The organism is Streptomyces sp. NBC_00704 (assembly GCF_036226605.1).
Taxonomy (GTDB): Bacteria; Actinomycetota; Actinomycetes; order Streptomycetales; family Streptomycetaceae; genus Streptomyces.
In genome coordinates this window covers 2,877,536-3,800,281 of sequence record NZ_CP109000.1, presented here as the reverse complement: position 1 = coordinate 3,800,281, position 922,746 = coordinate 2,877,536, and the positions used below count along the sequence as shown (strand labels likewise).

Sequence of the window (922,746 nt, the reverse complement as noted above, 5' to 3'; positions counted from 1 at the left end):
CGCCGACAGCCCCAGCACTCCCACCAGCAGCAGGCCCAGCAGGCGTGGCCCGGGCAGCAGCAGGGGTACGACGACCCGCAGGCCCACCTCCAGCACACCCAGCAGTGGCAGGGCCAGACCTGGGAGACCAGCGTGCAGCAGCCGGTCACCGCGGCCGACCCGTCCCGCACGCCTCCCCCGGCCCGCGGCGACGACGGCCCGGCGTACGGGAACCCGCACGCCTCCTACGGGAACCCGCAGCCCCCCTACGGGGACCGGTCCCCCTCATACGGGGACCCGCAGTCCCCCTACGGGAACGACCCGCAGCCCGGGTACGGGAACGACCCGCAGTCCGGGTACGGGAACGACCCGCAGTCCGGGTACGGGGACGACCCGGCGTACGGCGTCGCCGCGGCCCGCACGGACTCCTCCGGGTACGGCGTCGCCCCGGCCCACGACGGCGCGTTCGCGTACGGCGGCGACACCGGTCACGGCCGCGGTCCCGCCCACGCCCACGGTCAGGATCACGGCCACGGTCAGGATCACGGGCACGGGCAGGGGCAGGGGCAGGGGCACGCCCCGGCGTACGGCGTCCCGTCGGCCGCCGCGCCGCTGCCGCCGGAGTACGGCTCCGCGGGCGCCGGCCGGCAGGCCCCGGCCCCGCGCCAGGAGGCCGCCGCGCCGGCCGCGGACTCCCCGACCTCCGGCCCCACCTACGGGCCCGCCACCCTCGCGGGCAACGCCCGCGTCACCGACGCCCAGCGGGCCCGCCTGGAAGGACGCTCGCCGATCATCGAGCCGGGCATGCAGCCCGCCGCGCTCACCGCGCTCCTCGGCCTGCTCCTGTCCGGCACGGCCGCGATCGGCTCCTACGCCCTCGTCGTGCCGCTCGTGGCGCTCCAGGCCGTCACGGCGGCGGGCTGGTTCCGGCTGAACGGCATGTGGCCGGCCCGGCAGGGCATCGCGCTCGCCTTCCTCGGCGCGCTGGTCTCGGACGTCGTCCTCCTCGCGGCCGGTCGCGAGCACGCGCCCGCCGCGATCCTGGGCACCCTCGGGGTCTGGGTGCTGCTCTGCCTGGTCCTGCAACTGCGTTCGCACGCCGACCCCGACGAGCGCATGTACGGGCTGATGGCGACCGTCGCGTCCTCCGCCCTGGCCGTCCTCGCCACCGGCCACCTCGGCGCCGAGCCGGACGCGGTGACGGTCGGCGCGGCCGCGGTGGCCGTCGCCGTACTGGCCCGTGCGCTGCCGCTGCCCACCCCGGCCTCCGTCGTGGTGGCGCTGCTGGCCGCGGCCGGCGCGGGCATCGCCGTCGGCCGGATGACCGGACTGGGCGCCGGCGGCGCGCTGCTCGGCGCGGGCGCGGCGGTCTGCGCGCTCATCGGCCACCGGGTCGCGAGCTACGACTACCCCTCCCGTTTCGTGCACTTCACGGCGGGCGTCGCCCTGCCGCTGGCCGCCGCGGCCCCGGCGGTGTACGTGCTGGGACGGGCGCTGGCGTAGGGCGGCCGCGCGCGGGGCGGGGCCGTGCGGGGTCTGTCACAGCTGATCGACAATTCGGCGGCCTCCAGCACGTGCCGGGTTACCTTGAACCGTTGTCAGCGAGAACCGGCCGGTCCTGGTGGACCGGCCGTGGACCGGTGACCGTGAACCGTTCAGGCCATCCGGGTGGGGGAACTGCCGCATGCGTGCGCTTCGAATACTGCTGGTCGTCGTCGTGGTCCTGGGCGGCCTGTTCGTGCTCGCGGACCGCCTCGCCGTGAACTTCGCGGAGGGCGAGGTCGCCGACAAGGTCAAGGCCCGCGAGGGCCTGGCCGCCACGCCGGACGTGTCCATCAAAGGCTTCCCGTTCCTCACCCAGGTGGTGGGCGGCTCGCTGGACGACGTCGAGATCGGCATCAGCGACTACGAGGCGGCCACCGGCACCGGCGGCCGGACCATCCGCATCGACGACCTCCAGGCGGACATGAAGGGCGTCGAGTTCTCCGGCGACTACAGCTCCGCCACCGCCGCCAGCGCCACCGGCACCGCGTCCATCACGTACGCCGAGCTGCTGAAGACGGCCAAGTCCGAGCCGACGCAGGTGGTCCGGGGCGTCACCGCCAACGTGATCGGCCTCTCCGACGGCGGCAACGGCAAGATCAAGGTCGCCGTCCAGGCCACCGTGCTCGGCACCAGGCTGCCGCAGCCCGTCTACGTGCTCAGCACGGTCACCGTCGAGGGCGACACCGTCCGCGTGCACGCCGACTCGCTGCCCAGCTTCGGCGGGGTCCGGGCCGCCGAGAACGAGGTGCGCTCGATCACCGACTTCCAGCAGAAGATCGACGACCTCCCCGGCGGCATCAAGCTCGACAAGGTGGTCGCCGCGCAGAACGGCGTGGACATCACGGTGAAGGGTTCGAACGTCAGGCTGGCCGGGTAGAACCGACCGACCCGGCCCCTCGCGGTCGGCCCCGGACGGGGGCCGCTCACCGTCCTGGACGGCGAACGTCCGACAGGCGAGACGGGGCCGTCCGCCCCTCAACTGTGACGACCGATACAAGCGCCCGGAACCCGTGTCCCCACGGCCCGGGCGCTTTCTGCGTCCCGGCATGCGGACGATCGCGTCTCACTATGCGGAGCGTTGGTGACATGGCCGCCTGTCCGTCCCTACGATCGACGTCATGATGCAGCGACAGGCGGATCTCACGAAGCGGCGGGCAGTAGACCTGTGCCGCGTCGCCGCCATGCTCTGTCGCCCCTTCTGAGCGGAAGCGCCGCCGGCCTTCCGCGCCTCCCGGCGCCCTCGAACCGAGGGCATCCGTGCGCGCCGCCCGCCGGCGAGCCCCGGCCGCGCACCCTCTCTTTTTCTTGCACGCCCCCGCCGTAACTGCCCCGGAGGAGAACAAGCATGAGCCGCAGCGACGTCCTGGTCGACGCCGACTGGGTCGAGGCCAACCTCGACAACGCCGACATCGCCATCGTCGAGGTCGACGAGGACACGTCCGCGTACGAGAAGAACCACATCAGGAACGCGATCCGGATCGACTGGACCAAGGACCTCCAGGACCCGGTCCGCCGTGACTTCGTCGACCAGCAGGGCTTCGAGAAGCTCCTGTCCGCGAAGGGCATCGCCAACGACACGCTGGTGATCCTCTACGGCGGCAACAACAACTGGTTCGCCTCCTACGCCTACTGGTACTTCAAGCTCTACGGCCACGAGAACGTCAAGCTTCTCGACGGCGGCCGCAAGAAGTGGGAGCTGGACGCCCGCGAGCTGGTCGAAGAGGTGCCCGAGCGCCCCGAGACCTCCTACCAGGCCAAGCCGCAGAACAAGGACATCCGCGCCTTCCGCGACGACGTCGTGGCGGCCATCGGTTCGCAGAACCTGGTCGACGTCCGCTCGCCCGACGAGTTCAGCGGCAAGCTGCTCGCCCCCGCGCACCTGCCGCAGGAGCAGTCGCAGCGTCCGGGCCACGTCCCGTCCGCCCGCAACATCCCGTGGTCGAAGAACGCCAACGACGACGGCACCTTCAAGTCGGACGACGAGCTCAAGGCGCTCTACGCCGACGAGCAGGTCGACCTGGCCAAGGACACCATCGCGTACTGCCGCATCGGCGAGCGCTCGGCCCTGACCTGGTTCGTGCTGCACGAGCTGCTGGGCGTGGAGAACGTCAAGAACTACGACGGCTCCTGGACCGAGTACGGCTCCCTCGTCGGCGTCCCGATCGAGCTCGGCGCCAACAAGTAACCAGGCCGCGCCCCAGCGGGCGAACGGACAAGAAGCGAACCCGACCGGCCTTCCGGTCAGACATCTCTGGAGAAGCACATGTGTGGAGCGAAGGCCGGCGGCCCGGACGCCTCGACGATCAAGCCCGGTGAGACCACCATCCAGGGTCAGGTGACCCGGGACGGCGAGCCGGTGGTCGGTTACGTCCGCCTGCTGGACTCGACCGGCGAGTTCACCGCGGAGGTCCCGACCTCCGCCACCGGGCAGTTCCGCTTCTACGCGGCCGAGGGCACCTGGACCCTGCGCGCCCTCGTCCCCGGCGGCACCGCCGACCGCACCGTCGTCGCCCAGCAGGGCGGCCTCGCGGAGGTCGCGATCGCGGTCTGACCGACCGGCGAGGGCCGTGTCCCACGGGTTGGACGCCCGGGACGCGGCCCTTCGCCGTGTCCCGGCCTACCCTGGAGGCATGCTGGCCCGCCGACGGCACGTGTACTTCGCGATGATGGGCACCTGCATCGCGCTGTTCGTGCTGGCCTGGGCCGTCGTACGCCTCTGGTCGGTGCCGGCGGCCGTCGGCATGTGCGTCGTGGCCATGCTCATCCCGCCGGTCGCCGCGATGGTCGCCAACCGGCGCGGCCCCGACGACCGCTGGTGGGACGACCCCTCGGGCGACCCCAAGTCCGACGAGTGGTGGGACGAGCTGGACGGCAAGCACCGCCGCCCCCGCGACCACCCCTGACCACCCGGCCGCGCCCCCCTGACACCGGGCGTCGGGCGCCGCTAGTACACCAGCGCCTGCGTCTCGTCGGCCAGCGCCTCCTGCACGAACACCTGGGCGCCGGCGATCCGCACCCCCTCGATGACGTCCTTCTCCGTGATGTCCCGGCGGGCCGCGCACTGGGTGCACAGCGTGAGACGGCCGCCGGCCAGCACCGAGTCGATCAGGTCGGGCAGCGGGGCCGCGTGCGGCAGCTCGAACTCGGCGGCCCGCCCCGGCAGCGCGAACCACGCGGACTCCCCGGTCAGCCACAGCGACACCTCGACGCCACTGGCCACCGCCACCGCCGCCACCGTGAACGCCTGCGAGCACCGTTCGGGAGCGTCCGCCCCCGCCGTCACCTTGATCACGAGCTTCTTCGCCATGACTGAATCGTAATCAACTCCCTTACAACTGGCGGTGATCACCACGGGTCTCCTGTGCGACGCGCGACGCATGCGCGCTACACACTTCTGAGGGGGATGTCGTGGAAGGTCCGGAAAGGGTCGACGAGGCCGAGCCGGTGAGCGCTCGCCCCGGCCCCCGGCCCCGTGGCCGTACGACGCTGATGATCGCCGGGGCGGCCGTGCTCGGGATCGTCGCCGGCGTCTGCACCGGATACGTGATCCAGGCCGGCCGCGCGCCCACCGCGCTGCCGTCGCTGTCCCAGCCGGTCGTCGGACCGGCCGAGGGCGAGGTCGAACCGCTGTCGGCGGCGCGGGACCACCAGGTCAAGATGGACGGCGACCTGCGCAAGCTGCTCGTCAAGCGCCCCAGGGGAGCGAAGGCCCACCAGTCCGCGCTGGGCGCCGACGGCTGGGTCGACCTGGCCACCTACGCCGAGTACTACGAGAAGCCGATCGGGGCCTTCAACGATCTGACCGACGACGAGTTCCGCCGGGCCGCCACGACCTCGTGGACGGTGGGCGAGACCTACCACGTGATGATCAAGCTCGTGCAGTTCCGCCAGGAGAACGGTCCGGCGGCGGCGCAGTGGGCGGACAACGGCCGGCACTGGGCGGAGGACGAGGACGACACCCGCAGCTGGCCCGTCCCCGGCACCGGGGAGGGCAACGGGATGGCGTACGTACACGACACCCCCGAACGGAAGCCCGGTTACCTCCCGATGTACTCGGCCGAGGCACACGCCTGGCGCGGGGACGTCTACGTGGAGATCCGCGTCTACGACAGCAAGCCGATACCGAAGGCGAAGATCATGGACCTGGCCGCGCGACAGGTGGGAATGCTGTGAGCGAGACCAGCGAGACCAGCGAGACCAGCGAGACCAGCGAGACCAGCGAGACCAGCGAGATCTCCGAGATCTCCGAGATCTCCGAGACCTCCGGGACTCCCGAGGTTCCCGCGGCTGTGGCCGGCCGTGCCGGCACCGTTCCCGTGGTCCCCGAGCCTGCCGACGCCGGTCCCGATGTCCCCGAACCCGCCGCCGCAGAGCCCGTCGGAGCGCGTCGACCCGGCCGTCTCGTGGCCGTGGCCGGATCCGTGCTGCTGGCCTGCGCGGTGCTGGGCGGCGCCGGCTACACCGCCGTGACCGTCCAGGACGCCGACCGCGCGCCCGGCAGGCCCACCTGGAAGCTTCCCGACACCCCCGCCGAGGGCGGTCCCAAGGCGGGCGCGGGCGCAGCCCCGCGGGGACTGAGCGCGCTGATGCTGCCGTTCGGCGCCGACGGCTACCAGCGCGGTCCGGACCGGGCGGAGTTCGGCTCCGACGCTGAGCTGAGCGGTGCGCAGGCCACGGCCCTGCGCAAGGAGGCGGTCAAGGACATGCCGAGCGCCTCTCGGCGGAAACTGGAGAATCTGATCGACAAGGAGCGCGTCAAGGGCATGGCGATGCGCAGCTACACCGCGGTCCGGCCGGACGAGGGCGAGTCGAGCCGCTTCGTCTTCGACGTCACGCTCTCGCGGCTGGAGAGCCGGGCCGCCGTGCGCCGCTCGGCGACGAGCTTCAACGGCTTCGTCGCCGCCATGGACGTCTTCCGCAAGGGGCCGAAGATCGAGGGTCACCCGGACGCACGGTGCTTCCTCAGCCCCAAGGGCAAGAAGAAGCACGTGGCGGCGGCGCTCTGCACGGCCGCCATGGGAGACGTCCTGGTCAGCGTCTCAGCGGCGGCCCCCGACCCGATCGACGGCGCGTTCGTCGCCAAGTTCTTCGCCGCACAACTCGACCGCATCGACGACCCGGGACAGGCCGTATGACCACCGAGCGCACCGCACCGCAGCCCCAGCAGGCGCCGGAACCGTCCGAGGACCCGCGACCGCGGCCCGAACCGACGGACGGCGCCGACGGGAACGAGACCCCGCAGCCCGCGGCGGCCGCCGCACCCGGCGAGACCCCCGCCCCCGACGCCCCGGCCCCTGCCCCCAAGGACCGCCGTGCGCTGCGGGCCGTCCTGCGCTGGACCGCCGTCGTCACCGTCTTCGCCGCGCTGGGGGTCGGGACGGCCTACGGGATCACCCGCATGGAACGCACGGACCTGCCCGGTCTCGCCACCGCCTCGGACGGTCGCTGGGACTACCCCGAGCTCACGGGAGCGCCGCTGCCCTCCGGCAGCCCGTCCCCGTTCGCCACGGAGAACCCGGGCCTCGTGCACCACGCGGACCTGCGTGCGCTGCGAGTGCCCGCGCCCGAGGGCGCGACCCAGGACCCGTCACTGCTCGGCGACGACGGCTGGCTCGCGGCGAAGGACTTCCTTCCGGTGCTGGAGAAGAAGGACGACCGCGCCGACGTCGGACAGGAACTCGTCGACACCGGACTGCGGCACATCGCGGCCCGGGGCTGGACCACCGCGGACGGCACCCGGACCGGCGTCTACCTGCTCCAGTTCCCCACGGACGCGATGGCCGCGCGCGTGTACGCCGAGCTCACCTCGTTCAACGGTCCCGTGTACGCGGTCCGCGGCGCCGCCGAGACGAGGTTCGACGACGACTTCCCGGTCGCCGCCGATGCCAGGAACGTCACGCGCCAGGCCTACGACGAGGTGAAGCCGTACGGCGCGCAGCACGTGCGGCAGGCCTATCTGCACGCCGGCGACGTCGTCGCCCTCGTCCTTCAGTCCCGCAAGGGCGTCGCGGCGGCCGTGCCGTTCCAGCAGACCGTGGCCCTGCAGAGCCGGCTGCTGAACTGAGGGCCGCCAGGGCGTACCTCGCAGGGAGGGCCGGGGCCCGGCCGCGTAAGCTGGGGCCCGGCCCTGTCGTACGTGTCCCGAGTCGTACGCACCCCGAAGCACGCTCATCCGAGGAGCCCCCGTGGAGATCTTCTTCGAATCCCTGCTGGTCCTGGTCTGCGTCGGCGTCCTCGCCTTCGCCGGTCTGACCGTGAAGAAGCTGTACCAGGGCCAGCGCTGACCTACCAGTCCAGGAACTGCCACTCATGATCGAGATTCCGTCCGACCTCCACAAGGACCTCGTCCCCCTCGCCTTCCTGCTCGGCAGCTGGGCGGGCGCCGGCGTGCACGACTTCCCGGGTTCGGAGAAGTGCAACTTCGGGCAGGAGGTCACCTTCGGCCACGACGGCCGGGACTTCCTGGAGTACCACTCCCGCACCTGGGTCCTGGACAAGGACGGCGAGAAGGTCCGCCCCCTGGAGTCGGAGTCCGGCTTCTGGCGCATCGACGCCGACCGCAAGGTCGAGGTGACGATGGTCCGCGACGACGGCGTCGTCGAGATCTGGTACGGCGAGCTGGCCGACAAGAAGCCGCAGATCGACCTGGTCACGGACGCGGTGGCCCGCACGGCCGCCTCCGGCCCGTACACCGGCGGCAAGCGTCTGTACGGCTACGTCAAGAGCGACCTCATGTGGGTCGGCGAGAAGCAGACCCCCGAGGTCGAGCTGCGCCCCTACATGTCGGCCCAGCTGAAGAAGGTCGTCACCCCCGAGGACGTCGAACGCTGGGCGAAGGCCCTCCCCGACGACATGCCGGACGACGGGATCGCCTTCTTCAAGTAGTCCTAGACTCTTGGGTGTGGTGAGCACTGAAAGCACTGACTGGAAGAGCGACCTGCGGCAGCGCGGCTACCGGCTGACGCCGCAGCGCCAGCTTGTCCTGGAAGCCGTGGACACCCTGGAGCACGCGACCCCCGACGCCATCCTCGTGGAAGTGAGGAAGACGGCGTCGGGGGTCAACATTTCGACCGTGTACCGCACGCTGGAGCTGCTCGAGGAGCTCGGGCTGGTCAGCCACGCGCATCTGGGGCACGGCGCGCCGACCTACCATCTGGCCGACCGCCATCACCACATCCACCTGGTCTGCCGCGACTGCGACGACGTCATCGAGGCGGACGTGCAGGTGGCCGCCGAGTTCACGGCCAAGCTGCGCGAGACGTTCGGCTTCGAGACGGACATGAAGCACTTCGCGATCTTCGGCCGCTGCCGGGACTGCGCCCAGGGCTCCGCCGGGAAGGGCGCCGGCGCCGGATCGAGCACCGGATCGCGGGCTGCGGCGGGCGCCGGATCGCGGGCCGGGGCGGGCGCCGGGGCGGGGGGCGGTTCGGTCGGGGGTTCGGCTGCCAGGGGTTCGATCACCGAGTCGTAGGCTTGGCCCCATGAAGAGCCCTCTGCTGTCCCTGCCCGGCGCCGTCCCCGCCGAGGGCGTGGACGAAGACGTCGCCGGTCACTACGGCGACCTGTTCCGTGAGCAGCGCGCGCTGGCCGACGGCGCCGGTTTCGTCGACCTCTCGCACCGCGGGGTCGTCACCGTCTCCGGCGAGGACCGGCTGAGCTGGCTGCACCTTCTGCTCACCCAGCACGTCACCGACCTCGCGGCCGGCCAGGCCACCGAGGCGCTGATCCTGTCCGCGCACGGTCACATCGAGCACGCGCTGTACCTGGTGGACGACGGCGCGACGGTCTGGGCCCACGTCGAGCCCGGAACCCAGGAGGCGCTGCTCGCCTACCTGGAGTCGATGAAGTTCTTCTACCGGGTCGAGGTCGCCGACCGTACGGCGGACACCGCGGTGGTGTATCTCCCGGCCGGGTCGATCACGCCCGTGCCGGACGGCGTCGTCGTCCGTGAGACGGCGTACGGCCGTGATCTGTTCCTGCCGCGCGCCGACCTGGAGCCGTTCGCGGCGCAGGCCGGCCCCCCGGCCGGGATCCTCGCCCACGAGGCCCTGCGCGTCGAGCAGCACCGCCCGCGCCTCGGCTTCGAGACGGACCACCGCACGATCCCGCACGAACTGGGCTGGATCGGCACGGCCGTGCACCTGCAGAAGGGCTGCTACCGCGGGCAGGAGACGGTCGCGCGGGTGCAGAACCTGGGCAAGCCGCCCCGCCGTCTGGTCTTCCTGCACCTGGACGGCAGCGAGGTGCATCTGCCGCCCGCCGGCACCCAGCTCCGCGTCCGCGACGAGGATCCCGACGGCCGCAAGATCGGCTTCATCACCACGTCCGCCCGCCACCACGAGCTGGGCCCGGTGGCGCTGGCCCTGGTGAAGCGCAACGTGCCGCTCGACGCCCCCCTGATGGCGGACACGACGGCGGCCGCCCAGGAGGTCGTGGTCGAGCCGTAGGACCGGAGGGCGACCGAGCCGACCGGAGCGACCGGGCTTTTCTTCGATCCGGCGGACGGTCCCCGGCCGCCCTCGGCCTCCGGCGCTACATCTCGAGCAGGACGGTGAAGGGGCCGTCGTTGGTCAGGGAGACGCGCATCTGCGCGCCGAACCTGCCGGTGGCGACCGTCGCGCCCAGGGCGCGCAGCCGGGCGACGACCTCGTCGACGAGGGGCTCGGCGACCGGGCCGGGGGCGGCCGCGTTCCAGGTGGGGCGGCGGCCCTTGCGGGCGTCCCCGTACAGCGTGAACTGGCTGACGACCAGCAGCGGGGCGTCGATGTCGCTGCACGACCTCTCGTCGTGCAGCACGCGCAGCGACCACAGCTTGCGGGCGAGCCGGTCCGCCGTCTCCTTCGTGTCCTCGTGGGTCACGCCGACCAGGACGCACAGGCCCTCGCCGCTGATCCCGCCGACCGTCTCGCCGTCCACGACGACGCTCGCGCCGTCCACCCTCTGCACCACCGCTCGCATGCGGACCATGATGCCGGGTGGGCGGCCGGTCCTCGCGCGGGGCCCATTTTTGATCCTTAAGCCCCTGTCTGGGGCCGTTCGGGGGGACTCGGTCACAAAGCGGCCACTTGGGGTGGCACGATGCTTTCCACACGCCGGTCGAGGGGACGGTTGAGGCATATGAGCACACCGAGTACCGGGCGGCCCGTCACACACCGGCCGCCCGCACAGCGCAGCGACGGCAGCGTGCTGCCCGTCGAGCCTTTGGAGCACGAACTGGGCCGGCTGAGCCTGCCCGAACTGCGCACCCTGCGCCGGGACGCCCAGCGCGACGAGGCCGATCTCAGCTATGTGCGGCGGCTGTTGCAGGGCCGGATCGACATTCTGCGCGCGGAACTGGCGCGGCGTTCGCCGTCGGGTGCGGCGTCCGTGGTGGAGCGGCTGTCGGAGATCCTGACCGACGCCCCGGCCCGGCACCGCTCCTCGGCGCGGCACGTCACGCTGGGCACGCCGCACAGCGAGGAGTACCGGCGGCTGGCGGCGGACATGCTGGCAGACGTCGAGCTGTCGGATCTGGACGCGCGCACCGATCCCGAGCTGCACGAGGCGATGGGGCGGCTGGTCCGCTACGAGCAGCAGGTCTCCAGTCGGCGTCAGCGGTTGCAGCGTACGGCCGACGAGTCGGGCGCGGAGATCACGCGGCGTTACCGGGAGGGAGAGGCGCAGGTCGAGGACCTGCTGGTGTGAGGGCGGGGGCGGACGTACGAGAGGGCGCCGCCCGGGGGTCGACGCCCTGCCGCGAACGCCGGGGCCGGGGTGTCCCGGGCGCCCGGACCTGTGCTGACGACGGCTCCTCTCGGCGGGGTGGACAGGTGGTCCGTCCGTAGCTGAAGCTGTTCGGTTGTGGTGGTGCGTTCGCTGTGAAGTTGTGACTGTGCGGGTGCTGTTCAGTTGTGGCTGTGCGGGCGGTGTTCAGTTGTGGCTGTACGTCGGCGCCGTGTGCTCGGGCTCCCGGCTCCCCTCCGGAAGGAAGCCCGACCGGCCAACCGTCTGGAAGTTCGACCACGTTGTTGAAGTTGGCAGCCAACTTCTCTGTAGTTATGTCCGCTTGGAAGCGTCCTATAACCATCTGCCTTTGAACTGCCCAAAGATGGCGGGAAGTTGTACTGTGCGGACGTGGAGACGGAAAATGCCTCCGTCAAGGGGCGGAGGGCGGCGGAGCCGTCGCGGCGCTCCCACCGCGAGGTGGCCGACGAGCTGCGCGCCCGCATCGCCTCCGGTGTGCTGCGGCCGGGGCAGCGCATGCCCACGCAGGCCCGGCTCGCGGACGAGTTCGGCGTCGACCGCGGCGCCGTGCGCAAGGCCCTGCGCATCCTGCAGTCGGAGCGGCTGCTGACCAACGTCTCCAAGGGGAGCCCGGCGACGGTCGCGGGGCAGCCGGGCCCGCCCGGAGTCCCGGCGGGCCCGGGGGCGCCGCAGCCCTCCATGGCGGGCCTGCCGCCCCGCGTGACCGCGGCCTTCGCGGCCGAGCACGTGCAGGTCGACGCCCTCTGTCTGACCGCGGTCTCGCTGACCGCCGCGATCGGCGAGCCGGTGCGGCAGATCCACGCCGGGCAGCTGAAACCGGCCAAGATCGACGTCCGTGTCCTGTTGCCCTCCCGGGACATCGACCTCGCCTTCCCGTCGCCGGTCGACGCCTCGGCCACCGGCCGGCTGCAACGCCGCTGGCTGGCCCACCGCAACGCCCAGGGCCAGGTGCTGCGGCACAACCTGCTCACGCTGCGTTCCACGCACGGCATCGACGTGCACGTCACCTTCCGGGCGCTGCCCTTCACCCCGCCCGTCAAGCTGTACCTGCTCAACGGGACGGAGGCGCTGTTCGCCTACTACACGGTCCAGCGGGGGGAGCAGACGGTGGGCCAGGAGAACATGGACATGTACGACGCCGAGGGCACGCGGTCGGTGCTGTTCGCCTTCGAGCGGGGCGCAGGGCCGCGTGACACGACGTTCGTCGACCAGTCGCGCCGGTGGTTCGACGCGCTGTGGGACACGATCAGCTCGGAGCTGGTCCTCACGAGCTGACGGCGGGCCCGGTGGCGAGGAGGGCGAGGATCACCGCGCCGACCGTGCTGAGGGCGGGGCTCTTGGCCTTGACGCCCACGCTGAGCAGGAGCAGGCCGACGGCGCCGGTGGTGCCGTACTTCCACTGGATGGTCTGCTCGACGCCGACGACGAAGACGGCGCCGAGGAGGACGAGGACGGGCATGGTGGTTCCCCCCTTCCAGAGTGGGAGCGGGAGGCAAACCTTCCGCCAACTCGCTCAAGTTGGTAACCAACTATGACTATGTTGTCCCCACTTGGCAGCAACTGCTAAACAACTTTCAAACAACTCCCGTCAGATGGATCGGAGTTGTAGCGTTTGGTCGTGACCCAGGAGAACGTGGCAGTGAACGGCGGCAGAAGGCTCTCTCCGCAGGAGATCGCCGACGTCCTGCGCGAGCGGATCCGCGTCGGGGATCTCAGGGCCGGCGACCGGCTGCCCACCCAGGCGGAGCTGGCCGACGAGTTCGGCGTGGAGCGCGGCGCGGTGCGCCAGGCGCTGCGGGCACTCCAGGACGACGGGCTGCTCGCCGGCGTCAGCAAGGGCAGCCCGCCCCGCATCGCGGAGCCGCCGGTCACGGGCCCCGAGGAGCCCCAGCCCACCATGGTCGGTCTGGCGCCCCGCCTGACCGCGGCCTTCTCCGTCCCGCACGTGCGCATCGACGCCGCCTGCCTCACCGCCGAGAGTCTCATCCCGGCCCTGGGCGAGCCCCTCCGGCTGATCCACGGCGGCCAGTTGAAGCCCGCCGGCATCGACGTCCGCATCCTTCTGCCGTCCCGGGACATCAGCCTCGCCTTCCCGGTCCCGGTCGACGGCCGCGGCGACGACGACCCCGTCCACCAGCGCTGGCTGGCCATGCGCAACGCCCAGGGGCACGTCCTGCGCCACAACCTCCAGACGCTGCGCTCGCACGGCATCGACGTCAGCATCACGTTCCGCGCGCTGCCGTTCACGCCGCCGGTGAAGCTGTACCTCCTCAACGGCCAGGAGGCGCTGATGGCGTACTACATGGTCACCCGGCGCGAGGAGTCCACCGACACCGGCACCCTCGACATGTACGACGTCCTCGGCACCGAGTCGCTGCTCTTCTCCTTCGAGAAGGCGGCCGGTCAGCGCGACGCCGCGTTCGTGGAGGAATCCCAGAAGTGGTTCGACGCCCTCTGGGAAACCATCACCACGGACCTGACACTCTCCTAGTGACTTCTGAAACGCAGCAGACCCAGCACTCGACCCCCGACACCGAGACCGAGGCGGCGGACTTGCGGGAAGCGATCAGGGGCGCGCGCGTCGTCCTGTGGGACTTCGACGGACCGATCTGCCGTCTGTTCGCCGGGCACTCGGCGGAGAGCGTTGCCGACGGACTGGTGGAGTGGCTCGAAGGCCGGGGCCTGCACCACCTGCTGACGGAGAGCGAGCGGGAGTCGCTGGACCCGCAGGTCGTCCTGCGCGCCGTGGACCGTCTCCGTCCCGGCAGCGACCTGGTCGCCGAGCTGGAGGAACGTCTCACCCAGGAGGAGCTGAGAGCCACGGCCACGGCGATGCCCACCCCGTACGCCGACCCGCTGATACGCACCCTCACCGCCCTGGACCTGCGGCTGGCGATCACCACGAACAACTCCCCGCAGGTCGTCACCACCTACCTGGCGACCCGCGGTCTCACCTCCTGCTTCGCCCCCCACGTCTACGGCCGCACCCAGGAACTGCACCACCTCAAACCGCATCCGCACTGCCTCAACCTCGCCCTGCGCGCCACGGGTTCGGCCCCCGGCACCGCCCTGATGATCGGCGACACCCCCTCGGACTTCCTGGCCGCACAGGAGGCGGGCGTCCCCTTCCTCGGCTACGCGCGCAACGAGCGCAAGGAGAAACTGCTCCGGGGAGCGGGCGCGACCCGGGTGGTGTCGACCCTGGAGCCCGTCCTGGAGGCGTTCAGACGACTGAACACGGGGGCGTGAGCGCCGGGACGGGGACACCGGGGGTGTGAGGGCCGGGGGCGGGGGCTCCGGGGGTGTGGGTGCCGGGGCGGGGGCGCCGGGGGCGGGTTCGCGCGGACCCGGCAGGCGCGGCTCGACCCCGTCTCCACCCATCTCGCCCTGTCAGCCGTTCCGGCTGCGCTAGCATGCGTCGAATCGCGCGAGCAATCGCTCCCGTCCCTACGTATGAGACGGCGAACCAGCCGGTCTCGGACGGCCTGACGCGGATGAGTGGCACACCACCCATTGGCTCACTTGCATCGCTCCGGTCGCGCGGTCCCTTTACCGTTTGCCCCAACATGCCCAGTGCGAGTATCCGGAGCGGCCAGTGGTCGACCACCTTGTTCCCCCACGTCACCTCGGGGAACGAGCCGCCCAGGACACGTCGGACGTCCTGCGGGCCTTCGTACGGGCCGCGGAGTCCACGCAGGCGTACAGCGGCCACCACAACCGCAACTTCGTCCTGCCGCTGACGGGCGAGGTGGCGCGGCGGCTGCGCCGCGAGCCCGGCACGCCCGTCACGGTGCGGGTGCGCCGCCGGGACGCGCTGCCCGTGGTGATCAGGACCTGGCAGAACGAGGCGGCGATCCTCGACGCCCTCCAGGGCGTGCTGCCGCACGCGCCCGCGTGCCTGGTCAGGACGCCGGACTACTCCGTCCACAGCTATGTGGAAGGCGTGCCGCTCTCCACCATCTGCGGAAACGGTAAGCCTGTCGACACGCTGGTCGTGAAGGCGCTCGCGGGACTGCTGGCGCAGATGACGCGGGTGCGCCGGGCGGCGCTGCCGCCCCTGCCGGCTTCCTGGCCCGCCAACCACAGCGACAGCCAGGGCTTCCTGAAGGCCCTGGCCCACTGCGCCGACGAACAGATCCGCAAACCCAACTGGCCCGAATACGGCGGCCTGTTCAAGGCCCTCGGCGTCTCCGGCGACGCCCTGCTCGAACTGGCCGAGCGGGTGCCGGCGATGACCCGGCGGCCCTTCAGCCTGCTCCACGCGGATTTGCACCGGGACAACCTGATCGTCTCCTACGACGGCGACCCGCCGCTCGTCTGCGTCGACTGGGAACTGGCGACCTACGGCGACCCCCTCCACGACCTCGCCACCCACCTGGTGCGCATGCGCTACCCGGACAGCCAGTGGGACGAGGTGATCGACGCGTGGGCGCAGGCCATGCGCGACTGCCGGCCCGGCGCGACGAAGGGCCTCGTCAAAGACCTCCCGCACTACCTCGGCTTCGAGCGGGCGCAGTCCCTCTACGCCGACGTGATGCGGGCCGCGCGGTCCCTTCAGGAGTCGTTCACCCAGAAGTGCCTCGACGAGGCGACGGCGGAGGTGGGCCGGGCGCTGCGCCAGGCGGCGGAGCCCCTGCGGCTGAGGAACGTCCCCGCGGACGACGAGATCGGGCGCGCCCTGTTCCGGTGGCTGGCGTCGCGCGGCGACCGCGTGGTGAAGGGCCGCGGCTGGATCACGAAGGCCTTCCGCTGGGAGCCGGATCCGCGGCTGCCCGAGAACCCCCGCTTCCCGTCCTCCGCCGTGCGGGAGGCCCTCCTCGCGGAGGGCGCCGCTCCCGCGCACCGGGTCTTCAAGGGCACCGCCCACCTGAACTCCGTGGTCTGGGTGCAAGGCACGCGCACCGCCGTGGTCGTGCGGCGCCGACTGCCCGACGTGTCCCGCCGGGAGCCGAGGTACCTGAGCGAGCACGCCGTCCTCCAGGCGATCCAGGAGTCACGCGTCCGGGTGGCGGCCCCCGAGGTCCTCGCGCTCGGCGTGAGCTACCCGGACGACCAGCTCAGCGTCCACACCTACGAGGGCGCCGACATCGACCGGCCGCCCGTCCATCCGGTGAACGGCCTGCTGCCGCACGAGGCGGACGCGCTCGTCGACCAGCTGTGCGAACTGACCCGGGTGGACCACGCGTCGATCGATCCCCAGGCCGGACACGTCGACTTCTCCGAGTGGCTGAAGGAACAGCTGGTCGGGCTGGTCCGGGACCTGCCCAAGAGGTCGCTCCAACTGGCGCGCACCCTGGGCCTTCCCGACGAACGGCGCCTGCGCGAGATCCTCTCGGGGCACCGGGTGAGCCGCCGGGCGCCGGCTCTCCTGCACGGCGACCTCAACCCGTGGAACCTGGTGCGCCGCGACGACGCCCTGGCCCTGACGATCATCGACTGGGAGATGGCCCTGGTCGGCGACCCGCTGTACGACCTGGTCCGGCACATGCATCTGACGCCGACGAGGCCGGAGATCAGGGAACGGATGTTCCTGCGGTGGCAGCGCGGGCTCGACCCCCGGTACACCCGGGACTGGGGGAAGGACTGGGTCGTCTACCGGCGGCTCGAGATCGTCCGCTCCGCGTACATCGACCTCGACCGCCTGGCGACCAGGTCCAGCCTGGACGCCCCCAACGTCCGCCGGGCCGTCAACTCCTACGCCGACACCCTCGCGGCGGCCACCGCCTCCCTCGGCCTCACCGTCCCCGCGACGGCGAACCCGTACCTCGCCCGAGCGCTGGCGTAGATCCGGACGGCCGGCCCGGGCCGGACTGGCCTGGCGTGTGCTCCGTCCGGGCCGGGCGTGGTCCGGTCCGGGCCGGGCGTGGCCCGGGGCGCTCGGACTCCGGTGGGCCCGCCCGTCAAGGCCGTCGCCGCCGGCCGTCAACAGCGTCGCCTGTGCTGGCCCCAGCCCGCGCGCACGGCTCCAGCCCGCGCCCATGACCCCCGTCGCGCCGCTCCTGCGCAGGCAGGTGCGCCGGTCGCGCCGACTTCGCGGGTGGGCGCCGCCGTAGGCTCGGCCCATGAGTGAGAGCGGGCTGCGTGAGCGCAAGAGGCAGCGGATGTACCAGGACGTGTCGGCGGTCGCCGTCCGGCTGTTCCTGGAGCGCGGCTTCGACGCGGTGTCCGTCGCCGAGATCGCCGCGGCGGCGGACATCTCCAAGCCGACCCTCTTCCGCTACTTCCCGGCGAAGGAGGACCTGGTGCTGCACCAGATCGCCGACCACGAGCAGGAGTCGGCCCGCGTCGTCGTCGCCGGGCGGGCCGAGGGCGTCGCGCCGCTGGCCGCCCTGCGCCGGCACTTCCTGGCCGGACTGGCGGCGGAGGACCCCGTCACGGGCCTCAACGACCACCCCCAGGTGCGGGCCTTCTACGACCTCCTCTACGGCACCCCTTCGCTGGTCGCCCGGCTGTACGGCTACCTGGAACGCTCGGAGGCCGCCCTCGCCGAGGCCCTCGCCGCCGACCTGCCCACCGCCCTCGAAGCCCGGCTGGCGTCCGGCCAGATCGTCGCCGTACGGCGGATCCTCGCCGAGGAGAACTGGCGGCGGGTGGCGGCCGGGGAGCGCCCTGCGGACGTGCGGGCGGACGCGGTGGCCGCGGCGGAGCGGGCCTTCGACGTGCTGGGCGCGGGACTGCCGGGGCTGGTCTGAGTCCGGCAGGTCCCGCGCCCTCCGACGTGATCGGCCCGGCGGAGCCCGGCGGAGTCCGGCGGAGCCTGCGGAGTCCCGGCGGAGCCCGGCGGAACTCGGCGGAGCCTGCGGTGACGGAATCCGGCCGTGCTCTGCGGCGCCCCGGCCGGGTCCTGCGCGGGGGGACCGCCCATCCTCGGTAAAAAATGTAACTCGGTAACGCTATTCAGTACCCTGGTCGGTATGACGGCACCCGAGCCAGCCCCTCAGCACGCCACCGGCCCCGACCCGCGTCAGGCGGCCCCTGCCCCGCACGGCCTCGACGCGGCCCTGCTGCTCGAACGCGCCCACCACGACGCCTGCCGGGCCGCGTTCACCGCCATGGTGGAGGGCGCCGACCTCCAGGTCGTCACCGGCGAGGACGTGTCGGCCTCCGGGGCGGACGCCGAAGTCCTCGGCTACCAACTGCGCAGCAACGCCAAGGCCCTGCACGAACTGCCCGAGGGCCCCCTGTTCTTCGGCCGGCTCGACTTCGCGCACGGCACCGGCGGCGAGCACGAGGGACTGGCCCAGCACATCGGCCGGCTGCGCATCAGCGAGCACCCGGCCGCCCCGCCCCTCGTCGTCGACTGGCGCGCGCCCGTCTCCCGCGCCTTCTACCAGGCGAGCGCCCGCGACCCGCAGGGCGTCGCCGTCCGCCGCCGGTTCGGCTGGGCCCCCGGCAGCCGGGGCGACTCCGCCGACCTGACCGGCCTGGAGGACGAGCACCTCGACGCCGGCGCGTCCACACACCCGGACGGAGGCGAGGGAGAGCGCGGGGCCGGGGCCGTCGGGCCCGGGGGCGGGCTCCCGGCGGGGGACGGCGGCATCGTCGCCCGCGAGATCGAACGGCCGCGCGTCGGCCCCATGCGGGACATCGCCGCGACCATCCAGCCCGAGCAGGACGACCTCGTACGCGGCGGCCTCGCCGAGTCGGTGTGCGTACAGGGCGCTCCCGGCACCGGCAAGACCGCGGTCGGCCTGCACCGGGCCGCCTACCTGCTCTACACCCACCCGCGGCGCGTCCAGCGCGGCGGACTGCTGATCCTCGGCCCCAACCGCGCCTTCCTCTCCTACATCGCGGAGGTGCTGCCCGCCCTCGGCGAGACCGGCGTACGGCAGTCCACCCTCCACGACGAGATCGGCCGCCACCGGGCGACCGGAACCGACCCCGACCGCACCGCCGCCGTCAAGCACGACGCGCGCATGGCCGAGGTGCTGCGCCGCGCGGTGTACGGGCGGGTGACGGCCGGGCGGGCCGAGGACCTCTTCGTCCCGGAGGGCTCCTACCGCTGGCGCGTCGGGAGCCGCGCGCTGGCGGCGATCGTCACGGACGTGCTCGCCGAGGCGCCCCCGTACGAGACCGGGCGCGAACGGGTGCGCAGCCGGATCGTCCGCCGGATCCAGGAGCTGGCCGAACGCCGGAGCGGGCCGCGCCCGGCCGCCTGGACCCGCCGGGTCGAGCGGGCGCGGCCCGTGAGCGCGTGCGTGGAAGCGGTGTGGCCGAAGCTGCGCCCCGAGGAGGTCGTCGCCGGACTCCTCACGGACGCCGAGGCGCTGGCCCGGGCCGCGGAAGGCCTCCTGGACCCGGACGAGCAGCGCGCCCTGCTCTGGCCGCGCCCGCCGCGCTCGCCGAAGTCGGCGCGTTGGTCGGCGGCCGACCTCGTCCTGCTCGACGAGGTGGCCGGCCTCCTGGCGCACCCCCGCGGATACGGGCATGTCGTCGTCGACGAGGCCCAGGACCTCTCGCCGATGGAGTGCCGCGCCGTCGCCCGCCGGGTGCGCTTCGGCTCGCTCACCGTCCTCGGCGACCTGGCGCAGGGCACCACCTCGTGGGCGGCGTCCTCATGGCGGGTGCAGCTGACCCACCTGGGCAAGCCGGACGCCACGATCGTCCCGCTGACCATGGGCTTTCGCGTTCCGGCCGCCGTGCTCGCCCTCGCGGGACGGGTCCTGGACCGCCTCGACGTCGACGTGCCGCGGGCCGGCTCGCTGCGCCGGGACGGGGAGCTGCGCGTCCGGCGGGCGCACGGCGACCTGTCCGGCGCGGTCGTCGCCGCCGTGCGCGACGCGCTCGCCCACGAGGGCTCGGTCGGCGTCATCGCGGCGGACCCGCAGGCGGGCGCGGTCCGCGAGGCGCTCACGGCGGCCGGCCTGCCGTCCTGCGGCCCGGACGACCCCGCCGCCCGCGTGACGGTCGTCCCGGCGACCCTCGCCAAGGGCCTGGAGTACGACCATGTCGTCGCCGTGGAACCTGCGGCGGTCGCGGAGGCCGAGCAGCGCGGCCTGAACCGCCTCTACGTGGTGCTCACCCGCGCGGTGACCCGCCTGGAGATCGTCCACGAACGGCCCCTGCCCTGGGAGCAGTGAGCCCTTGTGGTTCGCTCCGCGTGGCTCTTCGGGGTTACGCCGGACGGGTGGCGGGGCGCGGGGCATGCTGGGCGGTGATGCTTCTCTTCCTCGACGTCGACGGGACGCTGATCCCGTTCGGGGGCACGGCCCCGCACCCCGAGTACGGACCGCCCTCGCCCGCACACCCCCTCCTGTCCCGCCTCGACCCGTCCCTCGGCCCCCGGCTGCTCGCGCTGGGCTGCGAGCTGACCTGGGCCACGACCTGGGGGGACGACGCGAACACGCTCCTGGCGCCCCGGCTCGGGCTCCCGGTACTGCCGGTGGTCGCCTGGCCGGACGAGGCCACGCCACCGACTGAACCACCGGCCGGATCGTCGGTCGAACCACCGGCCGAACCACCGGCCGAACCACCGGTCGAACCACGGGTCGAACCACCGGCCGAACCGTCGGCCGGATCGTCGGCCGGCGACGAACGCGGACGACAGGCGGCCGACGGCGTCCACTGGAAGACGCGGCCTCTGGTGTCCCTGGCGGCGGGCAGGCCCTTCGTCTGGCTCGACGACGAGATCACCGACGCCGACCGCGCGTGGGTGGCCGCCCGTCACCCCGCTCCGGCGCTCCTGTACCGGGTCCACCCCGCCCACGCCCTGCGCGCCGCCGACCTCGCGGCGGTGGCGGAGTGGATCGCGGGCCCGGCCGGGCGGCCGCCCCTGTCGGACCCGGCGTCTATGTTCTCGCCATGACATCGATAGACCTCGCCCTGTTCGATCAGGCATGGGACCGGTTCGAGTCGTGGCTGGCCGCCCGGTCGCCGGCGGATCACGCCGCACTCCGTCCGCCGGCGACGTCCGCCGAACTCGCCGAGCTGGAGCGGCGGCTGGGCTTCGCCCTGCATCCCGAGCTGAGACGGCTGCTGGAGCGGCGCAGCGGTGTGGTCGAGCCCGAATGGAACAGGGGGTCCGAGCAGGGCGTCTTCCCGGCCGGGAACATCCTGCCGCTGGGCCACCGGCTCGCCTCGACGGCGGAGATCGCGTCGATGCACGAGATCCTCGTGGACGTCGGCGAGGACAACGACGAGGCCGATCTGTGGGACGAGGAGGACCTCGCCGGTCATCTGGGGCTCTGCGTGCCGTTCGCGCTCCCCAACGACGGAGGGGTCGCGTTCGTCGACCACCGGCCGGGGCCCACGTACGGGCACGTGTACGAGATGGGCATCGGCTCCGGCGATCTGGAGGGCACCCTCTGGGGCGTGAGCCTGACGGAGTTCGTCGGCGCCGTGACGGACGCTCTGGAGACGGGCGGCCCGTTCCTGTACTACTGGCCGGTCACCTTCGAGCACGCCTCCGGCAGGACCTGCGTCGAGTGGAACGTCCGCTCGTAGACCGCTCAGCCGGGCGTCACGCCGGCGGCCGGGCGGGCCCGGGGGCGGCGGGCCCGGCGGGTCCGGGGGCGGCCGGCTGGGCAGCTCCAGGGCCGGCCGCCCGGGCGAGTCTGGCGCCAACGGCGTCGAGGACCCAGTCCAGGCCGGTCGCGAAGGACGTCTCCGCGTCCACGTCCGTGCCCTCGTGCACGGCCTTGGCCAGCGCCGGGAAACGGCCCGTGGCGAGCATCCTCGTCACATGGGGGCCGCGGGCGCGCTGCCAGTCGCGCTTGGACAGGCCCGTGGCGCGCTCGGCCCGCAGGTTCGCGATCTCGCGCCTGATCGCGCCGGTGAAGTAGGCGCCGACGGTCTCCACGGCGCGCATGACGGTGTCGACGTCGGCGAGACCGTCGAGGGCGGCCAGCGTGGCCTCGGTGACGGCGAGGCCGTTAGGGCCGAGGCTCGGGCGGCCGCCGAGCAGGTCGGCCAGCCATTCGTGGCGGAGGGCGGCCTGCCGGGTGCGGTGGGCGAGGCCGCTCAGGGCCTCACGCCAGTCGCCGGGCTGCTCGTCGGGGAGGATCTCGGCCTGCACCTCGTCCACCATGAGGTCGAACAGCTCCTCCTTGGTGGAGATGTATCCGTACAGCCTCATCGGCCCCGCGTTCAGCCGGGCGGCGACCTTGCGCAGCGACACCGCCTCCAGCCCGCCCGCGTCGGCCAGCGCGACGGCGGCCGCGACGATCCGCTCCCGGTCGAGCGGCACGGGGCGGGTCGGCGGCTCCGGCCGGTCCCAGACAGTCATGGCCACACCGTACTCTTGTGATACACCGTCTTACGTCAATACAGTGTATCGGCATGAGACATCGCATCGCCGTGGTCGGCGGCGGACCGGGCGGCCTCACCCTCGCCCGTGTCCTGCACCGCCTCGACCACCCGGCCACCGTCCTCGAACGCGACCCCGCCCCCGACGCCCGCCCCCCGGGCGGCTCGCTCGACCTGCACGAAGGGATGGGCCGGCTCGCGCTGGAGAAGGCGGGACTGCTGGCGCGGTTCGAGGAACTGTCCCGCCCCGAGGGACAGGCCATGCGCATCCTGGACGCCGCCGGGCACGTGCTGCGCGACTGGCGGCCCGGCCCGGACGAGCGGGCCAACCCCGAGATCGACCGCGGACAACTGCGCGACCTGCTGCTCGGCCCTCTCGACGTCCGGTGGGGGCGGGGCGTGACGCACGTGGCGCCGGAGCCGGGGGCCGGGAGCGGCGCGCGGGTCCACTTCGCGGACGGACGCCAGGAGACGTTCGACCTCGTCGTCGGCGCGGACGGCGCCTGGTCCCGGACCCGCCCGGCGGTCTCCGCGGTGACGCCCCACTACACCGGCATCACCGTCGTCGAGACCTCCCTCGACGACGTCGACACCCGCCACCCCGGCCTCGCCCGGCTGATCGGCGACGGCTCCGTGGCCGCGTACGGCGCGAACCGGAGCCTGGTCGCCCAGCGCAACAGCGGCGGCCACGTCAAGGTGTACGCGCGGTTCCGCGCGCCGCTCGACTGGCACGCGCACCTGGACCTGGCCGACGCCGACGCCGTGCGGTCGAGCCTGCTGGCCCTGTTCGACGGCTGGGCCCCTCCCGTCCTCGACCTCCTGCGCCACGGCACCGCCTTCGCCCACCGTCCCCTCCACGTCCTGCCCGTGGGCCACTCCTGGACCCACGTCCCCGGAGTGACGCTCCTGGGGGACGCCGCCCATCTGATGCCCCCGCTGGGCGTGGGCGCGAACCTCGCGATGCTGGACGGCGCCGAACTCGCCGAGGCGCTCGCCGCCGCCACGGGCCCCGCGGACCTCGACAGCGCCGTCCGCGCCTTCGAGGAGCGGATGTGCGCACGAGCCGCCCAGTGGGCCCGGATCACGACGGCCGGCCTGGAACGCCTGGTGAGCCCCGACCCCGCCGAAGCCCTGGCCCAGTTCGAAGAGGTCCAACCGTCCTGACAACGGGTCGGGTCGGGTCAGGACGGAGGGGTGGGGCGGGGCGGGGCAGCGGAGTGAGCGGGAGGACAGGCGCCGACAGCCCCGACGCCGATCAAACTGTTGGCATGGGGAGGCCCTGACCTGCTGTGCTTACGGTTGAGTGGAACGAACGCGCCCTCCTCGTCCCGCTCAACGGTAGGCAGCCGCCTCTATGGCGTGCATGGAAGAAGTCCGCTGATCGGCTCGGAGGTCTCATGCCCCTGCAGATGGAACTGGTCGCGATAACGCTGGATTGCCCTGATCCGCTGGCTCTTGCGGCGTTCTATCAGCAGGCCACCGGCTTTGAACCACACCCGAAGTCGGACGCCGAGTTCGCCGGTCTCAACCGTGAGGACGGGCTCTTCATAGGCTTCCAGCGGGTCGAGGACCACCGGGCTCCGAGTTGGCCTGGCCAGACCGTCCCTCAGCAGCTCCACATCTGCTTCAAGGTCGCGGAGGGCCTGGACGAGGCCGAAGCCCGGCTGCTGGAACTGGGTGCGGGAAAGCCGGATCACCAGCCGCATGGGGACAAGGCGCGGGTCCTCACCGACCCTGCCGGGCATCCCTTCTGCATCGTCACGCGCTGACCGGTGCCTTGCCCGGGACGCGTCGGCCGAGGTCGTCCGCCGGGGCGGCGTACGGCGTCACCTGGAGCACGGTCGACAGGCCCTGACCTCGGCTCGGCCGCGGCCACGCACGACAACCGCTTCGGCGCGGCCGTCGAAGCCGGATCCGTTCACGCTGCTGATCGACGAGACCCTGCCCATTGATCTGGACGCGACCAGGACACAGCGCCACACCGTCACCGTCACCGTCACCCCGGATCCACCGCCGTCTGATCGACGAGCACTCCTCATACCTTGCTCGCGACCACCATGTAGTTCTCGGCCTCAAGATCGAACGTGCTCAGTTCCGTTTGGAGTCCGACCCGGTGCAGCTCGACTTCGAGTTCCTCGTACCGGTAGGGCCAGCAGGACAGCAGTTCCGAGCGGACAACAACCAACCCGGTCGCATCCACTTGCGCGATCGCGATCTCGATGTGGTGCTCCTCCTCCCAATGCGGCGCGATCTCCCAGCGGTAGACCACGACCGCATCACGACCGTTCCGGCGGACGAGTCGGTCACTGATCTCCAGCCGGGAACCTCTGGCCCTCACGAGTTCCCAAGTGCGGGATGTGAGTACCAAGCGCCCGCCAGGACGCAGAAGCCGTGACATCGACTCCAGAGCAGCACCCCTGCCTGTCGCGCCCGCGGCATGGTGAAGCGAGTTGCCGACGCAGAACACCATGTCGAACGTGTTGTCCGGGAAATGGTCGGGCAACTCTTCCCAGTTCGCCCGTACGGTCCGGACGGATGCCCCGAACTCCTCGGACAGCTCTGCCGTCCGACGAACCATCGCCTCGCTGGCGTCAGTTGCGACAACCCGCATGCCACGACCGGCGAGGCCAACCGCCAACTGTCCCGTTCCGCAGGAACAGTCGAGAACGTGAGCGTTCGACGGCAGGAGATCGAGGACGTCGTCGAACGACGCAGCGAACTCGGCTGGAGGCAACTTCGCATCCGAGATGAGCCATTCGTACACCTCGGCAAGCACGTCATAGCCTGTCACAACCACGACCTCCGTCACGCGGGAGCCTCACGGCAGGACGTCAGTCCATCAGCGGAGCAAGCCGGGCACCAATGGTTTTCACCAGGATGGCTCTGACGGTGTCTGTGGGTTGTCAGGTGTCCGTCTGAGTGGATGTCGTCGCCGGGTATGCAGGTCAGCACTGCCGGCACGGCGAACTTCGTCGCGTCCTCCGGCCCGATCCGCTCGTCCGGACGCACGTCCACCACCAAACCCGTCCCGTCATCGCGACGGACGAAGAAGTCCGGCGTGTGCCGCACCCGCTTCCCGCCCGCCGCCGCCCGCGACAGCCGGAACGGCTGCGAGGCCATTCCGGTCACCAGCGGATCGAAGTCGAGCAGCATCAAGCGGTCGCGCTCCAGCCACGACCCATCTCCCACCTGCCCGCCGCAGGTCGCCGACCAGTACCGACCGCACCAGTTGCTCTGGCCCCGGAAAGCCGGGAACCGGCGCTCAGGCCGTACCGCCTCAAACCGCACGGTCACACATCGCAGAGACAGGACAACGGCGTCCCCCGGTCCCGTTCGCCGTGCTCCTCCCGAGTGGTGTGGCGCACTTTTGCAAGCGGGTGCTTGCAATAGTTAGCGGAGGTGTTGCAAGGTGGAGGCATGGCATCGCTCAACGTCGGCAACCTCGGCGAGTACCTGCGCGAACAGCGGCGCACCGCGCAACTGTCGCTGCGGCAGCTCGCCGACGCCGCCGGGGTGTCCAATCCGTATCTGAGCCAGATCGAGCGCGGGCTGCGCAAGCCGAGCGCGGAGGTGCTCCAGCAGGTCGCCAAGGCGCTGCGGATCTCCGCCGAGACGCTGTACGTGCGCGCCGGCATCCTCGACGCGGAGCGGGACGGGGAGGAGCGCCGGCGGGAGGAGTCGACCCGGGCGGTCATCCTCGCCGACCCCGCACTCACCGAGGCGCAGAAGCTGGCGCTGCTCCAGATCTACGAGTCCTTCCGCAAGGAGAACGGGTTCGGGAGCGACGACCGCGGCCACGGCGGCGCGGACAGCGCGGACGCCCGGGCACGGGAGAGCGACGCCGGCCCGCAGCAGACGGCCGGTTGACCGGACCAGGGGACCGGCCGCACCGCTGCGGAACCGCACCACCCTCGGCCGAGGGCGACGTGGACGCACTCGACGCGATCGAGGCGTTCGCCGTACTCGGCCCGCACGACGCACACGACGCACACGACCTGTACGACGAACGTCATTCCGGGAGGACCCTCACCATGGCCATCACCGACGACCTGCGCAAGACCCTCAGCGACCCGACTCCGCTCTACTTCGCCGCGGGCACCGCCGACCTGGCCCTCCAGCAGGCGAAGAAGGTGCCCGGCCTGGTCGAGCAGCTGCGCTCCGAGGCCCCGGCCCGTTTCGAGGCCGTCCGCAACACCGACCCGAAGTCGGTGCAGGAGAAGGCCAACGCCCGCGCCAAGGAGGCGACCGCCCGCGCCAAGGAGGCGCAGGAGTCCCTCCAGTCCAAGGTCACCGACTTCATCAGCAGCCTCGACGGGGACATCAAGAAGCTCGGCAGCACCCTCGACGCCGACCTGAAGAAGCTCGGCGAGTCCGCCCAGGACCTCGCGCTGCGCGGTGTCGGCGTCGCCGCCGAGTACGCCGTCAAGGCCCGTGAGACCTACGAGAAGGTCGCCGAGCACGGCGAGCAGACCGTGCGGACCTGGCGCGGCGAGGCGGCCGAGGAGATCGAGGAGCTGGCGATCGCGGTCGAGCCCGACGCCGCGCCGAAGACCCAGCCGAAGACCGAGCCCGCCCAGGTCAAGGAGACCGCCGCGCCGAAGCCCGCTCCGGTCGCCGCCGTCACCGTGCCCGCCGCCGAGGCGAAGAAGCCGGCCGCCAAGAAGGCTCCGGTGCGCAAGCCCGCCGCGAAGAAGACCACGCCGCCCGCCAAGTGAGACCGGCGGCCGCGACGGACACGGCGAACAGCGACATACGGTCACGGGCCGGGCACTCACACGGTGCCCGGCCCGTTGTACGGGTAGCGGCAGGGCGGTTGCGGGTACCGTGACCGCGTAGGACGAGCAGATCGAGTCGAGTCGAGTCGACACGTCGAATCAGGTGGTGGGCGTTGTGCTGATGGCAGGCTTCGCGGGGCTGATGTGGCTGCTGTACCTCGCCATGCTGATCCTCGCCGTGGTGGCCCTGGTGATGGCGGCCGTCTTCCGCGACGACGCCTACCGCGCCGCCGACAAGCAGAACAAGGGCTTCTGGCTGATCATCCTGGGCATCGCGGTCGCGGTGAACCTGCTGGTGCCGATGCTCTTCCTACAGCTCGCGGGCCTCGTCGCCACGATCGTCTTCTTCGTGGACGTCCGCCCCGCCCTCAGGCAGGTCTCGGGCGGCGGCGGCTGGGGCCGCAGACGCGGCGGAAGCAGCAGCGACGGCCCCTACGGCCCGTACAACGGCGGACGCTGACCCGGCCGGAGCCCTCCGCCGGGAGACCGGCCCCTCCGCCGGAGATCGGACCTTTCCGCCGGGGGACGGACCTTTCCGCCGGGAGACCGGCCCCTCCGCCGGGAGACCGGGCGCGCCGGGGCGGATCTGCCGAGAGCGCCATGGCCGGATGTGCCGAGAGCGCCGTGGACGGGACTGCCTGCCGTCGGGTCAGCCGAGAGCGGCGTGGACGGGACTGCTGCCTCAGCGGGGTCAGCCGGGAGCGCCGTGGACGGGAGTGTCGGCCGTCGGGTCCGCTGAGGGAGGGCCCGCGATCGGGTCCGTTGAGGGAGGGCCCGCGATCGGCCCGCTCGTCGGTGCCGCTCAGGGGGCCCGGTCGAGCAGCACGACCGCCACGTCGTCCGTCAGCTCGCCCCCGTTGAGTTCACGCACCTCGTTCACCGCGGCCCGCAGCAGCGCCTCGCCGGTGAGTCCCTCGGACAGCTGCCGGCGGATCATCTCCACCATGCCGTCCTGGCCCAGCCGCTCCCGGCCCTCGCCGATCCGGCCCTCGATCAGGCCGTCGGTGTACATCATCAGGCTCCACTCGGCCCCCAGCTCGACCTGCGTCCGCGGCCAGCGCGCACCCGGCAGCAGCCCGAGGGCCGGACCGTTGTTGTCATGGGGCAGCAGCCGCGCGGGCCGGTCCGGCCGGGCGATCAGCGGCGCGGGGTGGCCGGCCAGGCACAGGCCCGCCCGGCGGCCGTCGGGCGCGATGTCCACCGTGCACAGCGTCGCGAAGATCTCGTCGTCGTCGCGTTCGTGCTCCAGCACCTGCTGCAAGGTGTTCAGCAGCTGGTCGCCGCACAGCCCGGCCAGGGTCAGCGCCCGCCAGGCGATGCGCAGCTCCACGCCGAGCGCCGCCTCGTCCGGGCCGTGCCCGCACACATCGCCGATCATGGCGTGCACGGTGCCGTCCGGTGTGCGGACGGTGTCATAGAAGTCGCCGCCGAGCAGCGCGCGTGAGCGGCCGGGGCGGTAGCGGGCGGCGAAGCGCAGCAGGGAGCCCTCGAGGAGGGGCGTGGGCAGCAGGCCGCGTTCCAGCCGGGCGTTCTCCTGCGCGCGTAGTTTGCCCTCGGCGAGCCGCCGTTCGGCGGTGTCGGAGCGCTTGCGCTCCACGGCGTAGCGGATCGCGCGGCTCAGCAGCCGGCCGTCCAGCTCGTCCTTGAAGAGGTAGTCCTGGGCCCCCACGCGCACCGCCTCCGCGCCGCGCTCGGCGTCGCCGGACGCGGTGAGCGCGAGCACGGCGTGCCGGGGCGCGAGCCGCAGCACATGCCGCAGCACGGCGAGTTCGTCGTCGTCCCCGGCCGCCGCGGAGGCGCGTCCGGGGGCGGGCAGCGCGAGGTCCAGCAGGATGCAGTGGACGTCGTCGGTGAGCAGCCGCTCGGCCTCGGTGAGGTTGCGGGCGGCGCGCACGCGGATCGGCCGGTCGTCCGAGTCGCGCAGGTCGCGGACGAACGGGGCGGCCGTCGGGTCGTCCTCGATGAGGAGAAGGGTGAGGGTCGTGTGGGCGGTTGCACCCACGGCGGCGGCGCCCGCGTCGGCGCCGGCCGCGTTCACGCCCGTCGGGCTCGGGACGGGGGCGCTCGCGCCTGTGGTGCTCACGCCTGTGGTGCTCACACCATGGTGGACGCCGTCGGAGGGCGTGGCGTTGCGCGTCGGGTCGTTCCCGGCCGGCGTCGCCTCGTTGCGGCCGGTGTCTTCGGTGCGGACGGTGTCTTCCTTGGAGGGACCGCCGGCTGCGGGCGCGGCGTGCGCCTGACCACTCTCCACGGCCGGGATCGCTCTTTGCCGCGGTACGGGTACGGGCATCGTCTTGGTTCCTTCCCTCCCCCCGAGGGCTGGCGGGGGCGAGGGACCTCGACCCACCGACCGGGACCATAGCGGCAGAAGGCGTCGCAACGGAATGGTGTGAGACACCCAGCTTGAGCTCTGGCCACTGTCATATGCCGCGTTCCGTACCGCAGTTGGGCAGGGCGGGAATCGGACAGGGATGACGAACGTCACGTCTGCCCTGCGTTTGGGTCACGGAGAGGGGTGTCGTGGGTCACGTGGTCCAGGTCGCGCGAGGGAGAGGGGGCGGGGGTGACGGGGCAGCGGGAGGGCGAAAAGGGGGCGTTCCGGGCGGGCGCCGGTCACGCGTCCGGACGGACGACCCCGAGTATCGGCATCGAACCCGCCCCGGCGAGCGTGACGGTACGGCCCGGGCGCGGGGCGTGGACGATCGAGCCGTCGCCCACGTACATCGCCACATGGCTGGCGTCGCTGAAGTAGATGATCAGGTCGCCGGGGCGCATGTCCGCGACGGGGACGTGCGGCAGCTGCTTCCACTGCTCCTGCGAGGTGCGCGGCATCGGCCGGCCCGCGCTCTTCCACGCCTCGGAGGTCAGGCCGGAGCAGTCGAAGCTGTCCGGGCCCTCGGCGCCCCACACATACGGCTTGCTGATCTGCGCGGTGGCGAACTGCACGGCCTTCCTGCCCTGCGGGGAGGCCGCGCTGTCGATGTCACGGAGGATCCCGGTGTCCAGCCAGGCGGTCTGCGCCTTCTGCGCGGCCTGCCGCTCCAGCTCTTCGAGGCGGGCCTTCTCCTTCTTCTCCAGCCGCGATTGGAGCTTCTCCGCCTGCGCGATCTGCTTCTCGATCTTCTTCTGGGCCGCCGCCTTCACCTTGCGGCCCGACTCCAGCTTCGCCCACTGCGCGGAGGCGTCCTTGGAATACTGCTCCAAGTCCTGCTGCGTGCGGGTGAGTTGGCCGATCAGACCCTTGGTCGCGCGCTGGCCCTGGCGAACCCGGCCCGCGCCGTCGAGGAACTCCGAGGGGTTGTCGCTCAGCATCAACTGGGCCTCGTCCGGCAGGCCGCCGGTGCGGTACTGGGCCCTTGCCGCGGCGCCCGCGCGGTCCTTCAGCTTCGCCAGCTTCTCCTGGCCCGCGACGATCTTCTTGGCCAGCTCGACGATCTCCGCCGACTGCTTCCGGGCCGCTTCCTCCGCCGCGTTGTAGGCGTCGGTGGCGACGGCGGCGTCGTGGTAGAGCGTTTCGAGCTGGGCGCGGACGGCTTCCAGGTTCTTGTCGGCGGTCGCGGTCGACGGGAGCGCCGGGGCCCCGGCGCCTGCCGCCGGCGTCGACGGCGAGGCCGCGTTCGGCGTGGGCTCCGGGCTCGCGAACGCCGTGCCGGGCGCTCCGAGCACGGTGACCGCGCAGACCACGGCCACGGCCACCGCGAGCAGGCCGCGCTTCCCCGTTCCCATACCCCGTCCCCCAACCACTGATTAACCGTCAGTAACTTACGGTGCTCGGGGGATCGTGCCACGTCAGCGCCGAAAACGACAGAGGCGGCGACGACGGAGACGACGGAGACGACGGACCCGCCAGGACGACCGAAGCAGTCCATCCCCACTTCGCCGCCCAGGTATGGCGATCCCCCGCCTGTGTGACGTACGGCTCGCGGAGATCGTTCCCGACGGACCCACCCGGCTCACGCACACGGCGAGGCTGAGCGCGCCGGGTTCTTGAGGCGGCCCGTTGCCTGGCTACGGGTGGTCCTGGCTGCCCTGGCCGCCCCGGCGGTCCTGGTGCACCGGGCGCCCCGCCGCCTCCTGCGGCCTCTGTGCACCCTGTGGCTCCGGTGCATCCGGCGGCTCCGGTGCACGCTGCGGCGCCGACCGAGGCCGCGGGACGTGCCGCAGGTCGCCGCAGGCCGCCGGGCCCCCGCTCAGCTCCTGGGCGCCAGCGCGCCCCACCGCACCGTCACTTCGCCCTGCCGCCATCGCACCGGGCCGTCCGTCACCGGCCAGTCGGCCGTCAGGTCCCGTACCGCGCGGATCCACCGCTGACGGGCGCCGTACGACGCGTACGGCGCGGCCGCGGCCCAGGCGCGGTCGAAGTCGCGCAGGAACGCGTGCACCGGCTCGCCGGGGACGTTGCGGTGAATGAGCGCCTTGGGCAGCCGTTCGGCCAGGTCCGAGGGACGGTCCAGGGAGCCGAGCCGCGTCGCGAAGGTGACCGTGCGCGGGCCCTCGGGCCCCAGCGCCACCCACACGTGCCGGCGTCCGATCTCGTCGCAGGTGCCCTCGACCAGCAGCCCTCCCACCGACCCGGCGGCCGGATCGGCCGGCGCGAGGCGGGCGCACAGCCGCTCCCAGACGGCGGCGACCTCGCCCTCGTCGTACTGGCGCAGCACGTTGGCGGCGCGCACGAGGAGCGGCCGCCGGCCGACCGGGATCTCGAACCCGCCGTGCCGGAAGACCAGCCCTTCGCGCTCGTAGGGCGCGGCGGCCGCGACCCGGGCGGGCTCGATCTCCACGCCGACGACCCGCGCGCGGGGCGCGACCGAACGCAGCCGGTGCAGCAGTTCGACGGCCGTCCAGGGCGCGGCTCCGTAACCGAGGTCCACGGCGACGGGCTCGACGGCGCGCCGCAGCTCGGCGCCGTGCGTCGCGGCGATCCAGCGGTCCATGCGGCGCAGCCGATTCGGGTTCGTCGTCCCGCGCGTGACCGTGCCCACGGGGCGGACGGAGGCGCGGGATGTCATACCCAAGAGGGTAGTGCGGCCATGGGAGGGCGCCGCGTCGCCGCCGTCCCGCCGACTGGTTCCTGGCCGCGTCGCTCCGGCGCACGCGGACAGGCCCACGCACACCGGCCTCGAACGGTTGAGCGACAGAGGGTAACGGCTGGGCAAAAACCGCCCGTTTCCCCGTCCGGCCGGAATGGGAACCGCTTGCTGCGGCGTTGCACCCCCCTGGAGGGCCGGCCACACCCTCCTTCCGGCATGCCCGCAGCAAGGAGGAACGCCCCGTGAGCCAGTACGCCAACAGGCTCGGGCGTCGCTCCACGGCGGTTCCCTCGCGGCTCAGGCTCCACCGCCGCCCCCGCCGCGTCGCGATGCTCTCCGTGCACACCTCTCCGCTCCACCAGCCCGGCACCGGTGACGCCGGCGGCATGAACGTCTACATCGTCGAACTCGCGCAGCGCCTCGCCGCGATCAACATCGAGGTAGAGATCTTCACGCGCGCGACGACCGGCGGTCTCCCCCCGACGGTCGAGCTGGCCCCCGGGGTCCTCGTCCGGCACATCGACGCCGGCCCGTACGAGGGGCTCGCCAAGGAGGACCTCCCGGCGCAGCTGTGCGCCTTCACGCACGGCGTGATGCAGGCCTGGGCCGGTCACCGCCCCGGCTACTACGACCTCGTGCACTCGCACTACTGGCTGTCCGGCCATGTCGGCTGGCTGGCCGCCCAGCGCTGGGGCGCCCCCCTCGTGCACGCCATGCACACCATGGCCAAGGTCAAGAACGCCAACCTGGCCGACGGCGACACCCCCGAACCCGCCGCCCGCGTCATCGGCGAGACCCAGATCGTCGCGGCCGCGGACCGCCTCATCGCGAACACGGCCGAGGAGGCCGACGAACTCGTACGGCACTACCACGCGGACCCCGGCAAGGTCGCCGTCGTGCACCCCGGCGTCAACCTCGACCGCTTCCGGCCCGCGGACGGCCGCGCCGCCGCCCGCGCCCGCCTCGACCTGCCCCAGGACGCCCTGGTCCCCCTCTTCGCCGGCCGGATCCAGCCCCTGAAGGCGCCCGACATCCTGCTGCGCGCGGTGGCCGTCCTGCTCGACGAGCGCCCCGAGCTGCGCTCCCGCATCGTCGTCCCGATCGTCGGCGGCCCCAGTGGCAGCGGCCTCAGCAAGCCGGAGGGGCTCCAGAAGCTCGCCGCCCGGCTCGGCATCGCGGACGTCGTACGGTTCCGGCCGCCCGTCGGCCAGGACCAGCTCGCCGACTGGTTCCGGGCCGCGTCGCTCCTGGTCGTCCCCTCCTATAGCGAGTCCTTCGGCCTGGTCGCCATAGAGGCGCAGGCGGCTGGCACCCCCGTGCTCGCCGCCTCGGTCGGCGGTCTCCCGGTGGCCGTGCGGCACGGCGAGACGGGCTTCCTGGTGCAGGGCCACGACCCGGCCGGCTACGCGCGCGTGCTCGAGCGTTTCGCCGACGGCCCCGAGCTGCCCGCCCGCATGGGCGCGGCGGCCGCCGCCCACGCCCAGTCCTTCGGCTGGGACACCGCGGCCGCCGCGACGGCCGACGTCTACGCGGCCGCGACCCAGTCCCACCGCCGTCGCGTACGCTCCGAACATGGGTGACGTGGACATGGATGACGTGGACATGGGTGGAGTAGGCAAGGACGGCGAGGGCATGGGTGGCCCGGACGCGGGCGGTGCGGACGCGGGCGGCGCGGACGGTGGCGGCCCGGACGCGGGCGGTGCGGACGGTGGCGGCGCGGAGAAGAGCGCCGCACAGGCCATCGAGGCCTTCCTGCGGGACGCCGAGCTGGAGTGGGAGAGCACCGGCCCCGGCGCCTACGTGGCCCAGCTGCCCGGCACCCGCAAACTCAAGACGACCGTCTCCCTGATCGTCGGCCGCCACTCCCTCTCCCTCAACGCCTTCGTCATCCGCCACCCCGACGAGAACGAGTCCGGCGTCCACCGCTGGCTCCTGGAGCGCAACCTCAAGCTGTACGGCGTCGGTTACGCCGTCGACCAGCTCGGCGACGTCTACGTCACCGCCCGCCTCCCGCTCCCCGCGGTCACGGCCGACGAGGTGGACCGTCTCATGGGCCAGGTCCTGGAGGCCGCCGACGGCGCCTTCAACACACTGCTGGAGCTGGGCTTCGCGAGTGCCATCCGCCGCGAGTACGAGTGGCGCGTCTCCCGCGGTGAACCCACCCGCAACCTGGACGCCTTCGCCCACCTGACGCAACGCCCGTCGTCGCCCCCGTCGTCCGGTCCGACGGACCCGACGGCCTCGGCAGGCTGACGGACCCCAGCGGCTCGGCGGACCCGGCGGGCCGGCCACCGGCGTCGGCGTTCACCCGCCCGCCGGACCGCCCCGCCGCCCGTACCGTCCCGGCGTCACCCCCACCAGCCTGCGGAAGTGCCGGGTCAGATGAGCCTGGTCGTAGAAGCCGGACGCGGCCGCGACCTCGCCCGGCGGCAGCCCGTCGAGCAGGAGCCGGCGGGCGAGGTCGACCCGGCGGGCGGTCAGGTACTGGTGCGGTGCGATGCCGTACGCGGAACCGAACGCCCGGACCAGATGGGCCGGATGGGCCTGCACCAACCCGGCCGCCTCGTCCAGCGCGAGGCCCGCGACGACACGTTCGTCGAGGAGTTCGCGCAGTCGCCGGGCGAGGACGGGGTCGGGACGCGGGACGGCGGAGGACGCCCGGCGTGGCCGGAGGTGGTCGCGCAGCCGCTCGCCGATCAGCGTCAGCCTGCTGTCGGCCTCCAGTTCGTCGCCGGAGCGGGCGAGCGCGGAGTGCAGCTGGCCCACCCGCCGCCGCAGCACGGGATCACGCAGGTCGGGTGCGTCGACGGCGGCCCCGACCAGGTCCTCGCCGAGCACGCCGGCGTCGAGGTAGAGGACCCGCTTGCGAAACCCCTCCGGGGTCGCGGGCGAGCCGTTGTGCGGCACGTGCGGCGGCAGCAGCGAGACGGTGTCGTGCGGCGTCCCGTGCTCGTGCCGGTCCAGGTCGTAGCGGACCGCGCCGTCGTCGACGATGAGCAGCGTCCACGCCTCATGGACGTGCATCGGGTAGGCGTAGCCGGTGAAACGGGCGTGGAAGACCTCCACGACGCCCGGCACGCGGGGACGCCAGGCGCGGACGTCGGCCGTGGGCTGTGCGGCCGCGGCGGACGCGGCCGGGTCCTGGGCGGCCATGCAAAGAACGTACAAGACCACGGCGGGCGACGACCGGCAGTCTCGTCGTATGGACACCGCGAACACCACGAGGCCCGTGCAGACCACGGCCACCACAACCACGACCGCCACCGCGGCGACCAGGGCGACCACGGCGACCACGGCGACCACGAAGTCGGCGGCGGAAGCGGCGGCGAAGTCGGCGGCGGGGACGGCGATGGAAGGCGCGACCCCCGAACCGGTCCGCTTCGACACGAAGATCGCGGTGCTGCTGCGCGAGGACCTGGAGACCTGGCAGCGCCTGAACGTCACCGCGTTCCTGGTCAGCGGGCTCGGCACGGAGCTGCCCGAGGTGATCGGGCAGCCGTACGAGGACGCGGACGGCGTCCCCTGTCTGCCGATGTTCCGCCAGCCGGTGCTGGTCTTCGAGGGCACGAAGGAGACGTTGAAGGCCGCCCACGCGCGCGTGCTGTCCCGCTCGCTCCCGCGCGCGGTGTTCACGAGCGACCTCTTCGCCACCGGCAACGACCGGGACAACCGCGCCGCGGTGCGCGCCGTGCCGACGGCCGATCTGGACCTGGTCGGACTGGCGGTGTACGGCCCGAGGAACGCGGTGGACAAGGTGCTCAAGGGGGCGAGGATGCACCCGTGACACCGGCGTCGACGGCGAGCACTCAGCAGGCGCCGACCTCGGGAGCCGCCGGAGCCGGAACGGGAGCCGCCGGAGCCGGAACGGGAGCCGCCGGGGCCGGAACGGGAGCCGCCGGGGCCGGAACGGGAGCCGGACCCGAGGCCGGAGCCGGGGTCATACCTGAGGCCAGGGCCGGACCCGAAGCCGGAGTCGGAGCCGAGGTCGGGATCGAGGTCGGGGTCGGGATCGAGGTCGGGACATCGACGGCAGGCGTGCGGGGAGTCCCGTCCGCAAGCCGGCGCATCAGCACCCCGTAGCCGACCCCCGCCGCCGTCCCGACGACGGCGCACATCCCCCAGAGCCACTCCGCGCCGAACCGGTCGATGACCAGGCCGGACATCAGCGGGGCGATCAGTGAGGCGAGGGCCCAGGAGAGCGTGTACATGCCCTGGTAGCGGCCGCGGCCGTGGGTGGGGGAGAGGCGGACGACGAGTCCGGTCTGGGTGGGCGCGTTGATGATCTCCGCGAGGGTCCACACGCAGACGGTGAGCGCGAACACGCCGACCGAACCGGCGAACGCGGTCAGCCCGAACCCGTACCCCGCGAGCACCGAGGAGACCACCAGCAGCCGCCGGGCGTCCCGGTGCTCGATGAACCGTGTGACGGGGATCTGCAGCGCGACGATGAGGACGCCGTTGACGGCGATGGCCATGCCGTAGTCGGCCGACGTGAACCCGGCCGCGCCCATGGCGACCGGCAGGCCGACGGCCCCCTGCTGGAAGACGAGCGCGACGAGGAAGGACAGTCCGACGACGCTCATGAAGCGCCCGTCGCGCAGCACCGTCCCGAGCCCGACCCGTTCGTCGTCGCGGGCGCCCGCGCCCTTGTCCGCCCGCTCGGGCCGCGACTCGGGCAGCTTGAGGAAGACGACGATGGCGCAGACGAGCGTCATCGAGGCCTCCAGGAGGAAGCCGGCGCGGTAGCTGACCTCGGCGATGAACCCGGCGGCCGTGGACGAGACGGCGAACCCGAGGTTGACGGCCCAGTAGTTGAGCGAGAAGGCGCGGACCCGGTCCTCGGGCCGCACGATGTCGGCCATCATCGCCTGCACGGCCGGCCGGGACGCGTTGGACGCCATCCCGACGAGGAAGGCGACCCCGGCGATGGCGACGGGGTGCTCCATGAAGCCGAGCAGCGTGACGGAGGCGGCGGTGCAGGTCTGCGCGACGAGCAGGGTGGGCCGCCGCCCGAGCCGGTCCGCCATGACGCCGCCGCCCAGCGACGACACGACCCCGCCGAGCCCGTGCAGCGAGGCGACGAGTCCCGCGTAGGAGGCGGAGTAGCCGCGGTCCAGGGTCAGGTACAGCGCCATGAAGGTGGCGACGAACGCGCCGAGCCGGTTGACGAGTGTGCTGGTCCACAGCCACCAGAACTCTCTGGGCAGCCCGGACAGCGTCTCGCGGGCGGCACGTCTCAACACGGCGACAGGCATGACGGATCCCCCGGGATGTAAGCGGCGCAGGCGGCTCACAGAACTTACGAGGGAAGCGGAATCGAGGGCTACTCATTTAACAGATGACGTCAATCGACGCGGCCCGGCCCCGCCCCCGGCCGCCGCTCCACCCCCGCCCTGTCCGCTCTGCGAGCGGCCGCGCGACGCGTCAGGGCGGTCGATTACGCTCATACGCATGGCCGACGCACCGTACAAGCTGATCCTCCTCCGCCACGGCGAGAGCGAGTGGAACGCGAAGAACCTGTTCACCGGCTGGGTGGACGTCAACCTCAACGAGAAGGGCGAGAAGGAGGCGGTCCGCGGTGGCGAACTCCTGAAGGACGCCGACCTCCTGCCCGACGTGGTCCACACGTCCCTCCAGAAGCGGGCGATCCGCACGGCCCAGCTGGCCCTCGAATCCGCCGACCGCCACTGGATCCCGGTCCACCGCTCCTGGCGCCTCAACGAGCGCCACTACGGTGCGCTCCAGGGCAAGGACAAGGCACAGACCCTCGCGGAGTTCGGCGAGGAGCAGTTCATGCTCTGGCGCCGCTCCTACGACACCCCGCCCCCGCCCCTCGAGGACGGCACGGAGTTCTCCCAGTCCGCGGACCCGCGCTACGCGACCATCCCGCCGGAGCTGCGCCCCCGCACGGAGTGCCTCAAGGACGTCGTCATCCGGATGCTCCCCTACTGGTACGACGGCATCGTCCCCGACCTCCTCGCGGGCCGCACGGTCCTCGTCGCCGCCCACGGCAACAGCCTGCGCGCCCTCGTCAAGCACCTCGACGGCATCTCCGACGCCGACATCGCGGGCCTGAACATCCCGACGGGCATCCCCCTCGCCTACGAACTCGACGCGGACTTCAAGCCCCTCACCCCGGGCGGCACCTACCTCGACCCGCAAGCGGCGGCAGCAGCCATCGAGGCAGTCAAGAACCAGGGCAAGAAGAAGTAAGCGACACCCCTTGAGCCCCCGGCCTGCGCATACGGCGCAGGCGGGGGCTTTGCGGTGTCGCCCGGGGGGCTCACCGGGACCGCGGCGGGGTCATCGGGTTGGTCGGGCCAGTCGGGCCAGTCGGGGCCGTCGGGCCGGTCAGGCTCAGGGCTTCAGGAAGTCCGGTGTCGGTTGTTGTCTCGCCTCCGCTCGGGCCCCCGCATCACGCAGGGCGGAGACGGCGGCCGTCGCATCCTCGGGGGGCAGGTGGGAGAGGAGGACGACCGGCGGCCGTGTCGCGAGGAGTTTGCTGTGCCACAGGCTCAGCCCCGTGAGGCGACGGATGACCTGGACGACGTCCATCACGCGGGCGCCGGAGTCGGTGAGCACGACCTCGTGAGGTACGTCGTCGCACACCAGCAGGATGTACTCGCCCGCCATGTCTCTCCCCTCCCCGCCCCTCGGCGCCGGTCATGGTCGGAATCGAAGCCGACGGGCGGTTCCCCGGGCAACGGGTTTGCGGGTCAGGGTGTCGTGGCCGGGGCGGTCGCCGGGGCCGGGTCCGGGGCCTGGGTGGGGGCGGGGTGGCCGGGGGTGGTGTGGTGGCGGCGGGACGGTCCGAGGACGGGGTGGCTGACGCCCCAGGCCGCTCCCTTGCAGACCAGTTCCTTGTAGAGCGCGGCGAGGCGTCCCGTGAGGGCGGCGTCGACGGCGCGGTCGTCGGCGGTGACGTACTGGATGAGGCCTTGCCTGCGGCCCAGCGAGATGCACTGGTTGAAGTAGCGCACCGGCACGGTCGGGATCTTTCCGCCGGTCAGGCGGGCCGCGATGGCGTCGGCCGCCTGCCATGCCATGGGGACGCCCGAGGCGCACGACATCCGCAGCGGCTTGTCGCCGGGGCCGGTCATCAGGGCCGCGTCGCCGACGGCGTACACGTCGGGGTGCGAGACCGAGCGCAGGGTCCGGTCGACCACGATCCGGCCGTCGGCGGCGACCTCCAGCGCGGTGGCCTGGGCGACGGGGTGGACGGCGAAGCCGGTCGTCCAGAGCGTGACCGCCGACGGGACGGACCTGCCGTCGGCCGTGACGACGTGGTCGGCCTCGACGGCGGTGACGGTCGTGTGCTCGTGCACGGTGATGCCGAGACCGTCGACGACCTTGCGCAGGTGGCGCCGGCCCTTGGACGAGAGCCAGTCGCCCAGGCCGGCGCCGGCGGCGAGGGCGACCTCGAGGTCCGGGCGGGCCTCGGCGATCTCGGTCGCGGCCTCCACGCCGGTGAGGCCGGCGCCCACCACGACCACGGGCTGTCCGGCGGCCAGCGAGGACAGGCGCTCCCGCAGCCGCAGCGCGCCGGGCCGGCTCGCGATCTGGTGCGCGTGCTCGGCGGTGCCGGGGACGCCCTGGTCGTTCCAGCCGCTGCCGAGGGCGTACACGAGGGTGTCGTACCCCAACTCCTCGGTCTTTTCCCGGTGTCCGGCCGCTTCGGCTCCTTCGGTTCCGTCTGCGGCCCGTACGGTGACGGTCCTGCGGTCGACGTCGACGCGCGTCACCCTCGCGATCCTCAGCCGGACGCCGGTGCCCGCGAACATCTCGGCGAGCGGCCGGGGCGTGAGCTCCTGGCCGACCGCCAGCTGGTGCAGCCGGACGCGCTCGACGAAGTCGGGCTCGGCGTTGACGAGGGTGATGGCGACGTCGTCGCGGTGCAGTCGCCTGGCGAGGCGCCCGGCGGCGACGGCTCCGGCGTATCCGGCCCCGAGGACGATGATGCGGTGCTGCATGTCGCTGCTCCTGTCTTGAGCGGATTCGCCTCCTGAACCGGGCGGCCCGCCGATTCCTGACAGGAATGCGGTGTGAAGCAGCTCACATCGCCGTCAGAGAGTGATCAGAGAGCCGTCAGAGTGGTCAGAAGGCGCGGAGCAGGGGTTCCCCGTGGTCGGCGGCCGCCCAGTGCCGCGTCGCGCGCTCGAGCTTGTCGGGGTTGACCTGGTTGCGGAACGCGGTGATGCCGTCCGCGCCGATCTCCAGGCACATGACGCCGATGACCCGGCCGTCGAGCACCACCACGAGCGCCGGGGCGCCGTTGGCGGTCGCGGCGTAGACGTCGGGCGAGCCGCCGACGATGGCGCGCTTGGCCTTGCTGGGCTTGAACAGGCCCCGCATGAACGTGGCCACCGCGAGAGCGCCCTCGAACGCCTTGGCGCGGGCCGGGATCTTCCCGCCGCCGTCGCCGATCGCGACCGCGTCCTGGGTGAGCAGCCGCACGAGCGGCTCGGTCCGGCCGCTGGTGGCGGCCGCGAGGAACTCCTCGACGATGCGCCGGGCCGCGGCCTCGTCGATCTCCGTGCGGGTCCTGCCCTGCGCGACGTGCTGCTTGGCGCGGTGGAAGATCTGCTGGCTGGCGGCCTCGGTGAGGTCGAGGATCTCGGCGATCTCCCGGTGCGGGTAGTCGAAGGCCTCCCGCAGCACGTACACCGCGCGCTCGTTGGGGGAGAGGCGCTCCAGCAGGGTGAGCACCGCGTACGAGACGGACTCGCGCTGCTCGACGGTGTCGGCGGGGCCGAGCATCGCGTCCCCGGCGAGCAGCGGTTCGGGCAGCCACGCGCCCACATAGGTCTCGCGGCGGGCGCGGGCCGACGTGAGCTGGTTGAGACACAGGTTGGTGAGCACCTTCGTCAGCCAGGCCTCGGGGACCGCGACGCGCTCGACGTCGGCCGCCTGCCAGCGCAGGAACGTCTCCTGCACGGCGTCCTCCGCCTCGCTCGCGGAGCCCAGCAGGCGGTAGGCGATCGCCTCCAGACGGGGCCTCGCCGCCTCGAACCGGTCCACATCGCTCACGGTCAGGGCCATGCCATGGATCCTAGCCCGCACGGTCGCGTGCCGCGTTTCGTCACCGGTGGGTCACAGGCAGGCCGTCGGCAGAACCTCCGCGCCCGTCCGCTCCGTCTGCCCGGATGAGCAACGGCGCGACGGCGGACGCCCGCGCCGATCCGGGAATCGGGGGACGGCATGCGTGACATGGACGCAACTGTGGACGGCGGAGGCGCCGGAGGGCGTGCGGACGGCGGGCTGGGCGGGTCCGAGGGCGCGGCCGGAAAAGGCGGCGCCCTTCGGGGCGTGCTCGGACCTGCGCGCCGGGGCGCGTTGGCGGCGGCCGCGGTCGCCTCGGCGGCCCTGGCGATGACGGCGTGTCAGCCGATGGACTCCTCGCCCTCTCCCGACGGAACCGCGACCCCCGCCACGAGTCCCGCGACGAGTCCCGCCACGAGTCCCGTCACGAGTCCGGCCGGGGGTTCCGCCACGGGCGGTTCCTCCGCCGGGAGTTCCACCACGGCCGGTTCCGCCTCGGCCGGCTCCGCGTCCTCGGCCCCCGCCCCCGCCACCGCCCCGGCGCACGGCACCCCCGCGACTTCCGCGCCCGCCTCGGCGTCGGCCCCGGCTCCCGGCGGCTCGACGGGCGGCATCCTGGCGACCTGCGCGGCGAAGAGCCTCGAGGTCACCGCCCGGCAGGCCGCCCAGCGGCCGGTCGGCACCGGGACCGGCGCGGCGATCGTGACGTTCACCAACGTCTCCGGCCGGACGTGCGTCCTCAAGGGGCACCCGACCGTCGCCGGGGCGGGCAACGGCTCCCCGGGGCACAACTCCCCGCTCAAGGTCACGCCCGTCGGAGCGGCCGCGCCGGTCACGGTGGCCCCCGGCGGCAAGGCGTGGGTGAAGCTGACCTTCGTGCAGGTGCAGGGCGAGGCCGACGGCTACTGCGCGTCTGGTGCGGACCCCTCCGTGTACCCCACGGTCGTCGTCGGCCTGACGGGCTCCGGGGCGCACCAGGTCGCCCTGGACGACGGTCAGTTCGCCGAGTGCGACGACACGGTGACCGTCACCGCCGTGACGGCGGCCGCGTCCTGACGCGTCCCGGACGCGGCGCAGGGCCCCGGCGCAGGGCCCCGGCGCCGTGTCGACGCCGGGGCCCCTCATGCGCGTACGTTCCTCGGGTGCGGGTGCGTCCTCAGCCGCACTGGCAGGCGCTGCCGGACTGGCATCCGCAGCCGCACCCGGAGCCGCAGCCGCACGCGCCGATCAGCATCAGGTTCCTGATCTCGGCGGGCTGCTCGGTCGGGAGCGGTTGCGTCGGGTCGGGCGTGGGGGTGCTGGGGGACTCGGCCATGGGTTCCTCCCGGAGGCGTAGGACCTGTGCGGACCTGTGCCCATTGCATGCCCGTTCCCCTGGGCGCATCAACGGCGCACAGTGTCTTGCGCCCGGTCTCGCGCACGCCAGGGACGGGCCCGGCACGCCCCCGGCGGCCGGCAGCGCGCGGGCGGCAGGCCCTGGCGGGGCCTCTTCTCCGCGACGTCCCCGCCCGACCGCCGCCCTGGCCTCGGCGCCCCGCCCCGCCCGCGCCGACCTCAGCCGATCTCGTCCGCGCCGCTGCCGCCGTCGGCCCCGCCCGCGCCGGAACCCGTGCCCGCGCCGGAACCCGCACCCGTACCCGAACCCGCGCCCGTTCCGGTGGCCGGCTGGATCTCCGGCGGCAGGTCCTGCTGGAGCTCGTCCGCGTGCTCGCCGGTCACCAGGAACACCACGCGCTTGGCGACGGCCACCGCGTGGTCGGCGAACCGCTCGTAGTAGCGGCCGAGCAGGGTCACGTCGACCGCCGTCTCGATGCCGTGCTTCCACTTGTCGTCCAGCAGGTGCTGGAAGAGCGTGCGGTGCAGCAGGTCCATCTCGTCGTCGTCCTGCTCCAGCTGGAGCGCCAGGTCGACGTCCTTGGTGATGATGACCTCGGCCGACTTCGCCATCAGGCGCTGCGCGAGCTGGCCCATCTCCAGGATCGTGGCGTGCAGGTCGTGCGGCACCGCACGGTTGGGGAAGCGCAGCCGCGCCAGCTTCGCCACGTGCTGGGCGAGGTCGCCGGAGCGCTCCAGGTCGGCCGACATCCGCAGCGACGTGACGACGATCCGCAGGTCCGTCGCCACCGGCTGCTGCCGCGCCAGCAGCGCTATCGCCCGCGCCTCCAGGTCGTGCTGCAACTCGTCGACCCTCTTGTCGGCCTCGATGACGCTCTCGGCGAGCTTCAGGTCGGCGTCGAGCATGGCCGTCGTGGCGCGTCCGATCGCCGACCCGACCAGCCGGGCCATCTCCACCAGGCTGTCGCCGATCGAGTCCAGTTCCTCGTGGTACGCGTCCCGCATCAGGGTTCCCTCTCGTACGTCGTTCCAGGGGTTCGGCTTCGGTTCCGGGGGCCAGAACCGGCCGTGACACCAGGCCGGAGCCGGTCCTCGGACCGGCGCCGGCCGGCCCTGTGACCGGAGCTGCGAACCCCACGGTGCCACGCTCCGCCCCGTACGCGTCGGTTTCCGTCACCTCACATGAACCGCCACCGGCTCCGAGGTGAACTCTGGGCGACGAGTGTTCGAGCTCGCACCTCGATGGCTGTGGCCAGGACCGAACCCGTGCCTAACCTGGGGGCATGGACGTGAACGCGGCAGTCGCCGCAGCGGCGGCGATCGCCGGGGTGCTCACCGGTGTCATCGCCGTGCTGGCGTTCCGCTGGAGCGAGCGGGAGCAGAAGCGACCGATGCGCACCTCGCTGCACACGGACCCGATGCTTCCACCGGGCGTGGACACGGTCCTGTCGGTGCTGCGCTCCTCCGCCGTCGTGCTCGACGAGGCCGACGCCGTCGTCAAGGCCAGCTCCGCCGCCTACGCCCTCGGGCTGGTCCGCGGGGGCAGGCTCAGCGTGGAGCCGATGCTGAAGATGGCCCGGGACACCCGGCGCGACGGGGAGATACGCCAGGTGGAGCTGGACCTTCCGCGGCGTGGCACGGGGCGCGGCGAGGCCCTCGCCGTGTCCGCCCGAGTGGCCCCGCTGGGCTCCCGGCTGGTGCTGCTGCTGGTGGAGGACCTCACCGAGGCCCGCAGGATCGAGGCGGTCCGGCGGGACTTCGTGGCGAACGTCAGCCATGAGCTGAAGACGCCGGTGGGCGCGCTCTCCCTGCTCTCCGAGGCCGTCATGGACGCCTCGGACGACCCCGAGGCGGTGGAACGGTTCGCCGGCCGTATGCAGATCGAGGCCACCCGGCTCACCAGCCTGGTCCAGGAGCTGATCGACCTGTCGCGGGTCCAGAACGACGATCCGCTGGAGGACGCCGAACCGGTCGGCGTCGACGAACTGGTCGCCGAGGCCGTCGACCGCTGCCGGCACCAGGCCGGCGCCAAGCAGATCACCATGGCCGCGGGAGGCCCCGCCGGCCTGCGCGTCTGGGGCAACCGGGGCCAGCTGGCCGCGGCCCTGGGCAACCTGGTCGAGAACGCCGTCAACTACTCGCCCGCACGCACACGCGTGGGCATAGCCGCCCGCCGGGTGAACGTGCCGGGCGGGGACCTGATCGAGATCGCCGTGACCGACCAGGGCATCGGCATCTCCGACAAGGACAAGGAGCGCATCTTCGAGCGCTTCTACCGGGTCGATCCCGCCCGCTCCCGTGCCACCGGCGGCACGGGCCTCGGGCTGGCGATCGTCAAGCACGTGGCCGCCTCGCACGGCGGGGAGGTCACGGTGTGGAGCGCCGAGAACCAGGGCTCCACGTTCACCCTGCGACTGCCGGAGGCGGGCGTGGCCCGCGACCGCGCGCACCTGCGCCCGGACCCGGACGAGACCGACGACGCCGACGGCCTCGACGACGTCGTCCCCTCCACCTCCCACCCCTCCACCTCCCGCCCCTCCTCTCCGGCGCAGCCCCGCGCCGCGTCCCCGAATTCGACCGCGTACCAGACGCTTTCCGCCCCGGAGGTCCATCCGTGACCCGAGTGCTCGTCGTCGAGGACGAGGAGTCCTTCTCCGACGCCCTGTCGTACATGCTCCGCAAGGAGGGCTTCGAGGTCGCGGTCGCGACCACGGGCCCCGACGGACTCGACGAGTTCGAGCGCAACGGCGCCGACCTCGTGCTCCTCGACCTGATGCTGCCGGGACTGCCCGGCACGGAGGTGTGCCGTCAGCTGCGCGGCCGCTCCAACGTCCCCGTGATCATGGTGACCGCCAAGGACAGCGAGATCGACAAGGTCGTCGGCCTGGAGATAGGGGCCGACGACTACGTCACCAAGCCCTTCTCCTCGCGCGAGCTGGTCGCCCGCATCCGGGCCGTGCTGCGCCGCCGCGGCGAGCCGGAGGAGGTCACGCCGGCGGCCCTGGAGGCGGGCCCGGTCCGCATGGACGTCGACCGCCACGTGGTGACGGTCTCCGGCTCCAAGGTCGACCTGCCGCTGAAGGAGTTCGACCTGCTGGAGATGCTGCTGCGCAACGCCGGCCGCGTCCTGACCCGCATGCAGCTCATCGACCGGGTGTGGGGCGCCGACTACGTGGGCGACACCAAGACGCTGGACGTCCACGTCAAGCGCCTGCGCGCCAAGATCGAGCCGGACCCGGGCGCGCCGCGCTACCTGGTGACGGTCCGTGGCCTCGGCTACAAGTTCGAGCCGTAGGCCACAGGGTCGGAGGCCCACAGGGCCGGAGACCCACAGGGCCGGAGGCGTGGGCCGTCGGCTCAAGCCGCCGAGGGCCGGCCGGCATGGCATGACTGAAGGGCGGCACCCCGCACGGGGTGCCGCCCTTCGGTCACGTCGTGGCCGTCGCCGGTTGTCGTTACGCGTTCGGGGAGGCGCTGCCGGACGGCGAGCCCGACCCGGCGGGCGAACCCGACGGCGAGGCGTTCCCGGAGGGCGAGGCGCCGCCGGACGGGGACGCGCTGGGGGACGGCGACTGCGACGGCTTGGCCGGGACGCTCGGGACGGCGCTCGGACCCCACGAGGAGAAGTAGCCCTCGGCGGGGACGACGAAGGCGCGCAGGCTGACCGCGCCGGTCTCGCTGAAGGTGAAGGTCACCTTCTGCGCGTCGCCGTCCTGAACCGCCTCACGGCTGCTCGGCAGGACGGCGGAGGCGTTGTTCGGTCCGCCGATGACGACGGAGCCGTGGGCCGGGACGGTGAGCTTGCCGTTGCCCTTGGCGGGCTTCAGCTCGGCCGACTTGCCGGTGCCGTCGACGGTGACGGACTCCAGGGTCTGGGGATCGTCGCTGCCGTTGAAGACCGTCGCCGAGATCACCGCGGGACCGGTCGCCTGCGGGTCCGGCTGGGTGATGACGACGACGTTCTGCAGCTTGATCTGCCCGACGTGGGCGGCGGCGTTGTCCGGCTTGACCTCCAGGGTCTGCGAGTCGTTGCCGGCGCCGCAGGCGGCGAGCGAGGCGATCGAGAACGCGATGGCGGAGGCGGCGAGGGCGCCGCGTCGAAGGCTGCTGCTCACGGCGGCGGCAACTCCTTTAATACGCGCGGGCGGCTTTCCTTTGAACAAAGCCGTCCTAAGGGTCTGTCAGCAGCCTCAGGTTACCGAGCCCGTCCCGCGCCGCCGCACCCGACCCGCCTCTGGAGCGATCTCGGCTCCGACGGCCGCCCCGGCCCCTCCGTCCGCCCGCCCCTGCCCCTCCGTCCGCTCCGGCCCCTCCGGCCGTCTCGGGCCGCCCCGCGCGCCGACGGCCGTGTGGACCTCCGCCCGCCACCGACCCGTACCTGTCCCGCGTCCGTCGCGTGTCCGTCCTGCATCCGTCCCGCGTCGGCCCGACGGCCTCTCGCGCCCCGCGAGTCGCATTGGCTTCATCCGTCGTCCACCTGCTCAGAGGGCATTCCCAAAAGCGCGGTCCGCGTCCGCTCGCGGATTTTCCGTGAAGGAATGCGGGCCCGTTCCGGAATTGATCACCACTCCGGCCGAACGGCCGATGATCAATTCCGGAAACGGCTCGTATCCGGCCGGGCGCACCGAACGGAGTAACGTAAGTCGCACACGCGGAAGCGGACATATGGGGACGTTCGGCCGTTCGGGCGGTGCTCCGGATGCGTGTAACGTACGCGTTTCTCCTCCCTCGGAGAGCGGCTCCGACCTGCGAATACCTGCCTCCGTGGGCCCCGCGCAGCACGTCCGTGTCGGACTTGTCAAGCCCCGAGATATGCCCTGACCTGCGAAAACGCCATTCAGAACCCGGAGTTTCCGTGTTACCCTGGATAGCCACGGAAGGGGTACCTGTCACATGACGTTCAAGGTTGGCGACACCGTGGTCTATCCCCATCACGGGGCCGCGCTGATCGAGGCTATCGAAACTCGCCAGATCAAAGGCGTGGACAAGACCTACTTGGTGCTGAAGGTCGCCCAGGGCGACCTGACGGTACGTGTGCCAGCGGACAATGCGGAGTTCGTCGGCGTGCGTGATGTGGTCGGTCAGGACGGGCTGGACCGGGTCTTCGAGGTGCTGCGCGCGCCGTACGCCGAGGAGCCCACGAACTGGTCGCGTCGTTACAAGGCAAATCTGGAGAAGCTCGCCTCCGGCGATGTCATCAAGGTCGCGGAAGTCGTGCGTGACCTGTGGCGTCGTGAGCGCGAGCGCGGACTCTCCGCCGGTGAGAAGCGCATGCTCGCCAAGGCCCGCCAGATCCTGGTGAGCGAGCTCGCTCTCGCGGAGAACACCAACGAGGACAAGGCCGAAGCGCTGCTCGACGAGGTTCTCGCGTCCTGACGCCGGCCCTGCACCGGCCTCAGCACGCCGAGGAACACTGAACTGCCGCGGTGCCCGATGACGTACTCCCGTCGCCGGGCGCTGCGGCATGTTCATGCCCGGACAACTCCGGACTGTCCCGCCCCACGGGGGTGTCCCCCCGATACTGGTGTGCCGGGCCCGGGCTGAAGCCTCGACCGGCGCGTCACGGAAGGGTCGGTCAAGGCGTCGCGCCCGGCACTTCCCAGGCCATACCCACCGTAGGCCGGAACACAAACCTGACAGGAACCGATGTCTGACGATTCGCGTCCCACCCCCGCGCCCGCCCGCACGGCCGCGGTGATTCCGGCCGCCGGCCGGGGCGTCCGCCTCGGTCCGGGCGCGCCCAAGGCGCTGCGCGCGCTCAGCGGCACGCCCATGCTCGTCCACGCCGTCCGCGCCCTGGCCGCCTCCCGCGCCGTCTCCCTGGTCGTCGTCGTGGCCCCGCCCGACGGCACGGCCGAGGTCAGGTCGCTCCTCGACGCGCACGCGCTGCCCGACCGCACCGACTTCCTGGTCGTCCCCGGCGGCGACACCCGCCAGGAATCGGTGAGACTGGGCCTGGACGCCCTGCCGCCCGAGTACGGCATCGTGCTGGTCCACGACGCCGCCCGCCCCCTCGTCCCCGTCGACACGGTCGACGCCGTCATCGAGGCGGTCCGCGAGGGCGCCCCGGCCGTCGTGCCCGCCCTGCCGCTCGCCGACACGGTGAAGGAGGTCGAACCGGCCACCGCCCCCGGCGACCCCGAACCCGTCGTCGCCACCCCCGAGCGCGCCCGGCTGCGCGCCGTGCAGACCCCGCAGGGCTTCGACCGCGCCACCCTGGTCCGCGCCCACGGGACCGTCACCGACGACGTCACCGACGACGCCGGCATGGTCGAACGGCTCGGCCTGACCGTCGTGGCCGTCCCCGGACACGAGGAGGCCTTCAAGGTCACCCGCCCCCTCGACCTCGTCCTCGCCGAGGCGGTCCTGGCCCGCAGGAGGCTCAACGATGGCTTCTGAGACGCCCTCCGCCGCCGTCCCGCTGCCCCGGGTCGGCATCGGCACCGACATCCACGCCTTCGAGGACGGCCGCGAACTGTGGTGCGCCGGCCTGAAATGGGAAGGGGAGGGCCCCGGCCTCGCCGGGCACTCCGACGCCGACGTCGTCGCGCACGCCGCCTGCAACGCCCTGTTCTCCGCCGCCGGCCTCGGCGACCTCGGACAGCACTTCGGCACCGGCCGCCCCGAGTGGTCCGGCGCCTCGGGCGTCACCCTGCTCACCGAGGCCGCCCGGATCGTCCGCGCGGCCGGCTTCGTCATCGGCAACGTCGCCGTCCAGGTCGTCGGCCCCCGCCCCAAGATCGGCAAGCGGCGCGAGGAAGCCCAGGAGATCCTCTCGGAAGCGGCCGGCGCCCCCGTCTCGGTGTCCGGCGCGACCACCGACGGACTCGGCTTCCCCGGGCGCGGCGAAGGCCTGATGGCGATCGCCACGGCACTGGTCGCACGCGCCGGCTGACCCCGCCCCCGTGCCCCCGGCCGGCCCGCGCCCCGACATGTCACGAATATGCGGCCCTTGACCGCAAGGGGCTCGGGGCACTGCCCCGCGCCCACTACCCTGGTGGGGTGACCATTCGCCTGTACGACACCAGCGCCCGGCAGATCCGTGACTTCGTCCCGCTCACACCGGGTTGCGTCTCGATCTACCTCTGCGGCGCGACCGTGCAGGCCGCCCCGCACATCGGGCACGTCCGCTCCTACCTGAACTTCGACATCATGCGCCGCTGGCTCACCCACCGCGGCCTCGACGTCACCTTCGTCCGCAACGTCACCGACATCGACGACAAGATCATCGCCAAGTCGCGCGACCAGGGCCGCCCCTGGTGGGCCATCGGCTACGAGAACGAGCGGGCCTTCAACGACGGCTACCAGGCCCTCGGCTGCCTCCCGCCGACCTACGAGCCGCGCGCCACCGGGCACGTCCCCGAGATGATCGAGATGATGCGCGCCCTCATCGAGCGCGGCCACGCCTACGAGGCCGACGGCAGCGTCTACTTCGACGTGCGCTCCTTCCCCGGTTACCTGGAGCTGTCCAACCAGGACCTCGACGACCTGCGCCAGCCCGCCGAGGAAGGCATCACCGGCAAGCGCGACCCGCGCGACTTCGCGATGTGGAAGGCGAGCAAGCCGGGCGAGCCCGACTGGGAGACCCCCTGGGGCCGCGGCCGCCCCGGCTGGCACCTGGAGTGCTCGGCCATGGCGCACAAGTACCTCGGCTCCGCCTTCGACATCCACGGCGGCGGCCTCGACCTGATCTTCCCGCACCACGAGAACGAGATCGCCCAGGCCAAGGCCTACGGCGACGAGTTCGCCCGGTACTGGGTGCACAACGCCTGGGTCACCATGAGCGGCGAGAAGATGTCGAAGTCGCTGGGCAACAGCGTCCTCGTCTCCGAGATGGTCAAGCAGTGGCGTCCGATCGTCCTGCGCTACTACCTCGGCACCCCGCACTACCGCTCGATGATCGAGTACAGCGAGGAGTCGCTGCGCGAGGCCGAATCGGCGTTCGCGCGGATCGAGGGCTTCGTGCAGCGCGTCGTCGAGAAGGCCGGGGGAGTCGTCGAACCCGCGGCCGAGGTGCCGCCCGCGTTCGCCGAGGCGATGGACGACGACCTGGGCGTCCCCCAGGCGCTGGCCATCGTGCACACGACGGTCCGGCAGGGCAACTCGGCCCTGGCGGCCGACGACAAGGAAGCCGCCGTGGCCCGCCTCGCCGAGGTCCGCGCCATGCTCGGCGTCCTCGGCCTGGACCCCCTCGACGCCCACTGGGCCGGCGAGGAGACCCGGGGCGAGGACCTGCACGGCGTGGTCGACAGCCTCGTACGCCTCGTCCTCGACCAGCGCGAATCCGCCCGCGGCCGCAAGGACTGGGCGACCGCGGACGCCATCCGCGACCAGCTCACCCAGTCCGGCCTCACCATCGAGGACGGCCCGCAGGGCCCGCGCTGGACCCTGGGTCCGCGCTAGGGCGGCCACCGGCCTGTCCTTGATCGACTGTGCCGCCCGGCCCCCCGGGCGGCACACTGCATAAGACGTTCGTACGAAGCTCACGGAGACGAGAGACCCATGGCAGCCAACAACCGCCGCATGTCCGGCAAGAAGGGCGCGCAGGTCGGCAGTGGCGGCCAGCGACGCAAGGGCCTCGAAGGCAGGGGCCCCACCCCGCCCGCCGAGATGCGCAAGAAGCACAAGGCGAACCGCATCGCCAACGCCAAGGCCAAGCAGGCCGCACGCCGCCCCGCGCCCCGCGGCCGCGGCGGCAAGGGCACGTCCGAGATGGTCGTCGGCCGCAACCCCGTCGTCGAGGCGCTGCGCGAGGGCGTCCCCGCGACGACCCTGTACGTCCAGCAGTTCATCGACAACGACGAGCGCGTGCGCGAGGCCCTCCAGCTCGTCGGCGAGCGCGGCGGCATCCACCTCATGGAAGCCCCCCGCCCCGAACTCGACCGCATGACCAACGGCCTCAACCACCAGGGCCTCGTCCTCCAGGTCCCCCCGTACGAGTACGCCCACCCCGAGGACCTGGCCGCGGCCGCCTACGACGGCGGCGAGGACCCCCTCATCGTCGCCCTCGACGGCGTCACCGACCCGCGCAACCTCGGCGCCGTCGTCCGCTCCGTCTCCGCCTTCGGCGGCCACGGCGTCGTCGTCCCCGAGCGCCGCGCCGCCGGCATGACGGCCGGCGCCTGGAAGACGTCCGCCGGCACCGCCGCCCGCACCCCCGTCGCCCGCGCCACCAACCTCACCCGCGCCCTGGAGGCCTACAAGAAGGCCGGCATCGCGATCGTCGGCCTGGCCGCCGACGGAGAACACCAGGTCGGCGACCTGCCCGCACTCGACGGCCCGGTCGTCATCGTCGTCGGCAGCGAGGGCAAGGGCCTGTCCCGGCTCGTCGGCGAGACCTGCGACTTCCGGGTCCGCATCCCGATGCCGGGCGGCGCCGAGTCCCTCAACGCCGGTGTGGCGGCGGGCATCGTGCTCTACGAGGCGTCCCGCCGCAGGAGCTGACGGACGTTCGGGGGGCTTGCGGAAACAGGTCGCACACACATCCGCAAGCTCACCCGAACAGGTCCACCGCGGCGCGTAGTGCAACCTTGACGGAGTCCGGACAGATCCGCCGGGTCAAAGCAGTGTCCTAACGACACGTCACTCGGTTAGATGAGTGTGGACACCAGAACACCCCGCACACCCACGGGGGACCGCTCGTCGGGATTCGACGACGCTCCCGCGCTGAGCATGGTGAAGGTGCCGAGCGACCCGGCGCAGATCATCGTCAGCCACGCGAGCTTCCGCGTGCAGCTCGGCGCGTCGGCGCGGCGAAACCAATCCCCGCGGATCGCCCGGCACGTGAGCGCCATCGATGACACCGCGCGCATCGCCGCCGTCGGCGCGACGGGCAGAGCGGGCGCCGCTGCCGGGGGCCGCCGGCGGGCCGTCGTCTGGAGCGGCAGGTCCGCCCCCGACGACACCGGCGCCCACCGACTGCTGCAAGCCGTGCGGGCAGGCAGTGTCGGCCACCGCGAAGCGCCGACGGCCGACGCCGGAGCCACCCAGGTCATCCCCCGCGTCGACGACCGCGGCTACGACGGCGCACTCGCCGCCCAGACCCTGGAGACCCCGCTCGTCGGCGCCCAGCGCACGCCCGCCGCCGGCGAACACCGCCTCCTGCCGCACATGCGCACCGTCGGCAGCGCCTACGACGAACCCGCCTACGACGACGCCCAGTTCGAGGACTTCGGCGACTCCGGTCACGACGCCGAACCGGCCCGCCGCGGCCGCCGCCAGAGCGACGACCCCGCCCGCCACGCCTACTACCCGGGCCGCCGGATGAACCTCGGCGTGGTCCTGCTCCCCCTGCGCGTCCTGCTCGGCTTCATCGCCATCTACGGCGGCATGGGCAAACTGTGCGACCCCGTCTACTTCGACGGCGGCAAACGCGGCTCCATGGTGAAGTGGCTCAACACCCTGCACCCGTGGGAAGTCGCCGAGCCCCTGCGCCAGTTCGCCCTCCACCACCCCGTCGGCTCCGGCCTCGTCATCGCCTTCCTCCAGGTCGTCGTGGGCGTCCTCACCGTCCTGGGCTGCTGGCAGCGCGTCGCCGCCGCGGTCGGGGCCGGGCTCTCGGCCGCGCTCATCGTCACCGTCAGCTGGAAGACCACCCCGGTCTACGACACCCCCGACATCATCCTTCTGGCCGCCTGGTCGCCGCTGATCATCGCCGGCGCCCCGGTCTACTCCGTCGACGGCCGCCTGGCCGCCGGCGCCTGGCGCCGGCTCGGCCCCCGCGCCGACCTGTGGGACCTGCGCCGCTACGTCCTGCGCCGCGGCGCCCTCGTCACCGCCATCGCCGTCGGACTCACCCTGCTCGTCGGCTCGCTCCTCGGCGGCGCCGTCCGCGACGCCGACCGCGTGGTCGTACCCGGTCCGGGCGAACCCCCGCGCAACGAGCTGCCCGGCTCGCCGCTCCCCGAGCGGTCCGGCTCCCACAAGGCCACCCGGAAGCCCTCCGCGCCCGCCTCGCCCCCCCACGGCTCCGCCTCGGCGTCTCCCACCGCCGGCACCGACAGCGAGCCCTCCAAGGCCCACGACCCCGGCGCCACCGGCGGCTCCGGCGCGGGCGCCCCCAGCCAGACCCAGGGCACCGCGGGACAGGCCCCGCCCCAGCGCTCCACCCCCCAGGAGCACGCCCCCGCCACCAGCTCGGGCCCGTCCTCCGGCGGTTCGGCCTCCTCCGGCGGCTCCACGAGCGGCGGCGGCAACGGCAGCGGCTCCGACGGCGGCTCGTCGTCCTCGGGCCAGCCCGGACTCGTGGGCGGCCTGCTCGGATAGAACGGCCGACCGGGCCGGAACGGCCCCCGCAGAACGACCCGGGTGCCGTGCGCTTAGCAGCGCACGGCACCCGGGTCGTTTCCGTGGCAGCCCTCTCCAGAGACGCTCAGCCGGCGCTCCGCGGGAGATGTCCGGCCGTGCTCAGCGGCGGGCCGCGGCCAGTTCCTTGGCCGCCTCGGTCAGGTCCTTGGCCGTGTCGATGGCCCGCCAGTACGCCCCCTGCGGGATCGGGAACCCGGCCAGCCGCCGCTCCCGGGCCAGATGCGGGAACGTCGTCCGCTCGTGATCGCCGCGCTCCGGCAGCAGCCCGGCGAACTCCGGCGAGAAGACGTACACGCCCGCGTTGATCTCGTTCGTCGTGGGCGGCGCCTCGATGAAGTCGGTGATGTGACCGAACCCGTCGGTCTGCACCGCGCCCCACGGAATCCGCGGACGGGCCAGCGCGAGCGTCGCCATGGCGTCACGCTCGGTGTGGAAGTCGGCCATCTCGCGCAGCGAGAAGCGCGTCCAGATGTCGCCGTTGGTGGCGTACCAGGACCGGTCCGGGTGCGGGAGGCGCGCGGCCGCGTACTTCAGACCGCCGCCGCGGCCCAGCGGCTCCGTCTCCACGACGGTCGTCACCGCCACCGGCAGGTCGGCGGACTTCAGCCAGTCCTGGAGGACCTCGGCGAGATGGCCGCAGGACACGACGACGTCGGTCACGCCCTCCTCGGCGAGCCAGCTCAGCTGATGACCGATGATCGGCGTCCCCGTCCCGGGGATCTCGACCATCGGCTTCGGCCGGTCGTCGGTGTACGGACGCAGCCGGGACCCCTGGCCACCGGCCAGGATGACGGCTTGCGTGGGGCGGGACGCGGCATGCGGATCGGTCATGCCCGCACTGTACGTGCCGCATGAAGCGGGGCGTGCGGCTCCCCCGGTGCCGGAGGAGCCGCACGCCCCGATACGGATGCCGGGCCCGACGACCGGACCCGCTGCCTGGGATCACTGCCTGGGATCACTGTCCGGGATCACTGTCCGGACCGGTGCTGCCGCCCCGCGCCGGGACCGCCGTCCGGGCTCCGGCCCTGTGCCTCGCGCCGTGTCACAGCGCCGTGCCTCAGCCCCGCGCCGCCAGCACGCCCGAGGCGAAGGCCGTGTCGCACACCGGGCGGGCGTACGACTGGGCGCGCGAGGGACCGTACATGCGGACCGCGGCGCGACCGAGGGCGCGGGCGATGGAGGAGCAGTGCCTGGCCAGCGACGGCCGGCCGTTCACGGCGGCCTGGAGATGGGTCAGGGCGGCGCCCGGATCCTTCTCCAGGAGCTCGGCCAGCAACCGGTCGCGCAGGACGTCCTGCGGGGCCTTGGCGGCCTGACGCGAGGACTGGTGCGCGGCGGAGACGTCGGAGGCGGTGAGCACCGAATCCGAGGGGTTCCCCGACCAGTTGACCCGGGTGACCGCGAGGGTCCCGGAGAGCACCATGACGACGGGCAGGACGAGGGCGAGCGAGCGGCCGATCCGGCGGGCTGGGCCGCCCCGGCCGCGGCGCGTGCGCTGGGTGGTGGAGTGGTTCGCGGAGTGCTTCACGCGTGAGAGGGTAGCGTGCAGTAATGATGTGGCGACATTTAGTCACCCGGACGGGGGATGATGTCGTGCTCCGCATTGGGTATTGGGTTGACGAGTGCCCGTCGAAATGTCCGCTGTGCCGGGGATTCAGCGGACGCGGAAGAGGGCCCCGCAGCAGGCTGCGGGGCCCTCTTCATCAATCCGGGTGAACCCCCCGGTTCAATCCTGTGCGTCAGTCCGACAGACGCGCGCCCGTCGACGTCGAGAACACGTGGGTCTCGCCCGCGCGCGGGACGACGTGCAGCGTGCTGCCCTTCTCCGGGACGTCACGCCCGCCGACGCGGACCACGAGGTCCTTCGACTCGGCGCCGACCTTGGCGGTGCCGTACACGAACGCGTCCGAGCCGAGCTCCTCGACCACGTTCACCACGACCGCGAGACCCTGGTCGCCGTCGGGGCCGGCCACGTCGAAGTGCTCCGGGCGGACGCCGACGGTGACCGTCTTGTCGGTGGCCGCGGACAGCGCGTCACGCTGCACCGGCACCACCGAGTTGCCGAACTTCACGCCGCCGTCGGCGATCGGCACCTCGACGAGGTTCATCGCCGGGGAGCCGATGAACCCGGCCACGAACAGGTTCGCCGGACGGTCGTACATGTTGCGCGGGGTGTCGACCTGCTGGAGCAGACCGTCCTTGAGGACTGCCACCCGGTCGCCCATGGTCAGCGCCTCGACCTGGTCGTGGGTGACGTAGACGGTGGTGATGCCGAGGCGGCGCTGGAGCGAGGCGATCTGCGTACGCGTGGAGACGCGGAGCTTGGCGTCCAGGTTCGACAGCGGCTCGTCCATGAGGAAGACCTGCGGCTCACGCACGATCGCGCGGCCCATCGCCACACGCTGGCGCTGACCGCCGGAGAGGGCCTTCGGCTTGCGGTCCAGGTACTCGGTGAGGTCGAGGATCTTCGCCGCCTCCTCGACCTTCTGCCGGATCTCCGCCTTGTTGACGCCGGCGATCTTGAGCGCGAAGCCCATGTTGTCGGCGACCGTCATGTGCGGGTACAGCGCGTAGTTCTGGAACACCATGGCGATGTCCCGGTCCTTCGGCGGCAGGTGCGTCACGTCGCGGTCACCGATGCGGATGGCGCCGCCGTTGACGTCCTCGAGCCCCGCGAGCATCCGGAGCGAGGTGGACTTGCCGCAACCGGACGGACCGACCAGGACGAGGAACTCGCCGTCCGCGATCTCGATGTCCAGTCCGTCGACGGCGGGCTTGGTGGAACCCGGGTAGACCCGGGTCGCCTTGTCGAAAGTGACAGTGGCCATGGCTCGAAGGCCCCCTTCTACCGGCAGGAACGTGCCGGACGATCCGTTGTAGGAAGGTGGTTGGTGTAGTCCACATGAGCGAACTGGGTCAGGACGGTACCTGGCGTTTCCCGGTCTGTCAGCACTTGAGGCCCTGTGAACTTCACCGGAACGTCCGGGACGGCCCCCCGGCCGCCGGCGCGGACGCCCGCCGGGCGCACACCGTCCGGGCCGCACGGCGGGGAGAAGTCCGTGGCCCGCGGAAACAGCGGCTGTGTACAGTGGTGCCGCCTCCGCGCGCGGGTCGTCGCGCGCGATGCCTCCTTAGCTCAGCTGGCCAGAGCAGCGCACTTGTAATGCGCAGGTCGTCGGTTCGAATCCGACAGGGGGCTCCATGAGAAGCCCAGGTCAGGCCGTCTGACCTGGGCTGCACGATACTGGGCCTCGTGAAGCGGCTCACGGGGGTCTCACGGGTTCGGCGGGCGGTGTGGGCGTATGTGCGCCGGGCGCCCGGCACCTATGTGTGGCTGGCCGTCCTGTTCGTCACCACGGTGGCGCTGCACCACATGTCCCCGGAGTTCGAGCGGGAGTTTCTGCGGCAGCGGTCGACGAACATCCATGAGCTGTCGCGGCACCCGGTGCGCGTGCTGGTGGCGAGCGCGATGTGGATCGACGGCGGGCACTGGGTGCCGTACGTGGCGCTGTACTCCGTCTTCCACGCGCAGGCCGAGCGATGGCTCGGGACGGCCCGGTGGCTCGCGGTGTGCGCGGCCGCGCACGTGCTGGCCACGCTGATCAGCGAGGGCGCGCTGGCGCTGGCGATCCAGGACGGGCTGGCGCCGCGGTCGTCGGCCGACACCCTGGACGTGGGGGTGAGCTACGCGCTGGCCGGGGTGGCGGGGGTGCTGGTCCACCGGATCGGCTCGCCGTGGCGGTACGGGTACCTGGCGGGCCTGCTCGTCTTCTTCGGCGCTCCGCTCACCGCCGCGCCGACCTTCACCGACTTCGGGCACTTCCTGTCCGTGCTCGTCGGGCTGGCGTGTTATCCCCTGGTCAGGGGCCGGGAGCGGGAACGGGTGCGGGATCCGCAGGGGACGGGGACGGGTCCCGGTACGGGTACGGGGGCGGCTCCGCCGGGTGGCGTCCGGCCGTGAGCCGGTGCGGGGGAGGGCAGGGGAGGCGGCGCGGGCGCGGGATTGTCAGTGGCGGGGTGCAGCATGGGGGCATGGCGAGGACTGGGGCCGGCAGGACCGGCGGGACGGGCGGGGCCGGCGGCAGGGCGGGCGCCGCGGTGAAGAGGGCGCGGCGGCCCGAGGTGCGGCTGCCGGAGCTGGAGCCGTACGGGGGCGGAGGGCTGGAGCCCGACGGGGACTACGACGGCGTGGAGTGGCGTGAGCTGGACCTCGCCGGGCAGGACGGCGGAGGCGCGCGCTTCATGGACTGCGCGCTGACCGGCTGTGCGCTGGACGGGACGAGGCTGCGCCACGCGCGTTTCCTGGACTCGGTGCTGACCGGTCTGCGGGGGGTCGGCACGGACCTGGCGGAGGCGACCCTGCGGGACGTGGAGCTGCGGGACGCGCGGCTGGGCGGGACCCAGCTGTACGGCGCCGTGCTGGAGCGGGTGGTGGTGCGCGGCGGCAAGATCGACTACCTGAATCTGCGCCAGGCGCGGTTGCGGGACGTCGTCTTCGAGGGGTCTGTGCTGGTCGAGCCCGATTTCGGCGGGGCCCGGCTGGAGCGGGTCGAGTTCGTGGACTGTGCCCTGCGGTCGGCGGATTTCACGGCGGCGACGCTGACGGACGTGGATCTGCGGGGTGCGGTGGAACTGGGCCTCGCGGGGGGTGTGGACCGGTTGTCGGGGGCGGTGATCAGTGCGGGGCAACTGCTGGATCTGGCGCCGGTGCTGGCGGCGGAGCTGGGGATCAGGGTGGAGGGCTGAGCCGGGCGGTGGCTCCGGTCGCGGGTCCGGCTCCAGCCGCGGTCACTTCACGCGGGGGAAGCGGGCCTGGAGCGTCCAGACGGCGGGGTTCTCGCCGAGGTCCTCGTGCAGGTCGGTCAGGTCGGCGAGGAGGTCGTGGAGGAAGTCGCGGGCCTCGCGGCGCAGTTCGGCGTGGGAGAAGGTGAGGGGGGGTTCCTCGGGGGGCATCCAGTCGGCCTCGATGTCGACCCAGCCGAAGCGGCGGCGGAAGAGCATGCGGTCGGTGGACTCGGTGAAGTCGAGTTCCGCGTACTGGGGGCGGGAGGCGCGGGAGCCGGCCGGGTCCTGGTCGATGTGCTCGGCGATGTCGCACAGCGCCCAGGCGAAGTCGAGCACGGGCACCCATCCCCAGGCTGTGGACAGCTCGCGGTCCGCCTTGGTGTCGGCGAGGTAGACGTCGCCGCAGAACAGGTCGTGGCGCAGGGTGCGGACGTCCGCGCGCCGGTAGTCCGTCTGGGGCGGGTCCGGGAAGCGGTTGGAGAGGGCGTAGCCGATGTCGAGCACGTAGGCGATGGTGTCACGCCTCCGTGTGGTCGTCGGACGTCGCCGTAGGATCGCTGTCGTGCCCCGATCCGTACGTCTTGTCACGGTTGCCGCGCTGGTGGCGGGAGGTCTCGTCCTGGTCGCGTGCGACGGCGGTCCGCCGCAGGGCGCGAGGGGCGGTTCCGGTGGTTCCCGGGGCGCGGCGGGCGTCGGCGATCCGTATTTCCCGAAGGCGGGCAACGGCGGGTACGACGTCACGCACTACGGCCTCACGCTGTCTTACGTCCCCGACGGCAGCCGTCTCAGGGGGACGGCGGTGGTCACGGCCCGGGCGACGCAGGACCTGTCCGCGTTCGATCTCGATCTGCTGGGCATGGAGGTCGAGGAGGTGCGGGTCGAGGGGGCGGTCGCGCGGTTCCGCCGGGAGGGCCAGGAACTCGTCGTCCGCCCGTCCGAGGCGCTCGCCGACGGCGAGGTGTTCGAGGTGCGGGTCCGCTATTCGGGCAGCCCGGTCACGATCACCGATGCGGACCGTTCCCGGGAGGGCTGGCTGCGCACGGCGGACGGTGTGCTGGCGCTGGGGGAGCCGACCGGTTCGATGGCCTGGTTCCCGGGCGCGCATCACCCGTCCGACAAGGCGTCGTACGACGTCGCCGTCACCGTCCCGAAGGGGCTGACGGCGGTGTCCAACGGTGAGCTGCGCGGCCGGCGCACGGGGGCGGACGGGCGGACGACGTTCCTGTGGCACACGGCGGAGCCGATGGCGAGTTACGCGGCGACGCTGGCGATCGGCCGTTTCACCGTGACCACGTCCGTGCTGGGGGGCGGCCTGCCGGCGTATGTGGCGGTCGATCCCTCGCAGGCGGCGGCGAGTCGTGCGGTGCTGGCCCGGCTTCCCGAGGTCATGGGCTGGGCGCGGGACAGCTTCGGGCCGTACCCCTTCTCCTCGGTGGGGGCGATCGTGGACCGGCCGGGTGACGCGGGGTACGCGCTGGAGACGCAGAACCGGCCGGTCTTCCCCGGCGCGCCCGGCATGGAGACGTTCGTCCACGAGATCGCGCATCAGTGGTTCGGGGTGTCCGTCACGCCGGGGAGCTGGCGGGACATGTGGCTCAGCGAGGGGCTGGCGACGTACGCCGAGTGGCTGTGGACGGAGGACGAGGGCGGGGCGACGGCGGAGGAGACGTTCCGGGAGCTGTACGACCACGGTGCGGACGTGTACGAGGACCTGTGGGACTTCCCGCCGGCGAAGCCGCCGGGGGCCGCGCACATCTCCGACGCGCCGGTCTACCAGCGGGGCGCGATGGTCGTCCACCGTGTCCGGCAGGCCCTCCACGACGACGACGCCTTCTACGACCTGCTGCGGGGGTGGGCGGCGGCCCGTCGCCATGGCAACGCCCGCACGGAGGACTTCACGGCGTTCGTCGAGAAGCGGGCGCCGGACGTGGACTTCGACGGGATCTGGTCGCAGTGGCTGTACGGGGAGGGCCGGCCGCCGCGCCCGTGAGGCCCGGCGGGTGTGCACCGAGGGGGCGGCCGGGACCGGTCCTGGGCGGTGGGCCGTCTCCCGGACGTCTAGGAGCGGCCGCCGGCAGGGGCCGCCGTCTGCGGTGGCGGCGGGGTCAGCGGTTTGCGCAGGACGGTGCAGGGGCGGCCGAGTTGGCGGTCGGGCCGGTGGCCGATGACCTCGTATCCGAGGGCGGTCCAGAAGGCGAGGCCCTTGGGGTTGGCGTCGAGGACGGCGAGCCGGACGGCGGTGTGGCCGGCCGTGCGCAGTCGTTCCTCGACGCGTTCGGCGATGCGGCGTCCGTATCCCTGGCCCTGCGCGGCGGCGTCGACCATGAGCAGCCCGATCCAGGGGTCGGGGTCCGCGGGGTCGGGGTGCCGTGCGAGCGTGACGGCGATGCCGACGAGGCGGCCCCGGCTGCGGGCGAGCAGTGCCTCGACGTGCGGCTCGGCCAGCTCGTCGGCGAGGGCCGCGGCCACCTGCTCGGGCCGGATGTCGTCCGGGTCGGGGAAGTCGCCGCTGAGGGCGTGGTATTCGCGGTGGGAGGCGTAGAGGGCGGTGAGTTCGGTGAGGAGGGGGCCGGGGATGTCGCGGTCCGGGGTGAGGCGCAGCGCGTCCAGGTGCATGGCCGCAGGCTAGGCGGGGGCGGCCGTCCGCGGAGAGCCGCCCGGGCCTTCCGGGGCGTGGGGCGCGGCCGGACGCGGGCCGCCCCGCCCGGCGGAGGTGCTGGGCGGGGCGGGGCGGTCCGGGATCGCTGTGCTGCTGTGGTGCCGTGGTGCCGGGGGTCTCGGGGTCAGACGCTGACGCCGAAGTCCTGGGCGATGCCGACGAGGCCGGAGGCGTAGCCCTGGCCGACCGCGCGGAACTTCCACTCGGCGCCGTTGCGGTACAGCTCGCCGAAGACCATGGCGGTCTCGGTGGCCGCGTCCTCGGAGAGGTCGTAGCGGGCGATCTCGGCGCCGCCGGCCTGGTTGACGATGCGGATGTAGGCGTTGCGGACCTGGCCGAAGTTCTGCGAGCGGTTCTCCGCGTCGTAGATGGAGACCGGGAAGACGATCTTCTCGACGTCGGCGGGGAGGCCGGCCAGGTTGACGTTGATCGCCTCGTCGTCGCCCGCGCCCTCGCCGGTGCGGTTGTCGCCGGTGTGGACGATGGTCTGGTCCGGCGTCTGCTTGTTGTTGAAGAAGACGAAGTGACCGTCGGAGTAGACCTTGCCCTGGGGGTTGACCGCGATCGCGGAGGCGTCGAGGTCGAAGTCCGTGCCGGTGGTGGTGCGGACGTCCCAGCCGAGGCCCACGGTGACGGCGGTCAGGCCCGGAGCCTCCTTGGTGAGCGAGACGTTGCCACCCTTGGACAGGCTTACAGCCATGGTTGGGAGTCCTTCCCTCGTTTTTTGTACGGCTTCGCGGGCACGAAGCTACAGCTATCCCTATGAACGCAGCGAAGGCCGGTCAAGGTTCCCGGCGTGCCCGCGTTTCTTTACTTTCTTTACCAAGAGATATTCGCGTGACTCGGACCGGGCCGGAGCGGGAACATGGTCGGCATGTCTGGTCCCTATGTCGTCCGCGGCTCCGTCTCGCTTCCCGAGGCCGAGCTGATGTGGCGTTTCTCGCGGTCTTCGGGGCCGGGCGGGCAGCACGTCAACACGAGTGACTCGCAGGTGGAGCTGCGCTTCGACGTGGAGCGCACCGAGGCGCTGCCCGAGGTGTGGAAGGCGCGGGCGCTGGAGCGGCTGGCGGGCCGGCTCGTCGACGGCGTCGTCACCGTCCGGTCCTCCGAGCACCGTTCCCAGTGGCGCAACCGGGAGACCGCGGCGGTGCGTCTGGCCGCGCAGCTCGCGGAGGCGACCGCGCCGCCGCCCAAGCCGCGCCGGCCGACCCGTATCCCGCGCGGGATCAACGAGCGGCGGCTGCGGCAGAAGAAGCAGCGTTCGGAGACGAAGCGGGGCCGGACGGGCCGGGACTGGGGCTGAGCGGCGCGGCGTCGTCCCGCCCGGTCCCGACGTGCCGTGGCGTCCGGCGTCCGGCTGTCACGTTCCAGGCGTGTCGTGCGTCATTCCCGTGACTGTGGCGATCACGTCGGCCGGATGCGGATGCGGATGCGGATGCGGGTTCCGGTTCGCGGCCGGCTTCCGGAGGGTGACGAGGGATGCGACCGATGACGACGACGGATGACGACGGCTTCCTGGCCGAGTCCTTCGAGGCGCACCGCGGGCGGCTGCGCGCCGTGGCGCACCGGATGCTGGGTTCGGCCGCGGAGGCGGACGACGCGGTGCAGGAGGCGTGGGTGCGGCTCAGCCGGAACGCCGGGCGGGGCGAGGCCGGGGGCATCGGCAATCTCGGGGGATGGCTGACGACGGTCGTCGGCCGGGTGTGCCTGGACATGCTGCGTTCGCGCCGCTCGCGTGCCGAGGAGCCGTTGGAGAGCTGGACGCCGGGGGTGGCGGCGGAGCCCGATCCGGCGCAGGACGCGCTGCTCGCGGAGTCCGTGGGCACGGCCCTGCTGGTGGTCCTGGACACGTTGTCCCCGGCGGAGCGGCTGGCGTTCGTGCTGCACGATCTGTTCGGGGTGCCGTTCGAGGAGGTGGCGGGGATCGTCGACCGGAGTCCGGAGGCGGCCCGGCAGCTGGCCAGCAGGGCTCGTCGGCGGGTGCGGGGGGCGGCGGAGCCGGAGGTCGACCCGGTCCGCCGGCGCCGGGTGGTGGACGCCTTCCTGACGGCGGCCCGGGAGGGGGACTTCGACGGGTTGCTGGCGGTGCTGGATCCGGATGTCGTGGCCCGCTCGGAGACGCTGGTGACGGCGGGCGCGAGCGCGGTGGCCCGGGGGGCGTCGGGTTTCGCCCGGCTCTCGTTCGTGGCCGGGCCCGCTCTGGTGGACGGTGCGACGGGACTGGCGGTGCTGGTGGACGGCCGGGTGGAGCGCACGCTCGCCTTCACCTTCGTCCGGGACCGGATCGCCCTGATCGACGTCACGACCGACCCGGCGCGGCTGGCCCGGCTGGAGGTGACGCTGCTGCCGCCCGACGGGGACGGCGACCGGGACGGGGACCAGCCCGCTGAAGCCCCGCTCTAGTCCAGAGTGAGGACGCCGACGGTCTCGCCGTCGCTCTTCTCGCCCGTCCTGCGGAAGCCGAGGCGCAGGTAGAAGTCCTCGGGGCCGTGTTCTCCCTCGTGCCAGGTCACGTACATCTCCCCGGCGCCGCGGCGGCGCAGTTCCGCGGCGACGGCCTCGACGGCGAAGCGGCCGTAGCCGCAGCCCTGTTCGCCGGCGGCGATGTTCAGCCGCCACAGGCCGGAGCGGATCAGGCTGCCGTCGCCGCGGCCGTTCCAGTCGATGTCGAGGAACGCCATGAGGAAGCCGACGGTCCGGTCGCCGTCCATGATCAGCCGCGGCCAGGCGACGCCCGGGTGGACGTAGGCCTCGGCGAGGGACTTCATGACGGGCGAGACCGCGAACTCCTGGTCGGGGTGGACGCGGACGGCCGTCGCCGCCTCGAAGTTCGCGGCGGTGATCTCCACGAGGCGCAGGGGGGAACTCGTGGCGGTCGCCCCGGCGGCGGAGTCTGTCGTCCCTGTCATGTCCGGCACCCTAAGCGCGTGGTTCCCGGTCCGGCCACGGCATTTCCGCCGGGGTCAGCCCAACTGGCGGTAGCGGCCCCGGAAGTAGACCAGGGGGCCGCCGTGCGCGTCGGGGACGGCCGCGGTCAGCACGCGGCCGATCACCAGGGTGTGGTCGCCCGCGGTCACGTGCTGTTCGGTGCGGCATTCCAGGGTGGCCAGCGCGCCGCCGAGGAGGAGGGCGCCGCCGGCCTCGCCGCGCACGCAGGGGAGGTCCTCGAAGAGGAGACGGTCGCTGATGCGGCCCTTCATGGCGAAGCGGCCGGCGATGTGGCGCTGGTGCTCGGAGAGCACCGACACGGCCCACAGCGGCTGTTCGTCGAGCAGGTCGTCCATGCGGGAGCCGGTGCGCAGGCCGACCAGGACGAGCGGCGGGTCGAGGGAGACGGACACGAAGGACGTCGCCGTCATGCCGACGTCCTCGGCGTCCGGGGCGCCGGGGTCGTCGGGGTCGAGGGAGGGTTCGCGCGCGGTCACCAGGACCACGCCGTCGGCGAGCCGGGACATGGCGGCGCGGAACTCGTCGTTGCTCACCCCCTCAGGATGCACGGCAGGGGTCTTCGGCACGGTGTTGAGCAGATCGGGGGACACATCCGAAACGCTAGTGTCCGATCATTGCGCCCCGCATCGGACCTCCGCCCGAGTAGGGTCGTAGGACCGCGGACCGAATCCGGTCTCTGTCCGTGTTCAGAAAACGCACAGGAAAAACGCGGAAACTCCACTCAAATGTTCATGTTTGGCTGTGACTTGAGTCACAAGACGTACTAATTGTTGACCCTGTGTACCGAGTGAGCAGCGCGCTGTGATTCAGTGGCGGAGGCGTCACAAGGAGACACACACCGACAACAGAGCACCAGAAACGACGTTGCGCCGAAGACAACCCTTGATTCGCTGCGAAGTCTCGGGGGGAGGGCGAAACACATGGAGACCGAGTCGGAGCCGTACGTCCGTCTTGCGTCCCTGCGACAGCTGCACCAGGTCATGGCCGACATGAACACGGCCCGCAGCCTGGCCGACACACTGCAGACCGTCGCCGACGGCGTGGTCACGGCACTCGGGTACGAGCTGGCGTGCGTCAATCTCGTGCGTCCCGACGGCGATCTCGTCGTCGCCGCCTTCGCCGGGAATCCCGCCGCCGAGGCCCTCATCACCGGCCGGGTCGGCTCGCGCGACTCCTGGGAGCGCCGCCTCTCCATGGGCGAGACCTGGGGCGACCTGATCTTCATCCCCCACACCGAGGGCTGGATCCTCGACGACGACGACGTCCCGCAGTGGTACACCGACGGCCCCGCGCCCCGCTTCGAGGACGAGTGGCACCCCTCGGACCGGCTCTTCGCCCCCATGTACACGCCCGCGGCCCCCGGCAGCGGCGGCGCCTGCGGCGAGCTGATCGGCGTCCTGTCCGTGGACCGGCCGCGCAACGGGCGCCGTCCGGGCGCATGGGGACGCGAAGCGCTCCAGATGTACGCCTTCCAGGCCGCCATCGCGATCAGCAACGCGCGGCTGCGTGCCAACATGCAACGCGCACTGGTCAGGCTCGAACGCGAGCAGCAGGCCCTGCGCGCCAGTGAGGAATCCTTCCGCCAGGCTTTCGAGTACGCCCCCTCAGGCATGGCGATAGCCGAGATGGGCGGCGACCAGCACGGTCGAATACTGCGCACCAACGACGCCCTGTGCCGCCTGCTGGGCCGCCCCGCCTCCGCGATGCGCCGCTACTCCTTCTCCGACCTCGTCCACCCCGAGGACATAGGCACCCTGCTCCGCACCTCGGCGGAGGGCGGCCGCGCGGAACTGCGCCTCGCCCGCCGCGACGGCACCTACCTCTGGGTCAGCCTGCGCAACTCCGTGGTCGCGGACGCCGCCGACGGGCCGCGTTTCCTGCTCACCCACGTCGAGGACATAGAGGACCGCAAGCGCCGCGAGCTCCAGCTCGCCCACCGCGCCTCGCACGACTCCCTCACCGGCCTGCCGAACTCCGCGGAACTGCGCTCGCGGCTGTCCGCCCGCCTCTGCCGGCGCCCCCAGTCGACCCACCCCGCCGCCGTCGACGCCATGGACTCCGGCTACGCGCACACCGCCTTCGACGCCGACGCCGACGACCACGGCTTCGACTACCGGCCCGGCGGCGCCGAGTCCGCCGAGTCCTTCGACGGCTACGACCACCACGTGCACACCGCCGCCCCCGAGGACGACCGCGACGACGGTGCCAAGGGACTCGCGGTCCTCTTCTGCGACCTCGACGGCTTCAAGTCGATCAACGACCGCTTCGGGCACAACGCGGGCGACGCGGTCCTCATCGAGGTCGCCCGCCGCCTCTCCCGCCAGGTCCGCGACGGCGACACCGTCGCCCGGCTCGGCGGCGACGAGTTCGTGATCCTCGCCGACGGCCTCGGCCGCGCCGACGCCGCCGACCTCGCCGTCCGGCTGCGCAACGAGATCATCCAGCCCATCCGGGCCGAGGGCCGGGCCGTCCGGGTCGGCGCCAGCTTCGGCATCGGCTGGGCGCATTGCGGGATGACCGCGGACGAAGTGCTGAAGTCCGCCGACGAGCGCATGTACGTCGAGAAACGATCTCGTCCCAAACAGCACAGACGCGCGGGATGATCACCAGGTCAGCGGCCCCGCCCTCCTGCCGTTGCGATCCGAGTCACCCGTTTGGGGGGTGCGGACCGGGTAGGCTCGCAGTTCCCACACGTATGGATCCGCGTACGCGTGTCGCATCCGCCCCGCACTGTTGAGGAGTACGAAGGGATGACGCCCGGCAACAACGGCGCGAGCCCGCCCGAGGACGACGACCCGTTCGGCTACCTCTACGCCGACGGCCAGGCCAACGGCGCGCAACCGCCCTCCGGCGGCGGCTACGGCTACCCGAACTCGGTCAGCCGGGTGCGCGCGGTCGGCGAGCGCCGCAACGGACAGCAGTCGCAGCAGCAGACCGCGCAGTACGGGCAGCCGCCCGTGGTCCCGCAGCAGCAGGGCGCGTACGGCCAGCCGAACGCGCACTACGCCGCGCCCGAGAACTTCGGCGGCGGCGGCCCCTCCACCGGCCGGCAGCCCGTGCACAACGGCGGCGGCCGCGGCCGCGGCCCCAACACCAAGGGCCTGCTGATCGGCGCGGTCGCGGTGGTCGCCGCGGTCGTGATCGGCATCGCGGTGGCCATGGCGGGCGGCGACGACGACCCGGACGACAACAAGGCGAGCGACCAGCCGTCGTCCTCGACCGCCGCTACCGGAAGCCCGTCGCCGAGCGCGTCGGCCTCCGAGGACGACAGCAAGGCGGACCTTCCGGCCATCGACGCGAAGGCGCTGAGTCTCGAGGGCGGTACCTCGCTGGCTTCGGACGTCAAGGGCGCGAAGGCGGCCGGAGGCACCTATGTCGCCAACTTCAACCATGTCGGTGCGGCCGTCACCTGGAGCGTCAGCGGGATCCCCGAGGACGGCAAGTACACCCTGAACCTCACCTACGGCGTGCCCGGCAAGGACGGGGACGCCACGCTCACGGTCAACGGCACGCCCCAGGACCGCCCTCTCAACATGAAGAACTTCGCCCATGCCCCCGAGGGCGACTACGCGAAGGGCTGGACGAACACCTGGGGGAACATCATCCTCAACAAGGGCACCAACACCATCAAGATCTCATGCGAGCAGGGCAACGTCTGCGACGCCAACCTCGACCAGCTGTCGCTCGAGGCGGGCTGGAAGTAGCGGGCGCCGCCTCTCAGGCCGCGCTTTCCTCGCGCGTGGCCGAGATCCGCGGCAGCAGTTCCCCGTAGGCCGCCCGGTCGAACTCGCCCGCTGCCGGGGAGAGCACGGTCGCCGCGGACAGGGCTGCCGCCCGGGTCAGGCGGTCCGGCCAGGGGAGATGTTCGACCAGGCCCGACAGCAGGCCCGCGCAGACGGAGTCGCCCGCGCCCGTGGGGTTGCCGTGGACGCGGGCCGGCGGGATGGCGCGCCAGCGGCCCTCCGGGGTCGCCGCGACCAGGCCCCCGGCGCCGAGCGAGGCCACCACCGACTGCGCCCCGCGCCTGCGCGCGTCCTGGGTCGCGCGCAACGGCTCGTGGGAGCCGGTGAGTTCGGCCAGTTCCTCGGCGTTCGGCTTGACGATGTCGGGGCGGGCGGCGACCCCGCGGCGCAGCGGCTCGCCGCTGGTGTCCAGCAGCACGGGGACGCCCGCGGCCCGCGCCTCGCGCACCAGGAGCGCGTACGCGCCCACCGGCACCCCCGGCGGCAGGCTGCCGCACAGGGCCACCGCGTCGGCGTCGGCGAGCAGGTGCCCGTAGGCGTCCTGGAAGGCGGTCCACTCGGCCGGCGCGATGACCGGGCCGGGTTCATTGAGCTGCGTGGTGTCGCCGGCGCCGGAGTCGACGACGGCGATCGTGCGGCGGGTGGCGCCGGCGACCGGCACGAGCGCGTCCGTCACCCCCGCTGTGCCGCCGAGCAGTTCCCGCACGCGCCGGCCGGTGGCGCCGCCCGTGAAGCCGGTCGCCGTCACCTCGTGGCCGAGGGCGGCCAGTACGCGGGCGACGTTGAGCCCCTTGCCGCCGGGCCGCTCCCGCACGTCGCTCACCCGGTGGGAGGCGTGCGGCCGCAGGGCGGGCACGTGATACGTGAGGTCGAGAGCGGTGTTCAGGGTGACGGTGAGGATCACCGGGGCCGACCTCCCTCGGCGGGCACGTGTGCGGGGGCTTCGGTACCGCGGTGCGCGATTCCGGAGGCCTGATCATGCCAAAGAGACGGCGGCCGGCCCAGTGCTCGGGTCGGCCACCGTCGCGGTGGAGGCGGACGTTTCAGGCCAGTCGGGGATCCACCACCCAAACCCCCTTGCGCATCACGCCCTTGACCTCGAAGTCCTCGTCGAGCAGGACCAGGTCGGCGTCCTTGCCGGGTTCCAGGGAGCCGATCCGGTCGTCCAGGCCCAGCAGGCGGGCCGGGTTGGCGGACAGGGCCGCGACGACGTCCTCGACCGGGATGCGGTCGACCGTCACCGCCCGCTGGAAGGCGCGGTCCAGGGTGAGGGTGGAGCCGGCGATCGAGCCGCCCTCCACGAGACGCGCCACGCCCTCGCTGACCTCGACCTCGAGCGGGCCGAGCAGGTAGCGGCCGTCGCCGATGCCGGCGGCGTCCATCGCGTCGGTGATGAACGCGACGCGGCCCGGGCCCGCGTGACGGAACGCCAGTTCCAGGGCGGCCGGGTGCAGGTGCGTGCCGTCGTTGATCAGTTCGACGGTCACCCGCTCGTCCTCCAGCAGGGCGGCGATCGGGCCGGGGGCGCGGTGCCCGAGGGGCGGCATCGCGTTGAAGAGGTGGGTGGCGACGGTGGCTCCGGCCTCGATGGCCTGAACCGTCTGCTCGTAGGTGGCGTCGGTGTGGCCGACGGCGGCGATCACGCCGTGCTCGGCGAGCAGGCGTACGGAGTCCAGGCCGCCGGGGAGTTCCGTCGCCAGGGTGAGCATCCTGGCCTGGCCGCGCGCCGCGTCGATCAGCTTGCGGACCTCGGCCGGGTCGGGGTCGCGCAGCAGGGCCTCGGAGTGCGCGCCCTTGCGGCACGGGGAGATGAAGGGGCCCTCGAAGTGGATGCCGGCCAGGTCGCCCTGTTCGGCCAGCTCGCTCAGCAGGCCGGCCTGGCGGACGAGGACGTCCATGTCGTCGGTGACGGTCGAGGCGACGAGGGTGGTGGTGCCGTGCAGGCGGTGGGTGTGGATGGCCCTCTCGACGTCCTGTGCGGTGCCGGAGAAGGAGGCTCCGCCGCCGCCGTGGTTGTGCAGGTCGACGAAGCCGGGCACCAGCCAGTGGCCGGAGACGTCGACGACGGTTCCCCGCGGGGCGCCGGGCGGGTCGTCGGCGGTGATCTTCGTGCCGTCGATCGTGACGCGGCCGGCCGGCACCGTGCCGGTGGGGAGCACCACCCGGGCGCCGGTCAGCACCTGCCTGCGTGCGCCGGTCGCGGGCCGCGGGTGCGTGGTGGCCGGTCGCGCGCTCGCGGCGGGGCCGCTCGCTGTCGCGTTCCGCGCCCCTAGGGGGGTGGCCATCAGGGGGTTACCTCCGTACGGTCGGTCGGGTCGAGGAGATCGCGGGCGAGCAGGGCGGCCCCCAGGCAGCCGGCGCTGTCGCCCAGGGCCGCGGGGACGATCCGCGGAAGCGTCTGGAAGGTCACCCGTCGGCGGACCGCTTCGCGCAGCGGTGTGAACAAGGTTTCCCCGGCTTCCGCGAGCCCGCCACCGATGACGAGCGTGCGCGGGTCCAGCAGGGTGACGGCGGTGATCAGGCCGTCGGCGAGGGCGTCCACGGCGTGTTGCCAGACCCGGACGGCGTCGGGGTCGGCGGAGACGACGGCCTTCGCGCAGTGCGCGGCGTCCGCGTCGGGGTCGCCGCTCGCCGCCGCCCAGGCCTGGCCGACGGCGGCGGCGGACGCGTACCGCTCCAGGCAGCCGCGCTGCCCGCAGGGGCAGGGGATTCCGCCGGGGCGTACGACGATGTGGCCGATCTCGCCGGCGAAGCCGTGGGCGCCCGCCTCGACCCGGCCGTCGACGCCGATCGCGCCGGCGATGCCGGTGCCCAGGGCCACGAACAGGAACCGGTCCGCGCCGCGGCCCGCGCCGACGCGGCCCTCGGCGAGGCCGCCGGTGCGCACGTCGTGGCCGAGGGCGACGGGGATCCCGAGGCGTTCGGCGAGCCGTGCGCGCAGGGGGACGTCCCGCCAGCCCAGGTTGGCGGCGTAGACGGCGACGCCGTTCGCCTCGTCGACGATGCCGGGGACGGCGACAGCGGCCGCCGAGGCGGGTTCGCCGAACTGCCGGACGCCGTGTTCGCGCAGGTCGGCGGCGAAGCCGAGGATGGCGTCGACCACGGCGTCGGGGCCGCGCTCGCGGCCGGTGGCGCGGCGGGCGCGGTGCAGCACGGCGCCGTCGGCGCCCACGAGGGCGGCCTTCATCCCGGTGCCGCCCACGTCCAGGGCGATGACATGTCTCACGGGGACAGTGTGGCCCGAGGACCCGCAAGAGGTCTAGTCCACTTACGTGGTGTAGACCTTACTCCGGATAACGGATCCATTGGTATGGGCAATCAGTTGCTCACGGTCAGTCAGTTCGGCGATGAGGAGCGGTTCGGTGCAGCGGGCACGAAAGTCAGGGACGATCGCGGCGGCGTCCGCCCTCGGCATGGCGGCGGTCCTCGCCGGCTGCGGACTGACCGGAGGTTCCGACGACGTCACCCTGAGACTCGTCGCCGCCGACTACGGCGACAGCGCCGCCAACAGCTCCAAGAAGTACTGGGACCAGCTCGTCAAGGCGTACGAGAAGGGCCATCCGGGCGTCACCGTCGACGTCACCGTGTACTCCTGGAACGACGTCGACGCCAAGGTCAAGGCCATGGTCGACGCGGGCGACGCCCCCGACATGGCGCAGATCGGCGCCTACGCGGACTACGCGGCCGCCGACCGGCTCTACAAGGTCGGCGACGTGCTCTCCATCCCCGTCGAGGCCGACTTCGTGCCCCGGCTCGCCGACGCGGGCAAGGTGCGCGACGTGCAGTACGGCATGCCGTTCGCCTCCTCCACGCGACTGCTGTTCTACAACAAGACCCTCTTCGAGCGGGCCGGCGTCACCGCGCCGACCACCTGGGCCGAGCTGGCGCAGGACGCCCGGGCGCTGAAGGCCAAGGGCGTCGAATACCCCTACGCGCTGCCGCTGGGGCCGGAGGAGGCGCAGGCCGAGACCCTGCAGTGGCTGCTCAGCGGCGGAGGCGGCTACAACCAGACCGTCAGCAGCTACAGCCTCGACTCCGCCGAGAACGTCGCCACCTTCGCGTGGCTGAAGGACGAACTGGTCGGCAAGGGCCTCACCGGCCCGGTCGCCCCCGGCAAGCTGAACCGGGCCGCCGCGTTCGCCGCGTTCACCGCGGGCGACGTGGGCATGCTCAACGGGCACCCCTCGCTGATGAAGGCGGCCCGGAGCAAGGGCGTGAAGTTCGGCATGGTGCCGATGCCCGGCCTGGACGGCCCCACCAAGAACTCCATGGCCGTCGCCGACTGGATGACCGCCTTCAAGCAGAACGGGCACGGCGACCAGATCGGCGAGTTCCTCGACTTCGTCTACAGCGAGAAGAACGTCCTCGCCTTCTCCCGCGAGTACGACCTGCTGCCCGTCACCGCCTCCGCCTCCCAGGTCATGGAAGGGGCCCCGCAGGACGCCGACCTCCGGCCGTTCCTGAAGGAGCTTCCGCTGGCCGAGAGCTACCCCGTCGGACGGACCTCCTGGGCGACGGTCAGCGCGGACGTCAAGAAGCGCATCGGCGCGGCCGTGACCGCGCACGGCAGCCCGGCCGACGTCCTCGGAGGACTCCAGACCGCGGCGGTGACCGCGGAGACCGCCGCCGGGGACTGAGCGCTGGGGACTGAGCGACGGGGACTGAGCGACGGGGACTGAGCGACGGGCCGGATGTCGGCGCCGGGCGTTACCGTGCGGGCATGGAACGGCGAGCGGACACGGACGGGCTGGGGGCGCTGGAGCGGGGCGTCCTCGCCCTGGAACGGCGCGGCTTCGCCGGGCCGGGCGCGAAGGAACGGGCGATACGCGAGGAACTGGACCTGTCGCCGGTGCGCTACTACCAGCTCCTCAACGCCCTGCTCGACGACCCGCGGGCGCTGGCCCACGACCCGGTCACCGTGAACCGGCTGCGCAGGGTGCGCGAAGCGCGGCGGGCGGAGCGGTAGCCCGGCCGGGCGTTGGCTATGGTCGCCGTATGGGCACCCACGAGACGCACCACGGGACACACTCCACGGCACCCGGAACCCCACCCCCCGGCTCCCGGCCCCCGTCCCCGCCCCCGCCCCTGCCCGTCCCGGTCACCGCGGCGGGCCGCGCCGCGCTCGACGCGATCGTGGCCCGTCCCTCGGCCGCCCTCGTCGCCCTCGACTTCGACGGCACCCTCGCCCCGATCGTCGAGGACCCCGAGGACGCCCGCGCCCACCCCGACGCCGTCCCCGCGCTCACGGCCCTCGCGCCGCGGATCGCCGCGGTGGCCGTCGTCACCGGCCGGCCCGCCGAGGTCGCCGTCCGCCACGGCGGCTTCGCCGGCGTCGAGGGCCTGGACCGGCTCGCCGTCCTCGGCCACTACGGCGCCGAACGCTGGGACGCGAGCACCGGCGCCCTGAGCGCGCCCGCCCCGCACCCGGGAGTCGCCGCCGTCCGCGCCGCGCTGCCCGCCGTCCTGGCGGCCGCCGGCGACCGGCCCGGCGTCTGGATCGAGGAGAAGGGCGGCCGGGCCGTCGCCGTCCACACCCGCCGCGCCGACGACCCCCAGGCCGCCTTCGACGCCCTGCGCGGCCCCCTGACCGACCTCGCGACCCGGCACGGCCTGATCGTCGAACCCGGCCGCATGGTGCTGGAACTGCGCCCGCCGGGCATGGACAAGGGCGTCGCCCTGCTGGAGCACGTCCGCGAGACCGGCGCCGGCGCGGTCCTCTACGCGGGCGACGACCTCGGCGACCTGCCCGCCTTCGCCGCCGTGGAGAAACTCCGCGCCGACGGCGTCCCGGGCCTGCTGGTGTGCAGCGGCAGCGCCGAGGTCGGCGCCCTCGCGGAGCGCGCCGACCTCGTCGTGGACGGCCCCGCCGGGGTCGTCGAACTGCTGCGGGCGCTCGCCGCTCAGCTGGGCTGAGGCTCGCGCAGCGCGTTCAGCTGGTCCAGGAACCAGCGGGCCGGGGGGAGCGCGGTGGCCGCCGCCGCCAGGCGACCGGAGCGCTCCGCCCGCTCCCGCGGGTCCATCGTCAGGCCCTCGTGCAGGGCCCGCGCGGTCTCCAGGACGTCGTAGGGATTGACGACGATCGCGTCGTCGCGCAGTTCCCAGTAGGCCCCCGCCTCCCGGGACAGGACCAGCGCGCAGCCCTCGTCGGAGACGACCGGCACCTCCTTGGCCACCAGGTTCATGCCGTCGCGGATCGGGTTGACCAGCGCCACGTCGGCCAGCCGGTAGGCGGCGAGGGAGCGTGCGAAGTCGTCCTTGAGGTTCAGCAGCACCGGCGTCCAGCCGGGCGTGCCGAAAGCGGAGTTGATCTCCTGCGTGACCCGCTGCACCTCGCTCATGTAGTCGCGGTAGACGGCCAGGTCCTGGCGCGAGGGATAGGCGAAGGCCACGTGCACCACCCGCTCGTGCCACTCCGGGTGGTCCTCCAGCAGCTGCCGGTAGGCCAGCAGACCGCGCACGATGTTCTTGGACAGCTCGGTGCGGTCCACGCGCACGATCGCCTTGCGCGCCCCGCCGTCGGGCGCGGCGCCGATCTCCGCGCGCAGCGCCGCCATGCGCTCGTCGACGTCCGCGCGCCGCGAGCGCTCACGCAGGAACTCCCCGTCCGCGCCCAGTCCGTGCACGCCGATCCGCGTCTTGCCGGGCCCGCCGGCGAACTCGGTGCAGCACGCGCTGAACGCGTCCGCCCAGCGCCGGGTGAGGAAGCCCAGCCGGTCGGCGCCGAGCATGCCCGCCAGCAGCTGCCCGCGGATGTCGTCGGGGAGCAGGCCGAAGTAGTCCACCGGCGCCCAGGGCGTGTGCGAGAAGTGGCCGATGCGCAGGTCCGGGCGCAGCTCGCGGAGCATCCCCGGCACCAGGCACAGGTGGTAGTCCTGCACCAGGACCGACGCCCCCTGCGCCGCCTCCTGCGCCAGCGCCTGCGCGAAGGTCCGGTTGTAGGTCTCGTAGGCCGCCCACCGGCGGCGGAACTCCGCGTCGAAGACGGGCTCCAGCGGCGTCTGGTAGAGCATGTGGTGGACGAACCACAGCACCGAGTTGGCGATGCCGTTGTAGGCGTCGGCGTGCACGTCGGCCGGGACGGGCAGCATCCGCACGCCCTCCTCGCCGATGCCGCGCGCGACCGCCTCCCGGTCGCCGTCGGTGAGCGCCGAGCACACCCACAGCGCGCCCGCGTCGGGGCCGATGGCCGACAGACCGGAGACCAGCCCGCCGCCCCCGCGTTTCGCGTGCAGCGAGCCGTCCTCGCGCACCTCGTAGGAGACCGGGCCGCGGTTGGACGCGACCAGTACCTGAGCGGAACCGCGGGAGGCGGACGTGTCGTGCGTGGAAGCCATAAGCCTCAACCTAGCCCGCTCCGTAAACGCTCAAACGTTCGCCGGCCCCGGCGCCCGCCGCCGGCGTCCGGTGCCGGCCGCCAGGCCGCCCGGGCTGACCCGCGGGCGGCCTCGGGTCTGCTCCTAGGCCACCCTGCGGGACGCGTACTCGGCTATCTGGGCCATCGGCGGGCGCTCCTCCGTGTCCACGGCGTGGGTGCGGGGCTCGAAGCCGGACGGGCCGCGCTCGAACTGGGTGAGGGCCGGGCGGACCAGGTGGCCGCGGGCCAGCCGGAGCTGCGCCGTGCGGTAGATGGCCGCCGCCATGCGGCCGAGGGCCTGGCCGTCCTGGTGGCGGTGCTTGCGCACGCCGACGTCGACCTGGGCCAGGGCGTCCAGGCCCACCAGGTGCAGGGCGTCGACCAGCATGCCGAGCTCCACGCCGTAGCCGACGGGGAAGGGCAGCCGTTCCAGCAGGGTGCGGCGCGCCGCGTACTCGCCGCCGAGGGGCTGCACGAACCCGGCCAGCTGCGGCCAGTGCATGTTGAGCAGGGGCCGGGCCATCAGCTCGGTGACCCGCCCGCCCTGCCCCGATGCGCCGGCCAGCGGGCGGTCGTACATGGCCTTGACCAGGTCCACGTCCGGATCGGTCAGCAGCGGGCCGACGATCCCCGTGACGAAGTCGGAGGAGAACTCCCGCAGGTCGGCGTCGACGAAGCAGACGATGTCGCCGGTGGTGACCAGCAGCGAGCGCCACAGGACCTCGCCCTTGCCGGGCGCGGCCGGTATGCGCGGCAGGATCTCGTCCCGGTGGACGACCCGCGCCCCGGCCGCAGCGGCGACCTGCGAGGTGCGGTCGGTGGATCCCGAGTCGACGACGACGATCTCGTCGACGAGCGGCGCCTGGTGCATGAGGTCGTGACGGATGACGGCGACGATGTCGCCGACGGTCTCCTCCTCGTTCAGCGCGGGCAGGACGACGGACACCGACTGGTTCGTGGCGCGTTTCGCGGCCAGGACGCTGTGCAGCGGGCGATCGGCCACCGACCAGGAGCGGGTGGCCAGCCAGCGCTCGACTTCTTCCAGCACGGTCCACGGCTCCTCACTGTCATGATCACTCCCTGTGCGCGGGGGGTGACCGTGTGATCCATCTCGCGGTTCGGACGACTATCTCAACTGTCCTGGCCTTCGGTTACAGTCTTGAACAACGCGGATGACCATCGCATGTCCGGTCGCCCCCGTTCACAACTTCACACCGCTCATCCAGAGGGGCAGAGGGACACGGCCCGATGAAGCCCCGGCAACCCTCCAGCCGGTCTCGTACCGCACACCGATCACCAGGTGCGCGCTCCGCGAGGCTCCCGGCTCGGGAAGGTGCCAAATCCGTCTCACGGCGAGATGCGTCGTGAGGAAGATGAGGAGAAAGGGCCTCGCCTCACATGGCTGCGCAGACTGTTGCAAGCACCACCGACTCTACGCCGACCTCTTCCGTGGACCTCGGTCCCGCCGCGGCGCTGAGCTGCCGCGAATGCGGTCACCGCGTCCCCCTCGGCCCGCTCTTCGCGTGCGAGGAGTGTTTCGGCCCCCTCGAGATCGCGTACGACTTCTCCTCCTACGACACGGAGGAGCTGCGCAAGCGCATCGAGGCGGGCCCGGCGAACATCTGGCGCTACGCGCCGCTGCTGCCCGTCCCGGCCGACGTGGCGGACAAGCCGAACATCAACCCCGGCTGGACCAAGCTCGTGCAGGCCGACAACCTCGCCCGCGAGCTGGGCGTCGAGCCCGGCAAGCTCTTCGTCAAGGACGACTCCGGCAATCCGACGCACTCCTTCAAGGACCGCGTCGTCGCCCAGGCCATCGAGGCCGCCCGCGCCTTCGGCTTCACCACCCTGTCCTGCTCGTCCACCGGAAACCTCGCCGGCGCCGTGGGCGCCGCGGCCGCCCGGGCGGGCTTCCGCTCCTGCGTGTTCATCCCGCACGACCTGGAGCAGGGCAAGGTCGTCATGGCCGCCATCTACGGCGGCGAGCTGGTCGGCATCGAGGGCAACTACGACGACGTCAACCGCTTCTGCTCCGAGCTGATCGGCGACCCGGCGGGCGAGGGCTGGGGCTTCGTCAACGTCAACCTGCGCCCGTACTACGCCGAGGGCTCGAAGACGCTGGCCTACGAGATCTGCGAGCAGCTCGGCTGGCGCCTGCCCGACCAGCTGGTCGTGCCGATCGCCTCCGGCTCCCAGCTCACGAAGATCGACAAGGGTCTCCAGGAGCTCATCAAGCTCGGGCTCGTGGAGGACAGGCCGTACAAGATCTTCGGCGCGCAGGCCGAGGGCTGCTCCCCGGTGTCCGTCGCCTACAAGGCCGGGCACGACGTGGTGCGCCCCCAGAAGCCGGACACCATCGCCAAGTCGCTGGCCATCGGCAACCCGGCGGACGGCCCCTACGTCCTCGACATCGCCCGCCGCACCGGCGGCGCCGTGGAGGACGTGGACGACGAGCAGATCGTCGACGCGATCAGGCTGCTGGCGCGGACCGAGGGCATCTTCGCGGAGACCGCCGGCGGGGTCACGGTCGGGGTGACGCGCAAGCTGATCGAGAACGGTCTCCTGGACCCGGCGAAGACCACCGTCGTCCTCAACACGGGTGACGGTCTGAAGACCCTGGACGCGGTGGCCGGCACGGGCCTGACCGCGACCATCCGTCCGAACCTGGACTCCTTCCGAGAGGCTGGCCTCGTATGAGCGTCAACGTCCGCATCCCCACCATCCTGCGCACCTACACCGGCGGCGCCGCCGAGGTGAAGGCCGAGGGCGCGACCCTCGGCGAGGTCATCTCCGACCTGGAGAAGAACCACACCGGCATCGCCGCGCGCGTCCTGGACGACCAGGGCAAGCTGCGCCGCTTCGTCAACGTGTACGTGAACGACGACGACGTCCGCTTCGAGCAGGGCCTGGAGACGGCGACCCCGGACGGCGCCGGCGTCTCGATCATCCCCGCCGTGGCCGGCGGCTGACGCCGTTCAGTACCCGCCGGTAGTAACCGTCGGTAACAGCGATTACCGAGAGTTCACCGAATTGCCCTCTCCGCGATAGAAGCGGAGGGGGCAATTCAGTGTGGTTGAGCGCGGTACAGTTGGGGAACCCGGTCCGGATCACCGGATCCGGAGCCTTTCTTTTCTTTCTTCAGCCGACAAGAAGCAGCCAAAGTGCAGACCCCTTTCGCGGCTTTTGTGGCTTTCCTGGGGCCCGACTTGCCCTGCATTCGGGCGAATTCTCGCCACATTCCGGATCCCGTGCGTCCGGAATTCTCGTCCGAGTGACCTGTTGCAGAGGGCAGTTGGACAGATACATTCGGCCGCGGTCGACGCGTTCCGGCGCACGCCCCCAACCAATGGGGGGTGAGGTCTGACCCGGATCCGCGAAGTGTGGATCTGTGCAAGGGCCAGTAATAGGGGAGTTAGGCATGGCTCAGGGCACCGTCAAGTGGTTCAACGCGGAGAAGGGGTACGGCTTCATCGCGGTCGACGGTGGTGCGGATGTTTTCGTCCACTACAGCGCGATTCAGATGGACGGCTACCGCACCCTGGAAGAGGGTCAGCGGGTCGATTTCGAGATCTCGCAGGGCCAGAAGGGGCCGCAGGCGGACATGGTCCGGCTCGCGACCGGCTGAAGCGCGCGCCGACTGACAGCGTCGTTCTTCTGTACGTCCGGCACATCTGTCGAAGGGCTCGCACCTCCCGGGGTGCGAGCCCTTCGGCCTGCCCGGGGCCGGGCGCCCGCCCCGGTCCGCGGGGGCCGGGCGGGGTGTCCGCGACGACGCGGGTCTCACCGGGGCGCTTGCACTCTCAGGGGTCGAGTGCTAATCATTGGCGTTAGCACTCTGAAGGTGAGAGTGACAACGAAGGACCGGGTCGGTGAGGCCCGCAGGCCAGGTGGGGCAAGGAACCACGAGGCCGGCGAGCCGTCCGTCGCGGGCGCCAGCGCGGTCCGGAGCAATCCACCCCAGTCCGGGAGGACCACTTCACATGGCCAAGATCATCGCGTTCGACGAGGAGGCACGGCGCGGCCTCGAGCGCGGCATGAACCAGCTCGCGGACGCCGTGAAGGTGACGCTCGGCCCCAAGGGCCGCAACGTCGTCCTCGAGAAGAAGTGGGGCGCCCCCACGATCACCAACGATGGCGTGTCCATCGCCAAGGAGATCGAGCTCGAGGACCCGTACGAGAAGATCGGCGCCGAGCTGGTCAAGGAAGTCGCGAAGAAGACGGACGACGTGGCCGGCGACGGCACGACGACCGCGACCGTCCTGGCCCAGGCCCTGGTCAGGGAAGGCCTGCGCAACGTCGCGGCCGGCGCCAACCCGATGGCCCTCAAGCGCGGCATCGAGAAGGCCGTCGAGGCCGTCTCCGGCGCCCTGCTGGAGCAGGCGAAGGATGTCGAGACCAAGGAGCAGATCGCTTCCACGGCCTCCATCTCCGCCGCCGACACCCAGATCGGCGAGCTCATCGCCGAGGCGATGGACAAGGTCGGCAAGGAAGGCGTCATCACGGTCGAGGAGTCGCAGACCTTCGGTCTGGAGCTCGAGCTCACCGAGGGCATGCGCTTCGACAAGGGCTACATCTCGGCGTACTTCGCCACCGACATGGAGCGTATGGAGGCCGTCCTCGACGACCCGTACATCCTCATCGCGAACTCCAAGATCGCGAACGTCAAGGACCTGCTCCCGCTCCTGGAGAAGGTCATGCAGTCGGGCAAGCCGCTGCTGATCATCGCCGAGGACGTCGAGGGCGAGGCCCTGTCGACCCTGGTCGTCAACAAGATCCGCGGCACCTTCAAGTCCGTCGCGGTCAAGGCCCCGGGCTTCGGCGACCGCCGCAAGGCGATGCTGAACGACATCGCCATCCTCACCGGTGGCGAGGTCATCTCCGAGGAGGTCGGTCTCAAGCTCGAGAACACCTCCCTGGACCTGCTGGGCAAGGCCCGCAAGGTCGTCATCACCAAGGACGAGACGACCATCGTCGACGGCTCCGGCTCGTCGGACCAGGTCGCGGGCCGGGTCAACCAGATCCGCGCCGAGATCGAGAACAGTGACTCGGACTACGACCGCGAGAAGCTGCAGGAGCGCCTGGCGAAGCTCGCCGGCGGTGTCGCGGTCATCAAGGCCGGCGCCGCCACCGAGGTGGAGCTCAAGGAGCGCAAGCACCGCATCGAGGACGCCGTCCGCAACGCGAAGGCCGCCGTCGAGGAGGGCATCGTCGCCGGTGGTGGCGTGGCGCTCATCCAGGCGTCCGCCGTCTTCGAGAAGCTGGAGCTCGAGGGTGACGAGGCGACCGGCGCCAACGCCGTGCGCATCGCGCTGGAGGCCCCGCTCAAGCAGATCGCCGTCAACGGCGGTCTCGAGGGTGGCGTCGTCGTGGAGAAGGTCCGCAACCTCCAGGTCGGCCACGGCCTGAACGCCGCGACCGGCGAGTACGTCGACATGATCGCCGAAGGCATCATCGACCCGGCGAAGGTCACGCGCTCTGCCCTGCAGAACGCCGCCTCCATCGCCGCGCTGTTCCTCACCACCGAGGCCGTCATCGCCGACAAGCCGGAGAAGGCCGCCGCGCCCGCCGGCGGCGGCATGCCGGGCGGTGACATGGACTTCTGATCGACCGGTTCCGGTTGATCGACTGTCCTTCGGACCGAGGGCGGTGCTCCCAGCCATGGCTGGGGGTACCGCCTTCGGGCGTCTCAGTCGGCGTAGTCCTTCAGCTCTTCGGTGTCGAGGGTGACGCTCACCGGAGCGGGGAGCGGCACGACGGCACCCCAGGGATAGGAGTCGCACTGCTGGTAGCGGCCGTCCTTGGGCTCGCTGAACACGACGATCGTGTTGTGGTCGCGGTCCACGAGAAGGTAGACGGGGATGTCGGCCCCGGCGTAGCCGACAGGCTTGTCGACGCGGTCGCGCTGGTCGGTGTCCCTGTCATGGGAGGTGATCTCGACGGCCATGAGGGCGCCGTCTGCCCCGGACCAGTTGCCGTGTCCTTTGAAATGGCCCTTGGGTGCGAGGAACCCGTCCGTGATCGCGCGACCCTTACGGTATGCCTCGGCCTTGACGCCCCGCTCGGGCACGAGGTTCAGCTCGGGGCGTTGTTGCATGCACTGACGTAGCAGCCACATGAAGATTTCTACGTGGTTGCCGTCCGGCATGGCCTTGACCTCGAGTTTTCCATTGATGTACTCCAGCCGGACCGTCTCCGGTGCCCGGCTTGCCAGTTCCTCGAAGTCCTCGACGCTGAGCGGGTCCTTGGTGCGGACTCGTCCGTCGACGTATTCGAGCCGCACATGCTCGGGAGCCACTACGACGAGTTCCTCGAAGTCCTCGAAGGGCATCTGCGGGCGTTCGGCGGTGCTGGGGGTCATGGCTTCGCCTCCTTCCCTCCATCGTGCCCCGAGGTGACGTCGTCGGACCGTGGGAGCCGTCATACGGGTGTCCTCTCCTGGCGTTTCCTGGACATGGCAGCCCGGATCTCCCCCTCGCGGGCGTGGATCGCGGGGGCGGGCGGGAGTGCGGCGGGGCGCGTGGGCGTGCGCTCGCCGAGACAGCCGCGGCATACGCCTCCCGGCAGGGCCTCGGGTCGTCCCGGCACTCGGCACTCCGCGCACTCCAGCATCCGGCGGGGTGGGCGCGGGGCGGGTCGCTCCGGTGGGAGTTTGTCCGTCAGGCGGCGGCGGAGCAGGGCCGCCGGGCTGTGGACGGGGGTGGGCAGGCCCGCGGTGAGCGCGGCCAGCAGCGTCTCCTCCGTCGCTCCTCGCGCGAACCACTCCTGCGCCAGCGGGGCGAGCTGCGCGCAGTCGGCGGCGGAGAGGGAGAGGGCGGGGGCCGTGTGGCCGAGGGCCGCCAGGAGGATGTGGGCGCGGGAGCGGGTGGTGGGCGGGGCCCGTTCGGGCTCCGGGGCGTCGTCCGGTACGTCCCCTCGCGTGAACGTCACCCACCAGCCGTCGTCGCGTGCGGTGCGGGTGAACCACGTTCGGGTGATCCAGCGGGACTCGCCCGAAGCGGTTTCCATTCGTTCCCGGCCTCGCCTCAAGTGCCCGGCCTGCTGGATGCGGTTGAGGGCCGTGCGGAGCGCGCACTGTCCGTACGGGAGCTGTCCGGCCAGCGTCTTCACGGAGACGTCGGCGCCGTCGGGCAGCCGGTCGAGGTACGCGGCGATGGCCGCCTCGCTGGGCGGGAGGTGCGTGAAGTCGTAGTTGGTGCGGGGGCGTTGCCCCGAGGCGGCGCGCTTTCCGTAACCCGGATTGGCCATCGGGTGCGGGGTCGCCTGCGCGGGCAGAGGGACGGCGTTAAGCTTGGCGTCAGCCACGGATCGACGTTTCCTCGATCTAGTAGGTCAGGCCCCCGTCGGTGTTGGTAGCACCGGGCGGGGGCTGTTTCGTCATCCGCACGCTAGAGCGTGGTGACCTTCCGTGGCAAGTCGGTCGCTCCAGGTGAACTCGCCGGGTGGGAGGTTGGGTTGAGGCCCCCACCCAATCCAAGAAAAGAGGGCTCGGAGCTGGACGCTTGAGCTTCGGGGCGGGTGCCGATCAGCCGGCCTCGAGGTTCTCCACGAACGCGGACCAGGCCTGCGCCCGGAACGCGAGTCTCGGGCCGAGGGGGCCTTGGAGTCCCGGACGCGGACCGGGGCCGAGTCACCGGTGGCGACTTCGAGGCAGTTGCCGCCTTCGCCGCCGCTGTAGCTGGACTTGTGCCAGGTCACGGTGAATCGCCGAGATCACCGGGCAGGCCACGCAATGGGTGGTGGAGCGCGGCTCTGTTCCGTAGCGGGCGCGTGGCCGGGATCACAGGTGTCGGGTTCGCGGGGGCGGAATGGGGTCGGGGGCCGGGGGTGTTCCGTGAGGAGCGCTGTTCATGCGCGTGCACATACCGCCCGGTTCCCGTCACGAGGAGTCCCCCACGTGAGCGTCACCCAGCCCGCCTCCGCCCGCGCCGCCGAGATCCTGTCCCGGCCGGTCTCGATCAACGGACTGACCGTCCCGAACCGCATCGCCATGGCGCCCATGACGCGCATGTTCTCCCCGGACGGCATCCCCGGCGAGGACGTGGTGTCGTACTACGGGCGCCGGGCTGCCGCCGGCGTCGGCCTCATCGTCACCGAGGGGACCTACGTCGGGCACGAGTCCGCCGGCCAGAGCGACCGCGTTCCCCGGTTCCACGGCACGGAGCAGCTCGCGGGCTGGGCCAAGGTAGCCGACGCGGTGCACGCGGGCGGCGGGACGATCGTGCCGCAGCTCTGGCACATCGGGATGGTGCGCAAGCAGGGCGAGCCGCCCTACGCGGACGCGCCCGCCGTCGGCCCCTCCGGCATCCGCGTCGACGGCACCGAGGGCGCCGGCAAGGCCATGACCCAGCGCGACCTGGACGACGTCATCGGCGCTTTCGCCGAGGCGGCCGCCGCCGCCGAGCGCATCGGCTTCGACGGCGTCGAGATCCACGGCGCCCACGGCTACCTCGTCGACCAGTTCCTGTGGGCCGGCACCAACCGCCGCACCGACGCCTACGGCGGCGACCCGGTGGCCCGCGCCAGGTTCGCCGCCGAGATCGTGGCGGCCGTCCGGGAGACCGTCTCGGCGGAGTTCCCGGTCATCTTCCGCTACTCGCAGTGGAAGCAGGAGGCGTACGACGCGCGCCTCGCCGAGACGCCGCAGGAGCTGGAGGCCATCCTCGCCCCGCTCGCCGCCGCCGGCGCCGACGCCTTCCACGCCTCCACCCGCCGCTACTGGCTCCCCGAGTTCGACGGCTCCGACCTCAACCTCGCGGGCTGGACGAAGAAGCTCACCGGCAAGCCCGCCATCACGGTCGGCTCGGTCGGCCTCGACGGCGAGTTCCTGCGGGGCTTCGCGGGCGAGGGCGCCCCGGTCAAGGGCATCGACGACCTGCTCGACCGGCTGGAGCGCGACGAGTTCGACATGGTGGCCGTCGGCCGTGCGCTGCTCCAGGACCCGGAGTGGGCGGCCAAGGTCCTCGCCGGCCGCTTCGACGAGCTGAAGCCCTTCGACGCCGCCGCCCTGCGCACCCTCAGCTGAGCGACGCGACGAACGCGACGCGACGAACGCGACGCGACGAACGCGACGCCCCGAGCCGGCCGGCCCTGCTGCCGGCCGGCCGTTCTCTCCGCCGGCAGGCCGGCCCGCAGCGAGGGAACGACAGGTCCTAAAGATTGCCGAGGGGCTCGATGTCGACCTTCACCGGGGTGCCCCACACGCGCAGCACCTCGTAGTCGGTGAACTCGTGGACCAGCCGGTAGGCCATCGCCGGGCGGGAGCCGCGGCGCAGGGCGGCGATGTACAGCTCGGCCTCGCGGCGGTCCCGCCGGGGCGTTCCGCACAGCTGCCACTCCTGGCCGTTCCACAGTTCCGCCAGCCAGCGCTGCTGGGGCTGCGGCCGGTCGCCGCGGGACCCGTAGCGGGAAGGTGCGGGGGCGGCGGGCGGCGCCTGCGGGGCGGGCCCGTTGAACTCGGCGCGGCGGGCGGCCCGGCGGCGGGTCTCGCACAGCAGGCACAGGTCGTGGGCCGCCTTGTCGACGGGACCGTTGGGATGCTCGGCGCAGCGGGTGGTGGGCACGGCGCCGACGACGCTGTCGTCCAGCAGTTCCAGGGCCCGCCGCAGATCCGCCTTGACCTCGTGCAACTTGGCGTCGGGCGTGTCGGCGGTCAGGGCCTCGCCGTGCTCCCCGAGCAGCCGGAGGGCACGACCGAGAGCGGTGAGCTGGGCGTGGTTCATGGCACCAAGGGTAGGGCGGGCGCCGCGGACCGGAAGCCGGGGCGGGGTGGGGGCGGGGCCCCCGCCCTCGTCGTCGGTGCGTCCTCGTCAGGAACCGTGCGGATCGTTCAGGAACCGTGCGGATCGTTCAGGAACCGTGCGGATCGTTCAGGAACCGTGCGGATCGAGGGCGGCGGCGGCCGCGGTCGCCGCGCTCACCCCGCCGAAGGCGTAGGTCGCGGCGAACCCCACCGCGTACCCCGTCAGCAGCCCGCCCGCGTAGATCCCCGCCGTCTCGCCCAGGCCCCGGTTGCCCGCCAGCAGCGGGAACAGGGCCCAGCCGGACGGGCCGATCGCCGTCGCCCCGACCCGGTCGCCGAGCATCGCGAAGAACCCGACGAAGGCCCCGCCGGCCGCCCCGCCCGCGCAGGCGGTCAGGAAAGGGCGGCCCAGCGGCAGCGACACCCCGTAGACCAGGGGCTCGCCGACGCCGAGCAGCCCGGCCGGGAGCGCCGACCTGATCGTCGTGCGCAGGGGTGCGCCGGGGCGCAGCCGGACGTACACGGCGACCGCCGCGCCGACCTGGCCCGCGCCCGCCATCGCCAGGACGGGCAGCAGGACCGTGTAGCCCTGCTGCTCGATGAGGGTGGCGTGGACCGGGATGAGGGCCTGGTGCAGGCCCAGCGTCACCAGGGGCAGGAAGAGGCCGCCCAGGACGAGGCCGGCGAACGCGCCCGTCGTCGCCAGCAGCCAGTTCGCCGCCGCGCCGACGGCCGCGGACACCGCGCCGGCCGCGTACATCAGCCCGTACAGCGTGCCCAGGCCCGCGACGAGGACCGTCAGGGTGGGGGTGAGGAGCACGTCCAGCGTCCGGGGGACCCGGCCGCGGCACCACTTCTCCACGCGGGTCGCCAGCAGGGCCGCCGCCAGCGCGCCCAGGACGCCGCCCTGGCCGGGGGAGAGCGCCACCCCGAACGCCGTCACCTGCGCGACGCCCGGGTGGACGACGATCGCCGCGACCGCGCCGCCCAGGACCGGGGTGCCGCCGAACTCCTTCGCCGTGTTGTAGCCGACGAACACGGGGAGCAGGGCCATGAAGCCGGAGGCGACGGCGGTCAGCGCGGGGGTGAGGCCGGGCAGCAGGCCCGCGTTCAGCAGGAGGCCGTTGACGCCCGCGAGGATCCCGCAGCCGACGAGGGCGGGGATCAGCGGGAGGAAGACGGCCGCGATCCGGCGCAGCAGGACCTTCGGCCCGCTCCCGCCCGCCCCGCGACCCGCCGCTGCCGGGCCCGCCGCCGCTGCCGGGACCGCCGTCGGGGACGCGGTGGAGGGGGCGCCGGCGGGCGGGGCGGCGGCGGGCGCTTCGGCGAGCAGCCGCTCGAACGCGGCCGTCACCGCCGTCACCGCGCCGGGGCCGAGGACCACTTGGCAGGAGCCGTCGTCCATGACGAGTCCGAGGACTCCGGGCACGGCCCGCAGCGCCGCCCGGTCGGCGCGGGACGGATCGGCGAGGCCGAGGCGCAGCCGGGTCATGCAGTGGGCGACGGAGGTGACGTTCGCGGGGCCGCCGACCAGGGGCAGGATCGCGGCGGCTGTGGTGGAGGAGTCGATGCGCACCCGTCGAGCGTGCGGCTCAGCCGCCCGCGGCGGCGAGCGCGGCGCGCAGATGGCCCCCGGACTCCTCCAGAAGGCGGGCGGCCGCGGGCCCGTCCACGCCGGTCAGCACGATCAGGATCGCGTTCTTGACCTCCCCGCCGGCGGCCGTGAGAGCCGTCTCGACCGTGTCGTCCGCCGCGCCCGTCGCCAGGGCGACGATCCGCCGGGAGCGGGCGCGCAGCTTGTCGTTGGTGGCGCGGACGTCGACCATCAGGTTCCCGAAGGTCTTGCCCAGCCGCATCATCGTGATGGTCGAGATCATGTTCAGCACCAGCTTCTGCGCGGTGCCGGCCTTCAGCCGGGTGGAGCCGGCGAGCAGTTCGGGCCCCACGACCACCTCGATGCCGTGGTCGGCGGCCGCGGCCAGCGCGCTGCCCGCGTTGCAGGCCAGGCCCACGGTCAGCGCGCCCCGCGAACGCGCGTACCGCACGGCGCCCAGGGCGTACGGGGTGCGGCCCGAGGCGGAGACGCCGACCACGGTGTCGTCGGGCGTGAGCGACAGGGCGGCGAGGTCCGCCTCGGCCAGCTCCGGGGAGTCCTCGGCGCCCTCGACGGCGCTCACCAGGGCCGACGGCCCCCCGGCGAGCACCCCGAGGACCTGGCCGGGGTCGGTGCCGAAGGTCGGCGGGCATTCGGAGGCGTCGAGCACGCCGAGCCGTCCGGCGGTGCCCGCGCCGGCGTAGACCAGGCGTCCGCCGCGCGCCATCCGTTCGGCGACGGCGTCGACGACGGCGGCGATCTCCGGCAGCCGGGCGGCCACGGCGGCGGGCACGCCCGCGTCCTCGCCGTTCATGAGGCGGGCGATGTCCAGGGTGGGCAGGCGGTCGATCTCCGACAGGTCGGGGCGGAACGCCTCGGTGGTCAGCGTCTCGAGCGCGGCGCGCAGTTCCTGGGGGTCCGGGCTGGAGGTCATCGGGACGGTCTCTCTTCCGGTGAGGGGGGTGGGCGTGGTGCGGGACGGGCGAGGTCGGGCGGGTGAGGTCGGACCGGGCGGGCGGGGCGCTCGTCCGCCGGTTCCGCCGCCCGGTTCCGCGGCGCGGACGGGACCGGCGGCCGGGGCCGCGCGAGCACCCCTACGGTCTACCGGTGCGGACGGTCCGGCGCGCCGTACGACGCGGCCGGGGAGGGAGCGGGTCGGGTGCGGTGCGGTGCGGTGCGGGTGTGGGGGCGGTGGTCTGAGGCGGAACGGGGGCGAACGATTCCTCCGGCCGCGCAACGGTCGCCGTGCGAGTTGCGCACAATGGGGGCATGGACGATCCCCTCACCCCCGTCGATCCGCTGGAACGGACCCTGCACACGGCGCGCGCCCTGGTGCTGGCGGATCTCGCCTCGGGCGAGGTCGCCGCGCCGGACGTGGTGTCGATGGTCGAGGACTCCGTGGTGCAGCGGCGCTGGTGGGTCGAGCAGTGGCCCGAGGGCGCGGCGTACGTCGCGGGGCTGGTGGCCCAGGACGTGCAGGACGCCCTGCTGGAGAGCCATGGCCGCTGGCCGCTGTGCCCGGTCTGCGGCTCCGGCGACCCGCACGCCCTCGACGTCGAGCCCGAACTCGGCCCGGATCCGCACTGGGTGTGCCACAAGGCGGGCGTGAAGGTGGCGTCGGTGGGCTCGCTCGGGGCGGCCACGGGCGGCGCGTCGACCTCGTGAGCTGCTCATGACCGTCTACATCGACCCGCCGGACTGGCCGGGGCACGGCCGGATGTGGTCCCACCTCGTCAGCGACGTCTCGTACGCCGAACTGCACGCCTTCGCCGACCGGTCGGGCGTGCCGCGCCGCGCCTTCGAGCGCGACCTCCCCCACTCTCGGCTTCGCTCGAGCGGGGGGACCCCCATCGACATCCCCTCCCACCGCTACGCCGAGCTGGTGGCGGCCGGCGCGGTCGAGGTGAGCAGCCGGGAGGTGGTGCGGCTGCTGACGGCGGCCGGCCTGCGCCGGCGCAAGCACGGCGGCGTCAGCGGGTGAACACCGGCTCCATGGTGTGCCACCAGGCGACGAGCCGGGCCCGGTCGGCGCCGCTGATCTGGACCAGCGCCGGACGGTCGTAGTAGCTGCACAGGAAGACGTACTGGCCGGTGTCCGACAGGAAGCAGACCACGTCGCCCGCCGAGTCGCCGGTGTTGTTCTCGCGCCAGGTGCCGTAGACACCGCTCTGCGCGTCGCAGTTGCCCGGCTGGAGCCGTCCCGCGTACGACTGGAAGACGACGTCGCGGTCGTACTTGGTGCCGTACATCACGACACTGGCCTTGCCTGCGCCGGGCACGCCGTAGGCGTCGACCGTGGTGACCGTGCAGAACAGGGCGGCCTTCGCGCCCTGCCACCGGGCGTGCGAGCAGCTCTCGCGCGACCACTGGCCGGAGTTGAGCGAGTCCCGCAGCTCGTGCTCGGCGGCGGTCAGCCCGTCGGCCCCGCCGCTCCCGCCGTCCCCGTCCGTGCCGTCGTCGTCGGGTGAGGCGTCCCCGCCGGGCGTCCCGCCGGGGTCCAGGACATCGGTGGCGCCGGAGGAGGCGTCCGCCGGGGAGGGCGAGGGGGAGGGGGTGCCGGGGGCGGTGTCCGGGCCCGGCGCGGGTCCGGTGCTCCAGCCGGTGCCGCCGTCGGCGGTGTCCCGCCCGCCGCCCCCGTGGGACGCCTGGTACAACCCCGCCAGGGCGAGCACCGAGCTGACGACGACCCCGATGACGGCCCATCGCACGCTCTGCCGGGCCAGCCGGTGGGCGTCGGGGTCGGGCCGCGGGGGACGGGGCGGCTCCGGAGGCGTGGACGGGCCGCTGCTGCTCATGACGTTCCCCCGTTTTCCCCCGGCCTGCTCCGGCCTGCTCCGGCCTGCCCCGGCGCACGCGACCGCGCGAGACCCGGCCGTGCCGGAATTATCCGGAACGCGAGCCGGGCGGCGGGAGGCGAAGCGACGAAGATCGGCCCCGGCTACGTCAGGTGACGTCGGCCGCGCAGCTCATACGCGTACTCGCCCTCGCCTTCGCCGACCCTGACGAACCCGGCCCGTTCGAGCACGGCACGGGACGGGGCGTTCGCGTGTTCGACGACCGCGAACAGGCGCCGGACGTCGTCACGGGCCAGCGCCCAGCCGGCCAGCGCGCGCAGCGCCTCGGTGGCGTACCCGTGGCCGCGGGCGGTCTCGACGAGGTCGTAGCCGACCTCCGTGCGGCCGTCGTCGTCGGGGGCGGCGTGGAAGCCCATGCTGCCGACGGCCAGGCCGTCCGCCCGGCGGACGAGGACGTAGAGGCCGAACTCCGGCCGGTGCACCCCGCGCGCGTACGCTTGCGCCGTCATCCCCGCGGCCTCCCGGGTCCCCGCGTACGGTTCGCCCCCGAGCCAGGCGAAGCCCCCGCCGCCGCCCGCCCGCAGTCCGGCGGCCGCGCCGGGGGAGACGCCTTCGAGGGTGAGGCGCGCGGCGGGGATGCGGGGCGCGCGGGGGCCGGGCGGTGACGCGGGCGGGGGCGGGGCGGCGCTCATGAGGTCAGCAGCTCCAGTTCGCCCCGCAGGTTGTACCGGGCCGTCTCCTCCCACGTCCTGCTCCCGTACGGCGTCCTGAACAGGCGCGGCAGTGAGAGCAGTTGGCGCAGGACGTCCGCGCGGCCGGTGCGGAAGGCGTCGCCGGGGACGAAGTGGTACTCCGCGCGGACGGCGGCCGTGTAGGCGGCGTAGGCGGCCGGCGGGGCGGCGAGGATCGCGAGGTCGGCGTCGCACAGGACCTGGCCGTCGGGGTCGTCGTCGGCCGGGTCGTGGGTGACGGTGAGCCGGACGAGCCGCGCGACCTCGGCCGTCCGCTCGGGCGGCGCGCCCGCCTCGGCGAGGGCCCGCTCGGCGAGCCGGGCGGAGCGCTCCTCGTTCTCGGAGCGGTCCGGCAGGTAGACGGCGTCGTGGAACCAGGCCGCCAGCCGGACGACGTCGGGGTCGGCGGCGTGTGCGGCCAGCTCGTCGACGTGGTCGAGGACCGCGGTGAGGTGCGCGAGCGTGTGGTAGCGGCGGTGCGGCTCCTGCCAGCGGGCGAGGAGGGCGTCGGCGTAGGGACGCGGGTCGGGGCCGCCCGCGGCGGTCCGCACGCCCTCCAGGGCGTGGCTGAAACGGGTGCGCAGGACGTCGAGATCGGCCATGCCTCATTGTCGCGCGGACCGGCGTATTCTTAAATTGGACTAGACCTGTAGCCCGAAGCGCGTCGATGGACGCCGACGAATGGGGTCCCATGAGCAAGCGTGCAGTTCTGGAGGTGATCGCCCTCGACGTCGAGGACGCGGTCGCCGCCCAGGCCGGAGGCGCGGACCGCCTCGAACTGGTCACCGACATGGCCGCCGACGGACTCACCCCGCCGGTCGCCGTGCTCACCGGGATCCGGGCCGCCGTGGACCTCTCCCTGCGCGTCATGGTGCGCCTCGCCGACGGCTTCGCCGCGGGCGCCGCGAACGACGTCGACCGCCTCGTGCGGACCGCCGGCGAGCTGCGCGCCGCAGGCGCCGACGAGTTCGTGCTCGGCTTCCTCGACGCGCACGGCTGCGTCGACCTCACCGCGGTCGAGCGCGTCGTCGCCGAACTCGACGGCTGCCCCTGGACGTTCCACCGCGCCCTCGACCACGCCGCCGACCGCGACGCCGTGCGCAAACAGCTGGACGGCCTGCCCGGACTGGACACCTACCTCACCGCCGGCTCCGCCGACGGCGTCGACGCCGGACTGCCCACCCTGCTCGCCGAGGCGGCCCGGCACACCGAGCCGGGCTACGAACAGCAACTCCTCGTCGGCGGCGGCCTGCGCCTCGGCCATGTGCCCCGGCTGCGCGCCGCCGGCCTGAACGCCTTCCACATCGGCGGCGCGGCCCGCCCCCACGGCTGGACCGGCCCGGTGTCGGAACGCTCCGTCCGCCAATGGCGCCGAACCCTGGACGCCGCACAGCCGGAGTGACGCACAGCCGGACTGACCCGCCCCCGACGCGGACCGGCCCCGCCGCAGCCGGATCTCGATCCATATCCGGATCCGGACAATCGTGCGGGTCGGACAATCGTGCGGGCCGGGCCGGGCCATGCGGGCGGGGCGGGCCGGGCCATGCGGGCGGGGCGGGCCGGGGTGGGGCGAAGTGCGGCGGCGGGCGGCGGCGGGCGGCGGGTCCTGACCGTCAGCCCAGCTCGGGCGGGAGCGCGTCCTCGTGGGTCACGGTCAGGCCCGACACCGCACGGGTGAGGGCCACGTACAGCCGGCGCAGCCCCGTCCGCCCGTCGGGCTCCCCGTCGACCACGGCCCGCGGCTCGTCGAGGACGACGTAGTCGTACTCCAGGCCCTTCGCGAGCGAGGCCGGGACCAGGGTGAGACGGTTCTCCGCCGTCGTCTCCTCGCCCGGGGACAGATGCGCGACACCGGCCGCCGTCAGCGCCCGGGCCAGGGCCGGGATCCGCGCGTCGGCCGCGATCAGCCCCGTCGAGCCCTCGTGGCGCAGCGACTCCTCGCACGCCGCGACGACCTCCGCGACCCCGGAGACCTGCCGCACCTCGAAGAAACCGGGGTTCTCCCGGACGGAGGCGACCGGGGCCAGGCCCGGCGCGATGTGCGGCAGCAGCCGCGAGGCGTACGCGATGACGTCCGTCGGCACCCGGAAACCGGCCGTCAGCTCCTCGACCACCGCGTCCGCCTTGCCCAGGTGGGCGAGGGCCTCCTCCCAGCTGCGGGTCGCCCAGGGCGTCGTGCCCTGCGCCAGGTCGCCCAGCACGGTCGCCGAACCCGTCGTGCAGCGCCGGCCCACCGCCCGGTACTGCATCGGCGACAGGTCCTGCGCCTCGTCCAGCACCACATGACCGAGCGAGTGGGTGCGCTCGACGAGATCCGTCGCCTCGTCGATCAGCACCGCGTCCGCCGCCGACCACCTGGCCGACCTCACCGACCGCACCGGCTTCGCCCACAGGATCGTCTTCTGCTCCTCCTCGCTCAGCACGCCCCGCGCGTGGGCGGCGAGGAAGTCCGCGTCCGTGAGGAGCCGCAGCACCAGCTTCGCCGGATCCACGGCCGGCCACACCTGCTTCACGGCCGCCTTCACCGCGCCGTCGCGGGCCACGGCGTCCTGCACCCGGTCGTCCGGGGCCTCGCCCGAGCGCTCCATCTGCACCAGCACGGCGTGCGCGATGCGCCGCGGCAGCGCCTCGCGCGCGGCGCCGTACCGCATGTCCCGGTCGAGCAGCTCGCCCACCATCTCCTGCACCTCGTACGCCGGAACCCGCCAGCGCCGCGAGCCGCGCACCACGACGACCGGCTCGTCCGGCGTGCCCACGTGCGCGTACAGCGCCCGGCGCAGCACCTGCGCCATCCTCGCGTCGCCCTTGACGACCGCCGCCGCCGCGTCGTCCGCGCCCCGCACCTCCACGTGCGCCACCAGGTCGTCCACCGTGCCCTGGCGGACCGTCAGCTCGCCCAGCGCGGGCAGCACCTGCTCGATGTACCGCAGGAAGGACTTGTTCGGCCCGATCACCAGCGTGCCCGTGCGCGCCAGCCGCTCCCGGTGGGCGTACAGCAGATAGGCCACCCGGTGCAGGCCCACGGCCGTCTTCCCGGTGCCCGGACCGCCCTGCACACAGACCGTCCCGCCCAGCCCGCTGCGCACGATCTCGTCCTGCTCGGGCTGGATCGTGGCGACGATGTCGCGCATCGGGCCGACGCGCGGCCGCTCGATCTCCTGCTGGAGCAGCCTGCTCGTGGCCGCGGCCACCGACGGGTCGCCGGGGTCGGAGAGGTGCTCGTCCTCGTAGGCGGTGATGTCCCCGCGCGTGTAGCCGAAGCGGCGGCGCAGCCCCACGTCCATCGGGTCCTTCTTGGACGCCCGGTAGAACGGCTGCGAGACCGGCGCACGCCAGTCGACGACCATCGGGTCGCCGTCCGCGTCGTGCACATGGCGCCGCCCGATGTAGAAGCGCTCGCCCTCGGCCCCCTCCGCCCGGTCCGCGCCGGGAGCGTGCAGGTAGTCCAGCCGCCCGAAGAACAGCGGGGTGTCGCTGAGGTCGGCGAGCGCCTTGATGCGCTCCCCGATCTGGCGCTCCAGGATCTGCGCGTTGACCCAGTTCGCGGTCACGTCACGGATGTCGAGGGACTCCGCGTCCTCGCGCATCGCGCGCAGGGCGGTGCGCGAGGCGGACAGATGGGAGCGTTCGCGGGCGAGCGGATCGTCGTCGACGCACGTGGACGACACGGGCGCCGTGGACGCAGGGGACGCCGTGGACGGCGTGGACGGAGTGGACGGCGTGGACAAGGGGGGTTGCCTCCGGACCGGCTGAGAGGGCTGCGGTGAGGGCCGTCCGGTTTCCGTCCGGACGGCGGCGCTCCGGCGAGGGAGGCGGGCAAGAGCGGAGATTCTAGGCGACCGCCGACGACGCGCGCCAACGAGTTACCGGCCGCCGATCCGCCCCCGCGCACGGCGCCTCTACGGGCCGCCCGCCCCGACGGCCGCACCCCTACGGGCCGCCCTCCACCCCACGGGGGACACTCCGCTCCTCCGGACGTACCCGGGAGCCCCCCACACCGGCACCTGGGACCGATGCCCCCCTTATGTCCCGGATCCCATCATGGAGACATGAGTGCAGCGACCTTCACCCCAGCCCCCGGTCGCCCGTCCGGCGCGACCCCCCTGTCCGACGGGCACCGCCACCGCCTCGGCGACGCCCTGCGCGCGATCAAGGTCTTCGCCGTCGCCGCCTTCGACGTCGTCATCCTCGGCGAGTACGGCGAGGAGGCCGGCGTCCGCCGCAGGTGACCGCCGGCTCAGCCCTCCGCCAGCAGCTCGTCCGCGTCCATGATCCGGTAGGCGTAGCCCTGTTCCGCCAGGAACCGCTGACGGTGCGCCGCGAAGTCCTGGTCGAGGGTGTCGCGGGCCACCACCGAATAGAAGTGCGCCTGATGGCCGTCCGCCTTGGGACGCAGCACCCGGCCGAGCCGCTGCGCCTCCTCCTGGCGCGAGCCGAAGGTGCCCGACACCTGGATGGCGACCGTCGCCTCCGGCAGGTCGATCGAGAAGTTCGCGACCTTCGACACCACCAGCACGCTGATCTCGCCCTGCCGGAACGCGTCGAAGAGCTTCTCGCGCTGCGCGTTGGTGGTCTCGCCCTTGATCACGGGGGCGCCCAGGTGCTCGCCCAGCTCGTCCAGCTGGTCGATGTACTGGCCGATGACCAGGATCTGCTGCCCGGCGAAGCGCCGCACGAGCGCCTCCGTCACCTTGCGCTTCGTCGCGGTCGTCGCGCAGAAGCGGTACTTCTCCTCCGCCTCCGCCGTCGCGTACGCCAGCCGCTCGGCGTCGGTCAGGTTCACCCGGACCTCCACGCAGTCCGCGGGCGCGATGTACCCCTGCGCCTCGATCTCCTTCCACGGAGCGTCGAACCGCTTCGGGCCGATCAGGGAGAACACGTCCGACTCACGGCCGTCCTCACGGACCAGGGTCGCCGTCAGACCCAGCCGCCGGCGCGCCTGGAGATCCGCCGTGAACTTGAAGACCGGCGCCGGCAGCAGATGCACCTCGTCGTAGAGGATCAGCCCCCAGTCGCGCGAGTCGAACAGCTCCAGGTGCGGGTAGACGCCTTTGCGGCGCGTCGTCAGCACCTGGTAGGTGGCGATGGTGACGGGACGGATCTCCTTGCGCGTCCCGCTGTACTCGCCGATCTCCTCCTCGGTCAGCGACGTCCGCTTCACCAGCTCGTGCTTCCACTGCCGGGCCGAGACCGTGTTCGTCACCAGGATCAGCGTCGTCGCCTTCGCCTGCGCCATGGCGCCCGCGCCGACCAGCGTCTTGCCCGCCCCGCAGGGCAGGACCACGACCCCGCTCCCGCCGTGCCAGAAGTTCTCCACCGCCTGCTTCTGGTACGGCCGCAGCGCCCAGCCGTCCTCGTCCAGCTCGATCGCGTGCGCCTCGCCGTCGACGTACCCGGCGAGATCCTCGGCGGGCCAGCCCAGCTTCAGCAGCGTCTGCTTGATCTGACCGCGCTCGGAGGGGTGCACGGCGACCGTGTCCGGGTCGATCCGCACCCCGACCAGCGGGGCCACCCGCTTGGAACGCAGGATCTCCTCCAGCACCGGCCGGTCGGTGGTGGTCAGCACCAGCCCGTGCGCCGGGTCCTTGCTCAGCGTCAGCCGGCCGTAGCGGTCCATCGTCTCGGCGATGTCCACCAGCAGCGCGTGCGGCACCGGATAGCGGCTGTACTGCACGAGCGCGTCCACCACCTGCTCCGCGTCGTGCCCGGCCGCCCGGGCGTTCCACAGCCCCAGCGGCGTCAGCCGGTAGGTGTGGATGTGCTCCGGCGCCCGCTCCAGCTCCGCGAACGGAGCGATGGCCCGACGGCACGCGTCGGCCTGCTCGTGGTCGACCTCCAGGAGCAGAGTTTTGTCGGACTGGACGATTAGGCAGGACACACATACCTCCGGAGATAAGGTCGTCTCATGACAGAACCAACGCCTGTCACAGCACGGGCTATGCCCCGTGCCCGACGCCGGAAGGGCGTCCCGGCCAGCGCGCCGGGGATGCGCGCCGCTATCTATGTTCGCCTATCGCGCGAAACCGACGAGACGACTTCGCCTGAACGCCAGCGCGCGGCCTGTGAAGCGTTGTGCGAGGCACGCGGCTGGGAGGTCGTGGCCGCCGAGGAGGACATCGACGTCTCGGGCTTCTCGCGTGGGCTCGACCGGCCGGGACTGCAACGCATCCTGACCAGGCTCGCCGAGCTGGACGTGATCGTGTTCTTCAAGATCGACCGGCTTGCGCGCTCGACGGTCGACTTCGCGGAGATCATGCGACTCGCTGAGCACCAGAGCGTTGCGCTCGCGTCGGCGACGGAGCCGCTCGACCTCACGTCGTCCATGGGCCGGGCCATGGCGAAGGTGATCGCGGTCTTCGCCGAGCTGGAGTCCGACACCATCGGCATGCGGGTGTCCAGCGCGCACGAGCACCTGCGCCGCGAGGGCCGCTACACCGGCGGTCGGGTCCCGTACGGGTACATGGTCGTCCCCAACCCCAACGGGGCGGGCAAGGTCCTTGCCGTCAACGAGGACGAAGCCAAGACGATCAAGCGGATCGTGGAGCGGGTCCTGACCAAGGACTCGCTCATGCAGATCATCAACGACCTCAACAAGGAGGGTGTCCCGTCGCCCGGCCACTCCTCACGCCAGACCACGGGCAAGCGCAGCGACTCCAAGCAGTGGTACACGACGACGCTGCGGAGCTTGCTGGGCAACCCCCAGTTGCTCGGCCAGGTAATCGAGGACGGAAGGCCGATCCTGCGGACGGACGGCCTGCCGCTGGTCAACCGGCCGCCGATCCTCGACACGGACACCTGGCAGATGCTCCAGGACGAGTTGGAGCGCCGGGCCAACCCAGGTGAGAAGCGCCGGGAGGGGACGTCGCTGCTGCGCGGCATCATGCACTGCGGAGTCTGCGGCGAGCGCATGTACACCTTCAGCGGGCGCAACGGCCAGCTCCGGTACCGGTGCATCGGCCCCCTGAAGTACCGCCAGCGGGCGGCCAGGGGGGAGGAGAAGCAGGGCGTGAAGTGCTACGGGCCGACCGTGGCGGGGGTGACCACCGAGGAGTACGTCACCGAGCAGTTCCTCACGAAGTACGGGCACCTCTCCGTGATGCGGATGGTCCAGGAGGTGGGCGAGGACTTCCGGCCCCAGATCAGACAGGCTGAGGAAGCGTTGGCCGACCTGCAAAAGGATCGCTACGACCGGGGCCTGTTCAAGGGCGACGACGGAGCGATCCGGTACGCGGAGCAGTACGCCAAGCTGGAAGAGCGACTGGTGACTCTGAAGGAGAGGCAGCGAACGGCGAAGCCTGGCGGAGTGAAGGCGGAGCCGACCGGAGAGACCCACGCCGAGCAGTGGAAGCGCTCGGACGTGGCTGGTAAGCGAGATCTGCTGTTGAACGCGGGCGGCTACGTGGAGGTGGCACCCGCGCGGCGTGGCGGCAAGAAGCTGGACACGTCGCGTCTATCGGTCTACTTCGGCGAGGAGGGGCACATGCGGCGGGCGGCAGCGGCGAAGGAGAGCGAACGGGAAACCGAGGTGGCTGACAGCCAGGTCTGACGCGAAGCACTCGGCACACGCAGGGCGCCCCCACCTCGTCGGCGGATTCTCGGGGTCCTCGCAACACCTGATGGCTTATGCGGCCGTCAGTAGATCACGCAGGCGCTCGGCTGGGGTTCTCCAGCCGAGCGTTTTGCGTGGCCGGCCGTTGAGTTGCTGGGCAACGTGTTCGAGGTCTGCGGGACTGTGCGCGGAGAGGTCGGTGCCTTTGGGGAAGTACTGCCGCAGCAGGCCGTTGGTGTTCTCGTTCGATCCGCGCTGCCAGGGCGAGTGGGGGTCGCAGAAGTAGACTGGCACGCCGGTGGCCACGGTGAACTGCTTGTGCGCGGCCATCTCGCAGCCCTGGTCCCAGGTCAGCGAGCCACGCAGGTGCTCGGGCAGGGTCTGGATCAGCGGCACCAGCACATCGCGGACTTCCTCGGCCGTGTGCCCGCCGGGCAGATGTCCGAGCAGGACGTAGCGGGTGGAGCGCTCGACCAGGGTCACTATCGCGCTCTCGCTGCGGGGGCCGACGATCAGATCGCCTTCCCAGTGGCCAGGAACAGCCCGGTCCTCGACCTCCGGCGGCCGCTCGGAGATCATCACCATCTCGTCGACGAAGCGGCGAGTGCGCTGCTCCGGGCTGCGGTGGGGCTTGCGGCGGGTGCGTCCGGTGCGCAGCGCCAGGGCGACCTCGCGGCGCAGTCCGCCGCGGGCCTGGACGTAGATGGCCTGGTAGATCGTCTCCGGACTCACGCGCATGCTCTCGTCGTCGGGGAACTCGATGAGCAGAGCGTGGCAGATCTGCTCGGGCGACCAGCGTTCCTGGAGCTTGGCCGTAGCGAAGTCGCGCAACGCTCCTTCCCGGGCCAGCTTGGAGTCCTTTGGACGCGACCGGCTCTTCGCCCATGCCCGCTGGGCTTGGTGCGGCCGGTAGACGCCGTTGACCGCACGGGCGTCGATCTCACGCTTGACGGTGGAGGCCGGCCGGCCGAGTGCCCGTCCGATCGCGCGCAGCGAGCGGCCCTCACGGCGCATGTCGGCGATCAGCTCCCGCTCGGCCACGGTGAGGAAACGGGGGTGCAGCCCGGCCTCGACCGCGGCAACGGACGGCTTCGACGCGGCAGTAACGATGGTGATCACACCGGTCGTATAGTCGATCAGGCGGCCGTCTGCATGCAGGCGCGAGTGGCCGATCTGCCGGATCCCTTGGTCCCAGTCCCGAGCGGTGCGCTCGTGGACGCCGACCTGCGCGGCGGCATCGCGGCGATGGACTCCGGCCGCACGCAGCCGCTCGTACTCCGCCCGACCGGGATGCCCGGATGTGCCGGGCTTGCCGCGACCTCGGACACCGGCCTGACGGGCCCATCCGAACGCCGTATTGCGGTTCACTCCGACTGCGCGAGCGGCAGCGGTGATGCCGCCGTCCTCCCGATCCAGCGCCTCGAAGAACTTCGCCTTCAACACCTCAAAATCCACGATCCCCGCAACTCCCTGAACTCCAGGGTGTTGCGGGGATCAATAGAACCCGCCGTCCGTCAGGTGGGGGCGTCGCTGTCTGCGTTCAGGTCAGGCGGCGTGCTGGTCGGTGTTGCGCCAAGGGCCGATGACCTTGATAGAAGGGCGGCAATACGACAGCGCCGCACCGTCGCGGGTTGTGAACTCGACTGTCTCTGCGATCAGTTCGCAGAGGGAGTCCCCGCCCGTCTCGGACAGTGCCGTCCTGAGCGTGGGGACGGACTCTGCCAGGTCCCAAGAGGGAGAACTGAGGCGGAAGCCGCCAAGGGCATGTGCGTCGGCGAGACGGAACGAGAGTCGAGTACTGGGTTGGGGTTCATAGCGGGGTGCGGCTGTCAGCAGGCCGGCCTTGATGGATTCGGGGCCAGCGATGACGACCCGCATGGAGGTTGATCGGGGCAGCACTTCGAAGTGGTCGGCTTCGTGGCTGTCGGGGGACGGCGATTGCCTGCCGAAGAGCTGCCCGATGACCGTGGCGACTTCCGCAGTTCCGGTGGAGACACGCCAGGAGCCTTGGGCGCAGTGGAAGCGGCCGACGAACGTCGTCTTGCGGTTGATCATGAGAAATCTCCCTCCTGCTTGAGGCGTTGGGTGTGGGCGATGTCGTGGCGGACCTGGGCGGCGAGGAGCTCTTCACCGGGGCGGTAGCCGCTGCTGAGGTAGGTCCAGGAGGAGGCGGTGACGAGGGTGGTGTTCTCGTCGTCCACGGGGAGGCCGGCGCGGCTGCGGGTGGCTTCGGCTTGGGCGGTGCGCCAGGCCCGGCGTATGTCGCGGAGCGCGCCGAGGGTGGTCGAGTAGGCGCGCGACTTGCTGGAGAAGTGGCCGCGAAAGCCGAGCATGTGCGCCCACTTCCAGAGCTTGAGGTCGGCGAACTCCGGGAGATGGCCGAGCGCCCAGGCGGTACGGATCATCTGCCGGGCGTGCTGCTGGACGGGGAGGCTGGCGAGGGATTCGGCTTGGCCGGTGCCGTCGCAGTCGGCGCAGAGGTCGCGGAAGCCGTCAGGTCCGCGTACGTGGCCGCGTCCGGCGCAGGGGCGGCATACGAGGGTCCGGTCCACGGTTCCCGCGCCTTCAGCGTTCTTGGTGGCGTACTTGGCCACGTATCCGGCGACTTTGGCGTCCGTGAGTTCGCCGTCGCCCAGGGCGGAGATCTCGTCCACCTTGAAGCGGTCGCCCCAGCGGATGACGCGTTCGCCGACCGCGTCCGACTCGACCGTGAGCCGGGCCCGCTCGACCGCCAGGCCGACGGCGACCCGGAGGGCGTCGAACGTGGCCCAGGCAGGGGGCGAGGTGGTGTGGCCGTCGGGACCGTCGAAGCGGACGACCGCGTGGAAGTGGACCAGGCCGCGTTGTTGGTACTCGGCGACTTTGGCGAAGGAGACGCGGAGGGCCGCGTTGAGTGCCTTCTGTGTCATGCCGAGGTGCTCGGCGAGGGCGCGGCGCAGGTAGGTCGTGAAGCGTGCCCACAGGGCCCCGGCGTGGGCGTTCCACAGAACGGCGCCGGTGTAGTCGTAGCTTGCCGGGCGGAGTGGGGTGCCGAGTTCGGGAGCGTCCTGGGGGTGGCTCTCGCCGCACGCGCAGGGGCGGGGCTTGCCCACGTTGGCCGTAGGACGGTTGTGGACGGGGCCAAAGGAGGGGGCGGTGAGGGTGACGAAGGCGCGTGGGTGGTCGCGGACGGTTTCGGCGACGTTCTTGCCGCCGGACAGTCCGGCCTTGATCAGGTGGTAGGTGTCGGCCGCGTAGAGGCGGGAGCAGGCGGGGCAGCGGGAGGCGCGGCGGTTGCCGCAGGTGGTGAGGAGGCGTCCGGAGGGTTCGTCCTCGGAGCGGTAGGAGCGGACCACTTGCTTGGTGGTCTGGTCGGTGGTGACCGTCCAGCCGTGGAGGTTGACGGGACTGGTGCAGCCGCGAAGGTTGCGGACCTGTTCCGTCACGCGGTCGAAGTCGTCGGTGTTGGCCAGTTCGACCAGGTCCCGCAGGCCGGGGCTGATGACGTGGCGCAGGTCGAGAGGGCGGCGCATGGGTGGCGGGGTGTCCCTTCTGGCGCGAGGGTGAGACCTGCGGGCAGCAGCGATTCAGTGCGCTCGGGCTGCTGCCCGCAGGCATGGCGGATCGGGCCCAGGGTCGGGCAGTGGTGGAAAGTGCCGGAGGGCCGGCGGAAAGGGCGGAGCTCTACAGAGCGGCGTGCAGCGCGGTGGCCATGGGCAGGCCGATCCCGAGTCGCGTTTTGAGCTGGGCCGCCGTGATCGGTTCGCCGTGCTCGGTGTGGTGGGACGTCGCGATGGAGCGTGCTTCGGTCAGCAGCGGCTCAGGAACCTTGACCGCAGGCGCAGCGGGAGCCGGGGCGATCTGAGGAGTGATCGGGGCCGGGGCCGGAAGGGTGAGGGGCACCGAAGGGTGGGAGGCCTCAGTTGCCGTCTCGGGCTGCGAGTCGATCTCGTCCAGCACGGGAGCCGATACGGCGGGGCGCGCAACGGTGTGGAAGGCGCGCAGGAGCTGCGGGCCGACGGAGCCCCAGCCGAGGAGGAGCAGCGGGGCCACCGCGTCGACGGCGGCACGGCCGTAGTGTCCGGCGACGATCGGTTCAGCGACGTTGAGGGCGAGGGTCAGCAGTCCGGAGAAGTGCATGAGACGGGTGCCGGCCGTCATCTGGTCTGCGGGCAGGCCACGCAGGGAGAGGTAGCGGAGCGCGACCAAGAGGCCGACCACGGACAGGTCCACCATCGGGGCGATGAGCGGTGCGATCGGGCCGGGGACACCGAGGCGCAGGGCGAGGGACCAGACGTTGCCGAAGGAGAAGACGAACGCCAGCGCGGCAATGACGATCATGACGGCCGTGATGGTGCGCTGAGTGATCCGGTCTTCTGTCATGAGTGTTCACCTCCTCTCCGGGGTGAGGGGAGCGTGCGAGGGCGGTAGGGCGGTCTGCTCAGACGTCGAGCTTGGTCAGGTCCACGTCCGCCAGGCGAAGGCCGAGGAAGGCTTCCAGGAGGACGGAGGGGTCGGCAGTGAGGTGCGCCGTCCGTTCGGCGACGCGAGCCGCTTCCGCGTCGGGCACGTAGGGCGTGCGGATGCGGGTGAAGCCGGGTTGCGACTGATGGTTCATCGAGGCGACGCCGACGTAGGTGGGGTCCTGGAGGTTGATCGGGTTGGCATCCGGCCATTCCCGAATCTCCTCACCGAGCGCGGCCACGGAGGCTTCGGCGGTCTTCTGGGCGAAGCTCAAGCCGACGGGGCACACGTCGCGGATGAAGGTGGGGATCGCGTCGCCGGTGGACTTCTGAGTGGTGAGGATGACGAGCAAGCCCACGGACCGGCCCTTCTTCACCAGGTCTTCCACGAGCCGCGCGTTCTCGGCGGCGAGCGCGGCCAGCTTCTTCGTCTGCTGGTCGCTGCCCTTGTGGTCGCGGAAGTAGGTGTGGGCTTCGTCGACGATCAGCACGACCAGGGGCCAGTGCTCGGACGGCCCGACGTCCCACATGGACTTCACGCCGAGCATCTGGCGCACTGAAGCCGACCGGGCACGTCGGAGTTCCACCAGGTGCCGGAACAGCTTGTTGGCCTCTTCCAGGTCATCGCCCACGAAGGCGAACATGCGTTGGACCCAGTCCGCGTAGTCACCTTCGTAGGCAGCCGACACCTTGCCGTCCGCGCAGGCGAACTGCACTGCGGGCGAGGGCGCCCAGTCGGAGAGAAGCCGGTTGATCAGACTGGTCTTGCCGAAGCCGGGAAGGCCGGCCACGGTCACGCCCGGCACCTGCGTGAGATTCACGGACACGGGTTGCGCGTACTCGTCCAGGCCCAGATCCCACCGGGCTGTCTCCTCCGGTGGTTCACCTGTGGGGTGGTGTTCGGTGGGGAACTTCAGCGGGTCCAGTCGTACGCCCCGGATGAGGACCTGCCCAGGCTTGTCCTGGGTGACCGCCACCCGTGTGCACCGCCAGGCGTCCGCGAGATGCGGGCCCGCTTTCTGGAACTGCTGGAGCCCGACGCCAGGCAGACACTGAGCCCGCGCGATCACTCCGTACGCGTCGTGCTTCACCTTCAGGGTGGGGATGAGGACGCGCGGCTTGATGGGCTTGCCGCTTGTGTTCGCCAGGGACGCCAGCGCGGTCGGTGTCTTGTCCGTTGCCGAAAGCTTGAGCATCGGCGCGAGCCGCTTCCAGCCCCACCGCACGCGTACGGCCTGCCGTATGGACTGGCGGGTCATGGCATCGGTGCGAACGTAACGGACTACCCACCAGGCAGCCCACCCAACGAGCACGGCGAGCACCAGGACGACGACGAGCGGGACGTGACCGAGGATGCCTTCCGTGGGGGCGTTCGGATCCTTCATGTGCAGTTCTCCAACGGGTTGTAGAGGAAGGCCCCGAGGGCCGATGCGAGGGCCGCCCGATCGGCGGAGGAGCCCAAGCGGGGGTAGCCGTAGCCCACGAGCACGCCCGCCACCGAGGTCACGAGCGATTCGGTGAACCGGGCATCCGGCCCGGCGTGAAGCAGCGGGTAGCTGCGCTCAGCGCCGGACCGGGAGGTGGTGACGCTCACGCCGCTTCAGCGTCCGGGGCCACCAGGTCCAGCCGACCCGCGCGGTAGGCGATGCCGTCCGAGAGCGAGCCGTTGAAGATCCGCGCCCAGGGGGTGGCGAACAGTTCCACCGGCATGACCGGGACACCCGGTCGGAGGCCGTTGGGCAGTCCGGTCTCCGGAACGGTGATCTTCAGAGCTTCGGCACGGTCCTCCTCCATGAAGAAGAGGGTGATCGTGTAGAGCTTCGCGCCGGTCTCACGGTCGGTGGCGAACTGCGTCTTCTCCTGGTCCGCGTACTTCGGCACCGGCAGGGTGCCGACCATGAACGACGAGGTGGGGAGCAGACCAACACGGATGCGTGCCATGGGAGTTGATTCCTTTCGGTTGCGCTCCACCAGAGCGGTAGGGCGTGATCACCATTGAACGTAGCTGACCTAGCAGTGTCAAGTGAATCGGGTGAGCTAGGTATCAGCTGACATAGGCCACCTATGTCAGTGGGGTGTGCTAGGGGTGCTAGGAATCGCTACTCTTGGGCCATGAGCCCCGCGCCAGAGAGCAAGCAGGACCGTCGGCCGCCGTATCAGCACGCTGCCGACGAGCTTCGGCGCGACATCTTGCAGGGGCGGATCAAGCCGGGCGAGCAGATGCCGTCCATTCGCGAGCTGCAAGAACGCTTCGGCGTGGCCAACATGACCGCGAGGTCCGCACTCAATGTGCTGCGCGATGAGGGCTTGATCTACACGATCCATGGGCGGGGCAGCTTCGTCGCGGACCACTCCGCCGGCGGGGAGCTCTCAGGGAACTACACCGCTCCAGCCTGGTACTTGGCGAACAAGGGTGAGAGCCCCGGCCGGGCGGGGCAGGGAGAGGAACCCGACGACTCCGAAGCTGCCGAAGGCGTCGGGACCACCCTCGCCGAAGTACTCACCGCACTACGTGACGAGATCCGTGTGCTCAGCGCCGATCATCAGGAGCTGCGTCGCGAGGTCGAGGAGCTGAAGGCAGCAGGGCACTCGAAGTCGTAGCCCTGAGTTGGGCGACTTCCTCTCGCAACTCTCTCGTCTCTCCACTGAGGCGAACGACCATGGCACGCATCTCACTGATCAGCACGAGTACCTGATCCCTGTCCCCGACGTGAATGCTGGTCGACCCCATCTCGTTGTCCGGTATGCGCTCGGTCATTGCTCCCCACTTGCAGCCGCGCCGTCGTCTCGTGCCGCAGTTGCCCGAACCGTCAGGACTTGCCCTGCCACCCGTTGTTCTCCCAGGTTGATCGACTGCCGGGCTGCGGCGCTGTTCAGAGTTTCTTTACTGGATCAAGGCGGCCCGCCTACGGCGGTCCGCGCGCGCTGGCGGCCGGGGGCCGCCGCCGCTCCCTGTCTCCGCCACCGCTGCGCCGGCCCCCGGCCACTCAGCGCGCAACATCGCCGAGACGGACAGCCAGAGCAGGAAGCAACCCGACGAGCCCGAGCGCCAGGACCAAGCTGAAGACAGAGCGGCGGCAGAGCGCACGGCCACCGTCCCTTCCGGGGAAGCCCGGAGGCGAGCCAGGCCCTGTCCGTTCGTCCACAACGCTTCAGCAGGTGGGACTGCGGATCGTGACGCATCGAGGCAGCGTGGCTGAGATCCGGCCGGGGTTCCTGGAGGCACACGTGACAGGTGCTCGTTCGGCGAACCCGCCGCCGTGGCTGACTTTCCGTGGCGGCGGTCAGAACTGGGTCTCATCTGACGAACTTCATTCGCGTCTCACTCCAACTCAGTAGGCGAGCAGGCTGGGTTGTAGCCGCACCCGTGTTCGAGCACGCCGACCACCCCGGTACCATCGGCACCGGGGTCCTGATCAGGGCTTCCACGACCGGACCACCCGGAATGCTGTCCAGGCTGAGGGGTGGTCCGGTCTTTTGCTTTTCGGCCGCCGCCGCATGCGCAACCGCGGGGCGAGCCGGCTCCGAGATCAGCTCAAGGCTTTGCCCACCTCGTAGATCGTCGGCCGGTCCTCGGGGGCATGACTGAGCATCGCGTCGATCAGGTCGCCCAGGTCACCCAGCGCCTTCACGGGACGACGCCGGCCGTTCGCCACCGCTTCTCTCTGGACGGCGCGGGGGGCGTCGTCCGGGTATTCGACAGCGCGCCAACCAGTGGCGGAGATGAGCAGGGAAGCGCCGAGGGCGTAGACGTCGGCAGCCTGCGTCGGCTCAGCCTCTCCGGTGGCGAGCACGCTGCGGGCGATCTCCGGTGCTTCGTAGTGGACGAGGCAACCGCGGAACGGGAAGTCGTACCCCTGGGGCACGTGTCCGCCATGGGCGAGGGCAAGGTCGATGAGGTGCGTTCGTTCCACTCCGATGATGAAGTGGGCGGGCTGCACGTCTCCGTGAGCCCAGCCCCTGCCGTGAAGTTCGGCGAGGGCTTCGACGCATCCCAGGGCGACACCGGTGTGGGGTGCGATCACGGGGTCCGGTTCTCGGCAGGGCTCCCACAGCCGGTAGAGGTCCGGTCCTTCATGCCAGGGCTGGAAGTTCCAGGTGCCGTGTTCCCACTCGCCGTAGGCGATCTCGTCGAAGCCGAGGCGATGGAGCACGGCGCCCTCGCGTGCCGGCGCGAGGGCGGTCCAGGGCTGCGCGGGCCAGTCGGCCGTGGCCTCGATCGGATAGCCGACCTTCACGGCGTAGTGACCCCGAGGGCCGAACACCTCCCACACGGTGGAGCCGCGCCGGTTGACGACCAGGCGTCGCGCGTTCGGCATGAGCGCGTCGAGCACAGCCGTCGGTACTTCATGGATCGAGCAGGCCAACGTCGTTGTTCTCCTTCCGGACGAACGCGGCCGACCCCGAGTCCGGGCCGGCCGCGTCCCTGATGTCAGGTCCTAGTTCTGACCGTAGGGACGGCCGCAGTCCGAGTCGCACTGTGCGAGGTTCGTGCCGTCGACGGTCCACAGGTCGTCGAAGACCGCGAACCCGGCGGCCTTCATGGCACGGGCCGAGGCTGCGACCTTCTCCGGGTCGCGGGCCCCGCCACCCGGCTTCGGGTTGTGGTGGAGGAAGCGGCCCGCGTGCCGCTCGCACAGCTGGGCGTACTCCTTGGTGTGCAGGATGAGCGCGTGGAGGCCGAGGTCCACGTCGTCCGACGGGACCATGGGAACGGTCGCGGTGGCCGCCGTGACCACGAAGGCCACTGCCTGGTCGGCGATGCGCTCGGCGCGCTCGGCCGACTCGCCGTCGTGGGTGATCACGAAGTGGGCGAGGCTCTCGAACAGCTCCTCACCCGCGACCGCGCGGCCGGTCTTCTGCACGTTCGCCGTTGCTGTCATGTGCCGTCTCCTCATGTGAAGTGGTGCAGGGCACTTGCCTGGGCCGCCTCGATCGCCGAGCTCGACTCGAAGGTGATCGACAGCGGAATGGAGGCCGCCCCGAACGGGGACGGGGAGCCGTATGTGGCACCCGCTCGGGGCGGCCGGTCTAGTACTGGCCGGTGCCGAGGGCCATGCCGATCACCAAGCCGCACGAACCGCTGATGCAGATGATGAACAGGACCCCGGCGTAGCGACCGACGGCGCGCATCACAGCCCGACCCGACTGTTGCCGTTCCTCGCGGCCAGACGTGCGCTCAGCTCTTCCCGAGCGCTGAGGGCGACGACGCTGCCCGGCATGGCATCCCACTCCCTGCCGCCCCGGACGGGCCGCATCTGCACGCGGCCACCGACGTCTCCCATGACGACGCCGATGCGTCCGCTGGCACTGTCCTTCGCCAGTTCGCCGATGCCTGGCCTGGTCTGCTGTTTGCTCGCCATGCCGACGAGCTTCCTGCCGACCGGCAGGACGTCGGAACCACCGACAAACACCACTTCGGGACGTCCCGCGTCGGGTAGAACGTCCCTAGTGCCGTCCCCGGTTGGTAGGAGAGATTGAAATGGCAAACGAGAGATTACGTGCGGCCATGGCGGCCGGCGGCTGGACGTACAACGCCCTCGCGGACAAGGTCGAAGTCGATCCCAAGTCCGTCGAACGATGGGTCAACCTGGGGCGTACGCCACGTCGTGCCACGGCCATGTTGGCAGCAGAGACGCTAGGAGAAGACGTGCACGCTCTATGGCCATCGCTCAGGCAGGCACGCCCCGCCCGTGCCGTCAGTCCGGAACTCGTGGCCCTCTACGACCAGCGGGCGGACATCCCCGTCTCCGCCTTCGTGGACATGCTGACCCAGGCACGCGAGCAGATCGACGTGTTGGTGTACGCGGCCGTCTTCCTGCACGAGGCGTACCCGAGGCTCAACGAGCTTCTGAAGGAGCGAGCGGCCGAGGGCTGCGTGGTCCGTATCGCCGTTGGCGACGCGGACAGCCCCAACGTGCAACAGCGTGGAGACGAGGAAAAGTTCGGCCACGGCATCCAGTCCCGTTGCCGTCTCGCGCTCATGCACTACCGCCCCCTCATCGGGGTACCGGGCATCAAGGTACGGACTCACGCCACGACGCTCTACAACTCGATCTACCGCGCCGATGATCAGGCACTGGTCAACGCCCACGTCTGGGGCGTGAACGCCTACAAGGCCCCCGTGTGGCACCTGCGCCGAAACGGGGAAGGCGGCACGTTCGACACCTACGCAGACAGCTTCGACGCGGTGTGGGCAACCGCGACACCCGCACGAGAGAAGTGATCATGGCACGCACCGAGTACTACGACGACCCAGACGCCCCCAAGCCCAACAGCCTGGTCGTCGCCGCGTCCGCAGTGGTCACCGACGACGAGGGACGCATCCTCCTACAGCGCCGGCGGGACAACGATCTCTGGGCGCTGCCCGGCGGCGGCATGGAGATGACCGACTCCCTGCCAGGAACCGCCGTCCGCGAGGTGAAGGAGGAAACGGGCCTGGACGTGGAGATCACCGGGCTCGTGGGGACGTACACCGACCCGCGCCACATCATCGCCTACTCGGACGGTGAGGTGCGCAGGCAGTTCAACGTCTGCTTCACCGCCCGTGTGGTCAGCGGCCAACTCGAGATCTCGGACGAGTCCACCGAGCTGCGGTTCGTGCAGCCGGCGGAAGTTGCACAACTGCCGATGCACCACACGCAGCGGCTCCGGATCCGTCACTTCCTGGAGCACCGTGAGCAGCCCTACCTCGGCTGATCGAGACCTGCAACGCCCGCTTTAGGAGTTCGATCGCTCCTCGGCACCACTAGGGAACGACACGGCCACGCTGGCCATGCCAGGCTGTCTGGGAGTGCTGGCGTCCGACGCCGTTGATGTCACTTGTGGATGTCAGAGCGTCCCAACTACCTGCGGTCGTTGGCACGATGGTTCCGTGGACGACCTGGAGCGCATCGCGGCAGAGATCACGGCGTACTACCGAGCACTCGACGAGTGCGCCACTCAGCGGCACCACTTCCGCCACGCTGACGAAGAAGGCGACCTCTGGTACATCGAGGCCGTACCCGCTCGCGGCAAGTTGATCGTCATTAAGCAGGCCGAGCTGACCGCGGCCGGCCAACTCCACCGATACAGCTGGGAGCACCTGGAGGACGAGCACGGCGGCCTGACAGACCAAGCAACCGATCCTGGACAGGATCCGCTGGAGGCCATCCCGGCCGAAGAGTTCTAGCGCGTGTGGACTCGGTGAGCGGACTGGACAACCACTTTAGGAGAGACGCTGGGACGTCGGGCTGGTGACCTGGGGCTTCGATGCCGGGTGAGCTACCAAGCAACTCCACTGCTAGACAACCTCGTTGACCGTGGCTGACCGCTGCATCTGGCACGTCAGTGGCACGAACCTCAGCCGACGACAGCCAGCCACGACGGCGGGTGCGCCGGCCGACGAGGTGCGCGTGTGTCTCGCTGTGGCCCCACGGGCCTTGGCCACGCTGCCATGCCGTCATCCAGTCCGAGCCGCGCCGGTAGAAGCGCGGCAGTGAGACCTTGGGTGATGACCTCTGCTTTGCAAGGGACGGAAATCGAATACAGCTCGTGGTGACCCACTGGGGACTAGGGAAAAGAATGTGAATGAGTGACCCTGCGGGTCACAGACGGGGCCATTCATGTGTGTTACTAGGCGGCCGGTTGCAAGTCCGGCTACGCTGCGGACTCATCTGTTTGTTCTGAACTGCGCGGAATGGGACGGAAGCTGCGACAGGCTGCGGGGCTGGGCACGCTAGCATTGTCACTGTGGGGGGAGGCATCGTGGCACTGGACGCGGGGTCCCGACGGATCGCTATCGACTGCGCGACAGAGCGACGGAGTCGCCTAAATTCTCCTATCGTTATTGGAATGCAAGGCGATGGAAGATCCCTTATTCGTGGATCGCGTAAGCTCTTCTACACTTTCCGAGATGTAGCCAGTCCATGATTGGGTCTCATCTTCAACGACTTTGCTAGCCAGTCTTCGAAGCGTAGAAATCACCAGGAGCAGAGATTCTATGTCTTGATCTGTAGGGGATTCCGGATCCATGGAAACATAGATCTTTGTAAATTGTATTTGCGCATCGGCCAAAGCGTTCTGCAAGAAAATTCCAGCCTTCACGTACCGGGTCCAAGAGGCCGAGTAACCGAAAAGTCGGTCGAATAGAACTGCTCCTCCACCGAGCGCCAAGAAAACAAACCCCCATTGCGCTTCGACAGAATCCGGAGCTACCGAGTGCAACAAAGGCAATACTGCTCCAACGATTATAGAAATCGCCCCTAGGGCCCGCAAGAATTTGGATTTGCGAGAGGGTGAAATGCGCCTTTCCAGATACCATCTAGAGGTATCAATCAAGTAACTTTCAACAACCGTAAAAGTTTCTTGCACTATTGCCATTCGCGAGTTCAAGGGCGGCGGAAGGCTGATAATTTTCGAGCAGCTAATGTCAGGGATTCGCCGCGACCACACTGTCAACCTCCTGAGATTTAGCTTGTAATAGCTTCCCCTGCAGAAGTCCATCGTAGCTCGACCGCGGCTTTGTGGCAGGGAGGGTAAGGCAACATCAAAAGGCGATAAGTCCAATTATGTGATAGAATAATCGGCTATGCCGAGCATGCGGCCTTGTGCTCTATGGCAGCTAGAGCGTTACGGCCGGCGAGAGAGTAGTTCAAGAATTTTCCGGTACCCACCTCGCACCAACCGGATCGAGCGTAGAATTGCCGCGAGGGCTACTCACCTGAATTACTATGCCATTTAAAAGAATTGGGATGAGGGTATGCGCATACTCCACATCAGCGATCTCCACATTCGTTCTGCCTGGCAGATGGACCAGCAGAAGATCGTGAGCGCATTTTTGCGTGACCTTCAGGAGCAGCATGCGTCCGCGAACATTGACGCCGTTATCCTCAGCGGAGACATTGCTTTCAGCGCGCAGCCAGACCAATTCAATTTTGCGCAGAGTCACTTGCTTGACCCCATACAGGAAATGCTCAAACTCGACCGAACTCGTATGATCCTCGCTCCCGGTAACCATGATGTCGATATCTCTCGTATCGACGAGTATGCAGAAGAAGGAATGCGAACACGTCTTATTGATCGGAGTTCAGTCAACAAGATACTAGACAATGATATTCAGCTTGAGCGGGCGATCGATAGAATGTCTCCGTGGAGTAGATTCCATCAGGAATACTACGCAGGCACCTCCGTAGAGAGCATTTCTAAGCTGGCAGCAATTCATCGTTTTACGGTTCAAGGCAAGTCTGTTTCAGTAGTAACGCTGAATTCGGCATGGCGAGCGACGGGTGCTGGCGATGACGCAGATCGAGCGCACTTGATTGTGGGCGATCGACAACTTTCTATGGCAGCAGACGCAGCAGCCTCTGCAGATATCCGTATCGCCGTCATGCACCATCCTATTAATTGGCTAGCAGAGTTCGATCAGGGTGATGCTAAAAGGGAACTCAATCGGGGATTTGGGATCCTATGCACCGGCCATACCCATGTTAATGAACCTCGCGCAATACAAGGTTCATTTGGCGGAATAGTTCACAGCGCGGCAGGATCGCTTTATAACTCGCGCGAATACATGAATTCGTATTCGATAATCGATGTTGCGCCAGATCTGTCTGGCGGACGCGTGAGCATGCGCACCTACTTTGACATGCGCGACGACTTCGACATGGCAGTGAATATTGCCCCGGGCGGTGTAATTGATTTCAGTTTTGAGGCGCCGCGAGAATCGAATGGTGCGGAGGCAATCACCACCAAAGCCCCGGATTTGGCCGCATCGGTGCTGCTGGATGCTGTCAAAGAACGCAGCATCCTCACCGTTGACCTTCCAGTAGATGCTGACATCAACGATGTTCTAGTGCCTCCGGCTCTCCTTCCTTTGCCACTGGAGCAGTACCTCTCAGCTAATGACCCGGAAGATGGTGGAACCGCGATTGAGCGGGACGACATCCGGGAGCATCTCGGAACCGAAAGACTCTTCATCCTGGTGGGCGAAGCCTCAAGCGGACTCACGAGTGCGCTCCAATGGCTTACGTACCAGGCGTATGTGCTTGATCCTACATTGGCACCAGTTTGCATCGATCGGGATGATTTGGGTCCCGGCAAGGATCCTGTAACCAACGCGCTACGCAAAGAGCTGGCTCTTGCCGGAATACCCGCTGGACCTAAAGATGCCCTTCCGAAGCTGGCTATTGCTGTTGACGTCACCGATATCGCGCGTACGCGGAAGATGCAACGCGTTGCAGAATTTATCCGAACGCAGCCAGACCACACTTTCGTTATTGGGTGCGGCCGGGATGACGAGACCCACATCACGGAAATGCTGCATAACGAGGGTATTGCCCCGTTTACGCGCTACTTGGGTTCTTTTGGGCGGAGAGAGATCAGGAGCCTTGTAGCGTTGACGGGTGCAGACCGCGAAGACGAAGTTGTGACGGCAGTTTTGGCGCTACTGAAGCGCGAACGCCTGCCTCGCACTCCCGCGATTATTTCTGCTCTTGTATCTATCGTCGCAGCAGGCAGTTCCCTCTCGCATGGGGAAAATGATACAGCCGTTCTGGAATCTTATCTTGGAATGCTTTTGGGACGCGGAGAGGAGGCCGAAGAACGCGATCACTCGCTTGATTACCGGCAACGGCAACACATCCTTTCCTCGTTGGCTGAGAAATTTATCAGAGATAATATTCGGCGTTTGCCTCGAGTAGAAGTAGAGCGCTTCCTCCTTGACTACTTTCAGGCGGTCGGATGGTCCGAACCTCCAGGTGAGGTGATTAAATCTCTCGTAGCGCGACGCGTCCTCGTGGAGCGCAACCAGGTGGTATCTTTTCGACACCATATGTTTATGTATCTCTTGGCCGCGCAAGGGGTCCAAGATTCGGCAGAACTTCGAGAGTTTGTGCTTTCCGACGCACTCTCGTTTGCCCCCATAATTCGTCACGTCGCGGCTCTTAGAAGAAGCGACAGAGAACTACTGCGTCATGTGTGGCTCCTTTACAAAAAATGTCGGGAAGACTTGGGTCTTGAAGGCGCCGACCTATTCGCAAGAACAGCGCTGAAGGAGGGCTGGGGTGGTGACGACGACACCGCCGCACTCTTGAGAAAGGTTCTCCCCTCAGAAACGACTACCCCAGAGGCGGAACCCGAGGAATCTCGGCGTGAATTCGAGGATATGCTCGACCAAATGGATGCGCTCTTTGCTGTCGAGGATGAAGATGAGGACATAATTCGACAAAGGGATAAATTCCTTGACTTTGTGGAATCTCTAGAACTTATGTCTTCTGTTCTGCGGAACAGTGAACTCGTGCAGGATATCCCGCTCAAGAACAATGTTCTCCAGGATGCTCTAGAGGGTAGGGCGAATTTTGCCGCTATAATTTCCGGAAGCATAGAGGAGTTTTTTGCTTCCTCGGAAGTAGTCGAGAGTGTCGTGCGTGCTTCGACTGCTTCTGACGCAGACGTTGGCGAAGTCGTTGAGCGCATTATGGTGTTGACGCCGATTCTGGCGATGTGGGCTGGCATTGCTGATTCAATGGCAAACTCTAGGCTCTCGCAGAGCGTCTCAGAAGCCATGAAGTCCGAGTCCTTTATCGCTGACCCCGGGCGGGCGCTCATGGGAGTTATGCTGGCTCAGCAGATTGGCCATTCCGAGTGGGTTGAGTATGCAAAGATGGTTCTGCGAATGCACGGCGAGAGGAAATCGGTGCAAGAGTCAATCCGATTTTTTGCCACGTCTGCTTACATGGATCCCTCAACCCAGCCTGGTCGTCAACGAGACCTGGAGGGCTTGATTTCCTCCTGCCTAGTCACCATGCGATCCTTTCCGAACAACGCTGTGCGCGAAGAGGTCAGGGCGCGAATCGGCCGGGAGCTTCGTGATCAACGGCAACGGCGGATGCTGAACCCTCGACCCACCGGGCAAGATTCCGGTGAACTGCTGGGCTGACGTGGGGAAATTAGAAGTAGAGCACTTCGATCACGTGAGTTCTAGAGGTCTGATGCCATGTATGAGCGCTCCTGCAGGTGGCGGCCCGGGCGCCGGCCGGGCTGGAGCGGGGCGGAGACAGGAGCGCAGGCCCGGCCGGGGGCCGGGCCGCGCGCGGTGAGCGGAGCGGGCCGCACTGATCAGGCAAGCCACTCCACAGCTCGGATCTATCCGTTAGTGTGTGCATCGCCCTTGATCGTATGGACGATCAGCGGTCCGTTCACGTACGCCATCCCTTCGCGCGGCCCTTCCGCACGGGCCAAACCTCCAGTGTGCCGTACGACGTGCCCGGACGGCGGCCCGCGGCCCGCCGCGCAGTCCCGCGGAGCCCGTCGGCGGCGGGCAACCCCGCGCCCCCTCCGGGTGTCTGACCGGGAGAGCAGCGCGACGGGCGCGACGCGGTGAGGAGTTCACGGTATGTCGGTCCTGTCGTTCCGCAGGGGCGCGGTCGGCGTCGGAGCAGCGGCCGTCCTGGCGGCCACGGGCACGTGGGTGATGTGGCCGGCCCACGTCGACGAGGCCCTGTGGGCCGAGGTGCGGCCGGTGATCGAGGCCCGCCTCGCCGCGGAGCCGGGGAGCGGCGGCCCGGCCGGCGGCGCGTCCGTCCGCGACGCCCGCTGGTTCTGCCGTGCGCGGGCGCTCGCACTGGAGGAGCACGGCGGCGAGATACGGGCCGGCGTCGACGCGCTGTGCGTGCGGTACGGCCTGCGCGACGACGCCCTCGTGGAGTGCTCCGCCGGCCGGCGCCCGCAGGTCGTGCGGCTGCGACGGGACGACTCGGCCGACGGCGGCTTCCGCGTCGTCGGCCGGGAGGAGCCGCCGCAGGGCGCGGACGGCGGGCGCTGGAGCGCGTCCCGCTTCGGCCTCTTCACCCGGTCCGCCCCGCGGGACCCGATGTCCCCCGCCGAACTGGAGACCGAGGCCCGCACCCACTTCGGCCTCCCCGCGGACGCCTCGGTGGGGGAGTGCTGAGGGCGGGCGGGGCGGCCGCGGCGGCGGTCGCCGTCGGCCGTCGGCCGTCACCCGTGGCCCGTGGCCCGTGGCCCGTCAGTCGTCGGCCAGTTCCGCCACGCCCGTGATCCGGTGCAGCGGATACGTGCGCACCTCGTCCGCGGTGTGGTCGTACGCCGTCACGAAGCCGCCCTCCACCCGGACCGGCGCGATGACCCGCTGGCTCGCCGCCCCCTCCGCGTTGACGTAGCCGATCCACAGCGCCTCCCCGGTCAGGACGGCCGCCTGCATGGTGGCGAGGGTCTCGGCGGAGCTGGTCCGGGGGAGCTGACCGGGGCCGAGCGGAGCGGCGTCCTCGGCCGGCTTGCGCGGTGCCGTCGCCGCCAGATCACCGGCCCGGATCGCGCGGATCGCCGCCGTCAACAGGGTGCCGTCGGGCACCGGCGGGCCGTCCGGCACCGGCTCGGGGGCCGTGCGGGGCGGGGTGCGACGGGCGTGCGCACGGGTGATCAGGACGTCGCCCTCGGCGGACTCCGCCGCCGGCGCGAACCCCATCGCGCGCAGCCCGTCCAGGAGGGCCGCCGGGTCCACCTGGGCGGCGAGCACCGTCGGGGCCAGGCGGCGCAGCCGCAGGGCGACGGCCCGCTTGTCGGCGAGGATCTCGTTCAGCATCGACTCGTCGTCGCAGCGCACATACGCCGAGGCCGCCCCCACGCGCAGATGACCGTGCCGGCGCGCCACGTCGTCGATCAGGTACGCCAAGGGCTGCGGCACCGGCGTACGGGAGTGCTCGGCGAGGAAGGCGTGCAGGTCGGAGGCGCTGCGTCCGGCGTCCAGCGCCCGGCGCACCGAGCCGGGCGTGAAGCGGTAGACGGTCGCGCCGCCCTTGGACTCGACGTCCGCCAGGACGTTCAGCACGTCGGCCAGCGGACGCCGCAGCGGACCGGGCGCGACCGCCGTCAGGTCCGCCTGGAGCAGCACGTGGTCGAGCGGCTCGGGCAGCAGCGGGGCCAGCAGCCGGGCGGCCGCCGCGGTGGCCACGGCCTGCTCCGGTCCCGGCACGGAGGCCGCGCCCGGCACGGAGGCCGCGCCGGAGGGGGCGGCGGCACGGTGGTGGGCCGGCAGCTTGTCACCCGGCCCGGCCGGAACCGCCCCGGCCGCGACCGGTCGCGCGACCGGCGCCGCGCCCGCCCCCAGCAGGGCCCGGCCGTGCGCCGACAGCGCGCCCCGGCCCGTCACGCCCAGCAGTTCGGCCTCGGTCAGCGTCCAGCGGGCGATCCGGGAGCGCAGATCCTCGTCCTCCTGAAAGCCGTGCGAGCCGTACGAGCCGTACGAGCCCTGCCCACCGTGCACGCCGTGCGAGCCAAGGGCGGACTGGGCGGACTGGGTGGCCTGGGAACCCTGCGAGGCCGCGGCGCCCTGCTGGTTCTGCTGGTTCTGCGCGCTCTGCCGGCCCTGCGGCCCCGCACCGCCCTGCGGACCCGCCCCGCCCTGGGGCCGTGGCCCGCGCAGCGGGCGCTCCCAGCGCAGGCGGGCCAGCACCGCCTCCGCGTCCGGCACCGCGCCCTCCGGCAGCCCGGCCAGCAACGTCAGCACCCGCCGCCGCACCTCCGGCGCGGCCGACCGGTCCAGGCCGGGGCCCAGCGCCGCCAGCGCCCGCTCCTTCAGGTCCCGGCCGCCGACCACCCCGGACGTCCGGGTCGCCGTCAGCCAGGCCTCCGCCAGCCGCGCCCACCGCTCGGCGGGCGGCCGCTCCAGCCAGTCGTCGTACTCCGGCGTCGCCGCGTACCGCTCGTCCGCCTCACCGTCGGAGGCGAGGAGACCGGCCGCGTACGCCAGCTCCACCCAGAACGCGGCCACCGGCTCGGACACGTCCAGCGCGACGGCCGTCCGCTTCAGGTCGCGCACGCTCAGCCCGCCGGCCCGCAGCACCGCCGGACCGCCCTCGTCCCACTCCTTCAGCAACTCCTCGACCGTCGTCAACGCCGTGTACGCCTGACCGGCCGCCGTCGCGTCCACCACCTCGGGGCGGTGCGTCACGAGCGGCGGCACGGCCGGCGGCGTCGGCAGCGGCGACCGGTGGGCGCGCCCCGCCCGCAGATGCAGGGCCACCTCACGCGGCAGGACGACGGTCCCCGGCGCCGTCGGCAGCAGCATCCCCCGGTCCAGCAGCCACCGCAGATGCGCCGCCGGCTCCGCCGTGACCTGCCCGTACGGCGGCCCCCACACCAGCCGCTCCAGCACGTCCAGGGAACCCGCGGGCGCCTTGGCCAGCAGCGCGGCCATCTTCCGCCGACGCGAGAACAGCGACGTGAGCGCCGACACCGCGGACACCGAATCGTGCGTGGACGGCAGCCCGGCGTTCACCACGAACTCCTGGACGCGGCCCGGCGACATCCCCGCCGTCGCCTCGCGCACGCTCGGCCCGAGCCCCGTCGGCGAGGGGTGCTGCGCCGACGGCGCGAGCAGCTCACGGGCCGTCCGCACCAGCCTCAGCCGGTCGTCCGCGCCCCACACCAGCGCCTGTTCGCGCAGCGCGGCCAGGGCGCCCGGGAGCGCGGCGGCGACGGCCGGGTCGTGCGCGTCGCCCGCCATCAGACCGAGCAGTTCGTCCCAGGTCGCCGGATCGCCCGCCACCGCCAGCGCCTCCGCCGTCTGCAGCGCGAACGCGTCGAGCCGCTCCAGTGCGCGCACCACCGAGGCACGGGTGCCGGCCCGGGTGGCGAGCTGCGTGAGGTCCGTGGGGACGGGCGTGACGAGGTCGGGTCGGGCGCGCAGCAGCGCGGCCAGGGAAGCGTCGTCCCGGGCGCGGAGCGCTTCCGCGAGGGACCGGGGGGCCTGTTGGTCCGCGGTGCTCATCTTGCCCACGGTAGCGGTACCCGCCCCCGCGGGCCGCGCCCCCGGGCCCCGCGCCCGTCCTCGGCGCGGCCCGCCGCTGTCCCCCGCGGACCGCGCACCGACGGCTTCCGTCCGTGCCGGGTGCCCGGCGCGCCCGGACGGAAGCGGTAGCTTCTTACCCGTGGGGATCGAGAGCGACCAAGTCGTCTACGAGTATCTGAGCCGCGTCGGCGACATCGCGCAGCAGCGGCAGTTGTCGTCGGCCACCCGGATGCGGCTCGTCTCCGAGCTGCGCGACGAGATCGACCGGCGTCGCGCCAAGGCCGCCGTCGACTCCCCCGCCGCCGTCCGCCGCATCATCGACCGCCTCGGCAGCCCCGACGACATCGTCGCCGCCGCGGCCGGCTCCGGCGCGGGCCTGCCCCAGCCGCCGGCCCCGGCCGTGCCCGTGCAGCGCGACCGCGAGGAGACGCCCCGCCCGCCGAAGGGCATCCGGCGCGCCGTGCCCCGGCCCCGCACCGGCGCCCCGCCCCCCGCCGCCCCCTCCGACGCGCCGTCGCCGCCGCACCGCGCGCCCGCCCACGAACTGGGCGACAGCCGGGAGTCGCCCGACTGGTGGCTGCACGAGCCGACCCCCTTCGGCCCCGGTGAGGACGTGCACGGCTTCGTCGGCGGCGTCGAGATCCCGGACCTGCTCAAACCCCCGCCGCGCCGCGACCCGGAGAAGGAGGAGGAGGAGGCCGCCGAGCGGAAGGCAGCCGGGAAACCGGCCCCGTCGGCCGCCGCCGACGCGACGGCCGACGGCGAGAGCGCGGCCCGCCCGCGCCGCCGCCGGCTCCCCTTCCTCGGGACGCCCGGCGCGCGGGCCCGGCGCTGGAGCAACCCGCTGCTGCTCGTCGCGGCCGGCTGCCTGGTCGCCGGCGCCGTCCTCGGGAACTGGTTCGCGCTGCTCCTGGGCTGGCTGATCGCCTACGCCTCGCGCCGGCTGACCGACCGTGAGACGAAACTGGCGGTCGTGTGGCTGCCGGGGCTCGCGCTCACGTCGGGCCTGGTCTGGCTGTGGGGGCGCTCCGAGGGCCGCTGGGGCGAGCCCATCGCGGAGGGGCACATGCACGACGCGGTCGCCGCGACCTGGCCGTGGGTCATCCGGGGCGCGGCCGTGGCGTCGGCCCTGTTCCTGGTCTGGCGCTCGCAACGGCAGAGGTGACGCCGCCCACGCCGCCCCGCATGCCTGCCGGGACGCGGGCCGCGGCGAGGGCGCGGCCGCGTCACCGCCCGCGCCGGGCGCGGCCCGCCGACCGGTGACAATGGCGGACATGACCGTCACTCCAGTGCGCACCGTCGGCTTCGACCTCGACATGACCCTCATCGACTCCCGCCCCGGCATCCGCGCCTGCTGGCAGGAGCTGTCCGCGCGGACCGGGACGTACGTCGACGCCGACCTGGTGGTGACGCGGCTGGGGCCGCCGCTCGCGCAGGAGATGGCGCACTGGTTCCCGGCGCGGGACATACCGGCGATGACCGACCTCTACCGCGAGATCTACCCGGAGTTCGCCGTGGCGGGCACGCTCGCGATGCCGGGCGCACGCGAGGCCGTCGCGGCGGTCCGGGAGGCGGGCGGGCGGGCGATCGTCGTCACCGCGAAGTGGGAGCCGAACGCCAAGCTGCACATGGAGCACCTGGGCATGCGGCCCGACGCGGTGATCGGCGACCTGTGGGCGACGCAGAAGGCGACGGCTCTGCGCGAGCACGGCGCGTCCGTCTACGTCGGTGATCACGTCGGGGACGTGCGCGGCGCCCGTGCCGCCGGGGCGTTCTCCGTCGCCGTCGCCACGGGCCCGTGCAGCGCGGCGGAGCTGGCCGAGGCCGGCGCGGACGTCGTCCTCGACGACCTGACCCGGTTCGCGCGGTGGTTCGCGGCCTACGACGGCTGACCCTGGCCCCGTGCCTGCCGACGGCCCGCGGCCGCCGACCGCAGCACTCCCGCGGCCGCGAGCAGGAAGCCGACGCCCATCAGCATGCACAGCCCGAACATGAACGTCGGGAAAGGCGTCGTGCCGAGCAGCAGTGGGGCGACCGTGACCAGTGTGGCCACGGCGCCGACGAAGAACACGACGGCGCCGGCACGGATCAGTCGGTCACCGGGAGCGGCGGAATTCGTTTGGGTTTTGTCACGCACCGGACCAGGGTAGTTCCCAGCCCTGAGGAACAGCCGGGGGACGTCTTGTCACCGGCTGGCAGAGCACTAGCCTGGTACCGGCGGGTCATGGTCGACCCGCCCGAGTGCTGTCCGGAGCCGTTCCGCAGCGGTTCCGGAGCCGTTTTCCATGCAGGTTTCTACGAGTACGAGGACGAGGACAGACGTGCCTACCGGCAAAGTCAAGTGGTTCAACGTCGAGAAGGGCTTCGGCTTTCTCTCCCGCGACGACGGCGGTGACGTCTTCGTGCATTCCTCGGTCCTCCCCGCCGGAGTCGAGGCACTGAAGCCGGGCCAGCGAGTGGAGTTCGGCGTCGTCGCCGGGCAGCGCGGCGACCAGGCGCTCTCCGTCGTCATCCTCGACCCGACCCCGTCGGTCGCCGCCGCACAGCGCAGAAAGCCCGACGAACTGGCCTCCATCGTCCAGGACCTGACGACCCTCCTCGAGAACATCACGCCGATGCTGGAGAAGGGCCGCTACCCGGAGAAGACCTCCGGCAAGAAGATCGCCGGCCTGCTGCGCGCGGTCGCCGACCAGCTGGACGTCTGAGCGCCGCCGACGGCGGTCACGGGAAGTCGAGTGCGCCGGGGCCGAGGGGCGGCAGCAGACCCTCGGCCGCCGCGCGGGTGAGCAGGCCGCGGACCGCCGCGCGGCCTTCCTCGCCCAGCTCCGCCGTGAACTCGTTGACGTACAGGCCGATGTGCTGGTCGGCGACGGCCGGGTCCATCTCCTGGGCGTGTTCCATCACGTACGGGCGGGAGACCTCGGGGGCGTCCCAGGCGGCCCGTACGGAGGCGCGGACCGCGTCGGCCAGCCGGGTCAGCGCGGCCGCCCCCAGCGAACGCTTGGCGATGATCGCGCCGAGCGGGATGGGCAGGCCGGTCGTGGACTCCCAGTGCTCGCCCATGTCCGCGAGCCTGTGCAGTCCGTAGCCGCCGTAGGTGAAGCGGGCCTCGTGGATGACGAGCCCCGCGTCGACCTTGCCGTCCCGCACGGCCGGCATGATCTCGTGGAACGGCATGACGACGATCTCGCCGACCCCGCCGGGCACCGTCTCCGCCGCCCACAGCCGGAACAGCAGGTAGGCGGTGGAGCGCTCGCTCGGCACGGCGACGGTGCGGCCGGTGAGGTCGGCCCCCGGCTCGCGGGTGAGGACCAGCGGCCCGCAGCCGCGGCCCAGCGCGCCCCCGCAGGGCAGCAGCGCGTACTCGTCGAGGACGTACGGCAGCACGGCGTACGACACCTTCAGCACGTCCAATTCGCCGCGCTCGGCCATGCCGTTGGTGACGTCGATGTCCGCGAACGTCACGTCGAGCGCGGGCGCGCCCGGCACGCGGCCGTGCGCGAGGGCGTCGAAGACGAAGGTGTCGTTGGGGCAGGGCGAGTACGCGATGTGCAGCGCCGGCTCAGTCGTGGTCATGTGCCTTCCAACTCTCCAGGACGGGTGCGAGCTTCCCGAAGGCCCCGGTGAGCGCGCCGAGCGCCTCGCCGATGCGCCAGGCGGCGCGGTCGCGCGGGCCGACGGGGTTGGAGACCGCGCGGATCTCCAGCACGGGCGTGCCGTGCGCGGCGGCCGCCTCGGCGACGCCGAAGCCCTCCATCGCCTCGGCCAGCGCCCGCGGGTGGCGGGCGCGCAGGGCGGCGGCCCGGGCGGCGGTGCCGGTGACCGTCGACACGGTCAGGACGACCCCGGTCCGGGCGCCGGTGACGGCCGCGGTCTCATGGACGAGCAGGGCGGGGGGACGGTGGGTGACGGCGCCGAAGCCCAGCTCGGTGACCGGCAGGAAGCCGTCGGCGGTCTCGGCGCCCAGGTCGGCCGCGGTGATCTCGTCGGCGACGACGAGGGAGCCCACGGGCGCGTCGGGCGCGAAACCGCCGGCGATGCCCGCCGACACGACGAGGCCGTAGGGCGCGCCGCGCAGGGCGGCGGCGGTGAGGGCGGCGGAGACGGACGCGGCGGCCAGGGCGGGGCCGACGCCGGCGGCGAGGAGGTCGCAGCCCTCGCCGGCGCGGTGCAGCGTCAGGCCGGGCAGCAGGGCGCGCGGGGCGGGCCCGGACGGCCACGCCCGTGCCACCGCGTCCCGTTCGGCGGGGACCGCGGTGGCCACGAGGACGCGGGGGCGGGACGTGGTCAGTCGTCCTTCTTGAGCTTGAAGGACCACAGGCCGGTCGCCGCCTGGCTCTGCTTCTTGCCGTCGCCGGCCTTGATGGTGACGAGCGTGGAGTTGCCCTGGGCGCCGTACTGCGCGTTGAAGAACACGCTGCCCGGGATGGTGCGGTAGGTCTTGTCGCTGTCCTCGGTGAGCGGCTGACCGTTCATCAGGATCGTCCAGCGCTTGTCGGCGACGTCGGGGTCGACGCCGAAGCGGACGGTCTCGTCGGGGTCGACGCTGATGGACTTGATGTCCTTGTCGCCGAGGCACTTGGTCAGCTCGGCGGCCTTCAGGGTCTCGCCCTCGCCACCGCAGGTGGCCTCGGAGCTGACCGAGTCGCGGCCGACGGTGATCGTGGACAGGGGGGTCGGCTTGTCGCAGGCCGACAGGACGAGCAGTCCGGCACATACGGCGCCGGCGGCGGCGACGGCACGGCGGCGTCGCACCACGCCGAGGACATCAGCGGCTCCGCCGCGGGGCATCGTGGTCATGGCCGAAGGCTATCGGGCACGCCGGGTGGTCTCTTTACGCGGGGGGCGGCGCGGCTGTGTGTTACGCCACGCGGGGCTTGGCGCCGCTCCCGTGGCGCACCGAGGAGAGCAGTCCGCGGACGGTGGCGAGCCAGCCCAGCGCGACGACGGCGGCGGCCACGGACAGGCCCAGCGATCCGTTGAGCGGCATGACGATGCCGACCGCGCCGCCGAACACCCAGCACACCTGGAGGAGGGTCTCGGAGCGGGCGAACGCCGAGGTGCGCACGAGTTCCGGCACGTCGCGCTGGATCAGCGCGTCCAGGGACAGCTTGGCGAGGGCCTGGGAGAACCCGGCGACGGCGGCGAGGCAGGCCACGAGGAACGCGCCGAAGAACACGGCGGCCACGAGCACGGCGCCCAGCACGACGGCGACGACCGTCACGATGATCAGTTCCGGGGCCTTGGAGCGCAGCCAGGCCCCGACGGCCGTCCCCAGCGCGTTGCCGAGGCCCGCGGAGACGGCGACCATGCCCAGCGACACGGCCGCGCTCTGTCCGGTGAGGGGGTGCTCGCGCAGCAGGAACGCGAGGAAGAACGTGAGGAACCCGGACAGCCAGCGCAGGGCGGCGTTGGCGCCGAGGGCGTGGGTGACGGCGATGCCGACCGTGCGCAGGCCGGGGCGTTTGACGGGATGGCGGTGGGGGCCGTGCAGGTGCTGCTCGTCGGCGGCGAGGAGGGCCACGTCCTCGCCCTTGGCGGAGTCGACCTTGCGGGGCAGGGAGAACGACAGGAACGTCCCGGCCACGAAGATCAGGAAGGCGCCGTAGAGCGGGTAGCGGGGGCCGAGGGCCTGGAGTCCGGCGCCGACGGGCGCGGCGACGCCGGTGGCGAGGAGGCCGCCGAGGGTGACCCGTGAGTTGGCCTTGACCAGGGAGAACCCGGGCGGCAGCAGACGGGGCACGACGGCGCTTCTGACGACGCCGTAGGCCTTGGAGGAGACGAGCACGCCCAGCGCCGCCGGGTACAGCTCGATGCTGCCGGTGGCGACGGCCCCGGACAGCACCAGCGCGAGCAGGGCCCGCGCCAGCATGGCCCCGGCCATGGCGGCGCGCCGGCCGTGCGGGAGCCGGTCGAGCAGCGGGCCGATGACGGGGGCGAGGACGGTGAAGGGGGCCATGGTGATGGCGAGGTAGAGCGCGACGCGGCCGCGGGCCTCGTCGGTGGGCACGGAGAAGAAGACGGTCGAGGCGAGCGCGACGGTGATCATGACGTCGCCGGCGCCGTTCACGCCGTGCAGCTCGATCAGCTTGCCGAGGCCGGACTCGCCGGCGCCGTGCGCGTGGGTGATCTTCCTGATGCCGCGGGCGGCGCCGGTGAACGGGAGGTTCAGGGCGCGTCCGACCGCGCGGACGGACCCGCTCATCCGGCCCGAACCGCTCACCTGGCTCCTCCCCTTGTTCCCCTTCGCCGCACCGATGCCGGTGGCGCCCTGGGGTGTCCTTGCGGCTGCCACCCCGTCATAGTGCCCCGGAAACGCCGTGCATAGTGCGGTTACCGCGCGTATGGCCGTGTGATCGTCGGCGTGCCCGGCGGGCCCGGCCATGCCCGCCCCACGATTCCACGGCGCCGCCGGACGGGCGCAGGCGGGCTGCGGGCGGCCGGGGTGAGCGCGGCCGGCCGGCGGCGAGTACGGGAGCGTGGGGGAGGAGCGCGGGAGGCCCGCGGTGATGGGCCGGTGCGGCCTCGGCTGCGCGGTGACGGGGGTGGAGGGCGTGTTCGGGGTGTTCGGGGTGTTCCCGGGCGCCGGGAAGGCCGTTCCGGTGCCGGAGAAAAGGGGCGCCGTGGGGCGGTCGGGGGGTTTCGAAGTGAGGGAAACGTCCCGTCGGTGTAGGCCGAGCGTCCGGGAGCAGGTAGCGTGCGTAGCGCGCCGTGGCGATCGTTCTCGGCCGCGCGCCTCCCGGACATCCCGCAGAATGGATGACAGCAGGTGCGCCCGAGCGCGATCGGGCGCGGACGTCGACGCGGTCCAGTGGTCCGCTCCGTCCGCACCCGCCGCCTTCAGGCAGGCGCACCGAGAGACGGCGTAGGAGAGAAGCGATACCTGTGAGCGCAGCGACCACGCGAAGCCGCACCCCCGACCGCCTGTGCGCCGAGGCCGTCGACCTCGCCCGCGCCGCAGCCGAGGAGGCTGCCGCGCCCGGCGTGGTCGGCGAGCACGCGGGCGTCGTCTCCGAGGGCGACCGTGTGGTCACCCACTACTTCGAGTGCAAGGAACCGGGCTACCGGGGCTGGCGCTGGGCGGCGACCGTGGCACGGGCCTCCCGCGCCAAGACCGTCACCCTGGACGAGGTGGTCCTGCTGCCCGGCCCGGACGCGGTGCTCGCGCCGGAGTGGGTCCCGTGGAGCGAGCGGCTGCGCCCCGGCGACATGGGCCCGGGCGACCTGCTCCCCACGGACGCGGAGGATCTCCGTCTGGAGCCGGGGTACACCGGCGAGGACGACCCGCGCCTCCAGCCGGGCTACTTCGACGCGGACGACCCGACGCCGAACTCGCCTCTCTCCGAGGAGATGGCCGAGCTGGTGGAGGCGGAGGACGCGGAGGTGACGGCGGCCCCGCCGGCGGCCCTGCCCGCGGCCCCGCGCCGCGGCACGATCGCCGCCGTCGCGGAGGAACTGGGCCTGCGCAGGGCCCGGGTGCTGTCCCGTTACGGCCTGCACACCGCCGCCGACCGCTGGGAAGAGGGCTTCGGCGCCAAGACGCCCATGGCGCAGGCCGCGCCCGCCTCCTGCGTGAGCTGCGGTTTCCTCACCCCGATCGGCGGCTCGCTGGGCCAGGCCTTCGGCGTGTGCGCCAACGAGTTCTCCCCGGCGGACGGCCGGGTGGTCTCCCTGGCCTACGGCTGCGGCGGCCACTCGGAGGCCGCGGTCATGCCCAAGACACCGCGGCCGGCCCCGCCGGTGATCGACGAGACCCGCGTCGACCCGTTCCCGCTGCGCCCGGCACCGGACTCGGGCTCGGTCCCGGCCGTCCCGGACGAGGACACGGCAGAACTCGGCCACTCCTAGCGGCGGGGCGGCCGCGGGAGCACTCGGGCCGGCACCGGGCCACTGGGTCGCCGGGCTACCGGTCCACCGCCGGGCCGCTGGGCTACCGGGCCGCCGGTCCACTGGGTCGCCGGGCCGCCGTTCCACCGCCGGGCCGCAGGGTTACTGGGCCAGCACCGGGCTACTGAGAGTCGCCGGGCTTCTTCTGGGCCGGCACCGGGCCACTGGGTCGCCGGGCTACCGGTCCACCGCCGGGCCGCAGGGTTACTGGGCCAGCACGGGGCTACTGAGTCGCCGGGCTTCTGGGCCCAGCACCGGGCTACTGAGTCGCCGGGCTTCTGGGCCGGCACCGGGCCACTGGGCCGCCGGTCCAACGCCGGGCCACTGGGTCGCCGGTCCACTGCCGGGCCACTGGGTCGCCGGTCCACTGCCGGGCTGCCCGGTCGCCGAGTTACTGGGCCAGCACCGGGCCACCGGGGCCACCCGGCCACCGGGCTACTGGGCCAGCACCGGGCCACCGGCCCGCCGGTCCGGGGCTGCTCTCGCGGTCGTCCGGCCCCCGGCCCCCGCCCGGCCCGCCGGTCCCGGCCTCTCCCGGTCGTCCGGCTCCCGAGCCTTTCCCGGCCGGTGCGGCCCCGCGTCTCTCCCGTCGTCCCGCCCCTGGGCCTTCCCGGCCGGTTCGCGCCCCTGGGTCTTCCCGGCCGGTTCGCGCCCCTGGGTCTTCCCGGCCGGTTCGCGCCCCTGGGTCTTCCCGGCCGGTTCGCGGCCCGGGGTCTCTCCCAGCCGGTTCCCCGGCCCCTGGACCTTCCCGGCCGGTTCTGCGGCCACCGCTCCCTCCGGAGCGGTTCCGCGGGGGCGGCGGCGGGGAGACGGCAGGGGCCCCCGCAGGGGGTGAGGGCGTGACGGTGGCAGGGGGCGGCGGGAGCGGGGAAGATCTCGCGGTACCGTCGACTCCCGTCGACGAGGAGAGCCAACGTGAGCAAGTTCGTGCGGCCGGCGCCCGAGGGCGCGGATCCCTTCGGCACGGCGCGTCTGCGCCGCGGGGTCCTGGACGCCTGGGCCACCAGCGCGGCCCGTTTCCGGGAGGACGCCAACGCCGAGGAGGACCTGGTCCTCGGCGGGTACCGGGACCGGCTCGTCGTCGAGCTCGCGCAGAACGCGGCCGACGCGGCCGCCAGGGGCGGGGTGCCGGGGCGGCTGCGGCTCACCCTGCGGGACGGCGTCCTGGTCGCGGCGAACACCGGCGCGCCGCTGGACGCGGCCGGCGTGGAGTCGCTGGCCACGCTGCGGGCCTCCGCCAAGCGTGAGGCACAGCAGCCGGGCGTCGCCGTCGGACGGTTCGGCGTCGGGTTCGCGGCCGTGCTCGCCGTCACCGACGAACCGGCCGTCGTCGGCCGTCACGGCGGCGTCCGCTGGGACCTGGCCGAGGCCCGCGCGCTCGCCTCCGAGACCGCCCGGCACAGCCCCGGCCTCGGGGACGAGATCCGGCGGCGCGACGGCCATGTGCCCCTGCTGCGGCTCCCGTTCGCCGCCCAGGGCACCGCCCCCGACCCGTACGACACGGCCGTCATCCTCCCGCTGCGCGACACCGCCGCCGCCGACCTCGCCGAGCGTCTCCTCGCCGCCGTCGACGACGCCCTCCTCCTCGCCCTGCCGGGCCTGGAGGAGGTCGTGATCGAGATCGGCGACGGCGCCGCCCGCACCCTGCGGCGCTCCGTCGACGGCGCCCACACCGTCGTCTCGGACAGCGAACAGGGCACGACCCGCTGGCGGACCGCCTCCGCCCACGGCGACCTCACCCCGGACCTGCTGGCCGACCGGCCCGTGGAGGAACGGCTGCGGCCCCACTGGTCGGTGACCTGGGCCGTGCCCGTCGACGACGACGGCGCGCCGGTCCCGCCGCGCACCACGCCCGTCGTCCACGCGCCCACCCCGAGCGACGAGCCCCTGGGCGTCCCCGCCCTGCTCATCGCCTCCTTCCCGCTCGACACCACCCGCCGGCACGCGGCCCCCGGCCCGCTGACCGACCATCTGGTGCGCCGCGCCGCGGACGTGTACGCCGGACTCCTCGCCGGCTGGCGGCCGGTGGGCGCCGGGATCATCGACCTGGTGCCCGGTCCGCTGGGCAAGGGGGAGCTGGACGGGGCGCTGCGCCGGGCCGTCCTGGAGCTGCTGCCGCGCACCGCCTTCCTGCCGCCCGCCGTCCCGCCCGTGCCCGAGGAGGCGCCCGACGGCGGTGACGACGGTGAGGGCCGCGGTGAGGCCGCCGTCGGGCTCGCCGAGGCCCTGCGCCCCCGGGACGCCGAGGTCGTCGAGGGCGCGGGCGCCGACACGGTGCGGGTGCTGGCGGAGGTGCTGCCCACGCTGCTGCCCGCCGGGCTGGAGCGGCGCGCCGAGCTGCGCACGCTGGGCGTCGCCCGGATCCCGCTCGCGGACGTCGTCGACCGGCTGGCCGGTCTGGAGAAGGACCCGCAGTGGTGGTACCGGCTCTACGACAGCCTGGCCGGGGTCGACCCGGACCGGCTGACCGGGCTGCCGGTGCCGCTGGCCGGCGACGCCTCCGCCTCCTTCGGCGGGGGGCGGCGGACCGCCGTCGGCCCGCGCCAGGTGCTGCTGCCGACGCCGGACGCGGCCGCGCTCGACGCGGAGGTCCTCGCCCGGCTCGGCCTCAAGGTGGCCCACCCGGACGCCGCGCATCCCCTGCTGGAGAAGCTCGGCGCGCTGCCCGCCACCCCGCGCGCGATCCTGACCACCCCGCAGGTGCGGGCCGCGGTGGCGGCCTCCCTGGACGACGACGGCGGGGCCTGGGACGACGAGGGCGCGCCGGACGCCGAGGAGCTGGCCGACACGGTGCTCGCGCTGGTCCGCGACGCGGGTCTGGAGCCCGGGGACGAGCCGTGGCTGGGCGCTCTGGCGCTGCCGGACGAGGACGGCGAACTCGTCCCCGCAGGTGAACTGGTCCTGTCCGGCAGTCCGTTCGCCTCCGTCATCCGTGAGGACGAACTCGCTTTCGTCGACGCGGAGTTGGCGGACAAGTGGGGGGAGCAGCCGCTCGCCGCCTGCGGGGTGCTCGCCGGGTTCGCGCTGGTGCGGGCCACGGACGTCGTCCTCGACCCGGACGAACTGGAGCCGCGCGACGGCGACTTCGCCGAGCCCGACGACGCCGGGCTGCTGGACGCGGTGGACGTGTGGTGCGAGGACATCCTCGACCGCTTCCCCGACAGCCCCGTGCCCCCCGTCGCCACCGAGCTGGTCGCCGTGCGCGACCTCGACCTCGTCGACGAGGACCGCTGGCCGCAGGCCCTCGCGATGCTGGCCCGGCCGCCGCTGCGCGACGCGATCACCCAGCCCGTCCGCGTCCTCCTGCCCGACGGCACCCACGAGCTGGTACGGCCCTACACCGCCTGGTGGCTGCGCGGGAACCCGGTCCTCGACGGCCGCCGCCCGGCCGGTCTGCTCGCGGCCGGCGGCGACCCGCTGCTGCACGGCCTCTACGACGAGGCCGACGCCACCGGCTTCGACGACGAACAGGTGCTGCGCGCCCTCGGCGTGCGCACCTCGGTCGCGGCCCTCCTCGACGAGCCCGGCGGCGCGGCCGAACTGCTGGACCGCCTCGCCGACCCCGAACGCACCGTCGGCGCGGCTCAACTGCACGGCCTGTACGGCGCGCTGGCCGAGCTGGACCCCGAGCAGGTGACCCTGCCGGACGAGCTGCGGGCCGTCGTCGACGGGCACGTCGAGGTCGTGGACGCCGCCGACGCGGTGGTCGTCGACTCCCCCGACCTGCTCCCCTTCACCCGGGGCGTCCCGCTGCTCCCGGTGCGCCCCTCCCGGGCGGCCGAACTCGCCGAGCTGTTCCAGGTGCGGCGGCTGAGCGAGTCCGTGACCGGCGAGGTCGACTCCGAGGGCGCCGAACACGACGTCCCGGAGCCGGTGCGCGTCCTTCTCGGCCCGCGGACGCCCGCCACCTACGTCGAGCACGACGAACTCGTCGTCGACGGCGTGGAGATCGACTGGCGCCTGACCGCCGACGGCGTCCTGCACGCGTCCACCCTGGAGGGCGTGGCGGCCGGCCTCGCCTGGGCTGCCCGCCAGTGGCCCCGCCGCTTCGAGGTAGCAGCCCTCCTCGAGGACCCGTCCCGCACAGCCGAACTGGCCAGGGACCGCTGGTTCGACTGAGCGGGAGGGCGCCGCCCGTCCTGCCGCCCGGTCCTGCCGCCCGGTCCTGCCGGGCGGCGCTCGTCCGGGCGGCGCGGTCGGTCGCCGTCGGTGGACGGCTCCTTCAGTTGATCTTCCCCTTCGCACAACCATCCGTCCGCGACGGCCATCTGAGCAACCGGGTCAGAAGACTCCACGATTCACTTGGGCGCCGGACGTCTCGCGAGCCGTGCGAAGGAAACGTTCGGGTCCCTGCCTCCAGGGGGAACGCATGCGTACACGCGCCACCGTGGTCACCGTCGCCGTCGCCGGCGCCGTGGCTCTGTCCGCCGTCGTCGTTCCGGCCGCGCAGGCCGCCGGGGGCGGGTCGCGGCATCCCGTCGGCGCGTTGGAGGCCCTGCACACGGCCCTCGCCGGCAAGAGCGCCTTCACCGGTGCGAGCCCCGCCGGCGGCGTTCCGTATCCGCTGGACGTCACGTTCGGCAGCGTCAAGGTCAACAAGGGGCGGCCGATCGCGGCCGGAACCGGTGGCCGGGTCAGCGTGCCGGTCACGTTCACGATCACGCACGGCGCGGGCGTCGACCTCGGCGCGGAGGACGTCCAGCTGGACCTGGTCCTGTACCGCGGCGCGTCGTTCGCCCACCCGGTCAAGACGCTGATCGGCGACTACGCGCCGGGCTGCACCGCCGCCGGCGCCACGGTCGCCTCCTGCGCCGGAACCATCGACATCGCCCCGTCCGAGCAGTTGGACAACGTCGACGCCTCGGTCTGGAAGGCGGCCGGGTACGTCATCGACTGGAACGACGTCGACCCCAGAGCCGACGACGTCGACTGGAGCAGGGTCGGGTACACCGAGGGCGACGCGCTGGCCTCCGTCCAGCTCCAGCGCTCGCCCCGGATGACGGTCGACGCCGCCCCCGAGCCGGTGAAGAAGGGGAAGAAGATCACCGTCACCGGCAAGCTGGCGCGCGCCAACTGGGACACCGGTCTGTACGGCGGGGTCGCCGCCCAGCCGGTGAAGCTGGAGTTCCGCAAGAAGGGCAGCAGCGCGTACAGCACCGTCAAGACCGTCAAGTCCAGCGCCGGCGGCGGTCTGAAGACCACGGTCACGGCCTCGGTGGACGGCTACTACCGCTTCACGTTCGCGGGCAACGCGACGGTCCCCGCGGTCGGCTCCGCGGGTGACTTCGTCGACGTCCGGTGAGGTGACGGGTCGTCACCGGATGTGGTGGGCCTTCCAGAAGGGGCCGAGGTCGACGTCCGTCAGGGACTGGGCGGCCCGGACGAAGTCCTCGGTGGTGGAGACGCCGTAGCGGTGGTCGCGGGCGTACTGCCTGAGCAGGCGGGCCATCGTGCCGGCGCCGAGGGTGTTCTCGAGGTCGGCGAGGGCGCAGGGCCCGGCCGTGTACACGAGGTGGTACTCGTTGCGGTGCTGCGACCAGTACGCCATCGAGGCGGTCAGCTCGGCGCCGTCGTCGGGCCAGTAGACGTCCGACCAGCAGTCGCGCATGTCCCAGCCCTGGAAGCGGGCGTTGGCGTACTGGGCGAAGCTCTCGTCCAGCCACGGTGCGTCGTACTCGTCGTTGCCGACGATCCCGTACCACCACTGGTGCGCCACCTCGTGGACGACGGCGCCGCCCTCCTCGGTGGTGCCGATGAGGACGAGACCGGGGTATTCCATGCCGCCGCCGAACTCCGGCGTCATCACGACGTCGAGTTCGCCGTACGGGTAGCGGCCGAACTCCTCGCCGAACCGGTCGACCGAGGCGACGGCGTCCGCGCGGGTCAGCCGCACGCCCTCGTCGGGGGTGCCGGACGCCCAGTACGACCGGACGAGCACGCCTCCGGGCGTGGTCTCGGCCGCCGTGCGGAACGGGCCCGCGGCCCACGCGAAGTCCCGCACCCGGTCGGCGACGCTGAGGGTGACGGTGCGGCCGGGGCCGCCGGGCAGGGTGCGGGTGCGGCCGGTCGCGGGCACCTTCAGGGCCGTCGGATGGTCCAGCCGGACCCGGAAGTCGCCGGCCAGGGCGTAGAAGCTCTCGCCGAGCGCCACATAGGGGTCGAGGTGCCACCCCTTCGCGTCGTGCACGGCGAGGACCGGCAGCGCGTTGCCGAGGAAGCGGGTCGCGCCCTCACGGCCGAAGCGGGCGTTGCGGTCGGGCACGGCGACGGACACGTCGAAGGCGACGGACGTCCGCTCGCCGTGCGCGAGCGGCTCGGGCAGTACGACGCGCAGGGCCGTGCAGTCCACGGTCGGGGGTTCCGGCGTGCCGCCGGCGACGTGCGACACGACGACGGGGGAGGCGGGCCCGCCGGGCGTGCCGCACCCGTCCTCGCCGTTGCCCCACAGCCGCAGGTACACCTCGCGCAGCGGGGCGGAGGAGGCGTTGCGGAACGACACCCGCTCCCGTCCGGACCAGTGCCCGCCGTCGGCGTCCGAGCGCAGGGACACGTCGTAGCGGGCACGCTCGGGCGTCGCCGCCCCCGCCTCGGCCCCGGCTCCCGCCTCGGCCCCGGGTCCCGCCCCGGCCCCGGTGCCCGCGGCTCCCGCCCCGGTCCCGGTTCCCGCCCCGGTCCCGGTTCCCGCCCCGGTCCCGGTTCCCGCCTCGGCCCCGGTTCCCGCCTCGGCCCCGGCTCCCGCCTCGGCCCCGGCTCCCGCCTCGGCCCCGGCTCCCGCCTCGGCCCCGGCTCCCGCCCCGGCCCCGGGTCCCGCCCCCGCCCCGGCTCCCGCGCCCCCCGCCCCGGCTCCCGCGACCCCCGCCGCCGGGCCGGACGCCGCACCGGCCTCGCCCGCCCCGCCGCCGAGCGCCGCCAGCACGGCGAGCAGCGCGACGCACACGAGCAGACGTCGGCGGGGCCCGGACGACGACGGCCATACGACTGACGGTGACATGCCAGTCGATACTGCCACAACAGCGCCTCTGCGCAAGGGACTTGAGCCGTCGCCGACGCTGCTGGCGTACCGCGGTCGAGGAGAGCCGCCGGGCGGAGGCGTTCCTTCTTTACCTTCTGCCGTACAACCAACCGTGGCCGTCGCCGATCCGACCTGATGGGCCAACAGGTCCCGAGACGCCTTTCTCGACCTGGGGAACGCACATGCGCACACGGGCACTTGTGGCAGCGTCCACCGGCACTCTCGTCCTTTCCACGGTCTCCCCCGCTCTCCGTCCTCGGCGGCCCTGCCGCTCAGGCCGCGCCAGCCGTCCCCGCGGCCGCGCCCGGTGTCGCCATGTCGCGTCTGATGATCAACGGTAATTTCACGGTCGGTGTGACGGTCGGTGACAAGGCGATGGTCACCGCCCGGACGACCTACCTCGTGACCAAGCCCGCCGGGCTTTCGGCGAGTTCCATCGAGACCCGGCCGCTGTTCTACCGGGGTGAGACCCTCGGCGCGCGGTCCGAGATCATCCGCGGCGACCACCCGGGCGTGTGCACCGCGGCCTCCGCGACGCTCCTGCGCTGCGTCGCCATGATGCAGTTCCGGCCCACCCCTTCCGCCGGCCACACGGACCTGAAGAACAGCCAGACCGGCACGTGGAAGGAGGGCGGCCTCATCGTCGTCAGGAACGCCGCTGGAGTCGGACGAACGACGTGGCAGGGAGATCTGGGCTTCGCGTACCTGCTGCGGCGATCCAAGATCACGATCTTGGTCCGCCCGAGGTCGGTGCGGAAGGGGCAGACCGTGCTCATCGCGGGGAAGTTCAGCCGCGCCGACTGGGACAGGGGCGGGTACACCGGGTACCCGGCTCAACCGGTCCCTCTGGAGTTCCGGAAGAAGGGCACCCGCAACTTCGGCGTGGTCGCACGGATCACGACCAGCGCCTCCGGCACCGTGGCCGTCGCCCACAAGCCCCCCGCCGACGGCTTCTACCGTTTCTACCGCTGGGGAAGCACCACGACCTCGGGCTACGTCACCGCACCCGTGCTCGTCGACGTGAAGTGAGCCGCGGCGACAGGGCGGGAAGCGGCGGCCGGGAGGGGGCGGGCGTCAGGCCGGGAAGCGGTGGTCGACCCAGCGCCAGGTGAACTCCAGGGCGACCGACGCCACCGCCGCCACGCCCACCGCGATCCACGGCATCGTCAGCCCGATCAGCTTCAGCGCGAAGAAGTGCTGGAGCCACGGGACCGCGAGGACCAGCAGGAACGCTCCGCCCATCGAGGCCACCAGCAGCACCCGCCACCAGGTGTAGGGGCGGGCGATGATCGCCAGCACCCACATCGACGCCAGGAACAGCGTGAGGGTGGCCGCGCTCGTCTCCGCCTCCAGTGAGCCCTCGCCGGTGTAGTGGTGGCGGGCCAGCAGATAGGTGACGAAGGTGGCGACGCCCGCGATCACCCCGCCGGGGACGGAGTACCGCATTACGCGTCGCACGAAGTGCGGGCGGGCCCGCTCGGTGTTGGGGGCGAGGGCGAGGAAGAAGGCCGGGATGCCGATGGTGAGCGTGGACAGCATCGTCAGGTGCCTCGGCAGGAAGGGGTACTCGACCTGCCAGCACACCACCAGCAGGGCCAGCAGCACCGAGTAGACCGTCTTCACCAGGAAGAGGGTCGCCACCCGCGTGATGTTGCCGATGACCCGCCGGCCCTCCGCCACCACCGACGGCAGGGTCGCGAAGCTGTTGTCCAGCAGCACGATCTGCGCGACCGCCCGGGTGGCCTCGGAGCCCGACCCCATCGCCACGCCGATGTCGGCGTCCTTCAGCGCGAGGACGTCGTTGACGCCGTCCCCGGTCATCGCGACGGTGTGCCCGCGGGACTGGAGAGCCCCCACCATGTCCCGCTTCTGCTGCGGGGTGACCCGGCCGAACACCGTGCCCTCGTCCAGCGCCCGCGCCATGCCCTCCGGGTCCGCGGGCAGCCGGCGGGCGTCCACGGCGGCGCCGTCCAGGCCCAGCTTGGCGGCCACCGCTCCCACCGACACCGCGTTGTCGCCGGAGACGACCTTCGCCCGGACCCGCTGCTCGGCGAAGTAGCGCAGCGTGTCCCCGGCGTCGGGCCGCAGCCGCTGTTCGAGCACCACCAGCGCGACCGGCCGGGCTCCGCGGGCGGGCTCGGGGTCGTCGAGTTCGTGTGCGGCGCGGGCCAGCAGCAGCACGCGCAGCCCCTGCTCGTTGAGCCGTTCCGTCTCGGCGAGGGCGGGATCGTCGTCGTCCAGGAGCACGTCGGGCGCCCCCAGCAGCCAGGTGCTGCTCCCGCCCTCGCTCCCGCCGGCGCCGCCGTCGGCGCGCTCGTTGAAGGCGGCGCCGCTGTACTTGCGGGCCGAGGAGAACGGCAGGGACTCGGTGCAGCGCCAGCCGTCGGCGGGCGGGAAGGCGTCGATGACGGCCTGGAGGGAGGCGTTGGGCCGCGGGTCGGACTCCCCGAGCGCCCCGAGCACCTGCCGTACGTAGCCCTCGTCGGCGTCGCCGAGGGTGTGCAGCGCGGTGACGTCCATGCCGCCCTCGGTGAGGGTGCCGGTCTTGTCCAGGCAGACGGTGTCGACGCGGGCGAGGCCCTCGATGGCCGGGAGTTCCTGCACCAGGCACTGCTTGCGGCCGAGCCGGACGACGCCGATCGCGAAGGCGACCGAGGTGAGCAGGACGAGCCCCTCGGGGACCATCGGGATGATGCCGCCGATGGTGCGGGCGACCGAGTCCCGGAAGCCGTTGTTCTTGACGAACAGCTGCGTGACGACGAGGCCGATCGCGGCCGGGACCATCATCCACGTGACGTACTTGAGGATCGTCGAGATGCCGGAGCGCAGCTCGGAGTGGACGAGGGTGAAGCGGGAGGCCTCCTCGGCGAGCTGGGCGGCGTAGGCCTCGCGGCCGACCTTGGTGGCCCGGAAGGCGCCCCCGCCGGCCACCACGAAGCTGCCCGACATGACCTGGTCGCCCGCCGGTTTGACGACGGGATCCGCCTCGCCGGTGAGCAGCGACTCGTCGATCTCCAGGCCGTCGGCCTCCACGCACACCCCGTCCACGGCGATCTTGTCGCCGGGCCCGATCTCGATCAGGTCGTCCAGGACGAGTTCGGAGGTGGTCACCTGGACGGGTGCGCCGTCGCGCCGGACGGTGGGACGGGCCTCGCCGACGACCGCGAGGGAGTCGAGGGTCTGCTTCGCCCGCCACTCCTGGACGATGCCGATGCCGGTGTTGGCGAGGATCACGAAGCCGAACAGGCTGTCCTGGATGGGCGCCACGGCGAGCATGACCAGCCACAGGACGCCGATGATCGCGTTGAACCGGGTGAAGACGTTCGCCCGGACGATCTCGCCCAGGGAACGGCTGCTGCGCGCGGGCACGTCGTTGACCTGACCGCGCGCGACGCGGTCCGCGACCTCCGCGGCGGTCAGACCTCTCGCCGTCGGCGCGAGGGCGGGGGCGTCGGTGTGGGCCATGGAATCGACGGTACGTGCGGTTTTGGGGCTTCACCCCCTGAAGGCCCCGAAGATCCGACCTGGGGAGGACCGGAATGCTACGACGGTTGCAGACGATTGCAGACGCTTGCGGCGCTGCTGTCCGTGCAGGGCTGCCCGGTCGCGAAGGCCCTGGGACTGCCCGGTCGCGAACGCCCCTGGGGGCTGCCCGGTCGCGAACGCCCCTGGGGGCTGCCCGGTCGCGAACGCCCCTGGGGGCCGCGCCGCGCGGGCGCTCCGACGCCGCCTGGCGGGTTACTCCGCCGCCGTCGTCTCCCCGTTCGGGTCCGCGGTCGCGCCGTCGGGGTCCGTGCCCGCGGTCGCCCGCTTGATCGCCGCGTCCCGCTTGCGGACGTACCAGATGCCGATCAGGCCGAGGCCGGCGCCGGCGAGGCAGGTCCACACCCACCAGGCGCGTCCGCGGTCGTCGAACCAGCCGTAGAAGGGGAGCTGGACGAGGAAGAGGACGAACCAGAGGATCGTGCCGCCGGTGATGGTGGCGACGACGGGCCCCTCCAGGGGCTCCGGCGCCTCGTGCTGGGGTGTCCACTTCGCCATGGGGGACAGCTTACGAGGTGGTCACGTCTACGCGCGGAGATGGCCGATCCCGGCGTCATATGTTCATACTGAAACAGTTTGCCGCTGACCACTTCTCTTCGTAGGAACCGACAAAAACATGCCCACCTCGGCCCCCGCCAAGATTCCCCCCTCTGACGAGCCGGGAGCCAGGTCCGCCCACGGCCCCCTCGATCGCTACTTCAAGATCTCCGAGCGGGGCAGCACGCTGTCCAGGGAGGTTCGCGGCGGTTTCGCCACGTTCTTCGCGATGGCGTACATCATCGTGCTGAACCCGATCATCCTCAGCAGCGCCGAGGACATGTACGGCCATCACCTGGACTCCGGCCAGCTGGTCACCGCGACGTGTGTGACGGCGGCCTTCACCACCCTCCTCATGGGCGTCATCGGCAACGTGCCCATCGCGCTGGCCGCCGGCCTGGGCGTGAACTCCGTGGTCGCGCTCCAGCTCGCGCCCCGGATGTCCTGGCCGGACGCCATGGGCATGGTGGTGCTCGCCGGTCTGGTGGTCATGCTCCTGGTCGCGACCGGTCTGCGTGAGCGCGTGATGAACGCGGTGCCCTTCGGGCTGCGCAAGGCGATCAGCATCGGCATCGGCCTGTTCATCATGCTGATCGGGCTCGTCGACTCCGGCTTCGTCAGCCGCATCCCCGACGCCGCCCACACCACCGTCCCGCTCCAGCTCGGCGCCGACGGTCACCTGAACGGCTGGCCGGTCCTCGTCTTCGTCCTGGGCGCGCTGCTCACGCTGGCCCTCATCACCCGCAAGGTGCCCGGCGCGATCCTGATCTCGATCGTCGCGATGACCGTCCTCGCGCTGGTCATCAACGCGGTCGCGACCGTGCCCTCCTGGGGTCTGACCACTCCCGAGTGGCCCGGCAACCCCGTCGCCACCCCCGACTTCGGGCTGATCGGCGAGGTCAGCCTGTTCGGCGGCTTCGGCAAGGTGGGCGTGCTGACCGGCGTCCTGTTCGTCTTCACCGTCCTGCTGTCGTGCTTCTTCGACGCGATGGGCACGATCATGGGCGTCAGCGACGAGGCCAAGCTGACCAACGCCCAGGGCGAGATGCCCGGCATCAACAAGGTCCTCTTCGTCGACGGCCTCGCGGTCGCCGCCGGCGGCGCCAGCTCGTCCTCCGCCACCACCGCGTTCGTGGAGTCCACGGCCGGCGTCGGCGAGGGCGCCCGCACCGGGTTCGCGAACCTCGTCACCGGCGCGCTGTTCGCCGTCGCGCTGTTCCTGACCCCCGTGGCCACGATGGTCCCGTCCCAGGCCGCCACCCCCGCACTGCTCGCGGTGGGCTTCCTGATCCTGTCCGGCTCGGTCAAGGAGATCGACTGGGCCGACCACACCATCGCCATCCCGGCCTTCATCACCATGGTGATGATGCCGTTCACCTACTCGATCACCAACGGCATCGGGATGGGCTTCATCGCCTTCGTCCTGCTGCGTCTGGTGGCCGGCCGCGGCCGGGAGGTGCCGGCGCCGATGTACGTCGTCGCCGCCGTCTTCGTCTTCTACTACCTGATGCCGGCCCTCGGCCTGACCTGAGCCCCGCCCCCTGAGTCCCGGTCTCCGGTCCCCGGTCCCCGGTCCCCGACTCCCGGTGGCCGGCCTCTGGTCCCCGGTCTCCGTCCCTGGTCCGTTGCCGTCGCGCGAGCGGCGGACGGGCCGGGGGCGGCCTCAGGTGGCCCCGTAGAACTTCCCCGTCTCGTCGACCGCGGTCTTGAAGCGCTCGTCGAAGTCGTCACGGATGAGCGTCTGGACGACATAGTCCTGGACGCTCATCCCCCGTTTGGCGGCATGCTGCCGGAGCCGTTCGAGCAGCTCCCCGTCTATCCGCAGGCTGAGCACACTGGTCCCCATGAGACGAGGGTCGCGGGCATGTAGCGCACCGCGGTCACTTTCCGCTGCCGACTCACCCGTTCGAGTGATGGCGGGGTTTCCGTGTCCAGCGTCACGGGAATCCCGCCGTGCCCCGGCTTGTTTAGCCAGAGTAATGAGTTACCCTAAAGAGATGCCTGACCTCTCCCATGGCGACGACGTAGCCGCCGTGAACTCCCTCCGCTCCGCCGTGATGCGGCTGTCCCGCCGGCTCAAGCACCAGCGGGTCGACGAGTCGCTGAGCCCGACCGAGATGTCGGTGCTCGGCACCCTCTCCCTCTGCGGCAGCGCCACGCCCGGCGAACTGGCCCGCAAGGAGCACGTGCAGCCCCCGTCGATGACGCGCATCGTGGCGCTGCTGGAGGCCAAGGGTCTGGTCCGGCTGGAGCCGCACCCCGAGGACCGCCGCCAGAAGGTCGTCACCAAGACCGAGCAGGCCGAGACCATGCTCGCGGAGAGCCGCGCCAAGCGGAACGCCTTCCTGGCGACCCTGGTCGACGGCCTCGACGAGGACGAGTGGGCGAAACTGCGCGCCGCCGCCCCCGTGCTGGAGAAGCTCGCACACCTGTAGACCGTCCCCGAGGAGGCGAACCTGTTGAGTACGGGACCCGGAGCAGACTCCGCACCCGCACCGGCCACCCACGACACCCCGTCCGTCCCCCCACCCGCCCGCAGGCCGACGATGTTCGCCTCCCTGCGGGTCAGGAACTACCGCCTGTTCTTCCTGGGCCAGGTCGTCTCGAACATCGGCACCTGGATGCAGCGCATCGCGCAGGACTGGCTGGTGCTCAGCCTCACCGGCTCCGCCACCGCCGTCGGCGTCACGACCGCCCTGCAGTTCCTGCCGATGCTGCTCTTCGGCCTCTACGGCGGCGTCCTCGTCGACCGCCTGCCCAAGCGCCGCACGCTGCTGTTCACCCAGTCCGCGATGGCCCTCACCGGCATCGCCCTCGCCGTCCTCAGCCTCTCCGGCCACGTCCAGGTCTGGCACGTCTACGTCGCCGCCTTCGCCGTCGGCCTCGCGACCGTGCTGGACAACCCGGCCCGGCAGGCGTTCGTCTCCGAGATGGTCGGCCCCGACCAGCTGCAGAACGCGGTCAGCCTCAACTCGGCGAACTTCCAGTCGGCCCGGCTGATCGGCCCCGCCGTGGCCGGCGTGATGATCACCGGCGTCGGAACCGGCTGGGCGTTCCTCTTCAACGGACTGTCCTTCGTGGCGCCCCTCGCCGGGCTGCTGCTGATGCGCTCGCGCGAGCTGCACGCCGTCGAGCGGGCCCCGCGCGGCAGGGGGCAGCTGCGGGAGGGCCTCCAGTACGTCGCCGGCCGCCCCGACCTGATCTGGACCATCGTCCTCGTCGGGTTCGTCAGCACCTTCGGGTTCAACTTCCCCGTCTACCTCTCGGCCTTCGCCGACGACGTCTTCCACGCGGGAGCCGGCTCCTACAGCCTCTTCAACACGCTGATGGCCGTGGGCTCGCTGGCGGGCGCCCTGCTCGCCGCCCGGCGCGGCACGGCCCGGATGCGGGTGCTGGTCGCGGGTGCGGTGGCCTTCGGCACGATGGAGATCGTCGCCTCCGCGGCCCCCTCGCTGTGGCTGTTCGCCCTGCTCATGGCCCCGATCGGGATGTTCGGCATGACGGTCAACGTCACCGCCAACAGCAGTGTCCAGTTGGGCACCGACCCGGCCATGCGGGGCCGGGTGATGGCCCTCTACATGATGGTGTTCATGGGCGGGGCCCCGATCGGCGCGCCGATCGCCGGCTGGGTCACCGACGCGTACGGCGTGCGGGCGGGCATGGCGGCGGGCGGCGCGGTCTCGGCCGCGGCAGCCGTCACCGTCGGCCTGGTCCTGGCCCGGATGGGCAACCTGCGGCTGGCGGTGGGCTGGCACCACGGCCACCCGCGCGTGCGGTTCGTGCCGCGCGAGGAACGGGAGCTGGCCACCGTGGCCTGACCGGCCACACCACCGGCCCGGAGGACGCCCCCACGGCACCCTCCGGGCCGGTGGCGTGTCCGGCGGCCCCCTTCGGCACAGGGCCCGTGCGGTCGCGCCCGGCTTCTCCGGCACAGGGCCCGTGCGGTCGCGCCCGGCTTCTCCGGCACAGGGCCCGTGCGGTCGCGCCCGGCTTCTCCGGCACAGGGCCCGTGCGGTCGCGCCCGGCTTCTCCGGCACAGGGCCCGTGCGGCCCTCCGGGCCCCACCCGTCCGCAGACCCGCGCACCGCATGACATCCGTCACCGGCATGGCATCCGTCACCGGTATGGCGTCGTCACCGGTATGGCGTCCGTCACCGCATGACCTCTGTCACCGCATGCCTCCTGCCACCGCATGACCTCCGCCACGGCGGGCGCGCGGTCGTCCCCGGCCGGGACAATCGGGGACATGAGACTCTTCGCGGCCGTGCTCCCCCCGGACGACATCGTCGACGAACTCGACGCGGCGGCAGCCGGGTTGCGCGCACTGCCGGGCGCGGACGCGCTGCGCTGGACGGATCGGTCCGGCTGGCACTTCACACTCGCCTTCTACGGCGAGGTCGACGACGCCCTCCTCCCGGAGCTGTCGGCGCGCCTGGAGCGGGCCGCGCACCGAGGCGCCCCCTTCCCGCTGGCGGTGCGCGGCGGCGGGCAGTTCGGACACGGGCGGGCGCTGTGGGCGGGGGCGGCCGGCGACGTCCCGGCGCTGCGGCTGCTGGCCGACCGGGCGGAGGCGGCGGGCCGCAGGGCGGGCGTGGAGATGGGCGGGCACCGCCGCTACAGGGCGCACCTGACGCTGGCCCGCAGCCGGGACGCCGTGGACGTGGGGCGTTGCGTCGAGGCGCTGGAGGCCTACGAGGGCCGCACCTGGACGGTGGGGGAGCTGGTGCTGGTGCGCAGCCGCCTGCCGGCGTCCGGGGTGCCGGGCGAGCAGCCCCGTTACGAGCCGGTCGGGCGCTGGGCGCTCGGCGGGGCCGGTTAGTCTCGATGCGTGGACCCGAAGACCCGCAACCGGATCATGGCCGGTGCCCTTGTGCTGATGTTCGTGGTGGTGGCGGTGACGGCGGCGGTCGGCAGATAGCACCGACCGCCCGACCGCCCCGTCACACCGCCCCCCGGCCACCCCCTGCTCTCAGGGCGCCCAGGGCCCGGCGTCACCAGGCGAAGGCCTCCGGGGACGGGCCCGGGCCGGGGAAGATCTCGTCCAGGCCGGAGAGCAGTTCCTCGCCCGGCTCCAGCTCGACCGCGCGCAGCGCCGAGTCGAGTTGCCCTGCCGTGCGCGGGCCGACGATGGGGCCGGTCACGCCGGGCCGGGCGAGCAGCCAGGCCAGGGCCGCTTCGCCGGGCTCGACCCCGTGCTTGTCGAGGAGGTCCTCGTAGGCCTGGATCCGCCCGCGGGTCGCGGGGTCGGCGAGGGCGGCGGCGGCCCGCCCGTCGGCGCGGCGGCCGCTCTCGGCCTGCTTCTTGAGCACGCCGCCCAGCAGCCCGCCGTGCAGCGGCGACCAGGGGATGACCCCGAGGCCGTACTCCTGCGCGGCCGGGACGACCTCCATCTCGGCGCGCCGCTCGGCCAGGTTGTACAGGCACTGCTCGCTGACGAGGCCGATGGTGCCGCCGCGGCGGGCGGCGGTCTCGTTGGCCTGGGCGATCTTGTAGCCGGGGAAGTTGGACGACCCGGCGTAGAGGATCTTGCCCTGCTGGACCAGCACGTCGACGGCCTGCCAGATCTCCTCGAAGGGAGTGGCGCGGTCGATGTGGTGGAACTGGTACACGTCGATGTGGTCGGTGCCGAGCCGCTTCAGGCTGGCGTCGACGGCCCGCCGGATGTTCAGCGCGGAGAGCCTGTCGTGGTTGGGCCAGGCGTCGCCGTCGGCGGCCATGTTGCCGTACACCTTGGTGGCGAGGACCACCTTGTCGCGCCGCCCGCCGCCCTTGGCGAACCAGCTGCCGATGATCTTCTCGGTACGGCCCTTGTTCTCGCCCTGGCCGTACACGTTCGCGGTGTCGAAGAAGTTGATGCCCGCACCGAGCGCCGCGTCCATGATCGCGTGGCTGTCGTTCTCGTCGGTCTGCGGGCCGAAGTTCATGGTGCCGAGGACGAGGCGGCTGACCTTGAGTCCGGTACGTCCGAGCTGCGTGTACTTCATGGAGCACAAGCCAACGACTTGGAGTGCGCTCGACGCAAGGGGGCGGGCGGGCGAGGCCGTGGCCCGGTCACGCGAAGGGATCCGCAGGCGGGCGGACGGGTCAGTCGCGGGGGAACTCGTCGGTCTTGAGGATGAGGCCGACGACGGTGCCGGTGAGGTCGACGTCGTCGCCGAAGTCGATCTTCGTCTCGGTGACGTACTCGCCGTTCTTGGGCTGGGTGTAGATGTGGCACCGGCGCTGGTGGGGATCGGCGATCAGGTAGACCGGTACCTCGGCGGTGGCGTAGGCGGTCATCTTGGGGCCGTAGTCGTTGGCGGCGGTGCCCTTGGAGATCACCTCGGCGACGAACTCGACGTCCTCGTGGCTCCAGCGGCCGTCGTCCGACTTGGCGGCGCTCTCGGTCATCACCGTCACGTCGGTGGCGAAGCCGTTCAGATGCCCCGGGTAGTCGATGCGCACGTCGGACTTCACGCGCTTGCGCGGATACCTGGTTCGCAGCTGCTCGTAAATGTCCGCGATGATCTGCCAGTGGGTGTCCCGCTGCGGCGACATGAAAACGGTCCCCTCGACGATCTCGACCTTGTATCCCTCGGGGACGGGCATCGTCTCGAGCCGCTCGAACATCTCGTCGAGCGTGATCGTGTTGTCGCTCTCGGCCATCGTGATCCTGTCTTCGAGGACGGTCATCTTGGCGCTCCTCCCCGGCCGCGCCCGCTCGAGCGCCGCCGCGCGGTACAACGATACGGACGGCGACGGGACGCGGGGCGTTGCGCATATGTTGGGGACACGTGCGGCGAGCGCCCCTCAGACCGCGTACTCCCCGCCCAGTTCCCACCCCTGGTACATCGCCTCCGCGAAGGCCGACGCCAGCTGGTGTTCGCCGCTCGCGTTGGGGTGGGTGCCGTCGTAGGTGTCGGTGTCGATGTCCCAGGTGGGCGGGACCGAGGCCAGCAGGATCGGGGAGGCCGCGTCGTCCAGGTCGGCGGCCGTCTTCGCGAGGAGTTCGTTGAAGCGGGCGACCTGGGCGGCGAAGGGCGCGTCGTTCGCGGCCCGGATGTTGTGGATGACCGGCAGCCACACCATGGCGATCCGGGGATTGGCCGCGCGGGCCTCGGCGACGAAGGCCCGCGCGTTCTCCGCCGTCTGCTCGGCGTTGGTGTAGAAGCCCAGGTCGATCAGGCCGAGCGAGACCAGCAGGACGTCCGCCCGCGTCTCGCGGACCGCCTCGCCGATCAGCGGGGTCATGTGCGCCCAGCCCTCGCCCCAGCCGGCCAGGTGGCCGCGCGGGAAGCCGGGTTCCGCGTAGGCGTACGACGTGGGGCTGTCCGTCGCCTTGTCGTGGAGCGCCTCGCGGGGACCGACGAACGTGAACGGTCCGCCGTACGCGGTGCACAGGTGCTGCCACAGCCGGTAGCGCCAGGTGTGCTCGCCCGAGCTGCCGATCGTCATCGAGTCGCCTACGGGCATGAACCTGAGCATCCGCTCATGATGAGGGATCCGGAGTCGATCACCGCGGCCGGGGGCGTGTGAGACCGGCCACGGCCCGGTGAACCGCCGGGCGGGATGGCAGGCTTGGGGGCATGCGCCGACCTTTCGCCGTCCGAGCCGGAGCCCTCGTGTCCGCGGGCCTGCTGCCCGGGGCCCTCCTTGCCGGAGCCCTCGCCGTGCTCGCGGGGCCCGCCGCGTCCCCCGCGTCCGCGGCCGACGGCGACAAGGGGTTCACCATCGACGACCCCCGCATCACCGAGTCCAGCGGTCTGGCCGCCTCGCGGCAGCACCCGGGCGTCTACTGGACCCACAACGACAGCGACGACGGCCCCTACCTCTACGCCGTCGACAGCGCCACGGGGAAGACCGTCGCCCGGCTCACCCTCACCGGGATCGGCACGCCCCGCGACGTCGAGGCGATCTCCATCGGCCCGGACAACCAGATCTGGGTCGGCGACATCGGCGACAACCTCGGCGGCGGCTGGAAGTACGTGTGGGTCTACCGGCTGCCCGAGCCGAAGAAGCTCGTCGACCGGACGGTGAAGGCGACGCAGTACGTCGTGAAGTACTCCGACGGCCCGCGCGACGCCGAGTCGCTGCTCGTGCACCCCAGGACCGGGCGCGTCTACATCATCGACAAGAAGGAGGACGGCGGGCACCTCTACGAGGGCCCGGCGAAGCTCTCCGCCTCCGGGGCCAACGTCTTCCGCCCGACCGCCGCCGTCGACCTGTGGGCCACCGACGCCGCCTTCTCCCCGGACGGCTCCCAGCTCGCCGTCCGCGGCTACTTCGGCGGCATCGCCTACGCCTGGAACGGCGGGAAGATCGAACGCCAGGGGCGGCTGGACGTGCCGCTGCAACGGCAGGGCGAGTCCGTCACCTACTCGTCCGACGGCCGCACGCTCCTGTACGGCAGCGAGGGCTCCCACAGCCCCGTGGTGGCCGAGGACGCGCCCGAGGGCGCCTCGTCCGGCGCCAAGTCCTCCTCCGGCGGCGGGAGTTCCAGCGCCTCCGGCAAGGACGGCGGATCCTCCGCGACGGGCGGGGTCAAGGCCGGGGCGCTCGCCCTCCTGGCGGTGTGCGCCGCCTTCTTCGGCGTCCGCCGGCTCCGGCGGCGCGGCTGAGTCACGCCGCCCGCGCGCGGCCCCCGTTCCGGGGCCGCCGCTGTCGTACTCCTTGACGTGGTCATGGTGTGTCAGTTACCTGGGTGGTGCGCGGTATATGGGAGCGCTCCCATATGTTCCGGGACCGCGCCTCCCGAGAGGAAGCAGCGAGATGTTCCGCAGCTTGCGAAGAGTGCTGTGCGGGGTCGCCGCCGCGCTCCTGATACCCCTGAGCGCCGGCGCGACGGCGGCCCACGCGGCCGGCTTCCACACGGCCGGAGCCACCGCGGCCGGGCCCGACGCGGCCGGCGCCGGTTACTGGCACACCAGCGGCCGGCAGATCCTCGACGCGGCCGGCCAGCCGGTCCGGATCGCCGGGATCAACTGGTTCGGCTTCGAGACCGGCAACCACGTCGTGCACGGCCTCTGGTCGCGCGACTACAAGAGCATGATCGACCAGATGAAGTCGCTGGGGTACAACACGCTCCGCATCCCGTACAGCGACGACGTCTTCAAGGCCGGGACCGTCCCCAACAGCATCGACTTCTCCGGCGGCAAGAACGCCGACCTCCAGGGGCTCGACTCGCTCGGGGTGCTGGACAAGCTCGTCGCGTACGCCGGCCAGGACGGACTGAAGGTCATCCTCGACCGGCACCGGCCGGACTCCGGCGGGCAGTCGGCGCTCTGGTACACGGCCGCCGTCCCCGAGTCGACCTGGATCGCCAACCTCAAGGCGCTCGCCGCCCGTTACGCCGGCCAGGACGCCGTCGTCGGCATCGACCTGCACAACGAGCCGCACGACCCGGCCTGCTGGGGCTGCGGGGACCAGGCGACGGACTGGCGGCTCGCCGCGCAGCGCGCGGGCAACGCGGTCCTGTCCGTCAACCCGAGCCTGCTGATCTTCGTCGAGGGCGTGCAGACCTTCAACGGCGTCTCCGGCTGGTGGGGCGGCAACCTGATGGGCGTCGGCCAGTACCCGGTGCAGCTGAACGTGGCGAACCGGGTCGTGTACTCGGCCCACGACTACGCGACCAGCGTCGCCCAGCAGAGCTGGTTCAGCGACCCGGCGTTCCCCGCCAACATGCCCGGCGTCTGGGACAAGTACTGGGGCTACATCTTCAAGCAGAACATCGCCCCGGTGTGGGTGGGCGAGTTCGGCACCACGCTCCAGTCCACCGTGGACCAGAAGTGGCTGGCGGCCCTGGTGAGCTACCTGCGGCCGACGTCGACGTACGGCGCGGACTCCTTCCACTGGACGTTCTGGTCCTGGAACCCCAACTCCGGTGACACCGGCGGGATCCTGAAGGACGACTGGCAGAGCGTCGACACCGTGAAGGACGGGTACCTGGCGAGCGTCAAGGCGCCGGGCTTCCCGGGCGGCGGCGGCGGTGGCGGTGGCGGCGGTGGTGGCGGCGGCGCGGCCGCCTGCACGGCGTCCTACACCGTCAGCAGCGACTGGGGCGGCGGCTTCAACGCCGAGGTGAAGGTGACCAACACCGGGACGGCCGCGATCGGTTCGTGGAAGGTGAGCTGGACCTGGAGCGGTTCCCAGCAGATCACCTCCATGTGGAACGCCTCGTACACCCGCAGCGGATCCACCGTGACCGCGGTGAACGCCGCCCACAACGGCACGGTCCCGGCGGGCGGTTCGACGACCTTCGGCTTCGGCGGCACGCCCGGCGGCGGGACGGCGCCCACGGTGAGCTGCACGGCGGCGTGAGAGGGCCGGGCGCCCGGCGGACCGCTCGCCGGGCGCCCGGTCGCAAGCCGGTCCCCACAAGTGGACCGTGACGCAAACGAGTTCAAAATTTTCGGGCGAACGGTTTCTCGATGCCGTACTTCTCCGGCAGGATCCCGCGAGGATCGCGAACCTTGCGGTCAGGCCGAATGCCCCCATGATCTGAGGGAACTTCATGAGAAGAAGCACAGCCGTGCTGTGCGGCGCGACCGTCGTACTGGCCGGAACGCTCACGGCCGTCCCGGCCGAGGCCACCACCGCGTCGCAGTCCGCGCCGGCCGCCCAGGCCTCGAAGGTCGCCTGGAAGACGTGCGCCACGGAGGACTCCCCGACGTTGCAGTGCGCGACGGTCAAGGTGCCGCTCGACTACGCCAGGCCGCAGGGCCGCAAGATAACCCTCGCCCTGTCCCGCGTCCCGCACACCGCGAGCAGGTACCAGGGCCCGCTGCTGGTCAACCCCGGCGGTCCCGGCGGCAGCGGTCTCTCCCTCGCGCCGTTCGTCGCGTCCTCCCTGCCGAAGGCGGTCGCGTCCCAGTACGACGTCATCGGCTTCGACCCGCGGGGCGTGGGCGAGAGCAAGCCCGCCCTGGACTGCAAGCCGGGCCACTTCGACCCGGTCCGCCCGGACTCGGTGCCGCGCACCGCCGCGATCGAGAAGGCCAACCTCGCCCGCGCGAAGGCCTTCGCGAAGGCCTGCGGGACCAAGTACGCGGACGTCCTGCCGTACATCAACACGGTCAACGCCGTGAAGGACATGGACGCGATCCGCACGGCGCTCGGCGCCCAGAAGATCAACTACTTCGGCTACTCGTACGGCACCTACCTGGGCCAGGTGTACGCCAAGCTCTTCCCGAACCGGGTGCGCCGACTGGTGCTCGACTCGATCGTCGACCCCGGCGGGGTCTGGTACGACGCCAACATCTCGCAGGACTACGCCTTCGACGCCCGGCAGAAGGCGCTGATGGCGTGGATCGCCAAGTACGACGCCACGTACAAGCTCGGCAAGGACCCCGCCCGCATCGAGGCCAAGTGGTACGCGATGCGCGCCGCGCTCGCCAAGCACCCGGCCGGCGGCAAGGTGGGCGCCTCCGAGCTGGAGGACACCTTCATCCCCGGCGGCTACTACAACGGCTACTGGCCCTCCCTCGCGGAGGCGTTCGCCGCGTACGTGAACCACAAGGACACCGCTCCGCTCGTCAAGGCGTACGAGGGCATGGCGGCCGTCGACGCCTCCGGCGACAACGGCTACAGCGTCTACACCGCCGTGCAGTGCCGTGACGTGTCCTGGCCGCGCGACTGGAACCAGTGGCGCAAGGACAACTGGGCCGTCTACAAGAAGGCCCCGCTCATGGCGTGGAACAACGCCTGGTACAACGCGCCCTGCGCGTTCTGGCCCACCAAGGCGATGAAGCCGGTGAACGTCGCCAACAGCAAGCTCCCGCCGGTGCTGCTGTTCCAGGCGACCGACGACGCGGCCACGCCCTACCAGGGCGGCGTCGCCGTCCACCGCCTGCTCAAGCACTCCAGCCTCGTGGTCGAGAACGGCGGCGGCAACCACGGCATCACGCTCGGCGGCAACGCCTGCCTGGACGCGTACCTGGTGAAGTACCTGACCGACGGCACCGTGCCGCGCGGCCGCGGCGTGGCCGACGCGGTCTGCAAGAAGACCGCCGACCCCGTCCCGGACGCGGCCGCCGCGCCGTCCGCCCTGGCCGCCGGCCGGACGGCCGCCACGGCGCCGGGCGACGCCCTGCACCGCCTGCTCGGCGCCCGCGGCTGACGTCGCGGCTCCGGACGGACATACGAAGGGCGCCCGGTGGGAACCGGGCGCCCTTCGCCGTCGTGCCGGGGACCGCGGGGGCCGCTACAGGTTCTCGATCACGTAGTCGACGCACTTCGTGAGCGCCTCGACGTCCGCCGGGTCGATCGCCGGGAACATGGCGACGCGCAGCTGGTTGCGGCCGAGCTTGCGGTAGGGCTCGGTGTCGACGATGCCGTTGGCGCGCAGCACCTTGGCGACGGCGGCCGCGTCCACGTCGTCGGTGAAGTCGATCGTGCCGATGACCTGGGAGCGCTTGGCCGGGTCGGCGACGAACGGGTTGGCGTACTTGACGTCCTCGGCCCAGCCGTACAGCGTGCGCGCGGAGGTGGCGGTGCGGCGCACCGACCAGTCGAGGCCGCCCTGGCCGTTGATCCACTCCAGCTGCTGGTTCAGCAGGAACAGGGTGGCGAGGGCCGGGGTGTTGTACGTCTGGTTCTTGCGGGAGTTGTCGATCGCCGTCGGCAGGCTGAAGAACTCCGGGACGTGTCGGCCGGACGCGTGGATCCGCTCGGCGCGCTCGATCGCGGCCGGGGAGAACACGCCGATCCACAGTCCGCCGTCGGAGGCGAAGGACTTCTGCGGGGCGAAGTAGTAGACGTCCGTCTCGGCGATGTCGACCGGGAGGCCGCCGGCGCCGGAGGTCGCGTCGACCAGGACCAGCGCGCCGTCGTCGGCGCCCTGGACCCGCTTGAGCGGGGCGGCGACGCCGGTGGAGGTCTCGTTGTGGGTGAACGCGTAGACGTCGACGCCCGCCTCGGCCGCCGGCTCGGGGTGCGTGCCGGGGTCGGAGGAGATCACCGTCGGCTCGCCCAGCCAGGGGGCGAGCTTGGCCGCCTTGGCGAACTTGGAGCTGAACTCGCCGAATGTGAGGTGCTGCGACCTGTTGTCGATGAGGCCGTGCGTCGCGACGTCCCAGAACGCGGTGGAGCCGCCGTTGCCGAGGACGACCTCGTAGCCCTCGGGGAGGGAGAACAGCTCGGAGACGCCCTCGCGCACCTTGCCGACCAGGTTCTTGACCGGGGCCTGGCGGTGGGAGGTGCCGAGCAGGGACGTGCCGGTGGCGGCCAGGGCGTCCAGCGCCTCCACCCGCACCTTGGAGGGGCCCGCGCCGAATCGACCGTCGGCGGGCTTGATGTCAGCAGGAATCCGGATCTCAGCCACGGAAGCGAGGTTAGCCGGTGCGGGAAACACGGGTGAAACCTCGTCCGTCGGGTGAGACGGCCCGTGTCGCCCACGGCCGGCGCCGCGAACGGCCGGGAGACGGGCGGCGGGGCGGCTGCGGGGCGGTGGCGGGACGGTGGCGGGGAAGGTCCGCCGGGGCGGTGGCGGGGCGGTGGCGGGACGGTGGCGGGGAAGGTCCGCCGGGGCGGTGGCGGGGAAGGTCCGCCGGGGCGGCTGCGGGGCGGTGGCGGGGCGGTGGGGCGGGGAAGGTTCGCCGGGGCGGCTGCGGGGCGGTGGCGGGGCGGTGGCGGGGAACGTCCGCCGGGACGGCTGCGGGGCGGTGGTGGGACGGTGGCGGGGAAGGTCCGCCGGGCGGCTGCGGGACGGCTGCGGGGCGGTGGCGGGGCGCTGGCGGGGAACGTCCGCCGGGACGGCGGCGGACGGCGGCGGACGGCTGCGGGGCGGCGCGGGAACGCCCGCCGGGGGCGGCCGGGGCGGGTCCCGGCGGGCTGTGGGTGTGCGCGCATCCTGGTTTGCTGGAGCCATGACCGATCTCGAGGCCGCTCTGCGCAAGGCCGTCCGGGGCGAGGTCGCCTTCGACGTGACCTCCCGCGCGCTCACCACCATGGACGCGTCCAACTACCGGCGGGTCCCGCTCGGGGTCGTCGCGCCCCGGGACGAGGACGACGTGGCGGCCGTCCTGGAGGTGTGCCGCGAGCGCGGGACGCCGGTCGTCGCGCGCGGCGGCGGGACGTCGCTCGCGGGCCAGGCCACGGGGACCGGCGTGGTGCTGGACTTCACCCGGCACATGAACCGGCTGGTCTCGCTCGACCCGCGGGAGCGCACGGCGGTCGTGCAGCCGGGGCTGGTGCTGGACCGGCTCCAGGAGGCGGCCGCGCCGCACGGGCTGCGCTTCGGGCCCGACCCGTCCACGCACGGCCGGTGCACGCTCGGCGGGATGATCGGCAACAACTCCTGCGGCTCCCACTCGGTGGCCTGGGGCACGACCGCCGACAGCGTGCGCGAGCTGAGCGTCGTCACCGCGCGCGGGCGGCGGCTGCGGGCCGGACGGGGCTGGGCGGGCGCGCCGGACGGGCTGCGCGCCCTCGTGGAGGGCGAACTCGCCCTGCTGCGGACCGGTTTCCCGGAGCTGCCCCGCCGGATCTCGGGCTACGCGCTGGACGCGCTGCTGCCGGAGAACGGCGTGGACGTGGCCCGCTCCCTGTGCGGCAGCGAAGGCACCCTGGGCGTGCTGACGGAGGCCGTCGTGCGGCTCGTCGAGGCGCCACGCGCGCGTGCGCTCGCGGTGCTCGGCTACGCGGACGAGAGCGCCGCCGCCGACGCGGCGGCCGCACTGCTGCCGCTCGGGCCGCTCACCGTGGAGGGCATGGCCGCCGACCTGGTGCCGCCGGGCACGGGCGGGCTGCCGCGCGGCGGGGCCTGGCTGTTCGTCGAGGCGGGCGGCGCGTCGCCGCGGGAGGCACACGCGCGTGCGCGGACGATCGTGCGCGCGGCGGACGTCGTCGACGCCCGGGTGGTGACGGACGCGGCGCAGCAACGGGAGCTGTGGCGGATCCGGGAGGACGCGAGCGGCACGGCGACCCGGATCCCCGGGGACCCGTCCCTGCCGCCGGGCGCCGGAGGGCCCGCGGAGGCCTGGCCCGGCTGGGAGGACTGCGCGGTGCCCCCGGCCCGGCTGGGCGCGTACCTGCGCGAGTTCCGCGCGCTGCTGGCACGGCACGGGCTGCGCGGCGCGCCCTACGGGCACTTCGGGGACGGCTGCATCCACGTCCGCGTCGACTTCGACCTGCTGACGCCGGAGGGCGTCGGCCGCTTCCGCCGCTTCTCGCGGGAGGTGGCGGAGCTGGTCGTCGCGCACGGCGGTTCGCTGTCCGGCGAGCACGGCGACGGCCGGGCCAGGGCCGAGCTGCTGCCCCTGATGTACGGGCCGGACCTGGTCGCGCTGTTCGAACGCGTGAAGGACGTCTGGGACCCGGACGGCCTGCTCAACCCGGGGATGCTGGTGCGCCCCGAGCCCCTCGACTCCGGCCTGCGCTTCTCGGTCCTGCCGCGCGAACCGGTGGACGTGGCCTTCGGCTACCCGTCCGACGGCGGTGACTTCTCGGCGGCGGTGCGGCGGTGCGTGGGGGTCGCCAAGTGCCGTACGACGGCGCCGGCGTCCGGGGCGGGGGTGATGTGCCCGTCGTTCCGCGTGACGGGCCGGGAGGAGCACTCCACGCGCGGGCGGGCCCGGCTGCTGCACGAGATGCTGGCCGGGGAGCTGGTGACCGACGGCTGGCGCTCCACGGAGGTCCGTGACGCGCTGGACCTGTGCCTGTCCTGCAAGGGCTGCCGCTCCGACTGCCCGGTCGAGGTCGACATGGCCACCTACAAGGCGGAGTTCCTGCACCACCACTACCGGGGGCGCCGCCGTCCCGCCGCGCACTACAGCATGGGCCGGCTGCCGGTGTGGCTGCGCTGGGCGAGCCGGCTGCGGGCGGCCGCCCTCGTCAACGCGCTCGCCTCGGTCCGTCCCCTGGCGGCCGTCGCCAAGCGGCTGGGCGGGATCGCGGGCGAGCGGGACCTCCCACGGCTGGCCCGGCGGACGTTCACCGCCTGGTGGCGCACCCGGCCCCCCACGGCCCGCCCCGCCCACGGCGCCACGCCCTCGGGGGAGGGGCGGGACGGCGCGGGCGGTGAGCTGGTGGTGCTGTGGCCGGACACGTTCACCGAGCACCTCTCGCCGTCCGTGGGCCGGGCGGCCGTCCGGGTGCTGGAGGCGGCGGGACTGCGGGTGACGCTGCCGCCGGCCCTGCGGATGCGGGGCCGGCCGGTGGGCGACGGGCGCTCGCGGAGCGCGGCGGCGCTGCTCACGGCCCGCCGCGGCCGGGTCTGCTGCGGGCTGACGTACGTCTCCACCGGCCAGCTCGACCACGCGCGCGCGGTGCTGCGCCGCACGCTCGACCTGATCGAGCCGGTGCTGGAGACGGCGGCCCCGGTCGTCGTCCTGGAGCCGAGCTGCGCGGCGGCCCTGCGCACCGACCTGCCGGAGCTGCTGCACGACGACCCGCGCGCGGCCCGGCTCGCCGCCCGTGTCCTCACGTTCGCGGAGGTCCTGGAGCGGCACGCGCCCGACTGGATCCCGCCCCGGCTGGACCGGCCCGTGGTCGGCCAGACCCACTGCCACCAGCACGCGGTCCTGGGCGACGCCGCCGAGCGGCGGCTGCGCGAGGCCGCCGGGCTCACCGGCGACCTCAGCGGCGGGTGCTGCGGTCTGGCCGGCGACTTCGGCTTCGCGAGAGGGCACTACGAGGTGTCGGCGGCGTGCGCGGAGGAACAGCTCCTCCCGGCCGTGCGGGACGCCCCGGAGGGGGCGGCGGTCCTGGCCGACGGATTCTCCTGCCGGACCCAGCTGGAGCAGCTCGCCGGAGTGCGGGGACGCCATCTCGCGGAGATCCTGGCGGCGGCGCTGGACGACGGGCGCGCCTCCACGCACACGTAGCCGCCCCCGCCCTCCCCGCGCGGAAACGTCACGGCACGTAGCGGGGCGTCACGGGGCGTCGCGGGACGTCACACGACGTCTCGGGATCTCTCGTGGACAGGGGACGTCTCGTAGCCTGAGACAGAGGCAAAAGGGGTTCACACCCCTGACCGAGTCCATTACCGTGGACTCGGCAGTACATCATGCTGAACGAACCGAGTCGAACACCTGGACCGCCCGTGACCACCCCCGACGCAGCAGCGGCCACCGCCCCCGTCGTCCCCCCGCAGCCCCGGCCCGACGCGGGGACGGGCGGCGGCCCGGCCCACGGCGGCCGGTTCGGCTCTCTCGGCCCTGTCGGGCTGGTGCTCGCCGGTGGGGTCTCGGTGCAGTTCGGCGGCGCGCTGGCGGTGACCCTGATGCCGAGGGCGGGCGCACTGGGAGTCGTCGCGCTGCGGCTGCTGGTGGCCGCGGTCGTGCTCCTGGTCGTCTGCCGGCCCCGGCTGCGCGGCCACTCCCGCGCCGACTGGGGCACGGTCGTCGCCTTCGGCGTCGCCATGTCCGCGATGAACGGCCTGTTCTACCAGGCGCTCGACCGCATCCCGCTGGGCGTGGCGGTCACCCTGGAGGTGCTCGGCCCGCTCACCCTGTCGGTCGTGGCCTCGCGCCGTGCGCTGAACCTGGTCTGGGCCGCGCTGGCGCTCGCGGGCGTCGTCCTCCTCAGCGGCGCGGGCGGCGCCGGCGGGGGCCTGGGCGCCCTCGACCCGGCGGGCGTCGCGTTCGCGCTGGGCGCCGGCGTGATGTGGGCCGCGTACATCGTGTTCAGCGCCCGCACCGGCCGCCGCTTCCCGCAGGCCGACGGGCTGGCCCTGGCGATGGCGGTCGGCGCGCTGCTCTTCCTGCCCCTGGGCCTCGCGGAGTCGGGCGCGAAACTGGCCGACCCCGTGACGCTCGGCCTGGGCGCGGGGGTGGCCGTGCTCTCCTCGGTGCTGCCCTACACCCTCGAACTCCTCGCCCTGCGCCGCCTGCCGGCCTCCACGTTCGCGGTCATGATGAGCCTGGAACCGGCCCTCGCCGCCACCGCGGGCTTCCTGGTCCTCGACCAGGCCCTGAGCGCCGTCCAGGCCGCCGCCGTCGCCCTGGTCGTCGCGGCCAGCATGGGCGCGGTCCGCACCCGGACCGGCAGACCGAAGACGGCCACGCCGGAGGCGTGAGGGGCTTCCGGGGGCGCGACGGAGGCCCGCGTGTGCGGGCGGGTGCAAGGAGGCACGCGGGCGCCGGGAGTCGCATGACCCCGCCTCCCCGTCCCACAAATCAATGCAAGCATGCTTGCTTGTTTCTCGGGGCGCTGCCATGCTCCACCCCATGGCCGACCCGACCCCCGTGCTCGACGACCTCCGTGCGGAAAGCGACGAACTCGACCGGCTCGTGGCCGAGTTGGAAGCCGAGCAGTGGAGACTCCCCACGCCCGCCCCCGGCTGGACCGTCGCCCACCAGATCGCGCACCTCGCCTGGACGGACCACTCCTCCGTGCTGGCCGTGACCGACCAGGACGCCTTCGCCCGCGAGGTCGAGAAGGCGCTGTCCGCGCCCGGGGACTTCGTCGACAACGGCGCCGAGGAGGGCGCGGCGAAGCCGCCCGCGCGGCTGCTCGCCGACTGGCGGGCCGGACGGCGGGCCCTGGACGAGGCCCTGCGGGCGGCCCCCGCCGGAGCGCGTTTCCCCTGGTACGGCCCGCCGATGGCCGCCGCCTCGATGGCCACCGCCCGCCTCATGGAGACCTGGGCGCACGGCCTGGACGTCGCGGACGCGCTGGGCGTGGTCGTCGCGCCCACGGACCGGCTCCGGCACATCGTCCGCCTCGGCGTGCGCACCCGCGACTTCGCCTTCGGCGTGCACGGCCTGCCCAAGCCGTTCGAGGAGTTCCGCGTCGAACTGCGCGCCCCCTCAGGCGAGTCGTGGACCTACGGCCCCGAGGACGCCACCGACCGCGTCACCGGCCCCGCCCTCGACTTCTGCCTCCTGGTGACCCAGCGCGCCCACCGCGCCGACCTCGCCCTGCGGGCCGAGGGCCCCGACGCCGACCGCTGGCTGGACGTCGCCCAGGCCTTCGCCGGTCCGCCCGGCGGTGGCCGCCCCCCGAAGGGCACGGAAGGGCCCGCGAAGCACACGGAAGGGTCCGCGAAGGGCGCGGAAGGGTCCGCGGAGCCGCGGGGGCCGAGGGGGGCGCGGTCGTGAGCGTGCTGCGCGTCGGCAACGCCTCCGGCTTCTACGGCGACCGCTTCGACGCCCTGCGCGAGATGCTCACCGGCGGCGAACTCGACGTCCTCACCGGCGACTACCTCGCCGAGCTGACGATGCTCATCCTCGGGCGCGACCGGCTGAAGGACCCCGCCGCCGGGTACGCCCGCACGTTTCTGCGCCAGCTGGAGGAGTGCCTCGGCCTCGCCCACGAGCGGGGCGTGCGCATCGTCGCCAACGCGGGCGGGCTCAACCCCGCCGGGCTCGCCGACGCCGTGCGGCGGCTGGCGGACCGGCTCGGCGTCCCCGTGCGCGTCGCGCACGTCGAGGGCGACGACCTGGGCGCCCGCTACCCCGGCAGCCTCACCGCCCACGCCTACCTGGGCGGGTTCGGCATCGCCGCCTGTCTGCGGGAGGGCGCGGACGTGGTGGTCGCCGGGCGGGTCACCGACGCGGCCCTCGTGACCGGACCCGCCGCCGCCCACTTCGGCTGGGACGCCACGCAGTACGACCGGCTCGCGGGCGCCGTCGTCGCCGGACACGTCCTGGAGTGCGGGACGCAGGCCACCGGCGGCAACTACGCCTTCTTCGCCGCCGACGCCGCCGCCGACGGCCACGCCCACACAGGGGCCCGAGGAGGTGGCGGCGGCGGAGGCGGCCGCGACCTGCGGCGGCCGGGGTTCCCGCTCGCCGAGATCCACGAGGACGGCAGCTGCGTCATCACCAAGCACCCCGGCACGGGCGGCTTCGTGGACGTCGGCACCGTGACCGCGCAGCTGCTGTACGAGACCGCGGGCGCCCGCTACGCCGGGCCCGACGTCACCGCCCGCCTGGACACCGTGCGGCTCGCGCAGGACGGCCCCGACCGGGTGCGCGTCGACGGCGTGCGCGGCGAGGCCCCGCCCCCCACCCTCAAGGTCGGCCGCACCCGCCTCGGCGGCTTCCGCAACGAGGTCGTCTTCGTCCTCACCGGGCTCGACATCGAGGCCAAGGCGGCTTTGGTGCGCGAGCAGATGGCGGACGCGTTCGCCACGTCCCGCCCGTCGCAGATCCGTTGGGAGCTGGTGCGCACCGACCGGCCGGACGCCGACACACAGGAGACGGCGAGCGCGCTGCTGCGGCTCGTCGTCCGGGACCCCGACCAGGCGCTCGTGGGACGGGCGCTGAGCGGGGCGGCGATCGAGCTGGCCCTCGCCAGCTATCCCGGCTTCCATGTGCTCGCCCCGCCCGGGAAGGGCTCCCCTTACGGGGTGTTCGAGGCCGCGTACGTCCCGCAGGAGGACGTCGGGCACGTCGCCGTCCTCGACGACGGCCGGCGCGTCCCGGTCCCGCCCCCGCCGTCCGCCGCCGCGCGCGTCCTCGAACCGGTCGCGGAGGCGGACCCGCCGGAGCCGCTGCCGCCGGGGCCGGTGCGGCGCGCGCCCCTCGGTCTGGTCGCCGGCGCCCGCAGCGGCGACAAGGGCCCGGACGCCAACGTGGGCGTGTGGGTCCGCACCGACGAGGCCTGGCGCTGGCTGGTCCACGAACTGACGGCCGAGCGGTTCCGGGAGCTGGTGCCCGAGAGCCGCGACCTGGCCGTCACCCGGCACTCCCTGCCCCGCCTGCGCGCCCTGAACTTCGTCGTCGAGGGACTCCTCGGCGCGGGCGTGGCCTCGCAGCACCGCTTCGACCCGCAGGCCAAGGCGCTCGGCGAATGGCTGCGCTCCCGCCGCCTGGACATCCCGGAGGCTCTGCTTTGACGGTCATCACGTCGGCCCTGGACATCCACGGCCCCGACTACCGCGCGAACCGCGAGGCCATGCTGGCCAGGCTGGCCGACCTCGACGCCGAGCACGCGAAGGCGCTCGCGGGGGGCGGGGAGAAGTACGTCGCCCGGCACCGCGCCCGCGGCAAGCTCCTCGCCCGTGAGCGCGTCGAACTGCTCCTCGACCCCGACACGCCGTTCCTGGAGCTGTCGCCGCTGGCCGCCTGGGGCAGCGAGTACACCGTGGGCGCGTCCCTCGTCACCGGCATCGGCGTCGTCGAGGGCGTCGAGTGCCTGATCACCGCCAACGACCCGACCGTGCGGGGCGGCGCCAGCAACCCCTGGTCGCTGAAGAAGGCCCTGCGGGCCGACGACATCGCGCTCGCCAACCGGCTGCCCTGCGTCAGCCTGGTGGAGTCCGGCGGGGCCGACCTGCCCTCGCAGAAGGAGATCTTCATCCCGGGCGGGGCCGTCTTCCGCGACCTGACCCGGCTCTCCGCCGCGGGGATCCCGACCGTCGCCGTCGTCTTCGGCAACTCCACCGCCGGGGGCGCCTACATCCCCGGCATGTCCGACCACGTGATCATGGTCAAGGAGCGGGCGAAGGTGTTCCTCGGCGGCCCGCCGCTCGTGAAGATGGCCACCGGCGAGGAGAGCGACGACGAGTCGCTGGGCGGCGCGGAGATGCACGCGCGCGTGTCCGGCCTCGCCGACCACTTCGCCGTCGACGAGCACGACGCGCTGCGCCAGGCCCGGCGCGTGGTGGCCCGCCTCAACCACCGCAAGGCGTACCGGGACCCCGGCCCGGCCGTCCCTCCCGAGTACGACGAGGAAGAGCTCCTGGGCATCGTCCCCGGAGACCTGCGCACCCCCTTCGACCCGCGCGAGGTGATCGCCCGGATCGTCGACGGCTCCGACTTCGACGAGTTCAAGCCCCTGTACGGGACGAGCCTGGTCACCGGCTGGGCCGCGCTGCACGGCTATCCGGTCGGCATCCTGGCCAACGCGCGGGGCGTGCTGTTCAGCCAGGAGTCGCAGAAGGCCGCCCAGTTCGTCCAGCTCGCCAACCAGCGCGACATCCCGCTGCTCTTCCTGCACAACACCACCGGCTACATGGTCGGCAAGGAGTACGAGCAGGGCGGCATCATCAAGCACGGCGCGATGATGATCAACGCGGTCGCCAACTCGAAGGTCCCGCACCTGTCCCTGCTCATGGGCGCGTCGTACGGGGCCGGCCACTACGGCATGTGCGGGCGCGCCTACGACCCCCGGTTCCTGTTCGCGTGGCCGAGCGCCAAGTCGGCCGTGATGGGCCCGCAGCAGCTCGCCGGGGTCCTGTCCATCGTCGCCCGGCAGTCGGCGACCGCGAAGGGCCGCCCCTACGACGAGGACGCCGACGCGGCCCTGCGCGCCATGGTGGAGCAGCAGATCGAGTCCGAGTCGCTGTCCATGTTCCTCTCGGGCCGGCTCTACGACGACGGCGTCATCGACCCCCGCGACACCCGCACCGTGCTCGGCCTGTGCCTGTCGGCCGTCCACACGGCTCCGTACGAGGGCGCCCGCGGCGGCTTCGGCGTCTTCCGGATGTGAGGCCCGTGATTACTTCCGTTCTGGTGGCCAACCGCGGCGAGATCGCCTGCCGCGTCTTCCGCACCTGCCGCGAGGCGGGCATCCGCACCGTCGCCGTCCACTCGGACGCCGACGCCGGCGCCCTCCACACGCGGGTGGCCGACACCGCCGTGCGGCTGCCCGGCGCCTCGCCCGCCGACACCTACCTGCGCGCCGACCTCGTGGTGAAGGCGGCCGTCGCGGCGGGCGCGGACGCCGTGCACCCCGGCTACGGCTTCCTCTCCGAGAACGCCGGCTTCGCGCGGGCCGTCCTGGCTGCGGGCCTGGTCTGGATCGGGCCGCCGCCCGAGGCGATCGAGGCGATGGCGTCCAAGACCCGCGCCAAGCGGCTCATGGGCCTCGCGCCCCTGTCCCCGGACGAGGTGACCGGGGCCGACCTGCCGGTGCTGGTGAAGGCGGCCGCGGGCGGCGGCGGGCGCGGGATGCGCGTCGTGCGTCGGCTGGAGGAGCTGGGGGCCGCGCTGGAGGCCGCCCGCGCCGAGGCCGAGAGCGCCTTCGGCGACGGCGAGGTGTTCGTCGAGCCGTACGTCGAGAACGGCCGCCACGTCGAGGTGCAGATCCTCGCCGACACGCACGGCACGGTGTGGGCGCTGGGCACCCGCGACTGCTCCCTCCAGCGGCGCCACCAGAAGGTCGTCGAGGAGGCGCCCGCCCCCGGACTGCCCGACGGGGTCGCCGAGCGGCTGCGCACGCTGGCCGTGCGCGCCGCCCGCGCCGTGGACTACGTGGGCGCGGGCACCGTCGAGTTCCTCGTCGCCGACGGCCGGGCGCACTTCCTGGAGATGAACACCCGCCTCCAGGTCGAACACCCCGTCACCGAGGCGGTCTTCGGCCTCGACCTGGTGGCCGAGCAGCTCAGGATCGCCGAGGGCGCGGCCCTGCCCGCCGAGCCGCCGCCCGCGCGCGGGCACGCGGTCGAGGCCCGCCTCTACGCCGAGGACCCGGCGGCCGACTGGACGCCGCAGACCGGCGTCCTGCACCGCCTGGCGGTCTCCGACGGCGTGCGCCTGGACACCGGGTACGCGGACGGCGACGAGATCGGCGTCCACTACGACCCGATGCTCGCCAAGGCGGTGGCCCACGCCCCCACGCGCGCGGAGGCGGTCCGCCGGCTGGCGGGCGCACTGGAACGGGCGGCGATCCACGGTCCGGTCACCAACCGCGACCTCCTGGTCCGCTCCCTGCGCCACGAGGAGTTCGCCTCGGCCCGCATGGACACCGGCTTCTACGACCGCCACCTCGCCGAACTGACCGAGCCCGCCCCCGACCCGTACGCCCCGCTCGCGGCCGCCCTGGCCGAGGCGGCGGAGACCGCCGCGCGCCGGGGCGTCGGCGGCTGGCGCAACCTGCCGTCCGGGCCGCAGACCAAGCGGTACGCGGTCGCGGGCGAGGAGCGCGAGGTCCGCTACCGCCACACCCGCACGGGCCTCGCCGCCGAGGGCGTCCAGGTGGTGTCGGCCGACGCCGCACTGGTCGTCCTGGAGATCGACGGGGTACGGCGCCGCTTCGAGGTCGCCCGCTACGGCGACCGCGTCCACGTCGGCGCCGACGCCCTGACCGTGCTGCCCCGCTTCCCCGACCCGCAGGCCCAGCACGCGCCGGGCTCCCTGCTGGCCCCGATGCCGGGCACGGTCGTCAAGCTCGCGGACGGTCTCGTCACCGGATCGGGTGTGCGGGCCGGTGAACCGCTGCTGTGGCTCGAAGCGATGAAGATGCAGCACGTCATCGCGGCTCCGGCGCAGGGCACGGTGACGGCGCTGCACGTGAGGCAAGGGCAGCAGGTGGAGGTCGGCACGCTCCTGGCAGTGGTGGAGAGCGGCTGACGACGACAGCGGGACCGCACGACGCGCGGATCCGCCGCGTGAGCGCGACCAGCCACGACGAGTCGGCAGACGAAGGAGCCACCGTGACCACTCTCATCGATTCCGACGAGCACAAGGCACTGCGAGCGGCGGTGTCGGCGTTCGCGAGGAGCCGCGCCCAGGACGGCGATCACGGCGCCCTGTGGCGGGAGGCCGCCAAGCTCGGCTACATCGGCGTCAACCTCCCGCAGGAGTACGGCGGCGGGGGCGGCGGCATCGCCGAACTCTCCCTGATCTGCGAGGAACTGGGCGCGGCGGGGAACCCGCTGCTGATGATGATCGTGTCCCCGGCGATCTGCGGCACGGTCATCGCCCGCTTCGGCACCGAGGCCCAGAAGCGGGAGTGGCTGCCCGCGATGGCCGACGGCAGCCGTCTCATGGCGTTCGGCATCACCGAGCCCGACGCGGGCTCCAACAGCCACCGCATCACCACCACCGCCCGCCGTGACGGCGCGAGCGGCGACTGGCTGCTCACCGGCCGCAAGGTGTTCGTGTCCGGCGTCGACATCGCCGACGCCACCCTGATCGTCGGCCGCACCGAGGACGCCCGCACGGGCCGCCTCAAGCCCTGCCTGTTCATCGTCGGGCGCGACACCCCCGGCTTCACCCGTCGCGCCATCGACATGGAACTCGACAGCGTGGAGCGGCAGTTCGAGCTGGTCCTGGACGACGTCCGGCTCCCCGCCGACGCGCTCGTGGGCGGGGGCGGCGGAGAGGACGCGGGCCTGCTGCAACTGTTCGTCGGCCTCAACCCCGAGCGCGTCATGACGGCCGCCTTCGCGATCGGCATGGGGCGCCACGCCCTCGCCCGAGCCGTCGCCTACGCGCGCGAACGCACCGTCTGGGACGCCCCGATCGGCGCCCACCAGGCGATCGCCCACCCCCTCGCGCAGGCCCACATCGAACTCGAACTGGCCCGGCTGATGATGCAGAAGGCGGCGCACCTCTACGACGCGGGCGACGACGTCGGCGCGGGCGAGGCCGCCAACATGGCCAAGTACGCGGCCGGGGAGGCCTGTGTGCGGGCGGTCGACCAGGCCGTGCACACCCTCGGCGGCAACGGCCTCACCCGCGAGTTCGGGCTCGCCCGGCTGATAACGGCCTCCCGCGTGGCCCGTATCGCCCCGGTGAGCCGCGAGATGATCCTCAACTACGTCTCCCACCAGACCCTGGGCCTGCCCAAGTCGTACTAGGACCGTACGAGGACCGGTCGTCGCGGCACGGCGCGGACGCGGGGCCCGGCACGCGCCGGCCCCGCTTTCACCGGCATCGACAAGTGCCGCCCGTGCCCTGCACGCTGATCCGAACGACAGGCCCTCGGCCGCACACCGCCGTGCCAGGAGGAACCGTGTTCCGCAGTCCGTACGCAGACGTTCCGCCCGTCGACCTGCCCATCCACGACGCCGTGCTGGGCCGTGCCGCCGAGTTCGGCGAACTCCCCGCGCTCGTCGACGGCACGGACGGCACCGTCCTCACCTACGACCAGGTCGACCGCTTCCACCGCAGGGTCGCCGCCGCCCTCGCCGAGGCCGGGGTCCGCAAGGGCGACGTGCTGGCCCTGCACAGCCCCAACACCGTCGCCTTCCCCCTCGCCTTCTACGCGGCCACGCGCGCGGGCGCCACGGTCACCACCGTGCACCCGCTCGCCACCGCCGAGGAGTTCGCCAGGCAGCTCGGCGACAGCGCCGCCCGCTGGATCGTCACCGTCTCCCCGCTCCTGGACGCCGCCCGCCGGGCCGCCGCCCTCGCGGGCGGCGTCGAGGAGATCCTCGTCTGCGACACCGCTCCCGGACACCGCTCGCTGATCGACATGCTCGCCTCGGACGCCCCCGAGCCCCAGGTGGACATCGACCCCGTGCGGGACGTGGCGGTCCTGCCCTACTCCTCCGGCACCACCGGCGCCCCCAAGGGCGTCATGCTCACCCACCGCCAGATCGCCACCAACCTCGACCAGCTCAGGTCGGCGATCTCCGCGGGGCCCGGCGACCGCATCCTCGCCGTGCTGCCCTTCTTCCACATCTACGGCCTGACCGCCCTGATGAACGCGCCGCTGCGGCACGGAGCCACCGTCGTCGTGCTGCCCCGCTTCGACCTGGAGACGTTCCTCGCGGCCGTCCAGACCCACCGCATCACCGCCCTGTACGTGGCCCCGCCGATCGTCCTCGCCCTCGCCAGGCACCCGGCCGTCGACGGCTACGACCTGTCGTCCCTGCGCTACGTCGTCAGCGCGGCCGCGCCCCTGGACGCCGCCCTCGCCGAGGCCTGCGGGAAACGCCTGGGCCTGCCGCCCGTCGGCCAGGCCTACGGCATGACGGAACTGTCCCCCGGCACCCACGTCGTCCCCCTGGACGCCCTGCGCGAGGCCCCCGCCGGCACCGTCGGCAGACTCATCGCCGGCACCGAGATGAGGATCGTCGCCCTCGACGACCCCGCCCGCGACCTCGACGCCGGCGAGGCGGGCGAGATCCTGATCCGCGGCCCCCAGGTCATGAAGGGCTACCTCGGCCGCCCCGACGCCACCGCCGACATGATCGACGCCGACGGCTGGCTGCACACCGGCGACGTCGGACGCGTCGACGCCGACGGCTGGCTGTTCGTCGTCGACCGCGTCAAGGAGCTGATCAAGTACAAGGGCTTCCAGGTCGCCCCGGCCGAACTGGAGGCCTTGCTGCTCACCCACCCCGGCATAGCGGACGCGGCCGTCGTCGGCGTCTACGACGACGACGGCAACGAGGTCCCGCACGCCCACGTGGTCCGCCGCCCCACCGCACCGGCCCTGACCGAAGGAGAGGTCGCCATGTTCGTCGCCGAACGGGTCGCCCCCTACAAACGCGTCCGCGACGTCACCTTCGTCGACGAGGTGCCGCGCGCCGCGTCCGGCAAGATCCTGCGCCGCCTCCTGCGGGAGCGCCCATGACACCCGCGCCGACCGCCCCGGTCGGACAGTCCCGCGACCGGGGCGTCCACACCCTCAGCCTCGACTCGCCCGCCACCCGCAACGCCCTGTCCTCGGCGCTCGTCGGGCGGCTCGCCGCGTCGCTCGCCGCGTGCGCCGAGGACTCCGGGGTGCGCGCCGTCGTCCTCACCCACACCGGCGGCGCCTTCTGCGCGGGCGCCGACCTGCGCGACCCGCCCGACCCGGACGCCTTCGTGGCCCTGCTGCGGCAGATCGTGGAACTGCCCGTGCCGGTCGTCGCCCGCGTCACCGGACACGTCCGCGCGGGCGGCCTCGGGCTGCTGGCCGCCTGCGACGTCACGGCCGCCGCCACCGGGTCCACGTTCGCCTTCACCGAGGTCCGCATCGGGGTCGCGCCGGCCGTGATCTCGCTGCCGCTGCTCCCGCGCACCGACCCGCGCGCCCTCGCCCGCTACTGCCTCACCGGCGAGCGCTTCGACGCCGCCGAGGCCGCCCGCATCGGCCTGCTCACCGGCCACGGCGACGACGTCGACGCCGTCCTCGCCCCCGTCCTGGACGGTCTGCGCAGATCCGCCCCCCAGGGGCTGGCCGAGACGAAGCGGCTGCTCACGGCTAGGGTGCTGGAGACATTCGACCGGGACGCCGCCGACCTCACCGCGCTCTCGGCCCGGCTGTTCTCCACCGCGCAGGCCCGCGAGGGGATGACGGCCTTCCTCGAACGACGGGATCCCGCATGGGTGCTGTGAGCGCTGCCGACCGCGACCGCTTTCCCAAGCAGGACCGCAGCCGCGCCACCCGCCAGCGCCTCCTGGAAGCCGCCGTGGCCGCTCTCGCCGAACACGGCTGGGCGGGCTCCACGGTCACCGTCGTCGCCGAACGCGCCGGCGTCTCCCGCGGCGCGGCCCAGCACCACTTCCCCACCCGCGAGGACCTGTTCACGGCGGCCGTCGAGTACGTCGCCGAGGAACGCTCCCGCGCCCTGCGCGCCCTGTTCCCGCAGGGCGCGCGCGGCGGCGCGGCGGACGACCGGAGGGCGGTCGTCGCCGCCCTGGTGGACCTGTACACCGGCCCCCTGTTCCGCGCCGCCCTGCACCTGTGGGTCGCCGCCTCCGACGAGGAGCAGCTGCGCCCCCGGGTGACGGAGCTGGAGGCCCGCGTCGGCCGTGAGACCCACCGCATCGCCGTGGAGCTGCTGGGGGCCGACGAGTCCGTGCCCGGCGTCCGCGAGAGCGTGCAGGGCCTGCTCGACATGGCCCGCGGCCTCGGCCTCGCCAACCTCCTCACCGATGACCGCGCCCGCCGCGCACGCGTGGTGGCCCAGTGGGCCGACCTGCTGAGCGAGAAGCTGCGCTGACGCTGCCGTCGAGCCGTCGAGCCGTCGAGCCGTCGAGCCGTCGAGCCGTCGCGCCGTCGAGCCGTCGAGCCGTCGCGCGGGAGGAGCGGCTCGGCCGGGCGGGCGGCCGCTCAGGGGCTGAGCCGCTCCACCCGCCAGCTCCCGTCGGGCCGGGCGACGTACTGGAGCCGGTCGTGCAGCCGGTTCAGCCGGCCCTGCCAGAACTCCACCGACTGCGGCGCCACCCGGAACCCGCCCCAGTGCGGCGGCACCGGCACCTGCTCGCCCTCGGGATAGCGGGCCTCCAGCTCGGCGTACGAGGCGTCGAGGTCGGCCCGCGTGGCGATCACCGACGACTGGGCGCTGGCCCACGCGCCGAGCTGCGAGCCGTGCGGCCGGGTGCGGAAGTAGGCGGCCGTCTCGTCGCGTCCGGTGCGCCGGGCCACGCCCCGCACGATGACCTGCCGGGCCATCGGATGCCACGGGAAGAGCAACGAGACGTACGGGTTCTCGGCGAGGTCGCGAGCCTTGCGGGAGTCGTAGTTCGTGTAGAAGACGAAGCCCTGCTCGTCGAAGTGCTTCAGCAGCACGGTGCGCGAGCCCGGCCGTCCCTCGGCGTCCGCGGTGGCGACCACCATGGCGTTCGGCTCGAAGAGGTGCGCCTCGACGGCCGCGTCCTTGAACCAGCGGCTGAACTGCTCCACGGGCGTGGCGGCCAGGTGCGCCTCGGAGAGCCCCTCGGCCCGGTACTGCTTGCGCATGGCGGCGGGGTCGGGGAAGGATCCGGAGGAGACGGCGTCTGCGTCGGTCACCCGGCCATCTTGCCGCATGCCCCGCCGGCACGGATCGGCCTCCTGCGACGCAGCCATGGGTGGCACTGAGTGCCGCGACTCTCCCCAAAGGTGGCACTCGGGGATATGGTGCTGATGCCGGACCGGTCGGGTGGTGGGTGACCGCCCGCCCCACGGGGCATCAGTGGGACGACCGGGACGACCGCCCAGGACCGCGAGCCCTTCCGAGGACCGCGGAACCGCCGGCGCCGCCCGTTCCGCACCCGCCGCCGACCGCCCGCCCGTCCCGTCGCACACATCACGAGGAGCCGCCCGATGTCCGACTTCGTACCCGGACTCGAAGGAGTCGTCGCGTTCGAGACGGAGATCGCCGAACCCGACAAGGAGGGCGGCGCCCTGCGGTACCGGGGCGTCGACATCGAGGACCTGGTCGGCCACGTCTCCTTCGGCAACGTCTGGGGCCTGCTCGTCGACGGCGCCTTCAACCCCGGCCTGCCGCCCGCCGAGCCCTTCCCGATCCCCGTCCACTCCGGCGACATCCGCGTCGACGTCCAGTCCGCGCTCGCCATGCTCGCGCCTGTCTGGGGCCTCAAACCCCTCCTCGACATCGATGCCGAGCAGGCCCGCGCCGACCTCGCCCGCGCCGCCGTCATGGCCCTCTCCTACGTCGCCCAGTCCGCGCGCGGCCAGGGCACCCCGATGGTCCCGCAGCGGGAGATCGACAAGGCGCGCTCCGTCGTCGAACGTTTCATGATCCGCTGGCGCGGCGAGCCCGACCCCAAGCACGTCAAGGCCGTCGACGCCTACTGGACGTCCGCCGCCGAGCACGGCATGAACGCCTCCACGTTCACCGCCCGCGTCATCGCCTCCACCGGCGCGGACGTCGCCGCCGCCCTCTCCGGCGCCGTGGGCGCCATGTCGGGCCCCCTGCACGGCGGCGCCCCCTCCCGCGTCCTCGGCATGATCGAGGAGATCGAGCGCACCGGCGACGCGGACGCCTACGTCCGCCAGGCCCTCGACAAGGGCGAACGCCTCATGGGCTTCGGCCACCGCGTCTACCGCGCCGAGGACCCCCGCGCGCGCGTGCTGCGCCGCACCGCCCGCGAACTCGGCGCGCCCCGCTTCGAGGTCGCCGAGGCCCTGGAGAAGGCCGCCCTCGCCGAACTCCACGCCCGCCGCCCCGACCGGGTCCTCGCGACGAACGTCGAGTTCTGGGCGGCCATCGTGCTGGACTTCGCCGAGGTCCCCGCCCACATGTTCACCTCGATGTTCACCTGCGCCCGCACGGCCGGCTGGTCGGCGCACATCCTGGAGCAGAAGCGCACCGGCCGCCTGGTCCGCCCGTCCGCCCGCTACACCGGCCCCGGCTCCCGCGACCCGCGCGACATCGAGGGCTACGACGACATCGCCGACTGAACCGGGCGGCCCGTCACGCGGGGCTGAGCAGCCCCGCGTGATGGCGCTCGGCCACCAGCGGATGGGCGCGCAGCTTGCCCTTCAGCTCGTTGAAGCCGTACTCGGCGAAGAGCGGGTTGGCCGGGTCATCGGTCACCCCGGGCGCGGCCGAGGCGTGCGGGAACGGCAGCCGCTCCACGCGCGCGTCCAGCCGCGGGTTGTAGAAGAACGGCACGGAGAACCGCTCGACGGCGCTCGGCGGTGACACCACCCGGTGGTTGGTGGCGACCAGGTACCCGTCGGTCGCCACCTCCAGCAGTTCGCCGAGGTTGACCACGAACGCGCCCGGCAGCGGCGGGACGTCGTGGAACGCGCCGTCCTCGCGCTGCACCTGGAGGCCGCCCACCTCGTCCTGGAGCAGCAGCGTCAGGAACCCGTAGTCCTTGTGGGCCCCGACCCCCTGGCCGGAGCCGTCCCCCGCGCTGCCCGGATACCGCACGAGCTTCAGATGCGGATGCGCCCGCTCCCCGAACACCGGGTCGTAGAAGCCGGCCGGCGCGCCGATCGAGGCGAGCAGTTCGTGCAGCAGCTTCTCGGCGACGCCGCCGAGCCGGTCGATCCAGGCGAGCGCCGCCGTGCGCAGCTCGGGCAGCTCGGCGGGCCACTGGTTGGGCCCCTGGAGCCACCAGTAGGCGGGTTCGTCCGGGCCCGGCCGCCTCGCCGGCCGCTCGGCCCCTATGTCGAGCTGGTCGCGCCAGTCCTGCCGCCCGCCGGTGCGCTCGTCGCCGGTGCGGGTGTAGCCGCGGAAGTGGGGCGAGTTCACGTTGTCGAGGGCGAGCCTGCGGTCCTCGGGCAGCGCGAAGAAGGCCCGCATGGCGGACGTCAGCGCTTGCGTCTCCCGCTCGCCGACCCCGTGCCCGACGAGCTGGAAGAAGCCCACGTCGTGCGCGGCGGCGTGCAGCTGGGCGTGCAGCAGCGCACGGGCCTGGGGACCGCGGTCGGCTGCCGAGAGGTCGATGATCGGCAACTGCCGGTAGGCCGGGGCCGGGGTCGTCGCGAGGGGTGTCACGTTCGTCATGGTGCGTCCGTGGGTGTACGGGGCCCGCGGCCGGCGTCGGGTGGGACGGCGCACGGGTGCCAGGTGGGCGGAGGGAGGGAGCGCGGGAACGCGGGCGGGGTGAACCGCGAGGGGGGCCGGAGGCTCAGACGGAGCGTCGACAGCCCATGCTCGTGACGCGGACGTAGTCCACGTGGCGTCGTCGGACGAGCGAAAGCATGCGCCCAGGGTACTGCCTGACGAAAGATCCGTACGTGGCGCGCGTCACGCACCGCAAAACCTGCGGAAGCGGCGCGAAGGAACGCAGCGGCGAGGGCCGGGCGCCGGGGGCGGAGCCGTGCCGGGACGGGCCGGAGATGCAGACGACCCGCGAGTCTGGTCCTCGGTGAGGAGGGCCGGCCGGACTTACCGGCGACTCGCGGGTCGGGTGACTGCTGGGTTTGGGCCGGCTGCACGCGTGTCTCACGCGCTGGTCCGGCACCGCACAGAGTGTGGTGGCGAGCCGCTAGCCCGCAGCCACCTCACGAGTCCGGGAATCACACATCTACCGGATCACCTCCTTTCGCGTGTACTGGAACCCTAAGAAGCGTCCCCCCGGCAATCAACTGTTTTTTCCCACAGAACCGTGCCGGGGTCTGGTCCGCGGTCCGCGGCGGCGGTCTCAGCGGGCGGGGCCGGTCCGGCGCGGACCACGGAAGACCTCGGCGGTCGTCCATCCGCGCAGCGTGGCGTCGAGGGACGTGCCGAACGCGGCCTCGGCCGTGGCGGTGTCGAGCGCCCCGGACAGTTCGAGGGTCACGAGCCCGTGCAGGGTCGCCCAGACCGACAGGGCGATCGCGGTGGCGTCGCCGGTGAGGACGTCCGCCGCCAGGGCGCGGTCGATCGCGGCGAGGAGCGGGCGGACCGGGTCGCCGGAGCCGACCTCGCCCGACGGGTCGAAGGACTGCACGCCGCCGAACAGCACCGTGTAGAGGTGGCTGTGTCCGCGGCCCCAACGGCGGTAGGCGACCCCCAGCGCGCGGAGGTCGGCGAGCGGGTCCGCGGAGGTCCGCACCGCCGACAGGTCCTGGAACAGCCCGGCCACGGCCCTGTCGCGCACCGCGCCGATCAGCCCCTCCTTGCCTCCGAACAGGGAGTACACCGCCGTCGTCGACGCCTCGGCGGCCGCGGCCACGGCGCGCACCGTCACCGACTGGCGCGGACGGGTGGCGAGCATCTCGGTCGCGCACTCCACGAGCCGTTCTCGGACCGCATCGTCGTTCGTTCTGGGCCTGCCCACGAACGGCAGCCTACCTTCTTTGGTAACGTCGTTTTGAAACACTGTTCTGAAACTTGCCGGAGGTTCGCCGTGCCCACGTCCGCCCCACGCCTCGCCCGCCTCGCCCGCCTCGTCCGCCTCGTCCGCATCGCCGGACACTTACTGCGCGCCCTCGCCGTCGTCCTGGCGCTGGTCGTCGTCTTCCTCGCGCTGATCGCCCTCACGGACGGGGCGGGTGCGGGGCTCGCGGCGTGGGCGGCGGCCCTCGGCGCCGGGACCGTCCTCGCGCTGTGGCGAGGCCGGCGCCGCTCCCGGTGGTCGCGGCTCACGCCGTTCCTGCCGGTGATCGTCGCGGCGGCGCTGACGGCGACGGTCTGCGTCCCGACCGCGCCGACGACCCGGCGTCCCCCGCCCGCCCTGCCCTTCGTGTCCACCCAGCACTGGAGCCTGGCCACGGGCAGCCGGGTCGCGGTGTACCACTACCCGCCGGCGGACAGCGGCTCCCGGCGTCCCGTCCCGCTCGTGTACCTCAACGGCGGACCCGTTCGCGGCATCTCGGTGCAGGACCACCGGTTCCTGCGGCTCCTGGCACGCCAGGGCCATGACGTCTACGCCTACGAACAGGCCGGCGGCGGACGCAGCGACCTCCTCCCCATGGACCAGTACACGATCTCCCGGTCGGTCCGTGACCTCGCCGCCTTCCTCGACCGCCTGGGCAGGGGCAGGGCCGACGTCCTCGGGTTCTCCTCGGGCGCAGTCGTGCTGACCCGGGCCCTGGCCGACCCCGGCGTCGCCGCCCGCCTGCACCGGGCGATCGTCGCCGAGCCCGGCCCCATGGACGGCCCCACCGCCCGGATCGACGGGCACAGAGGCCGGGCGTCCGCGCGCGGCCTCGCACCCGCCCCGGCCGGACCGCGCTCGACCCGCGTCCCCCGGTACGCCGTGGCGTTCGGCCTCATGCGGCTCGGCCTGCTCACCCCCGGCACCGCGCTGATCGGACAGGCCGAGGGAGACAACGCCTTCACCGCGGCGGACCTCGGCGGCGACACCGCGTCGGCCTACTGCGCGCGCGACGCGCACCGCATCCCCGCCGAGGACACCGCGCGCACCTTCTCCTTCAGCCCGGCCGCCAGCCTCCGCGTCCAGCAGACGGTCAAGGACTCGCCCTCCATAGCCGCGCGGCTGAGGCTGTCCCGGACCCCCGCGATGCTGATGATCGCCGAGTGCTCCTCCCAGGTCCGCCAGTGGGCGACCGCGGTCCTCGCGAACGACCCCGCCGTCCGGCGCACGCAGTACATGCCCGGCGTCGGGCACCACATGTGGAACGGCCTGGACGACAACGACGCCCGGGCCGCAGCGGTCGTCACCGCGTTCCTCCGGGACGAGCCGGCCCCCCTGCCGAACCACCCGACCCGCGACGGGATCCCCGCCTTCCTGCGCGCCCACGAGTGACTCGAGCGGCGCCACCCGGCACGTCCCGCATCGCGCCCACGCGCGCGGGCCGTCGTCCCGCGCGCGGGACGGACGTCGTCCGGCCGGAGGGAGGAGATCCCTGAACCCCCCGAACGCGGGGGTTGTCTCCGGGGCCGGTGGCGGGCGGGTTGACGCGCGCGTACCGGCGAGGTTCGCTGGAGGGGTGAATGATCTTCGTTCCCGTCCGCGGCCCCGGTCGTGGACGGGCCCGGGAACCCGGCGGCGCGCGGCGGCGGGACGGTGGCACGGACCGGCCCGCGGCTCCCGTCCCGCCGGGGCGCGGGCGCGGTACGGCGATTCCCTGCAATCTTGCGGGAACCGTATGTGGGCTGCGTCACGTTCGAGTTGAATGAGGGCACGTGAGCGAACCTGCAGGGGGTCCAGGTGAGTGCTTCCCGGCGTAGTGGGACCACGGACGCACTCGGGCCGGACGAGCCCGAGCGGCCCGGGCGGGGCGACGACGGCCAGAAGCCCCCGGGCGACGCGCAGCCCGCCGTCGGCCCGGACGGCGCGGATCTGCTCGCCGCGCTGCTCGACGGCATGGACGCGGCGCTGTGCGCGTTCGACGGCGACGGAGTCGTCACCCACTGGAACCGCGAGGCCGAGCGCATCCTCGGCTGGAGCGCCGAGGAGGCCGTCGGCCGGCGTGGCTTCGCCGGCTGGGCCGTGCGCGAGGCCGACGCGGAGGACATCGAGGGGCGGCTGATGGCCGCCATGCACGCGCCCGGCCGCCAGGTGCACGAGTTCGCGCTGCTGACCAAGGACGGCGGCCGGGTCCTCGTGCGCACCCAGTCGGCCGCCGTGCCCGGCCCGGACGGCAAGCCCGCCGGACTGTACTGCGCCTTCAGCGAGGTGCACGCCCAGATCGACCTGGAGCGGTCCATCGCGCTCAGCGAGGCGCTCTTCGACGACGCCTCCTGGGGCGTCGTCCTGGTCGACGCCGATCTGCGCCCCGCCGTCGTCAACGCGCACGCCGCCCGCGCGCTGGGCGCCGGCCGCACGGCGGTGCTGGGCCGCCCCCTGGGCGAGCTGCTCACCCAGGGCGTGGAGGAGCTGGAGAACGCGCTGACGCACGTCCTCGCCGAGGGCGCCCCGCCGGCCCCGGCGGAGCTGTGGGTGGGGGTGCGCACGCCGGACGGCGAGCGGCGGCGCTGCTGGCGCAGCGGCTTCCTGCGGCTGGCGTCGCCGCTCGCGGAGGAGCCGGTGCCGCTGGGCGTCGGCTGGATCTTCCAGGACGTCACGGAGGGCAAGCAGGGCGAGCAGGAGGCGTCGCTGCTGCGGTTCCGGGCCAACCAGCTGCACCGGGCGGCACGCGCGGCCGCCGAGTGCGAGGACCCCGCGGAGGCGGCCACCGTCCACCTCGACTTCGCGCTCGCCGGTTTCGCCGACCACGCCCTGGTCGACCGCGTGATGGGCGACGCGGAGGGGCCGGGCCCGCTGCGGTTGGCGCGGGTCGCGGCCACCCCCTCGGGCGGTCCCGGCCCGAGCGCCCTGACGGGGCACGCGGGTCTGCCCGTGCGCTACGCGGAGGGGCACCCGGCGTTGCAGTGCGTGGCCCGCGCCGGTTCGGTGCGGGCGGGCGCCGGACCGGCGTCGGCCGACGAGGCGCGGGAGTGGGCGCGGGCGCGGCAGTGGCCGCAGGACACGGTGCACGCGCTGTGCGCGGTGCTGCGCAGCCGGGGCCGGACCCTGGGCGTACTGACGTTCCTGCGCGGCGCCGGCCGTGCCGCCTTCGAGCGCTCCGACGCGAACTACGCCGAGGACGTCGCCGTGCGGATCGCCACGGCGCTGGACCTGGCGGACCTGACGGCGCGGGAGGCCGGGCGCGACGACGGCTGACCCGCGCGCGGGGGCGTGTCAGTGCCGGTAGAAGATGCGGTCCCGGTACTCGTCCATGATCCGGCCGTTCCACTCGTGGCCGCCGTCGACGTTGCCGGAGCGCAGCAGCGGGGGCTCGATGCCGCGCTCGGCGAGGGCGCCGGCCGCGGTGGCCATGACGGCCTGCAGAAGCGCCGAGGTCACCACCGTGGAGGCGGGGGCGAAGGGCGCGGGAACGGTGTCGAGGGCGAGTTCGGCGTCCCCGACCGCGATCTTCGAGTCGAGGACGACGTCGCAGTGGTCCTTGAGGAACGTTCCGGTGACGTGCCGGGACGCGGTCTGCGTCGCGTAGGCGACCGAGGTCACGCCGATGACCTTCACGCCCAGCGCGCGGGCGTTCAGGGCCATCTCCACGGGCAGCGCGTTGCGGCCGGAGAGGGAGACGACGACGAGGGCGTCGCCCGCGCGCAGCGGCGACGTCTCGAGGACGGCGGAGGCCAGGCCGTCGACGCGTTCGAGGGCCGAGCCGAGGGTGGCGGGGACGACGTCGACGCCGACGACGCCCGGCACGACGAGCAGGTTCATCAGGGCGAGACCGCCCGCCCGGTAGACGACGTCCTGGGCGGCGAGCGAGGAGTGGCCGGCGCCGAAGGCGAAGAGGCGGCCGCCGTCCGCCACGGTGTCGGCGAGGAGGGCGCCGGCGGCGTCGACGGCCTCGGCCTCCTCGTCGCGGACCCGTTGCAGCAGGGCGACGGCGGCGTCGAAGAACTGGGCGGCGAGCTTGCGGTCGCTCATCCGAGGGGGCCCCTTTGCCGAGTCGGTGGAGGTGTCGCTGTCCGTGTCGCGGATCACCGTGCGGTCTGGACCAGTGCCCTGTCAATACGGCCGGCGCCCGTGGGGCGGCCGGGGCGGGGGACGCGCCGGGCGCGCCCGCCGGGGCCGGGACGCGGTCCGCGCGTGGGGACGGCGAGGCACGCTTGTCAGTGGTATCCGGCAGAATTGGGTGCAGGGCCAGCGCACGCGCCGTAGAGCGGTCGAGCTTTTCGGCAGAGCTAATCGAGGGGCACGAATGTCCGGACTGATCGACACCACGGAGATGTATCTCCGCACCATCCTCGAACTGGAAGAGGAAGGTGTGGTCCCCATGCGTGCCCGGATCGCCGAGCGGCTCGACCAGAGCGGCCCGACGGTCAGCCAGACCGTGGCGCGCATGGAGCGCGACGGACTGGTGGCGGTGGCCAGCGACCGCCATCTGGAGCTCACCGACGAGGGCCGCCGGCTGGCCACGCGCGTGATGCGCAAGCACCGTCTCGCCGAGTGTCTCCTCGTCGACGTGATCGGCCTGGAGTGGGAGCAGGTCCACGCGGAGGCGTGCCGCTGGGAGCACGTGATGAGCGAGGCGGTGGAGCGGCGGGTGCTGGAGCTGCTGCGGCACCCGACCGAGTCGCCGTACGGCAACCCGATCCCGGGCCTGGAGGAGCTGGGCGAGAAGGACGGCGCGGACCCGTTCCTGGACGAGGGCATGGTCTCGCTGGCCGATCTCGACCCCGGCCCGGAGGGCAAGACGGTCGTCGTGCGCCGGATCGGCGAGCCGATCCAGACGGACGCGCAGCTGATGTACACGCTGCGCCGCGCGGGAGTGCAGCCGGGCTCGGTGGTGAGCGTGACGGAGTCGCCGGGCGGTGTGCTGGTGGGCAGCGGCGGCGAGGCCGCGGAGCTGGTGTCGGACGTCGCGTCGCACGTGTTCGTCGCCAAGAAGTAGCGCGCGAGACCGTTCGGCGCGGTCTCGGGAACGGTTCGAGCCACGGTTCAAGGCACGGTCAACTCCCCGGTCCGGCGGGGAAGTTGCGGGGCGTCGTCGAAGCCGTCGAAGTCGTCGGATCGGGCGGTTCCCTGTGTCGAATCGCAGCGCGGCGGCGTTCGGCGTGCCAGGCTGTCGCGTGAGGCATAGGACCTGAGGGGGCCGGGATGGCGTGCCGCGGAGCAAGGGAGGGCCCCGGCGCCGTGCGGCGCCGGGGCCTGTCCTCCCCTGTGCTGACCCGGAGCCCCGAGCTCCCAGGGTCATTCCCCTCGGACCGTTTTTCCCCGAGCGGTCCGCCTCCCGCTGGAAATCTCCCCTCGGCAGCGGGGATCATTCCTTGAGGGTGGTCACTCGAACGAGGGGTGTTGTGCGCGGAGAGTGCAATTCTCGAAAGGGCATTCGATAGCCTGCACGTGATCGAAGCGGTACGGAGCATCGACAAGCATCGACAGCGCAGCGGTACGACGGCTAGGGGGTGCCAGGATCCATGGCGCGACGCATCGACGTGACCGGGGCGGGCGGTGTGCGTCTGGCGGCCTGGGAGTTCGGGGACCCGCCCAAGGGGATCCCGGCGCAGTCCTCCGGCGGGCGGCAGCGGCCCGCGGAACCCGAGCGGACCTCCGGGGTCCTGTTACTGCACGGCCTGATGGGCCGTGCCTCGCACTGGGCGTCCACCGCCCGCTGGCTCTCCGAGCGGCATCGCGCGGTCGCCCTCGACCAGCGCGGCCACGGGCAGAGCGAGAAGCCGCCGCGGGCCGCGTTCACCCGCGAGGCCTACGTCGAGGACGCGGAGGCCGCCCTCGAACAGCTCGGGCTGGCCCCCGCCGTCCTCATCGGCCACGCCATGGGCGCGCTCACCGCGTGGCAGCTCGCGGCCCGGCGCCCCGACCTGGTGCGCGGCCTCGTCGTCTGCGACATGCGGGCCTCGGCGCTCGGCGCGGCCTCGCAACGCGAGTGGGCCGACTGGTTCGCGTCCTGGCCGCTGCCCTTCGCCACCCTCGCCGACGTCCGCAAGTGGTTCGGCGAGGACGACCCCTGGGTGGAGCGCCCGAACCCCTCGCGGGGCGAGTTCTACGCGGAGGCGATGCACGAGTCGCCGGACGGCTGGCGTCCCGTCTTCGAACTCGAGCAGATGCTCAAGTCCCGTGAGACCTGGGTCTACGACGCGCACTGGGAGGAGCTGACCCAGGTCCGGTGCCCCGCCCTCGTCGTGCGCGGCCTCGACGGCGAGCTGGGCCGCGCGGAGGCCCAGGAGATGGTCCGCGTCCTGCCGCGCGGCGAGTACGCCGAGGTGGCCGACGCCGGCCACCTCGTCCACTACGACCAGCCCGAGGGCTGGCGCACAGCGATCGAACCCTTCCTGGACACCGTCCTCACCCCCGACACCCCCTGAGCGAAACCGGCGGCCTCCGGGCGGTGGCCGCCGGCCTCCGGGCCGACGCGTGGCCTCCGGGCGGGCGGCTGCGACTTCGCGCGGAACCCCGCAGCCCCCCAGCGGGAGCCGTCGGCCCGTTCGCGGAAACCGGCGGCCTCCGGGCGGGAGTCGAAGCCCGCCGCTCGCCGCCGGGCGGGCATCCGGCGGGGCGCGCGGGGGACTGTCGCCCCCTGAGCGGAACCCCGGCCGGGCGGTAGCCGTCGGCCCGGGGACGCCTCAAACCGCCCTTGCTCACGGCCGCCGGGATCGCCCCGGCCGGGGCGCCGGGACCTGGGCGTCAGCCCTTGCTCACGGCTGCCAGGATCTCCGGGAGCCGTGCCGCCGTGCGCGGCGCGGCCAGCCGCAGTCCCAGGAAGGTGATGCCCGCGCCGTGCCCGGGGACGCCTCAAACCGCCCTTGCTCACGGCCGCCGGGATCGCCCCGGCCGGGGTGCCGGACCTGGGGCGTCAGCCCTTGCTCACGGCTGCCAGGATCTCCGGGAGCCGTGCCGCCGTGCGCGGCGCGGCCAGCCGCAGTCCCAGGAAGGTGATGCCCGCGCCGTACACCGCTCCGCCCGGCAGCAGCAGCCACGTCCAGGTGTCGCCGCCCTCGCTGACGTTCAGCCAGATCGTCACCGCGATGACGGGCGCGCACAGCAGCGCCGCCGAGACCATGCCGCCGAACACCGCGATCCAGGCCAGTCCGGCCTGCCCCGGGGCGACGTTCTTGTAGCCCTCCTGAGGGATCGAGTAGGGGAAGCGCGCCGACGTCCACGCGCCCGTCGCGAGCATCGCGCCGAGCAGTGCGAGGGACAGCCCCAGCACCTCGGGCAGCTTCCGCCAGTCGCCGAGCAGAGCGGTCGTCAGCACGGTCACCGACGTCGCGTACGGCAGGGTGATCAGCAGCAGGGCCAGCGCCCGGGCGCGCAGTTCGTCGTAGGCGTCCCGCGTCGACGAGATCGTCATGGCGACCATCCAGAACGCGGAGGTGTCCTGGCCGAACTGGTTGTACATCTGGATGCCGAGCATCCCGGCCGCGAAGCAGGCGAAGTAGATCGAACCGGTGCCCTGCAACGCGTTGAACAGGGGCACGATCAGGCCGATGGCCAGCGACGTCACCCAGGCCGCCTTGGTCTTCGGATCACGCCAGACGTAGCGCAGGCTGCGTTCCATGACGGTGCCGGTGCGCCCGCCCGGCAGCAGCCGCGCCGGGCCTGCCCGGCCCCGCCGCTTCCGCGCGGCGGGTTCGGCGGCCTGAAGGGTCGAGCCGTCGGGCGACGTCATCAGCTGGGTCATGCTCCGCGCCCAGGCCGTCACCAGCAGGACCAGGGCCGCCGCGCTGACGGCGAGCTGCGCGGCCGCGACGCCGTGGTGCCCCTTGCTCACCGAGTCCACCGCGCCGACCGCCGAGGCGGGCGGCAGCCACCGCAGCACGGCCGCCGCCGGATCCAGCTCCGCCAGGCCGGACGTGCCGAGCCGCTGCGCCCCGAAGTTGACGACCTGCGCCCCGACCGCGATGACCAGCCCGCTCAGCACGGCCAGATCGCGGCCCTTGCGGCTGGTCAGCAGCCGGACGTTGGCGGTGGCCACGGTGCGCGCCAGCGCCACGCACACCAGCAGGCCGAGCGCCACGGCGAACACGCCCACCGTCCACGCCGCCGCGCCGTGCGCCAGGGCCACCACGGCCCCGGTGAGCGTCAGCAGGGTGAGCAGCGGCCCGATGCCCACCAGCGAGGCCACCAGCAGCGCCCGCACCAGGGGCAGGGGGCGCAGCGGCAGCATCACCAGCCGGGTCGGGTCGAGGGTCTCGTCGCCGCTGGGGAAGAACAGCGGCATCACCGCCCAGCCCAGGCCGAACACCGCGACCAGCAGCACCACCAGCGACACGGCGTGCGCGTGCCCCCGCAGGGCGACCAGGCCGAGCAGCAGCAGCGCGGCGAACAGCAGTGTGACGACGGCGGAGGCGACGTAGGCGGCCCGGCGTCCGCTCGACTGCCGCAGCCCGTTGCGCAGCAGGGACAGCTTCAGCCGGACGACGGTGGCGACGAGGCCCGGTGCGGAGGCGGCGGCGGAGGCCGAAGCGGTGGCGGAGTCCGGCGCGGCGGGGGCGTTCAACGGCCCGCCCCGCCCAGCCAGTCGAGGTCGGAGCCGGTGTCCCGGCCCTGGGCCCCGACGAGTTCGAGGAACGCCTGCTGCAACGAGGGCGCGGATCCCCGCACCTCCTCCAGCGTGCCGTGCGCCCGGATGCGTCCCGCCGCCATCACCGCCACCCAGTCGCACAGCGACTCGACGAGTTCCATCACGTGGGAGGAGAAGACGACCGTCGCGCCGGACGCCGTGTACCGCTCCAGGACGCCCCGGATGATCTGCGCGGACACCGGGTCCACGCCCTCGAACGGCTCGTCCAGGAAGAGCACTTCGGGGTTGTGCAGCAGCGCGGCCGCGAGCCCGATCTTCTTGCGCATGCCGGTCGAGTAGTCGACGACGAGTTTGTGCTGGGCGCCGGCCAGATCGAGGACGTCGAGCAGCTGGGTGGCCCGCTTGTCGACCTCGGGGCCGGGCAGCCCCCGCAACAGCCCGCTGTAGGCCAGCAGTTCGCGCCCGGACAGCCGTTCGAACAGGCGCAGTCCCTCGGGGAGGACCCCGATCCGGGCCTTCACCTCGACGGGATCCCGCCACACGTCGTGTCCGGCGATCTCGACGGACCCCTGGTCGGGCCGCAGCAGCCCGGTCACCATGGACAGGGTGGTGGTCTTCCCGGCCCCGTTCGGCCCGACGAGCCCGATGAACTTGCCCGAGGGCAGATCGAGATCGATCCCGGCGACGGCGACCTGCTGACCGAACCGCTTCCAGAGGTTGCGCACGCGTACGGACGTCATGCACGAACCCTACGCATGAGCTGCGGGAGACCCCCTACCGGTCCCGCCCGCACGCGTAGGCGAGCGGCGAGATCAACTCCTCGGCGTCCGGCAGCCAGCGGTTCGCGGCGGTCGGCCGGCAGGCCCACTGCACGGCCCCGCGGGACCCGAACCGGGTGGGCGGCGCGGCGACGTACGTGCCCTCGCCGAGCGTCACGAGATCCAGGGCGCTCAGCGACCAGCCCAGCTTGCGCACCAGGTCCGGCACCTTCGCCGACGCGCCCGGCAGCACGAAGAACTGCATCCGCCGGTCCGGCGTCAGGGTCACCGGGCCGAGCGTCAGGTCCATGCGCTCCATACGGGCCAGCGCGAGGAACCCGGCCGTCTCCGGCACGGAGATCGCGTCGAAGGTGCGACCGGTCGGCAGCAGGATCGAGGCCGTGGGCTGCTTCTGCCACATCCGGCGCGCGACCGTCGCACTGCCGGTCGCCTGCGTCGCCCAGTCCGGCCGGGCGGCGTGCGCCCCGGGGGCGGCGCACGCGCCGTCGCCGCAGGAGCAGACCTGCACCCCGTCGACGGCTTCCAGCCAGGTGCCGGGGAAGACGTCCCAATGACGTTCCTCGGCGTAGCGAACAGCGGTCTCGAGCAGCGATTCCCCGCGCTGCTTCGGGATTTGAGTGGCTTCGGCGCCCGCGATGGTCTCTTCCACGATGAACACAACTCTAGCGGTCACCAGGGGTTACGCCCGCCGCCGATGCGCGGGGGAGGAGCATCGGTTCGGCGTCCGGGGCGCATGGGTGCATGTGCGGGGGCGCGCGGGAGGAACGGGCGCGGGAACGGGTATCCAGGTAGCGGGGGCGGCTTTCCGTCGGCGACCGGCGATTCTCCGCAAGGACACGGCAGCACACGACATCACCCGGCACGGCCGGACATCACCCGGCACGAAACGGCACGGCACCACACGGCGTGGCTCGGCCACGACCGGCGTCGCCCGTCATTGCGGGGCAATCATCGGCAATCCTCGCATGCCTCGCATTTTCGGCCGATCGGTGGGGCATTGATCTGCTCGGCCGGAATTTTTCGGTGCAAGACACGTCAACTCGGTGTGTGGGCGGGCACCCGCCGCCCCGGTCACCGCAGCCACAGGGGGTAGTGCCCATGGCCGCAAGGCCGCTAGTCGCGCGGCAGCCGAACGAACGGCTGCAGGCGCTCATCCAGGAGGCGGGGTGCTCGAACGCCGGGCTCGCCCGCCGCGTCAACATGTGCGGCGCGGAGCACGGTCTCGACCTGCGCTACGACAAGACGTCCGTGGCCCGTTGGCTGCGCGGGCAGCAGCCCCGGGGGCGCGCTCCGGCGATCATCGCGGAGGCGCTGGGCCGCAAGCTCGGCCGCACGGTCACGATCGACGAGATCGGCATGGCCAACGGCAAGAACCTCGCCTCGGGCGTGGGGCTCCAGTTCTCGCCGACGGTGCTGGGGGCCATCGAGCAGGTCTGCGAACTGTGGCGCAGCGACGTGGGCCGGCGCGACTTCCTGTCCGGCTCGTCCGTGGCCGCCTCGGCGCTGGTCGAGCCGAGCCGCGACTGGCTGATCTCCGCGCCCGACGCGCAGGTGGCGCGGTCCGCGGGCCCGCGCGTGGGCCAGTCCGACGTGGCCGCCGTCAAGGCGATGACGCAGGCCCTGGTCGACCTGGACCACCAGTACGGCAGCGGGCATGTGCGCCCGGTCGTCGTGCACTACCTCAACAGCGTCGTCTCCGGGCTGCTCGCCGGCTCCTACCGGGAGGCGGTGGGCCGTGACCTCTTCGCGGCCGTGGCCCGTCTGACCGAACTCGCCGGGTACATGGCCGTCGACACCGGTCAACCGGGCCTCGCCCAGCGGTACTACATCCAGGCGCTGCGGCTGGCCCAGGCGGCCGGCGACCGCGGTTACGGCGGATACGTCCTCGCCGCCTCCATGAGCCATCTCGCCGCGCAGCTCGGGAACCCGCGTGAGATCGCCCAGTTGGCGCGGGCGGCGCAGGAGGGGACGCGCGGGCGGGTCACCCCGCGCGCGGAGGCCATGTTCCTCGCCGCCGAGGCGCGCGGACACGCCCTGCTGGGGGACGTCCGGGGCGCGCAGGCGGCCTCCGGGCGGGCGGTGTCGGCGCTGGAGGCGACGGACGGGGCCGCGGGCGACGACCCGGCGTGGATCGCGCACTTCGACGAGGCCTACCTGGCCGACGAGTTGGCGCACTGCCACCGAGACCTCGGCCAGGCGGAGGCGGCGGCGCGCTGCGCCGAGCAGGCGCTGGCGGGGCATCCGCCCGGCCGTGCCCGGCGGCGTGCGATCGGGTACGTCCTGCTGGCCACGGCGCAGGTGCAGCAGCGCGAGATCGAGCAGGCCTGCAACACCGGCCTGAAGGCGGTCGAGTTGCTGGGGACGCTCCGCTCCAACCGGGGCGCGGAGTACCTGGAGGACCTCCAGCAGCGGCTCGCGCCGTTCCGCGAGGAGTCGGTGGTACGGGAGTTCGGGGCGCGGCTGGAGTTGCAGACCGCGGCGTGAACGGGCGGGGCGCCGCTGCGCGCGGGTGCGGGAACGGCGTCCGTCCACGGGACGGCGGCGGACGCGGCGCACGGCGCTCCGGATCTGTCGGGAACGTCACTGTCCGGCCCAGAAGCGGCAGGTCAGGTTCTGAGCTGCGTGGCACGGGGTTCCGGGGACCCGGTAGCGTGAGCCGACGATTCCGAAGGTCCCCCATTCGTAGGAGTCCCGGTGACGCAGAGTGGACAGGGCGAGGAGCCCTCGGCGCAGCCCGCGCGCGAAGGCATCGTGCTGCCCTCCGACGGCGGGGAACCCCTGCTGCCGGGAATGACGCCGAGCGTGCCGAGGCCGGGAGACCGGTCCGGCCCGCAGCAGGGCGGGCAGTCCGGCGGGTACGACGCCCGGCAGTACGGGCAGCCCGACCCGGCACGCCAGGAGTACGGGCAGCCCGGCGGACAGGGCCGAGACGACCACGGGCAGCAGCAGTACACGCAGCAGCCGGCCTACGGGCAACAGCAGTACGGGCAGCAGCACTACGGGCAGCCCGGAGCGCAGCCGCAGCCGCAGCCGCAACCCGGTCCGCAGGACTATGGACGCCAGGACTTCGGGCAGCAGGGCTTCGGGCAGCAGGACGGCGGCGGGCCGGCGCCGGCCGGCGGGCAGACCTGGGGACAGCCCTGGGGCCCCGACCGGCAGACGTCCGCCCCGCAGCAGTCCGCCCACGGTCGGCAGGCCCCGGCGGACCGGCCGGACCCGGACGCGGGGCGGCAGGACCGGTGGAACGGCCCCCAGGCGTCCTGGAACGGCGGCGCACAGGCGGGGCCGGGCCCGCTCCCGCCGGAGGCCGCCCCGGCCCCGGGCGGCGCCGTGTACGGCGCGGGCGCGCCGCTGCCGCCCGCGGTGAGCCCGGCCGACGAGGGCGCGACCCAGTACATACCGCCCGTACCGGCCGATGAAGGGGCGACGCAGTACATACCGCCCGTCCCCGCCGACGAGGGCGCGACGCAGTACATACCGCCCGTCCCCGCCGACGAGGGCGCGACGCAGTACATACCGCCCGTGCCGGCCGGCGAGGCCGCGACGCAGTACCTTCCGCCGGTCGCACCGGGCGCGCTGCCGCCCGAGAGCCCGGCCGAGTCGACCCACTTCCTGGGCCGCGCCCCGCGCGACGCCGCCGGGCCGGTGCCCGGCACGGGAGCGTTCCCGGGCGGACAGCCCGGCGCGCACCCCGACTCCGAGGCCACCCAGTACATTCCGCCCGTTCCGGGCCAGGGCGGCGGGGACGCGAAGCCGCCCGCCGGGTTCGAGAACCTCTTCCGCGACGGACCGGGCGGCGACGGCCAGGCCGGGTCCACGCAGCAGCTCCCGCGCTTCAGCGAGCCGGACGGCCCCGGACACGGCGCCCCCCAGGGGTACGGGGCCGGACCGGCCGCCCGTTCCCCCCAGTCCCCCTACGCCCAGTCCTCGTACGCCCAGCCCTCCTACGGGCAGTCCGGCCCCGTCCCGCCCGGCGGTCCGGCGGCCGGCGGGAGACGCGGGGCGCGGGGCGATGACGGCGAAGGGGGCGGCGAGGGCCGTACGCGCTCGCGCGTGCCGCTGTTCGCGGCGGTCGGCGTGGCGCTGGCGGTCGTCGGAGTCGGCGCGGGAGCGTTGCTCGCGGGCGGCGGCGGCGACAAGGGCGGCGCCGGCCAGACCGTCGCCGCGTCGGCCCCCGTCACCGGGGGGTCCGCGTCGGCGTCCGCCGACGGGGCCCGGCAGCAGGCCGTCGAACTCGACAAGCTGCTGGCCGACAGCGGGAGCAGCCGGGCCGGTGTGATCAGCGCGGTGGCCTCGGTGAAGTCGTGCGACAACCTCTCGCAGGCCGCCACGGACCTGCGGGACGCGGCCGGGCAGCGCACCGGCCTGGTCACGAGGCTGTCCGCGCTGAAGGTGGACCGGCTGCCGGACCACGCCGCGCTGACCGTCGCGCTCACCAAGGCCTGGCAGGCGTCCGCCTCGGCCGACGAGCACTACGCCGCCTGGGCCGACCAGGTCAACGGCGACAAGAAGAAGAACTGCCGGAAGGGCTCGGCCCGCGCGACCGGGGAGGCGCAGGCCGGCAACCGGGCGAGCGGCACCGCCAGCGCCCAGAAGGGCCGGGCCGCGAAGCTCTGGAACGAGATCGCGAAGAAGTACGGCCTGACCCAGCGCGGCCCCACCCAGCTCTGACCGGTGACCCTCGGTCGACGGCCGGTGACGGCGCGGTGAACCCCAGGGGCCCGTGAAGCCCCTGGGGTGACGAAACGTACGATCGATGACCGTGCAAGGTTCGGAGAACTCTTCCCGTCGCGGCCGTCGCTCGTTCACCATGGGCGGCATGCCACTCAACGACATGCCGTGGTGGCGCTGGCGCAGCAATGTGCGCTCCGCGCTGCACATGCTCTCCGATCCGGTGTTCCAGCAGAACGTCTGGCTGGCCGGCGCCGAGGGGTACGGGGACGTCACCGACGCCGTGTACCGCCTGGTCGAGGACACCTGGCTCGACAACTGGTCCGCCGAGAAGTACGTCGGGACGATCTTCCGCGACTCGCAGGAGGCGGCCCTCGTCGACACCGCCGTGCTGCGCGTGCTGCGGATCATGCACCAGGTCGGGCCGGACGCCCCGGTCTCCGCGTACGTCGACCACGAGGCCTGGCCCGACGCGGTGCGGGCGGCGCGGGACGCACACGTGCGCATGGCGGCGAGCGACGGCGACGACCCGGACGCACCGCCCCGGACGCTGGAAGTCCTGCGGATCATGACGCGGGCGGCGTAGGAGCGCGCGGGAGGCCGAGGGGCACGGGGACGCAGGGCGGCCGCCCGCGTTCCGCCCTGCGGGACGGCTGTCCACGCCGACGGGCGGTATGGGACCCTGTCGGGCATGAACGCGCAGTCCGGCCGAGCCCCGGCGAACCCCGCCGACCAGTACGTCCTCACGCTCTCCTGCCCCGACAAGCAGGGCATCGTGCACGCCGTGTCGAGCTACCTCTTCATGACCGGCTGCAACATCGAGGACAGTCAGCAGTTCGGCGACCACGACACGGGCCTGTTCTTCCTGCGCGTCCACTTCTCCGCCGAGTCCCCGGTGACCGTGGACAAGCTGCGGGCGAGCTTCGCCGCGATCGGTGACTCCTTCCACATGGACTGGCAGATCAACCGGGCCGACGACCGGATGCGCATCGTCCTCATGGTCAGCAAGTTCGGGCACTGCCTGAACGACCTGCTGTTCCGCGCCAGCATCGGCGCGCTGCCGGTGGAGATCGCGGCCGTGGTGTCCAACCACACCGACTTCGCCGAGCTGGTGGGCTCGTACGACATCCCCTTCCACCACATCCCGGTGACGAGGGAGAACAAGGCGCAGGCCGAGGCGCGGCTGCTGGAGCTGGTCCGGGAGCAGGACGTCGAACTGGTCGTCCTCGCCCGCTACATGCAGGTCCTCTCCGACGACCTGTGCAAGCAGCTCAGCGGCCGGATCATCAACATCCACCACTCGTTCCTGCCGAGCTTCAAGGGCGCGAAGCCGTACCACCAGGCGCACGCGCGGGGCGTGAAGCTGATCGGCGCGACGGCCCACTACGTGACGGCCGACCTCGACGAGGGGCCGATCATCGAGCAGGAGGTCGAGCGGGTGGGCCACGGCGTCACGCCCGACCAGCTCGTCGCCATCGGGCGGGACGTGGAGTGCCAGGCGCTGGCCAGGGCCGTCAAGTGGCATGCGGAGCGTCGCATCCTGCTCAACGGCCGGCGCACGGTCGTCTTCCCGTAGGCGTCGTTCCGGTTCGGGCTCCTCCGGTTCGGGCTCCTCCGGTTCGGGCTCCTCCGGTTCGGGCTCCTCCGGTTCCGGCTCCTCCGGTTCCGGCTCCTCCGGTTCCGGCTCCTCCGGTTCGGGCTCCTCCGGATTCCGGCACCTCCGGGTTCCGGGACCCGGCCCCCCTTCTCCCGCCGCTTCTCCCGCCCCTCCGCCTACATCCGGCTCAGGCTCGCCGCCGCGAACAGCACGTCCCGGATCGCCTCGCGGTCGCCGAGCTGTCCGGCCGCCGCTTCCTCGGGCGACACATGGCCCGCGGCGAGGCGGCAGAACTCCACGTCGTCCAGGGCCACATGGGCCACCTCGTGGTCGGCGGAGCCCACCGCGGCCGGTGAGTCGAGGGGGATCAGCCACTGGCCGCCGCCCGAGCCCTCGATCTCCAGCCGCAGGCTGCGGCCGGGGCGGCCGGCGCTCACCAGGTGGCGGGTGTGGTGCGAGGGAGCGGCGAGCCCGGCGCGGCGGCGGGCCGCGAGCGTCTCCGGCAGCATCCGGGCGGCCAGGTCGATCATGCCGTGCAGATGGCGGGGAGCGGGCGGCGCGTACGGGTAGTCGACCGCCTCGGCGATGTCCTCGGCGTGCACCCAGCACTCGAAGGCGCGGTCCAGCATGGCGTCCCGCAGCGGCAGTTCGAAGCCGCCGTAGGACACCGGCATGGCGCCCTCGGCCTCTCCGCCGGTGAAGGCCGCCGTGCGGACCAGGGCGTGGGTCTGTTCGCGCCAGGGGCCGCGCACGGAGCGGGTCGGCGGGAAGCGCGAGCCGGCCCAGAAGGCCTCGGTGCGGCGCGCGGGGGTGCCCGGGGGCGCGTCCGGCCGGTCCGCGCCCGTCCCGCGTGCCCCGTCAGCGTCCCGTGCCCCGCCCGTCTCCAGCGGGTCGTCGAGCCCCAGGGCCAGGGCGACCAGTCCGTCCACCGCGAGCAGATGGGCGATGACCCCGGCGACCGTGGTCCGCCGGCTGGCGGCCTCCTGGCCGCGGAACCAGCGCAGCCGCACGGGAGCGTGCCACTCGGCGTCCCCGAAGTCCTGGAGCAGGGCGTCCAGCCGCGCGGTCTCGGCGTCGTACGACTGTGCCCAGCGCGGCACCGGGATGCGGGGCGGACGGCGGGTCAGGCAGCCGTCGATGACACGGGTGCGCAGACCCGGGTCCAGGTCGAGGCTCTCCGGGCGTTGCAGCAGGCCGACCGCCTCGCGCAGCCGCCGTGCCTCGTCGGCGCACCCGCCGCAGTCCCCGAGGTGCTCCTCGACGGCGGCGGTCTCCTCGGCGGAGCAGGCCGCCAACGCCCATGCGCCCAGCAGCGACTTGAGGACCGGGTGCTCCAGCCGGAGCGGCTGCGGGAGGTCCGGCGCGGGCGCGGCGGGCAGCGGCAGCCCGCCGTCCTCGACGGACGCGCGGGGCAGCGGTATGCGCGGCGGCCGACCGGACCCGGAGCCGGAGACGCCGTCCCGGCCACCGCCGTCACCGCCGCCATCGCCGCCGCCGGGGCCGCCCTGCCCTCTCTGCCCTCCCGGCCCACCCGGTCCGCTGTCGTCCGGCCCGTTCATCCCGGTGGACACCCTGTCTTCCCCGGCTTCCCCGGCGTTCCTGTCTTTCCCGTCCTCCCGGGCCTTCCCGTCCTGGCCGCCCTCGCTCCCCCGGCCCCCTTCGCCTCCTCCGGTCCGGTCGTCGTCGCCGTAACCGTCGCCGCCGTCGTACGACGGCCAGGCGCTCGCGTCGCTCACGCGGCACCCCCGTATCCGGGCGGGGCTCCGGGGGCCGCGGTGTCGTGGGCCGTGGACAGCAGTTGGAGGCCCAGGCGGAGCCGGCGGCGCGCCTCGTCATCGGTGACGCCGAGGTCGGCCGCGGTCTGGCGGTAGTCGCGGCGCTGGAAGTAGGCCAGTTCCAGGGCGGCGCGCAGGGGCGCGGGCATGGCCTGGACGATGTAGTCGGCGCGGGCGGCGACGGACGCGTGCCGCACCCGGTGCTCCAGTTCCTCGCGCGCCTGGGCCGAGCCGCGGCCGGTCTCGGCGAGCGCGGCGGTCTCCGTGGCGCGCAGCTGCTGCACGGCGAGACGGTGGGTCAGCGCGGCGACCCAGGTGCGCAGCGGGCCCTGCCGGGGGTCGTAGGCGTCGGGATGCTCCCAGACGTGGGCGAAGACCTCGCGGGTGATGCCGTCGGCCGCTCGTTCGTCTCCGAGCACGCAGTGGGCGAGACCGTGCACGAGCGAAGCGAACCGGTCGTAGAGCTCGCCGAGGGCGGCCGCCTCACCGCGCGCGAGCCGCTGCTGCATCTTGCGGTCCCAGCGGGGCGGTGCGTCCTTTTTCGCCATGCGGCCCCCTCACCCGTGTCCGTCCCTGCGGCCGTGCGTCCTTCGGTCTCGCGTCTGTCCAGCGTGCGTCCGCCGTCTCCTCGAATGTAGTCGGCACGTACGACAATGCACGCCCCTTTGTTGCAATGTGCGCCCCCTGCCCGTCAGGGAGTGGTATGGGCGGCACCTACCCGACAGGCATGGATCGAACCGGACTGGATATGACAGAAACAAGCCTCTTTCCGTTTGTTTCTGTTTTCACGCCGGTGTTTCGGGGCACGGCCGCTGGGCAGCCGCGCTGCAAGGAAGCGAAGGGACAGCTTCCGTTCCCAGCCAGCTACAGCGAACAAAGGGCGTGGTGGTGGCCTTCACGGTGACCGGCGGCGAGCAGGGCGGATGGGCCGTGCTCCACGTGTCCGGCGAGCTGGACCTGGTGACGTCGCCCGTGCTGCGGCAACGGGTGCACGACGAGGTGGCCGAGGGCCGCCACAGTCTCGTCCTGGACCTCTCCGACGTGTACTTCTGCGACTCCAGCGGCGTCGGCGTGCTGATCGCGGCCCGCAGGCTGATCCGCTCCTGCCGGGGACGGCTGCGGCTGATCCTCCCCGCGCACGGCGCGGCCGACGGCTCCCACGTCAACCGGGTACTCGGCGCGCTGGGCGTGCGCCGTCTGTTCGACGTCTACGGCGATCTCGCCGACGCCGTGGACGACGGGACCGAGCCCCTCTCGGCGTGAGCCGTGGCCCGCCGGGCCACACGTGTGTCCCGGAATTCCTCCGGTCTCGCCACAGGTGTCGCCTTCCGGCCGCCCGGACGTCCCCGGCGTCGTACGCTCCCTGCCGGAAGCACTCCCGTCCGCGCGCCGGAAAACCCTCCGGACACGGCCGGGAAACCCTTTGGGCAGGCACCGGCCGGGAACCCTCCCGGACGCGAGGCCCGGAGGCATCACCACCCACCCCACGACGTGACGACGTAAGGCGGCCCGAGCAGACATGGTCAGCAGTGAGTACGAGCGCAGGATCGCCGCCCGGTTCGCCACCTTCGACCAGGACGGCAACGGCTACATCGACCGCGTGGACTTCGCCGCCGCGGCCAAGGCGGTGCTCGCGGAGTTCTCGACCGCGGCCCGCTCCGACAAGGGGCAGGCGCTGTACGCGGGGGCCGAGGCGTTCTGGCAGGGCATGGCCGGGATCGCGGACCGGGACGGCGACCAGCGCATCAGCCGGGACGAGTTCGTGAACAGCGCGGTCAAGCGCCTGCGGGACAACCCGGAGCGGTTCGCGGAGATCGCCCGCCCCTTCCTGCACGCCGCCCTGGACGTCGCGGACGCCGACGGCGACGGCCGGGCCACGGTCGAGGACACCGTCCGGGTGCTGCACGCCCTCGGAGCGCCCGACGAGGTCGCCCGCGGGGCCGCCGCCGTCCTCGACGCCGACGCGGACGGCAAGGTCGGCGAGGCGGAGATCGTCCCCGCCTTCGCGCGCTACTTCACCGTCCCCGAATAGCCGTCCCCGGATCGCCGGCGGCCGCCGGCCGGGCGGGCCGCGCGTAGCGTTCGCGCAGCTTGTACTTGAGGACCTTGCGGAGCGTGTCGTTGCGCGGCAGGGCGTCCACCAGCTCCAGCTGCTCGGGCAGCTTGTGCACGGAGAGTCCCGCCGCGCGCAGGTACGACGCGACCGCCTCCAGGGTCAGCGTCCGCGCGCCGGGCGGCTGTTCGACGACCGCGCACACCCGCTCCCCGCGCTCGGCGTCGGGCAGGCCGATCACGGCGACGTCCCCGACGCCGGGGTGGGCGGCCAGCAGGTCCTCGATCTCCTTGGCGGACACGTTCTCCCCCTTGCGGATGATGACGTCCTTCAGCCGCCCGGTGAGCACCAGATGCCCGCCGCCGGTCAGCCGCCCGAGGTCGCCGGTGCGCAGGAAGCCGTCCGCGTCGAACGCCTCCGCGCTCTGCGCGGGGTCCAGGTATCCCTGGCACACGGCCTCCCCGCGCAGCCGCACCTCCCCGTCCACGACGCGTATCTCCATGCCCGCGGGGGGCCGCCCCTCGGTCGTCGCGAGGTGGTCCGCGGTGTCGTCGGGCGACCCCATGGTGATCATCGGCACCTCCGTCATCCCGTACCCGTGGGTGAGCTGCACGCCCATCTCGCGCACGACGGCGTGGTACACCTCGGGCGGCTTGGGCGCGCCGCCGCCCGCGAGCAGCCGTAGCGTGGGGATCACGGGGACGCCCGGCCGCTTGCGCTGCTCGGCGAGGAACATCGAGTAGAACGCCGTCGAACCGCCCGCGACCGTGACCCCGTGCCGCCGGTACTCCTCCAGCGCGTCCGGCAGCGCGAAATGCTCGAACATCACCGCCGGGAAGCCGTACAGCAGCAGCATGACGGTGTAGTCGGGCCCGGCGATGTGGGCGTAGGGGAACGCCATCGAGCCGACGTCGTCCGGGGTCAGCCGCAGCGCGTGGGCGAGGCAGGAGCCGCCCGCGATCAGCGAACGGTCGGTGTGCAGGACGCCCTTGGGGTCGGAGGTGGTGCCCGAGGTCCAGTAGATCCAGCGCACCGCGCCGCCGTCGGCGGGCGGCGGCGGGAGGACGGCCGGATCCCCGTCGGGCAGGTCGTCGTAGGCCTCGAAGACGCCCTTCGCGCCCAGCCGCCGGGCCATCTCGGTGTGGTCGTGGCCGCGCCAGACGCCCGGCACGGCGAAGAACTCCGCCTTCGACTCGCGCAGCGCGAAGCCGACCTCGCGGTCGCGGTAGAACGGGATGACGGGCGACTGCACGGCCCCGAGCCGGGCCAGGGCGAAGGACAGGACGGCGGTCTCCAGGCGGGTGGGCAGCTGCCAGGCGACGACCGTGCCGGGGCGCACGCCCATGCCGTACAGCCCGGCGGCCGTGCGTTCGGCCCGCTCGCGCAGCTCGCCGAAGGTCAGGGCGCGCTCCTCCTGGAGGAGGACCCGGCGGCCGGGGGTGAGGACGGCGCGGCGGACGAGCAGTTCCCACAGCGTGCGCGAGCCGCTCAGCTCGTGGGCGGTGGCGGTGGCGGTGGCGGTGGCGGTGTCGGTCACGGCGGCCCCCTGGCCTGGCGGTCAACTGACGGATCGTCAGATTTTCGGCAGAGCGTAGGGCCGGTCGCCTTGTCGGTCCAGGGGTCGCGGACTAGCCTGCGGGGAGCAACCGCATCTGACGGTCCATCAGATCGCGTTGCGGACAGCGCGCCGGACGGCCGGCGCGCCGCCGGGCGGAGGGGAAGCCATGAGCACCGAACTGCCGCGCATCGTCAGCGTCGACGACCATGTGATCGAGCCCGCGCACCTCTTCGCGACCTGGCTGCCGCGCAAGTACCGGGACCGGGGGCCGCAGCCCCTCACCGCCGGGATCGGCGAACTCGCCTACGTCGCCGGGAAGTACCGCATCACCATGGACCCGGACGGCCCGCCCACCGACTGGTGGGTCTACGAGGACCTGAAGTTCCCGTACAAGCGCAACATCGCCGCCGTCGGCTTCGACCGCGACGAGATGACCCTGGAGGGCATCACCCGCGAGGAGATGCGCCGCGGCTGCTGGGACCCGAAGGCCCGGCTGGCCGACATGGACCTCAACCACGTCGAGGCCTCGCTGTGCTTCCCGTCCTTCCCCCGCTTCTGCGGGCAGACCTTCGCCGAGGCGCACGACAAGGAGGTCGCCCTCGCCTGTGTGCGCGCCTACAACGACTGGATGGTCGAGGAGTGGTGCGGCGGCAGCGGCGGCCGGCTGATCCCACTGTGCCTGATCCCGCTGTGGGACGTCGGCCTGGCGGTCGCCGAGATCCGGCGCAACGCGGCCCGCGGGGTGCGCGCCGTGACCTTCTCCGAGATCCCCAGCCACCTCGGGCTGCCGTCGATCCACTCGGGCTACTGGGACCCGTTCTTCGCGGTGTGCGAGGAGACCGGCACGGTCGTCAACATGCACATCGGCTCGTCGTCGCAGATGCCCGCCGCCTCACCGGACGCGCCCCCGGCCGTCCAGGCGTCCCTGTCGTTCAACAACGCCATGGCGTCGATGATGGACTACCTCTTCAGCGGCGTCCTGGTCCGCTTCCCGCGCCTCAAGCTCGCCTACTCCGAGGGCCAGATGGGCTGGATCCCGTACGCCCTGGAGCGCGCCGACGACGTCTGGGAGGAGCACCGCGCGTGGGGCGGCGTCCGCGACCTCGTGCCCGAGCCGCCGTCGACGTACTACTACCGGCAGATCTTCTGCTGCTTCTTCCGCGACAAGCACGGCGTCGCCTCGCTGGACGCGGTCGGACGCGACAACGCGACCTTCGAGACCGACTACCCGCACGTGGACTCGACGTTCCCGCACACCAAGGAAGTCGCCCTCGACCACGTCAAGGGCCTCGACGACGAGACGGTCTACAAGCTGATGCGGGGCAACGCGATCCGCATGCTCGACCTGGACCTTGACAAGTAGCCGGCCCGGCGCCCGAAGGAGGGACGAGGACCATGGACCTCTCGGACAGCCCCGAGGACGCCGAGTTCCGGGCCCGGCTGCGCGAATGGCTCGCCAAGACCCTGCCCGCGCTCCCGCCGAAGCCCTCCCCGGACGACTGGCCCGGCCGCCGCGCCTACGACCTCGGCTGGCAGCGGACCCTGTACGACGCCGGATACGCCGACGTGCACTGGCAGGCCTCGCCCGGCGTCCGGCTGATCTTCCTGGAGGAGACGGAGCGGGCGGGCGCGCCCTACGTGGGGGCCGGATTCGTCGGCCTGCTGCACGCCGGGCCGACGATCGCCGCCGAGGGGACGGCCGAACAGCGGGCCCGCTGGCTGCCGCCCGTCCTGCGCGGCGAGGAGGTCTGGTGCCAGGGCTTCAGCGAGCCCGGCGCCGGCTCCGACCTCGCGGCCCTGCGCACGCGCGCGTGGCGCGACGGCGACCACTACGTCGTGAGCGGGTCCAAGATCTGGACCTCGCACGCGGAGGTCGCCGACTGGTGCGAACTCCTCGTCCGCACGGACCCGCGGGCGCCGAAGCACGAAGGCATCACCTGGCTGGCCATGCGCATGGACGCCCCGGGCGTCACCGTACGGCCGCTGCGCACCCTCGCCGGCTCCACCGAGTTCGCCGAGGTCTTCCTCGACGAGGTGCGGGTGCCGGTCGGCAACCGGGTGGGCGCGGAGAACGACGGCTGGCGGGTCACGATGGTGACGCTGTCCTTCGAGCGCGGCACCGCCTTCGTGGGCGAGGTCGTCGCCTGCCGGCGCGTGCTGGGCGAACTGGCCGCGCGGGCCCGCCGCGACGGACGCTGGGGCGACCCGGCCCTGCGCCGCCGGCTGGGCCGCCTCAACGCCGAGTTCCGGGCGCTGTGGCGGCTGACGCAGTGGAACGTGAGCGAGGCGCAGGCCGCCCGCGGTGGAGTGCCCGGCGTGGGCGGCTCGGTGTTCAAGCTGCGGTACTCGCAGGCCCGCCAGGACCTGTACGACGCCGCCGCCGAGGTCCTGGGCGACACGGCGCTGGACCTCGGCCACCCCTGGGTCCGCGACCGGCTGTCCTCGCTGTCGTACACCATCGCGGCCGGCACCTCGCAGATCCAGCGCGACATCGTGGCCGAACGGATCCTGGGACTGCCGAAGGGGAGGTGAGCGTCCGCCATGCGCTTTCGACCGACGGACGACCAGCGGGCGCTGCGTGAGGGCGTACGCGCCCTGCTGGGGCGCCGCTTCGACCGGGAGGCCCTGCGGGCCGCCGTGGACCGGCCGGGGCGCCTGGACCGGGCGCTGTGGCGCGAGCTGGGCGCCGCCGGGTTCTTCGCGCTGCGGCTGCCCGAGGCCGACGGCGGAGTGGGACTCGGGCTGCCGGAGGCGGCGTTGGTCTTCGAGGAGGCCGGCCGGGCCCTGCTGCCGGGCCCGCTGCTGGCCACGCACCTCGCGGCGGGAGAGGTGCCCGGCGCGGCCGAGGGGGAGACGGTCGTCGCCGCCGTCGACGGCGGCGGCCTGGTGGAATGGCTCGCCGGGGCGGACGTCGTGCGCGGCGACGCCGCCGGCGCCGTGCCGCTGGACAGCGTGGACCCGCTGACCCCGCTGCACACCGTCCCCGCGCGCGGGGCGGCCGATCCCGTCGCGATCCTCCTCACCGCCGCGGAGCAGCTCGGCACCGCCACACGCGCGTGCGAACTGGCCGTGCAACACGCCCGGGCGCGTGAGCAGTTCGGCCGGCCGGTCGGGGCCTTCCAGGCGATCAAGCATCTGTGCGCGGAGGCGCTGGTGCGGGTCGAGACGGCCCGCGCCGCCGTCTACGCGGCCGCCGTCACCGGCGACCCGGCCGACATCGCGGCGGCCCGGCTGCTCGCCGACGAGGCCGCCGTGCGCGGCGCGCGCGACTGCCTCCAGGTGCACGGCGGAATGGGCTTCACCTGGGAGGCGGACGTCCATCTGCTGCTGAAACGGGCCTGGGTGCGCACCCGCCGTGCGGGCGGCGGCACCGAGAGTGAGGAGCTGCTCGCCCGGGATCTGCTGGCCGCGACGGACCGTCAGGGGGCCTGCCTGCGGTGACGGTCGGCCCGGCGGGCGGACGTCCGCGCGGATGTCGCGGATCGTGGCAGAACGCCGTCACGGAGCGTCGAGACCGGGTTGTGTCCGATGCGTGACCCGTCACGGCCCGGAGTCGGCGGGCGGCTCCGGTACCTTCTGTGGGATGCGAGTGGTTCCGAGCATGAGCCATGCCGGCGGTGCCCCCGGGGCGGTGCCGGATCCGGCGGTGCGCGCTGCCGCTCGCAGGGCGGACGGGCCGTGGGCCCCCGCCTGTTCGACTCCCCGCAACGAGCGTCGCACAGTATGCCGCACGGGTACTCCTTCGCGATGGAATATGCCCGAAGCGCTTGTTGGGGTGACTGTATGTCAACCAAGCTGTCTCCTCAGGGATTCACGTTCCGTCACCCTGCCTCTGGCTGTTGTTCTGGCCATGCAGAAAATGGCTACGATCGTGGCCCCCGTCGTCATGGTGCCCACGCGACTCGCGTGGTTCGCCTGGCGCACGGCCATGTGTCCGCCGGTTCGGATGGTGTGAGCGGTGCAGGTGCTTCAAGTGCAGCTGGAGATCCGGCCCGACCCCGCTGAGGTGGGGCGCGCCCGCAGGTGGGCCCGTTCGCGCCTCGCCGGGTCCGGGATAGAGGACGAGGAGCCGCTCGCCGAGACGCTGATCCTGCTCGTCTCCGAGCTGGTCACCAACGCCGTGGTGCACACCGGCTGTCCGGCGGTGCTGCGGCTCTCCCTGCCCGCCGTCGCGGGCGAGCCCTCCGTCGTCCGCCTGGAGGTCGCGGACGCCAGCGACCGAGCCCCGGTGCCCCGGTGCGCCGGCGACGAGTCGACCGGCGGCCGCGGCCTGGCCCTCGTCGACGGGCTCGCGGACCGCTGGGGCTGGAGCGTCGAGGGCGCGGGCAAGCGCATCTGGTGCGAGCTGGACCGCTGCGGCGCGCCGGGCCGGAAGTCGGCGGACCGCAGCGGCGTCACCGAGTGCCCGGTCGTGGCCGAACGCGCCCTCGCGGTGCGCCCGAAGCCCGCGCCGGCCTACGGAGGCCTCGCCTACGAGGTGGTGTGACGGGCCGTCGGCGCACGCGCGCGGGCCGTGTGCCCGGTGCGGCGCACGGCCGGGAAACGCCCGGCGGGGCGCGGTGCGCGGATGCGGAAGGCGCTGCCGGTCCTCCCTCCGTCCGGGAACGGTGCGCCCGGCCGTGCTTCCGTGCGCGCCCACTGTGAATCGGACGTAAGTAACAAATCGCCGTCCGGGTGTTGACGTCCGGTGTCCGTTTGATCACGCTTGTGGGCAGCGATTCGCCGTGAGGGGACGGCGAGGGCTTCGGTGACGGAAGCCCTTGCCGAGCGTGGGTCGCGATTCGGCGTCGACGGCTTCCTCAGGGCCAAGGGGAGCCGGGGGGGAACGCCGGAGTCGGATGGCGGTGTGCGGTGCCGTGCTCGGGGCGGGCGGCCGCGCACCGCCGGCCGACGTCCTCGCGCGGTCCGCCCACCGCGCCCGCCCCTCTGGATCCCACCCCTGGATCCCACTCCTGGATCCCACCCCTGGAACCCGCCCCTGGAGCCCTCAGAGCACGGCCACCGGCGCCACCGGGGTTCCCGTCGCGCCGACGAACGGCTCGGGCATCGCCGACAGCAGGAAGGCGTAACGGCCGGTTTCTCCACAGGCTGTGGACAACTTTTCGAGATTCCAGTTCTGGCCCTGCATCATCCCCATCTCCACCAGGTGCAGCGCGTGCACGGGCAGCCACAGGTCCTCGATCTCCGGCGGGAAGATCTCGAACGTCAGCGTGTCGTTCGCGACGGCGGCCACGTCACGGGCGTGGAACCACTCCGGCGTGCGGACGGACAGCCCCGGCGACGGAAAGCCGTACCCGTGCCGGTCGCCGCTCAGACAGACCTGGATCTGCCCGGTGCGCACGAGCACCACGTCCCCGGCACGCACGCGCGTGCCCGCCAGGTCCTCCGCCGCGTCCAGGTCCTCCGGGGTGACCGCGTGACCGCCCGCCAGCCGGTCGACGCCCCGCGCGCGTGCCACGTCGAGCAGCACCCCGCGCGAGACGACGTGCGGCGCCTTGTCGATGCCGCCGAACGCGGCTCCCCCGTGCGCCGTGATCGTGGCGGCCGGGCGGCCGTTGTAGAGCCTGCCCGAGTGCGACACGTGGGACAGCGCGTCCCAGTGCGTGCCGGCCTGAAGGCCCATCGTCACGGCGTCGTCGCTGCACGCCACCGTGCCCGGCCCGAAGATCTCCTGGTTGATCTGCACCATGGCGTGCAGCGGGTTGACCCGGCCGGGGATCAGCCCGGTCTGCACGCCGTCCTCCCGCAGCGGCAGCGCCAGCGGAACGCGCCGGCCGGTGCGCACCTCGGCGGCCGCGGCGCGCACGACGTCGTCGGTGATCAGGTTCAGCGTGCCGATCTCGTCGTCGGCCCCCCAGCGCCCCCAGTTGTTGACGCGTTCGGCGATGTCGTGGAACTCGGCCGGCAGTGTCATTTCCGTGCCTCCCCGGGGCTTGTCCCCGACCCTCCGACAGGTCAGTCTGGTCCTCGCAGCCAGAATCTAACGGTCCGTCAGAAACTTTGGGAGGGGGTCGGGCATGGCGAACTTCCTGGCCGGCAGGACCGTCGCCGTCACGGGCGCGGGACGGGGCATCGGACGGGCGGTGGCGCTCGCGGCGGCGGCGCACGGCGCACGGGTCGTCGTCAACGACTACGGCGTCGGCGTGGACGGGGCCGCGCCCACCAGCGAGATCGCCGAGGCCGTCGTCAAGGAGATCGAGGCGGCGGGCGGGGAGGCGGTCGCCGTCGCCGACGACGTCTCCACGATGGCGGGCGGCCGGCGCGTCGTGGACACGGCACTGCGGACGTACGGACGGCTCGACGGAGTCGTGTGCGTGGCCGGGATCCTGCGCGAGCGCATGCTGTTCAACATGTCCGAGCAGGAGTGGGACCCGGTCGTCGCCACCCACCTCAAGGGCACGTTCACGGTGTTCCGGGCCGCGTCCGCGGTGATGCGCGAGCAGCGCTCCGGCACCCTCATCGGCTTCACCAGCGGCAACCACCAGGGCTCCGTGTCCCAGGCCAACTACAGCGCCGCCAAGGGCGGGATCATCTCGCTCGTGCGCAGCGCCGCGCTGGGCCTGCACAAGTACGGCGTGACGGCCAACGCGGTGGCCCCCGTGGCCCGGACGCGCATGTCGGCCGGCGTCCCCATGGAACTCGCCGAGATGGGCGAGCCCGAGGACGTGGCCGCCTTCGTGGTCTACCTGCTGTCGGACCGCGCGCGCGAGGCCGGGGTCACCGGGCAGGTCTACACCGTCGCGGGGCCCAGGATCGCCGTGTGGGCGCAGCCCAGGGAACTGCGCTCGGCCTACGCCGAAGGGGGCCCCTGGACGCCGGAGCGGATCGCCGACGTGCTGCCCCGCACCGTCGGAGTGGACCCCATGCCGATGCTCGCACGGCTGGAGGAGATGGCCCGGGCCGCCCGCGAGGGGAACCGCCCCAACGCCTGAGCCTGCTCGCCGTGGTCCTTCGGGCGCGGGTCCTCTGCGGCCGGTCGCGCGGTTCCCCGCGCCCCCCTTGAGCCGGGCAGCTTGCCCATGACGTGAGGCGGTGCCGTGGATTTCGGATCGAGTCCCCAGGACGAGGAGTTCCGGGCCGAGGCCAGGGCCTGGCTCGCCGAGCACGTCCCGCGGGCCGGCGACCGCCGCGCCTGGGAGGGCGTCCTCGGCGCGGCGGGCCGGATCGGGATGGGGTGGGGGGAGGACGGATACGGCAACCGGACCGCGACCCTCACCCAGCAGGTCGCCTGGGCCGAGGAGTACGCCCGCTCGGGCGCCCCGCCCCGCTCCGGGCACATCGGGGAGAACCTCCTGGCGCCCACCCTCCTCGCCCACGGCACGGCGGAGCAGAGGACGCGCTTCCTGCCGCCGATCGCCGCCGGCGCCGAACTGTGGTGCCAGGGATACAGCGAACCCGCCGCGGGATCCGACCTCGCCGGCGTGCGCACGCGCGCGGAACGCGCCCCCGACGGACGGTCCTACCGGATCACCGGGCAGAAGATCTGGACGTCCCTCGCCCACGAGGCCGACTGGTGCTTCGTGCTCGCGCGCACCGACCCCCGGTCCGCACGCCACCACGGGCTCACCTTCCTGCTGCTGCCCATGGACCAGCCCGGCCGGATCGAGGTGCGGCCCATCCGGCAGCTCACCGGCACCAGCGACTTCAACGAGGTGTTCTTCGACGGCGCCCACGCGCGGGCCGAGCACGTCGTCGGCGCGGAGGGCGACGGCTGGCGGGTCGCGATGAGCCTCCTCGGCTTCGAACGCGGGGTGTCCACGCTCGCCCAGCAGATCGGCTTCGCCGAGGAACTGGCGCGGGTGGTGCGCACGGCCGTGGCGTGCGGCGCGGCCGACGACCCCGTCGTCCGCGAACGGCTGGTGCGGCTGTGGGCGGAGTTGCGCACCATGCGGTGGAACGCGCTGCGCACGCTGGGCGGTTCGGGCGGGCCCGGCGCGCCGAGCGTGGCCAAACTGCTGTGGGCGGGCTGGCACCAGCGGCTGGGGGAGACGGCGGTGCTGGTGCGCGGGGCGGCGGCGAGCGCCGGCCCGGCGGACTGGTCGCCCGCCGCGCCCTACGAACTCGACGACGCCCAGCACCTGTTCCTGTTCTCGCGGGCCGACACGATCTACGGCGGCTCGGACCAGGTCCAGCGCACGATCATCGCCGAGCGCGTGCTCGGTCTGCCCAGGCAACCCAAGGGATGAGGCGGAGGGGAGCAGCGTGATGCGTGGCGTGGTGTTCGACGGGGAGCGGGCCGAGGTCGTCGACGATCTGGAGGTGCGCGCGCCGGGGCCGGGCGAGGTGCTCGTCGCGGTCGCGGCGGCCGGGCTGTGCCACAGCGACCTGTCGGTCGTCGACGGGACGATCCCCTTCCCGACGCCCGTCGTCCTCGGGCACGAGGGCGCGGGGGTGGTGGAGGCGGTCGGCGCGGGGGTCTCCCACGTCGTGCCGGGCGACCATGTCGCCCTGTCCACGCTCGCCAACTGCGGCGCCTGCGCGGAGTGCGACCGGGGCCGCCCGACGATGTGCCGGCAGGCCATCGGGCGGCCGGGGAAGCCGTTCACGCGCGCGGGACGGCCGCTGTTCCAGTTCGCGGCCAACTCCGCCTTCGCCGAGCGGACCGTCGTCAGGGCGGTGCAGGCGGTCCGCATCCCCGACGACGTCCCGCTCGCGTCCGCCGCGCTGATCGGCTGCGGGGTGCTGACCGGGGTCGGGGCGGTGCTCAACCGCGCGCGGGTGGGCCACGGGGAGAGCGTCGTCGTCATCGGCACGGGCGGCATCGGGCTCAACGTGCTCCAGGGCGCGCGGATCGCGGGCGCGTCCCGGATCGTCGCCGTCGACGCCAACCCGGCGAAGGAGGCGGCGGCGCGGCAGTTCGGGGCCACCCACTTCCTGACGTCGGCGGACGGCGTGCGGGACGTGCTGCCGACGGGCGCGGACCACGTCTTCGAGTGCGTGGGCCGCGTCGAGCTGATCCGCACGGCCGTCGACCTGCTCGACCGGCACGGCCAGGCGGTGCTGCTGGGGGTGCCGCCGGCGACCGCCGAGGCGTCCTTCCTCGTCTCCTCCCTGTTCCTGGACAAGTCGATCCTGGGCTGCCGCTACGGAGCCTCACGCCCCCAGCGGGACGTCGCCCTGTACACCCAGCTGTACCGCGAGGGCCGGCTGCTGCTCGACGAACTCGTCACGCGGACCTACCCGGTGGAGGACTTCGAGAAGGCCGCGACGGACGCGAAGGCGGGCCGGGTGGCCCGCGCGGTACTGACGTTCTGACACCACCGGATCCGTGGCTCCCGGAGAGACGGCGATTTCCAGGGCCCGTTGAAGAGGTCCACCGAGTTGTCCACAGGCTGCGGAAAACCTCTGGGACGATGTCGGCGCCGCCCCCTACGGTCGGGTCATGAGCTACCGCGACGTCGCCTCACGGCAGGTCCTGACCTGGGCCTGTACCGCCGTCGGCGCCCGCATGCCGGTCGCCATGGCCCCGCTGGCGCTGGTGTTCCTGGTGCGCGAGCGGCCGGGCGGGTACACCCTCGGAGCCGTCCTCGCGGCGGCCTACGTCGCCGGTGAGATCGTGGGCGCCCCCGTGCTCGGCCTGCGGCTGCGCCACGAGCGCGCCCGTGCGCACCTGGCCGGGGGCCTGGCCTGCGGCGCCGTCGGCTTCGCGGGGCTCGGCGCGCTCCCGGACGCGCATCCGGCGGTCCTGTGCGGGTTCGCCGTCGTGGCCGGCGCCGCCCCGGCCGCCGCCACCGGGGGTCTGCGCACCCTGCTCACCTCGCTGGTCCCCGAAGGGGCGACGGCACAGGCGCTGTCGGTGGAGTCGATGCTGACGGCCGGGGTGTGGGCCCTCTCCCCGGCCGCGGTCGCCGGGCTGGCCCTCGGCGTCGCGCCACGCGTCCCCCTGCTGACGGCGGCCGCGCTGATGGGGTCGTCGGTCGCGGGCCTGTGGCTGCTTCCGGCCGCCTGGGGCGGGGACGGCGTGGGCGGGGCGGGGCCCGCCGGCGGCCGGCTGCTGCGGCTGTTGGCCGGAGCCTGGCCGGTCTACGTCACGGGCGCGGCCAGTCTCGCCCTGCTCGGGCTCGCCGAACTCGTGCTGCCCGCGCTGCTCGAACAGCGCGGCGTCGGCGTCGGCTGGTCCGGGCCGCTGCTGACCGGGATGGCCGTGGGCGGCGGGGTCGGCGGGTTCGTCCACGGACTGCGCGCCTGGCCGGGCCGGCTGCGCACCCGCAGTGCGGTGCTGATGGCCGGGGTGGCCGGGTGCGTGACGGCGGCCGCGCTGTCCCCGGGCAGGGCCGGGATCTGCGTGGCGCTGGTCGTGGGCGGCACGCTCCAGTCGGCGGCCATGCTCACCCGCAACCTGGCCCTGCGCGAGGTCCTCCCGCCGCAGGCCCTGGCGGCGGGCTACTCGGTCATGTACGCGGCGGCGGGCGCGGGTTACGCGGCCACGGGCTCCCTAGCGGGCCTCCTGCTGGACGTGGTGGCGCCGTCCACGGCCGTGCTCGCTGGCGTGGGGCTGACCCTGGCGCTGACCGTCGTCGGCTGGGCGGGCGAGGTGCGCAGGGAGGCCCGGTCACCGCGGGACGGCCGCCCTGCCGTGGCCCTGGAGGGCGGTGTCCCCGGTCCGCGGGGAGGCGCCGCCGGTGCGGAAGGTGCGGCGGTACGCGGTGGGGGTGACCCCGAGGGCCGCCTGTAGGTGCTGGCGCATCGACTGGGCGGTGCCGAACCCGGCGTCGCGGGCGATCCGGTCCACGGACAGGTCGCTGGACTCCAGCAGCTGCCGGGCCCGTTCGACGCGCTGCCGGGTGAGCCACTGACCCGGACTGATCCCGGCCTCCTCGCGGAAGCGGCGGGTGAACGTCCGCACCGACATCGCCTCCTGCTCGGCCATGTCGCGCAGTTGGATCGGCTCGTGCAGGCGGTCCAGCGCCCAGGCGCGCGCGGCGGTCGTGGTCGCCTGCCGCGGGTCGGGCACCGGGCGCTCGATGTACTGCGCCTGGCCGCCGTCGCGGTGCGGGGGCACGACGGTGCGGCGGGCGACGTCGTTGGCGACGGCCGTGCCGTGGTCGCGGCGCACCATGTGCAGGCACAGGTCGATCCCCGCGGCCACGCCCGCCGAGGTGAGCACGTCGCCGTCGTCGATGAACAGCACGTCCGGGTCGACGTCGATGCGCGGGAAGAGCCGCTGGAGCCGGTCGGCGTCGGCCCAGTGCGTGGTGGCGGGCCGGCCGTCGAGGAGACCGGCCGCGGCGAGGACGTACACGCCGGTGCAGATGGAGGCGAGGCGCGTGCCGGGCCGGATCCGGGCGAGCGCCGCGGCGAGCTCGTCGGTCAGGACGCCCTGCTCGAAGACCGGGCCCAGCTCGTAGGAGGCCGGCACGATCACGGTGTCGGCGGTGGCCAGGGCCTCGGGGCCGTGCGCGACGTCGACGGCGAAGTCCGCGTCCGTCTCGACGGGACCCGGCGGCCGCACGGAGCACGTGACGACCTCGTACAGCGGCCGGCCCCGGGCGTCCCTCGGGCGGCCGAAGATGCGGTGCGGGATGCCCAGCTCGAAGGGCAGCAGACCGTCGAGCGCGAGGACGACGACCCGGTGCGGACGGAAGGAGACCTCATCGACAGCCATGGCCCGATCCTAGCGAATGCTGTCTTTCGGGCCACTCGTCGCGTGCGCGCGGGTGGCCGAAGCTCATTGTCGTGACTCAGACAACCGAAACGCCCGCGGCGGCAGGCCCGGTTTCGGCGGGGCTCCCGTACAAGGCGGTCCCACAAGGGAGCGCCCGGGTCCCTCACTCCGGTGTGGTCGAGTACCGTTCGATGCTCGCGCGGCCTGCCGATCGGTCGAGCAGGCGCAGCTCCCACGGGCCCGTGTTCACATCGAAATCCTTGCCGAACCCGACCCACTTGCCCGCCATGCGTCGGCCCGTCGGCTCGATGAGCAGCTGAATCGCACCGTGGTACCGGGCGCCCTGGTAGTACCCGTCAGCCGCCGTCTGCTCGGTCCACGTACCGGTGACGACGTTCCGGTCCACGGTGAGGTCCAGGGACAACGGGCTGTCAGGGTTGGTCGACGCCCCGGGCAGGCTCTGGGCTGTCAGCCGGTTGCCGTGCTGAACGATCACGATGTGGTGCTTGCAGTCGAACGTCTCGTCACGGCTGGACGAGTAGAACTCGTACCGGGACAGCCAGATGCCCGCGTACTCGCTCTGCGGCTCCGGCTCAGGGCTTGTGACAGCGTCGGCCGTGCCGACTTCCCCAGCCTCCATGTCGTGGCCTCCTGCCCCGTCCGAGTGGACGCGTGCCATCGGGATCGCGAACCCCAATGACTCGGGGGTGCGGCCGGTGAGCTGCTTCAGTGCCCGCGCGTACAGCGGGCGGCATGTCCTGGTCTCCCCGGACTCCCAGCGTTGCACGAGTCGCTTGGAGGCGTCGTTCGGCTCACCCAACTCCTCGCCTGCGTCACGTAAGCCCCGGGCGAACTCGTCTTGGCTGAGGTTCATCGACTTGCGTACGGAGGTCAGCACGTCGTTGGGGTTTCGCCCACGCTCTGCCGTAGTCGTCACGATCCGAGAGTAGCCACGCCACGCCTTCAATGACACCGGTTTGACGCCTTCGGGGGGACGCCGACAAGACGCCCGAGGGACGCCTTGAACGTCGCCGCAATGGGCATGGCCTGTCCGGAACATGGACGTCATGTCCATCCGCATCAGCGCTTACACGGTGAGAGCCGACGGCACTCAGACCAAGCCGCGAACCCTGTACGAGGGTGAGGGCGGGGAACCCCTCGCTACCGGCCTGATGCCGCCGTGCCTGTGCCCCAAGTGCAGGGGTGGGCGACATGACCGGAGCAACACGGACCCCCAATTGCGTGGAGGCAAGCCAGCATGAGCACGGCAGTAGTGATCCGCGACCCGAAGGCATACGTCACGCCGGACGTCTGGGAGCGGCAGGTGGCCCTCCTCCTCCGCAACCCGGAGAACACGCGCGAACTGGCCGAGACCAAGTTCGGACAGGCCATCGCCTACCTGGTCACGTGCGGTGAGAACCCGGACCTTCTCATGGGTCCGCCCAAGCAGGTGGACGAGGCGTGGCACTCGTTCATGCTCGACTCGATCCCGTACCACCACTTCACCAACCGGCACTTCGGCCGGTACATCCACCACGTACCGGAGCTTCCGGGGGCGGGGGTCGGGGGTCTGTGCGTGACCGACGGCAAGGTAACGCGGGACGGGCGTGATCCCAAGAGCGGCGGCCCGCTCGTCCTGGAGGAGACGATCAAGGCCATCAAGGCGGCCGGGTTCGAGATCGACCCCGGCCTGTGGGGCATGGAGAGCGCGGCCGACTGCAACCAGTGCCACGCCGGGTGTCACGACTCGCCCAGGTAGTGCTGAGCAGCAAGTGAGTTGGGGCCCCGCCCCCGTACGTTGAGGGCGGGCCCCTCTGCCGGAAAGGATCACCGCATGTCATTGGCCGAGTCCTGGGACAGGTACGCCGTGGGAAGCGAGCCGCGCAGGTCCGTGAACGCCAGGGGGCGGACGACCTGGCTGAACTGGACCCAGTACGCCGATCACGGGCCGGACGAAGGCGTGCTGGGTCCGCTGGCCGGACGCAGGGTTCTGGAACTCGGCTCGGGGAGCGGTGGCAACCTTGCACACCTCGTGACGCTCGGGGCGACAGGCCGGGGGGTCGACGTCGCTCCCGCCCGCGAGGCGGTCGCGACGGAGCGCTGGGGCCGTCTGCCGGGCCTGGCGTTCCGTACGGCCGAGGCGACGGCGTACCTGACCGAGACGGACGAGACGTTCGACGTGATCCTCTCGATCTTCGGTGCCGTGTGGTTCGTCGAGCCGGACACCCTGCTCCCGCTGATCCGCTCCCGCATGGCGCCGGGCGGCATCCTGGCCTTCTCGCACCTGCCCCCGGGCGGTCAGCGGCCCGGCTTCGGCACAGCCGGACTGCGACACGACCACACCCCGGACGAGTGGACTCGCATGCTGACGGGCCACGGCTTCCGTGATGTGAGGGTGTCCCTCATCGATCCGCCGGCGGGCCGAGCCGTGGGCACGATGCTCCTCCGTGCCTCGGCGGCCTGACCGCGCCCTGAACGTCTGCCTCGCGTGCCGCCCCGAGGTGGGGCGCTCGTCGGCACCCATGGCCCGATCCTAGTGAATGCTGTCTTTCGGGCCACTCGTCGCGTGCGCGCGGGTGGCCGAAGCTCGTTGTCGTGACTCAGACAACCGAAACGCCCGCGGCGGCAGGGCGACCCCAGCAGGACGGACCGTCCCGCCCCCGTGTCCACCGGGCCTGGTTCGTCGCCGCCGTCACCTTCGTCACGATCATCGGAGCGGCCGCCTTCCGCTCGCTCCCCGGCCTGCTCATCGACCCCCTGCACGCGGAGTTCGGCTGGTCGCGCGGCACGATCGGGGCGGCCGTCTCGGTCAACCTGGCGCTGTACGGGCTGACCGCGCCCTTCGCGGCGGCGCTGATGGACCGCTTCGGCATCCGCCGCGTCGTCGCCGCGGCGCTGACCGTGATCTCCGTCGGCTCGCTGCTGACGGTGTGGATGACGGCCGCCTGGCAGCTGATGCTGTACTGGGGCCTGCTCGTGGGGCTCGGCTCGGGCTCGATGGCGCTCGCGTTCGCCGCGACGGTCACCAACCGGTGGTTCACCGAGCGGCGGGGCCTGGTCAGCGGGATCCTCACCGCGGCCTCCGCCTCCGGCCAGCTGATCTTCCTGCCGCTGCTGTCGTGGACGGTCACGCGCTACGACTGGCGACCGGCCGCGGTGACCGTCGCGCTGGCCGCGCTCGCCGTCGTCCCCTTCGTCTGGCTGCTGCTGCGGGACCATCCGGCCGACGTCGGCCAGAAGCCCTACGGCGCGCGGGAGTTCGTCCCCAAGCCCGCGCCGGTGCCGGGCGCCGCCCGCCGCACGCTGCGGGTGCTGGCCTCCGCGGTGCGCACGGGCCCCTTCTGGCTGCTGGCCGGCACCTTCGCCATCTGCGGCGCCTCGACGAACGGCCTCGTGCAGACCCACTTCGTACCGGCCGCCCACGACCACGGGATGCCGGTCACGGCGGCGGCCTCGCTGCTCGCCGTCGTCGGGGTGTTCGACGTGGTCGGCACCATCGCCTCCGGCTGGTTCACCGACCGTTTCGAGGCGCGCCGGCTCCTCGCGGTGTACTACGCGCTGCGCGGCGTCTCGCTGCTGTTCCTGCCCATGCTGCTGGCCCCTTCGGTCCACCCTCCGATGATCTTCTTCATCGTCTTCTACGGCCTGGACTGGGTGGCGACCGTGCCGCCCACCCTCGCGCTGTGCCGCGAGCACTACGGCGAGGACAGCGCGATCGTCTTCGGCTGGGTCCTGGCCTCGCACCAGGTGGGCGCGGCCCTGGTGGCCTTCCTGGGCGGCGTGGCCCGTGACGCGTTCGGCTCGTACGACGTGGTCTGGTACGGCTCCGGGGCGCTGTGCGCCGCCGCCGCGCTGATGGCGCTGGTCATCCGGCGCAGGCCCGCCACCACCCACGGCCTCCCGGCACCGGCCACTGCCTGACGACGCCGGGGGAGGGGGGAAGGGGAAAGGGGAGGCGGCGGGTGCGCAACCCGCCGGTGGTTACTCCACGTGCTGGGCGGCCACGTTCCGTAATGTGAGGGTGCTCCGACCCGCTCTGCCGTTCACTGCCCGTGGAGGCCCCTCATGCCAGCTCTGTCCCGTCGTGGCGTACTGAAAAGCCTGCCGCTCGCCGCCGGGGCGGTCGTGTCCGCGGGGGCGGCGGGTCCGCCCGCGGCCGCGCGGGAGGCGGCCGACCCGCCCTTCCCCGAGCCGGAGACGCGCAGCTCGTCGCCCGACACGGGACGGCTGCGGACCGAGCTGAACGTCCGGTTCACCGACCTGGACATCCCCGGCGTCGGGCGGGTGTCCACGCGCACCTACGAGGGCGCCGTGCCGGGGCCGACGCTGCGCGTGCACCCCGGGGACTCCCTGGAGATCACCCAGGTCAACGCGCTGCCGGCGAACGCCGGCGGGGCGCACGAGGAGATGAACGTCCCCCATCACTTCAACAGCTTCAACCTGCACACGCACGGCCTGCACGTGGACCCGACGGGCGAGGCGGACAACGTCTTCCGCGTCTTCGAGCCCGCCGCCGTCCGGGGCGCCGCCACCGCGCACGTCAGCCGCGTCGACGTGCCCGCCGACCATCCGGCGGGCACCTACTGGTACCACCCCCACCACCACGGATCCACCGCCACCCAGGTGCTGAGCGGCATGGCCGGCGTGCTCGTCGTCGAGGGGGACGTCGACGAGGTCCCCGAGATCGCCGCCGCCCGTGAGGTCGTCGTCTGCATCAGCGAACTCAAGGTGTCCGGCGGGCGGGTGCCGGAGCTGACCTCGAACGGCGTCTACGACGGCATCGCCTCGACGTTCCTGGTCAACGGCGTGAAAAACCCCGTGCTGACCATCGCGCCGGGAGAGATCCAGCGCTGGCGGGTCGTCAACGCCGGCGCGCTGACGGCGCACTTCCTCAGCCTCGCCGGACAGGAGATGCACCAGATCGCCTGCGACGGCGTCACCTTCATGGAACCCGTCGCGACCACCGGACTGACGCTGCCGATGGGCGGCCGGGCCGACATCCTCGTCCGGGGCGGCAAGCCCGGCACCTACCAGCTGACCGGCGGCGGCCCCTCCCAGCACCTGCTCACCCTCGTCGTCACCGGCGCCGCCCGCTCGATGCCGCTCCCGGCCCGTCTGCCCGGCCGGCCCCCCGAGCTGCCGGAGCCCACCCGCACCCGGACGCTGACCTTCCGCAGCTACGAGAACGTCTTCTCCGGCGCCTTCCCGAACGCCTACCGCATCCTGGGCGACGGCGAGACCCCGCCCGCCGTCTCACCGGGCGGCCGCACGGACACCGCCTGGGGCCGCTACTCGTCCGACCACGTCAACCAGCGGGTGCGGCTCGGCGAGGTGGAGGAGTGGACGGTCGTCAACGACTCGCACGCCCACAGCCACCACCCCTTCCACCTGCACACCAACCACTTCCTGCTGACCGCCGTGGACAACCGCCGGCTCGCCACGCCGGTCTGGCACGACACCGTCACCGTCCCGCCGAAGGGCTCGGTCACCTTCCGGCTGCGCGCCGAGGACTTCACCGGCCGCTCGATGCTGCACTGTCATCAGCTCCAGCACGGCGACGAAGGCATGATGCAGATCGTCGAGTACGTGAAGTGAGCGGCGGCCGACGGCGCGGACACCGGCCTCACCCGTAGGTCACGTCACCCGTACGTCACTTCACGCGCAGGTCACGTCGCCCGCAGGTCACTTCACGCGCAGGCCGCGTTGCCCGCAGGCCGCGTTGCCCGCAGGCCGCGTCACCCGCAGGTCGCTCACCCGTGGGTCACAGGAACCGGCCCCTGTGGAACAGCAGGGGCGGTTCGTCCGCGTCCTCGCCCGTGCCGAGGGCGTTCACGCGGCCCACGACGACCAGATGGTCGCCGCCGGTGTGGACGGCGTGGATCGCGCAGTCGATCCAGGCGAGCGCGCCGGCGAGCCGCGGGGCGCCCGAGACCGGGGCCGGGTCGTGGTCGACGCCGGCGAACTTGTCCGCGCCGCTCACCGCGAAGGCCCGGCACAGCGCCGCCTGGCGCGCGCTGAGGACGTTGACGCAGAAGACGCCCGCCCGGGCGATGCGCGGCCAGGTCGTGGACGTGCGGCCGACCATGAAGGCGACCAGGGGCGGATCGAGGGAGAGCGAGGAGAACGACTGGCAGGCGAAGCCGGCGGGGCCCTCGGGCGTCGGCGCCGTCACGACGGTCACCCCGGAGGCGAAGCTCCCGAGCACCCTGCGGAACTCGCCGGGATCGACGGGCGCCCGCTCGTCGTCGCGCACGCAGCGCAGCGCGGGGCGCGGCAGCGGTTCGACCGGCCCCGCCCGGAGGTATCGGACGGCGGCGGCCGCCATTCCCGCATGTCCCATCATGTCCTCATTGAAACTGACGGCATGTCAGATGGGAAGGGGTGCGGACCCGTGGACCGGGCGGTCCGCGGGTCACCGGCCGTGGAAGTCCGTCGCCCGGCGCTCCACGAAGCTCGCCACGCCCTCCTGGGCGTCCCTCGTCGTCATGTTGATCTCCTGGGCGGCGGCCTCGGCGGCGAAGGCCGTGGCGCGGTCCGACTCCAGGGAGGCGTTGACGAGCTGCTTGGTGAGCGCCAGGGCACGGGTGGGACCGGCGGCCAGGCGGGCCGCCCAGTCGTGGGCCGTCCTGTCCAGGTCGGCGTCCGGGACGACCCGGTTGACCAGCCCCAGGCGTTCGGCGTCCGGCGCGGTGAGCGCGTCGCCGAAGAACATCAGCTCCTTGGCGCGCTGCGGGCCGACCAGGCGGGGCAGCAGATAGGCGCCGCCGCCGTCGGGGACCAGGCCGCGGCGGACGAACACCTCGATGAAGCGGGCCGATTCGGCCGCCAGCACCAGGTCGCAGGCGAGCGCGAGGTGGGCGCCCAGGCCGGCGGCCGTGCCGTTCACCGCGGCGATCACCGGTTTCTCGCAGTCGAGGACGGCGGCGACGAGGCGCTGCGCGCCGAGGCGCAGGGTGCGGGCGACGTCCCCGGCGATCCGCTCGCCGCGCGCGCCGCCGCCGCGCAGATCGGCCCCCGCGCAGAAGCCGCGGCCGGCGCCGGTCAGGATCACCGCCCGCACATCCGGATCCGCCGATGCCTCGCCGAGAAGCACGATCAGCCGGTCGCGCCCGTCGGGGGTGAGGGCGTTGAGGGCCTCGGGCCGGTCGAGCGTCAGACGGGTGACATGGCGGTCGGTCCGCCGCCGCACCGACGCCTCGGACCCGGTCATGCTCCCTCCCCCCGCTCATGCCGGGTGGCCCACGCGGGCCGAGCCGCACGCGACGGTCGTGTGGCCCCTAGGGGTTGAGCGGTGCTTGCCGGTCGCGCGGCCCGCGCGGACCGCACCGCACTCGCCGGCTGTGCGGTCCGCACGGTGTGCGCGGTGCTCGTCGGCTGTGCGGCCCGTACGCGGTGAGTCGCATCCGCCGGCTGTGCGGTCCGCTCGGTGTGCGCGGTGCTCGCCGGTCGCGCGGCCGGCACGGGATGCGCGCTGCTCGTCGGCCGTGCGGCCCGTACGCGGTGAGTCGCATCCGCCGGCTGTGCGGTCCGCTCGGTGTGCGCGGTGCTCGCCGGTCGCGCGGCCGGCACGGGATGCGCGCTGCTCGTCGGCCGCGCGGCCCGTACGCGGTGGGTCGCACCCGCCGGACGTGCGGCCCGCACGGTGTGCGCCGTGCTCGCCGGCCGGGCTGCCCGTACCCGTCGAGCGGCCCTCATCTGCACACCGCCAGCGCGTCCAGGGCCACCGCGCCCTGGCCGCGGGGCAGGACCACCAGGGGGTTGACGTCGAGTTCGGCCAGGTCGGCGTCGAGTTCCAGGGCCATGCGCTGCACCCGCAGGACGACCTCGACGAGGGCGTCGACGTCGGCCGGCGGGCGGCCGCGGACGCCGTCCAGCAGTGCCCTGCCGCGCAGTTCGGCCAGCATGGCGCGGGCCTGGTCCTCGCCGAAGGGCGGGACGCGCACGGCCGCGTCCCGCAGGACCTCCACCAGGACCCCGCCGAGCCCGACCGTGACCGTCGGCCCGAACAGGTCGTCGTGGGTCACGCCCACGACCATCTCCACTCCCCGTTCGACCATCTGGCACACCAGGACGCCGTCCAGCTCGACGCCCTCGTAGCGGGCGATGTCGGTCAGCTCGCGGTAGGCGTCGCGGACCTGGCTGGCCGAGGTCAGGCCGATCTTGACCAGGCCCAGTTCGGTCTTGTGGGCGATCTGCGCGCCGGACGCCTTCATCACCACCGGGTAGCCGACCAGCCCCGCCGCCCGCACGGCCGCCGCCGCGCTGGTCACCAGCTGCTCGCGCGGGACGCGGATGCCGTACGCCCGCAGCAGTTGCTTGGCCGCGTGCTCGCTGAGCTGCTGGCCCGGCCGCATCAGCAGCTGCGCCTTGCGGTAGGACGGGGAGGGCGTGCGCGGGGCCTGGTCGAAGGGGGAGCGGTAGCCGGTGACGAAGCGGTGGTGGTCGAGGTGGGCGCGGACGGCCGCGATGCAGTTGGACAGGGTGCGGAAGGTGGCCACCCGGGAGGAGCCCAGCAGGACCTCGCGGTAGGCGGGTTCCGTGCCCACCGGGGAGCCCCAGACCACGCACACCAGTTTGTCGGTCCGCTCCGCCGCGTCCACCAGGTCCTGGACCAGCCGGTCGCTGAGGGGAGGGAAGGGCCCGGTGACGGGACAGATCAGGACGCCCACCGCCGGGTCGTCGAGAATCGCGTCGATGATCTTCCGGCCGCGCTCGTCGCCCACCGGATGCCCGCCGTTGTCGACCGGGTTGGCCACGTTCAGGTACGCGGGGATCCACTGGTGCAGTTCGGCCTGTTTCGCGCTCGACAGGGCGGGCAGCTCCAGGCCCGCCGCGGTGGCCAGGTCGGCCGCGTGGGCGCCGGTGCCGCCCGAGATGGAGTAGATCGCGACGCCGGTGGCCCGCGGCGGCCGGGCCCGCGCCAGCAGGGTCGCCGTGTCCTGGAGTTCGTCGAGGCCGTCGACGCGGATCACGCCGTACTGCCGCATCGCCGCGTCGACCACCTCGTCCGCGCCGGTCAGCTTGCCGGTGTGGGAGGCGGCGGTGCGGGCGCCGGCCTCGGTGCGGCCCACCTTGACGGCGACGACCGGCACCCCGCGCCGGGCGGCCCGGTCGGCGGCCAGCAGGAAGGACCGGCCGTCCTTGAGGCCCTCGACGTAGCAGGCGATCGCGCCGACCTCCGGGCGCTCGGCGAAGTAGGAGAGGAAGTCGGCGGTCTCCAGGTCGGCCTCGTTGCCGGTCGGCGCCCAGTGCGAGACGCGCACGCCGAGTTCCTGGAGCGCGAACACCGGGCGGCCCTGGTGGCCGGACTGGGTGATCAGCGCGATCGCCGGTCCGCTCAGGTCGTCGCGGAACCGCTCGAAGGCGTTGAGGTTGGTGTTGGGGCCGAGCAGACGCATGCCGGAACGTTCCACCGCCGCCGCCAGCCGCTCCTGGGCGGCCGCGCCCTGCGCGCCGGTCTCCGCGAAGCCGGAGGCGAAGACGACCGCGAACCTCACCTTCGTCTCCGCCAGCCGCTCGATCACCGGCAGCGGGTCGGAGACCAGCAGCACGGCCAGGTCGACCTGCTCGGGCAGGTCGGCGACGGACGCGACGCAGGGCAGGCCGAACACGCTCGTGCGGGTGGGGTGCACGGGATGCAGCCGCGCCCCCACCCGGTCGGCCCAGCCCACCAGTTGCCGGGTGACACCGGTGTTCGGGCGTCCTTCGGCGTCCGAGGCGCCGACGACCGCGACGGACCCGGGGCGGAAGAGCCGGTCCAGATCGGGGACGTCCGCGTACAACGGGCGGCCGCTGACGTCGAGGTCGTCCGCCTGGGCGGGCCGGCCGTGGACGGCGGGCCCGGGTTCCTCGCCGCACGCGATGACCCGGGCCCGGCGGGAGTCGGTGGTGAGGGTGCCGTGGGTTGATCCAAGCATGGGTCCGCCCGCTCCTGTGTGACTGCCGTGAGTGACTGTCAAGTAACTGACGCTCTGTCAGGTTACATAGCTGACGGTCCGTCAGGAATGGTCGTGCACGCAGAAAGGAGCGGACCCGTGCCCCTCGCCTACAGCGCGGCCAGCACCTCCGCCGCCACCCGCTCGCCCGAGCGCACCGCCCCGTCCATGAAGCCCATCCAGTGGACGGAGGTCTCGGTCCCGGCCCAGTGGATCCCGCCGACGGGCTCGCGCAGGGCCCGGCCGTACCGGGTCAGGACGCCGGGCGCGGCGATGGAGACGGGGCCGCCGCGGGTGTAGGCCTCGTTGTTCCAGCGTTGCAGGACGAACGACGTGGGGGAGGCCGCTTTCGGGCCGAAGTACGTCACGTAGTCCTTCAGCACGGCCGCCCGGACCTCCGCCTCGCTCGCCGCGTCGTACGCCCGCGCCTCGTCGGCCTCGATGAAGCCCATGAGCGCGCCGTAGGAGGCGTCCGGCGGGGAGTTGTCGAAGGTGGAGCTGACCACGCCGGTGTCGCTGACCACCTGGCCGTTGAGGCCGTCGGCCCGCCAGAACGGGGTGTCGTAGATCGCGATCGCCTTGCCGACGGAGGCCATCGGCAGGCGCTGGGTGAGCTGGTCGCGGGCGGCGGGCAGCAGCGGGTCGTACGTGATGCGCGCGGCGAGCGGCGGGGGCACGGCGACGACGACCTTCCGGGCGGTGACGGTCACGCCGTCGGCCGTCACGGCGTACTTCTCCCCGGAGCGGGCGATCGTGCGCACCGGGGCGTTCAGCACCACCCGGTCGCCGAGCGTGGCGGCGAGCCTGACCGGCACCTGCTGGGATCCGCCGACGAAGCGCCGCTCCTGGGCGCCGCCCGCGGTCTCGGTGAGGCGTTCCAGCGTGCCGGGGGTCGAGTCGTTCCCGGCCGCGGCGATGTAGAACAGCACGAAGAGCAGGGAGAGTTCGCGCGGCTCGGCCGAGAAGATCGAGGTGCAGGCCACGTCCAGGAGGAACTTGGCGGACGGGACGACGGCGTTGGCGCGCAGCCAGGTCTCGAAGGTCTGCCGGTCCCATTCCTCGGCCTTGGGGGCGGTCCACGGCGCGTCGACGGGGACCGTCTTGGCCATGTCGTCCAGCGCGGCCTGCACGATCGCCGCGTTGGCGAGGCCGGCGGCGTCGACCGGCGGGACCGAGCCGAGGAGGCCGTCGGTGGCGTACGGGGTCTTTCTGCCGTCCTTGTAGAGCAGGTTCCTGCCGGTGTTGTAGGTGGGGAAGGTGTCGACGCCCAGGGAGTCGGCGAGCGCCTTGACGCGGTCCTGGGTGGGGCCGATGAACTCGCCGCCGCCCTCGGTGACCCCGCCGTTCGCCAGGGGGAGGTTGACGACCCGGCCGCCCACCCGGCCGCGGGCCTCCAGGACGGCGACCGTGCGGCCGGCGGCCACCAGGTCGCGGGCCGCGGTGAGACCGGCCAGGCCGGCGCCGACGATCGCGACGTCCACCTCCCGGGCGGCCGCGGCGGCCGGACCCGCGGCGGTCGCGCCGAGGGCGGTGGCCCCGGCGGCCACCGCGGCCGTGCGGCCGAGCAGGGAGCGGCGGGACATCCTGGGGGCGGTCTGTCGTTCACTTGCCACGTGCGTCCTCCGACGGGCTTGGGGAGCGAGAGGTGGGTGGAGCCGAAAAGGTGAACAGCGCTCACATTCTGGCTCCGCGCACGGGCGCACGACAACGTTCCCGCCACATCTGACGCAGATGTAACAGGCAGCGGAATCAAAGAAGTTACCGACAGTTACAGCGGGGGCCGCCGGTGCTCACCGCAGGGCGCGGCGGACCGCCTTCGCGATCTTCCCGGCGTCGATCGACAGCTCGCGCAGGGTGCCGCTGATGGGGGTGGTGAAGCCGGTGAAGTACAGGCCGGGGGCGTCCTTCGCGGTGCGGGCGCCGTGCGCGACCGGTCTGCCCCGGTCGTCGAGCACGCCGAGGTGGCCGACCAGCTCCTCCAGGGCGCGGACGTAGCCGGTGGCCGCGATCACCGCGTCCGGGGAGATCCGCGTCCCGTCGGCGAGCACGACCTTGCCGCCGTCCTCGAACCCCTCCACGGCGGCCGTGATCTCCACCCGGCCCGTGCGCACGGCGTCGATCAGGCCGACGTCCTGCACCGGGATCGCACCCTGCCTGGCCCGGGTGTAGAGACCGGTGTCGGGGCGCGGCAGCCCGTGCGCGGACAGGTCGGGAACGCTCGCCCTGGCCATCACCCGGCAGATCAGGTCGACGAGGGCGACGGGCAGGCGGCGCACCAGGATGCCGCTGTACTGGGCGGCCCAGCCGGCGGTGGAACGGCGCACGAGGTGCGGGACGGTGCGCACCGCGAGCCGCACCCGCTCCGCCCCGTGCTCCACCAGGTCGACGGCGATCTCCGCGCCGGTGTTGCCGACGCCCACGACGAGGACGTCCCGGCCCGCGTAGGGCTTGCCGTCGCGGTAGGCGCCGGCGTGGGTCAGCTCGCCGGTGAACCCCTCGCGGCCGGGCCAGTCCGGCAGGTACGGGGTGTGGTTGTAGCCGGTGGCGACGACGACCGCCGAGCCGGTCAGCTCACGGCCGCCCGTGGCGCGCAGCAGCCACCCGGCGCCGTCGGCGGTGCGCTCGACGCGGGAGACCTCGACGCCGGTGACGATCTCCAGCTCGTGCACCTCGGCGTACTTCTCCAGGTAGCGCACCACGTCGTCGCGGGCCGCCCACCGTCCGAACCGGCGCGGCATCTTCAGCCCCGGCAGGGCGGACAGCCCCCGCGTCGTGTGCAGATGCAGCCGGTCGTAGTGCCGCCGCCAGGACGCCCCGACCGCGTCGGCCTTCTCCACGACGACCGCGCGTACGCCCTGGGCGCGCAGCGCGTACGCGGTGGCGAGGCCGCCGGGACCGCCGCCGATCACGTAGACGGGACGGTCGGCCGGGTTCGCGGCGGTGATCGCCTGGTGGGCCGGGCGCGGTGCGGAGTCTTCCATGAGCGCGAGCGTAATCACGCGTGTCGTTGATGGGTCTCGGTCAAGACGGGAATTGGTTGCGGATCGATCACGTGTGGGGGACGGGCGGACGGACCGGTGACGTAGACCACTTCGTCGCGGGGGAGGGCCGGGCGAGGGCCCGACGCAGACCACTTGGTCGGGGCGAGGACCGGGGGAGGACCGGGCGAGGGCAGGGCGAGGGCTGGGGGAGGCGCGAGGCCCGCCCCGTGGCCGGCGGGGTTCCCGGAACCGGGCATCTGACGTACCGTCAGATTCATGGATGCGATCTGGCTCGACGGGGCCGAGTGGCTGGCGGTGCTGCGGATCGGACTCGGACTGTGGTGGCTGGAGAGCTGGCGCCACAAGGACAAGAAGGCCTGGTTCGCCGAGGGGTCGGGCATCGCCTGGGCCGCGGACGTGGCGGCGAAACACCGCTGGGCCGCCGTCCGCTCCGGCTTCGCCGTGGTGGTGCGGCCGCGCCCGCGCGTCATGTCCTACGTGGTGGTGTACGCGGAACTGGCCCTCGGGCTCGGGCTGGTCGCCGGCTTCCTCACCCCGGTCGCGCTGGTCTGCGGCCTGCTCCTCAACCTCCTCTACCTCGTCCTCATGATCCACGACTGGGCCGAGCAGGGGCAGAACTCGATGATGGCGCTGATCTCGGCCGTGGCGCTGGGCGCGATGGCCTGGCAGACGTGGTCCGTGGACGACGCGCTCGGGTGGTTCCGATGACCCCCGGCCCCCGGCACGACGTCCCCGAGGCCGACGCCTTCACCCGCACCTACTGGGAAGCCGCCGCCGCGGGCCGCCTGCTGATCCGGCGCTGCGGGGCCTGCGCGCGCGCCCACCACTACCCCCGCGAGTTCTGCCCGCACTGCTGGAGCGAGGACGTGGCCTGGGAGGACGCGAGCGGCCTGGCCACCCTCTACACCTGGTCCGTCGTCCACCGCAACGACCTGCCGCCCTTCGGGGAGCGCACGCCCTATGTCGCGGCCATGGTCGACCTGGCCGAGGGGCCGCGGATGTCGACCGAGCTGGTCGGGGACGCGGAGCCGCGCATGGACATGGCGCTGACGGTCGCCTTCCGGGACGGCGTCCCCGTCTTCCGGGCGGCGGCCCCCGACCCGCCGCCCGCCGACCGGACAGGTGTTCAATGACCGGATGACCGACGCTCGTGAGTCCCTCTCCGCCCCCCACACGATCCCCGTGCTCGACGGCCACGGCCTGCGGCTGCGCGCCTGGGACCCGGAGTCCGCCGCCGACGTGGAGGCGTGGCTGCGCGGGCACCTCGACCCGGAGTTCCGGCGCTGGAACACACCGGTGCGGACGGTCGCCGACACCGCCGGCGCGCGGGCCTCCCTGAAGGGCAAGAACGCGGACGCCGCCGCCGGGCACGCCCTGCCGTTCTGCGTCACGGACGCGGCCGACGGGACGATCCTCGGACAGGTCGCCGTCAACATGATCGACCGGGTGCTGAGCTCCGCCCGGGTCGGCTACTGGGTCCTGCCCGAGGCGCGCGGCCGGCACGTCGCCGGCAGCGCCCTGCTGCTCGCGACGCGCTGGGCGTTCACCGAGACCGGCCTGCACCGGCTGGAGCTGGGCCACGCCCTCGGCCACGAGGCCTCCTGCCGGATAGCCGAGCGCTGCGGCTTCCGGTACGAGGGGACCCTGCGCGGCGCGATGTGGGAGGCGGGCAGCCGGGACTCCTTCCGCGACGTCCACCTGCACGCCCGCCTGGCGACCGACCCGGAGCCGGAGTTCCCCTGACGCCCCGGAAAATGGCAGGCGGCGCGGGCCCCTTCCCCACGACGATGAAGCATGAGCCCTGACAGCCCTGACAGCCCTGACAGCCCTGACAGCGTGGATGGTCCCGGCGGTCCCGGTGGGTCCGCCCGCCCCGCCGGCCGCGGACGGCCCGACATCCCCGCCCCCGCCCCCGCCGCCTGGCGTCTCACCCGTGATCTCGACGGCTTCCTCGAGTGTGCCGGCGACTTCCTCGCCTCCCGTCCGGCGCTGCACACGGTCGCGCTGACCGTCGTCGACAGCCTGCGGCGCAGGGGCACGCACGTGTACGGCGACGAGGATCCCGTCTTCGGCGTGCTGGGCGGGGACGTCCGGGACGGAGGGGACGGCGCGGTCCGCGCGGTGTTCTTCCGCACCCCGCCCCACGGGATCTGCCTCACGTCCGTGACGGAGGAGGAGGCCGACGCCCTCGCCGCGACGCTGGCCGACGCGGGCCACCGATTCCCCACGGTCTCCGGCGAGCGCGACACCGCGGCGGCGTTCGCCGGGGCGTGGCAACGGCGCACCGCCACCGTGTCGCGGGTGGAGCTGCGCCAACGCCTGTACCGGCTGGCGGAGTTGACGCTGCCGGAGCCCGCCCCCGCGGGCCGGGCGCGGGTGGCCGACGCGGCCGACCGGGACCTGCTGGTGCGCTGGTACGAGGAGTTCGCGGCGGAGGTCGGCGGGCACCCGGCCCAGGACGCCGGCGCGTGGGCCGACTCCCGTGTCTCCTACGGCGGGATCACCCTGTGGGAGACGCCCGACGGGGTCCCCGTGGCCATGGCCGGGGTCACCCCCGAGGTGGCCGGCCAGATCAGGGTGGCCCCCGTCTACACGCCGCCCGGACTGCGCGGACGCGGCTACGCGGGCGCGGCCACGGCCGAGGTGAGCCGCGCGGCACGCGCCTCGGGCGCGGCGGAGGTGCTCCTCTTCACCGACCTGTCCAACCCGACGAGCAACGGCCTCTACCAGCGGATCGGCTACCGCCCGGTGGCGGACTTCGCGGTGTACGCGTTCGGGTAGGGGGCGTGGGTGTCCGAAGCGAGCGGGGGATGTGGTGGGTGGCTGCCGTGGGGGAGCCGCGTCCCGCGCGACGGGCACTCGTCTATGCCACGAGGATCACGTCCTGGCTGGCTTCCGACCGGCGGATCGTGTTGCTCACCGTCTTCCGGAAGACCAGGTGCGCGAGGAGGCCGAGGTCGAGCGCGCCGTCGTGGCGAAGGCGCTGCGCGAGGCCGAGCATGGCCCTCAGGGCCACAGCAGGTCTGTGGACCAGGTCCCGGCCGTGCGGCGGTAGCGCAGGCGGGTGTGGCGGCGGGCCGCGTCGCCCTGGAAGAACTCCACCTCGTCCGGGCGCAGCCGGTACAGGGTCCAGGTCGGGGACTTCGCCGCCGGGTCGAGGCGGGCCTGTTCCCAGGCGGCTCGCGAGGCCCGCGCCAGTTCCTCCGGCGAGGCCAGGACCTCGCTCTGCCGGCCGGTCAGCGCGGCGGCCAGGGCCCCGGTCGAGCGGGCGTGCAGGTCGGCCTGCGCCTCCTCGGAGGGGGCGGACGAGACGGGGCCGCGCAGCCGCACCTGGCGGCCGAGCACGGGCCAGTAGAAGGTCAGGGCCGCGTACGGGCGGGCGGCGAGCTGGCGGCCCTTGCGGCTGGTGGCGTGGGACGCGAAGGACCAGCCGTCCGCGTCCGCGCCGTGCAGCATCACGACGCGGGCGTCGGGCAGACCGTCCTCGCCGACGGTGGCGAGGGTGAGGGTGTGCGGCTCCCGCTCGCCCGCCGCGACCGCCTGCGCGAACCACTCAGTGAAGAGGGTCAGCGGGTCGGCGGGGGCCGACGCCGGGTCGAACGGCGGCAGTTCCGTCACCTCCGGGTCCCACACCCGCAGCGTCCTCAGCAGTTCATGCAGATCCGTGGCCATGCACCGAGTATCCGGTCAGTGCCGGGCGAACTGGACCCGGGTCGGCTGCACCACGTTCGCCCGGACGGCGATCCCCTCGACGGTGAGCCGCTCGCCGAAGACGTCGGTGAGCCGGATCGCGCTGCCGCAGCCGGCGCCGTGCTCGGAGAGGAAGTAGTTGTAGCCGGTGCGCGCCAGCCGGGTCCAGCTCCCGCCCGTGCGGACCTCCAGCCGGGCCAGCGGGTTGCGGTGGCCGATGGCCTGGATGCCGCACCAGTACGCGGAGGAGCCGGTCTTGTAGCGGATCGAGATCGTGTCGGACGTGGCCGGGCTCAGCACGCTCCAGGTGATCGCGATCCGGCCCGTGACGAGCGGCGCCAGCTCGGCGAAGGCCTGCCGGCTGAGGTCGATCTGGCCGGCCGCGCAGGGCGCCGGGCACTCGTTGGTGATCCGCACCGTCACGGACGCCCCGTTCGCCGCGTGGACGGACACGTACGCGCCGCACGCCCCGGACGTGTCGTAGTCGGCGGTGTTCATCGCCGCGGTCATGACGTCGGAGGTCGGGCCGTAGGAGCAGGCGCCGTCGCCGTCGCCGATGTCGTAGGCGGTCGCGACCCCCGTGTGGACGGTGCCGGGCCGGAGGCCTCCGGCCGACGCGGCCGCGCCGGAACCCGCGCGGGCGGCGGGCCGGGCCGCGGGCCGCGCCGACGGCGAGCCCGACGCGCCGGCCGGACCCGTGCCGGTCGGGTTCGGAGCGCCGGACGCCGTCGAGGCCTTCGGCGACGGTGACGGCGAGGGCGATCCCGTCGGCGACCCGGACCCGGTGGCCGAGGGGATCGCCGCGGGCGTCCCGTTCGCCGCGGCCCCGGCCGCCGGCTCGACGGCGCGTGCCGCGTCGCCGCTTCCGCCGCCGGGGCGGAAGGCCACGACCAGGGACACCACGAGCGCGACGGCGGCCACGGCCACCACGGCGACGACGGGGACGCGGCGGCCCGAACGCCGGTCGGGGCGGCGGGAACGGCGGTGCGCGGAGCTTGCCACGGGGGGATCCTTACGCGAGTCGGCGGAGCACGTCGGGCGGCGGGCCCCGGAATGCCATCGCGCGCCGAGCCTGCCGTCTCCCAGTGGCCGCCGCCCGCCGAAAGGTTGCCGCCCAACCCCATCCGTTTACTTCCATCCCCCTCGCCCCCTGCCTCCCTTGTCCCCCCCGTCCCCCTCGTCCCCTCGCCCTCTGCTCTCCTCCCGTGCGCCGGGGGATTGTCGGCGTCCGTCGCCACGCCACCTGCGCGCTCCCGCCCCCCCTCCGCGCTCCCGCCCCCGCCGCCGGGCGGCTCACCCGCGGGCCAGGACCACCGTCCCCGAGGAGCAGAACCAGCCGCCGGTGCCGGAGGCCACCGCGTGGCGGGGGAGGTTCCCGGCGCGATCCCGCACCTGCCGGGCCCCTGCCTCGCCCCTCAGCTGGCGCACCGCCTCGACCAGGAGGAACAGGCCGCGCATACCGGGGTGCTGGGCCGACAGGCCGCCGCCGTCCGTGTTGACGGGGAACTCCCCTCCCACCCGCAGCCGGCCCTTCTCCACGAACGGTCCGCCCTCGCCCTTGGCGCAGAAGCCCAGGTCCTCCAGGGTCACCAGCGTCATGTACGTGAACGCGTCGTAGATCTCGGCGAAGTCCATCTCGTCCGGGCGCAGTCCGGCCCGCGCGAAGGCCAGGCGGCCGCTCGTCGCCGCGGGGGACACCGTGAAGTCGTCCCACTCGGACATCGTGGCGTGCGAGACGTGCTCGCCGGTCCCCAGGATCCACACCGGTACGGTGCGGCAGTCGCGGACGTACTCCTCGGCGGCCAGCAGCACGGCCGCCCCGCCGTCCGAGCGCAGACAGCAGTGCAGTCTGGTGAACGGGTCGGCGATCATCGGCCCCGACAGGACGTCGTCGACGGTGACGGGGTCGCGGAACACCGCCTCCGGGTTCAGCGCCGCGTTCGCCCTCGCCTGCACCGCGACCTGCGCCAGCTGCTCGATCGTCGTGCCGTGGCGGTGCATGTGACGGCGGGCGGCCATCGCGTACTTGGCGATCAGGGTGTGGCCGTAGGGGGCCTCGAACTGGAGGGGGCCGCGCGCGCCGAAGGCGAAGGCGCCGCCGCGGCGGCCCGCCCTGATGTCCGCCCGGGGCGTCGCGCCGTACGCCAGCAGGACGGCGTCGGCGTGCCCGGCGGCGATCGCGTCGGCCGCGTGCGCCGCCATCACCTCCCAGGTCGCGCCGCCCACTGAGGTCGAGTCGACCCAGGTGGGGCGCAGGCCCAGGTAGCCGGCCAGTTCGACCGGGGCGAGCGTGCCGAGGCCGGCCGAGGCGAAGCCGTCCACCGCCTCGCGCCCCAGCCCCGCGTCCGCCAGCGCCCGGCGCGCGGCCTGGGCGTGCAGGGCGTAGGGGGTGACGTCGTCCACCCGACCGCAGTCGGAGAGCGCGACGCCGACGACGGCCACGTTCCGGGTCCCCGCTGTCATGAGAGGCCACCTTCCTCTGTGCATCTCGTTGCCGGGTCCCTAATATGACGGACCGTCAGATCAGGAGGAAGGGGCGGCCATGGACCCCGGCTTCACAGCCGAACAGGACGAGATCCGCCGCACACTGCGGGCACTGCTCCACGAACGGTGCGGCCCCGGCGAGCTGCGCGCCGCCCTCGACACCCCCACCGGGCACGATCCCGCCCTGTGGGCCGCCCTCGCCGAACAGCTCGGGCTGCCCGGCCTCGCGCTCCCGGAACGCCACGGCGGAGTCGGCTGCCCCCGCACCGACCTCGCGCTCGCCGCCGAGGAGACCGGCCGGGTCCTCGCCCCCACCCCGCTGCTCGCGACCTCCGTCCTGGCCGCGCCCCTGATCCTCGCGCTCGGCTCCGACGCCCAGCGCGCCCGGCTGCTGCCGCCGATCACCGACGGCACGCTCACCGCCGCCCTCGCCGTGCCCGCACCGGCCCTCGCCACCGCCCTCGCCCTGACCGGTCCGGGCGGCGGCGACTGGGCCGGCGGGGGCCGCGCGGGCGGCGTGCAGGCCCGCCCGGCCGACGGCGGCCGCTGGCGGCTGTACGGGGAGGCCGCGCAGGTGCTCGACGGCCACAGCGCAGGACTGCTGCTGGTCGCCGCGCACACCGGCGGGTTCGTCCGGTCGCGGACCCTGCTGTTCCTGGTGGCGGGGGACGCCCCCGGCGTCGTCCGGACCCGGCAGACCGCACTCGACGCCACCAGGGCGCAGGCCCGCGTCCAGCTGCGGCACGTGGAGGCCGAGCTGCTGGGCGACGACAGCGCGGACGGCGGCGCGGACGGCGGTGCGGACGGCGGTGCGGGCGGCTGTGCGGTGGACGAGGGGGCGGCCGTCCGGCGGGCCCTGGCCGACGTCGGCGACTTCGCCGCCGCCTTCCTCGCCTGCGAGGCCGTCGGGGCCGCCGGCCGGGCGCTGGAACGCACCGTCGAGTACCTCGGGCAGCGCGTGCAGTTCGGGCGGACGATCGGGTCGTTCCAGGCGGTGCAGCACCGGCTCGCGGACGTGTACGTGCGGATCCAGGCGGCCCGGTCCGCCGCCTACTACGCCGCCTGGGCCACCGGCCGGAGGGGCAGCGCCCCGGACGGCGCGATGTATGACGCCCCGGACGGCGCGATGTATGACGCCCCGGACGATGCTCCGGACGGCGTCGCGCGGGACGCGGGCGGGCTCGCGCTCGCCCAGGCCCTGGAGGCGCTGCGCCTCGCCGCCTCCGAAGCCGTCCAGCTGCACGGCGGGATCGGCTTCACCTGGGAGCACGAGGCCCACCTGTACTTCAAGCGGGCGGCAGGCGACGAGCTGCTGTTCGGGCCGGTGCACCGGCTGCGCGCCCACGCGGCCGAGCGGGCCGCCCTGTTCACCCGGACGGAGGTGACGGTGTGATCGGCGTCCGGCTGGTGCAGAAGGCGTCCTCGACGCGCGCCTTCGCCAAGGTCGCCCCTCGTGTGATCCCCGCGCTCGACCGGGCCGTCCACCGGCTCACCCGGGGGAAGGTCCTGCTCAGCGCCCAGATGCTGCCGGGGGTGATCCTCACCGCGACCGGCGCGAGGAGCGGGGTGCCGCGCCGGACGCCGCTGGCCTGCATGCCCGAGCCCGACGGCCGGGGCTGGACCCTCGTCGGCTCCAACTTCGGCCGCACCGGGCACCCCGCCTGGACGGCCAACCTCCTCGCCCGCCCCGACGCGGAGATCAGCTGGAAGGGCGCCGACATCCCGGTGACCGCCCGGCTGCTGACGGGGGAGGAACGGGCGGCGGCGTGGCAGCGGCTGCTGGACTTCTGGCCGCCCTACGCGACCTACCAGGAGCGCGTGGAACGTGAGATCCGGGTCTTCCGCCTCACACCGAGGCCCTCTGAACCACCCCGCAGCCCCGACCGCCGCGCCCCCGTCGACCGCCCCGACCGTCCCGCTGACCCGGCGCCCTAGAAGGCCCGCTGCACGAGCAGGAAGGCTCCGATGCCCAGCATCGCCGCGCCGGAGGTGCGGGTGACCGCGCGGGCCGCGGCCGGGCGGGCGCCCAGCAGTCTGCGGGCCAGGACGCCCACCGTCAGGTAGACGGCCGCGCAGCACGCCATGTGCAGCAGGCCGAGGACGGCCGTCTGGGCGGCGACCGGAAGGTGACCGCCCCCGGAGCCGGACCCCGAGCCGGAGCCCGCTCCCGCTCCCGTCCCGTTCCCCGTGGCGAGGAACTGCGGCAGGACGGAGAGGTAGAGGAGCAGGCCCTTGGGGTTCAGGCCGCTGATCGTGGCCCCGCGCAGGAACACCCGCGCCCCGCTCGTCCCGTCCGGGTGGACCGGCTCGCCGGCCTGCGGAGTGCCGGGCCGCCGCAGCACTCCCCAGCCCAGCCACACCAGATAGGCCGCGCCCGCCGCCGTCAGCGCGGTGAGCAGGGTGGGCGAGCCCGCGACCAGGACCGCCAGGCCCGCCGTCGCCAGCGCCGTGTGCAGGGCGTATCCGCTCACCAGACCGCTCACGGCGGCGCCGACCGAGCGGCCGCGCAGCCCGGCGGAGATCACGTACGCCCAGTCGGCGCCCGGCACGCAGACCAGCAGCAGGTCGACGGCGAGGAAGGAGATCAGCGTGCCCACGTTCATGGGAGGGACATTAGGCGCGATGCGGCCGAAAGTGTTCCCGATGTTTTCATGGAACGCCGGGATATGAGGGAAGATCTGCCTCATGGACGACGTCGACCGGAAAATCCTTGCCGAGCTCCAGCAGGACGGGCGGCTGACCGTGACCGAGCTGGCCGCTCGGGTGCGGCTCAGCGTCTCGCCGTGTCACCGCCGGCTGCGGGAGCTGGAGCGGTCCGGCGCGATCAGCGGCTACCGCGCGGTGGTGGAGCCGGCCGCCGTCGGGCTGACCTTCGAGGCGCTGGTCTTCGTCTCCATGCGGCAGGAGGACCGGGACACCGTCGTCGAGTTCGAGCGGGCGGTGGGCGAGGTGGAGCATGTGCTGGAGGCGCAGCGGCTGTTCGGGGAGCCCGACTACCTGCTGCGGGTGGCCACCGCCGACCTCGCGGCCTTCCAGCGGCTCTACGACGAGCGGCTCGCCACCCTGCCGGGCGTGCAGCGGCTGACGTCGACGCTGGTCATGAAGCACGTCGTGAAGGACCGGGGGCTGCCCGCATAGCGCGGCAGGCGGCGGTCCGACCGGATGAAGCACCGGTGAACCGCCGCCTGGCAGACAGGACTTGATGGTAAGAGTGGTGCGCCCTCGCGGGCTTCGCCGCTGCTTCGCCGCTACTTCGTCGGCTTCTTCCCGGTGATGCCCAGGTGCACCAGCAGCGCCAGGTTCGGCTTCAGCTCAGCCTGCTTGACGCCCCACGTCTGGAAGCCCTTCTGGTGCGAGGCGACGGCCGCGAGCATCGCGACGAGCGCGCCCGCGACCGCCGCCGGGTTCACGTCCTTGTCGACCCTGCCCTTGGACTGAAGCTCCGCGACCGCGTCCGAGAGGGAGTTGTTCACCGAGTTGAGGATCTTCATGCGGAGTTTGTAGAAGCGTTTGTCGCCCTCGGCCGCGCCGAGGTCGACCACGCGCAGGATCGCGTCGTTCTTCCGCCAGAACTCCAGGAAGCCGTCCACGAGTTCCTGCGCCGTCTGCCAGCCCGCCTTGCCGACCCAGGAGCGTCCGGCGACCAGTTCGGTCAACTCGGCCCCCTCCGCGGCCATTTGCTCGGCGATCTCCAGGACGGCGCCCTCGACGTCCGGGAAGTACTGGTAGAAGGTCGCGGGCGAAGTGCCCGCCTTCCGGGCGACATCGATGACCTTGACGTCCCGGTAGGGAGAGGAGCTGAGCATCTCGCTGAGGCAGTCGAGCAGCTTCTGCCGCGTCGCCTGCCCGCGCCGACCGGCCACGCGGCCGTCGACGGTACGCACTTGTCCTGTCATGCCGTCAGCTTACCGAGGGGTGATGGGAGCGCGATTCGGCCGACTGCAAATGGGGTGCGCGGGGGTCCGGAGGCGGCTGTGCCTGGTCTGCGGCTTGCGTGAACCGCCGTTAGTTTGGCTCCATGGCCGAAAACAGGGCATCGGTGTACGCAGAGGGCGTCCCCTGCTGGGTGGACGCGCAGCTCCCCGACGTGGACGCGGGCAAGCGGTTCTACGGTGAGCTCTTCGGGTGGACCTTCGAGGAGCGGCCGGAGGGCTACGGCGACTCCGTGTGGGCCCGGCTCGACGGCGAGCCGGTGGCCGCGCTGGGCCACAAGACCGACGGCCGGATGCCCACGGTCTGGACGGTGTACTTCGCCACTCCGGACGCGGAGGCCACCGCCCGGCGGATCGGGGCGGCGGGCGGCCGCCTGGTGACGGCCCCGATGCCGGTGGGCGGGCTCGGCACCGCCGCCCTGGCCGCCGACCCCGAGGCCGCCGTCTTCGGGCTGTGGCAGCCCGACGGCCTCCCGGGGTTCGGCGTGCGCCACCGGCCGGGCGCGTTCGCCTGGGCCCAGCTGTACGCGCGGGACACCGAGGCCGCCAACACGTTCTACGGGCATCTCTTCCACGAGGCGCTCTTCGGGCCCGGCGCCGCCCCCGACTTCGGCCGCGCCCCGGTGAGCGACGTCTTCCCGGAGATGATGCCGCCGCACTTCCTGGTGCACTTCGGGGCCGAGGACTGCGAGGCGGCCCTGGGCGCGGTGAGCCGGCTGGGCGGACGGGTGCAGGCGGGTCCGTTCACCGCCTCGTACGGCACGGTGGCCGTCGTCACCGACAATCAGGGGGCGTCGTTCGCGCTGCTTCAGCGGTGAGCGAGGGGTCGCACACCCCTCTCACCGGCGGGTTCGCCCCGCCGTGAGGATTTTTTGCCCGCATATGAAATGAGACACCCCGATTGCCCCCGGGTTCGCAACCGGCCGCCCGGCCAGGAAGAATCGGGGTGCGTGCCGCCATGGCGGTGCGGTGGTGAGACGCTGCACGGGGCCGTGCACACAAGTGGGTGGCGCGGCTCGTACGGGGAGGTGGCAGGCAAGTGGTGGATCAGCTGACGCAGCACGATCCTCGGCGGATCGGGCCGTTCGAGGTGCTGGGACGGCTGGGTGCCGGCGGCATGGGGCTGGTCTATCTGGCACGGTCGGCCTCGGGCCGGCGCGTGGCGATCAAGACGGTCCGCACGGAGCTCGCCGAGGACCAGCTCTTCCGCGTGCGCTTCACGCGCGAGGTGGAGGCGGCCAGGGCGGTCTCCGGCTTCTACACGGCCGCGGTCGTCGACGCCGATCCGCGCGCCGCCGTGCCCTGGCTGGCCACCGCGTACGTCCCGGCGCCCTCCCTCGAGGAGATAGTGAACGAGTGCGGGCCGATGCCGGCCCAGGCGGTGCGCTGGCTGGCGGCGGGCGTCGCCGAGGCCCTCCAGTCGATCCACGGCGCGGGGCTGGTCCACCGCGACCTGAAGCCGTCCAACGTGCTCGTGGTCGAGGACGGCCCCCGGGTGATCGACTTCGGCATCGCGTCCGGTGTTTCGAACACCCGTCTGACCATGACGAACGTGGCCGTCGGCACCCCCGCCTACATGTCGCCCGAGCAGGCGAAGGACTCGCGCAGCGTGACCGGCGCGAGCGACGTCTTCTCGCTCGGCTCGATGCTCGTCTTCGCCGCCACCGGCCACCCGCCCTTCCACGGCGCGAACCCGGTCGAGACGGTCTTCATGCTGCTGCGCGAGGGCCCGGACCTGGAGGGCCTGCCCGACGAGCTGCGCCCGCTCATCGAGTCCTGCATGCAGATGGACGCCACGGCCCGCCCCAACCCCGCCGATCTCCAGGCCCAGCTCGCCCCCCACCTCTTCGGCTCCGGCTCCGACGACAGCGGTACGGCGTCGGCGTGGCTGCCCGAGAAGGCGGTCACCCTCATCGAGACGCGCCGCGGCGGCCGTGCGGCCAAGCCCGCCCCCGTCAGCCCGCGCAGCGGCGGCGGTGGCGGCGGCGTGGGGCTGGGCCGGGGCCATGTGCCGCCCCCACCGTCGCACGATCCGGTGGTGCTGGCCCGGCCGGCCCAGCCGCCCGTGGCCGTCGGCGCCCCCGACACCGGTCCGGTCCGGCTGGCCGGCGCGGCCGTGCCGATCGGGCCCGGCCCGCGCGTCGCCGACGTGCGCGCGACGGCCGCCGTCAAGGCGCCGCTCGCCGAGCCGGGACTGGTCGCCAACTGGTCGCGGCTGCACCCCGGCGTCAACGGCGCCGACACGGCCCTCCCGGCCACGCAGGGCGCGCCCGCGGAGACCCCGGCGGGCTGGCGGCCCTGGCGTTTCCGCATGTCGAACGACGTGTGGGGGACCCCGTCGGTGGCGGGCGACCTCGTGTACGTCACCTCCTTCGAGGTGCACGCCCTGGACGTGGCGACCGGCCGGCGCCGGTTCAAGACTCGCGACGTGGCCTGGTCGATGGCGGTCGCCGACGGCCGCGTGCACGCCTCCGACGGGCCCACGCTGTTCGCCCTGGACGCCCGCGAGGGCGCCGATCTGTGGCGGCTGTCGACCGAGGCCTGGGTGTACTCGCTCAAGGCCGAGCGGGGCACGGTCGTCACCGGCACGCGCGGCGGCGGGGTGCAGGGCTGGGAGGCCTCCAGCGGGCACAAGCTCTGGGAGATCTCCGGCTGCCAGACCGACTTCGAGTCCCCGGAGGCCGGACCGGTCCTGCACGAGGGCACCGTCTTCGTCTGGCAGGACGCCCGGCTGAGAGCCCTGGACGCCCGCACCGGCGAGGAGCGCTGGGCGTACCCCATCGGCGACACGGCCTCCTGCGGCGGCGTCCCGGTGCGCGTCACCCCCGCCCCCGACGGCTACGTCTACGTCTCGGCCGGCACCCGCGTCCTCGCCGTCGACATCGCGAGCGGCCGGGTGCGCTGGCACTTCGAGGCGCCCGCGGTCTTCCTGTCCCCGCCCGCCTTCGTCCCCGGCCCCGCGGTCACCGGCGGCGGTGTCTACCTCGCCGACTACCTCGGCACGGTGTACGCCATCGACGCCACCGACGGCCGCGACCGCTGGCGCATCGCCACCGAGGCCCGCTCCTGCGTCGACCCCGTGCTGGTCGCCGCCGGCCATGTCCACGTGGGCAGCGGCAAGGGGCTCTACACCCTGGACGCGGTCACCGGCACGCCCAAGTGGCGCTTCCAGGCGGGCGGCGACATCGTGGGGGCCCCGGCGGTCGCGGAGGGCCGTATCCACTTCGGCTCCACCGACCACCTGCTCTACACCCTGAAGGCCGACGACGGCCGGCTGCGCTGGAAGCTGGCGACCGGCGGGGAGATCACCGGCTCGCCGGTGGTGCGCGACGGCGTCGTGTACGCGTGCAGCAAGGACCGCTGCGTGTACGCGCTGGACGCGGAGAAGGGCACGGGCACCGCGCGCACGGCGTGAGCCGGACCCGCGGCGCCCGCGCCCGGCGTCCCCGAGCCCGTCGCCCGGGCATGCGCACCCGGCGGGGACGGACCGGTCGCAGCGTCGTGACATGGCCGTGACAGGCAGTGTCTAGGCTGTCCGGATGGATCGACGGCGGCAGAGAATCAGGTTCGCAGCGGTGGCGACGGGGGTCGTCCTGGCACTGACCGGCTTCACGACGAGCAGAGGCCACGGACACGGCCACAGCAGCCACGGCCACGGCGGCGGGTGCAGCAGTTCGAGTCAGGACCACGACAGCTCGTCCTCGACCGGCGGCACCACCGGATCGCGCTACCGCGACTACGACGACGATGACTACGACGACGACACCGCCACCAGCACCTCCGGCGGCAGTGGCTCGTCCAGCTCCGCGGCGCTCACGGACGCCTCGGTCCAGCTGGCCGACTGCGCGAAGCCGGGCAAGCCCTACGCGACCGTGGTCGTCGACAACCCGAACGCGACCGGCGGCCGTTTCACCGTCACGGTCGACTTCCTCGACGCGGGCTCCGACAAGGTGGAGGAGCGGACCGAGAAGGTGTACGTCGCCGCCCACGGCAGGACGAGCGTCGACGTCGACCTGTCCATCCCCGGCCTCGCGGCGAAGGTGGACCACTGCGACCCGGAGCCCTACGCACCGGCGGCCTGACCGCCGGGCCGCCCCCTGTCTGCGTCAGAGCAGGAAGCCCGCCCGCCCTCGCCGAACCGCCGCCCGCCCGCGTCGAACCGCCGTCCGCCCGTGTCGAACCGCCGCGGGCGTGACGGTTCAGCGGATGCGGGGGCGCGCGGCCGGCCGGCTCGTGAACAGCCTCGCCTGGTCCTCGCCGGGCAGGTTGCCCAGGGCGATGAGGTGCGGCGCCTGCGCGTAGGCCGGGGCGCGGGCCGCCTCCTTCGCGGCCCACAGCGCCCGCACGGTGCCCTGGACGCCGCCGGGCGGATACCCGGCGAGGACGGCGGCGCAGGCCGCGGCCGCCGACGCCGCGCCGCCCGGGTCGGTCACCTCGGAGACCAGGCCGATCTCGTGGGCGCGCCGCGCGGAGATCCGTTCCGCCGTGCCCATGAGCATCATCCGCGCGGCCTCCCCGTACGGCATGCGCTGTGCCATGAGCGCCGACTCGTAGGCGCTGACCATCCCGTAGGCGGTGTGGGGGTCGAAGAAGACGGCGTCGGCGCCCGCGACGAGGAACTCGCACTCGCCGAGCAGGTAGAAGGCGCCGCCGCAGGCCATGCCCTCCACGGCGGCGATCACCGGTTTCCACAGGTCGTTCGCCTTGGGGCCGACGGTGAGCAGCGGGTCGTCCTGCATGAAGGGCGAGGCGGGCTGCGGCACGACGGCGTCCCGGTCGATGCCGGTGGAGAACGCCCGCCCCCCGGCGCCGGTCAGGACGACGGCGCGCACCCGGTCGTCGAAGCGCAGCCCGAGCCACACATCGCGCAGTTCGGCGGCCGTGCCGAGGTCGACGGCGTTGAGCCGGTGCGGCCGGTCGAGGGTGACGACCGCGACGCCGGTGTCCTCGTCGACGTCGAGGCGCACGCTCACGGCCGCTCCAGGACCCAGCTGGGCAGCCCGTCGCCGTCGAAGACGGCCCGGACCCGGGCGCCGATCCGGACGCGGTCGGGGGGAACGGAGTCCAGGGCCGCTCCCGGGCCGCTCACCAGGTTGCCGACCAGCCGTATCCGGGGCGTCTCGGCCAGCTCGACGACGATCACGTTGTAGGGGGCGTGCGCCGCGTACTCCGGCAGCAGGGGCGGGTGCGGGACGACATAGGACCAGATCCGCCCGCGTCCCGACATCCGCCGCCACCGGCTCGCGAAGGACTGGCAGTGCGGGCAGCAGGGGCGGGGCGGGAACCGGGGTTCGCCGCAGTCGGCGCAGGCCTGGACGCGCAGCTCGCCGCGGGCGGCGTACCGCCAGAAGGGCGCGCCGTCGGGGTCGGTGACGGGGGTGAGCATCGGGGTCGGCTCCTCGCTCTCAGTTCCTGAGCAGCAGGGCGGAGGTCGGGACGCCCTCGCCGGCGGTGACGAGACAGGTCGCGGCGCCCGGCACCTGGGCGGTGCTGGTCCCGCGCAGCTGCTTGACGCCTTCGTTGATCAGGTTGAAGCCGTGCACGTAGGCCTCGCTCAGTCCGCCGCCGCCGGTGTTGACGGGCAGCCGTCCGCCGGTCTCCAGCGCGCCGCCCTCGGTGAAGGCGCCGCCCTCGCCGCGCCCGCAGAAGCCGTACCCCTCCAGGGAGAGCGGCACGAGGGGGGTGAACGCGTCGTAGATCTGGGCGACGTCGACGTCGGCGGGGGTGAGGTCGGCGTGCTTCCACAGGTGCGCGGCCGCGGCCCAGGCGGGGCCGGTGAGCGGGTCGTCGTTCCAGTAGTTGACCATGCCGTGGTGCTGGGCGGGCAGGCCCTGCGCCGCGGCGTGCACGTACACGGGCCGCTGCCGGCAGTCCCCGGCCCGTTCGCGGCCGACGACGACGCAGGCCAACGCCCCGTCCGTCTCCAGGCAGTTGTCGTAGAGGCACAGCGGTTCGCTGATCCAGCGGGCGTTCATGTACATCTCGCGGGTGAGCGGCCGTTCGTACATGATCGCCGCCGGGTTCTGGTTGGCCCGGTTGCGGCAGGCGAGGGCGACGTTGAAGAGGTGGTCGCGGGTCACGCCGTACTCGTGCATGTAGCGGCGGGCCAGCATGGCTATCTCGTCGGCGGGCCGCAGCAGCCCGAAGGGCCGGGTCCACTGGGCCGGGGTGGGCAGCTGGACGGCCGTGTTCGTCCACGGGCGCGGCCCGCTGCCCCGCTTGCGCGAGCGCCAGGCCACCCCCACCGTCGCCTGCCCGGCGGCGATCGCGGCGGCGAGGTGCGCGACGGTGGCGCACGAACCGCCGCCGCCGAAACCGACCTTGCTGAAGAAGGTGAGGTCGCCGAAGCCGACGGCCTTGGCCAGCTCGACCTCGTCCGTCTCCTCCATCGTGTACGAGGCGAGCGCGTCGACCTCGCCCGGCGCGATGCCCGCGTCGTCGAGGGCGGCGAGGACGGCCCGGCAGGCGAGCGTCTTCTCCGGCTCGGGGAGGTGCTTGGCGAACGGGGTCTGACCGATGCCGACGACGGCGGTCGCGTCCTTGAGGGTCACGCTGCGCGCACCTCCGCAATGCGTTGTGGCGGCTGACAGTCCGTCAGGCTACAGCTAATCTGACGGGTAGTCAGCTACCGGCGGGGAGGCGCGTGATGCGCGGTGACGTGGAGTGGGGCAGCATCCCGGGTCTGGTGCGCGCGGCGGCCGAGCGGTACGGCGACGCCGAGGCCGTGGCCGAGGGCCGCACCCGGATCTCGTACGCCGGACTCGGCGCGCGCGTGGAGCGCGCGGCGGCGGCCTGCCTGGCGGAGGGCGTCGAGCCGGGCGACCGGGTCGGCGTCTGGGCCCCGAACTCGCTCGACTGGATCGTCGCGGCGCTCGGCGCGGTGTCGGCCGGGGCGGTCCTGGTGCCGGTCAACACCCGCTTCAAGGGCGCCGAGGCGGCCGACGTGCTGCGCCGGAGCGGGGCCAGGCTGCTGTTCGTGACCGGCACGTTCCTCGGCGCCTCGTACGTGACGTCGCTGCGGCGAGCCGCCGGGGAGGGGCCCGGCGCGGGGCCCCTCGCGGGCCTGCCCGCGCTGGAACAGGTGGTCGTGCTGTCCGACGACGCCCCGGCCGGCTTCCGCACCTGGAAGGACTTCCTCGCGAGCGGGGACGGCGTGGGGCGGGCCGCGGTCCGCCGGCGCGCGGACGCGGTGCGCGGGGACCAGCCCTCGGACATCGTCTTCACCTCGGGCACGACGGGCCGCCCCAAGGGCGCGGTGATCACGCACGCGCAGACCCTGCGGGCGTACGGCGTCTGGACCGACCTGGCGGGGCTGCGGCGCGGCGACCGCTACCTGATCGTCAACCCCTTCTTCCACACCTTCGGCTACAAGGCGGGGGTGATCGCCTGTCTCATGCGGGGCGCGACGATGATCCCGCAGCCCGTGTTCGACGTGGACGCCGTGCTGGCCCACGTGGCCTCGGAACGGGTCTCGGTGCTGCCCGGCCCCCCGACGCTCCACCAGTCCCTCCTGGACCACCCCGCCCGCCGCCAGTACGACCTCTCGGCGCTGCGGCTGGTGGTGACCGGCGCGGCGGTGGTCCCGCTGCGCCTGGTGGAACGGCTGCGGGACGAACTCGGCGTGGCGACGGTGCTGACGGCGTACGGGCTGTCGGAGGCGAGCGGCATCGTCACGATGTGCCGGCGGAGCGACGCGCCGGGCGTCGTCGCCGCCACCTCGGGCCGGGCGATCCCGGGCACCCGGGTGAAGGTGGTCGACGACCGCGGCGCCGAACCCGCCCCGGGCCTGCCCGGCGAGGTCCTCGTGCGGGGCTTCAACGTGATGCGCGGCTACTACGAGGACCCGGCGGCCACCGCGCAGGCCCTGACCCCGGACGGCTGGCTGCGCACCGGGGACGTCGGCGTCCTGGACGCGGCGGGCAACCTGCGCATCACCGACCGGATCAAGGACATGTTCATCGTCGGCGGCTTCAACGCCTACCCGGCGGAGATAGAGCAGCTCCTCGGGCTGCACCCGGACGTGGCCGACGTGGCCGTCGTCGGCGTCCCCGACCCCCGCCTGGGCGAGGTGGGCCGGGCGTACGTCGTCCGGCGGCCGGGCGCGGTGACGACGGCCGACGACCTGATCGCCTGGGCCCGCCGCGAGATGGCGAACTACAAGGTGCCGAGATCGGTGAGCTTCGTCCCCGGCCTGCCCCGCAACGCGAGCGGCAAGGTCATGAAGGGGGAGCTGCGGGAACCTTGAAGGACATCACCGCAAGGGGTGACAAGGGCAGAATTCCGCCCGACGGATTAATGCTTGCGTTAATTTCCGTGGCAGGGCTCCATGGGAAGTGGTTCTGGTCGCCGAAGTGGCGACGTGGTTCGAGGCCTTGGCGCAGTCCGATCCAGCCGGTGCGAGGCAGGTTGAAGTCGCTGTGGACACCTTGGCGGACGACGGTCCGACCCTCGGCCGTCCCCTGGTCGACCGGATCAAGGGATCGGAGTGGCACCACATGAAGGAGCTGAGGCCCGGCTCGTCGGGCCGGACCGAGATTCGCATCCTCTTCGCCTTCGACACCGTGCGTCGCGCCGTTCTCCTGGTCGCGGGAGACAAGGCCGGAGACTGGAGCGGTTGGTACGACGTCAACGTTCCGATCGCCGAGAAGCGCTACCAGGACCACATCACCGAGCTGGACACGAGGGAGTACGAATGAGCAGCGTCGGCTGGGAGGAAGTCAAGAGGAGGATTCACGAGCAGCAGCGGGCCGCCGGGATCCCGGTGATGACACCGGAGGAGAAGCAGGAAGCGAAGGACCGCCTCCTCGCCGAGGTCAGGGCCTGCAAACTCGCTGAACTGCGCCGCGAGCAGGACCTCACGCAGCGGGACATCGCCGACTCGATGGGGGTGTCCACGCCTCGGATCTCGGCGATCGAGCACGGTGAGATCGACCGCACGGAGGTCGCCACCCTGCGCTCCTACGTGCGGGCACTGGGGGCGAGTTGCGGGTCGTCGCGGACTTCGGGGACACGCAGTACACCGTGGCCTGAGCCGGGCCCCGTCCCGGTCGCCCGCACGCCTCGGCCGCGGCGGCGCCCCCTCCGCGCCGCCGCGGCCGATCCCCCTCGGGTGTGGCTCGTGTCAGGCCTTCGGTCAGGCCTTCTCGTCGGTCGCGTGGAAGTCGGCCGGCTTGTTCAGCGGCTCGGTGGTGGCGTGGAAGTCCTGGGTGGTGAGGTCCTCGCCCGCCGCCTGCGCGGCCGGCCGGGACTCGGCGACGACCGCCGGGGCCTCCGCCTTCTCGCTGGTGGCGTGGAAGTCGGCGGGCTTGACGGTGCCGGTGTTGTCGGCCATGAAGTGACTCCTGGGAGATCGAGCGTGACGGAATGACGGAACGGATGGGGGCGGGCCCCGCCCGGCAGTACCCCCGTGGATCGCCGGGCGGGTCCCGCACGGCCGTTCACCTTAGGCGGCGTCCCGTGGCCTGATCCACAAGACCCCTCCCGGCTGCGCGGCCGTCGCACCGAGCCGTCTGCCCCCCGACGCGACGGTCCGGCCCGACTGACAGTGCCGCACGGCGATAAACGAACGATGAACGCCCTCGCACGGCTCCTCAGCCGACCGGCGCCGACGCCAGCAGCGAGCGCACGTCCGCCGCCTCGGGCGACTTCAGCGCCTCGAACGCCGCCAGCGCCTCCTGCCAGCACACCCGGGCCCGGTCGAGCTGGCCGACGCCGTGCAGGCCCCGGCCGAGGGCGGTCAGGACGTTGGCGCGCCGCCACTCCCCGCCGATGCCGTGCAGGACGGCCAGGGCCTGCTCCGCGCAGGCGGCGGCGCGGGCCGGGGCGTCGTCGGCGAGATGCAGCTCGGCGAGCCGGAAGAGCGTCATGCCGTGCCACAGCCGCTGCCGGGCGTCCTGGAACATGCCGAGCGCGTCGGTCAGCGCCTCCAGCGCCAGCGCGCTCTCCCCGGCGCTGGTCAGCGCCAGCCCCAGCGCGTACTTGCCGTTGGCCAGGCGCAGCGCCATGCCGGTGTCGTCGCGCTCGTACAGGGTGACGCCCTGCCGGGCCAGCGAGACGGCGCTGTCGATGCGGCCGGTCGCCAGGTGCACCCGGGACAGGTTGCACAGCGCGCTGGCCTCGCCCGGCGCGTTGCGGTCGGCGCGGAACGCGGCCAGCGCCTCGGTGAGATGCCGCTCCGCCTCGGCGTGCCGGCCGGTGTAGAGGGCGAGGATGCCCTGCTGGTTGGGCGCCTGCGCGCAGACCACCGGGTCCCCGGCGGCCAGGCCCAGCTTCAGCGCGGCGGCCGCCTCCCGGTCCGACTCGGCGAACTGTCCGGAGACGCCCAGGATGTGACTGTGCATCAGCCGGGCGCGGCCTTCCGCGTGGGGGTCCCCGGTCCGCTGGGCGGCCGTGACCACCGCGGTGGCCGCCCGCACGTACTGGCGCGAGCTGCTCCCCGACTCCCCGAGGTCGACGGCGGCGAGGAGCAGGTCGGCCGCGCGCCGCAGCATGCCCGCCGTGCCGGCCTGCTGCACCGCCGCGAGCAGTCCGCTGGCCTCGGCGAACAGCCAGTCCAGCGCCCGGCCGCGGTCGGGGAACTCCAGGCCGGGGTAGCTGCCGCGGCTGAGATGGTCCAGCACCCGCTCCCCGGGCCGCTCGATCGCGTAGACGCCCGTCGCGGTCGCCAGGTAGAAGTCCAGCAGCCGCGACATCGCGGCCTCCGTCCCCCGCTGTCCGGCGGGCGCACCCGCGGCGGCCGGCTCCTCGTCGCGCTCCGCGCAGGCCCGCGCGTACAGCCGCACCAGGTCGTGGTACCGGTAGCGGCCGGGGGCCGCGGACTCCAGCAGGGAGGTGTCCACCAGGGACTCCAGCAGGTCCTCGGCCTCCTCCGGCGGCAGGTCCAGGACGGCGGCGGCCGCGGCGAGGGAGACGTCCGGGCCGTCGGCCAGGCCCAGCAGCCGGAACGCGCGCGCCTGGGCCGGCTCCAGCGCGCCGTAGCCCAGTTCGAAGGTCGCCTTCACGGCGAGGTCGCCGGCCTGGAGCTCGTCCAGTCTGCGCCGCTCGTCGGCGAGCTTGGCCGCCAGCACCGACACCGTCCAGGTGCGGCGGGCCGCGAGCCGGGACGCCGCGATGCGGATGGCCAGGGGCAGGAAGCCGCAGGCCGCGACCACGTCCAGGGCGGCCTCGCGCTCCGACGCCACCCGCTCCTCGCCGACGATGCGGGTGAACAGGGCCAGCGCCTCGTCCGGGGACATCACGTCCAGGTCGACGAGATGGGCGCCCGCGAGATCCACCATCCGCACCCGGCTGGTGACCAGTGCCGCGCAGCCCTCGGTGCCGGGCAGCAGCGGCCGCACCTGCGCCGCGTCCCTGGCGTTGTCGAGCAGCACCAGCACCCGGCGTCCGTCCAGCACCGAGCGGTACAGCGCCGCGCGTTCCGCCAGTGAGTCCGGCACCGCCGAGTCGGGCGTGCCGAGCGCCCGCAGGAACGAGCCCAGCACCGTCTCCGGGTCGGCCGCCCGCGCGCCGGCCCCCTGGAGGTCGACGTACAGCTGCCCGTCGGGGAAGGCCGAGCGCGCCCGGTGCGCGATGTGCACGGCGAGGGTCGTCTTGCCGACGCCGCCGATCCCGGCCAGCGCCGACACGGCCATGACCCGGCCCGTCCCGTCGCCCCCGCCGGGCCCGGAGGCCGCCGCCAGCACCTCGCTCAGCTCCCGCACGAACGACGAGCGCCCGGTGAAGTCGGGGACGGTCGCGGGCAGTTGGGCGGGCCGCACCTGCGCCACCGTGGACTGCTCGGCGGGCGCGGACGGCTCGGCCAGCTCCGGGTCGGCCTGGAGGATGCGGCGCTGGAGCTCGCGCAGACCCGCGCGCGGGTCCACCCCCAGCTCCTCCGCCAGCAGCCGCCGGGTGTCCGCGTACACCGCGAGCGCCTCCGCCTGCCGCCCGCTGCGGTACAGCGCCAGCATCAGCAGCTCGCGCAGCCGCTCGCGCAGCGGGTGCGCGGCCGTCAGGGCCGTCAGCTCCGAGACGGCCTCCGCGTGGCAGCCCTGCTCCAGGTCCATGTCCAGGCGGGCCTCCAGCAGCCCGAGCCGCCATTCCTCCAGCCGGACGCGCTGGGCCTCCGCGTACGGCCCGGGGACGCCGGCCAGCGCCTCGCCGTCCCACAGGCCCAGCGCCCGGTTCAGCACCTCGCGGGCCCGGCCGAGGTCGCCGGCGGCCCTGGCCTTCTCCGCGTCGGCCGCGAGTTCCTGCGCCACCGCCAGGTCCAGGGCGCCGTCGCCGAGCCCGCGCACCGCGTACCCGCCCGACTCGCTCACCAGGACGCGCGGGTCCAGCGCCTTGCGCAGCCGGGAGGCGTACGTCCGCACCGCGGCCAGCGCCTGGGAGGGAGGGTCCTCGCCCCACAGGGCGTCGATCAGCTCGGCGGCCGTGGCGGTGCGGCCCTCGCGCAGCAACAGGGCCGCCAGCAGGGCGCGTTGCTGGGGGGATCCGGTGGCGAGCTGTTCCTCGCCGCGCCGGGCGCGCACCGGGCCGAGCACGTCGAAGCGCAGCGCGGCCGGCTCCCCGGGGGGACCGGGGCGCCTCTGCTGCGGCACACGTGGGCCGCCGTGCTCTGCGCGGTCGTCCATCAGGGCTCCCCTTAGGCATCCGAAGTACCAGCCCAGTTTGCCCTGTCCGCGCCAAGTGCGTCAGCTGCGCGAGACGCCGATCACAGCGCGGCTCACGGGAGTTCACCGGCCCCTCACAGGATCGGCGCGCACATCCGGTCGCAGTCGATCACCGCCTGCCGCCGCACGTTTGCTGACGGACCGTCAGATCAGCGCTACCGTGCCCCCATGGACACCTCAGCGACCGCCTCGCCCGCCGCCCCGCCGGCCCCCGCGCCGCTCCCGCCGATCATCTCCGTCGACGACCACACCGTGGAGCCGGCCACCGTCTGGCAGGACCGTCTGCCCAAGAAGTACCTCGACGCCGGACCCCGCGTCGTCCGGGCCCCGCTGAAGGAGATGACCTTCCTCGGCGGCCGCTTCAAACCCGTCATGGGCGAACCCGGCGACGACGGCCCGATCGGCGACTGGTGGGTCTACGAGGACCTGCGACGCCCCCTCACCCGCCTGGACACCGCCGTCGGCTTCAGCAGGGACGAGATCAAGCTGGAGGTCATCACCTACGAGCAGATGCGCCCGGGCTCCTACGACGTCCCCGCCCGCCTCGCCGACATGGACGTCAACCACGTCCAGTCCGCCGTCTGTTTCCCCACCTTCCCGCGCTTCTGCGGCCAGACCTTCACCGAGGCCGCCGACCGCGAGCTGGGCCTGCTGTGCGTGCGCGCGTACAACGACTGGACGGTGGAGGAGTGGTGCGGCCCCGAAGCCCGCGGCCGGCTGATCCCGCTCACCCTCGTCCCGCTGTGGGACGCCGAACTGGCGGCCGCCGAGGTCCGGCGCAACGCCGCCCGCGGGGTGCGCGCGGTCGCCTTCTCCGAGATACCCCCGCACCTGGGCCTGCCGTCCGTGCACACCGACTACTGGGACCCCTTCCTCGCCGCCTGCGACGAGACCGGCACCGTCGTCGCCATGCACATCGGCTCCAGCAGCCGGATGCCCTCCACCTCCGCCGACGCCCCGCCCGCCGTCGGCTCCACCATCACCTTCGCCAACTGCTGCTTCTCCATGGTCGACTGGCTGATGAGCGGCAAGTTCGAGCGCTTCCCCCACCTGAAGGTGATGTACGCGGAGGGCCAGATCGGCTGGATCCCCTACATCCTGGAGCGGGCCGACGTGGTGTGGGAGGAGAACCGGGGCTGGGGCGGCGTCGCGGACAAGGTGCACCGGCCGCCCTCCGAACTGTTCGCCGACCACGTCTACGGCTGCTTCTTCGACGACGCCTTCGGGCTGCGCAACCTCGACTCCGTGGGCGTCGGCAACGTCCTGTACGAGACCGACTACCCGCACTCCGACTCCACCTGGCCGAAGTCGCGGGAGGTCGGCGAGGCGCAGATGGGCCACCTGGCCCCGGACGTGGTGGAGCGCATCGTCCGGGGCAACGCGATCGACCTGCTCGGGCTGACCGAGGACGGCCTCTGGAGCCCCCGATGAGCCTCGCCTACGGCATCCAGCTGCCGGTTCAGTCCCGGTCGACGATGTTCGCCGAACCCTGGGAGGCCGACGCGGGCCCCGCCGACCTCGTCGAGATCGCCCGCGCCGCCGACCGGTCCGGCTTCGCCTACGTCGCCGCCTGCGACCACGTGGCGATCCCGCGCCGGCTGGCCGACGCCATGAGCACCGTCTGGTACGACCCGGTGGCCACCCTCTCCCACGTCGCGGCCGTGACGACCCGCGTCCGCCTGCTCAGCCACGTCGCCGTCGTCGGCCTGCGCCACCCCCTGCTCACGGCCAAGCAGTACGCCACCCTCGACCATCTCAGCGGGGGCCGCCTCGTCCTCGGCGTCGGCGCGGGGCACGTGCGCGAGGAGTTCGAGGCGCTGGGCGCGGACTTCGAGCGGCGCGGCGCGGTCCTGGACGAGACGATCGACGCCCTGCGCGCCGCCCTCGGGCCCGACGAGTTCCCCGCCCACCACGGGAAGACGTACGACTTCGAAGGGCTCGGCCAGCGGCCCCGCCCCGCCCAGGCCCGCGTCCCCCTCTGGGTCGGCGGCTCCTCCCCGGCCGCCGTGCGCCGCGCCGCGCTCAAGGGCGACGGCTGGCTCCCCCAGGGCGACCCGAGGGACCGGCTGCCCGCACAGATCGAGCGCATCCGCCGGCTGCGCGCCGAGGCCGGGATCGAGGAGCCGTGCACGATGGGCGCCATCACCGAGCCCCTCTACGTCGGCGCGCCCGCCTGGGACGTGGGCCGCCGCACCCTCACCGGCCCGCCGCAGGCCCTCGCCGAGTCCCTGCGCGCCTACCCGGCGATGGGCGTGGACCAGATCCAGATCCGTTTCCGCTGCCGGACCCGCACCGAACTCACCGACCAGATGGCCGCGTTCGGGGCCGAGGTGGCGCCGTTGCTGTAGGGACCGCCCACTCCCGTGGACCGGACCGGACCGGACCGGGGCGGGGCGGGGCGGGGCGGTCCCGCACTCTCCCGCCGGACGGCTCTCCTCACGTCCGGGACGGTTTCCTCCCGCCGAAGAGCCATGCGTCGAAGAGGCCGGTCAGGTCCTTCCCGGACGTCGCCTCGCACAGGGCGACGAACTGCCGGGTGTCGGCGTTGCCGTGCCGGTGCCGGCGGGTCCAGGTGCGCAGGATGCCGAAGAACGTCTCGTCGCCGACGGCCTCGCGCACCTTGTGCACGACCATGGCGCCGCGGCCGTAGACGGGCGGATCGGAGACGAGGGCCGCGCTGGGCGGGTCGGCCGGGGGGAAGGCCCAGATGCCCTTGCTCTCGGGGTCCGTGCCGTCGTAGAAGTCGTCGAAGATCTCGCCGGCGCTTCTGCCCCCCTGGTCCTCCTCCCACAACCACTCCGCGTAGGTGGCCAGGCCCTCGCTGAGCCACATGTCCTTCCACCTGCGCGGGGTGACGGAGTTGCCGAACCACTGGTGCGCCAGCTCGTGCACGAGCAGAGCCTCGTCCGGGGCCTCGCCGAAGTAGGGCCTGGTCTGCGTCTCCAGGGCGTAGTCCAGCTCGGGCAGGTGGTCGACGACGGCGCCGGTGGAGGAGAAGGGGTAGGGGCCGAACCGTTCGCCGCCCCAGCCGACGATCTCGGCCACGAGAGCCGCGACGTCACCGGCCTCCGCCGGCTCGGCGGGGTCGACGGCGACGTAGACGGGCAGTCCGTCGTCGGTCGAGGACTCGGCGGCGTCGAAGTGGCCGACGGAGACGTGGGCGACATAGCCGGCCATGGGCTCCGCGGTGCGCCAGTGCCGGGTCACCGTCTTCCCGTCGTCCCGCTCCGCGACCAGAGTGCCGTTGGAGACCACGTCGTAGGGATCGCCGTCCGCGTCCTTGGGCACGGTGACCGTGATGTCGTACGTCGCCTTGTCCGAGGGGTGGTGGTTGCCCGGGAACCAGGTCATGGAGCCGGTCGGCTCTCCCAGCGCCGTCGCGCCGTCATCGGTCTCGATCCAGCCCTCCAGACCGCCTTCGTCTCCTTCGTCTCCTTCGTCGCCTCCGAGCGTGCGCGGGGTGCCGTCGTAGGTGACGACGGTCTCGAAGGTCTCGCCCTTCCTGAGCGCCTTCGCGGGTGTGACCAGCAGCTCGTCGGCGCTGCGCCGGATCCGGGCTTCGGCGCCCCGCACCCTGGCGGTGCGCACCCGCAGCCCCGACAGGTCGAGGTCGAACCGGCTCAGGTCCTGGGTGGCCCGCGCGGTGATGACGGCCGTGCCCTTCAGACGGTTGGTCTCGGGCACGTAGTCCAGGGTCAGCCCGTAATGGGCCACGTCGTATCCGCCGTTGCCGAGCCCCGGGAACAGCCGGTCGCCCACGCCCGCCGCACCGGGCCGCGGCCCCCCGCCCGCGCCGCCGTTCCCCGGTGCGGAGCCGGTGCAGGACGTGGTCACGGCCAGGAGGAGGGCGGTGGCCGGAACCCAGCCGCGCCGCCGCCCGGAGGCAGCCGGCCGGGACCGGCGGCCCTTCACCGCGGGAGGTTTCATGTCGTGTCCCTCGTCGGAGGCGGGGTTGCGGTACGTCAGAAAGACGGAACGGCCCTTTGGTTGCCTCGCGAGCGGCACAAAGTCCGGATCGGGTCGTTCGTGAGGCCCGCGGTATCTGACGTATCGTCAGATGGAGCGCTACGATGCTCAGCTCCAGTGATGCGATGCGAAGGGGTTCGGCATGGGCAAGCTCGACGGACGCGTCGTTCTCGTGACCGGCGCCGCGCGCGGCCAGGGGGAGCAGGAGGCCCGGCTGTTCCGGGCGGAGGGCGCCGAGGTGGTGGTCGCCGACGTCCTGGACGAGCAGGGCGTGGCCCTGGCCGAGGAGATCGGCGCCCTGTACGTGTCGCTCGACGTCGGCAGCGAGGAGTCGTGGCAGGCGGCGGTGGGCGCCGTGCGGGAGGCGCACGGCCGGATCGACGGCCTCGTCAGCAACGCCGGCATCCTGCGCTTCAACGCCCTGACCGACACGCCGCTCGACGAGTTCATGCAGGTCGTGCGGGTCAACCAGGTGGGCTGCTTCCTCGGTGTGAAGACGGTCGCGCCGGTGATGGCCGACGGCGGCACCATCGTCAACACGGCGTCGTACACCGCGGTGACCGGGATGGCGGCCGTGGGCGCGTACGCGGCGAGCAAGCACGCCATCCTCGGCCTCACCCGGGTCGCGGCCCTGGAACTCGCGCCCCGCGGCATCCGGGTCAACGCGGTGTGCCCCGGCGCGGTCGACACCGCCATGTCCAATCCCTCCCTGCTCGACCCGGACGCGGACCGGGAGGAGAGCGCGAAGGCCGTCGACGGGCTGTACCGCAAGCTCGTGCCGCTCGGCCGCATCGGCCGGCCCGAGGAGGTCGCCCGGCTCGCGCTCTTCCTCACCTGCGACGACTCCTCCTACATCACCGGCCAGCCGTTCGTGATCGACGGGGGCTGGCTGGCCGGGGTCAGCATCATCTGAGGGAGCGTCAGCTATTGACCCTCCGTGCGACGGGTGCGACAGTCGGGCCATCGATCTGACGCCCCGTCAGAAACAGCGGAACTCCAGAACCGGGGACGGTGAACCTCCTTGGAATTCGGGCTCTTTGTACAGGGATACGTGGGCAAGCGCGGCGAGACCGACCCGCTCGCCGAGCACAAGGCGCTGATGGAGGAGACCGAGTACGTCATCCAGGCGGACAGGTCCGGCTTCAAGTACGCCTGGGCCTCCGAGCACCACTTCCTGGAGGAGTACTCGCACCTCTCCGCCAACGACGTCTACCTCGGCTACCTCGCCCACGCCACCGACCGCATCCACCTCGGCTCGGGCATCTTCAACCCGCTCGCGCAGGTCAACCACCCGGTCAAGGTGGCCGAGAAGGTCGCCATGCTCGACCACCTCACCGGCAACCGCTTCGAGTTCGGCTCCGGCCGCGGCGCCGGCTCGCACGAGATCCTCGGCTTCCTCCCCGGCATCACCGACATGAACCACACGAAGGAGATCTGGGAGGAGACCATCGCCGAGTTCCCCAAGATGTGGCTCCAGGACGAGTACGCCGGCTTCCAGGGCAAGCACTGGCAGCTGCCGCCGCGCAAGATCCTGCCGAAGCCGTACGGGAAGTCGCACCCGGCGATGTGGTACGCGGCCGGCTCGCCCCCGTCGTACGCGATGGCCGCGAAGAAGGGCCTCGGGGTGCTGGGCTTCAGCATCCAGAAGGTGTCCGACATGGAATGGGTGCTGGAGCAGTACAAGACGGCCGTCGTGAACGCCGAACCCATCGGCGACTTCGTCAACGACAACGTGATGGTGACGACGACGGCGATCTGCGCGCCCACCCACGACGAGGCGATCCGGATCGCCGTCGAGGGCGAGCTGCACTACCTGCCGTCCCTGGTGTTCCGCTACCACGACACCTTCCCGCGCCCCGAGGGCTTCCCCGTCTGGCCGGAGACGCTGCCCGAGTACAACGCCGAGTTCGTCGAGCTGCTCATCGAGGAGGAGCTGCTGATCTGCGGCGACCCGGACGAGGTGACCCGCCAGTGCAAGCGGTGGGAGCAGGCCGGGGCCGACCAACTGTCCTTCGGGCTGCCGGTCGGCGTGCCCAAGGAGGAGACGCTCCAGACGATCCGGCTGATCGGGGAGCACGTCATCCCGAAGATCGACACCGATCCCGTGCACCGGACCACCCGGTTCCGGCAGGGCGCGTAGTCGCCGTCGCGGTCCGCGGTCCGCGGGCGCGCCGTCGCCGCCGGGGTGCGGGCCGGTGCGCGGCCGCGAACCCGTCGTGGCCGGTCGCGCCCGCGCGGCAGCGGAGTTGAGGAGGATCTCCCATGCTCGATCACGTCATCAGGGGCGCGACCGTCGTCGACGGGACGGGCGCGCCCGCGGTCGTCGCCGACGTCGGGATCCGTGACGGGCGGATCGCCGTCGTCGGCACGGTCGCCGAGGAGGCCCGCGGCACCGAGGACGCCGCCGGGCTCGTCCTCGCGCCCGGCTTCGTCGACCCGCACACCCACTACGACGCCCAGCTCTTCTGGGACCCGTACGCCACCCCCTCGCTCAACCACGGCGTCACCACCGTCGCCGCCGGGAACTGCGGCTTCACGCTCGCCCCGCTGCACCCCGGCCGCCCCGAGGACGCCGACTACACGCGCCGCATGATGTCCAAGGTGGAGGGCATGTCCCTCGTCGCGCTCGAGGAGGGCGCGCCCTGGAACTGGCACGGCTTCGGGGAGTACCTCGACGCCCTCGAAGGGCGCATCGCCGTCAACGCCGGGTTCATGGTCGGGCACTGCGCCCTGCGCCGGTACGTGATGGGACCGGACGCGATCGGCGGACAGCCCAGCGAGGAACAACTGGGGCGGATCGTGGAGCTGTTGCACGAGGCGATGGACGCGGGGGCGTGGGGCTTCTCCACCACCCAGTCGTCCACCCACTCCGACGGCGACGGCCGGCCGGTCGCCTCCCGGCACGCCCTTCCCGACGAGCTGCTGGCGATGTCGCGGGCCGTGGGCGAGCACGAGGGCACCCAGATAGAGGCCATCGTCGCCGGCTGCCTGGACCAGTTCAGCGACGCCGAGATCGACCTGCTCGTCGACATGAGCGCGGCGGCCGGACGGCCCCTGAACTGGAACGTCCTCACCGTCGACGCGGCCGTCCCGGAGCGGGTCCCCCGGCAGCTCACGGCGAGCGAACGGGCCCGCAAGGCGGGCGGCAGGGTCGTGGCGCTCACCATGCCCATCCTCACCCCGATGAACATGTCCCTGGGCACGTTCTGCGCCCTGAACCTGATCCCCGGCTGGGGGCCGGTCCTGAGCCTGCCCGTCGCGGAGCGCATCGCGCGACTGCGCGACCCGGCCGTGCGCGCCGAGATGCTGCGGCGGGCCGACTCCCGGGAGGCGGGCGTCTTCCGGCGGCTCGCCGACTTCGGCCGGTACGTCGTCGGCGACACCTACAGCGCGGCCAACGAGGGCCTCACCGGCCGGGTCGTCCGGGACGTCGCCGCCGAACGCGGCCTCGACCCGTTCGCCTGCCTGGTCGAGATCTGCGCGGCCGACGAACTGCGCACGGTCCTGTGGCCGATGCCCACGGACAACGACCCCGACTCGTGGGCCCTGCGCGCGCGGACCTGGAGTCACGAGGACGTCCTGCTCGGCGGCTCCGACGCCGGCGCGCACCTGGACCGCATGTGCGGCGCGCCCTACACGACCCGCTTCCTGGGCGACTGCCTGCGCGGCCGGAAGCTGGCCGGGCTGGAGGAGGCGGTGAAGATGCTGACCGACGACCCGGCGCGGCTGTTCGGCCTGCGGGAACGGGGCCGGATCCGGGAGGGCTTCCACGCGGACCTGGTCCTGTTCGACCCCGAGCGCATCGACGCGGGCAAGGCCACCCTGGTGCACGACCTGCCCGGCGGCAGCCCGCGGCTGGACTCCCGGGCGATCGGCGTGCGGGCCGTCTGGGTCAACGGCGTGGCCGTCATCCGCGACGACGCGGTGACGGGCGCGGTGCCGGGACGGGTGCTGCGCTCGGGCCGCGACACCCGCACGGTGAGCACCGCGTGAGCCGGGAACCGGCCGGCGGGCAGCGGCTGTTCGTGGACGGGGCGTGGGTGGAGCCGGACGGCGGCCACTACGAGGTCGTCGACCCGGCGACCGAGGGGACCGTCGGCCGGGCGCCGGAGGCCTCGCCGGACCAGGTGCGGGCGGCCTGCGCCGCGGCCCGCGAGGCGTTCGGCCCGTGGTCGCGCACCCCGCCGCGGGAGCGGGCGGCCGTGCTGGCCCGGGCGGCCGACCTCATCCGGGGCCGGCTCGTGCCGTACGCCGAACTCGCGCAGGCGGAGAGCGGTGCCACCTCCGCGACCGCGCGGGCGATGCAGGTCGGGGTGGCCGCGGCCCGCCTCCGCCGGTACGCGCGCGTGGAGCCCGCCGAGTGGCCGATCGCTCCGCAGATCAACGAGGCCGTCGGGGGCGCCTCGCACGCCCTTCAGGCCGCGGGGGCGGGCAAGGAGGGCGTCATGGGCGCGCTGGCCGTGCGCCAGCCGGTGGGTGTCGTCGCCTGCGTCACCTCGTACAACAATCCGTGGGCGAACCCGGCGGGCAAGGTCGCGCCCGCCCTCGCCATGGGCAACACGGTGGTCGTGAAACCGGCCCCGCAGGACCCCCTGTCCGTCTACCGGATGGCGGAGGCGCTCGAGGAGGCGGGCGTCCCGCGCGGGGTCGTCAACGTCCTGTCCGGGCGCGCGGTCGCGGTCGGCGAGACGGCGGTGTCCTCGCCGGACGTCGACATGGTGAGCTTCACCGGTTCGACGGCCGTCGGGCAGCGCATCGCCGAGGTGTGCGGGCGGCAGATGAAACGCCAGCTGATGGAGCTGGGCGGCAAGGGCGCCGCGGTCGTCCTGGACGACGCGGACCTGGCCTCGGCGGTGGCCGGCATCGGCACCACGTTCTCCTTCTACAGCGGCCAGATCTGCACGGCGCCCACGCGGGTGCTGGCGCAGCGCGGGGTGTACGACCGACTCGTGGATCAACTCGCCGCGTACGCACGCCGGTTGAAGGTGGGCGATCCGCGGGAGGCGGAAACGGTCGTCGGCCCGGTGATCTCGGCCGCCCACCGGGACCGGGTGGAGTCCTACGTCGAACTCGGCCGCAAGGAGGGCGCGGTGGTCGTCGCGGGCGGTGAACGCCCGCCGTTGGAGCGGGGCTTCTACGTCGCCCCGACCGTCCTCGCCGACTGCACCAACGACATGCGGGTGGCCCGTGAGGAGATCTTCGGCCCGGTGGTGGTCGTCGTCCCCTTCGACGACGAGGAGGAGGGCGTCGCCCTCGCCAACGACAGCGACTACGGCCTCATCGACTACGTGTGGTCCGGGGACGTGGCGAAGGCGTTCCGGGTGGCACGGCGGCTGCGGGCCGGCGGCGTCGGGATCAACACCGTGGGCCGCAACATGGAGGCGCCGTTCGGCGGCTTCAAGAAGAGCGGGGTGGGCCGCGACGTCGGCTCATACGCGCTGCACGCGTACAGCGAGGTGCAGGCGATCGTCTGGCCGGGGTGAACCGCGACCGGACGGCGGGCCCTGCGCCGGGCCCGCCGGTGCTCACAGGTCGAGCACGGCACGCAGTCCGATCTCGACGGCCTCCATGACCCGCTCGCCCACCGGGCCCAGATCGTCGGTGAACCGAACGGCGGACAGGGTCCGGAACTCGCCGAGCACGATCGTGCCGACCGAGGGCGAGTCCACGGGGATGTCCACGAGGGTCGCCTCCCGTACCTGCTGGGGGTAGACGAGCACGCACGTCGCCGACTTGTGCTGGGCGTTGAGCGTGTCGGAAGAGATCACCAGCGCGTGGGCCGGCCCTCCGGCGAAGGACAGCGCGTAGACATGGCCACGTTTCACCGGCCTGCCACCCGGCCCCAACGCTCCAGGGTCGCCTCTTCGCTCTCGGCCGGCTCAGCGGCGGTCGTCACGATTCCGGCCTCCGCGCGCAGCCGCCCGGACCTGCCCAGCTCCTCGGCGAGCATCTGCCGACGCAGTATGCGGGCCGTGTACGCGGAGGCGTTGCCCTTGGCCTTCACGAAGGCCGCCACGTCGTCGGGCAGGCTCATCGTCATGTTCACCGTCATGCCGTCATCATACGGTTCTCATGGTGACCGTCATCTCTCCCCGTCCAGGTCCACCCGCACGGTGAGCAGTCCCGTCCCGAGCGCCCGTACCGCCGTGCTGTTGGCGCGGGGCAGGGTGCGCAGGCGGGCGACCGGGTCGTCCTCGGGCATCAGGTGGGCCGTCCCGGCGTGCCACCGTCCGTGGATGCGCACCCGCACCCGCGGATCGGCCTGGATGTTGCGGACGTACTGCGAGCGCTCCCCGAACTCCGAGACGAGCCAGAACGCGTCGCCGACGCGGCGGCCGCCCAGCGGGGTGCGCCGGGGCCGGCCGGAGACGCGGCCGGTGGTCTCCAGGAGGGTGTGGAACGGCAGCCGGCGGGTCAGTGGGTTGGCGAGGTACCGCTGGAAGGCGGTGGTCGCACGGAAGCGGAGGTCGCTGGAACGGGCCATGGTCCGGGGGGCTCCTTCGGACAGGGGTGTCGTGCCCATGCTCCCCGACGCCGTCGGTGAACCGGCAGCGGGCTGCCGCCTCCGCCCCCGCCCCCGCCCCCGCCAAGGCCCGCCCCCGCCAGGACCCCGGCAGCGGCCTGGCGGGGCCTGGACTCCGGGCGGCTGTTAGCCTCCCGGGGTTCAGGACCGATGATCGAGGAGACGGGGGAGCCGATGGCCGCCGGGCCGGGCCGGATCGCGGGGGCGGCGCTGTGCGCCGTCATGCTGCTGGCGGGCTGTGCGTCGGGCTCCGGCGCGGACGCCCCCACCAGCCACCCCACCCAGGACACGACCATCGCCGCCGAGGTCGGCGAGCGCTTCACGCTCTCCGTGCCGGAGAACGCCTCCACCCGCGAGCACTGGTCCGTCGTCGCGCCGCGGCCGGACGCCTCGGTGGTCCGCACCGCCGGCCGGCGCTACGAGTCCGCCGACGACGGGAAGTCGGTCGGCGGCGGCGGCACGCTCGTCCTCACCTTCGAGGCCACGGGCGCGGGCAGCACCGGGATCACGCTGCTGCACTGCACGTTCCCCACGGCCGGGGCGGCGGCCTGCGGCGGCGGCGCGAGCCCGTCCGCGACCCCGCCGCCCGAACCGGAACGGCGCACCTACCGGGTCACCGTGCGCTGACGGCCGCAAAGTCACCGCCGGGCCGCACTCGTGGTCACGATCTCGACGGCGGTCTGCAGCGGTGTCCCGGCGTGCCCGAGCAGCGCCCGGGTGACGGCGATCGCCGCGATGACGCCCACCCGGCGCTCGGCCAGGAACGTCTGGACGGCCTCCATCCCCTCCCGTTCGAGGACCGGGCGGCACTCCTCGACCAGCGCGGTCAAGCGCGCGGCCTCCTCGGGGCGCAGCCCGCCCATGTGGTCGAACACGATCTCCACCTCCCCTGCCGGGCCCACCGGGCCTCCCGTGCGGTCAGGGCGGTTGCCGTGCCCGGGGCCCGCCGGCGCCGGCGTCGGCGTCATCGTAGACGGGACGCACGAGGGGGCGCCGACCGTCGGCGCTCTCGCTCCGGAACCCTCCGAAGTGAATGCCGACCAGTCGGTATGGACACGTGCCGCGTCTCCCGGTACAGATGAGGGCGTCGCCCGCGACGACGCCGTCGACGAAGCCGTACGCAGTGAAAGGGCCGCCCATGCGCATCGCCGTCACGATCTTCCTCACCGACGAGACGATCACCCCCACCCGCCTCGCCCGTGAGCTGGAGGAACGCGGGTTCGCCGGGCTCTATCTGCCCGAGCACACGCACATCCCGGTCGAGCGCACCACCCCCTACCCGGCCGGCGGCGACCTGCCCCGCGAGTACGGCCGCACCCTGGACCCCTTCGTCGCCCTCGGGCAGGCGGCGGCCGTGACGCGCACGCTCGGGCTGGGCACCGGCATCACGCTCGTCGCCCAGCACGACCCGATCGACCTGGCCAAGCAGATCGCGACCGTGGACCACCTCTCCGGCGGACGGCTCACCCTCGGCCTCGGCTACGGGTGGAACGTCGAGGAGGCCGCCGACCACGGCGTCCAGTGGCGGACCCGGCGCGAGCTGGTCCGCGACCGGATGCGGCTGATGCGGGCCCTGTGGGCGGACGAACCGACCGCGTACGAGGGCGAGTTCGGCAGCGTGCGGGCCAGCACGGCGTATCCCAAGCCCGTGCAGAAGCCGCGCGGCCCGGTCAGCGGCCCCCGCACCCTGATCGGCGGGGCCGCCGGACCCAAGCTGTTCGCCCACATCTGCGAGTACGCCGACGGCTGGCTGCCGATCGGCGGCCGCGGCCTGTCCGAGTCGCTGCCCGTGCTGCGCGCCGCCTGGGCGGACGCGGGCCGCGATCCGTCCGCCCTCCAGATCGTGCCGTACGCCGTCCACCCGTCCCCCGGCAAGCTCGCGCACTACGCGGAGCTGGGCATCGAGGAGGTCGTGGTGCAGCTGCCGCCGGCGGGCGAGGCGGAGATCCTGGAGCTGCTCGACGGGTTCGCCCCCTTCCTCTAGGCAGCGGCGCCGGGCGTGGTACCGGGGGCGGCTCCGGGGCGGCGCCGGTGCCGGTCGGTCGCGTCGGCGGGCGCGCCCCTCGGCGGGAATCGGTGATCGTATGCTCGAAGGATGACGACTCCCGCGAGTTCCGGTACCGGCCCCGGCCCGACCCCCGGCCCGTCCGGCGGCCCCACCGAGAACGCCATGCGGCGCGCCCTCAAACGGGCCCGGGACGGCGTCGCGCTCGACGTCGGCGAGGCGGCCGTGCTGCTCCAGGCGCGCGGCGAGGCGTTGCGCGACCTGGCCGCCTCCGCCGCCCGGGTGCGCGACGCCGGCCTGGAGGCGGCCGGCCGGCCCGGCGTCATCACCTACTCGAAGAGCGTCTTCATCCCCCTCACCCGGCTGTGCCGGGACAAGTGCCACTACTGCACCTTCGTGACCGTTCCCGGCAAGCTGCGCCGCGCCGGACACGGGATGTTCATGTCGCCCGACGAGGTGCTCGACATCGCCCGCAGGGGCGCGGCCCTCGGCTGCAAGGAAGCCCTCATCACTCTCGGCGACAAGCCGGAGGAGCGGTGGCCCGAGGCCCGGGAATGGCTCGACGCGCACGGCTACGACGACACCATCGCCTACGTCCGCGCCGTCTCCGTCCGCATCCTGGAGGAGACGGGACTGCTCCCGCACCTCAACCCGGGCGTGCTCTCCTGGACCGACTTCCAGCGCCTGAAGCCGGTCGCGCCGTCCATGGGCATGATGCTGGAGACGACCGCGACCCGGCTGTGGTCCGAGCCCGGCGGCCCGCACCACGGCAGCCCGGACAAGGAACCGGCCGTCCGGCTGCGCGTCCTGGAGGACGCCGGCCGGTCCTCCGTCCCCTTCACCTCCGGGATCCTGATCGGCATCGGCGAGACGTACGAGGAGCGGGCCGAGTCGCTGTTCGCGCTGCGCAAGGTCTCCCGCGCCTACCACGGCGTCCAGGAGCTGATCATCCAGAACTTCCGCGCCAAGCCGGACACCGCCATGCGCGGCATGCCGGACGCCGAACTCGACGAGCTGGTCGCCACGGTGGCCGTCGCCCGGCACATCATGGGCCCCTCAGCCTGCCTCCAGGCCCCGCCCAACCTCGTCGACAGCGAGTACGGGCGGCTGATCGGCGCGGGCGTCGACGACTGGGGCGGGGTCTCCCCGCTCACCATCGACCACGTCAACCCCGAGCGCCCCTGGCCGCAGATCGAGGAACTCGCCGAGAAGTCCGCCGCGGCCGGCTTCGAGCTGCGCGAACGGCTGTGCGTGTACCCGGAGTTCGTCGGGCGCGGCGAACCGTGGCTGGACCCGCGGCTGCTGCCGCACGTGCGCGCGCTGGCCGACCCGGAGACGGGACTGGCCCTGCCGGACGCCGTCGTCGAGGGCCGCCCCTGGCAGGAGCCGGAGGAGGTGTTCGTGCCGTCGGGCCGCACCGACCTGCACCGCACGATCGACACCGAGGGCCGCACCTCCGACCGGCGCGACGACTTCGACGAGGTGTACGGCGACTGGGGGGCGCTGCGCGAGGCCGCCGCCCCCGGCATGGTCCCGGAGCGCATCGACACCGACGTACGCCAGGCCCTCGCGACCGCCGCCGACGACCCGGCGAGGCTCACCGACGACGAGGCGCTCGCCCTGCTCCACGCGGACGGCCCCGCCCTGGACGCCCTGACCCGCGTCGCGGACGACGTGCGCCGCTCGGCCGTCGGCGACGACGTCACCTACATCGTCACCAGGAACATCAACTTCACCAACGTCTGCTACACGGGCTGCCGTTTCTGCGCGTTCGCGCAGCGCCGCACCGACGCCGACGCCTACACCCTCTCCCTCGACCAGGTCGCCGACCGCGCCCAGCAGGCGTGGGAGCTGGGCGCGGTGGAGGTCTGCATGCAGGGCGGCATCCACCCGGACCTGCCCGGCACCGCCTACTTCGACATCGCGAGGGCGGTGAAGGAGCGCGTCCCCGGCATGCACGTGCACGCCTTCTCGCCGATGGAGGTGGTCAACGGCGCGAGCCGCACCGGCCTGTCGATCCGCGAGTGGCTGATCGCGGCGAAGGAGGCGGGGCTCGACTCCATCCCCGGCACGGCGGCCGAGATCCTCGACGACGAGGTCCGCTGGGTGCTGACCAAGGGCAAGCTGCCGACGGCGACCTGGATCGAGGTCGTCACGACGGCGCACGAGGTCGGGCTCCGGTCGTCCTCGACGATGATGTACGGCCATGTCGACCAGCCCCGGCACTGGCTCGGCCATCTGCGCACCCTCGCCGGCATCCAGCAACGCACGGGCGGATTCACGGAGTTCGTCACGCTGCCGTTCATCCACACCAACGCGCCGGTGTACCTGGCGGGCATCTCCCGTCCCGGCCCGACCATGCGGGACAACCGGGCGGTGACGGCGATGGCCCGCCTCTTGCTGCACCCGCACATCCCCAACATCCAGACCAGCTGGGTCAAGCTGGGCGCCGAGGGCGCGGCGGAGATGCTCCGCTCGGGGGCCAACGACCTGGGCGGCACGCTCATGGAGGAGACGATCTCGCGGATGGCGGGCTCGTCGTACGGCTCCTACAAGTCGGTCAAGGACCTGGTCGCCGTCGCCGGTGCGGCGGGCCGCCCGGCCCGGCCGCGCACCACGCTGTACGGGGAGGTGCCCGAGGAGCGGCGACGGGCCGCGTCGGCGTCGGACGGGCATCTGCCGGAACTGCTGCCGGTGCTGGACTGAGGGACGGCCCTGCGGGATCCCCACAGTACGATGATCGGACCCCTCGTGGTCGTGGGGTCCCGTAGCTGAGGAGATGCGTGCCCGTGCCTGCCCGACGGCTTCCCTCCTGGGCCTGGGTCACCGGCCTGACCGCCGGTGCGATCGCCGCCGTCGTCGCGCTGACGGCGCAGGCCCAGAACGGCCCGCACCCGACGGCGTCGGCGGTGAAGTCCCCCAAGGCCCCGGCGTCCGCGAGCGCGAAGCCGTCGGGCGCGCCCAAGCCGTCCGCCCCCGCACAGGCCGCCCCGGTCCCCGACCGGTCGGGCACCGGCCGCCGGGTCGTCTACTCGCTGGGGCAGCACCGCGTCTGGCTGGTCGACGCGGACGACACGGCCCGCCGCACCTTCACCGTCTGGCCCGGCACGGTGAACCCGGCCGTCGGCGCCTACACGGTGTCGGTGCGCAAGGACGCCGTCACCGGCTCCGACGGCGTGGCCATCGAGCACGTCGTCTACTTCTCCGCCGCCTCGGGCGTGAACATCGCCTTCTCCAACGCCGTCGACGGCTCCTCCCCGCCCCCGGCCGCCGCGGGCGCGCAGACGGGCGGCATCCGGATGCCCAAGGCCGACGGCGCGGCGCTGTGGGCGTTCGGCGAGACGGGAACGAAGGTCAGGGTCGTCGACTAGGGCCGGTCGTTCGGCTCACCGCGCGGACGCGGGGGCCGGCCGGCACGTACGTCCGCGGCGCCGGTCACCGGCCAGGTGGAGCGCGACCGTCCCGGTGAGCCTGCCCGACACCAGGTCTCCACGTCCCCTCCACCCGACCGTCCCCGCCCGCGACGGCGGGCGAGGCGTGTTCGATTACAGTGACGGACGTCGTACGTACGGACGGTGCCCGGGAGGACTTGGTGGGTGCGACTGCCGGGCCCGTCTGGGGCCGCGCCGAACAACAGGACTTCCGCAGCCGGGTGCGCGGCACGCTGCTCGGCGCGGCGGTCGGGGACGCGCTCGGCGCGCCCGTCGACGGGCTGGACCTGGAGGAGATCCGGCAGGGACACGGCCCCGAGGGCGTCGTGGACCTGGCCCCGGCCCACGGGCGGCGCGGCGCGGTCAGCCACCTCACCCAGCTGACCCTCTTCACCATGGACGGCCTCGTCCGCGCCCAGGTCCGCAGGGACACCGGCGCCTGGCATCCGCCGACCGACCTGCACCGGGCGTATCTGCGCTGGGCCGCCACCCAGCGCGACTGGGGCCCCGACCTGCGCCGCAAGGACAACGGCTGGCTGGCCCGCGAGGAGTGGCTCTACGTCCGCCGCGACCCGACCCGGACGCTGCTGCTGGGGCTGGGCGACGACGTGATGGGCACGCTCGACTCGCCCAAGAGCCCCGACGCGGACGGCCCGGAGGTCGTGGCGCGGTCGGCGCCGTTCGGGCTGCTCGTCGGCTGGGAGCCGCAGCTCGTCGCGCAACTGGCCGTCGAGTGCGCGGCCCAGACCCACGGTCACCCCACGGCGGGTCTGTCGGCGGGCGCGTACGCGGTCACCGTGCACGCGCTGGCCCGCGGCGAGAGCCTGGACGGCGCGGTGCAGCGGGCGCTGGCCCTGCTGTCCGCGCGGCCGGGCCACGAGCCGGTGTCGGAGGCGCTGCAACGCGCGCTGGGCGCGGTGCGGCAAGGGCTGCCGGCCCCGGAGAGGGTGGAGGAGCTGGCGGCGGGCGGGACCGCGCGGGCGGTGCTGTCGGCCGCCGTGTACTGCGCGCTCGTGGCGCAGGACGTCCGGCACGGTCTGCGGCTGGCGGTGAACCACGGCGCGCCCTCGGCGGCGACCGCGGCCGTGGCGGGCGGGCTGCTGGGGGCCGTGCACGGCGAGACGGCCCTCCCGCCGGCCTGGCTGGCCGAGCTGGAGGGCCGTCCCACGATGCTGGAGCTGGCCGACGACTTCGCCATCGAGATGACCCAGGGCCCGGCGCTGCACAACCCCGCCGGCGCGTCACCAGGCTGGCTGTCCCGCTACCCCCGCGACCTCTGACGAGGCGCGGGGGACGAGACGCGGGGGACGAGGACGGGGGACAGGGGACGAGGGACAGGGGACGAGGGACGAGGGGGAGGGCGCGGCAGCGCCGGTGCCGGCGTCCGATCAGTCCTTCCGGACAGTCCTTCCGGTCAGTCCTTCGCCGCCGCGGAGAGCTCGTCGCGGGGGCCGGGGAGGGGTGCGGCGGCCGAGGCGTCGCCGTCCCCGTCCGAGTTGATGGTCTCGATGACCGCGAGCCGTTCCGGGGTGTCCTCGGGCTTCAGGAAGCCGATGAGGATGTAGAGGACGAGCGAGACGGCGAGCGGGATCGACACCTGGTACTGGAGCGGGACTCCGCCGTCGACGTTCCAGTTGATCGGGTAGTTGACCAGCCAGAAGGCCAGCAGGCCCATCGCCCAGCTGGTCAGCGCCGCCGTCGGGCCGGAGCGGCGGAACGGACGCAGCAGGCCCAGCATCATCGGGATCGCCATCGGGCCCATCAGACCGGCCACCCACTTGATGACGACGGTGATGATGTCCTTGAAGGCGGGGGAGTTGACCTGGGTGGCCGCCGCCATCGACAGCCCGAGGAAGACGACGGTCGTCACGCGTGCCGCGATCAGCCCGGAGTGCTGGTTCCACGCGCGCGCCCTGGCCCAGATGACCGGTGCGCAGTCCCGGGTGAAGACGGCGGCGATGGCGTTGGCGTCGGAGGAGCACATGGCCATCGTGTGGGAGAAGAACCCGACGATGACGAGCCCCAGGAGGCCGTGCGGGAGGAGCTGTTCGGTCATCAGGGCGTAGGAGTCGGAGCCGTCGGGCTTGTTCGACGTCACGAGCAGCGGTGACATCCACATCGGGTAGAACAGCACCAGCGGCCAGACCAGCCACAGCACCGCCGACAGCCGCGCCGACCGCTCGGCCTCCTTGGGGCCGGCCGTGGCCATGTACCGCTGGGCCTGGTTGAGCATGCCGCCGTTGTACTCGAACAGCTTGATGAAGAGGAACGCGAGCAGGAACACCGTGCCGTACTGGGCGACCAGCGGCTTGTCGTGGCCCTGGAGGGCGGGCTGGTGCCAGGCCTCGGTGAATCCGATGCCCTTGTCGTCGAGCTTCAGCACGACGGCGATCAGCATGGCGACGCCGGCCAGCAACTGGATGACGAACTGGCCGAGTTCGGTGAGCGCGTCCGCCCACAGGCCGCCGATCGTGCAGTAGACCGCGGTGATCGCGCCGGTGATGAGGATGCCCTGGTTGAGGGAGAGGCCGGTGAACACGGACAGCAGGGTGGCGATGGCGGCCCATTTGGCCCCCACGTCGACGATCTTCAGCAGCATCCCGGACCAGGCCAGGGCCTGCTGGGTCTTGAGGTCGTAGCGGTTCTTCAGGTACTCCAGCGGGGAGGCCACCCGGAGCCTGGACCGCAGCCGGTTGATGCGGGGCGCGAACAGCTTCGAGCCGATCGCGATGCCGAGGGCGATCGGGAAGGACCAGGTGACGAACGAGGTGACGCCGTAGGTGTAGGCGATGCCCGCGTACCCGGTGAACATCACCGCGCTGTAGCCCGACATGTGGTGCGAGATGCCGGACAGCCACCAGGGCATCTTGCCGCCGGCGGTGAAGAAGTCGCTCACGTCGTCGACGCGTTTGTGCGACCAGACGCCGATCGCGACCATCACGCCGAAATAGCCGATGAGCACGGCCCAGTCGAGACCGTTCATGTGCGCCCTCCCGTGGTTCAGCCCGCGTTCAGCTCGGCGCTCATCGTGGGCGCTGCCACGTGAACACGACAAGTAACCGACGAGTCAAAGGGAGGTAAAAGAATTCTGTATGGTGTCCTGCGTTCACCTATCTGAACTCAGCGCATCAGCTCCCCGGCGTTGACCAGCAGCGATTGTCCGGTGATGGCCCGCGCCCGGTCCGAGGCCAGGAACACCGCGGCGTCCGCCACGTCCCCGTCCGTCGCCAGCTCGGGCAGCGCCATGCGCTCGGCCAGCCGCCCGAGGACCTCCTCCTCCGGCACCCCCTCGGTGTGCGCGGTGAACCGCACGTACGCCTGCACCGGCGGCCCCCACATCCACCCCGGCAGCACGGTGTTGACCCGGATCCGGTGCGGACCCAGCTCGCGCGCGAGGGAGTACATGGCACTGGTCAGCGCCCCCTTGGAGGCCGCGTACGCCGCCTGCCGCACCTGCGAGGGGGCCGCCACCGCCGACTGCGTCCCGATGAACACGACCGACCCGCCGCCCGCCTTCAGCCCCGGCAGGCAGGCCCGGGTCATCCGCAGGGCGCCCAGCAGATTGACGTCGATCACCGACTGCCAGGTGGCGAAGTCGGCGTCCTCCAGCCCGCCGAAGTACGAGTCCCAGGCCGCCACGTGCACCACCGCGTCGATCCGCCCGAACCGCTCCCGCGCCAGCCCCGCCAGCGCCTCGCACTGCCCCTCGTCGGTGACGTCCGTGACCCGGTACGCCGTGCGCGCCCCCGAGGGGTCGATCCCGGCCGCGCTCTTCGCGAGGTTCTCCTCGGTCCGCGCCCCGAGCACGGCGTTCCCGCCGTCCCGGACGACCGCCGCGGCGACCTGGTGGCCGAGCCCGGCGCCCACTCCCGAGACGACGACGGTCCTGCCGTTGAGCAGTGACATCGGGACCTCCCTGACCCTGGCGCATTGTCTGACGGAGCGTCAGAGTATGGGCCAGCCGCCGAGGAAGGGGAAGACGCGTGAGCGACGAGACCCGCAGCGAGACGTACGCCGAACTGGCCTCCGTGGGCCCCTACGGGGTCCGCCCCGGCCACGCCCTGATCACGATGGTCGAACCGCACCCGGGCCACGAGTACGCCTACAACCGCTGGTACGAGGACGACCACTTCTACGCCGGCGCGATGGCCATGCCCTGGATGTACGCGGGCCGCCGCTGGGTCGCCACCCGCGACCTGCAACTCCTGCGCCGCCCCGAGAAGTCGGCGATCGCCCGGCCCGTCACCGCGGGCTGCTACCTCTCCACCTACTGGATCACCGACGGCCGCTACGACGACCACATGAGGTGGACGGTCGCCATCAACAGGCGCCTCAACCGCGACGCCCGCGTCTACCAGGACCGCACCCACGTCTTCACGGCGTTCCAGGACCACGAGACGACGGTCTACCGGGACGGCGCCGCGGGCCCGCGCGACTTCCACGCCCTCGACCACCCCTACGCCGGTCTCGTCGTCGAGGTGATCGACGCCGACTCCGCCGAGCAGCGCGCCGGACTCCTGGAGTGGCTGCGCTCCCGCCACCTGCCCAAGCGGGCGGCCGGCTCCCCGGCGGCCATGGTCACCGTCTTCCGCCCCACCCCCCTGCCCGGCGACCGCATGAGCTACGTCAGGCAGGTCGAGGGCGTCGACACCCGGCTGACCCTGCTGTGGTTCCTGGAGCAGGACCCCCGCGAGTGCTGGGACCGGCACTTCACCGGCCTGGAGGAGACCGTGGCCGAGTCGGGCCTCGGGCGGGTGGAACTGCTCGCCCCGTTCGTCCCGACGGTGCCGGGCACCGACCGCTACGTGGACCGGCTGCGCTGACCAGGACCCAGGACGGCCGGGACGGTCAGGGCCGGTCCTTCAGCTCGTCGGGGCACGGCGTCCCCCGCGGCAGCTGGTAGGGGGCCGCGAGACGGTAGATCCCCGCCTTCGGCGCGAGCAGCACCGTCCACCTGTCACCCTCGGTGTCCTCCTGCGTCTCGAACAGGCACCCGTTGACGTTGTCGAACGTCTTCGGCTCCCCGTCCGGCCGGCTCCTGGACTCCGGGGTCTCCTGCGGCGGCTTCAGGCTCTTGCCCTGCGCGTCCACCACGCTCAGCCACGGCGAGTACGGGATCCGGATCAGGATCCGGCCCGCCTTCCTCACGTCGATCGTCATCTCGCCCTGCTCGGCGCGCTGCACGACCGCGTCCGGCTCGGCCAGCGGGGCGGGATCGAGGACCCGGAACAGCTGCCAGTTGGCGTCGCCCCAGATCTGCTCCAGATACGGCAGCCCCCGCTGCACCAGCTGCCGCTCCCGTTCGCCCCCGTCCCCGTCCAGGGCCTCCTTGGGCACCACGACGAAGTGCACCGCCCACCGCTGGAGCCAGTCGTGGTAGTTCGCGGAGTTGAGGGTGTCGTCGTAGAAGAGCGGGTTGCGCTCCATGTCGGCCTGGCGGTTCCAGCCGCGGGCGAGGTTGACGTACGGCGCGAGCGCGGACGCCTCGCGGTGCGAGCGGGCCGGGACCACCTCCACCCGTCCCCGCTCCGCGCCGACCCCCTGCAACTCGTTGACGAGCGGGGCCAGCTCACGCGCCCAGGAGGCCGCGGGGGTCGTCCGCACCACGTCGTCGACCGACTTGAAGCCGATCCAGCCCACGAACGTCAGCGACGACAGGACGATCACGTACCACTTGCGGCTGCGCGGCACGGCGAACGGCAGCGCGGCCATCAGCACCACGCCGGTGAACATCATCGCGAGCCGGGTGATGTTGGACCCGATCTGCGAGCTGATCAGCCACACCAGCAGCACCCCGAGCCCGTACACCGCCGCCGTGATCCGCACGGTCTTCCAGTCGTGCGGGACGAGGGCGAAGACCGCCACCGCGGACAGCAGCGGCAGACAGGCCGAGCCGAAGGACATCGGCTGGGTGCCCGAGAACGGGAACAGCCAGGCGGACAGGGCGACGACCACCGTGGGCGCGAGCCCGAGCGCCCACGCGCCGGGCCGCCGCTTCTGAAGGAACATCGCGACGGCGACTATGCCCACGAAGAGCCCCGCCACCGGCGAGCCCATCGTGGCCAGCGCGGCGAGCGGCGCCGCGCACAGCGCCTTCGCCCACCGCCGGTAGCGCCACCGGTGCGGCCAGCAGAACACGACGGCCACCGCGCCCAGCGCGAACATGTTGCCCAGCCCGAACGTCACCCGCCCCGAGGCCGCGTTGCACAGCAGGGCGAAGATCCCCGCCAGCGCGGGCCACACCGGGTTCCGCACCGGGCGGCAGCGCAACAGGATGAGAGTGAGCAGCCCCGCCGACAGCGTGCCGGCGATCATCATCGTCGTCCGCACGCCGAGCACGGACATCAGATACGGCGACACCATGCTGTACGACACCGGGTGCATGCCGCCGTACCAGGCAAGGTTGTACGCCGAGTCGGGATGCCGGCCCACGAACTCGGCCCACGCGTCCTGCGCCGCCAGATCGCCGCCGCTGTTCGCGAACGTGAAGAACCAGACGAGATGCAGGACGCCGGACAGCGCCGTCATCGACAGCACCAGGTGCCGGTTCAGCCGGCCGCCCAGCCGTTCCAGGGCGGCCCGCGTCCGGGACGCCGCACGCGGCGGCTCCGTCCGGGGGGCGCCCGCGCGGCCGCCGTCCTCGTGGTCGGGGGCTGGCCCCTGCTCGACGTCTACCACGGCGTCCGCCGCGGGCTCGCCGGCCGCCGGGTCCGCCGGAGCGGCCGCCGCGGGTGTCGCCGGGTCACGGTCGTGCTCGCCCGACCGGGTGGCGGGCAGCCTCGTCCGTCGGCCGACGTCCGGTCCCGGACCTGTGTCGTCGGCGCGTGTCGGCTCCGCAGTGGCCACCTGAAGGCACTCCCCGTGTCCCGTCCTCTGTTCTCGGTCGCGTCCCGCTCACGTCCGCTGCACGGCTGCGCCCTCGCGACCGGCGACCTGTCCCGTTTCGCGACGCTAGCACGCACCCCGCCGGGCGGCTGCCCGACGGGGTGCGCGGGGGTGCGGACGCGGTCAGGGCGTCAGCCGAGTCGTGTCAGCTTGTCCGGGAAGCCCGGCTCGTTCAGGTCGGACCGCAGCGCGACCGGCACCTTCACGGCGCCGCTCGTGCCGTCCCCGACGGTGAGCGTGCCCACCTGCGCGCCGGCCTTCGCACTGTGCGGCACCTCGCCGGCGGTGAACGACAGCTTCACCGTCATGCCCGCCCAGCCGACCGCCGGGACGTCCTCGGTGATGACGACGGGCGTGTGGTTGCCCAGCCTGTCGTCCACGTACCCGACGACGTCGCCCTTCTTGAGGATCTTCGCCGAGGCCAGCGCGTCCTGGGCGGCGAGCAGGGCCTTCTGGCTGACGGCGTTGACCGTCTCCAGGATCCTCGGCTTGTGCTGGCCGAGGACCGCGCCGACCAGGGTCACCGTCTGCCCGCCGACCTTCTTGCGCGAGGCGAAGAGCAGGTTGCCGCCCGCCGCGGTGGTGCTGCCGGTCTTGATGCCGATCGCGCCCATGTTGTACGGCAGGGTGTTGTAGTTGGGCCAGTTCTTGCCGGACGGGTCGTCCCAGCTGGCCGCGCTGGAGATGGCGACCAGCGCCGGCACCTTCACGAACGCCCGGCCGAGCTTGACCTGGTCCTCGGCGGTGGAGACGGTCGTCTCCTTCAGGCCCGAGGGGTCGGTGTACGTCGTGTTCGTCATCCCCAGTTCCCTGGCGGTGGCGTTCATCTTCTTCACGAAGGCCGCCTCCGAACCCGCGTCCCAGCGCGCGAGGAGCCGCGCGATGTTGTTGGCGGAGGGGATCAGGACGGCCGACAGCGCCTGGTGCTCGGTGAGGGTCTGGCCCTCCTTGACGGTGTTCAGCGTCGACTCGTCGCCCGTGACGTCGTAGCCGCCCTCCTTCTCCGCCGTCGCGTCGATCCTGATCCTCGGGCCTTCCTCCCCGGCCTTCATCGGGTGGCTCTTGAGGATGATGTACGAGGTCATGGTCTTGGCGACCGAGCCGATGGCCACGGGCGTCTGCTTGCCGAAGCTGCCCATCGTGCCGACGCCGTCGGCGTCCATCCAGCCCTGGCCCTCGTTCGGCCAGGGGAGCTGCGTCTTGCCGCCCTCGAACGTGTACGAGTCCTTCGCGGTGAGCGTGAGCCCGGGCGTCGGCAGCGGCCGCGCGGCCTGCGCGATCGCAAACACGACGAGCAGCAGGAGGACCAGCGGCGTCCAGATCTTGAGCCGCCGGCGGAGCTGGCGCAGGGGCGTGGGCGGGGGCGGCGGGGTGTTCGTCAGCTCGGCCAGCAGGTCCAGCGGCGGCTTCGGCGGCAGCGGCTGCTGGGTGGTCCGCTCGGGACCCACCTGCGGCACGAGCGCGGTGACGTCGGCCTGCCGAGGCGCGGACGGCTTGACCGGGGGCTTGGGCGCGCGCGGCTCGTCCAGCGGCTTGAGCGCGACGAACGTGCTCGTCCGCTCGGCGACGGGCTCGTCCGCCGACCCCGCGTCGACGTCGTCGGCCTCGTCGGCCGTACCGGCCGTGCGGGCCGCGGCGGGCTTCCCGGCCTTGTCGGCCTTGTCGGCCGTGCCCGGCTTTCCGGCCCCGCCGGTCCTCGCGGCCGCGTCGTCCTTCGCGTCCTCGACGCTTGCCGCGCCCTTGACGCTCTTGGCGTCCTCGGCGCTCTTGGCGTCCTCGTCGGACGTGGGCCGGGCGGCCGCGCCGAGCTTCAGCATGGTGGTCGGCTGGTCGACGGCGGGCTTGGGCCGGGGGGTCTTGAAGACGGCGGTGGGCTGGTCGACGGGCCGGTCGGCCGCCTTGCCGCCCGTCTCGTCGCCGGTCTCGACGCTTCGGCCGGCCTCTTCGTCCGGCTCGGCGGCCTTGCCGGTCTCGTCAGCCTTGTCCTCTTTATCGGCCTTGTCGTCCGTGGCCCACTTCGGCGCGGGCTTGGACGCGGACTTGGAAGCGGGCCGGTCCGTCGCCTCGCCGGCGCTCGCGGAACGTTCCTCCGAGCCGGAGCCGGAGTCCGAGTCCGAGTCGGGGTGCGGGTCCTGGTCGGCGTCCGGGTCGGGGGTGCTCTTGCCGGCGGTCTTCTCGTCCGCCGTGGACACCCACTGGGCGACCGCGGCGCGCAGGCGCTCGTCACCGCCCGCCGCGGCGGTGTCGGAAATCTCCGGGGCGCTCTCGCCGTCCTCGGCCTTCGGGGCCCCGGTGGAGGCGTCCTGGGCGGTCTCGCGGGGCTGCGGCTCCTCCGGGGCGCTCTCGGCGTCCGCGGCGGCCTCCGCGTCGTCGGCGGCTTCGGGCTCGGCCGCCTTCCCGGTCGCCGGCGTCCCGTCCGCGGACGTCGCCTCGGCGGCCTCGGGCTCGGCCGCCGCCTCGGGCTTCTCGGACTCGTCGGTCCTGCCGCTCCCGGCGGGTTCCCCACGCTCCTCGGGTTCCTCGGACTGCTCGGACCCCTCGGACTGCTCGGACTCCTCGGGCTCGGTTTTCACGCCCCGGACCGAGAAGACGCGGGTCGCCGTGTCGACGCCGCCGCGCGCCGCCGACGGACCGCCGTCCCGTGCCACCGCGACCCGCGGATCGCGGGGCTCGCGGGAGTCACCGGACTCACGTGCTTCGGGAACCGTGCCCGCGCTCCCCGACGTCGGTTCTGCCGACGACTCGCGCTGCTTCGACCTGTCGGGGGACTCGCCCGCCACCGATGCCTCCTCCTGTGCCGCACGCCGTCAGCGCGCCTGCCGAACCGTGAACAGCCCGCCCCGGACCCGCCTCGCGGCGCTGTCCGAACCATGTACCAGTGTCCTGTGTAGAGGGCTTGGCTCCTGCGGTAGACGAGAACGACATACCTACTGGTTCCACTACAAACAGGTCACGCACCCTCGACAGATGAATGTGAGAGGGGTCACCCTGTCATTCATCCACGCGGGGAGGCATGGATGGGCAGGAGCCGCAGAACGATTCCGGAAGAGCTTCTTCTGCTGGCGTTGGACCCGACCACGGGTACCACCGCACAGCCGCAGTCGCTCGACCTTGGTCTGGCCGGAGCGCAGCTAGTGGAGCTGGCGCTGGCCGGGCGGATAGCCCCTGACGGGGATCGTATCGCCGTGGTGTCCCCACGGCCGACTGGAGATCCGACACTGGACTGCGCGTTGGAGTTGCTGCGAAGGCGTGGCGCTCCCGTACGGGCCGTCCACTGGATCGGCGGGCCGCGTCTCGGGCTCCGCCAGACCTACCTCTCGCATCTGGAGCGGTGCGGCATGGTGCATGCCGTGGCGGGCCAGATGTGCGGAGTGCTGCCGACGACTCGCTACCAGGCGACGGACACCGACATCAGCCGGGAGATCAAGGCCCGGCTGGACTCCGCGATCCGCACCGGCGTGCCGCCGGACCCGCGGACCGCGGCGCTCGCCGCACTGGCGCACGCGGTCGGCCTCGGCAAGCACCTGTACCCGGGCAACGAGGGACGCTCGTCCCGCTCCCGGCTGCGGGATCTGATCAGGCACGACCCGATGGGCGGTCTCGTGGCGCACGCCGTGATGGACGTCCAGAACGGCGCGGTGGCACAGCCGCGCCGCAACCAGCCACCCGCCGGCCGTCAGGCCGGGCCGGGAGCGAGGCCCGCTCCGGAACCCGCCCGTGGCGTTCCGGCGCAGCCGCACCGCGGTTCCCTGGCGCGTGTCGTGGCCCACTGAGCCGCAGTTCCCCGACACCGCGAGAGCACCGCACGGCATCGCGAGAGCACCCGCGCGACATCGCGCGGGCATGACCGCGCGACGCCGTGCACGCAGGCGCGCACGACCGCACCATCGCAGTACGCAGGACCCGTTCGGGAGCCGCCGCGGCCCGCGCGGGGCGGTGTGCCACACCGCCCCGCGCGGACGTGTGTCGGCGCCGGTGGGGGTGCTGATCCGAACTGGCGTGTACCGGCCGCATAACCACCGTTTTCCAGCGGTGGAAAGCACCTTGGTGGCAGTCTGCTCAACAGCAGATACGCAAAGTGTCAGGTACAGACACGCAGTCGGAGGTGCACGTCCCGTGGCGTCCAATGTCAATCCCACTGTCAGGCGACGCCGGTTGGGCCAGGAGCTGCGCCGGCTCCGTGAGCTCAAGGGCATGACGGCCGAGGAGGTCGCCGAGCGCCTGCTGGTGTCCCAGTCGAAGATCAGCCGGCTGGAGAACGGCCGGCGCAGCATCAGCCAGCGCGACGTCCGCGATCTGTGCGGGGTGTACGAGGTCGAGGACCAGCGGATGGTCGACTCGCTGATGGAGATGGCCAAGGACTCGCGCCAGCAGGGCTGGTGGCACGCCTTCGGCGACGTCCCCTACAGCGTCTACATCGGCCTGGAGACCGACGCGGCCAGTCTGCGCGTGTACGACCCGCAGGTCGTGCCGGGGCTGTTGCAGACCCGCCAGTACGCGGAGGCGCTGATCTCGGGCGCGCTGCCGGAGACCGCGCACACGGAGATCGAGAAGCGCGTGCAGGTGCGCATGCGCAGGCAGGAACGCGTCTCCTCCGGGGAGAACCCGCTGCGGCTGTGGAGCGTGATGGACGAGTCGGCGCTGAGAAGAGTCGTCGGCAGCCGTGAACTCATGCGGGACCAGCTGGAACACCTCGTGGAGCAGTCCCAGCTCCCGCATGTCACGGTCCAGGTGATCCCCTTCGACATGGGCGCGCATCCCGGTCTGAACGGCCAGTACGCGATCCTCGAATTCCCCGACACCGCCGACTCCAGCGTCGTCTACATCGAGGGCGTCACCAGCGACCTCTACCTGGAGAAGCCGAACGACGTGCAGAAGTACAGCGTGATGTACGAGCATCTGCGCGCCCAGGCGCTGAACGTCGAACAGTCCCGTCAGTTCATCGCCGACATCGCCAAGGGATATGTGCCGTAAGGCCGTTGGGAAAGCCAGATGTTCGATATGACGGACATTCGCGTGGGGAGTGCCGCATAGTACGCCCACCCCCCGGCAGGATGGAAGTTTCCATTGGAATATGTCATCCGGTCGAGTGAATAGTCGCTTCGTCAGTCGATGTTGGCGAGTAGCGTCGATCACGCCATCGAGCAACAAGGTTGGCGTGAACGTGCCGCGGGGCCGCCGTGAGGTCCGTGGTGCGAGGACAGCTACTCAACAACTGCACTCCGGAGCAAAAACATGGCAATTCGTCAGGGCAGCGCACACTCGTGGACCAAGTCCTCCTACTCCACGGGCAACGGTGCGTGCGTCGAGGTCAAGTCGCCGGCCGTTCAGGCCCTCCTCGTCCGCGACTCCAAGGTCCAGGACGGCCCCAACCTGGTCTTCCCCGCCGACGCGTGGAGCGAGTTCGTGGCATCGGTCAAGGCGTAGGGCGGGCACTCCCCGCCGCGCCGGTCACCGGCAGCCGGCCGGAGGCCGGACCGCCCGTGTCCCGCACCACCGCACAGGAACCGCCCAAGGGCCCTCTCGACCAGATCGCCGTCCTAGCCGAGAGGGCCCGGTGCCGTTCCGGGCCGGGCGGGCAGACCGCGGGCCCGCCGTCGCGGTCAGCCCAGCTGGCCCTCGATGGCGGCCACGACCTCGGCGGCCTCGGGCTCGGTCTGCGGCGAGAAGCGGGCGACGACGGAGCCGTCCCGGCCGATCAGGAACTTCTCGAAGTTCCAGCGGATGTCGCCCGTGTGGCCCTCGGCGTCCGCGAACCCGACCAGCCGCCGGTACAGCGGGTGCCGGTCGTCGCCGTTCACCTCGACCTTCTCCGTCAGCGGGAAGGTCACGCCGTAGGTCGCGGAGCAGAACTCGGCGATCTCCTCGGCGCTGCCGGGCTCCTGCCCGAGGAACTGGTTGCAGGGCACTCCCAGCACGGTGAAGCCCTGGGCGGCGTACCGCTCCTGGAGCCGCTCCAGACCGTTGTACTGCGGGGTGAGCCCGCACTTGGAGGCCACGTTCACCACGAGGACGGCCTGGCCCGCGTACTGCGAGAGGTCCGCGGAACCGCCCTTGAGGGCGTCGATCGGTACGTCGAGGGGGGAGGCGCCGGCATCAGTAGTCATGCCCCGGATGCTAGCTTCCGGCCTCGCCCCGCCCCTTGTCCGCCCCTTGTCCGCCCCCTGCCCGGTCGTCCGGCCCTTGTCCGGCCCCGCTGCGCCCTCCGCGCCCTTTCCCGGCTCGTCCGTGAGGGTCACGGGCGGTGGGTGGCCGCCTCGGTCAGGGTGCGGCCCGCCGGGGTGCGGGAGTACAGCACCGAGCGGCCCGCGCGCCGGCGTTCCACCAGGCCCGCGTCCAGCAGGACCCGCAGATGCCGGCCGACCGAACCGAGGCCCTGGCCGGTCAGCGCCACCAGCTGGGTGGTGCTCAGGGGCGCGGCGAGCAGCACCAGCACCGCGGCCCGGCCGGGGCCCAGCAGCGTGCCGAGCGCGGCCGGGACGGCGCGGGCGCGCTCCTCGCGGTCCCCGGCGAGGACGCCGGAGCACGGGTAGACCACCGCGTACCGCTCCCGCCCCTCCCAGGCGACCCAGCCGGTCTCCGGGGTGACCGGCACGAACAGCAGCTCCGCGCCGGAGGCCTCGCGGGGCGGGTACTCGTGCGGGTTGACCTGGAAGCGGCTCTCCCCGAGCCAGCGCGTGCCCGGCCGCAGCGAGTCCAGCACGGCGGCCCAGCCGCCCCGGCTGACCAGCGCGGTGCGCGCCACGACGTCGGCCTCGAGGACGCGCCGCCGCCGTTCCCAGTACGGCCGCACGCCCGTCTCCCACACGTGCTCCAGCAGCGCCGCCGCCCGCTCGGGCAGGTCGTCGCGCTCCAGGGCGGCGGGCAGCGGACCGGCCAGGGACGTCCGCAGATGGGCCCGGGCCGCCGCCGGGTCCGCCGCCCGCACCCGCGCCACGCCCTCCTCGAAGCTCTCGCCCTCCCTCGGCGTCGGCGTGAGGAAGTCGGCGATCCATCCCCCGCGCCCGGAACCGCCCGCGCGGGGGGATTCCCACGACCCGAGCCCGGCCCGCACGAGCAGCGCGGTCACCGGGTCGGCGGCCATCCTCGCGCGGTGGCCGGGGAGGTGGGCGCGCAGCCAGGCGTGCTCGCCGGGGTGCGCGCCGGTCCCCGCGTGCAGCAGCTTCAGGCTCGCGAAGGTCTCGGCGAGCGGGGAGAGCACGAACCGGCTGCGGGCGAGGGTGTCGGCGTTCACCTGCCACCAGCCCATGCCCCGCACCTCCTTCCGGCCGTCCTCCGCCGCCTACGGCGTTCCCCGCCGTCCGCGGTGATCCGCGCGACCAGCGGTGATCCGCGCCATCCGCGGTGATCCGCGCGACCAGCGGTGATCCGCGCGGCCCACGACGTTCCCCGGCGTCCATGTCGTTCCCCGGCGTCCACGTCTCGTGCCCCGCGGCCCACGACGTTTCGCGGGCCGGCGAAACAATAACCGCCCTTCCCGAACCCGCCCCAGACTGCGGCCATGACCGGCCTCTCCTACCGCCAGCTCTTCCGCGTCCCCGAGTTCACCCCGCTGTTCCTCTCCTCCGCCGCCCACACCGCCGCCCAGACGGTCGGCGGGCTCGCCCTCGCCACCCTCGTCTTCCGGGCCACCGGTTCGCCGCTGCTGTCGGCGGTGAGCATGTTCGGGCCGTCCCTCGCGCAGGTGCTGGGCGCGACCGTGCTGCTCTCGGGGTCCGACCGGCTGCCGCCGCGGTCGGCGCTGACCGGCCTCTCGCTGGCCTTCGCCGCCGCCACGGCCCTCATGGCGCTGCCGGGGCTGCCGACCTGGGGCGTCTTCGCCGTCGTCCTCGTGCAGGGGCTGATCGCCTCGCTCGGCGGCGGCGTCCGCTGGGGCCTGCTGAACGAGATCCTCGGCGGCGCCGGGGGCGGCTATCTGCCGGGGCGTTCGCTGTTCAACATGATGAGCGGGCTGACGCAGATCACCGGTTACGCCACCGGTGGCGCGCTCGTGACCGCGCTGTCCCCGCGCCCGGTCCTCCTGCTCGCCGCCCTGCTGTACGCGGTCTCGGCAGCCGTCGCCCGCCTCGGGCTGACCGCCCGTGCGCCGCGCGCCGCCGGCCGGCTGTCGGCGGCGGCCACCCGGCGCGCCAACACCGCCCTGTGGTCCTCCCGGCCACGCCGCCTGACCTACCTGGGGCTGTGGCTGCCCAACGGTCTCGTCGTCGGCTGCGAGGCCCTGTTCGTGCCCTACGACCCCGGCGCGGCGGGCACGCTGTTCGCGTGCGCCGCGCTCGGCATGCTGGCCGGCGACGTCCTCGTGGGCCGCCTCCTGCCGCCGCACCGGCGCTCCCGCCTCGCCACCCCGCTGCTGCTGCTCCTGGCCGCCCCCTACACCCTGTTCGCGCTGCACCCCGGCGTTCCGCTCGCCGCGGCCTGCGCCGCCCTCGCCTCCGTCGGCTTCGGCGCGAGCCTGGTGCAGCAGGAGCGGCTGATGCGCCTGACCCCGCCCGAACTCAGCGGTCACGCCCTCGGTTTGCACTCGGCCGGGATGCTCACCCTCCAGGGCGTGAGCGCGGCCCTGGCGGGCGGACTGGCCCAACTCACCGCGCCCGGAACGGCGATGGCCGTGATGGCGGGCGCGTCGATCGCGGTGACCGCGGCGCTGGCGCTCGCCGGCCGCGCCGCGCCGCGCCCGGACGCCGCCGTGCCGACGGAAGTCCTGCCCTGACGTCACGTCATGTGCGCTTATACGGACCGCCCTTCGCTCACCTGCGTTCTTTCCCGTGAAGGAGAAGCGGGACGGCGGGTGCGGCCGCGTCCGGCTTCCTCTCCGGTGCGACGAATTCGCGCGGGCCAGGGTGTCGAAGCGGTCCGCGTCGTCATAATCGTGGCCAGGGACGAACCGGGGGTGGTGGGTTCATGGCGGACGTCGTCGTCGTGCACGGAATTCTCGCCAACAGGTCGAGTCGCGACGAGATGCGCGAGACCTGGCTGGCGGCATTGCGCGAGGGACTGCGCAACGTGCGGTTCCGTGGGGCCGACGGTCTCACGATCGAATGTGTCTTCTACGGCCATCTCTACAACGACGGGAAGGCGGGACCCTCCTGGCAGTACGAGGTCGCAGACCTCGAACCCGGCCTCGAACAGGAACTGCTGATCGCCTTCGCGGAAAGCGTCGACGACCCCGCGAGCGACCGGGCGGGCAAGGCCGGTTACGCGCCGAGAAGCGTCCAGTGGGCCATCGATCTCCTCCAGGCCCGCAAGATCCTCGGCGGCACGAACGCGAGGATTCTCGGGTTCGTCAAACAGGTGGCCCGCTATCTGCGGGACCCGGAATTCAAGAAGAAGGTGCAGGCCGAGTTCAGCACCGCGATGGAGACCGGACCCCGCGCCGTCGTCGCCCACTCGCTCGGCAGCGTCGTGGCCTACGACTGGCTGCGCACCCACGGGCCCACCAGCGCCACCACCCTCGTCACCCTCGGCTCACCGCTCGGAATGCGGCCCGTCCTGCGCGAACTGCACCCCTACCTCGACGCCTGCCCCGCCCCCTGGCCCACCGGCGTCGACACCTGGGTGAACGTCGCCGCGAAGGAGGACGCCGTCGCCACCGTCAAGACGCTGGACGGGCTGTTCGCGGGGAAGATCCACGACCTGGACGCCGCCAACTCCCGTGCCACCGCCCACGACGCGCTCGTCTACCTGAAGAACGTCCGCACCTGCGAGTCGCTGAAGGTGGCTCTTGGCTGAGCGGGCGGGGTACTTCTGCGTCTCGGGACGCCCGGCCTACGGCGGGACCTTCGCCGACCTGGAACTGCTGCCGAAGGAGGTGGCGGCCGTCCGCGCCGAGCTGACGGCGCTCGGCCTGACCGAGCTGTTCGCCGGGGCGGGCGGACCCGGCGACGGCGACGCCCTCACCCACCTCGGCCTCTACGACGCCCTGTACGACTGGAGCCGCCCCGCCGCAGGCGCCCCACCCGACGGCCCGGACCCCGACGGCCCGGACCCGGGCGGCCCGGACCCGGACGGGGCGCCGCCCGAGCGGACCGCGACGCTGGTGATCTACGCGACCGGGCACGGCCACCAGCTGGAGGACGAGTGGATGCTCGTCCCGCCCGAGAACGCCGACCCCCTCAACCCCCGCGCCGTGCTCCCGCCCGCCGCGCTGCTCGCGGCCCTGAAGGAGCGCGCCGACCTCGCCCAGGTGCTGCTGGTCCTGGACGCCTGCGGAGCCGCGCCCGGCGGGGAACAGGCCCTGCTGGACACCCTGTCGAAGTCCCGCTACCGGCCGCTCGACGGACAGTTCGACCTGTGGGTCGTCGCAGCCGCCCGGCGGGCCGAGACGGCGGGGCAGACCGTGTTCTCCGACGCCTTCACCGCGGCGCTGCGCAGCACCGCCGCCCCCTCCCTGGACCGACGGCACCTGAGCCTCACCGACGTGATGGTGTCCGTCCAGGGCGACCTGGCGACGACCTCGCAACGGGCGAAGATCGTCGCCGGATACGAGGACCCGCGCTGCCGGGCCCTGCCCAACCCCCTCTTCATGCCGCCCGACCCGCCCGACTGGCTGCCGGCCGGCTGGAGCCGCAGCTCGCGCGGGGTGCGCAGCCAGGACGCGCCCGGCTGGTACTTCACCGGACGCGACGGCGCGCTGCGCACCGTCATCGACCACCTCACCGGCGTCGGGGCCGCCCCGCCGCTGTGGCTGACCGGCTCCCACGGCAGCGGCAAGACCGCCGTCCTCGGCCGCGTCGTCACCACCGCCACCGCCGCACTGCGCGCCGCGCTCCCGGTCGTGGCCCGGCACGGCGTCCTGCCCGCCGGCGACCTCGCCCTGGCCGCGGTCGACGCGCGCGGCCGCACCGCCGAGCGGCTCGCCGACGAGATCGCCCGCGCGCTCGACGTCCCCGGCGAGGGCGTCACCGGCCTGCTGGCCGCACTCGGCGGCGGCCACGGCGGGAGGACCCGGGGCGTCGTCGTCGACCATGTCGACGAGGCGGACATGCCCGCCGCCGTGCTGGCCGACCTGGTGGAGCCGCTGGCCGCGCTGCCCCACGTCCGGGTGGTCCTCGGCGCGGCGCGCCCGCTGCCCGGCCCCACGGCCGCGACGACCGTCGACCTCGACGACGAGACCCACCGCGGCCCCGAGGCGGCCGGCGCGTACCTGCGCACCCGGCTCGCCTACGGCGGCCACCTCCCGCCGAAGGACGCCGCACCCCTGGAACGGCTCTGCGGCGGCTGCTTCGAGGCGGCCGCCACGGCGGCGGACGTCCTGGTCCGGGAGCGCGCCGACCCCCTCGGCCAGGCGACCGCGGCCGTCGTCGAACGGCTCGACGGCCTGCTGCGCCGCACGCTCGGGGAGTTCCTCGCGCCGGCGGCGGCAGGCGCGGCGGCCGACGTCCTGAACGCCCTGTGCTCCTTCCACGACGACCTCTTCCTGGACCTGCCGACCTGGGCCTCCGTCGCCGCCGGCCACGGCGGAGTCCCCGTCACGGCGGCGCAGTTGGAGAGCTGCCTCGACGCCTGCCGGAGCTTCCTCGTGCGCCGTCGGCTGCCCGGCCGCCGGCCCGGCGACGCCCTCGAAGGGGTGCGCCCGCGTCACCGGCCCGCGCCGGCCCCGGGGCCCGGCCCCCGAAGAGCCGTGCTGCGCCGGCTCCTCGACGAGGTCGGCCCGGGCGTCCCGGCCTCCGGCTGGGAACGCGTGCCGGACCATCTCCTCGACGTCCTCGCCGCGGCCGCCGCCGCCGACCAGGCCGGCGACGCGGGCCGGCTCCTCGACGACCCCGGCTTCCTGCTCGCGCTCGCCCGGCCCACCCTGACCCGCACCGTCAAAGCGCTGACCGGCCCCGACCGGGCGGCACGGGCCGCCGTGCGCGCAGCCCAGCCACGGCAGGCGCGACCGCACCAGGCCCGCTTCGCCCTCGCCCTGGCCGCCACCCGGCAGGAACTCACCGCTCTCGCACGGGCCGCCGGACCCGTCGACGCGCCCTGCGGCACGCTGGAGGTGCGCTGGGCGCGGCGGGCCGGGCGCGAACAGCCGTCGATCACGCGCGTGTCCGCCGCCGGGCAGCCCGGCCCCCGCACCGTCGTCACCGCCCACGACGACGGCGCCCTGCGGTGGTGGGACGGCGCAGGCGGCGAACCGGGGACGTCCCGGCGGCTCGCGGGCCGCGTCGTCGCGCTGAACGCCCTGGAGAGCGCCGAGGGCGCGGAGGGCACGGAGGGCGAGAAGGGTGCGGGGGATGAGAAGGGTGCGGAGGCCGCCGGGGGCGTCGACGCGCTCGTCGTCCTGGCCGACGGCACGGTGCTGCGCTGCGCCCCGGACGCGGAGGTCCCGGACCGGGTGCTGCGCGCAGGGAAGGGCCGGCTGCCGGGCCCCTGCGCGGGCCACCCGGCCGGCTTCCTCGCGGTGGGCGACGGGGCGGACGTCGAACTGCTGGCCGTAGGGGCGTCGGGGGTCGAACCGCTGGGCCGGGAGTCGCTGCGGCGGACGGTCGTCGCGGTCGCCGTGGCCGGTCCGCCCGAGGATCCGGTCGTCTGGGCGGCGACGCAGGACGGCGTGGTGCACCGCTGGTCCCCGGCCGCCGCGGGCCCGCCCCGAAGGGTCGCGCTGTGCCCGAACCCGGTCCGGCTCGCGGCGGCCTCGGACGGCGAGACGGCGGTGGTCGTCGACGCGGACGGCGGGTGCACGTTCGTCGGCGGCGCGGCCGCCCTCGCGGGCGCGGTCCCGGCGCTCCCGCACGACCTTCGCGCGCTCCATCTGACGCCGGACTGGTTCGTCGTCGCGGGCGGCCACCAGGACGGGAACTGGCTGGACACCTACGGCGTCGCCGACGGCAGCACGGCCCGCTGGCCGCTGGACGGGCTGCCGACCGGCATCGTCTCCCACCCCGCCGGAGGCGGTTCTCCCGTGCCCGGTGGGGGAGACGCGGCCGTCGGGCTCGTCCACGGCGCGGACGACGCGCCGGCCGGGTGGCACGGGTCCGCCGACCTGCTGGTGGCGACGTCCCGCGCGCCCGCCCTGCTGCGGGCCCGCACCCGCGCGAAGCACGGCATGTCACGGAACGGCCGCAGGAGGTAACCCGTATGACCGTGTCACCCCTCTCCCCGGCCGCCGTGCCCGGCACCGCCTTCGTCCGCGACCGGCTGGTCCGCCTGCTGACGTGGCTCAACCGCACGGCCGCGCGGGACCTCGCCGACGAGGAACTCGCCGCGCAGAGCGCGCTGTCCGGCCTCGGCGACGGCTGGCTCGGCGAACTGCTCGGCCGGCCGGACCGCGACGCCGTCCTCGCCGCCCTGCCCGAATGGCTGACGGTGGCCGACGACAGCGGTCTGACCGTCCTCGTCGACGTGGCCTCGGGCACGGCGGCGACGGCGGACCCGCCCGAAGCGCCGCCCGAGAACCACGCGCGGGACGAGAACCACGTCGGGGACGAGCACCACGCGCCCGACCAGGACCACGCACCGCACGGGGACGGTCAGACCGCCACCGCCACCGCCACCGCCCCCACCGCCCCCGCCGCCACCGCCGTCGAGGCGGCGCGTGCGCGGATGCGGCGGCTGCTGCCGCTGCTCGCCGGGGAAGTCGCGGACCAGCTGGCCGAGTTGTGGGCTTACTGCCCCGCGCGGGCCGGCGCGGACGGGCCCGGCGCGCGGCCGGCGCGGCCCGCGCCGCACGCGGCCGTGGCGGACGGGCCCGGCGGACGCGTCGCGATCACGCTCGCGGACGCGTCCGGACCGGACCGCGGAGCCGCCTGGATCGAACCCGTCGCATGGACCGGGCCCTTTCTCATCGAGGCCCGGGAGGCGGCCGTCGCGCTGCTGAACCGGTTCGGCGGCGTCGAGCCCGGAGCGCGGCCCGAACTCCCGGTGGGGGTATGGCCCGACGGTCTCCTCCCCGATCCGGCCGTCGGGCTCGGCCACGCCCTCGACGCCCTCGCCGGGTTCACCGGCCTGCCCCGGCCCGAGCTGCCCGCCTTCGGGGTCCTGACGCGGGAGCGGACCCTCGCGCCGATGACGGACGCCGACCTGACCGGACGGGTCGAGGCGCTCGCGCTGATCGGCGTCGCCGAACTCCTCGCCCCCACCGCGAGCGGCTGGGTCAGGGCCCGTCCCGGCGGGGTGCGCGAACCGGTGCCCGGCCCGCCCGCCCCCCTCACGCTCGACGGGGCCGCCACCGCCGTCTGGGGCGAGGCGTGGACCGGATGGAAGCACGCCCGCCACCACGAGGAACTGCTCGCCCTGGGGTGGGTGGTCCAGCCGCTGGCGGCCCGGCCGGGCGACGCCGTGGTCAAGCAGGTCGCCGACCTCCGCGAGATCTTCCACGGCAAGGACGCCAAGGGCGGCAAAGGCGGCAAGGGCGGCAAGGGCAGGGAGAGCGGGCGGGCGAGACGGGTGGTGGCCGTCGTCGGCGGCACCGTGCGCAGCGGCAAGAGCACGATCGCCCGGCTGCTCGCCGAGGACCTGCGCCGACGCGGCTGGCAGGTCCAGGCGATCCGGTCCACCCGGGGCGAACTGCCCGACCGCGACCCGCTGATCGACGCCGCCCGGCGGGCCGTCGACCTGGCGCGGCGCGAGGAGGGCAGGCCCTGTCTGCTGATCCTGGACGGGCTGCTCCCCCTCCAGGGCGGCAACAAGGCCGTCGACGAACTGCTGCCGCTGGTCTCGGAGGACCTCCATTGCAGCGTCCTCGCCCTGCTGGAGTACGACGTCTCCGCGAACTTCGAGTGGAGCACGGAGAGCGTGGACGTCGTCCCGGCCGTCGTCGGCGGACCCCACCTGGAGGACTTCGTCAAGGCGGTGGCCCTCGCGCGGCCCGGCGAGGCGCGGCGCGAGGCCGGGCTCGCCGAGGTGCGGCGCGGCGACGGCAGCCGCGACCTGGACCGGATCATCCGCATCATGACCGGCGGGGGGAGCGAGGACCCCGTCCTGGCCTGCTTCGGCGGCCTCGGCATCGCCCAGCAGAACGCGGTGGCGGACATGGCGGCGGCCTCCCTGATCCACTCCGGCGTCCCCGAGGAGACGCTCGCCGACCTCACCGAGGAACAGCGCGACGCGCTCGGCGTGGAGCCCCTCGACGGAGAGGGCCTCGCCCGGATCCCCTGCGTCGAGGACAGCACCCGCATCCTCCAGCGCGTCCTTCAGATGCGGGAGGAGGACGAGGCGGGCGACGACCGCGAAGAGCCCGAACGCGTGCCCGTCCCCGGCGAGGAGCGGCTGCGCGCCGAGGTCGTCGAACGGCTGCTGCCGAGGTTGGAGACGCTGATGCGCCACGCGCGCGGCGAGGTCCTGCCCAGGCTCCTCGGAGCCCGCCTCTACCGTGCCCAGGTCGCCGCCGAGATCCTCGAACGCACCCGGCACGGCGCCTTCGCCCAGTGGCTCGGCACGGCACAGGCCGCCGAACTGGCCCGCTGCCTCACCGCCCTCGGCACCTCCCTGAGCGAGGAGATCGCCGGGGACGTCATCCGGGAGTTCACCAACCGCCTCAAGGACGAGCCGTCGACGCTGCGGCTGCTCGACCTCGTCACCGTCATCCGCGGCATCCGGCACGCCATGTCCACCGGCGCGCCCGACCTCGACGACGTCTTCACCTGGCTGCGCGCCCAGGTGAACGCCGTCCTGTCCAGCGGGGAGGGCACCGCACAGGAACGGCTCCACCTGCTCGACCGGATCGAGTGGTTCCAGAACGCCGACCTCGACGAGATCGTCGTCAAACGCGTCGCGGAGGTCGTCACCGGTCTCGACCCGTCCCGCCCCGCCGACTACTTCCTCGTGCTGCGCGCCCTGCGCCTGCAACGGCGGCTGTGGCGGCGGGTGGCGGACGACGACGCCGTCCACTACGAGGACGCCGCCGGCTACCACCCCGTCGACCAGGAGCCGGGCCCTGAGGAACTGGTCTCCTACCGGCCCCGGGCCGAGGACGGCTTCGCCGTGATCCTCGCCGGGATGATGCTGCGCCGGCACGTCGAACGCACCGAGTGGTCCGCGATGATCGACGAGCACCAGGACCTCCTCCAGCCCGCCCTGGACGCCAGCAGCCCCCGCGACGTGATCACCGCCCTGCACGAACTGCGGCGCACCTCCGGCATGCACCGCAACGAGATCTTCAAACGGGCCATCGACACCCGGCACGACAACGCCCGCTACCTGGGCGCGCTGCGCGCGCTCGTCCGGCGAGCCACCCCCATGGAGACCGTGGAGCTGCTGCGGGTCGTGCAGGGGCTGCACGCCTGGTGCGCCTGTCTGCTGCTGTCGGCGGAGACCCGCGGCCTGGTGTGGACGCAGGACAACGACCCGGACGCGTCGCTCGTCGCCCGCCTCGCCGACGCCACCAAGAACGATCCCAAGGCGGCGGGCATGCTGCTGTCCGTCACCCACGCCGTGGAGAGCCCCTACCACCAGAGCGGCCGGAGCTTCGCCCAGCTCTTCGGCGACGGGCTCGGCGAGGCGACCGTCCTGGACTGGCTGGTCAAGGACCCCCGCCCGTCCGTGAAGTACCACCTGGTCAAGGGGTTGTGGGAGGCCCAGGTCGGCTACCGCGAGCGGTGCCTGGAGCAGATGGTCGACATCGTCGCCCAGGCGCTCACCACCTCCCGCCGCGTGTGGGGACCCCGCCTCGCCCTGTGGATCGGCGCCGACCCCGAGTTCGGCCCCGGGTTCCTGCACGACCTGCGCGAGAAGGTCGGCATCGACGACCTGCTGGTCGGCATGAGCGTGTGGTCGCCGCCCGACGCCCAGGCCGAGTTCCACCGCCTGGCCCGCGCCCTCTACCCGACGGCCGCGCTCCGCTACGCCCGGACCTTCCACGCCGGCGAACTGGCCCAGCGCCTGGCCAACGCCTCCTCCGTCGCCGTCGCCGAGGCCTGCCGCGAGGTCGCCCGCACGATGCGGCACACCGACGGCATCTCCGGCGCCGCCCTGCTGAGGGCGACGGGCCGGCTGATCGGACGGCCCGACGTGTGGACGGACCGGCTCGACACCGTCCGGACGGGGGAGGAGTTCACCCAGTTCCTGAGCATCGTCAGCGACATCGACCGGGGTTTCGTGCGCAGGCTCCTCGGCACGTACGGCGAGCGCACGATGCGCACCGCCGTCCAGGGCGCGGAGGAACTGCGGCTGGTGTGGAAGACGCGCTCGGCCATGTACCAGAACCCGCTCGCCGCCACCGGCATGCTCTCCGTCCTGGAACAGGTCGCCGAACTGGGCCGGGCCGTCTACACGCGGCTCTCGGACGACGCCGTCCTGATGAAGATCTTCACCGACGAACTCCAGCTGCTCCAGAACCCGTCGGAGCAGTACATGGCGGCCCTGCACCTCGCGCGGATCGGGATCGGGCCCGCCCACCCCCGCAACGCCGACTGGACCGAGACGACGTTCGAGCTGAAGAAACGGCTCATCACCACGTTCTCCAACCCGCGCGTCATCCGGGACGTCCTGCGCACCGTGGCGCTGTGGGAACGCCGTTGGGCGGTCGAACTCGTGGGCATTCTCGACCTCGCCAAGACGGAACGCCGCCTGCGGCTCGGGCTGATCGCCGACCTCCAGCCGGCCGTCGGGCTCGCCGCGCTCCTCATCAGCCTCGGCGACGAGAAGAAGGCCTCGGCCGTGCTCGACATGCTGGAGAGGGTCGGCTGGGAACGGGTGGCCGGCCGCGTCGACCTGCCGTCGGCGGTGCTGCTGCTGCGGCTGGTGGGCCAGTTGCAGCAGCACCACGCAGGACCGGTCGCCGCGGCGGTCAACGCCCGGGTCGTCACGCTGCTCTCGCGGGAGATCGTCCTGGACGACCGGGCCATGTGGCGCGAGGTGGGCCACGCCTGCCAGGCGCTCGCCGCGGCAGGCCACCCGGTGCACGGCATCGGCGACCGCCCGGCCCGCGAACCGCTCCTCGCCGACGCCCCGGCCGTCTCGCGCGCCCTGCACTGGTTCCCGGCGACGCCGTGGCGCGCCCGCTACCGCACGCTGGCCGTCGAGCGCCTGATCGCCCGACCGCCGCGCTCCGGCGGCGACCTCGCCCTCGCCCTCGCGGGAGCCGCCTCCGCCGGCCGCCTGGCCGACGTGCTGCCCGGCCTCCCCGACCTGACGGCCCTGGCGACCGCCGGCACCAGGGACCTCGCCGACCTGACCGAGTTCGCCGGCCGGCACCCCGCCCTCGCCGCCGTCCTGCGCCCCCACCACGGCCTCTTCGACGCCCACCTGCGGTCGGCGACCTCGGTGTCGTCCCTGGACACCCGCCGCCTGCGCCGCAGCATCGCGGCCATCGCGGCGGGCACCACGTTCGACGACGCGGGCTGAGGGGTGCGGGCGGGCTGCTGAGGGAGCGCACACGGGAACAGGAGCGATTCGCGGCCGGGAACACCGTAGGACGGCCGCACGGCCGCACGGCCGCACGGTCGCCATGCTTCTACAATGCTGTAGAGGAGCTGTTCACGCGCGGGCCCGGCGGACGGCCGGCGTCCCCACGACGTCCGACCGGCGATCACCACCGGACGACGTCCGAGCGGATCCCCCTGGGCGACGTCCGAGCGGGCCCCACCGGACGACGTCCCACCGGGGACCGGACGGCGGCGAAGAGGAGGCTGGGCGTGACGGAGCACCGGCGGCGTCCCCCGCGGCGGGCGCAGGGCGAACTGGAGGCGTCGGTGCTGTCGGCGCTGCGCCAGGCGGACGGGCCCGCGACGGCCGGATGGGTCCGGGAACGTCTCGGCGGCGGCCTCGCCTACACCACGGTGATCACCATCCTGACCCGGCTGCTCGCCAAGGGCGCGGTCACCCGCGAGCGCAGCGGCCGCTCCTTCGCCTGGCTGCCCGCCTCGGACGAGGCCGGCCTGGCCGCCCGCCGCATGCACAGGGTCCTGGACGCCGAACGCGACCGCGAGGCGGTGCTCACCAGCTTCGTCGCCGGTCTCGGCCCCGACGACGAACGGCTGCTGCGCGAACTCCTCGGGCAGCCGCCCCGCCCGCGCCGCGGCGACTGACTCCGCAGGGGACGGGGACCCGGCTGCACCCGCGCACGCCGTGGACGGAACGGCCCGGACCACCGCCCGGACCGTTCCGCCGCGCCCCCTGATTCGGTTGGGACCGGATTCAGCCGGCGCTGCAGGAGACGCTGGGCCAGTTCCAGTTGCCGTTGGGCTGGATGGTGACGCCGAAGGTGTTGCCGCTGCCGTTGGGTTTGGCGGTGAGCACCTGGGCGCTGGGGTAGCCGGCGCTGGTGTTCCAGGTGGAGAGGACCTTGGCGGGGGAGGGGATGTTCATGGTGACGGTCCAGTTGCTGGATCCGCTGACGTTGACGTTGAGGTTGTAGCGGTCGCCCCACTGCTGCCCGGCGGAGAGCGTCGCCGTGCACGCGCCGCCACCGCCATCGCCACCGCCTCCCCCTCCGCCGCCGGAGCCGCCGTCGGGTGCGACGGCCCGGCCGGTCTGCGGGGAGATCATGCCGGCGCACAGGCCGCGGGCGGCCAGCCCCTGCGCGATCCGCGGGATCGCGGCGATCGTGTTGGCCGGCCAGTCGTGCATCAGGATGACCTGCCCGTTGGTGAGCCGGCCCGCGGCCTGCACGATCGCGTCGGTGCTCGCGCCGTTCCAGTCCTGCGAGTCCACGTCCCAGATGACCTCGGTCAGGCCGTACCTGGCCTCGACGGAGCGCACCGTGGAGTTGGTCTCGCCGTACGGCGGCCGGAACAGTTTCGGCGTGCCGCCGCCCGCGCCGGAGATCGCCTGCTGGGTGCGGGAGATCTCCGAGTCGACCTGCGACTGGCTCTGCTGGGTCAGATGCGGGTGGGTGTAGCTGTGGTTGCCGACCCACATGCCGGCGTCGACCTGGGCCCGCACCTGCGCGGGGCGGGCCGCGGCGTACTGGCCCTCGTTGAACATCGTGGCCCGCAGACCGTTCTGCCTGAGGGCGTTGAGCAGGTTCGACGTGGTGCCGGACGGGCCGTCGTCGAAGGTGAGCCCGACGTATCCGTTGCAGGCGGCCGCCCGCGCGGGAGCGGCGGCCTGGACGGGGGCGGCGGCCTGGACGGTGAGGGTGCAGGCGGCGGCCGTCGCGAGGACGGCCAGCCTCGTGACCAGGGCGCGGGAGAGGAGTCGTGGTCCGGTACTCATACGGGGTGGTCCTCCAGCCGGGGCGAGGGTGCGGGGGTCAGCCGGCGTTGCAGGAGACGCTGGGCCAGTTCCAGTTGCCGTTGGGCTGGATGGTGACGCCGAAGGTGTTGCCGCTGCCGTTGGGTTTGGCGGTGAGCACCTGGGCGCTGGGGTAACTGGCGCTGGTGTTCCAGGTGGAGAGGACCTTGGCGGGGGAGGGGATGTTCATGGTGACGGTCCAGTTGCTGGATCCGCTGACGTTGACGTTGAGGTTGTAGCGGTCGCCCCACTGCTGCCCGGCGGAGAGCGTCGCCGTGCACGCGCCGCCACCGCCACCGCCTCCCCCTCCGCCGCCACCCGAACCGGTGCCGCCGACGGTGATGTTGGAGCTGCCGCTGCTCTGGTAGCCCTCGGTCGCGAGGATCATGTAGTAGTTGAAGCTGCCGAGCGGCATGCCGGCCCGGGCCCAGGCGTCGAAGTGGTTCCCGGTGGTGATGGTGCCGCCCGTGCGCTTCGACTGCCGCACGCTCCAGTACTGGTCGAAGGTCTTGTTGCCCTCGACGGAGGGGGCGTTGTAGCGGGTCGTCTTGTAGATGTCGTACGTGCCGCCGTCGCTGGTGACGGTGCCCTTGTACGTTCCGGTGGGCCGGTAGGTGCCCCAGTTGTCGACGATGTAGTACTCGACGAGCGGATTCGACGTCCAGCCGTACAGGGCGAGATAGGCGTTGCCGGACGGGTTGAAGGAGCCCGAGTACGTCACGCTCCGGCGGCCGCCGTTGCTCCAGCCCTTTCCGGCGACGAAGTTGCCGGTGTTGCGCCAGGACGTGCCGTAGGAGCCGGCGGACCCCAGGTTCATGGAGACGGTGCCCGGTGAGTCGGTCCAGAACGAGTAGTAGTACCCGTTGTTCGTGCCGGTCTGGTTCGAGGTGACGACGGTGTCGGCGTAGGCGGTGCCGGGTGACGTCAGCGCGGCGAGGGCGACCAGGACCGTGGTGCAGACGCCGCTGAGGAACAGCCTGAAGCGTGCGGGTGCGTTCATGTACGTGTTTCCTCCTCGTCCTTGTGAGGCCGGCCCCGCACGAAGGCGGAGGACGGCTCGTCGGATTGACCGTCAGTTTTGGTATGGCCCTGCCAACTGTCAATACTTTCGGCAGCAACGGCGAAACATTCGTAAAACCCGAACCGTCCCCACCTCGGTATATTCGCTGTTCAGGGAGTCGGGCGAGAGAATATGACCGCCAATGATGAGCAGGGCTCAGGAAATGGCGATTCCATGACTGGATCAAGAATTCCGAATGTTTCGAAGCCTTTCCGTTCCCTTCATCGCCGCAGGGGGAGCCGCCTTCAGGGCTTCGTTCAAGGGTTGAGCGAACCGTTCTTCGAACTGTTGTCGTTCGTCCCGTTGACACCATGCGCCACCCCTCTTACTGTCACGCCAACATGCCGACCATGTGACGGTATTTCGAACGGTTGAAGGGCAACTGCCTTGCGCGCCAACGGAATCAGCACACGCATGGTCGGGGTGTGGTGGCGTACGGCGGCCTGCTTACAGACGCCCGCCGGCCACACGGCCACCACCGCCGGCGCGAACCGGCGGCACCAGCACCGCCGACGGCGCCGGCACGGTCCTGACTCCGGGGCGCCGCACGCAAGTCCCGGCGGCTACAGGGCGCTTGGGCGCCGGCTCGCGCACCCAGCCGGCCGGCACGACCTCCGCTCGTTCCAGCGGGACCCCCCGCTCGCCCGCCGCCCGTGAAACCCGGGCACACCACGTCCGCCGACGACCTCGGCGGCCCGTGCGCCTCTTCGGGGCCGCCGGGCGGATCCGCCACGGCGCGCCCCACTCCCCACCCGAAGTCCGGCCCGTCCGGGACGCCCGGCGCCCACCCGTGTGCGCGTTCCCCCCGAGGGGCCGACCCCCCAACACCCCCCGAACCCCCTGAGCCCCCGACCCGTCCGGGAACGGCGGCACGGCGCGTCCGACCCACGCGCCGCCCCGTGACCGACGGTGACCCGCCCCCGACCCCCGGGCGTCTGCCCCTCTTCCCCACCCCCTCCCCTCCTCCCCCCTCTCCGCCGTCCCCTCGGACCTCGCCGTCCCCTCGGTCCCAGCCGTCCCCTGGCGGCACCCGGCACGGCGTCCGCATCTCAACGACGAGAAGAACTAGGAACGATCACCATGCGCAACCGAAGAGCCGCCCTCGCCACGCTGGCCGGGGCCGCCTCCCTGGCTCTCACCCTGTCCGCCTGCGGAGACACGACGGCAGGCGGCCGCAAGGTCGGCTCGGGCGACGGCACCATCGGCATCGCCATGCCGACCCAGGCCTCCCAGCGCTGGCTCACCGACGGAAAGAGCGTCGTCGACGACCTCAAGTCCAAGGGGTACGACACCAAGCTGGTCTACGGCCAGGACAACCCGAAGACCCAGGTCGCGCAGATCGAGAAGCTGGTCGAGGAGGGCGTCGACGCGCTGATCATCGCCGCCATCGACAACAAGTCGCTCAACGGCGTCCTCCAGCAGGCCGCCGCCGCGAAGATCCCGGTCATCTCCTACGACCGGCTCATCCTCGGCACGCAGAACGTCGACTACTACGTCTCCTTCGACAACGAGCAGGTCGGCCGGCTCCAGGCCCTCTACATCGTCGACAAGCTCGGTCTGGAGAAGGGCAAGGGCCCCTACAACATCGAGCTGTTCGCCGGTTCCCCCGACGACAACAACACCCAGTACTTCTTCGACGGCTCGATGCACCTGCTTCAGCCGTACATCGACAGCGGACAACTGATCGTCCGCTCCCGCCAGACCACGCTCGACAAGGTCACCACCCTGCGCTGGGACGGCCCGACCGCGCAGCGCCGCATGCAGGCCGTGCTGTCGCAGTCCTACGGCAACCGCAAGGTGGACGCCGTCCTGTCGCCGTACGACGGCATCTCCATCGGCGTCCTGAACGCGCTGAAGGCGGACGGCTACGGCACCGGCAGCAAGCCCCTGCCCGTCATCACCGGCCAGGACGCGGAACTGCCCTCGGTGAAGTCGATCATCGCGGGCGAGCAGTCGCAGACCGTCTACAAGGACCTCCGCGAACTCGCCACGGTGGCGGCGGACATGGCCGACGACCTCATCAACGGCCGTACCCCGAACGTGAACAACAGGCGGTCCTACAAGAACGGCGTCAAGGCCGTCCCGGCCCGGCTGCTCCAGCCGACGAGCGTCGACCGGACCAACTACGAGTACGTCCTGGTCGCGGGCGGCTTCTACACGGACGCCCAGCTCAAGTAGCGGCGCGGCACGGGGCCCGACACGCGGCGCGGCCCAGGCACGACCGGGCCGCCGTACGGATGCGGGGGCGACTCAGTGATTCCCCCGATGCGTCCGGGCCCCGCGGCGTGCCACGGTGGTCCGTCTTCGGCCGCAGACGGGCCGACACCGAGGGGAGAGCGGATGGGATCGTCCCAGGGGCGGCATGCGGCCCTGCAGGAGCGAGCGAACGAGCTGGGCCACACCCGGGGCCGCCGGACGTACGCGATCACCGGAGTGGCCGGGGGCCTCAGCCAACTCGCCTGGCGGGCCGCCGTCGTGGTGCTGGTCTTCTTCCTCGGCACGGTCGTCGTCGCCAGGCCCAGCTCGGCGTTCCTCAAGGGCGCCGTGCTGGCGGGCCTGCTGCTCGCCCTGGTCGTCCTCAGGCTCCTGTGGCGCCGCACGACCGCCGGACGGGGGATGGGCCGGTGCCACCTCTACGGCGGCGGCCTGGCCGTCACCGACCTGCTCGGCCGGATGCGGGACGTGGTGGCGTGGAGCGAGGTGACCGAGCTGAAGCACTCGTCGGGTGCGGTGCTCTTCACCCCCCTCTACCGCGTCGAACTCGCCCGCCGCGGGGCAGAGCCGCTGGCCTTCGTGGTCCCGGCCTACCAGACCGACCTGATCACCGCCCTCAGGGAACAGGCGACCCGCCACGGCATCCCGCAGAAGCAGCTCCGCTACATCGTCTCCTGACGGACGACGGACGACGGACGACGGACTGCGGGCGACGGACTGCGGACAACAGATGACGGACGGATTGTCAGTGCCCGCCGCTAGGGTTCTACCGCGCGGTCGGCTTCCGGGGGTTCCAGCTCCGCAGGGATGGCTTCATCCCCGGCCTGTCCGGGGGCGGCCCGGAGATTCGTCCGGGACCCAACCGACGGTCGGGCTGTGTCGATGGCCACGAGGTGACCTGCCAGCGCCGACCGCGCACCCCCGGTGCACGTCACCGTCAAGGTCAAGGTCACGGTCACGGTCCTCGACGGCGGCGTCGGGAGGCCCCGGAAGCCGCGGCCCCGTCCGCCCAGGGGCTCCACACCGCGAGGACCATGAGCGCCGCGGTGCACCCGCCCGACAGCATGACGACGGACGGGGAGGAGCGGTCCAGGACCGCGCCCCCGACGAGTGCGCCGATCGCGAGCGTCGCCTGGAAGGAGGCGGTGAACAGGACCGAAGCCGCCTCGGGCGCGTGCGGCGCCGCCCTGGAGAACCAGGTCTGCGACGCGACCGGAACGGCCCCGTACGCGATGCCCCACACCGTCAGCAGGACCACCGCGCCGGCCTCCCCGCGGCCCAGCACGGGAAGCAGGAGGGTCACCGCGGAGATCAGGGCGGCCGCGAGCCCGAACACGGCCCGCGGGCGACGCCCCACCCAGGCGCCGCCCAGAAAGTTGCCGAGGATCCCGGCCGTGCCGTAGACCAGCAGGAACACGGTGATCCGGCCCCCGCCGACGTGGGTGACCTGCTCGAGGAACGGCGTCACGTACGTGTACGTGCCGAAGTGGGCCAGCACGATGAGGAAGGTCAGCAGGAGCGCCGAGCGCGTGCGGGCCCCGCGGAGCAGCCCGCCGAGCACGCCGAGCCGGGTGGCGTGGACCGGCGGAAGCGGCGGCAGGAGGCAGAGGAGCATGACGAGCACGCCGGCCGCCACCACCCCCATGGCGGCGAAGGCCGTTCGCCATCCCGCGAGATCGCCGAGGAAGGTGCCGGCCGGGACGCCGAGGACGGATCCCAGCGGGACGGCGGAGAAGATCACCGCGGTGGCCCTGCCGACGGAGGCGGGTGACGCCAGGCGCTCCGCCAGCCCGGCTCCGATCGACCAGAAACCCCCGATGGTGATCCCGACCATGACCCGGGACGCCAGCACGAACCGGTAGTCGGGCGCCGCGGCGGCGAGGAAGTTCGCCAGCGTCAGCAGGAACATGAGGGCGCACAGCATCAGACGCCGGTCGACGCGTGCCGTGGCCACGGTGACCAGGGGAGCGGCGACCGCCGCCAAGAGGCCCGGCATGGTCATCATCAGCCCGGCCACCCCGTCCGACACGGCGAAATCGGAGCCGATCGAGGTCAGCAGGCCGATCGGAAGGATCTCGGTGGTGACGATCGCGAAGATCCCCAGCATCACCGAGACCACGGCCGGCCACCTCGTCGACAGGACGGACGCGGCCGGACGCCGTCCATCGACCGCGGCGGGGGTGGGAATGTCGGCCGACATGGCGTTCCGTCCTGAGAGAGGCAGCACGTGCGGAGCACCCAGTCCACCCCGCCCCGCACCCCCACGGCTGGCACCTTCCCGACACCACCCCCACCCCAGAGGTCCACGTCGCATTCCGGCCGAGTCGGGGCGGCCCGGCACGCCGGGCCTACGGCTCCGAGCTGAGGTGATGAGCCGTCAATTAGCAGTCCTGCAAAGGGAGGTGGCGCCCATCAATCGACGGATCACGGGGATCGACAGAGCAAGACGACCTGTCACACGCCTGTGACGTGGGGCCGACGGTTCCGGAACTGACGACCCAATAACGTTGTTCTTGCTGGTCAGAGAGGCCGGCAGGTCAGAAGCCAGATCGCCAGGAGCCGTCATGCGTACCGCACTCCGTACCGCCCTCGCCCTCGTCGCCCTCGTCGGTACGGCCACCGCTTCTGTCGCGACGGCCACGGCCGCCGGCGCAGCAACCGCGACCGCGTCCTCCACGACCAGCGCCTGCGTCGCCGCCAAGACCATCCCCTCCGTCTTCGGCGGCTGGAAGGTCAAGCTGGTCAACAGCGCCGACCGGGGCGCGTCCGCCAGGCTCTTCGACGCGAGGGGACGCGTCGTCTCGACCGTGGACCAGAGCAGGAGCATCGACGCGGCCCGTGGTCTGCGGATCACCGGAGTGCTCAGCGCCAAGCCCGTCTTCGGGCAGCGCAGCGAGGGCGGGCCCACCCCGTGGAAGTCCACCGCCTTCCCGGCGCTGTCCGCCGACTGCACGCAGTCCGGCAAGCTCGTGCGCACCCTGCGTCTCGACTCCCGGACGTCCGCGCAGATCTTCAGGGTCTCCGCCGGCCACTACCAGGCCCGCGTCCACCAGGGCGGCAGCCTGGTGCGGTTCATCGACGCGCACGGTCGCGCCGGCGCCGCCGTGTTCGGCAGCCGCACGCTCGTACTGAACCCCGACGGCACGACCGTCACCTGGACCGGCGCCAAGACCGCCGCCAACCCGCGTCTCGGCCGTTACAAGCTCGCCAACGGCGCCACGGTGAAGCTCGTCAAGCGATCCGGCGTCTACGGGGCGCAGGTCACCACCGGCCACGGCACGTTCCCCGTCGCCTACGCCAAGGGCCGTCCGTCCGTGCAGCAGGACGACGTCACCCTGGTCGTCCTGGGCGCCGACGGCACGCTCAGCGGCTACATCTACGGCAGGGCCCAGAAGGCCCCGGTCTACCTGGGCGCCTGAGCCACCAACGGGCCCTGACCCGCCTTTCGTGGCAGGTCAGGGGCCTTTCGGCCACGAACTGCCGAGCAGGGCCTGGTCAGACCTGTCCGAGGTCGATCTCCACCGGGAACGGGACCACGACCTTGAGGACGCCGGTGAACACGTCTCCGTCCCGGTAGGTCGTCGTCGCGGGGTCGAGAACGTAGGTGTACACGAGGGGAACGCCTGTCGCGGCCTGCTCGATCCTCCAGTAGAAGCCGATGCCCGCCTTGGCGTACTGGTCGACCTTCACGATCCGGTCGGTGGTCTCCGAACCCGGCGACACCACCTCCGCGACGAGCAGCACGTGTTCGGGGCGGGTGGGGGTGATATCGATGGTGTCGGCCTGGTACACCACGACGTCGGGGCGGCGATTGGTGAGCGGGACATCCTGAAGCCGGACGTCGAAGTCGGTGTCCGCGTTCCACTCCGGGCCCGCGGCGGCATCCAGGGCGTTCGCCAGGATCCGGGCCAGACGGCTGTGCCGCTTGGACGCAGTCGGACTCACGACGACCATCCCGTCCACGATCTCGATACCGGCGCACTGCTCCTCGGACCAGGACTCGTACTCTGCCGCCGTGATCTGCTCATGCATCCACGCAGGGACCGTCACCTCGGCGATCATGAAGCACCTCCCGCACGCTGTTCCGCGGACCCGATCCCACTCGACTCAGCGTACGGTCCGCAGTCCGTCCGGCATGCTGACCTTGCTCACGTCCTCGGTAGGCGTCTACTGCCCCAGAGGTCGGGCGAACGCCGAGCCCGCCGCCCGGCTCGTACCGCACGTCGACGCCGAATCCGAGGGCGCCACGCCCCCCGTCGGAGCCGAAGCGCGTCGGTGACCGTATGGCCGGCCCGCAGTCCGTGCCGGTCGGCGCATCCGCGGGGCGCCTGGACAGGGACGCTGGTGTACGCCTCCGTCCGACGCGGGTCGGTGAGGGGAGTGTGCATCGGGCTTCTCGGTTGGGGTGGGCTGGTGGGCCGGTGGGGGGAGTGCCGGGTGGAGTCAGTCGTCGTTCCGGACGAAGACCGGCTTCAGGTGCTTCTCCGGCAGCGCGGTCGGCAGGTCCTCCCAGTCGATGACGTGGGAGACGACCTTCTCGGGGGCGACCTTGCCGGAGGCGGCGAGTTCGAGGGCGTCGGGGATGTGGGCGCGTACGTTGTCGCGGGCGACGCGCAGGGTGACGCCGGTGAGGTACATGTCGAGCAGGGGCAGCTCGCCGGGGCGGAAATGGTTGCCCGCCGACTCGCAGATCCCCTCCGGGCTCAGGGACTTGACGGCCAGGCCGAGCTGGTCGACGCGGCCGGTGGCCTCGACGGCGATGTCGTAGCCCTGGGGGATCGGTTCCAGGGATTCGGCGGTGGCGGCTCCGAACGCGCGGGCCAGGGTGCGGTGTTCGGGGTCGGGGTCGACGTAGAGCACCTCGGAGGCGCCGAGCGCGCGGGCGATGTCGCACACGTAGAGGCCGATGCTGCCGCGGGCGACGACCAGGACGCGTGCTCCGGGGCGGGCCTTGAGGTGAGGGGCGACCAGGCGCCAGGCCAGGGACCAGTTGTCGCTGGCGGACGCCATGGCGACCGGGTCCAGCCCGGCCGGCAGCGGGACCAGCATGGCGTCGGCGTAGGGCACGCGGACCAGGTCGGAGAAGAGCCCGCCCCAACTGCCGCCGATCGGCGCGCCGTACATCGCCATGTAGGGAACGGCGGTGCAGTGCGCGGTCAGCCCGGCCCGGCAGCGCTCGCAGGTACCGCAGTTGACGGACCAGGGGACGACGACCAGGTCGCCGGGGGCTACGGCGGTGACGGCGTCGCCGGTTTCGACGACCCGGGCGACGCACTCGTGGCCGAGGGCGAAGGGCGGCTCGACGAAACCGTGCCCGGCCAGGATGGAGGAGTCCACGTCGCAGGAGGTGGCGGCCACCGGTGCGACGATCGCCTCCCCGCCGGACCGGAGTGTCGGGTCGGGCGCCTCGCGCCACTCGACGGTGCGCCTGGCGACATAGGTCAGTTCACGCATCGGTGCGCTGCCCCTTCGCCAGTGCCGTCAGGTCGGCGTAGCGGACGACGGAGCCGCCCGCGCCCCAGGTGCCGTCGGGCTGTTCGTGCACGAGGACCCACACCCGCAGGGCGTCGTCCGGGCCGAGGCCGGCCGCGGCCAGGACGGCCGTCGTCGCCTCCTCGACCAGGCCCGCCTTGCGGCGCTCGGACAGGGCTCCTTGCGGGACGGTGACCTCTGCCAGGAAGCGCGGCGCGTCGTCCTCGGCGGTGGTCTGGGCGCCTTCCGGCAGTTCGGTGAGGTAGCTCCACGCCTGGGCGCGGAAGAACGCCGTGTCGGGTGCGCCCTCCCAGCGCAGCAGTACGGCGGCGAGGTCGCGCTGGATGCTCCGGCGGCCTTGTTCGGTCAGGGCACCGGCCGGGGCCGTGAGGCGGATCATCGGCATGGGCATACCTCTCTTCGTTTCGTTCGGCTCTTCGCTCGACGACGCAGGTCTATGACAGTCGTTATAAACGACGGTCACGCTAGACTATGACGGCCGTTATAGCCAGTGGGGTCAGAAAGGATCGTGTACGTGACCAAGCCCAGCCCGGCGGCGCGCGAGCGGATCGTGGCCGGTGCGGCCGACATGATCAGCCGGCGTGGTCTGAACGCGACGAGCATCCGTGAGATGGCCAAGCACGCCAGGGCGCCGCTCGGCTCGACGTACCACTACTTCCCTGAAGGCAAGCAGCAGTTGGCCACCGAGGCCGTCCGCTACACGGGCGAGTGGGTCGCGCGCCGTCTGCGCAAGGAGCTGGAGGCGGGGCCGGTCGCCGGGTTGCGGGCGTTCCTCGCCCTGTGGCGCGAGATCGTCGTCGACAGTGACTTCCGGGCGGGCTGCCCGGTTCTCGCCGTCTCCATCGAGGAGCCGCCCACTGACGAGGAGTCCCCCGCCGTGACAGCCGCCGCAGACGTCTTCACCGCATGGGAAGGCCTGCTGTCCGCCTCGCTGCGCGAGCACGGCGCCGGGCGCGAGGAGGCGGTCCAGCTCGCCACCCTCGTCGTCGCGGCCGTGGAGGGGACCGTGGCCATGTGCCGCGCCAAGCGCAGCATCGAGCCCCTCGACCGCGTCGCGGAGCAACTGCACGCACTGGTCCTCGCCACGATCAAGGGCTGAGTCGGCCCGCGCTCGACGCCTCGGGCTTCACGCGCCCAGCGCGGCGCGGACGGCCTTGACCCTCTCCTGCGTGAACACCCCGCTGTCGAGGAGCGGGAGGACGGACAGCACGCCCCCGGACGAGCCCCAGCTGCCCTCGTCGATCACGCGGAAGTTGACCCACCACGTCGGCGACGGCTTCTCCAGTCCGCAGGCCGCCGCCAGTGCGGCGAGGACGCGCTCGATGACCTGGCCTCGTACGTCCGGCTGCCAGGCGGCGTCCATGACCGCGACGTCGATCACCATCACGTCGAGCACGTCGAGCACGTCCAGTCCCTGGTCGGCGTCCGAAAGCAGCCGTCCGCCGATCGCCATCATGTCCCGCTCGCGCTCGACGAAGTGCACCTGGAACCCGACGCGGGCGGCCGGAGCCGGCTGTCCCACCTCGGGCACCAGTACCGCGTCCGTCAGCGTCTCGGCCAGCTCGCGGCGCTGTTCCAGGCCCAGGCGGCCCTTCGGGGCGTTCACGGTGATGATCGTCATGACATCCTCCTATGACAGTCGTTATAGAGATCGCCAGATTACACCCGCCTATAACGACCGTCATAGAGGACGACCGTCATAGAGGACGACTGTCACAGAGAACGACTGTCATCGAGGGCGGTGTGGGCGCTCAGTCGGAGATCACGGCGGTGCGGTGGATCCACTCGCTGCCCTGGGCCGCCGAGTGCATGAAGGCGGCCACGTCCGCCCGGCTGATGGTCGGGTTGCCCTTCATCGGCAGCCGGTCGTCCGCCCGGTAGGCGCCCTTGGCGGGGCCATGGGTCAGCCTGGTCGGGTACACCACGGTCCAGTCCAGCCCGCTGGAGCGGATGCTCTCGTCCGCGATCGCCTTGTCGGCGTAGATCGACCGCAGCAGCGTGCCGTAGATCAGCTTCTGCGCGCCGCTCGACCAGCCGAAGGTGTGGCCGACACCGAACGAGGACAGCCACACCAGACGGGAGACGCCCGCTTCCGCGGCCGCGCCGATCACGGCCGCAGAGGCGCGCGTGAACAAGCCGTCGGCGCGCACCGAACTGCCCCTGCCGAGCGCGGAGACGATCGCGTCGTGGCCGGCCGCCGCGGCGGCGAGGTCGCGGTGCGAGGTGGCGTCGCCGGTGACCGTGGCGACCTGCTCGGCCAGGTCACCCAGGGCCGCCGGATTGCGGACGAAGGCCGTGACCGAGTCGCCGGATCGCACGGCCAGGTCGAGGACATGGCGACCGGTGGGACCGGTCGCACCGAGGATCAGCAGCTTCATGACAGAGGGCTTCTTTCGCGTGCGATGTCAGGAGAGGTCGGCGAGGTCGGCGAGGTCTTCGTCGGTGAGGGCGATCGCGGCGGCAGCCATGTTCTCCTCCAGGTGGGAGAGGGACCCCGTGCCCGGGATGGCCAAGGCCACCGGCGATGAGGCCAGCAGCCGGGCCAGGCCGATCTGGGGGACGGTGGCCCGGTGCCGGGCCGCCACCCCGGCCAGACGCTCGTCGTCGAGTCCCCGGCCGCCGCCCACCGGGAAGAACGGCACGAAGGCGATGCCGGACTCCTCGCATGCGGCCAGGACGTCCGCTTCGTCGCCCTGGGCGGCGTGGTTCTGCACGGCAGCGACAGGTGCGATGGCGCGAGCCTGCGCGAGATGACCGGTGTCGACGTTGCTGAGGCCGAGGTGGCGGATCAGGCCCTCCTCACGCAGCGCCGCGAGCGCCTCGAAGCGCTCGGCGAGGGACTCACCGTGCGGGGGTTCCATGGCGCCGATGCGCAGGTAGACGAGGTCGAGACGGTCCACGCCCAGGCCGTCGAGGTTGGCTTCGACAAAGCCGCGCATGTCGGCCGGGGCGCCGTGGGAGAGGCCGCCGGGGCCGACGACCGGGCCCACCTTGGTGGCGACGACCAGGCCGGACGGGTAGGGGTGCAGGGCCTCACGGATCAGGGTGTTCGCTCGCACCGCACCGCCGGCGCTGACGTAGAAGTCGGCGGTGTCGATGTGGTCGACCCCGAGTTCGACGGCGCGGCGCAGCACGGCACGGCCGGCCTCGGGGTCGCGGGCGGGACCGCCCATGCCGTCCCTGGAAGGCAGGCGCATGGCGCCGAAGCCGAGCCGGTTGACGGGAAGGTCGCCGCCGAGGCGGAAGTCATTGCTCATGAGCCCCAGCCTGCGAGGCTCGGCAGCGGCCGACGAGCCCGTGGCATGTTGCTGCCACCGGCACAATGGACGTATGCCACAGGTCCTGACGCTTCGCGGTGATCTCGAGTTCTGGGCGCGGATCAAGCCCTTGACGGAGTCCAACGACGTGGAATGGGTCAACGTCGCCCGCGACCTCGACACCTGGCCCGGCGCCCGCGAGGCCGCCCGCCTGACGATGCGTCGTGACGGGGCGGTTCAGGCCCGCAAGCTGTACAGCCCCGCCGTGCTCGCCGACGAGCGTGACCGGGAGGCCCTGCGCGAGATGGCCGCCCACGGCATGCGCATCAGGATCACCGCCACCCCGTTGTCCCGGGGAACCTTCTTCATCGACCGGCGAACCATGATCCTCACCAGTCCCATGACGTCCGCCACGGCCGCTCACGGACACCGCACGTACACCATGAGCGCCGCACCGGCCCTGGTCGACGGGGCATACGCGCTGTTCGAAGCCGCGTGGGAGAGCGCGACCGACCTCGCTGCCTTCCTCAGCCCGCAACGGCCCCTGATCGACGCCCGGACCGACAGGGTCCTGCGCGCCCTGACCTCCGGCGTCACCGACGAGACAGCCGCACGGGACCTCGGCATGTCGCTGCGCACCTACCGCCGCCGGGTCGCCGAACTGCTCGTCACCCTCAACGCGGACTCCCGCTTCCAGGCCGGAGTACGCGCGGGCGAGTGGGGCCTGATCCGCGGGTGATCGCCGGCATCAATCGGCACGTCGGCCCGCAGCCGCATGTGTGCTGCGGGTACGTAGGCCCTCCCGCCCGATGGTCACGAAGGCAACCCCCGAATCCGACGCCCCAACGCGCATAAGCGGACCAGTTCTCGCGGAACCTGGTCAAGGTCGGCTCCCCGCCACACAACGGCCCCTATCAGCCAATTTGCATGTACCTCTCGATCGGGCTCACCGACGCCGCCTCCGCGGAGTCAGCCAGAATCTGTGCGCATGACGTCGCGGACTCCGATGAAGCTCGCGACTACCCCGTGATTACTTCGCCGGACGGCCGCTACCTGGCAGCCGGACCAGTTGTCTTTGATCTGAAGCGAGGCAAGGGCACCTGTCTGGAGGGTGACGGCGACCGCAAGACGATCGCGCTCGCCGCGATCCGCGATGACGGCACGGCTTACGGGGCGGTCCTGGGGAAGCCGGCGGCCAGCGGCTCGGAGGCGGTCGTCGCGGAGCTGGACCTGGCGACTGGCACAGGGGAGCCAAAGGTTCTCGATGCAGGCGTGCGCGTTCCGTACCTCACCAGCATTAAAGGGTCGGGCCTGTTCCTTGATCGTGATGACGATGCGAATGTGCGGGTTTCGCTGCGGCGTGAACGTTGACACCCGCGTCGCCGGTTACGCGGCGAGTAGCCCTACCGTGACCGGGTGGTCCAGTGAGCTGGGGATATTCGGGCTCTCTGCGCTGCCTTCCCAGGTAGGGGAAGATCGTTCCCCATTTATTTGCATGTCACACTCATCTGCTGTTGCCTCGCTGCGCGACCCTGCACCCCCTGAGTCAGCCAGTCACTTTCGCCTCCGTCAAGAACCGGCTGGGCTCCCCCGTCCACGACACATACAGCCCGTCCCGCGCCCGCGTGCAAGCCACGAACAGCAGGCAGCGCTCGGACAGGAGGTCCGCTTCGTGCTGGAGGCGGTCCACCTCAACAGGTGTCACCGCCTTCGGCGCGGGCAGGGCGTCCGCGTTCACGCCGGTCACGGCGACGCAGCGGAATTCCAGGCCCTTGAACGAGTGCATGGTGCCGACACGGACGGCGTCCGCCCCTTCCGGTGCCTCGGCCCTCAACTTCCCCGCCGGGATACCGGCGGCCGCCAGCCTGGCGAGCGCCTTCTCGACGCCTTTGTTGAAACGGGAGGTGACGCCGATCTCGCCCGGAGCCACGCCGTTCTCCGTCCACCCGCTTACGCGGTCGACGAGCGCGTCGAGTTCGGCTTCCTCCGACGCGGCTGCATGGATCTCGGGGCCGTTGCCGTGCAGGGCCGAACGGTAGCCGAGGAGGGTCTCGTTGCGGGCGTCGTCCTCCAGTTGCTCGAAGGGACGGCCGACGAGGAGGGCGGTGGACCAGCTGAGGATCTCGTGTGTGGAGCGGTAGTTCTTCCGCATCTTGGTGGATCGTCCGGCGACCTTGATGCCGAGGGCCAACAGGGAGACCTTCGTGTCGTAGATGCGCTGATGAGGATCGCCGGCGATGAACAGGTCGTCGGGTCGCGCCGGGGCGGCCGCGCGCAGCAGCCGCCATTGGGCCGGGTGCAGATCCTGTGCCTCGTCGACGACGATGTGCCGGTACAGCGGACCGTTCGCCCGGAGCAGGTCGGCCGCCTCCGTGCACGTCCCCAGGTAGGTGCGCCGACCGTCTGCCGCGAGTCGGTCGGTGAACTCCCGGACTGTCCGCCACACCAGGGGGCGTTCGGCGGCCGGGAGGCGGCTACCCCGCCCACGCCGGTCGGCGGCCTCGTACTCCTCCTGACTCCGCAGATCCTGGGCCAGGATGACGTGCTTGTACTCCTGGCCCAGGAACTGGGCCGTTCCGGTGAAGCCCGTGGCCCGGGCGGCCTGCTCCCAGCGGGTCTCCTCCTCGCCGCCATGCAGCGGGCGGCGCGAGGTGGAGACGACGCGGCTGGCGAGGGCGTCGACGGTGGTGATGTCCACGCGGGCGCGCAGTTCCTCGTCCTCGATGAGCGTGGCGAGTCCGGTGCGCAGTGCGGCGACGAGAGCGTTGGTGTACGTCGTCAGCAGGACGCGGTCGCCGTCGCGCAGGAACTTCAGCAGGTGCTTGACGCGGTGCAGGGCGACGACAGTCTTCCCGGTGCCGGGGCCGCCGGTCACCTGCGCCGGTCCGGAGTAGCTGGCCCGGTAGGCGACCTTGTGCTGGGAGGGGTGGAGGTAGACCCGCCAGGCGGCAAACGGGCTGTCGAGGATGTCGCGCAGTTCGTCGGAGGCCGGCGTGCTCCCTGATCCAGCAGTGCCAGAAGGGAGCCCACCCCGACGGCACCTCGATCCCCGACCCCCACCGCTTCGTCACGGACGTCGAGAACCTGGCGCAGAAGATCCGCAAGCCGGAGGTGACCGCGTGACCACACGTTTCTCCGTTTCCGTCGAAGGTCTGCTGCTCACGGCCGACCGCCTCCTCGACGGCGAACTCGCCGACGCCACCACCGTCGGCCGGTACCGCGGCGCGTGCCTGGCGCTGCGGACCGCGCTGGAGCTCTGCGTCGACCGGGTGCTGGAAGCGGCGACGCCCGGCCTGTCCCGCACCACGGGGCGCGCCAAGCTGCTCCTCCTGCACTCCGTCGCGTCGGTGGAGACGGCCCGACGGGCGAAGGCCCTCTGGTCCCAGCTGAGTCTGGGCTGCCACTACCACCTGTACGAGCTCGGGCCCACGCACGACCAGGTAAGGGCCTGGCGGACCGAGGCCGACGGCCTCGTCCGAGAACTGATCCACTGACTGTTCGTCACCGTCTGGTTTCTGATAGTTGTTTGAGCGGGGTACGGGCACATGCCCGTGGCGGTGTTCCCTGGCACCGCAGGGAGGACGCACATGAGCACCACCACTCGGGACGAGATCCTCGCCGGTGAGCAGCGGGCGGTGGACCACGCGTACGACTGCTACACCACGAAACTGGCTGAACTGAGCGGCACTTCGGCCGCCACCGCCTCGGCGAGCGGCAAGGACGGGATCGCCAACCGGGCCGAGGCGGAGGCCCGCGCAGAGGCCTACGGAGGGCTCGGCGACGAAGCCCTGGTCTTCTCCCGCGTCGATGCGCCGGAGGACCCGGGAGGAGCCCCCCGCCCCTGGTACATCGGGCGCCGCGGTGTGCAGGACGCTTCGCACGAGCCGGTGGTCCTGCTGTGGACCAGCCCCCTGGCGAAGAAGTGGATCGAGACCCGGCCCGAGAACCCGGGCGAGGTGGTCCTGCGACGGCAGCTACGCTGCGTACAGCGGATCGTCGAGAGTTACTTCGACGAGATCTCCCTGCCGACGCCCGCTTCCGTGCCCTTGGCCGTACCTGAGCCCGCCGCCGTACCGGAGCGGGCCGCCGTACCGGAGCCCCGTCAGGCCGCCGACGACAGTGCGGCGGAGGAGATGGACGCGTCCCTCGCCCCGGAGAATATGCCGGCCCCGACCCCCGGGGATGTCGTACAACGCCAGCGGCGAAAGGCGCTCCAACCGGACGACTTCCTGCTGCGGGAGCTCCAGCGGTCGCGCGGCGGTCGAATGCGGGACATCGTCGAGACCATCCGCCGTGACCAGATGGAGCTGGTCACCGGCTCGCCTTCGGACATCCTCGTCGTGCAGGGCGGTCCTGGTACCGGCAAGTCGGCGGTCGGCCTGCACCGGGTGACCTGGCTCGTCAACAACGAGCACTTCAAAGCCCAGGACATCCTCGTCATCGGCCCGCACCAGCGGTTCCTCGACTATGTCGGAAAGGTCCTTCCCACCCTCGGCACCCGGGACGTCAACGCCGTCCAACTGGACCGCCTGTGGGAGGGCGAGATCCTCGGCGCCGACTCTCCGAAGGCGCGCCTCGTGAAGTCGGACAAACGCATGGCGGACGTGCTGCGGCGGCGCGTCGAGAGCGACTACCGCCCTGAGGCTCTCGACGCCCTCACCGTTGACCCCTCCTTCGAGGGCGATGAGCCGGCGATCGTCGTCACCGCCGGCAGTACGACCCTCCGCGTGCCGAAGTCCGAAGTCCTCGCTCTCCTCGAGCGGGCCCACACCGGCGAGGGGCCCTTCCGGGAGCGGCGCGATCGTTTCCGTGGCCTCTTCGTCGACCGGCTCCTCCAGGAGCTCGCCGACATCGCGCCGCGCCGCGGGCAGGCCGGCACGATCCGCCGCGACCTGGAACGCAACCGCCGGGTCGAGCGCCTCGTCGAACGCATCTGGCCGTCCCCCGGCTCCCGGGAGGCCCTGCGCAGCCTCTACGACTCGGCCGACCTTCTGCGGGACTGCGCTGACGGCATCCTCGACGAGGACGAGCAGGCGGCCCTCCTGCGGGCTCGCGCCGCCAGCGCCGACGACGATCCATGGACCCTCGACGACCACGTCTGCCTCGAAGAGCTCCGAGTGCTGATCAGCGGCGACACCCCACCGCGATACGGCCACATCGTCGTCGACGAGGCCCAGGACCTCACGCCCATGCAGGCCCGCTCCCTGCGGCGGCGCTCCGCCGTCGGCGGCTCCATGACCGTCCTGGGCGACCTCGCGCAGGCGACAGGCGCCCACATCCCGACGAGCTGGGACCTGCTCGGCGCACTCCTCTCCGACCACGGCGACTGGAGCGTGGCCCAGCTCACCACCAGCTACCGCGTCCCCGCCGAGATCATGGAGTTCGTCGCCCCTCTCGCACGGACGATCGCTCCGACCTTTCCGTACCCGCGGGCTGTCCGGGAGGCGGGAGCGGACGCTGTACGGACCGTCGCGACCGAGCCGTGGAAACTGCTCGACGACACCGTCGCCCACGTGGCCCGACTTATGGACACCAGTGACGGCAGCACCCCTCGCTCTGTGGCCGTCATCGTTCCCGACGACTCGGACTGGCTGGACGCCATCAGCCGCAGGATCACCGAGGACGGCGACATCGGCGAGCGGAACAGCGAGACCGTCTCCGTGCTGGCCGCTGCTCAGGTCAAGGGCATGGAGTACGACCACGTCCTGGTAGTCGAGCCTGCCACGATCGCCGACCGCGGTCCTGCCGGGCTGCGCCAGTTGTACGTGGCCCTCACCCGCAGCACCCAGAGCCTGACCGTCCTGCATACCGCCCCGCTGCCGGAGGCGCTCACCGCTTCCGGGGACGTCCAGGCACCGACGGTGCCCGCTGTCCAGCCGGAGGACGGCGGAATCGGGAGGCTTCCCCGGATCGGTACCGATGTCCGGGTCGAGGTCGTGGACCGGGCCCCGGGCGGTCGTTACAAGGTCAAGCCGTTGTCGCCTGCGATCGACCGACCGCTCGTCCTCACCGTCCGCCATGGATCGGTTCCCCCTCGGCGGGGCGCGAAGTTGGACTGTTGGGTGTTTGCCAACGAGACGACCCAGACGGTGCTCACCGCCGACCAGCGCGGTCGGTCGCCCATTTCGGAGCGGATGGCAGGGCGCTACCTCGCGGCACTGGATGTTCTCAGAGAACTGACCGAGAGCGACGGCGGCGTTCCCGACGCCCGCAGCCGTCTCTCCGAACTCCAGGGCATGGCCAACCGCATCCTCCGACGGGACCAGGCCGACTGGGTCAACGTGCTTCATCTGCTCGGCGATCCGGACAGAGAACGACTCGGAGCTCTTCGCGACCTCGCCGCGACGACCAACCGTGCGCTCAAGGAGGGCACCTTCGATGTCGGCCGACTCGCAGAGGGGCTGGCAGTTTCCGGCTGGGCGGGACAGCTCGCTGAAGCGCGGCGAGAGCTCCAGGAGCGCTTCGACACAGCTACGAAGCCGAACTCCGACGACGCGGCCCCCGTCGCCCCGACACAACCCGATCAGAAGGAAGAAGTGCAGATGACCACTGCGGACACCGCCGCAACGCTGGCTGTGAACACGAAAGACGGCTTCCTTCACGCGCTCGAGACGGCCGCCGGCGCCGACCGCGCGTGCAAGAAGCACGAAGCGGTTCGTCATGCGCTGAAGGCGTCACTCCTCTGGGCGGACCTCCAGCCGGTCGACTCACCAGTCGTCGACGTCAGCTGCGTCACCCAGCACGGTCTCTTCCTCTACGAGGCCCTGGGCGCAGGCTGCTCCGCCTACGCGGACCTGCGATCGGGTGCGACCCGCCTGCTCGAGATCAACCACACGCTGCCCGCTCCGGCCGACGGCCTCTACCTTGTTCTCCCCGAACCGCCCGCCGAGGACTGGTCTGTAGACACGATTCGCGACGTCTTCCGTGTCAATGTCATCTGGCGCAGCCCGGCTGGCTGGGGTGGCGAGAACGCAGACATCGCTCTTGGCCCCTCTGAGGTGGGTAATGGGCAATAGAGTTCTTCAGTTCGCTCCCGCGCCCTGCAGGTTCACGCCAGCGCCGACGGCCGCGCAGTGACGGCCGTACTCCCCCTGATCGGCATGGCCCGGAAGGCTGTCAGCCAGGGCCGATCGGGTGCCCCGGCTGGGCCGTTGGCCTATATGGGGCCGTTTCCGGGGGTTATCGGCGTCCGCCGAGGCGGTCATCGTGGATGTGGCCGGCGACGGCGGCGAGCTGGTCGGGGTCGGTGAGTTCCGTCAATCCGTGGACCGCGGCGTCCATGTGGTCAGCGCTGTCCATGCCGACGACCCAGGTGACCATCTGGTCCTCCAGGGCTACGTGCGCCCCAACATGGTGGACCAGGCCCTGCTCGTACAGCTGGGCGATCGGAGAGGACGTTGTAAAGGACGACCGCGGATTCCTTGTCGGGATCGAGGCATCGAGGTCGACGGGGGCGTGCCGACGACTGCCGCGTGAGAGGGGGACGAAACCAGGGGATTTGTCCAAATTCCCACGCCGGACGCTGCCTGACGGCGCGTTCCCATTCGTTCCCATGCCGACTCAAAAAGCCCCTCGGAGATCACTTCCGAGGGGCCTTTCTGATGCATCATGCCTGGTCAGGCACGGTGCCCCCGGCAGGATTCGAACCTGCGACACCCGCTTTAGGAGTTTTCCCTGGGCGGGGCTGTGACCTGCGAAAACTATCGACGAAGAACGGTTGGGCTGCGGAAACACGCTTTGCCGGTTCTCGCGTGTTCGCAGCGCTTCTCGGCCGCATATGTGCTGCATGTGTTCCGGAAGGCATCGGGGATCCGCACCCCGAAACACACCGGCAAGAGCCGCCGTTGTCGGCTTGTGCTTGGCCAACCGATCCGGTCGCTGCCGCGCGTGTGGCGCTTACGCTGTGGCCTCCGGTTCGCCGGCGTGATCCCGGTGATTAGGTGCGCGACCGTCTTGATCTTGTCGCGGATGGGATATGCAGCCTCGACGCCCTGGCCGGCGGAGTCGTCCAGCTTCCAGTCAGGTAGCGCTTGCTGGTGAAGGTGTCGCCGCAACCCATCGTGACGCACACGTCGGATTCCTTCACCGCGTCAACGGTGAGGATCATGATTGGTGGCCTCCGCGTGACCGCCGCTCCATCTAGCGGTGGTCGCCTTCGCCTGACACGTCGCGCGTGGTTTTGTTCCTGACTCACCCCTCAGGGCCGAGGGCGCACACCGTCGTCACACCCCGGACAGTCCTCGGTGTCGAGGGCCTGGACAGTCCGGCAGTGGTTGCAACTCCAGTGCGTCGGGGCGGGCGTGGCTTGATGCGCGTCCTTCGGACGGACCGACAGGTCGGCGTCCCGGCGCAGCGCCTCCACGATCGAACCGTTGGGGTCGAGGCGCGGTACGGCAGAGATCAGTATTCTCGCCGCCACTCGGTGGTCTGCCGACTCCGAGGAAGCAGCCCGTGCCAGGAGCGAAGGGCGCCGATCGCCTGAGGTCATGATGGCGACGGCGTGGAATAGGGCCGCCCGGTGGCGAGGCCAATGGGTCATGTCCCTGTCGAACAGCTCCTGACCGTCCCACGGAACGCGACCTCCCTCAAGGTTGATCAGCACGTTCGCCGCCGACCACGCCATCCACGAGGAGTCCGCTTCCAGGCACGCCAGCAACGCCGTCTGCTGGGCGTCCGTGAGGACCTGCCCGACGCCGGGGATGGGCGAGGGCTTGACCAGCGGCCGTGTGCCCGCGACGAGCCATTCGTCCAGCAGGGCATCGGGCGCGGTGATCTGCTGGAGGTGACGAGCCTGGGTGGCCACGGCCGCCTTGTCGATGCCGTACGCGTCGGCCATCGCGTCGAGCCACGCCCGGCGTTCCGCCGCGCTGTCGTGGGCGAGGGCGCGGTCGATCTCGTTCGCTGGGGAATCGGAGTATCCGGTCACCGCGAGAAGGTCGCCGAGGGCGGTGAGCGACCAGAAGTCCCCGCCTGTGGACTCCGAGCACGGGCCGTGGAGTGACACGAGGTCCGAGAGGAGAGCCGCTCTGTCGTCCCGGGCGCCGGATGCCCAGTCTCGCAGCTGGGCGGCGATGTTCCCCCAACGCCGACTCGTGTCGAATCCCGCGCGTGCGAGTACGGCGTAGATCCTCTCGGCGACGTACCCAGGCGTGTGCATCGCGAGGGCGAACACGTGCTCGCCCGCGTCGTCGGGAAGCTCTCCCAGGTGCTCGGCCGCGCCTAGGGCGACCTGCTCAAGCCCTGGTGTGAGGCGGCTGCCACCGACCATCTCCCAACTGCGCCGCCCTTTCTGCACCATCTCGGAGTCCTGCGGCAGGGGAAGCGCCAGCACCGCGCGGAGCGCGTCGATCTCAGCTTCGCCCAAGGGGGCTGCGTCCGTGCGGGCGTCCGTCAGCGCACAGAGGGCCCGGGCGATCGACTCGGCGGTGTCATCGAGCTCGGACAGTTCCACAAGGTCCGCCCGCCGACGCCGCGATGTCGAGGGCAGGGCCAGCAGACACGCGGCCTCCACGAAGGGCCAGGGCCCCGCATCACGCGTCTTGTCCCACAGCGCCGGGAAGAACTCCGGGGGTCTGCCAGGGCCACGCGGGAGTACCGGCTCGCCCGCAAGCGCGCCGAGAGCACCGTCCGTGAGCTGGCCCAGGGCCCGTTCCAGTTCGCCGTCGGAAAGAGTCACGACACCGCGCGCCGCGAGGTCAGCCACCATGAGAGTGGCCTCCCGCTGTGTCTCGCCGACGTCGAGCAGAGCCTCAGCCGTACGGGAATCGAGTCCGGCGGCGAGTGCGATAGCTCCGTCGGAGTCCGTGTGGACGAGGGCGTGGCGCAGCCAGTCCCTCAGTTCCTCGGCCCCGCACGACCGTGCCCACATGGCCGTTGCGATCTCAGCGAAGACCTTGCTGCGGGCGGTGAGTTCGCCCGCGCCGTTCACCACGAACACGGCGACGTGCTCGTCCCAGAACCGGAGCACGTGGTCCGCCACCTCGCCGGCTGCGGCGGGCGGCATGGCCCATCCCAGCGGGTCCCGTAGCATGCCGGTCAGTGACTCGAGGGCGCGTCCCGCCGGAGGGGTCGCCTCGCCGTCGAGGAGTCGTCCGAGCGTGACGAACCCGTCGAGGAGCATGCCCGTCGTCAGGGCGGGTGCCCAGGGCCGGGCCGGGTCGAGTGTCCCCCGTAGCCGCTCCCACCGGTGCACGGACTGTTCCACCGCACGGTGCAACAACGCCGCACGCCCTTTGGGGAGGTCGGCATCCGGTGCGTTCGCGCAGACGAGGGCGAGCAGAGCGGCGAGCAGCGGCACCGCGAGCAGATCCGCGTGCTCCTTCTTCGCATCCTTGATCCATGCGCGTCGCGTTGCCAGGAAAACCGCTCGGTCCGGCCTGGGAATCCGTGCTTCGGCACAGGCGACGAGGATGCTGTCCACCGTTGCGTCGAGATCCTGTGGAGGCGCGAGCTCGACCCGGGGCAGGCCGAGCCGGGCCGCGGCCCCTTGCGCGTTCGTCCGTGTTGTGACCACGAACCCGCAGGCGGGGGGCAGAGACGCTCGAATCTCTTCGAGTTGTTGCGCGACCCACGGCGCGCGCGCCCCGCATTCGTCTAGCCCGTCGCAGAGGAGGAGCCCGCGCCCTTGGCCGATTTCCTCATGGAGGTACGCGGCGAGCGGTCCCCGGTCCGCGTCCGGCACGGTGTCCGCCACAGCATCATCGACCAGGCCGTCGAGGGTTAGGCGTCCCGGCTGTCCCTTCAGCAGACGCGGCAGCGACACGGGGATCGGCGCGGGGGCGTCGGCGTGGCTGGCACAGTGGGCTGCGATCTCGCGTACCGCCACCGACTTGCCTGAGCCCGGTTGCCCCACGATGAGCATGCGGCGCCAGCGCCTCAGGTATTGGAGGAGGAAGGAGGAGGTGCGCTCGCCCTCCACGTCGATCCGGAGGCCGCCGATGAGGTCGTCGACGACGAGGGGCGGGAGGTCATCGGCGAGCAGGCTGAGGTCGATCCGTCCGGCCTCCGCTGTAAGCCGGGTGCGATACGAGTCGACGGCGTTCCGACGGGAGGCCAGACGCATCGCCACCGGACCCCCCTGGTCCGGGAGCACGGTCACCCCCGAGGCGGTCAGGGCGGCGACCCAGTCCTCGACGGAACTCCCGAGCGCTGCGCCCGCTTGCCGGTGGAAGAGGTCGGTCAGGGCACTCACGGCACGGTGTCCCTGTGTGTCCGCGACGACGAAGTCCATCAGGGCCGCTAGGAGGTCCCGGTGCGGTGCCGGTCCGGTCGAGCCGGGCAGATGGAGGACACGCGCCCGGTCAAGGACAAGCCTGCGGACCTGCGACGGAAGCCGGTCGATGAGGAGGGCGAGGGCCCTGGACTCGTCGCCAGTCTCCATGGGCAGGCCCGCACGGTGGCGTCGCAGAGCCCGGTCGAGGTGCTTTACCGGCCCGATGAGTTCCTCGCCGGCGATAACCAGAAGATCGTCGGGACCGAGCGTCGGAACTTGTTCCACCCACCCTGTCAGCGTCTCTTCTATCGGACGGCCTCGGTCGATCTTCCGCTTCGCGGATACGTAGGCGTGGCGTCCGTCGGAGAAGGTGACACGGATGTCGTCGGTTGGGTCGCTGGTTTCGAAATCCAGCCGGACGGGCCACACTCCTGCGGGCACGTCCAGCCCCGACACCGTGCGGCCACGGAGCCCGTGCACTGCCAAGTGCGCGGCCAGCTCGCACCGAAAGACACTGCCGACTTCCCCAGCCTGCCCCGCCCTGCTCACACCGACCGCACTCCGCCCGACCGACCCACACCGCTTGCTCCTGACCTCTGGCGGAGCACCGCCCCATGGTAAGACGTCACACCGAGAGGCGGGGCAAGACAAGGGCGGTTCGGGTTCGGGCGCTTGAACCCTCGTGGTCTCCGTCCTGGAAAAGTCCGGGCGCGAGCAGCGTCCGCCCGGACCGGCACCGTGACGCACGAGCCATGGCCAGCGTTCCGCAGCCTGGGCTCCTGCCCGCCGTCTACCGTGCCTGGCCGGGCATCAGCACGAAACACATCGGAGCTTCCATCAGAACCGGGGCGGTTCACCCTGCTGGTGGCGGAGAGCTGTCTTGCCACTTGTGCAGCGAATGGGAGTGGGAGGGGGCTGACCTGTGGTTTCGCAGGGAAATGTGCGTTGACCTGGGGAAACTGCTCTCCGTAGTTCTCACGGGTCAACACCGTTTCCCAGGCTCATGTGCCCTGGATGTGCCCTCGTGGATCGGCTGGGATCAGGGCCACATGCCCCGAGCGGTGATGGCGGCAACCGCAAGGAGCGCGATCGAGATCGTCCATACGACCGCTGCTCGCGGAAAGGGCTGCTCCGGGCCGCTAGCAATCTCTGCTCGTGCTGATCCGCGTTGGTGCGCGACGGCGACGGGTGCAGTGACAGTCACCGAGGAGTTGTCGCCTGTCACGATGTTGATGTTCTGGAGGGCCTGTGCAACCTGGGTAGGAGTCGGGTCCTGCTGACCATGCGACATTGAGGCCCGCAGTTCCCCGACCAGTTGGACGAGCCGGGTGCGAACCTGATCGAGAACGCCTTCCAATGCCGACGGATGTACAGCCCAATACAACCTGAACACCTGCCTGGGGGAGTTCTCGTTCATGAACACGGCCAGATCGGCAGCCATTGCCGGACTGAGCCGTACGATCTCCCCTGGATTTCTGGCAAGGAGCGACTCGATCTGTCCGACGCCCTGTCCGAACCGGATTTCGTCGCCCAGGCTGTCACGGGCGAAGTCCGGGAGGTCGAACATGCTGACCGGCTGCTCCCGGAACTTGTACATCCCGGCAAGGCCGTCCATGACCAGAGGCGCTGTGATGCGCCGATACTCGGGAATCGGAACGTCGGTGCCCTCGTAGCCTTGGAGTTCACGTAGCGCCCAGGCCCTCAGTGGCTCGGAGTGGGCGTGCCCGCCCAGGGCGATCACCTGGCGCAGGGTCGGGGCGAGTGGACGTCTCTCGTCGAGGACGTCGTCCTCCAGCCGGTCGAGGCGGCTCCGGCGGAGTCTCACTTCACGACCACGGTGGCGATGACGCCGGCGACCGTACCTACTGCCGCGATGGCGCCCCAGATGACCGAGGTGCGGTGCCACCAGGGCTGGGGAGTCGTGGGCGCGGGCTCATTGACGTTGGCGCTCGCGGTGCCGCCGCGGTCCGCCTTCGCGTTCGGCGCGACGATGTTGAAGGTTGATCCGTCGCCTCCCGTGACGTTGAGGGCCTGCTGCGCGGCCGAGTCGATCTGGTCGGGGTTGGGGTTCTGCTGCCCGGGAGGCATGGCTGCCCTCACTTCCGCGACGAACTGGGTAAGACGGGTTCTGACGTGATCGAGGGTGCCCGCGATGCTGGCGAGGGAGATGTTCCAGTGCAAGGACGTGATGTGGGAGCCCTCGTTTCCCTGCTGGTGTTGCTCCCGTGTCATCAGCAGGACGTAGTCGGCCGAGCCGGGCGGGCTCAGGTGCAATGCTCTCTCACCGTGGGCGACGAGTGCTTCAAGTTCCCGGACTCCTTGCCGGATCGGTGCGCTCTCTCCGATGCCGCGATCACGAGCGTGCTCGGGAAGCTGGTTCGGGCTGATCCGTTGGGTGTTGCCTCGAATGATCTGACCCGGGAGGTAGAGATCGACCATGACTTCCAGCGCGGCCGGCACTTTCCGGTACGAGGGCAGCTCATCGGTCGGTGCGTACCCCTCCAGCTCTTTGAGCGCCCATGCGCGTAGATCCTCGTGGCGGGCGTAACCAGCGAGCATCAGGCAGCGCCGGAGGGCGGACGCGAGGGAGGCGGTCTCGTCCAGGACAGTGCGCTCAAGCTGTTCCAGCCCGCGGACGTCGGGTGTCGTCACGGCGTCCAGTCTGTACTGCCCCACTGACAACACCTGTCGACTGCACTGCGTTGGGCTGGCTACCTGAGGCTTGCTCGCATGGGTCCGTCGCCGCGATGGCAGCGGCCCGCCCGTGTGGCGCCGGCAAAGCACTTGGACGTGCTGGTGTCGCGCCTGCACGATGCTGTGGTGAACCAGAAGAGCGATCCCTTCGTCGTGATGATGACCATCGACCGCGAGACGTCCTCGGTGGTTCTGACGCGTTCAGACAACAAGGAAGCCAGGGAACCCCTGACTCACCCGATGTTTGCTGATACAAGCCTTTTGGCCCGGATACACTATTCGCCGCCCATGCGTGGCTTGCTTGCTGTCACACGCAACGGTGACGACATCGCCTTCGAACTGCCTGTTCGGGGTTCAACTGACCAGCTGGACCACCGACTTGTCGTGTATCTGGACCAGAACATGTGGCGTCCCGTCAGCGAGGCTCTGCAAGGTGGAGACGCGGTGAGCGGAGAAGACCTCGCAGCTGCTGAGCAGTTGGCGGAGTGGGTTCGGAACAGGCGGATCGTCATGCCGGCCTCGGCGGGCCACTACTACGAGACGACCAAGTGGTCGGTGTCGGACAAGCGGTACAGCCTTGGCCTGACCATTCTGCAGCTGAGTAGAGGCTGGCAGATGCGAGATCCCTTGCAGGTGCGTGAAGACGAGATCCTTGAGATGTTCCGTTGTTGGAAGGGCGAGGCCGACAGCGCCCGAGCGTCTTCCGTGTTCACACTGGCCCCGAACGCGCTCCACGCGCCGTCGCGCGGTGTGACGCCGTACACGCCGCCGTCGGATTTCTCGGCCGACGACGCCTTCCGGTTGGTGTCCCTGACGTCTGCAAGCAACTACATCGACGTCATGCTCGACGCTGAACATCTCGAGCCCGGTCCTGATACCGGGTGGGCAGAGGCGAATCAGCGGTTCAGTGACTGGCTCGACGTTCAGGATCGGGACGCGCAGCAGAAGCGTCGATCGATTGACGTCCTCCTCCTCGATGACTTCAAGCGCGAACTGGCAGAGGGAGCACGCGCGGCGGGAGTGTCCCCGCAAGCACTCCAGCAGTGGGCTGAGAAGCAGCCCATGAAGGGCTTCGGTGCCTTGCCTGCATCGGGGCTCTACCGCGAGATGCTTCACAACCGGCACCTCAACAAGGGCACGCACTGGAGGAGGAACGACCTTACGGACATGATCTATTTGTCCTGTGCGGCCGGGTACGCGGATTTCGTCGTCTGCGAGCGCCATATGCGCGAGCCGCTTGAGCGAGGTATCAGACGGCTCGCTCTCCCCACCAAGGTGTTCCGTCGACTGAGCGAGGCCGTTTCGGCTGTAGGCGATGCTTTGCAACAAAGGATGCCCCATGCCGATTGACCTGCTGGCCAACAAGCGGTAACCCTTCCTGGCAGTTGACGGTCCATGGGGAGCCAGACTGCAATGCGGCACCTTCGGTGAGAGGTCCTCACCGTTGTCGACGAACTCGCCTTTCATCACCTGGAGGCGAACCGCATCGACGTCACGGTCCTCAACGAACTGGCCGTCTCTGCCCACACCGGACCACGCGTCGTTACTCAGCTCCTGACCGGCTGGCCCTCCGTTGCATCTCGCTTGAGGCGGTCGGACAACTGGGTCTCCCGGTAACTGCGGTTCTTCTCCAGTGCCTGCGTGCGACGCAGCGGCGACGGCGACCCTGGTCCTCCGACACTCCGTGAACGAAAGAAGCCGTGAGTCAGAACGTTTGCCTGCGGTTCCGTCCGGTAAACCTGTGGGAATCGAACGGACACCCAATGGATTAAAAGTCCTGGCCAAGGCTTGCCGGGTGGTTCCGGATGGTACTTCCGGCTCCGAAACCACCCGGTCATGGCACATTCACGGAGACGGGCGATCTGCCTCGTGACGGCTCGTGCTACGCCGTCCGCTCACGCATCGCTCACGCAAAAGAGGCTGCTAACCAGTGCGTTCGCTACCTCTGGCGTAGCTCCGCTTTCCGACTAGCTTCAAGGCCGTATCAAGCGTGCCGCCAACGGAGGCCGGACCTACCGATGACCTCCGCGAGTGCGGAGCAGACCGCAGGATCGGCATCGACTGCAACAGCATTTCCGGGTCGCCTCCGGGCACGGAGCAGACACCACCCGTCACCGCGTCCGGTAACCACCACGGCGGATGGCCTCCGAAGGCGCGGAACAGACGGAGTGGTCACGTTGCAGTAGGCCAAGCCGGATGACCTGCACGGGCGCAGAGCGAACAGAGCCACGATGAGTGTGTTGCCGAAGGCATCGGAGTTACCTCTGCGGGTGCGGAGCGATGCTCCACGTGAGCCCCGTGAAGAATCGCGAAGGTGGGTTACCTCCGCAAGTGCGGAGCGAACTGCTCGTAGGCAGCCTGCTGCATGATCTGAAGCGGGTGACCTCCGCGCGTGCGGAGAAGTCCTGATCCTTGAGCTATGCGCCGGTTACGGCGGCGGTTGACCTCCGCGGGCACGGAGCACACGGTCCAGTCATCAAGGGGTTACCAAACGCGCCTCCGCGAGTGCACAGCAAAGTCTGTCGGGGTGGCCGCGATGATCCCGGGGATCTGGGTACCTCAGCTCGTGCAGAGCACGATGCCGCAACTCCTCGCCTCCACCCTCTGCGTGTAACCTCCGCGGGCGCGGAGCGAACGACGAGCAGCGGAGTCCAGTTCGAGGTGGCCCGCAGGTGACTTCCGCGGGCACGGAGCAGACGTACCGGAGCGCGTCTACGGAGTGGTCGTCCTCCGAGTGACCTCTGCGGGACGCAGAGCGGACGCACCGTTCCCCGCTAGGTTGGCGGTGGGCGTCTGGCTACCTCCGCATGCGCGGAGCCGGCCAGCGGCTCAGAAGCGCCCGCGAAGAGAACTACGTGGGACCTCCGTGGGGTCGGAGCAGACTTCACCCCAGGCACCCACTACCCCGACGGATACGGGCGACCTCCGCGGGTGCAGAGCAGACGTCAGCTGCGTCAGGAACCGGGCGAACTCGGTTCTGTAGCCCGCGTGTGCGGAGCGGACATCGGCGCCCTGATCGGCGCCGTTGCGCACGCCGGGTGACTTCACTAGGCGCGGAGCGGATGTGAACAGGCCCGTGGCCTGCGGTGCGTTTCCCGGGTGACCTCCGCAAATGCGGAGCATCCTCGTCGGGAATCTCGGTGTACGCGGTGAGCTTCGGAGGACCTCCGCAGGTGCGGAGCAGACTCTCCTACGCCGCCCGAGTGAGGAGAATTTGATCGGGCGACCTCCGCATGGTGGGCAGACAACCACCCGCTGTCAGGGAATCGAGAATCTGCCCCTACCTCCGCGTATGCGGAGCGGCCGTACGGCTACCTGCATGTGCGCGCTGCATCATCGGTCTACCTCCGCGTATCCGGAGCTGAGGCAGAGAATCTGTTCAAGACGCCGACTGCAAACGGGCTACCTCCGCTGGTGCGGAGCATTCCGGTACTTCACCCGGTACCTGATACGGGCAACCGGCCGACTTCCACTGATGTGGCAACGTAGCGGCGCGTGACCTCTGCGGCTCGAAGGAGATCACATCTCGTTTGTGAGGACCGCCTCGCGCGGGTGGCCTGTTCAGACTGCCTGATTCTCCTGGTGAACGCCGCTAGTGTGGAGCAGACTCAGCATATATGGGCTGCATCGCGTCCAGCAGCCTGCGGCTTCCTCATCCGGCGCCCGTGACATCGGGTGACCTCCGCGGATGCGGAGCAGCCACCAACGCCGGTGTCGGGCATACCGCCGGAACCGGGTGACCTCCGCGCCATGCAGAGCAGATGGGATCCAGGCGGCCGCAGGTCTGGTGAAGGGCGAGAGACCTCCTCGCACGAGGAGCACACGCGCTCGGGGCAATGGTGACGCACCACAGGCAGTGACCTTTACCATACAGAATGGACACGTTGACTCGGACAGCTTCACAGATGGCCGACGGGTTACCTCCGCATGGGCGGAGCATCCGTGAGACCGGGCTGAATCCCGAGTTCCGTCTTCTGGTCACCTCCGCTGGCATGGAGCAGACACCGCAGTAGTCAACAGCGACAAACTCCGGGTCCGAGTGACCACCGCTGGTGCAGAGCTGACGGGGCCAGTCGCGCCCGCCCAATGGCCGCCGAGGGGTGACCTCGTCTGCAGGTGCCGAGCGGACTCCAGCCAGTGCAGGACGTAGACCTCGTCCGACGGACAACCTCCGCCGTGCGGAGCGGACGTGATCTTCGGCTGAGGGTCGCCGGCCGCGGTCGAGTGACCTCCGCAGGTGCGGAGCAGACCCGTTGGGGACCTCGCGTACGCGGTGAGTTTCGGGGGACCTCCGCGGGCGCGTAGCAGACCCGACGATGTATTTCTGACCCCGCGGCAGGAGCGGGTGACCTCCGCAAGTGCGGAGCAGCCTGTGGCGTCGACAACGGATTCGTGTTCGACTGCGGGTGACCTCCGCGGGCGCGGAGCAGACGTCGCCATTCCAACCGACGCGCAGAAGATCCCCGGGCTGCCTCCGCAGATTCGGAGCGGCCGTTTACACAGAGACGCCCGGCGGAGATCTGTTCGGGTGACCTCCGCACCGTCCGGAGCAGACCACGGAGCGCCCCGGGTGAGTTCCACTTCGGCGGGTGACCTCCGCGGGTGCGGAGCGGACTCCAGCCAGTGCAGGACGTAGACCCCGTCCGGCGGACGACCTCCGCAGATGCGGAGCGGACGTGGTCTTCGGTCGGGGGTCGCCGGCCGCCGTCGAGTGACCTCTGCGGTTGCGGAGTAGACGCGCCCTGGTCACAGCGCTGCTTGATTTCAGGGCGGGTAATCTCCGTAGATGCGGAGGGGGCTCGTGCCGCAGGTCATAGATCCTTTGGTCCACCGGGTGACCTCTGCAGGTGCGGAGTGGTCGCGGCTTTCGGCGCGCAGGCATACCTCCAGGTCGGGTGACCTCCGCAGGCACGGAGTGGCCGTCACGCAGATCACCAGCGAACAGGCGGACCCAGGGTGACCCCCGCGGGTGCGGAGCAGACCCATCCCTCCTCATCGATGAGCAGATGCGGGACGGGTGACCTCCGCAGCTGCGGAGCAGTCGCGATCGATGTGCCGAGGGGCGGCGGCCCGGCCGGGTGACCTCCACAGCTACGGAGCAGACTCTCATTGACCTGCATAGACAGGTCGACCTTGCCGTTCTGTTATCAAGGTGCGCGGCTCACGGCCGGAGGAGCTAACCAGGGTCAGTGGCGTACGAGGCCGTTCTGTGGGTCGAGGCTGATGGCTCTTCCTGCTGCCCGGTAGGGGTTGATGGCGGTGCGTGTGACCGGGTGGGGGAGCAGGATGAGGTCGCGTAGGCCGGGGATGTGGGACCAGTTGTCGGGGGTGTGGGTGGTGGGGTCGCGGCTGGTGAGCCATTGGCTGTTGATGGGGATGGTGGCCTGCATGAGTTGGCGGATGGTGTGGCGGTCGTTGGGGTCGATGTGCTGGGGCAGGGCGGTTCGCGGGGTGTAGTGGGTGGGGTGGAGCCAGTGGTTGCCGTCGGGGGTGAGGTAGGTGGGCAGGATGCGGACGCTCTCGGCGCCGAGTCGGGTGGCGATCTGGTCGGGGTGTTCGTCGGTGTTGGTGAGGGGGTGCAGGTCGCGGACGGCTGCCGGGGCGGGGATGGCGGTGAGGCGGGCCGTGGCGGCGCGTTGGGTGTCGTCGGCGAGGCGGGCCGTGTCGTCGGCGCCCGCGAACTCGGGTCCGTAGACCTGGTCGACGAGGCGTTGGACGTCTTGCGGAACGTTGACCGGTTCGCCGTCGAGGGTGGTGAGGAGGTCGCGGGTGCGGCGCAGGAGGGAGGCCGGGTAGACGTCTCCCCAGGCAGGAGGAGGGAGTTGGCCAGCGGGGATGAGGACAGCCAGGCGTGGGGTGTTCGCCCAGGTGGGGCGGTCGGTGCGGGGGTGGCGGTGGCCGCGGCCGGCTCGCTGGAGGAGGAGGGCGAGGGGGGCGAGGTCGCTGACGACGAGGTCGAAGTCGACGTCGAGGGACTGTTCGGCGACCTGAGTGGTGATCACGACGAATGGCCGGTTGGGGCGTTTGCCGTTGGGGCCGGTCCACCGTTGGAGGCGGCGGGTGATTGCGGCGCGCTGCCGGGCGGGCATCCGGGCGTGCAGGATCCGTACGAGGGGCCGGTCGGTGCTGGTCGCCCAGGTGGTGTCGAGAAGGTCGCGGGTGGCCTGGGCGTCGGCGACGGTGTTGCAGATGATCAACGCGCAGCCCTTGTGGGCCTGTTCGAGGGGGGCGAGGAGGTTGAGGACGGCGCGGGCGCGACCTCGTGCGCGGTCCGGGTTGTGGGTGTGGGTGCAGGTGATGGTGTCGATGTTGAGCGGGTGGGCTCGGTTGGAGCCGAGGGTGGGTGAGGTGGTGATGGTTCCGGTGGTGTGGTCGGTGTAGGTCCAGCCGGGGTAGCTGGGGGTGATCGGTGGGGTGTCGTGGTGTCCGGCGCCGCGGCGGTAGGCGTGGATGAGGGCGGCGGCGGTGTCGCCGGTGACGGTGGCGGACAGCAGAACGACGGGGACGCCGAGTGCGCCGAGCCATTCGAGCAGGCGCAGGGTCAGCGCGTGGCCGTGGGCGTCGTAGGCGTGAACCTCGTCGATGATGACGGTCTTGCCGGACAGGCCGAGCCAGCGCAGGGCCATGAAGCGGTGCGGGAGGACGGCGAGGGCGGCCTGGTCCCAGGTGCCGACGGCGATGCCGGCGAGGAAGCCGCGGTGGCGGCCGCGCAGCCATTCGGCCACGATGTCCGGGCTGCTGGTGGCGGTGGCGAGCTGGTCAGGGGTGTAGTCGGCGTCCAGCCAGGCCATCGCGTGCAGCAGCGTGATGGGGGGCGGAGTACGGCAGTTGGCGCGGGCGTGTGCGCGGACCCGGGCCCACATGGCGTCGGTGGTGGCCATGGTCGGCAGCAGGAAGGCCAGGCCCTTGGTGCCGGCAGACGGCCCCATGATGCGTTCGGCGAACAGGGCACATTCGGTTTTGCCCTCGCCGGGCGGAGCGGTGATCAGCAGTAGTCCGGGGCCGTTCTTCGCCAGGGCTGGGAGGGACTGGGCGAGGCTGGTCTGAAGGGGGTGCGGGGTCTTGCCGCGCAGGTGGGGGAAGAGGTTGCGGAAGCTGCGGGTGCGTTGCCAGGTGGGTGGGACGAGTTGGGCTTCGCGCAGTGTCTTGGGAGCGGCGCGGCGGGCACGGCGTGCGTGGGCGTGCCAGTCGTGGGTACGGTCGCGGTCCCAGCGGCGCTGGCGGGCGCGGATCCAGGACAGTTGGGAGACGAGCCAGTCGGCCAGGATCACCAGGCCGGTGGTGACCGCTGCGGCGGGGCCGGTGGCCGGGGGGGTGGGCCAGGTGGGGGTGCCGAAGAGGTCGTAAATGAGGTGCATGAGGTGTTCGCGCTGCTCGTCCCACGCCTTCTCCCCCAAGCCGGGTGCGGAGGCGAGCGGGCAGGTGAGTTCGCTGCCCTGATGGGAGAGGGCGATCGGGTAGGTGCCGTGGTGGCCGCCGAGGAGCTGGCCGATCTGGTGGGCCGCACCGCGGGTGGGACGGCCGTTGAGCGGCAGACGGTGCAGGCGGTGCAGGAGTTCCGGCAGGACAAGGTGGGTAGCCCGCTGGTGGCTCGGACTGCTGACGTTGGCGGGTGTGGGTTCGTATCCGGGTTCTCCGGTGAGCGGACCGGCGCCCGGCGCGCAGCCCTGGAAGCCGGGAGTGATCTTGCCGAGGTCGTGGAGGCCGGCGAGGCAGATGACGAAGGAGCGGGCCTCGGGCTCGGTCAGTCCCCAGCCGTCGGCGATGACCGTGCGCTGGCGGGGGGTGAGGTAGCGGTCCCACAGGGCTGCCGCCATCACGGCGGCGTCGATGGCGTGGCAGCCCAGCGGATACGGGTGGGTAAGACCGCGTTCCTTGCCCCACAGCCGGGGCTCGAACAGAGCGGACACGCGCCCTGATTCCTTTCGTGCGGACGGGCTACCCGGCCCCGGCGTCGGCCGGGGCCGGGTAGCAAGGACGGTGGGGGTCAGGGGCGGTAGGGGGCGATGGACAGCAGGCCCAGGCCGTAGGCGCGGCCCTGGCCGATGCCGGTGGTGATCGCGGTACGCAGGGCCTCGGGGTCGGTGACGGTAGCGACGCCCTCGAAGCGCATCGCACGCAACCGGATCCCCTTGGCATCAGTGCGAGAGCCGAGCACGTCGGGCTGCGGGAGGTCGAGGACGAGTTGGTTGGCCAGTCCCGCCCGGCCGGCTTGGCGCTCCCACCAGGCCAGGGCATCCTCGCCCGAGACGGGCACGCGCCTGCCGCGCCGGGCACCGGGCACCGGCACGCTCTTGATCGGGTTGGCGTCGATCCGGAACCGCACGACGCGGCCTTCGCCAACCCAGTTGAGCAGCGGGCCCAGGTCGCGGTATTCGACCTGGCTGGCGTAGCCGGAGGGCAGGGCGTTGCGGTTGATGGGCAGCGTGGACTGGATCAGCAGCAGCGCACCGGCCTGCTCGCGCTCGATGCGGTAAAGGGTGTTCGTGGCCGTCCTGGGGGCGGGTCCGAGGGCGTCGGGGAACAGGGCCTGGACGGTGGCGTGCAGGCGGGTGGCGTCCTTGAGGTCACGGTGGACGACACGACTGCGGGCTTCAAGGTGGAGCCGGGCCAGGTGCACCGTCTGGGTGACGGCCGTGGGGGCGGTGGTCATGCGGCGGCTGCCTCTCGATAGACGGTCAGTGCGGTGAGCCAGTCCGTGCCCCGGCCCGCATCGTCGGCATCGGGCAGCGGGCGTTGCCGCTCCCACACGGGGCAGCCCGCGAAGTGGCGGTGCGGGCCGGGCTGGTCGCGGACCTCCGTGTCCGGCAGGGCTCCGGGCTCGGGGGCGGCGTCGTAGAGGAACGTCACCGGCTCTCGGGCGCCGTACCGCGCTGGGGTGCGGTGCAGTGGCAGGCGGTCGAGTTCGGCCACCGGGTCGCTCACGTCGGACCGGATGAGGATCGGGGTGTCCGGAACGCAGGAACGGCGCCCCAGGTAGGGGGCGAACCGGGGACGTTGGAGGGCCTGGGTGCACCCGAGGAGGGTGGGCGCGGGCCCGGTGACGGCGACGGTGAAGGCGGCGTCCGTCAGGTACCAGCGCTGGGTGAGGATGGTGCCCTCCCCCAGCTTGCGGAACTTGCCGTCGGCGGTGGGCGGGGTGAGATGGCGGGGGTAGCCGCCGCCGATGGTGTGGAAGTCCATCTCCCGCTGACCCGGCCGGTCCACCCGGATGGTGTAGGACAGCTCGGTGAGGTCGGTGTTGTCGCTGTCGCGGGGTCGGCCCAGGCAGCAGGCAAGCAGTCCAGTGAGGCCGGAGCGGGTGGGCCAGCGGTAAGTGCTGCGCACTTCGAAGTCCGCGTCCGAGCCCCAGGACTGCAAGGGCCCGGACAGGTGGAGCAGGAGCCCGCCGCTCACGCCAGCTCCTTGGTGACGGTGTCGCTCACGCGGGTGATCAGCTCGTCCAGGCCGTCGAGGCGGTCGCCCAGCGCGTCGAAGGCATCGTCAGTCAGGCCGCTGTGGGCGTGGGTGATCAGTCCCCCAGTGCCCAGGAAGCGGTGGTGTGCCCTGGCGTGGTCGTTCAGCCGCTGCATGGAGCGGGGCAGGTAGCCCTCGGCGCTGTCGGGCACCGGGGTCTCGTACGCGCCGACCAGGCTGACCGGGCGGTCCGACCGCAGTGCGGCGTAGGTCAGGTGCGGCACGGTGAACGGGGCGGTGCCGGAGGCTTTGGCCGGCAGGACCGTGGTGATGAAGGCGCGCATGAACTCCGCGAGTACGGCCTGGGCGGTCTGGGTGTCGCCGTCGAGGTTGCGAACGAGTTCGGTGAGGTTCAAGGAGGTGTAGCGGTAGAAGGTGGCCGAGGTGTAGCGCTGGTCCCCCATGTGCCCGGCGCCGCGCTCGGTGCCCTCCTCATCGAGGATGTCGTCGACCGCCGTGAAGTAGTCCAGCTGGGTGCTGGCCGCGTGGGTGCTCAGTCCGTGCGCCATCTGCACCGCGCCGTCCACGATGGAGCCCGCCTCGTTGGCGAGCATGCGGCCGAAGGCGGCGACCGAGGCGTTCCTCGACTGAAGGATCGTGAGCACCGCCGCCTTCGGCAGGATCTTGGCCGCGTACCTGGCCAGTGGGCTGCCCTCACCGACGGCGGGCTCTTCCTCGTCGTCCGCTGCCGGTTCCAGGTCGGCGTCCGCCTTCCTGCGGGTGGTCCTCTTCGCCGCCTTCACCGCCTCGGCCTCAATGTCGTAGACCGCCTGGGTGATGTCGCCGCGATGGCCGTCGGCGAGGTCTGCCAGTTCGTCCAGTGCGCTCTCCGGCAAGAACAGCAGGGCGTTGGTGCCACCGGAGTCAGCGATGCCCAGCCCCTTCACCCCGGCCGCCAGAATCAACATCTGCCCCGCAGCCAGGGCCAGTTCCGGCTGCCAGCCGCGGGCTCCCAGCCGCTTAGCGACGGCCTGTGGCACGCCGCGGGTTCGCAACGCCCGGATACCGACCGCCTTCTCCACAGCCGTACGGGTGTGCCGCTTGCCGTTCTGCGATGAATTGCGGGCGCGCATCACGCCGCCGTAGCGCGCGGACTTCGGGGCACCCTGCCGGTCGCGGTTCAGATTGGAGTACGGGTACGACTGAATCAGGTGGAGGTCGACGTGCAGGCTTCCGGGGCCGAAGTTGATCACTTGGTCTTCTCCTCAGCGGTGCGAACGGTGGGGATGTGGTAGGCGCGGGCCCATTCGACGCGGACGTCGTCCGCCCACTTCGGCCAGCGGGTCAGATCTCGCAGCAGCACCGGCCACTTGACGGGGATCTGCTGCGAGCGCAGCAGCGAGATCGCGCCGGGAAGCTCTCGGTACAGGTCCTCGCTGCCGAGTTCGGCCAGGTGCGACAGTGCATCGGCGGCGTTCTCCCGGCGCATCGAACCCGTGCGTGCGGCGCGGCCGTAGGACCAGCCCAGGTTCTGCCACACCTCCGCCGGTTTCGCCACAGGCGGCGGGTTCGACTTCGCCGTACGGGGGTTGGGGGCGTCGTGGACCGCGTACAGGCAGGCCACGAGCAAATACGGGAGTTCGGCCCCGCGGGTGGGCGCGTAGGCCGGGATCCCTCCGGCGGGCAGCAGATGCATGTACAGCCGCCATGGGGAGGTGAGTTCCTCGGCCAGGCCGTCACGCAAGGCGGCCCGGCCGCCCGGGGTGGCGCACGCGTTACGGACGGTGCGCATGAACCGCTCGAACGACTCCAGCGGGTTCTTCTTGGCCGACGGGGCGGGCGGGGACTCGGTGGTCACGCGGCCTTCGCCCTCCTTCCAGGAGTGCGGGGATGGGTGAGCTGGGTGCGGGCCTGGGCCACCGGGTGCAATCCCTGCGGGGTGGTCGCAGCCGACCGGGTGATGGCGTCGTAGATCTCCAGGGCCAGGCCGCGAAACCGGGGCACCTCGGCGCTGTCGTGGCTGATCGCCGGCCAGAACAGCACCTCGGCGCGGTCCCAGTACGCCCCAGTCGCCTCATCCGCCCACGGGCAGGACTTCTCACCGGGCGCCAATTGCTTCCACGCCGTACGCAGCGCCCTGGCCAGATCGGCCGCCGCGCCCTCCGCCGCTCTGCGGGTGTCGGCCACGCGGGCGGCGCGTTGCGGATGCCGGGAAGGAAGAAACGCGGCGATGCTCGCCGGGGTCGTCACGGCGTACCAGTGTTCGTCCTTCTCCTGTTTCTCCTGGTGGCAGCCCAGCGCTCGCACGCGCACCGGCCCCAGCCCGTCAAGGACTTCCTCAGGAAGGTCGGCGAACGCGGACAGCCATGCCGGAAGAATCTGCCCCTTGACGCCCGCCGCGGCGGGGTTCTTCGCGTGGATGAAGGCGTCGAAATCCCTCAGTAGGGCACGGCGCCAACTCGCCCGCACCGGACCGCCCTTGGCGCGGGCGATGACGAACGGATCCCGGGCCGCGGGCAGATCCGTCCGCGTGGCCCAGGCCACCCAGCAGCCTGTCGTCTCTGCTCCCGTCTCGTCCGCAGACAGCAGGACATGGTGGGCACTCCGGCCGGTCAGCAGCGAGACGGGTCCGCACACGGGGGATGGCAGCAGGGGGTCTTCGAGTTCCTCACGCTCCCACGGCGCGAGATCCTGTGCCGGATCTTCTCCTCCAGTCGGCGGGGGGCACGACAGGACGAGTGAGGTGAACAGACTCCCGCCCAGCGGGTGGAAGGACACCAGCGCCCGCAATGGCGCGGCCTTCATGTTCTTGGAGTTCACGCCGCCGTGCCGGCGCTGGGCCCCCGTGCCCGACGGGCCGTAGCCGCGCCAGGCGAGCAGCCAGCCCAGTGCCTCGCCCGACGGTACGGGCACCTCCTGCGGCGTCCGGTCCAGCCACGGCTGGTTCGATCCCGACGGCCTCGGCATCACCAGTTTCCCGGGCGGCGCCTGGCGCGAACACTCCGCCGCAAGACGCGGATCCTGGAGGAACGGCCGGTGCGGATCATAGAGATCGAACCGGTGCCGCCACCGGTCGAAGTACGTGTTCACGGCCCCCGCATCGAACCGGCCCGCCGACAGCAGCCCGTCGAAGCGCTCCTCCCACACATCCCGGTCGGACACATCAAGGCCGCCGGCGCGGACCGCGAGCGCGGTCAGAAGGCGCCGCAGCATCGACTCCACCGCCGGGTTCGCCACCTCAAGGTCCGCCACAGCATGAGCGGCCAGAAGTGCCGTGCGCAGACCGACTCCTCGGCGACCACCAGGCTCAGCCTTCGGCACCAAGGCCGCCAACTCCTCGGGATCCGCGTCCCGACGGAACACCAGCGTGACGCACGGCTGGTCAGCCGCGATGAAAGCACGCAAGATCCCCCCTCCTCCCAATCTCGGAAACGCCAACAGCGCCCGAACACCGATGAGTTCACGAATAGTCACCGACATCAAGCAGGGAGTGACGCTAAGGGGACGTATGGAACAGGCGCAACCGGAACCTCCGAACTCACCCCAACTGTCAGAGCCGCCCGATAAAGTCCCGGTGGACACGCTCTGCACACACAGAGGTAACCCAGGGACGTATGGGGCAAATCTCCGCAATATCTCCCAGCTTCGCATCAGCGGAGACTCACACCCCCGCCCACCCGATCGAGTGACTTAAATGCATGTCCCACGACTGCGATAGGTCACGATCGAAAGAACGGGCTTGTCGTAACGCATAACAAAATGGCAAAGCACCCCTAACCATGCAGGTCAGCAAGGGTTGGCCCCGCGTCCGCGGAGGTGCCCCGAACTGGGAGTTCAGGTACAGGACGCGGTGCCGGTTGGCTCCGCGTCGCGGAGGTGCCCCGCCAATGGCCCAACTCTGGTGGGCGAGCGCATGGTTGGCTCCGCGTCCGCAGAGGTGCCCCGAGGGGCCGGTGCGCGGCGTAGAGAGTGTGTCCGTTGGCTCCGCGTCCGCGGAGGTCACCCGTCCTTGGAGTCCTGGCCAGAACATGAGGTTGGTTCCGGACGCTTTCCCCATGTCCGGAACCGCCTGGTCAGGAGCACCTCCCCGCACATCGGGCTTCGGTGCCTGACGGCTTCCTGCCGGACCGTCCGCTCATGCAGAGCACCCCGCATGAACTGCACCGGAACACTCTGGACAGGCCGCACTTGCTGATCCATCCAAGATCACAAAAAGTAGGCCCAACCCTACAGACACCGGCCCGTTCGACGGTCAGCCTGGGCGCATCGACTCAGCCTCGTTTCTGTGGCGCGGATCTTCAAGATCAGCAAATGCATCAACTGTGATGCGGACACGCGCCCTCACGGCGGCGAGTCTTGTACGCGGCGCCTCAAGGAGGCTCGGCTCGTTGAGTTCAGCTGCATGTCTGCCTGATCGCGTGGGCGAAGCCGAGGGTGATCACGAAATGTACCTAGCGTGGTACAGACTTCGCGGCGCGAGGCGGAGAGGCTGGTGCCCGAGTTGAGGAGCAGCCAATGAGCGGGCTCGCGGTGGAATTCGAAGTCATTGCTGCCATTTGTGCCGCGAGGGTTCTGATTCGCCAACTCCGAGGGCTGTTGGTGGACATCGGTAACGCAATCCGCGCTTGGCGCTCCGTGCGCGACGCCTTGCAGAACGAGCAGGAGGAACACCACGGCTGACCTCTGCGCTCGCTCCGACTGGGAGGCGGGCGGTCGGCACCAAGCCAGGGCGTTCGGCAGTCGCGCCGCTGCCACCACTGGGTTGGATCTCTGTGGCTGGCCTGGTGACAAAAGGGTGCGGCGTTCCGTTCGGAACGGAGTGGTGGTAGGGGCTTTCCTGGCCTGATCGCGCTTCTGAAGCGGTATACGCCGGTCGTACAGCGGGGTCCCTCGTGGCGGCGGGCCAGTTGCTACGGGAGCGAACGGCGCACTCTGGTGCGGTGGATGCCCATTGCGCTCGTTACAGTGAGTTCGCGATCGCCCACGGTTGACTACTCCGGCCGTTTGCGCAACGAGAGCGGGCCACGCAAGGGAGGGGAATACGCGCATGATTCAACGCCTGGCCATGGCCTTCGGCACGCTCTCCGCCGTGACACTGGCGTTGACGCGTCTCCCTCTGGAACTTGGCAAGTCGTGGGCTTCTGTGGCCCACTCCGCTCAAAGCAGCCGCCTCAGTTGAAAGCGAGCGCTCGGTAGACATTGCGGACATCCGTCAGGGGTTGGCGGTCGCGGGTGTAGTAGAGCTTATTCGTCAACAGAATTGCCCACCGTCGGCGCCGGGGTGAGATCCACATGCCGGTTCCCGTGAAGCCGTAGTGCACCCAGATGTCGTCGGCTGGATCAGCACCGGGGGCGGGGTGCCAGAACAGCCCACGTGCAGGGGCAAGTGAGCCGGTCTGGACACTGAGCGACGCCTCGGACCAGGCAGACCCGAAGCCCGCTCGCTCGGGGACAGCGTTGTCGTTCAACATGTAGCGCAGGAAGCGGGCCAGGTCGTCGAGGACGGTGAAGGCGCCGGCGATGCCGCACACGCCGCCGAGGAGGCGGGCGGAGAAGTCGTGGGCGGTGCCCTTGAGGTGGGTGTTGGTGTCCGGGTCGAGTTCGGTGGGCGCGCACCGGGCGACCGTCGCGGCGGGTAGGGGGCCGAAGCGAGTGGCTTTCATGCCCAGGGGCTGCCAGGTCCGTTCCGTGGCGAGTTGGTCGAGGGGCTGGCCGGAGATGTGTTCGGCGAGGTAGCCGAGGATGAGTGCGGCTCGGTCGGTGTATTCGACGGCCTCGCCCGGTGGGCGGTGGAGGGCTTCGTGCAGTACGCCGTCGCGGATGTCCTGGGGGTCGGTGCCGTACAGGCTCTTCAGTTGGGCCCGTAGCGGGACCCCTGCGGTGTGAGTGAGGAGTTGGCGGGCCGTCACGGCCGCGAGCGGGTGGCCGTCGACCTCCGACCAGAACTCCCCGAGGGGAGAGTCGAGGTCGAGTTTGCCTTCTTCCCACAGTGCGCCGATGGAGGACCAGACGGCGAGGATCTTGGTGAGGCTCGCGGCGTCGAAGACGGTGTCGGGACGCATCGGAGCGTGCGGTACGTCGGGGTCGAGGACGCCGGTGGTGCCGTGGGCGTGGATGCCAGAGGCGTCGCCGACGGCCCAGACGGCGCCGGGGTAGACCTTATCGCGGACGCCTTCGTCGAGCAGGGCTTCGATGCGGTCGGTGCGGTACGTCATGGTCTCCCTGTTCGCCGTGGGCATCCCGCCGGTCAGCGTAGTGACCGGGGTGGGTGGGGCCGGGCAATGGCGTGCCGGACGTCAGCTGGCCATGGTCGTTCTAGGTGAGCTGGCGGCCCAGATCGGTCAGGGCCTGCGCGGTGGCGGAGAGCGGGTAGCGGGCGGCGTTCGCGTGGCCCGCCCGGCGCAGAGCCGGAAGCAGGCCAGGTGTCGTGCGTAGCCGGTCCAGGTCGCGTGCGAGGGCTGCGGGGCTGGTGAAGTCGGTTGCCATGCCGGAGGCGGCGAGGGTTTCGCTGAGGCCGGGTACGGGTTGGTAGAGGACGGGGAGGCCGCAGGCTTGGGCCTCCAGTGCGACCAGGCCCATGGCCTCCAGGGTGGTGGAGGGCATGACCAGTAGGTCGTGCTCGGTGAAGGTTTTCCACAGCTGTGGGCGGCGGAGCCAGCCTAGGTAGCGGGCTCGTACGCCGGCTCGTTGCAGCAGTGGGGCCAGCGTGTGGAACTGGGCTGGGGGTGCGGCGACGCTCAGTTCGACGCCCGGCACCGAGGCCAGGCTCTTCACCAGGGCCTCGACGCCCTTCTCGGCTGTGAGTCGGCCCGCGTACAGCAGCCGTAGGTGGCTCGTTGGAGAGCGGGCAGGCCGGGCCGGTGGATCGGTGATCAGGTGGTCGGGGATGCCCCAGGGGATGTGGGTGATCTTGCGGCGGTTGACCAGTGGAATGAGTTTGCGGAGTTGATCGGCCATCGCGCTGGTGGGGACAACGATCGCGTCTGCAACCTTCGTCGTCTCGTGCAGCACCTGGAGTTGCTCGCGGTGGATCTCGGCGAAGAGCAGGTCGGTGCCGTGGACCAGGACGATGCGGGGGTGTGAGGGGAGCGCGCGGATCAGGGCGGGGGTGGCCCCAAAGGTGAGGTGCTGCAGGTGCAGCACGTCGATCCGGGTCGGGTCGATCGCGGCCGCCAGTGCCGAGCGCAGGGCGGCTACGTATCGGCTGAAGGCTGGGCCCTCCAGGCACTTTCCGGGGACTTGGAGGAGGTCGAGGCCGGCCGGGAGGTGAGGTCGCGGGCCGGTAGGGGCGAGCATGAACGCCCGTGCTGGGATGAGTGGTTGCTCGCCCGTGTAGAGGTCGAGGAAGAGTTCGACGCTGCCTCCCGGGCTTCCGGCGGGCAGGTCCAGCAGGGTGGCGGCCAGTGGCGCGGTGGTCGGTTGCGGGGTCACCGGACTCCTCCGGGGATCTCTTCGTAGAGGCGGGAGATGTCGATGCCGTCCGTCGCCGCGTACTTGGCGTCCTGCTGCTGGTAGCTGGCCGGTGTGCCGAAGGCGCTGAGGAAGACGAGCTTGCCGAAGGTCATGCCCGCGTAGATGCGAACCGGCCGGGCGGCACGGATCTCCAGGGTCCAGCGAATGGCGTGACCTTGGTGGCCGAGCGGGGCGGAGACGTGGACCCAGATGCCGAGCGCGCCGATGGTGCGGTCGCCGTTGAGCAGTTGTGCGTACGTCTCGGAGCCGGTCCTCTCCAGCGTGACGCCGAGATAGAACGCGTCCGGCGTCAGCACCAGGCCCGCGGCCGGGATGGTCTGCTCGGCGAACGCAGTTGGGACGGCTGCGTCCAGCTCTCCGTCGCAGATACGGATGGTGTCGCCGAGTCGCCAGTCGTAGGCGTTCGGGGAGAGACGGGCGGGGTCGTACGGGTCGATCGTGATCTCGCCTGCCTGGATGGCGGCGCTGATCGCGGGGCCGGTGAGGATCACGAGGCGACCACCTTGAGCCGGGCCGCGTCGCGCCAGTAGGCGGAGGGCTGCGGGCCGATGGCGGCCTGGTACTTGCCTTGGTAGGGGGCGATGGAGCCGGTGGAGACGAAGAACATGATCTGCCCGATGCGCATGCCCGCGTACACCCGTAGCGGGCGGATCGGGGAGAGCATCAGCGTCCACTGGCCGTGGAAGCCGATGTCGCCGATCGGGGCGGTGATCTCGACGAAAAGGCCAAGCCTGCCGACGGAGGAGCGGCCGAAGAGCAGCGGTACGTAGGTGTCGGAGCCGACCTGTTCGACGGTGTGTCCGAGGTACAGCTCACCGGGCCGGAGTACGTATCCGCTCTTCCCGATCGTGACCTCGTGGGTGGGGTTGGGGCGGTGGGCGTCGATCACGGTGTCGGTGTAGGTCAGCAGGGTGGGGCCGAGGCGGACGTTGTAGCTGTTGGGGTTGACCTGTTCCGGTTCGAAGGGCGCGATGGTCAGGCGTCCGTCGTGGGCAGCGGCGGTGATCTCGGGCCCGGTAAGGATCATTGCTCGCCTCCTGTAGCGGTGTCGTCAGCGCCAGCCAGGGGTGTGAGCAGGACGCTTCGTACGGCTTGGCCGAGCCGTAGTCCGGCTTGATGTGTTCGTCCGCCGAGGTGGCTGTCGGCGAGGTAGTCGGTCGTCAGCACGCTGCTCGTCGCCGGGGGCAGAGGGGCGGGAGCGATGGCCAGAGGACCGACACGGTCGGTGAGGTGGCCGAGCAGCTTCTCGTGGTCCTGGGCGTGGTCGTTGGGGAGGCGGGCGTGGACGAGTTGGTTGTCGAAGGGCTCGATGGTCAGCAGGTCGCCGAGGGTGAGCACTTCTCGGAGCGGCGTGGAGCGCAGGGCGGTCTCGTTGAGGACGACCGCGTCCGCGCCGAGGCCCGAGTGCAGTCGGCCGGCGACCTCTGCCAGCAACTGGCGTCGGTCGAACGAGGCATTGCGGTAGGGCTCGTTCACGATGCCGAGCGGGCTGGCGAGTGTCCGGCCGACGAGTGCGATCTTGTCCTGCACCGTGGCGAGGTTCTTGGGCAGCCCGTGCGAGCTGGGGAAGGTGCCCGTGCGGGCGGCCCAGCCGGTTCCGATGGGCTCTGCGGTGGCGTATCCGATGCCGAGTTCGCGTCCCTTGACCACGAGGGTGTCGCCGACGGGTACGGGGCCGTACGTGTCGCTGTGGCAATGCCCGGCGAAGATGATGTCCGCGAAGGGGCAGGCGGCGGCCATCTTCAGGTCCTCGTCGAAGCCGGAGTGGGACAGCACGATCCAGTCATCGGTGCGGTGGTGATGTTCGAGCATCACCTCGCGCAGGGCCTGAGCAGGGTCGGTGACGTGGTGACCGATGCGGTCGCCGGTGGGGATCGCGTTGAACGCCTGGGTGCCGATCACTGCGGTGACGGCGACGCGTCGGCCGGCGATCCGCTCGATGCGTACGCGGTCGAAGAGTGGATTGCCGTCGTCGTCGGTCGTGTTGGCGCACACGGTCATCTCGCGCAGCCCCGGCTCGAAATGGTGCCGCCAACCGTGATTCCCCGGGGCCAGCAGGTCGTAGAGGCTGGTGAGGATCTCGTGCTCGATCTGGCCTTGGCCGAGGCGGTAGAAGCCGCTGCCTTCGAAGAAGTCGCCGCAGTCCACGATCAGGCTCTCGGCCCTGGCTGCGTGGAGATGGGCGAGCATCGGTGCGGGGGAGGCGAAGGCGGAGTGGACGTCCGTCGTGGCGATGATCCGCCGTAACTGCCGGTTCATGGTGTGACCTCGCAGATGTCGGCGCCGAGGGCATACAGCTTGGTGGGAAGGTCGGCGTGGCCGCGTCGGAGCTGCTCCAGGCCGCCCAGGGTGGTGACGCCTTGCGCTGTCAGGCCGGCGATGAGCAGGGCGGACCCGGTGCGGATGTCGGTGGCCTCGACACCGGCTCCGATCAACTGCTGCGGACCGGTGAGACGGCACTTGGTCGGGGACAGTTCGTGGATCTCGGCACCGAGACGGGCCAGCTGTGGCAGCAGGTTGCTGTGGCGGCCGGGGTTGATCGTGTCGGAGAAGAGATGCGTACCGGGGCGAGTGAGGGCCAAGGCCATCAAGGACGGCTCGAAATCGGCATCCAAGCCCCTGGGGGCGAGGGAAGCGATGGCCCGCAGAGACCGGCTGGTGGGTCGGGTTTCTCGCGCTCGGACGGTGATCACGTCGTTCTCGGTGTCGGAGGGAACCCCGAGCCACCGCAGGGCCCTGACCAGGGGGACGACATCGTCACCGCGTACACCGCAGATGCGTGCGTCGCCGCCTGTGACCGCGACCGCGCAGGCCAGAGTCCCGGCCTCGATCTTGTCGCCGGGCACGCGCCAGAAAATGGTCTCCGGTGGCGCGGCCAAAGGAGGCGCGAGGGCGAGGAGTGCCTCACTGACTCGGCACTGCCAGCCAGCCGTCCGCACCGCCTCAACAACAGCCAGCACTTCCGGCGAAAGGTTGGGCAACCCCAGCCGCAGTGGCCGTCCGGCCACGACCGCACGGAGAAGAGCGGCGATGGTCGCGCCTCGGGAGCGGAAGGGAAGCGTGATCGAGACCGTTTCCGGTCGGGCACTGGCTGCTTCTACGACGTAGCCGTGGTCGTCGACGGTCGTGCGGTCGCCGAAGCGTTCGTAGACCTTGAAGTGCTGTTCCATGCCGCGTTCCCCGATCCGGCAGCCGCCCGGCCAAGGGAGGCACGCCCGGCCGTATGTGCCCAGCAGGGCGGGGACGAGGTAGTACGAGGCCCGGATGCGGGCGGCGATGTCGAGGTCGGACCCGGCTTGGGGCTTGTCGCCCGGCAGGATCACCGCGGTGTGCAGGTCGCCGACGGGTCGGGCTGTGTGCCAGCCGGCCTGCTGGAGCAGGGCGAGCATCGTCTCGACGTCGGCGTTCGCCGGGACGTTGCCCACGTGCACGGGGCGGTGCAGAGCCGCCGCGGCTGCCAGGAGCGGCAGTGCTGCGTTCTTGGACCCGTCGACCGTCACGGAGCCGGTGAGAGGGCTCCCGGGGCGGATGGCCACCACTTCGGCGGCGACTGGAGGGATCCGTACGGCTGTCAACCGTCAACTCCTTTGCAGAGGTACGTGTCGTGAGGGCTGGGCTGGGGCGCCGACCTTGAACTCGGCCCAGCAGCGTTTGCCGGACGGCAGCGGATCGACTCCATGGCGATCGGCCAGGGCGGCGACGAGGAACAGGCCGCGCCCGCCCTCTGCCTCCATGTCCGGCAGTCCGGCTCGTGGGACCTTGCGGTCGGCATCGGTGACCTCGATCAGCAGACGCTCGCCGTCGAGGCGGGCGCCGGCCGAGATCGGGCCGTCGCCCGCGTGCCGCACCGCGTTCGTCAGCAGTTCGGCGGCGACCAGTTCTGCCGTGCTCAGCAGGTCCTGGTCGAGGGAGGCGTCCCAGCGCCGTATCCCGTTCGCGAGCTGCTGCCGCGCGGAGCGGGCGGCGGCAGGTGTGCCGTGAACGGAGAATCGGATCTGGTGCGCTTCCATGAGCTGCCTCCTGGATCGGTGCGGCTGCTCCAAGCAACCGCTCCGGAGGCAAGCTGGACTACGCCGTGTGCTGGGGTTGCATCACTTATGCAGGAGCCGCATCGCGGTGAATCGCCGCTCGGTTACGCTCGGTTGAGCAGGCAGAATCGGCGACGGCAGGAGGGGCCGTGGCACAGATGGCCGAAGAACAGAGCGAGGCGAGACGGATCGGCGAAGTGATCCGTCAGGCACGTGTTTTACAGCGGCGCTCGCAGAAGGACGTGGCCGCCGCACTGGGGTATCACCAGTCGAAGGTGAGCCGCCTGGAAAGCGGCAGGGGCACGGAGGACGTGCGTACGCTGCGCGAGGTCGCGCAGGTGCTGGACATTCCACCGCACCGTCTGGGCCTCGCCGCCGCATCTGACACCGGCCCCGCCCCTGAGCCCGGAGCAGAGGACATGCACCGCCGTACCTTCCTCGCCGCGAGCGTGGCCGCGCTCGCGGCTCCGTCGCCGCCATCGTCGTCGTCGACCACCGCGCATCACGACCTGATCCGCGTCCTGCTGCCGGGTACGAGCCCCGTCGCCACCGGGCAAGCCCTGGGCATCGACGAGCTGCGGGACCGGCTGCGGGCAGTACGCCGGATGTTCTACGTGTGCGACTACGCGGAACTGGAGCAGACCCTGCCGGGACTGATCGCCGACCTGCGCCAGGCCGCTGGCGGTGGCTCCTCCGGCTCGGCGGAGGCGTCCGGGCTGCTCGCGACCGCGTACCAGACATCGGTGAGCCTGCTGCTGAAACGAGCCGACCAGGGCAACGCCTGGCTCGCGGCCGGTCGGGCCATGGCCGAGGCGGAACGATCCGGAGACCCGGTCGTCCTCGCCGCCAGCGTCCGCGTGCACGCCCACGTCCTCGTACGAGACAAGCACACCGCCCAGGCCGTGAACATGGTCCGCCACACCGCCGACCAGCTCACCGGCTCCTACGACCAGCGCTCCCCCCGCTACCTGGCGGCGGTCGGACTGCTCCTGCTGCGCGGGGCGACCGCCGCCAGCAGAAACGGTGACCGCGACACCACCCAGGACTTCCTCACCGAGGCCAAGGAAGTGGCCCGCTACGTCGCCTTCGACCAGCCGGACGCCTGGGCGAACTTCAGTCCCACCAACGTCGCCCTGCACGAGGTCAGCGCGGCCGTCTCCTTCGGCGACGCCGGCATCGCCCTGCAGACCGCCCGGCCCCTCATGCGCCGCCACATTCCCGTCCCCGAACGCCGGGCCGCGCTGTGGGTGGAGACCGCCCGCGCCTACAGTCAGCAGGGCAGACTCGCCGACGGCTACCAGGCCCTGCGCATCGCCGAGAGCTGCGCGGCACAGGACATCCGCCGCCCGGCCGTACGCGAACTGGTCGCCGACATGGCAGCCCGCGACCGCCGCCGAGCCTTGCCCGAACTGCACCACTTCAGCCGCCAACTGGGAGTGCCCGCGTGAGTGACCAGCCCGACAAGCCGTTCCTCCAGATCGTGGTCTGCGCGGCCGGAGTCGCTGGTGACGTCGGCAAGCTGATCACCGCGGCCCACGAGCGGCAGTGGGACGTGGGCATCGTCGCCACACCACAAGGGCTCGGCTTCCTCGACGTGGAGGCGTTGGAGAGCCAGATCGGACGCCCCATCCGCTCGGCCTGGCGCTCGGTGGGCGAGCCGCGCCCGACCCGGCCCGCCGATGCGATCGCGGTCGCCCCGGCCAGCTTCAACACCGTCAACAAATGGGCCGCCGGAATCTCCGACAACCTCGCGCTCGGCATCCTGTGTGAAGCACCCGCCATGGACGTCCCCATCGCCGTACTGCCGTATCTGAACTCCGCGCAGGCCGCCCACCCCGCGTACCGCCGGAGTCTGGAGCAGCTGCGTGAGATGGGCGTCCTGATCGGCTCGTACGAGCCTCACCGGCCGAAGGCCGGCGGAGGGGCCGACCGCTACCGCTGGGAAGAAGTGCTGGAGCTGCTCGCCCCCAGGCTGTCCGCGCGGTCGTGATCAGGGCTGCGCCGTGCGCGGTCACGCCTACGGGCCAGCGCTGGTATCCGGGCCCGTTCATGGCGTTCAGCCGGAGCGCTTGTAGCCAACCCAGAACCGGCCGCCGACCTGCCCGAGTACCTCGTCCACCACATCGATGAGGGTGGCTCGACGGCGCCACCCGGGACTGAACTACGGATGGAACGGCGCCGCAGGGATTGAGTCGTTATTGCACAAGGCGGAGAACGGGTCGCTGTTCCTGGACGTCGAGCAGTTCACGAACCCGCTTGGGCGTCCAGGCCAGTTCATGGGCCAGTGTGGCCACCGAGAGGTCCGCTTCTTTGCAGGCCAGTTCGAAGGCTTGGCGCAGCAGTGACGGCTGTTCACCGGTGTAGTTCGATACCGACTCGGGGATGAAGCCTGGCTGGCCATCCAGCGCGCGAAGGCGTTGATATGCGCGGCTGGTCGTGGCGTCGGAGATCAGGCCGAGTTCACGGCATCGGTAGACGAGCGAGTGGATGGAGACACCCCAGACCTGCCTCAGCTCGGCCAGGCGCGCGAGATCCATCCGCTTGGGTAGGTGGGGCAGGATGCTGTCCTGGGGGGTGAGGAACTCGGCGGCGAAGGCGTCGGCCTCCTTTTCCTGCCGGCTGTCACCGGTGGCGTCGCCGTGAAGTACGAGGTGCCCGAGTTCATGGGCGGCCGTGAAGCGGTGACGGTAGATGTCGTCCGCCCGATTCGCTGTGAGGACCACGAGGGGGCGCGCCGCCCTGGTGGAGAACGCGTCCACGGTCGCCGCCGAAGGATCGGACGCGGGCGGCATCACGACAACGATGCCGTGGGATTCCATACGTCGGACGAGGTGGGTGACCGGCCCATCCCCCATCCCCCAACGCCGCCGAAGCTCTCGTGCTGCCGCTGCAGGGTCGGTGGGCAGTTCCGCTCCGGGATGGACCTCGCCGCCGGCGAAGCCGGGCAGGTTCACCAGGGGAAGCTGAATCCGCCGTTCGAGGGCGTAGGTGAGTTCCCACACCTGTTCGGCGAAGGCCAGGGCGCGTTCCCTCTGCGACTTCGGTGTGCTGCGCAAGCTGCGGAAATGGGCCATGGAGGAGTCGAGCCGGTTTGCCGGACGGCCGACCAAGAAGAAAGTGGCAGGCACACCGAGCACTTCGGCAAGACGGGGGATAAGGTCCGGACGAGGACGGGACACCCCCGTCTCGTACTGGCCCACGGCCGCCGGAGTCACCCCAAGAGCCTGCGCGACGTCCTTCTTCGTCATCTCAGCCAGCCGACGCGCCTGCGTCAGACGGGTGGGATCGAAGCCGTCGGAAATGGCGCGGGGCGTGGTGCCCCGCTCCTCCAAGCCCGGGATGAGGTCTTGCTTAATCGTTCGCATCGTCTTCGCTGGTCTGGTCGTCGGCCGGCTCTGCTTCGGTCAGCGGCGGAACGTCACGCTGTTGATCAACGCTCGCACGCGACGACAGCGTAAACGTCGGCTGTGCCCCGCCGTCGAAGCTTGTCAGTTCCCGCTCGGACGAAGTTGCCTGCTTGGGGATCGTCCCCAGACGTTGGCCGTGGAAGGTGACGGTTTCCGGCAGTGGAAGCGGCTCCGGGAGGGTCGCCCACTCCAGGCGTCGCTCCGCCCCCAGCGCGGCCCTGCCCCAATGAGCCTCCAGCAGCTCGGAAGCGTTGCACGCGAAGGGAACCAGGATCAGTTGCGTCCCGGGCGGCACAGCCGCGAGACCACCTCTGGGCTTCACCACCTCAGCGCTCTCGTCAAAGCCGTCCAGCTCGAACGCACCCTGCTCATGGGTGGGGGGCGGCGCGAAGTTGAACAACTCCTTCACCAAGCGGGACTCGCGAGGAATGCGAGCTGTACGTACGTCCGACTTGGTCTTCGAGTACAGGAACGGATAGAGCAGACCGTTCCCCACGATCATCAGCTCGAACGGGAACCCGAACGGCTTGACGGGAGTGGCGCCCGGCAGATCCTTCAACTCCTCCCACACCCGCTCGAACTGGCCTTGCCACCGGGCCGAGCCGTAGGTGTGGTTGGTACGCGAATCAGTCTGTTCCTGTGCGGCCTGGGCGTTCGCCTGCATGTTTCGCAGCGCCTGCCCGAGGCCCACACGGACCGCGGGTGCCTGCTCGCCGAACACATCGGTCGTCCAGGAGGGAAGATGCACACTCATGCGACGACTCCTCTGATCGGACTTCGCATTGGAGCAGTTAACCGGCAGGTGAACTTTAGTTGATGTCATAGATTTTGCACAAGTGCTTCTCCGTGGCGCGCGATTCGCACGGATGCCGCCTGTCTCGGAGCCGGTCAACCCCAAGCCGCACCGAGGTTGACCAGCCCTGAAGCGGCGGTCCAGCTGGCAGTTGAGAATCAGCGACGGCGCTGTACTCCCGCTACCAAGGGGAGAGGCGCAGGCTGCGGTGTCGTCGCGTACGAAGTGTGCGGGGTGGAAGCAAGGCCGGTTCGCGTGCTGGGCGACGGCGTTGCGGTGAGACGTTGGATGCGCCAGACCAGGACGCGTGCGGGCGAGTCCGCGTCGCCCAAGGCGCGCTGGTCGACTGCCCCTTGGAGGAGTTGTGCCGGATCGTGGCCAGCAGCCTCGGCTTCGGTGAGGGTTACCGCGAGGGCATCGAAGGCCGGGTCTTCTACGACTTGCTGAGCGTGGTCGGGCACGGCCTGGCGTAGGTGACGGATGTGCCGGTCCACGGTCTGCTGGGGCGGTCGGCGCTGGGCGAGGGCGGCCAGCGGCGCGGCTGCGGCTTGGTCATAGGCAGCCTGGAGGTGGAGCAGGCTCTGGTGGGCGGCTGCGACTTGTTGGTCGTGGTGGCGGAGCTGGTGCCAGCGGGCGGCGGCGATAACGGTGAGGATCGCGGCGTCGAGGAACATCGCCAGGGCTGTGCGGTCCTTGGGGGCGGGCTCGCGGAGTATCGCTCGTACGGCGCCGCGCAGGGCTCGGGCGTGGTGGTGTTCAGCCTGGATGCGGGAGCGGGTGGCGCGCTCGAAGGCGGTGGCTGCTTCTCGGAGTTGAGGACGCAGGTCCTGGGGCGCGATGAGAGGGAGGGAGTCGAGGGCTTCACCGAAGGCGGCTATGTGGGCTTGGGAGGCTTCGTCGTCGCTCTGGTCGAGGTGGTGGGAGATGCGTTCGGTGGCGGCGGTGGCCTGGTGCCAGGGGTCGGGCCTGCGTCGGCCTAGCTCGTCGGTGGGCTGTGCTTCGGTGTTCTCCAGGCGCTTTCGAATCTGGGGGAGGGACAGGTCGGGGGCGAGGTCGTAGCCGGAGAACCAGACGGGTTGTTTGTCGGCGGTGGTGGTGTCTTCGCTGGCGACCTTGTAGCCGCGTACGTCGCCGGAGGGGAAGTACACCATCTCGACGAGGACTCCGTCGGTGTGGCTGAGCAGGTGGACGAACTCCTCGACGCTTGAAGCAGCGGCCACGGCGGTCCGGATGGTGACGCGCAGGCGGTCGCGGGCGGGCTTGTCGTGGCCGGCGCGGCGGGCCTTCTCCTGTTCGGCGCGGGTGGGCCGCTTGGCGGCGGTACGGTCGCCGCGTGCGACGCGGAAGAGGCCGTACTCCTTCTCGACGGCGGCGAGTTCACGGTTGGCGTTGATGTAGTCGTTCCAGTGGCGTGCGGTGCTCAGGTCGCCGCGCACCTTGGTGGCGGCGATGTGGATGTGGTCGGGGGCGTGGCGGACGGCCACCCACCGGCAGCCGTCCGGGTCACCGTCCGGCGCGATCCCCGTGGCCGCCACGACGCGGCGGGCGATGTCGGCCCACTCCTCATCGCTGAGGTGGCGGTCGGACTTGGCGGCCCGGATCGAGCAGTGCCACACGTGCTGCTCGGGGGCGCGGTTGAGCCGCCGGGCTTGCTTGACGTGCAGGTCGAGGTCGGCCACAAGGAGTTTCTTGGTGGCGGCGAAGTCGTCGGCGCGGCCGGGGTCGGGGGCGAAGCCGTCCCAGGAGGCGACCAGGTGCGGATCGGTGTGGTCCTTGGCCCTCTTCGTGTCGAACAGGTACCGGATCAGGCCCGCGGTGCTCTTGCCGCTGCTGATCTTCGGGACCATCAGGCTGCCTTCACGGTGACGGCCTGGTTCGCGGCGGACGCGATGTGGCGGACGGCGGCGCCCACCGCACTCACGGTCTGCTCGGCCTGGGCCAGGACGGCTGTATCCCCAGGGTGTGGATGACCGCCGGAGTTGACCTTCTTGGCGATCTGGTTGACGTTGTGGCCGATCTTGGCGACCTCTCGGCGCAGGGCGGTCAGCTCGTCGATGTAGTCGTCGAGCTCGGTGCGCTGGCCGGGCAGGCCGAGGTCACCGTGGACGTGGGCCATGACGACCGCGCCGACGTAGTGGGCGGCTGCGATGTTCAGCGACCGGGCCTCGGCGAGGATGTCGGCCTTCTCGTCGACGCTGTAGCGGACGTCGACGCGCTCTTTGCGCTGGACGGATTCACGCTGGCGGCGTCGGGCGACACGGTGCAGCGCGGCGGTGTCGGCGGCTCGCGGTAGTGGCACGGCGGCGGTGTCGGGCTGTTTCTCCTCGGGTGCCCCCTGGTGCCCGAGTGTCTCCGCCACCCCCGGGGCGGAGGCATCCCCGTTGCGGCCGTCCTTGGACGGTCCAACGGCATACCTTGCTGCGCTGTCTGGGGCTGAGGTGGTGTGCATCCGCTGCTGAGCTGTGGGCAGTTCGTAGTGTTGTTCGTGCATGGTGGTACTCCGGCGGTGAGGGGGCGGGGGGCGTGTCACGTGCGTCGCATCCGTCCCATGCCTGGTCAGGGCAGGTACGGACACTCGGGCAGGTACGGAGAAGTCCGTCCCGGTGAGGACATCCGTCCCCGCGCTGACCTGCGCGGGGACGGATGCGACGCAGTGATACGGACCCAGGGGGAGGCGGGTCAGCGGGCGCGGTTGGGGCCGGCGGGTCCGCCGGGTGGGCCGATGGGCAGCTGAACCGCCGGGGCGGCGGGCGGCTTGCCCTGAGCCTGGCGTGCGGGCGTGGCGTCGTGCGTGGGGGCGGGCGCCGTCTCGGTGAGGTCGGGGCAGTGTCGGGCCCAGCTGTCGAGGAACCGGTTGCGGGTGTACCCCTTGGCCTGCCTGCCCTTGTCGAAGCGGTAGTTGGCCGGGCGGATGTCGAAGTCCCGGAGCATTCTGCCCAGGTGGTAGGCGTTGAGCCCGTTGGTGCTGTGTTCCGCCCAGGGGGCGTCGGGGTCCTGGAGCAGGGCGGTGACCAGATCCAGGGAAGACAGGGCCTCGGGGTTGCCGTGTGCCTCGAAGACGCGGTGGATGTCGCGCAGCAAGCGCGTCTTCAGGTTGGTTTGCTCGTCCTGGACGGCCTCGAACCGGGTCATCGCCAGACAGGCCGCACGGGCGCTGGCGGGCCAGTGGCCGCCGGCCAGGTCGGCGATGATGACCAGCGGCTCCCAGGTGTCCGCCGCCCGGTCCTCCACCGGCATCGTTGGCGCCATGCGGCCGGCCGTGCCGCGCAGCGGTCCCAGCCAGGCGGCCAGCTTGTCCCGCAGTGCGTTCAGTTCCGGTGTGGCGTGGCGCGAGCGGAATGGGGTCACCTTCTCGCCCGGCTTGCGCTTTTGCATGCGGAGCACGACTGCCCGGTCCGTGATCGTGTCGGGTAGGTCGCCGATCGAGGCCAGTGCGGCCATGGCGAAGGTCGGATACGGGGTCGGCTTGTGCTCCGGGCCGGAGATGCGCCAGGCGGGCCGGTTGCGCTGGTGTCCGGCGTTCAGCAGGCCGCGAAGTTCCTCGTTGTCGCCCGCCTTGCTGAAGATGGTGTCGGCCTCGTCCACCAGGATCGTGCGCGGGTTCTTGCCGATGATGCGGAAGAGCACCGCCGTGGACATGTTCACCGTCATGATCGGCTGGTGGACGGTCTCGTGGAGCACGTCCAGCACCCGGGACTTGCCGCAGCCCTTCGTCGGGCCTACGACCGCCAGGCGCGGCGCGTGCTGCAGAGCGGTCTGGATGTGTGTGGCCGCCACCCAGAGGGTGACGGCTGTCAGCGCCTCGTCACTGGGAAGTACGACGTACTTGCCGATCGCCGCCCGCAACTCATCCAGCAGTTCCGCACCCTCACCGGAACCCTGTTCCTCAGAGTCTGCCGGTCCCCGAGGGGGCCGGGAGCCGGTCCCGTGATCCGGTCCCCGTGCGTCGACGGGACCGGTCCCCTTATGCTGGGCAGTTCCCGCCACGGGGCTGTCGGCCCCCAGCGACTGGCGGGGACCGTGATCACGGTCCCCATTGCGGTCCCCTGGTGCAACTGCAGCCTCTTGGGGAGCGACCCCCACTTTGGCGCCGCTGACCTGCGGGTTTGCTCCGGATGCCGATACGGGGACCGGGACGTGCGGGGACCGAGCAGCGGGTACTTCGTGGGGACGGTCCCCAACAGCGGCGTCTGTAGACGGCTGGGGACGGTCCCCGTGTGCTTCCACATCCGCCGAGTGCTCTACGGTCCCCGACGCCGGGGATTGTATGTCCGCCTGATCCCTGCGGCGCCAGGGGACGCCCTCGCCGGGGATCGCGGGAGTGGGCCAGCCGGTCGGGGAGGTGTTCGTGGAGTTGCGGGACGTAGGGTCGTCCAAGACGTTCCTCTCCGGTGAGGGGCAGGACGGGCAAGGTCCCGCCCCTCACCAGCTCATTCGTTCAGGGATGGGCGATCAGTTGGGAAGTCTTCGGCCCTCGGCGTTGGCGCGCCGGGGGCCGCTTCGTTGTCCGCGTCAGATGCGGGGTCAGGCCGTGAGGTCGTACGACGTCTGGGCGTCCAGCCACGCGTCCACCTCCCGCCAGCGGTAGCGCAGGTGACGGCCGACCTTGTGGACGCTGGGGCCGATGCCCCGGTACTTCCACTGGTAGAGGGTCTTCACCGGCACCCCGAGGTACGCGGCCACGTCGGCGGGAGTGGCGAGCTGGTCACGTTCGGCGCCGGCAAGGCGCGGGGAGTGGTTCGGCAATGAGGTCTCCATATCGGAATCAGGGTTTTGGATGGCAGGCGTGGGCAACACGGCCACACCGCCTGGGAAGCGTCCAGAGTGAATTCTGAAACCCCCGGTTACTTCCCTCAGCATCGCCGGGGAAGACCAAAACAGTAAGGGCGGATCCCCGGTTGCCGAAATCGCTCCCGCGGAAGCCGAAATTTTCTGCGGCGAAGCAACCGGCCGAGGTGCCGGAATCCGGTACCTCAGCAGCTCAGAGGCGGCGTCCAGCGCTGAGAAGTGACGTGGCCAGTCCAGTGGACATCGCATCCGATAGCTGCTCAAATCGCCCACTTCTTTGACGCGGAGGGAAGATAGCACAACCTCCCCGCCGAAACGGCTCGTGATGTACCGGAATTCGACGAGACGAACACCACTTCGCCCCCGAATGACTTTTGGAGAGTTTAAGAACTAACTCTTGCCATGACGACCGACTGCGAGTTACAGCTATTTGTTATGCCCAACCGACCTGTCGAAATAGGCCCTGTCGGCCTCCACACCGCCCGCGCCATCGAGCACCTACGTCTCGTGCGCGGCCTGACCCAACACCAGCTCGCCGCCCGCTGCACCGCGCTGGGCCGTCCGATGGCCAACACCGCTCTCAGCCGCACTGAACGCGCCCGCCGCCGATGCGACGTAGACGACCTCGTCGCCCTCGCCACCGCGCTCGGCGTTTCCCCCACGACCCTGCTCCTGCCGCTCCCGTCGGTGTCCGGTGATGACTGGTGGGGGTGCTAGTTGGCGCGGGTCTGGATTGAGGACCGCATAGGGCACGCGGCGTATGTACAGGCCGTGGCGGACGCCAAGCGGGCAGGGCGCACGCCACCGGGGCGCTACCGCGTGCGCTGGTACGACCCCGATGGCAAGCCGAAGATGAAGACCTTCGCCCGCAAGGTCGACGCCGAGGCGGAGCGGACAAGGATGGAGTCGCGTCTCAACGACGGCTCCTATCGCGATCCCGCAGCCGCGCGGGTGAAGTTCGCAGAGGTGGCGGAGTCCTGGCTGGCGGCGCAGCTCCACCTCAAGCGCTCAACCCGGGCTCGCTACCGCGGTGTTCTCGACGTCCACGTGATCCCCAAGTGGGGCACCACCCCGCTGGACCGCATCCACTTCGAGGACATCGCCGAGTGGCTCGCGGATCTGCTGTCCGGCGAGGCGACCGGCGGCAGGAAGCTCAGCCCCCGGTCGGTCCGCAAGGCGTACGTCGTCCTCAGTCGCGTTCTCGGCTACGCAGTCAAGGCCCGTCGTCTGGCGGCCAACCCGGCTGTCGGTGTGCCTCTGCCGAAGGCGATGCCCGCTGATCACGTGTACCTCGACGATATGCAGGTCGACGCGCTGGCTAACACGTCAGGCGCCTACCGGGTGTTCATCCTGCTGCTGGCCTACACCGGACTGCGCTGGGGCGAGGCATCCGCGCTCAAGGTGGGCCGCGTCGACCTGGACGCCTGTCGGGCCCACATCGTGGAGGCGTACGCCGAGGACAACGGCAAGCTCTACCTCGACACCCCCAAGAACCACGAGCGCCGGTCCGTACCGATCCCGCGGTTCCTGGCCGACGAGCTGAAGCCCCACGTCACGGGGAGAGGAGATGACGACTTGCTCTTCACCGCCCCGCAGGGCGGGCCGCTCCGGGCCCGGAACTTCCGTCAGCGGTTCTTTGCGCCGGCGGTCGTAAAGGCCGGGCTGGGGCATCTCAAGGTCACCCCGCACAAGCTGCGCCACACGGCGGCCTCGCTCGCCATCGCCAGCGGCGCGGACGTCAACGTCGTACAGACGATGCTGGGCCACAAGTCCGCGACGCTGACCCTGGACACCTACGGGCACCTCTTTCCCGACCGCCTGGACGAGGTCTCGAAGAAGATGCACAAGCGCCGCTCCAAGCAACTGGCCAAGGCGAAGGCCAAGCTGGAGAAAGCGGAGCGGAAAGCCCGTGAGGCCGCCGAGACCGTGGCCGCCCTGGAGGAAGACGCCGCGTGATGTGTGCCTAACCCGTGCCGGGGCGCCGTAACCGAAGGGGGCACCCCACCGCGCTGATGCGGTGGGGTGCCCCCTTGCGTCTTCCTCGGATCAGGTCAGTCGCGGCCGACGGCTCTCGTCCCAGAACCGGTCCATCGCAGCAGCGGCCGCATCCCCAGCCAACCGCTCGATCCTCTCGGGCACCTCGCGCTCGTCGAGGACGAAGAGCCTTCCACCGACGAGACGGGTGGTCGTCTTCCAGCTGAGACGCTGTCCCGCCTCCCTGGCGGCACGCCGGACATCCTTGATCTCGCCCATCTCCGCAAGATCGTCCGCGCTGAGGATCAGCTGACCGTAGTAGCCCTCGTACTCCGGCTTCAGCGCGGCCCGCATCAGCGACTCAAGCCGGTCGACCAGCTTGTCGTAGCGTCGCCGGGCCAGCTCATCCTTCGCGGGCATCGCACCAGCTCCCCACCTCTGCCCGCAGCGACATGTGTGCCATATGTGTGCTGCGAGTACGAAGGCCCTCCCGTCCGATGGACGGAAGGGCCCTTGACCAGGTGTTTCTCTGTGCCCCCGGCAGGATTCGAACCTGCGACACCCGCTTTAGGAGAGCGGTGCTCTATCCCCTGAGCTACGAAGGCGGGGTGGTGGCCCTGTGGGTCACTGGCGTCAGCGTACCGGATCTGGGGTGTGGGGCGTGGGGGGTCAGGTCAGGGGGACGCGGGTGAAGCGGGCGGCGGTGTGGAGGTCTGTCTCGATGTGGGCGGCGGTTGAGGTCAGGGCGGGGAGGATGTCGTCGACGCACTCCTCGGTCGTGCGGCGGGCCACGTGGGTGGCCGCGTTCAGGGCGGCGATCACGCGGCCCGTCCGGTCGTGGACCGGGACCGCGATGGAGCGCACGCCCTGTTCCAGTTCCTCGTCCCTCACCGTGTAGGGGGCAGGGGGCTTCTCCAGGAGCAGGCGGCCTGCCGTTGTCCTGCCGGCGGGCAGGCGGGTGCCCGGCCGTACGTCCACGCTCATGACGTGGCTCGCGGGCACCCGGGCCGTGTACCGGATCTCGTCGCCCGGCTCGGTCAGGACGGCCAGGGCCGTCGTCTCCTGGACGGCGTCCGTCAGGGTCCGCAGGTGCGGGAGCGCGATCTGGGGGAGGGAGGTGCGGGAGAGCGGCGGGAAGCCCAGGGACAGGACGCGCGGGGTGAGGGCGAAGGTCCGGTGTGGGGGCTGGCGGTCCGTCGCGGCTGTGGTGGTGGCGATGGTGGTGGTGGTCGGGGTCAGCAGGCCCAGGTGTTCGTAGGTGATCAGGGCGCGGCGGGCCGTCGCTCTCGCCAGGCCCGTGGCCTTTGCGATGTCCGTCAGGGTCAGTTCCGCCCTGCCCTCGCCGAACGCCGTCAGGACGGTCAGGCCGCGGGCCAGGGACTCGACGAACTCGCGGCCCAGTTCCTGCTTCGACGCCCCCGTCCAGATCGCCAGGCCGGAGCGCGGCGGGCCTGGCGCGGGGGGCGGCGCCTGGCGCAGCGTCTCCTCCATCGCCGCGACGGTCGCCCGCAGCCGCGGCAGCAGTGCGCCGCGCAGGTCGGCCGCCGTGTGGCGGCTGGTGTGGCTGACGACGCTCGCGACGCACGCGATCCGCCCCGTACGGGGGTCCCGTACGGGGACGGAGACGGCCACCAGGCCGGGTTCGATCAGCTGGTCGTCCAGGGCGTAGTGCGCGGAGGCGGCGTCCGCGGTCCGGCGTTCGAAGTCCTGGGACGCCTCCGTGTCGGTCGGCGGATGTCGGACGGGCGGGACGGTGGGGAAGCCGCGGTGGTGCGGGTCCTGCTGCCTGCGGGTGCGCCAGGTCCGCCAGGCGTCGGTCGTCCACTCCGTCGCGAACAGCGGTCCCGGCGCGGTGCGTTCGGCCGGGAGGAGGTCGCCGATGCGGAAGCTCAGGGACAGCGCGCGCCGGCGGGTCGCCTGGTGGACGAAGCGGATGCCGTCGCGGTCGGCGACGGCCAGGGAGACGGACTCGTCGAGTTCGTCGGCCAGCGCGTCCGCGTGCCCGGACAGCAGGTCGGGCAGGCGCAGGGCGGCCAGATAGGCGTTGCCCAGCTCCATCACGCGGGGCGTCAGGGTGGCGTCGCGGCCGTCGAGGCGGACGTATCCCATGCGGGCGAGGGTGGCGACGATCCGGTCCACGGTGGAGCGCGCCAGGCCCGTGGCGCGTTCGAGGGCGCTCGGACTCAGCACGCCGTTCGCCTCGGTGAGCCGTTGCAGTACGGCGACGCCGCGCATCAGCGGGGCTACCGCCTCGGCGGGGGGCGCCGGGATGGAGTCGGGCAGTGGCATGGGCGGCTTGTGCTCCCCGTCGTACGTGAGTGGCCTTGCGGGTCCTGACAGACCTACGGGTCCTGAGAAGGCCTACGGGCCCTGAGAAGACCTTCGGGCCCTGACAGGGCCTACGGGTCCCGGCAGGACCTGACGGGCCTCGTGGGTTTCACGGACACCGTAACGGGGGAGCGCGCTGGGGGGCGGAGAGCTGTGGTGGCGGGCGGAGGGGTGCGGGGGCGGGTGGACTACTTGCGTGTCACCCGTACCCGGTAGTTTCCCTGTGGGTCCGCTTCGGCGACCGTGATGCTGATGCCGCGCTTGGGGTCCTTGAACGTCTCGCCCGGGGTGAAGGGGGCGTCGGAGAGTTCCGCGTGGACGTTGGGGCTGCGGGTGCAGCCGCCGCTGTCGGTGCGGGAGTCGTAGACGGTCACCGGGCCCATGCCGGTGTCGACGTCGGCGTCGACCTTGTAGACGAGGACGCCCGGCCGGCACACGTTCTCGTCGTTGCCGCCGCGGGTGCGCAGTTCGACGGCGTAGCCGGTGCGGTCGCCGATGGGGACGAAGACCAGTTTCGGGCCGCCCGCGCGCGAGAGCGGGGTCAGGGTGTACTCCCTGGTCCCCGCGGCCGCCGCGCAGGAGATCTGGGAGGCGTCCAGCCAGCCGAGCTTCCATTTGTGCCAGCCGAGCATGTCGTTGTTGGCCCCCCAGTCCTCGCTCATGATGTCCCAGTGGCCGACGGCGCCTCCGCCCTCCTGGGTGTAGAGGTCGGGCAGGCCGAAGACATGGCCGTTCTCGTGCGGCAGGACCCGGTAGCCGGTGTGGTCGTAGGAGCCCGAGCCGTCGTCCTGGCGTGAGTAGACGAAGGACGCGTTGGCCACGGCGACCCCGTCGGCGACCGGCGCCTCCAGGTTGCCGGCGAACGTCACCGACAGGACCGTGTCCAGAGCGGAGGGCCCGGCGTTGGGGGTGACCAGCACGTTCAGGAGGTCGTAGGCGCGGAAGTCGACGCTCGGGTCGGCGGCGGCGACCATGTCCTGGACGAGTTCGCGGTAGCCGGGGTCGAAGGGCGCGCCGCGTTCTATCCCGTACGCGTGGAACGGCTTGGGCATGCGCAGCCAGTGCCGGACGGGGGTCTCGGCGCGGTAGTCGAGACGGCCGTAGGAGGCCGTGCGGAACCACGCCTCGGTCTGGGGGAAGAACTCGCGGTAGCGGCTGAGCGCGCTGCCCCGGCCGGGCGCGTCCGAGAAGTCGATCATCAGGGTGAGGGCGCGGACGGTGCCGGTGGAGCGGGAGTAGCCGCCGGGGGTGGGCAGGCCCTCGGACATCTGGACGGCCGAGCCGGGGTTGATCATGCAGGGCGCGAGGGCGGCGGAGCGGGCCAGTGCGACGGGGCCCGCACCGGCCGTCGTCGAGCCGGGGACCGGCAGTCGGTGGCCCGTGCCCGCAGAGGTGCTGACCGCCAGCGTCAGGACGGTGACCGAGGCGAACGCGGCGACGCGGCGCGGGCGTATCCGGCGGCTCAGGGCGTCCCGGGCGGTGCGCACGGGCTGCGGCTGCATGCAGGGGCCTTTCGCTCCAGGCAGCCACCGGTCACCGGCTGCACCCTTTCGATCACCCTCTGCCGGACCGTCCGCGGACGCGCGTTGGAGGAGACCGATCGTGGATTACCGGCCGGTATGCCGCCTTGGCCCCCCGGCCGGGGCGGCCGCTCGAGTTCGGTATGCGACTTCGGCGTTCCCGCCGGGGGTTCGGGCGGCGCTCGGCGGGGCGCGCCCGACGCGCCCCCAGCGACGCGTCCCAGTGGACGCATCGAAGGACGTGCCCAAGGGTGTGACCCAGGTCACAGGAAGAAAGTTTCGGATCCGGGAAATAACCGGGGACGCCTTCCCCGTTTAGCCATGTGTCCGAGTGAAACGGGGACTGGCTCCCCGGATCGCATCTCAGCCCCGAGTCGGACTCGTCGTCGGCCGGATCCGTTTCCGGCGGGTCGCGCGAGTCGGCTCAGAGCCCCAGACAGGAGTACGCCGTGCAGACCGCGACCGCGATCCCCGCAGCGCGCAAGGCGCCCCGGCCCCGTGCCGACGCCCTGCGCAACCGGGAGCGGATCGTCACCGCCGCCCGTGAGATGTTCACCGAGTTCGGCCCTGATGTGCCGCTCGACGAGATCGCTCGCCGGGCCGGCGTCGGCAACGCCACGGTGTACCGCAACTTCCCCGACCGGGACGCGCTGGTCCGCGAGGTCGTCTGCTCGGTGCTGGACCGTACGGTCCGGGCCGGGCAGGTCGCCCTCGACGAGACCGGCGACGCCTTCGGGGCGCTGGAGCGATTCGTGCACGCGGCCGCCGACGAGCGGATCAGCGCGCTGTGCCCGATGGTCTCCAGCACCTTCGACGAGCACCACCCCGACCTCGAGGCCGCCCGTGAACGGGTCGAGCGGATCATCGAGGAGGTCATGGACCGCGCGAAGTCGGCCGGGCAGCTCCGGCCCGACGTCGGCGTGGGGGATCTGATGATCGTGGTGGCGCAGCTCAGCAGGCCCCCGGCCGGTACCGCCTGCCCGAGCGTCGACCGCTTCGTCCACCGCCACCTGCAACTGTTCCTGGACGGACTGCGGGCCCCGGCCCCCTCCGTGCTTCCGGGGGCCCCCATGACCATGGAGGACCTGCGCCGGCCCTAGCGGCCGGCCCTTGATCGATCGAACGATCCAGTGATCGTGATCCGTGATCCAGCGATCAGAGAATGAGTGACTGAGTGACTGAGCAAGCGAGCGAGCGAGCCAATGAGCTAGCTAGCAAGTGAGCGATTAGTTCGCGGAGTCGCAGCAGTCGATACACGCGTCGGGAGTCGAGCGCATCGGCCGTCAGTGAGGACGGCCCGGAAGCCCGGATCCCGGTCGCCCAGCCGCCCGGTCGTCATGGCCGGGACCGCCGTCCGGTGCGTCGTCCCGTCTTCAACCTGAGCCCTCACCGTCCGACCAGTCGTCCGTCATGCCCACCGCGGCACCCTTTTCTTTCGTTTTCTTCAGTTCCCTCCATATTTTTTCCGTCACGAAGTACCGAAGCGGGTATCCCCATGTCTGAAACAGTCCAGAAGGCCCCGGCCCCCAGGGCAGGCGTCCCGGACGCCAACCGCTGGAAAGCGCTGGCCTTCATCGCTCTCGCCCAGCTGATGGTCGTCCTCGACGCGACCATCGTGAACATCGCGATGCCGTCGGCCCAGGTGGACCTGGGCATCTCCGACGGCAACCGGCAGTGGATCGTCACCGCCTATGCCCTCGCCTTCGGCGGTCTGCTGCTCTTCGGCGGCCGCATAGCCGACCTGTGGGGCCGCAAGCGGGCCTTCGTCGTCGGTCTCGGCGGCTTCGCCGCGGCCTCCGCGCTCGGCGGCGCGGCCGCCAACGAGGCGATGATGTTCGGCGCCCGCGCGCTGCAGGGCGCGTTCGGCGCGCTGCTCGCGCCCGCCGCGCTCTCCCTGCTCGCCGTGATGTTCACGGACGCCAAGGAGCGCGCCAAGGCCTTCGGCATCTACGGCGCGATCGCGGGCGGCGGCGGCGCCGTCGGCCTGATCCTCGGCGGTTTCCTCACCGAGTACCTGGACTGGCGCTGGACGTTCTTCGTGAACATCCCGTTCGCGATCCTCGCCGCGGCCGGCGCCTACTTCGTCATCCGTGAGCCCGAGGGCGGCCGCAACCGCTCCGCTCTCGACATCCCGGGCGTCGTCCTGTCCACCCTGGGTCTGGTCTCGCTGGTCTACGGGTTCACCCGCGCCGAGTCCGAGGGGTGGAGCGACTCCGTGACCGTCGGCATGTTCGTCGCGTCGGCCGTGCTGCTGGCCGCCTTCGTCGTCGTCGAGTCCAAGGTCAAGGCCCCGCTGCTGCCCCTGCGCGTGATCACCGAGCGCAACCGCGGCGGCATCTACCTCTCCCTGGGCCTCGCGATCATCGCGATGTTCGGTCTGTTCCTCTTCCTGACCTACTACCTCCAGATCGTGAAGGGTTACTCGCCGGTCAAGACCGGTTTCGCCTTCCTCCCGATGATCGCGGGCATGATCACCGGCTCCACCCAGATCGGCACCCGCCTGATGACCCGGGTGGCCCCCCGCCTGCTGATGGGCCCGGGCTTCCTGGTCGCCGCGCTCGGCATGCTGCTGCTGACCCGGCTGGAGATCGGCTCGTCCTACGCGGCCGTGCTGCTGCCGGCGATGCTGCTGCTCGGTCTGGGCATGGGCACGGCGTTCATGCCGGCCATGTCGCTGGCCACGCAGGGCGTCGAGCCGCGTGACGCCGGTGTCGCCTCCGCGATGGTCAACACCTCGCAGCAGGTCGGCGGCGCCATCGGCACCGCTCTGCTGAACACGATCGCCGCGTCCGCGACGACGTCGTACATCAAGGACCACATGACGGGCGCCGCCTCCAAGCCGCAGCAGCAGCTGGTGCAGCTGGAGGGCATGGTGCACGGCTACACCAGCGCCATCTGGTTCGCCGTCGGCATCCTGGTCGCGGCCGCCACGATCGCCCTGACCCTCGTCAACGCCGGCAAGCCGGACATGGGCGGCGCGGTCGCCGGCTCCGGCGCGAAGGACGCCGAGGACGCGGTCCCGGTGATGGTCCACTGACCCGGACGGATGTCCGTAGAGGTACCCGTCGAGGCACCCGCAGAGGTCCCGGTAGCCATAACGGACGCCCGTAGCGGTACCCGCACCGACACCGGGCACCGGTACCGGTACCCGTACCCACGCGGCCGCCGCGTCGCCTGCCCCTTGCCCGCCCGGATCCGTCCGGGCGGGCAAGGCCGGAAAGGGCCGGAAAGGGCCGGGACCGGCGGCGCAGCGGGGACTACGGGGCTTACGGGGTCCGGGGCTTGCGGGATCCCGGGGACTACGGGGATCCCGGGGGCTACGGGGCTTACGGGGATCCCCGGGACGATGAGGACGACGGGGACCGGTTGCGGACCTGCTAGCGCAGCCAGGGCAGGTCCGCACCCGCTTCTTCCGGCTGAAGTCCCTCGGCGACGATCTGCATGATCTCGCCGAGGGACTTCTGCTGTTCCGGGCTGAGCCGGTCGAACACGGCGTTGCGGACGACGGCCACGTGGCCCGGCGCGGCGCGCTTGAGCATCTCCAGGCCCTCGTCGGTCAGCACGGCGAACTGGCCGCGCTTGTCGGAGGGGCAGTCCTCCCTGCGCACCCAGCCGTTCTTCTCCAGCCGGGCGACGGCGTGCGAGAGACGGGAGCGGGTGATCTTCGCGTGCTTGGCCAGCTCGGTCATCCGCAGCCGTCGCTCCGGGCACTCGGCGAGCTTGACCAGAAGGCCGTAGTAGACGTGCGGCATCCCCGCGTCGCGCTGGAGCTGGCGGTCCATGTGGTCCTCCAGCAGGGTGGTGGCGTGCACGTAGGAGCGCCAGATGCGCTGTTCCTCGGCGGTGAGCCAGCGGGGCTCTTCAGCGGATGCGGATGCCGTCTTCATGCTCCCACTGTAAACGGGCGCTTCTTGAAATTTAAACCACTGGGGAATATGCTCGCCGACGTTGTCGTTTTAGATTTCAAGCAACTGTCCGGGAGTGCGTGGGTACTCCGGAACCAGGGGCCGAGGTCCCGGAAGGAGTCGCCGTCATGTCCGCCGCAACCCAGGAGCTCACCCGTCCCCCGGAGCGCATGCCCGCGCTCTACCTCAGCCACGGCGCCCCGCCGCTCGCGGACGACCCGGTCTGGCCCGGCGAACTCGCCGCATGGTCCGCCGAACTGCCCCGGCCCAAGGCGATCCTCATGGTCTCCGCCCACTGGGAAGAGGCCCCGCTGGCCCTCGGCGCCGTCGACCCCGTCCCCCTCGTCTACGACTTCTGGGGCTTCCCCGAGCACTACTACGCGGTGAAGTACGAAGCGCCCGGCGCACCGGAACTCGCCGAGAGCGTGCGCAAGCTGCTGCGCGCTCCGGGCACCCCCGTACAGGACATCCCCGACCGGGGTCTCGACCACGGCGCCTATGTCCCGCTCGTCGAGATGTTCCCGGCCGCCGACATCCCCGTCCTCCAGGTTTCCATGCCGACCCTCGACCCCGTGAAGCTGATGGAGATCGGCCGCAGGCTCGCTCCGCTGCGCGACGAAGGCGTCCTCATCGTGGGCTCGGGGTTCTTCACCCACAACCTGGCCGCCCTGCGGCATCCGGGCGGCGGAGTGCCGACCTGGTCGGCCGAGTTCGACGACTGGGGGCGGCGCGTGCTGGAGAGCCGGGACTGGGACGGCCTGCTCGACTTCCTCCGCAAGGCGCCGGCCGGCCGGTACGCCCACCCGCGCACCGAGCACTTCGCTCCGCTCTTCGTGACCATGGGCGCGGCGGAGGTGTCCGGCGAGCTGGACTCCCAGAAGTCCGTGATCGACGGCTTCTGGATGGGGCTGGCCAAGCGGTCGGTGCAGTTCGGCTGACGCCCCGGCGACGGGCGGTCACTGCCGCGGTCATGCCGACCGCCGTCGCGGCCACTGTCCGGGGGGCGACGGGAGCTACAGCTCCTTCTCGTACCAGGCCACGTCCCAGTAGCGCCCGAACTTGCGGCCCACCTCGCGGTACGTGCCCACGGGCCGGAAACCGAAGCGTTCGTGCAGTCGCGCGGACGCTTCGTTCGGTTGCGCGATGCCCGCGTAGGCGCGGTGCAGGTCCTCCCCGGCCAGCGCGTCGAAGAGCGCTCTGTAGAGGAGGGTGCCGATGCCGCGCCGGCCCGCGTGCGGGGCGACGTAGACCGTGACCTCCACGGACGTGGAGTAGGCCGCCTTCGGCCGGTAGGGGCTGGACGTGGCGTAACCCAGGATGTTCGGCGAGGTCCCCGGAGCGGGCTGTGAGGTCCTCGGAATGTCCTGTGAGTCCGTTTCCGTGGCAACCAACAGGCGGTACGGCCCGTCTTCAGGGTGGGAGAGCAGCCAAGGACGTCGCTCTTCCGGAGTGAAGGCCACCGTGTCGAATGTGATGGCCGTCTCACGAACGTAGTGGTTGTAGAGACTTGTGAGCGCGTCGAGATCGGCCTCGACTCCAGGCCTGACCTGCACCTCTGTATGTTCCGACGGCATCATGCCTCCCAGGTGGTCCGACAGGGTACTGCATGATCAGAAAATTCGGGGTGCGGGTTGGGAATTCTGTCCTGATTCCAGTCGTTGTTTCCATCAGATGCAGGGCACTCGAGGAGAGTCCAGAGTTCCGACAGTGCCGGGCGTCTGAAGGGCCACCCGCTGAACCACCATCGCAAGGGAGCACGCATGGCAACCCGTGCCGTCGCCCGCCGCAAGTCCGCCACCGGCGAGACGAGCAGCGCGGCCCGCAGTGTTCGCGCCCATGGCGGCGAGATCGCCGACCGCGACCTGGTCGGCATGTACCTCGACGAGATCGCGCGTACACCGCTGCTCGACGCCGCCAAGGAGGTCGAGTTGTCCCAGATCATCGAGGCGGGTGTCTTCGCGCAACAGGTCCTCGACGGCGAGGAGGAGTCCAGGGCGGACGCCTCCCGTGAGGAGCTCGAGGCCCTGGTCGCCGCGAGCGAGCGGGCCAAGGACGTCTTCATCCGTTCCAACCTCCGCCTGGTCGTCGCCGTGGCCCGGCGCTACCCGCGCAGCGGTCTGCCCCTGCTGGACCTGATCCAGGAGGGCAACGCCGGCCTGGTGCGCGCGGTCGAGAAGTTCGACTACCGCAAGGGCTTCAAGTTCTCCACGTACGCGACCTGGTGGATCCGTCAGGCCATCACCCGCTCCATAGCGGACCAGTCGCGCACGATCCGCCTGCCCGTCCACCTGGTGGAGGAGCTGGGCAGGATCCGGCGCGTGCAGCGCGAGTTCAACCGGGAGAACGGCCGCGACCCGGAGCCCGCCGAGATCGCCGCCGAGCTGGGCTCCACGCCGGAGCGCGTCACGGACGTCCTGGACTGGGCCCGTGACCCGGTCTCCCTCAACATGGCGGTCGACGACGAGGGCGAGACGCAGTTCGGCGACCTCCTGGAGGACACCTCCGCGGTCTCGCCGGAGCAGTCGGTGATGACGCTGCTGCGCAGCGAGGAGCTGGACGGCCTGATCGACCGCCTGGACCCGCGCACCGCGTCCATCATCAAGATGCGGTACGGCATCGACGACGGCCGCGAGCGCACGCTGACCGAGGTCGGCAAGGAACACGGCCTGACGAGGGAGCGGATCCGCCAGATCGAGAAGCACGCCCTGCTGGAGCTGAAGAAGCTGGCCCGCGACACGGGCTTCGAGGCGGCGGCGTAACCGAGACGGCGGCGCTACCGAGGCGGCGGCGTTACCGGATGGTCCGCGGGCCGGGCTGGTGAGGCCCGGCCGAGCGGACAGCCGTCCGGGGGACCCCGGCGGGGTCAGACTTCGGCCGCACGATGTGCCGGGCCGCGAAGTGTGCCGCTCCGCCTCAAGGCGTCGGCCGGGACAGGGCGTCGGCGGCTGGTATGAGACGTCGGCCGGTGCCGGTGGAGTGATGTCCGGCCGGGGGAGAGTCGCTCCCGGTAAACCGTGGACAGCCTCATGTGACGCTCGTGTGCCTGGGGTTTCTCATGGTGCCGGGTCGTGTCGGATCGTGCCGGGCTTACGCCCGCGTGCGCCGGTTTGAGAAGACGCGCGAACATGGCGTGGGAACGCCGCTTCAACCGGGGAGGCGGGGGAAAAAGACTTCTGGGCACGGGAGTTCGGATCGGCCGGACCCTGTAGCCCAGTCCGAAATCTCAACCCGGCCCGAGATCTCAGCCCCCCGAGATCCGAGCCGACCGCGCTCGAAAGCCGTGAGTTCCGACGACTCGACAACTCGACGATTCGACGATTCGGAAGTTGTGCCGCATTTCCGAAATCCCCCGAGCCAAGTCCCGCCGCACATCCCCCCGGCGCCGGGACCACCCCAGAGCCGGGCTTCGGCGCCTCTCCCCCCAGGCGCCGGAGCCCGGCTCCTTTTCGTCGCGGAGGTAGGGCGAGGGTCGGGTGAGGGGGGCCGGTGAGGTGGTCGGGCGAGGGGCGGTCGGCGGGCAGGGTCCGCCGGACAATCATGGGGATTTCGGTGGCAATTGCGGGCGCACACTGCCGCCGGGCGGGTTGCGGTGCGGGTGGGCACGTCGAGAAGGCGGGGCACCCCGTACCTGAACCACGGGGTGGCCCGCCCGAATGGCAGATTGTGCCACATGGGCATAGCCTGCCGGAGTGATCAGCTCGACCTCTCGCTCGGCTCCGGCTTCGCTGACCGAGCGGCGCAAAGCGGCGACCCGGATGGAGATCGCCCGGGCGGCAGCCGGACTGTTCGTCAGCCGGGGCCTGAAGGCCACCCGTGCGGAGGACATCGCGCAGGCGGCGGGAATCGCCCCGCGCACCTTCTACCGCTACTTCGCCACCAAGGAAGAGGCCGTAGCCCCGCTCTACGCGGCGGGCGCCCAGCGCTGGGCGGAGGCGGTGCGCGAGGCCCCCGCCGCGCTGAGCGTGCCAGAGGCGCTGGAACACGCGGTGCGCCACACGCTCGCCCCAGGGGGCGGCGTCTCGGCGGCGTCCTGGGAATGGGTGCGCACCCTGATCCGGCTGGCCATGGCGAGCCCGGCTCTGGGAAAGGTCTGGGCCGAGGTCTGCCACACCTCGGAGGCCGATCTCGCGCAGATCCTGGCCGACCGGGCGACGGCCACCGCGCCGACGGCCACCGACCCAACGGAGACTGAACCGACGGCCACCGCCGCAGCCACTTCGGCCACCGCCGCCCCCACCGCCGCCATGGACGTCTCGCCGCAGGAGCGGTTCACGGCGGCGGTCGCGGGCGCGGCGGTCAGGGTCGCCGTCGAGAGCTGGGCGGTGACGGACACCTCGGCCACCGGCCCGCAGGGCCCGGCGGAGTTGGCTCTGAGCAATCTGCGAGCCCTGCGGGACTTCTCCTGGTAGGCAAGGGCGGCGGGATCGGCGGATCGGCGGGACCGGCGGGGCCTACGGGGACGGTTCCGTCGGCTGCCCGGTCCTGGTCGGCTGCTCGGTGCCGGGACGTCAGTCCGTGGTTCCGTCCGGCGTTTCCGGCCGAGCGGCCACCGCTCGTCCCAGCCTTCCGGCCAAGGCCCTTGCGCAGTCGGCCAGTTCGCGCGGCTCCCGGATCGTGAACTCGTAACCCAGCATCGCGAGCCGGACCGCAACCCACTCCACCGGGTCGCTCGTCGACCCGCGCAGTCGGCAGCTCCTCCCGGAGGTCTCGCCGGCACCGGCACCGGCACCGGCACCGGCACCGGTACCCGCACCCCCGCTCTCATCACCGCCGCCGTTCCCTCCGTCGGCGCCCCCGCTCCCATCGCCGCAGCCGCTCCCGCCCCCGTTCCCGTGGTCGGTGTCCGCCGGGTCCGGGGTCGGTGTTCCCAGCCAGGACGGGAGGCGGGCCGCGACGAGTTCGGCCGGGGCGTGGAACGTGACGTCGTACTCGTAGGCGCGTGCGTCCGGGCGGCCGTGGATGGACCGCCGCAGGTACTCCGCCGCGCTCCCCGTCGGCAGTTCCCGTGGTGCGAAGCGCGCGCCGGTCGCGAACGGGTCCCGGACCCGGTCGACCCGGAAGGTCCGCCAGTCCTGACGGTCGAGGTCGTACGCCACGAGGTACCACCGCCGGCCCGTCGACACGAGCCGGTAGGGCTCGGTCAGACGGCGGGACTCCGTGCCGTCCTTGGCGCGGTAGGCGAACCGCAGCCGTTCCTGCCCGGCCACCGTCGACGCCATGACGGTCAGCGTCTCGGGTGCGATGCTCGCGCCGTCTCCGCTGGTCAGCGGGGTGGTGGCGGCCTGGAGGGTGGAGACGCGGTGGCGCAGTCGGGCCGGCAGCACCTGCTCCAGCTTGGCGAGGGCCCGCACGGATGCCTCGTCGACGCCCTCCAGCGCGTGACCTGCCCCGGCCCGCAGTCCGACGGCGATCGCGACGGCCTCCTCGTCGTCGAGCACGAGGGGCGGCATCGCCTTGCCCGCGACCAGTCGGTACCCGCCGTCCGAGCCCATGGTGGCCTGCACGGGATAGCCGAGGTCGCGCAGCCGGTCGATGTCGCGCCGGACCGTGCGCCGGGACACCCGGAGGCGGTCGGCGAGCTCGCCACCGGGCCATTCGCGGGGCGTCTGGAGGAGGGAGAGGAGCTGGAGCAGCCGAGCCGGAGTGTCCGTCGTCATGCATCCGAGGATGCCGCATGAGTAGGACACGATCTGACCTACTGCCGTCCTACTGTCACATCATGACCTCCACGGAGACCTCCACCGAGACACCGCCCGCCTTCGAGACGACCCCAGATCCCGCGCCGGGGGACCGGCGACGCTGGTTCGCGCTCGCCATCGTGATGACCGCGGCCTTCATGGACCTCGTCGACGTCACGATCGTCAACATCGCCATCCCCTCCATCCGGCAGGACGCGGGCGCCTCCTGGAGCCAGATCCAGTGGATCACCGCCGGTTACGCGCTCGCCTTCGCCGCCGGACTCATCACCGGCGGCCGGCTCGGCGACATCCACGGGCGCAAGCGGCTCTTCCTGCTCGGCATCGGCGGCTTCACCCTGGCCTCCGCGCTGTGCGGCTTCGCCGCCAACCCCGAGATGCTGGTCGCCTCGCGCATCCTCCAGGGCGGCATGGCGGCGATGATGGTCCCGCAGGTGCTGTCGATCGTGCATGCGACCTTCCCGGCGCACGAGCGGGGCAAGGTGTTCGGGCTGTTCGGCGCGATCGTCGGGCTGGGCGCCGTCTCGGGCCCGCTGCTCGGCGCGCTGCTGACGGAGTGGAACCTGTTCGGGCTGGAGTGGCGGCCGATCTTCCTGATCAACCTGCCCGTCGGCATCGCGGGGCTGATCCTCGGCGGCCGTTTCATCACCGAGTCGAAGGCGCCGAAGGCGCTGAAGCTGGACATCGTCGGCGTCGTCCTGGTCACCCTCGGTCTGCTCATGCTGCTCTACCCGCTCACCCGCGGCCGCGAGCTGGGCTGGCCGGTGTGGGGGTACGTGTCGATGGTCGGCGCGCTGGGCGTCTTCGGGGCGCTGGTCGCGTACGAGCGTCGCAAGGGCGCGCGGGACGGCTCGCCGCTGGTCGAGCTCTCCCTCTTCCGGGTGCGCAGCTTCGCGGCGGGCGTCGCCGTGCAGACCGTCTTCGGGATCGCCCTCGGCGTGTTCTTCCTGGTCTGGACGCTGTACATGCAGACGGGTCTGGGCTGGAGCCCGATGAAGGCCGGTCTGACCGGGGTCCCCTTCTCGATCGCCGTCTCGGTGGCCGCGGGGATGTCCGTGCAGAAGCTGGTCCCGCGCTTCGGGCGCAAGGTGCTGCAGGCGGGCGCCCTGACGATGGTCGTCGGCGTGCTCCTCTACATCTGGGAGTCCGAGCGCTACGGGCTGGGCATCGCGCCCTGGCAGATGGCGCTGCCGCTGGTCGTCATGGGCGTCGGCATGGGCCTGATCTTCGCCCCGCTGACCGACGCGGTGCTGTCGGAGGTGCCGCGCGAGCACGCCGGATCGGCCTCCGGGCTCATCAACACCGTTCAGCAGATGGGCAACGCGCTCGGGCTGGGGCTTGTCGCGGTCGTCTTCTTCGGGGAGATCGGCGACCGGCTGACGGCGTCCGAGGTCGGCCCGGCCTTCGTGAACGCGTTCCAGCACGCCCTGGGCTGGGTGGCCCTGGTGATGTCCGTGATCTTCCTGCTGATGTTCGCCCTGCCGAAGCGGCCCGCGCAGCACGTGGAGGGCGGCGCGGAGGTCACGGAGGGTACGGAGAGCACGGGAACTTCTGCGGCCGCGGACGCGGTTCCCGGCGAGGACCGGGACCGGGAGTTCGCCGTCTGAGGTTCCGCATCGCCCCGGCCTCGTCGTGAGGCCGCGAGGAGGTCGCGGAGAGGGTCGATGGGCCCCGGAGAGGGTCGAGAGGCCGTCGCACGTCCGTGTGTCGAGAGCCCGTCACCGCATCGCAGCGGTGGCGGGCTCTTCGGCTGTCCACGGCCGCGTCCCGTCCCGGGGTGGAGAGAGAAGGAGGAGGACGGGAGGTCGCGACGGAAGGAAGTCCGTTCATGCCCGAATCGGGTCCGAACCTGTTTACTTTCCGAGATGCCCGGCGTAGCGTCCGTGGATAAACCACAGGTTCGGGCACAAAACAGGTATCGGTCGGAGGAGAACGGACATGTACGCACCGGAGCGGCAGCAGGAGATCCTGCGGCTCGCCCGTGACGGTGGACGGGTGGACGTCCTGTCGCTGGCCGAGGAGTTCCAGGTCACCGCGGAGACGATCCGCCGCGACCTGAAGGCCCTCGACCGGGCCGGCCTGGTGCGACGCGTGCACGGCGGTGCCATCCCGGCCGGACGCCTCGACTTCGAACCGGACCTGGCCGAACGCGAGGGCACCTCGGCCGACGAGAAGGACCGCATCGCCAAGGCGGCCCTGACGGAACTGCCCGCCGAGGGCACGATGATCCTCGACGCCGGGACGACGGTGGCACGACTGGCCGCAGCCCTCCCGCTGGAGGCCGAGCTCACCGTCGTCACCCACAGCCTGCCCATCGCGGCCCGCCTCGCGGACCATCCGGGCATGCAGCTCCATCTCATCGGGGGGCGCGTGCGTCACCGTACGCGCGCCGCCGTGGACGCCTGGGCGCTGCGCGCGTACGGCGAGATCCGGGCCGACGTCCTGTTCCTCGCCGCCAACGGCTTCTCCGCCGAGCACGGGCTGACCACCCCCGATCTCGCCGAGGCCGCGGTCAAGCGGGCGGCCGTCGCCGCGGCCCGCCGGGTCGTCCTGCTCGCCGACTCCGCCAAGCACGGCCAGGAGCACTTCGCCCGCTTCGCCGACCTGAGCGACGTCGACCTGCTGATCACCGACAGCGCACTGAGCCCCGAGGACGCGGCCGCGATCGAGCGCGGCGGCACGGAAGTTGTGCGCGCATGAGCGGCACCGGCCCGGCGAGCGGGAAAGACGCGGCGAGCGGGAAAGCCCCGGTGAGCGGTACTGGTCCGGTGGATGCGGCCGGCCCGGTGAGCGGGGCCGGTCCGGGCGGCGTGGGCGTGATCCTCACCGTCACGCCCAATCCGTCCCTGGACCGCACGTACGAGGTCCCCTCCCTGGACCGGGGCGAGGTCATCCGCGCGACCGGCGAGCGGATGGACCCGGGCGGCAAGGGGGTGAACGTCTCGCGCGCCGCGGCCGCCGCCGGGCGGCGCACGGTCGCCGTGCTGCCGCTGGGCGGTGCGCCGGGCGCGCTCGTCGCCGACCTGCTGGCCGCGCAGGGCATCGAGGTGGCGCCGGTGCCCGTCGCGGGGGCCACCCGCTCCAACATCGCGCTCGCCGAGTCCGACGGCGTCCTGACGAAGATCAACGCGCCCGGCCCCGAACTCTCCGCCGAGGAGCGGGAACTGCTCCTGGAGACGGTGCGTGAGCAGTCGCACGAGGCCGCCTGGATCGCCTGCTGCGGCAGCCTGCCCCGCGGGCTCGCGCCGTCCTGGTACGCCGAGGTGGTCGCCCGGGCGCACGCCGGAGGCGCGCGGATCGCCCTGGACACGTCCGGGCGCGCCCTCCTCGAAGCGCTGCGCGAGCGGCCCGACGTGGTGAAGCCGAACGCCGAGGAGCTCGCGGAGGCCGTCGGACGTCCCCTGGCCACCGTGGGCGACGCGGTGAAGGCGGCCGAGGAACTGCGCGGGATGGGCGCCCGGGCGGTGCTCGCGAGCCTGGGCGCCGACGGTCAGCTGCTGGTCGAGGAGACGGGCGCCTGGTTCGCCAGCGCCCGCGTCGACGCCGTCCGCAGCAACGTGGGCGCCGGCGACGCCTCCCTCGCCGGGTTCCTCGTCGCGGGCGGCAGCGGCCCGGCGGCGCTCGCCTCGGCGGTCGCGCACGGTGCGGCCGCCGTCCAGCTGCCCGGCAGCGTGATGCCCACCCCGGACGACCTGGACCCGGCGGCGGTGACGGTGACCGCCGAGGTGCCCGTGGACCGCGAACTGCGGGAGCCGGTGGCATGGTGACGACCTCCGCACCGCCCGCGCCGCCCGGCGGGCCGTGCGTCCGACAGCGGCGAGGCGTCCCCGCGCCCGCCGCCCGCTACGGCCGGCAGGGCACCCTGAGCCGCCCTGCCGACCCGGGGGAACAGGACCCGAACCCGCCTGTGACCCCACGGAGGCGGGGCTGCCCCGGCCCCGCCTCCACCCTCCCCGCCCCCACCCCCGCCCAGCACCCCACGCCCCGGGCGATACGCGTGCGAAGGAGCCCGCGATGAGCGACATGATCACCGCGGACCTGGTCGATCTCGACCTGTCCGCCCCGACGAAGGAAGCGGCGGCGCGATCCCTCGCCGAGCGCATGGCGGCCCTGGGCCGGGTGACCGACCTGGAGGGCTTCCTCGCCGACGTCGCCGCCCGTGAGGCGCAGATGCCCACCGGCCTCGACGGCGGCATCGGCATCCCGCACTGCCGCAGCGCCCATGTCACCGAGCCCACGCTCGCCTTCGGACGCAGCGCCGCCGGCATCGACTTCGGCGCGGCGGACGGTCCGGCCGACCTGGTCTTCCTCATCGCCGCCCCCGCCGGTGCGGACGACGCCCATCTGACGATCCTGTCGTCGCTGGCCCGTCAGCTGATGAACCCCGACTTCACCGGCGCGCTGCGGTCGGCCGGCGATCCGGCCACGGCGGCGGCGCTGATCCGCGGTGACGAGCCCTCGGCCGCCCGCCCGCCCGCTTCCGAAGCCCCCTCCGCCGGGACCGACACCGCCGGCGCTTCGGCATCCACCGGCCCGGCGGGCTCGGGTGCAACGAACTCCGGTCCCACAGGCCCCGCGGAATCCGGTCCCATGGACTCCGGCCCCACGGAATCCGGCCCCACGGGATCCGGTTCCACGGAACCCGGTTCCGCAGACTCCGTGTCGGCGTCGGCGGCGGCCTCCGCCGACGCCGACACGGTCCCCGGCCGCGGCCCCGCCGCCGCCTCCGCTCCCGCCTCCGCTCCGGGCCGAGCAGCCCCCGCGCCCGAGCCCGAGCCCGAGCCCGAGCCCGCGTCTCGCTTCCGGATCGTCGCCGTCACCTCCTGCCCGACCGGCATCGCGCACACCTACATGGCGGCCGAGTCCCTGGAGAAGGCGGGCCGGGAGGCGGGCGTCGACCTGGTCGTCGAGACACAGGGGTCGGCCGGCTTCACCCGCCTCGACCCGGCCGTCGTCGCCGCGGCGGACGGCGTGATCTTCGCCCATGACGTCCCCGTGCGCGACAAGGACCGCTTCGCCGGCAAGCCCACCGTGGACATCGGCGTGAAGGCGGGCATCAACCGGCCCGCCGAGCTGATCGGCGAGGTGCGCGCGAAGGCGGAGCGCGGCGAGGTGACCTCGGGCGCCCCCTCGGGCGCGGGCACGCCGGTCGAGCGCGCCGGCGAGTCCGGCGAGGGCTACGGCACCAAGTTGCGCAAGTGGCTGATGTCCGGGGTCAGTTACATGGTCCCGTTCGTCGCGGCGGGCGGTCTGCTGATCGCCCTCGGTTTCGCGATCGGCGGCTACGAGATCAAGTCCGCGCCCTCGGTGACGGACCACTTCGTGTGGACCCAGACGGACAGCTGGGCCGCCCTGCTGTTCCAGATCGGCGCCGTGGCCTTCGGCTTCCTCGTCCCGGTCCTCGCGGGGTACATCGCCTACGGCATGGCGGACCGGCCGGGCCTGGTCCCCGGTTTCGTGGGCGGCATGATCGCGTCCACCATCAACGCGGGCTTCCTCGGCGGTCTCGTCGCCGGTCTGCTCGCCGGCGGGGTGGTGATGGCGATCCAGAAGGTGCGGATCCCGGCCCCGGTGCGCGGCATCATGCCGGTGGTGGTGATCCCGCTGATCTCCTCGGCGATCGTCGGCTTCCTGATGTTCGTCGTGGTCGGCAAGCCCATCGCCTCGGCCCAGAAGGGCATGACGGACTGGCTGAACGGCCTCTCCGGTTCCAACGCCGTCCTGCTCGGCGCCCTGCTGGGGCTGATGATGTGCTTCGACCTCGGCGGCCCCGTCAACAAGGTCGCGTACACCTTCGCCACCGCCGGCATCGCGGTCGCCGCCCCGAGCGACTCGGCCATGAAGATCATGGCCGCGGTCATGGCGGCCGGCATGGTCCCGCCGCTCGCGATGGCGCTGGCCACCACGGTCCGGGGCAAGCTGTTCACGCCCACCGAGCGCGAGAACGGCAAGGCCGCCTGGGTGTTGGGCGCCTCCTTCATCTCCGAGGGCGCGATCCCGTTCGCCGCGGCCGACCCGCTGCGCGTCATCCCCGCCTCGATGGCGGGCGGTGCGGTCACCGGCGCGCTGTCGATGGCCTTCGGCGCCACCCTGCGCGCCCCGCACGGCGGCATCTTCGTGGTCCCCCTGATCGGCAACCCGTTCCTCTACCTGATCGCCGTCGCGGCGGGCGTGTGCGTGACGACGGCCGCCGTCGTCGTCCTCAAGGGCATGCGCAAGCCGGCCCCCGGCGCCGCGGGGCCCACGCCGGCGGGAAGCACCGCGGACACCGCGACCGCGGCCCAGGAACCGAAGCAACCGGTAGCCGCGTAACGCGCCGCTGCCCCGTCGTGCGGCGGGGGCCGTCGGCTCTCTCCCCACCGTCGAGGGTTTCGGCCGATCCGGCCGATCCGGCCGGTGTGCTCGGTCTAACCGCTCCGGTCGTTCTGGTCGATCTAACCGTTCTGCGTGGCCTGCGAGATACGTCACGGTCCGGGGCCGAAATCCCGGACCTTGGTGTGTACTGGGCGGTATGCCCGTGCATCTCACGCCCGCCCAGCTGACGGCGCTGACCGTTCTCGCCGTGGCGTCCGTCGCCTGGCTTCTCGTCCTGACCCGGGTCCTGCGGCGGATGCGCGCACGCGCCGAGGCTCACGCGGCGTTCCGCTCCTTCCCCGTCCGGCCCGCGCTCCCCGCCATCCCGGCACTGCCCGTGCTGCCCGCCCTCCCGCGCCAGCAACAGGCGACCAGTCCCCACCGGGAGAGCGTCGAGCTGACGACGGCGGAGAAGGACGCTTTCGCGGGCCTGGTGCGCCGCCTCAGCGGCGACCGCTGACCCGACGCCGACGCACCTGACGTGCGACGGAGCCGAGCGGAGGCGAAGCAGACGTGCGGCGAACGGCGGCGACGGCGGCGAACGGCGGTGGACGTGCGGCGCGGGCCCCGTGGACGTGCGGCGGGAAGCCACGGGAAGTCACGGGAAGTCAGTGGAGCCGGGGAGTGACGGAGCCGGGGGAGGCGTGGGCCAGGGCGAGGCAGCGGAGTCCGGAAGGGACCTACGCCTGTGCCGCCCGGCGTTCCATGGCTTCGCGGGCCGCGGTCTCGGACGCGTACACCTCGCACATGTGCCGCCCGTCGGGCGTCGCCGTGTGCTCGACCTCCCACAGGGAGATCTCCCGGCCGTCGCGCAGCAGGAACGCGTGCTCGTACAGCGAGTAGCCCAGGCCGATGCGGCCGGCCCGGCACGGGCGCCCGAAGGCCTGCGTGATCTGGTGCGCGAACGCCGACCTCAGCAGTGCCGTCGTTTCCGCGTCGGGCCGGTCGGGGTTCTCGGCGCGGCGCAGCAGGCGGCGCGCGTGGTCCGCCGAGTCGTCCGGCTCGTACACATGGCGGGGCGCCGGGACCGGTGCGAGCTGGACCAGCACCGGCAGTTCGAAGTCCGGCGCCTCGGACGGCAGCGGCAGCCGGGCGGTGGCGGCGCGCAGCTCCTCCTCGTCCGCGTACACCTCGTGCTGGGGTTCGCTGCCGGGTGCGGTGTTGTGCACGAGTTCCCACAGCGTAAGCGCGCAGCCGTCGGCCAGCAGCCAGGTGTGCCGGTAGGTTTCCCGGTGCAGGCCGGCGCTGTGGTGGGCGGAGTGCAGGGAGCTGTCGTGGGCCAGCGCGCAGTCGAGCCGCCGCAGGGCCTCGTCGGGCAGCTCGAACGAGTTCAGGGCGCGACCGAGCAGTCGCGCGAGATGCTCCTCCGGAGACTCGGGCGACTCGGCTGGTTCGTACGCTGTCGTCTCGTACGGAACGCTCAAGGTTTCTCCCGGCGTTGCTGCATGTCACCTTGTGGGTGCATACCGTAGCCCCTCGGTCGGACATCGTGTCCGGGAACCGAGAAAACGTACGTCGGAGAAAACGCCGGGGCCGCGCGGATGGTTCCCGCGCGGCCCGACGTGTGCTCAGAAAGCGCCGGTCAGACGGCACTTCGCGTGGTCGTGACGCTCCTGGTGCGCCCGGTTCGCGGGGCGCTCGCGTTGCTTGCGACGCTCCCGGTGCCCGTGGTGAACGGGGTGCTCGCGGTGGCGGTCACGCGCCGCTTCCCGCGGTCCACTCCGCCCAGGACATGTTCCAGCCGTTCAGCCCGTTGTCGGGGGCCACCGTCTTGTCGGGGGAGTTCTTGACGATCACCACGTCGCCTACCAGCGAGTTGTCGTAGAACCACTTGGCGGGGGTGTCGCCCTGTGCGCCCCGGACGTCGGCGAGTCCGACGCAGCCGTGGCTGGTGCCGGTGCGCCCGAAGGGCGGGTTGCCCTTGTTGTACCAGTAGTTGCCGTGCAGGAAGGTGCCGGACGTGGTCAGGCGCATCGCGTGCGGCACGTCCGGGATGTCGTACTCGGCGCCCAGGTTGACCGTCCGGCTGTTCATTCGCGTCTGCGTGAACTTCTCGGAGATCACCATCTGGCCGTTGTACGTGGTGTGCTCGGGGTCGCCCGTGGAGATCGGGGTCGTCTTCAGGGTCTGTCCGTCCCGCACGACCGTCATGGTCTGCGTGTTCGCGTCGACCGTGGAGACCTGTGAGCGTCCGACGGTGAAATCGACCGTCTTCTTCTGCACCCCGTAGACGCCGTTCGCGCCCTCGACGCCGTCCAGGTCGATCTTCATCGTGACCTTGGAGCCGGCCTTCCAGTACTCCTGGGGGCGGAAATCGAGCCGCTGCGCGCCGAACCAGTGGCCGACCACCTGCTGGCCGCTGCTGGAGGTGACCGTGATGTGCGACTGCACGGCCTTCTTGTCGGCGATGGCCTTGTCGAAGGTGAACGACACCGGCATGCCGACGCCGACCGTGGTCCCGTTGTCCGGGGTGTACGTGCCGATGAAGCTGTTCGCGGAGGAGACCGTGGTGAAGATGGCGTTGGCCGCCGCGGTCTTGCCGTCGGCGTCCTTTGCGGTCGCCGATATCTGGTACTTCGTGCCCCGCTCCAGCTGCTTCTTCGGCTTCCAGCTGCCGCCGTCGGCCGAGAGGGCGCCCTCGACGGCCTCGCCCGCCCCGGCCACGGTCATCTTCACGTCGGTGAGCCGGCCGCCGCTCACCTTCACGCCGGTCTGGTTGATGGACGCGCCCGTGGAGCCGTCCTTCGCCGAGATGACGATCTTGGCGGTGGACGTCTTCACGCCGTTGCCCGCGCTCTTGCCCCCCTTGGCGTCGCCGCCCTCGGCGCTCGCGCTGCCCCCGCAGGCGGTCAGGGTCAGGGCGCCGACCACCAGGACGGCACAGGCTCCCGCTGCGCGCCGCACTGCCCTGTTCGCCTTGTTCGCCTTGTCCGCCGTCGTCACGGGCTGCTCCGGTTCCTTGAGAGGTGGGTGATCCGCTTCCGTACGTGCAGGAGGAGGGGCACGCCGACCGACGGGGTTGCGGCGCGGGCGGCCTTGGCACGAGCGCGTGACAGAACCGGGACAATGCCCGCCCGCCCCCTGCCGGCAGCCCTCAGCCCCAGGAGCAGCGGGGACGGGCCGGTCCGGGTCCCGGTGTCACCGGGCGCCGTACAGCTCCTCGTAGGACGGCCAGGCGCCGCCCGGGCCGTCGACGGGCGCGGCCGCGCGTACGGCTGCGACGATCGCGCGGGTCACCGTGTCCGCGCCCGCCGCGAGGACGTCGTTCAGCGCGAGCGGGTTGCCGGGGGCGAGCCGTCGGGCGCCCGTCGCCAGCGCGAACACGGTGTCGCCGTCATTGAGCAGGTGCACCGGACGTACGGCGCGCGCGATCCCGTCGTGAGCGGTGCCCGCCAGTTTCTGCGCCTGTGCCTTGGACAGGTCGGCGTCGGTGGCGACCACCGCGAGCGTGGTGTTCAGCGGCGGCGGCGCGTTCCTCGCCGCGCTCTCGGCGAGGCGGCGGCGCGCGGCCTCGTGCACCCGCGCCTGCGGACACGTCACGCGGCCCTGGAACAACTCCCCGTACAACGCGCCCGTTTCCGGGTCCAGCACCGATCCGACGGCGTTCGCCACCACCAGCGCGGCCACGGTGATCCCCGACTCGAGGACGACGGCGGCCGTGCCCACACCGCCCTTCAGCGGCCCCACCACCGCGCCGGTCCCGGCGCCTACGCACCCCTGGGCCACCCGCGCCCCGGGCTCGCTCGCCGCGGCCGACGTCACGGCCGCCAGACCCGTGGCCGCGTCCGGACGGGCCCGGAAGTCGCCGCCGCGCCCCAGGTCGAAGACGCAGGCGGCCGGCACCACCGGCACGACATGCGCCGGATCCGGGCCGACGCGGACCCCACGGCCCCGTTCCTCCAGCCAGGCCATCACCCCGGACGCGGCGTCGAGCCCGTACGCGCTGCCGCCCGTGAGCACGATCGCCTCGACCTTCTGCACGAGGTTGCGCGGATCGAGGGCGTCGGTCTCCTTGGTGCCGGGGCCGCCGCCGCGCACGTCCACCGCGGCCACGGCGCCGCCCTCGGGCGCGAGGACGACCGTGACGCCGGTGAGCCACCCGTCGCCGGTCCGCGTCGCGTGGCCCACCCGCACGCCGGCGACGTCCGTCAGAGCGTCAACTGTCATGGCAGCCAGTCTCGCCCAGCCCGCACCGCGCGCGAGGCCGCGGTCCGCTCGCGTCACACCGCGGAAGGCGAACCCTCCGGCGAGTCCTCGTCCGGGCCCCGCGAGTCCGACGCGTCCTCGTCCCGTGCGGCCCGCCCGAGCATGCGGGCCGTGAGGGTCGCACCGGTGGCCACCGCCAGCGCCGACACCAGACCTGCCGCCAGGACCGCCCACTCGCCCGCGAACGTGCAGCAGATCACCAGCAGCGCGGTGACGGGCAGTACCGACTGCTGGGCCAGGCCCACCTTGAAGTGGCGTGAGTGCAGCGCCCAGACGGTCAGCAGGTACAGCGCCGTCGGCAGGGTGACGGCCGCCGACGCGGCGAGCGTGGACAGGTGGGCCTCCCCGACGGTCTGCTCGACCGCCACCTCCAGGCCCGCGCCGATCGCCGCCGCCGACGCGAAGACGGCGTAGTGCCCGTAGCCCCACAGGAACGCCTGCCTGCTGGAGCGCAGGTGCCCGTGGATGGGGACCACGAAGTAGATCCACCAGGCGGCGAAGACGATCAGCAGACCGCCGACCGCGATCGGCAGCAATTCGCCCAGCGCGTCGTTCTCGTCGATGCCGGTCTTCACCGCGACCGTGGCCGCCGCGATCGTCTCGCCCAGCACGATGATCGTGAACAGCCCGTAGCGTTCCGCGATGTGGTGCGGGTGCCAGGACGTCGGGTGGCCCCGCTCCGCGAGCAGCGGCACGCACATCTCCAGCGGCACCATCACCAGGAACAGCCAGGCCCGGCCGCCCTCGGGCAGGATCAGCAGCCCCAGCCAGCCGATCTGGCAGAACAGGACGCCACCGGCGTAGCGCAGGGCCGTCCTGCGCTCCGCGCCCTCGGTGGACAGCGCCACGCGCAGCCACTGCGAGGACATCGCGACCCGCATCACGGCGTAGCCCAGCCAGACGGCCAGGAACTCGTGGTCCTCGAAGGCCCGTGACACCCCGGCGGCGAGCACCAGGACTCCGGCGATCTGGACCAGCGTGACCACCCGGTAGAGGGCGTCGTCGTTGTCGTACGCCGAGGCGAACCAGGTGAAGTTCATCCAGGCCCACCAGATGGCGAAGAAGACCATCGCGTAGTTGAGGATTCCCTCGCCCGCGTGGGACTCCGCCACCGCGTGCACCAGCTGGACGCCCGCCTGGGCGATGGCCACGACGAAGCACAGGTCGAAGAAGAGTTCGAGCGGTGAGGCGACCCGGTGCGCCTCGCCCCGGCCGCGCGCGGTCAGCTTCCGCAGCGGGTGTCCGCGCGCGGGCGCGGTCGGCGGCGAGGGACGGCCGGAGGGCTGGGCCGGTGGGGGCGTGCTGGACGTCATGGGTCCCAGCACAGCAGACAACCGGCGGAAATTCTCGTGCGGTGCGGTCCTCGCACGGGCCCGGAACGGGCCGGCGGGCCGGGCCGTACCCTGGACGCATGAGCACCCCAGCCGCCCCCGAGCCGCGTGACCCGAAGGCCGCGCTGATCTTCGACGACCCGCTGGACCGCCAGTCGTCGGACGACACCGACCGAGGGTGGGGCGAGCGGCCGTCGGCCGGCGGCGACAGCGCGGCCGACCTCAAGCGCTTCCTCGACGAGAAGCCGCCCCACCACATCTGAAGCCGGAGCGGGCCCCCGTCTCCGACCCGCCGTGTGCCTACCGCCGGTGGTCGCCCGAGCCGCGCTGGGCGACCAGCTCGTCGCGGATCTCCTTGAGGACCTCCAGCTCGGTCACGTCCATGACCTCCTGCGTGCCCTCCTTGGCCTTTCTGCGGGCCTCGACCAGGGCCAGGTACTTCGACATGGGCAGCACCATCAGGAAGTAGACGACGGCCGCCGTGATCAGGAACGTGAGGGTCGCGCCGAGCACGGAGCCCCACAGGATCTGCACGCCCGTCGCGTCGGCGCCGGTGCCGCTGCACTTGCCCTTGATGCAGGAGCTGTAGCTGTCCAGGTTCTGGGTGCCGATCGTGCCGATGACCGGGTTGATGATCCCCTTCACCACCGCGTTGACGATGTTGGTGAAGGCCGCGCCGATCACCACCGCGACAGCCAGATCGACGACGTTCCCACGCATCAGGAAGGCCTTGAAGCCCTGCAGGACGCTTGCCTTCTTCTCGCTCACCTGGGGGACACTCCTCGCATGTACAGGTTGTGGAACAAACAGCTCCGCAACCTACGTCAAGGCCGGACGGGCGTGTCCACCGCGGTCGCTCGAACGAGCGACTTGACCTCACCACACCGTCACCGCCAGCCGTGCCGTCGCGCTCGCACCCGCAAGGCGCGCGGCGGTCGGACGGGGCACCGACAGGACGACCAAGGCGCCGCTGCCGCCGCTGCCCCCGCTTCCGCCGAAGGTGGTGGCGGGGGCCGAGTCAGGGGCGTCCAGCGGCTCGGGCACCTTGGTGACGAGCGCCCCGCGCGCGACGACGCGTGCCTCGCCGCCCGTGCCGCCGCCCGCCGCGACGGCCGTCGGCTGCTCGACCGCGATGACGTCGACCCGGTCACCGGGGCGCAGCAGCCGGACGGTGGCCGCGTCGGCGATGCGCACCGGGGCCGTCACCTTCCCGGCGGTACGGGTGGGGGACGCGGGGGCGTGCGCGGACGATCGCGCGCCGGATGGTGAGTTTCCGTGCGCGTCACCGTCCGGGTGTCCGCGGGCCGGGTCGCCGTCCCGTGGAGTCGCGGCCACGAGCGCGGCGGCGGTGACGGCCAGTCCGATCGCGAGGGCGCGCCTGCGGCTCCGGACCAGCCGGCCGAGCCGGTACCGGCTGTGACCGACACGGACCGGATCGAAGGCGGGCACCTCGCATGTCGCGGGCGCCTCCGGGCCGGGCGGACACGGCGCGGACGGGAAGGAGTGCGGGACGGACGGGCGCGGAGGAGAGGGAGGAAGCGCGGACATGGACACGGAGACCACCACCTGCGGGGAGGGACGGGATCGGACGGGCTTGCACAGCCACGATGAGCCCTGGCCGCGCCGCCCGTCGGAGCCGGTGGACGGTCCACGGTTTGTGGACAACTCCGCCACCCGAACGAGGAGTTCCGTCACTCACACCGACGAGTTCCGCCACTGACAACGGGGAGTTCCGTCACTCACGGGGAGCGGGAGACCGGCGGCCGCTCCGGTCAAAGCACCCGGATCCGGTCGACCGGTCGACCTCCGGACCACAAGGACGTACGAGTCCCCCGAATCCCCCTGGATGCCCCCCGACCCCCGGTCCCCCTACGGCAGTTCGAACCCGGGGTTCAGGCCGCCCAGGGCGTTCGTGCACAGGCAGTTCCGGTCGGTGCCGGCGGGGAGGGCGGCGAGCGTGTCGAACAGCACCTCCCGGAGGCGGTCCACGTTGGCGGCGAAGACGCGCATGACCTCCTGGTGCGACACGCCCTCACCGCTCTCGGCGCCCGCGTCCAGGTCGGTGACCAGGTTCAGCGACGTGTAGCAGAGCTCCAGTTCGCGGGCGAGGGCGGTTTCGGGGTGGCCCGTCATGCCGACCGTCGACCAGCCCTGCGCCTGGTGCCACAGGGATTCGGCGCGGGTGGAGAACCTCGGTCCCTCGACCACGACGAGGGTGCCGCCGTCCACCGGCTCCCACTGCCGGCCGCGTGCCGCCTCGAGGGCCGCCGCGCGTCCGGTCGGGCAGTAGGGGTCGGCCAGCGACACGTGCACCACGCGGGGCACGGTGCCGTCGGGGAGGGGCAGGCCGTCGAAGTAGGTCCCGGTCCGCGACTTCGTCCGGTCGACCAGCTGGTCGGGCACGAGCAGCGTGCCTGGCCCGTATTCGGGGCGCAGCCCGCCCACGGCGCACGGGCCGAGGACCTGACGCACGCCGACGGAGCGCAGCGCCCACAGGTTGGCCCGGTAGTTGATGCGGTGGGGCGGCAGGTGGTGCCCGCGTCCGTGGCGGGGGAGGAAGGCGACCCGGCGGCCGGCGGTCTCGCCGATGAAGAGGGAGTCGCTGGGCGGGCCGTAGGGGGTGTCGACCTGGATCTCGGTCACGTCGTCGAGGAACGAGTAGAGACCGGAGCCGCCGATGACGCCGATCTCTGCGTTCGCTGCCTTGTTCGCCATGTCCGGCACCCTAGTACCCCAGTTGTGGATCATGATCTTCGAGTCGGGGGGTGCGGCTTGTCATGGGTGGCGGCCGGTGCGGGAGGCCGTGGCAGCGGTGCCCTTCGCCCCGATGGCCGGGGGCTTCCACGCCGCTCCGTCGCAGGAATGACGTCGGAAGTCGACGACGACGCGGCCGACCTGCCCGTCGTCGGTGCGGCCGTGCGGCCGATCCGGACGGGGCAGGGCCCGTCGCCCCGGCCGGCCCGGCAGCGGGAACGGTGAGGACCCCGTCGTCGGTCGACGACAGGGTCCCGTGCGCGGTGGGCGTCAGGCGGCGGAGCTGCTGCCGGCCGAGGTGCCGGTGCTCGACGACTTGGAGCCCGCCGAGGAGTCCGACGAAGAGGACGACGACGTGGTCGTGCTCGGCTTGGAGTCGGTGGTCGACGACTTCGACGACGCCGGCGAGCTGCTCGACGACGAGCCGCGGCTGTCGTTGCGGTAGAAGCCCGAGCCCTTGAACACGATGCCGACCGCGGAGAACACCTTCTTGAGGCGGCCATCACAGCTCGGGCACTCGGTCAGAGCGTCGTCGGTGAACTTCTGCACCGCCTCGAGGCCCTCGCCGCACTCGGTGCACTGGTACTGGTAGGTCGGCACTGTCTTCCTCCTGGCACTCTCACTCAGTGAGTGCTAACGACGGTCTATCTTGACGCATTCCCGGGGTTCAGTCCACTGTCACCGGCTCGCGGTGACCGACGCCACGCGCGACGGTACGCGCGTGTGGGCGTGTGGCGAGCCGCGAACGCAGCGCCAGCAGGACCGTCAGGGCCAGTACGGTGCCGCACATCGGGACCAGGAAACCGGCGCCGTCGCGGACGTTGTCCTCCAGTTGCCCGGCGACGGTGACGGCGGCCGCCTGGCCGAGCGCGACGGCGCCCGTCAGCCAGGTGAACGCCTCGGTGCGGGCCCCGGCCGGGACCAGGCCCTCGACCAGGGTGTAGCCGGTGATCAGCGCGGGCGCGATGCACATGCCGACCAGCAGACCGAGGCCCGCCAGGACGAGCACGGAGTGCGCGGCCCACAGACCGGAGGCGACGAGCGCGAGGGCCGCGTAGGCGACGACCAGGCGGCGCTGCGGGGCGACCTTCCAGGCGATCGCGCCGCAGACCAGACCCGACAGCATGTTGCCCGCGGCGAAGGTGCCGTACAGGACGCCGTTCAGGCCGGGTTCGCCGATCGACTCGGAGAACGCGGCGAGGGAGACCTGCATGCCGCCGAAGACGGAGCCGATGCCCAGGAACGTCGCGATCAGCACGCGCACACCGGGGACGCGCAGAGCCGAGGCGTGCTCCACGCGCGTGTGGCCAGCGGCGGCGATCCGCGGCTGGGTGCTCTTCTGCGCGGCGAACAGCAGGCCGCCGAGCAGGGTCAGCGAGGCCTCGGTGACCAGACCGGCGGCGGGGTGCACGGCGGTGCACAGGGCGGTCGCCAGGAGCGGGCCGAGGACGAAGGTCAGCTCGTCCGTGACGGACTCGAAGGCCGCCGCGGTGCTCATCAGCGGTGAGCCCTTCAGTTGCACGCCCCACCGGGCCCGCACCATGGGCCCGACCTGCGGCACCGAGGCGCCCGTGGGCACGGCGGCCGCGAACAGCGCCCACAGGGGCGCGTGAGCGAGGGCGAGGGCCGTGAGGGCGATCCCGGACACGGTGTGCACGAGCACGCCGGGGACCAGCACCGCGCGCTGCCCGTAGCGGTCGGCGAGGCGGCCGCTGTAGGGCGCGCACAGCGCCATGGAGACGCCGGTGACGGCGGCGGCGGCGCCGGCGGCCCCGTACGAGCCGGTGGTGTGCTGCACGAGCAGCACGATGGAGATGGTGAGCATCGCGAACGGCTGGCGGGCGGCGAAGCCGGGCAGCAGGAACGTCCAGGCGCCGCGGGTGCGCAGCAGTTGCCCGTATCCCGGGCGGGAGGAGGCCGACGAGTCCTTCGACGGCTCGGTGGTGACCGTGGATGCCACGGCCCGTGCCTTTCTGCCGCCTGGTAGCGCGCCCGTGCGGGGGCGCCGAGAGCTGTCCTCTTGCGCGTGCTGCGGTAGATGCCGGAGTCCGCTGCAGGAGGTGTCCCGGCCGCCATACGGTCGCGCCAGCTCTGCGTCAGGCAGAGTTGGTTCGATCAAAGTGCGCCTTCATCGTACAGGGATCAAGGCCGACGAGGCCTGTGAAAAGGAGCACCAGCCTCGTGGCCGCCTCTGAATGAAGGGGGTGTGAACGGTGCGAAACGTGTGCTCAACGCGTCAACGCGTCAACGCGGTCCGTCGCCGGTGCCGAGCCAGCCGGCGAGCTTGCCGCCGTGCCCGACGGCCCGCAGCCGCTTCTCCGCGGCGTCGCGGACGGGGTCGGTGGCCACGACGAGGAGTTCGTCGCCGTGACGCAGGACGGTCGCCGGGAGGGGGACGAACGAGGTTCCGTCCCGCACGACGAGGGTGACGGCGGCCCCGGCGGGCAGCCGCAGCTCGTTGACCTCGACGCCGTGCATCTTCGAGCCCTCCGGGATCGCTACGGACAGCAGGTGCCCGCGCAGCCGCTCCAAGGGCGCGGACTCGACGCCGAGGTCGGCGGCCTCCGGGTCCCCGCCGAGGCGGAGCTTGCGCGCCAGCCAGGGCAGCGTCGGCCCCTGGACCAGGGTGTAGACGACGACCAGGACGAAGACGATGTTGAAGATCCGGCGGCTGCCGTCGACGCCGTTCACCATGGGGATCGTCGCCAGGATGATGGGCACGGCGCCGCGCAGGCCGGCCCAGGACATCAGGGTCTGCTCCTGCCAGGGCACCCGGAAGGGGGTCAGGCAGAGGAAGACGCTGATCGGGCGGGCCACCATGGTGAGCACCAGGCCGATGACGAGCGCTGGCAGCACGTCGTCGCCCAGCTCGTGCGGGGTGACCAGCAGGCCGAGCAGGACGAACATGCCGATCTGGGCCATCCAGCCGAGCCCGTCGGCGAACCCGCGCGTGGCGGGCCAGTGGGGCAGTTTGGCGTTGCCCATGACCATGGCGGCGAGGTAGACGCCGAGGAAGCCGCTGCCGTGCGCCAGGGAGCCCGCCGCGTAGGCGGTGACGGCGATCGCCATGACGGCGATCGGGTAGAGGCCGGAGGCGGGCAGGGCGACGTGCCGCAGGCCCCAGGAGCCCAGCCAGCCGACCGTGAGGCCGATGGCGGCGCCGATGGCCAGTTCCAGCGCTATCTCGCCCAGCAGCACGTACCAGTGCTCCACGGGGCCGGCCGTGGAGAAGGCGACGACCAGGATGACGACCGGGGCGTCGTTGAAACCGGACTCGGCCTCCAGGGTGCCCGTCACGCGGGACGGCAGGGGGATCTTGCGCAGGACGGAGAAGACCGCCGCCGCGTCCGTCGAGGACACCACCGCGCCGATGATCAGCGCCTGCCGCCACTCCAGCCCCGTCACGTAGTGCGCGGCCGTGGCCGTGACGCCGACGCTGACCGCGACCCCGGCCAGTGCCAGCGCCGTGGCGGACGGCAGGGCCGGTTCGATCTCCTTCCACTTCGTGCCCAGGCCGCCCTCGGTGAGGATCACGACGAGGGCGGCGTAGCCGATGACCTGCGTCAGTTCGGCGTTGTCGAAGTGGACGTCGCCGATGCCGTCCTGGCCCATGGCGATGCCGATGCCCAGGTAGACGAGCAGGCTGGGGAGCCCGCTGCGCGAGGAGATCCGGACCGCTGCGACGGCGACGAGCAGGACGAGCGAGCAGACGAGCAGGAGCTGGTTGAGGTGCTGGACAGTCAGCGGCGGTTCCCTTTCACCGGCGCGCGCGCCTTGCGCGCGGGCCCATATGTGCTTCGGATACATCGGACACGAGCGGTGTGCGCCCCGCACCCAACTACTTCATTACCTTACCTAACTCTTGACGATTTCTTGACACTCGGCGGTCGTGGGATCGAACAGTCTTCCGCGCGCGTACCCGACTCCGCGTCAAGTGGCGCGAAGCCCTGCGCCTATGGTTGCTCCAGCGCTCATTCAAAAGGACAGCCCGCCCTGCCGCTCGCGTTAGGACAGCAAGGACAGCGATGCCCCCCAACACCACCGCCACATCGGGTGACAAGCCCGTCAAGTCCGGCAGGAAGAAGGGGCGCAAAGCCCGTTTGATCGTGCTTGTACTGGTGCTGGCCATCATCGGTGGCGTCGCCTACGGGGCCTACTGGTCCATCAGCACCGTCCGCGCGTCCTTCCCGCAGACCAAGGGTTCGATCGCCCTGGAGGGCCTGTCCGGGCCCGTCGACGTGAAGCGGGACGGCTACGGCATCCCGCAGATCTACGCCGACTCCGACGAGGACCTGTTCATGGCGCAGGGCTTCGTCCAGGCGCAGGACCGGTTCTACGAGATGGACGTCCGCCGGCACATGACGTCCGGGCGGCTGTCGGAGATGTTCGGCAAGAGCCAGGTCGACAACGACGCCTTCCTGCGCACCCTGGGCTGGGACCGCGTCGCCAAGAAGGAGTACGACGACGTCCTGTCGGCGGACACCAAGAAGTATCTGCGGGCCTACGCCAAGGGTGTCAACGCCTACCTCAAGGGCAAGGACGGCGCGGACATCTCCCTGGAGTACGCGGCCCTGGGCTTCACCAACGACTACAAGCCCGCCGAGTGGACCCCGGTCGACTCCGTGTCGTGGCTCAAGGCGATGGCCTGGGACCTGCGCGGCAACATGCAGGACGAGATCGACCGCGCCCTGATGACCAGCAGGCTCGGCCCGCAGCAGATCGCCGACCTGTACCCGCAGTACCCGTACGACATCAACAAGCCGATCGTCCAGGACGGCCGCTACGACGAGCAGACCGGGACGTTCGAGGAGCGCGACGGGGACGGCTCGGGCAACGGCTCCGGCACGGGCAATGGCTCCGGCACCGGATCCGGCACGTCCGGCAGCGGCACGGGCACGGGCACCGGCACGGGCACCGGCTCGGAGGGCGCCGGTTCGGGCGCGCAGAGCCAGCTCGCGGGCCTCTACCGCGTTCTCGACGACCTGCCCACGGCCGTCGGAGTGAACGGCAACGGCATCGGCTCCAATTCCTGGGTCGTGGCCGGCAAGCACACGATCACCGGCAAGCCCCTGCTGGCCAACGACCCGCACCTGTCGGCCTCGCTGCCGTCCGTCTGGTACCAGATGGGCCTGCACTGCCGCAGCGTGTCCGCCAAGTGCGCCTACGACGTCTCCGGCTACACCTTCGCGGGCATGCCCGGCGTGGTCATCGGCCACAACGCGGACATCGCCTGGGGCATGACGAACTCCGGCGCCGACGTCACCGACCTGTACCTGGAGAAGCTGTCCGGCGCCGACGGCTACCAGTACGACAACAAGGTCCGGCCGTTCGTCCGGCGCGACGAGACCATCAAGGTCGCCGGCGGAGCCGCGAAGACGATCGTCGTCCGCCAGACCCAGGACGGGATGCCGCTGCTGTCCGACCGGGACGACGAACTCGTCAAGGTCGGCAAGAAGGCCACCGTCGACACCGCGGCGCCCGACCGGGGCGACGGTTACGCCGTCGCCCTGAAGTGGACCGCGCTCGATCCCGGCACCTCCATGGACGCCGTCTTCCTCATGGACAGGGCGAAGGACTGGGACGGCTTCCGCAAGGCGGCCGAGAAGTTCGACGTGCCCTCCCAGAACCTCGTCTACGCCGACGCCGAGCACATCGGCTACCAGCTGCCCGGCAAGATCCCCACGCGCGCGAAGGGCATGGACGGCTCGGTCCCGACGCCCGGCTGGAAGTCCAAGTACAAGTGGACCGGGAGCATCCGCTTCGAGGAACTGCCCCACGAGTTCGACCCCCCGCGCGGGTACATCGTCACCGCCAACCAGGCCGTCGTCGACAAGAAGGCGTACCCGTACACCCTCACCACGGACTGGGGCTACGGCACCCGCAGCCAGCGGATCACCGTCCTCATCAATCAGAAGATCGAGGGCGGCGGCAAGCTCTCCACGGACGACATGCGCCAGATGCAGCTGGACGACGACAGTACGATCGCCAGGCTGCTCGGCCCCGTGCTGAAGAAGATCAACCCCAAGGACGCGGACGTCCGCCAGGCGCAGGAGCTGCTGCTCAAGTGGGACTACACCCAGGACCCGGACTCGGCGGCGGCCGCGTACTTCAACGCGGTCTGGCGCAACATCCTCAAGCTGGCCTTCGGTAACAAGCTGCCCAAGGAGCTGCGCGTCGAGGGCCAGTGCCTGTGGGTCGACCCGGTCGACTCCACGGGCCCGGTCGACGACACCCGCAAGGTCCGCGAGTGCGGCCAGCGCGACGCCGACCAGGCGCAGCCGGACGGCGGTGACCGCTGGTTCGAGGTCGTGCGCCGCCTGCTCGACAAGAAGGACAGCCCGTGGTGGACGACGCCTTCGTCGGGCACCCGGCGCCCCGGCGCCGACCACGACCGGGACGCGCTGTTCGAGCGGGCCCTGATCGACGCCCGCTGGGAACTGACCGCCAAGCTCGGCAAGGACATCGACACCTGGAGCTGGGGGCGGCTGCACCGGCTGTTCCTGAAGAACCAGACCCTGGGCACCAGCGGCCCCGGCTTCCTGCAGTACATCCTCAACCGCGGCCCCTGGAAGCTCGGCGGCGGCGAGGCGGCGGTCAACGCGACCGGCTGGAACGCGGCCGGCGGCTACGGGGTGGTGTGGGTGCCGTCGATGCGGATGGTGGTCAACCTCGCCGACCTGGACAAGTCGAAGTGGATCAACCTCAGCGGCGCGTCGGGCCACGCCTTCAGCGCCCACTACACCGATCAGACGGGCAAGTGGGCCGACGGTGAACTGCTCGACTGGTCCTTCTCCAAGAAGGCGGTCGACGACAGCACCAGCGACACCCTGGTCCTCAAGCCCTGAGCGGGCCGGCGCGAACGCGAAGGGGGCCCTCCACGCGCGCGTGGAGGGCCCCCTTCGCCGCGGCCGGACGGCGGCCGCGCGGACGGCGGCCGCGCGGGCGGCGGCCGGGCGGGTGGTCCGGCGGGCGGCGGGCAGGCCTGCACCGGGCCGGGGCTCAGGGCCGGGGCTCAGGGCCGGGGCTCAGAGCCGCGGCTCAGGACCGGGGCTCGGTGAAGCGGTGGACCGCCGACGGGGTCACCACGGCCTGCACCGGCCGGTCGTGCGGCTCGTCCGGGAGGCGCTCGACGACCTCGGCGTCGTACAGCAGGACCACCAGGAAGGGGTGTGCTCCGTGCGCCGCGAGGCGGGCCAGCACGCGGTCGTACGAACCGCCGCCGCGGCCGAGCCGCGTCCCGCGCGCGTCGACCGCGACGCCGGGCAGCAGCACCACGTCGGCGCCGGTCACGGCGTCCGGGCCGAGGCGCTCGCCGGCCGGCTCCAAGAGGGCCGTCTTCCCGCCGTGTTGGACGCGGGCGAGAGACCCCTCGCCGGAGTACGCGCCCCATTCGAGGTCGTTGTCGGGCAGCAGGGCGGGGAGCAGCACGCGCACTCCCCGGGCGCGCAGCGCGTCCAGCAGCGCCGGCGTGCCCGGTTCGGCGCCCACGGAGACGTACGCGGCCACCGTGCGCGCCCGTGCCAGCTCGGGCAGTTCGAGGGCGCGCTCGGCCAGCGCGGTGGCGGCCGAGCGCAGGTCGTCCGTCGTCAGCTCGTTCCTCGTGCCGAGGAACGCCCGCCGCATCGCGCGTTTGTCGGGCGGTGATCCGCCGTCGAGGTGACTCATATGCCGCTCCCGCACCGGTCGTCCATTGCTCTCACACAGCTTCAGTAAGTTCATATGATCATGAATTGGCCAGATCCACAGATTCGGCTCAAAGCCAGCGGATAAGGTGACCGGCATGACTCAGTCCCATCCCAGGATCAGCAAGGCTGTCATCCCCGCGGCCGGACTCGGCACCCGGTTCCTGCCGGCGACCAAGGCCACTCCCAAGGAGATGCTGCCGGTCGTGGACAAGCCCGCTATCCAGTACGTGGTCGAAGAGGCCGTCTCCGCCGGTCTCGACGACGTCCTCATGGTCACCGGCCGCAACAAGCGGCCCCTGGAGGACCACTTCGACCGCAACTACGAACTCGAGTCGGCCCTGCAGAAGAAGGGCGACGCCGCCCGCCTCGCCAAGGTCCAGCAGTCCAGCGACCTCGCCACCATGCACTACGTACGCCAGGGTGACCCCAGGGGCCTCGGCCACGCCGTCCTGTGCGCGGCCCCGCACGTCGGGCAGGAGCCCTTCGCCGTCCTCCTCGGCGACGACCTCATCGACCCCCGCGACCCGCTGCTCCAGCGCATGATCGAGGTCCAGGAGCAGCACGGCGGCAGCGTCGTCGCCCTCATGGAGGTCGCCCCCGAGCAGATCCACCTCTACGGCTGCGCGGCCGTCGACACCACGGTGGACAGCGACGTCGTCAAGGTGACCGGTCTCGTGGAGAAGCCGGAGCCGGCCGACGCCCCGTCGAACTACGCGATCATCGGCCGCTATGTGCTCGACCCCGGCGTGTTCGGCGTGCTGCGCGAGACCGAGCCCGGCCGCGGCGGCGAGATCCAGCTCACCGACGCCCTCCAGCAGCTCGCCCAGGACGAGAAGGTCGGCGGTCCCGTGCACGGCGTCGTCTTCAAGGGCCGCCGCTATGACACCGGCGACCGGGGCGACTATCTGCGTGCCATTGTCAGACTCGCGTGCGAACGTGAGGATCTGGGTCCGGACTTCCGGTCCTGGCTTCGCAGTTACGTCACCGAGGAGATGTAGCCACCTTGAGCACCGCCGCGCCCCGCCCCGCCGCCGAGGACCGCCTCTGGTCGGTGGACGAGCACCTGGAGGACATCCTCGCCACCGTCCGCCCGCTGGAGCCCATCGAGCTGCAACTGCCCGACGCCCAGGGCTGCGTCCTCGTCGAGGACGTCATGGTGCCGGTGTCGCTGCCGCCCTTCGACAACAGCTCCATGGACGGGTACGCGGTACGGGTCGCGGACGTCGCGGGCGCGAGCGAGGAGTTCCCGGCCGCTCTGGAGGTCGTCGGCGACGTCGCGGCGGGACAGGCCGCCGATCTGCTCCACGTCGGGCCGGGCCAGGCCGCCCGCATCATGACCGGCGCCCCGCTGCCGCCCGGCGCCGAGGCCGTGGTCCCCGTGGAGTGGACCGACGGAGGGCTCGGCGAGGGCCCGGTCAGCGGGATGCGCGCCCGCAGCCTCGCCCCCGAACAGGCCGCCGGGCACGTGCGCGTGCACCGGCCCGCCGAGGCACGCGCGCACGTGCGCGCCAAGGGCAGCGACGTGCGGGCGGGCGACCGCGCCCTCGACGCCGGGACCGTCGTCGGACCGCCCCAGATCGCCCTGCTCGCCGCGATCGGCCGCGCCTCCGTGCGGGTGCGCCCGCGCCCGCGCGTGGTGGTGATGTCCACCGGCAGCGAGCTGGTCCAGCCCGGCGAGGAGCTGGGCAGCGGCCAGATCTACGACTCCAACAGCTTCGCCCTCACCGCCGCCGCCCGCGACGCCGGCGCGATCGCCTACCGGGTCGGCGCGGTCGCCGACGACGCCGAGACCCTGCGCTCCGCCATCGAGGACCAGCTCGTGCGCGCCGACCTCGTCGTCACCACCGGCGGGGTCAGCGTCGGGGCGTACGACGTCGTCAAGGAGGCGCTGGAGCACGTCGGCGACGCGGACGAGGAGGGCGCGGGCGTCGAGTTTCGCAAGCTCGCCATGCAGCCCGGCAAACCCCAGGGCTTCGGCTCCGTCGGCCCCGACCACACCCCCCTGCTGGCCCTCCCCGGCAACCCGGTGTCGTCGTACGTGTCCTTCGAGCTGTTCGTCCGCCCCGCCATCCGCACCCTGATGGGCCTCGCGGACGTCCACCGGCCCGTCACGCGCGCGAAGCTGACCGCCGACAAGGCGCTGACCTCGCCGAAGGGCCGCAGACAGTTCCTGCGCGCGGTGCACGCCGAGGGCGCCGTCCGCCCGGTCGGCGGCGCCGGCTCCCACCTGGTCGCCGCCCTCGCGCACGCCGACGCGCTCATCGTCGTCCCCGAGGACGTGGAGAGCGTCGAGCCCGGCGCCGAGGTCGAGGTCGTCCTGCTCGGCTGAACGCTCCTGGTTGGGGGTACCGTGTCGCGCACAGCAGGCCCGTGCGCCGCACCGCGCCGGGCCCGGACCGGGAGCGCCACCAGCATGAGTACGCAGGACCGACTGACGCACATCGACGAGGCGGGCGCGGCGCGCATGGTCGACGTGTCCGGCAAGGACGTCACCGCCCGCACCGCCCGGGCCAGCGGGCGGGTCCTCGTCTCGCCCCGGGTGATCGAGCTGCTGCGCGGCGAGGGGGTGCCCAAGGGGGACGCGCTGGCCACCGCGCGGATCGCGGGCATCATGGGCGCCAAGCGCACCCCGGACCTCATCCCGCTGTGCCATCCTCTGGCCGTCTCCGGTGTGAAACTGGACCTGTCGGTCGCGGACGACGCCGTGGAGATCACCGCCACCGTGAAGACGACGGACCGCACGGGCGTCGAGATGGAGGCCCTCACCGCGGTCTCCGTCGCCGCGCTCACCGTGATCGACATGGTGAAGGCCGTCGACAAGGAAGCGGTGATCACGGACGTGCGCGTGGAGCAGAAGACGGGCGGCAAGTCGGGCGACTGGAGCCGGGCATGAGCGCGGCGCCGTACCGGGCCCTCGTGGTGACCGCCTCCAACCGGGCCGCCGCCGGCGTCTACGAGGACCGGGGCGGGCCCCTGGTCGCCGAGGGCCTGCGCGGCTTCGGCTTCGCCGTCGACGGCCCGCAGGTCGTCCCCGACGGCGAACCGGTGGAGGCCGCGCTGCGGGCCGCCGCCGAGGCCGGATACGACGTCGTCGTCACCACCGGCGGCACCGGCATCTCGCCCACCGACCGCACGCCCGAGGCGACCCGCGCGGTGATCGACCGCGAGGTCCCCGGCATCGCCGAGGCCGTCCGCGCGTACGGCCGGGAGAAGGTGCCCGCCTCGGCCCTCTCGCGCGGGCTGGCCGGAGTGGCGGGCGGCACCCTGATCGTCAACCTGCCCGGTTCCACCGGCGGGGTGAAGGACGGCCTGGCCGTCCTGGAACCGCTGCTGGTCCACGCCGTCGACCAGATCCGCGGCGGCGACCACCCGGGTTCCGGCCAGGGGGGTGCGAGCTGAACAGCCCATCCTGGCCGGTCGAGCTGCGCGACGGCGACATCGTCCTGCGGCCGATAAAGATGCGCGACCAGCGGGCCTGGCGCGAGGTCAACCGGCGCAACCGGGACTGGCTGCGACCCTGGGAGGCGACCATCCCGCCGCCCGCGCCCAGCGGTCCGATCGCGCACCGGCCGACGTACCGCCAGATGGTGCGGCATCTGCGGAACGAGGCGAACGCGGGGCGGATGCTCCCGTTCGTCATCGAGTACCAGGGGCGCCTCGTCGGGCAGTTGACGGTCGCCGGGATCGCCTGGGGGTCGATGTGCTCGGGGCACGTCGGCTACTGGGTGGACGAGTCGGTCGCCGGCCGCGGGGTCATGCCGACGGCCGTCGCCATGGTCGTGGACCACTGTTTCCGCACCGTCGGACTGCACCGCATCGAGGTCTGCATTCGCCCCGAGAACGGGCCCAGCCGCCGGGTCGTGGAGAAACTCGGATTCCGCGAGGAAGGACTGCGTCCGCGCTATCTCCACATCGACGGCGCCTGGCGCGACCACCTGGTGTTCGCCCTCACGGCGGAGGAGGCCCTCGACGGTCTGCTGAGCCGCTGGCGGCGCACACGCGCGCGTACCTCGCCGCAGAGCGCGCAGGGCAATGCCGGGGGCAATCAGCGTGACCTCGGGAATTGAATGAATGTTCGATGGATATGCGTTCGAGAATGATCGGGTGGTGACGGTCTCAGGCAGGGAATTCGCACCCATGGCGGCCTGCTGATCGCATCGGTCACAAAAAAAGTTCGAAATATCAGCCGGATCGTGCGACACACCGGCTCAATTGGCGGATGGCCTCACGTAAACCCCTCTACGGTGTGAGACGTGAGCAGCAGCGGCCTCATCTACGCAGTCATCGTCGGGGCCTGGGCCGCCTACTTGGTGCCCATGTGGCTCCGTAGGCAGGACGAGCTGAACGAGGCTCGTCCCACGGAACGCTTCAGCACCGCCATCCGGCTGCTGTCCGGAAGGGCGGGGATGGAGCGCCGGTACGCCAGGGACCTGCGGGCACGCTCCGCCGAGGAGGCGTCCGACGCCGGCGCCCCGGACGCCGTCACCGACACGGTGGACGTCCGGGCCTTCGCCATGCCGCCGACCCGTCCCCAGGTGAAGGCGCCGGTGCACGAGCGAGGACAGGAACGCGGCCACGAGCGCGGCCACGAGCGCGCCCAGGAACGCGGAACGGGACGTCCCGAAGGGGCGCGCGACGCGGTGCGTGAACCGGCGCGCGAGCCGGCGGCCGACTCCGGGCGCGAGGCGCGCGAGGCGCGCGAACAGGGCGTCAGGTCGCCCCGCGACCACGCCTCCGCGCCGTCCGCGGCCACCGGAGCCGCTGCTCCGCACCCGTCGGCCGCCCACGCCCCGCACACTCCGCACACGTCGCAGACCCTCCCCGCCCCGCCCGCCCCGCGCGGTTCCCACGCCTCCGCGAGCGACGGCGGCGGGGGCGCGGCGGGCCGGCGCGCGCCGGCCCCACGTCAGGCGTCCGCCGCGCGGCCGTCCGCCCGCCAGGCCGCCTCCGCCCAGGCGTCCGCCGCGCGCGCCCAGCGCTCGAAGGCGCTCGCGCGCCGTCGGCGCACCACGGTGATGCTCTTCGCCGCCTTCACGCTCGGCGCGATCGTCGCGGCCGTCGGCGGCCTCGCCTTCCTCTGGGCGCCCGCCGTGCCCGCCGTCCTGCTCAGCGCGTACATCGCCTATCTGCGCGCCCAGGAGCACCGCCGCTTCGCCTACCAGATGGACCGCAGGCGCGCCGAAGTAGCCGCCCAGCGGCTGCGCGAACGCCAGCCGCGCCGACGGGCCCCCGCCCCGGCGGGCGCGCAGTCCCCCGACGCCGGCTCCGACGCCGGCGCAGAGGAGCCGCACGCGGGCGCCGGGCCGGAGACCGACCCGGGCCTGCTGGCCCTCGCCGCGGACCGCAGGGCGCTCGTCGAGCAGACCGACCACGCCGAGTGGGTCGACCAGCAGCGCGAGCGGCAGCGCCGCCCCGGGCACGGCGACAGCTGGGACCCGGTCCCGGTCCCGCTGCCCACCTACGTGACCGCGCCGGTCGCCCCGCGGGCCACGTCCGACGTGGACCTCTCCGCGCCCGACGCCTGGAGCTCGGCCCGGTCCAGCTCCGTCGCCCCGGAGCAGGAGACGGCCGACGCCGGGCACTCCCCGGCCGGGGAACCGGAAGCGGACGACGGCGCCGAGGACCGGTCCGCGGAGGGCGGCGAGCGCAGCGACGCACGGCGCGCGGCCTCGGCCCGGCGCTCCCGCGAACGCGGCCGCACCCCGCTGTTCGACCAGTACGAGGACGGCGAGCGCCCCCGCGCCGCCAACGAATAAGGGCCCCGCCACCCCCCGCCCGGCCTCGGGGAACGGATTTCCAAGCAGGCCGACGGGGATGCTAGAGTTTCACTCGTTGCAAGGGCCTGTGGCGCAGTCTGGTAGCGCACCTCGTTCGCATCGAGGGGGTCTGGGGTTCAAATCCCCACAGGTCCACTGCAGCTCAAAGCCCCGGTCGGGATTCCCGACCGGGGCTTTGGCCATTCCGGGACCGCTCGCGGAGGATCCGCCGTCGCCGGGCCCGTGTTCGGGCCGCGGGCTGCCGGGGGCTCGGTGCGTGAGTGCGGGCGTCAGTCCCTCACCGGACGCGCCCCTCCACCGGAGCGCTCGCAGGCGAAGGCGTTCACCCCCCGGCCGTGCCGAAGAGGGCGTTGAGCGCGGTCAGGGCCTCGGCGTCCTGGCCGGGGCCGGCGTCGGAGAGCCGGCGCGAGACCCCGGTGAGGCCGCGCACGCCGGCGTCCGCGACCGCTGTGCGCACGGCCCCCGCGTCCGCCTCCACCATCAACCGGACGACAGCCGGGGACAGTCGGGCGGCCTGGTCGGCCGTACAGAGGACGGCGTTCTCGAAGCCCAGAGCGCGCACCGTGCCCACCACCGCAACGGACCGTCGACGGTGGGCGCTTGGGCGCCGAGGGGAAGTCCAACGGTGCGGTGGCCAGGGCGCTCGTGGTCTCGGAGGCCGCCGTCGGCAAGCACATCGGCGGCATCCTCACCAAGCTGGACCTGCCGCCCGCCGACGACAGCCACCGCCGGGTCCTCGCGGTGCTGGCCTACCTCAGAAGCTGAGGGGCCCGCGCGCCGCCCGCCTCAGGAGCCGAGGGGCTTGGCGTAGCAGCGGCTCTCCTCGTACGCGCGGTAGTAGCCGAACTTCGCGCACGGCTCGTAGCCGCTGGAGGTGTACAGGGCGATGGCCTCCGGCTGCTCGGTGCCGGTCTCCAGGACCATCCGCACGCGCCCGGCGTCTCGCGCGTCGTCCTCCAGTGCGGTGAGGATCCGCCGTGCGAGACCGCGTCCGCGCATGTCCCGGACCACGAACATGCGCTTCAGCTCGGCGTCGCCGTCCTGGTTGCCCTCGCCGTTCTCGTCCTGGCTGCGCCAGCCGCCGGTGGCCACCGGGCGGCCGGTCTCGTCGTAGACGATGAGATAGACGCCGCGCGGCGGCTGGAAGTCGGAGGGCGCGAGGACGGTGGCGTCGCCGCCGTCGCCGTAGCGCTCGTGGTACTCGGCCTGGACCTCGTCGTTGAGCTTGACCGCGTCGGGGTGGTCGAAGGGGACCGGACGTATTTTCACGCCGTACACAGTACGTGTATCCCCAATGCGGTTCGCCCGGCGTCCGCCGCCCGGACCGGACCCGTCCCGCGAGGCCCGGCCCGGTATCGTGCCGGGGTGCTGACCGTGACCTCCGTGAATGTGAATGGACTGCGTGCCGCCGCGAAGAAGGGCTTCGTGGAGTGGCTCGCGGACACCTCCGCCGATGTGCTGTGCCTCCAGGAGGTGCGGGCCGAGCCGGAGCAGTTGCCGCAGGCCGCGGGGGCTCCCGAGGGCTGGTTCGTGACCCACGCCCCGGCCGCGGCCAAGGGGCGTGCGGGCGTCTCGCTCTACACCCGCCGCGAGCCGGACGCCGTCCGGATCGGCTTCGGCTCGGCCGAGTTCGACGGCAGCGGCCGCTACGTCGAGGCCGACCTGCCCGGTGTGACGGTCGCCTCCCTCTACCTCCCGTCCGGGGAGGTCGGCACGGAGCGCCAGGACGAGAAGGTCCGCTTCATGGACGCGTTCCTCGCCCACCTCAAGGAACTGCGCGAACGCGCCGCCGCCGACGGCCGTGAGGTCCTGGTGTGCGGCGACTGGAACATCGCCCACCAGCCGGCCGACCTGAAGAACTGGCGCGCCAACCAGAAGAGCTCGGGCTTCCTGCCCGAGGAGCGGGAGTGGCTGGGCCGGGTCCTCGCCCCGGCGGACGGCGGTTACGTGGACGTCGTCCGGGAGCTGCACCCGGACATGGCGGGCCCGTACACCTGGTGGTCGTACCGGGGCCGGGCCTTCGACAACGACACGGGATGGCGGATCGACCTCCAGGTCGGCACGCCCGGTCTCGCCGGCAAGGCCGTGAAGGGGCTGGTGGAGCGGGCGGCCACGCACGCCGAGCGCTGGTCGGACCACGCACCCGTGACCGTCGTCTACGACCTCTAGGCAGGCCTGCGGCCGTGCGGAGCCGGGTGGGACCTCAGGCCCCCGCTCGCGCCTCCCGGGCGTGTCCGCCTCAGGCCCCCTGCTCCCCGGCCTCCCTGGCCTCCGGGGCCCCGTGCGTGTCGCGCCGCAGCCGTCGGTCCAGGGCCAGGGAGAGTTCCGCCTCGACCACGCTGCGGGCCAGGGGGCGCAGGCGGGGGAGGTCCTTCTCGGTGGCGTGGCGCAGGATCAGGTCGGTGAAGAGTGCGGCGAGGGCGTCGGCGTGTTCGCGGACGCGGACGCCCGCCGCGAGGACCTCGGCGAGCGGGATGCCCTCGGCGACGAGGGCGGACGACACGTCCAGCAGCCGTCTGCTGATGTGGACGATCTCGTCGCCGTCGGTGCCCAGGTAGCCGAGGTCGAGGGCGGCGGCGAGGTTCTCGGGGGTGACCTGGCCCTCGAAGCGGGCGGCGAGTTCCTCGGGGGTGAGGTGGACGGGCTCCTCCTCGGTGGGGCCGCCGACGCCGATCAGTTCGGCGACGTCGCTGCCCTGGTCCAGGGCGTCGGCGAGTTCGGCGATGCCGGTGAGGGTGTGGCCGCGTTCGAGGAGGGCCGAGATCGTGCGCAGCCGGGCGAGGTGGTGGTCGTCGTACCAGGCGATGCGGCCCTCGCGCCGGGGCGGGGCGAGGAGTTTGCGCTCGCGGTAGAAGCGCAGGGTGCGCACCGTGATGCCGGCCTCGGCCGCCAGCTCCTCCGTCCGGTACTCGCGCTTGTGGGTCACGGGCGAAGCTTATGTTGTACCGCCGGTAACTTTCCTTCCCCCGGCCCCCTACCCATCGGTACGGGCCTGTTCTACGCTCCCATTGCGCCAGTGTTCACTGGCAGAGTCGCGAAGGTCGCGAGAGTCGCACGGCTGGGAGGTGTCGGGATGACCGAACACGTACGGGTGGCGGTGATCGGATCCGGCTTCGGCGGACTGGGGGCCGCAGTGCGGCTGCGCCGGGAGGGGATCACGGACTTCGTGATCCTGGAACGGGCCGGCAGCGTGGGCGGGACCTGGCGGGACAACAGCTACCCCGGGTGCGCCTGCGACGTGCCGTCCCATCTCTACTCCTTCTCCTTCGCGCCCAACCCGGACTGGCCGCGCACCTTCTCCGGCCAGGAGCACATCCGCGCCTACCTGGAGCACGTCACGGACGTGTTCGGGCTGCGGCCGCACCTGCGGCTCGACTCCGAGGTGCTGCGGATGACCTGGGACGCGCGCGAGCTGCGCTGGGACGTCGAGACGAGCGCCGGGCGCTACTTCGCGGACGTCGTCGTGTCGGCCACCGGACCGCTGTCCGACCCGAAGATCCCGCGGATCCCCGGCCTGGACTCCTTCCCCGGCAAGGTCTTCCACTCGGCCCGCTGGGACCACGGCCACGACCTCGCGGGCAAGCGGGTCGCCATGGTCGGCACCGGCGCGTCGGCCGTCCAGATCGTGCCGGCCATCCAGCCGGACGTCTCCCGGCTCACCCTGTTCCAGCGCACCCCGCCGTGGGTGATGCCCCGCGTCGACCGGGCCGTCAGCGGCGCGGAGCGCGCCCTGCACCGGGCCCTGCCCGTCACCGCCCGGCTGCGGCGCGGCCTGCTGTGGGGGATCCGCGAGTTGCAGGTGCAGGCGTTCACCAAGCATCCGAACGAACTCGGCTTCGTCGAGGCGCTCGCGCGGCGCAACATGGCCCGCGCCGTCAAGGACCCGGCCCTGCGCGCGAAGCTCACCCCCGACTACCGCATCGGCTGCAAGCGGATCCTGCTGTCCAGCACCTACTATCCGGCCCTCACGCGCCCCAACGTGGACGTCGTCGCGAGCGGGCTGAGCGAGGTGCGCGGCTCCACGCTGGTCGCCGCCGACGGCACCGAGACCGAGGCCGACGTGATCGTGTTCGGCACCGGGTTCCACGTCACCGACATGCCGATCGCCGACCGGGTGGTGGGCGCGGACGGGCGGACCCTCGCGGAGAGCTGGAAGGGCGGCATGGAGGCCCTGCGGGGCGCGTCCGCCGCCGGGTTCCCCAACTGGATGACGATCATCGGCCCGAACACCGGACTGGGGAACTCCTCCATGATCCTGATGATCGAGTCCCAGCTGAACTACATGGCCGACTACCTGCGCCAGCTCGACGTCCTCGGGGGCCGCGCGGCCCTCGACGCCCGCCCGAGCGCGGTGCACGCCTGGAACCGCCGGGTGCAGGACCGGATGAAGCGGACGGTGTGGAGCACGGGCGGCTGCACCAGCTGGTACCTGGACGCCAGCGGCCGCAACACGACCGTCTGGCCGGGCACCACCGCCGAGTTCCGGCGGGCGACCCGCCGGGTGGACCTCGCGGAGTACGAGGTGGTGCGCGCGCCCGCCCGCCCCGGGTCCGGCAGCGCGCAGGCCGGCGAGGAGAAGGAGGTGACGGCATGAGCGCCGCCGGCGCCGCCGCCTCCGTGCGGGAGCTGACCGCCGTCTCCGCCGACGGCGCCCGGCTGCACGTCGAGATCCACGGCCCGGCCTCGGGGGCCGGGGCCGCGCCCGCCGTCGTCCTCGCCCACGGCTGGACCTGCTCGACGGCGTTCTGGGCGGCCCAGATCCGCGAACTCGCCGCCGACCACCGCGTGATCGCCTACGACCAGCGCGGACACGGACGCACCCCGGCCAGCGCCGCGTGCAGCACGGACGCCCTCGCCGACGACCTGGAAGCCGTCCTGCGGGCGACCCTGGCCCCCGGCGAGAAGGCGGTGATCGCCGGTCACTCCATGGGCGGCATGACGGTGCTGGCGGCGGCCGGACGGGAGGCCTTCGCGGAGCACGCGGCAGCCGTCCTGCTGTGCAGCACCGGCGCCTCGCGGCTGGTCGCCGAGTCCACCGTCCTCCCGCTGCGGCCGGGCCGGCTGCGGACCTGGCTGACCCGGCACGTCCTCGGCTCGCGGGCCCCCCTCGGGCCGGTCACACCCGTCGCGATGCGGATCCTGAAGTACGCCACGATGGGCGCCGGAGCGGCCCCGCACATGGTGGAGGCGTGCGCCCGGATCGTGCACGCCTGCCCGCGCCGGGTGCGGCACGCCTGGTCCGGCGTGCTGCACCTGCTCGATCTCGACCACGGCGTGGGCCGGTTGACCGTGCCGACGGCCGTGCTGGTCGGCACCGCCGACCGGTTGACGCCGCCGGTGCAGGCGCACCGCATCGCGGCGGCGCTGCCGCACTCCCTGGGCGTCACCGAACTGCCCGGCGTCGGACACATGACGCCGGTCGAGGAGCCCGCCCTGGTCACCGCACGGATCCGGGAACTCGTCACCACGTACACGCAGTTGAAGGAGGGCGCATGAGCAGGGTCGAGCTCGAGGGACAGGTCGTCGTCGTCACCGGGGCGGCGCGGGGGGTCGGGGAGCTGCTCGCCCGCAAGCTCTCCGCGCGCGGCGCGAGCATCGCGCTGGTCGGTCTGGAGCCGGACGCGCTGAAGCAGGTGTCCGAGCGGCTGCACGGCGACAGCGACCACTGGTACGCCGACGTCACCGACCACGAGGCGATGAGCGCGGTGGCGGCTCAGGTCAAGGAGCGCTTCGGCAAGGTGGACGTCGTGGTGGCCAACGCCGGTGTCGCCAACGGCGGTCCGTTCGCGGACTCCGACCCGGACTCGTGGCGGCGGGTCGTCGAGGTGAACCTGATCGGGTCGGCCGTCACGGCCCGCGCGTTCCTGCCGCTGCTGCGCGAGAGCCGCGGCTATCTGCTGCAGATCGCCTCGCTCGCCGCGATCACGCCGGCGCCGATGATGACCGCGTACTGCGCGTCCAAGTCGGGCGTGGAGGCGTTCGCGCACAGTCTGCGCGCGGAGGTCGCCCACCAGGGCGTCCGGGTGGGCGTCGGATACCTGTCGTGGACGGACACCGACATGGTGCGCGGGGCCGACCAGGACGAGGTGATGCGGGAGTTGAGGCAGCGGCTGCCGTGGCCGGCGAACAAGACGTACCCGCTCGGACCGGCGGTCGACCGGATCGTGGCCGGCATCGAGCGGCGCTCCCCGCACGTGTACGGACAGGGGTGGCTGCGGGGAATGCAGTCGGTGCGCGGGTACCTGCCCGGGATCATCGGGACGGTCGGCCGGCGCGAGATGAAGCGGTTCGCACCCCGGTTGCAGGGGATGCGGACGGGGCTGGTGGGAGCGGGCGGCTCCGCCGACGAACAGGCCAGAGCTACGCAGCGTAGTTGATCGACATGCGCACCGTGACCACCCGTGTGAATCTGGTCGAGGCCCCACCACGGGGCCCCAACCCCCCTCATCTCCTACAGGAGTGAACCCACATGGGTATGAAGGACAAGTTCCAGGACCAGTCCGAGCAGTGGCAGCAGAAGGCCCAGCAGAAGGCCCAGCAGGCCAAGGAGCAGGTCCAGCAGCGCGGCAAGCAGCGTCCGGGCGAGGACGCCGAGCGCATGCGCCCGGAGCGCGAGTCCTCGGAGCGCATGCGTCCGGAGCGCGACTCGGCGGAGCGCATGCGCCCCGAGCACGAGTCCTCGGAGCGCCGCGCCCCGCAGGAGCGGGACCGCGAGCGCGAGCGTGAGCGCGTCGGTTTCGACGAAGAGGGCTTCTGACACCCCGCTCCGGCGGCCGGTGACATGAGCGGAGGGGCGCCCCGGGCCCGGGGCGCCCCTCCTCGCGTCCCCCCTCCTCGTGTCCGCCGGTCCTCGTGCCGGCCGGCCCCTGTGTGGGCCGGGCCCCGTGTCCGGGGGCTCAGGTGGTACGCGGGGGCAGCTTCGGGCGGGACCGGTCGGGGACGTCGCTGTAGTCGGGCGGGGTCGCCGGCGGGTTCGTCGTGAGCAGTTCCAGGGCCAGTCGCACGGCGTCGTCGAGCTGGGCGTGGCGGCCCTCGGCCCAGTCGAGGGGGGTGCGCAGGATCTCCAGGTCGGGCGTGACGCCCTTGTTCTCCACGGACCAGCCGTACGCGTCGAACCAGGCCGCGTTCATCGGGACGGTGATGACGGTGCCGTCGCCGAGCCGGTGGCGGCCGGTCATGCCGACCACGCCGCCCCAGGTGCGCTGGCCCACCACCGGGCCCAGCCCGAGCAGTTTGAAGGCGGCCGTGATCATGTCGCCGTCGGAGGAGGTCGCCTCGTCCGCCAGCGCCACGACCGGTCCGCGCGGGGCGTTGGAGGCGTAGGACACCGGTTCGGCGTCGCGGGTGAGGTCCCAGCCCAGGATCGTCCGGGTCAGCTTCTCCACCACCAGTTCGCTGATGTGGCCGCCGGCGTTGCCGCGCACGTCCACGATCAGGGCGGGCCGGGCGACCTCGCCGCGCAGGTCGCGGTTGAACTGGGCCCAGCCGGAGCCGCCCATGTCCGGGATGTGCAGATAGCCGCACCGGCCGTCGCTCAACTCCCTCACCACGGCCCGCCGTTTGGCGACCCAGTCCTGGTAGCGCAGGGGGCGTTCGTCGACGAGCGGGACGACGGCCACCCGGCGCGGCCGGCCCGGCTCGCCCTCGGCGGGGGCGAGCGTGAGTTCCACCGTGGTGCCGCCCGCGCCGGCCAGCAGCGGGTAGGGGCCGGTCAGCGGGTCGACCTCGCGGCCGTCGACGTGGGTGAGGACCGCGCCCTCCCGGATCCCGGTGCCGGCCAGCGGCGAACGCGCCTTGGAGTCGGAGGAGTCGCCGGGCAGGATCCGCCGGATCGTCCAACCGGCGTCGCGGCGTACGAGGTTGGCGCCGAGGAGGCCCTGGAGCCGCTGGTAGTGCGGAGGTCCCTCGTTGCGGCGGGCGGCCGTGACGTACGCGTGGGAGGTGCCCAGTTCGCCCAGCACCTCGCGCAGCAGGTCGGCGAACTCGTCGGGGGAGGCGACCCGTTCGACGAGCGGCCGGTACTGGCCGAGAACGGCGTCCCAGTCGATCCCGCACATGCCGGGGTCCCAGAAGTAGGCGCGGATCAGCCGGCCGGCCTCTTCGTACGACTGGCGCCATTCGGCGCCCGGGTCCACCTCGTGCAGGATGCGCCGCAGGTCGATCCAGACCGTGGAGTCGGGGTCGCCGGTCTCGGTGGACGGCACCGCCCGCAGTTCGCCCTCGTCGACCACGACGAGCCGGGTGCCGTCGCCGCTCAGCGCGAACCAGTCGAGGTCGTCGACGAGTTCGGACTTCTTCGCCTTGCTGATGTTGAAGTGCTCCAGGGTCGGGCGGCCGCTGGTGTCGTCGGGGTTGGCGAACGTCTCGCCGAGGGCGCCCGAGATCGGCCAGCGCAGCCACACCAGTCCACCGCCCGCCACCGGGTGCAGGGCCGAGTACTTGGAGGCGGCGACGGGGAACGGGGTGACCCGGCTGGCCAGTCCTTCGGTCTCCACGGTGACGGTCCCGTCGGCGCCGTCGCCGTCGTCCTCGACCGGGTCCAGTCCGCCGGCGGCCGGGCGGCCCTCGGGGGTGAGCGCGAACGGCGAGGGCGTCGCGGAGGACAGGGGCACGAGGTAGGGGCGGCAGCCCAGCGGGAAGGACAGGTCGCCGGTGTGCACGTCGTAGACCGGGTCGAAGCCGCGCCAGGAGAGGAAGGCGAGGTAGCGGCCGTCCCGCGTGAAGACGGGGTTCTCGTCCTCGAAGCGGCCGTCGGTCACGTCGATGACGGCCCGGTCCTTCATGCGCGCCATCTTGATCTGGCGCAGGGAGCGACCGATCCCCGGATGCGACCAGGTCAGCCAGGCCCCGTCGGGGGAGAACGCCAGGTCGCGGACGGGCCCGTTGGCCGACACGACCAGCTCGGTGACCCTGCCGCCCGCGCCCCCCGGACCTACCGCCTCCCCAGCCCCTTCCGCCTCCCCAGCCCCTGCCCCGTCCCCGCCGTCCTCCACGTCCCCGCCGTCCCCCGTATGCTCCGTGTGCTCCGTGTGCTCCGTGTCCTCCGTCTCCTCGGTGAGGTCGACGAGGAGCAGCCGGCCGTCGTGCGAGGCCACGGCGAGCCGTTCGCCCTGCGGGTCGGCCGCCGTCTCCAGCACCCGGCCGAGCAGGCCCGAGGCCAGCCGCCGGGGCGCCCGCCGGCCCGTCGCGCGGGGCAGATGGGCGACCTCCACGGCGTCCTCGCCGTCCGCGTCCGTCACATAGGCGACCTGTCCGCCCGGGCCGAGCATCTCGGGCAGCCGCACCCGCACTCCGGGGGTGTCGGTGAGGGTGCGGGCGGGGCCGTCGCGGTGGGTCAGCCAGTACAGGCTGCCCCGGACGACGACGGCGCTCGCCCGGCCCGTCTCGTCGACGGAGACGCCGTCGATGTGCTGGGCGGCCGGGATCTGGTAGGGCCGCCGTCCCGCGCGCGGCCCGCCCATGCGCACGTCGATCCGGCGCGGTCCGGAGCCCGCGGCGAGGTCGTCGACGATCCACAGGTCCCCGCCGCACTGGTAGACCACCCGGTCGCCGTCGCTGGAGGCGTGCCGGGCGTAGAAGTCGTCGTGGTCGGTGTGCCGGCGCAGGTCGGAGCCGTCGTGGGCGCAGGAGTAGAGGTTGCCGACGCCCTCGTGGTCGGAGAGGAAGGCGATGCGGCCGCCGACGAAGAGGGGGGAGGCGAGATGGCCGTCGACGTCCTCCAGGAGCCGTTGCCCGTGCAGCCACAGCCGGCCGGTGGCGCCGCCCCGGTAGCGCTTCCAGGCGGCCGGCTCGTGCGGCGGGGTGCCGGTGAGCAGAAGGGTGCGGCGGTCGCCGTCGAGGTCGGCGACCTGGAGGTCGCTGACCGGGCCCCAGGGCAGTTTGCGGCCGGGGGAGCCGTCGGGGGTGACCTTGTAGGCCCAGGTGAAGTAGGAGAAGGGCTCGCCGTGGGAGGCGACGGCGAGGATGTCGGCGTTGCCGTCCGCGTCCGAGGGCGTCCAGCCGCAGACGCGGGTGTCGGAGCTGCCCCAGTAGGTCAGCCGCCGCCCCGGCCCGCCGTCCACGGGCACCAGGTGGATCTCCGGGACGAGGCTGCGCCAGCTCGTGTACGCGATCAGGCGGCCGTCGGGCGAGAAGCGGGGGTGTCCGGCCTTCGTGCGGTCGACGGTGAGTCGCCAGGCGCGGCCCGGACCGGCCAGCGGGGCCAGCCAGAGGTCGTCCTCGGCCACGAAGCACAACAGGTCACCATGGAGGTGGGGCAGACGCAGATAGCTCACCTCCCCATGCTTTTCCGGGGGATGGACCGGAGCAACTCGTGACATGTGTGCGGAACCGGGCGCGGGTGAGCCACAGCACGTACGAAACAGTTTCGTTTCGCAGTGAGGTGCGCTACATTCGGGGAGTACGCACAGGGAACCGTGACCGTGTCGCATCGGTTCGGTCGGTTCGGTCGATCGGTTCGATCATTCCGGTCGGTTGGATCGGTTCGGTCGCGCGGTTCGTTTCGGTTCGGAGCAGGGAAGGGGAGCGGGATGACTGAGATCGCAACGGCGCGTCGCAGCCGCATCACCCCCGAGCGCGAGGCCGAGCTCTACGAGGCCGTGCTCGAACTGCTCCGCGAAGTCGGCTACGACGCCCTCACCATGGACGCCGTCGCCGCTCGCACCCGGTCCAGCAAGGCCACGCTCTACCGCCAGTGGGGCGGCAAGGCCGAACTGGTCGCGAAGGCGGTCCGCCACGACAAGCCCGGCATCGCCGCCGGCGGGGTCGACACCGGATCGCTGCGAGGCGACCTGCACGCCCTCACCATGCGCTCGGACGACTGCGAGCTGGAACAGAACTCCGCCCTGATGCGGGGTCTGGCCATGGCCGTCCACGGCAACCCGGACCTGCTCAAGGCCTTCAAGGAACACCTTGTCGAGCCGGAGATGGCCGAGTTCGGCCGTGTGCTGCAACGGGCCGTCGACCGCGGCGAGGTCCGCGCCGACAACCCGGCGATGCACTTCGTGCCGCACATGATGATCGGCGCGTTCGCGGCCCGCACCATGCTCGACGAACAGCCGCCGACGCAGGCGTTCCTCCTCGCGTACATCGACGCCGTGGTCCTCCCCGCCCTCGGCGCGCCCACCCCCTGACCGTCCCCGCGGTCCGCCCACCCTGACGTCACCGCTCACGTCGTCGGGCCGATCACCCCTGCCTCCGCGCCGGGTTGGTCAACCCTGCCCTGCACGCACACGACCTGACCGGGAGTACGCCTCCGTGGCCACGTTCCTCTACAAACTCGGCCGTTTCGCCTTCCGGCGGCGCGGCTTCGTCGCCCTGATGTGGGTCGCGCTGCTGACCCTCGCCGGAGTCGGCGCCGCGACCGCGCCCGCACCGGGCACCACCTCCTTCTCCATTCCGGGCGTCGAGGCCCAGAAGGCCTTCGACCTGCTGGAACAGCGCTTCCCGGGAGCCAGCGCCGATGGCGGGACCGGGCGCATCGTCTTCAAGGCCCCCGAGGGCCAGAAGATGACGGACGCCGCCAACCGGGCGACCGTCGACAGGACCGTCAAGTCCCTGAGCGGCGGCTCCGAGGTGGTCTCCGTCGCCGACCCGTTCACGACGCACGCCGTGAGCAAGGACGCGACGGTCGCCTACACGTCGGTCCGCTACGACGCGCCCGGCATGGAGCTGACGGACGCGACCCGGCACGCCCTGGAGAAGGCCGCGGACGACGCCCGCGCCGCCGGGCTCACCGTCGACGTCGGCGGTGACGCGCTTCAGGCCGGGGCCGAGCCCGGGGCGGCGGGCGAGGTCATCGGTCTCGCCATCGCCGCCGTCGTCCTCGTCGTCACCCTCGGGTCGCTGGTCGCGGCCGGACTGCCGCTGCTGACGGCGATCATCGGCGTCGGCATCGGCGTCTCCGCCATCACCGCCCTCGCCAAGGCGCTCGACCTCGGCGACACCACCTCCACGCTCGCCCTGATGATCGGGCTCGCGGTCGGCATCGACTACGCGCTGTTCATCGTCTCCCGCTACCGCAGCGAGCTGGCCGAGGGCCGCGACCGCGAGGAGGCGGTCGGACGCGCCACCGGCACCGCCGGATCGGCGGTGGTCTTCGCGGGCCTCACGGTCGTGATCGCCCTGGCGGGCCTGTCGGTCGTCAACGTGCCGATGCTGACCAAGATGGGCCTCGCGGCGGCCGGGACCGTCGTGGTCGCCGTCCTCATCGCGCTGACCATGATCCCCGCGCTGCTCGGCTTCGCCGGCCGCAGGATCCGCCCGACGGGCGAGAAGCGCAGGCCGCGCGGCGCGCGGGGCGGGAAGGCCGGGGCCTCGACGGCAGCGGAGCCGTCCGCGTCCCGTCCCGCCAGGCCCGGTCCCGCCAGGCCCGGTCCGGGCGTGCGCTGGGCGAGCTTCGTCATCCGCCGTCCGGCCGCCGTCCTGCTGCTCGGCGTGCTCGGGCTCGGCGCGATCGCCGTCCCCGCCACCCAGCTGGAACTGGGACTGCCCGACGACGGCTCGCAGCCGGCGTCCACCACCCAGCGCCGCGCCTACGACCTGCTCTCGGAGGGCTTCGGCCCCGGCTTCAACGGGCCCCTGATGATCGTCGTCGACGCCCGGCAGAGCGACGACCCGCAGGCCGCGGCCGCCTCGGTGACCGACGGCATCAAGGATCTCAAGGACGTCGTCACGGTCACCCCGGCCGCCTTCAACAAGGCCGGCGACACCGCGACGATCACCGTCATACCCGACTCCAAGCCCTCCTCGGCGCAGACCGAGGACCTGGTCCACGCCATCCGCGGCCAGGGCGCCGGCATCCGGTCCGAGACGGGCGCGCAGGTGCTCGTCACCGGCACCACGGCGATGAACATCGACTTCTCGCAGAAGCTCAACGACGCGCTCGTCCCGTATCTGGGCCTGGTCGTCGGCCTGGCCTTTCTGCTGCTGATCGTGGTCTTCCGCTCGATCCTGGTCCCGCTGAAGGCGGCCCTCGGCTTCCTGCTCAGCGTGCTCGCCGCCCTCGGCGCCGTCGTCGCCGTGTTCCAGTGGGGCTGGCTCGGCGGCCTGATCGGCGTCGAGGAGACCGGGCCGATCATGTCGATGATGCCGATCTTCATGGTGGGCGTCGTCTTCGGCCTCGCGATGGACTACGAGGTCTTCCTCGTGACCCGCATGCGCGAGGCGTACGTCCACGGCGAGAGCCCGGCCCAGGCCGTCGTGACCGGCTTCCGGCACAGCGCCAAGGTGGTGGCCGCCGCCGCGGTGATCATGATGGCCGTGTTCGGCGGCTTCATCAGCTCCAGCGAGTCGATGATCAAGATGATCGGCTTCGGCCTCGCGATCGCCGTCTTCTTCGACGCGTTCATCGTGCGCATGGCCATCGTGCCGGCCGTCCTGGCCCTGCTGGGCCGGAAGGCCTGGTGGCTGCCGAGGTGGCTGGACCGCGCGCTGCCCAACGTGGACGTCGAGGGCGAGGGCCTGAAGGCGCACGGCGACGGCGACGGCGCCAAGGACGCGGACCCGGACGACGACCGGGAACTCGTCCGCGCCTGACGCGCGCGACCGCCCGCGTCACGAGCGCCTGACGCGCGGGACGTGAGGGAACGCGAGGGAGAAAGACCGCCGGTGAGGGCTCCGTGGGGACGGGGCGCCCTCACCGGCTTCCCTTTTTCCCGCCCTTTCCGCACCCGCTTCCCGTCGCTTCCGCACCCCCGCTCCCGTTGTTTCCGCACGCGCCCCCCGTCGTTTTCGCGCCCCGCGCTGTGACCCACTTTCGGGTGACGGCCGACGGCGGAAGAGGCCTACAGGGCAGTGATGCCAATGGTTCGGAGCCTTCAGTACATATATGGACATGGAAGCCTACTGTCACCGTAATGTGGACGGTTCGTAACGTGCGGTGCCAAACAGGCGCGTGGAACGCGGCCGGTGGTCGAGTGTTGGCCCTGCGGCCGATCAGGGCCGTTACCCGCACCACGCAAGGAGACCTTGTGTCCGCTAACGCTGTTTCCGTCCGCTGTCTCGCCGCCGCCGCGATCGCCGCGGCCGTCGTCGGGACGGTGGCGCTGCCGGCCTCCGCGGCCGACCACTCCCGCCACAACCGCGCGGAAGTGCAGATCAGCGCCGTGCAGTACGACGCACCGGGCCGAAACGACCGCTCCGCCCACTCGCTGAACAAGGAATGGGTCGAGCTGACCAACACCACCCGCCACGCGGTCAACCTGAACGGGTGGACCCTCTCGGCCGAACGCGGCGCGACCTACACCTTCCGCCACTACCGGCTGGCCCCCCGCGCCACCGTCCGCATCCACACCGGCGTGGGCCGCGACACCCGCACCGACCTGTTCCAGGACCGCCGCCGCGAGGTGCTGGACAACCACGCCGGCACCGCCGTGCTGCGCGACGACCACCGCCGTCTCGTGGACTCCGAGTCCTGGGGCCACAACCGTCACGGCCGTGACGACCGCGACAACCGTCACGGCCGTGACGACCGCGACAACCGTCACGACCGTGACGGCCACCACCGCCGCGGCTGACGTCCCCGCCCCGGCCGTCCCTGTGTGACGGCCCCGGCTGACGGCGAAGCGCCCGACCCCTCCGGGCGGGTTCTATTGATCCCCGCAACACCCTGGAGTTCAGGGAGTTGCGGGGATCGTGGATTTTGAGGTGTTGAAGGCGAAGTTCTTCGAGGCGCTGGATCGGGAGGACGGCGGCATCACCGCTGCCGCTCGCGCAGTCGGAGTGAACCGCAATACGGCGTTCGGATGGGCCCGTCAGGCCGGTGTCCGAGGTCGCGGCAAGCCCGGCACATCCGGGCATCCCGGTCGGGCGGAGTACGAGCGGCTGCGTGCGGCCGGAGTCCATCGCCGCGATGCCGCCGCGCAGGTCGGCGTCCACGAGCGCACCGCTCGGGACTGGGACCAAGGGATCCGGCAGATCGGCCACTCGCGCCTGCATGCAGACGGCCGCCTGATCGACTATACGACCGGTGTGATCACCATCGTTACTGCCGCGTCGAAGCCGTCCGTTGCCGCGGTCGAGGCCGGGCTGCACCCCCGTTTCCTCACCGTGGCCGAGCGGGAGCTGATCGCCGACATGCGCCGTGAGGGCCGCTCGCTGCGCGCGATCGGACGGGCACTCGGCCGGCCGGCCTCCACCGTCAAGCGTGAGATCGACGCCCGTGCGGTCAACGGCGTCTACCGGCCGCACCAAGCCCAGCGGGCATGGGCGAAGAGCCGGTCGCGTCCAAAGGACTCCAAGCTGGCCCGGGAAGGAGCGTTGCGCGACTTCGCTACGGCCAAGCTCCAGGAACGCTGGTCGCCCGAGCAGATCTGCCACGCTCTGCTCATCGAGTTCCCCGACGACGAGAGCATGCGCGTGAGTCCGGAGACGATCTACCAGGCCATCTACGTCCAGGCCCGCGGCGGACTGCGCCGCGAGGTCGCCCTGGCGCTGCGCACCGGACGCACCCGCCGCAAGCCCCACCGCAGCCCGGAGCAGCGCACTCGCCGCTTCGTCGACGAGATGGTGATGATCTCCGAGCGGCCGCCGGAGGTCGAGGACCGGGCTGTTCCTGGCCACTGGGAAGGCGATCTGATCGTCGGCCCCCGCAGCGAGAGCGCGATAGTGACCCTGGTCGAGCGCTCCACCCGCTACGTCCTGCTCGGACATCTGCCCGGCGGGCACACGGCCGAGGAAGTCCGCGATGTGCTGGTGCCGCTGATCCAGACCCTGCCCGAGCACCTGCGTGGCTCGCTGACCTGGGACCAGGGCTGCGAGATGGCCGCGCACAAGCAGTTCACCGTGGCCACCGGCGTGCCAGTCTACTTCTGCGACCCCCACTCGCCCTGGCAGCGCGGATCGAACGAGAACACCAACGGCCTGCTGCGGCAGTACTTCCCCAAAGGCACCGACCTCTCCGCGCACAGTCCCGCAGACCTCGAACACGTTGCCCAGCAACTCAACGGCCGGCCACGCAAAACGCTCGGCTGGAGAACCCCAGCCGAGCGCCTGCGTGATCTACTGACGGCCGCATAAGCCATCAGGTGTTGCGAGGACCCCGAGAATCCGCCCCGGGGGGCCGGGCGCTTCGTCGTCCCGGCGCGTCCGGCCCGGCGGGGAACGCCGCAATTCGCTCGCCCGCTCCCCGCACCGGCCGTTAGCGTGCCCGCATGACCCCGCCTGCCGCGCACCCCCGGTTCACCGACGCCCTCCGCGCCCTCGGCCTGGACGGCCTGCCGACGCGCGGCTTCCCCGAGTCGACCCGCACCGCCGCCGAGGCGGCCGCCGCCATCGGGTGCGAGCTGAGCCAGAACTGCAAGTCCCTGATCTTCGCGGCCGACGGCACGCCGGTGCTGGTCCTGATGGACGGGGCCTCCCGCGTCGACGTCGAGCGGGTGCGCGCGGAACTGGGCGCGGGGAAGGTGACGAGGGCCGCCGCCGACGTCGTGCGCGAGACGACCGGGTACGCCATCGGGGGCGTGCCGCCCTTCGGGCACCGGACGCGGACACGGGTGCCGGCCGACCGGAGCCTGTTCGCCCACGACGTGGTGTGGGCCGCCGCGGGCACCCCGCACGTCGTCTTCCCCATGGCGCCCGCGGACCTGGTCCGGCACGCCGACGCGACCCTCGTGGACGTGCGCGAGCGCGCGGCGTGACCCCGCTGGTCACCGTGGCCGTGCTGGTCGCCGCGGTCACCCACGCCGCCTGGAACGCCATCGCCCACCGGATCACCGACAAGCTCGTCGGCTTCACGCTCATCTCGGGCGGCGGCATGCTCATCGGGCTGGCCCTCGCGTCGTTCACCGCGTTCCCCGCGCCGGAAGCGTGGCCGTACCTGCTGTGCTCGGCGGTCGTCCACATCGCGTACTACGCGCTGCTCATGCGCTCGTTCCGGCTCGGCGACTTCGGCCAGGCGTACCCCATCGCCCGCGGCTCGGCGCCGCTCGTCGTCACGGTCCTGGCCGCCGTCTTCGCCCACGAGGTTCCCGACGGCTGGGCGGCCGCGGGCGTCGCGCTGTCGTGCGCGGGACTGACCGGCGTCGCGCTGTGGGGGCTGCGCGGACGCCGGCCCGACTGGGCGGCCGTCGGGGCGGCGCTGGCGACGGGCCTGACCATCGCCTCGTACACCGTCGTCGACGGACTCGGCGTGCGCGCCTCCGGCTCGCCGCTCGGCTACATCGCCTGGCTGATGGCCGTCCAGGGCGTCGTCATCCCGGCCTACGCCGTCCACCGCTGGCGCGGACGGACCGCCGACGTCCTGCGCCCGTACGCCGCCCTGCCTCCTCGGCTCGGCGCTGTCCGTCCTGGCCTACGCCCTCGTCCTGTGGGCCCAGACCCGAGCCGAACTCGCCCCGGTGGCGGCGCTGCGGGAGTCGTCGGTCATCGTGGGCGCGGCGATCGGCGCCCTGTTCTTCAAGGAGCGGTTCGGCGTGCCGCGGCTCGCCGCGGCGGGGCTGCTGGTCGTGGGGATCGGGCTGATGCTGCACACGGGCTGACGATGGCCGCGGGCGGTGCCGGTCCAGGGGGCGCGTGGGTGCGGGCGCCGGTGCGGAGGGGCACTCTGGAAGCAGGAGCTTCGGAGGTGATCGTCATGACCGTCATGCACACCACGGTCGGCTGGCACGTCGAGCTGGAGTTCGAGGAGGACGAGCGCCACACGAGGGCGGTCGCGATGGTGCGGCTGCCGGACGGGACCGAGGTGAGGGCGCACGGCCACGCCTCCCGGCACACCGTGGACGCCAACCAGCCGCGGGTCGGGGAGGAGATCGCGGGCGCCCGTGCCCTCAACGAGATCGCCATGCAGTTGCTGACCAAGGCGCATCTGGAGATCGACGACGCCTCGGGCCGGCGGTCCCACTCCATCAACGTGTAGGTCGGCGGGTGGCTCGACGAGTGGGCTCGACGGGTGGCGGGCGCCGGCGGCCGGGCGGCCGGGAGCGGGCCCGTCAGTTCGCCGGCGTCGCCGCCGTCGCGGTGCGCAGGGCGCGCAGCAGGGCCTGGGCGCGCGGGTCCGCCGTCACGCTCCTGCGGAAGCCGTTGGTGACGTAGCCGAAGGCGATCCCCGACTCGGGGTCGGCCAGCCCGAGGGCGCCGCCGCGGCCCGGGTGGCCGAAGGAGTGGGGGGACAGCAGCGGGGACGCGGCGCCGTGCAGCATCGGGCCGAGGCCGAAGCGGGTGTTCACCACGAGCACCCGGTCCTGGCCGGACGACTGCTCGCCGCGCGCCAGCGCCACCGTCTCCGGCCGCAGCAGCCGTGTCCCGCCGTCGACCTCGCCGATCAGCGAGGCGTAGAAGCGGGCCAGGCCGTCGGCGGTGGCGATGCCGTTGGAGGCGGGCAGGGCCGCGGCCCGGTAGGCGTCGTCGTTCTCGTCGGGCAGCGGGGTGATCGCGGCGAAGGCGCGGCGGGTGAGCGAGTGCGGGTCGGCGTAGGCGGCGGCGACGGCCGGCTTGGGCCGGGTCTTGAGCGCGCCCGCGCGCACCGGCGCCTCCACCTGTCCCACGCGCCCCACCCGCGCGCGCTGCGACCGCGGCAGCCCGAGCCACAGGTCGGCTCCGACGGGCCCGGCGATCTCGTCGGCGATCCACTCCCCGACCGGCCGTCCGGTGATCCGGCGCACCAGCTCGCCGGTGAGCCAGCTGTACGTCTGCGCGTGGTAGCCGTGGTCCGTGCCCGGCTCCCAGGCGGGGGCCTGCGCCGCGACCGCCGCCGCCCCGAGGTCGGGATCGGCGGCCTCGGCGGGGGTCAGCGGCCGGTCCAGCACCGGTACGCCCGCGCGGTGCGCGAGGACGTGCCGCACGAGGGTGCGCTCCTTGCCGGCCGCCTTGTACTCGGGCCAGTACGCCCCGACGGGCGCGTCCAGGTCCAGTTCGCCGCGCTGGTGCAGCAGCAGGAGGCCGGCGGCGACCACGCCCTTGGTCGCCGAGCGCACGATCTGGGCGGTGCCCCGTTCCCAGGGCGCCGTGCCGTCCACGTCCCGCGTGCCGGCCCACAGGTCGACGACCTTGCGCCCGTCGCGGTAGACGGCGACGGCCGCGCCGCGCTCCCCGAGCGTCTCGAAGTTGCGCGCGAACGCCTCCCGGACCGGCTCGAAGCCCTCGGCCACCGCACCGTTCACGTCCACGCCCGTACGTCCTCTCGGAGATCGCCTTCGACTCCTCGCTGAACGCCCCGGACCGGCCTGCGATTCCTTCGTCCCGCTAGCCGAGAATGATCGTTACATCGATGTTGCCGCGCGTGGCGTTGGAGTAGGGACAGACCTGGTGCGCCGCGTCCACCAGCTTCTCCGCGAGGCCCGGGTCGAGGACGGGGAGCGAGACGCTGAGGGCGACGGCCAGACCGTAGCCCTTGCTGCTGTTCGGGCCGATGCCGACCTTGGCCGCGACCGTCGAGCCCGTGAGGTCGTAGCCCGTCCGGTTGCCGACGAGGATCAGCGCGTTGTGGAAGCAGGAGCTGTATCCGGCGGCGAAGAGCTGTTCCGGGTTGGTGCCGTTGCCGTCGCCGCCGAGCTGCGGCGGCATCGCGACCTTCAGCTGGATCTGGCCGTCCTGGCTGGTCACGTATCCGTCGCGGCCGCCGTGCGCGGTCGCCTCGGCGACGTACATGATCTTCGTCGGACGGGTGTCGGCGGTACCGGCCTCCCCGGCGTCCCCGGTGGTGCCGACTGCGGCGCCTTCTGTCACGGCGGACCCTCCCCAGCGTCTTCCCCAATTACATCGTGCACAAGGTACCGGCCGGTAGGTAGGTGCGTCCCGGCGGGGGGCGGTAACCGCGGGTAACGCCGAAGGGCGGCAGTCCGGCGGCGGCGGTCCGGCGGCAGTCCGGCGGCGGCGGTCCGGCGGGGCGGTCCGGCAGGGCTGTCTAGCGGGGCGGTCTGGCGGGGCGGTCGGCCGCCGGGTGCGCGCGCTCCGCGAGGCCCCACAGCTCCTCGCGCAGCCGGGCGACCTCCGCCGGCTCCAGGCCCGTGGACGCGAGCAGGGCGCCCGGCACCCGTCCCGCGCGCCCCCGCAGTTCCTCGCCGCGCCCGGTGCACGCCACCAGCACCGAGCGCTCGTCGCGCGGCGCACGCTCCCGGCGCACCAGGCCCGCCGCCTCCAGCCGCTTCAGCAGCGGCGACATCGTGCCGTAGTCCAGCCGCAGGGCCGCGGCCAGCTCCTTGACGGTCGTCTCCCCGCGCTCCCAGAGCACCAGCAGGACCAGGTACTGGGGGTAGGTGAGGCCCAGTTCGTCCAGGAGCGGACGGTACGCGGCCGTCACCGCGCGCTGGGCGGCGTACAGGGCGAAGCACAGCTGCTCGTCGAGGAGCAGCGAGCCGTCGGCGGTGGATCCGTCGTTCGTCACGCGCCCATTGTCGCGGAGCGCGGGTCGAACCCGAAGGGCAGCTCCAGGCGGTGCGCGCGCATGAGGGCGTCGTCGGAGAGCAGCTCGCCCGTCGGGCCGTCCGCGGCGATCACGCCGTCGCTGAGGATCAGGGCGCGCGGGCACAGCTCCAGGGCGTACGGCAGGTCGTGCGTGACCATGAGCACCGTCACGTCCAGCGACCGCAGGATGTCGGCGAGTTCGCGGCGCGAGGCGGGGTCGAGGTTGGAGGACGGTTCGTCCAGGACGAGGATCTCGGGCTCCATCGCGAGCACCGTCGCGACCGCCACGCGGCGGCGCTGGCCGAAGGAGAGGTGGTGCGGCGGACGGTCCTTGAACCCGGCCATGCCCACCTGCGCGAGGGCGTGGTCGACGCGCGCCTCCAGCGCGGGCCCCTTCAGCCCGGCCGCCGCGGGACCGAACGCCACGTCCTCGCGCACGGTCGGCATGAACAGCTGGTCGTCGGGGTCCTGGAAGACGATGCCGACCCTGCGCCGGATCTCGGCCATGTGCTCCCGGCCGACCGGCAGCCCGGCCACCGTCACCGTGCCGGCGCCGCCGGCGAGGATGCCGTTGAGGTGCAGCACCAGGGTCGTCTTGCCGGCGCCGTTCGGCCCGAGCAGCGCGACCCGCTCGCCGCGCGCGACGGTGAAGTCCACGCCGAACAGGGCCTGATGGCCGTCGGGATAGGCGAAGGCGAGGCCGGAGACCTCCAGGGAAACGTCAGTCACAGGGCCCATCCCAACACGCAGACGACGAGGGCGGCGAACGGGAGGGTCAGCGCGTACGACCACTGCGCCCGGGTCGCGGTCGCCTCGTCGATCACCGGCATCGAACCGGCGTACCCCCGGCTGATCATGGCCAGGTGCACGCGCTCGCCGCGTTCGTAGGAGCGGATGAACAGCGCGCCCGCCGACTTCGCGAGCACCCCCCAGTGCCGCACGCCCCGCGCCTCGAAGCCGCGCGACTCCCGGGCGATCCGCATGCGCCGCATCTCGTCCGCGATGACGTCGCCGTAGCGGATCATGAAGGAGGCGATCTGCACCAGCAGCGGGGGCAGCCGCAGCCGTTGCAGGCCGAGGAGCAGCTCGCGCAGCTCCGTGGTGGACGCCAGCAGCACGGAGGCGGCGACGCCCAGGGTGCCCTTGGCGAGCACGTTCCAGGCGCCCCACAGGCCGCTGACGCTGAGCGAGAGCCCGAGGACGTCCACCCGCTCGCCCTCGGCCACGAACGGCATGAGCACGGCGAACGCGACGAACGGCACCTCGATGAGCAGCCGCTTCAGCAGGAAGCCGGCCGGCACGCGCGCCCGCTGCGCGACGGCGGCGAGCAGGACGGCGTACAGGGCGAACGCCCACATCGCCTCCCGCGGCGTCGACACGACGACGACCACGAACCCGAAGGCGGCGGCGAGCTTGGTGTGCGGCGGCAGCCCGTGCACGGGCGAGTGCCCGTGGCGGTAGAGCCGGTGCGCGTGTCCCGCTCCCATGGGTCAGACGCCGCTCGTGGAGACGGGGGACACGCCGTCGCGGGTGCGGCGCCGGCGCACCGCCCAGAACACGGTGCTGCCTGCGACGACGGTGGTGCCGACGCCGATCACGCCCGCCAGGCCGCCCGACAGGCGGGCGTCGGTGACGTCCTTGACGCCGTAGTCGGCGAGCGGGGAGTCGGAGGCGGCGTGCTTCTCGGCCCGCTTGTCGATGCCGTGGTCCGCGGCGACCTTCTCCAGGCCGTCGGGGTTCGCGGAGGCGTAGAAGCTGACGAAGCCGGCCAGGACGAGGGAGGTGACCAGGCCGGTCACCCACAGCGTGCGCCGCGAGGCGCGGACCGCCACGGGCGCCGGGCGCGCCCCGCCGGCGGGCGCGTCGACGAGTTCGCCGTTCACCCGCAGCCGCAGCGCGGGCCGCAGATCGCGCGCGCCGTGCACGAGGTCCGGGCGGACGGCGACGACGGCGCCGACGGTCAGCGCGGTGATCGCCGCCTCGCCCACGCCGATCAGGACGTGCACGCCGATCATCGCGCCGGCCACCTTGCCGATCGCCACGTCGGTGGTGCCGCCGATCCAGTAGATCAGCGTGAAGGCGACGGCGGCGGCGGGCACCGACAGCAGGGCGGCGACGAAGGAGGCGGCCGTGAGGGAGCGGCGGCCGCGGGGCAGGACCTTCACCAGGCCGCGGAAGACGGCGTACGACACGACGGTCGTCACGATCGCCATGTCGGTGATGTTCACGCCGAGGGCGGTGAGCCCGCCGTCGGCGAAGAGGATGCCCTGCATCAGCAGGACCACCGAGACGCACAGGACCCCGGTGAAGGGGCCCACGAGGATCGCGGCCAGCGCGCCTCCCAGCAGATGGCCGCTGGTTCCGGCGGCGACGGGGAAGTTCAGCATCTGCACGGCGAAGATGAAGGCCGCGACCAGGCCGGCCAGCGGCGCGGTCCGGTCGTCCAGCTCGCGCCGCGCGCCGCGCAGGCTCACGGCTATGGCGCCGGCGGCGGCCACTGCGGTCACCGCGGAGGTGGGGGCGTTGATGAATCCGTCGGGTACGTGCACCCGACGATGATAGTGGCTTAATGCGAACGGTTCGCAAGAGCGAGGCGGTCGTCCGCGGAAGACGGCCGGGAGCCGGGCCAGGCGTCGGGGCGTCGCGCCGGAGCCACACCCGGACCCGGACCCGGCGCCCGATCCGTGTATCGCACAGGTGAGATATGCCGGTGCGAGGGAGCGCAATCCGCAGAATATGCGACATTGGAAGGGGAGCGGATGCACAGCTTCCGCACAGGTCACGCTGCGTGAGAGGGTCGGCCGATGTCTGTAGTCGAGCAGTACGCGCGAGCCCACATCGTCACCGACGCGGACCGGATCGAAGAAGAGACGGCCGTTCCGGTCGTCCTGCGCTTCGACCCCGAGGACCCCCGGTCCGTGCGCGTCGGGCTGCCCGACCGCCGGGAATGGACGTTCTCCCGCACCCTCCTCGAACAGGGCCTGCGCGCCCCGGCCGGCACCGGCGAGGTCCGGGTGTGGCCGTGCGGACGCGTCCAGGCCGTGGTCGAGTTCCACTCCGCGCACGGCGTCTCGGTCGTCCAGTTCGAGTCGAAGACGCTGCTGCGGTTCCTGCGCCGCACCTACATGGCGACCGCCCAGCAGCCCGTCCCGCACTGACCGGCAACCCGTCCCGCACTGACCGGCAGCCCGTCCCGCACTGACCGGACGCCGGCCCGACCGGAGGCCGACGTGACCGGGGGCGGGGTCCGCGCTCAGCCGCCCGTCCGGTCCGCTCTCAGCCGCCCGTCCGCAGCAGGGACGCCACGATCGGGCCGGCCGTGTCGCCGCCGTGGCCGCCCGCCTGCACCACGCCCGCGGCCGCCAGATCGCCGCGGTAGGCGGTGAACCAGCCGTTGGGCTTGTCCTGGTTGTCGACCTCGGCCGAGCCCGTCTTGGCGCCGTAGTCGGGACCCAGACCGGACATCGCCTCGGCGGCCGTGCCGGCCGCGGCCGTGTAGTTCATCAGCTCGCGCAACTGCGCCAGCGTCGACGCCGACAGCGTGCGCGAGGCCGACGCCAGGGTGCGGCCGTCCACCGACGGGGCGACCAGATACGGCTGGTGGAAGGAGCCCGCCTTCACGGTGGCGGCGACCGACGCCATGTTCAGCGGGTTCATGCGCACCCCGCCCTGCCCGATGAGCGAGGCCGCCATCTGCGCCTTCGACTGCACCGGAACCGAGCCGTCGAAGGACGGGACGCCGATCGCCCAGTTGTTCATCGACAGGCCGAACACCTGCTGCGCCTGCCTGGTCAGACTGTCGTCGCTCAGCTCGGGCGCCTGGCTGATGAAGGCGGTGTTGCAGGAGCGCGCGAAACTCGCCTTGAACGAGCCGCCCTTGATCTCGAAGTCGTCGTCGTTGTGGAACTTCCAGCCGCCGTAGGTGAACGTCTTCGGGCAGGGGTGGGTCTTGTCCGCCGACGCCAGCCCCTTGTCGATGAGCAGCGACGACGTGACCACCTTCATCGTGGAGCCCGGCGCGAGCGAGCCGTTGAACGCGGTGTTGAAGCCGGGGCTCGCGTTGGCCACCGCGAGGATCTCGCCCGTGGAGGGGCGCAGCACCACGACCGAGGAGCGCGCCGTCTTGGCCACCTGGCTCTCGGCGGCGGCCTGCAACTTCGGGCTGAGCGTCGTCCTCACCGTGCCCGGAGTGCCCTTGCTGAGTTCCAGCAGCGTCTTGGCGGAGGCCTTCTTCGCCTTCGACGCCTTTCCGCGGACCACCTGGAGCTCCACGCCCGCCTTGCCGCCGGCCTTCTTGCCGTACTTCTCCCGCAGTCCGTCCAGCACCGTGCCCAGGGAGGGGTACTTCGCCGCCGTCAGCTCGCCGCCGTCGCGGTCGACGGCCTTCACCGGCGGGGTGCCGGCCTCGCCGGTGACGAGTCTGTCGCCGTCCTGGAGGTCGGGGTGGACGACGGAGGCGTGCCAGTCGACCTGCGCCTTGCCGTTCTTCGGGTTGCGCACCACCGTGAGCGCGCTGTCGTAGGCGAGCGGCTTGCCGACGTTCTTGTACTTCACCGTGGCCTTGACGGAGAACGGAACCCTGACGCCCGCCGCCGTGCCCGGGGTGAGGGTGACGTCCGTGATGTGGGCGTCCTTGGCGTAACCGGTGAGCAGGGCGGCGGCGGCCGCGGAGTCGTCCGTGACGGCGGCGGCCCGGGCCGCGTCGCCCTTCTGCCAGGCCGTCAGGAACCGGGCGGCCAGGGCCTTGGCCTCGGCCGCCGAGGGGACGTCGGCCCGGACCCTGGGCACCTGGCGGCCGTTGGCCGCCGCGGCCGAGCCGTCGTCGGCCGCGGCTCCGCCGTACAGCGCGTAGACGCCGAGCCCGGCTCCGCCGACCACGACGGCGATCATGCCGCCGACCGCGGCGGGACGCCGCCTGCCGCTTCGTTCCTCGACGCGCCTTCTCTTGCCCACTGCCAGATCCTCCGGATCCCCAGGGGCTCTCCCCCCAGCCCCGTTGCGCTCGTCGCCCTCACTGACCCCGACGACGGCTACCACCCTAGAGTCCCCTCGGCGCACGTCGGTGCACACGACGTCACGTGTGACGTCAGCCACCCCCCGCAAGGGCCGCGCCCGGACGGCGTTTCAGCCCGCCCGGAGCACCTCCGCCACGAGCGGGCCGGAGGCGTCGATGCCGTGGCCGCCGTCCTGGGTCATCGCCGCCGCCGCGACGTCGTCGCGGTAGCCGGTGAACCAGCTGTCGGACCGGGACTGCCCGTCGACCTCGGCGGAGCCGGTCTTCGCGCCGATCCGGCCGCTCAGCCCGGCCATCACGTTCGCCGCGGTGCCGCTGGTCGCGGTGCGGTTCATCATCGCGCGCAACTGCTGCACGGTGCCCGGCGCCAGCCCGCGCGCCCGCGCCGGCTCGCGGCCGTCGAGGGCGAGCGGGACGATCACCGGCTGGCGGAACGCGCCCGTCATCGCGGTCGCCGTCACCGACGCGAGGTTCAGCGGGTTCAGCTGCACCTGGCCCTGGCCGATCAGGCCGGCCGCGGTGTCCGGGCCGGTGGAGACCGGGACCGAGCCGTCGAAGGAGGGGATGCCGGTCTTCCAGTCGAGGCCGATGCCGAAGCGGTCCCGGGCCTCGGCGTTCAGCCAGTCGTCCTTGACCTCGTCCGCGAACTTGACGAACGCCGTGTTGCAGGAGCGGGCGAAGCTCTCGGAGAGCGTGGCCTTCTCGTTGGGCTTCATGCCCGTGAGGTTGTGGAAGGTCTGGCTGTCCGAGACGGCCGAGTCGGGGCAGGGGGCGGGCCCGTTCGCCGTGGTGAGGCCCTTGTCGATGAGGGTGGCCGCGCTGACGATCTTCATCGTGGAGCCGGGCGCGACCTCGCCGAGGAAGGCGGCGTTCCAGCCGTCGGTGCGGTTGTTGGCGACGGCCAGCACCTCGCCCGTGCTGGGCTTGACCGCCACCGTGGACGACTGGGGGTACTTCCGCACGGCCTTCTCGGCGGCCGCCTGCACGCCCGCGTCGAGCGTGGTGCGCAGCTTGCCGGGTCTGCCCTCGGCGAGGGTCAGCAGCGAGGTGTCGGCGGAGCCCTGGTCGGCGTGTCTGATCGCCAGCTCGATGCCGGGCGTGCCGCCCGCCTTGTCGCCGTACTTGGCGCGCAGCTGGTCCAGGATCGGCCCCAGGGAAGGGTACTTCTCCTTGGTCAGCACCGCGCCGTCGCGGTCGACGGCCTCGATCGCCGGCGCCGACGACGCGCCCGCGACGAGCGTGTCGTCCATCTTCGTCACCTGCGGGTGGACGACCGACGGCTGCCAGTCCACCAGCGCCTTGCCGGTCGTCACGCCCCGCACGACCTTGAGCCGGCTCGCGTAGGAGAGCGGCTTGGACTTCCCCCCGTAGGACACCGTCGCCCGGACCGAGTAGGGCACCACGGCGCCCGACGCGCCGCCCGGCGTGATCTTCACGCCGGTGATGTGCGCGGCGGCGTAGGAGGCGAGCAGCGGCTCGGCGCGGGCCGCGTTGTTGGTGAGGTCGGCGGCGGCCTGGGCCTCCCCCTTCGTCCAGGCGGCGAAGAACGCGGCGCTGGTGTCCTTCACCTCGGACGCGCTGGGCGGCCCGCTCTTCACGGCCGCCGGCCCGGCGCCCCCGGACGCGGTGGTCCCGCTGTCGTTCAGCGCGTTCACGATGTTGAAGGCCCCGTACCCGGCCCCGCCCACCATCACGGCGAAGACCGAGCCGATCACGGCCGCCTTGGCCCCCTTGCGCATCTGTGAACCCCTCCCCGTCGCGGTTTCCCCGCCCACGCTTTCTGAACGCGTTCAGAAAGCTCTTCTCCGGCTCACAGTAAGCGGTAACGGCGACGCGCGGGGCATCAGTTTCCGCAATCGTTAGCCCCGCGTATCCGGCCACATACATGAACCGCGACCGTCACCGCGACTGCAAAGGCGACGGCCACAACGCCTGACCTGCACGTCGTGGCCGTCGATCGCCTCACATGCGGGCGAGGATCTCCGCCTTCTTGGCCGTGAACTCCTCCTCCGAGAGGATCCCCCCATCCCGCAGCTCCGCCAGCTGTCGCAACTGCTCGACGGGCGTACTCGCCTGCGCCGAGGGGGCCGCCGCCTGAACGGGCTGAGCGGCGGCGGACGGGGCCTGGCCAGGAGCGGGGATCTTGCCGAGCACCAGGTCGGTGAGCAGCGCCTTGATGCCGAGGGCCGAGTCGTGCGGGACCCGGAACTCGATCGTGTTGCCCGAAGCGACCACCACCACCTTGGTGAACAGCAGGCCGTCCCGCTTGGTCACCACGCTGGAGATGCTCTTGACCGGAATCATCTCGGTGCCCGCGTCGGAGCTGCGGACCCCCGTGGCCAGGAGCGACGCGCCGCCGGTCAGGAAACCCGCCGTGAGCTTCTTGGCGCTCATGCCGCGGCTCCGGGCCCACTCGATCCGGTCGTGACAGATGGCCACGTCGGCGTTCTTGCCTTCGATGTGGCTCTTGAAGGTCATCAGCGCATCGCTGGACATAGGGGTGCTCCTGAGGTTCGGTACGGCGCGATACGTGCCGTGTACACCTAGACACCCGTCAGCAGGTGAAGGTTGTACTGCAAACCTCAGCGGCGGATCAGCCACCGACGACCGATGACGACGGACAACGGCCGACGACGGCCGACGACGGCCGACAGCGACCGACGGCGACCGGCGACGACGACCCGGCAACGGCCACGGGGCCGCGGCGTTTCGCCGCGGCCCCGTGGGACGTCACGTCCAGCTAGACCCAGGTGTCCAGCCACATCCGCGAGCGCCAGCTGTCGATCGGGATCGCCTGGCCCGTGTACAAGGGCCAGAAGTAGATGAAGTTCCAGGCGATCAGCAGGACGAGGACGCCCGCGCCCGTCGCTCCCGCCACGCGGCGGGTGTCGGTGGAGCCCGGTGGGCCGACCAGCGCGCCGATCATCATCGCCACCGCCAGACAGAGGAAGGGCAGGAAGACGACCGCGTAGAAGAGGAAGATCGTGCGTTCCTGGTACAGGAACCACGGCAGATAGCCGGCCGCGATGCCGCAGGCGATCGCGCCCGCCCGCCAGTCCCGGCGGAACAGCCAGCGCCACAGGACGTACAGGACGGCGAAGCAGGCCGCCCACCACAGCAGCGGCGTGCCGATCGCGAGGACCTCGCGGGCGCACTTCCCGCTCGCGTCGGCCGGGCAGCCGTCCTTGCCGGGCGCGGGCGACTCGTAGAAGTACGACACCGGACGGCCCAGGACGAGCCAGCTCCATGGGTTCGACTGGTAGCGGTGCGGCGAGGTGAGGTGGGTGTGGAACTCGTACACCTCGTGCTCGTAGTGCCACAGGCTGCGCAGCCAGTCCGGCAGCCACGTCCAGCTGCCGCCCTTGCCGTCGACGGCCGCCCAGTTGCGGTAGTAGCCGCCCTTGCCGTCGGCGGCGGAGCGGATCCAGCCCGTCCACGACACCAGGTACGTGACCAGCGCGACCGGGACCGTGGCCAGGAAGGCCAGGCCCGTGTCGCGCCTGAGGACCGTCCGGTACGGGTGGCGCGCGCCGGCCACCCGGCGCGAACCCACGTCCCACAGCACGGACATGACGCAGAACGCGACCATGATGTACAGGCCGTTCCACTTGGTGCCGATGGCCAGCCCCAGGAACAGGCCGGCCCCCCAGCGCCACGGGCGCAGACCCAGGCCGGTGCACTCGGCGACCTCCGCGTTCGGGCGGTGGCGGCCGTCGGCGTCCGGCGGCAGCGCGGCGGCGAGCCGCGCGCGGGCCCGGTCGCGGTCGACGACCAGACAGCCGAACGCGGCCAGCACGAAGAACATCAGCACCCCGTCGAGCAGCGCGGTGCGGCTCATCACGAAGTGCAGCCCGTCCACGGCCATCAGGGCTCCGGCGAGGCAGCCCAGGAACGTGGAGCGGAAGATGCGGCGGCCGATCCGGCACAGCAGGAGCACCGAGAGGGTCCCCAGCAGGGCGGTCATGAACCGCCAGCCGAACGGGTCGAACCCGAAGAGCAGCTCGCCCAGCCCGATCACGTACTTGCCGACCGGCGGATGCACCACGTACGCCGCCTCCGCCGGAACGGAGACGTGACCGCCCGAGGAGAGGATCAGGTTGTTGGCGTTCTTGTCCCAGTTGACCTCGAACCCGCGGTGGACGAGCGCCCACGCGTCCTTGGCGTAGTACGTCTCGTCGAATATCACCGCCTTGGGGCTGCCCAGGTTCCAGAACCGCAGCACCCCCGCCAACAGCGTGACCAGCAGCGGACCGCCCCACGGGGACCAGCGCGCGATCCGGTCCGCCCACCCGTGCGGGACGCCGAGCGCCTGCCACAGCCGCGGGCCGGGCTGCGCGTACGGCGGCGACAGCCGCTCGCGGACGTCGGCGGCGGGCTCCGCCGTGTATCCGAAGCGGCGCAGCCGCTGCTGCCACGACGGCCGCCGGTCGTGCGGCGTCCGGCCCTGCCGGTAGTCCGTTGAGTCCATGGAGGACGCGGTACTGGTCACCGCGCCATCGTAGGGAACAGGTCTGTGTGAGTCCCGTGTCTCTCCCCTGCGAGGATGGAAACGTGACTGCCACGCCCCGAACCGCTTCCGGACTCCTCGTGCTCGCCGGCACCCCCATCGGCGACGTCGCGGACGCCCCGCCCCGCCTCGCCGAAGAGCTGACCGGCGCCGACGTGATCGCCGCCGAGGACACCCGCCGGCTGCGCCGGCTGACCCAGGCGCTGGGCGTGACGCCCAAGGGGCGGGTGGTGTCGTACTTCGAGGGCAACGAGTCCGCCCGCACGCCCGAGCTGGTCGAGGAGCTGGTGAACGGCGCACGGGTGCTGCTGGTCACCGACGCCGGGATGCCCTCCGTGTCCGACCCGGGCTACCGGCTGGTCGCCGCGGCCGTGGAGCGGGACGTGCGCGTCACCGCCGTCCCCGGCCCGTCGGCCGTCCTCACCGCGCTGGCGCTGTCCGGGCTGCCCGTCGACCGGTTCTGCTTCGAGGGGTTCCTGCCCAGGAAGGCGGGGGAGCGGCTGTCGCGGCTGCGGGAGGTCGGGCAGGAGCGGCGCACCCTCGTCTACTTCGAGGCCCCGCACCGGCTCGACGACACCCTCGCCGCGATGGCCGAGGTGTTCGGCGCGGACCGCCGGGCCGCCGTCTGCCGCGAGCTGACCAAGACGTACGAGGAGGTGCGGCGCGGGCCGCTCGGCGAGCTGGCGGAGTGGGCCGCGCAGGGAGTGCGCGGCGAGATCACCGTCGTCGTCACCGGCGCGCCCGAGCGCGGGCCCGAGGAACTCGACGCGGCCGAGCTGGTGCGCCGGGTGCGGGTGCGCGAGGAGGCGGGCGAGCGGCGCAAGGAGGCCATCGCGGCGGTGGCGGCCGAGACCGGGCTGCCCAAGCGCGAGGTGTTCGACGCGGTGGTGGCCGCGAAGAACGCGGGGGAGCTGTGACGGGGAGTCGTGACGCGGGGCCGTCATCGGGCAGTCGCGACACGGGAGTTGTGGCACGGGAGTCGCGGCCGGGGAGTCGTGACACGGGAGCCGTGACCGGGAGCCGTGACTGGGAGTCGTGGCACGGGAGTCGCGACCGGGGAGTCGCGACCGGGGAGTCGTGACCGGGGAGTCGTGACCGGGGAGTCGTGCGGTCTCGCGTGCGTTCGGGTGACGGGGGTGCGGGCCTGCGCGACGGGTCCCGCCGCACGCCCGTGACGGCTGTGACCGACGTGTTGTGAAGCGGCTCACACCCCCTCTGAGCAGGGCGCATGTCGTCTGAGCGTGCGCCCCATGCGGGGGCAAAGGGCTGTCGCCGAAAGCAAAGCCCAGCCCTCTCGCCGCGGCCGCTTCGGCAAGGAAAGTCCAAATCGCCTCCAACAGTGCACAGGCCTGATGCCTTCGTGTCCGCCGAGGAGTCCACTGGTGACAGGGACGCACCCGTCCCTCGTTCCCAAGGGCGTTCCGGGGGGAACTCCCGCGCCGGGAGCGCTTGTCCAGCGGACAGCAGGAGCTGGCATGAGTGACATCACAGGGCAGACCGGTCTCCGGGACGGCGCGAGCGCCGTCGTCAACGAGTCGTACTCCTTCGCCTGCATGCGGTGCGGGCACGGCTGGGAGCAGTCGTTCGAGATCGAGCACCACACCGACGGCGACGGACACCAGTTCGTCCTCTACGTGGCGGACGGCCGGGTCGTGCCGTCGCCGCTGAGCCGCCCCGCGTGCCTGAACTGCGACGGCCACGTCGTGCGGATCATGCGCGCCGGACAGGTCTCGTCCGTGCGGGACGCCTCCCGCCCGCGCAAGGCCGCGCCCCCGGCCGGACCCGTCGAGGCCCCCGGGACCGGCGGCACGGGCGGGCACACCGCCCACGCCGACCCCACCGCCCACGCCGACCACCACTGGCACCTCTCCGACCTCCTGCACCCCTTCCACCGCAAGGCCGGGTAGGGCCGGTCGTTCCGACCGGCGTGCAAGGGCGTCGGCGGGCGGCCGGGCCGCTTCCGTAGGATCGGGGCATGTCCTCGAACGCCGGCAGGAACGCCGACACCAGTGCCGCGCCGCCGCTCCCGGCCCCCCTCGGAGTGCCGGTCGCCGACTCCCACACCCACCTCGACATGCAGACGGACACGGTGGAGGAGGCCCTCGCGAAGGCGGCGTCGGTCGGCGTGACGACGGTCGTCCAGGTCGGCTGCGACGTCCGGGGCTCCCGCTGGGCCGCCGAGACGGCGGCCGCGCACGACAGCGTCCACGCGGCGGTCGCCCTGCACCCGAACGAGGCGCCGCGCATCGTGCACGGCGACCCCGACAACTGGTCCCGGCAGGGCGCCCGCCGGGCGGGCGGCGCGGCGGCGCTCGACGAGGCGCTCGCCGAGATCGACCGCCTGGCCGCGCTCCCGCACGTCAAGGGCGTCGGCGAGACCGGGCTCGACTACTTCCGCACCGGCCCCGAGGGCAAGGAAGCCCAGGAGTACTCCTTCCGCGCGCATGTCGAGATGGCCAAGCGGCACGGAAAGGCCCTGGTCATCCACGACCGTGACGCCCACGCCGACGTGCTGCGCGTGCTGAAGGAGGAGGGCGCTCCCGAGCGCACCGTCTTCCACTGCTACTCCGGCGACGCCGAGATGGCGGAGATCTGCGCCCGCGCCGGGTACTTCATGTCCTTCGCCGGCAACGTCACCTTCAAGAACGCGCAGAACCTGCGGGACGCCCTCGCCGTGGCCCCGCCGGAACTGCTCCTGGTCGAGACCGACGCCCCGTTCCTGACCCCCGCGCCCTACCGCGGACGGCCCAACGCGCCGTATCTCGTCCCCGTCACGGTGCGTGCCATGGCGGCCGTGCGCGGAGTCGGCGAGGACGCCCTGGCCACGGCACTCGCCGCCAACACGGCACGCGCGTTCGGCTGCTGAGGGCGAGCGGACGGAATCGAACGCGACGCTGGGTAGCCGCGCCACTTTGGAGAGTGACCGCCGCTCCGCTAGGTTCTGGGGGCCCGATCCGGAGCCCACCCCCTGGAGCGTGTCGGCGTGAGCAACTCGCAGCACCTCGAGTACGAGCCCTACGGCGGTGGCGGGCCGTACGTCGACCTGCACAACGCGGAGACCGTCGCGTACGGCGTGTACGCGGCCCCCGGGACCTACGACGACACCTACCGGCCCGCGTACGAGGCTTACGAACCGCCCCAGCCGCCCCCGCCGCCCCCGCCGCGCGTGCCCCACCCGGCGGCGCCCGGCCCCTACGAGCCCGGCCCGGCGTACGACCCGCACGGACCGGACGCCCTCCACGGACCGGACGCCCCCCACGGTCCTCCCGGCCCGTACGACCCCTGCGCGGCACGGCCCAGGCCGCCCGAGACGCTCCAGCTCCCCGCGCCGCCGCACTTCCCGGCCGCCGAGTCCGGGCGGGCCGGGCGCCGGCGCAGGGCGCGGTCCGCCGAGCGCCCGGAGTCCGCGATGCGCCGGCTGCTCCCGCAGGCGCTGGTCGTCGCGTTCCTGGCGGGCGGCACCACGGCCTTCGTCGCCGAGGACAGGGCGGTCGAGCTGACCGTCGACGGCAAGCCGCGCACCCTGCACACCTTCGCCGACGACGTCGGCGAACTCCTCGCGGAGGAGGGCGTGAACGTGGGCGCGCACGACATGGTGGCGCCCGCCCCCGGCACGCCCCTCACCAGCGGCGACGAGATCGCCGTCCACTACGGACGTCCCGTCCGGCTCACCCTGGACGGCCGGCGCCACGAGATGTGGACGACCGCGCACACCGTGGAGGAGGCGCTGCGCCAGCTCGGCGTGCGGGCCGAGGGCGCGTACATGTCCGTCTCGCGCTCGCAGCCCATCGGACGCGCCGGGCTCGCGCTGGACGTGCGCACCGAGCGCTCGGTCACGGTCATGGCGGACGGCCGCGCCCGCACCGTGCGCACCAACGCCGCCACCGTGGGCGAGGCGGTCCGGGCGGCCGGGATCACCCTGCGCGGGCAGGACACCACCTCCGTCGACCCCGGCAGCTTCCCGCGCGACGGGCAGACCGTCACCGTGCTGCGGATCACCGGCTCCCAGGAGGTGCGCGAGGAGCAGATCCCGTTCCCGGTGCGGCGCACCGAGGACCCCTCGCTGTTCAGGGGCACCGAGGTGGTGGAGCGGACCGGACAGCCCGGCCTGCGCCGCATCACCTACGCCCTGCGCACCGTCAACGGGGTGCGGCAGCGGCCGCGGCGGATCCGCGACGAGGTCGTGCGGGCGCCGCGCGCCCAGGTGGTCAAGGTCGGCACCAAGCCGCGGCCGACGTCCGTGCAGGGGGCCGACGGCCTGAACTGGCAGTCGCTGGCCGCCTGCGAGTCGGGCGGCCGGCCGAACGCCGTCGACCCCTCGGGCAACTACGGCGGGCTGTACCAGTTCGACGACCGCACCTGGCACAGCCTCGGCGGGAGCGGACGGCCGCAGGACGCGCCCGCGGCGGAGCAGACGTTCCGCGCGAAGAAGCTGTACGTGCGCCGCGGGGCCGGCCCGTGGCCGCACTGCGGGGCGCGCCTGCACGGGTGAGACACGCCGGGCGGGAGGGGCGGTGCGGTCCCCGTACCCTTGTCCCGTGACCAGCAGCCCCACCCCCGACGCCCTTCTGGGCCCCGCCGACGTCCGCGAGCTCGCGGCGGTCCTCGGCGTGCGGCCCACCAAGCAGCGCGGCCAGAACTTCGTGATCGACGCGAACACGGTCCGCCGTATCGTCCGCACCGCGCAGGTCCGGCCCGACGACGTGGTCGTCGAGGTCGGCCCGGGGCTCGGATCCCTCACCCTGGCGCTGCTGGAGGCCGCCGACCGGGTCACCGCCGTCGAGATCGACGACGTCCTGGCGAGCGCGCTGCCCGCGACGGTCGCGGCGCGGATGCCGCGGCGCGCGGAGCGCTTCGCGCTGGTGCACTCCGACGCGATGCACGTCACCGCGCTGCCCGGTCCGCCCCCGACCGCGCTGGTCGCGAACCTGCCGTACAACGTGGCCGTGCCCGTGCTGCTGCACATGCTGGAGACCTTCCCCAGCATCGAGCGCACCCTCGTCATGGTCCAGTCGGAGGTCGCCGACCGGCTCGCCGCCGGGCCCGGCTCGAAGGTGTACGGCGTGCCCTCCGTGAAGGCCAACTGGTACGCGCGGGTCAAGCGGGCCGGCGCGATCGGGCGCAACGTCTTCTGGCCCGCGCCGAACGTGGACAGCGGGCTGGTGTCGCTGGTGCGGCGGGAGCAGCCGATCGCGACCACGGCGTCCCGGCGCGAGGTGTTCGCCGTCGTCGACGCGGCGTTCGCGCAGCGCCGCAAGACCCTGCGGGCGGCGCTGGCGGGCTGGGCGGGCTCCGCGGCGCTGGCCGAGGCCGCCCTGGTCGCGGCCGGCGTCTCCCCGCAGGCCCGCGGCGAAGCCCTCACGGTCGAGGAGTTCGCCAGGATCGCCGAGCACAAGGTCTCCGGGGAGTCGTCCGAGTGAGCGTCACCGTGCGGGTGCCCGCCAAGGTCAACGTGCAGCTGGCGGTGGGCGCGGCCCGCCCGGACGGCTTCCACGACCTGGCGAACGTGTTCCTGGCCGTCGGCCTGTACGACGAGGTCACCGTGACCCCGGCCGACGGGCTGCGGATCACCTGCGAGGGCCCGGACGCGGCCCAGGTCCCCCTGGACCGCACGAACCTGGCCGCGCGGGCCGCGATCGCGCTGGCCGGGCGGTATGGGCGCAGCCCCGACGTGCATCTGCACATCGTCAAGGACATCCCCGTCGCCGGGGGCATGGCCGGTGGCAGCGCGGACGGCGCGGGCGCCCTGCTGGCCTGCGACACGCTGTGGGGCGTCGGCGCGTCCCGCGAGGAACTCCTCGACATCTGCGCCGAGTTGGGCAGCGACGTGCCGTTCAGCCTGGTCGGCGGTGCGGCCCTGGGCACCGGGCGCGGCGAGCGGCTGACGCCGCTGGAGACCGGCGGCGCCTTCCACTGGGTGTTCGCGACGGCCGCGCGGGGCCTGTCGACGCCGGCCGTGTTCCGCGAGTTCGACCGGCTGACGGCGGGCCTCGACGTCCCCGAACCGGCCGCCTCGCGCGCACTCCTCGATGCCCTCGCCAAGGGCGACCCCGACGCGCTCGCGGCCACCGTCTCCAACGACCTCCAGCCCGCGGCCCTCTCCCTCTTCCCCGAGCTGGCGGACACGCTCGCCGCGGGACGCGCGGCCGGGGCGCTCGCCAGCCTGGTCTCGGGCTCGGGCCCGACCACCGCGTTCCTCGCCCGCGACGGCGAGGCCGCCGAAGGGATCGCGGGGGCGCTGCGCACGTCGGGCACCTGCCGAAGCGTCCGCATCGCGTCCGGGCCGGCCCCGGGGGCGACGGTCGTCGAGGAGGCCCGCTAGCGACGCGCCTGGGTGCCGGGTGCCGGGTGCCGGACGGCAGGCTCTGTGCGCCCCCGCCCGCCCGGCCTCTGCTCCCGGCGCCTCTGCCCCGGTGTCCCGAAGGACTTCGACGACTTCCTGGAGGATCTCGATGGGTGAGACGACGCCGCGGTCCGCCGGCCCCGAGCTGTTCCGGTCGGACCGGTACTTCAAGGTCTGGCAGTACACCGTCGGCCATCGCCGGCTGCTTCTGCGCAGCAGCCGGGACAGGCCGCCGGAGACCCGGATCGACGTCCACTTCGGCAACGTCGACCTCATGCTCGTGCGCCCCGGCTACCAGGGCCTGGTCATCCGCCGGGCCGACGACGGGGAGTGCGAGAGGGTCGCCCTCGACCACGGGCTGGAGGTGAGGCCCGGACGCCTGTACCTGCTGGGACGTGACCTGAAGAGCTTCGTCGTGTCCGCGCCTCCGCAGTGGCACGAGGACGACGGCGCGATGGACGACCCCTCATGGTTCGGCCCTCTGCGCGGAACGGCCTGAGAGCCGGACGCCGGCCCCTTTCCCAGGGCTCGCCCGAGGATGTGCGCCCCCGGCTCGCGCCGGACGCCGTCGGCCCGGCGCGCACCACCGGACGCCGTCCGCCGAGGGTGACCGCGCCCGTGTCACGCCCCGAGGGGCGCGAGCCAGCCGCGCACGCGCCGCCGTCGGACAGCGCACGCCCTCGTCACCCCGCGCCCGGCGGACGGCGCACGCCCCGGGAGCCGCCGTACGCGCCCCTCGGCCCCCCGGGCGGACGGGTGGGCCGGCGGCACGGCCCGCCCGACTACCCTGGAGGGTCGATCGATCCCCCCGGGCAGGAGAGAAATGGCCGTCAATCTGGTCAATGTCGAGAACGTCAGCAAGGTGTACGGGACCCGTGCCCTCCTCGACGGCATCTCGCTCGGCGTGTCCGAAGGGGACCGGATCGGCGTCGTCGGCCGCAACGGCGACGGCAAGACCACGCTGATCCGCCTGCTGGCCAAGCTGGAGGACGCCGACACCGGCCGGGTCACGCACTCCGGCGGGCTGCGCATGGGCGTGCTCACCCAGCACGACTCCCTGGACCCGGCGGCGACCGTCCGGCACGAGGTCATCCGCGACCTGGCCGACCACGAGTGGGCCGGCAACGCCAAGATCCGGGACGTGCTGACCGGACTGTTCGGCGGGCTCGACCTGCCCGGCTTCCCGCAGGGCCTGGACACCGTCATCGGCCCCCTGTCCGGCGGTGAGCGCCGCCGCATCGCGCTGGCCAAGCTTTTGATCGACGAACAGGACCTGATCGTCCTGGACGAGCCGACCAACCACCTCGACGTCGAGGGCATCTCCTGGCTCGCCCGGCACCTGCGCGAGCGCCGCTCCGCGCTCGTCTGCGTCACCCACGACCGCTGGTTCCTGGACCAGGTCTGCACCCGCATGTGGGACGTGCAGCGCGGCGACGTCCACGAGTACGAGGGCGGCTACTCCGACTACGTCTTCGCCCGCGCCGAGCGCGAGCGCATCGCCGCCACCGAGGAGACCAAGCGGCAGAACCTGGTCCGCAAGGAGCTGGCCTGGCTGCGGCGCGGCGCCCCCGCCCGCACGTCCAAGCCGCGCTTCCGCGTGGAGGCCGCCAACGAGCTGATCGCGGACGTGCCGCCGCCCCGCGACAGCAGCGAGCTGATGAAGTTCGCCTCCTCCCGCCTGGGAAAGACCGTGTTCGACCTGGAGGACGTCACCGTCCAGGCCGGACCCAAGGTGCTGCTCAAGCACATCACCTGGCACCTCGGCCCCGGCGACCGCATCGGCCTGGTCGGCGTCAACGGCGCCGGCAAGACGTCCCTGCTGCGCGCCCTGGCCGACGCCGCCCGCAGCGAGGGCGAGACCCAGCCGGTCGCCGGACGGATCGCCGTCGGCAGGACGGTCAGGCTGGCCTACCTCTCCCAGGAGGTCGGCGAGCTGGACCCCGGCCTGCGGGTCCTGGAGGCCGTGCAGCAGGTGCGCGAGCGCGTCGACCTCGGCAAGGGGCGCGAGATGACCGCCGGGCAGCTGTGCGAGACGTTCGGCTTCAACAAGGACAAGCAGTGGACGCCCGTCGGGGACCTCTCCGGCGGTGAGCGCCGCCGCCTCCAGATCCTGCGCCTGCTCATGGACGAGCCCAACGTCCTCTTCCTCGACGAGCCCACCAACGACCTCGACATCGAGACCCTCACCCAGCTCGAGGACCTCCTCGACGGCTGGCCCGGCTCGATGATCGTCATCTCCCACGACCGGTTCTTCGTCGAGCGCACCACGGACCGCGTCTTCGCCCTGCTCGGTGACGCCGCCCTGCGCATGCTCCCGCGCGGCATCGACGAGTACATCGAGCGCCGGCAGCGCATGGAGGAGGCTGCCGCCGCCTCCGCCCCGGCGGCCGCGCAGAAGGCTGCGCCGGAGAAGAGCGCCGCCGACCAGCGCGCCGCCAAGAAGGAACTGCAGAAGATCGAGCGGCAGTTGGACAAGGGCTCCGAGAAGGAGGCCAAGCTGCACGCCCAGATCGCCGATCACGCCACCGACTTCGAGAAGGTCGCCGGACTGGACGCACAGCTGCGGGAGTTGGCCGCCGAGCGCGAGGAGCTGGAGATGCGGTGGCTGGAACTCGCCGAGGACGCGTGAAGGGTGCGTGAAGGCGCATAACGACGGCATCACGGGCCGGTCCTCCCTTGGAAACAGGGGCGGATCCGGCCCGTTGGCCTGTCGGCGCCGGGTGATAGAAAGAGCCGTCTGTGTACGTCTGAAAAACCGTTCCGGGTGGTCACTGACCCGGACGCGTGGCTAAAAAGCAGTGACGAGGGGGAGCACGCTGATGGCTCAGCCGCCCGATCAGCCGCCGCAGCAGGGTGGTTCCGGAGCACCGCAGGACCGCCCGCAGCCGCCGGCCGGCCCGCCGCCGCAGGGCGGTTTCGGCGCGCCGCCGCCGCAGCCGCCCCAGGGGCCGCCCGCTCCGGCCGCGCCGCAGCCCGGTTACGGCTACCCGCAGCAGCCCGGCCCGTACGGCCAGCCCCAGCAGCCGGGCCCCTACGGTCAGCCCCAGCAGCCGGGCCCCTACGGTCAGCAGCCCGGACCCTACGGCGGGCAGCAGCCCGGCCCGTACGGTCAGCCGAGCGGCCCCTACGGCCCGCAGCCCGGCTACGGCTACCCGCAGCAGCCCCAGTTCCCCGGCGCGCCCGGCGCCCCGGGCACCCCGCCGGGCGGCGGCCGCAACCCCTTCCGGGGCCGGCCCGCGCTGGTGGTCGGGGCCGCGGTGACGGCGCTCCTGGTCATCGGCGGGGCGGTGTTCGCGGTCACCCGCGACGACGACAACGGCGGCAAGAAGCCGGTCGCCGGACCGAGCGACGACGGCAAGGCCACGAAGAGCGCCGCCCCGGTCAACCCCGGCGACGGAAGCGGCGACGGCGGCGGCGACGAGGACCAGGACTTCAACGCCGGCCGCCAGGCGGGCGAGGCGAAGGTGCTCTGGTACAAGGAGGCGCCCGACGCCCCCGCCTCCGGCGCCGACGCCCCCGGCATGTGGATCACCGGCAGGACGGCCGTGAAGGCGGCCTACAAGGAAGTCGTCGCGTACGGCGTCGCCGACGGCAGGCCCAGCTGGGCCGCCCTCACGCTGCCGCAGAAGATCTGCGCCGTCACCCCGCAGAAGACGGCGGACGACAAGATCGTCGTCGCCTACATGAGCGGCACCAGCGACCGCGCCAAGTGCAACCAGCTCCAGCAGATCGACCTGAACACCGGCGCCAAGGGCTGGACCGCCGTCGTCGCGGACGGCACGCTGTTCGACAGCGCGATCAGCATCGAGCTGTCGCTGGCCGGCAACACCCTGATGGTGGGCCGCTCCCAGTCCGGGACGGCGTACGACGTCCGCACCGGCAAGAAGCTGTACGACAAGCAGAAGTACGGCGACGCGTGCTTCCCGGCCGGGTTCGCCGGCGGGCCGCGGCTGATCTCGGTGGCGTCCTGTGACGCGGGCGACCCGACCGAGCACGACGAGATCCAGGAACTGGACCCGGCGACCGGCAAGGTCAGGTGGACGCAGAAGTTCGGCAAGGGCTGGACGGTCGGCAAGACGTTCTCCGTCGACCCGCTGGTCGCCTACAGCACCAACGAGGACAAGAAGAACTGGAACGTCACGACGTTCCGGCCGAACGGCTCGGTGCGTTCGCAGGTCCGCGTCGACGAGGACTTCGCCCCCAAGTGCGGGGGCGGCTTCCTCCAGCGCAACCTCACGGGCTGCGCGGGCGTGGCCTCCGACGCCGACACGCTGTATCTCCCCACCGAGACGAAGAGCGGCCCCAACGAGATCGTGGCGGTCGACCTGGCCACCGGCAAGGAGAAGTGGCGCGTCAAGTCCCCCACGGACGAGGCGATGCTGCCGATGAAGACCGAGGGCGGGCAGCTGGTCGCCTACGTGGAGCCGTCGTACGAGGGGCCGGGCCGTGTGGTGGGCATCGCGACCGCCGGTTCCGCGCACACGCCGACGACACTGCTGCAACTGCCCAAGAGCACGGCCGACATCGAGGACAGCTTCTTCTCCCGGGACATCGACTGGGTCGACGGCCGCTTCTACATCTCCACCACCAGGCTGACGGGCAACGACGAGACGAAGGAGAAGCTGATGCTCGCCTACGGCAAGTAGGGCGACCCGCCGTCTCCCGGCCCCGTCACCGTCGTCCGGGCCCGTCCTCCCGGCCCGTCACCGTCGTCCGGGCCCGTCCCCTCCCCGGCTTTCCCGAGCCGGCCGGGCTCCCCGGGTCTCCCGGTCCGTCCCGGCTCGCGCAGCCACCCGAGCGTTGTTCCGAGGTACCCACACCATGACCCAGCCGCCGCCCCCGCCGCCGAACGAGCCCCCGCAGCAGCCCTCGCAGCCGCCGCAGGGCGGCTTCGGCCCGCCCCCGCCCCCGCAGGACGCCACGCCCGCGGACGTCACGCCGAAGGACGCCGTCCCGCAGGACGCGACCCCTCAGGACGCCCCGCCGCAGCCCGCCGCGCCCGACCTGACCAAGGCCTCCCAGCCGGGCCACGGCCAGTCACCGGCCCCGGCGCAGGCCCAGCCCCCGGCGCCGGAGCAGCCCCAGGGACCTCCGCAGCAGCCCCAGCCGCCGCAGCACGCCCCGGCGCCGCAGACGCCCGCGCCCGCGGCGCCGTCCGGGCCCCCGCAGCCGCCGCAGCCGGGCTACGGCTATCCGCAGGCGCCGCCCGCGGCCGCACCCGGCTACGGCTACCCGGCGCAGCCGGCCGCCCCCGCGCCGGGCCCGTCCGCGTACGGCCAGCCCCAGCCGAACCCCTACGGCCAGCCCACCACGGCCTACGGCCAGCAGCCGGGCTACGGCTACCCGGGCCAGCCGGGCCAGCCGGGCTATCCGGCCCAGGCCGGTTACGGGTATCCGGGCCAGCCGACCGTGCCCATGCAGCCGCAGGTCGGCTCGGGGGCCACGGGATCGGGCCGGAAGATCAACGCGCAGGTGGCGATCATCGTCTCCGCCGTCGTCGCGATCGCGCTCATCGTGGGCGGCGGCGTCTGGTACGCGAACTCCCACGACGGCGGCAAGAAGGAGGAGGCGAGCTCCGGCGGCGCGAACGGCGGCGGCGGCGACAAGGGCACCGGCGGCGCCGCGGGCGGCGACACGGCGCCGGGCGGCAGCGAGAAGGCGCCCGCCGACCCCGCGGCCAGCGTCCTGTTCAAGCTGCCTATGCCCCCCGTCAAGAAGGACGACACCGTCGGCGTCAAGGGCTCCTGGCTGACCGACAAGGCGTACGTGAAGACGGGGGTCAACGAGGTCTCCGGCTACGACCTGGCCGGCGGCGCCAAGCTGTGGACGGTGCCGCTGCCCGGCCCGGTCTGCGAGGCCAGCAGGTTCACCACCGCCGACTTCCGCACGGCGGTCACCTTCCAGGCGAGCACCGCGAAGACGGCGGGCTGCGACCAGGTCGCGGCGATCGACCTCGTCGCGGGCAAGCAGCTGTGGCGCAAGACCGTCGCGACCGGGGACCGCACCGTCACCTTCGACAACGTGACGGTCAGCGCCAAGACGGTCGCCCTGGGCGCCACCGAGGGCGGCGCGGCCTTCGACATCGACACCGGCAAGGCGCTGTGGGCCCCGAAGCCCGCCGACACCTGCTACGACGACGGCTACGGCGGCGGTCCCAAGCTGGTGGCCGTGCGCAAGTGCGGCCCCTACGACAACCCCGAGCTGCACATCCAGACCATCGACCCGGTCTCCGGGAAGGTGATCTCCGAGTACAAGCTCGCCTCGGGCATCGAGTACGCGTCCATCGTGTCCACCGACCCGCTGGTCGTGGCCGCCGACGTCGGCGACAGCGCCGGCGACGGCAGCGGCATCTCGGACTTCTTCTCCATCGACAACAAGACCGGCAAGCTGCGCACCCGCATCTCGGTGCCGGGCGACGAGTACGCGGCCGACTGCGAGGGCATCACCCGCGTCGAGGCCTGCAAGGGCCTGGCCGTCGGCAACGACCGGATCTACGTCCCGACCGAGGAGCACGACAGCGGCGGCGACCACGGCCGCTCGAACGAGATCGTCGCCTTCGACCTGGCCACCGGCAAGCCCACCGGCCAGCGCGCGGACGCCGGCGACGGCTACACGATCTACCCGCTGCGCATGGACGGCGCGAACCTGATCGCCTACAAGCGCCCGCCCTACGACAAGGGCGGACAGGTCGTCAGCCTCGGCGGGAAGGCGTTCAAGGAGACCAAGCTCCTGGAGAACCCGGCCACGGACGAGGTGCACGACCTGGAGATCGCCATGTCCCCGGAGTACTCCGAGGTCCTCTTCTCCAAGGGCCGCCTGTACATGTCGGAGGTGTACGCCGACGACGGGTCGCTGTCGAGCGGTGATCCGCAGTACCTGGCCGTCGGGTTCGGCACCGCGGGCAGCTGATCATCTTAATTGCCGTCATGGCCCCGTCCCTGTTCAGGGGCGGGGCCGTGCGCTTATCGCGCGGGACCTTCCCTCGCGGGGACTTTCAGCGATCCGGGGCACTTCTCGCCGGTAGGGGGAGCGCGACGTCGAACAAGCGTGTAGCTTCCTCGGGCATGAAGAGGGGGGTGCCGGGGGGCGGCCCCTCCGTCGGTGCGCGTGGATCCGTATGGGCATCCATGGGGGGACTGGGGGTTGCTCGTGGGAGTGCGGCTGATGGTGGTCGACGACCACCGACTGCTCGCCGAGGCGCTGGCCTCGGCGCTGAAGCTGCGGGGGCACCGGGTGCTCGCCGCGGCGGCCCCGACCGCGGGGGCGGCGGACCTGGTGATCGCCCGCGCTCCGGAGGTGTGCCTGCTGGGCACGGCGCTCCCGGCCGAGCCGGGCATCTTCGACCCGGTGGTCCGCATCAAGCGGGAGCGTCCGCAGGTGGCCGTGCTGGTCCTCGGACCGGTCCCGAGCCCGCGCGGCATCGCCGCCGCCTTCGCGGCCGGCGCCTCCGGCTACGTACGCCACGACGAGCGCATAGAGGGTGTCGAGCGGGCCATCATGAAGGCGAGGGCGGGCGAGGCGGCGGTGGCTCCGCAGCTGCTCCAGGGCGCGTTCGGCGAGCTGCTCAACCCGGCGGCCCAGCCGGACGACGAGGGCCGGCGGCTGCTGCGACTGCTCACCCCGCGCGAGGTCGAGGTCCTGGTGCGGGTCGCGGAGGGCGAGGACACCCGTCTGATCGCCGCCGGCATGAACATCGCCCCGTCCACGGCCCGCACGCACGTCCAGCGCGTCCTGATGAAACTCGGCGTGGGCTCCCGTCTGGAGGCCGCGGCCCTCGCGGCCCGCACCGGTCTGCTGGACCGCGCGGGCCCGCTGCCGCACCGCTCGGGGCCCGCGGCGGCGGAACCGGGATCCGGGCAGTCCGCGTGAGGGCAGGCGCTATCGTCCGGCGCGGCGCCCGCCTCGGCGCGCTGATCGGAGCCTGGCCGGCCGGCATCGGCGGCGTCCTGTGCCTGGTCGCGGCGTTCGTCTTCCTGACCGGCGGCCTGTACGGCACCGCCCGGGCGCTCACGGCCGCCGCCGGGCTCGCCGTGCTCGGCAGCCTCACGGCCGGTATCGCCGTGGGCACGGCCACCGGCCTCGCCCTGGCGCTCGCCCCGCGGCGGCTCCTCGCCCGGCCCGCGCTCAGGGGCCTGCTGGCCGCCCTCACCGCGGGCCTGCCGCTCGCCGTGCTCTGCGTCGCCCTGCTCACCGAGGGCGGCGGCACCCTGGCGAGCTACCCGCCGTCGACGCACGTCGTCGACGGGGCGGTGATCCTCACGGTCGCCCTGGTCGCGGCGGCCCACAGCGGCGAGATCGCGGGCCCCGACGCCGAGCGCTGACGGCGGCCGGTCACCGCCGCGGAACGCGGGCTTCTGCCCGGCGCCGGCTCAGGAGGGTGCAACCGGAAGTGCGGATCGGATGATCGCAGCATACGGTCGGTAATCGTACCGCTCCAATCAGTGACGAAGTCTGTCACTCAGCCGGAAAAGGGAATGTACATGCGCAAGCTTCACAAGACCGTGTTCGTGGCTGCCATGATCGGGAGCCTCGGTCTCGCCGGGGCCGGAACCGCCTCCGCCCACGGCTCGGGCTCGGACGGCGACTCCAGGCAGTGCGCCAACCACGTGGAGAACATCTCGTTCGGTCTGATCAACATCCCGAACCTGAACCTCCCGCTGCTCGGGTCCTCGTCGAACCAGACCGCGACCCAGCAGATCTGCAACAACGGCGACGACGCGGTCAACGCGAACGTCGCGAGCCACGAGGACTAGAACGCAGGCGGTAGAACCCTGGCGGTAGAACGCTGCGGTAGAACGCAGGCGGCTCCGGGTCCGGACGGCGAAGGTCCGGGCCCGGAGCCGCCTCGTTCCACCGGTCGCTATTCGCCGCGCGGGCGGTCCTCCTGGACGGCCTCCGGCGGCAGGGCGGGCGTCACCGGCGCGACCGGGCGCAGCTTCAGCCAGGCCAGGAAGAAGACGCCCAGGGCCAGCATGCCCAGGCCGGTCCACAGGTTGATGTTGATCCCCTGCGCCTTGTCGATCTCCGCGTCGCCGTCCGTGATGCCGGCGATCGTGACGATCACGCCGTAGAGGACGAACAGGCCCCCGATGATGCGGCGCAGGTCGAAGATGCGGGCCGCGGTCGCCGACTTCTGCTCCAGCTCGGTGACCTCGCGCTGGACGTCGGCCTCGGAGTAGCCCGCCCGCCGCAGCCGCTCGGCGGCGGTCTCGGCGTTCTCGGACGGTTCGTATTGCTCGGACATGGCGTTTCCATCCTCCCGCGGGTGTCGCGAGGGCTCAGAACGAGAACGGGATGTAGCAGAGGGCGGCCAGGATCACCGCGCTCCAGCCCAGCAGGGCCGGACGGCGGTACCAGGCGTCGTCGCCCGCGGCCGGCGGCTCGGCCATGCCGGGGGAGACGGTGCCGTAGACCAGGCCCTGGAGCTCCTCGGCCGGTTTGGGGGCCGTGAACAGCGACACGATCACCATGACGACCGCGCCCGCGACGAAGCCCGCGATCGCGGAGACGAAGTTGGCGCCCTGGTCGGTCGGGATGCCGATGACGTCCTGCTTGTAGAGGACGAAGTAGTTCACCATCGCGGCCGTGGTGCCCGCGAGCAGGCCCCAGAAGCCCGACTTCTTCGACGCCCGCTTCCAGAACATGCCGACGATGAAGACGACGAACATCGGCACGTTGAAGAAGGAGAACAGCGTCTGGAGGTAGCTCATGATGTTGGAGAAGGACGACGCCAGGAACGCGGTGCCCACCGACGCGGCGACGCCGATCGCCGTGATGAGCCGTCCGAACCGGACGTAGTAGGCGTCCTCGCGGCCCAGCACCACGTACTTGGCCCAGATGTCGGTCGTGAAGACCGTGTTGAACGACGAGACGTTCGCCGCCATGCCCGCCATGAACGCGGCCAGCAGGCCGGTCACCGCGATGCCCAGCACCCCGTTGGGCAGCAGTTCCTGCATGAGGTAGGGGATCGCGTCGTTGTACTGCAGGTCCGAGCCGCCGGTGCCGATCTTCGGGACCAGGACCGCGGCCACCAGGCCCGGGATCATCACCAGGAAGACGATGAAGATCTTCGGGAAGGCCGCGATGAGGGGGGTGCGCTGGGCGGCGGAGAGGTTCTTCGCCGACAGGGCGCGCTGCACCTCGGCGAAGTTCGTCGTCCAGTAGCCGAACGACAGGACGAAGCCGAGGCCCAGCACGATCGTCAGCCAGTTCGCGCCCAGCGGGTTGGCGCTGCCGATGCCGGTGCCGCCCCACGCCGTCACGAAGTCGTCCCCGTGGGCGGCGGTCAGCTTGTCGGTCAGGCCGTCCCAGCCGCCCACCTTCTTCAGGCCCAGCACCGACAGCGGGATCAGGGCCGCCAGGATCACGAAGAACTGGAGGACCTCGTTGTAGATCGCCGAGGACAGGCCGCCGAGCGTGATGTACGCCAGCACGAAGAAGCCCGCGACCACGATCGCCACCCACTGCGGCCAGCCCAGCAGCGCCTCCACGACGATCGCCAGCGCGTACAGGTTCACCCCGGCGATGAGGATCGCGGCGAACGCGAACAGGGCCGAGCTGAGCAGGTGGGCGGCCTTGTCGAAGCGCAGCAGCAGCATCTCCGGGACCGAGCGGACCTTGCTGCCGTAGTAGAACGGCATCATCACCAGGCCGAGGAACACCATCGCCGGGATGGCGCCGATCCAGTACCAGTGGACGGTGTACGCGCCGTACTGCGCGCTGTTCGCGGCCATGCCCAGGATCTCGGTGGCGGCCAGGTTGGCGGAGATGAACGCCAGGCCGGTGATCCAGGCGGGCAGGGAGCGGCCGGAGAGGAAGAAGTCGAGGCTGGTCTTCACCGATCTGCGGGCGGCGAAGCCGATGCCCAGGACCACGACGAAGTAGATGCCGAGGATCGTGTAGTCGAGCCAGTTCGTCGGGAGGCGCAGCTCCGCGGCCAACTGCGGGGCCGGGTGTGTGGGGGTTCGCATGCCCTGCTCACTTCTTTTGGTGTTCTTTGTTTGGTTGTGATGGTGACTCGGCTGGGGGTTTGTGGTTTTATGTGTTTGGTTCTGTTGGAAGCTTCGCTAGGTGTACGGGTCTAGGTCCGCGGATCTAGAGGTATGGAGGACAGTCGCGGTGAAGAAGACCTCGACCCGCTTGGCCGACGGTCGTGAGCTGATCTACTACGACCAGCGGGACGACACGGTGCGCGACGCGGTGGACAGGCGTCCGCTGGACCCCACGGTCACCACTTCGGAGGTACGGCGCGACCCGCTGCTCGGCGACTCCGTCGCCGTCGCCTCGCACCGGCAGGGCCGCACCTACCACCCGCCCGCCGACGAGTGCCCGCTCTGCCCCTCGCAGGGCGACCGGCTCAGCGAGATCCCGGACTCCTCGTACGACGTGGTCGTCTTCGAGAACCGCTTCCCCTCGCTGGCCGGCGACTCCGGCCGCTGCGAGGTGGTCTGCTTCACCTCGGACCACGACGCGTCCTTCGCCGACCTCACCGAGGAGCAGGCGCGACTCGTCCTGGACGCGTGGACGGACCGGACGTCCGAGCTGTCGCATCTGCCCTCCGTGGAACAGGTGTTCTGCTTCGAGAACCGCGGCGCCGAGATCGGCGTGACACTGGGTCACCCGCACGGGCAGATTTACGCCTACCCGTTCACCACTCCCCGCACCGCCCTGATGCTGCGTTCGGTCGGCGCGCACAAGGAGGCGACCGGCGGGGAGAACCTCTTCGACGCCGTCCTGGAGCGCGAACTCGCGGGCGAGCGGGTCGTCCTGGAGAGTGAACACTGGGTCGCGTTCGTGCCGTTCGCCGCGCACTGGCCCTACGAGGTGCACCTGTACCCCCGGCGCCGGGTCCCGGACCTGCTGGCCCTCGACGAGGACGCGCGCACAGAGTTCCCCCAGGTCTACCTGGAACTCTTGAGGCGCTTCGACCGGATCTTCGGCGAAGGTGAGCCGCGCACGCCCTACATCTCCGCCTGGCACCAGGCGCCGTTCGGCACGCTGGAGGAGTTCGAGGGCGTCAACCGCGACGACTTCGGGCTGCACCTGGAGCTTTTCACCATCCGCCGCACGTCCGGCAAGCTGAAGTTCCTCGCGGGCTCCGAGTCCGGCATGAACGTCTTCATCAACGACGTGCCGCCGGAGTCCGCGGCCCGGCGACTGCGAGAGGCAGCGAGTTCATGAGCGTCACCACCGGCAGCGGCACCACCGGCACGAGCGGCAAGTACCTGGTCACGGGCGGCGCCGGCTACGTAGGCGGCGTGGTCGCCCAGCACCTGCTGGAGGCGGGCCACGAGGTCGTCGTCCTCGACAACCTCTCCACCGGCTTCCGCGAAGGCGTCCCCGCGGGCGCCACGTTCATCGAGGGCGACATCCGCGACGCGGGCAAGCACCTCGACGACTCCTTCGACGCGGTCCTCCACTTCGCCGCCTTCTCACAGGTCGGCGAATCCGTCGTCAAGCCGGAGAAGTACTGGGAGAACAACGTCGGCGGCACCATGGCCCTGCTCGGCGCGATGCGCGACGCGGGCGTGCGCAGACTGGTCTTCTCCTCCACCGCCGCCACCTACGGCGAGCCCGAGCAGGTCCCGATCGTCGAGACGGCGCCCACCAGGCCGACCAACCCCTACGGCGCCTCCAAGCTCGCCGTCGACCACATGATCAGCGGCGAGGCCGCGGCCCACGGCCTCGGCGCCGTCTCCCTGCGCTACTTCAACGTGGCCGGCGCGTACGGTGCGCAGGGCGAGCGCCACGAACCCGAGTCGCACCTCATCCCGCTCGTCCTCCAGGTCGCCCAGGGCCGCCGCGACGCCATCTCCGTCTACGGCGACGACTACCCGACCCCCGACGGCACCTGCGTGCGCGACTACATCCACGTCGCCGACCTCGCCGAGGCCCACCTGCTCGCCGTCGCGGCCGCGAAGCCCGGCGAGCACCTCATCTGCAACCTCGGCAACGGCAACGGCTTCTCCGTCCGCGAAGTCGTCGAGACCGCCCGCAAGGTCACCGGACACCCGATCCCCGAGGTCGCCGCCCCGCGCCGCGCCGGGGACCCGGCCGTCCTCGTCGCCTCCGCGGCCACCGCCCACGAGCGGCTGGGCTGGAACCCGTCCCGCGCGGACCTCGCGGGCATCGTCGCGGACGCGTGGACGTTCGCACAGCACATCGCCGACAGCGCAGAGGAGCGGTAATGGGGGCGGAGCAGGTCCGGGACGGCTTCACCGAGCTGTACGGCACACGGCCCGACGGGGTGTGGGCGGCGCCCGGCCGCGTCAACCTCATCGGCGAGCACACCGACTACAACGACGGCTTCGTGATGCCCTTCGCGCTGCCGCACACCGCCGTCGCCGCCGTCTCCCGCCGCACGGACGGCGTGCTGCGGCTGCACTCGGCCGACCTCGACGCCGGCGTCGCCGAACTGCGCCTGGAGGAGCTGACGCCCGAGTCCGACAAGGCCTGGACGGCCTACCCGGCCGGCGTGGTGTGGGCGCTGCGCGAGGCCGGCCACCCGGTCACCGGCGCCGACGTCCACCTGGCGTCGACCGTGCCGTCGGGCGCGGGCCTGTCGTCGTCGGCGGCCATCGAGGTCGTCGTCGCGCTGGCCCTGAACGACCTGTTCGACCTCGGCCTCCAGGGCTGGCAGCTCGCCCGGCTGTGCCAGCGCGCCGAGAACGTCTACGTCGGCGCCCCCACCGGCATCATGGACCAGACGGCGTCCGCGTGCTGCGAGGCCGGTCACGCGCTGTTCCTCGACACCCGCGACCTCTCCCAGAAGCAGATCCCCCTCGACCTCGCCGCCGAGGGACTGCGCCTGCTGGTGGTCGACACCCAGGTCACGCACGCCCACAGCGGCGGCGAGTACGGCAAGCGCCGGGCCGGCTGCGAGAAGGGCGCCGCCCTCCTCGGCGTCGACGCGCTGCGCGACATCGCCTTCGCCGACCTGGACGCGGCCCTCGACCGCCTCGGCGACGACGAGGAGATCCGCCGGCTCGTCCGCCACGTCGTGACGGAGGACCAGCGCGTCGAACAGGTCGTCGCCCTCCTGGAGTCGGGCGGCGACACCCGCGCCGTCGGACCGGTCCTGACGGCCGGTCACGCCTCGCTGCGCGACGACTTCAAGGTCTCCTGTCCCGAGCTGGACCTCGTCGTCGACACCGCCCTCGCGCACGGCGCGCTCGGGGCGCGGATGACCGGCGGCGGGTTCGGCGGCTCGGCGATCGTCCTGGCCGAGGCCACCGACGTCGAGGCGCTCACCAAGGCCGTCGTCGAGGCGTTCACGGCCGCGGGGCTCAAGGCTCCGCGCGTCTTCGAGGCGGTGCCCTCGGCGGGAGCGCGGCGCCTGGGCTGAGCCCGGCCCGGTCCGACGTCACCACCGGGGTGAGGCGCGGGGCGCCTCACCCCGGTCCGTGCGTGAGGCGCTTGGTCAGCGTGTACTCCGTGACGCCCGGCGGGTAGTCCTCGATCACGCACACCACGTCGTAGCCGTGCCGCCGGTAGAACTCCGGCGCCTGGAAGTCCCAGGTCTCCAGCCGGACCCGGGTGCAGCCCCGTTCCTCGCGGGCCACGCGCTCCGCCTCCGCGAGCAGCCGCGAGCCCAGGCCCGCCCCGCGGTGACGGGCGTCCACCCACAGATGCGCCACGTGCAGCCAGGCCGTCCAGGTGTGTCCCACCAGACCGCCGGCCAGCTCGCCCCCGGGGCCGCACGCCCACACGTGCAGCGGCGACTCGCGTTCCGCCGGGGTGCCCCGCAGGGCGCGCAGCACCGGTGAGGCCTGCGTGTTCGCGGCCAGGAGCCGGGAACGGAGAAGATCGCGCCGAGTCCTGTCGACTTCTGTCTCAAGACGGAACATGCGGCACACCATAAACGCGTCCGCGAATTAGTTCCGCACATTGCCTTCCGCTGTCGGCCCACAGCTCTACGCTGGGCACAGCACCGGTGGGGGCCGGTGCCGATCAGGGGCCAGACAGCCGGGTACGACGCCCGGGGTGGGGGTAGCAGTGTCCGCGCGGCGGCGGCCGTGCGGCCGGGGCGCTCCCCGCGAGCGTCGTGCCCGCGCAGGTCGTCCCACTCCGTGTCCGCCGTGCTCTGCGTGTTCTCGTTGTCGGTGTTCCTGGTGTTCTCCGTCTCCGGACCTTTGGGGTATCCCCCGCTCCGTGAAGGAGCTCGGGGAAGGGGGTTTCGTGGTTCGCATCCGTGTACTGGTCGTCGACGACCACCGCATCTTCGCCGAGTCGCTCGCCGCGGCACTGGCCGCCGAGCCGGACGTCGACGTCTCCGCGGCCGGCAGCGGCCCGGCGGCGCTGCGCAGCCTGGAGCGCGCGGCCGCCGAAGGACGCCGCTACGACGTGCTGCTCGCCGACGCGGACCTGGGCGGCGCACAGCCCGGCATACGCGCGACCGCGCCCGTGCAGGAGGTGGGCGACGACGGCCTCGTCGACGGGCTGTCACTGGTCGCGGGCGTGCGCGTCGCGCAGCCCCACGTCCGGATCGTCGTGCTCGCCGAGAAGGACGACCCGCACCGCGCGGCTCTCGCGCTCCAGGCGGGGGCGTCCGGCTGGGTGGCGAAGGACTGCTCGCTCTCGCGCCTGCTCACCGTCATCCGGGGCGTGCTGCGCGACGAGACGCACCTGCCGCCCGCCCTGCTCACCGGGGTCCTGCGCGAGATGACGGCCGCCCGCAGGCACCGCACCGAGAGCGAACGCCTGGTGGAGTCCCTCACGCCGAGGGAACGCGAGGTACTGCGGTGCATGGTGGCGGGACTGGGGCGCAAGGCCGTCGCCGAGCGCCTCTTCCTGTCCCCGCACACCGTCCGCACCCATATGCAGAACGTCCTCGGCAAACTGGGCGTGCACTCCACGCTCGCCGCGGTCGCCCTCGCCAGACGGGCCGGGGTCGGACCCGCCGACCTAGCCGGGGATGTTGTCGAACGGGGCGGTCAACTGGCGTAGCAGGCCCGCCAGTTCGGTGCGCTGGGCCTGCGACAGCTCGGCCAGGATCGCCCGCTCCTGGTCGAGCAGCCCGGCGAGCGCCTGGTCGGCGCGGTCCTTGCCGTCGTCCGTGAGGCGCACGAGCACACCCCGCCGGTCGCTCGGGTCCGGCAGCCGCTCCACCAGGCCCTTCTTCGCCAGACGGTCGATGCGGTTGGTCATCGTGCCCGAGGTCACCAGCGTCTGCGTCAGCAGCTGCCCGGGCGAGAGCTGATACGGCGCTCCCGCGCGGCGCAGCGCCGTCAGGACGTCGAACTCCCACGGCTCCAGCTGGTGCTCGGAGAACGCCAGCCGGCGCGCCCGGTCCAGGTGCCGGGCCAGCCTGCTCACCCGGCTGAGCACTTCCAGCGGCTCCACGTCGAGGTCCGGGCGCTCCCGGCGCCACGCTGCGACCAGCCGATCGACCTCGTCCTCCATGACGATCAGTGTAGTGGTTGTGTCGACATGAAGTCTCTTGATGTCGAGTCTCTTGACGTCGAGATAAATCGTGCGGGAGAGTCGGATCATGACGACGAACCCCTCCTGGGACCCGGCCCAGTACCTGCGCCACGCCGGCCACCGCGCCCGCCCCTTCGCCGACCTCCTCGCCCGCGTCCCCGCCCTGCCCCGCGAACCGCCCCGCATCGCCGACCTCGGCTGCGGACCCGGCAACGTCACCGCCGTCCTCGCCGACCGCTGGCCCACCGCCCGGATCACCGGCTACGACAACTCGCCGCAGATGCTCGCCGACGCCGCCGCCCACGCCGGCCCGCACCTCGACTTCGCCCACGCCGACCTCACCGACTGGACACCCGCCGAGACCTACGATCTCCTCGTGTCCAACGCCGCCCTCCAGTGGGTCCCCGGCCACCTGGACGCCCTCGCCGGCTGGCTGGACGGCCTCGCCCCGGGCGGCACCCTCGCCTTCCAGATCCCGCACAACGCCGACGCCCCCCTCCACGCCCTGATGCGCGAGCTGGCCGGCGGCGCCCGCTGGAAAGGCCGCCTCGGCCACGTCCTGCGCCGCGAGGACTCCGTCCACGCACCCGGCGTCTACCTCGACCGGCTCGCCCGCCTCGGCTGCGCCGCCGACGTGTGGACCACGACCTACCTGCACGTCCTGCCCGGCGAGGACCCCGTCCTCGACTGGGTCAAGGGCACCGGACTGCGCCCCGCCCTCGACGCCCTCGCCGACGACCCCGAGGCCCGCGACGCCTTCGTCGCCGCATACCGCGACCTGCTCCGCGAGGCCTACCCCAGCACGCCCTACGGCACCGTCCTGCCCTTCCGCCGCCTGTTCGCCGTCGCCGTGAAGCGGGCCTGAACCCAGGGGGTGCGGCCCGGACGGGTGACGAGGACGCGGACGACGTGGTCGTCGACGGCGTACAGGACGCGGTAGCCGCCCACGCGCAGACGGCGCCAGGTTTGAAGCGGGCCGGGCGGGTCACCCGGAGTGCAGAGAGCGCACGCAGACCTGACTGGGAGTGATGAACAGTGGCAGGCGAGCAGAAGTCCAAGGCGAAGATGGAACAGGCCAAGGGCAAGGCCAAGGAAGCGGCCGGCCGTGCCGTGGGCAACGAGAGGCTCGAAGCCGAGGGCCGCGCGGACCAGGCCAAGGGCGACGCGCGTCAGGCCAAGGAGAAGACGAAGGACGTCTTCAAGCACTGAGCCGGCACCGGGCGAGCCCCGCGCGGGCACGCGCACGCCGAGCGAACACGGACAGGCCCCCCGTCCCACACGGACGGGGGGCCTGTCCACGCGCCGGAACGCCCCGCACCGACGGGGGCCGACGGCGGCGCGACCGCGCACCGGCTCGGCTCGGCGTCCGCTCAGCTCTTGCGGCGCCCGATCAGGTGCGGCTTGGCCTCCAGGCGTTCCAGGCCGTGCCAGCACAGGTTCACCAGATGCGCCGCCACCTCCGCCTTCTTCGGACGGCGCACGTCCAGCCACCACTGCCCGGTCAGCGCCACCATGCCCACCAGGGCCTGCGCGTACAGCGGGGCCAGCTTCGCGTCGAAGCCGCGGCTCTTGAACTCGCGGCCCAGGATGTCCTCCACCTGCGTGGCGATGTCCGAGATCAGCGAGGCGAAAGAACCCGTCGACTGCGGGATGGGCGAGTCCCGCACCAGGATGCGGAACCCGTCCGTGTACTCCTCGATGTAGTCGAGAAGCGCGAACGCCGCCTGTTCGAGCAGCTCACGAGGGTGGCCCGCCGTCAACGACGACGTCACCATGTCCAGCAGCCGGCGCATCTCCCGGTCCACCACGACCGCGTACAGCCCCTCCTTGCCGCCGAAGTGCTCGTACACCACCGGCTTGGACACCCCGGCCTTCGCCGCGATCTCCTCCACCGACGTGCCCTCGAAGCCCTTCTCCGCGAACAGGGTGCGACCGATCTCCAGCAACTGCTGCCGACGCTCCGCTCCCGTCATCCTGGTGCGACGCGCACGCCGCGGCTTCACTTCACCGCTGGGACTGGAGGTGTTGCTGGGATCGGTCGCCACGCCGTCAATCATGCCGTCTCGGCGGCCGCCCTCCCCTGCCGGGAGCCGTCCTCACCGGTGTCACGGCGAGAATCGATACGCGAGCGTGACGGCCAGCGCACGTCGTACGCCCAGCCGAGCATCTCGAACCACCGGATGAAGCGCGCCGAGGAGTCCACCTGGCCCCGCATCACCCCGTGCCGCGCCGACGTCGGATCGGCGTGGTGCAGGTTGTGCCAGGACTCGCCGCACGACAGGACCGCCAGCCACCACACGTTGCCCGAACGGTCACGCGACTTGAACGGCCGCTTGCCCACCGCGTGGCAGATCGAGTTGATCGACCACGTCACGTGGTGCAGCAGCGCCACCCGCACCAGCGAACCCCAGAAGAACGCCGTGAACGCGCCCCACCAGGACATCGTCACCAGCCCGCCCACCAGCGGCGGGATCGCCAGCGACACCACCGTGAACAGCACGAACTGCCGCGAGATCGCCCGGATCGCCGGGTCCTTGATCAGATCCGGCGCGTACTTCTCCTGCGACGTCTGCTCCTCGTCGAACATCCACGCGATGTGGGCCCACCACAGGCCCCTCATCAGCGCCGGCACGGTCTCCCCGAACCGCCACGGCGAATGCGGGTCCCCGTCCGCGTCGGAGAACTTGTGGTGCTTGCGGTGATCGGCCACCCAGCGCACCAGCGGCCCCTCCACCGCCAGCGAGCCCATGACCGCCAGCGCGATCCGGAGCGGCCGCTTCGCCTTGAACGAACCGTGCGTGAAGTACCGGTGGAAACCGATCGTGATGCCGTGGCAGCCGAGGAAGTACATGAAGACCAGCAGTCCCATGTCCAGCCAGCTCACCCCCCAGCCCCAGGCCAGCGGCACCGCCGCCAACACGGCGAGGAACGGAACGACGATGAAGAGCAGCAGCGTGATCTGCTCGATCGATCGCTTCTGCTCGCCGCCGAGAGTGGCGGAGGACGTGGTGGCGCCGTCCGGCGTCTTCGAAGGGTCCTGGATCACGTTGGAGCCTGTGGTCATGCGCGTCCCCTGGGGGGTCTTGGAAGGAGGAGGTGCCGTACGGCCGGAACCTCGGCGTAATTCCTACGGTCCCGTAACCTACGGCAACGTAAGTATGGCAGCGCGCCGCCCCGCGGCAAGAGCCCGCCAGCCTGCGCGTCTTCGAGGACACCTATCCTTGGAGACGGTCGGACAGCGCGGTCCGCTCTGATTTCTTCCCGGATGTCAGGCCCGTATGCGGCGTCCGCCGCGAGGCCCGGCATCCGAGTTCCCTCCCGGACGAGCTTCAACACTGCAAGGAGCCGCACCTGTGAGCAGTGCCGACGACCTTGGCCAGGCCAACACCACGACCAGCACCGAGCTGCGCGCCGACATCCGCCGACTGGGTGACCTCCTCGGGGAGACCCTGGTCCGGCAGGAAGGCCCGGAACTCCTCGAACTGGTCGAAAAGGTCCGCCGCCTCACCCGAGAGGACGGCGACGCCGCCGCCGAACTCCTGCGTGGCATCGAACTGGAGACCGCGGCCAAGCTGGTCCGCGCCTTCTCCACCTACTTCCACCTGGCCAACGTCACCGAACAGGTCCACCGCGGACGCGAACTGCGCGAGCGCCGCGCCGCCGAAGGCGGCCTCCTCGCCCGCACCGCCGACCGCCTCAAGGACGCCGACCCCGAACACGTCCAGCAGACGGTCCGCCACCTCAACGTCCGCCCCGTCTTCACGGCGCACCCCACCGAAGCCGCACGCCGGTCGGTACTCAACAAGCTCCGGCGCATCGCGGCACTCCTCGAGACCCCCGTCATCGAGTCCGACCGCCGCCGCCACGACACCCGCCTCGCCGAGAACATCGACCTCGTCTGGCAGACCGACGAACTGCGCGTCGTCCGCCCCGAACCCGCCGACGAGGCCCGCAACGCCGTCTACTACCTCGACGAACTCCACGCGGGCGCCGTGGGCGACGTCCTCGAGGACCTGACCGCCGAACTGGAGCGCGTCGGCGTCAAGCTCCCCGACGACACCCGCCCCCTCACCTTCGGCACCTGGATCGGCGGCGACCGCGACGGCAACCCCAACGTCACCCCCGCCGTGACCTGGGACGTCCTCATCCTCCAGCACGAACACGGCATCAACGACGCCCTGGAGACCATCGACGAACTGCGCGGATTCCTGTCGAACTCCATCCGCTACAGCGGCGCCACCGACGAACTCCTCGCCTCCCTCCAGGCCGACCTCGAACGACTCCCCGAGATCAGCCCCCGCTACAAGCGCCTCAACGCCGAGGAGCCCTACCGGCTCAAGGCCACCTGCATCCGCCAGAAGCTCGAGAACACCAAGCAGCGCCTCGCCAAGGGCATCCCCCACGAGCCCGGCCGCGACTACCTCGGCACCAGCGAGCTCATCGAGGACCTCACCCTCATCCAGACCTCCCTGCGCGAACACCGCGGCGGCCTCTTCGCCGACGGCCGCATGAACCGCACCATCCGCACCCTCGCCGCCTTCGGCCTCCAGCTCGCCACCATGGACGTCCGCGAACACGCCGACGCCCACCACCACGCCCTCGGCCAGCTCTTCGACCGCCTCGGCGAGGAATCCTGGCGCTACGCCGACATGCCCCGCGACTACCGCACCAAGCTCCTCGCCAAGGAACTGCGCTCCCGCAGGCCCCTCGCACCCACCCCGGCCCCCGTCGACGCCGCCGGCGAGAAGACCCTCGGCGTCTTCCTCACCGTCAAGCGCGCGCTCGAGGTCTTCGGACCCGAGGTCATCGAGTCCTACATCATCTCCATGTGCCAGGGCGCCGACGACGTCTTCGCCGCCGCCGTCCTCGCCCGCGAGGCCGGCCTCGTCGACCTGCACGCCGGCTGGGCCAGGATCGGCATCGTCCCCCTCCTGGAGACCACCGACGAACTCAAGGCCGCCGACACCATCCTCGAGGACATGCTCTCCGACCCGTCGTACCGCCGACTGGTCGCACTGCGCGGAGACGTCCAGGAAGTCATGCTCGGCTACTCCGACTCCTCCAAGTTCGGCGGCATCACCACCAGCCAGTGGGAGATCCACCGCGCCCAGCGCCGCCTGCGCGACGTCGCCCACCGCTACGGCGTCCGCCTGCGCCTCTTCCACGGCCGCGGCGGCACCGTCGGCCGCGGCGGCGGCCCCTCCCACGACGCCATCCTCGCCCAGCCCTGGGGCACCCTCGAAGGCGAGATCAAGGTCACCGAACAGGGCGAGGTCATCTCCGACAAGTACCTCATCCCCTCCCTCGCCCGCGAGAACCTGGAACTCACGGTCGCCGCCACCCTCCAGGCCTCCGCCCTGCACACCGCCCCCCGCCAGTCCGACGAAGCCCTCGCCCGCTGGGACGCCGCCATGGACGTCGTCTCCGACGCCGCCCACGCCGCCTACCGCGCCCTCGTCGAGGACCCCGACCTGCCGACGTACTTCCTCGCGTCGACCCCCGTGGACCAGCTCGCCGACCTGCACCTGGGCTCCCGGCCCTCCCGCCGCCCCGGCTCCGGCGTCTCCCTCGACGGCCTGCGCGCCATCCCCTGGGTCTTCGGCTGGACCCAGTCCCGCCAGATCGTCCCCGGCTGGTTCGGCGTCGGCTCCGGCCTCAAGGCCCTGCGCGAAGCAGGCCTGGACACCGTGCTCGACGAGATGCACGAACAGTGGCACTTCTTCCGCAACTTCATCTCCAACGTCGAGATGACCCTCGCCAAGACCGACCTGCGCATCGCCCAGCACTACGTCGACACCCTCGTCCCCCAAGAGCTCCACCACGTCTTCGACACCATCAAGACCGAACACGCCCGCACCGTCGCCGAAGTCCTCAAGGTCACCGGCGAACGCGAACTCCTCGCCGCCACCCCCGCCCTCAAGCAGACCTTCAGCATCCGCGACGCCTACCTCGACCCCATCTCCCACCTCCAGGTCACCCTGCTCAAGCGCCAGCGCGACGCCGTGGCCGCCGGAGCCGAACCCGACCCGCTGCTCTCCCGCGCCCTGCTCCTCACCGTCAACGGCGTAGCGGCCGGCCTGCGCAACACCGGCTGACCCACCACACCGGCCCACCACCACACCGGCCGGACCCACACCCACCACACGACGACGCCCCCGGATTCACGGCGGGTTCTATTGATCCCCGCAACACCCTGGAGTTCAGGGAGTTGCGGGGATCGTGGATTTTGAGGTGTTGAAGGCGAAGTTCTTCGAGGCGCTGGATCGGGAGGACGGCGGCATCACCGCTGCCGCTCGCGCAGTCGGAGTGAACCGCAATACGGCGTTCGGATGGGCCCGTCAGGCCGGTGTCCGAGGTCGCGGCAAGCCCGGCACATCCGGGCATCCCGGTCGGGCGGAGTACGAGCGGCTGCGTGCGGCCGGAGTCCATCGCCGCGATGCCGCCGCGCAGGTCGGCGTCCACGAGCGCACCGCTCGGGACTGGGACCAAGGGATCCGGCAGATCGGCCACTCGCGCCTGCATGCAGACGGCCGCCTGATCGACTATACGACCGGTGTGATCACCATCGTTACTGCCGCGTCGAAGCCGTCCGTTGCCGCGGTCGAGGCCGGGCTGCACCCCCGTTTCCTCACCGTGGCCGAGCGGGAGCTGATCGCCGACATGCGCCGTGAGGGCCGCTCGCTGCGCGCGATCGGACGGGCACTCGGCCGGCCGGCCTCCACCGTCAAGCGTGAGATCGACGCCCGTGCGGTCAACGGCGTCTACCGGCCGCACCAAGCCCAGCGGGCATGGGCGAAGAGCCGGTCGCGTCCAAAGGACTCCAAGCTGGCCCGGGAAGGAGCGTTGCGCGACTTCGCTACGGCCAAGCTCCAGGAACGCTGGTCGCCCGAGCAGATCTGCCACGCTCTGCTCATCGAGTTCCCCGACGACGAGAGCATGCGCGTGAGTCCGGAGACGATCTACCAGGCCATCTACGTCCAGGCCCGCGGCGGACTGCGCCGCGAGGTCGCCCTGGCGCTGCGCACCGGACGCACCCGCCGCAAGCCCCACCGCAGCCCGGAGCAGCGCACTCGCCGCTTCGTCGACGAGATGGTGATGATCTCCGAGCGGCCGCCGGAGGTCGAGGACCGGGCTGTTCCTGGCCACTGGGAAGGCGATCTGATCGTCGGCCCCCGCAGCGAGAGCGCGATAGTGACCCTGGTCGAGCGCTCCACCCGCTACGTCCTGCTCGGACATCTGCCCGGCGGGCACACGGCCGAGGAAGTCCGCGATGTGCTGGTGCCGCTGATCCAGACCCTGCCCGAGCACCTGCGTGGCTCGCTGACCTGGGACCAGGGCTGCGAGATGGCCGCGCACAAGCAGTTCACCGTGGCCACCGGCGTGCCAGTCTACTTCTGCGACCCCCACTCGCCCTGGCAGCGCGGATCGAACGAGAACACCAACGGCCTGCTGCGGCAGTACTTCCCCAAAGGCACCGACCTCTCCGCGCACAGTCCCGCAGACCTCGAACACGTTGCCCAGCAACTCAACGGCCGGCCACGCAAAACGCTCGGCTGGAGAACCCCAGCCGAGCGCCTGCGTGATCTACTGACGGCCGCATAAGCCATCAGGTGTTGCGAGGACCCCGAGAATCCGCCCACCCGAACCCGGGGGCGCCGTCACGACCCCACCTCACCCACCAGCCCCGCAACCTCAGATCGTCACGAAAGCCGCCGTCAGCAACGCCACCCCCGACCCCGCCAGCACCCACCCCGCCCGCACCCGCCCCAGACCACCCGCCACCACCACCGACGCCAGCAGCAACGCCCCACCCAACGGCACCCACGCCAGCAACACCCCCGCAGGACCCGACCGCACCGCCTCATCCGTCCCCGGCTTCAGCACCACCGCGTACCGGCCACCCACCCGCACCGCCACCGAATCCTCCAGCACCACCCGCGCCCGAGCCGTCGACCCCACCGACACCGGCGCATACCGCCCCGCACACCGCCCCCCCTCACAACGCCCCACCACCACCGTGCCCCGCTCACGCCCCTTCGTCAGCATCACGTGCTGCGCCCCACCCCACGAACCCCACACCCCCGCCAGCAGGATCAGCACCGCCACCCCGCCCATCACCACGAACCGCCCCCACCGCAACGCCACCACCGACCCACCGGCCGGCCCCCTCCACGAGGAACCCCGACGACGATGGGAACGGACAGCTACGGCAGGCATGGCCGGGATCATTGGCCATGCCCGAACGACACGTCAACCTCCCGGCCCACGGATCACGAGTTGTACGTGCCCTGCGCCCGCTCCAACCCCTCCAGCACCAACGCCTCCACCGCATCCGCCGCCCGGTCCACGAAGTAGTCCAGCTCCTTGCGCTCCGCCGACCCGAAATCCTTCAGCACGAAATCCGCCACCTGCATCCGCCCCGGCGGCCGGCCGATCCCGAACCGCACCCGGTGATACTCCGCACCCATCGCCTTCGTCATCGACTTCAGACCGTTGTGCCCGTTGTCCCCGCCGCCCAGCTTCAACCGCAGCACCCCGTAATCGATGTCCAGCTCGTCGTGCACCGCCACCACGTTCCCCAACGGCACCTTGTAGAAGTCCCGCAACGCGTTCACCGGACCACCCGACAGGTTCATGAACGACATCGGCTTCGCCAGCACCACCCGGCGACTCCCCGACCCCGGCGGACCCACCCGCCCCTCCACCACCTGCGCCTGCGCCTTGCCCGCCCGCTTGAACCGGCCGCCCATCCGCCCGGCCAACAGATCGGCCACCATGAAACCGACGTTGTGCCGGTTCATCGCGTACTCCGGACCCGGATTGCCCAGCCCCACGATCAGCCAGGGCGCACTGGCATCGGTCGTCACGTCCACGTCTCCTCGACTCACGGGCAGCGACCACCGCGCGATCACGGACAGCCGCTCAGAATGGCGGGCAGGAATTACACACGGCGCGGACCACAGCCTTCGGGAAGCGACGGCCGCACACAGGGACCATACGCAGACCGCCGCTCCCCGAAGGAAGCGGCGGCCGGCGAAACGACGAACCCGAGGATCAGGCCTCGGCGCTCTCGCCCTCGGACTCGGCCGGGGCCTCCTCCGCCTGGGCGGCCAGCACCTGGAGGACGACCGCGTCCTCGTCGATCGCCAGCGTCGTGCCCTTGGGCAGCGGGATGTCCTTCGCGAGGATGGAGGCGCCGGCCTCCAGGCCCTCGATGGAGACCGTGACCGACTCCGGGATGTGCGTGGCCTCGGCCTCGACGGTCAGCGTGCTCAGCACGTGCTCGAGCAGGTAGGCGCCCGGCGCCAGGTCGCCCTCGGTGTGCACGTAGACCTCGACGTTGACCTTCTCGCCGCTGCGGACGAGCAGCAGGTCGACGTGGTCCAGGAAGCCCTTGATCGCGTCACGCTGCACGGCCTTCGGGATGGCCAGCTGCGTCTTGCCCTCGAGCTCCAGGCTCAGCAGGACGTTCGGGGTGCGCAGCGCGAGCTGGAGCTCGTGACCCGGAAGCGTGATGTGCATCGGCTCGGCACCGTGACCGTAGACCACGGCGGGAACCTTGCTGGCACGACGGATACGGCGGGCGGCGCCCTTGCCGAACTCGGTGCGGGTCTCGGCTGCGAGCTTGACCTCGGCCATGTTCACTCCTCGTAGAACTGGGGAAAGGTGGTCACCCGGCCAAACCATCGGCCTGCTACGAAGAGCGCGTCGATAACGGACCGCCGTACACACGCGCGAAACACGCGTACGGCCTCCCTCGCCGAGCAACTGGAGCAGTCTACGCGGCGGGAAGGCCGTACAAGAAATCGATCTACACGACGGACGTCACCACGACGCCCTCACGAGCCTCACTGCTCGTCGAACAGGCTCGTCACCGAACCGTCCTCGAACACCTCACGCACCGCGTTCGCGATCGTCGGCGCGATCGACAGCACCGTGATCTTGTCGACCTCCAGCTCACCCGGCGTCGGCAGCGTGTTCGTGAAGATGAACTCACTCACCTTCGAGTTCTTCAGCCGGTCCGCCGCCGGACCCGACAGCACACCGTGCGTCGCCGTCACGATGACGTCCTCCGCACCGTGCGCGAACAGCGCGTCCGCCGCCGCGCAGATCGTGCCACCCGTGTCGATCATGTCGTCCACGAGCACACAGACCCGGCCCTTGACCTCGCCCACGACCTCGTGGACCGTCACCTGGTTCGCCACATCCTTGTCACGCCGCTTGTGCACGATCGCCAGCGGCGCGCCCAGCCGGTCGCACCAGCGGTCCGCCACGCGCACCCGGCCCGCGTCCGGCGACACCACGGTCAGCTTGTCGCGGTCCACCTTGCTGCCCACGTAGTCCGCGAGCAGCGGTAGCGCGAACAGGTGGTCCACCGGACCGTCGAAGAAGCCCTGGATCTGGTCCGTGTGCAGATCCACCGTCAGGATCCGGTGCGCACCGGCCGTCTTCATCAGGTCCGCGATCAGACGGGCCGAGATCGGCTCCCGCCCACGGTGCTTCTTGTCCTGCCGCGCGTACCCGTAGAACGGCACGATCACGGTGATCGAACGGGCCGACGCACGCTTCAACGCGTCGATCATGATCAACTGCTCCATGATCCACTTGTTGATCGGAGCCGTGTGGCTCTGGATCAGGAAGCAGTCCGCGCCACGCGCCGACTCCTGATACCGCACATAGATCTCACCATTGGCGAAATCGAAGGCCTTCGTCGGGACGACCCCGACACCCAGCTGGTGGGCGACCTCCTCGGCAAGCTCGGGGTGGGCGCGGCCGGAGAAGAACATCATCTTCTTCTCGCCGGTCGTCTTGATCCCGGTCACAGCACTGTCTCCTCAGAGGTGTCTCAGCTGGAAGTCGAGAAACCACGCCGCTGGGCGCGACGAGGCCGTCTCAGCTGGTGGGGTGCGGGTGTGCACCTATCACGGTACGCCGACTCCGACGCACCCGTTCCCGGTCAGCCCTCGCCGTCCACCTGCCGCGACGCCGCCTCGGCGGCCTTCGCCGCCGCACTGCCCGGACGCTTACGAGCCACCCAACCCTCGATATTCCGCTGCTGGCCCCGGGCCACAGCCAAAGAACCGGGCGGCACATCCTTCGTGATCACAGAACCGGCGGCGGTGTACGCACCGTCCCCGACCGTGACAGGCGCCACAAACATGTTGTCCGAACCCGTCCGGCAATGCGACCCGACGGTGGTGTGATGCTTGTCCTGTCCGTCGTAGTTCACGAACACACTCGCAGCGCCGATGTTCGAGTACTCACCGATCGTCGCGTCCCCCACATACGACAGATGCGGGATCTTCGTCCCCTCGCCGATCGACGCGTTCTTCGTCTCCACGTACGTGCCGATCTTGCCCTTCGCCCCCAGACGCGTACCCGGCCGCAGATACGCGAACGGCCCCACCGACGCCCCCGCACCGATCCGCGAGCTGTACGCCACCGTGTTGTCCACCCGCGCCCCCGCACCGACCTCCGTGTCCGTCAGCCGGCAGTTCGGACCCACCTCCGCGCCCTCGCCCAGATGCGTCGACCCGTGCAACTGCGTACCCGGGAGCACCACCGCGTCCTGCTCGAACGTCACCGTCACGTCCACCCACGTCGACGCCGGATCCACCACCGTCACACCCGACAGCATCGCCGCCGTCAGCAACCGGTCGTTCAGGATCCGACGCGCCTCGCTCAACTGCACCCGGTTGTTGATGCCCGCGATCTCACGATGGTCGCCCGCGACCGACGCACCCACCCGGTGACCCGCCTCCCGCAGGATCCCGAGGACGTCCGTCAGATACTCCTCACCCTGACTGTTGTCCGTCCGCACCTTCTTCAACGCGTCCGCCAGCAACCGCCCGTCGAACGCGAACACCCCGGAATTGATCTCCCGGATCGCCCGCACCGCCTCCGACGCGTCCTTGTGCTCCACGATCCCCGTGACCGCACCCGACGCCTCGTCCCGCACGATCCGCCCGTAACCCGTCGCGTCCGGCACCTCGGCCGTCAGCACCGTCACCGCGTTCCCGTCCGCCTGATGCGTCGCCGCCAGCTGCGCCAGCGTCGCCCCGGTGAGCAGCGGAGTGTCACCGCAGACGACCACCACCGTGCCGTCCACGCCGCCACCGAGCTGCTCCAGCCCCATGCGCACGGCGTGACCGGTGCCGTTCTGCTCCTCCTGCACGGCGGTGCGCACGGCGGGGTCGATCTCGGCGAGGTGCGCGGTGACCTTCTCGCGGGCGTGCCCGACGACGACGACCAGGTTCTCCGGGTCCAGCTCGCGGGCGGCGGCCAGCACATGGCCCACGAGACTGCGGCCGCTGATCTCGTGCAGGACCTTCGGTATGGCCGACTTCATACGGGTGCCCTCACCCGCTGCGAGTACGACGACGGCTGCCGGGCGAATGGCGCTCACGGAAATGCCCTTCGGCTGTGGAGAGGTGGGGACGTCCGAAGGATACCGGGGCGTTTCAGGGGGGACATGAGAGCGGGCCCCGACCCTTGCTGGGGCAGGACCCGAACGCGTCTTCTGTCTGCTGTGGGCTCCCGGAGAAGGATTCGAACCCTCATTCAACGGACCAAAACCGTTTGTCCTGCCCTTAGACGATCCGGGATGGATTTCGCGCTATGTCCGATTTCGTTGATCGGCTTCGCGCGCGGAGTCCACTATGCCGTACCAGGCGCCCTCGATGCGACGGTACAAGTCGGCGCTCTTCAGGACTTTGATCGTCAGGCAGCCCCGGTAGGACTCGCCGGTGTTCTTCCGCACGGTCCTGGGATTGTGCTTCTTGAGGGTCGTCTTGTTGAACTGCGAGCGGTCCGCGCCCACGAGTGCGGCCCAGTGGCTCTCCGCGCCCGCGACGTCGGCGCTCTCGTGGATCATGACGGCGTAGCGCACGTGTGCGCGGTCGACGCCGAGCAGGTCCAGCCAGGCGAGACAGACCGCGATCACGCCGGGGTCGCTGTTGACGAAAGCCACCCTCTCGCGGCGCTGGTACGGCTTGTCCTTCGCGCCCTCGGCCCAGTAGAGGCCCACGCCCACGAGGAACAGCTCTCGGGGGGAGAGAGTGCCCACGGCCTGCCGGGCGGCTTCCTTCGCGCGCTGCCGCTCCTCCTCACGGACGCGCAGTTTCGCCTCCCAGCCGCGCCGGGCGATCAGCGAGGCCTCCTGTGGGCTCCGCCGCCGCTCCGGCTTCGGCAGATCCCGCACCCACAGGGAGACCGAGCTCCTGGAGCAGCCCAGTTCCGCCTCGATCCGGTCGTAGGTCCAGCCTTGCAGCCGCAGCTCGCGCGCTTTGGCCCTGAGGTCGTCCTTCGCGTTGGGGCGCTTCGTCCACTCCGGAGGGGGCTCTCCCTTCACGAGCCGGTTGAGGAGGTCGTTGTTGTGGATCTTCAGTTCGTCGCGGATCTGGCGGAGGCTGAGCCCCGCCCGCCGCAGGGCGACCGCCTGTTCCCGCAGGCCTTCGTAGTCCGCGTACTTGCCGCTGGTATGTGTCATACGCATAGCGTCTGGGCGGAATGCTCGGTTCCTGGATCGAACGGGCGTGGTTCAGCAGTTCGAGGGATACCGGTGGGTTTCGATGTTGTTCGGTTACGGTGTGTGGTGTGGGGCGGTCGCAGAAAGTCGCCGGAAAAGGCGGGGGCCGCGCCCGTAGGGTGGAGTCATGACCACGACGGGGGAAGAGGACACGGCGGCCCGGGGAGGGCCGTTGTGGTGGAGCAGACGGCGTAGCGCGGCGTTCGACTGGACCCTGGGGTTCGTGTCCGCCGTGGAGTGTGCGGTGGAGGGGGTTCCGTTCGCGCAGGACGCCGGGATCCCGGCGGCCGTGGGGGTCGTGTTCGGGGCGCTGGCCGGTTCGGTGCTGGTGGTGCGGCGGAAGTGGCCGATCGCGGTGGTGCTGGTGGCGATCGCGATCACGCCGGCGCAGATGGGCTTCCTGATGGGGATCGTGGGCCTGTACACGCTCGCCGCGTCGGAGCTGCCCCGGCGGATCATCGGTTCGCTGGCGGGGATGCAGTTGGTGGGGACGTTGATCGTGACGTTCGTCCAGGTGCGGCAGAGCATGAATCGCGGGTCGTTGACGCTGGGGGACTGGTTCGTCCCGTTCGCGGCGATCACGACGTCGTTGGGGTTGACGGCTCCGCCGTTGCTGCTGGGGATGTATGTGGGGGCGCGGCGGCGGCTGATGGAGAGTCTGCGGGAGCGGGCGGACTCGTTGGAGCGGGAGTTGCAGTTGCTCGCGGAGCGTGCGGAGGAGCGGGCCGAGTGGGCGCGGGGCGAGGAGCGGACGCGGATCGCGCGGGAGATGCACGACGTGGTGGCTCATCGGGTGAGTCTGATGGTGGTGCATGCGGCGGCGTTGCAGGCGGTGGCGCGGAAGGATCCGGAGAAGGCGGTGCGCAATGCCGTGCTGGTGGGGGACATGGGGCGGCAGGCGTTGACGGAGTTGCGGGAGATGCTGGGGGTGCTGCGCAGTGACGGGGCGGGGGTGCGGGCGGCGTCGGTGCGGTCGGTGACGGTGGCGCCGGCGGTGGTGGAGGAGGGGGAGGGGCCTTGTCTGGAGGAGTTGGAGGAGTTGGTGGGGCAGTCGGCGGCTGCGGGGATGGTGGTGGAGTTGTCGGTGGAGGGTGAGGTGCGGGCGTATGCGCCGGAGGTGGAGCAGACGGCGTACCGGGTGGTGCAGGAGGCGTTGACGAACGTGCACAAGCATGCGGCGGGGGCGAAGACGCGGGTGCGGTTGGCGCATCGGGTGGCGGAGATCGCGATGCAGGTGGAGAACGGTGCGCCGCCGGAGGCGGGTTCGGCGTCGTCGGCGGGGTTGCCGTCGGGGGGGAACGGGTTGGTGGGGATGCGGGAGCGGGTGCTGGCGCTGGGCGGGGTGTTCGTGTCGGGGCCGACGGATGCGGGGGGTTTCCGGGTGTCGGCGGTGATTCCGGCGTCGTGAGGGGGTCGGGCTCCTGAGGGGGCGGGCCGTGGGGGTGGGGTGTGTGGTGGGGGTGTGGTGGGGGCGTCGTCGGTCGGTGGGGTGCCGGGGGTCAGCCTGCGGTGAGGCGGGTGGGTTCGGTGCCGGTGACGAGGGCGCCGAGGGCTTGGTCGATGTCGGGGCCGAGGTACCAGTCGCCGGTGTGGTCGAGGGCGTAGACGCGGCCTTCGGCGTCGATGGCGAGGAGGGAGTGGGTGTCGGTCTCGGCGCCGAGGGGGGCGACGTCGGTGTCGAGGGCGCGGCCGAGGTCGGCGAGGGTGCGGGCGAGGTGGAGGCCGTGGAGGGGGTCGAGGTGGAGGGTGGTGGCGGCGATCTGGCGGCCGGGGGCGGTGGGGGCGATGGTGAGTCCGCCGAATTCCGCCCAGGCTTCGACGGCGGCGGGGAAGAGGGCGTGGCGGTGTCCGGCGGGTGAGGTGTGGTCGCGGAGGGTGTCGGCCCAGATCTCGGCTTGTCTGATGTCCCAGCGTCCGGGTTGCCAGCCGGCGGCGCGCAGGGCGGCGTCGACGGGTACGGGGAAGCGCGTGGTGGAGGTGCGGTCGGGGTGCATCGGCCCTTCGTTCGTCGTGCTGGTGGTGCGTGGCCGGGTGTGGGGGGTGTCGGCCTGGGGTGTGGTGTCCGGGTCAGTCGGTGGCGGGGTCGACGATGCGGACGCCGAGGTGGGCGCTGAGGTCGGTGCAGGCGCGGCAGGGGGTGGCGAAGCTGCCGTGGAGGGGGTCGCCGTCCTCGCGGATGTGGCGGGTGGTGAGTTTGGCTTGTTTGAGTGCTTTGCGGGCTTCGCCGTTGGTCATGGGGCGGCGGGCGGCGCGTCTGCTGCGGGTGGCGTCGGCGTTGGCGATGTGGCGGGAGATGAGGAGTGCTTCGGCGCAGCGGCCGGTGAAGCGGTCGCGTCGGGCGCTGGGGAGGGTGTCGAGGAAGTCCTGGACGAGGGGGTGCAGGGGCGGGGGCTGGTCACCGCGGGCGGCGGTGCCGGTGAGGGTGGTGCCGCGGACGGAGAGGGCGGCGGCGACGGTGGGCAGTATGCCGTCGCGGCGGTGGCGCAGGGTGGGGGTGTGGGGGGTTTCGGTGGCGGACCAGCCGATGCGGGGGTCGCCGGTGGCGGGGTGTGTGTCGCCGGTGGGGGCGGTGTGGTGGTCGCCCGTGGTGTGGTGGTGCAGGTCGCCGGACCTGCCGGTGGGTGACCCCGTCTGCGTCGCGTTCATGGTCGCTTTCCCCTCCCGTGCATCCCCCGGAAGCTCACAGGGTGCCAAATGGCGTGCCGGGTGGGGAAGCTGGGGCGGTGCGACACGCCCGGGTCGGGGCGGGCTGTCACGGCGGGGTGACGGCTGGTCACGGAAGCGGAGGGCCGGTGACCGCTGTCGTCGTACCGCATAGGCTGTCGCCACCGTGAGCGCGCGGTTGACGCGCGTTGGCGATTGTTGGAGACAGTCGATACGGGGCGTGGTGGGCCGGTTCGCAAGCGGAACGGGTCGCTGCGGGCCGTACAGAGTGCCGCAGGGGGCAACCGCCATGACTACAGGTCGGCTCGGGCAGCAGGCCGCGCCGCCGAACGCGGCCTATGCCGGGCAGGTCGTGCATTTCCCGGATCCGGTCCGGGCGGCACGGCACCCGAGGGGTGTGCGGGTGGACGAGCGGGGTTACCCGGATTTCTCGCCGTACGCGCGCGCGGTCGCGGAGATCGCGGATCCGCCGGAGGGTTTCGGCGTGGACGAGTTGCGGTTGACGGACTACGTGTCGGCGAACGCGGCGTCGGCGGCTTCGGGGCATGAGCTGTGGGACACGGTGCCGGCGGTGGCGACGCCGCACGGCTGGACGTGGCATCACGTGGCGGGTTCGCGGCGGCTGGAGCTGGTGCCGGTCGAGGTGAAGGCGTTGCTGCGGCATCACGGTGGGGTGTCGACGGCGGTGGTGGATCAGTCGAAGCGGGGGACGCGTCCGTTGCAGGAGACGCGTCCGGCGCATTTCCGGCTGGCGAAGTCGGGTGTGGCGGTGACGGAGCAGCAGGTGCAGGGGGTCGAGGAGGATCTGGGGTATCGGCTGCCGGGTGCGTACCGGTCGTTCCTGAAGGCGGCGGGCGGGTGTGCGCCGGTGGGTGCGGCCCTGGACGCGGAGCTGGGGTTGCTGGTGGACCAGCCGTTCTTCACGGTGCGTGACGAGGCTGCGGTCAATGACCTGGTGTATGTGAACAAGTGTCTGCGTGATCATCTGACGAAGGACTATCTGTGCGTCGGTTTCGTGCAGGGCGGGCTGCTGGCCGTGAAGGTGCGCGGGGAGCGGGCGGGTTCGGTGTGGTTCTGCGCGTACGACGACGTGCGGGACGTGGATCCGGGGTGGTCGCCGGCGGAGCGCATGGAGCGGCTGCTGCTGTCGTGCGGTGAGGACTTCGACGTGTTCCTGTCGCGGCTGGCCGGTAATCCGCCGGAGCTGGAGACGGTGGCGAATCTGATGGTGGACGGCGGGTTCGCGCGGGCGGTCGCGGTGTCGTCCGTGGCGTCCGCCGGTGCGGGGGAGTGAGCTGACGATGGTGACGTTCGCGCAGGCGCAGGAGCGCGCCGAGGAGTGGGTCAACGGGGATGTGCCGGCGTATCAGCACCGTGAGGTGCGGGTGCGGGAGTTCGGGCTGGGGTTCGTGGTGTGGGCCGAGGACCGGGCGGAGGGTCCTCGTTCGGACGGGGGCGGGCAGCGGCTGGTGATCGCCCGGGACAGCGGGGAGGCGACGCTGTGGCCCGCGGCGCCGGTGGGCGAGGTGATCCGCCGGTACGAGGAGGAGTACGGCCGTGCGGACGATGTCGCCGACGCGGCGCCGGCGCCCGCGGCGCGGGTGGATCTGAATCAGACGTCGTTCCTGTTGTCGCCGCCGGAGTGGTTGCAGGAGGCGGCGGACAGGATGGGCATCCCGGACCGCCGGGACGCCGGTTCCGGCGGCAGCGCCAGTGGCAGCGACGGCGCCGGTAGCAGTAGCGGTGGCGGCGGAGGCGTCGCGGAACCGGCTGCGGCCGGGGCCGGATCCGGGGTGGCCGGTGATCCTTCGCTTCCCCGCACGCAGGGCGGTGCGCCCGGGAGCGGGTTGCCGCAGACGCAGGGCGGGACGCCCGCCGGTACCGGTTCCGGCGGTGCTTCGGGACCGGCTGCCGCTCCCGCTCCCGCTCCGGCTCCGGCGGGAGCGACGCCGTGGGCCGGGACGGACACCAACGGCGACGCGGGCGACGACCGTTCCGTGCCGCTGCCGGCGACCGTGTTCGCGCCGCCGCTGAGCGGCTCCGACGACGAGCCGGCGCCGCCGTCGGCGGCCTCGGACGCCAAGACGGCGCTGATGTCCGGCGGCAGCGGGCTTCCGCCCACCGCGGTCTCGCCGGCGCTCGACCCTTCGGGCCGGGGCGGCCAGGCCGGGCCGGGCGGTGCGCCCGGCCAGGGCGGTGGGCCGGGAGCGGCCGGGGCGTCGTACGGCCGTCCGCAGGGCCCCGGTGGGCCCGGCGCGTCCGGTGCGCAGGGTACGGGCGGCGGGACCGCTCCGGCCCCCGCCGCGGGCGCCGACGGTTCGCAGGCACGGCCGCTCGCGCCGAACGCCGGTGACATCGCCGACGCCGCGACCAGCAAGGCCGCGCCGCCGCCGCGCCGGGCGCGGGGCGGCGGGTCGATGCCGCCGCCTCCGCCGGGCGCGCCCGGAGCCCCCGGTGCGCGTCCCGGCGGCACACCGCCGTCCGCGGCACCGCCCGCCGCACCGGGCGCTCCTGGTGCCCCGGGTGCTCCGGCGGGGGTTATGTGCCGACGCAGATGGTGTCCGCCCTGGGGCCCGACGGCCCCGGTGGCCCCGGTGCGCCGCAGCCGCCCGGTGCGCCGGGCGCGCCCGCCGGGCCGAACCCGCCCGGCGGCACGCCTCCCGGCGGCGTCCACCATGCCGCGACGATGCTGGCCGACCCCGGCCGGATGGGCCCCGGCGGGCCCGGTGCGCCCGGTGCGCCCGGTGCGCCGCAGCCTCCCGGTGTTCCCGGCGGCCCGGCGGCGGGGCAGAACCCGGGTGCTCCCGGCGTGCCCGGTCCGGGCGCGGGCGGACCCGGAGCGCCGGGCGGGCCCGGTGGGGTTCACCATGCTCAGACGATGCTGGCGGGGCCCGCGCAGAGCGGCCCCGGCATGGCGCCGCCCGCGCCGCCGCAGGTCCCGGGCGTCCCCGGCTTCCCGGGCACCCCGGGAGCTCCCGGGGTGGCCCACGGCGCGCCCGGTGTGCCGCCGGGTGCTCCGCAGCCGCCGATGCCGCCGCCGGGCGGTCCGGTGCCGGGTCAGCCGCCGGCGTACGGGTATCCGCAGCAGCAGGGGCTGCCGACGGTGGGCCCGGGTTACCAGGCGGTGCTGCGTTATCGCGCGCAGGACGGTTCCGAGCAGCAGCTGATCCGGCGTTCGGCGCCGGGGACGCCGCACCCGGAGTGGCAGATCTTCCACGAGCTGCGGGCGATGAACGTGCCCCCGGACCAGGTGCTGGAGCTGCACACGGAGCTGGAGTCGTGCGAGCTGCCGGGTGCGTACTGTGCGCGGATGATCCGGGAGCAGTGGCCGCAGGCGAGGATCACGAGCATCGCGCCGTACGGCACGGATCACGCGAGCCGGCAGCAGGGCATGCAGCAACTGCTGGCGCATCAGGGCGAGTTGCATCAGGTGGCGGACGGTCCGGCGCGTCCGGCTCCGGTGCGTGCGCCGTTGCCGCCGGTGCAGCCCGTGCCGCCGGTTCCGCCGGAGGCCGTCGGGCAGGAGCTGGCGGCCGTGTTCGGGCCGGCGGTGTTCCGGTTCGAGCAGGCGGCGGTGTCGCGGCAGGGTGTGCCGCCGGTCGTGGCGCACACGCTGGTGGTGGCGGGGCTGCCGGCGGACCTGGGACCGTTCTTCTGGGCGCAGGCCCAGCCGGGGCGGCCGGTGCCGACGCTGGCGGAGCTGGCGGCGGAGCGGGGCGTCCAGCCCGCTCCGGACGCGGGCTCGTATCTCGTCATGGGCAGCGACTTCGGCAAGGCGATCTGTGTGCAGTACGGGACCGCGAACATCGTCGCGGTGCCGGTGGAGGCCGGGCCGGGCGGCGGGTCCGTGCCGCCGCAGTTCGTGAACACCGGGCTGCCGGAGTTCGCGCGCTGTCTGGCGCTGCTCGGGCGGATGTGGCGGCTGCGGTTCGGTCTGACCCAGGAGCAGGCGGGACGCTGGACCGTCGACTTCCAGGCGCAGTTGGCCGCGCTCGACCCGGCGGCGCTGGGGTCGCCGGAGAGCTGGTGGTCGGTGCTGCTGGAGGAGATGTGGGACGGGCTGCTGTGACGGGCGGCCGTTGACCCGCGGGCGGTCGGGCGGGTGACGAGCGGGGGGCGGGGCCGGGTCGCAGGACCGGGCCCCGCCCCCCGCACGTTCCCGCTCAGGCACCCCGGCACGTTTCCGCTCAGGCCCGCCGCGCGTCCGGTCAGGTCGCCGGCCCCGCCCCTCGCCTCCTCCCTTCCCGCGCCCTCCCTCCCCGTCCCCTCCCTCCCTGCCCTTCTCGTCCGCTTCCCTCGTTCGGCCCGCTCGCCTTGCGTCCGAGTGTGTTCGGTGTTGGCCGTGACTTGTCTGCGGAGTGTCGCGTTATGAACACTTCCGTCCGATCCATCAAGATATGCGCGACATCATCCATGTCGTGTCCGTCTGGTGGCGAGGGGTTCAAGGATGAGCAGCGCATCGGTGTCACCGCCCGGGTTCGTGACCGTACGAGGCCGCGGCTACCGGCCCGACCAGGTGGACGCGTACACCGTCGCGCTCTGCGCCGACCGGGACGCCGCCTGGGAGCGGGCCGCGCGGCTCACCGTCCTCGCCAAGGACATGGAGGCCGAGGCCGAGCAGTTGCGCACGGTCGTGACCGGGCTCGCGCCGCAGACGTACGACGCGCTGGGGGAGCGCGCGCGGCGCGTTCTCCAGCTCGCGGTCGAGGAGGCGGCGGACGTCCGCGAGAACGCGCGGCGGGCGGCGCTGGAGGACGTCGCGTACGCGGAGACGTGCGCGCTCGATGTGCGCCGGGCGGCCCGGGAGCGGGCGGACGCCGTGCGCGCGGACGCCGAGGACAGCGCCCGTCAGCGGCTGCTCGCGGCGCGCGCCGAGGCCGACGAGGTCCGCATCGGCGCCCGGCGCGAGGTGAAGGAGTACCGCGCGCAGGCGTTGGCCGAGTTGCGTGAGGTGCGCGGGCGCACCGCCGCCATGCTCGCCGGGCAGGAGGAGGAGCAGGCGGAGCGGTGGGCCGCCGCCGAGCGCGAGGTGGCCGAGCGGGCCGCGGCGCTGGACGCCCGGTACGCCGAGGCCGTGGCGGTGGCCGAGGCGGCGCTGTCCGCCGCGGAGTTGGCGTTCGCCGAGGCCGAGGAGGCGGCCCGGCGCGCTCAGGACGAGGCACACGCGCGCGGCGCCGAGATCCTCGCCGAGGCCCGCGCCCGCGAGGAGCGCACCGAGCGGGAGACGGAACGGGTGCTGCGGGAGCACGGCGCGCGCGGGGAGGACGTCCAGGCGCACATGGACCACGTCCGCAACAGCCTCTCCGCCCTCACCGGCAGAGCGGCCGACTGACCCCCGCTCCACTTCCCGCGCCCCCACCGGCCGAGCAGCCGACTGCCCTCGGCTCATCCCCGGCCGAGCAGCCGACTGCCCCCGCTCTTCCCCGGCCGGTGTCGGTCCGCGCGGTCGGGTCAGTTCTCTCTTCTGATCGCCCCCGCCAGGATCCAGCCCTCCACCGCTTCGTACTCGCGGCGCTGTTCCTCGGCCTTGTGGCGGCCCGAGAGCACCGTGCCCAGCCAGCCGAGGGCGAAGCCGAGGGGGACGGTGACGATGCCGGTGGTGGTGAACGGGAACCAGTTGAAGTCGGCTTCGGGGAAGGCGGCGAGGGGGGAGCCCGAGACGAGGTTGGTGCCGGGCATGAGGAGCAGGACGGAGACGGTGCCGCCGATGAGGGTGGCCAGGAGGCCGGTGCGGGTGTACCGGCGCCAGAAGAGGCTGTAGACCAGCGCCGGGGCGAGCGCCGACGCGCCGAGGCAGAAGGAGAGGGTGATCAGGGGCTGGAGGCTGCGGTGCTGGATCTGGGTGGCCAGCAGGATCGTCGGGGCGCCGACGGCCAGGGCGGACAGCCGGGCCAGGAGCATCTCGCGGGCCGGTGGCATCCGCGGGTCGCGGGCGGCGAAGACGTCGTGGGCCAGGGAGTTGGCGCAGGCGAGGATCATGCCGGCGACGGAGGCGAGCACGGTGAGGAAGATCGCCGTCGTGACCGTCGTGAACAGCAGGGTCTCTGCGGTGGAGACGTCGGGGCCGAACGCGCTTCTGGAGCCCAGCAGGTAGGCGGTGTTGCCGCGCGGGTCGGCGCCGGCGATCGCGGCGCGCCCGACGAGGGCCGTCGCGCCGAAGCCGACGACGGTGATGACCAGCACGAACAGGGCGACGCCCGAGACCGCCCAGGACATGGAGCGGCGCACCTGGCGGGCGCTGGAGGCGGTGTACATGCGCATGGTGATGTGGGGCAGGCAGGCGCCGCCCAGCACGACGGACAGCTGCGCGGTGATCATGTCGACGCGGGGGTAGGGGCCGCCCGCGAACTCCAGGCCGGAGCGCAGGAAGGCGTCGCCGACCCCGCTGCCCCGGGCGGCCGCGTCGAAGAGGGCGCCGGGGTTCCAGTCGAAGCGGTACAGGACGATCAGGGCGATCGCGGTGCCGGAACCGAGCAGGGTCACGATCTTCAGCATCTGGATGAGGGCGGTGCCCTTCATGCCGCCGATCGCCGCGTAGCTGATCATCAGCACGCCCATGCAGACGATGCAGCCCGTCTGCACGGAGTCGCCGGAGAACCCCAGGATGAAGGCGAGGAGCTGGCCGGTGCCCGCGAGCTGGACGAGCATCATCGGCAGCAGCGCGGCGAGGGTGACCGCGCAGGCCGTCATGCGCACGGCGCGTCCCGGCATCCGGCGGGCCAGGGCGTCGCCCATGGTGAACCGGCCCGCGTTGCGCAGGGGTTCGGCCAGCAGGAACATCAGCAGCATCAGGGAGAGCGCCGTGCTGAGGGCGAGGACGACGCCGTCGTAACCGCACAGGGCGATGACGCCGCCGGTGCCCAGGACGGTGGCCGCGGAGATGTAGTCGCCGGCGATGGCCAGGCCGTTGCGCAGGGGGGAGAGGGAGCGGTAGCCGGTGTAGAACTCGTCGAGGTCGTCGCGGTCGGGGCCGGTCATCACGCACAGCAGCAGCGTGATGGTGGCGACGGCGGTGAACGCCACGAGGGACATGGTCTGCGCGGTGTCGCTGAACCCGTTCATCGTCCGGCCCCCTCGGGGCGCGTCGCCCGGGCGTCCCGCCTGGCGTCGATCTCGGAGTGGGTGCGGATGCGTTCGGCGAGGGGGTCCACGCGGCGGCGGGCGGTGCGTTCGTACACGACGATCGCCAGCCCGGTGACGGGGAGCTGGAGCAGGGCGAGCAGCAGTCCGGCGGGGAGTCCCGGGGCGGGGGAGGCCGTCATCAGGGACGGGGCGAACGCGGACAGGACGAGGAAGGCGACGAAGTAGCCGAGTGCGGTGAGCGTGGCGACGCGGCGCTGACGGCGGTAGGCGCCGCGCAGGACGCGCAGGTCGCTGTGGCGGCCGAGGGGGGTGTGGCGGGCGGTGCGCCCGCGTGGGGGTTCGGGCGGTGGGGGCGGCGGCTGCCAGGGGTAGGTGGGCTCGGGGTGCGACGGGTGGTGGTACATCCCGCTCCTTGCATGGCTCGGGTCCGTGGCGGCGGACCGCAGGGAGGTGGGGGGCGAGGGACGCACGCTACTCGGGAGTAGGCCCGCTGCGAAGCCTTTTCGCCAAACTGGCTGGTCGGTACGCGCTTACTGCACGGCAGGATGCCTGACCTGCGGTGTTACCGGCGTTAACCCCTCGATTCGGGAGACCGCGCAGGTTCGTTCCGTCAGCGCCGGGCCGCGCGGCGTCCATGCCGGGCCGTGCGGTGTCGGTGCCGAGTCGTGCGGGTCGGCTCCGAGCCGTGCGGGTCGGTTCCGTTCCCGCCGTTCCCGTGCTCCGTGTCCCGACGGCCCGGTGCGTCCTCGGGTCGGTACTCCGTGTCCCTTCCACCCGTTCGGCGGAACGCGGCCTCCCACTTGCGCCTCACGCGACGGCAGGGCGCAGGCTGGGCGGGCCGCAGGGTGGAGACGACCCCGAGAACATCTCCACCCCGCGGTGGACTGCCCCTAGGGGTACCTCCGCACTACGGCTGGGGGAGGGTTCGTACCGGCGGAGGAGGAGACGGGCTCCGGCGGTCCTTAACCTGGCTTTACGCCGCCGACGGGGGTGGACGGCGAACGGCACGGGGGCGGTCAGCCCCCGTGCCGGGGGGTGGGGTTAACCCCCCGGGAAGACGGGCCCGGGCACCAGCGCGCGGAACCGCCTCCCGCGACAGACTCTTCGACACAGCACAACACAGCACCGCTTCACCGCCCGACCGCTTCACCGCTTCTCCGCTCGACGGCTTCATCGCCTCACCGGCGGGCAGCACGGGGCGCCGCGTCCACGAGCACCACCGCCCGCGGCGTCGCACCATCTTTCTGATATCCGACTGAGGAGACTTACCGTGACATCGGCTGTGACCATTCCCAGGCACGGGGGCACTGGAGGGCGTACGGCCGTTGCCGCGCGAGCGCGGCAGGTCGTCAAGGCGTACGGGTCCGGAGAGACCCGCGTCGTCGCCCTGGACCACGTCGACGTGGACATCGCCCGCGGTCAGTTCACCGCGATCATGGGCCCCTCGGGGTCCGGCAAGTCCACCCTGATGCACTGCCTCGCCGGGCTCGACACCGTCTCGTCCGGGCAGATCTACCTGGACGAGACCGAGATCACCGGGCTGAAGGACAAGAAGCTCACCCAGCTGCGCCGGGACCGGATCGGGTTCATCTTCCAGGCGTTCAACCTGCTGCCCACGCTGAACGCGATAGAGAACATCACGCTGCCGATGGACATCGCCGGCCGCAAGCCCGACCAGGCGTGGCTGCGCCAGGTCGTGGAGACCGTCGGCCTCGCCGACCGGCTCAAGCACCGTCCCACCCAGCTCTCCGGCGGTCAGCAGCAGCGCGTCGCCGTGGCCCGCGCCCTGGCCGCCCGACCGGAGATCATCTTCGGCGACGAGCCGACCGGCAACCTCGACTCCCGTGCCGGTGCCGAGGTCCTGGGCTTCCTGCGCCGCTCGGTGGACGACCTGGGCCAGACCATCGTGATGGTCACGCACGACCCGGTCGCCGCCTCCTACGCGGACCGGGTGCTGTATCTGGCGGACGGCCGGATCGTCGACGAGATGTTCAAGCCGACCGCCGAGACCGTCCTGGACCGCATGAAGGACTTCGACGCGCGGGGGCGTACGTCATGACCGTGCTCAGAACCTCGATGCGCAACTTCTTCGCGCACAAGGGACGCATGGCGCTGTCGGCCGTGGCGGTCCTGCTGTCGGTGGCGTTCGTCTGCGGGACGCTCGTGTTCACCGACACCATGAACACGACGTTCGACAAGCTCTTCGCCGCCTCCGCGTCCAATGTGACGGTGAGCGCGAAGGGCGCCTCGGACTCCGGTGAGACGACCGCAGGCAACGGCAAGCCGCCGGTCATGCCGGCGTCCGTGCTCGACAAGGTCCGCCGGGCGCAGGGCGTGAAGTCGGCGCAGGGCTCGGTCTTCTCCAGCGCGGCGACCGTCGTCGACGCCGACAAGGACAGCCTGTCGCCGTCCAGCGGCGCGCCCACCATCGTCGGCAGCTGGAACGCCAACGAGGCCCGCACCATGGAGATCACGCAGGGCGCGGCGCCGAAGGGCGCCGACCAGATCGTGGTCGACGAGGACACCGCCGACAAGCACCACCTCAAGCTCGGCGACGAGCTGGGTGTGATCACCGCGGTCGGCACGCACACCGCGAAGATCTCCGGCATCGCCACCTTCCAGGTCACCAACCCCGGCGCGGCGATCTTCTACCTGGACACCGCGACCGCCCAGACGACGCTGGTCGGCCAGCCGGACGTCTACACGAACGTCAACGTCATGGCGGCGACCGGGGTGAGCGACGCGCAGCTGAAGAAGAGCGTCACGGCCGAGATCGGCGCCGGCTACAAGGTGCAGACCGCCAAGGAGGCCTCCGACGCCAGCCGGGCGGACGTGGGCGACCTGCTGAACGTGATGAAGTACGCGATGCTCGGCTTCGCCGGGATCGCCTTCCTCGTCGGCATCTTCCTGATCATCAACACCTTCTCGATGCTGGTCGCCCAGCGCACCCGTGAGATCGGCCTGATGCGGGCGATCGGCTCCAGCCGCAAGCAGATCAACCGGTCCGTGCTGGTGGAGGCCCTGCTGCTCGGCGTGGTCGGCTCGGTCCTCGGGGTCGGCGCGGGCGTCGGCGTCGCCGTAGGCCTGATGAAGCTCATGGGCATGACCGGTATGAAGCTCTCCACGGACGACCTGACGGTCGCCTGGACGACCCCGGTGATCGGCATGGTCCTCGGTGTCGTCGTCACGGTGCTGGCGGCCTACCTTCCGGCCCGCCGGGCCGGCAAGGTCTCGCCGATGGCCGCGCTGCGCGACGCGGGCGCCCCGGCCGACGCCAGGGCCGGCGTGGTGCGGGCCGTCATCGGCCTGGTGCTCACCGGCGCGGGCGGCGCGGGCCTCTTCCTCGCCTCCGCCGCCGACAAGGCCGCCGAGGGTTCGCTCTGGCTGGGCATGGGCGTGGTGCTGAGCCTGATCGGCTTCGTCGTGATCGGCCCGCTGCTGGCCGGTGCGGTCGTGCGGGCGCTGGGCGCGGTCCTGCTGCGGGCCTTCGGACCGGTCGGACGGATGGCGGAGCGCAACGCGCTGCGCAACCCGCGGCGCACCGGCGCCACCGGCGCGGCCCTGATGATCGGCCTCGCGCTGGTCGCCTGCCTGTCGGTGGTCGGCTCGTCCATGGTCGCGTCCGCGTCGGAGGAGCTGGACAAGAGCGTCGGCACGGACTTCATCATCCGGGGCCGCAACGACGGCCGTCAGCTCGTGACCCCGCAGGCCGTGCAGGCCATCAAGTCGACGCCGGGCCTCGCCCGGGTCACCGAGTACAAGATGGCCGACGCCGACTTCACCACCCCCGACGGCGCGAAGCTCGACGACACGGAGATCACGGCGGCCGACCCGACCTACGCGACCGACCTGCGCATCGAGACCGTCGCCGGCAGGCTCGCCGACGCCTACCGCCCCGACGCCATGTCCGTCCCCGAGAAGTTCGCCAAGGACCACAAGGTCGCCCTCGGCTCGCAGATCGCGGTCGCCTTCCGGGACGGTTCCACGGCCCGGCTGACGGTCCGGGCGATCACCAGCAGCGAGGGCGTCATCGACCAGGGCGCGATGTACACCTCCATCGCCACCCTGAAGAAGTACGTCCCGGCCGGCAAGCTGCCGCTGGACGTGATGGTCTTCGCCAGCGCGAAGGACGGGCAGCAGGACACCGCGTACACCGCGCTGAAGTCGGCGCTGCACGAGTACCCGCAGTACGTGGTCCGCGACCAGACCGACTACAAGCAGGAGTTGAAGGACCAGATCGGGCAGCTGCTGAACCTGATCTACGGTCTGCTCGCCCTGGCGATCATCGTCGCGATCCTCGGTGTGGTGAACACCCTGGCCCTGTCGGTGGTCGAGCGCACCCGGGAGATCGGCCTGATGCGGGCGATCGGCCTCTCGCGCCGCCAGCTGCGCCGCATGATCCGCATGGAGTCGGTCGTCATCGCCCTGTTCGGCGCGCTCCTCGGCCTCGGCCTGGGGATGGGTTGGGGCGCGACCGCCCAGCAGCTGCTGGCCCTCGAGGGCCTGAAGGTCCTCGACATCCCGTGGCCCACCATCATCGGCGTGTTCATCGGCTCCGCCTTCGTGGGCCTGTTCGCGGCCCTGGTGCCGGCGTTCCGGGCGGGCCGCATGAACGTCCTGAGCGCGATCGCGACGGACTGACCGACCGCCCGGCACAGGGCGCGGAAGTCCCGCACAACCGGGAAACCGGGAAACCGGGAAGCCGGGAAACCGGGAAACCGGACACCCGGGAAACCGGACAGGGGGACAGCCGGGAAACCGGACAGCGGGGCACGGAGAGAACTCTCCGTGCCCCGCTGTCAGCTGTCAGCTGTCAGGTGTCAGCTGTCCGCGTGTGCGGCCCCGGCCGGATCAGCCGGCGGCGCGGACCGCGTTGTAGTACTTCTTCGCGGCCTTGTAGCAGGCCGCCTTCAGCCTGCTGCGCTCGGAGGCCGGGAGCGGGTCGGCCCAGAAGCGGTGGCCGCAGACCCGGTTCAGGTCGCCGAGGAGCGCCTTGTCGACGCGCAGCTTGTGGTCCCGCTTGAACGCGGCGTTGCCCACCAGGCTCTTGTAGTTGCGGTACGAGAAGTCGTGGCGGTAGCAGCCCCACTTGAAGACGTAGCCGCCCGGCAGCGTGTCCGGCGAGTAGCTGCAGTAGTCGGTGTGCCAGTTGAACTTGTACTTGTTGATCGAGGCCCGGCCGGCGTTGTGGTCGCCGAGTGCCGAGGTCCACTTCAGCGAAGAGGCCTCGGAGTTCTGGGTGAGGGTCTTCAGCTTGGCGAGCTTCTGCGCCTTGGTCACGGCTGCGGCCGCCGTGGGTGAGGCGGCCGTGTGGGAAGCGGAGGAAGCGGCCAGTGCGGGCGTCGCTCCCGTGACGAGGAGGAGACCCGAAAGGGCGATGCCCGGCACTGCGGCGCGCAACTTGTTCAAGGGTGTAATTCCTTTCCGGATGAATGTGGCCGTCATGGTGGCATGGCCGCGCCAGGCGGGCGATCGCTTTTCCGGCGGTATCGGCGAACGGAATTCGGAGTCGGTTATTCCGTGCCCTGTGACCTGCTCTTTCCTGGCGCCCGCCATACAGAAGACAATTTCGCCCCATGCCGGAGACGGCATATCCGAGCGGGGAGGCGAGCGTCGCGGTCCGGGCTCTCGGCGGGCAAGCTCAGATGTTGCTCAAATCATCTGCGTGAATTCCCGGCATGGGATATCGGGGCGAGCGCATTTCGTTCTGTGCCGCCCGGAAAGAACCGGAAAGGAGCGCGGGACCGACTTCTCGGGAATCGCCGGGAAAGCCGCGGGGAAACGGCGGACGCGACGACGGGGACGCCGAAGCGGCAGGGCGGTCCGGCCCCCGGCGTCGTACGCTTGGCAGCCCCGGCCCGTTCGACGTGTCGGGCTGTTTGCGATGCCCCTCCTCAGACGGAAAGCCCCCCATGAGCCTGCACGGTCTGCTCGACGCCGTCGTCAAGGACGCCGCCCTCGCGGAAGCCATCACCGCGGCCGCCGACGGCAACCGCATGCACGTCGACCTGGTCGGCCCGCCGGCCGCCCGCCCCTTCGCGATCGCCGCCCTCGCCCGCGAGAGCGCCCGCACGGTCCTCGCCGTCACCGCCACCGGCCGTGAGGCCGAGGACCTGGCCGCCGCCCTGCGCTCGCTGCTCCCGCCCGACGGCGTCGTGGAGTACCCCTCCTGGGAGACGCTCCCGCACGAACGCCTCAGCCCCCGCAGCGACACCGTCGGCCGCCGCCTGGCCGTCCTGCGCCGCCTGACCCACCCGCGCCCCGACGACCCGGAGACCGGCCCGGTCTCCGTCGTCGTCGCACCCGTGCGCTCCGTGCTCCAGCCCCAGGTCAAGGGCCTCGGCGACCTGGAACCGGTCGCCCTGCGCTCAGGACAGACGGCCGACCTGAACGAGATCGTCGAAGCCCTCGCCGCGGCCGCCTACGCGCGCGTGGAGCTGGTCGAGAAGCGCGGCGAGTTCGCCGTGCGCGGCGGCATCCTGGACGTGTTCCCGCCCACCGAGGAACACCCCCTGCGCGTCGAGTTCTGGGGCGACGACGTCGAGGAGATCCGCTACTTCAAGGTCGCCGACCAGCGCTCCCTGGAAGTCGCCGAACACGGCCTGTGGGCCCCGCCCTGCCGGGAACTCCTGCTGACGGACGACGTCCGCACGCGCGCGCGTGCCCTCGCCGAGGAGCACCCCGAGCTGGGCGAACTGCTCGGCAAGATCGCCGAGGGCATCGCGGTGGAGGGCATGGAGTCCCTCGCGCCCGTCCTCGTCGACGACATGGAACTGCTGGTCGACGTCCTGCCCAAGGGCGCGATGGCCGTCGTCTGCGACCCGGAGCGGGTGCGCACGCGCGCCGCCGACCTGGTGGCCACCTCGCAGGAGTTCCTGCACGCGTCCTGGGCCGCCACGGCGAGCGGCGGCGAGGCGCCCATCGACGTCGGCGCGGCCTCCCTGTGGTCCATCGCCGACGTCCGCGAACGCGCGCGCGAGCTGGACATGATGTGGTGGTCGGTGTCGCCGTTCGCCGCCGACGACGAGCTGGACGACGGCACGCTGAAGCTCGGCATGCACGCCCCTGAGGCCTATCGCGGCGACACCGCCAAGGCCCTCGCCGACACCAAGGGCTGGCTCGCCGACGGCTGGCGCGTCGCCTTCGTCACCGAGGCCCACGGCCCGGCCGCCCGCACGGTCGAGGTGCTCGGCGGCGAGGGCGTGGCAGCCCGCCTCGACAACGACCTGACCGAGCTGAGCCCCTCCGTCGTGCACGTCTCCTGCGGCTCGATCGACTACGGCTTCGTCGACCACGCGTTGCGCCTCGCCGTCCTCACCGAGACCGACCTGACCGGCCAGAAGGCGGCCGGCAAGGACGGCGCGCGCATGCCCGCGCGCCGCAGGAAGACCATCGACCCGCTCACCCTGGAGGCGGGCGACTACATCGTCCACGAGCAGCACGGCGTGGGCCGCTACATCGAGATGGTGCAGCGCACCGTCCAGAGCGCCACCCGCGAGTACCTGGTCGTGGAGTACGCGCCCGCCAAGCGCGGCCAGCCCGGCGACCGCCTCTACATCCCCACCGACCAGCTGGAGCAGATCACCAAGTACGTCGGCGGCGAGGCCCCCACGCTGCACCGGCTCGGCGGCGCCGACTGGACGAAGACGAAGGCGCGCGCCAAGAAGGCCGTCAAGGAGATCGCCGCCGACCTGATCAAGCTGTACAGCGCGCGGATGGCGGCCCCCGGCCACGCCTTCGGCGCCGACACGCCCTGGCAGCGCGAGCTGGAGGACGCCTTCCCCTACGCGGAGACGCCCGACCAGCTCACCACCATCGCCGAGGTCAAGGACGACATGGAGAAGACGGTCCCGATGGACCGCCTGATCTGCGGCGACGTCGGCTACGGCAAGACCGAGATCGCCGTGCGCGCCGCCTTCAAGGCCGTCCAGGACGGCAAGCAGGTCGCCGTCCTCGTGCCGACGACCCTGCTCGTGCAGCAGCACTTCGGCACCTTCAGCGAGCGCTACGCGCAGTTCCCGGTGAAGGTGCGCGCCCTGTCCCGCTTCCAGACCGACACCGAGGCCAAGGCCACCCTGGAGGGTCTGCGCGAGGGCTCGGTGGACATCGTCATCGGCACCCACCGCCTGTTCTCCTCCGAGACCAGGTTCAAGGACCTCGGCCTGGTCATCGTCGACGAGGAGCAGCGCTTCGGCGTCGAGCACAAGGAGCAGCTGAAGAAGCTCCGCGCGAACGTCGACGTCCTGACCATGTCGGCGACCCCGATCCCGCGCACCCTGGAGATGGCCGTCACCGGCATCCGCGAGATGTCGACGATCACCACGCCGCCGGAGGAGCGCCACCCGGTGCTCACCTTCGTCGGCCCCTACGAGCAGAAGCAGATCGGCGCCGCCGTCCGCCGCGAACTGCTGCGCGAGGGCCAGGTCTTCTACATCCACAACCGGGTCGAGTCGATCGACCGGGCGGCCGCGCGACTGCGCGAGATCGTGCCCGAGGCGCGCATCGCCACCGCGCACGGCCAGATGTCGGAGACGGCGCTGGAACAGGTCGTCGTCGACTTCTGGGAGAAGAAGTTCGACGTGCTCGTCTCGACGACGATCGTCGAGTCCGGCATCGACATCTCCAACGCCAACACCCTGATCGTGGAGCGCGGCGACACCTTCGGCCTGTCCCAGCTGCACCAGCTGCGCGGCCGGGTGGGCCGCGGCCGCGAGCGCGGCTACGCCTACTTCCTCTACCCGCCGGAGAAGCCCCTCACCGAGACCGCCCACGAGCGGCTCGCGACGATCGCCCAGCACACCGAGATGGGCGCGGGCATGTACGTGGCGATGAAGGACCTGGAGATCCGCGGCGCGGGCAACCTCCTCGGCGGCGAGCAGTCCGGCCATATCGCGGGCGTCGGCTTCGACCTGTACGTCCGCATGGTCGGCGAGGCCGTCGCGGACTACCGGCGTCAGCTGGAGACCGGCGGGATCGAGGAGGAGCCGCCGCTCGAGGTCAAGATCGAGCTGCCGGTCGACGCCCACGTCCCGCACGACTACGCGCCCGGCGAGCGGCTGCGGCTCCAGGCCTACCGGGCCATCGCCTCCGCCAACTCCGAGGACGACGTGAAGGCCGTCCGGGAGGAACTCGTCGACCGGTACGGCAAGTTGCCGGAACCGGTGGAGAACCTGCTGCTGGTGGCGGGACTGCGGATGCTGGCCCGTGCGTGCGGCGTCGGCGAGGTCGTGCTCCAGGGCGCCAACATCCGCTTCGCGCCGGTGGAGTTGCGCGAGTCGCAGGAACTGCGCCTGAAGCGGCTGTACCCCGGCTCGGTCATCAAGCCCGCCGCCCACCAGGTCCTCGTCCCCCGTCCGAAGACCGCCAAGGTCGGCGGCAAGCCGCTGGTCGGACGCGAACTGCTCGGCTGGGTGGGGGAGTTCCTGGCGACGGTCCTGGGCTCGTAGGGCCGGAGCGGCGGCCGCGGCCGGGATCGGGTCGCGGCGGCCGCGGCCGGGGTCGCGGCGGTCACCGGGCCGCGACGGCCGGGTATCGGCGGGCCGCGATGGCCGGGCGTCGGCGGGATGTCGGCGGCCGGGTATCGGCGGGGCGCCGGCGGCCGGACGTCGGAGCGTGGGGGCGTCGGAGGGGCGCCGGCTGCGATGCGGCCGCCGCCACCACGTGCGGAAGCCGCCCGCGGGGAGGAACCTCCCCGCGGGCGGCTTCGCCGGAACGGTGCGCGCACGTGCGGCCGGGCCCGTCCGGTGGGTCCGGTCGCGCGCGGGCGCGGGCTACGGCCGTGCGCGGGCTACGGCTGTTCGGGCCGGTCCTCGTCCATGCCGAGCCGCTCGTGCAGCTTCCGCTGCCCGGTGTCGACCTGGGACTCGTACTTGTCGCCCGTCTTCTCGTTGACCGTGCGTTCGGCGGCGTCGGACATGTCCCTGGCCTTGTCCTGGGCCGCCTTGTTGCTCTTGAACCTGTCGAAGATGCCCATGCGAGCTCCTTTGCGAAGGTGACTCCCCTCCGACGATATTCCCGAGATGCGGCAGATGCCCACTCGAACTCCCGATGGTCTGGACCACCCGCCGCCTCGCCCGCCGCCTCCGCCGCCACGTCCGCCGCCCCCTCCGCCCGTCGCCTCCGTGCGCCCCCTCGCTACGGTGTGTGCGAGTCCCCGGCTGGGGAATCCGCCCTGTGCGGGGTGGCGGCAGGCAGGCAAGGGGAGGGGCGCGTGAGGCGTCTGAGGGGCGGGACGGCGGCTGCCGTCGTGCTGATGTGTGCCATGACGGTTTCCGGATGCACCGACGAGCTGGCAGGCTCGGGAGCAGGCGCCGGTTCGGGGCCCGGAGAACCCGGAGCGACGGCGGGCGGCGGAGCGGCCCTCGCGGCGGCCCGGGCGCTGCCCGTGAAGGGCCGGGCGCCCAAGACCGGCTACGGCAGGGAGAAGTTCGGCTCCGCCTGGGCGGACACGGACTCCAACTCCTGCGACACCCGCGACGACATCCTCAAGCGTGACCTGGAGCGGGTGCGGTTCGCCGACGGCCACTGCAAGGTGTCCTACGGCGTGCTGGAGTTCGACCCGTACTCGGGCAAGGACGTCACCTACCGGCGGGGCAGCAGCAAGGTGGACATCGACCACATGGTCGCCCTGTCCGACGCCTGGCAGAAGGGCGCCAAGTACTGGGACGCGGGCAAGCGGATAGCCCTCGCCAACGACCCGCTCAACCTGCTGGCGGTGGACGCGAGCACCAACCGCTCCAAGGGGGACGGTGACACGGCGACCTGGCTGCCGCCCAACAAGGCCTACCGGTGCACCTACGTCGCCGCTCAGGTCGCGGTGAAGAAGAAGTACGAGCTATGGGTCAGCGCGGCCGAGAAGGCGGCGATGGAGAAGGTCCTGACGGCCTGCCCCGGCCAGCGTCTTCCCGTCGGCGGCAATCCGACGAAGGCGCCGGGGCGCTTCCACGGGGGCTGAACCTGGATGTTCCGTCCACGACATCACGTCGAGTGTGAAGATCCGGTGTGGTGCGGTTGATGAGATCGCAAAGGGCCGCACCGGCCCTTAACGGAGGTGTGGCAGCAAAACGGTCAGATTTAAAAACAGCTGGTCAAGGCAGCTGCAAGACCTCACCGCAAAGCTGTTCATGGATGATTAACGGCAGGCAAGATCGGCAGGCTTCTGTGTCGTTTTCCGATTTGTTGGAGTCCTGCCGTGCTGCCTCCCCGGCTGCTGAGCCGTCGCCCGCGCCGTAAGTCCCGCCTGCGCGGCACGCTCCGACCCCGCCCTGTCAGACGAGTGAACGGAGCGTTCCGTTCCCGAAGAACTCTGCGGGGATGCGCCGCGCTCCTGCTGACCGCTCTCGTGCTGATGCTGACGACCGACCAGGCTGTCGCCGAGGGACGGGAGTTCGGCCGAATCGAGCTGCCCGGCATGAGCCTGGCTTCCCTGGCCTCCTGGTTCACGGACCCGCAGTGGGGCAAGCTGCCGCACCAGCAGTCCGGCACCGCGGCCGGTCATCGGCACCGCGTCGACGCGGCCGTCACCACCGCACACCGCGGCTCCGGACACGCCCCCGGCAAGGGCAGGGGAGAACTCCCCGCCTACCAGGCGCACAAGCCGGCCACCAAGGCGGGCCGGAGCGCCGGTGGTGCCGGATTCGACACCAGGACCAGCAAGCGCAGCGCGACCAAGTCCACGAGCACGGAGACCGCCTACGACAACGCCGACGGTTCCGTCACCCGCCGGATGTCCCAGACTCCTGTCAACTATCAGGCTGGAAAGGGCAGATGGGCGCCCATCGACGTGGATGTGCGCGCCGGACCGGACGGGCGCTGGCACGAGGCGGCCAACTCCGTCGACGTCGACTTCGCCGCCAAGGCCACCGACCCCGCGTTGACCTCCCTCGCGACCGACACGAAGCACCGTGTTGCCTACGGCCTGAAGGGCGCGGCCCCGGTCGAGGGCACCGCCGACGGTTCGACCGTCACGTACGACGAGGTCCTCCCCGCCACCGACCTGCTGCTCGCGCCGACCGCCACCGGCGTGAAGGAGTCCGTCGTCCTCGACTCCGCGGATGCCGGCAACACCTGGACCTTCCCGCTCACCCTCCAGGGACTCACCCCGGTCCGGGCGACCGGCGGCTGGATCGACCTGCGGGACTCCTCCGGCACGACCGTCGAGCGCATCCCTCCGTCGTACGCCTACGACTCCAAGGTCGACCGGCGCTCCGGCGACCCGGCGACCACCCACGCCGTCACCACCGACCTCGTCCGCGACGGCGACGGCTACGCACTCGAGATCACCCTCGACAGCGCCTGGCTGCACAGCGCCGACCGCGTCTTCCCCGTCACCGTCGACCCCACCGTCCAGGACGGCTGGACCACCACCTACGCAGAGTCCGGCACCGGCAACAACGTCGACCACTCCTACGAGCAGACCATCAAGGTCGGCTCCTACGACTCCGGCGCCCACGCCGCCAACAGCTTCGTCAATCACTGGGACACCGCGTGGGACGGCAGCGGAGCGACCGTCACCGCCGCGACGCTGCACCTCTTCGACACGTGGGCCTCCACCTGCCAGGTGCCGGAACGATTCGACGTCGCGCTCGTGACCGGCGCCTGGACGCCTGAGGGCGTCACCAGCTACCCCGGGCCCTCCAAGGGGGCGTCGATCGGCAGCGCCACCCCCACCGTCCCCAACGCCTGCAAGAACACCACCGCCGACCGCACCGTCGGCGACTGGGTGAGCGTCCCTCTCTCCACTTCCGCGATCCAGGGCTGGCTCAGCGGCACCACCGCCGACCACGGCCTGGCCGTCTACGCGGCCACCACGGACGCCTTGCACTGGAAGCAGTTCGGCTCCTTCAACGACCCTGGCAAGGGCCCCTGGATCGAGGTCACCTACACCGGCAACACCGCCCCGCAGCTCTACGAGCAGTTCCCGGCGGACAACGCGGTCGTCGGCACCACCACGCCCGAGTTCACCGCCTGGGCCGGTGGCGCCAACTCCACCTCCGGCAGCACCGACAAGTACCTCTTCCAGGTCTTCGATGCCGCCGGCGCCAAGGTCGCCGACTCGGGCCTGGTGGCGACGGGCGACTGGACCGTCCCGGCGGGCAAGCTCGCCTGGGGCAAGAACTACAGCTGGACCGTCCAGGCGTACGACGCCGCCACGGCGCTCTACTCACCGGCCGACCCCTACCAGATATCGGTCCAGGTCCCGCAGACCGTCATCACCTCGGGACTCTCGCAGAACAGCAGCGACCACGGGTTCGACGCGTCGATCGGCAACTACACCACCTCGGACACCGACGCCTCCGTCTCCACGGTCGGCCCGTCCCTCGACGTGGACCGTGACTACAACTCCCGTGACCCGCGCTGGACGGGCGCGTTCGGCTCGGGCTGGTCGAGCATCTTCGACGCACGGGCGACCGAGCAGTACACGGCGGCCGGCGTGGTCGCGAGCGTGCAGGTCACCTACCCGGACGGCTCCCAGGCGGGCTACGGAAAGAACAGCGACGGCACCTTCACCCCGGGCAACGGGCGGTTCGCCACCTTCAAGACGGTCACCGGCGGCTACACGCTGACCGACAAGGACGACACCCTCTACACCTTCACCCAGTCCCTGGGGTCCGGAGCCTACGGACTGACATCCGTGACGGACGCCAACGGCCGGGCGCTGAACCTCACCTGGACCGGCGCCCCCGCCCACATCACCAAGATGACCTCGGCGGTCTCCGGCCGCTCCCTCGGCCTCACCTGGTCCACCCCGTCCGGCGCGCTCGCCGCGCACGTGGCGACCGTGGTGACCGACCCGGTGACGGCCGGGGACCAGGCCACGGTCCAGACCTGGACCTACGGCTACACCGGCGACCAGCTCACCAAGGTGTGCACCCCGCTGTCGGCCACCAAGTGCACGGTCTACGGCTACACCACCGGTTCCGGCTACCAGAACGCGGCGCTCGACCTCGACCCGCACACCTTCTGGCCGCTGTCGGAGACCTCCGGCACCAGCGCCAAGGACGCCGTCCTCGCCAACGAGGGCACGACGAACGCGACGTACGAGAACGTCGGCGTCGGCCAGAGCGGCGGCCCGCTGACCGGCTCCTCCTCGAAGGCGGCCACCTTCAACGGCACCACCTCCGACGTGTCCCTGCCGAAGAACCTCGGCAACGACACCGACTCGGGCGCGCTCTCGCTCTGGTTCAAGACGTCAGCCGGACCCGGCGTGCTCTACTCCTACGCCTCCCAGCCCATCGGCTCGGGCCAGGCGTCCGGCTTCTACACGCCGTCGATCTACGTCGGCTCGGACGGCAAGCTCAACGCCGAGTTCTGGTACAGCGGCGGCATCAACCCGATCGTGACCCCGGCGTCCGTCGCCGACGGCAAGTGGCACCACGTCGTGCTGTCCGCGGCGGGCAACTCCCAGTCGCTCTACCTGGACAACGCCAAGGTCGGCTCACGCACCGGCACCGTCTCCATCAAGAGCGCGACCGCCTTCGGCAAGAACCAGTCCTTCAATTACCTCGGCACCGGTTTCCTCGGCGGCAGCTGGCCCGACCATCCGACGTACTCCGACGACGACGGCCACGCCACGTACTTCAACGGCTCCATCGCCGACGTCGGCTGGTACAGCCGCCCGCTCGTCGCCGCCGACGTCAGCGCGCTCTACACGTACGGCACGCACAGCGAGTCCCTGCTGACCTCGGTCAAGCGGCCCTCCGGCAAGACGTACGCGGCGATGACGTACGACACCAACTCCACCGTGCTCAACCGGATGACGGACGAGAACGGCGGAACCTGGGTGCTGGGCGCCCCCACCGTCTCCGGCTCCAGCGACACCTACCGGGGCGCGGTGCTCGGCGGGGCGCCGAGCGAGTACTTCCGGCTCGGCGAGGCCGCGGGCGCGACCACCGCCGTCGACCAGGTGCGCGGCGGAGACGGCACGTACAGCGCGGTCACCCTCGGCTCGGCCGGTCCCTTCAGCGACCAGAAGGCCGCGGCCTTCGACGGGACCACCTCCTCGCTGGCCCTGCCGAACGGCTCGGTGCCCGGCTCGGGCGCGGAGTCGACGAGCATGTGGTTCAAGACGACCACGGCGGGCGGCGTGCTGCTCGGTGCGAGCAAGGACCCGCTGAGCGCGGGCACCACGGCGACGAGCTACACGCCGGTCCTCTACGTCGGCACCAGCGGCAAGCTGCACGGCGAGTTCTACTTCTCCGGCGGCTCCACCAAGCCGCTCGTCTCCGCCGCCGCGGTCACCGACGGCAAGTGGCACCAGGTCGTCCTCTCCACCAGCACCACCAGCCAGTCCGTCTACCTCGACGGCGCCCTCGTCGGCACCCAGACCGGCACCGCCGCGATGACCGGACAGCCGTACACGTACGTCGGCGCGGGCTTCAACGGCGGCAACTGGCCGGACGAGGCGCACACCAGCTCCACCTCCAACACCGGGTACGCGACCCGCTTCAAGGGCTCCATCGCCGAGGTCGCGCTGTTCCGCTCGCAGCTCTCCGCCGCGGACGTCACCCAGAGCTACGAGGCAGCGAAGAACTCCACGGGCCTGCTCCCGGTCGAGACGGTGACCGTGACCTCCCCGACCACCGCGGTCCTGAAGTACACGTACGACGTCACCAACAACAACCGCGCCCTCACCGAGACCGACGGCCTCGGCAACAAGACCAGCTTCGGCTATGACTCGGCCGGTTTCGAGCACACCGTGACCGATCCGAACGGCGCGATGACCATCACCGGTCACGACGTGCGCGGCAACGTGGTCTCGTCCACGTCCTGCCAGGACCAGGCCGCGAACAAGTGCAACACCGAGTACTACACGTACTACCCCGACGACACGACAGCGCAGCTGACCACCGCCGACCCGCGCAACGACCAGCTGCTGACCGAGCGCGACGGCCGGTCCGCCTCGGCCACCGACACCACGTACCTCACCTCGTTCACCTACGACACGGCCGGCAATCAGACCGCGATCACCGGCCCGGCCGTCCCGGGCTTCCCGTCCGGGCGCTCCACGACCACCGTCTACAGCGACGGCACCAGCACCTACCCGTCCGCCGACGGCGGGGTGGTCCCCAAGGGCCTGCCGGTGAAGACCGTCTCGCCCGGCGGCGCCGTCAACCAGGTGGCGTACCTCAAGAACGGTGACGTCGCCTCCACGACGGACGCCGCCGGACTCGTCACCTCGTACACCTTCGACGGCCTCGGCCAGGTCCTCACCCAGAAGGTCGTCTCCGACACCTACCCGGCAGGCCTGGTGACGTCGTACGTCTACGACACCGCGGGGCAGGTGCTCGAGGAGCACGACCCGCAGCTCACCGACCGTGTCACCGGCGCCACCCACGCCGCCGTCACCAGCTCCGTGTACGACGACGACGGCGACGTCATCTCGCAGACGGTGGCCGACGCGAGCGGCGGCGACCACTCCCGCACGCAGAACTGGACCTACGACGCCTACGACCGGGTCCTGACCGAGTCCGACGCCAACGCGGCCGAGGGCGCCGCCAACGGCAACACGACGACGTACACCTACGACACCTCCGGCAACAAGACCAAGGAGGTGACGACCGCCGGCACCGAGACCCGGTACACCTACGACGACAACGGCGACCTGCTCACCCAGGGCCTGATGTACACGGGCGACCCGGTGGACCCGCAGCCGGCGGTGCTCCTCACCGAGTCCTCCCGGGCCTACGACCCGGCCGGACGGCTCGCGTCCATCACCGACGCGATGGGCAACACCACCGCGTACACCTACACCGACGACGGTCTGACCTCGACGGTGAAGCGGACCAGCGCCGACGGCAACAGCACCTACACGCTCGAATCGGACGTCTACGACGCGGCCGGCAACCTCACCCAGCAGACCACCGACAACGGCGAGACGGTCAGCAGGTACACCGTCGACGCGGCGTCCCGGACCACGTCCACCGAACTGGACCCGACCGGCGTGGACCGGGTGACGACCGTGTCGTACACCCCGGACGACCAGGTTGCCTCCGAGAACGACCACGACTCCTCCGGCTACGACCGCACCACCACCAACAGCTACGACGACATGGGCAACCTGCTCGCCGAGACGCTGTACGGGGACGCCTCCGGCCACCCGGCCGCCTGGTGGAAGCTGAACCAGACCGGCGGCCGCTCCGTCACGGACGCCTCCGGCACCGGGAACACGGCCACCGCGGGCCCCGGGGTCACCTGGGCGGACGACGCGGCGAAGTTCGCGGGCACGACGACCGGCACGGGTGACGTCGTCGCCACGAACAGCCCCGTCCTGGACACCACCGCCTCCTACACGGTCTCCGCGTGGGTGAACCTCGCCGACGCCTCCACCTTCCGCACCTTCGTCGCCCAGGGCGGTGCCAACCGGGCCTCCTTCTACCTGCAGTACTCCAAGACCGACAACGCCTTCCGCTTCCACGCCGCGGGCTCCGACGTGGCCTCGCCGTCCGCGTTCTACGACGCCACCGCGTCCACGGCCGCGCCGCTGAACACGTGGACCCACCTGGTCGGCGTCTTCGACTCGGGCAACGGCTCGATGAAGCTGTACGTCAACGGCGCACAAGCGGGCTCCGCCACGAACACCTCGCCGTGGACCGGCACCGGACCGCTGTCCGTCGGCGGCGCGAAGACGGCCGGGGGCGCCACCTCCGACGTCGTCAACGGCGAGGTCGGCGACGTGCAGGTCTACCAGCGGGCGCTTTCCGCGACCGATGTGACCTCCCTCTACGGCAAGGGCCGCAGCGGTGGCACGGTCGGCTCCTCCGACGCCCAGACCACCCGGTACACCTACGACCGGCGCGGCCTGCCGACGTCCATGACGGACGCCGAACAGCACACCACCGACTACGCCTACGACGAGGCCGGCAACCTCGCGGTCACCACCGCGCCGGCGGTCCAGGCCGAGCCCGACGGCACCGCCGCCTCCACCGTCCGTCCCGTCACCACCAGCGGCTTCAACACGTTCGGCGAGGGGGTCGAGGAGCAGGACCCGGACGGCCTGGTCACGACGACCGTCTACGACGCAGAGGGCAACAAGGTCTCCGAGACCCTCCCCGCGTACACCCCGGCGGGCGCGTCCGCTCCCAACGCGGGCACCACGGTGTGGACGTACGACAGCGAGGGCAACCAGACCTCGGTCACCTCCCCCGGCGGGAAGACCTCCTCCTACCTCTACGACCAGCTGGGCGATGTCGCCCAGGTCACGGACGCCGACGGGACGAAGACGCACGCCGTCTACGACGCCGACGGCGACCAGCTCTCCGCGACCGACGGCACCGGCGCCCAGGCGCAGGCCACGTACGACTTCCTCGGCCGCCAGGTCACCTCGACGACGATGGAGCGCCGTCCGTCGACGAGGACCCTGACGAGCACCACGTCCTACGCGGTCACCACCGGCAACCCCTACGGGGCGCACGCCTCCTCGACCACCTCGCCGGGCGGGGTGACGTCGTCCTACGCCTACAACCGGGCCGGTGACGTCACCTCGGTCACCGACGGCGCGGGCAACACCACCCGCTACACCTACGACTTCGAGGGCAACCGGCAGAAGACGATCCTGCCCGACAACACCTGGACCCAGACCGACTACAACGCGGCCGGCGACCCGACGACCACGCGCGCGTACGACGCGAACAACGTCCAGCTGTGGGCGACCTCGCAGGCCTACGACGGCGTCGGCAACCTGACCGCCGCCACCGACGCCCGCGGCCACACCAGCCACTTCACCTACGACGCGGCCGGCACGGTCACCCAGGAGATACAGCCGGTCGACGCCTCGACGTCGATCACGACGACCTTCGGTTACGACGCGGCCGGCAATCGCACCCGCTTCACCGACGGCCGCGGCAACTCCTGGCGCTACGCGTACACCCCGTGGGGACAGCAGGAGAAGATCACCGAACCGGCCACGGCCCAGCACACCTCGGCCGCCGACTCCACGACGACGTTCGCCTACGACTCCGACGGACAACTGACGGGCGCCACGCTCCCCGGCGACACGACGACGTCGATGACGTACGACAACGTCGGGCGGCTGAAGTCGATGTCCGGCGCGGGCGCGGACGCGGCCACCGCGAAGCGCAGTTTCACCTACGACGCCGAGGGCCGAGTGCTGTCGGCCGACACCGACGAGGCCGGCATCGCCGGCGCGGCCGACCACCAGGACGCCACGCACGACGCGTTCACCTACGACGACCGCGGCGACCTGCTGACGACGTCGGGATCCGCGGGCACGTCGAGCTTCGCCTACAACGACGACTCGAACGTCACCTCCCGAACCGACGCCGCCGGCACGACGACCTACGGCTATGACACGGCGGGTCGCCTGTCCTCCCTGGACGACCCGGTGACCGGCAACCGACTGACGTACACCTACGACCAGTTGAGCGATGTCAAGACGGTCAGGTACGGCTCGACGGGCCAGACACGCACCTTCACCTACAACAACGCGCACGAGCTCACGAACGACGTCCTCGTCCAGGGCGCCTCGACGATGGCGAGCTTCGCCTACGGCTACGACGCGAACGGGAACCTGACGTCGAAGACGACGACGGGCGTTTCGGGCGCGTCGGCGAACACCTACGGCTACGACTGGGCCAACCGCCTGACGTCGTGGAACAACGGGTCCACCACGACCGCGTACGCCTACGACGCCTCGGGCAACCGCATCCGCAACGGCGCGGACGTCTACACCTACGACGAGCGCGACGAACTTACCTCGGACGGCACGCACAGCTACACGTACTCGGCGCGCGGCACGATGACCCAGGAGTCCTCGACGGCCGGCGGGACGGTCGCGTACAAGACGGACGCCTTCGGCGGGCAGATCGTCGCGGGCGAGCAGTCCTACACGCTGGACGCGACCGGCCGCAACATCACGGACCGCGTCACGTCGACGGGCACGACCCGCACCTTCGCCTACTCGGGCGCGGGCAACACCATCGCCTCCGACGGGGACGACACGTACACGTTCGACCCGGGCGGCGGCCTGGTCGGAGTCAAGAGCACCGGTGGCACAGGGGTCCTGGCCCTGACCGACCAGCACAACGACGTGGTCGGCTCCTTCACCTCCGGCGCGACGACGCTGGCGGGCTCGGCGTCCTACGACCCGCTGGGCAAGGTGGTCTCTCCGACGAACACGGTCACCGGCCACCTCGGCTTCCAGTCCGGCTGGACCGAACCCGGCACCGGTGACGTGGGCACGGCGTCCCGCTGGTACGACCCGGGCACCGGCGTCTTCCTCAACAAGGACAGCGTGTCGCTGAACCCGGTCCCGAACTCGGTCTCCGCGAACCCCTTCGCGTACGTCGACGACAACCCGATGGCGGGCACGGACGAGTCGGGCAACTGCTCCTGGTACGACGTGGTCTGCGGCGCGAAGAAGACCGTCCACAAGGTTGCCAAGACGGTGAAGCACGCGGCGAAGAAGGTCTACCACGCGGCCAAGCACGTGGCCCGCAAGGTCGTCCACGCGGTGAAGCACGCGGCCCACAAGGTGGTCCACCACGTGCGGGACGTATACCACGCGACGGTGCGGGTGGTGCGCCGCGTCTACCACTACACGGCCCGGAAGGTGAAACGCGCGGCCCGCCGCGTGGTCCATGCCGTCCATACCGCCTATCACAAGGCGTCGAAGGCGGTGCACCGCGTCGTCCACACCGTCAAGAAGGCGGCGAAGAAGGTCACCCACGCCGTGAAGAAGGCCGCCCACGCGGTGGCGTCCGCTTCGAGGACGGCGTACCACGCCACGGTCAAGGCGGCGAAGGCCACCGTGACCTACGCCAAGCACCACGCGGCCGCGATCACCTCCTTCGTGATCTCGACGGCGGTGTTCGCGGGCTGCGAGGCCCTGACCGCCGGCGTCGGCTCGATCGGCTGCGCCGCGGCGGCGGGCGCGGTCGGTTCCCTGGTGGAGCAGGGCTTCGCGTGCGCGGAGAACGGCGGCGACGACTGCTCCGGTGGCGCCTTCGCGGGCGCGGCGGTGACGGGTGCGATCGCCGGAGCGCTGGGCGGCGCTCTGGGCAAGATCGGCGGCAAGCTGCTGGCCAAGGCGGCTCCGAAGGCGATGAAGGTCGTCGGCGGCCTCTTCGGCAAGGGTGCGACGGAGGCCGAGGAGACAGCGGCCACGGATGCGACCGAGGCGGCGACTTCGCGGGCGGACTCGGAGGGCGCGGGGTCCAGGTCGCAGTCACATGCGGATGAGTCCGGTCCGGGCTGCCCGATGCCGCACAGCTTCACGGGTTCGACCCGGGTGCTGATGGCCGACGGCACGACGAAGGCCATCGACCGGGTGCGCGTGGGCGACGAGATCACCAACTCGGTGCCGGGCGCGACGGGAACGCAGGCCCACACGGTGACCACTGTCATCGTGACCCACACCGACCACGACTTCGTGGACGTGACGGTGAAGGCGACGGCGGCCAAGGCCGCTGGGAACGCCGCTGGAAAGTCCGGCGCGAAGAAGGCCGCTGAGAGGTCCGGTGCGAAGAAGGCCGGAGTGAGGTCTCTCGGCAAGAAGGTCGCACGCAAGGCGGCGTTCGGCCTGGCGGCGTCGGCGGCGGTGCTGGGCGCTCTCTCGGCCGGCCACGGCCAGGGTGACGCCAAGGCGCCGGCTACCCAGCCGGTGGCGGCGGTCAGCACGGTCGCCGGAGCGGCCACGCAGGACGACGCTCACCTCCAGACGACCTTCCACCACCCCTTCTACGACAAGACCCGGTCCGCCTTCGTCGAGGCCAAGGACCTGAAGTCCGGCGACGTCCTCCAGACGCCGACGGGCACGGCCCAGGTCACTGATGTACGCCTGTACCACGCGAACACCACCACATACGACCTCACCATCGGCACCCTCCACACCTATTATGTGGAGGCCGGGGACACGCCGGTCCTCGTCCACAACTGCGACTCGGTAGGAGACGTTGCCGACGGCCTCCCGGTTCGAGGCTCTGGGGACAAGACGGTCGGGCAGGTCGTAAAGTTTGGAGACGACGGGGTTTCGAAGGTCGGGAAACCCTTTCAGAGTGGACACACTTCGGCCTCTGAAGACATTGACAAGTTCCTCACAGATTCCCCTCACATCAGCAACCCGCCATCTGGAATGCACCCATCTGTGAGTCACGTTGAGACGAAACTAGCATGGAGCATGCGAAATGCTGGCATGAAATCGGTGGACGTTGTCATAAACCACGCCAGCGGCCCCTGTAGCGGCACGCTAGCGTGCGAATCGGCCGTCAAGGCCGTCCTCCCTAGAGGCTCGACGTTGAATGTGTGGTTCAGGAATGCGGCAGGGGATATGGAAAATATTCCACTGCGCGGCCTCGCAGATCCTCTGGAATGAGTGGTAGCAGTGATACTGAGCGCCTTCTTTAATGGCATTTGGACCTATGGTGAGTCTGTGGAGGAAAAGGTCCGCATAATTTCGAGCGTCATGGAGAGCCTTCCCGGCGAGAGCGGAGAGGGGCGAACCTACACTCCGGGAAGTGATGCGTGGTTTTCCATGGCGAGCGAGCGACACAGCAATGAACATCGAGTGGCGGATAACCATCTGCGCGTGGCAGTCAACAGGCGGACGGGATATGGGAGTCTCATCTGGTTTGTCGACGGCGACAGGTCCAGGGTGGATGAGGTCCATAAATCTGTTTGGATTTCCGATAATCCCCATCCGCCTTCCGTCGACCCGCGCGTTGTATCAGACCCTGGCTACCCTCTTTTTCATGACCCGGCTAGCGCGATTCCACTTGATCGAGTTCGCGCCGCGCTCGAAGAATTCTGCCTTTCAGGGAACGGGAACCGCCCTAGCTGCATCGGCTGGGTATCAGGGGAAGCGAACGGTCAGCGGCTTGACAGGGCCCCTGTGGTGGACTTCGTCGAAGATCCGGTGATTGACTGGGGAAGCCTTTCGTAGCAGACGGCGGGAAAATCGCGCGAAGAGCTTGCGGCTATCATCTGCTGATGCCCTATGACGCAACAGTCCCAGAGGGCCATGGATTTATTTCCACTGGTCCTCTGGTGTCTGGCGGCAGTAGTTGAGGTTGAAAGTTTCGCAAGTGGAGGAAGATATTCGATCCTGTAGGATGCAATGTCGGCCAGGGGATTCGACGTAACCTCCGTTCGGATCATGCCGTCGCTGCTGGAAACTTCGCACCGCGCGGCTCGATGGATCGATTCTGAACTCTCCAAGGGAACGTACGCATGCTGAGTGAGGTAGGTAGTGAAGTCCTCGCCTCGTCTTCTGTGAGGAGAACGGCGACGACGCTATCCCTGTCATGAGGGTATGGGAGCTAGGCGCCACTGAGGCAAGGGATGTTTGGGGCAGTGCTTGATCCAGATTTCCGACGATTCTGAGGATGTCCAGATCGATGTAGCCGGGGAGGAGATCTCCTGGCCGAAAGGCTGTCTGTTGCCTCGACCTATGGGTGTCCAAGTTCTCGTCGAGGCTGCAGACAGAGAAAAGGTGTGGAATCGGTTCACGTGGGTCGAACAGTGAACCTCTTTCATCCTGAATAGTCGCAGGTCAAGAGTGTGTGGATGGCTTGGACGGCGGTGCCAATACGCCGGGTGGAACATCGGGCTCGCCGTAAGAGTCGCCAGGACTTCAGCTGCGCGAAGGCGCGTTCGCCGGGAGCCCGCAGCCGGGCGTGGTCACGGTTGAACTCCTGGTAGTGCTCGGGCTGTTCGTTGTGGTGGTAATAGGGGGTGCGGACAGTGGCGCCGGCACCCTGGTAGGCCCGGTCCGCGAGGACGAGGATCTGTCGGGTCAGGCACGCTTGGATGATGCCGTGGGCGCGGGCCGCGGTGAGGTCATGGGTACGTCCTGGTGTCGCGCGTGAGAACCACAGTGGTGTGCCGTCCGGGGCCGCGATGACCTGTACGTTCATGCCGTGCTTGCGGTGCTTCTGGGAGTAGTAAGGCTCGTCCGCCTTGATGCGGTCGGTCGGGATGAGCGTCCCGTCGACGATGACGAAGTCGCCCTCGCCCAGCCCGACCAGGGCCTCGTGCAGGCCCGGCGCCCAGGCGGCCAGGACCTCAAGCGTCTCGTCGACGTAGCGCCAGGCCGTCGCTTCCGACACCCCGAAACCGGCGCCGATCTGTGCGAACGTCTCGTTCTTCCGCAGGTGGGCCAGTGCCAGCAGGGCCTGCTTGAAGCAGCTCAACTTCCGCCATGGTGAGCGAAGTTCACGCCTTCGGGTGTAGACGAGCCAGGAGACATGCTCGACCAGCTCGTACGGGACGTCGAGCATGGAAGGATACGGAACCAACGAAGCCCCCGGCCGTCGGCGTGTTGAGTGAGATCACCACACCAACGACGAGGGGCTTCGCTACGTCACCACCACGCTGACCAGCCTGTTTCACTCCTCAGACCCCAGGATGAAAGAGGTTCAGTGAGAGTCTTGGCGATGCCGCTCCAGGGTGAGAACGGCCTTGGGATTGACGTCATGCGGTTGGGGCTCCATCGGGTTCGGTGGGAGATTCGCCAGGATTTCAGGTGGGCGATTCCTCGTTCGACGGGTGCGCGGGCGGCGGACAAGGATCGGTTGGCCGTCTGTCCGGGCGGGGTGAGCTCGCCCTGGAGCGGCCGACGCTTTGGGGTGGTGACCCACTCGTCCGCGCCGATGTAGGCCATGTCGGCGAGGACGGGGACGCCCTGGCACTCGCAGATCCTGATGATCTTGTGGGTGCGGGCGACGGTCAGGTCGTGTATTCGGCCGGACATGGCGGACGGGAGCCACAGGGTGCGACCGACTGGGTCCGTGATGACCCGCACGTTCACACCGTGTCGCTTGTGCTTCGTCGTATGGTCCGAGCGCCCGTCGCCGACCCGGTCGCACTGGGCGAGCGTGCCGTCCACGAGAACGTAGTCGGGGTTCGTCTCGCGTAGGACCTTCAACAGGCCCGGTGCCGTGTTGGCCGGGTGCTCGACGACGCTGGTGACGTACGCGTGGGCGGTGCCGACGGAAATGCGGAAAACCGCGGGGAGTTGGGCCAGGGGGTGATGCCGACGCAGGTATACCAGAGCGGTCACCGCACGCTCGGACGGCCGGAGTTTGCAGCGTCGGTCACCCTCACGGGTGACGATCGGTAATGCTGCGGCAGGTCGAGTGCGCCAGGATTTGGGGCCAACAGGGCTCCAAAGTCCGAGAGTTGAGATCCGGACACCTCTCCCAACGGTATGGGAGCTCTGTCCGTTGCCGACGATCCCACCGTCACCCTTCCGAAGGTCACCCTGAAAGTTCTCAGTCACTCTCTGACGAGGCGGGGGGAGAGCTTCAGGTTGCCCGATGCCGCACAGTTTCACCGGTTCGACCCGGGTGCTGATGGCCGACGGCACGACGAAGGCCATCGACCGGGTGCGCGTGGGCGACGAGATCACCAACTCGGTGCCGGGCGCTACGGGCACCCAGGCCCACAAGGTGACCGCGGTCATGTCGCGGGCGGGAGCGAGGTGGCCGTTCCTCAGACTCGCCTGCTGGCTCTTCACCCACCGGCAACTCAGCTTGTTTTGTCAGCCATTGTCAGGCGCGCGGGTCCTGGTCATGGGCACTGCTTTCTGGAACACCGATGACTGTGAGGGGAGCCCAATGGACTGGCGGTTCGACGGGATTTTGACAGCGCAGATTCGAAGGATGGACCGGGCCCAGCGGCACCAGGCTGTGTTCTTCGCGCTGCGCCGGTTGCAGGCGCCTCTGACAGACATCCCCATGCCAGAGGAATGGGGCGTCGATCCGACAGCGCTCGCGGTTCTCCTTCGCCAAGGCGCAGCACAGCTGAATGGTGAGCCTAACGATGCTTTCCAGCAGGCGCTCGATCGATTCAGTGAGGCGCCACTGTTCGAGTCCGAAGTCGATCCGCAGCTGCCTGAGAACTTCCAGTTGGAGGCCATCAGCGGTTGGATGCTGGCGAGTGAGGCGCTGGGCGAGATGAGTGAGGCCCAGACAGACGCTCTCGTCGTCCGCACTCGAGAACTGGCCGACTATCTCGACGTGTACTTGCGCGATACGTTGACAGTGGTGCCGGGGGAGGAGGAACGCGAGCGGTACCTCGGGAATGTCGCCGAACCTCTCCGCGCCTACAACGCGGGCTATTTCGCCACTCGGAATCTCGAAGTCGAGGGCCGGTGCCACGAGGGGATCCTCACCGCTGCCGACGGCCCCGACCTGCTGGCGTCAGCGACGGGGCGCGAGCTGCTGGACCTCTGCGACAACTACAGCCGTGAACTGGCAGCGGTGCTCTCGGCGGTTCCACGCGACTGACTCGGTGCGGTGTGAGTTGAAGGCCGGGTGCTTGTCGGTGCAGGCTCCTGGACGAGGTGGGCGCGCGCGGTTGCCCACGCCGTGCCGGAGCCGTCGTCGGCGGCTGCGGATCCGCGCCCCTCTGCCGGCGTTTCGCCGCCCCTCTTCCGGCGGGCGCCGGTTCTACCGCCCGTACGGGTAGCCCTGCTGGTACGGCTGGCCCTGCGGGGGTGCAGGAGTGGTGTAGGCGGGCCCGTTCGCCGGGAGGGCCTTGTCGAACATCGCGAACAGAAGCAGGCCCGTGGCCGTCAGCAGGCCCACCACGACCGTGATGCCGAGGTACGGATCCCCGTCGCCGTCCGCCGTGACGATCGCCCAGGGCAGGGTCACGCACTCGTACAGCGCGAACGAGGCGAAGGCCGCCCAGTCGGAGGAGAGGCCGCGGCGGATCGCGATGTAGAGGAAGGGGACCCAGATCAGCAGGCCCAGCGAACCCCACACCAGGAACCCCCAGGCGAGCCGTTGGGCCCAGCCGCCCGCGAGTCGTCTCTGTACGCCCGTCGCCGTCGATGTCGTCGGCATCGTCATGTCGCCCCCCAAGTAAGCAGAGGGACAGGGTAGGGCACCGGTGCGTCCCTCCAGGCCTTCGCCTCTTTACTGTGACGTGGGCGAATCTTGTAGCTATGGGGGAGCCGTTTTTCCCGATCGCTGGGGTGGCGCGGGTTACGGTGCGATCCGCCCGGTACGGGACGTCGAGTCGACACCGTATCGTCGCAACGAATCAGGGACTTCAGCCTGACACAGGCATATGCGGCCACATCCTCGCGTGTACGGACGAACGGCGTACGCGCGGGTGAAGGTCGTACTACAGACAGACGATGGGGTGGGGATGGCCGAGCACCGGCAGTCCAGGAAGCGCAGATACATCACGTGGGGCGTGGCCGGAGCGGCCGTGCTCGCGGGGGCCGGGATAGCGGCGCAGACCTCGATGGCGGCCACCACCTGGCCCGCCCAGAAGACCTACACCGGCCGCGCCTTCGACGCCTGCACGGCACCGTCGTCGGCCGCGATGAAGGCCTGGAAGACCGACGGGTACTACGGCGGCGCCGCCGTCTACGTCGGTGGCAAGAACCGGGGCTGCGCGCAGCCCAACCTGACCGCTTCCTGGGTGAAGTCGGTCAACACGCTCGGCTGGAAGCTGATCCCGCTCTACGTCGGCGCCCAGCCGCCCTGCCAGACGGGCTCCAGCCCCGAGAAGATCACCGCCGCCACGGCCACCTCCCTCGGCGCGAAGGACGGCGCGGACGCGGTCGCCAAGGCCTCGGCGCTCGGCATGAAGGCCGGCAGCCCGATCTACCTCGACATGGAGGCGTACGACATCACCGACAAGGCGTGCAACGACGCCGTGCTGGCATATGTGCGCTCCTTCACCAAGACACTGCGCGCCAAGATCTACCGGGGCGGCTACTACGGCTTCAGCAGCTCCAGCGCCAAGGCCATCGCCACCGCGACCAACAAGACGGACCTGCCGGGCAACCTCTGGTACGCGCTGTGGGACGGGAAGTACACCACGACCACCGACTGGCCGTGGGGCGCCACCCAGTTCACCAACCACAGCCGTGGTCACCAGTACCAGGTCAACAGCAAGGAGACCCGCGGCGGTTACACGATCACCGTGGACCGTGACGCGTGGGACGCCCCGGTCGCCATCGTCGGCTGAACCGGAACCGGATCCGGAATCGGGTCACAGAGGGGCGAATTCGACGTGCCGGGCGTGAGACGCCGGGGAGGGGCAGGACATGAGGTTCGTCGTCGCGGGAGCGGTGGCCGGTGCGGCGCTGCGCACGCCGGCCGCGCGCGTGGGCTTCGCGTTGTTGCCCGTGCTCAGCGTGGGACTGCTGTGCCCCGTCCCGTCCCTCGTCATGGCGCTGCGCCGGCGTTCCCGGGCGGACTGGTCGGCCTTCGCCGCCTTCAGCGTGGTGCTGGCCGCCTGGCTCACCGAGCTGGCGCTAACGCCGATCGACACGCACGGGGCGCTGTTCGCGCTCGACGCGCTGCTGATCGCCTCGTCGACAGCCGGCGCCGCCACGCACGCGTGGCGGACTTGGCCGCGGCGGCCGGCCACCGGGCGATAGAGGTCAGATGAGTTCGGTAGCGGGAGAACGACGATCGTGAGCAAGCGGATCAGACAGGTGTCCCAGGCCCGGGTGAAACGGGAGACGCGAGGGGTCGGAGGGGCGCAAGGAGCGGGCGGGGCGCGTGCGGGGTGGTCCTTCGCCTTCGGGCGCGCCGCCGTCACATGGCTGCGCGCGCTGCGTGGGCGCACCCTCGCCCTCGCGGCCGGCTCCCTCGCGGCAGCGGCCGCGCTCACCGTGAGCGCCGTCCTCCTCTTCTCCCCCGACGACGACCGCCCCGCCGTCCCCGACACCCGCGCCCGCGCCTATACCGACGTCGACGCCTGCCTCCTCACCGGCGACAAGGGCGTCACCGCCGACAGCACCGCGGCCGCCGTCTGGCAGGGCATGCAGGACGCGTCCCTGAAGACGCACGCGCGGGTGAGCTACGCGCCGGTGACCGGCGAACAGAGCGCTGGCAACGCGCGTCCCTTCCTCAACGGCCTGCTCCAGCGTTCCTGCGATGTCGTCCTGACCGTCGGAGGGCCCGAGGCCACCGCTGCCCGGACGGCGGCGCCGCAGTACGAGAAGGTCGACTTCGTCCTGGTGGGCGACGCCACGCGCGCGAGCGGGAACGTGCGCACGGTCGCCGCGGGCGACGGCGTGCGCACGGCCGTCGCCGACGCCGTCGAGCACGCAGTGGGCGCGCGGGGCTGAGCGCTCGTACCCCGGTGCGGGCGGCGGTCGGGCGCGGCGGTGCCCGAAGTCCTGGTGAATCGTTGGTCGAATGGGTTGGCCCCAGGCCTGCCACTGCCTACCATCGATCACCGCAAGACTTTGTGCACCGTCGCACAATCTCCTCGGGAGGTTTCCTTGCACCGCCGTCGTCGCACCGCGCTCCTGCTGTCCGCCGTGATCGCGGCGGCCCCTCTTCTGGCCGCCTGCGGGAGTGACGCGCATCCCGGCGCGGCGGCCGTCGTCGGCGGGCAGCGGATCACCGTCGCGCAGCTGGAGGGCCGGGTGAAGGAGGTCCGCGCCGCCCAGCGCGCCGCCGTCACCGACGACACCCAGTACGCCCAGGCCGTCGCCCAGACGGGCACCCTCACCCGCGACACCCTGCACAGCATGGTCCTCGACCGGGTGCTCCAGCGGGCCGCCGAGGACGCGGACATCACCGTCACGCCGCGCGAGGTCCAGGAGATGCGGGCCGGGCTGGAACAGCAGGCCGGGGGCCCCGAGGGGCTCCAGAGGGCGTGGCTCCAGCAGTACGGCATCCCGCCGCAGCGTCTCGACGAGAACCTCCGTCTCCAGCTGGAGGCCCAGAAGCTCGCCACCGAGCTGGGCACGAACACCAGCCAGCCCGCCTTCTGGAACGCGCTGTCCAAGGCCTCCAAGTCGCTCGGCGTCGACCTCAACCCGCGCTACGGCAGCTGGGACGCCCGCAAGGTCGCCCGCGTCGACGCGAAGACCCCCTGGGTGCACGAGATCTCGACGGCGGGAAGCCCGCAGACGACGTGACGACGTGACGGCGTGACGACGTGACGGCGTTACGGCGTGACGACGTCGCCGTTCCAGCCCGCCCGGTGTGATGAACGCACCGGGCCTGTGGACAACTCTCCGGGCCGCCGCCGGGTGTGCGTTACGTTCGAGGTGTGAACGCATCCAGCCCGTCCAGCGGCCGCCCGGCCGGCGGTCCCGCCGCGGTCGTCGCCGGTCCGTCCGTCGCCGGTCTTTCCGTTGCCGGTCCCTCCGCCCCCGGCCGCATCGTCCTGCTCACCACCAGCCACCGCGTCGCCCCCGGCCTGCTGTCCTGGCCCGCCTGGCAGGCCCTGCGCGCGGCGGACCGGGTGCTGTGCGCGGACGGCGCGCATCCGCAGCTGCCCTATCTGCGGGACGCCGGTCTCAGCGTCGAGGAGACGTCCCCGACCGCGGAGGGCCTCGTCGCCGCCTGCGAAGGCGGCCGCACCGTCGTTGTCGTGGCGACCGGCGAGGGCGAGCCCGCGCTCACGGACGGACTGGCCCGGCTGGCGGGCTCCGGCCGTGTGGCGATGCCCGAGCTGGAACTGCTCCCCGCCTCCTACGACCTGCCCGGGGCCCGCCTCCTCGACCTCGTCCAGGTCATGGACCGCATCCGGGCCGAGTGCCCCTGGTCCTCCCGGCAGACCCATCGGGGCCTCGCGAAGTACGCCGTCGAGGAGTCCTACGAACTGGTCGAGGCCATCGAGGACGGCGACCGCGACGAACTCCGCGAGGAACTGGGCGACGTCCTGCTCCAGGTCGTCTTCCACGCCCGCATCGCCGAGGAGGACGAGGAGTCCCCCTTCTCCGTCGACGACGTCGCGGGCACGATCGTCGCCAAGCTCATCCACCGCCACCCCCATGTCTTCGGCGACGCCACGGCCACGACACCGGAGGAGGTCAAGGAGCACTGGCTGCGCACGAAGGCGGAAGAGAAGCGGCGCGCGTCCGTGACGGACGGCGTCCCCCTCCACCAGCCCGGGCTGGCCCTCGCCACCAAGCTGGTCGCGCGCGCCCGGACGGCGGGACTGGACGTGGCCCTGCCGGCCGCCGACGGCATCGGCTACGAACTGCTCGCCCTCGCCGCCCGCGCCGAGTCCGAGGGCGTGGACCCCGAGGCGGCGCTCCGCGCGGCGACCCGCGCCTACCGCGACGCCATCCGCGCCACCGAAGGCATACCGGAGGAGTAGCACGGCCACCCTTCGCGCCCGCGGCGGGTTGAGCGGGCGTGCGGCGGCGCGGGGCGGGCGTGCGGTGGCTGACCACTTCACGCCGCCTGCCCGGCCCGCCTCCCCGCCCAGCCTCCTCGCCCGCCCCCCTGCCCCGCCGCCCGCCGGAACGTGTCCTCGCTCGCCCCCCGCAGGCCCGCGGAACGCGTCCTCCGGGGTCCGGTTACCGTCGTGGAGTGACCAACCCGCCCCGTCCCCAGGCCGACGTCCCGCCCGCTCCCGAGTTGTTCACCTGGGAGTTCGCCACCGACCCCTACCCCGCCTATGCCTGGCTGCGCGAGCACGCGCCCGTGCATCGCACGCGACTGCCCAGTGGTGTCGAGGCATGGCTGGTCACGCGGTACGCCGACGCGAAGGAGGCTCTCGCCGACCAGCGGCTGTCGAAGAATCCGGCGCACCACGACGAGCCCGCGCACGCGAAGGGGAAGACCGGTATCCCCGGCGAGCGCAAGGCCGAGCTGATGACGCATCTGCTGAACATCGACCCGCCCGACCACACCCGGCTGCGCCGCCTGGTCAGCAAGGCGTTCACGCCCCGCCGGGTCGCCGAGTTCGCGCCCCGGGTGCAGGAGCTGACCGATCAGCTGCTGGACCGGTTCGCGGAGCGGGGCGAGGCCGACCTGATCCACGACTTCGCCTTCCCGCTGCCCATCTACGCCATCTGCGACCTGCTGGGCGTCCCGCGCGAGGACCAGGACGACTTCCGGGACTGGGCGGGCATGATGATCCGGCACGGCGGCGGGCCGCGTGGCGGGGTCGCGCGGTCGGTGAAGAAGATGCGCGGCTATCTGCTGGAGCTCATCCACCGCAAGCGCGCGGAGCTGCCCGCTCGGCCGGCGCCGGGCGAGGACCTCATCTCCGGTCTCATCCGCGCCTCCGACCAGGGTGAGCACCTCACCGAGAACGAGGCCGCCGCCATGGCGTTCATCCTGCTGTTCGCGGGTTTCGAGACGACGGTGAACCTCATCGGCAACGGCGCCTACGCCCTCCTCACCCACCCCGAGCAGCGTGCGCGCCTGCAGAGGTCGCTCGCCGGGGACGACGGCGAGCCCTCCCTGCTGGAGACGGGCATCGAGGAACTCCTGCGCTACGACGGGCCCGTGGAACTGGCGACCTGGCGGTTCGCGACCGAGCCGCTGCGGATCGGCGGGCAGGACATCGCGCCGGGCGACCCCGTCCTCGTCGTCCTCGCGGCGGCGGACCGCGACCCGGCGCGGTTCGCGGACCCCGATGTGCTGGATCTGTCCCGTCGTGACAACCAGCACCTCGGCTACGGCCACGGCATCCACTACTGCCTGGGCGCCCCGCTGGCCCGGCTGGAGGGACGGACCGCGCTCGCCACTCTCCTCACACGGCTGCCCGATCTCCGACTGGCGGCGGATCCGGCCGAGTTGAGGTGGCGGGGCGGGCTCATCATGCGCGGGCTGCGGACGTTGCCGGTGGAGTTCGCTCCGGAACGTTCCGGCTCCGGACAGGCCCGGATCTGAGCGAAAGTCAGCCGGAGTGTGACCGTTCTACGGAGCAAAGGTGACCGGTCCTCAACTCTGTGATCTTCACGTGATCTGCGCGGCATGAACTTGTGACAAGTGATCGTCTGCCTATACGTTCACTCGTCAGCGCGACGGGCCGGTCTCGGACGCCGCGCCGGTCACTGCTGTCCACAGAAAGGCCCTCGCATGCTCTCCGGGAACGGTCGGCACCGTCGCCCCCGTCAGGCTCCGGCCCTCCTCGTCGCGGCCGGGGTGACCGGTTCGGCCATCGCCATCCCGCTGCTGGCCGCCTCCGGCGCCAGCGCCGCCGACGGCACGGTGTGGGACAAGGTGGCGCAGTGCGAGACCGGCGGCTCGTGGAGCGCCGACAAGGGCGACGGCGAGCTCGGCGGTCTGAGCCTCAGCCAGAAGGACTGGGAGACGTACGGGGGGCTCGACTACGCGACCCGTCCCGACCTGGCCAGCCGCAACCAGCAGATCGCGGTGGCGCAGAAGGTGCTCGCGGCGCAGGGCATCGGCGCGTGGGGGACCTGCGGGCTGACGTCCGGCCTCACCAAGGCGAACGGCGCGCTGCCCGTGGACACCGGCCTGGCGGACGACTCCTCCGGCTCGGCCTCCTCCGGACTGTCCGATCTGTCCCGAGGGCTGTCCGGATCGTCCGGTTCCGGGTCGTCGGACTCGACGGGCTCCACCGGCGGTGCGGACGGTTCGGGTGACGGCTCGTCCGGCGCGGACGGATCGTCCGACTCGTCCGACTCGACCACCGATCCCAGCGGTTCGCCCTCGGAGTCCGCTTCCTCCTCTTCCTCGGCTTCATCCTCTTCGTCCCCTTCGGCCTCTTCCTCCGCCGCGGGTGACTCCACCGGCTCCGCCGCGGGCAAGGGGGCGGGTGCTGCGGGCGACGGATCCTCCACGGTCACCCCGGAAGTGAACGAGTCGGACAATTCGGGCCAGGATGTGGGCTCTTGGAGTCTCGTCGACACCGGCTCCCTCGGCGCCGGCCGGCACCGCGGGCCCACCGCCGACGAGGACACGGCCAAGAGCGCCACGAACGTCGCGCCGAGCGGCACCGCCCCCGCCACCGCCGGCCGGCACGCCGCGGCCACCTACGTCGTCCAGGAGGGGGACTCGCTCGCGTCCATCGCCGACTCCCTTGGCCTCGACGGCGGATGGCGCGGCCTGTACGCCGAGAACAAGGACCTCATCGGCGGCGACCCGAGCGACATCGCGCCCGGTCAGACCCTCGACACAGGGGCCTAATAGGGCGCAAAACCCGGTAAATACAGCGGGAGTTCACGTCACGCTTCGCGCCGAATGTCCGGTTTGGTGAAAGTGTGGGATGAGTCTCAGAAGCCCTGATCGTCTTTGAAATTCGGCGGATCACGTGTCTACGGTCGAGGCCGCTCGGCAACCCGAGCCCCGGCCGTCGCAACGCCGAATCCTGCCAGCGGCAGTCCGGGAACAGTCGTCGCGTCAAGCGCCGTAGGCAGGAGCGGGGGACCCAAGGTAAGCGCCGGGACCGGCTGTAGAGGCTGGATCCGGCTTGGGGTGAAGTCACCCCTCCGGGAAGCGATCGCTTCCGTGGAGGAGTGACCGGGCAACTCACACGGCCCGAACCCGACAGCTCACCTCGCAGGCGTCGGTGAGGGGATCCACCATGCTGTTTTCCGCCAAGGGCAAGCACCGTCGTCCGTCCAAGGCCACCCGCGCCGCCGCTCTGGCCGGCGTCACCGGTGTCGCCATCGCCGCCCCGCTGATGGCGGCCGGCAGCGCCTCCGCCGCCACCGCCTCCGAGTGGGACACGGTCGCCCAGTGCGAGTCCGGCGGCAACTGGTCCATCAACACCGGCAACGGCTACTACGGCGGCCTTCAGTTCTCCGCCTCCACCTGGGCCGCGTACGGCGGCACGCAGTACGCCGCGCAGGCCAACCAGGCCTCCAAGTCGCAGCAGATCTCCGTCGCCGAGAAGGTGCTCGCCTCCCAGGGCAAGGGCGCCTGGCCGGTGTGCGGCACGGGCCTGTCCGGCGCCTCGTACAACGGCGGCTCCGACTCCTCGAACTCCTCCGGTTCGTCCAGCTCCTCCAACTCCTCGGACAGCGGCAGCAGCGCCCGCTCGACCGAGAAGCAGAGCGCCTCGCGCTCCACCGACCGTCCGGCCGCCACCAAGAAGTCCAAGACGGTCACCACCCCGACCGGCAAGAAGGTCAAGAAGGGCGACGGCGAGTACAAGGTCGTCAAGGGCGACACCCTCAGCTCCATCGCCGAGAAGCACAAGGTCAAGGGCGGCTGGCACAAGCTGTTCGAGCTGAACAAGGACATCGTCGAGGACGCGAACCTCATCTTCCCGGGCCAGCAGCTGCACCTGAAGTGACAGCCGGCTCCCCGGGAAGCCACAGCTCTCCCACGGCCGAGGCCCGCACACTTCGGGCCTGACGAGGTCCTGATGAAGGCCTGGCGAGGGCCTCATGAGGACCCGGTGAGGGCCGCCCCCGTCCCCACGGGCTCCCCGCTCCGGTGCGTGTTCCCCCGTACGCACCGGAGCGGGGTTTCTCTTTGTCCGGACGCCCGTCCGCGGGCCCCCGTCGGCCTTTCTCGGCCACCCCCTTTGTTCCGGGCGTGAACAATGGGTACGGTCTGTCTGTCCACGGGACGGTCGGTCGGCTGCCGACGGCCCGGGGACGGTTAGGCTCTAGTCGCAAGGCCCGCCGCGGTCCGTCACGGCCCGCGGGCCCCGCACAACCAGCGTCACATCCCAAGAAGGAGATGCTCGTGCCGTCCATCGACGTCGTCGTAGCCCGGGAAATCCTGGACTCCCGAGGCAACCCCACGGTCGAGGTCGAGGTCGGCCTCGACGACGGCAGCACGGGTCGTGCCGCCGTACCGTCCGGCGCTTCCACCGGCGCCTTCGAGGCCGTCGAGCTCCGCGACGGCGACCCCAACCGCTACCACGGCAAGGGTGTCGAGAAAGCCGTCCTCGCCGTCATCGAGCAGATCGGCCCGGAGCTCGTCGGCTACGACGCCACCGAGCAGCGCCTGATCGACCAGGCCATGTTCGACCTGGACGCCACCGACAACAAGGGCTCCCTCGGCGCCAACGCCATCCTCGGCGTCTCGCTCGCCGTCGCCCACGCCGCCTCCGAGGCCAGCGACCTGCCGCTGTTCCGCTACCTGGGCGGCCCGAACGCGCACCTGCTGCCCGTTCCGATGATGAACATCCTGAACGGCGGCTCGCACGCCGACTCCAACGTGGACATCCAGGAGTTCATGATCGCCCCGATCGGCGCGGAGTCCTTCTCCGAGGCGCTGCGCTGGGGCGCCGAGGTCTACCACACCCTCAAGAAGGTGCTGAAGACCAAGGGCCTGTCCACCGGTCTCGGCGACGAGGGCGGCTTCGCCCCGAACCTGGAGTCCAACCGCGCCGCGCTCGACCTCATCATCGAGGCCATCCAGCAGGCCGGTTACGTCCCCGGCGAGCAGATCGCGCTCGCCCTCGACGTGGCCGCGTCCGAGTTCTACAAGGACGGCGCGTACGAGTTCGAGGGCAAGTCCCGCTCGGCCGCCGAGATGACCGAGTACTACGAGGAGCTCGTCTCCGCGTATCCGCTGGTCTCCATCGAGGACCCGCTGTTCGAGGACGACTGGGCCGGCTGGAAGGTCATCACCGACAAGCTGGGCGACAAGGTCCAGATCGTCGGCGACGACCTCTTCGTCACCAACCCCGAGCGCCTCGCCCGCGGCATCGAGGAGGGCTCCGCGAACGCCCTGCTCGTCAAGGTCAACCAGATCGGCTCGCTGACCGAGACGCTGGACGCCGTCGAGATGGCCCAGCGCAACGGCTTCAAGTGCATGATGTCCCACCGCTCCGGCGAGACCGAGGACGTCACCATCGCCGACCTCGCCGTCGCGGTGAACTGCGGCCAGATCAAGACCGGCGCCCCGGCCCGCTCGGACCGCGTCGCCAAGTACAACCAGCTGCTGCGCATCGAGGAGATCCTCGACGACGCCGCCGTGTACGCCGGCCGCAGCGCCTTCCCCCGGTTCCGCTCCGCGAACCAGTAGGACAGGCCCAAGGCGCGGCAGCGGCGCGGCGCCGACCCCACGGGTCAAGGCTCCGCCAGTCGTACGTACGTCCCCGTACTCGGTCCCGTACCGTGTGCGGGGACGTACGCACGTGAAGGGGAGGCGGAGCACATGCCCGTGAGGGACCGGGACCGGTTCTCCACCGCGACCAGGATCAAGCTGCTCGGCGAGCAGACCGCGGCCCGGGTCTACCGCTCCCAGACGAAGCGCCAGGCCCGCCGCTCACGGCTCACCGGGCGCGCCGCCCTGCTGGCGCTCGTCCTGTGCACGCTGATCGTGGCCCTGGCCTACCCGATGCGCCAGTACGTCTCCCAGCGCGCCGAGGTGGCCGATCTGCAACGCGAGAAGCAGCAGGCCGGCGAGCGCGTGCGGCAGCTGCGCGACCTGAAGGCGCGCTGGCAGGACGACGCGTACGCCGAGCAGCAGATCCGACAGCGGCTGCACTACGTGCTGCCGGGGGAGACCGGCTACATCGTCGTCGACCCGGACGCGGCCCGGCAGTCCCGCGCCGAGCTGGGGGCGGCGGACCGCCCCTGGTACTCGAACGTCTGGGACGGGGTCGACTCGTCGGACGCCTCCGACCAGTGACCGACCGATAGAAAGACAGGCATGGAAACAGCCCCGCCGACCACTCCGCGCACCGAGCCCACCGACGCGGACGTCGAGGCCTTCAAGCAGCAGCTGGGACGGCCGCCGCGCGGTCTGCGCGCGATCGCGCACCGCTGCCCGTGCGGACAGCCGGACGTCGTCGAGACGGCCCCGCGGCTGCCCGACGGAACGCCCTTCCCGACGCTGTACTACCTGACGTGCCCGAAGGCCAACTCGGCGATCGGCACGCTGGAGGCGAACGGCGTGATGAAGGAGATGACCGAGCGGCTGCGGACCGACCCGGAGCTGGCCGCCTCCTACCGCGCCGCGCACGAGGACTACGTCCGGCGCCGGGACGAGATCGAGGAGCTGAAGAACTTCCCCAGCGCCGGCGGCATGCCGGACCGGGTGAAGTGCCTGCACGTGCTGGTGGCGCACTCCCTGGCGGCCGGTCCGGGCGTCAACCCGCTCGGCGACGAGGCACTGGCGATGCTCCCGCAGTGGTGGAGCAAGGGCGCCTGCGTGACCCTCGCGTCCGGCCCGGCGGCCGACTCCGCGGCCGACTCCCCGGCCGACTCCGCTGCCGACTCCGCGGCGGGGGAGGGGCGGTGACGCGGGTCGCCGCCGTCGACTGCGGCACCAACTCCATCCGGCTGCTCGTCGCCGACGCCGATCCGCGGACCGGCGAGATCGTCGACCTGGACCGCCGGATGACGATCGTCCGGCTCGGCCAGGACGTCGACCGCACCGGCCGGCTCGCCCCCGAGGCGCTGCAACGGACCTTCGCCGCCTGCCGCGAGTACGCGGCCGTCGTCAAGGAACTCGGCGCGCAGCGGCTCCGTTTCGTCGCCACCTCCGCCTCCCGGGACGCGGAGAACCGGGACGAGTTCGTGCGCGGCGTGCTGGACATCCTGGGCGTCGAGCCCGAGGTCATCACCGGCGAGCAGGAGGCCGAGTTCTCCTTCACGGGCGCCACGAAGGAACTGGCCGGCCGCGACGACCTCACCCGGCCCTACCTGGTCGTCGACATCGGCGGCGGCTCGACCGAGTTCGTCGTCGGCGACGACCGGGTGCGCGCCGCCCGTTCCGTCGACGTGGGCTGCGTGCGGATGACCGAGCGGCACCTGGTCGTGGACGGGAAGGTCACCGACCCGCCGACCGAGCGCCAGATCGCGGCCATGCGCGCCGACATCGAGGCCGCCCTGGACGTCGCCGAGCGCACCGTGCCCCTGCGCGAGGCGCACACCCTGGTGGGCCTGGCCGGTTCGGTCACCACGGTCTCGGCGATCGCGCAGGGACTGCCGGAGTACGACTCGGCGGCCATCCACCACTCGCGCGTCTCGCACGAGAAGGTCCGCGAGATCACCGACCGGCTGCTGCGCTCGACGCACGCCGAGCGCGCGGCGATCGGCGCGATGCACCCGGGCCGGGTGGACGTGATCGGGGCGGGCGCGCTGGTGCTGCTGTCGGTCATGGAGCGGATCGGCGCGCGGGAGGTCGTGGTGAGCGAGCACGACATCCTCGACGGCATCGCCCACAGCTGCGCCGCCGAGGCGCGCTGAGGGGCACTGCCGGGCAGTGCCCGCACCGGGCGGGGCGCCAGCGGCCGCGGACCGCGGACGGCGGACGTCCCGCCGATGGCCCATCTCGACCACGAGGAGGGCGAGTTCACCGTTGTCGATCCGTGGGGGGCCGGAGGACGTACGTCACGCCGTCCCGCCGTCCCGCCCGGTGAAGAGGTCTGCCAGCAGCTCCGCCATGGACACGGTGGCGCCGCCCTCGGCCAGCACCGCTTCGGCCCTCGCGCGCCGGCATCACGTCGGCCGCTTCCTCCAGCGCTTCGAAGTCCGAGACCGGGACCACGGCCGCCACCGGGCGTGTGACGAGGGTCGGGACGCCTTTCCCGGCCCGGTCGATGTGGTCGGCGAGGCGCGGCGCGTGCTCACGGGGGCATCGAGGTCGTGGGCGATCTCCGAAGGCGTCGCGTAGTCGGTCGGCCGGTGCGGCTTCGATGCTGCGCGCGCACTCTGCTGAGCAGGCAGGACGCCCGGATGAGCACGGTCGGGGGCCCTTCGCGGGCCCTCGGACGCCCTCTCGTGGCACCCCGTCGGAAAAGTTCGTGAAGTTCTTCACAAGGAATTCGGCCCCGCCGGAGGGCGAAGATGTCCCGGTTGACCCTTCCAGGGCCCCAACTGCCGTGTGAACGTGTTCAAAACAGGCGTGCGCGGACGTATCGCGGGGGGCAGGGAGGGGGTCGGCCGGAGGGCCTCACGGCAGCCTCGGGAACCCGGAGAGGCAGCTCAAGCGGCATTGACAACGTCACGCCCTACACGCCGGTTCCCGCCTCGCGCCATGATGTGGATCACGCGAGCGGCGGAGGATAGCACACACCCCCGGCAAGCTTGTGAAGGGGCGCACGAGCGACCCCCTCCAACCGGGTGGATACTCGATGGCATGAGCACCACGGAGCGTCCCAGGATCCTCGTAGTAGGCGGTGGGTACGTAGGCCTGTACGCAGCTCGGCGCATCCTCAAGAAGATGCGCTACGGCGAGGCGACCGTCACGGTCGTCGACCCTCGGTCGTACATGACCTACCAGCCCTTCCTCCCCGAAACCGCCGCCGGCAACATCTCCCCGCGCCACGTCGTCGTCCCGCTGCGACGCGTGCTGCCCAAGGCGGAGGTCCTCACCGGCCGGGTCACCACCATCGACCAGGACCGCAAGGTCGCCACGATCGCCCCGCTGGTGGGCGAGGCGTACGAGCTGCCCTTCGACTACCTGGTGATCGCGCTCGGCGCGGTCTCCCGCACCTTCCCGATCCCCGGCCTCGCCGAGCAGGGCATCGGCATGAAGGGCGTCGAGGAGGCCATCGGCCTGCGCAACCACGTCCTGGAGCAGCTGGACAAGGCCGACTCCACGACCGACGAGGAGATCCGCCGCAAGGCGCTCACCTTCGTCTTCATCGGCGGCGGCTTCGCCGGCGCGGAGACCATCGGTGAGGTCGAGGACCTGGCCCGCGACGCGGCCAAGTACTACAAGACGGTGTCCCGCGAGGACATGCGCTTCATCCTGGTCGACGCCGCGGACAAGATCCTGCCCGAGGTCGGCCCCAAGCTCGGCCAGTACGGCAAGCAGCACCTGGAGAGCCGCGGTGTGGAGATCTACCTCTCCACCTCGATGGACTCCTGCGTCGACGGCCACGTCGTCCTGAAGAACGGACTCGAGGTCGACTCCAGCACGATCGTGTGGACGGCCGGCGTCAAGCCCAACCCGGTGCTCGCCCGCTACGGCCTCCCGCTCGGCCCGCGCGGTCACGTCGACACCGCCCCGACCCTCCAGGTCCAGGGCACCGACTACATCTGGGCCGCCGGCGACAACGCCCAGGTCCCCGACGTCGCCGCCCGCAAGGCCGGCGTCGAGAACGCCTGGTGCCCGCCGAACGCCCAGCACGCGCTGCGTCAGGCCAAGGTCCTCGGCGACAACGTGATCTCCGGCATGCGGGGCTTCCCGCAGAAGGAGTACGCGCACTCCAACAAGGGTGCGGTGGCGGGCCTCGGCCTCCACAAGGGCGTCGCGATGATCGTCATGGGCAAGATGAAGATCAAGGTCAAGGGCCGTCTCGCCTGGTACATGCACCGTGGCTACCACGGCATGGCGATGCCGACCTGGAACCGCAAGATCCGCGTCTTCGCCGACTGGACCCTCGGCATGTTCCTCAAGCGCGAGGTCGTGGCGCTGGGCGCGCTGGAGTCCCCGCGCGAGGAGTTCTACGAGGCCGCCAAGCCCGCCCCGGTCGCCGCGAAGCCGGCCGCCGAGAAGACCGAGAACGAGAAGGCCAACGCCTCCTGACCTCGCGTCACCCGACCTCGGGCCTGCGGGCCCGCGGGCACTGAACACCCCCGAAGGGGCCGTCCGCCATCCGTGGTGCGGACGGCCCCTTCGGCGTCCCGCGGCCGGGGCGGAGCGTGTTGTCACCCTTCGTGATGACGATCTCCGATTGCGCCGGTTACCGTGGTCGGGCAGGCCGAGAAGCCCCCTCATGGGAGGAACCATGACCGCCGAGCCCCTCTCCGAGACCAGCTCCCGCTGGCCGGTGCCGCCCCGGGACGGATACACCGTGGACGACCTGTGCACGCTGCCCGACCTCCCGCCGCACACCGAGCTGATCGACGGGAGCCTGGTTTTCCTGAGTCCGCAGCGTCGCTTTCACGCGAAGATGATCGAACTGCTGCTGCACGGCCTGCGCCGCACCTTGCCGAAGAGCATGAAGGTCGAACGCGAGATGACCGTCGTCCTGGACCGCCGCAACGGCCCGGAACCGGATATCAGCGTCGTGCGTGCAGAGGCGGTCACCGGCCTGGACCAGACCCGCTTCCAGGCAGCCGACTCCTGCTCGCAGTAGAAGTCGTCTCCCCGGACTCCGAGGCCCGCGACCGCGACACCAAGCCCCACAAGTACGCCGCCGCAGGCATCCCGCACTTCTGGCTGGTCGAGCTGGCCGAGGCGGACCAGCAGCCCCTGGTCCGCACCTACGAACTCGACCCGGTGACCAAGACCTACGGATTCACCGGCACCCACCGCGACCTGCTGAAGGTGGGCGTTCCCTACAGCATCGACATCGACATCACCCCCGAAGCCCTCGACGCGCTCTGACGCGTCCGGCTCCGCCGGCGCACCGGCGTGCGGCGTGTGCCGTCCGGTGCGTGTCGTGTGCCGTGTGCAGGTATTTTGCCCAGCCGTGACGGCGTCGCGGGACTGGACACCGCACCCCCTCGTGTTTACGTGGTGACAGGGCATTCCGGGATCACCGTCACGGAGGTGTGCATCATGGCCGACGCCGCGCCGCGGCTCCATGGACTCGTCGAACAGCTGCTGGGCGCACCGTTCCCGCTGCGCCTGCGCGCCTGGGACGGTTCGCAGGCCGGCCCGCCCGGCGCGCCGACCCTGGCCGTACGCCACCGCCGGGCCCTGCGCCGCCTCCTGTTCAAGCCCGGCGAACTGGGCCTGGCCCGCGCCTGGGTGGCCGGCGACGTGGAGATCGAGGGCGACCTGTACACCGCGCTCGACCTGGTCTCGGGGCTCCTGTGGGAGCGCGACGACGACGCCCGCACCCTCGCCCAGGCGCTGCGCGACCCCGAGTTCCGCGCCGCGGCCCGCGGTCTGCTGAGGCTCGCCGGGCCCCCGCTGCCGCCCGCGCCGCCCCGCGAGGAGATCCGCCGCACGGGCCACCTGCACACCCGCCGCACCGACCGGCGCGCCGTCAGCCACCACTACGACGTCGGCAACGACTTCTACGCACTCGTCCTCGGCCCGTCCATGGTGTACTCCTGCGCCTACTGGCAGACCCCGGACGGCACTCTCGAGGACGCCCAGCGCGACAAGCTCGAACTCGTCTGCCGCAAGCTCGCCCTGACGCCCGGGCAGCGGCTCCTGGACGTCGGCTGCGGCTGGGGCTCGATGGCGGTCCACGCGGCCCGCGAGCACGGCGTGCGCGTCGTCGGGATCACCCTCTCCCAGGAGCAGGCCGCGCACGCCCGCAAACGCGTCGCCGAGGCCGGCCTCACCGACCGGGTCGAGATCCGCGTCCAGGACTACCGGGACGTCGCCGACGGCCCGTACGACGCGATCTCCTCCATCGGCATGGCCGAACACGTCGGCTCCGACAGATACCTGGAGTACGCGCGCGTCCTGCACGCGCTCCTGAAGCCGGGCGGACGGCTGCTCAACCACCAGATCGCCCGCCGCCCGCAGCGCGACGAGTCCGCCTACGGCGTGGACGCCTTCATCGACGCCTACGTCTTCCCCGACGGTGAACTCGCCCCCGTCGGCACCACGGTCGGCCACCTCGAACGCGCCGGATTCGAGGTCCGCGACCTGGAGTCGATCCGTGAGCACTACGCCCTCACCCTGCGCCGCTGGGTGGCCCGGCTGGAGGAGGGCTGGGACCGGGCCGTCCACCTGACCGGACCCGGCCGCGCCCGCGTCTGGCGGCTCTACATGGCCGCCTCCGCCGTCGCCTTCGAACGCAACCGCCTCGGCGTCAACCAGATCCTGGCCGTGCGGACCCCCGAGACGGGCGACTCGGGGATGCCGCTGCGGGCCCGCGCCTGGAACTGACCCGGAACGGACGAAGGGGCCCCGCGCCGTCTCCCGGCGCGCGGCCCCTTCTCCTGTGCCGTTCCCCCGTTCCCCGTACCGCTGCTCCGCCGCTACTCCGACTTGATCGCCGTCAGCATGTTCAGCCGGGAGGCCCGGCGGGCCGGCCACAGCGCCGCCAGGATGCCCACCGCGGCGGCCAGGGCCAGGAAGAGCGCCATCCGGCCCCAGGGCAGGACGAGTTCGTACGTGGCCATCTTCGTGCCGAGCAGTTCGCCGGCCGCCCAGCCGAAGAACACGCCCAGCCCGATGCCGAGCACCCCGCCGAAGAGCGAGATCACGAGGGACTCCAGCCGGACCATCCGCTTCACCGAGCGCCGGTCCAGGCCGATCGCCCGCAGCATGCCGATCTCCTGGGAGCGCTCGAAGACGGACATCGCGAGGGTGTTGACGACGCCGAGGACGGCGACGATCACCGCCATGGCGAGCAGCCCGTAGAGCATGTTCAGCAGCAGCGTGAACATCTTCGCGATCTCGTCGGAGAGGTCCTGCTTGCTCTGCACCTTGATGGCCGGGTTGGAGCCGAGGGCCTTCTCCAGCCGGTCCTTCGTGGCGTCCGAGACGCCGCCGGCCGTCTTGACCATGACCTGCATGTCGGCCGGGTCCTCGACGTGCGGGGTCAGCGCCGAGTCGTCGAGGAGGATGCCCCGGATCAGCTCGTTGCTCTCGTACACCCCGGCGACCGTCAGCCGCTGGCTCTTGCCGTCCTCGTAGTGCACGGTGAACGCCGAACCGGCCTTCCAGCCGTAGGACTTCGCGGTGCCCGCGTCGACGACGACCCGCGAGCCGCCCACCGTGAAGGCGCCGTTGTCCATGGGCAGGTCGGTGAGCCGGCCGAAGGCGGAGCCGTTGACGCCGGTGAGGTACTCGGTCTCGCCGTCGATGCGGCCGGGCGCGTTGCGCATCGGGCTGGTGGCGGTCACCCCGTCGACGGTCTTCAGCTTCGCGTCGACGTCCGGGGACAGCTCGTTGCCGTTGGCCATCGACACGACGTAGTCGGCCTTGATCGCGGCGGACGCCATCTTGTCGATGGACTTCTGAAGGCTGCCCGCCATCACGGTCATGCCGGTGATCAGGGTCAGGCCGATCATCAGCGCGGAGGCCGTGGCCGCCGTGCGGCGCGGGTTGCGCACCGAGTTCTGGCGGGCCAGCTTGCCCGACACCCCGAAGATCCGCAGCACCGGCGCGGACGCCGCGATCAGCGGGCGCGACAGCAGCGGGGTCAGGATGAACACGCCGATGATCAGCAGCACCGCGCCGAGGCCCATGGGGGCCTGGCCGTCGGAGCCGTCCATCGTCGTCGCGGCCAGGACGACGGCCACGCCCGCCGCCGAGAACAGCGCGCCCAGCGTGTTGCGCAGCACCAGCGACCGGGCGGTCGCGGCGGCGTGCACGCTGCTCATCGCGGCGACCGGCGGGATCTTCGCGGCCCGGCGGCCGGGCAGCCAGGCCGCCACCATGGTGATGACGATGCCGACGGCCATGGCGGTGGCGACGGTGCCGGGGGAGACGACGAGCGGCCCGTCGGGGACGGTCGCCCCCAGCGTCCCCAGCAGGGAGCGCAGCCCGGCGCCGATGCCGACGCCGGCCGCCAGTCCGGTCACGCCGGCGACCGTGCCGACCACGAGCGCCTCGATCAGCACCGACCGGGTGACCTGCCGGCGCGAGGCGCCCACGGCCCGCAGCAGGGCGAGTTCCCTGGTGCGCTGGGCGACCAGCATGGTGAAGGTGTTGGCGATGATGAAGGTGCCCACGAACAGCGCGATGCCGGCGAACACCAGCAGCCCCTGCTTCATCCCGCTCATCGACGCCGCGATCACCTTCGCCTGGTCGTCGGCGAGCTGCCTGCCGGTGGTGGTCTCGACCTGGTCCTTCGGCAGGGCGGCGTCCAGGGCGGACTTCAGCGCGCTCTGCGAGGTCCCGGGAGCCGCCTTCACGTCGATCTCGTCGTAGACGCCGGGCTTGCCGAACAGCTTCTGCGCGCTCGCCGTGTCGAACAGGGCGAGGCTGCCGCCGGCGGCGACGTTGCCGTCGTCGGTGCTGAACACGCCGGTGACGCGCGGGGAGAGGACCGGGCCGTCGACGGAGATCCGCACGGTGTCGCCGACCCCGTACCCGGCGCGCTCGGCGGTCTTCTCGTCGATGACGACCTCGTTCACGCCGCTCGGGGCGCGCCCCGAGACGAGCGGGTACCGGGCGTCCTTCGTCCCCCAGTAGTTGCCGCCCTGCGACTGGAAGCCGCCGCCTATGAGCTTGCCGTCCTTGTCGGCCATGGCGGTGAAGCCGGTCACGACGCCGACGGCGGACGCGGCCCCCGGCGCCTTCGCGGCGCGCTCCAGCGTGGCCTGCGTCAGTTCGGGCGTCTTGACGATGCGGTCGCCGACGTCGGGCTGGGACTCGCCGGTCACGGCGACGTCGACCTGGTCGAAGCCCTTGGCGGAGCTGTTCTGCAGGGCGTCGGAGAGGGTGTTGGTGAAGACCAGGGTCCCCGACACGAAGGCCACGCCGAGCATCACGGCGAGCACGGTCATCAGGAGCCTGGCCTTGTGCGCGAGCACATTGCGCAGGGCGGTACGGAACATGGGTGGTGTCTTCTCAGTCCTGCTCGTCGGCGAGCGGTAGGTCCCGGTACGGGTCAGCTGGTGCGGCCCTTGGCGTCGAACCGCTTCATGCGGTCGAGCACCGACTCGGCGGTCGGGCCGTGCACCTCGTCGACGATCCGGCCGTCCGCGAGGAAGACCACCCGGTCCGCGTAGGCCGCGGCCACCGGGTCGTGGGTCACCATCACCACCGTCTGCCCGAGTTCGCGCACGGAGTTGCGCAGGAAGCCCAGCACCTCGGCGCCGGAGCGGGAGTCGAGGTTGCCGGTCGGCTCGTCGCCGAAGATGATGTCCGGCCGCGAGGCCAGGGCGCGGGCGACGGCGACCCGCTGCTGCTGGCCGCCGGAGAGCTGCGAGGGCCGGTGGCTGAGCCGGTCGGCGAGCCCGACCATGCCGATGACCTTGTCCAGCCACTCCTTGTCCGGCTTGCGGCCCGCGATGTCCATCGGCAGGGTGATGTTCTCGAGCGCGGTCAGCGTCGGCAGCAGGTTGAACGCCTGGAAGATGAAGCCGATCTTGTCCCGGCGGAGCTTGGTGAGCTGCTTGTCCTTCAGGGAGCCGAGTTCGGTGTCGCCGATGCGCACGGAGCCGGAGGAGAAGGTGTCCAGGCCCGCCACGCAGTGCATGAGCGTGGACTTGCCGGAGCCGGAGGGCCCCATGATCGCGGTGAACTCGGCCTGGCGGAAGTCGACCGAGACCCGGTCCAGGGCGACCACCTGGGTCTCGCCCTGTCCGTAGATCTTCGACAGTTCCGTGGCGCGTGCTGCCGCTGTGGTGGTCCGGTCGGCGAGGGGGCTGGTGGTCACGGAGTGGTGCTCCTGTCGGGACGACGGCGGTTTCCTGGGGGACGTGAACCATCGTCGCGGCCCTGGGCCGCCGTGTAGTCAGCCGCTGTTCCGGTTCTGAAGGCAGACTCCGGACGGACCGGGGGCCCTCGTGTCATACCTGGGGATGACGCCCGACCCCTACTCGCTCCCGCACCCGCCTGTCTGCTGGACGTTCGTCAAGAACCGGTGGAGCAACCTCGTTCGGACGGTGAAATTCCGTCATTCCGCATGCACAAGCGGTTTCCGCACGGGACGCTGCTGGCAAGTGCGGACAGTGGGTCACCGGTGCTGATGCACCCTCAGACATCAATAAAATAAGACAACATCGGGTCTGATCGCCGTCGGACGGGGGGACGGATCCCGATAGGGTCGGTAGCTCAAGCGGAGCCCTCGGCCTGCCCAGATGGTGGAATGCAGACACGGCGAGCTTAAACCTCGCTGCCCCTTCGCGGGCGTGCCGGTTCAAGTCCGGCTCTGGGCACTTCCGACGTCTCGGCGACCCCTCAGCCGTCTCGACCGTTGACACCCGCGGAGTGCGGGCGCACACTCACGTCCCAGATCGGTGAACAAAAGTTCACTGTGCGAACTTCCCTGGGAGGATGGCCCGATGCGCACCACCGTCGGCATCGTCGGCGCCGGCCCCGCCGGCCTGCTCCTCGCCCGCCTGCTCCATGTCGCCGGCATCGACTCCGTCGTGCTGGAGAGCCGCGACCGGGCCTACGCGGAGAACCGCCAGCGCGCCGGGATCCTGGAGCAGGGCACGGCGGACGTCCTGCGCGCGGCCGGCGCCGGGGAGCGCATGGACCGGACCGGACTGCGTCACGACGGCATCGAGCTGCGGTTCGCCGGGCGGCGCCACCGCGTGGACTTCCCCGCCCTGACCGGTGGCCGGTCCGTGACGGTCTACGCCCAGACGGAGGTGTGCAAGGACCTCATAGCCCTCCAGCTCGCGCAGGGCGGCCCGCTGCTGTTCGAGGCGGAGGCGCTGGCCGTCGAGGACGCCGCCACCGACCGGCCGCGCGTGCGCTTCCGTCACGAGGGCGTCGAGGACGTCCTGGAGTGCGACTACGTCGTGGGCTGCGACGGCTTCCGGGGCGTCGCCCGCACGGCGTTCCCGGCTGCGGTCACCCGCGTCTTCGAGCGGACGTACCCCTTCGGGTGGCTCGGGATCCTCGCCGACGTGCCGCCCTCGCACGACGAACTCGTCTACGCCCGCCACGCGCGCGGATTCGCGCTGCTGTCCATGCGCTCGCCGTCCGTCTCCCGGCTCTATCTCCAGGTGCCCCAGGGCACGGACGCGCGGGAGTGGGCGGACGAGGCGATCTGGGACGAGCTGGACCGGCGGCTCGCCACCGACGACGGCTGGAAGCTGGAACGCGGCCCGATCACCCAGAAATCGGTCACCGCCATGCGGTCCCACGTCCACGAGCCCATGCGGCACGGCCGGCTCTTCCTCGCCGGGGACGCGGCCCACATCGTCCCGCCGACCGGGGCCAAGGGGCTGAACCTCGCCGTCGGGGACGTCGTCACGTTCGCGCGTGCCCTGACCCACCAGCGGGACACCGGGTCGTCCGCCCTCCTCGACGCCTACTCCGCGACCTGTCTGCGGCGCGTGTGGCAGGCGGAGCGGTTCTCCTGCGACATGACGGCCCTGCTGCACCCCGCCCCCGGCGCCACCCCCTTCGAGGAACGGCTCCAGCTCGCCCGCCTGGAGCGGATCGCCGCCTCACGGGCCGCGGAGACCGATCTCGCCGAGGGCTACACCGGCTTCTCGTTCGATTGATCGAACAGCGGGGTTCGTCCGGTCTCCGTGGGATACCGGCCTTGTCCCGGCTTGGTCATGATCGGTGACGGACCGGGCCGGGAATCACCACGCCGCGTAGCGTGTTGCGCGACAGGACGAGGGAAAGATCCTCCCCAAGCACTAGGGTCAATCCTTTGCCTACCTATTACCCTTGAGCCAAGGCCGCGCAGTGTGGCCATGGAGGAGTGCAATGAGGAGCAGAAACCCGGTCTTCTCGCGACGGGGGTTCAGCCGCGACAACGGCTACGCGGGCTTCAACGCCGCGCCGCAGGCCGGGGGACCCGCAGTCGGCACGCAGCAGGGCAACCCGTACGCCCAGCAGGCCGGCAACCCGTACGCGCAGAACCCCTACGCCCAGCAGGACCTGCAGTACGGCGTCCCGCCGCAGGCCCCGGCCGCCACCGGCCGGATGACCATGGACGACGTCGTCGCGCGCACCGCGACCACGCTCGGCGCCGTGGTCGTCACGGCGGTCCTGTCGTGGCTGCTGCTGCCGGTCGACGAGGCCAACATCAACAAGTCGTACGGCATCGCCGTCGGCGCCGGTCTGGTCGCCATGGTGCTGGCGCTGGTCCAGTCGTTCAAGCGACGCCCGGTGCCCGCGCTGATCCTGTCGTACGCCGCGCTCGAGGGCGTCTTCCTCGGCGTGATCTCCAGCGCGGTGTCCACCTACATCGCGGACGGCGTCGTCGCCCAGGCGGTGCTCGGCACCATGGCGGTCTTCGCCGGCGTGCTCGTGGCGTACAAGGCGGGCTGGATCCGCGTCAACCGCCGCTTTTACGGCTTCGTGATGGCCGCCGCGATCGGCTTCGTGCTGCTGATGGCCGTGAACCTGCTGTTCGCGGTCTTCGGCGGCGGTGACGGCCTCGGCTTCCGCAGCGGCGGCCTGGGCATCGTGTTCGGCATCATCGGCATCATCCTCGGCGCCTGCTTCCTCGCCCTCGACTTCAAGCAGGTCGAGGACGGCATCGCCTACGGCGCCCCGCGCGAGGAGGCCTGGCTCGCCGCCTTCGGCCTCACGATGACGCTGGTGTGGATCTACATGGAGTTCCTGCGGCTCCTGTCGATCCTGAACAGCGACTGACCCGCCGCGCACGGCGCGACAACGGCGAAGGGCCCCGGGACACCGTCCCGGGGCCCTTCGCCGCGTCGGCGTGGGTGCGTCGCGAGCGCGCTACGTCAGTTTGCGCGCGGCCCTCCTCAGGTCGTACTCGTGGATGATCGCCTTGGCGTGGCCGTACGCGAGGTCGTGCTCGGCGCGCAGCCAGCTGACCTTCTCCTCGAAGCGGAGAGCGGGGCCTTCGTCGACGGTGCGCAGCCAGTCGGAGACCTCACGACCGGTGCAGTGGGGGATGCGGGCCAGTATGTTGCGGTGGGTCTCCTCGGAGAGGACATGGGACATCGGCGCCTCCGGTAGCAAAGGGGATGTAAGCCGGTCCTTCAGGTCACCGTGCCTGAGTGTCCGCCCGTTGGCAACAGTCCCGGTGCGACGCGTACTCTCGCGGCGTGGCTGATACGACGTCCCTGACCCGTGCGGTGGACCGCTTCGCCGACCGTCTGCGCGCCGCCCCGCAGAGCCGGCTGCAAAGAGGCGCGGCCGCCGAGGCGCTCGCGCTCGCGAGGGAGCTGGCCCGGCGGGCCCAGCTCGTCGAGGAGCCCGGCACGCCGCCGCGGGAGATGCCCGACGCCGGGATGTTCGCCGCCGCCGACCAGATCACCGTCGCCGCGCACGACCTGGCCCTCGTGCTCACGGACGAGGGCCAGGTGGAAGAAGCGGTGGAACTGGTGGCGCAGGCCCAGAAACGCGCCGGCGTGTGAGCCTCACGGGCGGGGGCGCAGGCGCGTCGGCGTGTGGGCCTCTCGGACGGAGGCGAAAGCGCGCCGGCCTGTGGGCCTCGCGGGCGGGGCGGAAACGCGCCGGCTGCTGAGTCTCAGAGACTCGCTATGACCCGGTCCGCCAGGATGTAGACGTTGTCCGCGCCGCACTGGAACGTCAGGGTGTACGCGCCGGAGACGCCCGAACCGCCCAGCAGGAACGGGGTCTCGCCCGCGGTGAGGGCCGCGGCGAGGCGTTCCGCCGTCTCACGGTGCCCCGGCGTCATGCACAGGGTGGTGCCGTCGGCGAAGACGTAGACGTCGAGGGTGCCCAGCGGGCCCGGCCGCACGTCGGTCAGTTCGACCTGGGCCGCCGCGAGTTCCTCCAGCGTGGCCACCGTGCGCTCGTGGTCGTTCACGACCGGCGACTGGACCGGCACGAAGTCGGGGTGCGAGGGGTGACGGCGGCGGGCGGCCGCCAGCTCCGCGGACTCGCCGCTGAAGTCGTCGCCGTCCGCGCCGGCCTCGGTCACCGGCTCCAGGCCGATGAAGTCCGCCTGGCGGGGCAGGAACAACTCGCTGTCCGGCAGACCGAGCAGGGAGGGGGCGTCCGAGCCGTCACGGGCCTCCTGGGCGGCCCAGAAGGCGCGCGCCTCGGCCAGCTCCCGCTCCCGCTCCTCCGCGAGCGCCTCGGCCACCGCGGCGCGTATCTCAGCCGCGTCGGCGGTGGTGCGGGCGGCCGGCACGAAGCCGCGCAGGTGCGCGGCCGCGCTCTCGGCGCTCTCTGCGTTCCTCGCGAGTTCGGCGTGCAGGGCGGCGACCTGCCGGCGCAGCTGAAAGAGGGTGCGCAGGACGGCGACGCCCACGGCGCCCGTGGCGGCCGTGGTGACCAGCAAGGCGATCGGCATGGCGCTCACTGACGTACTCCCGGTTCAAAGTCGACCCCCGACTTCCTACATCAGCTTGAAGGGCGGACTATCCAGCTGTCAGTGCGTAACGTCACGAAACGGACAGGACTTTGGGCCTGGGGTTTGCTGCCGAAAGGCGCTGAGCTGGGTAAATCCCTCTGGGAGGGAGATAGGTCACATCCTGGGGGAGATTGGATCACAAAAAGGCCCGGAGTCCAGGTGCTTTCCGGACTCCGGGCTGATCCGTGACGGCAGGTGCTGGAGCGGTTACGCAGAGGCTCCGTCAAGTCGCCGCGTCACGAGGCGTGCTCGCCGTGCCACGGGCCCGCTCGCCGCGTTCCCGTCACGTCACGAGGGGTCAGCTCAGGCGCTCGACGACCATCGCCATGCCCTGGCCGCCGCCCACGCACATGGTCTCCAGACCGAACTGCTTGTCGTGGAACTGCAGGGAGTTGATGAGCGTGCCGGTGATCCGGGCGCCCGTCATGCCGAAGGGGTGGCCGACGGCGATGGCGCCGCCGTTGACGTTCAGCTTGTCGAGGTCGATGCCGAGGTCCCGGTAGGAGGGGATCACCTGGGCGGCGAACGCCTCGTTGATCTCGACCAGGTCGATGTCGTCGATGGTGAGGCCGGCCCGGCGCAGGGCCTGCTTGCTCGCCTCGACCGGGCCGAGGCCCATGATCTCGGGGGACAGGCCCGAGACGCCCGTCGACACGATGCGGGCGAGCGGGGTGAGGCCCAGCTCGCGCGCCTTGGTGTCGCTCATGACGACCACCGCGGCCGCGCCGTCGTTCAGCGGGCAGCAGTTGGCGGCGGTCACCAGGCCGTCGGGGCGGAACACCGGCTTCAGGCCCTGGACGCCCTCCATCGTGACGCCCGCGCGCGGACCGTCGTCCTTGCTGACGACCGTGCCGTCGGGCAGCGTCACCGGCGTGATCTCGCGCTCCCAGAAGCCGTTCTTGAGGGCTTCCTCGGCGAGGTTCTGCGAGCGGACGCCGAACTCGTCCATGTCCTGGCGCGTCACGCCCTTGACGCGGGCGAGGTTCTCCGCGGTCTGGCCCATGGCGATGTAGGCGTCGGGGACGAGGCCGTCCTCGCGCGGGTCGTGCCAGGTGGTGCCCTCCTGCTCGGCGACGGCCGCGGTGCGGGCCTCCGCCTCGGCGAAGAACGGGTTGTGCGTGTCCGGCAGGCTGTCGGAGTTGCCCTTGACGAACCGGGAGACCATCTCGACGCCCGCCGAGATGAAGACGTCGCCCTCGCCGGCCTTGATGGCGTGCAGGGCCATGCGGCTGGTCTGAAGGGACGAGGAACAGTAACGGGTGATCGTGCAGCCGGGGAGGTGGTCCATCCCCATCTGCACAGCCACGATGCGGCCCAGGTTGTTGCCCTGCTCGCCGCCGGGCAGACCGCAGCCGAGCATCAGGTCGTCGATGTCCCTCGGGTCCAGCTCGGGGATCTTGGCGAGGGCCGCCTGGATGATCGTGGCGGTGAGGTCGTCCGGGCGCAGGTCCTTCAGGGAGCCCTTGAAGGCGCGGCCGATGGGCGAGCGGGCGGTCGAGACGATGACTGCTTCGGGCATCACGGCTCCAAGGGGGACTGGACGGGTCGTACGGGCGGCTGCTTGGGAAGTTACCCGTACGTATGGCCTGGGTCACGGGGGTGGGGATGTGACCCTGGCCGCAATTTACTAAGCGCTTGCTTTTGCCTCCGGCGGTGGGGCGGGAATCGTGCGGTGGGGTTGGGCGGGGGTTGTGCGGGTTGGTGGGGGTGGGGGGGGTGTGCGGGTTGGTGGGGTGACCGGCACTGGGGGCTGCGCCCCCAGGCCCCCCTGGACGGGCCTTGTCCTCAAGCTCCCCCGGAGGGGAGGGGTGCCCCCGGACGGGCTGGGGGGTGCGGGTTGGTGGGCTGGCGCGGTTGGTGGGGTGGCCGGGTCTGGGGGGCTGTGCCCCCGGGCCCTCCTTTCGGCCCTGGACCTGCCTTGTCTTCAAGTTCCCCCGGAGGGGAGGGGTGGCCCCGGACGGGCTGGGGGGTGCGGGTTGGTGGGCTGGCGCGGTTGGTGGGGTGGTCGAGTCTGAGGGCTGTGCCCCCAAGCCCTTCTTTCGGCCCTGGACGGGCCTTGTCCTCAAGCTCTCCGGAGGGGGTGCCCCGGACGGGCTGGGGGGTGCGGGTTGGTGGGCTGGCGCGGTTGGTGGGGTGGCCGGGTCTGGGGGTTGTGCCCCCAGGCCCTCCTTTCGGCCCTGGACGGGCGTCGTCCTCAAGTTCCCCCGGAGGGGGTGCCCTCGGACGGGCTGGCTGTGTGCGGGTCGGACGGGCTGGTTGTGGGTCAGGCTGTTGTTCGGGAGGTGGGTTCCGGTTCTGTCACGCGGCGGCGGCGTCGTCGCTTCAGGAGGGCCCAGGGGCCCCGGGGGCCGGTCGGCATCGCCGCCGTCACCTCCGTGCCGGGTTCCGCGGCCGCTTCCGCGGCCGCCCGGGCCACCGGCAGGAAGCCCTCGCGGCGGGCGGCGTCCGGACGCTCCTCGTCGGCCGGCCACAGGCCGAGCGCCGCGCACACCGTGGGCAGCACGGCCATCGCCGCCGTCGCGTAGCCCTCCGCCGACGGGTGGTAGTGGTCGGGGCCGAACAGCTCACGCGGGTTCGCCTCGAACTCGGGCCCCAGCAGGTCGCCCAGGGACACCGTGCGGCCGCCCTGCTCGACGGCGCCGATCGTCTGGGCCGCCGCCAGCTGACGCGACGCCCGGCGCGCCAGCCAGCGCAGCGGCTGCTGGACCGGCTCGATCGTGCCCAGGTCGGGGCAGGTGCCGACGACGACCTCCGCGCCGGCCGTGCGCAGCCGCCGGACCGCCGCCGCCAGGTGCCGCACCGAGCGGGTGGGCGGCATGCGGTGCGTCACGTCGTTCGCGCCGATCATGATCACGCAGACGTCCGGCGCCCGGTCGCAGTCCTGGAGCGCCAGCGCCGCCTGCCGGTCGAGATCGTCGGACTGGGCGCCGGGAAGCGCCACGTTGCGCAGCTCCACGGGCCGTTCCGCGACCGCCGACAGCCCCGAGGCCAGCAGGGCGCCCGGCGTCTGCCCGGAGCGGTGGACCCCCTGGCCCGCCGCCGTGGAGTCGCCCAGCATCGTCAGCCGCAGGGGCTCCCGGCCCGGCCCGGGGGCGTCGTACGCGGTGCCGTAGCGGCCGTCCGCGTGCGGGACGTGCGGGTGCGTCCCGTTGTTCACCTGGCGGCGGGCCAGATGCACCTCCGCCAGCACCAGCCCGGCCACCGCCGCCCCGGCCAGTCCGATGCCGCCGCCGCCGTAGGCCGCGCCGGCCGCGATGCGCCGGGCCACTCTCGCCCTCGACATGCTCGTCATGCCTCGACGCCACCTCCTCGTGTCCGTACACCCACTCCTTGCCCCGTACGCACGGTCGCCCAATCTCGACGAGGAGTGAACATGCCGCTCCGGCCAGGGCCCGCCCCGTACCCTGGCGGGACCACTACGACCACTGTTTTTGCAAGCAACCGGAGACAACGGTGCAATTCCACGACTCGATGATCAGCCTCGTCGGCAACACCCCGCTGGTGAAGCTCAACAGCGTGACCAAGGGCATCCGGGCGACCGTCCTGGCCAAGGTGGAGTACTTCAACCCGGGCGGCTCCGTGAAGGACCGCATCGCCCTGCGCATGATCGAGGCCGCCGAGCAGAGCGGAGAGCTGAAGCCGGGGGGCACGATCGTCGAGCCGACCAGCGGGAACACCGGCGTCGGGCTCGCCATCGTGGCCCAGCAGAAGGGGTACCACTGCATCTTCGTGTGCCCCGACAAGGTGTCGACGGACAAGATCAACGTGCTGCGGGCCTACGGCGCCGAGGTCGTCGTCTGCCCGACCGCCGTGGACCCCGAGCACCCCGACTCCTACTACAACGTCTCCGACCGGCTGGTGCGCGAGACGCCGGGCGCGTGGAAGCCGGACCAGTACTCCAACGCCAACAACCCGCTCTCCCACTACCACTCCACCGGCCCCGAGCTGTGGGAGCAGACGGAGGGGCGGATCACCCACTTCGTCGCCGGCGTCGGCACCGGCGGCACCATCTCCGGCACCGGCCGCTACCTGAAGGACGCCAGCCAGGGCCGGGTCCAGGTCGTCGGCGCCGACCCCGAGGGCTCCGTGTACTCCGGCGGGTCCGGGCGGCCGTACCTGGTCGAGGGCGTCGGCGAGGACTTCTGGCCGACCGCCTACGACCGCACCGTCGCCGACGAGATCGTCCCCGTCTCCGACAAGGACTCCTTCCAGATGACCCGGCGGCTGGCCAAGGAGGAGGGCCTGCTGGTGGGCGGCTCCTGCGGCATGGCCGTCGTCGCCGCGCTGCGCGTCGCCGAGCGGCTCGGCCCGGACGACGTCGTCGTCGTCCTGCTGCCCGACAGCGGCCGCGGCTACCTCTCCAAGATCTTCAACGACGAGTGGATGGCCGACTACGGCTTCCTCGAGGACGACGGCCCCAGCGCCCGCGTCGCCGACGTCCTCAACGACAAGGTGCACGGCGCCATCCCGTCCCTCGTCCACATGCACCCCGACGAGACCGTGGGCCAGGCCATCGAGGTGCTGCGCGAGTACGGCGTCTCGCAGATGCCGATCGTGAAGCCGGGCGCCGGTCACCCGGACGTCATGGCCGCCGAGGTCGTCGGGTCGGTCGTGGAACGGGAGCTGCTGGACGCCCTGTTCACCCAGCGGGCCTCGCTCGACGACCCGCTGGAGAAGCACATGTCCGCGCCGCTGCCGCAGGTCGGCTCCGGCGAGCCGGTGGGCGACCTGATGTCCGTGCTCGGCACGGCCGACGCGGCGATCGTCCTCGTCGAGGGCAAGCCCACCGGGGTCGTCAGCCGCCAGGACCTGCTGGCCTTCCTCGCCAAGGGCGGTAAGTGACCTTTGCGTGACGGGGGCCGTGACGGCGGGGAAACCTGCGGTGAACGGCCCCCCGGAGCGCCGGACTTCCGTTTCCCCACCGGATCGGTGGACTTCGCGGAATCGGTACGCGCGTGTCACGTGCACGCAGCACCCGGTTAACACGCGTCCGGCATCGTGGTGGGTGTCGGCGGGGAGCGGCTCCCCCGCCGGCGGGCGAACGGCGTCACGGACCTCCGGAGCGGCTCCCGGACCTCCCACGACGCCACGGACGCGCAAGCCCGGCCTGACCCGGCCCGCGTCCCTCGCGGGGACCGCCGTCGTCCCGCCCCCCGGCAACGGGGGTGCGGCGGTCCCCGCGCAAGCCTCCCGGCCCGGCCGGGCGCCCGCCCGCGGCCCGGCTTCTCAGGGTGACGTCCGCACCGGTGCGGCTCCCCAACTGCCCAGCAGCCTCAGCCGTTCCTCCGTCTCGGAGCCCGCCTCCGCGGTGTAGACCAGCAGGGTCTGGTCCGGGTCCGCCCCCACCGCCAGCGTCTCGTAGGGGAAGGTCAGCAGACCCGCGACCGGGTGCTGGATCCGCTTCACCCCGTAGGCGCACTCCCGGACCGGATGGTCGGCCCACAGCCTGCGGAACTCCTCGCTCTTCAGCGACAGTTCCCCCACCAGCGCGGTCAGCCGGCGGTCGTCCTGGTGATGGCCCGCCAGCATCCGCAGGTGCGCCACGCACTGGACGGCGACCGCGGACCACTCCGGGTAGAAGTCGCGCGAGCCGGGGTCGAGGAACACGTGCCGGGGGATGCTGCGGCCCTCGAACCCGCTCCCGCTGTACCCGAAGACCGCGTCGGCGAGCGGGTTCCACGCCAGCACGTCCATCCGCTGGTCCAGCACGAACGCGGGAGTGCGCTCCATGCTGTCGAGCAGCGCCCGCACCCCCGGCCGGACACGGGGCGCGGACGGCCGCCCGGCGGGCCTGCGGGGGCGGGCGACGGCGCGCAGGTAGGCGTGCTCGGTGTCGTCCAGGCGCAGGACGCGGGCCACCGCGTCCAGGACCGCGTCGCTGACGGCGGGGCCGCGGCCCTGCTCCAGGCGTATGTAGTAGTCGACGCTCACTCCAGCGAGCTGCGCCACCTCCTCGCGCCGCAGACCGGGGACGCGCCGGCGCCCGTGCGAGGGCAGTCCGACCTCCTCCGGCCGGATGCGAGCACGGCGCGAGCGCAGAAAATCTCCGAGGTCCCCGTCCATGGGTCCGATCGTAGGGGACGGGCGCCCGGCGATCCTGGTACTGCCGGACCCAGGAAAAGCGCATCCCTGGGTAGCTCCGGGACGGGCGGCCACAGTGGTGCGTGCCGCCGGGGAGACGCCCCGGCCCACCGCACCGGGAGCGACGGATGACGCACCAGAACCCGCACCAGAACCCGCACGAGAACCTGCACGGTGCCCCGCACGACGACCCGCGGCGGAACCCGCGGGACGTCCCGTTCGCGACGCCGTACCCGAGCCTCGCCGGGCGCACCGCTGTCGTCACCGGCGCCGCCAGCGGGATCGGGGAGGCGGTGGCCGCGCTGCTCGCCGCGTCGGGCGCACGGGTCGCGCTGCTGGCCCGGCGCGCGGACCGGCTGGAAGCGGTCGCCGAGAAGATCCGCGCCGACGGCGGCGAGGCCCTCGCGGTCGTCGCCGACGTCACCGACGACGCGTCCGTGACCGCCGCCGCCGACCGGATCAGGGAGGCCTACGGGACCGTCGACCTGGTCGTCAACAACGCCGGCGTCATGCTGCCCAACCCCGTCGACGCCGGCCGCGCCGACGAGTGGCAGCGGATGCTCGACACCAACGTCACCGGGGTGCTGCGCATGATCCGCGCCTTCACCGGCGACCTGGTGGAGAGCGCGGCCCGCGGGCGCGCCGCCGACCTGGTGAACGTGTCGTCCATCGGCGCGCACATCACGTTCCCGAACTACGCGGTGTACGGCGCGACCAAGGCCGCCGTCACCTATCTGTCCCAGTCGCTGCGCACCGAGTTCGGGCCGCGGGACGTGCGGGTCACCAACGTCGAGCCGGGGCTGACGGAGACCGAACTGGCGACGCATCTCGACAACGACGAACTGGCCGGGCAGCTGGACGGCATGCTCGACGCCATCGGGGCGCTGTCCTCGGCGGAGATCGCCGACGTCGTCGCCTACGCGACCAGCCGCCCCCGGCACGTCAACCTGCGCCAGATCGTGGTCCTGCCGACCCGGCAGGCGTGACGCCCCGGGCGCGGATCAGTCGTCGTCCCGCACGGACCGCCGGCGCGGACCCGGCAGCAGTTCGGGGTTGCTGCGGGCGGCCTGGACGAAGTTCACGCCGACGACGCCGATCCAGGTGGTGACCACGCCGGCGAAACCGGCGAAGGCGCCGCAGACCGCCGACAGCGGGATCGCCAGGATCAGCGAGACGATGCCGAAGCCGAAGCGCTCGCCCCAGGAGTCCGCCGACCCGGGCGAGCGGGTCCCCCGGGCCGTCGCCATTTGCTGCTCGGCGAGCCGGCGCCGCACCCGGCGCTCCACCGCGCTGTCGATGCGCTGGTCGACCTTCTCCAGGAACGAGTCGACCAGCGCGGACTCGTACTCCTCGCCCAGCTCCCTGCGCGTCTGCAAGGTGGCGTCCAGCTCCTTCTTCAGGTCCGTGTCCCGCGCGTCCATGGCCGTCTCCCGTCCCGTCATGGACAAAGGCTAGGGAGCGGGGGGCGTCCGGCGCACTGGGGTTAGCCCCCCTGTCCCGGTGGGGCCCGCGGGCGGGAACCCCTTGCCCGGCTGTATGACGTCATGCAGAGTTCTCGGTGAGTGAATGGATCGTCGACGGAGCGGCGCGATGGCGTCCGGTCCGGCCTCGGGTGCGAGGTGCGGTCCGGGCCGGGGCCCTGGCGCACCGCCGGACCGGTTCACGGACACCACGGACACCACGGACACCACGGACACCTGGAGGGGGAGCGGGGCATGAGCGCGCAGACGGAGTTCGGCGAGAGCGGGCCGGGGCACGGGGCGGACGGTCCCGCCGCCCGGCTTCAGACCCTCTTCGAGGGGCACCGGCTGACGCCGACGCAGCGGCGGATCGCCCACAGCATGGTGCGCCGGGCGGCCGACGTGCCGTTCCTGTCCAGTGTGGAACTGGCCGAGCTGGCCGGGGTCAGCCAGCCGTCCGTCACCCGCTTCGCGGTCGCCCTCGGCTTCGACGGCTACCCCGCCCTGCGCCGGCATCTGCGCGAGGTCGCCCCCGCCGGGCAGCCCGCCGAAGCCGCCTCGTACAACGAGTACCAGCAGGCCGTCGAGGCCGAGATCGAGAACCTGCGCCACCTCGCCGAGGCGCTCGCCGACCCCCGCCCGGTGCGGCGGGCGGGCCGGCTGCTGGCGGCCTCGCGCCCGCTGCCCGTCCTCGGCCTGCGGGCCGCCGCCTCCCAGGCGTACGGATTCGCGTACTTCGCCGCCAAGGTCCATCCGGACGTACGGCTGCTGCACGAGGGCGGCACCATGATCCACGACCGGATCGACGCTGCCGTCCGGGCCGGCGCCTCCGCCCTGCTCTGCTTCGCGCTGCCCCGGCACCCGCGCGAGGTCGTCGACACCCTCGGCTACGCGCGGGAGGCCGGGCTGAGCGTGGTGACGGTCGCCGACTCCGCGTTCGCGCCGGTCGCCAAGGTCTCCGACCTGCTGCTGCCGGCCGCCGTCGGCACCGGACTCGCCTTCGACACGGCCTGTGCGCCGATGCTGCTCGGGCGGGTGCTGCTGGAGGCGATGTGCGACGACCTGCCCGACGCGCAGGCCCGGCTGGAGGAGTTCGACACGCGGGCGGCGGCGCGCGGCCTGTTCGTGGAGTGACCCCGCCCGCCGGGGCGGCGCGCTCTCAGACTCGTCTCACGTTCGCTCACTAGTCTGCGCGGTCACGGAAACAGTGCCTGAGTGACGAGGAGGCGGACGTGGCACGCGGAGGACAGGGGTTGGCTCGGGTGGCCGTCGTCGTACGGGCCGGAGCCGCGCCGATGTGGTGGTGCGGGGTGGTGGCGGCGGGGGTCGGCGTCCTGACGCCGGGCCTCACGGGACGGCGGATCGGCGTGCTCGCCGGGGCCGCGCTGTTCATCGTGGCCGCGGCGCTGACGGGACTGCGCGGCCGGCGCCGGTTCACCGAGCTGGGCCGCGGAGTCGCCCGGGCCGGCAAGCACGACGTGCTGCAGGACAGGGCGGTCACCGTGCGCACCTGGCGGCGCGGTCACCGCTGGTGGCTGCTGCTCGCCTTCCTCGGCGCGCTGGCCGCCTCCCTCGCGGCGCCCTCGGCCGGCGGACTGCTGCTCGCCGGCTGCGGGGCCGGGCTGCACTGGAAGGCCGCCTGGATCGGACGGCGCGAGCGGGAGAACGACGTGCTGCTGTGGGTGCGCGTCGACTGGCTCGACCGGCACGGCGGACGCCCGGCCGGCAAGGCCGTCAAGGCGTACCGCGGCACCGGCGTCGCGGCGGGCGACGCGGCACCGGGCGGAGCGCGCCGCCGCACCGCGGCCCTGGCCGCCTGAGGACCGGCGGGGACGGGGACGTGCGGACCGGGGCGCGGAACGGGGCCTTGACCGGGACGGGTCCTGACCGGGACGGGCCCTGATCGGGACGGGCCCTGACCGGGACCGGCCCTGATCGAGGCGGGTCCTGACCGGGACCGGCCCTGTTCGGGACGGGCCCTGACCGGGACCGGCCCTGACCGGGACCGGCCCTGACCGGGACCGGCCCTGATCGAGGCGGGCGCGGACCGGGCCGGGACGGGCAAGTGCCCTGCGGCCGGGTCCGCGCGCTCGCGCCGGATGCGCGGGCGGGATCCCGGAGGGGGCCGCCCGGCGCGGGGCTCAGACCTCCAGCTCCTCCTCGATCTTCCTCAGCTGGTGGCGGGCCATCGCGAGGTTGGCCCGCTTGGCGTCCAGGACCAGGTACATGAACAGTCCGTTGCCGCCGCGGCCGCTGATCAGTCTGATCAGGTGGTACTGGTCGTTCAGGGTGATCAGGATGTCCTCGATCTCGCCCTTGAGCCCGAGGTGTTCCATGGTGCGCATCTTGGCGCGCACCACGTCGGTGTTGCCGGCGGCGGCGACGTTCAGGTCGAAGGTCTTGCTGCCGCCCAGCGTGCCGAGCGCCATGCCGCTGGTGTAGTCGACGAGCGCGACGCCCGTCGCCCCCTCGATGGAGGCGAGGCACTCTTTCAGCGTGGTTTCGGTGTTGGCCATGACGTGTGCTCCTCGGTTCCTGTCAGCTTTCGGTGGTGGTGCGCGCGTTGGCGGTGGCCGGGCCGCGCGCCGTTCTGGTCCGTGGGGTCGGGGGCTTGGCCGGTGTGCGCACCGGCGGCTTGGCGGGGGGCTTCGGCGGCGCCTCGGCGGGCGAGGCCCGTGCCCGCCGGGCGGCCGCCTCCCGGGCGTCCACCAGCTCCCCGACGCGGGCTCCGGCGCGGCGGCCCTCCAGGTGCAGCCGGCCGACGTTGACGCGGTCCTGCGCGAGCAGGGTCAGCACGGCGGACTCACCGGCCGCGTACGTGGCGACGTAGCCGTACCGGCCGCGCACGAGCAGCTCGCGGAAGTCGCCCTGGCCGGTGGTGTCCGCCATCCGCACCGCGACGCCGAGGGCGGCGGCGGTCAGCGCGGCCACCACCTCCGGCTCCACGCCGGGCGTGTCGTGGGCGAGGACGAGGCCGTCCACGCCGGCCGCGAGGGCGCCTGTCAGCTGGGGCACTCGCGCCCGCAGCCGCCGCAGTTCGTCGAGTATCTCGGGCGCCGAGGCCATCAGCTCGCTCCTCTCGGCACGCGGTCGCTGCCGTTCAAAGGGCCTCCAGCGCATCCCTGAGCCTCTTCAGCAGGGTGATGTCGGGGTCGTTGACGCGGGGCAGGGTGATGCCCCGCGGCGGTTCGGCCGCGGCGGTCGCGGCGGTCGCGGCGAGCGCGTGACGGGGCGGCAGGCCGGGCCCGGCGGCGGCCGGGGATTTCGGGGCGCGCGGCGGCGGGAACAGGGCCGTCAGCAGCCCCGCCGCGGCCAGCCGCCGGACGTCGACCAGGGTGTGGAAGGCCTGCCGGCCCAGCTTGCGGGCGATGTCCGGCGCGGTGCGCACACCGTCCGCCAGGGCCAGCACCGCGCCCTGCCGGGCGGTCGGCGTCGGCGCGGCGACGGCGTCGGCGCGGCGCAGCGGCGCCCCGTCGGTCAGCGGGTCCGGCCACAGCCGGTCCAGCAGCTCGCGCCGGCGCAGCGTCTCGCGCTCGACCGCGGCGACCGGGACGGGCCGCAGGGCGCCCAGCCAGTGCCCGGCCCCGTAGCGGAAGTGCCCGGGGGTGCTGCTGGGGGCGAGCGCGAAGTAGGCCGCGTCGTACACCGCCTCCAGGTGGCACAGCTCCAGCGCGCCGCGCGGGACGCGGCCGGCGTCGAGCAGCAGCCGGGCGGCGCCGTACTCCTCGTCGGCCCGGTCCACCGCGTCCTGCCAGACGGCGGGGGCGAGGGTGCCGTGGGCCAGGAGGAGCACGTCGAGGCCCGGGGCGAGCGGGCTCTCGGCGTGCACCACGCGGCCCTCGGCGAGGTAGAGCGAGCCGCGCTCGCGCTCCAGGACGCCCGTCGCCCGCTCGGCCGCGAGCCGGGTGAGCATCGGCGACAGCGCGCCGCCGCGGTCGCGGGCCCCGGACTTCTCCCGCACGGGCAGCCGGGGCGGCGGGGTCGTCCCCTGGGGGTGCGTTCTCACCGCGGTCACCCGAGCACCAGCCGTCCGGCCATCTCGCCCAGCCGGATCCGGGCGAGCGCCAGGTTGCCGTCCGGCCGGCCCAGCCACACGTGCAGGAACACGCTGCTGTCGAAGGACGTCGGCACGAAGCGCAGCACGTGGTAGCTGTCCCGGTTGCTGATGATCAGGTCCTCGACCGGGGGATCGACGCCGGCCGCCCCGGCCGTCGCGTCGCCCCCGCCGGGTCCGTCGCCGCCGTCGGCGTGCTCGTGGCGGGCGTAGCCGTCGGGCGCGAAGGCCCGCTGCTCCGCCGTGAGCCGGGCGACCTCGGCGGCCTCGGCCGCGGCCGCCTCGTGGTCGCCGCCGGGGAACTCCCCGACCGCGCCCAGGGCCAGTCCGCTCGTCCAGTCGACCAACGCGGCGCCCCGTGCGCCGGGCAGCCGCATGGCCTCCAGTAGACACTCGTCGATTCCGGGCACCGTTGGCTCCCCTCCCGCCTGCGGTTCGGCTGAGTGATGAAGAAGCTACGCAACGTAGGCGCGAGGGGGTGAGTCTTCTGGCATTTTCCAGCGGAACATGCGGCGGGATGGCTAACGTGGGTCGACTGACCTCGTTTCGGGCCGGCCGGCGCCCCATGTGTCCCTTCAACACCTCGCGACCGGCGCACGTCAACGGCGCGCGTGTCCCGCCGGGGTGGTGCGCGGCGCATTGCGCGCCCCCGTCGCCCCTTCCCTTTCCCTCCCCCGTCGGGGTGCGTTCCCTCCCGTCCTCCCGGCGTGGCTGGTCGCGTGCCCGGAGCGCGGCTCGTCGCGCCCGTGTATTGACTAGCTCTATTCAGAACGTCAGGATGTGAATAACAACAGCAAAATCCGCCAGGATCACCCATCCGCAAGGAGGCCGACCATGTCAGGACCCCGCCCCGTACGAGCGCCGCGCGGTACGGAACTGAGCGCCCTGGGATGGCAGCAGGAGGCCGCGCTGCGGATGCTGCAGAACAACCTCGACCCCGAGGTCGCCGAGCACCCCGACAAGCTCGTCGTCTACGGCGGCACCGGCAAGGCCGCCCGCGACTGGCGCTCCTTCGACGCGATGGTCCGCACCCTGCGCACCCTCAAGCAGGACGAGACCATGCTCGTCCAGTCCGGCCGCCCGGTCGGCGTCATGCAGACCCACGAGTGGGCCCCGCGCGTCCTCATCGCCAACTCCAACCTCGTCGGCGACTGGGCCAACTGGGAGGAGTTCCGCCGCCTGGAACAGCTGGGCCTGACCATGTACGGCCAGATGACCGCCGGGTCCTGGATCTACATCGGCACCCAGGGCATCCTCCAGGGCACCTACGAGACCTTCGCCGCCGTCGCCGCGAAGAAGTTCGGCGGCACCCTCGCCGGCACGATCACCCTCACCGCGGGCCTCGGCGGCATGGGCGGCGCCCAGCCGCTCGCCGTGACGATGAACGACGGCGTGGCGATCTGCGTCGACTGCGACCCGCGCGCCATCGACCGCCGCATCGAGCACCGCTACCTGGACGTCCGGGCCGACGACCTCGACCACGCGCTCCGGCTCGCCGTGGAGGCCAGGGACCAGCGCAGGCCCCTGTCCATCGGCGTCCTCGGCAACGCCGCCGAGGTCGTCCCGCAGCTGCTGGCGATGGGCGCGCCCGTCGACATCGTCACCGACCAGACCTCCGCCCACGACCCGCTGGCGTACCTGCCCACCGGCATCGCCTTCGAGGACATGGCCGACGCCGCCGAGAAGGACCCGGCCGGATTCACCACCCGGGCCCGCGAGTCGATGGCCCGCCACGTCGAGGCGATGGTCGGCTTCATGGACGCCGGCGCCGAGGTCTTCGACTACGGCAACTCCATCCGCGGCGAGGCCCGGCTGGCCGGCTACGACCGCGCGTTCGCCTTCCCCGGCTTCGTCCCGGCCTACATCCGCCCGCTGTTCTGCGAGGGCAAGGGCCCCTTCCGCTGGGCCGCCCTGTCCGGCGAGGCCTCGGACATCGCCAAGACCGACAAGGCGATCCTCGACCTCTTCCCGGAGAACGAGTCCCTCGCCCGCTGGATCAAGCTGGCCGGCGAACGCGTCCACTTCCAGGGCCTGCCCGCCCGCATCTGCTGGCTCGGCTACGGCGAACGCGACAAGGCCGGCGAGCGCTTCAACGACATGGTGGCGTCGGGCGAACTGGCCGCCCCCCTCGCCATCGGCCGCGACCACCTCGACTGCGGCTCGGTCGCCTCCCCGTACCGCGAGACCGAGGCCATGCTCGACGGCTCCGACGCGATCGCCGACTGGCCGCTGCTGAACGCCATGGTCAACGTCGCCTCGGGCGCCTCCTGGGTCTCCCTCCACCACGGCGGCGGCGTCGGCATGGGCCGCTCCATCCACGCCGGCCAGGTCTCGGTGGCGGACGGCACCAGGCTCGCCGGCGAGAAGATCCGCCGCGTGCTGACCAACGACCCCGGCATGGGCGTCATCCGGCACGTCGACGCCGGCTACGACATCGCAGAGTCCGTCGCCGACGAGCGGGGCGTGCGCGTGCCGATGAACGAGGGCGAGGGCGAGGCGCGGTGACGACCGCAGACGGCCGTGCGGCGGGCGCCGAGCGCCCGTCGCCGCCCCCCGCCGACCGGCCCCGCACGGGCCCCCGCGCGCACGAGCCGCAGTACCATGAGCCGCATGCGCCGGCGTCCCCGGTGGCCGGCGCCTCCTTCCAGGAGATGTGGCGCGAACTCGCGCCCCTCGGGCGGCACCGCGACTCCGGCGGCTACCGCCGCTACGCCTGGACCGCCGCCGACGCCGACTGCCGCGCCTGGTTCCGGCAGCAGGCCGAGACACGAGGGCTGGCCTACGAGGTCGACCGCAACGGCAACCAGTGGGCCTGGCTCGGCGACCCCGGCGCCGGGGACGCCGTCGTCACCGGCTCGCATCTCGACTCCGTGCCCGACGGCGGCGCCTTCGACGGGCCCCTCGGCGTCGTGTCCTCGTTCGCGGCCCTCGACGAACTGCTCGCCCGGGGCGTGGAGTTCACCAGGCCGCTCGCCCTCGTCAACTTCGGGGACGAGGAGGGCGCCCGCTTCGGCCTGGCCTGCGTCGGGTCGCGCCTCGCCGCCGGGCAGCTCACCGTCGAGCAGGCGCACCGGCTCACCGACGCCGAGGGGATCACCCTGCCGCGGGCCATGGAGGCCGCCGGCCACGACCCCGACGCCCTCGGCGCCGACCCGGAGCGGCTCGGCCGCATCGGCGCGTTCGTGGAACTGCACGTCGAACAGGGCCGCGCCCTGGACCTCAGCGGCGACCGGGTCGGCCTCGCCAGCGCCATCTGGCCGCACGGACGCTGGCGGTTCGACTTCCGCGGCGAGGCCAACCACGCCGGCACCACCCGCCTCGCGGACCGGCGCGACCCCATGCTGTCCTACGCCGAGACGGTCCTCGCTGCCCGCCGCGAGGCCGAACTCGCGGGCGCCGTCGCCACTTTCGGCAAGATCTCCGTCGAGCCGAACGGCGTCAACGCCATCCCCTCCCTGGTGCGCGGCTGGCTCGACTCCCGCGCCGCCGACCAGGCCACCCTGGACCAGGTCGTCGAGGGCGTCGAGAAGGCCGCCCTCGGCTACGCGCAGGCCCACGGGATCGACCTGGACGTCGTCCGCGAGTCGTTCACGCCCGTCGTCGAGTTCGACCACGCCCTGCGCGACGAACTGGCCCGCATCCTGGGCGCCGGCGCGGGCGCGGGCGACACCGCGGGAACGGGCGGGAGCGGGACCGGTCTCAGGGTGCCCGTGCTCGGAACGGGCGCCGGACACGACGCCGGAATCCTCTCCGCGAGCATCCCGACCGCCATGCTGTTCGTGCGCAACCCCACGGGCGTCTCGCACTCCCCGGCCGAGTTCGCCGCCGAGGACGACTGCGTGGCCGGGGTGCTCGCACTCGCCGACGCACTGGAAGGGCTGGCCTGCAGGTGACCCACCCCCACACGCGCACGTACTGGCTGGAGCACGCCTGGCTCGACACCCACGTCGAGCCGGGAGTCGCCGTCGACGTCGCGGACGGCCGGCTCACGGCCGTCCGCACGGACGTGCCGGCCCCGCCACCCGGCGCCGAGATCCTGCGCGGCCTGACCCTGCCGGGGCTGGCGAACGCCCACTCGCACGCCTTCCACCGCGCGCTGCGCGGAACCGTCCAGGTCGGCTCCGGCACCTTCTGGACCTGGCGCGAGGTCATGTACTCGGTCGCCGACAAGCTCACGCCGGAGACCTACCACGCGCTGGCCCGCGCCGTGTACGCCGAGATGGCGTTGGCGGGCGTCACCTCCGTCGGCGAGTTCCACTACGTGCACCACGCCCCCGGCGGCGCCCGCTACGCCGACCCCAACGCCATGGGCGAGGCCCTGATCGCGGCGGCCGCCGACGCCGGCATCCGCATCACCCTCCTCGACACCGCCTATCTGTCCTCCGGCTTCGGACAGCCGCCCACCGCCCACCAGCTGCGGTTCTCCGACGGGAGCGCCGAAGCCTGGGCCGAACGCTGTTCAGTTCTCAAGGAACGGGATCACGCGCGGATCGGAGCGGCCGTCCACTCCGTGCGGGCCGTGCCCGCCGGCCAGATGGAGACCGTCGCCCGGTGGGCCGAGGAGCGGCGCGCCCCGCTCCATGTGCACCTGTCCGAGCAGACGGCCGAGAACGACGCCTGCCGCGAGGCCCACGGGTGCACCCCGACCCAGCTGCTCGCCCTGCACGGCGTGCTCGGGCCGCGCACCACCGGCGTCCACAACACCCACCTCACCGCCGAGGACGTCTCCCTCATCGGCCGCAGCGGCACCGGAACCTGCATGTGCCCCACCACCGAACGCGACCTCGCCGACGGCATCGGGCCCGCCGTCGCCCTGCAGAACGAGGGCTCACCGCTCTGCCTGGGCTCCGACAGCCACGCCGTCATCGACCTCCTCGAAGAGGCCCGCGCGATGGAACTCGACGAGCGCCTGCGCACCCGCACCCGCGGTCACTGGACCGCGGCCGCGCTGCTGCGCGCCGCGTCCGCCGACGGCCACGCGGCCCTCGGCTGGCACGAGGCCGGCAGGATCGAGGAGGGCGGGCTCGCCGACCTCACGACCATCGCGCTCGACTCGGTCAGGACAGCGGGGCCGCTGCCCCGGCTCGGCGCCGAGACGGCCGTATTCGCCGCGAGCGCGGCGGACGTCCGGCACACCGTCGTGGGCGGACGGCATGTCGTACGGGACGGGGCGCACACGCTCGTGCCGGATGTGCCGCAGGCCCTCGCGCAGGCCGTCGACGCCCTGCGCGGCTGACCACCGCCCCCCGCCCGGCCACCCATGAGGACGCCATGAGCAGCACCGTCATCACCAACATCGCCACGCTGGTCACCAACGATCCCTCCCTCGGACACGGGTCCCCCCGGTCGGACGCCTTCGAGGACGGGGGCAGCTCGCCCCTCGGCCTGATCCGGGACGCGGCGGTCGTCATCGACGGCGACCGGATCGCGTGGACCGGTGAATCAAGCAAAGCACCCGCCACTGACAACCGGGTCGACGCCGGCGGCCGCGCGGTCCTCCCCGGCTTCGTCGACTCCCACTCCCACCTGGTGTTCGCGGGCGACCGCACCGAGGAGTTCAACGCCCGCATGTCCGGCCGCGGTTACACGGCGGGCGGCATCCGCACGACCGTGGCGGCCACCCGGGCCGCGAGCGACGAGGAACTGGAGGTCAACCTCACCCGTTATCTGAGCGAGGCCCTCAGCCAGGGCACCACCACCATGGAGACCAAGTCCGGCTACGGCCTGACGGTCGCCGACGAGGCGCGCGCCCTGCGCCTCGCGGCACGCCACACCGACGAGGTCACCTACCTCGGCGCCCACATCGTCCCCCCCGACCACGCCGACGACCCGGCCGCCTACGTCGCCCTGGTCACCGGCGAGATGCTCGACGCCTGCGCCCCGCACGCCCGCTGGATCGACGTGTTCTGCGAGAAGGGCGCCTTCGACGGGGACCAGGCCCGCGCGATCCTCACCGCCGGCCGGGCGAAGGGGCTGCACCCCCGCATCCACGCCAACCAGCTCTCCCACGGCCCCGGCGTGCAGCTGGCGGTCGAGCTGGACGCGGCCAGCGCCGACCACTGCACCCACCTCACGGACGCGGACGTGGACGCCCTCGCGAGCGGCGAGACCGTCGCCACACTGCTGCCCGGCGCCGAGTTCTCCACCCGTGCCGCGTGGCCGGACGCCCGCCGGCTGCTGGACGCGGGCGTCACCGTCGCCCTCTCCACGGACTGCAACCCCGGTTCGTCCTTCACGTCGTCCATGCCGTTCTGCGTCGCGCTCGCCGTGCGGGACATGGGGATGACCCCGGACGAGGCGGTGTGGTCGGCCACGGCGGGCGGCGCCGCGGCCCTGCGCCGCACGGACGTGGGCCGCGTGACCCCCGGCGCGTACGCCGACCTGACCCTGCTGGACGCTCCCAGCCACGTCCACCTGGCCTACCGGCCGGGAGTTCCCCTGGTGTCCGGCGTCTGGCGCAGGGGCGTGCGCGTGGTCTGAGGGGGCGCGGACCGGGGGAGCGGTCGGGTTCCTCCGGACGAGGTCTCCCCAGGGAGTCCCGTCAAGGCCGCGTCCGAGCCCTCGGCGGCGGCGGCGGTTGCGGCGGCAGCGGCGGCGGCCTCGGTGACGGCGGTGGCCTCAGCGGCCTCGATGGCGGGGGCGGAGGCGCGCTGCCGGTCGGCGGCCGACCTGCCCCAGCCGGTGCCGACGAGCACGAGCACCGCGCCCACGAACCCGAGCGTGCCGGGCCGGTCCCCGGCGAGGGCGACGCCCACCGCCGCCGCCCACACCGGCTCGGTGCCCAGCAGCAGACTGACCCGCGACGGCGACGTGCGGCGGACCGCCCACATCTGCACGAAGAACGCGAACAGTGTGCAGAAGACGGACAGGTAGACCAGGCGGGCCCAGTCGCCGGAGTCGAAGCGCGCCGCCGCGGCCCACGGCGAGGCGCCCGTGCCGGGCACGGCCGCCAGCAGCGCGAACACGGCGACCGCGCCGCCCAGTTGGACCGTCGTCAGCGACAGCGCGTCCGCGCCGCGCACCGACTCCATGCGCGCCATGGCGAGGACGTGCACGGTACGGGCCACCGCCGCCCCCAGCATCAGCAGATCGCCCCCGGACGGGGCCGTGAACCCCGCGCCCTGGGTGAGCAGCGCCACGCCGAGCACCGACAGGCCCGCCGCGGCCATGAAGGCCCCCGGGAGCCGCACGCCCCGTGCCCGGCTCTCCGCGAGCGGCGTGAACACCATCGTCAGGCTGATGATCAGTCCGGCGTTGGTCGCGGAGGTGTGGACGACGCCGTACGTCTCCAGCAGGAAGATCCCGGCGAGCACCAGGCCCAGCAGCGAGGCGCCGCGCCACTGCGCGGCCGTCAGCGCCCGCAGCCGCCGCCGTCCGGCCACCGCCAGCACGGGGAGCACCACGGCGAACCGCAGCACCAGCACGGCGATGACGGTCTGCGCCGTGGTGACGCCCTTGGCGGCGAGGTAACTGGACCCCCACACGGCGGCGACCAGCAGGACGGGCACGTCGGCGAGAGGCCCCGGCCGGGCTGCGGGGACTGCGGGGGCTGCGGGAGAGCGGGGCACGGGGGCTCCTCAGGGGCAGACGACGCGGGCCAGCGGCGCTGCTGGTTCGAGGGCCGGGCCAGCGTAGTCGCCGGGAGGGAAGCGGCCGGCGGATTTTCATGGCCGGGTGGACAGACGTCCGCGCCCGGTGATCGAGTACAGGTCGATCACCGGGCGCGGACGGCGGAGGTCTGCCGGGGCCCTACTCCTCGACGGTCAGCGCCTTGCGCAGCCGCACCAGGGTGCGCGACAGCAGCCGCGACACGTGCATCTGCGAGATGCCGAGCTCCTCGCCGATCTCCGACTGGGTCAGATTGGCGACGAAGCGGAGGGAGAGGATCTGCCGGTCGCGGGGTGCGAGTTCGGCGATCAGGGGCTTCAGCGACTCGATGTACTCGATGCCTTCGAGGCTGTTGTCCTCGTAGCCGATGCGATGGGCGAGGGCGCCCTCCGCGTCGTCGTCCTGCGCCTGCGCGTCCAGCGAGGACGCCGTGTAGGCGTTGGACGCGGCCATGCCCTCGACGACCTCGTCGCCGGAGAGGCCGAGACGCTCGGCCAGTTCCGCGACGGTCGGCGCGCGGTCCAGCTTCTGGGCCAGTTCGTCGCCCGCCTTGGCCAGGTCGAGCCGCAGCTCCTGGAGCCGGCGCGGGACGCGCACGGACCACGACGTGTCGCGGAAGAAGCGCTTGATCTCGCCGATGATGGTCGGCATCGCGAAGGTCGGGAACTCGACGCCCCGCGAGAGTTCGAAGCGGTCGATCGCCTTGATCAGGCCGATGGTGCCGACCTGCACGATGTCCTCCATGGGCTCGCTGCGGGAGCGGAACCGGGAGGCGGCGAACTTGACCAGCGCGAGGTTCAGTTCGACGAGCGTGTTGCGCACGTACGCGTGGTCGTGCGTGCCCTCTTCGAGGGATTCGAGCCGGGCGAACAGGGTCTTGGACAGGGCCCGCGCGTCGACGGCTCCGACCTCGTCGAACGGGGGGATCTCCGGGAGTCCGGCGAGGGCGTCGGTGGGGTCGACGTCCGGCACCGCGATGTGTGCGATGGGTTCCAGATGTTCCTGGTCCGGAGGGGGTGTCGACGTCGCTCCGCGGGTATGCGGTGCGTCGAGCCGGGGTGACATGATGTCCTCCATCGTTCTCGGCGTATGGCTGCCGAAGCCAGTGAGCGCACTACGGTGTGCGGCGCCTCCAAAGCCGGCCGTGTCGGTCTGCGTGTTCGTACTAGGCCTACCTGCTTTACTTGACCGATCGCAAGTGCGTTTTGTCCGTTTATGTCTGTTTGTGTGTGATTGTTCGGGTGTTGAGGTGCGGGTCGAGGGCGTAGTGTTCGAGGGCGTCAGAAAGCAGTTCGCGACCCAGGAGAAGAGACGGCATGGACCGCGGGACGGTCGGCAGCGCACAGTCGGGCCGGCTTCTGGTCGAGGTGCGGGAAGAGGGCCCCAGTGCCGTCGTGACCCCGGCGGGTGAGTTGGATCACCACACCGCCGATTTGTTGCGTGAGCCACTCGAAGCCTGCCTCGCCAGAGGTCACAGTCGCCTGGTGGTCGACTGCACGCGCCTGGAGTTCTGTGACTCCACCGGGCTCAACGTGCTGCTCGGAGCCCGCCTCAAGGCGGAGGCGGCCGGCGGCGGAGTCCATCTGGCGGGCATGCTGCCCGTGGTGGCCAGGGTCTTCGAGATCACCGGTGCGGACGCCGTGTTCACCGTGCACGACACGGTCGAGGCGGCGCTGGCCGACGGGCGCGACGGACAGGACGAGGACGGCTGAGTTCCGCCGTCCGCCCGGCGTCGGCCCGACACGGGCGAGATGAGGGGTGTCCCGCCCGTCACGCCGGGCAGGAGTCATCCTGAACCCGCACATCCCGGCGGTGGCGCCGATACGAACGCCGTCCGGTTACGTACGACTCTGCAGAGATCCGACTCTTGAATGGTGAACCGGTCAATCGGGGAATCGGTGAGGTGAAGCGCTGATGAGCACCACCCGGCCTTACTCGCCGGGCGACCGCGGCCCGGAGCCCAGCCCGGAGCCCAGCGGCGCTTCCGGGACGTCCCACGGGGACGCGCGGGGGGCTGGGACGTCCGGCGGAGGCACGGCTGCCGTGCCGCCCGCGTCGCCGGGCGGCCGTCAGGTACGCCGGCTGAACTTCGAGGACGCCAGCGGTGTCGTCCCGCTCGCCCGCGACTTCGCCCGCCAGGCGCTCTACGCGTGGGGCTGGCTGCCGGCCGCCACCGCCGACCGGCGGGCCGCCGCCGAGGACGTGCTGCTCGTCGTCTCCGAGCTGGTCACCAACGCGTGCCTGCACGCCGAGGGGCCGGACGCGATGGTCCTGGGCTGCGACAACAAGGTGATCCGCGTCGAGGTCTCGGACCGCGGCACGGGCCAGCCGGCGCCCCGCACCCCGCACCGCGCGGGCCGCCCCGGCGGACACGGCATGTTCATCGTCCAGCGTCTCTGCCTGGACTGGGGCGTCATGCGGGCCCAGGGCGTAGCGGGCAAGACGGTCTGGGCGGAACTGGGCGCCGCACCGGCCTGACGCCCCGGCCGCGGGCCACGGGCCTCCGGCCCCGACCCGGCCGGCGTGCCGCCGGCACCCGCCGGTGGCGTTCACTGCCGACGCCCGCTGCCGACGTTCACTGTCGTCGTACGCGGGCGCCACCCGCGGCCGCGCGCCCGCTGGCCGCCCCCTGCGACGCCCCGACCCGGCGGGCCGCCCCCTGCGGCGCCCCGACCCGGCGGGCCGCCCATCCCGGCCACCGCCCACCGGCGGTCACCACCGCCCGCGGTCGCGGGGCACCGCGGATCGCCGGCCGTTAGTGCCCCTGTCACTGCCGCTGCTTTCGGTCAGGGGCACCAGCCCTTACCGGTCGCCGATCACCACGCTTTCCGCGGTCGCCGGGCGTTGCCCGCCACCGGTCGCTCCTCGATCGCCGAGCCGCGCCGGTCGCGGCGCGACGCTCCCCCTCCGCGTACCCGGCCCCGGCGCATGGTGCCGCCGGCCCGCCTCGCCCCCCGGCTGACCGGTCCCCGGTCCCCTGTTTCACGTCCCCGCTCCCCGCCCCCCGGCCGGCCGGCCCCCGGCCCCTGCCTGCCGTCCCCGCTCCTCGCTCCCCAACGCCCGGTCCCGCCCCCCCGCGGTTCCGCCCCCGGACCCGCTCCTCCGGCCCCCCGTTCCCAGGGGTTTCCTGGGGGTCGGGGCCGGGTGCGGGATCGTCACAACTCCGGCCCGTGCCTTCTCTTCCCTCCTCATCGCCTCGGGCGTACCTTGACGGCTCAATCTGATGCCTCGTCAGTAAGGCGGGGCGGTGGGAGTGAGGGGACGGGACCGTGTCGAACCGGAAGCGAACCGCCGTGCTCGCGACTGCCGCGGCCCTGGCCGGCTCGGCGGTGCTGACGGCCGCCCCGGCGGCCATGGCCGAGGTCGTCGACGTCAACTACGGCTGCAAGACGCCCATCGGGGACAAGAGCGCCGTCTCGCCCATCGACATCAAGGGCGTCAGGAGCGGCGACGGGTACCGGATCACGATGTCCTGGCAGAAGGGCGTCTCCTCCAGCCCCGTCGAACTCGGCGCGGGCTCCATGAAGCCGAGCGCGACCATCAGGCTGGGCGGCGCCGACAGCGGCACCCTGAACGTCACGGGCCCGGCCAACCAGGCCGCGATACCCGCGAACACCCCCATCAAGATCAGCGATCTGAGCGGCACGTACACCCCGGAGAAGAGCGGCAAGGTCACCTTCACGGCCGGTGTGCTGACCATCAAGGCGCTCGGCACCACCACCGTCTGCACCCCGAGCAACACCCCCGGCCCCTCCCTCACCCTCGACGTGACCGCGAAGGGCGGCGGCACGGGCGGGGGGTCGACCGGCGGGGGTTCGGGCGGGGGCTCGACCGGCGGCGCGGCGAGCGACGGCGGCTCCGGCGGGCAGCTCCCGCGGACCGGCCCCGAGGACTCCGCGATCGCCCTCGGCACCCTCGGCGGCACCGTGCTGCTCGCGGGCGCGGCGGGCGCCCTCTGGCTGACCCGGCGCGACCAACCGGCGCGCGCCCGCCGCTGACCGCCCCCGGAGGAGCGCTGGAGCCGCCGATGCCGTACGCCACCGCCCGCGTCCTGCTGCTGTCCCTGCCGCTGCTGTCCCCGGCGCTGCTTCTCCCGGCACTGCCGGCCGGTGCGCCGCACGCCGGTCCGACCGCCGGTCCGGACGGCTGGTCGGCGGCGCCCGCCGGCGGGGGACGGCCGTCGTTCTACGCCGAGGGCGCGCCCGGAACGGCCCTGCGGGACACGGTCGCCGTGACCAACCGGGGGAGCCGGCCGCTCGCCGTCCGGCTGGGCGCCGCCGGTCCCGGCCTGCGGGTCGCCTTCGCCGAGACCGCGCTCGACGTCCCCGCCCGCACCCGCGCCGAGGTGCCCTTCACGGTGACGGTCGCGGCGGACGCCCGGCCCGGCGACCGCACGGGCCGGATCGTCGTGCGGGACTCCGCGGGCCGGGAGAGCGAGGTCCGGCTGCTGGTCCGGGTCGGCGGTCCGCGGCTGGCCGCGCTGACCGTCGAGCACGTGGCCGTGCGCGGCGGCCGCATCGCCTACGAGCTGGTCAACCGCGGCACCACGGTGCTCGTCCCCCGGCTCGCCGTGCACGCGGACGGCGTCCTGGGCGTCGTCATGGACCGCGGGCCGCGCCCGCTGCCCGTGCGCCTGCCGCCGGGCCGCCGTCTCGCCCTGTCCGAGCCCTGGCCCGACCCTCCGGCCCTGGACGCCGTCACCGTGCGGCTGACCGTCACCGCGCCCGGCGCGGCCCGCGCCACCGGGCGGGCGTCCGCGCGGTTCGTGTCACCGGGCGCGGCGGCGGGCGTGGCGAGCGGCGCGCTGTCGGCCGCGGCCGCCGCCGTGGTCCTGCGACGCCGGCGTCGAGGCCGGCGCCGGCGCGGGACGGCCGCCGTCGAAGTCGAGCCGAGGGGAGCGCTGACGTGAGAGCAGAGTCGCGGATCACGGCGCCCGCGCCGGTCCTGCTCCTCCTCGTCCTATTGCTGTCGGCGGCCCCGGTGTCCGTGGGCGCCCCGGCCGCGGCCGCCGGGCGGCCGGCGGTGACGGTGTCCGCGGCGCAGGCGGGCACGGGCGGTTCGGTCACCGTGAGCGGCAGCGGCTGGCGGCCGCGCACCCTGCTGATGCTGCTGGTCTGCGGACAGGCGACGCCGGCCCGGGGCGTGATCGGGGGCACCAACTCTTGTGCCAACGCCGACGGGCGCGCCGTCACCACCGACGCCGACGGCCGCTTCAGCCGGGCGCTGCCGGTAGCCGAACCCCCGGCGCCGTGTCCCTGCGTCGTGCACGTGGCCACCGTCACCGGTACGAAGGCGCAGGCCGACGCGGCGTTCCAGGTGGCCGGGCATCCGGTCCGGCCGCTGCCCGCGCAAACCGGCGGCGGACGTCTGTCGGTGCTCACCGACACCCGCCTCGAGGGGTCCTCGGGCCTGCTGACGTGGTTCGGGGCGCCGCCCGCGCGCACGCTGACGTTCACCGTGGGCAACCTCGGCACCGGGGACGTGAAGGACCCCGTGTTCCAGGTCGGCGCGGCGCACGGGGTGTTCGCCCCCGAGTGGGACGAACGGCAGTGGCGCGGCACGATCCGCCCCGGTGGGAAGGCCCGCGTCGCACTGCCCGTCGAACTGGCCGCGGGCGCCCACGGCGACTACACGGTCTCCCTCAAGTACGGCGGGAAGGTCCTCGCCGAGCAGCCGTGGGGCGTGGGCCGCCCGTGGGGCGTGACCCTGTTCTGGATCCTGCTCTGCGTGGTCGTGCCGGCGGCGCTGTTCCGCGTCGGGCTGGCCGTGGTGGACCGGGTGCGTCCGCGCCCGCCGGGCCGGGGCGCCTCGCGCGTCCCCCGGCACGGGCACGGCAGACCCCTCCGGTCCCCCCGGACCGGGCCCCCGCCCCCGAACCCGGCCCCGAACCCGGCCCTGCCGTGGTTCACCCCGGACACCGGCCCGGCCGCCACGACCCGCCTCACCGCGCCGCAGGAGGACCACCCCGCGCCTCCGCCGGGCCCGGCCCCGCCGCCGGACTCGGCCCCGCCGACGGCTCAGGCGACTCAGGCGACCTCTACGGCCCCGACGGCCCCGACGGCCCCGACGGCCCCGACGGCCCCGACGGCCACGACGGCCTCTACGGCCCCGACGGCCACGATGGCCCCCACGGCCTCTACGGCCTCTACGGCCCCGACGGCCTCCACCGCCCCGACGGCCACGACGGCCTCCACGGCCCCGTCGGCCCCCACGGCCTCCACCGCCCCGACGGCCCCGACGGCCTCTACGGCCCCGACGGCCTCTACGGCCTCTACGGCCTCTACGGCCCCGACGGCCTTTACGGCCCCGACGGCCTTTACGGCCCCGACGGCCTCCGCGACCCCCACGGCCTCCACGGCTCCGACGGCCTCCACGGCTCCGACGGCCTCCACGGCCCCCACGGCCTCCACGGCTCCGACGGCCCCCACGGCCACGACGGCTGCCACGACGGCTCCGTCGGGACCGGCCGTGCCGGTCGGCCCGGACGCTGACGCCGGTTCGGCCGTCCCCATGGACCGCACCGCTCCCACGGGGCCCGGGCGCCCTCGCCGGGCCCCCCGGTCTGCCGGCTCTGCCGGTTCCGCCGGTTCCGCCGGCTCTGCCGGTTCCGCCGGTTCCGCCGGTTCCGCCGGTTCCGGCGGGGGCGACGACTCGCCTCGACCCCACGACTCCGGCAGGAAGGGATCCACGTGAGTGAGAGAGCCATGCCACCCGAAGGGGCCCGCGCGCGCAGGCGGGCGGCGGCCGCGGGCGTCGCCGTCATGCTCACCGGGGCCGCCGTCCTGCTGGGCGTGACCGCGGGTCAGGCGCAGGCCGCCGAGGTGTCCTACGCCACCAAGTGCGTACCGCCGTCGGGCATCGGCCTGCCCGACGTCAACGGCACGACGAAGGTGGAGATCACCGCGCCGGTCACGGCGAAGGTCGGCGACACCGTGGACGTCGTCTGGAAGTTCACGCAGGCCGCGTCGAAGAACCCCGACATCATCGATCTGCCCGCGAACTCCGTGCAGCCGTCCGGCACCCTCAAGGCGGCCGGTGCGCAGACCGCCGACATCGCCGTGCGGGGACCGCGCGAGAACCCGGCGATCCCCAAGGGCGGCGCGATGACGCTGTCCGACATGAAGGGCTCGCTGAAGCTGACGGCGGTCGGGCAGGTGACGCTGACGCCGGACGCGTACGTCGTCAACGCGCTGTCGACGGACACCCGGTGCACGCCCACGCAGGCCGTGCAGCCCTCGGCGACCATCACGGTGACGGCCGGCAACGGCGGTCCGGGCTCGTCCAGCGGCAGCCCTTCGCCGAGCGCGTCGCCGACGGCCTCGGGTTCGCCCGGCGGGTCCGCGACGCCGTCGTCCTCGTCGTCGGCCACCCCGACCCCGTCGCCGACCGGCGGCTCCGGCCGGACGGACTTCACCGGCAAGGTCGTCGACGTCCCCTACACCTGCCAGTCGCCCATCGGGGAGAAGAGGGCGACGTCGCCGGTGCAGATCGACGCGCGGAAGAACGGCGGGAGTTACGGGCTGACCGTGCGGTTCAAGAAGTCGGTGATGAACAGCCCGATCGACATTCCGGCCGGCTCGGTGAAACCGTCGATGCAGGTCACCCTGGGCGGCTCGGACAAGGGCTCGGTCAAGGTGACGGGCCCGGCCAACGCGGCCCCCGTCAAGCAGGGCGCCCCGATCGAGATCCCCGACCTGACCGGGACGTACAAGCCGGGTGCGACCGGTGAGTCCACGCTCTCGCCGGGCGTCCTCGTCATCGAGGCCCTGGGCACGACCACCACCTGCACCCCGGACAGCACGGCGGTCTCCCTGACGCTGAACACCGAGGAGCAGGCCGGCGGCGCCTCGGGCGGCGGCGGTTCGGGGTCGTCGTCGGGCTCCGGCGGCGCGGCCACCGGAGGCGGCGGTCTCGCGGAGACGGGCTCGGGCGATCACGGGGCGCTGAAGGCCCTGGGCCTGGTCGCGGGCACGGCGGTGCTGCTGGGCGGAGCGGTCTTCACGTTCCTGCCGGGACGGCGGCGGCCGTTCTGAGGGCACACCTCAGATCTTGCTCAGAACGGCACGGATCGTTTGCTTCCAAGATCATCTCTCGCATACCGTCCGGATGTTCGCGCGAGCGATCGAGCAACGGAGATGCCCGCGAGGCAAAGAAGCAGTTGAAGCGTTGACCATCGCGCTCTGCACCTCGCGGAGGGAAGAGGAGCAAATGATCTGGGGGAAGAAGGCGGCGGGCGGTGCGCTCGCCGCCGTCCTCATCGCGACGGGCGCCGGACTGGCGACGGCGGCGCCCGCCGAGGCGGCGACGGCGAAGTACAGGTGCAAGGCCGAGGTCCACCTCGACCTCGGCCGGCCGAAGGCGACGTCCTCGTGCAAGAAGTCCGGCTCGGGCAAGAAGGTGAGCAAGCACCGCGTCAAGCTGGTGTGCGACGTGATCCGCGGCCGGGGCACCCCGCACGAGATCCCGTGGATCCTGTTCGGGCCGTGGGTGAAGCCGGGGCAGAAGTCCACCGTGATGTGCGGCTTCAGCAGCTTCACGCGCTCCTGGTCGGTCGAGACCAAGGCCTGAGGCCGTCCCGCATGCGAGAGGGGCCGCCGCACCTGTCCGGTGCGGCGGCCCCTCCTCGGCGTGACGGGACGTCAGTGGACGTCGCCCATCAGCGACTTGACCTTCCGGCGGTACATCCACACCGCGACGCCCGCGAGGGCGGCGAGGGCGGCCTCGCCGAGGACCGCGGGCGTGCCGCCGAGGTCGACGCCCGCTATGGCCGGGTTGGACAGCAGGCTGGTGACGGAGTCGCCCGCGGTGACCGCGAGGAACCACACGCCCATCATCTGGCTGGCGTACTTGGCGGGGGCCATCTTCGTGGTCACCGACAGGCCGACCGGCGAGAGGCACAGCTCACCCACGGTCTGGATGAAGTAGATGCCGACCAGCCACATCGGGCTGACCGCGGTGCCGTCGGACGCCATGGCCAGCGGGACCAGGAAGAAGAAGAACGACACGCCGACCAGGACCAGGCCCATCGAGAACTTCACGATGGTGCTCGGCTCCTTGCCGCGGCGGTTCAGCCACACCCAGACCCAGGCGAAGACCGGGGCGAGCGCCATGATGAACAGCGGGTTCAGCGACTGGTACCAGGAGGACGGGAAGTCGAAGCCCAGCAGGGAGCCCGAGGCCTTGCCCTCGCCGAAGGCCTGGACCGTGGACGCGCCCTGGTCGTAGATCATCCAGAAGACGGCGGCCGCGACGAAGAACCAGATGTAGCCCGTCATCTTCGACTGCTCGACGACCGACAGCTCCTTGTCGCGCTTGATGCGCAGCAGCACGCCCGCCGGGATCACCAGACCGATGACGGTGAGCGGGATCATCGCCCAGTTCAGCGTGAAGTGACCGGTGAACCCGACGACGCCGTAGAAGACGGTCCCGGCGATCAGCCAGAGCAGGCCCTTGCGCAGCCAGTCCGCGCGCTCCTCGGCCGCCAGCGGCTTCGGGACGACGTCGCTGCGCGGGCTCAGGTTGCGGGTGCCGAGCAGGAAGGTGGTGAGGCCGATCGCCATGCCGACCGCGGCCAGGCCGAAGCCGAGGTGCCAGTTGACCTCCTGGCCGACCGTGCCGATGACCAGCGGGGCGAAGAACGCGCCCGCGTTGATGCCCATGTAGAAGATGGTGAAGCCGCCGTCGCGCCGCGGGTCCTCCGGGCCGTCGTACAGGTGGCCCACCATGGTGGAGATGTTGGCCTTGAGCAGGCCCGAACCGGCCGCGACCAGCGCCAGGCCCGCGAAGAACGGCGCCTGGCCGCCGGGCAGCGCCAGCACGAGGTGACCGGCCATGATCGTCACGGCGGCGATGGCGACCGTCTTGCGGGGGCCCCAGACGCGGTCGCCCAGCCAGCCGCCCGGCATGGCGAGCAGATAGACCATCGCCGAGTAGACGGAGACGATCACCGTGGTGGTGGCCACGTCCATCGCCAGACCGCCGCCCATGCTCCCCTTGCCGGCGCCGGGGCCGCCGGAGAGCAGGTAGACGGTGAGCAGAGCCTTCATGCCGTAGTAGGAGAACCGCTCCCACATCTCGGTCATGAAGAGAGTGGCCAGTCCGCGGGGGTGGCCGAAGAAGGTCTTCCCGGAGCCGGGGGTGCCCGGGCGGACCGAGTCCTTCGTCAGGCTGGACGCCATGTCGTTCCTTGCTGCTCGGGACGCGCCGCGCTCAACGCGCCGCGCGCCCGGTGGGGGGCGGCCGGCACCGGCGGACCGCCTCGTCCGCCCCTACGCCCGGGGGGAGTCCGCTCCGGGTCTCGAAGCGGTGGACGGCGGTCACCGGGATCCACGCCCCCTCGCGTCGGGGGCCCGGCCACAGGTCATTCCTCTCGGGGCCGGCGGGAACCGGCCCGCACACAAAAGAGACCCTCGGCGTCAAGCGGACCGCCAAAGGTCCCTGTGTACTACAGGCGTTCTTTCACCATACGGCAGCACAACGCCGGATATGGAAGGACTTGAGACGCGGATCACAGGTGATCATGGAACCGTGGCGGCGTTTCGAAGGTCTGAAACATCCTGTCATCCATCGACCGCAGGTCCGTACCAAGATCGACGACGGCCCGGCCCCCGGCAGGTGTCCCGGCTGTCCGGCTTGTCCCCGGGTAAGAAACGGCGTCGGCGATCACACTTCGGCCCCTGCCCGCGCGGACTACCATCAGCTCATGACCCGTGTACTGCTCGCCGAGGACGACGCGTCCATCTCGGAGCCGCTGGCCCGCGCCCTGCGCCGGGAGGGCTACGAGGTCGAGGTGCGCGAGGACGGCCCCACCGCACTCGACGCCGGAATGCAGGGCGGCGTCGACCTGGTCGTCCTGGACCTCGGTCTGCCCGGCATGGACGGCCTGGAGGTCGCCCGCCGGCTGCGCTCCGAGGGCCACGCCATTCCGATCCTCATCCTGACCGCGCGCGCCGACGAGGTGGACACCGTCGTCGGTCTGGACGCGGGCGCCGACGACTACGTCACCAAGCCCTTCCGGCTGGCCGAACTCCTCGCCCGGGTGAGGGCCCTGCTGCGGCGCGGCGCCTCCGAGCCCCAGCAGCCGCCCGCCACCCACGGCGTGCGCATCGACGTCGAGTCGCACCGCGCCTGGATGGGCGAGGAGGAACTCCAGCTCACCGCCAAGGAGTTCGACCTGCTGCGGGTCCTGGTGCGCGACGCGGGGAGGGTCGTCACCCGCGACCAGCTGATGCGCGAGGTCTGGGACACCACCTGGTGGTCGTCGACCAAGACCCTCGACATGCACATCTCCTGGCTGCGCAAGAAGCTCGGCGACGACGCGGCCAACCCCCGCTACATCGCCACCGTGCGCGGCGTGGGCTTCCGCTTCGAGAAGAGCTGACCCGGTCCCCCGGGGCCGACCGTCCCCCGGGGCCGACCGTGCGCGTGCGTCGTCGGGTGCGGGCCGGTGGGGCTTCTCGCGCAGTTCCCCGCGCCCCTGACGGGGCCGCCAGAGCCCGCCTGGAAACGTCACCGCCCCGGAGGGCCCAGTGCGCCGCCGTCTGATCCAGTCCACCCTTGCCGTCGTGCTCGTCGTCATCGCCGTGTTCGGGCTGTCCCTCGTCATCGTCGAGACCCGCACGATCAGCAACAGCGCCCAGGAACGCGTGGACTCCGAGGCGCTGCGGCTGGCCAGCATCGTCGACAGCCGGCTGGTCGGCGCGGAGGACGTCACCGCCGAGATACTGCGCGACCAGGTCACCCAGGACCGCTACGCCGAGATCCGCATCCCCGGCCGGCCGGTCATCCAGGTCGGCGTCCGCCCCGAGGGCGACGTCATCCGGTCCACCGCCCGCGGCGAGGAGGGCGAGAGCGTCCTGGTCCAGGAGCCGCGCTCCACGGTGACCCGGGAGGTCGGCCGCACCCTGCTCATCATCGCCCTGGTGGCGCTGCTCGCGGTCATCGCGGCGGTGCTGCTGGCGATCCGCCAGGCCAACCGGCTCGCCTCGCCCCTCACCGACCTGGCCGAGACCGCCGAACGCCTGGGCTCGGGCGACCCGCGCCCCCGTCACAAGCGCTACGCCGTCCCCGAGCTGGACCGGGTGGCCGACGTCCTCGACTCCTCCGCCGAACGCATCGCCCGCATGCTCACCGCCGAACGCCGGCTGGCGGCCGACGCCTCCCACCAGCTGCGCACGCCCCTGACGGCGCTGTCCATGCGGCTGGAGGAGATCACCCTCACCGACGACCCGGACACGGTGAAGGAGGAGGCCACGATCGCGCTGACGCAGGTGGAACGGCTCACGGACGTCGTGGAGCGCCTCCTGACCAACGCCCGCGACCCGCGCACCGGCTCCGCGGTCACCTTCGACCTCGACGAGGTCATCCAGCAGCAGCTCGCCGAGTGGCGGCCCGCCTACCGGGGCGTGGGCCGCGCCGTCGTCAGCTCCGGCAAACGCCATCTGCGGGCGGTGGGCACGCCCGGCGCGGTCGCCCAGGTGCTGGCCGCGCTGATCGAGAACTCGCTGATGCACGGCGGCGGCACGGTCGCGCTGCGCACCCGCGTCACCGGCAACCAGGCCGTGGTCGAGGTCACCGACGAGGGCCCCGGCGTCCCCGCCGACCTGGGAGCCCGCATCTTCGAGCGGACGATCAGCGGCCGCAACTCCACGGGCATCGGCCTGGCCGTCGCCCGCGACCTGGCCGAGGCGGACGGCGGACGCCTGGAGATGCTCCAGGCACAGCCGCCGGTCTTCGGCCTGTTCCTGTCCCGCACCGCGCCGCAGAAGCGCACCGCACAGGACGAGGAGCCCACGGTCCGCTGACGAGCCCCGCGCGCCGGCCGCGCCGGCCGCGGGGGCGCGGCGGGGGTCAGCTCACGCGCTGCGCGGCCTGGGGCTCGGGGCGGCGGGACTGCTCGGCCACCGTCAGAAAGGCCTCGGCGTCGGCCACGGCCTCCTTCGCCGGCAGCGCCCGGAACACCCAGGTGCGGTACGACCAGAACCGGAACAGCGTCGCGATGCCGATGCCGACGAACTTGAACACGTTGCTCTGCAACGGGCTGTCCCAGCCGAACCAGTAGGTCGCCGCGTACAGCAGCCCGTTCTCGATCACCAGGCCCACCGCGCTGAACAGCAGGAACAGCGTCATTTCCCTGGTGCGCCCGCTGCGGTCGCGGTCGCGGTAGGTGAAGTAGCGGAACCCCACGTAGTTGAAGGCGATCGCCACGACCGTCGCGATGACGCTCGCCCGGACCACCTGCAGATCGGTCAGATGCCGGACGGCGTTGAAGACGCCGAGGTTCACCAGCAGGCCCGCGCCGCCCACGGCTCCGAACTTGGCCAGCTCACGGATGAGCCTCTTCAGCCCCGAGGAACCATGCGCCATGGTCGTACAGGCCCCCGTCCGGGATTCGGTGTCGTCAACCCAGCCATGCTAACCACCACTCTTCCCGGTTTCCTGTGGTCGGGCTCACGGGTCGGCCGCGGGCGGCCGAGATGCGGGGAAACGGCGGGTATGAGGCCGCGGAACGGCCGGTGGGAGACGGCGGGATCCGGCCGGGTGGCGTGGCCGATACCCTGGGAGCGTGACGTTCCCGGTAGTCGGCATGGTCGGCGGGGGGCAGCTCGCTCGTATGACACACGAGGCGGGCATCCCGCTCGGCATCAGGTTCAAGCTCCTCAGTGACACCCCACAGGATTCCGCGGCGCAGGTCGTGAGCGATGTCGTCATCGGCGACTACCGCGATCTCGACACGCTGCGCGAGTTCGCACGCGGGTGCGATGTGATCACCTTCGATCACGAACATGTGCCCACCGAGCACCTCCGGGCGCTGGAGGCGGACGGCATCCCCGTGCGCCCCGGCCCGGACGCGCTCGTGCACGCCCAGGACAAGGGCGTGATGCGGGCCCGGCTCGACGCGCTCGGCGTGCCGTGCCCCCGGCACCGCATCGTGAGCGACCCGGCGGACGTCGCCGCGTTCGCGGCCGAGGGAGAGGGCTTCCCCGTCGTCCTGAAGACGGTCCGCGGCGGCTACGACGGCAAGGGCGTCTGGGTCGTCGACTCCGCCGAGGAGGCCGGGGACCCCTTCCGCGCGGGCGTCCCCGTCCTCGCCGAGGAGAAGGTCGACTACGTCCGCGAACTCGCCGCCAACGTGGTGCGCTCCCCGCACGGCCAGGCCGTCGCCTACCCCGTCGTCGAGTCCCGCCAGGTCGGCGGCGTCTGCGACACGGTGATCGCGCCCGCCCCCGGCCTCGACGACACGCTGGCGCTCAAGGCCGAGCAGCTGGCCCTGACCATCGCCAAGGAACTCGGCGTCGTGGGCCACCTCGCGGTCGAACTGTTCCAGACCCGCGACGGCCGCGTCCTCGTCAACGAGCTGGCGATGCGCCCGCACAACTCGGGCCACTGGTCGATGGACGGCGCGATCACCTCGCAGTTCGCCAACCACGTCCGCGCCGTCCTGGACCTCCCGCTCGGCGACCCGCGCCCGCGCGCCCCCTGGACGGTCATGGTCAACGTCCTCGGCGGCGACTACCCGGACATGTACTCGGCGTACCTGCACTGCATGGCCCGCGACCCCCAGCTGAAGATCCACATGTACGGCAAGGACGTGAAGCCCGGCCGCAAGGTCGGCCACGTCAACACCTACGGCGACGACCTGGACGACGTCCTCGAACGCGCACGTCACGCAGCCGGTTACCTGAGAGGCACGATCACCGAATGAGCCCAGTCGTAGGCATCGTCATGGGGTCGGACAGCGACTGGCCCGTCATGGAGGCCGCAGCCCAGGCCCTCGACGAGTTCGAGATCGCGTACGAGGTCGACGTCGTCTCGGCGCACCGCATGCCGCGCGAGATGATCGCGTACGGCGAGCAGGCGGACGGCCGCGGACTCAAGGCGATCATCGCGGGCGCCGGCGGCGCGGCCCACCTGCCCGGCATGCTCGCCTCCGTGACCCCGCTGCCGGTGATCGGCGTCCCCGTCCCGCTGAAGTACCTGGACGGCATGGACAGCCTGCTGTCCATCGTGCAGATGCCGGCCGGCGTGCCCGTCGCCACCGTCTCGGTCGGCGGCGCGCGCAACGCCGGACTGCTGGCCGCCCGCATCCTCGCCGTCCACGACGAGGACCTCCTCGCCCGGATGCGCGACTTCCAGCAGGAGCTGAACGACCAGGCCACCGAGAAGGGCAAGCGCCTGCGCGCCAAGGCCGAGGGCTCGAACGGCTTCGGCTTCGGGAAGTGACGGCACCGGTGACACAGCCCGCCTCGCTGGACACGGCCCGCGAGCTCCTGCGCGAGTTCCCGGTCGTCGACGGCCACAACGACCTCCCCTGGGCGCTGCGCGAACAGGTCCGCTACGACCTCGACGCCCGCGACGTCGCCCAGGACCAGCACGCCCACCTGCACACCGACATCCCCCGGCTGCGCGCCGGCGGCGTCGGCGCGCAGTACTGGTCCGTGTACGTGCGCGCCGACCTGCCCGACGCGGTCCCGGCGACGCTGGAGCAGATCGACTGCGTGCGGCGGCTCATCGCCCGCCACCCGCGCGACCTGCACCCGGCGCTGACGGCCGCGGACATGGAGACGGCCCGCGCGCAGGGCCGTATCGCCTCGCTCATGGGCGCGGAGGGCGGCCACTCCATCGCCAACTCCCTCGGCGTGCTGCGCGGCCTTTACGGGCTCGGCGTGCGGTACATGACGCTCACCCACAACGACAACGTCGACTGGGCGGACTCCGCCACCGACGAGCCCAGGGCGGGCGGGCTGACCGCGTTCGGCCGCGAGGTCGTGCGCGAGATGAACCGCGAGGGCATGCTCGTCGACCTCTCGCACGTGGCGGCGACCACCATGCGCGACGCGCTCGACACGAGCGTGGCGCCGGTGATCTTCTCCCACTCCTCCGCGCGCGCGGTCTGCGACCACCCCCGCAACGTCCCCGACGACGTCCTGGAGCGGCTGCCCGCCAACGGCGGCATGGCGATGGTGACGTTCGTGCCGAAGTTCGTCCTCCAGGCGGCGGTCGACTGGACGGCCGCGGCCGACGACAACATGCGCGCCCACGGCTTGCACCACCTCGACACCACCCCCGAGGCGATGAAGGTCCACCGCGCCTTCGAAGCAGCCCGCCCCCGCCCGGTCGCCACCGTCGCCACCGTCGCCGACCACCTCGACCACATGCGCGAGGCGGCCGGCGTCGACTGCGTCGGCATCGGCGGCGACTACGACGGCACGGCCTTCACCCCCGAGGGCCTCGACGACGTCTCCGGCTACCCCCGGCTCATCGCGGAACTCCTGGACCGCGGCTGGTCCAAGGCCGACCTCGCCAAGCTGACCTGGCAGAACGCGGTACGGGTGCTGGGCGCGGCCGAGGACGTGGCGCGCGGCCTGAAGGCCACGCGCCCGGCCTCCCACGCCACGATCGAGTCCCTGGACGGCTGACCCCGGCCTTCGGGGCACACGGGCGGGCCGGCGCGAACGGCCCGCCCGCGCGCGTACCCCCGAACGCCCCGTCCACCAGGAAGCGCGCCGCCCGCCGTGCGACGGTGACCGTACTGCTGACCGACGTACGGAGACCGTCATGGCCGACCTCCAGGACGAACTGCACGCCCTCCCCGAGGCCGGCGAACTCCCCGACACGGCGCGGACGGCGCCCCCCGCCCCGCAACCGCCCCCGCCCGGCGCGACCGCTCCGCTGGAGCGCGCCGAGGCCCTCCTCGCCGCCCATCCCGTGGTCGACGGCCACAGCGGCCTGCCCCGGGCGCTGCGCGACCTGCCCTGGTACGACCTGCAACTCGGCGAGAGCGGCGTCGACACGGACGTGCTCCGGCTGCGCGAGGGCCACGTGGGCGCGCTGCTGTGGTCGCTGCGGCTGCCCGAGAGCCTCGCGGGGGACCGGGCGGTGGGCGCCACCCTGGAACAGCTGGACCTCGTCCGGTCGCTGATCGCCGCGCATCCCGAGGCGCTGCGGCTGGCCCGCAGCGCGGGACAGGTCATCGACGCCCGCAACTGCGGCCGGGTCGCCGTCGTCCTCGGACCGGCCGGCGCCGCCGCGCTCGGCGACTCCCTGGGCATCCTGCGGGTGCTGCACTCCCTCGGGCTGCGCGTCCTCACCCTGGCCGGGGCCTCATGGGCGGGCGAGTCGGGGCTGACCCGGTTCGGCGAGGAGGTCGTGCGCGAGATGAACCGGCTCGGCGTGCTCGCCGACCTGTCCGGCGCCTCCGACGCCACGGCCGGCCGCGCGCTGGCGCTGTCCAGGACGCCGGTGCTGTGCACCCGCTCCGGCGCCCGCGCCCTGCGCGCCCACCCCGACAACCTGTCCGACGCGCTGCTCGCCGACCTGGGCGCGGTGAAAGGGCTGTGCCTGGTGCCGTCCTCGCCCGAGCGGACCGGGCCGGACGTGCGGGACGTGGCCGACCATCTCGACCACGTCCGCGCGATCGCCGGCCCCGAGAGCGTGGGCTTGTCCGGCGCCCACGCCCGCGGCGACGCCCCCGACACCGCCCCGGCCTACCCGCAGCTGATCGCCGAGCTGCTCGAACGCGGCTGGCCGGAGTCCGACATCGCCCTGCTGACCTGGGGGAACATGCAGCGCGTCCTGCGCTCGGCCGATTTCGCGGCCCGCGCGGCACGCGAACGCCGCAAGCCGTCCACCGTGCGCATCACCGAACTGGACGCGACGGACGTCTGAGCCGGCCCACGCCCCGCGCCGACGCCCCGGCCGCGGGCCGGCCCCGTGCTCAGGCCGGGGCCTGTTCCACGCGGCACAGGCAGAAGGGATGGCCGGCCGGGTCGGCGTACACCATGAAGTCCTTCTTCTCCCGGTCCTCCAGGTCGAGCGGGCGCGCGCCCAGCTTCAGCACGCGCGCGTGGGCCTCGTCCATCTCCTCCCAGGTGGCGCCGCCGTCCAGGTCGAGGTGGAACTGCTGGGGGTTGCGGTCGGCGCGCGGCCACTCGGGCGGGGTGTACCCCTCCACCTGCTGGAACGCGATCCGGGGACCGCCGGGCACATACAGCACGAACCAGTCGTCCGCCCCGTCCTCGGCCTCGGGCGTGCCGCCGAGGACCGCCGCGTAGAACGCGGCGAGCGCGCGCGGATCAGGACAGTCGAGGACGACGGAGCGGAAGCGGGCGACGGGCGGCATGGGACCCTCCTGGGCGGGGAGCGGGACAGTGGACCGTGCGCCGCCTCGGTCTCAGCAGCGGCACAGGCAGAACGGGTGCCCAGCGGGGTCGGCGTACACACGCCAGCCGCGCGAGTGGTCCTGCGCGTCCAGCGGCTTCGCGCCCAGCGCGAGCACGCCCCGCTCGGCGGCGTCCAGGTCGGCGACGGTCAGGTCGAGGTGGAACTGCTGCGACCGCTCCGGCGCGGGCCACTCGGGCGCGACGAAACCGGGGGCGGCCTGGAAGGCCAGCGACCGGCCGTCGGGCGTCTTCACGTTCACCCAGTCCCCGTCGCCCTCGACGGTGCCGCCCAGCACCTCGGCGTAGAACCCGGCCAGTGCGCGCGGGTCGGGACAGTCCAGAACGATCTGGCCCAGCTCGGCGAGTGCCATGACTTCCTCCACGGAGTCGGAATCGGCTTCCCAGCCCGTTACTGGTTACCTGTAGAGCCGGGTAACCGGTAACGGTTACTGCATACTGGCCCATTGGCGGTAACGTCGCAAGCATCTTCTGGCGGTAACGTCGCAGGCATGAGCGACAGATCGGCCGCCCCCGGAGCCCTCGCCCTGGTGGAGTCCCTGGTCAACACGCTGGACGTCGCGTCCGGCGCGGACGCCCTGGACACCGCGCAGGGACGCGAGCGGTTCGGGCTGGCCGAGGACGAGGTGGAGCAGGCCCGCACCCTGCGGGAATCCCTGAGAGCCGCCCTGCTGGCACACGCCGGGCACCCGCCGCACCGCGCGGTGACACCGCTGGGCGACCTGCTGGCGGCCGCGCCCCTCGTGGTAGCCGTCGACGAACACGACGGCTCCGCCCGCCTCGCGCCCCCCGGCCCCGCCGACGGCGCCCCACTGCTGTCCCGCACGGCGGCCGCCGTCGCCCAGGCGCTGGTCGACGGCACCTGGACCCGGCTGAAGGCCTGCGAGGCGGCGACCTGCCACTGGGCCTACTACGACCGCAGCCCGGCCGGCCGGGGCCGCTGGTGCTCGATGCAGGTGTGCGGTGCGCGCGCCAAGATGCGCCGCTACCGGGCGAAGTAGCCCGCCGACCGGCACAGGGGCCGGTTCAGGGTCGCGGGACCGGGTCGGGTCAGGGGTCGTTTCCGGGGTGGTTCGGGGCCGGTTCAGGGATGGTTCACCGGCCGGGCCGCCGCCCGGTGGTGCAGAATGCAGCAAGACGCCGGTTCGGCCGACTGAGCCTCGGCCGAACCGGCGTCGCCTTCGCCCGCTACGCCGTCGGGCGGCCCATGGCCCGGTAGGTCCAGCCCGACTTGCGCCACAGCTGCGGATCCAGCGCGTTGCGTCCGTCCAGGATCAGCCGGGTCGCCGCGACCTCGCCGAGCGCCGCCGGATCCAGGTCCCGGAACTCCCGCCACTCCGTCAGATGCAGCACCGCGTCGGCGCCCCGGACGGCGTCCAGCGCCGAGCCGGCGTAGCCCAGGGTCGGGAAGAGCCGGCGCGCGTTCTCCATCCCCTTCGGGTCGTACACGGTGACCTGGCCGCCCTGCAGATGGATCTGCCCGGCGACGTTCAGCGCCGGCGAGTCGCGCACGTCGTCCGAGTCCGGCTTGAAGGTGGCGCCCAGCACGGCGATCCGCTTGCCCAGGAAGGACCCGCCCCCCAGCTCCTGCCGCGCCAGCTCGACCATCCGTCCGCGCTGGCGCATGTTGATCGAGTCGATCTCGCGCAGGAAGGTCAGCGCCTGGTCGGCCCCCAGCTCACCGGCCCGCGCCATGAACGCGCGGATGTCCTTCGGCAGACAGCCGCCCCCGAACCCGATCCCCGCACGCAGGAACTTCTTGCCGATCCGGTCGTCGTAACCGATCGCCTCGGCCAGCTTGGCCACGTCGCCGTCGGCGGCCTCGCACACCTCCGCCATGGCGTTGATGAACGAGATCTTGGTCGCGAGGAAGGAGTTGGCGGACGTCTTCACCAGCTCCGCCGTGGGAAAGTCCGTCACCACGAACGGGGTGCCCTCCCCGACCGGCGTCTCGTACACCTGACGCAGCAGCGCCTCGGCCCGCTCGCTGCGCACCCCGACCACGATCCGGTCCGGGTGCAGCGTGTCCTGCACCGCGAACCCCTCGCGCAGGAACTCCGGGTTCCAGGCCAGCTCGGCGTCCTCGCCGGCCGGCGCGAGACCGGCGATCACGCGCGCCAGCCGGTCCGCGGAGCCCACCGGCACCGTCGACTTGCCGACGACCAGCGCGGGCCGCGTCAGATGCGGGGCGAGGGAGGCGAGGGCGGACTCGACGTACGACATGTCGCACGCGTACTCGCCGTGCTTCTGGGGTGTGTTGACGCAGACGAAGTGGACGTCGCCGAACGCCCCCACCTCGGCCCAGTCCTGGGTGAACCGCAACCGCCCGCTCGACCCCTCGAAACCGGCGACGTGCCGGCGCAGCAGCTCCTCCAGCCCCGGCTCGTACATGGGCGTCTCACCGCGTTCGAGCATCTCGATCTTCTCGCGGACGACGTCGAGCGCGAGCACCTCGAAGCCCAGCTCGGCCATGGCCGCGGCGTGCGTGGCGCCGAGATAGCCGGTGCCGATCACGGTGATCTTGAGGGCCATGAATGCTCCTGGTGGGGGTTGCCGTCGCTGCGCGCCCGAGCATAGCCGTGGCGTGTCGACGCCCCCCACCGGGCAGTTCGCCGGTGCGGGACCCCTGTCGCCAAACTCACGTACCGAGGGGATCGGTGGGACCATTAAAATTTGAGTTACTTAACGGTAATTAGCGTCGGTAAACACAGCGTCTCTGGAGTGTGAGGACACCTTGGCCGGATCGGCTGACTTCGACCTGTACCGCCCGTCCGAGGAGCACGACATGCTCCGCGACGCCATCCGCTCACTGTCCGAGGCGAAGATCGCGCCGTTCGCGGCCGCGGTGGACGAGGAGGCCCGCTTCCCCCAGGAGGCGCTGGACGCGCTGGTGGCGAGCGACCTGCACGCCGTGCACGTCCCCGAGGAGTACGGCGGCGCCGGCGCCGACGCCCTCGCGACGGTCATCGTGATCGAGGAGGTGGCCCGCGTCTGCGTGTCCTCCTCCCTCATCCCCGCGGTGAACAAGCTGGGCTCGCTCCCGGTGATCCTCTCCGGCTCCGAGGACCTGAAGAAGAAGTACCTGTCGCCGCTCGCCAAGGGCGACGCCATGTTCTCGTACGCCCTCTCCGAGCCGGACGCGGGCTCGGACGCGGCCGGCATGAAGACGAAGGCCGTCCGCGACGGCGACCACTGGATCCTCAACGGCGTGAAGCGCTGGATCACCAACGCCGGCGTCAGCGACTACTACACGGTCATGGCCGTGACCGACCCCACGAAGCGCTCCAAGGGAATCTCCGCGTTCGTCGTCGAGAAGTCCGACGAGGGCGTCTCCTTCGGCGCCCCGGAGAAGAAGCTGGGCATCAAGGGCTCCCCGACCCGCGAGGTCTACTTCGACAACGTCCGCATCCCGGCCGACCGCATGATCGGCGAGGAGGGCACGGGCTTCGCGACCGCCATGAAGACCCTGGACCACACCCGCATCACCATCGCGGCCCAGGCCCTCGGCGTCGCCCAGGGCGCCTTCGACTACGCCAAGGGCTACGTCCAGGAGCGCAAGCAGTTCGGCAAGCCGATCGCCGACTTCCAGGGCATCCAGTTCATGCTCGCCGACATGGCCATGAAGATCGAGGCCGCGCGCCAGCTCACCTACGCGGCGGCGGCCAAGTCCGAGCGCCTCGACTCCGACCTCACCTTCCAGGGCGCGGCCGCCAAGTGCTTCGCCTCGGACGTGGCCATGGAGGTCACCACCGACGCCGTCCAGCTCCTCGGCGGCTACGGCTACACCCGCGACTACCCGGTCGAGCGCATGATGCGCGATGCCAAGATCACGCAGATTTACGAGGGCACGAACCAGGTCCAGCGGATCGTGATGGCGAGGAACCTTCCCTAAGGCCCGTCCGCGGGGGCTCCCCGCCCTCACCTCGGTCCCGCCTCGCCCCTCGTCCGCTCGCCGGACGGGGGGCGAGGCGCGTGTGGTGGCCGGGCCGGCGCCGGTCCACGATGGAGGCGGGAGGTGCGCCATGTCGCGCTTACGACGGGCCGGTGCTGCGACTTCGGCGGGTGCTGCCCGCCGCGCCGCCGGCCGTGTTCCGGGCCCTGACCGACCCGGCGGAGCTGGCCCGCTGGTGGGGACCCGCCGGGTTCACGATCCCCGACGCGCGCGGTGACCCGGAACCCGGCGGCGCCTACCGCATCACGATGCGGCCGCCCGAAGGGCCGGAGTTCCACCTCGCCGGGGAGTACCTCGCCGTCGACCCCCCGCGGCTGCTGCGCTGCACCTTCCGCTGGGAGGAACCCGACCCCGAGGACCGTGAGACGGTCGTCACGCTGACCCTGCGCGCCCGGCCCGGCGACGAGACCGAGCTGGTGCTGACCCAGGAGGGCTTCGCCACCGAGCGGCGGCGCGCACTGCACGAGGAGGGCTGGGGCGAGGCCCTCGGCAAGCTGGCGGCCCTGCTCGCGCCGCCCTGACGGGCGGTCGGCCCGGCGGCCGGCCGGTCGGTCGAACCGCCTGACGGCCGGACGCCCGGAGCGTGAGGGCCGGACGCCCGGACCGCCTGACGCCCGGTCGGTGGGACGCGGGCGCGGGTCCGGCCGTCGGCGCGGGCCCGGCGATCGCGGGGGGCCCGCGGTCAGTCCTCGAAGCCCTCGGCCACCCGGCGTTCGCGCAGCTCCATGATCGCCCGGCGGCGGGCCAGGCGGTGGGTGCGGCGGATCTGGGCCTCCTGGTAGCGGCGTTCGTCACGCTCGGTCTCCGGGAGGACCGGCGGGACGGCGCGCGGCTTGCCGTCGGCGTCGACGGCGGCGAAGACCAGGTAGGCCGAGCCGACCTGGGTCGCGGGAGCGGACTCGTTCCAGCGCTCGGCCAGCACCCGCACCCCGACCTCCATCGAGGTCCGGCCGGTCCAGTTGACCTGCGCCTTCACATGGACGAGGTCGCCGACGCGGACCGGCTCGAGGAACGCCATCTCGTCCATGGACGCGGTGACGGCGGGGCCGCCGCTGTGCCGGCCGGCCACCGCGCCCGCCGCGTCGTCGACGAGTTTCATGATCACGCCGCCGTGCACCGTCCCCAGCAGGTTGGTGTCGGCGTGGGTCATGATGTGGCTGAGGGTGGTGCGGGACGCGGATGTGGGCTTGCCCGGGATGTCCGGGGTGCTGCCCGAGTCCGCCGCGGTGACCTGGTCTGTCATGTCCTCCACCTTATGCCGAGGGGGACAAGCCGGGACTTTGTGTCAGCTTGGCAACAGGGCGGCCCTGATTCTCCGACGACCCTTGTACGGCACGGTGCCCTGCCCTGCACACTGGTCCGCATGAACGATTGGCCCGAGGGATGGTCCGACAGGGACCGCGGCAACCGGTACGGCAGCGGCAGCGCCGGCGCGCAGCCCGAGAGCGCTCGCGTCATGCGGCAGGTCCGCCGCGGCCCGGCCGCGCCGCCGCAGGGCGCCGGCGTCCCGCAGCAGCCGTCGTACGTCAACGGCCAGGGATACGGCGACTACACCGACGCCCGGCAGACCGGATACGACAGCGGCTACAACACGGGCGAGGTCTACGGGGGCGGCGGCGACTCGGGCGGGCCCGGCGACGTCGGCTCGCGCGCCCCGCGTCCCGCGCCGAACTGGCGCCGCCGCATCAAGTGGACGGCGATCAGCCTGGTCACCGTGCTCGTCGTGACGAGCGTCGCCACCTACTTCTGGGCCGACGGCAAGCTCCGGCGCGAGGTCGACCTGTCGAAGGTGATCGACCGGCCCGAGGGCGGCGACGGCACGAACTACCTGATCGTCGGCTCCGACAGCCGTGACGGCATGTCCGCCGAGGAGAAGAAGAAGCTGCACACCGGCTCCGCCGAGGGCAAGCGCACCGACTCGATGATGATCCTGCACGTCGGGTCGGGCGGCGACACCCTGGTCTCGCTGCCGCGCGACTCGGACGTCGAGCTGCCGTCGTTCGTCGGCTCCGAGTCCGGCAAGACGTACAAGGGCACCGGCCGGCACATCAAGCTGAACGCCGCGTACGCCACGGACGGTCCCGAGCTGCTGGTGCGCACGATCGAGTTCAACACCGGCCTGCGCATCGACCACTACGTGGAGATCGGCTTCGCCGGCTTCGCGAGCATCGTGGACGCGGTCGGCGGCGTCGAGATCACCATCGACAAGGCCTTCAAGGACAAGTACTCGGGCGCCGACTTCCAGGCGGGCAAGCAGAAGCTGAACGGCGAGGAGGCGCTGGCCTTCGTCCGGACCCGGCACGCGTTCGCCGCGTCCGACCTCCAGCGCACCAAGAACCAGCAGAAGTTCCTCGCGGCCCTCGCCCACGAGGTGGCGACCCCCGGCACGGTCCTGAACCCCTTCAAGCTCTACCCGACGATGAGCGCGGGCCTGGACTCCCTCATCGTCGACAAGGACATGGGGCTGTACGACCTGGGGTCCATGTTCTTCGCGATGAAGGGCGTCAACGGCGGCGACGGCACCTCGCTGAACATGCCGATCTCCGGTTCCAGCGGCGGCAACCTCGTCTGGGACAAGGCGAAGGTGAAGCAGCTGGTGAGCGAGTTGAACAACGACGAGAAGGTCACCGTCTCCGGCAACTGAGGCCGGTGCGGGCACAGTTCAGGGGCGTCCCCTCGGGGGCGCCCCTGACTGCGTTGCGAGGGAGCGAAGGGCCGGGTGGTCCCCGGCGCCCGCGCTCCCGTCACGCGCCCCTCACGGGCTCCCCTGGGCGCACCCCACCTCGTCGCCCCGGACGACCCCGAACCCGCCCTGTTCCGCGTCCGCCGCCCGCACCCGGCGCACCTGCCGGAAGTCCGCGCCCGCGATCACCTTCAGGGTCGGCCCCAGGCCGGGGACGGCGCGCAGCTCGCTGCCGGGCAGGGCGGCCGCCAGGGACTTCGCGGAGCGGTCCCAGCGGGGGTCGTAGGCGACGACCGTGCGCCGTAGGGCGGGGCCGGCCGCGGCGACCGGCTGCCGGGTCGCGCGAAAGCCCGCCGCCGCCAGCGCCGCGTCCACCCGCCGTCCGAGGCCCGGCGTGCGGGTGCCGTTCTCGACCTGCACCCGGATCTGCTGCGGAGCCACCGGCACCCGCACGGCCCGGCTGCCGCTCGCGCGGGCCGTCGCCGCGAGGGGCTCGTCGTCGCGCAGGGACGCGAACAGGCGGGCCGACTTCACCGGGTCCCACTTCAGCGTCGAGCCGATCCCCTTCACCAGGTATCCCATCCGGCCGATGGGCACGGTGGCGAACTCCGAGGAGGCGGGGGAGAAGGAGCGCATCGCGCGCCCGAGGTCGAGCAGTTCGTCGGCGCCGAAGCCCCGGTCCGCCCGCACCGAGCCGAGCACGGCCCGCGTGACGTCGCGGAACCGCAGCGGGTTCAGCAGGACCCCGGAGGACGTCGCCCGGTCCACCAGGGCCGCCATGAACCGCTGCTGGCGCTTCATCCTGCCCAGGTCGGAGGAGGCGTCCGCGTGCCGGGAGCGCACGAACTGCAGCGCCTCGCCGCCCTGGAGGACGTGCCGGCCCGGCGCCAGGTCCAGGCCCGTGTATGCGTCCTTCAGGGGCAGGGCCGTGCAGATGGGCACGCCGCCGAGGACGTCCACCGTCTTCATGAAGCTGGTGAAGTCGACCTCCAGGTAGTGGTCGATCTTCACGTGCGTCATGTTCTCGACCGTGCGGACGGTGAGCTGCGGGCCGCCCTCCGCGTACGCCGCGTTGAGCCTGACGGGGTGGCCGCCGTGCTCCTTGCCCGTCACCTGGTCGGTGTGCGGGGGCGTCAGGGCGTAGGAGTCGCGCGGGAGGCTGACCACGCTCGCCCGCTCCCGGTCCGCCGAGATGTGCACGATCATGATGGTGTCGGTGCAGTGGCAGGGGGCTCCGCCCAGGCGGTACCGGCGGCGTTCCTCCGGGGTGATCCGGTCGCGGCCGTCGGTGCCGACCAGCAGCACGTTCATGCCGTGACCGGCGCGCGGACGGTTCTTCATGTCCTTGAAGGGGTCGACCCGGGCGATGCCCGCGTCGAGGCTGCTGATCACCGAGTGACCGATGCCGGCGGCCGCGAGGAGCACCACGGACAGCGTGGTCGCCGCCCGCACGGCCCAGCGGGGCCGCCCGCGTCGGGCGGGGGCGCGCGGCGCGGGGCGCCGCGGGTGGAGGCGGCGCGGGAACCGGGACGGGGTGACGGGCATACGGGGCACCTCCGGGCGGCGGCCGTGGGGCGGTGGTGGCCGTTGGAACATAGGCCCATACGATCGGCCGACCGGTGCAGCGCACCCGGCGGGGCGGGCCGTGTCCCCCGTTCGCGGTAACGTGAGCCCCCTATGAACGCCAAGCCCGACGTGCGGCTCCCCGCAGTGTCCGTCATCATGCCCGTCCTCAATGAGGAGCGGCATCTGCGCGGAGCCGTCCAAGCGATCCTCGCGCAGGAGTACGCCGGCGAGATGGAGGTCGTGATCGCCATCGGTCCGTCCACGGACCGTACGGACGAGATCGCGGCTCAGCTCGTGGCCGAAGACCCGCGCGTGCACACGGTCCCCAACCCCACCGGTCGTACGCCCGCCGCCCTCAACGCCGCGATCAGGGCCTCGCGCCATCCGGTCGTCGTCCGCGTCGACGGGCACGGCATGCTCTCGCCGAACTACATCGCCACCGCCGTGCGGCTCCTGGAGGAGACCGGCGCGCAGAACGTCGGCGGCATCATGCACGCCGAGGGCGAGAACGACTGGGAGCACGCGGTCGCCGCGGCCATGACCTCGAAGATCGGGGTCGGCAACGCCGCCTTCCACACGGGAGGACAGGCCGGCCCGGCCGAGACGGTGTACCTCGGCGTCTTCCGGCGCGAGGCGCTGGAGCAACAGGGCGGCTACAACGAGGAGTTCATCCGCGCCCAGGACTGGGAGCTGAACTTCCGGATCCGCGAGGCGGGCGGGCTGATCTGGTTCTCGCCCGAGCTGAAGGTGTCCTACCGGCCCCGCCCCAGCGTCAGGGCGCTCGCCAAGCAGTACAAGGACTACGGCCGTTGGCGGCACGTCGTCGCCCGCTACCACGAGGGCTCCATCAACCTGCGCTACCTCGCGCCGCCGGCCGCGGTGTGCGCGATCGCGGCCGGGATCGTGGTCGGCGCGACGCTCACCCCGCTGGGCTTCGTGATCCCGGCCGGGTACCTCGCGGCGATAGCGGCGGGCTCGCTGCCGGCCGGCCGCGGACTGCCGGCGAAGGCCCGGCTTCAGATCCCCGTCGCCCTGGCCACCATGCACATGTCGTGGGGCCTCGGCTTCCTGACCAGCCCGAAGGCGCTGGCCAGGAAGGTCATCGCGTCCCGGCGGCCCGCGGTCCTCAGCGACGCGCGCTGAGCACCGCGGGAGCCCGCCCGGCCCGGACTACCAGGTGTAGTCCGGGTCGACGTGCATGCACTGCCCGGTGTCGGAGGCGTTGATCGCGCCGGCCGTGTCGGGCGTCCTGTCGTTCTTCACCGGCGCCTTGTACGCCGTCCCCGAGCGCCAGTCCGCGCCGACGACGACCGTGACGCCGGAGACCTCGGTGGACTTCTTGACCTGGCCCGCCGGGATGCCGAGGGCCTTGGCGACCGCCAGCGCGTCGCCCTGGAGGTCGGCGCTCGGGTAGCTGACCACCGTCTTCGCCACGGCCGTGGCCGGCGAGGCGTCCGCGACGGCCTTGGCGAAGCCCTTGCCGGCCAGCGCGTCCTTCACCGCCGTGGCCCGCCCGCGGACCGCGCGCTCCGCGTCGGTGGACGTGCCGTTGTGCACCTGCACGGCGATGTCGCCGCTCGCGGCCGCCGGGTCGGCGACCGCCGTCGGGGAGGGCGCGGCCGTCGCCTTGCGGGCGTCCTTGCCGTCCAGGGCGATGTCCTCGCGCACCAGCCGGAAGAGCTGACCGGCGTCGTCGGTGGGCACCACCCGCTCGCCCTGGTAGCGGTTGGGCATCGTCGTCATCGTGATGCGGTCGGTGGGCACCTTCTGCAGCTCGCCCGCCAGGTCGTACATCTTGCCGATGGTGTCCAGGCCGTCGTCGACCGTGATCGCCTTGGTGGCCGCCTCGGCGAGCTTGCGCAGCTTGTTCGGGTTGGTCAGCTTGGCGCTGGCGCGCAGCTCGCGGACCATCGAGTTCATGTACATGTGCTGCGCCTTGGCGCGGGCGAGGTCGGTGTCGTCCTCGAAGCCGTAGCGGGTGCGCAGCCACTGGAGGGCCTGCTCGCCCTTGACGGGGTGCGTGCCCTTCTCCAGCTTCAGGCCGGAGCCCTTGCCGGTGCTGGTGTGCGAGTGGACGTTGGCGTCCACGCAGACCGGGACGCCGCCGATCGCGTCCGCCATGGAGACGACGCCGGCGAAGTCGATCATCATGAAGTGGTCGATGTGGATGTCGGTGAGCTTCTCCCAGGTGGCCACCGTGCAGCCCGGGCCGCCCCGGCTGAGCGAGGCGTTCGTCATCTCGTGCCGCAGCGCCGGGTAGCTCTTGCCGTCGTCGGGGTCGGTGCACTTGGGGATGTCCAGCAGCGTGTCACGCGGCATGCTCACCACCGACATGTTGCTGCGGTCCGCCGAGACGTGCAGCAGCATCTGGACGTCCGCGAGCGGGGGGCCGCCGAAGTCGTACTTGGCGCCGCCCAGCTTCTGGTTGGCCTCGGTGTCCCGCGCGTCCGACCCGATCAGCAGGATGTTCAGCGCGGTCTCCCCGGCCGAGTTGGCCCTGGTGCCGGCCGCCCGGTCCTTGGCGTCGCCGATGTTCAGGTCGTCGTGCTTGATGTTCGCGTTGAGGTGCTCGTAGTAGAGGTATCCGGCCCCCGCGCCGCCGAGTATGACCACCGCCAGCACCGTCGCCGACCAGCGCAACGCGCGTCGACGCCGGCGTCTGCGGTCCGTCTCCCGGCCGCTGCGCCGTCCGCCGCCGCGTCTGCCGTCCCCCTCGGACGCGGCCGTGTCGCCCGGTTCCCGCCCGGCCGAAGACGTCGCGTCCCCGGTCGTCGCGGACACCGCGTCCTGTGTCGCGGAAACGTTCCCCCGCACCCCGCTGCTCCCCGTCATTGCCCTGCCCCTCCCCGCCGTGCGCCTGACACGGGCCCGTCCCGCGTCCAGTCAGACGCACGACGGGCCCGAAGGGTTACCTACTTGGCGCACTGGACCTTGTCGGCCGTGGACTTCTCCACATCCGGCGTGGCTACCGTGGAGGAGTTCAACTTCACTCCGGCGCCCTTGAAATCCTTGCCCAGGACGAGCGTCATCGTCGGCAGTCCCTGGGCGTTGGTGACGCTCTTGCCCGGCTTCATCGCCGCTCCGGACAGGCCCATGATGTCCGCCAGCCGGCGTGCCTGGTCCGCCTGGCCGGGCGCGTACTCGAGGGTCGTCGTCTTCTGGACGGCGCCCGCGTTGCCGGCGTTCTCGGACTTGCTCACGTCCGCCTCGGTCTGGAGCCAGGTCAGCTGTTCCTGCGCGCTGCCCCCGGGGGCGCCGCCGTTGAGGATCCGCACGCGCACGTCGGAGGCGGCGGACTTGGTGCCCTTGAGGCGGGCGGCGACGGCGGCCTTCTCCTTCGCCGCCTCCTTCTTCACCTCGGTGAAGGACGTGTCGCTCGTGATCATCCGGAAGACCTGGGGCGCACGCGTCTGGTCGACGACGACGGTCGCCTTCACCTTCTCGGCCGGGTTGTCGATCACGGGCACCGTCAGGAACGTGATGTTCTTCGGCGGGACCTTCTTCAACTGCAACGCCACGTCCTTCAGCGTGCTGACCTTGCCGATGCCCGTGTCGACGGTCAGCGCCTTCGTCGCGGCCTCGGCCAGGCTCACCAGCTTCGAGGGGCTGGTGAGGGTGTCACTGGAGGACATGTTGCGCATGAGGGAGCTCAGGAACTGCTGCTGCACCTTGATGCGGTCGAGGTCGCCCTGGTTGCCGAAGCTGTGCCGGGTGCGCACGAACGCCAGCGCCTGCTCACCCTCGACCACCGACTTGCCGGCCGGGAGCTTCAGCTTCGACTCCTTGTCGTCGACGGGGTGCGCGAGGCACACCTCGACTCCGCCCACCGCCGTCGTCAGCGTCTTCACCGCGTTGAAGTCGGCCATCATGAAGTGGTCCACCGTGATGCCGGTGACCTCCTTCACGGTGCGCATGGTGCAGCCCGCGTCGCGGCCGAACTGACCGAGGCTGGTGTTGAAGCGCTCGTTCCGCGTGCCGGAGATGTTCTTCTCGCTGCCGTCGGGCTGCTTCGTCGGGCAGTCCGGGATGTCGACGATCAGGTCGCGCGGGATGCTCAGCGCGGTCGCGTTCGTCCGGTCCTTGGAGACGTGCAGCAGGATGTTGGTGTCGGCGTGGCCCACGCTGCCCTTGTCGCCGTACCCCCCGTTGCCCTTGCCGGTGCGTTTGTCGGTGCCGATGATCAGGATGTTGAAGGCCTCGTCCTTGCTGAAGCCGCTCTTGCCCGCGCTGCCGACGTCCGTCGTGGTGACGTTGCCTTCGAGGTGCTTGAGGTAGAGGTAGCCCGCGCCGGCCGTGCCCACGACCACGAAGGCCATGATGCCGCCGGTCCACACCAGGATCTTCTTCGCCCGCGACTTCTTCTTCACCGGCCGCCGGCCACGCCGGCTCGCGGGCTCCTCCGCCGGCGCGCCGCGGCGCCGGCGCGGGCCGGGCACGTCCGCGCCCGCCGCCGTCCTTCCGGGCGGCGACGACGGCGAGTGCCGGTCGGGCTCGGCGGCGCGTGCGCGCGCCGGGCCCCCGTTCCCGCCGCCGGAGGCGGATCTGCGGGGTCCGGGCACCGGCGGCTGCGCTGCGGAATCGCTCAGTCGCAGTTCGTATTCACCGGTGTCCGGATTGAGTACCCATTGGTCTGCGGGATCGATGTCATCCGCCCGCCCACGGCCTTGCGCGTCCACGGTTGTCCGAATCCTCCGTCGGGGCCACGCGGCGCCTTTCCCCCTCAAGGCGCTCGGGTCTCGGTCACACGGTGCGCGACCCCAGGAAGGACCTCGCGGCCGGGTGCACCGGATCGCTCACACTATCCGGCCGGTTCGGCGTCGAGCGACGGCCGTGACAAACTCCACGCCCCTACAACCGGGCAATTCGCCCCATTTCTTTGAACTCCTGTTCGCCGGGTGGGCTCGGCTTGGCAAGCGCTTTACCCGCAACCGTCCTCGGCGGCGGTGTTCCCATGGAACGTGGGCGTCGCGGGGCCGGGCGAAACCGCCCCGGACGCCGTGCCGTTCGCCTCCGGAGGCGGATACGGTCCGTGATTCCCCGACTCCGCAGGGGTGGACGCCGTCGGGTGTTCCCGGGAGACCGCCACCGGCCGGTCCGTCCGCAGCCGGGCGAAGAGCTTCTCCGCCTCCGGCTCCACCAGTTGGTCCCGATTGGCGTTGTAGACGTACGACTCCCGCGGAACGGTCAGGAATTGCACATGTTCGGTGGGAATGTCCCGCAGGCCGCGCACGAGTTCGTACAGACCGCGCAGACTCGCCAGGTCCGGATCGGTGGTGAGGGAGGACGTCGCCGCGTCCAGCACCGGATACAGCTTCACCGGGTTCAGCAGGACGTCATTGCTCTGCACCTTGTTGACGAGCGCCCCCAGGAACCGCTGCTGCCGGTCCATCCGGCCGGTGTCGCTGCCGTTGCCGAGGGACTTGCGGGCGCGCACGTACCCCAGCGCCTGCTCCCCGTCGAGCGTGACCCTCCCGGCCGGCAGCCGCAGCCGGGCGGCCTTGTCGCTGATCGGCTCCGACAGGCACACCTCCACCCCGTCCACCGCGTCGACCATGTCCTTGAACCCGCCGAAGTCGACGACGACATGATGGTCGATCCGGATTCCGGTCAGCTTCTCCACCGTGCGGATCGTGCAGGCCGAACCCCCGGCCTGGAAGGCGTAGTTGAACATCGCGAACGTCGGCTCGGTGCGCGACCCGTCCGGCCGCCGGCATCCCGGCACGTCCACCATCAGGTCCCGCGGCAGCGAGACGGCGGTGGCGCTGCGCCGCCCGGCCGCCAGATGCAGCAGGATCGTCGTGTCCGACCGCTCGGTCCCGGAATCACGCCCGTACTCGTCGTTGCCGTCCCCCGACCGCGAGTCCGACCCGATCAGCAGGACGTTCTGCGCGCCCTTCACCAACGACGTCGGCCGCTCCTTCGCGTACCGCGCCAGCTCCGCCGCGGCCGCCTCGTCGGGCGTGATGTTCCCGTCGAGCTTCGCGTAGACCGCCCATCCGGCCACCCCGGCCCCCAGGACGATCACCGCCACCGCCCCCGCCCCGTACCGCGCCCACCGCCGCCGGCGCCGCCGCGCGAGCCCGCGCCCGTCGGCGGAGGCCCCCGCCCCCGGCCCCAAGGGTCCGCCGCCGCGCCTCGCCGAGTGCGTCACGTGCGACCCCCTCCCGCTCCCGTCCCGCCGGCCTCCCGCCCCGGCCGCACGAACGCGTCGAGCCGTCCCTGCGTGGAGCCGTCCCTACGACGATGGCGCGAACCGGACGAAAGGGACCCCGCGAAGCGACCGAACGGGTGACCCGAGCCCTCATCCGGGGGCCACGCCCCATGCGGGAGGGCGAAGAAGCACGCGAGCGGCGAAGAGGCAGGCGAGCGGCGAAGAGGCAGGCGAGCGGCGAAGAGGTGCGGCTCGTCGCGGGGGTGGCTACCGGGCCGTCGCCGTCACCCGCTCGCTCTCCACGCGCTGGGCGACGGTCTCCTCGTCGGCCCGGGCCAGGTTCCGGCACAGCACCACCGAGCCGCCGCTCGCCAGCGGCGCGTACAGCCCGGCGCTCAGCCCCTCCCAGGTGTCGTACGGCAGCCCCGACAGCAGCCGGGAACCGGGCCCGGTCAGTCCGAGCCCCGCGGCCTCGGCGCGCGCCCGCTCCACGATCTCGGCGCCGGTGTACTCGGCCCCCGCGACGATCAGCGCGGGCTCCTCGGGGTCCACCGGGGCGTACGGGGCGAACCGGTCCCCGAAGCTCGGGACGTCCACGGCGTAGTCGTCGTACCCCTGCGGAGGACCGGGCACGAACCGCCGGCCGAGCGGGGCCAGCGACAGCGCGTACCGCTCGCCCCGGCACGCCAGTCCCGCCTCGAAGCCCCCGGGCCCGGCCACGACGAAGTCCGCCCGCGACGGATCCCCGGCCATGTCCGCGACGACCCCGGTCGAGGCGCACGCCAGCAGCCACACCGCCGTCTGCCAGTGCGCGGGCAGCAGCAGCGCGACCCGGTCGCCCGGCTCGGCGGACAGCCCGTCCTGGAGGAGGTTCGCGGTCTTGGCCACCCAGTTGGCGAAGGTGGCCACGGACAATTCGACGCGCTCGCCCGTGGCGTCGTCGTAGAACGTCACCAGGGGGCGCGCGGGATCCGCGGCGAGTGCGGAACGCAGCAGGTCGGCAGGGGTGCGATCGGTGGCAGTCACCCGCAGAAGGGTACGCGCCGCCCCCGGCGCCGCACCGGCCGCCGGGCCTGCGCGGAGCCACCGGTTCGGCGGAACGGACGCCGACGGCCCGTCAATTCCCCGATGGACAGATATGTATGGCTATGTCCAGGATCGTTGGCATGCGTGGATTGTTTGCTACCTCGATCGGCGTCACCTGCGCGGCGGCTCTCGCCCTCCCGCTGACGCCGCCCGCCGACGCGGCGACGGTGCGACCAGCACCGGCCGCGGAGGCGGCGTCCGCCGGGACCGCCGGGGCCACGAGCCCCGGCGCCCGGACCACCCCAACCCGCCCCGGCGCGACCGGCGTTCCCGGCCGCCCCGGACTGCCCGACGCCCCCGGCCTCCCGGGCAGCACCCAGTCGCTGCCGCTCGCCCCCCTCGCCGACCGCGCCCTCGGCGCCGCCCCCGGCCTGGGACTGCCGCGCCGGGAGGTGCACCGCTTCTCCCTCCTCGGCGTCGTCTGGGACGACCCCTCGGCCGAACTCCACGGCCGCGTCCAGGTCCGCACCCGCCCGGCCGGCTCCGACGCCTGGTCCGGCTGGCAGGACGTCGAGACCCACAACGCCGACCACGGCGCCGACCCCGGCACCACCGAGAGCGCCTCGGGCCGGACCCACGGCGCCACCGCCCCCCTCTGGGTCGGCGACTCCGACGGCGTCGAGGTCCGCGTCCGGCCGCAGACCGAACGCCGCACCGAGGAGACGGGCCGCGGCGCCCGCACCCTCTCGACCGTCGCCCCGCTCCCCGCCGGCCTGCGCCTGGACCTCGTCGACCCGGGCGAGACCGCCCCCGGACACGCCCCGGCCGGCCCCCCGCACAGCCGGTCGCTGTCCTCCGACGCCGACCCGCCGGGCGAACCGGGTGAACCCGGCGAGCCGGGCGAACCCGGTGAACCGGGATCCGTCGGCGCCGAGGCGGCCGGCGACACCGCCGGGTCGGCGAAGACGGCCGACGCGTCGGCGGACCTGCCGGAGGGCCTGCCCGCCGAGGAGGCCGAGTCCGTCGAATCCGTCGAGGCCGCCGAGGCCTCCGCCGCCAACGAAGCCCTCGCCCCGTTCGGCGCCCTGGAGATCCCGGGCCTGGACCGCGCGGCCACCGAACGCGAACTCTTCGCCCTGCGCGGCGGCGAGCTGACGCAGGCCCAGCGGGCCGCCCCCTACATCGGTCCGCGCCCCAGCATCGTCACCCGCCGCGGCTGGGGAGCCGACGAGAGCCTGCGCGAGAGCGGCTTCCGCTACACGACGAAGGTCAAGGCCGCGTTCGTGCACCACACGGCGTCCGGCAACGGCTACACCTGCGCCCAGGCCCCCTCCGTCATCCGCGGCATCTACCGCTACCACGTCCGGAGCATGGGCTGGCGGGACATCGGCTACAACTTCCTCGTCGACAAGTGCGGGAAGATCTACGAGGGCCGCGCCGGGGGAGTGGCGAAGGCGGTCCTCGGCGCCCACACCCTGGGGTTCAACACCAACAGCATGGGGGTCGCCGTCCTCGGCACCTTCGGCAGCGCCAAGCCCAGCGCCGCCACGGTCGACGCCGTCGCCCGGCTGACGGCGTGGAAGCTCGGCCTCTTCGGCGCGAACCCCAAGGGGAAGACCTACCTGACGTCCGGGGGTGGCAACCTCTACGGAAAGGGAAAGAGCGTACGACTGAACGTGATCTCGGGTCACCGGGACGGCTTCGCCACCGAATGCCCCGGCAAACAGCTCTACGGCAAGCTCGGCTCGGCCCGCTCGACCGCGGCGCACTACCAGGGGCGCTGAACCGGACGGCGGGCGCGGGAGCTCCGGGGCCGGGCGGGCCCCGGAGCTTCCGCGCGCCGAACGGCCGGACCGCGCATCCGGACGGGGGCACCTTGCGCGGCCGTCGGGGGGACAGCACGCCGGGACCGGGACGGAACGCCCCCGGCCTGGAAGTCGCCACACAAGGGTCTGCATACACTGGCCGGCCGAATGACAGTTCGGCCGGTCCCGGCAGGAAGCAGAGACGACAAGGTGACTGAAGCGATCCTCCTGGTCGGCGGGAAGGGCACCAGGCTGCGCCCCCTCACGGTGCACACGCCCAAACCGATGGTCAGGGCGGCGGGGGTGCCGTTCCTCACGCACCAACTGGCGCGGGCGCGCGCGGCGGGCGTGGACCACATCGTCCTGGCGACGAGCTATCTGGCCGAGGTCTTCGAGCCGCACTTCGGCGACGGCTCGGCCCTGGGCCTGCACATCGAGTACGTGACCGAGGACGAGCCCCTCGGCACGGGCGGCGCCATCCGCAACGTGGCGTCCCGTCTCACCTCGGCGCCGGACGATCCGGTCCTCGTCTTCAACGGCGACATCCTCACCGGCCTGGACATCAACCGTCTGGTGGCCACCCACGAGACGTCGGGGGCGGACGTCTCCCTGCATCTCACCCAGGTGACGGACCCGCGCGCCTACGGCCTGGTCCCCACGGACGGGACGGGCAGGGTCCTGGCGTTCCTGGAGAAGCCGCAGACGCCCGAGGAGATCGTCACCGACCAGATCAACGCGGGCGCGTACGTCTTCCGCCGCTCGGTCATCGACACGATCCCGCAGGGCCGCCCGGTGTCGGTGGAGCGCGAGACCTTCCCCGGCCTGCTCTCGGCCGGAGCGCACCTCCAGGGCATGGTCGACTCGACGTACTGGCTGGACCTGGGCACCCCGGCCGCGTTCGTCCGCGGCTCGGCGGACCTGGTCCTCGGCCGGGCCCCGTCCCCCGCGGTCCCCGGCCGCTGCGGCGACCGCCTGATCCTGCCGACGGCACGGGTCGCCCCCGACGCGAAGCTGACCGGCGGCACGGTGGTGGGCGAGGGGGCGTTCGTGGCGGAGGGCGCGCGGGTCTTCGGCTCGACGATCCTGCCGGGCGCGGTCATCGAACCCGGCGCCGTCATCACCGACTCGCTCATCGGCGCACGAGCCCGCGTCGGCGAACGCTCCGTCCTCACCGGCACGGTCATCGGCGACGGCGCGGTCGTCGGCGCGGACAACGAACTCCGCGAGGGCGCCCGGGTGTGGTGCGACGCGAGAATCCCGGCCGGCGCGGTCCGCTTCTCGTCGGACCAGTAGGGCCGACGCTCCTTCCGGGTCCGGGTCCGGGTCCGGGTCCGGGTGTGGGTGCGGGTGCGAGTCCGGGTGCGGGGTCTGGCGGGGCGGGGGCCGGGGGCTGGGGGCGGTGACAGGGCAGCGATGCCCCCTCCCGGCTTCAGCGCAAGCGCCCCGGTGAGGAACGCGTCGTCCGCGAACGCGTCGCCGCCCGGCGGGCCCTCACAGCTGCCCGATGTCCCACCGGGGCATCTTCGGCACCCGCCGGGACGGGGCCTGCCCGCTGAGCAGGATCAGCCGGGCCGCCCGATGCCGCTGGCCCTCCTGCCCCGGCTCCCGCCCCGCGTACGGCTCCAGCAACTCCAGCATCAGCGCGTCGTCGGCGTCCCGGTCCCGGGCCAGCGCCCACCCCACGATGCCCGGCAGATGCAGATCGCCCACGGTGACGGCGTCCGCCGCGCCATGACTGCGCTGCACGGTCTCCGCCGACGTCCACGGGCCGATCCCCGGCAGGACCTCCAGCCGCGCCCGCGCCTCGGCCGGAGACATCCGCATCGTCTCCTCCAGCCGCCCCGCGACGCGCACCGCCCGCAGGATCGTCGAGGCCCGCTTGTCGTCGACCCCCGCCCGGTGCCACTCCCACGACGGGATCAGCGCCCAGGTCCGCGGGGCCGGCATCACCCACAGCCGGCCGCCCGCCGCGGGCCCGGGGGCAGGCTCCCCGAACTTGCGGACCAGCAGCCGCCAGGCCCGGTACGCCTCGTCGGTGGTGACCTTCTGCTCCAGCACCGAGGGGATCAGCGACTCCAGCACCAGCCCGGTCCGCGTCAGCCGCAGTCCGGGCCGCCGGTGCCGGGCGATCGCCACGACCCGGTGCCGCGGCTCGAACGCCTCCGGCGTGTCCGCGGCCCCGAGCATCTCGGGCAACTGCTCCAGCAGCCACTCTGCACCGGGCCCCCACGCCTCACCGCGCACCGCGCCGTCGCGGGCGGCGACCCGCAGCGTCCCCGGCCCGGCGGGAGTGAGACTGGCCCGCCACACGGACCCGTCCGGAGTGGCCCGGAACGTCGGATCCGCCGGGCCCCGGCGCAGCGGTCCGAGCACCAGACCGAGGTCGAGCGGCCCGTCCGGCGTCCAGTCGCGCACCCGCCCGGGCGCCGACGGCTGGCGCGGCACCCCCACGGGCACGCCGGCATGGCCGCCGCGCACGGTCGTGCGCGTGGGCCTGGGGGAGAAGCGTCCTGCCACGATGAATGTCCCGGCTCCTGCGAAAAAGGGCTGCTACGAGAGTAGGCCCCCCACCGCCCCCACCCGCCCCGAACCGTCCGACGACCTCACCGGACCGCCCCGGACCCTCCGACGACCTCTCCTGACCGTCCCGGATCGTCCGACGGCTCTGCCCCGTCGCCCGCCCGTCCGACGGCCTTCCCGCACGCCGCAAACCGCCCGACGACCTCTCCTGACCGTCCGCCGGGCCTGCCCGGTCGCCCGCCCGTCCGACGGCCTTCCCGCACGCCGCGGACCGCCCGAGGAGGACCTCTCCTGACGGCCCCGAACCGTCCGGCAGCCTCACCTGACCGTCCCGGACCGTCCGATGACCTCACCTGACCTCACCCGACCGCTCCGGACAGCCCGGCTGCCGCTCCCGGCCCCCGTGGATCACCCGGCGACCGCTCCCAGCCGCCGTGGGCCTCACCGCACCACGATGAAGTCGCCCACCTCCCGCTCGGGACGGGTGCGCGGTTCCTCCGCCGCGTGTCCGACCGCCACCGCTCCCATCGGATCCCACCCGTCCGGCAGCGCGAGCACCTCCCGGACGACGTCCCGGCAGAACATCGTCGACGACACCCACGCGGAGCCCAGCCGCTCGCCGGCCAGCGCCACCAGGAAGTTCTGCACGCCGGCCCCGGCCGCGACCACGAACATCTCCCGCTCGGCCGCGTCGCGCCGTGCGTCGCCGTAGGTGTGCGACCCGTCCGCCACCAGACAGGGCACCACGAGGTACGGCGCGTTGCGCAGCACGTCCCCGCGCCGGACCCGCTTGGCGATGGACTCCTCGGACTTCCCGTCCCGCCGCAGGTCCGCGATCCACGCGTCCCGCATGGCGTCCAGCAGCCGCAGCCGGGCGTCCGGCGACTCCAGCAGGACGAACCGCCACGGTGTGGTGTGGTGCGGCGCGGGCGCGGTGACGGCCGCGGCCACCGCCCGCCGCACGGCGCCGGGGTCGACCGGCTGGTCGGTGAAGGACCGCACGGTCCGCCGCTGGGTGACGGCCAGCCGTACCGCCTCCGAGGTCCCGAGCCGGAACATGTCGTCGTGGGCTTCGCGGACCAGCGCCCGGGCGCCCTCTTCGGCGTCGGACGCGACCACGTGCGCGAGGCCCCGCACCACGGCCACCGGAAGTCCCGCGGACTTGCCCTTCACCAGGTCGCCGACGGCGGCCAGCTCGTCCGCCGTGGCGACGACCGTCGCGCTCAGCGCGTTGCCGTGCGCGTCCGTCTGCCCGCGCAGGTCGTCCAGCACCCGCACCCCGGCGGCGCCGATCGCCACGTCGGTGAGCCCGGCCCGCCAGGGCCGTCCGAAGGTGTCGGTGACGACGACCCCGACGTCGACGCCGAGCGCGTCCCGCAGCCCCTCGCGCAGGGCCCGCGCCGAGGCGTCCGGGTCCTCGGGCAGCAACAGCACCGTCCCCGCGGGGGTGTTGGAGGCGTCGACACCGGCCGCGGCCATGACCAGCCCCTGCCGGTTCTCGACGATCCGCAGGGTCCCGCGGCGGGCCACCACCCGGACCGTCTCCGCGTCGATCGCGGCCTCCCGGTCGTCCGCCCGGACGATCCGCCCCTCCGCCTTGGACACGATCTTCGACGTGACCAGCAGGACGTCCCCGTCGGCGAGCCCCGGCTCGGCGACGGCGATCAGCTTGGCGAGGTCGTCCCCGGACCGCACCTCGGGCAGCCCGGCCACGGCCCAGACCCGGTAACCGGTCTCCGCGGACCCGCTCACGCGCCCCGCACCTCCTCCGCGAGCCGCAGCGCCTCGCGGGCCATCCGCGTGGTCGCGTCGAGGTCGCTCATCATCAGCGGGACGGCGCGGCAGCGGATCCCGGCAGCCTCCACCCGCTCCACGAGGGCCGCGTCCACGGTGTCGACGAGCCAGCCGTCGAGCAGGCCCGAGCCGTAGTGCTCGGCCACCGCCGCGGCCGTCGACTCCACGCCGACGGCCGCGAGCACCTTGTCGGCCATGCCGCGCACCGGCGCGTCCCCGACGATGGGGGACAGGCCCACCACGGGCACCCCGGCCTCGGCGATCGCCTCACGGATGCCGGGCACCGCGAGGATCGTGCCGACGGAGACCACCGGATTGGACGGCGGGAAGAGCACGACGTCCGCCTCCGCGATCGCCTCCAGCACGCCCGGCGCGGGCTTCGCCTGCTCCGCGCCGACGGGCACGACCGCCTCCGCCGGCACCGACGCCCGCAACCGCACCCAGTACTCCTGGAAATGCACGGCCCTGCGCTCGCCGTCGACGTCGACGGCCACATGCGTCTCGACCCGGTCGTCCGTCATGGGGATCAGCCGCACGCCCGGCTTCCACCGGTCGCACAGCGCCTCGGTCACCGCGCTCAGCGGATAACCGGCGCCGATCATCTGCGTCCGCACGATGTGCGTGGCGAAGTCCCGGTCGCCGAGACCGAACCAGCCGGGCCCCGCGCCGTACGCGGCGAGCTCCTCCTTCAGGTGGAAGGTCTCGTCCGCCCGGCCCCAGCCCTGTTCCTCGTTGATGCCGCCGCCGAGCGTGTACATCACCGTGTCGAGGTCCGGGCAGACCTTCAGCCCGAAGAGATGGATGTCGTCGCCGGTGTTGCCGATGACCGTGATGTCGGCGTCCGGCACGGCCTGCTTCAGACCGCGCAGGAACCGGGCACCGCCGATGCCGCCTGCCAGAACCACAATGCGCATGAGGGCAAGTCTCGCAGGCGGCGCCGACAGAGCGACGGGCGGTTGTGGACAACCGCGCGCCTGCGGACACCCCGCCCACCCGAAGGAGTGGACGGCGTCCCGCCGACCCGCGCACCAGCTTGCGCACCGGCCCGCGGACGGCCGGGCGCGGGCGGCTGCGCGGGGGCCGCTGGGTATGGACGGCTAGGCGTGGACGGCGGTCGCGGCGCCGTGCGGGCCGGGGGCCGCGCACGCCATCGTGGTCGCGCCCCCCGCGCGCACGTCCGCGCGCGGGTGCATCGGCATCTCCGTCAGCCCGGGGAAGTAGACGTGCAGGCTCACCGCCGGCTCCAGCGTGTCGTTGACCACCTCGTGCACGTACCCCGGCGCGAACACCCTCTCCGACTCCTGGCCCCGCTCCGGCCGGGACGCTCCCGCCGCCGCCGGCCCGAGCACCCGCTCGCCGCCCGCGGTGCGCTCGGTCAGCCGGCCCTCCAGCACCGTGAACACGCCGGAGGAGCCGCCGTGGTCGTGCAGCCCGCTGCCCTGGCCGGGCACCCAGGACAGCAGCCACACCTCGTAGCCGGGGCCGGTGCGCAGCAGGTGGTACCAGCGGGACGTCGCGTCGTAGCGGACCAGGTGTTCCCACTGGGCGCGGTCGGCGGCGACGGAGCGGGCCAGGCCCACGAACTCGGCCACGGTGGCCGGGTGCTCGCGCGGGGCCCGCAGGAGGTGGGGGACTTCGAGGATGTCGCCGGCGATCTGGAGGTCGCTGTCGCTGTTCATGGATGCGGTGGTCCCTCGGCGGAAGAGGCGGCAGTGGTGGGGGGCTTGCTGGGTGTCGCGGACCGTCCGCCCGGATCACGGGCGGGACAGGAGTGCCCTGGTGTGGGCCGGAGGGAGACAGCAGCCGAGTCGCGGTGGACTCAACGGGTACAGCCGGAGCGCGATGGGCTCAACAGCCGGAACGACGACAACAGCTACAGCGGACGAGGGCAGCACCGTGGGACCCGGCGGAGCCGGTCGAGGTGAGTGCCAAGTTCGCGAGCATGCCCACAAGGACACCGGTTCACACCCGCACTGTCAACTGGGCACCCGGTATGTGGGACAGGGTTCACCTCATTCGGTTCATCTGCGAGGTGAAAGGTTTGTGCATGGGGTGACCGGGACACATGGCGCACATGCCGGGCGCGCGAGCCTCGCTGCGATCCCGTGATCCGACTGTGATCCGGTTCGCTTCCGCGCGCGTGTCGCAACGGGATCGAACCTCCGGGCGTCTCTCCCCGTACAGGCCCTGTGCGGAGAGGTAGCCCTCCGGGGCCACATCTGCTTGTCAAGGTTTATGGCGATTTGAACACTTACTGCATGGCCTTGGTTCCGCAGAGTGAATAAGGGGCCCAATAGCAGATCTCGGCTTGACTCGCCCGGAGCAGCACACTTGTAATTTCACTCGTGTCGTTCAGCCGGAATCGGTAACGGCCACGTCACGGGGACGCGAAAGACAGAGCGAGGGGCGCACATGACCGAGCTGGTGCAGCAACTGCTGGTCGACGTCGACGACGCGGACGAGGAACTCGGCTGGCAGGAGCGCGCACTGTGCGCCCAGACCGATCCCGAGTCCTTCTTCCCCGAGAAGGGCGGCTCCACCCGCGAGGCCAAGAAGGTCTGCCTCGCCTGCGAGGTCCGCTCCGAATGCCTGGAGTACGCCCTCTCCAACGACGAGAGATTCGGCATCTGGGGCGGCCTGTCGGAGCGGGAACGCCGCAGGCTGAAGAAGGCGGCGGTCTGAGCACCGCCCCCACCGCACGGACGCGGCGACCCGCGTCACGGCGGCGCCGCGCCCCGATACCGGGGAACGCCGACGCACCTTCGGGTGCGAGGGTCCGAACGGCCCGTCGCAGGTGGCTTGTCCACAGGCGGCGGGCCGTCGTGCTGCCCAGCCGATAGTGTGGGCGCTCGTCCGAGACGCTCCTCCGCCCCCACACGGCGCAGGCGTCCACCGCAGTCCAGCGAACCGGGGCCCGTACCTCGATGTCCGTGCACAGCCACACGGCAGCCCACCAAGACGGCGCTGCCACACCTGAGTTCCCGCGTCATGTCGTGACCGCGGTGATCGTCTCCCACGACGGTGCCCGCTGGCTGCCCGACGCGCTCGCCGGGCTGCTCGGCCAGGAGCGCCCCGTCCAGTCCGTGATGGCCGCCGACACCGGCAGCTCGGACGACTCCGCGCGGCTGGTCGCCGAGGCCCTCGGCGACGACCGGGTGCTGCACCTCGCCCGCCGCACCGGCTTCGGCCAGGCCGTCGAGGAGGCCAACCGCACGGCCCCCGTCCTCACCCCCGAGGAACTGCCCTACCTCAAGCGCCCCAGCGGCTGGGACCCCGTCACGCGCACCTGGCGCGACGACGCCTACGACCTCCCCGAACTCCCGCACGGCGAACCCGTCCAATGGCTGTGGCTGCTCCACGACGACAGCGCCCCCGAACCGGACGCACTCGCCGAACTGCTGCGCGTCGTCGACAACGAGCTCGAACTCGGCCGTGACGACGTCGCCGTCGTCGGCCCCAAGCTCCGCGGCTGGTACGACCGCCGCCAGCTCCTCGAGGTCGGCGTCACCATCGCGCACTCGGGCCGCCGCTGGACCGGCCTGGACCGCCGCGAACAGGACCAGGGCCAGCACGACCACGTCCGCTCCGTGCTGTCCGTCTCCACCGCCGGCATGCTGATCCGCCGCGACGTCTTCGAGCAGCTCGGCGGATTCGACCGCCGACTGCCCCTGATGCGCGACGACGTCGACCTGTGCTGGCGCGCGCAGGCCGCCGGCCACCGCGTCCTCATCGCCCCCGAAGCCGTCGTCCGGCACGCGGAGGCCGCCTCCCGCGAACGCCGCGCCGTCGACTGCGCCGGCCGCACCGCCGCCTCCCCGCACAAGGTCGACAAAGCCGGCGCCGTCTACACCCTCCTCGTCAACAGCCGCACGGCGCTGCTGCCCTGGATCCTGGTCCGCCTCGTCCTCGGCACCCTGGTGCGCACCCTCGCCAACCTCGTCGGCAAGGTCCCCGGACAGGCCCTCGACGAGATCCGCGGCCTGCTCAGCACCCTGCTGCGCCCCGAGCGGATCATCGCCGGGCGGCGCAGGCGCGGCAAGCCGACGATCGACAAGGACGAACTGCGCGCCCTGTTCCCGCCGCCCGGCGCGACCGTACGGGCCACCGTCGAACAGGCCGTCGGCGACTACTTCGGCTCCTCCGACCCCGACGCCGTCTCCGGCGCGGGCCGGCACGGCGGCGCCGTCGAGTCCGGTCCCGGCGGCGACGACGCCGAATTCCTGGAGATCGAGCAGTTCGCGCGCCTCAAGCGCATCGCCCGCAAGCCCGGCCCGGTCCTCTTCCTGGTCCTGCTGCTCGTCTCCCTCGTCGCCTGCCGCGGCCTGCTCGGCGGCGGCGCGCTCGCCGGCGGCGCCCTGCTGCCCGCCCCGGCCGACGCCTCCGACCTGTGGTCGCGCTACATCGACGCCTGGCACCCGGTCGGCGTGGGCGGCACCCCCGCCGCCCCGCCCTACCTCGCGGTCATCGCGACCCTGGCCACCCTGCTGCTCGGCTCGACCGGCGTCGCCCTGACCCTGCTCCTCGTCTGCTCGGTGCCGCTGGCCGGCTTCACCGCCTACTTCGCCTCCCGCCCGCTCGTCGAGTCGCGCCTCCTGCGCGCGTGGGCCGCCGTCGTCTACGCCTTCCTGCCCGCCGCGACGGGCGCCCTCGCCGGCGGCCGCGTCGGCACCGCCGTCCTCGCCGTGCTGCTGCCGCTCATCGCCCGCGCGGGCGTCGCCGCCAGCGGCCTGGCGCACCGCTCCGGAGCCCGCGGCAGCTGGCGCGCCACCTGGGCGTACACCCTGCTGCTGACGATCACCACCGCGTTCACCCCGATCGTCTGGCCCATCGCGCTCGTCCTCGGCCTCGCGGTCCTGGCCGTGCGCCGCCGCGACCTCACCGCCTACGGCCCGCGCTTCCTCGCCCAGCTGGGCACCCCGCTGCTGATCCTCGCGCCCTGGTCCCTGTCCCTGCTGCCCTTCGGGTTCTTCACCCAGGCCGGCCTCGACTACGGCCCCTCGGCCGCCACCGCCCTCGACCTGCTCGGCGCCAGCCCCGGTGGCCCCGGCACCGTCGACGGCCTGATGCTCATCGGCGTCGTGCTCGCCGCGCTCGCCGCACTGCTGCGCACCGAACGCCACTTCGGCGTCTGGGCGGCCTGGGCCGTCGCCCTGGTGGGCCTCGTCTTCGCCGTGCTCTCCAACAGCTCCACCTGGGCCGGCCCCGCCACCCTCGTCTACGGCATCGCCCTCCTCGCCGCCGCCGTCATCGGCGCCGACGGGGCACGCACGCGTGTCGCCGAGCAGAGCTTCGGCTGGCGCCAGCCGGTCGCCGCGCTCATCGCCTTCGCCTCCGCCGCCGGCCCCCTGCTCGTCGCCGCCGGATGGATGATCGGCGGCGCCGACGGCCCGCTGGAGCGCCGCGACCCCGTCCAGGTGCCCGCGTTCGTCGCCGAGGAGGCGGGTGACCGCGACCAGGCCCGCACCCTCGTCCTCGACAGCGACGCCGCCCACGTCGGCTACATGCTGGTCCGCGGCTCCGGCGCCCGGCTCGGCGACGCCGAACTCACCGCCGCCGACGGCGAGAACGAGCAGCTCGACAAGGTCGTCGCCAACCTCGTCGCCGGCTCCGGCGCCGACCAGGCCGACCAGCTCGGCAAGTTCGCCGTGGGCTACGTCCTCGTCCACAAGGGCGCGCCCCGCGAGGCCACCCGCGTCCTGGACGCCACCCCCGGCCTCAAGCGGCTCAGCCAGCAGGACGGCAGCGCCCTGTGGCGGGTCGACCAGGAGGTCTCCCGCGCGGCCGTCGTCGCCGACTCCGGCAAGGGCGCGGCCACCCCGGTCGCCGCGGGCCCCGTCGACATCCACACCACCGTCCCCGACGGCTCCGGCAACCGCGTGCTGCGCCTGGCCGACGCCGCCGCCGACGGCTGGACGGCCACCCTCGACGGCAAGGCCCTCACCCCGACCACCGTCGACGGATGGGCCCAGGGCTTCGAACTCCCCGCCTCCGGCGGCAGACTGGACGTCACCTACGAGGACCCGTTCACCCACACCGCCTGGCTGTGGGCGCAGGGCCTGCTGGCCCTCGTCCTCGTCGTCCTGGCCCTGCCCGGCCGCCGCCGTGACGTCGACGACGACCTCCCCGAGGAGGAGCCCATCCCCGCCCAGGCCGTCGACGGCGAGGGCCGCCGCGCCCGCCGCCTGCGCGCCCAGGCCGAAGCGGAGGCGGAGGCGGAATCCGGGCCCGACGCCGACGCCGAACCCCGGGAGCCCGGCAGCCCCGACGAGTTCCCCGCCGTCGGACAGGAGCAGCCCCCCGCGCCCGTCCCGCAGCAGCAGCCCTACGGCGAATGGGCGGACCAGTCCACCTACGCGGGCGCCGAATACGGCGGCTACCCGGGCGAGCAGTACCAGGGCGGCCAGTACGAGGGCGCCCAGCAGTACCAGCAGGGCGGCTACGACCAGCAGGCCTACGACCCCTACCAAGCCGGCCAGTACGACCCGTACGCCTACGACGGCCAGGCGCAGCAGACGCCGTACGACCAGACCTACCAGCAGCAGGGCTACGACCCGTCCGGCTACGGCCAGGGCGGCTACGACCCCGCCTACGACCCGGACCGGCACCCCCGTGGCGCCGACGACGAGCGTCCCGACGGGAGCCGGCAGTGAACCGCACCACCCTGTCCTTGATCGCCGGCACGGCCGCACTGGCCGCCGTCACCGGATTCGCCGCGCTCAACGAACCGGACGCGACCGGCGCGGACACCGCCCGGGCGGCCGCCGAACTGCCCGTGGAGCGCACGAGCCTGCTCTGCCCCGCGCCCAGCACGTCCGACCTCGCGGAGACGGCGTACACGTCCTTCACGCCCGTCACCAAGGGCGCGGGCGACGACGGCAAGGCCGCACTCGCGGCCGCCGCCCAGGGACCGGCGGACCCGGCGGGCGGGAAGCCGAGCGGCAAGCCCAGCGCGAAGACGGACGACAAGACGGACGACAAGACGGACGGGAAGGCGAGCGGCAAGAAGAAGACGGCCGCGAAGCCCGTTCTCACCCCCAAGGCGCCCGGCGCACCGGCCGTCGGCACCGCCGACGGCGGCGGCGCGGCCGCGCTCCTGGGCACCGCCGAGGGCCGCTTCGCGCCCGGCTGGACCGTCCAGGAGACCACGGAGGTCCCCGCCGGCAGCGGCCGCGGCCTCCAGGGCCTCGCCTGCTCCGCGCCCGACACGGAGTTCTGGTTCCCGGGCGCCAGCACCGCCGCCGACCGCACCGACTACGTCCACCTCACCAACCCGGACGACTCCGCCGCCGTCGTCGACATCGAGCTGTACGGCAAGGACGGGGCCCTCGCGACCACGGTGGGGGAGGACCTGACCGTTCCCGCCCACTCCAGCGAGCCGATCCTGCTGTCCACGCTCACCGGCGAGAAGCAGGCGGACCTCACCGTCCACGTCAACGTCCGCAGCGGCCGGCTCGGAGCCGCCGTGCAGGCCCTGGACGAGAAACTCGGCGGCGACTGGCTGACCGCCGCCACCGACCCGGCGCCCGTCCAGGTCGTGCCGGGCATCCCCAAGGACGCCACCGGCGTCCGCCTCGTCGCCTACGCCCCGGGTGACGCGGACGCGGACCTCAAGGTCCAACTCGCCTCCCCCTCAGGTCTGATCACCCCCGCGGGTCACGAGACGCTGCACGTCAAGGCGGGCAAGACGATCTCGGTCGACCTCGGCGACGTCACGCGCGGGGAGGCCGGATCCCTGGTCCTGACCCCCACCGACCGGTCCGTCCCGGTCGTCGCCGCCGCCCGCGTCCTGCGCGGCAAGGGCTCCGACCAGGAGTCGGCGTTCATCCCCGCCACCGCACCGGTCGGCACGCGCGCCTCCGCCGCAGGCAACAGCGCCAAGGGCACCACCCTCTCCCTCACGGCACCCAAGGGCGCCGCCCAGGTCAAGGTCACCGCGTCCGCGGGCAGCGGCGGCGGAACGGCCGTCTCCAAGACGTACACGGTCCGCGCCGGCACCACCCAGGACGTCGAACTCCCCGTGCCCGCCGGCCTGAAGGGCAGCTACGCCCTGACCGTGGAGACCCTCACGGCCACCCCCGTCTATGCCTCGCGCACCCTGACGTCCACCCAGGAAGGCGTCCCGGGCTTCACCGTCCAGACCCTGCCGGACGACCGGGGGACGGTGTCCGTGCCGCAGGCAGACGAAGACGTCGCGGTGCTGCAGAAGTAAGCGCGACCAAAAAACCCGGAAGGGCCGCCGAGGCGCCCAGCGCCCGGACAGGTCGTCCGGGAGCCGCCTGGCGAGGGGCGAGGGGCGTGCGCGGGCGGTGCTCAGTCCTCGCCGTAGCGCGGATCCACCGTCTCGGGGGTCAGCCCGAGCAGCTCGGCGACCTGCTCCACGACCACCTCGTGCACCAGCGCCGCGCGCTCGTCACGCCCCTTCGTGCGGATCTCGACCGGCCGCCGGTAGACGACGACCCGGGCCCGCCGGCCCTCGCCCGCGGCGATCGTCCCGCCCAGCGGGACCGCCTCGTCGTTCCACGGCTCCGGGGCCGCGTCCAGCCGAGGCACCTCCAGCACCATGAAATCGATGTCGGCGAGCTGCGGCCACCGCCGCTCCAGGCGCTCCACCGAGTCCTGCACGAGATCCGCGAACACGTCGGCGCGGCTGGCCGCCAACGGCACCTGCGGCGGAGCGATCGGCCCCCGCATGCCCCGGCCGTGGCGATCACGACGACGGGGACCTGGGCCTGCGGCGGGGGGCGGTACGGGGCTGTCCATCACTACTGAAGCGTAGTCCCCGACGCCCCCCGGCACCGGTCCGCACACACCTTCCCGGCCGACCCGGCCCGTGAGCACCGGACCGCCGTCCGTCCATGGCGCACGACGACCGTTCCAGCCAAGGTTGGGCTCGATTCCGTATCTCTGCGAGAGCGGCGAACTCATGGCAATTGGTGCCGTTTGTGCCGAGTGATGACCGGGCGGTGACGGTCACTTCGTCTCAAGGGCTGGTGTTCGCGCAGGTCAGCGGGGTATGACTGGTGTGGCCCGTGGGGCGTTTCACAACACGACACGGTGGAGTGACCTGGTGGAGAGTCGTCGCGGCCCGCTCAAGAGTGCGGTACCGTCCAACGTCGTGAGCCCTGTACGTCGCTGTTCGCGCACCGCCTGCGGCCGACCCGCCGTCGCGACGCTGACGTACGTCTACGCCGACTCGACCGCGGTCCTCGGCCCGCTCGCCACCTACGCCGAACCCCACTGCTACGACCTGTGCGCCGAGCACTCCGAACGCCTCACCGCCCCGCGCGGCTGGGAAGTCGTCCGGCTCCTCGACGGATCGGCGCCCGCCCGCCCCAGCGGTGACGACCTGGAAGCGCTTGCCAACGCCGTCCGCGAGGCGGCCCGTCCGCAGGGGCGTGCGGCGGGAGCGGGCGGCGCCGGCCGTGGGGCGGACCCGATGGAGGTCGCCCGGCGCGGCCACCTGCGGGTCCTGCGCTCACCGGACAACTGACCCGCGCTTCGCGGTCGTCTGATCCCTGCCGGTGCGTTCCCGTGCGTTCCCGTGCGCGCCCCGATCGCCGTCGTCCCGGCACTCCGGCCCCGCTCCCGAACTTCCTTCGGTCCGGCGAGCGTGAAACCGCTTGCTGTCCGGTTCGGCCTAAATCAGTCCATTGGTCGGGGAGTTCCGCCCCGGCACCGTGAACCGTCCCCCGCCATAGCCCGGTTCACCCCTGCCCATCCCAGCCGCCCGGACCCGCACCGGCCGCCTCCTCGCCCCGGCGCGCACAACTCACGTCCGCCCGAAGGGCCTTGACGACGCCGCGGGTTCCGCCGTCCACCCGCACACGCGCGTGCCCGACGGGCCGGGCCGTGCAGCGCACGCGCGCGTGCCCGACCGCCGGGCCCCGCACCCCTCGCCACCCCAGGTCACCGGCGGATACCGCGTCCGCGCGTCCGCCGGCGGCCCGACGACCGGCGGCGAACCCGTCCGGGTAGTTTGTGGTGACCCACAGGACTTCAGGAAGGCTGGCCGTGGCTGCTGATCTGTCACAGATCGTGAAGGCGTACGACGTGCGCGGAGTGGTCCCGGACCAGTGGGACGAGTCGCTGGCCGAGCTCTTCGGGGCGGCCTTCGCCCAGGTGACCGACGCCGAGGCGATCGTCGTCGGGCACGACATGCGCCCCTCCTCGCCGGGCCTCAGCGGCGCCTTCGCACGCGGCGCGGCCGCCCTCGGCGTGCACGTCACCCGGATCGGCCTGTGCTCCACGGACCAGCTGTACTACGCGTCGGGCGCACTGAACCTGCCCGGAGCGATGTTCACCGCCTCGCACAACCCGGCCCGCTACAACGGCATCAAACTGTGCCGCGCCGGCGCGGCGCCGGTCGGCCAGGACACCGGCCTGGCCCAGATCCGCGAACTGGTCGAGAAGTGGTCGCAGACCGGCGGACCCGAAGCCGCGCCCGAGCCGGGAACCGTCGCCGAGACCGACACGTTGAAGGACTACGCGGCGCACCTGCGCGCCCTCGTCGACCTGACCTCCATCCGCCCTCTGAAGGTCGTGGTCGACGCGGGCAACGGCATGGGCGGCCACACCGTCCCCACGGTCCTCGAAGGCCTTCCCCTGTCCGTCGTCCCCCTGTACTTCGAACTCGACGGCACCTTCCCCAACCACGAGGCCAACCCGCTGGACCCCGCCAACCTCGTCGACCTCCAGAAGCGGGTCCGCGAAGAGGGCGCCGACCTGGGCCTCGCCTTCGACGGCGACGCCGACCGCTGCTTCGTCGTCGACGAACGGGGCGAACCCGTGTCCCCCTCCGCGATCACCGCCCTGGTCGCCGTCCGGGAACTCGCGCGCAACGGCGGCCACGGCACGGTCATCCACAACCTGATCACCTCCCGCACCGTCCCCGAGGTCGTCGGCGAGCACGGCGGCACCCCCGCGCGCACCCGCGTGGGCCACTCCTTCATCAAGGCCGAGATGGCGCGATCCGGCGCGATCTTCGGCGGCGAACACTCCGCGCACTACTACTTCAAGGACTTCTGGAACGCCGACACCGGCATGCTCGCCGCCCTCCACGTCCTGGCGGCCCTCGGCGGACAGGACGGACCCCTGTCCCGCCTCGTCGCCGAGTACGACCGCTACAGCGGCTCCGGCGAGATCAACTCCACGGTCGCCGACCAGGCCGGCCGCATCGCCGCGATCAGAGCGGCCTACGGCGACCGCGACGACGTCACCCTGGACGAACTCGACGGCCTGACCGTCTCGTCCGCCGACTGGTGGTTCAACGTCCGCCCCTCCAACACCGAACCCCTCCTGCGCCTCAACGCCGAGGCCAGGGACGAGCCGACGATGACCCGCATCCGGGACGAGGCCCTCGCCATCATCAGAGCCTGAGCGCACCGGGGGCCGCGACGACCACCCGGACAACGCCCGCCGGCCCCCTCCCCGCCCCCCCGCACCGCATCCCGCCGGACCCCCACGCCCCACCCTCACCGGCGGTACCCTGACCAGGCACTACCGCACACCCCCGCACCACCCGCACCACAGCCCGGACGCACACCGGCCCCACCCCGAAGGGACACCCCCATGCCGCTCGAAGCCGGCCTCCTGGAGATCCTCGCCTGCCCCGCCTGCCACGCCCCCCTCAAGGAGCAGGACACCGAGCTGATCTGCACGGGCCAGGACTGCGGCCTGGCGTACCCGGTCCGCGACGGCATCCCCGTCCTCCTCGTCGACGAGGCCCGCCACCCCGAGTGACCCCGTGGCCGCGCGCTCCGCCCGCGGCCACCCCCGCCCACCGGCACCGGTCAGGCGCCCGCCCCACCGGCGCCCCCCGACCGACGCCCAGCCCCACCGCCACACCACCACCCCACCCGGGCGATCACGCACCGCGAGGAACAGCCGGAACGGCGTCCCACAGGCCCCGCCGAACCCAGCAGCCGCCCCGCACGCGCCCCACCCCCCGGCCCCGCACACCGACGACGCCCCCGGGCGATCGGAGACTGCCGCCATGCTCGACGACTCGCTGCTCGACACGCCGGAGGCCCTCGCCGCGGCCGACCACCGGGCGCTCCTGCGCGGCGCGGCCGAAGCCGGCGCCCGCGTCCGCACCGCCGCCCGGTACGCGACCGAGGCCGGCGTCCGCGCCCTCGAACCGGACGGCCGCCCCCGCGCCATCCTCATCGCAGGCCCCGGCGCCGCCGCCGTCAGCGTCGCCGACCTCCTCGGCACCCTCGCGGGCGCCGCCTGCCCCGTCGTCCACCTGTCGCCCACCGGCGTCGCCCCCGACGCGGGCGCCCTGCGCTGGGAACTCCCCGGCTGGGCCGGGTCCGTCGACCTCCTCCTGATCACCACCCCCGACGGCGGCGAACCCGGCCTCGCCCTCCTCGCCGAGCAGGCCTACCGCCGCGGCTGCACCGTCGTCGCCGTCGCCCCCGCGCACACCCCCGTCGCCGAGACGGCCACCACGGGCCACAGCCTCTTCGTCCCCATGGCGACCGCGCCCTACGAACAGGACGAACAGCCCCCCGTCGCCGCCTCCGCCCCCGGCGTCCTGTGGGCGCTTCTGACCCCCCTGCTCGCCCTCCTGGACCGCATCTCCCTGCTGTCCGCGCCGCCCGAGGCGCTGGAGGCCGTCGCCGACCGGCTCGACCAGGTCGCCGAACGCTGCGGCCTCGCCGTCGCGACCTACAGCAACCCCGCCAAGACCCTGGCCGGCGAACTCGCCGACGCCCTCCCCGTGATCTGGACCGAGGGCACCTCCGCCGGCCCCGCCGGTCGCCGGTTCGCCGCCGCCCTCGCCGAACTCGCGGGCCGCCCCGCCCTCGTCGCCGAACTCCCCGAGGCCCTCGCCGAACACAGCGCCCTCCTCGCCGGCCCGCTCGCCGCCAGCGCCGACCCGGACGCCTTCTTCCGCGACCGCGTCGAGGAACCCCCCGCCCTCCGCGCGCGCGTGGTCCTGCTGCGCGACCGGCCCATCGGCGGCCTCACCGCCGCCCCCGCCGCCCGCGACCTGGCCCTCGGCCACGACACGCCGATCAGCGAACTCGAACCCGACGAGGGCGACGAACTCGTCACCCTCGCCGAACTGATCGCCACCACGGACTTCGCCGCCGTCTACCTGGCCCTCGCCTCAGGATCCTGACCCACCCCCGAACACCCCCCGACCCCCCACCCACCGTCCGCCCGCCGGATCGCATGCCCGGACCCCCGACGACCGGCCCCCGGGGCAGACAGCGACACCCAGGGCAGGCAGAGAGAACCGCATGGACCGCCTCGACAACACCATCCGCCCCTACGCCTGGGGATCCACCACCGCGATCCCGCACCTGCTCGGCACCCCGCCGACCGGCGAACCGCAGGCCGAGATGTGGATGGGCGCCCACCCCGGCGCCCCCTCGCGCACCGGCCGGGGCACCCTCGCCGAGGTCATCGCCGCCGACCCCGCCCGCGAACTCGGCGCCCGCACCGTCGCTCGATTCGGCCCCCGCCTGCCCTTCCTCTTCAAGATCCTCGCCGCCGGCGCCCCCCTCTCCCTCCAGGTCCACCCCGACCTCACCCAGGCCGAACAGGGCTTCGCGGACGAAGAGCACCGCGGCATCCCCGTCGACGCCCCGCACCGCAACTACAAGGACGCCAACCACAAGCCCGAACTCATCTGCGCCCTCACCGAGTTCGACGGCCTCTGCGGCTTCCGGCCCCCCGCCCAGACCGCCGACCTCCTCGACGGCCTCGGCGTCGACTCCCTCAAGCCGTACGTCGACCTCCTGCACGCCCACCCGGAGGACGCCGCCCTGCGAGAGGTCCTCACGGCGATCCTCACCGCCGACCGCGAGGAGACCGCCCACACCGTCGCCGAAGCGGCCGCCGCCTGCGACCGCCTGGGCGGCGAACACGCCCCCTACGCCGACATCGCCCACCACCACCCCGGCGACCCCGGCGTCATCGCCGCCATGCTGCTCAACCACGTCCGGCTCCAGCCCGGCGAAGCCCTGTTCCTCGGCGCGGGCATCCCGCACGCCTACCTCAGCGGCCTCGGCGTCGAGATCATGGCCAACTCCGACAACGTGCTGCGCTGCGGCCTCACCCCCAAACACGTCGACGTCCCCGAACTCCTGCGCGTCGTCCGCTTCGAACCCGGCGACCCCGGCATCCTGCGCCCCGAGGCCGCACCCGACGGCGAAGAGGTCTACGACACCCCCATCGACGAGTTCCGCCTCTCCCGCCACGTCCTCCCGCAAGGCGCCGCCGCCCACGACCTCACCCGCGACACCCCGCAGATCCTGCTCTGCACCGCAGGGACCGTACGGGCCGGCGCACACGAACTCACCCCCGGCCAGTCCGTGTTCGTACCCGCCTCCGACAAGGTCGAGGCCTCCGGCGCCGGCACCCTCTTCCGCGCCACGGTGATTGTCTGACCGCGCTTGTGGATACCTGAACAGCCGTCGCCGGCACGGACTGCAAGAATGACCCACCGGCAAAGGACGGGCAAAGGCCTGAACGGCGAACCGCATGCACCAAGGCGAAGGGACAACGCGAAAACATGAGCGCGTCAGGCGGCAGTAGGGCGATCGTGGCGGCACTCGGCGCCAACCTCGCGATCGCGGCATCGAAGTTCGTGGCGTTCGCGTTCAGCGGCTCGTCCTCCATGCTCGCCGAAGGCGTGCACTCCCTCGCCGACTCCGGCAACCAGGCCCTCCTCCTCGTCGGCGGCAAGAAGGCCCAGCGCGAGGCGACCCCCCAGCACCCCTTCGGCTACGGCCGCGAGCGCTACATCTACGCCTTCCTCGTCTCCATCGTCCTCTTCTCCGTCGGCGGCATGTTCGCCATCTACGAGGGCTACGAGAAGATCAAGCACCCGCACGCGATCGAGCACTGGTACTGGCCGGTCGGCGTGCTCGTCTTCGCGATCATCGCCGAGGGCTTCTCCTTCCGCACGGCGATCAAGGAATCCAACGAACTGCGCGGCACGCTCTCCTGGTCGCAGTTCATCCGCCGCGCCAAGGCCCCCGAACTGCCCGTCGTCCTCCTGGAGGACTTCGGCGCGCTGATCGGCCTCGTCCTCGCCCTCGGCGGAGTCGGCCTCGCCCTCCTCACCGGCGACGGCGTCTGGGACGGCGTCGGCACCGTCTGCATCGGCGTCCTCCTCGTCCTGATCGCCCTCGTCCTCGCCGGCGAGACCAAGTCCCTGCTCCTCGGCGAGTCCGCCGGCCTGGACGACGTCAGGAAGATCGAGGCCGCCGTCGTCGACGGACACACCGTCACCGGCCTCATCCACATGCGCACCCTCCACCTCGGCCCCGAGGAACTCCTGGTCGCCGCCAAGATCGCCGTCCAGCACGACGACAGCGCGGCCCAGGTCGCCACCGCCATCAACGCCGCCGAGGCCCGCATCCGCGAAGCCGTCCCCATCGCCCGGGTGATCTACCTCGAACCGGACATCTACAGCGCGGCCGAAGCCGCCAAGGGCCCCGACCGCGAGGCCACCCCCGGCGGCCCCGCCCAGCCCCCGGCCGACCACTGAGCCCGGCCTTCTCCCCCCACCCGACAGGGCCCGCCGCACACCACCGGCCGGCCCTGTCGCCGTTCCCGACCGCCCGGGAACGGCTCGATCCGACCGACGCGGACTGGGGCGCCCCGTGCGGGCGGTGTAGCTTGGAACGGAGTCAGACGTCGCTGCTGATGGCGGTCGGGCGGTCCGAGCGGACCGGCCGAGGGAGAGAGGGCCTCCGACGGACTGCGCCGCGCGCACGCGGGCATGCCCGCGTGCCTCTCGGGCACCCCTGTGTCCGCCGGCGCGCAGACCAGCCGTACCCACCCTCTCCACCGACCCGTAGGAGCAGCTCACCATGACGACTGTCGACAACCGACAGGACTTCAAGGTCGCCGATCTCTCCCTGGCCGCCTTCGGCCGCAAGGAGATCACCCTCGCCGAGCACGAGATGCCGGGCCTCATGGCGATCCGCCGCGAGTACGCCGAGGCGCAGCCCCTGGCCGGCGCCCGCGTCACCGGCTCCCTGCACATGACCGTGCAGACCGCCGTCCTCATCGAGACGCTGGTCGCCCTCGGCGCCCGCGTCCGCTGGGCGTCCTGCAACATCTTCTCCACCCAGGACCACGCCGCGGCCGCGATCGCCGTGGGCCCCGACGGCACGGTGGACAACCCGCAGGGCGTCCCCGTCTTCGCCTGGAAGGGCGAGACGCTGGAGGAGTACTGGTGGTGCACCGAGCAGGCGCTGACCTGGCCGGACAGCCCCACCGGCGGCCCCAACATGATCCTCGACGACGGCGGTGACGCCACCCTGCTCGTCCACAAGGGCGTGGAGTACGAGAAGGACGGCAAGGTCCCCTCCGTCGACACCGCCGAGAACGACGAGCACCGCGTCGTCCTCGAACTCCTCAACCGCACCATCACCGACGGCTCCCAGAAGTGGACCCAGCTCGCCTCGGAGATCCGCGGCGTGACCGAGGAGACCACCACGGGCGTCCACCGCCTGTACGAGATGCAGCGCGACGGCGTCCTCCTCTTCCCCGCGATCAACGTCAACGACGCCGTGACCAAGTCGAAGTTCGACAACAAGTACGGCTGCCGCCACTCCCTGATCGACGGCATCAACCGCGCCACCGACGTCCTCATCGGCGGCAAGACCGCCGTCGTCTGCGGCTACGGCGACGTCGGCAAGGGCTGCGCCGAGTCGCTGCGCGGCCAGGGCGCCCGCGTCATCATCACCGAGATCGACCCCATCTGCGCGCTGCAGGCGGCGATGGACGGCTACCAGGTCACCACGCTGGACGAGGTCGTCGACCAGGCCGACATCTTCATCACCACCACCGGCAACAAGGACATCATCATGGCCTCCGACATGGCCAGGATGAAGCACCAGGCCATCGTCGGGAACATCGGCCACTTCGACAACGAGATCGACATGGCCGGCCTCGCGAAGATCCCCGGCATCGTCAAGGACGAGGTCAAGCCGCAGGTCCACACGTGGACGTTCCCCGACGGCAAGGTCATCATCGTGCTGTCGGAGGGCCGCCTGCTGAACCTGGGCAACGCCACCGGCCACCCCTCGTTCGTGATGTCCAACTCCTTCGCGGACCAGACCCTGGCCCAGATCGAGCTGTTCACCAAGCCCGACGAGTACCCGACCGGCGTCTACACGCTGCCCAAGCACCTCGACGAGAAGGTCGCCCGCCTCCACCTCGACGCCCTCGGCGTCAAGCTGACCACCCTGCGACCGGAGCAGGCCTCCTACATCGGCGTCGACGTCGACGGCCCCTACAAGTCGGACCAGTACCGCTACTGAGTCCCGCCCCCGGCTGACGGGCGCGTCCACACACCGACGCGCCCCTCAGCACCGGACCTCAAGGGACCCCCACCGGTCCGCACAGGTCCTCCGAGACAGGCCCCCGCACCCCCGTGACGGGGGCCTGCCTCTTCGGCCCGGCCCGAACCGGCCGTCAGCCCACCCGACCCGCCCGCCGAGACGACGGCACGCCCCGCACCAGCCGGCCCGTCACACCCAGGACCCCGATGCCCCGCGGCCGCTATTCGCTCCACGATCCACACGATCACACCCCCTTCGCCCACGAGCACTTCCACTGCGCCCCCGGCCCCTCCGGCTGGCGCTACGTCTCCCAGCTCACCACCCCCACCGGCGAGCACACCGGCTCCGTCGACCTCACCCTCGACGACCTCGGCCGCCCCCTGCGCCTCGAACTCCACGCGAGCAGCTGGCAGGTCCGCGGCGCAGCCCTGGAAGGCGTCACCTGGGTGCGCACCGACCCCACCGGCGCCGACGCCACGGAAGGCAACGTCCCCGCCCACGCCTTCACCGGCACATCCCCCGCCTTCCTCGTCGCGACCACCCGTCTCCTGCGCCTCACCCCCTCCTCCCCGGCAACCCACGTACGCCTCGTCGCCTTCACGGATCCGGTCCTCGCCCCACGCACCGTGGACCAGTCCTGGGCCTTGCTGAGAAGCGAAGCACACGCCACTGACAACGGCCCCCTCACCGTGGACGAATACCAGGTCACAGCCCTGGACACCGGTGAACAGCACACCGTGCACATCGCCGGGGACGTTGTCCTCGCGGCCCCCGGAATCGAGCTGGAGGACCTGGAGGCACCCCCCTCCACGTTCACCTGACCCGGCCTCCGGACAGAAGACCCCCCGGACAGCCGGCGGCCCCGACACGGGCACCCGCCCTTCGCCCCACACGGCCCACTGACGGACACCTCTCCCGACAGGCCGGGCAGACCTAAGCGGGCGGCACGAACCCGCTCCCGGGCCCCTCCGGCCGATCACCGTCCGCCCGCGCCGGAGCGGCCTCGGACGGCACCGGCGGACCCGAGAGCGACGGCGGACCGTAGGACACCGACGTCCCGTAGGACACCGGGGGGCCAAAGACCGCGGGCGGCCCATACGCCGAGGGCTCCGCAGGAGCAGGAGCCGGCGGCCCGTAGGAACCTCCCGCGAACGCCCGCCGCGCCTCCCTGACCTGCCGTTCCTGCACCACCGCGGCCAGAAAAGCGGCCGGCGGCACCCCCTGCGGCACCGGCGCCCCCGTACGCGCCGCGAGATCACCCGCCAGCCGCTGCGCCATCGCCAGGCCGACCTGCGGATCCAGCTGGTTCATCCGCCCCAGGTACTGGCGCACCGCCAGCCACAGCCCGTCCGGCACCGCGGACAGGTCGAGCCCCTGGAAACGCCCCGCCAGCCAGGGCGGAGGCGGCGGCAGGAAACCGGACCGCGCCACCGGAATCCGCTCACGCACCACCAAAGTCCCGGCGAACACATCGCCGAGCCGGCGCCCCCTCGCCGACACGAGGGACGCGATACAGGCCACCACCCCGAACGTCAGCAGAATTTCCACGACACCGATCGCACCCCGCACCAGCGCGTGCCGGAACCGGATCGGCCCGCCGTCGTCCCGCACCACCCGCAGCCCGCACGCCATCTTGCCGAGCGAACGGCCATGGCTGAGCGTCTCCACCGCGATCGGCCCGCCCACCAGCACCAGCAGGAACGCGGCGATCGACAGCGCGATCTGCGCCGCCTCGTCCAGAGAAGCCGTCGCGGCCAACACCGCGACGCTCACGACGAGGAAGACCACCAGAACCACGGCCAGGTCCAGCAGCGTCGACAACGCCCGGCTGGGCAGCCTGGCGGGCCGAAATTCCAGCGCCACCGCCTCACCCGTCACCAGCTCACTCACGCCCGCCGTCCCTTCCCCGTACCGCCCGCCCCGTGAACGGCCAGTCTGCCAAGCTGAAGGCACATCGCGCCGCAGTAGGACAAGCTGACATCACTACCGGCCGCTGACGAACAGCCGAGGAGAAGGCACACCGATGGACCTCGACGTCTTCGTCTCCGCCCACCGAGCGGAGTGGGAGCGCCTGGACGTACTCCTGCGCCGCCGACGCCGTCTCACCGGCGCGGAGACCGACGAACTCGTCACCCTGTACCAGCGCGCCGCCACCCACCTCTCCCTCATCCAGTCCAGCGCCCCCGACCCCCAGCTCACCGGCCGGCTCACCCAGCTCGTGGCCCGCGCGCGGAGCGCGGTGACGGGAACCCGCCGCGCTTCCTGGCGCGATGTGACGCGCTTCCTCACGCGGAGCTTCCCGGCCGCGGTCTACCGCTCACGCCACTGGTGGGTGCCGACCGCGCTGCTCTCCACCGCCGTCGCCTTCCTCCTCGGGTGGTGGATCGGAACCCATCCCGACGTCCAGTCCTCCATCGCGGCCCCCGACGAACTGCGGCAGCTCACCCGCCCCGGCGGTCTCTACGAGACGTACTACTCGAGCCACCAGGCAGCGGCGTTCGCCGCCCAGGTCTGGACGAACAACGCCCAGGCCGCCGCGATGTGCCTCGTCCTGGGCGTCTTCCTGGGCCTGCCGGTCTTCTGGATCCTCTTCCAGAACATGCTGAACCTCGGCATCGGAGCCGGCCTCATGTCCTCCGCAGGCCGGCTGGACACTTTCCTCGGCCTCGTCCTGCCCCACGGCCTGCTGGAGCTGACCGCGGTGTTCGTCGCGGCCGGCACCGGGCTCCGCCTGGGCTGGACGGTGATCGACCCCGGACCCCGCACCCGCCGGGACGCCCTCGCGGAAGAGGGCCGCGCCGCAGTGGGCATGGCGATCGGACTCGCGCTGGTCCTCTTCGTCTCCGGGGCCATCGAAGGGTTCGTCACCCCGTCCGGCCTGCCCACCTGGGCCCGCATCACCATCGGCGTCATAGCCGAACTGGCCTTCCTCGGCTACGTCTACGTCCTCGGCGGCAGGGCCGCACGCGCCGGCGACACGGGCGACGTCGAGGAGGCCGAACGCAGCGCCACGGTGCCCACGGCCGCCTGATGTGCGACCGGCCCCGATGAACTGCTAGTCTCCTCTTCGCCCCACAAAAGCCGTTGACACGGAGCGCGTGGGGAGGTAGATTCGAACAGTTGCCTGGGACTGGACAGAGTCCGGTCGGCAGCGGTTAGTATCTAGATCGGCCTCTCGAATCGCAGATTCCATCGAGGCCCTCCCGACAAGTCGGAAAACGAATGGCCGGTCAAAACGGCCTGAGACTTCTGATAAAGTCGGAACCGCCGGAAAGGAAACCGCGAAACAAAAGCGGGAACCTGGAAAGCACCGAGGAAATCGGATCGGAAAACGGTCTGATAGAGTCGGAAACGCAAGACCGAAGGGAAGCGCCCGGAGGAAAGCCCGAGAAGTTCGGGTGAGTACAAAGGAAGCGTCCGTTCCTTGAGAACTCAACAGCGTGCCAAAAATCAACGCCAGATATGTTGATACCCCGTCCCCGGCCGTGAAAGCCGAGGATGAGGTTCCTTTGAAAAAAAACACAGCGAGGACGCTGTGAACGGTCGGGCTTATTCCGCCTGACCGTTCCGCTCTCGTGATGTGTGGTCCCGATTACGGGAAAACATTCACGGAGAGTTTGATCCTGGCTCAGGACGAACGCTGGCGGCGTGCTTAACACATGCAAGTCGAACGATGAACCACTTCGGTGGGGATTAGTGGCGAACGGGTGAGTAACACGTGGGCAATCTGCCCTTCACTCTGGGACAAGCCCTGGAAACGGGGTCTAATACCGGATACCACTTCCACTCGCATGGGTGGGGGTTGAAAGCTCCGGCGGTGAAGGATGAGCCCGCGGCCTATCAGCTTGTTGGTGAGGTAATGGCTCACCAAGGCGACGACGGGTAGCCGGCCTGAGAGGGCGACCGGCCACACTGGGACTGAGACACGGCCCAGACTCCTACGGGAGGCAGCAGTGGGGAATATTGCACAATGGGCGAAAGCCTGATGCAGCGACGCCGCGTGAGGGATGACGGCCTTCGGGTTGTAAACCTCTTTCAGCAGGGAAGAAGCGAAAGTGACGGTACCTGCAGAAGAAGCGCCGGCTAACTACGTGCCAGCAGCCGCGGTAATACGTAGGGCGCAAGCGTTGTCCGGAATTATTGGGCGTAAAGAGCTCGTAGGCGGTCTGTCGCGTCGGATGTGAAAGCCCGGGGCTTAACCCCGGGTCTGCATTCGATACGGGCAGACTAGAGTGTGGTAGGGGAGATCGGAATTCCTGGTGTAGCGGTGAAATGCGCAGATATCAGGAGGAACACCGGTGGCGAAGGCGGATCTCTGGGCCATTACTGACGCTGAGGAGCGAAAGCGTGGGGAGCGAACAGGATTAGATACCCTGGTAGTCCACGCCGTAAACGGTGGGAACTAGGTGTTGGCGACATTCCACGTCGTCGGTGCCGCAGCTAACGCATTAAGTTCCCCGCCTGGGGAGTACGGCCGCAAGGCTAAAACTCAAAGGAATTGACGGGGGCCCGCACAAGCAGCGGAGCATGTGGCTTAATTCGACGCAACGCGAAGAACCTTACCAAGGCTTGACATACACCGGAAACGGCCAGAGATGGTCGCCCCCTTGTGGTCGGTGTACAGGTGGTGCATGGCTGTCGTCAGCTCGTGTCGTGAGATGTTGGGTTAAGTCCCGCAACGAGCGCAACCCTTGTTCTGTGTTGCCAGCATGCCCTTCGGGGTGATGGGGACTCACAGGAGACTGCCGGGGTCAACTCGGAGGAAGGTGGGGACGACGTCAAGTCATCATGCCCCTTATGTCTTGGGCTGCACACGTGCTACAATGGCCGGTACAAAGAGCTGCGAAACCGTGAGGTGGAGCGAATCTCAAAAAGCCGGTCTCAGTTCGGATTGGGGTCTGCAACTCGACCCCATGAAGTCGGAGTTGCTAGTAATCGCAGATCAGCATTGCTGCGGTGAATACGTTCCCGGGCCTTGTACACACCGCCCGTCACGTCACGAAAGTCGGTAACACCCGAAGCCGGTGGCCCAACCCCTTGTGGGAGGGAGCTGTCGAAGGTGGGACTGGCGATTGGGACGAAGTCGTAACAAGGTAGCCGTACCGGAAGGTGCGGCTGGATCACCTCCTTTCTAAGGAGCACTTCTAGGCAGCCGCAAGGCTGTCCAGGGGCCAGTTCATCGGCGAACGTCCGATGCTGGTTGCTCAAGGGTGGAACGTTGATTATTCGGCACTCTTGACTGTCTTCTCCTTCCAGTACTGTCCTTCGGGGCGTGGAACGAATGAGGGAAGCGGCGGGAGGGCCGGGCACGCTGTTGGGTGTCTGAGGGCACGGCCGCAAGGTCGTCCTTCTGATGCCGGCCCCAGTGAACTCCAGCTCAGGTTGGGGGTGATGGGTGGCTGGTCGTTGTTTGAGAACTGCACAGTGGACGCGAGCATCTGTGGCCAAGTTTTTAAGGGCGCACGGTGGATGCCTTGGCACCAGGAACCGATGAAGGACGTGGGAGGCCACGATAGTCCCCGGGGAGTCGTCAACCAGGCTTTGATCCGGGGGTTTCCGAATGGGGAAACCCGGCAGTCGTCATGGGCTGTCACCCGCTGCTGAACACATAGGCAGTGTGGAGGGAACGCGGGGAAGTGAAACATCTCAGTACCCGCAGGAAGAGAAAACAACCGTGATTCCGGGAGTAGTGGCGAGCGAAACCGGATGAGGCCAAACCGTATGCGTGTGAGACCCGGCAGGGGTTGCGCATACGGGGTTGTGGGATCTCTCTTTTACGGTCTGCCGGCCGTGAGACGAGTCAGAAACCGTTGATGTAGGCGAAGGACATGCGAAAGGTCCGGCGTAGAGGGTAAGACCCCCGTAGTCGAAACATCAGCGGCTCGTTTGAGAGACACCCAAGTAGCACGGGGCCCGAGAAATCCCGTGTGAATCTGGCGGGACCACCCGCTAAGCCTAAATATTCCCTGGTGACCGATAGCGGATAGTACCGTGAGGGAATGGTGAAAAGTACCGCGGGAGCGGAGTGAAATAGTACCTGAAACCGTGTGCCTACAAGCCGTGGGAGCGTCGGACGGAGAGCTTGCTCTTCGTCTCGTGACTGCGTGCCTTTTGAAGAATGAGCCTGCGAGTTTGCGGTGTGTTGCGAGGTTAACCCGAGTGGGGAAGCCGTAGCGAAAGCGAGTCCGAACAGGGCGATTTTAGTAGCACGCTCAAGACCCGAAGCGGAGTGATCTAGCCATGGGCAGGTTGAAGCGGAGGTAAGACTTCGTGGAGGACCGAACCCACCAGGGTTGAAAACCTGGGGGATGACCTGTGGTTAGGGGTGAAAGGCCAATCAAACTCCGTGATAGCTGGTTCTCCCCGAAATGCATTTAGGTGCAGCGTCGTGTGTTTCTTGCCGGAGGTAGAGCACTGGATAGGCGATGGGCCCTACCGGGTTACTGACCTTAGCCAAACTCCGAATGCCGGTAAGTGAGAGCGCGGCAGTGAGACTGTGGGGGATAAGCTCCATGGTCGAGAGGGAAACAGCCCAGAGCATCGACTAAGGCCCCTAAGCGTACGCTAAGTGGGAAAGGATGTGGAGTCGCACAGACAACCAGGAGGTTGGCTTAGAAGCAGCCACCCTTGAAAGAGTGCGTAATAGCTCACTGGTCTAGTGATTCCGCGCCGACAATGTAGCGGGGCTCAAGCGTACCGCCGAAGTCGTGTCATTCACATAATAGGGCCAACGCCTGTGTGGATGGGTAGGGGAGCGTCGTGTGCCGGGTGAAGCAGCACCGGAAGGTAGTTGTGGACGGTTCACGAGTGAGAATGCAGGCATGAGTAGCGATTCACACGTGAGAAACGTGTGCGCCGATTGACTAAGGGTTCCTGGGTCAAGCTGATCTGCCCAGGGTAAGTCGGGACCTAAGGCGAGGCCGACAGGCGTAGTCGATGGATAACCGGTTGATATTCCGGTACCCGCTGTGAAGCGTCAAACATCGAACCAGGCGATGCTAAGTCCGTGAAGCCGTTCCGGACCCTTCGGGGAATGGAAAGTGGTGGAGCCGGCGAACCAGACTTGTAGTAGGTGAGTGATGGGGTGACGCAGGAAGGTAGTCCATCCCGGGCGGTGGTTGTCCCGGGGTAAGGGTGTAGGACGGTGTGTAGGCAAATCCGCACACCATATAGTCTGAGACCTGATGCCGAGCCGATTGTGGCGAAGTGGATGATCCTATGCTGTCGAGAAAAGCCTCTAGCGAGTTTCATGGCGGCCCGTACCCTAAACCGACTCAGGTGGTCAGGTAGAGAATACCGAGGCGTTCGGGTGAACTATGGTTAAGGAACTCGGCAAAATGCCCCCGTAACTTCGGGAGAAGGGGGGCCACGTTTGGTGAGAGGACTTGCTCCTCGAGCTGGGTGTGGCCGCAGAGACCAGCGAGAAGCGACTGTTTACTAAAAACACAGGTCCGTGCGAAGCCGTAAGGCGATGTATACGGACTGACGCCTGCCCGGTGCTGGAACGTTAAGGGGACCGGTTAGTCACATTTCGGTGTGGCGAAGCTGAGAACTTAAGCGCCAGTAAACGGCGGTGGTAACTATAACCATCCTAAGGTAGCGAAATTCCTTGTCGGGTAAGTTCCGACCTGCACGAATGGCGTAACGACTTCTCGACTGTCTCAACCATAGGCCCGGTGAAATTGCACTACGAGTAAAGATGCTCGTTTCGCGCAGCAGGACGGAAAGACCCCGGGACCTTTACTACAGTTTGATATTGGTGTTCGGTTCGGCTTGTGTAGGATAGGTGGGAGACTTTGAAGCGGCCACGCCAGTGGTTGTGGAGTCGTCGTTGAAATACCACTCTGGTCGTGCTGGATGTCTAACCTGGGTCCGTGATCCGGATCAGGGACAGTGTCTGATGGGTAGTTTAACTGGGGCGGTTGCCTCCTAAAGAGTAACGGAGGCGCCCAAAGGTTCCCTCAGCCTGGTTGGCAATCAGGTGTTGAGTGTAAGTGCACAAGGGAGCTTGACTGTGAGACCGACGGGTCGAGCAGGGACGAAAGTCGGGACTAGTGATCCGGCGGTGGCTTGTGGAAGCGCCGTCGCTCAACGGATAAAAGGTACCCCGGGGATAACAGGCTGATCTTCCCCAAGAGTCCATATCGACGGGATGGTTTGGCACCTCGATGTCGGCTCGTCGCATCCTGGGGCTGGAGTCGGTCCCAAGGGTTGGGCTGTTCGCCCATTAAAGCGGTACGCGAGCTGGGTTTAGAACGTCGTGAGACAGTTCGGTCCCTATCCGCTGCGCGCGCAGGAATATTGAGAAGGGCTGTCCCTAGTACGAGAGGACCGGGACGGACGAACCTCTGGTGTGCCAGTTGTTCTGCCAAGGGCATGGCTGGTTGGCTACGTTCGGGAGGGATAACCGCTGAAAGCATCTAAGCGGGAAGCCTGCTTCGAGATGAGTATTCCCACCCACTTGATGGGGTAAGGCTCCCAGTAGACGACTGGGTTGATAGGCCGGATGTGGAAGCCCAGTAATGGGTGAAGCTGACTGGTACTAATAGGCCGAGGGCTTGTCCTCAGTTGCTCGCGTCCACTGTGTTGGTTCTGAAACCACGAACAGCCCCATGCCCATGGTCACGGGTGTGGTGCGGCTGACAGTTTCATAGTGTTTCGGTGGTCATAGCGTGAGGGAAACGCCCGGTTACATTCCGAACCCGGAAGCTAAGCCTTACAGCGCCGATGGTACTGCAGGGGGGACCCTGTGGGAGAGTAGGACACCGCCGAACAAATTGTATGGGAAACCCCCGCACCGTTGGTGCGGGGGTTTTCTGCGTTTCCGGACGTTATTGTTTGCCGGCTTTAGAGGCTCTCCTGTCGGAGAGCCTCTTTTCGCTTTACAGGCGTCCTGCTGCCTTCAGCGCGAGGTAGGCGTCTGCCAGGGAGGGGGCGAGGTCGTCCGGTGTCGCGTCGACGACGGTGACGCCGTGCCGGCGGAGTTGTTCGGCGGTGCGGTGGCGTTCTGTCTGGGCCTGGGCTGCGGCCGCGGCCTCGTAGACCGCGTCGACGTCGCCGCGGGAGTCGGCCATGCGGGCGACGCGGGGATCGGCGACCGAGGCGACCAGAACGGTATGGCGTCGGGTCAGTTGAGGGAGGACGGGAAGAAGGCCTTCCTCGACCGGGGCGGCGTCGAGTGTCGTCAGCAGGACGATGAGGGAGCGACGGGGGGCCGTGCGCAGGGCTGCGGCGGTGAGTCCGCGGGCGTCGGTTTCGACCAGTTCGGGTTCGAGGGTCGCCATGGCGTTGACCAGGGACGGAAGGACGTCGCGTGCCGTGCGGCCCTGGACGAGGGCGCGTACCCGGCGGTCGTAGGCGAGGAGGTCGACGCGGTCGCCGGCTCGGGAGGCCAGGGCGGCGAGAAGGAGAGCGGCGTCCATGGAGGCGTCGAGACGGGGGGCGTCGTCGACACGGCCGGCGGAGGTGCGGCCGGTGTCGAGGACCAGCAGGATGTGCCGGTCCCGTTCGGGGCGCCAGGTGCGGACGGCGACTGTGGAATGGCGCGCTGTGGCCCGCCAGTCGATGGAGCGGGTGTCGTCGCCGGGAACGTACTCGCGCAGGCTGTCGAATTCCGTGCCCTCGCCGCGGGTCAGGACGCTGGTGCGGCCGTCGAGTTCGCGCAGGCGGGACAGTTTCGACGGGAGGTGTTTGCGGCTGGTGAACGGCGGCAGGACGCGCACGGTCCAGGGGACGTGGTGGGCGCCTTGGCGGGAGAAGAGGCCGAGGGGGCCGTAGGAGCGGATGGTGATGCGGTCGGACCGGTGGTCGCCTCGGCGAATGGGGCGCAGCCGGGTGGTGACACGGCGGCGTTCGCCGGGCGGGATGTTCAGGCGGTGGCGGGAGGCGGCGGTTTCCGTGCCCGGTTGCCAGCTGCTGGGTGGCCAGGCGTCGCGGAGCTGGGCGCGGAGGGGGCGGCGGGAGGGGTTGGTGAGGGTGAGGGTGATGTCCGCCGGCTCGCCGAGACGGGCGGTGGTGTCGCCCGAGCGGGTCAGGCTCAGGCGTCGGACGGGGGCCGCCAGGGCGACGTCGCAGGCGCAGGCCAGGGCCAGGGGGGCGTTGACGGCGAGGATGCCGGTCCAGTCCGGGCCCCAGATGCCGACGGGGATCGAGCCCAGGGCCGCGAGGAGCGCGGTGCGTCCGGTGAGTGCCATCAGCGGGGGACGGGGACGTGGGCGAGGACGGCGTTGATGACGGAGTCCGCGGTGACCCCTTCCATCTCCGCCTCGGGGCGGAGCTGGACGCGGTGGCGGAGGGTGGGGAGAGCGAGGGCTTTGACGTCGTCGGGGATCACGTAGTCGCGGCCGGTGAGCCATGCCCAGGCGCGGGCCGTGGCCAGGAGGGCGGTCGCGCCGCGAGGGGACACGCCCAGGGTGAGTGACGGCGATTCGCGTGTGGCACGGACGATGTCGACGACGTAGGCCGTGATCTCGGGGGAGATCGTGGTCTTGGCGACGGCCGCGCGGGCCGCTTCGAGGTCCGCGGGGCCTGCTACGGGGCGTACGCCGGCGGCGTGCAGGTCGCGGGGGTCGAAGCCCTCGGCGTGGCGGGTGAGGACGTCGATCTCCTCCTGGCGGGAGGGGAGCGGGATGGTGAGTTTGAGGAGGAAGCGGTCCAGCTGGGCTTCGGGGAGGGGGTAGGTGCCCTCGTACTCGACGGGGTTCTGGGTCGCGGCGACGAGGAACGGGTCGGGGAGGGGGCGCGGGGTGCCGTCCACGGTGACCTGGCGTTCCTCCATGGCTTCGAGGAGGGACGACTGGGTTTTGGGCGGGGTGCGGTTGATTTCGTCGGCGAGCAGGAGGTTGGTGAAGACCGGGCCGGGCTGGAAGGAGAACTCGGCGGTGCGGGCGTCGTAGACGAGGGAGCCGGTGATGTCGCCCGGCATGAGGTCGGGGGTGAACTGGACGCGCTTGGTGTCGAGTCCCAGTGCCGAGGCGAGGGCGCGGACGAGCAACGTCTTGGCCACTCCGGGGACTCCTTCGAGGAGCACGTGTCCGCGGCAGAGGAGTGCGACGACGAGTCCTGTCACGGCGGGGTCCTGGCCGACCACGGCCTTGGAGATCTCGGCGCGCAGGGCCTCCAGGGAGGCGCGGGCGCGGCCCGGGTCCCCGGTGTTCCCGGCGTTGTCAGTGGTCGGGTCCATCATGGACGGCGTACCTCTCTTTCGAGGGCGTCGAGTTGGTCGGCGAGTGCGGTCAGTGCCGCGTCGTCGCCGGGTGGCGGGCCGAAGAGGAGGGAGTGCAGGGTGTGTCCGTCGCCGTGGAGGTGGGCGGACAGGGCGGACAGCAGCGCCTCGGGCGTGTGCGCGTGGGTGACGGGGACGCCCAGGAGAGGGGCGAGGCGGATGCGGGTGGTGGAGCGAAGAGCGGCGGCCGCGCGGTCACGGGCGGCAGCCTTGCGGTAGAGGCGGGCGCGGCCTTCGACGGTTTCGGAGGCGCGGATCGCCACGGGGAGACGTTCGGGCACGAGTGGGCCGAGCCGGCGTGCCCGCCAGAGGGCCGCGAGGGCTGCCGCGACGAAGAGCTGAAGTGTGCCCCAGAGCCAGCCGGACGGCAGCAGGTCGAGGAAGTCTTTTTCGTCGTCCGGGGTGGTGGCGGAGGCGTCGGAGAGTGAGGGGAGGTACCAGACCACATGGGTGCGGGAGCCGAGGAGTTGGAGGGCGAGCGAGGCGTTGCCCTGCTTGTCGAGGCGTTCGTTGGAGAGGATGTCGGGCGCGCCGAGGACGACGGTGTCGCCGTCGCCGGAGGTGTCGGGGATGCGGAGCAGGGTGGCGAGGCGTTCGCTGGGGTAGCACCCGTCGACGCCGGGGCGGTGGGTGCTGTAGCGGATGCCGCCGGTTTCCGCGGTGCCGGCGCGGCGGGCGGCGGGCAGGGCGCAGTCGGGGGAGAGCAGGGAGTCGCGGCTGTGGACCGGGTCGGCGCTCACGCCGGGGGCGAGAGTGGTCACGGAGGCGCTGCTCGGGGCGACGAGGAGGGTGCGGCCTCCGGAGGCGGCGGTCGACGCGTGCAGGTCCCGTTGTTGAGGTGGTGTCAGGAGGTCGGGGGCGGCGACCAGGAGGGTGGTGTCGGGGCGCGCCGCGGTGCGGGCTTCGGCGAGGGAGGTGACCAGGCGGGTGGACACCCCGTGGTCGGCGAGGAGTTCGGCGAGGGCGCGGCTGCCGGAGGGGTCGGCGGAGCGGGGGTCGAGGGCGCCGTGTCGGGCCTCGGAGTGGAGCACGGCGAGCGTGACGGCCCCCGCGAGGAGGAGGGCGAAGGCGAGGGCCAGCCCCCGCGCGCGGGTCCACAGTTGGCGCGCGGTGGGGGACGCGGAGGTGGTGGCGGGCGCGGCCTCGGTCGTCATCCGGCGGTTCCCTGGCGGGCCGGCCGCGCGGCGGTGTGGGGGCTGCCCGGTGCGGCGTGGGGAGTGGCGCGTTCGATGGCGAGGTCGAGTTCGGCCGTGCGCCGGTACGTCTGCTCGGTCGCCCGGCGGCCGCCGTATGTGACGTCGTCGAAGTCGCGGGCGGCGGTGCGCAGCCGGTCGGCGTGGGCGGGCAGGGAGCGGCCGGCTTCGTCCGCGGCCTCGTCGGCCGTGCGGCCGGGGCGGGTGTCGAGCAGGGCGCGTTCCTCCAGGGCGCGGACGACGGCGCGCATGCGTTCCTGCAGGGCCTGGTTCCAGTGGCCCTGGGCGGCGTGCGCCTCGGCGGCGGCGCGGTGCTGGGCGGCGCTGCGGGGCCGGTCGTCGAACAGGGCGACCGCGGATGCCGGCCTGCGGCCGGGTGTGCCGAGGCGCCACCACAGGGCGGCCACGACGGCGCCGACGGCGAGGACGACGACCAGGAGGCCGAGCGCGCCGCCGGGGGTCGCGGACGAGGCGCTGTCGAACAGGTCGCCGATCCAGTTCCAGAAGGAGTCCAGCGCCCGTTGGAGGAGGCCGGGGTCGTTCTGGTGGTACAGGTCCCCGGACAGTTCGCGGTGGGCTGCTTCCCGGGCGGGGTCGCGGGGGACGGTGACCGGAGGCTGGTCTCCCGACCGGGCCGTCGCCGGCGCCGCGCCGCCGCCCGCCCGCACCAGGGCGGCCAGTGCCCGGCCGGTGGCGCGGGACAGGGCCGCCGTGGCGCCGTCGGCGATGCCGGGCAGTGCCCGCGGGGGCAAACTGCCCGGGTGCGGCGCGGTGAGTGCTCCCCCCGTCAGGCTCACCGCATCAGCTCCCCGTGGTCGCGCCGGGGGCGGGGGAGCCGTAGCCCTGGAGGCCGGCGGCGCGGGCCAGGTCGAGGTCGAGGGCCTCGCGGCGGATGCGCTGGTCGATGTAGAGGAGCACGATGACGCCGGCCGCGATCGGGAAGGTGACCATGGAGCCGAGGACCGAGCCGATGCCGCTGACGATCAGGTAGGTCCAGCCGTACTCGGCGCCTGCCTGGACCATGCCGCTGATGCCTCCGTCGCTCAGGGCCGCGCCGAGGAGGGCGAACGGCACGACGACGATCATCGACACGATGTTGGCGATGAGCAGGGCGAGCAGCTGGATGCCGAACACACGCCACCAGGAGCCGCGGGTGAGCTTCGCGGAACGGCCGAGCGCCTTCCTGATGCCCTGCTTCTCCAGCATCAGCGCGGGCGAGGCGAGCGAGAAGCGGACCAGCAGCCACAGCACGAGGACGAAGGAGGCGAGGATGCCGAGAGCCAGCAGCGGGACTCCCGCGTCACCGTCGGCGGCGGCGCTCACCAGGATGCCCGGCAGCAGGCACACGGCGCCGGCCGCGGCGGCGATGAGCACCAGCAGGAAGATCAGCCCGAACAGTCTGGGCACCTGGGGGCGGGCGTCGCGCCAGGCCTCCTTGAGGGTGACCGGCTTGCCGAGCACCGCCCGGCTGGTGACGGCCGTCAGCAGAGCGGTCGCGGTGATGGTGCCCAGGAGGGTGATCAGGAGGATGGGCCCGGAGGCGCGCATGGCGTCGCCCATGGCGTTGAGCTGTTCGTCGGCGGTGGCGCTGGGGTCGCCGAGAGCGGTGGTGTCGGTGGAGCCGTTCAGGATCAGGCCCTGGAGCAGGACGACGACGACCTCGGTGACGACCGCGACGGTCAGCGAGATGCCCAGGACGGTGCGCCAGTAGGTGCGCATGGTGGCGACGGCGCCGTCGAGGATCTCACCCACGCCGAGCGGGCGCAGCGGGATCACACCGGGCTTGGCGGCAGGCGGGGGACCGCCCCAGCCTCCTCCCCAACCCACGGGAGGGCCGTAACCGTGGGGTCCGCCGTAGCCGTAGCCGTAGCCGTCGTGGCCGCCCTGCGGGCCCGGGCCGGTGGGGCCGCCGGGATGACCGGCGCCCGGGCCGGCGGGCGGAGGGCCGCCCCAGCCCGCGCCGGGAGGCGGCGGCGGTGGGGGCGGCGGAGCCTGGCCTGGACTGCCGGGGCCCGCGGGCGCGGACCACTGGCCGGGGGGCGGCTGCTCCTTGGACCACTTCGGGCCGGGGTTCTGCGCGTCGGCGTCCGGCTGGTCCGCGGGCTGGGCGCCGTCCGGGCTGTCGGCAGGGCGGTCGGCGGGCTCGGCAGGGCGGGACGCGCCGGGCTCCTGTCCGTCGGAGGGGGCGGATCCGGGCGAGGCCCAGCCCGGAGTGTCTTTCATCGTCGCTCCTTCACGGTGCCCGTCCGCGGTCGCGGCGGCAGGTTGGGAGCCATCGTGCCATGGTGGGCCGATCGGTGGACCGGCCGCGGTATGGGCTGCGCACCTTCAATTGTCCGCCGGATCGGGGGCAGACTGATCGCATGGCTGATCAGTACGCGCAATCCGGCGAGGACAAGCGGCCGAGCGAGATTCCCGCGATCCGATGGGAGGAGCCGCCCGAGGGTCCCGTGGTGGTTCTTCTCGACCAGACGAGACTGCCGGCCGAGGAAGTCGAGCTGGTGTGCACCGACGCGTCCGCGCTGGTGGAGGCGATCAGGTCGTTGGCGGTGCGCGGTGCGCCGCTGCTCGGCATCGCGGGGGCGTACGGCGTCGCGCTCGCCGCCGTGCGCGGCTTCGACGTGGACGACGCCGCCGACGCGCTGACCGGCGCCCGGCCGACCGCGGTGAACCTGTCCGTGGGCGTGCGGCGGGCCCGGGCCGCCTACCAGGCGGAGGTCGCCGGGGGCGGTGACCCCGCGCAGGGCGCGCGGGCGGCGCTGGCCGCCGCGCGGCAGCTGCACCGCGAGGACGCCGAGGCGAGCGCCCGGATGGCCGAGCACGGGCTGGCCCTCCTCGACGAGCTGCTGCCGGGCGGCGGGCACCGGGTCCTCACCCACTGCAACACCGGCGCGCTGGTGTCGGGCGGGGAGGGCACCGCGTTCGCCGTCGCGCTCGCGGCGCACCGGGTCGGGCGGCTGCGCCGGCTGTGGGTGGACGAGACCCGTCCGCTGCTCCAGGGAGCGCGTCTGACGGCGTACGAGGCGGCGCGCAACGGCATGGGGTACACGCTGCTGACGGACAACGCGGCGGGGTCGCTGTTCGCGGCGGGCGAGGTGGACGCCGTCCTGGTGGGCGCGGACCGCATCGCGGCCGACGGGTCGGTGGCGAACAAGGTGGGCACCTACCCGCTCGCGGTGCTGGCGCGCTACCACCATGTGCCGTTCATCGTGGTCGCGCCCGTGACGACGGTGGATCCGCAGACGCCGGACGGGGCGTCGATCGAGGTCGAGCAGCGGCCCGGCTACGAGGTGACGGAGGTCAGCGCACCCCAGGCGCCGGTGACGGGAGCCGGCGGGGGCGTCCCGGTGGCGCCCCTGGGGACCCAGGCGTACAACCCGGCGTTCGACGTGACGCCGCCCGAGCTGGTGACGGCGATCGTCACCGAGGAAGGAGCGATCTCGCCCGTCACGGCGGAAGCGCTCGCCGAGATGTGCGCCAGGGCGGGCCGGGACTGACGGCGGCCCGCCCCGGCGGTCGTCGGCCTGCCGTGACGGATGCAGGCGAGCAGGGGGCGGGCGTGGAGGGAGCGGGCTGGGAAACAGCGGGCCGTCGTCGGGCTCGTCGGGCTGGGAGTGGGTGGGCCGGGAGGTGGTCGCCCTCGCCGGGATGGGAGCGGGCGGGGCGGTGGCGGGTGGCGGGCGGTGGCGCGTTCTCAGGCGCCGGAGAAACGGCCGGAGGAACGCAGGAGGGACTCGGGCTGGTCCGCCCCTGGTTGCTGGGGATCGTCTCCAGGGGTCGATGCCCCTGCGTGCGCGGACGCTTGTGAGCGTCCTGCCGTCCTGCCGTCCTGCCGTCCTGCCGTCGGCCCCGCCGTCTCGCCATCGGTCCCGCCGTCCCGCCGTAGGTCCCGTCAGGGCATCCGGTGGGCGGTGGGGCGGTCAGGTGGATTTGGGGAGGCGGGTCGCGGCGGCCAGGCCGGCGAGGCCGATGACGGCCAGAGTGATCATGGCCGCGGCGTAGGCGCCCTTGGTGAGGCCGGAGACCAGGATGGTGCCGGCTATGGCGGTGCCGAAGGACGAGCCGAGGTTGGAGACGCTGCGGGAGAGACCGGAGATCTCGCCCTGCCGTTCCTCGGGGAAGCTGGACTGGACGACGTTCACCGACGGGGTCAGCATCAGGCCGAGGCCCAGGCCGATGAGGAGCAGTCCGGGAACGTAGCACCAGGCGGTCGTGTAGGCGGCGGCCAGGGCGATCAGGGCGGCCACGCCGATGACGGTGACGAGGAAGCCGGTCGTGATGAGCGTGCGCTGCGGGCGGCGCTTGGCGAGGCGTTCGGCCGACAGGGACGTGAGCAGCAGTCCGAGGGTGGCGGCGGTGAAGATGACGCCGGTCCGGACGGCGTTGTAGTCGCGCACGACCTGGAGGTAGGCCGCCACCGTGAACGAGGTGCCCATCAGCAGGAGCCACTGCACGTTCTGGGTGATCAGGCCGAGGTTGGAGGTGCGGTTGCGGAACAGGGTGAGGGACAGGAGCGGTTCCCTGCCGGAGCGTTCCCTCGCGCCCACCCAGCGGAAGAAGCAGAGCAGGACCAGTACGCCCACGACGATCAGGGCGATCATGAGCCAGACGTTGTCGTCGGCGGCCAGGATGCCCATGACGACCAGGACGAGGCCGACGGCCGACAGGACGGCCCCGCCGGTGTCGAACGAGCGGGTCGGGTCGGGCGGCAGCGGGTCGTCCAGGTTCCGGGCGAGCAGGACGATCACCGCGATGACGAGGGCCTGGAAGACGAACGCGGCGCGCCAGCTGATCGCCTCCGTGATCAGGCCGCCGATCAGCGGGCCGGCGGCGGCGCCGACGCCGCCCAGCGCCATGATGACGCCGAAGGCCCGCGCCCGGGACGTCACGTCCGGGTAGAGGAGCGTGGTGAGGATGTACACGGGCGGGATGAGCAGGGCCGTGCCGATGCCTTCGAGGAAGGAGTTCCCCACGATCAGCACACCGAGACCGGGAGCCACCGCACTGATGAGCGCGCCGACGGCGTACACGACCAGGCCGGCCAGGAAGCAGCGCTTGCGGCCGTAGCGGTCGGTCAGCTTGCCGCCGGGGATCATGAGCGCCGCCATCACCAGCAGGAAGACGGTGATGGCGACCTGGACGCCCTGCACCGTGGTGTCCAGGTCCTCGCTGATGTCGTTGATCATCACGTTCATGTTGGAGCCGGCGAAGCTGCAGATGAACTGGGCGAGGGCGAGGGCGGCGAGCACCCGGCGCTGAGCCTGCGCGCGCGTGGGCGCGGCCGTGTCAGCCACCGGTGCCGCCCCCGGCCGGGCCGCCCGTCGGCGGCGTGAGGCCGTGGGTCGCGGGGTGCCGGTGATCGCCGGACCCCGGCCGGGACTGCTCCTTGTCCAGTTCCTCGTCGAGTGCCATGGCGGCGGTGACCAGCGCGAGGTGGGTGAACGCCTGGGGGAAGTTGCCGAGTTGCTCGCCCGACGGGCCGATCTCCTCGGCGAACAGGCCGACGTGGTTGGCGTAGGTGAGCATCTTGTCGAAGGCGTGGCGGGCCTGGTTGAGCCGGCCGCTGCGGGCGAGCGCCTCGACGTGGAAGAAGCTGCACAGGTTGAACGTGCCCTCCGAACCGCGCAGTCCGTCGGGGGACGCCGTGGGGTCGTACCGGTAGACGAGGCTGTCGCTGACCAGTTCCTCGCCCATGGCGTCCAGGGTGCTCAGCCAGTCGGGGTCGTGGGGCGAGAGGAAGCCGACCTTCGGCATCAGCAGCAGCGAGGCGTCCAGGACGTCGGTGTCGTAGTGCTGCACGAACGCCCGCCGCTTCTCGTGCCAGCCGCGTCCGACGATCTCGCGGAAGACGGCGTCCCGCGCGGCGGTCCAGCGCACGGTGTCGGCGGGGCGGGAGAACGCCGTGGCCGCGCGGACGCCCCGGTCGAACGCCACCCACGTCATCAGCCGGCTGTAGGTGAAGTTCTGCCGCCCGCCGCGGGTCTCCCAGATCCCCTCGTCCGGCTGGTCCCAGTGGTCGGCGAGCCAGTCCAGCACGTCGGTCAGGGCCCGCCAGCCGCGGATCGCGCCGATGTCCCCGCCCACCATGAGGGCGTCGGACGCCTCGCCGTAGATGTCGAGCTGGAGCTGGTCGGCGGCCGCGTTGCCCGCGCGCACCGGACGGGACCCGAGGTACCCCTCCAGGTGGTCGAGGCTCTCTTCGCTCAGAATGGGATCGCCGTCCACCCGGTACATGATCTGGAGCGGATCCGCCGAGGGCGTGGTCCTGGCCTCGATGCGGTCGCGCAGCCAGCGGCGGAAGGCGTGCGCCTCCTTCTGGAAGCCCAGGTCGATCAGGGCCCTGACCGACAGCGACGCGTCACGGATCCACGTGTAGCGGTAGTCCCAGTTGCGCTCGCCGCCGATCTGCTCGGGCAGCCCCATCGTCGCGGCGGCGATCGGCGCCCCGGTGGGCGCGTACGTGAGCAGCTTGAGGGTGATCGCCGACCGGTTCACGATGTCCTGCCAGCGGCCCCGGTACGTGCACGAGCGCAGCCACGACAGCCAGAACGCGCGGCACCTCTCCAGGGCGTCGGCCGCGTCGTCCAGGGTCGGGGTCGGCGGGGCGGGTTCGCCGCCGGGCGTGCTCGTCAGGACGATCGCGACGGCCTCGCCCGTGGACAGGGTGAAACGGGCACTGACGTCGTCACCGTCCGGATGCAGGTCGACGCCGGGGCTGCTTTGCAGGTGCAGGTCCGTTCCCGGCCCCCGGAAGATCACCGAGCGCTCGTCGGTCCGCGCCAGCGTGTGCGGGGCACGCCCGTAGTCGAAGCGCGGCCGGCAGCTCAGAACGAAGGGCATCCTTCCCCGCACGACCCGTACGACGCGCACCAGCCGGTGCACACCCGACGCCGTCGGGGAGTCGTCGGGGACCATGAAGTCGGCCACCTCGCCCACCCCGCCCGGCGCCATGAACCGGGTCACCAGGACAGCCGTGTCGGACAGGTACAGCTGGCGGACGCTCATGCCGTTCCCGTCCGGGAGCTCCGCCGCCAGCCGGCAGTACCCGCCGCGCTCGCTGTCCAGGAGCGACGCGAAGAGGCTGGGCGAGTCGAAGCGCGGCGTGCACCACCAGTCGACGGTTCCGTCGGACGCCACCAGGGCCGCGGTCTGAAGATCGCCGACCATGCCGTGTTCCGCGATGGGCGGGTACCGGTTCACGCGGTCACCTCGCTTGCTCCGGGACGCCATGACGACGCGAACCGCACCGTCATGACCTGCACAGCCAAAGTCTTCGTCCGCGCCGCGCCCGGCGCCTCACCCCCAGCGGGTGAGAGCCGGGAAGACGCCCGCCGGCGACGTGCACGAGAACCCGCCCGCGCCGCGCACCGGGAGCCCGCATGCTCACCCGAACGCCACATGTGCTGTCCTTGAACCGTGGCCGCGCGCGCCGATCCGGCCGCACAGCCCGACACCCGGGCCCGCACCGGCGACGGCGGACAGGGGCAGACAGTGACCGCCCCGTACGACTATCGTCACTGGCCGGTGACCCTGCTCACCTGGGCAACCTTCACTGTTACGAGAATGGGATGATGTCGTTTATGAAGGGACGAGTCCTTGTCGTCGACGACGACACCGCACTGGCCGAGATGCTCGGCATCGTGCTGCGTGGTGAAGGTTTTGAGCCGTCTTTCGTAGCCGACGGCGACAAGGCGCTGGCCGCGTTCCGTGAGGCCAAGCCCGACCTGGTGCTGCTCGACCTGATGCTGCCCGGACGGGACGGCATCGAGGTGTGCCGCCTGATCAGGGCGGAATCCGGCGTGCCGATCGTGATGCTCACGGCCAAGAGCGACACCGTCGACGTCGTCGTCGGACTGGAGTCCGGCGCCGACGACTACATCGTGAAGCCGTTCAAGCCGAAGGAACTGGTCGCCCGCATCCGCGCCCGGCTGCGCAGGTCCGAGGAGCCGGCGCCCGAACAGCTCGCCATAGGCGACCTCGTCATCGACGTCGCCGGCCACTCCGTGAAGCGGGAGGGCCAGTCCATCGCGCTGACCCCGCTGGAGTTCGACCTCCTGGTCGCACTCGCCCGCAAACCCTGGCAGGTGTTCACCCGCGAGGTCCTCCTCGAACAGGTCTGGGGCTACCGGCACGCCGCCGACACCCGCCTGGTCAACGTGCACGTACAGCGACTGCGCTCCAAGGTCGAGAAGGACCCGGAACGCCCGGAGATCGTGGTGACCGTCCGCGGCGTCGGATACAAGGCAGGGCCCAGCTGACATGACCGGGGACAGCGCCGCTTCGGCTCCCGGACGGTCCGGGGCCCGTCCGCAGCGGCCTGTCGGCCGTGACACGCCAGGCCCACGCCTCGCCCGCCTCCTCGAAGGCGGACCCCTGCGCGGCGGGGTGCACAACAGCCCCGTCCTGCGACTGCTGCTGCGCTGGGTGCGCCGGCCCCTCCTGCCCGTCATGCGGCTGTGGCGGCGCAACATCCAGCTCAAGGTCGTCGCCACGACGCTGCTGATGTCCCTCGGCGTCGTCCTGCTGCTCGGCTTCGTCGTCATCGGACAGGTCCGCAACGGCCTCCTCGACGCCAAGGTCAGGGCATCCCAGAGCCAGGCCACCGGCGGCTTCGCCGTCGCCAAGCAGAAAGCCGACGAAGCCGCCGGCTCCGGCTCCACCCCCGACGGCACCGCCCCGGCGAACGGCCGCGGCTCCCAGAACGTCACCGAATGGATGAGCGAACTCGTCCTGTCGCTGTCCAGCGGCGGACAGGGCGCCTTCGACGTCGTCACCCTGCCCCCCGTCGACGACAGCGGCGGCGGCCGCGGACCACGGGCCTCCGGCTTCGTCGACCCCAACAAGAGCGTCCCGGAGAACCTGCGCGAACGCGTCAACAGCGGCAACGGCGCCGTGCAGAGCTACTCCCGCATCATGTACCTCAACGACAAGGAATCGCAGCCCGCGCTCGTCATCGGCAAGCAGGTCAACGACCCCAACGGCGAGGCCTACGAGCTGTACTACCTCTTCCCGCTCACCCAGGAGGAGAAGTCGCTCAGCCTCGTCAAGGGCACCCTCGCGACCGCCGGGCTCTTCGTCGTCGTCCTCCTCGGAGCCATCGCCTGGCTCGTCGTACGCCAGGTCGTCACCCCTGTGCGGATGGCCGCCGGAATCGCCGAACGCCTCTCCGCCGGACGCCTCCAGGAACGGATGAAGGTCACCGGCGAGGACGACATCGCCCGCCTCGGCGAAGCCTTCAACAAGATGGCGCAGAACCTCCAGCTGAAGATCCAGCAACTGGAGGACCTCTCCCGGATGCAGCGCCGCTTCGTGTCCGACGTCTCCCACGAACTGCGCACCCCCCTGACCACCGTGCGCATGGCCGCGGACGTCATCCACGACGCCCGCGTCGACTTCGACCCCGTCACCGCCCGCTCCGCCGAACTCCTCGCCGACCAGCTCGACCGCTTCGAGACGCTCCTCGCCGACCTCCTCGAGATCAGCCGCTTCGACGCCGGCGCCGCCGCCCTGGAGGCCGAGCCGATCGACCTGCGGGAGGTCGTCCGCCGCGTCGTCAGCGGAGCCGCGCCGCTCGCCGAACGCAAGGGCACCACCGTCCGCGTCCTCGGCGACCAGCAGCCCGTCGTCGCCGAGGCCGACGCCCGGCGCGTCGAACGCGTCCTGCGCAACCTCGTCGTCAACGCCGTCGAACACGGCGAGGGCAAGGACGTCATCGTCAAACTCGCCTCCGCGGGCGGAGCCGTCGCCATCGCCGTACGCGACTACGGCGTCGGCCTCAAGCCCGGCGAGGCCACCCGCGTCTTCAGCCGCTTCTGGCGCGCCGACCCGGCACGCGCGCGTACCACCGGCGGCACCGGCCTCGGCCTGTCCATCGCCCTGGAGGACGCGCGCCTGCACGGCGGATGGCTCCAGGCCTGGGGCGAGCCCGGCGGCGGCTCACAGTTCCGGCTGACCCTGCCCAGGACCGCCGACGAACCCCTGCGCGGCTCGCCGATACCCCTGGAACCCAAGGACTCCCGCCGCAACCGCGGAGAACTCGACGACTCCGGCGTGCCGCGCGGCGGCGGCCAGAAGAGCGCCACGGTCCCCGTACAGCCCGCCACCGAACAGGCCACGGCCGCCCGCACCCCCCTCACCCCCCGCGCCGGCGCCACCTCACCCACGGCCGACCCCACGGCCCTCCCCGGCAACGGCTCACGCGTGGTGTCCCGGCCCGCGCCGGGCGCCACCGCGACCGGCGCACGGCAACAGGACGAACGACCCGCCCCCCGGACCACGGCGCACGGCCCCGCCCCGGACCGGGACGACCCCGCGGACACCGGCGCCCCGGACGCCCCCGGCCCCGCGGACGACGCCGCACACACGGCCACCAGGGGCAACCGCAACGGGACGCACACCGGCGCCGACGGCGTGGACGGCGTGGACGAACAAGGGGAGGCATTTCGTGGGCGCTGAACAGCGCGAGGGGGGAGCCCGCACCGGCCGCACGCCGGCACGCGGAGATGCGCGCGGGCGCGGACGCGGGCGCGCGACGGCGTACGCCGCCTGCGGAGTCGTCCTGCTCGCGGGATGCGCCTCCATGCCCGACAGCGGAGACCTGCGCAACGTCGAATCCACCCCCCGCCAGGACACCCAGGTACGGGTGTTCGCCATACCGCCCCGGGACGACGCACCGCCCGCCGAAATCGTCCAGGGCTTCCTGGAAGCCCTCACCAGCGACGACCCCCGCTACTCCACGGCACGGCAGTACCTCAGCGCCCGCGCCGCCCGATCCTGGGAACCCGAACGGTCCACCACCGTCCTCGCCGACGGACCCGCCACCCAGGCCGACCCCGCCGACAGCAGGGAAGGCGGCGACGACTTCTCCTTCATCCTGACCGGCACCCGCATCGCCACCGTGGACGCCCAGCAGGCCTACGCACCCGCCTCCGGCGGCTACAGCCAGCCCGTCCACCTCACCCGCGACAAGAAGACCCGCCAATGGCGCATCGACGCCCTCCCCACCGGCGTCGTCATGGGCAGATCCGACTTCCAGCGCAACTACGTCGCCGTCAACAAGTACTACTTCGCCTCCAACACCAAGGCCGACACCCCCGACCGGCCCATGGCCGTCGCCGACCCCGTCTACGTACGCGAGCGGGTCGACCCCACGACCCAGATGGTGCGCTCCGTGCTCGACGGACCCACCAGCTGGCTCCGCCCCGTCGTCAGATCCAGCTTCCCCACCGGCGCCGCCCTGCCCAAGAACGTCACCTCGCTGACCCCCGACGACCAGAACAAGCTCACCGTGCCGCTGAACGACAAGGCGGCCCACATCGGCCAGAGCAAGTGCGACGAGATGGCCGCCCAGCTCCTGTTCTCCCTGCGGAGTCTGACCCCCACCATCGACGAGATCGCCCTGCGCGCGGGCGGCGCCCAGCTCTGCTCCCTCAACGAGGAACGCGCCGCCACCGTCGCCGCCCGCGGCTCGCAGAACAGCCCCGGCTACCTCTACTTCATCGACGGCCAGCACCGCCTCATCCGCATGGCCGGCGGCAGCGGCGACACCAAGGCCGACCCCGTCCCCGGAGCGTTCGGCGACGGCACCAAGGCACTGCGCTCCGTCGCCGTGGCCCACGACGAGCACAGCGCCGCCGGAGTCGCCCTCGACGGCAGGAGCCTCTACGTCGCCTCCACGCTGTCCGGCGACACCCTCGGCGACCCCGTCCTCGAGAGCAAGGGCAAGACCGAGACCGACCGGCTCACCACCCCCAGCTGGGACGCCCACGGCAACCTGTGGATCGCCGACCGCGACCCCGCCGACCCCCGCCTCCTCCTGCTCGAGAAGGGCGGCGGCGAACCCCTCAAGGTCCTCACCCCGGGCCTGGACGGCCGGATCAACGCCGTGCGCGTGGCGGCGGACGGAGTGCGCATCGCGCTCGTCGTGGAGAAGGGCGGCAAGCAGTCCCTGCTCATCGGACGCATCGAGCGGGGCGTGGGCGACGGGACGCGGCCGGCCATGTCCGTCCAGGAACTGCGTCCCGCGGCACCCGAGTTGGAGAAGGTCACCGCCATGTCATGGGCCGGGGACAGCCGGCTCGTCGTGGTCGGCCGGGAAGCCGGCGGCGTGGAACAAGTCCAGTACGTGCAGTGCGACGGCTCGTTCCCCGAGGCGGGAACCCTCCCCGGCCTCACGGAGGTCAGGAGCATCGCCGCGTCCGAGGACAGCGACCTCCCGCTCTTCGCGACCTCCAAGGACGGACTGCTGTGGCTGCCCGGCGGCAGCGGCTGGCGCACCCTGAAGGAAACCGCCTCCGTCGCGTTCTACCCGGGGTGAACCACCCCGCGACTCGTTCGGGCCGGGCTCTTCCGGAGGACTTGCGCGGATGCGGTTGGCGGTTGGCGGTTCGCTTGGGGGGCTGGGGTTTCCTGGCGGGGGTGTGGTCGCCTTCCAGGCTCGGGTCCAGGCCCGGGTCCATGGTTCGGGCTTGTGGTCGGGGACCCGGCGGTGGTGTTCCGGGCCGGCGGTCATGGGCCACGAGTTCACTGCGGACGGACGTCCCCACGCCCTTTGCGTTTTCCCGCGTCCCACGTGAATCAATTGTCCGCCTGATCCGTCACGCCCGCCTTCCCGAAGCGTTCCGACCCCCGCCTTCGCGTTTTCCACAGGCCGACCCGAACGGTTTTCCACAGGCCTGGTGAGCCACCCCGGCCACTGGCACAGTGATCCACGTGGAAGGCGCTCGCAAGTGGTGGCAGGAACTCGCCGGCCTGGTGCTGCCCGCCGAGTGCGGCGGCTGCGGAACGGCACGCACGGTGCTCTGCCCGCGATGCCGGACGGCACTGAGCGGCACCGTGCCGTTCCGGGTGCGGCCCGTGGTCGAACCGCCCGGGCTGCCCGCCGTGTACGCGGCGGCCCGCTACGCGGACGAGGTACGGGCAGTGCTGCTCGCCCACAAGGAACGCGGCGCCCTGGCGCTCGCCCGCCCACTGGGGGCAGCGCTGGCAGGAGCGGTGCGGGCGGGACTGCGGGAGGCGGGGGTGGAGGGGAGGGGGGAGGGGGAGGGGGAGGCCCCCCAACCCCCCACGACCGTCCTCCTCGTCCCCGTCCCCTCCGCCCCCGCCGCCGTGCGGGCGCGTGGTCATGACCCGGCGCGTCGTATCGCGCTGGCAGCGGCCGCGGAGTTGCGGCGGGCCGGGGTGGCGGCGCGGGTGGCCGCGGTGTTGCGGCAGCGGCGGCCGGTGGCCGACCAGGCGGGGCTCGACGCGCGGGGGCGGCTGGACAACCTGGTGGGTGCGCTGACGGTCGTGCCCGGGGGCGTGCGGCTGCTGCACGGCGTTCCGGTGGTGCTCGTGGACGACCTGGTGACGACGGGCGCGTCGCTGGCGGAGGCGGCGCGGGCGGTGCGTGCTGCGCGGGCGTCGACGACGGCGACCGCGACGACCGCGACGGCTGCGAGGGCCGGGACAGCGGGGGCCGCCGGGACAGCGGAGGCTGCCGGGACTCCACCGACGGCCTGGACGCCTGGGACAGCCGTGTCAACCGGGACAGCCGTGTCAACCGGGACCGCCGGGTCAGCTCGGTCAGCCGGGACAACCGCGTCAGCCGGGTCAGCCAGGACAACCGGGACCGCCGGGACAGCCGCGTCAGCCGGGATCGCCAGCCCGGCCGCGTCGGCCGGCCTGGCCGCTGTGGGTCCGGTGGGCCTTGTGGGAGGCGGTGCCGGGCAGGTGGGGTGGATGGACGGCGGTCGGGCGGGTACGGGGGGCGGGGAGGGCGTCGGGGAGGTGGAGGGCGGGAAGTGTGGTGGTGGCGTCGGGGCCGTGTACGGGGGCGGGACTCGGGAAGGCAGAAGAGTGACGCCGTCCGGGGTGAGGGAGGGAGGCAGGAGCCGGATCCCGGCGTGGGTCCCGGGACCGGGTGGCACGGGTGACGTGGTGTGCGCGGCCGTGGTCGCGGCATCGCCGGACTCCTTCGAAATAAACCGGAACTGATGGAGAACTTGCGTCGTTGCAGGTAATGAGAGAGTCAATTCACCTGAACGGAGGTACGCCGCAGTAGAGGGTGACGACATCCGTCCGGGCGAGATATGTTCGGTTGTGAGGGAAAGCCGCAGGCCACACCTCTCAAATCCGAATGCCGTGCTGCGGGTTTTCGTAATCCCCTGCGGTACCGGGGGTGTAGATCTCGCCCATGGGGGAGGAGGAGGTGGAAGTCACCAAGTCGGAGGTTCCGGTACTCACCGGAGCCTGGTGCAAAAGGGAGACGCTCCGCCGACGAGCGGAGTGATCCGGGAACGGAGTTCTGCGTGGACATCGTCGTCAAGGGCCGCAAGACCGAGGTGCCCGAGCGGTTCCGCAAGCACGTGGCCGAGAAGCTGAATCTGGAGAAGATCCAGAAGCTCGACGGCAAGGTGATCAGCCTCGACGTCGAGGTGTCCAAGGAGCCCAACCCCCGACAAGCCGACCGGTGCGACCGAGTGGAGATCACGCTCCGCTCCCGCGGCCCAGTGATCCGGGCGGAGGCGTCGGCCAGCGACGCGTACGCGGCACTCGATCTGGCGGCGGAGAAGCTGGACGCGCAGCTGCGCAAGCAGCATGACAAGCGATACACGCGCCGCGGTTCCCGCAGGCTGTCCGCGGCCGAGGTCCCCGACCACGTGCCGGGCGTGGCCACGCTCAACGGCGACGGGCAGCCCGTCCCGTCCGGCGAGACGAACAGCGTGCCGACGAAGAAGATCGGCTCCCTCGAGGTGCAGGGCGACGGCCCCCTCGTGGTGCGCGAGAAGACCCATGTGGCCGCTCCGATGACGCTCGACCAGGCCCTCTACGAGATGGAACTGGTCGGACACGACTTCTACCTGTTCGTCGATTCCGAGACGAAGCAGCCCAGCGTCGTCTACCGGCGCCACGCCTACGACTACGGTGTGATCTACCTCGACACCGACCCGATGGTGGCTCAGGCGAACGCCCCCGAGGCGGGTGGCACGCTGGGCGGCTGACCCCGCCCCGTGAGAGTTCGAGCGGTGTGCCCCTGGAGCGCGTGTGCGCCCCCAGGGGCACCCGTGCGCGCCCCTGGCACCTCGCTCTGTCGCCGCGTTGTCGTCCGGGCATGGAATCATGGCAGGGCGGCTCAACCGGTGGGTCGTTGCCTTGGGTTGGCGATGGCTCAGGACCACGGCCACAGCCTTCAGGGGGAGGAACGATGGCGGACACCTTCGGACCGATGCGGGACGACGACGCCGACGACGGCGTCGTCGGCATGGGCCCGGACGGGGGCACTTCACGCAAGGAGCCCATCAGGGTTCTCGTCGTGGACGATCATGCTCTGTTCCGCCGGGGGCTGGAGATCGTGCTCGCGGCCGAGGAGGACATCCAGGTCGTCGGTGAGGCGGGCGACGGCGCCGAGGCCGTGGACAAGGCGGCCGACCTGCTGCCCGACATCGTGCTGATGGACGTCCGGATGCCCAAGCGCGGCGGTATCGAGGCCTGCACGTCCATCAAGGAGGTGGCCCCGAGCGCGAAGATCATCATGCTGACGATCAGCGACGAGGAGGCCGACCTCTACGAGGCGATCAAGGCGGGCGCGACGGGCTACCTCCTCAAGGAGATCTCCACGGACGAGGTCGCCACCGCGATCCGCGCGGTCGCGGACGGTCAGTCGCAGATCAGCCCTTCCATGGCGTCGAAGCTGCTCACCGAGTTCAAGTCGATGATCCAGCGGACCGACGAGCGCAGGCTCGTCCCCGCGCCGCGGCTGACGGACCGGGAGCTGGAGGTGCTCAAGCTGGTGGCGACGGGGATGAACAACCGTGACATCGCGAAGGAGTTGTTCATCTCCGAGAACACCGTGAAGAACCATGTCCGCAACATCCTGGAGAAACTGCAACTGCACTCCAGGATGGAGGCGGTCGTGTACGCGATGCGGGAGAAGATCCTCGAGATCCGCTGACTCGGGGTGGCGCGGGGGCGCGGGTGGCCGCTGAGCCGCCCGGCCTTGCTGTCTGTAGCGGGCGGCGCTTCCCGCAGTTGCCGCCCCTGTCTGATCGTGCTGCCTGCCGCCCCCGTCTTCGTGCCGCCTGCCGCCCGTTGCTCGTCGCTGCCCGTCGCCGCTCGTCGGAGGGCGCCGTGTTCGTCAGGCGAGTGCGTGGGCGAGTTCCCGGTTGAGCGGTTCGCGCAGTTCCGGGGCGTCGACACGTTCCACGCGTACGTCCGTGCAGTCCACCCAGGTCGCGGCTTCGAGGAGGGCCTGGGCCACTGCCGGGACCGCCTTGGGGCCGTCCAGGGTGACCTGTTTGGCGACAAGGGTGTGGCCCTCGCGTGCCGGGTCCACGCGGCCGACGAGCCGGCCGCCGGCGAGGACGGGCATCGCGAAGTAGCCGTACACCCGCTTGGGTTTGGGGACGTAGGCCTCCAGGCGGTGCGTGAAGCCGAAGATGCGCTCGGTGCGTGCGCGCTCCCAGATCAGGGAGTCGAAGGGGGACAGGAGCGTGGTGCGGTGGCGGCCGCGCGGGGGAGTGTCCAGGGCAGTCGGGTCGGCCCAGGCGGGCTTGCCCCAGCCTTCGACGGTGACCGGGACCAGGCCGGAGTCGGCGATCACGGCGTCGACCTGTTCGCCCTTGAGGCGGTGGTAGTCGGCGATGTCCGCGCGCGTGCCCACGCCGAGGGAACGGCCGGCCAGGCGGACGAGGCGGCGCAGGCACTCGGCGTCGTCGAGTTCGTCGTGCAGCAGGCCGGCGGGGACGGCGCGTTCGGCGAGGTCGTAGACGCGTTTCCAGCCGCGGCGTTCGACGCAGACCACCTCGCCGTACATGAGGGCGCGTTCGACGGCGACCTTGGTGCCCGACCAGTCCCACCACTCGCTGGTCTTCTTCGCTCCGCCCAAGTCGGTGGCGGTGAGGGGGCCTTCGGTGCGGAGCTGCTTGACGACCTGTTCGTAGGTGCCCTCGGGGAGGTCGTGGTTCCACTGCGGGCGGTTGCGGTAGGCGCGGCGGCGGAAGGCGAAGTGGGGCCATTCCTCGACGGGGAGGATGCAGGCCGCGTGGGACCAGTACTCGAAGGCGTGCGTGTCCTTCCAGTAGGCGTCCTCGACGGTCTTGCGGCCGACGGCTCCCAGGCGGGCGTAGGGGATCAGTTCGTGGGAGCGGGCCAGGACCGAGATGGTGTCGAGCTGGACGGCGCCGAGGTGGCGGAGGACGCCGCGCACGCCGGCCCTGCGGTCGGGCGTGCCGAGGAAGCCCTGGGCCCGGAGGGCGATGCGGCGGGCTTCGTCTGCGGAGAGCTCGGTGGCTGGGCGCGGGGTCGTCATGGATCGCACGATAGGGGGTGGGTCTGACAGTGCGGTCAGGGCCTGGGGAGTCCGTCGCGGGGTGCGGTGGCGGTCGGTGCGGCGGGCGGGGGCGCGGGGAGGTAGGGGGTGGTGGAGGGCAGTCCGAGGTCGGACGGGAGCAGGGCGGCGAGGCGGCAGTCGCGTCGTACGCCCTTGTTGGCGATGGCGGAGCGCAGGACGCCTTCGGGGGTGAAGCCCGCTTTGCCGGCGACGGCGCGGGAGGCTTCGTTGCCGACTTCGGCGCGCCATTCGACGCGGTCGATTCCGAGGTCGGTGAAGGCCCAGCGGGCGGCGGTGAGGGTGGCCTCGGTGGTGTAGCCGTGGCCGCGGTGTTCCTTGGCGGTCCAGAAGCCGACCTCGGCGGTGCCGGGGGCGCGCATGGTGAGGCTGAGGACGCCGGTGAGGGGGCCGTCGTCGGGGAGGAAGACGCCGAAGGTGAACATGGAGCCGGTGGCCCAGCCCTCGGGGGCGAGCAGTTCGATGAAGCTGCGGGCGTGTTCGCGCAGGTAGGGGGAGGGGATCGTGGTCCAGCGCTGGATGTCGGGGTCCTGGGCCGCGGTGTACAGGGCGTCGGTGTCGCGCGGGTCGAGGGGGCGCAGGATCAGGCGGGCGCTGGTGAGGGTGGGGGGTGCGGGCTCCATCGGGCGATTCTGCGCGGGGGGCCGTGTCGGACGCCAGTTGTCGGCGGGGTGTGAGCGGGTGATCACAATTCGCGCAATTCGTCGGGCGGCGGCGGCACCATCGGCGGCGTCCGGCCGTTGTTCCCTGTGAAGAGATTTCAGGAGCAGGTGCGCAGCAGTGTGCGGTCCTCGTCCGGCAGGCCTCCCGGCGCGGTGGGGTCCTCGCATACGATGGCCGTTGCTCAGTAAGTCAAAGGAAACCGACCGTTCCAGGCCCGACCGGCAAGGAGACCAACCCCCGTGTCCGTCCTCTCGAAGATCATGCGTGCAGGCGAAGGCAAGATCCTGCGCAAGCTGCACCGCATCGCGGACCAGGTCAACTCCATCGAAGAGGACTTCGTCGACCTCTCCGACGCCGAGCTGCGGGCCCTCACCGAGGAGTACAAGCAGCGGTACGCCGATGGCGAGACCCTGGACGACCTGCTGCCCGAGGCGTTCGCCACCGTGCGTGAGGCCGCGAAGCGCGTCCTCGGCCAGCGTCATTACGACGTGCAGATCATGGGTGGCGCCGCGTTGCACCTCGGCTATGTGGCCGAGATGAAGACCGGTGAGGGCAAGACGCTCGTCGGCACGCTGCCCGCGTATCTGAACGCGCTGTCCGGCAAGGGCGTCCACCTGATCACGGTCAACGACTACCTGGCCGAGCGCGACTCCGAGATGATGGGGCGCGTTCACAAGTTCCTGGGTCTGGAAGTCGGCTGCATCCTGGCCAACATGACGCCGGCCCAGCGGCGTGAGCAGTACGCGTGCGACATCACGTACGGCACGAACAACGAGTTCGGCTTCGACTACCTGCGCGACAACATGGCGTGGGCGCAGGACGAGCTGGTGCAGCGCGGCCACAACTTCGCCATCGTCGACGAGGTGGACTCGATCCTGGTCGACGAGGCGCGTACGCCGCTGATCATCTCGGGTCCGGCCGATCAGGCCACGAAGTGGTACGGCGACTTCGCCAAGCTGGTGACGCGGCTGAAGAAGGGCGAGGCCGGCAACCCGCTGAAGGGCATCGAGGAGACCGGCGACTACGAGGTCGACGAGAAGAAGCGCACGGTCGCCATCCACGAGGCGGGTGTCAGCAAGGTCGAGGACTGGCTGGGCATCGACAACCTCTACGAGTCGGTGAACACGCCTCTGGTGGGCTACCTGAACAACGCCATCAAGGCGAAGGAGCTCTTCAAGAAGGACAAGGACTACGTCGTCATGGACGGCGAGGTCATGATCGTCGACGAGCACACGGGCCGTATCCTCGCCGGCCGCCGCTACAACGAGGGCATGCACCAGGCGATCGAGGCGAAGGAAGGGGTGGACATCAAGGACGAGAACCAGACGCTCGCGACGATCACTCTGCAGAACTTCTTCCGCCTCTACAAGCGGCACGACCACAGCGGCAAGGAGCAGCCCGGTCTCTGCGGCATGACCGGTACGGCCATGACCGAGGCCGCGGAGTTCCACCAGATCTACAAGCTCGGCGTGGTGCCGATCCCGACGAACCGGCCGATGGTGCGCAAGGACCAGTCGGACCTGATCTACCGCACCGAGGTCGCGAAGTTCGAGGCGGTCGTCGACGACATCGCGGAGAAACACGAGAAGGGTCAGCCGATCCTCGTCGGCACGACGTCGGTCGAGAAGTCCGAGTACCTGTCGCAGCAGCTGTCCAAGCGGGGCATCCAGCACGAGGTGCTGAACGCCAAGCACCACGAGCGTGAGGCGTCGATCGTCGCGCAGGCGGGCCGCAAGGGTGCGGTCACGGTGGCCACGAACATGGCCGGCCGTGGTACGGACATCAAGCTGGGCGGCAACCCGGACGACCTGGCCGAGGCGGAGCTGCGTCAGCGGGGTCTGGACCCCGAGGAGCACATCGAGGAGTGGGCGCAGGCGCTGCCCGCCGCGCTGGAGAAGGCCGAGCGTGCGGTGAAGGCCGAGTTCGAGGAGGTCAAGGAGCTCGGCGGGCTGTACGTCCTTGGTACCGAGCGGCACGAGTCGCGGCGTATCGACAACCAGCTGCGCGGTCGTTCCGGCCGTCAGGGCGACCCGGGGGAGTCGCGGTTCTACCTGTCGCTGGGCGACGACCTGATGCGGCTGTTCAAGGCGCAGATGGTCGAGCGCGTGATGTCGATGGCGAACGTGCCGGACGACGTGCCGATCGAGAACAAGATGGTCACGCGGGCGATCGCGTCGGCGCAGTCGCAGGTGGAGCAGCAGAACTTCGAGACGCGTAAGAACGTCCTGAAGTACGACGAGGTCCTCAACCGGCAGCGTGAGGTCATCTACGGCGAGCGTCGTCGGGTGCTGGAGGGTGAGGACCTGCAGGAGCAGATCCATCACTTCATGGACGACACGATCGACGCGTACGTCGGCGCGGAGACCGCCGAGGGCTTCCCCGAGGACTGGGACCTGGACCGGCTGTGGGGTGCTTTCAAGCAGCTGTACCCGGTGAAGGTCACCGTGGAGGAGCTGGAGGAGGCGGCCGGCGACCGGGCGGGTCTGACGGCGGAGTTCATCTCGGAGTCCATCAAGGACGACATCCGCGAGCAGTACGAGTCGCGGGAGGCGCAGCTCGGCTCGGAGATCATGCGTGAGCTGGAGCGCCGGGTGGTGCTGTCGGTGCTGGACCGCAAGTGGCGCGAGCACCTCTACGAGATGGACTACCTCCAGGAGGGCATCGGTCTGCGCGCGATGGCGCAGAAGGACCCGCTGGTGGAGTACCAGCGTGAGGGCTTCGACATGTTCTCCGCGATGATGGACGGCATCAAGGAGGAGTCCGTCGGCTACCTGTTCAACCTGGAGGTCCAGGTGGAGCAGCAGGTCGAGGAGGTTCCGGTCCAGGACGCCGCGCCGGTCGACATGGACAAGCAGGACGTGGTGCCGGCGCAGGCGGGTGCGCGTCCGGAGATCCGTGCGAAGGGGCTGGACGCTCCGCAGCGTCGTCAGCTGCACTTCTCGGCGCCGACGGTGGACGGCGAGGGCGGCACGATCGAGGGCGACTTCGAGGACGACGAGGAGCCGGTGCGTTCCGAGGCCGACGGTCTCACGCGGGCGGAGCGCCGCAAGCAGGCGAAGGCCGGGCGGCGCCGCAAGAAGTAGCCGGTTCGCGCGGTCGTGCGGCGGTTGGAGGGGGCCGGGTCACCTGAGTGTGGCCCGGCCCCTTCGCGTGCGGTCGCCTGCGCCTTGCCGGACGGCTTGGGGGAGGGGGGCGTTCCTGGCGGGCGTCGGGTGGGCCGTCAGGCGTCCTGGGCGGGTGCTCGGCGGTGGCCGTCGAGTTCGACGGCGGTGCAGCGCCAGCGGCGGTCCCTGCCGAGTTCCAGACGGAAGGCCATGGCGCGCACGCGGTCGCCGGCACCGATCCGGGCGAAGGCCTCGATCGCGCCGGGTCGGGGCACGAAGTAGCCGATGTCGCGGACGACGGGGCAGGTGCCGTGGGCGGTGCGCAGGGGGCCGCGCTCGGCGAGGTGCGCCAGGTCGTCGTAGGCGGCGCCGCGGGTGTGGCGCAGCATGTAGTGGACGGGGCGGCGGCCGCTCAGGACGGCGAGGAGCCGGTCGGCGAAGAGGTCGGTGGGGCGTGGCTGGGGGAGCGGGCCGCCCGGGGTCCCGGCGGTCGCCGGGCGGCTGTCGGCGGGGCGGGTGGAGGGGCCGGCGCCGGGCGGGCCGGGCGGGCGGCCGCCTGCCGGCGCCGTGCGCGGGGTGCCGCCGCCGGGGGTGCGCGGGGGTGCGCCGGCGGGGCGGCGGGTGTCACGACGGCCGGGTGGGCGGGCGCCTGCGGGGCGGGTGCCGGGCGGGCGGGAGCCGGGGTGGGGCTGCGTCCTCGTCATGACCTTGTCCATGGGGTCCCCGTTCGGTGAGCCCGGGTTTTACCGGGCGGTAACTTTTCGTTGTGGATCTTGTACGGGGTGATGGCCGACGGCGGCAAGCCGGGGGTGCGCCCGTGTCGGGGGCGCCGGAAGTTCACCCATCAGGGGCGGACCGGGGTGCCCGGAGCCCGGTTTCACGGGGGCGGGCCGGGTGAGGTCCGGGGCGTCGGGTTGACGTCCGCGCGGGTGGGGGCAGGGGCCCGAAAGGGGACGTCCGCACGTATCCTGAAGGCCGCCGGGCAGGCGCGTCGCCGCCTCCCGGTGCACCGCCCACTGCCTCCGGACCTCTGCGTCTGTGCCGCCGTCGAACCGTCGAACCGCTGAGTCCCTTCACCGGGTCCGCAACCGAGTCCCGTCACTGAGTCCCACCAAGCACCGTCACCGAGTCCGAGTCCGAGTCCCTGAGTCCCAGCCCCGTCACCGAGCCCGAGTCCCGGCACCGAGTCCGGCGCACCGGGCCCGTGGCACCGAGTCCGTGTCACCGAGTCCGTGTCACCGAGTCCGTGTCACCGATCACGAAATGAGCGGTCCGCCATGCGCGTCTACGTCCCCCTGACCCTCCCCGCTCTCGCCGAGGCGCACCGGACGGGTGAGCTGGGGGCCGAGCCGCTTCTCGCCTACGCCGTCACGCCCGCGCTGCGCGAGTGGTACCTCTCCGACGACATCGAGGAACTGGAGTACGCGGCGCTCAGCAGGGCCGCACTCGCCTCCCTGCGGCTCCTCGCGGCGGACCAGGCGGCCCCGCGGCGGCGCGTCGTGGTCGCCGTGGACGTCCCCGACCGTGCGACCGCCGTCGACCCCGACCGGGGACTCGACCCGGCGGCGCTGGGCGAGGTGCGGGTGACGGGCGCCGTGCGGCTGGCCAAGACGGCCGCCGTGCACGTCGACGCCGGGGACGCGGAGGCGGACGTCACCGCGGCCGCGAAGGCCCTCGCGGCGGCGGACGGCGGGGACGACGACGCGCAGTTCGTCGTGGACGGCGCCGAGGACCACGAACTGCTGTGGTTCGCCCCGCAGGAGATCGCGAACCTGGTCGGCCCGGGCGAGTGAGGAGGCCGCCGCCACGGTCGTCCACTTGACTGTCGGTGGCGGCGGGTACGTTTGCGGGTATGGGGAAGCACGAAGCGGCGCACATCGTCTGGGACTGGAACGGGACCCTGTTCCACGACAACGAAGCGATCGTCGGGGCCACCAACGCGGCCTTCGGCGAGCTGGGTCTGACACCGATCACGCTGGAGCAGTACCGGGCGCTGTACTGCGTGCCGGTGCCGAAGTTCTACGAGCGGCTGATGGGCAGGCTGCCCACGGACGCCGAGTGGGAGCTGATGGACGGCGTCTTCCACCGGTACTACGCCGAGCACCGGGTGGGGTGCCGGCTGACCGACGGCGCGGAGGGGCTGCTCGCGGGGTGGCGGTCGGCGGGGCACAGCCAGTCCCTGCTGAGCATGTACGAGCACGAGGAACTCGTCCCGCTGGTGCGCGGGTTCGGGATCGAGCCGCACTTCGTCCGGGTGGACGGGCGGACCGGCCCCTCCGGGGGCAGCAAGGCCGAGCACATGGTGCGGCACCTGAGAGAGCTGACCGGGGTCGAGCCGGCGCGCACCGTCGTGATCGGGGACGCCGCCGACGACGCCGTGGCCGCGCTGCACGTCGGGGCGCGGGCCGTGCTGTACACCGGCGGGTCGCACAGCCGGGCCAGCCTGGAGGGCGTCGGGGTGCCGGTGGTGGACACGCTGGACGAGGCCGTGGAGGTAGCGGGACGCCTGGCCACGGCCGCGTGAACCTGGCCGCGTGATCGGGGCTGCTTGCGCACGCTGCTCCTGACCACAGCCCCGTGAGCACGGCCGCCTGAGCGGGGCCCCGCGAGCAGAACTGCGTGAGCGCGCTGCTCCTGGCCAGGCTGCGTGAGCACGGTCGGCCCGAGCACGGCCGGCCCGAGCACGCTGCTCCTGACCACAGCCGCGTGAGCACGGCCGCCTGAGCGGGGCTGCTCCTGGGTGCGGCTGCGTTCACACGTGGCTGCCCGAGCACGGTCGCGCGAACCCGGCCGCGTGAGCGGGGCTGCTTGCGCACGCAGATCCTGACCACGGCCGCCCGAGCACGGGCGCGTGAGCACGGGCACGGCGCCGTGAGCGCAGCGCGTGAGCGGGGCTGCGTGAGCGCGCTGCTCCTGGCCACGGCTGCGTTCACACGTGGCTGCCTGGCTACGGCTGCGTCCACACGCGGCCGCCCGAGCACGGGCGCGTGAGCGAAGGGCCCAAGTACGGCCGCGGCCGCGTGGGCCCAGGCGGGTGGACACGGCCGCGTGGGCGGGGTGGGCGGGTCAGGTCGCCGGGGCCTTGGCGCGCAGGACGGCGAGGAACTCGCGCATCCAGGCCGGATGGTCGGGCCAGGCCCGCGCGGAGACGAGGGCGCCGTCGACCACCGCCTCGGCGTCCTGGAAGGTGGCCCCGGCCGACTGCATGTCGAGCTCCAGCGCCGGAAAGGCGGTGACGCGCCGGCCGTGCAGGGCGTCGGCGGCGGCCGTCAGCAGGGGCCCGTGGCAGATCTGGGCGACGGGCTTGTCGGCGTCGAAGAACGACTTGACGATCTTGCGGAGTTCGGGATCGTTGCGCAGATACTCGGGCGCGCGTCCGCCGGGGACCACGACGGCCGCGTACGCTCCGGGATCGACCTCGGCGAAGGCGAGGTCGGCGGGCCAGGTGTAGCCGGGTTTCTCGGTGTAGGTGTCGAAGCCGGGTTCGAAGTCGTGGACGACGAACCGGAGCCGCTTGCGGGCGGGCGCGGCGATGTGGACCTCGTAGCCCTCCTCGCGCAGACGCTGGTAGGGGTAGAGGACCTCCAGGGATTCCGCCGCGTCGCCGGTGACGATGAGGATCTTCGTGGTCATGGTGGACGTCTCCTCTCGGGCGGGCGTCGGCACGGCCGACGGGGCTCCCGGCGGGTGGGTCTGCCCGGAGGGGGCGTTCCCAGCGTCCCGCGGGCCGGGGCCGCCGTCGACTTTTCCCGTGTTCCCGTCCGTCTCGTGCGCGACGCGTGACCCGGCCGTCCCTCCGGCCGTCTTTCCGGTCGTCCCATAGCCGTCCGGGCGGCCGCGCGAGCTGTGCAGAACGTCAAAGTTCCGACCCGCCTTTTGTACACATACGGCTCATGACGGCGGCCCGGTGGGGAGCGATAGCCTGGTGGCGTGATCAGCGCGATATCTCGCGGGGGCAATGTCGCCCCTGCCCTGCGCCCGGTGTGTGCGGACCATCTCCGCCACCGGGCGGCGGTCGCTGATCGGCGCGGGCGGGACGGGGTCGCAAGGGGCCCCCGGGCGGCGTGCACATCCCGGAGGCAGGCGACGCGGAGAGCAGCGTCACACCCCGGAGCGGTGCCGAGAATGGCTGATATCCCCCCGCTCGTCTCACCTTGCGGCATAGCGTCGGAGCAGTCCGGAGATCCCGGGCCGTGGCGCCGGGTCGCAGGGGAAGAGCCCGTACTTCCTTCTACGTCACGCAACGGCGCGCGACAGGAGTCAGAGGACAATGCAGACCAAGCTGGACGAAGCCAAGGCCGAGCTGCTCGAGAGGGCGGCGCGGGTCGCTGAGAACAGCCCGGTCGGGGGGCATCTACCGACTGGGACGACGGGCGAGGGCACTCCGGGGATCCCGGACCACGCGGCCCTCCTCGCGTTCCTCCATCGCTACTACCTGCACACCTCGCCGGAGGACCTGAGCGGCCGCGACCCGGTCGACGTCTTCGGCGCCGCTGTGTCGCACTACCGGCTGGCCGAGAGCCGCCCGCAGGGCACCGCCAGCGTGCGGGTGCACACGCCCAGCGTCGAGGAGAACGGGTGGACGTGCAGCCACTCCGTCGTCGAGGTGGTCACCGACGACATGCCGTTCCTCGTCGACTCCGTCACCAACGAGCTGACCCGGCAGGGCCGGGGCATCCACGTCGTCATCCACCCGCAGGTCGTCGTGCGGCGTGATGTCGCGGGCCGGCTGATCGAGGTGCTCAGCGTCCCGCCCGCGGCCGTGGAGCTGCCGCACGACGGGCACATCGAGTCGTGGATCCACGTCGAGATCGACCGCGAGACCGACCGGGCCGACCTGAAGCAGATCACCGGCGATCTGCTGCGCGTCCTGTCCGACGTCCGCGAGACGGTCGAGGACTGGGAGAAGATGCGCGACACGGCGCTGCGGGTCGCCGACGGACTCCCCGAGGAGCCCGTCCCCGGCGATCTGGCGCAGCCCGACGTCGACGAGGCCCGTGAGCTGCTGCGCTGGCTGGCGGACGACCACTTCACCTTCCTCGGCTACCGGGAGTACCAGCTGCGCGGGGACGACTCCCTCGCCGCCGTCCCCGGCACCGGCCTGGGCATCCTGCGCTCCGACCCGCACCACGCCGACGGCGACGACCATCCCGTCAGCCCGTCGTTCGAGCGGCTCCCGGCCGACGCCCGTGCCAAGGCGCGTGAGCACAAGCTGCTGGTGCTGACCAAGGCGAACAGCCGGGCCACCGTGCACCGGCCGTCCTACCTGGACTACGTCGGCGTCAAGAAGTTCGACGCCGAGGGGAACGTCGTCGGCGAGCGGCGGTTCCTGGGGCTCTTCTCCTCCGCCGCCTACACCGAGTCCGTGTCGCGGGTGCCGGTGGTGCGGCGCAAGGTCCAGGCCGTGCTGAAGGGCGCCGGGTTCTCGCCCGACAGCCACGACGGGCGCGACCTGCTCCAGATCATGGAGACCTACCCGCGCGACGAGCTGTTCCAGACGCCGGTGGACGAGCTGCGCTCCATCGTCACCAGCGTGCTGTACCTCCAGGAGCGGCGGCGGCTGCGGCTCTACCTGCGGCAGGACGAGTACGGGCGCTACTACTCCGCGCTCGTCTACCTGCCGCGCGACCGCTACACCACGGGTGTGCGCCTGCGGATCATCGACATCCTGAAGGAGGAGCTGGGCGGGACGAGCGTCGACTTCACCGCCTGGAACACCGAGTCGATCCTGTCGCGGCTGCACTTCGTGGTCCGCGTCCCGCAGGGCACCGAGCTGCCGGAGCTGTCCGACGCCGACAAGGAGCGCATCGAGGCGCGTCTGGTGGAGGCGGCGCGGTCCTGGGCCGACGCGTTCTCCGAGGCGCTCAACGCCGAACTCGGCGAGGAGCGGGCCGCGGAGCTGTCGCGGCGCTACGGCAACGCCTTCCCCGAGGGCTACAAGGCCGACCACACGCCGCGGGCCGCGGTGTCCGACCTGGTCCACGTGGAGCGGCTGAGCGAGGAGCGGAGCTTCTCGCTGAGCCTGTACGAGCCGGTGGGCGCCGCTCCCGACGAGCGCCGCTTCAAGATCTACCGCAAGGGTGACGCGATCTCCCTGTCGGCGGTGCTGCCGGTGCTCAGCCGCCTCGGCGTCGAGGTGATCGACGAGCGGCCCTACGAGCTGCGCTGCTCGGACCGCACGCACGCGTGGATCTACGACTTCGGTCTGCGCATCCCCAAGGCGCTGGCCGGTCCCGGCGGCGACTTCTTCGGCGACGACGGGCGCGAGCGGTTCCAGGAGGCGTTCTCCGCGACCTGGACCGGCCGGGCCGAGAACGACGGGTTCAACGCGCTGGTGCTGGGCGCCGGGCTGGACTGGCGGCAGGCCACGGTGCTGCGCGCGTACGCCAAGTACCTGCGGCAGGCCGGGTCCACCTTCAGCCAGGACTACATGGAGGACACGCTCCGCACGAACGTGCACACCACGCGGCTGCTGGTGTCGCTGTTCGAGGCGCGGATGTCGCCCGATCGGCAGCGCGCCGGGCACGAGATCGTCGACGCCCTGCTGGAGGAGCTGGAGGCCGCGCTCGACCAGGTCGCCTCGCTCGACGAGGACCGCATCCTGCGCTCGTTCCTGACGGTCATCAAGGCGACGCTGCGCACGAACTTCTTCCAGCGGCGCTCGGACGGCCGTCCGCACGACTACGTGTCGATGAAGTTCGACCCGCAGGCCATCCCGGACCTGCCGGCGCCCCGGCCCGCGTTCGAGATCTGGGTGTACTCGCCGCAGGTGGAGGGCGTGCACCTGCGGTTCGGGAAGGTCGCGCGCGGCGGTCTGCGCTGGTCCGACCGGCGTGAGGACTTCCGCACCGAGGTCCTGGGCCTGGTCAAGGCGCAGATGGTGAAGAACACCGTCATCGTGCCGGTGGGCGCGAAGGGCGGCTTCGTCGCCAAGCGGCTGCCCGACCCGGCGGTGGACCGCGACGCGTGGCTCGCCGAGGGCGTCTCCAGCTATAAGACGTTCATCTCGGCGCTGCTCGACATCACCGACAACATGGTCGGCGGGGAGGTCGTGCCGCCGGCCGACGTCGTGCGCCACGACGAGGACGACACCTACCTGGTGGTCGCCGCCGACAAGGGCACCGCCACGTTCTCGGACATCGCCAACGAGGTCGCCCAGTCCTACGACTTCTGGCTCGGCGACGCCTTCGCGTCGGGCGGCTCGGCCGGCTACGACCACAAGGGCATGGGCATCACCGCCCGCGGCGCCTGGGAGTCGGTCAAGCGGCACTTCCGCGAGCTGGGCGTGAACACGCAGGCCGAGGACTTCACCGTCGTCGGCATCGGCGACATGTCCGGTGACGTGTTCGGCAACGGCATGCTGCTCAGCGAGCACATCCGGCTGGTGGCCGCCTTCGACCACCGGCACATCTTCATCGACCCCGAGCCGGACGCGGCGACCTCGTACGCCGAGCGCCGCCGGCTGTTCGAGCTGCCCCGTTCCAGCTGGGCCGACTACGACACGGCGCTGCTGTCGGCCGGCGGCGGGATCTTCCCCCGCACGGCCAAGGCGATCCCCGTCAACGCGCACATCCGCGCGGCCCTCGGCATCGAGGCGGGCGTCGCCAAGCTGACGCCGGCCGACCTGATGAAGGCGATCCTGCGGGCGCCGGTGGACCTGCTGTGGAACGGCGGCATCGGCACGTACGTGAAGTCGTCCGCGGAGTCGAACGCGGACGTCGGCGACAAGGCCAACGACCCGATCCGGGTGGACGGCGCCGATCTGCGCGTCAAGGTCGTCGGCGAGGGCGGCAACCTGGGTCTGACCCAGCTCGGCCGGATCGAGTTCGCCCGGCTCGGCGGCAGGATCAACACCGACGCCATCGACAACAGCGCGGGCGTGGACACCTCCGACCACGAGGTGAACATCAAGATCCTGCTCAACGGGCTGGTCACCGACGGCGACATGACCGTCAAGCAGCGCAACAAGCTGCTCGCGGAGATGACCGACGAGGTCGGCGCGCTGGTCCTGCGCAACAACTACGCGCAGAACACGGCGATCGCCAACGCGCTCGCCCAGTCCAAGGACATGCTCCACGCGCAGCAGCGCTTCATGCGCCACCTGGTGCGCGAGGGGCACCTGGACCGTGCGCTGGAGTTCCTGCCCACCGACCGGCAGATCCGTGAGCGGCTGGGCGCCGGTCAGGGGCTGACCAGCCCGGAGACGGCCGTCCTGCTGGCGTACACGAAGATCACGGTGTCGGACGAGCTGCTGCACACCTCGCTGCCCGACGACGACTACCTGCGCGGCCTGCTGCACACGTACTTCCCGACGGCGCTGCGCGAGCGGTTCCCCGAGAGCATCGACAACCACCCGCTGCGCCGTGAGATCACCACGACCGTCCTGGTCAACGACACGGTCAACACGGGCGGCACGACGTATCTGCACCGGCTGCGCGAGGAGACGGGCGCGTCGCTGGAGGAGATCGTGCGGGCGCAGACCGCGGCCCGGGCGATCTTCCGTTCGGCGCCGGTGTGGGACGCGGTGGAGGAGCTCGACAACCGGGTCGAGGCCGAGGTGCAGACCCGGATCCGGCTGCACTCGCGGCGCCTCGTCGAGCGCGGGACGCGCTGGCTGCTGAACAACCGGCCGCAGCCGCTGCAACTGGCGGAGACGGTCGGGTTCTTCGCCGAGCGCGTCGAGCTGGTGTGGTCGCAGCTGACGAAGCTGATGCGGGGCGCGGACCTGGAGTGGTGGCAGCGCATCTACGACGAGCTGACCGCCGCGGGCGTCCCGGACGAGCTGGCCACGCGGGTGGCGGGGTTCTCCTCGGCGTTCCCGGCGCTGGACATCGTCTCGGTGGCCGACCGCATGGGCAAGGACCCGCTGGACGTCGCCGAGGTGTACTACGACCTCGCCGACCGGCTGCGCATCACCCAGCTGATGGACCGCATCATCGAGCTGCCGCGCGCCGACCGCTGGCAGTCCATGGCCCGCGCGTCGATCCGTGAGGACCTGTACGCGGCGCACGCGGCGCTGACCGCCGACGTCCTGGCGGCCGGCAACGGGTCCTCGACGCCCCAGCAGCGGTTCAAGGCGTGGGAGGAGCGGAACGCGGCGATCCTGGGCCGGGCGCGCACGACGCTGGAGGAGATCCAGACGTCGGAGACGTTCGACCTGGCCAACCTGTCGGTGGCCATGCGGACCATGCGCACGCTGCTGCGGACGCACTCGTAGCAGTCCGCGGTCCCGGTGCGCTGAAGGGGCCCCCGAGCCGTACGGCTCGGGGGCCCCTTCGATGACGTGACACGTCCAGCGTCCCGCGTCCCGCGTCCCGCCTCTCGTGCGGCGCGGCCGGTCGTGGCGGGCGGGCGGGTGCGGGCGGGTGCGTTTACTTGGCCGCGGGCTTCTTCTTGGCCTTGGGGTCCGACGTGAAGGCCTCGTAGGCCTTGACGACGTCCTCCGCGGGGCCGTCCATGCGCAGTTCGCCGCGCTCCAGCCACAGGGCGCGCTCGCAGGTCTCCAGGATCGAGCTGTTGCTGTGGCTGACGAGGAACACGGTGCCGGCGTGCTCGCGCATCTCGCGGATGCGTTCCGCGGAGCGGTTGCGGAACTTGGCGTCGCCGGTGGCCAGGGCCTCGTCGATGAGAAGGACGTCGTGGTCCTTGGCGGCGGCGATGGAGAACCGCAGCCGGGAGCCCATGCCGGAGGAGTAGGTGCGCATGGGCAGGGAGATGAAGTCGCCCTTCTCGTTGATGCCGGAGAAGTCGACGATCTCCTGGTAGCGCTCCTTGATCTGCTCGCGCGTCATGCCCATGGCCAGGCCGCCGAGGTAGACGTTGCGCTCGCCGGTCAGGTCGCTCATCAGGGCCGCGTTGACGCCGAGAAGGGAGGGCTGGCCGTCGGTGTAGATCCTGCCGCGTTCCACGGGGAGCAGGCCGGCGATCGCCTTGAGCAGGGTCGACTTGCCGGAGCCGTTGGTCCCGATCAGCCCGATCGCCTCGCCCTTGTAGGCGACGAACGAGACGTTCCTGACGGCGTGCACGGTGCGCACGCCCGACGCCTTCTCGGCCTGCTTGCGGCGCACGATGCGGTTGAGGGCGGCGGTCGCGCTGCCCTTGCCGCCGACGGTGCCGTTGACGCGGTAGACGATGTCGACGCTGTCCGCGATGACGGTCGGGGACCGCTCGTCGACGGGCTCGGCGGGGGCGGTGCGGGGTGCGGTGTCGGTGATGTCAGCCACGGCCGTACGTCTCCTCAGCCTTCCAGAAGTAGATGAACCCGCCGACGCCGGCGAACAGCGCCCAGCCGGTGGCGACCAGCCACACGTGGGGCGGGAGCTGGCTCGCGTGGAAGGTGTCGATGAACGCGAAGCGCATCAGGTCGATGTAGACGGCGGCGGGGTTGGCCCGCAGCAGGTCGCCGAGCCAGGGCGGCATGCCGTGGTGCTGCTTGATCAGGTTCTCGATGCTCCACATCACACCGGAGATGTACATCCAGGTGCGCAGCACGAACGGCATCAGCTGGGCGATGTCGGGGGTCTTGGCGCCCAGCCGGGCCATGACCATGGAGACGCCGGCGTTGAAGACGAACTGCAGCGTCAGGGCCGGGATCACGAGGAACCAGGACAGCGACGGCGGGACGCCGACGGCGAGCAGGATGAACACCAGGGCGGCCATCGAGAACAGCAGCTGCTGCAACTGCTGGAGGCAGAACGAGATCGGCAGCGCGGCGCGCGGGAAGTGCAGGGCGCGCACCAGGCCGATGTTGCTGGAGATGGCGCGGGTGCCGGTCATGATCGAGGTCTGGGTGAACGTCCACACGAAGACGCCCGTGACCAGGAACGGGATGAAGTCGGCCACGCCCCGCTTGGTGTTCAGCAGCACACCGAAGATGAAGTAGTACACCGCCGCGTTCAGCAGCGGGGTCATCACCTGCCAGACCTGGCCGAGCTTCGCCTGACTGTAGGTCGTGGTGAGCTTGGCGGTGGCGAACGCGGTGATGAAGTGGCGGCGCGCCCAGAGCTGGCGGATGTACTCCGGCAGGGAAGGACGGGCGCCGCTGACCGTGAGGCCGTGCCGGGCCGCCAGGGCCGCGAGGTCGCCATGGGGCACGGCCTCGGTACGGGGCGGTGTGTGGAGGACCTGACTCACATCCGCTGCTTTCACTCGGGGGGAGGGGGCGCGGGCGTCCGGCACGACGTCGCACGACGTTTCCTTACGCTTTTCTTCACGTTTTCTTACGTCGGGACGGGTCCGTATCGTCGCAACGTGAGAGTAGGCCGAATCGACGTCGGGACGCAACCGTTTCGTCGTAACGCCCTATGCTGGTCGGCATGACGACTGACGCGACGAACGCCGACGGACCCCAGGTGCGCCCGCGCCGCAGGGCGCCCGCGGGCGCGGCCGTGCTCCGCGAGGATGTGACGGAAGCCATCCGGGCCGCCGTGTTCGAGGAACTCGCGACCGTCGGCTACGCACGGATGTCCATCGAGGGCATCGCCCGCCGCGCCGGCGTGGGCAAGACCGCGGTGTACCGGCGCTGGCGCTCCAAGCTGCACCTGGTCCTCGACATCGTCTCGGCCATCGCCGTGCAGGGCCTGCCCGCCCCGGAGACGGGCAGCCTGGAGGGCGACCTGCGCATGCTCTACGAACTGACCTCGCGCGCGCTGCGCCACCCGGTGGCCTCGCAGATCATCCCCGACCTCCAGGCCGAGGCGGCCCGCAACCCCGAGATCGCCGAGGCCCTGCAGAAGGCGCTGAAGGAGGGCCAGGAGGAGGTCGCCCTGAAGATCGTGGCGGCGGCCGAGCGGCGCGGTGAGCTGCGCGCCGGCCTGAACGGGGAACTGGCCCTCGACCTGATCTCCGGCCCGCTCTACTGGCGCTCGGTCGTCATCCGCAGCCCGAAGCTCCCCAAGGGCTACCTGGCCGCCCTGGCCCGGGCCACCTCGGCGGCGATCAGAGCCCTGTGACCGACGGCCCGGCCCCCCGCCGCGCCACCGCCTGCCCCCACCCCGCGAACCGCCGGCGGCGCCGAGCCCCTCGCGGTTCAGAGGGAGGCGGAGGTCCGGGTCCGGGGGGTGGTCCGGAGCTGGGGGCGGGTTCTCGTGACGGTGGGCGGCGGGGGCGGGGCGGTGCGCCACAGGCGCCGGTAGGAGAGGCAGGCGGCCCAGGTCAGCAGGCCGTTGCGGACGAGCATCAGGGTCGTGCCGGTCCAGGAACAGCTGATGACCTCCCAGTAGTGCATGGGGTAGATCAGCGTGCTGACCGCGGTCGCCGCCAGCAGCAGCAGGGCCACCGGGCGCTGGGTGGTGTGCCGTGAGGTCAGGCAGACGGCGGCCAGGCCGAGCAGCCAGATCATGTACTGCGGGCTGATCACCCTGCTGGTGACGGTGAACAGCAGGACGGCGCTCAGGGCGGCGTCGCAGGGCGTGGCCCGGGTGTGCCGGCGGGAGCGGACGCGCCACAGCACCAGCAGGGCGAGGGCCACGGCGGTGAGCGCCAGCGAGGCGTGGGCGACGGAGGAGACGTAGGGGCCGACGAACTCCATCGCGCCGTACCGGTAGCGGGCCGTGCCCGGCCATCCGGCGTGCGAGGCGAGGGAGAGGGCGGTGCCGCCCAGGGACTCGATCTGCACGCCCCGCGCGCCCTGTTGCAGCAGGAAGGACAGGGGGTCGCGGAACGCCAGGGCCAGGAGCGCCAGCGCGCAGGCTCCCGTCGTCGCCGCCGAACGCCACGCCGACCCGCTCTCGCGGCCCCGCGGCGTGCCCAGCAGCACCAGCGCCGGCCACACCTTCACCACCGCGCCGAGTGCGGCGAGCGCGCCGCCCGCGCGCGGGGAGCGCGACAGGGACGCGAGAGACAGCACGGCGAGGGCGGTGACCTGCACGTCGTAGCGCACGAGGGGGATGTGCAGCAGCAGCGGGAGTCCACCGGTCCACAGAGCCGCGCCGAGCAGGGAGCGGCCGGGGCGGGCGCCCGCGCGGGCCAGCGTCAGGAGGATCACGGCGTCGGCTGCGACGGTGAGGGCGACGAAGGCCTGGAAGTACGTCAGGCCCGGGAGCAGCGCGGGCGACAGCAGGACCGGGCCGGCGCCGGGCGGGTACTGCCACAGCGGGTCGTGCGCGGGAAGGTCGCCGTGGACGAGGACGCCGTACCAGCGGTGGTACAGGCCCCACACCTCGCGGGCCACCCGCCCGCCGCCCAGCAGCGGCGAGGCGCTGTGGACGAGCAGCCACAGCATCAGGGCGCGGGTGACGAGCCACGCGAGCGCGAGGGCCGGGAGGCGGCGGTGACGGTGCTTCGTGATGTCCATCACGGCGGATGGTAACCAGGATGACTGTCTCTTTTGCTCCATTGCATACCTAATGAGCCGTCAATCGCCATGATGGGCAGACATGCACCGCAGAATCGGCGCCGTGGTGTGTGGACGCTCGCAGAAGACAGCCCGTACCCGAGTCCTGGCCGTCGCCGTCCCCGCGGCCGTCATGTCCGCTGTCGGGCTGTGGGGCCTCGACCGCGGCGGCATGTGGCGTGACGAGGCCGTCACCTTCCAGGTCGCACGGCGCACCGTGCCGCAGATCTGGCGGTTGCTGCACGAGGTGGACGCGGTGCACGGCCTCTACTACCTGTTCATGCACGTCGTCCTCGCCGTCCGTCCGGGCGAGGTCGTGCTGCGGCTGCCCTCGGTCTGCGGCGCCGCCGCCACCGCCGCCCTGGTCGCCGCCCTCGGGGCGCGGCTGGCCCGGCCCCGCGTCGGCCTGTGGGCGGGCCTGCTGTACGCGGTGACCCCGCTCGCCGGCCACTACGCGCAGGAGGGCCGCTCCTACGCGCTGGTCGCGGCGGGCGCGGCAGGCGCGACGCTGCTGCTCGCCCGGGCGCTGGACGAGCGCGGGGACGCCGATGCCGGTGCGGAGGCCGATGCCGATGCCGATGCCGATGCCGACGCGAAGGCTTACGCCGGCGCCGGGGCCGTCGCGCGGGTGAAGTCCCCACGGCGGCGCGTCTGGTGGGCTTACGGCGGCCTCGTCGCGGTGACGTGTCTGCTGCACGAGCTGGCCGTCCTGGTGCTCTGCGCGCACGCGCTCACGCTCGCGCTGCTGCGCGCACCCCGGCGGGTGTGGGGGGCGTGGGCGCGGGCGGCCGGGGCGGCGGTCGTCGCCCTGCTGCCGCTGGCGCTGGTCTCCAGCGGGCAGTCCCAGCAGGTGGAGTGGCTGCCCGTGCCGGACTGGGAGAGCGCCGAGAGGCTGCTGCGCAACTTCGCCGCCGGTCCGGGCGGGCCGGTGTTCTGGGGCTGCCTCGCCCTGATGGCCCTGGGGCTGACGGCGGGGCGCACGGCGGCCTTCGCCGCGCCGCTGATGATCGTGCCGCCCGCCCTCCTGATGCTGATCTCGCAGGTCAAGCCGCTCTACCACGACCGCTACGTGCTCTACGCCCTCGCGGGGGCGCCGCTGCTGATCGCCGCCGGCGCCGACCGACTGGCCGCGCTCGCGGGCCGCAAGGCGCGCCCGTGGGCGGTCGCCGCGGCGGGCGCGCTCGCCGCGGCCCTGGTCTTCCTCGGCCTGCTCCCGCTGCACCGCGAGTACCGCACCCTGGCCCACCGGCCGGACGACCTCGCCGCCGTCTCCGCCCTGACGGCCCGTGAAGTCCGCCCCGGCGACCCGGTGCTGTTCCTGCCGTCCCTCGGGCGGCGGACGGCGCTCGCCTACCCGAACGGGTTCCGGGGGGTGCGCGATCTCGCGCTGCGGGCGGCCGGCCCGGAGTCGGGCACGCTGTACGGGCGCGAGGTCGGCCCCCGGGAGCTGCAACGCCGGCTCGCCTCGGTGAACCGGCTCTGGGTCCTGGCCGAGCCGTACGCGCTGCGCTCGCGCTGGTTCCCCGGCGAGCCCACCGAGCGACTCAAGCTCGTCGCCGTGGAGGAACGGTTCGTCCCCCGCTGGGAGGGCGAACGCGACGGCGTGACCCTCCGCCTCTACGTCCGCCGCCCCGCTACGGCGTCCCTTGCGCCTCCTGGGCGGTCGCCGAGTCCAACGCCGAGGTGAGCTCGTCCAGCCGCGCGCGCAGCGCGGCCAGCTCGGTCAGTTCGAAGCCGGTGGCGGAGACGATCCTGCGGGGCACCTCCAGCGCCCGCTCCCGCAGGTCCGCGCCCGCCGCGGTCGGCCGGACCTCCACCGAGCGCTCGTCGCGGGCGCTGCGCTCGCGGCGCACCAGACCGGCCGCCTCCAGCCGCTTGAGCAGCGGGGAGAGCGTGCCCGAGTCCAGGCGCAGGTGCTCGCCCAGCCGCTTCACGGGCAGCGGGCCCTGCTCCCACAGGACCAGCATCACCAGGTACTGCGGATAGGTCAGCCCGAGGTCCTTGAGGATCACCCGGTAGACGCCGTTGAAGGCGCGCGAGGCGGCGTGCAGCGAGAAGCAGATCTGCCGGTCCAGACGCAGCCAGTTCTCGGCGTGCTCGGCGTGCTCGGAGTGCTCGGAGTGCTCGGAGTGCTCGGCGTTCTCCTGGCCGACGGAGGGCTGTGGGGCGGTCATGTCTTCAGGGTAACCCTGCCGCGTCATTTGGTTGTGCCCAATTTAATTGTGTGCTCTACTTGTCTCCGTGAGGCGGCCGGACCGGGCCGCCGCAACGACCTGAGAGGGATGGTTTTCCATGGACGCGCTCTACACCGCTGTCGCCACCGCCACCCATGGCCGCGAGGGACGCGCCGTCTCCTCCGACGGCAAGATCGACCTGGCGCTGGCCATGCCCGCGGAGCTGGGCGGCAACGGTCAGGGCACCAACCCGGAGCAGCTGTTCGCCGCCGGTTACGCCGCCTGCTTCGGCAGCGCGCTGGGCCTCGTCGGCCGCCAGGCGAAGGTCGACGTCAGCGACGCCGCGGTGACCGCCGAGGTCGGCATAGGCCAGCAGGGTGAGGGCTTCGCGCTGAAGGTGACGCTGCGCGTCGAGCTGCCCGAGTCGGTGGACGAGGCGACCGGCCGCAAGCTGGTCGAGCAGGCCCACCAGGTCTGCCCCTACTCCAACGCCACCCGCGGCAACATCCCGGTCGACCTCGTCATCGAGTAGTCGCCATCGCGGACGTCATCGAGCAGTCGTCATCGAATTTGGGGGGGCGCCGGGCAGTGGCCGGCGCCGCCCGTTCGCCGGCAGTCGCCGGCCGCACGCCGGGGAGCGGATCCGCCCCCGGCGCTCGCGTTCCCCGGCGTTCGCTCCTTCCGGGCGTGCGCGTTCCCCGGCGTTCGCGTCAGTGCCGGCCCAGCTCCCGCTTGGATCGCCAGGCCGCCAGCAGCAGCGCGGGCAGTCCCACGAGCACCAGCCACACATGCCCGGCCGCCCCCTGCCGCAGCGGCTCGCGCAGCAGGTCCGTGCCGGAGCCCCCGGCCGGGGCGAGGGCGCCGACGGACCGTCGCAGGCACAGGGCCGTCGCCGGCGACACGGCGGTGAGCGCCCACCGGCCCGCCACCCCCCGCCCCTCGCGCTCCCAGCCCGCCACCAGCGTCGCCGCCCCGACCGCCGCCACGACGAACGTCACCGGGTCCACCACTGCGATCAGGGCGTACAGCGCGCCCAGCCAGGCGTACCCCCAGGGGCTTCTGAGGCCGCCGGGGCCGACGTAGCGGACGCGGCAGCGCACCGCTCCCGCGCGCGAGCCCGTCGCCGTCCACGCCCATAAGGTCAGTCCGACCGCGAACGCCGACCGGACGGCGAGCCCGCCCCCCGCCGCCCCGAGGGCCGCCCCGCCCGCGGACGGCCCCGTGAGGCGGCCGCCCCACAGCCAGGCCACGGCGAACAGGCCGAGGACCGGCGCCCACGGGCGGTCCGTCAGCATGCGGGTGAACCGGCCGGTCCCGGTGAGCAGCACCAGCAGGGCGGCCGGCCCGGCCACGGCCGCGCGGCTCGCCGGCTCGCGCCAGTACGCCAGCGACATCGCGAGCCAGAGCAGGGCGCCGAGGAGCCGGTACGGCGCCGGGCGCCGGAGGGGGCGGACGGTGGGGCGCATCGCTCGCGCAATCCCTCTCCCGGGGCCGTGTTCCCGGCGGCTGGGCCGCACGGTGGATCCCGACGCTCGTGACCACGACGCGGTTCATACCGGTCGATATCGTGCTGAAACGCATGATAGGCCAGGTGACCATGTGGAGAACCGACCGGCTCCGTCGACCGCCGTCCCCGCCCTCCCCTCCCTGTCCGCCGCCCCTGCCGTCCTCGCCGCCCCCGCCGTCGCCGTCGTCGCCGTCGTCCTCGGCATCCCTGACGTCCCTGCCGCCCCCGTCGGCTCCGTCGTCCCGGCCGAACGAGCGACGCGTCCTCCTGCTCTGGTTCTTCGTCCTCGCCCTGCTGTTCGCCGCCGCGCAGTCCGACCGGACGCAGGGCCGCGCGGTCATGGACACCCGCCAGTACCTGGCGCACAGCTACATGCTGCAAGGGCTCGGCCGCGAGGAGGCCTCCCGGCGGGCGCTGGACTACTTCTGCGACAGCGTGCGGGTCGGTTCGGCGCAGCGCGACAGCGCCGACCTCGCCCACTACCGCGAGCACGACGCCGGCCGGAGCGCCGAGCGGGAGTGCCGGCGGACGATGGGGGAGCGCGTCGCGCGCAACGCCCGGCGTGAGGACGTCACCGGGTACATGGCGCTCTTCAGCGACCCGCGGATGTCCGAGATCTTCGCGACCAGGCCCGGCTACCCCCTGTTCACCGTGCCCTTCGTCAGCGGGCTCGGGCCGGTCGCCGGCCTGTGGCTGGCCGCGCTCGTGGCGACCGTCGCGGGCAGCGGCCTCGTCGTGCTCGTCCTGCGCACGCTCGGGGTGTCCGTTCCCCTGGCCCTGACCGGGCAGGTGCTGTACTACGCGCTGCCGACGGGAAAGGAGGCGATGCTGCCCCAGTGCGAAGGGCTGCTGCTGTGCCTGCTGCTCGCCGCGCTCCTCGGCTGCGCCCGCCTGCTCCGGGGGCGCGTGGCGTCGGGGACGGCGATCGCCGTCCTGGCCTTCGCGGGCGCGGCGGTCGTCAAGTACGCGCAGACGCTGCTCGTCGTCGCCGGGATCGCCGTCATGGCGGCGGTGCTCCTGGGCGCGCGTCGGCTGCGCGGGGAGCGTCCGCCGCGCCCGGAGCGGGTGCTCCTCGTGACGGCGGCGGCGCTCGCCGCGGCGATCGAGCTGGTCGTCGCCGTCTTCGGGCTGCCCAGCACCGGGGAGAGCCTCCAGGAACTGCTCTCCGTGCACTACACGAGGAGTCCGGTCGGCGACGTGGGGCCCGAGTTCTGGCGGTTGAGCCTCGCCTTCTGGCGGGAGTGGCTGCGCGACGCGCTCACCCAGCCCCTGGTCCTGCTGCTGCTCGTCTGCGGGGCGTGGGGCGCCGTCCGCCACCACCGGCCGTTCGCCTGCGTGCTCGCCGGCATCGCCCTGGCGGGCCTGGCGAACCAGGCCGGGCACCCGGAGATGTCCGTCGGGCCCCGGCTGATGGTGATGGCGATGCTGCTGCCCGTGTGCGGGATCCCGCTGCTGCTGGAGAGCCATGTGCGCCGCCGCGTCGCACGGGGGCCGGAGCCGGACGCGGCCGGGCCCCCGCACGCGGACGACCGGCGCGTCCCGGCCCCGGCCGCCCGCTGACCGACGCTCAGCTGTACTCCGGCAGCCGCGCCGAGCGGCCGGCGGCCCCGGGGATCCTGACGACGGCGCCGGCGTCGTCGCCGCCCGCCGTGCCCGGCGCCTCGCCCAGCAGGACCCGCCGCACCACGCGTTCCGCGGCGCGGCCGTCGTCGAACTCGCAGAACCGCTCCCGGAACGCCGCCCGCAGCCGGGCCGACTCGGCGTCCCGCCAGGCCCCCGAGGTGAACGTCTTCACCAGCTCCTCGTCCGAGCGCGTCACATGCCCCGGCGGCTCGGCGGTGATGTCGAAGTAGGCGCCCCGGGCCGCCCGGTAGGCGGCCCAGTCGTCGGCGTGCACCACGATCGGCCGGTCCAGCAGGGCGTAGTCGAACATCAGCGCCGAATAGTCGGTGACCAGGGCGTCCGCGGCGAGCAGCACGTCCTCCACGTGCCGCTCGTCGGTGACGTCGATCAGCGCGCCGCGCCGGTGCAGGTCGCGCAACACCAGCGCCCGCTCGTGGTGCCGGGCCAGGCCGGGATGCAGCCGCACCAGGAGGCGGTGACCGGGAGCGAGCGAGGCGGCCAGGTTCTCCAGGTCCACCCGCCAGACGTGACGGCCCTTGCGGTAGTCGCGCGGGGTCGGCGCGTACAGCACGACCGTCTCCGACGCCTCGACGCCCAGCCGCGCCCGCAGCCGCGCGCCGCGCCCGTCCCCGCCCCGCACCAGGACGTCGTTGCGGGGGCTCCCGCTGCGCAGCGACGCGAAGTGACAGGGGTAGGCCCGCTGCCAGACCTCCTCGGAGTGCCGGTTGGCGACCAGGCTGACGTCCCAGCGGTCGCTGCGCCGCAGCATGCCGCGCACGTCGGCGCCGTGCCGGGCGCCCGGCCGGTCGAGGAGGTCCAGCGCCATGTACTTCAGCGGGGTGCCGCGGTGGGTCTGGACGTGCACCGACCCCCGGCGCTTCACCAGGTCGCCGGCCCAGTTGCAGTCGTTGACCCAGTGCTTGGCGCGGGCCATCACCCGGTAGTAGCGCCAGGACCCCGTCGTCACGAAGTCGGTCCCCGGCGGCACCCGGTCCACCGCGTCGGGATGGACGACCCACACCCCCCGCACGTGCGGGGCGAGTTCGGCGGCCCGCTCCTGGACCGCCAGCGGGTCGCCGGTCACCGCGCGGCTGTGCCCGGCGGAGTACACGGCGAGGGAGGAGTCCAGCGGCAGCCGCAGCTGGAGGCGGTACCAGCACCGCCTGACCTGCCGGGCGAGCGCCTCGCGCAGCCGGGCCGCCCTGCGCCCCGCCGCCAGGGAGCCGCGCCGCCACAGGCCGAGCCCCAGGTGGGCGCGGTGGTAGGGGGCGAGCCCCAGCAGCCGGATCTCCGCGCGGCGGCTGTCCGGCGGCGGCACGAAGCCCGGCGGCACATGCCGGCGGTAGAAGGCGCGGATCCGGCGGTAGAACTCCTTGCGGTCGCCGCGCAGCACCCGTTCGGGGCGGGCCACCGCGAACAGCATGTGGTCCAGCGCCCGTTCGAACAGCAGCGGCCGCGCCCAGTCGAGGCCGGGCCGCTCGGCGAGGTACGCGAACAGCCCCTCGTACTGCTCGAAGATGTCGAAGTGCCGGCGTCCGGGGGTCCGGGTGATCGCGCCCTGGCGTCGCTGCCGGTACTCGACGCCCACCCGGTCCAGACAGGCGATCCGCTCGGCCGTGACCATCGTCTGGTAGGTGACGGGCGCGTCCTCGTACAGCCCCGGCCGGTACTGGAAGCCGTGGCCGACGAAGAAGTCCCGCCGGTAGGCCTTGTTCCAGGCGACCAGGAACAGCCGCAGGTACTCGGGGTGCTCACGGACGGCGAAGGCGCCGGCGCCGGCCTGTTCGAGGAGGCCCGCGGCGTCGCTGCGGCCCGCCCGGCCCCACCAGTGGGTGCGGACGTGGTCGAAGACCAGGATGTCGGGGTCGCGGGTCGCGTCGAGCCGGTCGGCGACCGCGCGCAGCAGCCCGGGGGTGTAGCGGTCGTCGCTGTCGAGGAACAGGACGTAGTCGCCGGTGGCGTGCGGCAGGCCCGCGTTGCGGGCGCGGCCCAGACCGACGTTCTCCGGCAGGTGGACGGCCTTCAGCCGCGGGTCGCGCGCCGCGTACTCGTCGAGGATCGCTCCGCAGCCGTCGGGCGAGCAGTCGTCGACGGCGATCACCTCGAGGTCGGCGAACGACTGGCCGAGCACGGAGTCGAGGCATTCGCGCAGGAAGCCCTGCACCTTGAAGACGGGGACGATGACACTGAAGCGGGGCACGTGGGTCAGCTCCTCGGAGAGGTCGGCACGGCGGCGGGCGCGGGCGTACGCCGGGGGAGCGGGACGGCGGGCTCGATGCGCTCGGCCGGCTCCCCGAGCAGCACCCGGCGCACGACGCGCTCGGCGGCGCGGCCGTCGTCGAACTCGCAGAACCGGGCGCGGAAGCGGGCGCGCAGCCCGTCCGCCTCGGGGCCCGCCCAGCGGCCGGAGCGGAACACGTCGGCCAGCTCCCCGGGGGTGCGGGCGACCGGGCCCGGCGGGCAGGCGAGGAAGTCGAAGGTCACCCCGCGCGTCTCGCGGTACACGTCCCAGTCGTCGGCGTACACGACGACGGGACGGTCGAGGTTGGCGTAGTCGAACACGATCGACGAGTAGTCGGTGACGAGGGCGTCCGCCGCGAGGCAGACGTCCTCCGACGAGCGGTGCCCGGTGACGTCGATGATCCGCCCGTCGCGCGCGCGGGCCCGGTCGTCGTCGTGGAAGTAGTGGGCGCGCAGCAGGACGACGAAGCCGTCGCCGAGGGCGTCGCACAGCGCCCCGAGGTCGAGGCGGGTGTCGGAGCCGGCGTCGTGGTCGCGGTGGGTGGGCGCGTACAGGACCGCGGTGCGGCCCTCGGGCACCCCGAGCCGCTCGCGCGCCCGGCGCACGTCGTCCGCCGTCGCCGTGTAGTAGACGTCGTTGCGGGGGTAGCCGTACTCGAGCATCTCGTACGAGGACGGGAAGGACCGCTCCCACACCTCGGTGGACAGCCGGTTGGAGCTGAGGTTGTAGTCCCAGCGGTCGATCCGGCCGAGCAGCCGGTCGAAGCTGCCGGTGGCGGCGGCGACCACCGGGTGGTCGGCCTGCTCCACGCCCATCTTCTTCAGCGGGGTGCCGTGCTGCGTCGACAGGTGCACGCTGCCCCGGCGTTTGACGACGGCGCCCTCGAAGTTGGCGTTGTTGACGAGGTACGTGGCGCGGGCCAGCGCCTGCCAGTAGCGGCGGCTGCCGATGACGGCGTGCTCGACGCCCTCCGGCAGGGTGTGCTCCTGGCCGGCCTCGACGAGGAACACCGAGCGGATGTGCGGGGCGAGTTCGGCGGCCTTGGCGTGGATCGCGGCCGGGTTGCAGGCGTAACCGCGGCCCCAGTAGGCGCAGTACACGGCCAGGCCGGGGTCGAGGGGGCGCAGCAGCTGGCTGCGGTAGTACAGCCGGGTGCGCAGCGTGCGGGCGCGGGGCATCCGCCGGACGGCCGCCGCGGCCTTGCGGTTGGCGCCGCGCAGCGCCCGGAACGCGGTGTACGCGCCCGTCGCGAGCAGGCGGTGCTGCACGCCGAGGCTGCCGGCGGGGCGGCGGTATCCGGCCGGGCGGTGCCGCCGGTACAGCCTGCCCGCGCGCCGGAAGAAGGCCCGGCGGTGCCCGGCCAGCCGGGTGGGGTGCGCGGCGGTCTTCAGGGCGGCCGCGAAGAGCTGCTCGAACAGCGGGCCCGACCGGTCCTCGGACAGTCCCGTGTCGGCCGCCCGCGTCAGCACCAGCTCGATCTGCGCCAGCAGGTCCATGTGGTGGGCGCCCGGCTGATTCAGCGGGTCGCCCTGGCGCCGCAGCAGATGCCGTACGACGACCGACCGCAGCACCGCGACCCGGCCCGCGTGCACGCCGGCCAGCCCGGCGAAGCCGACGTCGGTGAAGTGCCCCTCGGGGAAGACGAGTGCGTGTCCGTCGAGGAACGACCTTCGGTAGAGCGTGCCCCACACCGGCAGCCGCACCCCCGTCACGTGGGGGGCCTCGACGGGGGCGAACGCGTCCTTCGGCGCCGTCGCCAGCAGCGCCGCCGCCGGGTTCGTGGCCTCGCCCTCCCACCAGGGGACGCGCTCGTGCTCGGCGTACAGGACGTCCACGTCGCCGGTCTCGGCGAGACGGGCGTCCAGCGCCGCCAGGGCGCCCGGGGCGAGGGTGTCGTCGCCGTCGAGGAACAGCAGGTACGTCCCGGTCGCCGCCCGCATCCCGGCGTTGCGCGCTCCGGCGAGGCCCTGCGACGGCCGTGACCGCACGGGCGTCACCCGGGCATCGCGCCGCGCGTGGCGGGCGGCGACGGCGGCGGCGACCGAGTCGGGCGCGTCGGCGACCGCGATGACCTCGACGTCGTCGTAGGACTGGGCGAGGACGGAGTCCAGCGCCAGGGACAGCCGGCCCTCCCCCACTCTCGTGTCCACACGGCCGGGGGGACCCCCGTCCCCGTAGGACGGGACGATGATGCTGAAGCGGGGCATGCTGTTCTTTCTGTGTCGGGTCGTGTGGTGTCGGGTCGGGGCGGTGCCTGGTGCTCAGGCCGTACGACCGCGGCCGGGGCGCCCGGTCGGGCGCCAGGTGGACGGCCTGGTCGGGGTGGGCCGTGACGAACCGGTGGGCATGCGGACTCCCGTGGGGCGGGACGGCGGGTCAGCGGCGGTCGGCGACGGAACGCGGGCCGGCGGGCCGCGGCACGACGGCACGCGGCCGCCCCGACGCCGCCCCCTGCGCCTCCTGCGGCTCGGCGGCGGACCCGGCGGCCGGCCCGGCCGGCGAACCGCCCGCGGCGGGCGCCGGCACGACCCCCGTCGCCCCCGCCGTCGCCGTCGCCGCAGCCGACGGTGCGGGCCGGCGCTCGGCGAGCGGCGTCACCGGGAGCGGCTCGGGCTCGCCCAGCACCACCCGCCGCACCACGCGCTCGGCGGCGCGGCCGTCGTCGTGCGGGCAGAACCGCTCGCGGAACGCGGCGCGCAGCTGCGCCGAGCGCGAGCCGCGCCAGTGACCGGTGGTGAAGATGTCGACCAGTTCGTCCTCGCTGCGCGCGACCGCGCCCGGCGGGAAGGAGCGCAGGTCGAAGTAGGTGCCGCGGGCCGCCTCGTAGGCCTCCCGGTCGTCGGCGTGCACCACGATCGGGCGGTCCAGGTTGGCGTAGTCGAACATCAGCGACGAGTAGTCGGTGACCAGGGCGTCCGAGGCGAGGCAGAGGTCCTCCACGCTCGGGTGTCCGCTGACGTCGACGATGCCGGGCGCGGGGCGGTCGACGAGCGGGTCCTGCCAGTAGTGGGCGCGGGCCAGGATCACGAAGCGCGGTCCCAGCCGGCGCAGGACGCGCTCCAGGTCGAGCGGGCAGCGCTGGGTGCGGCGGTAGTCGCGGTGGGTGGGCGCGTACAGGACGGCGACCGCGTCGCGGGGGATGCCGAGGGACTCGCGCAGCCGGGCCACGTCCCGCTGCGTCGCCTGCTGGAAGACGTCGTTGCGGGGATAGCCGTACTCGAGGGTCTCGTAGCCGCCCGGATAGACCCGCTCCCAGGTGAGCGTGGTGTGGCGGTTCGCGGACAGGACGTAGTCCCACTTGTCGACGCCCCGCAGCAGCTCGTCGAAGTCCATGCCGCGGGCGGCCGCCGGACGGTCCTGGAGGTCGAGGCCCATGTGCTTGAGGGGAGTGCCGTGCTGGGTCTGGACGAAGACCTGGCCGGGGCGCTTGACCAGCCGACGGTCGAAGTTGACGTTGTTCACCAGGTACTTGGAGCGGGCCAGCGCCGTCCAGTAGGCGGCCGTGCCCGGCCGCACCCGGCGCGGGCCCGGCGGGACGGCGTCCTGGTGCTCGGGGCGGGCGATCCACGCCGTGCGCACCTGCGGCGCCAGGGCGCGGAACGCGGCCTCCAGCGCGCCCGGGTTGCAGCCGTGGCCACGGCCCCAGTACGCGGCGAACACGGCGCGGTCCGCGCGCAGCGGCAGCCGCAGCTGGATGCGGTAGTGGGCCTGGAGCAGGGCCGCCCGCAGGGCGCGGGCGAGTTTCGCGACCGCCTTGTGGGTGCGCCTGCGCAGGGTCATGGACGCCTCCAGCGCCCGGTAGGTGCGGTGCACGCCGAAGTGGACCAGGGTGTGGCGCAGCCGGCCGCGCAGCGAGAGCGACGCGCCGGGGGTGCGGTAACGGCGGTAGTGGGCGCGGGCCTTGCGCAGGAACTCGGCGCGCGAGCCGCGCGGCAGCCGGTCCCGCTTGGTGAACACGGTCGACAGGTGGTCGACCATGCGGCGGAACAACACCGGCCGCCAGCAGGCCAGTTCGGGGCGCTGTTCGATGAAAGCGAAGACCCGGTCGTACTGCTCGAAGACGTCGAAGTGCCCCCGGCTCGTGGTGGACAGGATGTTGCCCCGGCGGCGCTGGCGGTAGTGGACGCAGACCCGGTCCAGGGTGGCCAGCGTGCGCGCCGTCATCAGCGCCGGGTACGTCCACGGCGCGTCCTCGTAGTAGCCGGGCGGGAACCGCAGCCCCGTGCGCTGCACGAACTCCCGCCGGTAGGCCTTGTTCCAGGCCACCATCAGCACCCTGAGCAGTCCGGGGCGGTCCTGGAGCCGGAACGGAGCCGGCCCGTCCTCGGTGAGCTGCCCGGCGAACTTGTTGCGGACGGCCTCGCCCGTCCAGTACGTGCTCGCGTAGTCGTAGACCAGGATGTCCGGCTCGCCCGTCTGCTCCAGCCGGGCGGCGATCGCGCGCAGCGCGTCCGGGGTGAGGGTGTCGTCGGAGTCGAGGAACAGCAGGTAGTCGCCGGTGGCCCGCTCCAGGCCGGCGTTGCGGGCCCGGCCCAGGCCGACGTTCTCCGGCAGGTGCACGGCCCGCACGCGCGTGTCCCGGGCCGCGAACTCGTCGATGATCTCGCCGCAGGCGTCCGGCGAGCTGTCGTCGACGGCGATCAGTTCGAGATCGGTGTACGACTGGGACAGCACCGATTCGAGGCACTCGTGCAGATACGCCTGAACCTTGTACGCGGGGACGATGACACTGAACCTGGGCAAAGCACATCCATGGGTCGGTGCGGGCTGAAGACAGGGCCTTGCCCGGAAACGGCCGATGGAGTGACTTGGTTACGGTTCGCGCGGCATACGGGGGACTCCGGACGAACGGACGGGGGCGGGCCGGCGACCCGGCCCACCCCCCTTCTCCGGTGCCTTGTCGGCTACTTGACGGCGCCCGCCATCACGCCGGACACGAACTGCCGCTGGAACGCGAAGAACACGGCCAGCGGGACCACCATCGAGATGAACGCGCCGGGCGCCAGCACGTCGATGTTGTTGCCGAACTGCCTCACCTGCGTCTGGAGGGCGACCGTGATCGGCTGGCTGTCGGCGTTGGTGAACACCAGCGCGACCAGCATGTCGTTCCACACCCACAGGAACTGGAAGATGCCCAGCGACGCGATCGCCGGACCGCCCAGCGGCATCACGACCCGCGCGAACAGCCGCAGTTCGCCCGCCCCGTCCAGCCGCGCCGCCTCCAGCAGCTCGCGGGGGATCTCCGCGAAGAAGTTGCGCAGCAGGAACACCGCGAACGGCAGTCCGAACCCGACGTGGAACAGGATGACGCCCAGGATGTTCCCGAACAGGCCGATCTTGCCGAACAGTTCGGCGATCGGGATGAGCGCCACCTGCACGGGCACGACCAGCAGCCCGACGACGGCCAGGAACCACCAGTCCCGCCCCGGGAACTCCATCCACGCGAACGCGTAGCCCGCGAGCGAGCCGATGACCACGACCAGCACCGTCGCCGGCACCGTGATGAGCACGGTGTTGACCAGCGAACCGGTGATGTCGCCGTTCTCCAGCAGCTTCTGGTAGCTGTCGAACGTGAGTTGGGAGGGCTTGGAGAACACCTCCCACCAGCCGCTCGCGCTCATGTCCTCGGGAGCGCGCAGCGAGGAGATCAGCAGCCCGACGGTCGGCACCAGCCAGAACAGGCCGACGACGATCAGGAAGGCGCGGACCAGCCCCCCGTTGAGCTTGTTCATGACCCATTCGAGTCGCCCGGTCACCGCCGCACCTCCCGCCGCAGCCTGCGCACGTTGAACCACATCACCGGGATCACCAGGAGCAGCAGGAACACCGCGATGGCGCTGGCGATGCCCGGCTGGTCCTCGGAGAAGCCCTTGCGGTACAGCTCCAGGGCGAGCACGTTGGCGTCGTCCTGCGAGGAGCCCGGCGCGATGATGAACACCAGGTCGAACACCTTCAGCACGTTGATCATCAGCGTGACGGCGACCACCGCGAGGACGGGCGCGAGCAGCGGGACGGTGACCCTGCGGAACACCTGCCACTCGGTGGCGCCGTCGACGCGAGCGGCCTCCAGCAGCTCACGGGGCACGCCCGCCAGGCCGGCCGCGATCAGCACCATCGCGAACCCGGCCCACATCCAGATGTAGGAGCCGATGATCGCCGGGGTGACCAGCGACGGGCCCAGCCAGTCCAGGCCGTTGTACGCCTCCGTGAAGTTGGCGGCGGGCAGCCTCAGTCGCGCCCCGTCCGCCTCGGCGGGCAGTGAGAAGGTGCCGTCGTCGGCGGCCTTCGCCGACGCCACGACCTTGCCGTCCTTCACCGCCTCGATCCGCATGCCGGCGTAGCCCAGTTCGGACGGATCGGGCACCCCGAGGGCGCCGACGCCCTTGCCGCGGGTGAAGTCCTGCCAGGCGGTGCCGGTGACCGCGCCCTGCTCGGGCCGTGCCTTCACGGCCTTGTCCGCGCCGTCGGGCATCTGGTCCGGGGGCACGCCGACCAGGGGCAGGGAGACCGGGACGCCGGCCCGGACGGGTGCCTTGGTGATGAAGCCGCCGCCGTCGGCCGTGAGCGGGGAGTCGCGGCCCGGGTGGGCCTTGGGGAACGCCGACGCCTCGGCGAACGTGTCGTGCACGCCCACCCAGACCGCGTTGGCGACGCCCTTGTCCGGGTCCTGGTCGTAGACCAGCCGGAAGATGATGCCGGCGGCGAGCATGGAGATCGCCATCGGCATGAAGACGACCAGCTTGAACGCGGTGCCCCAGCGCACCCGTTCGGTGAGCACCGCGAAGATCAGACCGAGCGCGGTCGCGACCGTCGGCGCGAACACCACCCAGATCACGTTGTTCTTCAGGGCGGTGCGGATGCCGTCGTCCGTGAAGAGCGCCCTGTAGTTGTCGACGCCGGCGAAACCGTCGCCGGACTGGTCGTAGAAGCTGCGGACGACCGAGTACCCGATGGGGTAGACCACGAGCGCGCCGAGCAGCACCAGGGCCGGCAGCAGGAACAGCGCTGCCACGGTCTTGCGCGTGCCGGTCACGCTCTTGCGCGTGCGAGGCGGGGCGGGGGCCCCGGGAGCCCCCGCCGCCTTGGGCGTCGTCATCGCCGCGTCAGTTCCCGTACGCGGCCGCCGCGTCCGACTCCAGTTTCGCCTGGATGCCGGCCACGTCCGACGGGTTCTTCAGGAAGTCCTGCAGGTCCTTCCACTCGCCCTTGCCGGGCGTGCCGCCGAACGCCTGCGGCGCCTGGTCGGACATGTCGAAGCGGAAGTCGTCGCCGGCCGCGACCAGCGCCTTGGCGATCGTGCGCTGGACGTCGTTGGGGTACACGGAGACGTCGACGTTCTTGTTCGGCGAGAGGTAGCCGCCCAGCTTGGCCTGGATCTGCGCCGCGTCCGGCGAGGCCAGGAACGTGGCCAGCGCCTGCGCTCCCTTGGAGTCCTTCAGGACGACGGCCGCGTCGCCGCCCGAGACCACCGGCGCGGTGGCGCCGACCGTCGGGAACGGGAACACCTTGGCGTCCGTGCCCACCTTGGACTTGGTGTCGGCGATGTTGACCTGCACGAAGTCGCCCTCGTAGACCATGGCCGCCTTCGGCTGGTCGCCGCCGGTGAACGTCTGGGTCACCGAGGCGGGGAACTCGGTCTGCAGCGCGCCGCTCGCGCCGCCCGCGATCCAGTCCTTCTTCCCCCAGACCTGGGCGAGCGTGGTCAGCGCCTCCTTGACGGAGGGGTCCGTCCACTTGATCTTGTGCTGGGCCAGCTGGTCGTACTTCTCCGGGCCCGCCTGGGAGAGGTAGACGTTCTCGAACCAGTCGGTGAGCGTCCAGCCGTCGGCGCCGCCGACCGAGAACGGGGTGACGCCGGAGTCGTACACCGTCTGCGCGGTGGTCAGCAGGTCCTTCCACGTCTTGGGCTCGGACGCGCCCGCGTTCTCGAAGACCTTGGCGTTGTACCAGATCAGCGACTTGTTGGCCGCCTTGTAGTAGACGCCGTACTGCTTGCCGCCGACCTTGCCGATGTCCTGCCAGCCCTGCGAGTAGTTCTTGGCGAGCTGTGCCTGGGCCTCGGCCCCCAGCGGTTTGGCCCAGCCCTTGTCGGCGGCCTGCTTGATGGCGCCGGGCTGCGGCAGCATGGCCACGTCCGGCGGCGAACCGCCCGCGATCTTCGAGCCCAGGAAGTTGATGATCGGGTCCTGCGCGGGCACGAAGGTGATCTTCGCGCCGGTGCGCTTCTCGAACTCGGCGAGCACCTTCTTGAAGTTCGCCTGCTCCGTGCCCGTCCAGACCGCGGCCACCTCCAGCGTGGTGCCGTCCAGCTTGGGCAGGGAGAGCGTGCTGCCGGAGTCCTTGGTCCCCGTGCCGCCGTCGGTGCCGTTGCTCTTGTCGTCGTCGCCGCCGCACGCCGTGAGCGAGAGCGCGAGGGCTCCCGCCAGGACCGTGGCGGCCGCTTTCACGGTCCCGCGTGTGCGGATGGTGCTGCTCGTGCTGCGCATCACTGCCCCGTTCTTCGTTCCTCGTCGAACGTTGAGCGCTGTCCCGTGGCACTGGTCTACGCCGGGTGACCGGGGTCGGCAAGAGCGCCCGCCCTGTCAAGCGGGGGATCGTGACCGCGTCGTGATCGGCGCCGGGGCGTCCCGCTCAGTGGACGCCGGACGGGCTGGGGTGGCGTGCCGCCCGCTCCAGGGCACTGGCCAGCAGCGCCAGGTCGGTGGGCCCGTTGCCCAGTTCCCGTACCGGTCTGCGGGCCGGCGGGTCGCCCATCCGGGCCCACTCCAGGGGGACCACCGTGGGACGCAGGGTCGCCGTGCGGGGGATGCGGCCCGTGACGCGACCGCCCTGGAACGGGGTGAGCCGGCCGTCCGCGCCCCTGAGGCGGCCACGGCCCGGCGCGGGCGCGTCCGGGCCGGACGCGGGAGCCTCCAGCGTGATCCGGACGGTGGAGCGGCGGGCCGGCTCCGACTCCGCCGCACGCCCCCCGGGGCCGCTCGCCGCGACCAGGTGCACGCCGAGCCGCTCGCCCTCGCGGGCCACCGCCTCCAGCGCGCGCATCACCGAACCGGCCGCGGGCCTGCCCGGCGAGCCGAGGGCGGGGGAGACCAGCGCGTCCAGATCGTCGACCACCACGACCAGACGGGGCAGCGGGGGCGTGGCCTCGGCCTGCTGCTGACGGGCCGCCGCCCCCGGACGCAGCCTCAGGGTGGAGCTCGGCGGGGCGTCGAGGTCGGCGGCGCCGCCGACCGCGCCCGCGGCCGGGGCGTGCGGCGCACTCGCGGCGCGCTGGGGCTTGGCGGTGCGCTGCGGCACGATGCGGCCGGAGACCGCGCGGTGCGTGTGCCACTCCGCGAAGTCGGAGCGGCCCAGCAACTCGGCCCGCCGCTTCAGCTCGGCGCTCAGCGACTGCGCGAACTCCCGCATGCGGACCGGGTCGTTGGCGGTGAGATGGGCGGTGACGTGCGGCAGGTCCGTGCAGACCCGCAGTCCGTCGCCGGGAGTGCCGCCGCCCTTGCCGACGGTGTCGCGGCCGTCCAGCAGGATGACGCTCAGCCGTTCCGGCCGCTCGGCGGCGGCCAGCGAGGCGACGACGGCCCGCAGCAGCTCCGTGCGCCCACTGCCGGCCGGTCCCTCGACCAGCAGATGAGGGCCCTCGGCCGCCAGATCCACGCCCACCGGGCCGCGCGGCCCGGCGCCCAGCACGGCCCACGCCCTGCCGCCGAGCGCGTCGGCGTCGTCGGCCGCGTCCGCCCAACGGGCCATCAGGGAGGCGGGGGTGGCCCGGGCGAGACCCAGTTCGTCGAGCAGGCGGGCGGACGGGGGCAGCGGCGCCGACACCCGGGGGTGCCGCTCGACGTCGCCGCCCGCGCCGTCCGGACGCAGCGGCGCGAGGGCCCGCGCGAAGCGTTCGGCCCAGGCGAGGGAGACGGCGTCCACCGCGCCGACCGTGCCGGGGCCCACCGGGCCGGGCCGCTCCGTCCGCGCCCCGGCAGGTGCCACCCGCAACAGCCGCAGCGCCGTCGCCACGTCACCGCTGAGCAGGGCGACCGCCCCGCACGCGCGGAACGTGGGCGCCGCCGCGCAGGCCGCCTCGTACGTCTGCGACACCGGGGAGGAGGGGGAGGCGGCGGGCGTCTCCGCCAGGCAGACGACGTGGACGCCGGCGCGCGGACCGGCCACCGCGAGCCGTGCCACCGCCTCGCGCAGATCCGCGCCGCCCGGGTCGCCGTCCACGACGACCACCGTGTACGGGCCGGGGAAGGCGCCGTCGGCCGAGTCGTCCGCCAGGGCCCAGGAGGGGCGGCGGGCGGCGCCGCTCAGCGCAGGCGCCGGAACGTCGCCGGCCGGGCTGTCGGACAGGCAGTCCTCCAGGCGGCGCAGCAGTTCGTCCGCGCGGGCCGTGGCCTGGTCGCGGTCGTAGGCGAGGAGGAGGCGGCAGTCCTGGCCGTGGCCGGGACGCAACTGGGGCAGCCAGCCCAGCCAGGACCACTCGGCGGTGCGTTCCGCCTCGGACCGCGCGCGGTCCGTGCTGATCAGGACGATCTCCAGCGTCTCGGGGGAGTGCAGCGCGGCGAGCTGGGCGATCACCGCGCGCGCCAGCCCGGCCAGTCGAGGCCGTGGCCCGGCCAGTCCGAGCGCCCCGACCTCGCGCAGACCCGCGGTCACCGGGACGGCGGGCAGCAGGCCCGAGCCGTCCGGCGCGGGCCGGTCGGCCGTGCCCAGCCGCACCGCGAGCGCCTCCGGGTGCCCGGGCCCGCGCTCCCACAGCCGGGGGCCCGGCCCCAGCGCCGTCAGCAGCAGCGCCGCCGGGTCCGGCCAGGTCTCGGGAGCGGCCACGGGCGTGGGCGCGGCGGCCGGCTGCGGCTCGGCTCCGGCCTGCGGCTCCTCGTCGGCCCCGGCGTCCGCGAGGCCGGCCGCCGGGCCGCGGCCGCCGGCCAGCCGCCGCGCCCACGCGGACAGGCCGCCCCCGCGCCTGCGCAGCCCCGGGGGCACGTCGGTGCCGCGCAGCGGGGTGCCCTTGCGGCGGCCGGAACCGCCCGGCCCGTCGTCGAGGCCGTGCTCGGCGGCGCCGCCGTCATGGTCGCCGCCCATCGACGAGGGGCGTGCGTGGGCGGCCGTGTCGTCGGGTGCGCCGTGCGGGCCGCGGACGGCGTCGTCGCCGGTGGCGAAGGAGCCGAGCCCGGCACGGCCCCCGTGGGTCGCCGGCGCGGCCTCGCCCCCCTCGGACGCTCCGCCGGGGGAGACCGCGCCCCGCCCGGACGGGCGGGCCGGACCGGACGGGTGCGCCTCGCCGCCGGGGCGGCTCTCGATGTGCGGGGCCGCGCCCTGGCCCGGCACCACGCCGGACGCGAGGGGCGCGCCCCCGGAGCCCTGCCGACGCGGTTCGGGGACCGCGCCCCGCGCCGCGGGAGCGCCGCTCCAGTCGACCGTGCCCTGGACGTGCGAGGTGGGCCCGGCCGGGCCGGTGGCGCCGGAGGCGGGCCCGGAGGAGCCCTGCGGGCGGCCCGCGGCCGCGCCGCCGCCCGTGCTACCGCCGCCGCCGTCCGGCGTACCCGCGCCGTTCACGCGCGCGGGCGCCCCCTGCGCGCTCTGCTCCGCCGTGCCCCCGCAGGGGACGCGGACATGGCCCTCGCCGTCCGGCGTGGTCGCCACCCGGGGGCCCGGCCCGCCGGGCGGCGCCAGACGCAGCGCCGACTCGCCCACGCGCAGCAGGGCCCCCGGAGCCAGGCGGACGGGACGCTGCCGCACCGGCGCGCCGTCCAGCGTGGTGCCGTTGGTGGAGCCCAGGTCGGCCACCGTGACCCGGCCCTCCGGCGACAGCGTCACCGCGCAGTGCAGACGCGACACGTCCGGGTCGTCGAGCGGCACGTCGGCGTCGGCCGAGCGGCCCACCCGGACCTGCCCGCCGTGCAGCAGATGGACCCCGCCCGCGTCGGGACCGGCCACCACGTGCAGCCGGGCCGGGGCGTCGTCGACCTCGGGATGCGGCTCGGGATCGGCCGGGGCACCCAGGGACAGCACCGCGCCGTCGGTCAGCGGGGGCTCGCCCAGGGTGCAGCGCTGGGCGTCGAGCCGCTCCACGCCCGCGTAGAGCACGACCGCAGCCGAGGACGGGGCCGGTGCGGCGCCCTCCCCGCAGACCGCCGCGGCCAGCGCGGACGACACCGCCGCCAGGGCCGTGCCGGCGGGCGCCGTGACCAGCACGTCGCAGCTCGCGGCGCGGGGCCGGGAATCGGCGGGCGCGCCCGTCGGGTCTACGACGGTCAGCCGGATCTGCATCGCCGTCAGCGGTCCCTTCTGCACGGGCGCGGGCTTCCCCCCACCCCACACGAGCACAGCGGCCAGTACTCCAGGCATCCTCGCACCTGTCACTGACAACGCGCCCCTCTCCCGAGGACAAGTGATCTTGATTGGTCGGCTCTGCCCGCAAAAGTGCCTGCCGGGTGCGTCACCGACGATCAGTTGAGATCGGTCACGTCCGGCCGGGGCAACCGGGAAGACCGGGCCGAGCGTCTTCCCGCGGAGCGAGGGACGACCTCGACGACCGCCCGGTGTCCGCATCCCGGCACTACAGTGGTCGGAACACTGGCGGGACGGACGAGCGGGGCCGAAGGGCCGGCGAGTCCGACGAGCAAGCAGCAGGGAGCGCATGACGTGCGGCCGGTAGGCAGCAAGTACCTGCTCGAGGAGCCACTCGGGCGCGGCGCCACGGGCACCGTCTGGCGAGCCCGCCAGCGGGAGACCGCGGGCGCCGAGGCGGCCGTCGCGGGCCAGCCCGGGGAGACCGTCGCGATCAAGGTCCTCAAGGAGGAGCTCGCGAACGACCCCGACGTCGTGATGCGCTTCCTGCGCGAGCGCTCCGTCCTGCTGCGCCTGACCCACCCCAACATCGTCCGGGTCCGCGACCTGGTCGTCGAGGGCGATCTGCTGGCCCTGGTCATGGACCTCGTCGAAGGCCCCGACCTGCACCGCTACCTGCGCGAGAACGGCCCCTTCACGCCCGTCGCGGCGGCCCTGCTCACCGCCCAGATCGCCGACGCGCTCGCCGCCAGCCACGCCGACGGCGTCGTGCACCGCGACCTGAAGCCGGCCAACGTCCTGCTCAAGCAGGACGGCGGCCAGATGCACCCGCTGCTCACCGACTTCGGCATCGCGCGCCTCGCCGACTCCCCGGGCCTGACCCGCACCAGCGAGTTCGTCGGCACGCCCGCGTACGTCGCCCCGGAGTCCGCCGAGGGCCGCCCGCAGACCTCCGCCGTCGACGTCTACGGCGCCGGCATCCTGATGTACGAGCTGGTCACCGGCCGTCCGCCGTTCTCCGGGGGCTCTGCCCTGGAGGTCCTGCACCAGCACCTGAGCGCCGAGCCGCGCCGCCCCTCCACGGTCCCGGACCCGCTCTGGACGGTCATCCAGCGCTGTCTGAGCAAGAACCCCGACCACCGGCCGAGCGCCGAGAACCTCGCGCGCGGGCTGCGGATCGTCGCCGAGGGCATCGGCGTGCACGCCAACTCCATGCAGATCGCGGCCGCCGACGGCGTCGGCCACCTGCTCGCGCCCGACCCGGCGCCCGCCACCGTGCCGGGCGGCGCCTACGACCCGAACGCCGCGACCAGCGTCCTGCCGCACACGGCGGGCCCCGCGGGCGCCGCCGACCCCACCGCCGTCCTGCCCCGCACGGGCGGTCCGCAGGGGGCCGCCGACCCGACGGCCGTCCTGCCGCCGGTGCCGCCGGGCCAGTACGGCGGACCGGCGCGGCCCCCGGAGCAGCCGCACCCCTGGCAGTCCCAGATGCAGGGCGCCCGCGACCGCAACGAGCAGACCCAGGTCCAGCAGTACCTCGACCCCGACGACGACCCGCTGCGCCGCCGCCCCCAGCGGCCGGTCTCCCGCCCCCAGCAGCAGCCGCAGCAGCCCCGGCAGCAGCCGCAGCAGCAGCCCGGCTACGGATACCCCGGGCAGCAGCCGCATCAGCAGCATCCGCAGCAGCAACAGCGGTACGCGACCCCACAGCCCCAGCAGCCCCAGCCGCAGCGGTACGCGCCGCCGCCCCAGCAGCAGCCGCGGCAGCGGCCCGCGCCGGAGCCCCGGCAGCCGCGCGAGCCCCGGCAGCGCAGCGCCAACCCGATGCGGATCCCGGGCCTGGGCTGTCTGAAGGGCTGCCTGTTCACGATCGTCATCCTGTTCGTGGCCGGCTGGCTGGTCTGGGAGCTGAGCCCGCTGCAGGACTGGATCGGCACGAGCAAGAGCTACTGGCACCTGATCACCGGCTGGATCGGCGACGTCGCCGGCTGGATCGGCGATCTGGCCGACTCGACGGGCGGCTCCACGAACTGACCGCCGGACGCCGGACCGCCCCTGACCACGAGTTTGTTTACTTGTCGACATCTGGCGGGTGATTTCCGTCTCCGCGGTGAAGGTTGGCTCCCGGGACGCGTACTTTGATGGGCAACACGCGTCTGTAGGAGCAGCCTTGGCACGGAAGATCGGCAGCCGGTACACCGCCCACCAGATCCTGGGACGGGGCAGCGCCGGCACGGTGTGGCTGGGCGAGGGACCGGAGGGGCCCGTCGCCGTCAAGCTGCTGCGCGAGGACCTCGCCTCCGACGAGGAGCTCGTGGGCCGCTTCGTGCAGGAGCGCACGGCGCTGCTCGGCCTGGAGCACCCCCATGTCGTCTCCGTGCGCGACCTGGTCGTCGACGGCAACGACCTGGCGCTGGTCATGGACCTGGTCCGGGGCACGGACCTGCGCACCCGCCTCGACCGGGACCGGCGCCTCGCCCCCGAGGCCGCCGTCGCCATCGTCGCGGACGTCGCCGAAGGGCTCGCCGCCGCGCACGCGGCCGGGATCGTGCACCGCGACGTGAAGCCCGAGAACATCCTGCTCGACATGCAGGGACCGCTCGGCCCGGGCGGCTCGCACCGCGCCCTGCTGACGGACTTCGGCGTCGCCAAACTGATCGACACCCCCAAACGGACCCGCGCCACCAAGATCATCGGCACGCCGGACTACCTGGCGCCCGAGATCGTGGAGGGCCTGCCGCCGCGCGCCTCCGTCGACATCTACGCCCTCGCCACCGTCCTGTACGAGCTGCTCGCCGGCTTCACCCCGTTCGGCGGCGGCCACCCGGGCGCGGTGCTGCGCCGCCACGTCACGGAGTCCGTCGCCCCCCTGCCCGGCATCCCGGACGAACTGTGGCAGCTGATCGTGCAGTGCCTGGCCAAGGCGCCGGCCTCCCGGCTGCGCGCCTCCGAGCTGGCGGCGCGGCTGCGCGAGCAGCTGCCGATGCTGGCCGGGATGCCTCCGCTGGACGTCGACGAGCCCGACACCGAGCCGGAGGAGGGCGAGCCCGCCGAGGCCGCCGCCTCCGCGCCGGCCGCCGAGGCGGCCGGCGGGCGGGTGCGGCGCGGCTCGGTCCCGCTGGTGCCGAACGCCAAGCCCGACTCCAACCGGGACACCCACACGTCGATGCGGGTGCCCGCCCCGGACGAGCTGGCCGGCGGCGCGCACGGCACCGCACGGGTGCCCAGGGCGGCGGGCGCGCCGCGTCCGGGGTCGGCACGGAACCGTTCCGCCACCCGGCGCCGCCGGATCACGCTCGGCGTGGCCGCGGCCGCGCTGGCGGCGGCGGTCGGGGTCGGCACGTGGGCGGCCACCTCCGGCGACGACGCGGGCGCGAACCCCCAGGACACGAAGAACTCGGCGCCGACGACACCGTGACGCCCGGCGGGGCGGGCCCCGGACCCTGGGCCGTGCGGGCTCCGGGGCGGTGCCCGGCGCTCCCCGGTTGGCGGAGCCGTTACGCTGGGAGGCGTGGCAGTCGTCGATGTATCCGAAGAGCTCAAGTCCCTCTCCTCGACCATGGAGTCGATCGAGGCCGTTCTGGACCTCGACAAGCTGAGGGCAGACATCGCCGTGCTCGAGGAGCAGGCGGCCGCGCCGTCCCTGTGGGACAACCCGGACGAGGCGCAGAAGATCACCAGCAAGCTGTCCCACCTCCAGGCCGAGGTCAGGAAGGCCGACACACTGCGCGGGCGGATCGACGATCTCGCCGTGCTGTTCGAGATGGCCCAGGAGGAGGACGACCCCGACACCCTCGCGGAGGCCGAGTCCGAGCTCACCTCCGTCAAGAAGGCGCTCGACGAGATGGAAGTGCGCACGCTCCTCAGCGGGGAGTACGACGCCCGTGAGGCGCTCGTCAACATCCGCGCCGAGGCCGGCGGCGTCGACGCGGCCGACTTCGCCGAGAAGCTCCAGCGGATGTACCTGCGCTGGGCGGAGCAGCACGGCTACAAGACCGAGGTCTACGAGACGTCGTACGCCGAAGAGGCCGGCATCAAGTCGACCACCTTCGCCGTGCAGATCCCGTACGCCTACGGCACGCTCTCCGTCGAGCAGGGCACCCACCGCCTCGTGCGGATCTCGCCCTTCGACAACCAGGGCCGCCGTCAGACCTCCTTCGCGGGCGTCGAGGTCCTCCCCGTGGTCGAGCAGACCGACCACATCGAGATCGACGAGTCCGAGCTGCGCGTGGACGTGTACCGCTCCTCCGGCCCCGGCGGCCAGGGCGTCAACACCACCGACTCCGCGGTGCGCCTGACCCACCTGCCCACCGGCATCGTCGTCTCCTGTCAGAACGAGCGGTCGCAGATCCAGAACAAGGCGACCGCCATGAACGTCCTCCAGGCGAAGCTGCTGGAGCGTCAGCGCCAGGAGGAGCGGGCCAGGATGGACGCCCTCAAGGACGGCGGCAGCTCCTGGGGCAACCAGATGCGTTCCTACGTCCTGCACCCCTACCAGATGGTCAAGGACCTGCGCACCGAGTTCGAGGTCGGCAACCCCGAGGCCGTGTTCAACGGTGAGATCGACGGGTTCCTGGAAGCCGGAATTCGCTGGCGCAAGCAGCAGGAGAAGTAGGTTTGTCGACACGGTAACCGCCTCTGATTCAGGGGCGGTTTGCTTTTTACGTCACATTCACAGCACCAACATCGCGCAAAGCGCCCCGACTTGGACATTGCGCCCGCAACGGCCTTGACGCTGCTTCGGAAAATGGGGAGGGTGCGGTGTGGCATGCGTATCTTCGGGGCGCATGTGAACCGGGGGACTTCAGCTGCATCTCAGCTACCCCCGTCGATCACAGCCCCCGAGCGCGGCCTCATCGACGATTCAGCTACTGGGGGTAGCAACCATATGACGAAGAAGACGCGGATCCGGGTCGCGCGCATAGCCGCCGGCGCCGTGATCGCCGCGGGCGCCTCGCTGACGGTCGCCGGGGTCGCCTCGGCCGCCGGTGACGAGGGCGGTCTCAGCGGCCTGGTGTCGACGTCCGGCGGAGACGTCACCCCGCAGACGGGCAAGGAGCCCTGCCCGGTCGGGATCTGCACCGACGGCGGCACAACGGAGGGCACCACCGAGGGCACGACGGAAGGCACCACCGAGGGCACGACGGAAGGCACCACCGAGGGCACCACCGGCTCGACGACCACGTCCACGGGCGGCACCGGCACCACGGGTGAGTCGACCGCGGCGGGCGGCACGGCTTCCGTCGGCGGCACCGCCTCCGTCGGGGGCACCGCCTCCGTCGGGGGCACGGCTTCCGTGGGCGGCACGGCCTCGGTCGGCGGCTCCACCACCACCGGCGGCTCCACCACGACGACCGGCGGTTCGACCACGGGCGGCTCGTCGACGACCACCGGCGGTTCCACCAACGGCGGTTCCACCACGGGCGGTTCGTCCACGACGACCGGCGGCACCGGCACCACCGGCGGCGGCTCCACGACGGGCGGCGGCTCGACGACCGGGGGCGACGACTCCACCGGCGGCTCCGCGACCGGCGGCGGCTCGGTGACCGGTGGTTCCACGACCGGCGGTTCCGGCACCGACACCGACGGCACCTCGACCCAGGAGGTCGGCAGCTCCGCGCTGACGGACACCTCGGACGTGGCCGCCGACAACAGCGCGCAGGGCGGCGGCAAGGAGCTGGCGGAGACCGGCGCCGGCCAGACCACGTTCCTGATCGTCGGCGCCGCGACCATGATCGCCGGCGGCATCGGCTTCCGCGTGCTGCCGCGTCTCGCGGCCGGCCGCGGCGGGGCCGCTGCCTGACGGCAGCCCGTCCGTCACCGTACGTGACGCATGTATGACGCAAACGTGACGGGCCCGGAGCCACTGGCTCCGGGCCCGTCACGCGTATGGCGTGTGCCGTATGCCGTGTGCCGTACAGCGCCGCTCGGGGCCGGCTAGACGGTCTGGTGGGCCAGCAGTGCCAGGGCCGCGACCAGCACCGCCAGCAGCGCGATCAGCGCCATCGGGTTCAGGTTCGCGAGGAAGTTCTCCTGTTGCTGCAGCCGCTCGCGGTTCGCGCGGCACACGGGGCACCGGCCCTCGCTCACGGGCGCAGCGCAGTTAGCGCACACCAGCCGGTCGTACGTCATGCGCCTCGCCCTCCTTGCACCGGTTCCAACGAGACAACGCTTCGGGGAACGGGAACGTTCCCCCTCCACTGTGCCAGGTTCCTGCGGGGGCCGCGCGGCTCACTCGAAGAGCGGGGGAGGCACAAAGCCCCGTACAAAAACGCACAAGCCCCGACCAACCCCTCCCGACGCCTGCGCCGCCCTCCCCGGTTCGCGTATGGTCACGCTCATCTACCCCCGGCGACCCGTGGTGCATCCGTGATCCGATTCGACAACGTCTCCAAGGTCTACCCCAAGCAGACCCGCCCCGCACTCAGGGATGTCTCCCTCGAGGTGGAGAAGGGCGAGTTCGTCTTCCTCGTCGGGTCCTCCGGCTCCGGAAAGTCCACCTTCCTGCGGCTGGTCCTCCGCGAGGAGCGGACCAGCCACGGCCAGGTGCACGTCCTGGGCAAGGACCTCGCGCGCCTCTCCAACTGGAAGGTGCCGCAGATGCGCCGCCAGCTGGGCACCGTCTTCCAGGACTTCCGGCTGCTGCCGAACAAGACGGTCGCGGAGAACGTCGCCTTCGCGCAGGAGGTCATCGGCAAGTCCAAGGGCGAGATCCGCAAGTCCGTGCCGCAGGTGCTCGACCTCGTCGGGCTCGGCGGCAAGGAGGACCGCATGCCGGGCGAGCTGTCCGGCGGCGAGCAGCAGCGCGTGGCCATCGCGCGCGCCTTCGTGAACCGGCCCAAGCTGCTGATCGCGGACGAGCCCACCGGCAACCTCGACCCGCAGACCTCGGTCGGCATCATGAAGCTGCTCGACCGGATCAACCGGACGGGCACCACCGTGCTGATGGCCACGCACGACCAGAACATCGTGGACCAGATGCGCAAGCGCGTCATCGAGCTGGAGCAGGGCCGCCTCGTGCGCGACCAGGCGCGCGGCGTCTACGGCTACCAGCACTGACCGCCCCCGCCATCGCGTCCGCCCCCGCGGACGTCCCCGGAAAGGCCTGAACAACACGCCATGCGCGCCCAGTTCGTACTGTCGGAGATCGGCGTAGGTCTCCGTCGCAACCTGACGATGACCTTCGCCGTCATCGTCTCCGTCGCCCTGTCCCTGGCGCTCTTCGGCGGGTCGCTCCTGATGAGCGATCAGGTCAGCTCGATGAAGGGCTACTGGTACGACAAGGTCAACGTCTCCGTCTACCTGTGCAACAAGAGCGACGCGGAGTCGGACTCCCACTGTGCCAAGGGCGCGGTGACCGCGGACCAGAAGAAGGACATCCTCACCGACCTCAAGAAGATGTCGGTCGTCGACACGGTCACGTACGAGTCGCAGGACGAGGCGTACAAGCACTACAAGGAGCAGTTCTCCGACTCCCCGCTGGCCGGCTCCCTCACGCCGGACCAGATGCAGGAGTCGTACCGCATCAAGCTGAAGGACCCGCAGAAGTACAAGGTCATCGCGACCGCCTTCGACGGGCGTGACGGCGTGCAGTCGGTGCAGGACCAGAAGGGCACCCTGGACAACCTCTTCGGGCTGCTGAACCTGATGAACCGGGCGGCGCTCGGGGTGATGGCGCTCATGCTCATCGTCGCCCTCCTGCTGATCGTCAACACGGTGCGGGTCTCGGCGTTCAGCCGTCGGCGCGAGACCGGGATCATGCGGCTGGTCGGCGCCTCCGGGTTCTACATCCAGGCGCCGTTCATCATGGAGGCCGCCGTCGCCGGTGTGATCGGCGGCGGGCTGGCCTGTGTGTTCCTCGTCGTCGGCCGGTACTTCACCATCGACCACGGCATGGAACTGTCCGAGAAGCTCAATCTGATCAACTTCATCGGCTGGGACGCCGTGTTGACGAAGCTCCCGCTGATCCTCGCCGCGAGTGTGCTGATGCCCGCCCTGGCCGCGTTCTTCGCGCTGCGCAAGTACCTCAAGGTGTGACGCACACGCCCCGTAGTGTGACGCACACCCCGCCGGGCCGTACGGTCAACCGACCGTACGGCCCTTCGCGTTCCCCTAGACTCACCGCCATGTCAGGCCGTGACCTGTTCTGTCAGCCCCGCCGTGTCGGCCGCGGGGCCGCCCTGACATTGGTGTTCGCCGGCGTCCTCGTCGCCGGAGCGGCGACCGGTTCGCTGCCGCAGCAGTGGGGCGAGGGACACCCGCGTTCCCCGGGCGCCGCCGCGGCCCCCGCCCCGGCCCCCGCCGGACGCGCCGAGGCCGTGACGCGGGCCGCCGAGGAGGCCGCCGCGGACGGCAAGTCCCCGATGGAGGCCGCCGAGCGCGCCGTGAGCCGCAGCGGCGACCGCTGGGCGGCGGTCTACTCCGAGGGCGAGTACGAGGAGTTCGAGGACTCCCTCGACGGCCGGTACACCGGCGTCGGGCTGGAGGCGCGGCGCGAGCGCGACGGCCGGATCGAGGTGACCAGCGTGCAGTCCGGCTCCCCCGCCGCCGACGCCGGGGTCCGTGCGGGCGACCGGCTGCGCAGCGTCGACGGACGGTCCGTGGACGGCCTCCCGGTCACCGACGTCGTCTCCTTACTGCGCGGTGACGCGAAGGACGCGCGCGCGGGCACCGCCGTCCGTCTCGGCCTGGAGCGCGGCACGCGCGCGTGGACCGAAACCGTGCGCCGGGTGCTGCTGTCCACGGACTCCGTCGCCGTCCACCGGCTCTCCGGCGGCATCACCGTCATCACCGTCGCCGCGTTCACCAAGGGCGTCGGCGACAGCGTCCGCGGCGCCGTCGAGCACGCCCCGCCCGGCGCCGGCATCGTGCTGGACCTGCGGGGCAACTCCGGCGGACTGGTCACCGAGGCCGTCACGGCTGCCTCCGCCTTCCTGGACGGCGGTCTCGTCGCCACCTACGACGTCGACGGCGACCAGCGCGTGCTGCACGCCGAGGCCGGCGGCGACACCGTCCGCCCGCTGGTCGCGCTCGTCGACGGCGGCACCATGAGCGCGGCCGAGCTGCTGACCGGCGCGTTGCAGGACCGGGGCCGCGCGGTCGTGGTGGGCTCGCGGACCTTCGGCAAGGGCTCGGTCCAGATGCCGCGCCGGCTCCCCGACGGCTCGGTCGCCGAGCTGACCGTGGGGCACTACCGCACCCCGTCGGGCCGTGCCGTCGACGGCCGGGGCATCACCCCCGACCTGGAGGCGGACGACGGGGCGCTGAAGCGGGCGGAGACCGTGCTGAGCGGCCTGGGCGACGCGTCCTGAGCGTGCCGCGGGCGACCGCGTAATCGGCTTTCCCTCGGACCGCCTCCGGATGCGAAAATGGCGGGACTATGAGCAAGGGAATGTACGTACCCAAGGAGTCCCAGCCGAAGCAGGGCGGGGCCGCCCCGTCCGGCAAGGCCAAGGACGGCAAACGCAAGATCGTCGCGCAGAACAAGAAGGCCCGGCACGACTACGCGATCGTCGACGTCTACGAGGCGGGCCTCGTCCTCACCGGCACCGAGGTGAAGTCGCTGCGCCAGGGCCGCGCCTCGCTGACCGACGGCTTCGTGCAGATCGAGGGGGACGAGGCGTGGCTGCACGCCGCCCACATCCCCGAGTACAGCCAGGGCAGCTGGACCAACCACTCGGCGCGCCGCAAGCGCAAGCTGCTGCTGCACCGCGAGGAGATCGACAAGCTCGCCGTGAAGTCGGAGGAGACGGGACACACGATCGTGCCCCTCGCCCTCTATTTCAAGGACGGCCGGGCGAAGGCCGAGATCGCGCTGGCCCGGGGCAAGAAGGAGTACGACAAGCGGCAGACCCTGCGGGAGAAGCAGGACCGCCGGGAGACGGACCGGGTGATCGCGGCGGCCAAGCGGAAGCAGCGGGACGCCTAGCGAGCGGCCCGCGGGGAATACGGTGGCATCGGCGTGCGTTGGTCACGTACGATGGCACCTGTGCCCCGCAGTGGGCACGGGCCCTCCTCGGAGGGATTGAAAAATCAACATGGGGATGATCGGTTTCGACAGCGACTGTCGAAGCAGGGGAAGCGTGTCGAGGAAGCGGCAATGATCTCGTAAACCATATGTCGCAAAAAATAATCGCCAATATCAAGAGCGATTCCCAGTCCTACGCCCTCGCTGCCTAATAAGCAGTGAGTGTAGGACCCTAATGGGTGTCAGCCCGGAAGTGTTCCCGATCCGGATCCTGGCATAATCTAGGGGACTAAACCATCGAGCCCGGTCACGGGGTTCGATGGGAAATCAAACAGTGACTGGGCCCGTCGGCGACTTGTTCGCGTGATCGCCGGGGCCGAGAAAATCACAGCGAACTGCACACGGAGAAGCCCTGATTCTGCACCGTTGGACGCGGGTTCGATTCCCGCCATCTCCACTCATCCCATGTGACATGAAGACCTCGCCCCCCAGGGGCGGGGTCTTTTTGTGTTCGGCGGCACCGGCCCCTGGGGCGCCGGCACCCACCCGCACGTGACGGCCCCCCGCGGCGGCGCGAGGCGACGACTGCCTCGGAATCCGGGGAGCGTCAAGACGTCAAGGCAGCGCCCGGAAGCCCTCTCCTCTCCAGGGGTACCGGCTCCCGGCGACGCTGACGCCGGCCTGAGGGCAGGCCGTCCACGGCTGGACACTCCCCGGATTCCGACGCAACGGGCATTTAGCCCCTCGCGTCAGGTGTCTTTCCGGCCATGCCTGGGCCGCTGCCCCCGGACCTCCCCGATCCGGCCCCTTTGTCCCCTGTGTCACCCCTGCGGCGAAAGAGCCTGGTCCCTCGGCTCGCGCCGTCCTCGTCCGCTGTGCGGGCCGGCGTGAAGGTGTCGAAACGGGGTGCGGGTGGCCCGTTCAGGGGCGGTTTTCGGCCATAGGCATGAACATGACTTCTGACCATAAGTGACACATCGCGCACGCGGGGTTCATGTCTGCGCTAGATTCGTCGACCTGAGCGCAATGGGGTAAATGGGGCGCGAGAGCCGGGTGGGGGCCTGGTTTCATCGGCTGTGCTCAGGGTCGTGGCGCACCCAGAACTGTTCCGTGGGGGGAAGTGCGCAAGTGAAGAATTGGCCAGAAGACGCCCAATCGAAGTGGCCCGAGGCGGCACCGTCCACTCGGGACGTGCCGGTCGTGGGGGCAGCATCCCAGAGCCTTTCCGGGGCCGGGGGGCAATCCCTGATGTCCGCCCCCGGAGAGGGCGGAAGGTACCGGTCCTTGTTGGATGTACCGCCCGAAAGCGCCCCGCTCGCGACCGCGCGAGTTTCGAACGGGCTTTCCGAAAACGAACGGTCGAGCGATCTGCGGGATCCCTGGTGCGAGCCGCCCGCCGGCACGGACGCCGGTGACGGCGCCGCGGACGAGGTGACGGTCCAGCTCGATCCGCTCCAGCAGGGGCGGACCGACGGCTCGGACGCCGCGTCCGACGTCCCGGTGTTCGTCGACGAATCGGGCCGGCGCAGCCGCACGTTCCGCCGCATCGGCATCCTCGTGGGCACCGCCTGCGGGGCCTACGCCGTGGTCATCGTGGCCGCACTGCTGTCGGGCAACGCCGGTGCGCCCTGGCTGCCGCTGCCCGTGCCGGGCCAGGGCGACGACAAGCCCGCGGCCGGCAAGGTCGACAGCACGCCCGCACCGGACGGCTCCGGTACCGCGCGGCCCGGAATGCCCCGTCCCGGTGTGCCGGGCGGCACGGGGGCCACCGCCTCCGCGACGGGGGCGGCGCCGGGCAAGCCGGGGGCGAGCGCGGGGCCGACGGCCTCGGGCAGCGCGGCTCCGTCGGCCGGGGCGTCCGCGGCGGCACGTCCGGCGGCGAGCGGGTCCGCACGTCCGAGCGCCGGGCCGACGGCCTCGGCCTCCGCGGCGCCCGGCCCCAGCAGTCCGGTGATCGCGCCGACGCCGTCCGCACCGCCGCCCGCGTCCTCACCGGCCGCCTCGCCGCCGGCCGAGTCCTCGCCGTCCCCGGCCGGCGGGGCCTCCACCACCGTCGCCGGCGGCCCGCAGGAACCGGCCCCGGCGGCGTCGAGCCCGGCAGCGTAGACGGGCCCGCCGGGACACCGGTTCGGTGTCCGGGACGTCGCTTCGAGCCCGACGCGGGCTCGCGGCCCGTCCCGTTCCGTCCAGCGGCTGCGGCTGCGGGACGACAGGCCGGCCCCGGACACCGCACCGGCGTCCTGCGCGCCCGTGTCGGCGCGGCGCTCAGGTCCCGCGGCGCGGCCCACCGGCCCGCGTCCGCGTGCGAACCGGCGACCCGAACCCCGGCGGCCGTCGGTCACACCGTCCCACCGGGCGGTTCGGCGCCCGCCCGGCGGTCCGCCCGGCGGTCCGAACCATGGCTGCCTCCCGCTCGGCCCTCGCCTCCGACCCCTCGCGGCCGGAACCCGGACGTGCGACCGCGACCCGGTCCGCACCGCCCGGCACCCCTCCGCATCGGACGACCGGCTCCGAGGTTCGGCCGTTGACTCGCGGATCCGACGGCCGACTCCGGCCCCGGAGTCCGGAGGCGTCCCGCTCGCGGGGCCGCCCGGACCCGCTGGCACCTCCGGCGGCGACCCGGCCCACACCGGGAACTGCCGGAGGCTCCGGGGTGGGGGCGGCCGGGACACCCGGGTGGGGTCCGGGACTTGAGTCCGGGGCCTGGGGCCGAGATCAGGGGGCGGGGTGTGAGTTCCGGGCCGGGCTTGAGTTCCGGGCCCGGCCCAAGTCCCGGGCCGGGATCGAACCCCCGGCTCAGGGACCCGAGTTCCGAAGCGGAGTCGAACTCTCGGCTCAGGGAGCCGAGTTCGGAACCGGGGTCGACCCCAAGGCCCTCACCCTCCGCCCCGCACCACCAACCTCGCCGCTCACCGTCCCCGCCGCGGCCCGACCACCGCCCTCCCGCCCCAGCCCGGCCCCCGCCTCTCCGTCCCGCCTCGAACTTCCGTAGTCCCGTCCGCCCGTCCGCCCGTCCGCCCGTCCGCCCGTCCGCCCGTCCGCCCGTCCGCCCGTCCGCCCGTCCGCCCGTCCGCCCGTCCGCCCGACCGCCAGATCGCCCGTCCGCCAGATCGCCCGCCCGCCAGTCCTCCCCCGTCCCCCCGACCGCCTCACGCCCCTTCCGTCTCACCACCCTTCCGCCTCACGCCCCTTCCGCCTCACCACCCCTCCGCCCGTCCGTCCTCTCGTCCCCGGAGAACCACCTCTCATGGCACCACGTACCAGCCGTCGTTCGGCCCGGCGTTCCCCCGTCGGGCAGCCCGCGCACGCGACCGGCGGGCCGGCCGCGCCCGTCTCCTCCCCGCCGGGGAGCCTGTCGGGGGGCGAGCCGCCCGGTGGGCGGCGGGCCGCCCGGCGGTCCGGGGGGCGGCAGGCCCGCGGGCGGGGCCCCGGGCACGCGGCCGGGGGCGACCCCCGGGGTTCCGAGCCGTCCGCCCCGCGCCGGAGGCTGGTGCCGCTGCGGCTGCGCCATCTGCTGCCGCTGCTCGTGCTGTTCGCGATGATGGCGATGCTGATGCTGCGCGGCTACGTGCACAGCGAGATCCTCGCCGACTACCGCATCCGCCCCGAGGCCGCCTCCGACAAGGTGCCGGAGAAGATCCTCGACGGCGGCCCGGTGGTCGACACCCGCGGCGGCCGGCAGACCGGCCTGGAGGTGCCGGACCACCGGATCGTGCTCACCTTCGACGACGGCCCCGACCCGAGGTGGACCCCCGAGGTCCTCGACGTCCTGAAGAAGCACCACGTCCACGCCGTCTTCTTCATCACCGGCACCATGGCCTCCCGCTATCCCGACCTGGTGCGGCGGATGGTGGACGAGGGCCACGAGATCGGGCTGCACACCTTCAACCACCCCGACCTCTCCTACCAGTCGAAGAAGCGCATCGACTGGGAACTCACCCAGAACCAGCTGGCCCTGGCCGGGGCGGCGGGCATCCGCACGTCCCTGTTCCGGCCGCCCTACTCCTCCACCGCGGACGCCCTCGACGACGCGTCCTGGCCGGTCACCGAGTACGTGGGAAGCCGCGGCTACCTCACCGTCTTCACCACCGCCGACAGCGAGGACTGGCAGCGGCCGGGCGTGCGGCAGATCATCCGCAACGCCACCCCGAAGGACGGCGAGGGCGCCATCGTCCTCATGCACGACTCGGGCGGCGACCGCCACCAGACCGTCCAGGCCCTCGACGTCTACCTGCCCCGGCTCCAGGCCGACGGGTACCGGTTCGAGAACCTCACCGAGGCCCTGCACGCGCCCAGCGCGCACACCCCCGTCACCGGGCTCGACCTGTGGAAGGGCAAGGCCTGGGTCTTCCTGGTCGCCGCCTCCGACGACATCACCGGCGTCCTGGTCGTCGGCCTCGCCGTCATCGGAGTCCTCGTCTTCGCCCGCTTCGGCCTCATGCTGCTGCTGTCCGCGATCCACACCCGCCGGACCCGGCGCAAGGGGTTCGTCTGGGGGCCCGACGCGCCCGTCACCGAACCGGCGTCCGTGCTCGTCCCGGCCTACAACGAGGCCAAGTGCATCGAGAACACGGTGCGTTCGCTGATGAGGAGCGAGCACCCGATCGAGATCCTCGTCATCGACGACGGCTCCAGCGACGGCACCGCCCGCATCGTCGAGGACCTCGGCCTGCCCGGCGTCCGCGTGGTCCGGCAGCTCAACGCCGGCAAGCCCGCCGCCCTCAACCGGGGCATCGCCAACGCCCGGCACGACCTCATCGTCATGATGGACGGCGACACCGTGTTCGAGCCGGCCACGGTCCGCGAGCTCGTGCAGCCGTTCGCCGACCCCAGGGTCGGCGCGGTCGCCGGCAACGCCAAGGTCGGCAACAAGGACACCCTCATCGGCGCGTGGCAGCACATCGAGTACGTGATGGGCTTCAACCTCGACCGCCGCATGTACGACGTCCTGCGCTGCATGCCCACCATCCCGGGCGCCGTCGGGGCGTTCCGGCGCAGCGCGCTCGACCGCGTCGGCGGCATGAGCGACGACACCCTCGCCGAGGACACCGACATCACCATGGCCATCCACCGGGACGGCTGGCACGTCGTGTACGCGGAGAAGGCGCGCGCCTGGACCGAGGCCCCCGAGTCCGTCCAGCAGCTGTGGTCGCAGCGCTACCGCTGGTGCTACGGCACCATGCAGGCCATCTGGAAGCACCGCCGGGCCATCGTCGAGGGGGGAGCGTCGGGCCGCTTCGGCCGCGTCGGCCTGCCCCTCGTCTCGCTGTTCATGGTGGTCGCCCCGCTGCTCGCCCCGCTCATCGACCTCTTCCTCGTCTACGGGCTGCTCTTCGGGCCGACGGGCAGGACGGTCGCCGCCTGGTTCGGCGTCCTCGCCGTCCAGGCCGGGTGCGCGGCCTACGCCTTCGTGCTCGACAAGGAGCGGCTCACCCCGCTGATCTCCCTCCCGCTCCAGCAGATGCTGTACCGCCAGCTGATGTACATCGTGCTGCTCCAGTCCTGGATCACCGCCCTCACCGGCGGCCGGCTGCGCTGGCAGAAGCTGCGGCGCAAGGGCCAGGTGGCCGCCCCGCCCGGCGCGCCGGCCATGAGCACGGACGGAGGAACGGCCCTGTGAGCAGCCGTCCGCCCCACTCCGCCGAGACCACGGCCGAACTGCCCGAACTGCCCGGACTGGCCGGACCGCCCGAGCCGCCGGGATCCGCGGCGCGCGACACCGTGCCCGCGCCGCGCCGGGACGAGGCGGGGGAGGCCGGCGGGAAGAGGACGGGCGGCGGCGGGCGCGACCGCTACTTCGACCTCCTGCGCGCCGTCGCCCTCTTCCGCGTCGTCCTCTACCACCTGATGGGCTGGGCCTGGCTGCCCGTCGTCTTCCCCTCGATGGGCGTGATGTTCGCCCTCGCCGGCGACCTCATGGCGCGCTCGCTGAGCAGACGGCCCGCGCTGGAGGTCGCGCGCGGACGGCTGCGCCGGCTGCTGCCCCCGCTGTGGCTGCTGGGCGCGGTCGGCGTGACGGGCATGCTGGCGGGCGGCTGGAGCCCGGACGCCGAGGGGCGTCCCGGCTGGTGGTGGTTGCACCTCGCCTACTGGATCCTGCCGGTGAGCGACCCCCCGTACGCCGAGGGCCTGCCCGGCGTCCACGGGCTGATCGGCGACGACTGGGGCTCCGACCTGGGCGTTCCGCTCTGGTACATCCGCGCCTACCTGTGGTTCGTGCTGCTCTCCCCGCTGCTGCTGCGCGCCCTGCGCCGACTGCCCTGGCCGACGGTCCTCGCACCGGTGGCGCTGTGCGCGGCGCTGGAGTTCGGCGCGCTGACGGTGCCCGGCTGGCGTCTGGGGTCCGCTCTCAGCGACTTCGGCACGTTCGGCGCGTGCTGGCTGCTGGGCATGGCGCGTCACGAGGGCGTGCTGCGCAGGCTGCCCCGCTACGTCGTCCCGTCCCTGGCCCCGGCGGTCGCCGCCGTCGGCCTCTGGTACGCGCTGAGCCACGACCTGCGCGAGGGGCACGACCTGGACGACATGCCGTTCGGCCAGTCGCTGTGGTCGTTCGCGGCGGTCCTGCTCCTTCTGCACATCAGCCCGTCCTGGAGCGAGTGGCCGCCGCGGCTGCGCCGCTGGGACCGGCTGATCACCCTGCTCAACTCCCGTGCCGTCACGATCTATCTGTGGCACAACGTGTGCATCACGGTCGTGGAGGGGCTGTGGGACCGCCTCTGGGGCGTCCCGTGGCTGGAGACGGACGCCCCCTGGATCCTTCAGAGTCCGTGGCCGCAACTGCCTGCGGTCTGGCTGCTGACGGCGGTCTGCGTCGTCTGCTTCGGCTGGGTCGAGGACCTGGCGGCCCGCCGCAGACCCCGCCTGTGGCCGGACGGCCGGACGGGCACGCACCGCGCCTGACCAGGGGCGCCGACCCGCGCGGGGGCGTGGCCGAACGGTCGCGCCCCCGCCGGCCGTTCCGGAGCAAAGGCCAGGTCGCACCGGGTCGGCCGCCTCCCGCGGGCGTCGCGGGCGTGTGGAAGACTGCCCGGCGTCGCGCAAGTGCACAGTGGTCCGGCGGTCCGACGGTCCGGCCGGTGGGGGAGATGAGTGCCGGTGAGCAAGCGGCAGGTGCGGAGCATGCTGCGGTCGGTGGCGGGGGGCGGGCCCGTCGAGCTGACCAGCCCGATGGCCTCGGTGAAGAAGCTGGCCCGGCTCGCGTGCGTGGCCCAGCAGTTCGGCTACGAGTACGTGGACGTGCGGCACGGCGGGTCGCGCAACAGCGCGCTGAAGATGCTGATCGTCCCCGATCCGAGCCCGCAGGCCCGGGCGCGGGCCGCCCAGAACTGGGCGCGGTACCCGAACGCCCATGACGGCGTCTCCGTGCCGCCGCCGGCCCCGGACGCCTTCGCCCTCCTCAAGACGCGCATCACCTTCGACCTGACCGGCCGGAGCGCGGAGCGGCGGATGGGGTACGGCGTGCTGGGCGGCACCGCGGGCTGCGCGATCCTCGGGCTGCGGCTCGGCGGCACGAGCGACGACTTCGTCGTCTCCTTCGTCGTCTGGGTCGCCCTGATGGCCGTCTGCGGCATCGGCTTCGTCGTCAACCGCCGCCGCCACGCCGGGGCGGCCGCCCGGCTGCGGGCCGCGGGGTTCGTCGCGGTGACCGACGCGGACGGGCAGGCGCGGTACCTGACGCCGGCCATGGCCGCGAGCCAGGGCCAGAACCCCTACGGCACCGGCCTTCCGTCCCAGGCCCCCGCCACCCACGCCCCCGCCGGCCCGCCCGGCCCGTACGCCCAGCCCGCGCCCGCCCCGTACGTCCAGGCCGCCCCCGGCCCGTACGCCCAGCCCGGCCTCGACCCGTACGCCCAGCCCGCGCCCGCCCCGTACGCCCAGGCCGCCCCCGGCCCGTACGCCCAGCCCGGCCTCGACCCGTACGCCCAGCCCGCCCCTGGCCCGTACGCCCAGCCCGGCCCCGACCCGTACCCCCAGCCCGGCCCGTACGCCCAGCCCACGCCGTACGCCCAGCCCCAGCCCGGCCCGTACGGGCAGCACCCGTACCCCCAGCAGCATGCGCAGCCCCCCGCCCAGCAGCCGTACGGGCAGGTCCGGCCCCAGCCCCAGGCGCACCCGCAGCAGCCCCCGCCCGCCCCGTACCCGCCTCGGCCTCCCCACCCCTACGGGCAGCCACCGCAGGGCTGAGCGCGCGCCGCGACCTCTCACCGGGCCCGTCCGCACGGTGAGAGCAACGTTCCTTTCCGGTCACCCACAGCCACAGCGCGGAAACGCGCCCTCCCTACCTTCGGGACTCATCACCGCTCATCCCCCCGGACCACCCGAGCCCGGAGCACGTGGAGGCGTCATGACAGCCCCGAGTACAGCCCCGAGTACAGCCCCCGAACCCCCGTCGCCCGTGAGGAAGGGGGGCCGCTGGATCGAGGAGTGGGACCCGGAGAACGAGGCGTTCTGGAACGAGAAGGGCGAGAAGGTCGCCCGCCGCAACCTCCTGTTCTCGGTCCTCTCCGAGCACATCGGGTTCTCGATCTGGACCATGTGGTCGGTGCTGGTGCTCTTCATGGGCCCGGAGTACGGCCTCACCCCGGCCGACAAGTTCCTGCTGACGTCCATGGTGACGCTGGTCGGCGCGGTCGTGCGGGTGCCGTACACCTTCGCCGTCGCGCTCTTCGGCGGACGCAACTGGACGATCATCTCCGCCGCTCTGCTGCTGATCCCCAGCGTCGCCGCGTTCGCGGTGATGGAGCCGGGGACCTCGTTCACCACGTTCCTGCTGGTCGGCCTGGTCGCGGGCATCGGCGGCGGCAACTTCGCCTCCTCCATGACCAACATCAACGCCTTCTTCCCCCTCCGCAAGAAGGGGTGGGCGCTGGGGCTGAACGCGGGCGGCGGCAACATCGGCGTGCCGGTCATCCAGCTGATCGCCCTCGCCGTCATCGGCGCGAGCGGCGGGCCACGCGTGCTGCTCGGCATCTACATCCCGCTGATCGTCGTCGCCGCCACGCTCGCCGCGCTGTACATGGACAACCTGGCGACCCTGAAGAACGACGCCGGCGCGGCGATCGAGTCCGCGAAGGACGCGCACACCTGGATCATGTCCTTCCTCTACGTGGGCACGTTCGGCTCGTTCATCGGCTACAGCTTCGCCTTCGGGCAGGTGCTGACCAACCAGTTCGGACGCACGCCCCTCCAGGCCGCCTACCTCACCTTCATCGGCCCGCTGCTGGGCTCGCTGATCCGCCCGGTGGGCGGCAGGCTTGCCGACCGGTACGGCGGCGCGCGCATCACCCTCTACAACTACGTCGGCATGGGCGCGGCCACCGCCGTCCTGGTCTTCGCCAGCATGCAGAAGTCGCTGCCCCTCTTCGTGGCCGTCTTCGTGGTGCTGTTCGTGCTGACCGGCCTCGGCAACGGCTCGACGTACAAGATGATCCCGGGCATCTTCCAGGCGAAGGCCGTCGCCCGGGGCCTGGAGGGCGAGGAGGCCGCCGCGTACGGTCGCCGGCTGTCCGGCGCGTCCATGGGACTGATCGGCGCGGTGGGCGCGCTCGGCGGCGTCGCCATCAACCTGGCGTTCCGCCAGTCGTTCCTCTCCTACGGCTCCGGCACCGGCGCGTTCGTCGCCTTCCTCGCCTTCTACGCGGCCTGCTTCGCCGTCACCTGGGCCGTATACCTTCGCCGCCCGGCGGGCAGGGTGACCGCGTCCAGCTCGGCATCCGAGGCGGAGCCCCAGCTCAGCTATGCGGAGGTGTGACGTAACACCGGCGACATGAAGCCGAACCGAGCCTGTCACGCGCCGTTGACAGGCTCGTCGGCATGCAGGCGGGAACGCGAACCTAGCGGGACGAGAACTATGGACGAGGAACAGCAGCAACCGGCCACCGCCCCCCGGGGCGCCGGCGAACACGGGCCCCTCGCGGGCTTCACCGTGGGCGTGACGGCCGCGCGCCGGGCCGAGGAGCTCGGTGCGCTGCTCCAGCGACGCGGGGCGGCCGTCATGCACGCGCCCGCCCTGCGGATCGTGCCGCTCGCCGACGACGGCGAGCTGCTCGCCGCCACCAAGGACCTCATCGACCAGGCGCCCGACGTCGTGGTCGCCACCACGGCCATCGGCTTCCGTGGCTGGGTCGAGGCCGCCGACGGCTGGGGGCTCGGCGAACAGCTGCTCGCCCGGCTCGGCGGCGTCGAGCTGCTGGCCCGCGGGCCCAAGGTCAAGGGCGCGGTGCGGGCCGCGGGGCTCACCGAGCAGTGGTCGCCGTCCAGCGAGTCCATGGCGGAGGTCCTCGACCGGCTTCTGGAGGAGGGCGTCGAGGGCCGCCGGGTCGCCGTCCAGCTGCACGGCGAGCCGCTGCCCGGGTTCGTGGAGTCGCTGCGGGCCGCGGGCGCGGAGGTCGTGGGGGTGCCCGTCTACCGGTGGATGCCGCCGGAGGACATCGCGCCGCTCGACCGGCTCCTGGACGCGGCCGTCTCGCGCGGGCTGGACGCGATCACCTTCACCAGCGCGCCCGCGGCCGCCTCCCTGTTCTCGCGCGCGCAGGAGCGCGGGCTGCTGCCCGAACTGCTCCGCGCCCTGCAGCACGACGTGCTGCCGGCCTGTGTCGGGCCGGTCACCGCGCTGCCGTTGCAGGCGCGGGGCGTGGACACCGTCCAGCCGGAGCGGTTCCGGCTCGGGCCGCTCGTGCAGCTGCTGTGCCAGGAGTTGCCGGGGCGGGCCCGGGTGCTGCCGGTCGCCGGGCGCCGGGTGGAGATCCGGGGGCAGGCGGTGCTGGTGGACGGGTGCCTGCGGCCGGTGCCGCCGGCCGGGATGTCGTTGCTGCGGGCGCTGGCCCGGCGGCCGGGCTGGGTGGTGCCGCGGTCGGAGCTGCTGCGGGCGCTGCCGGGCTCGGGCAGCGACGAGCACGCCGTGGAGACGGCGATGGCCCGTCTGCGCACGGCCCTCGGCGCGCCGAAGCTGATCCAGACGGTGGTCAAGCGGGGCTACCGTCTGGCCCTGGACCCGGCCGCGGACGCGAAGTACGCGGACGCCTGACGGGTCGGCGGGATCGGGGGGTTCCGGTCGGGGCCGGGGCCGGGCACTGTGGAGGGGGACGGATTACTCAGGGTGCTCCTCGGCTGGCGGTGACGCGCGCATGGACGAGCTGCGGTTCGACGCCGGACGGATCTGCCTCGACCTGCTCGCGACCGCGCACCCCTGCGAACGCCTCGACTCCGTCGGGTCGTTGTGCGCGTGGATCCACGGCTGCGGGCTCGTCCCGCCGGACACCCCGCTCACCCGCGCCGACGCCGCCTGGCCGCCCGCCTTCCGGGAACTTCGCCGCTCGGTCGGCCAGTTGGTGCACGGCCGGCTCGCCCAGAACGGCTCCCCGCCCCACGGCGGCGTCCCGGCCCACCACGACGGCGCCCTGGCCCGGGTGAACGAGGCGGCCCGCGCCGCGCCCCCCACCCCGCGCGCGGTGCGCGGCGAAGACGGCTCGCTCGTGCGGGCGTTGGACGGAGCGCCCGGATGCGCCGCGCTGCTGGCCGCGGTGGCCCGGGACGCGGTGGAGCTGCTCACCGATCCGGTGGCCCGCACGGGGCTCAGGCAGTGCGCGGGGGACAACTGCCCCCTCGTCTACGTCGACATGTCCCGGGGGCGGCGCCGGCGCTGGTGCTCCAGCGAGGTCTGCGGGAACCGGGAGCGGGTCGCGAGGCACCGCAGACGGGCGGCGCTCGCCCGCAGTTGACGGTGCGTCGGCGCACAACCCGCTGCCTGGTATGCGGCTTTCGTGCGGTGCAAGAGCGGAATCCGGGACGTGATTTCGATTACACACAGTTTACCCGGGCCGGTCGGCGGGCAGTCGGCCCGATCTTGTCGATGTGGCGGAAATGTAAAGAAAAGACGGTGGGAATGTGCCCCCATGTCCGCCTCGTCATGACACCCGGAAGAAAAGTGTCCCCTTGTTTTGAACACTCCACACCCCGTCTGCGTACCCGTCGTCGAGCGACTGACTGGGGGAACCCCCGGACACCGGAGGTGGGCGTGCGCAAGGATGCGGCCGTGGCCAATGAACGTGGATCGAGGGCCCGACATCGCATGTCCCAGCCCTCGGAACCTGACGAGGAGCTGATGCGTGCTCTGTATCGGGAGCATGCCGGACCCCTGCTTGCGTATGTCCTGCGCCTGGTTGCCGGAGACCGCCAGCGCGCCGAGGACGTCGTGCAGGAGACGCTGATCCGTGCCTGGAAGAACGCCGGCCAGCTCAATCGGGCGACCGGTTCTGTACGCCCCTGGCTGGTGACGGTCGCACGCCGCATCGTCATCGACGGCCACCGAAGCCGGCAGGCCCGGCCGCAGGAGGTCGACCCGTCGCCGCTGGAGGTCATTCCTGCGGAGGACGAGATCGACAAGGCGCTGTGGCTGATGACGCTGTCCGACGCGCTCGACGACCTGACCCCGGCCCACCGGGAGGTGCTCGTCGAGACGTACTTCAAGGGGCGTACCGTCAACGAGGCGGCTGAGACGCTGGGCATACCCAGTGGCACCGTGCGCTCCCGGGTGTTCTACGCCCTGCGGTCGATGAAGCTGGCTCTGGAGGAGCGGGGGGTGACGGCGTGATGAGCAGTTACGGGGGATTCGGAGCAGGTGGTTCGGGTATGTCTGGTCCCATGCAGGGGTCAGTGGGGTCTCCGAGCCCGAGCGAGCACGAGACCGTCGGCGCCTACGCCCTCGGCATCCTCGACGACGCCGAGGCAACCGCTTTCGAGATGCACCTCGCCGGATGCGAGTGGTGCGCCCAGCAGCTCGACGAGCTGGCCGGGATGGAGCCGATGCTGGCCGCCCTCGCGGACCTGCCGGGCACCGGCACACCCGCGATCGGCGACTCCCTGTCCGCCCGGCCCAGCCCGCGCCTCGCGGAACGCCTGGTCGACGAGGTGTCCGAGCGCCGCGCGCAGAAGCGCCGCCGTTCGTTCTTCCTGGTGGCGGCCGCGGCCGCGCTGATCATCGGCGGTCCGCTCACCGTCCTCGCGGCGACCGGCGACGACGGGGGCAAGGGCGTCGAGGCGAGCGCCACGAAGTCCGCGAACACCGCCAAGTCGACCTTCGACACGCTCGCCAGCCGCGTCTCGGCGACCGACCCGGCCTCCAAGGTCTCGGCGACCGTCGCCATGGGCGAGAAGACCTGGGGCACCGAGATCGGCGTCGAGCTGAAGAACGTGTCGGGCCCGGAGAAGTGCTCGCTCATCGCCGTCGGCAAGAACGGCGAGCGCGAGACGGTCTCCTCCTGGTCGGTCCCCACGTGGGGATACGGGCTGCCGAACGCCAAGACCGAGCAGGCCAAGAACCCGCTCTACGTCATGGGCGGCGCCGCCTTCAAGGCCAACGAGATCGACCACTTCGAGGTCATGACCTTCGAGGGCAAGAAGCTCGTCCAGATCGACGCGTAGCCGCGCATGGCTTCGCGGGCCCCCTTCGCGTACGGTTGACGGCTGCCCAGCACGTCAGAAGGGGGCCCGGTGGCCGTTCAGGCACAGCAGGAGACCGCGGTCGGATCGGTCCGGGAAAAAGCGCCGGATTCGGTGCGGGACCGAGAGATCAACGTCGAACAGGAACACCTCGACCGGGTGTACCGACGCCTCGAGGAGAAGATCCACGAGGCGGAGTTCCTCATGAACGACGCCGCCCGGCGCGGGCAGGTCGGCACGCCCGGCGCCCTCGCCGAGCGGGACGCGCAGGTGTTCCGCGCCGGCGTCCACCTCAACCGGCTGAACAACGAGTTCGAGGACTTCCTCTTCGGACGGATCGACCTGCTCCTCGGCAAGGACGGCAAGAAGGGCGCGGACGGCGCCTACACCGCCGTCGAGCCCGCGGAGGGGGCCGTCCGGCCCGACGACACGGCCGACATCGCCGAGACCCTCCACATCGGCCGGATCGGCGTCCTCGACTCCGAGTACGCGCCGCTGGTCATCGACTGGCGGGCCCCCGCGGCCGCCCCCTTCTACCGGTCCACCCCGGTCGACCCGGGGCGCGTCGTGCGACGCCGCGTGATCCGCTCCAAGGGACGGCGCGTCCTCGGCGTCGAGGACGACCTGATGCGGCCCGAGCTGAAGGCCTTCCTCGACGGCGAGCAGCTGCCCGTCATCGGCGACGGCGCCCTCATGGCCGCCCTCGGCCAGGCCCGCGGCCACACCATGCGCGACATCGTCGCCTCCATCCAGGCCGAGCAGGACCTCGTCATCCGCGCCCCCGCCGCCTCCGTGACCTACGTCGAGGGCGGCCCCGGCACCGGCAAGACCGCCGTCGCCCTGCACCGGGCCGCCTACCTGCTCTACCAGGACCGGCGCCGGTACGCGGGCGGCATCCTGATCGTCTCGCCCACCCCGCTGCTCGTGGCCTACACCGAGGGCGTCCTGCCCTCGCTGGGCGAGGAGGGCCAGGTCGCCGTCCGCGCCATCGGCTCCCTCGTCGACGGCGCCGAGGCCACCCAGTACGACTCCCCGGCGGTCGCCCGGGCCAAGGGCTCGTACCGGATGCTGAAGGTGCTGCGCAAGGCCGCGCGCGGAGCCCTGGAGAGCGGCGACGCCGGCCGGGGCCCCACCCGCCCGGTCCAGCCGACCCTCGACATGTCCGACGAGTCCGACGAGCCCGGCGCGTCCGGGGGGACGGCCGCGCCCGCCGGCACCCCCACCCGCCTGCGCGTCGTCGCCTTCGGCCGCCGCCTGGAGCTGGAGGCCGCCGACCTCGACCGCGTCCGGCAGAGCGCCCTCAGCGGCACAGCCCCGGTGAACCTGCTGCGCCCGCGCGCCCGCAAGCTCCTCCTGGACGCCCTGTGGGAGCGCTCCGGCGCGGCCGGCCGGCACAGCGACCCCGAGCTGGCCGCCGAACTGCGCTCCTCCTTCGACGAGGACGTGAGCACCGAGGACGCGTTCATCGCGTTCCTCGACGCCTGGTGGCCCGAGCTGACCCCGCGGTCCGTCCTGGCGGCCATGGCCGACGAGCGCAGGCTCGGCCGCTGGGCCCGCCGCATCCTCAACCCCGGCGAGGTCCGCAAGGTGGCCCGCTCCCTCAAGCGCGACGGGCTCTCCGTGCACGACATCGCCATGCTCGACGAGCTCCAGGCGATCCTCGGCACCCCGGCCCGCCCGCGCAGGAGACGCGAACTGGACCCGCTGGACCAGCTCACCGGCCTGGAGGAGCTGATGCCGGTGCGCGAGGAGACCCAGCGCGAGCGCGCCGAGCGGCTCGCCCAGGAGCGCACCGAGTACGCGCACGTCATCGTCGACGAGGCGCAGGACCTCACCCCCATGCAGTGGCGCATGGTCGGCCGCCGCGGCCGGCACGCCACCTGGACGGTCGTCGGGGACCCGGCCCAGTCCTCCTGGTCGGATCCCGACGAGGCGGCGGAGGCCCGCGACGAGGCCCTCGGCTCCCGCCCCCGGCGCCGCTTCCGGCTGACGGTGAACTACCGCAACCCGGCCGAGATCGCCGAGCTGGCCGCCCGGGTGCTGGCGCTGGCCATGCCGGGCTCCGAGTCCCCGTCGGCGGTCAGGTCGACGGGTGTCGTGCCCCGGTTCACGGCCGTCCGCGGCTCCCTGGCGTCGACCGTGCGCGCGGAGGCCGAACGCCTCCTCGAACGGGTCGACGGGACCGTCGGCGTCGTCGTCGCGATGAACCGCCGGGAGGAGGCCAGGCGCTGGCTGGCCGGGCTCGGCGACCGCGTCGTGGCCCTCGGCAGCCTGGAGGCCAAGGGCCTGGAGTACGACGCCACGGTCGTCGTCTCGCCCGCGGAGATCGCGGACGAGTCCCCGGCCGGCCTGCGGGTGCTGTACGTCGCCCTGACCCGGGCCACCCAGCAGCTGACCGTGGTGTCGGGGGACCGGGACGAGCCGGACGCGAACGGCGTGCCCGACCTCCTGCGGGACTGAGCGAGCGCTCCCGCCCGGATTCGTCGCGACGAAGTGCGCGGACGGGAATGGCGTTCGGGCATCCGTTTGTTAGCCTGGACGTGACACCGGCTCGATCCAAGCCCCCGGGCCCAACCTTCGTCGCTACGAGCGACCACTTGCCGCGAGGCGAGCATGGCGGGCCGGTGTCGTGAACGACGGAGAGGCCCACGCCACCTGGTGGCGTGGGCCTCTCCTCTGTGCGGGTCCGGACCCGTCCGAGAACAAAACGATCGCAATCAGGGGCGGCTTTCACGTACTCGCCGGTAGGTGCGACGATCGGACGGCAAACCCGCGATCCAGCAGTGCAGAGGAAGTCGGCCATGGCAACGGCGCCCAGCGTCTCCTACTCGATGACGGTCCGGCTGGAGGTGCCCGCGAGCGGAACCGCGGTCTCCCAGCTCACCACGGCCGTCGAGTCCAACGGAGGCTCGGTGACCGGCCTCGACGTCACCGCCTCCGGCCACGAGAAGCTGCGCATCGACGTCACCATCGCGGCCACCTCGACCGCGCACGCCGACGAGATCGTCGAACAGCTGCGCCACATCGAGGGCGTCACCCTCGGCAAGGTCTCGGACCGTACCTTCCTGATGCACCTCGGCGGCAAGATCGAGATGCAGTCCAAGCACCCCATCCGCAACCGTGACGACCTGTCCATGATCTACACGCCGGGTGTGGCCCGCGTCTGCATGGCGATCGCCGAGAACCCCGAGGACGCGCGCCGCCTCACCATCAAGCGCAACTCCGTTGCGGTCGTGACGGACGGCTCGGCCGTGCTGGGCCTGGGCAACATCGGCCCGAAGGCCGCGCTGCCCGTCATGGAGGGCAAGGCGGCCCTCTTCAAGCGGTTCGCCGGCATCGACGCCTGGCCGCTGTGCCTGGACACCCAGGACACCGACGCGATCGTCGAGATCGTCAAGGCCATCGCCCCCGGCTTCGCGGGCATCAACCTGGAGGACATCTCCGCCCCCCGCTGCTTCGAGATCGAGGCCCGGCTGCGCGAGGCCCTCGACATCCCCGTCTTCCACGACGACCAGCACGGCACCGCGATCGTCGTCCTCGCCTCCCTCACGAACGCCCTGCGTGTCGTGGGCAAGGGCGTCGGGGACGTGCGGGTCGTCATGTCGGGCGCGGGCGCGGCCGGCACGGCCATCCTCAAGCTGCTGCTGGCGGCCGGCGTCAAGAACGCGGTCGTCGCCGACATCCACGGCGTGGTGCACGCCGACCGCGAGGACCTCGTCGACGCGGCCCCCGACTCCGCGCTGCGCTGGATCGCGGACAACACCAACCCCGAGGGCCTCACCGGCACCCTGAAGCAGGCGGTGCGCGGCGCGGACGTGTTCATCGGCGTCTCCGCCCCGAACGTCCTCGACGGGGACGACGTGGCCGCCATGGCCGAGGGCTCGATCGTGTTCGCTCTCGCGAATCCGGACCCGGAGGTCGACCCGGCGGTCGCCCGCCGGACGGCCGCGGTCGTGGCCACCGGCCGCTCCGACTTCCCCAACCAGATCAACAACGTGCTGGTCTTCCCGGGCGTCTTCCGCGGCCTGCTGGACGCGCAGTCCCGCACCGTCAACACGGAGATGATGCTCGCGGCGGCCAAGGCCCTCGCGGACGTCGTGAGCGAGGACGAGCTGAACGCGAACTACATCATCCCGAGCGTCTTCAACGACAAGGTCGCGGGCGCCGTGGCCGGCGCCGTACGGGAGGCCGCGAAGGCGGCGGGCGCCTCGGCCTCGTAGGCTCTGTGGCATGGCCTGTGGGGGCCGCGGCGGCTGTGAGGATCGCCACGGCGGCCCCCGCGACGGCGCGTCGCGGAACCTCGCGCCGTGAGCGGCCCTCTAGGGTTGCGGCCTGGCGCGCCTTCGTGTGACACACATGGGTTGTCTCACGCCTGAGTGCGGGTGCCGGATTGGCTTTCCCGCCGCAGGTAGGGGCAGGATGCGTCCCTGGGCGCGAGCACATCGACTTCGCTGTGCCCCACATGCGGCTCCGCCGCGTGGCACGCCTCAACGGCAAGAAGAACACGGGAGTAACAACATGAACCGCAGTGAGCTGGTGGCCGCGCTGGCCGACCGCGCCGAGGTGACCCGCAAGGACGCCGACGCAGTGCTGGCCGCGTTCGCCGAGGTCGTCGGCGACATCGTCTCCAAGGGCGACGAGAAGGTCACCATCCCCGGCTTCCTGACCTTCGAGCGCACCCACCGTGCCGCTCGCACCGCGCGCAACCCGCAGACCGGCGACCCGATCCAGATCCCGGCCGGCTTCAGCGTGAAGGTCTCCGCGGGCAGCAAGCTCAAGGAAGCCGCCAAGGGCAAGTAAGCGCCTCCGCTGAGAACGCTGATGGGGCGGTACCCGGATTCCGGGTACCGCCCCATCGTGGTGCGTGCGCGGGGCCGGACGGCGCCTAGCCGAGCGCCTTGCCCGGCAGCTCGACCTTCGCGCCCAGCTCGACGAGTTTGTCCATGAAGTTCTCGTAGCCGCGGTTGATCAGGTCGATGCCGTGCACGCGCGAGGTGCCCTGGGCCGCGAGGGCGGCGATCAGGTACGAGAAGCCGCCGCGCAGGTCGGGGATGACGAGATCGGCGCCCTGGAGCTTCGTGGGGCCCGACACGACCGCGGAGTGCAGGAAGTTGCGCTGGCCGAAGCGGCAGTTCGAGCCGCCCAGGCACTCCCGGTAGAGCTGGATGTGCGCGCCCATCTGGTTGAGCGCGGAGGTGAAGCCCAGCCGGGACTCGTACACCGTCTCGTGGACGATCGACAGGCCCGTGGCCTGCGTCAGGGCCACCACCAGCGGCTGCTGCCAGTCGGTCTGGAAGCCGGGGTGCACATCCGTCTCCAGCGCGATGGACTTCAGGTGGCCGCCGGGGTGCCAGAAGCGGATGCCCTCGTCGTCGATCTCGAACGCGCCGCCCACCTTGCGGTAGGTGTTCAGGAACGTCATCATCGACCGCTGCTGGGCGCCGCGGACGTAGATGTCGCCCTCGGTCGCCAGCGCCGCGGACGCCCAGGAGGCGGCCTCCAGCCGGTCCGACAGCGCCGCGTGGTTGTAGCCGCCGAGCTTGTCGACGCCGGTGATGCGGATCGTGCGGTCGGTGTCCATCGCGATGATGGCGCCCATCTTCTGCAGCACGCAGATGAGGTCCTCGATCTCCGGCTCGACCGCCGCGTTCGCCAGCTCGGTGACGCCCTCCGCCAGGACCGCCGTCAGCAGCACCTGCTCGGTCGCGCCCACCGACGGGTACGGCAGCACGATCTTCGTGCCGCGCAGCCGCTGCGGGGCCTCCAGGTACTGGCCGTCCGCCCGCTTCTCGATCTTCGCGCCGAACTGGCGCAGCACGTCGAAGTGGAAGTCGATCGGCCGGCCGCCGATGTCGCAGCCGCCCAGGCCCGGGATGAAGGCGTGGCCCAGGCGGTGCAGCAGCGGGCCGCAGAACAGGATCGGGATGCGGCTGGAGCCCGCGTGGGCGTCGATGTCGGCGACGTTGGCGCTCTCGACGTAGGTCGGGTCGAGCACCAGCTCGCCCGGCTCCTCGCCCGGACGGACCGTCACCCCGTGCAGTTGCAGCAGGCCGCGTACGACCCGCACGTCACGGATGTCCGGCACGTTGCGCAGCCGGCTCGGCTCACTGCCCAGCAGGGCGGCGACCATGGCCTTGGGTACGAGGTTCTTCGCACCGCGGACCCGGATCTCGCCCTCGAGCGGGGTTCCGCCGTGGACAAGCAGTACGTCGTCAGAGCCGTTGACGGTCATGTGTCTCGCGTTCCATGGATGGTGGACTGGGGCAGGGGCCGTTGGGTGGGGGCAGGGCCAGAGGAGACAGAGTAATCGCCGTCCACCCCTGTGCCGTAAGCCCGAGGACGGTCCCGGGACGTCATGGCTGTGTCACAACACGAACCGTTTCCCGGCGGCCACGAGGGGTCACCGCCGGCCGCCCGTGCCACCGCGTGCGCCCGCGCCGCGCCCACGCGCCCGACCTGCCCGCACGCTCGGCCCCGCATCGGCTCCCCACATCACGGGAAGATGCGGGATCATGTCTGGCATGACCGAGGTGTCCTCGCTCACAGGACGGCTGCTCGTGGCAACGCCCGCCCTGGCGGACCCGAACTTCGACCGTGCGGTGGTGCTCCTCCTCGACCACGACGAGGAGGGCTCCCTCGGCGTCGTCCTCAACCGGCCCACGCCCGTGGGGGTGAGCGACATCCTGGAGGACTGGGCGGACCTGGCCGGCGAGCCGGGCGTCGTCTTCCAGGGCGGCCCGGTGTCCCTCGACTCGGCCCTCGGGGTCGCCGTCATCCCCGGCGGCGCGGCCGTGGACGGGGCGCCGCTCGGCTGGCGCCGGGTGCACGGCGCGATCGGCCTGGTCGACCTGGAGGCCCCGCCGGAACTCCTCGCCTCCGCTCTCGGCTCCCTGCGGATCTTCGCCGGATACGCCGGCTGGGGGCCCGGCCAGCTCGAGGACGAGCTGGTGGAGGGCGCCTGGTACGTCGTGGAGTCCGAACCCGGCGACGTCTCCTCGCCGGCGCCCGAGCGGCTGTGGCGCGAGGTGCTGCGCCGCCAGCGCAGCGAACTGGCGATGGTGGCCACCTATCCGGACGACGCCTCCCTCAACTGAGGCCGCCCTCCCGCGGCCGCCCGCCCGGGGGCCCGTCCACCCGAGGCGCGTGGGGATCACCGCCCGCCTTCAGTACGCTTGGCGCCATGAGCACTCTTGAGCCTGAGACCCAGCCCCAGCCCCAGCGAGGCACGGGGACGGGGACCCTCGTGGAGCCGACGCCGCAGGTGTCGCACGGCGACGGGGACCACGAGCGCTTCGCCCACTACGTCCAGAAGGACAAGATCATGGCGAGCGCCCTCGACGGGACGCCCGTCGTGGCGCTGTGCGGCAAGGTCTGGGTGCCCGGCCGCGACCCGAAGAAGTACCCCGTGTGCCCCATGTGCAAGGAGATCTTCGAGTCCATGGCGGGCGGCGGCGACGACAAGGGCAAGGGCGGCGACGGCGACAAGAAGTAGCCCGTTCACTTCCCCGAGGCCCTCGGGGCGCGCTCCGGCGCGTCCGGGGGCCTTCGGCGTGTCCGCGACCGCGCCGACCGCTCCGGCTCCCGTGTTCCCCCCGGGCGACCGCCGCGAGCCATTCCGATTCCCGTTCCCCTTGGCTTCCCCTTCGCTTCTGCTTCGCCTTCCGCTTCCCCTTCCGGGCCGTCTCGCCGATCATGTTCCGGGGTCTCGCGGCGCGTTCTCGACGCCCTTTTCGGCGTGCCCGCGGCAAGGGCCGCGGAAAGCGTTTCCGAGAGCTTTGCGGGAACCGCCGCGACAGGCCCCGCGGGCAGGCCGCGTGACACCGCGGAACGCGGCGTACGCGCCTTCTCCGGGGCGGCACGCACCGCCACGGCTGTCGCACTGGTGGTTTCTTCCGTACTCGCACAGCGACGGCCGGCCGGCGGGCCGGACGGAGCGGTCAGGGACTGATGATGGACCTCATTCCGGCGCCCCTGCGCGTCACCCGGGACCGGCGCGGCCTCGCTCGCCTGGACGCGGACACCCGGCTGGAGGCGGGCCCCGGCACCGAGGGCGTCGCGCGCTGGCTGCGGGCGACGGTCGGCGCGGCGACGGGCCTTCCCCTCCCCGGTCACGGCGACGGCGAGTCGCGCATCAGGCTGGCCGTGGACCCGGCGCTGCCCCCCGAGGGCTACCGGCTGGCCCTGGGCGGCCCCGACCGGCTGATCGCCGGCGGCAGCGCGGCCGGCGTCTTCTGGGGGGCGCAGACGCTGCGGCAATTGCTCGGCCCCGACGCCTTCCGCCGGGCACCGGTGCGCCCCGGCCGGCACTGGGAGCTGCCGAAGATCACCGTCGAGGACGAGCCCCGCTTCCGCTGGCGCGGGCTCCTGCTCGACGTGGCCCGGCACTTCATGCCCAAGGAAGGCGTCCTGCGCTATCTGGACCTGATGGCCGCGCACAAACTCAACGTCTTCCACTTCCATCTGACGGACGACCAGGGCTGGCGCGTGGAGATCCTCAGGCATCCGCGGCTGACCGCGATCGGGTCCTGGCGCTCGCGCACGAAATTCGGCCATCGTGCCTCGCCCCTGTGGGACGAGAGGCCGCACGGCGGCTTCTACACCCAGGACGACATCCGGGAGATCGTCGCGTACGCCGCCGAACGGCATATCACCGTCGTCCCGGAAATCGACGTGCCCGGTCACTCGCAGGCCGCGATCGCCGCGTATCCGGAACTCGGCAACACCGACGTCCTCTCCGCCCGGGGACGGGAAGGCGGCGCGCTCTCCGTGTGGGACACCTGGGGCATCAGCCCGCATGTCCTCGCCCCCACCGAGGACACCCTGCGTTTCTACGAGGGGGTGTTCGAGGAGGTGCTGGAGCTGTTCCCGTCGGAGTTCGTCCACGTGGGCGGCGACGAATGCCTCAAGGACGAGTGGCGGGCCTCACCGGCCGCGCAGGCGCGCAGGAGGGAACTCGGGCTCGCCGACGAGGACGAGTTGCAGTCCTGGTTCATCGGCCACTTCGACCGGTGGCTCTCCGCGCGCGGGCGCCGTCTCATCGGCTGGGACGAGATCCTGGAGGGCGGCCTCGCGCCGGGGGCGGCCGTGTCGTCCTGGCGGGGCCGCTCCGGCGGGATCGCCGCCGCGCGGGCCGGGCACGACGTCGTGATGTGCCCCGAGCAGCAGGTGTACCTCGACCACCGCCAGCACGACGGCCCGGACGAACCCGTCCCGATCGGCTACGTGCGCACCCTGGAGGACGTCTACCGCTTCGAGCCCGTTCCGCCCGAGCTGACGCCCGCGCAGGCACGGCACGTCCTGGGCGCGCAGGCCAACCTGTGGACCGAGGCGACGGAGGATCACACGCGCGTGGACTACCAGGCGTTCCCCCGGCTCGCCGCCTTCGCGGAGGTCGTCTGGAGCGGTCTGCCCGCACCGGCCGAGCGCGACGTCGCCGGCTTCGAGCGGCGCATGGCGGCCCACTACGGGCGGCTCGACGCCGTGGGGGTCGGCTACCGTCCGCCGTCCGGGCCCCGGCCGTGGCAGCGGCGTCCCGGCGTCCTCGGGCGTCCGATCGACGGGCCGCCCCCGAACCGGTGACGTCCTGCGCCCACGCGCGCGTGCGGGAGAAACCCCGCCAGGGTCACCGAAGAGTGGCAATTCGCGCACAGCGGCGATGCCGTGAGAAAACGGACCGTCTCCCGGATGACGTGGGCGAATGCCTCCTGGCGGACCCCCGCGTCCCGGTGTGGCGAACATGTGCCAGAGTTGCCACGTCCGCCCTGTCAGCACGTACCGTACGGCAACACAGGTGGGACCAGGTGGGGCAGCGGGAAGGGGCAGCCGGTTTTGAGCACGCACGCACCGCAGGCGGCGCAGGCCGTCACGCTGCCCACGACACTGGACGAGGCCGTGGCGGCACTGGCCGCCATGCCCGCCGCCGTGCCCGTGGCCGGCGGCACCGACCTCATGGCGGCCGTCAACTCGGGACAGCTCAGGCCCACCGGACTGGTCGGTCTCGGCCGGATCAGCGAGATCCGCGGCTGGCAGTACCAGGACGGCCACGCCCTGCTGGGCGCGGGACTGACGCACGCCCGCATGGGCCGTCCCGACTTCGCCGCCCTCATCCCCGCGCTCGCCGCCGCCGCGCGCGCCGCGGGACCGCCCCAGATCCGCAACGCGGGCACCCTGGGAGGCAACATCGCCTCGGCCGCCCCCACGGGCGACGCGCTGCCGGTGCTGGCCGCGCTGGAGGCGACCCTGATCATCGCGGGCCCGGGCGGAGCCCGCCGGGAGATCCCCGTCTCGCACCTGCTGGCCGGCGTCGACATGCTGCGCGGCGGCGAACTCATCGGGTACGTGCGCGTGCCGCTGCTGCACGCCCCGCAGGTCTTCCTCAAGGCCACCGGCCGCACCGGCCCCGGCCGCGCGGTCGCCTCCGTCGCGCTGGTCCTGGACCCGGCCCGGCGCGGCGTCCGGTGCGCCGTCGGCGCCATAGCGCCGATGCCGCTGCGCCCCCTGGACGCCGAGCAGTGGGTCGCCCGGCTGATCGACTGGGACAACAGCCGCACCATCGTCCCCGAGGCCCTGACCGCCTTCGGGGAGTACGTGGCAGCCGCCTGCATCCCCGACCCCGCGCCGGGCGTCGACGGCTCCGTACCCGAACTTCCGCCCGCCGTACTGCACCTGCGGCGCACCGTCGCCGCGCTGGCCCGACGAGCACTGGGGAGGGCGCTGTCGTGAGCGACGACCAGCACGGACCCGGACACGGACCCGGACCCGGACCCGAACAGGGCGACGCGCGGGACCAGGGCGCGCCGCGCGGCGGCAGCCGCTGGGACCCGCTGCCCCAGGGGGACTACGACGACGGCGCGACCGCCTTCGTCAAGCTCCCCGAGGGCGGCATCGACGCCTTCCTGGCCGCCCGCGGCGACAGCCCGCTCGCCGCGCCGGGCCACGGCTACGTGCCGCCGCAGATAGCGGTCGCGCCCCCCGAGGACCCTGCCGCGGCCTGGGCCGCCCCCGCCGGCGCGGGCGACTGGCCCGCCCCGCAGGGCACCCCGCAGACCGTCGGCGACGACCGGTTCACCTACCACCCCGGCGCGACCGGCCAGTGGACCTTCGACGACACCTCGGCGCCCGGAGGCGCGCAGCAGCCCCCGCACGCCTCCGGCCACGACGTGACCGGCCAGTGGTCGATCCCCGTGGCAGGCGGCGACCTGCCCGACGAGTCCGGCGAGTTCACCACGTCGTCCCTGGTCGAGCAGTGGGGCGGCACGCCCCCCGCCACCCTCCCCGGCGGCGCGCCCGCGCCCTGGGCGACGGGCGCGCCCGAACCGGCGGAGGCGCCCTGGGAGCCGCACGCCGACGAGGCCGCACGGCAGGCGCAGGAGCAGACCCCGTTCGGCCACGCGCCGGAGCACACGCCCCCGCACGGCGTCGCCCCGCACAACCCCGCCCCGGCGACGGCCGACCACCGTCACGCCGCGCCGGACCACACCGCGCCGGACCACACCTCGTCGCACGCCTCCGGACCGTACGCCCCGGAGATCTCCGCCGAGGCGTACACGGTGGCCCCGGACGGCCCCGTGGAGGCCGAGGGGGCCCCCGAGCCCGCCGAGGACACCGGCCACGCCCAGCGGGCCCCCCAGGCCCCCGCCGAAGCCCCCGGCGCCCCCGCAGAGCGGACCGCCGAGGCCGACGCCGCGCACGCCGACGCCCGCACCCCGGCGGAAGCCCCCGCGGACGCCCCGGCCGCCGACGACACCCCGGACGGCACCGGGACCGTCCCGCGGCCCGACGCGACCGCCGACGCGGACCCGCACACCCCGGCCTCCGGCACCGCCGAGGACCCCGACGACGCACCGCCGCCGCTCCACGAGGAGCACCCCCTCGCCGCCTACGTGCTGCGCGTCAACGGCTCCGACCGGCCCGTCGCCGACGCCTGGATCGGCGAGTCGCTGCTCTACGTCCTGCGCGAGCGCCTCGGCCTGGCCGGCGCCAAGGACGGCTGCTCGCAGGGCGAGTGCGGAGCCTGCAACGTCCAGGTGGACGGGCGGCTCGTCGCCTCCTGCCTGGTCCCGGCCGTCACCACCGCCGGCAGTGAGATCCGCACCGTCGAGGGCCTCGCCGAGGACGGACAGCCCTCGGACGTGCAGCGGGCGCTCGCCCGGTGCGGGGCCGTGCAGTGCGGCTTCTGCGTGCCCGGCATGGCGATGACCGTCCACGACCTGCTGGAGGGCAACCCGGCCCCCACCGAGCTGGAGGCCCGCCAGGCCCTGTGCGGCAACCTGTGCCGCTGCTCGGGGTACCGGGGCGTCCTGCGGGCCGTCCAGGACGTCGTCGCCGAACGCGAGGCGAACGCCGCCGCGGACGCCGAGACGGACGGCGACGAGGCCCGCATCCCCCACCAGGCGGGACCGGGCGCCGGCGGCGTCCACGTGTCCGCCTTCGAGAACCCGGCACAGCCCCACCCGCACGACCCCGCGTACGGACAGGGCCAGGACGGAGGCCAGGCGTGAGCAACGAAGCAGTCGTCGCGGCGAGCCCCGTGGAGGCCGCCGCGCCCCCGGAGCCCGTCCCGCACGGCATCGGCGCCTCCCTCCAGCCCGCCGACGCGCGCGCCAAGACCGAGGGCACCTTCCCCTACGCGGCCGACCTGTGGGCCGAGGGCCTGCTGTGGGCCGCCGTCCTGCGCTCACCGCACCCGCACGCGCGCATCCTGTCCGTCGACACGTCCCACGCGCGGGAGATGCCCGGCGTGCGGGCCGTCGTCACCCACGAGGACGTCCCCGGCCGCGCCCTGCACGGCCGCGGCACGGCGGACCGGCCCGTGTTCGCCTCCGAGGTCGTGCGCCACCACGGCGAGCCCATCGCGGCCGTCGCCGCCGATCATCCGGACACCGCGCGCATGGCCGCCGCCGCCGTCATCGTCGAGTACGAGCTGCTCGACCCGGTGATCGACCCCGAACTCGCCTTCGAGGCCGAGCCCCTGCACCCCGACGGCAACCTGATCCGGCACATCCCCCTGCACCACGGCGACCCCGCCGCCGCCGGCGAGATCGTCGTCGAGGGCCAGTACCGCATCGGCCGCGCCGACCCCGCCCCGATCGGCGCCGAGGCCGGCCTCGCCGTGCCCCGCCCCGACGGCGGCGTGGAGCTGTACCTCGCCTCCACCGACCCGCACACCGACCGGGACACGGCCGCCGCCTGCTTCGGCCTCGAACCCGAACGGGTGAAGATCGTCGTCACCGGCGTGCCCGGCGCCACCGCCGACCGCGAGGACCAGGGCTTCCAGCTGCCGCTCGGACTGCTCGCCCTGAAGACGGGCTGCCCGGTGAAGCTCACCGTCACGCGCGAGGAGTCCTTCCTCGGCCACGCCCACCGGCACCCCACCCTGCTGCGCTACCGCCACCACGCCGACGCCGAGGGCCGGCTGGTGAAGGTCGAGGCGCAGATCCTGCTGGACGCGGGCGCGTACGCGGACACCTCCGCCGAGGCCCTGGCCGCCGCCGTCTCCTTCGCCTGCGGCCCCTACGTCGTTCCGAACGCCTTCATCGAGGGCTGGGCGGTGCGCACGAACAACCCGCCGTCGGGCCATGTGCGCGGCGAGGGCGCGATGCAGGTCTGCGCCGCCTACGAGGCGCAGATGGACAAACTGGCGAAGAAACTCGGCGTCGACCCCGCGGAGCTGCGGCTGCGCAACGTGATGGCGACCGGCGACGTCCTGCCGACCGGCCAGACGGTGACCTGCCCCGCGCCCGTCGCCGAACTGCTCCAGGCCGTCCAGGAGTACCCCCTCCCGGCGCTCCCCAAGGACACGCCCGAGGAGGACTGGCTGCTGCCCGGCGGCCCCGAGGGCGCGGGCGAGCCGGGCGCGGTCCGCCGGGGCGTCGGCTACGGCCTCGGCATGGTGCACATGCTGGGCGCCGAGGGCGCGGACGAGGTCTCCACGGCGACCGTGAAGGTCCAGGACGGCGTCGCGACGGTCCTGTGCGCGGCGGTCGAGACCGGCCAGGGCTTCACGACGCTGGCCCGTCAGATCGTCCAGGAGACCCTCGGCGTCGACGAGGTCCACGTGGCCCCCGTGGACACCGACCAGCCGCCCGCGGGCCCCGGCTGCCGTGGCCGCCACACGTGGGTCTCCGGCGGCGCGGTGGAACGCGCGGCCAAGATGGTCCGCACCCAGCTTCTGCAGCCCCTGGCGCACAAGTTCGGCATGTCCACGGAACTGCTGCAGATCACCGACGGCAAGATCACCTCCTACGACGGCGTCCTGTCGACGACCGTCACGGAGGAGATGCGGGGCAAGGAGCTGTGGGCGACGGCGCAGTGCCGCCCGCACCCCACCGAGCCCCTGGACGCGGCCGGTCAGGGCGACGCCTTCGTCGGCCTCGCCTTCTGCGCGGTCCGCGCGGTCGTCGACGTCGACATCGAACTGGGCTCGGTGCGGGTCGTCGAACTGGCGGTCGCCCAGGACGTCGGCCGGATCCTGAACCCGGCGCAGCTCGCCGCCCGCATCGAGGCGGGCGTGACCCAGGGCGTCGGCATCGCGCTCACCGAGAACCTGCGCACCCCGCGCGGCCTGATCCGCCACCCCGACCTCACCGGCTACGCGCTGCCCACGGCCCTGGACGCCCCGGACATCCGGATCGTCAAGCTGGTCGAGGAGCGGGACGTGGTCGCGCCGTTCGGGGCGAAGGCGGCCAGCGCGGTCCCGGTGGTGACCTCGCCCGCGGCGATCGCCTCCGCCGTGCGCGCCGCGACCGGCCGCCCGGTGAACCGGCTGCCGATAAGGCCGCAGGCGGCCGTGGTGACGGACCGGTGAGCGAGCCGGATCCGGGCCCCGGAGAGCGCTACGAGCCCCCGCCGGGCGTGGGCAGGCTGCTGGCCTGGATCCTGTTGTTCCTGACGGCCGCGGTGGTCGTGGTGCTGGGCGGCGTCTACTTCACCTGATCCCCTCGCGGGTCACCTGAGCCCCTCTCAGATGACCGGCGCTTGCGCCGGGTTCACCCGAGATCGTCCGGGCCGAGGGGAACTCGCGGGCCCGCCCCGACGTCTGTCAGACGGGACCTGTGTCGGGCGTGCCGGGCGCTGCCGCTGGTCACAGCCGTTGTCAGTGGGTCCGCATAGGCTGCGGAGCAGTGGGACGGCGCACGCAACTTTCCGCACGGGGGACCGATGGGCACGACCAGGACCACCACCGCCACGACGACGACCACACCGACGACCACGCCGACGATCATCTTCACCGAGGACGAGCTGAACCCGTACGCCGCACACGCACCGAAGCACCGCCGGCCGGCCACGACCGGCCCCGCCCTGCCCCAACGCCCGCCGCACGACGCCCTGTCGACGTACCCGGGCGGTGAGATCCCGGCCACCTCCCTCCCGCACGACCACCCCGGCCTGCCGGCCTCCCTCCCGCTCGCGCCCGGCCTGGAGGAACTGGTGCGCCTGGCCACGGCGGTGGATGAACTGGCGGCCCTGCGCGGCCAGTTCACCGCCTACGCGAGCCGGCTCGGCCCGAGGGCCGTGGCGGAGGCAAGGCGAGGACTGCTGGCGGTCTTCGAGCCGGACGAGACCGGCCCGGAACACACGCGGTACGCCACGCCGGTCATGCCGGGCGCGTCGGTCATGCCGGGCCTCCTTCGGCAACTGGCCGCGGTGATCCGCCCGCTGGCCCCCGCGACCGGCCCGTGCACCGCGTCCGGCCTGGCCCTCGACCTGCCGGCGCGTTTCCTGGGCGAGGAGTCCGGCCCCGGCGCGGTCGTCCGCTTCGACGACGTCGACTGCCCGCAGGCGCTCACCCACGCCCCCACCCGCCGTTTCCTGCGCGAGCGGGGCCTGCCGGAGAAGGCCGCCCGCTTCTCGGTGGAGACGGACGCGCCTCTGCGGACCCTCGCCGAGCACGCCGCCGACAGCCAGGCCGACGGCCACGGCGACGGCGACGCCCTGGCGGGACAGCGGCTCCCGGCCGGCGCCGACCGGCTGATCCGCCTGGGAGGCCTGACGGCGGACACCGCCATCGTCCTGGACGGCGCCACGGGCGCGGTGCTCGTCCGGAGCGAACGTGACCTCGGCCTGCGCCCCCTCAACGCCGACATCTCGACCCTCGCCCTCACCCTCCGGCTGACCCGGCACGAGCACGCCCTGACCGCGGTGCACGCCCTGACCGCGACCTACGACCGCCTCGCCGACACGATGTGCCGCACCCTGTCCGATTCGGCCCACCCGACCCCCTGCACCCTGCCGTCCGACGGTGCGACGGCCCACCCCGGCCCACCCGCCTGAAGCACCGCCGCGTTTCCGCCCCGCTAGTGAGCGGTCCCACCCGGACGACGCCCCCCGCCCCACCGGCTGACGGCCCCTCACCGACCCGCACACGCACGAAAGGACGGCCCCCGAGGGGAACCGTCCTTGCACGCCGCCCCGTGGGGCGAACAGCGATCGAGATCGAGGCCATGGCGGGAATCGAACCCGCGTAACTCGCTTTGCAGGCGAGTCCCTAAGCCACTCGGGCACACGGCCGGGTCGGTCGGGGGTTCGTGGTGCGCCCCGTCCGGACTTGGTACGTCGACCGTACGGGCCGGGCGGGACGGGGCTCAAGGGATGCGCCGGGCCCGCAACGGGACTGCCACACGCCGTTCATGAAACGGGCGGACGGGCGGTGGTCGTAGGACCGAGGTCCCAGGCCCGGACCCGTCCACGGACAGGGGCAGATGTCGGTGGCGCCCCTTACGCTGACGACCATGGCAGCCCTCGAACCCCGCGACAACGGTGTCGCAGACGAAACCCGGTCCCGCCCCGTCCCGCCCGACGAGGACGGGACCGTCCTCGGGCGGGCCCATCGGGCCCTCACCGTCGGGATCGTCTCCGTGGTGCTGCTCATCGCCTTCGAGGCGACCGCCGTGGGCACCGCGATGCCGGTCGCGGCACGCGACCTCGACGGGGTGTCCGTGTACGCGTTCGCGTTCTCCGGGTACTTCACGACGAGTCTGTTCGGAATGGTCTTCGCCGGACAGCTGTCGGACCGGCGCGGACCGCTCGGCGCGCTGGGCGGCGGGATCGGGGCCTTCGCGGCGGGGCTGCTGCTCTCGGGAAGCGCCCAGGTCATGTGGGTGTTCATCCTCGGCCGCGCCGTGCAGGGGCTCGGCGGCGGGCTGGTGATCGTCGCGCTGTACGTCGTCGTCGGACGGGCCTATCCGGAACGGCTGCGGCCCGCGATCATGGCCGCGTTCGCCGCCTGCTGGGTGGTGCCGTCGGTGGTCGGGCCGCTGGCCGCCGGCGCGGTGACCGAGCACCTGGGATGGCGCTGGGTCTTCCTGGGCATCCCCGTCCTCGTCGTCGCACCGCTCGCGCTGGCGCTGCCCCAGATACGCCGGCGGGCCAGCGGGCCCGTGGAGGGGACGGACGCCCCGCCCTTCGACCGGCGGCGGATCCGGCTCGCCCTCGCCATCTCCCTCGGCGCGGGGCTCCTGCAGTACGCCGCCCAGGATCTGCGGCCGCTCTCGGCGGCGCCCGCCGCCGCGGGGCTCGCGCTGCTCGTGCCCGCCGTGCGCGGACTGCTGCCGCGCGGCACCTGGCGGGCCGCCCGGGGCCTGCCCTCCGTCGTGCTGCTGCGCGGTGTGGCCGCCGGGTCCTTCATCGCCGCCGAGTCCTTCGTGCCGCTGATGCTGGTGACCCAGCGGGGGCTGAGCCCGACCCTGGCCGGGTTCTCGCTCGCCGCGGGCGGCGGCACCTGGGCCCTGGGGTCGTGGCTTCAGTCGCGGCCCTGGGCGGAGCCGTACCGCGAGCGGCTGATGGCGCTCGGGATGGTGCTGGCGGCCGCCGCCATCGCCGCCGCGCCCAGTGTGCTGCTGCCCGCGGTGCCCGCGTGGACGGTGGCCGTCGCCTGGGGCTTCGGCTGCTTCGGCATGGGGCTCGTGATCTCCTCCACCAGCGTGCTGCTGCTGAAACTGTCCGCTCCGCAGGAGGCGGGCTCCAACTCGGCCGCCCTCCAGATCTCGGACGGCCTGTCCAACGTCCTGCTGCTCGCTGTCGGCGGCGCCGCCTTCGCCGCGCTGGGCGGCGGGAACGTGGCGCACGCGACGACGTCCGCGGCCGCCGACGGCGCCTCGCATCCGGCCGCCTTCGCCGCCGTCTTCCTCCCGATGGCCGCGGTGGCGCTCCTCGGAGCCTGGGTGACCACCCGCCTCCACCAGCACCCAGAAACCCGCAGGTGAGCCGGGCGGTACGGGTGGCTCGGGGTGGGGCCCGTAGTACCTGCGGGGCGTGAGGAGCGCCGGTGGGCAGGGTGGTACGGGTGGCTCGGGTGGGACCCGTAGTAACCGCGGGGCGTGAGCAACGCCGGTGAGCCGGGTGGTACGGGTGGCTCGGGTGGGACCCGTAGTACCCGCGGGGCGTGAGCAACGCCGGTGGGCCGGGTGGCACCGGTGGCTCGGGTGGGACCCGTAATACCCGCTGGGCGCGGATAACGCTCGTGAGCCGGTTGGCACCCGTGACCTGGGTGGGACCCGTAGTACCCGCAGGGCTTGAGCACCGCCAGTGAGCCGGTTGGCACCGGTGGCTCGGGTGGGACCCGCAATACCCGCCGGGCGCGGATAACGCTCGTGAGCCGATTGGCACCCGTAACCCGGGTGGGACCCGTAGTACCCGCAGGGCGTGGGTGATGTCGTGAGGCGGGTGGCGCAGCGGCGTAGGGCCTGGTCATCGGCGTGGCGTCGGGTGTGGGGGGCCAGGTGGACCGGGCTCCGGTGATCGCGGAGGGGCCGCGGGCGCTGTGACCTGGGTCCCAACCGCGGGCGACCGCGCGTCGTTCGCGCGTCGGCACCGCCGGGCCGCCGGTAGGGTGGCCCGGTCGTCCCGCCCGCCCGAGTCCCCCGTCCGCGAGGACGGAGTCAGCCCGTCCGTCCGCCACCCGACACGCGCATCCGCCCTTCCGACGCGCTTCGCGCGGACCCTCTTGATTCGACCCCGAACCCGGAGACCGTGACCATCACCGCCGCCACCAGCTCCACCTCCCACCACCTGTCGCCCGCCTTTCCCGGCCGCGCCCCCTGGGGCACCGCCAGCAAACTGCGCGCCTGGCAGCAGGGGGCGATGGAGAAGTACCTCCAGGAGCAGCCGCGCGACTTCCTCGCCGTCGCCACCCCCGGCGCCGGCAAGACGACCTTCGCGCTGACCCTCGCCTCCTGGCTGCTGCACCACCACGTCGTGCAGCAGGTGACCGTGGTCGCACCGACCGAGCACCTGAAGAAGCAGTGGGCGGAGGCGGCCGCGCGGATAGGGATCCGGCTGGACCCCGAGTACAGTGCCGGGCCGCTCAGCAAGGACTACCACGGCGTCGCCGTCACGTACGCGGGCGTCGGCGTGCGGCCGATGCTGCACCGCAACCGCAGCGAGCAGCGCAAGACGCTCGTCATCCTCGACGAGATCCACCACGCCGGCGACTCCAAGTCCTGGGGCGAGGCCTGCCTGGAGGCGTTCGAGCCCGCCACCCGCCGGCTCGCGCTCACCGGCACGCCGTTCCGCTCGGACACCAACCCCATCCCCTTCGTGACGTACGAGGAGGGCAACGACGGGATCCGGCGGTCCGCCGCCGACTACACCTACGGGTACGGGTCCGCGCTCGCCGACAACGTGGTGCGGCCGGTCATCTTCCTCTCCTACAGCGGCAACATGCGCTGGCGGACGAAGGCCGGCGACGAGATCGCCGCGCGGCTCGGCGAGCCGATGACCAAGGACGCGATCAGCCAGGCCTGGCGCACCGCCCTCGACCCGCGCGGCGAGTGGATGCCCAGCGTGCTGCGCGCCGCCGACCAGCGGCTCACCGAGGTCAGGAAGGCGATCCCGGACGCCGGCGCGCTCGTCATCGCCTCCGACCAGGACTCCGCCCGCGCCTACGCCAAGCTCATCCGGGAGATCACCGGCTCGAAGGCCACCCTCGTCCTGTCCGACGACACCGGCGCGTCCCGCCGCATCGACGACTTCAGCGCCGGCGACGACCGGTGGATGGTCGCGGTGCGGATGGTGTCCGAGGGCGTCGACGTGCCGCGCCTCGCGGTCGGGGTGTACGCCACGACGATCTCCACGCCGCTCTTCTTCGCCCAGGCCGTCGGCCGCTTCGTGCGGTCCCGGCGGCGCGGCGAGACCGCCTCCGTCTTCCTCCCCACGGTGCCCGACCTGCTCACCTTCGCCAACGAGATGGAGGTCGAGCGCGACCACGCCCTCGACAAGCCGAAGAAGGAGGGCGAGGAGGATCCGTACGCCGAGTCCGAGAAGGAGATGGACGAGGCGAACAAGGAGCAGGACGAGGACACCGGCGAGCAGGAGCAGTTCGCCTTCGAGGCGCTGGAGTCCGAGGCCGTCTTCGACCGGGTGATGTACAACGGGGCCGAGTTCGGCATGCAGGCCCACCCGGGGAGCGAGGAGGAGCAGGACTACCTCGGCATCCCGGGACTGCTCGAACCCGACCAGGTGCAAATGCTGTTGCAGAAGCGGCAGGCCAAGCAGATCGCGCACAGCAGGAAGAAGCCCGACAGCGAGGCGGACCTGCTGGAACTGCCCGCCGAGCGGCGGCCGGTGGTCTCCCACAAGGAGATGATGGAGCTGCGCAAGCAGCTCAACACGATGGTCGGCGCGTATGTCCACCAGAGCGGCAAGCCCCACGGTGTGATCCACACCGAACTGCGGCGCGTGTGCGGCGGACCGCCCAGCGCGGAGGCGACGGCGGGCCAGTTGCGGCAGCGGATCGCCAAGGTGCAGGAGTGGGCCACCCGCATGCGCTGACCCCCGGCGACGCCGGGCGGCAGAGCCGATCCCCGGACGGCCCGAACACCTCAGACGTCCCGGACGGTATGGACATTCAGGGTGTATAGAACATTCAGGGTCTTCCGGATGCAGAGAATTCTTCGGGCTTTCAAGGCGCTTGGTGCGCTTCCGTCTCCCGAGTTCCCCGGACGCGCGGAACCGTCCGACGGGACCGTCCGGCAAAACCCTCCGACGGAACCCCCGACGAGGCCGTCCGATGGTGCCGTCCGGCAGGGGCGTGCGGCCGGGGGCGTGCTCCGTACGTATCGGGACAAACGCAGGAAGTCCCTCCCGGCCACTGACCGGATTCTGGACGGAGCCTTCCGCTCAGCGAACCTGCTTCGCTACTGTCCCGCTACGCACACGCCCCGTGGCAGCGCCGCCGCGGAGCGCAGCCGTGAAGCGACCTGGCCCGGACATGCCGGACCCGTCTGTCGATCGGCGGCCTCTGTGGCGCGTCACTGACGGGACTCGGTGACGCATCCGCCGCGACGGAGGGCCGCCGGCCTCACCACTTAAGGAGTGGGCGTCGTGACCGCGGAAACCTCCCAGACGCTCGATCGAGGGCTGAAGGTACTCAAGCTGCTGGCCGACACCGACCACGGCCTGACCGTCACCGAGCTGTCCAACAAGCTCGGCGTCAACCGGACCGTCGTCTACCGGCTGCTGGCCACCCTGGAGCAGCACGCGCTGGTCCGGCGCGACCTGGGCGGCCGGGCCCGGGTCGGCCTCGGCGTGCTGCGGCTCGGCCGGCAGGTGCATCCGCTGGTGCGCGAGGCCGCGCTGCCCGCGCTGCGCTCGCTGGCCGAGGACATAGGGGCGACCGCGCATCTGACGCTGGTGGACGGCACGGAGGCGCTCGCCGTCGCCGTCGTCGAACCGTCCTGGACGGACTACCACGTGGCCTACCGGGCCGGGTTCCGGCATCCGCTGGACCGGGGGGCGGCCGGCCGGGCGATCCTCTCCGCACGGCAGAAGTCGGCGCGTCGCGCGGACGAGCCCGGCTACACGCTGACGCACGGCGAGCTGGAGGCCGGCGCGAGCGGCGCGGCCGCCCCGCTGCTCGGCGTGACCGGCGTCGAGGGCAGTGTGGGCGTCGTGATGCTGGCGGACGCGGTGCCCGAGCGGGTGGGCCCGCGGGTCGTGGACGCGGCCCGCGAGGTGGCCGAGGCGCTGCGCTGACCGGCGGGCGGCCACGGGTGCGGCGCGTCCCCGCGTTAGATTGACCCCGTGCTCTCACGCCTCTCACGCCCCAAGGCCCTCGCCGTCTGCGCGCTGCCCGTCGTGGCGCTGCTCGCCGCGGCCGCGTTCGCGCCGCTGCCGTTCTCGGTGGCGCAGCCGGGCATGACGGCGAACGTCCTCGGCGAGAACAAGGGCGCCGAGGTGATCACGATCTCCGGCGCGCCCACCCGGCACACCACGGGGCAGCTGCGGATGACGACGATCGAGGCGACCAACCCCGACACCGACGTCAGGCTCTCCGACGTGATCGACGGCTGGTTCCGCACCGACCAGGCGATCATGCCGCACGACTCGGTCTACCCCGGCGGGCAGAGCACCGAGGAGATCGAGCGGCACAACACCGAGCAGATGCGGCAGTCCCAGGACGCGGCGACCGAGGCGGCGCTGAAGTACCTGGACCTCTCCGACGACGGCGTCAAGGTCACGCTGAAGCTGGCCGACGTGGGCGGGCCCAGTGCCGGTCTGCTGTTCTCGCTCGGCATCGTCGACAAGCTCGACGGCGACGGCGGCGGCGGCGACCTCACGGGCGGCCGCACCATCGCCGGCACGGGGACGATCGACGGGTCCGGCAAGGTCGGCGCGGTCGGCGGCGTCGGACTGAAGACGCAGGCCGCGCGGCGGGACGGCGCGACCGTGTTCCTCGTGCCGAAGGACGAGTGCGCCGACGCGAAGGCCGATCTGCCCCGCGGGCTGCGGCTGGTCCCGGTCACCAGCCTCCAGGGTGCGGTCAGGGCGCTGGTCGCGCTGGAGCACGGCAAGGGCTCCGTCCCCAGCTGCTGAGGCGGTGCCGGGGGGTCACGTCACGAAGCCCTGGTCCTTCATCCTTCTCCGGCGCCGCCTGGTGCGGTCCCGGCCGTCGACAGCCACCTCGGTGTTCGGCCTCCGCGCCACCGCGTTGCCGGTGTCCGATCGAGCCGGGCGGGACGTCGTCGGCCATGGGGGAGCCGCTGCCCGGGCCGCGGCCGGCGGTCAGCAGCGGCGTCCCGGCGGGGAGCGCGGCCCGTCTCACGCGCCGGCCTCCAGTCCGCGCGGCCGCAGCAGCACCTCGGCGAGTGAGGCCAGCCAGTCGACCAGCAGCGCCAGGGCGACGGTGAGGACCGAGCCCAGCACCAGCACGGGCATGCGCTGGTCGGTGATGCCGGCCGTGATCAGCACGCCCAGGCCGCCGCCCCCGCCGAAGGCCGCCAGGGTCGCCGTGCCGACGTTCAGCACCAGCGCGGTGCGGACGCCGGCCAGGACGAGCGGGACCGCCAGCGGCAGTTCCACCCGGGACAGCACGCCGGCCGGGGACATGCCGATCCCGCGGGCCGCCTCCAGCAGCGCCGGATCGTTCGCCCTCAGCCCGGCGACGGTGTGGGAGAGCACGGGCAGGACGGCGTAGGCGACCATGCCGGCCAGGGCCGCCCGGCGGCCGACGCCCAGCCAGATCACCAGCAGCGCCAGCAGGCCGATCGCCGGGGTCGCCCGGCCCACGTCGGCGAGGGCGAGCGCGACGGGGGCCGCCCCGCGGAAGCGGCGCCGGGTGAGCAGGACGCCCAGCGGGATCGCGATGACCAGCACGAAGAACGTGGAGATCACCGTCAGCTGGACGTGCTGCCACAGCGCCTCGGTCACCTGGCCGCCGGAGAGCGCGTGTTCGGTGACCGTGTCCAGGTCGGCCTGCTCGAACCACAGCCAGGTCGCCAGGAGCAGGGCGACCACGAAGGCGGGCAGCACGGTGAGCTTCCGCCAGGTGAGGCGCCGCCGCGGGGGAGCGGACGCCCGGAGCGCGGAATCCGCCGCCTCCCGCCCCGCCGCCTCCCGCCCCGCCGCCTCCCGCCCCGGCGGGCCCGTCCCGTCGTACGCCCGCCGCCCGCCCGGTTCTTCCGCCGGCCCGCCGTCGACCTTCGGGGCGCTCATGCCGGAGCCGTCCCGACCGCGCCCTCCCGTTCCGCACGCGTCCGCGCGGCCGGGGCCTCCCCGGCCTCCGCCGGTTCGTTCCGCACCGCGGGCGCCTTCCTTCGCCCTGCCCGCGCCTCGTTCCGGTCGGCCTCCAGCAGCGCGCGGACGGAGTTCAGCAGGGTCTCCATGTCGACGACGCCCGTGTACTCGCCGCGCCGCCCGGTGACCACGACCCGCCCGGCGTCGTCCGTGAGCACCGCTTCCAGCGCGTCGCGCAGGGTGGCGTCGCGGGTCACCGTGCCGCCGACGGGGGTCCCCGCCCGCCCCAGGGAGCCCCGCGTCAGGTCTGCGGGGCGCAGCCACTTGAGGGGCCGGCCGCGCCGGTCCAGCAGCAGGACCTCGTTCGCGCCTCCCGCCGGACCAGGACGGCCGGGGCGCGACCCCCGGGAGCGCAGCCGGCCGACGATCGTCTGCAGCGGGTCGTCCACGGTCACCGTGGGACAGCCGGTGATCGCCACGTCCCGCACCCGGCTGAGACCGAGCCGTTTCAGCGCCGCTCCGGCCCCCACGAGACCGGACACGAAGCCGTCCGCCGGGTGGGTGAGGATCGCCTCCGGGGTGTCGAACCGGGCGATGCGGGAGCGCTCGCGCAGCACCGCGATCCGGTCGCCGAGCCTGATCGCCTCGTCGAAGTCGCGGGTGACGAACACGATCGTCCTGCGCAGGTCGCGCTGGATCCGGATCAGCTCGTCCTGGAGATGACCGCGGGTGACCGGGTCGACGGCCCCGAACGGCTCGTCCATCAGCAGGACCGGCGGATCCGCCGCCAACGCCCGTGCCAGGCCCACCCGTTGCTGCTGCCCCCCGGACAGCCGGCGCGGGTAGCGGTCGCGGAACTCGCCGGGGTCGAGCCCGACCAGGTCGAGCATCTCGTCCACCCGGTCGCGGATCCGCGCCTTCGGCCAGCCGGTCATCCGGGGCACGAGCGCGACGTTCTGCGCGACCGTCATGTGCGGGAAGAGACCGGACGACCGGATCGCGTAGCCGACCGTGCGGCGCAGCCTCACCGGGTCGATGCCGGTGACGTCCTCGCCGCCGATGCGGATCCGCCCGCCGCTCGGCTCGACCAGCCGGTTGATCATCTTCAGCGTGGTCGACTTGCCGCACCCCGAGGGCCCGACGAGGACGACCGTCTCGCCCGCCCCGATCCGGAGGGTGACGTCGTCGACGGCCGGCCCGGCGCTGCCCGGGAAGCGCTTGGTGAGGTGCTCCAGCTCGATCGACGCGCCGTGCGGCTCAGACACGGATCCCCCTGGGAATCGTCAGCCGTCCGACGACGGCGTAGGCGGCGTCGAACAGCAGGGCCAGCACGATGATCCCGAGCGTGCCGGAGAGCACCTGGTCGAGGGCGTTCCTGCTCCCCGGCGAGGCGATCCCGCGGAAGATCTCGTTGCCGAGACCCGGCCCGGAGGCGTACGCGGCGATCGCGGCGATGCCCATCAGCATCTGCGTGGAGACGCGGATCCCCGTCAGGATCGGCGGCCAGGCCAGCGGCAGCTCGACGCGCGCCAGCCGGGTCAGCCGGGACATGCCGATGCCGTTCGCCGCGTCCACCAGCGAGGGATCGACGCCGCGCAGCCCGACGACGCAGTTCCGCACGATCGGCGGCAGCCCGTACAGGGTCAGCGCGATCACCGTCGGCGGCAGGCCGAGCCCGACCGCCGGGATCAGCAAGCCGATCACCGCGAGCGAGGGGACGGCCAGGACGGTCGCGGCGGAGGCGGTGGCCAGGTCGCCCGCCCAGGCGCTGCGGTGGGCGGCGACCCCGATCACCACCCCGATCAGCGTCGCGGCCACCGTGCACGGGAAGACGACGCTCGCGTGCTCCCAGGCGTCGGTGAGCAGTTGCCGGTGCCGGTCGTCCAGGTACTCCCAGAAGCTCAACGCTGCTCACCCCACAGGTCTGCCGGGCCCTTCGCGGTCGTCCGCGGCCTGCTCCACCAGCGGGATGATCCGCAGCGGAACGGGGTTCTCCATCACGATCGCGGTGGAGGCCCGGACGATGCCATCAAAGCCGACGACCCGGTCGATGACCCGCTGGAGATCGGCGTTGGAGCGCGCCACCAGCCGGCACAGCATGTCCCCGCTGCCGGTCGTGGTGTGCAGCTCCAGCACCTCCGGCACGGAGTCCAAGTGCGCCCGCACGTCGGCCCCTTGGCCCTGCCGGATCTCCAGCGTGGCGAACGCGGTGACCGGGTAGCCGAGCGCCGCCGGATCGACCTGCGGCCCGAAGCCCCGGATGACTCCGTTCGACTGAAGCCGGTCCAGCCGCGCCTGCGCGGTCCCGCGCGCCACCCCCAGCCGCCGGGACATCTCCAGCACCCCCAGCCGCGGCTCCCGTGCCAGCAGCACGATGATCCGGCCGTCCAGACGATCGATCGCCATACCGCCCGCCTCCCTGATGGTCATCCTGTACAGAAAGCCCGCCGAAACCGCCGTACCGCTGAACACCTTGCGCAGCGATGGAGCGAACTATTGCGCACCTTGCCGACCGGGGCGACCCTTCGGCTATGACGCAGACCACACACCACACTCCCGACACCGCCCGGCAGGCCGACCCCTTCCCGGTCAAGGGAATGGACGCGGTCGTCTTCGCCGTGGGCAACGCCAAGCAGGCGGCGCACTACTACTCCACCGCCTTCGGCATGACGCTGGTCGCCTACTCCGGACCGGAGACGGGCAGCCGCGAGACCGCCTCGTACGTGCTCACCAACGGCTCCGCCCGCTTCGTCCTCACCTCCGTCATCAAGGCCGCGACCCCCTGGGGCCACTTCCTGGAGCGGCACGTGGCCGAGCACGGCGACGGCGTCGTCGACCTCGCCATCGAGGTCCCGGACGCCCGCGCCGCCCACGCCTACGCCGTCGAGCACGGCGCGCGCTCGATCGCCGAGCCGTACGAGGTGAAGGACGAGCACGGCACCGTCGTCCTCGCCGCGATCGCCACCTACGGCGACACCCGCCACACCCTCGTCGAGCGGTCCGGCTACGACGGCCCCTACCTCCCGGGCTTCGTCAGCGCCGACCCGATCGTCGAGCCGCCGGCCCGCCGCACCTTCCAGGCCGTCGACCACTGCGTCGGCAACGTCGAACTCGGCCGGATGAACGAGTGGGTCGGCTTCTACAACAAGGTCATGGGCTTCACCAACATGAAGGAGTTCGTGGGCGACGACATCGCCACCGAGTACTCCGCCCTGATGTCGAAGGTCGTCGCCGACGGGACCCTGAAGGTCAAATTCCCGATCAACGAGCCGGCCGTCGCCAAGAAGAAGTCCCAGATCGACGAGTACCTGGAGTTCTACGGCGGCGCGGGCGTCCAGCACATCGCGCTCAACAGCAACGACATCGTGCAGACGGTCCGCACGATGCGCGCGGCCGGCGTGCAGTTCCTCGACACGCCCGACTCCTACTACGACACCCTCGGCGAGTGGGCCGGCGAGACCCGCGTCCCCGTGGAGACCCTGCGCGAGCTGAAGATCCTCGTCGACCGCGACGAGGACGGCTACCTGCTCCAGATCTTCACCAAGCCGGTCCAGGACAAGCCGACCGTCTTCTTCGAGATCATCGAACGCCACGGCTCGATGGGCTTCGGCAAGGGCAACTTCAAGGCCCTCTTCGAGGCGATCGAGCGCGAACAGGCCAAGCGCGGCAACCTGTAGGCGAAGGGCGCCGGAGCCGAGGCTTCGCAGCGAACGGCGCCGGCGGACGTCGGCGGGCGCCGGACGGTCCCGGACGGGGCCGGACGACGTCCGGCCGCCTCGGGACGGCAGGTCGCCGGGGCCGTCCGGCGTCCGGCCACCGCTTCAGGACGGCAGGTCCGCCGGGGCCGGCTCGTCGCCCAGCTGCCCGGCCGCCGCCCGGGCCACCGGCCCGAGCAGCGGCGAGAAGTACGGGTTGATCTGCAACGCCTCCCGCAGATGCCGCCGCGCCGGCCCCTCCGCGCCCAGATCCCGCTCGATCACCGCCAGATGGTAGAGGTACGGCGCGCTGCGCACCGCGCCCCCGTGCACCCGGTCGGTGGCCGTCCTGGCGAACCCCAGGGCCTCCCGGTCCCGCCCGGCCCGGTGCAGCGCCCAGCCCAGCGCGTCCGCCACCGCGATCCCCGGCTGCCGGCGCCACTCGGCCCGCAGCCGCCGCACCGCCGCGGCCGGATCCCCGTGGTCCGCCTCGAACCGGCCGAGGACCAGCTCCCCGTCCACCCCGCCCGCCGCCTCCTCCCGCACCCGCGCCCGCAGCAGGTCGTACTGCACCCGCGCCGCCTGAGCGAGCCCCAGCGACTCGTACAGCTCGCCCAGTTCCAGCGCGTACTGCGGCGACGGCTGCCTCGCCAGCGCCGTCCGGTACGCGCTCAGCGCCTCCGACGTCCGCCCCAGCGCCGCCAGCGCCCGGCCCTGCCCCGCCTGCGCGGCCCGCATGTCCGGATCGGTCCGCACCGCCTCCTGGAAGTGCCGCAGCGCGTTCTCCCGCTCGCCCCGCTCCCACGCCAGCTCCCCGCCCCGCTCCAGCCAGGCCGCCCGCTCCGCCGGGGAGGAGGCGCCCGCCGCCGCGTCCGCCAGCGCCGCCTGCGCGTCCTCGCGCCGGCCCCGGTCCCAGTACACGCCCGCCGCCCGCGCCCGCACGACGGGCCCCGAGTGCAGGGCCGTCAGCCGGTCGAGGGCCTTGCCGGCCTTCTTGTAGTCGCCCAGCCCGGTGTACGCGTCGATGAGCTGCGCGTACGTCGTCCAGCGGCGCGGCGCCGCCTTGCGCGCGGCCTCGCCCCAGGCCAGCGCCGCGGGGAAGTCACGGCGCGCGTTGGCGAGCGCGGCCAGCCCGTCGAGGGCGTCCGCGTTGTTCTTCGGACGGGCCTTCAGCGAGGTCCGCAGCGCCCGCTCGGCCTTCGGGTACAGCGCGGCCGCGTCGGCGGTGCGCCGGCCCTGCTCCAGATAGGCGGCGCCGAGCACCGCCCACGACCGCGCGTCCTGCGGGTGCTCCCGCACCCGGCTCTCCCGCTCGCCGACCAGCTCCGCCAGGTCCGCGAGCGCGGCCGGCGCCCCCGAACGGACCGCCGTGCCCGCCTGCGCCCCGGGAGCGGCCACGGGCGCCCGCCCGGCCGGACCCTCGCCGGGCAGACACAGCAGCACCCCGCCGCCCAGCGCGAGACATCCCACGAGCGAGCCCACGAGCAGCCGCCGACGAAACCGAGAGACCTTCTCCATGGCGCTCACTGTGCGTCAGTACGACGACCGTATGACGTCAGCCGAAGGCTCCGGCGGGCGGGGTTCACACCGATGGCCCCGGGTGCGAACCTGTGATCATGAGCCGTTCGCAAGCGCCGCGTGACGAGACGACGGACCGCCTCCCCGACCGTCTGCGGGCCGGCCTGCCCGCCGACGCCGTCCTCACCGACCCGGACGTCACGGCCTCCTACGCCCACGACATGGCGGGCTTCTGCCCCGCGGGCGCCCCGGCCGTCGTCGTGCTGCCGCGCACGGCCGAAGAGGTCCAGCACGTCATGCGCACGGCGACCGCGCTGCGCGTCCCGGTCGTGCCGCAGGGCGCCCGCACCGGCCTGTCCGGCGCCGCCAACGCCACCGAGGGCTGCATCGTCCTGTCCCTGACGAGGATGGACCGCGTCATCGAGATCAACCCGGTCGACCGCGTCGCCGTCGTCGAACCGGGCGTCGTCAACGCGGCACTGTCCCGGGCCGTGGGCGAACACGGCCTGTACTACCCGCCCGACCCCTCCAGCTGGGAGACGTGCACGATCGGCGGCAACATCGGCACCGCGTCCGGCGGCCTGTGCTGCGTCAAGTACGGGGTGACGGCCGAGTACGTCCTCGGACTCGACGTGGTGCTCGCCGACGGCCGGCTGATGTCCACCGGGCGCCGCACCGCGAAGGGCGTCGCCGGGTACGACCTCACCCGCCTGTTCGTCGGCTCCGAGGGCTCGCTGGGCGTCGTCGTGCGGGCGATCCTGGCGCTGAGGCCGCGGCCGCCGCGGCAGCTGGCGCTCGCCGCCGAGTTCGCGTCCGGCGCCGCCGCCTGCGACGCGGTGTGCCGGATCATGGCCGGCGGACACGTGCCGTCCCTCCTCGAACTGATGGACCGCACCACCGTCCGGGCCGTCAACGAACTGACCCGCATGGGCCTGCCCGACACGACCGAGGCGCTGCTCCTCGCCGCCTTCGACACCCCCGACCCGGCCGCCGACCTCGCCGCGGTCGGCGCGCTGTGCGAGGCGGCCGGCGCCACGCAGGTCGTCCCCGCCGAGGACGCCGCCGAGTCCGAACTCCTGCTCCAGGCGAGGCGTTCGGCGCTCGTCGCGCTGGACGCCGTCAAGGGCACGACGATGATCGACGACGTGTGCGTGCCCCGCTCCCGGCTCGGCGAGATGCTCGAAGGCGTCGAACGCATCGCGGAGAAGCACGGGTTGACCATCGGGGTTGTCGCCCACGCCGGCGACGGCAACACCCACCCCACGGTCTGCTTCGACGCGGCGGACCCCGACGAACGCCGCCGCGCCCGCGAGTCCTTCGACGAGATCATGGGCCTCGGCCTGGAACTCGGCGGCACCATCACCGGCGAACACGGCGTGGGCGTGCTGAAGAAGGAGTGGCTGGCGCGCGAGATCGGCCCGGTCGGCCTCGAGATGCAGCGCGCGGTCAAGGCCGCCTTCGACCCCCTGGGCATCCTCAACCCCGGCAAACTCTTCTGACCCGCGCAGCGCGCCCAGCGTGCCTCCGGGCCCCACCACGGCCCCCGGCCGCGCCCCGACTCCCGGCCGCGCCGCGGCTCCCGGCCCCCTGGCCGCGCCGCGGCTCCCGGCCGTACCGCGGTCGGTCCCCGGCCGCCGGCCGCGCTTCGGTCCCCGGCTCCCGGCCGTGCTGCGGTCGGTCCCCGGCTCCCGGCCGTGCTGCGGTCGGTCCCCGGCCGCCGGCCGCGCCGCGGTCCCCGGCTTCCGGCCGTGCCGGGGTCCCCGGCCCTGGTCGTACCGCGTCCCCGGGGCCCCACCACGCCCCCCGGCTCCGCCGCCGTCGCGGGCGCGGGCGCGGGCGGCGGTCACTCACTCGCGTCCCCCGGCTCGTCGCCCGGCCACGGGTCGCGCAGCCACGCGTCGTCCGCCGGGGCCGCTCCTCCCTGCTCCAGTGACGCCGACAGCCTGGGGGAGGGGGCGAGCAGTTCGGCCAGGGCGTCGTCGATGCCGAGCTGCGCGCCCTCGGAGCCGGGCGGCACCGCCCGCAGGGTCCGCTCCAGCCAGGCCGAGACCGGGGCCGCGGGCGCCTCCAGCAGGGCGTCGCCGTCGGGCGAGCTGAGCGCCATCAGCACGACGGCGCGGCCCTCCGCCTTCGTCGGCCACACCCGCACGTCCCCGTGCCCGCACGGCCGGAACACCCCCTCCACGAGCAGCTCGCGGGCGAACGTCCAGGCCACCGGCGTCTGCGAGTCGATGTGGAAGGTGACATGGACGGCGAACGGGTCGTCGCTGCGGTAGCCGAGCCTGGCCGGGACGGGGATGCCGCGCTCGGGCGACAGGATGAGCCTCAGCTCCAGCTCGCGCTCCACGACGGTGTGATGCATGACGTTCTCCTCTCGGTGCGGAACCCGTGACGGGCCCCGGCCCCCCGCGCGGCTGGCCTCGGACGGGCCCGTACGAGTGGAGAGGGCGTGACCCGGCGACCATTACGCGGGTTCGGAGAACTTTTCCGGCGACCGTGCGCGCCGGGCCCCGCCGGGCGGTTCCGCACGTGTGAAGAGCGTGCACGGGGTTGCCCGGAAAGGTGGCCGTATGGCCAGAGCCGCCCTGGCTCACGCGCGCGTCTGATAAATGTGGTCCCCCCATCCCACCCCCGAGCAGATACGGGACGACGGACATGAGCGCCCCAACCCCGGCCCCCGGCGACGACAGGCCCCGCGAGGGGTACTACCCGGACCCCTCCATCCCTGGATACGTCCGGTACTGGAACGGTGCCTCCTGGGTACCGGGCACCAGCCGGCCCGCACCCTCGGACGGCCGGCCGCTCACACCCCCCTCCGGCGGCCCGGTGCCCGCCGTCGAGGAGACCGGCCCGCACTTCTTCGACGAGGACCCCGCCCCGGCCGCCCCCCACACCGGCCGCTCCGAACCGGCCTCCGCCTGGGGCGCCGACCGCGCCCACCAGTCCGGCTTCGGCGGCGACCAGGACCGCCGCGTCTCCTGGGGCGCTCCGCAGGGCGCCGACCCGCGCACCCCCGCGCCCGCCCCGGCGCCGCCCGAGGGCCGCTCGACCAGCACCGACGGCATGGCGACGATCCCGCCCGCGGAGCCGGACGACGCCGCCGGCGCGGGCGCCGGGGACGTGGTCTCCGGCGGCACGTTCGTCTTCCGCCGCCCGACGCCGGGCCCCGGCGCGGCCCCGGCCCCGTCCGGGACCCCCGGCTTCGTCCCCGACGAGGGCACCGTCACCTTCCGCGCGCCGGCCCCGCGCACCGGCGGGCAGGACGCCGCGCCCGCCGCGCCCCTCGCCCCGGGCGCGCAGGGCCCGGCGTCCGCCTCCTCGTTCCCGGAGCAGGCGGGCGCGCAGACGCCCGGCCGGGTCCCGTCCGCGGCCGGCGGCGCCGCGTCCGCGACGCCGGGGTTCGGCGCCGGCAAGGCGGCCGCGAACCGGCCCGCGGCCGCGCCCGCGTCCCCGCAGGCCGGGCCCGCGCAGACCGGCCCCGCAGCGGCCTCCGCCCCCGCTCCCGCCTCCGCTCACGGTCCGGCCGCGCCGGCCGCTCCGGCGGTCCCGCAGCAGCCCGCCGCGGGCGTCCCCCGGCAGCCGGTCACGCCGGTCACGCCCGCCGGTCCCGGTGGCGGGCAGCCCTCGTGGGCGCAGCAGGTGCACCGGCTCGCGGGGGCCGAGGAGGGGCCCGTCGCGCCCTGGAAGCCGCCGGTGGACGACATCTTCCAGGCGGCGGCCCGGCGTCACGCGTCGGCCCGTCCCGCGGGGATCGGCAAGCGGCTGGCCGCCCGCCTCGTCGACACCGTCGTGCTCGCGGCCGTCACCGGCGCGGCCGCCGTGCCGCTCGGCGTGCGGGCCCTCGACCACGTCGACGAGAAGATCGACGCGGCCAGACTGAGCGGGGAGACGGTGACCGTCTGGCTGATCGACGGCACCACGTCCGTCTACCTGGGGATCGTTCTCGCCGTCCTGCTGGTCTTCGGGCTCGTGTACGAGGCGCTGCCGACCGCGAAATGGGGCCGCACGCTGGGCAAGAGGCTGCTCGGTCTGGACGTGCGCGACATCGAGGGCGGCGAGCCCCCGACGTACGGGGCGGCCGTGCGCCGCTGGCTCGTCTACAGCGTCCCCGGTCTGCTCGCCGTCGGCGTGGTGGGCGTCGTCTGGGGCCTGTTCGACAAGCCGTGGCGCCAGTGCTGGCACGACAAGGCGGCGCACACGTTCGTCGCGGGCTGACCGCACGTCCGGTACCCCGTACGGCCGCTCGCCGGATGCGGAGCGCGGGGGTTCGGGGTCGACTCGGGGGCATGACCACCGAACCGCCCCCCGGCTCCGGCGGCGGCGAGCCGCCGGAGGACGACCCGTTCAGAAAACGGCCCCCCCAGTCCCCGCAGGGCTCGCCGTACGACCCGCCCCAGGGGCCCCGAGGCGGCCCTCAGGGGCCGCAGGAGCCCCAGGGCCCGCAAGGGCCGTACGGCGCGGGCGCGGGGCAGCCCCCGCCCCCGGGCGGCCCGTCCGCGGGCGGCCCCTACGGGGGTGACCCCCACGGCGGGGGCCCGTACGGGGGCGGCCCCTACGGCGGCGATCCCTACGGCGGTGACCCCTACGGGGGCCGTCCGGCCGACCCGCTCGCCGGGATGCCGCCGCTCGCCGACAGCGGCCGGCGCACGCTCGCCCGGATCATCGACATGGTCCTCGTCTTCATCGTGGTGACGCTGCTGGCGTGGGCCTTCGGGGTCGCGCAGTACACGATGAACGCGGACAAGATCGAGTTCGGCAAGACCTTCGGCCGCGAACTCGTCGCGGTGATCCTGTACGTCGCCTACGACACGGTCCTGACCACGAGGTCGGGCCGGACGCTGGGCAAGAAGTGGCTGGGCCTGCGGGTGGCCGACCTCGACGACGGCTCGACGCCCTCCGTGCAGACGTCGCTCATCCGCGCGCTGGTGCTGTGGGTGCCGTTCGCGTTCTGCTGCGCCTGTCTGTGGACGGCGGTCTGCGGCGGCTGGAGCTACTTCGACAAGCCGTACAAGCAGGGCCTGCACGACAAGGCGGCCAAGACGGTGGTCGTCAGCACCGGCTGACGACCCGCCCGGCCCGGCCCGCCGCGCACGCCGACACCCCGCCCGGCCCGCCGCGCACGCCGACGGCCCGCACACCCCCGACGGGGGGAGTGCGGGCCGTCCGGCGTCCGCACGCGGGTGTCCGTGTAACCGGGGTTCAGGAAGCCGTGCGCTCGCGGACGGGCTCGGACGCCGAGGCGACCGAGGCCGGCACGGGCGCCTGGACGGGCGGATGTGCCTGCACGGGCGAGTGCGCGGGCACGGGCGCGTGCGCGGGAACGGTGAGGGGGACGCCGACGGCCTGCGGCCGGCTCGCCGCCGCACTCGTGGCGGCGGACGCGCCCGCGGGCGTGCTCGCGCTCTTCGCGGAACGGGCGACGGTCCTCGACGGCTTCGGCGTCGGCACCGTCATGGCGACGAGGACGCCGAGCGCGACCGCGGCGACGGCGACGACGGCGATCCCGGGACCCGAACTCGTCTGTGACAGCAGCAGCATGGCGAGCGTCGAGAAGATGACGGTGCAGGAACCGTACGTGAGCTGTGCGGCGGTCGGACGAGGCATGGCAATCGTGTCCTCGGAAGCGGGGGCGGTCCGGACTCTATTCGCCTGCATGCCCGAGCGGAACGAGCGGTAAGCGTGACCTAACCCACGGTGCCGGTGCACAGGGGGCGCACGGAGTCATGACGTCCAGCAGGTGGACGGCCCACGCGCCCGTCATCGCCCTCATGGTCCGTCATGTTTCCGCCATATGTCCGCAATGCGAACACGGGCTCCCGATAATGCATTTGACTTGTCCAAGTCAAGGTCTGTCTTTTCTCGCAAACCAGTAGTCAAATGGCGTCACTTGACTACACGCGTATAACAGCGCGCGGACCTTCCTTGACAGGGATCCCCCCTTTCCGCGCGCACGGGCGCGTGCGTGGGAGGACATCAAGTGAGCAGTAGATCCTGGACGTATCGGACGGTCGCGACCGTCGTCGCCCTGGCCGCGGCCTCGGCGACGTACACCACGTTCGCCGTGGCGCAGGCCGCCGAGAACGGCGCGGCGAAGGCCCCGGCGGTCGACCGCCGTGACCCGCAGCCGGCGAAGGCCAAGGAGCACGACTTCGACGGACCGCTCAGCAAGACGCAGGACGCCCAGCGCGAGGAAGCCCTCAAGCAGGTCATATCGGGCAAGGCGACGGTCAAGGACCGCAACGGGTCCAAGGTCGTCCAGCTCAAGAGCCGCAAGGGCAGCAGCAAGTACGTCGAGCTGAGTCGCGAGAAGACCGACAAGATCTTCACGATCCTGGTCGAGTTCGGTGACCAGGTCGACGCCCGCTACGGCGGCACGGCCGGCCCGCTGCACAACCGGATAGCCGCGCCCGACCGGACCAAGGACAACTCCACGGCCTGGCAGGCGGACTACAACCAGAAGCACTTCCAGGACCTGTACTTCGGCACCGGCAAGAACACCGAGTCGCTGAAGAAGTACTACGAGAAGCAGTCCTCGGGCCGCTACTCGGTCGAGGGCGAGGTCACCGACTGGGTCAAGGTCCCGTACAACGAGGCCCGTTACGGCTCCAACAAGGCCTCCACCGGCGCCTGGTACGCGGTGCAGGACGGCGTCAACGCCTGGGTCGCCCAGCGCAAGGCGGCCGGCGCCACCCCGGCGCAGATCAAGGCGGAGCTGGCCACCTTCGACCAGTGGGACCGCTACGACTACGACGGCGACGGCAACTTCAACGAGCCCGACGGCTACATCGACCACTTCCAGATCGTGCACGCCGGCGAGGACGAGTCCGCGGGCGGCGGCGCACAGGGCGAGGACGCCATCTGGGCCCACCGCTGGTACGCCTTCGGCACCGACGCCGGCGCCACCGGCCCGGACACCAACAAGCTCGGCGGCACCCAGGTCGGCGACACCGGCGTCTGGGTCGGCGACTACACCATCCAGCCGGAGAACGGCGGACTCGGCGTCTACGCGCACGAGTACGGCCACGACCTCGGCCTGCCGGACGAGTACGACACCTCCAACACCGGTGAGAACTCCACCGGTTTCTGGACGCTGATGTCCTCCGGTTCCTGGCTGGGCACCGGCCGCAAGGCCATCGGCGACCTGCCCGGCGACATGAACGCCTGGGACAAGCTCCAGCTGGGCTGGCTCGACTACGACGTCGCCGCGGCGGGCCGCAAGTCCAGCCACACGCTGGGCGTCGCGGAGTACAACACCAAGAACGCCCAGGCGCTCGTGGTCCAGCTGCCGGAGAAGAAGGTGACCACCGAGGTGGTCGCCCCGGCCGAGGGCGCCACGCAGTGGTGGAGCGGCAGCGGCAACGACCTGCGCAACACGCTCACCCGTGACGTCGACCTGACCGGCAAGTCCTCCGCCGCCCTGACGATGGACGCCTGGTGGGACGCCGAGCAGGACTACGACTACGCGTACGTGGAGGTCTCCACGGACGGCGGCGCCAACTACACGCCCGTGGACGGCACGCTGGCCGACGGCACCGCCATCCCGCGTGACGGCAGCGGCAAGCCCGCGCTGACCGGTACGGTCGCCTCGTACCAGAAGCTGACGTTCCCGCTGGACGCCTACGCCGGCAAGAAGATCAGCCTGCGCTTCCGCTACGCCACCGACGGCGGCGTGGCCCAGAAGGGCTTCACGGCCGACGAGATCAAGGTGACGGCCGACGGCGCCGCGCTCTTCTCCGACAACGCGGAGAGCGCCGACCCGGCCTGGAAGGCGAACGGCTTCTCGCGCATCGGCGCGTCCATCAGCGACGACTACGCGCAGTACTACATCGCCGAGAACCGCCAGTACGTGTCGTACGACAAGACCCTCCAGGTCGGCCCGTACAACTTCGGCTTCACGAAGACCCGTCCGGACTGGGTGGAGCACTACGCGTACCAGAACGGCCTGTTGATCTGGAAGTGGGACACCTCCCAGATGGACAACAACACCACCGCGCACCCGGGTGAGGGCCAGATCCTCCCGGTGGACTCGCACCCGACCCCGCTGAAGTGGGCCGACGGCACCGTGATGAACGCCCGTCTGCAGAGCTTCGACTCGACCTTCAGCACCTTCCGGACGGACGCGATCACGCTGCACAAGGCGGACGTCGCGGTCAAGATCAAGTCCCGTCCGGGCGTCTCGGTCTTCGACGACCGCAAGTCGACGTACTACGACGCCTCGACCCCGCTGGCCGGTGTCAAGATCACTGACACCAACACCTCGATCAAGATCGTCAGCGAGCCGAAGAACGGCTCCACGATCAAGGTGAAGGTCGGCCCCGCGGCTAAGTAGCCGAGTTCTAGCAGGTCAGACGCGTATCGGCGGCAACCCCTGGCGGGTTGCCGCCGATCGTGTTTAGGTGCCTCCTGTGCTCTTCTTATTGACACCGACCTCGACACCGACGCACACGGGGGTGTGACCGCATGGCCGCAGGAGGCTTCTGCAAGCTGCCCGACGGCATGGTGGTGGTGGCGCTGAACCTGCCCCGCCCCCCGGCCCGGGAGGGCCTCCCGGGGCCCGTTCCGGACGTCCGCGTCCTCGTCCACGCCCGCAACCGGGCGCGCGCCCTGACCAGGCTGCGCAACCTGGGCCTGCGCGCCGTCTACCTGCGCGGCAACGCCGCTCCGCCGACCCCGGACGAGATCACGGCGGTCCTGCACCATCCCGACGGCCTGATATGGCGCACCCCGCCGGGCGGCGGCGTCCCGGCCGGCGTCACGGCCGGGCCGGAGCTGTGGCGCCCCATCCGGTCCCTGCTGGGGAGCGCGGCCGCGTAGGGCCGCCGCTCAGTACGCCTCGACGACGCGCACGTCCTCCTCGGTGACCACGCCGTCCAGGATGCGGAACGAGCGGAACTGGAACTCGCCCAGGCCGTCGGCGTCGGCGGTGGAGACCAGGACGTAGTGCGCGCCCGGCTCGTTCGCGTAGGAGATGTCCGTGCGGGACGGGTACGCCTCCGTCGCCGTGTGGGAGTGGTAGACGACCACGGGCTCCTCGTCGCGGTCGTCCATCTCGCGGTAGAGCTTGAGCAGGTCGCCCGAGTCGAACTCGTAGAACGTGGGGGACATGGCCGCGTTCAGCATCGGGACGAAGCGCTCGGGGCGGTCCGTGCCCGCCGGCCCCGCGACGACGCCGCAGGCCTCGTCGGGGTGGTCCTTGCGGGCATGGGCGACGATCTGGTCGTGCAGGGCCCGGGTGATGGTCAGCATGGTCGCCAGGATAGGCAACCGGCCCGGAGCCGCGCGGTGGCGTCCCGGCAGCCGTACGGCGGGCGGTCGGCGGGCGTGCGCCGGGCGGCCGGCGGGCCGTGCGGAAAACGGCGAGCGGGCCGTCGCGCACCGGTGGACGGTGCGCGGCGGCCCGCTCGCGGGCGTCCTGGGCGGCTGCCGCAGGGGGCGCCACGAGTGCTCCCTGCGGCCGGCCCTCCCGGGGACGGCCCGCGTCCGGTCAGCCGACCTTCTCGAGCTCCGGCTCGCGCCGGTCGGTGATCTGCGGGTTGCGGCTCTTGAGGACCGCCCAGCCGACGCCGAGGGCGGCGGCCCAGCCCGCCATCACGTACAGGCACACGCGCGAGTCGGCGTCGTAGGCGATCAGGCCGGTGACGAAGAGCAGGAACACGATGGCCACCCAGCTGAACGCGGAGCCGCCCGGCGCCGGGAAGCTGGACGCGGGCAGCCGGCCCGCGACGACCGCGCGGCGGTACAGCACGTGGCTGATCAGGATCATCAGCCAGGTCCAGATGCCGGCCGCGGTGGCCACCGAGGTGACGTAGCCGAAGGCCTTCTCCGGGACGACGTAGTTCAGGACCACGCCGATGCCCATGAACAGCATGGACACCGTGATGCCGAGGGCCGGCGTCTTCGTCGACGACAGCTTGCGGAAGGCCGCCGGGGCCTCGCCGCTGTCGGCGAGGTTGCGCAGCATGCGGCCGGTGGAGTACATGCCCGAGTTGCACGAGGACAGGGCCGCGGTCAGCACGACGAAGTTGACGATGCCGGCACCCGCCGGGATGCCGATCTTCGCGAACGCCTCGACGAACGGCGAGACGCCCGGCGCGAACTCGGTCCACTTCACCACGCACAGGATGACGGTCAGCGCGCCGACGTAGAACAGCGCGATGCGCCAGGGCAGCGTGTTGATCGCCTTCGGGAGCGTCTTCTCGGGGTTCTGCGACTCGCCCGCCGTGACGCCGACCAGCTCGACCGCGAGGTAGGCGAACATGACGCCCTGCAGGGTCATCAGGGACGAGCCGACGCCCTTGGGGAAGAAGCCGTCGAAGGCCCACAGGTTGGAGACCGCGGCCGTGTCGCCGGCGCTGCTGAAGCCGAAGGTGAGGACGCCGAGGCCGATGACGATCATGCCGATGAGCGCGGTGACCTTCACCATCGAGAACCAGAACTCCAGCTCGCCGAAGAGCTTCACGGAGATCAGGTTGACCCCGAACAGGATCACCAGGAACACCAGCGCGGTCACCCACTGCGGGACGGCCGGGAACCAGTAGTTGACGTAGATCGCGGCGGCCGTCAGCTCGGCCATGCCGGTGACGACCCACATCAGCCAGTAGGTCCAGCCGGTGAAGTAGCCGAAGAACGGGCCGAGGAACTCGCGCGAGTACTCCGCGAAGGAGCCCGAGACCGGGCGGTAGAGCAGCAGCTCGCCCAGCGCCCGCATGATGAAGAAGATGATCCCGCCCGCGAGGGCGTACATCAGGATGAGACTGGGACCGGCCTTGGCGATGTTCGCCCCGGCGCCCAGGAAGAGCCCGACGCCGATGGCGCCGCCGATGGCGATCATCTGGACCTGGCGGCTGCCGAGTCCGCGTTCGTATCCCTCTTCGGGAGTGTCAGTGACAGCGGTGTCAGTGACCTTCTCAGAGGTCATGTGTGGTGCGCCTTTCTCCATGCCGAACCGGGCCTCTCGTCGGTCCCGGATCGGGTTTCGATCCCCCCGGATTGATGGAGCGGTGCCTGGCCGGCGATCAACCGGCTCGGTGGCGCACCCGGCCGAACATACGGGTGGTGTTCGCCGGGCGGTCGTGAAGATTTATCACGCCCGCAATATCGGTCACCCGGCAGGCCTGTGGCGCAGGACACAAGAAGAAGCGGATGAACGAGACACAAAGAGGACACTCCCGGCCGCCGCGGTAATGCGATCGTTATCCGGATTTGAGCGTCCTCTGAGCGAACAAAAGTGCGGACGAACTACGGCATAAGGGTCGTCACCAGGGTCTCCTGGAGCCCGCCCAGCCACAGGTACGCCATCACCATCGGCTTGCGCGGGTCCTCGTCGGGCAGCCGGTAGAGAAGGTCGGTGTCGTCCTCGTCGGTGATCTCCAGCCGGGAGCCGATCGCGAGCCGCAGATCGTTCAGCGCGCGCAGCCAGGCCTGCGACTCCTGCGGCGACAGCTTCAGCACCGCCCCGCCCGCGTCGGCCGCCTCCGCCGCCAGCGCGTCCAGCGAGCGGACCACCGTGAGGGCGTTGTCGCGCTTGCCGGCCCGCAGGTCGTTCTCCGTGTACCGGCGGAACTCGGCCGAGTGCGCCTTCTGCTCGTCGGCGCCCCGCGCGCCCTTCGCGCCCTCGGGGTCCGTGTACGCGTCCGGGAAGAGCCTTCTGAGCACCGGGTCGGCGGGCGGCTCGCTCGGCCCTTCGGCGAAGAGCTCGGCGAGCGGGTCGTCGGAGGCGTCCTCGGCCGGGCCGGGCCCGATCAGCTCCAGGAGCTGCACGGCCAGCGACCGGATGATGGAGATCTCGACGTCGTCGAGCGCGACGGCCGCGCCGCCGCCGGGGAGCGGTTCGAAGTGTCCAGGCATAGGAGGGCAGGCTACTTCCGGTCCTGCTGCAACGTGGCCCACAGGCCGTAGCCGTGCATGGCCTGCACGTCGCGTTCCATCTCCTCGCGCGAGCCGCTGGAGACGACCGCCCGGCCCTTGTGGTGGACGTCCATCATGAGCTTGGTGGCCTTGTCCTTGGAGTACCCGAAGTACGTCTGGAAGACGTACGTCACGTAGCTCATGAGGTTGACCGGATCGTTGTGGACGATCGTGACCCAGGGGACGTCCGGCTCGGGAACGGCGAAGACCTCCTCCGCCGGCTCGGTGCGTTCGGTCTCAAGGGGAGCGGGTGACGTCACACCGTCCATGCTGCCACGGCGCACTGAAATCGTCACACCGACGAAAAGGGGGTAGCATCCCCTGCCATGAACACAGCGGACCTTGGGCTGCCGGTGGAAGTTCCGTCCACGGCGCTCTTCACCGACCAGTACGAGCTGACGATGCTGCAAGCCGCGCTGAAGGCGGGCACCGCCGAACGGCGCAGCGTGTTCGAGGTCTTCACCCGGCGCCTCCCCGAAGGCCGGCGCTACGGCGTCGTCGCCGGCACCGGGCGGGTCCTGGACGCCGTGGAGAACTTCCGCTTCGACACCGACGTCCTGCGCTTCCTGCGCGAGCGCGCCATCGTCGACGACGAGACCCTGGACCGGCTCGCCCGGTACCGCTTCTCGGGCGACATCTGGGGCTACCCCGAGGGCGAGGTGTACTTCCCCGGCTCGCCGATCCTGCGCGTCGAGGGCACCTTCGCCGAGTGCGTCCTGCTGGAGACCGTGATCCTCTCCATCCTCAACCACGACTCCGCCATCGCCGCCGCCGCCTCCCGCATGTCCTCCGCCGCGGGCGACCGCCCCCTCATCGAGATGGGCGCCCGCCGCACCCACGAACTCGCCGCGGTCGCCGCCTCCCGCGCCGCCTACATCGGCGGCTTCGCCACCACCTCCGACCTGGCCGCCGGCTTCCGCTACGGCATCCCCACCGTCGGCACCAGCGCCCACGCCTTCACCCTCCTCCACGACAGCGAGCGGGACGCCTTCCGCGCCCAGGTCGACTCCCTCGGCCGGGGCACCACCCTCCTCGTGGACACCTACGACGTCACCGAGGCCGTCCGGCTCGCCGTCGAGGTGGCCGGCCCCGAACTGGGCGCCGTCCGCATCGACTCCGGCGACCTCCTCCTCGTCGCCCACCGCGTCCGCCGCCAGCTCGACGAACTCGGCGCGACCGGCACCCGCGTCATCGTCACCTCCGACCTCGACGAGTACGCCATCGCCTCCCTCGCCGCCGCGCCCGTGGACGCCTACGGCGTCGGCACCCAGCTGGTCACCGGCTCCGGCCACCCGACGGCCTCCATGGTCTACAAGCTCGTCGCCCGCGCCGGGTCCGACGACCCGGCCTCGCCCCTCGTCCCCGTGGCGAAGAAGTCCTCCGGCGGCAAGACCTCCGTCGGCGGCCGCAAGTGGGCGGCCCGCCGCCTGGACGCCCACGGCGTCGCCGAGGCCGAGGTCGTCGGCACCGGCGCCATGCCCGCCGAACTCGCCGACCGCCCGCTGCTCGTCGAACTCGTCAAGGGCGGCTCCGTCGTCGCCCGCGAACCCCTGGACGCCGTCCGCGACCGGCACCGGGCCGCCCGCGCCGGCCTGCCCCTGTCCGCGACCCAGCTCTCGCGCGGCGAACCCGTCATTCCCACGGAGTATGTCCACGACCGGTCGGGTAGCTAGGTCCTGTCCGGAGCTGCGCCCGGCGACCGCCGGGCGCAGCCCCCTCCCGTACGACCGGCAAAGTCTCTAGGCTCGATTACTTCACCCTCCCCCGCGCTCTGCGGAGCCGGGGACCGCCATCGAAGGACACCGCCCATGCGCCGCGCCTTGATCGTCGTTGACGTGCAGAACGACTTCTGCGAAGGGGGCAGCCTCGCGGTGGCCGGCGGCGCCGACGTGGCCGCCGCGATCACCGAGCTGATCGGACAGGCCCCCGCCGGATACCGGCACGTCGTCGCCACCCGCGACCACCACATCGCGCCCGGCGGCCACTTCGCCGACAACCCCGACTACGTCCACTCCTGGCCCGCGCACTGCGTCGCCGGCACCGAGGGCGTCGGCTTCCACCCCAACTTCGCCCCCGCCGTCGCCTCCGGCGCCGTCGACGCCGTCTTCAGCAAGGGCGACTACGCGGCCGCCTACAGCGGCTTCGAGGGCGCCGACGAGAACGGCGTCACCCTCGGCGACTGGCTGCGCGCCCGGCAGATCGACGAGGTGGACGTCGTCGGCATCGCCACCGACCACTGCGTCCGCGCCACCGCCCTGGACGCGGCCCGCGAGGGCTTCCGCACCCAGGTCCTGCTGGACCTGACGGCCGGCGTCGCCGAGAACACCACCGACCGGGCCCTGGCGGAGATGCGCGCGGCGGGCGTGGAGCTGACGGGAAAGCCTGTCGTCTGATCGTCTGACCCACCCCCGGGACCGGTGCCTTCTCCGAAGACGCACGCACCCGCGTCTCGCTCCACGACCACGCATCGTCCACCATGTGGGATCGCATTCCGGAAGGCGGACCGGGAATCGATACGATGAGCCCATGGTTCTGAACGACGTGAGCACGAAGACGCCGGGCGCACTGCTCGTGGCGCGGCTGCACGTCGACCTGTGCAGGCTCGCCAGCGCCATCTGTTGACGCTGTACCCGCCGCCGTACGGCCGAGAGCCGATGGGGGCACCGCCCCCGCGGGCGCAGCCGAGCGCGGGGGAGTCCCACCCGCACGTAACCGCGCTGCCCACACCATCCGACAGGAGCCCACAGCCATGGCCATCGAGGTCCGCATCCCCACCATCCTCCGCCAGTACACCGACGGTCAGAAGGCGGTGGAGGGCAGCGGTGACACCCTCGCCGACCTGTTCACCGACCTCGAGACCCGGCATGCGGGCATCCACGCCCGCATCGTGGACGACGGCAAGCTGCGCCGCTTCGTGAACGTGTACCTCAACGACGAGGACGTCCGCTTCGTCGACGGCATCGACACCAAGCTGACCGACGGCGACACCGTGACCATCCTGCCGGCCGTCGCCGGCGGCATGGCCTGATCGGCCGCCGACCCCGATGCGCTACGACTCCCCGCTGGCCGCGGTGGGCAACACCCCCCTGGTGCGCCTGCCGCGGCTCTCGCCGTCCACCGACGTCCGCATCTGGGCGAAGCTGGAGGACCGCAACCCCACCGGCTCCATCAAGGACCGTCCCGCCCTGCACATGGTCGAGCAGGCGGAGAAGGACGGCCGCCTCACCCCCGGCTGCACGATCCTGGAGCCGACGAGCGGCAACACCGGCATCTCCCTCGCCATGGCGGCCCGCCTCAAGGGCTACCGCATGGTCTGCGTGATGCCGGAGAACACCTCCCGGGAACGCCGGGACCTGCTCGCCATGTGGGGCGCCGAGATCATCTCCTCCCCGGCCGCGGGCGGCTCCAACACCGCCGTGCGCGTCGCCAAGGAACTGGCCGCCGAGCACCCCGACTGGGTGATGCTCTACCAGTACGGCAACGCCGACAACGCGGGCGCCCACTACACCGGCACCGGCCCCGAGATCCTCGCCGACCTGCCCTCCATCACCCACTTCGTCGCCGGCCTCGGCACCACCGGCACCCTCATGGGCGTCGGCCGCTACCTGCGCGAGCACAAGCCGGACGTCAAGATCGTCGCCGCCGAGCCGCGCTACGACGACCTCGTCTACGGCCTGCGCAACCTCGACGAGGGGTTCGTGCCCGAGCTGTACGACGCCTCCGTCCTCACCACCCGCTTCTCGGTCGGCTCGGCGGACGCCGTCACCCGCACCCGCGAGCTGCTGCGCGAGGAGGGCATCTTCGCCGGCGTCTCCACGGGAGCGGCCCTGCACGCCGCGATCGGCGTCGGCAACAAGGCCGTCAAGGCGGGCGAGAGCGCCGACATCGTGTTCGTCGTGGCCGACGGCGGCTGGAAGTACCTCTCGACGGGCGTCTACACCGCGGCCACCACCGAGGAGGCCATCGCGACAGTCCAAGGCCAGCTCTGGGCGTAGGCGGGCCTAGGCCAGGTGCCGGACCCGGTCCCACAGGGCCGGGTCCACCGCGCCGACCCGGCGCCGGAAGTCCCGCAGCCGCACCTGGCGCAGCTCGTCCGTCTCCAGATAGCTCGGCCGCCCGTGCGCGTCGCCCACGGAGCCCGGCGGGAGCGGGATCACCCCGGGCCGCTCCTCGTGGTACTTGCTGGTGATCTTCACGACGGTCACCCGGTCACCGCGCACCACCAGCACCAGACACGGCCGGTCCTTCCCGCCCGGCCCGTCCTCGAACGGCACGTCCGCCCACCAGATCTCCGCGGGCTTCGGCCGCCCCGCCGGGCCTCGGTCACGGGCCGGCCGACCCTTCGGACGGGTGGTCGAGCGACCTGCCGGACGGTCCGCGCGCCGACCGGGCGGTCGGTCCCCGGGCCGCCGCGGCCGCCGCCCCCGTCCCCAGCCGTCCACCACCGTCGCGATCAGCGCGAGAAGTACCACGGCCGCGAGCGCGAGCCACCAGGACGTGTGCATACGATGACGTTACCGGCGTGCGACTTCCGCCGCGCGCCCTCTCCGCACCCCATGCGCCGCCGGTCCAGCCGAACCGGTGACACCACAGGTGAGTTCGCCCACAACAGCCCCTGGTGGAGGAGCGACCCGAGGTTTTGCGCCTTACGCTCGACGGACCGCACGACCCCTGTCGCCCCCTTTGACGATCACTCGTTCAACGGTCCGCCCCTCGGATCCCTTCCGGTACTTCTCGGTCACCCGCCAGCGGAGGATTCTGCTTTATGAAGCTCACCGTCGTCGGCTGCTCGGGGTCGTTTCCGTCCGCGGAATCGGCCTGCTCGAGCTACCTCGTCGAGGCCGACGGCTTCCGGCTGCTTCTCGACATGGGCAACGGCGCCCTGGGCGAGTTGCAGCGCCACTGCGGTCTGTACGACCTCGACGCGATCTTCCTGAGTCATCTGCACGCCGACCACTGCATCGACATGTGCGCCTACTTCGTCGCGCGCTACTACCGGCACGACGGCGGACGCTGCGACCCGATCCCGGTCTACGGCCCCGAGGGCACCGAGCACCGCCTCACCACGGCCTACGCCGACACGCCCTCCGCCTCCTCGATGAGCGAGGTCTTCGACTTCCACACGGTCAAGCCGTCCACCTTCGACGTCGGCCCCTTCACCGTGCACACCGAACGCGTGGCGCACCCGGTCGAGGCCTACGGCATCCGCGTCGAGCACGGCGGCCGCTCGCTGACCTACTCCGGCGACACCGGCGCCAGCCCCGCCCTGGAGGAACTCGCCCGCGACAGCGACCTGTTCCTGTGCGAGGCCGCCTTCACCCACGGCAAGGAGAGCATCCCCGACCTGCACCTCAACGGCCGCGAGGCCGGCGAGGCGGCGAGCCGGGCGGGCGCGCGCAAGCTCGTGCTGACCCACATCCCCCCGTGGACGGACCCCCAGGTCAACCTGGCCGACGCCCGGACGACCTTCGCGGGCCCGGTCGAACTGGCCGCGCCACGGCAGACGTACGAGATCTGATCCCCCGCACGCGGACGAAGACCCCCGGAGCGGTTCAGGCGGGTTCTATTGATCCCCGCAACACCCTGGAGTTCAGGGAGTTGCGGGGATCGTGGATTTTGAGGTGCTGAAGGCGAAGTTCTTCGAGGCGCTGGATCGGGAGGACGGCGGCATCACCGCTGCCGCTCGCGCAGTCGGAGTGAACCGCAATACGGCGTTCGGATGGGCCCGTCAGGCTGGTGTCCGAGGTCGCGGCAAGCCCGGCACATCCGGGCATCCCGGTCGGGCGGAGTACGAGCGGCTGCGTGCGGCCGGAGTCCATCGCCGCGATGCCGCCGCGCAGGTCGGCGTCCACGAGCGCACCGCTCGGGACTGGGACCAAGGGATCCGGCAGATCGGCCACTCGCGCCTGCATGCAGACGGCCGCCTGATCGACTATACGACCGGTGTGATCACCATCGTTACTGCCGCGTCGAAGCCGTCCGTTGCCGCGGTCGAGGCCGGGCTGCACCCCCGTTTCCTCACCGTGGCCGAGCGGGAGCTGATCGCCGACATGCGCCGTGAGGGCCGCTCGCTGCGCGCGATCGGACGGGCACTCGGCCGGCCGGCCTCCACCGTCAAGCGTGAGATCGACGCCCGTGCGGTCAACGGCGTCTACCGGCCGCACCAAGCCCAGCGGGCATGGGCGAAGAGCCGGTCGCGTCCAAAGGACTCCAAGCTGGCCCGGGAAGGAGCGTTGCGCGACTTCGCTACGGCCAAGCTCCAGGAACGCTGGTCGCCCGAGCAGATCTGCCACGCTCTGCTCATCGAGTTCCCCGACGACGAGAGCATGCGCGTGAGTCCGGAGACGATCTACCAGGCGGTCTACGTCCAGGCCCGCGGCGGACTGCGCCGCGAGGTCGCCCTGGCGCTGCGCACCGGACGCACCCGCCGCAAGCCCCACCGCAGCCCGGAGCAGCGCACTCGCCGCTTCGTCGACGAGATGGTGATGATCTCCGAGCGGCCGCCGGAGGTCGAGGACCGGGCTGTTCCTGGCCACTGGGAAGGCGATCTGATCGTCGGCCCCCGCAGCGAGAGCGCGATAGTGACCCTGGTCGAGCGCTCCACCCGCTACGTCCTGCTCGGACATCTGCCCGGCGGGCACACGGCCGAGGAAGTCCGCGATGTGCTGGTGCCGCTGATCCAGACCCTGCCCGAGCACCTGCGTGGCTCGCTGACCTGGGACCAGGGCTGCGAGATGGCCGCGCACAAGCAGTTCACCGTGGCCACCGGCGTGCCAGTCTACTTCTGCGACCCCCACTCGCCCTGGCAGCGCGGATCGAACGAGAACACCAACGGCCTGCTGCGGCAGTACTTCCCCAAAGGCACCGACCTCTCCGCGCACAGTCCCGCAGACCTCGAACACGTTGCCCAGCAACTCAACGGCCGGCCACGCAAAACGCTCGGCTGGAGAACCCCAGCCGAGCGCCTGCGTGATCTACTGACGGCCGCATAAGCCATCAGGTGTTGCGAGGACCCCGAGAATCCGCCTTCAGGGCTCCGGGGGTCTTCGCGTGTCCGTGTCCGTGGACGAGGTCTCCGTCCACGCCGGCGTCTACGCCTTCGTGAGGTCCTCGACCTCTTCCTCGGGCTCACGGCCCGGGGTGGGCAGGTTCCACTTCGTGATCGCGAAGCGGAAGACCACGTAGTAGATCGCGCCGAAGACCAGACCGATCGGGATGATCAGCCACGGCTTGGTGGCCAGGTTCCAGTTCAGGGCGTAGTCGATGAAGCCCGCGGAGAAGGTGAACCCCGCGTGCACGCCGAGCGCCCAGGTGATCGCCATCGACAGGGCGGTGAGCACCGCGTGGATCGCGTAGAGCAGCGGGGCGATGAACATGAACGAGAACTCGATCGGCTCGGTCACGCCCGTCACGAAGGACGTCAGCGCGAGCGAGATCATCATGCCGAGGACGGCCTTGCGGCGCTCGGGGCGCGCGGTGTGGGCGATGGCGAGCGCGGCGGCCGGGAGACCGAACATCATGATCGGGAAGAAGCCGGACATGAACTGTCCCGCACTCGCGTCACCGGCGAAGAAGCGGGTCAGGTCACCGTGCACGACGGCGCCGGCGGAGTCCTTGAAGTCACCGATCTGGAACCACGCCACGGAGTTGACGAACTGGTGCATGCCGACCGGGATGAGCGCGCGGTTGATCAGACCGAACAGACCCGCGCCGACGGTGCCGAGACCGGTGATCCACTCGCCGAAGTTGGAGATGCCGTCACCGATCGGTTCCCAGACCAGGCCGAAGAAGACGCCCATGGCCGTGCCGACGAAGGCCATGATGATCGGCACCAGACGACGGCCGTTGAAGAAGCCGAGCCAGTCCACCAGCTTCTTGCGGTGGTAGCGCTGCCACAGCACGGCGGACAGCAGACCCATGATGATGCCGCCGAAGACACCGGGGTTGTTGTAGGTCGCCGCTATGTCCGCGCCCGCCTGGACCTTCGCCTCGGTCACGGGGAACGCCTTGAGGACGTTGCTGTAGACCAGGAAGCCGACCAGGGCGGCGAGCGCGGTGGAGCCGTCCGCCTTCTTGGCGAAGCCGATCGCGACACCGATGCAGAACAGCATCGGCAGGTTGTCGAAGATCGCACCGCCGGCCGAGGCGAACACCTCCGTGACCTTGTCGGGCAGGTGCAGCTTGTGCGCGATGTCCGGGACTCCCAGCCGCAGCAGGATGCCCGCCGCCGGCAGCACGGCGATGGGCAGCTGAAGGCTTCGGCCGACCTTCTGGAGGCCCTGGAAAAGGCCCGATCCCCGCTTCTTCGCGGGGGCCGCCGTGGGCGCGGTGGCGGTGCTCATAGACTTCCTCCATCGGTGATGGTCTACACCACTGAGTGGTGTAGACCATGTTCTAGCACGATGGTGGCGATATAAGGAACCCGTCAAACGTGCAACCGAAGAACTACGCCCCGTGCCGGATCTCGGACGCCCGCCCCGTCTCCGCGGGCCTCCGCTCAGGCCTTGGTGACGTCCTCCCGTTCCTCCTCCGGCTCCCGCCCCGGCGTCTTCAGGTCGAACCGCGTGATCGCGAACCGGAACACCGCGTAGTAGACGACGGCGAACCCCAGCCCGATCGGGATCATCGCCCACGGCCGCGTCGCCAGATTCCAGTTGATGACGTAGTCGATCAGCCCCGCCGAGAAGCTGAACCCGTCATGCACGCCCAGCCCCCACGTCACCGCCATCGACGCACCCGTCAGCAGCGCGTGCACCGCGTACAGCAGCGGCGCCACGAACAGGAACGAGTACTCGATCGGTTCCGTGATGCCCGTGACGAACGACGTCAGCGCCACCGACAGCATCAGCCCGCCGACCTCCTTGCGCCGCCCCGGCCGCGCACAGTGCGTGATCGCCAGCGCCGCCGCCGGAAGCGCGAACATCATGATCGGGAAGAACCCCGACGTGAACTGGCCCGCGTTCGGGTCGCCCGCGAGGAACATGTTGATGTCACCGTGCACCTCCGTCCCGTCCGGCTTCGTGTAGCTGCCGAACTGGAACCAGATGGGCACGTTCAGGAACTGGTGCAGCCCGATCACCAGCAGCGCCCGGTTCGCCAGACCGAAGATCCCCGCACCCCACGAACCCAGCCCGCTCAACCAGTCGCTGAAGCTCTCCAGGCCGTCACCGATCGGCGGCCACACCCACAGACACAGCGAGGCGAACGCGATCGCCACGAACGCCATGATGATCGGCACCAGGCGCCGCCCGTTGAAGAACCCGAGCCAGTCCACCAGCTTCGTCCGGTGATACCGCTGCCACAGATAAGCGGTCAGCAGACCCATCACGATCCCGCCGAACACCCCCGGATTCTGGTACGTGAAAGCCCCCACCGTGTTGTCCGTCGCCTGACACCCGATGTTCGGGATGACCTTCGAACCCGGCCCGCAGTCCTCGGGGAACTGTTGCAGCACGTTGTAATAGACAAGGAACCCGGCCACCGCCGCCAGCGCCGTCGAACCGTCCGCCTTCTTCGCCATCCCGATCGCCACACCGACGCAGAACAGCATCGGCAGCCCCAGCGAACCGTCGAGCAGCGCCCCGCCCGCACCCGCCATCACCTTCGACACGTTCGTCCAGCCCAGCCCGTCGTCCCCGAACACATCAGGCTGGCCGAGGCGGTTGAGGATGCCGGCCGCCGGCAGCACCGCGATCGGCAACTGCAGACTGCGACCCATCTTCTGCAGACCCTGGAACGCGCGCTGCCACCGCAGGCGCGCCGGGCTGACGTCGGTCTGCGCGCTCTCGGCACTCATCGTTTGGCGACCGCCTGTCAGGTGGTGTAGACCAGCTACGGACGATTGGGCTGCTGTGACGTCATCCTCGGACACACACCGCGCAATCGCTCGCGAAGATGGGCCAACTGTGGGTTACTGCGACAAAGCGGTTCAGCCAAGAATTGCGGCGCGCATCAGGGAATCAGGGAGCGGAACATGGCCACCAAGGCTGAGAAGATCGTCGCCGGACTCGGCGGCCTCGACAACATCGAAGAGATCGAAGGCTGCATCACCCGCCTGCGCACCGAGGTCAACGACCCCTCGAAGGTCGACGAAGCCGCCCTGAAGGCCGCCGGCGCCCACGGCGTCGTCAAGATGGGCACCGCCATCCAGGTCGTCATCGGCACCGACGCCGACCCCATCGCGGCGGAGATCGAAGACATGATGTGACGAGCCCCCCGGCTCGCCCCAGGGGCTCCCCCCACCGCGGGAGGAGCCCCTTCCGCATGTGCGGCTAGGCTCAGCGCCATGTCTCGAATCGACGGCCGCACCCCCCAACAGCTCCGCCCCGTCACCATCGAACGCGGCTGGAGCAAGCACGCCGAGGGCTCCGTCCTCGTCTCCTTCGGCGACACCAAGGTCTTCTGCACCGCCTCCGTCACCGAAGGCGTCCCCCGCTGGCGCAAGGGCAGCGGCGAAGGCTGGGTCACCGCGGAGTACTCCATGCTCCCCCGCGCCACCAACACCCGCGGCGACCGCGAGTCCGTCCGCGGCAAGATCGGCGGCCGCACCCACGAGATCTCCCGCCTCATCGGACGCTCGCTGCGCGCCGTCATCGACTACAAGGCGCTCGGCGAGAACACCATCGTCCTCGACTGCGACGTCCTCCAGGCCGACGGCGGCACCCGCACCGCCGCCATCACGGGCGCCTACGTCGCCCTGGCCGACGCCGTCACCTGGGCCCAGGGCAAGAAGCTCATCAAGGCCGGCCGCCAGCCCCTCACCGGCACGGTGTCCGCCGTCTCCGTCGGCATCGTCGCCGGAGTCCCGCTCCTCGACCTCTGCTACCAGGAAGACGTCCGCGCCGACACCGACATGAACGTCGTCTGCACCGGCGACGGCCGCTTCGTCGAGGTCCAAGGCACCGCCGAGGCCGAGCCGTTCGCCCGCGACGAACTCAACTCCCTTCTCGACCTCGCCGTTTCCGGCTGCGCCGAACTCACCGCCCTCCAGCGCGCGGCACTCGACGCCCTTCCGGAAAAGTAAACGGCACGCCGGGAACGCGGCGGGCACGGGCAACCGGCCCGCCCTCCGGCGCGTCTTCGCCAGTGCACCGACGGGGTCCTCCTGGGCCTGACAACGGGAGGAACCACCGATGACCACGGCCGCCGGCCCACGCACCCACCGCGCCCTCATCGCCGCCGCCACCGCGGCCGCCGCCCTCGGCCTGGCCCTCACGGCGACCGGCTGCGCCGCCGTCGACAAGGCACTGGACTGCGTCCAGACCGCCGACTCCATCGCCGACAGCGTCACCGACCTCCAGCAGGCCGTGCGCAACGCGGCGAACGACCCCACCCAGACCCAGGAGTCCCTGACCGCCATCGAGAACGACCTCGAATCGATCGGCGACAAGTCGGACAACGCCGACGTGAACAAGGCCGTCGACCACCTCCAGGCAGCCGTCGCCAACGTCCGCACCGCCATCGAGAACGGCGACGAGACCCCGGACCTCAGCCCCGTCACCGACGCGGCCGGCGAACTCACCAAGGTCTGCACACCGTAGGGACGGCCCACGGCACTGGGGATACTGGGCGCATGACCCGCCTGATCCTCGCCACCCGCAACGCCGGAAAGATCACCGAACTCAGGTCGATCCTCGCCGACGCAGGACTGCCCCACGACCTCGTCGGCGCGGACGCCTACCCCGACATCCCCGACGTCAAGGAAACCGGCGTCACCTTCGCCGAGAACGCCCTGCTCAAGGCCCATGCCCTCGCACAGGCCACCGGCCACCCGGCCGTCGCCGACGACTCCGGCCTCTGCGTCGACGTCCTCAACGGCGCCCCCGGCATCTTCTCGGCCCGCTGGTCCGGCCGACACGGCGACGACCGCGCCAACCTGGACCTCCTCCTGGCCCAGCTCTCCGACATCGCCGAGGAACACCGGGCCGCGCACTTCGCCTGCGCCGCGGCCCTCGCCCTCCCGGACGGCACCGAACGCGTCGTCGAGGGCCGGCTGCGCGGAGTGCTGCGCTTCGCCCCCGCGGGTGCGGGCGGCTTCGGCTACGACCCGATCCTCCAGCCGGACGGCGAGACGCGCACCTGCGCGGAACTGACACCGGCGGAGAAGAACGCCATCAGCCACCGGGGCAAGGCCTTCCGGGAACTGGTGCCGGCGGTACGGGAACTGCTGGGCTGAGGAGTGTCCATCAGCAAGGTCCGGATTGCGGAAGCCGCAAGTCGGACCTCGCTGATGAAGGTGAGTGCGGCCTGAGGGATTCGAACCCTCACGGGATTGCTCCCAGCGCGCCCTAAACGCGAGGCGTCTACCAATTCCGCCAAGGCCGCTCACACGGTCGTCAAGCTCGACCGGCGGCCCTCAGTGTACGGGGCCACGCCCGACCCGGCGAGTGGGTCCTGCCCTTCCGGCGACGCCACGGCTCGGCCGGCGCGGGGCGGTGAGGGCACAGGCGGCGCGGTTTTCCGAGCGCCGAGTGACGAACCGTCTGCCTGACGGTCCCGCTGGGGATGTGAAGCGGCCCGGGTCGGGGGTCCGGCCCGGGCCGTCCGTGCGGGGGAGGGGGCCTCAGATGCCCAGGTCCTTGATGATCTTGGCGACGTGGCCGGTGGCGCGGACGTTGTAGAGGGCTCGTTCGACCTTGCCCTCCTCGTCCACCACGACGGTGGAGCGGATGACGCCCATGTACGTCTTGCCGTAGTTCTTCTTCTCGCCGAACGCTCCGTACGCGTCGAGCGCGGTCTTGTCCGGGTCGGCCAGGAGGGTGACCTTCAGGGACTCCTTGTCACGGAACTTCCCCAGCTTCTCGGGGCTGTCCGGGGAGATGCCGAGGACGTCGTAGCCGGCGCCGGTCAGCAGTTCGAGGTTGTCGGTGAAGTCACAGGCCTGCTTGGTGCAGCCTGGGGTCAGCGCGGCCGGGTAGAAGTAGACGATGACCTTGCGGCCCTTGTGGTCCGACAGGGAGACCTGGTTGCCGTCGGCGTCGGAGAGGGTGAAGTCGGGGGCCACGTCCCCGGGCTGGAGTCGCTCGCTCATCGGGCCAGCCTAACCGGGGGTCCTGACAGTGCGGCGGCGCGCGGAGCTGACAGACTGTCCGGGACTGGGATCGCAGAACAAGAATCGGCTGACTTCGGAGGCCTTACCGTGGCGGAGACGTCGGACACCAGAACCCCGGCGCAGATCGAGGCGGACATCAGGGCCCGCCGCGAGGTGCTGGCGGAGACGCTGGACGAGATCGGGGTGCGGGTGCACCCGAAGACCATCGTCGGGGACGCCAAGGCCAAGGTCGTCGCCAATGTCGATCACACCTTGGGCCGGGCCTATGTGCAGGTCAACCGGGTCGTGAGCGAGGTGCGGGCGCAGTTCGTGGACGAGGACGGCGCACCCCGGCTGGAGCGGGTGGTGCCGGCGGCGCTCGTCGTCGTCGGGGTCGTGGGGCTGCTGGCCCTGGGGGCCCGCCGGCGCCAGGGCTGACCGGGTCCGGGACCGCCCCGGACCCGCCCGCTCACGGATCGGCTCCGGGCAGGTAGGTTCAGTGCTGTGAGCGCCAAGAGAGACGACCTCGATCCCCGGCACGACAAGCTGCCCATCCGGATGCTGCACGACCGTGTGCTCGTGCGGCAGGAGACCGGCGAGGGCGAGCGGCGTTCCGGTGGCGGCATCCTGATTCCCGCCACCGCGGCCGTCGGCCGCCGGCTGGCGTGGGCGGAGGTCGTCGCGGTGGGGCAGAACGTGCGGACGGTGGAGCCGGGGGACCGTGTGCTGTACGACCCGGAGGACCGGGCGGAGGTGGAGGTGCGGGGCGTGGCGTATGTGCTGATGCGGGAGCGCGACCTGCACGCCGTCGCCGCGGACCGGTTCGAGGGGTCGGAGGACTCGACGGGGCTGTACCTCTGAGCCGACGGTGGCGGAGCCCTCCGGGGCGACGACGGAGAAGGGGCTGGTGACCGCGGTCACCAGCCCCTTTCGTGTTTCCTTCGCTATCGTCGAAGGCACCCGACGAGACGCGCCGTACCGGGATCCGCAAAGACGACGCACGCACTGTCCTGTGTCAGTCGTCGTTCCGGAGGTGCCCCATGGCCTGGGTTCTGCTCGTCGTCGCCGGTCTGCTGGAGGTGGGCTGGTCGGTGGGGATGAAGTTCACCGAGGGGTTCACCCGGCTGGTGCCGAGTGTGTTCACCGGCGCGGGGATCGTCGCGAGCATGGTGCTGCTGTCGTACGCGGCGCGCTCGCTGCCGATCGGGACGGCGTACGGGGTGTGGGTGGGGATCGGTGCGGCCGGGGCTGCGGTGGTGGGGATGGCGGTGCTGGGGGAACCGGTGACCGCCGCCCGGATCTTCTTCGTCTGTCTGCTGCTCGTCGCCGTGGTGGGGCTGAAGGTCACCGGAGGCCACTGACCGGAAGCCACTGACCGGAGAGCGCCGTACTCCGCTGGTCGCCGCCGTCCGCCCGCGCGGAACGGGCGCGGACGGACGGGCGGGCGGCGGGCGGTCGCTAGTCGCGGCGGACGGGTGTGAGCTGGGGGCCGACGGTGGTGCCTCCCGAGTTGCCGGGGTCGCCGGTGGCGCCGCCGTCGGTGGCGCCGGCCGCTGCGCCCCCGCCGTCGGTCCCGCCGGAGTCGGCGCCGGAGGTGGCGCCCCCGGTGGTGGGGCTGCCGCCGGTCGCGCCGGCCGAGGTGGCACCGGTGTTCGTGCCGCCGTTGCCGGTGGCGCCGGAGGTGGTGTCGCCGTTGGCGCCGCCGGTGGTGTGGGCGCCGCCCGTCTGCCCCTGGGTCTGGCCCTGCGTCCGGCCCTTGGTGGCGTCGCCGGAGGGGGTGCTGCCGGTGGACTCGTCGTCGCCGGGCTCGTCCGAGGAGGGCGGGGTGGACGGGTAGGCGGACTCCTCGCCGCCGTCCTGGATCTGGAGGTTGAACTCCGAGGCCGGGGTGCCCTTGAGGGCGTTCCTGGTGAACTGGGCCCAGATCTGGGTGGGCGCGCCGCCGCCGTTGATGCGGTCGAGGCCCATGGCGCCCTTGAGGGACTTGTGGTGGGCGGTCTCGGGATCCTGGCCCATGACGGCGACGACGGTGGCGAGGTCGGGGGTGTAGCCGGCGAACCAGGCGGCCTGGTCCTCCTCCGCGGTGCCGGTCTTGCCGGCGGCGGGCCGGCCGGCGGCGAGGGCCTCGGTGGCGGTGCCGTTCTCGACGACGCTGCGCAGGACGGAGGTGGTGGTGTCGGCGGCTTCGCGGCTGACGGCCCGGGTGGCCTTGTACGCGGGCAGCTCCATCACGTCGGCGCCGTTCTTGGTGACCTTGCCGATCAGGGTGTAGGCGCCGTGCTTGCCGTGGTTGGCGAGGGTGGCGTAGGCCTCGGCCATGTTCAGGACGCTGGCGTTGGCGGTGCCGAGGGCGATGGAGGGGTAGGGCTGGAGGTCGGGGGTGGTGGCGGGCAGGCCGAGGTCGATCGCGGTCTGCTTGACCTTGGCGGGGCCGACGTCGACGGCCATCTGCGCGTACACCGTGTTGACGGACTTGTCGGTGGCGGTGCGCACGTTGATGTCGCCGTAGTTGACGTAGTCCTCGTTCTCGGGGGCGTAGGAGGGCCCGGACCAGCCCTGGACGGGGCGTTTGTTGGTGCCGTCGTAGACCGTGTTGGGCGTGATCTGCCGGCGGTCCTGGGTGGTGGAGTCGTTCTGGACGGCCGAGGTGAAGACGAACGGCTTGAAGGTGGAGCCGACCTGGAAGTCCTGGCGGGTGGCGTTGTTGGTGTACTGCTTGACGTAGTCGACGCCGCCGTACATGGCGAGGATCTTGCCGGTCTTGGGGTCGACGGCGGCGCCGCCCGCGCGGACGTAGGAGTCGACCTTGCGCTTCTTCGGGTCGAGCTTCGACATGAGCTTGTCGTTGACGGCGTCGACGAAGGCCTTCTGCTTGGCCCTGTCGAGGGTGGTGGTGATGCGGTAGCCGCCGCTCTCCAGCTCTTCCGAGGTGACGATCTTGTTGTTCTTGAGGTGGTCCCTGATCGCGTTGACGAGGTAGCCGCGCTGACCGGACATGCCGTTGTCGGCGCCGGACGTCTCCTTGGGCGCGGGGAACTTCATGCCGCTGCGGGCGGTCTGGCTGAGCCAGCCCTTGGTGACCATGCCGTCGAGGACGTAGTTCCAGCGGGCCTGGGCGGCGGCCTTGTTCTCGGGGTGCGCGATGACGTCGTACTCGCTGGGCGCGTTGACCAGTGCGGCCAGGTAGGCGCCCTGGGCGGCGGTGAGCTTCGCGGCGTCGACGCCGTAGTAGGCCTTGGCGGCGGCCTGCATGCCGTAGGCGTTGCGGCCGAAGTAGCTGGTGTTCAGGTAGCCCTCGAGGATCTCGTCCTTGGACTTCTCGCGGTCGAGCTTGATGGAGATGAAGAACTCCTTGAACTTGCGCGTGACGGTCTGTTCCTGCGCGAGGTAGTAGTTCTTCACGTACTGCTGGGTGATGGTGGAGCCGGACTGCTTGCCCTTGCCGGTGGCGGTGTTCCAGCCGGCCCGCAGCATCGCCTTGGGGTCGATGGCGGACTCGGTGTAGAAGTCGCGGTCCTCGGCGGCCAGGACGGCGTGCTGGGCGTCCTTGGAGATCTGGGAGAGGTCGACGTTCTCGCGGTTGACGGTGCCGTCGCGGGCGATCTCGGTGCCGTCGGCGTAGAGGTAGACGTTGGACTGCTTCATGGCGAGTGCGTTGGCCGGCGGGATCTTGACCATCGAGTAGCCGAGGAAGAACAGGCCGACGACCAGCAGGACGCCGAGGACGAACGTGCCCAGCACCATGCGCCAGGTGGGCAGGAGGCGGCGCAGTCCGGTGCGCTTGGGTCGCTTCACCTTGTTCTCGCTTCCCCCGTCACCCGCCTCGGGCTTTCCTGGTGCCCAGCCTTCGGTCGGCTGCTGCGGCTGCGGATCGTCACTCATGTGCTGCAGGACTCCTGATTTCGCGTGGGTACGTTCCCGTACGCCTCGTAAGCCTCGTACGCCTTCTGCGCCCCCTGTTGAAGACTCTCGCACCCTGCGTTCCGTTCCCGACAATCGGCGCGTGTTTGTGCCGGAAATCGCGTGGCGCGCGACGGCGGCGGCGCACTAGGCTCCTGCGCTTCGGTGCCGACGGGGGCACCAGGGGTGACTCGTGGGCGAGGAGGAGGGTTGCCTTGGGATCGGCGCGGTTGTACGCGGCCGTCGCGGTGGGGAGTTTCCGAAGGTACGCGACCTATCGGGTGGCCACGGCCGCGGGGGTGTTCACCAACACGGTTTTCGGCCTGATCCTCGTCTACACGTATCTGGCGTTGTGGGACGCGCGGCCGCATCTGGGCGGTTACGACCAGTCACAGGCGGTGACCTATGTGTGGCTGGGGCAGGCGCTGTTCGCGACGCTGGCGATCCAGGGCGGCGGCTTCGAGGCGGACCTGATCGAGCGCATCCGCACGGGGGACGTGGCGGTCGATCTGTACCGGCCGGCGGATCTCCAGGCGTGGTGGCTGGCGGTGGACGTGGGGCGGGCGGTGTTCCAGCTGGTGGGGCGCGGCGTCGTGCCGTTCGTGTTCGGCGCGTTGGTGTTCCCGACGGCGTTGCCGCGTGATCCGGCGGTGTGGGCGGCGTTCCTGGCGGCGGTGGGGCTGGCGATGGTGGTGAGTTACGGGATCCGGTTCCTGGTGGCGTTGAGCGGGTTCTGGCTGCTGGACGGGACGGGAGCGATGCAGACGCTGGTGGTGACGGGGATGTTCTGCTCGGGGATGGCGTTGCCGTTGAACGCGTTCCCGCAGCCGTGGGGGGAAGTCGTGGCGGCGTTGCCGTGGGCGGCGCTGTTGCAGATGCCGGCGGACGTGCTGATGGGCGAGGTCGATCCGTGGTCGGCGTTCGCCTTCCAGGCGGTGTGGGCGGTGGCGCTGCTGGCGGTGGGCCGGCTGGTGCAGCGGGCGGCGACGCGGCGGGTGGTGGTGCAGGGTGGGTGACGCGGGCCGGCTCGCGGAGGGGCTGCGGGCGTACCGGCTGATCGCGGGGATGTGGATCCGCTCGACGCTGGCCTACCGGGTGTCGTTCGTGATGACGGCGCTGGGCGGCCTGCTGGTGACGGGGCTGGATTTTGTCGCGATCTTGCTGATGTTCTCGCAGGTCGACGCGCTGGGCGGTTACTCGTTGCCGGAGATCGCGTTCCTGTACGGGCTGTCGGCGATGTCGTTCGGGCTGGCGGATCTGGCGATCGGCTCGGCGGGCCGGCTGGGGACGCGCGTGCGGGACGGGACGCTGGACACGCTGCTGGTGCGTCCGGCGCCGGTGCTGGCCCAGGTGGCCGCGGACCGGTTCGCGTTGCGCCGGGTGAGCCGGATCGTGCAGGGGGCGGTGGTGTTCGGGTACGCGCTGGTGGCGACGGACGTGGCGTGGTCGGCGCCGAAGGTGCTGCTGGTGCCGGTGATGCTGCTGAGCGGCGGGGCGATCTTCGCGTCGGTGTTCGTGGCGGGCGCGGCCTTCCAGTTCGTCGCGCAGGACGCGGCGGAGGTGCAGGCGGCGTTCACGTACGGCGGCCAGACGCTGTTGCAGTATCCGCCGACGGTGTTCGGCACGGAGCTGGTGCGGGGGGTGACGTTCGTGTTCCCGCTGGCGTTCGTCAACTGGGTGCCCGCGTCCTATGTGTTGGGGCGGCCGTATCCGCTGGGGCTGCCGGGGTGGGCGGCGTTCGCGCCGCCGCTGGTGGCGGCCGTGTGCTGTGCGGCGGCGGGGCTGGCGTGGCGGGTCGGACTGAGGTCGTACCGGAGCACGGGGAGTTGAGGGTGACGGTGTCGGAGAGTGCGTTCATCGAGGTGGACCGGGTGGAGAAGGTCTTCGACGTGCGTCGCAGGACCGGTTTCCTCAAGCGGGAGCTGCGGCGGGTGCGGGCGGTCGACGCGATCTCGTTCCGGGTGGCGCGGGGCGAGATGGTCGGGTACATCGGTCCGAACGGGGCCGGCAAGTCGACGACGATCAAGATGCTGACGGGGATCCTGACGCCGAGCGGGGGCCGCCTGCGGGTGGCCGGGATCGATCCGTCGCGGGAGCGGACGCGGCTGGCGCACCGCATAGGCGTGGTGTTCGGGCAGCGCACGACGCTGTGGTGGGACCTTCCGCTGATCGACTCGTACCGGTTGATGCACCGCATGTACCGCATCCCGGACGGCCGTTACCGGGAGAACCTCGACCGGCTGGTGGAACTCCTGGACCTGGGCGCGCTGTTGGAGGTGCCGGTGCGCCAGCTGTCGCTGGGGCAGCGGATGCGCGGCGACATCGCGGCGGCGCTGCTGCACGATCCGGAGGTGCTCTACCTGGACGAGCCGACGATCGGTCTGGACGTGGTGTCCAAGGCGCGGGTGCGGGAGTTCCTGCGGGAGCTGAACGCCGAGCGCGGTACGACGGTGCTGCTCACGACGCACGATCTTCAGGACATCGAGCAGTTGTGCTCGCGGGTGATGGTCATCGACCACGGTCGGCTGGTGTACGACGGCGCGCTGGCGGGGCTGCACGAGGCGGGCGAGAGCGAGCGGACGCTGGTGGTGGACCTGGAGCGGGAGCTGCCGCCGATCGAGGCGGGGGAGGCGGCGCGGGTGGTGAGGGTGGAGGGGCCCCGTCAGTGGCTGGCGTTCCCGGCGTCGGCGTCCGCCGCTCCGCTGGTGGCGCACATCGCGGCGCGCTACCCGCTGGTGGACCTGTCGGTGCGGGAGCCGGACATCGAGGCGGTGATCGCCAAGATGCTGTACGGGCCGGGGAGTTCGGGCGGTACGCCGTCGCAGCGGCGCACCGTAGTGCCGGGGACCGCGAACTCGTAGGCTGCTGACATGACCGACGACGCAGTCCCGGATTCCCCGGACGCCCCGGACGCCCCGGACCTTCGTGCCTCCGACGCCGATCGTGAGCGGGTCGTCGAGGTGCTGCGGGACGCCCTCGCCGACGGCCGTCTCGACATGGCGGAGTTCGAGGAGCGGCTGGAGGAGACGTACCGGGCGCGCACGTACCGGGAGTTGGCGCCGATCACCCGGGACCTGCCGGCCGCCGGGGTCGTCCCGCCGCCGGTGGTCCCGCTGCACAAGGAGCCCGCACGCGGCGGGGGCCCGGACGGGCGGATCGTGGGCGGCGGGGGGTCGTCGTGGGCCCTGGGGGTGATGTCCGGCTTCCAGCGCAAGGGCCGCTGGACGGTGCCGCGGCGTCTGAACTGCGTGGCCTTCTGGGGCGGCGGGGAGATCGACCTGCGGGAGGCGGACTTCTCGGCGGGCGAGGTCGAGATCACCTGTGTGGCGGTCATGGGCGGGATGCAGATCGTCGTGCCGCCGGGCGTCGAGGTCGTGGTGCGCGGTGTCGGCGTGATGGGCGGGTTCGACCACCGGGAGAGCGGGGTGCCGGGCGATCCGGGCCTGCCGCGGGTGGTTGTCACGGGGTTCGCCTTCTGGGGCGGGGTCGGCATCGAGCGCAAGAAGACGCGGGCGGCCCGGCAGCAGGAGAAGCGCGACCGCAGGGCGGCCCGGCATGAGCCGCACGCCGCCCTCCGGGACGAGGCGCACGACGCGCACCGGCCCGTGCTGGAGGGGCGGCACGACCTCCACCACGACCTCCACCACGACCTCGGCCTGCGGCCGGAACGGCAGCGCGAGGAACGCCGGGAGCGGCGGGAGGGCCGCGACCGCCAGGGCGACCGGGATGGCCGGGGCGGCGGGGAACGGTACGTCGAGGACTGACGGTCGCCCCGGCCCGGGGCCGTGGCCGGGGCCGGTGCGGTAATCGGCGGGCGTCCGCCGCGGTGCGTGGGCCGCTGCCGCTGCCGCTACAGCCGGGCCGGTGCGGAGGCGGTCAGTTGCGCCAGGTCCAGGGTGCGGGCCATCTCGCGGTAGCCGCGGTCGTCGGGGTGCAGATGGTCGCCGGAGTCGTACTCCGGGCGCAGGCCGCGCGGGTCGTAGGGGTCGCGCAGCGCCTTGTCGAAGTCGACGACCTCGTCGAACACGCCGCCCGCGCGGATCGCCCGGTTGACCTGCTGCCGTACCTCCTCCCGGGCGGCGCTGTAGCCGCGGTGGCCGCGGAACGGCATGAGGGTGGCGCCGACGGCCTTGATGCCGCGCGCGTGGGCGCGGTCGACGAGGGTGCGCAGGCCGGCCACGATCGCCTCCGGGGCGGCGGGTTGCGTGCCGCGCAGGATGTCGTTGACGCCGAGGTCGATGACGACGGCCTTCACGCGGGGGCGGTCGAGGACATCGCGGGTGAAGCGGTTCAGGCCGGAGGCGCCGCGCCGCGGGTCGTCGGCGAGGAGCCGGTTGCCGCTGATGCCGGCGTTGACCACGGCGTAGCGGGGTGCGGAGCCGTCGGCGGCGCGGGCGGAGCGGAGCCGGTCGGCGAGGACGTCGGGCCAGCGGTGGTTGGCGTCGGCGGTGGAGGTGACGCCGTCGGTGAGGGAGTCGCCGAACGCGACGACGGTGCCGTCGGCCTCGTCGCCGAGGACGTCCAGCGCGGTCAGGTAGCGCCAGTAGGGGGTGGTCCCGGTGAACGCGGCGCCGCTGGTGTCCTCGGTGGACTCACCTTCGGCGACGTAGCTGGTCTGCCGGGCGCGGGGGTGGTAGGTGACGGGCCCGGCCGAGGTGGGGGAGTAGACGCTGACCAGGACGTCCGTGTCGGCCGGGACGACGACGGCGACGGGGTCGCTGACGGTCTGCCCGCCGGCCGGGACGACGACGGAGGCGGCGCCCCCGAAGGAGAGCCGGCGCAGGGTGCCGGGGTCGGCGGCCGGGCCGTCGTCGTGGGCGGCGACGGCGAGCGTGGCGTGGGTGACGGTGAGGGGGCGGTCGCCGTAGAGGTTGGACAGGGTGACGCGGGCGGCGCTCCCGCCGACGCCGGTGTGCACGACGTCGCGGACCGTGCGGCCCGCCGTGCCGCCGGCCGCCGTGCCCGGTTCCGCGCCGGCCGGGGCCGCGGTCCAGGCGCCCACCCAGACGCCGGTGGACACGGGGGCGGCGCGGTACGGGCCGCGCCCCGCGGCGACGGCGCCGGGCGCGGGCCGGTGGCCGGGGCCGTGCTCGGCGGCGGCTGTGACGTAGATCGCGGCGGACAGACCCAGGACGAGGGCGACGATCGCGGACAGCAGGGCATAACCATGATGCTTGGCGGTCATGCGGGTGCGTGTCTCCTCGTGCGCGGGGAGCCCGTGGCTCCCGATCGGTGCAGGAGTTCGCCCTCGATCTCCCCGCTCTGACAGACGACGGGAACTCCTGTTCCGTTCCGGGAGTCGGTCAGGAAGGGACAATGTGCGCGGGATCACCGAACGGGTGGAGCAAATGGAACGTACCGAAGCGGCAGCACCGGACGCGGCCCCGTCCTACCGGGCCATGACCTCCTTCACCCCCGCGGACCAGGAGAAACAGCGCGGGGTACGGCAGATGAAGCTCACCGCGGCCGGGCTGCTGCTGTTCGTGGCGGTGGTGTACGTCCTCGCCGAGTGGGCCTCCCACCGGGGCGCGGGCCCCTGGGCCGGCTATGTGGCGGCCGCCGCGGAGGCGGGCATGGTCGGCGCGCTCGCCGACTGGTTCGCGGTCACGGCGCTGTTCCGTCACCCGCTCGGCCTGCCCATCCCGCACACGGCGATCATCCCGAACAAGAAGGACCAGCTGGGCGTCTCGCTGGGCGAGTTCGTCGGCGAGAACTTCCTCTCCGAGGACGTGGTGCGCGGGCGGCTGCGCTCGGTGGGCATCGGCACCCGGCTGGGCGTCTGGCTGGCGGATCCCGCCCACGCCGACAGGGTGACGGCCGAGCTGGCGACGGCGCTGCGCGGCGCGCTGACGGTGCTGCGCGACTCGGACGTGCAGGCGGTGGTGGGGGAGGCGATCACCCGGCGCGCCGACGCCCAGGAGATCGCGCCGGGCATGGGAAAGCTGCTGGAGCGGATCGTGGCGGACGGCGGCCACCGGCGCGCCGTCGACCTGGTGGTGGGGCGGGCGCACGACTGGCTGGTGCTGCACGCCGACTCGGTGATGGACGCCGTGCAGGGCGGCGCGCCCGGCTGGACCCCGCGGTTCGTCGACAAGAAGGTCGGGGAGCGCGTCTACAAGGAGCTGCTGCGTTTCTGCGCGGAGATGCGGGACATGCCCTCCCACCCGGCCCGCGGGGCCCTCGACCGGTTCCTCACCGACTTCGCCGCGGATCTCCAGTCCGACACGCAGACCCGCGCGCGGGTGGAGCGGCTCAAGGGCGAGGTGCTGGGCCGGGGCGAGGTCCAGGACCTGATCGCGTCCGCCTGGACGGCCGTCCGCTCGATGATCGTCGCGGCGGCGGAGGACGAGCGCAGCGAGCTGCGTCTGCGGGTGCGGGCCTCGCTGCTGTCGCTGGGGGCCCGGATGGCGACGGAGCCCAAGGTGCAGGAGAAGGTCGACAGCTGGGTCGAGGGGGCCGCGGTGCACGTCGTCACGACGTACCGCAAGGAGATCACCTCGCTGATCACCGACACGGTGGCGAGCTGGGACCCCGAGCACACCACCCGCAAGATCGAGGCGAACATCGGCCGGGACCTCCAGTTCATCCGCATCAACGGCACGGTGGTGGGCTCACTGGCCGGCCTGCTGATCTACACCGTGGCCCGGGCCCTGGGCGCCTGACCCCGGCACGGACGCCCCCGGCAGCGGGCCGCGCGGCCCTCGTCCCGTCGACGCGGCGGCGCGGACGCCCGTGACCCGGCGGTGGTGCGGACGTCCGTGGCCCGGCGGTGGCGCGGGCTGTGCGGGGCGTCCAGGTATGCGGGGCTTGAAGGCGCTGGTCGCGGGAACACGGACCGCGTCGCTCGACGAGGAGCGTGCGTGCCGAGGAGGGAGCCCATGACCAGCGCCGAAGCTGCCGTGCCGGCCGAGAGAGACCGCACGATCACCACAGACATCCCCGCCCGCCTGGACCGGCTGCCCTGGTCGCGCTGGCACTGGACCATCGTCTTCGGACTGGGCACCGTGTGGATCCTGGACGGCCTGGAGGTCACGGTCGTCGGGAACATCGCGAGCCGGCTGTCCGAGCCGGGCAGCGGCCTGCCCATCACCTCCGGGCAGGTCACCGGCATCGCGGCCGCGCTGTACGTGGCCGGCGCCTGCATCGGCGCGCTCTTCTGGGGCCGGCTGACCGACAAATGGGGCCGCAAGAAGCTCTTCATGATCACCCTCGCGGTGTATCTGGCGGCCACCGCCCTGACCGCCGTCTCCTTCGACACCTGGTGGTTCCTGCTCTTCCGCTTCCTCACCGGCTTCGGCATCGGCGGCGAGTACGCGGCCATCAACTCGGCGATCGACGAGCTGATCCCGGCGCAGTACCGGGGGCGCGTCGACCTCATCATCAACGGCAGCTTCTGGCTGGGCGCGGTCGCCGGTTCGCTGCTGTCGATCGTCGCGCTGAACACGGACATCTTCGCGGCCGACGTCGGCTGGCGGCTGACGTTCGCCCTGGGCGCCGTCCTCGCCCTGGTCATCCTCCTCGTGCGGCGGCACGTCCCGGAGAGCCCACGGTGGCTGCTGATCCACGGCCGCGACCGCGAGGCCGAGGAGATCGTCACCTCCATCGAGAAGCAGATCGAGGAGGACAAGGGGGAGCGGCTGCCGCGCGCCGAGGGCGAGCTGACGATCCACCAGCGGCGCAGCGTGTCCTTCGTCGAGATCGCCCGCACGGTGTTCTCGAAGTACCGTCGCCGCGCGGTCCTCGGCTTCTCCCTCTTCATCGGCCAGGCGTTCCTCTACAACGCGATCACCTTCGGCTTCGGCGCGATCCTGACGAAGTTCTTCGACGTGCCGAGTGGCAACACCGGCTACTACTTCGCCGTCATCGCGATCGGCAACTTCTGCGGCCCGCTGCTGCTGGGCAAGCTGTTCGACACGGTCGGCCGCCGGGTGATGATCTCCTCGACGTACCTGCTGTCGGGTCTGCTGCTGTTCGGCACGGCCTGGCTGTTCGACCAGGGCTCGCTGAACGCGACGACGATGACGGCCTGCTGGTGCGTGGTGCTGTTCTTCGCTTCGGCGGGCGCGTCGAGCGCCTATCTGACGGTCTCCGAGATCTTCCCGATGGAGACCCGCGCGATGTCCATCGCCTTCTTCTACGCCCTCGGCACGGCCGCCGGCGGCATCAGCGGCCCCCTGCTGTTCGCCAAGCTCACCGACACCGGCAAGGTCGGCGACACGGTCCTCGCCTTCTGCGTCGGCGCGACCCTGATGTGCCTGGCGGGCCTGGTCGCGGCGTTCCTGGCGGTCAACGCCGAACGGCGTTCCCTGGAGGACATCGCCAAGCCGCTGAGCGCGGCGGCGGCGAAGGCCAAGGGCGTGGCCGGCCGCGGCGCGAAGCCGGCCTGACGCGGCCCGGAGTCGGCCTGACGCGTCGCGGACCGGGGCGGGGTCCCCTGACCCGCCCCGGTCCGCCTACGCCCCCGTCGTCGATCCGGGCCGGACGATCATCAGGACCGTCACCGTCGCCCACAGCAGGTTGAACACGCCGGTGAACATGGCGAGCCGGACGGTCGTCGCCCGCGCCCCCCGCCCCTCGACGAGCACCTCCTGCCGCGGCAGCACCAGGATCAGCAGGACGCCTGCGGCCAGGACGGTCAGCACGATCGACGCGATCAGCCACGGGTCGCCCATCACCCCCATCGCGCTCGCGGTGGCGAACCCGAACACGGGGACGGCGATGCCCACGGCCGCGTACACCTGGCAGATGCGGTGCAGCAGCCGCACGGTCCCGGCCGCGCCCGTGTCCTCGGGCGCGGCCAGCGCCTTGCGCGCGGCGGGCGGGAACATGCTGGCGGCGACGGTCACGGGCCCGACGGCGACGATCGCGGCGAGGACGTGGAGGGCGAGGAGGAACTTGGTCACGCACCGACGCTAGACGGCACGAAGATCACGCGGAAGCGGCGGGAATGCCAGAGGCCGACGGATTCCCGCCACCGCACCCGCCCGACCGCCCGTCCCGCCGAACCCGCACGCGACCACGGCAGAACGGCCCACGTCCGCCCGTCCCCGCGCCGCGCACCCCCTCCCCGCCCCCGGTCGCAGGCTTGGCGAAATCCCGTCGGCTGCCTAGCATCGCGCCATGCACACCGTCGCCGTACTGGTCCTGGACGGGGTCGTCCCCTTCGATCTGTCCGCCCCGATCGACGCCTTCGGCTGGGCGCGGCTGCCCGACGGCCGCCCCGCGTACCGGGTGCGGGTCTGCTCGCCGGCCCCCTCCGGGGAGGTGAGCGCGGGGGCGTTCACCGTGCGCGCGCCGTACGGGCTCGAAGCGCTGGCCGAGGCGGACACGATCATCCTGCCCGGCGTCGCGGACCCGCCGCACGAGCTGCCGCCGGGGGTCGCCGAGGCACTGCGCGACGCGGCGGCGAACGGCACCCGGATCGCCTCCGTGTGCGTCGGCGCGTTCGTGTTCGCCGCGACGGGCCTGCTGGACGGGCTGCGCGCGACCACGCACTGGGCGGCGGCACGCGAACTGGCCCTGCGCCACCCGCGGGTGGAGGTGGATCCGAACGTCCTGTACGTCGACCACGGCCGGTTCCTCACCTCGGCGGGCGCGGCGGCGGCCCTCGACATGTGCCTGCACATGATCCGCAGCGACTACGGCTCGGCGATCGCCGCCCAGGCGGCCAGGATGTCGGTCATGCCGCTCGAACGGGAGGGCGGCCAGGCCCAGTTCATCGCCCAGGACCTGACACCGGCCCCGGCCGGCGCGACCCTGGAACCGCTCCTGGTCTGGCTGGAGGACAACTGCGGCGACGACCTGACGCTGGACCGGATCGCCGAGCACGCCGGCCTGAGCACCCGCACGCTGAACCGCCGCTTCCGCGAGCAGACCGGCACGACGCCGCTGCGCTGGCTGCACCGGGCCCGGGTCCGACGCGCCCAGTACCTGCTGGAGTCGACGGCCTACCCGGTCGAACGGATCGCCGCCCAGGCGGGCTTCGGCTCCCCGACGGCCTTCCGTGAATGCTTCCGCAAGGTCGCCGGCACCAGCCCACAGGGCTACCGGCGGGCGTTCCGGTCGAAGGAGAGCGCGGGAGCGGGAACAGGCGTTCCGGGACGGCCCACCGGCGCCCCCCGGGCGGACGCGACACGAGCCTGATCGGGCGTCGTGGTGTCAGGCGTCGGATTGCGTCAATCTCCTTGCGGCATCGCTGTGTTGTCGATGACGACGGCCGGCTGGTCGCTGTCCGAAGTCCGGGGTCCTGACCGAACCGGGGCACCGGCCTCGAATTGCGTCGAATTCAGCGACCAAACGTGAGGTATGTCATTCCTCGGCTGTGCTTGCTTAGTGACTGTGATGAACTTTGTCCGCTTGTGAGTCCCTGGTGAAGAGTTCGGCTGTGCTCATATCTTGCGACCCGGCCACTTGATCGAACATATCCAGGCGCGGCTCAACAGCGCCTGACGGGGGAGCAGTTCATATGAATACGCACGGGGGGAGACGTCGGCTGCGCACAGCCGGCGCGGTTCTCTGCGCAGCCTTGGCGCTGGCGACGGGCGCATCCCACAGCGCTCTTGCGGTGGGTGAACGGTCTGACGCCTCGTCCAGGGGAGCCGCCGAGGCCGCCGGGACCACCGACACGGGAAGAAAGGCCAGGACGCCCGCGGACGACGGCTCGGGCGAGGACATCAAGGCGCTGGCCGAGGCCGCGCGCACAGGCAAGCGCGTGGAGATCACCTCCCTTCGCGGCGAGAGCAGCGAGGTCTACGCCACCCCCGAGGGGCACCTGGAGGCACGCGAACACCTGCGCCCGGTGCGGACCCGGGTCGACGGTGTGTGGCGGGACATCGACACCACCCTGACCCGCGGAGCGGACGGAACGGTGGCGCCCAAGGCGGCGACCGTCGGCCTGACCTTCTCCGGCGGGGGGTCGGCCCCGCTGGTGCGGATGGCGAGGAACGGCCGCGAGCTGGCTCTGTCCTGGCCCGGTGAGCTGCCCAGCCCGGAGCTGAACGGGAACGCCGTCACCTACCCGGAGGTGCTGCCCGGCGTCGACCTGCGGATGACGGCACAGCAGGACGGGTTCACCCAGCTCTTGGTCGTCAAGTCCGCCGAGGCGGCGGCGAGCGCCGAACTGAATACCCTGCGCCTGAAGATGAACGCCGAGGGCATGCAGGTCAAGGAGACCGCCGAGGGCGGCCTGGCAGCGATCGACGACGGCGCCCGAAGCCCGGTCTTCGAGGCCCCTCGCCCGGTGATGTGGGACTCCAGCACCGAGGCCCCGGACACCACGTCAAAGTCTGCGTCTCCCGCCGGGTCCGCTCCGCAGGCGTCACCAGCCGCGCCGAAGCGCTCGACGGCCGCGGGCACCCGCCCCACGCCCGCCCCTGCCGCTTCCGCCGCCACCGTCGGTCCCGCCGAGTCCGAGGCCGTCGCCGCGGAGTCCGCGAACGTGGCGCCGGTCGCAGTGGACGTATCCGCCGGGCAGGACTCGCTCGTGCTGACGCCCGACCGCAGCGTGCTCAGGGGCAAGAACACGGTGTATCCCGTGTTCATCGATCCCCAGTGGTACTCCCCCAAGGCCTCGGCGTGGACGATGGCCTCCAAGTACTGGGCGTCCTCGCCGCAGTGGAAGTTCAACGGCGACCCGGACGCGGGCCTCGGCTACTGCAATTGGTCGTACTGCGCTCCGAACGACACCAAGCGGCTCTTCTATCGCATCCCCACCTCGAAGTTCGCCGGGCGGACCGTGCTGCAGGCGGAGTTCGTGGTCCGCAATACGTGGTCGGCGTCCTGCTCGGACCGCAGCGTCGAGCTGTGGCGCACCAAGGACATCTCCTCCGCGACGACCTGGAACTCGCAGAACGCGTCCGGTTTCTGGATCGACCACCTCAGGACGGCGTCCTTCGCCTACGGCTTCACCGGCTGTGCGGCGAAGGACGCGGAGTTCGACGTGAAGGCCGCGGTGCAGCAGGCGGCGGACAAGAAGTGGTCGACGATGACCTTCGGCATGAAGGCGTCGAGCGAGTCGGACGGATACGCCTGGAAGCGGTTCTCGGACGACGCCTACCTGCGTGTCCAGTACAACCGTCCGCCGTCGCAGGTCAAGACGGCTCAGCTGACCATGGAGTACGGCGGATCCTGCAAGGCGGCCGCCGGCGCCGCGCGCGTGCGTACGCTGGGCAAGATCTACGCCAACGACGTCACAGACCCGGACGGCGACTCCGTCTCCGTACAGTTCGCGGCGAGTTGGGATGCCGGTGACGGCAAGGGCGTGATCGCCCGTTGGAAGCCCGCCCTGACGACGGCGAAGAAGTCCGGCTCCGACTTCGTGCTCACCCTGCCGTCCTCCATCCCCACCAACAAGACGGTGAACTGGTACGTCCGCTCCTACGACGGCGCCCAGTACTCGTCGTGGTCGTCCACGGGCGCGACTGGCTGCTACTTCGTCTACGACACGAGCGTGCCCAAGGCGCCGACGATCTCCTCGGCCGCCTACCCGGCCTCGAACCCCGAGGACCCCGACGATCCCTGGTACGACGGAGTGGGCCAGTACGGCAACTTCACGGTCACCGGCGCGGTCTCCGACGTGACGAAGTACTGGTACGGCCTCAACGGCGACCCGGTCGCCGCCAACGCGATCGCGACGTCGGCCGGAGCGGCCAAGACCGTCCCCGTGCTGCCCCTCAAGCCGGGCCTCAACACCTTCACCGCACGCTCCTTCGACACCGCGGGCAACGCCTCCGAGATCCGCACCTACCAGTTCCGGGTCAAGGCGGGTCAGGTCGAACGGGCCGACTGGTCGATGAACGAGGCGGCCGGCGCCGGTCAGGCGGCGGGCACCGCGCCCGAGCAGGCAGCGACCCTGCGCAGCGGCCCCACACCGAACGTCGAGGGCCAGTTCGGCACGGCGGTGCAGTTCGACGGAGTCGACGACTACGCCGCCACCGACATCGCCACCGTCAACACCGACATCAGCTACTCCGTGTCCGCTTGGGTGAAGCTGTCCGCCATGCCTCCCGGATCGGCGGTCGTCGCTTCCCAACAGGGCAACCACAAGCCGGGCTTCGAGCTGTCCTACGCCAAGGCCGGCGACCGCTGGACGTTCACCCAGTACAGCGCCGACACCGCCACCGGCACCCCGGTCCAGGCCACGCAGGCCGCCGCCGGCGGGGTCAAGGCAGGCGAGTGGACCCATCTGGTCGGCGTCTACGCCGCCGGCGAGAAGCTGCTCAAGCTGTACGTCAACGGCACCCTGGCCGGTACGGCGGCCTACAGCACCCCATGGAACGCACGACGGGGCATGACGATCGGCGCCGGACTGGCCGGCGGCGCGCCCACGTCGTTCTTCCCCGGCGCCATCGACGAGCTGAAGACCTTCGAAAAGCCTCTGACGACCGCCGAGGTGTCGAGCCTGTACAGCTCGAACACGAGTGGCGGCCGTCCGGCCCGGATGGTCTTCCACATGGACGACGCGGCCGACGTGCCCGCGCTGAGCGGCCGGGCCGATGTGAACCCGGCCGTCCTCAAGGGCGGTGCCACCGCCGGCGCGGCCGGGGTGGACGGCAACGCGCTCACCCTGGACGGCACCGACGACTACGCCACCACGGGAACCCCACAGGTCAACACCTCCTACAGCTTCGCCGTCTCGGCCTGGGTGAAGCTGGCGAAGACCAAGCCGACCCACGCCGCGACCGTCGCCTCTCAGATCGGCGCCGTGGTGACGGGGCCGGAGCTGTACTACTCCAGCTCGTACGACCGATGGGTGTTCAACCAGCACAGCGCCGACACCGCCGACTCCACCGTGGTTCGGGCGGTCCAGCCCACGGGCACCACCGCGTACGGCGGGGAGTGGACGCATCTGGTGGGCGTGCAGGACACCGTCGCCCACACGCTCTCGCTGTACGTCAACGGGACTCTGGCCGGTACCGCCGTCCTTCCCTCGACCTGGTACGCCGGGGGCGCGGTACAGATCGGCGCCAGTGCCTTCGAGGGCAAGGCCACCTCGTTCTTCCCCGGCCAGATCGACGACGTGCGGCTGTTCGACCGACCGGTGTCGGCCGGTGAGGTGCAGCAGCTGTTCAAGCAGCGCGCGGTGGTCAAGGGCCGCTGGAAGTTCGAGACGGCCACCGGCAGCCCGCTGACGTCCCCCGACGCGTCGTCGGCAGGTAACTCCATGACCCTGTACAACGGAGCCCAGGCCGGCAAGGGCGGGGTCGACGCCGGCCTGGGCGGGGTCGACGGCACCGTCACGCTCGACGGCACGGACGACTACTCGGCCGCCGCGGTGGTGCCGGTGGACACCAGCGCCAGCTTCACCGTGAGCGCGTTCGTCCAGACGGCCGCCGTCCCGACGAGTCCGGTCACCGTCTTGAGCGCTCCGGGTTCCAAGAGGAGCGCTTTCGCGGTGCGCTACGAGCCCAGCGCCACCCCTTCAACCGATCCCGGCCGTTGGCGCATCGCCACGGCCGACTCCGACAGCGACTCGGCCGCGGTCACCGACGTCGGTAACGGCCTGTTCTACAGCCCCACCGACTGGAACCACGTGGCGCTCGTCTACGACGGTTTCTCCAAGGAACTCAGCCTCTACGTCAACGGTGAACTCCAGGAGACCGCCTGCGCCGACACCGACGGCGACGGGGCACAGGACGACGCGAGCTGCGCCGACACCGTCTCGTGGTCCGACAACGTACTGACCTACAAGGCGGCCAAGACCCTGCAACTCGGCCGGGACACGACCGGAGCCACGTCAGGCCAGTACTTCCCCGGTTCGCTCTCCGACGTCTGGATCTTCCAGGGCGCCCTGACGGAGACACAGATCGACCACCTCGCCGCCGGCCTGCCGGGCGTGGAAACGGTCGTACCCAGCGGCGACTGACCGGCACGGCAGCCCGGGGGCGGGACGCGCCGCCGATCGCGGCCCGTCCCGCCCCCCCCAGCCGACTTCTTCGCTCCGCCGTGCGCGGTTCCCCTCCGCCCCGGAGCACTCGAACGGGAGGAAGAAAGACCCCATGAAGACCAGATCACGCGAGAGAACGGTCCGGCCCTGGCGCCGGGTGGCCATCACCACGGCCGCCGTGCTGACCGCGACGCTGCTCCAGGCGTCGGGTGTACCGGCCGTCGCCCAGGGCTGGACCAAGCCGGCGCTGCCGAAGTCCGAGTCCCCGGTCGCGGGCGGTCCGGCGAGCAAGGCGCTGCCCCGCAAACTGACCAAGGGGCCCCGTACGCCCGCCGAGGCGCCCGCCACCAGGTGGCCCGAGGCGAACGCGGCGGCGGTGACGCTGCGCCCTGGGACGACGCGCGTCAAGGGACTCCCGCTCACCCTGGACACCAAGGTCAAGCGCTCCGCCGACGCGGCGACCGGCACCTACACCGTGACCTCGCTGCCCCGCGCGGCGGCGCGCAGGACGGGGGTCGACGGACCGGTCTTCACCCTGACCCCCGGCAGGGGCGGCGCACAGCATGCGGGCACGGTGCGTGCCGCACTCGACTACTCCTCCTTCGCCGGTCTGTACGGCGGCGGCTACGCGGACCGGCTGACCCTCGTCAGGTTGCCCGCCTGCGCGCTGACCACCCCACAGAAAGCACAGTGCCGTTCGGTCCAGCCCGTCGCGACCGTCAACGACACCGAGAAACAGACACTGAGGACGGAGGCCGTCCCCCTCAGCGCGAACACCGCGACCGTCCTGGCGGCGACCGCTTCGGCCGGCAGTGACAAGGGCGACTACAAGGCCACGTCGCTGTCCGCCTCGGCGACCTGGAGCACGGATCAGAGCAGCGGCTCGTTCGCTTGGTCGTACGACATGGCGGTACCGCAGGTGCCAGGCGGTCTGACACCGCAGGTCGGTCTGTCCTACTCCTCCGGCGGCATCGACGGCCGCACGGGAAACACCAACAACCAGGCCTCCTGGGTCGGCGACGGCTTCGACCTGTCGCCCGGCTTCATCGAGCGCAGCTACAAGGGGTGCGCGGACGACGGCGTCACCAACGCCGACGGCAACAAGCCGGGCGACCTCTGCTGGGCGTACGACAACGCGACGCTCTCGCTCAACGGCTCCGGCGGCGAACTGGTCCCCACCGGCGCCAACTCCTTCAAGCTGCAGAACGACGACGGCACGAAGGTCGACCGCATCTACGGCACCACGGCGGACGTCCGCTCCAACGGCGCCCGCAACGACGAGTACTGGCGGGTGACGAGCCCCGACGGGACGCAGTACTACTTCGGCTATAACCGGCTGCCCGGCTGGGCGAGTGGCAACGAGACCACCGACTCGACCTGGACCGTGCCGGTCTTCGGCAACAACTCCGGTGAGCCCTGCAACGCCTCCACGTTCGCGGCGTCCTGGTGCCAGCAGGGCTGGCGTTGGAACCTGGACTACGTGGTCGACCCGCACGGCAACGCGGTCGCCTACTACTACGACAAGGAAACCAACTCCTACGGCCGCAACCTCAAGGCGGCCGACGACACCCCCTACGTCCGCGGCGGCACCCTGGATCGCATCGAGTACGGGCTGAAGTCCACGGCCGTGTACTCGGCGAAGGCGCTCGCCAAGGTGAACTTCACCGACAGCGAGCGGTGCATCCCCGACAGCTCGACCACCTGCTCGTCCATCTCCACGGGCTCGCAGTACTGGTACGACACCCCGTGGGACCTGAACTGCGAGGCGGACACCGACTGCGACAAGGGCCGGTTCTCCCCGGCGTTCTTCACCCGCAAGCGGCTGACATCCGTCACCACCCAGGTCCTGGTATCGGGCTCCTACAGCAACGTCGACGGCTGGAAGCTCACCCACCGCTGGGGCATGGCCGACACCGACTACCAGCTGCTGCTCGACTCGGTCCAGCGCACCGGCTACAACGGCACGGCCTCGATTACCCTGCCGAAGATCACCTTCGGCTACACCCAGCTCGCCAACCGCCTCGACAAGATCGGAGACGGCTACGCCCCCTACATCAAGTCCCGGCTGTCCACCGTGGCGGACGAGTCGGGCGGCCAGATAGACGTCGGCTATTCCGAGCCGGTCTGTGACGCCACCGCGCTGCCCACCCCGGAGACCAACACCACCCGTTGCTTCCCGCAGTACATCGGCGGCAGCTCCACCGACGATCCCGACCGCCAGTGGTTCAACAAGTACGTCGTGAAGACGGTCACCTCCACCGACCGCACCGGCGGCGCCCCCGACCAAGTCACCATGTACGACTACCTGGACGGCGCGGCCTGGCACTACGACGATGACGACGGGATGACCAAGGAGAAGTCCAAGACCTGGTCGCAGTGGCGCGGTTACGGTCATGTGCGGGTGCGCACCGGCGGCCAGGGCGGCGCCTCGGCGATGAAGTCGCAGACCGACAGCTACTTCCTGCGCGGCATGGACGGCGACCGCAAGTCCGCCTCCGGCGGCACGAAGAGCGTGTCCGTCACCCTCGGCGCGGGCGAAGGCGACCCGATCACCGACCACGAGTCGCAGGCGGGCTTCGCGTACAAGACCGTCACCTACTCCGCTCCCGACGGCAAGGTCCTCTCCAAAACGGTGAACCGCCCCTGGTACAAGGAGACCGCGAAGAAGGTCCGAACCTGGGGCACCGTGACGGCCAACCTCACCGGCAACGACTCGAGCAGGTCCTGGACCTCGCTCGACGACGGCGCCGGCGTCAAGTGGCGCACCACCGGTACCTCCGACACCCACGACGCCGCCACCGGCCTGGTCACCCGGGCCGAGGATCTCGGTGACACCACGACCGCGGCCGACGACCAGTGCACCCGCACCACCTACGTCTCCGGCAGCGTCCCCCTCGACGCGCCCGCTCGGGTGGAGACGGTCGCCAAGGCGTGCGACGCCACCACCAGCCGCCCGGACGACGTCATGTCCGATGTCCGAACCGCCTACGACGGCGGGGCCTACGGCGCCGCGGCGACCAGGGGAGACGCCACCAGCACCGCGAAACTCAAGACGTACAGCGGCTCCAGTGCCCTCTACCTGGAGTCCACCTCCACCTACGACGGCTACGGCCGGGCGCTGACCACCACCGATCTGACCGCCAACGTCACCGTCAGCTCCGCCGGCGCGCTCACCAGGTCCGCCCGCACCGACGGCCGGACGACCACCACCGCCTACAACCCGACCACCGGCTTTCCCGCCAGCGGCTCCGTGACCACCCCGCCCGCCACCACGGGCGACAACACGACCACCCAGACGTCGACCACCGCCTACGACACCCTGCGCGGGCAACCGCTCACGGAGACCGACACCAACGGCAAGGTCATCACCTACGCCTACGACCCACTGGGCCGTACCGCCAAGGTGTGGCTGGCGGACCGACTCACGGGCCAGACCCCCAGCTACGAGTTCAGCTACACCATCACCGACGACAAGCCGGTCGTCGTGGCGACGAAGACGCTCGGCAACAACGGCGCCCAGGACACGACCTACGCCTTCTACGACGGATTCCTGCGGCCCCGGCAGACCCAGGCCCCCGGCCCGAACGGCGGAACGCTGCTCGCGGACACCTTCTACGACGAACGCGGACTGAAGTCGAAGGAGTTCGCCACCTACTACACCGACACCACCGCCCCCTCCACCACACTGTTCAAGCCCGAGAACGCGCTGACCGTCGAGACCCAGAACCGCTACACCTACGACGGCCTGGGCCGGGTGAGCGAGCTGAAGCAGATCGCCGGCAACGGCGACGGAGGAACCGTCCTCGGCGTCACGAAGACGATCTACGGCGGCGACCGCACCACGGTCGTCCCGCCGGCCGGCGGCACCGCGCAGACCAGCCTCACCGACGCTCGCGGCAACACCACCGAACTGCGCCTGCTCCACTCCCACGACCTCGACGCCGCCTACGACGCGACCTCCTACGGCTACTCGCCCCGAGGTGAACTGACCAAGGTCACCGACCCGGCGGGCAACGGCTGGACGTGGACGTACGACCTGATGGGACGGCTGACCGACACCATCGACCCCGACAAGGGCGCCGGCCACAACGACTACGACGACCGCTCCCATGTCACAAGCACCAGGGACGGCCGTGGCACGGTACTCGCGTACGTCTATGACGGCCTCGGCCGCAAGACCGAGCTGCGCGACAACTCCGCGACCGGCGCCTTGCGCGCCAAGTGGGTCTACGACACCGTCACCGGCGCCAAGGGCCACCTCGCGTCCAGCTCACGGTTCAGCGGCACTCAGGAATACAAGTCGAGCGTCGTCTCCTACGACCGGCAGTACCGGCCGCTGCGCTCCTCGGTGACGATCCCGTCGTCCGAGGGCGACCTGCAGGGCACCTATCTGTCGACGACCGCGTACAACGCCTCCGGCACGGTGCAGAGCATCGGCTACCCCAAGGCCGGTGCCCTGGCCGCCAACACCGTCACCCACACCTATGAGGACCACACCCTGCGGCCCATCGGGGTCAGCGGTCCGCTGAACCTGAAGTCGAGCACCAGCTACAGCCTCACGGGCAAGCCGCTGCAGTACGCCATGTCGGCGAACGGCGGCAAGACCACGCTCGAGACCGACACCTACCACTGGGGCACCCAGCGCCTGGAGACCTCACGGGTGGACCGGCAGGACGTTACGGGTGTCGACCAGTTCAACACCTACAAGTACGACGAGGCGGGGAACGTCCTCTCCGTCTCCGACACCTCCCGCTCCGGAACCGACAACCAGTGCTTCTCCTACGACTACTTCGGCCGGCTGAGCGAGGCGTGGGCCCAGTCGGCCACGGGCTGCTCCACCGCACCCAGCAGTGCCGTCGTGGGAGGCCCGGCCCCGTACTGGACGTCCTACAGGTACGACGAGGTCGGCAACCGGCTCTCCGAGACCCAGCACGCCACGGCCTCCGGCGCCTCGGACACCAGCCGCAACTACCACTACCCCGACCCGGGTAAGGCCCGGCCGCACACCCTCAGCTCGATCGACACCACCACCGGCACGGTCAAGTCCGCCGACAGCTTCACCTACGACGTCGGAGGCTTCACCCACACCCGGCAACTGGGCAACGGCACCTCCCAGACCCTGGACTGGGACGCCGAAGGCCACCTGGCGAAGGTCACCCAGCCGGTGGAGGGCGGCAGCGACAAGGTCACCGACTACCTCTACGATGCCGACGGCAACCGTCTGATCGGCCGCACCCCGACCGAGACCACCCTCTACCTCGGCGCCACCGAAGTCACCCTGGCCAAGGGCGCCACGACCGCCACGGGCACCCGCTACTTCGACGTCGGCGGCGGCCACCAGGCCGTCCAGGCCAACGACGGGTCCTTCTCCTTCACCCTGGCCGACCACCACGGCACGGCCCAGTTGTCCGTCGACGCCACCTCCCAGGCGCTGACCCAGCGTCGCGTTCTCCCGTTCGGCGGTCTGCGCGGCCCGGTCCCCGACACCTGGACCGGCACCAAGGGCTTCGTCGGGGGCACCACCGACACCGTCACCGGCCTGACCCACCTCGGCGCACGGGAGTACGACCCGGCGACGGGCCGCTTCCTGTCGGTCGACCCGGTCTTCACACCCGGCGACCCGCAGCAGATGCACGGCTACACCTACGCCAACAACAACCCCCTCACCTACTCCGACCCCGCGGGCACGGAGATCGGCTCGCGCCCCAACTCCTGCCAGTACGACGTCAAGTACTGCAGCAAGCACGAGCAGCAGGAAGTCGGCTACGACGCGAAGAGCGGGACGTCCGACTACCACCGCGGCAACATCTACAAGCGCTCCCACGCGGCGAAGAAGCACTGGGTCGCACAGAACACCCCGGTCACCAAGGACATCGACAAGCTTCAGAACTACTGGGCCAGCTCGATGGACGGGGAGTTCACCGACGACTTCTGGTACAACCCGGTCTACGAGTCGGCCAAGGCGGGCTCGGCCTGTTACGGACGCGAGGGCTGCCGCCAGGCCTACCTCTACGTGCTGCACACAGGCGACGCCGCCGACGCCAAGACGGCCAAGGAGATCGCGGCCACCTACTGCGTCTACAACGCGAGCCAGTGCGTGGACGAGGCCAAGGAAGTGGCACGCGGCAGGGTCATCGAAGGCATCACCAGCGAGTTGTTCATGGCCTATCTCGGCGGTGCCGCCGGAGCCGAGAGCAAGGTGGCCGGCGGCTGCCGGAACAGCTTCGATCCCCGTACCGAAGTCCTCATGGCCGACGGCACCACCAAGCCCATCGTCGACGTGAGGATCGGAGACAAGGTCCTCGCAACGGACCCCAAGACCGGCAAAAGCGGTCCGCGTACCGTGACGGCCGAACTTCTCCATCACGATGACGACCTCGTCGATCTGGAGGCCCGCGGCACCGACGGCAAGGTCGTCACCATCCGCACCACCGCTCACCATCCCTTCTGGGACGACACCGCGCACGCCTGGACCGAGGCCGGCCGACTCGCTCTGGGCCACACCCTGAAGAGCGCCGACGGCAGCCGGGTCTCCCTGATCGGCGTACTGGCCCGGCCCGGCGCGGCCGACATGTACAACCTCACCGTCGCCGACCTGCACACGTACTATGTGCTGGCGGGCGAGACTCCTGTGCTCGTGCATAACTCCGGAGGCTGCCCCGATCTGGATGCGCTTTCGCAGAGTGGAATGCGTCCAGCCAAGGGGAAGACGACTCATGCAGGGCGTGAATACCAGAAGCATATGAACCGCGGCGATCTTCCTGTGGTTCCCGGCAAGGAGTTGAAGACTGCCGGACAGGATTTGTTGGACGACATTCTGACCAATCCGCAAACCGCTACGTCCGCTGTCAATTCCGGCAACTTCGCGGGCGGAACGCGGTATATCATGCCGGACCCTGCTGGTGGGCGCGGGATCGGTGCAACCTTCGACGCAAATGGACAGTTCCAATACTTCGGGCGGTACTAGGCATGTTGGTAATCGAGCCGTGGGATGCAAAGGCGCGCGGCGACGCTAGTCTCGCTGACCTTCGGGGTGCGATCGCGGGGGCGTCTGTGAGTGCGGTCCGCTACGTAGTTCCGCAGGGGGAAACCTGGCCCGAAGGGCATAGGGAGGATCGTGCTCATGAAGTCGACATGGCCGTTGATCTGGTCATGAGCACCGGGGCTGCACTGTCCCTGTCTTGGGCGATGGATGGCCTCAACGAAGGGATGGCAATCGAGTTCAGGGAACCTGGAGAGTCGGACGCCGACTTGCCTGGGGACACTGTCGACGTGAGCGACCATCTCGATTGGGGGAGGTTCCTTGGGGCGGATATTGTGGAAATCATTCCTGCCTGGCACGTTCCCAACGACGGGTGTCCTGAAATGCCGTGGGCGTATCGCCTTGGATTCTCCAATAAGTCAAGCCTGGTTATTGCTCTAGGGGCGGCTGAGGGGGAGGGGTTCACGTATATGCCTGACGAGCTGGTCGTGTTCTTCGACGAGAGTCTCGCGGCTTCCTATACGATCCCAGCGAGTGATACTTCTTCACGCGGATAGGTTGAACCGAGTCAAGGGTTTCGGTACGCGCCTGTTGCGGGACGCCCAATAGTCAGGCATTTAAATTGCTCGGGAAAATAGATCAAACAGGCCCCGCCGGAATGATCTCCGGCGGGGCCTGGCGTCTTGTGACGGCAACGGTGACGGCAACGTCAGCGGACGACGGCTGCGGTGGGCGGGTCGTCCGGGGCGTCGGTCTGGCTGAGGATGCCCCCGAGGGTGTCGATGGCCTGGCGCTGGAGGCGGAGGCGTACGTGGGCGTAGACGCCGGCGGTGACGCCGATGTGGGCGTGGCCGAGGAGTTCCTTGATGACGACGAGATCGACGCCTTGCTCCAGGAGCAGGGTGGCGGTCGAGTGTCGGAGGTCGTGGAAGCGGATCGTCCGGAGCCCTGCGCTGTGGAGGAGGCGGTGGAAGCGGCGGGTGAGGTTGGTGGGGTCGAGCGGCCTGCCATTCCGGGTGGTGAAGACGAGGCCGTTGTCTGTCCAGCCCGTTCCGGCCGCCTGGCGCTCTTCCTGTTGCTGTTCCTGGTGGATCTTGAGGGAGTTGACGCATTCGGTGGGGAGGGCGATGCGCCGTTCGGAGGCCAGGGTTTTGGTGTTCAGGACGGTCAGGCCCTGGCTGCGGGTGCGTTGGAGGGAGCGGTGGATGGTGGCGGTGCCGCCGTCGAGGTCGAGGTCTTCCCAGTGGAGGCCGAGGAGTTCGCCTTTGCGGAGTCCGGTGCGCAGGGCGAGTTCGTACAGGGGGTGAAGCCGGTCGCCGTTGGCAGCCCGGAGGAGTTGCCGGGCTTCGGCGGCGGTGAGGGGCTGGAAGCGCCTGGGGCGGGGTGTGGTCGTCTTGACGTTCCGGGCGACGTTGCGCGGAAGCTCATCCTCGCGGACGGCGTGTTCCAGCGCGGACTTGAGCACGGCGTGGACGTACGTCACGGTCAGCGGCGAGAGCCGCTTTCCGCAGCACTGGCCGATGGTGCAGCAAGACCGCCGAACGGAGTCCCGGTCCTGGGCGCAGCACTGGCAGGTGGTGCGGAGCCCGTCGAGGAAGGTGCGGACGTCGCGGGTGGTGAGCCGGGCGAGCTTCTTGACGCCTAGGCCGGGATTGAGGTGGAGACGGATGGAGGCCGCGTAGCGGTTGTGGGTGTTCTCCCGCAGGTGGTGAACAGCGACGCCGTCCAGCCAGTACGCGAGGTAGGCGCTCACGGTGCTGTCGGCTGCGGCGATGGGAAGGCCGCGGTTGCTGGCGGCGATCTTCTCGGTGAGCTTGGTTATCGCGTCTTTACGGGTAGCGCCGTAGACCCGGACGCGCCTGCAGGTGTTGCCGGGGGCGAGGACGTATCCGGCGGCCTCCCAACGGCCGTCCTTGCGCTGGTAGACGGTCCCGTCGCCGTTCGCACGGGTGCGGGAGCGGCGGGACGGAGCGGGGCGGGCTGTGGTCATCAGGCGGCTTCCTGGTCGAGGCAGGTGCGGATGAAGTCGGTGAGGGCGTGGGTGGGGATGCGGCGGGCTCGGCAGAGGGTGAGGGAGGGGAGTTGGTGGGTGCGGAGGAGGTCGTAGACGGCGGTGCGGCCGAGTTGGAGGCGGGCCATGACCTGGGGGACGGTGAGGAGTTCCGTGCCGGCGGTCACGCGATGGCCCTTGACCGGACGGCACTGGTCAGCCGATCAGAGTGACCGACCGGGTGACCGGCGCGGTCACTGGAGCGCTTCGAGCGCCGGGTGTGGGGCGGTTGCTCGGGTCGGGTCAGCCGTGTTGCGGCCAGGAGGTCGGCGAGGTGTTCGAGTTCGGGTAGGAGGCCGGTTCCGGCGTACTGCCAGTGGGAGATGACCAGCGTCGTGTCCGAGTCCACGCGCTGACCGGCGCTGTAGCGGTGATCGGGACGGTGACCGGGGGCCAGGTCAGTGGGGTGTCCGGTGCGGTCACCGATCGGGCTGCCGCCTGTCTGACCGGCCTGCGTCTCCGCCGACGCCGACGCCGATGCGGGGGCGGGGGCGGGGGCGGGGGCGGGGGTGGGGGTCTGGGTGTCGGGTCGGCTGGTCCGCCAGGCGGTGCGTTCGGCTCGGAGGTGGGCGAGGGTGGTGGAGTAGTGGCGGGTGCGGGTGGAGAAGTGGCCGCGGAAGCCGAGCATGTGGGCCCATTGGCGCAGGCGGAGGTGGGCGTGCTGGGGTCGGGTGGCGGGCGTGGTCGGTGATGTCGTGGGTGGCGAGTTCGGCGAGGAGGCGGAGGCGGCGGTCGAGGGTGCCGGTGGTGGTCTCGGCGCCTTTGGTGGCGTACTTGGCGATGTAGGCGGCGACGTGCCGCTCGGTTACCGGGCCGCCACCGGTGAAGTCAGTGCCGCGGATCGCCCGGACGTCGGTCTGCCGCCCGAACCGGAACACCAACCACCGCGCCCGATCTGAGGCTTGGGGCAGGGACGCGGGGAGGTGTCCGGCGGGCTGCGGCTGCTTCGGCGGTTCGCCCTCGTGGTGGACGCGGGTGCGTTGGGCGGCGGCGCGGACGGCGTGGTCGAGGAGCCCGGTGGTGGCCCAGTCGGGTGGGGTGCTGGTGGGGCCGGTGGGTCCGTCGAGGCGGATGACGGCGTGGAAGTGGACCTGGCCGCGTTTTTGGTACTCGGCGACCTTGGCGTAGGAGAGCGTGGCGTGGTGGCGCAGGGTCCGTTGCGTGAGCCCGGCGGCCTTAGCGATCTCGCGTCGCAGGTGGGTGGTGAAGCGTGCCCACAGGGCCGGGGCGTGCGCGTTCCACAGCACTGCGCCCGCGTAGTCGTAGCGGTCGGGGTCGAGCGGGGTGCCGAGGAGCGGGTCGTCGTCGGGGTGGACCTGACCGCAGTGGCAGTGGCCGGTGTCGGGCTGGTTGTGGACGGGCCCGAAGCCGGGCGCGGTGAGGGTGGCGAACACGCGCGGGTGCGCGGCGACACTGGTAGGGACGGTCTTGCCACCGCGCAGTCCGGCGGCGATGAGCTGGTAGGTGTCGTAGCGGTAGATGGTGGAGCATGCGGGGCAGCGGGTGGCACGGCGGTTGCCGCAGCGGACCAGCAGTTCACCCGCCGGGAGTCGGCCGGAGTCGAAGTGGTCGAGGATCGCACCGGTAACGGCGTCCAGGCGCGTACGGTGCCCGGTCAGGCGGATCGGATGCGCGCAGCCGCCGAGTCCGGCTATCTGTCGTGCGAGGGGTGCGAGTTGGCCGGTGGCGGCGAGCTTCGCCAGCCTGGCGGTGAGCCGGGCGCGACGCTCCAGCGCCCGCCCTGTCGCCGCAGAGGCGGTGACGTCCGCCGGGTAGCTCGGCGTCGTGAACGCCGACGGCGGACGCGAGACGGTTGGAATGGTCGCGGGATACGGGAGTTGAAGCTGTGCGGGCATGCGGAAAGCGGCCTTTCGGCGGGAGCGCGGAAGCGGTACGGCGCGGGGTGGCGTGGGCAGCCCGAAGTGATCGGCTCACAGGGAACGGGGGGCGCCTCGGAGTTGGGCGCGGGGGCCGGACCAGTAAGGGCTGGTCGGCGGGGCGCGGTGTTGATCACCGGCGGGTGCGTGACGTTAACATCGGCCCCCAGGCGCATTCAAGTGCATCCCTCCTCATTCCTTTCTGTGGGCGGCGGGACGCGGGTAGTGTGGGGCCGGTTTCCCGGTTTGGACGGGCCGGAAATAGCTGATACACGGCACGGAAGACGGCGGGGTGGCGGGCGTAATGGCGACGCGGCGCGGGCGTAGGCCGACGGGCGGCGGGGTGCAGCTGACGTTCGAGGTCATCGCCGAGACCCTGTGGGAGCAGATCCGCTCCGGCGGGCTGCGGCCGGGGGACGCGCTGCCGACGCAGGCCGGGCTGATGCGGGAGTTCGGGGCCTCCAGCCTGACCGTGCAGAAGGCCATGACCCTGCTCAAGCAGGAGGGGTGGGCGGTCTCCCGTCCCGGCAAGGGCGCCTTCGTCGCTCACTACGACCACACCAAGGACGAAGGCCCGGGGGAGGCGAGCGCTCCTGCGGGCGGGACCACGGCCCGCGTTGAGGCGTTGGAGCAGGCGCTGGCCGAGGCCGTCGAGCAGCTCGCCGAACTCCGCGCCCGTGTCGAGTCCCTGGAGACCAGCGACCGCTGACCCCATTGCCGGATGGGGGCGGAGGGCGTGCGTTCAGATTTTCTCTACGAGGTTCAAGGCGGGCCCCGCCCGCATTGGCTGACCGCCGTCGCCGACAAGCCCGCCGTTCGCTCGGGAGGCCAGCCGCCCCGGCAAGGGAACGGTCCAGGACTGCGAGAGCGGCAACCGGTCAGATTGCCGGGATGACCGGAACCGGGCTCCTGGCGGAGCAAGTTGTCGCCTACGACCGTCCTACGGCCGGATCGTACGCACAGGGGCTGGCCAGGGGGCCGTCCCTCATGGTTGTCGCCGGTCTCACCGAGGGCGGTGGTCGGCGTTGCCTCCGGCGGGGAGCGAAGCTCCCGGCCGCCCGTCGGGGGCCGCCCCCTCCCGCCCCGGCCCCGTGCCGCAAGACTGGGCGACGCACCAGCCAGGCCGTACGCTGCCTCTCCCGCTCGGGCCTGATCCTGCCGAAAGAAGCCGACCCTGCGCCGCCTCGGCCGGTTGCCGCTGGGTTTGCGGGCGGCGCCGTGGCATCAGGACGAAGGGGGGGAGTGCGGGGGTGTGCGCCGCTGGAGCGGCTGCGGTCGCGGCGACGGCACACGACCTGAACTGCGAAGTCGCGCTCTTGCACCCCGTGCCATATATCATCGGAGATATGGACAGCGGGCGGTACTCGATCGAGATCGAGCCGGAGGTGCGGCTGTGGCTGGAGAACATTCCCGCCCATCAGTACAAGCAGGCCGAACGCGTCGCCGACCTGCTTGGCGAGCAGCCCACCACGCTCGACGAACCGCACTCCCGCCACCTGGGCGGCAAGCTCCGCGAGCTGCGCTTCCGCCTGGGCGATGCCCATCAGCGGATCACCTACTGGCTGGCGCCCGGCCGACGAGTCGTGCTGCTCACCGTGTTCCGCAAGACCAAGATGCGCGAGCAGGCCGAAGTGGACCGCGCCCACGCCGCACAGCGATTGTGCGAGGTAGAGCACGAAGCCGCCGCCGAGCACGACCTCTACAGCCGCGACCTCAAGGAGAACCGATGAACCACAGCGAATGGAGGACCCGCCGCCACCGCCATCTGCTGGGCGAACACCTGGACGCTGACCCCGAGTACGACCGGGTCTACGAAGAGGCCGGCCTCGCCATGACGTTGGGCAAGGCCGTCTACGACCGGCGTAAGCAGCTGGGCCTGAGCGAGGCCGACCTCGCCGAGCGCATGCACGTCGACGTCGATGACATCGAAGCCATCGAGACGGCCACCGAACTGCCGCCCATCGCGGTCATCATGCGCCTGGCCCGCGCACTGGACCTCACGGTGGACGTGCACCTCGCCGGCGGAGACGAGCCCACCGTCACCATCGTCGCCCCAGCGGCCTGAGGCGGGGAGGAACCATGCAGGACCCGCCTTCCGCGCTCGCCCGTGAGCTCGGGCAACTCGTCCACGACCGCCGCATCGAGCTCGGGCTGTCCCAGGCCGAGCTGGCCGAGCGGTGCGGGATGAAGCAGCCGCAGATCTCCCGCTTCGAAGGCGGCGGGACCGTACCCACGCTGCCCCTCCTGCGCCGCCTGGCTCACGCTCTCGGCGCCGACCTGACCATCAGCCTCACCCCACACGACAAAGCCGCTTGACACGCATTCGGAATTCCTGGAATTCCCCAGGCGGTGTAGACCACTGACGGCAGTAGCGACGGCAACACCAGCAGACTCCAGCGCACGAGCACGAACATCCGGCGACTGTCAAATCACCTGCTGCCCAGCAAACTTGCAGGTAGGAGCGGCCTGACCTGCACACGTACTATGTGCTGGCCGGTGCGACGCCGGTCCTGGTCCACAACTGCAGCATCTCGATGGACGAGGCCGTGAGCCGAGCCGTGGCACACGTCGGTGACCATGCGACGGTGGTGCGGTCCGGCAGCGGCGGAGTCCAGTTCATGAGCGTGTCGACCGACGCGTCCGGGAACCAGGTCAGGAAGATCGCGAGGTTCGACGTGAACCCCGAAAGCGGGCACGTCCAGAAACTCGGGCCGCACCTGAACCTGGAGACCCAGGTCAATGGGAAAACGGTCACCAGCGGTCCGCTCAAGGATCCGCACACGGCGATCGACCCGTCCACGATCCGGTCCGGCGACTACTGGCCGTAGGCGAAGAGAGAGGCGTGACGGTGAAGGTTTTGCGCGGTGACTCCACCGGGGAGCTGGAGCTCTCCGGAACCCGCTCCGAACTGCTGGCCCTGGGCCGGGAGTTGCGGAACGGGCACGGGGAGTTTCCCCTTGAGGAGGTCTCCGATCCGTTCCCCTACAGCAGGTCGTTGGCACGGATGAGTGTCCGGCGAGCAAGCGGGAAGATCATGATCTCGTCGTCCGGAGACAGCGAATGCCTCGATGTCCAAGGCGGAGAAGAGGCCTTCGCGCTCCTCGCCGACAACATCGAGGGCTTCGCCTCGGAGGCGGACGGGGACGACCACCTTCACGTGGACTACTACCCGGACCACGACTATCTGGCCGAAGGGTCGGGATCGGTGGTCGTCGCCCTCGGTTAGCCGCAGGACCGCTCACCCGGTCACGAACGCCCTTGCCCGGCCCGTTCTCCACGGGCCGGGCAAGGGCGTTCTCGGCGGCCGGCGACCTCGGCCGGAACAAGGTCCGCGCGGCCGCCGCGAGACGCGCGCGCTAGCTCCGCCCGGCCCGGCGGCGCTCGTCCGGCTCCAGCCCCCGCTTGTCGACGACGGCGCGTTCCAGCACGGCCGCGGAGTCGGAGACCGTCCCCGCCTTGGCCCGCGCGGTGTCCCGGCTGAAGACGGTGCGCTCGCCCAGGTAGTCCAGGGTGCGGGCGTCGAAGATCCACTCGGTGCGGGTGCCGTGCCGCACGTCCTCCCGGGCGATGGCGATGCCGTGACGTCCGACGGCGTCCACCGCGTCGTCCACCTCGGTGACGCCGGGGATGCGGGCGGTGGCCTTGAAGAAGGCGGCGGCCGTCGCGGACGGCATGACCTGCTCCCCGATCAGATCCCCGATCCGGTCGAAGACCTCCTGGTCGCGGTCGTCGCCCTTCTCCACCGGGGTCTCGCGGTAGAGCCGCTTCAGCAGGCGCCCGGGTTCGGTGGGCAGCGAGGCGAGCCAGGCGTAGGTGGGCCGCCGGGCGCCGGCCGGCACGGCGGAGTCCCTCGGGTTCGTCCCGTCCGGCACGCCGACCTCGATCGGCCAGTCCTGTCCGTCCTCCCGGATCAGCCCGACGTCGACCACGGGCCCCTGCTCCTGCGAGAACCACACCTGCCGCTCGTGCAGCGGCCCGAGCTTCACGGGCTTCTCCCACTCGCCCACGTTCTCGGCGACCCGGCTGCGCACGTAGACGAACTGGTCCTCCCGCACCGGCCGCACGACCGTGTCCATGGCGACGGCGGCCATCCGGTCCAGCGTGACGACGGCGCTGCGACCGACGGCCGGGCGGGTGCCGGAAGCGCCCGCCCGCGTGTCCGGGTCCCCGCCGTGCCGGTCCGCGCCGACGCCGAGCGTGAGCCCGGCCGCCAGCGCGACGGCGACGGCCCCGGCGACGAGAGCGGACCGCGCCGGCCGGGACAGCGGGCCGGGGCGACGGGCCGGGCGGGCACCGGGCAGCCGCCGTGCGCCCTCCGTCCCGTCCTGGAGATCATGTCGATCACGGTCGATGAGCTGCATCAGAACGTCCTTGTGATGGGAACGACGCCCGGGAGGCAGTACCTGCTCGACGGGCCCGGCGGGCAACAGCCGCGCCAGTTCCCCCAACTCGTCGAGTTCCGCGCGCTCACCCTGCTCGGGTCCGGCCGGAGTGGCGTTCATCGGGCTTCCTCCTGAAGGGGCAGGACCGCGAACGCGGTCTCACTCTCTACCTCTCCGCGACGGGAACGCGGTTCCATAAAACCCGTATGCGAGGAATGCGGCGTATGCCTCCCGCGTTCCTCCGCGTCCATGAACTCCCGCAGCCGGGCCCGCGCCCGCGACAGCCGGGACCGCACCGTCCCGACGGGAACGCCGAGCGCCTCGGCGGCCTGCGCGTAGTCGAGCCCGCCCCACACGCACAGCGCGATGACCTCCCGCTCGTGCCGCCGGAGCCGTCCCAGCACCCGTCGTACGTCGGCCAGCCGCCGGGCGTCGTCCACCCGGCCCGCGACGTCCTCGGCGAAGTCGTCGACCTCCTGGGACGCCGACGCCCGCCGGGCGAGGAAGGCGAGCCGGCGCCGCAGACTCCGGTCGGCGTTGCGCGCCTTGTTGGTGGCGATCCCGAACAGCCAGGGCCGCAACGACCCACCCTCGACGGCCACGTCCGCCCGCCCCCGCCAGGCGGCGAGAAACGTCTCCGACATGACCTCCTCGGCCACCGACCAGTCGCCGGTCAGCCGCAGGGCATGGTTGTAGACGGCGGTCGCGTACAACTCGTAGAGCTCCCCGAAAGCGGCCCGCTCCCCCTTCCGGACCCGCCCCCGCAACCGAACCCCGTCGTCACCATCGCCCGACGCCACTTCACTGTCTCCGTTGGACCTCACACCCCTACCTCTCCGCCCCACGGAGCAGGTTCCGGTGGCGTCGGTCACAGCCCCTGACCCGGGTGCCCGTACAGGTACCACGACTGCGACTGCGACTGCGACTGCGACTGCGACTGCGACTGCGACCGCGACCACGACCGTGTCCGTGTCCGTGTCGGTGTCGGTGTCACGGAGCCTCAGTCTCGGTCTCACTCTCAGTCCAGGGTCATCCGCCCCGTCATGAGGACTTCGTGGTTGGCGAACAGCGCGTCGAGCGGGAACCGCCGACGAACGTGTGCGGTCCACTTGACGTCCGGCAGGTCCGAGTACGCCTTGACCACACGGGCGCGGCTCGCCTGGGTGAGGATCCAGCGGGCCCGGTCCTGGGCCTGGGTCCGGCCTCCGAGGTCGGCGGCGAGCCGCCAGAGCTCGTCGCCGTCGGACTGTTCGTCCACGACGCCGACGACCCCGATGTCACCGAGCCCGCGGGCATCGCCGGATCGGGTGGAGTAGGCGACGACGAGATGGCGGAGCGGGAACACGGTGACGCGGCCGGTGGCGGTGAACTCTGTCAGGCCCATGGGTGTGTCCGTTCTTACGCCGGGGCGGAGTCGGCCGCGGGGACGGACGACTCCGGCTGGTGGAAGGGCGCGTCGGCTGTCAGCAGCCGTCGCCGTCGCCGCAGCATGCGGGTGGGTTGCACTCGGCGGCCGTGCCCCACAGCCCTTCGTCGACCTCGAAGCCCGCGGCACGGATCCGGCCCACGACGTCGGTCATCAGCCCGCGCGTACGGACTGTGGCCTTCGGCTGGTGATGCAGGAAGTAGCCGAAGCTGCGCTCGCACCACTCGGCGTACCAGCCGGTGTGCAGGATCAGCGTGTGCCACCCGGGATCGACCAGCCGCGACGGCGCCATGCTCGCTCCGTCGCCACTGGTCCCCATGACGAAGACGAGCGCCAGGGCCTGGTCGACGACCCGCTCGGCGACACAGCGCTCCAGGCCGTACTCGTCGGCGCAGAACGCGGCGAGCGTGCCGAACTCGGCGCCGGTGACCAGAGAACGGCCGGTGCGGGTCTCGGTGGCGACCGCGGTGAGTGTCATGGGATGGACTCCTTCACAGTTGGAGGACCTTCGGACAGCCCTCTCCCGGAACTCCGCCGGAACTCCGCCTGCCTGTCGCGTACTCGGGGAGTCGGGTGAGGGGACTTGGCGAACGGCTGCCTGACCGGGGCAGCCGGGCGACGCTCGAAGTAGCACGTGGTGAGGCGCTTGTGTGCGGGCGTCGTGAGGCGGCCGCGTATCGGGCTCAGGTCTGCCTGGTGACGACAGCGCGGTCACTGCAAGTGCGCCGGAAGAGGGCATGACCCGACATGGCCGCGTGCCGCATCGCCCACTCAGCACACACTTCGTCCGTCCTGGCGGTCTGTGACTCGCCACAGCCGTCAGTGGCGCAGAAGATGTCCCACGTCACACCGCTCTCGGGTACGTGCGCGATGGTGTAGTCGACGAATCGCCACCGGGAACGGAGGGCCGTCACAGCCGCCTCGCGTTCAGCTCGTTCACACGTGCACGCAGACGGTCGTTTGCGTCAGCCAGTCGGAGCCCGTCAGAGTCCGCTTCCCACGTCTGACCTCCGCCCAACGGGCGCAGCAAGGCCTGCCCTTTCCGGCGTGCCACGACCTCCCCGACACGGTCCCGGACCACGTCGTAGAAGAGCTCACCCACGCCGGGACTGGATGTCTCCGGCCCCGAAACAGCGTTGTCTGCCATACACATCACGCTAGGAACGGGCGCTGTGCCACCTCAACGAACGTGCCAGTACTTGCCGGGAATCATGCGAGCGAGTCGATCGCCGAGGTGATCAGTTGGCGAGCCGCGGATCCGTGGACAGCCAACTCCGAGAGTGCTGTGAAGGTCTGCGCATACTGGTCGATCTCGTGGGTCTGCCTGACGGTCAGGTGCGCGGAGACCAGCTCGACGTTGACTACTTCTCCGTCGTACAGGAAGAAGCCCTCCACGGGCCAGATACGAGAGCGGTCGGCCGTCCGGGGGATGATCCCAAGGGAGACCGAAGGGTACGAAGCAGCGGTGAGCAGATGGCCGAGCTGTCCTGCCATGACGTCGGGGCCGCCGATGCGGTGGTGGAGGGCAGCCTCCTCCAGCACGATGGCGAAGCTGTGGTCGCCTTCGTGGACGACGTGCTGCTTGGCGAGCCGGACACGCACCGCTTCCTCCACGTCATCGACCAGCCGCCGACGGTCGCGGATCGCCCGGAGCAGCGCCTCGATGTAGGGGCCGGTCTGGACAGGTCCGGGAATGAGCCAGGACGAGTAGATGCGGAAGCGGCGGGTGCGTTCCCAGAGCGGCACCACTGACTCCTGCGCGCGACGGAGCCCGGCGCGCTCCATGCGCCGCCACTCCACGTGCATGCCGTCTATGCCGCGCAGCGTCGTCACGAGATCGACGGCGAGGTGGGGCACTCCGCAATGCAGTGCCCAGGCTCGCAGATCTGCTTCGGAGGGGCTACGGGCTCCACTCTCGTACCGGGAGCACTTGGATTCGTGCCAGCCGGCGAGGGCGGCCAACGCCCGCGCGGTCAGCCCGGCGTCGAGCCGGATCTCACGCAGGCGTCGGCCGAGGGTCCTGCGGGCTTCCTGAACGCTGGAGTACGGGGATGACATGTTCTCGGGTGTGGACTTCTCGCGCCGATCACACGATCCGGTAGTCGGCGTGAGGCACGCCGAGCTCCCACACCGACTCGAAGGCGTCGGCGCACAGCTTCACCTCGTGAGGGTCCGTGCTGGTGGAGGGCTCCAGCCACTCCCCCTCGCCGTCGAAGTGGTTCACCAGCAGCAAGGAGGAGTCGAACAGCCAGAAGTCGTTGCCGGGCAGAGTGATGCCGGTTGCCCTCCTACGCGGCAGCCAGCGCACGTCCTCGCCTGCGGCGATGTTCAGGCCGTCCGTGACCTCGTACTCGAACCGGATGTACCGGCTCACCGGCTCGGACACGATGCGAGCCCGGCGCACCTTCACACCCCGCCTCGTCGCGTCGGAGACCAGGGCGAGCCAGTCGCCCCACCTGTCGGCGGGGTCGATGGCGACGTCGGCGAGCCAATCCCTGTACGCCGGGTCCGATTTCATGTAGGCGTCCCGCATCTCCAGATGCACTGCGGACTCGCGGCAGTCGCGGAACAGTTCCTCAAACGTCGGCACCGCGGTCACCCTGCACCTCCAAGAAGAACTGGACCATGCGCCGTGGAATCTCCACGACGGACTCGTGACCGGGAATGTCCATCTGGTTGAGCCGTCCGTCGTCCACCACCTTCCAGCCCTGTACGAGGTAGGTGTCCGTCTCCTCGTCCAGATACACCGTGGGGGAACCACCGCTTGGGCTCTCAGGATCCTTGCCGAGCTTACGCAGGGCCATGGGGTCCACCTCCGTCGTGGGTGACGATCCGTATGCCAGAGCCTGCCGACCCAACACCCAGGAGGACAGAAGCTTGCCAGAACTTGCCAGACACGACGGCGCCTTCTGGGACTGCTGCCCGGTAGGCACCGTCAGCGGACTTCCAGCCCATCCCGCCGCAACGCCGCTATGAAGGAACCCCACGCGTGATGCTGGACGGCTATGACCGGCCCGTGCGGGCACTTGGAGTCGCGCACCAGGAAGCTGGCCTCGCCTCGCGCGCACTCCACGCACTCAGTTCCACTGCCCCCGCTGTGGGAGGACTTGAACCATTCGCGCGGGGAGGGCGAGGTCATCAGGACTCCTTGCTTATGCGGTCAATGGCCTGTGCTGAGGACTCCAGGTCGAGCGCCTGCGCACTGAGGTATTCGAACGCCAACCTATAGCGCTCCAGCTCCGGCGGTTTCTCCATGAACAGCCCGCCCCCGATCAGGTCCACGTAGACCACGTCCAACTCTCTGGACGGGCCCCGCAGGACCGCGAAGCTGCCGACGGCCGCCGCATGTGCCCCCTTGGAGAACGGCAGAACCTGGACGGTCACATGGGGGCGTTGGGACGCTGCAAGGAGGTGGTGGAGTTGCTCCCGCATGACGTCGCGGCCGCCCACCCGGCGGCGCAGTGCTGCCTCATCGATGACGCACCAGAGGTGGGGCGGCTCCTCCCGGTCCAGCAGTTCCTGCCGCTTCATGCGAATGTCGACCATGTGCTGAACCTCCTGCTCCGCGCACTGCACTTCCGAGGCCCGATGTACGGCCTCGGCATAGGCGCGTGTCTGGAGAAGGCCGGGGATGTACATGCAGGCGTAGTGGTCCTCGCGGACGACTTCGTCCTCGAGTGTCAGCATGAGATTCATGGACTCAGGGATGGGGTCGGCAAGTGAGCGCCACCAACCCTGGATCTTGGCGCCCTTGGCGAGTTCGACCAGCGCCAGCCGTTCTTCGTCAGAGGCCTCGTACTCGCGGCACAGCGCGTCGACCGCAGGCCACTTGACGATGCCTTCCTTGGTTTCGTAGCGGCTCAACGTCGCCTTGGAGATCCCCACGCGTGAGCCTGCCTCTTCCAGAGGGAGCCCCTTCGCCTCGCGTAGACGACGGAGGGCGGCGCCGAGTTGGCGTCTGCGGGTGGTGGGTCCAACTGCCATGTCCAAGGCCCTTCATGTGGATCGTAAGGATCGTGCTGGTTGCCGGAGCTCGGGACAAGACGGCGTGCGCGGGGGCGCGTTCCCGGGATCCGCGCTCCTTTCCGCTCCTGATGAGAGTTCCATTTTGAGAGTTTCAATGCAACTCTCGGTGCGTGGCCGATTGCATGGAGCAACCGGCACTCGTCGGGAGGTCTCGCCGTGGTGCACAACGACCAACGCACGTTGAGGAAGCCGTGGAGTCTTGCCTTCGCGGCGGAACCGGAGGAGGCGGCGGCGCTTCGACGGCTGTTGCGCCTCCACCTGGGGTTGTGGGGGCTTCCTGAAGTGATCGAGGCCGCCGAAATCTGCGCGACCGAACTGCTTTCCAACGTCATCACGCACGTGGGCCCGGGTACGCCCACCACTCTCTCGGTCTCCATGCACGGCGGCCGTGTTCGGATCGAGATCGAGGACCCGGACCCTCGGACTCTCCCCACCCTGCTCCGGGCGGGAGCTGAATCCGAAGGCGGCCGAGGAATGGCCCTCATCGACGCCATGGCCGTTCGCTGGGGTGTCGAGCCGCGCGCCGATCGGAAAGTCACCTGGTGCGAGTTGGCTGCGGAGTCGGGATCATCGCGCTCGACCGACGGCGATCCATGCAAGAGGAGGGCCGAAGGGACGTTGGGGGTCTACGGGGGAGCGGGTGTCCCGGATGCCGCGCTCGTCGGCTCCCGGCGGCTGAGTTTGGCCCGAGCGGAGGAAGCGGCGATCGACATCATCGCCGACCTCCTCCATTGGCTTCACACACACGGCCGAGACGCGGACGACTTCCTCGACCGGGTGCAGGCGCACTTCGAGGCAGAGACCAGGGCTTCTGTCCGAACCGCGCCGGGTCAGCTCGTAATGGATGCGTAGGAGCTCACATCGGCAGGAAGCTCGTGCTGGAGATCCCACGTGATCGCCATGGGCTTGCTGCCGGTGTGGCCGGCATAGATGGCTGGCCCAAGAAGCATCCACGGCTCGGCCTTGCCGATGCTGTTGCTCTTGTAGCGGCGGAGGAAGAGCAGGACGTGGCTGCCCCGCTGGGCGTGGTGCCGGTACCGCAGGCCGGTCTCGGAGTCCGCCGGAGTGGTGCTCTGGGACTCCCAATGGAAACGGGTCGGGCTGAGCGCGTAATCCTTATAGCGGACCGTCGGGGAAAAGTCCCGTTCGCTCTTCTCCAGCGTGATCAGGAGAGCGTCGGTGTTGAACTCCTCAACCCACCGCACCCCTTGTCCGAAGGCTCGCGGCATCTGACCGCCGAGTTTGGCGATCCCCAGCGCCGAGAGGATCTCGGAGCGGTTGTAGGAGCTGTGGATCTTCAACGGGATGGGAGCCAGTGAACCCTCCAGCGGGAGGGGGAAGTGGTCGGCCTCTTCCAGAGCGTAGGACAGGACCTGCGTCAGTTCGTCGCGTAGCGCTGTCTGGCCGCGCAGTGACTCAAGCCCTTGGCGGTAGCTGGAGAACCCGCCTGCGTTGTCCCACAGGTTGAAGAAGAGCATGCGGGCGTATGCCTGGTCCTGCACGGACAACGAGTCGTAATCCGGTGCGTCGTCGGCGACCAGCCGAAGGTATGCGTGGATCCGGTCCGGGTCGTCGACGTGCAGGAAGGCGTGAACACGCTTGAGGAGGTCGGCTTCGCCCGGCGGCTCTTCACCGCGGATGAACCCCGCCCTACGCAGGACCTTGGTCCACGAATTGTCGCTCTTGTAGAGCTCCTGGATATCGCGTCGGCTCTCGCGAAGGTAGTCGGCCAGCCGCGGAGTGCTGTAGTCCCTCACTTCCTTGGCCAACGTGGTGATCGTGGCCTTGAGCTGGGTGCGGATGTTGTCCAGGACAAGGTCCTTGGACTTACCCTCCAGGATGATCTGACAGCCCGACGGCAACTGCGGGAAGTCCTGCTCGATGCTGTCGACCAGACGGTTGCGCGAGAGGTTGGTCAGAGCCCGGAACTGCTCTTCGAAGCGGAACTCGGCGCGGTGCTGGCCGATGAAGTCGAGGACGGTGAGTACCGGCTTGTTCGGCGTGCGACGCAGTCCGCGGCCGAGTTGCTGGAGGAAGACCGTCGCGCTATTGGTGGGACGCAGCAACAGAAGGGTGTCGACGTCCGGGATGTCCAGGCCCTCGTTGAACAGGTCGACGGAAAAAATCACTTGGATGCGACCTGCCTTGAGGTCGTCGAGTGTCCGTTGACGCACCTCGGGCTTGGAGTCGCTGTCGAGCGCTGCTGCCTGGAAACCCGCTCGGCGGAAGCACTCCGCCATGAAATGCGCATGGTCCTTGGTCACACAGAATCCCAGCGCACGCATCGCAGCAGGGGCCGAGATCTTGTCCTTGACCTGCTTGATGACGATGCGGGCCCGGGCCTCGTCACCCGTGTAGAGGTGGCCGAGCTGATGTCGGTCATAGACGCCCGAACGCCAGTCGAGACGGGTCAGGTTCGTACCGTCTGGCAGCCCGAAGTAGTGGAAGGGGCAGAGGAGGTCGTTTTCCAGGGCCTCCCAGAGTCTTAGCTCTGCGGCGATCCGGCCGTGGAAGAACTCGTCCTGCACATTGCACCCGTCCATCCGCTCCGGGGTCGCCGTGAGGCCCAGGAGCTCGGCCGGCCGGAAGTGGTCGATGACGCGCCGGTACGTCTCGGCCGTGGCGTGGTGGAACTCGTCGATGACGATGACGTCGAACCGCTCAGGGTCGAGTTCCTCCAGGCGCTGGAGGTTGAGGGACTGGACGCTGGCGAAGACGTGCGTCCAGTCGCGGGGCTCCTTGCCGCTGTGAAGCAGTTCCCCGAAGGAGGCGTTGTCGAGCACCTCTCGGTAGGTGCGCAACGACTGTTGCAGGATTTCCTTGCGGTGGGCGACGAAGAGGAGACGGGGAAGTTCTCCGCCGCGCGCGTCTCGCATGGTGCGGTAGTCCAATGCGGCCATGACGGTCTTGCCCGTTCCCGTCGCGGCGACAAGCAGATTCCGATTGCGGCCTCGGACGTCGCGCTCCACGCGGAGGCGCTCCAACATGTCCTTCTGGTGCGGGAGCGGGTGCACCTCAAGACCGGAGAGACTGATTCTTATGTCCCCGCCGGGTCCGGTGCCACCCGCCTGGGCGAGTGCCCGAGCCAGCCGCTCGCCATCGCGGTCGGGGTCGTATGCCTCGAAGGCCGTGTCTGCCCAGTACGCGTCGAAGGTCGCCTCGAACTTGTCGAGCACCCTGGGGGTGGCCACAGAGGACAGCCGTACGTTCCATTCCAAGCCGTCGAGCAAGGCTGCCTTGGACAGGTTGGAGCTGCCCACGTACGCCGTGTCGAAGCCGGTGTTGCGGCGAAACAGCCAGGCCTTCGCATGCAAACGCGTCGACCTGATCTCATAGTTGACCTTGACCTCTGCGCCGAACTCACGCACGAGCCGGTCCAGGGCATGACGATCGGTGGCCCCGATGTAGGTCGTCGTGATGACCCGGATCGGGACGCCACGTTCCTTGGCGGCGCGGAGCGAGTCCTCAAGGACCCTTATGCCGTACCACTTCACGAACGCGCAGAGCAGATCGATGCGGTCGGCGGTGGCGAGCTCTGCCCGCAACTCCGCGCCCAGGCTCGGATCGTCCGGCGCGTTGGTGATCAGCGCGGTCTCGGACAGAGGCGTCAGGGGCCTGATGGCGTACACGCCCGGAGCCTCCTGCTCGGCGAGAGCGAGAAGCTGGCGGGGGCCATCGACGATGGCGGTTCCGAATGCGTCCAAGTCCGGATCCGGCATGCTGTCGACCAGGGACCTCATGATCTCGTTGGCTGCGGCCACCTGTTTGTCAGGGGAGAGCTGACCCAACCGCCGCTCGACGGCCTCACCGATGTGGCGCGCCAGGACGTGCGGGGAAGACTCGGCACTCACCTCCGCGTGGATCGGCTTCCAACCGGCGGCGTTCAGCTGCTCGATCCTTGCCTGCATACCTTCGGTGATGAGCTCCTCGTACACACCTGGGACAGGCTGTGACAGATCCCCTGGTTGAGCCACGCGGCCCCCCTCGTTTGTCAGTTGCGCCACGACAGTTTCTAGCAGGCGCCGCTGACACTGGAGGGCTGAGTGATCGAATGACGGTCGACTCTGCGTCGCGGGACAGGAGAGAGGCCGCCTGCGGGCAAGGGGGCGAGGCGATCGCCACCGACGCCCGCCTTGAAGGCGATCGCCGGCCCCTCGACCTCGCCGTGGCCCTTCGACTGTGACGGGAGCGGTGTTACACGCTCGCCCCGTGGCACCCTCCGTAAGGGCGACCCGACCCGCACCAGCACCCCGCCCCCCGTTCCGGCGGCCATTCCGTGGCCCTTCCCCTTGCTGCCAGGGTCGTCGCGTACTGGGGGAGGAGGTCGGTGTCTGCCGGGGAGGAGGCCTCCGAGGCTGCGAAGGCCTCGTAGGAGGGGACCGTGCCGGTGACGATGCCCAGGTTGGCCGTGCCGGAGGCGGCGAGTTCGCGCAGGGACGCCTCTATGGTCGCCAGGTGCTCCTCGTGCGAGGGGTACTCGTCCGACAGCGTCGGGTAGGCGGCGACCAGTTCCGCCAGCTCGTCCGTGGGCCAGTGCAGGACCGCCACCGGGAACGGGCGGGACAGTTCCTCGCGGTAGGCGCCCAGCTCGGCGCGGAGGCGGGAGATCTCCGCCCGCAGTTCGGCCGGGTTGTCCGAGCCCAGGGACCAGACGCGTTTCGGGTCGTGCAGCTCGTCCAGGGGGACGGGCGAGGAGTGGAGGGTGTCGGCCAGCACATCCCAGTCGTCGTGGCCCGCGCCCAGCATGCGGCGTACGCGGTGGCGGCCGAAGAGCAGGGGGTGGCAGGCGTGCGGCGGGGGTTCGGGGACGTCCGCCAGGAGCAGGGTGACGCCCTCGGTGAACGTCTTGTGCGCGGCCTCCAGCTCGTCGTGGGCCTCCAGCGACTCGGCGACGATGACCCAGGGGGCCGGGTCGCGCGGGGCGGTGGCGCGGATGCCGTCGATGATGGCTCGGGCCTCGGCCTCGTGGCCGTACTCCCACAGGTTCGCGGCCTTCAGGGCGCGGATCAGGTGCGGGTTCTCCAGGCTGTCCGAGGACGACAGCAGGCGGTCGTACAGGGTCGTCGCGGCGGGGCGGTCGCCGGCCAGTTCCAGGTGGGCCGCGGACTGCAACAGCAGGGCTTCCGCGTCCTCGGGGTACAGGCCGGCGGTCCGCTCCAGGCGTGCCGCTTCGGCGGTGTGGTCGACGTTCTCGGCGGGCGTGTCGGGGCGCATGGATGACACCGTAGCGCCGCCCACTGACGAAATGGAGATATGTGCAGGCCAGCGCCCGCCTCGACGTCCCGCCACGCGCGCGGACCATACCGGCTGCCCTAGATCGTCACCCCGTCCACCTGAAGGGTCTGCACCGCGCCCGCCGCGAACGGGACGCTGATCGACTTGCCGCTCAGGTGCGTGTCCGAGTGGGACGTGTAGAGGTCGCCGGAGCCGTTCGTCAGGGTGTTCCAGCGGGGGACCAGGCCCGACGAGCCGCCCGTCACCGTGGTGAAGCGGGACAGGTCGAAGGTCAGGGTCTGGGCCGAGGACGACGTGTTCGCGGCGACGATGACCAGGCGCTTCGCGTTCCTGTCCAGTGCCGCCGCCGCATAGCTGACGCCGGTGTCGAGGATCGTCATGCCGGGACGGATGTGCCGGCTGAACTGGGCCATCACGTAGTACTTGGTGGTGACCGCGCCGGCCGCCAGTGTGTCCGGGTCGTACCGGATCATCGCCCAGCCGGCCGACGGGTCCATGACCTGCCAGTAGACCCACGCCGTCGGGTGCAGCCAGCGGAAGTCGTAGAGCAGGTTGCCCGCCATGGTGAGGCCGGTGCCGTCCTTGTCGCCGGTCTCGGAGTTCCACAGCGCCTTGCCGCCGGTCGTGACCACGTCCGTGTAGAGCAGATCGCGGCGGCCGCCCGAGCCCTGGTAGCCGTGGACGTTGACGCGGTTGACGTACCCCTTCGTCGTCGACGAGAAGGAGTTCCAGGTGGTGCGGGCCAGGTCGTAGCTGGTCTCGTCCGACGCGGAGATCCTCGTCGCCGTCAGGCCGCGCTTGTCCAACTCGCTGCGCAGGTAGGGGAGTACGGCCGCCTGGACGGTCGCGTCCATGTGGCAGCCCTCCTGCGTCCCGGTCGCCGTCCACCAGGACGACGAGGGTTCGTTGAAGGCGTCGACCGTCGCGAAGTTCACGCCCCAGTTCGCCTTCGCGTACGAGGCGACCGCCGCCAGGTGGGAGGCGTGCTGGCGGTAGTTCCAGGACTGGAGGTTGTTCCCGCCGCCCGAGGCGCCGGACGGGTTGTGGTTCAGGCACATCCACCACATGGGGGAGTTGGCGAACAGCTCCGTCGTCGCGCCGCGCGACACCGCCTTCTGGAGCATCGCGCGCTGGGCGGCGTCCGCGCTCCAGTCCCAGGCCGACGACGTCGGGTCCTCGTTGTTCCAGTCCTGCCAGTAGCCCTCGATCTGCTTGAAGCCGGGGATGTTGGGCGAGACCGCCATCGACGTGCCGCCCACGCTGTTCCAGCTGCACGCGCCCAGGTTGTAGCGGGCGATGTTGAGGCCGAGGCCGGGGAGGGTCCTGCCGTTGTAGGACACCGACTTGGTCGTGAAGAAGATGTCCGCGAAGTCGTCCCGGGCGCCGAAGACGTTCGCCCACCAGGCCAGGGAGGTGCCCCAGCCCTCCCATGTGCCGTACGTCGTCGAAGGGTTGACGGCGACGGTGGAGTCGGCCCGGGCGGTGCCCGTCGCGAGGGCGCTTCCGAGGAGCGCGCCTCCGGTGGCCGTCAGCAGTGTCCTGCGTCGGATCATGACTTCTCCGCTTCATGACTGCGATCGACGCCCGGTCGTCCCAACCGGCGTCGTCGGTGCGGCTGTCCGTAAGTGCCTGACTGCGTGAGTGCGTGAGTGCCTGCGTGCGTCAGTGCCGGTGCGTGGGTGGTGCGTGGGTGCGTGGGTGCGTGGCTTTGCGTCTGTGGGGGATGCGGCTGCGCGGTGGTGCGGCTGCTGGGCCGTGCGTCACGAAGCATCGGGGGTGCTCCGTGGTGTTGTCGAGAGTTCTGACAGCCCTTTCTCAAACCTGTGGAGGAAGGGCTGCGGCGGGTTCGAGCGTGCGAACGGTCTGGAGACCTCGGGCCTCGCCGCCTATCGTGCCCGCGTGCGGATCCCCCTCGTTCAGCACAGCACGCGGCGCCGGCGCGCCCGGTACCGGCGGGTGCTCTGGAGCGGCGCCGAAGTGCTGGTCACCGCCGGGGTGTTGGTGCTGCTCCTCGTCGTCCATCAGCTGTGGTGGACCAACCGGGAGGCCAGGGAGGGCGCCGAGCGGCGGGTGGAGGCGCTGGAGCGGGCGTGGGGGGCCGGGGGCGGTGCCGGACCGGGAACGGGAATGGATGCGGGTGAGGGGGCGGGGCCGGGGATTGGTGACGGATCCGGTTCCGGCCCGGGTGACGACGACGGCGGGCTCGACGGCGGTCCGGGCGGCGGGCTCGGGCGACCCGGCGGCGGCGCGCGGGACTCACGGCCGGGCGGGACGCCCCGTTCCTCGCAGGCCTACGCCGTCCTGCGCATTCCGCGTCTCGGTCTGCGGGTCCCCGTCGCCGAGGGCACGAGCAGGCGGGACGTGCTCGACAAGGGGTACGTCGGTCACTACGCCGGCACCCAACAGCCGGGCCGGCAGGGCAACTTCGCGGTGGCCGGGCATCGCAACACCCACGGTGAGCCGTTTCGGCGGCTGGACCGGCTCCGCAGCGGCGACGAGGTGGAGGTGGAGACCCGCAACGCCGCCTACACCTACGTCGTCGGCAGGATCCTGCCGCGGACGTCACCCCGTGACACGGGTGTCATCCGGCCCGTTCCCCGGTCCCTCACCCGGCCCGCCTACGGCTACGACGCCCCCGGCCGCTATCTGACCCTCACCACCTGCACGCCCGAGTACACGTCCCGGTACCGCATGGTCGTCTGGGCCGTGCTGGTCGCGACGCGTCCCCGCGGGTAGCGCCGCGTCGGTGGAGCGGACGTCGCTGTGTGAGGGGGTTTCTTCGGGAGCCTGGCCGTGGGCGTGGGCGGAAGGGGGAGGCCCGTTGCGTCGCGCCCCGCAGATGACGAACGTGACGCTGATCAGCAGGGCCCACGAGATCCACTTGGACACCGGGACGGGCTCCCAGCCGTGGAGCTGGGACGGGTAGGTCCAGGCGCCGAGGTAGGTGGCGATGTTCTCGGCGAGCCAGAGGAAGAAGCCGATCAGCGCGAAGGCGAGCGCCAGCGGCATGCGGTGGCGCAGCTCGCCGACCGTGAAGTGCACCCAGGTCCCCGTCGTCGCGACGAGCAGCAGAGCGCCCAGCGGCAGGCGCAGGTCGGGCAGCCAGTGGTGGCTCAGGAAGTTGGCGTACAGGCCGACGGCCGTCAAGGCGGTGGCGCGGGCGCGGTAGCCGGTCAGGGTGAGGTCGAGCAGCCGCCAGGACCGGCAGACGTAGCTGCCGACGGCCGCGTACATGAAGCCGCCGTACAGCGGAACGCCGGCGATCTTGGTCAGTCCGGACTCGGGGTAGCTCCAGGATCCCACCCGCACCTTGACCAGCTCGAAGGCGAGCCCGAGGACATGGCAGGCGGCCACGACGGCCACCTCCCGCCGGGTCTCCCAGCCGAGCGCGCAGCCCACGGCGGTGAGCAGCACGCCGTAGACGAGGAGGAGGTCGTAGCGGGCCACCGGGAAGGACAGGTGCGACGCGAGCAGCTTGGAGACGGCCATGCCGCCGAACAGCGCGACCGCGAACGCGCAGCAGCGCGCCTGGACCCGGGCGAAGCGCACCAGCTGCCCGGCCAGGCGCGTTGCCGCGCTCCGGACGCGGTTCGACGCGTGCAGGGTGGGGCGCCATGTGGGTCGGGCGAGGCGCGATGTGCGCCGGGCCAGGGCTGTGGCGCGGCGCTTGGTCGCGTGGGGGCGGCGGAGCGTGTGCATGGTCATGGAGAGTCGCCGGGGTTCCCCGCCGGTTCCCCGCCGGTTCCCCACGGAACTCCTCGCGGGCGCTCGGCCCGGTCCGTCCGGGGCGTCTCGCGGTCTCCTCCGCTCGTCTACGACCCTTCCTCCAGGGCCTCTCTGACGGCGGTCAGGACGGCCTCGGTGTCCGCGCCCAGGGCACGGGCGGAGGCGGTGAAGTCACGGGCCAGGGTGGCGAGCCGGCTGGGATCGGCGTGGGCGGGTCCGGCCGGGGGCGCCGCCACTCGGGTGCCCGCGCCCCGGCGGGTGCGGATGAGTTCGGCGGCCTCCAGTTCGCGGTAGGCGCGGGCCACGGTGCCCGGCGCGAGGCCGAGGTCGGCGGCGAGCTGGCGCACGGTCGGCAGCCGTTCCCCCTCGGTCAGCCGTCCGGTGACGATCAGGGCCGCGAGCTGGGCGCGGATCTGCTCGAACGGCGGCACCTGGCTCGTGGTGTCCACGCGGACCGCGGGTTCACTCATCGCCGACGGCCCTGGGCACGACGATGGTGAACAGGCACCATCCCAGACTGAACAGGGTCACCAGGCTCAGCGGGTAGATCACCAGCGCGGTGAGGTTGCCGAGCATGCCGGCGCAGGTGGTGCGGGACAGCACTCTGCCGATCATCCCGAGCACCATCAGCAGCTGGCTGGAGACCAGCAGCCCCCAGGCCGCGGTGATCGCCCACGAGCGGTCGTGGCGCTGCTGGTTGTCGCCGGGGCGGTGGGCGATGCGGCGCAGCGCCCAGACGCAGGCGGCGGTGCCGACGGCGAGGGAGGCGAGGAGGGGAGCGGCGTAGTAGAGGCCGGGCCAGGGGCTCAGGGGTCTGGTCACGCTCCGGCAGGTGACGGTGATGGCCCGGCCCGCGCGGCCGGCCGGGTCGGGGGAGGCGGCGAGCGATCCGACCGTCAGGAAGACGAGGAGGCACGCCGTCTGGAAGAGCAGCAGCGGAGCCATCCGGGGCGGGACGTGGTCGCGGACCCGGCGGGGGGCGAGGGCGGCGGTGCGGACCGCTTCCTGCGGAGCCGGCGTCAGGGAGTCGCCGAGCAGGACGCCGCCGACCGCGCACAGACCGAACGCGGTGACCGCGCTGAGGAAGCGCATGGCCAGGTCGTCGCTGTCCATGGCGCCGAGCGCTTGTGCGAGTACGGCGCCCAGCGTCAACCCGGCCCAGCGGGCGCAGAGGTCGGCGCGGGCCAGCAGGCGTTCTGGCGAGACGGTGTCGAGCATGTCGGGCCCCCGGCGGATACTTGTATCAAGTGGTAAGTACAAGAGGTGAGTACAAGATGCCGTGAGCGGGATCTTGTGTCAAACCCCTGATACAAAAAGGGCCTTGGGCGGGGAGGGGCCTGACCGTGGCCGCCGGTGTGGGGTATAAACCGATGACCGATTGCCGATGACCGATTGCCGACGACGGTGGAGGGGAGGGGGAGACGTGTTCCGAGACCGGGTTCCGGTGCCGCACCCGCGCTCGCGCCCGCGTCGGCGTTCGCGTCCGGCGACGCGACGGACGTCCCGCCCGCTCGTGCGTGTCGTCCCGCTTCCGCGCGCCGTCCCCCTTCTGCTGCTGCTCGTCGTGGACGTCCTCCTCCTGGACTCCGGTGGCCTCCCGGCCGTCTCGGCCGCCGTCGCGCTCGCCGCGACCGCCGCCGCCGGATCGGCCCTCGCCGTCTGCGCGCTGGTCGCCGCGCGCAGCGCGCCCGCCGTTCCGCCCACGCGGGTCCGGACCGCCATCAGGGACCGGGCCCGGCGTACGGCCTTCCTGCCGCAACGCGATCCCGACGCCTCCGGCCGGCCCCGCCCCCGGGCTCCCGGCCACGCCCTCCCGGCGACCGCCGCGTAGGGCCCGGACCGCCTCTTCTCCGTGACCCCGCGCGGGTCGTCATGCCGCATTCCCCGACCGTCGGCACGACGAGACCCCCGGAGGGCTCCTCACCCATGTCCGCACATCCGTCAGTACTTCTGTCCGCGCCCGTGTCCGTCCTGGCCGGCCTGGTCGAGCACCTCGCCGACCTGCTCCAGCCCCTGTGCGGCACCGCGTCCGCGGCCGCCGCCATCGTCCTGTTCACCGCGTCGGTACGACTCCTCGTGCATCCGCTGTCCCGGGCCGCCGCCCGGGGGCAGAAGGCGCGTGCGGCGTTGCAGCCCCGGATCGCGGAACTGCGCGAGAAGCACGGCGAGAACCCCGAGAAACTCCAGCGGGCGGTGCTGGACCTGCACGCGGCGGAAAAGGTGTCGCCGCTCTCCGGCTGCCTGCCCAGCCTGCTCCAGCTCCCCGCGTTCTTCCTGCTCTACCGCCTCTTCTCCGGCTCCTCCGCCGACGGCGCGGGCCGCGCGCTCCTCGACCACCACCTGTTCACCGCGCCCCTCGGCGACCGCTGGACGGACGCGCTCGCCCACGGCGGCCCGTTCGGCGAGGCAGGGCTGGTCTATTTCGTGCTCTTCGCCGTCGTCACGGCCGTCGCGTCCTTCAATTACCTGCGCGCCAGGCGGACGCCGCCGCCGGTGACCGGCGGCCAGGAGACGCCCGGCGTCGGCGCGCTCACCAAGGCCATGCCGTTCATGTCCTTCTTCACGCTGGTCACCATGGCCGTCGTGCCGCTGGCCGCCGCGCTGTACGTGATCACGAGCACGACGTGGAGCGCGGTCGAGCGGGCCGTCCTCCACCGGTGACGGTCCAGTACGTGAACCGGGTATTGCGGAGCGGACGCCCGGTCTGGAGGATCGACCAGTCATCCGATGGCTGCACCCGTCGGCGGACGACCCGCGATCGAGGGAGATTGTCACCATGAAGCTGCTGCGAGTCGGTACGGCCGGAACGGAGCGTCCCGCGCTGCTCGACTCCGACGGGGTCCTGCGGGACCTCTCCGGGGTCGTCCCGGACGTCGACGGGGCGCTGCTCGCCGACGACGCGGCGCTCGGCCGGGTCCGGGCCGCCGCCGAGTCCGGGGAGCTGCCGGCCCTGGACGCGACCGGGCTGCGGGTCGGACCGCCGCTCGCGCGGATCGGCAAGATCGTGTGCATCGGGCTGAACTACCACGACCACGCGCGGGAGACGGGGGCCGAGCCGCCCGCCGAGCCCGTCGTCTTCTTCAAGGCGGCGGACACCGTCGTGGGGCCGTACGACACCGTTCTGGTGCCGCGCCGGTCCGTCAAGACGGACTGGGAGGTCGAGCTGGCGGTCGTCATCGGGCGCACGGCCCGCTACCTGGAGTCGGCCGAGGAGGGGCTCGCGCACGTCGCCGGGTACGCCGTCGCCCACGACGTGTCCGAGCGGGAGTTCCAGATCGAGCGCGGCGGAACCTGGGACAAGGGGAAGAACTGCGAGACGTTCAACCCGCTGGGGCCCTGGCTGGTGACCGCCGACGAGGTCCCCGACCCGCAGAGCCTGTCCCTGAAACTCTGGGTGAACGGCGAGCTGAAGCAGGACGGCACCACGGCCGAGCAGATCTTCCCCGTAGGGGAGGTCGTGCGCTACGTCAGCCAGTTCATGACCCTGTACCCCGGTGACGTCATCAACACCGGGACGCCCGCGGGCGTGGCGCTGGGCGCACCCGAGCCCAAGCCGTTCCTGCGGGCCGGGGACGTGGTGGAACTGGAGATCGAGGGGCTGGGGAGGCAGCGGCAGGCGTTCAAGGACGCGTAGCGCTCCGCTGGGTGCGGGCGGAGTTCCGGGCCGGGGGGCCCACCGGGCCGGGGGCCTCCACGGGGCCGGCGGTCCCGGCCGGGCGGGGCTGTCCGGGCGGGACCGAGGGGGTGGGGGCTGCGGTCGTCCGTCGGGTGCGGGCCGTTCGTGGCTGGGCGCGCAGTTCCCCGCGCCCCTGAGGCGCTCCTGCGGAGCGATCAGGGCGGGGTGGGGGTGCGGTCGTCCGTCGGGTGCGGGCCGTTCGTGGCTGGGCGCGCAGTTCCCCGCGCCCCTCAAGGCGCTCCTGCGGAGTGATCAGGGAGGCGGCCCCCGCCCCTCTCAAGGTGTCTCTCCGGAGCCGGTCAGGGGTGCGCCCCCGCCCCTCTCAGGGTGGGGGCGCCGCTGTGGGGGCCTACAGGTCCTTTTCCAGGAACTGTTCCAGTGCCTCCACCACGAAGCGGTGGTCTTCCAGTTGGGGCAGGCCCGAGACCGTCACCGCGCCGATCACGCCCACTCCGTCCACGGTGATCGGGAAGGAGCCGCCGTGGGCCGCGTACGTGTCCGGGTCCAGGCGGGAGGAGTCCTCGAACGTCGTGCCCTTGGCGCGGTAGCGCGTCCCGACCAGGTAGGACGAGGCGCCGAAGCGCTCGACCACCCGGCGCTTGCGCGCGATCCAGGCGTCGTTGTCGGGGGCCGATCCGGGCAGCGCCGCGTGGAACAGCTGCTGGCCGGCGCGGTGGATGTCGACGGCGACCGGCGCCTGGCGCTCGCGGGCCAGCTCCACCAGGAGCGAGCCGAGCGCCCACGCGTCGTCATGCGTGAACCGGCGGAAGACGAGCCGCCGTTCCTGGGCCTGGAGCTCCTCCAGACTCGGGGTGATCTCCGGGGTGAACTTGGGGGTGAGTTCGTGGGTGCCCATTACAGCGTCACCGCCACCTTGTCTCGTGCCGAACGGCGGGCCGCCTCCAGGACGTCGAGGGCGGCGGCCGCCTCGACGGCGGTCACCGGGTTGGGGCCGCCGTCGGTCAGTGCCCTGGCCACCGCAGCGTAGTAGGCCGGGTAGTCGCCGGGGAGGGTCCGTTCGGGTCGCCCGCCGCCGGTGAGCGGGGACTCCCCGGCGCCCACCCGGCCCCACAGCTCCTCGGGCTCCGTGCCCCAGTCCGCCCCCGTGCCGCCGGGCCGCTCGCCCTCCCGCAGCGCCGCCTCCTGCGGGTCGAGGCCGTACTTCACATAGCCCGCCTTCGAGCCCAGCACCCGGAACCGCGGGCCGAGTTGGGCGGTCGTCGCCGAGACGTACAGGTGGGACCGGACCCCGCTCGCGTGGGTCAGCGCGATGAAGGTGTCGTCGTCGGTCTGCGCCCCGGGCCGGCGGACGTCGGCCTCCGCGTACACGGACCGCGCCGGGCCGAAGAGGACCAGCGCCTGGTCGACGACGTGACTGCCGAGATCGTAGAGCAGACCTCCGATCTCTGCGGGGTCGCCGGACTCCCGCCAGCCGCCCTTCGGCAGCGGCCGCCACCGCTCGAACCGGGACTCGAACCGCCACACGTCGCCCAGTTCGCCCTCGTCCAGCAGCTTGCGCAGGGTCAGGAAGTCGTTGTCCCAGCGGCGGTTGTGGAAGACGGACAGGAGCAGCCCGCGCTCCTCGGCGAGGGCGGCCAGCTCACGCGCCTCGGCCGCCGTGCCCGCGACCGGCTTGTCGACGACGACCGGCAGGCCGGCCTTCAGCGCGGCGGTCGCGAGCGGGACGTGCGTCTTGTTGGGGGAGGCGATGACGACCAGATCCGGCTCGTCGGCGCGCGCGAGCAACTCGTCGGCGGAGACGGCGACCCGTACGTCCGGGAACTCGGCGCGGGCCTGCTCCTGCCGCTCGGGGTTCGAGGTGACCACCGTGTCGAGGACGAGGCCCTCGGTGGCCGCGATCAGCGGGGCGTGGAAGACGGAACCGGCCAGGCCGTAGCCGATCAGACCCACGCGGAGAGGAGTACCTGTCATGGTCCCCACTTTCGCAACGCTGTTGCCAAAGTGCAAGCAGGGGGCAGAATGGGCCCGTGAACAGGACCGCCGGAGGCCGGCAGTGAACAGGACGGACGCAGGCGTCAACCTCCTGGGCCTGCGCAGCCACAACACCGCGCTCGTGCTCGACCTGCTGCGCACGGCGGGCGGGGACGGCATCAGCCGCCTGGAACTCGCCGAGCGCACCGGGCTCACCCCGCAGGCCGTCAGCAAGATCACCGCACGGCTGCGGCAGGAGGGGCTGGCGGCGGAGGCGGGCCGCCGCGCGTCCACCGGCGGCAAGCCGCGCACGGTGCTGCGGCTGGTGCCCGAGGCGGGCCACGCCGTCGGGGTCCACCTCGACCGCGACGAGCTGAGGGTGGTGCTCGCCCGACTCGACGGACGAGTGGTGCGGGAGCGGCGCACGCCGCTGTCCCTGGGGGCCGGGGCGCGGCCGGTGCTGGACGCGGTGACACGGGAGGTGACACGGCTCCTTGCAGCCGGCCCCCCCGACGCCCCTTCCACAGCGGCAGCGGTAGCGGCAGGGGCAGAGGCGGCCGGGGCGGGAACGACGGCAGCGGTAGCGGAGTCCTCCGCGGTGGCCGCGCACGGCATTGCCGTGGCTGCCGTCACGCCGGACCGCATCCCCGTCGCGCCGGCCCTTCTCGGGGTCGGGGTGGCCCTTCCCGGGCCGCTCGACCATGCCCGGGGGGTGCTGCACCGGGTCACCGGCTTCCCCGAATGGGACGGGTTCCCGTTGCGCGACGCCCTGGCGGAGCGGCTCGGCGCACCGGTGGTCGTCGACAAGGACACCAACGCGGCCGCGCTCGGTCTCGCGGTCGACGGCGAGGGCGGCTCCTTCGCCTGCGTCCATCTGGGCACCGGCCTCGGCGCGGGACTCGTCATCGGCGGGACCCTGCACCGTGGCGCGCGCACCGGCGCGGGTGAGTTCGGGCACCAGGTCATCCAGCTGGACGGGCCGCCCTGCTCCTGCGGCAATCGGGGCTGTGTCGAGGCCCTGTGCCTGGCCGCCCTCGGCCGGGGGGACACCGGTGAGGCGGCGCGCGTCCTCGGCGAGGCCGCGGCGAACCTGGCCGGGCTGCTCGACATCGACGCCGTGCTGCTCGGCGGCCGCGCGATCGCGGCCGCGCCGGAACCCTTCCTCCACGGTGTGACGGCCGTTCTGCGGGCCCGGGCCCGCAGGGAGGGCTCGCCGGAGGACGCCGTCCGGGTCCGCCTCGCCCCTCACGGCGCCGGCGCGGTGGCCCGGGGCGCGGCCCAACTGCTCCTGGCCCCCCTCTTCGGCCGCGAGACGGGCTGACACGGTCCGGCACGGCGGCCCGGCGCGGTGGCCCGGCACGGCGGTCTGGCACGGCGGTCTGGCACGACTGTCGGGCGGGCGCTCCGATGTGGTCCGGCACGGCGGCCGGGCGGTCCGACGCGGCCACGCCCCGAGCCTGACCGAGGTGAACCGGGCTCGAGCGGGGTGAACCGGGCCCGAGCGGGGTGAACCGGGCCCGAGCGGGGTGAACCGGCCGGGCCCGGCAGTTCAGGCCGGGCTCGTCCGAACGAGGGGATTCGCACGGTCGTGCGGTGCGCCTTCGGGGTGCGGGGCGGGAGGCCGGGCAGGCTCACGTATTCATGCGACTGTGCCCGCCCGTCTCCCTGTGCCTCGCCGCGGCCGCCGCCTTCCTCCCCGCCGCCCTCCTCTCCGCGCCCGCCCAGGCGGAACCCGGTCCGGGCTGTTCCGGCGCCGCCGCCGGTGACTTCCCCCTCAGGACCCGTATCCACGGCGGCCCGGCCTCCTACCGGGCGGGCGGCGGATACGGCGTCTGGTATCTGGACCTCACCAACACCACCCGCCGCACCTGCGCCGCGATCCATCCGGTGGTCGTCCTGGTCGACGCCGGACGGAAACTGAAACCGTCCCAGCCGCGGCTGGACTTCTACGCCGGCGGCCGCCCCTGGCCGGTCCGCTTCGAGCACACGGACGACGACGAACTCGTCGGCGCCTTCACCGGCGGCGACGACGCCTCCGCCGCCTTCTCCGGGTTCAGCGTGGGCCCGGGCCGGACCCTCACCGTCAAGCTGCGACTCGCCCTGGCCCCGGACGCCGAGGCCAACGCCGTCACCGCCAACGCGGCGGTCGTCCAGCGGCACGGCGACGACGGCGACTGGATCGGGCAGTCCAACGACTACCGCTTCGCGGTCGAGGCGGACTCCGGCCCGGCCACGGGCCGCGACACGAAGGACCCCACGACCGGCCCGGCCACCGACGCCGCCACCGCTCCCACGGCCGGGACGACAGCCGGGACGACGGCCCGTACGCCGGCCGACCCGAGGAGCGACGCCACGGGCGGGGCCGCGGCCGGTGACGCGACACCCCCCGTCCCCCGTCCCGACCCCTCCGCCTCCGCCGGCACCGGCGGCCTCTCCCTCGCCGACGAGGCCGCCGAGCTGGCGCGCACCGGCCTGACGTCGCCTGCGGTGCTCGCCGCGGCCGCCGGCTGCCTCCTCACCGCCGGCGCGGCCTTGCTGCTGGCCCGTCGGCGCCGTTGAACCGCCCCCACGCTCGCCTGCGCGCTCGCCCGCCCGCTGCCCCGCGTCCCAGCCGGTGGACGGTCCGGAACCGGCCATTCCCTCAAGATCGGGCCTGTGACTAGGCTGAGGCGCACGCAGCGACCGCGTGCACGCGCAGCAACCGCGTACTCGCGTACGGCAGGGAGACCCCGCACATGGCAGACCGCAGGCCCATCGAGTCGTGGCTCACCGACATGGACGGTGTGCTCATCCACGAGGGCGTTCCGATCCCCGGCGCCGACGCCTTCCTGAAGAGACTGCGCGAGTCCGGAAAGCCGTTCCTGGTCCTCACCAACAACTCGATCTACACCCCGCGCGACCTGCACGCCCGTCTGCGGCGGATGGGTCTGGACGTGCCGATCGAGAACATCTGGACGTCCGCGCTGGCCACCGCCCAGTTCCTCGACGACCAGCGGCCCGAGGGCACCGCGTACGTCATCGGCGAGGCGGGCCTGACCACCGCGCTGCACGACATCGGCTACATCCTCACCGACCACGAGCCCGACTACGTCGTCCTCGGCGAGACCCGCACCTACTCGTTCGAGGCCATGACCAAGGCCGTCCGGCTCATCAACGACGGGGCCCGCTTCATCTGCACCAACCCCGACGAGACCGGCCCCTCCGCCGAGGGCGCGCTGCCGGCCACGGGGGCGGTCGCCGCGCTGATCACCAAGGCCACCGGCAAGAACCCGTACTTCGCGGGCAAGCCCAACCCGCTGATGATGCGCACCGGGCTGAACACCATCGGCGCCCACTCCGAGACCAGCGCGATGATCGGCGACCGCATGGACACCGACGTGCTGGCGGGCATGGAGGCCGGGATGCAGACCTTCCTGGTCCTCACCGGCCTGACCCGCCCCGAGCAGGTCGAGGACTTTCCGTACCGCCCGTCGAAGGTCGTGGACTCGATCGCGGACCTCGTCGACCGGATCTGAAACCCGCGGCGGCGCGCTGCCCACCCGTACGGAGCAGCGGCGTCCCGCAGCAGGATGCGCCGGGGGTCACGGCGGGGGAGTCTCCAGAGAGCTGGAGGTTCACGATGGGTTCCTTGAAGATCACTGTCTGTGCGGGCGCCGCGGTCGTCGCCGCGGTGCTCGTCCCCGCGGGGCACGCCTCGGGCGACGGCGGCCGTGACACGGCGGGCCGGGGCGGGGGCGGCGGTGTGTCCGTGACGCCGGCCAGGCCGTCGCCGGGATCCGAGGTCACGCTGAAGGCCACCGGGTGCCGCGGCAGGACGGCCACCGCGGCTTCGGCCGCCTTCGTGGCGGACGCGCGGCTCGTCGTCGCGGACGACGCCGGAGGCGCCCTCGTCGGCGACACCCGGGTCCGCTCCTCGCTCGCCGCGGGCGGCTACGACGTGCGGATCACCTGCGAGGGCGGTCCGGCGAAGGGCGGGAAGACCCGGAGCCGGATCGAGGTGCAGAAGCCGGTGGCCGGAGCCCGAGCCGGGGCCGGTGCGGCAGCCGATGCCGGGGCGGGTGCCGGTGCCGGCACCGGGGCTGCCCGGGACTCGGACGCCCCGTCCGCCCGTCCGGTTCCTCCCGCTTCTCCGTTCCCCGCCGGCCCTCCGGCGCCTCTCGCCGCGTCAGTCATTCCCGCCCCTCCCGCCCCTACCGCCCCTCCCTCGTCTCCCGTTGTGTCGGCCTCGCCCGTGGCTCCGGTGCGGGCGGGCGGGGGCGGGGCGGCTCCGCCGGCCTCGGTCGAGGAGGTGCGGGTGGACGGTCGCGGTCCGGGGACGGTGCAGGCCGTCGTCGGGCTGGTGCTCGCGGGCGTCGCCGCGGCCGTCGTCGCGTTCCGTGGTCTGCGACGGCGGCCCGGGGCGGACTGACCGTCGCCGTCGCCGTCGTCCTGCGGGCCGGGCCCAGGACGTCGTCGCGCGAGGCAGGGCGGGTCCGGCGTGACGTCACCTGGTCCGGTCGGCGGCCCGCTCCCCCGAAACCGTCGACCGGACCGGTCCTCGACCGCGCGCGCCCGGGTTGCGGGAGTGACCCGGCGTCCGGCGCGGGAGGCTGCGCGAAGCCCACGGACGGTCGGGGCCGGCCGGGGCTCTTCAGAAAGAGGTACCCAGCGAACGTGCGAAACGAACGAAGGCCCCTCGCTCTCGCGAGAGGCCTTCGATGTCTGTGCGCCGCCAGGGACTCGAACCCCGGACCCGCTGATTAAGAGTCAGCTGCTCTAACCAACTGAGCTAGCGGCGCCTGCTGACGGGACAACTCTACAGGACCTGCGAGGGTGCCCAGGACCACCCGCGGCCCGCGCCGCGGACGGCGGGCGGCCGCATTGGGCCGGGCGGGTTCCCCGTACATCGTTCGGACCGTCAGCATGCGCGTCCGGAAGACAGTTGAGAAACTGCGGGCGTGCACAGTCGCGGACATTTCCAGCTGCAGTGTGAGGGGAATCGCATGGAGGCTCCGGTATTCGAGGAATTCGATCCCGAGAGCGACTGCGACTGCCCCGGATGCGCGGCGCGGCGGCGGGCGGGCCGCCTTTCCCCGCCCGCCGTGTTCGGCGGCTGCCCCTCCGCCCGCCGCGCCCTGGTCGTCGCCACCGCGACGGCCGCGGCGCTCGGCGCGGCTCACGCCGCACCCGTCGTCGCCGCACCGCAGGCGCCGGCCCGGCCGCGTGTTCCCGCAGGTGACGAACCCGCGACCCCGCAGGGACGCAAGGCGCCGCTGCACGGGCCGGCCGGACAGCCGGCGCGTCCGCCGGGGGTGACGGGACCGGTCCGGACGCCCCCGACCACCCGGGCGGACATCGTCCGGCGGGCGAAGTTGTGGGTTTCGGCGCAGGTTCCGTACAGCATGAGCGCCTACTGGTACGACGGTTACCGGCAGGACTGCTCCGGATTCGTCTCCATGGCCTGGAACCTGCCCGGCAACGAGTGGACGGGCAGCCTCAACCAGTTCGGCACGAGGATTACCAAGGAGGAACTCCAGCCCGGCGACATTCTGCTGTTCCATAACGCGTCCGACCCCGAGAAAGGCTCGCACGTGGTCCTTTTCGGGGGCTGGACGGACTACACGCACAGCTACTACGTCGTCTACGAGCAGACCCGTCCGACCACTCGCCGCCAGGCCACTCCCTATGCCTATTGGAGCCATTCGGACCAGTACATCCCCTATCGCTACAAGGGGCTCACCACACCCCCGCCGGCCGGCGCGGAAGCGGCGGCCGCCGGTGACGGGGGCGAGGGCAAGGCCGCGGGCGGGAGTGCGCCGACGACGCCGTTCCCGGGGCGGGCGGCCTTCGGACCCGGCGCGGACAACGCGTACGTCACCCTGCTCGGCCGGCTCCTCGTCGAGCGCGGCGGCGGGCGCTTCTACGGCTCGGGGCCCGGCCCGCGCTGGTCGGCGGCGGACGGCAGGGCAACGCAGGCGTTCCAGCTGGCGCAGGGCTGGAGCGGGGCCGACGCCGACGGCCTGCCGGGCCCGCGGACCTGGTCGCTGCTGGTCACCGGCAAGGGCCGGAACATCGGGGCCGGCGGCGGGTCCGCCTCCGGCGGGCAGTCCCCCGCGGCCGGGGCCGGCAACACCGGTGCGGGTGCGGGCGCGGGGGCGGGGAGCGGTGCGGCGGGGGCGCACGGCACGCCCGCCGGGGCACGCGTTCCCGCGTATCCGGGCCGGGCGGCGTTCCGGCCGGGGGTGCGGAGCGCGTCCGTCACGCAGTTGGGGAGGCGGCTGGTGGCGAAGGGGTTCGGCCGCTTCTACACGGCGGGTCCGGGTCCGCTGTGGGGCGAGGCGGACCGGCGCGCGGTCGAGGCCTTCCAGCGTGCCCAGGGCTGGCGCGGCGGCGCCGCCGACGGCTACCCGGGCCCCGAGACCTGGCGCCGCCTCTTCTCGTAGCCGCCCGTCACCCTCGTCACGACCGTCCCCCTCGTCACCCGTCACCCCCGTCCCCCTCGTCACCACCGTCCCCCTCGTCACCCGTCACCCCCGTCACCCCCGTCCCCCGTCGTCACCCTCGTCACTCGTCATCCCTCGTCACTCTCGTAACCCTCGTCACCCCTGTCATGGCGTATCTGGCGCGGAGGCTGGAGGCACGCAGTGCACACGACCACTTCACCGACACCCGAGCCCGAGGGGCCGGCCCGGCCCGCCCGGCTCATCCAGAACGAGACGACCACCGAGATCCCCGTCCATCTGTTGTTCCGCGACGAGCCGGAGCCGCGGCCCGTGCCGCTGGCGCCCGCCGTGGTGGGCAGCCGGACGGGCACCGGGGAGCAGCCGCGGCTGCGCCGCCCCGCGTCGGTCAAGCCGCGTCCGGCGGCGCAGGTCGACCCCGGCCTGGTGGAGCGGCCGGCCCGGGTGCTGCCGGGCGTCCTGGGCGTGTTCGCCGGGGCCTGCGGGGTGGCGGGCTGTGTGGCCGCCTCGTGGTGGGCCGGGGTGCTGCCGCGGGTCGCGGTGCGGGCGCTGCGGCTGCCGGAGTTCGCGGGCGCGGGGCTGGGGCCCGCGCAGTGGGCGGTGTACGCGGGGGCGGGCGCGCTGGGGCTGTTCGGCTTCGGCGGGCTCGCCCGGGGCCGGACCGGCCGGGCCTGGGTGCTCGGCCTGTTCGGCCGCTACCGGGGGACCGTGCGGCGCACCGGCCTGCTGTGGGTGAACCCGCTGCTGCTGCGCCGCCGGGTGGACGTGCGGCTGCGGCACTGGCGCAGTGAGCCGATGCCCGCCGCGGACGGCAGCGGTGTGGCTCTGCGGGTGGTGGCGCTGGTGGTGTGGCGGGTGCGGGACACCGCGCGGGCCACGCTGGGCGTGGAGGACCACGAGACGTATCTGCGCGAGTGCGTGGAGGCGGCGCTGGCGCGGGTCCCGGTGGAGACGCCGGGGGCGGGGCGGGGTTCGGTGGAGGCGTCGGGGGAGGCGTTGAGCAGGCTGGTGGCGGGGGAGGCCGGTGCGATCGGTCTGGAGGTGTTCTCGGTGCGGCCGGTCCGGATCGAGTACGCGCCCGAGGTGGCCGCCGCGATGCACCGCCGCCGGATCGCCGCGCTCGACGCCCAGCACCGGGCGACGGTGCTGACGTCCGTGGTCGACTCGGTGGAGGACACGGTGACCCGGCTGACGATGCGGGGGCTGGTGGAGCTGGACGACTACGAGCGCAAGGCGCTGGTGAAGGACCTGACGGTGGCGTTCTGCGCGGGGCGGCAGGAGCCGGCGTGATTGGTCTGGACATGGCCAAGAATCGGCAATAATCTCGAACTTGGTCTAGACCTGCACGGCACGGTTCACCGAACTCCTGAACTCCCCACGTTCACCAGGAGCGCCAGCATGCGCGAGAAGACCCGAAGAGGAACCGGCAAGAAGACCAGGTGGTACGCGGCCGCGCTCGGACTCACCACGGCGGGGGCCTTCGTGCTCACGGCCGGGGGCGCGAGCGGCCACGGCTACACCGACCTCCCCGTGAGCCGGCAGAAGCTCTGCCAGAACGGCTCGGTCGCCAACTGCGGCGACATCCAGTGGGAGCCGCAGAGCGTCGAGGGGCCGAAGGGCTTCCCGGCCTCCGGCCCCGCGGACGGCCGGATCTGTTCCGGCGGCAACACCCGCTTCGCCCAGCTCGACAGCGCGAGGACCCCCTCGGGCGGGGCATGGCCCACGACCAGGCTGACCGGCGGTCAGAGCTACACCTTCCGCTGGCAGTTCACCGCGATGCACGCCACGACCGGCTTCACGTACTACGTCACCCGGCAGGGCTGGAACCAGAACCACAACCTGGCCCGCTCCGATCTCACCCTCACCCCGTTCCTGACCGTGCCCTACGGCGGTCAGCGGCCCCCGTCGACCCTCTCCCACAGCGGCACGCTGCCGTCCGGGCTCAGCGGACGTCACGTGATCGTCGCGGTGTGGACGATCGCCGACACGGCCAACGCCTTCTACGCGTGCTCGGACGTCACGTTCTGAACGGGACGGCATTCCTGAGCATCGCTTGAGGTCCCCCGTGCCCGCGCACGGGTACGTTCCCTGCACGCCGGCTCGACCAAGCCGGCCTACAGGGAACATCGGGGGAATCCATGGAAGCGTTCTTCTACATCATCCCGGGCATCATGGCGGCGGGCCTGCTGTTCGTCATGTCCCGGGTGCTGGTCAAGTCCCGGCGGATCGACCGCGCTTGGGCCAGCGGCCTGACCGCGGAGGCGCGCTGCCTGCGGGCGTACACGACGCTCAGCGGAGGCGGTGACACCTCGATCGGCACGACCCTGCACCAGGTCTTCGAGTTCACCACCCGCGACGGCCGGGTCGTGCGCTTCGAGGAGGTGGACGGCCCGGGGACGATCCTGGAGGGCGACATCGTCACCGTCCACTACGCGGCGGACCGTCCCGAGGAGGCGACCGCCAAGGCCCCGGCCCGCGGCCGGCTCCTCGCCGAGTCGGGATGCGTGCTGGGCTTCCTGGGCGCCGTCCTCGCCTTCTGCGTCTTCTTCATGATCGGCGTCCACCTGATGTTCGACGAGGCGGGCGATCTGATGCGGATGCCGTAGCCCTGGCCCTCCACTTCTGACGGTACGTCAACTACCGTTCGCTGCCATGGAGTCCACCGGGGCGACCGGCACCGTCGCCGAACTCGTCGCGGCCCGCTGGGGCGACCGCCGGCCGGGACTGTGGTGCGAGGACACCGTCCTCACGCACCACGAGGTCGCCTCGGGCGCCGCCGCCCGCGCCGCCCTGCTGCACGACCTGCTGCCACCGGACGGCCCGCCGCATCTGGGCGTGCTGCTGGACAACACCCCGGAGTTCCCCCTGTGGCTGGCGGCCGCGGCCCTCGCGGGGGCGGCCGTCGCCGGGATCAACTCCACCCGGCGCGGCCCCGAACTGGCCCGCGACATCCTGCACACCCAGTGCCGGCTGCTGATCACCGACTCCGACCGCCTCCGGCTCCTCCGGGGCCTCGACCTGCCCGGAGTCCGGCTGCTCAGCACGGACACGGCGGAGTACGGCGCCCTCCTCGCCCCCTACGCGGACGCCCGCCCGGACCCCTCGCGGGCCACCCCGGCCGACCGGCTCCTGCTCTACTTCACCTCCGGCTCGACCGGCGCGCCCAAGGCCGCGATCTGCACCCAGGGCCGGCTGGCCGCCGCCGGCCGCTCCCTGGCCGGACAGTTCTCCGTCGGCCCGGACGACGTCCACTACGTGTGCATGCCGATGTTCCACGGCAACGCGGTGATCGCCGACTGGGCGCCCGCGCTGACGGCCGGCGCCGGGGTCGCGCTGCGCCGGCGCTTCTCGGCGTCCGGCTTCCTGAGCGACGTACGGCGCTACCGGGCGACCTACTTCACCTATGTCGGCCGGGCCGTCCAGTACGTCCTGGCCACCGAGCCGGGCCCGCACGACCGCGACCACGTGCTGCGGCTGGGCTTCGGCACCGAGGCGGGCGCGGTGGACGCGGCGGCGTTCGAGCGGCGGTTCGGCGTGCGGCTCGTGGAGGGATACGGCTCCTCCGAGGGCGGGGCGGCCGTGCAGTGGTCGCCGGGGACTCCGGCAGGGGCGGTCGGCCGGGCGGGCGCCGGTCTCGTCGTCCTCGACCCGCAGACGGGCGCGCAGTGTCCGCCGGCCGTGTTCGACGCGGCGGGACGGCTGCTGAACGGCGACGAGGCGATCGGCGAACTGGTCAACCGGGGGCCGAACCCGTTCGAGGGCTACTGGCGCAACCCCGCGGCGGAGGCGGAGCGGCGCGGCGCGGACGGCGCGTACCGCACCGGCGACCTCTTCTTCCGCGACCGGGCCGGCTACCTGTACTTCGCGGGCCGTACCGACGACCGGCTCCGCGTCGACGGCGAGAACCTGGCCGCGGCGATGATCGAGAACATCCTCGCCCGGTACGAGGGGGCGGCGGCCGTCGCCGTCTACGCGGTGCCGGACCCGGTGACCGGGGACCAGGTGATGGCGGCGCTGGCCGGGACCTTCGACCCGGCCGGCTTCGCCGCCTTCCTGGACGCCCAGCCCGACCTCGGCACGAAGATGGCGCCCCGGTTCGTGCGGGTGGTGGAGCGGATGCCCGTCACCGCCACGAACAAGATCCACCGAGCGCTGCTGCGGCACGAGGGGCCGCACTGCGCCGACCCCGTGTGGTGGCGTCCGCCCGGAGAGGGCGGCTACCGTCGGCTCGCGGCGGGGGAGGCCGTCCGGACCGGTCCCGCCGGGCAAGGCGAAGGGCCCCCCGTGTCCACGAGAGGCCCTTCCACTGTGCGCCGCCAGGGACTCGAACCCCGGACCCGCTGATTAAGAGTCAGCTGCTCTAACCAACTGAGCTAGCGGCGCATGACTCCCGCCCTCCGCCTTCGGCGGCTGGCGACGGAGAAAATACTACCTGGTCCGCGAGGGTGCTCCCGACCACCCCGCCGCACGCTTCGCCGTGCCCGCCGGGGGCCGGTCTCAGATGGCCAGCGACAGCAGTACCGGCGCCGCGTTCCTGTTCAGGGTCTCGGCCGCCTCGCGCAGCCGGTGGGCGTGGGCGACCGGCAGGGACAGGGCCAGACAGCCGGCCGTGGCGCCGGCGGTGATCGGGACGGCCGCGCAGACCGTGCCGATCGCGTACTCCTGGAGATCGAGCACCGGGACCGTGGGCGGCTGCGCCTCCAGACGGGAGAGCAGCAGCTTGTCGCTGGTGATGGTGCGCGAGGTGAGCCGGGCCATCTTGTGCCGCGAGAGGTGGTCGCGGCGGCCGTTGTGGTCGAGCTGGCCGAGCAGGCTCTTGCCGAGCGCGGTGGCGTGCGCCGAGGAGCGGAAGTCGACCCATTCGTGGACGGACGGCGTGGCGGGGCCGTCGGCGTACTGCGTGATCGTGACCTCTCCGTCGACGTACCGGCTGATGTAGACGGCGGCGCCGACGCAGTCGCGGAGCCGGTCCAGGGTGTGCTGGAGCTTGTCGTGCAGGGCCTGTTCCCGGTGGTGCGCGGATCCCAGCCGGGCGAGGGCGTCGCCGGTGACGTACGCCCCGTCGGCGATCTGCTCCACATAGCCCTCGCGGCGCAGCATGCGCAGGAGCGTGGTCAGCCGCTCCGCGCCGAGGCCGCTGCCGCGGGCGAGTTCGTCGTCGGTGACACCGGTGGAGTGCCGTGCCACCGTCTCCAGGACGCGCAGCGCCTCCTGGGCCGAGTGGTACGGCGCGGTCGGCTCGTGCTTCAGCGCCACGGTTCCCCCTGCGTCAGCCGTGCCGGCTGCGCTGCTGTAGTGGGCCGTAATCCGGTCAGTGAACCGCTTCCACCATAACGGCCAACTGCCCTGCGGGGAGGGGGTGGAGAGGATTCCGCCCGCTCCCCTCGCGGGGATTACTCCGACAGCATATGCCCGGCCTTCTCTGTCCGGCCCCCTGTGCCCAGCCCCCCGCGCCCGGCCCCCTTGCCTGACGTCGGCGCAGAGGGCCGGGCCGGGGTCACAGCACGGCGCCGAGGAACTCCCGGGTGCGTTCCTGCTCCGGCTCGCTGAAGATCTTCTCCGGCGGGCCCGACTCGATGACGCGGCCCGCGTCGAACATCAGGACCTGGTCCGAGATGTCCCGCGCGAAGCTCATCTCGTGCGTCACGCAGAGCATCGTGATGTCGGTGGTGCGGGCGATGTCCCGCAGCACGTCCAGGACGCCGGCCACCAGCTCCGGGTCCAGCGCGGAGGTCACCTCGTCCAGCAGCAGGACCTGGGGCCGCATCGCCAGCGCCCGGGCGATCGCCACCCGCTGCTGCTGGCCGCCGGACAGCTGCGTGGGGTACTTGTCGACGTGCTCGCTCAGGCCGACGAGTTCGAGCAGCTCGCGGGCGCGCTCCTCGGCCTCGTCCCTGGACAGGCCGAGGACGGTGACCGGCGCCTCGGTGATGTTGCGCAGCACCTTCATGTTCGGGAAGAGGTTGAACTGCTGGAACACCATTCCGATGTTCTTGCGGACTTCGCGCACGTGCTTCTCGCCGGCCCGGACGAGCTTGCCGTTCCGTTCCTCGTGGGTGAGGTACTGGCCGCCGACCCTGATCGTGCCCTCGTCGGGCGTGGCCAGCGTCATCAGCAGCCGCAGGATCGTCGTCTTGCCGGAGCCGGACGGGCCGATCAGCGTGACGTGCTTGCCGGAGTCGACGGAGAAGTCGAGCCGGTCGAGGACGGTGTTGTCGCCGAACCGCTTGGTGACCTGGTCGAAGCGGATCAGTTCGCTGCCGTCCACCGGCGGGTTGGCGAGGGCGTCGGCGGTCTGTGCGGTGTCGGTGTCAGCGGACAAGGCGTCGCTCCAGGAGTCGGATCAGGAGGGAGGCGGGGTAGGCGATGACGATGAATGCCACGCCCACCACGGTGAGCGCCTCCGTGGTGAAGGTCTCGTTGCTGAAGGTCTGGGCCTCGCCGAGCATGTCGAACGCGCCGATGGTGGCGATCATCGGCGAGTCCTTGAGCATGGCGATGACGTAGTTGCCCAGCGGCGGGACGACCCGGCGGATCGCCTGCGGCAGGATCACCACCCGCCAGGTGCGGCCCCTGGACAGGCTCAGCGCCGTGGCCGCCTCCCACTGGCCGGCCGGGACGCCGTCGATGCCCGCCCGGTAGACCTCGGCGGTGTACGTGGAGTAGTGCAGCCCGAGGCCGACGATCCCGGTGGCGAGCGGCGACATCGAGGGGCCGAAGTTCGGCACCACGTAGAACAGGAAGAACAGCTGCACCAGCAGCGGGGTGTTGCGGATGAACTCCGTCACCGCGACGACCGGCCAGCGCACCCACACGCGCGCGGAGCGCTGCGCGAGCGCCCAGACCAGGCCCAGGGCGAAGGCGATCAGGCTGCCGACGGCCAGCGCCTGGAGGGTGACCAGCACTCCGTCCCAGAACCGCGGCATGAAGGCGTCGACGACGTTCCAGTCCCAGTTCATCGCACACCTCCCGCGGACCGCGAACCGGCGGGCAGGCCCGTGCCGCGCGCGCCGCCGCCCGCGCCGGTCCCGCCACCACCACCACCGCCGCCACCGCCGCCGCGCGGCGTGCGCGGCAGTTCGCCGACCCCGGCCTTGGCCTTGCGCTCCAGCATCCGCATGCCGCGGGTGATGACGAAGGCGAGGACGAAGTAGAGGACCAGCAGCAGCGTGTAGACCGGGGTGGTCTCGTTGGTGCCCAGCCGCAGCAGGTTGCCCGCGAACGTCATGTCGGCCACCGTGATCACCGAGACCAGGGCGGTGCCCTTCAGCAGCTCGATCAGCAGGTTGTTGAACGGCGGCATCATCTCCGGCCAGGCCTGCGGCAGTTCGATCAGGCGCAGCCGCTGCCACCGGGTGAAGTCGAGCGCCACGCCCGCCTCCTTCTGCGCCGTCGGGACGGCGGCCAGCGAGCCGCGGACGATCTCGGAGCCGTAGGCCCCGTAGGTCAGGCCCAGCGCGCTCACGCCGGCCCACAGGGGCTCCAGCTGCCAGCCGAAGAGGGGCAGCGCGAAGAACATCCAGAACATCAGCACCAGCGCCGACATGCCGCGGAAGACCTCGAAGTAGACGCCGGCCACGAAGCGGACGATCCACAGGCGCGAGCCGCGGGCGAGACCGATCGCGAAGGAGACCGCCGCGGCCAGGACGGCCGAGAGGAAGGTCACCTGGACGGTGATCCAGACGCCCGGCAGGAACCAGGTCGTGAAGAACTGCGCACTCATCATCAGCCGCACAGCTCCTTCGCCGTCAGGTCCGTCATGTCGGCCTTGGTGAACCCGAACGGGCCGACGATCTCCAGGAGTTGCCGGTAGTCGTCCTGCTTGAGCTTCAGCAGTTCCGCGTTGAAGGCGTCGCGGAGGTTCCGCTCGGACTGCCGGAAGGCGAAGCCGCCCGCGCCGTAGGCGGGCTTGCCGTCGACCACCGGCTGGAACGGCTCGGTCGCCGACACGCGCGCGGAGCCCGCCACCGCCGACCTGACCGTGATGCGGGTGCCCGCGAACGCGTCCACCCGGCCCTGGGCCACCGCGTCCAGCCCGGCCACCTGGTCCGGCAGGACCAGGACGTCGCCGATGCCCGCCGCCCTGGCGTAGTCGATCTGGGCGTACGCCTTCCCGGAGGCGAGTCTCAGCCCCTTCTTCTTGACGTCGGCGTACGTCCTGATGCCGTGCGGGTTGCCCTTCCTGACGATGAACGAGTCCAGCATCAGATAGTCCGGGTCGGCGAACAGCACCTGCTCACAGCGGACCGGGTTGATGTACATCCCCGCGGACACCACGTCGAACTGCCGGGCCTTCAGGCCGGGTATCAGGGCGCCGAAGTCCACGGGCACCGGCTTGACGTCGTCGATGCCGAGCTTCCTGAACACCGCCTCCGCGATCGCGGGCGCCTCTCCGGTGGCCTGACCGTCGTCCCCGACGTAGCCGAAGGGCGGCTCGCTCGCGATGCCGATCTTCACGGATCCCTGATCGCGCAGGGTGTCCAGGAGGCTGCCGCCCAGCACCTTTCCGCCGTCCGGGACGCGGCTGCACCCGGCCGCCCCGAGGCCTCCCGCGATGCCCAGCGACACCGCTCCCGCAAAGAGCGAACGGCGGCTCAGCCCTCGGGAGGGTCTGCCGGCGGTTTCTGGTCGGTTTGCATGTGGTCGAGCCATGGGCGCGCAGCTACCCGACTTCACGCGAGTCATGCCGATCGCTTTCGGCCCGGATGGCCGCCCACCCCGCCGCCCGCTCCGCCGTCCGCCGGGCGGGCCTGCCTGCCCGGCCGGTCCGTCCGCGGGAGTCGCGCAGGTCAGGAGCGGATCGTCGCCATGGCAAAGACGCCCGCCGAGCCCGCGGCGGAACCGGGGCGTCCCCGCCCGCGCGAGCGCCCCGGTTCCGCCCCGGCTCCGCCCCGGTTCCGCCGCCCGGCGGGCGGTCCCGCCGCGCGCACGTGCGGCCGTCGGCCGGATCGACCCACGACATCGACCCACGGCATCGACCCACCGCATTGACCCACGGAAGTGCCTCGGAATTGAACCTCTCTCCCGGTCTTTCGGCCGCCTAGATTGATCTGTGTGCCGGTCCTGCGGCCTCGTCCGCGGACCATCGACCGACCTCCGGGAGTCCCCATGAGCAGCCCCCTCCTCGTCCGCGCCGACCGCGCCGAGACCGTGCAGGACGGCGCCCTCAGCCTGATCACCCTGCTCGCCGACGCGGGTGCCACCGACGGAGCCGTCACCGCCAACAAGGCGACCTTCGCCAAGGGCTCGCCCGGCGCCCCCGCCCACTTCCACACCAAGGCGACCGAGGTCTTCCTCGTCCTCGACGGCACGATGCGCTTCCTGGTCGGCGACGAGGTGCGCACCCTGGGCGCCGGCGACTTCCTGACCGTCCCGCCGACCGTCCCGCACGCGTTCGCGCCGGGCGTCGACAGCACCGCCGAACTGCTCGTCCTGTTCACCCCCGGCCTGCACCGCTTCGACTACTACCGGCTGCTGGAGCGGGTGTACCGAGGCGAGGCGGACGTCGAGGAGATCCGGGCCGGTTCCGAGCGGTACGACAACCACTACTTCGCGAGCCCGGTCTGGCAGGAGGAGCTGCGCCGCACCGCCCCGGCCACCGCCTGACCGCCCGCGCCCCCGCCGGGACCGGCCCCTGGGCCGTCAGTGGCCGGGCACGTAGCCGCGCTGCTTGTCGACCACGTTCTTCAGCGGCCGGCCCGCCGCCCACCGCTCGAACAGGTCGACGAACTGTGCGCCGAGTTCGTCGGACGACCCGATGGTGTCGCCGCTCATGTGGGGGGAGATCAGCAGCCCCGGGACCCGCCACAGCGGGCTGTCGGGGGCGAGCGGCTCGTCGGTGACGACGTCCAGCGCGGCGCCCGCGATCCAGCGCCGCTCCAGGGCCCGCACCAGCGCGTCCTCGACGACCAGCGGTCCGCGGCCGACGTTCACGAACCGCGCGGAGGGCTGCATCACGCCGAACCGGCGGGTGTCGAACATGCCGCGCGTCTGCTCGGTGAGCGGGGCGGCGGCGATCACCCAGTCGGCGCGGGCGAGGAGCCGGTCCAGGTCCTGCGGGCCGTGGATGCCGGTGCGCGGGACCCGGCCGACGACCGCGACGGTCAGCCCTAGCGCCTTCAGGGTGCGGGCGATCGCCCGTCCGATCGGCCCCGATCCGACGACCACGGCCCGGCCCCCGGCGACCCGCCGGGTCTCCCGGTGCACCCACGCGCCCCGCTGCTGGAACTCCCAGGTGCGGGGCAGGTCCTTGGCCATCGACAGCACCAGCGCGGCGACGTACTCGGCGATCGGCTCGTCGAAGACGCCGCGGGCGTTCGTCACCACCGTGTCCGACGCGGCGATTTCCGGGCACATCACATGGTCCACGCCCGCGCTCGCGGTGTGCACCCAGCGCGGCCGCGGGCCCCCGCCCGGCCAGGCGGCGCGCACCGCGTGCGAGGTGACGTCCCAGACGAGCAGCACGTCCGCGGCCGGGAGCCGTTCCGCGAGCGAGGCCTCGTCGGTGTGCAGCACCCGGGCCCGTCCGGTGAGCCGCCCCAGCCGGGGGAGGGGGTCGGCGTCGAGGACGAGCAGCGTCGGGAGAGCCTCCGGGGCGTCGCCCATCCGGTGCCCCCCTCGTCCGTGACCCGCGTGTCCGACGTGCGCGGATCGACCACGTTGGCACCCGGACCCGCGGTCGTCAACACGGCCGCCGCGCCGCCGCGTTGCGTCCGCGCCCGTCCGCCGCTGCTCCCGGCCCGGCCGTCCCGCGCCGCTCCCGGGCCCCGGCCCCGCCCGGCCCCCGTCCGGAGCCCGAATCGTGCATACGGGTCATCTCGGCCAACCAGGTGACCGTGTGGGCGGCGTTGCGCCGACTGGGTACCCGAGCGGTGGGACCGTACAGGCGTTGCTGGAAGCCCCGGCGCGCGCGGCCCGCCGAACCGCCGGACACCCGTGCGCCGCGGCGACGCTCCGCACCGCGCGAGGCCCGGTACCGCCGGACGAAGAGCAGCAGCAGGAAGGCTGGACATGACCGCACTCGGATTCCTCTACCCGGGCCACTCGGCCGAGGACGACTACCCCCGCATCGAGCAGCTCCTGGGCAGCGACATCCGGGTGGACCTGGTCCACACGGACGCCGGCGAGGACACGCACCGGATCGACGCGCTCAGGGGGATCGGCGCGCCCGAACGGCTCGCGAAGGGCATTGAGCAGCTGCGGCTCGCCGGCGCCGAGGCGGTCGTGTGGGCCTGCACGAGCGGCGGCTTCGTGCACGGCTGGGACGGCGCGCAGGAGCAGGTGCGCACCCTGGCCGTCACCGCCGGGATGCCGGCCTCCTCCACCTCCTTCGCCTTCGTGCACGCGGCCCGCGAGGTCGGGGCCGCCAGGGTCGCCGTCGCCGCCGTCTACCCGCAGGACGTGAGCGCGCTGTTCGCCGACTTCCTGCGCGCGGGCGGACTGGAGGTGACCGGCGTGCGCGGCGGCGGGGCCGCCGGCGCGGCCGAGGCCGGCGCGTGGGGCGAGGCGGAGGTGCTCGCCCTCGCGCGGGCGGCCGACACCCCCGACGCGCAGGCGGTCCTGCTGCCCGGCACCGCCCTGCACACGGCCGCCTGGCTGCCCGCGCTGGAGGACGCGCTCGGCAAGCCGGTCCTGACCGCCAACCAGGTCACCGTCTGGGAGGCGCTGCGCCTGACGGACCGCCGCGTGCACGCGCCGGGGCTCGGCGCGCTGTTCGTCCGGGAGCCGACCGTGCAGGTCTGAGCCGGTGGACCGCCCGGCGGCCGGGAATAAGCGGGGACAGCCTCCTGTTGGTGCGACGAGGACGGACACACGGTCGACGACAGGAGGACCCCCGTGGCGGCGGACGAGACGGCGGACGAGACGACGGCCACCGGGGCGGCGACCGGTACGGCCGGAGCCGAGGCGTCGGCCACCGGAACGGCGGCGACCGGTGTCGCGGCCGCGGACGAGATCCGCGGTACCGCGCTCGGGAGCGCCCCCGTGCCCCTGTCCGTGCTGGACCTGGTCACCGTCGGCTCCGGCCGGACCGCGACCGACGCCCTGCGCACCAGCGTCGACCTCGCCAGGCTCACCGAGTCACGCGGCTTCCACCGCTACTGGGTCGCCGAGCACCACTCCATGCCGGGCGTCGCGTCCTCCTCGCCCGCCGTGATCCTGGCCCACCTCGCCGCGCACACCGAGCGCATCCGGCTCGGCTCCGGCGGCGTCATGCTGCCCAACCACGCGCCCCTGGTCATCGCCGAGCAGTTCGGCACCCTGGAGGCGCTGGCCCCGCACCGCGTCGACCTCGGACTGGGCCGCGCCCCGGGCACGGACGGCGCGACGGCCGCCGCCCTGCGCCGGTCCGCCACCCTGAACGAGGGCGCCGACGACTTCCCCGAGCAGCTCGCCGAGCTGATCCGCTTCCTGGACGACGACTTCCCCGACGGCCACCCCTATCGCAGGATCCACGCGATCCCCGGCCCGGTGCAGGGCTCGTCGCCGGGCGGCGTCCAGTCTTCGCACCGGCCGCCGGTGTGGCTGCTCGGCTCTTCCGGCTTCAGCGCCCGGCTGGCCGCGGTGCTCGGCCTGCCCTTCGCCTTCGCGCACCACTTCTCCGCGCAGAACACCGTCCCGGCGCTCGACCTGTACCGGGAGTCGTTCCGGCCGTCCGCGGTGCTGGCCGAGCCCTACGCCCTGATCGGCGTCTCCGTGCTCGCCGCCGACGACGAGCGCGAGGCCCGCCGCCAGGTCCTGGCCACCGGCGTCAACATGCTTCGCCTGCGCAGCGGCCGCCCCGGCCTGTTCCCCTCCCCCGAGGAGGCGGAGGGCTACGAACTGGGCCCGATGGAGCGGGAGTTCATCGACTCCTGGACCGCGAACATCGTCCACGGCACCGCCGACGAGGTCCGCGCCGGACTCGACGAACTGCACAAGCGCACCGGCGCCGACGAGTTGATGCTCACCAGCCACGCCCACCGCGGCGAGCTGCGCCTGCGCTCCTACGAACTGGTCGCCGACGCCTACGGGTTGCCGACGGCGTAGGACTGCGTGCCGGGGTCCGGGGCGGGCCGCGTCCCGGTGTCCGCCCCGAGCAGTTCGGAGATGCGGTCCGGGGACACCGGGCGGGAGTACAGCCACCCCTGCCCGGTGTCGCAGCCGATGCTGCGCAGCCGGGTCGCCTGCGCGGACGTCTCCACGCACTCGGCGGTGACGGTCAGCCCCAGCCGGTGCGCGAGGTCGATCATCGCCTCGACGACCACCTGGTCGGCCGGGTTCGGCGGGGCGCCCCCCTCCTTGTCGCTCTCGTACTGGAAGCCGCGCACGAAGGACCCGTCCAGTTTCAGCACCGACACCGGCAGCCGGCTCAGATAGGCCAGGTTGGAGTAGCCGGTGCCGAAGTCGTCGATGGCGATCCCCACGCCCATCTCGCTGAGCGCCTGCAACGCCTGCAACGGCCGTCCCGCCGAGCCCATCACCGCGGACTCGGTCAGCTCCAGTTGCAGCAGATGCGGCGGCAGCCCGGTCTCGGCGAGGATCCTCGCCACGTCCGCCACCAGGTCGGAGTCCCACACCTGACGGACCGCCACGTTGACGCTGACGAACAGCGGCTCCTCGTCGGGGTTGTCCAGCTGCCACTGGCGGGCCTGCCGGCAGGCGGTGGCCAGAACCCATCGTCCGAGCGGGACGATCGAGCCGTCCTCCTCGGCGAGCGCGACGAACCGATTCGGCGACAGCAGCCCGAACCGGGGGTGGTCCCACCGCACCAGCGCCTCCACCCCGCGCAGCCGGCCGTCGGACATGCCGACCAGCGGCTGGTAGTCGAGGCGGAACTCGCCGCGCTCGATGGCGGGCCGCAGCGTGGACGCCAGGGCCTGCCGGGTCATCAGATGGGCGTTGCGCTCGGGGTCGAACAGCGTCCAGCGGTCCTTGCCGTCCACCTTCGCCCAGTACAGGGTCGTGTCGGCGGCCTGCATCAGCCCGGTCGCCGTGGTGCCGGCGGCGTGCCGCTCCACGACCCCGATCGACGCGGAGACGTTCAGCCGGTGCCCGGCCAGGTCGAAGGGCGCCTGGAGCGCCTTGAGCGCGCACTCGGCCAGGTCGGCGAGCTGGTCGGTGCCGGTGGAGTCCTCGACCAGCAGGGCGAACTCGTCGCCGCCGAGCCGCGCCACCAGCGGCACGCTCGGCCGGGTCTGCCCGGCCGCGGCGGCGCACTCCGTGAGCCGCTGGGCGACGGCGGCCAGCAGCCGGTCGCCGACGCGGTGCCCGAGGGTGTCGTTGACGGCCTTGAAGCCGTCCAGGTCCAGGTAGCACAGGCCGATCCGGCCGGTTCCGCTCTGTTCGTACGCCTCCGCCTCCAGTGCGGCCGACACCCGCTCGAAGAAGAGGGTGCGGTTGGGCAGCCGGGTCACCGGGTCGTGCATCTGAAGATGGCGCAGCCGCGCCTGGAGGTCGCGGTGGGCGCTGACGTCGGTGACGGACAGCAGCACACCGGGCTCGCCCGCGTCGAGCGGGGAGACGGTGATCTGCGTCCACAGCGAGCGGCCGTCGGGCTGCTTCAGCCGCCGGGTGCAGCGCAGTTTCGCCCGCCGGCCGCGCAGCACCTCGCGGTAGGCGTGCCAGGTCCGCGGGTCGGAGGCCAGGTCCAGCAGGTCGGAGGCGACCCGTCCGACCAGCGCCGCGCTGCCGCCGCCGAGGAGCGCGCCGAGCGCGTCGTTGGCGTCGACGACGCGGCCCTCGCCGTCGACGACGGCCATGGCGAGGGGCGCCGCGCCGAAGACGGAGCGGTAGGCCGGCGGCCGGCGCCCCGGCGGGCCGCCTTCCGTACTGTCGATGTCACTCTCTGTGACGGCTGACCGGTCGAGGTCTGCCGCGGGCGTCGGCCCTTCGGACGTTCCGCTCACCGCTCGCTCCCGCAGTGCACTCGATCTCTGTCCGTGCAGGAAAGTCTGCCGATCATAGAGGCTGCCCCCGGACCCGCGCAGCCACTGCCCAGTGTCCCGGAACAACCCACCCTTCTGACAGATCGTTTCTGCCCGCACCTGGCCCCGTTCTGAGGGCGGACGACCGCTTGTGACGTTCCGTGAGAATTCCGGGGGTGTCGGGGTGATGCCCGTTTCCCGCCGCCTCACTCGTCTGGGGCAGACAAACAGGGCGTAGTACGACAAATTCACACAGGCTGGGTGGCGGTGTCCCGTGAACCGCCTCCGGAGGTCTCTGTGCCGCGTCTGCCGCGACCCGTGCGACTGTTCCCCTGCCCCCGACTGCGCAGCACGGCGGCCGTGTTCACCACCCTCTCGGCGCTCGCGGCCACCTCCCTGATCGGCGGCCCCTCGGTCGCCGGGCCCTACTCCGCGACGCCCTGCGCCCTGGCCCGCACCGACGCCCACCACTCCGAGGGCCTGGACACCTGGAACACGGCCTACCCCCGCCCGACGCGCGCCCTGGACGCGGTCATGGTCTTCCTGTCCTTCCCCGACTGGACGCCCATGGCCACCCCCGCCGAACTGGCCGCCGACCACTTCCCGGCCACCAGCCGCTTCTTCCGCCAGGCGTCCTACGGCAGGTTCGCCCTGCGCTCGCACCCGCTCAAGCAGTGGATCCGCATGCCGAAGCCGTCCACCGCCTACGCCATACAGCGCGACTGGAGCCCCGAGGGCCGGGCCGCCTACCTGCGCGACGCCCTCGCCGCGGCCGACCCGCACGTCGACTTCTCCCGCTACGACCTCGTCTACTTCGTGGCCGACCCGGACGCGCCCGGCGTCGACTCGGACGCCACGAAGGTCGTCAACCTCCAGACCCCGCTGCACGCCGACGGCACGGACATCCCCCGCGTCGTCACCGTCTTCGAGAAGCACCCCCCGGACCGGCTCGTCCTCGCCCACGAGACCGGGCACGTCTTCGACCTCCCCGACCTCTACCACCGGCCCGCCGACGGCAAGGGCGACTGGGACACCTACGTGGGCGACTGGGACCTGATGGGCAGCCAGTTCGGCCTCGCCCCCGACCTGTTCGCCTGGCACAAGTGGAAGCTGGGCTGGCTGGACGACCGCCAGGTGGCGTGCGTCCACGGCCCGGGCCCCACCCGGCTGACCCTGGAACCGCTGGCCGCGGGACCCGGAGTGCCGGTCGCCCGCGCCTCCGGCCCGCCGGCCTTCGGACTCGGCGACGGCGTCAAGCTCGCGGTGGTGCGCACCGGTCCCGACAGCGCGCTCGCCTTCGAGGCGCGCGGCCCGATGGGCAGCGACCGCGCGGCCTGCCGCGCCGGCATCCTCGTCTACCGCGTGAGCAGCGGCGCCCGCTCGGGCCGCGGCCCCGTGGAGGTGCTCGACGCGCACCCGCACACCGAGGCCTGCTGGGAGAACTCGGTCTATCCGCCCCTCGCGGACGCCCCGGTGGGGCTCGGCGAGAGCTTCACCGTCCCCGGCAGCGGCGTCCGCGTCGACGTGGAGGCGCGCACCGCGTCGGGAGAGTGGGCGGTGAAGATCACGCCGGGCGTGAACCTCTGAGAGCGCGCCCGCGCCGGGCATGCGAAAGGCCCCTCGCTTCCGCGAGGGGCCTCTGCCGTCTGTGCGCCGCCAGGGACTCGAACCCCGGACCCGCTGATTAAGAGTCAGCTGCTCTAACCAACTGAGCTAGCGGCGCCTGCTGACGTCGTAGACCTTAGCATCCTGGTCGGGGGGAGGAGAAATCGATATGCGCACCGCCGAGCGGGCCGCCCGGACCGCCGCCCACAGCAGGATCTCGGGCCCCGGCAGCCAGGGGTGACGGGTGTCCGGGGCCACCATCCAGCGGGTGGCGCACCCGGCGTCGGAGGGGGTGAGCGCGGGCACGGTCACCGCGTCGCCGGTGCCGTGGCACAGCAGCGGCGGCACGGTCGCGGCGCGGCCCTCCCGGCGGCCGTCGGCGCCCCACTCCTCCCACTCCAGCAGCGACGGAAGCCGCTGGGCGGTGCCCGGCGCGGCGAACAGCAGCGTGCGTCCGCGGAACGCGGCCACCGGGCCGGAGCCCGGCCCCTCGCTCCACAGCCGGTCGAGCATCAGCCGCCCGAACAGCGCGGGCGCGCTCACGATGTCGAACACCGAGCCGCACGGCAGGACCACGGGGGCCTGCGGCCGCTCCTCCCAGAACGCGAGGGTGCTGCGCGGATACGTTCCGGCGGACGCCAGCCAGGCCGCGCCGTCCGGGGTGACGCCGAGAGGTTCGTCGTATGCGCTGCTCATGCCGTCAGGTCTACCTGGAGTGAACAGGTGATTTCACAGAGTTGCCGGAAAACGGGACACACGGCGACGAGGAGGAGTATCTTGCCCGCCCGGCATATGCCAGGGAGGCCTGAAGTGCCGGCACGGCGGGCACCGGCCGACCGGCGGGAGCGGCAGGGTTGCCGCGAGCGCGAGCGCGAGCGCGGGACCGGGACCGGGAAACCGGGCGACCGGGGGACGCGGGCGAGCGGGGGACGCGGGCGAGCGGCGCCGTGGGGGCCGTCGGGGGGTGTTCAGAGCGTGTCGGCGGGGCCCCGGCCCTCGGCGTCGCCGCGCAGCAGATCGCGGCCGAACTCGACCATCTTCTTCGCGTAGTCCTCGGTCCACTCGGCCCGGTCGGCGATGTCCGCCGCCGTCAGCCGGTCGAAGCGGCGCGGATCGGCGAGTTGCGCGGCCGCCACGGCCTGGAACTCCACCGCCCGGTCGGCCGCCGCCCGGAACGCGAGCGTCAGCTCCGTCGCCCGCGCCAGCAGCGCCCCCGGATCGTCCATCGACTCCAGGTCGAAGAAATGCTCCGGGTCAGCGGTCGCCTCGGCGGGCTCGAAGAGCAGGGGCGCGGGGCGTAGCCGCGGTTCGTTCCGGCGCGGCGTGGGCTCCGCCATGTCTCGGCCTCCTCGTACGGTTCGGACGGCACCACCGGTGGACGGCGCCGGTGGAGTGGACCACCTTCCATTGTCCCCCGGTGACACGGGAGCCATTCGGCCCCCGACTCTCAAGCCGCGAACGCCCCCCGATGTTCCCGGCCCCGCCGGGCACACGCGCCGGCTCACCCCGCCGGGCGCGCGCCCCGGGCTCACGGCGTCCGCCTCCGGTAGCGGGCCGATCTCCGTCCGGCGGATCGGCCGGAGTGCGCTGATCGCCCGCCCGGGGGTGACGGAGTGGCGGTCAGGGACGCCAGACCACCCGGTGCTCGGACCAGTGATCCCATGTGGACATCATTGCTTCCCAGCCGTCCGGGAACTTCGCCGGCGTCCCCAGCTGGACGGGTTCCGTCGAGGGGTACTCGTCCAGCAGGTCGCTCACCCCCGCCCGGCACACCACCACGCACGCGTGCCGGTGGCGGGAGGCCAGGACGCACAGGCGGCCCGTCTCCAGGTGGAAGGCCGTGGCGTCGGGGCGGCCGGAGAGCGGGTGCAGGATCACCGTGACGTCGAACTCCATGCCCTGCAACCGGTTCGCCGTGTCCACGGTCACGTCCGCCACGCCCAGCTCGGTCAGCGCCGCGCGCACCGCGGCCGCCTGGTCGCGGTGCGCCGTGCCGACGGCGATCCGGCCGGCGGTCAGCGGGGCCGGGCCGGGGGAGCCTTCCGAGAGGGCCGCGCCGCCCCGGTCCAGGAGGCGCCGCACCACCGTGGCGACCGCCCGCACCGCCTCCGGGTCGGTGCGCGGGGTGTGCCGGGCGGGCAGCTCCAGCAGGCCCCAGCCCGACTCCGCCGCCTCGTCGATCACCCGGTCGGGGCCCGAGCCGTCCGAGGGGACGGCGAAGGACAGCGACCGGTCGCCGTGGCCCGTCCCGCTGCGGAACGGGGTGTACGGGTAGAACGCGTCGGAGACCAGGGGCGCGGCGGACGCCGGGAGCCGCCACGACACCGGCAGCCGGTGCTGCGGCAGCCGCGGGTTGTGGGCGAGCAGGGTGGACACCGCGGACGCCGACGGGTCGTAGGTCAGGCCCGCCCACTGCTCGCCGCCCACGATCGAGAACGGGTCCAGCTGTCCGGGGTCGCCCACGAACAGCGCCCGCTCGAACAGCCCGGCCACCGCGAGCAGCCCGTCCGACCGCATCTGGTACGCCTCGTCCACGATGGCGTGCCGCCAGGGCTCGTCTACCTTCACATGCGCCCACTTGGCGGCGGTGGAGACGACCACCGGCAGCCCGGTCAGCTCCCCCGCCTTCGCCGACTTCCGTACGTTCGGCAGCCGGTCCAGCGCCTTGTCGTACGGGTCGGCGTCGCTGCTGTGCAACCGGCCCACCGGCAGTTCGGGGCTCTTGCGCGCCAACCGCGCGACCAGGTCGTCCACCTGGGCGTTGGTCTGGGCGACCACCATCAGCGAGCGCCCCGCGTCGGCCAGTTCGAGCGCGGCGCGGACGACGAGCGTGGACTTGCCGGCTCCCGGCGGCGAGTCGACGACCACCCCGCGCGCGGTGCCGTGCAGCGTGTCGCGCAGGATGGCGTCGGTGGCCAGGGTCGCGGCGGTGCCGGGGTCGACGGCGGCCTCGGTGGTCACAGAAGGTCCTCCTGGGTGATGGAGTCGGGGGACTCGGGCGGCTGCTCGCCGGGCGGCCCGCCGTGCGTCCACGGCGTGTCCTCCGGGTCGGGCAGCTTGGCGCCGCCGCGCTGTTCGTGCTCGAAGAGCGTGAAGCAGAGCCGGTCGCCCTTCTCCGGCACGGACCCCGCCTCCGGCTCCTTGCCGCGGCCCATCTTGTCGACGATCCGCAGCACGAGCAGACCGCTGCCGGCCACACCGCCCGCTCCGCCCCCGCGGCCCGCGCCGTCCTCGAAGCCCGCGGCGCCCGGGGCGTCCGTGCCCTCAGGGCCTGCTGTGCCGACCGCGCCCTCCGCGTTGCCCGTGCCGTCCGTGCCGTCCGGGTCCTCCCAGCGCACGAACTCCGCCGCCTGCGGCTTTCCGCCCAGCGACCGGTACACCTTGGCGCGCTCCGCGAGATGCGGCATGTCCTCCGTGCGGACGGTGACCAGCGGGCGCGGGCTCGGCCTCTTCCCCTCGCCGTACGCCATGACGACGTCGACGACCTCGCCCGTGAACGCCTCTCCGGCCAGTCGCCGCGCAGCCATCACCAGCGGGTCGTCCAGCGCCTCCTGGGCCTCCAGGCGGGCCTGTTCGCGCTCGCGTGTGGCGAGCTTGTTCGCGGCGGTGACCGCGTCGTCCCGGCGCGGCTGCGGCGGCTCCCCGGCGACGACCCGGTCGCGGTGGCCGGTGAACGACCAGCGGTCGCGCGTCCACCGCTCCTCGACGTGCGCGCCCTCCGGCAGCGACCGCAGCAGGTCCAGGCCGCGCCACACCGCGTCCCAGGTGGGCAGCGTCCGGCTGCTCACCAGCGCGCGGATCTCGCCCTCGGCGGCGGTGAGCGCGCCCAGCCGTTCGTCGGCCTCCAGCCCGTCCTCGGCGGCGGCAAGGGCGGTGCGCGCGCGGTCGTAGCGCTCGATGGCCGGGGCGAGCAGCTTGTTGTCGAAGGCCGGGTCGGTCGCCGGGCCGGCCGGCGGGCACAGCAGCTGACCGCCGGCGTCCCGTGCCAGCTCGGCCCGCAACGCCGCCCGCGCGCCCGTCTCGCCCGGCGGGGGGTCGATCCAGGCCAGCAGCGCCCCCAGGTGCTGGTCCTCCAGGCTGGACTGCCCCGTGGCCCAGTGCCGGCCCAGCAGTTCCGTGACGGCGAGCAGCAGGGACGAGCCGGGCACCCGCGAACGCTCCCCGAAGTGGGTCAGCCAGCGTCCGAGCAGCGGCACGCGCGGGGGCGCGGGATACGGCGTCTGCGGATCCTGCTCGGTCGTGCGCCGGAAGCGCATGGAGCGGCCCAGGAGGCGCACGTAGTCGACGCCCGCGCGGCTCGGGACGATCAGCTGGGGCGCGTCGGCGCACAGTTCGACCTCGACCTTGACGCGTTTGCCGGTCTCCGGGTCGGTCTCGTTGCGCTCGGCGGCCTCCACGTCGTCGGCGTAGGAGTCGATGTGGGGCAGCACGATGTCGGCCAGTTCCGCGAGGAACGCGAACCGCAGGTCGCGGTCGCGCGGCTGCGGCACGACGAGCAGGCGCGGCGCGTTGCGGTCGGTGCCGACCAGCGCGCCCAGCGGGGCGCCGGCCTCACCCGCGGTGGTCAGCGGCACGAGGACGAGCGGCCGCTCGGACAGGCGCCGGTGGCGGACGGTGGCGGTGGGCTGGGCGCGGCCGGTGGCGACGGCCTCGAGCCGGGCGAGGGTGGCGATCAGCGACACGCGGGCACCGCCCCGGCGTCCGGCGTCCGCCCGTCCGACGGCGCGTGCGCCGACCGTGCGTGCGGGACGGCCGTCTCCAGCGCCTCGGCCCGCAGCGCGGCGGCTCTGCGCAGTGCGGCCACCGCCGGGTCCCGTGGGTCGCCGGCCTCGCCGCGGGCGGCCGCCAGAACCTCGTCGACGGTCGTCAGGGCGCCCAGTTCGGCCCGCACCGACCGGCCCAGGGAGGTGACCGCGCCGGCCGCGCGGGAGCGGTCACGGCAGTGGAAGGCCAGCTCACAGGCGGCCAGGCACTCGGGCGCGTAGGTCGCCGCCACCGATTCGACGGCCGCCGTGAGCTGTTCGGCGGGCAGTTCGGGGGAGAAGCAGGCGCCCTCGGGGAGGGTGTCGGCGATGTCCTGGATCCGGGTGAGCCGGGCCAGCTGGCGGCTGGTGACCGCGCGCTGCTTGCGCACGTCGACGGCGGAGGCGGTGGGCAGGTTGGAGAAGTCCTTGGGGCAGACGAGCAGCACGCGGTGGCGCACGCGCGCGGGCGGGTCGAGGCGCGCGGCGACCTCCTCCAGGGCCAGCACGTAGACGGCGGCCTGCCGGGCGGCGGCGCCGACCTTGGCCGGGTCCGCCGAGCCGTCCAGCATCGGGAAGGACTTGATCTCCACGACCGTCCAGTTGCCGTCCGGGTGCACCACGACGGCGTCCGGTTCCAGGAAGGCGGCGGAGCCCGCGACGTCGAGCGAGAGCATCGGGTGGTCCAGGAGCGTCCAGCCGCCGGTCGCCGCGGTGGCCTCGCGCAGGGCCAGCGCGGTGCGCGCGGTGCGGCCCTCGGGGCCGATCGCCGACAGCTCGGGCACCGCCGCGTCGACGGGCGGCGGCGCCGCCGGGTCCAGCCGTTCGTGCACCAGCCGCAGCAGCTCCGCGCCGCCGTCCGCCTTCACCTTCGCCTCGAAGGCGTTGCCGCGGGTCAGGGCGAACTGCGACTGCCCGAAGGCCGAGGGCGAGCCCAGCGCGCCGGCCAGCGCCGCCTTGTCGACCCCGGCGCCGTCGAGGATGGCGCGCCGCTTGCAGCCCGGGTTCGCGGCGAGCGCCGCGAGGGCCCGGGCGTCCAGCGCCTTGGCCGGTACGTCGGGACCGCGCAGCTCAGCGAGCCGCTGCCGGAGCGCCGTCGCCCGCGTCGGCGGGAGAGGCTTCGGGGTCGGCTGCCGGCCGGGGCCGTGACTCGCGCTGCCGTGGAATTCGCTCACCCGTGGAAGTCTGGCATCCGTCACTGACAATCGAGGCCGATGCGTCCGCGGAGGCCGCCGGGGCGAGCGGGATCCGGGCCGTGACATACGCCCGCGCGCGGTCCGCGCCGCGCAGCACCGACGGGGTCAGCAGCAGGGCGAGGCCCATGACGGCCGCGCCCGCGACCGCGTCGAGGAAGTAGTGGTTGGCGGTGCCCATCACCACGAGCGTCGTCACCAGCGGGTAGAGGACGCCGGCGGTCTTGGCCGTGCGCGTGCCGCCGTGCCGCCACAGCATCACGCCGCACCACAGGGCCCAGCCCACGTGCAGGCTGGGCATGGCGGCGTACTGGTTGGTCATCCCGCCCATGCCGCGCGGGGCGCTCGCCTCGCCGCCCCACCAGCCGTACGAGCTGTACTGGGCCATCGTGTCGACGAAGCCGTGGCCCGCCGACAGCAGCCGGGGCGGGCAGGTGGGCATCAGCGTGAAGCCGATGAGGCCCATGAAGGTGGACGCCAGCAGCCAGGTGCGGGCCGCCCGGTAGTGCAGCGTCCGGGACCGGAACAGCCACACCAGGATCGCCGGGGTGACCAGGTAGTGCAGGGACGCGTACCAGAAGTCGGCCGGCACGCCGATCCACGCCTCGGTCCTGAACAGTCTGTTGAGCGGGTGCTCGGCGTTGATGTGCAGGAACTTCTCGATGCGCAGGATCGCCAGGCCGTGGTCGACGGCGGTGCTCACGTCGCCCCGCGCGAGCAGCCGGCCCGCCGAGTAGCAGACGTACACCAGCAGGATCAGGGGCAGCTCGGTCCACCAGCGCAGCCGTGCCCGCGGGGCCGCCTCGGTGCCTGGTGTCTCGGTCTGCGGCATCCGATCGCCTCCCCCTTCTGGTCTGTGTGGTCGCTGCGGCGCCGATGGCGCGGGACGGGTCACTTTACGGCGTGTGGACGAGTCGGCGATGAGCGCCCCGGATCTCAAAGACGCTGAGATCGCCCGCCGGGTTGCCCCTGTTCAGGGTGAGCGATGATGGAGGGGATCCGCCCCTGATCGCAGCCCTGGTTCCTCCCAGGGTTCTCCCGGAAAGGTCCCCCATGGCACCGCGCATCCTGCTGGCCCGGCACGGACAGACGGAGTGGTCGCTGTCCGGAAAGCACACCGGCAGGACCGACGTCCCCCTCCTGGAGGAGGGCCGCAGGGGCGCGAAACTGCTGGGCGAGCGGCTGCACCGGGCGCCGTACGGGGGCCTCGAGGGCGTGGAGACGCGCACCAGTCCGCTGGTCCGCGCGCGGGAGACGTGCGAGCTGGCCGGCTTCGGCGAACGGGCCGAGACCTGGGACACCCTCCTGGAGTGGCACTACGGCGCCTACGAGGGCATGACTCCCGCCGAGATCCAGGCCGTCCGGCCCGGCTGGCTCATCTGGCGCGACGGCGTGCCCGACGGGGAGAGCCTGGCCGACGTCACGGCCCGCGCGGACGAGGTCGTCGCCTGGGCCCGCTCGGCCGACCGGGACGTCCTGGTCTTCGCCCACGGTCACATCCTCCGCTCCATAGGGGCACGCTGGCTGGGACTGCCGCTGGACTTCGCGGCGCGGATCCGTCTCCACCCGACGTCGCTGTCGGTGCTGGGCTGGGCGTACGGCGAACCGGCGATCGAGAGCTGGAACGACCTCGGCCATCTGGCCTGACCGGCCCGTCCCACGGCGGCCCCACACACCTGACCGTCCCCACCTCCACACCCGGCAGTCCCGGCCCCCGCCGTCCCCGGTCAGGGCACGCGGGGTGTCGAGGCGTGCCGCTCCAGGAAGGCGGAGACGCCTCCGGCGCGCCGGTGCGGCAGCAGCACCCGCGCCGTTCCGGCCAGCATGGTCTGGATCCGGGACGACTGGACCTGGTCCAGCAGGTCCAGGACCCGCATCCCGGCGACCGCGGCCTCGTCCGGCCGTCCCCCGCGCGCGAGATCGTCGGCGAACTCGGCCGTGTAGAGGGCGATGTTGCGGGTGAAGTGCGGGTCCTGGAGCTGCGCGGCCCGCCCGGCGTGCCGGGCCGCGCGCGGCCACTCGCCCAGCGTGGACCAGCACTGCGCCGTGAGCCCCTCCAGCTCGGCCTCGCCGTAGAAGCTCATCCACTCGGGGTCGTCGTCGCAGGGGCCACGGTCGTAGAGGGCCTGCGCGCGCACCAGGGCCTGTTCGCAGCCGGTCCGGTCGGCGAGCCCGGCCCAGCCGCCCGCCTCGCGCAGCGCGAGCAGCGACATCAGCCGGGGCGAGCCCAGCGGGCGGGCGACGCGCTGGGCGGCCTGGGCGGCCCGCACGGCCTCGCGCGGGCGGCCGGCGTCCCGGGCGAGGAACGCGGTGTTGCAGAAGGCGTGCGCCTCCAGGGCCTCGTCCCCGGTCATCCTCGCCGTCGCCAGGGCTTCGGCGTAGTGCGAGCGGGCGTCGTCGAAGCGGCCCGAGTCGTGCGCGAGCCAGCCCACCGAGATGGCCAGCTCCCCGGCGCCCGAGTGGAGCCGGTCGGCCGTCGTCTGCCGGGTGGTCCCGGCGTCCAGCAGCGCGTAGGCGGCGCGCAGCGGAGCGGCCGCGCGCCGGTAGAGGCCGTCGGCCCCGTGCCGGTCGTCCAGCAGCCGGATCCTGCGGACCGCTTCTTCGAGGGCGCCCGCCTCGCTCGTCCCCGCGCGGCGCACGGAGCGCGCCGGAGTGGACGCGTCGTGGGCGAACCCGAAGGGGCCCAGGGTGGCGACGGCCATCGTGGCGCCCCCACCGGTCATGAATGCGCGACGCAGCACGTCGCTCTCCTCGTGGTCGTGGTGCGTGTCGTACGGGTTCTGCGTGTCATACGGCTCGCGCGCTCCACTCGTCTCACCCGTGTCGGGCTCGTCACCCGTGGTTCGCGCCGGCCCGGTCAGGTGCGCGCGGGGCGCTTCCCCGGGGCCGCGCGCCCCCCGGCCGCGAACGGTCGAGCGGGGCGCGAAGCCCAGGTCGGTGAGCGTGCGGCCGGGGAACATGTGCAGGAACACCCGCTCGTACGCGTAGTTGGGGCAGCGGATCTCACCGGCCTCGACCCGCCCGATGTAGCGCGCGTCGCAGCTGACCTGCTCGCCGATCTCGAGCGCGGCCCGCCGCACGAGTGCGGCGAACTCGGCCGGCGAGCGTTGTCCGCGCAGTCGGCGGAAGGCGAGGTTGGGCCGTGGTGGCCGGTCGGGCCGAGGTGGTGTCACCGTTGACGACGCCATGGCCGGGTCCTCTCGTGCGAACCGTCGAACCATGCCGGAGCAGGGGGTGACGTGTCCTTGTGGCACCCTTGTTCCCGGCGGGCAAGAACGTACCTGCTGTGATCGGGCCGTCACGCGGTGTTTGGCTACAAACCGGATATCTCATCCGTGATCTGCCATGAACTGCCATCCTTTGCGGCGGACTTCCGCCGTAGCCCTTGACGCCGAGCGCCGTTGAACCTTGCGGACTACAGGCGGGCTGCGCGGTGGAGGCCGGGATGGCGACCAGGCAGAGCGACGATCCTTCTATGCCGCCGGGGGCGGCGTGCGACGTGGTGACGGTGCCCACCCGTCAGGGGCTGGAGGCGGTCGACATCCTGCGAAGGGCGTCGTCGCCCGGGGACGGGATGGGACCCGTGCTGCACGACGACGGCGACGACACCCTCGGCTTCGTGGTGCCGGCCGGGACGGCGGCGGCCTGGGACGTGCCGGGCAGCACCTGCACCGGGACCGACGGCCGCGGGCTGAGACTCGCCCCCGCGCCCGCCCCCCGGGGCGCGGACTGGCTGGTGCCGCCCGGCGAGGCCGACCTGGCGACGGATCCGGCGGCCCTGCGGCGGGCGCTGGGCGAGGCGGCCCGGCTGATCGAGGCGGCGGACAGCTGCCGGTGACGACTGCCTGACCTGCCTGACCTGCCCGACGACTGTCGGCGACGGCTGCATGGCGGCTGCCGGACGGCTGCCGCACGGCAGTCGGGGAAGGCTTCCGCCGCCGGGTGACCCGAGGACCTTGCGCGGGTCCGCGCGCCGTGCGCGGCCCGGCCCGCACGAGCCGCCGGCCGCTCCCACGCGCGCGTGCGGGGTCCCGCGTCGGCGGGCGCGCAGAACGCCTGACCGGCCTGCGAAAATGTTGTCATGGCAAAGTCCAGGAACACGCGGCGCGGGCGGGAAGCCGACGCCTCCGTCGTCGAGACCGTCGACGGCGGACTCGCCCAGCTCGTGCCCGACCGGGACCGGCCGCGGGCCTGGACGCTGCTCCTCGACGGAGCCCCCCAGTCGCACGTCGACCTCGACGACCCCGCCCACCTCTCCTTCGAGTACCAGCGGCGCCTGGGCCATGTCATCGACCTCGCCTCCCCGCCCGGCAGACCGCTTCAGGTCGTGCACCTCGGCGGCGGCGCCCTCACCCTCGCGCGGTACGTCGCCGCCACCCGCCCCCGCTCCACCCAGCAGGTCGTCGAACGCGACGCCGCCCTCGTCCGACTGGTCCGCCGTGAACTGCCGTTGGACCCGAACGCGAGGATCAGGGTCCGCTCCGTCGACGCGCGCGAGGGGCTCGCCAAGGTGCCGGACGGCTGGGCGGACCTGGTCGTCGCCGACGTGTTCAGCGGGGCCCGCACACCCGCCCACCTCACCTCGGCCGAGTTCCTCGACGAGGTCCGCAGGGCGCTGAAGCCCGGCGGATGCTACGCCGCCAACATCGCCGACGGCCCGCCGCTGGCCCACCTGCGCGGTCAGATCGCCACCGCGGCCGCGCGCTTCCCGGATCTCGCGCTGGTCGCCGACCCGACCGTGCTGCGGGGCAGACGGTTCGGCAACGCGGTGCTCGTCGCCTCCGACCTGCCCCTGCCGATCGCCGAACTGACCCGCCGGGCCGCCTCCGATCCGCACCCCGGCCGGGTCGAACACGGCCGCGCGCTCACCGACTTCACCGGCGGGGCGGCGCCGGTCGCCGACGCCACGGCGGTGGCCTCGCCCGCGCCCCCTCCCTCGGCGTTCCGCTGACACCGCGCGGGCGGCGGCCGGTCCGCCGCGGAGGCGTCGGCCCCCGCGGTCAGTACGTCCCGATCTCCACCCGGGGCGGCCCGTCGTGCCAGGTGCAGAAGACCGACACCCGGTCCGCGCCGGAGGCGAACTCCACCCGGATCCACGACTCCGTCTTCCACACCTGCATCGACCAGCCCGCGCCCGGCGTCGCCGAGACGAGGGTCGCCGAGGTCCGGCCGAGGTCGAAGACGGCCCGGCCGCCGTCGGTGTCGTAACTCCGGACGGTGCTCCCGGCCGTCGCGGAGGCGGTGGGGGAGGGACCGGTCGTCGCCGTCCTCGACGGGGCCGGCGCGGCGGGCGTGCGGCTCGGGCGCGGGGAGGCGCTCGCGGGCGGGGCGGGAGGAGGCGTCGGGGAGACGTCGGGTCCCGGCTCCCGGCTGCCCGCGTCGGCAGCGGTGAGCGGCAGGGCGCGCGGGGGGTCGTAGACCGTGCCCGCCATCGCCGTGTGGACGCCCCACCACGACAGCGTGGCCGCCGCGCCGGTGGCGAGCGACCAGGCCAGTACGTGTACGAGTCCTCTGCGCATCGCGGGCCATCTTGCCCCACCCGCCTCACCCGTGTCGCACGGTGGGGCGCGACGTCCGGGTACGCGCCCCACCGGTCGTCCACAGCCGCGGAGTTGTCCACAGGCCCCGGAAGGGCTCGCCGGCATGGCGTAGGTTGCGGCGCATGGCAAGTGTGCTCGTGGTCGAGGACGACCAGTTCGTGCGTTCGGCGCTCATCCGGCAGCTGACCGACGCCTCGCACACCGTGCGCAGTGTGGGCACGGCGTTGGAGGCGCTGCGCGAGGTCGCCCATTTCCGCTTCGACGTGGTCGTGCTGGACCTCGGCCTGCCCGATCTGGACGGCTCCGAGGCCCTGAAGATGCTGCGCGGCATCACGGACGTCCCGGTCATCATCGCGACCGCGCGCGACGACGAGGCGGAGATCGTCCGGCTGCTGAACGCGGGCGCGGACGACTACCTGACCAAGCCGTTCTCGGTGGAGCACCTGTCGGCGAGGATGGCGGCCGTGCTGCGCCGGGCCCGGTCCTCGGCCGGGGAGCCCGCGCCGTCCAGCGTCCTGCGCGTCGGCGGACTGGCCGTGGACCCGCTGCGCCGGCAGGCCGAGCTGGACGGTGTGCGACTCGACCTCACCCGCCGCGAGTTCGACCTGCTCGCCTTCCTCGCGGGCCGGCCCGGGGTCGTCGTCCCGCGCCGTGAACTGCTCGCCGAGGTCTGGCAGCAGTCCTACGGCGACGACCAGACCATCGACGTCCATCTGTCCTGGCTGCGCCGGAAGCTGGGGGAGACGGCGGCGAGGCCGCGTTATCTGCACACCCTGCGGGGTGTCGGGGTGAAGCTCGAACCACCGGGGGAAGGGGCGTCGGCGCTGTGAGGTGGGCTCTGGTCAAGGTGTGCCTGGCGGTCACCACCATGGTCGTGGTGGCCTTCGCCGTCCCGCTCGGCCTGGTCGTCGAGGAGATGGCCCGCGACCGCGCGTTCACCAACGCGGAGCGGGAGGCCGCGGTGGTGGTGCCGGCCCTGTCCATCACCACCGACCGCGACCAGCTGGAGCGGGTGGTGGCCGCGGCAGGCTCCGACGACGGCATGGCCGTGCACCTGCCGGCGGGCGACGGGCGGGCGGCCGTAGACCTCGGCCGGCAGCGCGCCGCGGCCGCGGACGTCGCGGCCGTGCGGAAGCTGGGCCGGGCCTCGACGACGGACGTCCCGGGCGGCTCCGCGCTGCTCCAGCCCGTCGCGCTGGGCCTGGGGACCGTGGTGATCGAGGTGTACGTCCCCGAGTCCGCGATGAGCAACGGCGTGGGCACGGCCTGGGCGGTGCTGGCGGCGGTCGGCGTCGCACTGGTCGTCGGCTCGGTCGCGGTCGCCGACCGGCTGGGCGTGCGCATGGTGCAGCCGGCCCGGCGGCTCGTCGAGGGCGCGCACGAGCTGGGGGAGGGCAAGCTCGGCGCGAGGGTCCCGGAGGAGGGGCCAAGCGAACTGCGCCTGGCGGCGGTCGCGTTCAACTCGATGGCCGATCAGGTGGTGCAACTGCTGGCCAACGAAAGGGAGTTGGCGGCGGATCTGTCCCACCGGCTGCGCACCCCGCTCACCGTGCTGCGGCTCAACGCGGCCTCCCTCGGCGACTCCCCGGCCGCCGAGCAGACCCGCACGGCGGTCGCCCAGCTGGAGCGCGAGGTCGACACGATCATCCGCACCGCCCGGGAGGCGAAACCGCAGACGGCGGCCCCCGGTCCCGGCGCGGGGTGCGACGCGGCGGAGGTGGTGCGCGAGCGGATGGCGTTCTGGTCGGCGCTCGCCGAGGACGAGGGCCGCAAGGTGCGCACGGCCGGCGTCGGCCGGCCGGTGCGCGTCCCCGTGGCCCGCGCCGACCTGGCCGCGGCTCTCGACGCCCTGCTCGGCAACGTCTTCCGGCACACCCCGGAGGGCACGGCGTTCGCGGTCGACGTCCACAACGGCGACGACGCGGTGATCGTGCTCGTCTCGGACGCGGGCCCCGGCATACCCGACCCCGAGACGGCGATGGCCCGTGGCCGGGGCTCGGGCACGGCCGGCTCCACGGGGCTCGGCCTGGACATCGTCCGCCGTCTCGCCGAGTCGACCGGGGGCGACGTCCGCATCGGCTCCTCGGTGCTGGGCGGCGCCGAGGTCCGCGTCTGGATACAGCTGGACGGCCGCGAACCGGTCCGCAGAGGCCACCGGGGCTCCGTCCGCCGCCGCGGACGCCTCGCGGTGCGATGACGCGGGCCCCGACCCGCGGCGCTCCACCCGCCCCGCGACGGAGACGATTGGTCTCTACCTTTAACCGGTCCCGATGCCTTCCTTAAGCGCAGCCTAAGATCCTCGACTCCCGTCCCTGTCAGGCCTTTTGTCCGTTTCCTGGTCGCTAGCGTGCTGCCTCACCCCCCTCGGGAACCTCCGTGAACAGTGAAGGCAGGCACGGCATGAGCACGCACCGGCGCAGGATCAGCGGCAGGAACAAGGTCATCGGGGGCGCGGTCGCCGCGGCCGTGGCGGGCGGCGGGATCGCGCTGGTCACCGGCACCGCGCACGCGGCCGGGGTGGGGGCCGCCTACACCCGGACCAGCGACTGGTCGACGGGCTACACCGCGCAGTACGTGGTGACCAACGACAGCGGGGCGGCCAAGGCCGACTGGAAGCTGGAGTTCGACCTGCCGGCCGGGACGACGCTCGGTTCGCTGTGGAACGCGACGTCGAGCGTGGCCGGGCGGCACGTCACGGTGACGCCGCCGAAGTGGGACGCCGACGGGCTGGCCGCCGGGGAGTCGGTCACCGTCGGATTCGTGGTGCAGGGCGCCGGCGACCCGGTCGGCTGTCTCGTCGACGGGGCCCGGTGCTCCGCCGACGGTGGGGCGACCCCCGAGCCGAGCGGGCGGCCGACGACCGCCGCGCCCAGCGCCTCCCCCACGTCCTCGCCCACGTCCGCGCCCTCCTCCAGCCCCACCCCCACGGTCCCCGCCCCGCCCTCCCCGACCGCGAGCGGCACTCCCGGGACCGGCGCCCCCGCGTCCGCCGGTTTCGCCCCCTACGTCGACACCTCCCTGTATCCGGCCTTCGACCTGCCGGGCAACCTGAGCGCGACCGGCGTCAAGGACTACAACCTGGCGTTCGTGACCGACGGCGGCGGCTGCACCCCCAAGTGGGGCGGGGTGAGCGACCTCGCGAGCGACGCCGTGGCCGCGCAGATCGGCGCGCTGCGCGCCAAGGGCGGCGACGTGCGGGTCTCCTTCGGCGGGGCGTCCGGCTCCGAGCTGGCCACCACCTGCTCCTCGGCGGACGCGCTGGCGGCCGCGTACGGGAAGGTGGTCGACGCCTACCGGCTCACCAAGGTCGACTTCGACGTGGAGGGCGGGGCGCTGCCGAACGCCGCCGCGAACACCCGGCGTGCGCAGGCCATAGCCGAGCTTCAGCGGCAGCACCCCGGCCTGGACGTGTCGTTCACCCTGCCCGTCATGCCGGAGGGGCTGACCCAGGCCGGTGTGAGTCTGCTCGCGGACGCGAAGGCCAACAACGTGAGCATCGCCACTGTCGACATCATGGCGATGGACTACGGTCCCGCGTACAGCGGTGACATGGGCGGCTACGCCGTGCAGGCCGCGACCGCCACACAGGCCCAGGTCAAGAGCGTGCTGGGGCTGAGCGACGGCGCCGCGTGGAAGGCGGTGGCCGTCACCCCGATGATCGGCGTGAACGACGTGGCCTCCGAGGTCTTCACGGTCGAGGACGCCGGTCAGCTCGTCGCGTTCGCGAAGTCGAAGGGATTGGGGTGGCTGTCGATGTGGTCGGCGACCCGCGACAAGCAGTGCCCGGGCGGCGCCAAGGGCTCGGCGGACGCCACGTGCAGCTCGGTCGTGCAGTCCCCCTCCGCCTTCTCGAAGGCCTTCGCGGCTTTCAAGTGACCGGGTGACCGCGTGACAGGGTGACCGGGGTCCGCCGCCCGACGATCGGTCGCCCGACGATCAAGGATGTGGACAAAAGGTGATCAAGGTGTGTCGATTACGTTTCGACAAATGAAAGTGACGGCTCTTGACGCATGACCGGACATGCGGCTGTTATTACGCCACCTCGTGTTCGGTCAAGTTGATTTCTGATCGTTTGTGATCAACTTTCCGTCGCCCTCCATGGCCGAACCTCGCGTCAGGAGCCGCTCATGCCTCACCTCACCCCCTCCGGCCGCCTCTCCCTCCCCTCTCCGAGCCGCCGCACGCTGCTGCGCGGCATAGGCGGGGCGGCCGTCCTGGGCGCCGGCGTGCCGCTGCTGTCCGCATGCGGCTCCAGCGGCACGGCCGCCGACCCGAAGACCGTCACCCTCGGCTCGAACGCCTCCGACGCGGTCCCGAAGAAGGCCTTCGCCGAGATCTACGCGGCCTTCACCAAGCAGTCCGGGATCGCGGTCGACGTGAACACCAAGGACCACAACACGTTCCAGGAGCAGATCAACTCCTACCTCCAGGGCACCCCCGACGACGTGTTCAACTGGTTCGCCGGGTACCGCATGCAGTTCTTCGCGGCCAAGAAGCTCGCCTCCCCGATCGACGACGTGTGGCAGAAGATCGGGGGCGACTTCCCCGACGCGATGAAGCAGCTGTCCAAGGGCGAGGACGGCAAGTACTACTTCGTGCCGCTGTACACGTACCCGTGGGCGCTCTTCTACCGCAAAAGCGTCTTCCGGCAGCACGGCTACCAGGTCCCCACCACATGGGACCAGCTGGTCGCCCTGTGCAAGCAGATGAAGAAGGACGGCCTGGTCCCGATCGCCTTCGGCGACAAGGACGCCTGGCCGGCGATGGGCACCTTCGACCAGATCAACTTCCGCCTCAACGGCTACGACTTCCACAAGTCCCTGATGGCGGGCAAGGAGGCGTGGACGGACCCGAAGGTCAAGGCGGTCTTCGACCACTGGGCCGAGCTGCTGCCCTACCACCAGGACGGCTTCATGGGCCGCACCTGGCAGAACGCCGCGCAGACCCTGGTGTCGAAGAAGGCCGGCATGTACCTGCTGGGCTCGTTCGTGGCGCAGCAGTTCGCGAACAAGGCCGACGCCGACGACCTGGACTTCTTCGCCTTCCCGGAGATCGACTCCGCGTTCGGACAGGACACGGTCGAGGCCCCCACCGACGGCTTCATGGTCAGCAGGTCCCCGAAGAACCACGACGGCGTCGTCAAGCTCCTGGAGTTCCTGGGCACGCCGGCGGCCGAGCAGATCTACCTGAAGGCCGACTCCAGCGTGGTGGCCGCCTCCAGCAAGGCCGACACCTCGTCGTACACGGCGCTCCAGAAGAAGGCGTACACCATGATCAGCGAGGCCAAGAGCCTCACCCAGTTCATGGACCGCGACTCACGCCCCGACTTCACCTCCACGGTGATGCAGCCCGGCCTGCAGAAGTTCCTGCAGAACCCCAAGGGCGTCGACGGCCTGCTGGCGTCGATCGAGCGCCAGAAGAAGACGATCTTCGCGTCCGCATGACCACCGACACCTCTCCGAAGAGCCCGGAGGCGGCCGCCGTGCCGCCTCCGCCCCCCGCGCCCGCCGGCGGGCGGACCCCGCGCGGCCCGCGACGCCTGCTGACCCGCCGCGACCGCATCACGCTCGCCTTCATGGCGGGCGTGCCGACGATCCTGCACGTCGCCCTGGTCTGGCTCACCGCCCTCGCCTCGATCGCTCTTGCGTTCACCAACTGGGACGGCATCGGCTTCGACTCCATCAAGTGGGTCGGCCTGGACAACTTCCGCCAGCTGTTCACCGACAACCCGCAGTTCTGGCCCGCCGTCCAGCACAACGTCGTCTGGTTCGTGGTGCTCATCCTGATCCCGACCCCGTTCGGGCTCTTCCTGGCCGTGCAACTGGACAAGAGGATCCGCTTCAGCCGGGTCTACCAGACCGCGTTCTTCCTGCCGGTCGTGATGTCGCTGGCGGTCACCGGATTCGTCTGGCAGCTCGTCTACAACCCGGACACCGGGCTGATCAACAGCGTCATCGGCGCGAACACACCGGGTCACTACATCGACTGGATCGGCGACCCGGACCTCAATCTGTGGGCCGTCCTGGTCGCCGCCTCCTGGCGGCACGCCGGCTACATGATGATCCTCTACCTCGCCGGACTGAAAGGCGTCGACCCCTCGCTGCGGGAGGCCTCCGCGCTGGACGGCGCGAACGAGTGGCAGACGTTCAAGAACGTCGTCTTCCCCACCCTGCGCCCCACCAACACCGTCGTCCTCGTCGTGACGATCATCGAGGCGCTGCGCGCCTTCGACCTCGTCTTCGTCTTCAACAAGGGCGCCCAGGGCACCGAGCTGCTGTCGATCCTGATCACCAACAACATCATCGGAGAGTCCAGCCGGATCGGCTACGGCTCCGCGATCGCCGTCGTCCTGCTCGTCATCTCCCTCGCCGTGATCATCCCGTACCTGATCGCGACCTTCCGGAAGGAGCGGCGCGCATGAGCACGGCCCTCGTGACGAAGAAGCGCACCCCCGTCCGCCCGGCGCGCGTCCTGCTGCACGCCTTCCTCGTCGTCACGGCGCTCGCCTGGCTCGCCCCCCTGCTGTGGGCGGTGTTCGCGGCCCTGCGTCCCTACGCGGAGACCAGCGACAAGGGATACGTCTCCTGGCCGGACAAGCTGAGCCTCGACAACTTCACCAACGCCTTCCAGCAGTCGGACATGCTCCACTACTTCGGCAACACGCTGATCATCGCGGTCCCGGCCGTGCTGCTCACCCTGCTGCTGGCGTCGATGGTCGCGTTCTACGTCAGCCGCTTCGACTTCCGGCTCAACATCGCGCTGCTGCTGGTCTTCACCGCCGGCAACCTGCTGCCCCAGCAGGTCATCATCACCCCCCTGTACCGCCTGTACCTCCTCGTCGACCTGCCCGGCGTCACCATGAGCGGCAAGCTGTACGACTCCGCGCTCGGCCTGGTCCTCATCCACGTCGCGTTCCAGTCCGGCTTCTGCGCGTTCGTGCTCAGCAACTACATGCGGATGCTGCCGCACGAACTGACCGAGGCCGCCCTCGTCGACGGCGCCTCGGTGTGGCGCATGTACTGGCAGATCGTGCTGCCGCTGTGCAAGCCCGCGATGGCCGCCCTGGGGACCCTGCTGTCCATCTGGATCTACAACGACTTCTTCTGGGCGATCGTGCTGATCTCCACCGGCGAGAACATGCCGATCACCTCCGCGCTGAACAACCTCTCCGGCCAGTACTTCACCGACCCCAACCTGGTCGCGGCCGGCGCCCTGCTCACCGCGATCCCCACCCTGACCGTGTACTTCGTGCTCCAGCGCCAGTTCGTCAGCGGCCTCACCCTGGGCGCCAACAAGGGCTGAGCCCCGACCTCGGCGAAGACCACCCGGCCACCACCACCCGGCCACCACCACCGGCCACCACCCAACTGTCACCACGCGGTACCGCGGCGGGCCGCCCCGCAACGGCCGGGGCGCGGCAGGCCCCCACAGCCTGCCGCGCCCTCCCCTCCTCCTGCCCCCCAGCAGGTGGTCTCCTGGTCAGGCCGTCCCGACCTCCGGCAGGGTCCCCGTCCTGGCCGCCCGGCCGTACCAGAGCGCGCTCGACTTCGGCGTGCGGGCCAGCGTCGCGTAGTCGACGTACACCGCCCCGAAGCGCTTCTCGTAGCCGTACGCCCACTCGAAGTTGTCGAGCAGGGACCACAGGTAGTAGCCGCGGACGTCCGCGCCGTCCGCGATCGCGCGACGCACCGCCGAGAGGTGACCGTGCAGGTACGCGACGCGCTCCGGGTCGTGGACGCGGCCGTCCGCGTCCGGCTTGTCGTCGTAGGCCGCGCCGTTCTCGGTGATGTACAGCGGGAGGCCCGGGGCCTCCTCGGTGTAGCGCATGATCAGCTCGTGCAGGCCGGTCGGGTCGATCGTCCAGCCCATCTCCGTGCGCTCGCCCGGGGTCTGGTGGAAGGCGACGTCGTCCGCGCCCGGCCAGGGGGAGTGGGCGCTCGCGCCGTGGCCGTCGGAGCGCGGCCCCTTCGGCTCCGCGTCCGCCGCCGAGACCAGCGTGGGCGTGTAGTAGTTCAGGCCCAGGGCGTCCAGCGGCTGGTTGACGGCGCGCAGGTCGCCGTCCTGGACGAACGACCAGTCCGTCAGCGACGACGTCGCCGCCAGCAGCGTCTGCGGATAGGCGCCCCGCAGGATCGGGCCGTGGAACACGCCGTTGGCGAGGTCGTCGATCTTCCGGACGGCCGCCACGTCCTCGGCGTTGCCCGGGGAGAGCGGCCGCACGACCGAAGAGTTGAGGCTGATCGCCACCGCGTTGCGGGCCGGCATCACCGAGCGCAGCGCCGAGGCGCCCAGCCCGTGCGCCAGGTTCAGGTGGTGGGCCGCCCTCAGCGACGCCACCGGGTCGGTGCGGCCCGGCGCGTGCACGCCGGACGCGTAGCCCAGGAACGCGCTGCACCACGGCTCGTTCAGCGTGATCCAGTTCTCCACCCGGTCGCCCAGCGCCTCGCCGACGATCTGCGCGTACTCGGCGAACCGGTAGACGGTGTCCCGCTCGGGCCAGCCGCCCGCGTCTTCCAGCTCCTGCGGGAGGTCCCAGTGGTAGAGGGTGACGGCCGGCTTGATGCCCTTCGCCAGCAGCTCGTCCACCAGGCGGCGGTAGAAGTCGAGGCCCGCCTGCACCGCGGGCCCGCGGCCCGTCGGCTGCACCCGGGACCAGGAGACGGAGAAGCGGTACGCGGTCAGGCCGAGGTCCGCCATCAGCGCCACGTCGTCGCGGTAGCGGTGGTAGTGGTCGACAGCGGTGTCGCCGGTGTCGCCGCCGGCCGTCTTGCCCGGCGTGTGGCTGAAGGTGTCCCAGATCGACGGCGTACGGCCGTCCTCCCGCACCGCCCCCTCGATCTGGTAGGCGGACGTCGCGGCCCCCCAGAGGAAGGAGGGAGGGAAGACCGGGGTCGTCAGGTCGGACATGGAGTCGCTCCCGTGGTCGGGTGAGCGCCCATTATGCATGGGAGCGCTCCCACGGCAAAAGGGCACCCACCGAAAGAGCCCGTACCGGGGTCAGCCCCCTCTCGCCCGGCACGGACGCGGACGCCGGCGCGGGCGCGACCTCAGGGCCCGCGCCCGGCACGGACGCGGACGCCGGCGCGGGCGCGACCTCCGAGCCCTCCGCCCCGCGCGCTCCGGCCCGCGACCGGGGTCCCTGGGTCCGGCAGTCCCGAACTTCCGAAGTCCCGGAGTCCCCGGGGTCAGGAGTCCGGGAGGCCCCGGCTTCGGAGTCCCCGGGGTCCGGAGTCCCCACGGTCCGGGAGTCCCGGAGTCCCCGGGTTCCGGAAGTCACCGCGTCCCCGGGTTCGGGAGTCCCCGGTTCCGGAAGCCCGGGAGTCCGGGTTCCGGAGTCCCAGACCTCCCCCGAATCCCGGAGCCCTCGAGTCCTCCCGGTCCCGGAGTCCCCCGGTCCCGGAGCCCCCCGAGTCCCGGAGCCCTCGAGTCCCCCCGGTCCCGGAGCCCCCCGGTTCTGGAGCCCCCGAGCCCCCCGGTCCCGGAGCCCCCCGGTTCCGGAGCCCTGGAGTCCGCCACGGCCCCGACGCCGGTATCGCATTCCGGTCGGCCGCCCGGCCGGTCAGCCGCCCGGCCGCGTGCGGTCCGGGTGCCGCCCGCGGCCGACCGCTCCGGTGCCGTGCGGGGCCGGCGTTCAGCTGATCGTTCACCTTCCGGCGATCCGTCCGGCGGCTCACGGTCACGGCCCCGCAAATCACCGCGCGGCCGCCGCCGGACGGCGCCGGCCTTCCGCGCTGCGCGCCGATCCGTTCGTGACCTGCGTGATTCCGTCGGGGAACGGGCCGGTGTCCGGGCTGTCGGCCCGGTCCGGTGCGACACGTTCACGTGACGTGGAGAACACGCTTGCGCAACAACGCCGTTTTCAAGTCTTGACACCCGGTCCGGCAGCAAGGAGTCTTCCGGCATGCCGCGTGGGAGCGGTCCCACGGACAGTCGAGGGCCCTCTCCTCCGTAAACCGAACCACCAACAGTCCTTCCCTCTGCCTCATATGGCGCACCGTTGACCAGCACCTTTTCACCGCACCCCGAGTGCTGTGGGTTGGCCGGCGCTCGATTCGAGAGGGCAGGTCGGGAGCGTCGAACCCCGGCGGTCCGATTCCTGAGATCCCGTTCCCACTGGAACAAGGAGTAGTGGAATGCGCATCACCCGTACCAGCGGCGGTCGCGGCCGCAGAGCAGCGGCCCTGACCACCACGGTCCTGACGGCCTCGGCGCTGCTGCTGACCGGCTGCAGCGACGACGGCGACTCGGACGCCTCGGACTCCAACGGGAACATCACTCTCAAGGTGGCCGACTTCGGGCAGTTCGGCTACAAGGAAGCCGGTCTGTTCGCCAAGTACCACACGTTGCACCCGAACATCACGGTGCAGGAGGAGACGACCGCCAACGAGCAGGACTACTACCCGAAGCTCCTTCAGCAGCTGAACACGGGCAGCGGTCTGGGGGACGTCACCGGCATCGAGGTCGGTCGCATCAAGGAGGTCGTCGACACCCAGGCGGCCAAGTTCGCCGACCTGAGCAAGACGATCAACGTGGCCGACTGGGTCTCCTGGAAGGAGAAGCAGGCCACCGCGAAGGACGGCTCGGTCATAGGCGCCGGCACCGACATCGGCCCGATGTCTCTGTGCTATCGCAAGGACCTCTTCGAGAAGGCGGGCCTGCCGGCCGACCGTGAGGCCGTCGCCGCGGCCGTCAAGGGCGGCTGGGAGGACTACATCAAGCTCGGCGAGAAGTTCAAGGCGAAGGCGCCCGCCGGCACCTACTTCATGGACTCCGCGAGTGCCATGTACAACGCCGTCGTCGGTTCCTCGGCGAAGCAGTACTACGACGCCGACGGCAAGGCGATCTACAAGGACAGCCCTTCCGTGCAGCAGGCCTGGAACCTGTCGGCCGAGGCCGCGTCGAAGAAGCTGACCCAGGGTCTGCCGCAGTTCACCGACCCGTGGAAGGCCGCGCTCCGCAAGGGCACCGTGGCCACCGTGGCGTGCCCCGCGTGGATGGCCGGCCAGATCTCCATCAACTCCGGTGACGCCTACAAGGGCAAGTGGGACATCAGCCGGGCGCCCGGCGCCACCGCGGCCAACTGGGGCGGCTCCTTCCTGGCCGTTCCCAAGGGCGGCAAGCACGTCAAGGAGGCCACCGAGCTGGTCAAGTGGCTGACGGCTCCCGAGCAGCAGGCCGCCGTGTTCAAGGCGATCGGCGTCTTCCCCTCCAACAAGGGCGCCTACGAGCTCGCCGACGTGAAGGACGCGAAGCTCCCGTACTTCAGCGACGCCCCGATCGGCCAGATCTACGCCGAGGAGGCCAAGGCCATCCCGGAGACCGTGCTCGGCCCGAAGGACGCCACGATCAAGGACACGATCTCCACGCAGATCAACAACATGGAGAAGCGCGGCACCAAGCCCGCCGACGCGTGGAAGGCCGCTACCGACACGATCGACAAGGTGATCGGCTGACACCCGCCGGTGCGGGCGGCCCGACGGGCTGCCCGCACCGCGTTGCGGCGCGGGGGCCCGCGCGGCGGCTCCCGCGCCCGTGGCGCGGGGGTCGTCCACACCGGGCCGGCCATCCGGCGCCGGTCCGCTCCGCGGCGTCCGGCAGACACTGACCGGACGTCGCGGCACCGTGTCGTACGGGCAGGTGACCGGAGCCCCAGGACGTGACGCGAACCCCGTGACAGGCTCCGCTCGGGCAGGAGGCGCAGGTCACCGCCGGGACGCGTGGCCGCTCGGCGTCGTACCGGTCCGCGGCCGGACGGCGCACCGCCGCCCGGCCCGTGCTCCCGCCTCCCGCCCCACCCGGCCCAGACATCCAGGGAAGGACTCCCTCCGTGGCAACCACAACCCCTGCACGGGGTGCCCACACCCCGCCGACCGGCGGTTCCGGCGTCGCGCCGAACGGACCCAGCGCGTGGCGCACGCGGCTGTGGCGGTTCGACGACAAGGCGTCGCCCTACGCGTACATCGCCCCCTTCTTCCTCATCTTCGGAGCCTTCGGGCTCTACCCGCTCCTGTACACGGGCTGGATAGCCCTGCACCGGGTGGAGATGACGGGCCTCGACCAGTCCGAGTGGGTCGGCTTCGACAACTTCGCCAAGATCCTCCAGGACTCCGAGTTCTGGACCGCCGTCACGAACACCTTCGTGATCGGCGTCATCTCGACCGTCCCGCAGCTCCTCGTGGCGCTGGGCCTCGCCCATCTGCTCAACTACAAGCTGCGTGCCAGCACCTTCTGGCGGACGGTGATCCTCACCCCGTACGCCACCTCGGTGGCCACCGCGGCCCTGGTCTTCGCCCTGGTGTTCCGGGCCGACGGCGGCCTGCTCAACTGGGTGCTCCACTTCGTCGGCATCGGCAACACCGACTGGGGCGACGGCGAGTGGACGTCCAAGATCGCCATCTCCGTCATCGTGATCTGGCGCTGGACCGGCTACAACGCCCTGATCTACCTCGCGGCCATGCAGGCCGTGCCCACCGACCTCTACGAAGCGGCGTCGATCGACGGCGCGACGCGCTGGCAGCAGTTCCGCAAGGTGACCATTCCCTCGCTGCGACCGACGATCCTGTTCACCATCGTCATCTCGACGATCGGTTCCATGCAGCTGTTCGGTGAGCCGCTGCTGCTCCAGGGCGGCACGATCGGCGCCGTCGGAGGCAGCGAGCACCAGTACGAGACCCTCAGCATCTACCTCTTCAACTACGGCTGGAAGCTGGGACATCTGGGCCCGGCGGCGGCCGTGGCCTGGGCCATGCTCGTCCTGCTGCTGCTCATCGCCCTGATCAACTGGATCGTCGGCCGGTTCGTGCGCAAGAGCGCGGCCTGACGGGAGCGATATCGATGACCACGACCAGTCCCACCAAGACCGTGCCGGTCCTCGACCCGGCACCGCTTCCCGCCCCCGCGGACAAGAAGGGCAGCCGTTTCAAACTCGGCGCCGGCCAGCAGCTCAAGGGCGGCCCGTTCACCTACCTGACGCTGATCGTCATCGGCCTGGGTTCGGTCTTCCCGCTGTACTGGACGCTGGTGGCGGCCTCCCACGACCAGCAGCGGGTCCTCGACACCCCGCCGCCGTTCCTGCCCGGTGGCCGGCTGTGGAGCAACATCCAGGCGGCCTGGGACCAGGCCCACCTGGGCAAGGCCATCGTCAACAGCTTCATCGTGGCCGGCTGCATCACCGCGGCCACGCTGTTCTTCTGCACCCTGGCCGGCTACGCCTTCGCCAAGATGCGCTTCCGCGGCCGCGGCGCCCTGATGACCGCCGTCATCGCCACCCTGACGATTCCGCCACAGCTCAGCGTCGTCCCGCTGTTCATGATGATGTCGGACATCGGGTGGGGCGGAAAGCTGGAGTCGGTGATCTTCCCGACCCTGGTCGGCGCCTTCGGCGTCTTCTTCATGCGCCAGTACCTGCTGGAGGCCCTGCCCTACGAGCTGATCGAGGCGGCCAAGGTGGACGGGGCGACCAACATCCGCATCGTCTGGAACGTGGTCCTGCCCGCGGCCCGGCCCGCGATGATGGTCCTGGGCATGCTCACCTTCGTGCAGGCGTGGAACGACTTCTTCTGGCCCTTCCTCGCCCTGAACCAGGAGAACCCCACCCTCCAGGTGGCCCTCGGCCAGCTCAGCGCCTCCTACACCCCCGACCAGAGCATCGTCATGGCCGGAGCGCTGATCAGCACCCTGCCGCTGCTGCTGGTCTTCGTCGTCTTCGGCAAGCAGATCGTCGGCGGCATCATGGCGGGCGCCGTCAAGGGCTAGGCCAGATCCGCGAAAGTCCGCCGGACGCCGTCCCGTACGGCCCGCCCCGCACGCGGGCCGTGCCCGGCCGGGCGCCCAGAGCCGTGCCCCCGTCCGCTTCCCCCCATCGCCGGATCACCCTCCGGTCCTTTCTCACGCCACTTGGGAGCGTTCTCTCCATGACTGCCGTACGAACCGAGACCAAGGCCGAGCCGGCCGCAGCCACCTCCTTCCCGCCGGGCTTCGTCTGGGGCGCCGCCACCGCCGCGTACCAGGTGGAGGGCGCCGCCGCGGAGGACGGCCGGACACCCTCCATCTGGGACACCTTCAGCCACACCCCGGGCAAGGTGCGCAACGGCGACACCGGTGACATCGCCGCCGACCACTACCACCGCTACCGCGACGACGTGGCGCTCATGAAGGACCTCGGTCTCGGCGCGTACCGCTTCTCGATCTCCTGGTCGCGGGTCCAGCCCACCGGCCGCGGCCCCGCCGTCGAGCGCGGGCTCGACTTCTACCGCCGGCTCACCGACGAGCTCCTGGAGGCGGGCATCACGCCCGTCGCCACCCTCTACCACTGGGACCTCCCCCAGGAGCTGGAGGACGCGGGAGGCTGGCCGCAGCGCGACACCGCGCACCGGTTCGCCGACTACGCGGAGATCATGGGCCGCGCCCTCGGGGACCGCGTCGGACTGTGGACGACCCTCAACGAGCCCTGGTGCTCGGCGTTCCTGGGCTACGGCTCGGGTGTGCACGCCCCGGGCCGCACCGACCCGGCCGCCACCCTGCGCGCCGCCCACCACCTCAACCTGGGCCACGGCCTCGCGGTGGGGGCGCTGCGCGCCAACCTCCCGGCGTCGGCCCAGACCTCGATCACCCTCAACCTGCACCAGGTGCGCCCGCTCACCGACAGCCCCGAGGACGCCGAGGCCGCCCGCCGGATCGACGCGGTCGGCAACCGCGTCTTCACCGGCCCTGTCCTGGACGGCGTCTACCCCGACGACCTGATGGCCGACACCGCCCACCTCGTCGACTGGGCGGAGCTGGTGCACGACGGCGACCTGGCGGAGATCTCCCGCCCGATCGACGTGCTGGGCGTCAACTACTACGCCCCGACGGTGGTGTCGGCCGGCGACGGCACCGGCACCAAGAACGACGGCCACGGCGCGAGCGACCACTCGCCGTGGACCGGCTCCGACCACGTCGACTTCCATCTCGCCAACGACCAGCTCACCGCGATGAACTGGGCCATCGACCCCGACGGCCTGTACACGCTGCTGACCGACCTGGCCGCGTCGCACCCGCAGTTGCCGCTGATGGTCACCGAGAACGGCGCCGCCTTCGACGACTACGTCTCTCCCGAGGGCCTGGTCAACGACCCGCAGCGGATCGCCTACCTGCACGCGCACCTGGAGGCCGTCCGCCGGGCCGTGGCCGACGGCGCCGACGTGCGCGGCTACTTCCTGTGGTCCCTGCTGGACAACTTCGAGTGGTCCTACGGTTATTCGAAGCGCTTCGGCGCCGTCTACGTCGACTACTCCACCCAGCGCCGCATCCCGAAGGAGAGCGCCCACTGGTACGCCGGGGTGATCCGGCGCAACGCGCTGCCGGCCGCCGGGCAGGAGTGAGCCCCGACCGCCCCGACGCCCCCGTCCGCGACCCGGCCGGCCCTCGTACGCCGTCCCGCGAAACACCTGTGTGAACGGGCCGCGGGGCGGCTGGGGCGTGTTCCGGAAGGGGCGCCGTCTGCCCGCAGGGCAGGCCGGGCGCCGGGCGTGGCCGGGGCCGGGCACGCGCAGGGGCGGACGCTGCCCGGCCGCGGCCGTCCCTCCCGGGCCGACCGGTGCGAAAAGCCGCCGGTCGGCGAGGGAGAATGGGCCGGGGAGGGCCGGGGCCACGTTTGTTACATTCCTGGCCCTGAGTGCTGCGAACGGAAGGCGGCGACCATGGCGGTCAGCAGTGGGCGGAGCCGGGGCGGCCGTCGGCCGACGCTGGAGGAGGTCGCCGCTCGGGCCGGAGTCGGTCGTGGCACGGTCTCCCGGGTCATCAACGGCTCGCCCCGGGTCAGCGACGCGACCCGCGCGGCCGTCGAGGCGGCGGTCGCCGAACTCGGGTACGTCCCCAACACGGCCGCCCGTGCCCTGGCCGCCAACCGCACGGACGCCATCGCGCTGGTCGTCCCCGAGTCGGAGACCCGCTTCTTCGCGGAGCCCTATTTCTCGGACATGCTGAAGGGCGTCGGCGCCGAGCTGTCGGACACGGAGATGCAGCTCCTGCTGATCTTCGCGGGCAGCGACAAGGAGCGCCGCCGGCTCGCCGAGTACCTGGCGGCGCACCGCGTGGACGGCGTTCTGCTGGTGTCCGTGCACGCCGACGACCCGCTGCCCGACCTGCTCGCCCAGCTGGAGATTCCCGCCGTGATCAGCGGCCCGAGGTCGGCGCGTGAGGCGCTGGCGTCGGTGGACTCCGACAACTACGGCGGCGGCCGCTCAGCCGTCGAGCACCTGCTGGCCCGCGGCCGCCGCGAGATCGCCCACATCACCGGGCGCCTCGACGTGTACGGCGCGCAGCGCCGCGTCGACGGCTACCGCGAGGCGCTGCGCGACGCCGGGCACGGGGCCGACGAACAGCTCATCGAGCCGGGGGACTTCACCGAGGAGGGCGGGCGCCGTGCGATGGCCGCGCTGCTCGGCCGGCGCCCCGGCCTGGACGCGGTGTTCGCGGGTTCGGACGTGATGGCGGCCGGCGCCCGGCAGGTCCTGCGCGAGCAGGGCCGCCGTATCCCGGACGACGTGGCGCTGGTGGGGTACGACGACTCGGCCATAGCGCGTCACATGGATCCGCCGCTCACCAGCGTCCGCCAGCCCATCGAGGACATGGGCCGCAGGATGATCGGCCTGCTGCTGTCGGAGATCGCGGGCAGCGGCCCGACGGTGCCCGGGGGGCCGCAGCGGCGCCAGGTGGTGCTCCCGACGAAGCTGGTGGAGCGCGCTTCGTCGTGACGGCGGAACCGGCGACGGCGTGAAGGGCGCCTCCCGTCGGGGGCCGCCCGTACGACGCGACCGGCCCGCCCCCACAACGCCGTCAGCCGGTGACCTCCCTCGCGGGAAGTCACCGGCTGATGACTCAGGGTGAGTGACGGGACTCGAACCCGCGGCATCCTGGACCACAACCAGGTGCTCTACCAGCTGAGCTACACCCACCACGCCCGGCAGTTGGACTTTGCGGTCTCCCTACCGGCCGAGAAAAAGTGTACAGGGTCCGAAGGGGTGCTCGCGCACGGCTTTTCCCGGGGCCGCCGGAGCGTCGTCGTGAGGGCTCAGTTCGCGGGCAGGACGTGCTTGGCCGCGATCGACTTCGCGGTCTCGGAGTCGGGGCCGGGCTGCGGCACGAAGACGGCCTCGCGGTAGTAGCGCAGTTCCGCGATGGACTCGCGGATGTCGGCGAGGGCGCGGTGGTTGCCGTTCTTCTCGGGGCTGTTGAAGTAGGCGCGCGGGTACCAGCGCCGGGCCAGCTCCTTGATCGAGGAGACGTCGACGATCCGGTAGTGGAGGTAGACCTCCAAGGCCGCCATGTCCCGGGCCAGAAAACCGCGGTCGGTGCCGACGGAGTTCCCGCACAGGGGCGCCTTGCCCGGCTCCTTCACGTGTTCCCGCACATAGGCGAGGACCTGTGCCTCGGCCTCGGCGAGCGTCGTGCCGCCCGCCAGTTCGTCGAGCAGTCCGGACGCGGTGTGCATCTGACGCACCACCTCCGGCATCGTCTCCAGCGCCCGGTCCGGCGGGCGGATGACGATGTCCACACCGTCGCCGAGGATGTTCAGCTCGGAGTCGGTGACGAGGGCGGCTACCTCGATGAGAGCGTCGTCGGACAGCGAGAGGCCGGTCATCTCGCAGTCGATCCACACCATGCGATCGTTCATGCGACCACCCTAAAGCTGACGTCGCCTTTTGAGGCGTCCTGGTGTCCACCGCCCTCGGCGGACGCGCCGGGGCGCGCCCGGACGCCGGACGGGCCGCGTCATGGGCCCGTCCGGCGTCACAGGGTCGTTCACATGCCGCTGCGCTGCCCCGGCACACTCGCCCGCGAGGCCGCGTACGCCTCACGCGCGTGCTCGGACGGCAGGGACGCCGACGAGCCCATCGCCCCGGCCGTGGCCGAGGCCGTGCGCCGGATCTGCGGAGGCACCGGTCCGGGCGACTCCGGGTGCAGCGACGGCGGCGGTGGCGGCGGGGCCGGCGGCTCGCTGTCCGTCGGCCGTTCGCCCTGCGGCCTGCGCGCCCGGTAGGCCGCCCGGTACGCCGCCGGCGACGAGCCGAGCTGGCGGCGGAAGTGGCCGCGCAGGGCCACCGGCGAGCGGAAGCCGCAGCGGCCCGCGACCTCGTCCACCGAGTAGTCCGACGTCTCCAGCAGCCGCTGCGCCTGGAGCACCCGCTGGGTGATCAGCCACTGAAGCGGCGCGCTGCCGGTCAGCGACCGGAAGCGGCGGTCGAAGGTGCGCCGGCTCATGTAGGCGCGCGCGGCGAGCGTCTCCACGTCGAACTGCTCGTGGAGGTGCTCCAGCGCCCAGGCGACGACCTCGGCCAGCGGGTCGGCGCCGATCTCCTCGGGTAAAGACCGGTCGAGGTAGCGCTCCTGCCCGCCCGACCGGCGCGGTGGCACCACGAGACGCCGGGCCAGCGCGCCCGCCGCCTCGTTACCGTGATCCGTCCGCACGATGTGCAGACACAGATCGATTCCGGCCGCGGTGCCGGCCGACGTCAGCACGTCGCCGTCGTCGACGAACAGCTCCCGTGGATCCACGTGGACCGACGGATAGCGCTTGGCCAGCGTCGGCGCGTACATCCAGTGGGTGGTGGCCGGACGGCCGTCCAGCAGGCCCGCGGCGGCCAGCACGAACGCGCCGGTGCACAGGCCCACTATGCGGGCGCCCTCCTCGTGCGCCCGGCGCAGTGCGTCGAGCGCTTCCTCCGGCGGTGGCGACGTGATCGAACGCCAGGCGGGCACGACGACCGTGCCCGCCCGCGAGATCGCCTCCAGGCCGTGTGGTGCGGTGAGTTCCAGGCCCCCTGTGGTCCGCAGCGGGCCTTCCTCGCCGCCGCACACCAACAAGCGGTAGCGCGGCACGCCGGCGTCCTGGCGGTCAATCCCGAACACCGACAGCGGAATGGAACTCTCGAATATGGGGCCGCCGCTGAACAGCAGCACCGCGACGATCTCCTTGCGTCGTCGCCCGGACAGTTTCCGGGCCACGGCTTCCGGTGCGGCAGTGGAGTCGTGGCTCATCCTGCTAAGCCCCCCTCGGTGGTCGCGGCTCCTCGGTTGTGTCGCTCCTGCACGTTTCCCCTTGGTCCTGCACGAGTCCCCCGCCGTAGACAGTCAAGATCGAATCTACTGTGTCGCCTGATGCCGGCGTGGCCAGTTCACCATCCGGCGGATTGTCGACATGGCAACTTGGCGTGAAGCATTCGATCACGAAGCGTTGCACTCACGGGCCGTGCAGGGAAGTGCGCCTCGGTGCGGTGGCCAATCCCCATAGGGTGCACGGGTGCCCCGGCCCCCTTTCCGTGCAGGTGGAACGGGGGGTGGGGGGTGGTTACGGCAAGAGAGGCACACTTACCGGAAGTTGGCTGAAAACAAGCGGTTCCGTGCGTGAAAACCGGTCAACCGACCGGTGAGTTTCCCCCGGAGTGACGACCGCCGCGGCGCGGCCCCGTTCCGGCGCGCTGGTGGCGCCCCCGGTGGTGCGCCCCGGGTGCGGGCTCGTCGGCGAGCAGTCGGGCCGCGCACCGCTCGGACCGGCGCAGCAGCACCCGGCAGACGGCCGTGACGGCGGCGAGGCCCAGGGCGGTCCCGGCGGCCCCGGCGAGGGAGGCGCCGTAGCCGAGCAGGACCACCGGGACCAGGACGCAGCTGAAGGCCGCCCAGCGGATCAGGTCGGTCGTCCGGTCCTCGCCGGGGCGGGGCCGGGGGGCGGGGGGGAGCGGGCGCATCGGGCGGACTCCTTCCTGGGCGGCGGGTTCGGTCCGCGCCGCGGTGCGGCGGGGCCCGGCCGGGGGCGGCGGTTCACGGGGTTCAACGCCCCTTCGCGCGGTCGGTCACTGCCGGAGGGGGCCCGGTCTCGGCGGGCGTCCGTGCAAACCGCCTGTACGGGGCAGCAACCATTGCGTTACGGGCGTCCGCTCGTGCATGCTCCCTGGAACCCCCACCGGGGGCGTGCGGGCTCTGGGCCCTGGAGGCGTGCCGCCGTACCCTTGGGGGTACGGGGTTGGGAAGAGGATTCCCGGACAGCTCCGCCGCTCACCGCCGTCCCACCCGTACAAGGATCGATACGCCGAGACAGCCATGGCCGGTCACGAATTCTTCGAACCCGCGGACCGCAAGCGGCCCGTCGCCGACCCGACGGCGGCCGAGCCCCTGGCGGCCGAAGAGGCACGCCATTCCTGCGATCCCGCTTTCAAGCACGGCGTGGTCGTCGGTTTCGACGGCTCCACGTCGAGCGAGCGGGCCCTCGCGTACGCGATCGGCATGGCCCATCGCTCCGGATCGGGCCTGATCATCGTCCATGTCGCCAACCGGCTGCCCACCACGGTGTGGGCGGGCTGCGAGCCGCCCGTCTTCGTCGACGTGCCCGACCACCGCACCGAGGTGCTCGGTCTGGAGCTGGCTTGCGCGGACTACCTCGCCGAGGTCCCCTGGATCCTCGTCGAGCGCGGCGGCGACATCTGTCACGAGCTCGAAGAGGTCGGGCGGGAGTACGAGGCCGACGCGATCGTCGTCGGCTCCACGCACGGTCTCGTCGGCCGGATCTTCGGCTCCGTCGCGGGGCGGCTCGCCAAGCGCGCCAAACGCCCCGTGATCGTCATCCCGTAATTCCCGCAACTCCCGTCACTCCCCGGCGGGATGAGGCCGGGGAGCCCCCGGATCCCCCGTGTGTGCAGCGCGAAACTACTGGCGCGTAGGGGTGTTTGTGCCTTTGTGAAGGGCATATATCGCTCACACAACTGCACAGGCATGAAGGGAGCTTGCCGTGGACAACGACGTCTCTGCGGGAAGCAGCACCACCACGATCGCCGGCCGACTCGCCCTCGGCGTCACCCTGCTGGCCTTCGGGCTGGGGTACACCGACCTCATCGACGGCGTGACGGCCGCGGACGCCGTGGCCGTCGCCCACTACGTCGGCGGCGTCGCGCTCTTCCTCGCCGGCCTGCTCGCCCTGCGCCAGGGGGACGCGGCCGCCGGCACCGCCCACACCGTCCTCGGCGCCTTCTGGTTCACCTGGGCGGTCTCCGCCGGCGCCCAGGTCTCCGACAACGCGGCAGGGCTCTTCCTGCTCCTGTTCGCCCTCGTGGCCCTCTCCCTGACCCTCGCCGGGGGCGACCAACTCGGCCAGGCGGCCCACGGGTTGTTCTGCGTCGGCCTGGTCCTGGCGGCCGTCGCCCGGTTCGCCGACAGCGGCGGACTCGCCAAGGCGGGCGGCTGGTTCGCCGTCGCGGCGGGCGCGGTCGCCTGGTACACGGCGACGGCGGCCCTGGCGCACTGGCCCACGACGGTCTCCCGGCGTGCTGCCCGTCCCGGTGTGACGGCCGCGGGCTGAACCGGCAGCCGGCGCCGGGGGGACGGGCCGCCCCGGCGGATGGAGCGGGCCCCCTGTGCGCGGTGGCGGCACAGGGGGCCCGTTCGTGTCCGCCGGTCCGCGCGGTCCGAGCGGGCCCCCTGTGCGCGGTGGCGGCACAGGGGGCCCGTTCGTGTCCGCCGGTCCGCGCGGTCGTCCCGCGCCCCGGCGGGCGACTACTCGACGGTGACGGACTTCGCCAGGTTGCGCGGCTTGTCGATGTCACGGCCCAGCGCCTTCGCCGTGTAGTAGGCGAGGAGCTGGAGCGGGATGCCCATGAGGATCGGGTCGAGCTCGTCCTCGTTCTTGGGGACGACGATCGTCCGGTCCGCCTTCTCCTGCTCGCGGTGGGCGACCGCGACGATCCGCCCGCTGCGGGCCTTGATCTCCTCCAGGGCCGCGCGGTTCTTCTCCAGCAGGTCGTCGTCGGGGACGATTGCGACCGTCGGGAGCGCGGGCTCGATGAGGGCCAGCGGACCGTGCTTCAGCTCGGAGGCCGGGTAGGCCTCGGCGTGGATGTACGAGACCTCCTTGAGCTTCAGCGAGGCCTCGCGGGCGACCGGGTAGCCCCGGACGCGGCCGATGAAGAGCATCGAGCGGGCCTCGGCCAGCTCCTCGGCCAGCTTCTCGATCTCCGCCTCCTGCTCCATGATCTCGGCGATCTGGGCGGGCAGCTTGCGCAGGCCCTCGATGATCCGCTTGCCGTCGCGCACCGAGAGGTCGCGGGTGCGGCCCAGGTGCAGCGCGAGCAGCGCGAAGGCCACCGTCGTGTTGGTGAAGCACTTGGTGGACACGACGCAGACCTCGGGGCCGGCGTGCACGTAGACGCCGCCGTCCGCCTCGCGGGCGATCGCCGAGCCGACCACGTTGACCACGCCCAGCACCCGCGCGCCCTTGCGCTTCAGCTCCTGGACGGCCGCCAGCACGTCGTACGTCTCACCGGACTGCGAGACGGCGATGTACAGCGTGTCGGGGTCCACGACCGCGTTGCGGTAGCGGAACTCGGACGCGGGCTCGGCGTCCGCAGGGATGCGGGCCAGCTCCTCGATCATCTGGGCGCCGATCATGCCCGCGTGGTACGACGTGCCGCAGCCGAGGATCTTGACGCGGCGGATCTGGCGCGCCTCGCGGGCGTCCAGGTTGAGGCCGCCGAGGTGCACGGTGGAGAAGCGGTCGTCGATGCGGCCGCGCAGCACGCGGTCCACGGCGTCGGCCTGCTCGTGGATCTCCTTGTGCATGTAGGTGTCGTGGCCGCCCATGTCGTAGGAGGCGGCCTCCCACTCCACGGTCGTCGGCTCGGCGGTGGTGCGGGTGCCCTCGGTGGTGTACGTGCGGAAGTCGTCCGCCTTGAGGGTGGCCATCTCGCCGTCGTCGAGGGTGACTATCTGGCGGGTGTGGGCGACGAGCGCGGCGATGTCCGAGGCGACGAACATCTCCTTCTCGCCGATGCCGAGGACGACCGGGGAGCCGTTGCGGGCGACGACGATGCGGTCGGAGAAGTCGGCGTGCATCACGGCGATGCCGTAGGTGCCCTCGACGACGCGCAGCGCCTCGCGCACCTTGTCCTCGAGCTTGTCGGCCTGGGCGCGGGCGACGAGGTGGACGAGGACCTCGGTGTCCGTCTCGGAGAGGAACTCGACGCCGTCCGCTTCGAGCTTCTTGCGCAGGTCGGAGGCGTTGTCGATGATGCCGTTGTGGACGACGGCGACCTTGAGGTCGGCCGACATGTGCGGGTGGGCGTTCACGTCGGAGGGGGCGCCGTGGGTGGCCCAGCGGGTGTGGGCGATGCCGGTCGTGCCCTTGAAGCGGGCCGGGACCTTGGCCTCCAGGTCGCGCACCCGGCCCTTGGCCTTGACCATCTTCAGGCCGGCCGTCTTGGGCGAGGTGACGACTATGCCGGCCGAGTCGTAGCCGCGGTACTCCAGGCGCTGAAGGCCCTCCAGGAGCAGGGGAGCGACGTCACGCTTCCCGATGTATCCGACGATTCCGCACATGTATACGTATCCCCAAGCTTCGGTTCAGCCGTAGACGATGCGCCGCAGTTGCCTGAGCGTCAGCTCGGGCGGCGCCACCGCACGGTATTTCAGGTCCGCCTCGATCCGTTCGAAGATCTCCGCGTTCACCAGGCCCTGGGCCTGGAGCTCGCGGTGGCGGCGACGGACGTAGTCCTCGGTCGTCTCGTCGAAGTAGGCGAGCACGTCCTGGATCACCCGCAGCGCCTCGCCCCGCTGGAGGGGGGTGGAGCGCGTCAGGTGATCGACAAGTTCCTCGTGCACCCGGTAGATCCTGGGGTACGCGAGCCGGTTTCGCAAGAAACGTGCCCGATTTCGGGCAGGCGGCTGTTAAGCGGCCTTGGCGGAACATTGAATGTGTTATGGGCCGCTGTTCGTGAACCGTCCATCCGGCGTCTTGCGGGCCGTCGCCGGAGACGACGAGTTTCAGACGCCATGGACACTCCTCGCATGGGCGTACCCGAGCGGCTCGCCGACCGCATGAGCATGGCCGAGCAGCACGAGTACCTGCGCACCAGGTTCTCCCGGCGCACGATGATCAGAGGCGGCGCGGTCACGCTGGGCGCCGTCACCGGTGGCGCGTTCGTGACGGGCGCCACGGCACAGACCGCCGCCCGCACCCAGCCGCTCTCGCACACCGAGCCCGTCGACGGCGCCCTCGTCGCCCCCTTCGGCCGCCACCTCGCCTACGGCGACGACCCGCGCACCGAGATGACCGTCTCCTGGCAGGTGCCCGTCGCGGTGAAGAAGCCGTTCATCCGCATCGGCGCCCACCCCTGGGACCTCTCCCGCAAGATCGAGGCGGAGGTGCGCACCCTCCACACCCCGGCCGGCGTCGGCGCGAGCGGCGACCACACCCAGTACTACGTGCACGCCGAGCTGACCCGCCTCAAGCCGGGCAGGACGTACTACTACGGCGTCGGGCACACGGGCTTCGACCCGGCCGCCCCGCACCTGCTGGGCACCCTCGGCACCTTCACCACGGCGCCCGCCCACAAGGCCCCCTTCACCTTCACGGCCTTCGGCGACCAGGGCGTCAGCTACCACGCGCTGGCCAACGACAGCCTGATCCTCGGCCAGAACCCGGCCTTCCACCTGCACGCCGGTGACATCGCCTACGGCGACCCGGCCGGGCAGGGCAAGACCTCCGACACCGTCTTCGACGCGCGCACCTGGGACCAGTTCCTCGCCCAGACCGAGTCCGTCTCCAAGTCGGTGCCGTGGATGGTGTCGTACGGCAACCACGACATGGAGGCCTGGTACTCGCCCAACGGCTACGGCGGCGAGGAGGCCCGCTGGAACCTCCCCGGCAACGGCCCCGACAAGAAGAACCTGCCGGGCGTCTACTCCTTCGTCCACGGCAACACGGCGGTCATCTCGCTGGACCCCAACGACGTCTCCTTCGAGATCCCCGCGAACCTCGGCATCTCCGGCGGAACCCAGACCAGGTGGCTGGAGGCGCGGCTGAGGGCGTTCCGCGCCTCGAAGGACATCGACTTCGTCGTGGTGTTCTTCCACCACTGCGCCTACTGCACCTCCACCGCGCACGCCTCGGAGGGCGGCGTGCGTCAGGAGTGGGTGCCGCTGTTCGACGAGTACCGGGTGGACCTCGTCATCAACGGGCACAACCACCAGTACGAGCGCACCGACGTCATCAGGGGAGGCGCGGTCGCCAAGAAGCTCCCGATCGGCGGCACGGCCTACCCCGAGACCGAGGGCGTCGTCTACGTGACGGCGGGCGCGGCCGGCCGCAGCCTGTACGCGTTCTCCGCCCCGGACTCCTACGAGGGCCACGAGAACGAGGCCGAGTCGGTGGCCTCGTTCGTCAACCTGAAGGACGGCAGGAAGGACGAGACCGTCACCTGGTCGCGCGTGCGCTACCTGAACTACTCGTTCCTGCGCGTGGACGTCGCTCCCGCGCCCAGGGGCCACTACACGACCCTGAAGGTCCAGGGCATCGCGGAGACCGGCGACCGCATCGACCACTTCACGGTGGCCCGCAGGGCGAAGTAGCCCGCACCGGGCCGACTCCGGCGGCAGGCGGTCCTCGCCCGCTCTACAGGCGCTTGAGGACCGCCTGCTTGGCCAGGGCGAACTCGTCGTCCGTCAGCACGCCGTCACGGTGCAGGTCGCCCAGCTGGCGCAGCCGGCGCAGCAGCGCGTCGTGGTCGCCCTCGGCCGCGGGAGCCGGCAGCAGCGGACGTACGGCGTCCGCCGCCGAGATCGCCGTGCTCGCGCCCGGATGCGGGAGCCGTGCCTGCACGGCCGCCGCGACCAGGGCCATCAGCGGATCCCTGCGAAAGCCCCACAGTTCCACCGCGTTCGGGTCGTACTTCGGCGGGGCCGTGGCGGACGTGTGCCGCGACCGGAACCGCAGGGCGCCGTTCTCCAGCCCCACCGCGGGCTGCCACTCCACGCCCTCGATGTCCGCGAGCGGCAGCGCGCGCGGCCCGGCGGACGACTTGGCCTCCTCCGTCTTCCAGTTCCACTCCAGCCGTACGGTCTCGCCGTCGAAGCTCGCGGTGCCGTCCCCGGCGGACACGGACAGGGGCACCGGCGGGCCCGGCAGCAGATAGGCGTCCACCGGGTCGGACGGGACCCCGTCCAGCAGCAGCGCGCGGCGCACCTCGTCCACGAGGTACTCGGCGACGCCGTACCGGTCGGACTCGACGAGCAGCTGGTACGGGTCGTGCGGCTCGGCCAGCCTGCCGCCGGTCGCCTGGAGCAGCGGATCCGCGCCGTCGCGCAGCCGCAGCCTGAGCCGCCCGGCCCGCTTGCCCTGCTCGAACGACACGCCCGCCAACGCCCGCAGCGGAACGACGAGTTCACCCAGCTCCCGGCGGAGCAGGCCGACGTTCCTGTCCCGTCCCGGCGTCAGCCGCAGGGCGTCGCCGTCGAAGATCCACGTGCCGTCCTTCTGCAGGATTTCCGCCATGCGGGGATTGTTCCACCGCCCCGGTGCGGACACACGGCGGCCGGCCGGCACGGCGGCGGGCTCCGGCGGGGACCGTCCCGCGGAGCCCGCCGGGCCGGTCAGAACGCCGCGACGGGGTTGCGCAGGGCGCCGACCAGCTGGAGGGCGCCCGAGGGGTCGGCCAGGTCCACCATCTGCCGGTTGTCGCGCAGCTGGAGGCGGTTGAGGCAGGACAGGGCGAACTCGGGGGCGAACAGGTCGTACCGGCTGAACCGGTCGGCCAGTTCGGGGTTGGCCTCCTGGTAGGCGCGGGTGACCTCGGCGACCGTGCGCCAGAAGCCGTCCTCCGCCAGGATCCCCTCGGCGGCGAGAGCGGCGGCGAGGAAGCGGAAGAAGCAGTCGAAGACGTCCGTGAAGATCGACAGGAGCTTCGTGTCCTCGGGCACGTCGACGCGGATGCGCCGGACCTCGGGCGGCAGCACCGCGTCCGGGTCCATGACGGCGATCTCCTCGGCGATGTCCTTGTAGACGGCCCGCCGCACGACGCCGTCCTTCAGGACCAGGATCGTGTTCTCGCCGTGCGGCATGAACACCAGGTCGTAGGCGTAGAAGCTGTGCAGCAGGGGCGTGTAGTACGCCTGGAGGTAGGCGCGCAGCCAGTCGGCCGGGGCCAGGCCGGAGCGCTCGATCAGGGCGCCGGCCACCGACCGGCCCTCGTGGTCCACATGGATCAGGGAGGCCATCGTCGCGAGCGACTCGCCCTCCCGCAGCGACGGCACCGGGCTCTCCCGCCACAGCGCCGCGAGCATCTTGCGGTACGGCGAGTGGCGGTCCGTCGCGGCCTCGTACTCCAGGTGCCGGTAGCCGACGGCGGCCCGCTCGCGGATGATCGACAGCCCGGTCGACTTCAGCACCGGGTCGTTGTCGATGAGCCGGGCCAGCCAGTCGTTGATGGCCGGGGTGGCCTCCATGTAGGCGGCCGACAGACCGCGCATGAACCCCATGTTGAGCACGGACAGGGCCGTCTTGACGTAGTGCTTCTCGGGGTGGGTGCGGTTGAAGAAGGTGCGGATGCTTTGCTGCGCCAGGTACTCGTCGTCGCCCTCGCCCAGGCACACCAGGTTCTGACGGGCGATCTCGGCCGCGAAGGTGACGGCGAGCTTGTTCCACCACTGCCAGGGGTGGACGGGGACGAGGAGGTAGTCGGCCGGGTCCAGGCCGCGCCCGCGCAGGACCGCGTCGAACCGGTCGACGGTCGCGTCGCCCAGCTCCTCGCGCACGAAGGACTCGTAGGCGATGCCCGCCCCGGCCGTGAACGCGGCCCGCGAACGGTGCGCGGCCAGCCACACCAGCCGCACCGGGCTCGCCGTCTCCGGCGCGTACGACAGGTACTCGTGGACGCCGAAGCCGAGCCGCCCGTTGTTGGCGACGAAGCAGGGGTGGCCCTCGGTCATGCCGGTCTCGATGGCCTGGAAGCCGCCGCGGACCAGTTCCGCCGAGGTGACCTCGGGCTTGGTGAGCTTGTAGCAGGTGCTGGAGAGGGTGGAGGAGATCTCCTCCAGGTAGACCGGCAGGATCTCGTCGCTCAGCCCCAGGGTCTTCCTCAGCTCGACGAAGAAGTCCAGCGCCTCGAGGGGCAGTTCGGCCCCGTCGCGGGTGCGGGTGATCGAGCCGGCGTCGATCTGCCAGTGGTCGAGGGCGCGGCGGACGGCGGTGAAGCGGTAGGACGTCAGCGCGTCGTCGCTGCGGACGACGTACCGGCCCTCGCTCCCGTCCGGCGTGCCGTGCCCCGCGTGCGTGTCGAGCGCCTCGGGCGTGACGAGCCGCTCGTGGGCGAACTCGGCGAGGGCCTTGCGCACCAGCAGGCGGTTGGCCTTCGCCCAGTGCTCGGGGGAGAGGTGGGCCACGGCGTCGGCGGGGGTCATGCCGTCACCCCCGTGGCCGCGGTGAACCGCTCGCGGGTGCAGAAGCTCAGCAGCGCCGTCTTCTCCGGCTTGCGGATCTCCCGCTCGGGCACGAAGCCGACGGCCTCGTTGAGCGCGTGCACGGCCTTGTTGCCGACGTCCGGCTCGACGACCACGCGCCGCACCGCCGGGTCGGCGAAGAGGTGCGCCATGACGGCGGTGATCACCGCGCGGGTGAAGCCGTGCACCGGCCGGTCGGTCGGGGCGACCAGGAAGTGCATGCCGACGTCGCCCGGGAGCGGCTCGTACAGGCCCGCCAGCTCGCGGTGGACGGGGTCGTAGTGCTCCATGAGGAAGGCCGGTTCGCCGTCGTGCAGCCCGAGGAGGGCGTGGTGGTGCTCGTCGGCGGCGATGCCCATGTAGGCCCGCTCGACGTCCACGAGCGTCGCGTTCTGCATCATCCAGTAGGCGGCCTTGGGGTGCGTCACCCAGCGGTGCAGCAGCCCGGCGTCGCGGAGCGGGTCGAGGGGACGGAGGGAGAGGCGGCCGACGGCCGCGGGGCTGGTCATACGCCGAACTCCTGGAAGGCGATGGTCTTCTCGACGGGGTAGTACTCGCGGCCGAGCAGCTCGCGGATGATGCAGCTGTTGCGGTAGGCGCCCATGCCGAGGTCGGGCGAGGTGACGCTGTGCGCGTGCACGCCCCCGTTCTGGAGGAACACGCCCCGGCCGGTGGTGTCGACGGCGTAGTTGCGGCCGATGTCGAAGTTGCCGCGGGAGTCGCGGCGCAGCCTGTCCCTGACCGGCGCGAGGAACGCGGGCTCGGCGTAGTGGTAGCCGGTGGCCAGCACCAGCCCCTGGCTGCTCAGCTCGAAGTCCTTGCCCTGCTCCTCCTGGCGGAAGGCGAGGGTGTACGTGCCGTCGGCGTGGCTCGCGCCGGTGAGCGCCGAGTTGGTCAGCAGCCGGGTGGGGACGGGCCCGGCGAGGCTCTTGCGGTAGAGCAGGTCGAAGATCTCGTTCACGAGGTCGCCGTCGATGCCCTTGAACAGGCCCTTCTGGTCGGCGGCGAGGCGGTAGCGGGTCTGCTCCGGCAGCGCCCGGAAGTAGTCGACGTACTCCGGGGAGGTCATCTCCAGGGTGAGCTTGGTGTACTCCAGCGGGAAGAAGCGCGGGGAGCGGGTGACCCAGTTCAGCCGGTAGCCGTGCACGTCGATCTCGGAGAGCAGGTCGAGGTAGATCTCGGCGGCCGACTGCCCGGAGCCGACCAGGGTGATCGACTCCTTCTTCTGGAGTTCCGCCTTGTGCTGCACATAGCGGGAGTTGTGCAGGAAGTCGCCGCCGAGTCCGGCGCAGGCCGGCGGTATGTGGGGGGAGGTGCCGGTGCCCAGGACCAGGCGGCGGGCGCGGTGGACGTCGCCGTCGGTGGTCCGCACGGCGTACACCTCGTCGCTCTCGTCGTAGGTCACCTCGGCGACCGTGGTCGAGAAGCGCACGCTGGTCAGCTGGTGGGCGGCCCAGCGGCAGTAGTCGTCGTACTCGACGCGCAGCGGGTAGAAGTTCTCGCGGATGTAGAACGAGTAGAGCCGGCCTTTCTCCTTCAGGTAGTTGAGGAAGGAGTAGGGCGACGTGGGGTCGGCGAGGGTGACCAGGTCCGACATGAACGGGGTCTGGAGGTGGGCGCCGTCGAGGAACATGCCCGCGTGCCACTCGAAGTCGGGCTTCGACTCCAGGAAGAGGCCGTCGAGTTCGGCGATGGGCTCGGTCAGGCAGGCCAGGCCGAGGTTGAAGGGGCCGAGTCCGATCCCCACGAAGTCGTGGACGGTGTCCGGGGATTCAGCAGGCGCGGTCAAGGGACTCTCCCAGGTACTGCTCGGCGTGGCCGGCGATCAGGTCGAGGACGGCGGCGATGTCGTCGGTGGTGGTCTCGGGGTTGAGCAGGGTGAACTTCAGGTAGTGGCGGGCGCCGACCTTGGTGCCCGCGACCACCGCGTCGCCGGAGGCGAACAGGGCCTTGCGGGCGTACAGGTTGGCGCGGTCGGTCTCGGCCGGGTCGGTGACGCCGGCCGGGACGTAGCGGAAGACGAGGGTGGACAGCGACGGCCGGACGACGACGTCGAAGCGCGGATCGGCGGCCAGCAGGCGCCAGCCATCGGCGGCCAGGTCGCAGACCTCGTCGAAGAGCGCGCCGATGCCGTCGGCGCCCATGGTGCGCAGGGTCATCCACAGCTTGAGGGCGTCGAAGCGGCGGGTGGTCTGGAGGGACTTGTCCACCTGGTTGGGGATGCGCTCGTGCACCATGCGGCGCGGGTTGAGGTACTCGGCATGGTAGGTGGCGTGGCGCAGCGTGGTGGCGTCGCGGACCAGCACGGCGGAGGAACTCACGGGCTGGAAGAAGGACTTGTGGTAGTCGACGGTGACGGAGTCGGCGCGTTCGATGCCGTCGATGCGGTCCCGGTACTTCACGGAGGCGAGGAGCCCGCAGCCGTAGGCGGCGTCGACGTGCATCCAGGCGCCGAACTGGGCGCAGAGTTCGGCGATCTCGGGGAGCGGGTCGACGGAGCCGAAGTCGGTGGTGCCGGCGGTGGCGACGACGGCCATGGGGACGAGGCCGTCCTTCCTGCACCGCTCCAGCTCGTGGGCGAGGGCCACGGTCTGCATGCGCTTGTCGTGGTCGACGGGGACGGCGATCACGGCTTCGGGGCCGAGGCCGAGCAGTTTCGCCGACTTCTGCACGCTGAAGTGGCCGGCCTCGGAGACGAAGACGCGCAGTCGCGCGAGGGAGTCGGACTTCGCCTCCTCGCGGGCCAGCAGCAGGGCCTGGAGGTTGGACTGGCTGCCGCCGGAGGTGAACACGCCGTCGGCGGCGGGGCCGAGGCCGGCGCGGGCGCACGTCCAGTCGATCAGCCTGCGCTCGATGAGGGTGCCGCCGGCCGACTGGTCCCAGGTGTCGAGGGAGGAGTTGACGGCGGACAGGACCGCCTCGCCCAGCACGGCGGGGATGACCACGGGGCAGTTGAGGTGGGCGAGGTAGCGGGGGTGGTGGAAGTAGACCGCGTCGCGGAGGTAGACCTCCTCCAGCTCGTCGAGCACGGCGGTGGTGTCGCCCAGGGGCCGGTCGAGGTCGATGCGGTCGATGCGGGGCGCGAGGGCGTCGACCGTGACCCCGGTGAACGGACGGTCGGTGGCGGCGAGTTTGGCGGCCACCCGCTCTACTCCTTCGGTCACGGAGCGGCGGTAGTGCTCCGCGTTCGTGTCATTGAGCAGGTGCGAGCGCATGGTGGGGGTCCTCCGGGGGGTGGGGACGGGACGCGGGGGCGGGGCGGTTCGGGGGCGGAACCTCAGGGTCAACTTAGGTTAGCCTAACCTGAGTTTGATCACCGGAATCCTGGGTGTGCCGTGACGGTGGTCACGTGTGCGCCCCCGCAGTCCGGCTGCGGGGGCGCGGTGTCGCTACTCGGTCTCGCGGAGCTGTTCCTCGCTCATGCCCCGCCGCCAGTAGCCGACGAAGGTGACCCGGCGCCGGTCCACGCCGCGCTCGCGCACGAAGTGCCGGCGCAGCGCCTTCACGGATCCGGACTCGCCCGCGATCCAGACGTACGGGCGCTCGGCGGGCGGCAGCGCGGCCGCGCGGACGGCGTCGACGGAATCCTCCCCGACCACCCAGGTCACCTCGGCGGCCGCCCGGGTCGTCAACTCCCGTATGCCCGCCGGGTCGTGGACCTCCAGCCAGACCCGGGCGCGCCGGCCGGACGGCAGCGACTCCAGGATCGACGCGACGGCCGGCAGCGCGCTCTCGTCACCCCAGAGCACCAGCAGGTCGGCGTCGTGCGGCGGACGGAAGCGGATCGCCCGGTTGTCGGCCACCGCGGGCCCGAGCAGCAGCACCCGGTCCCCGGCGGCCGCGCGCGCCGCCCACGCCGAGGCGGGCCCGGCGGGCGTGTGCAGCACGAAGTCGACGTCGATGCCCACCGTGCGTCCGAGCGGGTCGGCGCGCAGCCCGCTCAGCGTGTACGAACGCATCACCGCCCGTACGTCGTCGGGCAGTTCACGCCAGCCCTGCCACCAGCCGTCCCCCAGCTCGACGGGAACGCGCGGCTCCTCCTGTCCCGGGTGCGGCAGGAAGAGCGACAGCGACTGGTCGCGCCCGTCGGAGAGGAAGTGGAGCAGGTCCTCCCCGGCGAAGCTCACCCGGACCAGGGACGGCGACAGCCGCCGGGTCCGGGCGACCCGGAGCGAGAAGAACCGGAAGGGGGCGGCGACGGCGGTGGTCATGGGGGCTCCCGAAGACGTGGGGGCGGGACGGATCGCTCAGGGGCGCGGGGCCGCCTCGGCGTGCGGCTCCGCCGCGTGGGCGCGAGCGCCACGGCCTCGGCCGCGGCGCGCCCACGTCGTCAGGTCGCCGTCGTTCAGGCGACCTTCTTCGCCTTCTCCAGCGCCGCGGCGAGGTTCTCCAGCAGCGGCACGCACTTGTCGTAGGACAGGATCGGTTCGGGGGAGCGCGCGATGACCTGGCCGGCCTTGACCGCGGGCAGCTTCTTCCAGGTCGCCTCGGTGATGTCGGCGGGCTGGATGGTCGAGGAGCGGTCGTCCATCATGATGATGTCGGCCGGGTACTTGTCGACGTTCTCCCAGCTCAGCGACTCGTACCAGCCGCCGCCCTGGGCCTTCGCCTTCTCCGGCGGCTCGACGAAGTTCACGCCGAGGGCCTTGAAGTACTCCAGGTCGATCGAGAGATCGGTGCCGGACACGTAGAACAGCTCGGGGCTCGCGGAGCCGGCCATCACCCTGATGCCGGGCTTGGCCTTGGCGGCGGCGCGCAGCCGGGCGGCCGCGTCCTCGAACCTCTTCTTGGCGCCGGTGACCGCGGCCGCCGTCATGTCGGCGCCCAGCGACTCGGCCAGTTCCCACATGCGTTGCAGCGGACCCGTCAGCTGACGGTCGTAGACGGAGACGCCGACGCTCGGGGCGAGCTTGGCGATCTTGTCCTTGGAGGCCTCGGGGACGTACCAGAGGGTGCCGGCGCCGTCGAACATCGTGGAGATGAGGACGTCGGGCGCGAGGGCCGCGTACTTCTCGACGTTGAACTCGTCCCAGACGTTGCCGAGGACGGTCACCTTGGTGACGTCCATGTCGCCGGCCTGCACGTCGGCCTTGCCCGAGGTGGTCTTCGTGGGGCCGAAGACGCCCTTGACCTGGATGCCGTAGTCGTGGAGGGCCGCGCCGACGCCGGTGAAGGCGACGATGTTCGCGGGGACCGAGTCGAGCTCGACGGTGGTGCCGCGGTCGTCCTTGAAGGTCCAGGGGCCGGACTTCGCCGGGGCGTTCGCCGGCGACCCGGAGCCGCTGCCGCCCGGCTTGTCGTCCCCGCAGGCGGCGAGCACGGCGCCGAGACCGAGGGCGCCACCGGCGGCGAGGAGGCCGCGGCGGGTGGGACGGACGGCTCTGGCGTTGGACATGAGTGTGCCACTTTCGAACGGGGCGGGATCACCCGAGGACGGTTCGAATGTAGGTTAGCCTAACCTCAGCTCGCGTCCAGAGGGTGGCCCCGGGGACCGCGGCCGCGCCCGCCCGCGCCGGTTGCCGGCGGCCGGCCACCGGCGGACGGGCCGTCACCAGGACGCGGCGGAAACGGCGTCGGCGGCCCCGGCCGGTGGGCCGGGGCCGCCGAGCGGCCGAGCAATGGCGCGCAGACGTCGGGACGCCGAGGGCGCCGGGAGCCGTCCTGCGCCGGGAGGCCGGGAGCCGTCCTGCGCCGGGACGCCGGGCGGCGTCGGGTCAGGCGGGCAGGCCCAGCTCCCGGGCGATCAGCATGCGCTGCACCTCGCTCGTGCCCTCGCCGATCTCCAGGATCTTGGAGTCGCGCCACATCCGGGCCACCGGGTACTCGTTCATGAAGCCGTAGCCGCCGTGCACCTGGGTGGCGTCGCGGGCGTTGTCGACGGCGATCGTCGACGAGTACAGCTTCGCCAGCGCCGCCTCCTTCTTGAAGGGCTCCCCGGCCACCAGCCGCGAGGCCGCGTCGCGCCAGGCCAGGCGGGAGGTGTGGGCCTTCATCTCCATGTCGGCGATCTTGAACTGGACGGCCTGGTTGGCGCCGATCGGGCGGCCGAACGCGTGCCGTTCCCGGGCGTACTTGACCGACTCGTCCACGCAGCCCTGCGCGAGGCCGGTCGCCAGCGCGGCGATGGCGATGCGCCCCTCGTCGAGGATCCGCAGGAACTGCGCGTAGCCGCGGCCCTCCTCGCCGAGCAGGTTCGCCGCCGGGACGCGCACGTCGGCGAAGGACAGCTCACGGGTGTCCGAGGCGTTCCAGCCGACCTTCGAGTAGGGCGCGGCGACCGTGAAGCCCGGGGTGCCGGCCGGGACGATGATCGCGGAGATCAGCGGCCGGCCGTCCGGCTTGCGGCCCGTCACCGCGGTGACCGTGACCAGGCCCGTGATGTCCGTGCCCGAGTTGGTGATGAAGCACTTCGTGCCGTTGATCACCCACTCGTCGGTGTCGGGGTCGAGGCGGGCCGTCGTGCGCGTCGCCCCCGCGTCCGAGCCGCCGTCCGGCTCGGTCAGCCCGAACGCTCCGAGCATCTCGCCGGAGCACAGCCGCGGCAGCCACTGGCGCTTCTGCTCGGGCGTGCCGAAGAGATGGATCGGCATGGCGCCCAGCGAGACGCCGGCCTCCAGGGTGATCGCCACGGACGAGTCGACCCGCGCGAGCTCCTCCAGCGCGATGCCCAGGGCGAGGTAGTCGCCGCCCATGCCGCCGTGCTCCTCGGGGAAGGGCAGGCCGAACAGGCCCATGCGGCCCATCTCGCGGACGATCTCGTAGGGGAACTCGTGCCGCTCGTAGAAGTCACCGATCTTGGGCGCGACGACGTCGTGCGCGAACTCCTCGACCGTGCGGCGGAGTTCTTCCAGTTCGGGGGAGAGACGGTGGTCCATGTCGGGTCACTGCTCCTTGTGGGGCTGTGTCGTGGTGCCGAGTGCTCGGACGGTGCGGGACGGGCTGGGCCGGCCCAGCCGGGCGGCCATCCACTCGCTTGTGGCGACGAGACGGCCGAGGTCGACCCCGGTGTCGATGCCGAGGCCCCGCAGCATCCACACGAGGTCTTCGGTGGCGAGGTTGCCGGTGGCGGACTTGGCGTACGGGCAGCCGCCGAGACCGCCCGCCGAGGCGTCGACGGTGGTGACGCCGTGCTGGAGCGCGGCGAAGGTGTTGGCGAGCGCCTGACCGTAGGTGTCGTGGAAGTGCACCGCCAACGCGTCGGTGGGCACGCCCTGTTCGTTCAGCGCGGTGAGAAGGGCCCGCACATGGCCCGGGGTGGCCACGCCGATCGTGTCGCCCAGGCTCAGTTCGTCACAGCCCATGTCGAGCAGGGCGCGGCAGACCCGGACGACCTGCTCCAGCGGGACCGCGCCCTCCCACGGGTCGCCGAAGCACATGGAGAGGTAGCCGCGCACCCGGACGTCCTCGGCCCTGGCCCGCGCCACCACCGGCTCGAACATGGCCAGCGCCTCGTCCACGGTGCGGTTGAGGTTGGCCTTGGCGAAGGACTCGGTGGCGCTGGCGAAGACGGCGACGGCCCGCGCGCCCAGCGCCAGCGCCCGGTCGAGCCCGCGCTCGTTGGGCACCAGCACCGGCAGTGCCGCGTCGACATCGCTCACCAGCGGGAACAGCTGCTCGGCGTCGGCGAGTTGGGGGACCCACCTGGGGTGGACGAAGCTGGTGGCCTCGATGGTGGTGAGGCCCGCGTCGGCCAGGCGGTGCACGAACTCGGCCTTGACGTCCGTCGGCACGGTCGTCTTCTCGTTCTGAAGGCCGTCGCGGGCGCCGACCTCGTGGATGCGCACCCGGGCGGGCAGCCCCGGCGCGGGCACGGCCATGGGGAGCGTGGTCACTTCTCCTCCTTCCGGGGCGCGGCCGAGGGACCGGCCGCCGCGACGGCCCCGGAACCGCTCTCCGGTCCGTCCGCGGAACCGCTCTCCGGTCCGTCCGCGGGGGCGGTCTGTGGTCCGTCCACGGGGGCGACGACGGCCAGGACCTGGTCCATGGTGACCGTCGTGCCGGGGGTCACGTCGAGTTCGGCTACGGTGCCGGCGTGCGGGGCGCAGATGACGTGCTCCATCTTCATCGCCTCGACCACCAGCAGGCTCTGGCCCGCGGCCACCTCGTCGCCGACGGCGACCTTGACGACCGTGACCGTTCCGGGCATGGGCGCGGTGAGCGAGTCGGCGCCCGCGTGCGCCCCCCGGGTGAGGGAGGCGGCCACCGGGTCGTGGTCGCGCACCTGCCAGGCGTCGCCGTCGCGGCTCAGCCAGGAGCCGTCGGGCAGGGCGGCGAAGGCGTGCGTGACGCCGTCGAGCCGGCAGACGAAGCGGGTGTCGCCGGGCCGCGGGGGCAGGATCCCGGAGCTGTGGCGCGGGGTCTCCTCCCCGTCGAGCAGCACCTCCCAGCCGCCGTCGGCCGCGCCGCGCACGCGGACGGTCACCGGGTCGTGGCCGGGCACGTGCAGGTGGTGCGCGGTCCAGGCGGGCTCGCCGCCCAGGCGCCAGCCGTCCGCGACCGAGAAGGGGTCCACCCAGCCCGCGTCGGCGGCGGGCGCGGGGCGGAGCGCGGGGTCGAGCGCGGCCTGGCGCAGCAGCGCCGCCGCCGCGTGGACCTCCGGCGGGACGTCGGCCGTGACCAGGGAAGCGGCCTCGCGTTCCACGAGCCCCGTGTCGAGTTCGCCCGCGACGACCGCCGGGTGGGCCAGCAGCCGCCGCAGGAACCCGGCGTTGGTCTGCACGCCCAGGGTGACCGTGCCGGCCAGGGCCGCCCGGAGCTTGCGCAGCGCGGTCTCCCGGTCCGGGCCGTAGGCGATCACCTTGGACAGCATCGGGTCGTAGAGGCTGCCGACCTCGGCGCCCTCGCTGAGCCCGGAGTCGGTGCGCACGCCGTCGCCCTGCGGCTCGCGCAGCCGCAGCACGGTGCCGCCGGACGGCAGGAACCCGCGCGCGGGGTCCTCGGCGCACACCCGCGCCTCGACGGCGTGCCCGGTCAGCCGCACGTCCTTCTGGCCGAAGGGCAGCGGCTCGCCCGCGGCGGCCCGCAGCTGCCACTCCACCAGGTCCAGGCCGGTGACGAGTTCGGTGACCGGGTGCTCCACCTGGAGCCGGGTGTTCATCTCCATGAAGTAGTACGAGGACGGGTCGCCGCCCGGCACGATGAACTCCACCGTGCCCGCGCCGCGGTACCCGCAGGAGCGCGCCGCCTGCACGGCCGCCTCGCCCATCGACGCGCGCGTGGCCTCGTCGAGCAGGACGCTGGGCGCCTCCTCGACGATCTTCTGGTGGCGGCGCTGGAGCGAGCACTCGCGCTCGCCGAGGTGGATCACGTTGCCGTGGGCGTCGGCGAGGACCTGGATCTCGATGTGCCGGGGCCGGTCGACCCACCGCTCGACGAGCAGCGTGTCGTCGCCGAAGGAGGCACGGGCCTCGCGGCGGGCGGCGGCGATCTCCTCGGCCAGCAGCGACGCGTCGCGCACCAGCCGCATGCCCTTGCCGCCGCCGCCCGCGCTGGGCTTCAGCAGCACGGGCACGCCGATCTCGCGGGCGGCGGCGATGAGCTGGTCGTCCGTCAGGCCGCTGCCGCTCGATCCGGGCACCACCGGGACCCCGGCCTCGCGCACGGTGGCCTTGGCGCGGATCTTGTCGCCCATGAGGGCGATGGCCCCGGCGGGCGGCCCGATGAAGACCAGTCCGGCGTCGGCGCAGGCACGCGCGAAGCCGGCGTTCTCGGCCAGGAAGCCGTAGCCGGGGTGGACGGCCTGGGCGCCGGTCCGCGCGGCCGCGTCCAGCAGCCGCTCGACGGACAGATAGCTGTCGGCGGCGGGCGGCGGCCCGATCCGCACCGCCGTGTCCGCCTCCCGGACGTGCCGGGCGTCCGCGTCGGCGTCGGAGAAGACCGCCACCGAGCGCACGCCCATGGCGCGCAGCGTGCGGATGACGCGGACGGCGATCTCGCCCCGGTTGGCGACGAGCACTGTGTCAAACATGAAGTCCCCTCCTCACATCCGGAAGACGCCGAACCGGGGCTCGCCCAGCGGCGCGTTGGCGCAGGCCGTCAGGGCCAGGCCCAGCACCTGCCGGGTCTCCTGCGGTTCGATGACCCCGTCGTCCCAGAGCCGGGCGGTCGCGTAGTAGGCGTTGCCCTGCCGTTCGTACTGCGCGCGGATCGGGTCCTTGAAGGCCTCCTCGTCCTCGGCGGGCCACTCCTGGCCGCCGGCCTCCAGCTGGTCGCGCTTGACCGTGGCGAGGACGGAGGCGGCCTGCTCGCCGCCCATGACGGAGATCTTGGCGTTGGGCCACATCCACAGGAAGCGGGGCGAGTAGGCCCGGCCGCACATGGAGTAGTTGCCCGCGCCGTACGACCCGCCGACGACGACCGTCAGCTTCGGCACGCGCGTGCACGCCACCGCCGTCACCATCTTGGCGCCGTGCTTGGCGATGCCGCCGGCCTCGTAGTCCCTGCCGACCATGAAGCCGGAGATGTTCTGCAGGAACACCAGCGGGATGCCGCGCTGGTCGCACAGCTCGATGAAGTGGGCGCCCTTCTGGGCGGACTCGGAGAACAGGATGCCGTTGTTGGCGACGATCCCGACCGGGTGGCCGTGGATCCGGGCGAAGCCGGTCACCAGGGTCTGCCCGAACTCGGACTTGAACTCCGCGAAACGGGAGCCGTCGACGACGCGCGCGATGACCTCGCGGACGTCGTAGGGGGTGCGCGAGTCGACCGGGACCGCTCCGGTCAGGCCGTGCGGGTCGACCTTGGGCTCCATGGACGGCCGCACCTGCCAGGGCAGCGGCCCGCGCGCGGGGAGCGTGGCGACGATGTTCCGCACGATCCGCAGCGCGTGCGCGTCGTCCTCGGCGAGGTGGTCGGTGACGCCGGAGACGCGCGAGTGCACCTCGCCGCCGCCCAGCTCCTCCGCGGTGACGACCTCGCCGGTGGCGGCCTTCACCAGCGGCGGGCCGCCGAGGAAGATCGTGCCCTGGCCGCGGACGATGACCGCCTCGTCGCTCATGGCCGGGACGTACGCCCCGCCGGCCGTGCACGACCCGAGCACGGCCGCGATCTGCGGGATCCCGGCCCCGGACATGCGGGCCTGGTTGTAGAAGATCCGCCCGAAGTGCTCGCGGTCGGGGAACACCTCGTCCTGCATGGGCAGGAAGGCGCCGCCCGAGTCCACCAGGTACAGGCACGGCAGCCGGTTCTCCAGCGCGACCTCCTGGGCGCGCAGGTGCTTCTTCACCGTCATCGGGTAGTAGGTGCCGCCCTTGACGGTGGCGTCGTTGGCCACGACCACGCACTCGCGCCCGGCGACCCGGCCGATCCCGGCGATCACGCCGGCGGCCGGGGCCTGTCCGTCGTACATCCCGTCGGCGGCGAGGGGGGCCAGCTCCAGGAACGGCGAGCCCGGGTCCAGGAGCGTGTCGACCCGGTCGCGGGGCAGCAGCTTGCCGCGCGCGGTGTGCCGGGCCCGCGCCCTCTCACCGCCTCCCAGCCGGGCCGCGGCGAGCTTGCCGCGCAGCTCCTCGGCGAGGGCGCGGTGCGCGTCCTCGTTGGCCCTCCAGGCCTCCGACGCGGGATCTGCCGCGCTCGTCAGCTCCGGTGCCTCTTCCATCCTCGCGGTCCCCTCACGCCAGTGATCGACTGTTAATGAGCGTTAACCATTTCGCTCAGGTTAACGACCGCTAACGTCGCTGTCTAGAATTGCCCTCATGGCCACGAGAACGGACGCCCCCACCCGGCGCGAGCAGATCCTCAGGGAGGCCGCGCGCCTGTTCGCCGAGCGTGGCTTCCACGGCGTCGGGGTCGACGAGATAGGGGCCGCGGTCGGCATCAGCGGTCCGGGGCTGTACCGCCACTTCCCCGGCAAGGACGCGATGCTCGCCGAACTCCTGGTGGGCATCAGCGGCCGGCTGCTGACCGGTGCGAAGCGGCGGCTGGCGGAGGCCGACGGGGTGCCCTCCGAGGCGGTGCTCGACTCGCTCGTCGAGGGGCACATCGACTTCGCCCTCGACGACCGTCCCCTGATCACCCTGCACGACCGTGAGCTGGACCGCCTGCGCGAGAGCGACCGCAAGCTGGTCCGCCAGCTCCAGCGGCAGTACGTGGAGCTGTGGGTGGAGGTCCTGTGCGCGGTGCACCCGGGCCTCGCCGAGCCCGCCGCGCGCTCCGCGGTCCACTCGGTCTTCGGCCTGCTGAACTCCACCCCGCACCTCGGCCGGCCGGGTTCCCTGCCCGGCCGCGCGACCACGGCCGGACTCCTGCACCGCATGGCGCTCGGCGCGTTCGCGGCGGCGGCCGCGGGGGAGTGACGAGCGTTACGGCCGCCCCTATGGACGCCTCTCCCTACCCGCCGGTACGGTTGACCTGAGCAAGCGCTTAGCCATCGAGGGCTCAACCGCGCGTTGAGGACCCCGACGGCGAGCACCACATCCGCGAGAGCGGCGCCGGCTTAGGCGCAGAGAGGGGCCGGCGGTGCGCCGTACGGTGTTCAACGAGGACCACGAGGCGTTCCGGGAGACCCTGCGGGCCTTCATCGAGGCCGAGGTCGTCCCGGTCTACGACGAGTGGTTCGCGGCCGGCCAGGCGCCGCGCGACTTCTACTACAAGCTCGCCGAGCTGGGCGTCTTCGGCATCCGCGTCGACGAGGAGTACGGCGGCGCCGGCATCGACTCCTACAAGTTCGAGGCCGTCCTGTACGAGGAGACCGCCCGCGCGGGCGTCACCTTCGGCGGCTCCGGCGTGCACGTGCTGCTCGGTCTGCCCTACCTCAAGCTGCTCGCCACCGACGAGCAGAAGAAGCGCTTCCTGCCGAAGTTCGTCTCCGGCGAGGAGATGTGGGCGATCGCGATGACCGAGCCGGGCACCGGCTCCGACCTCGCGGGCATGAAGAGCACCGCCAAGCTCTCCGAGGACGGCACGCACTACGTCCTCAACGGCTCCAAGACCTTCATCACCGGCGGCGTCCACGCCGACCGCATGATCGTCTGCGCGCGCACCGCCGCGCCCACCGCCGAGGACCGCCGCCACGGCATCTCCCTGTTCGTGGTGGACACCAAGGCCGAGGGCTACTCGGTCGGCCGCAAGCTGGACAAGCTCGGCCTGAAGACGTCCGACACCGCCGAGCTGGCGTTCGTCGACGTCAAGGTGCCCGTCGAGGACCTCCTCGGCGAGGAGAACAAGGGCTTCTACTACCTCGGCCACAACCTCGCCTCCGAGCGCTGGGGCATCGCCTACGGCGCGTACGCGCAGGCCAAGGCCGCCGTCCGGTTCGCCAAGCAGTACGTGCAGGAGCGCACGGTCTTCGGCAAGCCCGTCGCGCACTTCCAGAACACCAAGTTCGAGCTGGCCGCCTGCCAGGCCGAGGTCGACGCGGCCGAGGCCGTCGCCGACCGCGCCACGGAGGCCCTGGACGCCGGTGAGCTGACGCCGGCCGAGGCCGCCAGCGCCAAGCTGTTCTGCACCGAGGTCGCCCACCGCGTGATCGACCGCTGCCTCCAGCTGCACGGCGGCTACGGCTTCATGAACGAGTACCCGATCGCCCGCCTGTACGCGGACAACCGCGTCAACCGCATCTACGGCGGCACCAGCGAGATCATGAAGTCGATCATCGCCAAGGACATGGGTCTGTAAGGTCCCGGCAACCGCGGCCCGGTACACCTGACACCCATGAGCCAGGCACTACAGGATCTCCTCGATCTGCTCGACCTGGAGCAGATCGAGGAGAACATCTTCCGCGGCCGGTCCCGGTCCGCCGTCGTCCCGCGCGTGTTCGGCGGGCAGGTGGCGGCCCAGGCGCTGGTCGCCGCCGGGCGTACGGTCCCCGCGGACCGGCACGCCCACTCCCTGCACGCGTACTTCCTGCGCATGGGGGACCCCGGCGCGCCCATCGTCTACGACGTCGAGCGCATCCGCGACGGCCGCTCCTTCACCACCCGCCGCGCGGTCGCCGTCCAGCACGGCCGGCCGATCTTCACGCTGTCGGCGTCCTTCCAGACGTACGAGGAGGGCCTCGACCACCAGACGCCCATGCCGCCGGCGCCCGACCCCGAGTCGGTGCCGACCGGCCAGGAGCGGCTGCGCGCCTACGACCACCTCGACCCGGCGGTCGTCGAGCGGTTCCTCGAAGCGCGCGAGGCGATCGACCTGCGGTACGTCGACGACCCGCCGTACGGCCGGTTCGGGGAGCCGCGCGAACCGCACAGCCAGGTGTGGTTCCGCACCAACGGCAAGCTGGCGGACGACCCCCTGCTGCACGTCGTCCTGGCCACCTACGTCTCCGACATGACCCTGCTCGACTCGGTGCTGCTCGCGCACGGCCGCGGCGGCTGGGCCGTGGGCGACGTGGTGGGGGCGTCCCTCGACCACGCCATGTGGTTCCACCGCCCGTTCCGCGCCGACGAGTGGCTCCTGTACGACCAGGAGTCGCCGTCCGCGTCCGGCGGGCGCGGCCTCGGCCAGGCCCGCATCTACACGCAGGACGGCCGGCTCGCCGTGTCGGTCATCCAGGAGGGCGTGGTCCGCGTCCCGCGGGACGACGACTGAGCCGCGAGCCCTCCGGCCCCCGGCCCTCCGCCCCCCGGTCCTTGACCTCCGGCTCCCGGCTTTCGGTCAGGCGGCCGGGGGGCGGTCGGGCCGGGTCCGGCCGCCGGCGGTCACAGGCCCGCCTCCGCGAGCAGGTAGGCGACCATCGGGTCGTAGTGGCGCGGGCTGACGACGTGGTCGTCCAGGGGCACCGCCACCTGGACGACGCCCTCCGCCTCGCCGATGAACAGGGCCGGGTCGTTGCAGTCCGCGTAGCCGACGGAGTCGACGCCGTGCCGGCCGGCGTAACCCGCCCAGCCGTGGTCGGCCACGACCAGGTCCGGCAGCGGACGCCCCTCGCGCTCCAGCGCCGTCAGGATCGCCTTCATCGGCTCGCCGGAGTGGGTGTGCCACAGCGTGGCCCCGTGCTCCAGCACCGCCACGTCGGCGACCTGCCAGACGTACCCCTCGTCGGTCTGCAGCCCCTGCGGGATGACGACGATCTCGCAGCCCGCCGCGCGCAGGGCGGCCGCCGTGGCCCGGTGCACGTCCAGCAGCCCGCCCGGGTGGCCGGTGGCGAACAGGACCCGCTGCCGTCCCTCCGCGGCCTTGCGCAGCCGGGCCGCCATCCGGTCCAGGCCGCCGACCGTCAGCTGCGGGTCGATGGTGTCCTGCCCGTAGCGGTGCTCGGGGTCGTCGTTCACGCCCACCCGCTCCGCCATCACCGCGAGCACGTCCTGCTCGTCGCTCCAGCGGTCGCCGAGTTCCAGACCGAGCCAGAAGTTGCGCACGCCGTTCGCGAGCTGACGGTAGTGGGACAGGTTGTTCTCGCGGGGCGTCGCGACGTCTCCGGCGATACGGGTCCTGACGAGGTGGTCGACGAGTTCGGCGCGGCTGGGCGTCCCGGGTATCGGCATGGGCTCCATTGTGAGGCAGGCGGCTGTGCGCGTCTTCGCGGTTCCGGACGCTGGGACACGCGTCACGCACCCTCCCGCGCCGGTCCCGGTCGGCCCCTGCCGGTCCCGGACGCTCCCGGACGGTTCGTACAGTCCCGGACGGTCGACGGTCCCCTGATGGACGAAACGTACAGTTCGCAGCCGTCGCAAGGCTGCCTAGGGTTGACGGGAGCCCTCCGACCCGGTCCCCGTAGGGTCGGGAGACAAGCAGTGCATACGCGATGAAGCGTGAGAAAGAGAGCATTCGACCATGACCAGCAACGACACGCCCCGCGGCCCCGTCGACTCCTCCCGCGTCCCGCGCTACGCGGGCCCCGCGACCTTCGCCCGGCTGCCCCGGCTCGACGAGGTCGGCCGCGCCGACGTCGCCGTGGTGGGCGTGCCGTTCGACTCCGGCGTCTCCTACCGGCCCGGCGCCCGCTTCGGCGGCAACGCCATCCGCGAGGCCTCCCGCCTCCTGCGCCCGTACAACCCCGCGCAGGACGCCTCGCCCTTCGCGCTCGCGCAGGTGGCGGACGCCGGCGACATCGCCGCCAACCCCTTCCACATCAACGAGGCCGTCGACACCATCGAGGCGGCCGCCGACGACCTCATCGGCACCGGCGCGCGCCTGATGACCCTGGGCGGCGACCACACCATCGCCCTGCCCCTGCTGCGCTCGGTCGCGAAGAAGCACGGCCCGGTCGCCCTGCTCCACTTCGACGCCCACCTCGACACCTGGGACACCTACTTCGGCGCCGAGTACACCCACGGCACCCCGTTCCGCCGGGCCGTCGAGGAGGGCATCCTCGACACCGAGGCCCTCTCCCACGTCGGCATCCGCGGCCCGCTCTACGGCAAGCAGGACCTGACCGACGACGAGAAGATGGGCTTCGGCATCGTCACCTCCGCCGACGTCTACCGCCGCGGCGCCGACGAGGTCGCCGACCAGCTGCGCCAGCGCATCGGGAACCGCCCCCTGTACATCTCCATCGACATCGACTGCCTCGACCCGGCCCACGCGCCCGGCACCGGCACCCCCGAGGCCGGCGGCATGACCTCCCGCGAGCTGCTGGAGATCCTGCGCGGCCTCGCCTCGTGCAACCTCGTCTCCGCGGACGTCGTCGAGGTGGCCCCCGCGTACGATCACGCCGAGATCACGTCGGTGGCCGCCTCCCACACGGCGTACGAACTGACCACGATCATGGCCCGCCGGATCGCCGCGGCCCGCGAGGAGAACGAGGGCAAGTGACCCACGACCACGACCTGGTGTTCCGCCCGACGGAGGCGCAGACCGCCGCTGCTCTGAACCCTCCCTCCGGTCGCAACGGCGGGGACCTGGTCGTGGAGACCCTGGCCGGGCTCGGCGCCACCACCGTCTTCGGGCTGCCCGGCCAGCACGCGCTCGGCATGTTCGACGCGCTGCGTCGCTCCTCGCTGCGGTACATCGGCCTGCGGGTGGAGAACAACGCGGGGTTCGCGGCGGACGCGTACGGCCGGATCACCGGCGAGGCGGCCCCGCTGCTGCTGTCGACGGGGCCGGGCGCGCTGACCTCGCTCGCGGCGCTCCAGGAGGCGGCGGCCGCCTCGGCACCGGTGCTGGCGATCAGCAGTCAGATCCCGACCGCCGGCCTGGGTGGCGGCCGCCACGGCTATCTGCACGAACTGCCCGACCAGGCGGCCTCGTTCCGTGGCGTGGTGAAGTCGGTCCACACCGTCCGCACCCAGTCGCAGATCCCGTCCGCGATCGAGGCGGCCTGGAAGTCCGCGCTGAGCGTGCCGCACGGCCCGGTGTGGGTGGAGATCCCGCAGGACGTGCTGCTCGCCCCGACGCCGGTCCCGGTGGTGACCGGCGGCGACGTCTTCCCCGAGGAGCGGCCGCCGCGCCCCGAGCTGACGGCCGTGGCGGCCGACCTGCTGTCGAGGGCGGCCCGTCCGGCGATCATCGCGGGCGGTGGGGTCGTACGGGCGGACGCCTCGGGCAAGCTGAAGCAGCTGGCGGAGGCCCTGCAGGCCCCGGTGGTCACCACGCCCGGCGGCAAGGGCGCGTTCCCCTGGACGCACCCCCTCTCGCTCCAGTCCTGGATCGAGGACCGGCACACCACGGACTTCCTCGAGGACGCGGACGTCCTGCTGGTCGTCGGCTCCGGGCTCGGTGAACTCTCGTCCAACTACCACACGTTCAAGCCGCGGGGCCGGGTCGTCCAGATCGAGGCGGACCTGGGGAAGCTGGAGTCGAACCATCCGGCGCTGGGCATCCACGCCGACGCCCGCCTCGCGTTGCAGGCCCTCCTGGAGACGGTGCGGGAGCGGCGGGACGAGACCGCGCCCGGCCGGGTACGGGACCTGCTCGCCAAGGTCGCCGACCGCATCGCCGCCCAGGAACTCACCCTGGAACAGGACGTGCTGGCCGCGGTGCGCGAGGCGCTGCCCGCGGACTCCCCGTCCTTCTGGGACATGACGATCCTCGCCTACTGGGCCTGGTCGGCCTTCGACGCCGGGGGCCCCAACCTCCTGCACTCCGCGCAGGGCGCCGGCGGCCTCGGCTACGCCTTCCCCGCGGCCCTGGGCGCTGCGGTCGCGGACCCGACCCGCCCGGTGCTCGCGGTGTCCGGCGACGGCGGCGCCCTGTACTCGGTCGCCGAACTGGCCACGGCTCTCCAGCACGGTCTGGACGTCACCTGGCTGATCGTGGACGACGGCGGCTACGGCATCCTGCGCGAGTACATGACGCAGGCGTTCGGCGAGACGACGGCCACGGAGCTGACCCGCCCCGACTTCGTCGCCCTGGCGGAGTCCTTCGGCGTGCCGGCCGTGCGGACGTCCCCGAAGACCCTGGCGGCGGACCTGGCGGCGGCGCTGGACACGCCGGGCCCGTCGGTGGTCGTCCTCCCGGCGCTCCTGCGGATGTTCGCGGCGACGCACCTCGGCTGAACGGACCGGTGCGGGGCGGCGAAACGGGCGGTGGCCCTCCGCGGATCGTTGGTACGGTCGCGGCATGTCCGACGCGAGCCCTTCGTCCGCCCCCGCCCCCGCCCCCGGTCCCGTCACCGCCGATGACGTGCGGGAGGCGGTGCGGCGGGCGGCGGACGTGGTCCGGGGTGCGCGGGCGGCCGACTGGGACGTCCGGGCGGGCTCGCTGGAGTGGAGTTGCTGGGAGACCGTCGAGCACCTGGCCGACGACCTGTTCGCCTACGCAGCCCAACTGGGGCCCGAGGAGCCGCCGTCGGACACCGAGGTGCCGTTCGCCTGGGGCCCGAGGCGTCCCGGCGGTCCGGCGAACGTCGTCTTCGCTGACCGGGCGGCCGGGGCGGCGGGCCTCGCCCAGGTGCTGGAGGCCTGCGGGGCGATGCTGGCGGCGATGGTGCGCACGACCCCGGCGACGGTCCGCTCGCACCACGTCTTCGGGGCCTCGGACCCCGAGGGCTTCGCCGCGATGGGCGTCGTGGAGACCCTGGTGCACCTGCACGACGTCGCCGAGGGGCTGGGAGTGCGGTGGGAGCCGGACGCCGGTGTGTGCGGCCGGGTGCTGGCCCGGCTCTTCCCCGACGTCCCCGCGGACACCGGCCCGTGGCCCGCTCTGCTGTGGGCCACGGGCCGGGGGGACCTGCCGGGCCGTGCGCGGCTCACCCGGTGGCGCTGGTACGGGGCTCCGCGCGGCGCGGGCGGGGAGTAGGGCGCGCCGAACGCCCCGGCCCGCCCGCGCGGCGGACTACCAGATCGCCTCGACCCACTCCGGGTGGTCGATGAACGGGTTGCGGTTGTGCTGGTAGGTGTCGTAGATGACCTGGTTGCGCTTCTCCTCGAAGGCGCTGGGCGGGTCCTGCTCGCTCCACGCCTTCAGGACGGACAGCTTGCCGATGTACGGGTTGCTGCCGTTGCCGACCTTCTCGTTCGGCTCCAGGTCGGCGAAGCCGTCGCCGCCGTCGTAGCGGACCGCCATGTAGAGGATCATGCGGGCCACGTCGCCCTTGTCGGCGTCGCGGGGCTCGAAGGAGTCGGAGTCGGTGAGGCTGCCGCCGCCGCCCGAGACGGTGCTGCCGCCGTTGTCGAAGTCCTTGTTGCCGCGGATGCTGTTGACCGTCACGTCCGCGGGACGCAGGTGGTGCAGGTCGGTGCCGGGACCGGTGACCTCGCCGAAGTCGCCGTGGGACTTGGCCCAGGTGTGCTCGCGGTTCCAGTCGCCGACGTCACCGCCGTTGAGGGACTTGCTGCGGGAGACGCCGCTGTACAGGAGGATGACGTTGGCGCTGTTCTTCGGGTCCTGGTCGGTGACCTTCAGCGCGTTCCAGACGGCCGAGTACGAGATCTTCGAGACGTTGGCGCTGATGATCGTGTGCAGGGACGACTTCAGGCTCGAACCCGTCTTGCCGACCGCGTTCTTGTAGTACGTCGAGTCGTACGCCGTCGTGGTCGCCGCGGCGGGGGTCGCGGTGAGCGCGGGGGCGGTGATGCCGACCAGGACGGCGGTGGTGGCCAGCGCCACCGACTTCCATCGGCGTATGCGTGTCGCCAGCATGTGGGGTGTCCGATCTACGCGGGTTGATTGAAGGCGGCAATCGGGAGAGTGACATGCACATGCGGTCATGGCAATGAACCTGATGTGTAGATCGGGTGACGGGACGCGGCAAATCGCCCCCGGTCCCCGCGAGTCGGCCCACGGGGAACGGCCCCCGGCGCGAGGCCGGAGGCCGTTCGGTGCGGTGGGCCGGCCGCTCAGCCCACGTCGGAGGGGGCCAGCCGGTAGACCGTCGACTGGCTGCTCTGGCTGCTCTGGCCGCTCTGTGTGCCGGACGAGGCCTCCGTGCCGGACGAGGACGAGGAGGAAGTCGCGCTGTACGCGCTCTCCTTCACCGCCGTGCCGTGCTTCTGCACCCAGGCGGTGATCTCGGTGAGCAGGCTGTTGTTCCCGCCGCCGGGACCGCCGCCCCCGCCGAGCTGGATGTAGTGCAGCTCGCCGTCGCGCACCAGTTCCTTGAGTTTGGCCAGGGTCATCGCGTTGTCGGAGCCGGTGAAGCCGAACATCGAGATGACGGGCTCGCCGGTGCTCAGGATCAGCTGGCCGGCGCTCTGCGAGTTGGAGACCGCGATGAGCCAGGTGGCGCCGTCCTGATGCTTCTTCAGGTAGGAGGCCAGCGCGCTGTCGGCTCCGCCCATGCCCCTGCCCCCACTCATCCCTGAGCCCGTGCCCGAGCCCGTGCCGGCGTCGGCGCCCGCATCCGTCTCGCCGGGCGCGCCGCCCGCCGCGCCGCCGGGGAACTCCCCGTTCGCGCCGCCCTGTTGACCGTCCTGACCGTCCTGCCCCTCCTGGCCGCCCTGCCCGTTCGGGGCGCCGTTCGTGCCGCCGCCCTGAGGGGGTGCGCCGTCGCCGCCGCTCTGCGGGCCGCCGCCGGGGAACTCGCCGCCGGAGGAGCCCTGTCGGCCGGCCTGCGTCCGGCCGCCGGGTCCGCCGCCGCCGGGTCCGCCCATGCCGCTGCCGGTCGACGGGCCCGCGGTGGGGTTGGTGCCGCCCATCATGCCGCCGCCCGAACCGAAGGCGGGCGACGCGGCGTACGCCGCCGGACCGGCGAGGGCGGCCACGACCGTCGCCGCGAGGGCCGCGCCCAGCAGCCGTACCCGCAGGCCGGACCGCGACGACCGCAGGACGCACAGACCCGCCACCGCCAGGAGCGTGACCACGCCGACGGCCGGCCACAGCCAGGTGTTCCAGCCCGTGGCCCGGCGCAGCAGCACGACCGCCCAGACGCCGGTCACCACGAGCCCCGCGGGCAGCGCCCACGACCAGCGGGCGTCGCCGCCGCGGAAGGCCCGCCAGAGCAGGACCCCGCCGCCCCCGCACAGCGCCGCGACGCCCGGAGCGAGCGCGGTGGTGTAGTACGGGTGCATCGTGCCCTCGGCCAGGGCGAAGGTCAGGTAGTGCAGCACGAGCCAGCCGCCCCACAGGAGCAGCGCGGCACGCGTGGCGTCGGTGCGCGGGGCGCGCCCGCACAGCGCCAGGCCGGCGACGAGCGCGATGCCCGCGAAGGGGATCAGCCAGGAGATCTGGCCGCCGAGGACGTCGTTGAACATCCGGCCGAGGCCCGCGGTCCCGGCGAAGGTGCCGCCGCCTCCGCCGCCGCCTCCGCCGTTGCCCTCGCCGCCGAGGACCCGGCCGAGGCCGTTGTAGCCCATGATCAGGTCCCAGGCGCTGCCGTCGGCCGAACCCCCGATGTAGGGGCGGTCGCCGGCGGGGACCAGGGACACGGCCGTGGCCCACCAGAAGCTGGAGACGGCCAGCGCCACGGCGGCCAGCGCCAGGTTCACGGCCTTCCTGCGCCATCCGAGCCGCGACGCGTACAGGTACACGGCGAGGACGGCGGGCAGGGCGATGTAGCCCTGGAGCATCTTGGTGTTGAACGCGAGCCCGAAGCAGACCGCGGAGCCGAGCAGCGCGAGCAGCCGGTCGTCTCGGGTGGCGCGCAGCGCGAGGGCCGCGCCGCCGACCATCAGCAGCACCAGGATCGTGTCGGGGTTGTTGTCGCGGTTGATGGCGACGGTGATCGGGGTCAGGGCGAGCACGAGGGCCGCGAGGGCGGCGGCCGCGTGGCCGAACGCCCGCTTGACGCAGGCGTGCAGGATCCAGATCGTGCCCAGCGCCGCCGCGATCTGCGGCAGCATCATCTGCCAGGTGCCGAAGCCGAGGACCCGGCAGGACAAGCCCATGATCATGAGGGCGAGGGGCGGCTTGTCGACGGTGATGAAGTTCCCGGCGTCGAGCGAGCCGAAGAACCACGCCTCCCAGCTCTTCGTGCCGCTGTAGACGGCCGCGCTGTAGAAGCTGTTGAGGCTGCCGGCCGACAGGTTCCAGCCGTAGAGGGCGGCGGCGAGGGCCAGGATCGCGATCAGCGCGGGCAGGGACCAGCGCGGCGCCCGGTCCGGTGGCGGAGCGCCGGTCGCGGGGGCCTGCGGCGCCCCGTCGGGGGACACGCTCGGGTGGGTGTGGGGATCGGTGGCTGAGGTCACCCTGCGCATGCTGTACGGCCGTCGTGGGCGGCCGCTGTGCCGGAGCTGGCCGCCGCCTGTGAGAGTCCGCCCGCGAATCCGAGGATTCGTGCGGTGCGTTCGTACAACCATTCCTACGAACTCGTGTGTCAACTGGGCATGAATCAGGGGACATCCAGCACGACCCGACGCGCCCGGCTGCTCGCCGCGGCGCTCGGCGCCGGCCTTCTCGTGACCGGCGTGGCCGCGTCGCCCGCCTCGGCCGCCACCTCGACCGTCAGCTGCACCTCGACCAAGGCGGCTCTGGCGACCAAGCTGAAGAAGGACATCACCGCCGCGGTCGCGGGCCGCCGGGGCACGATCGCCGTCGGCCTCTACGACCGCACCGCCCAGACCACCTGCTTCCTGCGCGGCTCCACCGCGTTCGACTCGGCCAGCGTCGTCAAGGTGACCGTCCTGTCCGCGCTGCTGTGGGACGCGCAGAAGACCGGGCGGGCGCTGACCAGCCGGGAGAAGACCCTCGCCACCGCCATGATCACCAAGTCGGACAACGACTCCACCTCCACCCTGTGGAAGCAGCTCGGCCTGACGAAGATCAAGGGCTTCCTGACGGCCGCGAAGATGACGCAGACCAAGCCCGGCGCGGACAACTACTGGGGTCTCACCCAGATCACCGCCAACGACCAGCAGAAACTGCTCAAGCTGCTCACCGCCAAGAACGCGGTCCTCACCGACGCCTCGCGCGCCTACGTCAACACGCTGATGGGCCAGGTCATACCCTCCCAGCGCTGGGGAACGCCGTTCGGGCGGCCCTCCGGCGTCACCTGGCGGGTCAAGAACGGCTGGCTGTCGCGGGCCACGCAGGCCTGGCGGGTGCACAGCATCGGCACCTTCAAGGGCGGCGGCCACGACTACGTCATCACCGTCCTGACCCAGGGCAACGCCACCATGGACTACGGCATCGCGACCATCCAGGGCGTCGCCAAGGTGATCCACCGGGACCTCGCCGCGTCCTGAGCGGCCCGTTGGCGGGCCGTTCGCGGGCCGTTCGCAGGTCGTTGGCGGCGCGGGCGCCGTGACGCTGCGTCCCGGCACGCCCACCGCGCGACGCGAATCGTTGCGGAGGGATGAAATCCGCCTGCTCCGGCGTTGGTGCCTTCCGGCAGACCAGGACGACAGGAAGGCACCGGCGTGGCAGCGCAGCAGGGGGAGCGGCGACCGAGCTGGGCGCGCAGACTGGCCGCGTACGCCTGGCGCCATCCGGCGGACGTGGTCCTCGCGCTCGGCTCCTCCCTCGCCGGCATGGCTGTCATGGCGCTGGTCCCGCTGGTCACCAAGGTGATCATCGACGACGTCATCGGCGACCACAGCCGGGGCATGGCCCCCTGGGCCGGGGCCCTGACAGCCGCCGCCCTGCTGGTGTACGCCCTCACCTACGTGCGCCGCTACTACGGCGGACGGCTCGCCCTCGACGTCCAGCACGATCTGCGGACCGAGATGTTCGACACGATCACCCGGCTCGACGGCCGCCGGCAGGACGAGCTGTCCACCGGCCAGGTGGTCGGCCGCGCCACCAGCGACCTCCAGCTCATCCAGGGCCTGCTCTTCATGCTCCCGATGACGATCGGGAACCTGCTCCTCTTCGCGATCTCCCTGGTGATCATGGCGTGGCTGTCGCTGCCGCTGACCCTGGTCGCGCTGGCCGTGGCGCCCGCCCTCGCCTACATCGCCCGGCGCAGCCGGACCAAGCTGCACCCCGCCACCTGGTACGCGCAGGCCCAGGCGGCGGCGGTCGCGGGCGTGGTCGACGGCGCCGTCACCGGCGTCCGCGTGGTGAAGGGCTTCGGCCAGGAGGACCAGGAGACCGGCAAACTGCGCGAGGTCGGCCGCCGGCTCTTCGCGGGCCGGCTGCGCACCATCCGCCTGAACAGCGCGTACACCCCCGCCCTCCAGGCCGTCCCCGCCCTCGGCCAGGTCGCCATGCTGGCCCTCGGCGGCTGGCTGGCCGTGCGCGGCCACATCACCCTCGGCACGTTCGTCGCCTTCTCCACCTACCTCGCCCAGCTCGTCGGCCCGGTCCGGATGCTCGCCGTGGTGCTCACCGTCGGCCAGCAGGCCCGCGCGGGCACCGAACGCGTCCTGGAGCTGATCGACACCGAGCCGTCCATGCGGGACGGCGCCAAGGAACTGCCCGCCGACGCCCCGGCCACGGTGGAGTTCGACGACGTCGCGTTCGGCTACGACCCCGGCCGGCCCGTCCTCGACGGACTCACCTTCGAAATCCGCCCCGGCGAGACCCTGGCGGTCGTGGGCTCGTCCGGCTCCGGGAAGTCCACGGTCTCGCTCCTGCTGCCCCGCTTCTACGACGTCACCCGCGGCGCCGTCCTCATCGGCGGCCACGACGTGCGCGAGCTGACCCTCGACTCGCTGCGGGCCGCGATCGGCCTGGTCCCCGAGGACTCGTTCCTGTTCTCCGACACGGTCCACGCCAACATCGCGTACGGCCGTCCCGACGCGACCCGCGAGCAGGTCGAGGCCGCCGCCCGCGCCGCCCAGGCCGACCGCTTCATCGCGGAGCTGCCCGACGGCTACGACACCACGGTCGGCGAGCACGGACTCACCCTCTCCGGCGGCCAGCGCCAGCGCGTCGCGCTCGCCCGCGCCATCCTCACCGACCCGCGCCTGCTCGTCCTGGACGACGCGACGTCCGCCGTGGACGCCGCCGTCGAGCACGAGATCCACGAGGCCCTCAAGCAGGTCATGCGGGGCCGCACCACCCTGCTGATCGCCCACCGCCGGTCCACCCTCAACCTCGCCGACCGCATCGCCGTCCTCGACGCGGGCCGGCTCGCCGACCTCGGCACCCACGAGGAGCTCCAGGAACGCTCCGCGCTCTACCGCCGCCTGCTCACCGACCCCGACGAGCTGGGCGGCGTCTCGCCCGGCCACGCCCCGCGCGTCGCGCCGAGCGAGGACACCACCGTCCGCGACGAACTGGACGCCGAGTTCGACGCCGAACGCGGGGTGACCCCCCGGCTGTGGACGGGCGACCGCGAGCCGAAGGACACGGCCCTGGCCGGGACGCCGGCCGCGCCCGGCCTCCTCGCCCAGGTCGAGGCGCTGCCCCCGGCCCTCGACGTGCCGGACGTCGACGAGGCGCGCGCCGTCCAGCCGGAGGAGTCCTACGGGCTGCGCCGGCTGCTGCGCGGCTTCCGCGCGCCCCTGCTCGTCAGCCTCGCGCTCGTCGCCGTCGACGCCGGGACCAGCCTGCTGCTGCCGGTGATGATCCGGCACGGCATCGACCAGGGCGTGACCCGGACGGCGCTGGGCGCCGTCTGGACCGCCTCCCTGCTCGCCCTGCTCGCGGTGCTCGTGCAGTGGGTCGCGCAGACCGGCGAGATCCGGATGACCGGCCGCACCGGCGAACGGGTCCTCTACACCCTGCGCCTGAAGATCTTCGCCCAGCTCCAGCGCCTCGGGCTCGACTACTACGAGCGCGAGCTGACCGGCCGCATCATGACGCGGATGACGACCGACGTCGACGCCCTGTCCACGTTCCTCCAGACCGGCCTGGTCACCGCGTTCGTCTCGGTCGTCACCTTCTTCGGCATCATGGCCGCCCTGCTGGTGATCGACGTGCAGCTGGCGCTGATCGTCTTCGCCACGCTCCCGCCCCTGGCCGTCGCCACCTACTTCTTCCGCAGGGCGAGCGTGCGGGCGTACGAACTCGCCCGCGAGCGGGTGTCGACGGTCAACGCCGACCTCCAGGAGTCGGTGTCCGGGCTCAGGATCGTGCAGGCCTTCCGGCGCGAGCGGGACGGCGCGGCCCGGTTCGCCGAACGCTCCGACAGTTACCGCGAGGCCCGCATCCGGGGCCAGTGGCTGATCTCGGTCTACTTCCCGTTCGTGCAGCTGCTGTCGTCGGTCGCGGCCGCTGCGGTCCTCATCGCGGGCGCGGGCCGGGTCGACGCGGCCACGCTGACCACCGGCGCCCTGGTCGCCTACCTCCTCTACATCGACCTGTTCTTCGCCCCCGTCCAGCAGCTCTCCCAAGTCTTCGACGGCTACCAGCAGGCGACCGTCTCCCTGGGCCGCATCCAGGAGCTGCTGCGGGAGCCGACGTCCACCGCCGCCGCCGACGAACCTCGGGAGGTCACCTCCCTGCGCGGCGAGATCGCCTTCGAGGGCGTGCACTTCGCGTACGGCGCCGACGACGAGCCCGAGGAGGCCCTGAGCGGCATCGAGCTGCGCATCCCGGCCGGCCAGACCGTCGCCTTCGTCGGCGAGACCGGCGCGGGCAAGTCGACCGTCGTCAAGCTGGTGGCCCGCTTCTACGATCCCACCGCCGGCCGCGTCACGGTCGACGGCACGGATCTGCGCTCCCTCGACCTCACCTCGTACCGCCACCGGCTGGGCGTCGTCCCGCAGGAGGCGTACCTGTTCCCCGGCACCGTCCGCGACGCCATCGCCTACGGCCGGCCCGAGGCCACCGACGCCGAGGTCGAGGCGGCGGCCCGGGCGGTCGGCGCGCACGAGATGATCGCCACCCTCGACGGCGGCTATCTGCACGCCGTCGCCGAACGCGGCCGCAACCTCTCCGCGGGCCAGCGCCAGCTGATCGCCCTGGCCCGCGCCGAACTCGTCGACCCGGACGTGCTGCTCCTCGACGAGGCGACGGCCGCCCTCGACCTCGCCACGGAAGCCCAGGTCAACCAGGCCACGGACCGGCTGGCCGGCCGCCGCACCACCCTGGTCGTCGCCCACCGGCTGACCACCGCGGCCCGCGCGGACCGCGTCGTGGTGATGGACCACGGCCGGGTCGTCGAGGACGGCACGCACGACGAACTGCTGGCGCTGGAGGGCCGTTACGCCCGGCTGTGGCGCACCTTCGTGGGCGAGGACGAGCCCGCGGCCGTCTGATCCCGTACCCGTACCCGTACCCGGCCCCGCCCACGGCGGTGGCCGCGCAACCATCCGACGGGTGTACGGCGTCCGTACATCAGTACGGATGACGCGAGCGGCTATCGCGTACGGGGAACGTGGGAGGGACGGACCGTGGGCACAGGCGCTTCGGGGCCGAACGGGCCCGCCGGGCTGACGCGCCCGGCAGCGAGGAAGGGCGCGACGGACGGGGAGGCCGCGAGGAGCGCGAAGGCCCGGAGGGGCGCGCGGAAGGACCGGAGTGGCGCGAAGGGTGCGGTGGCCAGGCGGCTGGCGGCGGGCCTCGTCCTGCTGATCGTGTCCGCTCTCCTCGCCGTCGCCGCACCGGGCGCCGCCCAGGCCGCCACCGCCAACGGCTGCAAGGGCCGCAAGGTGCGCACCCTGCCCTTCTCCACGGGCTCCGTGCAGCTCTTCCGCGACGGCGGGTACGTCTGCGCCGTCACCGTGCAGAAGCACCCGGGCACCAGACGGCTGGTCGCGGTGAGCCTTCAGGCACGCGGTCTGCGCGCCGTGTCGAAGTCCCGCCGGGACACCCGCAGTTCGCCTCCGGCGCGGGTGTACGCGGGCCACCGCTACGTGCGGGTGACGGGAACAGTGACCGGCGGCTCGTACCGGTCCGTCTGGTTCCGCTGCTGAACCCCCGCTGAAGTCCTTGAAGCGCCAAGCCCCTCTGGTGTGACGGGTGTTGCTCCGATACCTTCCGGCGACGCACATCAGTCTCACAGGGAGGGTGCACGCGCATGCGCAAGGCGCTCAGATGGCTGCTCGCGCTCATGGTGCTCATAGGCACGGTGAGCACGGCGGGAGCGGCCACCGCCGCAACACCGGAGGCCGTCGACATCAAGGACCGGCTCCTCGCCGTGCCGGGCATGAGCCTGGTCGAGGAGAAGCCGTACCCCGGCTACCGGTTCTTCGTCCTCGAATACACGCAGCCGGTGGACCACAGGCACCCCGGCAAGGGCACGTTCCAGCAGCGGATCACCGTGCTGCACAAAGACGTCAGCCGCCCGACGGTGTTCTACACCGGCGGATACAACGTCTCCACGACACCGGGCCGCCGGGAGCCCACCCAGATCGTGGACGGCAACCAGGTCTCCATGGAGTACCGCTTCTTCACCCCGTCCCGCCCGTCCCCCGCCGACTGGTCCAAGCTGGACATCTGGCAGGCGGCGAGCGACCAGCACCGCATCTTCACCGCGCTGAAGAAGATCTACGGCAAGAAGTGGATCTCCACCGGCGGCTCCAAGGGCGGTATGACGGCCACCTACTACGAGCGCTTCTACCCCCGGGACATGGACGGCGTCGTCGCCTACGTGGCCCCCAACGACGTCGTCAACGACGAGGACTCGGCCTACGACCGCTTCTTCGCCTCCGTCGGCACCAAGGAGTGCCGCGACCGGCTGAACGCCGTGCAGCGCGAGGCGCTGGTGCGCCGGGCGCCGCTGGAGAAGAAGTACGCGGCCTACGCGGCGGAGAACGGCTACACCTTCACCACCGTCGGCAGCCTGGACCGCGCCTACGAGGCCGTCGTCCTCGACTACGTCTGGGGCTTCTGGCAGTACAGCCTGCTGTCCGACTGCGCCACCGTCCCGGCGGACGCGGCCACGGCCACGGACGACGAGATCTGGAACTCGGTCGACACGATCTCCGGCTTCTCCGCCTACGCCGACCAGGGCCTGGCGACGTACACCCCGTACTACTACCAGGCGGGCACCCAACTCGGCGCGCCCACCATCCACTTCCCGTACATCGAGAAGAAGTACGTCCGCTACGGCTACCAGCCGCCGCGCAACTTCGTCCCCCGGGACATCCCCATGAGGTTCCAGCCGTCCGCGATGCGCGACGTCGACGCGTGGGTGCGGCACAACGCCCGGCACATGCTCTTCGTCTACGGCCAGAACGACCCGTGGGGCGCCGAGCGGTTCCGGCTGGGCAAGGGCGCGAAGGACAGCTACGTCTTCACCGCTCCCGGCCTGAACCACGGCGCGAACGTGGCCGGTCTCGTCCCCGGCCAGAAGGCGCTGGCCACGGCCCGCATCCTGGACTGGGCGGGCGTCCCGGCGCCGACGGCCGCACAGGCCAGGCCGCTGGCGAAGTTCGACGCGCGCCTGGACGTGCGTGACGTGGAGCGGGAACCGGCGCTGCGCCCGTAGCGCGCCGCCGCGCCGGCACCGCCGACCCACACCGGTCCGACCGGTTGGAGTGGTGAGGAAAGGAAGGGAGGGCCGTGGACGCCGGGCGATGTGCCCGGACGCCCGCGGCCCTCCCTTCGTGCGCCGGAAGCGACGCCCACGCGCACCCGGCAGTCAGGCCCAGTAGGTCAGACCGTGTCCGATCGGATAGAGCGTGCGGGCGGGGTCGTCCGCACGGCGCACGGGTACCGGGAGCCGGCCGCGCGGGGAGACCGCGCCGGCGATCACCCGGGCGGCCGCCCGCAGTTCGACGTCCGTCCAGCAGTAGGTCGCCAGGCAGGCCCGCACGGACGCGAGCAGGGCCACGTCGTAGGGGTTGCGGACGGCCGCCGCGACGACGGGCCGGCCGGTCGCGGTCAGCTCCCGCACCAGGGTGCGCTGTGAGCTGTCCGCCGTGACGTCGTAGGTCGTCACCACCACGGCGTCGGCCCCGGCCGCGGCGGCCACCGCCCGGGCGATCGCCTCCGGCGAGGGGTCCGTGCCCGTCGGCAGGGCCGTCGCCGTGAAGCCGAGCGCGGTGAGCGCGGCGGCGAGGACCCCGGTGGGCGGGCCCGTCGTGCCGGACGGGGAGGCCGGGTCGGCGCCCGCCACCAGGATCCGCGGGTGGGTCCGGGGGGACAGCGGGAGCACGGGACCCTCGTTGACGAGCAGCGTCGTGGTGCGCTCGGCGAGCCGGTCGGCCGCCGTCAGATGCGCCGGGGCGCCCACCGTCCGGCCGACGTCGCCCACGCGCACGTAGGGATCGTCGAACAGGCCCAGCCTTTCCTTCAGCCGCAGGATCCGCAGCACCGACTCGTCGAGCCGCTCCTCGGTCAGCTCGCCGTTGCGCACCGCGTTCAGCACGGCGTTCCAGGCCACGTCCAGCTTCGGCGGGTTGAGGAGCTGGTCGACGCCTGCCCGCAGCGCGAGCACCGGCACCCGGTCGTCGCCGTACTTGGTGCGCACGCCCGCCATGTCGAGGGCGTCGGTGATCACGACCCCGTCGAAGCCCAGCCGTTCGCGCAGCAGGCCGGTGACGACGGGCCGGGACAGGGTGGCCGGGTCGCCGGAGCCGTCGAGGGAGGGCATGACGATGTGCGCGGTCATCAGGGAGTCGACGCCGGCCGCGATCGCGGCCCGGAACGGCGGCGCGTCCAGCGCCTCCCACTCCTCGCGCGTGTGGGTGATGACGGGGAAGCCGGTGTGGCTGTCGACGGCCGTGTCGCCGTGGCCGGGGAAGTGCTTGGCGGTCGCCGCCACCCCGGCGGCCCGGTACCCCTCGATCTCCGCCGCGACCAGGCCGGCCACCGCGTCCGGGTCGGCGCCGAAGGAGCGGACGCCGATCACCGGGTTCGCCGGGTCGACGTTGACGTCGGCGACGGGGGAGTAGTCCTGCCGGATGCCCATGGCCCGCAGCTCACGGCCCGAGAGCAGCCCGAGGGTGCGGGCGTCGGCCCGGTCGCCTCCCGCGCCGATCGCCATCGCGCCCGGGAAGAGGGCGGCGGGCCTGCCCACCCGGCACACGACGCCGTGCTCCTGGTCGGTGGAGATCAGCACCGGCAGCCCGCGCGGCTGCCCGAGGGACGCCCGCTGGAGGCCGTCGGACAGCTCCGCGATCTGGCCGGGGTCGCGGGTGTTGTGCGCCCACGTGAAGTAGATGATCCCGCCGAGCCGGTAGCGCGCGAGCAGCTCGGCGGCCGTGCGCACGCCGAAGTCGGCGAGGTTGGCGGCGGCGTCGGCCGGGTCGGGCGCGGTCGCCGAGTGGCCGTGGACCCGTGAGACGAAGACCTGGCCGACCTTCTCCGGCAGGGTCATCCGGGACAGCAGGACCTCGGGCCGACGGTCGCCCGCGCGGGCCGTGCCGCCCGCGGCGAGGGCGGCGGTGACGCCGGCGGTGGCGGCGAGAACGGTGCGTCTGGAGGGCATGTGCGCTCCTTCCGGTGGGGGGCCGGTGGCGCACGCTACCCGCGGGGACGCCGCCGTCCGCGCATTGGAGGAGGCGCGCCGACAACGGCCCGGCGACCGGCCGCCGGACGGCGCGGCGCGGACCACTCCCCGCGACTGCCCCCGGGCGGCGCTGGGCGGGCCGGTCCCCGTGACGGCTTCGGGCGGTCACGGTCGGCGGGCTGACGCGTGCGGCCACTGCTCGCGCAGCACCCGCACCGTCTCGGCGATCGCCGGCCGCCTCGCCGCCCCCGACCGCCACAGCGCGTACAGCCGCCGGACGGGCGTCGGGTCGAGCGGCACCTCCACCGCGCCCGGCGGCAGCGGGCCCCGACCGAGCCGCGGGATGAGGGCGACGCCCAGCCCGGCCGCGACCAGTGCCACCAGGGTCGGGTTCTCCTCGGCGGTGTGCACCAGGTCGGGCTCGTGCCCCGCCGCGCGCAGGGTGCGCACCAGCCAGTCGTGGCAGACCCGGCCCGGTGGCTGGCAGATCCAGCGCTCGCCGCCCAGCTCCTCGCGCCGCACCCCCGTCCGCCCGGCGAACGGATGCCCCTCGGGGACCAGCAGGTCGCACGCGTCGTCCCCGATCACCGCGTGCTCGACGCCGGCCGGGGCGGGCAGCGGCGCGATGTCCCAGTCGTGTGCGACGGCGAGGTCCACGGCCCCCTTCGCGACCAGGTCCACCGACAGATGCGGGTCGACCTCGGTGAGCCGGGCGTCCAGCGCGGGATGCCTGCGGGCCAGGTCGGCGAGGGCGCCCGGCAGCAGCCCGCGCGCCGCCGAGGCGAACGCGGCGATGGTCAGCCGCCCGGCCGGCACCCCGCGCCGCTCCTCCAGCTCGGTCTCGGTGCGCTCCACGATCGCCAGCAACTCCTTGGCCGCGGCGACGAGTTGCAGCGCCTCGTCGGTGAGGCGGATGCCGCGCCCCTCCCGCTCCAGCAGCACGGTCCTGGTCTCCCGCTCCAGCTTGGCGAGCTGCTGGGAGACCGCCGACGGCGTGTAGCCGAGGGCGGCGGCCGCGGCGCCGACGGTTCCGTGCACCGACACGGCGTGCAGGGCGCGCAGGCGCTGGAGATCGAGCACGGCGGGCTCCTCGGACGCGGGGACGGATCAGCGGGGACGCCGGAACAGATCAGCGTTGCTTCATCCAACCATGCAGCAATCTTCGCTGGTGCTACATGGTCCGGACGGGCGATCCTCGACGCATGCGACCCGCTCACCTCGCCCTCGCCGTCCTCGTCGCCGCCGTCTGGGGCGTCAACTTCACCGTCATCGAGATCGGCCTCGGCCACTTCCCGCCGCTGCTCTTCTCCGCCCTGCGCTTCCTGGTGGCGGCGCTGCCCGCGGTGTTCCTGGTGGGCCGCCCGAAGGTGGCCTGGAAGTGGATCGTCTCGGTGGGACTCGTGCTGGGCGTGGCGAAGTTCGGGCTGCTGTTCGTCGGCATGGACGCGGGCATGCCGGCCGGCCTGTCCTCGCTGGTCCTCCAGATCCAGTCGGTGTTCACCGCCGCCATCGCGTTCGCCGTGCTCGGCGAACGTCCCACCCGGATCCGTCTGCTGGGGATGGCCGTGGCCCTGGCCGGCATCGGCGTGGCGGCCGCGGACGAGGGCGCCTCGGGCCCGCTCGGCGCGTTCGCCCTGGTCATCGCGGCGGCGGCCTGCTGGGGCGCGTCGAACGTGCTCACCCGCAAGGCGTCCCCGCCGGACGCGCTGAACTTCATGGTGTGGGTGAGCACCGTCCCGGTCCTGCCGCTGCTCGCCCTCTCCCTGCTGACCGAGGGCCCCACGCGCGATCTGGCCGCCCTGCGCGGCCTGGACTGGCAGGGCGCGGGCACGCTCGTCTACGTCGCCTGGGTGACGACCGTCTTCGGGTTCGGGGCCTGGGGCTGGCTGCTGCACCGTCACCCGGCGTCCACCGTCGCCCCCTTCTCCCTGCTGGTCCCGGTCTTCGGCATGACGTCGGCCGCCGTCTTCCTCGACGAGTCGGTGAGCGGCCCGCGCTGGTGCGCCGCCGCGCTCCTGGTGGGCGGCGTCGCGCTGACCTCCCTGGCGCCGGCGCGGAAGCCCGCCGGCCGTCCCGCGCGGGACGGCGCGCAAGCTCCGGCGTCCCCGCCGGCCTCCTCGCCCGTCCCAGCGCCCGGTTCCCCGCCGGCTTCCTCGCCCGTTCCCGTGCCCGGTTCCGGGACGGTTTCCGCGGCCGTTCCCGTGCCCGGTTCCGGGGCGGTTTCCGCGGCCGCCCCCGCCGACGGAGCGGGTCCGGCGGTCGTCCATCCCGTGGACGTACCGGCAGCGGGGCGGACCGGCGCGGGATCATGAGGGGCATGGCCCTCGTCGACATCCCCGGTTCCAAGTCACTCACCGCCCGCGCCCTGTTCCTGGCCGCGGCCGCCGACGGAGTCACCACCCTTCAGCGGCCCCTGCGTTCGGACGACACCGAGGGGTTCGCCGAGGGCCTGACCCGGCTCGGCTACCGCGTCGGACGGACGCCGGACGCCTGGCAGATCGACGGCCGCCCGCAGGGACCGGCGCGCGCCGAGGCCGACGTGTACTGCCGGGACGGCGCGACCACGGCACGCTTCCTGCCGGCCCTTGTCGCCGCCGGGCACGGCGTCTACCGCTTCGACGCCTCGCCCCAGATGCGCCGCCGCCCCCTGCTCCCGCTCACCCGCGCACTGCGCGACCTGGGCGTGGACCTGCGGCACGAGGAGGCGGAGGGCCACCACCCGCTCACCGTGCGGGCGGCCGGCGTCGAGGGCGGGGAGGTCGTGCTGGACGCCGGCCAGTCCTCCCAGTACCTGACCGCCCTCCTGCTGCTCGGCCCGCTCACCCGCACCGGGCTGCGCGTCACCGTCACCGACCTGGTGTCCGCGCCGTACGTGGACATCACGATCGCCATGATGCGGGCCTTCGGCGCGGACGTGGTCCGCGAGGGGAACACCTTCGTCGTCCCGCCGGGCGGCTACCGGGCGACCACGTACGCCATCGAGCCCGACGCGTCGACCGCGAGCTACTTCTTCGCGGCGGCCGCCGTCACCGGCGGCGAGGTGACCGTGCCGGGGCTCGGCGCGGACGCGCTCCAGGGCGACCTGGGCTTCGTGGACGTCCTGCGCCGGATGGGCGCCCGCGTCGAGGTCGGCGCCGACCGCACGACGGTGGCCGGGACGGGCGAACTGCGCGGCCTCACCGTCACCATGCGGGACATCTCCGACACGATGCCGACGCTCGCCGCGATCGCCCCCTTCGCCTCCGGGCCCGTGCGCATCGAGGACGTGGCGAACACCCGGGTCAAGGAGTGCGACCGGCTGGAGGCCTGCGCGGAGAACCTGCGGCGGATGGGGGTGCGGGTGGCCACCGGCCCGGACTGGATCGAGATCGTGCCCGGCGCCGCCCCCGTCGGCGCCGACGTCAAGACCTTCGGCGACCACCGCATCGTCATGTCCTTCGCGGTGACCGGCCTGCGCGTCCCCGGAATCTCGTTCGACGACCCCGGCTGCGTCCGCAAGACTTTCCCCGGCTTCCACGAGGCGTTCGCGCGACTGGACGTCTGATCAGGACGCCGTCCGCCGCCGGGCGGGCGGCCCGCGAACGGCACGGCTGGGAGAGGACGGCGTCGGGTGGGCTTCATGCTGGAGGGACCGGTTCTGGAGGGCGCACTGGTGCGCCTGGAGCCGCTGGAGCGGCGGCACGCCGCCGAACTGGCGGAGGCGGCGGAGGAGGACCGCTCCACGTACGCCTACACGTGGGTGCCCCGCGGGCACGAGACCGCCGACTACGTCGAAGCCCAGCTCGCCCGCGCGGCGACCGGCCGGCTCGCCCCGTACGCGCAGATCAGCCTCGCCTCCGGCCGGGCGGTCGGCGCGACCTCGTACTGGGAGCCGCGGTGCTGGCGCTCCGACGACCGCCTCGACGCCGTCGAGGTCGGCTTCACCTGGCTCGCCGGCTCCGCCCAGGGCACGGGCGTCAACGCCGAGGCCAAGCTGCTGCTCTTCCGGCACGCCTTCGAGCAGTGGGACGTCTCCCGGGTGGACCTCAAGACGGACGCCCGCAACGCCCGTTCGCGCGCGGCGATCGAGAGCGTCGGCGCCCGCTTCGAGGGCGTCCTGCGCAGCTGGTCGCGCTCCTGGGCACCGGGCGAGGACGACAGCCTCCGCGACTCCGCGATCTTCTCCCTCACGGCGGGCGAATGGCCCGAATGCGAACAGCGCCTGACCGCCCGCGTCGCCCGCCACCTCTCCGGCCGGACCTGAGCCCCAGGCCCGGGCCGACCGCGCCCGCCCGACGTCACGGGCGCGGTCGGGCGGTTCGCCGGCCGGTCACTCGCGTGCACCGCTCAGGTGATCCGCTCGGGCGCCGCGCTCGTCCGTCGTCTTCGTGGGATCCGCCGGTGGTGACCGGCGTCCGTCACGCCGAGTCGTTGAGCAGCCGGCCCAGGTGGGCGCGGCCGTCGTCGAGGAGGCCCGCCAGCGGCTCGGCGTTCTCGTGCCAGCGCTTCTCGTACTCCCAGCACAGCCAGCCGTCCCAGCCGTTGCGGGCCAGGACCTCGACGCACTCCGCGAGGGGCAGCACGCCGGAGCCCAGAGCCAGCGGCGTCGTGTCCTCGGCCGAGGCGATGTCCTTGACCTGCACGTACCCGAGGAACGGGGAGAGCGCGGCGTAGGTGTCCTGCGGCTGCTCGCCGCCCAGCCAGGTGTGCATGACGTCCCACAGCGCGCCGACCTGCCGGTGTCCGACGGGGCCGATGATCCGGATGACGTCCGCGCCCGTGCGGTGCGAGTCGTGGGTCTCCACCAGGATGCGCACGCCGAGGTCGGCGGCGTGTTCGGCGGCGGTCCCGAGGCGCCGGGCCGCGATCGCGTCGGCGTCGGCGTCCGCGTCGCTCTGCTCCTCGGATCCGTCCGGGGTTCCGCCGGGGAAGACGCGGACGAAGGGCGCGCCGAGATCGCGGGCGAGGCCGACGAGGGCGCGGATCTCGTCGAGCACGGGTTCGTCGTCGCCGGGCGCGGCGGCCCGCGCGTACCCGGCGATCCCGAGGATCTCGACGCCCGCCGACTTGAACTCGGCGGCGACGTCGGCGCGTTCCTGCGCAGTCAGTCCCGGGTGGACCGGTTCCTCGGGATGGGCGCGTACCTCCACGCCGTGATAGCCGTGCGCGACCGCGAGCCGCAGCACTTCGGAGACGGGCAGACCGGGGACACCGAGAGTGGAAAAGGCGAACTTCATGCCACCACTCTCACCCGGAGGCGGCACACGGGTCCAGCGCAGGCGAGGGCGATTCCCCCTGTGTCTGCCGGTGAGCAGAACGCGGTCCCGAAGAGCGGCTCGGTCGTCGCGGCGCAGTCGTGGACGCGGACGGCCCGGCCCGGCAGGAAGCAGCCGCTCCGCTCGCCGTCGGGCAGGCCGCCGACCAGGTCGAGGATCTTCCGTGCCGCGTCCTCGACCCGGACGTCCCAGATCCAGGGTCTGCCGCATCCCGCCCCCGACCCAGACGTCCCAAGTCCAGGGTCTGTCCTGCCTCGTCCTCGCCCCGGACCTCGGCGACCTCGCCCCGCACGCTCCCCGCGGCGAACGGGCTGCCGGGATCGGCGCTGCGGACGACCTCCGGCAGCCGGGCCTCCCGGTGGGCGGAGCGCAGTCTCACTTCCGGGGGGCGCCCGACGACCCGCGCACCATCAACTCGCCGCGGATCGTGGCGATGCCGCCCGGCGGCGGCTCCTCGCGGCCCATGGCGATCCGTCCCGCGCGGGCCCCCGCCTCCGCCAGCGGCAGCCGCACCGTCGTCAGGGACGGCACGACGTCGATGCTGAACGGCAGGTCGTCGAAGCCCGCCACCGACACGTCCTCCGGGATCCGCAGCCCCGACTCCCGCAGGGCGGCGCAGGCTCCGAGCGCGACGGAGTCGTTGGCGGCGACGACCGCCGTCAGCGAGGGGTCGCGGCGCAGCAGCTCCAGCGTCGCCTCGTAGCCGGCCCGGCGGTCGTAGCGGCCGTGCACGGTCCAGCGCGGGTCCTCCTCGACGCCGGCCGCGGCCAGCGCCGCCCGGTGGCCCTCCAGCCGGTGCCGGGTGGTCGTGCGCTCCTCGGGGCCCGCGATGTAGCCGAGCCGCCGGTGGCCGAGCCCGAGGAGGTGCTCGGTCAGCTCGCGTCCGCCCCCGCGGTTGTCGAAGGTCAGGGCTATGGCCGAGGTGTCCGGCGCGGGCGGCCGGCCGCACAGCACCACGCGGGTGCCGGCCTCGCCGAGCCGGCGCAGCTTGGACGCCACCGCCGAGGCGTGCGGCTCGTCCTCCACGGCCCCGCCGGTGAGCACCACGGCCGCCGCCCGCTGCCGCTGCAACAGCGTCAGGTAGGTCAGCTCGCGCTCCGGCGAGCCCCCGGTGTTGCAGACCACCGCGAGCCGTTCGCCGCCGGCGCGGCCGCCCGGACCCCCGATCTCGGACTGGATCGCGCTCGCCATGATCCCGAAGAAGGGGTCGGCGATGTCGTTCACCAGGATGCCGACCAGGTCGGAGGTGGCCGCGGCCAGCGCGCTCGCCGGCCCGTTCAGCACGTAGTCCAGCTCGTCGACCGCCCGCAGCACCCGCTCCCTGGTGGTGGCCGCCACGGGGTAGTTCCCGTTCAGCACGCGCGACACCGTCGCGGGCGAGACCTGCGCGCGGGCCGCCACGTCCGCCAGGGTCACCGTCATCTCGTCGTCCTCCGGTCACACATCTCGTCGTACGTCGTCGTACGCCCTGGTGGACAGCGGCCTTGGCAGGCGCGGTTCCGGGCGTGTCGAGCCGACCTTACGGCCCAGGACCCCCGTTGTTCGCCCCCTCGAACAACTCGGGATGGACACGGTCTTGTCCGGACCACCGGTCAGAGGCTAGCTTCTTCCTGTATAGAAAGCGCTTGCTGTCACGCTGATCAGGAAGAGGCGTACGCGGCGCGCACAACGCGTACGAACCGCGCAGACACCTTGCGCGCGACGCCTATGAAGGGATCGACGTGACACGCAGAACGGTGCGGATCGCCATGAACGGCGTGACCGGACGCATGGGTTACCGCCAGCACCTCGTCCGCTCCATCCTGGCCCTGCGCGACCAGGGCGGCCTCGACCTCGGCGACGGCACCGTCCTGTGGCCGGAACCCGTCCTCGTCGGCCGCCGCGAGCACGCCCTCAAGGCGCTCGCCGAGCAGCACGGCCTGGACCCGGAGAACGTCTCCACCGACCTCGACGCGGTGCTCGACGACCCGACCGTCGAGATCTACTTCGACGCCCAGGTCACCTCCGCCCGCGAGGAGGCGATCCGCAAGGCCGTCGCCGCCGGCAAGCACATCTACACCGAGAAGCCCACCGCCACCGGCCTCGACGGCGCCCTGGAGCTGGCCCGCCTGGCCACCGCCGCGGGCGTCAAGCACGGCGTCGTCCAGGACAAGCTGTTCCTGCCGGGCCTGCTCAAGCTCAAGCGGCTCATCGACGGCGGCTTCTTCGGCCGGATCCTGTCCGTGCGCGGGGAGTTCGGCTACTGGGTCTTCGAGGGCGACTGGCAGGCCGCCCAGCGTCCGTCGTGGAACTACCGCGCGGAGGACGGCGGCGGCATCGTCGTCGACATGTTCCCGCACTGGGAGTACGTCCTGCACGAGCTGTTCGGCCGGGTGAAGTCCGTCCAGGCCCTCACCGCCACCCACATCCCGCAGCGCTGGGACGAGCAGGACAAGCCCTACGACGCCACCGCCGACGACGCCGCCTACGGCGTCTTCGAGCTGGAGGGCGGCGCCATCGCCCAGATCAACTCCTCCTGGGCGGTGCGCGTGAACCGCGACGAACTCGTCGAGTTCCAGGTCGACGGCACCGAGGGCTCCGCCGTCGCCGGACTGCGCAACTGCCGCGTCCAGCACCGCTCCGCCACCCCCAAGCCGGTCTGGAACCCGGACATCCCCGCCACCGAGGTCTTCCGCGACCAGTGGCAGGAGGTCCCCGACAACGGCGAGTTCGACAACGGCTTCAAGGCCCAGTGGGAGCTGTTCCTCAGGCACGTCTACGCCGACGCCCCCTACCACTGGGACCTGCTGGCCGGCGCCCGCGGCGTCCAGCTCGCCGAACTGGGCCTGAGGTCCTCCGCCGAGGGCCGCCGCCTGGACGTCCCGGAGGTCACGCTGTGACGATCCGGCTGCCCGGCGCGGACGGCGCCCTGCGGACCTACGAACCCCGCACCGAACCGCTCGCCCTGACCACCGGCGCGCCCTTCACCTCCCGTACCGTCTACTCGGCGGCGCACGTCGTCGCCGACCCGTTCGCGGACGTCTCGCCCGACTCGCCCGCCGCCGTCGACTGGGACGCCACCCTCGCCTTCCGCCGCCACCTGTGGTCCCACGGGCTCGGCGTCGCCGAGGCGATGGACACCGCCCAGCGCGGCATGGGCCTGGACTGGGCGGGCGCGGCCGAGCTGATCCGCCGCTCCGCCGCCGAGGCCAGGACGGTCGGCGGCCGGATCGCCTGCGGCGTCGGCACCGACCAGCTCACCGCCGGCGGCACGCTCGCCGAGGTCCGCGCGGCCTACGAGGAGCAGCTCGCCCTCGTCGAGGAATCGGGCGCGCGCTCCATCCTGATGGCGTCGCGTGCCCTCGCGGCGGCCGCCTCGGGCCCCGAGGACTACCTGGACGTCTACGGCCACCTGCTGCGCCAGGCGTCCGAGCCGGTGATCCTGCACTGGCTGGGCCCGATGTTCGACCCGGCGCTGGAGGGCTACTGGGGCTCGTCCGACCTGGACGCGGCCACGGACACCTTCCTGGAGGTCATCGCCGCCCACCCCGACAAGGTGGAGGGCATCAAGGTCTCGCTGCTCGACGCCGGGCGCGAGATCGACATCCGGCGCAGGCTGCCGCAGGGCGTGCGCTGCTACACCGGCGACGACTTCAACTACCCCGAGCTGATCGCGGGCGACGAACAGGGCTTCAGCCACGCCCTGCTCGGCATCTTCGACCCGCTGGGCCCGCTGGCGGCGGAGGCGGTCCGCGTCCTCGACACGGGGAACACGGCCGGCTTCCGTGAACTCCTCGACCCCACCGTCGAGTTGTCCCGCCACCTGTTCCAGCCCCCCACCCGCTTCTACAAGACGGGCGTGGTGTTCCTGGCCTGGCTGGCCGGCCACCAGTCGCACTTCACGATGGTCGGCGGCCTGCAGTCGGCCCGCTCCCTCCCGCACTTCGCCTGCGCCTACGAACTCGCCGACGGCCTGGGCCTGTTCCCCGACCCGAAGCTGGCCGAGGAGCGGATGAAGACCCTGCTCGCCCTGTACGGAGTGACCCAGTGAGCAACCCGGACCTGAGCCGCTTCTCCATCAACCAGATGACGGTGAAGCAGCTGTCCCTGCCCGAACTCGCCGCCGCCTGCGTCGACTTGGGCGTGACCAACGTCGGCCTGTGGCGTGAGCCCGTGCAGACGTACGGCGTGGAGGCGACCGCCAAGCTGGTGCGCGACGCGGGCCTGACGGTGACGACCCTGTGCCGCGGCGGCTTCCTCACGGCGACAGACCCGGACGAGCGGGCGGAGGCCCTCGCCGACAACCGCCGGGCGGTCGACGAGGCGGCCGCCCTCGGCACCGAGGTGCTCGTCCTCGTCTCCGGCGGCCTGCCCGCCGGATCCAAGGACCTGCACGGCGCCCGCGAACGCATCGCCGACGCCCTCGCCGTCCTCGGCCCCTACGCCGAGGAGCACGGGGTGAAGCTGGCCATCGAGCCCCTGCACCCCATGTACGCGGCCGACCGCTGCGTGGTCTCCACCCTCACCCAGGCCCTGGACCTCGCGGAACGCTTCCCGGCCCACCAGGTCGGCGTCACCGTCGACACCTACCACATCTGGTGGGACGACCAGGCCCCCGCCCAGATCGTCCGGGCGGGCGCGGGCGGCCGCATCCACACCTTCCAGCTCGCCGACTGGACGACGCCCCTGCCCGAGGGCGTCCTCAACGGCCGCGGCCAGATCGGCGACGGCGCGATCGACATGCGCGAGTGGCAGGGCCACGTGGAGGCGGCCGGGTACACGGGCGCGATCGAGGTCGAACTCTTCAACGACGGCCTGTGGGCCCGGGACGGCCGCGAGGTCCTGGCCGAGACGGCGCAGCGGTTCCTGGCGCACGTGAACCGGTAGCCTCCGTCACCGGACGGGTCACCGTCCCGGACCATACGGCCACCGGGTCCGGGACGGCGACCAAGACCCGAAGACCGCTCGTGTCGCTGCGGCGAGCGGTCAGCCGTAGTGGTACCGGGCCTTGATGACCACGACGGCCTTGTCCTCCACCGCGTACACCAGACGGTGCTCGTCGTCGATCCGGCGGGACCAGAACCCGGACAGCTCGCCCCTCAGGGGCTCCGGCTTCCCGATCCCCGCGAAGGGATCGCGTCGGCAGTCGTCGATCACCTTCGCCAGACGGCGGCACATCTTCGGATCGGTCGTCGCCCAATACGCGAAGTCGTCCCATCCGTCGGGAGTGAAGCGGATGTCCCTCACCCCTCACCCTCCGTGGCGGCGTACAGCTCGTCGACGGTCTTCTCGACGGTTTCCCCGGCTTTGTAGGCTGCGACGGCCCTCATCAGCCGCGCCGCGTTGGCGGGGGACCGCAGGAGGTACACGGTCTCCTGCCATGAGCGGTAGTCATCGGCGGACATCAGCACCGCGTCGCCCGACCTGGAGGTGATCTCCACGACGGTGTGGTCGTTGTTGACCTGCTCGATCAGGGGGAACAGGGTCTTCCTCGCCTCGCTGGCACTTATCGACATGGCAGACTCCTCTTCTCCTGGCGGTACGAGAAAACGGTACCAGTAGTGGTGCGAGTTTTCGGTACCAGAAGCGGCCGTCCGGGGGCGGCGCCCGGCCGCGGGCGCCGTGCGACGGCCGCTGGGCGTGCCGGGCGCCCACAGGCCCTCCCGTCTCAGCGCTCCCTGTCCGCCGCCATGATGCCGACGCATTCCTCGAGTGCTGCGTGCAGCGACGGTACGAAAGCGGCGAGTTCGGCGTCCGACGACCTGCCTCCCTCCAGTACGGCCCCGACGACCGTCGCCAGGACGGCGGCGGCCTTCAGGGCGTGCGCGTCGGCCAGCTCCTCCAGGACCCCGCCGGGACGCGCGACCACGAACGCCTCCTTGCCGGTGGCGGGATCGACGCCGATGCTGCGAAAGCGCCGCGCGCTCATGCGACGGCCCCCGACGGTACGTGGAGCTGGTGACCCAGGGCTACGAGGTACGGGCGCACCAGAGGGAGCCCGTCGGCGAGGATCACATCCGTGGGGAGCGGGCGCGTCCCGGTTGCGCGGGCGCGCGGCTGCGGGGGAGAGGCCGGGAGCGGCGGGGGCCCGAGCGTGCGGTGCGCTCCGCGCGGCGGCAGGAAGAAGCTCAGGATCGCGGTCAGTAGGCTGCGCACAGGTCGACTCCTTGGGTCGGCTGAGCCCCGGCGCGGAAGCCTTCACCCTTCCCGCCGGGGCGTCTTTGTCCTCCGGAGCCTAGCCCAGTAGCGGTAGTGGTAGGTAGTGGTTGGTAGTAGTACTAAGTAATGCGCGGTGGAAGGTAGCGGCATACGGTCAGCGGGTGGACAAGATCAGCCCCGATTCGCCGCAGTACGTCTATGAACAGCTCGCCGCGATCATCGAACGGAAGATCCGTTCCGGTGAGTACCCGCCGGGCACGAGGCTGCCGGGCGAACTCACCATGACGCACGAGCACAAGGTCGGTCCGGGCACCGTGCGCCGCGCTCTGGACATCCTTCGGGACAGGGGACTGGTGGTGACCGTACGGGCCCGGGGTTCATTCGTCTCCGACCCCCTGCCGCCCGCACCCGAGGCGCCCGAGCCGTCTGCCTAGTACGGCCGGCTCCGGGAGTGACGAAGGGGCCGCCCTCCGCCAGGTGTGAGCGGATGGGCGGCCCCGGTGGTGCCCGGACGTGACGCGGCGGGTCAGTCGGGCAGGTGGCTCAGCAGCCAGGTGCACAGCTCCCGAGTGATCCCGGTGTGCGGCGTGGTCGTCGACGAACAGACGAAGTCGTCCAGCTCGCTCTCTTCCGGGGACATTTCGGTGATCTTCGCGTACAACGCATCCTGCGTGTCGACGTCGCGGATGGCGACCGCGCTCACCGACGGCACGAAGCACACCTCCTCGTGCCGCAGATCCACCGTGCCGCCGAGCTTCTCCATCGCGTCGGCGAGGATCTTGTACGTGTGCAGGGTGCCGCCCGGCGCGCCGTCCAGCTCCGGGAAGCCGTCGGTGGTGATGGTCTTCTCGGCCGCGGGGAACCGCCGGTTCAGGTAGGCGACCGTCACGTCGTCGCCCTGGGCCTGGGTGTAGAAGGTGGTGCCCGGGTAGATCTGGGCGATGCGCAGCGCGATGGCCCCGGGCGTGACGTCCGGGAGGCCGACCCCGTCGGCGCGGCCGTTGGCGACCGCGATCTTCCGCGGCTCCGCCGGCCACCAGCCGACCTCTGCCAGCGCGTCGAGGAACTCCGTGCGCTCCTTGGCGATCCCGATCTTCCCGGTGTCCTTGTCGTAGTGCCGCCACAGCATCTGACGCGCCGCCGGGCTGTCCATCTGCTTCGCGAAGTCGTTCGCGAACGGGATGAAGTACGAGAACGCCTGCACGCCGACGGGGATGGACGCGCCCCGGTGGGGGCTGTCGTACGAGAAGTACAGCTCGGTCTCGTGGGGGCGGTTCCCCTGGGACTCCATCTTGGCCAGCGCGTACCGGGTGACGATGCCGCCCATGCTGAACCCGCCGACGACCAGCGGGGCGTTGCCCTGCCGCCGGGTGATGGCCTCGACGATGGCTGCCTCGGCGGCCTGCGCGTTGTCCAGGATCGACGCGCTGCGCTCCTCGAAACCGAGCAGGATGACGTCTCTGCCGCGGCTGCGCAGCTCGCTGACGAAGGGGAAGCCGCTCTCCAGGCCCTGATACAGCTTGTCGAGCTTGCTGCGGCCGAGGTTGAAACCGTCGGCCATGATCACGGGGCGGACGAGGCTGCCGGGGGTGGTGTTGCCCTCGCCCCGGAAGATCCAGGCGAAGCCGTTCGGCAGGGTCCAGTCCTCGTGTTCCGGGACCTCGACCGGGGTGGGGGGTTCGACGGTGATAGCGGCGCCGAGGGTGAACGTGCCGACGTTGGGCTCGGCTGTCTCCGACATGGTCGTGCTCCTTTGTGGGAGGGGTGGGGAACGACCACATCATGGGGGGCGATTTGCCCCTGTCACCCGTTTGACCTGCGGAGTTCATTACAAGTGATGCAATGCGCCGGGGAGGTGTTTGATGCGCCTGGCATGTGCCGATGGCCTGTTTCGTTCGCTCCGCTGTTCGTCGGCGATCCGGCGGGAGCGGAAGCGGAAGCGGCCCTCAGGCCTCTCGCTCCGCCCCCGGCATCCCGGCCCGCAGGTGTGCCGCCAGTTGCTGAAGCTCGGTGAGGGCGCGCGGGTCCGTGCCGTCTCCCAGTGGGTAGTGCAGGGCCGGGGCGGAGGCGGGGCCCAGGGCGAGGGGGCGCACCGGGAGGGGTGGGCGGCGGGCGTGGGTGAGGCCGATGTCGCGTACGTCCCGCGCGCCCAAAGTGAAGGCGACCGGAAGGGGCGGTGCCTGGAGCACGGGCGCGGTGGTGAGGTCGCGGGAGGCCCGGCGGACCGAGACCAGCATCGTCGTCAGGCCGTGCTGCTCGACGAGGGTCTCCGCGAGGGGCGTGATCGCGTCCAGCGGCGGCTCCTCGTCGGCCCCGTGGCCGAGGGTCAGGGTGACGTCCTGCTCGACGCCCGCCGTCGTCCGGGTGACCCGTATCCACGCCAGCGCGGGCCGGCCGGGGTGCCCGGCGACGACCAGGTGGGTGGGCTCCGGCGCCCGGTCGCGTGCCAGGCCGGTCAGCCTGTGCGGCGACCACGGCAGGTTGACGGGCTCCGCCGTGCCCCAGCCCGCGGGCGGCGAGCCGGTGAGCGCCCGCCAGGCCGTCTCCACGCCTTCGCCCAGGACGACGTCCTCCTGTGCGGGGAGCACGGTACGGAACGCCACGATCAGCTGCCGCTCCGCGCTCGGGGACGTCCGTCCGAACGCGTCGGCGACCGCGGCCGTGCCGTCGGCTCCGACCGCCGGCGCGAACGTCCCGTCCTGCCAGCGCAGCACCGCTCCGGACAGTCCGTCGTAATAGCCCTGCGCCGGGTCCTGGACGACCCAGCGGTTGGGCGGCTGTACGAGCGTGGCGCGGGCCGGGGCGCTGAGCCGCACGTGCGGCGGGGTGACGAGGTGCAGGGCGCGGCCCGACTCCGCGGTGTCGCGCAGCAGTTCGGAGAGCCAGGTGGTCAGGGCCAGGACGGGCCGGTCGGCCAGGACGACGGCCGTGCTCTCGGTGAGGACGTCCACGACCGGCCCGCCGTCGTCGGGTGCGACGACCGCGCTCACGTCCACGACGTCGGTGCTCGCGGCCGTCTCGGGCCAGGTGCTGCCGCCCAGCAGCAGGGCGAGCCGCCCGCACACCGACCCCGCGAGCCGCTCGGCCTCGGGCACGGCGCCGGAGGCCCGCGCCTCGGTCCACCAGAACGGCACGGGCACGTCCCGCCCGAGCAGCCGTTCGGCCTCCCCGGGGACCTGGACGAGCAGTGGGGCCTCCACGGACACCAGGGGTCTGCCGTCCGGGGCGCACAGCCGCAGCACGGCGCCCTCGGATCCGGCGGTCACCCGCGTCCGGGGGCCGCCCGCGTACAGGCCGGCCAGCAGAGCCCAGGTGTCCGGCATCTTGGGGGTGAGGGCGATGACGTCCTTGGTCACGACTCGTCCTTTCCGGCGGCCCCGGCGTTCCTGGTCTCCCCGGCATCGGCCAGCGCGGTCTGGACGAGCTGGTGGCGGCGGCCCCGGCGGACCAGGGTGCCGCGGCCGGGCGGCTGCTGGGAGGCGTACAGGCCGGGGAAAAGCTGTCCCTCGGTACGGTCGCCGGTCATGACCAGGGCGGTGGCGCCCGTCTCGCGCAGGGTGGTCAGGAGCGGTTCGTACAGGGCACGGGAGGCTCCGGCGGCGCGGCGCGCGAGGACGAAGTGCAGGCCGATGTCCTGGGCGCTGGAGACGTACGGCACGAAGGGCGCGAGGGGCTGCTGTCCGGCGGTGGTGAGGATGTCGTAGTCGTCGACGAGGATGACGATCCGCGGGCCGCGGAAGGAGGGTTCGCCGGTCTCGGGCGCGTCGGGGTCGGCGGTCTCCGGGAGCCGTTTTTCGAGTTCGGCGGCGATGCCGGTGGAGAGGGCGCCGGCGAGCGCGGCGTTGTGGGCGTAACCGCCCCGGTACGGCTCGGGGACGACGCCGCGCAGCCCGCGGCGAGGGTCGAAGACGCCGAAGACCAGCTCCTCGTCGGAGTACCGCTCGACGAGGCCGGCGACGATCAGCTTCAGAAGATTCGTCTTGCCGCATTCGTTGTCGCCGAGGACCAGCAGGTGCTGGTCGCCGCCGAAGAGGTCGAGCAGTACGGGGGCGAGGGCTTCCTGGCCGAGGCCGATGGGTATGCGCCGCGGTTCGGCGGCCGGCGAGGGCAGCCGGGTCGCCGGAAGCCGGGCGGGCAGCACCCGCACCGGGGCGGCGGGTGCGCCGTGCCAGGTGGCGTGGACGGTCCGCGCCGCCTCGTCCAGGGCCGGGCCCAGGTCGCCCGTCGTGGGCGAGCCGTCGAGGCGCGGCAGGGCGACCTGCGCGAACAGTCTGCCGTCGGTGAGCACCCGGCCCGGCACGTCCGGCGAGAGGGTCTCGGAGAGCTTGCGGTCGACGGAGGAGTCGGCCGGGTCGTTCAGGCGCAGTTCGACGCGCGTGCCGAACATCGACTGGGTGGCGATGCGGACGTCGTTCCAGCGCAGCATGCCCGCCACCACGTGGATCCCGTAGCCGCCGCCGCGCTTCAACAGGTCGGCGACGGGCTCGTCGAGGTCGGCGAAGTCGTCGCGCAGCGCACCGAACCCGTCGACGACGAGGACCACGTCGGTGGAGCCGAGCTGCGGCAGCCGGCCCTCGGCGCGGAGCCGGCGGAGCTGGTCGACGGAGTCGATGCCGTGCTCGCGGAACACCGTCTCGCGCTCGGCGAGCATGGTCCGCACCTCGGCGACCGTACGGGCCGCGCGCTCGCGGTCGGCCCGTCCGGCGATGCCGCCGACGTGCGGCAGGGCGGCCAGCGCCGAGAGGCCGCCGCCGACCAGGTCCAGGCCGTACACGGCGACGTCGCGCGGGGTGTGGGTGGCCGCCAGGGACAGCACGAGGGTCCTCAGCAGCGTGGTCTTGCCGGACTGGGGGCCGCCGATCACGGCCACGTGCCCGCCGGCCGTGGTCAGGTCCAGCACCCACTGGCCCTGCCACTGCCGGGCCGGGTCGTCGAGCACGCCGAGCGGCGCCCGCATGCCGCCCGTGGCGCGCGCCAGGTGCAGTCCGCGCTCGGAGACCCGGACCGGGCCGGCGGCCGCGTCCAGGGTGACGGCGTCCGGCAGCGGCGGCAGCCAGATGCGGCGCACGGCCGGCGCGGCGCCGGCGAGCCGGCCGACCATGAGGGACAGCACGGTCGGGCCGGTCTCCCGCCGGGTGGCGGCCGATTCCTCCTGCTCCTCCTCGGCCCGCTGCCCGGTGTCGTACGTCGGGTAGGGCAGGACCAGCGGTTCGTCGTCGTGCCGGTCGCGCACCGCGGGTCCGCGGTGCGCCCCGGAGACGTATCCGGCCTTGAACCGTTCGTAGGTGGACGTGTCGACCTTCAGATAGCCGAACCCCGGCAGGGGCGGCAGATGGAAGGCGTCGGTGGTGTCGAGGACCGTGCGGGACTCGTCGGCGGAGAACGTCCGCAAGCCCAGCCGGTACGACAGGTAGGTGTCCAGGCCCTTGAGCTTGCCGCCCTCGATGCGCTGACTGGACAGCAGCAGATGCACGCCGATGGAGCGGCCGATACGGCCGATGGACAGGAACAGGTCGATGAAGTCCGGTTTGGCGGTGAGGAGTTCGCCGAACTCGTCGATGACGACGAACAGGTGCGGGAGCGGTTCGAGGTCCGGCCTGCGGGTCGCGCGCAGCACGGCGTAGTGACCGATGTCGGCGACGTTCCCGGCGTCCTTGAGAACCTGCTGGCGGCGTCTGACCTCGCCGGCGAGGCTCGTGTGGACCCGCTCGACGAGACCGGCCTGGTTCTCCAGGTTGGTGATCATCCCTGCGACGTGGGGCAGTTCGGCGAAGGGGGCGAAGGTGGCGCCGCCCTTGTAGTCGACCAGGACGAGCGCGAGGTCCTCCGGGGAGTGCGTGGCGGCCAGTGCGAGCACGAGGGTGCGCAGCAGCTCGCTCTTGCCGGAACCGGTCGCGCCCACGCACAGGCCGTGCGGTCCCATGCCTAGCTGGGAGGACTCCTTCAGGTCGAGCAGCACGGACTCGTGACGCTCCGTCAGCCCGATGGGGACGCGCAGGAAGTCACGTTCGCCGCGCGGCTTCCACAGCGTGGGGACATCCGGTTCGGCGGGGTCGGCGATGCCGAGGAGCGCGGGGAAGTCGACCGGTCCGGTGACGGGAGCGCCTTCGGCGGCGGACTCCGGTGACAGCCGCAGCGGGGCCAGCAGACGGGCGATGCCCTCGGCGCCCGCGACGGTGACCGGGTCGACGACGCCCTCGGCGGCGAAGCCGCGCAGATCGTCGACGACCACCCGGTCGCCGTGGACGGAGATGCGGACGCCGACCTCGTCCGGTTCGTGGATCTGCTCCTGGAGGAGGTGCACCACGGTGACGCCCATGTCGGACAGCCCGACCGCCGAGTCCGGGCGCGGCAGGTCGCCCGCGGGCTCGCCGTAGGCGTCCACGACGACCAGCAACCGGCCGGCCAGCCGCAACGCGTCCCGGTCGGCCAGACCGCGCCGCACCTCTGCCGCGTACGCGGACCGCCGGCCCAGATCGTGGCGGAGCCGTTCGGCCAGTCGCCTCGGATCGGGCGCGATGCGGCGTGCGGCCACCGGGCCGTCGTGCGCCTGCGGATCCAGCACATGGGGCAGCCACTTGGCCCACTCCCACTCGGCCGACCGCTCGGGAGGGACGGCCAGCGCGAGCGCCACGTCGTCCGGCGCGTGCGTCACGGCCGTCTGCACGAGCAGCGCACGGGCCACCCGCAGGACGCCCTCCCGGTCGCCGACGACGCTGACGTTCCCGGCGCGGTCCAGCGGCACCGGCAACGGCACGTCGGCGGCCGTCGCGAACCTGCGTTGCAGGGCGCGCGCCTCGTTGAGCATGAACGGGTCCGGCGGCGTCAGCACCCCGCCGGCGCCGCTCTGCTGAACGACCGGCTCCTGGACCGGCACGTCACCGAGGCCGACCCGCACCCGCAGGAAGTCGGCGTCCTTGCGGCGCCGCTCCCACAGCCGGGCCGGATCCCGCACCAGGTCGTACAGGGCGTCCGGCGACGGGTTCAGCTCCCGCTCCGCATCCCGCAGCCGGCGCTCGGCGGCCCCCATCTCCTCCCGCAACTCCTCCAGGTAGTCCAGGTAGCGCTCGCGCTGGGTGCGCCGGGTGCGCTGCGCCTTGCCGCGCTGGGACAGGAACAGGGCCACCGCCCCCAGCAGCGCGAAGACCAGGACGACCGCGCCCAGCACCGCGAACCGGCTGTTGCGGATCACGGTCATCATGACCACGGAACCCATGACGCCGGCCATCGGCAGCAGCGCGGTCGCCGCGTTGCCGATCTTGCCCTCGGGCAGGTTGGGCGGCGCCTCGACCGTGCGCGGCCGGACGGGTTCGAGCGGGCGGGTGCTGCGGGCGGGCCGGTGGACGATTCTCAGGGTCACGGGCGGAGTTCTCCGGAGCGGGTCGTGACGGAGGAGGGGCAGGGCGGGCGCGGGCGGCTTCGTGGCGGCCGGGTGCTCATCGCACCCTCACCGCGCGCCCCATCACCTCGGCGGCCAGCCGTAGAACGGCGTGCTGGGTGGTCTGCGCCAGCAGGTCGGTGCGGATGGGCCCGCCGCCGGCCAGATGACGGTCGTACGGCACGGTGACGACGGTGACGCCCGTCTCCCGGAGATGCCCGGCGGCCGTTTTGTCGTCGAGGACGGTGTCGGGGGCGCCGCAGACCAGTGCGACGACCGTGCCGGCCAGCGCCGAGTGCGGCAGCCGCGCCAGCCAGTCCAGCACCTGACGGGTGGCTCCGACGCCCTCCGCCGTCATCGGCGCGACCACGACCCGGGCGTGCGCGGTGTCCATGGCCGTACGGGCCACCTCGCCGGGGAGCGACTCGCAGTCGACGACGGTCACGGCGAAGTAGCGGCGCAACGCCAGCGTCACCTTGCGGTACGTCGTCATGTCGAGCGGCGCGCCGACCTGGCCCCGGCTCGCGGGCAGCAGCCAGCCGCCGTCCGACACCGGCACCAGATAGCCGGTCACGTCCGTCAGCCGCATCGACGGGGTGAGGATCGGCGCGAGGTCGGCGCACGTCCAGCGCACCGCCTCCGCGCCCATGCGCACGGGCAGGGTGCCCAGCGCGGCGTCCGCCTCCATCGTCAGCACCAGGTCGTGCCGGTAGTGGTTGAGGGTGCGTCCGAGCAACGCGGAGACGGTGGACTTGCCGACGCCGCCGCGAATGGAGGTGACGGCCACCACCCGGCCCGTCGTGACGGGCTGCTGCAACTCGCGGGCGATCCGGGTCTGTTCGGCGACGTCCTGCGCGACGGACGAGGTGAGTTTGCGCAACGCCCGCCCCGTGCGCCGGGCCACGGAGTCGCCGTGCAGGGGAGATCCCAGGGCGAGGAGGAGACGCGGGTCGAGGGTGGGGGAGGACTCGGGAGCGGGGGACGCCGGAAGCCGGGGGTCCGGGCCAGAGGGGGCGGGCGGGGCAGGCGGGGCGGAAGGGGCGGGCGACGCGGGCCGCTCCGGGTCCGGCGTGCCGGCGGCCGGGGAACCGGCGGCCGCGGCATCGGACACGAGGGCCGGGGGCACCGGCCCGGATATGTGCGGCCCCGATATGTGCGGCGCGGATTCGTGAGGGCCGGATTCGTGAGGGCCGGACACGTGAGGACCGGACAGGCCACCGCCACCGCCACCGTCGGTGCCGCCGACCGCGTCTGCTGCGGACCGGGGAACCGCTGCCGTCCCGGTGGCCGCGGGCTGCGGGGGTGCGGGCTGCGGGGGTGCGGGGTGCACGAGCCGGAGGGCCGGCTCCCCGGACCGTCCGGAGGCCGCCTCACGCCCGCCGCCCAGCTCCCGCAACACGTCGCGCTGCCAGTCGCCGCCGTCACCGCCACGGTCGCCGCCGCCGAGGCCGTCGCCGCGCGCCGGCGGCTGCTCCCGCCGCTGTTCCCCCTGCGTCATGCCGCCGCGCCTCCTAAGCGAAGGTGTCGAGCAGTCGCCCGTACACACCGAACACGCCGACGAGCAGCGGAAGAAGGGCGACGACCCCGACCGACTCGAGCAGGTCGCCGAACCGCCGCAACCGCACCCGCACATGCTCGGCCGGCTGCACGGCGAGCACGGCCAGCGGCAGGACCGCCAACACGACGAGCACGGCCAGCGGGGCAGCGGTCGAGGACCGCTCCGCCCATACCGTCAGCAACCGTACGGCGACTCCTGCTGCCGCGGCCAGCAGCACGACCACCTCGGCGACCAGCGGAAACGCCCGGGCCCGCAGAGCCAGCACCACTGCGACGACCGCGGCGAGCGACACCGTCCACCCTGAGGGAGACCGCACCGCCAGCACGGCGGCCGCCGCGGCCGACACGGCCACGGTGATCGTGGCGAGCACCAGAGCGCGATGGGCGGCGGCCAGAGCGGCGGACACCTGGTAGCGGCTGACGGACACCCCGCCCGCCCGCCGGTCGTCGAGCCCCGAGAGACCGGACGCCATCAGCGCCAGCCGCGGCAGCACTCCGAGCACCACCACACAGACGACGCCGACGACGGCCCCGACATGAGCCTGCTGCTCCGCCGTCCCGGCGCCGGACTGCGCGGCCACGACGGCCTCCCAGCCGACGGCGGTCAGGGCCACGGCGGCGGCGCCCACGACACCGCCCCGCCCCAGCGGCGTGAACAGCCCGAGCAGGACGAGGACCAGCGCGCCGACGGCGGCCACCCCGGCAAGCCGCAGAGCGCCCGCGGAATCCCCGCCGACCACGTCGACGAGGCTCCACGCGCCCAGCACGCCGAGCGCGCCACCGGCGCACAGCAGGGTCACCGCCGGCGCCTGCCTGCGCAGCCGCCCCAGGACCGCACCGGCGACCGCGGCCGCACCGGCGGAGGCGAGCAGCGCACCGGCGACGACGGAACGGTCGTACTGCGCACGTGCGAACAGGGCGGCGACGACCGCCCAGCCCACGCACGCGACCCCCGCCGTGATCCGCCGCGCGACGGGTCCCCACTGCCCCAGCCGGTCGCCGAGCCCCTCCGCCACCTCGTCGGTGACGTCGTGGACCACGGGAGCGGGCGGCGCGTCCTCCGCGCGGACGAGACGCAGCACGGCCCCGTCGCGGATGCCCGCCGTCTCCAGTGTGCTGTCGTGATCGAGTGCGGAGCCGTCCACCGTCACGAGGTGACGCGACGCGGGCCGGCCCTCCACCCGGTCGTCCAGCAACCGCATGATCTCGGGCAGCAGCACCCCGACCGGCTCCTGCGCCGGCAGCACGAGGTCGACGCGGCGCCGCTCACCGACGAGGGTGACGCGACTCAGCACGGCCGGCCCGCCGGCCGCCCTACGATTCAAGGCCCCCGTAGACATCACGTTCGCGAACCTATCACCGGCCGGCAGGACTGCCGGAGGGTGTGGAGACGCCGGGGGAGTAGGGGCTCGTGGTCTGCCCGATCACCCGGTGCGACACGAACGACCACCCCACGCACCCCGCGCACAACACGGCCGCGACCACCATCCCGGCGACCACCTTCCCCACCCGCTCGTCCACGGCCCGCCGTTGCCGCTGCGCCCCGAACAACAGGGCGTCCCGCAACCGCCGCCGCCGCACGGCGACTGACTCCAGAAGCTGGCTGTCATAGTCCTGAGCGGTCACACCGTCCACCTACCTCACGTCGGGAACTCGCCCAGCCAACTGCGCTTGAGCAGGTGCTCGGGAAGGTACTCCGACTCGACCTCGATCGGCCGGCCGGCGTCGTACGCGAGACAGGTGATCGCGAGGACGGCCAGCGGGATGTCGCCGTCACCGGACTCCTCGCGTTCCGGGTCGGCGGTCCAGTACTCCTTGTGCAGTTCGAGCGCGCGGACGAGTGCCTCGTTGAACTTCACGGGGTCCTGGGCGACGAACCGGTGGAAGAGGTTGAGCGGCGGGAACAGGACCTTGAGCATCAGCTCCCGGTCCACGATCCGCAGCCGGTCCGGGTCGGTGCCGTCGAACGCGGCGACGAGCTTGTCCCCGAGGCCCGGCCGTTCCAGCCAGTACGTCTGGAGGGCGTCCACCCAGTGGTAGATGTACTCCTCGAACACGGCGCCGGACGCCCGCAGCGTCTCGATCGGCACCTGGCACAACGCCGTCATCCGCGCCTGGTCCCGGCAGACCACGGCCAGCCAGAAGGCGTCCAGCCAGGTACCGGCGTCCGTGAAGTGGGTGGGACCCACGGCGGGAATGCTGCGTACCTCATGCGCGATCATGCAGGGCACGGTGGTGCCCTCAGGAGCGGTCGCCGAGGCGAAGAGTGCCGACCCCACCTGCATGGCCATGACCCAGGCCTCCCAGGTCTCGAGCATCTTGGCGGTGGGATCCTCGGTGCACAGGAGCGCGGCCCTCTGACGCGCCCGATTGAACGTCATACCGAGGCTGTCGGGGTACGCCTCCAAATCCTCGACGTCCTTGAGGGTGCGCGCATTGATTCTCTGCCGCAGCCCTTCCGGATCCGGGTGACTTCCTTCTGCCGGCGGCCGCGAAATCCTCGTCGGCATGTGCGGTTCCCTCATTTCTTGATGTTGAACTGCTTCATCAGGGCTCTTCGGAGCCGTCGTCCATGCGCCAGCTCTTCGTCGGCCTGCCGTCCTCGTCCCACTCGTAACTCTCGCGGAGCGTGAGACCGTCATCGTCGAATACTCGAAGCGATGCCAGGGTTCCGTTCGAATTCCATTCCTTGGATTCCCCGCAGGCCAGTCCCTTGCGTACCATGCTCTCCGACCGCAGAGTTCCGTCTTTGTACCATTCCAGTGACGGACCGTGCTGAACTCCGTCGACGTATTCGTCCAGGCTCACGAGCTTGTCGCCGAGGTACTCCGTCACCTCGCCGGTGAAGAGCTCCCCGCGGTAGAGCAGGCGCTGAGCGTCATCCATGTCCACTTCAGGGTCTTCTATGGCTACGCGTCGGGCGGCGTTGCTTATCTCGTGGACGGCGGACTTGCCTTTGTCGACTTCCTGAGCATCCGTGTCGTGAGGGGCCGCGGACTGATTCACGACCGGTGACTTCCCTGTCATACCCGGCCTCTCAGTACGCTTACATCGCCGCCGCGCTCCCGTAGCCAGCGTTCCAGTTCGGTGCCGCCGATTTCGTGTTGACCTGTCCGGTCGGTCAGCTGAACGGGACCGAAGACGGTGCCGGACATTCCTGTGAATTTGGTCGTTTCGTCCACGGTGACTTTGAACGTGTTCTCGCGGACGACCGACTGGGACAGGTCGGAGCCGCACAGGTTCACGTCGATCAGCGACGCTCCCATGAGACGGGTTCCCCGCATGGACGCGGCCGACGCGTCTACCCCGTAGAGCGATGCCTTCACCAGGTCCGCACCGTCGAGATTCGCTCCCCGAAGGACCGCGTCGTCGAAGTTGACCCGTACCAGTGAGGCCCGCGTCAGATCGGCTCCGGAGAAATCGGCGCCCTCGGCATCGGAGCGGTAGAGATCTGCGCCGATAAGTTTGGTCCTGACCAGCTTGGTATCTGTGAACCATGACTCCTGGAAGGCGCCCCCGGAGAGATCCGCTCCGCTCAGATCGAGACCCATGACATCGAGTCCGCCGTCGCCTCCCCGCTGGAGCCACTCCTCCAGGCGCTTCGCGGCTTGGGGGTCGGGCGGAGTCGTGGCAGGACTCCAAGGTTCACGGATACCAGATGACATCATCTTCCCAGCCGTTCTTGTGGACGATGGACTTGATGTCGTCGATCGCCGCCTGATTCGCGTTTCGCACATCCAGGATAACAACGCGCTGCTTCTCGACGATCTGTTCCTCGAGCTTCTTGACCCAGCGGCCGTTCTTGGCGGGGTCATAAGCGCCCTTGAATGGCTGTGACTTGTCCCGCACATTGTTGAACGGCGGCCAGTCGGAGTGGACACCCTTGATGTCGTAATACCTGTCGGCGCTGGGTGAGTAGAACTCTCCCCGGTCTGCCTCTGTAGGGCGTTGAATGTCATCGGGCAGACGCCCCTGCTCCCGCAGGTCCAGACCGACACGGGCCTCGTCCTTGGAAGGCTCGGAAATACCGCCGTTCTTGTCGGGGTCTCGTTGGAGATCGTCGAACTGGTCCGGGCTCCGGCCTTCGACCTCTTTCAAGTGGCCCCAGTGATCCGCCCTTTCTTCCGGGGTGAGTTCGGGTAGTGGGTCATTGGCGCGATGATGAAGCGGCTCCTGCCCCGCTGGGACGTCTGATGGTTTGCCGCCGCCCGGTCCACCGTGCTGGGGCGTGTGGTGCTCGGAACCGGCGGGACCATGGCCGTTTCCCCCACTCGACGGCTGCGATGCCGAGGGCGGGTGGTGCTCGGATGCCGCCGAGCCGTCATGAGCGGCATGGGTGCCGGGGTGGCTCTCCCCAGCCCCGTATGCCGTCCCGGTGGCGTGGCCCCCTGAGCTGGTCATGACCGGTTCGCGATGCGGCAGCGTCTGTCGCAGCAAGTCCCTGTCCGCCGCCGACAGTTCCACCGTCGCCGGGGCCGCCGTCCCGTCCGGGCGCACGACCGAGCTGTCGTCCAGGTTGAGGCGGGTGCCGTCCGGCCACTGCAGGACGTTGTCGTGGATCACCGGGAGGTCGTCGGCGATCCGCAGCACGCTGCCGTCCGGCTGGACGCGTCCCGCCCCGGAGATCAGGTCGTTGAAGGCGCCCGCGTGCAGGTCCTTCAGGCCGGCGAACAGGTCGGCGACCTTGACCGTGCCGAACTTCGCGGCCTTGCCGAGGTACGTCATCGGGTCGACCAGCCGCCCGGTCTTGCCGAGCACGGCGAGCGTGCGGGCGACCGCCCCGCCCTTCGCCGCCGTACCGGCACCGCCGGTGAAGATCGTGGTCAGGACGTTGAAGGTGACCGCGCCGCCGGCCCGGGCGGGGTTCTTGCCCCACTCGTCCCACGCCACCAGCGCCATGCCCGCCTCCTTGACCGTGTTGCGGGTCTCGCGCAGATACCCGGGCAGCTTGTCCTCGGGCATCGTCCAGTACAGGCTGCCGGCGATCGGGGTCACGGTGATGGCCAGGCCCGTCGCAAGCTTGCCGAGCCCGGTCCAGGCCTCACCGGCCGCGTCCCAGCCGTCGAAGCCGACGAAGGTGCCGAGGCCCCGGATCGTGCCCCATACGCCGTCGACGAAGAAGCCCTTGCCGAAGTCGATCACCTGGTGGCCCAGCCAGTCCAGCCCGTGCCGCTCCTTCTCCACGGTCTTGCCCCAGGGCAGTTCCTCGGACTGGTTCAGCAGGTCGGCGGTGAAGCCGTACGTGCTGGTGCCGCGCTTCACCAGCCGTTTCTGCGCGCCGTCCTCGAGGATCAGCGTCGTCCCGCCCACCAGCGCGGTGATCTTGTTGTGGCAGGTGATCTCCGCCTGCCAGAACGCGGTGGTGGCGGCGGTGACGTCGTGCACCAGGTCGTTGTTGAGCTGGACGTTGTCGTCGTCCTCGCGCCAGTGGTCGTCGCCCGCGATGTCGTGCCGGAAGGTCTCCGCGCGCTGCTTGAGGCTCTTCAGTTTGGCGACGAGCGGCTGGACCTCCGTTTCGTACGAGCTGAGGGCGGCCGCCACCTTCTCCAGATCGTCGGCGAACTCGTCCGCCTTGGCGGCCACCGGCGCGGTCGTGGCGAACAACTGGTCGGCCTCCGGGGCCGAGTAGCACGCCGACAGCCCCTGGAAGCGGGTGTGCACGTCCGACCCCGACTGGCGGAAGGTGAGGGCCTCCGCGGTCAGAAGCATCGAGTCCGTGCCCAGTTGTTCCAGGTCGCCGGTGAACTGCGGAATGTTCTGCGGGTCGATGAGGTCCGCGCTCACTTGCCCCCCTGCTGTCCGCTCGCGCCCGGCAGGTCGATCTTCGGCTCCTTCAGCGCGTTCGCCTGGGCCTGCGCCGCCATGTCCAGATCGCCCTTGACGTAGGCGTTGGTCGCGGTGGCCGCCCCGTTGAGCGAGTTCGACGTGCGCACCGCGACATACGCCAGCTTCTCCTGGTAGGCCGTGAAGAACTCGGCCAGCGCCGCGCCGACCGGTCCCTGGACCCCGCTCTTCTCGACGCCGCCCTGCTGGATCGTGCCGGCGGATCCGGCCGCGCTGGGCGCGGTCTCCTGCAGGGCCTTCCCGGTGTTCGAGAGGCCCTCGGCCGCCTTCGCCGTCTCCGTGAGAACGTGTTGCACGCCCGACGGCGAGATGTCCCACCCCGTCATGTGGATTCCCCGTAATCCGTGACACCCGTGACCTCCGTGTGCCGTCGCCCCGTCGCCCCGTCGCCCCGTCGCCCCGTCGACGCCGCGCGTCAGCCGATGTTGTCGACGGCCGCCCGTGCCTTCGCCATCGTCGACTGGGCCGTCCCGTCGTTGTCCTCCAGCGTGGTGCGCACCAGTTGGATGATGCTGCGCACCTCGTTGGCCGCCCGGTTCCAGCGCAGTTCCTTGCCGTGGTACTCCTCGGACACCCCGTCGGCCTGGAAGTCGGCCATGGCGGCCTTCACGGCCTTGTCGCGGTCGGCGAGCACCCGCTCCAACTGCGCGGCTATTCCCTGCAGTCCACCCTGCACCTCGCCCGAGGCGCCGGTGTCGTACGAGCGGCGGTCCAGATTCTGACCCATCGTCACAAACCCCCTGTGGTTGTCTGCCTGCGCCTTGGACCGAGGCCTAGCGCGCGCCGAAGCGGGCCGCGTCGAAGTTGGCCGCGCCCATGTTCTTGTTGGCGTTGTCGTGCTGCTCGGTGTCACCGCCGGCGAACGCGGTGTCCATCCCGCCCTGGCCTTCGAGGATCGCGCCGAGCGATTCGTTGAGCGCGGCGGTGATTTCGTCCGCACGCGTCTTGAACGAGTCGAAGGCGACCTTTCCGGAGCCGTTGAACTTGCCCTCCAGCGGCTCGGCCGCCTGGATGAGTCCGCGGATCAGCGTGCCCAGGTCGGTGCTCGAACCGACCGTGCTCTTGCCCAGATCCGAGAGGGTCGTCGATCCCATGTCGAACTTCACGTGTCACCCCCGTGCGTCACGTACACATCACATACCTGTTCGAGCATGGTGTCGCACGACCCGTTGCGGACGCAACGTCGTAGATCGCCGCGTGACCTGATCCGGACACATTCGGGACGACACCGGCACCTCTCCGGCACCTCTCCGGCACCGCGTCCGCACCTCTCCGGCAGCGCCTCCCACCCGCTCCAGCACCGCCCCCGCCTCGTCGAACACGCGTCAATTCGCCGCACGAGCCGCCCGCCCGGGGCGCCTCAGAAGAACACCCCGCACCGCAACAGCACGTTCGCGTAAGGCCGTGCCTCGCCCGTGCGGACCACCAGCCGCGCCCCCGCGGACAGTTCCTTCAGCCGCTCGTGCGAGACGTACGTCAGGGACCGGAAGCGGCCCGCGAGGAGTCCGGCGGCCGAAGGGTTGGCCTCCCGGACCTCCTGCGCCGCCGTCGCTCCCTCCACCACCAGTTCGGCGAGCAGCCCGTCGACCACCTCCTCGAAGGACGGCACCCCCGCCCGGAAGGCGAGGTCGACGACGCGCGGCCCGTCCGGTATCGGCATGCCGACGTCGCACACCAGCACCCCGTCGCCGTGACCCAACTCGGCCAGCGCCCCGGCGAGATGACGGTTGAGGATCCCCGCCTTCTTCACAGGGCGTCGACCTCCTCGGCGGTCGGGAACGACTCCTGCGCTCCCCGCCGGGTCACGGACACCGCTCCCACCCGCGCCGCGTACGCCGCCGCCTCCGCGAGCGAGGCGCCACGGCCCAGCCGCCAGGCCAGCGCCGCGGTGAACGCGTCGCCCGCCCCCGTCGTGTCCACGGCGTCCACCTTCACCGGGGCGACGTGCTGCACGCCACCGTCCGCCGACGCCACCAGCGCGCCCTGCGCGCCCAGCGTGACGACCACCGACCGCGGGCCCTTCGCGAGCAGGAGCCGCGCCCAGTCCTCGGGCCCGGAGGCCGCGTCGCCCGCCTCGCCGAGGATCACCTTCGCCTCGTGCTCGTTGACGATCAGCGGGTCGCAGGCCGCCAGCACCTCGGCCGGCAGCGGGCGCGGCGGCGACGGGTTCAGCACGAACCGGCCGCCCGGCGCCAGGTTCCGGACGACCTCCACGACCGTCTCCAGCGGGATCTCCAGCTGCGCCGACACCGCCTTCGAGGTGTGCAGGAGCCCGCTCGCGGCACGGACGTCCACCGGGGTCAGCCGGCCGTTCGCGCCCGGAGAGACCACGATGCTGTTGTCCCCCGACGGGTCCACGGTGATCAACGCGACGCCCGTGGGCGCCCCGCCCGCCAGCACGTTCGCCGTGTCGACCCCGGCCGCCCGCTGCGCGTCGAGCAGCAGCCGCCCGTGGGCGTCGTCGCCGACCCGGGCCAGCAGGGCGGTGCGGGCCCCGAGGCGGGCGGCCGCGACGGCCTGGTTCGCGCCCTTGCCGCCCGGGTGCACGGCCAGGTCGGAACCGAGCACCGTCTCCCCGGCCGCCGGCCGGCGCTCGACGCCGATCACCAGGTCGGCGTTGGCCGACCCCACCACCAGCAGGTCGTAGTCGTACATGGAAGAACTCCCCTGATACGTGACGTGAGGCGGGCGGTCCGTACGAGGGACCGCCCGCCTTCCGTTCGATGTCAGCCGCTGAACCCGGCCGCGTTCGCCTCGGTGACCACCTTCACGGGCACCTTCACCGTCTCCTCGACCTTCTTGCCCCGCAGCGCCTTCAGGGCGTTGTCCACGGCGATCTTCCCCAGCTGGGACGGCTGCTGCGCCACCGAGGCGTACAGCGTGCCCTGTGCGACGGCCTTGAGGCCGTCCGGGGTGCCGTCGAAGCCGACGACCTGCACGGACTTGCCCGCCTTGGAGCCCAGCGCCTTGATCGCGCCGAGCGCCATCTCGTCGTTGGCGGCGATGACGCCCTGGACGTCCGGGTGCGCCTGGAGCAGGTTCGACATCACGTCGAGGCCCTTGGTGCGGTCGAAGTCGGCCGGCTGCTGGGCCAGCACCTGGATGCCGGGGTAGGCCTTCAGCCCCTTGGCGAAACCTTCCGCCCGCTCGCGCGCCGCGGAGGTGCCGGCCTGGCCCTGGAGGATCACGATCCTGCCGGAGCCGCCCAGCTTCTCGGCGACCGTCCTGGCGGCCAGCTCACCGCCGGCCACGTTGTCGGAGGCGACCAGCGCGTCCACCGTGGCCTTGTTGACGCCCCGGTCGACCGCGATCACCGGGATCTTCGCCTTGTCGGCGGCCTTCACCGAGTTGCTCGCCGCGTCCGAGTCGACCGGGTTGACGATGATCGAGTCGTAGCCGGAACTGGTGAAGTTCTGAAGCTGGTTGGCCTGCTGCGAGGCGTCGTTCTGCGCGTCGGTGACGGTCAGGTCCACGCCCAGCTTCTTCGCCTCGGCCTTCGCGCCGGACTGGATCTGCACGAAGAACGGGTTGTTGAGCGTGGACAGCGCCAGGCCGATCCTCGGGTTCGCGCCCGGCGAGCCGCCGCCGTGCAGGAAGGAGGTCGCGCCGACGACCGCGATGGTGACGACGGCCGCGAGACCGTACGTCGCCGCCTGCCGGCCCCTGCCGCCGGCGCTGCCCGTACCGGCCGTCATCGGGGTCGCCCCCGCCTTGCGGCGCAGGGTGTCGAGCAGCACCGCCAGCGCGATCACGACACCGATGACGACCTGCTGCCAGAACGCGGAGACGGACAGCAGGTTCAGCCCGTTGCGCAGCACCGCCAGGATCAGCGCGCCGATCAGGGTGCCCGAGGCCTTGCCGGTGCCGCCGGCGAGGGAGGCCCCGCCGATGACGACGGCGGCGATGGCGTCCAGTTCGTAGCCGTCGGCGGCCTGCGGCTGCGCGGAGGACAGCCGGGAGGCGAGCACGACGCCCGCGGCGGCCGCGAAGACGCCGGACAGGGCGTAGATGGCGAGCTTCTGCCTCTTCACCCGCAGACCGGAGAGGCGGGCGGCCTCCTCGTTGCCGCCGATGGCGTACATCGAGCGGCCGATGTAGGTCCGGCCGAGCACGAACGCGGCGATCAGGCCCATCACGACCATCACGAGCACCGGCACCGGCAGCCAGCCGCCGAGGGTGTCGCCGAGGTGCGAGACGGAGTCGGGGAAGGCGATCGGGGAGCCCTCGGAGATCACCAGCGACAGACCGCGCGCCACCGACAGCATCGCCAGCGTCGCGATGAACGGCGGAAGTTTGCCGTACGCGATGAGGAAACCGTTCACCAGGCCGGCGGCGATGCCGGTGGCGACGGCCAGGAGCAGCGCCACGGCCACCGGGACGCCGTGCTGGGTGGCGCTCCAGGCCAGCACGGTCGCCGACAGCGCCGCCACCGAGCCGACCGACAGGTCGATGCCGGCCGAGACGATCACGAACGTCACGCCGAAGGCGAGGATGGCGGTCACGGCCGCCTGGACGCCCACGTTGAGCAGGTTGTCCGTGGTCAGGAAGTCGCCCGACAGCGCCGACATGGCGATGAGGAGGACGATCAGCGCGGTGAGCGCGCCGTTGTCGAGGAGCAGACGGCGGACCGCCGCGGCGCCGCCGGCGCCCTTCGTGCTCGGGTGCGTGTCAGCGGTCACGGCCGGTCTCCACTTCCGTGGTCGTAGGGGTGGTACGGGGGGCGGCGGGCGCGCTGACGGCGAGGGCCATCACCGCGTCCTGGGTGGCCTGCTCGGCAGGCAGTTCGCCGGCGATCCGGCCCTGGGCCATCACCAGCACCCGGTCGCTCATGCCGAGCACCTCGGGCAGGTCGCTGGAGATCATCAGGACCGCGGCGCCGGCCGCCGTCAGCTCGTTGACGAGCTGGTAGATCTCGACCTTGGCGCCGACGTCGATCCCGCGCGTGGGCTCGTCGAGGATCAGCACCTTCGTGTCGGCCAGCAGCCACTTGCCGATGACGACCTTCTGCTGGTTGCCGCCGGACAGGGTGCGCACGTGCTGGCCGGGTCCGGCCATCCGCACCCCGAGCTGTTTCGCGATCCGGGCCGCGGCCGCGCGCTGTCCCCGGAGGTCGACCAGGCCGCCGCGGGTCGCGGCCCGCATGGTCACGAGCCCGAGGTTCTCCTCGACCGACTGGTCCAGCACGAGGCCCTGGCCCTTGCGGTCCTCGGGCACCAGCCCGATCCCGGCCGTCATCGTCGCGTTGACGTCGTGCCCGCGCAGCGGCGCCCCCGCGACCCGCACGGCGCCCCGGTCGTAGGGGTCGGCCCCGAAGACGGCCCGTACGACCTCGGTACGGCCCGCGCCGACCAGGCCGGCGATGCCGACGACCTCACCGGCGCGCACCTCGAAGGAGACGTCGTGGAAGACGCCGTCCCGGGTGAGGCCCTCGACGGACAGCAGCGCGGCGCCCGCTTCGGCGCGCTCCCTGGGGTACTGCTGCTCGATGGAGCGGCCCACCATGAGGCGGACGAGTTCGTCCTGCGGGGTGGACGCCGGGACCTGTCCGACGGTGCGGCCGTCGCGGATGACCGTGACACGGTCGCCGAGGGCGGCGATCTCCTCCAGGTGGTGGGTGATGAACACGATGCCGACGCCGTCCTCGCGCAGCCTGCGCACGATGGCGAAGAGCCTCTCGACCTCCTCCGAGGTCAGCACGGCGGTCGGCTCGTCCATGATGAGCACGCGCGCGTCCAGGCTGAGCGCCTTGGCGATCTCGACCATCTGAAGCCGGGCGATGCCCAGTTCACACACCCGCGCGCGGGGCGACACGTTCACGCCCACGCGTTCCAGCAGGACGGCGGCGTCGGCCTCCATCCGCTTGCGGTCGATCACCCCGAACCGGCGGGGCTGGCGTCCCAGGAAGATGTTCTCGGCCACCGTCAGATCGGGGACGAGGTTGAACTCCTGGTAGATGGTGGCGATCCCGAGGCGCTCGGAGTCCTGCGCACCGTGGATGCGCACCTCCTCGCCGCCGGCCAGGATCCGCCCGGCGTCCGGGCGGTAGGCGCCGGAGAGCATCTTGATGAGGGTGCTCTTGCCCGCGCCGTTCTCACCGAGCAGCACGTGCACCTCGCCCCGCCGCAGGTCGAAGTCGACGCTGTCGAGCGCGACCACGCCGGGGAAGGTCTTGCGTATGCCCTCGATGCGCAGCAACTCGTCCGCGTTGCTCACGTCTGGCTCCTGTTCGTTGCGGGGGACTCGCCGCACGAGCGGCGTACGACGAGGCGGGCGGCGAAGGTGACCGACTGCGGGGGCCGGCCCTCGATGCGGTCGACGAGCGCGCGCACGGCGGCCCGCCCCAGCTCGCCCGTCGGCTGGGCGATCGCCGTGACCGGCGGATCGGTGTGCACGAACCACGGGATGTCGTCGAACGCGGCGAGCGCCAGGTCCTGGGGAACGCGCAGCCCGCGCGCGCGGACGGCGTCCAGCGCGCCGAGCGCCATCAGGTTGTCGGCCGCGAACACGACCTCGGGCGGTTCGGGCAGGTCGAGGAAGCTCTCGGTGACCCGGCGGCCGCTCTCGGCCTGGAAGTCGCCCTGCCCCGTGTAGGCGTCCGGGAGGGGGAGCCCGTACTCGGCCAGGGCGGCCCGGAAGGCCTCCACGCGCTCGCTGCCGGTGGTGGTGGCCGCGGGACCCGCGATGATGGCGAGCCGCCGGTGGCCGAGGCCGTGCAGATGCGCCACGAGGTCGCGGACGGCGGCCCGTCCGTCGGATCTGACCACGGGCACGTCCAGGCCGGGGATCCACCGGTCGACGAACACCATCGGCGTGCCCGCGCGCGCGGCGTCCAGCATCCGGGGGGAGCCGCCGTCGGTGGGGGAGACCAGCAGGCCGTCGATCCTGCGGTCCAGCAGGGTCGTGACGTGGTGGTCCTGGAGGTCGGGCCGCTCGTCGGCGTTGCCGATGATCACGCTGTAGCCGAGGGCGCGGGCCTCCTCCTCGACGGAGCGGGCCAGCTCGGTGAAGAAGGGGTTCATCACGTCGCTGATGACCAGGCCGAGGGTGCGGGTCTGGTCGGTGCGCAGCGACCGGGCGACGGCGTTCGGGCGGTAGCCCAGCGCCTCGACCGCGGCCAGCACGCGCGTGCGTGCGTCGTCGCTGACCGACGGATGGTCGTTCAGTACGCGTGACACCGTGGCGACGGAGACGCCCGCCTCGGCAGCGACGTCCTTGATGCTCGCCATCGCCGCTCCACCTCCTCGTGGACTCGGTTGGTGCGCGCCGTGCGGTCGTGGAATCGATTACATCGACGCGTCACGAAGGATTGGAATCGATTACACGGGCGTTAATCAAGACCCTGGCGTGGCTGAAACCCGATCGTGATGAACCCGTCCGGGCGGCACACCTAGGCTGCCTTCGACCGGCGCGGGTGGCATGCCCGTGCCAAGAGAGCGCGGTGTCCGGAAGGCGCCGTGCAAGAAAAACAGGGGAGAACACACATGCGCGCAAGCCGCATACTCGGTGCGTCCGCGGGGGCCGTCGCCCTGGTCGCCGCCTCCTTCGTGGCCGCCGGCCCGGCCGCCGCGGCGAGCTGCACGGCCAAGGCCCTCGAGACCGTCGTCATCCGCTCCGCCACCAGTACCGGCGCCACCGCTCTCGCCCAGCTGAACAAGGGCCAGAGCGCGCCGGCCTCCTGCACGATGTACTACGGCGCCACCGCCTACGAGAAGTGCGGCATCGTCAGCAAGCGCTGGGTGAAGGTGACCCGCAGCGGCGTCACCGGCTATGTCGTCGGCACCTGCGTGACGACCGAGCAGAACTGACCCCCGGACGGATCCCCTCGGAGGGATTGGCCCCGGGACCGCCTCGGGACCGCTTCGGGAGCGCCTCGGGACCCCCCGGTTCGCCCCCGGGGACCGTCCCCGGATCACCCCGGTGACGGTCCCGGGCGGCGTTGTCGGTGGCGGGCGGTACCGTCGGATCATGTCCCAACAGACGGGGGCCGCCCAGGGGGCGGAGGAGCGGCGGCTCGCCACGCTGGAAGGCGTGCTGGAACGCATCACGTACGCCAACGAGGACAACGGCTACACGGTCGCCCGGGTCGACACGGGCAGAGGCGGCGGCGACCTCCTCACGGTCGTCGGCGCCCTGCTCGGCGCCCAGGTCGGCGAGTCCCTGCGCATGGAGGGCCGCTGGGGCTCCCACCCCCAGTACGGCAAGCAGTTCACCGTCGAGAACTACACCACCGTGCTGCCCGCCACCGTCCAGGGCATCCGCCGCTATCTGGGCTCCGGCCTGGTCAAGGGAATCGGCCCGGTCTTCGCCGACCGCATCACCCGGCACTTCGGCACGGACACCCTGAAGATCATCGAGGAGGAGCCGAAACGGCTCGTCGAGGTCCCCGGCCTCGGCCCGAAACGCACCAAGAAGATCGCCGACGCCTGGGAGGAACAGAAGGCGATCAAGGAGGTCATGCTCTTCCTCCAGACCGTCGAGGTGTCCACGTCCATCGCGGTGCGCATCTACAAGAAGTACGGCGACGCGTCGATCTCCGTCGTGAAGAACCAGCCCTACCGGCTGGCCTCCGACGTCTGGGGCATCGGCTTCCTCACCGCGGACCGGATCGCCCAGTCGGTCGGCATCCCGCACGACAGCCCGGAACGCGTCAAGGCCGGCCTGCAGTACGCCCTGTCCCAGGCCACCGACCAGGGCCACTGCTACCTCCCCGAGGAGCGCCTGATCGCCGACGCGGTCAAGCTCCTCCAGGTCGACACCGGCCTGGTCATCGAGTGCCTCGCGGAGCTCGCCGAGCCGCCGGAGGAGGGCGGGGAGCCGGGGGTCGTCCGCGAGAAGGTCCCGGCGGCCGAGGGCGGCGAACCCGTCACGGCCGTCTACCTGGTCCCCTTCCACCGCGCCGAACTCTCCCTGTCCGCCCAGCTGTTGCGGCTGCTGCGCACCGACGAGGACCGGATGCCGGCCTTCCGCGACGTGGCCTGGGACAAGGCGCTGGCGTGGCTGAGGAGCCGCACGAAGGCCGACCTCGCGCCCGAGCAGGAGGCGGCCGTGCGGCTCGCGCTCACCGAGAAGGTCGCCGTCCTCACCGGCGGTCCCGGCTGCGGCAAGTCGTTCACGGTCCGCTCGATCGTGGAGCTGGCCCGCGCGCGGAAGGCGAAGGTGGTGCTCGCCGCGCCCACCGGCCGCGCCGCCAAGCGGCTGGCCGAACTGACCGGCGCCGAGGCCTCCACCGTCCACCGTCTGCTGGAGCTCAAGCCCGGCGGTGACGCGGCCTACGACCGCGACCGCCCGCTGGACGCCGACCTGGTGGTGGTCGACGAGGCGTCCATGCTGGACCTGCTCCTCGCCAACAAGCTCGTCAAGGCCGTCCCGCCCGGCGCCCACCTGCTCTTCGTCGGCGACGTCGACCAACTCCCCAGCGTCGGCGCGGGCGAGGTGCTGCGCGACCTCCTCGCCGACGGCGGCCCGGTGCCGGCCGTGCGCCTCACGCGCGTGTTCCGCCAGGCCCAGCAGTCCGGCGTGGTGACCAACGCGCACCGGATCAACGCCGGTCAGCACCCGCTCACCGACGGCGTGAAGGACTTCTTCCTCTTCGTCGAGGACGACACCGAGGAGGCCGGCCGGCTCACGGTGGACGTGGCCGCGCGCCGCATCCCGGCGAAGTTCGGCCTGGACCCGCGCCGGGACGTGCAGGTCCTGGCGCCCATGCACCGCGGCCCGGCCGGCGCGGGCGCCCTCAACGGACTGCTCCAGCAGGCCGTCACACCGGGCCGCCCCGACCTGCCGGAGAAGCGGTTCGGCGGGCGGGTGTTCCGCGTCGGCGACAAGGTCACCCAGATCCGCAACAACTACGACAAGGGGCAGAACGGCGTCTTCAACGGCACCGTGGGCGTCGTCACCTCCCTCGACCCGGTCGACCAGCGTCTGACGGTCCTGACCGACGAGGACGAGGAGGTGCCCTACGACTTCGACGAACTGGACGAGCTGGCCCACGCGTACGCGGTGACCATCCACCGCTCCCAGGGGAGCGAATACCCCGCCGTGGTGATCCCCGTCACCACCGGGGCATGGATGATGCTGCAACGGAATCTTCTGTATACGGCCGTCACCCGCGCGAAAAAGCTCGTCGTCCTCGTCGGCTCCCGCAAGGCGATCGGCCAGGCGGTGCGCACGGTGTCGGCGGGCCGCCGCTGTACGGCCCTGGACTTCCGGCTGGCGGGCCGCTGACCCCGCTGGTTCGGGGAGTTCGGGAGAAGGTGTAAAAAATGATCGATCAAATGAGTCACGAAGGTCACAGAGCACTTCCCCAACCGTGACCAAGGCGGCAGGATGAGCTAGTTGGCGGCACTGAGTGCCGCTGATACGCCCAATGGTCGACCCCGAGTGCACTCTCCTGCGCCAAATGGGGGATGGTAGAGACAGTCAGGGCAACCTCGAAGAAGAGGCACAACGTCGGTGAGGGATGACGTGAGCGAGCACACCAACAATGCTGTAGTACTGCGGTACGGCGACGGCGAGTACACCTACCCGGTGATCGACAGCACCGTCGGCGACAAGGGCTTCGACATCGGGAAGCTCCGCGCCCAGACCGGTCTGGTGACCCTGGACAGCGGCTACGGCAACACCGCCGCCTATAAATCCGCCATCACGTACCTCGACGGCGAGCAGGGCATCCTCCGGTACCGCGGCTACCCGATCGAGCAGCTGGCCGAGCGGTCGACCTTCCTCGAGGTCGCCTACCTCCTGATCAACGGCGAGCTGCCGACCGTCGACGAGCTCACCGTCTTCCAGAACGACATCACGCAGCACACCCTGCTGCACGAGGACGTCAAGAACTTCTACAAGGGCTTCCCGCGCGACGCCCACCCGATGGCCATGCTGTCGTCCGTGGTGTCCGCGCTGTCCACGTTCTACCAGGACAGCCACAACCCCTTCGACGAGAAGCAGCGCAACCTCTCCACGATCCGGCTGCTCGCCAAGCTTCCGACGATCGCGGCGTACGCGTACAAGAAGTCGATCGGCCACCCGTTCGTCTACCCGCGCAACGACCTCGGCTACGTCGAGAACTTCCTGCGCATGACGTTCTCGGTGCCGGCGCAGGAGTACGACCTCGACCCGGTCGTCGTCTCCGCCCTCGACAAGCTGCTGATCCTGCACGCCGACCACGAGCAGAACTGCTCGACGTCGACGGTCCGCCTGGTCGGCTCGTCCCAGGCGAACATGTTCGCGTCGATCTCGGCCGGCATCAACGCGCTGTGGGGCCCGCTGCACGGCGGCGCCAACCAGTCCGTGCTGGAGATGCTCGAGGGCATCCAGGCGGGCGGCGGCGACGTCGACTCCTTCATCCGCAAGGTGAAGAACAAGGAGGACGGCGTCCGCCTGATGGGCTTCGGCCACCGGGTGTACAAGTCCTTCGACCCGCGCGCCAAGATCATCAAGGCCGCGGCGCACGACGTCCTCTCGGCCCTCGGCAAGTCCGACGAGCTGCTGGACATCGCGCTGAAGCTGGAGGAGCACGCGCTCTCCGACGACTACTTCGTCTCGCGCAACCTCTACCCGAACGTCGACTTCTACACCGGCCTGATCTACCGGGCCATGGGCTTCCCGACCGAGATGTTCACGGTCCTGTTCGCCCTGGGCCGCCTGCCGGGCTGGATCGCCCAGTGGCACGAGATGATCAAGGAGCCCGGGTCGCGGATCGGCCGCCCGCGGCAGATCTACACCGGTGTGGTGGAGCGGGACTTCGTTCCGGTCGAGCAGCGCTGATGCCTCCGGCGGGGGGCGGGGGGGTTTTGTGCCCCTCGTGATGTCCTGACGTTCTTTTTGTTCGACTGCCCGGGCCTTTTTGGTTCGGGCAGTCGTGCGTTTGCCGGGGGCCGGGGGGCGTTGAGCTGCGTTTTTGTGCGCGGGTGGGTGGGGGCTGGTCGCGCAGTTCCCCGCGCCCCTTAGGTGGGGACGGTCGGACCTCGATCGAAGGTGCCCGCGCGCCCCTTGGGTGGGGATGGTCGGACCTGGTTCGACGGGTGCCCGCGTGGCCGTGAAGTGGGGACGGTTGGACCTCGATCGAAGGTGCCCGCGCGCCCCTTGGGTGGGGACGGTCGGACCTGGTTCGAAGGGTGCCCGGGTGGCTCTGGGGTGGGGATGGTCGGACCGGCGGCGAAGAGTGCCCGTGCGCCCGTGAAGTGGGGACGGTCGGACCTGGTTCGAAGGGTGCCCCCGTGGCCCTGGAGTGGGGACAGTTGGCCCGGCGGCGAAGAGTGCCCGTGCGCCCGTGAAGTGGGCACGGTCGGACCTCGATCGAAGGTGCCCCGGTGGCTCTGGGGGGGGCGTTGCCGTTTCGGGGCTTGGGTAAAACGGAAGGCGCCCCGGCGGCGGTCCCCCCACGGGCCGACGACCAGGGCGCCTTCCCATGTCCCGGTGCGGATTCCCCCCACGGGATCCGGCCGGGCGTTGTGAGGACAGCGCCTGAATTCGCTGTTGTGTGACCATCTTCGGTTGTCGTGCCCGCGGTTGAGCAGAACGAGCAGAACTCGCCGCACCACCGCCGTGTGCGATCTGCCGGGACAGCGCACGCTGGGAGGGCCGCTCAAAGCTTCCCGGTGTACTGCCCCGGCAACGCATCTCTGAGGACGTCCCCCAAGACATCCTCAGATGTCAGGTCACGCCCCCCAAGACGCTTCCCGACATCGTCAACTTAGACCTTCGAACCCCTTCGATGGTTACGTTCCCATCACTGTGATCTGTGTCTCTTGCATATGTCCGTTAGATGCGCAAGAGACCGGATACGGCGATCGAGGCCCAAGCGTAAGGATGATGCGCGAGCCTTGTGAAGAGCTTATGTGAGGCTCGCGCAGGACTCCAGGGGTCCAGGTCATTGGCCTGGTCCTACTCGGCGGTATCTACGCGCGCTCACGTGAACGTGCGCAGCCGCAGACTGTTCGTCACGACGAAGACCGACGAGAACGCCATCGCCGCCCCCGCGATCATCGGGTTCAGCAGTCCGGCCGCGGCCAGCGGCAGCGCGGCCACGTTGTAGCCGAAGGCCCACACGAGGTTGCCCTTGATCGTGGCGAGGGTCCGCCGCGACAGCCGGATCGCGTCCGCGGCCACCCGCAGGTCCCCGCGCACCAGCGTCAGGTCGCTCGCCTCGATCGCCGCGTCCGTGCCCGTGCCCATGGCGAGGCCGAGGTCGGCGACGGCCAGCGCGGCCGCGTCGTTGACCCCGTCCCCGACCATGGCGACGACCCGCCCCTCGTCCTGAAGCCGCCGGACGACGTCGACCTTGTCCTCCGGGAGCACCCCGGCGATCACCCGGTCGATCCCCACGGCCCGGCCCACCGCCTCGGCGACCACCTGGTTGTCCCCGGTCAGCAGCACCGGCGTGAGCCCCAGGGCGCGCAGTTCGCGGACCGCCTCGGCGCTGGTCTCCTTGACCGCGTCCGCGACGGCGAGCACGCCGCGCGCCGCGCCGTCCCAGCCGATGACGACCGCCGTGCGGCCGTCCCGCTCGGCGTCCGCCGCGGCCCGTGCCACCGGTGGCGGGACGGACTCGAAGAGGCGGCCCACGGCCACCTCGCGGCCCTCCACGCGCCCGCGCACCCCGCGTCCGGGCACGTTCTCGAACCGTTCGACCGCGGGCAGCGCGCCGACGCGTTCCCCGGCGCCCGCCGCCACCGCCCGGGCGACCGGATGCTCGGACGCGTGCTCCAGGGCGCCCGCCAGCCGCAGCAGCTCCCGCTCGTCGACGCCGTCGGCCGCCCACACGTCGTGGAGGGTCATCCGGCCGGTGGTGACGGTCCCGGTCTTGTCCAGGACGACCGTGTCGACGCGGCGGGTGGACTCCAGGACCTCCGGGCCCTTGATGAGGATGCCGAGCTGCGCGCCGCGTCCGGTGCCCACCAGCAGCGCGGTGGGCGTGGCGAGGCCGAGCGCGCACGGGCAGGCGATGATCAGGACGGCGACGGCCGACGTGAACGCGGCGACGGTGTCGCCCGTCGCGAGGAGCCAGCCGCCGAAGACGGCGACGGCGATCAGCAGCACCACCGGCACGAAGATCCCGGATATCCGGTCGGCGAGCCGCTGCACCTCGGCCTTGCCGTTCTGCGCCTCCTCGACGAGGCGCGCCATACGGGCGAGCCGGGTGTCCGCGCCGATCCGGGAGGCCTCGACGACCAGCCGGCCGCCGGCGTTCACGGTCGCGCCGGTGACGGTGTCGCCGGGCCCGACGTCCACCGGCACGGACTCGCCGGTCAGCATCGAGGCGTCCACGGCGGACACGCCCTCCACGACCGTCCCGTCGGTGGCGATCTTCTCGCCGGGGCGGACGACGAACCGGTCGCCGACGGCCAGCAGGTCGACCGGGATCCGCTCCTCAGTGCCCCCGCGCAGCACGGCCACGTCCCTGGCGCCCAGCTCCATCAGCGCCCGCAGCGCCGCCCCCGCGTGTCGCTTGGAGCGGGCCTCCAGGTAGCGACCGAGCAGGATGAAGACGGTGACGCCGGCGGCGACCTCCAGATAGATGGTGGAGGCTCCGTCGGTGCGCGAGACGGTGAGTTCGAAGGGGTGCCGCATGCCGGGCATGCCCGCGTCGCCGAGGAACAGCGCCCACAGCGACCAGCCGAGGGCGGCCAGCGTGCCGACGGAGACGAGGGTGTCCATGGTGGCCGCGCCGTGCCGCAGGTTCGTCCAGGCGGCCCGGTGCAGCGGCCCGCCGCCCCACACGACCACGGGCGCGGCGAGCGTCAGCGACAGCCACTGCCAGTTGTCGAACTGAAGGGACGGGATCATGGCGAGCAGGACGACCGGCGCGGCGAGCAGCGCGGAGACGAGGACCCGGTGGCGCAGTCCCGCCGGCTCGGTGTCCCCGGTCGCGGCCTCCCCGTCCGTCCCGGCCGGCCCGCCCGTCGCGTCCGCCCCGCGTGTCTCGTCGGCCGGGGTGCGGCGGACCGGTTCGGGCGCGGGTTGTTCGGCGGTGTACCCGGTCCTGACCACGGTCGCGATGAGGTCGGCGACCTCGATGCCGGCCGGGTAGCTGACCTTCGCCTTCTCCGTGGCGTAGTTGACCGTCGCGGTGACGCCGTCCATGCGGTTGAGCTTCTTCTCCACGCGGGCCGCGCAGGAGGCGCAGGTCATCCCGCCGACGATCAGCTCCACCTCGGCGGTCGGGCCGGGCGGCTGCGCTGTGGGCGATGGGGTGGCGGTGCTGGTCATGTCCGTGCTCCAGGAAGCGGGCCGGGCCGTACGGAACCAGTATCAGCTGGTCGGTACGGCCCGGCGGGCGGAGGAAGGGTTCCCTCGGGCCGCGCTCGGGCGCGGCGGGGGCGGCGCAGCGGGGCGCCGGGGGGCGGGCCTCAGGCCCGGCCGGCCAGCTCGAAGCCGGCCTCGTCCACGGCGGCGCGCACCGCGGCCTCGTCGAGCGCCTCGGCGGAGACGACCGTGACCTCGCCGGTCGAGGCGACGGCCTTCACCGAGCTGACACCGGCCAGCTCCGAGAGCTCGCCGGAGACGGCGCCCTCGCAGTGGCCGCAGCTCATGCCGTTCACCTTGTAGACGGTGGTGACGGAGCCCGGGGTGTCGGTCTGTGCGGTCATGTCGTTCTCCTCGTGGAGGCAGGTGGGGCGGGCGGGGCCGCGAGGGGTCTCCCGTTGCTTCGAGACTATACCCCTAGGGGGTATTTCTCCAAGAGGCGTCCCGGCGTGGCGGCGACAGGACGGGCCGACGCGGCTAGCGTTCGCGGAGATCTTCGGCGAGGAGACGCGGCGCGAGCGGAAGCGGGGCGAGGGCGTATGCGGGCTGTGGTGTTCGAGCGGTTCGGGGAGCCGGCCGAGGTGCGGGAGCTGCCCGACCCCCGCCCCGCGGAGCACGGTGTGGTGGTGCGCGTCGAGGCCACCGGCCTGTGCCGCAGCGACTGGCACGGCTGGGTGGGCCACGACCCGGACATCGTGCTGCCGCACGTCCCCGGACACGAACTCGCCGGGGTGGTCGCGGAGGTGGGGCCCCGGGTCACCGGCTGGAAGCCCGGCGACCGGGTCACCGTGCCCTTCGTGTGCGGCTGCGGCGGCTGCCCGTCGTGCGCGGCCGGCGATCACCAGGTGTGCGAACGCCAGACCCAGCCCGGCTTCACGCACTGGGGCTCGTTCGCCCAGTACGTGGCCCTGGACCACGCCGACGTCAACCTCGTCGCGATCCCGGACGGCCTGTCGTACGCCACCGCCGCCTCCCTCGGCTGCCGGTTCGCCACGGCGTTCCGGGCCGTCGTGCGGCAGGGCCGGCTCGCGGCGGGGGAGTGGGTGGCGGTGCACGGCTGCGGCGGCGTCGGCCTGTCGGCGGTGATGATCGCGGCGGCGAGCGGGGCGCGGGTGGTCGCGGTGGACGTCTCGCCGCGGGCCCTGGAGCTGGCGCGCCGGTTCGGCGCGGCGGAGTGCGTGGACGCGGCCCGCGTTCCGGACACGGCGGCGGCGGTGCGCGAGCTGACCGGCGGCGGCGCGCATCTCTCGCTCGACGCCCTCGGCTCGCCCGCCACCTGTGCCGCCTCCGTGAACGGGCTGCGCCGCCGGGGCCGGCACGTCCAGGTCGGGCTGCTGCCTTCGGGCGACGGCCTCACCGCCGTCCCGCTGGCCCGCGCCGTCGCGCTGGAACTGGAGCTGCTGGGCAGTCACGGCATGGCCGCCCACGCCTATCCCGGCATGCTGGAGCTGGTCCGCTCGGGGGCGCTGCGCCCGGACCTCCTCGTGACCTCGACGATCCCGCTGGACGCGGCCCCGGCGGCGCTCGCGGCCCTGGGCACGGCCCCCGGCGCGGGGGTGACGGTCGTCGAGCCGTGGGCCTGACCGCCCGCCGGGGCCGCTCCGGGCCGGGCCGGTCAGTCGAGGGCGCGTCCTCTGTTGCCCGGGCGGGAGGCGACCCAGGCGCGGACGGTGTCGGCGTACCAGTAGGGCTTGCCGCCCTCGACGTGGTCGGGCGCGGGCAGCAGCCCGTGTTTGCGGTAGGACCGTACGGTGTCCGGCTGCACCTTGATGTGCGCCGCGATCTCCTTGTAGGACCAGAGCCTTCGGTCGGTCATGAGCCGCACCCTCCTGCGCGCGGGGCGGCGGCCGGGAGGCCGCCGGGGGGAGCCCGGCGCGCGCTGGCGATCAGCAGGCAAGTGCCCCGTGAACGACGCGCGGTGACCGACCGGAAGCGGCTGTTGACAGACGGTGACAAGAGAGCCGCGTACCCGCGACATGTGTGACGGAAGGGCGGTGTTCGTGACACGCGTGACACAGGCGACGCCCGGGGCGCGACCGCCCCGCGGGACCCGTGGGGCTCACGGGTCCCGCGGGACGGTGCGGCCGGGCGGCCGCCCTGCGGGCCGCCCTACGCCCCGCAGGACCGCAGGAACGCCCGGGTGCGCTGCGCGATGGGGAGCGGGGTGTCCGGTGCGCACGGGTACATGTCCTGCTCGACGATCGCGAACAGGTCCACGTCGAGTTTCTGCGCGGCCTCCAGGACCGGTCCCAGCGCGGGCACCCCGGTGGGGGGCTCGCACATCACGCCCTGGGCCACGGCCGGCCCGAACGGCGTCCCCTTCGCCCGCACGTCCGCCAGGATCCGCGGGTCGACCTGCTTGAGGTGCAGGTAGCCGATGCGCTCCCCGTAGGTCTCGATCAGCTTGACGCTGTCGCCGCCGCAGTACGCGTAGTGCCCGGTGTCCAGGCACAGCGAGACCAGGCCGGAGTCGGTGCCGTCCAGGAAGCGGGCGACGTTCTCCTCGCTGTCGATGTGGGTGTCGGCGTGCGGGTGGACGACGATCTGCAAGCCGTACCGCTCCCGCACCTCCCTGCCCAGCCGCTCGGTCAGCGAGGTCAGGTTGCGCCACTGCTCGGGGGTCAGGGTGTCCGGTTCCAGGACGTCGCCGGTCTTGTCGTCCCGCCAGAACGACGGGATCACGACGAGGTGGCGCGCCCCCATCGCCTGGGCGAGGACCGCGTTGTCCGCGACATGGGCCCAGGTCTTCTCCCACACGGCCTCGCCGTGGTGCAGGCCGGTGAAGACCGTGCCCGCCGACACCTTCAGCCCGCGCTTCGCCGTCTCCTCGGCGAGGACCGCGGGATCGGTCGGCAGGTACCCGTAGGGGCCCAGCTCGATCCACTCGTAGCCGGACTGCGCGACCTCGTCCAGGAAGCGCTGCCAGGGGACCTGGGCGGGATCGTCCGGGAACCAGACGCCCCAGCTGTCGGGGGCCGATCCGATCCGGATGCGGGAGAGTGAGGATTCGGGAGACAACGACGTCATGGCGGTCAGCGTGAAGTCTCGCCCCAGGGGTGTCAAGGGCTGGTCCGAATGTCTGGACAAAACATTGACAGGGTCCGGCGTGCGGGGCTAGAAAGCCGTGAGAGCCGATACGGGACGTGCGCCGCGGACGTGCCGTGGGCGGTCTTTCCGGGGCCGGGCCGACTGTGAAGGGAACTCGATGGCGTACGACCTGATCACCATGGGGCGGATCGGAGTGGACCTCTATCCGCTGCAAACGGGTGTCCCCCTCCCGCAGGTCACGTCCTTCGGGAAGTTCCTGGGCGGGTCGGCGACCAACGTGGCCGTCGCCGCGGCCCGTCTCGGCCGGGAGACGGCGGTGATCTCCCGCACCGGCGACGACCCCTTCGGCACGTATGTGCACGAGGCGCTGCGCGGCTTCGGCGTGGACGACCGCTGGGTCACGGGCGTGCCCGGACTGCCGACGCCGGTCACCTTCTGCGAGATCTTCCCGCCGGACGACTTCCCGCTGTACTTCTACCGCCGGCCCAAGGCGCCGGACCTGGAGATCGACGCCCACGAGCTGGACCTCGACGCCGTCCGCGAGACCCGGGTCTTCTGGGTCACCGGCACCGGCCTGAGCGAGGAGCCCAGCCGCACGGCGACCCTCGCCGCCCTCGCCCACCGGGCCAAGGCCGGCATCACGGTCTTCGACCTCGACTGGCGGCCGATGTTCTGGAAGGACCCCGCCGGGGGCGACCCGGCCGAGGTCGCCCGCCCGTTCTACGCCGAGGCCCTCAAGCACGCCACGGTCGCGGTCGGCAACCTCGACGAGGTCGAGGTCGCCACCGGCGTGCGCGAGCCGCGGGCCGCGGCGCAGGCGCTGCTGGACGCCGGAGTCGAACTCGCCGTGGTGAAGCAGGGCCCCAAGGGCGTCCTCGCCGTCAGCCGCGCGGGCGAGTCGGCCGAGGTGCCGCCGCTGCCGGTCGAGGTCCTCAACGGCCTCGGCGCGGGGGACGCGTTCGGCGGCTCCCTCTGCCACGGCCTGCTCGCCGGCTGGGACCTGGAGAAGACCATGCGCCACGCCAACGCGGCCGGCGCCATCGTCGCCTCCCGTCTGGAGTGCTCCTCCGCCATGCCCACGCCGGACGAAGTGGAAGCCGCGATCGAGGCGGGGGCCGTCCTGTGACGAACGTCGACGTCAGCGAACTCGTCCGGCTGCGCACGCGGCACCCCGAGGCGATCGCCGAGGCGGCCGCCCGCCGCCCGCGCCGCCCGCTGCTGGGCGACTCCGGCCGGCTGATGATCGTCGCCGCCGACCATCCGGCCCGCGGCGCGCTCGGCGTCGGCGGGGCCAGGCTGGCCATGGCCAACCGCGCCGACCTGCTCGAACGGCTCTGCCTCGCGCTGTCCCGGCCGGGAGTCGACGGCGTCCTCGCGACCGCCGACATCCTCGACGACCTGCTGCTGCTCGGGGCCCTCGACGGCAAGGTCGTCATGGGCTCGATGAACCGCGGCGGCCTCCAGGGCGCCGTCTTCGAGCTGGACGACCGCTTCACCGGCCACCGCGCCGAGGACATCGAGCGGCTCCACTTCGACGCGGGCAAGCTGCTGCTGCGCGTCGACTACGACGACCCGGGCTCCCTCACCACCCTGGAGACCACCGCCCGCGCCGTCGACGACATG

At 72.2% G+C, this 922,746-nt stretch carries 756 protein-coding genes, 11 tRNA genes, 3 rRNA genes, 1 other RNA gene, 18 pseudogenes and 3 riboswitches (1 of these 792 running past the window's edge); of the genes and pseudogenes, 428 read left to right on the top strand and 361 right to left on the bottom strand.

What is annotated here, in order from left to right; translation table 11 throughout:
- Positions 1 to 132: 132 nt before the first annotated feature.
- From OG802_RS16535 to OG802_RS16515, 6 genes are all read left to right on the top strand, one after another.
- Positions 133 to 1,482 (top strand): hypothetical protein, encoded by a 1,350-nt coding sequence (locus tag OG802_RS16535; RefSeq protein WP_329417126.1) that lies wholly within the window; start codon positions 133 to 135, stop codon positions 1,480 to 1,482.
- 181 nt (positions 1,483 to 1,663) lie between these two features.
- The gene (locus OG802_RS16530; protein ID WP_329411337.1) at positions 1,664 to 2,401 is read left to right on the top strand and encodes an LmeA family phospholipid-binding protein; all 738 of its coding nucleotides are present in this window, start codon (positions 1,664 to 1,666) and stop codon (positions 2,399 to 2,401) included.
- 241 nt (positions 2,402 to 2,642) lie between these two features.
- Complete coding sequence (locus tag OG802_RS35960) at positions 2,643 to 2,726, top strand: Ms5788A family Cys-rich leader peptide (protein ID WP_350818853.1); 84 nt, start codon at positions 2,643 to 2,645, stop codon at positions 2,724 to 2,726.
- Positions 2,727 to 2,869: 143 nt separating this feature from the next.
- Positions 2,870 to 3,709: a sulfurtransferase gene (locus tag OG802_RS16525; protein WP_329411335.1), complete on the top strand. Its 840-nt coding sequence runs from the start codon at positions 2,870 to 2,872 to the stop codon at positions 3,707 to 3,709.
- Between the two features lie 78 nt (positions 3,710 to 3,787).
- Positions 3,788 to 4,075 carry a DUF1416 domain-containing protein gene (locus OG802_RS16520; RefSeq protein ID WP_266825316.1) on the top strand — a complete coding sequence of 96 codons (288 nt, stop codon included), beginning with the start codon at positions 3,788 to 3,790 and terminating at the stop codon, positions 4,073 to 4,075.
- A 79-nt stretch (positions 4,076 to 4,154) separates the two neighbouring features.
- Positions 4,155 to 4,427, top strand: coding sequence for a DUF3099 domain-containing protein (locus OG802_RS16515; protein WP_329411333.1), 273 nt, complete (start codon positions 4,155 to 4,157; stop codon positions 4,425 to 4,427).
- A 41-nt stretch (positions 4,428 to 4,468) separates the two neighbouring features.
- Here OG802_RS16515 and OG802_RS16510 read toward each other — a convergent pair whose 3' ends face one another.
- Positions 4,469 to 4,831: a DsrE family protein gene (locus OG802_RS16510; protein ID WP_329411331.1), complete on the bottom strand. Its 363-nt coding sequence runs from the start codon at positions 4,829 to 4,831 to the stop codon at positions 4,469 to 4,471.
- A 101-nt stretch (positions 4,832 to 4,932) separates the two neighbouring features.
- Here OG802_RS16510 and OG802_RS16505 point away from each other — a divergent pair, with 101 nt between their 5' ends.
- The 6 genes from OG802_RS16505 to ygfZ all read left to right on the top strand — a co-directional run bounded on the left by OG802_RS16505 (position 4,933) and on the right by ygfZ (position 9,971).
- Positions 4,933 to 5,697 carry a hypothetical protein gene (locus tag OG802_RS16505; protein WP_329411329.1) on the top strand — a complete coding sequence of 255 codons (765 nt, stop codon included), beginning with the start codon at positions 4,933 to 4,935 and terminating at the stop codon, positions 5,695 to 5,697.
- Positions 5,694 to 6,659: a hypothetical protein gene (locus OG802_RS16500; protein ID WP_329411327.1), complete on the top strand. Its 966-nt coding sequence runs from the start codon at positions 5,694 to 5,696 to the stop codon at positions 6,657 to 6,659. The genes OG802_RS16505 and OG802_RS16500 overlap by 4 nt, the downstream gene beginning before the upstream one ends.
- Positions 6,656 to 7,588, top strand: coding sequence for a hypothetical protein (locus OG802_RS16495; RefSeq protein WP_329411325.1), 933 nt, complete (start codon positions 6,656 to 6,658; stop codon positions 7,586 to 7,588). Before OG802_RS16500 ends, OG802_RS16495 begins: the two co-directional genes overlap by 4 nt.
- 245 nt (positions 7,589 to 7,833) lie before the next feature.
- Entirely contained in the window at positions 7,834 to 8,409 is a 576-nt protein-coding gene (locus OG802_RS16490) for an FABP family protein (RefSeq protein ID WP_329411323.1), read from the top strand.
- Between the two features lie 16 nt (positions 8,410 to 8,425).
- Positions 8,426 to 8,995 carry a Fur family transcriptional regulator gene (locus OG802_RS16485; protein ID WP_443055257.1) on the top strand — a complete coding sequence of 190 codons (570 nt, stop codon included), beginning with the start codon at positions 8,426 to 8,428 and terminating at the stop codon, positions 8,993 to 8,995.
- A gap of 10 nt (positions 8,996 to 9,005) precedes the next feature.
- Positions 9,006 to 9,971, top strand: coding sequence for a CAF17-like 4Fe-4S cluster assembly/insertion protein YgfZ (gene ygfZ, locus OG802_RS16480; RefSeq protein ID WP_329411321.1), 966 nt, complete (start codon positions 9,006 to 9,008; stop codon positions 9,969 to 9,971).
- 85 nt (positions 9,972 to 10,056) lie between these two features.
- Here the strand turns inward: ygfZ and dtd are convergent, their stop codons facing one another.
- Positions 10,057 to 10,482, bottom strand: coding sequence for a D-aminoacyl-tRNA deacylase (gene dtd, locus OG802_RS16475; RefSeq protein ID WP_329411319.1), 426 nt, complete (start codon positions 10,480 to 10,482; stop codon positions 10,057 to 10,059).
- A 159-nt stretch (positions 10,483 to 10,641) separates the two neighbouring features.
- Between dtd and OG802_RS16470 the strand changes: the two genes are divergently transcribed.
- Together OG802_RS16470 and OG802_RS16465 are read left to right on the top strand one after the other, a co-directional pair.
- Positions 10,642 to 11,208 carry an RsiG family protein gene (locus OG802_RS16470; protein WP_329411317.1) on the top strand — a complete coding sequence of 189 codons (567 nt, stop codon included), beginning with the start codon at positions 10,642 to 10,644 and terminating at the stop codon, positions 11,206 to 11,208.
- A 429-nt stretch (positions 11,209 to 11,637) separates the two neighbouring features.
- Positions 11,638 to 12,543, top strand: coding sequence for a winged helix-turn-helix domain-containing protein (locus OG802_RS16465; RefSeq protein ID WP_329411316.1), 906 nt, complete (start codon positions 11,638 to 11,640; stop codon positions 12,541 to 12,543).
- On the opposite strand, the gene OG802_RS16460 is transcribed toward OG802_RS16465, so the two are convergent.
- Positions 12,533 to 12,727: a hypothetical protein gene (locus OG802_RS16460; protein WP_329411314.1), complete on the bottom strand. Its 195-nt coding sequence runs from the start codon at positions 12,725 to 12,727 to the stop codon at positions 12,533 to 12,535. The genes OG802_RS16465 and OG802_RS16460 overlap by 11 nt on opposite strands.
- A 153-nt stretch (positions 12,728 to 12,880) precedes the next feature.
- On the opposite strand from OG802_RS16460, the gene OG802_RS16455 reads away from it, so the two are divergent.
- The 7 genes from OG802_RS16455 (at position 12,881) to OG802_RS16425 (ending at position 21,711) form a co-directional block, all read left to right on the top strand.
- Positions 12,881 to 13,759, top strand: a complete 879-nt coding sequence (locus tag OG802_RS16455) for a winged helix-turn-helix domain-containing protein (protein WP_329411313.1) — start codon at positions 12,881 to 12,883, stop codon at positions 13,757 to 13,759.
- Positions 13,759 to 14,517: an HAD family hydrolase gene (locus tag OG802_RS16450; protein WP_329411311.1), complete on the top strand. Its 759-nt coding sequence runs from the start codon at positions 13,759 to 13,761 to the stop codon at positions 14,515 to 14,517. The genes OG802_RS16455 and OG802_RS16450 overlap by 1 nt, the downstream gene beginning before the upstream one ends.
- A 412-nt stretch (positions 14,518 to 14,929) precedes the next feature.
- Positions 14,930 to 17,053 (top strand): phosphotransferase family protein, encoded by a 2,124-nt coding sequence (locus OG802_RS16445; RefSeq protein ID WP_329417124.1) that lies wholly within the window; start codon positions 14,930 to 14,932, stop codon positions 17,051 to 17,053.
- Positions 17,054 to 17,330: 277 nt separating this feature from the next.
- Positions 17,331 to 17,960 (top strand): TetR family transcriptional regulator, encoded by a 630-nt coding sequence (locus OG802_RS16440; protein ID WP_329411309.1) that lies wholly within the window; start codon positions 17,331 to 17,333, stop codon positions 17,958 to 17,960.
- 222 nt (positions 17,961 to 18,182) lie between these two features.
- Positions 18,183 to 20,348, top strand: coding sequence for a HelD family protein (locus OG802_RS16435; protein WP_329411308.1), 2,166 nt, complete (start codon positions 18,183 to 18,185; stop codon positions 20,346 to 20,348).
- 77 nt (positions 20,349 to 20,425) lie between these two features.
- On the top strand, positions 20,426 to 21,073 hold the full coding sequence (locus OG802_RS16430) for a hypothetical protein (RefSeq protein ID WP_329411306.1): 648 nt from the start codon (positions 20,426 to 20,428) through the stop codon (positions 21,071 to 21,073).
- On the top strand, positions 21,070 to 21,711 hold the full coding sequence (locus tag OG802_RS16425; protein WP_329411304.1) for an SMI1/KNR4 family protein: 642 nt from the start codon (positions 21,070 to 21,072) through the stop codon (positions 21,709 to 21,711). The genes OG802_RS16430 and OG802_RS16425 overlap by 4 nt, the downstream gene beginning before the upstream one ends.
- 16 nt (positions 21,712 to 21,727) lie before the next feature.
- On the opposite strand, the gene OG802_RS16420 is transcribed toward OG802_RS16425, so the two are convergent.
- Entirely contained in the window at positions 21,728 to 22,492 is a 765-nt protein-coding gene (locus OG802_RS16420) for a TetR/AcrR family transcriptional regulator (RefSeq protein ID WP_329411303.1), read from the bottom strand.
- Positions 22,493 to 22,545: 53 nt separating this feature from the next.
- Between OG802_RS16420 and OG802_RS16415 the strand changes: the two genes are divergently transcribed.
- Together OG802_RS16415 and OG802_RS16410 are read left to right on the top strand one after the other, a co-directional pair.
- A complete protein-coding gene (locus tag OG802_RS16415) occupies positions 22,546 to 23,676 on the top strand; it encodes an FAD-dependent oxidoreductase (RefSeq protein ID WP_329411301.1) in 1,131 nt (376 codons plus the stop codon).
- A gap of 233 nt (positions 23,677 to 23,909) precedes the next feature.
- Positions 23,910 to 24,281, top strand: a complete 372-nt coding sequence (locus OG802_RS16410) for a VOC family protein (RefSeq protein ID WP_329411299.1) — start codon at positions 23,910 to 23,912, stop codon at positions 24,279 to 24,281.
- A 266-nt stretch (positions 24,282 to 24,547) separates the two neighbouring features.
- On the opposite strand, the gene OG802_RS16405 is transcribed toward OG802_RS16410, so the two are convergent.
- On the bottom strand, positions 24,548 to 25,303 hold the full coding sequence (locus tag OG802_RS16405; RefSeq protein WP_329417121.1) for a class I SAM-dependent methyltransferase: 756 nt from the start codon (positions 25,301 to 25,303) through the stop codon (positions 24,548 to 24,550).
- Between the two features lie 14 nt (positions 25,304 to 25,317).
- Complete coding sequence (locus tag OG802_RS16400) at positions 25,318 to 25,800, bottom strand: TnsA-like heteromeric transposase endonuclease subunit (RefSeq protein WP_329411298.1); 483 nt, start codon at positions 25,798 to 25,800, stop codon at positions 25,318 to 25,320.
- Positions 25,801 to 25,929: 129 nt separating this feature from the next.
- Between OG802_RS16400 and OG802_RS16395 the strand changes: the two genes are divergently transcribed.
- The 3 genes from OG802_RS16395 to OG802_RS16385 all read left to right on the top strand — a co-directional run bounded on the left by OG802_RS16395 (position 25,930) and on the right by OG802_RS16385 (position 27,747).
- Positions 25,930 to 26,379: a helix-turn-helix domain-containing protein gene (locus OG802_RS16395; RefSeq protein ID WP_329411296.1), complete on the top strand. Its 450-nt coding sequence runs from the start codon at positions 25,930 to 25,932 to the stop codon at positions 26,377 to 26,379.
- Between the two features lie 164 nt (positions 26,380 to 26,543).
- On the top strand, positions 26,544 to 27,227 hold the full coding sequence (locus OG802_RS16390; RefSeq protein ID WP_329417119.1) for a hypothetical protein: 684 nt from the start codon (positions 26,544 to 26,546) through the stop codon (positions 27,225 to 27,227).
- Positions 27,228 to 27,408: 181 nt separating this feature from the next.
- Complete coding sequence (locus OG802_RS16385; protein ID WP_285894327.1) at positions 27,409 to 27,747, top strand: DUF2516 family protein; 339 nt, start codon at positions 27,409 to 27,411, stop codon at positions 27,745 to 27,747.
- A gap of 342 nt (positions 27,748 to 28,089) precedes the next feature.
- Here OG802_RS16385 and OG802_RS16380 read toward each other — a convergent pair whose 3' ends face one another.
- The 3 genes from OG802_RS16380 to OG802_RS16370 form a co-directional block, all read right to left on the bottom strand.
- Positions 28,090 to 29,577, bottom strand: a complete 1,488-nt coding sequence (locus OG802_RS16380) for a PP2C family protein-serine/threonine phosphatase (protein ID WP_329411294.1) — start codon at positions 29,575 to 29,577, stop codon at positions 28,090 to 28,092.
- A 323-nt stretch (positions 29,578 to 29,900) separates the two neighbouring features.
- Positions 29,901 to 31,013 carry a C40 family peptidase gene (locus tag OG802_RS16375; protein WP_329411292.1) on the bottom strand — a complete coding sequence of 371 codons (1,113 nt, stop codon included), beginning with the start codon at positions 31,011 to 31,013 and terminating at the stop codon, positions 29,901 to 29,903.
- A 464-nt stretch (positions 31,014 to 31,477) separates the two neighbouring features.
- Positions 31,478 to 32,296: a class I SAM-dependent methyltransferase gene (locus tag OG802_RS16370; RefSeq protein WP_329411291.1), complete on the bottom strand. Its 819-nt coding sequence runs from the start codon at positions 32,294 to 32,296 to the stop codon at positions 31,478 to 31,480.
- 263 nt (positions 32,297 to 32,559) lie between these two features.
- Here OG802_RS16370 and mshA point away from each other — a divergent pair, with 263 nt between their 5' ends.
- Together mshA and OG802_RS16360 are read left to right on the top strand one after the other, a co-directional pair.
- A complete protein-coding gene (gene mshA, locus OG802_RS16365; protein ID WP_329411289.1) occupies positions 32,560 to 33,897 on the top strand; it encodes a D-inositol-3-phosphate glycosyltransferase in 1,338 nt (445 codons plus the stop codon).
- A gap of 52 nt (positions 33,898 to 33,949) precedes the next feature.
- On the top strand, positions 33,950 to 34,570 hold the full coding sequence (locus tag OG802_RS16360; protein ID WP_329417116.1) for a YbjN domain-containing protein: 621 nt from the start codon (positions 33,950 to 33,952) through the stop codon (positions 34,568 to 34,570).
- A gap of 51 nt (positions 34,571 to 34,621) precedes the next feature.
- Here the strand turns inward: OG802_RS16360 and OG802_RS16355 are convergent, their stop codons facing one another.
- The gene (locus OG802_RS16355) at positions 34,622 to 35,470 is read right to left on the bottom strand and encodes a helix-turn-helix transcriptional regulator (RefSeq protein WP_329411287.1); all 849 of its coding nucleotides are present in this window, start codon (positions 35,468 to 35,470) and stop codon (positions 34,622 to 34,624) included.
- A 196-nt stretch (positions 35,471 to 35,666) separates the two neighbouring features.
- On the opposite strand from OG802_RS16355, the gene OG802_RS16350 reads away from it, so the two are divergent.
- Positions 35,667 to 36,101: a DUF2000 domain-containing protein gene (locus OG802_RS16350; protein ID WP_329417113.1), complete on the top strand. Its 435-nt coding sequence runs from the start codon at positions 35,667 to 35,669 to the stop codon at positions 36,099 to 36,101.
- Positions 36,102 to 36,123: 22 nt separating this feature from the next.
- Here OG802_RS16350 and OG802_RS16345 read toward each other — a convergent pair whose 3' ends face one another.
- Positions 36,124 to 37,572, bottom strand: coding sequence for an MDR family MFS transporter (locus OG802_RS16345; RefSeq protein WP_329411286.1), 1,449 nt, complete (start codon positions 37,570 to 37,572; stop codon positions 36,124 to 36,126).
- A 196-nt stretch (positions 37,573 to 37,768) separates the two neighbouring features.
- Here OG802_RS16345 and OG802_RS16340 point away from each other — a divergent pair, with 196 nt between their 5' ends.
- On the top strand, positions 37,769 to 38,530 hold the full coding sequence (locus OG802_RS16340; protein ID WP_329411284.1) for a phosphoglyceromutase: 762 nt from the start codon (positions 37,769 to 37,771) through the stop codon (positions 38,528 to 38,530).
- A 144-nt stretch (positions 38,531 to 38,674) separates the two neighbouring features.
- Here OG802_RS16340 and OG802_RS16335 read toward each other — a convergent pair whose 3' ends face one another.
- The 4 genes from OG802_RS16335 to OG802_RS16320 all read right to left on the bottom strand — a co-directional run bounded on the left by OG802_RS16335 (position 38,675) and on the right by OG802_RS16320 (position 42,069).
- Positions 38,675 to 38,950, bottom strand: coding sequence for a ribosomal protein L7/L12 (locus OG802_RS16335; RefSeq protein WP_329411282.1), 276 nt, complete (start codon positions 38,948 to 38,950; stop codon positions 38,675 to 38,677).
- 83 nt (positions 38,951 to 39,033) lie between these two features.
- Positions 39,034 to 40,287, bottom strand: a complete 1,254-nt coding sequence (locus OG802_RS16330) for an NAD(P)/FAD-dependent oxidoreductase (protein ID WP_329411281.1) — start codon at positions 40,285 to 40,287, stop codon at positions 39,034 to 39,036.
- Between the two features lie 124 nt (positions 40,288 to 40,411).
- Positions 40,412 to 41,356 carry an RNA polymerase sigma-70 factor gene (locus OG802_RS16325; protein WP_329411279.1) on the bottom strand — a complete coding sequence of 315 codons (945 nt, stop codon included), beginning with the start codon at positions 41,354 to 41,356 and terminating at the stop codon, positions 40,412 to 40,414.
- Positions 41,357 to 41,697: 341 nt separating this feature from the next.
- Positions 41,698 to 42,069 carry a hypothetical protein gene (locus OG802_RS16320; protein ID WP_329417652.1) on the bottom strand — a complete coding sequence of 124 codons (372 nt, stop codon included), beginning with the start codon at positions 42,067 to 42,069 and terminating at the stop codon, positions 41,698 to 41,700.
- Here OG802_RS16320 and OG802_RS16315 point away from each other — a divergent pair.
- On the top strand, positions 41,969 to 42,412 hold the full coding sequence (locus OG802_RS16315) for a DUF4232 domain-containing protein (RefSeq protein ID WP_329417111.1): 444 nt from the start codon (positions 41,969 to 41,971) through the stop codon (positions 42,410 to 42,412). The genes OG802_RS16320 and OG802_RS16315 overlap by 101 nt on opposite strands.
- Positions 42,413 to 42,512: 100 nt before the next feature.
- Here the strand turns inward: OG802_RS16315 and OG802_RS16310 are convergent, their stop codons facing one another.
- Together OG802_RS16310 and phoU are read right to left on the bottom strand one after the other, a co-directional pair.
- On the bottom strand, positions 42,513 to 42,671 hold the full coding sequence (locus OG802_RS16310) for a hypothetical protein (RefSeq protein WP_329411277.1): 159 nt from the start codon (positions 42,669 to 42,671) through the stop codon (positions 42,513 to 42,515).
- A gap of 239 nt (positions 42,672 to 42,910) precedes the next feature.
- Complete coding sequence (gene phoU / locus OG802_RS16305; RefSeq protein ID WP_329411275.1) at positions 42,911 to 43,696, bottom strand: phosphate signaling complex protein PhoU; 786 nt, start codon at positions 43,694 to 43,696, stop codon at positions 42,911 to 42,913.
- 278 nt (positions 43,697 to 43,974) lie between these two features.
- Here phoU and OG802_RS16300 point away from each other — a divergent pair, with 278 nt between their 5' ends.
- On the top strand, positions 43,975 to 45,309 hold the full coding sequence (locus tag OG802_RS16300) for a sensor histidine kinase (RefSeq protein WP_329411273.1): 1,335 nt from the start codon (positions 43,975 to 43,977) through the stop codon (positions 45,307 to 45,309).
- Positions 45,306 to 45,986 (top strand): response regulator transcription factor, encoded by a 681-nt coding sequence (locus tag OG802_RS16295; RefSeq protein WP_015659563.1) that lies wholly within the window; start codon positions 45,306 to 45,308, stop codon positions 45,984 to 45,986. The genes OG802_RS16300 and OG802_RS16295 overlap by 4 nt, the downstream gene beginning before the upstream one ends.
- A 160-nt stretch (positions 45,987 to 46,146) precedes the next feature.
- On the opposite strand, the gene OG802_RS16290 is transcribed toward OG802_RS16295, so the two are convergent.
- Positions 46,147 to 46,806 carry a DUF461 domain-containing protein gene (locus tag OG802_RS16290; protein ID WP_329411271.1) on the bottom strand — a complete coding sequence of 220 codons (660 nt, stop codon included), beginning with the start codon at positions 46,804 to 46,806 and terminating at the stop codon, positions 46,147 to 46,149.
- Between the two features lie 778 nt (positions 46,807 to 47,584).
- On the opposite strand from OG802_RS16290, the gene OG802_RS16285 reads away from it, so the two are divergent.
- From OG802_RS16285 to OG802_RS16260, 6 genes are all read left to right on the top strand, one after another.
- Positions 47,585 to 48,067 carry a CarD family transcriptional regulator gene (locus tag OG802_RS16285; protein WP_003953493.1) on the top strand — a complete coding sequence of 161 codons (483 nt, stop codon included), beginning with the start codon at positions 47,585 to 47,587 and terminating at the stop codon, positions 48,065 to 48,067.
- Positions 48,068 to 48,337: 270 nt separating this feature from the next.
- Positions 48,338 to 49,090: a 2-C-methyl-D-erythritol 4-phosphate cytidylyltransferase gene (gene ispD / locus OG802_RS16280; RefSeq protein WP_329411269.1), complete on the top strand. Its 753-nt coding sequence runs from the start codon at positions 48,338 to 48,340 to the stop codon at positions 49,088 to 49,090.
- Complete coding sequence (ispF, locus tag OG802_RS16275) at positions 49,080 to 49,586, top strand: 2-C-methyl-D-erythritol 2,4-cyclodiphosphate synthase (RefSeq protein WP_329411268.1); 507 nt, start codon at positions 49,080 to 49,082, stop codon at positions 49,584 to 49,586. Before ispD ends, ispF begins: the two co-directional genes overlap by 11 nt.
- Positions 49,587 to 49,693: 107 nt before the next feature.
- Positions 49,694 to 51,094: a cysteine--tRNA ligase gene (gene cysS, locus OG802_RS16270; protein ID WP_329411266.1), complete on the top strand. Its 1,401-nt coding sequence runs from the start codon at positions 49,694 to 49,696 to the stop codon at positions 51,092 to 51,094.
- Positions 51,095 to 51,193: 99 nt separating this feature from the next.
- Positions 51,194 to 52,135: a 23S rRNA (guanosine(2251)-2'-O)-methyltransferase RlmB gene (gene rlmB / locus OG802_RS16265; protein WP_329411264.1), complete on the top strand. Its 942-nt coding sequence runs from the start codon at positions 51,194 to 51,196 to the stop codon at positions 52,133 to 52,135.
- A gap of 150 nt (positions 52,136 to 52,285) precedes the next feature.
- Positions 52,286 to 53,956 carry a DoxX family membrane protein gene (locus tag OG802_RS16260; RefSeq protein WP_329411262.1) on the top strand — a complete coding sequence of 557 codons (1,671 nt, stop codon included), beginning with the start codon at positions 52,286 to 52,288 and terminating at the stop codon, positions 53,954 to 53,956.
- A 141-nt stretch (positions 53,957 to 54,097) separates the two neighbouring features.
- Here OG802_RS16260 and OG802_RS16255 read toward each other — a convergent pair whose 3' ends face one another.
- The 3 genes from OG802_RS16255 to OG802_RS16245 all read right to left on the bottom strand — a co-directional run bounded on the left by OG802_RS16255 (position 54,098) and on the right by OG802_RS16245 (position 56,826).
- Positions 54,098 to 54,829, bottom strand: coding sequence for a nucleotidyltransferase family protein (locus OG802_RS16255; protein WP_329411261.1), 732 nt, complete (start codon positions 54,827 to 54,829; stop codon positions 54,098 to 54,100).
- 226 nt (positions 54,830 to 55,055) lie between these two features.
- Positions 55,056 to 55,526 (bottom strand): hypothetical protein, encoded by a 471-nt coding sequence (locus tag OG802_RS16250; protein WP_329411259.1) that lies wholly within the window; start codon positions 55,524 to 55,526, stop codon positions 55,056 to 55,058.
- A gap of 211 nt (positions 55,527 to 55,737) precedes the next feature.
- Entirely contained in the window at positions 55,738 to 56,826 is a 1,089-nt protein-coding gene (locus OG802_RS16245) for an ABC transporter ATP-binding protein (protein WP_069770563.1), read from the bottom strand.
- Positions 56,827 to 57,123: 297 nt separating this feature from the next.
- Here OG802_RS16245 and OG802_RS16240 point away from each other — a divergent pair.
- The 3 genes from OG802_RS16240 to OG802_RS16230 all read left to right on the top strand — a co-directional run bounded on the left by OG802_RS16240 (position 57,124) and on the right by OG802_RS16230 (position 58,744).
- Positions 57,124 to 57,200: transfer RNA gene (locus tag OG802_RS16240), tRNA-Thr, on the top strand.
- A 51-nt stretch (positions 57,201 to 57,251) separates the two neighbouring features.
- The gene (locus tag OG802_RS16235) at positions 57,252 to 57,959 is read left to right on the top strand and encodes a rhomboid-like protein (RefSeq protein WP_329411258.1); all 708 of its coding nucleotides are present in this window, start codon (positions 57,252 to 57,254) and stop codon (positions 57,957 to 57,959) included.
- A 71-nt stretch (positions 57,960 to 58,030) separates the two neighbouring features.
- A complete protein-coding gene (locus OG802_RS16230) occupies positions 58,031 to 58,744 on the top strand; it encodes a pentapeptide repeat-containing protein (RefSeq protein WP_329411257.1) in 714 nt (237 codons plus the stop codon).
- Between the two features lie 42 nt (positions 58,745 to 58,786).
- Here the strand turns inward: OG802_RS16230 and OG802_RS16225 are convergent, their stop codons facing one another.
- Positions 58,787 to 59,287: a hypothetical protein gene (locus tag OG802_RS16225; RefSeq protein ID WP_329411256.1), complete on the bottom strand. Its 501-nt coding sequence runs from the start codon at positions 59,285 to 59,287 to the stop codon at positions 58,787 to 58,789.
- Between the two features lie 58 nt (positions 59,288 to 59,345).
- Here OG802_RS16225 and OG802_RS16220 point away from each other — a divergent pair, with 58 nt between their 5' ends.
- On the top strand, positions 59,346 to 60,773 hold the full coding sequence (locus OG802_RS16220) for a M1 family metallopeptidase (RefSeq protein WP_329411255.1): 1,428 nt from the start codon (positions 59,346 to 59,348) through the stop codon (positions 60,771 to 60,773).
- 68 nt (positions 60,774 to 60,841) lie between these two features.
- Here the strand turns inward: OG802_RS16220 and OG802_RS16215 are convergent, their stop codons facing one another.
- The gene (locus OG802_RS16215; protein ID WP_329411253.1) at positions 60,842 to 61,399 is read right to left on the bottom strand and encodes a GNAT family N-acetyltransferase; all 558 of its coding nucleotides are present in this window, start codon (positions 61,397 to 61,399) and stop codon (positions 60,842 to 60,844) included.
- 167 nt (positions 61,400 to 61,566) lie between these two features.
- A complete protein-coding gene (locus OG802_RS16210) occupies positions 61,567 to 62,142 on the bottom strand; it encodes a TerD family protein (RefSeq protein WP_121402233.1) in 576 nt (191 codons plus the stop codon).
- A gap of 165 nt (positions 62,143 to 62,307) precedes the next feature.
- On the opposite strand from OG802_RS16210, the gene arfB reads away from it, so the two are divergent.
- Positions 62,308 to 62,745 carry an alternative ribosome rescue aminoacyl-tRNA hydrolase ArfB gene (gene arfB, locus OG802_RS16205; RefSeq protein ID WP_329411250.1) on the top strand — a complete coding sequence of 146 codons (438 nt, stop codon included), beginning with the start codon at positions 62,308 to 62,310 and terminating at the stop codon, positions 62,743 to 62,745.
- 185 nt (positions 62,746 to 62,930) lie between these two features.
- A complete protein-coding gene (locus OG802_RS16200; RefSeq protein WP_329411249.1) occupies positions 62,931 to 63,845 on the top strand; it encodes a sigma-70 family RNA polymerase sigma factor in 915 nt (304 codons plus the stop codon).
- Here the strand turns inward: OG802_RS16200 and OG802_RS16195 are convergent.
- Complete coding sequence (locus OG802_RS16195; protein ID WP_329411248.1) at positions 63,842 to 64,351, bottom strand: GNAT family N-acetyltransferase; 510 nt, start codon at positions 64,349 to 64,351, stop codon at positions 63,842 to 63,844. The two genes, OG802_RS16200 and OG802_RS16195, sit on opposite strands and share 4 nt — an antisense overlap.
- A 54-nt stretch (positions 64,352 to 64,405) precedes the next feature.
- Positions 64,406 to 64,981 carry a flavin reductase family protein gene (locus OG802_RS16190; RefSeq protein ID WP_329411247.1) on the bottom strand — a complete coding sequence of 192 codons (576 nt, stop codon included), beginning with the start codon at positions 64,979 to 64,981 and terminating at the stop codon, positions 64,406 to 64,408.
- Between the two features lie 330 nt (positions 64,982 to 65,311).
- On the opposite strand from OG802_RS16190, the gene cdgB reads away from it, so the two are divergent.
- Positions 65,312 to 66,994: a diguanylate cyclase CdgB gene (gene cdgB / locus OG802_RS16185; RefSeq protein WP_329411246.1), complete on the top strand. Its 1,683-nt coding sequence runs from the start codon at positions 65,312 to 65,314 to the stop codon at positions 66,992 to 66,994.
- 147 nt (positions 66,995 to 67,141) lie between these two features.
- The gene (locus tag OG802_RS16180; RefSeq protein ID WP_329411245.1) at positions 67,142 to 68,095 is read left to right on the top strand and encodes a CBM35 domain-containing protein; all 954 of its coding nucleotides are present in this window, start codon (positions 67,142 to 67,144) and stop codon (positions 68,093 to 68,095) included.
- A 13-nt stretch (positions 68,096 to 68,108) separates the two neighbouring features.
- Here OG802_RS16180 and OG802_RS16175 read toward each other — a convergent pair whose 3' ends face one another.
- From OG802_RS16175 to OG802_RS16165, 3 genes are all read right to left on the bottom strand, one after another.
- Positions 68,109 to 69,038, bottom strand: a complete 930-nt coding sequence (locus OG802_RS16175; RefSeq protein ID WP_329411244.1) for a 1-phosphofructokinase family hexose kinase — start codon at positions 69,036 to 69,038, stop codon at positions 68,109 to 68,111.
- Between the two features lie 139 nt (positions 69,039 to 69,177).
- The gene (gene nagA / locus OG802_RS16170) at positions 69,178 to 70,419 is read right to left on the bottom strand and encodes an N-acetylglucosamine-6-phosphate deacetylase (RefSeq protein WP_443055255.1); all 1,242 of its coding nucleotides are present in this window, start codon (positions 70,417 to 70,419) and stop codon (positions 69,178 to 69,180) included.
- Positions 70,419 to 71,360: an ROK family protein gene (locus tag OG802_RS16165; protein ID WP_329411242.1), complete on the bottom strand. Its 942-nt coding sequence runs from the start codon at positions 71,358 to 71,360 to the stop codon at positions 70,419 to 70,421. Before OG802_RS16165 ends, nagA begins: the two co-directional genes overlap by 1 nt.
- Before the next feature lie 121 nt (positions 71,361 to 71,481).
- Between OG802_RS16165 and OG802_RS16160 the strand changes: the two genes are divergently transcribed.
- The 3 genes from OG802_RS16160 to otsB all read left to right on the top strand — a co-directional run bounded on the left by OG802_RS16160 (position 71,482) and on the right by otsB (position 74,047).
- Entirely contained in the window at positions 71,482 to 72,771 is a 1,290-nt protein-coding gene (locus OG802_RS16160) for an ABC transporter substrate-binding protein (RefSeq protein ID WP_329411241.1), read from the top strand.
- A gap of 83 nt (positions 72,772 to 72,854) precedes the next feature.
- Positions 72,855 to 73,100 carry a DUF3263 domain-containing protein gene (locus OG802_RS16155; protein ID WP_329411240.1) on the top strand — a complete coding sequence of 82 codons (246 nt, stop codon included), beginning with the start codon at positions 72,855 to 72,857 and terminating at the stop codon, positions 73,098 to 73,100.
- Between the two features lie 29 nt (positions 73,101 to 73,129).
- On the top strand, positions 73,130 to 74,047 hold the full coding sequence (otsB, locus tag OG802_RS16150; protein ID WP_329411239.1) for a trehalose-phosphatase: 918 nt from the start codon (positions 73,130 to 73,132) through the stop codon (positions 74,045 to 74,047).
- Here the strand turns inward: otsB and OG802_RS16145 are convergent.
- Positions 74,035 to 75,468 (bottom strand): alpha,alpha-trehalose-phosphate synthase (UDP-forming), encoded by a 1,434-nt coding sequence (locus OG802_RS16145; RefSeq protein ID WP_329411238.1) that lies wholly within the window; start codon positions 75,466 to 75,468, stop codon positions 74,035 to 74,037. The genes otsB and OG802_RS16145 overlap by 13 nt on opposite strands.
- Positions 75,469 to 75,591: 123 nt before the next feature.
- A complete protein-coding gene (locus tag OG802_RS16140) occupies positions 75,592 to 76,536 on the bottom strand; it encodes a glucosyl-3-phosphoglycerate synthase (protein ID WP_329411237.1) in 945 nt (314 codons plus the stop codon).
- Between the two features lie 167 nt (positions 76,537 to 76,703).
- Positions 76,704 to 76,868, top strand: a riboswitch (SAM riboswitch).
- A gap of 18 nt (positions 76,869 to 76,886) precedes the next feature.
- Here OG802_RS16140 and thrC point away from each other — a divergent pair.
- The 4 genes from thrC (at position 76,887) to groL (ending at position 81,091) form a co-directional block, all read left to right on the top strand.
- A complete protein-coding gene (gene thrC, locus OG802_RS16135; protein WP_329411236.1) occupies positions 76,887 to 78,185 on the top strand; it encodes a threonine synthase in 1,299 nt (432 codons plus the stop codon).
- Complete coding sequence (locus OG802_RS16130; RefSeq protein WP_329411235.1) at positions 78,182 to 78,457, top strand: MoaD/ThiS family protein; 276 nt, start codon at positions 78,182 to 78,184, stop codon at positions 78,455 to 78,457. Before thrC ends, OG802_RS16130 begins: the two co-directional genes overlap by 4 nt.
- A 449-nt stretch (positions 78,458 to 78,906) precedes the next feature.
- The gene (locus tag OG802_RS16125; RefSeq protein WP_007493268.1) at positions 78,907 to 79,113 is read left to right on the top strand and encodes a cold-shock protein; all 207 of its coding nucleotides are present in this window, start codon (positions 78,907 to 78,909) and stop codon (positions 79,111 to 79,113) included.
- Positions 79,114 to 79,468: 355 nt separating this feature from the next.
- A complete protein-coding gene (gene groL / locus OG802_RS16120) occupies positions 79,469 to 81,091 on the top strand; it encodes a chaperonin GroEL (protein ID WP_329411234.1) in 1,623 nt (540 codons plus the stop codon).
- Between the two features lie 83 nt (positions 81,092 to 81,174).
- Here the strand turns inward: groL and OG802_RS16115 are convergent, their stop codons facing one another.
- The 3 genes and pseudogenes from OG802_RS16115 to OG802_RS16105 all read right to left on the bottom strand — a co-directional run bounded on the left by OG802_RS16115 (position 81,175) and on the right by OG802_RS16105 (position 83,183).
- Positions 81,175 to 81,846 carry a Uma2 family endonuclease gene (locus OG802_RS16115; RefSeq protein WP_329411233.1) on the bottom strand — a complete coding sequence of 224 codons (672 nt, stop codon included), beginning with the start codon at positions 81,844 to 81,846 and terminating at the stop codon, positions 81,175 to 81,177.
- A gap of 59 nt (positions 81,847 to 81,905) precedes the next feature.
- On the bottom strand, positions 81,906 to 82,733 hold the full coding sequence (locus tag OG802_RS16110; RefSeq protein ID WP_329417106.1) for a hypothetical protein: 828 nt from the start codon (positions 82,731 to 82,733) through the stop codon (positions 81,906 to 81,908).
- Positions 82,734 to 83,010: 277 nt separating this feature from the next.
- Positions 83,011 to 83,183, bottom strand: a pseudogene (locus OG802_RS16105) (DUF397 domain-containing protein).
- Between the two features lie 199 nt (positions 83,184 to 83,382).
- Here OG802_RS16105 and OG802_RS16100 point away from each other — a divergent pair.
- Entirely contained in the window at positions 83,383 to 84,510 is a 1,128-nt protein-coding gene (locus OG802_RS16100) for an NADH:flavin oxidoreductase (protein ID WP_329411231.1), read from the top strand.
- A gap of 127 nt (positions 84,511 to 84,637) precedes the next feature.
- Here OG802_RS16100 and OG802_RS16095 read toward each other — a convergent pair whose 3' ends face one another.
- From OG802_RS16095 to murQ, 3 genes are all read right to left on the bottom strand, one after another.
- A complete protein-coding gene (locus tag OG802_RS16095; protein ID WP_329411229.1) occupies positions 84,638 to 85,207 on the bottom strand; it encodes a hypothetical protein in 570 nt (189 codons plus the stop codon).
- 147 nt (positions 85,208 to 85,354) lie between these two features.
- The gene (locus OG802_RS16090; protein WP_329411227.1) at positions 85,355 to 86,803 is read right to left on the bottom strand and encodes a PTS transporter subunit EIIC; all 1,449 of its coding nucleotides are present in this window, start codon (positions 86,801 to 86,803) and stop codon (positions 85,355 to 85,357) included.
- A gap of 16 nt (positions 86,804 to 86,819) precedes the next feature.
- Positions 86,820 to 87,755, bottom strand: coding sequence for an N-acetylmuramic acid 6-phosphate etherase (gene murQ / locus OG802_RS16085; RefSeq protein ID WP_329411226.1), 936 nt, complete (start codon positions 87,753 to 87,755; stop codon positions 86,820 to 86,822).
- A gap of 335 nt (positions 87,756 to 88,090) precedes the next feature.
- Between murQ and OG802_RS16080 the strand changes: the two genes are divergently transcribed.
- Together OG802_RS16080 and OG802_RS16075 are read left to right on the top strand one after the other, a co-directional pair.
- Positions 88,091 to 88,486 (top strand): hypothetical protein, encoded by a 396-nt coding sequence (locus tag OG802_RS16080; RefSeq protein WP_329411224.1) that lies wholly within the window; start codon positions 88,091 to 88,093, stop codon positions 88,484 to 88,486.
- Positions 88,487 to 88,493: 7 nt separating this feature from the next.
- The gene (locus tag OG802_RS16075) at positions 88,494 to 88,802 is read left to right on the top strand and encodes a DUF4031 domain-containing protein (RefSeq protein WP_329411222.1); all 309 of its coding nucleotides are present in this window, start codon (positions 88,494 to 88,496) and stop codon (positions 88,800 to 88,802) included.
- On the opposite strand, the gene OG802_RS16070 is transcribed toward OG802_RS16075, so the two are convergent.
- The 3 genes and pseudogenes from OG802_RS16070 to OG802_RS16060 form a co-directional block, all read right to left on the bottom strand.
- Positions 88,792 to 89,616 (bottom strand): hypothetical protein, encoded by an 825-nt coding sequence (locus tag OG802_RS16070; RefSeq protein WP_329411221.1) that lies wholly within the window; start codon positions 89,614 to 89,616, stop codon positions 88,792 to 88,794. The two genes, OG802_RS16075 and OG802_RS16070, sit on opposite strands and share 11 nt — an antisense overlap.
- Positions 89,617 to 89,759: 143 nt before the next feature.
- Positions 89,760 to 90,254, bottom strand: a pseudogene (locus OG802_RS16065) (GNAT family N-acetyltransferase); the annotation flags it as partial.
- Positions 90,255 to 90,304: 50 nt separating this feature from the next.
- Positions 90,305 to 90,949: an HD domain-containing protein gene (locus tag OG802_RS16060; RefSeq protein ID WP_329411219.1), complete on the bottom strand. Its 645-nt coding sequence runs from the start codon at positions 90,947 to 90,949 to the stop codon at positions 90,305 to 90,307.
- An 89-nt stretch (positions 90,950 to 91,038) separates the two neighbouring features.
- On the opposite strand from OG802_RS16060, the gene OG802_RS16055 reads away from it, so the two are divergent.
- Positions 91,039 to 91,749: a copper homeostasis protein CutC gene (locus OG802_RS16055; RefSeq protein ID WP_329411217.1), complete on the top strand. Its 711-nt coding sequence runs from the start codon at positions 91,039 to 91,041 to the stop codon at positions 91,747 to 91,749.
- A gap of 211 nt (positions 91,750 to 91,960) precedes the next feature.
- Here OG802_RS16055 and OG802_RS16050 read toward each other — a convergent pair whose 3' ends face one another.
- Complete coding sequence (locus OG802_RS16050) at positions 91,961 to 93,934, bottom strand: HelD family protein (protein WP_329417103.1); 1,974 nt, start codon at positions 93,932 to 93,934, stop codon at positions 91,961 to 91,963.
- Between the two features lie 462 nt (positions 93,935 to 94,396).
- Here OG802_RS16050 and OG802_RS16045 point away from each other — a divergent pair, with 462 nt between their 5' ends.
- A complete protein-coding gene (locus tag OG802_RS16045) occupies positions 94,397 to 94,576 on the top strand; it encodes a hypothetical protein (protein ID WP_329411216.1) in 180 nt (59 codons plus the stop codon).
- An 8-nt stretch (positions 94,577 to 94,584) separates the two neighbouring features.
- Here OG802_RS16045 and OG802_RS16040 read toward each other — a convergent pair whose 3' ends face one another.
- A complete protein-coding gene (locus OG802_RS16040) occupies positions 94,585 to 96,225 on the bottom strand; it encodes a DNA repair helicase XPB (RefSeq protein ID WP_329411215.1) in 1,641 nt (546 codons plus the stop codon).
- 27 nt (positions 96,226 to 96,252) lie between these two features.
- Between OG802_RS16040 and OG802_RS16035 the strand changes: the two genes are divergently transcribed.
- Complete coding sequence (locus OG802_RS16035) at positions 96,253 to 97,893, top strand: recombinase family protein (protein ID WP_329411213.1); 1,641 nt, start codon at positions 96,253 to 96,255, stop codon at positions 97,891 to 97,893.
- Between the two features lie 75 nt (positions 97,894 to 97,968).
- Here the strand turns inward: OG802_RS16035 and OG802_RS16030 are convergent, their stop codons facing one another.
- The 7 genes from OG802_RS16030 to OG802_RS16000 all read right to left on the bottom strand — a co-directional run bounded on the left by OG802_RS16030 (position 97,969) and on the right by OG802_RS16000 (position 104,279).
- The gene (locus OG802_RS16030; RefSeq protein WP_329416962.1) at positions 97,969 to 99,162 is read right to left on the bottom strand and encodes an IS30 family transposase; all 1,194 of its coding nucleotides are present in this window, start codon (positions 99,160 to 99,162) and stop codon (positions 97,969 to 97,971) included.
- A 279-nt stretch (positions 99,163 to 99,441) separates the two neighbouring features.
- The gene (locus tag OG802_RS16025) at positions 99,442 to 99,951 is read right to left on the bottom strand and encodes a hypothetical protein (protein WP_329411212.1); all 510 of its coding nucleotides are present in this window, start codon (positions 99,949 to 99,951) and stop codon (positions 99,442 to 99,444) included.
- The gene (locus OG802_RS16020) at positions 99,948 to 101,408 is read right to left on the bottom strand and encodes a replication initiator (RefSeq protein ID WP_329411211.1); all 1,461 of its coding nucleotides are present in this window, start codon (positions 101,406 to 101,408) and stop codon (positions 99,948 to 99,950) included. The genes OG802_RS16025 and OG802_RS16020 overlap by 4 nt, the downstream gene beginning before the upstream one ends.
- Before the next feature lie 151 nt (positions 101,409 to 101,559).
- Entirely contained in the window at positions 101,560 to 102,258 is a 699-nt protein-coding gene (locus OG802_RS16015) for a DUF2637 domain-containing protein (RefSeq protein ID WP_329411210.1), read from the bottom strand.
- A 58-nt stretch (positions 102,259 to 102,316) separates the two neighbouring features.
- On the bottom strand, positions 102,317 to 103,723 hold the full coding sequence (locus OG802_RS16010) for a cell division protein FtsK (RefSeq protein ID WP_329411209.1): 1,407 nt from the start codon (positions 103,721 to 103,723) through the stop codon (positions 102,317 to 102,319).
- Positions 103,720 to 103,932 (bottom strand): hypothetical protein, encoded by a 213-nt coding sequence (locus tag OG802_RS16005; protein WP_329411207.1) that lies wholly within the window; start codon positions 103,930 to 103,932, stop codon positions 103,720 to 103,722. Before OG802_RS16005 ends, OG802_RS16010 begins: the two co-directional genes overlap by 4 nt.
- Positions 103,929 to 104,279: an SCO3933 family regulatory protein gene (locus OG802_RS16000; protein WP_329411206.1), complete on the bottom strand. Its 351-nt coding sequence runs from the start codon at positions 104,277 to 104,279 to the stop codon at positions 103,929 to 103,931. The genes OG802_RS16005 and OG802_RS16000 overlap by 4 nt, the downstream gene beginning before the upstream one ends.
- A gap of 171 nt (positions 104,280 to 104,450) precedes the next feature.
- Here OG802_RS16000 and OG802_RS15995 point away from each other — a divergent pair, with 171 nt between their 5' ends.
- Positions 104,451 to 104,939, top strand: a complete 489-nt coding sequence (locus tag OG802_RS15995; RefSeq protein WP_329411204.1) for a GntR family transcriptional regulator — start codon at positions 104,451 to 104,453, stop codon at positions 104,937 to 104,939.
- Between the two features lie 929 nt (positions 104,940 to 105,868).
- Here OG802_RS15995 and OG802_RS15990 read toward each other — a convergent pair.
- From OG802_RS15990 to OG802_RS15980, 3 genes are all read right to left on the bottom strand, one after another.
- The gene (locus OG802_RS15990; RefSeq protein WP_266681900.1) at positions 105,869 to 106,657 is read right to left on the bottom strand and encodes a protein kinase; all 789 of its coding nucleotides are present in this window, start codon (positions 106,655 to 106,657) and stop codon (positions 105,869 to 105,871) included.
- 120 nt (positions 106,658 to 106,777) lie between these two features.
- On the bottom strand, positions 106,778 to 107,221 hold the full coding sequence (locus tag OG802_RS15985) for a glycine-rich domain-containing protein (protein ID WP_329411202.1): 444 nt from the start codon (positions 107,219 to 107,221) through the stop codon (positions 106,778 to 106,780).
- Positions 107,222 to 107,470: 249 nt separating this feature from the next.
- The gene (locus OG802_RS15980; RefSeq protein ID WP_266681896.1) at positions 107,471 to 107,701 is read right to left on the bottom strand and encodes a hypothetical protein; all 231 of its coding nucleotides are present in this window, start codon (positions 107,699 to 107,701) and stop codon (positions 107,471 to 107,473) included.
- Between the two features lie 119 nt (positions 107,702 to 107,820).
- On the opposite strand from OG802_RS15980, the gene OG802_RS15975 reads away from it, so the two are divergent.
- The 3 genes from OG802_RS15975 to OG802_RS15965 all read left to right on the top strand — a co-directional run bounded on the left by OG802_RS15975 (position 107,821) and on the right by OG802_RS15965 (position 109,509).
- Complete coding sequence (locus tag OG802_RS15975; RefSeq protein WP_329411201.1) at positions 107,821 to 108,564, top strand: helix-turn-helix domain-containing protein; 744 nt, start codon at positions 107,821 to 107,823, stop codon at positions 108,562 to 108,564.
- A gap of 2 nt (positions 108,565 to 108,566) precedes the next feature.
- Positions 108,567 to 109,037, top strand: a complete 471-nt coding sequence (locus OG802_RS15970) for an NUDIX domain-containing protein (protein ID WP_329411199.1) — start codon at positions 108,567 to 108,569, stop codon at positions 109,035 to 109,037.
- A gap of 175 nt (positions 109,038 to 109,212) precedes the next feature.
- Entirely contained in the window at positions 109,213 to 109,509 is a 297-nt protein-coding gene (locus tag OG802_RS15965; RefSeq protein ID WP_329411197.1) for a hypothetical protein, read from the top strand.
- A gap of 638 nt (positions 109,510 to 110,147) precedes the next feature.
- On the opposite strand, the gene OG802_RS35955 is transcribed toward OG802_RS15965, so the two are convergent.
- Positions 110,148 to 110,699 (bottom strand): SLATT domain-containing protein, encoded by a 552-nt coding sequence (locus OG802_RS35955; protein ID WP_443055253.1) that lies wholly within the window; start codon positions 110,697 to 110,699, stop codon positions 110,148 to 110,150.
- A gap of 379 nt (positions 110,700 to 111,078) precedes the next feature.
- On the opposite strand from OG802_RS35955, the gene OG802_RS15960 reads away from it, so the two are divergent.
- Together OG802_RS15960 and OG802_RS15955 are read left to right on the top strand one after the other, a co-directional pair.
- Positions 111,079 to 114,255, top strand: coding sequence for a metallophosphoesterase (locus OG802_RS15960; protein ID WP_329411195.1), 3,177 nt, complete (start codon positions 111,079 to 111,081; stop codon positions 114,253 to 114,255).
- Positions 114,256 to 114,711: 456 nt separating this feature from the next.
- Positions 114,712 to 115,266, top strand: coding sequence for a hypothetical protein (locus tag OG802_RS15955; RefSeq protein WP_329411193.1), 555 nt, complete (start codon positions 114,712 to 114,714; stop codon positions 115,264 to 115,266).
- 75 nt (positions 115,267 to 115,341) lie between these two features.
- On the opposite strand, the gene OG802_RS15950 is transcribed toward OG802_RS15955, so the two are convergent.
- Complete coding sequence (locus tag OG802_RS15950) at positions 115,342 to 118,104, bottom strand: helicase C-terminal domain-containing protein (RefSeq protein WP_329411192.1); 2,763 nt, start codon at positions 118,102 to 118,104, stop codon at positions 115,342 to 115,344.
- 160 nt (positions 118,105 to 118,264) lie between these two features.
- Here OG802_RS15950 and OG802_RS15945 point away from each other — a divergent pair, with 160 nt between their 5' ends.
- Both OG802_RS15945 and OG802_RS15940 read left to right on the top strand, forming a co-directional pair.
- Positions 118,265 to 119,290, top strand: a complete 1,026-nt coding sequence (locus OG802_RS15945) for a hypothetical protein (RefSeq protein ID WP_329411191.1) — start codon at positions 118,265 to 118,267, stop codon at positions 119,288 to 119,290.
- 100 nt (positions 119,291 to 119,390) lie between these two features.
- The gene (locus OG802_RS15940; RefSeq protein ID WP_329411189.1) at positions 119,391 to 120,017 is read left to right on the top strand and encodes an HAD family hydrolase; all 627 of its coding nucleotides are present in this window, start codon (positions 119,391 to 119,393) and stop codon (positions 120,015 to 120,017) included.
- Here the strand turns inward: OG802_RS15940 and OG802_RS15935 are convergent.
- On the bottom strand, positions 120,005 to 120,262 hold the full coding sequence (locus tag OG802_RS15935) for a hypothetical protein (protein WP_329411187.1): 258 nt from the start codon (positions 120,260 to 120,262) through the stop codon (positions 120,005 to 120,007). The two genes, OG802_RS15940 and OG802_RS15935, sit on opposite strands and share 13 nt — an antisense overlap.
- 184 nt (positions 120,263 to 120,446) lie before the next feature.
- Here OG802_RS15935 and OG802_RS15930 point away from each other — a divergent pair, with 184 nt between their 5' ends.
- Positions 120,447 to 120,830: a cold-shock protein gene (locus OG802_RS15930; protein WP_329411186.1), complete on the top strand. Its 384-nt coding sequence runs from the start codon at positions 120,447 to 120,449 to the stop codon at positions 120,828 to 120,830.
- A 16-nt stretch (positions 120,831 to 120,846) separates the two neighbouring features.
- Here OG802_RS15930 and OG802_RS15925 read toward each other — a convergent pair whose 3' ends face one another.
- From OG802_RS15925 to OG802_RS15910, 4 genes are all read right to left on the bottom strand, one after another.
- Positions 120,847 to 121,701 (bottom strand): 1,4-dihydroxy-6-naphthoate synthase, encoded by an 855-nt coding sequence (locus OG802_RS15925; protein WP_329411185.1) that lies wholly within the window; start codon positions 121,699 to 121,701, stop codon positions 120,847 to 120,849.
- Positions 121,688 to 122,389 (bottom strand): futalosine hydrolase, encoded by a 702-nt coding sequence (locus tag OG802_RS15920; RefSeq protein WP_443055252.1) that lies wholly within the window; start codon positions 122,387 to 122,389, stop codon positions 121,688 to 121,690. The genes OG802_RS15925 and OG802_RS15920 overlap by 14 nt, the downstream gene beginning before the upstream one ends.
- 23 nt (positions 122,390 to 122,412) lie before the next feature.
- The gene (locus OG802_RS15915; protein ID WP_329411182.1) at positions 122,413 to 122,925 is read right to left on the bottom strand and encodes a DUF2771 domain-containing protein; all 513 of its coding nucleotides are present in this window, start codon (positions 122,923 to 122,925) and stop codon (positions 122,413 to 122,415) included.
- Positions 122,926 to 122,986: 61 nt separating this feature from the next.
- Entirely contained in the window at positions 122,987 to 124,420 is a 1,434-nt protein-coding gene (locus OG802_RS15910) for an MFS transporter (protein ID WP_329411180.1), read from the bottom strand.
- 590 nt (positions 124,421 to 125,010) lie between these two features.
- Between OG802_RS15910 and OG802_RS15905 the strand changes: the two genes are divergently transcribed.
- The 3 genes from OG802_RS15905 to OG802_RS15895 all read left to right on the top strand — a co-directional run bounded on the left by OG802_RS15905 (position 125,011) and on the right by OG802_RS15895 (position 131,314).
- Positions 125,011 to 125,973: a DUF3027 domain-containing protein gene (locus OG802_RS15905; protein WP_329411178.1), complete on the top strand. Its 963-nt coding sequence runs from the start codon at positions 125,011 to 125,013 to the stop codon at positions 125,971 to 125,973.
- A gap of 954 nt (positions 125,974 to 126,927) precedes the next feature.
- The gene (locus OG802_RS15900; RefSeq protein WP_329411176.1) at positions 126,928 to 130,131 is read left to right on the top strand and encodes a sacsin N-terminal ATP-binding-like domain-containing protein; all 3,204 of its coding nucleotides are present in this window, start codon (positions 126,928 to 126,930) and stop codon (positions 130,129 to 130,131) included.
- Positions 130,132 to 130,381: 250 nt separating this feature from the next.
- On the top strand, positions 130,382 to 131,314 hold the full coding sequence (locus tag OG802_RS15895; RefSeq protein WP_329411174.1) for a hypothetical protein: 933 nt from the start codon (positions 130,382 to 130,384) through the stop codon (positions 131,312 to 131,314).
- A 12-nt stretch (positions 131,315 to 131,326) separates the two neighbouring features.
- On the opposite strand, the gene OG802_RS15890 is transcribed toward OG802_RS15895, so the two are convergent.
- Positions 131,327 to 133,003: a M1 family metallopeptidase gene (locus OG802_RS15890; protein ID WP_329411173.1), complete on the bottom strand. Its 1,677-nt coding sequence runs from the start codon at positions 133,001 to 133,003 to the stop codon at positions 131,327 to 131,329.
- A 336-nt stretch (positions 133,004 to 133,339) separates the two neighbouring features.
- Between OG802_RS15890 and OG802_RS15885 the strand changes: the two genes are divergently transcribed.
- Positions 133,340 to 134,053 (top strand): hypothetical protein, encoded by a 714-nt coding sequence (locus OG802_RS15885; protein ID WP_329411171.1) that lies wholly within the window; start codon positions 133,340 to 133,342, stop codon positions 134,051 to 134,053.
- A 45-nt stretch (positions 134,054 to 134,098) separates the two neighbouring features.
- Here OG802_RS15885 and OG802_RS15880 read toward each other — a convergent pair whose 3' ends face one another.
- Together OG802_RS15880 and OG802_RS15875 are read right to left on the bottom strand one after the other, a co-directional pair.
- Positions 134,099 to 136,489, bottom strand: a complete 2,391-nt coding sequence (locus tag OG802_RS15880; RefSeq protein WP_329411170.1) for an HAD-IC family P-type ATPase — start codon at positions 136,487 to 136,489, stop codon at positions 134,099 to 134,101.
- Between the two features lie 273 nt (positions 136,490 to 136,762).
- On the bottom strand, positions 136,763 to 137,065 hold the full coding sequence (locus OG802_RS15875) for a DUF2530 domain-containing protein (RefSeq protein WP_329411168.1): 303 nt from the start codon (positions 137,063 to 137,065) through the stop codon (positions 136,763 to 136,765).
- A 118-nt stretch (positions 137,066 to 137,183) separates the two neighbouring features.
- On the opposite strand from OG802_RS15875, the gene OG802_RS15870 reads away from it, so the two are divergent.
- Positions 137,184 to 138,635: an NCS2 family permease gene (locus OG802_RS15870; protein WP_329411166.1), complete on the top strand. Its 1,452-nt coding sequence runs from the start codon at positions 137,184 to 137,186 to the stop codon at positions 138,633 to 138,635.
- Positions 138,636 to 138,767: 132 nt separating this feature from the next.
- Here OG802_RS15870 and OG802_RS15865 read toward each other — a convergent pair whose 3' ends face one another.
- Positions 138,768 to 138,950 (bottom strand): ribbon-helix-helix protein, CopG family, encoded by a 183-nt coding sequence (locus OG802_RS15865; protein ID WP_329411164.1) that lies wholly within the window; start codon positions 138,948 to 138,950, stop codon positions 138,768 to 138,770.
- Between the two features lie 151 nt (positions 138,951 to 139,101).
- Here OG802_RS15865 and OG802_RS15860 point away from each other — a divergent pair, with 151 nt between their 5' ends.
- From OG802_RS15860 to thpR, 3 genes are all read left to right on the top strand, one after another.
- Positions 139,102 to 139,539, top strand: coding sequence for a MarR family winged helix-turn-helix transcriptional regulator (locus OG802_RS15860; protein WP_329411162.1), 438 nt, complete (start codon positions 139,102 to 139,104; stop codon positions 139,537 to 139,539).
- Between the two features lie 24 nt (positions 139,540 to 139,563).
- Complete coding sequence (locus OG802_RS15855) at positions 139,564 to 140,922, top strand: MFS transporter (protein ID WP_329411161.1); 1,359 nt, start codon at positions 139,564 to 139,566, stop codon at positions 140,920 to 140,922.
- A 428-nt stretch (positions 140,923 to 141,350) separates the two neighbouring features.
- A complete protein-coding gene (gene thpR / locus OG802_RS15850) occupies positions 141,351 to 141,923 on the top strand; it encodes an RNA 2',3'-cyclic phosphodiesterase (protein WP_329411159.1) in 573 nt (190 codons plus the stop codon).
- A 172-nt stretch (positions 141,924 to 142,095) separates the two neighbouring features.
- On the opposite strand, the gene OG802_RS15845 is transcribed toward thpR, so the two are convergent.
- The 3 genes from OG802_RS15845 to OG802_RS15835 form a co-directional block, all read right to left on the bottom strand.
- Complete coding sequence (locus OG802_RS15845) at positions 142,096 to 143,088, bottom strand: aldo/keto reductase (protein WP_329411157.1); 993 nt, start codon at positions 143,086 to 143,088, stop codon at positions 142,096 to 142,098.
- Between the two features lie 100 nt (positions 143,089 to 143,188).
- Complete coding sequence (locus OG802_RS15840) at positions 143,189 to 143,776, bottom strand: Uma2 family endonuclease (RefSeq protein ID WP_329411155.1); 588 nt, start codon at positions 143,774 to 143,776, stop codon at positions 143,189 to 143,191.
- Positions 143,777 to 143,893: 117 nt separating this feature from the next.
- Positions 143,894 to 144,568, bottom strand: coding sequence for an SGNH/GDSL hydrolase family protein (locus OG802_RS15835; RefSeq protein WP_329411153.1), 675 nt, complete (start codon positions 144,566 to 144,568; stop codon positions 143,894 to 143,896).
- A 101-nt stretch (positions 144,569 to 144,669) separates the two neighbouring features.
- Here OG802_RS15835 and OG802_RS15830 point away from each other — a divergent pair, with 101 nt between their 5' ends.
- The 3 genes from OG802_RS15830 (at position 144,670) to OG802_RS15820 (ending at position 149,198) form a co-directional block, all read left to right on the top strand.
- Positions 144,670 to 145,701, top strand: a complete 1,032-nt coding sequence (locus OG802_RS15830) for a WD40 repeat domain-containing protein (protein ID WP_329411151.1) — start codon at positions 144,670 to 144,672, stop codon at positions 145,699 to 145,701.
- 151 nt (positions 145,702 to 145,852) lie between these two features.
- Positions 145,853 to 147,400, top strand: coding sequence for a cellulase family glycosylhydrolase (locus OG802_RS15825; RefSeq protein WP_329411149.1), 1,548 nt, complete (start codon positions 145,853 to 145,855; stop codon positions 147,398 to 147,400).
- A 193-nt stretch (positions 147,401 to 147,593) separates the two neighbouring features.
- The gene (locus OG802_RS15820) at positions 147,594 to 149,198 is read left to right on the top strand and encodes an alpha/beta hydrolase (RefSeq protein WP_329411147.1); all 1,605 of its coding nucleotides are present in this window, start codon (positions 147,594 to 147,596) and stop codon (positions 149,196 to 149,198) included.
- 84 nt (positions 149,199 to 149,282) lie between these two features.
- Here the strand turns inward: OG802_RS15820 and serC are convergent, their stop codons facing one another.
- Positions 149,283 to 150,401 (bottom strand): phosphoserine transaminase, encoded by a 1,119-nt coding sequence (gene serC / locus OG802_RS15815; protein ID WP_329411146.1) that lies wholly within the window; start codon positions 150,399 to 150,401, stop codon positions 149,283 to 149,285.
- A 544-nt stretch (positions 150,402 to 150,945) separates the two neighbouring features.
- On the opposite strand from serC, the gene OG802_RS15810 reads away from it, so the two are divergent.
- From OG802_RS15810 to OG802_RS15765, 10 genes are all read left to right on the top strand, one after another.
- Positions 150,946 to 153,903: an FAD-binding and (Fe-S)-binding domain-containing protein gene (locus tag OG802_RS15810; RefSeq protein ID WP_329411145.1), complete on the top strand. Its 2,958-nt coding sequence runs from the start codon at positions 150,946 to 150,948 to the stop codon at positions 153,901 to 153,903.
- A 182-nt stretch (positions 153,904 to 154,085) separates the two neighbouring features.
- On the top strand, positions 154,086 to 155,096 hold the full coding sequence (locus tag OG802_RS15805) for an EamA family transporter (protein WP_329411144.1): 1,011 nt from the start codon (positions 154,086 to 154,088) through the stop codon (positions 155,094 to 155,096).
- A gap of 151 nt (positions 155,097 to 155,247) precedes the next feature.
- The gene (locus OG802_RS15800) at positions 155,248 to 156,120 is read left to right on the top strand and encodes a TIGR03084 family metal-binding protein (RefSeq protein ID WP_329411143.1); all 873 of its coding nucleotides are present in this window, start codon (positions 155,248 to 155,250) and stop codon (positions 156,118 to 156,120) included.
- Complete coding sequence (locus tag OG802_RS15795) at positions 156,117 to 157,862, top strand: acyclic terpene utilization AtuA family protein (protein ID WP_329411141.1); 1,746 nt, start codon at positions 156,117 to 156,119, stop codon at positions 157,860 to 157,862. The genes OG802_RS15800 and OG802_RS15795 overlap by 4 nt, the downstream gene beginning before the upstream one ends.
- Positions 157,859 to 159,457, top strand: a complete 1,599-nt coding sequence (locus OG802_RS15790; protein ID WP_329411139.1) for an acyl-CoA carboxylase subunit beta — start codon at positions 157,859 to 157,861, stop codon at positions 159,455 to 159,457. The genes OG802_RS15795 and OG802_RS15790 overlap by 4 nt, the downstream gene beginning before the upstream one ends.
- A gap of 5 nt (positions 159,458 to 159,462) precedes the next feature.
- Entirely contained in the window at positions 159,463 to 161,319 is a 1,857-nt protein-coding gene (locus OG802_RS15785) for an ATP-binding protein (RefSeq protein WP_329411138.1), read from the top strand.
- Positions 161,320 to 161,402: 83 nt separating this feature from the next.
- Complete coding sequence (locus OG802_RS15780) at positions 161,403 to 162,551, top strand: acyl-CoA dehydrogenase family protein (RefSeq protein WP_329411137.1); 1,149 nt, start codon at positions 161,403 to 161,405, stop codon at positions 162,549 to 162,551.
- A 155-nt stretch (positions 162,552 to 162,706) separates the two neighbouring features.
- Entirely contained in the window at positions 162,707 to 164,275 is a 1,569-nt protein-coding gene (locus OG802_RS15775; RefSeq protein WP_329411136.1) for a 4-coumarate--CoA ligase family protein, read from the top strand.
- Positions 164,272 to 165,021, top strand: coding sequence for an enoyl-CoA hydratase family protein (locus tag OG802_RS15770; RefSeq protein ID WP_329411135.1), 750 nt, complete (start codon positions 164,272 to 164,274; stop codon positions 165,019 to 165,021). Before OG802_RS15775 ends, OG802_RS15770 begins: the two co-directional genes overlap by 4 nt.
- Entirely contained in the window at positions 165,009 to 165,629 is a 621-nt protein-coding gene (locus tag OG802_RS15765; protein WP_329411133.1) for a TetR/AcrR family transcriptional regulator, read from the top strand. Before OG802_RS15770 ends, OG802_RS15765 begins: the two co-directional genes overlap by 13 nt.
- A gap of 110 nt (positions 165,630 to 165,739) precedes the next feature.
- On the opposite strand, the gene pdxH is transcribed toward OG802_RS15765, so the two are convergent.
- A complete protein-coding gene (pdxH, locus tag OG802_RS15760; RefSeq protein WP_329417096.1) occupies positions 165,740 to 166,438 on the bottom strand; it encodes a pyridoxamine 5'-phosphate oxidase in 699 nt (232 codons plus the stop codon).
- Positions 166,439 to 166,714: 276 nt separating this feature from the next.
- Here pdxH and OG802_RS15755 point away from each other — a divergent pair, with 276 nt between their 5' ends.
- Complete coding sequence (locus OG802_RS15755) at positions 166,715 to 167,815, top strand: citrate synthase 2 (protein ID WP_256919091.1); 1,101 nt, start codon at positions 166,715 to 166,717, stop codon at positions 167,813 to 167,815.
- Positions 167,816 to 167,828: 13 nt separating this feature from the next.
- On the opposite strand, the gene OG802_RS15750 is transcribed toward OG802_RS15755, so the two are convergent.
- Positions 167,829 to 168,872 carry an isopenicillin N synthase family dioxygenase gene (locus OG802_RS15750; protein WP_329411132.1) on the bottom strand — a complete coding sequence of 348 codons (1,044 nt, stop codon included), beginning with the start codon at positions 168,870 to 168,872 and terminating at the stop codon, positions 167,829 to 167,831.
- 640 nt (positions 168,873 to 169,512) lie between these two features.
- On the bottom strand, positions 169,513 to 170,130 hold the full coding sequence (locus OG802_RS15745) for a TetR/AcrR family transcriptional regulator (RefSeq protein WP_329411131.1): 618 nt from the start codon (positions 170,128 to 170,130) through the stop codon (positions 169,513 to 169,515).
- A gap of 69 nt (positions 170,131 to 170,199) precedes the next feature.
- On the opposite strand from OG802_RS15745, the gene OG802_RS15740 reads away from it, so the two are divergent.
- Together OG802_RS15740 and OG802_RS15735 are read left to right on the top strand one after the other, a co-directional pair.
- Positions 170,200 to 171,561, top strand: coding sequence for an alpha/beta fold hydrolase (locus tag OG802_RS15740; RefSeq protein WP_329411130.1), 1,362 nt, complete (start codon positions 170,200 to 170,202; stop codon positions 171,559 to 171,561).
- 405 nt (positions 171,562 to 171,966) lie between these two features.
- Positions 171,967 to 173,421 (top strand): PAS domain-containing protein, encoded by a 1,455-nt coding sequence (locus tag OG802_RS15735; protein WP_329411129.1) that lies wholly within the window; start codon positions 171,967 to 171,969, stop codon positions 173,419 to 173,421.
- A gap of 18 nt (positions 173,422 to 173,439) precedes the next feature.
- Here the strand turns inward: OG802_RS15735 and OG802_RS15730 are convergent, their stop codons facing one another.
- Positions 173,440 to 174,195, bottom strand: a complete 756-nt coding sequence (locus OG802_RS15730) for an SIS domain-containing protein (protein WP_329411128.1) — start codon at positions 174,193 to 174,195, stop codon at positions 173,440 to 173,442.
- Between the two features lie 274 nt (positions 174,196 to 174,469).
- Here OG802_RS15730 and OG802_RS15725 point away from each other — a divergent pair, with 274 nt between their 5' ends.
- Positions 174,470 to 175,162, top strand: a complete 693-nt coding sequence (locus tag OG802_RS15725; protein ID WP_329411126.1) for a metal-dependent transcriptional regulator — start codon at positions 174,470 to 174,472, stop codon at positions 175,160 to 175,162.
- Between the two features lie 526 nt (positions 175,163 to 175,688).
- A complete protein-coding gene (locus OG802_RS15720) occupies positions 175,689 to 176,594 on the top strand; it encodes an alpha/beta fold hydrolase (RefSeq protein WP_329411125.1) in 906 nt (301 codons plus the stop codon).
- 488 nt (positions 176,595 to 177,082) lie between these two features.
- Here the strand turns inward: OG802_RS15720 and OG802_RS15715 are convergent, their stop codons facing one another.
- The 3 genes from OG802_RS15715 to OG802_RS15705 form a co-directional block, all read right to left on the bottom strand.
- Entirely contained in the window at positions 177,083 to 178,642 is a 1,560-nt protein-coding gene (locus tag OG802_RS15715) for a transporter (RefSeq protein ID WP_329417092.1), read from the bottom strand.
- Positions 178,643 to 178,725: 83 nt separating this feature from the next.
- Positions 178,726 to 179,493 (bottom strand): ABC transporter ATP-binding protein, encoded by a 768-nt coding sequence (locus OG802_RS15710; protein ID WP_329411123.1) that lies wholly within the window; start codon positions 179,491 to 179,493, stop codon positions 178,726 to 178,728.
- Between the two features lie 34 nt (positions 179,494 to 179,527).
- Positions 179,528 to 180,190: a bifunctional DNA primase/polymerase gene (locus tag OG802_RS15705; RefSeq protein ID WP_329411122.1), complete on the bottom strand. Its 663-nt coding sequence runs from the start codon at positions 180,188 to 180,190 to the stop codon at positions 179,528 to 179,530.
- Between the two features lie 440 nt (positions 180,191 to 180,630).
- Here OG802_RS15705 and OG802_RS15700 point away from each other — a divergent pair, with 440 nt between their 5' ends.
- From OG802_RS15700 to purU, 4 genes are all read left to right on the top strand, one after another.
- Positions 180,631 to 182,016, top strand: coding sequence for a transcriptional regulator (locus tag OG802_RS15700; protein WP_329411120.1), 1,386 nt, complete (start codon positions 180,631 to 180,633; stop codon positions 182,014 to 182,016).
- Between the two features lie 210 nt (positions 182,017 to 182,226).
- Positions 182,227 to 184,203, top strand: a complete 1,977-nt coding sequence (locus OG802_RS15695; RefSeq protein WP_329411118.1) for a hypothetical protein — start codon at positions 182,227 to 182,229, stop codon at positions 184,201 to 184,203.
- Positions 184,204 to 184,288: 85 nt separating this feature from the next.
- Positions 184,289 to 184,789 (top strand): SCO4402 family protein, encoded by a 501-nt coding sequence (locus OG802_RS15690; protein WP_329411117.1) that lies wholly within the window; start codon positions 184,289 to 184,291, stop codon positions 184,787 to 184,789.
- Positions 184,790 to 184,894: 105 nt separating this feature from the next.
- Positions 184,895 to 185,779, top strand: a complete 885-nt coding sequence (gene purU / locus OG802_RS15685; RefSeq protein ID WP_329411116.1) for a formyltetrahydrofolate deformylase — start codon at positions 184,895 to 184,897, stop codon at positions 185,777 to 185,779.
- 197 nt (positions 185,780 to 185,976) lie between these two features.
- Here the strand turns inward: purU and OG802_RS15680 are convergent, their stop codons facing one another.
- Together OG802_RS15680 and OG802_RS15675 are read right to left on the bottom strand one after the other, a co-directional pair.
- Entirely contained in the window at positions 185,977 to 187,359 is a 1,383-nt protein-coding gene (locus tag OG802_RS15680; RefSeq protein WP_329417090.1) for a zf-HC2 domain-containing protein, read from the bottom strand.
- Between the two features lie 173 nt (positions 187,360 to 187,532).
- Entirely contained in the window at positions 187,533 to 188,123 is a 591-nt protein-coding gene (locus OG802_RS15675) for a sigma-70 family RNA polymerase sigma factor (RefSeq protein WP_329411115.1), read from the bottom strand.
- 334 nt (positions 188,124 to 188,457) lie between these two features.
- Between OG802_RS15675 and OG802_RS15670 the strand changes: the two genes are divergently transcribed.
- On the top strand, positions 188,458 to 188,838 hold the full coding sequence (locus tag OG802_RS15670; protein WP_109000295.1) for an STAS domain-containing protein: 381 nt from the start codon (positions 188,458 to 188,460) through the stop codon (positions 188,836 to 188,838).
- A 256-nt stretch (positions 188,839 to 189,094) separates the two neighbouring features.
- Complete coding sequence (locus OG802_RS15665) at positions 189,095 to 189,607, top strand: EF-hand domain-containing protein (protein WP_329411113.1); 513 nt, start codon at positions 189,095 to 189,097, stop codon at positions 189,605 to 189,607.
- Here OG802_RS15665 and OG802_RS15660 read toward each other — a convergent pair.
- A complete protein-coding gene (locus tag OG802_RS15660) occupies positions 189,591 to 191,165 on the bottom strand; it encodes a class I adenylate-forming enzyme family protein (protein ID WP_329411111.1) in 1,575 nt (524 codons plus the stop codon). The two genes, OG802_RS15665 and OG802_RS15660, sit on opposite strands and share 17 nt — an antisense overlap.
- Positions 191,166 to 191,352: 187 nt before the next feature.
- Here OG802_RS15660 and OG802_RS15655 point away from each other — a divergent pair, with 187 nt between their 5' ends.
- The 4 genes from OG802_RS15655 to OG802_RS15640 all read left to right on the top strand — a co-directional run bounded on the left by OG802_RS15655 (position 191,353) and on the right by OG802_RS15640 (position 195,672).
- The gene (locus OG802_RS15655) at positions 191,353 to 192,549 is read left to right on the top strand and encodes an amidohydrolase family protein (RefSeq protein ID WP_329411110.1); all 1,197 of its coding nucleotides are present in this window, start codon (positions 191,353 to 191,355) and stop codon (positions 192,547 to 192,549) included.
- A gap of 32 nt (positions 192,550 to 192,581) precedes the next feature.
- A complete protein-coding gene (locus OG802_RS15650) occupies positions 192,582 to 193,718 on the top strand; it encodes an acyl-CoA dehydrogenase family protein (RefSeq protein WP_329411109.1) in 1,137 nt (378 codons plus the stop codon).
- Positions 193,719 to 193,727: 9 nt separating this feature from the next.
- Complete coding sequence (locus OG802_RS15645) at positions 193,728 to 194,627, top strand: acyl-CoA dehydrogenase family protein (RefSeq protein WP_329411108.1); 900 nt, start codon at positions 193,728 to 193,730, stop codon at positions 194,625 to 194,627.
- Positions 194,628 to 195,159: 532 nt separating this feature from the next.
- Positions 195,160 to 195,672, top strand: coding sequence for an ATP-binding protein (locus OG802_RS15640; RefSeq protein ID WP_329417089.1), 513 nt, complete (start codon positions 195,160 to 195,162; stop codon positions 195,670 to 195,672).
- Between the two features lie 501 nt (positions 195,673 to 196,173).
- Here the strand turns inward: OG802_RS15640 and OG802_RS15635 are convergent.
- The gene (locus tag OG802_RS15635; protein WP_329411107.1) at positions 196,174 to 197,100 is read right to left on the bottom strand and encodes a cyclase family protein; all 927 of its coding nucleotides are present in this window, start codon (positions 197,098 to 197,100) and stop codon (positions 196,174 to 196,176) included.
- A 103-nt stretch (positions 197,101 to 197,203) separates the two neighbouring features.
- Here OG802_RS15635 and OG802_RS15630 point away from each other — a divergent pair, with 103 nt between their 5' ends.
- The 3 genes from OG802_RS15630 to OG802_RS15620 all read left to right on the top strand — a co-directional run bounded on the left by OG802_RS15630 (position 197,204) and on the right by OG802_RS15620 (position 200,441).
- On the top strand, positions 197,204 to 198,118 hold the full coding sequence (locus tag OG802_RS15630; RefSeq protein ID WP_329411105.1) for an SDR family oxidoreductase: 915 nt from the start codon (positions 197,204 to 197,206) through the stop codon (positions 198,116 to 198,118).
- Between the two features lie 105 nt (positions 198,119 to 198,223).
- Complete coding sequence (locus OG802_RS15625) at positions 198,224 to 199,372, top strand: acyl-CoA dehydrogenase family protein (protein ID WP_329411104.1); 1,149 nt, start codon at positions 198,224 to 198,226, stop codon at positions 199,370 to 199,372.
- 19 nt (positions 199,373 to 199,391) lie between these two features.
- Positions 199,392 to 200,441: a Zn-dependent alcohol dehydrogenase gene (locus OG802_RS15620; RefSeq protein ID WP_329411102.1), complete on the top strand. Its 1,050-nt coding sequence runs from the start codon at positions 199,392 to 199,394 to the stop codon at positions 200,439 to 200,441.
- A gap of 1,297 nt (positions 200,442 to 201,738) precedes the next feature.
- Here OG802_RS15620 and OG802_RS15610 read toward each other — a convergent pair.
- The gene (locus OG802_RS15610; protein WP_329411101.1) at positions 201,739 to 202,791 is read right to left on the bottom strand and encodes a GlxA family transcriptional regulator; all 1,053 of its coding nucleotides are present in this window, start codon (positions 202,789 to 202,791) and stop codon (positions 201,739 to 201,741) included.
- A gap of 163 nt (positions 202,792 to 202,954) precedes the next feature.
- Positions 202,955 to 203,728 carry a helix-turn-helix domain-containing protein gene (locus OG802_RS15605; protein WP_329411100.1) on the bottom strand — a complete coding sequence of 258 codons (774 nt, stop codon included), beginning with the start codon at positions 203,726 to 203,728 and terminating at the stop codon, positions 202,955 to 202,957.
- A 321-nt stretch (positions 203,729 to 204,049) separates the two neighbouring features.
- On the opposite strand from OG802_RS15605, the gene OG802_RS15600 reads away from it, so the two are divergent.
- The 4 genes from OG802_RS15600 to OG802_RS15585 all read left to right on the top strand — a co-directional run bounded on the left by OG802_RS15600 (position 204,050) and on the right by OG802_RS15585 (position 208,386).
- Positions 204,050 to 204,550 carry a glycine-rich domain-containing protein gene (locus tag OG802_RS15600; protein WP_329411098.1) on the top strand — a complete coding sequence of 167 codons (501 nt, stop codon included), beginning with the start codon at positions 204,050 to 204,052 and terminating at the stop codon, positions 204,548 to 204,550.
- 75 nt (positions 204,551 to 204,625) lie between these two features.
- Positions 204,626 to 205,255 carry a class I SAM-dependent methyltransferase gene (locus OG802_RS15595; protein ID WP_329411097.1) on the top strand — a complete coding sequence of 210 codons (630 nt, stop codon included), beginning with the start codon at positions 204,626 to 204,628 and terminating at the stop codon, positions 205,253 to 205,255.
- A 131-nt stretch (positions 205,256 to 205,386) separates the two neighbouring features.
- Entirely contained in the window at positions 205,387 to 206,712 is a 1,326-nt protein-coding gene (locus OG802_RS15590; protein WP_329411095.1) for an MFS transporter, read from the top strand.
- Positions 206,713 to 206,856: 144 nt separating this feature from the next.
- Entirely contained in the window at positions 206,857 to 208,386 is a 1,530-nt protein-coding gene (locus tag OG802_RS15585; protein ID WP_329411093.1) for a multicopper oxidase family protein, read from the top strand.
- Between the two features lie 166 nt (positions 208,387 to 208,552).
- Here the strand turns inward: OG802_RS15585 and OG802_RS15580 are convergent, their stop codons facing one another.
- The 5 genes from OG802_RS15580 to OG802_RS15560 form a co-directional block, all read right to left on the bottom strand.
- Positions 208,553 to 209,131, bottom strand: a complete 579-nt coding sequence (locus tag OG802_RS15580) for a flavin reductase family protein (protein WP_329417086.1) — start codon at positions 209,129 to 209,131, stop codon at positions 208,553 to 208,555.
- A 72-nt stretch (positions 209,132 to 209,203) separates the two neighbouring features.
- Entirely contained in the window at positions 209,204 to 210,001 is a 798-nt protein-coding gene (locus OG802_RS15575) for an enoyl-CoA hydratase/isomerase family protein (RefSeq protein ID WP_329411092.1), read from the bottom strand.
- A gap of 481 nt (positions 210,002 to 210,482) precedes the next feature.
- Positions 210,483 to 212,708 carry an acetate--CoA ligase family protein gene (locus tag OG802_RS15570; protein WP_329411090.1) on the bottom strand — a complete coding sequence of 742 codons (2,226 nt, stop codon included), beginning with the start codon at positions 212,706 to 212,708 and terminating at the stop codon, positions 210,483 to 210,485.
- 128 nt (positions 212,709 to 212,836) lie between these two features.
- Positions 212,837 to 214,339, bottom strand: a complete 1,503-nt coding sequence (locus OG802_RS15565; RefSeq protein WP_443055251.1) for a flavin monoamine oxidase family protein — start codon at positions 214,337 to 214,339, stop codon at positions 212,837 to 212,839.
- A gap of 177 nt (positions 214,340 to 214,516) precedes the next feature.
- Positions 214,517 to 215,707 carry a flavin-containing monooxygenase gene (locus OG802_RS15560; protein ID WP_329411089.1) on the bottom strand — a complete coding sequence of 397 codons (1,191 nt, stop codon included), beginning with the start codon at positions 215,705 to 215,707 and terminating at the stop codon, positions 214,517 to 214,519.
- Between the two features lie 276 nt (positions 215,708 to 215,983).
- On the opposite strand from OG802_RS15560, the gene OG802_RS15555 reads away from it, so the two are divergent.
- From OG802_RS15555 to OG802_RS15540, 4 genes are read left to right on the top strand one after another with little or no spacing between them, the layout of a single operon-like run.
- Positions 215,984 to 216,436 carry a DoxX family protein gene (locus OG802_RS15555; protein WP_329411088.1) on the top strand — a complete coding sequence of 151 codons (453 nt, stop codon included), beginning with the start codon at positions 215,984 to 215,986 and terminating at the stop codon, positions 216,434 to 216,436.
- Complete coding sequence (locus OG802_RS15550; protein WP_329411087.1) at positions 216,433 to 216,861, top strand: Zn-ribbon domain-containing OB-fold protein; 429 nt, start codon at positions 216,433 to 216,435, stop codon at positions 216,859 to 216,861. Before OG802_RS15555 ends, OG802_RS15550 begins: the two co-directional genes overlap by 4 nt.
- Positions 216,862 to 216,865: 4 nt before the next feature.
- On the top strand, positions 216,866 to 217,471 hold the full coding sequence (locus OG802_RS15545; RefSeq protein WP_329411086.1) for a GNAT family N-acetyltransferase: 606 nt from the start codon (positions 216,866 to 216,868) through the stop codon (positions 217,469 to 217,471).
- A gap of 51 nt (positions 217,472 to 217,522) precedes the next feature.
- On the top strand, positions 217,523 to 218,509 hold the full coding sequence (locus tag OG802_RS15540; RefSeq protein ID WP_329411085.1) for a GNAT family N-acetyltransferase: 987 nt from the start codon (positions 217,523 to 217,525) through the stop codon (positions 218,507 to 218,509).
- Between the two features lie 82 nt (positions 218,510 to 218,591).
- Here the strand turns inward: OG802_RS15540 and OG802_RS15535 are convergent, their stop codons facing one another.
- The 4 genes from OG802_RS15535 to OG802_RS15520 all read right to left on the bottom strand — a co-directional run bounded on the left by OG802_RS15535 (position 218,592) and on the right by OG802_RS15520 (position 221,881).
- On the bottom strand, positions 218,592 to 218,729 hold the full coding sequence (locus tag OG802_RS15535; RefSeq protein ID WP_329411083.1) for a hypothetical protein: 138 nt from the start codon (positions 218,727 to 218,729) through the stop codon (positions 218,592 to 218,594).
- Between the two features lie 5 nt (positions 218,730 to 218,734).
- On the bottom strand, positions 218,735 to 219,400 hold the full coding sequence (locus tag OG802_RS15530) for a pyridoxine/pyridoxamine 5'-phosphate oxidase (protein WP_329411081.1): 666 nt from the start codon (positions 219,398 to 219,400) through the stop codon (positions 218,735 to 218,737).
- A gap of 15 nt (positions 219,401 to 219,415) precedes the next feature.
- The gene (locus tag OG802_RS15525; RefSeq protein ID WP_329411080.1) at positions 219,416 to 220,420 is read right to left on the bottom strand and encodes an expansin EXLX1 family cellulose-binding protein; all 1,005 of its coding nucleotides are present in this window, start codon (positions 220,418 to 220,420) and stop codon (positions 219,416 to 219,418) included.
- 291 nt (positions 220,421 to 220,711) lie between these two features.
- Positions 220,712 to 221,881 carry a thiolase C-terminal domain-containing protein gene (locus OG802_RS15520; RefSeq protein WP_329411078.1) on the bottom strand — a complete coding sequence of 390 codons (1,170 nt, stop codon included), beginning with the start codon at positions 221,879 to 221,881 and terminating at the stop codon, positions 220,712 to 220,714.
- Between the two features lie 79 nt (positions 221,882 to 221,960).
- Between OG802_RS15520 and OG802_RS15515 the strand changes: the two genes are divergently transcribed.
- Together OG802_RS15515 and OG802_RS15510 are read left to right on the top strand one after the other, a co-directional pair.
- Positions 221,961 to 223,295 carry an acyl-CoA dehydrogenase family protein gene (locus tag OG802_RS15515; RefSeq protein ID WP_329411077.1) on the top strand — a complete coding sequence of 445 codons (1,335 nt, stop codon included), beginning with the start codon at positions 221,961 to 221,963 and terminating at the stop codon, positions 223,293 to 223,295.
- Entirely contained in the window at positions 223,292 to 223,837 is a 546-nt protein-coding gene (locus OG802_RS15510) for a nitroreductase family deazaflavin-dependent oxidoreductase (RefSeq protein WP_329411075.1), read from the top strand. Before OG802_RS15515 ends, OG802_RS15510 begins: the two co-directional genes overlap by 4 nt.
- On the opposite strand, the gene OG802_RS15505 is transcribed toward OG802_RS15510, so the two are convergent.
- Positions 223,834 to 224,505 (bottom strand): LysE family translocator, encoded by a 672-nt coding sequence (locus tag OG802_RS15505; RefSeq protein ID WP_329411074.1) that lies wholly within the window; start codon positions 224,503 to 224,505, stop codon positions 223,834 to 223,836. The genes OG802_RS15510 and OG802_RS15505 overlap by 4 nt on opposite strands.
- 82 nt (positions 224,506 to 224,587) lie before the next feature.
- Between OG802_RS15505 and OG802_RS15500 the strand changes: the two genes are divergently transcribed.
- Positions 224,588 to 225,040, top strand: coding sequence for an Lrp/AsnC family transcriptional regulator (locus tag OG802_RS15500; protein ID WP_329411073.1), 453 nt, complete (start codon positions 224,588 to 224,590; stop codon positions 225,038 to 225,040).
- 110 nt (positions 225,041 to 225,150) lie between these two features.
- Here the strand turns inward: OG802_RS15500 and OG802_RS15495 are convergent, their stop codons facing one another.
- Complete coding sequence (locus tag OG802_RS15495) at positions 225,151 to 225,786, bottom strand: TetR family transcriptional regulator (RefSeq protein WP_329417080.1); 636 nt, start codon at positions 225,784 to 225,786, stop codon at positions 225,151 to 225,153.
- Positions 225,787 to 225,920: 134 nt separating this feature from the next.
- Here OG802_RS15495 and OG802_RS15490 point away from each other — a divergent pair, with 134 nt between their 5' ends.
- The 3 genes from OG802_RS15490 to OG802_RS15480 all read left to right on the top strand — a co-directional run bounded on the left by OG802_RS15490 (position 225,921) and on the right by OG802_RS15480 (position 229,916).
- The gene (locus OG802_RS15490) at positions 225,921 to 226,652 is read left to right on the top strand and encodes a VOC family protein (protein ID WP_329411072.1); all 732 of its coding nucleotides are present in this window, start codon (positions 225,921 to 225,923) and stop codon (positions 226,650 to 226,652) included.
- Positions 226,653 to 226,873: 221 nt separating this feature from the next.
- Complete coding sequence (locus tag OG802_RS15485) at positions 226,874 to 229,249, top strand: outer membrane protein assembly factor BamB family protein (protein WP_329411071.1); 2,376 nt, start codon at positions 226,874 to 226,876, stop codon at positions 229,247 to 229,249.
- 160 nt (positions 229,250 to 229,409) lie between these two features.
- Complete coding sequence (locus OG802_RS15480) at positions 229,410 to 229,916, top strand: hypothetical protein (protein ID WP_329411070.1); 507 nt, start codon at positions 229,410 to 229,412, stop codon at positions 229,914 to 229,916.
- Between the two features lie 117 nt (positions 229,917 to 230,033).
- Here OG802_RS15480 and OG802_RS15475 read toward each other — a convergent pair whose 3' ends face one another.
- Genes OG802_RS15475 through OG802_RS15465 form a run of 3 tightly spaced genes read right to left on the bottom strand, consistent with a single transcriptional unit; the run spans position 230,034 to position 232,385 of the window.
- Positions 230,034 to 230,807, bottom strand: a complete 774-nt coding sequence (locus tag OG802_RS15475) for an enoyl-CoA hydratase/isomerase family protein (protein ID WP_329411069.1) — start codon at positions 230,805 to 230,807, stop codon at positions 230,034 to 230,036.
- Positions 230,804 to 231,220 carry a Zn-ribbon domain-containing OB-fold protein gene (locus tag OG802_RS15470; RefSeq protein WP_329411067.1) on the bottom strand — a complete coding sequence of 139 codons (417 nt, stop codon included), beginning with the start codon at positions 231,218 to 231,220 and terminating at the stop codon, positions 230,804 to 230,806. Before OG802_RS15470 ends, OG802_RS15475 begins: the two co-directional genes overlap by 4 nt.
- 19 nt (positions 231,221 to 231,239) lie before the next feature.
- On the bottom strand, positions 231,240 to 232,385 hold the full coding sequence (locus tag OG802_RS15465) for a lipid-transfer protein (RefSeq protein ID WP_329411066.1): 1,146 nt from the start codon (positions 232,383 to 232,385) through the stop codon (positions 231,240 to 231,242).
- Between the two features lie 95 nt (positions 232,386 to 232,480).
- Here OG802_RS15465 and OG802_RS15460 point away from each other — a divergent pair, with 95 nt between their 5' ends.
- From OG802_RS15460 to OG802_RS15450, 3 genes and pseudogenes are all read left to right on the top strand, one after another.
- Complete coding sequence (locus OG802_RS15460; protein ID WP_329411065.1) at positions 232,481 to 234,079, top strand: FadD3 family acyl-CoA ligase; 1,599 nt, start codon at positions 232,481 to 232,483, stop codon at positions 234,077 to 234,079.
- Between the two features lie 88 nt (positions 234,080 to 234,167).
- Entirely contained in the window at positions 234,168 to 234,530 is a 363-nt protein-coding gene (locus OG802_RS15455; RefSeq protein ID WP_329411064.1) for a type II toxin-antitoxin system RelE/ParE family toxin, read from the top strand.
- Positions 234,527 to 234,757 (top strand): annotated as a pseudogene (locus tag OG802_RS15450) (helix-turn-helix domain-containing protein); the annotation flags it as partial. The gene OG802_RS15455 and the pseudogene OG802_RS15450, both read left to right, overlap by 4 nt.
- Before the next feature lie 210 nt (positions 234,758 to 234,967).
- Here OG802_RS15450 and OG802_RS15445 read toward each other — a convergent pair.
- On the bottom strand, positions 234,968 to 235,165 hold the full coding sequence (locus OG802_RS15445) for a hypothetical protein (protein ID WP_329417649.1): 198 nt from the start codon (positions 235,163 to 235,165) through the stop codon (positions 234,968 to 234,970).
- A gap of 259 nt (positions 235,166 to 235,424) precedes the next feature.
- The gene (locus OG802_RS15440; protein WP_329411063.1) at positions 235,425 to 238,445 is read right to left on the bottom strand and encodes an AfsR/SARP family transcriptional regulator; all 3,021 of its coding nucleotides are present in this window, start codon (positions 238,443 to 238,445) and stop codon (positions 235,425 to 235,427) included.
- Between the two features lie 207 nt (positions 238,446 to 238,652).
- Between OG802_RS15440 and OG802_RS15435 the strand changes: the two genes are divergently transcribed.
- Both OG802_RS15435 and OG802_RS15430 read left to right on the top strand, forming a co-directional pair.
- Complete coding sequence (locus tag OG802_RS15435; RefSeq protein WP_329411062.1) at positions 238,653 to 239,915, top strand: amidohydrolase family protein; 1,263 nt, start codon at positions 238,653 to 238,655, stop codon at positions 239,913 to 239,915.
- A complete protein-coding gene (locus tag OG802_RS15430; RefSeq protein ID WP_329411060.1) occupies positions 239,912 to 240,832 on the top strand; it encodes an LLM class F420-dependent oxidoreductase in 921 nt (306 codons plus the stop codon). The genes OG802_RS15435 and OG802_RS15430 overlap by 4 nt, the downstream gene beginning before the upstream one ends.
- An 88-nt stretch (positions 240,833 to 240,920) precedes the next feature.
- Here the strand turns inward: OG802_RS15430 and OG802_RS15425 are convergent, their stop codons facing one another.
- Positions 240,921 to 242,411 carry a M1 family metallopeptidase gene (locus tag OG802_RS15425; RefSeq protein WP_329411058.1) on the bottom strand — a complete coding sequence of 497 codons (1,491 nt, stop codon included), beginning with the start codon at positions 242,409 to 242,411 and terminating at the stop codon, positions 240,921 to 240,923.
- Between the two features lie 181 nt (positions 242,412 to 242,592).
- Here OG802_RS15425 and OG802_RS15420 point away from each other — a divergent pair, with 181 nt between their 5' ends.
- The 4 genes from OG802_RS15420 (at position 242,593) to OG802_RS15405 (ending at position 247,933) form a co-directional block, all read left to right on the top strand.
- Complete coding sequence (locus tag OG802_RS15420) at positions 242,593 to 243,363, top strand: SDR family NAD(P)-dependent oxidoreductase (protein ID WP_329411056.1); 771 nt, start codon at positions 242,593 to 242,595, stop codon at positions 243,361 to 243,363.
- Positions 243,364 to 243,471: 108 nt separating this feature from the next.
- A complete protein-coding gene (locus OG802_RS15415) occupies positions 243,472 to 244,590 on the top strand; it encodes an LLM class flavin-dependent oxidoreductase (protein ID WP_329411054.1) in 1,119 nt (372 codons plus the stop codon).
- A 122-nt stretch (positions 244,591 to 244,712) separates the two neighbouring features.
- Positions 244,713 to 246,443, top strand: coding sequence for an N-acyl-D-amino-acid deacylase family protein (locus OG802_RS15410; RefSeq protein ID WP_329411052.1), 1,731 nt, complete (start codon positions 244,713 to 244,715; stop codon positions 246,441 to 246,443).
- Positions 246,440 to 247,933, top strand: coding sequence for an aldehyde dehydrogenase family protein (locus OG802_RS15405; protein WP_329411051.1), 1,494 nt, complete (start codon positions 246,440 to 246,442; stop codon positions 247,931 to 247,933). The genes OG802_RS15410 and OG802_RS15405 overlap by 4 nt, the downstream gene beginning before the upstream one ends.
- Positions 247,934 to 247,975: 42 nt before the next feature.
- Here OG802_RS15405 and OG802_RS15400 read toward each other — a convergent pair whose 3' ends face one another.
- The 3 genes from OG802_RS15400 to OG802_RS15390 are packed head-to-tail and all read right to left on the bottom strand — an operon-like array spanning position 247,976 to position 248,934.
- Positions 247,976 to 248,275 carry a type II toxin-antitoxin system PemK/MazF family toxin gene (locus tag OG802_RS15400; RefSeq protein WP_329411049.1) on the bottom strand — a complete coding sequence of 100 codons (300 nt, stop codon included), beginning with the start codon at positions 248,273 to 248,275 and terminating at the stop codon, positions 247,976 to 247,978.
- Positions 248,272 to 248,502, bottom strand: a complete 231-nt coding sequence (locus tag OG802_RS15395) for a hypothetical protein (protein ID WP_329411047.1) — start codon at positions 248,500 to 248,502, stop codon at positions 248,272 to 248,274. Before OG802_RS15395 ends, OG802_RS15400 begins: the two co-directional genes overlap by 4 nt.
- 30 nt (positions 248,503 to 248,532) lie before the next feature.
- Positions 248,533 to 248,934, bottom strand: a complete 402-nt coding sequence (locus OG802_RS15390) for a nitroreductase/quinone reductase family protein (RefSeq protein ID WP_329411045.1) — start codon at positions 248,932 to 248,934, stop codon at positions 248,533 to 248,535.
- A gap of 189 nt (positions 248,935 to 249,123) precedes the next feature.
- On the opposite strand from OG802_RS15390, the gene OG802_RS15385 reads away from it, so the two are divergent.
- Complete coding sequence (locus tag OG802_RS15385; RefSeq protein WP_329411044.1) at positions 249,124 to 249,600, top strand: protease inhibitor I42 family protein; 477 nt, start codon at positions 249,124 to 249,126, stop codon at positions 249,598 to 249,600.
- Between the two features lie 11 nt (positions 249,601 to 249,611).
- Here the strand turns inward: OG802_RS15385 and OG802_RS15380 are convergent, their stop codons facing one another.
- Entirely contained in the window at positions 249,612 to 249,875 is a 264-nt protein-coding gene (locus tag OG802_RS15380) for a hypothetical protein (protein ID WP_329411042.1), read from the bottom strand.
- Positions 249,876 to 250,111: 236 nt separating this feature from the next.
- Between OG802_RS15380 and OG802_RS15375 the strand changes: the two genes are divergently transcribed.
- The 4 genes from OG802_RS15375 to OG802_RS15360 all read left to right on the top strand — a co-directional run bounded on the left by OG802_RS15375 (position 250,112) and on the right by OG802_RS15360 (position 255,689).
- A complete protein-coding gene (locus tag OG802_RS15375; protein ID WP_329411041.1) occupies positions 250,112 to 250,957 on the top strand; it encodes an LLM class F420-dependent oxidoreductase in 846 nt (281 codons plus the stop codon).
- Between the two features lie 111 nt (positions 250,958 to 251,068).
- Complete coding sequence (locus OG802_RS15370; protein WP_329411039.1) at positions 251,069 to 253,684, top strand: bifunctional FO biosynthesis protein CofGH; 2,616 nt, start codon at positions 251,069 to 251,071, stop codon at positions 253,682 to 253,684.
- 77 nt (positions 253,685 to 253,761) lie between these two features.
- Positions 253,762 to 254,349, top strand: coding sequence for a hypothetical protein (locus OG802_RS15365; protein WP_329411038.1), 588 nt, complete (start codon positions 253,762 to 253,764; stop codon positions 254,347 to 254,349).
- A gap of 221 nt (positions 254,350 to 254,570) precedes the next feature.
- Positions 254,571 to 255,689, top strand: coding sequence for an ADP-ribosylglycohydrolase family protein (locus OG802_RS15360; RefSeq protein WP_329411037.1), 1,119 nt, complete (start codon positions 254,571 to 254,573; stop codon positions 255,687 to 255,689).
- A gap of 134 nt (positions 255,690 to 255,823) precedes the next feature.
- On the opposite strand, the gene OG802_RS15355 is transcribed toward OG802_RS15360, so the two are convergent.
- Positions 255,824 to 257,392: a sodium:solute symporter family protein gene (locus tag OG802_RS15355; protein WP_329411035.1), complete on the bottom strand. Its 1,569-nt coding sequence runs from the start codon at positions 257,390 to 257,392 to the stop codon at positions 255,824 to 255,826.
- Between the two features lie 137 nt (positions 257,393 to 257,529).
- Positions 257,530 to 258,315 carry an SDR family oxidoreductase gene (locus OG802_RS15350; RefSeq protein WP_329411034.1) on the bottom strand — a complete coding sequence of 262 codons (786 nt, stop codon included), beginning with the start codon at positions 258,313 to 258,315 and terminating at the stop codon, positions 257,530 to 257,532.
- Positions 258,316 to 258,392: 77 nt separating this feature from the next.
- Here OG802_RS15350 and OG802_RS15345 point away from each other — a divergent pair, with 77 nt between their 5' ends.
- On the top strand, positions 258,393 to 259,232 hold the full coding sequence (locus OG802_RS15345; RefSeq protein ID WP_329411032.1) for a hypothetical protein: 840 nt from the start codon (positions 258,393 to 258,395) through the stop codon (positions 259,230 to 259,232).
- 25 nt (positions 259,233 to 259,257) lie between these two features.
- Here OG802_RS15345 and OG802_RS15340 read toward each other — a convergent pair whose 3' ends face one another.
- Complete coding sequence (locus OG802_RS15340) at positions 259,258 to 261,255, bottom strand: MFS transporter (RefSeq protein WP_329411030.1); 1,998 nt, start codon at positions 261,253 to 261,255, stop codon at positions 259,258 to 259,260.
- A gap of 170 nt (positions 261,256 to 261,425) precedes the next feature.
- Complete coding sequence (locus OG802_RS15335; protein ID WP_329411029.1) at positions 261,426 to 264,074, bottom strand: D-alanyl-D-alanine carboxypeptidase; 2,649 nt, start codon at positions 264,072 to 264,074, stop codon at positions 261,426 to 261,428.
- Positions 264,075 to 264,311: 237 nt separating this feature from the next.
- Here OG802_RS15335 and OG802_RS15330 point away from each other — a divergent pair, with 237 nt between their 5' ends.
- The 3 genes from OG802_RS15330 to OG802_RS15320 all read left to right on the top strand — a co-directional run bounded on the left by OG802_RS15330 (position 264,312) and on the right by OG802_RS15320 (position 266,721).
- The gene (locus OG802_RS15330) at positions 264,312 to 265,067 is read left to right on the top strand and encodes a GOLPH3/VPS74 family protein (protein ID WP_329411027.1); all 756 of its coding nucleotides are present in this window, start codon (positions 264,312 to 264,314) and stop codon (positions 265,065 to 265,067) included.
- Positions 265,068 to 265,410: 343 nt separating this feature from the next.
- Complete coding sequence (locus tag OG802_RS15325) at positions 265,411 to 266,268, top strand: helix-turn-helix domain-containing protein (protein ID WP_329411026.1); 858 nt, start codon at positions 265,411 to 265,413, stop codon at positions 266,266 to 266,268.
- A 261-nt stretch (positions 266,269 to 266,529) separates the two neighbouring features.
- Positions 266,530 to 266,721, top strand: coding sequence for a DUF397 domain-containing protein (locus OG802_RS15320; RefSeq protein WP_256919156.1), 192 nt, complete (start codon positions 266,530 to 266,532; stop codon positions 266,719 to 266,721).
- 176 nt (positions 266,722 to 266,897) lie between these two features.
- On the opposite strand, the gene OG802_RS15315 is transcribed toward OG802_RS15320, so the two are convergent.
- Both OG802_RS15315 and OG802_RS15310 read right to left on the bottom strand, forming a co-directional pair.
- Positions 266,898 to 267,401: a glutathione peroxidase gene (locus OG802_RS15315; protein WP_329411024.1), complete on the bottom strand. Its 504-nt coding sequence runs from the start codon at positions 267,399 to 267,401 to the stop codon at positions 266,898 to 266,900.
- A 128-nt stretch (positions 267,402 to 267,529) separates the two neighbouring features.
- Positions 267,530 to 268,543 (bottom strand): ArsR/SmtB family transcription factor, encoded by a 1,014-nt coding sequence (locus OG802_RS15310; protein WP_329411021.1) that lies wholly within the window; start codon positions 268,541 to 268,543, stop codon positions 267,530 to 267,532.
- Between the two features lie 252 nt (positions 268,544 to 268,795).
- On the opposite strand from OG802_RS15310, the gene OG802_RS15305 reads away from it, so the two are divergent.
- The 5 genes from OG802_RS15305 (at position 268,796) to OG802_RS15285 (ending at position 280,247) form a co-directional block, all read left to right on the top strand.
- The gene (locus OG802_RS15305) at positions 268,796 to 270,004 is read left to right on the top strand and encodes an MFS transporter (RefSeq protein WP_329411020.1); all 1,209 of its coding nucleotides are present in this window, start codon (positions 268,796 to 268,798) and stop codon (positions 270,002 to 270,004) included.
- Positions 270,005 to 270,195: 191 nt separating this feature from the next.
- Positions 270,196 to 271,023: a hypothetical protein gene (locus tag OG802_RS15300; RefSeq protein WP_329411018.1), complete on the top strand. Its 828-nt coding sequence runs from the start codon at positions 270,196 to 270,198 to the stop codon at positions 271,021 to 271,023.
- Complete coding sequence (locus tag OG802_RS15295; protein ID WP_329411017.1) at positions 271,016 to 274,354, top strand: hypothetical protein; 3,339 nt, start codon at positions 271,016 to 271,018, stop codon at positions 274,352 to 274,354. The genes OG802_RS15300 and OG802_RS15295 overlap by 8 nt, the downstream gene beginning before the upstream one ends.
- Before the next feature lie 5 nt (positions 274,355 to 274,359).
- Entirely contained in the window at positions 274,360 to 279,564 is a 5,205-nt protein-coding gene (locus OG802_RS15290; protein WP_329411015.1) for a hypothetical protein, read from the top strand.
- A 290-nt stretch (positions 279,565 to 279,854) separates the two neighbouring features.
- Positions 279,855 to 280,247, top strand: coding sequence for a BlaI/MecI/CopY family transcriptional regulator (locus tag OG802_RS15285; protein ID WP_329411012.1), 393 nt, complete (start codon positions 279,855 to 279,857; stop codon positions 280,245 to 280,247).
- 109 nt (positions 280,248 to 280,356) lie between these two features.
- On the opposite strand, the gene OG802_RS15280 is transcribed toward OG802_RS15285, so the two are convergent.
- Both OG802_RS15280 and OG802_RS15275 read right to left on the bottom strand, forming a co-directional pair.
- Positions 280,357 to 281,376, bottom strand: coding sequence for a polysaccharide deacetylase family protein (locus OG802_RS15280; RefSeq protein ID WP_329411010.1), 1,020 nt, complete (start codon positions 281,374 to 281,376; stop codon positions 280,357 to 280,359).
- Between the two features lie 37 nt (positions 281,377 to 281,413).
- Positions 281,414 to 282,394, bottom strand: a complete 981-nt coding sequence (locus OG802_RS15275) for a glycoside hydrolase family 11 protein (protein ID WP_329411007.1) — start codon at positions 282,392 to 282,394, stop codon at positions 281,414 to 281,416.
- 1,140 nt (positions 282,395 to 283,534) lie between these two features.
- Between OG802_RS15275 and chvE the strand changes: the two genes are divergently transcribed.
- Together chvE and OG802_RS15265 are read left to right on the top strand one after the other, a co-directional pair.
- The gene (chvE, locus tag OG802_RS15270; protein ID WP_329411004.1) at positions 283,535 to 284,632 is read left to right on the top strand and encodes a multiple monosaccharide ABC transporter substrate-binding protein; all 1,098 of its coding nucleotides are present in this window, start codon (positions 283,535 to 283,537) and stop codon (positions 284,630 to 284,632) included.
- A 162-nt stretch (positions 284,633 to 284,794) separates the two neighbouring features.
- Positions 284,795 to 285,346, top strand: a complete 552-nt coding sequence (locus OG802_RS15265; protein WP_329411001.1) for a hypothetical protein — start codon at positions 284,795 to 284,797, stop codon at positions 285,344 to 285,346.
- Positions 285,347 to 285,623: 277 nt separating this feature from the next.
- On the opposite strand, the gene OG802_RS15260 is transcribed toward OG802_RS15265, so the two are convergent.
- The gene (locus OG802_RS15260) at positions 285,624 to 286,868 is read right to left on the bottom strand and encodes an MFS transporter (RefSeq protein WP_443055249.1); all 1,245 of its coding nucleotides are present in this window, start codon (positions 286,866 to 286,868) and stop codon (positions 285,624 to 285,626) included.
- Positions 286,869 to 287,232: 364 nt separating this feature from the next.
- Between OG802_RS15260 and OG802_RS15255 the strand changes: the two genes are divergently transcribed.
- Entirely contained in the window at positions 287,233 to 288,087 is an 855-nt protein-coding gene (locus OG802_RS15255) for a hypothetical protein (RefSeq protein WP_329410999.1), read from the top strand.
- 76 nt (positions 288,088 to 288,163) lie between these two features.
- Here OG802_RS15255 and OG802_RS15250 read toward each other — a convergent pair whose 3' ends face one another.
- The 3 genes from OG802_RS15250 to OG802_RS15240 all read right to left on the bottom strand — a co-directional run bounded on the left by OG802_RS15250 (position 288,164) and on the right by OG802_RS15240 (position 290,546).
- Positions 288,164 to 288,730, bottom strand: coding sequence for a Uma2 family endonuclease (locus tag OG802_RS15250; RefSeq protein WP_329410996.1), 567 nt, complete (start codon positions 288,728 to 288,730; stop codon positions 288,164 to 288,166).
- 381 nt (positions 288,731 to 289,111) lie between these two features.
- Positions 289,112 to 290,122, bottom strand: a complete 1,011-nt coding sequence (locus OG802_RS15245) for a zinc-dependent alcohol dehydrogenase (protein WP_329410993.1) — start codon at positions 290,120 to 290,122, stop codon at positions 289,112 to 289,114.
- Positions 290,115 to 290,546, bottom strand: a complete 432-nt coding sequence (locus OG802_RS15240) for a tautomerase family protein (protein WP_329410991.1) — start codon at positions 290,544 to 290,546, stop codon at positions 290,115 to 290,117. The genes OG802_RS15245 and OG802_RS15240 overlap by 8 nt, the downstream gene beginning before the upstream one ends.
- A 129-nt stretch (positions 290,547 to 290,675) precedes the next feature.
- Between OG802_RS15240 and OG802_RS15235 the strand changes: the two genes are divergently transcribed.
- A complete protein-coding gene (locus OG802_RS15235; protein WP_329410989.1) occupies positions 290,676 to 291,260 on the top strand; it encodes a TetR/AcrR family transcriptional regulator in 585 nt (194 codons plus the stop codon).
- A 27-nt stretch (positions 291,261 to 291,287) separates the two neighbouring features.
- Here OG802_RS15235 and OG802_RS15230 read toward each other — a convergent pair whose 3' ends face one another.
- From OG802_RS15230 to OG802_RS15220, 3 genes are all read right to left on the bottom strand, one after another.
- Positions 291,288 to 291,782, bottom strand: coding sequence for a tautomerase family protein (locus OG802_RS15230; RefSeq protein WP_329410987.1), 495 nt, complete (start codon positions 291,780 to 291,782; stop codon positions 291,288 to 291,290).
- Positions 291,783 to 291,912: 130 nt separating this feature from the next.
- A complete protein-coding gene (locus tag OG802_RS15225) occupies positions 291,913 to 292,539 on the bottom strand; it encodes an NAD(P)-dependent oxidoreductase (protein ID WP_329410984.1) in 627 nt (208 codons plus the stop codon).
- A gap of 27 nt (positions 292,540 to 292,566) precedes the next feature.
- Positions 292,567 to 293,418: an aldo/keto reductase gene (locus OG802_RS15220; protein ID WP_329410981.1), complete on the bottom strand. Its 852-nt coding sequence runs from the start codon at positions 293,416 to 293,418 to the stop codon at positions 292,567 to 292,569.
- A 73-nt stretch (positions 293,419 to 293,491) separates the two neighbouring features.
- On the opposite strand from OG802_RS15220, the gene OG802_RS15215 reads away from it, so the two are divergent.
- Positions 293,492 to 294,157: a helix-turn-helix transcriptional regulator gene (locus OG802_RS15215; RefSeq protein WP_329410979.1), complete on the top strand. Its 666-nt coding sequence runs from the start codon at positions 293,492 to 293,494 to the stop codon at positions 294,155 to 294,157.
- A 188-nt stretch (positions 294,158 to 294,345) separates the two neighbouring features.
- Positions 294,346 to 294,789, top strand: coding sequence for a hypothetical protein (locus OG802_RS15210; protein WP_329410976.1), 444 nt, complete (start codon positions 294,346 to 294,348; stop codon positions 294,787 to 294,789).
- Positions 294,790 to 294,964: 175 nt separating this feature from the next.
- Here OG802_RS15210 and OG802_RS15205 read toward each other — a convergent pair.
- Positions 294,965 to 296,407 (bottom strand): annotated as a pseudogene (locus tag OG802_RS15205) (UvrD-helicase domain-containing protein); the annotation flags it as partial.
- Positions 296,408 to 296,537: 130 nt separating this feature from the next.
- Between OG802_RS15205 and OG802_RS15200 the strand changes: the two are divergent.
- Both OG802_RS15200 and OG802_RS15195 read left to right on the top strand, forming a co-directional pair.
- A complete protein-coding gene (locus OG802_RS15200; RefSeq protein ID WP_329410973.1) occupies positions 296,538 to 296,912 on the top strand; it encodes a hypothetical protein in 375 nt (124 codons plus the stop codon).
- A gap of 93 nt (positions 296,913 to 297,005) precedes the next feature.
- Complete coding sequence (locus tag OG802_RS15195) at positions 297,006 to 300,434, top strand: ATP-dependent DNA helicase (RefSeq protein ID WP_329410972.1); 3,429 nt, start codon at positions 297,006 to 297,008, stop codon at positions 300,432 to 300,434.
- A 163-nt stretch (positions 300,435 to 300,597) separates the two neighbouring features.
- On the opposite strand, the gene OG802_RS15190 is transcribed toward OG802_RS15195, so the two are convergent.
- The 5 genes and pseudogenes from OG802_RS15190 to OG802_RS15170 form a co-directional block, all read right to left on the bottom strand.
- Positions 300,598 to 300,738 (bottom strand): hypothetical protein, encoded by a 141-nt coding sequence (locus tag OG802_RS15190; RefSeq protein ID WP_329410971.1) that lies wholly within the window; start codon positions 300,736 to 300,738, stop codon positions 300,598 to 300,600.
- Between the two features lie 576 nt (positions 300,739 to 301,314).
- Positions 301,315 to 301,522 (bottom strand): annotated as a pseudogene (locus tag OG802_RS15185) (phosphotyrosine protein phosphatase); the annotation flags it as partial.
- Between the two features lie 93 nt (positions 301,523 to 301,615).
- Positions 301,616 to 305,071, bottom strand: coding sequence for an NACHT domain-containing protein (locus OG802_RS15180; protein WP_329410969.1), 3,456 nt, complete (start codon positions 305,069 to 305,071; stop codon positions 301,616 to 301,618).
- A 598-nt stretch (positions 305,072 to 305,669) separates the two neighbouring features.
- Positions 305,670 to 306,455 carry an AbiTii domain-containing protein gene (locus OG802_RS15175; protein ID WP_329410967.1) on the bottom strand — a complete coding sequence of 262 codons (786 nt, stop codon included), beginning with the start codon at positions 306,453 to 306,455 and terminating at the stop codon, positions 305,670 to 305,672.
- A complete protein-coding gene (locus OG802_RS15170; RefSeq protein WP_329410964.1) occupies positions 306,452 to 307,282 on the bottom strand; it encodes an AbiTii domain-containing protein in 831 nt (276 codons plus the stop codon). The genes OG802_RS15175 and OG802_RS15170 overlap by 4 nt, the downstream gene beginning before the upstream one ends.
- A 168-nt stretch (positions 307,283 to 307,450) precedes the next feature.
- Here OG802_RS15170 and OG802_RS15165 point away from each other — a divergent pair, with 168 nt between their 5' ends.
- Positions 307,451 to 308,674, top strand: a complete 1,224-nt coding sequence (locus OG802_RS15165) for a hypothetical protein (protein ID WP_329410963.1) — start codon at positions 307,451 to 307,453, stop codon at positions 308,672 to 308,674.
- A gap of 3,836 nt (positions 308,675 to 312,510) precedes the next feature.
- Here the strand turns inward: OG802_RS15165 and cas3 are convergent.
- The 6 genes from cas3 to casA form a co-directional block, all read right to left on the bottom strand.
- A complete protein-coding gene (gene cas3, locus OG802_RS15160) occupies positions 312,511 to 315,234 on the bottom strand; it encodes a CRISPR-associated helicase Cas3' (protein ID WP_329410961.1) in 2,724 nt (907 codons plus the stop codon).
- Positions 315,235 to 315,311: 77 nt separating this feature from the next.
- Positions 315,312 to 315,977 carry a type I-E CRISPR-associated protein Cas6/Cse3/CasE gene (gene cas6e / locus OG802_RS15155; protein WP_329410959.1) on the bottom strand — a complete coding sequence of 222 codons (666 nt, stop codon included), beginning with the start codon at positions 315,975 to 315,977 and terminating at the stop codon, positions 315,312 to 315,314.
- On the bottom strand, positions 315,974 to 316,720 hold the full coding sequence (gene cas5e, locus OG802_RS15150; protein WP_329410957.1) for a type I-E CRISPR-associated protein Cas5/CasD: 747 nt from the start codon (positions 316,718 to 316,720) through the stop codon (positions 315,974 to 315,976). Before cas5e ends, cas6e begins: the two co-directional genes overlap by 4 nt.
- Complete coding sequence (gene cas7e / locus OG802_RS15145; RefSeq protein ID WP_329410956.1) at positions 316,717 to 317,973, bottom strand: type I-E CRISPR-associated protein Cas7/Cse4/CasC; 1,257 nt, start codon at positions 317,971 to 317,973, stop codon at positions 316,717 to 316,719. Before cas7e ends, cas5e begins: the two co-directional genes overlap by 4 nt.
- Positions 317,970 to 318,578, bottom strand: coding sequence for a type I-E CRISPR-associated protein Cse2/CasB (gene casB / locus OG802_RS15140; RefSeq protein WP_329410955.1), 609 nt, complete (start codon positions 318,576 to 318,578; stop codon positions 317,970 to 317,972). Before casB ends, cas7e begins: the two co-directional genes overlap by 4 nt.
- Positions 318,575 to 320,125: a type I-E CRISPR-associated protein Cse1/CasA gene (gene casA, locus OG802_RS15135; protein WP_329410954.1), complete on the bottom strand. Its 1,551-nt coding sequence runs from the start codon at positions 320,123 to 320,125 to the stop codon at positions 318,575 to 318,577. The genes casB and casA overlap by 4 nt, the downstream gene beginning before the upstream one ends.
- 1,110 nt (positions 320,126 to 321,235) lie before the next feature.
- Between casA and OG802_RS15130 the strand changes: the two genes are divergently transcribed.
- Positions 321,236 to 321,400, top strand: coding sequence for a hypothetical protein (locus OG802_RS15130; protein WP_193381363.1), 165 nt, complete (start codon positions 321,236 to 321,238; stop codon positions 321,398 to 321,400).
- 491 nt (positions 321,401 to 321,891) lie between these two features.
- Here the strand turns inward: OG802_RS15130 and OG802_RS15125 are convergent, their stop codons facing one another.
- From OG802_RS15125 to OG802_RS15095, 7 genes are all read right to left on the bottom strand, one after another.
- The gene (locus tag OG802_RS15125) at positions 321,892 to 322,935 is read right to left on the bottom strand and encodes a serine hydrolase domain-containing protein (protein WP_329417073.1); all 1,044 of its coding nucleotides are present in this window, start codon (positions 322,933 to 322,935) and stop codon (positions 321,892 to 321,894) included.
- A 100-nt stretch (positions 322,936 to 323,035) separates the two neighbouring features.
- Entirely contained in the window at positions 323,036 to 324,151 is a 1,116-nt protein-coding gene (locus tag OG802_RS15120; protein ID WP_329410950.1) for a glycosyltransferase family 4 protein, read from the bottom strand.
- Positions 324,148 to 324,684: a dCTP deaminase gene (locus tag OG802_RS15115; RefSeq protein ID WP_329410948.1), complete on the bottom strand. Its 537-nt coding sequence runs from the start codon at positions 324,682 to 324,684 to the stop codon at positions 324,148 to 324,150. Before OG802_RS15115 ends, OG802_RS15120 begins: the two co-directional genes overlap by 4 nt.
- Positions 324,681 to 325,220 carry a dCTP deaminase gene (gene dcd, locus OG802_RS15110; RefSeq protein ID WP_329410946.1) on the bottom strand — a complete coding sequence of 180 codons (540 nt, stop codon included), beginning with the start codon at positions 325,218 to 325,220 and terminating at the stop codon, positions 324,681 to 324,683. Before dcd ends, OG802_RS15115 begins: the two co-directional genes overlap by 4 nt.
- Positions 325,217 to 326,452 carry a bifunctional metallophosphatase/5'-nucleotidase gene (locus tag OG802_RS15105; RefSeq protein WP_329410944.1) on the bottom strand — a complete coding sequence of 412 codons (1,236 nt, stop codon included), beginning with the start codon at positions 326,450 to 326,452 and terminating at the stop codon, positions 325,217 to 325,219. The genes dcd and OG802_RS15105 overlap by 4 nt, the downstream gene beginning before the upstream one ends.
- Positions 326,449 to 327,732, bottom strand: a complete 1,284-nt coding sequence (locus OG802_RS15100; protein ID WP_042169255.1) for a UDP-N-acetylglucosamine 1-carboxyvinyltransferase — start codon at positions 327,730 to 327,732, stop codon at positions 326,449 to 326,451. The genes OG802_RS15105 and OG802_RS15100 overlap by 4 nt, the downstream gene beginning before the upstream one ends.
- A gap of 39 nt (positions 327,733 to 327,771) precedes the next feature.
- Positions 327,772 to 328,203 (bottom strand): ATP-binding protein, encoded by a 432-nt coding sequence (locus OG802_RS15095; RefSeq protein WP_329410941.1) that lies wholly within the window; start codon positions 328,201 to 328,203, stop codon positions 327,772 to 327,774.
- A 176-nt stretch (positions 328,204 to 328,379) separates the two neighbouring features.
- On the opposite strand from OG802_RS15095, the gene OG802_RS15090 reads away from it, so the two are divergent.
- Together OG802_RS15090 and OG802_RS15085 are read left to right on the top strand one after the other, a co-directional pair.
- Positions 328,380 to 329,669 (top strand): helix-turn-helix domain-containing protein, encoded by a 1,290-nt coding sequence (locus OG802_RS15090; RefSeq protein WP_329417071.1) that lies wholly within the window; start codon positions 328,380 to 328,382, stop codon positions 329,667 to 329,669.
- On the top strand, positions 329,666 to 330,211 hold the full coding sequence (locus OG802_RS15085) for a flavoprotein (protein ID WP_329410939.1): 546 nt from the start codon (positions 329,666 to 329,668) through the stop codon (positions 330,209 to 330,211). Before OG802_RS15090 ends, OG802_RS15085 begins: the two co-directional genes overlap by 4 nt.
- A 205-nt stretch (positions 330,212 to 330,416) precedes the next feature.
- On the opposite strand, the gene OG802_RS15080 is transcribed toward OG802_RS15085, so the two are convergent.
- The 6 genes from OG802_RS15080 to OG802_RS15055 form a co-directional block, all read right to left on the bottom strand.
- On the bottom strand, positions 330,417 to 331,586 hold the full coding sequence (locus tag OG802_RS15080; RefSeq protein ID WP_329410938.1) for a helix-turn-helix domain-containing protein: 1,170 nt from the start codon (positions 331,584 to 331,586) through the stop codon (positions 330,417 to 330,419).
- A complete protein-coding gene (locus OG802_RS15075) occupies positions 331,573 to 332,382 on the bottom strand; it encodes a hypothetical protein (RefSeq protein ID WP_042177017.1) in 810 nt (269 codons plus the stop codon). The genes OG802_RS15080 and OG802_RS15075 overlap by 14 nt, the downstream gene beginning before the upstream one ends.
- A 197-nt stretch (positions 332,383 to 332,579) precedes the next feature.
- Positions 332,580 to 334,268 carry a relaxase/mobilization nuclease domain-containing protein gene (locus OG802_RS15070; RefSeq protein ID WP_329410937.1) on the bottom strand — a complete coding sequence of 563 codons (1,689 nt, stop codon included), beginning with the start codon at positions 334,266 to 334,268 and terminating at the stop codon, positions 332,580 to 332,582.
- A complete protein-coding gene (locus tag OG802_RS15065) occupies positions 334,268 to 334,912 on the bottom strand; it encodes a MobC family plasmid mobilization relaxosome protein (protein WP_329410935.1) in 645 nt (214 codons plus the stop codon). Before OG802_RS15065 ends, OG802_RS15070 begins: the two co-directional genes overlap by 1 nt.
- Before the next feature lie 188 nt (positions 334,913 to 335,100).
- A complete protein-coding gene (locus OG802_RS15060; protein WP_329410934.1) occupies positions 335,101 to 336,267 on the bottom strand; it encodes a DUF3631 domain-containing protein in 1,167 nt (388 codons plus the stop codon).
- Between the two features lie 678 nt (positions 336,268 to 336,945).
- The gene (locus OG802_RS15055; protein WP_170320875.1) at positions 336,946 to 337,179 is read right to left on the bottom strand and encodes a helix-turn-helix transcriptional regulator; all 234 of its coding nucleotides are present in this window, start codon (positions 337,177 to 337,179) and stop codon (positions 336,946 to 336,948) included.
- Positions 337,180 to 337,644: 465 nt separating this feature from the next.
- On the opposite strand from OG802_RS15055, the gene OG802_RS15050 reads away from it, so the two are divergent.
- On the top strand, positions 337,645 to 337,926 hold the full coding sequence (locus OG802_RS15050; RefSeq protein WP_329410930.1) for a helix-turn-helix domain-containing protein: 282 nt from the start codon (positions 337,645 to 337,647) through the stop codon (positions 337,924 to 337,926).
- 54 nt (positions 337,927 to 337,980) lie between these two features.
- Complete coding sequence (locus tag OG802_RS15045; RefSeq protein WP_329410928.1) at positions 337,981 to 339,165, top strand: tyrosine-type recombinase/integrase; 1,185 nt, start codon at positions 337,981 to 337,983, stop codon at positions 339,163 to 339,165.
- A gap of 90 nt (positions 339,166 to 339,255) precedes the next feature.
- On the opposite strand, the gene OG802_RS15040 is transcribed toward OG802_RS15045, so the two are convergent.
- The 4 genes from OG802_RS15040 to OG802_RS15025 all read right to left on the bottom strand — a co-directional run bounded on the left by OG802_RS15040 (position 339,256) and on the right by OG802_RS15025 (position 343,013).
- Complete coding sequence (locus tag OG802_RS15040; RefSeq protein WP_042177201.1) at positions 339,256 to 339,603, bottom strand: hypothetical protein; 348 nt, start codon at positions 339,601 to 339,603, stop codon at positions 339,256 to 339,258.
- A 112-nt stretch (positions 339,604 to 339,715) separates the two neighbouring features.
- Positions 339,716 to 339,788 (bottom strand) — tRNA-Arg (locus tag OG802_RS15035).
- Between the two features lie 64 nt (positions 339,789 to 339,852).
- The gene (locus OG802_RS15030) at positions 339,853 to 341,472 is read right to left on the bottom strand and encodes an IclR family transcriptional regulator domain-containing protein (protein ID WP_329410925.1); all 1,620 of its coding nucleotides are present in this window, start codon (positions 341,470 to 341,472) and stop codon (positions 339,853 to 339,855) included.
- Positions 341,473 to 341,699: 227 nt separating this feature from the next.
- The gene (locus tag OG802_RS15025) at positions 341,700 to 343,013 is read right to left on the bottom strand and encodes a M6 family metalloprotease domain-containing protein (RefSeq protein WP_329410923.1); all 1,314 of its coding nucleotides are present in this window, start codon (positions 343,011 to 343,013) and stop codon (positions 341,700 to 341,702) included.
- Positions 343,014 to 343,480: 467 nt separating this feature from the next.
- Here OG802_RS15025 and OG802_RS15020 point away from each other — a divergent pair, with 467 nt between their 5' ends.
- Together OG802_RS15020 and OG802_RS15015 are read left to right on the top strand one after the other, a co-directional pair.
- Complete coding sequence (locus OG802_RS15020; protein ID WP_329410920.1) at positions 343,481 to 344,131, top strand: TetR/AcrR family transcriptional regulator; 651 nt, start codon at positions 343,481 to 343,483, stop codon at positions 344,129 to 344,131.
- 395 nt (positions 344,132 to 344,526) lie between these two features.
- Positions 344,527 to 346,068, top strand: a complete 1,542-nt coding sequence (locus OG802_RS15015; RefSeq protein WP_329410919.1) for an MFS transporter — start codon at positions 344,527 to 344,529, stop codon at positions 346,066 to 346,068.
- Positions 346,069 to 346,408: 340 nt separating this feature from the next.
- Here the strand turns inward: OG802_RS15015 and OG802_RS15010 are convergent, their stop codons facing one another.
- Positions 346,409 to 346,918 carry a MarR family winged helix-turn-helix transcriptional regulator gene (locus OG802_RS15010; RefSeq protein WP_329410917.1) on the bottom strand — a complete coding sequence of 170 codons (510 nt, stop codon included), beginning with the start codon at positions 346,916 to 346,918 and terminating at the stop codon, positions 346,409 to 346,411.
- 146 nt (positions 346,919 to 347,064) lie between these two features.
- Here OG802_RS15010 and OG802_RS15005 point away from each other — a divergent pair, with 146 nt between their 5' ends.
- Positions 347,065 to 347,874, top strand: a complete 810-nt coding sequence (locus tag OG802_RS15005; RefSeq protein ID WP_329410915.1) for a dioxygenase family protein — start codon at positions 347,065 to 347,067, stop codon at positions 347,872 to 347,874.
- Positions 347,875 to 347,949: 75 nt separating this feature from the next.
- On the opposite strand, the gene OG802_RS15000 is transcribed toward OG802_RS15005, so the two are convergent.
- On the bottom strand, positions 347,950 to 348,510 hold the full coding sequence (locus tag OG802_RS15000) for a GNAT family N-acetyltransferase (RefSeq protein ID WP_329417069.1): 561 nt from the start codon (positions 348,508 to 348,510) through the stop codon (positions 347,950 to 347,952).
- A gap of 186 nt (positions 348,511 to 348,696) precedes the next feature.
- On the opposite strand from OG802_RS15000, the gene OG802_RS14995 reads away from it, so the two are divergent.
- Together OG802_RS14995 and OG802_RS14990 are read left to right on the top strand one after the other, a co-directional pair.
- Positions 348,697 to 349,695, top strand: a complete 999-nt coding sequence (locus OG802_RS14995; RefSeq protein ID WP_329410913.1) for a sigma-70 family RNA polymerase sigma factor — start codon at positions 348,697 to 348,699, stop codon at positions 349,693 to 349,695.
- A gap of 996 nt (positions 349,696 to 350,691) precedes the next feature.
- Complete coding sequence (locus OG802_RS14990) at positions 350,692 to 351,345, top strand: TetR/AcrR family transcriptional regulator (RefSeq protein ID WP_329417068.1); 654 nt, start codon at positions 350,692 to 350,694, stop codon at positions 351,343 to 351,345.
- A 99-nt stretch (positions 351,346 to 351,444) separates the two neighbouring features.
- Here OG802_RS14990 and OG802_RS14985 read toward each other — a convergent pair whose 3' ends face one another.
- Positions 351,445 to 352,593, bottom strand: coding sequence for a helix-turn-helix transcriptional regulator (locus tag OG802_RS14985; protein WP_329410910.1), 1,149 nt, complete (start codon positions 352,591 to 352,593; stop codon positions 351,445 to 351,447).
- Between the two features lie 62 nt (positions 352,594 to 352,655).
- Here OG802_RS14985 and OG802_RS14980 point away from each other — a divergent pair, with 62 nt between their 5' ends.
- The 5 genes from OG802_RS14980 to OG802_RS14960 all read left to right on the top strand — a co-directional run bounded on the left by OG802_RS14980 (position 352,656) and on the right by OG802_RS14960 (position 359,446).
- Complete coding sequence (locus OG802_RS14980) at positions 352,656 to 354,239, top strand: MFS transporter (protein WP_329410908.1); 1,584 nt, start codon at positions 352,656 to 352,658, stop codon at positions 354,237 to 354,239.
- A gap of 331 nt (positions 354,240 to 354,570) precedes the next feature.
- The gene (locus OG802_RS14975) at positions 354,571 to 355,332 is read left to right on the top strand and encodes a DeoR/GlpR family DNA-binding transcription regulator (protein ID WP_329410906.1); all 762 of its coding nucleotides are present in this window, start codon (positions 354,571 to 354,573) and stop codon (positions 355,330 to 355,332) included.
- Positions 355,333 to 355,448: 116 nt separating this feature from the next.
- Positions 355,449 to 356,399 (top strand): 1-phosphofructokinase, encoded by a 951-nt coding sequence (pfkB, locus tag OG802_RS14970; protein ID WP_329417067.1) that lies wholly within the window; start codon positions 355,449 to 355,451, stop codon positions 356,397 to 356,399.
- Positions 356,400 to 356,646: 247 nt separating this feature from the next.
- On the top strand, positions 356,647 to 358,944 hold the full coding sequence (locus tag OG802_RS14965; RefSeq protein WP_329410904.1) for a PTS fructose transporter subunit IIABC: 2,298 nt from the start codon (positions 356,647 to 356,649) through the stop codon (positions 358,942 to 358,944).
- Between the two features lie 199 nt (positions 358,945 to 359,143).
- Positions 359,144 to 359,446 (top strand): hypothetical protein, encoded by a 303-nt coding sequence (locus tag OG802_RS14960; protein ID WP_329410903.1) that lies wholly within the window; start codon positions 359,144 to 359,146, stop codon positions 359,444 to 359,446.
- A 220-nt stretch (positions 359,447 to 359,666) separates the two neighbouring features.
- On the opposite strand, the gene OG802_RS14955 is transcribed toward OG802_RS14960, so the two are convergent.
- From OG802_RS14955 to OG802_RS14940, 4 genes are all read right to left on the bottom strand, one after another.
- Positions 359,667 to 360,410: a DUF6227 family protein gene (locus tag OG802_RS14955; protein ID WP_329410901.1), complete on the bottom strand. Its 744-nt coding sequence runs from the start codon at positions 360,408 to 360,410 to the stop codon at positions 359,667 to 359,669.
- Between the two features lie 271 nt (positions 360,411 to 360,681).
- Positions 360,682 to 361,857 carry a L,D-transpeptidase gene (locus tag OG802_RS14950; protein WP_329417066.1) on the bottom strand — a complete coding sequence of 392 codons (1,176 nt, stop codon included), beginning with the start codon at positions 361,855 to 361,857 and terminating at the stop codon, positions 360,682 to 360,684.
- Between the two features lie 267 nt (positions 361,858 to 362,124).
- Positions 362,125 to 363,153, bottom strand: a complete 1,029-nt coding sequence (locus OG802_RS14945; RefSeq protein WP_329410899.1) for a P1 family peptidase — start codon at positions 363,151 to 363,153, stop codon at positions 362,125 to 362,127.
- Between the two features lie 53 nt (positions 363,154 to 363,206).
- The gene (locus tag OG802_RS14940) at positions 363,207 to 364,505 is read right to left on the bottom strand and encodes a low temperature requirement protein A (protein ID WP_329410897.1); all 1,299 of its coding nucleotides are present in this window, start codon (positions 364,503 to 364,505) and stop codon (positions 363,207 to 363,209) included.
- A gap of 98 nt (positions 364,506 to 364,603) precedes the next feature.
- On the opposite strand from OG802_RS14940, the gene OG802_RS14935 reads away from it, so the two are divergent.
- Positions 364,604 to 364,786 carry a hypothetical protein gene (locus OG802_RS14935; protein ID WP_329410895.1) on the top strand — a complete coding sequence of 61 codons (183 nt, stop codon included), beginning with the start codon at positions 364,604 to 364,606 and terminating at the stop codon, positions 364,784 to 364,786.
- Positions 364,787 to 364,823: 37 nt separating this feature from the next.
- Here the strand turns inward: OG802_RS14935 and mscL are convergent, their stop codons facing one another.
- The 6 genes from mscL to OG802_RS14905 all read right to left on the bottom strand — a co-directional run bounded on the left by mscL (position 364,824) and on the right by OG802_RS14905 (position 371,084).
- Positions 364,824 to 365,291, bottom strand: a complete 468-nt coding sequence (gene mscL, locus OG802_RS14930; protein ID WP_329410894.1) for a large conductance mechanosensitive channel protein MscL — start codon at positions 365,289 to 365,291, stop codon at positions 364,824 to 364,826.
- A gap of 108 nt (positions 365,292 to 365,399) precedes the next feature.
- Entirely contained in the window at positions 365,400 to 366,071 is a 672-nt protein-coding gene (locus tag OG802_RS14925; RefSeq protein ID WP_443055248.1) for an RcpC/CpaB family pilus assembly protein, read from the bottom strand.
- Between the two features lie 321 nt (positions 366,072 to 366,392).
- Complete coding sequence (locus tag OG802_RS14920) at positions 366,393 to 367,238, bottom strand: S-methyl-5'-thioadenosine phosphorylase (RefSeq protein WP_329410890.1); 846 nt, start codon at positions 367,236 to 367,238, stop codon at positions 366,393 to 366,395.
- 309 nt (positions 367,239 to 367,547) lie between these two features.
- Positions 367,548 to 367,877 (bottom strand): FmdB family zinc ribbon protein, encoded by a 330-nt coding sequence (locus tag OG802_RS14915; RefSeq protein WP_329410889.1) that lies wholly within the window; start codon positions 367,875 to 367,877, stop codon positions 367,548 to 367,550.
- Between the two features lie 67 nt (positions 367,878 to 367,944).
- Positions 367,945 to 369,237, bottom strand: coding sequence for an MFS transporter (locus OG802_RS14910; protein WP_329410888.1), 1,293 nt, complete (start codon positions 369,235 to 369,237; stop codon positions 367,945 to 367,947).
- Positions 369,238 to 369,521: 284 nt separating this feature from the next.
- Positions 369,522 to 371,084, bottom strand: a complete 1,563-nt coding sequence (locus tag OG802_RS14905) for a potassium/proton antiporter (protein WP_329410886.1) — start codon at positions 371,082 to 371,084, stop codon at positions 369,522 to 369,524.
- A gap of 218 nt (positions 371,085 to 371,302) precedes the next feature.
- Here OG802_RS14905 and OG802_RS14900 point away from each other — a divergent pair, with 218 nt between their 5' ends.
- A complete protein-coding gene (locus OG802_RS14900) occupies positions 371,303 to 374,122 on the top strand; it encodes a penicillin acylase family protein (RefSeq protein WP_329410885.1) in 2,820 nt (939 codons plus the stop codon).
- 193 nt (positions 374,123 to 374,315) lie between these two features.
- Here the strand turns inward: OG802_RS14900 and OG802_RS14895 are convergent, their stop codons facing one another.
- Positions 374,316 to 374,942: a 5-formyltetrahydrofolate cyclo-ligase gene (locus OG802_RS14895; RefSeq protein WP_329410884.1), complete on the bottom strand. Its 627-nt coding sequence runs from the start codon at positions 374,940 to 374,942 to the stop codon at positions 374,316 to 374,318.
- A gap of 115 nt (positions 374,943 to 375,057) precedes the next feature.
- On the opposite strand from OG802_RS14895, the gene galU reads away from it, so the two are divergent.
- From galU to OG802_RS14860, 7 genes are all read left to right on the top strand, one after another.
- Positions 375,058 to 375,960, top strand: coding sequence for a UTP--glucose-1-phosphate uridylyltransferase GalU (gene galU, locus OG802_RS14890; RefSeq protein WP_329410883.1), 903 nt, complete (start codon positions 375,058 to 375,060; stop codon positions 375,958 to 375,960).
- Between the two features lie 5 nt (positions 375,961 to 375,965).
- On the top strand, positions 375,966 to 377,291 hold the full coding sequence (gene glp / locus OG802_RS14885; protein ID WP_329410882.1) for a molybdotransferase-like divisome protein Glp: 1,326 nt from the start codon (positions 375,966 to 375,968) through the stop codon (positions 377,289 to 377,291).
- An 84-nt stretch (positions 377,292 to 377,375) separates the two neighbouring features.
- Entirely contained in the window at positions 377,376 to 377,855 is a 480-nt protein-coding gene (gene moaC / locus OG802_RS14880; RefSeq protein WP_329410880.1) for a cyclic pyranopterin monophosphate synthase MoaC, read from the top strand.
- On the top strand, positions 377,852 to 378,361 hold the full coding sequence (locus tag OG802_RS14875) for a MogA/MoaB family molybdenum cofactor biosynthesis protein (protein WP_329410879.1): 510 nt from the start codon (positions 377,852 to 377,854) through the stop codon (positions 378,359 to 378,361). Before moaC ends, OG802_RS14875 begins: the two co-directional genes overlap by 4 nt.
- Positions 378,358 to 379,029, top strand: coding sequence for a GNAT family N-acetyltransferase (locus OG802_RS14870; protein WP_329417065.1), 672 nt, complete (start codon positions 378,358 to 378,360; stop codon positions 379,027 to 379,029). The genes OG802_RS14875 and OG802_RS14870 overlap by 4 nt, the downstream gene beginning before the upstream one ends.
- 186 nt (positions 379,030 to 379,215) lie before the next feature.
- On the top strand, positions 379,216 to 380,718 hold the full coding sequence (gene sepX / locus OG802_RS14865) for a divisome protein SepX/GlpR (protein ID WP_329410877.1): 1,503 nt from the start codon (positions 379,216 to 379,218) through the stop codon (positions 380,716 to 380,718).
- Between the two features lie 82 nt (positions 380,719 to 380,800).
- Positions 380,801 to 380,874 (top strand) — tRNA-Ala (locus OG802_RS14860).
- Between the two features lie 187 nt (positions 380,875 to 381,061).
- Here OG802_RS14860 and OG802_RS14855 read toward each other — a convergent pair.
- The gene (locus OG802_RS14855; RefSeq protein WP_329410875.1) at positions 381,062 to 381,313 is read right to left on the bottom strand and encodes a hypothetical protein; all 252 of its coding nucleotides are present in this window, start codon (positions 381,311 to 381,313) and stop codon (positions 381,062 to 381,064) included.
- A 26-nt stretch (positions 381,314 to 381,339) separates the two neighbouring features.
- Between OG802_RS14855 and OG802_RS14850 the strand changes: the two are divergent.
- Positions 381,340 to 381,504 (top strand): annotated as a pseudogene (locus OG802_RS14850) (LuxR C-terminal-related transcriptional regulator); the annotation flags it as partial.
- A 21-nt stretch (positions 381,505 to 381,525) separates the two neighbouring features.
- Here OG802_RS14850 and OG802_RS14845 read toward each other — a convergent pair.
- On the bottom strand, positions 381,526 to 382,008 hold the full coding sequence (locus tag OG802_RS14845; RefSeq protein ID WP_329410873.1) for a GNAT family N-acetyltransferase: 483 nt from the start codon (positions 382,006 to 382,008) through the stop codon (positions 381,526 to 381,528).
- Positions 382,009 to 382,104: 96 nt separating this feature from the next.
- Between OG802_RS14845 and OG802_RS14840 the strand changes: the two genes are divergently transcribed.
- Positions 382,105 to 382,908, top strand: coding sequence for an exodeoxyribonuclease III (locus OG802_RS14840; protein WP_329410871.1), 804 nt, complete (start codon positions 382,105 to 382,107; stop codon positions 382,906 to 382,908).
- Between the two features lie 70 nt (positions 382,909 to 382,978).
- On the opposite strand, the gene OG802_RS14835 is transcribed toward OG802_RS14840, so the two are convergent.
- Complete coding sequence (locus OG802_RS14835) at positions 382,979 to 383,665, bottom strand: MerR family transcriptional regulator (protein ID WP_329410869.1); 687 nt, start codon at positions 383,663 to 383,665, stop codon at positions 382,979 to 382,981.
- Positions 383,666 to 383,812: 147 nt separating this feature from the next.
- On the opposite strand from OG802_RS14835, the gene OG802_RS14830 reads away from it, so the two are divergent.
- The 4 genes from OG802_RS14830 to OG802_RS14815 all read left to right on the top strand — a co-directional run bounded on the left by OG802_RS14830 (position 383,813) and on the right by OG802_RS14815 (position 387,496).
- Positions 383,813 to 385,333 (top strand): flavin-containing monooxygenase, encoded by a 1,521-nt coding sequence (locus OG802_RS14830; RefSeq protein WP_329410867.1) that lies wholly within the window; start codon positions 383,813 to 383,815, stop codon positions 385,331 to 385,333.
- Positions 385,330 to 386,235 (top strand): alpha/beta fold hydrolase, encoded by a 906-nt coding sequence (locus OG802_RS14825; RefSeq protein ID WP_329410865.1) that lies wholly within the window; start codon positions 385,330 to 385,332, stop codon positions 386,233 to 386,235. Before OG802_RS14830 ends, OG802_RS14825 begins: the two co-directional genes overlap by 4 nt.
- Complete coding sequence (locus OG802_RS14820) at positions 386,232 to 387,116, top strand: SDR family oxidoreductase (protein WP_329410863.1); 885 nt, start codon at positions 386,232 to 386,234, stop codon at positions 387,114 to 387,116. The genes OG802_RS14825 and OG802_RS14820 overlap by 4 nt, the downstream gene beginning before the upstream one ends.
- 92 nt (positions 387,117 to 387,208) lie before the next feature.
- Positions 387,209 to 387,496: a hypothetical protein gene (locus OG802_RS14815; RefSeq protein ID WP_329410861.1), complete on the top strand. Its 288-nt coding sequence runs from the start codon at positions 387,209 to 387,211 to the stop codon at positions 387,494 to 387,496.
- A 139-nt stretch (positions 387,497 to 387,635) separates the two neighbouring features.
- Here the strand turns inward: OG802_RS14815 and OG802_RS14810 are convergent, their stop codons facing one another.
- Positions 387,636 to 391,013: a S41 family peptidase gene (locus tag OG802_RS14810; protein ID WP_329410860.1), complete on the bottom strand. Its 3,378-nt coding sequence runs from the start codon at positions 391,011 to 391,013 to the stop codon at positions 387,636 to 387,638.
- Between the two features lie 255 nt (positions 391,014 to 391,268).
- Between OG802_RS14810 and OG802_RS14805 the strand changes: the two genes are divergently transcribed.
- The 7 genes and pseudogenes from OG802_RS14805 (at position 391,269) to OG802_RS14775 (ending at position 398,593) form a co-directional block, all read left to right on the top strand.
- Positions 391,269 to 391,871 (top strand): TetR/AcrR family transcriptional regulator, encoded by a 603-nt coding sequence (locus OG802_RS14805; RefSeq protein ID WP_329410857.1) that lies wholly within the window; start codon positions 391,269 to 391,271, stop codon positions 391,869 to 391,871.
- 124 nt (positions 391,872 to 391,995) lie between these two features.
- Positions 391,996 to 394,275: an MMPL family transporter gene (locus OG802_RS14800; RefSeq protein WP_329410855.1), complete on the top strand. Its 2,280-nt coding sequence runs from the start codon at positions 391,996 to 391,998 to the stop codon at positions 394,273 to 394,275.
- Between the two features lie 434 nt (positions 394,276 to 394,709).
- Positions 394,710 to 395,255, top strand: a complete 546-nt coding sequence (locus tag OG802_RS14795) for a lamin tail domain-containing protein (protein ID WP_329410854.1) — start codon at positions 394,710 to 394,712, stop codon at positions 395,253 to 395,255.
- Between the two features lie 307 nt (positions 395,256 to 395,562).
- Positions 395,563 to 396,756: an IS30 family transposase gene (locus OG802_RS14790; RefSeq protein ID WP_329416962.1), complete on the top strand. Its 1,194-nt coding sequence runs from the start codon at positions 395,563 to 395,565 to the stop codon at positions 396,754 to 396,756.
- Between the two features lie 134 nt (positions 396,757 to 396,890).
- Positions 396,891 to 397,376 (top strand): YbaK/EbsC family protein, encoded by a 486-nt coding sequence (locus OG802_RS14785; RefSeq protein ID WP_329410853.1) that lies wholly within the window; start codon positions 396,891 to 396,893, stop codon positions 397,374 to 397,376.
- Positions 397,373 to 398,216: pseudogene (locus OG802_RS14780) on the top strand (EamA family transporter). Before OG802_RS14785 ends, OG802_RS14780 begins: the two are co-directional and overlap by 4 nt.
- A 95-nt stretch (positions 398,217 to 398,311) precedes the next feature.
- Positions 398,312 to 398,593: a DUF1876 domain-containing protein gene (locus OG802_RS14775; protein ID WP_329410852.1), complete on the top strand. Its 282-nt coding sequence runs from the start codon at positions 398,312 to 398,314 to the stop codon at positions 398,591 to 398,593.
- 73 nt (positions 398,594 to 398,666) lie between these two features.
- Here OG802_RS14775 and OG802_RS14770 read toward each other — a convergent pair whose 3' ends face one another.
- From OG802_RS14770 to OG802_RS14745, 6 genes are all read right to left on the bottom strand, one after another.
- On the bottom strand, positions 398,667 to 399,842 hold the full coding sequence (locus OG802_RS14770) for a serine hydrolase domain-containing protein (protein WP_329410851.1): 1,176 nt from the start codon (positions 399,840 to 399,842) through the stop codon (positions 398,667 to 398,669).
- Between the two features lie 76 nt (positions 399,843 to 399,918).
- The gene (locus OG802_RS14765; protein WP_329417064.1) at positions 399,919 to 400,323 is read right to left on the bottom strand and encodes an organic hydroperoxide resistance protein; all 405 of its coding nucleotides are present in this window, start codon (positions 400,321 to 400,323) and stop codon (positions 399,919 to 399,921) included.
- A gap of 256 nt (positions 400,324 to 400,579) precedes the next feature.
- A complete protein-coding gene (locus tag OG802_RS14760; protein WP_329410850.1) occupies positions 400,580 to 401,059 on the bottom strand; it encodes a MarR family winged helix-turn-helix transcriptional regulator in 480 nt (159 codons plus the stop codon).
- Positions 401,056 to 401,817 carry an energy-coupling factor ABC transporter ATP-binding protein gene (locus OG802_RS14755; RefSeq protein WP_329410849.1) on the bottom strand — a complete coding sequence of 254 codons (762 nt, stop codon included), beginning with the start codon at positions 401,815 to 401,817 and terminating at the stop codon, positions 401,056 to 401,058. Before OG802_RS14755 ends, OG802_RS14760 begins: the two co-directional genes overlap by 4 nt.
- Positions 401,805 to 402,566, bottom strand: coding sequence for a cobalt ECF transporter T component CbiQ (gene cbiQ / locus OG802_RS14750; protein ID WP_329410848.1), 762 nt, complete (start codon positions 402,564 to 402,566; stop codon positions 401,805 to 401,807). The genes OG802_RS14755 and cbiQ overlap by 13 nt, the downstream gene beginning before the upstream one ends.
- A 3-nt stretch (positions 402,567 to 402,569) precedes the next feature.
- Positions 402,570 to 403,628, bottom strand: coding sequence for an energy-coupling factor ABC transporter permease (locus OG802_RS14745; RefSeq protein WP_329410847.1), 1,059 nt, complete (start codon positions 403,626 to 403,628; stop codon positions 402,570 to 402,572).
- A gap of 255 nt (positions 403,629 to 403,883) precedes the next feature.
- On the opposite strand from OG802_RS14745, the gene OG802_RS14740 reads away from it, so the two are divergent.
- Positions 403,884 to 404,237 carry an SsgA family sporulation/cell division regulator gene (locus OG802_RS14740; RefSeq protein WP_329410846.1) on the top strand — a complete coding sequence of 118 codons (354 nt, stop codon included), beginning with the start codon at positions 403,884 to 403,886 and terminating at the stop codon, positions 404,235 to 404,237.
- Positions 404,238 to 404,355: 118 nt separating this feature from the next.
- Here OG802_RS14740 and OG802_RS14735 read toward each other — a convergent pair whose 3' ends face one another.
- The 4 genes from OG802_RS14735 to OG802_RS14720 form a co-directional block, all read right to left on the bottom strand.
- Complete coding sequence (locus OG802_RS14735; RefSeq protein ID WP_329410844.1) at positions 404,356 to 406,032, bottom strand: penicillin-binding transpeptidase domain-containing protein; 1,677 nt, start codon at positions 406,030 to 406,032, stop codon at positions 404,356 to 404,358.
- Positions 406,033 to 406,203: 171 nt separating this feature from the next.
- Complete coding sequence (locus OG802_RS14730; protein WP_329410843.1) at positions 406,204 to 407,832, bottom strand: penicillin-binding transpeptidase domain-containing protein; 1,629 nt, start codon at positions 407,830 to 407,832, stop codon at positions 406,204 to 406,206.
- A gap of 223 nt (positions 407,833 to 408,055) precedes the next feature.
- Positions 408,056 to 408,589: an SHOCT domain-containing protein gene (locus tag OG802_RS14725; RefSeq protein ID WP_329410841.1), complete on the bottom strand. Its 534-nt coding sequence runs from the start codon at positions 408,587 to 408,589 to the stop codon at positions 408,056 to 408,058.
- 244 nt (positions 408,590 to 408,833) lie between these two features.
- Entirely contained in the window at positions 408,834 to 410,582 is a 1,749-nt protein-coding gene (locus OG802_RS14720; RefSeq protein WP_329410840.1) for a dolichyl-phosphate-mannose--protein mannosyltransferase, read from the bottom strand.
- 62 nt (positions 410,583 to 410,644) lie between these two features.
- Between OG802_RS14720 and rsmI the strand changes: the two genes are divergently transcribed.
- From rsmI to OG802_RS14655, 13 genes are all read left to right on the top strand, one after another.
- Complete coding sequence (gene rsmI / locus OG802_RS14715) at positions 410,645 to 411,517, top strand: 16S rRNA (cytidine(1402)-2'-O)-methyltransferase (protein WP_329410837.1); 873 nt, start codon at positions 410,645 to 410,647, stop codon at positions 411,515 to 411,517.
- 558 nt (positions 411,518 to 412,075) lie between these two features.
- Positions 412,076 to 412,507, top strand: a complete 432-nt coding sequence (locus OG802_RS14710) for a hypothetical protein (RefSeq protein ID WP_329410834.1) — start codon at positions 412,076 to 412,078, stop codon at positions 412,505 to 412,507.
- Between the two features lie 68 nt (positions 412,508 to 412,575).
- Entirely contained in the window at positions 412,576 to 413,466 is an 891-nt protein-coding gene (locus tag OG802_RS14705; protein ID WP_329410832.1) for a TatD family hydrolase, read from the top strand.
- A gap of 117 nt (positions 413,467 to 413,583) precedes the next feature.
- Positions 413,584 to 415,092: a ubiquitin-like domain-containing protein gene (locus OG802_RS14700; RefSeq protein WP_329410830.1), complete on the top strand. Its 1,509-nt coding sequence runs from the start codon at positions 413,584 to 413,586 to the stop codon at positions 415,090 to 415,092.
- A gap of 46 nt (positions 415,093 to 415,138) precedes the next feature.
- Complete coding sequence (gene rsmA, locus OG802_RS14695; protein WP_329410828.1) at positions 415,139 to 416,020, top strand: 16S rRNA (adenine(1518)-N(6)/adenine(1519)-N(6))-dimethyltransferase RsmA; 882 nt, start codon at positions 415,139 to 415,141, stop codon at positions 416,018 to 416,020.
- Positions 416,017 to 416,922 (top strand): 4-(cytidine 5'-diphospho)-2-C-methyl-D-erythritol kinase, encoded by a 906-nt coding sequence (locus OG802_RS14690; RefSeq protein WP_329410826.1) that lies wholly within the window; start codon positions 416,017 to 416,019, stop codon positions 416,920 to 416,922. The genes rsmA and OG802_RS14690 overlap by 4 nt, the downstream gene beginning before the upstream one ends.
- A gap of 130 nt (positions 416,923 to 417,052) precedes the next feature.
- Positions 417,053 to 417,442, top strand: a complete 390-nt coding sequence (locus OG802_RS14685; RefSeq protein ID WP_329410825.1) for a hypothetical protein — start codon at positions 417,053 to 417,055, stop codon at positions 417,440 to 417,442.
- Positions 417,443 to 417,766: 324 nt separating this feature from the next.
- The gene (locus OG802_RS14680; RefSeq protein WP_329410822.1) at positions 417,767 to 419,572 is read left to right on the top strand and encodes an ABC-F family ATP-binding cassette domain-containing protein; all 1,806 of its coding nucleotides are present in this window, start codon (positions 417,767 to 417,769) and stop codon (positions 419,570 to 419,572) included.
- Between the two features lie 190 nt (positions 419,573 to 419,762).
- Entirely contained in the window at positions 419,763 to 421,589 is a 1,827-nt protein-coding gene (locus tag OG802_RS14675; RefSeq protein ID WP_329410820.1) for an outer membrane protein assembly factor BamB family protein, read from the top strand.
- 175 nt (positions 421,590 to 421,764) lie between these two features.
- The gene (locus tag OG802_RS14670; protein ID WP_329410818.1) at positions 421,765 to 423,852 is read left to right on the top strand and encodes an outer membrane protein assembly factor BamB family protein; all 2,088 of its coding nucleotides are present in this window, start codon (positions 421,765 to 421,767) and stop codon (positions 423,850 to 423,852) included.
- Between the two features lie 240 nt (positions 423,853 to 424,092).
- Positions 424,093 to 424,812: a response regulator transcription factor gene (locus tag OG802_RS14665; RefSeq protein ID WP_329417063.1), complete on the top strand. Its 720-nt coding sequence runs from the start codon at positions 424,093 to 424,095 to the stop codon at positions 424,810 to 424,812.
- Positions 424,809 to 425,264 (top strand): hypothetical protein, encoded by a 456-nt coding sequence (locus OG802_RS14660; protein ID WP_329410815.1) that lies wholly within the window; start codon positions 424,809 to 424,811, stop codon positions 425,262 to 425,264. The genes OG802_RS14665 and OG802_RS14660 overlap by 4 nt, the downstream gene beginning before the upstream one ends.
- 159 nt (positions 425,265 to 425,423) lie before the next feature.
- Entirely contained in the window at positions 425,424 to 425,696 is a 273-nt protein-coding gene (locus OG802_RS14655; protein ID WP_329410813.1) for a hypothetical protein, read from the top strand.
- 107 nt (positions 425,697 to 425,803) lie between these two features.
- Here OG802_RS14655 and OG802_RS14650 read toward each other — a convergent pair whose 3' ends face one another.
- Entirely contained in the window at positions 425,804 to 426,187 is a 384-nt protein-coding gene (locus tag OG802_RS14650; RefSeq protein ID WP_329410810.1) for a hypothetical protein, read from the bottom strand.
- A 34-nt stretch (positions 426,188 to 426,221) separates the two neighbouring features.
- A complete protein-coding gene (locus OG802_RS14645) occupies positions 426,222 to 427,913 on the bottom strand; it encodes a sodium:solute symporter family protein (protein WP_329410809.1) in 1,692 nt (563 codons plus the stop codon).
- Between the two features lie 148 nt (positions 427,914 to 428,061).
- Here OG802_RS14645 and galT point away from each other — a divergent pair, with 148 nt between their 5' ends.
- From galT to galK, 3 genes are read left to right on the top strand one after another with little or no spacing between them, the layout of a single operon-like run.
- Entirely contained in the window at positions 428,062 to 429,123 is a 1,062-nt protein-coding gene (gene galT, locus OG802_RS14640; RefSeq protein ID WP_329410807.1) for a galactose-1-phosphate uridylyltransferase, read from the top strand.
- On the top strand, positions 429,120 to 430,130 hold the full coding sequence (gene galE / locus OG802_RS14635; RefSeq protein WP_329410804.1) for a UDP-glucose 4-epimerase GalE: 1,011 nt from the start codon (positions 429,120 to 429,122) through the stop codon (positions 430,128 to 430,130). The genes galT and galE overlap by 4 nt, the downstream gene beginning before the upstream one ends.
- Positions 430,130 to 431,287, top strand: coding sequence for a galactokinase (galK, locus tag OG802_RS14630; protein WP_329410801.1), 1,158 nt, complete (start codon positions 430,130 to 430,132; stop codon positions 431,285 to 431,287). Before galE ends, galK begins: the two co-directional genes overlap by 1 nt.
- 46 nt (positions 431,288 to 431,333) lie before the next feature.
- Here the strand turns inward: galK and OG802_RS14625 are convergent, their stop codons facing one another.
- Positions 431,334 to 431,801: a GNAT family N-acetyltransferase gene (locus tag OG802_RS14625; protein ID WP_329410798.1), complete on the bottom strand. Its 468-nt coding sequence runs from the start codon at positions 431,799 to 431,801 to the stop codon at positions 431,334 to 431,336.
- A 319-nt stretch (positions 431,802 to 432,120) separates the two neighbouring features.
- Here OG802_RS14625 and OG802_RS14620 point away from each other — a divergent pair, with 319 nt between their 5' ends.
- Positions 432,121 to 432,888, top strand: a complete 768-nt coding sequence (locus tag OG802_RS14620) for a response regulator transcription factor (protein WP_329410796.1) — start codon at positions 432,121 to 432,123, stop codon at positions 432,886 to 432,888.
- On the opposite strand, the gene tamR is transcribed toward OG802_RS14620, so the two are convergent.
- On the bottom strand, positions 432,847 to 433,344 hold the full coding sequence (gene tamR / locus OG802_RS14615) for a MarR family transcriptional regulator TamR (protein ID WP_329417062.1): 498 nt from the start codon (positions 433,342 to 433,344) through the stop codon (positions 432,847 to 432,849). The genes OG802_RS14620 and tamR overlap by 42 nt on opposite strands.
- 88 nt (positions 433,345 to 433,432) lie before the next feature.
- Here tamR and OG802_RS14610 point away from each other — a divergent pair, with 88 nt between their 5' ends.
- The gene (locus OG802_RS14610) at positions 433,433 to 434,230 is read left to right on the top strand and encodes a trans-aconitate 2-methyltransferase (RefSeq protein WP_329410793.1); all 798 of its coding nucleotides are present in this window, start codon (positions 433,433 to 433,435) and stop codon (positions 434,228 to 434,230) included.
- Positions 434,231 to 434,400: 170 nt separating this feature from the next.
- Positions 434,401 to 434,574, top strand: a complete 174-nt coding sequence (locus tag OG802_RS14605; protein ID WP_328481426.1) for a CsbD family protein — start codon at positions 434,401 to 434,403, stop codon at positions 434,572 to 434,574.
- Positions 434,575 to 434,735: 161 nt separating this feature from the next.
- Here OG802_RS14605 and OG802_RS14600 read toward each other — a convergent pair whose 3' ends face one another.
- Positions 434,736 to 435,422 carry a TetR/AcrR family transcriptional regulator gene (locus OG802_RS14600; protein ID WP_329410790.1) on the bottom strand — a complete coding sequence of 229 codons (687 nt, stop codon included), beginning with the start codon at positions 435,420 to 435,422 and terminating at the stop codon, positions 434,736 to 434,738.
- Positions 435,419 to 436,429, bottom strand: a complete 1,011-nt coding sequence (locus OG802_RS14595; protein ID WP_329410787.1) for an acyl-CoA desaturase — start codon at positions 436,427 to 436,429, stop codon at positions 435,419 to 435,421. The genes OG802_RS14600 and OG802_RS14595 overlap by 4 nt, the downstream gene beginning before the upstream one ends.
- Positions 436,430 to 436,718: 289 nt before the next feature.
- On the opposite strand from OG802_RS14595, the gene ppc reads away from it, so the two are divergent.
- Together ppc and OG802_RS14585 are read left to right on the top strand one after the other, a co-directional pair.
- The gene (gene ppc / locus OG802_RS14590; protein WP_329410785.1) at positions 436,719 to 439,460 is read left to right on the top strand and encodes a phosphoenolpyruvate carboxylase; all 2,742 of its coding nucleotides are present in this window, start codon (positions 436,719 to 436,721) and stop codon (positions 439,458 to 439,460) included.
- A gap of 313 nt (positions 439,461 to 439,773) precedes the next feature.
- Positions 439,774 to 440,967 carry an IS30 family transposase gene (locus OG802_RS14585; RefSeq protein WP_329416962.1) on the top strand — a complete coding sequence of 398 codons (1,194 nt, stop codon included), beginning with the start codon at positions 439,774 to 439,776 and terminating at the stop codon, positions 440,965 to 440,967.
- A gap of 90 nt (positions 440,968 to 441,057) precedes the next feature.
- Here the strand turns inward: OG802_RS14585 and OG802_RS14580 are convergent, their stop codons facing one another.
- The 7 genes from OG802_RS14580 to OG802_RS14550 form a co-directional block, all read right to left on the bottom strand.
- Positions 441,058 to 441,594, bottom strand: a complete 537-nt coding sequence (locus OG802_RS14580) for a hypothetical protein (RefSeq protein ID WP_329410783.1) — start codon at positions 441,592 to 441,594, stop codon at positions 441,058 to 441,060.
- A 41-nt stretch (positions 441,595 to 441,635) separates the two neighbouring features.
- Complete coding sequence (pth, locus tag OG802_RS14575) at positions 441,636 to 442,238, bottom strand: aminoacyl-tRNA hydrolase (protein ID WP_329410781.1); 603 nt, start codon at positions 442,236 to 442,238, stop codon at positions 441,636 to 441,638.
- 181 nt (positions 442,239 to 442,419) lie between these two features.
- Positions 442,420 to 443,004 (bottom strand): 50S ribosomal protein L25/general stress protein Ctc, encoded by a 585-nt coding sequence (locus OG802_RS14570; protein ID WP_329410778.1) that lies wholly within the window; start codon positions 443,002 to 443,004, stop codon positions 442,420 to 442,422.
- 209 nt (positions 443,005 to 443,213) lie between these two features.
- Complete coding sequence (locus OG802_RS14565; protein WP_329410776.1) at positions 443,214 to 444,188, bottom strand: ribose-phosphate diphosphokinase; 975 nt, start codon at positions 444,186 to 444,188, stop codon at positions 443,214 to 443,216.
- Between the two features lie 134 nt (positions 444,189 to 444,322).
- Complete coding sequence (glmU, locus tag OG802_RS14560) at positions 444,323 to 445,771, bottom strand: bifunctional UDP-N-acetylglucosamine diphosphorylase/glucosamine-1-phosphate N-acetyltransferase GlmU (protein WP_329410774.1); 1,449 nt, start codon at positions 445,769 to 445,771, stop codon at positions 444,323 to 444,325.
- A 128-nt stretch (positions 445,772 to 445,899) separates the two neighbouring features.
- A tRNA-Gln gene (locus tag OG802_RS14555) sits at positions 445,900 to 445,970 on the bottom strand.
- A gap of 11 nt (positions 445,971 to 445,981) precedes the next feature.
- Positions 445,982 to 446,854, bottom strand: coding sequence for a hypothetical protein (locus OG802_RS14550; protein WP_329410772.1), 873 nt, complete (start codon positions 446,852 to 446,854; stop codon positions 445,982 to 445,984).
- A gap of 166 nt (positions 446,855 to 447,020) precedes the next feature.
- Between OG802_RS14550 and OG802_RS14545 the strand changes: the two genes are divergently transcribed.
- Complete coding sequence (locus OG802_RS14545) at positions 447,021 to 448,301, top strand: sensor histidine kinase (protein ID WP_329410770.1); 1,281 nt, start codon at positions 447,021 to 447,023, stop codon at positions 448,299 to 448,301.
- Positions 448,302 to 448,392: 91 nt separating this feature from the next.
- Here OG802_RS14545 and OG802_RS14540 read toward each other — a convergent pair whose 3' ends face one another.
- Together OG802_RS14540 and OG802_RS14535 are read right to left on the bottom strand one after the other, a co-directional pair.
- Positions 448,393 to 448,887 carry an SUKH-3 domain-containing protein gene (locus OG802_RS14540; protein WP_329410768.1) on the bottom strand — a complete coding sequence of 165 codons (495 nt, stop codon included), beginning with the start codon at positions 448,885 to 448,887 and terminating at the stop codon, positions 448,393 to 448,395.
- 73 nt (positions 448,888 to 448,960) lie between these two features.
- Entirely contained in the window at positions 448,961 to 449,539 is a 579-nt protein-coding gene (locus tag OG802_RS14535) for a YwqJ-related putative deaminase (RefSeq protein ID WP_329410766.1), read from the bottom strand.
- Between the two features lie 307 nt (positions 449,540 to 449,846).
- Here OG802_RS14535 and OG802_RS14530 point away from each other — a divergent pair, with 307 nt between their 5' ends.
- The 3 genes and pseudogenes from OG802_RS14530 to OG802_RS14520 all read left to right on the top strand — a co-directional run bounded on the left by OG802_RS14530 (position 449,847) and on the right by OG802_RS14520 (position 454,889).
- A complete protein-coding gene (locus tag OG802_RS14530) occupies positions 449,847 to 450,851 on the top strand; it encodes an SMI1/KNR4 family protein (protein ID WP_329410764.1) in 1,005 nt (334 codons plus the stop codon).
- 7 nt (positions 450,852 to 450,858) lie between these two features.
- Positions 450,859 to 453,626, top strand: a pseudogene (locus OG802_RS14525) (SUKH-4 family immunity protein).
- Between the two features lie 378 nt (positions 453,627 to 454,004).
- Positions 454,005 to 454,889: a cellulose-binding protein gene (locus OG802_RS14520; RefSeq protein ID WP_329410762.1), complete on the top strand. Its 885-nt coding sequence runs from the start codon at positions 454,005 to 454,007 to the stop codon at positions 454,887 to 454,889.
- 119 nt (positions 454,890 to 455,008) lie between these two features.
- On the opposite strand, the gene OG802_RS14515 is transcribed toward OG802_RS14520, so the two are convergent.
- Positions 455,009 to 456,619 carry a sodium/solute symporter gene (locus OG802_RS14515; RefSeq protein WP_329410759.1) on the bottom strand — a complete coding sequence of 537 codons (1,611 nt, stop codon included), beginning with the start codon at positions 456,617 to 456,619 and terminating at the stop codon, positions 455,009 to 455,011.
- On the bottom strand, positions 456,616 to 457,044 hold the full coding sequence (locus tag OG802_RS14510; protein ID WP_329410757.1) for a DUF485 domain-containing protein: 429 nt from the start codon (positions 457,042 to 457,044) through the stop codon (positions 456,616 to 456,618). Before OG802_RS14510 ends, OG802_RS14515 begins: the two co-directional genes overlap by 4 nt.
- Positions 457,045 to 457,910: 866 nt before the next feature.
- On the opposite strand from OG802_RS14510, the gene OG802_RS14505 reads away from it, so the two are divergent.
- Both OG802_RS14505 and OG802_RS14500 read left to right on the top strand, forming a co-directional pair.
- The gene (locus tag OG802_RS14505; RefSeq protein ID WP_329410755.1) at positions 457,911 to 458,699 is read left to right on the top strand and encodes an ABC transporter ATP-binding protein; all 789 of its coding nucleotides are present in this window, start codon (positions 457,911 to 457,913) and stop codon (positions 458,697 to 458,699) included.
- On the top strand, positions 458,696 to 461,281 hold the full coding sequence (locus OG802_RS14500; RefSeq protein WP_329410754.1) for an ABC transporter permease: 2,586 nt from the start codon (positions 458,696 to 458,698) through the stop codon (positions 461,279 to 461,281). Before OG802_RS14505 ends, OG802_RS14500 begins: the two co-directional genes overlap by 4 nt.
- A 210-nt stretch (positions 461,282 to 461,491) precedes the next feature.
- On the opposite strand, the gene OG802_RS14495 is transcribed toward OG802_RS14500, so the two are convergent.
- On the bottom strand, positions 461,492 to 462,049 hold the full coding sequence (locus OG802_RS14495; protein WP_329410751.1) for a phospholipase A2: 558 nt from the start codon (positions 462,047 to 462,049) through the stop codon (positions 461,492 to 461,494).
- A gap of 503 nt (positions 462,050 to 462,552) precedes the next feature.
- On the opposite strand from OG802_RS14495, the gene mfd reads away from it, so the two are divergent.
- The gene (gene mfd / locus OG802_RS14490; protein WP_329410748.1) at positions 462,553 to 466,086 is read left to right on the top strand and encodes a transcription-repair coupling factor; all 3,534 of its coding nucleotides are present in this window, start codon (positions 462,553 to 462,555) and stop codon (positions 466,084 to 466,086) included.
- A gap of 341 nt (positions 466,087 to 466,427) precedes the next feature.
- Here mfd and OG802_RS14485 read toward each other — a convergent pair whose 3' ends face one another.
- The gene (locus OG802_RS14485) at positions 466,428 to 466,613 is read right to left on the bottom strand and encodes an antitoxin (protein ID WP_069768583.1); all 186 of its coding nucleotides are present in this window, start codon (positions 466,611 to 466,613) and stop codon (positions 466,428 to 466,430) included.
- Between the two features lie 288 nt (positions 466,614 to 466,901).
- Between OG802_RS14485 and OG802_RS14480 the strand changes: the two genes are divergently transcribed.
- The 3 genes from OG802_RS14480 (at position 466,902) to OG802_RS35950 (ending at position 479,537) form a co-directional block, all read left to right on the top strand.
- Positions 466,902 to 467,594 carry an HNH endonuclease family protein gene (locus OG802_RS14480; RefSeq protein WP_443055247.1) on the top strand — a complete coding sequence of 231 codons (693 nt, stop codon included), beginning with the start codon at positions 466,902 to 466,904 and terminating at the stop codon, positions 467,592 to 467,594.
- 393 nt (positions 467,595 to 467,987) lie between these two features.
- Positions 467,988 to 478,970 carry a LamG-like jellyroll fold domain-containing protein gene (locus tag OG802_RS14475; protein WP_329410740.1) on the top strand — a complete coding sequence of 3,661 codons (10,983 nt, stop codon included), beginning with the start codon at positions 467,988 to 467,990 and terminating at the stop codon, positions 478,968 to 478,970.
- Between the two features lie 90 nt (positions 478,971 to 479,060).
- Positions 479,061 to 479,537 carry an Imm1 family immunity protein gene (locus OG802_RS35950; RefSeq protein WP_443055445.1) on the top strand — a complete coding sequence of 159 codons (477 nt, stop codon included), beginning with the start codon at positions 479,061 to 479,063 and terminating at the stop codon, positions 479,535 to 479,537.
- A gap of 589 nt (positions 479,538 to 480,126) precedes the next feature.
- Here OG802_RS35950 and OG802_RS14470 read toward each other — a convergent pair.
- A pseudogene (locus tag OG802_RS14470) lies at positions 480,127 to 480,931 on the bottom strand (IS5 family transposase).
- Between the two features lie 80 nt (positions 480,932 to 481,011).
- Positions 481,012 to 481,753, bottom strand: a pseudogene (locus tag OG802_RS14465) (transposase family protein).
- A 158-nt stretch (positions 481,754 to 481,911) separates the two neighbouring features.
- Here OG802_RS14465 and OG802_RS14460 point away from each other — a divergent pair.
- Positions 481,912 to 482,883, top strand: a complete 972-nt coding sequence (locus OG802_RS14460; protein ID WP_329410738.1) for a hypothetical protein — start codon at positions 481,912 to 481,914, stop codon at positions 482,881 to 482,883.
- A gap of 162 nt (positions 482,884 to 483,045) precedes the next feature.
- Here the strand turns inward: OG802_RS14460 and OG802_RS14455 are convergent, their stop codons facing one another.
- A complete protein-coding gene (locus tag OG802_RS14455; protein WP_329410736.1) occupies positions 483,046 to 483,450 on the bottom strand; it encodes a hypothetical protein in 405 nt (134 codons plus the stop codon).
- A 301-nt stretch (positions 483,451 to 483,751) separates the two neighbouring features.
- On the opposite strand from OG802_RS14455, the gene OG802_RS14450 reads away from it, so the two are divergent.
- The 12 genes from OG802_RS14450 to OG802_RS14395 all read left to right on the top strand — a co-directional run bounded on the left by OG802_RS14450 (position 483,752) and on the right by OG802_RS14395 (position 495,443).
- On the top strand, positions 483,752 to 484,582 hold the full coding sequence (locus tag OG802_RS14450; protein ID WP_329410734.1) for a glycoside hydrolase domain-containing protein: 831 nt from the start codon (positions 483,752 to 483,754) through the stop codon (positions 484,580 to 484,582).
- 79 nt (positions 484,583 to 484,661) lie between these two features.
- A complete protein-coding gene (locus OG802_RS14445; protein WP_329410732.1) occupies positions 484,662 to 484,997 on the top strand; it encodes a hypothetical protein in 336 nt (111 codons plus the stop codon).
- Positions 484,998 to 485,033: 36 nt separating this feature from the next.
- Positions 485,034 to 485,693 (top strand): hypothetical protein, encoded by a 660-nt coding sequence (locus tag OG802_RS14440; protein ID WP_329410729.1) that lies wholly within the window; start codon positions 485,034 to 485,036, stop codon positions 485,691 to 485,693.
- Between the two features lie 156 nt (positions 485,694 to 485,849).
- Positions 485,850 to 486,494: a SurA N-terminal domain-containing protein gene (locus tag OG802_RS14435; RefSeq protein ID WP_329410726.1), complete on the top strand. Its 645-nt coding sequence runs from the start codon at positions 485,850 to 485,852 to the stop codon at positions 486,492 to 486,494.
- Positions 486,495 to 486,628: 134 nt separating this feature from the next.
- Positions 486,629 to 487,684: a nucleoside triphosphate pyrophosphohydrolase gene (locus tag OG802_RS14430; protein ID WP_329410724.1), complete on the top strand. Its 1,056-nt coding sequence runs from the start codon at positions 486,629 to 486,631 to the stop codon at positions 487,682 to 487,684.
- Between the two features lie 215 nt (positions 487,685 to 487,899).
- Entirely contained in the window at positions 487,900 to 489,210 is a 1,311-nt protein-coding gene (locus OG802_RS14425; protein WP_329410722.1) for a cytochrome P450 family protein, read from the top strand.
- A gap of 189 nt (positions 489,211 to 489,399) precedes the next feature.
- On the top strand, positions 489,400 to 490,473 hold the full coding sequence (locus tag OG802_RS14420; protein ID WP_329410719.1) for a transglycosylase family protein: 1,074 nt from the start codon (positions 489,400 to 489,402) through the stop codon (positions 490,471 to 490,473).
- A 208-nt stretch (positions 490,474 to 490,681) separates the two neighbouring features.
- Positions 490,682 to 490,867, top strand: a riboswitch (cyclic di-AMP (ydaO/yuaA leader).
- A gap of 3 nt (positions 490,868 to 490,870) precedes the next feature.
- Complete coding sequence (locus OG802_RS14415; protein WP_329410716.1) at positions 490,871 to 491,584, top strand: transglycosylase family protein; 714 nt, start codon at positions 490,871 to 490,873, stop codon at positions 491,582 to 491,584.
- Positions 491,585 to 491,976: 392 nt separating this feature from the next.
- On the top strand, positions 491,977 to 493,272 hold the full coding sequence (gene eno / locus OG802_RS14410) for a phosphopyruvate hydratase (protein ID WP_329410713.1): 1,296 nt from the start codon (positions 491,977 to 491,979) through the stop codon (positions 493,270 to 493,272).
- 132 nt (positions 493,273 to 493,404) lie between these two features.
- A complete protein-coding gene (locus OG802_RS14405; RefSeq protein ID WP_329410711.1) occupies positions 493,405 to 493,881 on the top strand; it encodes an FtsB family cell division protein in 477 nt (158 codons plus the stop codon).
- Between the two features lie 21 nt (positions 493,882 to 493,902).
- Positions 493,903 to 494,493, top strand: coding sequence for a DUF501 domain-containing protein (locus OG802_RS14400; RefSeq protein ID WP_329410709.1), 591 nt, complete (start codon positions 493,903 to 493,905; stop codon positions 494,491 to 494,493).
- A complete protein-coding gene (locus tag OG802_RS14395) occupies positions 494,490 to 495,443 on the top strand; it encodes a Ppx/GppA phosphatase family protein (RefSeq protein ID WP_329410707.1) in 954 nt (317 codons plus the stop codon). The genes OG802_RS14400 and OG802_RS14395 overlap by 4 nt, the downstream gene beginning before the upstream one ends.
- Before the next feature lie 144 nt (positions 495,444 to 495,587).
- On the opposite strand, the pseudogene OG802_RS14390 reads toward OG802_RS14395, so the two are convergent.
- Positions 495,588 to 495,798 (bottom strand): annotated as a pseudogene (locus tag OG802_RS14390) (type II toxin-antitoxin system Phd/YefM family antitoxin).
- 537 nt (positions 495,799 to 496,335) lie between these two features.
- Between OG802_RS14390 and OG802_RS14385 the strand changes: the two are divergent.
- From OG802_RS14385 to OG802_RS14375, 3 genes and pseudogenes are all read left to right on the top strand, one after another.
- A complete protein-coding gene (locus OG802_RS14385) occupies positions 496,336 to 497,730 on the top strand; it encodes an NAD(P)/FAD-dependent oxidoreductase (RefSeq protein WP_329410705.1) in 1,395 nt (464 codons plus the stop codon).
- Positions 497,731 to 497,932: 202 nt separating this feature from the next.
- Positions 497,933 to 498,534, top strand: a pseudogene (locus OG802_RS14380) (Uma2 family endonuclease).
- A 174-nt stretch (positions 498,535 to 498,708) separates the two neighbouring features.
- Positions 498,709 to 499,998: a class I SAM-dependent methyltransferase gene (locus OG802_RS14375; RefSeq protein ID WP_329410703.1), complete on the top strand. Its 1,290-nt coding sequence runs from the start codon at positions 498,709 to 498,711 to the stop codon at positions 499,996 to 499,998.
- Between the two features lie 92 nt (positions 499,999 to 500,090).
- On the opposite strand, the gene OG802_RS14370 is transcribed toward OG802_RS14375, so the two are convergent.
- Both OG802_RS14370 and OG802_RS14365 read right to left on the bottom strand, forming a co-directional pair.
- Positions 500,091 to 502,619 carry an ABC transporter permease gene (locus OG802_RS14370; protein ID WP_329410700.1) on the bottom strand — a complete coding sequence of 843 codons (2,529 nt, stop codon included), beginning with the start codon at positions 502,617 to 502,619 and terminating at the stop codon, positions 500,091 to 500,093.
- A gap of 53 nt (positions 502,620 to 502,672) precedes the next feature.
- On the bottom strand, positions 502,673 to 503,443 hold the full coding sequence (locus OG802_RS14365) for an ABC transporter ATP-binding protein (RefSeq protein WP_329410698.1): 771 nt from the start codon (positions 503,441 to 503,443) through the stop codon (positions 502,673 to 502,675).
- Between the two features lie 418 nt (positions 503,444 to 503,861).
- On the opposite strand from OG802_RS14365, the gene OG802_RS14360 reads away from it, so the two are divergent.
- The 3 genes from OG802_RS14360 (at position 503,862) to OG802_RS14350 (ending at position 506,352) form a co-directional block, all read left to right on the top strand.
- Positions 503,862 to 503,945, top strand: a tRNA-Leu gene (locus OG802_RS14360).
- Between the two features lie 126 nt (positions 503,946 to 504,071).
- The gene (locus OG802_RS14355; protein ID WP_329410696.1) at positions 504,072 to 505,247 is read left to right on the top strand and encodes a 4-hydroxybenzoate 3-monooxygenase; all 1,176 of its coding nucleotides are present in this window, start codon (positions 504,072 to 504,074) and stop codon (positions 505,245 to 505,247) included.
- A gap of 211 nt (positions 505,248 to 505,458) precedes the next feature.
- The gene (locus OG802_RS14350) at positions 505,459 to 506,352 is read left to right on the top strand and encodes a Bax inhibitor-1/YccA family protein (protein ID WP_329410694.1); all 894 of its coding nucleotides are present in this window, start codon (positions 505,459 to 505,461) and stop codon (positions 506,350 to 506,352) included.
- A 90-nt stretch (positions 506,353 to 506,442) separates the two neighbouring features.
- On the opposite strand, the gene OG802_RS14345 is transcribed toward OG802_RS14350, so the two are convergent.
- Entirely contained in the window at positions 506,443 to 506,670 is a 228-nt protein-coding gene (locus OG802_RS14345) for a DUF4287 domain-containing protein (protein ID WP_329410692.1), read from the bottom strand.
- Positions 506,671 to 506,774: 104 nt separating this feature from the next.
- On the opposite strand from OG802_RS14345, the gene OG802_RS14340 reads away from it, so the two are divergent.
- Complete coding sequence (locus tag OG802_RS14340; protein ID WP_329410690.1) at positions 506,775 to 507,086, top strand: hypothetical protein; 312 nt, start codon at positions 506,775 to 506,777, stop codon at positions 507,084 to 507,086.
- A gap of 113 nt (positions 507,087 to 507,199) precedes the next feature.
- On the opposite strand, the gene OG802_RS14335 is transcribed toward OG802_RS14340, so the two are convergent.
- The 3 genes from OG802_RS14335 to OG802_RS14325 form a co-directional block, all read right to left on the bottom strand.
- Positions 507,200 to 508,000: a hypothetical protein gene (locus OG802_RS14335; protein WP_329410688.1), complete on the bottom strand. Its 801-nt coding sequence runs from the start codon at positions 507,998 to 508,000 to the stop codon at positions 507,200 to 507,202.
- 349 nt (positions 508,001 to 508,349) lie between these two features.
- Positions 508,350 to 509,570, bottom strand: a complete 1,221-nt coding sequence (locus tag OG802_RS14330) for an acetyl-CoA C-acetyltransferase (protein WP_329410687.1) — start codon at positions 509,568 to 509,570, stop codon at positions 508,350 to 508,352.
- 744 nt (positions 509,571 to 510,314) lie between these two features.
- Positions 510,315 to 511,343 carry an SGNH/GDSL hydrolase family protein gene (locus tag OG802_RS14325; RefSeq protein ID WP_329410685.1) on the bottom strand — a complete coding sequence of 343 codons (1,029 nt, stop codon included), beginning with the start codon at positions 511,341 to 511,343 and terminating at the stop codon, positions 510,315 to 510,317.
- A 161-nt stretch (positions 511,344 to 511,504) separates the two neighbouring features.
- Here OG802_RS14325 and OG802_RS14320 point away from each other — a divergent pair, with 161 nt between their 5' ends.
- Positions 511,505 to 512,893, top strand: coding sequence for a cystathionine beta-synthase (locus tag OG802_RS14320; protein WP_329410683.1), 1,389 nt, complete (start codon positions 511,505 to 511,507; stop codon positions 512,891 to 512,893).
- Between the two features lie 384 nt (positions 512,894 to 513,277).
- On the opposite strand, the gene OG802_RS14315 is transcribed toward OG802_RS14320, so the two are convergent.
- Entirely contained in the window at positions 513,278 to 514,114 is an 837-nt protein-coding gene (locus OG802_RS14315; protein WP_329410680.1) for a helix-turn-helix transcriptional regulator, read from the bottom strand.
- A gap of 146 nt (positions 514,115 to 514,260) precedes the next feature.
- Between OG802_RS14315 and OG802_RS14310 the strand changes: the two genes are divergently transcribed.
- Positions 514,261 to 515,118: an SDR family oxidoreductase gene (locus tag OG802_RS14310; protein WP_329410677.1), complete on the top strand. Its 858-nt coding sequence runs from the start codon at positions 514,261 to 514,263 to the stop codon at positions 515,116 to 515,118.
- Between the two features lie 15 nt (positions 515,119 to 515,133).
- On the opposite strand, the gene OG802_RS14305 is transcribed toward OG802_RS14310, so the two are convergent.
- A complete protein-coding gene (locus OG802_RS14305; protein WP_443055246.1) occupies positions 515,134 to 515,574 on the bottom strand; it encodes a hypothetical protein in 441 nt (146 codons plus the stop codon).
- 273 nt (positions 515,575 to 515,847) lie between these two features.
- Here OG802_RS14305 and OG802_RS14300 point away from each other — a divergent pair, with 273 nt between their 5' ends.
- Positions 515,848 to 516,726 (top strand): MurR/RpiR family transcriptional regulator, encoded by an 879-nt coding sequence (locus OG802_RS14300; RefSeq protein ID WP_329410675.1) that lies wholly within the window; start codon positions 515,848 to 515,850, stop codon positions 516,724 to 516,726.
- Between the two features lie 98 nt (positions 516,727 to 516,824).
- Positions 516,825 to 517,412 carry a hypothetical protein gene (locus OG802_RS14295; protein WP_329410673.1) on the top strand — a complete coding sequence of 196 codons (588 nt, stop codon included), beginning with the start codon at positions 516,825 to 516,827 and terminating at the stop codon, positions 517,410 to 517,412.
- Between the two features lie 321 nt (positions 517,413 to 517,733).
- Here OG802_RS14295 and OG802_RS14290 read toward each other — a convergent pair whose 3' ends face one another.
- Genes OG802_RS14290 through OG802_RS14275 form a run of 4 tightly spaced genes read right to left on the bottom strand, consistent with a single transcriptional unit; the run spans position 517,734 to position 520,056 of the window.
- Complete coding sequence (locus OG802_RS14290) at positions 517,734 to 518,108, bottom strand: hypothetical protein (RefSeq protein ID WP_329410671.1); 375 nt, start codon at positions 518,106 to 518,108, stop codon at positions 517,734 to 517,736.
- A gap of 22 nt (positions 518,109 to 518,130) precedes the next feature.
- Complete coding sequence (locus OG802_RS14285) at positions 518,131 to 518,658, bottom strand: roadblock/LC7 domain-containing protein (protein ID WP_329410669.1); 528 nt, start codon at positions 518,656 to 518,658, stop codon at positions 518,131 to 518,133.
- Between the two features lie 34 nt (positions 518,659 to 518,692).
- Positions 518,693 to 519,607 carry a transcriptional regulator gene (locus tag OG802_RS14280; RefSeq protein WP_329410667.1) on the bottom strand — a complete coding sequence of 305 codons (915 nt, stop codon included), beginning with the start codon at positions 519,605 to 519,607 and terminating at the stop codon, positions 518,693 to 518,695.
- Positions 519,604 to 520,056: a hypothetical protein gene (locus tag OG802_RS14275; RefSeq protein WP_329410665.1), complete on the bottom strand. Its 453-nt coding sequence runs from the start codon at positions 520,054 to 520,056 to the stop codon at positions 519,604 to 519,606. The genes OG802_RS14280 and OG802_RS14275 overlap by 4 nt, the downstream gene beginning before the upstream one ends.
- A 424-nt stretch (positions 520,057 to 520,480) precedes the next feature.
- Here OG802_RS14275 and hutU point away from each other — a divergent pair, with 424 nt between their 5' ends.
- From hutU to hutI, 4 genes are all read left to right on the top strand, one after another.
- Entirely contained in the window at positions 520,481 to 522,151 is a 1,671-nt protein-coding gene (hutU, locus tag OG802_RS14270) for a urocanate hydratase (protein WP_329410662.1), read from the top strand.
- 146 nt (positions 522,152 to 522,297) lie between these two features.
- Positions 522,298 to 523,539 (top strand): allantoate amidohydrolase, encoded by a 1,242-nt coding sequence (locus OG802_RS14265; protein WP_329417060.1) that lies wholly within the window; start codon positions 522,298 to 522,300, stop codon positions 523,537 to 523,539.
- Positions 523,536 to 524,882, top strand: a complete 1,347-nt coding sequence (locus OG802_RS14260) for a formimidoylglutamate deiminase (protein ID WP_329410660.1) — start codon at positions 523,536 to 523,538, stop codon at positions 524,880 to 524,882. Before OG802_RS14265 ends, OG802_RS14260 begins: the two co-directional genes overlap by 4 nt.
- A 35-nt stretch (positions 524,883 to 524,917) precedes the next feature.
- Positions 524,918 to 526,126: an imidazolonepropionase gene (gene hutI, locus OG802_RS14255; protein WP_329410657.1), complete on the top strand. Its 1,209-nt coding sequence runs from the start codon at positions 524,918 to 524,920 to the stop codon at positions 526,124 to 526,126.
- 176 nt (positions 526,127 to 526,302) lie between these two features.
- Here hutI and OG802_RS14250 read toward each other — a convergent pair.
- Both OG802_RS14250 and OG802_RS14245 read right to left on the bottom strand, forming a co-directional pair.
- A pseudogene (locus tag OG802_RS14250) lies at positions 526,303 to 527,214 on the bottom strand (DMT family transporter); the annotation flags it as partial.
- Between the two features lie 181 nt (positions 527,215 to 527,395).
- A complete protein-coding gene (locus OG802_RS14245) occupies positions 527,396 to 528,331 on the bottom strand; it encodes an RNA polymerase sigma factor SigF (RefSeq protein ID WP_329410655.1) in 936 nt (311 codons plus the stop codon).
- Positions 528,332 to 528,570: 239 nt separating this feature from the next.
- On the opposite strand from OG802_RS14245, the gene OG802_RS14240 reads away from it, so the two are divergent.
- The 7 genes and pseudogenes from OG802_RS14240 (at position 528,571) to OG802_RS14210 (ending at position 535,822) form a co-directional block, all read left to right on the top strand.
- A complete protein-coding gene (locus tag OG802_RS14240) occupies positions 528,571 to 528,966 on the top strand; it encodes an STAS domain-containing protein (protein ID WP_329410653.1) in 396 nt (131 codons plus the stop codon).
- 202 nt (positions 528,967 to 529,168) lie between these two features.
- On the top strand, positions 529,169 to 529,732 hold the full coding sequence (locus OG802_RS14235; protein ID WP_329410651.1) for an ATP-binding protein: 564 nt from the start codon (positions 529,169 to 529,171) through the stop codon (positions 529,730 to 529,732).
- A 791-nt stretch (positions 529,733 to 530,523) separates the two neighbouring features.
- Complete coding sequence (locus tag OG802_RS14230) at positions 530,524 to 531,252, top strand: peptidase (RefSeq protein WP_329410649.1); 729 nt, start codon at positions 530,524 to 530,526, stop codon at positions 531,250 to 531,252.
- A 29-nt stretch (positions 531,253 to 531,281) separates the two neighbouring features.
- Positions 531,282 to 532,163, top strand: a complete 882-nt coding sequence (locus OG802_RS14225) for a hypothetical protein (protein ID WP_329410647.1) — start codon at positions 531,282 to 531,284, stop codon at positions 532,161 to 532,163.
- A pseudogene (locus OG802_RS14220) lies at positions 532,160 to 533,257 on the top strand (hypothetical protein); the annotation flags it as partial. The gene OG802_RS14225 and the pseudogene OG802_RS14220, both read left to right, overlap by 4 nt.
- A 758-nt stretch (positions 533,258 to 534,015) precedes the next feature.
- Positions 534,016 to 535,287, top strand: a complete 1,272-nt coding sequence (locus tag OG802_RS14215; protein WP_329417058.1) for a hypothetical protein — start codon at positions 534,016 to 534,018, stop codon at positions 535,285 to 535,287.
- 175 nt (positions 535,288 to 535,462) lie between these two features.
- Positions 535,463 to 535,822, top strand: a complete 360-nt coding sequence (locus OG802_RS14210) for a hypothetical protein (RefSeq protein ID WP_329410644.1) — start codon at positions 535,463 to 535,465, stop codon at positions 535,820 to 535,822.
- Between the two features lie 71 nt (positions 535,823 to 535,893).
- Here OG802_RS14210 and OG802_RS14205 read toward each other — a convergent pair whose 3' ends face one another.
- Entirely contained in the window at positions 535,894 to 537,432 is a 1,539-nt protein-coding gene (locus OG802_RS14205) for a peptide MFS transporter (RefSeq protein ID WP_329410642.1), read from the bottom strand.
- 524 nt (positions 537,433 to 537,956) lie between these two features.
- On the opposite strand from OG802_RS14205, the gene OG802_RS14200 reads away from it, so the two are divergent.
- The gene (locus tag OG802_RS14200) at positions 537,957 to 538,634 is read left to right on the top strand and encodes a response regulator transcription factor (RefSeq protein ID WP_020128522.1); all 678 of its coding nucleotides are present in this window, start codon (positions 537,957 to 537,959) and stop codon (positions 538,632 to 538,634) included.
- A 148-nt stretch (positions 538,635 to 538,782) separates the two neighbouring features.
- Positions 538,783 to 540,057, top strand: coding sequence for an ATP-binding protein (locus OG802_RS14195; RefSeq protein WP_329410640.1), 1,275 nt, complete (start codon positions 538,783 to 538,785; stop codon positions 540,055 to 540,057).
- A 46-nt stretch (positions 540,058 to 540,103) separates the two neighbouring features.
- On the opposite strand, the gene OG802_RS14190 is transcribed toward OG802_RS14195, so the two are convergent.
- Positions 540,104 to 540,619, bottom strand: coding sequence for a GtrA family protein (locus tag OG802_RS14190; RefSeq protein ID WP_329410637.1), 516 nt, complete (start codon positions 540,617 to 540,619; stop codon positions 540,104 to 540,106).
- A 199-nt stretch (positions 540,620 to 540,818) separates the two neighbouring features.
- Between OG802_RS14190 and OG802_RS14185 the strand changes: the two genes are divergently transcribed.
- From OG802_RS14185 to OG802_RS14170, 4 genes are all read left to right on the top strand, one after another.
- Complete coding sequence (locus OG802_RS14185) at positions 540,819 to 541,958, top strand: 5-(carboxyamino)imidazole ribonucleotide synthase (protein ID WP_329410635.1); 1,140 nt, start codon at positions 540,819 to 540,821, stop codon at positions 541,956 to 541,958.
- Positions 541,955 to 542,476, top strand: a complete 522-nt coding sequence (gene purE, locus OG802_RS14180; RefSeq protein WP_329410634.1) for a 5-(carboxyamino)imidazole ribonucleotide mutase — start codon at positions 541,955 to 541,957, stop codon at positions 542,474 to 542,476. Before OG802_RS14185 ends, purE begins: the two co-directional genes overlap by 4 nt.
- On the top strand, positions 542,473 to 543,672 hold the full coding sequence (locus tag OG802_RS14175; protein ID WP_329410633.1) for a dipeptidase: 1,200 nt from the start codon (positions 542,473 to 542,475) through the stop codon (positions 543,670 to 543,672). Before purE ends, OG802_RS14175 begins: the two co-directional genes overlap by 4 nt.
- 139 nt (positions 543,673 to 543,811) lie before the next feature.
- Positions 543,812 to 544,921 (top strand): dipeptidase, encoded by a 1,110-nt coding sequence (locus tag OG802_RS14170; RefSeq protein ID WP_329410631.1) that lies wholly within the window; start codon positions 543,812 to 543,814, stop codon positions 544,919 to 544,921.
- Between the two features lie 49 nt (positions 544,922 to 544,970).
- On the opposite strand, the gene OG802_RS14165 is transcribed toward OG802_RS14170, so the two are convergent.
- A complete protein-coding gene (locus OG802_RS14165) occupies positions 544,971 to 545,375 on the bottom strand; it encodes a VOC family protein (RefSeq protein ID WP_329410629.1) in 405 nt (134 codons plus the stop codon).
- Positions 545,376 to 545,426: 51 nt separating this feature from the next.
- Complete coding sequence (locus OG802_RS14160; RefSeq protein WP_329410627.1) at positions 545,427 to 545,786, bottom strand: VOC family protein; 360 nt, start codon at positions 545,784 to 545,786, stop codon at positions 545,427 to 545,429.
- A 138-nt stretch (positions 545,787 to 545,924) separates the two neighbouring features.
- Here OG802_RS14160 and OG802_RS14155 point away from each other — a divergent pair, with 138 nt between their 5' ends.
- Positions 545,925 to 546,434: a CGNR zinc finger domain-containing protein gene (locus OG802_RS14155; RefSeq protein ID WP_329410624.1), complete on the top strand. Its 510-nt coding sequence runs from the start codon at positions 545,925 to 545,927 to the stop codon at positions 546,432 to 546,434.
- 187 nt (positions 546,435 to 546,621) lie between these two features.
- Here OG802_RS14155 and OG802_RS14150 read toward each other — a convergent pair whose 3' ends face one another.
- Positions 546,622 to 547,965, bottom strand: coding sequence for a UDP-glucose dehydrogenase family protein (locus tag OG802_RS14150; protein WP_329410622.1), 1,344 nt, complete (start codon positions 547,963 to 547,965; stop codon positions 546,622 to 546,624).
- 202 nt (positions 547,966 to 548,167) lie between these two features.
- Here OG802_RS14150 and OG802_RS14145 point away from each other — a divergent pair, with 202 nt between their 5' ends.
- Both OG802_RS14145 and OG802_RS14140 read left to right on the top strand, forming a co-directional pair.
- Positions 548,168 to 549,325 carry an acyl-CoA dehydrogenase gene (locus OG802_RS14145; RefSeq protein WP_329410620.1) on the top strand — a complete coding sequence of 386 codons (1,158 nt, stop codon included), beginning with the start codon at positions 548,168 to 548,170 and terminating at the stop codon, positions 549,323 to 549,325.
- Positions 549,326 to 549,477: 152 nt separating this feature from the next.
- On the top strand, positions 549,478 to 549,906 hold the full coding sequence (locus tag OG802_RS14140) for an SRPBCC family protein (protein WP_329410618.1): 429 nt from the start codon (positions 549,478 to 549,480) through the stop codon (positions 549,904 to 549,906).
- 161 nt (positions 549,907 to 550,067) lie between these two features.
- Here OG802_RS14140 and OG802_RS14135 read toward each other — a convergent pair whose 3' ends face one another.
- Positions 550,068 to 550,628, bottom strand: coding sequence for an acyl-CoA thioesterase (locus tag OG802_RS14135; RefSeq protein ID WP_069768524.1), 561 nt, complete (start codon positions 550,626 to 550,628; stop codon positions 550,068 to 550,070).
- A gap of 120 nt (positions 550,629 to 550,748) precedes the next feature.
- Here OG802_RS14135 and OG802_RS14130 point away from each other — a divergent pair, with 120 nt between their 5' ends.
- The gene (locus OG802_RS14130; protein ID WP_329410615.1) at positions 550,749 to 552,029 is read left to right on the top strand and encodes an LCP family protein; all 1,281 of its coding nucleotides are present in this window, start codon (positions 550,749 to 550,751) and stop codon (positions 552,027 to 552,029) included.
- Between the two features lie 111 nt (positions 552,030 to 552,140).
- On the opposite strand, the gene OG802_RS14125 is transcribed toward OG802_RS14130, so the two are convergent.
- Complete coding sequence (locus OG802_RS14125; protein WP_329410613.1) at positions 552,141 to 553,613, bottom strand: LCP family protein; 1,473 nt, start codon at positions 553,611 to 553,613, stop codon at positions 552,141 to 552,143.
- 132 nt (positions 553,614 to 553,745) lie between these two features.
- On the opposite strand from OG802_RS14125, the gene OG802_RS14120 reads away from it, so the two are divergent.
- A complete protein-coding gene (locus tag OG802_RS14120; RefSeq protein WP_329410611.1) occupies positions 553,746 to 554,777 on the top strand; it encodes a glycosyltransferase family 2 protein in 1,032 nt (343 codons plus the stop codon).
- 27 nt (positions 554,778 to 554,804) lie between these two features.
- On the opposite strand, the gene OG802_RS14115 is transcribed toward OG802_RS14120, so the two are convergent.
- From OG802_RS14115 to OG802_RS14100, 4 genes are all read right to left on the bottom strand, one after another.
- Entirely contained in the window at positions 554,805 to 556,466 is a 1,662-nt protein-coding gene (locus OG802_RS14115; protein ID WP_329410608.1) for an LCP family protein, read from the bottom strand.
- Positions 556,467 to 556,546: 80 nt separating this feature from the next.
- Positions 556,547 to 558,310, bottom strand: coding sequence for an LCP family glycopolymer transferase (locus OG802_RS14110; protein WP_329410606.1), 1,764 nt, complete (start codon positions 558,308 to 558,310; stop codon positions 556,547 to 556,549).
- 242 nt (positions 558,311 to 558,552) lie between these two features.
- On the bottom strand, positions 558,553 to 559,785 hold the full coding sequence (locus OG802_RS14105) for an LCP family protein (RefSeq protein WP_329410604.1): 1,233 nt from the start codon (positions 559,783 to 559,785) through the stop codon (positions 558,553 to 558,555).
- A gap of 267 nt (positions 559,786 to 560,052) precedes the next feature.
- Positions 560,053 to 560,811 carry a TIGR03089 family protein gene (locus OG802_RS14100; RefSeq protein ID WP_329410602.1) on the bottom strand — a complete coding sequence of 253 codons (759 nt, stop codon included), beginning with the start codon at positions 560,809 to 560,811 and terminating at the stop codon, positions 560,053 to 560,055.
- A 140-nt stretch (positions 560,812 to 560,951) separates the two neighbouring features.
- Between OG802_RS14100 and OG802_RS14095 the strand changes: the two genes are divergently transcribed.
- Together OG802_RS14095 and OG802_RS14090 are read left to right on the top strand one after the other, a co-directional pair.
- Positions 560,952 to 562,595 (top strand): peptidoglycan recognition protein family protein, encoded by a 1,644-nt coding sequence (locus OG802_RS14095; RefSeq protein WP_329410599.1) that lies wholly within the window; start codon positions 560,952 to 560,954, stop codon positions 562,593 to 562,595.
- 231 nt (positions 562,596 to 562,826) lie between these two features.
- Positions 562,827 to 563,909: an NDP-sugar synthase gene (locus OG802_RS14090; protein WP_329410597.1), complete on the top strand. Its 1,083-nt coding sequence runs from the start codon at positions 562,827 to 562,829 to the stop codon at positions 563,907 to 563,909.
- Between the two features lie 198 nt (positions 563,910 to 564,107).
- Here OG802_RS14090 and OG802_RS14085 read toward each other — a convergent pair whose 3' ends face one another.
- The 4 genes from OG802_RS14085 to OG802_RS14070 form a co-directional block, all read right to left on the bottom strand.
- Entirely contained in the window at positions 564,108 to 565,133 is a 1,026-nt protein-coding gene (locus tag OG802_RS14085) for a DNA-3-methyladenine glycosylase family protein (protein ID WP_329410595.1), read from the bottom strand.
- Positions 565,134 to 565,577: 444 nt separating this feature from the next.
- Positions 565,578 to 566,888, bottom strand: coding sequence for a coenzyme F420-0:L-glutamate ligase (locus OG802_RS14080; RefSeq protein ID WP_329410593.1), 1,311 nt, complete (start codon positions 566,886 to 566,888; stop codon positions 565,578 to 565,580).
- On the bottom strand, positions 566,885 to 567,844 hold the full coding sequence (gene cofD / locus OG802_RS14075) for a 2-phospho-L-lactate transferase (RefSeq protein ID WP_329410592.1): 960 nt from the start codon (positions 567,842 to 567,844) through the stop codon (positions 566,885 to 566,887). Before cofD ends, OG802_RS14080 begins: the two co-directional genes overlap by 4 nt.
- 183 nt (positions 567,845 to 568,027) lie before the next feature.
- Positions 568,028 to 568,609: a cysteine dioxygenase gene (locus OG802_RS14070; RefSeq protein WP_329410590.1), complete on the bottom strand. Its 582-nt coding sequence runs from the start codon at positions 568,607 to 568,609 to the stop codon at positions 568,028 to 568,030.
- 733 nt (positions 568,610 to 569,342) lie between these two features.
- Here OG802_RS14070 and OG802_RS14065 point away from each other — a divergent pair.
- From OG802_RS14065 to OG802_RS14055, 3 genes are all read left to right on the top strand, one after another.
- On the top strand, positions 569,343 to 569,612 hold the full coding sequence (locus OG802_RS14065) for a WhiB family transcriptional regulator (protein ID WP_069768511.1): 270 nt from the start codon (positions 569,343 to 569,345) through the stop codon (positions 569,610 to 569,612).
- Positions 569,613 to 569,854: 242 nt separating this feature from the next.
- Complete coding sequence (locus OG802_RS14060; protein ID WP_329410588.1) at positions 569,855 to 573,580, top strand: glycosyltransferase family 2 protein; 3,726 nt, start codon at positions 569,855 to 569,857, stop codon at positions 573,578 to 573,580.
- Positions 573,577 to 575,139 carry a DUF5719 family protein gene (locus tag OG802_RS14055; RefSeq protein ID WP_329410586.1) on the top strand — a complete coding sequence of 521 codons (1,563 nt, stop codon included), beginning with the start codon at positions 573,577 to 573,579 and terminating at the stop codon, positions 575,137 to 575,139. The genes OG802_RS14060 and OG802_RS14055 overlap by 4 nt, the downstream gene beginning before the upstream one ends.
- A gap of 101 nt (positions 575,140 to 575,240) precedes the next feature.
- Here the strand turns inward: OG802_RS14055 and OG802_RS14050 are convergent, their stop codons facing one another.
- Complete coding sequence (locus tag OG802_RS14050; protein ID WP_329410584.1) at positions 575,241 to 575,621, bottom strand: metallopeptidase family protein; 381 nt, start codon at positions 575,619 to 575,621, stop codon at positions 575,241 to 575,243.
- 376 nt (positions 575,622 to 575,997) lie between these two features.
- Here OG802_RS14050 and OG802_RS14045 point away from each other — a divergent pair, with 376 nt between their 5' ends.
- The 8 genes from OG802_RS14045 to OG802_RS14010 all read left to right on the top strand — a co-directional run bounded on the left by OG802_RS14045 (position 575,998) and on the right by OG802_RS14010 (position 585,060).
- Positions 575,998 to 576,420, top strand: a complete 423-nt coding sequence (locus OG802_RS14045) for a DUF3499 domain-containing protein (protein WP_329410582.1) — start codon at positions 575,998 to 576,000, stop codon at positions 576,418 to 576,420.
- A gap of 521 nt (positions 576,421 to 576,941) precedes the next feature.
- Positions 576,942 to 578,306 (top strand): phosphomannomutase/phosphoglucomutase, encoded by a 1,365-nt coding sequence (locus tag OG802_RS14040; protein ID WP_329410580.1) that lies wholly within the window; start codon positions 576,942 to 576,944, stop codon positions 578,304 to 578,306.
- 192 nt (positions 578,307 to 578,498) lie between these two features.
- Complete coding sequence (locus OG802_RS14035; RefSeq protein WP_329410578.1) at positions 578,499 to 578,669, top strand: Trm112 family protein; 171 nt, start codon at positions 578,499 to 578,501, stop codon at positions 578,667 to 578,669.
- A gap of 253 nt (positions 578,670 to 578,922) precedes the next feature.
- Positions 578,923 to 580,056, top strand: coding sequence for an SIS domain-containing protein (locus OG802_RS14030; protein ID WP_329410576.1), 1,134 nt, complete (start codon positions 578,923 to 578,925; stop codon positions 580,054 to 580,056).
- A 121-nt stretch (positions 580,057 to 580,177) separates the two neighbouring features.
- Positions 580,178 to 581,329, top strand: coding sequence for a mannose-6-phosphate isomerase, class I (gene manA, locus OG802_RS14025; RefSeq protein WP_329410574.1), 1,152 nt, complete (start codon positions 580,178 to 580,180; stop codon positions 581,327 to 581,329).
- Positions 581,330 to 581,454: 125 nt separating this feature from the next.
- Positions 581,455 to 582,435: a cation diffusion facilitator family transporter gene (locus tag OG802_RS14020; RefSeq protein ID WP_329410572.1), complete on the top strand. Its 981-nt coding sequence runs from the start codon at positions 581,455 to 581,457 to the stop codon at positions 582,433 to 582,435.
- Positions 582,436 to 582,760: 325 nt separating this feature from the next.
- A complete protein-coding gene (ahcY, locus tag OG802_RS14015) occupies positions 582,761 to 584,218 on the top strand; it encodes an adenosylhomocysteinase (RefSeq protein WP_329410570.1) in 1,458 nt (485 codons plus the stop codon).
- Positions 584,219 to 584,445: 227 nt separating this feature from the next.
- Positions 584,446 to 585,060, top strand: coding sequence for a hypothetical protein (locus tag OG802_RS14010; protein ID WP_329410567.1), 615 nt, complete (start codon positions 584,446 to 584,448; stop codon positions 585,058 to 585,060).
- A gap of 112 nt (positions 585,061 to 585,172) precedes the next feature.
- Here OG802_RS14010 and OG802_RS14005 read toward each other — a convergent pair whose 3' ends face one another.
- Entirely contained in the window at positions 585,173 to 586,129 is a 957-nt protein-coding gene (locus OG802_RS14005) for an RDD family protein (protein ID WP_329410565.1), read from the bottom strand.
- Positions 586,130 to 586,262: 133 nt separating this feature from the next.
- Here OG802_RS14005 and OG802_RS14000 point away from each other — a divergent pair, with 133 nt between their 5' ends.
- The 4 genes from OG802_RS14000 to rrf all read left to right on the top strand — a co-directional run bounded on the left by OG802_RS14000 (position 586,263) and on the right by rrf (position 593,013).
- Positions 586,263 to 587,270 (top strand): stage II sporulation protein M, encoded by a 1,008-nt coding sequence (locus OG802_RS14000; RefSeq protein WP_329410563.1) that lies wholly within the window; start codon positions 586,263 to 586,265, stop codon positions 587,268 to 587,270.
- A 574-nt stretch (positions 587,271 to 587,844) separates the two neighbouring features.
- Positions 587,845 to 589,370: ribosomal RNA gene (locus tag OG802_RS13995) — 16S ribosomal RNA — on the top strand.
- 311 nt (positions 589,371 to 589,681) lie between these two features.
- Positions 589,682 to 592,805, top strand: a 23S ribosomal RNA gene (locus tag OG802_RS13990).
- Positions 592,806 to 592,896: 91 nt separating this feature from the next.
- Positions 592,897 to 593,013: ribosomal RNA gene (rrf, locus tag OG802_RS13985) — 5S ribosomal RNA — on the top strand.
- The 16S, 23S and 5S rRNA genes sit together here, the layout of an rRNA operon.
- Positions 593,014 to 593,121: 108 nt before the next feature.
- Here rrf and OG802_RS13980 read toward each other — a convergent pair.
- From OG802_RS13980 to OG802_RS13960, 5 genes are read right to left on the bottom strand one after another with little or no spacing between them, the layout of a single operon-like run.
- Positions 593,122 to 594,432 carry a DUF58 domain-containing protein gene (locus OG802_RS13980; RefSeq protein WP_329410561.1) on the bottom strand — a complete coding sequence of 437 codons (1,311 nt, stop codon included), beginning with the start codon at positions 594,430 to 594,432 and terminating at the stop codon, positions 593,122 to 593,124.
- Entirely contained in the window at positions 594,432 to 595,421 is a 990-nt protein-coding gene (locus tag OG802_RS13975) for an AAA family ATPase (RefSeq protein ID WP_329410559.1), read from the bottom strand. The genes OG802_RS13980 and OG802_RS13975 overlap by 1 nt, the downstream gene beginning before the upstream one ends.
- The gene (locus OG802_RS13970; RefSeq protein WP_329410557.1) at positions 595,421 to 596,617 is read right to left on the bottom strand and encodes a DUF4350 domain-containing protein; all 1,197 of its coding nucleotides are present in this window, start codon (positions 596,615 to 596,617) and stop codon (positions 595,421 to 595,423) included. Before OG802_RS13970 ends, OG802_RS13975 begins: the two co-directional genes overlap by 1 nt.
- Positions 596,614 to 597,453 carry a DUF4129 domain-containing protein gene (locus OG802_RS13965; protein WP_443055243.1) on the bottom strand — a complete coding sequence of 280 codons (840 nt, stop codon included), beginning with the start codon at positions 597,451 to 597,453 and terminating at the stop codon, positions 596,614 to 596,616. Before OG802_RS13965 ends, OG802_RS13970 begins: the two co-directional genes overlap by 4 nt.
- A gap of 4 nt (positions 597,454 to 597,457) precedes the next feature.
- On the bottom strand, positions 597,458 to 598,879 hold the full coding sequence (locus OG802_RS13960) for a glycerophosphoryl diester phosphodiesterase membrane domain-containing protein (RefSeq protein ID WP_329410555.1): 1,422 nt from the start codon (positions 598,877 to 598,879) through the stop codon (positions 597,458 to 597,460).
- Between the two features lie 140 nt (positions 598,880 to 599,019).
- Here OG802_RS13960 and mtnA point away from each other — a divergent pair, with 140 nt between their 5' ends.
- Positions 599,020 to 600,153, top strand: coding sequence for an S-methyl-5-thioribose-1-phosphate isomerase (mtnA, locus tag OG802_RS13955; RefSeq protein WP_329410553.1), 1,134 nt, complete (start codon positions 599,020 to 599,022; stop codon positions 600,151 to 600,153).
- A gap of 423 nt (positions 600,154 to 600,576) precedes the next feature.
- Here the strand turns inward: mtnA and OG802_RS13950 are convergent, their stop codons facing one another.
- On the bottom strand, positions 600,577 to 601,950 hold the full coding sequence (locus OG802_RS13950; RefSeq protein WP_329410551.1) for an MFS transporter: 1,374 nt from the start codon (positions 601,948 to 601,950) through the stop codon (positions 600,577 to 600,579).
- Positions 601,943 to 603,856, bottom strand: coding sequence for a glycoside hydrolase family 15 protein (locus tag OG802_RS13945; RefSeq protein ID WP_329410549.1), 1,914 nt, complete (start codon positions 603,854 to 603,856; stop codon positions 601,943 to 601,945). Before OG802_RS13945 ends, OG802_RS13950 begins: the two co-directional genes overlap by 8 nt.
- Positions 603,857 to 604,224: 368 nt before the next feature.
- Between OG802_RS13945 and mtrA the strand changes: the two genes are divergently transcribed.
- The 6 genes and pseudogenes from mtrA to OG802_RS13915 all read left to right on the top strand — a co-directional run bounded on the left by mtrA (position 604,225) and on the right by OG802_RS13915 (position 612,587).
- Positions 604,225 to 604,914 carry a two-component system response regulator MtrA gene (mtrA, locus tag OG802_RS13940; RefSeq protein WP_187281934.1) on the top strand — a complete coding sequence of 230 codons (690 nt, stop codon included), beginning with the start codon at positions 604,225 to 604,227 and terminating at the stop codon, positions 604,912 to 604,914.
- Position 604,915: 1 nt separating this feature from the next.
- Positions 604,916 to 607,111: an MtrAB system histidine kinase MtrB gene (gene mtrB / locus OG802_RS13935; protein ID WP_329410546.1), complete on the top strand. Its 2,196-nt coding sequence runs from the start codon at positions 604,916 to 604,918 to the stop codon at positions 607,109 to 607,111.
- A complete protein-coding gene (locus OG802_RS13930; protein ID WP_443055242.1) occupies positions 607,101 to 608,972 on the top strand; it encodes an LpqB family beta-propeller domain-containing protein in 1,872 nt (623 codons plus the stop codon). The genes mtrB and OG802_RS13930 overlap by 11 nt, the downstream gene beginning before the upstream one ends.
- A gap of 395 nt (positions 608,973 to 609,367) precedes the next feature.
- Positions 609,368 to 610,138, top strand: a pseudogene (locus OG802_RS13925) (ComF family protein); the annotation flags it as partial.
- A gap of 806 nt (positions 610,139 to 610,944) precedes the next feature.
- On the top strand, positions 610,945 to 611,637 hold the full coding sequence (gene hpf, locus OG802_RS13920) for a ribosome hibernation-promoting factor, HPF/YfiA family (protein ID WP_329410542.1): 693 nt from the start codon (positions 610,945 to 610,947) through the stop codon (positions 611,635 to 611,637).
- A 203-nt stretch (positions 611,638 to 611,840) separates the two neighbouring features.
- Positions 611,841 to 612,587, top strand: coding sequence for a response regulator (locus OG802_RS13915; RefSeq protein ID WP_069773236.1), 747 nt, complete (start codon positions 611,841 to 611,843; stop codon positions 612,585 to 612,587).
- 183 nt (positions 612,588 to 612,770) lie between these two features.
- Here the strand turns inward: OG802_RS13915 and OG802_RS13910 are convergent, their stop codons facing one another.
- Together OG802_RS13910 and OG802_RS13905 are read right to left on the bottom strand one after the other, a co-directional pair.
- Entirely contained in the window at positions 612,771 to 613,943 is a 1,173-nt protein-coding gene (locus OG802_RS13910; protein ID WP_329410539.1) for a winged helix-turn-helix domain-containing protein, read from the bottom strand.
- Positions 613,944 to 613,978: 35 nt separating this feature from the next.
- On the bottom strand, positions 613,979 to 614,605 hold the full coding sequence (locus OG802_RS13905; RefSeq protein WP_329410537.1) for a GNAT family N-acetyltransferase: 627 nt from the start codon (positions 614,603 to 614,605) through the stop codon (positions 613,979 to 613,981).
- Between the two features lie 279 nt (positions 614,606 to 614,884).
- Here OG802_RS13905 and secA point away from each other — a divergent pair, with 279 nt between their 5' ends.
- Positions 614,885 to 617,728: a preprotein translocase subunit SecA gene (gene secA / locus OG802_RS13900; RefSeq protein ID WP_329410535.1), complete on the top strand. Its 2,844-nt coding sequence runs from the start codon at positions 614,885 to 614,887 to the stop codon at positions 617,726 to 617,728.
- Between the two features lie 137 nt (positions 617,729 to 617,865).
- On the opposite strand, the gene OG802_RS13895 is transcribed toward secA, so the two are convergent.
- Complete coding sequence (locus tag OG802_RS13895; protein ID WP_443055241.1) at positions 617,866 to 618,465, bottom strand: Rv3235 family protein; 600 nt, start codon at positions 618,463 to 618,465, stop codon at positions 617,866 to 617,868.
- A 561-nt stretch (positions 618,466 to 619,026) separates the two neighbouring features.
- On the opposite strand from OG802_RS13895, the gene OG802_RS13890 reads away from it, so the two are divergent.
- A complete protein-coding gene (locus OG802_RS13890) occupies positions 619,027 to 619,542 on the top strand; it encodes a DUF6912 family protein (protein WP_329410531.1) in 516 nt (171 codons plus the stop codon).
- A 59-nt stretch (positions 619,543 to 619,601) separates the two neighbouring features.
- A complete protein-coding gene (locus OG802_RS13885) occupies positions 619,602 to 620,273 on the top strand; it encodes an HAD family hydrolase (RefSeq protein WP_329410529.1) in 672 nt (223 codons plus the stop codon).
- 542 nt (positions 620,274 to 620,815) lie between these two features.
- Here OG802_RS13885 and OG802_RS13880 read toward each other — a convergent pair.
- Positions 620,816 to 621,382, bottom strand: coding sequence for a DJ-1/PfpI family protein (locus tag OG802_RS13880; protein ID WP_329410526.1), 567 nt, complete (start codon positions 621,380 to 621,382; stop codon positions 620,816 to 620,818).
- Positions 621,383 to 622,019: 637 nt separating this feature from the next.
- Here OG802_RS13880 and OG802_RS13875 point away from each other — a divergent pair.
- On the top strand, positions 622,020 to 626,966 hold the full coding sequence (locus OG802_RS13875; RefSeq protein ID WP_329410524.1) for an NAD-glutamate dehydrogenase: 4,947 nt from the start codon (positions 622,020 to 622,022) through the stop codon (positions 626,964 to 626,966).
- 154 nt (positions 626,967 to 627,120) lie between these two features.
- On the opposite strand, the gene OG802_RS13870 is transcribed toward OG802_RS13875, so the two are convergent.
- Both OG802_RS13870 and OG802_RS13865 read right to left on the bottom strand, forming a co-directional pair.
- Positions 627,121 to 627,972, bottom strand: a complete 852-nt coding sequence (locus OG802_RS13870) for an ABC transporter ATP-binding protein (RefSeq protein WP_443055240.1) — start codon at positions 627,970 to 627,972, stop codon at positions 627,121 to 627,123.
- Complete coding sequence (locus OG802_RS13865) at positions 627,965 to 628,882, bottom strand: ABC transporter permease (protein WP_329410522.1); 918 nt, start codon at positions 628,880 to 628,882, stop codon at positions 627,965 to 627,967. Before OG802_RS13865 ends, OG802_RS13870 begins: the two co-directional genes overlap by 8 nt.
- 170 nt (positions 628,883 to 629,052) lie before the next feature.
- On the opposite strand from OG802_RS13865, the gene OG802_RS13860 reads away from it, so the two are divergent.
- Complete coding sequence (locus OG802_RS13860; protein ID WP_329410520.1) at positions 629,053 to 629,700, top strand: TetR/AcrR family transcriptional regulator; 648 nt, start codon at positions 629,053 to 629,055, stop codon at positions 629,698 to 629,700.
- A 77-nt stretch (positions 629,701 to 629,777) separates the two neighbouring features.
- On the opposite strand, the gene OG802_RS13855 is transcribed toward OG802_RS13860, so the two are convergent.
- Positions 629,778 to 631,043, bottom strand: coding sequence for a glycosyltransferase family 87 protein (locus OG802_RS13855; protein ID WP_329410518.1), 1,266 nt, complete (start codon positions 631,041 to 631,043; stop codon positions 629,778 to 629,780).
- Positions 631,044 to 631,215: 172 nt separating this feature from the next.
- Here OG802_RS13855 and OG802_RS13850 point away from each other — a divergent pair, with 172 nt between their 5' ends.
- A complete protein-coding gene (locus OG802_RS13850; RefSeq protein ID WP_329417052.1) occupies positions 631,216 to 632,769 on the top strand; it encodes a glycosyltransferase family 39 protein in 1,554 nt (517 codons plus the stop codon).
- On the opposite strand, the gene OG802_RS13845 is transcribed toward OG802_RS13850, so the two are convergent.
- Complete coding sequence (locus OG802_RS13845) at positions 632,717 to 633,256, bottom strand: MarR family winged helix-turn-helix transcriptional regulator (RefSeq protein ID WP_329410516.1); 540 nt, start codon at positions 633,254 to 633,256, stop codon at positions 632,717 to 632,719. The two genes, OG802_RS13850 and OG802_RS13845, sit on opposite strands and share 53 nt — an antisense overlap.
- A 118-nt stretch (positions 633,257 to 633,374) precedes the next feature.
- Here OG802_RS13845 and OG802_RS13840 point away from each other — a divergent pair, with 118 nt between their 5' ends.
- Positions 633,375 to 633,788 (top strand): organic hydroperoxide resistance protein, encoded by a 414-nt coding sequence (locus tag OG802_RS13840; protein WP_329410514.1) that lies wholly within the window; start codon positions 633,375 to 633,377, stop codon positions 633,786 to 633,788.
- A gap of 178 nt (positions 633,789 to 633,966) precedes the next feature.
- Here OG802_RS13840 and OG802_RS13835 read toward each other — a convergent pair whose 3' ends face one another.
- Positions 633,967 to 634,722 (bottom strand): hypothetical protein, encoded by a 756-nt coding sequence (locus OG802_RS13835; protein WP_329410512.1) that lies wholly within the window; start codon positions 634,720 to 634,722, stop codon positions 633,967 to 633,969.
- Between the two features lie 125 nt (positions 634,723 to 634,847).
- On the opposite strand from OG802_RS13835, the gene OG802_RS13830 reads away from it, so the two are divergent.
- Positions 634,848 to 636,323, top strand: coding sequence for a hypothetical protein (locus tag OG802_RS13830; protein WP_329410510.1), 1,476 nt, complete (start codon positions 634,848 to 634,850; stop codon positions 636,321 to 636,323).
- A gap of 7 nt (positions 636,324 to 636,330) precedes the next feature.
- Here OG802_RS13830 and OG802_RS13825 read toward each other — a convergent pair whose 3' ends face one another.
- The 7 genes from OG802_RS13825 to OG802_RS13795 all read right to left on the bottom strand — a co-directional run bounded on the left by OG802_RS13825 (position 636,331) and on the right by OG802_RS13795 (position 650,892).
- Positions 636,331 to 638,586 (bottom strand): bifunctional glycosyltransferase/CDP-glycerol:glycerophosphate glycerophosphotransferase, encoded by a 2,256-nt coding sequence (locus OG802_RS13825; RefSeq protein WP_329410508.1) that lies wholly within the window; start codon positions 638,584 to 638,586, stop codon positions 636,331 to 636,333.
- A 5-nt stretch (positions 638,587 to 638,591) separates the two neighbouring features.
- Complete coding sequence (locus OG802_RS13820) at positions 638,592 to 640,835, bottom strand: bifunctional glycosyltransferase/CDP-glycerol:glycerophosphate glycerophosphotransferase (protein WP_329410506.1); 2,244 nt, start codon at positions 640,833 to 640,835, stop codon at positions 638,592 to 638,594.
- 169 nt (positions 640,836 to 641,004) lie between these two features.
- Positions 641,005 to 643,371 (bottom strand): bifunctional glycosyltransferase/CDP-glycerol:glycerophosphate glycerophosphotransferase, encoded by a 2,367-nt coding sequence (locus OG802_RS13815; RefSeq protein WP_329410504.1) that lies wholly within the window; start codon positions 643,369 to 643,371, stop codon positions 641,005 to 641,007.
- Positions 643,372 to 643,532: 161 nt separating this feature from the next.
- Complete coding sequence (locus tag OG802_RS13810; RefSeq protein WP_329417051.1) at positions 643,533 to 644,360, bottom strand: carbohydrate ABC transporter permease; 828 nt, start codon at positions 644,358 to 644,360, stop codon at positions 643,533 to 643,535.
- A 20-nt stretch (positions 644,361 to 644,380) separates the two neighbouring features.
- The gene (locus tag OG802_RS13805; RefSeq protein ID WP_443055239.1) at positions 644,381 to 645,724 is read right to left on the bottom strand and encodes a carbohydrate ABC transporter permease; all 1,344 of its coding nucleotides are present in this window, start codon (positions 645,722 to 645,724) and stop codon (positions 644,381 to 644,383) included.
- Positions 645,725 to 645,731: 7 nt separating this feature from the next.
- Complete coding sequence (locus OG802_RS13800; protein ID WP_329410501.1) at positions 645,732 to 647,114, bottom strand: ABC transporter substrate-binding protein; 1,383 nt, start codon at positions 647,112 to 647,114, stop codon at positions 645,732 to 645,734.
- Between the two features lie 145 nt (positions 647,115 to 647,259).
- Positions 647,260 to 650,892: an FHA domain-containing protein gene (locus OG802_RS13795; protein WP_329417047.1), complete on the bottom strand. Its 3,633-nt coding sequence runs from the start codon at positions 650,890 to 650,892 to the stop codon at positions 647,260 to 647,262.
- 375 nt (positions 650,893 to 651,267) lie between these two features.
- Here OG802_RS13795 and OG802_RS13790 point away from each other — a divergent pair, with 375 nt between their 5' ends.
- The 4 genes from OG802_RS13790 to OG802_RS13775 all read left to right on the top strand — a co-directional run bounded on the left by OG802_RS13790 (position 651,268) and on the right by OG802_RS13775 (position 656,716).
- Positions 651,268 to 652,947 (top strand): serine/threonine-protein kinase, encoded by a 1,680-nt coding sequence (locus OG802_RS13790; protein ID WP_329410499.1) that lies wholly within the window; start codon positions 651,268 to 651,270, stop codon positions 652,945 to 652,947.
- Between the two features lie 136 nt (positions 652,948 to 653,083).
- Entirely contained in the window at positions 653,084 to 654,331 is a 1,248-nt protein-coding gene (locus OG802_RS13785) for a serine/threonine-protein kinase (protein WP_329410497.1), read from the top strand.
- A 93-nt stretch (positions 654,332 to 654,424) separates the two neighbouring features.
- Complete coding sequence (gene prfB, locus OG802_RS13780; RefSeq protein ID WP_329410495.1) at positions 654,425 to 655,528, top strand: peptide chain release factor 2; 1,104 nt, start codon at positions 654,425 to 654,427, stop codon at positions 655,526 to 655,528.
- Between the two features lie 273 nt (positions 655,529 to 655,801).
- Positions 655,802 to 656,716 carry a hypothetical protein gene (locus tag OG802_RS13775; RefSeq protein WP_329410493.1) on the top strand — a complete coding sequence of 305 codons (915 nt, stop codon included), beginning with the start codon at positions 655,802 to 655,804 and terminating at the stop codon, positions 656,714 to 656,716.
- Between the two features lie 134 nt (positions 656,717 to 656,850).
- On the opposite strand, the gene OG802_RS13770 is transcribed toward OG802_RS13775, so the two are convergent.
- On the bottom strand, positions 656,851 to 657,045 hold the full coding sequence (locus OG802_RS13770; protein ID WP_329410491.1) for a hypothetical protein: 195 nt from the start codon (positions 657,043 to 657,045) through the stop codon (positions 656,851 to 656,853).
- A gap of 237 nt (positions 657,046 to 657,282) precedes the next feature.
- Between OG802_RS13770 and ftsE the strand changes: the two genes are divergently transcribed.
- From ftsE to OG802_RS13685, 17 genes are all read left to right on the top strand, one after another.
- Entirely contained in the window at positions 657,283 to 657,972 is a 690-nt protein-coding gene (gene ftsE, locus OG802_RS13765; protein ID WP_020132390.1) for a cell division ATP-binding protein FtsE, read from the top strand.
- A 60-nt stretch (positions 657,973 to 658,032) separates the two neighbouring features.
- Positions 658,033 to 658,950 (top strand): permease-like cell division protein FtsX, encoded by a 918-nt coding sequence (ftsX, locus tag OG802_RS13760; protein WP_329410488.1) that lies wholly within the window; start codon positions 658,033 to 658,035, stop codon positions 658,948 to 658,950.
- 89 nt (positions 658,951 to 659,039) lie between these two features.
- Positions 659,040 to 660,224, top strand: a complete 1,185-nt coding sequence (locus OG802_RS13755) for a S41 family peptidase (protein ID WP_329410486.1) — start codon at positions 659,040 to 659,042, stop codon at positions 660,222 to 660,224.
- A 68-nt stretch (positions 660,225 to 660,292) separates the two neighbouring features.
- Positions 660,293 to 660,841: an SsrA-binding protein SmpB gene (gene smpB, locus OG802_RS13750; protein WP_329410484.1), complete on the top strand. Its 549-nt coding sequence runs from the start codon at positions 660,293 to 660,295 to the stop codon at positions 660,839 to 660,841.
- Positions 660,842 to 660,952: 111 nt separating this feature from the next.
- Positions 660,953 to 661,340, top strand: a transfer-messenger RNA (tmRNA) gene (gene ssrA, locus OG802_RS13745).
- Between the two features lie 971 nt (positions 661,341 to 662,311).
- Positions 662,312 to 662,986 carry a hypothetical protein gene (locus tag OG802_RS13740; protein ID WP_329410482.1) on the top strand — a complete coding sequence of 225 codons (675 nt, stop codon included), beginning with the start codon at positions 662,312 to 662,314 and terminating at the stop codon, positions 662,984 to 662,986.
- A gap of 1,432 nt (positions 662,987 to 664,418) precedes the next feature.
- Positions 664,419 to 666,500: a bifunctional polysaccharide deacetylase/glycosyltransferase family 2 protein gene (locus OG802_RS13735; protein WP_329417046.1), complete on the top strand. Its 2,082-nt coding sequence runs from the start codon at positions 664,419 to 664,421 to the stop codon at positions 666,498 to 666,500.
- 101 nt (positions 666,501 to 666,601) lie between these two features.
- On the top strand, positions 666,602 to 667,780 hold the full coding sequence (locus tag OG802_RS13730; protein WP_329417044.1) for an acyltransferase family protein: 1,179 nt from the start codon (positions 666,602 to 666,604) through the stop codon (positions 667,778 to 667,780).
- A 195-nt stretch (positions 667,781 to 667,975) separates the two neighbouring features.
- Positions 667,976 to 669,064, top strand: a complete 1,089-nt coding sequence (locus OG802_RS13725; RefSeq protein ID WP_329410480.1) for a hypothetical protein — start codon at positions 667,976 to 667,978, stop codon at positions 669,062 to 669,064.
- A gap of 160 nt (positions 669,065 to 669,224) precedes the next feature.
- On the top strand, positions 669,225 to 670,631 hold the full coding sequence (locus tag OG802_RS13720) for a nitrate/nitrite transporter (RefSeq protein WP_329410478.1): 1,407 nt from the start codon (positions 669,225 to 669,227) through the stop codon (positions 670,629 to 670,631).
- 99 nt (positions 670,632 to 670,730) lie between these two features.
- Positions 670,731 to 671,906, top strand: a complete 1,176-nt coding sequence (locus OG802_RS13715; protein WP_329410476.1) for a uroporphyrinogen-III synthase — start codon at positions 670,731 to 670,733, stop codon at positions 671,904 to 671,906.
- 100 nt (positions 671,907 to 672,006) lie between these two features.
- Positions 672,007 to 672,600 carry a CGNR zinc finger domain-containing protein gene (locus OG802_RS13710; RefSeq protein WP_329410474.1) on the top strand — a complete coding sequence of 198 codons (594 nt, stop codon included), beginning with the start codon at positions 672,007 to 672,009 and terminating at the stop codon, positions 672,598 to 672,600.
- 350 nt (positions 672,601 to 672,950) lie between these two features.
- The gene (locus OG802_RS13705; protein ID WP_010039908.1) at positions 672,951 to 673,472 is read left to right on the top strand and encodes a sigma-70 family RNA polymerase sigma factor; all 522 of its coding nucleotides are present in this window, start codon (positions 672,951 to 672,953) and stop codon (positions 673,470 to 673,472) included.
- Positions 673,473 to 673,522: 50 nt separating this feature from the next.
- A complete protein-coding gene (locus OG802_RS13700; protein WP_329410472.1) occupies positions 673,523 to 674,302 on the top strand; it encodes an anti-sigma factor family protein in 780 nt (259 codons plus the stop codon).
- Between the two features lie 69 nt (positions 674,303 to 674,371).
- Positions 674,372 to 676,780: a HelD family protein gene (locus OG802_RS13695; RefSeq protein WP_329410470.1), complete on the top strand. Its 2,409-nt coding sequence runs from the start codon at positions 674,372 to 674,374 to the stop codon at positions 676,778 to 676,780.
- Positions 676,781 to 677,121: 341 nt separating this feature from the next.
- Positions 677,122 to 678,540, top strand: coding sequence for an NAD-dependent malic enzyme (locus OG802_RS13690; RefSeq protein WP_329410468.1), 1,419 nt, complete (start codon positions 677,122 to 677,124; stop codon positions 678,538 to 678,540).
- Positions 678,541 to 678,838: 298 nt separating this feature from the next.
- Positions 678,839 to 679,120: an HU family DNA-binding protein gene (locus tag OG802_RS13685; protein WP_086770499.1), complete on the top strand. Its 282-nt coding sequence runs from the start codon at positions 678,839 to 678,841 to the stop codon at positions 679,118 to 679,120.
- Positions 679,121 to 679,205: 85 nt separating this feature from the next.
- Here OG802_RS13685 and murA read toward each other — a convergent pair whose 3' ends face one another.
- Complete coding sequence (murA, locus tag OG802_RS13680) at positions 679,206 to 680,552, bottom strand: UDP-N-acetylglucosamine 1-carboxyvinyltransferase (RefSeq protein WP_256908909.1); 1,347 nt, start codon at positions 680,550 to 680,552, stop codon at positions 679,206 to 679,208.
- A gap of 289 nt (positions 680,553 to 680,841) precedes the next feature.
- On the opposite strand from murA, the gene OG802_RS13675 reads away from it, so the two are divergent.
- The 8 genes from OG802_RS13675 to OG802_RS13640 all read left to right on the top strand — a co-directional run bounded on the left by OG802_RS13675 (position 680,842) and on the right by OG802_RS13640 (position 690,592).
- Positions 680,842 to 681,414 (top strand): YqgE/AlgH family protein, encoded by a 573-nt coding sequence (locus OG802_RS13675; protein ID WP_256908918.1) that lies wholly within the window; start codon positions 680,842 to 680,844, stop codon positions 681,412 to 681,414.
- Between the two features lie 86 nt (positions 681,415 to 681,500).
- Positions 681,501 to 681,812: a DUF3039 domain-containing protein gene (locus OG802_RS13670; protein ID WP_329410464.1), complete on the top strand. Its 312-nt coding sequence runs from the start codon at positions 681,501 to 681,503 to the stop codon at positions 681,810 to 681,812.
- Between the two features lie 455 nt (positions 681,813 to 682,267).
- A complete protein-coding gene (locus OG802_RS13665; RefSeq protein ID WP_329410462.1) occupies positions 682,268 to 683,899 on the top strand; it encodes a beta-N-acetylhexosaminidase in 1,632 nt (543 codons plus the stop codon).
- A 249-nt stretch (positions 683,900 to 684,148) separates the two neighbouring features.
- Entirely contained in the window at positions 684,149 to 685,042 is an 894-nt protein-coding gene (locus OG802_RS13660) for an FAD binding domain-containing protein (protein ID WP_329410460.1), read from the top strand.
- Positions 685,039 to 686,820, top strand: coding sequence for a 2Fe-2S iron-sulfur cluster-binding protein (locus tag OG802_RS13655; protein ID WP_443055238.1), 1,782 nt, complete (start codon positions 685,039 to 685,041; stop codon positions 686,818 to 686,820). The genes OG802_RS13660 and OG802_RS13655 overlap by 4 nt, the downstream gene beginning before the upstream one ends.
- Positions 686,817 to 689,126, top strand: coding sequence for a xanthine dehydrogenase family protein molybdopterin-binding subunit (locus OG802_RS13650; protein ID WP_329410458.1), 2,310 nt, complete (start codon positions 686,817 to 686,819; stop codon positions 689,124 to 689,126). Before OG802_RS13655 ends, OG802_RS13650 begins: the two co-directional genes overlap by 4 nt.
- Positions 689,123 to 689,254: a hypothetical protein gene (locus tag OG802_RS13645; RefSeq protein WP_329410457.1), complete on the top strand. Its 132-nt coding sequence runs from the start codon at positions 689,123 to 689,125 to the stop codon at positions 689,252 to 689,254. The genes OG802_RS13650 and OG802_RS13645 overlap by 4 nt, the downstream gene beginning before the upstream one ends.
- Before the next feature lie 225 nt (positions 689,255 to 689,479).
- On the top strand, positions 689,480 to 690,592 hold the full coding sequence (locus tag OG802_RS13640) for an SUKH-4 family immunity protein (protein WP_329410455.1): 1,113 nt from the start codon (positions 689,480 to 689,482) through the stop codon (positions 690,590 to 690,592).
- Positions 690,593 to 690,757: 165 nt separating this feature from the next.
- On the opposite strand, the gene OG802_RS13635 is transcribed toward OG802_RS13640, so the two are convergent.
- Positions 690,758 to 690,829, bottom strand: a tRNA-Cys gene (locus tag OG802_RS13635).
- A gap of 221 nt (positions 690,830 to 691,050) precedes the next feature.
- Between OG802_RS13635 and OG802_RS13630 the strand changes: the two genes are divergently transcribed.
- The 4 genes from OG802_RS13630 to OG802_RS13615 all read left to right on the top strand — a co-directional run bounded on the left by OG802_RS13630 (position 691,051) and on the right by OG802_RS13615 (position 697,132).
- Complete coding sequence (locus OG802_RS13630; protein WP_329410453.1) at positions 691,051 to 692,523, top strand: MFS transporter; 1,473 nt, start codon at positions 691,051 to 691,053, stop codon at positions 692,521 to 692,523.
- Between the two features lie 766 nt (positions 692,524 to 693,289).
- Entirely contained in the window at positions 693,290 to 695,089 is a 1,800-nt protein-coding gene (locus OG802_RS13625; RefSeq protein WP_329410451.1) for a DEAD/DEAH box helicase, read from the top strand.
- Between the two features lie 552 nt (positions 695,090 to 695,641).
- Positions 695,642 to 696,292, top strand: a complete 651-nt coding sequence (locus tag OG802_RS13620; protein WP_329410449.1) for an IclR family transcriptional regulator — start codon at positions 695,642 to 695,644, stop codon at positions 696,290 to 696,292.
- A gap of 48 nt (positions 696,293 to 696,340) precedes the next feature.
- Complete coding sequence (locus OG802_RS13615) at positions 696,341 to 697,132, top strand: S16 family serine protease (RefSeq protein ID WP_329410447.1); 792 nt, start codon at positions 696,341 to 696,343, stop codon at positions 697,130 to 697,132.
- 225 nt (positions 697,133 to 697,357) lie between these two features.
- Here OG802_RS13615 and OG802_RS13610 read toward each other — a convergent pair whose 3' ends face one another.
- From OG802_RS13610 to OG802_RS13595, 4 genes are read right to left on the bottom strand one after another with little or no spacing between them, the layout of a single operon-like run.
- Positions 697,358 to 698,251, bottom strand: coding sequence for an ABC transporter permease (locus OG802_RS13610; protein ID WP_329410445.1), 894 nt, complete (start codon positions 698,249 to 698,251; stop codon positions 697,358 to 697,360).
- Positions 698,248 to 699,537, bottom strand: a complete 1,290-nt coding sequence (locus OG802_RS13605) for an ABC transporter ATP-binding protein (RefSeq protein ID WP_329410443.1) — start codon at positions 699,535 to 699,537, stop codon at positions 698,248 to 698,250. Before OG802_RS13605 ends, OG802_RS13610 begins: the two co-directional genes overlap by 4 nt.
- Positions 699,530 to 700,177 (bottom strand): ABC transporter permease, encoded by a 648-nt coding sequence (locus OG802_RS13600; RefSeq protein ID WP_329410441.1) that lies wholly within the window; start codon positions 700,175 to 700,177, stop codon positions 699,530 to 699,532. Before OG802_RS13600 ends, OG802_RS13605 begins: the two co-directional genes overlap by 8 nt.
- Positions 700,178 to 700,183: 6 nt before the next feature.
- The gene (locus OG802_RS13595) at positions 700,184 to 700,678 is read right to left on the bottom strand and encodes an Lrp/AsnC family transcriptional regulator (RefSeq protein WP_329410439.1); all 495 of its coding nucleotides are present in this window, start codon (positions 700,676 to 700,678) and stop codon (positions 700,184 to 700,186) included.
- 125 nt (positions 700,679 to 700,803) lie between these two features.
- Between OG802_RS13595 and hppD the strand changes: the two genes are divergently transcribed.
- A complete protein-coding gene (gene hppD, locus OG802_RS13590; protein ID WP_329410437.1) occupies positions 700,804 to 701,949 on the top strand; it encodes a 4-hydroxyphenylpyruvate dioxygenase in 1,146 nt (381 codons plus the stop codon).
- Between the two features lie 144 nt (positions 701,950 to 702,093).
- Here hppD and OG802_RS13585 read toward each other — a convergent pair whose 3' ends face one another.
- Positions 702,094 to 703,485 (bottom strand): tetratricopeptide repeat protein, encoded by a 1,392-nt coding sequence (locus tag OG802_RS13585; protein WP_329410435.1) that lies wholly within the window; start codon positions 703,483 to 703,485, stop codon positions 702,094 to 702,096.
- 92 nt (positions 703,486 to 703,577) lie between these two features.
- Here OG802_RS13585 and OG802_RS13580 point away from each other — a divergent pair, with 92 nt between their 5' ends.
- Complete coding sequence (locus OG802_RS13580) at positions 703,578 to 704,984, top strand: FAD-binding oxidoreductase (RefSeq protein ID WP_443055237.1); 1,407 nt, start codon at positions 703,578 to 703,580, stop codon at positions 704,982 to 704,984.
- A gap of 344 nt (positions 704,985 to 705,328) precedes the next feature.
- On the opposite strand, the gene OG802_RS13575 is transcribed toward OG802_RS13580, so the two are convergent.
- Positions 705,329 to 705,847, bottom strand: a complete 519-nt coding sequence (locus tag OG802_RS13575) for an SsgA family sporulation/cell division regulator (protein WP_329410431.1) — start codon at positions 705,845 to 705,847, stop codon at positions 705,329 to 705,331.
- 293 nt (positions 705,848 to 706,140) lie between these two features.
- Here OG802_RS13575 and OG802_RS13570 point away from each other — a divergent pair, with 293 nt between their 5' ends.
- Positions 706,141 to 707,700, top strand: coding sequence for an RDD family protein (locus OG802_RS13570; RefSeq protein ID WP_329410429.1), 1,560 nt, complete (start codon positions 706,141 to 706,143; stop codon positions 707,698 to 707,700).
- Between the two features lie 71 nt (positions 707,701 to 707,771).
- Positions 707,772 to 708,548, top strand: coding sequence for an RDD family protein (locus OG802_RS13565; RefSeq protein ID WP_329410427.1), 777 nt, complete (start codon positions 707,772 to 707,774; stop codon positions 708,546 to 708,548).
- Between the two features lie 136 nt (positions 708,549 to 708,684).
- Here the strand turns inward: OG802_RS13565 and OG802_RS13560 are convergent, their stop codons facing one another.
- The gene (locus tag OG802_RS13560; RefSeq protein ID WP_329417647.1) at positions 708,685 to 709,089 is read right to left on the bottom strand and encodes a hypothetical protein; all 405 of its coding nucleotides are present in this window, start codon (positions 709,087 to 709,089) and stop codon (positions 708,685 to 708,687) included.
- Positions 709,090 to 709,462: 373 nt separating this feature from the next.
- Between OG802_RS13560 and OG802_RS13555 the strand changes: the two genes are divergently transcribed.
- Positions 709,463 to 711,814 carry an immune inhibitor A domain-containing protein gene (locus OG802_RS13555; RefSeq protein ID WP_329410425.1) on the top strand — a complete coding sequence of 784 codons (2,352 nt, stop codon included), beginning with the start codon at positions 709,463 to 709,465 and terminating at the stop codon, positions 711,812 to 711,814.
- 131 nt (positions 711,815 to 711,945) lie between these two features.
- Positions 711,946 to 712,299, top strand: coding sequence for a hypothetical protein (locus OG802_RS13550; RefSeq protein WP_329410423.1), 354 nt, complete (start codon positions 711,946 to 711,948; stop codon positions 712,297 to 712,299).
- A gap of 9 nt (positions 712,300 to 712,308) precedes the next feature.
- Here the strand turns inward: OG802_RS13550 and OG802_RS13545 are convergent, their stop codons facing one another.
- The 4 genes from OG802_RS13545 to clpS all read right to left on the bottom strand — a co-directional run bounded on the left by OG802_RS13545 (position 712,309) and on the right by clpS (position 715,661).
- A complete protein-coding gene (locus tag OG802_RS13545) occupies positions 712,309 to 712,731 on the bottom strand; it encodes a M67 family metallopeptidase (RefSeq protein ID WP_329410421.1) in 423 nt (140 codons plus the stop codon).
- 238 nt (positions 712,732 to 712,969) lie between these two features.
- Positions 712,970 to 714,403, bottom strand: coding sequence for an amino acid permease (locus tag OG802_RS13540; RefSeq protein WP_329410419.1), 1,434 nt, complete (start codon positions 714,401 to 714,403; stop codon positions 712,970 to 712,972).
- A 320-nt stretch (positions 714,404 to 714,723) separates the two neighbouring features.
- On the bottom strand, positions 714,724 to 715,332 hold the full coding sequence (locus tag OG802_RS13535) for a DUF2017 domain-containing protein (RefSeq protein ID WP_329410417.1): 609 nt from the start codon (positions 715,330 to 715,332) through the stop codon (positions 714,724 to 714,726).
- An 11-nt stretch (positions 715,333 to 715,343) separates the two neighbouring features.
- The gene (gene clpS / locus OG802_RS13530) at positions 715,344 to 715,661 is read right to left on the bottom strand and encodes an ATP-dependent Clp protease adapter ClpS (RefSeq protein ID WP_190147340.1); all 318 of its coding nucleotides are present in this window, start codon (positions 715,659 to 715,661) and stop codon (positions 715,344 to 715,346) included.
- A gap of 57 nt (positions 715,662 to 715,718) precedes the next feature.
- On the opposite strand from clpS, the gene OG802_RS13525 reads away from it, so the two are divergent.
- The 5 genes from OG802_RS13525 (at position 715,719) to OG802_RS13505 (ending at position 719,387) form a co-directional block, all read left to right on the top strand.
- The gene (locus tag OG802_RS13525) at positions 715,719 to 717,065 is read left to right on the top strand and encodes a nicotinate phosphoribosyltransferase (protein ID WP_329410412.1); all 1,347 of its coding nucleotides are present in this window, start codon (positions 715,719 to 715,721) and stop codon (positions 717,063 to 717,065) included.
- A 135-nt stretch (positions 717,066 to 717,200) separates the two neighbouring features.
- Positions 717,201 to 717,785 (top strand): isochorismatase family protein, encoded by a 585-nt coding sequence (locus OG802_RS13520; protein ID WP_329410410.1) that lies wholly within the window; start codon positions 717,201 to 717,203, stop codon positions 717,783 to 717,785.
- 133 nt (positions 717,786 to 717,918) lie between these two features.
- Positions 717,919 to 718,014, top strand: a complete 96-nt coding sequence (locus tag OG802_RS13515) for a putative leader peptide (protein ID WP_319301368.1) — start codon at positions 717,919 to 717,921, stop codon at positions 718,012 to 718,014.
- Between the two features lie 127 nt (positions 718,015 to 718,141).
- A complete protein-coding gene (locus OG802_RS13510; protein WP_079661963.1) occupies positions 718,142 to 718,420 on the top strand; it encodes a MoaD/ThiS family protein in 279 nt (92 codons plus the stop codon).
- Between the two features lie 16 nt (positions 718,421 to 718,436).
- Positions 718,437 to 719,387, top strand: coding sequence for a PLP-dependent cysteine synthase family protein (locus OG802_RS13505; protein ID WP_329410405.1), 951 nt, complete (start codon positions 718,437 to 718,439; stop codon positions 719,385 to 719,387).
- A gap of 6 nt (positions 719,388 to 719,393) precedes the next feature.
- Here the strand turns inward: OG802_RS13505 and OG802_RS13500 are convergent, their stop codons facing one another.
- Positions 719,394 to 719,897: a type II toxin-antitoxin system PemK/MazF family toxin gene (locus OG802_RS13500; RefSeq protein WP_329410403.1), complete on the bottom strand. Its 504-nt coding sequence runs from the start codon at positions 719,895 to 719,897 to the stop codon at positions 719,394 to 719,396.
- A gap of 260 nt (positions 719,898 to 720,157) precedes the next feature.
- On the opposite strand from OG802_RS13500, the gene OG802_RS13495 reads away from it, so the two are divergent.
- Positions 720,158 to 720,910 (top strand): MBL fold metallo-hydrolase, encoded by a 753-nt coding sequence (locus OG802_RS13495; RefSeq protein WP_329410401.1) that lies wholly within the window; start codon positions 720,158 to 720,160, stop codon positions 720,908 to 720,910.
- A gap of 280 nt (positions 720,911 to 721,190) precedes the next feature.
- Positions 721,191 to 722,384: an IS30 family transposase gene (locus tag OG802_RS13490; protein ID WP_443055435.1), complete on the top strand. Its 1,194-nt coding sequence runs from the start codon at positions 721,191 to 721,193 to the stop codon at positions 722,382 to 722,384.
- A 99-nt stretch (positions 722,385 to 722,483) separates the two neighbouring features.
- Here OG802_RS13490 and OG802_RS13485 read toward each other — a convergent pair whose 3' ends face one another.
- The gene (locus OG802_RS13485) at positions 722,484 to 723,734 is read right to left on the bottom strand and encodes a PTS transporter subunit EIIC (protein ID WP_329410399.1); all 1,251 of its coding nucleotides are present in this window, start codon (positions 723,732 to 723,734) and stop codon (positions 722,484 to 722,486) included.
- Positions 723,735 to 723,889: 155 nt separating this feature from the next.
- Entirely contained in the window at positions 723,890 to 725,188 is a 1,299-nt protein-coding gene (locus tag OG802_RS13480; protein WP_329410397.1) for a PTS transporter subunit EIIC, read from the bottom strand.
- 177 nt (positions 725,189 to 725,365) lie between these two features.
- On the opposite strand from OG802_RS13480, the gene OG802_RS13475 reads away from it, so the two are divergent.
- The 4 genes from OG802_RS13475 (at position 725,366) to rdgB (ending at position 727,567) form a co-directional block, all read left to right on the top strand.
- Positions 725,366 to 725,599, top strand: a complete 234-nt coding sequence (locus tag OG802_RS13475) for a PTS glucose/sucrose transporter subunit IIB (protein WP_329410395.1) — start codon at positions 725,366 to 725,368, stop codon at positions 725,597 to 725,599.
- Positions 725,600 to 725,677: 78 nt separating this feature from the next.
- Entirely contained in the window at positions 725,678 to 726,415 is a 738-nt protein-coding gene (gene rph / locus OG802_RS13470) for a ribonuclease PH (protein ID WP_329410393.1), read from the top strand.
- Positions 726,416 to 726,524: 109 nt separating this feature from the next.
- Positions 726,525 to 726,932 carry a hypothetical protein gene (locus OG802_RS13465; protein WP_329410391.1) on the top strand — a complete coding sequence of 136 codons (408 nt, stop codon included), beginning with the start codon at positions 726,525 to 726,527 and terminating at the stop codon, positions 726,930 to 726,932.
- Between the two features lie 32 nt (positions 726,933 to 726,964).
- Positions 726,965 to 727,567, top strand: coding sequence for an RdgB/HAM1 family non-canonical purine NTP pyrophosphatase (gene rdgB, locus OG802_RS13460; RefSeq protein WP_329410389.1), 603 nt, complete (start codon positions 726,965 to 726,967; stop codon positions 727,565 to 727,567).
- 65 nt (positions 727,568 to 727,632) lie between these two features.
- Here rdgB and OG802_RS13455 read toward each other — a convergent pair.
- Together OG802_RS13455 and bcp are read right to left on the bottom strand one after the other, a co-directional pair.
- A tRNA-Leu gene (locus tag OG802_RS13455) sits at positions 727,633 to 727,716 on the bottom strand.
- A 238-nt stretch (positions 727,717 to 727,954) separates the two neighbouring features.
- Complete coding sequence (bcp, locus tag OG802_RS13450; protein ID WP_329410387.1) at positions 727,955 to 728,422, bottom strand: thioredoxin-dependent thiol peroxidase; 468 nt, start codon at positions 728,420 to 728,422, stop codon at positions 727,955 to 727,957.
- 108 nt (positions 728,423 to 728,530) lie between these two features.
- Here bcp and OG802_RS13445 point away from each other — a divergent pair, with 108 nt between their 5' ends.
- The 3 genes from OG802_RS13445 to OG802_RS13435 all read left to right on the top strand — a co-directional run bounded on the left by OG802_RS13445 (position 728,531) and on the right by OG802_RS13435 (position 729,783).
- Entirely contained in the window at positions 728,531 to 728,860 is a 330-nt protein-coding gene (locus tag OG802_RS13445) for a DUF3618 domain-containing protein (RefSeq protein ID WP_329410385.1), read from the top strand.
- Positions 728,861 to 728,980: 120 nt separating this feature from the next.
- On the top strand, positions 728,981 to 729,283 hold the full coding sequence (locus OG802_RS13440; RefSeq protein ID WP_236052880.1) for a GroES family chaperonin: 303 nt from the start codon (positions 728,981 to 728,983) through the stop codon (positions 729,281 to 729,283).
- Positions 729,284 to 729,355: 72 nt separating this feature from the next.
- Positions 729,356 to 729,425: riboswitch (guanidine-III (ykkC-III) riboswitch) on the top strand.
- A gap of 37 nt (positions 729,426 to 729,462) precedes the next feature.
- Complete coding sequence (locus OG802_RS13435; protein ID WP_329410381.1) at positions 729,463 to 729,783, top strand: DMT family transporter; 321 nt, start codon at positions 729,463 to 729,465, stop codon at positions 729,781 to 729,783.
- Positions 729,784 to 729,880: 97 nt separating this feature from the next.
- On the opposite strand, the gene OG802_RS13430 is transcribed toward OG802_RS13435, so the two are convergent.
- On the bottom strand, positions 729,881 to 732,304 hold the full coding sequence (locus OG802_RS13430) for a transglycosylase domain-containing protein (protein WP_329410379.1): 2,424 nt from the start codon (positions 732,302 to 732,304) through the stop codon (positions 729,881 to 729,883).
- A 233-nt stretch (positions 732,305 to 732,537) separates the two neighbouring features.
- On the opposite strand from OG802_RS13430, the gene OG802_RS13425 reads away from it, so the two are divergent.
- From OG802_RS13425 to OG802_RS13410, 4 genes are read left to right on the top strand one after another with little or no spacing between them, the layout of a single operon-like run.
- Positions 732,538 to 733,338 (top strand): ABC transporter permease, encoded by an 801-nt coding sequence (locus OG802_RS13425; RefSeq protein WP_329410377.1) that lies wholly within the window; start codon positions 732,538 to 732,540, stop codon positions 733,336 to 733,338.
- A gap of 49 nt (positions 733,339 to 733,387) precedes the next feature.
- Positions 733,388 to 734,152 carry an ABC transporter permease gene (locus tag OG802_RS13420; protein WP_329417041.1) on the top strand — a complete coding sequence of 255 codons (765 nt, stop codon included), beginning with the start codon at positions 733,388 to 733,390 and terminating at the stop codon, positions 734,150 to 734,152.
- Positions 734,153 to 734,154: 2 nt separating this feature from the next.
- Entirely contained in the window at positions 734,155 to 735,183 is a 1,029-nt protein-coding gene (locus OG802_RS13415; RefSeq protein WP_443055235.1) for an ABC transporter ATP-binding protein, read from the top strand.
- A gap of 9 nt (positions 735,184 to 735,192) precedes the next feature.
- Positions 735,193 to 736,086: a DUF1707 SHOCT-like domain-containing protein gene (locus OG802_RS13410; RefSeq protein WP_329410375.1), complete on the top strand. Its 894-nt coding sequence runs from the start codon at positions 735,193 to 735,195 to the stop codon at positions 736,084 to 736,086.
- Between the two features lie 86 nt (positions 736,087 to 736,172).
- On the opposite strand, the gene OG802_RS13405 is transcribed toward OG802_RS13410, so the two are convergent.
- Positions 736,173 to 737,507 carry an SGNH/GDSL hydrolase family protein gene (locus OG802_RS13405; protein ID WP_329410373.1) on the bottom strand — a complete coding sequence of 445 codons (1,335 nt, stop codon included), beginning with the start codon at positions 737,505 to 737,507 and terminating at the stop codon, positions 736,173 to 736,175.
- 163 nt (positions 737,508 to 737,670) lie between these two features.
- Between OG802_RS13405 and OG802_RS13400 the strand changes: the two genes are divergently transcribed.
- Together OG802_RS13400 and OG802_RS13395 are read left to right on the top strand one after the other, a co-directional pair.
- The gene (locus tag OG802_RS13400; RefSeq protein ID WP_329410371.1) at positions 737,671 to 738,984 is read left to right on the top strand and encodes a DUF445 domain-containing protein; all 1,314 of its coding nucleotides are present in this window, start codon (positions 737,671 to 737,673) and stop codon (positions 738,982 to 738,984) included.
- A gap of 216 nt (positions 738,985 to 739,200) precedes the next feature.
- Positions 739,201 to 740,709, top strand: coding sequence for an MFS transporter (locus OG802_RS13395; protein WP_329410369.1), 1,509 nt, complete (start codon positions 739,201 to 739,203; stop codon positions 740,707 to 740,709).
- 66 nt (positions 740,710 to 740,775) lie between these two features.
- Here the strand turns inward: OG802_RS13395 and OG802_RS13390 are convergent, their stop codons facing one another.
- On the bottom strand, positions 740,776 to 741,225 hold the full coding sequence (locus tag OG802_RS13390; RefSeq protein WP_329410367.1) for a hypothetical protein: 450 nt from the start codon (positions 741,223 to 741,225) through the stop codon (positions 740,776 to 740,778).
- Positions 741,226 to 741,442: 217 nt separating this feature from the next.
- Between OG802_RS13390 and OG802_RS13385 the strand changes: the two genes are divergently transcribed.
- From OG802_RS13385 to OG802_RS13370, 4 genes are all read left to right on the top strand, one after another.
- The gene (locus OG802_RS13385) at positions 741,443 to 742,465 is read left to right on the top strand and encodes a GlxA family transcriptional regulator (RefSeq protein WP_329410365.1); all 1,023 of its coding nucleotides are present in this window, start codon (positions 741,443 to 741,445) and stop codon (positions 742,463 to 742,465) included.
- A gap of 322 nt (positions 742,466 to 742,787) precedes the next feature.
- Complete coding sequence (locus OG802_RS13380; RefSeq protein ID WP_443055233.1) at positions 742,788 to 747,185, top strand: LamG-like jellyroll fold domain-containing protein; 4,398 nt, start codon at positions 742,788 to 742,790, stop codon at positions 747,183 to 747,185.
- Positions 747,186 to 747,318: 133 nt separating this feature from the next.
- The gene (locus tag OG802_RS13375; RefSeq protein WP_329410362.1) at positions 747,319 to 754,173 is read left to right on the top strand and encodes a polymorphic toxin-type HINT domain-containing protein; all 6,855 of its coding nucleotides are present in this window, start codon (positions 747,319 to 747,321) and stop codon (positions 754,171 to 754,173) included.
- Between the two features lie 167 nt (positions 754,174 to 754,340).
- Entirely contained in the window at positions 754,341 to 754,745 is a 405-nt protein-coding gene (locus OG802_RS13370; protein ID WP_329410360.1) for a hypothetical protein, read from the top strand.
- Positions 754,746 to 754,897: 152 nt separating this feature from the next.
- Here the strand turns inward: OG802_RS13370 and OG802_RS13365 are convergent, their stop codons facing one another.
- The 3 genes and pseudogenes from OG802_RS13365 to OG802_RS13355 form a co-directional block, all read right to left on the bottom strand.
- Positions 754,898 to 756,178 carry a tyrosine-type recombinase/integrase gene (locus OG802_RS13365; RefSeq protein WP_329410358.1) on the bottom strand — a complete coding sequence of 427 codons (1,281 nt, stop codon included), beginning with the start codon at positions 756,176 to 756,178 and terminating at the stop codon, positions 754,898 to 754,900.
- Positions 756,178 to 756,366, bottom strand: a complete 189-nt coding sequence (locus OG802_RS13360; RefSeq protein ID WP_329410355.1) for a helix-turn-helix domain-containing protein — start codon at positions 756,364 to 756,366, stop codon at positions 756,178 to 756,180. Before OG802_RS13360 ends, OG802_RS13365 begins: the two co-directional genes overlap by 1 nt.
- Positions 756,363 to 758,094, bottom strand: a pseudogene (locus OG802_RS13355) (replication initiator). The gene OG802_RS13360 and the pseudogene OG802_RS13355 overlap by 4 nt, the downstream one beginning before the upstream one ends.
- A gap of 364 nt (positions 758,095 to 758,458) precedes the next feature.
- Here OG802_RS13355 and OG802_RS13350 point away from each other — a divergent pair.
- From OG802_RS13350 to OG802_RS13325, 6 genes and pseudogenes are all read left to right on the top strand, one after another.
- Positions 758,459 to 758,824, top strand: coding sequence for a GntR family transcriptional regulator (locus OG802_RS13350; RefSeq protein ID WP_329410353.1), 366 nt, complete (start codon positions 758,459 to 758,461; stop codon positions 758,822 to 758,824).
- Positions 758,825 to 759,461: 637 nt separating this feature from the next.
- Positions 759,462 to 759,845 carry a type II toxin-antitoxin system RelE/ParE family toxin gene (locus OG802_RS13345; protein ID WP_329410351.1) on the top strand — a complete coding sequence of 128 codons (384 nt, stop codon included), beginning with the start codon at positions 759,462 to 759,464 and terminating at the stop codon, positions 759,843 to 759,845.
- The gene (locus tag OG802_RS13340; RefSeq protein WP_329410349.1) at positions 759,842 to 760,180 is read left to right on the top strand and encodes a helix-turn-helix domain-containing protein; all 339 of its coding nucleotides are present in this window, start codon (positions 759,842 to 759,844) and stop codon (positions 760,178 to 760,180) included. Before OG802_RS13345 ends, OG802_RS13340 begins: the two co-directional genes overlap by 4 nt.
- A gap of 35 nt (positions 760,181 to 760,215) precedes the next feature.
- A pseudogene (locus OG802_RS13335) lies at positions 760,216 to 760,431 on the top strand (helix-turn-helix domain-containing protein); the annotation flags it as partial.
- Positions 760,432 to 760,733: 302 nt separating this feature from the next.
- The gene (locus tag OG802_RS13330; RefSeq protein ID WP_329410347.1) at positions 760,734 to 760,943 is read left to right on the top strand and encodes a hypothetical protein; all 210 of its coding nucleotides are present in this window, start codon (positions 760,734 to 760,736) and stop codon (positions 760,941 to 760,943) included.
- Between the two features lie 14 nt (positions 760,944 to 760,957).
- A complete protein-coding gene (locus tag OG802_RS13325) occupies positions 760,958 to 761,341 on the top strand; it encodes an Imm32 family immunity protein (RefSeq protein WP_329410345.1) in 384 nt (127 codons plus the stop codon).
- A gap of 130 nt (positions 761,342 to 761,471) precedes the next feature.
- Here the strand turns inward: OG802_RS13325 and OG802_RS13320 are convergent, their stop codons facing one another.
- From OG802_RS13320 to OG802_RS13280, 10 genes are all read right to left on the bottom strand, one after another.
- Positions 761,472 to 762,617, bottom strand: coding sequence for a CU044_5270 family protein (locus tag OG802_RS13320; RefSeq protein ID WP_329410343.1), 1,146 nt, complete (start codon positions 762,615 to 762,617; stop codon positions 761,472 to 761,474).
- The gene (locus OG802_RS13315; protein WP_329417039.1) at positions 762,614 to 763,264 is read right to left on the bottom strand and encodes an RNA polymerase sigma factor; all 651 of its coding nucleotides are present in this window, start codon (positions 763,262 to 763,264) and stop codon (positions 762,614 to 762,616) included. The genes OG802_RS13320 and OG802_RS13315 overlap by 4 nt, the downstream gene beginning before the upstream one ends.
- 251 nt (positions 763,265 to 763,515) lie before the next feature.
- Positions 763,516 to 763,881 (bottom strand): hypothetical protein, encoded by a 366-nt coding sequence (locus tag OG802_RS13310; protein WP_329410341.1) that lies wholly within the window; start codon positions 763,879 to 763,881, stop codon positions 763,516 to 763,518.
- 79 nt (positions 763,882 to 763,960) lie between these two features.
- The gene (locus OG802_RS13305; protein WP_329410339.1) at positions 763,961 to 764,401 is read right to left on the bottom strand and encodes a hypothetical protein; all 441 of its coding nucleotides are present in this window, start codon (positions 764,399 to 764,401) and stop codon (positions 763,961 to 763,963) included.
- Between the two features lie 205 nt (positions 764,402 to 764,606).
- On the bottom strand, positions 764,607 to 764,837 hold the full coding sequence (locus tag OG802_RS35945; RefSeq protein ID WP_443055232.1) for a DUF7848 domain-containing protein: 231 nt from the start codon (positions 764,835 to 764,837) through the stop codon (positions 764,607 to 764,609).
- A gap of 295 nt (positions 764,838 to 765,132) precedes the next feature.
- Positions 765,133 to 765,981, bottom strand: a complete 849-nt coding sequence (locus OG802_RS13300; protein ID WP_329410337.1) for a DUF5753 domain-containing protein — start codon at positions 765,979 to 765,981, stop codon at positions 765,133 to 765,135.
- A 28-nt stretch (positions 765,982 to 766,009) separates the two neighbouring features.
- Positions 766,010 to 766,522 carry a DUF6879 family protein gene (locus tag OG802_RS13295; RefSeq protein WP_329410335.1) on the bottom strand — a complete coding sequence of 171 codons (513 nt, stop codon included), beginning with the start codon at positions 766,520 to 766,522 and terminating at the stop codon, positions 766,010 to 766,012.
- Complete coding sequence (locus OG802_RS13290) at positions 766,500 to 766,727, bottom strand: hypothetical protein (protein ID WP_329410334.1); 228 nt, start codon at positions 766,725 to 766,727, stop codon at positions 766,500 to 766,502. The genes OG802_RS13295 and OG802_RS13290 overlap by 23 nt, the downstream gene beginning before the upstream one ends.
- A gap of 131 nt (positions 766,728 to 766,858) precedes the next feature.
- Positions 766,859 to 767,062: a DUF397 domain-containing protein gene (locus tag OG802_RS13285; RefSeq protein WP_329410332.1), complete on the bottom strand. Its 204-nt coding sequence runs from the start codon at positions 767,060 to 767,062 to the stop codon at positions 766,859 to 766,861.
- Positions 767,062 to 767,907: a helix-turn-helix domain-containing protein gene (locus OG802_RS13280; RefSeq protein WP_329410330.1), complete on the bottom strand. Its 846-nt coding sequence runs from the start codon at positions 767,905 to 767,907 to the stop codon at positions 767,062 to 767,064. The genes OG802_RS13285 and OG802_RS13280 overlap by 1 nt, the downstream gene beginning before the upstream one ends.
- Positions 767,908 to 768,105: 198 nt before the next feature.
- Between OG802_RS13280 and OG802_RS13275 the strand changes: the two genes are divergently transcribed.
- Positions 768,106 to 768,801, top strand: a complete 696-nt coding sequence (locus OG802_RS13275; protein WP_329410328.1) for an ATP-binding protein — start codon at positions 768,106 to 768,108, stop codon at positions 768,799 to 768,801.
- Here the strand turns inward: OG802_RS13275 and OG802_RS13270 are convergent.
- The 3 genes from OG802_RS13270 to OG802_RS13260 form a co-directional block, all read right to left on the bottom strand.
- Complete coding sequence (locus tag OG802_RS13270) at positions 768,780 to 771,857, bottom strand: DUF3427 domain-containing protein (protein WP_329417038.1); 3,078 nt, start codon at positions 771,855 to 771,857, stop codon at positions 768,780 to 768,782. The two genes, OG802_RS13275 and OG802_RS13270, sit on opposite strands and share 22 nt — an antisense overlap.
- 286 nt (positions 771,858 to 772,143) lie before the next feature.
- Complete coding sequence (locus OG802_RS13265; protein ID WP_329410326.1) at positions 772,144 to 773,163, bottom strand: hypothetical protein; 1,020 nt, start codon at positions 773,161 to 773,163, stop codon at positions 772,144 to 772,146.
- A gap of 98 nt (positions 773,164 to 773,261) precedes the next feature.
- Positions 773,262 to 774,737, bottom strand: a complete 1,476-nt coding sequence (locus OG802_RS13260) for a glycoside hydrolase (RefSeq protein ID WP_329410324.1) — start codon at positions 774,735 to 774,737, stop codon at positions 773,262 to 773,264.
- Positions 774,738 to 775,083: 346 nt separating this feature from the next.
- Between OG802_RS13260 and OG802_RS13255 the strand changes: the two genes are divergently transcribed.
- Positions 775,084 to 775,920, top strand: coding sequence for a class E sortase (locus OG802_RS13255; RefSeq protein WP_329410322.1), 837 nt, complete (start codon positions 775,084 to 775,086; stop codon positions 775,918 to 775,920).
- Positions 775,921 to 776,040: 120 nt separating this feature from the next.
- Here the strand turns inward: OG802_RS13255 and OG802_RS13250 are convergent.
- From OG802_RS13250 to OG802_RS13240, 3 genes and pseudogenes are all read right to left on the bottom strand, one after another.
- A pseudogene (locus OG802_RS13250) lies at positions 776,041 to 776,883 on the bottom strand (DUF817 domain-containing protein); the annotation flags it as partial.
- A gap of 113 nt (positions 776,884 to 776,996) precedes the next feature.
- Entirely contained in the window at positions 776,997 to 777,380 is a 384-nt protein-coding gene (locus tag OG802_RS13245) for a GntR family transcriptional regulator (RefSeq protein ID WP_329410320.1), read from the bottom strand.
- Positions 777,373 to 778,128: a hypothetical protein gene (locus OG802_RS13240; protein WP_329410318.1), complete on the bottom strand. Its 756-nt coding sequence runs from the start codon at positions 778,126 to 778,128 to the stop codon at positions 777,373 to 777,375. Before OG802_RS13240 ends, OG802_RS13245 begins: the two co-directional genes overlap by 8 nt.
- Positions 778,129 to 778,423: 295 nt before the next feature.
- On the opposite strand from OG802_RS13240, the gene OG802_RS13235 reads away from it, so the two are divergent.
- From OG802_RS13235 to OG802_RS13225, 3 genes are all read left to right on the top strand, one after another.
- Positions 778,424 to 778,741 carry a DUF6412 domain-containing protein gene (locus OG802_RS13235; RefSeq protein ID WP_329410316.1) on the top strand — a complete coding sequence of 106 codons (318 nt, stop codon included), beginning with the start codon at positions 778,424 to 778,426 and terminating at the stop codon, positions 778,739 to 778,741.
- Positions 778,742 to 778,872: 131 nt separating this feature from the next.
- On the top strand, positions 778,873 to 779,571 hold the full coding sequence (locus OG802_RS13230; protein WP_329417037.1) for a YidC/Oxa1 family membrane protein insertase: 699 nt from the start codon (positions 778,873 to 778,875) through the stop codon (positions 779,569 to 779,571).
- A gap of 115 nt (positions 779,572 to 779,686) precedes the next feature.
- Complete coding sequence (locus OG802_RS13225) at positions 779,687 to 780,544, top strand: fumarylacetoacetate hydrolase family protein (RefSeq protein WP_329410314.1); 858 nt, start codon at positions 779,687 to 779,689, stop codon at positions 780,542 to 780,544.
- A gap of 391 nt (positions 780,545 to 780,935) precedes the next feature.
- Here the strand turns inward: OG802_RS13225 and OG802_RS13220 are convergent, their stop codons facing one another.
- Complete coding sequence (locus tag OG802_RS13220; protein WP_329410312.1) at positions 780,936 to 781,442, bottom strand: heme-degrading domain-containing protein; 507 nt, start codon at positions 781,440 to 781,442, stop codon at positions 780,936 to 780,938.
- Positions 781,442 to 782,518 carry a Gfo/Idh/MocA family protein gene (locus tag OG802_RS13215; RefSeq protein WP_329410310.1) on the bottom strand — a complete coding sequence of 359 codons (1,077 nt, stop codon included), beginning with the start codon at positions 782,516 to 782,518 and terminating at the stop codon, positions 781,442 to 781,444. The genes OG802_RS13220 and OG802_RS13215 overlap by 1 nt, the downstream gene beginning before the upstream one ends.
- An 82-nt stretch (positions 782,519 to 782,600) precedes the next feature.
- Between OG802_RS13215 and OG802_RS13210 the strand changes: the two genes are divergently transcribed.
- From OG802_RS13210 to OG802_RS13195, 4 genes are all read left to right on the top strand, one after another.
- Positions 782,601 to 783,839, top strand: a complete 1,239-nt coding sequence (locus tag OG802_RS13210; RefSeq protein ID WP_329410308.1) for an ROK family transcriptional regulator — start codon at positions 782,601 to 782,603, stop codon at positions 783,837 to 783,839.
- A gap of 320 nt (positions 783,840 to 784,159) precedes the next feature.
- On the top strand, positions 784,160 to 785,077 hold the full coding sequence (locus tag OG802_RS13205) for an LPXTG cell wall anchor domain-containing protein (RefSeq protein WP_329410306.1): 918 nt from the start codon (positions 784,160 to 784,162) through the stop codon (positions 785,075 to 785,077).
- A gap of 176 nt (positions 785,078 to 785,253) precedes the next feature.
- Complete coding sequence (locus OG802_RS13200; RefSeq protein WP_329410304.1) at positions 785,254 to 786,033, top strand: HAD-IIA family hydrolase; 780 nt, start codon at positions 785,254 to 785,256, stop codon at positions 786,031 to 786,033.
- Positions 786,034 to 786,137: 104 nt separating this feature from the next.
- The gene (locus tag OG802_RS13195) at positions 786,138 to 786,926 is read left to right on the top strand and encodes a hypothetical protein (RefSeq protein ID WP_329410301.1); all 789 of its coding nucleotides are present in this window, start codon (positions 786,138 to 786,140) and stop codon (positions 786,924 to 786,926) included.
- A gap of 296 nt (positions 786,927 to 787,222) precedes the next feature.
- On the opposite strand, the gene OG802_RS13190 is transcribed toward OG802_RS13195, so the two are convergent.
- Positions 787,223 to 787,296 (bottom strand) — tRNA-Lys (locus tag OG802_RS13190).
- Between the two features lie 204 nt (positions 787,297 to 787,500).
- Here OG802_RS13190 and OG802_RS13185 point away from each other — a divergent pair.
- The 5 genes from OG802_RS13185 to OG802_RS13165 all read left to right on the top strand — a co-directional run bounded on the left by OG802_RS13185 (position 787,501) and on the right by OG802_RS13165 (position 793,302).
- Positions 787,501 to 788,940 carry a peptidoglycan-binding protein gene (locus tag OG802_RS13185; RefSeq protein ID WP_329410299.1) on the top strand — a complete coding sequence of 480 codons (1,440 nt, stop codon included), beginning with the start codon at positions 787,501 to 787,503 and terminating at the stop codon, positions 788,938 to 788,940.
- Between the two features lie 201 nt (positions 788,941 to 789,141).
- Positions 789,142 to 790,248: an SPFH domain-containing protein gene (locus tag OG802_RS13180; RefSeq protein WP_329410297.1), complete on the top strand. Its 1,107-nt coding sequence runs from the start codon at positions 789,142 to 789,144 to the stop codon at positions 790,246 to 790,248.
- Between the two features lie 108 nt (positions 790,249 to 790,356).
- The gene (locus tag OG802_RS13175; protein WP_329410295.1) at positions 790,357 to 790,986 is read left to right on the top strand and encodes a lytic polysaccharide monooxygenase auxiliary activity family 9 protein; all 630 of its coding nucleotides are present in this window, start codon (positions 790,357 to 790,359) and stop codon (positions 790,984 to 790,986) included.
- A gap of 110 nt (positions 790,987 to 791,096) precedes the next feature.
- Entirely contained in the window at positions 791,097 to 791,564 is a 468-nt protein-coding gene (locus OG802_RS13170) for a DUF3592 domain-containing protein (RefSeq protein WP_329410293.1), read from the top strand.
- Between the two features lie 46 nt (positions 791,565 to 791,610).
- Entirely contained in the window at positions 791,611 to 793,302 is a 1,692-nt protein-coding gene (locus tag OG802_RS13165; RefSeq protein ID WP_329410291.1) for an AMP-binding protein, read from the top strand.
- Here the strand turns inward: OG802_RS13165 and OG802_RS13160 are convergent.
- From OG802_RS13160 to ehuB, 6 genes are all read right to left on the bottom strand, one after another.
- A tRNA-Lys gene (locus OG802_RS13160) sits at positions 793,268 to 793,341 on the bottom strand. The genes OG802_RS13165 and OG802_RS13160 overlap by 35 nt on opposite strands.
- 114 nt (positions 793,342 to 793,455) lie before the next feature.
- Positions 793,456 to 794,214: an IclR family transcriptional regulator gene (locus OG802_RS13155; RefSeq protein ID WP_329410289.1), complete on the bottom strand. Its 759-nt coding sequence runs from the start codon at positions 794,212 to 794,214 to the stop codon at positions 793,456 to 793,458.
- Between the two features lie 241 nt (positions 794,215 to 794,455).
- A complete protein-coding gene (ehuA, locus tag OG802_RS13150; RefSeq protein ID WP_329410287.1) occupies positions 794,456 to 795,280 on the bottom strand; it encodes an ectoine/hydroxyectoine ABC transporter ATP-binding protein EhuA in 825 nt (274 codons plus the stop codon).
- Positions 795,270 to 795,917 (bottom strand): ectoine/hydroxyectoine ABC transporter permease subunit EhuD, encoded by a 648-nt coding sequence (gene ehuD / locus OG802_RS13145; protein ID WP_329410285.1) that lies wholly within the window; start codon positions 795,915 to 795,917, stop codon positions 795,270 to 795,272. Before ehuD ends, ehuA begins: the two co-directional genes overlap by 11 nt.
- Positions 795,914 to 796,684 (bottom strand): ectoine/hydroxyectoine ABC transporter permease subunit EhuC, encoded by a 771-nt coding sequence (gene ehuC, locus OG802_RS13140; RefSeq protein WP_329410283.1) that lies wholly within the window; start codon positions 796,682 to 796,684, stop codon positions 795,914 to 795,916. Before ehuC ends, ehuD begins: the two co-directional genes overlap by 4 nt.
- Positions 796,684 to 797,610 (bottom strand): ectoine/hydroxyectoine ABC transporter substrate-binding protein EhuB, encoded by a 927-nt coding sequence (gene ehuB / locus OG802_RS13135; protein ID WP_329410281.1) that lies wholly within the window; start codon positions 797,608 to 797,610, stop codon positions 796,684 to 796,686. Before ehuB ends, ehuC begins: the two co-directional genes overlap by 1 nt.
- Positions 797,611 to 798,066: 456 nt before the next feature.
- Between ehuB and OG802_RS13130 the strand changes: the two genes are divergently transcribed.
- Positions 798,067 to 798,564 (top strand): cupin domain-containing protein, encoded by a 498-nt coding sequence (locus OG802_RS13130; RefSeq protein ID WP_329410279.1) that lies wholly within the window; start codon positions 798,067 to 798,069, stop codon positions 798,562 to 798,564.
- 36 nt (positions 798,565 to 798,600) lie between these two features.
- Here the strand turns inward: OG802_RS13130 and OG802_RS13125 are convergent, their stop codons facing one another.
- On the bottom strand, positions 798,601 to 799,563 hold the full coding sequence (locus OG802_RS13125; RefSeq protein WP_329410277.1) for a D-2-hydroxyacid dehydrogenase: 963 nt from the start codon (positions 799,561 to 799,563) through the stop codon (positions 798,601 to 798,603).
- A 405-nt stretch (positions 799,564 to 799,968) separates the two neighbouring features.
- On the opposite strand from OG802_RS13125, the gene OG802_RS13120 reads away from it, so the two are divergent.
- On the top strand, positions 799,969 to 800,700 hold the full coding sequence (locus tag OG802_RS13120) for a maleate cis-trans isomerase family protein (protein WP_329410275.1): 732 nt from the start codon (positions 799,969 to 799,971) through the stop codon (positions 800,698 to 800,700).
- A gap of 210 nt (positions 800,701 to 800,910) precedes the next feature.
- On the top strand, positions 800,911 to 801,984 hold the full coding sequence (locus tag OG802_RS13115; protein WP_329417036.1) for an LLM class flavin-dependent oxidoreductase: 1,074 nt from the start codon (positions 800,911 to 800,913) through the stop codon (positions 801,982 to 801,984).
- On the opposite strand, the gene OG802_RS13110 is transcribed toward OG802_RS13115, so the two are convergent.
- The gene (locus OG802_RS13110; protein ID WP_329410274.1) at positions 801,963 to 803,843 is read right to left on the bottom strand and encodes a putative bifunctional diguanylate cyclase/phosphodiesterase; all 1,881 of its coding nucleotides are present in this window, start codon (positions 803,841 to 803,843) and stop codon (positions 801,963 to 801,965) included. The genes OG802_RS13115 and OG802_RS13110 overlap by 22 nt on opposite strands.
- Before the next feature lie 324 nt (positions 803,844 to 804,167).
- On the opposite strand from OG802_RS13110, the gene OG802_RS13105 reads away from it, so the two are divergent.
- Entirely contained in the window at positions 804,168 to 805,448 is a 1,281-nt protein-coding gene (locus OG802_RS13105; RefSeq protein WP_329417034.1) for a M6 family metalloprotease domain-containing protein, read from the top strand.
- A 62-nt stretch (positions 805,449 to 805,510) separates the two neighbouring features.
- Here the strand turns inward: OG802_RS13105 and OG802_RS13100 are convergent.
- The 7 genes from OG802_RS13100 to OG802_RS13070 form a co-directional block, all read right to left on the bottom strand.
- Positions 805,511 to 805,584: transfer RNA gene (locus OG802_RS13100), tRNA-Lys, on the bottom strand.
- On the bottom strand, positions 805,575 to 806,162 hold the full coding sequence (locus tag OG802_RS13095; RefSeq protein ID WP_329410272.1) for a bifunctional DNA primase/polymerase: 588 nt from the start codon (positions 806,160 to 806,162) through the stop codon (positions 805,575 to 805,577). Before OG802_RS13095 ends, OG802_RS13100 begins: the two co-directional genes overlap by 10 nt.
- 272 nt (positions 806,163 to 806,434) lie before the next feature.
- On the bottom strand, positions 806,435 to 806,803 hold the full coding sequence (locus OG802_RS13090; protein ID WP_329410269.1) for a hypothetical protein: 369 nt from the start codon (positions 806,801 to 806,803) through the stop codon (positions 806,435 to 806,437).
- 283 nt (positions 806,804 to 807,086) lie between these two features.
- A complete protein-coding gene (locus OG802_RS13085) occupies positions 807,087 to 808,427 on the bottom strand; it encodes an AAA domain-containing protein (protein WP_329410267.1) in 1,341 nt (446 codons plus the stop codon).
- Complete coding sequence (locus OG802_RS13080; RefSeq protein ID WP_329410265.1) at positions 808,424 to 810,148, bottom strand: hypothetical protein; 1,725 nt, start codon at positions 810,146 to 810,148, stop codon at positions 808,424 to 808,426. Before OG802_RS13080 ends, OG802_RS13085 begins: the two co-directional genes overlap by 4 nt.
- Positions 810,139 to 811,383 (bottom strand): hypothetical protein, encoded by a 1,245-nt coding sequence (locus tag OG802_RS13075; RefSeq protein ID WP_443055231.1) that lies wholly within the window; start codon positions 811,381 to 811,383, stop codon positions 810,139 to 810,141. Before OG802_RS13075 ends, OG802_RS13080 begins: the two co-directional genes overlap by 10 nt.
- The gene (locus OG802_RS13070; RefSeq protein ID WP_329410262.1) at positions 811,280 to 812,233 is read right to left on the bottom strand and encodes a phosphatase PAP2 family protein; all 954 of its coding nucleotides are present in this window, start codon (positions 812,231 to 812,233) and stop codon (positions 811,280 to 811,282) included. The genes OG802_RS13075 and OG802_RS13070 overlap by 104 nt, the downstream gene beginning before the upstream one ends.
- Before the next feature lie 221 nt (positions 812,234 to 812,454).
- On the opposite strand from OG802_RS13070, the gene OG802_RS13065 reads away from it, so the two are divergent.
- On the top strand, positions 812,455 to 813,048 hold the full coding sequence (locus OG802_RS13065; protein ID WP_329410260.1) for a histidine phosphatase family protein: 594 nt from the start codon (positions 812,455 to 812,457) through the stop codon (positions 813,046 to 813,048).
- A gap of 80 nt (positions 813,049 to 813,128) precedes the next feature.
- On the opposite strand, the gene OG802_RS13060 is transcribed toward OG802_RS13065, so the two are convergent.
- On the bottom strand, positions 813,129 to 814,589 hold the full coding sequence (locus tag OG802_RS13060) for a hypothetical protein (RefSeq protein WP_329410258.1): 1,461 nt from the start codon (positions 814,587 to 814,589) through the stop codon (positions 813,129 to 813,131).
- A gap of 257 nt (positions 814,590 to 814,846) precedes the next feature.
- Between OG802_RS13060 and OG802_RS13055 the strand changes: the two genes are divergently transcribed.
- Entirely contained in the window at positions 814,847 to 815,239 is a 393-nt protein-coding gene (locus tag OG802_RS13055) for a hypothetical protein (RefSeq protein WP_329410256.1), read from the top strand.
- 243 nt (positions 815,240 to 815,482) lie between these two features.
- The gene (locus OG802_RS13050; RefSeq protein ID WP_329410254.1) at positions 815,483 to 816,352 is read left to right on the top strand and encodes a spermidine synthase; all 870 of its coding nucleotides are present in this window, start codon (positions 815,483 to 815,485) and stop codon (positions 816,350 to 816,352) included.
- 49 nt (positions 816,353 to 816,401) lie between these two features.
- On the opposite strand, the gene OG802_RS13045 is transcribed toward OG802_RS13050, so the two are convergent.
- Positions 816,402 to 816,920 carry a hypothetical protein gene (locus OG802_RS13045; RefSeq protein WP_329410252.1) on the bottom strand — a complete coding sequence of 173 codons (519 nt, stop codon included), beginning with the start codon at positions 816,918 to 816,920 and terminating at the stop codon, positions 816,402 to 816,404.
- A gap of 143 nt (positions 816,921 to 817,063) precedes the next feature.
- Between OG802_RS13045 and OG802_RS13040 the strand changes: the two genes are divergently transcribed.
- From OG802_RS13040 to OG802_RS13015, 6 genes are all read left to right on the top strand, one after another.
- Positions 817,064 to 817,771 (top strand): response regulator transcription factor, encoded by a 708-nt coding sequence (locus OG802_RS13040; RefSeq protein WP_329410250.1) that lies wholly within the window; start codon positions 817,064 to 817,066, stop codon positions 817,769 to 817,771.
- Positions 817,768 to 819,138: a HAMP domain-containing sensor histidine kinase gene (locus tag OG802_RS13035; RefSeq protein WP_329410248.1), complete on the top strand. Its 1,371-nt coding sequence runs from the start codon at positions 817,768 to 817,770 to the stop codon at positions 819,136 to 819,138. Before OG802_RS13040 ends, OG802_RS13035 begins: the two co-directional genes overlap by 4 nt.
- A 203-nt stretch (positions 819,139 to 819,341) precedes the next feature.
- Entirely contained in the window at positions 819,342 to 820,817 is a 1,476-nt protein-coding gene (locus OG802_RS13030; protein ID WP_329410246.1) for a glycoside hydrolase family 18 protein, read from the top strand.
- Between the two features lie 251 nt (positions 820,818 to 821,068).
- Positions 821,069 to 822,385, top strand: coding sequence for an ABC transporter substrate-binding protein (locus OG802_RS13025; RefSeq protein ID WP_329410244.1), 1,317 nt, complete (start codon positions 821,069 to 821,071; stop codon positions 822,383 to 822,385).
- Complete coding sequence (locus OG802_RS13020) at positions 822,382 to 823,362, top strand: carbohydrate ABC transporter permease (protein ID WP_329410242.1); 981 nt, start codon at positions 822,382 to 822,384, stop codon at positions 823,360 to 823,362. The genes OG802_RS13025 and OG802_RS13020 overlap by 4 nt, the downstream gene beginning before the upstream one ends.
- Entirely contained in the window at positions 823,359 to 824,243 is an 885-nt protein-coding gene (locus tag OG802_RS13015) for a carbohydrate ABC transporter permease (RefSeq protein ID WP_329410240.1), read from the top strand. The genes OG802_RS13020 and OG802_RS13015 overlap by 4 nt, the downstream gene beginning before the upstream one ends.
- Positions 824,244 to 824,420: 177 nt before the next feature.
- Here OG802_RS13015 and OG802_RS13010 read toward each other — a convergent pair whose 3' ends face one another.
- Positions 824,421 to 825,848 carry a GH1 family beta-glucosidase gene (locus OG802_RS13010; protein ID WP_329410239.1) on the bottom strand — a complete coding sequence of 476 codons (1,428 nt, stop codon included), beginning with the start codon at positions 825,846 to 825,848 and terminating at the stop codon, positions 824,421 to 824,423.
- 1,226 nt (positions 825,849 to 827,074) lie between these two features.
- On the opposite strand from OG802_RS13010, the gene OG802_RS13005 reads away from it, so the two are divergent.
- The 5 genes from OG802_RS13005 (at position 827,075) to OG802_RS12985 (ending at position 833,677) form a co-directional block, all read left to right on the top strand.
- Positions 827,075 to 828,394: an ABC transporter substrate-binding protein gene (locus OG802_RS13005; RefSeq protein WP_329410237.1), complete on the top strand. Its 1,320-nt coding sequence runs from the start codon at positions 827,075 to 827,077 to the stop codon at positions 828,392 to 828,394.
- Positions 828,395 to 828,768: 374 nt separating this feature from the next.
- Complete coding sequence (locus OG802_RS13000) at positions 828,769 to 829,761, top strand: carbohydrate ABC transporter permease (protein WP_329410234.1); 993 nt, start codon at positions 828,769 to 828,771, stop codon at positions 829,759 to 829,761.
- 14 nt (positions 829,762 to 829,775) lie between these two features.
- A complete protein-coding gene (locus OG802_RS12995) occupies positions 829,776 to 830,696 on the top strand; it encodes a carbohydrate ABC transporter permease (RefSeq protein WP_329410232.1) in 921 nt (306 codons plus the stop codon).
- A gap of 158 nt (positions 830,697 to 830,854) precedes the next feature.
- Positions 830,855 to 832,303, top strand: coding sequence for a GH1 family beta-glucosidase (locus OG802_RS12990; protein ID WP_329410230.1), 1,449 nt, complete (start codon positions 830,855 to 830,857; stop codon positions 832,301 to 832,303).
- Between the two features lie 318 nt (positions 832,304 to 832,621).
- Entirely contained in the window at positions 832,622 to 833,677 is a 1,056-nt protein-coding gene (locus OG802_RS12985) for a LacI family DNA-binding transcriptional regulator (RefSeq protein ID WP_329410228.1), read from the top strand.
- Between the two features lie 128 nt (positions 833,678 to 833,805).
- On the opposite strand, the gene OG802_RS12980 is transcribed toward OG802_RS12985, so the two are convergent.
- From OG802_RS12980 to OG802_RS12965, 4 genes are all read right to left on the bottom strand, one after another.
- A tRNA-His gene (locus OG802_RS12980) sits at positions 833,806 to 833,878 on the bottom strand.
- Positions 833,879 to 833,994: 116 nt separating this feature from the next.
- Positions 833,995 to 834,597 (bottom strand): oligoribonuclease, encoded by a 603-nt coding sequence (orn, locus tag OG802_RS12975; protein ID WP_329410226.1) that lies wholly within the window; start codon positions 834,595 to 834,597, stop codon positions 833,995 to 833,997.
- A gap of 128 nt (positions 834,598 to 834,725) precedes the next feature.
- A complete protein-coding gene (locus OG802_RS12970) occupies positions 834,726 to 835,961 on the bottom strand; it encodes a helix-turn-helix domain-containing protein (RefSeq protein ID WP_329410224.1) in 1,236 nt (411 codons plus the stop codon).
- Between the two features lie 377 nt (positions 835,962 to 836,338).
- Positions 836,339 to 836,668 carry a hypothetical protein gene (locus OG802_RS12965; RefSeq protein ID WP_329410222.1) on the bottom strand — a complete coding sequence of 110 codons (330 nt, stop codon included), beginning with the start codon at positions 836,666 to 836,668 and terminating at the stop codon, positions 836,339 to 836,341.
- 352 nt (positions 836,669 to 837,020) lie between these two features.
- On the opposite strand from OG802_RS12965, the gene OG802_RS12960 reads away from it, so the two are divergent.
- Entirely contained in the window at positions 837,021 to 837,548 is a 528-nt protein-coding gene (locus tag OG802_RS12960) for a universal stress protein (RefSeq protein WP_329410220.1), read from the top strand.
- Positions 837,549 to 837,705: 157 nt separating this feature from the next.
- The gene (locus tag OG802_RS12955; protein WP_329410218.1) at positions 837,706 to 838,272 is read left to right on the top strand and encodes a GPR1/FUN34/YaaH family transporter; all 567 of its coding nucleotides are present in this window, start codon (positions 837,706 to 837,708) and stop codon (positions 838,270 to 838,272) included.
- A gap of 194 nt (positions 838,273 to 838,466) precedes the next feature.
- On the opposite strand, the gene glmS is transcribed toward OG802_RS12955, so the two are convergent.
- Positions 838,467 to 840,284: a glutamine--fructose-6-phosphate transaminase (isomerizing) gene (glmS, locus tag OG802_RS12950; protein WP_329410216.1), complete on the bottom strand. Its 1,818-nt coding sequence runs from the start codon at positions 840,282 to 840,284 to the stop codon at positions 838,467 to 838,469.
- 24 nt (positions 840,285 to 840,308) lie between these two features.
- Complete coding sequence (locus tag OG802_RS12945) at positions 840,309 to 840,566, bottom strand: hypothetical protein (protein WP_329410215.1); 258 nt, start codon at positions 840,564 to 840,566, stop codon at positions 840,309 to 840,311.
- Between the two features lie 186 nt (positions 840,567 to 840,752).
- Here OG802_RS12945 and OG802_RS12940 point away from each other — a divergent pair, with 186 nt between their 5' ends.
- A complete protein-coding gene (locus OG802_RS12940; RefSeq protein WP_329410213.1) occupies positions 840,753 to 842,315 on the top strand; it encodes a purple acid phosphatase family protein in 1,563 nt (520 codons plus the stop codon).
- Positions 842,316 to 842,358: 43 nt separating this feature from the next.
- On the opposite strand, the gene OG802_RS12935 is transcribed toward OG802_RS12940, so the two are convergent.
- The 11 genes from OG802_RS12935 to OG802_RS12885 form a co-directional block, all read right to left on the bottom strand.
- Entirely contained in the window at positions 842,359 to 843,237 is an 879-nt protein-coding gene (locus OG802_RS12935; protein ID WP_329410211.1) for a DUF4429 domain-containing protein, read from the bottom strand.
- A 98-nt stretch (positions 843,238 to 843,335) separates the two neighbouring features.
- Positions 843,336 to 845,141, bottom strand: a complete 1,806-nt coding sequence (locus OG802_RS12930; RefSeq protein ID WP_329410209.1) for an IucA/IucC family protein — start codon at positions 845,139 to 845,141, stop codon at positions 843,336 to 843,338.
- Positions 845,138 to 845,689 carry a GNAT family N-acetyltransferase gene (locus OG802_RS12925; RefSeq protein WP_329410207.1) on the bottom strand — a complete coding sequence of 184 codons (552 nt, stop codon included), beginning with the start codon at positions 845,687 to 845,689 and terminating at the stop codon, positions 845,138 to 845,140. Before OG802_RS12925 ends, OG802_RS12930 begins: the two co-directional genes overlap by 4 nt.
- Positions 845,686 to 846,969, bottom strand: a complete 1,284-nt coding sequence (locus tag OG802_RS12920; RefSeq protein WP_329410206.1) for a lysine N(6)-hydroxylase/L-ornithine N(5)-oxygenase family protein — start codon at positions 846,967 to 846,969, stop codon at positions 845,686 to 845,688. The genes OG802_RS12925 and OG802_RS12920 overlap by 4 nt, the downstream gene beginning before the upstream one ends.
- Complete coding sequence (gene desA, locus OG802_RS12915) at positions 846,953 to 848,395, bottom strand: lysine decarboxylase DesA (RefSeq protein ID WP_329410204.1); 1,443 nt, start codon at positions 848,393 to 848,395, stop codon at positions 846,953 to 846,955. Before desA ends, OG802_RS12920 begins: the two co-directional genes overlap by 17 nt.
- A 174-nt stretch (positions 848,396 to 848,569) precedes the next feature.
- Positions 848,570 to 849,391, bottom strand: coding sequence for a siderophore-interacting protein (locus tag OG802_RS12910; protein ID WP_329410201.1), 822 nt, complete (start codon positions 849,389 to 849,391; stop codon positions 848,570 to 848,572).
- 134 nt (positions 849,392 to 849,525) lie between these two features.
- Positions 849,526 to 850,575: an ABC transporter substrate-binding protein gene (locus tag OG802_RS12905; RefSeq protein WP_329410199.1), complete on the bottom strand. Its 1,050-nt coding sequence runs from the start codon at positions 850,573 to 850,575 to the stop codon at positions 849,526 to 849,528.
- 319 nt (positions 850,576 to 850,894) lie between these two features.
- Positions 850,895 to 852,055, bottom strand: a complete 1,161-nt coding sequence (locus OG802_RS12900; protein ID WP_329410197.1) for an acyl-CoA dehydrogenase family protein — start codon at positions 852,053 to 852,055, stop codon at positions 850,895 to 850,897.
- Between the two features lie 6 nt (positions 852,056 to 852,061).
- A complete protein-coding gene (locus OG802_RS12895; RefSeq protein ID WP_329417032.1) occupies positions 852,062 to 852,997 on the bottom strand; it encodes a hydroxymethylglutaryl-CoA lyase in 936 nt (311 codons plus the stop codon).
- An 11-nt stretch (positions 852,998 to 853,008) separates the two neighbouring features.
- Complete coding sequence (locus OG802_RS12890; protein WP_329410195.1) at positions 853,009 to 855,147, bottom strand: acetyl/propionyl/methylcrotonyl-CoA carboxylase subunit alpha; 2,139 nt, start codon at positions 855,145 to 855,147, stop codon at positions 853,009 to 853,011.
- A 12-nt stretch (positions 855,148 to 855,159) separates the two neighbouring features.
- Positions 855,160 to 856,776, bottom strand: coding sequence for a carboxyl transferase domain-containing protein (locus OG802_RS12885; protein WP_329410193.1), 1,617 nt, complete (start codon positions 856,774 to 856,776; stop codon positions 855,160 to 855,162).
- 97 nt (positions 856,777 to 856,873) lie between these two features.
- Between OG802_RS12885 and OG802_RS12880 the strand changes: the two genes are divergently transcribed.
- The 3 genes from OG802_RS12880 to tesB all read left to right on the top strand — a co-directional run bounded on the left by OG802_RS12880 (position 856,874) and on the right by tesB (position 859,706).
- Positions 856,874 to 857,473, top strand: a complete 600-nt coding sequence (locus OG802_RS12880; RefSeq protein ID WP_329410191.1) for an SACE_7040 family transcriptional regulator — start codon at positions 856,874 to 856,876, stop codon at positions 857,471 to 857,473.
- Between the two features lie 163 nt (positions 857,474 to 857,636).
- Positions 857,637 to 858,794, top strand: a complete 1,158-nt coding sequence (locus OG802_RS12875; RefSeq protein ID WP_329410189.1) for an acyl-CoA dehydrogenase family protein — start codon at positions 857,637 to 857,639, stop codon at positions 858,792 to 858,794.
- 36 nt (positions 858,795 to 858,830) lie between these two features.
- Positions 858,831 to 859,706, top strand: coding sequence for an acyl-CoA thioesterase II (gene tesB, locus OG802_RS12870; RefSeq protein ID WP_329410187.1), 876 nt, complete (start codon positions 858,831 to 858,833; stop codon positions 859,704 to 859,706).
- A 110-nt stretch (positions 859,707 to 859,816) separates the two neighbouring features.
- Here tesB and OG802_RS12865 read toward each other — a convergent pair whose 3' ends face one another.
- Positions 859,817 to 860,602, bottom strand: coding sequence for a phosphatase (locus OG802_RS12865; protein WP_329410185.1), 786 nt, complete (start codon positions 860,600 to 860,602; stop codon positions 859,817 to 859,819).
- 289 nt (positions 860,603 to 860,891) lie between these two features.
- On the opposite strand from OG802_RS12865, the gene speB reads away from it, so the two are divergent.
- The 3 genes from speB (at position 860,892) to OG802_RS12850 (ending at position 864,296) form a co-directional block, all read left to right on the top strand.
- Positions 860,892 to 861,872: an agmatinase gene (gene speB, locus OG802_RS12860; protein WP_329410183.1), complete on the top strand. Its 981-nt coding sequence runs from the start codon at positions 860,892 to 860,894 to the stop codon at positions 861,870 to 861,872.
- Positions 861,869 to 863,554 carry a thiamine pyrophosphate-binding protein gene (locus OG802_RS12855; RefSeq protein WP_329410181.1) on the top strand — a complete coding sequence of 562 codons (1,686 nt, stop codon included), beginning with the start codon at positions 861,869 to 861,871 and terminating at the stop codon, positions 863,552 to 863,554. The genes speB and OG802_RS12855 overlap by 4 nt, the downstream gene beginning before the upstream one ends.
- A 64-nt stretch (positions 863,555 to 863,618) precedes the next feature.
- Positions 863,619 to 864,296: a DinB family protein gene (locus OG802_RS12850; RefSeq protein ID WP_329410179.1), complete on the top strand. Its 678-nt coding sequence runs from the start codon at positions 863,619 to 863,621 to the stop codon at positions 864,294 to 864,296.
- 36 nt (positions 864,297 to 864,332) lie between these two features.
- Here the strand turns inward: OG802_RS12850 and OG802_RS12845 are convergent, their stop codons facing one another.
- Positions 864,333 to 865,139, bottom strand: coding sequence for an endonuclease I family protein (locus OG802_RS12845; protein ID WP_329410177.1), 807 nt, complete (start codon positions 865,137 to 865,139; stop codon positions 864,333 to 864,335).
- A gap of 197 nt (positions 865,140 to 865,336) precedes the next feature.
- Complete coding sequence (locus OG802_RS12840) at positions 865,337 to 867,622, bottom strand: glycosyltransferase family 39 protein (RefSeq protein WP_329410175.1); 2,286 nt, start codon at positions 867,620 to 867,622, stop codon at positions 865,337 to 865,339.
- A 138-nt stretch (positions 867,623 to 867,760) separates the two neighbouring features.
- Between OG802_RS12840 and OG802_RS12835 the strand changes: the two genes are divergently transcribed.
- The 4 genes from OG802_RS12835 to OG802_RS12820 all read left to right on the top strand — a co-directional run bounded on the left by OG802_RS12835 (position 867,761) and on the right by OG802_RS12820 (position 874,695).
- Positions 867,761 to 868,618, top strand: a complete 858-nt coding sequence (locus tag OG802_RS12835) for a serine hydrolase (RefSeq protein WP_329410173.1) — start codon at positions 867,761 to 867,763, stop codon at positions 868,616 to 868,618.
- 174 nt (positions 868,619 to 868,792) lie between these two features.
- Positions 868,793 to 872,521 (top strand): ABC transporter ATP-binding protein, encoded by a 3,729-nt coding sequence (locus OG802_RS12830; RefSeq protein ID WP_329410171.1) that lies wholly within the window; start codon positions 868,793 to 868,795, stop codon positions 872,519 to 872,521.
- 279 nt (positions 872,522 to 872,800) lie between these two features.
- Positions 872,801 to 873,178: a hypothetical protein gene (locus OG802_RS12825; protein ID WP_329410170.1), complete on the top strand. Its 378-nt coding sequence runs from the start codon at positions 872,801 to 872,803 to the stop codon at positions 873,176 to 873,178.
- 104 nt (positions 873,179 to 873,282) lie between these two features.
- Positions 873,283 to 874,695: a S28 family serine protease gene (locus OG802_RS12820; protein WP_329410168.1), complete on the top strand. Its 1,413-nt coding sequence runs from the start codon at positions 873,283 to 873,285 to the stop codon at positions 874,693 to 874,695.
- Positions 874,696 to 874,848: 153 nt separating this feature from the next.
- Here OG802_RS12820 and OG802_RS12815 read toward each other — a convergent pair whose 3' ends face one another.
- Together OG802_RS12815 and OG802_RS12810 are read right to left on the bottom strand one after the other, a co-directional pair.
- The gene (locus tag OG802_RS12815; protein ID WP_329410166.1) at positions 874,849 to 876,639 is read right to left on the bottom strand and encodes a glycoside hydrolase family 3 protein; all 1,791 of its coding nucleotides are present in this window, start codon (positions 876,637 to 876,639) and stop codon (positions 874,849 to 874,851) included.
- A gap of 186 nt (positions 876,640 to 876,825) precedes the next feature.
- On the bottom strand, positions 876,826 to 877,740 hold the full coding sequence (locus OG802_RS12810; protein ID WP_329410164.1) for a LysR family transcriptional regulator: 915 nt from the start codon (positions 877,738 to 877,740) through the stop codon (positions 876,826 to 876,828).
- Positions 877,741 to 877,862: 122 nt separating this feature from the next.
- On the opposite strand from OG802_RS12810, the gene OG802_RS12805 reads away from it, so the two are divergent.
- The 3 genes from OG802_RS12805 to OG802_RS12795 all read left to right on the top strand — a co-directional run bounded on the left by OG802_RS12805 (position 877,863) and on the right by OG802_RS12795 (position 880,903).
- The gene (locus OG802_RS12805; RefSeq protein WP_329410162.1) at positions 877,863 to 878,972 is read left to right on the top strand and encodes an EamA family transporter; all 1,110 of its coding nucleotides are present in this window, start codon (positions 877,863 to 877,865) and stop codon (positions 878,970 to 878,972) included.
- A 5-nt stretch (positions 878,973 to 878,977) separates the two neighbouring features.
- Positions 878,978 to 880,204 (top strand): 3-phosphoshikimate 1-carboxyvinyltransferase, encoded by a 1,227-nt coding sequence (gene aroA / locus OG802_RS12800; RefSeq protein ID WP_329410160.1) that lies wholly within the window; start codon positions 878,978 to 878,980, stop codon positions 880,202 to 880,204.
- 66 nt (positions 880,205 to 880,270) lie between these two features.
- Positions 880,271 to 880,903, top strand: a complete 633-nt coding sequence (locus OG802_RS12795; protein WP_329410159.1) for a GNAT family N-acetyltransferase — start codon at positions 880,271 to 880,273, stop codon at positions 880,901 to 880,903.
- Positions 880,904 to 881,057: 154 nt separating this feature from the next.
- On the opposite strand, the gene OG802_RS12790 is transcribed toward OG802_RS12795, so the two are convergent.
- Together OG802_RS12790 and OG802_RS12785 are read right to left on the bottom strand one after the other, a co-directional pair.
- Positions 881,058 to 881,876, bottom strand: a complete 819-nt coding sequence (locus OG802_RS12790; RefSeq protein WP_329410157.1) for a sugar phosphate isomerase/epimerase family protein — start codon at positions 881,874 to 881,876, stop codon at positions 881,058 to 881,060.
- Positions 881,877 to 882,290: 414 nt separating this feature from the next.
- Entirely contained in the window at positions 882,291 to 883,337 is a 1,047-nt protein-coding gene (locus OG802_RS12785; protein ID WP_329410156.1) for a LacI family DNA-binding transcriptional regulator, read from the bottom strand.
- A gap of 299 nt (positions 883,338 to 883,636) precedes the next feature.
- Here OG802_RS12785 and OG802_RS12780 point away from each other — a divergent pair, with 299 nt between their 5' ends.
- From OG802_RS12780 to OG802_RS12770, 3 genes are read left to right on the top strand one after another with little or no spacing between them, the layout of a single operon-like run.
- Positions 883,637 to 884,794, top strand: coding sequence for a Gfo/Idh/MocA family protein (locus OG802_RS12780; RefSeq protein ID WP_329410154.1), 1,158 nt, complete (start codon positions 883,637 to 883,639; stop codon positions 884,792 to 884,794).
- Entirely contained in the window at positions 884,791 to 885,945 is a 1,155-nt protein-coding gene (locus OG802_RS12775) for a dihydrodipicolinate synthase family protein (RefSeq protein WP_329410152.1), read from the top strand. Before OG802_RS12780 ends, OG802_RS12775 begins: the two co-directional genes overlap by 4 nt.
- 35 nt (positions 885,946 to 885,980) lie before the next feature.
- Positions 885,981 to 886,781, top strand: coding sequence for a sugar phosphate isomerase/epimerase family protein (locus OG802_RS12770; RefSeq protein ID WP_443055442.1), 801 nt, complete (start codon positions 885,981 to 885,983; stop codon positions 886,779 to 886,781).
- A 99-nt stretch (positions 886,782 to 886,880) separates the two neighbouring features.
- On the opposite strand, the gene OG802_RS12765 is transcribed toward OG802_RS12770, so the two are convergent.
- The 3 genes from OG802_RS12765 to OG802_RS12755 form a co-directional block, all read right to left on the bottom strand.
- Complete coding sequence (locus OG802_RS12765; RefSeq protein ID WP_069771073.1) at positions 886,881 to 887,141, bottom strand: Txe/YoeB family addiction module toxin; 261 nt, start codon at positions 887,139 to 887,141, stop codon at positions 886,881 to 886,883.
- A complete protein-coding gene (locus OG802_RS12760) occupies positions 887,138 to 887,410 on the bottom strand; it encodes a type II toxin-antitoxin system Phd/YefM family antitoxin (protein ID WP_329410146.1) in 273 nt (90 codons plus the stop codon). Before OG802_RS12760 ends, OG802_RS12765 begins: the two co-directional genes overlap by 4 nt.
- A 152-nt stretch (positions 887,411 to 887,562) precedes the next feature.
- A complete protein-coding gene (locus OG802_RS12755) occupies positions 887,563 to 887,823 on the bottom strand; it encodes a hypothetical protein (RefSeq protein WP_329410144.1) in 261 nt (86 codons plus the stop codon).
- Between the two features lie 391 nt (positions 887,824 to 888,214).
- On the opposite strand from OG802_RS12755, the gene OG802_RS12750 reads away from it, so the two are divergent.
- Positions 888,215 to 888,487, top strand: coding sequence for a GntR family transcriptional regulator (locus tag OG802_RS12750; protein WP_329410143.1), 273 nt, complete (start codon positions 888,215 to 888,217; stop codon positions 888,485 to 888,487).
- A 92-nt stretch (positions 888,488 to 888,579) separates the two neighbouring features.
- Here OG802_RS12750 and OG802_RS12745 read toward each other — a convergent pair whose 3' ends face one another.
- From OG802_RS12745 to OG802_RS12660, 18 genes are all read right to left on the bottom strand, one after another.
- Positions 888,580 to 889,794, bottom strand: a complete 1,215-nt coding sequence (locus tag OG802_RS12745) for a hypothetical protein (RefSeq protein ID WP_329410142.1) — start codon at positions 889,792 to 889,794, stop codon at positions 888,580 to 888,582.
- A 205-nt stretch (positions 889,795 to 889,999) separates the two neighbouring features.
- Positions 890,000 to 891,409, bottom strand: coding sequence for a DUF6177 family protein (locus tag OG802_RS12740; RefSeq protein WP_329410140.1), 1,410 nt, complete (start codon positions 891,407 to 891,409; stop codon positions 890,000 to 890,002).
- Positions 891,406 to 895,413, bottom strand: coding sequence for a type VII secretion protein EccCa (gene eccCa, locus OG802_RS12735; RefSeq protein WP_329410139.1), 4,008 nt, complete (start codon positions 895,411 to 895,413; stop codon positions 891,406 to 891,408). The genes OG802_RS12740 and eccCa overlap by 4 nt, the downstream gene beginning before the upstream one ends.
- Before the next feature lie 76 nt (positions 895,414 to 895,489).
- The gene (locus tag OG802_RS12730) at positions 895,490 to 896,929 is read right to left on the bottom strand and encodes a hypothetical protein (protein WP_329410136.1); all 1,440 of its coding nucleotides are present in this window, start codon (positions 896,927 to 896,929) and stop codon (positions 895,490 to 895,492) included.
- Between the two features lie 13 nt (positions 896,930 to 896,942).
- Entirely contained in the window at positions 896,943 to 898,328 is a 1,386-nt protein-coding gene (gene eccD / locus OG802_RS12725; RefSeq protein ID WP_329410134.1) for a type VII secretion integral membrane protein EccD, read from the bottom strand.
- 16 nt (positions 898,329 to 898,344) lie between these two features.
- The gene (locus OG802_RS12720; RefSeq protein ID WP_329410132.1) at positions 898,345 to 898,614 is read right to left on the bottom strand and encodes a hypothetical protein; all 270 of its coding nucleotides are present in this window, start codon (positions 898,612 to 898,614) and stop codon (positions 898,345 to 898,347) included.
- Between the two features lie 14 nt (positions 898,615 to 898,628).
- A complete protein-coding gene (locus OG802_RS12715; RefSeq protein WP_329410131.1) occupies positions 898,629 to 899,369 on the bottom strand; it encodes an immunity 49 family protein in 741 nt (246 codons plus the stop codon).
- Between the two features lie 166 nt (positions 899,370 to 899,535).
- A complete protein-coding gene (locus OG802_RS12710) occupies positions 899,536 to 899,994 on the bottom strand; it encodes a toxin-antitoxin system YwqK family antitoxin (protein ID WP_329410129.1) in 459 nt (152 codons plus the stop codon).
- Between the two features lie 17 nt (positions 899,995 to 900,011).
- Positions 900,012 to 900,539 (bottom strand): pentapeptide repeat-containing protein, encoded by a 528-nt coding sequence (locus OG802_RS12705; protein WP_329410128.1) that lies wholly within the window; start codon positions 900,537 to 900,539, stop codon positions 900,012 to 900,014.
- Between the two features lie 94 nt (positions 900,540 to 900,633).
- A complete protein-coding gene (locus OG802_RS12700) occupies positions 900,634 to 902,772 on the bottom strand; it encodes a hypothetical protein (RefSeq protein ID WP_329410127.1) in 2,139 nt (712 codons plus the stop codon).
- Entirely contained in the window at positions 902,769 to 903,158 is a 390-nt protein-coding gene (locus tag OG802_RS12695) for a DUF6507 family protein (RefSeq protein WP_329410126.1), read from the bottom strand. The genes OG802_RS12700 and OG802_RS12695 overlap by 4 nt, the downstream gene beginning before the upstream one ends.
- 89 nt (positions 903,159 to 903,247) lie before the next feature.
- The gene (locus OG802_RS12690; protein ID WP_329410124.1) at positions 903,248 to 903,559 is read right to left on the bottom strand and encodes a pore-forming ESAT-6 family protein; all 312 of its coding nucleotides are present in this window, start codon (positions 903,557 to 903,559) and stop codon (positions 903,248 to 903,250) included.
- Positions 903,560 to 903,605: 46 nt separating this feature from the next.
- Entirely contained in the window at positions 903,606 to 903,938 is a 333-nt protein-coding gene (locus OG802_RS12685; protein ID WP_329410122.1) for a hypothetical protein, read from the bottom strand.
- 254 nt (positions 903,939 to 904,192) lie between these two features.
- Entirely contained in the window at positions 904,193 to 904,582 is a 390-nt protein-coding gene (gene rbsD / locus OG802_RS12680) for a D-ribose pyranase (protein ID WP_329410120.1), read from the bottom strand.
- Positions 904,579 to 905,487: a ribokinase gene (gene rbsK, locus OG802_RS12675; RefSeq protein WP_329410118.1), complete on the bottom strand. Its 909-nt coding sequence runs from the start codon at positions 905,485 to 905,487 to the stop codon at positions 904,579 to 904,581. The genes rbsD and rbsK overlap by 4 nt, the downstream gene beginning before the upstream one ends.
- A 71-nt stretch (positions 905,488 to 905,558) precedes the next feature.
- Entirely contained in the window at positions 905,559 to 907,511 is a 1,953-nt protein-coding gene (locus OG802_RS12670) for an ABC transporter permease/substrate-binding protein (RefSeq protein WP_329410116.1), read from the bottom strand.
- Positions 907,501 to 909,045 (bottom strand): sugar ABC transporter ATP-binding protein, encoded by a 1,545-nt coding sequence (locus tag OG802_RS12665; protein ID WP_329410114.1) that lies wholly within the window; start codon positions 909,043 to 909,045, stop codon positions 907,501 to 907,503. Before OG802_RS12665 ends, OG802_RS12670 begins: the two co-directional genes overlap by 11 nt.
- Positions 909,042 to 910,058 carry a LacI family DNA-binding transcriptional regulator gene (locus OG802_RS12660; RefSeq protein WP_329410112.1) on the bottom strand — a complete coding sequence of 339 codons (1,017 nt, stop codon included), beginning with the start codon at positions 910,056 to 910,058 and terminating at the stop codon, positions 909,042 to 909,044. Before OG802_RS12660 ends, OG802_RS12665 begins: the two co-directional genes overlap by 4 nt.
- A 255-nt stretch (positions 910,059 to 910,313) precedes the next feature.
- On the opposite strand from OG802_RS12660, the gene OG802_RS12655 reads away from it, so the two are divergent.
- From OG802_RS12655 to OG802_RS12645, 3 genes are all read left to right on the top strand, one after another.
- Complete coding sequence (locus OG802_RS12655; RefSeq protein WP_329410110.1) at positions 910,314 to 910,637, top strand: hypothetical protein; 324 nt, start codon at positions 910,314 to 910,316, stop codon at positions 910,635 to 910,637.
- Between the two features lie 160 nt (positions 910,638 to 910,797).
- Positions 910,798 to 913,056, top strand: coding sequence for an SF1B family DNA helicase RecD2 (gene recD2, locus OG802_RS12650; protein WP_329410107.1), 2,259 nt, complete (start codon positions 910,798 to 910,800; stop codon positions 913,054 to 913,056).
- Between the two features lie 240 nt (positions 913,057 to 913,296).
- A complete protein-coding gene (locus OG802_RS12645; RefSeq protein ID WP_329410105.1) occupies positions 913,297 to 914,595 on the top strand; it encodes a citrate synthase in 1,299 nt (432 codons plus the stop codon).
- Between the two features lie 1,143 nt (positions 914,596 to 915,738).
- Here the strand turns inward: OG802_RS12645 and OG802_RS12640 are convergent.
- Entirely contained in the window at positions 915,739 to 918,039 is a 2,301-nt protein-coding gene (locus OG802_RS12640; RefSeq protein WP_329410103.1) for a heavy metal translocating P-type ATPase, read from the bottom strand.
- Positions 918,040 to 918,179: 140 nt separating this feature from the next.
- Positions 918,180 to 918,419, bottom strand: coding sequence for a heavy-metal-associated domain-containing protein (locus OG802_RS12635; protein WP_329410101.1), 240 nt, complete (start codon positions 918,417 to 918,419; stop codon positions 918,180 to 918,182).
- 195 nt (positions 918,420 to 918,614) lie between these two features.
- On the opposite strand from OG802_RS12635, the gene OG802_RS12630 reads away from it, so the two are divergent.
- Positions 918,615 to 919,658, top strand: coding sequence for a zinc-dependent alcohol dehydrogenase family protein (locus tag OG802_RS12630; protein WP_329410099.1), 1,044 nt, complete (start codon positions 918,615 to 918,617; stop codon positions 919,656 to 919,658).
- Between the two features lie 32 nt (positions 919,659 to 919,690).
- On the opposite strand, the gene OG802_RS12625 is transcribed toward OG802_RS12630, so the two are convergent.
- Both OG802_RS12625 and OG802_RS12620 read right to left on the bottom strand, forming a co-directional pair.
- Positions 919,691 to 919,891, bottom strand: a complete 201-nt coding sequence (locus OG802_RS12625) for a helix-turn-helix transcriptional regulator (RefSeq protein WP_329410097.1) — start codon at positions 919,889 to 919,891, stop codon at positions 919,691 to 919,693.
- Between the two features lie 293 nt (positions 919,892 to 920,184).
- Positions 920,185 to 921,102, bottom strand: coding sequence for a sugar phosphate isomerase/epimerase family protein (locus OG802_RS12620; protein WP_329410095.1), 918 nt, complete (start codon positions 921,100 to 921,102; stop codon positions 920,185 to 920,187).
- 178 nt (positions 921,103 to 921,280) lie between these two features.
- Between OG802_RS12620 and iolC the strand changes: the two genes are divergently transcribed.
- The gene (iolC, locus tag OG802_RS12615; protein ID WP_329410093.1) at positions 921,281 to 922,249 is read left to right on the top strand and encodes a 5-dehydro-2-deoxygluconokinase; all 969 of its coding nucleotides are present in this window, start codon (positions 921,281 to 921,283) and stop codon (positions 922,247 to 922,249) included.
- Positions 922,246 to 922,746, top strand: partial view of a Cgl0159 family (beta/alpha)8-fold protein gene (locus tag OG802_RS12610; protein ID WP_329410091.1) — the 5' portion only. The gene runs 393 nt beyond the window's last position; the window shows 501 of its 894 coding nt (coding positions 1–501); its start codon is at positions 922,246 to 922,248; its stop codon lies off the right edge, out of view. Before iolC ends, OG802_RS12610 begins: the two co-directional genes overlap by 4 nt.

Bases quoted from the DNA above. Each gene is read 5' to 3' on its own strand.
- OG802_RS16530 (WP_329411337.1), top strand. From the start codon at position 1,664: ATGCGTGCGCTTCGAATACTGCTGGTCGTCGTCGTGGTCCTGGGCGGC.
- OG802_RS35960 (WP_350818853.1), top strand. From the start codon at position 2,643: ATGATGCAGCGACAGGCGGATCTCACGAAGCGGCGGGCAGTAGACCTG.
- OG802_RS16525 (WP_329411335.1), top strand. From the start codon at position 2,870: ATGAGCCGCAGCGACGTCCTGGTCGACGCCGACTGGGTCGAGGCCAAC.
- OG802_RS16520 (WP_266825316.1), top strand. From the start codon at position 3,788: ATGTGTGGAGCGAAGGCCGGCGGCCCGGACGCCTCGACGATCAAGCCC.
- OG802_RS16515 (WP_329411333.1), top strand. From the start codon at position 4,155: ATGCTGGCCCGCCGACGGCACGTGTACTTCGCGATGATGGGCACCTGC.
- OG802_RS16510 (WP_329411331.1), bottom strand. From the start codon at position 4,831: ATGGCGAAGAAGCTCGTGATCAAGGTGACGGCGGGGGCGGACGCTCCC.
- OG802_RS16495 (WP_329411325.1), top strand. From the start codon at position 6,656: ATGACCACCGAGCGCACCGCACCGCAGCCCCAGCAGGCGCCGGAACCG.
- OG802_RS16490 (WP_329411323.1), top strand. From the start codon at position 7,834: ATGATCGAGATTCCGTCCGACCTCCACAAGGACCTCGTCCCCCTCGCC.
- ygfZ (WP_329411321.1), top strand. From the start codon at position 9,006: ATGAAGAGCCCTCTGCTGTCCCTGCCCGGCGCCGTCCCCGCCGAGGGC.
- dtd (WP_329411319.1), bottom strand. From the start codon at position 10,482: ATGCGAGCGGTGGTGCAGAGGGTGGACGGCGCGAGCGTCGTCGTGGAC.
- OG802_RS16470 (WP_329411317.1), top strand. From the start codon at position 10,642: ATGAGCACACCGAGTACCGGGCGGCCCGTCACACACCGGCCGCCCGCA.
- OG802_RS16460 (WP_329411314.1), bottom strand. From the start codon at position 12,727: ATGCCCGTCCTCGTCCTCCTCGGCGCCGTCTTCGTCGTCGGCGTCGAG.
- OG802_RS16440 (WP_329411309.1), top strand. From the start codon at position 17,331: ATGAGTGAGAGCGGGCTGCGTGAGCGCAAGAGGCAGCGGATGTACCAG.
- OG802_RS16435 (WP_329411308.1), top strand. From the start codon at position 18,183: ATGACGGCACCCGAGCCAGCCCCTCAGCACGCCACCGGCCCCGACCCG.
- OG802_RS16430 (WP_329411306.1), top strand. From the start codon at position 20,426: ATGCTTCTCTTCCTCGACGTCGACGGGACGCTGATCCCGTTCGGGGGC.
- OG802_RS16425 (WP_329411304.1), top strand. From the start codon at position 21,070: ATGACATCGATAGACCTCGCCCTGTTCGATCAGGCATGGGACCGGTTC.
- OG802_RS16420 (WP_329411303.1), bottom strand. From the start codon at position 22,492: ATGACTGTCTGGGACCGGCCGGAGCCGCCGACCCGCCCCGTGCCGCTC.
- OG802_RS16415 (WP_329411301.1), top strand. From the start codon at position 22,546: ATGAGACATCGCATCGCCGTGGTCGGCGGCGGACCGGGCGGCCTCACC.
- OG802_RS16410 (WP_329411299.1), top strand. From the start codon at position 23,910: ATGCCCCTGCAGATGGAACTGGTCGCGATAACGCTGGATTGCCCTGAT.
- OG802_RS16395 (WP_329411296.1), top strand. From the start codon at position 25,930: ATGGCATCGCTCAACGTCGGCAACCTCGGCGAGTACCTGCGCGAACAG.
- OG802_RS16390 (WP_329417119.1), top strand. From the start codon at position 26,544: ATGGCCATCACCGACGACCTGCGCAAGACCCTCAGCGACCCGACTCCG.
- OG802_RS16385 (WP_285894327.1), top strand. From the start codon at position 27,409: ATGGCAGGCTTCGCGGGGCTGATGTGGCTGCTGTACCTCGCCATGCTG.
- OG802_RS16380 (WP_329411294.1), bottom strand. From the start codon at position 29,577: ATGCCCGTACCCGTACCGCGGCAAAGAGCGATCCCGGCCGTGGAGAGT.
- OG802_RS16375 (WP_329411292.1), bottom strand. From the start codon at position 31,013: ATGGGAACGGGGAAGCGCGGCCTGCTCGCGGTGGCCGTGGCCGTGGTC.
- OG802_RS16370 (WP_329411291.1), bottom strand. From the start codon at position 32,296: ATGACATCCCGCGCCTCCGTCCGCCCCGTGGGCACGGTCACGCGCGGG.
- OG802_RS16360 (WP_329417116.1), top strand. From the start codon at position 33,950: ATGGGTGGCCCGGACGCGGGCGGTGCGGACGCGGGCGGCGCGGACGGT.
- OG802_RS16355 (WP_329411287.1), bottom strand. From the start codon at position 35,470: ATGGCCGCCCAGGACCCGGCCGCGTCCGCCGCGGCCGCACAGCCCACG.
- OG802_RS16350 (WP_329417113.1), top strand. From the start codon at position 35,667: ATGGAAGGCGCGACCCCCGAACCGGTCCGCTTCGACACGAAGATCGCG.
- OG802_RS16345 (WP_329411286.1), bottom strand. From the start codon at position 37,572: ATGCCTGTCGCCGTGTTGAGACGTGCCGCCCGCGAGACGCTGTCCGGG.
- OG802_RS16340 (WP_329411284.1), top strand. From the start codon at position 37,769: ATGGCCGACGCACCGTACAAGCTGATCCTCCTCCGCCACGGCGAGAGC.
- OG802_RS16335 (WP_329411282.1), bottom strand. From the start codon at position 38,950: ATGGCGGGCGAGTACATCCTGCTGGTGTGCGACGACGTACCTCACGAG.
- OG802_RS16330 (WP_329411281.1), bottom strand. From the start codon at position 40,287: ATGCAGCACCGCATCATCGTCCTCGGGGCCGGATACGCCGGAGCCGTC.
- OG802_RS16325 (WP_329411279.1), bottom strand. From the start codon at position 41,356: ATGGCCCTGACCGTGAGCGATGTGGACCGGTTCGAGGCGGCGAGGCCC.
- OG802_RS16310 (WP_329411277.1), bottom strand. From the start codon at position 42,671: ATGGCCGAGTCCCCCAGCACCCCCACGCCCGACCCGACGCAACCGCTC.
- phoU (WP_329411275.1), bottom strand. From the start codon at position 43,696: ATGCGGGACGCGTACCACGAGGAACTGGACTCGATCGGCGACAGCCTG.
- OG802_RS16300 (WP_329411273.1), top strand. From the start codon at position 43,975: ATGGACGTGAACGCGGCAGTCGCCGCAGCGGCGGCGATCGCCGGGGTG.
- OG802_RS16285 (WP_003953493.1), top strand. From the start codon at position 47,585: ATGACGTTCAAGGTTGGCGACACCGTGGTCTATCCCCATCACGGGGCC.
- ispD (WP_329411269.1), top strand. From the start codon at position 48,338: ATGTCTGACGATTCGCGTCCCACCCCCGCGCCCGCCCGCACGGCCGCG.
- ispF (WP_329411268.1), top strand. From the start codon at position 49,080: ATGGCTTCTGAGACGCCCTCCGCCGCCGTCCCGCTGCCCCGGGTCGGC.
- rlmB (WP_329411264.1), top strand. From the start codon at position 51,194: ATGGCAGCCAACAACCGCCGCATGTCCGGCAAGAAGGGCGCGCAGGTC.
- OG802_RS16260 (WP_329411262.1), top strand. From the start codon at position 52,286: ATGAGTGTGGACACCAGAACACCCCGCACACCCACGGGGGACCGCTCG.
- OG802_RS16255 (WP_329411261.1), bottom strand. From the start codon at position 54,829: ATGACCGATCCGCATGCCGCGTCCCGCCCCACGCAAGCCGTCATCCTG.
- OG802_RS16245 (WP_069770563.1), bottom strand. From the start codon at position 56,826: ATGGCCACTGTCACTTTCGACAAGGCGACCCGGGTCTACCCGGGTTCC.
- OG802_RS16230 (WP_329411257.1), top strand. From the start codon at position 58,031: ATGGCGAGGACTGGGGCCGGCAGGACCGGCGGGACGGGCGGGGCCGGC.
- OG802_RS16215 (WP_329411253.1), bottom strand. From the start codon at position 61,399: ATGCACCTGGACGCGCTGCGCCTCACCCCGGACCGCGACATCCCCGGC.
- OG802_RS16210 (WP_121402233.1), bottom strand. From the start codon at position 62,142: ATGGCTGTAAGCCTGTCCAAGGGTGGCAACGTCTCGCTCACCAAGGAG.
- arfB (WP_329411250.1), top strand. From the start codon at position 62,308: ATGGTCGGCATGTCTGGTCCCTATGTCGTCCGCGGCTCCGTCTCGCTT.
- OG802_RS16200 (WP_329411249.1), top strand. From the start codon at position 62,931: ATGACGACGACGGATGACGACGGCTTCCTGGCCGAGTCCTTCGAGGCG.
- OG802_RS16195 (WP_329411248.1), bottom strand. From the start codon at position 64,351: ATGACAGGGACGACAGACTCCGCCGCCGGGGCGACCGCCACGAGTTCC.
- cdgB (WP_329411246.1), top strand. From the start codon at position 65,312: ATGGAGACCGAGTCGGAGCCGTACGTCCGTCTTGCGTCCCTGCGACAG.
- OG802_RS16180 (WP_329411245.1), top strand. From the start codon at position 67,142: ATGACGCCCGGCAACAACGGCGCGAGCCCGCCCGAGGACGACGACCCG.
- nagA (WP_443055255.1), bottom strand. From the start codon at position 70,419: ATGGCCACCCCCCTAGGGGCGCGGAACGCGACAGCGAGCGGCCCCGCC.
- OG802_RS16160 (WP_329411241.1), top strand. From the start codon at position 71,482: ATGAGGAGCGGTTCGGTGCAGCGGGCACGAAAGTCAGGGACGATCGCG.
- OG802_RS16155 (WP_329411240.1), top strand. From the start codon at position 72,855: ATGGAACGGCGAGCGGACACGGACGGGCTGGGGGCGCTGGAGCGGGGC.
- otsB (WP_329411239.1), top strand. From the start codon at position 73,130: ATGGGCACCCACGAGACGCACCACGGGACACACTCCACGGCACCCGGA.
- OG802_RS16145 (WP_329411238.1), bottom strand. From the start codon at position 75,468: ATGGCTTCCACGCACGACACGTCCGCCTCCCGCGGTTCCGCTCAGGTA.
- thrC (WP_329411236.1), top strand. From the start codon at position 76,887: ATGGCTGCGCAGACTGTTGCAAGCACCACCGACTCTACGCCGACCTCT.
- OG802_RS16130 (WP_329411235.1), top strand. From the start codon at position 78,182: ATGAGCGTCAACGTCCGCATCCCCACCATCCTGCGCACCTACACCGGC.
- OG802_RS16125 (WP_007493268.1), top strand. From the start codon at position 78,907: ATGGCTCAGGGCACCGTCAAGTGGTTCAACGCGGAGAAGGGGTACGGC.
- groL (WP_329411234.1), top strand. From the start codon at position 79,469: ATGGCCAAGATCATCGCGTTCGACGAGGAGGCACGGCGCGGCCTCGAG.
- OG802_RS16115 (WP_329411233.1), bottom strand. From the start codon at position 81,846: ATGACCCCCAGCACCGCCGAACGCCCGCAGATGCCCTTCGAGGACTTC.
- OG802_RS16110 (WP_329417106.1), bottom strand. From the start codon at position 82,733: ATGGCCAATCCGGGTTACGGAAAGCGCGCCGCCTCGGGGCAACGCCCC.
- OG802_RS16095 (WP_329411229.1), bottom strand. From the start codon at position 85,207: ATGAACCACGCCCAGCTCACCGCTCTCGGTCGTGCCCTCCGGCTGCTC.
- murQ (WP_329411226.1), bottom strand. From the start codon at position 87,755: ATGACCTCCAGCCCGGACCCCCAGGAACTGCGCGCCGCGCTCGAGACG.
- OG802_RS16080 (WP_329411224.1), top strand. From the start codon at position 88,091: ATGGACGATCCCCTCACCCCCGTCGATCCGCTGGAACGGACCCTGCAC.
- OG802_RS16075 (WP_329411222.1), top strand. From the start codon at position 88,494: ATGACCGTCTACATCGACCCGCCGGACTGGCCGGGGCACGGCCGGATG.
- OG802_RS16070 (WP_329411221.1), bottom strand. From the start codon at position 89,616: ATGAGCAGCAGCGGCCCGTCCACGCCTCCGGAGCCGCCCCGTCCCCCG.
- OG802_RS16060 (WP_329411219.1), bottom strand. From the start codon at position 90,949: ATGGCCGATCTCGACGTCCTGCGCACCCGTTTCAGCCACGCCCTGGAG.
- OG802_RS16055 (WP_329411217.1), top strand. From the start codon at position 91,039: ATGAGCAAGCGTGCAGTTCTGGAGGTGATCGCCCTCGACGTCGAGGAC.
- OG802_RS16050 (WP_329417103.1), bottom strand. From the start codon at position 93,934: ATGCGCGAGGACGCGGAGTCCCTCGACATCCGTGACGTGACCGCGAAC.
- OG802_RS16045 (WP_329411216.1), top strand. From the start codon at position 94,397: ATGAGTGCAGCGACCTTCACCCCAGCCCCCGGTCGCCCGTCCGGCGCG.
- OG802_RS16035 (WP_329411213.1), top strand. From the start codon at position 96,253: ATGACAGAACCAACGCCTGTCACAGCACGGGCTATGCCCCGTGCCCGA.
- OG802_RS16025 (WP_329411212.1), bottom strand. From the start codon at position 99,951: ATGATCAACCGCAAGACGACGTTCGTCGGCCGCTTCCACTGCGCCCAA.
- OG802_RS16020 (WP_329411211.1), bottom strand. From the start codon at position 101,408: ATGCGCCGCCCTCTCGACCTGCGCCACGTCATCAGCCCCGGCCTGCGG.
- OG802_RS16015 (WP_329411210.1), bottom strand. From the start codon at position 102,258: ATGACAGAAGACCGGATCACTCAGCGCACCATCACGGCCGTCATGATC.
- OG802_RS16010 (WP_329411209.1), bottom strand. From the start codon at position 103,723: ATGAAGGATCCGAACGCCCCCACGGAAGGCATCCTCGGTCACGTCCCG.
- OG802_RS16000 (WP_329411206.1), bottom strand. From the start codon at position 104,279: ATGGCACGCATCCGTGTTGGTCTGCTCCCCACCTCGTCGTTCATGGTC.
- OG802_RS15995 (WP_329411204.1), top strand. From the start codon at position 104,451: ATGAGCCCCGCGCCAGAGAGCAAGCAGGACCGTCGGCCGCCGTATCAG.
- OG802_RS15990 (WP_266681900.1), bottom strand. From the start codon at position 106,657: ATGCCGAACGCGCGACGCCTGGTCGTCAACCGGCGCGGCTCCACCGTG.
- OG802_RS15985 (WP_329411202.1), bottom strand. From the start codon at position 107,221: ATGACAGCAACGGCGAACGTGCAGAAGACCGGCCGCGCGGTCGCGGGT.
- OG802_RS15980 (WP_266681896.1), bottom strand. From the start codon at position 107,701: ATGGCGAGCAAACAGCAGACCAGGCCAGGCATCGGCGAACTGGCGAAG.
- OG802_RS15975 (WP_329411201.1), top strand. From the start codon at position 107,821: ATGGCAAACGAGAGATTACGTGCGGCCATGGCGGCCGGCGGCTGGACG.
- OG802_RS15970 (WP_329411199.1), top strand. From the start codon at position 108,567: ATGGCACGCACCGAGTACTACGACGACCCAGACGCCCCCAAGCCCAAC.
- OG802_RS35955 (WP_443055253.1), bottom strand. From the start codon at position 110,699: ATGGCAATAGTGCAAGAAACTTTTACGGTTGTTGAAAGTTACTTGATT.
- OG802_RS15960 (WP_329411195.1), top strand. From the start codon at position 111,079: ATGCGCATACTCCACATCAGCGATCTCCACATTCGTTCTGCCTGGCAG.
- OG802_RS15955 (WP_329411193.1), top strand. From the start codon at position 114,712: ATGTCGGTCCTGTCGTTCCGCAGGGGCGCGGTCGGCGTCGGAGCAGCG.
- OG802_RS15950 (WP_329411192.1), bottom strand. From the start codon at position 118,104: ATGAGCACCGCGGACCAACAGGCCCCCCGGTCCCTCGCGGAAGCGCTC.
- OG802_RS15940 (WP_329411189.1), top strand. From the start codon at position 119,391: ATGGCGGACATGACCGTCACTCCAGTGCGCACCGTCGGCTTCGACCTC.
- OG802_RS15925 (WP_329411185.1), bottom strand. From the start codon at position 121,701: ATGACCACGACTGAGCCGGCGCTGCACATCGCGTACTCGCCCTGCCCC.
- OG802_RS15915 (WP_329411182.1), bottom strand. From the start codon at position 122,925: ATGACCACGATGCCCCGCGGCGGAGCCGCTGATGTCCTCGGCGTGGTG.
- OG802_RS15895 (WP_329411174.1), top strand. From the start codon at position 130,382: ATGCGTACACGCGCCACCGTGGTCACCGTCGCCGTCGCCGGCGCCGTG.
- OG802_RS15890 (WP_329411173.1), bottom strand. From the start codon at position 133,003: ATGTCACCGTCAGTCGTATGGCCGTCGTCGTCCGGGCCCCGCCGACGT.
- OG802_RS15885 (WP_329411171.1), top strand. From the start codon at position 133,340: ATGTCGCGTCTGATGATCAACGGTAATTTCACGGTCGGTGTGACGGTC.
- OG802_RS15880 (WP_329411170.1), bottom strand. From the start codon at position 136,489: ATGGCCCACACCGACGCCCCCGCCCTCGCGCCGACGGCGAGAGGTCTG.
- OG802_RS15875 (WP_329411168.1), bottom strand. From the start codon at position 137,065: ATGGCGAAGTGGACACCCCAGCACGAGGCGCCGGAGCCCCTGGAGGGG.
- OG802_RS15870 (WP_329411166.1), top strand. From the start codon at position 137,184: ATGCCCACCTCGGCCCCCGCCAAGATTCCCCCCTCTGACGAGCCGGGA.
- OG802_RS15865 (WP_329411164.1), bottom strand. From the start codon at position 138,950: ATGGGGACCAGTGTGCTCAGCCTGCGGATAGACGGGGAGCTGCTCGAA.
- OG802_RS15860 (WP_329411162.1), top strand. From the start codon at position 139,102: ATGCCTGACCTCTCCCATGGCGACGACGTAGCCGCCGTGAACTCCCTC.
- thpR (WP_329411159.1), top strand. From the start codon at position 141,351: ATGAGACTCTTCGCGGCCGTGCTCCCCCCGGACGACATCGTCGACGAA.
- OG802_RS15845 (WP_329411157.1), bottom strand. From the start codon at position 143,088: ATGAAGTACACGCAGCTCGGACGTACCGGACTCAAGGTCAGCCGCCTC.
- OG802_RS15840 (WP_329411155.1), bottom strand. From the start codon at position 143,776: ATGACCGTCCTCGAAGACAGGATCACGATGGCCGAGAGCGACAACACG.
- OG802_RS15835 (WP_329411153.1), bottom strand. From the start codon at position 144,568: ATGCTCAGGTTCATGCCCGTAGGCGACTCGATGACGATCGGCAGCTCG.
- OG802_RS15830 (WP_329411151.1), top strand. From the start codon at position 144,670: ATGCGCCGACCTTTCGCCGTCCGAGCCGGAGCCCTCGTGTCCGCGGGC.
- OG802_RS15825 (WP_329411149.1), top strand. From the start codon at position 145,853: ATGTTCCGCAGCTTGCGAAGAGTGCTGTGCGGGGTCGCCGCCGCGCTC.
- OG802_RS15820 (WP_329411147.1), top strand. From the start codon at position 147,594: ATGAGAAGAAGCACAGCCGTGCTGTGCGGCGCGACCGTCGTACTGGCC.
- OG802_RS15810 (WP_329411145.1), top strand. From the start codon at position 150,946: ATGACCGATCTCGAGGCCGCTCTGCGCAAGGCCGTCCGGGGCGAGGTC.
- OG802_RS15805 (WP_329411144.1), top strand. From the start codon at position 154,086: ATGCTGAACGAACCGAGTCGAACACCTGGACCGCCCGTGACCACCCCC.
- OG802_RS15800 (WP_329411143.1), top strand. From the start codon at position 155,248: ATGGCCGACCCGACCCCCGTGCTCGACGACCTCCGTGCGGAAAGCGAC.
- OG802_RS15770 (WP_329411135.1), top strand. From the start codon at position 164,272: ATGACACCCGCGCCGACCGCCCCGGTCGGACAGTCCCGCGACCGGGGC.
- OG802_RS15765 (WP_329411133.1), top strand. From the start codon at position 165,009: ATGGGTGCTGTGAGCGCTGCCGACCGCGACCGCTTTCCCAAGCAGGAC.
- pdxH (WP_329417096.1), bottom strand. From the start codon at position 166,438: ATGCGGCAAGATGGCCGGGTGACCGACGCAGACGCCGTCTCCTCCGGA.
- OG802_RS15755 (WP_256919091.1), top strand. From the start codon at position 166,715: ATGTCCGACTTCGTACCCGGACTCGAAGGAGTCGTCGCGTTCGAGACG.
- OG802_RS15750 (WP_329411132.1), bottom strand. From the start codon at position 168,872: ATGACGAACGTGACACCCCTCGCGACGACCCCGGCCCCGGCCTACCGG.
- OG802_RS15730 (WP_329411128.1), bottom strand. From the start codon at position 174,195: ATGAGCGACCGCAAGCTCGCCGCCCAGTTCTTCGACGCCGCCGTCGCC.
- OG802_RS15725 (WP_329411126.1), top strand. From the start codon at position 174,470: ATGTCCGGACTGATCGACACCACGGAGATGTATCTCCGCACCATCCTC.
- OG802_RS15720 (WP_329411125.1), top strand. From the start codon at position 175,689: ATGGCGCGACGCATCGACGTGACCGGGGCGGGCGGTGTGCGTCTGGCG.
- OG802_RS15710 (WP_329411123.1), bottom strand. From the start codon at position 179,493: ATGACGTCCGTACGCGTGCGCAACCTCTGGAAGCGGTTCGGTCAGCAG.
- OG802_RS15700 (WP_329411120.1), top strand. From the start codon at position 180,631: ATGGCCGCAAGGCCGCTAGTCGCGCGGCAGCCGAACGAACGGCTGCAG.
- OG802_RS15690 (WP_329411117.1), top strand. From the start codon at position 184,289: ATGACCGTGCAAGGTTCGGAGAACTCTTCCCGTCGCGGCCGTCGCTCG.
- purU (WP_329411116.1), top strand. From the start codon at position 184,895: ATGAACGCGCAGTCCGGCCGAGCCCCGGCGAACCCCGCCGACCAGTAC.
- OG802_RS15680 (WP_329417090.1), bottom strand. From the start codon at position 187,359: ATGAACGGGCCGGACGACAGCGGACCGGGTGGGCCGGGAGGGCAGAGA.
- OG802_RS15675 (WP_329411115.1), bottom strand. From the start codon at position 188,123: ATGGCGAAAAAGGACGCACCGCCCCGCTGGGACCGCAAGATGCAGCAG.
- OG802_RS15665 (WP_329411113.1), top strand. From the start codon at position 189,095: ATGGTCAGCAGTGAGTACGAGCGCAGGATCGCCGCCCGGTTCGCCACC.
- OG802_RS15655 (WP_329411110.1), top strand. From the start codon at position 191,353: ATGAGCACCGAACTGCCGCGCATCGTCAGCGTCGACGACCATGTGATC.
- OG802_RS15650 (WP_329411109.1), top strand. From the start codon at position 192,582: ATGGACCTCTCGGACAGCCCCGAGGACGCCGAGTTCCGGGCCCGGCTG.
- OG802_RS15645 (WP_329411108.1), top strand. From the start codon at position 193,728: ATGCGCTTTCGACCGACGGACGACCAGCGGGCGCTGCGTGAGGGCGTA.
- OG802_RS15635 (WP_329411107.1), bottom strand. From the start codon at position 197,100: ATGACACTGCCGGCCGAGTTCCACGACATCGCCGAACGCGTCAACAAC.
- OG802_RS15630 (WP_329411105.1), top strand. From the start codon at position 197,204: ATGGCGAACTTCCTGGCCGGCAGGACCGTCGCCGTCACGGGCGCGGGA.
- OG802_RS15620 (WP_329411102.1), top strand. From the start codon at position 199,392: ATGCGTGGCGTGGTGTTCGACGGGGAGCGGGCCGAGGTCGTCGACGAT.
- OG802_RS15610 (WP_329411101.1), bottom strand. From the start codon at position 202,791: ATGGCTGTCGATGAGGTCTCCTTCCGTCCGCACCGGGTCGTCGTCCTC.
- OG802_RS15600 (WP_329411098.1), top strand. From the start codon at position 204,050: ATGAGCACGGCAGTAGTGATCCGCGACCCGAAGGCATACGTCACGCCG.
- OG802_RS15595 (WP_329411097.1), top strand. From the start codon at position 204,626: ATGTCATTGGCCGAGTCCTGGGACAGGTACGCCGTGGGAAGCGAGCCG.
- OG802_RS15585 (WP_329411093.1), top strand. From the start codon at position 206,857: ATGCCAGCTCTGTCCCGTCGTGGCGTACTGAAAAGCCTGCCGCTCGCC.
- OG802_RS15580 (WP_329417086.1), bottom strand. From the start codon at position 209,131: ATGGGACATGCGGGAATGGCGGCCGCCGCCGTCCGATACCTCCGGGCG.
- OG802_RS15575 (WP_329411092.1), bottom strand. From the start codon at position 210,001: ATGACCGGGTCCGAGGCGTCGGTGCGGCGGCGGACCGACCGCCATGTC.
- OG802_RS15570 (WP_329411090.1), bottom strand. From the start codon at position 212,708: ATGCTTGGATCAACCCACGGCACCCTCACCACCGACTCCCGCCGGGCC.
- OG802_RS15560 (WP_329411089.1), bottom strand. From the start codon at position 215,707: ATGGAAGACTCCGCACCGCGCCCGGCCCACCAGGCGATCACCGCCGCG.
- OG802_RS15555 (WP_329411088.1), top strand. From the start codon at position 215,984: ATGGATGCGATCTGGCTCGACGGGGCCGAGTGGCTGGCGGTGCTGCGG.
- OG802_RS15550 (WP_329411087.1), top strand. From the start codon at position 216,433: ATGACCCCCGGCCCCCGGCACGACGTCCCCGAGGCCGACGCCTTCACC.
- OG802_RS15545 (WP_329411086.1), top strand. From the start codon at position 216,866: ATGACCGACGCTCGTGAGTCCCTCTCCGCCCCCCACACGATCCCCGTG.
- OG802_RS15540 (WP_329411085.1), top strand. From the start codon at position 217,523: ATGAGCCCTGACAGCCCTGACAGCCCTGACAGCCCTGACAGCGTGGAT.
- OG802_RS15535 (WP_329411083.1), bottom strand. From the start codon at position 218,729: ATGCTCGGCCTCGCGCAGCGCCTTCGCCACGACGGCGCGCTCGACCTC.
- OG802_RS15530 (WP_329411081.1), bottom strand. From the start codon at position 219,400: ATGGCCACGGATCTGCATGAACTGCTGAGGACGCTGCGGGTGTGGGAC.
- OG802_RS15520 (WP_329411078.1), bottom strand. From the start codon at position 221,881: ATGACAGCGGGGACCCGGAACGTGGCCGTCGTCGGCGTCGCGCTCTCC.
- OG802_RS15515 (WP_329411077.1), top strand. From the start codon at position 221,961: ATGGACCCCGGCTTCACAGCCGAACAGGACGAGATCCGCCGCACACTG.
- OG802_RS15505 (WP_329411074.1), bottom strand. From the start codon at position 224,505: ATGAACGTGGGCACGCTGATCTCCTTCCTCGCCGTCGACCTGCTGCTG.
- OG802_RS15500 (WP_329411073.1), top strand. From the start codon at position 224,588: ATGGACGACGTCGACCGGAAAATCCTTGCCGAGCTCCAGCAGGACGGG.
- OG802_RS15490 (WP_329411072.1), top strand. From the start codon at position 225,921: ATGGCCGAAAACAGGGCATCGGTGTACGCAGAGGGCGTCCCCTGCTGG.
- OG802_RS15470 (WP_329411067.1), bottom strand. From the start codon at position 231,220: ATGCTCACCCCCGTCACCGACCCCGACGGCGCGCCCTTCTGGCGGTAC.
- OG802_RS15460 (WP_329411065.1), top strand. From the start codon at position 232,481: ATGCGCGGTGACGTGGAGTGGGGCAGCATCCCGGGTCTGGTGCGCGCG.
- OG802_RS15445 (WP_329417649.1), bottom strand. From the start codon at position 235,165: ATGGCCGACAACACCGGCACCGTCAAGCCCGCCGACTTCCACGCCACC.
- OG802_RS15440 (WP_329411063.1), bottom strand. From the start codon at position 238,445: ATGGACGACCGCGCAGAGCACGGCGGCCCACGTGTGCCGCAGCAGAGG.
- OG802_RS15435 (WP_329411062.1), top strand. From the start codon at position 238,653: ATGGACACCTCAGCGACCGCCTCGCCCGCCGCCCCGCCGGCCCCCGCG.
- OG802_RS15430 (WP_329411060.1), top strand. From the start codon at position 239,912: ATGAGCCTCGCCTACGGCATCCAGCTGCCGGTTCAGTCCCGGTCGACG.
- OG802_RS15425 (WP_329411058.1), bottom strand. From the start codon at position 242,411: ATGAAACCTCCCGCGGTGAAGGGCCGCCGGTCCCGGCCGGCTGCCTCC.
- OG802_RS15420 (WP_329411056.1), top strand. From the start codon at position 242,593: ATGGGCAAGCTCGACGGACGCGTCGTTCTCGTGACCGGCGCCGCGCGC.
- OG802_RS15410 (WP_329411052.1), top strand. From the start codon at position 244,713: ATGCTCGATCACGTCATCAGGGGCGCGACCGTCGTCGACGGGACGGGC.
- OG802_RS15395 (WP_329411047.1), bottom strand. From the start codon at position 248,502: ATGACGGTGAACATGACGATGAGCCTGCCCGACGACGTGGCGGCCTTC.
- OG802_RS15390 (WP_329411045.1), bottom strand. From the start codon at position 248,934: ATGGCCCGTTCCAGCGACCTCCGCTTCCGTGCGACCACCGCCTTCCAG.
- OG802_RS15385 (WP_329411044.1), top strand. From the start codon at position 249,124: ATGATCGAGGAGACGGGGGAGCCGATGGCCGCCGGGCCGGGCCGGATC.
- OG802_RS15375 (WP_329411041.1), top strand. From the start codon at position 250,112: ATGCGCATCGCCGTCACGATCTTCCTCACCGACGAGACGATCACCCCC.
- OG802_RS15370 (WP_329411039.1), top strand. From the start codon at position 251,069: ATGACGACTCCCGCGAGTTCCGGTACCGGCCCCGGCCCGACCCCCGGC.
- OG802_RS15355 (WP_329411035.1), bottom strand. From the start codon at position 257,392: ATGAACGGTCTCGACTGGGCCGTGCTCATCGGCTATTTCGGCGTGATG.
- OG802_RS15350 (WP_329411034.1), bottom strand. From the start codon at position 258,315: ATGTCACTGCTCAACGGCAGGACCGTCGTCGTCTCGGGAGTGGGCGCC.
- OG802_RS15330 (WP_329411027.1), top strand. From the start codon at position 264,312: ATGGGCAGGAGCCGCAGAACGATTCCGGAAGAGCTTCTTCTGCTGGCG.
- OG802_RS15320 (WP_256919156.1), top strand. From the start codon at position 266,530: ATGGCAATTCGTCAGGGCAGCGCACACTCGTGGACCAAGTCCTCCTAC.
- OG802_RS15315 (WP_329411024.1), bottom strand. From the start codon at position 267,401: ATGACTACTGATGCCGGCGCCTCCCCCCTCGACGTACCGATCGACGCC.
- OG802_RS15310 (WP_329411021.1), bottom strand. From the start codon at position 268,543: ATGGGCTGGTGGCAGGTGAACGCCGACACCCTCGCCCGCAGCCGGTTC.
- OG802_RS15305 (WP_329411020.1), top strand. From the start codon at position 268,796: ATGACCGGCCTCTCCTACCGCCAGCTCTTCCGCGTCCCCGAGTTCACC.
- OG802_RS15300 (WP_329411018.1), top strand. From the start codon at position 270,196: ATGGCGGACGTCGTCGTCGTGCACGGAATTCTCGCCAACAGGTCGAGT.
- OG802_RS15290 (WP_329411015.1), top strand. From the start codon at position 274,360: ATGACCGTGTCACCCCTCTCCCCGGCCGCCGTGCCCGGCACCGCCTTC.
- OG802_RS15280 (WP_329411010.1), bottom strand. From the start codon at position 281,376: ATGAGTACCGGACCACGACTCCTCTCCCGCGCCCTGGTCACGAGGCTG.
- OG802_RS15275 (WP_329411007.1), bottom strand. From the start codon at position 282,394: ATGAACGCACCCGCACGCTTCAGGCTGTTCCTCAGCGGCGTCTGCACC.
- chvE (WP_329411004.1), top strand. From the start codon at position 283,535: ATGCGCAACCGAAGAGCCGCCCTCGCCACGCTGGCCGGGGCCGCCTCC.
- OG802_RS15265 (WP_329411001.1), top strand. From the start codon at position 284,795: ATGGGATCGTCCCAGGGGCGGCATGCGGCCCTGCAGGAGCGAGCGAAC.
- OG802_RS15260 (WP_443055249.1), bottom strand. From the start codon at position 286,868: ATGTCGGCCGACATTCCCACCCCCGCCGCGGTCGATGGACGGCGTCCG.
- OG802_RS15255 (WP_329410999.1), top strand. From the start codon at position 287,233: ATGCGTACCGCACTCCGTACCGCCCTCGCCCTCGTCGCCCTCGTCGGT.
- OG802_RS15250 (WP_329410996.1), bottom strand. From the start codon at position 288,730: ATGATCGCCGAGGTGACGGTCCCTGCGTGGATGCATGAGCAGATCACG.
- OG802_RS15245 (WP_329410993.1), bottom strand. From the start codon at position 290,122: ATGCGTGAACTGACCTATGTCGCCAGGCGCACCGTCGAGTGGCGCGAG.
- OG802_RS15240 (WP_329410991.1), bottom strand. From the start codon at position 290,546: ATGCCGATGATCCGCCTCACGGCCCCGGCCGGTGCCCTGACCGAACAA.
- OG802_RS15230 (WP_329410987.1), bottom strand. From the start codon at position 291,782: ATGACGATCATCACCGTGAACGCCCCGAAGGGCCGCCTGGGCCTGGAA.
- OG802_RS15225 (WP_329410984.1), bottom strand. From the start codon at position 292,539: ATGAAGCTGCTGATCCTCGGTGCGACCGGTCCCACCGGTCGCCATGTC.
- OG802_RS15220 (WP_329410981.1), bottom strand. From the start codon at position 293,418: ATGAGCAATGACTTCCGCCTCGGCGGCGACCTTCCCGTCAACCGGCTC.
- OG802_RS15215 (WP_329410979.1), top strand. From the start codon at position 293,492: ATGCCACAGGTCCTGACGCTTCGCGGTGATCTCGAGTTCTGGGCGCGG.
- OG802_RS15210 (WP_329410976.1), top strand. From the start codon at position 294,346: ATGTACCTCTCGATCGGGCTCACCGACGCCGCCTCCGCGGAGTCAGCC.
- OG802_RS15195 (WP_329410972.1), top strand. From the start codon at position 297,006: ATGAGCACCACCACTCGGGACGAGATCCTCGCCGGTGAGCAGCGGGCG.
- OG802_RS15190 (WP_329410971.1), bottom strand. From the start codon at position 300,738: ATGGTCACCTGGGTCGTCGGCATGGACAGCGCTGACCACATGGACGCC.
- cas6e (WP_329410959.1), bottom strand. From the start codon at position 315,977: ATGACCACCGCCCCCACGGCCGTCACCCAGACGGTGCACCTGGCCCGG.
- OG802_RS15130 (WP_193381363.1), top strand. From the start codon at position 321,236: ATGAGCGGGCTCGCGGTGGAATTCGAAGTCATTGCTGCCATTTGTGCC.
- OG802_RS15125 (WP_329417073.1), bottom strand. From the start codon at position 322,935: ATGACGTACCGCACCGACCGCATCGAAGCCCTGCTCGACGAAGGCGTC.
- dcd (WP_329410946.1), bottom strand. From the start codon at position 325,220: ATGATCCTTACCGGGCCCGAGATCACCGCCGCTGCCCACGACGGACGC.
- OG802_RS15105 (WP_329410944.1), bottom strand. From the start codon at position 326,452: ATGAACCGGCAGTTACGGCGGATCATCGCCACGACGGACGTCCACTCC.
- OG802_RS15095 (WP_329410941.1), bottom strand. From the start codon at position 328,203: ATGGAAGCGCACCAGATCCGATTCTCCGTTCACGGCACACCTGCCGCC.
- OG802_RS15090 (WP_329417071.1), top strand. From the start codon at position 328,380: ATGGCCGAAGAACAGAGCGAGGCGAGACGGATCGGCGAAGTGATCCGT.
- OG802_RS15080 (WP_329410938.1), bottom strand. From the start codon at position 331,586: ATGCGAACGATTAAGCAAGACCTCATCCCGGGCTTGGAGGAGCGGGGC.
- OG802_RS15075 (WP_042177017.1), bottom strand. From the start codon at position 332,382: ATGAGTGTGCATCTTCCCTCCTGGACGACCGATGTGTTCGGCGAGCAG.
- OG802_RS15070 (WP_329410937.1), bottom strand. From the start codon at position 334,268: ATGGTCCCGAAGATCAGCAGCGGCAAGAGCACCGCGGGCCTGATCCGG.
- OG802_RS15065 (WP_329410935.1), bottom strand. From the start codon at position 334,912: ATGCACGAACAACACTACGAACTGCCCACAGCTCAGCAGCGGATGCAC.
- OG802_RS15055 (WP_170320875.1), bottom strand. From the start codon at position 337,179: ATGGAGACCTCATTGCCGAACCACTCCCCGCGCCTTGCCGGCGCCGAA.
- OG802_RS15050 (WP_329410930.1), top strand. From the start codon at position 337,645: ATGCCCAACCGACCTGTCGAAATAGGCCCTGTCGGCCTCCACACCGCC.
- OG802_RS15040 (WP_042177201.1), bottom strand. From the start codon at position 339,603: ATGCCCGCGAAGGATGAGCTGGCCCGGCGACGCTACGACAAGCTGGTC.
- OG802_RS15030 (WP_329410925.1), bottom strand. From the start codon at position 341,472: ATGCCACTGCCCGACTCCATCCCGGCGCCCCCCGCCGAGGCGGTAGCC.
- OG802_RS15025 (WP_329410923.1), bottom strand. From the start codon at position 343,013: ATGCAGCCGCAGCCCGTGCGCACCGCCCGGGACGCCCTGAGCCGCCGG.
- OG802_RS15015 (WP_329410919.1), top strand. From the start codon at position 344,527: ATGTCTGAAACAGTCCAGAAGGCCCCGGCCCCCAGGGCAGGCGTCCCG.
- OG802_RS15010 (WP_329410917.1), bottom strand. From the start codon at position 346,918: ATGAAGACGGCATCCGCATCCGCTGAAGAGCCCCGCTGGCTCACCGCC.
- OG802_RS15005 (WP_329410915.1), top strand. From the start codon at position 347,065: ATGTCCGCCGCAACCCAGGAGCTCACCCGTCCCCCGGAGCGCATGCCC.
- OG802_RS15000 (WP_329417069.1), bottom strand. From the start codon at position 348,510: ATGCCGTCGGAACATACAGAGGTGCAGGTCAGGCCTGGAGTCGAGGCC.
- OG802_RS14995 (WP_329410913.1), top strand. From the start codon at position 348,697: ATGGCAACCCGTGCCGTCGCCCGCCGCAAGTCCGCCACCGGCGAGACG.
- OG802_RS14990 (WP_329417068.1), top strand. From the start codon at position 350,692: ATGGAGATCGCCCGGGCGGCAGCCGGACTGTTCGTCAGCCGGGGCCTG.
- OG802_RS14985 (WP_329410910.1), bottom strand. From the start codon at position 352,593: ATGACGACGGACACTCCGGCTCGGCTGCTCCAGCTCCTCTCCCTCCTC.
- OG802_RS14980 (WP_329410908.1), top strand. From the start codon at position 352,656: ATGACCTCCACGGAGACCTCCACCGAGACACCGCCCGCCTTCGAGACG.
- OG802_RS14975 (WP_329410906.1), top strand. From the start codon at position 354,571: ATGTACGCACCGGAGCGGCAGCAGGAGATCCTGCGGCTCGCCCGTGAC.
- OG802_RS14965 (WP_329410904.1), top strand. From the start codon at position 356,647: ATGAGCGACATGATCACCGCGGACCTGGTCGATCTCGACCTGTCCGCC.
- OG802_RS14960 (WP_329410903.1), top strand. From the start codon at position 359,144: ATGCCCGTGCATCTCACGCCCGCCCAGCTGACGGCGCTGACCGTTCTC.
- OG802_RS14945 (WP_329410899.1), bottom strand. From the start codon at position 363,153: ATGACAGTTGACGCTCTGACGGACGTCGCCGGCGTGCGGGTGGGCCAC.
- OG802_RS14940 (WP_329410897.1), bottom strand. From the start codon at position 364,505: ATGACGTCCAGCACGCCCCCACCGGCCCAGCCCTCCGGCCGTCCCTCG.
- OG802_RS14935 (WP_329410895.1), top strand. From the start codon at position 364,604: ATGAGCACCCCAGCCGCCCCCGAGCCGCGTGACCCGAAGGCCGCGCTG.
- OG802_RS14925 (WP_443055248.1), bottom strand. From the start codon at position 366,071: ATGTCCGCGCTTCCTCCCTCTCCTCCGCGCCCGTCCGTCCCGCACTCC.
- OG802_RS14920 (WP_329410890.1), bottom strand. From the start codon at position 367,238: ATGGCGAACAAGGCAGCGAACGCAGAGATCGGCGTCATCGGCGGCTCC.
- OG802_RS14905 (WP_329410886.1), bottom strand. From the start codon at position 371,084: ATGTATCCGAAGCACATATGGGCCCGCGCGCAAGGCGCGCGCGCCGGT.
- OG802_RS14900 (WP_329410885.1), top strand. From the start codon at position 371,303: ATGCCCCCCAACACCACCGCCACATCGGGTGACAAGCCCGTCAAGTCC.
- OG802_RS14895 (WP_329410884.1), bottom strand. From the start codon at position 374,942: ATGAGTCACCTCGACGGCGGATCACCGCCCGACAAACGCGCGATGCGG.
- galU (WP_329410883.1), top strand. From the start codon at position 375,058: ATGACTCAGTCCCATCCCAGGATCAGCAAGGCTGTCATCCCCGCGGCC.
- moaC (WP_329410880.1), top strand. From the start codon at position 377,376: ATGAGTACGCAGGACCGACTGACGCACATCGACGAGGCGGGCGCGGCG.
- OG802_RS14875 (WP_329410879.1), top strand. From the start codon at position 377,852: ATGAGCGCGGCGCCGTACCGGGCCCTCGTGGTGACCGCCTCCAACCGG.
- OG802_RS14830 (WP_329410867.1), top strand. From the start codon at position 383,813: ATGACCGAACACGTACGGGTGGCGGTGATCGGATCCGGCTTCGGCGGA.
- OG802_RS14825 (WP_329410865.1), top strand. From the start codon at position 385,330: ATGAGCGCCGCCGGCGCCGCCGCCTCCGTGCGGGAGCTGACCGCCGTC.
- OG802_RS14820 (WP_329410863.1), top strand. From the start codon at position 386,232: ATGAGCAGGGTCGAGCTCGAGGGACAGGTCGTCGTCGTCACCGGGGCG.
- OG802_RS14815 (WP_329410861.1), top strand. From the start codon at position 387,209: ATGGGTATGAAGGACAAGTTCCAGGACCAGTCCGAGCAGTGGCAGCAG.
- OG802_RS14805 (WP_329410857.1), top strand. From the start codon at position 391,269: ATGACTGAGATCGCAACGGCGCGTCGCAGCCGCATCACCCCCGAGCGC.
- OG802_RS14785 (WP_329410853.1), top strand. From the start codon at position 396,891: ATGACCCCGCCTGCCGCGCACCCCCGGTTCACCGACGCCCTCCGCGCC.
- OG802_RS14775 (WP_329410852.1), top strand. From the start codon at position 398,312: ATGACCGTCATGCACACCACGGTCGGCTGGCACGTCGAGCTGGAGTTC.
- OG802_RS14765 (WP_329417064.1), bottom strand. From the start codon at position 400,323: ATGTACGTCGCCGAGGCGACCGCGCACGGCGGCCGCGACGGATACGTG.
- OG802_RS14755 (WP_329410849.1), bottom strand. From the start codon at position 401,817: ATGGGCCCTGTGACTGACGTTTCCCTGGAGGTCTCCGGCCTCGCCTTC.
- cbiQ (WP_329410848.1), bottom strand. From the start codon at position 402,566: ATGGGAGCGGGACACGCGCACCGGCTCTACCGCCACGGGCACTCGCCC.
- OG802_RS14740 (WP_329410846.1), top strand. From the start codon at position 403,884: ATGTCTGTAGTCGAGCAGTACGCGCGAGCCCACATCGTCACCGACGCG.
- OG802_RS14730 (WP_329410843.1), bottom strand. From the start codon at position 407,832: ATGCGCAAGGGGGCCAAGGCGGCCGTGATCGGCTCGGTCTTCGCCGTG.
- OG802_RS14725 (WP_329410841.1), bottom strand. From the start codon at position 408,589: ATGTCCAGCGATGCGCTGATGACCTTCAAGAGCCACATCGAAGGCAAG.
- OG802_RS14710 (WP_329410834.1), top strand. From the start codon at position 412,076: ATGAGTGACATCACAGGGCAGACCGGTCTCCGGGACGGCGCGAGCGCC.
- OG802_RS14705 (WP_329410832.1), top strand. From the start codon at position 412,576: ATGTCCTCGAACGCCGGCAGGAACGCCGACACCAGTGCCGCGCCGCCG.
- OG802_RS14685 (WP_329410825.1), top strand. From the start codon at position 417,053: ATGGGTGAGACGACGCCGCGGTCCGCCGGCCCCGAGCTGTTCCGGTCG.
- OG802_RS14680 (WP_329410822.1), top strand. From the start codon at position 417,767: ATGGCCGTCAATCTGGTCAATGTCGAGAACGTCAGCAAGGTGTACGGG.
- OG802_RS14675 (WP_329410820.1), top strand. From the start codon at position 419,763: ATGGCTCAGCCGCCCGATCAGCCGCCGCAGCAGGGTGGTTCCGGAGCA.
- OG802_RS14670 (WP_329410818.1), top strand. From the start codon at position 421,765: ATGACCCAGCCGCCGCCCCCGCCGCCGAACGAGCCCCCGCAGCAGCCC.
- OG802_RS14655 (WP_329410813.1), top strand. From the start codon at position 425,424: ATGCGCAAGCTTCACAAGACCGTGTTCGTGGCTGCCATGATCGGGAGC.
- OG802_RS14650 (WP_329410810.1), bottom strand. From the start codon at position 426,187: ATGTCCGAGCAATACGAACCGTCCGAGAACGCCGAGACCGCCGCCGAG.
- OG802_RS14645 (WP_329410809.1), bottom strand. From the start codon at position 427,913: ATGCGAACCCCCACACACCCGGCCCCGCAGTTGGCCGCGGAGCTGCGC.
- galE (WP_329410804.1), top strand. From the start codon at position 429,120: ATGAGCGTCACCACCGGCAGCGGCACCACCGGCACGAGCGGCAAGTAC.
- galK (WP_329410801.1), top strand. From the start codon at position 430,130: ATGGGGGCGGAGCAGGTCCGGGACGGCTTCACCGAGCTGTACGGCACA.
- OG802_RS14625 (WP_329410798.1), bottom strand. From the start codon at position 431,801: ATGGTGTGCCGCATGTTCCGTCTTGAGACAGAAGTCGACAGGACTCGG.
- tamR (WP_329417062.1), bottom strand. From the start codon at position 433,344: ATGGAGGACGAGGTCGATCGGCTGGTCGCAGCGTGGCGCCGGGAGCGC.
- OG802_RS14610 (WP_329410793.1), top strand. From the start codon at position 433,433: ATGACGACGAACCCCTCCTGGGACCCGGCCCAGTACCTGCGCCACGCC.
- OG802_RS14600 (WP_329410790.1), bottom strand. From the start codon at position 435,422: ATGATTGACGGCGTGGCGACCGATCCCAGCAACACCTCCAGTCCCAGC.
- OG802_RS14595 (WP_329410787.1), bottom strand. From the start codon at position 436,429: ATGACCACAGGCTCCAACGTGATCCAGGACCCTTCGAAGACGCCGGAC.
- OG802_RS14580 (WP_329410783.1), bottom strand. From the start codon at position 441,594: ATGATCCCGGCCATGCCTGCCGTAGCTGTCCGTTCCCATCGTCGTCGG.
- OG802_RS14570 (WP_329410778.1), bottom strand. From the start codon at position 443,004: ATGGCCGAGGTCAAGCTCGCAGCCGAGACCCGCACCGAGTTCGGCAAG.
- OG802_RS14550 (WP_329410772.1), bottom strand. From the start codon at position 446,854: ATGACACATACCAGCGGCAAGTACGCGGACTACGAAGGCCTGCGGGAA.
- OG802_RS14545 (WP_329410770.1), top strand. From the start codon at position 447,021: ATGACCACGACGGGGGAAGAGGACACGGCGGCCCGGGGAGGGCCGTTG.
- OG802_RS14540 (WP_329410768.1), bottom strand. From the start codon at position 448,887: ATGCACCCCGACCGCACCTCCACCACGCGCTTCCCCGTACCCGTCGAC.
- OG802_RS14535 (WP_329410766.1), bottom strand. From the start codon at position 449,539: ATGAACGCGACGCAGACGGGGTCACCCACCGGCAGGTCCGGCGACCTG.
- OG802_RS14530 (WP_329410764.1), top strand. From the start codon at position 449,847: ATGACTACAGGTCGGCTCGGGCAGCAGGCCGCGCCGCCGAACGCGGCC.
- OG802_RS14520 (WP_329410762.1), top strand. From the start codon at position 454,005: ATGAGCAGCGCATCGGTGTCACCGCCCGGGTTCGTGACCGTACGAGGC.
- OG802_RS14515 (WP_329410759.1), bottom strand. From the start codon at position 456,619: ATGAACGGGTTCAGCGACACCGCGCAGACCATGTCCCTCGTGGCGTTC.
- OG802_RS14510 (WP_329410757.1), bottom strand. From the start codon at position 457,044: ATGTACCACCACCCGTCGCACCCCGAGCCCACCTACCCCTGGCAGCCG.
- OG802_RS14500 (WP_329410754.1), top strand. From the start codon at position 458,696: ATGACCGTGCTCAGAACCTCGATGCGCAACTTCTTCGCGCACAAGGGA.
- mfd (WP_329410748.1), top strand. From the start codon at position 462,553: ATGAGCCTGCACGGTCTGCTCGACGCCGTCGTCAAGGACGCCGCCCTC.
- OG802_RS14485 (WP_069768583.1), bottom strand. From the start codon at position 466,613: ATGGGCATCTTCGACAGGTTCAAGAGCAACAAGGCGGCCCAGGACAAG.
- OG802_RS14480 (WP_443055247.1), top strand. From the start codon at position 466,902: ATGACGGTTTCCGGATGCACCGACGAGCTGGCAGGCTCGGGAGCAGGC.
- OG802_RS14475 (WP_329410740.1), top strand. From the start codon at position 467,988: ATGCTGACGACCGACCAGGCTGTCGCCGAGGGACGGGAGTTCGGCCGA.
- OG802_RS35950 (WP_443055445.1), top strand. From the start codon at position 479,061: ATGGAGAGCCTTCCCGGCGAGAGCGGAGAGGGGCGAACCTACACTCCG.
- OG802_RS14460 (WP_329410738.1), top strand. From the start codon at position 481,912: ATGCCGCACAGTTTCACCGGTTCGACCCGGGTGCTGATGGCCGACGGC.
- OG802_RS14455 (WP_329410736.1), bottom strand. From the start codon at position 483,450: ATGACGATGCCGACGACATCGACGGCGACGGGCGTACAGAGACGACTC.
- OG802_RS14450 (WP_329410734.1), top strand. From the start codon at position 483,752: ATGGCCGAGCACCGGCAGTCCAGGAAGCGCAGATACATCACGTGGGGC.
- OG802_RS14445 (WP_329410732.1), top strand. From the start codon at position 484,662: ATGAGGTTCGTCGTCGCGGGAGCGGTGGCCGGTGCGGCGCTGCGCACG.
- OG802_RS14420 (WP_329410719.1), top strand. From the start codon at position 489,400: ATGCTCTCCGGGAACGGTCGGCACCGTCGCCCCCGTCAGGCTCCGGCC.
- OG802_RS14415 (WP_329410716.1), top strand. From the start codon at position 490,871: ATGCTGTTTTCCGCCAAGGGCAAGCACCGTCGTCCGTCCAAGGCCACC.
- eno (WP_329410713.1), top strand. From the start codon at position 491,977: ATGCTCGTGCCGTCCATCGACGTCGTCGTAGCCCGGGAAATCCTGGAC.
- OG802_RS14405 (WP_329410711.1), top strand. From the start codon at position 493,405: ATGCCCGTGAGGGACCGGGACCGGTTCTCCACCGCGACCAGGATCAAG.
- OG802_RS14400 (WP_329410709.1), top strand. From the start codon at position 493,903: ATGGAAACAGCCCCGCCGACCACTCCGCGCACCGAGCCCACCGACGCG.
- OG802_RS14385 (WP_329410705.1), top strand. From the start codon at position 496,336: ATGAGCACCACGGAGCGTCCCAGGATCCTCGTAGTAGGCGGTGGGTAC.
- OG802_RS14375 (WP_329410703.1), top strand. From the start codon at position 498,709: ATGGCCGACGCCGCGCCGCGGCTCCATGGACTCGTCGAACAGCTGCTG.
- OG802_RS14370 (WP_329410700.1), bottom strand. From the start codon at position 502,619: ATGTTCCGTACCGCCCTGCGCAATGTGCTCGCGCACAAGGCCAGGCTC.
- OG802_RS14355 (WP_329410696.1), top strand. From the start codon at position 504,072: ATGCGCACCACCGTCGGCATCGTCGGCGCCGGCCCCGCCGGCCTGCTC.
- OG802_RS14350 (WP_329410694.1), top strand. From the start codon at position 505,459: ATGAGGAGCAGAAACCCGGTCTTCTCGCGACGGGGGTTCAGCCGCGAC.
- OG802_RS14345 (WP_329410692.1), bottom strand. From the start codon at position 506,670: ATGTCCCATGTCCTCTCCGAGGAGACCCACCGCAACATACTGGCCCGC.
- OG802_RS14330 (WP_329410687.1), bottom strand. From the start codon at position 509,570: ATGCCCGAAGCAGTCATCGTCTCGACCGCCCGCTCGCCCATCGGCCGC.
- OG802_RS14325 (WP_329410685.1), bottom strand. From the start codon at position 511,343: ATGACGAGCATGTCGAGGGCGAGAGTGGCCCGGCGCATCGCGGCCGGC.
- OG802_RS14315 (WP_329410680.1), bottom strand. From the start codon at position 514,114: ATGGACGGGGACCTCGGAGATTTTCTGCGCTCGCGCCGTGCTCGCATC.
- OG802_RS14310 (WP_329410677.1), top strand. From the start codon at position 514,261: ATGACGCACCAGAACCCGCACCAGAACCCGCACGAGAACCTGCACGGT.
- OG802_RS14305 (WP_443055246.1), bottom strand. From the start codon at position 515,574: ATGACGGGACGGGAGACGGCCATGGACGCGCGGGACACGGACCTGAAG.
- OG802_RS14300 (WP_329410675.1), top strand. From the start codon at position 515,848: ATGAGCGCGCAGACGGAGTTCGGCGAGAGCGGGCCGGGGCACGGGGCG.
- OG802_RS14290 (WP_329410671.1), bottom strand. From the start codon at position 518,108: ATGGCCAACACCGAAACCACGCTGAAAGAGTGCCTCGCCTCCATCGAG.
- OG802_RS14285 (WP_329410669.1), bottom strand. From the start codon at position 518,658: ATGGCCTCGGCGCCCGAGATACTCGACGAACTGCGGCGGCTGCGGGCG.
- hutU (WP_329410662.1), top strand. From the start codon at position 520,481: ATGTCAGGACCCCGCCCCGTACGAGCGCCGCGCGGTACGGAACTGAGC.
- OG802_RS14265 (WP_329417060.1), top strand. From the start codon at position 522,298: ATGTGGCGCGAACTCGCGCCCCTCGGGCGGCACCGCGACTCCGGCGGC.
- hutI (WP_329410657.1), top strand. From the start codon at position 524,918: ATGAGCAGCACCGTCATCACCAACATCGCCACGCTGGTCACCAACGAT.
- OG802_RS14245 (WP_329410655.1), bottom strand. From the start codon at position 528,331: ATGGAGGACATCATGTCACCCCGGCTCGACGCACCGCATACCCGCGGA.
- OG802_RS14240 (WP_329410653.1), top strand. From the start codon at position 528,571: ATGGACCGCGGGACGGTCGGCAGCGCACAGTCGGGCCGGCTTCTGGTC.
- OG802_RS14235 (WP_329410651.1), top strand. From the start codon at position 529,169: ATGAGCACCACCCGGCCTTACTCGCCGGGCGACCGCGGCCCGGAGCCC.
- OG802_RS14225 (WP_329410647.1), top strand. From the start codon at position 531,282: ATGCCGTACGCCACCGCCCGCGTCCTGCTGCTGTCCCTGCCGCTGCTG.
- OG802_RS14215 (WP_329417058.1), top strand. From the start codon at position 534,016: ATGCTCACCGGGGCCGCCGTCCTGCTGGGCGTGACCGCGGGTCAGGCG.
- OG802_RS14210 (WP_329410644.1), top strand. From the start codon at position 535,463: ATGATCTGGGGGAAGAAGGCGGCGGGCGGTGCGCTCGCCGCCGTCCTC.
- OG802_RS14205 (WP_329410642.1), bottom strand. From the start codon at position 537,432: ATGGCGTCCAGCCTGACGAAGGACTCGGTCCGCCCGGGCACCCCCGGC.
- OG802_RS14200 (WP_020128522.1), top strand. From the start codon at position 537,957: ATGACCCGTGTACTGCTCGCCGAGGACGACGCGTCCATCTCGGAGCCG.
- OG802_RS14190 (WP_329410637.1), bottom strand. From the start codon at position 540,619: ATGGCGCATGGTTCCTCGGGGCTGAAGAGGCTCATCCGTGAGCTGGCC.
- purE (WP_329410634.1), top strand. From the start codon at position 541,955: ATGAGCCCAGTCGTAGGCATCGTCATGGGGTCGGACAGCGACTGGCCC.
- OG802_RS14170 (WP_329410631.1), top strand. From the start codon at position 543,812: ATGGCCGACCTCCAGGACGAACTGCACGCCCTCCCCGAGGCCGGCGAA.
- OG802_RS14165 (WP_329410629.1), bottom strand. From the start codon at position 545,375: ATGCCGCCCGTCGCCCGCTTCCGCTCCGTCGTCCTCGACTGTCCTGAT.
- OG802_RS14160 (WP_329410627.1), bottom strand. From the start codon at position 545,786: ATGGCACTCGCCGAGCTGGGCCAGATCGTTCTGGACTGTCCCGACCCG.
- OG802_RS14155 (WP_329410624.1), top strand. From the start codon at position 545,925: ATGAGCGACAGATCGGCCGCCCCCGGAGCCCTCGCCCTGGTGGAGTCC.
- OG802_RS14150 (WP_329410622.1), bottom strand. From the start codon at position 547,965: ATGGCCCTCAAGATCACCGTGATCGGCACCGGCTATCTCGGCGCCACG.
- OG802_RS14135 (WP_069768524.1), bottom strand. From the start codon at position 550,628: ATGACAGACCAGGTCACCGCGGCGGACTCGGGCAGCACCCCGGACATC.
- OG802_RS14130 (WP_329410615.1), top strand. From the start codon at position 550,749: ATGAACGATTGGCCCGAGGGATGGTCCGACAGGGACCGCGGCAACCGG.
- OG802_RS14125 (WP_329410613.1), bottom strand. From the start codon at position 553,613: ATGCCCGTCACCCCGTCCCGGTTCCCGCGCCGCCTCCACCCGCGGCGC.
- OG802_RS14120 (WP_329410611.1), top strand. From the start codon at position 553,746: ATGAACGCCAAGCCCGACGTGCGGCTCCCCGCAGTGTCCGTCATCATG.
- OG802_RS14115 (WP_329410608.1), bottom strand. From the start codon at position 556,466: ATGACGGGGAGCAGCGGGGTGCGGGGGAACGTTTCCGCGACACAGGAC.
- OG802_RS14095 (WP_329410599.1), top strand. From the start codon at position 560,952: ATGCGTGGATTGTTTGCTACCTCGATCGGCGTCACCTGCGCGGCGGCT.
- cofD (WP_329410592.1), bottom strand. From the start codon at position 567,844: ATGCGCATTGTGGTTCTGGCAGGCGGCATCGGCGGTGCCCGGTTCCTG.
- OG802_RS14070 (WP_329410590.1), bottom strand. From the start codon at position 568,609: ATGAACAGCGACAGCGACCTCCAGATCGCCGGCGACATCCTCGAAGTC.
- OG802_RS14065 (WP_069768511.1), top strand. From the start codon at position 569,343: ATGACCGAGCTGGTGCAGCAACTGCTGGTCGACGTCGACGACGCGGAC.
- OG802_RS14060 (WP_329410588.1), top strand. From the start codon at position 569,855: ATGTCCGTGCACAGCCACACGGCAGCCCACCAAGACGGCGCTGCCACA.
- OG802_RS14050 (WP_329410584.1), bottom strand. From the start codon at position 575,621: ATGCGGGGGCCGATCGCTCCGCCGCAGGTGCCGTTGGCGGCCAGCCGC.
- OG802_RS14035 (WP_329410578.1), top strand. From the start codon at position 578,499: ATGCCGCTCGAAGCCGGCCTCCTGGAGATCCTCGCCTGCCCCGCCTGC.
- OG802_RS14030 (WP_329410576.1), top strand. From the start codon at position 578,923: ATGCTCGACGACTCGCTGCTCGACACGCCGGAGGCCCTCGCCGCGGCC.
- manA (WP_329410574.1), top strand. From the start codon at position 580,178: ATGGACCGCCTCGACAACACCATCCGCCCCTACGCCTGGGGATCCACC.
- OG802_RS14020 (WP_329410572.1), top strand. From the start codon at position 581,455: ATGAGCGCGTCAGGCGGCAGTAGGGCGATCGTGGCGGCACTCGGCGCC.
- ahcY (WP_329410570.1), top strand. From the start codon at position 582,761: ATGACGACTGTCGACAACCGACAGGACTTCAAGGTCGCCGATCTCTCC.
- OG802_RS14010 (WP_329410567.1), top strand. From the start codon at position 584,446: ATGCCCCGCGGCCGCTATTCGCTCCACGATCCACACGATCACACCCCC.
- OG802_RS14000 (WP_329410563.1), top strand. From the start codon at position 586,263: ATGGACCTCGACGTCTTCGTCTCCGCCCACCGAGCGGAGTGGGAGCGC.
- OG802_RS13980 (WP_329410561.1), bottom strand. From the start codon at position 594,432: ATGGCACTCACCGGACGCACCGCGCTCCTCGCGGCCCTGGGCTCGATC.
- OG802_RS13975 (WP_329410559.1), bottom strand. From the start codon at position 595,421: ATGGACCCGACCACTGACAACGCCGGGAACACCGGGGACCCGGGCCGC.
- OG802_RS13970 (WP_329410557.1), bottom strand. From the start codon at position 596,617: ATGACGACCGAGGCCGCGCCCGCCACCACCTCCGCGTCCCCCACCGCG.
- OG802_RS13960 (WP_329410555.1), bottom strand. From the start codon at position 598,879: ATGAAAGACACTCCGGGCTGGGCCTCGCCCGGATCCGCCCCCTCCGAC.
- mtnA (WP_329410553.1), top strand. From the start codon at position 599,020: ATGGCTGATCAGTACGCGCAATCCGGCGAGGACAAGCGGCCGAGCGAG.
- mtrA (WP_187281934.1), top strand. From the start codon at position 604,225: ATGATGTCGTTTATGAAGGGACGAGTCCTTGTCGTCGACGACGACACC.
- mtrB (WP_329410546.1), top strand. From the start codon at position 604,916: ATGACCGGGGACAGCGCCGCTTCGGCTCCCGGACGGTCCGGGGCCCGT.
- OG802_RS13915 (WP_069773236.1), top strand. From the start codon at position 611,841: ATGGCGGACACCTTCGGACCGATGCGGGACGACGACGCCGACGACGGC.
- OG802_RS13910 (WP_329410539.1), bottom strand. From the start codon at position 613,943: ATGACGACCCCGCGCCCAGCCACCGAGCTCTCCGCAGACGAAGCCCGC.
- OG802_RS13905 (WP_329410537.1), bottom strand. From the start codon at position 614,605: ATGGAGCCCGCACCCCCCACCCTCACCAGCGCCCGCCTGATCCTGCGC.
- OG802_RS13895 (WP_443055241.1), bottom strand. From the start codon at position 618,465: ATGGACAAGGTCATGACGAGGACGCAGCCCCACCCCGGCTCCCGCCCG.
- OG802_RS13890 (WP_329410531.1), top strand. From the start codon at position 619,027: ATGCGCGTCTACGTCCCCCTGACCCTCCCCGCTCTCGCCGAGGCGCAC.
- OG802_RS13885 (WP_329410529.1), top strand. From the start codon at position 619,602: ATGGGGAAGCACGAAGCGGCGCACATCGTCTGGGACTGGAACGGGACC.
- OG802_RS13880 (WP_329410526.1), bottom strand. From the start codon at position 621,382: ATGACCACGAAGATCCTCATCGTCACCGGCGACGCGGCGGAATCCCTG.
- OG802_RS13875 (WP_329410524.1), top strand. From the start codon at position 622,020: ATGCAGACCAAGCTGGACGAAGCCAAGGCCGAGCTGCTCGAGAGGGCG.
- OG802_RS13860 (WP_329410520.1), top strand. From the start codon at position 629,053: ATGCTGGTCGGCATGACGACTGACGCGACGAACGCCGACGGACCCCAG.
- OG802_RS13855 (WP_329410518.1), bottom strand. From the start codon at position 631,043: ATGGACATCACGAAGCACCGTCACCGCCGCCTCCCGGCCCTCGCGCTC.
- OG802_RS13850 (WP_329417052.1), top strand. From the start codon at position 631,216: ATGTCCGCTGTCGGGCTGTGGGGCCTCGACCGCGGCGGCATGTGGCGT.
- OG802_RS13845 (WP_329410516.1), bottom strand. From the start codon at position 633,256: ATGACCGCCCCACAGCCCTCCGTCGGCCAGGAGAACGCCGAGCACTCC.
- OG802_RS13840 (WP_329410514.1), top strand. From the start codon at position 633,375: ATGGACGCGCTCTACACCGCTGTCGCCACCGCCACCCATGGCCGCGAG.
- OG802_RS13835 (WP_329410512.1), bottom strand. From the start codon at position 634,722: ATGCGCCCCACCGTCCGCCCCCTCCGGCGCCCGGCGCCGTACCGGCTC.
- OG802_RS13820 (WP_329410506.1), bottom strand. From the start codon at position 640,835: ATGCCCCGCTTCAGCATCATCGTCCCGTCCTACGGGGACGGGGGTCCC.
- OG802_RS13810 (WP_329417051.1), bottom strand. From the start codon at position 644,360: ATGAACAAGCTCAACGGGGGGCTGGTCCGCGCCTTCCTGATCGTCGTC.
- OG802_RS13805 (WP_443055239.1), bottom strand. From the start codon at position 645,724: ATGACGACGCCCAAGGCGGCGGGGGCTCCCGGGGCCCCCGCCCCGCCT.
- OG802_RS13800 (WP_329410501.1), bottom strand. From the start codon at position 647,114: ATGCGCAGCACGAGCAGCACCATCCGCACACGCGGGACCGTGAAAGCG.
- OG802_RS13795 (WP_329417047.1), bottom strand. From the start codon at position 650,892: ATGCAGATCCGGCTGACCGTCGTAGACCCGACGGGCGCGCCCGCCGAT.
- OG802_RS13775 (WP_329410493.1), top strand. From the start codon at position 655,802: ATGACGAAGAAGACGCGGATCCGGGTCGCGCGCATAGCCGCCGGCGCC.
- OG802_RS13770 (WP_329410491.1), bottom strand. From the start codon at position 657,045: ATGACGTACGACCGGCTGGTGTGCGCTAACTGCGCTGCGCCCGTGAGC.
- ftsX (WP_329410488.1), top strand. From the start codon at position 658,033: ATGCGCGCCCAGTTCGTACTGTCGGAGATCGGCGTAGGTCTCCGTCGC.
- OG802_RS13755 (WP_329410486.1), top strand. From the start codon at position 659,040: ATGTCAGGCCGTGACCTGTTCTGTCAGCCCCGCCGTGTCGGCCGCGGG.
- smpB (WP_329410484.1), top strand. From the start codon at position 660,293: ATGAGCAAGGGAATGTACGTACCCAAGGAGTCCCAGCCGAAGCAGGGC.
- OG802_RS13735 (WP_329417046.1), top strand. From the start codon at position 664,419: ATGATGGCGATGCTGATGCTGCGCGGCTACGTGCACAGCGAGATCCTC.
- OG802_RS13720 (WP_329410478.1), top strand. From the start codon at position 669,225: ATGACAGCCCCGAGTACAGCCCCGAGTACAGCCCCCGAACCCCCGTCG.
- OG802_RS13715 (WP_329410476.1), top strand. From the start codon at position 670,731: ATGGACGAGGAACAGCAGCAACCGGCCACCGCCCCCCGGGGCGCCGGC.
- OG802_RS13710 (WP_329410474.1), top strand. From the start codon at position 672,007: ATGGACGAGCTGCGGTTCGACGCCGGACGGATCTGCCTCGACCTGCTC.
- OG802_RS13705 (WP_010039908.1), top strand. From the start codon at position 672,951: ATGTCCCAGCCCTCGGAACCTGACGAGGAGCTGATGCGTGCTCTGTAT.
- OG802_RS13700 (WP_329410472.1), top strand. From the start codon at position 673,523: ATGCAGGGGTCAGTGGGGTCTCCGAGCCCGAGCGAGCACGAGACCGTC.
- OG802_RS13690 (WP_329410468.1), top strand. From the start codon at position 677,122: ATGGCAACGGCGCCCAGCGTCTCCTACTCGATGACGGTCCGGCTGGAG.
- OG802_RS13685 (WP_086770499.1), top strand. From the start codon at position 678,839: ATGAACCGCAGTGAGCTGGTGGCCGCGCTGGCCGACCGCGCCGAGGTG.
- murA (WP_256908909.1), bottom strand. From the start codon at position 680,552: ATGACCGTCAACGGCTCTGACGACGTACTGCTTGTCCACGGCGGAACC.
- OG802_RS13675 (WP_256908918.1), top strand. From the start codon at position 680,842: ATGACCGAGGTGTCCTCGCTCACAGGACGGCTGCTCGTGGCAACGCCC.
- OG802_RS13670 (WP_329410464.1), top strand. From the start codon at position 681,501: ATGAGCACTCTTGAGCCTGAGACCCAGCCCCAGCCCCAGCGAGGCACG.
- OG802_RS13665 (WP_329410462.1), top strand. From the start codon at position 682,268: ATGATGGACCTCATTCCGGCGCCCCTGCGCGTCACCCGGGACCGGCGC.
- OG802_RS13640 (WP_329410455.1), top strand. From the start codon at position 689,480: ATGGGCACGACCAGGACCACCACCGCCACGACGACGACCACACCGACG.
- OG802_RS13630 (WP_329410453.1), top strand. From the start codon at position 691,051: ATGGCAGCCCTCGAACCCCGCGACAACGGTGTCGCAGACGAAACCCGG.
- OG802_RS13610 (WP_329410445.1), bottom strand. From the start codon at position 698,251: ATGAGCGCCCCGAAGGTCGACGGCGGGCCGGCGGAAGAACCGGGCGGG.
- OG802_RS13595 (WP_329410439.1), bottom strand. From the start codon at position 700,678: ATGGCGATCGATCGTCTGGACGGCCGGATCATCGTGCTGCTGGCACGG.
- hppD (WP_329410437.1), top strand. From the start codon at position 700,804: ATGACGCAGACCACACACCACACTCCCGACACCGCCCGGCAGGCCGAC.
- OG802_RS13585 (WP_329410435.1), bottom strand. From the start codon at position 703,485: ATGGAGAAGGTCTCTCGGTTTCGTCGGCGGCTGCTCGTGGGCTCGCTC.
- OG802_RS13575 (WP_329410431.1), bottom strand. From the start codon at position 705,847: ATGCATCACACCGTCGTGGAGCGCGAGCTGGAGCTGAGGCTCATCCTG.
- OG802_RS13570 (WP_329410429.1), top strand. From the start codon at position 706,141: ATGAGCGCCCCAACCCCGGCCCCCGGCGACGACAGGCCCCGCGAGGGG.
- OG802_RS13565 (WP_329410427.1), top strand. From the start codon at position 707,772: ATGACCACCGAACCGCCCCCCGGCTCCGGCGGCGGCGAGCCGCCGGAG.
- OG802_RS13560 (WP_329417647.1), bottom strand. From the start codon at position 709,089: ATGCCTCGTCCGACCGCCGCACAGCTCACGTACGGTTCCTGCACCGTC.
- OG802_RS13550 (WP_329410423.1), top strand. From the start codon at position 711,946: ATGGCCGCAGGAGGCTTCTGCAAGCTGCCCGACGGCATGGTGGTGGTG.
- OG802_RS13545 (WP_329410421.1), bottom strand. From the start codon at position 712,731: ATGCTGACCATCACCCGGGCCCTGCACGACCAGATCGTCGCCCATGCC.
- OG802_RS13540 (WP_329410419.1), bottom strand. From the start codon at position 714,403: ATGACCTCTGAGAAGGTCACTGACACCGCTGTCACTGACACTCCCGAA.
- OG802_RS13535 (WP_329410417.1), bottom strand. From the start codon at position 715,332: ATGCCTGGACACTTCGAACCGCTCCCCGGCGGCGGCGCGGCCGTCGCG.
- clpS (WP_190147340.1), bottom strand. From the start codon at position 715,661: ATGGACGGTGTGACGTCACCCGCTCCCCTTGAGACCGAACGCACCGAG.
- OG802_RS13525 (WP_329410412.1), top strand. From the start codon at position 715,719: ATGAACACAGCGGACCTTGGGCTGCCGGTGGAAGTTCCGTCCACGGCG.
- OG802_RS13520 (WP_329410410.1), top strand. From the start codon at position 717,201: ATGCGCCGCGCCTTGATCGTCGTTGACGTGCAGAACGACTTCTGCGAA.
- OG802_RS13515 (WP_319301368.1), top strand. From the start codon at position 717,919: ATGGTTCTGAACGACGTGAGCACGAAGACGCCGGGCGCACTGCTCGTG.
- OG802_RS13510 (WP_079661963.1), top strand. From the start codon at position 718,142: ATGGCCATCGAGGTCCGCATCCCCACCATCCTCCGCCAGTACACCGAC.
- OG802_RS13505 (WP_329410405.1), top strand. From the start codon at position 718,437: ATGCGCTACGACTCCCCGCTGGCCGCGGTGGGCAACACCCCCCTGGTG.
- OG802_RS13500 (WP_329410403.1), bottom strand. From the start codon at position 719,897: ATGCACACGTCCTGGTGGCTCGCGCTCGCGGCCGTGGTACTTCTCGCG.
- OG802_RS13495 (WP_329410401.1), top strand. From the start codon at position 720,158: ATGAAGCTCACCGTCGTCGGCTGCTCGGGGTCGTTTCCGTCCGCGGAA.
- OG802_RS13485 (WP_329410399.1), bottom strand. From the start codon at position 723,734: ATGAGCACCGCCACCGCGCCCACGGCGGCCCCCGCGAAGAAGCGGGGA.
- OG802_RS13480 (WP_329410397.1), bottom strand. From the start codon at position 725,188: ATGAGTGCCGAGAGCGCGCAGACCGACGTCAGCCCGGCGCGCCTGCGG.
- OG802_RS13475 (WP_329410395.1), top strand. From the start codon at position 725,366: ATGGCCACCAAGGCTGAGAAGATCGTCGCCGGACTCGGCGGCCTCGAC.
- rph (WP_329410393.1), top strand. From the start codon at position 725,678: ATGTCTCGAATCGACGGCCGCACCCCCCAACAGCTCCGCCCCGTCACC.
- OG802_RS13465 (WP_329410391.1), top strand. From the start codon at position 726,525: ATGACCACGGCCGCCGGCCCACGCACCCACCGCGCCCTCATCGCCGCC.
- rdgB (WP_329410389.1), top strand. From the start codon at position 726,965: ATGACCCGCCTGATCCTCGCCACCCGCAACGCCGGAAAGATCACCGAA.
- bcp (WP_329410387.1), bottom strand. From the start codon at position 728,422: ATGAGCGAGCGACTCCAGCCCGGGGACGTGGCCCCCGACTTCACCCTC.
- OG802_RS13440 (WP_236052880.1), top strand. From the start codon at position 728,981: ATGCTGCACGACCGTGTGCTCGTGCGGCAGGAGACCGGCGAGGGCGAG.
- OG802_RS13435 (WP_329410381.1), top strand. From the start codon at position 729,463: ATGGCCTGGGTTCTGCTCGTCGTCGCCGGTCTGCTGGAGGTGGGCTGG.
- OG802_RS13430 (WP_329410379.1), bottom strand. From the start codon at position 732,304: ATGAGTGACGATCCGCAGCCGCAGCAGCCGACCGAAGGCTGGGCACCA.
- OG802_RS13420 (WP_329417041.1), top strand. From the start codon at position 733,388: ATGTGGATCCGCTCGACGCTGGCCTACCGGGTGTCGTTCGTGATGACG.
- OG802_RS13410 (WP_329410375.1), top strand. From the start codon at position 735,193: ATGACCGACGACGCAGTCCCGGATTCCCCGGACGCCCCGGACGCCCCG.
- OG802_RS13405 (WP_329410373.1), bottom strand. From the start codon at position 737,507: ATGACCGCCAAGCATCATGGTTATGCCCTGCTGTCCGCGATCGTCGCC.
- OG802_RS13400 (WP_329410371.1), top strand. From the start codon at position 737,671: ATGGAACGTACCGAAGCGGCAGCACCGGACGCGGCCCCGTCCTACCGG.
- OG802_RS13395 (WP_329410369.1), top strand. From the start codon at position 739,201: ATGACCAGCGCCGAAGCTGCCGTGCCGGCCGAGAGAGACCGCACGATC.
- OG802_RS13385 (WP_329410365.1), top strand. From the start codon at position 741,443: ATGCACACCGTCGCCGTACTGGTCCTGGACGGGGTCGTCCCCTTCGAT.
- OG802_RS13380 (WP_443055233.1), top strand. From the start codon at position 742,788: ATGAATACGCACGGGGGGAGACGTCGGCTGCGCACAGCCGGCGCGGTT.
- OG802_RS13375 (WP_329410362.1), top strand. From the start codon at position 747,319: ATGAAGACCAGATCACGCGAGAGAACGGTCCGGCCCTGGCGCCGGGTG.
- OG802_RS13370 (WP_329410360.1), top strand. From the start codon at position 754,341: ATGGCCGTTGATCTGGTCATGAGCACCGGGGCTGCACTGTCCCTGTCT.
- OG802_RS13365 (WP_329410358.1), bottom strand. From the start codon at position 756,178: ATGACCACAGCCCGCCCCGCTCCGTCCCGCCGCTCCCGCACCCGTGCG.
- OG802_RS13345 (WP_329410351.1), top strand. From the start codon at position 759,462: ATGGACAGCGGGCGGTACTCGATCGAGATCGAGCCGGAGGTGCGGCTG.
- OG802_RS13340 (WP_329410349.1), top strand. From the start codon at position 759,842: ATGAACCACAGCGAATGGAGGACCCGCCGCCACCGCCATCTGCTGGGC.
- OG802_RS13330 (WP_329410347.1), top strand. From the start codon at position 760,734: ATGAGCGTGTCGACCGACGCGTCCGGGAACCAGGTCAGGAAGATCGCG.
- OG802_RS13320 (WP_329410343.1), bottom strand. From the start codon at position 762,617: ATGAACGCCACTCCGGCCGGACCCGAGCAGGGTGAGCGCGCGGAACTC.
- OG802_RS13310 (WP_329410341.1), bottom strand. From the start codon at position 763,881: ATGGGCCTGACAGAGTTCACCGCCACCGGCCGCGTCACCGTGTTCCCG.
- OG802_RS13305 (WP_329410339.1), bottom strand. From the start codon at position 764,401: ATGACACTCACCGCGGTCGCCACCGAGACCCGCACCGGCCGTTCTCTG.
- OG802_RS13300 (WP_329410337.1), bottom strand. From the start codon at position 765,981: ATGTCATCCCCGTACTCCAGCGTTCAGGAAGCCCGCAGGACCCTCGGC.
- OG802_RS13290 (WP_329410334.1), bottom strand. From the start codon at position 766,727: ATGGCCCTGCGTAAGCTCGGCAAGGATCCTGAGAGCCCAAGCGGTGGT.
- OG802_RS13285 (WP_329410332.1), bottom strand. From the start codon at position 767,062: ATGACCTCGCCCTCCCCGCGCGAATGGTTCAAGTCCTCCCACAGCGGG.
- OG802_RS13280 (WP_329410330.1), bottom strand. From the start codon at position 767,907: ATGGCAGTTGGACCCACCACCCGCAGACGCCAACTCGGCGCCGCCCTC.
- OG802_RS13270 (WP_329417038.1), bottom strand. From the start codon at position 771,857: ATGCAGGCAAGGATCGAGCAGCTGAACGCCGCCGGTTGGAAGCCGATC.
- OG802_RS13265 (WP_329410326.1), bottom strand. From the start codon at position 773,163: ATGCGCCCCGACACGCCCGCCGAGAACGTCGACCACACCGCCGAAGCG.
- OG802_RS13260 (WP_329410324.1), bottom strand. From the start codon at position 774,737: ATGATCCGACGCAGGACACTGCTGACGGCCACCGGAGGCGCGCTCCTC.
- OG802_RS13245 (WP_329410320.1), bottom strand. From the start codon at position 777,380: ATGAGTGAACCCGCGGTCCGCGTGGACACCACGAGCCAGGTGCCGCCG.
- OG802_RS13240 (WP_329410318.1), bottom strand. From the start codon at position 778,128: ATGCTCGACACCGTCTCGCCAGAACGCCTGCTGGCCCGCGCCGACCTC.
- OG802_RS13225 (WP_329410314.1), top strand. From the start codon at position 779,687: ATGAAGCTGCTGCGAGTCGGTACGGCCGGAACGGAGCGTCCCGCGCTG.
- OG802_RS13220 (WP_329410312.1), bottom strand. From the start codon at position 781,442: ATGGGCACCCACGAACTCACCCCCAAGTTCACCCCGGAGATCACCCCG.
- OG802_RS13215 (WP_329410310.1), bottom strand. From the start codon at position 782,518: ATGACAGGTACTCCTCTCCGCGTGGGTCTGATCGGCTACGGCCTGGCC.
- OG802_RS13205 (WP_329410306.1), top strand. From the start codon at position 784,160: ATGCGACTGTGCCCGCCCGTCTCCCTGTGCCTCGCCGCGGCCGCCGCC.
- OG802_RS13200 (WP_329410304.1), top strand. From the start codon at position 785,254: ATGGCAGACCGCAGGCCCATCGAGTCGTGGCTCACCGACATGGACGGT.
- OG802_RS13195 (WP_329410301.1), top strand. From the start codon at position 786,138: ATGGGTTCCTTGAAGATCACTGTCTGTGCGGGCGCCGCGGTCGTCGCC.
- OG802_RS13185 (WP_329410299.1), top strand. From the start codon at position 787,501: ATGGAGGCTCCGGTATTCGAGGAATTCGATCCCGAGAGCGACTGCGAC.
- OG802_RS13175 (WP_329410295.1), top strand. From the start codon at position 790,357: ATGCGCGAGAAGACCCGAAGAGGAACCGGCAAGAAGACCAGGTGGTAC.
- OG802_RS13170 (WP_329410293.1), top strand. From the start codon at position 791,097: ATGGAAGCGTTCTTCTACATCATCCCGGGCATCATGGCGGCGGGCCTG.
- OG802_RS13165 (WP_329410291.1), top strand. From the start codon at position 791,611: ATGGAGTCCACCGGGGCGACCGGCACCGTCGCCGAACTCGTCGCGGCC.
- ehuD (WP_329410285.1), bottom strand. From the start codon at position 795,917: ATGAACTGGGACTGGAACGTCGTCGACGCCTTCATGCCGCGGTTCTGG.
- ehuC (WP_329410283.1), bottom strand. From the start codon at position 796,684: ATGATGAGTGCGCAGTTCTTCACGACCTGGTTCCTGCCGGGCGTCTGG.
- ehuB (WP_329410281.1), bottom strand. From the start codon at position 797,610: ATGGCTCGACCACATGCAAACCGACCAGAAACCGCCGGCAGACCCTCC.
- OG802_RS13130 (WP_329410279.1), top strand. From the start codon at position 798,067: ATGAGCAGCCCCCTCCTCGTCCGCGCCGACCGCGCCGAGACCGTGCAG.
- OG802_RS13125 (WP_329410277.1), bottom strand. From the start codon at position 799,563: ATGGGCGACGCCCCGGAGGCTCTCCCGACGCTGCTCGTCCTCGACGCC.
- OG802_RS13120 (WP_329410275.1), top strand. From the start codon at position 799,969: ATGACCGCACTCGGATTCCTCTACCCGGGCCACTCGGCCGAGGACGAC.
- OG802_RS13095 (WP_329410272.1), bottom strand. From the start codon at position 806,162: ATGAGCAGCGCATACGACGAACCTCTCGGCGTCACCCCGGACGGCGCG.
- OG802_RS13090 (WP_329410269.1), bottom strand. From the start codon at position 806,803: ATGGCGGAGCCCACGCCGCGCCGGAACGAACCGCGGCTACGCCCCGCG.
- OG802_RS13070 (WP_329410262.1), bottom strand. From the start codon at position 812,233: ATGCCGCAGACCGAGACACCAGGCACCGAGGCGGCCCCGCGGGCACGG.
- OG802_RS13065 (WP_329410260.1), top strand. From the start codon at position 812,455: ATGGCACCGCGCATCCTGCTGGCCCGGCACGGACAGACGGAGTGGTCG.
- OG802_RS13060 (WP_329410258.1), bottom strand. From the start codon at position 814,589: ATGGCGTCGTCAACGGTGACACCACCTCGGCCCGACCGGCCACCACGG.
- OG802_RS13055 (WP_329410256.1), top strand. From the start codon at position 814,847: ATGGCGACCAGGCAGAGCGACGATCCTTCTATGCCGCCGGGGGCGGCG.
- OG802_RS13050 (WP_329410254.1), top strand. From the start codon at position 815,483: ATGGCAAAGTCCAGGAACACGCGGCGCGGGCGGGAAGCCGACGCCTCC.
- OG802_RS13045 (WP_329410252.1), bottom strand. From the start codon at position 816,920: ATGCGCAGAGGACTCGTACACGTACTGGCCTGGTCGCTCGCCACCGGC.
- OG802_RS13040 (WP_329410250.1), top strand. From the start codon at position 817,064: ATGGCAAGTGTGCTCGTGGTCGAGGACGACCAGTTCGTGCGTTCGGCG.
- OG802_RS13030 (WP_329410246.1), top strand. From the start codon at position 819,342: ATGAGCACGCACCGGCGCAGGATCAGCGGCAGGAACAAGGTCATCGGG.
- OG802_RS13025 (WP_329410244.1), top strand. From the start codon at position 821,069: ATGCCTCACCTCACCCCCTCCGGCCGCCTCTCCCTCCCCTCTCCGAGC.
- OG802_RS13020 (WP_329410242.1), top strand. From the start codon at position 822,382: ATGACCACCGACACCTCTCCGAAGAGCCCGGAGGCGGCCGCCGTGCCG.
- OG802_RS13015 (WP_329410240.1), top strand. From the start codon at position 823,359: ATGAGCACGGCCCTCGTGACGAAGAAGCGCACCCCCGTCCGCCCGGCG.
- OG802_RS13010 (WP_329410239.1), bottom strand. From the start codon at position 825,848: ATGTCCGACCTGACGACCCCGGTCTTCCCTCCCTCCTTCCTCTGGGGG.
- OG802_RS13005 (WP_329410237.1), top strand. From the start codon at position 827,075: ATGCGCATCACCCGTACCAGCGGCGGTCGCGGCCGCAGAGCAGCGGCC.
- OG802_RS12995 (WP_329410232.1), top strand. From the start codon at position 829,776: ATGACCACGACCAGTCCCACCAAGACCGTGCCGGTCCTCGACCCGGCA.
- OG802_RS12990 (WP_329410230.1), top strand. From the start codon at position 830,855: ATGACTGCCGTACGAACCGAGACCAAGGCCGAGCCGGCCGCAGCCACC.
- OG802_RS12985 (WP_329410228.1), top strand. From the start codon at position 832,622: ATGGCGGTCAGCAGTGGGCGGAGCCGGGGCGGCCGTCGGCCGACGCTG.
- orn (WP_329410226.1), bottom strand. From the start codon at position 834,597: ATGAACGATCGCATGGTGTGGATCGACTGCGAGATGACCGGCCTCTCG.
- OG802_RS12970 (WP_329410224.1), bottom strand. From the start codon at position 835,961: ATGAGCCACGACTCCACTGCCGCACCGGAAGCCGTGGCCCGGAAACTG.
- OG802_RS12965 (WP_329410222.1), bottom strand. From the start codon at position 836,668: ATGCGCCCGCTCCCCCCCGCCCCCCGGCCCCGCCCCGGCGAGGACCGG.
- OG802_RS12960 (WP_329410220.1), top strand. From the start codon at position 837,021: ATGGCCGGTCACGAATTCTTCGAACCCGCGGACCGCAAGCGGCCCGTC.
- glmS (WP_329410216.1), bottom strand. From the start codon at position 840,284: ATGTGCGGAATCGTCGGATACATCGGGAAGCGTGACGTCGCTCCCCTG.
- OG802_RS12940 (WP_329410213.1), top strand. From the start codon at position 840,753: ATGGGCGTACCCGAGCGGCTCGCCGACCGCATGAGCATGGCCGAGCAG.
- OG802_RS12935 (WP_329410211.1), bottom strand. From the start codon at position 843,237: ATGGCGGAAATCCTGCAGAAGGACGGCACGTGGATCTTCGACGGCGAC.
- OG802_RS12930 (WP_329410209.1), bottom strand. From the start codon at position 845,141: ATGACCCCCGCCGACGCCGTGGCCCACCTCTCCCCCGAGCACTGGGCG.
- OG802_RS12925 (WP_329410207.1), bottom strand. From the start codon at position 845,689: ATGACCAGCCCCGCGGCCGTCGGCCGCCTCTCCCTCCGTCCCCTCGAC.
- desA (WP_329410204.1), bottom strand. From the start codon at position 848,395: ATGCGCTCGCACCTGCTCAATGACACGAACGCGGAGCACTACCGCCGC.
- OG802_RS12910 (WP_329410201.1), bottom strand. From the start codon at position 849,391: ATGACCACCGCCGTCGCCGCCCCCTTCCGGTTCTTCTCGCTCCGGGTC.
- OG802_RS12905 (WP_329410199.1), bottom strand. From the start codon at position 850,575: ATGTCCAACGCCAGAGCCGTCCGTCCCACCCGCCGCGGCCTCCTCGCC.
- OG802_RS12900 (WP_329410197.1), bottom strand. From the start codon at position 852,055: ATGGACCACCGTCTCTCCCCCGAACTGGAAGAACTCCGCCGCACGGTC.
- OG802_RS12895 (WP_329417032.1), bottom strand. From the start codon at position 852,997: ATGGCCGTGCCCGCGCCGGGGCTGCCCGCCCGGGTGCGCATCCACGAG.
- OG802_RS12890 (WP_329410195.1), bottom strand. From the start codon at position 855,147: ATGTTTGACACAGTGCTCGTCGCCAACCGGGGCGAGATCGCCGTCCGC.
- OG802_RS12885 (WP_329410193.1), bottom strand. From the start codon at position 856,776: ATGGAAGAGGCACCGGAGCTGACGAGCGCGGCAGATCCCGCGTCGGAG.
- OG802_RS12880 (WP_329410191.1), top strand. From the start codon at position 856,874: ATGGCCACGAGAACGGACGCCCCCACCCGGCGCGAGCAGATCCTCAGG.
- tesB (WP_329410187.1), top strand. From the start codon at position 858,831: ATGAGCCAGGCACTACAGGATCTCCTCGATCTGCTCGACCTGGAGCAG.
- OG802_RS12865 (WP_329410185.1), bottom strand. From the start codon at position 860,602: ATGCCGATACCCGGGACGCCCAGCCGCGCCGAACTCGTCGACCACCTC.
- speB (WP_329410183.1), top strand. From the start codon at position 860,892: ATGACCAGCAACGACACGCCCCGCGGCCCCGTCGACTCCTCCCGCGTC.
- OG802_RS12850 (WP_329410179.1), top strand. From the start codon at position 863,619: ATGTCCGACGCGAGCCCTTCGTCCGCCCCCGCCCCCGCCCCCGGTCCC.
- OG802_RS12845 (WP_329410177.1), bottom strand. From the start codon at position 865,139: ATGCTGGCGACACGCATACGCCGATGGAAGTCGGTGGCGCTGGCCACC.
- OG802_RS12835 (WP_329410173.1), top strand. From the start codon at position 867,761: ATGAATCAGGGGACATCCAGCACGACCCGACGCGCCCGGCTGCTCGCC.
- OG802_RS12820 (WP_329410168.1), top strand. From the start codon at position 873,283: ATGCGCAAGGCGCTCAGATGGCTGCTCGCGCTCATGGTGCTCATAGGC.
- OG802_RS12815 (WP_329410166.1), bottom strand. From the start codon at position 876,639: ATGCCCTCCAGACGCACCGTTCTCGCCGCCACCGCCGGCGTCACCGCC.
- OG802_RS12805 (WP_329410162.1), top strand. From the start codon at position 877,863: ATGCGACCCGCTCACCTCGCCCTCGCCGTCCTCGTCGCCGCCGTCTGG.
- aroA (WP_329410160.1), top strand. From the start codon at position 878,978: ATGGCCCTCGTCGACATCCCCGGTTCCAAGTCACTCACCGCCCGCGCC.
- OG802_RS12790 (WP_329410157.1), bottom strand. From the start codon at position 881,876: ATGAAGTTCGCCTTTTCCACTCTCGGTGTCCCCGGTCTGCCCGTCTCC.
- OG802_RS12785 (WP_329410156.1), bottom strand. From the start codon at position 883,337: ATGACGGTGACCCTGGCGGACGTGGCGGCCCGCGCGCAGGTCTCGCCC.
- OG802_RS12770 (WP_443055442.1), top strand. From the start codon at position 885,981: ATGACGGTGAAGCAGCTGTCCCTGCCCGAACTCGCCGCCGCCTGCGTC.
- OG802_RS12760 (WP_329410146.1), bottom strand. From the start codon at position 887,410: ATGTCGATAAGTGCCAGCGAGGCGAGGAAGACCCTGTTCCCCCTGATC.
- OG802_RS12755 (WP_329410144.1), bottom strand. From the start codon at position 887,823: ATGAGCGCGCGGCGCTTTCGCAGCATCGGCGTCGATCCCGCCACCGGC.
- OG802_RS12745 (WP_329410142.1), bottom strand. From the start codon at position 889,794: ATGTCGGAGACAGCCGAGCCCAACGTCGGCACGTTCACCCTCGGCGCC.
- OG802_RS12730 (WP_329410136.1), bottom strand. From the start codon at position 896,929: ATGACGCAGGGGGAACAGCGGCGGGAGCAGCCGCCGGCGCGCGGCGAC.
- eccD (WP_329410134.1), bottom strand. From the start codon at position 898,328: ATGTCTACGGGGGCCTTGAATCGTAGGGCGGCCGGCGGGCCGGCCGTG.
- OG802_RS12715 (WP_329410131.1), bottom strand. From the start codon at position 899,369: ATGACGTTCAATCGGGCGCGTCAGAGGGCCGCGCTCCTGTGCACCGAG.
- OG802_RS12705 (WP_329410128.1), bottom strand. From the start codon at position 900,539: ATGGGTCTCGATCTGAGCGGAGCGGATCTCTCCGGGGGCGCCTTCCAG.
- OG802_RS12695 (WP_329410126.1), bottom strand. From the start codon at position 903,158: ATGACGGGGTGGGACATCTCGCCGTCGGGCGTGCAACACGTTCTCACG.
- OG802_RS12690 (WP_329410124.1), bottom strand. From the start codon at position 903,559: ATGGGTCAGAATCTGGACCGCCGCTCGTACGACACCGGCGCCTCGGGC.
- rbsK (WP_329410118.1), bottom strand. From the start codon at position 905,487: ATGTACGACTACGACCTGCTGGTGGTGGGGTCGGCCAACGCCGACCTG.
- OG802_RS12660 (WP_329410112.1), bottom strand. From the start codon at position 910,058: ATGGCGAGCATCAAGGACGTCGCTGCCGAGGCGGGCGTCTCCGTCGCC.
- OG802_RS12655 (WP_329410110.1), top strand. From the start codon at position 910,314: ATGCGCGCAAGCCGCATACTCGGTGCGTCCGCGGGGGCCGTCGCCCTG.
- recD2 (WP_329410107.1), top strand. From the start codon at position 910,798: ATGTCCCAACAGACGGGGGCCGCCCAGGGGGCGGAGGAGCGGCGGCTC.
- OG802_RS12640 (WP_329410103.1), bottom strand. From the start codon at position 918,039: ATGACCAGCACCGCCACCCCATCGCCCACAGCGCAGCCGCCCGGCCCG.
- OG802_RS12635 (WP_329410101.1), bottom strand. From the start codon at position 918,419: ATGACCGCACAGACCGACACCCCGGGCTCCGTCACCACCGTCTACAAG.
- OG802_RS12630 (WP_329410099.1), top strand. From the start codon at position 918,615: ATGCGGGCTGTGGTGTTCGAGCGGTTCGGGGAGCCGGCCGAGGTGCGG.
- OG802_RS12625 (WP_329410097.1), bottom strand. From the start codon at position 919,891: ATGACCGACCGAAGGCTCTGGTCCTACAAGGAGATCGCGGCGCACATC.
- OG802_RS12620 (WP_329410095.1), bottom strand. From the start codon at position 921,102: ATGACGTCGTTGTCTCCCGAATCCTCACTCTCCCGCATCCGGATCGGA.
- iolC (WP_329410093.1), top strand. From the start codon at position 921,281: ATGGCGTACGACCTGATCACCATGGGGCGGATCGGAGTGGACCTCTAT.